We start from the raw sequence: 903,872 nt of genomic DNA, 5'->3' as shown, positions 1-903,872 counted from the left end.
TATCTGTCCTTGATATAGTTTTTGTGTTAAATATTAGCTAAAATTTAATAAAGAAGTAATTAAATTTTTAATATTTTTTGTTAAAATAAACTACGTGAAAGTATGTGAATAAGTGTTGAAAAGGTGTGAATGAAAATTTTAGGAATTGATCCTGGAACCAGAAATATGGGCTATGCAGTGCTTGAAAAAAATGTGAATAAAATTTCACTTATTGAAGCCGGACTTATTAAAATGAAACCTGAAAATTTACAATTTCAATTAACACAGATGTGTGAAGCGATAGATCAAATTTTTGAGTTTCATAAAATTGATGAGGTTGCGATAGAATCTATGTTTTATGCATATAATCCGCAATCCGTGCTTAAACTTGCGCAATTTCGCGGTGGTTTGAGTCTTAAAATTTTGCAGGTTTTTGGAAATTTTGCCGAATACACACCTCTTCAAATTAAAAAAAATGTAACAGGAAAGGCTAAAGCCGATAAAACGCAAGTCGCGTTTATGGTAAAAAAAATGCTTGGAATTTCAAAAGATATAAAACCGCTTGATGTAACGGACGCGATTGCCATTGCGATTACTCACGCGCATAATTTAAGGGGAGTAAAATGAAAATTTCAATGATACAATTTTCGTCCGTTAAATTTCAGATTGAAAAAAACTATGAAAAAGTTTTAAATTTTATGCAGGATGCAATATCAAAAAAAACGGATATTATTGTTTTACCGGAACTTTTTGATACGGGATTTTTTCCAAGTAAAAATTTGGAAAAATTCGCTGATAAAAATGCTTTTAGAGCGCGTGAAATTTTTAGCAATTTTGCGCGTGAAAATTGTGTAAATATTGTAGCTGGAAGCATTTGTGAAATGCGAAACGATAAACTTTTCAATGCAAGTTATATTTTTGATAAAAACGGAAAAATAATAGCAAATTATGACAAAATTCATCTTTTTTCGACAGGTAATGAAAAAGAGAGTGAAATTTTTACACCAGGCGAAAAAATTATAAGTTTCAGACTTAATGAAATTCCTTGCGGGATTATGATATGTTACGATTTGCGTTTTGCTGAAATCGCTAAAATTCTTGCTTTGCGCGGAATTTCAGTGCTTTTTGTAGTGGCTCAATGGCCTTTAAAAAGAATAAAACATTTTGAAATTTTGGCGAAAGCAAGAGCAATTGAAAATGAATTTTTTGTTTGCGCATTAAACGGATTTGGAAATTCTATTTTAATCAATCCCAACGGCGATGAAATTTTAAAATTTGATTTAAATGAAGGTGTAAAAACAGTCGAAATAAATTTAGATGAAATTATGCAGGCAAGAGATTTTTTACATGTTTTTGAAGATAGAAAACCTGAAATTTATAAGGAGATATTATGAAAAGTTTAGTTTTTGTAATAGATATGGTAAACGGATTTGTTGATAGCGGGGCTATGAGTGATTCTAAAATTGCAACTATTACACCAAATATCAAAGAACAGATAGAACATGCAAACGGTGTGCATTTTATCTGCGACAATCACGACAAAGATGATTTGGAAATGAAAGTTTATCCGCCTCATTGTCTTGTAAATACCGAAGAATGCAAAGTTGTAAATACTTTAAGAGAATTTGCGGATTTTAAAAATACAACATTTAAAAAATCTACAAACGGCTTTTTTAATTTGGACAAAAAACTGCTTGAAAATTACGATGAATTTGTAATTACCGGATGTTGCACCGATATTTGCGTATTACAATTTGCACTTTCACTTCGAGCATATTTAAATGAAAAAAATATGGATAAAGATGTTATTGTTCCAAAAAGTTGTGTTGAAACTTTTGATGCGCCAAATCATGAACGCACATATTATAATGAAATAGCTTTTAATTTAATGCGAAATGCAGGAATTGCAGTAATATAAAATTTTGGGCTGATTGCCCAAAATTTTGAATAAAAAAATGAAATTTTAGATATTTTTCATTAAAATATCTTTTCTTGTTTCATACTCTTCTTTGCTTATGGCACCTTTTTTGTATAAATCGTAAAGTGCTTCAACGCTTTTTATTTTTTCCGCATATTCTACATCATTGTAAGTGTTAAATTCAACATTTGCGTCTTCTACCATAATTCCTGTTAAAAATACATCAATAATCCACCAAAGTCCCCAAATAATAAGCGGAATAAAGCCGATAAATATCCAAACAGTCGCTATGCCGATCCAGTAAAGTCCAAGTTGAATAAATCCGCTTATAAATTTACCGCAATAAATACGGTGAAGTCCGCCACCTATCAATACGCTAAAAAACCATAAAGCATATGCTATATAAATATTTCGTTTCATTTTTTACCTTTTAAATTTTTGTCGAACATCATGCGAATTATTAAAGTTACAACCGCAAAATCAATCATCACATCAGCAAAATTAAAAACTGCGAATTCAAACCATTTATGCCAGAAAACGTAATCTACGACGCCGCCGTGAATAAAGCGATCAATTATATTTGAAAAGCCGGCTCCTGCTAAAATTCCGAACTCGACTGCGTGATTTAAAAAGAGTTTTTTCTCATAAAAAAGATATGTTAAAAGTCCTAATATTATGACAATTTGGATAAATTTCAAATTTTCACCCAAAAAGGCAAACATCGAAAAAGCGACACCTTTATTAAATGTGAGAATCAGTGAAATAAACTCTCCCTCAAAGTGAAAGCCGTCTAAGAAAACGGCTTTTATTGCTTGATCGGCTGCTAAAATTCCGACAAAAAACAGGCAAAATTTAAGCAACGCAATCTTGAAATTTGAACTTTTAAAAAAATCAGTCATTTAAAGCTTTACTGAAAAATTCTTCCGCTTCATCCATTTTTTTGTTAAGAAGTTTCTCATTTTTACCTTCCAAAAGTAGACGGATCAGATTTTCTGTACCTGAATACCTAAATAGTGTTCTTATTCCATCTTTTTGGATGTTTTTTTCAAATTCGTCCAAACCTTTGATTTTATCAAGCGGCTTTTTATTTTTTATTTTTAAATTTCTTAAAATTTGCGGATACGGTTTTATCATTTTTGAGATTTCGCTTGATTTTTTGTGCATTTTTATCATGCAGGCGCTAAATTGAAGTGCACTTACGATTCCGTCACCTGTTTTTGCAAAGCTGCCGAAAATCACATGCCCGCTTTGTTCGCCACCGAAATTTGATCCTATTTCTCTCATTTTTTCAAGAACGAATTTATCGCCTACATTTGTTCTGATTACAGAAATTCCGATTTTTGCTAAAAAATCATCAAGGGCTTTATTGCTCATCACGGTAGCCACTATTTTATCATTTGCAAGTTCGCCACTTTCTTTCAGATACGACGCCAAAATTCCAAGTAAAATGTCTCCATGAATTATTTCGCCGTTTTCATCCACTACCACAAGACGATCGGCATCTCCGTCAAAAGCAAAACCTACGTCCGCACGAAGTCTTCTGACTTCATTTGCTAAATTTTGCGGAAACAACGCGCCGCAATTTTCGTTTATATTTTTGCCGTTCGGCTCATTTGCAAGCACAATCGTTTCAGCACCGAGTTCTTTAAAAATAGTAGGAGCGACTTTGTAGCTTGCACCGTTTGCAGTATCAATTACTACTCTAAGATTATGAAGTGTTTCACTTCTAGGAAATGAATTTTTGATATGCACGATGTATCTGCCGATAACGTCATCTACGCGTTTTGCAGTTCCTATTTCCATCATTTGTTTTCTGGCTTCATTTATTATTTTATCACTAAAATAAATTTTTTCAATTTCAGCTTCTTCTTTTTCATCAAGTTTAAAACCTGTACGATCGAAAAATTTTATGCCGTTATCATAATAAGGATTATGACTTGCCGAAATCATAATTCCCGCATCGCAACGCATATCTTCAGTAAGAAAAGCAACCGCAGGCGTCGGCATCGGACCTATTTGGCGGACATTAAATCCAACTGAGGTTAAACCCGCAACAATGGCTGTTTCTATCATATAACCGCTTCTTCTGGTATCTTTTCCGACTAAAATCATATTTGTAAGTGAGTTTTTGCGAAAATAAACTCCTGCTGCCATAGCCAAACGAAGGGCAAGTTCGGCGGTTAAGAAATTTCCGGCTTTTCCACGAACTCCATCGGTTCCAAAAAGTTTCATATTTTTTCCTCTTTAAAATTAAAATTCGTGCAATTTTATCAAAAATTTCTAAATTTTTAATTTTTTGAGATTTTAGAACTTTGATTTTAAGATTTATTTAAAATTTGATTGAAATTTTAAATGTTGCCGTATAAATTTTTTATTTTTTAAAACGTATAAAATTCTTTTTCATTTTTGGCGCGCAAATTTTTAATAAATTTTTAAAATAAATCAAATTTTTATGAAAAAATTCTTTTTGTTGCAGATAAATTTTTATCCAAAAATAATTTTATTTTTTCATTTTTATAAAAACATTTATTTAAGAAATTTTTTGATACAATTTAATAATTTTTAATTTTTGAAGGAAAAATATGGACGATAATAAGAAAAAAATGCTTGAATCCGCCCTGAAATCAATTGATAAAGCCTTTGGAAAGGGTACACTGGTGCGACTTGGCGATAAAGAGGTTGAAAAGATCGATTCTATTTCCACAGGCTCTGTCGGACTTGATATCGCCTTAGGAATAGGTGGTGTTCCAAAAGGAAGAATTGTCGAAATTTACGGACCGGAAAGTTCCGGAAAAACAACTCTTACACTTCATATAATAGCGGAGTGTCAAAAAAAAGGCGGAGTTTGTGCATTTGTGGATGCCGAGCACGCTCTTGATGTTAAATATGCCGCAAATTTGGGCGTGGATGTCGATAATTTATATGTAAGCCAACCTGATTTTGGCGAGCAGGCGCTTGATATCGTGGAAACTTTGGCAAAAAGCGGCGCGATTGATCTTGTTGTCGTTGATAGCGTGGCGGCTCTTACACCAAAAAGTGAAATTGAAGGCGATATGGGCGATCAACACGTAGGACTTCAAGCAAGACTTATGAGCCAGGCTTTAAGAAAATTAACCGGCGTTGTTCATAAAATGGGCACTACGGTTATTTTTATAAATCAAATTCGTATGAAAATCGGTCAAATGGGATATGGCAGTCCGGAAACCACAACAGGCGGAAATGCGCTTAAATTTTACGCTTCCGTTCGTCTTGATATAAGAAGAATTGCCACATTAAAACAAAACGACGAATCCATAGGAAACCGCGCTAAGGTAAAAGTAGTCAAAAATAAGGTTGCACCGCCATTTAAAGTGGCTGAGTTTGACATTATGTTCGGTGAAGGTATCAGTAAAATGGGAGAATTGGTGGATTACGGTGTAAAGCTTGATATTGTCGATAAAAGCGGTTCGTGGTTCAGTTATAAAGACAAAAAACTTGGACAAGGCAGAGAAAACGCAAAGATTTATCTAAAAGAAAATCCGAAAGTTGCAGATGAAATTTTAGCGGCCATTAGAGAGCAAATGGGAAGTGAAAGCTTAAGTAGCAGTTCAGATGATGATGATATAAAAGAGGAAAGCGGAGAAGAATAATGATAATAACAGATATTTACGCGCAAGAAGTGCTTGATAGTAGAGGAAATCCTACGGTTAGAGCTTTTGTGGCTCTTGAAGACGGAACTTTGGCTGGGGCAACCGTGCCAAGCGGTGCAAGCACAGGAAAAAGAGAGGCACTTGAGCTAAGAGATGGCGACGAGAGATTTTGTGGTAAAGGTGTGTTAAAAGCCGTAGAAAATGTAAATACCGTAATAGCAGATGAAATCGTCGGAATGAACGTATATGAACAAAAAGATATTGATAACGCTATGAAAAAACTTGACGGTACGGAAAATTATTCAAATCTTGGTGCAAATGCCGTTTTAGGTGTTTCTATGGCGGTAGCAAGAGCGGCTGCTATGAGTCTTGGAATTCCGCTTTATAGATATTTGGGAGGCGCCAACGCGCAAATTTTACCGGTTCCTATGTTTAATATCATAAATGGCGGCGCGCACGCAAATAACAGTGTTGATTTTCAGGAATTTATGGTTATGCCTTTCGGTTTTGATTGTTTTAGCGATGCACTTCGAGCGGTAGCTGAAATTTATCAAAATTTAAAGAAAATTTTAAATGAGCTTGGATATAGCACCGCAGTTGGCGATGAGGGCGGCTTTGCGCCTAATCTAAAAGATAATGAAGAGCCGATTAAAATTATTATGCAAGCCATCAAAAAAGCCGGATATGAGCCAGGAAAACAGATTAAAATCGCGCTTGATGTCGCAGCCAGCGAGCTTTATGAAAACGGTAAATACAGACTTGAAGGAAAAACTTTTACAAGTGAAGAGTTGATAGAGCGATATGTTAAACTTTGCGAAAAATATCCGATTTTTTCTATTGAAGATGGACTTGGCGAAGATGATTGGGAAGGTTGGAAAAAGTTAACTGCAAGACTTAAAGATAAAATTCAATTAGTAGGTGATGATTTGTTTGTTACAAATGAAAAAATTCTAAGAGAAGGCATCGAAAAAGGCATTGCAAACGCGATTTTAATTAAGCCGAATCAAATAGGAAGTATTACTCAAACAATGCAAACCGTAAGGCTTGCACAAAGAAACGGATATCGCTGCATTATGAGTCATAGAAGCGGAGAGAGCGAAGATAGCTTTATTGCCGATTTTGCGGTTGCTTTAAATACCGGTGAAATTAAAACCGGCGCTACTTCAAGAAGCGAACGAAATGCAAAATATAATCGCCTGCTTGAAATAGAATGCGAAAATACGGAATTTTTGGGCAATAAAATTTGAACGAAAAAGAAATTTTAGACAGTTTTGAAACAAAAACCGATAGAGCGATTTCACAAGGATTAAAAAGTACTATAAAAATGATAACTTTTATAGTACTTACAATTTTGCTTGGCATTTATTTTGGAAATGTTATTTTTGGAAATCGCTCATTTGAAGTTTTACAGGATTTAAAAAAAGAAAAACTTTTTTTGTATAAAGATGTGGAGCGTTTAAAAAGCGAAAATGCGGCACTTCAAAAAGAATTTTTGGAAAAAAAATCACTTGATCCGGAACTGAATGAATGAGAAAGATTTTTTTTATTTTTTGTGCGATTTTAACGCAAAATTTAATTTGTGACGAATCTATAAAAAATGAGCAAAATTCCACAAAAACTGAACAAAATATAAGCGTAGCGCCTTTTGAAAATTATGAAATTTTTAAACAACAAATTTTTCAAATGCCTAATAATGCTAAAATTTTAAGTTCCATAAATATTGAATATATTGATGATTTAGGTAAAAAATACAATAAAATTATTGATATAAACAAAAGTATTGACAATAACAGCAATTTTGTTTTCGAATCCAGAAAAAAAGCCGATATTTCCAAGGTGCTTGACGTATCCGTGACAAAAGGCGTCACAAATAGTAAAAATAGTGTTTCAGGTAGCGTGGAAATAGAACTTCCGCTTGAAAATTTGAAATTTGATAATGAGTTGAGATTTATTATAAATAAAAGTGGGCTTTTGATGATTACAAAAGATAAGCTGACTGATTTTAAACGACTTAAAAAAGGTGTTTTTAAAGCCGTTTTGAAACGCGATAATTTGCCGTTTTCATTTGTGGGATACCATGTAAATAAAGGCGGATTTATAGACATAAATGTCAGCAAAGAGACAGAAGGATATAGTGTAAGATTCGGATATAACGGAAAATTAAAAATAGAGAATCAAAAAGACGGATATATAATAAATAAAAAATCCGATTAAACTGTAAATTTTATAAAATCAAAGATAATTAAAATTTAAAATTCGGTGGAAAATTAAATATATTTTTATATAGGAAATTAAAATTTTTTGCTTTTAATAAAAAGGCGAAATTTTAAAATTTCGCCTTTAGCAAGTCTGCTTAATTATTTTGATGAACAACCGCAACTGCTTCCGCCACAACCGCCATGAGCTTTAACTGCCGCTTGAATAGCTTCATAATCAGGCTCTGTTGTTACTTCTGAAACAATCTCTTTGTGTATAATCGTGCCGTCTTTATCTACTACGAAAATAGCGCGTGCCAAAAGTCCTGCAAGTTTTCCGTCTTTCATTAAAACTCCGTAAGCGTTCCCGAAATCTTTGTTTCTAAAATCACTTGCAACAGTTAGATTTTCTATTCCTTCGGTGCTGCAAAATCTACCCATTGCAAAAGGCAAATCCATAGAAATAACTGTTAAACATACATTTGTTTTGCCTGCCGCATTTTTGTTAAATTTGCGTGTTTCTGTTGCGCAAACGCCTGTATCGAGTGATGGCACTGTCGCTATAATTTGGATTTTATCACATTTACCGCCTACTTTCACACTGCTTAAATCTTTACCGCAAACTTCTACTACAGGTGCTTTATCGCCAACTTTCAATTCTTTTCCGGTCAAATTTACTGTATTTCCGCCAACTGTTACTGTTGCCATTTTTTCTCCTTAAAAAATTTTTCGCATATTTTAATATTTTTGAATAAATAAAACATAAATTTTTAATCTTGCAGAAATTTAAAATTTTAATGCTATAATTCAATAAAAACAAGGATAAAAATGATACCATTCAGTGATGATGAATTAATTGAACCCGTGCAAAAATCTCTTGATTTAATCAGACCTATGCTTCAAAAAGACGGTGGCGATTTGGAACTTTTAGGTATAAAAAATGCAGTCGTATACGTGCGCTTAAAAGGTGCTTGTCATGGATGTTCAGCAAGCGCGCAAACTTTAAAATACGGTGTGGAAAGACAACTTAAAATAGATATTCATCCTGAAATTTCAGTCGTAAATATCCCGATGGGCGAAAAATTCGAGCTTTAAAATGAAAGATTATAAAAAAACGGCAATTAAATTATTCGAAAAGCACGATTTTGCTGCATCTATGAAATATTTTTCGCTTGCTTACGAAAATGAAAAAGACGCTGAAATTTTGCTTATGATAGATCTTTGCGGGCTTGCTGAAATAGATGTTTTGGAAGCTTTGATGTTTTACGATTTTTTTGAGATAAAAAAATTAAGTATCGTTCAATATCAACAAATTTTAGATTCAATTTTTGAAAAAATAGCTTCACACGGCAGTAATTTTGAAATTCCGAAAGACGCTATAAGTTATGATGATTTTATGAAGCTTGTAGAAAAAAACGGAAATTTTAAAGATGTTTTTGAAAGTATTATGTTCAGCACTAAAATCGTTGTTTCAAGCAAAGGTGATATGTTAAATTTTTTGAAAAAATTGTTTGAAAATGATTATGTTGAAATAGGACTTGCTTATATGGAAAATTTCGCCAAAATTTATATCGGCGATAAAAATTTTGAAGCGATAGTTAAAAAATTTATAAAGAATGTATAAAAATTTAGTGAAGTTTTGATAAAATTATACGAAAATTTAAAGGAACTGATATGAGATTTCTATTTTTATTTTTATCGCTTTCTTTTATCTCTTATGCTGACGATTTTGTAGAAAAAGTGAGTTTAAAAAGTGATTTATGGGGCGCAGGACGTATAGAAAATATTAATTTGTACAATGAAAATTTCGCACCGTTTTTTGTAAATTGGCAAAGTAATCATTATTTTAGTATGCTCGCTATTATTGCTTTGCTTGCTGTAATTACCGCATTTGTTATTCATTATTTAATTATCGGACCGAAAACTTTTTCGCACGACGGCAAAAAGATTTTGGCATTTAAAAGTATAGAAAGACTTGTGCATTTGGCTGCTGCCATATCTTGGATTATTTTAGTGCCGACAGGGCTTATTTTGATGTTCGGCGATACTTTCGGCGGCGGATTTTTTGTTAGATTTTGTAAAAATTTACACGGAATTGCAACTATAATTTTTGCGATTTCGCTTTTGCCGATGTTTTGTTTTTGGTTAAAAAGAATGCTGCCTGCGATTTATGATATCAAATGGTTTATGATTGTGGGGGGTTATTTATCAAAAAATAAAAAGCCTGTTCCTGCAGGAAAATTTAATGCCGGTCAAAAAGCGTGGTTTTGGGTAGCCACAGCCGGCGGCGCTGTTATGATTTGCACCGGCGCTGCGATGTTTTTCTTGGATTTCGATTTGGGCGTGGCTACGTTTTTCGGTTTATCACAAGTCGAAATTTTAAGACTTTCAGCGATTATTCACAATATTTTAGGTGCAGTTTGCGCGACATTTTTGATGGTTCATATTTATATGGCCGTTTTCGCTATAAAAGGTTCAATTCACTCAATGATTACAGGATTTAAAGAAGAAGAGGAAGTATTTTTACTACATCATTTCTGGTATAAAGAGCTTTTACAAAAAGGCAAAATTCAAAAATCGGAATTCGAAAATAAATATTTAGCTTAAAATCAGTAATTTATGCGTCAGCTTCGAGGTTCGAAGAACAAAAAATTAAAGGAAAATTATGCAAATAGATTGTAGAAATTTGGAGTGCCCAAAACCTGTCATAAAAACAAAGGAAACACTAAAAAGTCTTAAAATAGGGCAAAATTTAGAAATTTTAGTAAATTCTAAAACAAGCCTTGAAAATATCTCACGTTTTTTAAATACAAATTCGATGAAATTTGAAGTTAGCGAACTTGACGGTGGAGAATTTTGTATAAAAACTACAAAAATGGACGAATTGGAAGATGAAAATATCGATTTCGCAGTTTGCGACAGTGGCGTAAAAAACGTTAAAAAAGTGATTTTTTTAAATGAAGAAAGTTGCGGTAGCGGTGAAGTCGGCAAAAGTCTGCTTGCAAAATTTTTAGGAACGATAAAGAATCTCACAAATCCGCCAAAAACAATTATCTGTGTAAATAATGCGGTTTTTATGACTACAAACAGGGCCCATGCATGTTATCCGGTTTTAAAAGATTTAGAATCAATCGGAATTGAAATTTTAAGCTGCGGAAGTTGCCTTGAAGCCTATAAACTGGTTGATAAACTTTCAATCGGAAAAATGTCGAATGCATATGAAATAATGGAAATTTTAACTCAAAATGAGGTTCTAAAACTTTGAAATACCGCGATTTTAACCTGACGAAATTTATTAAATCAGCAGGTTGTGCGGCGAAACTGGATCCGGCGGATCTTAACCAAAATGTCGCAAACTTGATAGATAATGATGAACGTTTGCTTTCAAGTACGCATAGCAATGAAGATGCGAGTGTTTTTTCTATTTGCGATTTTACTAATGAAATTTACAACAACTCGATTTTAAACTCAAGCGAAATTTCGCAAAAAAATTCGCCGAAAAATTTCAAATCGGATAAAAACTTATGCAATAAAATTTCGAATTTCGGCGAAATTTCACTTGTTCAAACGCTGGATTTTATTACGCCGCTTGTTGACGATCCGTTTATTTACGGTCAAATTGCGGCTGCAAATTCTATAAGCGATATTTTTGCTATGGGCGCAAAACCTATAAATGCGCTAAATATTGTAGGTTTTGATGAATGTAACTTCGGCGGCGAAATTTTATCTGAAATTTTAGCAGGCGGAAAATCCAAAATAAAAGAAGCAGGCGCCGTTTTGGTTGGCGGGCACACGATAAGATCGGCAGAGACTTTTTACGGACTTTCCGTGACAGGATTAGTTAAAGGACGTGATTTTTGGGCGAATAATACAGCCGTAGCCGGAGATGTTTTAATTCTTACAAAGCCGATCGGTACGGGCATTATCACAACTGCAATAAAATCCAAAATGATTGATTTTAAAGATTTCGAAGATGCCATTGAAAGTATGATCAGTTTAAATTTCAAAGCGTGCGAAATTTTGCGAAATTACGAAATTCACGCTTGCACTGATGTTACCGGCTTCGGGTTTTTGGGACATTTAAGCGAAATGCTGAATAAAAATATCAGTTTTGAAGTTTCATCTCAAAATTTTCATTATTTTAAAAGTGTGAAAAAATGCCTTGAAATGGGACTTATTCCCGGAGGAAGCTATAAAAATTCGGAATTTACAAGTAAATTTTGTGACAAAAAACCGCCGATTGAGCTTTGCGATGCGCAAACCAGCGGCGGACTTTTAGCGGCCGTAAGTGAAAACGAGGTCGCAAAAGTTTTAAATCATTTGCAAAACGAGGGAATTGACGCTTTTTTAGTCGGTTTTGCCGTGCCGAAAAAAGAATTTGAAATTTATATAAAATAGAATTTTCAAAGCTATATCGCTAAAATTTTATTGTATTTTAAAATTCGGTTGAAATTATTGATTTTTTTTGACTTTATGTTTTTATTTTGAAATCGATATATTTATATAAAACAGATTATCATTCACAGTTTTTTAAGTAAAATTTTGCCGATATTGACGTAATTTAACACTATCATAAAACTTAAATTGAATTTATTATTTGATGTATTTTTGCTATAATCAGCAAATGAAAAATCAAATTTTAAAATTCGGCACTTTATTTTTAATTATTTACATAAGCTTCATTGCTTTAGGATATTTATTGGCACGCGGTAATTTCGTAAATCCGCTTGCTGCTAAATTTTTTGTGAAAGATATGATAATTTTATCGCTGTTCTGTCTTGCGGCAGCGGAATTTTGGTTGGAGCGCACTAAATTTTTATTATTTTTCGGCATAATTTTTTTAATGATTTTACTGCCTTATACGCTGAAATTTTTTCAAGGCTCTTCGGGCATTGTGTCGCGCGAAGTAAGCGCGAATTTTGCCGTTTTCAGCTTTTTTGCATTTATTTTAATTGTGATTTTAAATTTTATAAGATTTAAATTTTTACGATTTTTAATTTTATTATTGATTTTATTGTCAGATATTATATTTTTGAGTTATTTTTTTATAACCGGGGCTGTTTTAAGCGACGTTGCAATTATCAGTATGCTTGATACGAATTTTAATGAAGCGACGGATTATATAAAAATTAATTTAAATTTTAAAGTGATTTTGGAAATTTCGGTTTTTGTTTTGCTGCTTGCATTTTTGACTTTAAAATTCAGAAATTTCACTTTAAATAAAAACAAAATTGTATTTAAAATTTCTTTAATCTTAGTAACAATTTTCTATTTTGTATCACAGATGAATTTAAACGAAATGAATTTTTATAAGATACTTTATAAAATGACATTATCTCACATACAATCCGTAAATTCTTATAAAAATAATTATGAAAGTCGTATAAACGGGATTTCGGTTGATAAAAATTCTACCCGAAGCGGACTTTTTGTATTGGTAATAGGAGAAAGTCAAAATAAAAATCATATGAGTGTTTATGGTTATGAAAAACTTACTACACCGCATTTAAACGAACTTGCAAAAACAAAAAATGCATTATTTTTTCAAAATGCATTTTCAAACCATACTCTTACCGCACAAGTTATTTCACAGTTTATTACATCAAAAAATCAATATAACAATATTTCTTTAAAAGATGCCGTTTCTATCATAGAATTAGCAAATTTAGGCGGTTTTGAAACAATTTATCTTAGCAATCAGGCTAAATACGGAACTTTCGGTTCGCCATTATCGGCACTGTTTTTTGATGCGAAACAAAAAATTTGGAGTATAAAAATCGGAATTATTGCCAGAATTGATAATTTTTATCGCCCTGAAGCGCCTTACGATGAGATTTTGTTACCTAAGATAGATGAATTGAAATTTGGCGAGAAAACTCTTTTAATCATTCATCTGATGGCAAATCACTGGATTTATGAAAAACGTTATCCGAAAAATTTTGAAAAATTTGCCTTAAAATACGATAATGCGGTTTTGTATAATGATTTTATCGTGGATAAAATTTTAAAAAAACTTCAAAAATTTCCAAATTTCAAGGCTTTGATTTATTGTTCCGATCACGGCGAAGATATGAAATTTATGCACGATCCTTCCAAATTCAGTGTTTCTATGATAGAAATTCCGTTTTTTATATACTTCAGCGATAATTTTATAATGCAAAACGGGGATATTTTTGCAAATTTAAAAGCAAATGAAAACTCATTTTTTACAAATGATCTGATTTTTGATATGATGAGCGGAATTTTAGGCCTCAAAAGTAAAATATATGAGCCGCGAAATGATATCTCAAACGCGCTTTACGATGATAATAAGAGCAGATTTAAAACAATGAACGCAACAAAAAATTTAATTGAAATTTTAAAATTTTGATATAATTCGCCGAAAATTAAATGAATTTTATGCAAATCAATTTGGAAAAAGTTAAAATTAAACAAGGTCGGAAAAATTTCGGTAGGCGGATTTTTAGCACTTTTTTTGTGTAAATCAAAGGGAATTTTCAAATGTCCGCTTCTAAGATGAGTGGATTTTACGCTGACTACGTTTGATTTTCAATGTTTTAATCTACTTATTTTAATAACGTCAAAGTTGCTTTTATGGCAATTTTCCTGCCATCAGCCAAATAAAACGGGCGAAACTCAGTTTTTCAGCGTCTTTGATGATATATGGTTACCGCTTTGATAAATATTTTTTTAAAGAAGTTAAGGCTGATTTCGGTATTTGCTAGTTAAATTGCGGTGATTTGAGTTTTTTTGGCAAAGCAGGGTGTTTCTATTTTATTAAATGCCGCGTTGAGTGCAGTGGGATAATTTTCGTAGCGTTTCAGTCTGTAAATTTTACCGATGTGGTTATTCCGCGTACTTTTCTATAAAACGTGAAAAAATATTGTTTTTATGTTTTGCGGAAATTTTGCAAAGGCGAAATCGGTATTTATTTACAGCTCGCACCATTTCGGGTTTTTACAAGCACTCATTAAATTTAGCCTGCAGAAGATGTATTTTTCGGTTGCAGAGGTTTTGGCAATGTAAGGGCTATCTTATTTTACATAAATTTTACTGATTTATCTGGATTTAAATCACGCATAAAATTATAATTAAGTTATCTATATTTCAAATTTTATAAAATTGATAAACATATAATCGCTATTGAAAAATGCAAATTTATTTTCATAAAAATATGCAGGCGACATTTTAGATTTACATTATTTTATTTCACAAATGCCGTTAATATTTGAATTTTTTATTATGGAAAATTTGTGCGCATTTGATTTATGCAAACCGTCAATTTAAAGCTTTTCGGTTGCTTTGCTTAAAATTTTATTATTTTAATTTTAAATAAATTTTGATTGTTTTTATAGAAAATATTTTTTTAAATTTTTTATATTTCCGCTTTAAAACAGGATTTATGATAAAAATTTCAAAATTTCAACTTCCAAAATTTCATTTGAAGCTGAAATTTTATCTTTAAAAGAACGGTTGAATGTTCGTTGGCGTTTTGCAAGTTGTGTAGTATGGATTGTGATTAGATTTGCAAGTTTCGCTATTTTAAAAAGTTCAAAATCGTCTGAATTTTTAAATTTTGAATTGAAAAAATATTCAAAATTTTGCGGGCTTATTTCCCAAAATTCCAAAATTTCAGTTTTATTCAAAATTTTTGCTGTTTTTTTTGCCCGTGAAAATTCGCGCTTTAAAATTTCAGCTTCAAATTCTCCTGTATTGTATAAAAGTTCTCCACACTCTTTAAGTCCGATGGAGCCAAGCGGCTTTGCACCGCTGTAATTTTCAAATAAAAATTTCGCTTCATCCAAAATTCCCGCTTCAATCATTTTTGCCGTTCTTGCGGCTATTTTTTGATTTAAAATTTCTTTTTTTGTTGAAATTTCAAAAATCTTTAAATTTTTAATAATCGGCGCGCTTGTATTTTTTGCCAAAAATTCGCTTGGAATCTCGTTTGTAGCGCGATATATGCTATACCATTTTTGCAAGCGATAAGTATCATTTTGACTGAATTTTGCGGCAAATTTCGGATCTTTTTTTTCGGCTATGGCAAAAATTTCGGCATTGTTTAAATCACTTTTAAAATTTGCTATTTTCGGTGCAAGACCGCTTATCATCGCTTTTAGATAAAATCCGCTTCCGCCTGTTATTATTAACGGGACGTTTGCATTTGAGGCAAAATCTTTGGCGCGCTTATATTCTTTAATAAATTCTCCGACGCTGAAATATTCATTCGGTAAAACCAAATCGATTCCAAAATGCCTTGTGCTTGCAAGTTCGGCTTTATTCGGTTTTGCACTTGCGATATCGATTTTTTTGTAGATACTGAGCGAATCAAGGCTTAAAATTACGCCGTTTTTTTCATTCGCGATTTTTATGGCAAGATCGCTTTTGCCGCTTGCTGTAGTGCCGATAAGAGCCAATTCTTTAAACAAATTTATTTCCTATGAAACTATTATTTTTGACAAAAATTTTATCATATAATAGATTTTTTGCAAAATTTATAAATTTTACTGAAATTTTATATAAATCTCGCAAAAATAATTAAACGGCGGCAAAATTTCGGCAAAAAAATCGTTTTATTTTATGATGAAAAATGCATTCGATTTTTGGAAAATCTTATCTTTTGCGCGCCTGTCATAAAAATACAGTAAAAATTTCGTGATTAACATCAAAAATTACAGGATCTGTTTGCAGTCAGGTTTTTGAAGCACAAGATAAAACGGATTATTTTTAATTACAACGTAAAACGTCAAATTATGCAAGTTTTGTTAAAGATGGTTAAAATGATAAATTTTTTCATATTTTTAAAATGGTAAAAACGATACAGCGTAAAAATTTGATTTAAAATCATAAATAAAATTTTTATAGAAATGCCTAAAAAATCGCCACTTTTTTATTATGGCGCTTATAGGAATGATAAAGTTTTTAAACGAAAAAACAAAATTTTATGAAATTTAAGCTTTGCCAAAAAGCTGATTGTCGTTTTCAAACTTATCTAAAAATTTTTCTTTAAAAAGCGGAATTTCATATATAAAAGTTGAGCCCGCGCCGAAATTTGAAATTACATTTTTTTTGATTTTGTATTTATCGCAAATATTTTTTACAATCGCCAGTCCAAGTCCGAAGCCGCCGCTGCTGAGATTTTCTCTTTCGTATCTTTTCCATATTTTTTTAGTATCTTTTATGCCGATTCCATTATCTTTTACGCAAAATTTCGCGAAATTTTCATCATTTGCAAGCGAAATTTCAATTTTTCCGTTTTCATTTGTATATTTTATAGCGTTATTTATCGTGTTGTCGATTAAGCGCGTAAGTTCGATTTCGCTGATAAAAATTTCTAAACCCGGTTTAATTCGGCTTGAAATTTTGATATTTTTTACATTTGCCATTATGTGCGAGAATTTTATTCTATCATTTAAAAATTTGCTTATATTCATTCGCTTCGCTTTAAAGTTTATATGTCTGTTTTTTATGAAGTATTCCACGTCTTCGTAGGTCAGTTTCATCTGTTTTAGAGCTGATTTGATACGGTGAGTATATTTATTGTGAATTTGAAGCATTTCTATATTTATCATCGCCACGCCAAGCGGAGTTTTCAGTTCGTGCATACAATCATTGAAAAATCTTTTGGCTATATCTTCTCTTTCCTGATAAATGATTTCCGTTTTGTTGTATATAAATTTCAACAAAAACGCACTTAAAAAAATTGCTGAAATTTCAAAAACCAAAAGCCAAAATTTAAAACCGAAAAACTGGAAAACAATGCACGCCTGCAAAATAATAATACAAAAAAGCCCGTAAAATGCCAATTTTAAATTTTTAAACATTGATTTTATATCCTAATCCGCGACTTGAAATAATTAAATTTTTAGCGGTTTTGGCGCGTATTTTTTGTATATGCACACGCACATCGATATCTTTTCCGTTTTCTCCCCAAATTTCATCTATCAGCTCTTCCGTGCTTACAAATTTATAGCTATTTGCAAGTAAAAATTCCAAAATTTCAAGTTCTTTTGCGGAAAGTGAAATTTCGTTTTCATTAAATTTTAAAATTCTTTCGTTGGGATAAAATTTGAAATTATCAGCTATAAGCACGAAATTTTCGCCGTTTGCATAATGCTTTTTTATAGGTTCCTTTACGCGAAATTTAAGTTCCGCCAAATTAAACGGCTTTTTCAAATATTCGTTACAGCCAAGCTCATAACCTGTCGCCAAATCTTCAATCGCAGTTAGTGATGTCATCATCATCGTCGGCGTTTTAAGCCCTATATTTCTTGCGTATTTCAGTACTTCAAAACCTGAAATTTCAGGCACTTTTACGTCCAAAATTAAAAGATGATATGAATTTTTTGCGATTTTGGTGCAAGCTGTTTCACCGTTGCCAGCTTCGTCAACTTCGTAACCAAGAGAACTGAGATATTCAGCTACGCTTATGCGGTAGCTGAAATCATCTTCAAGAAGTAAAATTTTCAATTTCCGCCTCCGTTTTAAAGTGGCGGAAATTTTTAAAATTTACGCCCCTATGCAAATTTGTCCGGCATAGACGATATAATATCTTAGCAAAACTACACCTACTAAAACTACAAGTGAATTTAGCACGATAAAAGTCGGTTTGTATACATGATTTTTAAGAGCTGTTGCCGCTATTATTATAGGGACAATAAGTCCGATTCCAATAACTCCGATCCATAAAATTTTGCCGAAATATTCATGGTTCAAAGCTTGAGACGCGGCTACAGCTGAAATTCCTCCTTCAAAATACATACCGATAAATAAAATAAATAAAATCGGAATTTCAAAGAATATCGCTCTTAAATCAAGCATTAAAAGGTATTTTATACTATCTTTATTTAATGAGCCTTTAAAAAACCACATACCGATTAAAATATTTGCCGCAATTCCGCTTGAAAAGCCGGACAGCAAAAACAAAATCGGTAAAATAGGTGTATTCCAAAGAGGAAGTTTTGCTACCGCCGATAGCAAAAATCCTGTGTAAATTCCCACACAAATCGCCAAGATAAAAAGTATATATTCCATTTTTTTGGCAATACCGGAAAAAGAGCGAATAAATTTTGTAACGGGTTTTAAAAAAGCCAGAATTTTTGAATTTTCTATCTCTTTTTCAAAAATTATAATTGCAAACAAAAATGCAAACGGCGTATAAATCAATAAAAACAATACACCAAGACTCATAACCGATAGAAAGTTATATTTTATTAATAATATATAAAACGTAAACGGTTTTCCAAGATCCGCAATTAAAAGAAATAAACCGATACAAATAGCTATAGGACCGATAAGTGCGCCTGCTTTTACCATAGCGTCCCAAATGGATCTTGTGTTGTTTTCGTGTCTGTTCCATTTTACAAGCAACGCTACCATTACGGAGCCTGCGCTAAGTCCGGCTAAAAATAGATATAAAACAATCGGCCAAGACCAATAAATGGCTTCAAATTGCGCCATGCTTCCCCACATATTATTCATATCGTCCCCCTTTTTTATTTTTTATAAAGACCAGGCTCGGATGAGTTCCGAATTCCGCTTTCGGATATTCAACCGCTTCTTTTGAAAGAACTTTGCTTACTTTGCTATTTTCATCGTTTATATCACCAAAAATAAGTGCATCTGTCGGACAAACACTGACACAGGCGGGTTCTAATCCTAAAGATGTACGGTTTTCAAAGCAAAATGTACATTTTCCAATCTCATTTGTAATCGGATCTACAAATCTTGCGTCATAAGGACAGGCTAAAATGCAGTATTTGCAGCTTACACAAAGATTATGATTTATCAAAGTTATTCCATTTTCGGTTTTAAAACTTGCTCCTGTCGGGCACACTTCTACACATGGACTGTTTTCGCACATTACACAGCTATGCCTTGTAAAATCGGTTTTCAGTTTCGGAAAAATACCTTTCATTTCGGCATGTACCTGCACACGATAAACACCGTCCGTTACATTATTTTCATTTCGGCATGCGACAGAACATGCTTGACATCCGATACATAAATTTTCATCGTGAATCATTACAAATTTTTTCATACTATGCCCCTTATAACTTTATAATATCAACGCCAACATTTGTTACCATTGTGCCGCAAATTTTACCGTCTGCAGGATTTAATAAAATACTGTCATTTATGCCTTTGCTATTTGCGCGACTCATTTGCGGCGTGTCATGTCCAAATCCGTGATATACAAAAAGCGTATCTTCGCGAATCCCTTCCGTTACAAAAATTTTACCTTTTGCTTCGCCGAATTCATTTTTAAGCATAACTTCATCGCCTGTTTTTAATCCTTCGCGTTTTGCGGCTTTTGTATTTATCCAAATCGGAGATTCGCTCATCATATCATTTAAAATTTTGATATTATGCGTATGACCATTTGTATGAATAGGCGTTTTTCCGCTTGTAATGCAATATTTGTGAGAGCCGAATACATCCATATCTTTTGCATTTAAGCAACCTTCTCCAGGAAATCTCTCTTCTACATCGGCTAAAAAGAGTTCAATTTTTCCGCTTGGAGTTTTAAATTTTATTTGAGAGCTCATGATTCCGTTCTCATCTACAAATTGTGCTGCTGAGGGATAAACTTCTATAAATTTTGATACAAACTCGGGTTCTGCATAATAAAGTTTCGGAACTTTGTAGCCGACATATCCTTTTTTTATCAGGTTTGCCAGCAAATCTGCGTTTCCTTTGGCTTGAATCATACGAAATTCATCAATATTTTTCCATTTATAAAGTTCGTCAATTTTCATAATTCTTGCAAGTTCGCGGAAAATTTCATATCCGCTTTTTGTATCGCCGATCGGCTCTATTGTTTTTTGACGCATATAAAATCCGGGAGCGGTTCCTGATTTGTCCATAATACTTTCATCACGTTCCAAATATGTACTTTCTGGCAAAACTACATCGGCGTATTTTGTAAAATCATTCATATAAATGTCAATTGAAACTATAAAATCAAGTTTGTTTATCGCTTTTATTTGATTTTTTACGTTTGCAACGTTTATCAGGCTATTAAATCTGGTATTGACCCAACCTTTGACAGGATACGGTTTCTCGTTTAAAATTGCCGGAACTATATCCATTAAATACCGTGTTTGCGAGGTATAAAAAAGTGTTTTCCGTCTTCACCGCTTCCGTCGATTCTTTTGCCTTTCGGTATTTTGAAATCTTTGTCCGGATTTGTGATTGTCGGAAATTTATCTTCACCGATCAGTTTGTTAAAAACTCCTGATCCTTTTTTAAAGAAAATTCCGCCTTTCTTTTCCACATTTCCCATTAAGGCATTTGCTATGCAGATTGCTCTTGTTCTTTGATATTCAGCTCGTGTTGTTGTAGTTTTATGACCCCAGTCAATTATTACGGCAGGAGCTTTCTGCCAAATTTCATTTGCTATCCGCTCAACCGTTTCGGCTTTAATTCCCGTTATTTTTTCTTGCCATTTCGGTGTTGAATTTTTGGTTGCTTCGATTACGTGCTCAATTCCTATCGTGTAATCTTCTATAAATTTTTTATCATATTTTCCGTCTCTTAACCAAACGTGAATTAATGCCATTACAAAAGCCAAATCAGTTCCCGGTTTTATAGGAAGCCATTCATCGGCTTTTGCAGCTACAACGCTAAATCTCGGCTCTAAAACTACAAGTTTCGTATCTTCTTTTTTTGCAAATTTCGCTAATTTTTTTGTATTTGATATATCAATTCCTTCAAATAAATTATGTCCGAAATTTATGATATATTTCGATTCTGTAAAATCTCGCGTCATACCGCCGCCAAAAGTGTGAGAAAGAACCGTATTGTAAGTTATAGGGCAGCAGGACCAGTGCGAAAAGATATTTTGGCTTCCGTAAGCACATGCAAAATTTGTCATTTGACTATGACTTTCACCGGCTTTTGAAGTAAAAATTACGCTTTGCACGCCATATTTTTCTTTTATTTCATTTAAATTTTCGGCTACTAATTCAAGCGCTTCATCCCAACTTGCTTCACGCCATTTTCCTTCGCCTCTTTTTCCGGTGCGAATTAACGGTTTTATCAATCTTTGTTCGTCATAAACCTGATTAAAACCGCTTCCGCCGCGCGCGCATACAGACGTTTTGTTTGAATTGAAATTCGGGTTTCCGCTTATAAATACGCCTTTTTTGTCGACTATTTTTGCCGTTATTGCACATCTACTGGAGCACATTTCACAAATACTGTAAACAAATTTTTCGCCGCCGTTTGCCATATTTGTAGCTATTTGATTTGCATTCAGATTAAGACTTGCCAGAGTGCCCACCGCAACGCTGCCTTTTAAGAAATTTCTTCTACTTTTATCCATAAAATCTCCTTTATGAAAAAAATTTATATGATTTTAAAATTTCAATGTAAAATGTGTGTTAAATTCAAAAAAATACAAGAGCAATGATATATAAAATTTTATAAGGTTTATAGATTTATATAAATTTTGAAAGTAAAATTATGCTAAAATAACAAAATTTAAAAATTTTAAGGAGGAAATATGAGAAGTGATGTAATCAAAAAAGGTTATATAAGAGCGCCGCACAGATCGCTTTTGCGTGCTACCGGTTTAAAAGACGATGATTTTAAAAAGCCGTTTATCGGTGTTTGTAACAGTTTTGCAGAAATTATTCCGGGACATTTTTTCTTAAATAAATTTGCCAAGATTATAAAAGATGAAATCAGAAAAAACGGCTGTGTGCCGTTTGAATTTAACTGTATAGGCGTGGATGACGGTATAGCGATGGGGCATGACGGAATGCTTTATTCGCTTCCAAGTCGTGAAATAATCGCAAATTCCGTTGAAACTATGATGAATGCTCATAAGCTTGACGCACTTATTTGCATACCGAATTGTGATAAAATCGTACCGGGAATGATAATGGGAGCACTTCGTGTGAATGTGCCTACGATTTTTATAAGCGGCGGACCGATGGCAGCAGGTCGCGGTAAAAACGGAGAAGCGCTTGATTTAAACTCAACTTTTGAAGCCGTGGGCGCATATGAAGTTAAAAAAATTAATAAAAAAGAGCTTCACGATATCGAGTGTGCTGCATGTCCAGGAGCCGGAAGCTGCAGCGGAATGTTTACAGCAAATTCCATGAATACTCTTTGCGAAGCGATGGGAATAGCTTTAAAAGGAAACGGCACAATTTTGGCGATGACGAAAAATCGCAAAAAACTTGCTAAAAAGGCGGCAAGAAGAATTTGTGAAATCGCCCTTGATGATAAATTTAAAATTCGAAATATAATAAATAAAAAAGCGGTTGAAAATGCTATGGTAGTGGATATGGCGATGGGCGGAAGCTCAAATACTATTTTACATATGTTGGCAATTTCAAGGGAGGCCGGTTGCGCGCTTGATATAAAAGAGTTAAACGAAATCAGCAAAAAAACGCCTCACATCGCAAAAATTGCACCAAGCAAGCCTGAAATTCATATGCAAGACGTTCATAACGCAGGCGGAATAAATGCAATAATGAATGAGGTAAAAGATTTACTTCATTTAGATAATCTTACAGTTACAGGAGAAACTTTAGGCGAACGCATAAAAGGCGCAAAAATCAAAGATGAAGACGTTATTCATAAAGTGGAAAATGCCTATTCGAAAGTTGGAGGTTTGGCTATTTTATTTGGAAATCTAGCGGAGCAGGGCTGTGTTATAAAAGCGGCCGGAATTATAGGCTCTAGAAAATTTAGCGGAAAAGCGATCTGTTTTAACTCGCAAGATGAAGCAATAGAAGGAATTTCCGGCGGAAAAGTAAAAAAAGGCGATGTTGTCGTCATTCGCTATGAAGGTCCGAAAGGAGGCCCGGGAATGCAAGAGATGCTAAGTCCTACAAGCTTAATTGTAGGTCGTGGGCTTGGAGCGGATGTGGCTTTGATTACCGATGGTCGTTTTAGCGGTGCTACAAGAGGACTTTGTATTGGACATGTAAGCCCTGAAGCTGCCGAAGGCGGTATGATAGGACTTTTAAAAGATGGCGATATAATTGACATAGACGTTGATAATTTCTCTATAAATGTACGCTTAAGCGAAGATGAAATCGCTGAGCGAAAAAAAGAATTTAAATACGGCGGTAAAAAAGTGCAAAGCAGGTGGCTTCGCCAATATCAAAAACTTGTAACAAATGCAAGCAACGGAGCAATTTTAGAAGCGTAAAAATTATAAATGTTAAATAGCTATCTAAAAAATATTGAAGATGAAAATTCATTTTTAGAATGTATATACTTATCAAAATTTGATGAATTGGAGAAAATCTTTAATTCATCAAATTTGTCAAATGTAGAAAAATTTTATATTCACCATATTTTCAAAAATCAAAATTTTAAAAAGCGAAAATTTTGAGAATTTTCAAAATTTAAAATTTCTAAAAGAAAATATTATTGAAATTTTATCGTATTTGCAAAAAATAGGTATTGATAATGTAAAATTAAATTTTAAAGAAAAAATTAAAAATCAAATTTTACTTTTAAATAAGCAAAGAAAAATTTTGTTAAAAGAACTTTTGATTGTACCTATCCAAGAAAAAGCATCCTTAACACTTTCTGGAACATTTGTTTGATTGCCATCTGACATAATTAATCCTTTTATGAAATATTTTAATTACATAATGTATGTTAAAGTCAAAATATCAAATTTAACCTTACCAAACCTATCTTTTAATTCTTTATTTGCTTCAACCGATACTATATATTTATCGTTTTTAAATATATAGTATTTTTTAAATCTAAATAGATTTAGTATGAAAAACATAGTTGTGATTATAAGCTTAAATGCAAAAATTAGTGGCAAAAGTATTATATTTTCAAATTTATCATTAAAATTTTTATAATTTGGCTTATAATTTTTTGCTTCTCCATTTAATGGAAAAAATCCATAAGAAATTTCTAATTTATCATTAAAATCAAGCTGTATAATGTAATCTATAGCCTTAGAAAAATTAGATTTACGCTTATAGTCGTTGCAAATCAAGTAGTTATCATGAATACTAATGTAAATTTTACGCTTACTATCAATAAATAATAATATATAAAAATAAATACCTCCAAGTATTCCTATTATGCCACAAACCAAAGCCCCTTTTCTTATATACTCATCAAACATATCTGGCTGCGACTCAAGACTACTGATAGTCAAATATAAAAACAGTGGAACAAAAATTGTGATATTTATAAAATTTATTTTAATTTTATGTCTATTTTCTACAAAAATCGGCTCTTTATCATAGTCTCTTGTGGTGGGTTGCTTTAAAAGATCTTGAATTCTTGCTTGCTCCTGCCTTTGTTTTTTATCTATTTTTGCATTCACTCTTTTTTCAAATAGCTTAACATAGAGCCAGTAAAAAACCAGCACGATAAAACCATAAATTCCAAAACAAAACATAATAAATATGGCGTTCATTTAAATACTCTTTTTTTATTTAAAAGAATAAAAAATTTATTATTATTCAAAATTTACCCTTTCTTCTTGTGTATCGGTTTTGTGTTTTATTATATTGAAATTTAAAATGTAATAAAATACAAATCGGTATTATAATTAGTTTAAAAAATTAAATACTATCTTACTATCATTTTATTAACTAAATATTTGTAAATTTCCACTGTTTCTTTTACCTATAAATTCTATAAAATTTCCGTCTTTTTCATTTGAATATGAGTTTAAATCTTGTATGATTTTATTTACATCATTTAAACTTAAAATTTCATCTTCAGAAATTTTGTTTATGTAGGTCATAGGATTTGAAGCATTTATGTCGATTTTATTTAAATCGTAAGTTTGAATATATCTTGCAAATTTAGGATACATTTTCATACAAAAATCTTTTGTAGTTTGATTGTTTTGTTCTAACTCTTGTATCATAAATTCTTTTTGGGTTATTTTGGGATTTTTTATAACCTTGCCGTATTTTTTATATAATGATCTGCCGCTTCCTGCAACCGATAAAAATTTGTTAATATATGCTGCATTTTGGGGAATTTTTATTTACGGCGTCTTTTTTTGTTTTATGATTTTTTAATTTTATTCCAATTTTTATATTTACCGTAAGTTTTCAAAATCTATCATTATTAAGCGATTTCTTTGGATTATTATTGTCGTTATTATGTCAATTTTTGTTACCGTGCATTTTTTGTCAAAATTGCCCATATATTTTCAAAATTTAATAATTAATTATTCCGATTACTTCATCAGTTTGAGTGATAAATTGATATATTTATTTTATACTTATTTATTCGGTAGTTTTTTGTTTTTATTGTTTTTAGGTTTAATTAAAAAATCTTTTTATGCTTTTGCAGCATTTTATTACATGTTCTTTTTTGAAATATTATTTTTATTGATTTTTTTAAAATATTTAAGTTTTTATATTCTTTTAGCGTTTATTTTGCTCGGGTTTTTTAATTACGTTTTAGCAACAGATAAAAAATTCGATTATAAATCATCAATTGTTTTATCATGTTTTTTTATTTTTTTATTATCATTGATATTTTCTTCGAAGATTGCAGGAATTTCTTATATAGCGAACTATTATGAAGATTACAAAATAGAAAATAAAGGCTTTTTAGATCAAGATTTAATGGAAGTCATAAAAATAATTGATTGCAAAAAATTAGAAATACCGTCAAAAGACGATATTTTAAAATATAAAAGAACTTGCGTTTCAAGCTACGATGAAAATAATACGCTATTTAAAAATTTGTTGTTTCGCACAAAATTTGACGATAGATATTATTTTAAAATAGATTTTAATCAAACTTTGCAAAAAGATTTTGTTGTAAATAAAGTTTTTGTAAAATAACCAAAAGCTATTTTACAAAATTCTTAGCTTTCTTTATAAATTTTATCTTCAAATATAAACTTATGCTCTTCCGGCAAAGCTTCGAAAATGGCATAAGCAAGTTTTCTTATTTCCCAAAGAGCGGATTTGCTTGTGCGAAGTGAAAGAAAATTTTGCAAGGATCGCGCATTTATCGTCCAGGTAAGTTCCGTTTTGTAACTTTCAGGCAAACAATATTTTGCGATATCAAGGCTTACGTTTGTATTTAAAATTTTGCGTAAATTTTCAAGTGCGGTAATAGAAGCTTTATCAACGTCGGAATTTCCCGTAAAAACCAGATATTTTTCGGCTCGCTTTAAGTCATCCGCGATAAATTCCTGCTCGTTTTTTAACTCTTTTAATGTATACCTTGTAGATTTTACGCTAAGACTCGCCATTCTGTGGCGTGCCAACTCTTGCAAAAGTGCGCGCGAAATTTCTTTTATATAAAAATTATAACTTAAATGTTCCAATGTGGAAGCGTGTTTGAATTTATTGCCGACTCTATCTATGAGCTCACAATCTTTTTCACCGCCATTATCGCCTTTTGCGAAACTTTGCCAGCAAGTTCTTGTAGCGTGTGCACAAACCCAAAGCGGCGTGAAATTTAGAAGTTTTATCTGCATTTTATGCCTTATTTCAAAAAAAAATTTACTATAATATAACTGAAATTTGCAAAAAAAACAATATAACGGAAAATTATGGAAGAAGTAATAAAATTAGTTAAAAAATAGGAGAAAAAGAGATGCGAAAAGCAATTTTTTTGTATCTTTGATATACGTTATTATGCTTGTAGGATCGATTTTTTTAAGTAATCTTTTGATTTCTATTGCAGTGTTTCTTTTAATTATCATGACAGGAGAAATTTTTGGTTCTTATATTATTGAATATAACGATATTTTAGACAGCATAAAATTTAATAAAAAATTTAAAGTTTACGGCAGCGACTAATTTGAGACGCGTTTTTACTAAGTTACAGCTTTATGGACAGAATTTAAACCTAAAAAAGAAAGAAATTTTGCTTTTATATTTGACGATAATAACTTTTATATTTTTATAAAAGATAAAAAATAAATCTAAAGGAAATTTGTTTAAAGATGACGCAAATAACGAAATTACAAAGCAAATTAATGGCGAAATTTCAGAATTTTTATCTATCATAAAAGTTTTGAGTTTAACCGTTAAAATTTATAAATGATTTAAACATTAATAAAAGCGTTATCGGCGCCTACGCAAATCAACGGCTTTAGATGTTTAATTTGGCAGAGAAGAATTTTAACCGCAAACAAGACAGGAAAAATAAGCTCCGCGCTGATTTAAATTAATAATTGTTATTAAAATAATTTATTCGTTTAATTAAAAATTATATAATCTCTTTAAATTATTTTAAGGAGAAGATATGTCAAGTTTAGAAAAAAAATACGATCTGTTTATTAATGGAGAGTTTGTAAAATCAAGCTCAAATGAGACAATAGATGTCTTTAATCCATCAAACGGAAAAATGCTTTCTACTATCACGGATGCCACAAAAGAGGATGTCGATAGCGCTGTAAAAGCGGCTAGAAAAGCTTTTAATAAATTTAAACATTCTACTGTAAATGAACGCTCGATCATACTGAATAAAATAGCTGATATTATATATGAAAACAAAGAATTTTTGGCAAAAGTTGAAACTATGGATAACGGAAAACCGATTAGAGAGACTTTAAATGTTGATATTCCTTATGCAGCTGAGCATTTTAGATATTTTGCCGGTGTTATTTTAGGCGAAGAGGGAAGTGCAAATGTTTTAAACGAGCAGCTTTTAAGTGTGGTTTTAAGAGAGCCGATTGGCGTTGTAGGACAGATAGTTCCTTGGAATTTTCCATTTTTAATGGCAGCTTGGAAACTGGCTCCTGTTATTGCAGCCGGTGATACAACTGTATTTAAACCGTCAAGTGAGACAAGTCTAAGCATTTTGGAGCTTATGAAACTTATCAAAGATGTGGTGCCAAAAGGTGTTGTAAATGTGATAACAGGAAGAGGAAGCAAATCGGGCGAATGGCTAAAAGAGCATCCCGGTATTGATAAGCTTGCATTTACAGGCTCAACAGCAGTCGGTAGAGATGTAGGAATTGCAGCGGCTAAAAGAATTATACCTGCGACTTTGGAGCTTGGCGGAAAAAGTGCAAATATAATATATGCTGATGCCGACATAGAAAAAGCACTTGATGGTGTTCAAATGGGAATTTTATTTAATCAAGGACAAGTTTGTTGCGCAGGAAGCAGGATATTTGTAGAAGAGGGCATTTACGATGAGTTTATAAAAAAGGCGGTCGAGAAGTTTAAAAATATAAAAGTAGGAGATCCGCTTGATAAAAATACTCAAATGGGTTCTCAAATCAATAAAAAACAAGCTGATAAAGTGCTTCATTATATAGATATCGCCTTGGAAGAGGGCGCAAAAATCGTAGTTGGCGGTAAAAGATCAGCTGCCGGAGAAGCATTTATAGAGCCTACTTTAATTGTAAATGTAACAAATGATATGAGAGTAGCACAAGAAGAGATTTTTGGGCCTGTTGGCGTTGTTATTAAGTTTAAAAACGAAGATGAACTTATAAAAATGGTAAATGACAGCGAGTATGGTTTAGGCGGCGGTGTTTTTACAAAAGATATTACAAAAGCGTTAAGAACGGCAAGAAGTATGGAAACCGGAAGAGTTTGGATAAACTGTTACAATCAAATTCCGGCAGGTGCTCCGTTTGGTGGATATAAAAACTCTGGTATCGGCAGAGAAACTCATAAAATGATACTGAATCATTATACTCAAGCTAAAAATATTATGATTGATCTGACAGGTAAAACATCGGGTCTTTACTAAAATTAAGCCCCATAAATTCGGGGCTTTTAAATTTCTTATAAAATCTTTTCTACATAATAACATTTTTGCTAAAAAATCTTTTATGGTATGAAAAGCTGTTTTAAAAACATAATTTATGTAATTTAATTACCGCATTAGACATTCAAAGTTTTTAAGAATTTTGTCAATATTTCAAATTTTATTGATAAAATTTCATAAAAAATGAAGTATATAAATATCTCATATACTTCATTTTTTTAAAGCAAAATTTGGCAATTTATTGTATTTTATTTCAAGCATTACAAAAATACCGCAAATATTACACCAAAAACAATTAACGGTATGTTAAAAAATATAAACGTAGGCACGCAAGTATCCCAGACATGATTGTGATTTCCATCAGCGTTTAATCCGGAAGTAGGTCCAAGGGTGCTGTCGCTTGCCGGGCTTCCTGCGTCTCCGACGGCCGCCGCGATTCCTATAAGTAAAATTGTAGCCGGAATGCTAAAGCCAAGCGTGCTTGCAAGCGGACAATAAATCGCTGCAATTATTGGAATTGTACCGAAGCTTGTGCCGATTCCCATTGTTACAAAAAGACCTATTACAAGCATTAAAATTGCGCCACCAAGTTTTCCGTTAGAAAAAGAAGCCGCTAAATTGACAAGTTCGTTTATTCCGCCCGTTTCACGAATGACTGCGCCGTAACCTGCCGCTACCAGCATAATAAAAGCTATAAAGCCCATCATATGTACGCCGCCGTTAAAAGTTTCATCCATTTTTTTATACTTGATTCCTCCGGTTAAAATCATAGCGATAATTCCTATTAGCGCAGCCAACGGCATTGATGAAGATAAAAGTTGCACGATAAAAGTTGCCGTAACTCCAATTAGCACACCAAATTCTTTATATGTCATTTTCGGTTTTTCATAATTTATTTTTTCATTTTCGGTTTGATTGTTTTGCTTATATTCTCTAGGTTTTCTAAAATACCAAACGGCAAGAATAAGCCCAAAAATCATAGGAATCGCTGATAGCCACATAACAGAGCCGATATCGCTAATTGCGACATTTATTCCATTGTGTTGCAATTCTTTTTGTATAAGTCCGAAAAATATCAATCCAAAACCGAGCGGCAAAGAAATATACGGCGTTTGAAGAGCAAATGTAAGAGCGCAGGCTACGGCGCGTCTGTCGATTTTCAAACGATTCATCACGCTAAGAAGCGGTGGAATTAAAATCGGTATAAAAGCAATATGAACAGGTATTAAATTTTGCGAAAAACATGAAAAAAATGCTATTGAAAATATAAAAATATATTTTTTGCCGGTTATTATAGAGGCTACAAAATTTACTAGAATTGTCGTAAGATTTGTTTTCGAAATCGCTGTTGCAATTACGCCAAGAAGTATATATGAAAGCGCGGTTTCCAAATTTCCACCCATTCCGTCTATGAAAAGAGATAAGGCTTTGTCCAATGGAATCGAACTTAAAAACGTAGCAATCATTGCAGAAATCAAAATCGAAAGCATCACATTACATCTTAAAAGGCATAGTGCCATCATCACGATTATACTCACTAAAACAGGATTTGTCAGCATTTTTTTCCTTAAAATTTAAAATTTTCGCGAAGAGTATAACGAAATTTAACTAAAATTACGAAATTTCAGTTTAAAAAATATTATGAAATAATTTCCTGTTTGTCAGTAAAGTTGAAATAATGCTTTTATTATAAAATTTCGACATAAAGCGCCAAACAAAACAAACTAACAATTTACTAACGGTTAGTATAAAAACGTTTTTATGTGATTACCATCGGTAAAGAAAAATATTTTTTTAATTAAATATTTCAATGAATGTTTAAGACTGACGAAAATTTTTAAAATATTTTATAAGCAAAATTTTTGTATAATCATAAGTTTTAATACACAGGAGAAAAATTTGGAAAATATACGAAATATTGCAGTTATTGCGCACGTAGATCACGGAAAAACGACAATTGTAGACCAACTTTTAAAGCAATCAGGAACTTTTAATGATCACGAAGTCGTAGGCGATCGCGTGATGGATAGTAACGATATAGAAAAAGAGCGTGGAATTACTATTTTATCAAAAAATACTGCCATTAATTATAATGGCGTTAAAATCAATATCATAGATACTCCGGGTCACGCCGATTTTGGCGGAGAAGTAGAACGCGTGCTAAAAATGGTTGATGGCGTTTTGCTTTTGGTTGACGCACAGGAAGGCGTAATGCCTCAAACTAAATTCGTCGTTAAAAAGGCGCTTTCTTTAGGTTTGCGTCCGATTGTCGTAATAAATAAGATTGATAAACCGGCTGCAAATCCTGACAAAGTAATAAATGAAATTTTTGATCTTTTTGTAGCGCTTGGCGCAAATGATGAACAACTTGATTTTCCGGTTATTTATGCGGCTGCAAAAAACGGTTATGCAAAATATGCTTTAGACGATACAAATAACGATATGAAACCGTTATTTGAGACTATTATAGCCCATGTGCCAAGTCCTAGCGGAAAAGATGAAAATCCTTTGCAACTTCAAGTTTTTACGCTTGATTATGACAATTATGTAGGTAAAATCGGCATTGCAAGAATTTTTAACGGCAAAATTTCAAAAAATCAGAATGTAATGCTTATAAAAGCCGACGGCACAAGACAAACCGGAAGAATCAGTAAGCTTATCGGCTTTTTGGGACTTCAAAGACGTGAAATAAACGAAGCAGGAGTTGGTGACATCGTAGCAATTGCCGGATTTGATGCGCTTGATGTAGGAGACAGTATAGTAGATCCAGCACATCCTAAACCGCTTGAAGCTTTGCATATCGAAGAACCGACTTTAAGCGTAATTTTTAGCGTAAATGATGGACCTTTGGCAGGAACGGAAGGAAAATTTGTAACTTCAAATAAAATTGACGAACGTTTGGAAAACGAAATGAAAACAAATATTGCCATGCGTTATGAAAATGTAGGAGAAGGAAAATTTAAAGTAAGCGGCAGAGGCGAACTTCAAATTACAATCTTAGCTGAAAATATGCGTAGGGAGGGCTTTGAATTTTGTCTTGGAAGACCCGAAGTTATTGTAAAAGAAATAAATGGCGTAAAATGTGAACCTTTTGAGCATTTGGTTATTGACGCGCCTGATGAGTGTACCGGAGTTGTTATTGAAAAGCTTGGTAAACGCAAAGCCGAAATGAAAACAATGGTTCCTACGGGTGATGGCCAAACACGCCTTGAGTTTGAGATTCCGGCGCGCGGATTAATAGGCTTCAGGTCTCAATTTATGACGGATACAAAAGGCGAGGGCATTATGAATCATAGCTTTTTGGAATTTCGTCCTATGATAGGAAATGTCGAGCATAGAACAAACGGTTCATTGGTAAGTATGGAAAACGGTGTTGCGCTTGCTTATTCTCTTTGGAATCTGCAAGATCGCGGAGTTCTTTTCATAGCACCACAAGCTAAGGTTTATATAGGTATGATAATTGGTGAGCATAGTAGACCGAACGATTTGGACGTAAATCCTATCAAAGGCAAAAATCTTACAAATGTCAGAGCTAGCGGAAGTGATGACGCGATAAAATTGGTTCCGCCAAGAATTTTAAATTTGGAGCGAGCGCTTGAATGGATTGAAGAAGACGAGCTTGTTGAGGTTACGCCGCAAAATATTCGTGTTAGAAAGCGCTATTTGGATCCTATTACACGCCGTAGAATGGCAAATAAAACAAAATAATCTTCTAAATTTCGGTGAAATTTAAAAATTTCAAACGATTTTAAAAATTTCGCCGAAGTTTCATCTTTTTATATTTTAATTTAAAATTTTACGTATTTGCAGTTGGTATAATTTCAAAAGTTTTAAGAAATAATTTATTATCAGTTAAACCATAAGTTTCAAAAGTGCTTTAAGATGGTAAACGCAAAATGACAAAGCATATAAAAATATTTAAATAAATTTTATAAGAAAGAAAAAATAATTTTAATAAATAAAATATAGCAAAGAGCCGTAGATAAATACATTTATAAGATTTTGCAATTGACTTAAGTTTTTCAAATTTTTTAGTAAAATATTATTTCTTTACTAAATAACTGTATTTTAAAACTGATTTATGGCTCTTTTTTGGCTCCGCTTCGTCATTTTTATATATAAAAGATAAAAAATCAAAATTGTTTAATTTAAAAAAAATATTATGAAATTTAGTTTTTCTTAACTAATTTAAAACCAAATTTTATTAGATTAAATAGTAAATTTATATCTATTTTTGAGTTTAAATTTATGCTTATCGACTAGAGTTTTATGTATACGATACACAGGAATATTTGCTTATTATCTCTTAAAATTATACTCAAAGTGGACTCGCATTTTAGATTTATAATCCAAATTCGTCTTTTACAAGTCTAATTTTTATACCATTTATTTTCATAATTGCAGCAAACAGTTATTTGCTTTTTTTGTTTTCTGAAAAATAGCGATTTACGAATTTTAATAAATAAAAATTCCGCTTTTACGTTGAAATTTAATTCAATAAAATTAAAAATTTTATCCGGTTTCACTTTTTAACCATTTTTAAATATTATCTTATACTGTTTCGGATTTTATCGTAAAATTTTGTTAAATAAATTACTTTTTGTAAATGTTGAAATTTTAAATACATATTTTTTTGGTTAATTTATTGTTTGTAAAATTAATTTAAATTTTTTTATTAGTTATTTAATTGAAATTTGCCAATTTCCGCATTTTTAACACTGGCTAATTTAATATACAAACAAAATTCTAACGTTTTGTTAGTATCTAACCGTATTTTCTACTAACTTTTTCATTTTTTATACGATAAGCATTTGAATTTTATAGTTTTCTATAATTTCAAGAGCTCTGCTTGCTAACATTTCAGGATTATCTATAACTTTTGGATTTTTACTTGCAAAATTTACGGCTTTGTTGTTTATGTCAAAATTTTTATCCATTAAGGCTCTTCTTAAATCTCCATCACTTAAAATAGCAACTAACTCACCGTTTTTATCTACTAACAAAACATTTCCAAGTTTTCCGTGTGTTATCGAATTTATCGCGATTTTCAAACTGACAATGCTTAACGGAATCGGTTATATGTATAATTAAAATTTTAATCTTATGGATTTTAAAAACATTAAATTGTCGCTAACATCTGAAGCTTTAATTTCTTTAGAGAATTCTTTACCGTCGATATTTAAAGGTAGTAATTCTATTGAAATTTCCAAATATTTTTTAACTGTTGATACTCTGAGTGTTTTAAAATTGATAGTTTAAATTTATATGTTGATAAATTATAAGTGAATTATATCTTATTTTGAAGTTGTTTCTGCACTTTCGGATTTGAATTTTCTAATACAAATTTTTGGGAATTTTTTAAAATTTCAGGTCTTAGAACAACATTGCCTAGTTTATATACACCATGAACATTACCAAAACTTGCTGCAATTGTAAATTTATCACTTATTTTACCAAGTCTTTCAAATGCTTGAGCAACATCTTTTGGCTGAGTATATAAAAGTGCATTATCAACATTTGTATTATCAACACCATCTTCTTCTCCACCAGTTACTCCAAGCTCAATTTCCAAAGCTATGTCTAATTTGCTTAGAGTTTTAAGATACTCTTCACAAGTACTTAAATTTTCATCCAAACTCTCAACGCTTAAATCAAGCATATGAGAAGTAAAAAGTGGTTTTTTAAAAAGCTTGATATTTTCTCTACTAGCTTCAATTAAAGAATCAATCCAAGGAAGAAGTTTTCTAGCAGCATGATCAGTATGTAAAATCACAGGAATGCCATAATGTTTTGTTAGCAAATGAACATGTCTTGCTCCACTTATTGCCCCCAAAACATCGGCTTCTTGGCAGGTTTTTCCTGCCACAAAACCTGCTCCACCATTTGAAAACTGGACTATTACGGGTGAATTAACTTTTTTTGCGCTTTCTAAAACTGCATTTATAGAATTTGTTCCAACTACATTATAGCAAATCCCTCACTTATAAAGCTTGATCGCTTCATCGCCGCCTAAAACACCTGCATTTACAACATCTAAAACATCCATTTAAAATCCTTATTTTTTATATTCAATTTTTGCTTTTGATTTTAAATCTTTTATTTTTTTCTCAAAATCTGCTTGAAATTTCTCTTGTTTTACAATGTTTTTGATATGGTCTTTAACTTCAGCTAGATCAAGTTGCTTTTTATCTTTTGCATCATTTTTAAGTATTATATGATAGCCAAATTTAGTTTTTACAGGAGTTTTAGTAAGCTCACCTTTTTTAAGCTTATTGGCTGCTTCACCAAACTCAGGAACCATTTGCTCTTTTACAAAGTATCCTAAATCTCCACCATTTTGTTTACCACTTGGATCAAGACTTTTTTCTTTTGCAATTTCAGCAAATTTTTTCTTTAACGCATCACCTTTTAGCTTACTTAAATCAGCTATAATTTTTTTAGCATTATCTTCTTTTTCAACTAAAATATGGCTAGCTGCAATAGATGCCGGCTCAATAAATTTATCTTTGTTTTTATTATAAAAATCTTCTATTTCTTTATCGCTTACTTTTATGTTGTTAAACTCTTTTTCTTGCCAAGTTCTTAAAGCAATATTATCTTTTGCAATTTCAAGCTGTTTTTTATAAAGCTCATCTTTTTCAATACCGTTTTTTTTAGCCTCATTGATTAACAATCTTAAATCAATTGCCTTATCAATTACTTGATTTTGAAGTTCAGCTGGAAGAGCTTCAAAATTAACTCCCGGCATTCCTGCAAGCATAGGTGTAAGATCAGCATCAGTTATGTCCTTTCCATCAACTGTTGCAAAAACTTTAGCATTTAAATTCATAGCTACTGCTAAGCTTAAAGCTGTAAATAAAACTTTTTTCATATAAAACCTTTCTTAAAAAATTAAATTATTATATCCGGTAATGGCAAAGAAATACTTAATTTTTGCAAAATTTAGGCTAAAATTCTTAAAATGAGAATCAAAAAAAGAGATAAATTTAATAAAAGAGTTATTTCTAAAGCATTTTGACAAACCAGTTACAGAACTTAAATTTAAAAATCTTTATGAGTAGTAGCTTTGCATTACATTATTAGCTAAACGTATCGACAAAAGAGTAAAATCAGATTTACTTAAATTTCTTGAAAACTTGTCAGTTTTAATAAATTAGGAATTTTTATAACCAAATCAAATATAGTTTTTCTAAAAAACCGCATCTATTATGTTTATAAATTACAGCAAACAGTTATTTGCTTTTTTGTTTTCTGAAAATAGCGATTTACGAATTTTAATAAATAAAAATTCCGCTTTTATGTTGAAATTTAATTCAATAAAGTTAAAAATTTTAGTTTTGTCATTTATTTTACTCTATTTTTTGAAATCGGCTCACTTAAAATTTAACTATTTTTCTTATCAGTTTTTAATAGGTATTTGTATTTAATCTTAACTTGCGCAATATTAAGTTCATTTTTAAAGTTATTTTACTTCTTTATATCATAAAAGGCTTCTTTAGCTTTAAATATATTATATTTTGTTTAAATTACTAAAAAGCGGTAATTTTTTCATCTATTCTTTGTTAGTTTTAATAGCTGCTTTGTATAGAGTTAAGTTGCTTAAATAATTACATGTTTAAATTATTTGCTATATTTGTTTTATTAAATTTCGATAAACAATTACAAAAAATATTTCTCATGCTTTCAAAATAAAATTTTAAGTATAATTTAATTTTCAATTCATTATTCTGTTATTTATACAGCAAAATTTTAGAAATTTCAATCTTTATTGTATAAATTGAAAAATTTTAACAATCTAATTCCAGTTATTGCTAGTATTTGATATTATTTTCTTTTAAAAAGCCCCTTAATTCTTCATATTCACTATTTGTAAAATATCTCCATTTGCTTTCTTTTAACATTCCAAGATCTATTATTCCAAAACTGACACGTTTTAAGTCCATAACTTCCAAATCAAAATATCCAAAAAATCGGCGAAGTTCGCGGTTTTGTCCCTCTTTGATTAAAACGCGAAGTTTTGTATATCCGCCGCTGCTTCCAAAAATATCAAAAGCTACGAATGGTGCAAAATTCATTGATTTTATCTCTGTTTTAGGATGAGCGCCTTTTGTGGCATCTTTTGCAAAAAATCCATCTTTCATAGCGGTTTTAATTTCATCTGTAATTTCGCCTTTTACTTTAAGATAATACTCTCTTTCTATATTGCTTTGCATTAAAGCAGTCGCAATTGCCGGCGCATCTGTCAAAAGCAAAAGTCCTTCACTTGCATAATCCAATCGCCCGATACTTACAAATTTTGAAAATCCTTTCGGTAAAGAATCGTAAATTGTTTTTCTTCCTCTGTCATCTTTTTTACTAACTAACTCGCCTTTTGGTTTGTTATAAATAATCATTGTAAAATCTTTTTTGAGCTTTATCAAATGCTTGTTTATGCGTATTTTATCACTTTCGTTAATTTCTATAAAATCACTGATAATACGTCCGTTTACACTGACTTTTCCATTTTTTATCAGCTCATCCGCTTCACGCCTTGAATAGCCGGTATTGTGGGAAATAAATTTATTCAGTCTCATTGATTATCCTGTTTTAAATACCGATTTTCATCAGATCATGTATATGAAGTGTGCCGATCGGTTTGTTGTTTCGCACTACGATAAGCATTTGAATTTTATAGTTTTCTATGATTTCAAGAGCTCTGCTTGCTAACATTTCAGGATTATCTATAACTTTTGGATTTTTGCTTGCAAAATTTACGGCTTTGTTGTTTATGTCAAAATTTTCATCCATTAAGGCTCTTCTTAAATCTCCATCACTTAAAATAGCAACTAACTCGCCGTTTTTATCTACTAACAAAACATTTCCAAGTTTTCCGTGTGTCATTGTGTTAATGGCAATTTTTAAACTAACATCGTCGCTAACAATCGGTAAATCATCGGTTCGCATAACATCGCTAACTTTTAAAAATAATCTTTTTCCAAGACTTCCGCCTGGATGAAAATTTGCAAAATCCTCTTTTTTAAAATTTCTTTCGTGCATCAAACAAACTGCTAACGCATCTCCTAACGCTAAAGTCAGTGTGGTTGATACGGTCGGAGCCGCTCCTAAAGGGCAAGCCTCGCGTACGATATCAAGGCTTATAAAAACATCCGCCATTTTAGCAAGTGAGCTGTTCGGGCTTTTTGCCATCGCTATGATTTTTACTCCAAATCTTTTTAAATGCGGCAAAATTCTAATCAGTTCCTCACTTTCACCACTATATGAAATAGCTAGCACCAAATCGTTTTTGCTTATCATTCCAAGATCGCCGTGTAGTGCTTCCGTAGGATGCACAAAAAAACTTGGTGTTCCTGTGCTTGCCATTGTTGCGGCGATTTTAGCGCCTATGTGTCCGCTTTTGCCTACACCGGTTACGACTAATTTTCCTTTACATTCAAGTATCAATTTGACGGCTTTTTCAATCTCATTGCCAATTAAATCAATATGTCTTATAAGTTCGTCAGCTTCGAGTTTTAAAACATCTTTTGCATTTTTTAAAATTTCATTCATTTTAAGTCCTTTTTATGTTTTTCTCTAACATATATTGTTTTATTTCTTCGCTGTTCAAAATTTTATCAAATTCGCCTTTGTATCTTATTTCATTTTTGATATCATACTCATTTACTGTTTTTATAAAATTTTGAAAATTTTTATTTTTTTGCGAAAGCTCATCGATGAGACTAAAGTCCAAAAGCTCTTTAAATTTTGCAGGGGCTATGATTTTGCTTTGATCTATATTTTCACTATCCAAACTCAAAACCCCTATGCCAAAACTGAGAGCCGTTTTTGTCATTAGCATTGTCAGTTCTTCATCACTTTCGTCAATATCCAAAGCAACTAAATATCCCTCATTTGCCCAACTTGAGTTGCTAACAGCCTGAAAATAATATTCTCTAAAATTACTAACATTTATTTCTTTTTTTATTTCAAAAGAATAAAATTTTACAGGGATATTTTGAAATTTTTCCAAAAATTTATATGTCTCGTCACTGTTAAATTTCTCAAAACTTACACCGACCATGTCAGGATACAACCATTTATCAAGACCTTTGCTATTTTTTTGGCTAATTTCGTGATAAATTGTCTTAGGCAAGGCATTAAAATTCGGATTTAAGTTTATAAAATATGCAAGAATTGGGTGCAAATCTCTTTCTTTAAATTTAATAGTTTGTGAATCATTATTTGAAGGTTTACTATTTTTTGAAGCCTGTATTTTTGCGCTAATATTAAAATGTTGATCTTTTAACATTATCAAAATCGGTTTTTCCTGCACTTTTTCAAAAATAGTATCGGGGTTATTTTTTAAATCCATATAAATATATGCGCCAAAAGTAGCCCATGGTGTTTTACCTTTGAAATTCAGCTCTTCTGTAAGCCCTAAATTTTCGGCTATTTTATACATTTGACTTGGATTTAACGGCCTTTGTTCTTTTTCTAAAATTTCCTTTGCAATTTCTGTAGCTTTATTCATTCTGATACCTTTTTACATCAAATATATTACAGGCACAATTGTCGGATATTTTTTCAGTTTTCTAAAAATGTGTTTTCTCACGGCTTGACGGATTTTTGTTTCCAAAGTCCAGTGATCAACTAAAATTTCATCTTTTATGTTAGCCAAAAATTGAACTATTACATCTTCTACATCTTTGGCGAATATCTGATTTTGTTTATCACTGACAAGACCGTAGCTAACAACTCTTGCTTGTGTTAGTAATTTTGCATTTTTATCAATTTGTGCGATAATTACGACCATTCCCGCATCGGCTAAATTTTGGCGATGTTTTACGATATCATCTGAAATTTGTTTATTTACTTGATTGTCTATGAAAACCTTGCCGGTTTTTACCGTTTTTACGCGTTTTAGGTATTTTTCGCAAATTTCTACCTGATCGCCGTCGTTCATAAGATATATGTTTCGTTCTTCAATTCCACAGCTCATTGCTGTTTCTTTGTGTTTTACTATGTGATTATATTCGCCATGAACCGGTAAGAAAAATTTCGGTTTTATCAGGCGCAGCATAAGTTTTTGATCTTCGATTGATGCGTGACCTGAGACATGAATTTCGCTAAAATCCTGATATGCCACGCTTGCGCCAGATTTTAACAAGTAATTTAGTACCGTTGATACGCTTGATTCGTTTCCAGGAATCGCTTTTGCTGATATTATGATCTGATCGCCGGGTTTTATTTTTACATATTTGTGTTCATCGGTTGCCATTCTGTAAAGCGCACTCATTGTTTCGCCCTGACTTCCTGTAGTAATGATTAAAATTTCATTATCCGGAAATTTTGAAACTTGATCGGCATCTATAAAAATTTTTTTATCTATTTGTATATAGCCAAGTTCCATTGCGGTAAATAGGTTTCTTTCCATGCTTCTGCCGATTACACATACTTTGCGCCCGAATTTTACAGCTCTTTCGATAGCTTGATATACACGGTGCAAATTTGAACTGAAAGTACTCATTATCACGCGACCTTTACTTTGTGAAAAAATAGAATCAAAAGTCTTGCCGACTGAAATTTCTGATTTTGTAATACCTTCTCTGTGTGAGTTTGTGCTATCGCTCATCAAAAGTAAAACGCCTTTTTCACCGTAATATGCCAAGCGGTGCAAATCTGTAGGATAACCGTCAATCGGCGTGTGATCGATTTTAAAATCGCCCGTGTGGATAATGGTACCGGCTTTTGTAGTTATGGCTAAAGCAGATGAATCGATAATCGAGTGCGTTATATGGATAAACTCAACACCAAAATCACCTGCTTGATAAATTTTACGTTTTTGAATCGGTCTAAAAAAATTTCTTTCGGCTTTTAGTTCATGTTCTTCGAATTTGTTTGAAATCATGCCTAAAGTAAGCGGTGTAGCGTAAATCGGATAGTTAAATTCCTTGAAAAAATATGGTAGTGCGCCGATATGATCTTCATGTGCGTGTGTTATAAAAATAGCTTTGATTTTCTCTTTTATCTTTCTTACATAACTAAAATCAGGTATCACAAGATCCACGCCCAGCATATTTTCATTTGGAAAGCTCATTCCGACATCTACTATGATTGCTGAATTTTCCGTCTCGAAAACAGTCATATTTGAACCGATTTCGCCTAGTCCGCCAAGCGGTGTGATTCTAATTTTAGAATCGCTTCGATTTGCATTTTTTAGTGGATAGAGTCTTTTTTCCTGTATTGCGCGATTTGCTTCAATCGCCTTTTTAGTCGCCTCTTGCCATGGTTCATCGCCAATCAGGCTTTTCGGGATATTTTTATTTTTTTTATGTCTTTTTTTTGACTGATTTTGATTGATTTGCGCTTGATTTTGCTCTTTTATACCTAAATCATTTTGCATATCGCTTTTAGAAGCTCTATTTTGCGGCTTTTTGTGCGGCTTTTTTTGAGATTTTTTATCGCTCGAAACTTCTATATTTTGTTCGTTTTGAGATTTTTTAAGATTTTCTCTATGTCTTTTATGGCGATTTTGTTTTTTTAATCTTACTTCACCATTTTCATTTATTTCGTTCATCTCTTATCCTTAAATTTTTAAAAATTTTAAAAAATAAGGTAAAGTTTAACTCATGAGCCCTTAAATTTGTAGTTAAATCAAGTTTTTCAAAGATAGATTGTAAAATTTCTTTGTCGAATTTTGTCGATAGATTTTTCATTATTGTTTTTCTTGGTGATGAAAAACAAATTTTTAGAAAATTTTTGAAATTTTCATATTGGACGCTATTTTCAAAAATATCATCTATTTTCCGCGTTTTTTTTAGTCTTATGACTGCCGAAACAACTTTTGGAGCAGGTTCAAAACTGTCTGCAGGCACGGAAAACAAAAACTCGCATTTTCCAAAAATATCAGCCAAAACGGAAATTCCGCCAAACTCGCTATCGCCGCTTTCAGCACAAAATTTTTCGGCTACTTCTTTTTGCACCATAGCTACAAAGCCATCACAAAGTTCATCATCAATCGCCTTTAAAATCATATTTGTGGCGACATAATAGGGCAAATTTGCTACCAAAAAATAGTTTTTATTACAAAGCCCGTTTTTCCAAAATTTCAACGCATCTCCAAAAACCAGTTCAAATTTTCTGTTTTCAAGCTCGCATGCAAATTTTGATTTTAGAAATTCTATCAAATCTTTATCTATTTCATAACTTTTAACTTTGAATTTTCTAAGAAGTTCATAAGTTAAATCACCTAAGCCAGCCCCGATTTCTACGATATTTTCAGCATTTTCGGGAATCGATTCGATGATTTTATTCAAAGCATTTTTATCTTTTAAAAAATTTTGTCCAAATTTCTTTTTCGCTATATACATCTTTTGATTTTAACCAAATTTTTCTTATAGATTGATTAAGTAAATTTTGGTTAAAATAGGCAAAAAAAGGAAAATGTGTGAATAATTTTGCAAAAAGAATAATTCCTTGCCTTGATGTAAATAATGGCAGAGTTGTCAAGGGTGTAAATTTTGTAAATCTGATAGACGCTGGAGATCCGGTGGAAGTCGCTAAAATTTATAATGATAGCGGCGCGGACGAACTCTGTTTTTTGGATATTACGGCAAGTTTTGAAAATCGCGACACGATAGTTGAGGTTGTGCGAAATGTCGCAAGCGAACTTTTTATACCTTTGACTGTTGGTGGCGGAATTAGAAAAATAGACGATATTTCGAGATTATTGGAAGCCGGTTGCGATAAAGTCAGTATAAACTCAGCCGCAATAAAAAATCCGAATTTTATAGATGAGGCGGCTAAAAAATTCGGTTCACAATGTATAGTTGTAGCAATTGATGCTAAAAAAACGGATCAAGGCTACCATGTTTTTATAAATGGCGGTAGAGTCGATACGAAAATTGATGTTTTTTCTTGGTCTAAAGAGGTTGAAAATAGAGGTTGTGGTGAAATTCTTCTGACTTCTATGGACAGAGATGGCACAAAAAGCGGCTTTGACAACTATTTGACAGGCAAAGTTTCAAAATCTTTAGGGATTCCTGTTATTGCAAGTGGTGGAGCAGGGTGTATGGAGCACATTCGTGATACTTTTTTAGCAGGAGCTGATGCGGCGCTTGCGGCTTCAATTTTTCACTTTGGCGAGATTAAAATAGATGATCTGAAAAGATATCTGCGCACGCAAAATATTGAGGTCAGATTATGATTATAAGCGCAGGAAAAAATGAAATTTTTAGTTTTGCTAAACCGGTTGGCGTTGGGCTAATCGAAACTGCAATAAATTTAACACAAATTTTAGAGCAAAATAAGGTTAGAAATTTAATTTTTATAGGCACTGCCGGACTTTATAAAAAGGGTGAAATTTTAAAAGTTTATGAGAGTTCGTATGCTGCTAATTATGAAATTTCAGCACTTTTAAGCTTTTCTTATACACCTTTGAATTGTGAAATTTCAGGCAATGTTTCATATGAAACATACAAAGTTAACAGTTCAAATTTTATTACTACGGATAAAAATTCGGCGTTTAAATTTTATGAACGTGGATTTTTTATGGAAAATATGGAGTTTTTCTCTATACTAAAAGTTGCAAATACTTTTAAAATTCCTGCTTATGGAATTTTCGTTTCTACAAATTTTTGTGATGAAAATGCGCATAATTACTATGAAAAAAATTATAAAGAGGCAAAAATTCTGCTTACAAAACATCTGAAATCAAAGGGTTTGATTTGAAAAATTTACTTGATTTTTCGCTTGACGAACTAGGCGAACTGCTAAAACCGAAATTTCGTGCTAAACAAATCTATGAGTGGATATATCACAAAAATGTAGATGATTTTTTGCAAATGAAAAATTTGCCGCTGCAAATGCGTGAAGATTTGGCAAATGAATTTTATATAGGCGGCTTAAACGTATCAAAATGCGAGCAAAGCGTGGACGGAAGTAAAAAGTATCTTTTTGAATTAAAAGACGGCAAAACGATAGAAAGTGTGCTTTTGCCGATGAAAGATGAAATTACGGATGAAAATGGAGAAATTTTACGTCACAAGAGATATACTATTTGCGTAAGTTCGCAAGTAGGCTGTAAAATAGGTTGCGCATTTTGTTTGACAGCAAAAGGCGGATTTGTGCGAAATTTGAGTGCAGGGGAGATAGTAGAACAAATACGTTTAATAAAAAAAATAAACAAAATCCCGTATGAAAGACGAATAAATGTTGTTTATATGGGGATGGGAGAGCCTTTAAATAATCTTGAAAATGTTGCAAAAGCGATTAAAATTTTAATTCAAAATGAAGGGCTGGCAATTTCGCCACGTCGTCAAACTATAAGTACAAGTGGACTTTCAAGTCAAATAAAAAAACTTGGCGAAATGAATCTTGGCGTGCTATTAGCTATTTCACTTCATGCAGTCAATGACGAATTGCGCGAAAAGTTAATGCCGATAAATCGTGCCTATAACATCGCTTCTATTATGCAAGCTGTTAGGGAATTTCCAATTGATTTACGCAAACGTGTAATGTTTGAATACCTTGTGATGGATGGTGTAAATGATAGTATAAATGACGCTAAAACGCTTGTAAGGTTATTAAACGGTATAAAAGCCAAAGTAAATCTTATCTATTTCAATCCGCATATTGGAAGTAAATTTCACCGTCCAAGTGAAGAAAATATGATAAAATTTCAAGATTATCTATCGGTTCACGGCATTACTTGCACGATTCGCCAAAGCAAAGGACTTGATATATCTGCAGCTTGCGGGCAATTAAGAGAAAAAAATTTAAAGGAAAAAAATGACAACGCTTGATATTGTTGAATTGGTTTTTGTTTCGGCAGTCGTAATTTGTGGTTTTGTAGGGATAATTTATGTCGTATTACATGATAAAAAATCATAAATTAAGCGAAGTGCAGGTTATAAAATTTACGGTTTTTGAAAACTTTGCAAAATAGGATTTATTTTACTTATTTGATTTGAAATGTAATAAATAGTAAATTGTTGCAAATATACAGTAGGTCAGCCAAATAAGTTTTGCAAATAAAGTTGTTTGTTTGCTGCCATAAAATTCAAACATACAAATATCATTAGCAGTCATAGCTAAAAATCAAAAAATAATCTACTGCGACAATTCATTAAAAATTACGTGTTTTAAATTATATAAAATTTGTAAATTATAATTAAAATTTTTAAAATAAAAATTTAGACATAAAATTACATAATTTATCAAAATAAAACTTGCTATATTTTAAAGTGTGTAGGCTAAACATTAAAAGCAGTTTTTATTGAAGTTATAAAATTTTGATAATACAGCGCGCTAAAAATATATATTTATAAATTAGATTGCATATTATTAAGGAATAAAAATAAACGTGAGTTGGAAAAAGTTTTACATAGAGATATGGAAATTAATAGATAATTTTGTATAAAAAATTATGGTGCAAACAATACACTTTATTGTTATTTAGCATCTTTTATATATGAAAAATTCTGGCAATCAATTTAATAAATTTTTTAATAATAAAAAAGAAGCTGAAAAATATAGAAATTTTGGTTGTGAATATGGCTATTCGAAGGCATGTTTTGTAGCTGCTTTAGAATATAGCATTAACGGTCAAAAACAGCTTAAAGATAAGTATATGAAAAAATACTGCAAGCTTACAAATTATAAAAGTAGGCTTAATTATAAAGAATATAAATAAAGGCGATGTTTTTGACATCGCCCAGTAGTTAAAATCTCATAAATTTTAACTCAATATTGCCTTTTTTATATTTAAAATTTGAATTAAAGTTACATAAACTTAAACATTTTTTATTAGTTTTTTTTCAAGTTTATTTTCGGTACAGTAACAACATCAATGACACCGATATAGTTTATCAAAAATAATCTGCTCTCATAATACACTACCTGTATTTTTAATAGCATAAAAAAATTGATAAATTTCATAATTCAAGCGTTTCTTTGTTATTCTTTGATATCTGTAATCAGTTTTGACCGCACTGCTTTTTAAGATTATAAGTTAGCATAAAACGTTAAAAAAATAAACGGTTTTTGTTTTTAAAAATTAGATTAGCGGAAAAATTCATTTAAAATTCGAAATAAAATTTTAAATTTTTGTAGCATTTAAAAATTCTTTTTCAAAATCAATTTTGCTTTTTATGTGAAAATTTTCACCTTTAAATTCAAATGAAATTTCAGCTGCGTGCAGACAAAGCCTAGTTGCACCGCTAAATTTCACTCTGTCAAAAATACTTAATTTTTTATCCATAATTGCTTCTGCGGTATATGTTTCAAGTCCATAAAGCGGATCGCCGAAAATTTTATGTTTCATATGAAACAAATGCAAACGAATTTGGTGCTGACGCCCTGTTTTAGGAATTGCTTTTATAATAGTTGCACCGCTTTCGCCTATATTTTCATAAAATTTTAAAGGATAAAATTCCGTAATAGCCGGTTTTCCATCATCTCTTATTCTCATTTTTATGCCGATTTCATCGTCCGAATAAGCCTTGCCGATCGGTTTGTTACAAATGAAATTTTCATTAACGCGTCCTGAAACAAGCGCAAAGTATATCTTTTGCACCGTCTTTTTCTCAAACATATTTTTTAATTCGTCTGCCGATTTCGGATTTTTACTTGCTATTAAAAGTCCACTGGTTTCTCTGTCAAGCCTATGCGCCACATTTGCATTTTTGCCAAAAAGCGTCCAAATTTCATCACAAAGCGAATATTCGCAATGTCTGCCGTTTGGATGAGATAAAATACCGCTTGGTTTATCAAAAACAGCAAAATCGTCATTTTCAAAAATAGGATAGATTCCGCGCGACATACATTCATAATCAATCATAAAAATTTCGCCGTTTAAAATTTCATTTTTAGTGTCTACCGAAACCGGTCCGCAAAAAATTCGTTTTTTGTCGATTAAGCGCTGTGAATCTTTCATACAAAATCCGCAATTTATTAGAATTTCAAAGGCGCGCTTGCCGTCGGCACGACATAAAAATTTTTTAATATAAGGCAAAATTAACTCACTTTTCGATAAAATAATTCCCTAAATTTATATAAAATTTCATTAAAAAAAGGTAAAAAATGGTAGAACGATACGCAAGAAAAGAGATGAGTGACAAATGGACGCAAACAGCAAAATACGCCGCTTGGCTAAAAGTTGAACTTGCTGCTGTAAAAGCGTGGAATAGGCTTGGTTTTATAAATGACGATGATTGCGAAAAAATTGTCAAAAATGCCAAATTCGATACAGCGCGAGTTGATGAGATAGAAAAGACCACAAAGCACGATGTTATAGCTTTTCTTACAAACGTAAGCGAAAATTTGGGCGATGAAAGTAGATTTTTACATTACGGAATGACTTCCAGCGATTGCATTGATACGGCGACAGCACTTCAAATGAGAGACAGTCTTGAAATTATAATAAAAGATATCACGCGCCTAATGGAAGCGATAAAAACTCGTGCTATGGAGCATAAAAAAACGCTTATGGTCGGCAGAAGCCATGGAATTCACGGAGAACCTATAACTTTCGGTTTGGTTTTGGCCGTTTGGTATGATGAAATTTCACACTCTTTAGAGCTTATAAATCACGCCAAAAATATAATTTCAACAGGTAAAATTTCAGGTGCAATGGGAAATTTTGCCCACGCTCCGCTTGAATTTGAAGAAATTACTTGCGAAATTTTAAATCTTACTCCAGCTCCTGTTTCAAATCAAATTATCCAAAGAGATCGTTACGCGCAAGTTGTAAGCGCGATAGCGATTTTGGCGGCAAGTTGTGAAAAAATTGCTGTAAATTTAAGAAGTTTTCAACGCACTGAAATTTACGAAGCTGAAGAATTTTTTAGCCCGGGACAAAAGGGAAGTTCCGCTATGCCGCATAAAAGAAATCCTGTACTTGGTGAAAATGTAACAGGACTATGTCGTATTTTGCGAAGCTTTGTTGCACCTGCACTTGAAAATGTCGCACTTTGGCATGAAAGAGATATAAGTCATAGCTCGGCTGAAAGATTTATTTTACCGGATATGTTTATAACGGCTGATTTTATGCTAAATAGACTTGCAGGACTTATTGAAAAACTGCTTGTTTATCCTGAAAATATGATGAAAAATTTGAATCTTACCGGTGGGCTTGTGTTTTCTCAAAGGATACTTTTGGAACTTCCTAAAAAAGGAATTTCTCGTGAAGACGCTTATAAAATCGTACAACGAAATGCTATGAAAGTTTGGGGCGATTTGCAAGATGGAAAAGAGGCGATAGACGAAAAATGTCATAGTTTATTTTTACAAAATTTGCTAAACGACGTGGATTTGAAAAAATATTTAAGCGAAGCTGAAATAAAAGCGTGTTTCGATTATGACTACTACACAAAAAATGTAGACAACATTTTTGCGCGAGTTTTTAAATAGCGGAATTTAAAATGACGTGCAGATTTTTAAAACATATGAAATTTTAAAGTAAAAGGATAAAAATGAATACATTTTTAATCATTGTGATTATTTTAGTTATCGTGATTGTAGCAATCATCAGTATTTATAATACTCTTGTAGCAAAGAAAAATCAAGTAAGCAATATTTCAGCAGGCGTTGATACACAGTTAAAAAAGCGATATGATCTTATTCCAAATCTTGTAGCTGCCGTAAAAGAGTATCTAATTCACGAAAAAGAAACCTTACAAAAGGTTACGGAACTTCGAAATTTGGCAATGGCTGCTAAAAATAACGGAGAAAAATTCGAGCTGAACAATCAAATTTCAAAATTGCTTGGAGGAATTTTTGTAGCGGTTGAGGCATATCCAAATCTAAAAGCTAATGAAAACGTGCTTCATTTACAAAGGACTTTGACTGAAGTCGAGGAACAATTAAGTGCGGCAAGACGCGCATACAACTCAAGCGTTATGGATTATAACAATGCTTGCGAAATGTTTCCTACAAACATTGTAGCTTCGCTCTTTAACTTTGAAAAACGTGAATTTTTCGAAGCGAGCGATAGTGAAAAAACTACGCCAAATGTGAGCGAACTTTTCAAAAAGTAGAATTTTGAAAAATTATCTGTTTTTACTTGGATCTGTTTTCGTGCTTTTTCTATCTTATAAAATGTGGAAAGAGCACGATATAACAGGTTTTATGATCGCCACCACTTCGTTTTTTATAGTTTTTGGAGTAAGTGTGTGGCGAATTTTTAAAGGTAAAAAATGAATGAGCAAAATTTGGGAAACGTTCAAAGCTCACAAAATTTTACAAATCAAAATTCACCAAATTTTAATCAATCTCAAAATTTTAAAAATTTATCAAAAAACTCTAAAATAGATGAAAACTCACCGAAATTTGCAGGAATTTCATCAATCAGCCTTGCACTTTTAGAAAAAGAGCGCCAAAGAGTAAATGCGAAAATTGCAAAATTAAAATTATTTTGTTTAATTGTTTTCGGTTCATTTATTATATGGTTGATTTTAAATAGTAAATCGGATCATGTCGGCGAGTATACAAGTTTTATTTTATTTGGCGCATTTGCTTTTTACAATTGGCGCAAAGATGCAATTACGCGTAGTATCAGGTCAAAATTTAAAGCTGAAGTCGTTTCAAAAATAATAAAAGATATAAATCCGCATTTTGTTTATATTCCGCATATGCATATCAGCGAAAACGAATTCAGCAAAGCCAGAGTTTTTAAACTGAACGGCGGAACTTTTGACGGAAACGATTTAATAAGCGGTAAAATTGACGGTGTAAAATTTAAAATGAGCGATGTAAGTTATACCGAGATTAGAAGAGAAGGACGCAATACAAAACAGGTTACTATTTTTAAAGGTATCGTTTTTATTGCGGATTTTTATAAAAATTTCACTTCTCATACGATTGTGGCAAACTCAGATTATGCAAAACCTGTCGGAAAGCGTATAAAAATAGACAACATGGATTTTAACAATCGTTTTAAAATTTATACAAACGATGAAATAAACGCTTTTTATCTGTTAAGCCCAAATTTTATGGAACGTTTTTTATGGCTTTCCAATAATGTAAGTTATTATATCGATGCGGCTTTTGTCGGCAATAAAATTTATATTTTCATTGATAACAAAGAAGATAATTTTGAAATCAATTTGGATACAAAGCTTACCGATATCAGTACTATTTACGCCACTTATAAATTCAGCCTTGAAGTGTTTTTCAATATTATAAAAGATTTAAAATTAAATCTTGAAATTTTTAAAACGGAAGCCGAAAATGGATGAAATTTTAAAACTTGAAAAACTTAGAAAATCCATAATTGCAAAATATAAAATTTATCGTATTTTAGCGGCGTTTAGTGGCGGAATTTTGTCTTTTCAGTGTATTCTTCCAATATTTTTTGACTCGCGCAAAGGCATTGCTTTTATGTATTTTTTAGCTTTTATAGGAGTCTTTTATATTTTTTACAGTGTTACTTTTAAAAATTTAAAAGAAAAAGGAAGTAAAGAATTTAGAGATAAATATAAAAATATGTATATCGCGCCGTATGTCAAAAAACTTGGTTTTAAATATGACGTTTGGGGATTTGTAAATGCCACTGACATTATAACGTCTCGCATATTTCCAAGTTTTTCATTTCAAAACGGAAATGATAAAATTTCAGGCGATATTGACGGCGTGCATTTTGAATTTTCCGATTTGATTCTGCAGGATGAAAGTACGCGAAATGGAGAAAACGATGAAATTTTCAACTGGATGCTTGGCAGAAGCGACGGATATGATTATCATGTAAAAGATACACTTTTTAAAGGTATTTTTTTTGTAGCAGATTTTTTTAAGCGAATAAACTCTCATACTTTGGTAGTTTCAAATCCAAGTAGTGCCGGAACTGAAGGATTGAATAAAATAAATATGGATAACACGGAGTTTAATAGAGAATTTTTTGTATTTAGCGATGATTTACAAAACGCGATGTATATTTTATCTCCAAGTTTAATGGAAAAAATTTTACTTTTAAAAAAGCAGATGAAATCGGACATCGCGATAAGTTTTATAGGTACTAAAATTTTTATACGAGTTGATAGAGAATATGACAGTTTCGAGCCCGATGTAGATAAAAAAGTCATTACAAATAATCTTGATAAAACGATAAAAAAAGATCTGAACGCATTTTTAGATATTGTTAAAATTTTAGGATTAAATACGAAAATATGGATAGCCTGAAAATGAGTGAAATTTTGAAGCTTGAAAAACGTCGTAAAAATTTGGTTTTGAAATTTGCTGCTTATATCACTGTTTCAGCTATTTTAATATATTGGTTTTTACGGTTTTGTGTATATTTTTACACTATCAGCAAAGAAGAGCTGGATTTTACGAGCGATAATAATATTATGTTTTACGTGGTTTGTATCGTAGCTTATATCATTGTGCACGGATATTTTAAATTTTCAGTCGACACTATAAGTTATGATTTGCGCGATTTTCGCAGCGCTTATAAAGACGCTGTTTTAAAACCGTTTATAAAGCAGCTTGGTTTCAAATATGAAAAATACGGTCACGTGCACGCGCTAAATTTAATTTATAGTGAGCTTTTTAGCAGCGGATTTGACGTACAGGAAGGAAATGATTTTATAAGAGGCACAGCTTCAAATGTGCGTTTTAGCTTAAGCGATATCGTTCTTAGCGATATGAAATATAATTTTCTTAAAGATCTGTTTTTCGGGTATAATTTTTCGTTGCGAAAAAAGCGCCTTCTTTACGGGCTGTTTTTTGAAGCGAATTTTAATCGCGCGATAAACTCGAATACACGCATTTTTTCAAAAAAGCTTATAAATTTTCAAAATTTCAAACTTAAAAAAATAAAGATGGATAATACGGATTTTAATAAAATTTTCGATGTTTTTACGGACGATAAGATAAATGCAAATTACATTTTAACGCCAAAATTTATGGAAAATTTGACAAAAATCGCAAAATTTGCAAGACATGATTTTAGAATGAGTTTTAAAAATGATCGCGTGTTTATGTTTTTCAATCAAAACCGCGATAGTTTCGAACCGAATATGTTAAAAAGCGTGAATAACAGGAAAAATATCAACGAAATCAAGCGCGAAATTCTGGCTGTCATAGGCATAATAAAAACGCTTGAACTCAATAAAAAAATTTGGATTTACGGAGGTGAAGATGAGCTTAACCGGTTATGAGATGAAGGCAAAAAAGCTGCTTGAAACAAAAGAGAAAAAACTTATGAATTTATATATTTTTTTACTTATTTTTGCTTTGATTTTGTTCTTTTTAGTCGGCGGTTTTAAAAACACTTTAGTTGTTTTGCTTATTTTTTGTACTTTAATTGTTTTACTTTTTGTCGCCAAAAATGCGGTTTGTAAAGATTTTGAAGCTAAAATGAATGAAAATTTCGACAATGAATTTTTAACTTCGGTTGCTGGAAATTTAGGACTTTTATTTCAACCTTTCGGTGGATTTTTTATTGAAGATTTTGATGATTTCAGCGAATTTAAAGGTGCGGCAAATATTTTGGAATCCAACAAACATTTTTCCGGCGAATTCGGCACAGGAAGCGTGAAATTCGGCGATGCTGTCTTAATACGAAATTATAAAAAAGAAAAAGCCTATTTCGGCGTTTATAAATTTTTCTCCGTTGCAAGTAAAATTTTGCCCGCTGTAAATAATGCTGATATCGTATTTAACGGCTTTTTGGGCGAGTTTAAAGGAAAAAATTTTAATTTTGAAATGATTATAAAAACAAAAGGAAATTTTGCCGTTACAAATCTGAAAATGTTAAAAAGTGTAAATGATGTCTTTGAAATTTATTCAAACGATGAACAAAAAGCAGTTTCTGTTTTTAATAAAATTGCATCTAAATTAAATATTTTGCTTGAAAATTTTATATGCGAAATTTCGCTATATCTTAAAAAAGATAAAATTTTAATCGCCGTTGAAAACAGTGAAATTTTAAAAGCTGAGAGTAAAAATTCACGCGAACAAAAGAGTAAAAATGCAAAATTTGAGCAAAATTTAAAAATTATGATGGAAATTTTTAATCAAATGTAGAAAAATTAGATTTTATTTCGATAAACTCATTATAAAATGAGATGGTTTAGAAAAGCCGGTTTTTGAAAATGCTGTAAAATTCTCATGAAAAATTTTAAAAACAAATAATTATATATACATTATTTCGCAATATCATTAAACAATAATTATATAATAATCTTTAAAACTTATTACAAAAGGAAATGAAATAGATATTTCTGAAATTTCACATAATACACAGGAAAGTGAAATTTTACTGAAAAACGGTATAATGTTTGAAGTTTTAAATATAAAAAATTAATAGATAAAGGCGGTAAAAAATGGATGATAATACACCTGAAATCGATATAAGCGATTATTTAGTGAGTTCGAGTTTATATCCGCCACGTTTATTTATGGAGCAGGAATACAAAAATACGGATGAATATTGTGATTTCAGAGAAAATTTAAGATGTGTCTTTTATGACGATTTTGTAGATAAATATTTAAATTTGGAAATCATAAAAGATTTTGATATTTTAAAAAAATGGGTAACTGAAAATGCAAAATGCAGAGACGGATTAACCATACTAAAAAAATGCGTCATCTTTATTTTAGTGATAGCGAATAATTTTACAAAAAAATATTTTAGCATTTTTATTTTGGTGTCTTTTTTGGTGCCTTTTTAATTTTATAATCATTTAAAATTGTTATATAGCGCATTTTAAACAGCTCAATTCAAATCCATCCTCTGCAACCAACAGTTTGAAAAAGTAATCAAAATTAATCAAAAGTAATCAAAGCAAACTTCCATAAAATCGACACTTGATATCCAAAGTAATCAAAAGTAATCAAAAGTTTAAAAAAGTTAGATAAAATGTTTTTTGGTGTCTTTTTTATTATTTTACATTCCATAAATAAGGCATTTTACAATTACACTTTAAATTTCTCTACTAAACTAAGTTAAATTTTAACAAAATTCGGTTCATTAAAATATATGCGCTTATTTATAAAATTTATAAAGTTCACTCTTTATTTTCAATTGCTACGACATTTTCCAGTAAAATTTCATCTATATCGCTTATTTCAGCTCCTGCGATAGTTCTTAATTTTGCATGCATTGCAATTGCATTATCGCGAGCCTTTTCTATGCTGAGTTCGCGGCTTTTCCAAATCTTTTTCATCGCATTTTGCTCTTTTGTAAGACTATCTTGCAAGTCTATAAATGCGTGAACGATATTTTCCATTTGCGCTCTAAATTCATTTGAAATTAAGTAGTTGTACACCAAACCCATTTTTGTTTCGACATTTTGACCGGCTTTTTTTACGTAATTTATCTCTATTAAATTTTGGCGCACAACTTCGCAAAGCCATTTAAAATCTGAAAACGAGCAAACCCATACGCCTTCTATAAAATTAATATTGCTTACGCCTTTCGGCAAGGTTTTGGTTACTAAAATTCCTGCGTCCGCTTTAGCTTCCGTCATATCTTTTTTAAATTTTTCTATCCAGTCGCCGCCAAAGCTTTGCGTTCGCTTGCTTTCATATAAAATTTTGCCGCATTTGCTGAAATCGTCAGCAATAATGATTTGTTCACAATCGGCACCATTTACACCTTTTGGCACTGGGATGATTTCATCATAGCGAAATTTTTCTTTTAAAATATCTTCAATGGCAATTTCCTGTACTTCACCTTGCGCTTGTTGAGAGCCGATTTCAGCTTTTCTGCTAAGTTCAAAGATTTGCTTTTGCATTGAGCTTATTTGTTCATCTTTTTCACGCATTTTAAGCTCATTTTCTTCACTGATTTGTTTTGAAATTTTTTCTCTTTCAACGTTAAGAATTTCGTTTATTTTTTTCTCACTTTCAAGCTGTATTTTAGTTTCAATTTCACTATTTTGGCGTTTTAAAACTTCGTTTTCGGCGGCGATTTTATTTAATTCATTTATTTTTTGTGATTTTTCATTCAGTTCGCGTTTTAAAATTTCATTTTTAGCTAAATTTTCAGCTTCAATTTTTGCTTTTAAACTTTGTTCTAAATTTTTTGCATCCTGCGCGTTTTTTGCATTTAAAATTTGAGTTTGTTTAGCAATTTCCGCAGCAACGGCATTTTTAAAATTTTCATCAAATTTTGCGGATTTTTCATCGAATTTGGCTTTTAAAGCCAAAAATTTTGCGTTAAATTCCTGCTTTAAATTTTGTTCTACAATTTCATTTATATCGATTTGTGCTCCACATTTAGGGCATTTTATTTTTTCGCTCAAATTTTGCCTTTCATTTTTTCAAATTCAGCTGAAATTTCGGCACTTTTCGGTTCGTCCGCCATTTTATCCAAAACCACATTGTATTTATTTACTAAAAATATCGCCAAACTTGAAAATACAAATCCTGGCAAAAGCTCATAAACCACGCTTGAAAGTCCGAAACCAATCCATGCAATTACACTTATTCCGCCAACCAGCATTCCAACTAAAGCTGAAAGTGCGGACATTTTTTTGGAATACAGAGAAAAAAGCAACACAGGTCCGAAACTTGCGCCAAATCCGGCCCATGCATTTCCAACGACATTTAAAACCGTATCGTTTGAAAGAAACGCTAAAATTGTGGCGACTACGGCTACTACGACAACAGCAAAGCGAGAGATTAAGGTTTGCGTTTTAGGACTTACATCTTTTTTATAAAATGCGAAAATAAAATCATTTGTAACAGAACTTGCGCTAACTAAAAGTTGTCCTGAAATCGTGCTCATAATAGCAGCTAAAACTGCTGAAATAATGATTCCGACAATAAACGGGTGAAATAAAATTTTGCCCAGATCCAAAAATACGGTTTCAGCGTCTTTTAAAGGCGCTCCTGTTTGGTTGAAATATACAAAACCTATCAAACCGCTCAAAACTGCGCCAAGCAGTCCCAGAGCCATCCATGAAATTCCTATTTTCCTTGCGCTTTCAAGTTCAGCCGAACTTCGTATTGCCATAAATCGCACGATAATGTGAGGTTGTCCGAAGTATCCGAAACCCCATGCAAGAAGTCCTACAATTCCTAAAAATGATTGATTGTAAAAAATATCAAGATGATTGTTATCAAATTTAGCAACTTCGTTAAAAAATGAGCTGTCGCTTGGAATATTTAAAGCTAAATATGAAACTATAGGTATCAAAATAAGCACCAGAAACATCAAAGTTCCTTGAAGCGCATCCGTTATACAGACTGCTTTAAAACCGCCGAAAAATGTGTAAAAAACTACAATTGCCAAGGTTAAAATAGCGCCTGCGGCAAAATCAAGGCCAAAAAAACTATTAAAGGTTTTTCCGCCTGCAATCATTCCGCTGCTTACATAAACTGTAAAAAATACCAAAATCAAAAGACCTGAGATTATGCGAAGTGTCTTTGTGCGGTCTTTGAAACGATTTTCCAAAAAATCCGGAATTGTTATACTATCGCTCGCAACTTCCGTATAAACGCGAAGTCTTTTGGCTAAAAATTTATAATTTGCCCAAGCTCCGATTGTAAGTCCGATGGCAATCCAAATACTGCAAATTCCTGTTGCATAAATAGCTCCGGGCATTCCAAGAAGCATCCAGCCGCTCATATCGGAAGCTCCTGCAGAAAGCGCGGTAACAAGCGGACTTAATTTTCGGTTGTCAAGCAAATATTCGCTCATATTTGCGTTTTTATTATAATAATATCTTCCTATAACAATCAAAATTCCAAAATATATGGCGATTGCCGCATAACTCCAAAGGCTCATTTTATTGGCATCCTGTGCATTCTATACTTCTATCCACCACATCCGGTTTTTTATCTACTACAGATGAATCCGGGCTTTGACTTCTTAAATAATATGTTGATTTTAAGCCGAGTTTCCAAGCAAGAGTGTAAATGTCGTTTAAAATTCTTGCACTTGATTTTTCAAGTGAAATAAAAATATTCAGACTTTGTCCTTGATCGATCCATTTTTGGCGTACTGCCGCCGCTTTTATCAAAAGTCTTTGATCAAGTTCGTAAGCAGGAGTATAAAGTTGCCAAGTATCAGGACTTAAATTCGGCACAACAACCGGAATCATTCCGCTAAGATTATGTTCAAACCATTTTCTTTTATATACAGGCTCAATTGTTTGAGTCGTTCCGACGAGTATGGAAATGCTTGACGTAGGCGCAATCGCCATTAAATATCCGTTTCTCATTCCATCTTTTTTTACTTTTTCTCTTAAATATTTCCAATCGCAACCGTCTTCATCAAAAAGTCCGCCACGTTTTACCAAAGCTTTTGCTTCTTCATTTGCAAGGTCTATTGGCATTATTCCTTTACTCCAATTCGATCCTTCAAAATCAGGATATTTTCCTTTTTCAATCGCAAGATTGGAACTTGCCAAAATTGCGTTGTAGCTGATATTTTCCATAATTTTATCAATAAACTCGAAGTGCTCGTAGCTTCCCCAAGGAATTCCTTTTGTAGCAAGCATTTGCGCTTCGCCCATTACGCCAAGTCCGATAGCTCTTGTTTTTAAATTCGTGTGTTTTACTTTTATGTGCGGATAAAAATTTAGATTAATTACATTATCAAGCATTCTTATTGCAATCGGCATTACTCTTTGTATATCTTCTTTTGTATTTATTTTGCTTAAATTTATACTTGCAAGATTGCAAACCGCCGTTAATCCTTCGTCGTAAGCTTTTTCTACACAAAATACATCTTTTCCGTCAAGCGCATCAAGCGATGTGATTTTTTTACCTTTTTTAATTAGTCCGTTATCCAAAGTAATATCGTCTTCTTCTTCAAAAAGTTTAATACTTCCATCGTTAAATGTTACTTTGATTTTATAGTGATTCGGCCTTGTGTTTTGGAAAATTTCCGTGCAAAGATTAGAACTGCGAATGATACCTTCATGTGCATTAGGATTTGCTTTGTTAGCATTATCTTTAAAACACAAAAACGGCATTCCGCTTTCAAAGCAGCTTGTCAGAATTTTTTTCCAAAGTTCTTTTGCCGGTATAAGAGATTTTGAAATTTTGGAATTATTTTCATACTCTATATATTTTTTTTCAAATTCTTCGCCGTAACAATCACATAAATCAGAGACTTCCGCAGGATCAAAAAGAGTCCAGTTTGCATTTTTTTCAAGGCGCTTCATAAAAAGGTCATTTATCCAAAGTGCAGGGAAAAGTTCGTGAGCTCTTCTTCTTTCTTCGCCTGAGTTTTTACGCAAATCCAAAAAATCGCCTATATCCATATGCCAAGTTTCTATATATGTGGCGATCGCGCCTTTTCTTGTTCCAAGCTGATCGACTGCGACTGCTATATCGTTTGTAATTTTTAGAAACGGTATAATTCCGCCAGCCGCATTTTTATTTCCGTCTATGCTTCCTCCGATTGCTCTTACTTTGCTCCAATCCCAACCGATTCCGCCGCCAAATTTTGAAAGCAGAGCCATCTCTTTAAAACTGTCAAAAATTCCTTCAATATTATCAGGTGTACTTCCTACATAACATGAGCTTAATTGGTGGCGCGGTGTTCTTGCGTTTGAAAGAGTCGGCGTAGCGCACATAACTTCAAATTTTGAAAGTAAATCGTAAAATTTTTTTGCCCATGTTTGACAATCAAGTTCATTTTGTGCCAAGAACATAGCAATAGCCATAAACATTTGTTGAGGCAGTTCAATCGGTCTTGCTTCATTATCTTTTAACAGATATCTATCATAAAGAGTTTTTATTCCAAGATATGTAAATTGTAAATCTCTTTGAGGTTTTATATAATCTTGTAAATCATCAAGATCATATTTTTCTTTTAAACCAAGCAAAATTTTACCTTCTTTTTCGCCGCGCTCAAAATATTCTCTAAGTGAATTGTATCCGTTAAAAGTCGTTACTTTGTGATATAAATCGTAAAGAAAAAGGCGAGCTGCGACAAATGTCCAGTTAGGTTGATCAACATCTATTTTTTCGACTGCCGTTTTTATCAAAGTCTGTTGAATTTCTTCCGTTGAAATCATATCTCTAAACTGAATTTTAGCGTCCAATTCAAGTTCGCTGAGACTAACGTTATCAAGCCCTTCAATTGATTCTCTTGTGTATTTTCTAATCTTAGAAATATCCAATTCTTCGGTTCGACCGTTTCGTTTTACTACTTTCATAAAATTCCTTTGTTAATTTCCATAATCAATCAAAATTTTATAAATTTTTTAGTTTTTTGCATTTATAAAATTGTGATTGATTAAATTGTATATCCTGAAATTTAAAAATTTATTTTATCTAATGTTTCCAAAAAGTTTTCTTTTACTTTAAAAATTTAATAAATTATTGTAAAATATATTTTTGAATTATTAATAAAGGATAAAAAATGAAAAAAATTTTAGTAATGTTGCTTGTTTTTTGCGGCTTGTCTTTTTCGCAAACTTTAAAATTTGTAACAAGTCCTGATGATCCGCCGTTTTCATATATGAAAGACGGAAAATACACAGGGGTTGATATGGAAATTTTAGACAACGTTGCAAAAAGAGCTGGTTTTGATTATGAAATTGTGCAAACTTCGTTCGAGAGAATAGGAGACGAGCTTGATTTGGGAGCTGATTTCGCAATTTCATCCATAGCAAAAACTGCCGAAAGAAGCGCTAAATTTGATTTTTCGGATAAGTACTATGAAGCTACTCAACTTTTTGTAGCTGAACAAGGAAATGATTTTATTTCAAAAGATAGTTTAATCGGCAAAAAAATAGGTGTAATAAATTCGAAAAGCGTTCAAGAAAGACTTGCGCAAAGTATACCTGATGCAGAGGTTATTGTAGCCGGCAGTTTGGTAAATTTGATAGTTGTCGCAAAAACAGGTAAAGTGGATGCTATTATAGTAGAATCTACAAATGCTCCAAGTGTGCTTTTTAATGATTACGAAAATGTATCTGAAAAAGATAAAATGGGTCTTGATATGTTAAGAGAGTTGAATTTGGGTAAAAAACTTGAAATATTTCATATAGAAAGTTCGGATGACGGCGAGTTTTGCATCATTACCAAAAAAGGCACTCACGCAGGTGAACTTGCTAAAATCAATTCGGCTTTAGAATCTATGAAAAATGATGGCACAATAGCTAAAATTTTAGCTAAATATAAAGTAAAATAAAAAAAGTGGAATTTTAATTCCACTTTGAAATTTTGAGTTTTTATTTTTAAAAATAATTGCTTTGTATTGAATTGCAAATCCAAACAAACGCTATAATCGCCAAAATCATACTCTTTCGATATTTCCGGATTTTATTAAAATAAAACATTGATATTTTATAGAGCCGTCGTTATCTTTTATATTTTAGGTTTCATAGGCTTGTAATAATATTCTTCTTCATTTTCGTCATCTTGGCAATTTATTCGGTTATAAATTTTATTGTCCGTTTTTTTGTTTTTCTGATAATACAAATTCAATATCAAATAAAAAATCTTCCGAAAATGTATTAGAATTTACACTTTCGTTTAAATTATGTTTTAAATTCGTTTTTTTTTTTTTTTTTTGAAAGTAAAATTTAATTCATCAATATCGGCATATTGTTATTGCATTTTTTCGTTAAAAAAAATTTTTATAGTTCCTACAAAGAAAAAGTCAAATCAAAAAAAATCTCTTATTTTTATCTCTACCGCTAAAAGCGGCGACTTTTTTATAACCTTTATCGCAATCGGGTACGCTGTAATAGCTGTCATAACAGAAAGCTGATTTGCCGCAAGTACGTCCGTTACTAAAATTGCACTTTTTTTTATAAAGTTCTTTTCATTTTTTATATAATTTATTGTTTTTTTGAATACTGTCCGAATATATTTATAAATAAAATTGTAAAATATTTTTTTGAAAACATAGTAAAAAAATTTATTAAGGCAAATATATGGCGGTTTTTGTCTTTAAAATCGCCATATATTTTTATTTAAGCCTTAAAATTCCAAAGCAATTAAAAATTTATTATTTTCCATTTTCAAGTTTTACTGCCAGCTCTTTTAAAGCTTTCAGATTTATTTTTCCTGAGCCGAGAAGTGGAATTTGATCTATTTTATAAATAACGCTTGGTTGCATAATTGAAGCGATTTTTGAGTCTAAAATTCGCTTTTTTATTTCACTTTCATCAATTTCGCCCATGTAAAGCATTATAATTTTTTCACCTTTTTTTGCATCGTCTACATTTGTGCAGCAAAATGATATTTCATCTTTAAATATTTCACTTAGTAGTGATTCTACGGCGCCCAAACTTATCATTTCGCCACCGATTTTTGCAAATCTTGAAATACGATCCGTAATCGTTAAAAAGCCGTCATTGTCAATAAAACCGATATCGCCGCTTTTATAATATCTTACGCCGTCAATTTCCGTGATGACTTCTTTTGTCTTTTTGTCGTTTTTATAATAGCCTTTCATTACTTGCAAACCGCCTATTATTACAAGTCCTTCAGTTCCTACAGGAAGTTCTTTTAAAGTATCAGGATCTACAATTTTTACAATTGTACCAGGAAGCGGCAAGCCTACAGTTCCGTTTTTTGAGAATTTTAATTCTTGAAAAAATTCAGGTTCCAGTATGCTTGGTGTATTTACACATACTACAGGCGTTGTTTCTGTAGTGCCGTAACCCTCATAAATCGTAATTCCGAATTTCATTTTAAAATCTTCTTTTGTGCTTTGATTTAATTTTTCAGCTCCTGCAATAGCAAAACGGATTGAACTGAACATAAGCGGATTTATGCGTTTAGAACGTGTATAAATTCTAAAAAATGTAGAAGTTCCGAACATTATGGTAGTTCTAAATTTAGCCGACATTTTTCCTATAGTAGCCGCGTCGGTAGGATCAGGAACATGAACACTTAAAATTCCTTCGCTTAAAGGTAATAATGTAGTAACCGTAAGACCGAAACAGTGGAAAATAGGTAAACTTGCCAAAATTGCGTCATTTTCATTCGCATTTACGAGCTCTATAAGCTGTTTTATATTCGCCATAATATTTTTATGTGTTAAAACTACGCCTTTTGGTGTTCCTTCACTTCCGCTGCTAAACAAAATCGTAGCTTCGTCGTCTATTTTCACATTTGCAAAATATAAAAACTCCAACATAAATTTTGGAAGCAAAAGCGCCTTTAAAAGTGCGCAAATTTTATCACGTTTTGAAATTTTATCTTTTATATCTTCCAAAAATATAAATTTATTGCCGATACTGCTTTGTAAATCAAATCCGCGATCTTTTAATTTTTCTACAAATTTTCTTGATGAGATTATTGTTTTTATTTCACCGATTTCTACACATTTTATTAAATTTTCTTCGCTTAAAGTATAATTTAAATTGACACTGACTTTTCCTAACATAAAAAGCATAAGATTTGTAATTGAACCTGCTACGGATGACGGTAAAACAACACCGATATTTTTTTGACCTTTAAAAAGGTGTTCCATTTTATTTATAAATAAAATTATGCCTGTAATTACTTTCAGGTTATTTAAATTCGCCCCTGTTGAATCTATCATTGCTGTTTTAAAAAGATTTGATTTGGCCTGTTTGAACCAATTAAACTGCATCGGTTCAAGTGTTAAAATTTGATTTGTCCAGCTGAAAAATGATAATTCAATTACTTTGTTTTTGACTTCGTTTGCGGTTGAGTTTATATCCATAGGTGCGCCGAAATCAACTCTAATATATCTTTTTCCATGCGTGCTTATTTTTTTGTAATAGCTGTTTGCGCGCGAAAAGCTTGAGCCCCAAAGCCCACGTATATAAAACGGAACTATAACTGCATTTGCATCTTTTGCTGCAAGCTCAAAACCGCTTTTAAATTCATCTAAAATTCCGTTATAACTGATATGACCTTCCGGAAAAAGCGCCACAACTTCACCGTTATTTAGAAGTTCATGTATTTTTTCTATTGCACTTTTGCTTACTCCAAGTCCGATAGGTATAACGCCGAAAATTTTAAAGAACCAACGCAAATACCAAATATCGTAAAAACTTTTATACATAGCAAATTTTATCGGGCGCGGCGCTGCAATTTGCACCATAGCCCAATCTATCCAGCTTATATGGTTTCCAAGAAGCAAAACTCCACCTTTTTGAGGAATATTTTCCACTCCTCCGACATTTACTTTAAAACCGAGCCTAAAAAGCGGCCAAACCAAAATTCTGGTAAATAAATGCGGTAAGTTTCTGATTGCTATAAATGTGCATATCAGCATACAAACAGCTAAAATAGAAAAAATTCCGTTTGTCGGAATTTTAAAATATACAAGCATTACGCCAAATACTAAAAATAAAACCATAAAAATGTTTTGGAAAAAATTGCTTCCTGCAAGAACACGACCCATTTGTTTTTCAGGCGTGAAAAATTGTATGTTCGCATTTAACGGAACGATGAAAATTCCACCGCTAAATCCAAATGCAAACGAACCTACGCACATCCAAAAGATATTGCTTGCATTTGCAAAAATCAAAACCGAAATAAACAGCCCGAATGAGCCAAAAGGCACCATTCCGATCTCTATGTGCTTTTTACAGTAATTTCCTGCAATTGCCGATCCTATTATGATTCCTATAATACTTACGGCAAGGATAAATTGAATGATTTCTACATTATCACTTCCTGTAATAAGTTTAAAATGCGCAGGAAAAGTAGCGATGATCAGTTGCGACATTCCCCAAAACACCGAAATTCCAATTATACAAAGAAAAAGATTTCTGCTTTTGAATAAAATTTTTAAATTTTCTACAAGATAATTGAATTTGAAATATTTTTTCTTATCAAAATTCAGCTTTTCATCTGTCGGCTCGAAAAACGGAATTTTAAATGTAAAAATAGTTTGAACTACGGCTAAAATAAACAAAATAATACCGATAAAATAAATCGAATGAAGCATTTCGGCGATATTTGAGCCATCTACATATTCTTCAAAAATAATGGAAAAAGCAAGACTTGCAATCAAAATCGCTACGATTGTTATACTTTGGACAAGACCGTTTGCTACACCTAAATTTTCGGCTCCTACCAGTTTTTTTATCAAACCGTATTTTGCCGGCGAATAAATCGCGGATTCAATACCAAGTAAAATCGTCGCTGCAAAAGCTGCATAAAAAAAGCCGAAATAATAAAAAATCGTAATTAAGAGAGTTAGTAAAATTTCTAAAGTAGCGCATATTCTTGTGATTGTCGTGCGGGAAAATTTATCACTTAAAAATCCTGAAAGCGAAAAAGCTAAAACAAAAGGAAGCAGGATCAATAAATTTATAACCGAGCTTAAAATAATCAGTGTATCGCCGCTGAAATTTTTAACTAAAATGTTTTGAATTGTTATTTTATGACCCAAATCGACTCCGGCATTTAAAAACATAACAATTAAAAATGGAACAAAACCTATTAAATTTATTACATTTCGCATAAAAAACCTTTTTGTAAATAAAAATAAACTATTGGATTTTATCTAAAATTTGTTTAAAATTTAATGACTTAAAAAAGCTGTTTATATGTAAAATTCAGAATTTTTTAATTTTATTTTAAATCGCCCCAACGCTTGTTTATGCTTAAACTGGTTTTTAACGGAACATTCAGTTTAACGACATTTTGCATAATTTCTTGCATTTTTTTGCCGAAACTTTCGCTCATATCATCTCTTACTTCAAAAATCAGTTCATCGTGAATTTGCAGAAGAAGTCTTGTATTTTCATTTAAAAACGGAGAAATTTCAACCATTGCTTTTTTTATGATATCAGCGGCGCTGCCTTGAAATTTGGTATTTACACTTTCTCTTTCATACATTGCAAATTGCATAGGTGTGGCGTTTGCAAAATCAAAATATCTTTTTCTTCCGAAAAGAGTTGTTGTGTAGCCATTTTTTTTCGCTTCGCTTTTTAAATTTTCCATAAAATTTTTTATGCTTGCAAATGCTTTGAAATATTTTTCTATATAGTCTTTGGCGTCGCTTCTGCTTATGCCAAGTTCGTTTGAAAGTTTGCTCGCTCCCATTCCGTAAATCAGTCCGAAATTTATTGTTTTGGCAACCGCGCGTTTTTCTTTATCGCTTGTTCCGAATATACTGATAGCGGTTCTTGAGTGAATATCTTCATCTTCTCTGAAAGCTCTTAGTAACTCTTTGTCAAGACTAAAATGCGCTAGAAGCCTAAGTTCGATTTGCGAATAATCAAGACCCACGAAACTGAATCCGTCTTTTGAGACAAAACAATTTCTCATTTGCACGGCCATTGACCCGTGAGCCGGTATATTTTGCAGATTAGGATTTTTGCTTGAAAGTCTTCCTGTGCTGGTTCCTGTTTGCAAGAAATTTGAAAAAATTCTGTTTTCATCGTTTTTTAAAGCTAGAGCTAAAAGCGGCTCTGTGTAGGTACTTTGAAGTTTATAAAGTTCGCGGTAGGCTAAAATTTTAGGAACTACAGCGTGAAGTTCTGAAATAGCGCTAAGCGCACTTTCATTCGTGCTGTAACCTGTTTTTGTTTTTTTCTTCGCCGGTAGGCCAAGATGTTCAAAAAGAACTTCGCCAAGCTGTTTAGTCGAGTTTATATTAAAATTTTCGCCGCTTAAATCATAAATTTCATTCGTTAAAATTTTAAGTTGTTCTGCGATTTCGTTTATCATTTCTTTTAATGATGAAATATCCATTTTTATGCCGTTTTCTTCCATATTAAGAAGCACTTTTATAAATGGAAATTCCAAATTTTTTGCTAAATCCAAAAGCTCGGTGCTTAAAATTCCGCAAAATTTCTTATAAAATTTCAAAGTTATCCATGCGTCTTCACTCGCGTAATTTGCAGCGTTTTTTACATCCACGCTTGAAAAATTCTCTCCTTTTTTGACTACATTTTCAAATTTTATAGTATCATAATCAAAATATCTTTTTGCAAGATTATCCATTCCTACGCTGTTATCAGGATCCATTAGCCATGCCAAAATCATCGTGTCGGCATATTTTGCTGGTGGATTTAATCCAAAATTATTTCTTACTATGCGAAAATCATATTTTAAATTTTGACCTATTATAAATTTGGTGTAAATCGCTTCAATAAGGCGCTTTGCTATATTTTTATCAAGCATATCCGGCGCTCCAAGATAGCTGTGAGCTAAAGGTACGTAAAAGCTTGATTTTTCATCCCAACAAAACGAAAATCCTACGATTTTGGCATTATGACTATCCACGCTCGTGGTTTCCGTATCAAATGCGATTTCTTTTACATTTTCCAAATCGTTTAAAATTTTATCTGCCTGCTCTTTTGTACTGACTGTTATGGCTTTGAAATTAAGTGTTTTATCTGTATCTTTGGAATTTTCAAGTGCGGATAAAATTCTGTTTAAATTGTATTCTTTTAAAATTTCAGTAATTTTTAAAAGCGGATTTTCGGTCGGAAACTCTGCTCCAAGAAGATCAGGAACTTCAAGTCCATCGTAAAGCGAAGCAAGTTTTTTACTCATAAACGCATTTTCTTTGCCTTCAATAAGAAGATCTTTTTGGCGATTTTGCGGTAAGTTATCAATATTTTCATAAATTTTTTCAAGTGAGCCGAAATTTTCAAGTAGCTTTTTTGCGCCTTTTTCGCCTATGCCTTTGATTCCCGGGATATTATCGGCGCTGTCGCCGCAAATTCCTAAAAAATCGCGAACCTGCTCAGGCCAAACGCCGTATTTTTCAAAGCAGCCGTCACGGTCGTAAAGCATTTTTTTTGCAGGACTGTAAACCCGTACGTTTTCGCCTATCAGCTGATACAAATCTTTATCGTGCGTAACTATGTTTATTTGCATATTTTTAGAGTATTTTTTAACGAAACTGGCGATTATATCATCAGCCTCATATCCTTCCTGACAAAAAGAGCAAAGCCCCATTTTTTCTATCATTTCTATGCAAACAGGAAGTTGATCCAAAAGCGCTTTTGGCGGCTCCGGGCGGTTTGCTTTGTAGTTCGGATCTATATCTGAGCGAAATGTTTTACCTTTGCTGTCAAGTGCAAATACGATATAATCGCTATTAAATTCATTTTTTAGGTTTGCTATGAAATTTGCAAATCCGCTAATCATTCCGCTTGGTTTGCCGTCTTTGTTTTTTAATGAAGAAAGTGCGTAAAAAAGTCTGAAAAAGAAGCCGAAAGTATCTATAATCGTTAAAGTTTTCATAATATTCCTTGAAATTTTTTATTGGATTTTAGCGAAAAAGGACTTAAAATTCACAAACATTAAAAGTTAAATTCTAAACAGAATATCGTATTTATCTATATTTTACGGTAAAAATAAACTTGCAGGAAATCTAATAAAAATTTTAAAATATTTTTATAAGATTTTTCTGATCTTCTTTTTTTAAATCTTTTTTATAAAAAATTTAATATAATTTTATACAAAAATTTTTGGAGGACAAAATGAGCGAAAATACAAATATATTTATAAATCGTGAACTTTCATGGTTGAAATTTAACTCTCGCGTGCTTGAACAATGTAAAAAAGATATTCCGCTTTTAGAAAAATTAAAGTTTTTGGCTATTTATTGCACAAATTTGGATGAATTTTATATGATCAGAGTTGCCGGATTAAAACAACTTTTTACAGCAGGAATTGTAGTCAGCGGAAACGATGAAATGACGCCTCTTGATCAGCTTCGTGAAATTCGCGCTTATTTGCAAAATGAAAAAAATGAACTTGAAAACGAATATTTTAAAATTAAAAACGAATTGGCGAATAAAGGACTTTTTATAAAAAATTACAATGAGCTTGACGAAGAGCTCAGCGCGAAAGCGGATGAGTTTTTTTTCACTCAAATTATGCCGATTATCATTCCGATAGCCGTGGATTCTACACGTCCTTTTCCACATCTGAATAATCTCAGTTTCGCGCTTGCGGTAAAACTTCGAGAAGAAAATAATCCTGAAAGCGTGCATTTCGGTATGATACGAATTTCGCGCGTGCTTCCAAGATTTGTAAAAGTTGCAAATGATACATATGTTCCTATTTCAAGTATCGTAGGACGCCACGCGGAAGAAATTTTTCCTGGATATAAATTAATAAGTTCGGCTGCATTTCGTGTCACAAGAAATGCTGATATTGTGATTGAAGAAGAGGAAGCTGATGATTTTATGATTATCCTTGAAGAGGGATTAAAACTTCGACGTCGCGGTGCTTTTGTGCGTTTGCAAGTTCAAAAAGATGCGGATCCTGAAATTTTGGAATTTCTAAACGCGCATCTTAAAATTTTTTACAAAGATGTATATGAATACAGCATTCCGATTACATTGGATGGACTTTGGGAAATAACTTCAAATAAAGATTTTATAAATTTGGCTTATCCGCCTTATGCTCCAAAAACACTTCCTCCGTTTGATGAAAATGTTTCAATTTTTTCTACAATGGATAAAGAAAATATTTTGATTTATCATCCTTATGAGAGCTTCGATCCGGTGGAAAAACTTATAAAAGAGGCTGCAAAAGATCCGAAAGTCATATCTATCAGAATGACTCTTTATAGAGTTGAAAAAAACTCTCCTATAGTGCAAGCTTTGATAGATGCTGCAAATGACGGTAAACAAGTAACTGCTATGGTTGAATTAAAAGCGCGTTTTGACGAAGAAAACAATTTACACTGGGCAAAAGCTTTAGAGCAGGCAGGTGCGCACGTAATTTACGGAATTACAGGTTTTAAGGTTCATGCTAAAATTACACAAATAATAAAAAAAGATGCCGGAAAATTGAAATTTTATATGCATCTAGGAACCGGAAATTATAATGGAAGCAGTGCTAAAATTTACACGGATGTAAGTTTTTTCACAACAGATGAGATGTTTGAAAAAGATACCACAAATTTTTTCCATATTCTTTCAGGTTATAATAAAAATCGCAAACTCGATAAACTTTCAATGTCGCCAATGCAAATCAAAGAGAGACTTCTTGAAATGATAATGATGGAAACAGAATACGGTGAAGAAGGCAGAATCGTAGCAAAAATGAACGCTCTTGTCGATAGCGATATGGTAAAAGCGCTTTGTAAAGCAAGTGCGGCAGGCGTGAAAATCGATCTTATAGTGCGCGGAATTTGCTGTCTCCGTCCCGGAATTAAAGGTGTAAGCGAAAATATTCGCGTCATTTCAATTGTAGGAAAATATTTGGAACACGCAAGAATTTTTTATTTTAAGCACAATAATCCCGGATTTTACATTTCAAGTGCAGATTGGATGCCTCGTAATTTAGAACGCAGGCTGGAGCTTATGACGCCTATTTATGATGAAAATTTACAAAATAAACTGAAAGAAATTTTAAAGCTTCAAATAAAAGACAATAATCTTGCATTTGAACTTAAAAACAGCGGTTCATATGAAAAAGTCGAAGTTCCTGATGGTTGCGAAAAGATAAACAACCACGAATATTTGGAAAATTATTATAATAAACTTTATAAAAATATCCAAAAACACCGAGATGATCATATCAGTATGATCGCAACGAAATTGTTAAAGGAAAGTTAAAATTAAAATTTTGACTGTTTTTTATATGAGTTTTTTAAAACATCGCATATAAATCGCGAAAAATTTGCCGAACGTTGCTGTTAGAAATTCGGATGAAATTTACGGCAGCGATTTTGGCAAAACAGATGTAAAAAGCAGAAATTTTTAAGTGAAGCGCACAAAATTCAGTTTTTAAATTTCATATTTTTCAGTTTAATAAGCGCTATGAAGGTTTATTTTTACGCTCGTTTGCTTGCGCCAATCGAAAATGCGCTGGCATATAAAAACTACACGCAGTTATTTTCAACCTGAAGCGGTTCGTTTAGTATTTGCCAAGTGGACGAAATAAGTTCGGGCTTGTTTAATTTTTGCTAAATGTTGAAGATACGGCTTATTTTTGTTCGTTTGATTATAAAGCCATTTTAACATAGACGGCGCATTTTATATAGACGTGAAAAATTATGTGGATTTTGTGATAAATATAAAAAGTTTATCCAGAATTTATAACTAAACGGCATTTTTAAGCCGTTTATTTTTACAGACACGCTTAAATATGGCTTTATTAGATAAAATTTTAAAAGCCGATTTTTTATAAGTATTTTAAAATTTAGCTTATTTTTTTTTGATAAATAATTGAATTTTAAAAAAATTTCGGTTTGTAAACGGCAAGAACTTCGGTTTTATAACGTAAAATGTTTTACCGCTTTTAAAAGTTTCAATCAAGCAGACAAAAGCTGTTTAAATTTTATTATTCACATCGCCTGAATATTTTATAGCGCCTTTAGTGCTATTTAAAATTTCGCTTACATCTTTTTGACTGAAATTTTCATCGTCGTAATCAAAAACCATAGAAACGTCTTCAACATTTTCAAGCGCCTCAATTGCTCTAAAAATCGCTATTTGATTATCTATTTTATCACTTTGTATTGTTGCTATTATTTTACTTTTTTCGTGTGTTACGATTTCAACACCTTTAAAATCATTTAAAATTTGCAGCGTTGATTTTAATTTTTCATCATCCTTAATTCTAATTATTACACTTGAAATATTCATTTTATGCTCCATATCTTTATTTTTTTATCGAAATTCGAAGTTACGATAAAATCGTTATTTAAAATGATTGAGCCGAGATTTCCGTCATTTGTCTTTATTATATTTGAAATTTCAAAATTTTGTGTGTTTATCAGCGTTATATCGCCGTTTTCGCTACTTTGGTAAGCAAGCGTCTTTCCGTTTTCGCCGATAGAAACCGCATAAACCAAAAACTCGCTTTCAAAGTTTTTGACGATGTCATTTTTAAAATCAAAAAACGAAGCGCTTTTATCGTTTGCACCGGTTGCTATTTTTAGATTTGAGCTAATCGCCAAATCGTGTATACGGTCTTTATGCAGACTTTTTTGAGACAGTATTGTTTTTGAAATGATATCAAATACATAAACTTTTCCGCCTTCGCTTGCGAGAACCAAAATTTTACGATTCGGCGAAATTTCGACACTGCTTAAAGACGAACTTGAAATTTTAATCGGATCTGACATTTTGCCGTTTTGCAAATCGAAAAAGTAAATTTCACCACTTAAATCCGCCAAAATAGCTAGATTTTTATTTATAAAAAATGCATTTTTAAAATTCTCACTTTTTAAATCAAAATCTTTTTTGCCTAAAATTTCAAGTTTTTGCGCACCGAAATCAGAGCTTAAAAGCACTAAAATTTCATCATCAAGCAAGTCGGCGCTAAAAATTCTGCTCTCAATCAAATCTCCAAAATACGTTTTTATTTTTGGAAATTTATAATTCATTTTTTGTGTGAAATTTTCATCTAAAATTTCTATTTCGCCGTTATCCAATGAGATTAAAAAATCTTTTCGGATTTGTTTTATATTTAGCACGTTTGCGTTAAATTCCATCTCTTTAATAAGCTCTGAAAAAGAAAATTCAAATAAAATAAAAATAACAATTAAAAATCTCAAACTTCGGCCTTTAAAGTGATTGCATTTTTAAAGCAAGATCCGATACATTCGGCGCAACCGACGCATTTATTGTTTATAACAGGACGAAAAACGCCAAAATAATCAATCGCTTTGAATTTGCAGATGTCAAAGCAGTTATAGCAAACTACGCCATTCCAAGCCAAGCACGAATTTACTGAAATTTCGGCTATTGCGTGGATTTTTGCAGGAAATTTTAAAGATAATGTTAAGCGCTTCGAATTCTCACACGATACGGCGCATTTTCTGCAAAAATCGCAACCTTTTTCATTCGGTATAAATTTTACTTTTTTCCCGTCAAATTTCAGTAAATCTTTATCGCATGCGTTTATGCAGACCGCTTCGCAACCATCGCAATCAAATTCTCCGGAAAAATAAGGCGGAGAGATGAAATTTTCCCGCCTTAAAATTTTGTCAAAAATCGCTCTTTTGTCGCTCTTCAATTATTTTACACCTTCATTTAATTTGTCAATTAAATTTGATGAGTGTTTTTCGTTTTTACTGCGAAATTCCGCTTTAAAATTATTTTTTACAAGAGGTTTAGCGTTTGCTTGCGGAACATGGCACGCCAAACAATCATATCTTGCAGTTTCCAATTCTCCATTGTCGTCTTTTCCGGTTCTTAAATCAACCATGTGAGTTTTAGGGACAGAGGTTGAGTTTAAGTCAACCGCAAATTCCGGCAAATGGCAAGTTGTACAGGCATTTAAATCCGCTGTAATAGGAAGCATTCCTTCTAAATCGTGCGGAATAAGAGGCGGCGAATTTTCGAAGCTTCTATCAAATCTTTTTGACATTCCGGCCGTTTCGGCGGTATAATTTATATCTTTTAATTTAACCTTATTTTCATCAAAAAAATCATTTCTAAAATTATCTGTTTTAGCGTATAATGCCCCACAAATAAGGCATCCGCAAAGCAAAACATAGCCAAATTTCATTTTTTCTCCTTTAAATTCTGTATATTAAAATTGAGTGCATTATCTTCGCAAACATCAACACATCGTCCGCAACTTATGCACTCACTTGAAATTTTAAAATCTTTTTTTGCTATTTGCTCCAAAACCTGTTTTTCTGGGCAAACGGCTTTACATTTCATACATTTTGTGCAATTTTCTGAAGTGTGAAAAATTCTAATAAGCGAAAATTTACCGACAAACGCATAAAATGCGCCAAGCGGGCAAATATTCGAGCATATAAGCCTTTCACCCAAAAAACAATCTATAGCAAAAATAACTATAAATATTCCAAAAAAATCTGCACTCAAAAATACGATAGAACGCGTTAAAGCGCCTACTTGACTTATATTGTCAAAAGCTTGAATTCCTAAAGCGGAACTCATTATTAAACTTAAAATAAGCGTTAAATATCGAAATTTAGGGCTTATTTTTATAAAATTCTCATAAAAACCGAATTTTTTCCTTATAAAATTTGCAAAATCAGTGATTAAATTTACCGGACAAACCCAACCGCAAAATGCGCGTGGCGCGATAAGCGCATAGAAAATCAAAACTATTAAAGCGCCTGAAATCGCGCTTGCACCGACACCGACACCTGTAAAAATTATTTGTAAAACAGCAAACGGATCGCTTAGTGAAATTTTGCCGAAAAGCACTGATGAGCTTAAATCTCCGACTAAAATTTCATAAATTTTAAAATTTCCAAGCAAAAACAGCGTCAAAATCGAAAGCGTAACAACCCTGCGAATAAAATTTATTTTCATTAAAATTCTCCGCTATTTAAGCTGTCAATCGCTTTTTGTCTGTTTATTTTTACGTTTGTATCAGCATTTATAAGTTTTTTATCGGCGCCTTTTTCCCAACCTTTGACATAATTATCACCGACATTTCCAAGACCGACTTCGCGCGGTAAAACAAAAATCGCCGCTTTTTCTGTTATGCAGGCATGTTCGCATTTTCCGCATCCTACGCAATAAGCCGGATCAATGACAGGAAGTAAAAATGCGTGTTTTCCGGTTCTTTCATTTCGTTTAAGTTCCAAACGTAAAGCCTTATCGATAAACGGACAGGCGCGATAACAGGCATCGCATTGAATTCCCCAGAATGCAACGCAATTTGTTTGATCTATTACGCTGATTCCTGCTTTTACTTTTGAAATATCAGCTTTTTTATTTGTGCTCACACTATCAAAATTTAAAGCATCCGTAGGACAAATTTTTACGCAAGGCAAATCTTTGCAAAGATAACAAGGAATTTTTCGTGGCGTGAAATATGGTGTACCTGCGATTTTGGCTTCGCAAGGCCATGCAAGTTTTAATGTATCATAAGGGCAAACTTTTACGCAAAGTCCGCATTTTATGCATTTTGCTAAAAAATCCTGTTCGTTTAAAACTCCAGGCGGTCTTAGAAAATTTTGTGCAAGAAGTCTTGAGCCGCTTGCAACTTTCCACATAAAACCGCCGGAAGCTGCTAAAATCGCGAGTTTAAAGCTATTTTTTAAAATTTCACGCCTTGTCAAATCTACGCCTTATAAATTTTAACCGCACATTTTTTATAATCAGTTTCGCTTGAAAGAGGGCAGGTTGCATCAAGTGTAACTTTATTTATAAAAACGTTTTCATCAAACCAAGGAACATATACAAGTCCTACAGGCGGAATATTTCTGCCTCTTGTATCGATTTTGACTTTTACCTTTCCGCGTCTTGATTCTATCCAAATCGTATCGCCTTGAGAAAGTTTCAATTTTTCCGCATCAAGAGGATTCATATAACAAAGCGCTTCCGGCACGGCTCTATAAAGTTCCGGTACGCGCATTGTCATAGTGCCCGAATGCCAGTGTTCCAAAACTCTTCCGGTGCAAAGCCAGAAAGGATATTCTTCGCTAGGAATTTCAGGCGGATCCATATATGGGCGGAAGAAAATTTTAGCTTTATTGTTTATATCAACTTTATCTTCGCCTTTTATTCCAATCAAATCGCCTTTATCAAGTTTTTTGTTTTTATTTCCGTAAAATGCGAAATCTCCGCTTGTTTCTTCTTTTTTTGCATAAGGATCATATTTTTTATTGAATCTCCAGCTTGTTTCTTTTCCGTCTACTACGGGCCATTTTAGACCGCGAACTTTATGGTAAGTATCAAAATCCGCCAAATCGTGTCCGTGTCCAAGTCCAAATTTCCTATACTCTTCCCAAAGTGCTTTTTGGATAAAAAATCCGTAACCTTTAAAAACTTCGCCGTCACTTCCTTTTACATTTCTTGTGTCACCGTTTACTTCGCTATTGTCAAATTTAATTTTTTCAGGTTTAAAGCCTTTGTAATAATCATTTGCAAACAATATATCAAAAAGTGTCGCATTTTCATCATATCCCATAGTTTTTGCTTCTTCCAAAACATTAGGAAGCGTTAATTTATCATCGATTTTTTGTTCGCCCCAAACGTCTTTCAGTTTAAAGCGTTTTGCAAATTCTAAAATTTGCCATGTATCGCTCATGGCGTCTCCTACAGGCAAAACTTGTTGTCTCCAGTGCTGAGTTCTGCGCTCGGCATTACCGTAAGCGCCCCATTTTTCATAAATCATCGCACTTGGCAAAATAAGATCGGCTACTTTTGCTGAAATTCCGGGATAGCAATCGCTTACTACGATGAAATTATCCATTTCACGCGCCGCTTTTATCCAGTGATTTGCGTTTGCAGTGTTATGCCAAGGATTATTTACCTGTACCCATGCAAATTTTACCTTTCCATCTTCCAAATCTCGCATAAGACCTACAAAATGCGATCCGTTTTTAGGGTTTATGGTTCCTGCCGGAAGTTTCCAAATTTTCTCTGTAATCTCTCTATGTTTAGGATTTGCTACAACCATATCGGCAGGCAGTCTATGGCAGAAAGTGCCGACTTCTCTAGCCGTTCCGCATGCGCTTGGTTGACCTGTAAGAGAAAATGCGCCGTTTCCGGGACTTGCCTGTTTTCCAAGTAAAAAATGCACCATATAACTTTGCTCATTTACCCAGGTTCCTCTGGTGTGTTGATTAAATCCCATAGTCCAGAAACTTACTATTTTACGATTTTTTTCAATGTATAAATTTGCTAAATTTTGGAGTTTTTCTTTAAATTGTTCGATAGATTCATTCTCATCACCTTTTGCGATTTCGGCAACATAATCAAGTGTATAAGGAGCAAGCGCTTTTTTGAACTCTTCAAAGCTGATAGCCCAATGCTTTCCTGCTTTTTTGGCATTTTTCATTTCAAGAGTGTCGCCTGCTTTCAGTCCAAGATAAGCCAGACTTACGCCTTCGGCTTGGCTTAATTTTTTTGAAACCTGATGTGAAACGGTGTCTTTTTCCGCTTCGCTGAATTTTGGATGGTTCGGATTGTTTCTCATTCCATAACCGATATCTACAGGTCCTGTCGCAAACTCGCAATTTTTTAGAAATTCCGTATCTATGGCTTCAGGATGATTATAAACGATTTCTCTTGCGATATAGTTCCAAATCGCCACATCGGTAGATGGACGGAAAATAATTTCAATATCTGCTATACTTGAAGTTCTGCTTGAAAACGTGCTAAGATTTACGACTTTTACTTTTTCAGGCGCACTTAATTTTCTATCATTTACTCTAGACCATAAAATCGGATGCATTTCAGCCATATTTGCACCCCAGGTAACGATTGTATCGGTTAATTCTATATCGTCAAAACAGCCGCTCGGTTCGTCAATTCCAAAAACTTGCATAAAACCTACAACAGCAGATGCCATGCAGTGTCTTGCATTCGGATCTATATTATTGCTTCTGAAACCTGCTTTTACAAGCTTTGCGGCTGCGTATCCTTCTTGGATTGTGTATTGACCGCTACCAAAAACCGCAATTCCTGTCGGACCTTTTTCTTTATAGGCTTTTTTGAACTCTTTTTCCATTACATCAAAAGCTTTTTTCCATGAAACAGGTGCGAATTTTCCATGTTTGTCAAATTCACCTTTTGAATTTACTCGCAAAAGAGGTTCTGTTATTCTGTCATCACCATACATAATTTTTGCGTTAAAATAGCCTTTTATACAGTTTAATCCGCGATTTACCGGAGCTTCAGGATCGCCTTTTACGGCTACTATTTTGCCGTTTTTTGTAGCTACCATGATTCCGCAACCCGTACCGCAAAATCTGCAAACGGCTTTATCCCAGCGCCAACCGTGATTTTCTTCTGCGTTTAAATTTGCAGGAAGTGCGATTCCGGCGCTCGCACAGGCTGCAGCGGCAGCTGTGCTTTTAATGAAATCTCTTCTATTCACAAAATTCTCCTCGTGTAAAATTTTATGAATTTTAACATTTGAAAGCTTGGTTTTCCTTGACGTAAATCATTACATTTTAGTTAATTTTTCAAATTTTTAGTTTCGTATAATTTTACAGCCCAACTTGCAGCTTCAATAAAGCTTGAAATTTTAGCAACACCTTTGTATGCGATATCAAAAGCGGTTCCATGATCTACGCTTGTGCGAATTATAGGTAAATTTAAACTTACATTTATACTTTTTTCAAAAAATAGTGATTTTAGCGGAGTTAAACCTTGATCGTGATAAATCGCTGCTATGCGGTTAAAATTTTTCAAATTTTGTGATGTAAAAGCGGTATCCGGAACCAGCGGACCAAAGAAAATCTCGTGTTGTAAAAAGTTGTTAGCTTTATTGATGGCTTTTTTGATTTTCTTTTCTTCGCTTCCACCGATCACACCGTTATCGCTTGCGTGCGGATTAAATGATAGAACCCCGATTTTTTCAAATTTTGTGCATTTATAAAGATTTAATAAAAATTTAGCAAATTTTTCAGTTTTTATCATGGAACTTACTTTTTTTAGTGCCGTGTGATCTGTAAAAAGCGCCGTAAAAAGTTCATCACAACCAAGCATCATAATTGCATTTTTGTGAAATTTGACGCTTAAATAATCTGTATGTCCTACAAATTTTATGCCAGCTTTTTTCCAAGCTTCTTTATTTATCGGTAACGTGCAAACTGCGTCAAATTCGCCTTTTTTGCATTGTTCTACGGCTTTTGTAAAAGATAAAAATGAGAATTTTCCGCTTTTTTTACTGACTTTTCCAGGTTTTATTTTAAAATTTTTTCCGACTTCATAAATTTTAAAATTTTCAGGTATATTTAAACCCGAAATTTCGGCAGCCTGATTTAAAAGTTCGCGATTTATAAAATAAACGGGTTCGCAAAATTTACAAATTTCATCGTGCGCTTTCAGTGCGATTTCAATGCCGACGCCGTTTATATCACCTACGCTAATCGCAAGTTTCATTTTATCAGCTCTTTCATTTCGCAAACTGCCGTTTTCATTCCTACAAAAATTGCGCGTGCAATTATGCTTTGACCGATATTTAATTCAAAAATTTCACTGTTTTTTGTAAGGCTTGCTACGTTTTGATAATTTAGTCCGTGACCTGCAGCCACTTTTAAACCAAGACCTTTTGCATATGCGGCTAAATGCTTTATATTTGCCAATTCGTCCTTTAATAAATTTTGTAAATCTTCTCTTGATTTTTCATAATTTTTGATGCTGTATTTTGTAAGTGCGATATTTGAGTTTAACATATTAAAAATGTTTGCATAAGTTCCTGTGTGAAGTTCGATGCAATCTACTGCAAGTTCGCTTGCAATGTCTATATTTTCTCTGCTTGTATCTATAAAAAGCGAGACTTTAATTCCTTCGTTTTTTAAGCGATTTATAATATTTTCAAGTCCTGCGGTGCTTAGATTTAATCCGCCTTCAGTAGTAAGCTCTTCTCTTTTTTCGGGTACCAAAGTGGCTCTATGCGGACGAAATTTGCAAACAAAATCTATGATTTCTTCATTTATGCTACATTCCAAATTTACAGGAACTCTGCTATGATTTATGATATCTTTGACATCGTTTTCATTTATATGTCTTCTATCTTCCCTTAAATGCGTAGTGATTTGATCCGCACCGCCAATAATCGCCGCATACATTCCCATTAAAATATCAGGGTCATTTACTTGACGTGCTTCTCTTAAAACTGCGATATGATCGATATTTACACCTAAAAGCATAATTTCTCCTAAAAATTTTTGATATTATTATAACAAAAAAAGGTTTTAAAATGATGTTAGGAATTGATCTTGGTTCGAATACTTTACGTTTCGCACTTTTGGATGAAAATTTTGAAATTTTAAAAAGTTCAGAGTCTATAGTAGGATCTGCACGCGGTCTTAAAGCTGGTGGAAAGCTTGCAGAAGATGCTAAAGAGAGAATTTTAAACGCATTGGAAAAAATGAGTAAAATTTTTGATTTCAGCGCGCCAAACGTGGCTGTTGCCACGGAAGCTTTTCGCATGGCAAGTAATAGCGATGAGTTTTTTAAAACCGTAAAATCGCGCTTCGGTTTAAATTTTAAAATAATTGACGGCATAAATGAAGCGAAATTTGTTCGTCTTGCCATAGAAAACCGTCTCAATAAACTTGAAATTTCGCATAAAAATGCAGTTTTTATAGATCTTGGCGGAGCAAGCACCGAAATTTCAAATACACAAAATTTTAAAAGTTTTGAGTTCGGAATTATCCGTTCTTTAAATCAAAATGATAAAATCGATGAAATAACTGCAAACGCTGTGCAGTTTTTGCAAAATTTAAATCCTGATAAAATAATTTTAACTTCAGGCGTGCCGACTACAATGTCAGCTTTGAAATTTCATCAAACTTATGAGAATTATAATCCTAAACTCATAAATGGCACGAAGTTAAATTTTAAAGATTTTGAAAATTTCAGACAAAAAATAGCCGAAATGGATGAAAAAACCGCAAAAATTGCACTTGGCGAAAATAGAAAAGATTTAATAATATGCGGTATAATCCTGCTTGAATCGCTGCTTCGTAATTTCGCAAATAGCGAGTTTATCGTTATTGATGACGGACTTAGAGAAGGAGTTTGTATAGCAAAAATGAAAAATTTAATATAAGGAGAAAAAATGTTAAGAGAGCAAATTTTAGAAGATATAAAATCTGCGATGAAATCAGGCGACACTTTTAAAAGAGACGCATTAAGAATGGTAAATGCAGCGCTTAAACAGGTTGAGGTTGATGAAAGAATAAAATTAAGCGACGAAAGAGTTATTTCTATTTTACAAAAAGAGATAAAAAGCAGAGTCGATTCTGTTGAAGCTTATAAAAAAGGCGGAAGAGATGATTTGGTTAAAAAAGAGCAAGGTGAAATAGAATTAATAAAAACATATTTGCCGGCTGAGTTAAGCGATGATGGATTAAAAGATGAGATCAAAAAAATCATTTCAGAAACCGGCGCTTGCGGTATGAAATTCATGGGTGAAGTTATGAAACTTGCAAAAGAGCGAATCGGCACAAAAGTTAGCGGAAAAAGACTTAGCGAAGCTGTAAAAAAATATCTGGCATAACGTTAAATTTTAATTTGGAATTTAAATAAAAAGGCGAATGATGCGTAAAATTTTAATTTTTTTATTTTTTATAACGGCTATTTTCGGAGAAGATATGAAGTTTAAAACGGATGAAAATTTATTGCACGGAAGTCTTGAGAATAGACTTAATTACTATATTTTTAAAAATCAAACCCCAAAAAATAGTGCTGAAATTTATATGTATGTAAAAGCAGGCTCTACAAACGAAAACGACGACGAGCAAGGGTTGGCACATTTTAGCGAGCATATGATGTTTAACGGCACGAAAGATTTTAATAAAAACGAGCTTATAACAAAACTTGAATCACTTGGTGTGAAATTTGGCGCCGAACTGAACGGCGCTACCAGTTTTGATAAGACATTTTATAAAATTCACATAAAAAATGAAGGTGAAAATATAGCCACAGCTTTGAAAGTATTGAGAAATATGGCATTTGACGGGCTTTTTCTACAAAGCGATATTGATGGCGAAAAAGGCATAATAATAGAAGAAGAACGTATGAGAAACGGCGTCGGTATGAGAATTTTTAAACAGGAAATTCCGTATCTTTTTGGAAAAAGCATATATTCAAAACGCCTTCCAATCGGCAAAATGGATATTATTAAAAGCGCAACCGATGAAAAACTTAGAAATTTCTACCACAAAAACTATAAGCCTGAAAATATAAGTCTGATTTGCGTTGGAGATTTTGATGAAAAAGTTGTCAAAAATCTTATAAAAGCCGAATTTTCGCGCGATATAAAAGGTGCCGAAAATCTTGCACCAAATCGCAAAATAGACTTTTTTAACCGCTTTGTGCTGTTTAACGTATATGACAACGAAATACAGAACGAGAGCGTAAATGTTTATTTTGAAGATAAATTTCGTGGCGGTATTGTGGATTTTGAAAGTTTTAAAGAGAATATCAAAATGCAATATATAAGGCGTTTAATCGATCTTATAAGCGAGAGACGAAATGCGAATAATGAAAGTTTTTATAAAATCGGTTTTGACAATTCAAATTTATTTAATCAAAAAGAGTTGAATATTTTTACAAAAAATGTTTTAAACGGCGATTTTAAAGGCGCTACGAGCGATATTTTCAGCATAATGAACGGCGTTAGAAAATTCGGCTTCAGCAAACAGGATTTTGACGGCGCAAAAAGTGAATTTCTGTCACAAAACGAAAGTTTTTATGCGGCTAAAAATACGCAAAACAATTCATTTTATCTTCATAAAATAGCGCAATTTCTGGACGATAAAAGTGTGATTTTAAGTAATGAAGATAGTTATAAATTCACCAAGATTGCGCTTAATGAAATAACTCTTGAAGATGTAAATGAAAAATTTCGTCAAATAACAGGTAATGGTGGAATTTTGGTTGAACTTATTTCACAAAAAAAACTGAATGAAAAAGAGAGCGATTATGCCAAATTTTTACTTGCTAAACCTTATGATACACAAAACCTGCAAAAATTACCAAGCGCGCTTATAGATGATTCGAATTTAAGCGTGCAAAAGCCTATTGGTGAAAAAAGTGAAAACGGAATAAATATTTTTGAGTTTGCAAATGGAGTAAAAGTGGCACATAAGGAAATTTCAGATAAAAAAGATGAAATTTATATCAGCGCTTTTAAAAAAGGCGGATTCAGTAATTTTGAAAATACAAAAATAGCCAGGCTTGCCGTAATGATTTCAAATGAAAGCGGGCTTGGCGGTTTTAACAATTATGAAACAAATATAATTACGGCAAATGAAAATTTCAGCCTGAATAAATCTTTAAACGATATTTGTGTTGAATATAATTCTCTTTCAAGCAAAAAAGATGTGTCGAATGCTTTAAAAGCAATATTTGCGGATATTAAAAATGCCAAAATCGACGAAAACGCAACGTCGCGTTTCAGACGGGTTTGGATTGATGAAAATAGAAAAAATATGCAAAATGCGGACTTTAAGTTTGTAAAAGAGTTAAATGATTTTATGTGGCAAAATGATCCTAAAAAAACTTATATAAGCGAAAATGATGTGAGAAATTTCACAAACAGAGATTTGCAAAAATTTTTGGATGAGAATTTTAAAAGTGCCGGATTTGATTTTGTAATAGTCGGCGATATAAGTAAAAATGAAGTAAAAAAATTGGCCGGAAAATATATAGCAAACCTTGATGGCACACAAAAACGCAGCGAAATTTCAGATGATGGAATTAGGGCGATAAGCGGCAGACAAAATTTTAAACGAAAATATCTAAAAGAAAATATTGCAAAAACTCAAATTTTCTTACGAAATGAAACAAAATTCAGTCTGAAAGAAGCTTATATTTTAAATGCGTTAAGTGAAATTTTAAATGTAAAAATGAGAGAGCTTGTACGTGAAGAAAACTCTTTGGTTTATAATATTTCAAGCGGTGTCAAGTTTAAAAAACTTCCTTATAGCGAAGCTGTAACGGTAATAAGTTTTTCGAGTGAACCGAAAAACGTAGATAAAATCGTGCAATTTCTGTACTCTATTTTTGATGAATTAAAGACACAAAAAGTTAATGAAAAATACCTTGAAAATTTTAAAAAGCAAAAAAATGTGGAATTAGCCAAAAATTTTCAAAATCCGGAATTTTTGCAAAATATGATAAAAAATTCCATCATTTTGGATGAACCGTTTTTAAATTTGGAAGAGCTTGAAAAGCTTATACAAAGCATAAACACGGATGATATAATGCGTGCTGCAAAAGTTTATTTGGACACGAAAAATTTTCTTATTTCAACTAATACATTTGAAAAAACGAAATTTTAATATTTGGATGTGCGAAATTTCAAAATTTCGCACATTTTTATAATTAGCAAGAATAGCTTGTAGCAAACTCAAATGCAGTTGGGCGCGCTTCATAAGGCCAAACTTGAGTTTCAAATTTGAAATGTTGATAAGTTTCTATAAATAAATCTGTCATCACAGGTTTTAAATAATCATTATCGCGAATAACCGCCTCCAATGAGCCGCGCAATGTGTGTGGGAATTGTTCTATTCCTTTTTTACGAATTTCATCAAGGCTTAATTCAAAAAGATTTTCATCCATAGGACCTACAGGTTCTATTTTGTGTTTAATGCCGTCAAGTCCTGCCATAAGCATCGCTGTAAATGCCAAATACGGACAAGCAGTGCCGTCAGGAAAACGCATTTCCGCTCTTACAGAGTTTTCTCCGGCGCCGAACGGAATTCTGCAACTTGCAGAACGATTTTGGCAGGAATATGTCAAAATACTTGGCGCTTCAAAGCCTGGAATTAAACGTTTGTAACTATTTGTGCTTGGGTTTGTAAAAGCCGATACGCTTCTTGCGTGAGATAAAACGCCGCCTATATACCATCTTGCGATGTCACTTAAATTTCCATATGTGCCTTTTTTGTAGAAAAGATTTTTGCCGTTTTTCCAAATTGATTGGTGTGTATGCATTCCGCTTCCGTTATCACCGTAGAGCGGCTTTGGCATAAATGTAGCCGTTTTTCCGTTTAGATGAGCTACCATTTTTACTACATATTTATATTTTTGCACGTTATCGGCTGCTTCTACAAGAGTGCTGAATTTTACTCCGATTTCTCCTTGAGCTTGTGCGGCTTCGTGGTGGCACACAAATGTTTCAAGTCCTACCTGCTCTAAAACTTGAACCATTTCAGCCCTAAGATCTACCATACTATCTACCGGTTGAACGGGAAAATATCCGCCTTTAGGTCCGGGGCGGTGACCTGTATTAAAGCCGTCTTTGTAGTCTTTGCCACTATTCCAAGCACCTTCTTCACTATCTACATGATACATGGCGCAGTTTATACTGTCTATGATTTTTACATCGTCAAATATAAAAAATTCGTTTTCAGCGCCGAAATAACAAGTATCCCCGACTCCGCTTTCTTTTAAATATTTCTCAGCTTTTTTAGCTATTGAACGCGGACATTTTTCATAAAGTTTTCCTTTATAAATATCATAAACATCGCAAATAACTATAACCGTAACATCTGAAGTAAAAGGATCCAAAAATGCCGTATCAATATCAGGTTTTAAGATCATGTCGGATTTGTTTATCGGTTGCCAAGCTTCTACAGAACTTCCGTCAAATGGAATTCCATCAACGAAATCTTTATCTAATCTTTTATAATTATAAGAAAGATGATGCCATGTACCTTTCATATCTGTGAAACGAAAATCTACAAATACAACTTCGTTTTTATCGCAAAAATCAAAAAATTCTTTTACGTTACTTACAAATTTTCCCATTCTTTCTCCTTGAAAATTTTTGTCACATTGTAATATTTAAAAGCTTAAATTCTGTTTTATAATAATTGGTAAATTTTTAAGATTTCGGTTTTTTGTAAAATTTAATATATTTTGAAAATAAAATATATTAAATTTTATTGTTTATATAAATTTTTAAAAATTTATTGATATTTTTAACTTAAATAATAAGCGTAAAAATTTTATAAAATTTTTACGATAAATCTATTTTAGATAAGTTCCATGTTCAGTCGGACTTGTTTGAATTTCCGTATTTTTTTCTCGTGAACTTTTGAAAATATATGAATTTTCACCTTTTAGATATGCGATTATATATCCTACTTCAGTTGAGCTTGTTCTAGCTGCAATTTGTTGCATAAGGCCTTTGTTCGCTCCGCCAAAATCAAAATCCGATGTATATTTTGCTACTCTTACCGCAATTGCCTCAGCATCTATATTTTTAAGTTTTGCAGAAGTTCCATAAGCACGTTTTTCGCCGTTTTCACCGTGACATCTTGCACATTTTTCTAAAAATATTTTTTTACCTTTTTCGGCTGTGTATTTGATATTTGTATTTATTCCGGTGCCTAAAAAGCGACTATCGCCTACATTTTGATTTTTTTCATATATATTTATTTTGACATTTTCATCTTTACTATGCTTTTGAATAAGCTCTTTTAATTCTTCGCCAAACTCACCTTTAGCTTCAAATACATAAGTTTTTTCATCATCTGCATAAGCACTGAATGCTAAAAAACATAACAAAAATGAAATTTTAATAATTTTCATAAATTTTTCCTTGTCTTAAATTTAAAAAGGCGCAGCCGAAGCTACGCCAATATTTTAACTCAAATAGTTAAACGATTAGAAACTGTATTTTGCTTCAAATCTGAATCTATTGTCATCATCGCCACTATCTTGATCAATGTATGAATACCATGTTTTGAATTTAAGTTTTTCATTGTATTTGTAATCAATTCTTGCAACAACTTCTGATGCATCATAATCACCATCTTCTCCGAATGAGCCATCCACATAATCAGCACCGATTCTTAAACCTGTATCAGGGATAGTAACGCCTGCTGTTACAAACCAGTAATCATTTTTACCTTCATATAGTGCATAATCAACTAGTTCTTCACCAGCTTTGATAAAGCTTCCACTATCTTCAAATGAACTTAAACTTACACTCTCATCATCGCTTGCAGAGTAATTTACATAGCCGGCTGACATATCAAAGAAATCAATATTTGCAGAAGCTTCAAAGCCGAAGAAATTAGAATCATCTACTCCTATTGTATCGGCAAAATCATTGTCAAAATTTGCAAATCCATATTGACCTTTTAAACCGACTGTAACGTCATCATTTACATCAAAATTTGCACCTAGTTCAACAGCAAACAAGCCTACTACATCGTTCAAATATGCATACCAAAGTTGGAAAGATACAGGATCATAAGAGCCGATAGCACCTACACCATATAAATCGTGATCTGTAACTCTTTTTCCTGTTAAAGCATGAATCGCATCTTGTCCTTTAAGAGCTGGATCTTCAAGTAATTCCCCTGCATCTAAGCCATTTGAACTTATATCACCATCTTGCTCAAGAGCATCCATCCATAAAGCACCTAGAGTTAAACCTTGGATATCACTGTTTAGAACAAACAAACCGTCACCATACATATCATCTGTAAAGAATGAAAATACATTTTGGCGACCTAGTTGAACTGTAGTATTACCTACTGTATATCCGATATATGCTCTATACATATCAAATTGATCATCTGCAGTATTATTATAAACACCATCACCAAAGTTTCCATTACCGCTATTGTATCCATACTCTGTAGCACCGCCGTCGTTACCATATCTTACACCTGCTACTGCAAAGAAATTATCATCAACTTTTGCTTTGAAATCAATTACAGATTTGATATTCCATTTAGCATCAGACACCTTTTTTTTCTCATTGTTTACAGATTTATCAGCCTCATCAGCTGTATATCGTAAACGCATAAATCCGCTTACATCTACATCTTTGATAGCTTCTTCTAGTGGAACAGCGCTTGCAGTTGTAGCAAGAGCACCTGCAGCAAGAGCTGCAACTAAACTAAGTTTTAATAGTTTCATTTAGAACTCCTTAAAAAAATATGCCGTAAGTTTATCATATAAAATTTAATTTTTTGCTTAAAATTTTATAAAATTTACCGAAAGATTACTATTTTATTACCGATTATTAACAATTCTTTTTAAAATTCTGTAAAACTGAATATGGTTTAATCAAAAATATCTCATAAAATTTTCATTATAATATGTATTAAAAAATTTTTACAATAAAAAATATAAATTATTTTTCTGAAATTTTTAAATATCCGATTTATTGAAAATTTAAAAAATGCTTTTATGGTGCCAAAATCTTACAATTTTCTCATCTTTTTAATCTCGTCGCGTAAAGCCGCCGCTTTTTCAAATTCCAATTTATCGGCGGCTTCCATCATCTGTTTTCGCAAATCTTTAACGATTTTCGCCCGTTCGCTTGAAGGCATTTTTTCCGCTTTCATAGCTCTATCGATTGCTTCAGTGTCGTCAAGTTTTAAGCTTTCCTCCACATTTCTGCTGACGGATTTCGGTGTTATATTGTGTGTTTTGTTGTATTCGTCTTGATATTTTCTTCTTTTTTGAGTTATTTCAATGGCTTCTTTCATGGAATTTGTGATTTTTTTGCAAAACATTACCACTTTTCCATTTACATTTCTTGCAGCCCGCCCCATTGTTTGGATAAGACTCGTGCGCGATCTTAAAAAACCCTCTTTATCGGCGTCCATTATCGCAATCAAACTGACTTCAGGCAGATCAAGACCTTCGCGAAGTAAATTTATGCCGATCAGCATATCAAAATCTCCGGTTCTAAGTCCTCGAATCAACTCGTTTCGCTCAATTGCGTCGATATCGGAATGCATATATTTTACTTTAAGGCCAAGTTCCAGATAATATTTACTAAGCTCTTCAGCCATTTTTTTTGTCAGCACGGTTACTAAAACTCTTTCATTATCGGCGATAACCTCTTTTGCCATATCATATAAAATTTCCACTTGATTATCACTGTCTTTTAAAACAATCTCAGGGTCAAGAAGTCCTGTAGGACGTAAAATTTGGTAATAAACATGGTCTTTGCTGAGTTCAAGCTCGTAATCGTTCGGTGTAGCCGAAACAAAAAGAAATTTGGCGCGTTTATTTATAAACTCATCAAACATCAAAGGGCGGTTATCAAGCGCGGAAGGAAGTCTGAAACCATACTCAACAAGTGTTTCTTTGCGGCTTCTATCACCTGCATACATACCGCGAAATTGCGGCAAACTCACATGGCTTTCATCAATGATAACCAAATAATCCATTCCTTTGATTTCATAATAATCGAAGAGTGAATATGGTGTTTCGCCTGCATTTTGACCTGTTAAATATCTTGCATAATTTTCGATTCCTTTGCACATTCCTGTAGATTCCAGCATTTCAAGATCAAAATCCACTCTTTGCTTTAATCTTTGCGCTTCAACCAATTTGCCATTATCATTAAAAAATTCAAGTCTTTCGCCAAGTTCGTTTTCTATCCCTTTTATCGCCTCTTTCAAACGATTTTCGCCTACTATAAATTGTGAAGTCGGATATAAGATAAATTTTTTTAAATTTTGAGTTTTTTTGTTTTCAATCACATCGAAATGATACATATCATCAAGTTCATCGCCGAAAAATTCAAGTCTAATCGCTTCATCGTTAAAATATGCAGGATAAATATCTATTATATCGCCGTTTACGCGAAAATCTCCGCGATCAAAATATGTGTCGTTTCTGCTGTATCCCATATCCACAAGTTTTCTAAGCAGAAATTTAAGACTGAATTTCTTATTTATCTCTAAAAACAGTACCATTCCTTGATATTCTGCAGGATTTCCTAATCCGTAATTCGCTGAAACGGAAGCTATTGTTACAACATCGTCAAAACTAAGCAAACTTGCCGTAGCAGAAAGTCTAAGACGCTCCAATTCATCATTTATAGAACTGTCTTTTTCTATAAAAAGATCCTGACGCGGAATGTAGGCTTCGGGCTGATAATAGTCATAATAACTTATAAAATATTCAATGTGATTTTTTGGAAAAAAGCCTTTAAATTCGCTGTAAAGCTGTGCTGCAAGGGATTTATTGTGTGTCATTATCAAAGCAGGCATTTGTAAATTTTTTATAATATTTGCCATTGTAAAAGTTTTGCCTGAACCGGTAACACCTAATAAAGTTTGATATTTATTTCCGTTTTTTATTGATGCGGTTATATTTTCAATCGCATTTTGTTGATCTTTGCTTGGCGAGAATTTACTGACAATTTCAAAATTTTTCAAAGTTTTCTCCAACTATTTCGTAGAATTTTATAAATTTTATGCTAAAATCATAAATTATATCAAAAAAAGGTTAGCTATGTTTGAAAATGATGTAAAAAAAGTTTCGTTGGCTCAAAAGGTTGCAGAGCTTATCAAAACATTTAAAGAATTAAAAGCTCAAAACGAAACGCTAAGAAATGATTTAGTCGCTTTAAAAGGTCAAAATGAAGCGCTTAGCATACAAATTAGTAAGCTTGAAAACGATGCTAATGAGCGCGTTTTGAATGATGATGAATTATTTAAAGAAATAGATGAAGTCTTGCAAAAATGAAAAAAATAGTTGTCAAAATTGTGAACAGTTCACTTTCGAAGTCTTATACCATAAATTTGGAAGATGATTTTGCTAAAGCATTTGAAAATGAATTGAACAATTTGATGAACGGAACAAAATTTATTGATGCAGGCAAACTTTTGGAAGCTTTTATCCAAAAAAGCTATGAAAATTTCTTGGATATTAAAAAAATTGATTCGCTAATCAGTGAAAACGGAAAGGAAAAAATATGAAAAAAGGTTTTAGTATCGGTTCGATTGTGTTTTTGTTGATCATAATTTTTGTGATTGTAAAGGTTGTAATGCCTAAAGTAAATGCTGTGAAGGACGGCACTCTTGGAATGGCAAGCGGAATGCTTTTAAAAGGGGCTTACGAAGATATCAAAAGTGATTATTTCGCGCAAGGCGAACTTCGTTCTTTAAACTCAAGCATAAAAAATATTTCGCTCAAAGATTCTTTTAGCGAAGCCGATTGGAATAGCGTTCCTCAAATAGACAAACCGATTGATTTCAGTATTGGCGGCTCAAAAGATAAAGGAAATATGATAGTGTGCGCTAGAATTATATTTAAAAAAGATGATAAAGGTATTTACCTTACTGTCGAGCCTGAAAATCATAAGCGTGAGCTTTGCGAACAATTTCAACAATCAAGCGAATTTCAACAATATTCAAGCAGTAATTTTTATTTGGAAGATTGATCATTTTTATAAGGCATAAATTTATGCCTTATACGTTACAGATATAATCCATATTTATTTAAAAAAACAGTAAAATTTTTATTTGGAATTTTAATAGCTATTTTTTAATGATAATTAAAATTTAGTTGATTTAAAATTTTATGCGATAGAAGCCTGGTCTAAAGACATGGTTTCTATCGCTTTTTAACAATCTTTTTTATTTTTTAGATTGATCTTTGCAGGATTTTGTATGTTCACTGCATTTTTTGTCATCTTTTGATGTTTTAGAAGCAGCATCTTTAGGTGTTTGTTTCTTGTTCATTTTTGTTTTTGACATTTTTAATCCTTTCGTATGAATTTTATAGAATTCTTTTCTATAATTGAGGCGGAATTATAGCACTTTTTTATAATTTTGCATCCGTTTTTTATATTTATTTTTATAGCTTATTTATAAGAATATCGATAAATGAGACAAAAAAACACAATCTAATTTGTAATAAAATATTAAATTTTTTGAATTTAAAAGAATTAAAGTTGCAAAAATAAAGTGTTTATAAAGAATTTTAATTGATTTTTACTATTACAGTGTATTTGAAAATCAATTTTATAAATAAAATTTTACTTTTGTATATTTTTCTTAAATTTCAGTAGGTTTGGCAGTTTTAAATTTTTAAATTTTGAAGCTATGTTTGAAACTGTTGAATCCACTTTATTTATTCCAGGACTTAAAATCGCTGCGTCGACTCCGATTTGAGCAAGCTTTTTCAAATTTCTTTCAAAATGCAAATAAACAGCGATTTTTGCATCAAAGAGATATTTTTCCGCTAACTCCTGCGCTGTTTTCGCCGTTTTGAAATTTACCACTATAAATTTCGCTCCTGCAGCGTTTGCAATTAAAATTTCATTTATATTATTTGTGCGGACGCTGAAAATTTTATTGAAATTTTGTGCCAGAATGATTTTCTGTCTATCGAAATTAAAAAGGAGATTATCAAATTTTGAAATTTGGCTCATACTTTTTATCTCATTAAAAGGTTCAAATTTTACAATTTTGTCGCCTATTATTATCATTTTTTATCCTTTATGCAATCTTTACAGAAATATTTGCCGTCCGAAATTATCATTTCGTCTATATTACCGAAAATATGGCAGCTTTCACATTCTACGAAATTTTGCGTTTTTTTGTCATTTTTCCCCGTGCGGAATTTAGGCAATATAAAAAAATAAATCAAAGCAATTATTAAAATCGCCATAAACAGTTTAGCAAACATCATTTCCCTTCAAAAGTGCGTATTTGCGCATATTATTTTCAAAAATTTCAGCTTTTAAATTTCCTAGCTCATCTTTTACATTTGATCCTTTATAAAACAGAAACTTTGTATGAGTATCAAAAAATCCATGAGAAATTTTAATCAAATCAGGCACTTTCATTACAGCCCTTGAAGTGATTAAATCCGCGATAAAAGGTGTTTCATTCTCAATTTTTGTGTTATGGATTATAATGTTTTTAAGTTTTAAATTTACTTTCGCATAAGTTAAAAATGCCGCTTTTTTTGTATTAGGTTCAAAAAGATGCCATTTCGTATAAGGTAGAACCATCGCTAAAAATATCGCCGGAAAACCTGCGCCTGAGCCGATATCAATAGCAACTTTCGGCATTTCAGTTATAAATTTCAGTCCTTCGAGACTATCTTCTATCACGGCGCTTAAATCATTGTAGTTTGTTATACTGTGAATTTTGTTAAATTTTTCCAGGCATTTGCCGAATTGTTCTATCTGCTCGTTAAAATTTTCAGGCTTTTTTATTATCATCCAGTAAATGCCCCATTTCGTTTTTTTTGGTTTGCAGATATTTTTCGTTAAATTTATTCGGTTTTATGATAATCGGCACGCGTGCGGCGACTTTTACATTATGAAGTCCCATAAGTTTTTTAGGATTGTTTGTAAGTAAATTTATACTTTTTATTTTATAATATTTTAAGATAAAATCCACTATTTCGTATGTTCTTTCATCAGTTTTGAAGCCAAGCTGATGATTTGCTTCAATCGTATCAAGTCCTTTGTCTTGTAAATTATAAGCGTTTATTTTATTAAAAAGTCCGATATTTCGTCCTTCTTGACGCAGATAAATTACCATACCGCCGTTTTTTTCTATAAATTTCAAACTCTCTTCAAGCTGATCTCTGCAATCGCATTTTAAACTGCCGATAGCGTCGCCTGTAAGACACTCCGAGTGGATTCTTATATTTACCGGCTCTTTGTAAGGTTCTTTTATTATTACCAAATGTTCTTTTTCATCTTCTTTAAAAGCCTGTACTTTAAACATACCGAAGCGGGACGGCAGCTTTGCAACATTTGAAATTTCAATATTCATTTAAAATTTACTCCATTTGTGATAAACTTACAAAAATGTAATTGTATCCAAAAAAAGGAAAAATAATGTTTAAACGATTCAGGCGACTTCGCATAAATGCGGTTACAAGAGAGTTGGTGCGCGAAACACATCTTAACACGAGTGAGTTTATTTATCCGCTTTTTGTAGTGAGCGGAAAAGGTGTTAAAAACGAGATAAAATCAATGCCGGGCGTTTTTCAAATGAGTATTGATGAAATTTTAAAAGAGTGCGAAAATTTGCAAAATTTAGGTATAAAATCGATTTTACTTTTCGGAATTCCAAGTGTAAAAGATAGCATTGGAAGTGACGCTCTGAGTGAAAACGGTATAATTGCGACAGCACTTCGCGCTATAAAAGATAAATTTCCAAATCTTTTTGTGATAACCGATCTTTGCTTTTGTGAATACACAGATCACGGTCACTGCGGCATTTTAGATAAAGTTCATGAAACGGTCGATAATGACGCTACACTTGAAATTTCAGCTACGCAAGCTTTAATTCACGCAAGAAACGGTTCGGATATGATAGCGCCAAGTGGAATGATGGACGGAATTATCGAAACTTTAAGAAATGCGCTTGATGGCGAAGGTTTTGAAAATTTACCGATAATGGCGTATTCTACTAAATTTGCAAGCGGATATTACGGACCGTTTCGTGATGTAGCTGAAAGTTCGCCAAGTTTCGGAAACAGAAATTCATATCAAATGGATCCTGCAAATCGCCTTGAAGCGATAAATGAGAGCTTGCAGGATGAAGCGCAAGGAGCCGATATTTTGATGGTGAAGCCGGCGCTTGCTTATTTGGATATTTTGCGCGATGTAAGAGAACGCACACTTTTGCCGCTTTGCGCTTACAATGTAAGCGGTGAATACGCGCTTTTAAAAGGTGCCGCAAAACTTGGACTGATAGATTACGATCGTGTTATGATGGAAACATTAATCGGAATAAAACGGGCCGGAGCCGATATGATAATCACATATCACGCAAAAGAAGCAAGTGAAATTTTAAGAAAATTTAATTAAAAGGGCATATTATGAGACATTTCTTAACATTAAACGATTTTAGCAAAGCTGAAATTTTAGAAATTTTAAGCTTGGCGGATAAAATCAAAAAAGAGACAAAAAATAAAAAGTATGAGCCATATCTAAAAAATCAAACATTGGCTATGATTTTTGAGAAAAGTTCAACAAGAACGCGCGTAAGTTTTGAAACAGGCATTTATCAACTTGGCGGTCAAGGGCTTTTTTTAAGCAGTAGGGATATTCAGCTTGGCAGAGGCGAGCCTATAAAAGATACGGCAAGAGTTATTTCAAGTATGGTCGATATGGCGATGCTTCGCGTATATAAACAAAGTGATTTGGTGGAATTTGCGAAATTTTCAAGTGTGCCAGTTATAAACGGACTTAGCGACGATCTTCATCCGGTGCAACTAATGGCTGATTATATGACTATCAAAGAGATTGCAAACGGTGAAACTATAGCTTACATCGGAGATGGAAATAATATGAGTAATTCATGGCTTATGCTTGCTTCCATTTTGGGGCTTGAACTTCATATCGCAACACCGAAAGGATATGAGCCGAACAAAAATTTTATAAATATAGCAAAAGAGAATGCGAAAATTTCGGGCGCTAAAATTTTACTCACTCATAATCCGAAAGAGGCGATAGAAGGCGCTAATGTAGTAGCTACCGATACTTGGATTTCAATGGGTCAAGAAGATGAAAAAGAGCGCAAAGTAAAAGATTTCGAAAGCTTTTGCGTAAATAAAAATTTGATGAGTTTGGCTTGTAAAGATGCTATTTTGCTTCATTGTTTGCCGGCATATCGCGGTTATGAAGTTAGCGATAAAGTTTTTGAGAGTCATGCAAGAGATATATTTTTGGAAGCCGAAAACAGACTTCACGCACAAAAAGGAATTATGGTTTGGTTGGATGCTCACAGGAATGATTGATGAAAGATGAAATAAAAAAGCAGATAGAGCAAAGTAGCGAAAATTTCGGACTTACCAACAAAGAAAAGACGATTTTTGAAATTTCATCAAATGATAAAAACGGTGATAAAAAACTTGTTTTAAAAAGCGGCTCATGGCAAGGCGATGAGCCGTGGTTCGGGATTGATGAAAATGGTGGACTTCATACGATGGTTTCGCTTTCTATGCTTTCAAATTTAGTTTCACTTTACAAAAATGCGGCTAGAGAAAATTTCAATTTAAAACTTGAAAAAAGTATTTTGCAACGTATACCGATTGATTTCGGTGATGTTTGGATTGTCTGTATGGATGAAATAAAAAAAGTCGCCAAAAAAAATCAGAATATGAATACTTTGAATATAAATTTCGATGCTGTTGTAGAAAAAGTAAAAAGTGAGCATCCGAATTTATTTGTAGATATTGAAAATTTGATAAAAAAGGATAACAAATAATGATAGATTTTGATGCCTATGCCAAATTCTCACGTCCTGGACCAAGATATACAAGTTATCCGACCGCTTTGGAATTCAGTCAAAAATTCAGATACGAAGAATATGTCAATGAATTAAAAGCTCAAGCACAGGAAACTCCGCTATCTTTGTATTTTCATATGCCGTTTTGTCGCTCTGCGTGCTATTTTTGCGGTTGCAATGTAATTTATACAAGCAAAAGCGAAAAAATGCATAGATATTTGGATTACATGAATAAAGAAATGCAAATTTTAAGCGGCATAATTGACACTTCCCGCGTTGTAACACAAATGCATTTCGGTGGAGGAACGCCTACATATTATGATGCTGATGAACTTGATTTTCACATCAAAAATATTAAAAAATACTTTAAAAATTTTGCAAAAGACGCTGAAATCAGTTGTGAAATAGATCCCAGATTTTTAAATGAAGAGCAACTTGATGTTTTAGTAAAACACGGTTTCAATCGCATAAGTTACGGTGTGCAGGATTTTAATGAAAAAGTTCAAAAAGTAATTCATAGAGTTCAACCTTATGAAATGACTAAGAATGCGATTGATTTGGCACGCCAAAAAGGTATCAAATCAATAAATACGGATCTTATCTACGGGCTTCCTTATCAAACTTTGGAAAGTTTTAAGGAGACATTAAGGCTTGCACTTACACTTGATGTCGATCGTTTTGCTATTTTTAATTATGCGCATGTTCCATGGATTAAAAAATCAATGAGGAAATTCGATGAAACTACCTTACCAAGTCCGAAAGTTAAACTTGAAATTTTAAAATTTACACATGATTTTTTGACTTCGAACGGATACAAAATGATTGGAATGGATCATTATTCTAAACCGACAGATGAGCTTCACGCTGCACTTGAAAACGGCACTTTGCACAGAAATTTTCAAGGATATACGACAAAAGGCGGTGCTGATTTGATAGGTATCGGACTTACAAGTATCGGTGAAGGAAAAAGATATTATGCGCAAAATTTCAAAGATATGCCGCTTTACGAAAAAGCGATAGACGAAGGGATTTTGCCGTTTTTTAAAGGAATCTTATTAAACAGTGAAGATTTGCTTCGAAAAGATGTGATAATGGGACTTATGAGTAATTTTCGCGTAGATATCAAAAAGATTGAAAGCAAATTTAACATTGATTTTTTTGAACATTTTGCAAAAAGTTTAAAAGAACTTGAAAAACTGAATGATTTTGTAGAAATTTCACCTGAAAAAATATCGGTTACACAGACAGGAACATTACTGATCCGTAATATCGCAATGTGTTTTGATGAATATATGAAAAAGAATTTAGGTGATAAAAAATTCTCAAAAACAGTGTGAAATTTAATATAAAAGCAGATTGTTTTTGAACATTCCGCTTTTATGATTTTAAAAATAATTTTGATGTGATTTTTTTGTAAATTTTAAAATTCATCGTAAAATTTTAATACTATTCGTTTTTATATAGTTAAAAATTTTTTAGACAAAATTTTAATTTAAATATGATTATGATATGTTTAAAATTTTAAATGCAAACAGCATATATTTTGAAATTAATATTTTAAAAATTAGTTTTGTAAAGATATTCGGCTTTTATGCCTTAATTCATAAAAGCCTTTCGCTGTTAATATGTATTTTATTTAAAAGTAATAATTTTTTTATACCTTTGCTATAACTTCAATTTCTATCAGCGCATCTTTTGGCAAATTTTTAACAGCTACACAACTTCTTGCAGGTTTGTGTTCTTTAAAATATTCGCCGTAAATTTCATTTACAACGCCAAAATCATCCATATCTGTGATAAAAACCGTTGTTTTTACAACTTTATCAAAACTTGTGCAAGCTTTGTTTAATATTTCTCCTAAATTTTCCATTACCTGTTTTGTTTGGGCGCTTATGTCGCCACCGATAAATTCGTTTGTTTTCGGGTCAATAGCAATTTGGCCTGATGTGAAAAGCAACCCTTTAACGCGCACTCCTTGAGAATACGGTCCAATTGCAGCCGGAGCTTTTTTTGTGCAAATAGTTTTCATTACAATCTCCTTGATTGATTTGTCGTATTATAGCAAGTTTTATATTGTTTTTGAATATAAAAATATATTTTGATTAAATGAATTTTAAAAGTATTTAAAATGTGTAAAAAAATTAAACTGAAATTTTAAAATATCGTTTTTATTTTACGTTGAAAAATAAGATTTTATAATTTTGATTATTAAAAAAATAGTTGGAATTTCAGCTGAAAATATAAAAAATTTTAATGTAAAATTGAAAAAATTTATTTGACTCCGTTTTCATTTAAAATTTTGTAGCTTTGGCAACCTTTTTCATTTCGTAAATCGCAGGCGATACCGAAAAATTCTTTAGCTACAGTCAGATTTTGTTTTACAAAATTTCCGTTTGTGTAATAAATTCCAAGTTTCAGGCAAGCTTCGCTATTTTTAAGTTTACAAACATTTTCAAGCATAGAAATGCCTTTTTGTATTTTTTTCTGATCCGTGATATTACCATCAAGAAGATTGTTTGAAATTTTGAGGCAGGCATTTATTTCACCTTTTTTGCAGCTAAACTCTAAAATTTCCATAGCTTTATTTGTATCTTTTGTAATTCCTAAATATCCATCATTGTAAATATTGCTTAAAATTTCGCAATTTGCAAGATTGCCATCTTTGCAGGTATCATTTAAAATTTTTATTCCTGTTTTAAAATTTTGTCTTACACCGCGTCCGTCAAGATACAAAAAGGCTAAATTTGCACATCCGAAATATGGATTATATTTACCTTTTTTATTTTTTATACAAGTTTTGCTAAACATATCAAAAGCCTTAAATTCATCTTTTGGAGTGCCTTTTCCTTGCTCAGACATAAGTCCTATATTAAAGCAGCTTTGATTAAATTTTAGCTCACAAGCTTTTTTGAAATATTTAAAAGCATTTTGGTAATCTTTGCTTTCATAAAATTGTACCGCTAAGTTATGGCATGCGCCGGCATCGTTCTTATTACATTTATTTTGAAGATTTGTATCACTTGCAAACAAAATTCCAAAACAAATAAATAAAAAACAAATTTTTTTCATTACAACACTTTCAAAATTTTAATTATCTATATATCGTAAAATCAAAATTTAGTGCTAAAAAGCACTAAATTTTAAAATTTAAACTCTTTTTGCATCGCTTTATAAGGTTTTATGTGCGATTCGCTTTTGATTTGCAAAAGTTCCTGAAGTTGAGGTGCGATGACATAATAAACTACATTAATCGTTATTTTATTTGTTCCGTTCGGAGCTGTTATTTTGAAATCTCGTTGTTCAAACGGTTTTAAACGCGTATCGCTTGACATCGATGTAGCGCCATAGTTGAAAGTTTCAAGCATTGTAGCATTTTTAAAAATGGCTCTGAAGTCAATATTTTGTTTATCCAAAAGTTTTGCATTATTAAAAAATGAAATTTCAAAAACCATAGAACGTCCACCAAAGCCTGTCGGAACATTGTGCGAGATGAGATTTTGTACGCTTAATTTCGCCTCATTTTCGCCTATTTTTACTAAATTAAAATCAAGTGCCTCTTTAAGAATATCGCTATTTCTTGCACCTTTAAAAAAGTGTGATTTAACCTCTCTTGGTGTCATATCGTCGCGTTTTATAGTCGGAGCTATAATTTCCGTGCGGAGCGAACCCATATGGCAATCTACACAGCGTTTTTCTGCATCTGCACTTTCTACGCCTGTATTATAAACGGAAAATTTATTCTGTGTGGCTTGTCCTTGATGGCAGCTTAGACAAAGATTATCGTTTTCTCTGAAAAAATCTCTGTATTCATTCGCATGAAATAGCGTGCTTTCTATATCGTACGGTCCTACTATAATATTTCCTAGGGTCCAGTCGAACAGTTTGTAACCGCTTTGTTTCGGATCTGTTTTAGGCTTTATACTGCTTACATGATGACAAATATAACAACTTACGCCTGTTTTTATATCGTCCGCGTTTATAGCTTCTTGAAGTTGTTGAGACTTTTGTGTGTCTATATTTAAAGCTGTTGCCAAAAACATATCGGCGTCCATTTTTTTGATTTGCATTTTTGGATTGTGGCATTGTCCGCACTCTAAAAGCTGATCGTCATATAATTTATGATTTTCATTGGCTGCCCAAGTTACAGCTTTTCTGTAAAGCTCATTTGAGTCTTCATGACTTAGAGCGTGAAGTGAAGTTTTCCAGTCTTTGTGTTGTTCTTCATGACAAGATTTACAAACGTTAGGATTCATCATATCTGCAGCAAGGCTTATCTGAAATGCACAAATACAGCATAAGAAAAAAATAAATTTTTTCATATCGCCATTTCCTTAAAAATAAAAGATTTTTTAAGTGATAATATCATAAAAAGTTAGAATTTTAGCTTAAAAATTCTAACTTTTTTATATTTATTTAAAATTTAAAAATTCTGGAAATAGCTTTATACGGTTTTGTAAATGTTTCGTCTTTTATATCTATTAAATTTTGAAGTTCAGGTGCGATTACATAATATATAACTTCGACTTTTACCGATTTTGTTCCATCAGGAATTTGTAAATCATAACTTCGGTTTTCAAAAGCTTTCAATCTCGTATCTTTTGAAAACGTAAAAGCTGAATATTGGAATGTTTCGCTTCCATCGGCTTTGTTATAGATTGTCCTAAGAGTGAAATCATTATTTGCTAAAATTTCACCTGTTTTAGACATAGCCGAAATTTCAATTACAATACTTCTTCCGCCAAAACCTGTCGGGACATTATGTGAAACCAGATTATGAAGTGTAAGTTTGGCTTTGCTGTTTGAAATTTTTTCAAATGATAAATCAATTGCTTCGTTTAGTATTCGGCTGTTTCTGGCTCCTCTAAAAAAGTGATTTTTAATCTCTCTTTTTTGCAATGTATCCACTTTAAGATTTGGCGATAAATAGTTCATTTTTGTATCGCCCATGTGGCAATCGGTACATCTTTGAGCATTTTTTGTACTTTCAATTCCTGTATTGTAAGCCGAAAATTTCATTTTAGACCCCATTCCTTGGTGACAAGACAAACAAAGCTCGTCGTTTTCTCTAAAAAAATCACGTTTTGCAGTTTTATGAAAAATATAGTTTTCATCGCCTTCATACGGACCGGTTATTAAAATTCCGCGCGCCCATTCAAATCTTTTGTATCCTACATCATGTTCGTGCTTTTGTTTGTTTATTTTATCTACGTTGTGACAAATATAACAGCTCATTCCGGTTTTTACCATATCTGAGTCTATTTCGCTTTGTATTGTTTTTTCCATATTTTGCAAAGATTTTACTTCTATGCCGTAAATTTTGCTAAGTGCGATATTCGGATCGACTTGTTTTATTTTAAGCTTCGGATTATGACATGCGCCACATTCTGTAACGGTTTCATTGCGAGGTTTATATAAAGCTTTACTTGTATAATCTATTAAAACTTTATACAGCTCATTGGATTCTTCGTGGCTTTTAGCATGAAGCGAAGTTTTCCATGCCATATATTGCTCTTTATGGCACTCTTTGCAAAGCGACGGATTCCAAACCGAATCAATTGTAGCAGCACCTTCATTCGCAAACGCGAATGAAATTCCAAGACATAAAGTTATAAAACTTTTCTTAAAAAATAACATAAAAAGCCCCTATTTAAAATAATATTTCATTTGCCATTGTATAAGAAAAAGTTGAATTTTTTATTAAAATTGGCTTTTGTATAGTTAAATTTCATATTGTTAAAATTTTAAGCACGATTTGGATAAGATATCAGAATTTAAATTTTAATAAGGAAAAATTTTGAAAAAAGTCCATTTTATAGGAATTGGCGGTATAGGAATTTCGGCAATTGCAAAGTTTTTGCATGAGAAAAAAACTTATGAGATTACCGGTTCGGATATAAAAGAAAGCGAAATAATAACCGAGCTTCGAGCTCTTGGAATGAAAATAAACACTCCTCATGATAAATCCGCAATAACAAATCAGGATATAGTAGTTTACAGCGCCGCAATTAAACCGGATAATATAGAACTTATCGCGGCAAAAAATAAAAATATCAAATGTCTTTCAAGAAAAGAAGCTCTACCTTATATTTTAAACGATAAGCGCGTTTTTGCTGTTGCAGGAGCACACGGCAAAAGCACAACTTCGGCAATGCTTTCCAGTTTGATTGAAGGAAGCGTCATAATAGGCGCTGTGAGCAAACAGTTCGGCTCAAATATGAAATATGCAAAAAGCGAAAATGTAATTTTTGAAGCTGATGAAAGTGATAGCAGTTTTCTTAATTCAAATCCTTATTTAGCGGTTGTCACAAACGCGGAACCCGAACATATGGAATATTACGGTTTCGATTTGGAAAAATTTCATTTGGCGTATCGCGGTTTTTTGGAGCGCGCTAAAATTCGCGTTATAAATGCGGAAGACGAATTTTTGAAAAATTTAAATATAGATTGTATAAAACTTTATCCAAGCCGTGATATCACCGATGTAAAAATGCTTTTAAGAGATTATCAGCCGTTTATCAGCTTTAATTTAAAAGGGCTTGGAAAATTTGAAGTTTTCGGTCTTGGAGAACATATAGCAATAGATGCAAGTCTTGCCATTTTAGCGGCAAATTGTGAAGTCGGCCTTGAAAATATCAGAAAAAATTTATTAAATTTCAAAGGTATAAAAAAACGATTTGATATTCTGGTTGCAAATAAAAATTTTGTCTTAATTGATGATTACGGACATCACCCGACGGAAATTTGCGCTACTTTAAAAAGTGCGCAGGAATATGCTAAAAAACTGGGAATTGATAAAATTACGGCTATTTTTCAACCTCATCGCTGGACACGCTTAAAAGCAAATTTAAATGCATTCAAAGAGTGCTTTAAAACAGTTGACGATTTGATTATTTTACCTGTTTTTGCAGCCGGAGAAGCGCAAAACGGAATAGATGTAAAAGACGAATTTAAAGGTAAAAATATAATTTTTACTCAAAAAGTAAAACGAAACGGCGAAGCGATTGAATTTAATGATGAATTCGGCGTAAAACACCGTGTAGATAGTGGTCTTGTTATAGGTTTCGGTGCAGGAGACATTACGTATCAATTAAGGAATGAGAGTTGAGCAGATTCGTAATTTTCATATTAGCTTTTTTATTTATTCTATCGATTTTTTTTATTGATGATGAAAAATTAAGTAAAAAACTTAAAATTTTAATCTCCGTATTTTTGGTTGTTTTAGCCTTTTTAGCGTTTTTTTATGAAGAGAATTTTAAGAACCGCACAAGTCAGAGAAATGAAATTTCTCTGGCATTTTCACAAGGAAAAATTTTAAAATGCGGTGATTTGGAAATAGACAAGCAAAATTTCGAATTCTCTTTTGCCACACAGACTTTTATTGCCAAAAAAACAGCTTCCGGATCATTCAAAAACCGAATTTTTAAAATTTCGGATTGTGAAATTAAAAAATGATGAACGAAATCTTTTCAAGGCTTGATTTAAGCGGATATTTGGAAAAATTTTACAATTATTTAGCGCGTGAAAAACCGCTTTTTTTGCAAGGAGACAGTAAAATAAATTTTGAAAAAATAGCTGAAATTTCAAAATTTGATCTTTTGCTTTGTGAAAAAATAAAAAATCTTGACGACGAGCTTTTAAGGCTTTCAAAACATACTACTTTACATATAAGTGAAATTTTTGAGTTCAGTAAAATAGTAAATTATTTTTTGTATTTAAAAAAGCAAAATTTTGAAGGGTTGCTTGCAAGCTGGCTTCTTAAAATTGAAATTCCATCTGAAATTTTGGAAATTTCAAATTTTTTTGATGAAAAAGGCGAGTTTAAGGATAGTGTCGATGAAAGATTTTATGCACTTCGTGAAGCCTATAAAATCAAAAAAAGCCAAATTGACGAGACGCTGAAAAGACTTATTTACTCAAAAAATATAATTCCTTATCTTGCAGATACACAGATTCATTACGTAAGCGACACGGAGGCGCTTTTAGTCAGAGGCGGCTTTAACCATGCTTTAAAAGGAAGGGTGGTGGCAAGAAGCGCGGGCGGTTATTTTTATGTGGCTCCTGATGCGATTTTAAAACTAAAATCCGATCAAAGCGAAATAATCGATACAAAAGAGCAGATTGTTTTTGAGCATTGCAAAAAAATAAGCCAAATTTTTACAAAAAACCTGCTGTTTTTGAAATTTATAAATAACGCGTTTGATCAAATTGATGCGCTGATAGCAAGGGCTATGTTCGCTAAAAACAACGATTACGAGTTTGTTTTGGCGGATAATTCGCACGATATTATCATAAAAGATTTCATTCATCCGGCTCTTAAAAATCCAAAAGCCGTAAGTGTGGAGTTTATCGGTAAAGTTTTACTGATTACAGGTGTAAATGCGGGCGGAAAAAGTATGCTTTTAAAATCTTTAATAACGGCTTCTTTACTTGCAAAATACCTGCTTCCTATGCATATCAACCAGACTCATTCCAAAATCGGTTCATTTAAAGAATTTGAGCTTATTATGCAAGATCCGCAAGATTCTAAAAACGATATTTCTACGTTTGCAGGACGTATGATAAGTTTTTCACATCTTTTCGGGCGCAAAAATTTAATTATCGGAGTCGATGAAATCGAACTTGGTACAGATTTTGAAGAGGCAGCCAGTCTTTATAGCGTATTGATAAAAAATCTTATGAAAAACGATATAAAAATGGTTATAACAACTCATCACAAACGCCTTGCAATGTTACTTTCAAAAGAATCAAGCGTAGAATTGATAGCGGCACTTTACGATGAAAAAAACAGCCGTCCGAAATATGAATTTTTAAAAGGTATAGTCGGTAAAAGTTATGCGTTTGAAACCGCATTACGATATGGAATTCCGCAAAATTTAGTTATTGAAGCCAAAAAAACTTACGGTGTCGATAAGGAAAATTTAAATGAAGCAATTTCAAAAGCTTTAAATTTGGAACTTAATCTTAAAACCGAGCTTGAAACAGTTCAGAAAAAAGAGCAAAAACTTGACGCTTTAATCGAAAATTTAAAAGATCAAAAAGAAAAAAACGATGAAATTTTCAAGGCTGATGTTTCAAAATTTCAGTTGGAATTTTACAACGCCATAAATATGGCGAAAAAATCAATTACGTTTGAAAACCAAAAAGATAGGCAAAGAGCCATAAATACGGCAAACGAAATGAAAAAAAATATAAAAATTCCAAAATTTGAAAACGCAGATGAAAATTTAGAAGTCGGTGAATGGGCAAAATTTGGAAATGTAAAAGGCGAAATTGTTTCCATAAAAGGACGTGAAGCTACAATTCTAAGCGAAGGAATAAAACTTCGCGTACCGTTAGGCGATTTAAAACGAAGTGTAAAACCGCAAAAAGATAAGAAAAGTGTGCAAATCAGCATTCAAAGTCCGCAAAATGCGAGCGTAGTACTTGATTTGCACGGACTTCGCGCAGATGAAGCAATCGAGCGTCTTGACAGATTTATCTCTCAATCTTTAGTGTTAGGACTTGACGAAATTATTGTAAAACATGGAATCGGCACCGGAAAACTGGCTTACGCGGTCAGTAAGTTTTTAAAATCTCATCCGAGCGTTAAGGAATTTAAAGATGCATCACCAAATGAAGGCGGTTTCGGAAGTAAAATCATAAAATTTTAAGCAGAGATTTTTGGAAAATTTTATTAATTGATATGTTTTCAGTAAAATATACGTAAATTTTATAACGCAAATTTTTTTTAAAACATATAAATCGAATTCTATTTAATGTGCTTTTTAATATTTATAAATCGCATGAATTTATAAGATATAAATTTTTACTTCGCGCGCTAAATTTTGTAAATTTTATAAAAAATCGCAATTCATTTTACGGATTTATAAAATTTTGCAATTAAAAATAAAAACGGTGAAATTTTAAATCACAAAATTTCACCGTACAAAAGTTTTAGTTAAAACTATGTCCTATACTGAATTCAAAGCTGTTTGTATCGTCTCCGTCTTTTTCGTTTAGAGGTTTTACGAAGTATAATTGAAGAGGTCCAATCGGTGTCATCCATTCTATGCCGGCACCTGTGCTGTATCTGTATTCTTCCGTGAAGCTATCATCTCCTATTGTGCCGTAATCAAAAAATCCTATAAGTCTCATTTTAAGTCTTTCAATAAGCGGAAAACTTAGTTCAGCCGAGTTATTAAAACTCATTAAACCGCCGTATCCGATTAATTCGCAGCCACGACCATAAAGGCAAATTCTTTTTTTAGGAACGCTTCTGTTGCTGTATCCTCTTATGCTTTTCATACCTCCAAGAAAAAGTTTTTCATTTATCGGCAAATCATCGTCCGTATTCCACATATATCCTGCATTTGCTTTATATCTAAAAATTAAATCCCAATCGATATAGTCTCTTAGTCCATAATACCAGTTAAAATTTCCTCTTGCTTTCATATAGTCGATATCGCCGCCAAGACCTGCAAATTCCATGCTTGCGCCTGCTATTATGCCACTTCTCGGTATAAAATAATCATCTGTATTGTTAAATGAAATTGCAGGTATTATTGAGCTTTTGGTATGATCGCCATCCATATAACCGGCCGCTTTATAAAATGCATCAAGTCCGTTTATTTTTGATTTTGTAAACGAATAAGTAAGACTTGCGTTAGTGTAGCGTCCCAGTTTGCGACCTGCTGTGAGAGAAAATCCGTAATCTTTCTCATCGTAATCATCCCAGTCATAGTCACTTGCAAAAATCATTCCGCCAAGGCTGTATTTGCTGTCAAAAACTCTAGGATTTGTAAGTGAAATTCTGCCATTTAACGCATCATCGCTTTTATCTACATTTATAGAGCCTTGCAATCCTGTTCCGAAAATGTTTTTTTCACTTACTCCTGCGCTTAATAAAAGGCCGTCGTTACTTCCATATCCTATACCGCCTGTTACGCTTCCTGTAGGGGCTTCTTTTACTACGACTTCAAGATCTATCTGATCTGCTCCGACACGCGTTTCTTTTATATCGACTTCATCAAAGTATCCTGTTCTTTTTAGGGCATTTTTAGAATCTATAAAGTCCGTTTTGCTGTATAAATTTCCTTCGGTAAGATACATTTCACGACGAATTACGCGGTCTTCCGTTTTGTCGTTACCTGAAATCGTGACATTTCGTATATATACTTTTTCCTCAGGAATTACTATATAATTTATATCAACTATACTATTTTCTTTATCCTGTTTTGTTTTCGGCAAAATTCTAACATAAGCAAAACCTTGATCGGCTACAAGATCTTCCAATGTTCCCATATCTTTTCTAAGCCATGCGGCATTCATTTTATCACCGCTTTGAAGCTTTAAATTTTTTATTACTTTTTCTTTATCAAGATTTACGTTTTCCGGGTATTGAATATCTATTTTGCCTACTTTATAGCGGTTTCCTTCACTTATATAATATGTAATATCCGCGCTGTAATCATTCATATCGGCTTTTAAAATCGGTTCTGAAACGCTGGCGTCAAGATAACCTTTTTTGTAGTATTCTTCGCGGATTTTATTTGCATCGTTCGGAAGTTCGAAGGTTTTTGTTTTTCCGTCATTAAATCCCCACATCCAGCCAAGAAGCTCTCTTTGTTTATTTTCAATAACAGGTTCAAAATCGCCGTAATCGAATTTTTCAGCTCCTATCAGATTTACTTTTTTTATTATGATGTTTTCTCCGCGATTTATATTCAAAGTAATATGAACGGAGCTTTTTTCATCATTTAAATTTTCAACTTTTTCTTCTACAACCGTATCAAAAAAGCCCTTTACTTCATAAAATTGTTTTATTCTGGCTTTTGCCCTTGAAATAGCTATTTCATCATACATTTGTCCGGCTTTTATTCCTATCAATCCTTTTATAGCGTCTTTATCGTTAGTTACGACATTTTCTATATCGATTTTAGAAATACTCGGTTTTTCTTTTACGACGAAAGTTAAAGCATTGCCGGTCTGCTTTACATAAACGTCCTCAAAATATCCTTGTGAAAAAAGTCTTACGATAGCTTCGTTTATATTTTCAGCATTTGCGTCCATACCTGGATGAATTCCTGAAATATCCATAGCTACTTGGTCTGAGAGATAGTTCAGACCTTCAAAATTTACTGAGCCGATATTTGCAGCAGCTGCAAATGAAATTAAATTTAGTGACAAAATAGCAATTTTTTTCATTTATTAACCTAAAAATAAAATAAACTTCGTATAATACCACACAAAAATTAAAATTTGGTAATCAAGGGTAAAAAAATGAAAGTTGGTATTATCGGGCTTGGCTTAATTGGCGGTTCTTTGGGGCTTTGTCTAAAAGATATGAAATTAATAGATAGAGTTTACGGTTACGATTTAAGCAAAGAAAATGAAAAAACAGCTCTTGATTTAGGTTTGGTTAATGAAATTTTATCGTTTGATGAAATTAAACAAAAATGTGATGTTATATTTCTTGCAATTCCGGTAGAAGCGATAATTTCTACGCTTAATAATTTAAAAGATATAAAAAAAGATACGACGATTATCGATCTTGGAAGTGCCAAGTTTAAAATTTTGCAAAGCTGTCCTGCCGAAATCAGATCTAATTTCATCGCCGCTCACCCGATGGCAGGAACCGAAAACTCAGGCCCGAAAGCCGCTTTCAAAGAGCTTTTAAATGGCGCTGTTGTAGTTATTTGCGATGACAAAAGCGCAGATGAGGTTCATATAAAAAGAGCGGTCGAAATTTTCAGTTTTGCAGGTATGAAAATAGTTTTTATGGATGCGGCAAGCCACGATCATCACGTTGCAATAATATCTCATTTACCGCACGCAATCAGCTATTCGCTTGTAAACAGCGTTCTGAAAGAGGAGAATAAAAGAAATATAATAAATCTTGCAGGCGGAAGTTTTACCGGAATGAGCAGAATCGCCAAATCAAGTCCTGAAATGTGGGTAGATATTTTCAAACAGAATAAAAACAACATTTTAAATTCCATAGACGCTTTCAAAATTGAGCTTGATAAATGCGTAAAAATGCTTGAAAACGACGAGTGGGATGAACTTAGCAAGTGGATGTTCGAAGCGCGTAAATTACGTGAAATTTTGTAAAATTTACTTGAAATTTACAGCATTTTAATAACATTGATTTTTAAAAATTTAAAAAAAGGAAACGGATGAGACGAGGAAAATTTAAAATTTTATTTTATTTCGTGATTTTAGTTTGTTTGGTTTTTGGTATTTATATGTTTTTAAATTCTAAACTTTTTGAACGAAATGCTCCTAAAATAGAGATTGAAGACATAATTTATTCAAATTTGAAAACACCTCTTCCTGTTTATATAAAAGATGACAGCGGCATAAAATTTGTAGAAATTTCACTTTATGACGGCAATAACAAAACAACAATTTATAATGAAAATTTTACTGTAATAGCACCGGAGCAACGATTTGAACTTACATTTCCAAAAGGTATGATGGTAAATAAAAATGCGAATTATGAGATTGAAATCAAAGCAACGGACAACAGCAAGTGGAATTTTACTATGGGAAATACAAGCATAAAACGCGCAAAAATAATAATAGACAATAAAAAACCGTTTGTCGAGGTTATAGGAAAATCATACAAAATTTCAAAAGGAGGCTCGGCTGTCGTTGTTTTTAAAGCAAATGACGAAATGCTTAAAGATGTCTATATCAAAACAAATTACGGCAAAAATTTTATACCCGTAAAATTTATAAAAGACGGCTTTTACGCTTCGTTGGTCGCATGGCCTGCAAATCAGAATGAATTTAGCGCCGATATAGTAGCGGTTGATGTTGCAGGCAACGAAAGCGTAAGCAGAATCAGATATTTTTACCAAGATAGAAATTATAAAATTTCAAATATAAAATTGAATGAAAATTTTATAAATGGTAAAGTCAGCGATCTTGCCGATACTTACGCTCAAAATTCGGATGAGCTTAAAGGCGTTGATAAATTTAAGTTTGTAAATGAAACGCTTCGCGGTAAAAATGAGGAACTTATTTATAGTTTCAGCTCAAAAGTACCGGAAACGGAGCTTTCAAATTTTAAAATTTCGCCTTTTTATCCTCTAAAAAACGCTGCTGCGGTTGCAAGTTTCGGAGATCATAGAATTTATTCATGGGAAGATAATCAAATCAGTGAATCGTGGCATTTAGGACTTGATCTTGCAAGTGTTGCAAATGCTGAAATTATAAACTCGAATGACGGAGTTGTAGTATTTTCCGGAGAAAACGGAATTTACGGATTAAATATCGGTGTTTATTACGGTTTTGGACTTTATGCGATTTATGGGCATTGTTCCGCTTCAAATTTTACAGAAGGCACTCAGATAAAAGCGGGCGAAATTTTAGGTAAAACAGGAAGCTCAGGTTTTGCATTTGGAGATCATCTGCATTTTGGAGTTTTGGTTCAAGGTGTTGAAGTTAGACCTGAGGAGTGGATGGATGAAAAATGGATGAAAGAAAATATATATGACATTTTAGAAAATTCCAAAGAAATGATACGAAATTAAGAAAAATTTGCTAAAATAAAAAAATGTATTTTTGTAAGGAAAAATTTTGAAACAAACAACAATCGCAAAAAAGGTAACTAGCGTTGGTATAGGGCTTCATAAAGGTGAGCCAATAAGACTTACGATAGAGCCTTCAAGTGAAAATACCGGTATTATATTTTATAGAAGCGATCTTGGCATTAGTTTCAAAGCGGAACCGAAAAATGTTGTAAATACTCAAATGGCGACTGTTATCGGTAATCAAAAAGGCTATATATCTACAGTAGAGCATATACTGAGTGCAATAAACGGTTATGGAATTGATAATATAAGAATAAATGTCGATGCAAATGAAATTCCTGTAATGGACGGAAGCTCAATCAGTTTTTGTATGATGCTTGATGAAGCCGGAATCAAAAATCTTGATGCAAGCAAAAAAGCTATTATAATAAAACGCGAAGTAGAAGTTAAAGAGGGCGAAAAATTCGTTCGTGTAAGCCCAAGCAAAAGTCCGAAATTTGATTATACAATTAAATTTTCAAATCCTATAATAGGCACTCAACAATTTGCATTTGAGTTCAGTAGAAAAAATTATGTTGATGAAATTGCTCGTGCACGCACGTTCGGTTTTTTAAAAGATGTTCAAATGCTTCGTTCTATGAATTTGGCTCTTGGCGGAAGTTTGGAAAATGCCGTTGTAATCGATGACAATAAAATTTTAAATCCGGATGGTTTAAGATATGAAAACGAATTTGTCCGTCATAAAATTTTAGATGCGATCGGCGATTTATCTCTTCTTGGAGCACCTATTTTAGGTGATTATACAGCTTATGCCGCAAGTCATGATTTAAATCACAAATTAACTTTGGCTATTTTGACCGACGCTAAAAATTATGAAATGGTAAGCATAGATGAGCAAATAGCTCACGAATATGCTAAAATTTTCGCATAAGGTAAAAAAATCAAACAAGTAGAAATTTTAGTGGTGGCTTTAAATTCACCTGTAATGATCGGTATTTATGAAAACGGCATTTTAATGCGTGAAATTTTAAGTGGTGCCGGCGAAAAAGCAAGTGATTTTTTAATTGATAAAATGGATGAAATTTTAGATTGTTATGAAATTAAAGAGTTGATTTATGCAAATACTCCGGGAAGCTTTATGGGTATAAAAGTTTCATACGTGATTTTAAAAACTTTAAGTACCGTATTAAATTTGCCTTTTAAAGCGATTAACGGGTTTGAATTAAATAATTTTTTACCTATCAGTGCAAATAAAAGCGTTTCTTTTGTATACGAAAACGGTAATATCGTGCTCAAAAAAGCTAAAAGCACAGCGCTGAAACTGCCGCAAAATTTATCGAAAGTAAATAAAAGTAATGATACAATACCAGATTATGTCATTTCGGCGGTTTAGGAGAAAATTTTGGTTATAAAAGTTCCGGCAACCAGTGCAAATCTTGGTCCAGGTTTTGATGCGCTTGGACTTAGTCTTAATCTGTTTAATATCATTACAATTAATGAATCGCCTATATTTTGCATATCTCTTAATGGTGAAGGCAGTCAAAATTTAAATCTTAAAAAGCACAATATGTTTATTTCGATTTTTAATGAAATTACCAGAAAATTTGATACGAAATTGCCGAATTTCCGTTTTGTTTTTGAAAACAACATTCCGTTTTCTCGTGGGCTTGGAAGCAGTTCCGCTGTAATTGTAGGAGCTATTGCTTCGGCTTATAAAATTTGTGGCATCAAAATTGATAAAAATAAAATTTTAAATGAGGCTTTGGTTTATGAAAATCATCCGGACAATATCGCACCTGCTGCATTCGGCGGATTTGTAAGTTCCGTGATTTATAAAAATTCGGTCATTACTCAAAAAAGTGAAATCGGTGAAGATATAAAAGCTGTCGTCGTGATACCGGATAAACAAATGCAAACGAGAAAATCGCGTACAATGCTGCCTAAAAATTTTACAATTAAAGAGTGTGTGACCAATCTTTCACATGCCGCGTTTTTAACAAGCTGCTTTGTGAAAAAGGATTATAAAAATTTAAAATTCGGTTGTATTGACGTAATGCATGAAGAACTTCGCATGCAAAATTTACCGGAACTTTTTGAAGTTCGAAAAATTGCATATGAAAACGGCGCTTTGATGAGTTCGCTTTCAGGTTCCGGATCAAGTTTTTTAAATATAGTTTATAAAGATGACGCAAAAAATTTAGCTAAAATTTTAAGCGCTAAATTTCCAAAATTTACGGTTAAAATTTTGGATTTTGATAACGGTGGTTTCGCTTTTGAATAAGCACCATAAGCCGATTAGAATGTGCGTGATGTGTAAAAACCGCTTTTTTCAAAAAGATTTAAAACGTTTTAGATATAAAGCCGGTTTCGGCAGAAGCTTTTATATTTGTGATGAGTGTTTGGGAAAAAATATAAATAAAATAAAAAAAATCGTTTCTAAATTTGAAAATTTTAGAAATTTGGATGATTTAACATTGAAGGAGAAACTTTTAAATGGGTGTTAGGATTAGTCAGATTGCAGATGAGCTTGGATATACTTCACAAGAAGTAGTCGCAAAAGCGCAAGAAATGGGTTATAAAAGGATAAAAACAGGCTCAAATTCCGTAAGTGACGAAGAAGCGAGCGCTATTTACGATTATATTCAAACGGGAGTTTTGCCTAAAAAGACAGAGAAAAAACAAACCGCAAAAAAGAGTGTAAAAAAAGATACTGTTAAAAAAGATACCGTTAAAAAAACGGCTGTTAAAAAAGACGATAGTAAAGCGGCAAAAAAAACAAAACCGATTGCTAAAAAATCTGCACCTAAAACCGAAAAAAAAGTAGAAAAGAAAGTGGAAAGTAAAATTTCAAAACCTGATAATGAAATTTTGGAAGCAAAACCTGAAATTTCAAAACCCGAAATAAAAGCGGAACCTAAAAAAGAAGAAATTGAACAAAAACAGGAAGCGGAGCCTAAAATAGAAGTGATGCCTGAAAAAAAATCTAAAATAAAAAGTGCGTTTGCACGTGGGGAAACTCTAGCGAGCGAAAGTCTTAAAAAACGTCGCGGACTTGTAATAGTTAAAAAGAAAAAAGATTTGCAAACTACGGAAACTCAAAAAATTGAAGCTCCAAAAACGCAAAAGATAAATTTAGGGCTTGATGCGATTTTTTCAAATGCTGATGCTAATCTAAAGAAAAAAGAGAAGAAAAAAGAGAAGAAACAAGTTCAATCTAAAAAAGTGGATACTACAAAAATAGATCTTACAAGTGACAGAGAACTTGCGGATATTCGTATAGATGATGACGAAGATATGGTAGTTTTACCGGATTTAACCCTAAAACCTATACAAGTCGAGCAAAAAACAAAAACAAAAGATCAACCGAATATCTATAAAGTCTCACAAAATAAAGTTTATGGAAATGACGGTTCTATTGCCAGAGGCGCTCGTAAAAAGCATAAAAAAGCAGTAAAAAACAGCGATAACGAAATCATAAAAAGTATAGAAATTCCAAAAGAAATTCGTCTTTATGAATTTGCGGAAAAGATAAAAAAACAACCTAGCGAAATAATATCAAAGCTTTTTGCTTTAGGGCTTATGACTACTAAAAATGACTTTTTGGACGAAGACGCGATTGAAATTTTAGGAGCCGAGTTTGATATAGATATAAAAATTGTAGATGAAAATGCAAAACTAAATTACGTAAAAGTTTATGATGAACAGAATTTAGATGATAAAAATGCAGTGGAAAGAGTTCCTGTTATTACTATTATGGGACACGTCGATCACGGAAAAACAAGCCTACTTGATTATATCAGAAATTCTCGTATCGCTAGAGGCGAAGCAGGCGGAATTACTCAACATGTAGGCGCCTATATGGTAGAAAAAAACGGCAGAAAAATCACATTTATTGATACTCCGGGACACGAAGCTTTTACATCAATGCGCGCAAGAGGAGCCGAAGTAACAGATATCGTTATTATAGTGGTTGCAGCGGATGATGGCGTTAAACCGCAAACTAAAGAGGCGATAAATCACGCGAAAGCTGCAAAAGTTCCTATTATAATAGCTATAAATAAAATGGACAAACCGACAGCAAATCCGGATATGGTAAAAAGCGGTTTGGCAGAGCTTGATATTATTCCTGTCGAATGGGGCGGAAAATATGAATTTGTAGAAATTTCAGCTAAAACAGGAAAAGGTATAGAGGATTTATTGGAAATTGTTTTACTTCAAGCCGATTTGTTGGAATTAAAAGCGAGCTTAAATGTACCTGCAAAAGCTACTATTATAGAAAGTTCCTTGCAAAAAGGACGCGGACCGGTAGCTACTATAATCGTACAAAACGGAACGTTGCGAGTAGGAGATACAGTTGTAGCAGGCGTTGCTTACGGTAAAGTGCGCGTTATAAATGATGACAAAGGAAAGAAATTAAAAGATATAAAACCTGGAGAGTGCGGTGTAATCGTAGGACTTAGTGAAGTTCCTGAAGCGGGTGAAACTTTAATTAGTGTTACTAGCGATAAAGAAGCAAGAGAGTATGCTAAGAAAATTTATGAGCATAATCGTCAAAAAGAGCTTAGCAAATCTACAAAAGTTACAATTGACGAACTCAGTGCAAAAATTGCGGAAGGCGAAATAAAATCACTGCCTGTAATTGTAAAAGCCGATGTTGTCGGTTCACTTGAAGCCGTTAAATCAAGTCTTGAAAAACTTCGAAATGATGAGGTTAGAGTTGATATCATACATAGCGGTGTCGGCGGCATCACACAAAACGACGTCGGACTTGCAAGTGCAAGTGAAAACTGCATAATATTAGGCTTTAATATTCGTCCGACCGGCGAAGTCAAAGAACTTGCAAAAGAACGCGGTGTAAATATAAAAACTTATAATGTAATTTATAATTTAATTGACGATGTAAAAGCGGTTTTAGGCGGTTTGATGAGCCCTATTATAAGTGAAATTGAAATCGGTCAAGCCGAAATTCGTCAAGTTATAAATGTTCCTAAAATAGGACAAATCGCAGGTTGTATGGTAACTGACGGCTCTATACAAAGAGGTGCTAAAATTCGCGTAATACGTGAAGGTGTTATAAAATTTGAAGGTAACGTAAGCTCACTTAAACGTTTTAAAGATGATGTAAAAGAAGTCGCAAAAGGTTTTGAATGCGGTGTTGGAATCGAAGGATATAATGATATGCAAGTTGGCGATTTTATAGAAAGCTTTAAAGAAAAAGAGGAAATAGCCAGTTTATGAATGCAGCCGAAATAAAACGATTAAGAACAGAAAGTGCACTAAAAGAGATATTGCCTGAAGCTTTTGCCAGCTTGGATGATACTATGTTAAAAGGGCTTTGCGTCACGGATGTGGATTGCAAAAAAGGAAGATATGACGCATTTGTATATCTTGATAAAATGGCGCTTGATGAACGCGAGCAGGAATATGTGCTAACTCATTTAAAAAAGGTTTCAAAAATTCTTCAAAACTATTGTGTTTGTGAGTTTGGTTGGTTTAGAGCACCAAATTTTCATTTTAAATTTGATGATAGTTTGGAACATCAAAATCGTATGGATGAACTTTTTTCCAAAGTCGAAAAGGAGTTAAAAAATGATTGATTTAAATGCACTTTGTTCCGAGTGCGGCGTAAAATTTTACGCTGATGAGCTTATAAGCGAAAATTCGCGTCAAATTTACCGTGTATATATCACAAAAAAAAATGGAGTCAATTTGGATGATTGTGAAGCTCTTTCTCGTTTGCTTTCTCCGATTTTGGATGTTGAGCCTCCAACAAGTGGAGCTTTTACGCTTGAAGTTAGTTCACCTGGACTTGAGCGCAAATTAACTACACCGTCAAATTTTGAAAATTCATTGGGTGAGTTGGTGAAAATTACGCTAAAAAATGGCGAAAAAATAAGCGGCGAAATTTTATCTTTTAAAGATGAAATTTTAAAATTAAAAACTGCAGAAAATAATGAAATTTCAGTAAATTTTAATGAAATAAAAAAAGCGAAAACCTATATTGAGTGGTAAATACAATTATTTTAAAAAATTTTATTTAATACAGATAAAATTTTATTGCTTTTAAATTGTTTTTTATGCATCGCATTTGTTTATATTATATGCAATGTTTATAAAATGGCTTAAATTTAAGATAATTTTTATTGACATTGTTTTTTTTTTAAGATATAATCACAATTTCAATTTAATTCACGTTGCTGGTGTAGCTCAGTTGGTAGAGCTACTGCCTTGTAAGCAGTGGGTCGGCGGTTCAAGTCCGTTCACCAGCTCCATTTTTTTTATTTAACAGTGTTTGACCAGATTTTAAGGGGTGAGATACTCAAGTGGCCAACGAGGGCAGACTGTAAATCTGCTGGCTTTGCCTACCGTGGTTCGAATCCACGTCTCACCACCACTGATAGTTTTGCGGGAGTAGCTCAGTTGGCTAGAGCATCAGCCTTCCAAGCTGAGGGTCGCGGGTCCGAGTCCCGTTTCCCGCTCCATTTGATTCTATACTGGGAGCTGTTTTTATACAGTTTACTTATAGTTTTCAAATAAAGTCGTTTGTGTTTTTGATAGTGGCGTTCTTCTCGTTGCCGAGCGTTTTTTTGCGCTCATATGGCTCAGAGGTAGAGCACTTCCTTGGTAAGGAAGAGGTCGCGGGTTCAAGTCCCGCTATGAGCTCCATGAATTTTAAGCTACGTTCAAGACGCAAATTTTTTTAGTGTAAGTAAAATTTTCATTTACGGAGGAAGATTATGGCAAAAGAAAAATACAATCGAACTAAGCCACATGTAAATATCGGTACTATAGGTCACGTTGACCATGGTAAAACTACTTTGACAGCTGCTATTTCTGCTGTTTTATCACGCAAAGGTCTTGCTGAGCTTAAAGACTATAGTAATATTGATAATGCTCCTGAAGAAAAAGAGCGTGGTATCACTATTGCAACTTCTCATATCGAGTATGAAACTGAAAAGCGTCACTATGCACACGTTGACTGCCCGGGCCACGCCGATTATGTAAAAAATATGATTACAGGTGCAGCTCAAATGGATGGTGCTATTCTAGTTATCGCTTCAACAGATGGTCCTATGGCACAAACTAGGGAGCACATTTTGCTTGCTCGTCAAGTTGGTGTTCCTTATATCGTTGTTTTCTTAAATAAAACAGATATGGTTGATGATCCTGAACTTATTGAGCTTGTAGAAGAAGAAGTAAAAGATCTTTTAAAAGAATACGGATTTCCTGGAGATGAAATTCCTATTATAAAAGGTTCAGCTCTTAAAGCGCTTGAAGAAGCAAAAGCTGGTGGTGACGGAGAATGGTCTGCTAAAATCATGGAGCTTATGGATGCTGTTGATAGTTATATTCCAACACCAAAAAGAGATACTGATAAAGATTTCTTGATGCCTATTGAAGATATTTTCTCAATTTCAGGCCGTGGTACAGTTGTAACAGGTAGAGTTGAAAAAGGTATAGTAAAAGTAGGTGATACGGTAGAATTAGTAGGTATTAAACCTACTCAAACAACAACTGTTACAGGTGTTGAGATGTTTAGAAAAGAGCTTGATGAAGGTGAAGCCGGTGATAATGTCGGTGTATTGCTTCGCGGAACTGCAAAAGAAGATGTTGAGCGTGGTATGGTTTTGGCTAAACCTAAATCAATTACACCTCACACAAAATTTGAAGCTGAAGTTTATATTTTGACAAAAGAAGAAGGTGGACGTCATACTCCATTTTTCAATAACTATAGACCACAATTCTATGTTAGAACAACAGACGTTACAGGATCTATTCAATTGCCTGAAGGTACAGAAATGGTTATGCCAGGTGATAATGTAAAAATTACTGTTGAGCTTATTCACCCAATCGCTTTGGAACAAGGAACAAGATTTGCGATTCGTGAAGGTGGACACACAGTCGGTTCAGGTGTTGTTTCTAAAATTTTAGGTTAATTTATAAATTGGGGGAAATTTTCCCCCAAAAAATTTTAAGGAAAAATTATGGCAAAAAATGCAAATAGAGTTAAAATTGGTTTAAAATGTTCAGAATGTGGTGATATAAATTATACTACTTATAAAAATAATAAAAATACTGCAAATAAAATTGAACTAAAAAAATATTGTCCAAGACTTAAAAAACATACGGTTCATAAAGAAATAAAATTAAAATAGAGGTCAATACCAGTTTAGGGCAATAGCTCCAACGGTAGAGCGCCGGATTCCAAATCCGATGGTTGGGGGTTCGAATCCCTCTTGCCCTGCCATAAAAGGTTTATAAATGGGAAAAGTTAAAGAATATTATATACAATCGAAAACGGAATTAGATAAAGTAGTATTTCCTACTAAAGGTCAAACCAAAAATGCATATATAACGGTTTTTATTGTAGTTGCCGTTATATCTCTATTTTTAGCACTAGTTGATCTTATGATGTCTTTTTTTGTTTCGAGTGTAGTGTAAAGGTTTGAAATGGCACTTAAATGGTACGCTATACAAACTTACGCCGGTAGCGAGATGGCTGTAAAAAGAGCTATAGAGTCTATGGCTACAGATTTAGGTTTGGAAGAACAAATAGGCGAAATTTTGGTTCCTACCGAAGATATTATTGAAATAAAAAATCAAAAAGAGACTATAAGATCAAGAAGTCTTTATCCTGGATATTGTTTCGCAAATTTGGATCTGGATACCGCTTTGTGGCATAGAATTCAAATGTTACCGAAAGTAAGTAGATTTATAGGTGAAGCAAAAAGACCTTCGCCGTTATCTGAAAAAGATATAAATTTAATTTTGGAAAAAGTAAATAAGAAAGATGCGCCGAAACCAAAAATTTATTTTGAACAAGGCGAAACGGTGAGGATTATAGATGGTCCTTTTGCAAATTTTAACGGAATTGTTGAAGAGTATGATATGCTTCATGGCAAACTTCGCTTGAATGTGTCTATTTTCGGTAGAAGTACGCCCGTTGAAATTTTATATTCACAAGTTGAAAAAATAGTTTGATAGTTAAGGAGAAGGGATTATGGCTAAAAAAGTTATAGGCGAAATAAAACTTCAAATCGCCGCGACAAAGGCGAATCCAAGTCCACCGGTTGGTCCTGCGTTGGGTCAAAAAGGTGTAAATATTATGGAATTTTGTAAAGCTTTTAACGAAAAAACAAAAGGTATGGAGGGATTTAATATTCCTGTAATTATTACAGTTTATGCCGACAGAAGTTTTACATTTATTACAAAACAACCGCCTGCAACTGATTTAATAAAGAAAACAGCAGGAGTTCAAAAAGGTTCGGATAATCCGCTTAAAAATAAGGTCGGAAAACTTACCAAAGCACAAGTTTTAGAGATTGTAGAGAAAAAAATGGCAGATTTAAATACAAAAGATAAAGAACAAGCTGCCAGAATTATAGCTGGATCTGCAAGATCTATGGGAATTACCGTAGAATAGCCCTTTACCGCCTGGGTTAAAATGGCGGAAGCACTTTAATTGCGAGGAAAAATAATGGCAAAAAATTCAAAAAGATTTAATGAACTTTTAAAAAAAGTTGATGATTCTAAAATTTATAACATAAACGAAGCTGTTGAAACTGTAAAAACTTTAGCTTCTGCAAAATTTGATGAAACTGTTGAAATTTCACTCAAATTAAATGTTGATCCGAAATATGCGGATCAAATGGTTAGAGGTTCTGTTGTTTTACCTGCCGGAACCGGTAAAAAAGTTAGAGTAGCGGTTATTGCAAAAGACGCAAAAGCCGATGAAGCAAAAAATGCCGGAGCGGATATTGTAGGAAGCGAAGAGTTAATTGAAGAAATTCAAAAAGGTAATATAAATTTTGACGTTTTAATTGCAACTCCTAATTTAATGGGTTTAGTCGGTAAAGTAGGTAGAATTTTAGGACCAAAAGGTATTATGCCGAACCCAAAAACAGATACTGTTACAATGGATATCACAAATGCTGTAAAGAATGCAAAAAGTGGTCAAGTAAATTTCCGTGTCGATAAACAAGGAAACATAAACGCAGGAATTGGAAAAGTCAGTTTTTCAAAAGAGCAAATTTGTAATAATTTGACAACTTTTATAAAAGAGATTAATAAGCATAAACCTGCAACTTCAAAGGGCAGATATATAAAATCCGGAGCTCTTTCTTTGACAATGAGCCCATCTCTTAGCCTTGATACGCAAGAGTTGCTTGATTTAAAATAAGATAAAAAATTCATAAATTTTGATTGGAGACGGTCGAGGCGAAAGCTTAATTGAGCAAAAGCTCTCTCTACCTGAAATCGCCGGTCGGAAAGGAGAAAAAATGACAAGAGATGAAAAAGCAAAAATTGTTGCTGAACTTACCGATGGTTTTAAAAATTCAGAAGCTGTTCTAGTTAGCGATTTTAAAGGACTTAGTGTCAAAGCGCTTGAAAATTTAAGAAATAATGCAAGAGAAGTTGATGTAAAAGTTCAAGTAGTCAAAAATACTTTGGCGAATATCGCACTTAAAAATGCAAGCAAAGATGGCATGGAACTGAAAGATACAAATATTTTCTTGTGGGGAAATCAAATTGATGTTTGTAAAGTAGCAGCAAAATTTGAAGAACAAAACGAATCTTTCAAAATCAAAACAGCATATATGGATGGCGAAGTTGCATCTTTATCAAAAATCGTTGCATTGTCTAAATTACCTAGCCGCGACGAACTTATTGCAATGCTACTTCAAGTTTGGAACGCACCGATTCAAAATTTTACAATCGGCTTAAATGCGCTTAAAGAAAAAAAATCAGCTTAAAAAAGGATAAAAAATGGCAATTACAAAAGAAGACGTATTAGAATATATTTCTAATCTTTCAGTTTTAGAACTTAGTGAATTAGTAAAAGAATTCGAAGAAAAATTTGGTGTAAGTGCAGCACCTGTAATGGTAGCAGGTGGTGCAGGAGCTGGCGCAGCAGCAGCTGCTGAAGAAAAAACAGAGTTTGATCTTGTTTTGACTGATACAGGCGCTGAAAAAATTAAAGTTATTAAAGCAGTTCGTGCTATCACAGGTCTTGGTCTTAAAGAAGCAAAAGATGCGGTAGAAAAAACTCCATCTGTTCTTAAAGAGGGCATGAATAAAGAAGATGCTGAAAAAGCTAAAGCAGATCTTGAAGCAGCCGGAGCAAAAGTAGAGCTTAAATAATTGAAAAAAGATTTTTCTTTTTTAAACAATATGTGTGCCGAATTTTTCGGCACTTCTTTTCTTTCAAAAAATACTACGAGGTAGCCTTATGCTAAATAGCTTATATTCCGGAAATCGTCTTAGAATAGACTTTTCGAAAGTTCCAAAAGAGATTGATGTTCCAAATTTATTACAATTACAAAAAAAGAGTTTTGACCATTTTCTAAATCTAGATGACTCTAATGAAAAAAGTGGTATAGAAAAAGTTTTTAAATCAATATTTCCTATACACGATCCACAAAATCGTCTTACATTGGAATATGCCGGCAGTGAAATAACAAAGCCGAAATATACAATAAGAGAGTGCATGGAGCGCGGCCTTACATATTCTGTAAATTTAAAAATGAAAATTCGTCTTATAATAAATGAAAAAGATGAAAAAACAGGCGAAAAAATTGGCGTAAAAGATATAAAAGAACAAGAAATTTTTATTCGTGATATACCTTTGATGACAGATAGAATTTCATTTGTAATTAACGGCGTTGAGCGTGTAGTTGTGAATCAACTTCATAGAAGTCCGGGCGTTATTTTTAAAGAAGAAGAAAGTCCAACTGTCGTAAATAAATTAATCTATACGGCTCAAATTATACCAGATCGCGGCTCTTGGCTATACTTCGAATATGATGCAAAAGATATACTTTATGTGCGAATAAATAAACGCAGAAAAATGCCTATAACAATATTATTTAGGGCACTTGGATATAAAAAAGAGGATATTATAAAGTTATTTTATCCTATAAAAACAATTTATATAAAAAATGGAAAATTTTTAATAGATTTTGATCCGAATGATTTTACCGGCAGAATCGATTATGACATAAAAAATGAAAAGGGCGAAATTTTGCATAGCGCAGGAAAACGCCTAACAAAGAAAAAAGCTGAAAAACTTATTAGCGATGGATTAAAATTGATAGAATATCCTATCGAAATTTTAGCTGAAAGATATTTAGCTACGCCTATCGTTGATAGTGAAAGCGGCGAAATTTTATTTGATACACTTACTGCGCTTGATGAAAGTAAACTTGCTAAAGTTTTAGAAATCGGAGCTCCTATTCAAATTGCAGACGATCTTGCAAATGGAGTTGATAGTTCTATTATTAATTCATTTTTACAAGATGGCGATGCTTTAAAGATTTTACAACAAACTGAAAATGTAGATGATGAAAATGATTTGGCGGCTATTAGAATTTACAAAGTTATGCGTCCTGGCGAACCTGTCGTAAAAGAGGTAGCTAGAAATTTTGTAAATGATCTGTTTTTCAATCCTGAAAGATATGATTTGACAAAAGTCGGTCGTATGAAAATGAATCATAAACTTGGTTTAAATGTGCCGGAATACTTAACCGTATTAACTAATGAAGATATAATTAAAACAGCAAAATATCTAATTCGCGTAAAAAATGGAATTGGATATATAGATGATAGAGATCACCTTGGAAATCGCCGTATTAGAGCTATCGGTGAGCTTTTGGCAAACGAAATGCACATAGGTTTTATCAAGGTTCAAAAGGCGATAAAAGATAAATTTACAACACTTACAAACAATGTAGATGAACTTATGCCTTATGATTTATTAAATCCTAAAATGGTTACAACTACATTTATGGAATTTTTCACAGGCGGACAATTAAGTCAATTTATGGATCAAACAAATCCGTTAAGTGAAATTACTCACAAACGTCGTCTTTCGGCACTTGGTGAAGGTGGACTTGTAAAAGAGCGTGCAGGTTTTGAAGTGCGTGACGTTCATCCTACTCATTATGGCAGAATTTGCCCTATTGAGACACCGGAAGGTCAAAATATCGGTTTGATAAATACTTTGTCTACTTATGCAAAAGTAAATAATTTAGGTTTTATTGAGGCTCCTTATAAAAAAGTAGTGGATGGAAGAGTCACCGATGAAGTAGTCTATCTTACAGCTACACAAGAAGAAGGACGCGTTATAGCGTCAGCTTCCGCTAAACTTGATGAAAACGGTCGTATTGTAGAAGATTTGCTTGAAGCCAGAAAAAACGGCGAAACAATTATGACAAAAAGAGAAGATATTACATTAATAGATCTTTGTAGTGGAATGGTTGCCGGTGTCGCAGCTTCTCTTATTCCATTTTTGGAACATGACGATGCCAATCGTGCGTTAATGGGTTCAAACATGCAACGACAAGCCGTTCCTCTTTTGCGTTCAACAGCTCCTATTGTCGGAACCGGAATGGAAGCGGTCGTAGCAAGAGACTCTTGGCAAGCAATTAAAGCGAAACGCAGCGGAACAGTAGAAAAAGTGGATAATAAAAATATTTTTATTTTAGGTGAAGACGATAGCGGTATGTTTATAGATCAATATACTATGGAAAAAAATCTTCGAACAAACCAAAATACAAGTTTTTCTCAACATCCGATTGTAAGAAAAGGCGAAAGCGTAAAAGCGGGACAAATTATAGCAGATGGTGCCAGCATGAACGGCGGCGAACTTGCTATCGGTAAAAATGCTCTTATTGCTTTTATGCCTTGGCATGGATACAACTATGAAGATGCTGTTGTCATGAGCGAAAAAATGATTCGCAAAGACGAATATACAAGTGTTCATATTTATGAAAAAGAGATTGAAGCAAGGGAATTAAAAGACGGCGTTGAAGAAATTACAAAAGATTTGCCTAATGTAAAAGAAGAAGAACTTGCTCATCTTGATGATAGTGGCATTGTAAAAATAGGAACTCATATAAAACCTGGTATGATTTTAGTTGGAAAAGTTTCTCCAAAAGGAGAAGTAAAACCGACACCAGAAGAAAGACTTTTGCGCGCAATTTTCGGTGAAAAAGCCGGACACGTTGTAAATAAATCGTTGTATGCCGGAAATTCTCTTGAAGGCGTTGTAATTGACGTTAAAATTTTTACAAAAAAAGGTTATGAAAAAGACCCAAGAGCAACTAAAGCATATGAAGATGAAAAAACACAACTTGAAAAAGAGCATCACGATAGACTTTTAATGCTTGATCGTGAAGAGATGTTAAAAATTGTTGCACTTTTATCTAAAAGCAAACTTCAAAGCGCTCAAACTTTAAATAAAATAGATTATAAAAAAGGCGATTTGGTTAGCAAAGAAGAACTTGAAAATTCAAACAGATTTACGTTAAACACCTTTATAAAAGGATATTCAAAAGCTGTTCAAAAAGAGTATGAAGATATAAAAAACCATTTTCAAAATGAAAAAAAGAAACTCAAAGAAGAGCATGATGAAAAAATTGATATTTTGGAAAAAGACGATATTTTACCAAATGGCGTTGTAAAACTTGTTAAAGTTTATATAGCTACAAAACGCAAATTAAAAGTTGGCGATAAAATGGCCGGACGTCACGGAAATAAAGGTATTGTTTCAATAATAGTACCTGAAGTTGATATGCCTTATCTTCCAAATGGACAAAGAGTTGATATTGTTTTAAATCCTCTCGGCGTTCCAAGTCGTATGAATATCGGTCAAATTATGGAGAGTCACTTAGGTTTGGTAGGTTGGCGTTTAGGCGAACAAATCGCTAAAATTTTAGAAGAAAAAACAAGCGATTGGATTAAGCACGTAAGAGAAAAAATGATTGAAATCGCAAGCACTGCAAAACTTATGAATGCTAAAAAAACGCTTGAAAAGTTAAGTGATGAAGAGCTTTTAAAATATGCAAGAGATTGGGCTCATGGTGTGAAATTTGCAGCTCCTATTTTTGAAGGAATAGTTCCTGAAGATTTTGAAAAGCTGTTTAAAATGGCAAACATTGATCCTGACGGAAAAACAGATCTTTACGACGGTAGAACAGGTGAGAAATTTAAAGAGCGTGTAAATGTAGGTTGTATGTATTATCTGAAACTTCACCATTTAGTTGATGAAAAAGAGCATGCAAGAAGTACCGGACCATATAGCTTGGTCACTCAACAACCTGTCGGCGGAAAAGCGCTTTTTGGCGGTCAAAGATTTGGAGAAATGGAAGTTTGGGCATTGGAGGCTTATGGTGCAGCTTATACATTGCGCGAAATGCTTACTATAAAATCAGATGACGTAGACGGCAGATTTTCTGCTTATAAAGCATTAACTCGCGGAGAAAATGTTGAAACTGCAGGAATTCCTGAAACATTTTTCGTTTTAACAAAAGAGCTTAAATCGCTCGCTTTAGATGTTGAAATTTATGAAAAGGACGAAAGCAATGAGTAAAGAGTTATTTGGATATAAACAAATAGAAGTAAATGAAGAACAAAGGCCACATAATTTTGATGTTTTTCAAATCGCACTTGCAAGTCCGGAGATGATAAGATCATGGAGTCATGGTGAAGTAAAAAAACCTGAAACTATAAATTATCGTACTTTAAAACCTGAAAGAGATGGGCTTTTTTGCGCCAAAATTTTCGGTCCTATCAGAGATTATGAGTGTATTTGCGGAAAATATAAAAAAATGCGTTATAAAGGTTATAAATGCGAAAAATGCGGCGTAGAAATTACAAGCTCAAAAGTTAGACGAACACGAATGGGTCATATTGAACTTGTTACGCCGGTTGCTCATATTTGGTATGTAAATTCTTTGCCAAGCCGCATCGGCACTCTTTTAAATGTCAAAATGAAAGATTTGGAGCGTGTTTTATACTATGAAGCTTATATTGTAGATAATCCTGGAGAAGCTTATTACGATAATGAAAATTCAAAAAAAGTTGAAAAATACGATGTTTTAAATGAAGAACAATACCAACTTTTAACCAAACTTTATACATCAACCGGTTTTAGTGCAAGAATGGGCGGAGAAGTCATTAGAGATATGCTTGCTGAACTTGATTTGGTCGATATTCTAAACAATTTAAAAGAAGAGATGAAAAGCACTACATCGGACGCAAAGAAAAAAAATATTGTAAAACGTCTTAAGGTTGTAGAATCTTTTATTATGTCAGATTTAAGACCTGAATGGATGATGATTACAGTTTTGCCTGTTTTGCCTGCCGATTTAAGACCGCTTGTAAATTTAGACGGCGGAAAATTTGCAGTCAGCGATGTAAATGATCTTTATCGACGTGTAATCAATAGGAATACTCGTTTAAAAAGACTAATAGAACTTGATGCGCCTGATATTATCATAAGAAATGAAAAAAGAATGCTTCAAGAGGCTGTCGATGCGTTGTTTGATAACGGCAGAAGAACAAATGCCGTAAAAGGTGCGAATAAAAGACCTCTAAAATCACTAAGCGAAATCATTAAAGGAAAGCAAGGTCGTTTTAGACAAAATTTACTTGGAAAACGTGTTGATTTTTCAGGACGTTCAGTTATTGTTGTAGGTCCAAGACTAAAAATGGATCAATGCGGTCTTCCAAAAATTATGGCGCTAGAGTTATTTAAACCGCATCTAATAGCTCGTTTGCAAGAAAAGGGCTATGCTACAACCGTAAAACAAGCTAAAAAAATGATAGAAAATAAGGAAAATGAAGTTTGGGAATGCCTGGAAGAGGTTGTAAAAGATTATCCTGTTATGCTTAATCGTGCGCCTACACTTCATAAAATGTCTATTCAAGCATTTCATCCTGTTTTGGTTGAAGGAAAAGCTATAAAGCTTCATCCGCTTGTTTGTGCCGCATTTAATGCCGATTTTGACGGTGATCAAATGGCGGTTCATGTTCCTTTAAGTCAAGAGGCGATTGCGGAATGTAAAATTTTAATGATGAGCTCTATGAATATTTTGCTTCCTGCAAGCGGAAAAGCTGTTACAGTTCCAAGTCAAGATATGGTTTTAGGTGTTTATTATCTATCACTTGAAAAAACAGGAGCGAAAGGCACAAATAAAATTTTTGCAAATGCCGATGAAGTTATGATGGCAGTTGAAGCAAAAGCGCTTGATATACATGCAAAAATTAAAACAACTGTTAACGGACATGCCACATTTACAACAGCCGGTCGTCTTATTATAAAATCTATTTTGCCTGATTTTATACCTGAGAGCATGTGGAATAAGATTATGAAGAAAAAAGATATTGCAAATTTGGTTAATTTCGTATATAAAAATGGCGGAACTAAACTTACGGCATCATTTTTGGATAATCTTAAAAGACTCGGTTTTGAATCCGCAACAAAAGCTGGCGTATCTATATCGGTAGCAGATATTATTGTACCTGAAAGTAAAAGTGAATATATAAATGACGGAAAACGAAAAGTTAGAGAAATTCAAAATCAATATGGTGCAGGACTTTTAACCGATAGCGAAAGATACAATAAAATCGTTGATATTTGGACGGATACGGGAAATAAAGTCGCAAGCGAAATGATGAAACTTATCAAAAATGATAAGCACGGATTTAATTCAATTTATATGATGGCTGATTCAGGTGCAAGAGGTAGTGCAAATCAAATAAAACAACTTGCAGGAATGCGTGGTCTTATGGCGAAACCTGATGGTTCGATTATCGAAACACCGATTATTTCAAATTTTAGAGAAGGCTTAAATGTGCTTGAATATTTTATTTCAACACACGGTGCCAGAAAAGGTCTTGCCGATACTGCTTTAAAAACAGCAAATGCCGGATATTTGACAAGAAAACTAATTGACGTATCTCAAAATGTAAAAATTACAATGGACGATTGCCATACACACGAAGGTATCGAAGTTACCGAAATTACGTCAAACGGAGAGTTGATCGAAAGTTTGGAAGATAGAATTTTAGGTCGCGTATTAAGTGATGATGTAATCGATCCTATTACAAATAAAGTTTTATTTGAAGCCGGAACATTGCTTAATGAAGAAAAAACGCAAATAATTTGCGATGCCGGAATTAAATCCGTAAGTATTCGCACACCTATAACTTGTAAAGCTCATAAGGGTGTTTGTTCAAAATGTTACGGTACAAATTTAAGTGAAGGTAAACTTGTAAAACCTGGTGAAGCCGTAGGAATCATTGCCGCTCAATCAATCGGAGAGCCTGGAACTCAATTAACACTACGAACTTTTCACGTTGGAGGAACTGCTTCAACGGAACAACAAGATCGCCAAGTAATCGCTAAAAAAGAGGGTTTTATAAGATACTACAATATAAAAACTATTGAAAATAACGGAAAATTTATTGTTACAAATCGTAGAAATGCGGCTGTACTTTTGGTGGAACCAAAGATAAAAGCACCTATTAGCGGTATAGTAAATATTGAAATTGCTCACGAAGATGTTATTTTAACAATAAAAAATAAAAAAGATGAAGTAAAATATACACTTCGAAGACATGATTTGGCAAAAGCGAATGAGCTTGCAGGAGTGGCTGGAAAGGTTGAAAGTAAATTTTATATAGCTTATAAAAACGGCGATAAAGTTGAAGAAAATGAAAGTCTTGTTGAAGTCATAAAAGAAGGTTGGAATGTTCCTAATCGTATCCTTTTTGCAAGTGAAATTAAAGTAAAAGATGGCGAACCTGTTACTCAAATAATACCTGCCGGCGCAAAAGGAATTTTAAAATATTTCATCCTTAAAGGTGATTATTTAGAAAGATTAAAAGATATCAAAAAAGGCCATATCGTAACTGAAAAAGGTATGTTTGTAGTAATTGCCGATGAAGACGGTAGAGAAGCTATTCGCCACTATATTCCAAGAGAATCTATTATTCAATTCAATGATAGCACGAAGGTTGATAATAAAGATATAATAGCTAAACCAAAGAAAAATGAAAGTTTGACAGTCGCTGAATGGGATCCTTACTCTACGCCTATAATTGCTGAAAGCGAAGGCGTTGTTGCATTTGAAGATATCGAAATCGGCTATACGGCTGCAGAGCAATACGATGAAACAACAGGTCAAAGCAGGGTTGTTATAAACGAATATTTGCCGCAAGGTGTAAAACCTACTATTGTTATTGCAAATGAAAAGAAAGAACTTATTCGTTATCATTTAGATCCAAAAACTGCGATTTTTGTAAGTGCCGGAGATAGTGTAAAGTTGGCCGATATTTTGGCTAAAACTCCAAAAGCTGTTGCGAAATCGCAAGATATTACAGGTGGTCTTCCAAGAGTATCCGAGTTATTTGAAGCAAGAAAACCTAAAAATGATGCAATTGTGGCAGATATAGATGGAACAATTCGCTTTGACAAGCCGCTTCGCGCTAAAGAGCGTGTAATAATTGAATCAAATGACGGTTCTTCTTCGGAGTATCTTATAGATAAAGCTCGCCAAATTCAAGTAAGAAACGGCGAATATGTACATGCAGGTGAAAAACTTACCGACGGTGTAGTTTCAAGCCATGATGTACTTAGAATTTTAGGTGAAAAAGCGCTTCATTATTATTTGATAAGTGAAATTCAACAAGTTTATAGAAGTCAAGGTGTTGCGATAAACGATAAACATATTGAAATTATAGTTTCTCAAATGCTTAGACAAGTGCGAGTTGTAGATAGCGGTGATACAAGTTTGATTCCTGGTGATTTGGTCAGCAAAAGAAAATTCAGTGAAGAAAATGAAAGAATTGTCGCAGGCGGCGGAGAGCCTGCTTTGGCTGAGCCTGTACTTCTTGGTGTTACAAGAGCTGCGATTGGAAGTGATAGTGTTATATCAGCTGCATCTTTCCAAGAAACCACAAAAGTTTTAACGGAAGCCAGCATTGCAGGAAGATGCGATTATCTTGAAGATTTAAAAGAAAATGTTATTTTAGGTAGAAAAATTCCTGTTGGAACCGGACTTTATAAAGATAAAGAGGTAAAATTAAAGAAAAACGGCAAAGAATAATCTTTGCCGTATTAAGGGAAGGCAATGGAAAGTAAAAAATTTTATGATAACGGTTTATTTTTTCTAAGATTGATTTTTGGAATTTGTTTTTTAATGCATGGAATTTCAAAAATTTCTCATGGAATAGATTTCGTAAAAGATATGGTTGTAAATTCCGGTATGCCTGAAATTTTAAGTTATGGCGTTTATATAGGTGAAGTTTTGGCGCCGATTTGTATTATTATAGGACTTTTTCCAAGAATTAGTTCATTTATAATTATAATAAATAGCGCTATGATTTTATTTTTAGCTCATGGTTCAAATCTTTTTGGATTAAATCAATACGGTGGATTTAATGCGGAATTGCCGTTTTTATATATAGGTATTTGTCTTTGCATATTATTTTGTGGAAGCGGTAAATATGCCATTAAAGACAAATTTTAAAATTTTGCTTAAATTTAGTTTTTTATAAGTCATAAGAAGATACAATTAAAATCTTTTTTTGATAAATTTAATGATGAAAGGAAAAAATAGTGCCAACTATAAATCAATTGGTTAGAAAAGAGCGCAAAAAGATTATTGAAAAATCAAAATCTCCTGCGTTAAAGAATTGTCCGCAAAGACGCGGTGTTTGCACGAGAGTTTATACTACAACTCCTAAAAAACCGAACTCTGCGCTTAGAAAAGTTGCCAAAGTAAGGCTTACAAGTGGTTTTGAAGTTATCAGCTATATCGGTGGAGAAGGTCACAATTTGCAAGAACACAGTATTGTACTTGTTCGTGGCGGTCGTGTAAAAGACTTACCGGGTGTCAAATATCACATTGTTCGTGGTGCTCTTGATACTGCAGGTGTTGCAAAAAGAACTGTTTCAAGATCAAAATACGGTGCTAAACGCCCTAAAAAATAGTTTAGCTAAAACAGACCGGCCCGTTGATTTGGCACGGTTTGAGTAAAATTTAAAAATTTGAAGGAAAATATATGAGAAGAAGAAAAGCTCTAGTTAGAGAAGTTTTGCCGGATCCAATATACGGCAATAAAGTAATCACTAAATTTATCAATTCACTTATGTATGATGGCAAGAAAAGTATTGCAACTAAAATTATGTATGGTGCAATAAATTTGATTGATCAAAAAGGAGGCGAAAAAAAAGGTATTGAAGTTTTTAATGATGCCATTGAAAACGTAAAACCTGTTTTGGAAGTTAAATCACGTCGCGTTGGCGGCGCTACTTACCAAGTTCCGATTGAAGTTCGCCCTGCACGCCAACAAGCACTTGCAATTCGTTGGATTATAGCGTTTGCCAGAAAAAGAAGTGAACGCACAATGATTGAAAAATTAGCTTATGAATTGCTCGATGCTGCAAATTCTAAAGGTTCTTCATTTAAGAAAAAAGAGGATACTTATAAGATGGCTGAAGCTAATAAAGCTTTTGCTCACTATCGTTGGTAAGGAGATAAAATGGCAAGAAAAACACCTTTACATATGGTAAGAAATATAGGAATTGCTGCCCATATCGATGCCGGTAAAACGACTACGAGTGAAAGAATTTTATTTTTTACCGGAATCAGTCATAAAATAGGCGAGACTCATGAAGGAACCGCTACAATGGACTGGATGGATCAAGAAAAGGAAAGAGGTATCACTATTACATCTGCCGCTACGACTTGTTTTTGGCGAGATCATCAAATAAACCTTATAGACACCCCGGGCCACGTGGATTTTACAATTGAAGTTGAAAGATCAATGAGAGTATTGGATGGTGCTGTAGCTGTATTTTGCTCTGTAGGCGGCGTTCAACCTCAAAGTGAAACTGTTTGGAGGCAAGCAAATAAATATCATGTTCCAAGAATTGCATTTGTAAATAAAATGGATAGAGTCGGAGCAAATTTTTATAATGTCGAAAAACAAATTAAAGATAGATTAAAAGCCAATCCGGTTCCGCTCCAAATTCCAATCGGTGCTGAAGATAATTTTAAAGGCGTAGTTGATTTGATTCAAATGAAAGCGCTTGTTTGGGAAAGCGATGAGCCTACAAATTATGTTGTTAAAGATATTCCTGCCGACTTGCAAGACAAAGCAAAAGAATATCACGATAAATTAGTTGAAGCTGTTGCAGAAACAGACGAAAAACTTATGGAAAAATTCTTTGATGGCGTTGAACTTAGTATTGACGAGATTAAAAAAGGTATAAAAACAGCAACACTAAGTCTTAACATTGTGCCTATGCTTTGCGGAACAGCATTTAAAAACAAAGGCGTTCAACCGCTTCTTGATGCAGTAGTTGATTATTTGCCGGCTCCGGATGAAGTTCCAAATATCAAAGGTCAATATGAAAATGGAAAAGAGGTAAGCGTAGAATCTACAGATGACGGAGAATTTGCAGCTCTAGGTTTTAAAATAGCTACCGATCCTTTTGTCGGACAATTGACTTTCGTGCGTGTTTATCGCGGTGTACTTGCAAGCGGAAGTTATGTTTATAATGCCGGTAAAGGTAAAAAAGAGCGCGTCGGCAGAATTCTTAGAATGCACTCAAATAAAAGAGAAGAGATAAAAGAGCTTTATGCTGGTGAAATCGGCGCTGTAGTAGGTCTAAAAGATACTCTTACAGGTGATACTCTTGCAAGTGAAAAAGATCCGGTTATTTTGGAAAGAATGGAATTTCCAGATCCCGTTATTTCAGTTGCAGTTGAACCTAAAACAAAAGCCGATCAAGAAAAAATGGGTATTGCTTTACAAAAACTTGCCCAAGAAGATCCTAGCTTCAGAGTCGCAACCGATGAAGAGAGCGGTCAAACAATTATTAGCGGTATGGGTGAACTTCACCTTGAAATTATCGTTGATAGAATGCTTAGAGAATTTAAAGTTGAAGCTGAAGTTGGAAAACCGCAAGTCGCTTACCGTGAGACTATTCGCAAAACAGTTGAGCAAGAATACAAATATGCTAAACAATCAGGTGGTCGCGGTCAATATGGACACGTATTCTTAAGACTTGAGCCAATGGAGCCGGGCGGAGAAAATTACGAGTTTGTAAATGATATAAAAGGCGGTGCTGTTCCAAAAGAATATATTCCGGCTGTTGATAAAGGTTGCCAAGAAGCAATGCAAAGCGGTGTATTGGCCGGCTATCCTGTTGTAGATATCAAGGTTACGTTATTTGACGGAAGTTACCACGAGGTAGATAGTTCAGAAATGGCATTTAAACTAGCTGCTTCAATGGGCTTCAAAGAAGGTGCTAGAAAAGCAAATGCTGTAATACTTGAGCCTATGATGAAAGTTGAGGTTGAAACTCCTGAAGAATACATGGGTGATGTTATAGGTGATTTGAATAAACGTCGCGGACAAGTAAATAATATGAGCGATCGTGGCGGAAATAAAATCATTGACGCGTTTTGTCCGCTTGCAGAGATGTTTGGATACTCTACTGATTTACGTTCTCAAACGCAAGGTCGCGCTACATACTCTATGGAATTTGATCATTATGACGAAGTTCCGAGAAATGTCAGCGAAGAAATCATCAAAAAACGCAACGGCTAAAATTTTAGCTAAATTTCAGGCTGAGATACAATCTCAGCCTTTTTTATTATCAAAAAATTAATCATACCAATAAAAAAATACTTATAATTCTTACAATCAGTATTTTTGCCACTAAAAAAGTATTTTAAAAGCAGTATAATTTTTCTTCTGAATTCCAAAATTTAATATATAAATTTAAAAATTTTTGAATTTTATTTATTTAATCTATTTTATGATTTATGAAAAATAAACTAAATAAATAGAAAATACAAAAAATTTCAAACAAAATTTAATGATTTTAACACAGTTGATAGCTCAGAAATGTATTTTGTGAGGTTTTGAAAATACAATCGTAAAAGAGTTTAATTTGTTTTTTGGTGTTTGATTTTTTTGGCAGTGATAATTCATATGATTATACAGCCGGTTTTTCGCTTCATTCACATTGCGGGATTTAAAAGATTAACTACGGTTTTAAAAGAAAATAATACATAAAGATTCTGTAACAGACATACAATTAACGATGGTGAGGTGCAATTTATAAGTGCTGAAACGAAATTATACATGAGAAATAATTTCTAAAAAGATAAATATTGGTGTTCAACTTTTATTAAATTTAGCAAATATCTTATATATTGTAATTTAAAATTCTTATTAATGGCACTAAAATTCGTCTAATAACAGGAGAATTTGCAGGTCATAAATGCATAAATGCTTTAAAGGCGCGAACGTTTGCCGTTTAATTATATGATATATATTTTCATTATGCTAAAAATGGATAAGAGATAATCCGTTATGATTTTTAAAATTTTGGGCTAAGCAGAAGTTGATGGTGAAAAGATTAATAAAAAACAGCTATAAAATTTACGTCCGAAGATAATTTTAAATAGATGCTAAATTTTATTTTTAAGTTCTTTAATATTAAAATGAGCCGATTTATTGGATTGAACAAATATATAATGTTTGTGGAGAGATTTGATGAATGCTTTCGGTAAGTTTAAAGATGATATTTTCATAAAACGTGAAATAAATATCAATAACAAAGAGTCTAAATTATAAAATTTAGGTTAATTTTATGTCGCTTTTCAGTTAAAAATTTATTATAAATTATTTAAATATTTGTAAAATTTTATTTAAAGATATTTTTGCTGCTATTTGTATCTTAGCAAAAAAGCTTAAATTTTAAAATGCAAACTAAAATAATTGAATTTTTAAAGTATCTATAAAAATGGAGTTTTGAAGATTAAATTTTTATTTTTATGGTAGAGAAAAATCTCTACCATAAATTTTTTAGTACTCTTTGTACAACTTTTGAATTTTATCTTTGTCGTTAGTTTTTGTTAGTGCTACCATTAGCAAAACTCTTGCTTTTGCAGCATTTAAGTTATCGCCTGTAACAAATCCGAGTTTAGCATCATCAACTTCAGCGCCAACGCTTGTTGAACCGCTTCCTGTTCTACTTGTTCTAACTACTACAACACCGGCTTTTGCAGCTTCTGCCAAAGCTTCTTCTACACTAGGATATGGATTTCCGTTTCCAACGCCTGCCAAAACTATACCTTTAGCGCCTTTTTCAACAGCTGTTTTAACAAAATCAGGAGTGTCTTCAGAGTGACCGAAAATAATATCAACTCTTGGAAGTGCTGAAATATTATTTATGCTGAATTCGCTGTTTTTTGTATGTTTTCTTGTAGAATTCATATAATAATTAACGATTCCGTAATTTACAGTACCGATTTTACCTGTATTTGGTGATTTAAATGTATTAACTGCTGTTGTGATTGTTTTAGTTACTTCTCTTGCTGCGTGAATTTCATCATTCATAACAACCAATACGCCTTTTCCAACGCTTGCTTTATCCATCGCTACATTTACGGCATTGTATATGTTTAGAGGACCGTCAGCACTCATTGAAGTGCTTGCTCTCATTGCTCCAACCAAAACGATAGGTTTGTCGCTTTTTACAACTAAATTTAGAAAGTAAGCTGTTTCTTCCATTGTATCTGTTCCGTGAGTTACAACGATACCTGCTACATCTTTTTGTTTTAAAAGCTCATTTGCTCTTTTTGCAAGTGTTAACCAAGTTTCGTTATTCATAGCTTGTGAACCGATATTTGCTATTTGTTCGCCTTTAATATTTGCGATTTCGTTGATTTGTGGAACAGCACTTATTAGAGCATCCACATTTACAGCGCCTGATTTGTAACTTCCTGTTAGAGCGTTATCCGCGCTTCCTGCGATTGTTCCGCCTGTAGCTAAAATATATACTGTAGGTTTTGCCATAAGAACAGATGCTCCTAAAAACATCATTAAAATTAACCCTTTAAAAAATTTCATTTTTTCTCCATTTGAATAAAAATTTATAAATATTCTAAAGTAAAAGCATTTTAGATTTTATAAAATAATTAAAAATTATAAAATTCCAAACGGGTTTTTACTCACCTCAATCTTATTTACAATCCGAATAGCAGCCGTTTTTTATTTTTACGACGCCGCTAAAACCAAATTTTCATGCCGATAAAATTGTGAAGTTTGCTGCAATTTGATTGAATAACAACCGAATTGCTTTATATATACATTTTCACCTCCATAATTATGTGTATTGTAAAATTTTTTGTCACTGGAAATTATAGCATTTTTATAAAATTTAATAAAGCTTAAAAAATAAAAGTAACATTTAAAGTTAATTTTTATTGAATTAGTATTCAAATTTACGTTATATCGCGCCATAAAGCAAATTTTAAAATTTGCTTTTATTGGCTTTTTTGATGAGAACATTATATAAATTTTCCGCCACTTCGCTAATTAAAATTCCAATTATTATTAAAACGGCACCGAAAATTTGCAAAGAATTAAGATGTTCTCCAAAAAAGTAGCCGATAATTCCGGCGCTTACAGGTTCTAATGTAAAAATTACTGCGGTTTTAGCTGCGCTTGTGTATTTTTGCGCCCAAGTTTGCACAAAAAATGCGAATACAGTCGCAAAAATCGTAGTCGTAATCACTGCAAATATAAAATAAAAATTCGTGCTGAATTGCAATCCGCCAAAAATTACGCTCGCATCGGCAAAAATTTCATCATTTACAAAAATAGCTAAAATAAGGCTCAAAATAGAAACTGTGATGAATTGAAAAATTACAAGCGCAAAAATATTTGTGCGTTTTGCAAAGTATCCTGTAAAAGCTATTTGCAATGCATAAGCTGCAGCGCAAATCACACTTAGAATTTCACCTGCGCCTATTTCAACGCTTGCTCCGCTTATAAAATAAAGTCCAATCAAAGCGATAAATGCTCCCAAAAAAGCAAAAATACTAAGTTTATCTTTAAAAAAAACTACAAGTAAAAACGGTACGATGACTACATTTATTCCTGTTATAAAAGCTACTGTTGATGAGAAAGAAAATTTCAGCGCAAAAGTTTGAAATGCAAAACCGCAAAACAAAAATAAGCCTAAAACTAATCCGCCAAATACGCTGCTTTTTTCAAATTTTAAGCCAAAACTGAAGGAAATCAAAAACATTAAAATGCTTGCCAACAAAAAACGCCAAAATAAAAAACTGTAAACGTCGATTACGCCTGTGGCATTTTGCACAGGTATAAAAGTTGCGCCCCAGCTTACAGCGACAAAAATCAGTGCTATATCGCTAATGAGTTTTTTTTTCATTTTAAAAGTTTTTTCAGTGCTTCAAATGTTGCATTTGAATTTTGTCTGAATTTTATTTCTTCGTTTGCGGCTTTTACAAAAAATTCGCTCAGAAATTCATTCGTAAATTTTGAATTAAAGTCGCTTGTAAGAGAGTTACCGGTTAGATTTTTGTAATTTCGCTTGAAATTTTCGTTTAATGAAAGATCTGCTATCAAAGGAAAAATAATCTCTCTAATTGCGTTAAAATCATATTTTTTTATAAAATCACTAAGCAAAATTTTACCGTCCATAATTTCATTAAGTTCATTTTCGCTTAGATTATTTATTTCATTTTTCAGTAAAATTTTAAGAGGATCAGCCGCGTATTTTAATTGTTCGCCAAACATGATTCTTATTTTATTCAGATAATTTTTTTTGTTTTCGTCGGTAGCGAGGTTTTCCAGAAATTTTGGTAAATCAAGCCCTAAATTGCTACTTTTAGTGTCAAATTTTTTAATTTCATCAGCACTTAAATCTATAATTTCATTTAGTGAGTTTTTGAAATTTTTAACATCTTTTAAATTCATAAAAGTAGCTAATTCAAGTCCTTTTTCGGCAATATTTTCAAAATTTGCAAACAAAAAAACAGGAAAAAACAGTATAAAAATTCGTCTTAACATTCAAAATCCCTTCGCAAAATTTTAATTTTATCAAAAACTTTTTTAATGTATAATCAAACGAAGGATTTTTATGGAAATTTTACTTTTAGCGGTGGCACTTAGCATGGATTGCGTTGCCTTGAGCATGTCAAATGGTGCCAAATGTGCGAATTATGGAATTTTCCGCATTACAAAAGTTTCTTTTGTCTACGGATTTTTTCAAGGTGCAATGCCGATAATCGGCTTTTTTCTAGGTGCTTTATTTGTAGGATTTATTGAACAAATTGATCATTTTGTAGCTTTTGCAATTTTAGGTTTTTTGGGTGTAAAGATGATATTTGACAGTCGCGAAAATAGCGATGAAATCACGGCAAACTTAGGATTGAAAGAGCTTATTTCGGGTGCCGTAGCCACAAGTATAGACGCACTTGCAGTCGGTGTGACATTTAGTTTTACAAGTCTAAATATTTGGTTTAGTTGCGCTATAATTGCTTTTGTTTGTTTTATTTTATCATTTGCCGCGACTTTTATCGGAAAAAAATTGGGTGAAATTTTTAAGGATAAGGCTCTTATTTTGGGCGGTTTGATTTTAATTTTTATAGGATTTAAAATTTTGATTACTCACCTTGGAATTTTATAATTAAAAATTTTGCTTTACTGTTTTAAATTTTATCACAGCAGAGAAGATTTGAAAAGTAATTTGAGCTTTTAATTTTAATAAAAAAATGCAATAGATTGAAATTTTAATAATTAAATAGCGCTAAAAAAATATATAAATTTTAAATACAAAAGAGTTGAAAATTTGCGAAAATACCTGTATGCTGTATTTTATGAACTGTTTAACCGATTAAAAAAAACTATAATTCATAAATCATATAAAATATTTTTGCAGTTTAAAATAAAAATTCAAATAGAAAGTTTTTATAAAAAAAGTAAGTCTATAAAATATTTTTAATTTTAAAGTGGCCGGTAGATAGGGATTCGAACCCCAGGAGGCTTGCACCTCAACGGTTTTCAAGACCGCCGCTTTCGACCGCTCAGCCATCTACCGACAAAAAGAAGTTAAAATTTTTTCTGGAGGCGACACCCAGATTCGAACTGGGGATCAAAGCTTTGCAGGCTCATGCCTTACCGCTTGGCTATGTCGCCGTGGTGCCCGGGGCCGGACTTGAACCGGCACGGAAGAAAAAAATCCGAGGGATTTTAAGTCCCTTGCGTCTACCAATTCCGCCACCTGGGCACTTTAAAATTTTAAATAAATGGAGCGGGAAACGAGAGTCGAACTCGCGACATCGACCATGGCAAGGTCGCGCTCTACCACTGAGCTATTCCCGCATAATGGAAACTGAAATTATATCGAAATAAAGCTTAAAATAAATTTTATTTTGCTTAAAAATGTAAATTTTATAGTAAGCTGTTATATGTTTTACGGAATAAATAAATTTTTTATTTTAAAAAATACAGTAATATTTAATTTTCGCATATTTTTATAAGAATAAAATTCCGCGATTATCTAATAAATTTATAAATTATGATAAATCGAAACATTGTAGCGCCATAAAAATATAAATAAAACAATAAATATGATGTTTTTTTGAATAAATTTTGTATAAAATGAGAAAATATTAAAAAAAGATGATTGATTCTTTATTGATATTTAAAAAGAGATTTTCTAATTTTAATGAGAATTTTTATGCTTAACTAATTAAAAATTTTTATACTATTTCTTAAAACTTTTTAACGCAGTCAATTAGTTTAAAATTTTTACATCGTGTAATAATATAATTAAATTGTCGCTTACGATACGCCGCGCAAATTTAATCTTTCTTGGCATCTCATAAACTAATAAATAAAAGAGCGTTTTTTTTGAATTATCGGCTTTATAATATCGACATTGTTTGATAAATATTATGTCTTTAAAAACTTGGCAGTTTAGATAATCTCACAAAAGGATTTAAAAATTTCAGGCATTTTGGACCGGATTATCAACTTTTTCTTCACTTGCAAGTATCTTTAAGATATGAAATGGAAAAGTCATTAGGAGGATAGATAAAGTTTTAATAAATTTTAATTTTTTTGATATTCATAGCTTTGTAGAGTTTTATAGACTATTTGTATTTAAAATTTAATGAAATTTTTGCTTTGATTATTAAGATTTTTTATTTTAGTTGATTATAGAAACTTTTAATTTAATTGAAATTTTAAATGATGAATTATTTTAATTTCAAAGCTTCGTTCATAAATTTTAAAATTCTTGTTTCGTTCAGTGTATTGTCATAAAATAAATTTAACGCTAAAACTGCTTGAAATACGAGCATTTGAGCGCCGTCTGAAGTTTTTAAGCCATATTTTTCCGCTAAATTTAAAAACGGTGTAACCTTTCCGTAAATTACATCAAAAGCCAATTTCGCTCTATTTAAAATTTCATCTAAAATTTCTTTTGGAGCAGGTAAATTTTCATCTTTTAAACCCGCGGAAGTTGAGTTTATAATCAAATCGTAATCTTTTGTATCAAAATTTTCGTAAGTGTAAAAATTTTCGCATTCAAAATTTTCGTTACTTTTATCTGATCGATTTAAAATATCGAATTTAACGCCATTTTCATGCAATATATATGAAATTGCGCGAGTTGTTCCTCCAGCTCCTAAAATAACTGCATTTTTGAAATTTCCGATTTTACTTACAGCGCGCCAAAATCCGAACGCGTCCGTATTGTATCCGTAAAATTTTTCATTTTTATATACAAGTGTATTAACTGAGCCTATTTTATCGGCAGCTTTACTTTTGAAATCGGATATTCTAAAAGCGTCTATTTTAAATGGAAGTGTGATATTTGCGGCATTTAGTTTAAGTTTTAAAAAATTATCACGCAAATCTTTGCCGTCATTTAGTAAAACTCTACCGTAAAATGCGTCTAAACTCAAGCCTAAAATAGCGTTATTATGCAGTCTTGGCGAAATCGAATGTGAAATCGGATTTCCGAAGACTGCAAATTTTTTCACTATTTTGCTCTATAAACAAACGCTTCCGGATTTATTTCAGAGCGAATTTGTTTAATCTTGCTTTCTATATTTGCATTATCATAAGGACCGACTAAAATTTTAGTCATTTTTTTGCCGTTTACAACGGTGTCCTGAAATTTATAAGAATAGCCTTTTTCTTTTAGTTTTTTTGTTACGATATTTTCTTTTTTGTCTGATGAAAATGCCAAAACTTGTATATAAGTATTTCCTGTTGTCGCAACAGCCGCCGCTTTCGGTTTTGCATTTTTTATGTCGCTTACTTTTATTTGTTTATTTTTTGAATTATTACTGAAAACTGATTTTTCATTTTTTTTGCTTTCAACATTTTGTTTAGTTGCGGTTTGTTGCGCCTTTACAGGTTCAGATTTTTTTATATTTGTATTTTGCGTTTTTTCTATTTTTTTAGGCTTTTGCGGTACTGTTATTTCTTTTTTAATTTGTGTCGTTTCTAATATTTTTTTAGGCTCTTCGATTTTTACCGGTTGTTCCACTTTTTTAGGTGGCTCCGGAGCTATTGCTATAGGTTTGATTTCAACTACTTTTGCATTACTATTATCAGATTTGATTTCTATTTGAGTAGGTTCTTTTGTTGTTTGTGAGCTCGGCTCTATTTGTTGTATTTCAGCCGGTTTCGTCTGTATTTTTATTTGTTGATCTACTGTCGGCGTATTAGCGGTATTTTGTGCCATTTCATTGTTTTTTGTATTCGGTGTTAAAATTTCTTGTTCGTTTGGCATTGTAATGCTGTCATTTGTGTCAATATTGCCGCGATTTATAAATTTCATAATAATAAGAACTATCAAAAAAATTATTACTAAAACAGATATTCCCATAAGAATTTTTTTGATATTTACACTTTTTTCTTGTGCTGCCTTGTCTTTATCAAGTAAAATATCGGCCATTGTAAAATCGTTTTCCATTAAAAACTCCTAAAAATTTCAATATTTTTTAAAATTTCCATAAAAATCTTAAAAAATATTTTAGGGCAAAATTATGCCCTAAAATTTAAAACATAGCTTTATCATAAATAATAAATTTACTTGCAAGTTCTTTAACTTCGGCTTTTATTTTACTTTGAAGTGAAGTATTGTTTATATCATTAAGCACATCGGCAATTTTATTTGCAATCCATTCAAATTCTTTTTCTTTCATACCGCGTGATGTAAGAGCTGCGCTTCCTACTCTAATGCCGCTTGTTACAAAGGGGCTTCTTGTTTCTCCAGGAACCGTATTTTTATTTACGGTAATTCCTGCATTTTCAAGCGCGTTGCTTGCGTCTTTTCCGCTGTAATCTTTTTTCAAAAAGCTAACTAAAATTAAGTGATTATCCGTTCCGCCGCTTACCAAATCAAAGCCGCGTTTCATTAGCGTATCACCTAAAATTTTGCAATTTGCTTTTACCTGTTTTGCATAAGTTTTCCATTCAGGACTTAAATTATGTTTAAAACCGACCGCCTTTCCTGCGATAACATGGACAAGCGGGCCGCCTTGCATTCCTGGGAAAATGCTTGAGTTGATTTTTTTGGCAAATTCTTCTTCATTTGTCATAATAATTCCGCCTCTAGGACCTCTTAAAGTTTTATGTGTTGTAGAGCTTACTACGTGGCAATATGGAAACGGATTTGTATGCTCTCCGGCAACTACAAGACCTGCTATATGAGCTACGTCTGCAAATAAAAATGCTCCGACGCTATCTGCGATTTCTCTGAATTTTGCAAAATCAATCTCTCTTGGATATGCGCTTGCGCCGCAAACGATTAGTTTCGGTTTTACGATTTTAGCAATATCAGCAACTCTGTTATAATCTATTCTTCCGTCCATTTCCACGCCGTAAAAAAAGCTGCTATAAAATTTACCACTTGCATTTACTTTTGCGCCATGAGTCAAGTGTCCGCCGTTACTTAAATCCATACCTAAAATTTTATCGCCCGGTTTTATAAAAGCTCCGTAAACACCTTGATTAGCTTGGCTTCCGCTATTTGGTTGGACATTTGCGAAATTGCAGCCGAAAAGTTTTTTGCAACGATCAATTGCTGTTTGCTCTATTTCATCTACAAATTCGCAACCACCGTAATATCTTTTACCTGGATATCCTTCAGCATATTTGTTTGTAAGTATAGAACCCATTACTTCCATAACTTCAGGATATGTGAAATTTTCACTTGCAATCATTTCCAAATAATCACATTGTCTTTGTAACTCTTTGTTTGTTAAATCAAAAATTTCTTTATCAAAATTTTCCAAATTCGACATTTTTACTCCTTGTCATCTAAATTTTTTATCGGTTTCATAGCCGGAAATAAAATTACATCACGAATTGACGCTTTGTTAAGTAAAATCATCACGAGTCTATCCACGCCAAGCCCCCAGCCAACCGTAGGCGGCATAGCATAAGACAACGCTCTTACATAATCTTCATCCATTTCGTGCGCTTCATCATCTCCTGCTTTTTTCGCTTCAATTTGCGCTTTAAATCTTTCATATTGATCAAGCGGATCATTCAGTTCGTTAAATGCGTTTGCAAGCTCTTTTCCTGCAATATAAAGTTCAAATCTCTCTGCAATTTCAGGATCTTTGTCGCTTCTTCTTGAAAGAGGCGAAATAGAAACCGGAAAATCCGTTATAAATGTAGGATTTATAAGTTTGCTTTCTACGTAATTATCAAAAAGTTCAGCTTGCAAATGTCCTAAATCAAGTTTTTCATTTGCTTCAAAACCGTCCGATTTAAGTTTTTTCAAAATTTCGTCTTTATCTTTTATAATTTCGGGCGAAATTTCGCCTATTAGTACCAAAGCGTCCAAATATTTAATTCTTTGAAATTTTTTAGAAAAATCAATTTTTAAATTGCCGTAATCTAAAATTTCACCTAAATTTAAAGTTTTCAGCAATTCGTTAAAAAGTTCTTCCGTTAAATCCATCGCTTCAAAATAGTTATGCCATGCCCAGTAAAACTCGATGCTTGTAAATTCAGGATTATGAGTTAAGTCCATTCCCTCGTTTCTAAAACATCTATTCATTTCGAAAACGGAATTCATTCCGCCTACTACAAGTCTTTTTAAATAAAGCTCAGGTGCTATTTTCAGATACCTGTCAATATCAAGCGCATTGTGATGAGTTATGAAAGGTTTTGCATTCGCGCCGCCTGCAATCTGATGCATCATCGGAGTTTCGACTTCCAAAAAACCTCGATCTTCAAAAAATCTACGAATTGTCCTGACAATCAACGAACGTTTTTCAAAATCAACTCTAACGCTTGGATCCATTATCATATCAAGGTATCTTTGGCGATATCTTAACTCTTTATCCGCAAGACCGTGAAATTTTTCAGGTAAAATTGAAATTGCTTTGCTTGCAAGGATAAGGTCGCTTACATGTATTGAAAATTCGCCGGTTCCTGTTAAAAACGCATAACCTTTTACTAAAATTATATCGCCTACTTCAATATTTTTCTTAAATTTTAAATAATTTTCTTCGCCTATACTGTCTTTTGAATAATAAATTTGAACATTTCCGCTTTCATCTTCTATATTTGCAAAAGTCGATCTTCCGGCTACTCGTTTTAATTTAATACGACCTGATATGACGATTTCTTCGTCAGCTTTTTTTGTTTCGTTTTCTGCTATGTATGCGAATTTCTCACGAAATTCTTTTATATTCATATCCTTTTTTAAAAAATGCGGATACGGATTTACACCTAAATTTCTTAATTCGTCTGCTTTTTGTATTCTTTGAATTTCAAGTTGGTTTTCAAACACTATTTATTTCCTTTTTTACTGCATTTTTCACAAATTCCATAAAGTTGCATAAGATGACTCGTTAAAGTAAAGCCATTTTTTTGTGCAATTTCAAGTTGTTTGTTTTCTATTTCCTGGTCCGTAAATTCTACAATTTTGCCGCAACTTTTACAAATAATATGATCGTGATGAGGTTTGTTTGCAAGTTCAAATTTTTTACCTTGTGCGCCAAATGATATGGAAGTAACCATTCTTGCATTTTCCAAAAGATTCAGTGTGCGGTAAATTGTCGCTATACCTATATTTAAATCCGGATATTTTTCTTTTATGTGTATACTCAAACTTTCCGGAGTAAAGTGATAGCTGCTGTTGTAAAGCGTTTTTAATAAAATTTCACGTTGTTTTGTATATTTTAAGCCGTTATCTTTGATGATTTTTTTGAATTCTTCAAGTAATTTATCAAATTCTAAATTTTCAATTTTTTTCATTTGCAATCCTTATAAAGTAGAATTTTTATCAAAATTTTCCCGGTTTAAAATTTCGCTTTTATTTGTATCGTTTTCGAAAAATGTCTCATTAAAATCATCGCTTAAAGTGTTGTTTATATCTCTTTTTATTTCTGTTATGGCATTTTTTACATTTTCGTTATTTTTTATTTGCATTATAAACTCGCCGGCTTTTACTAAATATGGATATGTAACGCTGTTTTCAAAAAACGGTTTTGTTTGAGTGTTTAAAAATGCTGCACTTTTTATAAGCACAGCTACTATTGCAAAAATTAGAAAAATTTTAGCGGCGCTGAATATAAATCCGCCAACCTTATCAATGATTCCAAGACCTGTAAATTTTATAAGTTTTGCTAAAATTTCGCCTACTATAAGGCAAACTATCCATGTCGCAAACAAAACTCCTAAAAATCCTGCCAAAATCTCCGTGCCATCTCCGCCTATAGCATTTGCACCGTGCAAGTTATATATATTAGCACTTATCCAAGCACCTGCCTCAGCTCTATAGTTTACCGCTAAAATAAATCCGCCGATAAGTCCTAAAATTCCAAAAATTTCTCTTATTATGCCGTTTACAAAGCCGCGAAGTCCAAAAAGCACGATTAAAACAATCGTAATTAAGTCAAACCAATTTATGTTTTCCAGCATTATTCACCTATAATTCCGATAAGTTCTTGCAAATTTGTAGAATAACGAAGCGCATTTTCTTTTGTGATTAAATTCGAACGAAGCGCTTTTACCATTGCCTGAGTTTGTGTTACCATACCTGTATTTTGTTGATTTAACTGCATTTGAGAATAGATTTGATGCACTTTATTTTCACGTATAAGGTTTGCAATCGCATTATTATTGATTAAAATTTCATGTATTGCAACACGACCTTTTCCAATTCTTGGAAGCAAAGATTGAGAAATAATGGAAGTCAATGAAACTGATAACATATTTCTTACTTGAAGTTGTTCACCGCCATCAAAACTATCAATAATTCTGTTTAGAGATTGAATTGCCGAGTTTGTGTGAAGTGTTCCAAAAACCAAGTGGCCTGTTTCAGCTGCAGTTATCGCAATAGAAATTGTTTCGCGGTCACGAAGCTCGCCTACTAGAATTATATCCGGGTCTTCACGTAGTGAAAATTTTAAAGCTCTTGCGTAAGATTGTGTATCTGTACCTATATTTCTATGCGAAAAAAGCGAACGTTTATTTGTATGCACGAACTCAACCGGATCTTCAACCGTGATAATGTGCTTTCGCTCAGTTTCATTTATCTCATTTAGCATTGCTGCCAAAGTTGTTGATTTACCGCTACCTGTAGGACCTGTAACTAATATCATACCTTTTTCGTGTTTTACGATTTCTTTAAAAATGGATGGCGCTTTTAATTCGTCAAGGCTTGGAATGTCTATTGGAATTATACGAAATGCAGCTGCTAAATCGCCGTTCATCGTATAATAGTAATTTCCACGAAAACGACCTATATTTGGAAGCTCTATCGCAAAGTCAAGCTCTTTATTTTCTTCCAATTCACTTTTTTGCGCATCAGTAATTAAAGCGTAGCAAATATATTCTATATCGCTACCGGTTAAAACATCCATAGCTAATGGGCGTAGCTTGCCATCTATTCTTACTTGCGGTGCCGAGCGCGAAACAAGGTGCAAGTCAGATGCTTTATTAAAAACGACTGTTTTTAAAAGAGTTTCAATATCCGCTAAATGTTTGCGATTTTCTTCTACCATGGATTTTCTCCTTAATCTATGATTTTTGGTACGACAAAATATGAGCCGTCAATATCGGGTGCATTTTTTAATATTATATTCATTATCTCATCATTATTATTATCCGGCTTATCTTCACGAAACGGTGTGCCGCCTTTCAACGTAGTAATAGCCGCATTTGTTTTATCTAAATCAAGTTCGTTTAAAACTTCTACAAAATTTACAATTTCATTAAGTTGTGCTTTAATTTCATCTCTTTTTTCGTCCGGAACTTTGAATGCTGTGAGTTTTTCTAATTTTGCCAAAAGATTTTCATCTATTATCATTTTTTTCCTTTGTTGATAAAAAGTTAGATATTATAGCATATTTAACTTTAACATTAGCCGTATTTTAAATATTTTATGATAAAATTATGCGAAAATTTTAGAAAAGGAAATATTTTGGCTTTAAAAGACGATATAGAAGGCATTAAAGAGCAAATCGGCACTGAAGAACAGTTTTTGCAAAGTATGATAAAAAGTGAACTTTTTATAAAAAAATATAAAAAACCGCTTTTAGCTTGCGTTATTTTAGCGGTTTTGGGCTTTGCTTCGTATTACGGTAATGAATTTTATAAAGAGTATAAGATAAACAAAGCAAATGTTATTTTTAGTGAGCTTGTTAAAAATCCGAATGATGAAAAAATTTTAAATGAGCTTAAAAATGAAGATTTCAATCTTTACGCTATTTATAAACTTGAAAATTTAAAAAATTCTCAAAATGTAGATATGAGTGAAATTGTAAATGATAAAAAACTTGATCCTATGCTAAAAAATATTATAAATTTGCAACTCGGAAAAAGTGGCGGCGAGCTTTTAAGTGATTATGAAACATTGCTCAAAGGTTTTAAACTTTTAAAAGAAGGAAAACTGAAAGATGCAAAAAACGAATTTGATAAAATTCCTTTTAATTCACCGCTAAATCAAATTGCTCAAAATTTAAAACATTATAATATAACGGATAAAAAATGAGAAAAAATATTTTAATTTTACTTGCGCTTTGTCTTGCTTTTGCAGGTTGTACTACAAAAAGGTTATACTTTGAGCCCGGAGACGAAAATATCACAAAGAAGATATCTTACAGCGGCTCTTTGCCCGATGATATAATTTTTGCAAATAAGCAGGTAGCTACATTGGATAATGGAAATGTGATTTCAAAAAGCGGCTTGAATAAAAATTTAAAGCTTAATAAAGGCGAAATTTTGCTTAATGAAGCTGAGAACAAATTTATAGTCAGCGATGTGGCTGGAGCTATCAAAGTTTTAGATGAAAACGGCGGCATAATTTTAGATCAGAATTTAAGCGCGCAAGCGATTGCTGCAAATATAAACGGCAATAATTTGGCGGTTTTAAGTGCTGATAATCACGCTTATATAATTAAAATAAACTCAGGCGCAGTGGTGCTTGATAGAGCATTTTCTCAAAATTTTGCGCTTGATGTAAGAGCCGCAGCGCCTGTATTTTTGGATTATCTTGTAGTTTTTGGTACACTTGACGGTAAAATCGCAATTGCCGATTTAAATATAAACAGAATTACGCAAGAATATGTAATCAGCGCTCAACCTTTTTTCAATAACGTAATTGAGCTTGGCGTACACGGTCAAAATCTTTACGGCGCGACTGCGACTAAGATTGTAAAACTTGCTCCTGCAGGAGTTCAGACATATGCGGCCGATATAAAAGATGTAATTTTCGATAAAGACAAAATTTATCTGTTTTTAAAAGACGGCGTTGTGCAAATTTTGGATTTTAATTTTCAAAAAATAAACGAGACAAAGTTGACTTTTGCGATATTTTTGGCTCCTACGATTTCAGATTCTAACATTTATATAGTGGAAAAAACCGGCTTTTTAATTCGTATGAATTTGAATTTAAATAATGTTAAAATTTTTGAACTGCCTGATGAAATAGACGATAAAATTTTTAGTGATAAAGATAATTTATATACAGGTAATAAATTTTTGAAATTTGGCGATGAACGATAAAATAAACGAACTTTTAGTTAAGCATAAAATTTTACTTAAAAATTTCAGAACAATTGAAACCGGAAATTTTACAAAAAAACGAAGTTTAAGTATTTTTTTTGGAGTTGATTTAAGTCAATTTCGGACTTTATTGTATTTAAGAGACGCTAAAAGCAGATTTGTAAGCAAAGATGCCATTTCTTTAATTGAAATTGATAAAAAAGTGCAAAGCAGTGAAAATAAAATAATAAAAAAGAAAATTTTATTTTTAAACTCGGCGCTTTGTTCAAAAGCTGCTAAAATTTTAAATGAAAACGGATTTATGATTTATGATTTTGTGTGATATAGGAAATTCCACGGCTAAATTTTACAATAACGGTATTTCAAAAGTTATGTCAATCAAAGAATTTCAAAAATTTGAGCCGAAAGATACTGTTTATTTTATAAATGTAAATCCGAATTTTAAAAGAAAATTAAAAGGCACACTGTTTTTTGATTTGGCACCGTATTTTGAGATAAATACGCTTTATTCAAAAGAGCTCGGAGTTGATAGAATTGCGGCAAGTTGCGCTATAAATGATGGAATAGTTATTGACGCCGGAAGCGCTATTACAGTCGATATGGTAAATAAAAACATACATATGGGCGGATTTATTTTGCCAGGTATTACTAAGTATGTGGAGGCTTACAAAAGTATTTCAAGCGTGCTTGATGTCGGGTTAAACTCGCAAGTTAATTTAGACAAAATTCCTTTAAATACTCGTGATGCGATAACTTATGGCGTAGTAAATTCCGTTGTTTTATTGGTGGAAAATATTGCCAAAAACCGCAAAATTTATATTACAGGCGGAGACGGCCAGTTTTTGTCACAGTTTTTTAAAAATGCCGTTTATGATAAAAATTTGGTTTTCAGATCAATGTTAAATGTTATAAAAAGTAAGGGACTCTAATGATTACAATAGCACTTCCAAAAGGGCGAATAGCCGATGATACACTTGCAATTTTCCGCAAAATTTTTGATATGAAATTTGAGTTTGAAGATCGCAAACTTATTTTAAGTGAGGGAAATTTTAAATTTTTATATGTTCGCAATCAGGATATTCCGGCTTATGTCACAAATGGTGCGGCTGATATCGGAGTAGTAGGGCTTGATGTGCTTGAAGAACATAGACCGGACGTCTTAAGGCTGCTTGATTTAGGAATTGGAAAATGTAAAATTTGTGTCGGTATAAAAAAAGAAAATGAGCTTGATTATAACGCCGCAAGGCTCAAGGTAGCCACAAAAATGCCAAATATAACAAGAAATTTTTTTGCCGGCAAGGCAACTCCTGTAAAAATAATAAAACTTTACGGTTCGATTGAGCTTGCACCTTTGATAGGTTTGGCGGACGCAATAGTTGATAACGTTGAAACCGGTGCTACTATGAGGCAAAACGGATTAAAAGTTGCCGAAGTCATTATGCAAAGTTCAGCACATTTGATTGCAAATAGAAACAGTTTTATTACAAAAAGAGATGAAATTTTAGATTTACGTGAAAAAATAAATGGCGTAATTTAAAATTTGCTGTAAATTTTTAAACTTTTTTTGCAAATTTAAAAAAGATTTGAATAAAATTTCAACTTAAAATTTTAAAAATCAAATAAAAATATCATATTTGCGAAATTTCGGATTTATAACTTACAAATAAAAAATTCAATTTTGATGAAATGCTAAAGTTGCAGCGCGTTTTTGTCGCTGTCTTACTTGATAAATACGTAATGATATTTAAATTTTGCAAAAATTCAAAATTTATTGAAACCGTAATTCCAAATAAGTTATTGGTACAATTGCAAAGCCGTTTTTGTATAAAAAATAAAGCGGATAGGAGATAAAATTTTTGGATTATAGCAAGCTTCTTGAGTTTCTATTTTATACTTTTATTTTGTGCGGTTTTTGAATTGATGTTATCTTTTTTATAAATAGTAATTTTAGAAATTTTATTTTTTTATCATCATAGTTTTCGAGCTGGATTATCAAAAAGGTAAATTTTTATTCACTATATATTATTTTATAACGTCATATTATCTTTATGCACGGTAAAACAAAATATTATGAAGTAAAAAATAGATTTTTGATTTATAAGGAATTAAAAAATTTAATTCCTTATTTTAGAAAGATTAAATATCTATTGCGGCGTCGCGGTAATAGTCTATTTGAGTCTTTTTGAGTATTCTTATGTAGTTTGTGCTTCCTTCCACACCTGTTGGAAATCCTGCAGTCATCACGTATGTGCCTGAGCTTTCGATAAGTCGCTTGTTGTAAGCTTGATTAATGATTTCGGCAAGCAAGAAATTTACACGCGTTTTTGGAACTACAAGTGCAGGAATTACGCCCCAAGCAAGTGTAAGTGAATGGGCTGTCTGCTCATCGTGAGCGATTGCTATAATATCTATTTTGGTGCGATTTCTTGCAAGTTTTATTGCCGATTTGCCACTTCCTGTTATAGAAAGTATCGCTCCTGCTTGAAGTCGCATAGCAAGCCTTGCGGTTGAACTTGTGATCATATCGGTTTCATCGTAAAAATCATAATCATCAAAGCAATTGTAGTGATAAACTTTTTCTGTTTCGATGATTGTAGAGCTCATAGCTTCCACAACTGCTACAGGATTGTGACCGATTGCACTTTCTTCACTTAGCATAACCGCGTCAGTTCCGTCAAGCACAGCATTTGCTACATCACTGATTTCAGCTCTTGTAGCGCGTTCTCTTTCGGTCATACTAAGCATCATTTGAGTGGCTGTGATAACAGGTTTTGCGTGAGCGTTTGCCAGTTTTATGATTTTCTTTTGAATGCGCGGAATTTCGTAAAACGGCATTTCTATACCAAGATCTCCTCTTGCTACCATTATTCCGTCGCTTACTTGTATAATTTCATCTATATTTTCTACAGCGTCGAATTTTTCTATTTTGGCATAAATTTTAGCTTTTGAACCTAAATTTTTTAAAATTTCGCGCACGCGCAAAATATCATTTGCGGATTGTACAAATGAAATTCCTACGAAATTAACTCCATGTTCTGCACCCCAGCGCAAATCCTGCAAATCTTTTTCTGTTATTATGTCAATATTTATACGAGTATTTGGAAAATTTACACCTTTATTTGATGTTAAAATTCCATCATTTTCAAGTACGGCTTCTACAGCTTCGTTGCTTACATTTGTAACTTTTGCACGTATAAAGCCGTCATACAGATAGATATATTCGCCTTTCTTCATTAGCGGTAAAATTTCCGGTTGATTGATACAAAGTTTGTAGGTTTTTTCATCGATTTTTTCACCGACTATTTCTTCCGGCACGAAAATAAGGCGATCTTCCGCTTTAAGTTTAAATTGTTCTTTCAGCTTTCCAACTCTTATTTTTGGGCCGCTGATATCTTGAAAAATACCGATTCTTCTATCAAGTTTTTTTTCTATTTCATGGATTTTATTTAAATTTTCTTCGTGATATTCATGAGTACCGTGACTGAAATTCATTCTAAATGCGTCTACACCTGCTTTTACCATAGCTTCAATTGTTTCAATTTTATCGCTTGCAGGTCCTAGTGTTGCCAAAATTTTTGTTTTTTTGAACATTTTTTCTCCTTCCTGTAAATTGCGGAGAATTCTATAATGAAAATCTAAATTTTAAAATAATAAAAAAGAGAAATTCCTATGAGATTTCATAGGAATTTTAAGGTTTAATCAACCAATTCGGCTGTAAATTTTTGTTCGTCAAAAGTTTTGTTTAAGAATGCGCATACTTTTTTGACGTCTCGTTCGGCATTTCCAAGGCAGCTCGTAGCTCCTGGACTTGGAGTCATATTAAAAATAATTCCTTTTTCCGTGTCAATTGAAGCTTCACCGAGCATAAGTTTTTTTTCGGTGCGATTCAACACTTGCGGACGTACGCCGCCAAAACCTTTTGCATAGTAAATATCTTCTGTTTTAAGAGACGGTACGATTTTCTTTGCATCCTCTACAAAAAGCTTTTTACCGATTTCAGGAATTTCAAACAGATAATTTCTAAATACATAGTTTCGAATATCACTGTCTTTTATTAAATCCCATAAAATTTGGACTACTTCTTTGCTGAAATTTAGAGTTTGGAAGTATTCTGGCACGCTTTTTAAACCTTTATAACGCTCCAATTTTGGAAGTGCTAAAGCAGTAGGACCGAATCTTGTGCATCCGTCTGCTAAAATATCAGGGTCTCCGTGAAGTGCTGCAAACGGAAGTTTCGGATTTTGAACCATATAAACTTTTCCATTCAGCAAATGTTGTTTTGTCAGATAAAAGCTTCCCGCCATACTTATACATCCCATATTTTTACCGTATCCCATGCGATGAGCTAACCAAAGCGAATGAGCTCCTGCATCAACTACGACAAAATTTGCACTAATTGCCATATTGTTTCTTGTACGTAGGAAAAATTTGTCACCTATATGTGTAATACCCAATACTTCAGTATTTAAAAATATATCACAGGTTTTATTTTCCTGTTTTTTTGCATTTTCAGTTAGTGAAATAGCCATAGCTCCATAATTTATAGTAGTATAAACTTCTTTTTGTACGCCCATTGATATGATATTTTCCGGTCTTTCGTTGCCATTTTCATCAAATACTATTTTCGGCTCGATTTCTTTAAGTTTTTCTTTGTCAAAAAGTTCCAAATACGGATAAAGCTCTTTGAAAATTTCAAATCTTTCTTTTATGATATCTACTTCGCGTTCCCCGACACCCATGGCCATCTTTTGATTTGCAAACATAAATTTATTTTGATAGCCATATTGAAGCCCATATTTTACTACCATATCAGCGGTTCGTTTTACTTTTTTAGCTTTTTCAAAAGTGTAGTTTGTCTCTATATCGCCGCAGTGAATCGTTTGCGAATTTGCCGTGCCTTTTGAGTTTAATGTCGCGATTCCCTCATATTTTTCTACAAGTGCTATATTTTTTATATCCGTGTATCTGGCAAGTTCATATAGTAGCGCAGCACCAGTGATTCCGCCGCCTATAACGACAACTTCATAATGCTTTTCTTCCATAATTTGTCCTCGTTTTTTATAAATTCAATAAAATGTATTTTGCTAAAATTTAGCTTAATATATCGTAAATTTGATAAAAATTTATTAAAGGAAATTAAAATTGTATAAATTTTTGTTTTGGAGGTAAAGATGAAAAAAGTTGCTGTAATTTTGGCTGACGGATACGAAGAATCGGAAGCTGTAACGCTTATAGATGTATTAAGAAGAGGTGGTATAAAATCTGTAGTTGTAGGATACGACGGTATTAATGTAATCGGAGCTCATGGTATAAAAATTGTAGCCGATACTGATTTTAGCGAGTTTAAAGTTAGTGATTTCGATATGATTTTGCTTCCTGGTGGATTTAAAAATAATGAAATTTTATCAAAAAGTGAAAAATTTCATAAAATTTTACGCGAATTTGATGATAAAAAACTTAAAATCGGGGCAATTTGCGCCGCACCTTGGGTTTTAGGAAGCGCCGGAGTTTTAAAAAACAGCTATACTTGCTATCCTGGATTTGAGAAAAAAATAAATCTTGCTGGTTTTGCTGGTGATAAATCAAATGTCGTAAGAGATGAAAATGTGATGACTTCGCGTGGCCCTGCTACTGCTATGGAATTTGCTCTTGCTATTGTAAAAGATTTGGCTGGCGAAAATGTTTATAATGAGGTAAAAGCAGGGCTTTTATTTAAATAAAACACGGGTGAAATTTCACAAATTTTGGAGATTTAAAATGATAGTTGTTATGAATAAATTTAATATAAAAAATGAATTTGTAGATGAATTTATAGAGCGCTGGAAAAATAGAAACTCTTATCTTTCAAGTGTTGATGGATTTGTGGAATTTCACCTATTAAAAGCGAGTCCTGAGACTAATTATTGCGTGGTCAGTTCATTTGTAAAGTGGCAAAATTTCAAAAGTTTTGAAAATTGGACCAAATCGAATGAGTTTAAAAAAGCTCACGCAAATGCCGGTGAGACCGCTCATATGCATTTTAAAAATGCAAATCTTGAAATTTATGAAGTTGTAATTTAAAATTTTACTTTTAAATTACAAACGGCTTTTTGAAATTTTATAAGTTTTCAATCATTTCTAATTTTGCATTTTTGATTTATTTTTTAAATTTTGGTGTATAATTTACGAAAAGTGTAAAAATTTTGTTAAAATTTAATTTAGTAAATTATCCATTTTATAAATTCATTAATGAGTAATTATGATTTTTGATTTTAGTCTATTTATGATACTCATAAAACTTTCGTTTTTTTAGTTTTGTGCGACAAAAATTATTTTAAGTCAGCGCATAAATTTTATGTTTTTTGATATTTGCTTTGTAAATGTCTTATTTCAATTTATTTTGGCAGTTTTACAAATTTCCAAAAAATACCAGGTTTGCTTAATTGTAATATTTTTTCTTATATATAATATTCGTTAAACGATTATATTACACTAAATATATTTTATATACTGTAAATTGATTAAAAAATATTTCTAAAAACCAGAAGGCAAATGCTTGATATTACCGCAGCAACCGGAATTGTAATGACCCAAGCAAGTACAATCGGTTTCATTAAAGACCAGTTTGCAGCTTTATTTACAAGTCCGATTCCTAAAACCGCACCGATTAAAATATGCGTAGAACTTACAGGAATTCCAAAAACAGTAGCAAGCATAACGATACTGGCAGCCGATAATTCAGCTGAAAAACCGCTTGCCGGGTGCATTTTTGTTAAATTTGTGCCGACTGTCTGGATAACTTCTCTTCCTATAAACCAAAGTCCTGCTACAAGTGCTATTCCAAACGTTATCATTACTATTGGCGGAATTGCAGCTTCTCCGTTTACAGCGCCTGTCGCTAATGTATCAATAATTGCCGCAAACGGTCCTACCGCATTTGAAATGTCATTACTTCCATGCGAAAAAGCAAATCCGCATGCCGTAAAAACTTGAAGCCAACTGAACATTAAAAAAGTTGATTTGCTAAGATCGCTTCTACGTAAATTTTTTGCAAAAACGAACATCGCAGCCCAAACGATAGTCGCGCACATACTTATTATCAAATAATTTTGAAAAGCGCTTAAACCGAGATTTAAATTTTTAAGTCCTTTAAAAAGAAGCATACTAACAAGCACAATTGTTCCAAATGCCGCTATTATAGGAATTCCAAGCTCAAGTGCTTTGTGAGATTGAAGTTTTTCTTTTTGCATATCAAGTTCATTTATTTTTTTATAATAATCGCTGCTTAAATGTTTGTAATTTAAATTATGTTCTTGCATTTCAAGAAGATCTTTATTTAAAATTTCACTATATGCCACTTTTTGCAGATCGTTCAGTGTTTCATAAATCTTTTTATGCTCTTTTTTTAATTCTTTCTTTTTTCTTTTTATTCTATTAATTTTTATTTGCGCTATTGCATTGTAGTTTATGATGTATTTTTTGATTACGCGGTAAATCATATATGAAGTTATTCCGCCTAAAACCGGTGAAATAATCCATGACAGTACTATTTCAAAAAGTTTATTCCAGCGTAAAATCGATAACGGAGAAATTTCACTGTGTTCTAAAATAACACCGAGAGTTAAGCTTGCCCCGACAATTCCGCCAACAATTGCATGAGTTGTTGAAACTGGCATTCCTTTTTTTGTAGCTATCAATAGCCAAAGTCCTGCCGCAAGTAGTGCCGACATCATTATATATACAAAGTCGAACGGACTTACGCTCATTTTTTGAAGATCTACAATTCCGCTTCTTATAGTAGCCGTTACTTCGCCACCCGCAATTACAGCGCCGCCAACTTCAAAAATCGCAGCTATACAAAGTGCTTGTGTGATTGTAAGAGTTCCTGCGCCGACACTTGTTCCAAATGAGTTTGAAACGTCATTGCCGCCGACATTAAATGCCATAAAAATTCCTAAAATAACGGAAATTGTAAATATTATTTTATTTGCTTCACCGATATAATCAAATCCCCAAATTATAAAATATAGTGAAATTACAAGTAAAATTCCGCCAAAAAACAGATTTAAAATAGAATTTCTAGGCATAAAAAACCTTTAAAATTATTAAGCTACTACGAGTATCGGCACAAGGGCATTTGTGATAACTTCTTGCGAAACGCTTCCAACAATCAGTTTTTTTAGAAAATTTTTGCTGAATGAGCCTGTGGCAATGAGATCAAGTTTATTTGCTCGTCGAAATTTTATAATTTCCTCTCCGGCGTCAGTTCCGTTTATATAAACATATTTTGCATTTTCTTCGCCTATTATGTCTTTTGCGATTTTCAATGCTTCTTTTGATTTTTCTTCATCTTCACTTATATTTATTATATATTTTTTTGCATTTGAAAAAAGTGGTGAGTTATGAATAAATCCTGCAATTTTCACGCTTGATAATGTGCCGTCAAATGCAAGAAGCACGGATTTTATCGGCGAAAATTCTTTATTTACCAAAAGTACAGGTACTTTTAATTCTTTTATCAGCATATTGGCATTAAAATCTATATCGTCGCTTTCATCATATCTAGCAGCTGTTATAAACATATCGGCTTCATTTTTATAAGTACTTATAATATCTATAAAATCGCCTTTTTTTAATGTTTGCTCCGCTTTTAAGCCTTCCAAGTTAGCTTTTTTGACGCATTTATCAAGATATTCCTGTATTTTTTTAAGAGTTTCTTCGTTGTTTTCCTGTTCTAAATTTTGATAATTTGAAAGTATCATATCTTTTTCGCCAAGCACAATTCCGCCTGCCGCAAGTCCGTAAAAGCTATCTCCCAGCTCTTGATTTTCCATAATTGCGACAAAACTGATTTGCGATTTTAAAATTTTGGCCACATAAATGCCGTAATCTCTCACATTATCGCAAATTTGATTGTTTTTTATGCAAACGACAACTTTCATAATTTATCCTTATTTTAAATTTTTAAAATTTTAGTTAAAAATAATAAAACTTTACTTAAATTCTTAAAAATTTAAGTTTTGGATATCGAAAATATGGTTATAAATTGATTTCTATGCCGACAGGACAATGATCGCTGCCTTTTATATCGTCCAGTATGAAAGCGTTTGTTAAATTTTCACGCAGATCTTCGCTGATGAAAAAATAATCAATTCTCCAACCTGCATTTTTAGCTCTTGCGTTGAATCTGTAACTCCACCACGAATATGCGATTTTATCGCCATTTATAGCGCGAAAAGTATCGACAAAACCATGAGATAAAAGTTTGTCAATCCAAGCTCTTTCTATAGGTAAAAAGCCGCTTCTATCGCTATTTGATTTAGGATTTTTTAAATCTATTTCACGGTGAGCCGTGTTTACATCGCCGCAAATAATGATTTTGCGACCTTGTTTTTTAAGTTTATCAAGATAAATTAAAAATTTATCATAAAATTCCATCTTGAAATTAAGTCTGTTTTCATCTTTTTGACCGTTTGGAAAATATATATTAAATAGTGAAATTTCATTAAAATCGTGCTGCAAAACGCGCCCTTCGTTTTCTTGAAAAAATAAATTTTTAAAAGTAGCGCATTTTAGATTATGAAGGCTTGCTACGCCGCTATAACCTGCTTTTTCGCCAGAGTTTACATCTAAATTTTCAAAACCGAGATTATAAATTTCAGAAGGAATTTTATCTTCTGAAACTTTAATTTCCTGCAAAGCTAAAAAATCAGGTTTTTCTTGAGTAATCCAACCCAAAGCGTCATTTTTTACGCAAGCTCTAAGCCCGTTTACATTCCACGAAATCAGCTTCAAAATCACTCTTCTCCAAGCAAATAGCGATAATATTCGTCATAGTCGTTTATTTGTCCGTTTTTAAAATCCCAAATCATCGTTGAAATGCCTTCTACATGCGAATAAAACGGTAAAGTATAACTGTTGATGCCGCCAGTTTTAAATGTTTTTAAAGTTTTAAAGCTTCCGCAGTCAGCAAAAACACCTTTTCCATTTAATGCGAAAAATATAAGTCCGGCCGCATTATCGGCGCACATTTTACGAAATTCGTCTCTTCCGGGATTCGGTTTAAATTCGCTGCTAAGATAAGCCGCGTTTACATCAGGATCTACAAAGTCAATGTTTGGAAAGGCCAATTTTATCTGGTCGTAAATTTCTTTATTCGGAGTGATAAGCAAAGAGCGTGAATAAAGAAAATTAAGCACGATTTTATCACCGCTTTGCGGTAAAATTTTAGGAAGCGGAAGTGCTTTTTGGGCAAGCATTGAAAAAACTTCAAATCTTACTTTCGCGTTTGCACCGTTTTTTTCCGTTACAACAGCGCGCGCTATTATAGAACTCTCGCCGTTTAAAAATGTATGCGAAATAATACCGCTGCTTCCAATTACAATATCCGGACTGTCTGTTATAGTGCCGTATCCGTTTTCTACGCCAATAAGCGTAGTTTCGTAAGTCTTCATATTAAAATCTGCAGAAAATGCAAAAGTAAAAAAGCAGATAAAAATCAAAAGAAATTTATTCAAAACCTTTCTCCTAAGTTAAAAATTTTCGGTTATTATATGAAAATTTGGTAAATTAACAAATTTTGCAAAATATAAGGCTGTTTTTGTTAGAATACGAAAATTCAGATATAGTGGTGGTTTTATGAGAGTTTTTTTGATTTTTTTGATGATTTTTTCTTTTTCTTTCGGCTCAAATATTGAGAAATTCAGCTGGCCGGAAGGTGTCAGTTTATTAAAATTTTTTGAAGTCTCTAAAATTCCGCTTTCACTTTATTATAATCTTGAAAATGAAGATCAGGAAGTTGTCAGCGAAATAATATCCGGTTCGGATTGTTATATGTTAAAAGACGATGACGGCGAAATTTTACAAATATTAATACCTGTAAGCAATGAACTTCAAATTCAAATTTATAAAGATAAATTTAACCAATATAAATTAACCTTTACACCGATTATTTATTCGGTTTCTCACAATACTCTCAGTATTGAAGTTAATAAATCGCCGTATGTCGATATAATCGAAGCTACAGGAAATACGACGTTGGCAAACGAATTTATGATAATGTTTAAAAATGAGGTTGATTTCAAGAAATTGCAAAAAGGCGATAAAATTGTCATTATTTATGATCAAAAAACAAGGCTTGGAAGACAATTCGGAGATATTAAAATTTCGGCAGGAATGTTAGAAAGTAATGGAAAAGCTCATTATATGTATTTTTATGATGATAAATATTATAATGAAAACGGCAAACAGGTAGAAAATTTCTTGCTTATTTTGCCTATATACGGCGCTAGAATCGCGTCAAATTTTACGCCAAAAAGATATCATCCTATTTTGCACAGATACCGTGCTCATTTGGGAATTGACTATGCAGCACCTAAAGGAACGAAAATTTATGCTGCAGGTGGTGGTAAAGTAACTTTTGTAGGTAGAAGAAACGGATATGGAAATACGGTTGAAATTTCTCACGGTAGCAATATATCAACACTTTACGCGCATTTAAACGGTTTTGCAAAAGGTATAAAAAAGGGAGTAACGGTAAAACAAAAACAACTGATTGCTTATGTTGGGAATACCGGACTTGCAACAGGACCGCATTTACATTTTGGCGTTTATAGAAATAAAGTAGCCGTAAATCCAAACAGTATAGTAAAAGTCGAAAAAGAACAAATCGTAACAAAAGAGCAGGCGAAATTTAAACAACTTGTAAAAGATACAAATGAAAACATAAGGAAAATTTTAGTTTCCAACGAAAATCCAAAGAAATTAGAAAATTTTGATAATTTTGTTATGTTAAATTAAAAGGCAAAAAATGGAAACACAAGAGCTTGAAACCGCTAAAGAGCAACTTGATTCGCATATAGACGATACGCTTAAAGATGAATTAAGCTCAGTTGATCTTGCCGAACATCTAAAAACAATAAAAAAACACGATGAAACGCAGTTTGCCAAATATCTAAAAGAACTTGATCCTGAAAGCTTAGCTAACGCGGCTCTTGAAATGCCCGATCATATGCTTGAAGATGTCATTGAAATCGTACCGAAAGATAAAATTACGCAAGGTATTTCGGAACTTGAAAGCGACGATCAGGCTGAACTTTTGGATAATATAAGCGATATAGACGAAAATAAGGCTAAGGAATTTTTTGAAGAGCTTGATGAAAAAGACCGTGCGGATATTTTAAAAATCGCAAAATATGATGAAGATGAAGCGGGCGCCTATATGCAAACGGAAATTTTTTCCGCAAAAGGTTCCGAAACACTTAAAAGCGCTATTGACAGACTTAAAATTTTAAAAGAAAAAGAAGAGATAGAAAACGTTTTTCAACTTTTTATTGTCGATGAAAAAAATCATTTAAAATCGGCTATTGCATTATCCGATTTGATAATTTATGATTTTTCGCTTACTTTGAATGAAATAATTGAAAAAAGCAATTATGATTATAAACCGCATGTTGCGATTGATACGGAAAATGTAAATGATGTCATACAGGATTTTGACGAGTTTGATTTAAACGTTATGCCGGTAATTGACGCGAACGGCGTGTTACTTGGACGAATTACAAGTGATGATATACATGATCTTATTGAAGATCGGGCTACTGAACAACTTTATAATTTGGCCGGCGTTAATGATGAAGCCGAAGAAGAAGAAACTGTTGTAAAATCAGGTAAAGCACGCGCGGCGTGGCTTTTTGTAAATCTTTGTACGGCGATTATAAGTTCTATCATTATAGGTTTTTTTGACAAAACGATAGAAAGCGTTGTTGCACTTGCGATTTTGATGCCGATAGTTGCCAGTATGGGCGGAAATACAGGTACGCAAGCGCTAACCGTTACGGTTCGCCGTCTTGCGCTTGGAGAAATTGAGTTTAAAGATAAAAAGCGTGTTTTATTTCGCGAAGTTGCAATTGCACTTGTAAATGGTATGATTTTTGCAACGCTTATGGGAATTGTTGCATATTTTTGGTTTCACATTCCGCTTCTTGGTTTTGTAATAGCTGCGTCAATGATTATAAATCTTACATTGGCAGGGTTTTTCGGCACCGTGATTCCTCTTACTTTAAAAAAATTAGGAATTGATCCTGCTGTCGGCAGTTCGGTTGTTTTGACTACATTTACCGATATTATAGGATTTTTTAGTTTTTTGGGACTTGCCACATGGGTTCTTCTTTAAAAAATTTTGAAATTTTGCATCTTAGAAATGAAAAATTTGTAAAACCTTTTACTTTGCGTTTTGAAATAGATGGACAAGCGCGTTTTTGGGATTGCGTCAAGGTTTACGATAGTGTTTCCATTCTGATTTTTAATGAAGAGAGTAAAAATTTTGTGCTGGTTCGTCAGTTCCGCCCATCAGTTTGGTATTATGAAAATACTCACGAAAATAGTGATAAAAGTGGCTACACTTATGAACTTTGCGCCGGAATAATGGATAAAAATTTATCCGCAAAACAAACTGCGATTGAAGAAATTTTTGAAGAAACGGGATATAAAGTAAACGATTTGGAATTTATCACGACTTGCTATTCAGCTCTTGGTTTCGGTGCGAATAGACAGGACTTTTTCTACGCCGTAGTAAAAAATAGTGATAAAATCGCTCAGGGCGGCGGAGTTGACGGCGAAAAAATAGAAATTATAAATTTGCCTTTAAATAAAGCTGAAAATTTTGCTTTTGACGATAACTTTATAAAGGCTCCAGGTCTTGTAATGTGCTTTTTATGGTTTTTCAAAAAGCATAAAAATTTTAAATAATTAAATTTTTTCACCTCATATTTAAAATGAAAATTTTGCTTTTTTTAGAAATTTAATACGCAAAATTTCTAAAATTTCAAATCCAAATAAAGTTACGCCCAAAAAAAAACTAAATTATGATTAAAAATTGAAGATAAGCTTTAAACTAAAAAATACGGCCGAGCTTTTAAATAATAATCAATAAAATTTTAATAAATTTTATTGCCGGTAAAAATATTTGGCCGTTAAATTTTAAATAATTTTAAATTTTTTCAACTTAAAATTTTGGATTATTCAAATAGATTTTTTTGAAATTTAATTATAAATAAAATTTTATGAAAACGATAAATTTTAAAATTTAGTGTTATTTAAAAGATTTTTATTTTGCGATTTTAAATCAGTCACTGCTTCTCCAGCGAAATTGTCCTTTTTTGAAAACAGTCATTAAATTTGCGACCGATAAAATCCAGCGATTTTCTATTACATTTTTTAAAAATGCTGCAATTTCGCCGTTGATTTTGTAGCCAAAAGCCACGCCGATACCATCTGTATGACCTATCGAACAAACGGTTCCTCTGTTTTTGAAAATAAACGGCTTTATCAATTTTTCGCCTTTTAAAATTTGAATTAAACTTTCGCCGCAATATTCACCCATTTGCGAAGCAAGCTGCGCTGTCGGAGCGTGTTTTACATCGCGTGAGTTTGCTATCGCGCAATCTCCCAAAACAAATACTTCAGGATAATTCGGTATTTGTAAAAATTCATTTACTTCTACTCGGTCTTTTGTATTTGTAATGCCTGAGTTGCCGATTACCGGATTTCCTTTAACTCCGGCTGTCCAAACGGTGATATTTCCTTCTATTTTTTGCGTGCTTTTATCAGGTTTTTCGATAATCACGCCATCACTCATACATTCAATGACATTTCCTCTAATGATTTTAACGCCGATTTTTGTGAGTTTTTCAGCTGCTAAAGCGCTTAGTTTTTCATCAAACATCGGTAAAATGTGCTCTCCACGACCTATTAGATAAATTTTAACCAAATCTCTATCAAGACCTCTTATTTTGCAAAGTTCAGGAACGCGCTTTGCAAGTTCAGCTGCGAATTCTACGCCCGTAAAACCGCTTCCGCAAACGATAAAGCTTAAATTAAGAGGATTCGGTTTGAAAATATAATCTTTAAAATTGTTTTCTATATTTGTTCTTATTTGAAGCGCCTTATTTAGGGTTGAAAGTTTATGAGAGTGATAATAAACGCCTTTTATGCCGAAATCATTTACCCTAAAACCAAGCGCAATTACCAAATAATCGTAATCATACTCAAATCTTACGCCTTTTACTTTTTTGTTTTTGATATCGATTTTTTCAATTATATCTTTTGTAAATTTTATATTTTTTAGATTTAAAAGGTTGCGATAAAACATTCGCGCTTTTCTGGCGCTGTAAGTTCCAACGGCAACTTTATGAAGCAGTGTCGTTTGGTAATGATAATCGTGGCGCGATATAAGTGTAACTTCCACGTTTTTATCGTTCAGTTTTTTTTGTAATGTAATGGCACATTTTAAACCGCCGTATCCACCGCCTAAAATCAAAATTTTTTTCATTTTATTTTTCCTAAAATCGATAAAATCGGTGAATATTATACTTGAAACAAATCAAGCAGCGATAAAAAAAATTTATTAAATTTAAAATTTCATTTTTGGTTTAAATTTTGTGTAAATATAACAAATAAGCATAACACAAAGCAAAAAAATCGTAAGCGAATAAGCAAAAGTCGTGCAACTCGCCATTGAACCGAATTTTGCCGACGGCACAAGATACCAGCCATCGCTGTAAAGATTTACAAAATAGTTTTGTAAATCACTAAGTGCTGTATCGGGTGGAACTACAGGACTGTCGTAGCCACATCCTCCTGTTGCGTCAAAAAGATTCGGCATTATGCTTGATTGCGATGTGGTATTTAAATTTATAGCCGGAGAAACAGCGCAGCCGCTGATATTTGAAAGATCTATTTCTTTGTTGTTTTGAATCATTTCTTTTATGGTATTTAATTTTGTGCTGAAAATAATTCCTGCTATGGACGCGCCGATTCCTAGAATATATCCGCAAAATTTTAGAAAAATATCAGTCGGTTTTATAGCTGCGATTATTCCGCCAAGAGCGATGATCAGCATAGAAATTCGTATGAAAATACATTGTTTGCAAGGTTGCATATATAGATATTTTTGAAAAAATCCATAAGCGATAGCGACAAAAGAGAGCATAATCACAGACATCAAAATCCATATAAATCGTCTATCCTGTAACTTTGAAATTTTATATATAAAATTCATATGATTACCTTTTATTTTTTTTAAAAATTTATCTTATTTTATAATAGTTTTTATAAATTTCTTATCAAAAAATTTAAAATTTAAATTAAATTAAAAAATTCATAAAATTTAAGCTTCATTTGAGTAAACTTTTAAGCTCAAAACCAATAAAAAGGACGGAATTTTGAAAAGAGCTGAAAAATTTTTTGCAGTTTTTGCAAAAATTTTAGGAATTTTAAGCATAACTTTTCTTTTTTTGCTTGTCTGTTTTGTGCTTTTTAATGTTTGCGCCAGATATTTTTTTCATTACGGAAATGTCGCATTACAAGAATTGGAATGGCATTTTTTCGCTTGTATGTTTTTATTTGGGATGAGTTATACTTTACAACAGGATGCGCACGTTAGAGTTGACGTGATATATGATTCTTTAAGTCCTCGTAAAAAAGCTTATATAAATATTTTCGGTGTGATTTTTTTCTTACTTCCTTTTGCGCTTTTGATTGTTTGTGTTTCGCCGGATTTTGTTATAGAAGCTTACGAGAGCGGCGAAACAAGCGCTGATCCAGGAGGTTTGGCATATCGCTGGATTATAAAATCCACAATTCCGATCTGCTTTGGGTTTTTAATAATTTCCGCAATAGGTTTTATTGTGCAAAATATAAATGCGTTAATTCAAATCAAAAAAACAGGCTTTGCAGAGTTTTTTGTAAATTCACAAAATAGCGCGAAAGGCGTATAAAATGGTAGGAATTGTAATGTTTTTAGCGGCGCTTTTTATGCTTATTATAGGATTTCCGGTCGCTTTTACATTCGGTGCTATTGCCGTATTTTTCGGTGCTATATATGCTTTTGTGCAAGCTTTTGAAGATAATAGTACAGAAATTTTTGCAGACGCCTTTTCGAATATGATAGATCTTTTTTCATTTATGCCGTATAGAATTTTTAATATTATGGAAAATAAAATTTTAATTTCCGTTCCGCTTTTTATTTTGATGGGAATGATTTTGCAAAAAACCCGTTTGGCGGAAAGACTTCTTGAATCAATGGCGTTTTTATTTGGTGGTATTCGCGGCGGAGTTGCTATCAGCACCGTTTTAGTCGGCGCACTTCTTGCGGCTACTACAGGAATTGTAGGAGCAAGTGTCATTGCAATGGGCGCTATAAGTCTTCCGGTAATGATAAAATATCATTATAATAAACCTCTTGGTTGCGGCACAATCGCAGCTTCAGGAACCTTGGGACAAATTATTCCGCCGTCAATTGTTTTGATTATTTTGGGTGATGTTTTTGGCGTGCCTGTTGGTGATCTTTTTAAAGCGGCTATCGTGCCGGGACTTACTTTGGTACTTTTTTACGTAGTTTTTATCGCTATAGTCGCATTTGTAAAAAAAGATTATGCGCCATGCGTTAAATTTGATACGACGGACAGCAAAGCGCACCAAATTTTTAATGCTTTAAAAAATGTAATTCCGGTTTTGGTTTTAATTTTGCTTGTTTTAGGCTCAATTTTTACAGGATTTGCTACGCCTACCGAAAGTTCTGCTGTAGGGTGTCTTGGTGCTGTTATTCTTGCTTTATTGTTTCGCACGTTTTCATGGAAACTTATTTATAAATCTTTACAGGAAAGTGTTAAAATTTCGTCGATGGTTTTTGCGATTTTAATCGGAGCCACCGCTTTTTCAATGATATTCAGTTATACCGGAGCAGACACGATTGTAGAAGATTTTATGATGAGTTTACCTGGACAAAAATGGGGTTTTATAGCTCTTACTATGGTATCTATTTTAATTTTAGGTTTTTTTATTGATTATGTTGAAATTTCATATATAATTTTACCTATTTTAATTCCAATATCTCAAAATTTAGGTATAGATCCAGTTTGGTTTGCTATACTGATTGCTGTAAATTTACAAACATCATTTATGACGCCGCCGTTTGGATTTTCTTTATTTTTCTTAAAAGGCGTTACCCCGCCGAGTGTGCGAACAATTGATATTTACAAAGGTGTTTTACCGTTTATAATTTTACAGATTTTGGTTTTATTATTGCTTGCGGTTTATCCGGAAATTTTCGGAATGAGTGCTTTTTTAAGCTAAAAATAAATATACAAAGATTAAAATTTTAAAAATTTTTCGAAGGGGCTAATATGGCAAAGAAATTTATTGACGTTATGGATACCACTTTTAGAGACGGTTTCCAATCCGTTTTTGGTGCAAGAGTGCTGATGAACGATTTTCTACCCGCGGTGAGCGCCGCAAAAGAAGCAGGAATTACTCACTTTGAGTTTGGTGGCGGAGCCAGATTTCAAAGTCTTTATTTTTATACAAATGAAGATGCGTTTGAGATGATGGATAAATTCCGCGAAGTAGCCGGAAAAGATGCAAATCTGCAAACTTTAAGTAGAGGCGTAAATACAGTTACGCTTGATACAGGAAGTCGCGAAATGATAGATTTGCACGCAAAACTTTTTAAAAAGCACAATACGAATACGATTAGAAATTTTGATGCATTAAATGATGTCGAAAACTTAAAATATAGCGGCGAGCGCATAAAAGCACACGGTTTAAATCACGAAATCGTAATAACTATGATGGATTTGCCGCCAAAATGCTTTGGAGCACATGATCCTGCATTTTATGAAAAGGTTTTGCGTGAAATTTTAGATAGTAAAATTCCTTTTGATAGCGTTTGTTTTAAAGACGCAAGCGGTACATCAAGCCCCGAAAAAGTTTATCAAACAATAAAAATGGCACGCAAGTTGTTGCCTGAAAACACACATATCAGACTTCATACGCACGAAACTGCAGGAGTTAGCGTAGCTTGTTATTTGGCAGCGCTTGAAGCAGGAGCTGACGGTATAGATCTCGCAGCTCATCCTGTAAGCGGCGGAACAAGTCAACCGGATATTTTGACGCTTCTTCATGCCGTAAAAGGCAAAAATTATGATCTCGGCGGACTTGACGTAGAAAAAATTTTAAAATATGAAGAAGTTTTATATGACTGTCTGAAAGATTATTTTATGCCGCCTGAAGCTACAATGGTAAGCCCTGTAATACCATTTTCGCCGATGCCTGGCGGTGCGCTTACCGCAAACACTCAAATGATGAGAGATAACAATATTTTAGATAAATTCCCGCAAGTCATCAAAGCTATGCGCGAAGTCGTAGAAAAAGGCGGTTTTGGCACGAGTGTAACACCTGTAAGTCAATTCTATTTTCAACAAGCTTTTAATAACGTAATGTTTGGAGATTGGAAAAAGATAGCTGATGGATACGGTAAAATGGTGCTTGGATATTTCGGCAGAACTCCTGTAAAACCTGACAGCGAAATAGTAAAAATGGCTGAAAAGCAACTAGGTCTTGCTCCTACAAAAGAGCATGCAATCGATATCGCTGATAAAGATGAGAAAAAATCCATCAAATATGCCGCAGAAGTGCTAAAACGTGAAAACATAGAGCCGAATGAAGAAAATATTTTTATAGCTTTAGCGTGTAAAGAAAAAGGAATCGCATTTTTAAAAGGCGAAGGCAAAGTTATGGTTCGCAAAAAAGCTGATATGCCAAAAGCAGCATCTAAAAATAATGCTAAAAAATGCGATGAGGTAAAAACTTACAGCGTTTTAGTTAATGGAAACAGCTATAATGTCCAAGTTGCGGAAGGCGAGAGCAAATTTGCAGGTGTAAAAAGCGTAGCGCAAACTCCATCACAATCAAAACCGGCAGAAGCTCCAAAAGCTGAAAATAAAACCGTTTCAAGCGGTGATTCAAACGAAGTATTGGCAACTTTGCCAAGCAATGTATTTAAAATTTTAGTAAAAGTAGGCGATAAAGTTTCAAAAGGTCAAAATGTCGTAATTTTGGAAGCTATGAAAATGGAAATAAATATAGAATCTCCAAAAGACGGAGTCATTAAAGAAATTTTAGTAAATCAGGGAGATACTGTAGATAGCAATCAAGTGCTTGCTATCGTTGAATAAAATAAAAGGCGGAAATTTTAAAATTTCCGCTTTCTTAATATAAAATTATACTTAAATTAAGCCGCAATTAAATAAAATTTTCATATAATGCAAGGTTTAAATTTTTAAAAAAGGATTACTATGGCAAACCATAAATCTGCTGAAAAAAGAGCAAGACAAACTATAAAAAGAACAGAAAGAAACCGTTTTTATCGCACCCGTCTTAAAAATATGACACGCGCGGTAAAAGAAGCTGTAGAAGCTAAAGATGTTGATGCTGCAAAAGCGGCTTTAAAAGTTGTAAATCAAAATTTCCATAGCTTTGTAAGCAAAGGCTTTTTGAAAAAAGAAACAGCAAGCCGTCATGTTAGCAGACTTGCAAAATTAGTAAACAGTCTGGTTGCATAATTGTTAGCCGATCGCCTTAAGCCGTTTTTGAAAAGATACGACGAAATTTCAGAAAGTCTTAGCGACCCTAAAATTTTGAGCGATATCTCTTTAGTAACCAAACTTTCTAAAGAACAACGCAGTATTGAACCTGTAAGAAATGCTACATTACAGTATTTGGAAGTTTTAAAAAACATTGAAGACAACAAAAGTTTGATAAATGATACCGAACTTGGCGATTTGGCAAAAGAAGAACTTAAAAATTTAGAAATTTCACAAAACAAACTTGAAGAAGAGATAAAAATTCTACTTATTCCAAAAGATCCTAACGACGAAAAAAATATTTTTCTTGAAATTCGTGCAGGAACAGGTGGCGATGAAGCTGCGCTTTTCGCCGGAGATTTACTGGACGCTTATTTGCGCTATGCCGAACTTCGCGGATATAAAACGGAAATTGTAAGTCAAAGTGAAGGAAGCGCAGGCGGTTTTAAAGAAGTTATTTTACTTGTAAAAGGTGATGGAGCTTATTCGCGTTTGAAATTTGAAGGCGGAACGCATAGAGTTCAAAGAGTGCCTGAAACCGAAAGTCAAGGTCGCGTGCATACATCTGCTATAACAGTAGCCATAATGCCTGAAATTGAAGATAGTGAAATTCAAATAAATGAAAATGATTTACGAATAGATGTAATGCGTGCTTCAGGACATGGCGGACAATGCGTAAATACAACCGATAGCGCCGTCAGAATAACTCACATACCGACAGGACTTGTAGTTACAAATCAAGACGGAAAAAGCCAACACAAAAATAAAGAAGCCGCTATGAAAGTGCTAAAAGCAAGACTTTATGATTTACAGGAAAAAGAGCGAAAAGCAAAAGAGCAAAGCGAACGAAAAGATCAAGTAGGTACAGGCGATAGAAGCGGGCGAATACGCACGTATAATTATCCGCAAAACCGTATAACGGATCATAGAATAAATCTTACACTGTATCGTCTTGACGCGATTATGGCGGGCGGGCTTTTTGATGAAATTATAGATCCGCTTATCGCGCATGCTCAAGCCGAAGCAATCAATAAAAGTGAAATTTAATAAAATTAAAACATATTTTAATTTTGCAATACTTTTTATAGAAAACCAAAAATTTACATTTTTCAGTTGTTGTATTTTAGAATAAACTTTTGCAAATTTACTATTTAAATTTTACAAGAAACAATAAAAATATTGAAATTTAAGGGCGGTAATTTATCATCAGGTTAAAAATTTATATAAAAAAATTAAAAGTTTTGCTCATAATAAATAAAATTTAAAACTTTTTTGCCATTGCAGGTAAACATTACATCTTTAATAGCATTAATTTATATAAAATTGATTTATTAAAAAATCGCTTTAGTATAAAATAATTTTAAAATTTATTAAATTTTTTGTTTTTATAAATATTTCAAAAAGCACAAAAATATTAAATAAACGCTTCTAATACCATAAATTGTATTTATAGTTATTTTTTGCTCAGTAAAACTGCACACAAAATGATTAAAGTAAAACCCAGATAATCGAAAAATACAAATTTGCTTCCAAGCCAAAAATGTCCGAAAAGTGCCGCCATAAGAGGTTCAATTGAGGCTACCAGGCTTGCTCTTTTCGGTCCTATAAAGTTAACTGCAATCATATATAATGAAAAACCGCAAATTGTACCCAAAAATACAATTGCACAAATAACTAAAAATGCGGAAAAATCAATACTTGGTAAAATTTCGCCGCCAAAAATCGCATAAAAAATCCAAAAAACTCCGCCGCTCATAATAAGTCCAAGCGCTAAAACAGCATTTGTGCCGTATTTTTGACTGATTTTAATTGGAGCTATGCTGTAAATTACAACGCAAAGTGCTGATAATAATCCGATTATAAGAGCCTCTTTTGAAATTACTAAATTTTGAAAATTTCCATGAGTTGCAAAGAAAAAAATGCCAGAAGTTGCAAAAACAAGTGCGATAAATTCTCTAAAAGTGGGAAAATTCCGCTCTTTTATACAGACAAATATCATAATCATAGCAGGCGCCGTATATTGCAAAGTCGTAGCTATGGCGGCATTTGAGTATGATATTGTAAAATAATATGTAAGTTGGCAAAGCGCAAGTCCGAAAACAGCATAAAGCCCTAAGTCAAAAAGTGCCGATCGGTCGCTAAAAATCGCGAAAACTTTAAATTTAGATTTTGTAAAAACAATGGTAAAAAGTATTAAACCGCTCGCTAAAAGTCGCACTGAAGTTAGCCAAAACGGATCGAAATGTTTATTGGTAAATAAATATTCACCGCAAACACCGGAAAATCCCCAGATAATGCCGCTTATAAATGCTAAAAATACGCCTGCCAGATAAGAATTTTTCACACAATTACTCTTTTAACGCCATTGCGATAAGTTCGATAGGATTTTTAAATTTCGTATCATCCTTTATGCCGTTTACCGCGTCCGTGATTTGCATTCTACAAGCACTGCATTCGGCACTTACGAAAGTCGCATCCGCTTCTTTTATCATTTGAGCTTTTATAAGTCCTGACTGTTTAGCAAATTTATAATTTTCGCTTTGCATTGTAACGCCGCCAAAACCGCAGCAATGATTGCTATCTTTCATCTCTTTGATAGTAAAATTTTGAGCTATCAGATGGCGTGGTTCTTTAAAGATTCCAAGCATTTTACGCGCGTGACATGGATCATGATATGTTACGCTGAAATTTTGAGTTTTTTTGGTAGCCAGAATTTCGGCTAAATTTGTCTTTTTATCGAGATATTCAGTAGCTAAAAATATGAAATTCGAGAGTTTTTCGGCTCTTTCTTTCCATTTTTTATCATTCCAAAAAAACTTCGCATAATCATGTTTTATCATCGCGCAACAAGTTGCTTCAGGCACGATTACGGCATCCAGTTTGCCAACGAAGCTCTCTAAATATTCAATATTAAATTTTGCCAAATATTCGACACTTTTAAAATCTCCGGTGAAATATTGCGGTGCGCCGCAGCATTTTTGTTTTTTGATGAGATATGCATCTATTTTAAGGGCTTTTAAAACTTTAAGCAAACTTTTGCCGATATCCGTATAAAAATAGTTTGCAAAACAGCCGATAAAAATTCCGACTTTGCCGGCACCACCGTTTTCAATCACGTCTTCATAAGAGGCTAAAAAACTTTTTTTTGCTAGGCTCGGAAGCACTCTATCCATTTTTACAAGCGGAATTTTTCTCATTTTCATTGAACTTTGCTCTTTTAAAATTTTAAATCCGCAGCTTTGAAAAACATATCCGAAACGCGCTACGATATCTAAAATTTTGCGGTTTCTTAAAAAGAAAAAGACTATTTTTTTATACCACGCAATGCCGTGAGTTTTCCTTATTTCGTTTCTGCTTTGTTCGATTGCGAAATCGACAGGGAGCGAGTTTGGACAGACTTGCACGCAGTTTGTGCATAAAAAGCACTTTTGCAAAATATCTTTCAGATTTTTATCAAGCGCCAAATCACCATTCTGATAAGCTCCTAAAAGGTCCAAAAATCCGCGCGGTGAGGTTACTTCATCGCGATTGATTTCGTGTATTGTGCATACTTGTATGCATTTTCCGCATTTAACGCATTTATCGCTGATATCTTTAAAATTAAATTTTGCTTCGTTTTTTTTTGACATATTAACTCCATCTATAACTCTTTAAAATCTATACTTTGGTTCTATTTTTTCACTTAATTTTTAAGGCTGCAGTTTAAAAATTTCTTTTCTTAAAATACTTGTGCGAAAAATTTAAAACTGCGAAATTTCATAAATTTCATACAAAAGTTCAGTAGAAATTTTAAAATTTACAATTTCAGTTATAAAAATTTTCACTTTTTCAGCCTTAAAAATTCAGTACCTTTTTTCAATTAAAAGTTTTTAAACAATAAATAACCTTGAAATTCTCATCTCATCGCACCGATTAAAATATTTTAAAGTCCCATTTTTCCGGGATTTAAAATATTATTAGGATCAAAAGCTTTTTTGACGGTGCGAAATAAATTCATCTCGGCTTCACTAAAAGCCAAGTGCATAAAAGGCGCTTTGCTTAATCCTATGCCGTGTTCTCCACTCAAAGTTCCACCTAAATCAACGGCGATTTTAAATATTTTTTCGATTGCCTTTTGCCCGTTTTCAAGTTGCGCTTTATCGTTTCCGTCTTCCACCATAACGTTTGTATGCACATTTCCATCGCCGGTATGTCCGAAACAAGGTACTTTTAACGCGTGCTCTTGCGCCACTTCGCCTATTTTTTTCAAAAGTTCCGGTAGCTTTGAGCGCGGAACGGTGATGTCTTCGTTCAGTTTTTTATTTCCGTAAATTGTGATTGCCTGACTTACATTTCTTCTTGCGAACCAGATGTCATCACTTTCCTGTTTATCTTTGGCGCGCTTAAAATTTGTGCATCCGTTTTCTTTAAAAGCCGCTTCTATTAAATCAAGTTGGCGTGATAAATCATCTTTTGAGTTTCCATCTACTTCGGTTATCAAAATCGCTCCAGCATCAACGGATAAACCTTTGTGAAATTTTTCTTCAACGGCGCGAATGCTAAGATTATCCAAAAATTCCATTGCTACAGGCACTACGCCACCCGCCATTGTTTTATAAACGGCATTCATCGCTTCATCTACGGAATCAAAAATTCCCATTGCGGTTTCACTCATTTTCGGTTTTGCTATAAGTTTTAAGGTGATTTCAGTAATAACTGCCAAAGTGCCTTCACTGGCGATTAAAATTCCTGCGGTATTGTATCCTGCGACATCTTTTATCGTGCGCTTTCCGGCTCTTATTATCTCTCCATTTGGCAAAACGGCGCGAAGCGCCATTACATAATCTTTTGTTATGCCGTATTTTGCGGCTCTCATTCCGCCCGCATTTTCGCTTACATTACCACCGATCGTGCAATAATCTTGACTTGCAGGATCAGGCGGGTAGAAAAGTCCTTTTGCTTCGGCCGCTTTTTGCAAATCTTTATTTATAACGCCAGGTTGTACGACAGCGACTAAATTTTGCATATCGATTTCTAAAATTTTATTCATATGTTTTTCAAAGGCTAGAATTATACCGCCGTTTGCCGGCAAACTTCCGCCTGTAAAGCCGCTACCTGCGCCTCTTGGCACAACTGCAATTTTATTTTCATTGCAGTATTTTAAAATTTTGCTTACATCTTCTTCATTTCGTGGAAATATGACGGCGTCCGGTTTGAAGCGATTTTTTGTCGCGTCGTAGCAGTATGCCGTTAAATGCGCGTCATCATCGTAAACATTATCCGCGCCAACCGAGTTTTTTAAAAAATTTATATGTTTAGCGTTCATTTTTTAATCTCCTTATTTAATTTATCAAATTTTTGTCTATTTTTGTCGCATGCAAAATTTTAACATTTTTATTCAATTTAACGAAATTTATCGCTATTTTAGCATTATTATATTTGATTTTCCCATATATTTTTATATTCGGCACCGATTTTTTATATTTTAAAATGTTTTTGTAACTGAATTTTATATGAAAAAAAATTTCTTTAAATTTTATCGGAATTCGTTTTTTAACAAATTCGCATAAGCTATATAAAATTTTATAAAATATCATTTTATATTTTCCGTGATAGCGATTTCAATCGCGATTTTAGCGGCTTTTTGTTCAGCTTCTTTTTTGCTTTTTCCTTTTGCGGCGGCGATTTTTTTGTCATCAAAAAAAACAGCCATTTCAAACTCTTTTTTATGATCCGGTCCTGTCGCACTTAAAAGCTTATAAGTAGGCGTCAAAGCAAAATTTGCCTGCGTGATTTCTTGAAGTTCGGTTTTAAAATCTTTATATAAAGATTTATCGATTTGTGGAAAAATTTCCTCTAAAATTTTAATGGAAAGGCTTTTACAAACTTCCAGCCCGCTTTCCAGATAAATTGCTCCAAAAATCGCTTCAAACGCATCTGAAAGAATGGAATCTTTTTTTCTGCCACCGTTGTGCTCTTCACCAAGTGATAAAAACAAATTTTCGCCGATTTTCAGTTTTCTTGCAAATTTCGCAAAGCTTTTTTCATTTACAAGAGCTGCTCTAAGCTTGCTTAAATCGCCTTCTTGCGTGTGACGAAACTTTTCGTAAAGATATTCAGCAACTATCAAATCCATAACTGCATCTCCCAAAAATTCCAGTCGCTCGTTATTTTGAGCGCCTTTGAAACTTTTATGCGTCAGAGCAAGTTTTAGATGATTTTCATTTTTAAATTTATATCCTAAAATTTTTTCTATTTCATGCATATTTCAGGCTCCTTTCAAATTTTGTGCGAAATTACGCGCCATTTCATCGCAGCGCTCATTTTGCGGATGTCCGGCATGCCCTTTTACCCAAAAAGCTGAAATTTTATGCATTGCCGATACACGTAAAAACTCGCGCCATAACTCTACATTTTGCTTGCCTTTGAAATTTTTAGCCACCCACTTTTCAAGCCAACCGTTTATACTATTTGTTACATATGAACTATCCGTAAAAATTTTAACTTCGCAAGGTTCTTTTAATGCTTTTAAACCTTCAATTGCTGCTCGAAGCTCCATTTTATTGTTTGTAGTCAACATTTCTCCGCCGCATTCGCATTTTTCATGTCCGTTAAATTCCAAAATATAAGCCCAACCTCCAATTCCCGGATTTCCAAGGCAAGAGCCGTCGCTAAAAAGTTTGACTGATTTCATCTGTTTTTTTTGTAATTTGCGGGATTATTTGCACGCTTTGCAAACTATAACACATAGGACAGCGATAAAAAAACGTAGGAAGCGAACTTTTGCAATTTTGGCAAATATAGCTGAACTTCAAGGTTGCGTCGCTGAAATTTGTCTTTTTTAAAGCTGAAAGCGCATTTATCTCAAAAATTTGACTTTCGCCGTTTTGCGAAGTTAAATTTTTCGTATAAAAAAGCTCTTTAAATTCATTATCATCGGTATTTACGGCAAAATTTAAAGGATAAATCAAATCAATGCAATTTTTTAATTCCGGGAAATTTTTAAAATTTTCCAAAGGCTCTTTGTTTTGCAGATAAAGTTCCAGCGCCATTCGTTTTGCACTATCAAAATTCAGTGCTAAAATGCGCGAAATTTTCTCATTAAAACTTAAATTTCTATCGTTTTTTATAATAAGTGCCTGAATATAGCAATTCAGTGCGTATGTCTCTTCGCCTTGCTCGGTAAGAGCGTCTATACTTTCAAGCGCTTTATCATAAAATTTCAATCTTTCATAAATTACGCTTAAAATTTTAAGAGCTTCGGGATTTCTGGGTGACAATTTTAAACTTTGCAGCAAAACATTTTCCGCTCGTTCTAAAAAGCCGGCCTTAAAATAAACTTTTCCTAGACTTGTAAGTAAAAATACACGCTCTTTTTTGTCGTTTGTTTTTGAAAGTGCGATGATATATACGCTGATAGCTTTCTCGAAATCTCCGCTTTTAACAAATGTGGAAGCTAAAATCGCCAGCACATCGGCTCCTATCTCAAGGTGCCTTAAAAGTTCGTCGTATTTATTTGAAAGTGTGTTTGCGCTATCGAATTTCTTTATAAATTTTTCTATATTGTGATTTTCATCCTTTTTGCTAAAAACTCCCCAAAAAAAGCTAAGCACAGCTACTAAAAGTATGATACTTATAAGAACTATAAGTCCAAAAATCGGATCTCTGTAACTAATTAAAAAATTTTCCAAATTTTACCTTTTTAAAAATTCAGCAAATTATAGCAAAAATCGTGTATAATTTGGCTTATGATAGCAAAAGAAAGTATAGACAAACTCATACAAATATCAGATATTGTTGAAGTTATAGGACATTATTTGGATGTCAAAAAAAGCGGTGCAAATTTTCAGGCGATTTGTCCGTTTCATAATGATACACATCCAAGTTTAATGATAAGTCCGACTAAACAAATTTACCACTGTTTTGTTTGTGAAGCGGGCGGCGGGGCGATAAATTTTATAATGGAATATGAAAAAGTCGGTTTTGTGGAAGCTGTCCAAATTTTAGCTAAAATGTATAATTTTGAGCTAAGTTACACAAGCGATGATTTTGCCGACAAAGAAAAAAAAGACGATAAAAAAATTTTGGAAATGCTGAATGCTTATTATCAAAGTTTGTTGTATTCAAATAAAAAAGCTATAGATTATCTTTATTCGCGTGGGCTTGATGATAAAACGATACAAAATTTCGGGCTTGGATGGGCGCCTGGTTCCGCAAATACCATAAGAGCGCTCGAAAATGAACAAATAGAGCCAGGTGAAGCTTTAGCGGTCGGCGCGATCAAACAAAATGAAAACGGTTTTTATGCAAGTTTTATTGATAGAATAACTTTTCCTATTTTTGATGAGAGATCGCGTATTGTCGGTTTTGGCGGTCGCACACTAAATAGTGAAAATAAAGCGAAATATGTAAATAGTCCGGATAGTTCCGTTTTTAATAAATCAAAAATTTTTTATGCTTATGATTTGGCACGCAAAGATGCAGTGAAAAAAAATGAACTTATAATTTGCGAAGGCTATATGGATGTGATAATGCTTCATAAAGCAGGAATTACAAACGCTGTAGCTGTGCTAGGAACTGCTCTTACAGAGCAGCATCTGCCGATTTTAAAGCGTATGAAATTTCATATAATTTTAAGTTTTGACGGAGATACGGCAGGAATAAGGGCTGCTGTCAGAAGTGCTGAACTTTTACTTAAAAATGAGATTAACACAAGCGTGGTAATCATTGAAAACGGCGCAGATCCTGCAGATATGGTTTTTGCAGGAAAAATAGATGAGCTTAGGGAAATTTATTCCAAAGGTGTTGAAGGGGGAGAATTTTTAATACGCCAAATTGCTTCAAATTTTGATTTATCAAAACCTATTTTGCGAAAAGAAGCTTTAAGTGAAATTCAAAAGTTAACTTTTTCGCTTGATTCCATTGTCGCTATGGGATATGAAAATTTAGTTTCGGCAGTGCTTAATTTGCCGATCGGCTCATTTTCTTTAACAAATAAAAAAAATAATTTAAGCTCTAGTCCGGAAATACCTCTTATGCCAAAAGCTCATAAAAAAGATATCGCCGAACTTGAAATTTTAAAAACAATGATAAGCGATGAAAATTTCAAACTTCTTGGTTTGGACGAATTAAAAAGCAAAAATTTTAGGGCTCACGCAGATATTTTTGAAATTTTAAAATCAGGTGTAAAATGGCAGGAGAATCCGATTTTAAGGGAACTTATGATTGACGATTCAATTAAAGAAAGTAATAATTTACGCTCTTTTTCAAAAGCGATAAGTATTTTGAAAATTAACTTTTGCAAAAATGAACTTTTGCGTTTGGCAAGAAGCGATGAAAAAGATAAATTTATTAAAATGGAGCAAATAAGACAAGAAATAAAGGAATTATCATGAAAGCGTTAGCGCTTTTTAGCGGCGGGCTTGATTCAATGCTTGCAGCAAAAATTATCTCTGATATGGGCGTTGAGGTGACCGCACTTCATATTGATATAGGTTTTGGAAGCAAGGATGATAAAAGTGAAATTCTTGCGCGCCGCGCCGGTGTTGCGGGCGCTGATTTTGCAATCATCGATGTACGCGAAGAGTATCTTAAAAATGTGCTTTTCAGTCCTAAATATGGATATGGCAAACATTTTAATCCTTGTATTGATTGTCACGGATTTATGTTTAGAACAGCGCTTAACTCTTTGGCACGTTTCGGGGCCGATTTTATTATCACGGGAGAGGTTTTAGGACAGCGTCCGATGAGTCAAAGAAGTGCCGCCATAAATCAGGTAAATCATTTAAGTGGCGATAGCGATTTGATTGTACGTCCGCTTTGTGCGAAACTTTTATCGCCAAGCAGACCTGAGATTTTAGGCTGGATTGATCGCGAAAAATTGCTTGATATAAGCGGTCGCTCTCGTGTAAGACAGATGGAACTTGCCAAAAAATTCGGTTTTAATGATTTTGAAACACCTGCCGGAGGATGTTTGCTTACGCTTGAAAATTTCAGCAATAAAATCAAAGACGCACTGAAATTTGAAAAAATCGAGTGCGTAAAAGACGCTGAAATTTTAAAATTCGGTCGCCATTTGCGCCTTTTTGGCGGTGCAAAAATGGTCGTTGGAAGAAACGAAGATGAAAACAATAAACTTGAAATGATAAATAATCCAAAATTTACAAAAATTGATTTTATAGATGACATCGTAGGCGCAAGCAGTTTTTTAATAAAAACAGCTGGCACGGAAGATAAAAATCTTGCCGCCAAAATCGCGCTTACTTATGCTAAAACGGATTTCAGTAAAATTTACAGAGTAAAAATCGCAGATGAAATTTTTAACGCTTCGCCGTTTGAAGATAAAAAAATACTATCTAAATTTTTAATTTTGTAAAATTTTATTGTTTTTATTGAAAATTTTAATTTATGACGGAAAAAGATGATTTATGTTACAGGCGATACGCACGGCGGAAGCATTGGCGATGTGGATAAATTTCTTAGAATTGATGATAGCGAACTTTGCAAAGATGATTTTATAATTGTCACAGGTGACTTCGGATTTTATTTGGGATGATAAAATAAGTACTAATGAGAAAAAATGGCTGAAATTTTTTGACAGTCAAAATTACACTACGCTGTTTATCAATGGAAATCATGAAATTTTAATCGTTTGAATGCCTATAAAACTTGCTAATTTAAGGTGGCACGGCTCAACAAGTGTATTTCATCTAATGTGCGGTGAAATATATCAAATAGACGGGCGTAAAATTTTTACAATGGGTGGAGTGTTGAGTATCGACAAAGAGTGGCGAACACCAGATAAATCTTGGTGGACAAAAGAAGCGATAAATCAAAACGATATGGAAAATGCATGGAAAAATTTAGCAAAATATGAAAATAGCGTGGATATCGTCATCACACATACCATTGTGTGAGTGAAATAGTGGGTTTTAATTCCAATAATGGTTATAGAAATAGATAAAAACAAAAGGAGAATAAAATGCCAAAAGTTAAAATTAAATTAGGAGCGTATTTATGAAAAAAACAGTCGCTAAAAAAATAAAAACAGGAAGATTATTTAAAGCCACTTTTTTTCAACTTGTTATTATAATGCCTATCGCTTCTGTCGTCATAGAAATTTTTAAAATTTTACTATCAACTTCTTGTTATATAGAAGAAATCGATAATGTCCAAAATGAGATTTATATAGCGGTTAATGGAATGCTGAAATTATATATTTTTATACACAACAGTTTAATTATTATGTTGTATACTGCTCTTAATTTTTTTATTATAAATTACTTTGTTTGTAAAAAAATAAAAGTCATCACTGCTGCAAAATTTTATATATTTTTTAAAAAATCTGCAAAATATCTATTTTTCGTGCCGATAATTGTCTTTTTAGTGCAAGCATTGATAAGCGCTGAGAGCATAAAATTAGTTATTTTTGTGGCTTTAAATTTATATATTATTAAAATTATTTTATTAAGTATGAAATAAAGAAGTTTTGATAAATATAAATAAAAATATTGCAAATTTTCATAAACTAATTGCTACAATACATTTTTTCATTTAAGGAATAAAAAATTTATTTTTAAAATTATATCTTATGCAATTTGTTATGATTTGATACTGTTTTATATAAGTTTTAAGATATTTTTGGATGAAGAGCAACATATTCTTTTGAACAAAATTTATGATATAAATCTTTTTTTAATTTCTGCGATTTTTTTGGTTTTTTTCATTAATTTGTTGCTTGAAATTTTGTAAAATTTTGTTGTTTTTATTGAAAATTTTAATTTTATCGCAAAAAATGCTTTTTTAAACTTTTCTGAGATTTTACAAAACAATTTTAAAAAGTTTAAAATTGTTTTTATCGATTTTCAAGCGTAAGAATTTAACAGGAACTTCAAGACTTTTACCTTAACGCACAAAATTTAGAATTTGAATTTTTAGAAGAAAATTTTAAATTTGAAAGTAAAGTTAATTTTGAAAAAGAAATTTTAAACGCAGTGAAAAATTAAAATTTCTAACACAAATTCAAAAAATTTTAAGCGGGGGTAAAATATCCAAAATATTTTTAAAAGGAAAATTTTATGGAAAACAATGAAAAAGAATTTTTAGTTTGCCCATTTTGCGGACAAGAAGATAAAAATACGGTGCTTCTGTGTGTAGAGGTTGTCAAGCCGAAATACATTATGGTAAAAAATGGTTTAGCATATTTTTAGCTGGTATTTTGTTTATTTGCTTGGGTTACTTGTTAAGATTCTTGGATTGAGAAGTTATTGCCTATTGCGATCGGATTAGTGTGTATAGCGATTGGTATTATGCGTGCAAAAGATAAAGAGCCGTATTTTGTAAGAATTAATAAAACCGACAGAATATAATTTCTTTTTTAAAGTTGCAAATTTAAATATTTGCAACTTTCTGAATTTTTATTCAATATAGTATAATTTATCCTAATGATATTTATCAAATCAAAACCCATTTAAAGATTATGAAAATATTTGTAGTGCGATTGTAATTCAAAAAAGTGTAAGAGTAAAGATCATCTAAAAAATAAAAATTCTAATTAATACGACAAATGTAAGATATTTATAATATGCTTTAATTAATTTTTGTGTTTTAAACATTCCTGCTTCAAAACAGCTTGAAATGTCCGATTTTTAATGTTTCAGGCAGTTTTTTATATAAAAATATGCCTTTTTGAATTCCTTTTATTAAATAATTTTATACGCATTGTTATATTTGAAATATTTATTATCTAAGTTTCGTTATAAAAAATATTGAACTATAAACGATGTGCATTAACACAACAAATAACAATTTATATTTATTTGTTTTGATTTATTAAAATAGAGGCGGCAAAAACTTGTTAAAAATTGCTGTATTTTTCATAATAAAAATATTCGTAAAAGTAAATTCTATTATTGCGAAGTTTAGCAAACTTATAACTTTGAAAAATTTTAAATAATAGAGCGATTTTATAATTTTACCGCTCTATTAGAACTATTTTCGTAGTTGACGATCTAAAATAATGACCGGTCATTTAAAATTTAGAAATTTTTATTTCAATGTTTCAATATACTCATTTACATTCAGCATATCTTCATCGCTAAATTTTGCCATTTGAATTTTCATAACCTGACCCATGCCGAATTTTCCTTTTCCGTCATTTATTTCTCCGTTTTTGAGAGCTTTCATAGTTGAAAGTCTTTCTTCTTTATCTACAGCAGTTAAAACGGGAATTTTTTTAAGATAAGACATTTCCGCTTTTTTTCCATGACACATAGTGCATTTTTTATAAAGTTCTTCACCTTTTTTAATATCAATATTTAAAGCAGGTTTATCTAAATTTGCTGTAGTATTAGTATCGATAGATGAGGTATTTGCGTCTGAAACGGTTATATTGCCATCAATGCTTATATTTGAATCCTGATTTAAACTTTTATTCGTGTCGTTATTTTCGGTAGCCGCCGAATTACTGATAATTAGCATCGAAGCAACTATTGACATAAAAAATATTTTTTTCATCTTTTTTCTCCTGTTTTTTATTAAAACCTGCATATTTTTATGCGCGGTTTCTGTTAAATTTCAGCAAAATCAAAAATTTGGAATTTAAAATTATTTGAAATTCTTTAATTTATGACTTTTCGTGCCGTTAAGTTCGTTTTAAAAATAACATAACTTATATTATAAAAAGCTAAAACCGGTTTTATATTTTTTAAATAAGATAAAATAAATATTGCAAATTTTACAAAAATTTCAAAAGAAAAATTTATGACAGTAAAAATTTACTATATTTTCAGCAACTTAAATCAGGTTATTTGTACTATATTTGATTAAAAAATGATTTTTAATTTTTCCATTAATTTGCCATTCGAAATTTCATAAAAATTTTTGGTCGGTGTTAATAGTAATTTTGCCATTTATGTAATGTTTTTGCTCGTGAGCTGTTTTCTGTTTTTGCAAATTTTTAAAATCAAACAAAATTAAGAATTTTAAATTTATAATGCAGATTTTAATCTAAAAAATAATGATGAAAGAAAGCCCAAAAAGGGCTTTCTGAACTAAATTTCATCGCTGAAATCTGATTTTGAAAATCTAACCAGTTGGCGATATCTTCTTTGAGAATCTTTTTTGTTTTGTTCTAAAAGCTCACTTGCGTGATCAGGATTAAATTTCTTAAGCGCATTGTAGCGAACTTCATTTGACAAAAATTCATCATAAAGTTCCCAATCCGGCTCTTTCGAAGTTATTTTCAAAGGATTTTGTCCGCTTTTTAAGAGTTCAGGATTAAATATATAAGTCGGCCAATATCCGCATTTTGTTGCAAGTTCGGCTTGATTTCCTGATTTAGCCAAACCGCCTTTTATACCATGCGAAATACAAGGCGCGTAACAAATAATAAGGCTAGGTCCGTCGTATGCTTCGGCTGCCAGGATGGCTTTTATCATATTTGCCTGACTTGCGTTTGAGTTGATTTGAGCTACAAAAATGTTGCCGTAAGTCATCGCAATTTGTCCTAAATCTTTCTTTTGGACGGATTTTCCACTTGCTGTAAATTGTGCTATTGAACCTGTGCGGCTTGCTTTTGAACTTTGTCCGCCTGTGTTTGAATAAACTTCTGTATCAAGAACAAGCACATTTATGTTTTCGCCGCTTGCCAAAACGTGATCAAGTCCGCCATAACCGATATCATAAGCCCAGCCGTCACCGCCTATAATCCATTGAGATTTTTTAGATAGATATTGTTTCAAACCTAAAATTTCAGCTACGCCTTTTTCTTTTTTATTCGCTTCAAGCAAAGGAATTAAGCGATCACGAATTTCGGCTGATTTAAGGCTGTCGTTGCGGTTTTCTATCCAGTCTGTATAAAGTGCGCTAAGTGCGTTTGGAACATCTTTTTTTGTTTCAAGCATTATATTTTCTATTTGGTGTCTTAATGTCTCGCTCGCCACTCTCATACCAAAACCAAATTCGGCATTATCTTCAAAAAGTGAGTTTGCCCAAGCGATACCTCTGTCGTTTTCGTCATGCGTATAAGGCATAGAAGGTGCAGAGCCGCCGTAAATCGAGCTGCAACCTGTCGCATTTGCTACAATCATATGGTCACCGAATAATCTTGAAACTGCTGTGATATAAGGTGTTTCGCCGCATCCAGGACACGCACCGTGAAATTCAAAATAAGGTTTTGCAAAACCGATACCTTTTACACTCTCTTTTCCTGTAAGATCCGATTTGTAAGTAACATTTTGAAACAAATAATCGGCATTTTCTTGTTCTTTATTGTCAATTTCTTCTTCAAGCGGAACCATTACAAGAGATTTTTCCTTGCTTGGACAATTTTGTGCGCAAAGTTCGCAACCTGTACAATCAAGCGGGCTTACTTGAATTTTATATTTATACCCTTTTACATCTTTGCCTTTTGCATCAATCAAATTAGGTTTTAAACTCTCAGGTGAATTCTGTTCGTCTTTTTCATCAAGCAAAAATGCGCGAATTACAGCATGAGGGCAAACAAAAACGCATTGATTGCATTGGATACAATTTTCTTTTATCCATTTTGGCACCATTACACCAACACCACGTTTTTCATATTTTGTAGTGCCCGCTTCAAAACTGCCGTCTTCGTGTCCTAAAAATGCTGAAACAGGAAGTTTATCGCCGCGTGCCGCATTTATAGGTTTTACAACAGATTCTATAAATTTGTCACCTTTGTATTTATCGTGTTCATTTGTAGTTTCATCTTTAAGATTTATCCACGCAGGATCTACTTTTATCTCTATAAGTCCATCTGCACCGCGGTCAATCGCATCATAATTCATTTGAACAATTTTATCGCCTTTTTTGCCGTAAGTTTTTTTAGCATACTCTTTCATATAAGCTTTTGCGTCATCAAAAGGAATTATGTTTGCAAGTTTAAAAAATGCTGATTGCATAATTGTATTTGTGCGGTTTCCAAGTCCTATTTCAGAAGCAAGTTTTGTTGCATTCAGGATATAAAATTTAGCTTTCCTCTCAGCTAAAATTCTTTTTACTTTGTTTGGAATTTTTTCAATCGTCTCTTTTGCATCCCAAATTGAATTTAATAAAAAAGTGCCGCCTTCACGTATCCCATCTACTACGTCATATACATCAAGATAAGCCGCAACCGAGCAAGCTACGAAGTGCGGATTTGATACCAGATAAGTTGAGCGGATCGGTTTTTTGCCAAATCTTAAATGGCTTCTTGTATATCCGCCTGATTTTTTACTGTCATAAGCGAAATAAGCTTGCGCATAAAGATCGGTTTTATCTCCGATGATTTTAATTGAGTTTTTATTAGCTCCTACAGTTCCGTCTGCTCCAAGTCCATAAAATAAACACTCTATCGCGTCTTGATCGCCAAGTGAAATTTTTTTGCCTACTTTTAGTGAAGTAAAAGTAACATCATCATCAATACCGACTGTAAAGCGATTTTTCGGCTCTTTTGATTTTAAATTTTCAAAAACTGCGATAAGTTGTGCAGGATCAACGTCTTTTGAACTCAAGCCGTAGCGTCCGCCTATAATCAACGGTTCTTTTTTATTTCCGTAAAATGCTGATTTTATATCCAAATAAAGCGGTTCGCCAATACTTCCAGGCTCTTTCGTGCGGTCTAAAACAGCGATTCTTTCAACGCTTTTTGGTAATACGTCAAAGAAATATTTTAGACTGAACGGTCGATAAAGATGAACTTTTATAACGCCGACTTTTTCGCCTTTGCTTGTCAAATAATCCACAACTTCTTCCAGCGCCTCATTTACAGAACCCATTGCAACTATGATATTTGTAGCGTCTTTTGCGCCGTAATAATTAAACGGTTTATAATCTCTGCCTGTGATTTTTGAAATTTCAGCCATATAATCGGCTACAATATCAGGAACTGCTTCATAATATTTATTTGAAAGCTCCCTTGTTTGGAAATATATATCATCGTTTTGTGCAGTTCCACGTGTTTTTGGATGTTCTGAGTTCAGTGCATTATCGCGAAAAGCTTGAACGGCTTTTCTATCTAAAAGTTTATCGAAATCTGCGTAATCCATAACCTCTATTTTTTGAATTTCGTGGCTTGTGCGAAAACCGTCGAAGAAGTGTAGAAATGGTACGCGACCTTTGATTGCGGCTAAGTGAGCAATACCGCCGATATCCATAACTTCCTGTACACTTGCACTCGAAAGCATTGCAAAACCGGTTTGTCTACAGGCATAAACATCTTGGTGATCTCCAAAGATTGAAAGTGCTTGTGCAGCAAGCGATCTGGCTGCAACGTGGATAACTCCCGGAAGCATCTGTCCTGCAATTTTATACATATTCGGAATTTTTAAAAGCAAACCTTGTGCGGCTGTATAGGTCGTAGTAAGCGCACCTGCTTGAAGCGAACCATGCACAGTTCCGGCAGCGCCGCCTTCACTTTGCATTTCAACAACTTTAACGGGCATTCCAAAAAGATTTTTTTTGCCACGGCTTGCCCAGACATCAGTATAATCAGCCATCGGCGAACTAGGTGTAATAGGATAAATTCCTGCCACCTCCGTAAAAGCGTAAGAAACATAAGCAGCAGCTTCGTTTCCGTCCATAGTCTTCATGATTTTGCTCATAACAACTCCTAAAAGAAAATTATGAGAATTTTACAAAAATTAACTTAAAATGAGATTTATATATTGCTTTAATTTTATTTTTTTAAGTTAGAAATAAAATTCGCCGCTTCAAAAGGTGTAGAAAAAATGTATTTTGTGAATTTTTGCAGATCTTCAAGCTTGCCATATCCGCAAGTGAGAGCGATTGGCGTAACATTTGCGTTTATTGCGGATTTTAAATCTAAAATTGTATCGCCTATCATAAAGGCTTGCTCTTTTGATTTTTTTAACATTTTAAGAGCGTTTAGTATCGGTTCGGCATTTGGTTTTGGATTTTTGGCATCTTCTCTACCTATAATTGTTTTAAAAAATGTTCCAATTCCTAAATGGTTAAGTAAAATTTTGGAAAATTTGGAAGTTTTTGTTGTAACAACGCCAAGATCTGCAAATTGATGACATTTTTTTAAAGCCTCTTTTGCTTCTGAAATAAGCGAAGTTTTATCCAAATAAACTTGATGATATTTCATTTTATAAAATTTGATGTGATTTTCAATCTTTTCTTTTTGATTTTCAACTCCAAGATGAATAAACATATAATCAAGCGGATATCCGATAAGCTCCGTGATTTTTTCATCTTGCGGACAAATTTCTCCATACATTTCAAATGAAAATTTAAAACTTTCTAAAATCGCAGCTGTAGAATCAATTAAAGTACCGTCTAAATCAAATAAAATCGTAGTATCGTTCATAAAAATTTACCAAAATAAAAAAGGCGGAGCCAAAGCCCCGCCAAAGAATAATTTTTAAATCAAAAATTATTTTCTGAATTTTGCATCAACGCGTCTATTTTGAGCGCGACCTTCTGCTGTATCGTTTGTAGCTACCGGATTTTTTTCTCCAAGACCTACAGTTGTAATTTTTTCAGCAGGAACGCCAAGTTTTACCAAAGCTTTTGAAACGGCATTTGCTCTTCTTTCTGAAAGTTTTTGATTGTAAGCTTCTTTTCCTATACTGTCTGTGTTGCCTTCTAGACGAACAGAATATTCAGCGTGTTCTTTCATAATACTGCTTACTTTTTCAAGTTCAGAGTAATATTTTGGTGAAATTTCAGCACTGTCAAATGCAAAATTTACACCAAGATCCAATCTTATAACTTTTTCGCAACCGAATTCATCTACAACTACACCTGCCGGAGTTCCAGGGCATTTATCAACGTTATCGCAAACGCCGTCATTATCAGAATCTACGCAAGAAGCTGGTTCTGCAGCAACTGGAGCCGGATTTCTAGCACCGAAATCAGCAGCAAATCCTAAAGAATAGAACATTATGTGATCGCCGTCATCAAATCTTATAGCGTCTCTAACTTCAACTTTTGTAGCAAAATTATCTGTCCAATAGTATTTTATTCCGGCACCATATTGGCCAAATCCGCTATCAAGGTCTCTATTTGCCACTTTTTTTGTATAATCCATGTATCCTAAACCAATCAAGCCATATAATTTTAAATCATCTGTAAAATTTAAAATGTCTTTTACGGCATTGATATGATAAACGTTTGCATTAGGTTTTTTGCCTACGGCACCGTTTGCTAAACCGATATGTTCTCCTCTGTCATATCCAAGCTCAATTTGGTCTATAAAAGCATCTTGCAAATTTTTTGCAACTCTTAAACCAAAAGTAAAGCTGTTGTCAAGATCCATGCTTCCTTCGTGAACTGTTCCGCCAACTACAGGTGTAAATTCCCAGTGATAATCGGCATCGCTTGCCAAAAGCGCTGTTGATGCACATAAACTAAGTGCAATTAAAAGTTTTTTCATTTTAATCCTTTCAAAATTTCAATAACAATTTATGATTATATCATAAAATTTTTAAAATTCTCACAAAAATTAAAATATTTTTGTGAGAATAAAAACTATCTCTTAGAAAATTGCGGACTTCTTCTTGCTTTTCTGCGTCCGAATTTCTTTCTTTCTACTACACGCGAATCTCGAGTTAAAAGACCTTTCGGTTTTAAAGCGGCTCTGAAATCAGCGTCCATTTTTGATAAAGCACGTGAAATTCCATGTCTTAAAGCTTCGGCTTGTGCGCTGTATCCGCCGCCAAGCGTGATTGCTTTTATATCCATAGAATTTTCTTGTTTTGTAGCTAAAAGCGGTTGAACAACTTTAAGTTTAATAGCTTCGTGTCCGCCAAGCCAAGTGTTTAAATCCATCTCATTTACGACGATTTTACCGCTGCCCGGTTTCATCCAAATCTTTGCTACGGCTGTTTTTCTTTTTCCTGTTGCATAAATCGTTGCCATAATTATTTTCCTTCTTTTTTAATTTGTGCTGTGTGCGGATGTTCGCTGCCTTCATATACAAATAGTTTTTTAATCATCTCTTTGCCAAGTTTTGTTTTTGGAAGCATGCCACGAACTGCAAGTTTGTAAAGCTTAACAGGATTACTTTTTAACATATCCTCGAATTTTGTGCTTTTTACACTTCCAAAATAGCCTGAATATCTGTGATAAAGTTTGTCTTCGCCTTTGTTTAAACCTGTATAAACAGCTTTTGAAGCATTTATAATGATGACATTATCGCCACAATCGATATTTGGAGTGTATCCTGGTTTGTGTTTGCCGCGCAAAAGAGTTGCGACTTGTGTAAGCATTCTACCGAAAATTTTGCCGTTTGCATCTATAACGACCCAATCGCGTTTAATTTCGCTCGGCTTTGTAATTTTTGTCATTTTTTTCGCCTTTCGTTTTTGAATTAAAAAGTGTGATTGTATAGAAAACTACCTTAAAAGACACTGAAATTAAGATTATTTTAAATGTAAATTTATCCGTTTTTTTATGTTTTAAAAAATGCCTGTTTTAAATTTTCTTAAAAATCAAAATTGATTTTTAAGAAAATTATTAGTAAAATAGCAAATTTTTAAATGACCTTTTCGTCTAGTGGCTCAGGACATCGCATTCTCAATGCGAAAACGCGCAGTTCAAATCTCGCAAGGGTCGCCAATATACACTTTATTATTATTATTTTAGTATTTAATTATATTATGTCAAATATGAATTTTAATCAGCACTATATTTAATTAAGTTATTAAATCAAATAATCGTCTTATTAACCATATATAAAATTTTTAATCTTTTTAGATTATAAGCTATCTAATAATTATTTTGATAACATTATATAAACTGATATTTCGCAAAAAATTTAAATTTTGTATGTTATTTTAAAATTTTATTTACAGCTTCTTTAAAAATTTTTCCTCGCTCGGCATAACTTGAAAATTGATCCAAACTTGCGCAAGCAGGGCTTAAAAGTGCAACTTCATCTTTTAATAAATTTTTTGAAATTTCATCTACCGCTTTTGTTAAAATTTCGCAACGTGTGCATTTAAGATTAAATTCTTCGCATAAAGTTACGATTTTATCAGTATTTGAGCCGATTGCATAAATTTCAGGATTAAATTTTGCAATTTCTTCAAAGAGCGGATGTAAATCTACACCTTTGTCATCTCCGCCTGAGATTAAGTGAATTTTTTTCTCTTTGTATCTGCGAACAGCCCAAATAGCGGCATCTATATTTGTAGCTTTGGTATCATTTACCCAAATTCTTCCTCGCGCATCATAAAATTCTTCCAATTTGTTTCCTTCAATTACGAAGTTATTTAAAATATCAACGTCCGCTTTATCAAACATAATTTTTTCTATCAAAAGCGCCATTAAAGCATCCATTAAAAAAGGTACTTTAAAATTTACGTTTTTTATAGAAATTCCGGTTAATTTCGCTAAATCTTCTTCGTTTTTGTAAGTTAAAATTTTCGCCACGCTTTTTGTGCTTGCATATTTTTCAGGTAAAATTGCAACATCTCCTTCGTGCATTTTTGCAAGCGGTTTTAATTTTGTTTTTTCATATTCGGTCATGCTTCCATGCCAGCTTAAATGATCAGGGGTTATCGGCAAAAGCGCGTAAATTCCCGGAACTGCATAATTTGTGTAATGAAGTGTAAAAGAGCTTGTCTCCAAAACCCAAATTTTAGCGTTTAAATCAAGATTTGCCAAAGGAATTCCGACATTTCCGCCCATATCACTACCGTATTTTTTCAATAAAAATTGCGTCATTTTTGTGGTTGTTGTTTTACCGTTTGTGCCGCTTATCCAAATTTTAAAAGCATTGGTTTTCGGCGAAAAATAATCGTATTCACTGATTAAATTTTTTGCCGCCATGGTAAGCGGATGTTTGCGTGGAAAGCTTGGACTTGGAATTTCAAGTTCGCTTTTTTGCGCATCAAATTTATTAATCGGCAAAAGCGAATTTCCGAATTCGTCTTTTTTACATTCTTTAAATTTATCATCAAAAATTTCCCAGCCGCCGCTAGTTGCGATAGCTTTCGTAGTTAATCCGTATCCAAAAAGTGATTTTGACATTTTTTACCTCAATTTTAAAGTTGTCAGTGCGATTATATTTGCGATTAGCGCGATAATCCAAAATCGCACGATAATTTTATTTTCATTCCAGCCTTTCAGTTCAAAATGGTGATGAATCGGTGCCATAAGAAAAATACGTTTTTTGCGAATTTTAAAGCTTCCTACTTGCAAGATTACTGAAAGTGTTTCTATTACAAAAACAAAACCTATTATAATAAGTAAAATTTCATTTTTGCTGACTACGCCTGTGTATCCTATAAATGCGCCTACGCTTAAACTCCCGCTATCGCCCATAAAAACTTGAGCCGGATAGCAGTTATACCATAAAAATCCAAGAATTGCGCCGATTAGTGCAAAAATTACAACGCAAAGTTCACCGACTCCTACTACTTTCGGTAGAAACAGATAAGCTGAAAATACTGAGTGTCCGCAAAGATATACAAAAATTCCAAGCGAAACAAGCGCAAAAATAGATGGAATACTTGCAAGTCCGTCAAGTCCGTCTGTTAAATTTACGGAATTCGAACTTGCCGTGATTACAAGCATCCAAAAGAAAATCGCAAAAAATTGCAAGTTAAAAAGCGCGTATTTATAAAACGGTATAAAAAATTCTCCACTGAGATTAGCAAATAAAAATAATATTATTGAAAGCGCAAAAGATAAGCCGATTTGATACATAAATTTCTTTCTCGGGCTCATTCCTGCGTGATTACTGTGACCTGCAATTTTGCCGTAGTCATCTTTAAAACCGATAAAACTAAATCCGAAAAGGCATAAAATTCCGCCTATTACAAAAGTGTTTGTTAAGTTTGAGCAAAGAAGCGAAGATAACAAAGTAGCTGTAATAAAAACAATTCCGCCCATTGTAGGGGTTTTGTTTTTAGCTTTGTGCGATTGCGGTGCAAGTTCATAAATCGGTTGGTTGGCGTGTTTGTTTTTTGCCCAGGCTATAAAACGTGGCATAAAAAAAGCGGTTAAAAAAAACGCTGCAAAAAACGCGATGCCGGCGCGCACAGTGATGTAATTTAAAATATTGATATTTAAAATTTTATATAAAAAATAAAGCAAAATTCTGACCTTAAAACAAATAAAAGCGAAATTATATTAAAATTTTGCTTATATTATCATTTTATGAAAAGAGAAATTATGAAACAAAAATGTATTTTAGTGATAACGGATGGAATCGGATTTAATAAAAATAACAAATTTAACGCGTTTGCAAATGCCAAAAAACCGAATTTTGATTATATGTTTGATAATTTTGCCAATTCACTTTTAAAAACGAGCGGACTGGCTGTCGGACTTCCTGACGGACAAATGGGAAATAGCGAAGTAGGGCATATGACAATCGGCGCAGGGCGGATTTTGTATCAAAATTTAGTTAAAGTGGATAAAGCTATTTCTGATGGAACTTTGAAAAAAAATCGCGCTTTAATCGCACTTTTGGAAAAATGCAAAACAATTCACATCATAGGACTTTACAGCGATGGCGGAGTGCATTCGCACCTTAATCATTTTGGAGCGATTTATAAAATTTGTGAAAATTACGGAGCGCAAACTTTTGCACATATTATTACGGATGGACGCGATGTTTCTCCAAAAAGCGCCGTAAATTTTGTGCATGAAGCGGAAAAAAAATTTAAAATCGCTACTATTAGTGGAAGATTTTATGCCATGGACCGCGATAAACGTTTCGAGCGCGTGCAAAAAGCTTACGAGACGATAAAAAACGGCGCCAATAACGTAAAAATTTCACCTAGCGAATATATCAAAAAATCTTACGAACAGGAAATCACCGATGAGTTTATCATTCCTGCCTGCTTTGGAAATTTTGGTGGAATTAAAGCTGAAGACGGAATTGTTTTTATAAATTTCAGAAATGACCGTGCGCGTGAAATTTGTGCGGCTTTGGGCGCGGAAAATTTTAATGAATTTGACAGAAAAGAGTGTGTAAAAAATCTCATAACTCTTACAAATTACGATGATAATTTTAAATTTCCTGTAATGTTTGAAAATGACGATATAAAAGATACGTTAAGCGAAGTTATCGCGCGAAACAATCTTAGCCAGCTTCATACAGCCGAAACGGAAAAATATGCTCACGTGACGTTTTTTTTAGGTGGAGGAAAAGAAACGCCAAATATCGGCGAAACGCGAATTTTAATTCCAAGCCCGAAAGTAAAAACTTATGATGAAAAACCGGAAATGTCTGCTTTTGAAGTTTGTGAAGCTGTAAAAAAAGGAATTGTATCGAGGGAAGATTTTATTGTAGTAAATTTCGCAAACGGCGATATGGTGGGACATACCGGAAATTATGAGGCTGCGATAAAAGCTGTGGAAGCCGTGGATCGTTGTATAGGTGAAATTTTAAAAGTAGCAGATGAACACGATTATGCTTATATGCAAATTTCAGATCATGGAAACTGCGAAGCTATGAAAAATGAAAACGGTGAAATTTTGACAAATCACACGACGTTCGATGTGTTCTGTTTTTTGAAAGCTCACGGTGTGAAAAAAATCGAGAATGGCGGATTAAGCAATGTAGCACCTACAATTTTAAAAATTTTGGGTCTTGAAATTCCGAAAGTAATGGATAAAGCACTTTTTTAATTTGCGATTTTATTTATGTCTAAATCGTCAGTTTCAGTGCAATAACTAAAATTTATAAAATTTTAAAATATTAAATTTGGTATTTAAAAATTATATAAAAATTCGCGTTTATTTTTTTGTAAATTCTGTAGATTATAAAATCTGTAAAATTTTAATTTCAAATTATCTTAGCAAAGCGTGAAAATTTGATTAAATTTGTTATTTTTTCGGTATGCAAAAGTCGTATTTTGAAATAACCGGATATATAATTGTTTCAATAAATTTTTATAAATTTTTACGATTTTTTTTATTCAATAAGCTGTCTTTACAAAAATAAACTCAATTATATCAATATTGTCATTATTTTATTTCTACATAAGCTATCCGGGCAACACTTGTATCAATCCGACTATTTTAAAATTTAAAGCGTTTAGAATAAATAAAATTTTAAAAATTTAATTTTAAAATCTATGCTTTTTACGGCGTTATTCCGCAATTTCAGCTCTTATATCGCCAAAAAGTAGAACATCGCGCAAAATTGCTTTTTTTGCAATTCCCTGTTCGTTTAAAAGTAAATGAAGCTCGCCGCGCTCGCTTGAAAATATTTTTTGATTTATAAAAGCTATGAAAATTTCGCCGCTTCCAAGCTCTTTTGAAAGTTCGGTTAAAATTTTATTTTGCGGTTTGATTACGTCGATTTGTCCGTCTTTTTCATTTGCTCCTGCAGCTGTAAGTTTAAATTTCGGCTTATTTGGTGCTAAATTTTTAAAGTTGAAAAATAGACTTAAAAGATCGTTTTTAGTGTAATATTTTAAAATTTCGCTATTTTTTGAAAGCATTAAATCGTCATCGTATTTGCGTTTTTGGTATAAAATTTCGCGCGCCGTATGATTGAACTCATAAACTTTTATTTCGTGTCTTATTTTACCTTTTTTCTTGCGAAAAACATCATGTGTATAAATGTTCGGTACAAATACACCGTTTTCTATAAAACCGCGACTTTTGAAAATTTCGCGCCTGTTTCCGCTTAAAGTTTTAGCAATTTCATCGGTCATTGCTTCCATACTGATTTCATAACTTTGTCCATCTTGTTTTAAAACAGCTTTTGCATGTCCGAAAGAGCCGAAAATTCCATAGCTGATATTATAATTTGCCGTTAAAATTTCAGCCGTTGTCATATTTACAAAGATTAGTAAAGTTATTAAACATTTCATCTTGTCGGATCTCCGAAAAATTCTTTATAATGGCGAAAAAATTTATTAAAATACGGATTTGAAGGGCGCCTTCTCATTCCGTAATTGTAACATTCAATGGTGTTTGTGAGATTTTTATTTTTTGCGTTGAAGCATTTTCTTAAAACTTTTGCACATTTTGTGAGATTATATGTAGGTGAAAAAATTTGCGGAATTTCATCGGGAGTAAAATTTACGGAGTTTAATTGTCCAAGTCCGACATCGATATTAAAGCCGTCTTTTATGAGAAGCGATGCGATTTGCATAGCCAAAATTTCATTTGCCGGATGAATTGCAACAGCCCATTTTGTATTATTCAGCGAATATTTTGAAATTTTAACATCTATATTTGGCGAACTTAAATTACTGAAATATTTTGCATTTTCCATATTTGTAAGAAACGAAATTGTAAAAGGATCGAAATCGCTTTCAATTTTTACAATTGTATATAAAACTTCCGGTTGCACGCCTTGTGATACGGCTACGCCATAAATCGCCATATCAATATCGTGCCTTGTGTATCCGAACAGATGCGCCGACAATAAAATTAAAAAAAACAGCTTTCTCATAAAAATCTCAAGCGTTAGTATAACTAATTTTTAAAATTTTTAAAAATTTGAATTAATTTAAGTTGTTTTTTATTATCAAAAATGTATAATTCCAGTTCCTGCAAAAATTTGGTCGCTTAGCTCAGTTGGTAGAGCGCCACCCTTACAAGGTGGATGTCAAAAGTTCGAGTCTTTTAGCGACCACCACTTTTGCAAATGGTATGCGACGGTAGTTCAGCTGGTTAGAATGCCGCCCTGTCACGGCGGAGGTCACGAGTTCGAGCCTCGTTCGTCGCGCCACTTTATGTATTTCGCATTTTTATATTGCGAATTTTTAGTGCTTTGCACTTACATACTATTTTTACGTGTCTTGCTAGCTCAGTAGGTAGAGCATCTCCCTTTTAAGGAGGGGGTCGTTGGTTCGAATCCAACGCAGGACACATTTTATTCTTTAAACTATATTTTATTGATAAAATAAAAATCATTTCTTGGACAGATGGGTGAGTGGCCGAAACCACACCCCTGCTAAGGGTGCAGCTCTCAATCAGGGCTCGAGGGTTCAAATCCCTCTCTGTCCGCCAGATGTTTGAAAATCTATATAAATCTTTATTGAAGTTTGTTAAGATAATCTCTGTAAAATCGGCTTTTAGTGTTAAAGTTATGTAGTTTATTTTTTATTATTCTTTTTTTAAAAACAGCAAACAATAAAATTATTTATTATAAAATAAACTGCAATCAATATGTTAACAATAAAAAATTACAAAAAATGGTATTGAAAAGTATTATAAGAAAAATTAATAAAAATATTGAAAATAGCCGCTTTATCAAAACTATAAAAAGCCAAGTCAGGCAAATATAACTCAGCAGTTCAAAAGGTTCTAACTAATTTTTTATTAAATCGGCACTTTGTTATACACATAAATTTAGTTTTGATGATACCATTAATAAAAATATTTTAGTATTTTATAGTTTTATACCGCATTTTAAAACAATAAATTTTTACGTCGTGTAATTGTTCTATTTATTTAAAATCCACATAAATCTTTGTAAATTAAAATCACACGAAATCCGTCTTTGATGTTAAAATTTTTTAAATAACATATAAAATTCATTTATTTTAGATTAAAAGATATTTAAGCGCTAATTTTATTTTTTAAAAATTTAATATTTTATAAATATTTAAGCAATTAAAATGTATAATTACAGTTCTTTTTTTGATGGTTAGATAGCTCAGTCGGTAGAGCAGTAGACTGAAAATCTGCGTGTCGGCAGTTCAATTCTGCCTCTGACCACCATTTTATGCTAATTTTTTATTAGCAATTTTATATTTTGGCCCCTTCGTCTAACGGTTAGGACATCGCCCTTTCACGGCGGTAACATGAGTTCAAATCTCGTAGGGGTCATTTTATAATCTGCATAATTTTTCTCTTTTTATTTGAATAATTTAATTACAATCCGTAAAAGTTTAATTATCTACAAACATATAAATTATACGGCAAAATCTAAAGCAATATTTGTCAGTAAAATATGCAAAAATTAAAAAATATCAAATTTTACATAAAAAATTAATTATTGTTTTGATAACTTTTATGCTGCAAATATTTTTTTAAATAAAATAAAAAATATTTAATTATAACCATTGTAAATTTGTATGAATTTTCATCTCTAAAACCTTTATATACAGTGATTTACTCTAATAATTACATCAACATTTTACACAAATAGATTTTAAGATAAAAGTCAATAAATAAAAATAAAATAATAGAACAAATTATAAGATTTTAACTTAAATAAATGCGATTTATCCAACCTTTAAGATAATTTTTCAAATTCTTCATTATTCTTACTAAATTTTCGTAAAATTTTAATTCTTTATATTTAAATTTTATAATAAATTCATTTGGATTATAACTATTTAAAGCATTTAACGTAATATTTCCAAATATTCCGTCAATTTTTAAATTTAAAAATTGCTGTAAAATTTTAATTGATTTTTTTAATCCTACATTTACAGCAAAAATAAATAAAATATTCGCAACTTCCTGATTTTTAATTTCACTACCTTTAATTTTATCCCAAAATTCTTTTTTATAAAAATCTTTTACTAATTTTGTTAAATCATTATTATTATATAAAATTTCACTTGATTTTTTAAAATTATAATTATTTGATTTTAAAATTTTATCTACAACTTGCCAACCTTGCCAATTCGGATTAGCTAAACGATAAATTCCATAATATGTTATATCTTTTTCAATTTTATTTTTATGTAAAACATTTAATGCGTTTGAAAACTCTAAAAAACAAAGTCTGATAAAAGCAATTTCAAAATCACTCATTTTTTAAACCACCTATCCAAAATTACATCTAATTGACCTGAAATTTTAAAAATCAAATCAAAATTTTTTTTTGAATATTTTTCAAATTCTTCAAGTCTTTTTATTCGCTGATCTATAGAATTAAGCCTTAATGTAATATAATAATTAAAAGATGTAAAAATTAAAGCAAGAGCCGTAGCCCCTGCTTCAAAATATGAAATAAATTCCACTGTTAAGCACCAATTTTAATCTGATTCATAGAAATAATATATACTTCATCGAATTTAACCTGATTAAACGTCTTATTCAAAACAGCAGCACGAATTTCATCTTCATTAAGATTACTTTTTGCATAAAATGAAAAAGTAGCTTTTCTACCGTCATTAGATTTGCCTGTAAGCGTAACCTTATTAACCAAAGTTTCAACAGGATTGCCTGATTTTGCAACATTTTCAAAAATTTCAAACGTTCCGTCTAAAAAATTTTCACAAAAACCTTTAGCAGTAGCTGAATCAGCTGAAACTAAAAAACCGAAAGTTCTATCACCGATAACATTTCTAACCAAACATTTTGCCATTTCTTACTCCTTACGCGTCAAATTTCATAGTGCAATAACCCGCTTTAACGGTGCTATCGTAACCTGCATCAAATGTTCCGACTATTCCTGCAATTATCTCATTATAATGAGCTGAAACTTTAACATGAGGAATATTCAAATAACAACTAATTCTACCTGTAGGTGTTTTTGCACCAACAATAAAAGATTTACGATTTAAGGGATTTGGAATAGTAGGCATAGCAGTGCCACCATTACCCTTAGATTCATAACTCTCAACTTCTCCTGCAAGAACAGCCTGTAAAGCAGTCATATCCGCAGAACTTCCAGAAGCCGCAATAGTTAAAGGCATTAAGCCATTAATTTTTTGTTTTAACATTTCTCTATCCTTTAGATGTGTATTTGTTAATTAACAATAAAATGAATAATAATAAAAAAACAAAAATTAAAAAAATTAAAAAAAGAAAAAAGACGCGTAGCACCCGCAGAGCGGTTGCAAACGCGTGGTAGAAAAAAAGAAAAAATTGTAAAAAAAGGAAACGGAAAATTGAAACATCTCGCGTAATTCAGCGATAGGAATGGCATTGCCGTGGCTTATTTCGCACACCACATTTTTTCGCGAAAAAAGTAAGGAATAAAAAAAACTTTAATCAATCGCGAAAAAATGGTGCGAAATCCTTACGCACAAAGAAACAAATAATTTAAAGATTTAGAACGCATTTAAACAAACGGCGAAAAAAGTTTATAGCAATGGAAAAGTAAAGATTTAGTAAGAATTAAAGTTATAGGTTAAAAAAACTCTTTTAAAAATATAGTAATTTTAAAGAAATACATTTTTTCTTTGTTATTTGCTTATTTTTTCTATTTCCAAAATCCTATCTTTTATATCTTCGTAAATTTTAGATTTTATATAATTTTTTAATAAAAAATCAATATATGGCGGATAAGGTGTCCTGGAACCCCAAGCATTTACAGTTGGATATGGAATGCCTGAAATTTCCGAAAGTTCTTTTTTATTTATACCAGCTTTTTTTAAAAGCGCCTGAAATTCCTGTTTATTCATATAATATCCTTTTTTTTAATATAATTATATCATATTTTTCTTAAAAAAATAGCATAAAAATAAAAAAAATTAAATAAAAATAGCATAATAATACTTTATTTAAGATATAATTAAGTATTGTTATGCTATAATTAACTCATAAAAAATAGCAAAAAGCTATAAAAAACAAAGGAGAAAAAAATGAAAATTTTTAAAGGAACAGTTGAAGATTTCAATAATTTTATAGAAGATATAGAATGTGAAATTCCAAATCCAGAAAATGATTTATACACAACGGATTATGAAACAAAAGCATGGCACAGTGGATATTTCTTTGAAATATTAAGCGAAAGCAGTGAGCCTTTTAGTAGAGGAATAGAAATATGGGTAAGTGAAGACGCAAGAAATTTATATGATGACACCAAAATAAAATACGGAATATATTATTATAATGAAAAATATGAAAAATTTTTAAAAAAATGGCTTTAAATAAAAAAGACTAGTTAAATAAATTAACTAGCCTTAACAAATTTTGTATTCGTGAAGTGCTATAAACTTCACATTTATAATTATAGCAAAAATTTAAGCAAAAAAAAAAGAGAGCCATAAAAGCTCTCTTAATTACAACCATCGGAGGCGAACCCCCGAATTTTGTTATAGCAAAAAATGCTTAAGCACTTGAAATTTTTTTTTCACAAATAAATTTCAATACAATCGGTAAAAAGCTGTTAGCTTTTTACACTTTGTTATAGCAATCTTTTGTCGCAATTATATCATCAAAAACTTAAAATTATATTAAATAAAAAATAAAAAGCTATATTAAATTATTTCATAAATAATCTGCATTTTATAGATTCAATATTTAAACCGCCAACTTCAAGATGTGATTTTATAAGAGAATAAATTTTATCTTCATTAAGAGTTGTTTTTACGTTATGAAGTAAAATCTGCTTTGTAACATCATTATTATTACTTGCAAATGCTTTAAACTGCTTAAAATAATTAAAATCATCTACAGGCGGAAGCCCTAAATCATCTTCGAAATGAACTTCATAAATACACGTTGTTTTAGCTGTAGAAACAGCACTCAAAAAAGCTTGTAAATCTGCTAATGATTTAGCCTCCAATGTAGAAGTTATAGTCCTATTTCCTTGTTTTTGTGTAATCTTATATAACGGCATCGCTACAACAACCTTTATTAAAATATAAATTAGTAGAAGAATCACGTGCAAAATGATTTAAATAAAAACCATCAGAAAAACGAGAAAAAACAGAAAAAGGAACATCACCAATACTTCTAAATTTATAATTAAAAAATTCAATAAAAAAATTTAAAACATCTAAATTAGAACTATCAAATTTAGGAAAAAAATCATTATTAAAATACTGAATAAAATCATTAAAATTTAAAAAATTCTTATCAACAAAAGTCCAAACATCAAAAAAATGAGAAAACGAAAATTTAAAAGATTTATTAGAAAAATTATTAGAAAAATAAGAAATAAAAGGTTGTAAAAAAACTTCATTATAAGTTTTTACAATAAAATCATATTTATCTTTTAAATCATTAACAGAAATAACAGATTTTTCTAATAAAGATAAATTACCTAAAGAATTTCTTTCAAAAAAAAGAAAAGTAATCTTATAATTATCAAAAGACGAATAATAACCAATATATGGAACAACTATAAAAAAATTATAATAAGAAGTAGGAGCAAAAGGAAAAACAAATTTATAAAAACCAGATTCAATAACAAAAAAATCACCATAATGAGAATCAGGTTTAAAATCAATAAAATTAGCAAAATAATCTTTAGTATCATAACCAAAAGATAAACAAGGAAGATCAAAAAAAAGATGAACTTTTCCACAACAATGAATAAATAAAGGTAACATTATTCACCACCAATAGGAGAATTTCCGTTTATAGATTTACAAAGAGATTCAAGACACTTCAAAACATCTTTTAAATCTTTTTTCATCTCTTCACGATCTAATCTTTCCATTTCTCTTTCAGCTTTTTCGGCAGCTTCTTTAGTAGCGTCATCATCACCAGCGCCACCACCATTTAACAATTTATCATTTAAAACCTGCAAAATAGAACTTAATTTAACAGAAATAGAGCCTGTATTTTCTTTTATAGCATTTAAAACGGATAATTCAGTATTAAAAGCTTCTTGACAATTAAGAGCCATTTTTAAATACCTCTCTTAACTTTATTATGCATATAACCAAGTCCGTTAAGCATTGTTAAAAATTCTTCAGTCAAACCGACAATATTACCTTTATCATCAGTCACATACATAAAATTTGCAACTTTATTTAAATTTTCTATAGTTAAATCTCTATTACCTGTAATTCTTTTCAACATTTCCAAGTCAGCAGGAGTAAATTTTTTAGTAAAAAGTTTAAAAAGAAGCGTTTCATTGATACTTTGCGCTTTTGCTCTTGCAATATTAAGTTTATGGTCTTCGCTTTGAATAATTTGTCCTTGTTTAAGAACAGAGGGAAGAACTAACCCAAAATTTGAATTTGAATTCGAATTTTTAGAAGCATAAAAAGCACCTGTTTGAACCGCTAAACGCCCCGCATTTATATAATCGCTTTTATAATCATTAAAAAAATTTAAAACATTTTTTAATTTTCTACCTTTAAAACGACCGAATTTAGAAGCAATAGAAGCACCCAAAAAAGTAATAACAGAACCAAGAACAGAAAAAACAATATTAATAATTTTTTGAATCCATTCTTCCTGCTTTTGAATATATAAAAATAAAGCTGAACTAACCATAATAGTAAGACTTGACTGAATAGCCTGTTTTACCATATCATTATCCATATCGATAGCATTATTAAGCCTACTTAAAACTTCATTATAAGCTACATTATAAGTCAAATCTTCAAAAAATTCATTTACACCATTTGTGCCAATTCGTCCTAATTCACTCATTTTTGAATTTCCTGTGTAGATGGAATAAATTCTTTATCAACAGATGAACCCAAATCAAATGTAAAAATAGATAATAAAGCAAAACACATAAAAACAAAAACTAATAAAGCAAAAATTTTAAAAATTTTTTCAAAATTCATAATTAAACCCCAAATTCTTTATAAACAAAATGAAATAATTTACTCATTTTTTATAACTCACATTCAAATCAAAATATTCTTTAGTAACATCTGTAGCATTAGGTAAATTTAAAAAACTATAAATAAACCAAAACATAAGTAAAACAAATAAAATACATCCAATAAATTCAAAATTTAAAAATTTTTTCATAATAAAACCCTACAAATTAAAAAATTCTTTAGTAACATCTGTAGCCATACCAAGTTTATTTATTTCAAGCAACTTTCTTAAATCCAAACCATTATCAAAATCCAAATCTTCAACATCTAAAGAATTTTCATCAGCATAAGTTTTGGCTAGTGCAACATCTTTCATAACTTTAACATCACGCGGCGAAGCTTTTACCATACTTACACCGCCAATATCTCTTACTTCCTGCGCCGTTTTATCAAACGTAAGCTTTTCAATCTCAAGATCAGATTTTTCACTCTCTTTAGCATTTCTATCAAGCATAGATTTATTTAATTCATCACTAAATTTAACACTCACAGGATTTGAAATATCCAAACGTGCAGTCAAATCATTTTCAACCTTTACAGGACGATTTGCAAGAGAATTAACACTATCTACAAATTTATCAACAGCAGAAACAAAATGCGAAAAATCAACATTCACATCAACGCTACTATTACCGCTTGAACCACCGCTATTATTTACAGAAACATTAAAAGCGGAATTAGGAACATTTAAAACAACAGGCTCCATAAGCCGTAAAGGTCTATCAGTCGCCAAACCGTGAATAAAAGAATTTAAAAAATTTTCAAACATAACACTGAAAACTTTTAAAAATTGTGATAAATCACTAGAATTTGTATTGGTAGGAGCAGTAGAACGAGATTTTGAAATACAACTCAATAAACTAAATAAAATAGCATTTTGAGAAGTTAAAACATCAACCAAAGAAGAAGCAGGTTTAGGATCAGGAAAATCAATTCCACCACTTTTTTGACCCGTAGAACCTGTAGAAATTGAAGTATTACCACCCCAACCCTTTGAATTTCCAATAATTGAACCTATAGAATCACCAAATATCCCACCAAGCCAAGAACCGGGGAAAAAAGGAAAATCATGCTCAAGTCCTACATCTTCAGCCTTAATATCAATAACATCACCACCACCAACAGCCTTTTTATTTGCTAAAGGAGTATTTTTAGGAACAGATACAGCAGAACCCGTAGTTTTAGGTTTAGTAATAATTTTACCTACACCGCCCCAACCCATTTTTTATTCTCCAGAACTTTTTTTATTTTCAGAACCAGTATCAGCTATATTATCTTTTTTTTCAGTCCATTCAAACACAAACATAGACGGCAAAATTATAACATTTTCATCATCATTTTGCAATCTATAACAGATCATATATTTATTAAGTTCATTAAGCATTAAAAAAGATGATAAAACTTTCAATTTAGCTTTAAAAATATCACTTGTAACAAAATCACCATCTTTGAAACTACCATAAGCACCATTTAAAGACGGAAAACTCTCAAATACATTACTAACATCAAAAGTAGGCTTAATATTTGAAATTTTAAGATCTAAATTATCTATTTTTTGATTTATTGAATTTTGCAAACTTGAAAAATCCATATTTTGAAATTTTTCATCAAAATGATTTCGCAAATCATTAAAATCAGAACTATAATCAGGTATAAAAGGAAAATTGAAAAAATTATTATCCCTACCGTTAATAAGAAAATAAAATAAATTCATAAAACATTTTTGAATATATTCAATCACTTCTTTATTAGAATATTCTTTATCTTCAACAGGATTAACTTTAAATAATTCATTCGAATTAAAACCCGAAGTATTTAAAAAATTATTACAAAAATTATAAAAATTATCCATAGATGACATAATAAAAACCTTTTTTAAGAAATAAGCTTATAAAACTTATCTAAAGAACTATCAATAGACTTCAAATTAACAATAACATCATCAAAAGCCTTATAATCAACTTTTTCATTATTCTTAATCTGCTCTCGCAACTTTTCTAAAAATATAATAGAAGCCGAAAGTCCAAAAACAACATCTTTTGCAACCTTGTCATCAGTTTTTACCAAATTATCCAAAACTTCGCTTGCAAGCACAACAGGAACTGAAACTTTAGAACCGAAAACACTAGCCAAAGGTCTAAAAATATTTAAAACATTTGAAACCTTATTTAAAGATTTTTCTATCTTTTCATCCATAAATTTATCCTTTTTAAAAATTTCAAAAAAATTATATGAAAATTTTAAAAATTACAAAAATCACTTTTTTAACTTATAAAAATTCAAAGCTTTTTTAACAATGTTTTTATCCTTATTATCGGATAAATCATCAAGTAAAATAAAAAAATCCTTTAAATTATTTTCAAAAACATTTTGTAATTTCAAATTCTCAAACTCTGAAATTTCGTAATTTTTTTCATTATCCGCAAAACGCGAAGCAAGTTTTAAAAGTCCATAATCATGTAAAGTCATATCATCATTTTTTAAATCATTTAAAACTTCTTTTAAAACATCAAAAAAAGCGCCACGATAACCTAAATTACAATAAACCGAACTTACAAAAGATTTTAAGGCGATTTTACATTTTTCAATATTAACATCAAAAGGAATATCTCTTTTTTGTAAATTTTTCAAATCATCATTATGCCAAATTTCCAAAAATCGCCAAAAATTAAAACGTGTTTCATCTTTTAAACAACGCTCATAAATTTTTCGAATACTATCAGGCTTAACACTTTGCAACTGTATTTTTTTTAATTCAGTTTCATTTAAATCATACCAACGACAAATATTAAGACCCTGAGACCAAAAAGATGATAAATTATTAAAAACAAATTTTATCTCATCTTCACAATTAAAAGGAATCATTTTTTTTAATACTTCCCTAGTAAATTCACACTCATGCCTAAATACAAATTTATCTTTTTCAATATCAAAACCATTTATTTCCCACTTTTTAAAAATAATACGTGAATTATCTTTTTTCAATACCTCTTTTATCTTATCATATATTCTAAACATCATAGGAGCTTTACCGAAACTAATTCCCTCAAAACGATTAAAACGAATAAAATTAGAAACATCAATCTCACTTAAATTCGGAAAATCGATTTTTTTCTCATCTTCAATTAAGTAATCATCATAATTTAAAGAAAAATTTTTAACTTTTGAAAGAGATCTAAAATTAAAAATATCATTTGAAAAATAACGAATGCCTGTAATATCAGTAGCCAAATCAAGACGCAAAACATAAATTTTATAATTAAGCGAAGTATAAAAAATTCTATTAAGCAAAATTCTAACAAATGAAAAACATTTCAAATAACCAAATTTTAATAAAAATTCACTTCTAAACTGAATCTTTATGTGATATTGTTTCTTTGTTTCAAATTTTGCATTTGAAACACTTACAAATATATCATTATTTTTAAATAAATAAGAATAGCCTTGAACGCCTTTACTTGAAATTAAAAAATTACCAAGTTTTAAATCTAAATCATCTTTTACAAATTTTTCACCATAAGTATTAATAGATTTAGCTTTATTTTTTAAATCGGATAATTTAAATTTTAAATATTTAAATCTAGCATTATAAACTTTAGATTCAATGCATTTTATACCAAGAACTAAAGTATCTATACCTTGATTTACAATTTTAATTTTTTCTTTATCGTAAAGCATTTTTTTTATTTAAAAATAATGAATAAAAATAAAATTTAAATAACCGCCGAAATTTATCAGTGTCACGGTTAAGGGTATTGATAAATAGGGCGGCAACAAAGTAAAAAAAGCCCTTATTATTGGGCTTTAACATCATTTTTCAAATCAGCTTGAATTTGAAGTTGCGTGACAAGATAATCTCTTTCATCTACAAATTTTTCAAACTTTACAACAGGGGTTGAATTATAAGCATCTTTAAATAAAACATAATCTATATAACCACTAGCTATATAAACAACATCGGGCTTTAAAATAGTAAAATTTTCCTGCGAAATTCTGCAAGAATGACGAGAACCGTTAGATAAACAAACAAAAGTAAGCATATAGGAATTATCCCACTTTTGAACTACACCAAATTCATCAACAACAGTATTACCGTCTTTATCGAGTTTAACTTTTCCTTCAATTTCTTTCAATTCAACAACTTTAATTTTTTGTTTAAAAACATCATTATTGCCGTGAATCAAATCATATATTTTCATATAAGAACTAAAATCAACATTATTCATTTTTTATCCTTTTTTAATAAATCTTCATATAAATAATAAGAATTAACATAGTAATTCAACAAACTAGCCGAAATATCCAAATCGCTTAAAATATCTTTTTTAACTTTTTTATAAATACCTCCTTTAATTTTTATTTTTTTTAATAAATAAACATAAATTTCAATTTCTTTTTTAGTTAATACTTTTTTCATTTTTAAAATATATTTTTAAATACCTAATAATCGCACACATTACAGCAACTAATGCAACTTTTTTACACTTTCCATTATTTATCAAATTTTCATATTTAGTCTTTAAAATAGGATTAAAACGAGAACAACTTAAAGCATTTAAAAATAAAACTCTTCTAATGTTAGATGAACCGATTTTATTTATTTTATGAGATTTCCTAACACTTGAACCGCTTTCATAAACTCTAGGGGATAAACCTAAAAAACTGATAAGTTGCTTTGAAGTTTTATCTCTATTAAAATGCAAAATAGGAAATAAAACTAAAGCCAAATCAATACCGATACCTTTACTTTCAGCTAAAATTTCATCACTATTTGGAACTAAACTTTTTAAAATACGATAATTTATATCACGTAATTTTTTCTTAATATTTTCGATAGTTTTTTGTAATATTGAAATATTTAAATTTATAGCTTCATCACAAACAAATTTTTGAGAAGCTTTAAAATTTTTAATTTGAGTTGAAATTTTAGTTAAAAGTAAAAGAGTAGATGAATAACTTTTTAAAAGATTATACTCTTTACTGAATTTGTCAGGGAATAAATCTATTGAAAAATTTTTCGCATAAATAGCAAGTCCCAAAGCGTCCTTAATATCGTTTTTAATATGACTTAAATGTCTTAAATAAAAACTTGTTTTTGCAGGATTTAAAACATTGTATTTAATTTTTAAAGATGTTAAAGCCTTTTGAAGTAAAATATGATAATTATTTGTATATTCAAAACAAACAACTAATTCATCACTTTTAAAACTTTCAAAATATGCTTTTATGATATTTTCTTTATTTGGAAGTGTTTCAAATTTAGGCTTTGAATCGGATTTTTCACCTAAAAAGCAAATGTCTAATTTATCTTTTGAAACATCAATACCTACAAAATAAAACTTACTCATTTTTAACTCCTAAAAAAATAATTTTTTCGGTTAAAAGTCTTTTCTTGTATTCAGGGTAAATTTTAAAATTTCCCTAAGATTTTTAATCAAACTTTTTTAACCTTTCAGCCCTAAATCTATTTCTCTGTTTTTAAAAACAATGTATGTAATCAGGGTCAAAAAGTATTGTATAAAAAACAATTTTAAGATTTGTTTTTTATGGAGGTAATCATACAAGTATGTAAAGTGAAATAAATTTTAAGGAGAAAACCATGAAAAAAGGTTTTACAATGATCGAGTTGATCTTCGTTATCGTTATTTTAGGTATCTTGGCAGCTATCGCCATTCCAAGACTAGCAGCAACTAGAGATGATGCTGAAGTAAGTAAAGCAGCTACAAATATGGCTACTTTGATTCAAGATTTAGGAGGATATTATACTTCTCAAGGTCAATTTGCAAGCACATTGGAAGGTATGACAAATGTTGCCATTAAAGACTTTAAAGGTGATATTTCGAAAGCTGGCGCAGAAGGAATAGGTTATTTACCAGTTGCAGGTGAAAATTGTTTTAAAGTAACAATCACCACAAAAAAAGCACAACCGGAGGATGGTAAATCAAATATTGATTATCTAAAATTTGAGAAAGAGTCGGGTGTAAAAAAGAATGCATGCAAAGTATCTCAAAATGATGCACAAATAGTAAAAATGCTTACAGCTAAATTTGACGCACCTGTATATAAATGCGCAACAAGCGGCACTCCTGCAGTAACAACTTGCGAAATAGACAGTAGTAAAGCTCCAGAAACAATCAGTGGTTATCCATTGACAGGTTTGAGTGTAGTTAAATAATCTTTAATTATATTTCAGTGTAGCCCCCGTTTTTCAGGGGGCTTTTTTATTTTCAGTATGAATTATTTTGTATCAAAAGTAAATAACGACGATTTTGATGATAAAAAATATTGGCACTACATAAAAAGAAAAAATACAAAAAACGATAAAACAGCAAAAGGCGATATAGTGTTTTGCTATGATATAAAAAATAAAAATTTTGCATATGCCGTAGAATTTATAGGAGAAAGCAAAAAATCAGATAGAGATGATTTTTGCTTTATGAGAAAAATAAAAAAATTAAAGCTTACTTTTAATAAAAAATCAAAAAACAATCTTTACACTTTATTTAACAAAATCGTTAAAACTAAAAGCGGTAAAGAAAAAATATTTTTTGACATTTTTAAATATTGGCAAGATATTACGATTTTAAGCGAAACAAAAAAATATAAACAGGAAAAATCTGAATTATCTGAAATTTTATTGTCATCAATAGAATAAAAATATTAAATTTTATAAATATCTGTATGTTTAAAAAATCATCATTCGCTTTTAAGGTTATTTTTAGTATGGAATTTTATTTTGTAAATTTAAGACATTTAAGCGTAAAAATTTTTAAATAGTTTCTATGATATCCAAATCATCAATTTTGATAGTTGTGTTTATTTTCTTATTTTTTTCTATAAAATTTTGCAGTTTTTCGTCAGCTTCGGTAAATTTCATTTTTCTTATAAACTTGATAAGGTGTAAAAATCCTATATCGCTTGCAATTTGTGGAATTTCACCATTTTGAACATTTATAGCTTTATCGGAAATAATTTGGCAGATATAAATTTCGTTATCATATTTTTGTGTTAGTGGAATTACTACAATGTCATTTTTCTTTATCTCATAAACAAAATTTATTATATTATTTTCAGTTACACAGTTATAATTCCAATCCGGACATTCTTTATCAAGCGCTTCTTTTATGCTTTGTAGTTTATCGTTTGGATTATAAATAAAACTTCTAGCCATATCGCTATAGCCTGTAGCTAACAGATTTAATTTTAAAATATTAAAACAATTTGTTTCATTGTTTTGACCTGGATTAATTTTATGTAGCCAAAATTTCATTTTTATTTTCCTCCTAAAATATCTTGTTAAATTTAAAAAGGCTCACTCAAGTGAGTGAGCCTAAAGTTTATCAAGTAAAATTAATCTGAATAAACTACATTGCTTCCGCCAACAGGATATGAACCTTTTGGTAGTTTAAGAGCTTTGCCAGCATCATCTTTACCGTATACAGGCTCAGCCTCAAGCATTTTTTTAACTGAAGGCATAGCTGCCAATTGATCACATAGTGGATCTGCACCTGATGCTTTAGATACAAATACAAACGCAGGAGTTCCCTTTTTAGTTACTTTATTAGTAGTAGCATCAACAGTATCGGCTACTGAAGCAACTGCTGCGATATTTATACAATTCTTGTTTTTCAATTGCAAACTAGCTGAAGCTTTAGGTGTATAATCTGTTATTGTTACTGTTACACCCTCTGTCTTTAAAGATACATTTGTCATATCAGGTATTGCATCCCCGAAATCTGTTTTTGATGTATAGTAAGCAGTCAAATCACTTACTGCAGTACTTAAATTTGTAGCTGCCTTTGAAAGCTCTGCATCATCTCTGGTAGCTGCTAGTCTTGGAATGGCGATAGCTGCCAAGATACCTAAAATAACGATAACGAAGATCAACTCGATCATTGTAAAACCTTTTTTCATGGTTTTCTCCTTAAGATTTATTTCACTTTACATACTATTTATGTAAAATTTATAAAATTCTATAAGTTAAAAGCCGTAAAAAAGCAATTTTCTGGCTATAAAATTTACGTAAAATGCGTTCATTCGGATACATAAAAATTCACAAATTCAAAAATTAAGCGCTTTGTTTAATTTCTGTAAATTTTTTGCCGAAACTATACTGTGCGCATAAACTTTTTCAAGCATATTTAAATTGCTGTGTCCTAAAATTTCAGCTACAAAAGTCGGATTGACATCATTTTCTATAAGCAGACTGGCAAAAGTATGGCGGAAAGTATGAAAAGTGTATTTTTTAAGCCCAAGATGTTTCAAAAGCGCGTCGAATTCGTATCTCAAAGCAAAATAGTCTTTAGTAAAAAGCGGCTTTTTGTCGAAATCGTATTTTTCGGTTAAACAGTAAAAATCTCCGTCAAAATGGGAAACATAAAAATCATCGTTATTTTTAAAATCAAAAATTTTGTTATCGAAATTTATTTTGTTATCGCCTGAAACACTTGCATTATCGTGTTTTGAACGGAATTTTTCATCACAATATTTTTTAAAAATGGAAGATTTGTCAAATTTCAGAAACAAAGCTAAATTTTTAGCCAACGGAATTATGCGGTTTTTACCGTTTTTTGGAGTAGTAAGTCCAAATCTCGTCTGATTTTTGTTTATGATTATTTTATGGTTTTTAAAATCGAAGTCATCGGCGCAAAGTCCCAAAATTTCGCCACTCCTGGTCCCGTAAAAAATGCGATTTCCAAAATTTTTTAGCTCGCCGCCCGCGTTGTCAAAAATTTTTACAACATCATCAAGTGTCAAAATTTCTTTTTTTTCTCGCACGATTTTAGGAAAAATTACAAAATTTACAGGATTTTTTGTGATTATATCATTTTTAAGCGCTTCGTTAAAAGCTTGTTTGATATAACAAAATATCGTTTTTATCGAGCTTGCAGCAAGATTTTTTTGCATTTGAGTTACAATCTCCTGAAGTTCATAAATTTTATAATCGGCGATTTTTTTATCATTTATAAAATCAAAAAATCTGTTTATTGCATTTTCGGCTGTTTTTATTGTGGAAATTTTTCTATTTTGACTGATTTTATCAAATACAATAGTGCAAAAATCTCCCAAAGTATGCGGATTTCTGATAATTTTATGCGTTTTTATGTCAAATTTTTTAATGTTTTTGGCGCCGCTATACAAAATCTTTTTTGTCTTGATTTTTCTTTCGCAACGAATTTTTTCAAAAATCGGCAGCAAAACGTCATTCACAAATTTTAAATTTTTCTCACAAACATCCATTTTAAGCGATTTTTCTATCGTTTTCGAATTTGATGTAAATCGCATATAAATTTTATTCGCCTTACAGACTATTTTCATTTTTTATCCTTTTTTTAAAATAAGTCGGAATTCTACTGAAAATTTATGAAATTAAAACAAATTTTAAGAAATTTTTTAGTAAAATCTACATTTTATTTTTGCCAAGGTAGCTCAGCTGGTTAGAGCGCTGGTCTCATAAGCCGGAGGTCGGGAGTTCAAGTCTCCCCTTTGGTACCATTTCGAAACAGAACTTGCAGCAAATAAGATAATTTTTATCAAATATCGAAATTGCCATATAAAATTTCAGACAACTCACTTGAATTTTTAAAATTTACTTAATATCAACTTAAAACAAAACCAAAAAAGCATAAAATTTTTTCATCGAAAAATACAATTCTATGAAATCAAAGTTCGCAAAAGCTTATAAAATGGCATTTATAAAAAATATTTCTGAATTTGTAGAAATTTTATGCGATAAAACATCACAATTTCCTAAAAATTTGATATAATTACATCAACATTTTACATAAATAGTATGTAAAGTGAAATAAATTTTAAGGAGAAAACCATGAGAAAAGGTTTTACAATGATCGAGTTGATCTTCGTTATCGTTATTTTAGGTATTTTGGCAGCTATCGCCATTCCAAGACTAGCTGCAACTAGAGATGATGCTGAAGTTAGTAAAGCAGCTACAAATCTTACTACACTTATGAGTGATGTAGGTGCATATTATACTTCGCAAGCTAAATTTGCAGGAAGTTTTGCAAAAATGTCAAATGTTCAATTGAAAAATGTAACAAACGGTACAGTTGACAGTAAAGGCAAACTAACTGGAAATGTTGTCGGTAATATAGCGGCAGCCGGCAAAGAGTGCATTAAAGTTTCATTGACAGATTATAATGCAGCTACAAATAAACCTGCATTTTTAAAAGTAGAAGCCGGTGCTGATTCATCAGCAGCTATTTGTGAAAAAGTCCTAAAAACTCCTAGCATAGTTAAAGTTATAAAAGGTAAATTCGGATATTCAGCATTAAAAACAGCTGCTACATCTTCAAAAGATGCTGTATATGAAGATGCAGAGTCAGGTGTAGGCGAAGTTGCTATCAGCGGTGTAGGCGTTGTATTTTAGTCTTTGATTGAAGTTAAATGCTTTTTTAGGCTCACTCACTTGAGTGAGCCTTTTTAAATTTTATAAAATTTAAACATTAAACAATCAATAAAATATTTGCCGAAATATCTGAATAATAGAAAAATTTTAAGACAATAATTTTTATTTTCAGTCTGATATATACAGTTTGTTTTAAAATTTTAGAAATGTTAAATTTTTTATTGTTTATGGTAAAATGCCAAAAATTTAAACAAATGCAATAAAAATAAACAGCGGATAATTTTTGAAAAATTTAAATATTGCAGGAATTTGTATTGACAAATAAATATATTTTAGAATTTTTTATTGTATATTCGTATTTAAAAAGGTTATCTTTCGATGTCTGATTTGCTTTCCATATCGTTATTCGTTTTTTCTTTACTGTATTTGAAATTCGTCGGTAAAAGACGATATTTGCTAGTTGCGATATTTTTTATATTTATATATCTGCTCTTTTTTGCAACTGATTTTATTTTTAATAAATATACGGGGAAATCGCTTGATATATGGACTTTGAATATCATCATAGTAAGCATAACGGGCGCACCGCTTCTAACATTTACGAATAATATAATTTTAATCTGTTTGCTTATATTTGCAATAATTTTAATATGTGCAATAATCTGTAAGCGGATAAAACTTCAAAAATCACGCAAATTTCTGTTTTTTGTGTTTATTTTTGTTTGCGCTTTTGTTACGAATCCTACATCTATAGCGCTTTTTAAAATTTATAAATATTATTTTTATGTGCCTGTCGGAAAATATAAAGAAATTATTTATCAGTTCGTAAAAATTCCCGAACCTAAAGTCGCAAGCAATAGCAAAAATATCGTCTATATTTATTTGGAAGGGCTTAGCAGAAATTTTACGGTTAATGAAAAATTTCCAAATCTTATGCCAAACATCAGAAATTTAAATCACAAGATAGAATGGACAAATATAGATCCATACAGCACGGCTATAACTATAGAAGGACTTTTCGGTTCACAATGCGCATTTCCTCTTAATTTTTTCAGTAAATTTGAAACAGAAAGAGAGGCGATGAAAACTCAAAAAATAATTTGTGCTACCGAAATACTTAAAAATCAAGGCTATTATACATATTTTATGAAAGGTTTTGATTTAAATTTTCAAAATACAGCCAGCTTTTTACAATCACGCAAATATGATGAGATGATCGGAAAAGATGAACTTTTGAAGCGCGGAGCGAAAAATACGAGCGAATGGGGAGTTTACGATGATGAAATGTTTGATTTCGCGTGGCAGGATTTTATAAGACTTAATGAAAGCGGCAAAAAATTTGCGCAAGTTGTTTTGACAAACTCCACTCATACACCTGACGGTTTTTTACCGCCAAAATGTGCCGATATAAGCTATGAAATCGATTCGGCTATGTTAAAATCCGTAAAATGCACGGATAAACTTTTAGGCGAGTTTATTTCCAAAATACGAGCGTCAAAGTATTCTAAAAATACAATTATCGTAGTGCAAAACGATCATCTTATGCCATATCTGTTTGTAAGCGATATTGACAAATTTAAAGATAAACTTGAAAATCCTCAGTCAAAAATGCTTTTTATGATACTTGATGATGATATTGCACAAAATCAATATATAAGTATCGCCGGAAGTAGTTTTGATACATGGACTACGCTTTTAGGATATATGGGAATTTTAGACGAAATGAATTTCGGACGAAATCTTTTTAGAATGCCTACTGTTTTGCAGGATACTCCTTCCGAACTTTTAAGGTATACGATGAGAATTTTGGATAAAATTTCATATGACGAGATAGAAAAATATAAAAATTGAATTTCTTATTTTTAAATTTATATGCAAACATTTTTAAGTAAAACTGTTTTTATGTGATTGAATATCTTATACATCAAATATGTGAAAAGATTATAAATAACAGGTTGTTCTGTTCAGCATGCATTTTATATAAAAATTGTTATCATAAATTTCGGTTTATATTACTATCGAATTTCTTTAATATTATTTTATATTTTGCCGTAAAAAGCGTAATCGGATAATTTCTATCTTCAAATTTCACATTTCATAACCTTGCTTATATAAATTTTGCCATATTATCAAACATCATCTTATAGCAAAGAATTCATAACTTTAATATCTCATCTATAAATAATGTTTTAAACTATTGTGTGAACTTGATTTTGATTAAGAGCGGTGAAAAAAATGACCTTAAAATTTAACTATTTTTTTATAAATAATAAAATTTTGTTCAAGTTTTTTAGATAGTGACAAAACAGATGAAATTTTTTTGCAGCGTATATCCTTTTTAAAAATAAAAGATTATAGTAAGTTAAAATAAAATTTAATTTTGAAGAATATTTTTTGATTAAGCAGTTTTATAATATACAGGCAGATATGTTAAATTTATGAAAATATATAGAATTTATATGAAATAACGGATATACGATTAAATATAATTATTTGAAATATATAAAAAGAGATAAATAAAATGAAATTTTTATCGTGTAATAATAAAAAAGCGCGGTGAAAAATCACCGCGCAAATTTTATAGCATCATAGGAGCTAATACAAATCCGAATGTAACGGAAAACGCAATAGCCAAAACGCCAGGAATAAAGAATGGGTGGTTGAATACGTATTTTCCGATTCTTGTAGTTCCTGTATCATCCATTTGAACCGCACCAAGCAAAGTAGGATAGGTAGGAAGCACGAAAAGTGCTGAAACAGCAGCGAATGAAGCAACCAGAATATAAGCATCACCGTTATTTGTAGCACTTAGCCCAAGAGCAACTATAACTGTCGGAATCAAAGCTTTTGCAGTTGCAGCTTGTGAATATAGAAGCATACTTGCAAAGAAAAGTGCAACAGATAGGAGCGCCGGATATTGTTTAACCAGATTTCCTGCAAAATCTTTAATCTCTTGCGTGTGATTTGATACGAACGTATCACCAAGCCACGCAACGCCAAGAACACATATACAAGCAGTCATACCGCTTTTAAATGTACTTTGAACAGGGATTTTATCAACATCAATTTTACAAATCATAACTATCAATGCGCCGATAATTAGCATAAAGCTCATAATAGCGCCATCTCTTGCTAGAGTAAGAGATTTTTTAGGTTTGCTTTTATCCTCTACATATTTTACGCCTGTGTCTTTATCTGTAGATATTTTTATGTTAGGATTTGCCGCTATTATTTCATCAAATTTAGCTGCATCTTTGCTTTGATATACTTTTTCATATCCTGTAACATAGCTTGGTTTTACAAGCGCCACATTTTTACTTATAGCTGTTGCATAAAATACTACCGCTATAATTCCGATGAAGAATATCAAAACTGAAGTTTTAGCACCTTTTGGAAGTTCTTTATATTTTCCTTCTTTTTGCGGCTCAGCAACCAAACCTTTTGCAAGTCTGTCTTTATAAACAGGATCGCTGTCAAGTTTTAGATTCCAAAACAAATTCATAATCAAAGCTGTAATCATACAACCTAAAAATGTTGTAGGTATCCAAATAGCAAGCAAAATAGGATAAGAAATTCCAAGTCCGCCAAGAGCCATATCGCCTGCCATAAAGATAACGGCCGCAGAAACAGGGCTCGCTGTGATTGCTATTTGAGATGAAACAACAGCAATTGAAAGCGGAACAGACGGTTTTATATTTTGACCTTTTGCAACTTCTGCAATAACCGGAATCATAGAAAATGCAGTGTGACCTGTACCTGCAAAAATTGTTAAAAGATAAGTAACGGTAGGAGCTAGAAAGTTTACATATTTAGGATTTTTCCTTAAAAGTTTTTCCGCCAATTGAACCAAATAATCAAGTCCGCCCGCAACTTGCATAGCAGCAATAGCAGAGATAACTGAAGCAATAATCAAAATAACATCCCACGGAATGCTACCCGCTTTTAAGCCAAGCATTGTCAAAATTACAACGCCAAGACCACCGGCATAGCCTATAGCCATACCACCAAGTTTAACACCTAAGAAAATAGCTCCAAGAAGAACTATAATTTCTAAAATAAGCATAAAATCCATACTGACCTTCCTTGTATTAAGGCACAAAATTATTTGTGCCTTTTATTTTTTTAATTTATTTTCCTGTATGAGACATATGAGGATTTAACATACTCTTAGGATCCAAGAGTTTATCAACTTCCTCTTTTGTCAATAATCCGCGTTCAATAGCGATTTCACCTACAGATTTACCTGTATTTAGCGCTTCTTTTGCGATACTTGCAGAATTTTCATAACCTATAACAGGGTTAAATGCGGTTACGATTCCAACTGAGTTAAGAACTGCTTTTAAGCAAGCTTCCGGTTTTGCTTTGATATCTTTTATAGCTTTGTTTGCAAGTGTAATGTAGGCATTTTCCAAAATGACTAAAGAGTTGAAAAGTGCATATGCAATTCCTGGTTCAAACGCGTTAAGTTCAAACTCGCCTCTTTCAGAGCAAAGCATAATTGTTACATCGTTACCGATTACTTCGTAGCAAGCTTCGCCAACAACTTCAGCAATAACAGGATTTACTTTTCCAGGCATTATTGAGCTTCCAGGTTGCATTTTTGGAAGATCGATTTCACCTAAACCGCATCTTGGACCTGAGTTCATAAGTCTTAAATCGTTTGCTATTTTTGATAGTCTAACGGCGGCGGTTTTTAGCGCTCCACTTACTTGAACAAAATCTGCTGTATCTTGTGTGGCAGCTATAAAATCAGGTGCTGCTTTAAATTCTGTTCCTGTAATCTCACTTAGTTTTTTCTCAACGACGAATTTATAATCAGGATGGCAGTTGATACCTGTTCCGATTGCTGTTGCACCCATATTTAAGTATGTCATTAACTCTCTTGCGTTTTTAACTGCTGCAATATCTGATTTTATATAACTTGCAAAAGCATTAAATGAATTTCCAAGTGTTGTAGGAACAGCATCTTCAAGCTCTGTTCTACCCATTTTAATCATATCTTTATATTCTTTCGCTTTTGCTTCAAGCTCTTTTTTCAAAACTTCCATAGCTTTCAAAAGATCTGTCATTTTTGCATAAGTCGCTACTTTAATTGAGCTAGGATATGTATCGTTCGTGCTTTGACCTAAATTCGTATTATCATTTGGATGAAGATATTTGTATTCGCCTTTTTTGTGTCCCATCATTTCAAGCGCAACATTTGTTATAACTTCATTTGCATTCATATTTGTGCTGGTTCCGGCGCCGCCTTGAACCATATCAACTACAAATTGATCAAGAAATTCTCCAGCTATTACTCTGTCTGCTGCTTTTGCTATCGCATCAGCTTTTTTAGCTTCCAAAACACCTACTTCTTTATTTGCCAAAGCAGCCGCTTTTTTAATTTGAGCAAAAGCTTTTACGAAAAAAGGATAATCTTTAATTCTTCTTCCTGTCATATGGAAGTTTTCAAGTGCTCTAAAAGTTTGAACTCCATAATATACATCATCTGAAATCTCTAATTCACCGATAAAATCGTGTTCTTTTCTTGTTGCCATATATGGCCTCCTTAAAAAAATTTTTGTTTATGAAATTTAAGCATAATTCTGTTTAAGATAAAATTAAAATTTTATTAAGGTTTATTGAAAAAAGCACATTAAAATTTAATAATGTTAACTATTTATCAAATTTTATATAAAATTGTTAAGTGTGAAGTTGTCATATATTTTGATTTATATATTAAAAATATTTTAAAATATAAGTTTAATTTTAAAATTTCAAGAATTTTAAAAAAGCCGCGATTTTTTTCGCGGCTAAAAATAATGAATTTTAGTGTTTTGCTAGATAATTTGTATCGTAATTATTGTTTAAGAAATCAACATTATTCATCATTTGTAAATGAAAATCGCGTGTTGTTTTGATTCCGCCTACTATAAGTTCATCAAGCGCTACTTTCATTTTGGAAATCGCTCTATCACGGTTATTATCATAAACTACCAGTTTTCCGATCATACTATCGTAAAATGGCGGAACATTGTATCCTTGATAGATGTGGCTTTCCATTCTTACGTTTCTTCCAGCAGGTGCCACATATTTTGTGATTTTGCCAGGGCTTGGAACGAAGCTTTTCGGGTCTTCGGCTGTGATTCTGCACTCTATTGCATGGCCTGAAATTTTGATTTTATTTTGTGGTAAAAGTTCTTTTCCTTCCGCAATTTTAATCATCCATTCAATCAAGTCAAGCCCGCTTACCATTTCGCTTACACAGTGCTCAACTTGAAGTCGCGTATTCATTTCGATAAAATAAAATTTTTTATCTTTTCTATCATATAAAAACTCAAATGTGCCGGCACTGCTATAACCGATCGCTTTTGTCGCTTTTACAGCAACTTCGTGCAGCTCTTCGCGCGTTTTTTCATCAAGTATTACAGCAGGACTTTCTTCGATTAATTTTTGGTGGCGGCGTTGAAGCGAACAGTCACGTTCGCCGATATGAACTACGTTTCCATGTTCGTCGCCTAAAATTTGCACTTCTATATGGCGCGGACTTGTAAAATATTTTTCTATATACATAGTTCCGTCACCAAAAGCTGCTAACGCTTCACTTTCAGCCGACCAAAAATTTTTTTCCAAATCTTCAGGTTTATTTACTACGCGCATTCCGCGTCCGCCACCGCCTGCTGCCGCTTTCAAAATAACCGGATAACCTATTTCTTCGGCCAGTTTTTTGGCTTCATTTACATCTTTTAAAGCGCCATCCGATCCCGGAACTACCGGAACCCCGGCTCTTTTCATAAAAGCTTTTGCTTTGCTTTTATCACTCATTAGCGCCATTGCTGAAGTGCTTGGACCTATAAATTTTAAGCCTTCTTTTTCGCAAATTTCAGCGAAATTCTGATTTTCACTTAAAAAGCCGTATCCTGGGAAAACGGCATCCGCACCGCTGATTTGAGCAGCACTCATTATAGCCGGTATGTTCAGATAGCTATCGCTGCTTCGCGGCGGTCCTATGCAAATACTTGCATCAGCATATTTTACATAAAGCGCATCCTTGTCAGCCGTAGAATGCACAACGATTGCTTCTTTTCCCATTTCTTGAATGGTTCTAAGTGCACGAAGCGCTATTTCGCCGCGATTTGCAATTAAAATTCTTTTTAATTCCATTATAATTTCTCCACTTCAAATAGTGGCATACCAAATTCAACGGGAGATCCGTCACTTACTAGATTTTTCAAAATTCTGCAATCAAACTCGGCTTCAATCTCATTCATGATTTTCATTGCTTCAATGATTGCTATTGTTGTACCTTTAGTGACATTTTGTCCAGGTTTTACAAAAGGCGCCGCTCCTGGACTTGATGCTTGGTAAAATGTGCCAACCATAGGCGAGTTTATCGTATCTTTAAGATTCGGTTGTTCATTATTTACTACGACGTTTATCGGTTGGACTTGAGTTTGCGCGGAAGCTCGCGCTTTTTCATCTTCTTTTTGGGCTTTTCTATGTTTTTCAAGCTCGATTTCAAAATCGTTATCTTTGATTTTTATTTTTGAAATTCCTGATTTATCGAAAAATTCCATAAGCTCTTTTATTTCATCTTGTTTCATTTTTTACTCCAAACTGTTTTTAAATTTCTAATTTTAACAAAAATTTTAAAATCTTTACTTAAATGAAAATTTATTTAAATTTTATTTTAAAATTTTTATTTTTTACCAAAATAGTGCAGTTAAATTCTGAAATTTCGGTGTTCAACCGCATTTATTTTTAAAATTTTACGGGTATATATCTTAAAATTTTAAATTTTATAAAATGGACTTTTTACCGTTTTTTGCACTATTTTATCGTTTTTTATTTGTTATTTTTGATTTTTGTTTAAAATTTTGCTCTATACATTGATACAAACAAAAATTCAGTTTTATAAAGTTATAATTTTGTAAAAAAAATGAAAAAAGGTAAAATTTTATGGGTCTAAAAAGCGATAAATGGATTAGAGAGCAAAGTATAAAAAACGGGATGATAACGCCTTTTTGTGAAGAAAATATGGGCGTCGGAGTTGTAAGTTACGGACTTTCCAGCTATGGATATGATATAAGAGTGGCTGATGAGTTTAAAATTTTTACAAATGTCGGCGGAACTGTAGTCGATCCGAAGAATTTTGATGAGAAAAATATAGTTGATTTTAAAGGCGATGTTTGTATTGTGCCACCAAATTCTTTCGCTTTAGCCAGGACTATCGAATATTTTAAAATGCCGCGCGATGTTTTAGCAATCTGTCTTGGCAAAAGCACTTATGCAAGATGCGGCATTATTGTAAATGTTACGCCTTTTGAGCCCGGATTTGAAGGACATATAACAATTGAAATTTCAAACACTACGCCGCTTCCTGCTAAAATTTATGCAAATGAGGGCATTGCTCAGGTTCTGTTTTTACAAGGTGATGAGATTTGCGAGGTAAGTTATGCGGACAAAAAAGGTAAATATCAAAGACAAAAAGGAATTACATTACCGCGAATTTTAGAAGGGGATAAAAAATGAAAAATTTAGTAGTAGTAGAATCACCGGCAAAGGCAAAAACAATAGGAAAATTTTTAGGTGATAATTATAATGTAATAGCTTCGAAAGGTCATATAAGGGATTTACCTAAAAAAACTTTCGGTATAAAAATAAACGAAAAACATTTTGAGCCGGTTTATGAAATAAGCGAAGATCACGCAAAAATAGTTAGTGAAATAAAAAAATTAGCCAAAAAAGCGGATCAAATATATCTTGCAACCGATGAAGACAGGGAAGGTGAAGCTATCGCATATCATATCGCAACGGCAATCGGCAAAGAACCTGCAAACCTGCCTAGAATTGTTTTTCACGAAATTACAAAAACGGCGATTGAAAACGCTATTAAAAATCCGCGCGCACTTGATACGGCAAGCGTAAATGCGCAACAAGCGCGCCGTCTTTTGGACCGCATTGTAGGCTATAAACTAAGTCCGCTTTTAAGCCAAAAAATTCAAAAAGGGCTTAGTGCAGGAAGAGTTCAAAGTTCCGCTTTAAAGATTGTAGTCGATAGAGAGCGTGAAATAAATGCTTTTAAGCCTGAAAAATTTTATACTGTAAATATGATTTTCAAAAAAGATTTGGAAGCCGAGTTTGTAAAATTTAAAAATAAAAAAATAGAAAAAATGAGTATAAAAACTGCTAAAGAAGCTGATGAAATCGTGCAAATTTTATGCGATGAAAAATTTGAAGTTTCAAAGATCGAAAGTAAAGACAGAAAAACAAATCCGTATCCTCCTTTTATGACTTCTACATTACAACAGAATGCAAGCACTGCACTTGGTTTCAGTCCAAAAAAAACAATGAATCTTGCGCAAAGTCTTTATGAAGGCGTCAATGCGCCAAATGGTGGAGCTATCACATATATGAGAACGGATTCTTTAAATATCGCAAAAGAGGCGATTGTATCCGTAAGAGATATGATAAAAAATGAGTTTGGAAGTGAATATTTGCCAAAAAGCGCGAATTTTTATGCTACAAAATCAAAAGGCGCTCAAGAAGCCCACGAAGCAATCCGTCCGACAGATTTAAAATTTACGCCCGCTATTGCGGCAAAATCTTTACCAAAAGACGAACTTCGTCTTTATACGCTTATTTACAACCGCTTTGTGGCATCTCAAATGAATCCTTGCGTAAGTGAAATTCAAAATGTTTTTGCAAAAAGCGGCAGCTCTTTATTTAAAATTTTAGGCAGAAAAGTAAAATTTGACGGATTTTATAAAATTTACGGAGAGAATGATAAAGATAAAATTTTACCTGATTTTAAAATCGGTGATGAGCTGAAAGTTCAAAATTTAAAATCCGTAGAAAACCAAACGGAGCCGCCGGCAAGATATTCGGAGGCAAGTCTTATTAAAAAGCTTGAGAGTTTAGGAATCGGTCGTCCTTCTACTTACGCGCCTACACTTTCACTTCTTATTTCAAGAAAATATGTAAATACTGAAAAAAAACAGCTCGTTCCGACAGAGATTGCTTTTAAAATCGTAGAGATGCTGGAGCAGAATTTTAATAACATTGTAGATAGCGAATTTACTTCGAAAATGGAAACGAAACTTGATGAAATTGCAGAAAAATCGGCCGATTGGCAAGAAATTTTAGCTGATTTTTATTATCCGTTTATGGAAAAAATCGCAATCGGTAAAAAAAATATAAAGAGTCAAAAAGTAGCCGAACCAATCGGCGAAAAATGCCCTGAATGCGGAGGTGAACTTTTAAAACGAAACGGCAGATTCGGCGAGTTTATAGCTTGCAGTAATTTTCCGAAATGCAGATATTCAAGAAATCTTTCAGGCGAACAAAAAATTAAAAAAGAACCAGCAAAAATCGGTGTAAAATGTCCTGAATGCGGAGGCGAAATCGTAGAAAGAGTTTCAAAGCGCGGAAAATTTTACGGATGTTCTAATTATCCGAAATGTAATTTCATCTCAAATTATAAGCCGACAAATGAAAAATGTCCGGAGTGTGGCGAAATGCTTTTCAAAAAAAGCTTGAAAAAAGGCGATTTTTTATATTGCGCAAAGTGTAAATTTCAAAAGGCGATAGATGATTAAAATCGGCGTTATTTCCGATTCCCATCATAAAAGCGATGTGGCCGGCAGTGCTATAAACTATCTTTTGAATAAAAAGGCGGATTTGATAATTCATGCAGGAGATATTGTGGAAATATCTACGTTGAAAGCCCTTAAAAACAGCAAAATTCCTTATGTAGCGGTATTTGGAAATAACGACAATGCACTAAAAGACTATGCTAAAAGTTTTAAAATTTTTAAAGAGCCGAAAATTTTCAATTTTAAAGGGCTGAAAATTCGGCTTATGCATTATCCTTATTATATAAAAAACGATGCCGATATCGTTATTTACGGTCATACGCACTATTTTGCGGCGTTGAAAAGTGATAGTTCGCTTATATTAAATCCCGGCGAAATTTGCGGTCGTAAAAAGCCGCTTTATGAGTTTGCAATTATTGAAATTTATCACGATATAGGTGCTTTGGGCGATAATTCGGTTTTGAAATTTAATGTGATAAAAGTGCAAAGTAAAATTTTAAAATCTCCAATATGGCAAGAATTTTCGGTTGAAATATGAGTGAAATTTCAATTTTAATGGTTTTGGCCGCAATTATTTTTCTGTCGCCTTATATTGCTAATCTTATAAAATTTCCAATCTCTCCTACAGAGATTATTTTGGGAATTATTTTTGGTGCATTCGGGCTTTTGCCGCAAAATGATCTATTTGAAATTACCGCAAATGTGGGATTTTATTTTTTGATGTTTTTAGCTGGAACCCATGTAAATATCAAAATTTTCATTACAACGGATAGAGAAATTTTAAAAAAATCCATAACATTTTTGGCGATTTTGTATATTTTGTCTTTTGTTTCGGTTTATACGTTTGATTTAAATAAAATTATAGCTATTATTATTCCTACAATGAGCGTAGGGTTGCTTTCTACGCTTTATAAAGAATATGGCAAGGATGAAAAATGGCTGAATACCGCAATGATTGTAGGAGTTATAGGTGAAGTCGTAAGTATCGCTATCATAACGGTTGCAAGTGCATATTTAAAAAGCGGCTTTTCTACCGAACTTTTTACTCATATTTTTGCACTTGCACTGTTTTTAATCGTTTCCACTTTGCTTTTTAAAGGTCTTGATGTGCTTTTTTGGTGGTATCCAAATCTAAAAGCGGTAATAATGCCGACATACGATAAAAATGAAAAAGACATTCGTTTTACAATGGCGATTTTTTGCTTTGTAATTGCAGTGATGATTATGCTTGATCTTGAAATAGTGATAGGGGCTTTTATCGCAGGGACTTTTATACCTACATTTTTCGGATATAAAAAAGATTTGCCGCGTAAATTGGCAAATTTCGGATATGGTTTTATAGTGCCTATATTCTTTGCTTATATCGGTTCTACACTTGATGTGATGGCTATTTGGAAGCCTGGAGTGCTTCCAAATGTGATTATTTTAATCGTTTCCATGCTTTTATTCAGAATTTTAGCCGGTCTTGTTTATTTAAAAGAGCTTGGAAAACGCGGAACTGTTTTATTCGCGTTATCTTTATATATGCCGCTTACTTTGATTATCGCAACCGTTACGGTAGCGTTAAATACAAACAATATTACAAAAGAATTTTACGATTCGTGTATAATTGCCAGCTTGCTTGAAGCTATAATAGCGATGATTTTGATAAAGGTCGTGTTTAACTTAAAAATTTATAAAAATAAAAATATAGTTTAATTTTTATTGCAAAATTTTTTAAATCTTTAGTTAAAATATCGGAAAATTTCCATAAAGGAGCAAAAATGTCAAATACAGTTACTTTAACTGACAACAGAACGGGTAAAAGTTATGAATTTCCGATAATCGACGGCACTCTTGGACCTTCGGCTATAGATATCACGACTTTGTATAGGCAAGTAGGTATGTTTACATACGACAACGGATATACTTCTACGGCTTCCTGTAAATCGGATATCACTTTTATAGACGGAGAAGAAGGAATTTTAAAGCACCGCGGATACAGTATAGAATATCTTGCGGAAAATAAAATTTTCCTTGATGTTGTCTATCTTTTACTGTATAAAAAACTTCCTACAACGCAAGAGCTTATGACTTTTAGAAAAGAGCTTAAAACAAGAAGTTTTATAAATGAAAAAATGTTGAAACTTTTCGACGCTTTTCCTGATCGTGCTCACCCGATGGCAGTTTTGCAAGCCTGTATAGCTACTCTTAGTACTTATTACTCTCGTGAAATGGATTTTAACGATCCGAATGAATCTATGGAACTTGCCATTAGAATAATCGCTAAAATGCCGACTCTTGCTGCTTTTTATTACCGCCATACTATGGGCTATCCGCTTATTTATCCTGATTTGGATCGCGGATTTACGGAAAATTTTCTTTATATGATGAGATCTTTTCCACACTCTTATGTTGATTTGCGTCCGATTGAAGTAAAAGCTCTTGATAGTGTTTTAATGCTTCACGCAGATCACGAGCAAAACGCTTCAACTACGACAGTTAGAACAGTCGGTTCAACTCATTCTCACCCATATGCTTGTATAAGTGCCGGAATCGGTGCTCTTTGGGGTCATGCTCATGGTGGAGCAAATGAAAGTGTCGTAAGACAACTTGAAATGATAGGTTCGGTTGATAATGTCGACAAATATATTAAAAAAGCTAAAGATAAAGATGATCCGTTTCGTTTAATGGGCTTCGGACATAGGGTTTATAAAAATTACGATCCAAGAGCTAAAGTGCTTAAAAAAATGCGCTCAAAACTAATAGACGAGCTTGATATCGATACGAATTTGATAAGAATTGCAAATAGAATTGAAGAAATTGTTTTACAAGACGATTATTTTGTAAGCAGACATCTATATCCTAATGTGGATTTTAATTCAGGACTTATTTTGAAAGCTTTAAATATTCCAACAGATATGTTTGCCGTTATTTTTACAATCGGAAGAACTCCGGGATGGATTTCTCAATGGATGGAAATGCGCGAACACGCTCCAATGAAAATCGTGCGACCTCGTCAAATTTATGTCGGTCCGAAAAGCGGCGAAGAGGATGATAGAAAAACTCAAATCGAATTGAAAGTTAAATGATGAGTGAGCTGCTTAATCTTGCTGTGCGTGCCGCAAAAGCCGCCGGCAAGGAAATTTTAAAAAATTATAACGATTACAAGCTTTATATAAAACCTGATAAATCTCCGCTTACGACTGCCGATTTGGCTGCAAATGATGTGATTTTTAAAATTTTAGAAAAAAGCAAAATTCCTATTTGCTCGGAAGAGAAAATTTTACCTTTCGATGAGCGTAAAAATTGCGAAAATTTTTGGCTCATCGATCCTTTGGACGGAACTCAGGAATTTATTGCTAAAAACGGCGAATTTTGTGTTTGTATCGCTCTTATCGGCAAAGACGGACGCCCGAAGCTTTCGGTTATAATGATTCCGTTTACAGATGAAGTTTTTTATGCGGAACGAGGCGGTAAAATTTATAAAAATGGCAAAATTCTGAAATCTCTTGAATATACTTCGCCGCTTTTTTTGCTCGGGAGACATGGAAATTCCAAAAAAAGAATAAAATTTGCTAAAAATTTCGGTTATGAATATAAGCGAATCGGTTCAGCCATAAAATTTTGTCGTTTGGCTGAAAATGCCGCTGCAAGCTATTTAAGGCTTGGTCCTTCAAGTCTTTGGGATATCGCGGCTGGAGATTTGCTGGTTGAAGCAAGCGGCGGAATTACTATTGATTTAAAAACAAAAAAACCGCCCGTTTATAACGGTGAAAATTTATTAAATAATCCATTTTTGGTGCTTGATCGCAACAGCGTTGATTTTTTGGATGAATATATAAATTTTATAATGACGAATTCTTACCTAAAATAGTTTTTTAAATTCTATTTTACTAAGCAGAATTTTTCTTAAAAAAGCATTATCGTTTTTATATTTTTTAAAATTAAATTGTCAAATTATCAAAAATTCACAGATTTTAATTTTAAAAATACATTAAAAAAAAGTTAAAATTTTTAAACTTATAAATTTTTCAATATCTAATGCGAAAGTATTTAAAAAAAGTAAATATCGCTTTAGATTTTGACGAAGCTATTCTTGTACCGTTAATATAGATTTTACTGCGTATTTAAGTTGCCAAGATTTTATTTTGAAACGGTTAAAATTCACAACTTATTTTGATAGCATTGATTAAATAAAAGAAAGTAAACTTATCAAATTCAAACCGGTTATGGTAAAAGCGGATCTTAACGGAAATTTTGAATTTAGGCCGCTTAAAAAAGGCTTTGGTATTTAAAATCTAAAGTAAAAACAAACTAAAGCAACAATTGTTTTTGAGGTTAAATAAATTTTTAAGATTTAGCCAAAATTTTTGGCTAGGTTTTTAGTAGTTTTCAAATACATTCAAAACTAGGATTTCTGAATAAAATCAAGTCAAAGATTTAGCGCTATAAGCATAAAGTATAAATTTATTTAAAATTGATTATAATGCAACTATATTTAAATTTCAGTAGAATTAGTCTTGTCTAAATTAAAGAAGTTTTAAAATTATTTAAATACTTAAAGGTTAGCGTAAAAAAGATATTAAAGTTAAAATGGTTCAAAAACTATAAATAATGAAGTAATTAATTTTTTAATAAAAGCAGAAAAGGAAAAATAAAAATGATATTTTTATTATATTTAGCATTAGCATTATTTTTTTTAACAATCGGTCTTAATGTTTTAATGGCAGCCTTGCAATTAGCAATGTATATAATAATATATTCACTTTTTGCTATTTTTTTTATAGTTACAGCATTGCCAATAGTTATATATGGAATATTGCTTTATTTTAAAGAGTTAGGAAAATTTACAATAAAACTTATTACATTAAAATTTCTAAAAAATAAAAAAAATGAAATATCTAATATTTCTGAATAATTGACAATTTGTATTGTATAATAAATAAATCAGTATAAAAAAGGATAAAAAATGAATAATACAATGATTTATGATATAATAGGCTACGCAATAATATTATTAATGATAATTGCTTTTTTAATAATATTAAGCTTTACAATTTCTATAATTTTTAACGAATTAAGATATTTTTTTAAAAAGAAAAAAGATAAAAATTACAAAAGAACATTTATAGAAAACTACACAACAAAAAATCAAAGTAAATTTATTAAATTTTATTTAAGTACAAGAATGTCTGGAGGATATGATGAGGATATATCTTATTGGATTATATTTGGAACTATAATGGTATTAAATATAACATTTTTATGGATTCTTTACTATCTAATAAGAACTGGAATACATAATATGTTTTATTTTTAATTGATTTTATCTATAACTTTTAAAAATTTATGATAATTTTTTATAGCTTCTTTTAATTTATTATTTTCAAGTAAGAGATAAAGGCGTAATTTCGTTCGCTTTTGGAACTCTTTCATTTTTAGAATAGCAATATAAGGTATTAACATTAATGTCAAGCATTTCAGATAACTCATCTACACTTAAGTCTAATTCTTCTAATACTATCTTGTATAAAGGTTTTTCATTGCTCATTTTCTAGCTTTAAAATAAAGATAAAGGATTTGATTTATTTTTATTTGATGTTCTTTATATAAAGCTTTTAGCTCATAGTTTAATGATAGTTGGTAAAACTTTTTATAAAAAATTATTAAAATTTAAAATTTTAATAATTTAAAGATGTTTTATAATAAATCTAATTGCCGTTTCATCTTGCTCTACGCTTAAAATTTCAAAACCACGATTTTTAGCATCGTATGGAATCGAATTTATACTTTGCGGGTAGTTGTAAATTAGCTCTAAAACTTTTAACTTTTTTGGATTTAAGGCAACTGGTGACGGAGGGTACGCCGCAGCTTGTAAATCAAGCGTATAAGTTGCCTCGCCACCATAAAAATTACTCATTTAAAAACTTCTAAAAAACTCCATAACTTCAAATAAAGCTAAAATTTTAAAGTTTTTTAGCATAAGAAAAAGTTCTAAAAGAATTTAGTATCGCTAAAATCGTAACTCCAACATCTGCAAATATCGCCATCCAGATATTTGCTAAACCGAAAATCGCTAAAATCATAACTAAAACTTTCACGCCGATTGCAAAGATGATGTTTTGCGAGGCGATACTTATGGTTTTTTTAGCTATTAGCATCGCGGTTTTGATTTTTGAGATATCATTATCCATTATGACTATATCGCTTGCTTCCATGGCTGCATCTGTTCCAAGCATGGAAAATCCAACGTCTGCTCTTGCTAAAACAGGAGCGTCATTTATCCCATCGCCGATATATGCAACTGTGCTATTTTTAGACTTTTTGGCGATGATTTTTTCTAAATTTGTTAGCTTATCAGTTGGTAAAAGCTCAGCAAAAACTTCATCAATACCAAGTTTTTCTTGTATATTTTTAGCAACTTTTGATCTATCGCCTGTTAGCATAGCTGTTTTTATGCCGCTATCTTTAAGCCATTTTATAAGCTTATCCGAGCCATCTCTTAGTTCATCTTCAAATGTTAAATACCCTGCAAATTTACCATCAACTGCCACAAATGATGCAGTTTGGGTAATCTCAGGCAAGTCAAACTCACTTAAAAGCTTTTTATTTCCTATTTTTACATTTTTTCCAAAAATTGTCGCTTTGATGCCAAAACCTGGGATTTCTTCAAGATTTGTTACGGCTTTTTCATCGATTTTTTCATTATAAGCTTTTATGATAGAAAGTCCGATAGGATGGGTGCTGTGAGCTTGTGCGTAAGCTGATAACTTTAAAAGCTCATCTTTATCTATAAAACTCTCATTTACCACATCTTTAAGGACAAAATTTCCTTTTGTTAAAGTTCCAGTTTTATCAAATACAAAGTTTTTAACCTTAGCTAAAACTTGCAAATAATTACTTCCTTTAACCAAAATTCCCTTTTTACTAGCTCCGCCAATTCCTCCAAAAAAGCTAAGTGGAACTGAAACCACCAAAGCACAAGGGCAAGATACTACTAAAAAGATTAGTGCTTTATAAATCCACTCTTTAAAATCCCCCACAAACATCGGCACGACAAATGCGATGATTAGAGCTAAACCAACTACAATAGGGGTGTAAATTTTAGCAAATTTGGTAATGAATTTTTCCTGCGATGATTTTTTAGAAGTCGCATCTTCAACAAGCTCTAAAATTTTGCTAACCGTTGAAGTCTCAAACTCGCTTGTTACTTTTACTTCTAAAAGTCCGTTTATATTTACGCTTCCACTTAATATTTTAGTTCCTTTTTCAACCTCAAGAGGAAGTGATTCGCCTGTTAGAGCTGATGTATCAAGGGTTGAGTTTCCTTTTATGATGATGCCATCAAGTGGGACTTTTTCACCTGGTTTTATGACGATTATATCACCAAGTTTTACATCACTAGGATCAACTTTTTTTGAGCCATCACTTGTTTTTAAATTTGCATAATCAGGTGCGATACTCATGGCTTCTTTTATTGATTTTCTTGAGCGATTTATAGAGTAATCTTCAAACGCTACGCCTATTTTATAAAATAAAATTACCGCTACAGCCTCGATTTGTTCTCCGATGAAAAATGCCCCAATCGAAGCAATTCCCATCAAGAAATTTTCATCTAAAAAGCCACCGTTTATTAAGCTTTTATAAGCTTTTATTAAAATTTCAACTCCAACTACCAAATATGCAAAGATTAAAAATACAGTTTTTAGCTCAGCATTTGAAACCAAAAAAGAGGCTATTACAAATATTACTGAGATTAAAATTTTTTGTATATCTTTTTTTAAAGCTTTATTCATTTTATACCTCTAGTATAGTATCTGGTTCAAGCTTTTTGATGACTTGTTTTATTTTTTCAATGATTTCATCTCTTCTATTTTCATCAAAATCAATTTTCATAGTAGTGGTCAAGAAATTTACACTTACACTATTTACACCATCAATTTTGGCAACATTTGCTTCTATTTGTGCTGCGCAATTTGCACAATCCAAATTTTTTAAATTAAATTTTTTCATAATTTTTCCTTTTTTAAAATTTATTTTTACTCACTGATGTGAGTTAAGCCTTGTTTTAAAATATAGCTAATATGCTCATCTAAAAGTGAGTAATAAACAACTTTTCCATCGCGTCTGTTTTTTACAAATTTGTTTTGTTTCAATACTCGAAGCTGATGAGAAATGCTTGATTGACTCATATTTAAAAGTGTAGCTATATCGCAAACACACATTTGATTTAGGCTTAAAGCCCACAAAATCCTAACTCTTGTACTGTCTCCAAAAATTTTAAAAAAATCAGCCAATTCATTAAGCGAAGTATCATCTGGCATTTTTGTTTTTGTATTTTCAACCACTTCTTTGTGTATAACTACACTTTCGCAAATTTCTTGGCTATCTTCTAAAATTTTTTCTTTTTTGCCCATCGCAATCTCCCATTAATTAATTTCACATATGAACATATGTTCATATGTGAAATTATATAAAAGATTTGCTTAAATTTTTATAAATTTTTTATTGAAAATTTAACAGATTTTACAAATTAAAAAGAGCTATTTTTTAATGATAAAATAGTTATATCGCTAAATTTCATTGATTTTACCAAATGCAGTATAAAGACAAAATTATCAGATGTCTGATTATAATTTTTAAATTTTGTGTGCAGTTTTTAGAATTTTTTATTGTTTTGTATTGTGAAATTTTACTGTTTTTATTCGCAAAATTTCACCACTTTTTATTCTTTTAAAAGCCAAAACAAAAAATTGTTCTGTTTTGGCAAAAGTATTTAAATTTTTAAAATATCTATTTGATTTCTTTTATATTTTTCCAGCCTAAAATTTGCAAAATTAAGCCGTAAATAACTAAAATAGTTCCTACCATAAAAAATATAGCTGCAATGATTTCCTGTTGTGTTATAGAGTAAGAAATTCCTGCTATTATAAATGCCAAGATGCCATAAATAGCATACCAAAATGATTTTTTGAAGCGATCCTGAAATGTGAGATAATCCAAATCTCTTAAAATACCGTACCAAACAAAAATCATATAAATACCGAATATAACAACTGCAATGGAGATAAAATTGATTACAGTTTCTGATTGTGTCAGGAGTAAAATTATAAAAACTACAGCAAAAACAGCTATTGTACCGAAAATATAAATATATGCATTTTTCATTAGATTTGTCTGTTCGCTGGCCATATTGTTTATTCTGGACAATGCTTTATAAAAACAAACAGTGCCGACTATAATAAATATAATTCCAATCAATTTTATATTTGAAAGCAAATAAAAGCAAACCAGATGCGCATATCCAAGTGTTCTGATTTGTGCTATTTCGTTTTTGTTCGCGTTGTTTCGCTGCTGATCTATGCTGTCACTTTTTGCTTTTTGGCTGTTTTTATTCAGCCAACTTAAATCTTCACTCATTTTTTATCCTTTAAATAATTTTTAAATTACTGAAATTTTATAAAGTGAATTTAAAATTTCAGTTTACAAAAATTCAAAATTTTATATTGAAATTTCACCTTTATTCAAAACTTTGTAAAATATATAAATATTTTTTTAATCACTCATTTTATTACCTCAGTTAAATTTTAAGCCGCCAAAATTTTATCAATTTCCATTTTGAAATTTTCGCTTACCAGAAATTCCGTGTCATAAGTTAAAATTTCGTTTTTAGTTTGAACTTTTAATATCAGTTTTTTGAAATTTTGCGGATTTGTTTTAAAATCACTGTGAGCAAGCGTGTAAATTTCATTGATTTTTTCTTTGTTCAAATCACAAAGATTTAGTAAAATTTCAAAATTTTCTATATTTTTTACAGGTTTATTATAAGATGAATTGGAATTATTATTGCCTTTGTAATTTGATCGTTTGTAGGTTTTGGTTTTAAAATCGCCGCTTTTTGCTTCTTGCAACGCCATCATTTTGATTAAAGAAATTTGTGCAAAATTTCCGTTTTTACTAAATCTTACGTGAAAAGCTCTTGGAATTTCAAGTTCTTCTTCACTTAAAGTTAAAAGAAGCGCTAAATTTTGATCAAAAGCCGTCATTTCAAATATTCCGCCAAAATCAAGAACGCTTATTATTCCCATTTGCTTACCTGATTTTGTGATTTTTTTGGTTATGGATTCTATTTTTCCTACACATAAAATTTCGCCGTCATCGGTATTTTCAAAATCCGTAGTGCTTGTGTAGTTTATCGATGAAATTTCATCTTTAAAATCATCAAGAGGATGTCCGGAAAGATAAATTCCGATACTTTGCTGTTCAAGTTTTAAAAGCTCTTTGCGCTTGAATTCCTCTTTTGTATCTTCAAAATTTACTTTAATATCAAAAAAACTTTCGTCTCCGAAATTTAACGATGAGGTAGCTTCATCTCTTAAAATCGCAGCTTTTTTCATTGCATCTACGATATTTTCACTATTTTGTAGAAGCGCTTTTCTGGTTTTTCCAAGACAGTCCATCGCTCCTGCACAAGTTAGCGCTTCTATAACTTTTTTATTTACTTTAAAATTATCAACTCTGCTTGCAAAATCGTCAATTGTTTCAAACGGCTTTTCATCTCTTAGTTCAATAATATTTTCTATTCCTGCCAAACCTACGCCTTTAATAGCGCCAAGACCGTAAATAATGGCTGTTTTGCTTGGTGCATTTTCGTCGTCCGTAACGCTGAACTCGCGGATACTTTTATTTATTGATGGTGGTAAAATGGTAATTCCAAGGCGTTTGGCTTCGTCAATGTATGTCAAAACCTTATCAGCGTTGCTTTCTTCAGAAGTCAGCAAAGCAGCCATAAACTCAGCCGGATAATATGTTTTTAAATACGCCGTTTGAAATGTTATCATTGAATAAGCCGCCGCGTGAGATTTATTAAATCCATAACTTGCAAATTTCATAATCAAATCAAAAAGCTCATTTGCTTTGTTTGTATCAAAGCCAAGTTTTTTGGCGCCATCTAAATATTGTTCTCTCATATGAGCTAATTTTTTTTCATCTTTTTTACTCATAGCTCTTCGCACAAGATCCGCTTCGCCAAGCGAAAAACCGCCGATTTTTTGTACGATTTGCATAACTTGCTCTTGATATACGATAATTCCGTATGTAGGCTCCAAAATTTCTTTTATTTCAGGCATTATGTATTCGACTTTCGCTTCGCCGTGTTTTCTTGCTATAAAATCCGGAATAAGTTCCATAGGACCGGGACGAAATATCGAAATCATCGCGATTATATCTTCAAAGCAATCCGGTTTTAATCCGGTTGCCAGTTTTTGCATTCCAGGACTTTCTATTTGGAATATTCCAAACGTGTTTCCGCTTTGAATCGTTTCGTATGTTTTTTTATCGTTAAAGTCTATATTTTCCCAAACTATATCTTTGTTATATCTTCTTTTTATAAGTTTTATCGCATTTGCGATGACATCCAAGTTTTTTAATCCCAAGAAGTCGAATTTTATCAAATCCACATCTTCAAGATAGAGTTTTGTGTATTGAGTGATGTAGTGTCCATCATCGCTTTTTGTCTGACGGAAAAGCGGTACTTTGTTCCAAAGCGGATCGTTTGAAATTACTACACCTGCCGCGTGCATTCCGGTATTTCTGTTAAGTCCTTCAAGTCCAAGCGAATAATCCCAAACTTTTTTAGCCAATGGATCCTGTTCTACCAAATCTTTTATTTTAGGTTCCAGTTGAAATGCTCCGGGTTTATATTTTTCACTTCCTGGTTCTCCTTCGCCGTTAAGAGTTATACCGAGTTGTTCCGGTACAAGTTTAGCCATTGCATCCGCTTTATAAAGCGGCATTTCGCAAACTCTTGCAACGTCTCTTATAACGCCTCTTGCAAGAAGTTTACCGAAAGTCGCCACTTGCGCTACGTTTTCTTTACCGTATTTATTAGATACATATTCAAAAACTTCTTCACGTCTTGCTTGCGCAAAATCTACATCGATATCGGGCATACTTATACGATCTGGATTTAAAAATCGCTCAAAAAGCAGATTATAAGGAATCGGATCAAGATCTGTGATACGTAAAGAATAAGCACAAAGCGAACCTGCAGCCGATCCACGTCCAGGACCTACAGGAATATCGTGGTCTTTTGCCCAGTTGATGAAGTCCTGCACGATTAACATATATCCGCCAAAGCCCATTTTTTCGATAATTTGTATCTCTTTTTCAAGACGTGCTTTATAAATTTCATGTTTTTCGGGCGCTATAAATTCCAAACGTTTTGTAAGTCCGTCACGGCACAATGTCTCAAAAAGCAAATCATCGTTTTTTTTACTGTATTCTTCATTCGCCTCAGGCAAAGTTAAATTTATAAGGTTCGCTTTTTCTCTTGTAAATTTAAAATTCGGGGCCGTAGGATGATAATTAGGATCGTCAAATGCAAAACTAAGATTGCATTTATTTGCTATTTCTTGCGTATTTTCTATAACTTCAGGAATATCCGCAAAAATTTCTTTCATCTCTTCGTCGGTTTTTACATAAAGTTGGCGCACGGTGTGGTGCATTCTTTTAGGATCACTTAAAACAGATCCGGTCGAAAGACAAACGAAAATGTCTTGCAAATCGTGCCCTGCCTGATTCGTGTAGTGAGCGTCATTTGAAGCGATAAGTTTTATACCGGTTTCTCTTGAGAGACGGATTAAGTCGTCGTCTATGCGAAGTTGGCTGGTATATCCGTGGCGCATTATTTCAAGATAAAAATCGTCGCCAAAAATTTCTTTATATTCAAGTGCCGCTTTTTTAGCGCCTTCATATCCTTTCGCTCCTCTTTTTATATTTCGTTCGCTTAAATTTAGATGAAATCCGATTTCGCCGGCTATGCAGGCTGCATTGCAAATAATCCCTTCATGGTGCGCACGCAGCAAATTTTTATTTATTCTCGGATAATAATAAAATCCGTCCAAAAAGGCTTTTGAACTAAGATATATCAGATTTTTGTAACCGATTTCATTTTTTGCAAGAAGTATCAGGTGAAAGCGTTGCTTATCACTTTTATCGTCTAATTTGTCGTGATTGTGGATATAAGCTTCCATTCCGATAATCGGTTTTATACCGTTTTTTTTCATTGTTTTATAAAATTCTATCGCGCCGAACATATTTCCGTGATCTGTAATCGCCACGGCTTTTGTGCCGCGCTCTTTTAAAATTTTAGCAAGATTGTCTATTTTATTTACACCGTCAAGAAGTGAGTATTCGGTATGTAAGTGCAAGTGTGTAAATTCGCTCATTTCAGTCCTTTTTTATTACTTAAATTTTGCAAAAATTATATAAAATTTTGAGTAAAAATTGAGTTAAATTTTAAAAATAAACAATAATTTATACTCGGTTAAAATTATAATGATTTCTTAAGTATCGTTGTCATACAATTTCGTATGCGTTTATTTATTATTTTTATTTTATCTGTAATTACCATTTTTGCAAATACACTGGATGATATTTCTCAAACTCAAGCCAAGCAGGAAGAAGATAGATTAAAGTTTATAGAAAGCCAAAAAGAGAGTTCAAATATTATTTTAACTCCCAAACAAAATCAAATTTCAGCCATTATCCCAAATGAAAATCCTTGCTTTGAAATTGATGAAGTGTTACTGATCGGCAATGAAAGCGATAAATTTAAAAAATATCTTAGAAAAGCTCTGAAAGAAGTAGGCTTTAAATACAGAACCTGTATAGGGCAAGAGAGTATAAATATTATTTATAACGCTTTTTATAATGAAATTTTAAAAGCCGGATTTATTACGACTTACGTAAATTTACCTTCTCAAAATTTAAAAAGTAAAACTCTAAAATTTGAAATAATACCAGGAAAAATAGACACTATTAATATAAATGATAAAAATTCCACTAAAAATAAAATTTCATTATTCGGTGCATTCGGCGGAGATAAAAAAGATAAAAATTTAAATTTAAGAGATATCGAACAAGCTCTTGAAACCATTCAAAACGCTTCTTTAGGTAAAGTTTCCGTAGAAATTTTACCGTCTAAAAAAGAAAATTATAGCAATATAAATATTTCAAAAGATGAAAAAAGTCCGTTAAGCTTTTCTTTATCATTTGATAATTTAGGAAGTAAAGAAACAGGAAAATATCAGGGCGGACTTAATATTAATGCTTTAAATTTACTTGGTTTTAATGAAATTTTTTACTCATCTTTTTCAAAAAATATATTTAAAACCGATGAACAAAATATCAACGATGAAAGCCGAAGAGGAGGAAGCGATAATATTTATTACGGACTTTCGGTTCCGTTTGACAGATTTTTACTTGATTTTAACGAATACGGATATAATTACGATCAAGCAATCCTTGGAGCTTTTGGAGTTTATAAATATAGCGGAAAAAGTAAAAGAAGAAATTTAACTTTAAATTATTTATATTATAGAGATCAAATTTCAAAAAATAGTTTATTTTTTAGACTTTGGGAAAAAGAGAATAAAAACTATATAGAAGATTATGAATTAGACAATCAAAGAAAAAAAACTGCAGGTTATGAAGCAGGACTAAACTCACAATTTTTTATAGAAAACGGCTTTTTATCTTTAGGATTATCATACAAAAAAGCAACTGGTGCAAGAGGGTCTTTACAGGCTCCTGAAGAAGAATACAATGAAGGAACAAATAGATTTGAAACTATAAGTTCCGATATTCGTTTTAGAAAAAGTGGAACAAATATACCGCTTACTTATGATCTCAATATTCATTCAATGTGGAATAAAACTCCTCTAACCTTGCAGGAAAGATTAAATATCGGCGGATACTACAGCGTAAGAGGATTTGACGGTAAAATGAGCCTGGTAGGAGATAGAGGGTATTATATAAGAAATACTTTGGAATACGGCATATTTAATAATCATTTTATTTATGCAGCTTTTGACTTTGGCAAGGTAGGCGGAAAAAGTTCAAATTATATGACTGATAATACTTTAATCGGCTCAGGTATCGGTTTAAAAGGAAATTTTAACAAATACGGCTCACTCTCTTATGATGCTTTGCTTGGATTTCCTATAAAAAAACCTGAATTTTATGAAAGCAATGATGCCGTTTTAAATTTTTCTATAAATTATAATTTTTAATGGAGATGGACATGAAATTTAAATCTAAATTTTCAAAAAAACTAATCGGTGTAAAACCGTCTTTGCCTATAAGTATGGCAATTTCTTTTTCTTTAATCTTTACACCGACTTTCAGTTTTGCAGAAATTCTACCCGATAAAAACTCACCAATTGCAAGTCGTCCTACCATTTTAAAAACTCCAAATAATGCTATACAAGTTGATATCGTTAAACCAAACAATAAAGGAGTATCAATAAACGAATACTCTAAATTTAATACAACAGATGATGGAACGATACTTAATAATTCAAGAAATGGAGCAGATACTATAACAGGAGGCTATATACATGCAAATCCAAGACTAAGCGAAGGCTCAGCCAAACTTATTGTAAATAAGATAAACTCAGATAAAAAAAGTAGCTTAAAAGGAAATATAGAAATAGCAGGTGATAAAGCTGATCTTATGATAGCAAATCCTAGTGGTATAGATATAGATGGAGTTCATTTTATAAACTCCAAATCAACTACTTTAACTACAGGAGAGCTTAAATTTAAAGATGGAGCTTTAAATAAAATAGATGTAAATAAAGGTGAAATTTCTATAAATAATAACGGCTTAAAAGATGAAAGCGATTATTTAAACATAATCTCTTATTCTACAAAGATAAATGCAAACATTCATGCAAATGAGATAAATATAATAACCGGTAAAAATTCCATTTCCGAAGATAAAAAAATAACAAAGCTAAACGGTAGCGATAAAGATACAAAAACAAACAACAAATCAAACGATGAAGATATTAAATTTTTAATCGATTCGTCAAATCTTGGCGGAATGTATGCAAATAAGATAAAACTAATAGGAACTAAAGAGGGTCTTGGAGTAAATAATCAAGGTAAGATAATTGCAAATAGCTCCGTAAAAATAGACACAAACGGAAATTTAATAAATAACGGCGAGATAATATCAAATAACAATATAAACATAAAAGCCGAAAACATAAAAAATATAGGAAACGATAAAAGCAAAGCTTTATTAAAATCACAATCTCTAAACATAAACTCAAACAGCATAAACAATAAAAACTCAATCATTCAAACGGATTCAAAGCTGAATATCAGGTCAAACAATTTAATAAATAAAAACTCCGTCATCGGAAAAGAAAGCTTAAATAATCAAGAAGATAAAAAAGATAACAATAAAAATACAAACTCTGACACTAAAGAAAACACAACAAATAAAAACAAAGATAAAAATAACAACCGAAGTCAAATAATCATTAAAGATACAATCTTTAACGAAAACTCTAAAATACTTTCAAACGAATTGAATTTAAATATATCCGAAGATATCTTTAATGAAAATTCAAATCTGAATATTTTAAGTATAAACGATAAATTAAACTCTATAAATAATAAAAACTCAAATTTCATAATAGATAAAGATGTAAATCTTGATTTAAATGATTTTACTCAAAAATCTTCAAAATTTCATTCAAACGGAAATTTATTCATAAACTCGAATAAGGATATAAATAATAAAAGCAGTTCAAATATTTCATCTTTAAAAAATATAAGTTTAACTTCAAATGAAAATATCTTCAATGAAAATTCTCAAATCATTTCAAACAATAATATAAGCTTAAATGCAAACAAAGATATAAATAATATAAACTCCAGAATTTCATCGAATAAAAATATAAGTCTGAATGTAAAAGAAGATATAAATAATATAAACTCTATTTTAAGCTCAAATAAAATAAATACTTATTCAAACAATATGTTTTTAACGACTTCGAAATTTATAGCGGATAGCAGTATCGGCATAAGAGTTTTAAACGATCTTAATTCGGATAAATCCGACATTGTTTCAAACAATGTCATAAATATAAACTCAAACAATAATTTAAATTTAAATCTAAGTTCGTTATTATCAGGCGGCAATGCTTTTATAAAAGCAAGTTGTCTTTATACAAACAAAGAAATAGTTTCAAATAATAATTTAAATATAGCCTCTAAAGAGATAAAAAATCAAGGCGATATAAAAGCAAAAAATATTGCTATCAATTCTTCTTTAATTAACAATGACAAAGATTCAAACATTATATCTTACGATAGTCTTGATATAAAAGCGGATATGCTAAATAACAGAAATCTGATATATGCCTCAAACAGTGCTTTTATAAAAGCAGACGATATTATAAATAAAGATACTTCGGATAAAGGAATTTTCTCAAAAGATTTAAAAATAACTTCCGTTAATTTAAATAACTCAAACGGAAATATTATTTCAAATAAATTGTTAGATATAAAGATTAAAGATTCTTTAAATAATACTTTAGGCTATATAGGTGCTTATTTAGATCTTAATTTAAACTCATCACTTCTTAATAATAAAGATGGATTTATCATCTCAAATAAAAATCTATTTATAAATACCGATAAATACAGTAATCACGGAAATCTTCAAGCAGGAAATAATTTATCTTTAATCACAAAAGATACTATAGATTATAATGGTGGCTTTTATGCAAATAAAGATATCTTTATAAAAACAACAGATGATTTTATAAATAATACAAAGCTTATATCAAACAATAACCTTATAATAAATGCAAACAATATAACAAATAAAGGCACTATTCACTCATTAAACGATATGAGTTTAAACTCATATTTAAATTTAAATAACTTTGGCGAAATAGCATCAAATAAAAATCTTTTTATAAACTCTAATTATTTAATGAACAATAAAGCAAATATCTATTCAAACAAAGCTTTGATAATTAATTCAAACGATATTTTAAATATAGATAAATCAACTCTTTATAGTAAAGATGATATGATTTTAAATACAAATACTCTTATAAATAAAGATAGCTCAAATATAATATCGGATAAAAACCTAAATATCTTTTATGTAAAAGATAAAATTTCAGATGACAATATTTTAATTTTAAATGATGATAACTATAAAAATTATAAAAGCTCTAAAATAGATAATCTCTCATCTTTGATGTATTCAGAAAGTGATATGAACATAAATGCTAAAGAGCTTAATAACAGATCACTTGATGAACTTAAAGTGGTAAAAGAAAAAATCAAAAAAACAATATATTTAGGATGTGATGGTTGGGGCGGATTTGAATGCAGCAATGCGGTTTTAAATTTAAGTGTCGATAAAAATACAGTATTAAAAATAAAAAATGAAATTTTAGATAAATATAATAATCAGATAGATGATAAAACATTAAATAACGAACTTATTAAAAAATTAACACCTTTAGATGAAACTTTATATGTATTAACCGAATTTAATAATGAAAATTTACCAGGAGAATCGGAAAAATTTATAAAAAATATCTATATAGATACAAAAAATAATCAAATAACAGTTTCAAGAGGTAAACCGCATAAAAAAGAAGAGGGAAGGGAAATAAGATACACTTTCACTAAAGAGCATATAGATAAAGACAGCTTGGCCAAATTCAGACCTTCAAACATAATTTCAAAAGGCAATATAAATTTCTTAACAAATAATTTATTAAATGATAAAAGCATAGTATTTGCAAACAAGGATATAAATTTAAAAGATACGAATTTAATTAATCAAGGACTTGATCTTAATTATGAGATGAATGCTAAAGGCGAATACAGATGGAAACATAAAAGCCACAGCGGTAAAGGCGGTTATACTTCAACCAAACAAAAAAACTATTCGCTTACAGGATATTCATCTATATTTGCAGCAAACGGTAAAATAACCGGAACTTTAACAAATCTTGATAACAAAAAACCAAATAGCACAGATATAATAATAAATAAAACACCTGATTTTATGAAAGACGATAAGGATATATCATATAAATCACTGCTTGGATACAATCAAACATTAATCTCACATCAAAACATCGACTCAAACAATATCGAAAATAAAGATTTTAAAAACCCATACGAATCAAAAGATTTAAATAAACAGGATTTAACCCGAACCGTATCATTAAGTAAAGATAATGTTTTTATTATTAACGCTAAAAATCCGATCTTTAAAGATAATAAAATAAATCCTACTGATAAAAGACATTACTACTTAAATACTAGCTACATATTTGATGAAAACATTCCGAACAGTGATTATATGCATAATAAACTGACTTCTATTTATAACTTTAGAAACAGCGCTTTAAAAAGCATATTATTTAAAGACGGTAAGCCGATAGATGCTTCATCTTTAATATATGCAGGAGATGGAATTTCTCTAGATATAGATGGAAATTTAAATAACTACTCAGGCATTATAAGCAATAACTACATAAAGATAAATGCAAACAACATTACAAATAAATTTGCAGATATAAAGGCAAATAATGAGTTAATTCTAAATGCAAATAATGATATCTTAAATCTCTCTTCATATATCAAGGCAGGAAGCGTATATCTAAATGCAAATAATATTGTAAATCAAACCTTATCAAATACAAACACCCTAACTCACTCTTATGGGAAAGAAAGCTTTACAAATATAGCAGATATTTCAACTATTACTTCAACCAAAGGTGATACAGTATTAAATGCAAAAGATAGTATCTATCTAATAGGCTCAAACATAAACTCAAATAAAAATATAGCCCTGTTTGCAAATAACAACATCTTAAGTGAAACTGTAAAAGATAAAGGCTCATATGATTTTTCTATGAGCGGGGGATATTATAAAAGAGAGTATGAGTATAACATAGGATCAAACTTAAATGCAAAAGAAAATATTTTATTAAAGGCAAATAAAGATATAACTTTAATAAGTTCAAATTTAAACTCAAATAAAGATATAGAAATAAATGCAGGAGATAATATAAATATTCTTTCATCAACAAACAGTGATTACAATGAAATAAAATCAACTTCAAAAGGATTTATGTCTAAAAAAACGGAACTTATAAAATCATTACAACAAGAGGTAAAAAGCTCGAATATAGATGGGGAAAATATTTATATCAATGCAAACAATGGCATAAATTTACAAAGCGTAAATTTAATTGCAAATCAAAGTTCAAATAAAAAAGATTTAAACGATAATATAAATAATTCAAAAAACGGTAATAAAGGCACTATATCTATCGTTTCAAATAACGGCAATATAAATATAGCTTCAGCTTCTTATACTAATTACTACGACAAACAAACTGATAAATCAAGCTTTGGAGGTCTTAGTAAAAGTTCATCTAAAATAAACGATACAACTATCTCTCAAAGCTCATCAAATCTATTCAGTGCAAATAGTATAAATTTAAAAGCAAACAATATAAATGTAATAGCTTCAAATTTAAAATCAACAAACATTGATATTCAAGCAAAATTATTAAATTTAATCTCATCCAAAGAAACAAATTCTCATACCGAATTTAAAACCAGATCAGGAATCATTACGGCTACAATTGAAGATAAAGGAAGTATAAAAGAAATAGAAATTCCTTCAATCATTCAAGTAGATAATAAGTTTATATTAAACGGTAAAGATATAACAAATAAACTTGACACTAAAACATATACTGAAATTTCAAATTCTTTAAACTCATTTGAGCTTAAAGAAAATGTATTAAAAGAATTAAGTTCAAACAAAACTTTAAATATAAAAGAGATAAATCAAATAAAAGCTACTCTAAACTCAAAAGAGTGGAATGATAAAACAACAACTCTAAGCGGAATAGGAACACTTATAGCTACAGCAGTAACTACTTATCTTACAGCAGGAGCTGGAAGTGCATTTGCAGCAAGTCTTGGAACTACAGGAGCAAGTGCAGCTACAACAGCAGCCGTAACAAATGCCGTTATAGCAAATACTTCTATCCAAGCTAGTAATATGATATTATCAAACGGTAAAGTTAAATTTGATATCGACTCTTTAACCAAATCAGCCTTAAGTGCAGGAATTGGTAGTATGGCAAGCTCATATATAAATAGTTCTACTTACTTAACAAATTCAAATTTAATAAACTCAAATTATTTAGATATATCATATGCCGATATAGCAAATACTTTATCAAGCTCAGCCATACAAAGTGGAATTTATGGAACAAATTTTAAAGATAGCCTACTATCAAATATAAGTTCTAGCACAGGAAACTATCTATTTAAAAAAGCAGGAGATATAGGACTTATAACAAACAGTAAAGATGGAAGTTTAACTAAAACTGCACTTCATTCATTAGTAGGTGGAAGCATAAATGCTATTCAAGGAGAAAGCTTTTTAGATGGAGCTATTATTTCAGGTATAAATGAATTATTAACTCCATTAAGTAGTAATCTTAATAAAGATGAACAAATTCTAACTTCACAACTGACAGGAATTCTAACAGGAGCTTTAATAAACTCTGAAGCTGGAGCAAAGCAAGGATATAATCTTACAACAAGTGCCGAAATGTATAATAGGCAATTGCATAAAGGAGATATGAAAAAAATAAAAGAATTATCAAAACTTTATGCTAAAAAGAAAAACATATCTTTAGATGAGGCTACAAATGTAATAGCTAAAGGATATTATGCTTTAGTAGATAATGATGCAAATGAGTTTTATATTAAAAATTTAGATGAAGATAAAGCTGTTGAAGTATTGAATTCTCAAGATTTTATAAAAAACAATTTAGACTATTCTAAAACTGCATTTATAGACAATAATGAATTAACAGGAGTTGGCTTTGCTACAAAAGAACAATACTATAACAGATACTCAAATTTAAAAGGCTATGCAGAAAATAAAGACTTTTATAATAAATATCTTGGAATTGATGGCATAACAAACAATACCAAGATATCTGGTTTAAATCTGGCGCAAGGAGTATATAAACCATATAAGGACTTAACCCATCAAGTAATAACCAATCCATTAAATACTGCAAAAGATATGTTAATTGCAATGCTAAATCCTATAAACTCCGGATATGAATACGGAAACAATCTAAGACAAACTTATGAAAAAGCAAATTTAGATAAGTTTTTAAATGATACCACAAATACAAACAGACATTACGGAGAACTTACAGGAAGTTTAGCTCCAGTAGTGATACCAAGTGTCGGAGTTGGTATAAGTAAAGGTATAAAAAGTGGAAGTAAGGTTTATAAAAATATAGCAAATGAAACGGATAGCATTAAAATTCAATTCGGAGGAAATAAAAATGCGCAATATCATGCTGAAAGGCATATAAAACAAGATACAACATTAGATATAAATATGGTTAAAAAAGAAATTAAAAATGATTTTATTTCTAAAATTGATAAAAATCAAAAAAGCTATAAAATTAAACTTGGCAAATATAATTTGGAATATAGAGTTTATAAATTGCAAGATGGAACATATAATATTGGAAGGATAACAGTTGAAAAATAATATTAAAAAAATTAATGCATCTGAAAAATTATTAGTGGAAATTTTATTAGAAAATTTAAAGGCACCATATTTAAATATTAAATATAAATTTAGTGATTTTATACAAAAATGGCCTGATAAAAGTGGAAGTTTTGATTTTTATTATTCACCAAAAAAAGATAGGCTTGATAATGTTGTAGGAAATATAGCTGAAATTCATTTTTATGATGAAGATGAAATACTGTGCGAAGCAACTTTAAGTGCCTATAAGGATGAATCATTATTATCGGATGTTGATATTTTAAAATTATCGGAAAAACCGCTGATAAGATTTCCAAAAAACAGAGCTGATTTTTTTAGTTAAAAATTATTGAAATAATGTAATAAAAATATGTAGTTTGTGATTTATAATAATTTTTTTGGAGTTAATGAAAGATTTTATTGACTATAAAATAGATGTCAATACTTATCAAACATATTTTTTAAGTTTCGGTAGATGATTTTAAATTTAAAGACGAAAGGTAAAAATGAAAGTAAAATGTATAAAACATAGTGATGATATTTTGGTTTTCAAAAGCCATTACATAGTTTATGGCATACGCATATATATTTCGCATGATAACTTGCAAAAAATTCAATATTTCACACAATGGGATCATGATAACAGTTATCCGTTATATGACAGTTGCGAATACTTTCGAATTATAAATTTTGATATTCCATATAAGAACTGGATATATTCAAAAAATAAAAATGAGATTATTATCTCATATAAAGAGATGGCAGAAGATAAAAATAATTTTTTTGAAAGTTTAGTAAATGGTGAAAAATGGGCAGAAGACATTCACTTAAAAAGAAAAGCCGATATTGACTTGGAGTTAAAACAGATTAATTATGAAAAACTAATGGGTAAGTATATGACTAAACTAAATTTATATAAAAAAGAATGTGATAAATTTAATTTTGATATATCCGATATCATAAGCTTAAACATAAAAAGCAAAACTATTAAGCAAAAAATAGACTATCTTTGGGATAATAAAGAGTCTTGGATATATATAAAAGCGGATAGTTTTTTCTTTGAAGCAAATGCAAGCAGTGATAATTTATTATATGTTCTTAAATTTGCCTATAAATGGCTATATAATAAATAATGAATTACATATTTGGCATAATAATTATCTGTGGAGGTATTGCAATATTTGTAGATCCAAATCCTGCAATAACACCTTTTGGTATACCAAAAGGTGACACCATACCATATGGGTTAAATATTCCAGTTGGTATTGTTGTTATAATTTTAGGGTTGGTTTATATATATATTGAAATGAAAAAAATGAAATTTATTAATTTTCAATTGAATAAATTCGTTTATATTCTTTGCGGAATAGTTTTTATAATCAGTGGCTTTGAAATTTATATAACAAAGAAATTTACTTTTCACTACTATGAACCGCTATATTTGGGTAATTATTCTATTTTAGCTGGTTTAGTATTTATTGTAGCAGGTTTATTGTTGATAATTTACACGCCAAAACATTCAGATTTTATGCGTTGCAAAAAATGCCATAAAGTTTATAATTATGTTGATGTAAAAGATAAAAATAAAATTTGCCCAAATGCGGTGGAGAGTTACAAGATTACAAAGAATTTGAAAAAGAAGAACAAGAAAAGAAAAACAAAGAATTTAAAAGAATTGATAAAATAGAAAGAGAATTGATTGAAAAATACAAAAAGAGTAAAAAATGAAATTTATCTTAAATTTATTACTATTTATAAGTCTATTTTTTAACAATATATTATTAGCATCAAGCTCAGCCATACAAAGTGGAATTTATGGAACAAATTTTAAAGATAGCCTACTATCAAATATAAGTTCTAGCACAGGAAACTATCTATTTAAAAAAGCAGGAGATATAGGACTTATAACAAACAGTAAAGATGGAAGTTTAACTAAAACTGCACTTCATTCATTAGTAGGTGGAAGCATAAATGCTATTCAAGGAGAAAGCTTTTTAGATGGAGCTATTATTTCAGGTATAAATGAATTATTAACTCCATTAAGTAGTAATCTTAATAAAGATGAACAAATTCTAACTTCACAACTGACAGGAATTCTAACAGGAGCTTTAATAAACTCTGAAGCTGGAGCAAAGCAAGGATATAATCTTACAACAAATGCTGAAATGTATAATAGGCAATTGCATAAAGATGAGATAGAGTTTATAAAAGAAAAAGCTCAAGAATTTGCAATAGAAAATGGTATATCAAAAGATGAAGCGATATCAAGATTATCATCACAAGCACTTAGGCAAACCGATAACTTATGGTCTTTAATGCTTGGAAATGAAGATATAAAAGCAAAAGAGTTTTTATCAAACACAAATTTAACTTTTAAAAACGGAAATAAATTATTTACAGCAGATAGATTGGATTATAAAAACAATAGATTATATTTTGATACAGCTATGAATAATATTGATTTTTACAACGCATATATTCATCCAAATATAAGTTCACTTCCATTTGAGACAGCAAAAAACAATACTTTAAATTTGGTATATAATGCAGATAAAATACCAAGCTATCTATATGGTTGGGCTAAAAAACAAACTCCATCTACTTTACTACACTTAGGAAAAGAGCTAGTAAAAAATATCTTTATAGATGGAACAAGTGGAACACAAAACTTAATAAGAAATATGTCAAATAATGATTTAGCCAAACTAGAAAAAGTATATGGTTATGAAGGTGTAAGTGATGACATAGCTTTGATATCTGGACTTGATACAATTAATCTTGTAGGCTTAACTGGTTTTACAAAAGATATTGCTAAAAATAGCACTAACAAAATATCACATAAAATAAATAAATCAATAGATGGAAGCATAAATGGTATAGCTGATAACTTCTCTAAAATTCCGCCAAGGGATGTGGTGGATGTGGGGAAAGTGATTAAAAATAAAACAAATAAAATAGATAACAAAATAAACCACATATTTAACAAAAAAAGAGCATAAATTAGATAAATTTCTTGAAAATTTTCAAAATAATCCAAAGCAAGCTTATGATGTTACAATCGACGCATTAAAGGAAGAAATATCCGCTGGTAAGTTACCTAATAATTTTACAAATGGATATAAAATTAATGTAGATGGGTTTGAGATTGAAGTAAGAGGAGTTATAAAAAATGGAAAACCAGAAATCGGAACAATGTTTATACCTTGATGATTTTAAAAATATTTCTATTTTGGAAGCTAAAATTGTTGAGTTGATAAGTTATAATTTAAATGATTTAATAATTTATGAGCAATTTAAAAAATTAAAAGTTTTTAAAAGAGAAGCTTCTCCTTGTGGATATTTTTGTTATTTTTCATACAATGAAGATATGCCCAAAACAACTAAAAATGGTTTTATTGGAAATGTAAATTTAATTCTTAATAACGAAAACATAGGTGGTGCTATGATTTTTATAGAAAATGGTATTTTAAAAGTAATAGAATGCTACTTTTGGGATGAAAATGATTTTTTTGAAAAACTTTGTAATGCCGGGTAGACTAATACGGTAAAATATAAGGATTAAAATTTAAGTTAAAAATATATGAAAAATTATGAGACTAATTACATAAAAAAGATATTTTTTGTATATTATCTGATAAAATAATAGAATATACGCGAAATGTTTCACCAATCAAATAGGAGATCAAACGATAGACCAGATTATTAATAATGGAAATATAGATATTAACAATATAGATTTAAACTACGATAGCATTATATTTAGCACTGTAGCAGGAGCAACGACAATGCCAAGTATTATCGACTCATACAACACAGCTAAATACTCTTGGAAAGCAAAACAAAATTTAAAAAATCAATTAAAAGATGCTAAGACCATAAATAGACAAAATAAATTGAAAGATAGGATGGATAAGCACGACAGTATTTTTTGGAATAATATATATTTTAAGATAGTAAATGAAAGAGTAAAAAAAGGAATATATTATAGCATAGATAGTTTTGGCAATGGTGACTGATATGAATTACGGTATTGAAACAGGAATTATGACTAACATATATAAACTAGAAATAAACTATCCAATAGTTAGTTGGATAATGTTTTATTTATGTGCTTTGATTTTACTTTTTATCGACTTTTCTATGCTGGATAGAAAAAAAAGAGACATACTATTTTTAATTTTTATGATTTGTTGGCTCATATGGTTAACAGTTTATAAAAGTAACGGTTGGCTTATTTATCCTTGTATAGTCGCTTATATATTAATATTTGGAATAATTATCTATAAATACTATATTTTTAAAAAAGATAAAATTGAAAATTCTCGTATAAACCAAAAAACTAAAATTTCAAACCTTAGCCCAACCAAACCTAAAAAACAACAAAAACCAAATAAGCAAAAAGATGTTCAAAAATTAAATTTTAAAAAATATAAACTTATTAATAAAAATAGAGTAAAAGATAAAAATAACAATGAATATAAGAAATAGGTGCAGGATTATTATCCAATCAAGGAACTAAAATGTTATCACAAACAATACTTAAACAAAATGCTAAAACATCAATAAAAGCCGGTTTAGCCGGTGTAAGACATGTTGCCGTATTTTATTTATGGCAATACTCCTTATGATGACATAGGAAAATCAAAATGAAAAAACTAATAAAAATTTTTAAAATTTTATTTTTTACATTAGCTTTTATAGGTGCTATTTTGTTTATACGAGTAGTTGGGCTTTTGAGTAGGGGTTAGAAATTAGTATGAAAAAAATTTTTTATACAGCATTTGTAATTTTATGTGTATTATTGATAATCTTTGCTATACATTTCACATATAATTATATTGCTGATCGACATTTTAGAGAAATTTATCTTTTTACAAGGCGGATTTAATGACTAAGTTTTTGTGGCTTTTATTAGATATATTTTGCTTTGCTTTTCAAGTTTTGATTTATTTATTTTTAATGATTTTGTTTTTAATTTTTTTAGGGTTTATGTATGGTGCGTATATATATTCACCTAAATATGATGATAATCAAGCCATATCAACAACAAAACCAATAAATTATATTATACCTAATAATGTTTATTGGTTTGGAAATGATATAATCAGATCCAAGAGTTTGGATATATGGAACAGCTGGGTTTGAAATTGCAAATGATATATTTAACAAAAGCATGCCACCAGAAACAAACTTTGGGAAAATATACTATATCTATGACAATTTAGACAATTTTAATTTTATAATCAAAGGAAAATAATTTATGCAATATTTTATCCATGTAAAATATTCTATGCAAATTACTATTTTTATCCTCTTTATAGAACTTTTATTGTCTGTTTTTACTGGTAAATATTATTTTCGTGGATGGGTAAATGTAGATTTTAAAAGTATTTTACTTTTATTTTTTATTTTTGCTATTTTAGTAGTTTATTATTTTGTAAAAATAAAAGACATCCCTGAATTTTTCCGTTGCAAAAAATGCCATAAAGTTTATAATTATGTTGATGTAAAAGATAAAGATAAAATTTGCCCAAAATGCGGTGGAGAGTTACAAGATTACAAAGAATTTGAAAAAGAAGAACAAGAAAAGAAAAACAAAGAATTTAAAAGAATTGATAAAATAGAAAGAGAATTGATTGAAAAATACAAAAAGAGTAAAAAATGAAATTTATCTTAAATTTATTACTATTTATAAGTCTATTTTTTAACAATATATTATTAGCATCAAGCTCAACTATACAAAGTGGAATTTAAAATGAATATTTTTAAAAAATACAGTAAATTAATTGATGACTCTATAAAAAATTCTCAATATAAACAAGAAAAAGATAATATAGAATTTAAACCTGTAATTTTATCAATATTGCCTTTTCTATTTATAAATTATTTTATCTTTTATTTTTTATTTGATTATCAAAAGCATATTTTTATATTGTTACTATCTATTGTTTCAGGAAGAATATACTTTAATTATAAATTAGAAAAGAATAAATTTTTTTGGTCAAATAAGTTTATAAGATGGATGAGCTATTCTGTTATATTCTTTTTGTTTTTTATTATATTATCGGGTATTATAGATGAAATCTTTAAATAGGAATAATAAAAAATATTATAAAACTATAATATATTCAACAGACCGAATTTCAGTGAAGATGAACTAAATATGGCTGTAAGCTTTTTGATTAATAAATCTCAAGGATTAAAATTTTTAGATACTTATAAAGAAGAATTTACTCCTACAAATTATTTCAGTGCTACAAAAGAACAATTTTATGATAATAGCTATAATCCAAATGAAGCTCAAGGCTTAAGTGATATGAGCTTATGGTTTTTTCCGATGGGTAAAATTGGCGGAAGTGTAGTTAAAGAAACCGGAGGAATGATTTATGAAGGCAGTAAAGTAATCTTACAAAAAGGCAGTAATAAAGTAAGTTCTCTAGCCATACCTACTACAACAGTCGGATTATCTGATTATGCAAATGCACCTACAAGCAGTAATGATAAATTATATAGCGGACCAACCGATGCTTCATTAATAATAGGAGGATTATTAGCCAATCAAGGAACTAAAATGTTATCACAAACAATACTTAAACAAAATGCTAAAACATCAATAAAGTATGGGCTTGAAGCAGGTGTATTTGATGGAGCACTGCAAATAGGAAGTCAAATCACAGACCAAATGATTGATGTTGGTGGCTCTGTAGATTTTAGAAAAATTTCTTTGGATTGGGATAATATTAGTAGGAGTATTATATCTGGAGCTGTTATTGCACCAAATTTTTTTGATTCCTCTAAAACAATTATTCACTCTTGGAAAGCAAAACAAAATTTAAAAAATCAATTAAAAGATGCTAAAACTATAAATAGACAAAATAAAATACAAGGTAGAATAGATAAAAATAATAATAAACTTAAGAATCACATCTATTTTCAAACAACCAATAAAATGCTTAATAAAGCAATAGATTATGAAGTAGAAAATCTTCAAGGCGATAATAAGTGAAATACTCATACGATTATGTTTTATGGAAATATCTAGGAAGACTTGCAACAAACTATCCAGTAATATATTGGATAGTTTTTTGTATTATTATGTCACTATTTTTATATATTTTTGATTTTAATTATATAAAGAATAATAAAAAAAGAGACATACTATTTTTAATTTTTATGATTTGTTGGCTCATATGGTTAACGGTTTATAAAAGTAGTGGTTGGCTTATTTATCCTTGCATAATCGCTTATATATTAATATTTGGAATAATTATCTATAAATACTATATTTTTAAAAAAGATAAAATTGAAAATTCTTGTATAAACCAAAAAACTAAAATTTCAAACCTTAGCCCAACCAAACCTAAAAAACAACAAAAACCAAATAAGCAAAAAGATGTTCAAAAATCAAATTTTAAAAAATATAAACTTATTAATAACAATAGAGTAAAAGATAAAAATAACAATGAAGATAAGAAATAGATGCAGGATTATTAGCCAATCAAGGAACTAAAATGTTATCACAAACAATACTTAAACAAAATGCTAAAACATCAATAAAAGCCGGTTTAGCCGGTGCAGGACTTGATGCTAGCAGTCAAATAGGAACTCAATTAACAAATCAAATTATTGATAATAACGGATATGTAAATTTCAATGATATAAATTTAGACTATGACAGTATTGCATTTAGTGGTGTGGCTGGAGCTGTGACTATTCCTACAGTATTTCAATCATATGATAGTATTAAATATTCAATAAAAGCCAAAAAAGAACTTCAAAAGCAATTAAAAACTAAAGTTTCACCAAAGAAAATCGAAAAAATAAATAATAAAATTATAGAACATAAATGGAATATTCGTAAAAACATAATATTTCAAATAGGAAATTATGAATCAAAAGAAGTGATAAAAAATTCAACAATAAGCAATAAAAATGAATGAATTTTTAGCTGGCGCTAAAATAGCATTTCAACAAAAAATTCTTGGCTCAATATTAGACAACATAATTTTTAGTGATTTGCCTATAATAAATTGGCTGATATTGGAAATACTTGGATTGCCAATAATGTATAAAATTATTAAAAGTATTAAGTATAATTTTTATATTTACAAAACATATAGAATACCTTCTTCAATAAAATTGTTTCTATTTGATGGTATTGTTATTATTGTAATTTTTTTAGTTTTAATATATCTAACCATATATAAGTCTTATGGTTGGCTTATTTATCCTTGTATAATTACAATAAGTTCAATGTTTATTGTTATTTATTTTTCATTTAAATCAAATTCTAATAATAAATATATTAAAATTAAAAAAATAAAACCTAAAAAACAACAAAAACCAAATAAGCAAAAAGATGTTCAAAAATCAAATTTTAAAAAATATAAACTTATTAATAAAAATAGAGTAAAAGATAAAAATAACAATGAAGATAAGAAATAGGTGCAGGATTATTAGCCAATCAAGGAACTAAAATGTTATCACAAACAATACTTAAACAAAATGCTAAAACATCAATAAAAGCCGGTTTAGCCGGTGCAGGACTTGATGCTAGCAGTCAAATAGGAACTCAATTAACAAATCAAATTATTGATAATAACGGATATGTAAATTTTAATGATATAAATTTAGATTATGATAGTATTGCATTTAGTGGTGTGGCTGGAGCAACTACAGTGCCGAGCATGATACAATCTGGTAAAGATGTTTTTTATTCCATAAAAGCTATTAATAAAAAATGGAAAGATTTTTTAAATTCAAATACTATAAACAGGAAAAATAAGAATTTTGATAAAATAATTTATCATGGTGAAAATATAATGAGGCATTCTGTTTTCCAAGGAGCAAATATTGAACTTGGCAACTCCATTAAAAATGCAACAATAGATTCTCAATATGAATGAATTTAATAATGCTTTTTGGAGAGAATTTCAGTATAAAATTGTCAATGTAGTAATAAAATTTGCCAATGAATATCCTATAGTTTCTTGGATAATTTTATACATTGTGGGTTTGTTTTTTTTATTTTTAAATATAAAATTAATTAAATATTCTTTGATTGCATATAAAAAAACAAATCAAGTAAAAATTATAAAATTAGTCTTTGCAGCTTGTTTCCAAGTGGTTATATTTTTTTATTTTCTCATAAAGTTTAGTATATATAAATCTTACGGCTTATTGATATATCCTTGCATATTCACATGGTTATCTACATTTTATCTCATTTATATATCATACAAGGAATACAAAAAGATTATAGAAAAAACTACACATACAAATAAAAATGATATTTTTTTTAAAAAACCCAAAAAACAACAAAAACCAAATAAGCAAAAAGATGTTCAAAAATTAAATTTTAAAAAATATAAACTTATTAATAAAAATAGAGTAAAAGATAAAAATAACAATGAAGATAAGAAATAGGTGCAGGATTATTAGCCAATCAAGGAACTAAAATGTTATCACAAACAATACTTAAACAAAATGCTAAAACATCAATAAAAGCCGGTTTAGCCGGTGCAGGACTTGATGCTAGCAGTCAAGTAGGAACTCAAATTTATACTCAAGCTATTAATAATAACGGATATGTAAATTTTAAGGATAAATTTAATGTCATCAAATGATAAAAAACAAATTTTGAAAAATCTTATAAAATTTAACAAATCTTTAAAAAACATAAAAAATGAAATTTCAAATTTAAATTTTGATAGCAAATTTGAATTATATATAATAACAAAGAATGATATAAAGCAAATTTTAAACAGAGCTTTAAAAGAAAATATTACTTTTAAAGAGCTTGAAGAATGGGCGAATTTAATAGAATGCAGAGATGATTTAGGCTTTGAAGAAGAAATTTTACAAGAAATTATATTCGATTTTGCAAATCCTGAAATTAATGGTTTGATTACAAAGGATAAAATAAAAACTGCATTAAAAGAATTGGATATGATAACATAACCAAGCAACCAATATATGGACAAATAAAAAATAAAAAACTTACAGGAAATTATAAAATGTTTGTAAATAATAAATCTATATCAACAACAAAACCAATAAATTATACTATACCTAGTAATGCTTATTGGTTTGGAAATACTATATCAGATTCTAGAGTTTGGATATATGGAACAGCTGGGTTTGAAATTGCAAATGATATATTTAATGATAGCACAACGCCAGGGACACAAAAAGGAACATTGGGAGCTATTATTAAAAATATGTATCAAAATATTAAAAAACGAGATGAAGAATAAATTGAGTGGTTTTTCTTATGTTTTTTTAGGAATTATTTTTATTGTAGAAGCCGTTTGGTCTTTTTGCGGTGGAAAAATTTATATAAAATATACTGGTTGGATAGAACCATCCATACAAATGTCTATAACCTCTATGGCTATAGGAATTATTTTTATATGTATAGGAATTTTTTATAACTCAAAACATTCAGATTTTATGCGTTGCAAAAAATGCCATAAAGTTTATAATTATGTTGATGTAAAAGATAAAGATAAAATTTGCCCAAAATGCAGTGGAGAGTTACAAGATTACAAAGAATTTGAAAAAGAAGAACAAGAAAAGAAAAACAAAGAATTTAAAAGAATTGATAAAATAGAAAGAGAATTGATTGAAGAATATAAAAAGAGTAAAAAATGAAATTTATCTTAAATTTATTGCGGAGAATGATTTAAATATGATTACTAAGATATATGTAAAAATACTAAATGAGGATTTAATCGTTTATAGACCCGTATTAGCAAATTCTATTAGAGAAAATACTTTTAAAATCATTGATAAGCATAATTTTTTAGATGATTTTGATGAAGAGCTTGAATTCGTTTTTGGAGATATTGTAAAGTGTAAAAAAATAGATAACTGTTATTACGCGTTTAAAAAAATTAAAAATAAAAAACAAAAATAAAAATTTCAGGAAGTTACAAAAATCAAGATGGAGTTTTTGAATATATAATTGAACCAGATAATACTATAAATCATAGATTTTTTAGGGTAATAGGAGAATAAGATGAATGAAAGAAATAATTTTATTTTAATAGAGGAGTTGTTTTTTAAAAATTTAAACGAAATAGCCTATAATTATGAAAATGTTATAAAAAAAATTAAAGTTTTAGAATTAAAAGGGTTTGTAATTTTAGGTGGAGATGTAATAAAGTACGATGGAGATACAGTCAAATATACATATGATAATTGGTATTTTAATCCAGATGAATATTCATATGACATATTAAAATATTCAGCACAAAAAGCTATTGACTATATAGAAAAATATAATGAAATAGATAAAGATTGCTTTTATTCTTTATGTGTAGAAAAGCTATGAAAAATTATTTAATTATTTTAAACACAATATAGATATAATATTGAGGAAATAAAAAATATGTTTGATAGATTTTTTTATTCTATTCTTGGATTTTATTGTTTGTCCCAAGGAGTTTTTGCAATAATTACAAAAAAATTATTATTAAAGGTTTTAAAGCCTATTATGATAATATACTTCTATGTATTGTTGTATCTATTGTGTTTTTTATTTTTGGAATATTTTGCTTATATTTAGCTTTTCGGCCCAAGAATCTTATTAAAAAAAATCCTGAGTTTGTAAAATGTCCTAAATGTAAAAAATCGTATCACTATAAAGACACAAATAATGGAATTTGCCCTAGATGTGATATTAAAGCTATAGAAACGGAAGAATATTACAAGAAATTTCCAGAAGAACTAAAGGATAGTGGCATATAAAAATATCTAAACTATCTAAAGTAAGAAAAATGTATAATAAAAAACAAGGATAAAAATTTGAATTTAAAATTTATAAGGTATAAACTACCAAATATATTTAAAATTATAATTGTACTATTTTTATCCATTAATCAGCTTTTAGCAAATTTATATTTACCTTATACCACCTACTACGACAAACAAACTGATAAATCAAGCTTTGGAGGTCTTAGTAAAAGTTCATCTAAAATAAACGATACAACTATCTCTCAAAGCTCATCAAATCTATTCAGTGCAAACAGTATAGATTTAAAAGCAAATAATATAAATGTAATGGCTTCAAATCTGAAATAAAAAAGAGAATTTAGACCGAATTAAATTTTGTTGTTAAGGATATTTTATAAAAAATATCATACCTAGTAAAAAATAAAAAAAGGGCGTAAATTTTACGCCCTTAAAAATTAAGCTTTTGGATCAGGATGTTTGAAAATTGTCAAATCCGGAGCTTCACCGCTGTATTTTTCTATATTTGCAAGTGCTGTGTGAGCGATATTTCCGTTTGCAAGTTTTGAAGTTGGAATGTCAATTGTAAGGACATTTGCCGAACCGTTTTTGCAAAGTGTATTTTCTTCGCTAGAATTTAAAGGATCATACCACGCACCCTCGCTAAGCTTTAAAACACCTTTTTTAATATTTTTTGTAACAAAAGCTCCTGCTAAAATTTGACCTCTGGCATTAAAAACTCTAACTAAATCACCATTTTTTATGCCTTTTGCTTTTGCATCATCTTCATTTATCCATACAGGTTCGCGATTTGCTATTGCTAAATGTTCGCGAAGTGAAGTATTGTTTAATTGAGAATGAAGTCTATCTGTAGGATGTGAAGATACCAGATGAAATTCAGCCGGTTTATTTTTCATTCCAAGCCATTCAATTGGTTCGAACCACATAGGATGGGCTTTACAATCATCATAATGCATTTTTTCTATTGTTTCCGAATAAATTTCAATTAAACCTGATGGTGTTCCAAGCGGATTTAGTATAGGATCTTCCCTGAAATCTCCATGGCGAATATATGATTCGCTTTCCATTGTACTTAAAAATTTAACAGGTTTATTTTCTTGCCAAAATTCCTTAAACGGTTTCATATCTACGCCGTTTAATTCAATTAAATTCATACTTAAAACTTGTTTGTAAGCACCCTCATAAAAGCTTTCAATCCACTCTAATTCGCTTTTTCCTTCATCAAATTTATCTTTTACACCAAATTTTTCAGCTAAATCTCTAAAAATTTCAAAATCATTTCTGCTTTCGCCGATAGGTTTTACAGCTTGTTTCATAGGTACTATGGCTATATTTGAATAATCTCCGACCATAGAAATATCATCTCTTTCATAACTTGTTGTTGCAGGCATTACTATATCCGCTAATCTTGCTGTCGGTGTCCAATAAATTTCATTTACTACGATTGTTCGAGGAAGTTGCCAAGCTTTTAAAAATTTATTTGTATCTTGATGGTGAACAATAGGATTTCCGCCAACCCAATAAATAAAATCTATTTTTTTCGGATATGCAATTTTTTGACCGTTATGATCAATTGTTTTGCCAGGATTTAGTAGCGCATCGCTTATTCTGGCAAGTGGAAATGAATATTTTGAAGCTACTTCAAGCCACTCGGCGCCGCCGCTGTTTGTGCTTCCTGTAGTTATTCCGCCTACTACACCGCCTTTTGCAGTAGGAACACCGCCGCCTGAATAGTGATAACTAAGCCCAAAACCACCACCAGGTAATCCTATTTGTCCTGTCATTGCACAAAGTGTTGCTAAAGCCCAATGCGGTTGTTCGCCATGATGAGCTCTTTGCATTCCCCAACCGCTCATTATCATTGTGCGGTTATCAAAAATTGTATGAGCAAGTTCTTTTATTGTTTTCGCGCTTACGCCGCTAATTTTTTCCGCCCATTCAGGAGTTTTAGGTGTTTCGTCATTTTTGCCAAGAAGGTATGGCAAAAATTTATCGAATCCTACGCAATAATTTTCCAAAAATTCTTTATCGTATTTTTTTGAATTATAAAGTTCATACATCATACCAAGCATCATTGCGACATCGGTATTTGGATTTGGCGCTATCCACTCAGCATCTAAAAATTGACAAGTTTCATTTTTGACCGGATCTATAAAAATAATTTTTTTGCCTGATTTTTTGAGATCTTCAAAATATTTTAAACCTAAATCATCATTAACCGTCCATGAAATTCTTAAAGTTACAATAGGATTCGCTCCCCAAATTACAACTACTTTTGAATTTTCCAAAACTACCGGCCAAGATGTTTGTTGTTCGTAAACTTCAAGTGTGCCCATAACATGTGGCATTATAAATTGTGACGCTCCGGTAGAATAATCACCTAAAACGCCGACAAAACCGCCTGTCATATTCATGAATCTATGAAGTAAAATTCTTGAATTTTGTACGTTTCCGCTGCTTTTCCAACCGTAACTTCCGGCGAATACGCCCTCTGCACCGTATTTTTTACGTGTTTTTTTAAGCTCTTTTGCAATTAAATTAATAGCATCTTCATAACTTACTCTTACCCATTCATCGCGTCCTCTTAATTCAGGCTTCGGATCATCCGGATTTTGTAAATAGCTTTTTCTTACATATGGATATTTTATGCGATCTTTTGCATATACCAAATCGCCTGTTAATTCTAAAAACGGATTTTTAATTTTTGAAATTTTCTCATACGGCTCAGATTTTACGATTTTGCCATTTTTTATTGTGAGTTTCAGCATTCCCCAGTGCGCACCTGTTATAACTTCACCGTCGGTTATAAGTTTAAAACCTTTTTTTGCATTTTCACTACTGAAAAGCTTGGTTTGCATAAAAAGTGGTAAAGCCATTATGGCGCCTAAATTTTTAAGCGCATTTCTTCTTGATAAATTAGTCATCTTTTGCTCCTTATCATTGTTTTGTTGTTGTTTTTTGTAAAAATTGTTCAACTAAAAAACGATCTTCTTTTTCTATCGTAGTTCTGTCAATCATAGCTTTTAACATAGCCGGCCACTGATTCGCGCTAAATTCATTTATATTATGCAAAGCATGGCACATAGCGCAATTATCAGCATATAGTTTATTTGCTTTTTTCATAAGCTCATCGTAATTTTTTTCAAAATTTGTGTTTTGAGTCCAAAGTATAGTAGAAACCTCGTTTGTTTGTTTGTTAATTGTTTCATATTTTATATCGGAATTCGCTTTAAAAGCAGCATTTAAAATTCTGTTATTCGGATTAAAATACAAAATTTGTTTTTTGTTATTTTGGATAAAACCTGAAATTTTGATTTGTGCAAAATCGCCGTCATTTTTTAAAATTTCAACTTTTGCGGTTGGCAAAAGCCTACCTATCGCATTTTTATCACCTTTGTTCAGATAAAGCTGTTTAACTTCGTTCGGATATGAAATTTCTCCACCGAATACGAAACTGCAAAAAATTACAAAAAATAATGGAAATTTTTTAGCAATCATAATAAATACTCCTAAAATATTTAAGAAAATTATATTTTTCTTGTGTTAATTGAGCGTTAATTATGAAATTCTCGTATTTATTTACATTTTTTTATACATTTTGAATTGTATGTGAGTTAAGGTTTAATTATAAAATTTTACATAAAAATCAAAATTTTATTAAAGTTTTTGTCATAACGCGCCGGTTTTTACGCGCTTGGTATATTTGAAATTCAATTTGAGTTAGCGAAGTTAATTTAGCTCCGGCTTATTAAAATCTCTAATTTTTGGACAACTTACATATTTTCCTTATCAATTTGAGATAGCTTAAAATTGTAAGATAAAATTTAATTATAAATTCATTTCTACGCGAGGCAATAAGTAATTAAAAGTTAAAATTTTTTAATTTATTTTAACAATGATAATGTTTGAAATTTTATAAAATAGAAATTTTGTGTATTTGAAATTAAATAAAAGGTGCTAATAAAGCACCTTTGTAATTTATTTAAACCAGCCGGATTCTTTTTTGACTGCCGCATCACCTGATTTTGAAAGAAAATCTCCCGTTCCTTTTGCTACATCTCTAGTAGCTTCCGCTTCGGTTCTTCTTGCGTCCGCTTGCGATTGAACCACATCTGTATGTGCATTTATATTTTTAAGATCGGCATCGGCGAAATCATCGGCTTTTTGTGCTCTTGCTTTTCTCATAGCTTTTCTTTCTTCAAGTTCAGCTCTCATGTCTTCAATTTCAATTTGTCTTTTTAGATCTTCATATTCCTGATCTCTTTTTTTGTCAGCCATATAGTCTTGATACATTCTTTCTTCTTTAGCTTCTTTTTTCGCTTCTTTTTTCGCTTCTTTTTTCGCTATTGCATCAAGTTGTGCTTTTCTTTTTGCAGCTGCAGCAGCTTTTGCTTTGTTTGCGCTAATTCGCTCTTCACGTTCGCCTTGAAGTTCAGCTTGTCTTAAAGCATCCAAATCTGCGTAAGTATTTGTAATAAAAAATACTAATATTGCTGACAATGCTATTTTTTTCATATTTTATCCTTTATTTTTTAGTGTCCGGACAAATTGCGTTTGGTTGAATTCTTGTCTCTTTGTTTTTAGTTGTAATCATAAGAGCGGTTCCCTCTTTGAATTGACACATTCTGCCGGCTTGAGTTGAAGTTTTTATTTTTGTTCCTTGTTTATAAGCAAGTGTTACTCCTTCCACTATTACTTTGTCATCTACCAAACTACCTGCTCCTGCACCGATTGCAGCACCTGCCACACCGCCTGCAGTTGCACCGGCGGTTTCATGTCTGTCGCCACCCATTTTATGTCCTAAAACAGCTCCACCGACTGCACCTAGAATTCCACCGAACATTTGGGCTGTTTCTTTTGCTTGTTTGTTATCTACAGCTACTTTAGCTGGAGAAATATTGATAATTTGAACAGTTTTTGCATCTTGTTGCATATTTAATGAATCTACATCATATACATCTGCACCAAGTGTATCCGCTTGATTTGTACAACCGCTAAAAGAAATAATAGCGGCTACGCTAAATAAAACTAAAACTTTTTTCATTTTTTTTCCTTTAAAAAAAATATTTTAAAATTTGAAATTTATAAAAAAAAGAAACAAAAAGTAAATCAATAATATTGATAAAATTTTTAAAGTCACTGCAAATGAAAGTATATAGGTATTAAATCATTTTTTAATTAAATTATGCTATTTAATATATTTTTAACAAATAGTTTTAGAATTGATTACAATATTAAAAATATGAATTATATTTTTACTTTAATATAAAATTATTAAAATAAAGAAATATTTCTCTCAATTTTTCTCAAACTTTTATCTACTTTTAAGCAAGTTTTTTATACAATTCAATTTCGCTTTTTTGAAAAGCAAACTAAAAAGCTTTTTAGAAAAAGTAAGTTTTTTAAATTATCATTGTCAATATAATCAAAGTCAATCTTTGAAATCTAAACAAGTGATCGATTGAGCCGGTTTATCAGGTTTTAGGCTTTCTTAGGAAAGTAAAAGCTGAAATGAACTAAAAATATATTTAATATTCAAAAAGTTTTTAGATTAAAAACTTCATATATAAATTATAATAAATAAAAAACTCTTTTAATAAAAAACAGCTTGATTTAATTAAGCAAATATTTTATAAAGAGAGATAAAAAATGTTTTATATGGAGAGTTTGATCCTGGCTCAGAGTGAACGCTGGCGGCGTGCCTAATACATGCAAGTCGAACGAACGAATAAGAGCTTGCTCTTATAAGTTAGTGGCGCACGGGTGAGTAATATATAGCTAATCTGCCTCTTAGTAGAGGATAACAGTCGGAAACGATTGCTAATACTCTATACTTCTGCTTTACATAAGTAAAGTAGAGAAAGTTTTTCGCTAAGAGATGAGGCTATACTGTATCAGCTAGTTGGTAAGGTAACGGCTTACCAAGGCTATGACGCATAACTGGTCTGAGAGGATGATCAGTCACATTGGAACTGAGACACGGTCCAAACTCCTACGGGAGGCAGCAGTAGGGAATATTGCGCAATGGGGGAAACCCTGACGCAGCAACGCCGCGTGGAGGATGACACTTTTCGGAGCGTAAACTCCTTTTATCGGGAAAGAATAATGACGGTACCCGATGAATAAGCACCGGCTAACTCCGTGCCAGCAGCCGCGGTAATACGGAGGGTGCAAGCGTTACTCGGAATCACTGGGCGTAAAGGGTGCGTAGGTGGATTATCAAGTCTCTTGTGAAATCTAATAGCTTAACTATTAAATTGCTTGGGAAACTGATAGTCTAGAGTAGGGGAGAGGCAGATGGAACTCTTGGTGTAGGAGTAAAATCCGTAGATATCAAGAAGAATACCTATTGCGAAAGCGATCTGCTAGAACCTAACTGACACTGATGCACGAAAGCGTGGGGAGCAAACAGGATTAGATACCCTGGTAGTCCACGCCCTAAACGATGTATACCGGTTGTTGCTTTGCTAGTCAAGGCAGTAATCCAGCTAACGCATTAAGTATACCGCCTGGGGAGTACGGTCGCAAGATTAAAACTCAAAGGAATAGACGGGGACCCGCACAAGCGGTGGAGCATGTGGTTTAATTCGAAGATACGCGAAGAACCTTACCCGGACTTGATATCTAACAAATCATCCAGAGATGGAAGAGTGTCTGCTTGCAGAAATGTTAAGACAGGTGCTGCACGGCTGTCGTCAGCTCGTGTCGTGAGATGTTGGGTTAAGTCCCGCAACGAGCGCAACCCACGTATTTAGTTGCTAACAGTTAGGCTGAGTTCTCTAAATAGACTGCCTTCGTAAGGAGGAGGAAGGTGTGGACGACGTCAAGTCATCATGGCCCTTATGTCCGGGGCGACACACGTGCTACAATGACATATACAATGAGATGCAATATCGCAAGATGGAGCAAATCTATAAAATATGTCCCAGTTCGGATTGGAGTCTGCAACTCGACTCCATGAAGCCGGAATCGCTAGTAATCGTAGATCAGCCATGCTACGGTGAATACGTTCCCGGGTCTTGTACTCACCGCCCGTCACACCATGGGAGTTGATTTCACTCGAAGCGGGGATGCAAAATTTGCTACCCTCCACAGTGGAATCAGCGACTGGGGTGAAGTCGTAACAAGGTAACCGTAGGAGAACCTGCGGTTGGATCACCTCCTTTCTAGAGTACAAATGAATATTCTCTCACAAGATATTCATCATAAATCTCAATCATCCTTGTTTAGTTTTCAGAGATTGAATAATTTAAAAAGAGCAAATTAAAATTAAAAATAAAAACATATATAATCCCGATTGTTTTTATCAACAACGAAACAGACAGATAAATAAAAAAACACAAATCAATAAACAAACAGACAAAAACCGAAAATATAATAAAAACAATGAAACTTATAAGAATAATAATCTTCTTAAAATAACCGATAATTAAAATACAATAAAATAATCAGATATTATGTAAACATCGGGGAATTAGCTCAGCTGGGAGAGCGCCTGCTTTGCACGCAGGAGGTCAGCGGTTCGATCCCGCTATTCTCCACCATTTATTATTTTATTCTGATTTTCTAAAAATTAAGCTTTATGCTTTAATAAAAATAGAAAATCTATAACAAAAAGATATATAAAGAGGGCCTGTAGCTCAGCCGGTTAGAGTGCACCCCTGATAAGGGTGAGGTCATAAGTTCAAGTCTTATCAGGCCCACCAGTTGATTATATTGAAAAGATAAAATTTAATCTATCTCTTATCTATTTGATTCATCGTATATACTTTTTACATTATTTTCGTATTATTAATTATTAAAATTTAAATGAATTTATTGATGTTAAATTTTTGATTTGTTGAAATATAAATACATCAAAATTTATATATTAAAGCATATAAGTTTAGATATAAAATTTATCGGTCGTTAAATTTTTATAATTTTAATAAAAATCTACTTTTTGTCATAATCTCATTTTTACGCAAAAAATAATGAAATTTTATATTCAATAGAATATTAATTTTGTTATAGTTTAATTAATTTGATTGTTAAATTTTTGAATTGCTTTTTGAGTTTTTTACTTCTTCGTATGCGAAGTTTATGCAGTTGTTTTCTCATTATCCGTTACCCGGTTTTTTTAAATTTCGTTATATTGATATAAAAAAATTTGAATTAAATAGTTGAAATTTTGAGCTGTTTATAAATAAAATTTATTATTCTGTTTCTCATTTTCATCAGCTATAAAGTAAAATTTTGTTAAAATATTATCATGAAAAATCCTTTTTTATCATTAAAATACCGCAATTTCAGAATTTACTGGGTTGGTATGAACGTATCTCTTATCGGCTCTTGGATGCAAACGATAGCGCTTCCTTGGCTAACTTTGACTATTACAGGAGATTCTTTTAAAGTAAGTCTGGTTGCTGTTTCGCAGTTCATTCCGCCGCTTTTTCTTACTCTATTTTATGGCGCGCTGCTTGATAAATTTAATAAAAAGCTTTTGTTAAGTATAGCCCAAATAGGTATGGCAAGCGTTGCAGCGCTTTTTACGATTATGGTTTTTAGCGGGCAAGAAAATTTCAATTTGATACTGATATTGTCACTTATTCATGGAATCTTTATGAGTTTTGATGCGCCAAGTCGCCAGTCGATGATTTATGATTTGATTGATAACAAATGCGATTTACCAAATGCCATTGCACTTAATTCCATGTCTTTTAATGTAGCCAGAATTTTAGGACCTTCTATTGCCGGTTTTATTATGGCGGTTTTTGGTGTCGGTTGGTGCTTTTTGATAAACGCCATAAGTTTTTTTGCCGTTTTAATCTCGCTGAAATTTATAAAATTTCGCCCTGACGTGATAATAAATCATACCGGAAAACTTGAAATTTGGCGCTCTATAAAAGAGGGCTTTTTGTATGTTTTAAATAAGAAAATTTTGCTCGAAGGTCTTTGTATTTTGCTTATAGTGGCTACTTTTATACCAAATTACAATGTTACAATTTCGGCTTTTGTAAAATTTGTGCTTGAAGGAGACGAAACTACATTCGGTTATCTTATATCGTCTGTCGGTGTCGGCGCGTTTTTTGGTGCGCTTTTTGTTGCTGTTTTCGGAAAACTTGGCTCTTATTGGATTTACGTTGTTTCATTTTTTACAGCAATTATTTTATCTTTTATGAGCCTTTTTGAAAATTTTTACATTATCTGTTTTTTAGTGATTTTAACTGGTTTTGGTTTTGTAATTGTAACGGCCAGCACCAATTCGATGATTCAGCTAAATACTAAAAATGAATTTAGAGGGCGCGTGATGAGTATTTATACTTTTGTGTTTCAAGGTTCTACGCCTTTTGGCGCTATGTTTGCAGGATATTTTATAGAGCGATACGGCGCGAAATTCGGGTTTTTTATCAGCGGTGCAGCTGTATTTTTGCTGCTTTTAATGATAATATTCTGTTTTAAAAATAAGATGAGAAGAAAATGAAAGTTGCAGTTATTATTTATGATGGGTTTGATTTACGAAATTTTGCCGAAATTTACGCATTTTTGCACGAAAATTTCGAGCCTGAAATTTGTGCTTTTAAAGAAAATGTAAAAGATTGCTTCGGCGTGAGAATAAAAGCCGAAATTTTTTCACAAAGTCTGATTGATTATGATTTTATAGTTGTTTGCGACGGTAAAAGTGAAAATTTAGCTGTTGATGATATTTTTTTATCATGGCTTAGAAGTGCGAATTCCGCTGGTAAAAAAATTTGCTTCGGGCGCGCAAAAATTCTTTGTGAAAATGCAAAATTCAGCGATTTTACACATTTTGAAAATTTCGATTTGTCGTTGTTTCAAAAAATTTAAATTGTGCTTTTTCGGCTTAAATTTAATAAATTTTTTAAAGCTGAAAAATTTAAATTTCGCAAATTTCGGCTTTTATTAAAATTTTAAAATTTTAGTCAAAAGCTGTTATAATTACAAAATTTTAAAGGAAAAATGATGAAAAATTTGCAGGAAAATCTTAAACTTTTTTATTTGGGGCTTGAAAACGGTGAGCCGTTTTTGTATAAAAACAAAGACTTAACAACGCATGCTTTAATAATAGGAATGACAGGAAGCGGCAAAACAGGGCTTGGAGTTACGCTTTTGGAAGAGGCTTGTATAGATAATATCCCGTCTATCGTTATCGATCCGAAAGGCGATCTTACAAATCTTGCTTTAAGTTTTCAAAATTTAAGCGCGGATGAGTTTTTGCCTTTTATGGATGAAAATGAAGCCGTAAATAAAGGCATTTCGGTGCAAGAGCTTGCAAACGAGACGGCTCAAATTTGGAAAAAAGGATTACAGAACAGTTATCAGGATATCAGTCGCGTAAAACTTTTTAAAGATTCGGCAGATGTAAGAATTTATACGCCAAAAAGTTCGGCAGGGCTTGGTGTAAGTTTGCTTTCAAACTTTAAAGCGCCGCAAAATTTGGACGATGAAGCTATGAATAATTATGTTTTAAATTTGGCAAGCAGCGTTTTAAGTCTTGCCAAAATCGGAACAGATGATGTAAATTCACCTGAAATGCTGCTTTTAGAACAAATTTTTCTTGAAAATTTCGCAAACGGCAAAGATTTAAGTATAAGCGAACTTATAACCCAAATCGCAACACCGCCTTTTGAAAAAATAGGCGTTTTCGATGTGCAAACTTTTTTTCCAAACGATAAACGAATGGCATTTGCAATGAAAATAAATGCGCTTGTTGCAAATCCGTCTTTTAAGCAATGGCTTAACGGCGAGCCTTTAAATATCGGCAAAATGTTGTTTGATGAAAATGGCAAGGCTCGTTGCAACATTTTTACGATTTCGCATTTAAATGATGATGAGAGAATGTTTTTTGTAACAATTTTGCTAAATGAAATGATAAGCTGGATGCGAACAACCGAAGGCACAAGTTCGCTAAGAGCGGTATTTTATATGGATGAAATTTTCGGATTTTTTCCGCCAAGCTCTAATCCACCAAGTAAAAAACCTATGCTTACACTTCTTAAGCAGGCACGCGCTTTCGGTTTAGGTTGCGTTTTAAGCACCCAAAATCCTGTGGATATCGATTATAAAGGACTTTCAAATATCGGCACATGGTTTATCGGCAGACTTCAAACGGCGCAGGATAAAGATAGAGTCATATCAGGACTTAGCGGCGTGAATGGCGCGGATTTTACCAAAAGTGAAATTTTAGAGCTTCTTTCAAATATAGAAAAACGCTCATTTTTGGTAAAAAATATTAATGAAAGCGGGCTAAAAGTGATTTCAAGCCGTTTTGCGCTTAGTTACTTAAAAGGACCTTTGAATGCCGATCAAATCAGTGCGCTGATGAAAAATAAAATTCAAATAAACGTGCCGAAATTTCATAAAAATACGGGCGCAAAACCTATAATTTCAAATGAAATTCCTCAACTTTTTAGCGGTTCGGGCGAGCTTAGCGCAAATTTATATGCCACAGCAAAAATTCGCTATACGGATAAAAATTTGGATTATACAAAAGATATTCATTTATGTTTTGATTTGGATGGCGCTTCAAATGTTGATTGGAGCGAAGCAAGCGACAGAGAAATTGAAAATTTAAGTCAAAGCGATCCTGAAGATGCAAAATTTGAGGAAATTCCAAGTTTTATAAGCAGTCTTAAAAATTTCAAAAATTTGCAAAACGATTTCAAGGAATTTTTATATAGAAACGCAAAATTATCGCTATTCAGTGCACTTGATTTAAACTCAAATCCAAAAGAAAGCAAAGAGGAATTTTATGTCAGATTGAGCGACAGAGCAAATGAAATTTTAGAAAGCAAAACGGATGAAATAACCAAAAAATTTAATAAAGAAAAATCTCGAATTGAAGCTAGAATTCGCACCGCACAGCAAAGGCTCGAAAAAGAAAAGGCAGGAGTTTTAAAAAGCGGAATTGACGCCGCCATAAGCATAGGAACGGCTATTTTCGGCTCGCTTTTAGGTTCTCGCTCAAGCTCTATAGGCAAAATCGCAACAAGTGCAAGATCCGCAAATAGAGTGCTGAATGAGCGTAAAGACGTAAAAAATGCAAGCGAAAATTTGGAAGTTTTGCTAAATCAAATGGATGAAATGACCGCAAAATTTAATGATGAAATAAATGAACTAAAAGATAGCCTTGACTTGCAAAAAATCACACTTGACATAAAAGAAATTCTTCCCAAAAAAAGCGATATTTACGATGAAAAAATTTATCTTTTATGGAAAAGTTAGATTAAATTTGCTAAATTTCGCGCTTTGAAAGGTAGAAATGAACGAAAATATTATATGTGTTATTTTGGCTTATCTAATTGGCGGTGTGCCGTTCGGCTTAATTTTAGGTAAATTTTTTGGCGGTGTTGATATTAGGGCTTTTGGAAGTCACAGCATAGGCGCTACAAATGTGCTTCGTGTAATAAAAGAAAAAGATCCGAAAAAAGGCAAAATTTTAGCGATTGCGACTGCACTTTGCGATATTTTTAAAGGCGTGATTCCTATTTTAATAGCGCGAGCGTTTGACGTTTCTTTAAATACACAGTGGAGTATGGCGGTTTTTGCAGTTTTGGGACATTGCTTTTCGCCGTATCTTGTTTTTAAAGGCGGGAAAGGCGTAGCAACAGCCGCCGGTGTGCTTGCCTGCTTTGTGCCGGCAGAAGTTGCGATTGCCGTTGTCGGCTGGTTTGTTTGCGGAAAAGTACTTAAAATTTCAAGTCTTGCAAGCCTTGCGGCTATTCTTTGTTTTGCGGTAGCTCTATATTTCATTCATCCTCAAATGCAAGGCATAAATACCTACGCACCGATTGTTGTGATAATTTTTACAATTATCTATAAACATATTCCAAACATTGTTCGCTTAATCAAAGGCGATGAGAAAAAGGTCATTTAGTGCGGATTTTGGTTGAAAATTTAAAATTTAAAACCGTTATCGGTATTTTAGATTTTGAACGTGAAAAAGAGCAGGAAATTTGTGTGAATGCAAAATTTGAGGCTGACGAGTTTATAGATTATGCTGAAATTTGCAAGGATATTTGCGGAATTTTTAAAAAGCGGAAATTTCGCCTTGTAGAAGATGCTTTAAATTTTTTTGATGATTATTACCGTGTAAAATTTAAAAATTTGAAATATTTTTACATGAAAATTTTAAAAACCGAAATTTTGCCGAATGCCAAAGTCGGCGCTGAAATCGAAAAAAAATATTAAAATTTTTATAATAAATCGATAATTAAAAATATCCGATTTATCCTAAATCCACAAATTTTCTATCTCTATTTTTAAAAACTGCAACTTTATTAAAGCCGAATTTTAAAGCTGTTTTTAATATTTCGTCGTAATTTTGTGCTACTTGTTCAGGACTGTGCGCGTCGGAGCTGAGCGTGATTTTAATTTCAAGTTCCGCGATTTGCTCTAAAAGCACATCGCTTGGATAAATCTCTTTTACAGGTTTTCTAAGACCTGCCGAGTTTAATTCCACTGTCAAATCGGCTTTTTTAATCGCATTTAACGCACTTTTAGCCAAAATTCTGATATCTTTTTTAGGCAAAAATTTAAAAACTTTTATCAAATCCAAATGCCCTAAAATATCAAATTTTCCGCTTTTTGCAAGATTTTCGATAGCCGAAAAATACTCACTGTAAATTTCATCTATATTTTTATCTTTCCAACCGCCGATAAATTCAGGATTATCAAATCCCCATGCATTTAAAAAATGCACCGAGCCGATTAGATAATCCACTTTCCGCGAAATTACGCGTTCATCAATAAATCCGGGCAAAAAATCAACTTCGTAAGCTTTTAAAATTTCGATTTTGCCTTGAAATTTTTCTTTTAATTCGTCAATTAAATTTTCATAAAAATCCATCTGTGAAAAACTCATACGATAAGCTTTGTCAAAATTCATCGGCGCATGGTCGCTAAATCCGAAAATATCAATTCCTTTTGAAATCGCCGCTTTTAAATACTCTTCAGGCTTTCCGTCGGCGTGATTGCAAAGATATGTGTGGTTGTGCATATCAACTTTCATAGCTTATCCTTTTTTGTAATTTAAGCAAATTATAGTAAAATCACGCTTAAAAAAGGAAAATTTTGAAACCTGAACTTTTAGCCCCTGCAGGCAATCTCAAAAAACTGAAAATTGCACTGAAATTTGGCGCAGACGCAGTTTATGCGAGTGTCGGTTCGTTTTCGCTAAGAAAAAGAAGCGCAAAAGAATTTACTAAAGAAAGCTTTATTGAAGGCGTATCCTATACTCACGCGCACGGCAAAAAATTTTATGCCACATTGAATGCTTTTCCGTTTAATGCTCAAATAAAAGGCATTGAAAATCATATAGAATTTTTAAATGAAATAGGTGTAGACGGCGTAATAGTGGCAAGCGTCGGCGTTATAAATTTGGTAAAAAAGCTTGCGCCTAAGATGTTAATTCATATTTCGACACAGGCCAATGTTACAAATTATTTGGACGCAAAATTTTATTATGAAATGGGTGCTTCAAGAATCGTTCTCGCGCGCGAAATTACATTAAAAGACGCGCTTGAAATTAAAAAAATGCTGCCGGGTCTGGAGCTTGAAATTTTCGTGCATGGCTCGATGTGTTTTGCTTACAGCGGCAGATGTCTGATTTCAGCGGTGCAAAGCGGGCGTTTCAGCAATCGTGGAAGTTGTGCGAACGATTGTCGTTTCAAATATGAGCTTTATGCTAAAGATCCGCAAAACGCAACTCTTTTTCGCCTTGAAGAGCGCGAAAATGACGGCACATACATAATGAATTCCAAAGATTTGAATCTTATATCTTACATTAATGAAATTGTCGCCACAGGTGCGATAGACAGTCTAAAAATTGAAGGTCGCACAAAAAGCGAATATTATGCTGCCTGCACGACAAATGCTTATAGAATGGCAATCAACGATGCTTTTGCCGGAAATTTCAAGGCTGAAATTTACGAAGCTGAAATTGCAACTTTGAAAAATCGTGGTTTTAGTGAAGGATATCTATTTCATCATCCTTATGAAAGAGCAGATACGCAAAATTTAGACACTTCTTTGGTACAAGGAAGCAAACAGGTTGAGGCTTTTAGCGAGGACGGCGAGCTTTTTGCCGTTAAAGGTAAAATCATGCCTGGAGTTGAGTATGAAATTTTTTCACCTTTCGGCACTGAAATTTCAACTGCTAAAAACGAAATAGGTGAAATTTATGAAAAAAATGGTAAATTTTATATGAAATTTGATAAAATCTTTACACAAACAAATAAACAAATGAGTGAAATTCACAGTGGAAACCTGAATTTAATTAAAAGTGTCGCCAAAACATGCGAATTTTGCTTTTTAAGAAAGGATGAAAAATGAAATTTGTTTCTATTATTATGGGCTCAAAGAGCGATTATGAAGTTGTTAGCGAGTGCGCCAAAATTTTAAAAGATTTCGGTGTGGCATATGAAATGATTATAAGTTCGGCACATCGCAGTCCGAAACGTACAGCCGAATATGTCGCAAATGCCGAAAAAAAAGGCGCACAAGTTTTTGTATGTGCAGCCGGAATGGCGGCTCATCTGGCAGGAGCTGTTGCTGCGAACACTACAAAGCCTGTAATCGGAATCCCGATGGGTGGCGGAGCGTTAAATGGGCTTGACGCACTTTATTCGACAGTTCAAATGCCAGGAGGTATGCCTGTGGCTACTATGAGTATCGCAAAAGCCGGAGCCAAAAATGCGGCTTATTTTGCATTGCAAATTTTGGCTTTAAGTGATGAAAAACTTGCTGAAAAACTAATCGAATACCGCAAAGATGCGACAAAAAAAATAGAGAACGATTCAAAAGAGATTGAAGTTCTGCTTTAATTTTTGAATTATTTAAAAGGCGCGAAATTTTAAAAATTTTTGCACCTTTTAAAATTTCGACAATTTACTATTTTTTCAAAAATATCAATATTCATACGACACTTTTGAAAATGATGTCGCAAAAAGGCAAAATTTTAAAAAGAAATATAAAATTTTATTATCAATAACATTTTTATCAATTATTACATTAATTTCCATTTTTTATGAGATTTTGTTTTAAAGAGTTTAAATATTTAAGCGATGATGAAATTTTAAAAAATTTCTTATATAATGCTTTTTTTTGAATAAAATTGAATATGATGATTACGGAAGGCTTCCTTCAAAATTTTACTTTATAAGAAAATCCTACAAATTATGAAATTTTAAAAACACTTAAATAAATAGTTCATAATTGCAGTTGATACAAAGCAGGAAAAGTTTATATATTTTATTAATAAGGAGCAAATTATTAGTGAGAGGTATTTATCTTTAGACGGTTATTATGCGCTGGATGGGATAAGTTATTATCTTTGTGGATAGAAAAGCAAACCAAACTAAACGATATAATTAATGAAAAGTATTCAATATTGGCTGTTTTTATAAAATATAATAAAAAGTGTTGAAAGCGAAAATTTATAAAAATTTTTATAATTTCTATATTTGTGTTATATAGTTTTTGCATTATATTACTATTTGCAATGGTATATATGCTGAAATTTTATTACAAAAAATTTACAAAAATGTAAATAACAATAAAAAACCAACCGACAATGAAAATTCATAAAAATAATTTTGCTTTAAAATAATACATAAATCAAAATTTTTAAATTTTTAAATTATCCGCTATCAAAAACATCAAAATTCCAATTATCAACATAAATGCAAGTCCTAAAAATTCTATATAAATTGTCAGTTTTTTAAATTTCAAATTCGTTATTTTATTTACACCGGCTCCAAAAATAGCGGCCAAAAATATTACAAAACTCATTCCTAATCCCATAAATAGTGCACTTATAAAAGCTGTCAAATAACTTCCGACATTAAAAGCAAGTAAAAAAGCTAAAATTGTTCCAGGGCATGGAATTATGGCTGAGGCTAAAGCTATAAACCACTCTTCTTTGTTTTTAGAGTTGAATTTTATGTTTTTAAATTTTAAATCATTGTGATTTATATTGTTTGAAATTTTAAATTTTGAATTGCTAAAAATTAAACTTTCAGGTTCTTTTATAGTGGAACAAATTGCACATTTGCACTCTTTTGTATGAGTATTTGCCCGTTCTTTTATTTTTTTAAAAAACATGAAGATTGCAATTAAAATTATCATAACGGCTGAAATTTGAGTTGTTATTTTAATGGCGTTTGGCGAGATGCTTCCTGAGATTAAATCTACGAAAAACAGAGTTGTCACAACGACGAAAAAGGCTCCGGCAACGTGAAAAAAACCTATTTTCAAAGAAAATAAAAAACTTTTCATATAATTTCCGCCATTTGCTAAAAAGTAGCTTGTAGTTAAAATTTTGGCATGTCCAGGACCTGCCGCGTGAAAAAATCCATACAAAAAAGATATGGATATCACGCTTATCAAAATCTTTATATCTAAATTCTCAGCACTTTTTATAAAAATGGCTTTTAATTTTTCAAGTGAGTTTATAGCGCTTTGATTGATGAAATTTGGCTTTTTTGTATTTTCGCTACCGTTTTGTTTTACAGGCTCATCCAAACTTTTTTGCGTTTTGTGTTCTATTTGATCGGTTATGAAAAGCGCAAAATTAGCATTTAAATTTGAATTAAACTCAATATAAAAATTATCATCTATTTTTTTATGGCCAGAATTTAAAAAGGTAAAATTAAAAAATCCGTTTTTATCACCAGCCGTTGTTTTTAAAACTCGATTGTTTTGAATTTTAATGCCCACTTTTTGCCGAAATTTAAAAACAATTTTTCCATTTTCCATAACCATCTTTACATCACTGAAATTTCCTTTAATTGTATTTGCAGTTCCGTTTTTATCATACCATTCGAAATTCATTAGAAAATTTTTATTTGATATGTAGTTCAGCATAGCGAAATTTACATCGTCAAGTTCATTTTTATCAAGTTTTGAATTGGAATTAAAATCATAACTTTCCAATGTCAAATCGGTGAAATTTTTTGAAAATATCCAAGAAACTTCAATATCTTCGAGAGTATCCTGTGAAACATTAAAATTTAAAAGAATATGTGCAGTAGGCGTCATCAAAGCACATAAAGCGCAGGCTAATATTTCCGTTTTTAAAAATATCAGCAAAATTATCAATATTCTCATTTTAAGTCCTGTTTTATTGTGTTTATATGAAAGATAAGGTTTTATTTTAAAATTTAAACTTTTAAAAAGTCTTTTTTGTTTATGTTTTTAAATCAAACGTTGCGGTGATAAAAATATTTTTCAAAATAGACTTTTTAACGATTCCAAAAACCTTTATCAAAAAAAATCGAAACGAAGTATATCTAAAGCAACTTAGTTGCAACTTAATTTTAAGCAACCAAGTCGCATTTTATAAAATACAAAAAAGGTAAGAATGCGGCATTATCTCTAAAATAATGCAATAACAAGAATCTTAGCTATTACTTATAATTAAAGACAAAAATTATGGCGTAAAAGATTTATTTAAAAATTTGGAAAATTTTTAAATAAAAAAATAAATTTTCAGATAAAGCCTGTTTTATTGAAATATGAAAATTTGCTTATGAAATGTTGTAAGATAAATTTTAAAAAGCTATGCAAGAGATTTTAAAAATTCAGACAAAATTTTGCTTTTTGTATGTAAATATTTTGCGTAGCTTCTACTTTAACAAATATTATAAAAATGATTTAGCGGTCCTGCTCCATGTCCTAAATCCAACGAATTTTCAATAGTTCCTTGAATATATTTTTTTGCATTTTCCACAGCTTCGTTCATTTTGCGTCCAAGCGCAAGATTTGAAGCGATTGCCGAGCTTAGTGTGCAGCCGGTGCCGTGCGTGTTTTTGGTGTTTATAAATTTCGTTTTATACTCAAAAAATTTACCTTCAAAATATAAAAAATCGCTTGTACCATTTTTATGTCCGCCTTTTATAAGTACTGATTTTGCGCCTTTTTTGGCGATTATAAGAGCTGCATTTTTCATATCGTTTTCATTTGAAATTTCAGTGTTCGTTAAAATTTCAGCCTCCGGGATATTTGGCGTGATAATATCTATTACGCCAAGCATTTTTGAGAGCAAATTTTCTCTTTCACTCATCAGATTAAAGCCGTTTTTTGCTTGCATTACAGGATCTAGCACAACGTTTTTTGCGCTGAATTTCGCTAATTTTTCGGCTACGATTTGCATTATTTCCGCATTTGGAAGCATTCCTATTTTTACGGCTTTTGGCACGATATCTTCAAAAACAGCCTCAATTTGATCTCCAACGGCCTGCGCGCTCATATCGTAAGCATTTATGACGCGAAACGTGTTTTCCGCCACTACGCTTGTTATCACGCTCATACCGTAAAGTCCGTGCGCGCAAAATGTTTTTATATCGGCCTCAATGCCGGCTCCACCGCTGGCATCGCTTCCTGCAATCGTTAAAACCGGAATCATTTTATATCTACACAGATATATTTTTTTTGCATATATTCTGCAATGCCGTATTTACTGCCTTCTCGTCCAAGTCCGCTCATTTTTACGCCGCCAAATGGTGCCACTTCATTGCTGATTAATCCTGTATTTACACCGACCATTCCGTATTCAAGCGCTTCACTTACTTTTGTGATTGTGTTTAAATTTTCAGTGAAAATGTAGCTTGCAAGACCGTATTTTGTGTCGTTTGCCTGATTTATAACATCGTCTATATTTTCAAATTTAAAAATAGGGCAAAGAGGACCGAAAATTTCTTCTTTGGCAAATTTCATTTTACTTGTGGCGCCGTTTAGAATAGTCGGCTCAAAAAATGTTCCGCCAAGTGTGCTTCTTTTTCCACCAAGCAGGCATTTAGCGCCTTTATTTAACGCATCTTTTATAAGTTCTTCCACTTTTTCTACTGCGCTTTCATTTATCAACGGTCCGAAGTCAGTGTCTTCTTTTATACCCTCGCCGATTTTCATCTCTTTTACTTTTTTTACGAGTTTTTCGCAAAGTGCATCGTATATACCGCTTTGCACATATACGCGGTTTGCGCAAACGCAAGTTTGACCTGAGTTTCTAAATTTGCTGGCAATTACGCCATCAACCGCTTTTTGTAAATTGGCGTCATCAAATACAATCACAGGCGCATTTCCGCCAAGCTCAAGCGAGATTTTTTTGATTGTTTTTGCTGATTTTTCATAAATTTTGCTTCCAACTTCGGTTGAACCGGTAAAAGTGATTTTTCGCACAGTATCGCTTTTGCAAAATGCGTCTGAAATTTCGCTTGCGTCGCCATTTACTATTATAAAAACATCGTTTGGAATTCCTGCTTTTTGTGCCAAAATTTGTAAAGCATAAGCGCTAAGCGGTGTAGCGCTTGCTGATTTTACTATCATCGCACATCCGCAAGCAAGTGCAGGAGCTGCTTTTCTTGTTATCATTGAGCTTGGAAAATTCCAAGGAGTAATGGCGGCGCAAACGCCGATCGGTTGGTTGATTACAAAGAGTTTTTGTGTTTGTTTCAAAGGCGTTAGAATGTCGCCGTCTATTCTTCGGCACTCTTCTGCGAACCATCTTACAAAACTTGCCGCATAATCAATTTCGCCGCGCGCTTCTTTTATAGCCTTGCCTTGCTCAAGTGTCATAATTTCGGCAAGCATTTCGCGGTTTTGCACTATTTTTTCGTGCCATTTTAGCATTATATCGCTTCGTTGGAGCGCGTTTAAGTTTGCCCACTCCTTTTGCGCTTTTTGCATCCCGGTTAAAATTTGTGAAATTTCATTTGCATTTGTCTTTTTTATAAAAGCTAAAATTTCACCATTTGCTGGATTTTTGACTGCGAAATGATTTTTGCATTCTTTAAATTTTATGTCCGCGTGCTTTAAGAAATCTCTGAAATTTTCCATTTTTTTCTCCTTATTCAGTTTTTAAAATTTGTAAAATAATTTTTGAAATTTGTGCGTTAAATTCGTCTGTTATAGAGCTTGTTCCGTTTAAATTCCGCCCTGTTTGATAATTTAAATTTGTTGTGTAATCTTTTGTATTTCCATTATTTTTTATGCGTATAAGAAGTGAAACCTGCGCGTCGTAAATGTAGCTGTTTGTGCGGTAGTCGTAGTCGTCATCGTTAAAATACACAGGAAATCCCATACCGACTCCAATTCCGCTGTATCTGTATCCGCCAAAGCCGAAGCCGACCGAGCCGTAAAACGGATTCGGGTCTTTTACGATTTTACGGCGAAAATAGTTTAAATTTCCTTTAATTACAAAATTTGCCGCTTTTTCATCGCTTAATTTGTAACCTGCTTTCTGTAAGTTAAAACTTAAAGCTTTTGTTAAATTGGAATCAAAATTGCTTGTATTTGTAAAATTTACAAAAGCGGTTTTATCGGTTGGAAATTCGCTTATAAAAACAGGTTGAGACAACTCCACAACGCCAAGATTTTGAGAATTTTTGCCAGCGCATGCATCTAAAAACAAAATAATAAAAAGAGCAAAAAATAAAGTGTTTAAGTTTTTCATAAATTCCCCCTTTTTTTGCAAAATTTATGAAATTTTACTATGAAATTGTTAATTTTTGGCGAAATTCCATTGTGAAATTTCGCCGAAGTTTTTATTTTGCCAGTTGTTTATCTTGCCCAAAATATGGAGATTTCGGACCGTAAAGCAGGCAATCGTTGCAATTTTGTCCTAACAATGAAAACATAGCAGGACCACTTAAATCATAAGCTGCATCTCCTACATCGTTTGCAACCTGAGCTATTGCAGCTATTATTACATTGGCTAAAAGTCCGCCCAGTCCGCCGCTACTGCTGTCATTTGAGTTTTGAACGGCAAGAAAATATTTTTGCCATAAAGTTGCGCCTGTTTTTGCATCTTTCAGTGTAGCATTTACACCGACTTCAGTTGAGCTGTTTATCAATTTATAGTTTGCGCCGTATCTATCTATATGAAGATATAAAATGGCATCCGCGCCGAAAATATCGCGTAGTTTATCAAGTGAAATTTTAGCTATATCATCAGCTTCATAAACGCCGTTTGCTTTAAAAGTATCATTTACAAGTGCAGGTGAAAATACATAATATCCGGCTTCCGATAACGGCGCTACAGAATTTGCCAAAACAGCGGCCGCTCCTTTTACTTCAGTTGTTTCATTTGTAGGCATTAAAACTAAAATAGATTTCGGTTTTGCGCTTTGAAGCGCGCTGTAATCATAAACTTTAGGTTGTGCACAACCTGCAAAAAACAGTGCCAAAAAAGCAGGGATTAAAATTTTAAAATTTTTCATTTTCTGTTCCTTTTTTGGTTTTTATGATTTTTTAAAAACGTAACAAAATTTGCGCTTTCAGGGTAATTTTCAACCTCTTTTGTAAAATAAAAATCAGATTTTTGTAAATTGCCGATATTATTATACAAAAGTCCAAGATGAGCGTAAATTCCTGGAGCTACAGACATATTTTTTTCATAAGCTTTTTGTACTACATTTTCAAGATCCGCGATTTGTTCGTTTATATCGCCGGTTTCATTGAAATATTCATATAAAACTCTATTAAAATCACCATGATAATACATAGCTTGACGCGAATTTCCTGCGCAGCCGGCCATAAAAATCACGGCAAAAATTACTAAAAACAGTTTTTTCAATTTTATTTCCTTATTTCAAAAGTCCGCTATTTTCTACGCCGACAGCCAGATTATCCACAGCTTCTCTTATGGCAAGAGAAAGCACTTTGCCGTTTAATGTCGAATCGTATCCTGCAGTTCCTCCAAAGCCGATAACTTCACGGTTTGATAATTCGTATTCCCCGGCACCGCTTGCAGTAAATACAACTTCACTGGTTGTGACATTTACTAAATTTAGAGTTACTTTTGAATAAGCTGTTTGAGTTTTTCCGCGTCCTAAAATTCCAAAAAGTTGATGATCGCCTGTAGTTTTACGTCCAAACTCAACGATATCACCTGTTACTACATAATTTGCACCTTTTAAATTTTGCGCTTTTTTAGAAATAGTCGCTTCTTCACGAAGAGCACGCATATTTGTGCGGTCCATTACGGAAAAACGTCCGCTTTGTTGCAAGTTTGAAATTAAAATGGTTTGCGCTTGATTTCCAAGGCGATCTTCGCCGTCTGAAAAAATGCCGTTGTTATAGCTTGATTGATTACTGAATCTTCCAACAGAAACTGACATTTTAACGCCGCTATATGGAATTTGTGCCGATTTTACGGCTTCAGTTTGCACAGCACGTGATTTTTCACTGGCGCAGCCGCCTAAAAGTGCAGTTATGAGCACCAATAAAAAGATTTTAAATTTCATAACATCTCCTTAAAATTGAAATTTTAAGATTTTAGCTAAAACTATATAAATTTCAGATAATAATAAATTTTTTAAAAATAAATACTTTTAAATGGCAAAAACGCAAAATGAAAATTTTTTTGAAAACTGTCAAAATTTAATAAATTAAAAAACCAGGCTAAATAAATTACGATAAAAATTCCATTATTATAAATGATTATTCAAGACTTTTGTTTTTATACATACTTTTTATTTATGAAAAACTTAATTGCATAGATTTTGTTTATAGCGATTTTTATTGATATTTTCTAATTAAGAAAATTTGTATCCGAATAAAGATTTTAAGTTTATATTACAAACTATGAAATTAATACTGTTTGCGTTGATTTTTTATATATTCAGATTAAAAAAATTTATAAAACAACTTTATATATGACTTAAATAATGAAAAAATACATATTACAAATTTTAAAAATATTTGCCATTTTAAATATGTTTTAGTCAAGTTTAAAAATTGTCAAGCATAAAAGGTGAAATAAAAAACATCCGCATTTTTAAAATGCCAGAAGAAATAAATGTGCCTTTTAAGCGATTTGATAAAAATGGAATAAAAATTTTGTAGAGACGACTTGCAGACTGTAAAATCTTTAAGTTTAAAAAACATAAAAATGGATAATTTTTTAATAGTTTAAATTATTAAAAAAGTAGGCTTTGCCAGAATCTGATTAAGTAAAATTTAATATAAAAATTAAAATTTTTAGTTTTTATATAATTTATTTATATCGAGTTTAAAGTCCGAATCTGATAAGCGCCGAACCCCAAGTAAAGCCGCCGCCGAATGCATCAAGCAAAATTAGAGAGCCGTTTTTCAGGCGTCCGTTTTCATAAGCCTCATTTAGCGCTATAGGAATTGAGGCTGAGCTTGTATTGCCGTATTTGCCGACTGTAACGACACATTGATTATCTGTAAAATTTAGTCTGTTTTTTACTGCTTCTATGATTCGAAAGTTAGCTTGATGCGGAACAAAAAGATCGATTTCTTCAGGTTTTACATTGTTTTTTTTCAAAATTTTAACTACATCATTTGAAAGCGTTTGCACGGCAATTTTAAAAACTTCATTGCCTTTCATATGTAAAAAACCTAAATTTTCATCAGCTATATCTTTTATGTTTGAATTTTTTGTCGGCGTCATTAAAAGTTCGGCTTTATTTCCGTCGCTTGCCGTATGAATGTCGATTATGCCGTAAGGTTTTGAAATTCCATTGTTTTTATTATCCATACAGCTTAAAACAGCCGCACCTGCGCCATCTCCAAATAACACACACGTTGCACGGTCTTTCCAATCTACAATAGAACTTAATTTTTCAGTTCCTATTATCAAGACATTTTTTTTGGCGCCACTTTTAATTAACGCAGAACCGATTTCAAGCAAATAAATAAAACCGGAGCAAGCTGCACTTATATCAAATGCTGTTATACCTTTATTTAATCCAAGTTTTTCTGCGGTTATACAGGCTGTTGACGGCATACAAAAAAAATCCGGTGTAATAGTTGCGCAAATTATCGCGTCAATTTCTTCTTTTGAAATTCCGGAACGAGAAATTGCTAAATCAGCGGCTTTTGCTGCCATATCGCCGGCGGTTTCATTTTTTGCTATATGACGAGTGTGAATTCCTGTTCGTTTGACAATCCATTCATCACTTGTTTCTACCATTTTTTCAAGATCGAAATTAGATAATTCATATGGCGGTACATAAGCACCTATTGAAAGCATAGCCGCATTTTTCATCTGCGCTACTCGTTTTTGAATTTTTCAAGTTCGTTTGAAATTACTGAATTGATATTTGAATTTGAAAATTTTAAGGCTTGGAAAATCGCATTTTTTATGGCTTTTGGCGTGCTTTTGCCGTGACTTATGATAACGCAATTTTTAACTCCCAAAAGTGGTGCGCCGCCGTATTCATCATAGTCTGTGTTTTTTCGCACTATTTTGAATACTTTTTTCATAAGCACCGCCCCGGCGATTGCTAAAGGTGATTTTTTAACTTCTTTTTTTATAAGTTTGTTCATTGCATGAGCAACGCCTTCGCTTGATTTTAGGGCTATATTTCCTACAAATCCGTCACAAACTATAACATCCATGCTTCCATCAAAAATTTGACTTCCTTCAGCATTTCCGACGAAATTCTTCATTTTTTTTAAAAGCTTAAATGCTTCTTTTGTAACTTCATTTCCTTTGCCGTCTTCTTCGCCGTTTGATAAAATTCCAATTTTAGGTTCTTTTATGCCCATAATTTCTTTGGCATAAGCTTCACCCATAACACCGAATTGAAAAATATGCTCGGCTTTACAATCTACATTCGCACCGACATCAAGTAAAAGTGTGCGTGTACCAGTTGAAGTTGGCATAAGTGTTGCAATAGGCGGGCGAGCGACATTTTTAAGTCTGCCGACGCGTAAAGTCGCTAAGCTCATTGTAGCGCCGCTGTGTCCTGCTGAAACTACAGCTTGACATTCGCCGCTTCTTACAAGTTCAACAGCTTTATATATGCTGCTTTCCTTGTGTCTTAGAACATTTGTAGCGCCTTCTTTCATTTCGAAAATTTCATTCGATTGTATGAATTTTACGCGATTGATAAACTCTTTTGGTACAAATTTTTCCATTTGTGCCTGATCGCCTACTAAAAACGCTGTAAATTCGCGCTCTTTAAGAGCATCTATTGTGCCTTCTATTATCGGCTCACAGCCGAAATCTCCACCCATTGCATCTATTGCAACACAAATCATACTAGTATTCGCCTGTTTTAGTGTTGATTCTATGTGGTAATTTCCAACTTCCGTCTTTATCTTTAACAGGAATTGGCAAGCTTACTTTATAGTGTGTGCGTCTTTTTGCTGCACGAGTTTTACTAACTCTTCGTTTTGGAACTGCCATTTTTCTTCTCCTTTATAAATTTTTACATTTATCGCAATAGAAATATCCGCTTTTGTAAGCTTCTATCTCACTTTGTAAAACTTCATCCAAATTGATGACACCATTTAAAAATTCTATCACATCGCTAATTTCATGGTTATCATCTTTAAAAATTCCGTTACTTAAAATTAAATTAACTGTTTCGTTTATTTTAAGATTAAAATTTTCGCCGCAACGATCGCAAATATATGCCAAAATACCATCTAATCTGCCTTTTAATTCGCAAATATTTTGACTTTTTTTTATGATTTCACCTGTAAATTTCACGCCATTTTCTGATATATTAAATTTATACGGTTGGTGTGAAATTTTACTGAAATTTATTAACAAATTTCTCTTCCTGCAAAGAAAAATGCGATTTCATTTTTAGCGTTTTCTTCACTATCACTGCCATGAACCGCATTTGCATCTATACTTTCTGCAAAATCGGCTCTTATTGTTCCTGGCGCCGCTTTTTTAGGATCTGTTGCGCCCATCAGTTCACGATTTTTAGCAACTGCATTTTCACCTTCCAAAACCATAACCACAACAGGACCGCTTGTCATATAATCTACTAAATCATTAAAGAAAGATCTTTCTTTATGAATGGCATAAAATTGACTTGCATCACATTTTGAAAGTTTGATTTTTTTAGCTGCAGCTATTCTTAAACCTGCACTTTCAAATCTATCTATAATTTTACCTATAACACCTTTTTCTACGGCATCAGGTTTTATTATTGATAATGTTTGTTGCATAAAAAGCTCCTTAAAATTTTTAAAAAGATGAGATTATATCAAAAAAAGTATAAATTTTTATTTAAGCCCGAATCGGGCTTAAATTTTAAGCAACTACAGGTGTGTCGCCTTTGCGCAAATCAGCGCCTATTTCTTTTCTGCTTGGTTGTCCTGCTGTTACATCGCTCCATACAATACAGCCGTCTGTCGGACAAGCATTCGCGCATGCAGGCTCATCATTGTGACCTACGCACTCTACGCATTTATCTGCAAATACATAATATATATCTTCGCCTGTCGGATTTTCGCTGTCATCTACGATAGCACTTACCGGGCATTCATCTATACAAGAACCACATGCAATACAAATATCAGTTATTTTAACTGCCATTTTCTCTCCTTAAAAAATATTTCGTAAATATACCAAAAATTTTTTAATATTTTATAAAATGATAAAACAGTGGAAAAAATTTTGATGTGTTAAAATGATAAAAATTATCTTATCAAAATTTTTAGATTCAAAATCTTATTTAAGTTTAAAAAAGTAAAAATTAGTTATAATTTCAAAAATTCAAAATTATTTAAGGAAACGAAATGGTAAATGATATTGAAAAGCTCGATTTACAGGGCATTAAACAAGTTTTTCATAATCTTAGTTATGATGAATTATTAAAGCATGAAATTGCAAAAAAAGAGGGTAAAATGACGAAAATGGGCGCATTTTCCGTCGATACCGGAATTTTTACCGGCAGAAGCCCTAAAGATAAGTATTTCGTCAAACAAGATCCAAGTAAAAAATTCATTTCGTGGGGTAAAATTAATCAACCTATCACAGACGAACTTTTCAATAAACTTTTAAAAACAGCAAAAAAACAACTTTCAAATAAAGATATTTACATTCAAGATGCATATTGCGGCAGCAGTCTGGATAGTCGAAAAAGCGTGAGATTTGTAACTGAAGTTGCTTGGCAAGCGCATTTTGTAAAAAATATGTTTATTCGTCCGAATAAAAATGAGCTGGAAAATTTCAAACCTGATTTCGTTGTTTATAATGCTTGCAAATGTGCAAATAAAGATTATAAAAAAGACGGTTTAAACAGTGAAGTTTTTGTAATTTTCAATATAGAAAAAAATGTTGCCGTAATCGGTGGAACGTGGTATGGCGGCGAAATGAAAAAAGGTATTTTTTCAATGATGAATTACTGGCTTCCGCTATCAGGCAAAATGAGTATGCATTGCTCTGCAAATGTCGGTAAAAGCGGCGATGTGGCACTATTTTTCGGATTAAGCGGAACAGGAAAAACAACACTTTCTACAGATTCTAATCGAAAATTAATCGGTGATGACGAGCATGGTTGGGATGATAACGGTATATTTAATTTTGAGGGCGGCTGCTATGCTAAATGTATAAAATTAAGCAAAGAAAACGAGCCTGAAATTTACGGCGCTATTAAAAAAGATGCACTTTTAGAAAATGTGGTTATAAACGACGGTGTTGTGGATTTTAATGACAGCTCAAAAACTGAAAATACGCGCGTAAGCTATCCTATTGAGCATATTTTAAATCATGAACCAAGCTTAAAAGCAGGTCATCCTAAAAATATAATTTTTCTAACGGCTGATGCGTTTGGAGTTTTGCCGCCTGTTGCAAAACTTACAAAAGATCAAGCAATGTATTATTTTTTAAGCGGATATACTGCAAAAGTAGCAGGTACTGAAAGAGGAATTACAGAACCGGTTGCCACTTTTTCAGCTTGTTTCGGGGAACCTTTTATGCCGCTTCATCCAACCGTTTATGCAGATCTTCTGGGTAAAAAAATCGATAAATACGATGTTAACGTTTATCTTGTAAATACAGGCTGGAGCGGAGGAGCCTACGGTATCGGCAAAAGAATGAGTATAAAAGCTACTAGAACTTGTATAAATGCAATTCTTGATGGTTCAATAAAAAAATGCGAATTTGAAAATTTTGAAAAATTCAATCTTTCAATTCCAAAAAAATTGACAGGTGTAGAGACAAAACTTCTAAATCCTATAAACACTTGGAATAATAAAGAAGATTTCTTAAAAATGCGCGATAAATTGGCTAAAATGTTTATCGAAAATTTCAAACGATATGAAGATGTAAAAGAAGGCGTAGAATTTGCAAAAGCAGGTCCAAAAGCTTAAATTTTGGGCAATTGTCATCGGAATTTTGTTTGCAATTTACGGTTGCAATGAAATTCCAAATGACGCCAAAGAAGCAAGCGAGAGCAAAAGCGGTCTTTCGTTTTATCAAAATCCTCTTGATTATTTAAATGATATACGCACTGATGTCGGTTTAAATACGCTTACTGCTGATTATACTCTTGAAATCGCTGCACAAAATCACGCAAAATACGTTGTAGCAAATAATGAAATTTCTCACGACGAAACAGCAGGAAAAATAAATTTTACCGGTATAACTCCACAAGATAGAGCTTTTGCAGCAGGATTTAATTCAAGCGTAATTGAAAATTTTTCGTATAATGCAGAAGATATGAAAATGGCGATTGATAGTCTTATGAGCGCGATTTATCATCGTTTCGGATTTTTAGATTTTCATATAGACAGCGTTGGAATCGGTTTTGCGGATGATAATAAAATTTCAAGTTATGTATTCGAAATGGGAAATTCAAATGTAGAAAATTTTTGTAAAAAAGGTGTAAACGAAAACGGTTTTGGCGAGTTTGTATTCGGATTTTGCAAAGATAAAAAACTTGCAATGCAAAAGAAAAATTTTTTACAGGCGCAAGATTTAAATTTTATCGATTACGTCGTCTATCCAAATAACGAGCCGGCTCTTGCGATTTTTAACGGTGAAATTCCTGATCCTATGCCTAAATGTAAAATTTTATCAACTCCTGTGAGTATAGAATTTAATAAAAATGCGGGTAATATTGAAATGCAGGATTTTAAAATTTTTAATCAAAACGGCGATGAACTTAAAAATACTGAAATAATTGATAAAAACAACGATATAAATGGACGATTCAACCAATTTCAATTTGCCGTTTTCAGCAAAGAAATTTTTGATTTTGACAGCACTTATAAAGCGCAGTTTGATTATACGCAAAACGGCGAAGCGAAAAGAATAGAGTGGGAATTTAAAACACAAACTCCTAAAAATCATTATTTTGTCGTAAACGGCGGCGAAAATTTGGCGCTTTTGCCTAATATGACTTATGATATTTTCGTGCGCCCAAGTGATTGCAATGATGTATTTAAAAAATTTAAAATAAGTTATTCAAATATGCAAAAACCTGAAATTTCAGGGCTTTTCGGTAATATTTTGCGTGTAAATTTAAACGGCGCTAAAGGCGCTAAAGCTGAAATTTCGCTTGATAACGGCAAAACTTTAAAACTTTTTTTGAAAGAAAAGTCGCCTAATTATAGTGATAATCGTATAAAATTAGGTATTTTTGCAGGAATTTTAGGTATTATTTTAGTTTTTATGATTATAAAAAGGAGAAAAAATGCAAAAACTATGGGAAGGTCGTTTTAGCGAAGCCAGCTCCGCACTTTTGGAAGAATTTAACGCATCGATAAATTTTGATAAAAAACTTTATAAAGATGACATTGAAGGTTCTATTGCGCATTCTTCCATGCTTGCAAATTGCGGAATTTTAAGTAAAGATGAAGTGGATAAAATCAAAAACGGATTGAATCAAATTTTAAACGAAATTGAATCAGGAAATTTCGAGTTTAAAATTTCCGATGAAGATATTCATATGGCAATTGAAAAGCGTTTGGCCGAAATTATCGGCAAAAATACAGCAGGTAGACTTCATACCGCAAGAAGCAGAAACGATCAGGTGGCGACCGATTTTCGTCATTTTTGTATGAGGGAAAATTTGGCTATAGCTGAGCTTTTGCGTACTTTTGTAAAAGCGCTTGTAGAAATTGCGGAAAAAAATATACAAACCCTAATGCCGGGATTTACTCATCTTCAACACGCCCAACCTATAAGTTTGGCAGAGCATTTACTGGCTTACGCATTTATGTTTAAAAGAGATTTTGAAAGATTTATTTCAAGTTATGAAAGAAATAATTTTTCGCCGTTAGGATCGGCTGCGCTTGCAGGCACGCCTCATATGATAGACCGTTTTGAAACGGCCGAAACTCTTGGATTTAAAGCGCCTATGTCAAATTCAATGGACGGTGTCAGCGATAGAGATTTCGCGCTTGAAATTTTATTTAATATAAGTGTAGTTTTTACGCATACATCAAGACTTTGTGAAGAACTTATTTTATGGAATTCTCAAGAGTTCGGGTTTATAACTATAAGTGACGCTTTTTCCACAGGAAGTTCTATAATGCCGCAAAAGAAAAATCCGGATGTTGCCGAACTTATTCGTGGTAAAACAGGGCGGATTTATGGAAATTTAATCTCTCTTTTGACGACGATGAAAGGACTGGCTTTAGCTTATAATAAAGATATGCAGGAAGATAAGGAATGTGTTTTTGATAGTGTAAAAGAGGTGCATACTTCTGTTGTGATTTTGCGTGAAATGTTAAAAACAGCGAAATTTAACGAGAAAAATATGTTAAAAGCTTGCAAAAAAGGTCATCTTACGGCAACTGATCTGGCTGATTACTTGGTACGTGAAAAAAACATTCCGTTTAGAAAAGCGCATTTTATCGTTGGAAAATGTGTCGCAACGGCTGAAAGTTTGGGACTTGATTTGAGTGAAATGAGCTTGGAAAATTTACAGAAAATAGATGGCGAAATTGATGAAAATGCGCTTAAATGTCTTGATTTGTTTAATTCCAAAAATTCAAGAAAAAGTTATGGCGGCACCGCAGACGAAAGCGTTCGTGTACAAATTGAAATTTTAAAAAAGTGGCTTAAAAAATGATTTATTTGGTTTCAAATACGCCTTTTTTGCATGAAAAAGTAATAAATTTAAAAGTTTGCGATATAAAATTTAAAATTTTTAACATCGAAAAAAATTACGACGCGATAATTTTTACTTCAAAAAATGCCGTTAAAGCGCTTGAATATAACCAAATAATGCCAAGTCTTAAAACAGACATTTATACAATAGGTATTCCGACATTTAAAGCCGCCAAAAATTTCGGTTTTGAAAATATCTATATCGGACGAGCAGGAACGGGCAACGCCTTTGCTTGTGAAATTTCTCATTTATTGGTTAGAAAAAAAAGAGTACTTTATTTAAAAGCTAAAAAAACAGTTTCAAAACTTAATCTTATTTTGGAGCGGGACGGCGTCAGACTTGATTGTATTGAGGCTTATGAAAACAAATTCGTTAAGGTCGATGTTTCATTAAAACCGCCTTCATCTGCCGTTTTGATTTTTACATCACCATTTAATGTAGAATGTTTTGTTAAAAATTTCGGTTGGGATGAATCGTGGCGTGCGGTCGCTATAGGTAAAACTACGGCGCAAAGTTTGGAAAAATATTGTGAAGTTGCGATTTGCGGTAAGGTTTCTATAAAAGACTGTGTGCAAACCGCTTTAAAAATGTAAAATTAAATATTTTAATTTGCTGAAAAGGATTAAAAATGCAAAATATAGAAAAATCATATGATGAAGTTCCTTATAATTCTAAAGTTTTTAAATGTTCAATGCCTGAAAATTCAGCACTGGCGGCTATTATTTTCGGACTTAAAACGCCAAAAATTGAAAACGCAAGAGTTCTTGAGCTTGCCTGCTCAATGGGCGGTAATATAATTCCGTTTGCGCTAAATCATCCAAATGCCAGCGTAGTCGGAGTCGATCTTAGTTCAAAACAAATCGCGAAAGCCAAAGAAATAATCAAAAAGCTTGAACTAAAAAATATAAAATTTGAAGTTAAAAATATCAAAGATATTGATAAAAGTTTCGGCGAGTTTGATTATATTATAGCTCACGGCGTTTATAGTTGGGTAAGTGACGATATAAAAGATGCGATTTTACGAATTTTCAGTGAATGTTTAAGCGAAAACGGTGTTGCGTATCTTTCATATAATTGCTATCCCGGCTGGAAAGGTAAGGAAATACTTCGCGATATTACGCTTTTTAGAAATGAAGGTAAAGAAATTTCAGCTGATGAGAGTATATTAAATTTCAAAGATACATTAAAGTATCTTAAAAACAATGCAACAGGTATGGTAAAAAATGTCGTGGATAACAATTTTGATAATATAATAAATAAGCCTAGAGATTATTTGATACACGAATATATGGAAGGTTTCAATCAACCGAATTATCTTTATGAAGTCGTGCGCGATGCGAAAAATAAAGGACTTGAATATCTTTGCGAGGCAAATTTTAAAAATGATATATTTTTGCCTATAAATGATTCTTTAAAAGATGCACTTGAAAAAGAGTGCGGCAAAAACCGCGTAAAAATTCAACAATTCATCGATTTTATAACAAATAGAACTTTCAGACGCACACTTTTTGTAAAAGATAATTTTGCAAAAAATATGAGCAGTGAAGCGAATTTGAAATTTGAAACGATTGACGAGCTGTTTTTAAGCGGTAAATTCAGCTACGACTTTGCGAAACAAAGCTATAAAAATCTTGAAAACAATATGTTTATGCCGCGCGGAATGGGCGAGCTTTTAGAGAGTTTAAACGAAATTTACCCATCAAATTTAAAAATCGGCGATTTTATGAGTGATTTTAAAAAAGTTCATGATAAAGAAGAAATTTCCGCGATGTATAAAAATATCGGCTATAGCATTTTTGCTAATTTAATCGAGGCAAATCTTTGCAAGATGAAATTTCTAGCGCCAAATTTGGAAAAACCTAAGATTAAGGATTCTCATATAAAACTTTTGGAATTTTTAAAAGAAGATGAAAACACAATTGGCTTTTTTATTCCGAAATATGATAATATAGGGCTGAATAAAGAAATTGATTATGAAATTTTACCGAAGTTTAACGGTAAAAATTCTAAAAACGATTTGGTAAAAGAACTTATCAATTTTGAGAAAAACGGAAAATTTCACTTTGTGATTGAAGAAAAAATTGTAAAAAATGAGAAAAAAATAGAGCAAATGGCTGAAAAGTATATAAATGACAAAATAAATATGCTTAGTGTTTACGGACTTTTAGTATAGAAAATTTTACTTTATTTTTAAAAAATTAATAAAAATTTTTAACTTTAAAGCATTTAATTTAACAATTTTATTAATTTTTATGTAACTTTTTTGCTTTAAGTAAAAATTTAAAATGTATTTTACAATACATATAATTAAGCATACGTGAAGTTTATTTAATATAAAATAATAAATTTTCAATTCAATCTAGAAATTTTTTTGAGTTTTTTGATGTTTTGTTTTTATGATATAAAAAATGTAAAATAAAAATTTATAAGAGTACAAAATTTTGAGTGATTTAAAAAGATTTGTAAAATCAAGTGGAATATATTTTCTAGGAAGTATTTTAAGTAAGCTTATAGCATTTTTTATGCTTCCAATTTATACAAGATACTTAAATCCGGCTGAGTTTGGAGAGTATGACTTAAGCTTAGCCTATATGCAGTTTTTTATCTCATTTTTCTTTTTGGATATTTATATTGGCATTATGAAATTTTTGCTTGATCCAAATTTGAAAGAAATTGAAAATTATAAAGAAAAAGTTCTTTTTTCAGGCTTTTTTATCTTTTTTATATCTACTTTAGTTTATTTTTTATTTTTTTATCTTTTTATGCAAATTTATGATATTAAATTTAAATCCATACTCTTATGCCTTGGCCTATTTTCAAATTTGCAAGGTGTTTACGGCTATATTTGTAGAGCTTATGGTAAAAATTCAGTATTTGTTATAAGCGGCGTTGTTAATAGTATTTTATATTCTATAACTTCATTTGTATTGCTGTATAAATTTGATTTTGGATATGAAGCTCTGTTTTTAGGTGCATTGTTTGGAAATTTGGTAGCTATTTTTATGATGGAATGTAGAGTAAAAGTTATAAAAAAGATTAAATTCGCTCTTTTTGACTTTACATTTTTTAAAAGGCTTTTGTATTACTCACTTCCACTTTGTTTAAACTCGCTTTCATATTGGTTTGCGGCTGTTTATGGTAGATCTGTTATAGCAAATAAGTTAAGTTATGCCGATAATGGATACTATACTATTGCTTTAAAATTTGCGATGATTATTTCTCTTGTTGCTATGTGTTTTAAACTAGGCTGGCAAGAAGTGAGCTTTTCAAAAGATCTTAAAAAACAGAATAACTCTATTTTTTACTCAAGAGCTTGCAATGAATATCTTAAATTTATGCTTTTATCGGTAGCTGTTTTATTACCGGTAATTAAGATAATTTTTCCATTTTTTATAAACAGTGCTTTTAATGAAGCTTTGATTTATATCCCGCTTACTCTTTTAGGAGCTATAGTTTTTGGTTTTAGTGAGTTTTTGATGAGTATCATAAACACCATAAATAAAAACAAATATCTTTTTATCGCAACAGCTTGCGGTGCTACTTTAAACATAATTTTACTATATCTGTTTATCTACAAGTTTAAAGTTTTTGCAGTGGCTTTTTCATATATTATATGTTACTCATTGGTGTGTTTTATAATGGTACTTGTGATAAACAAAACTTTTAAACTGAACATAAAAATGCTAAATATCATGCTTTATCTGTTTATTTTGCTAATTCAAAGCTTAATTATGATAAAATGCAATGGTTATGCAAACATAATATCTTTTATTGTTGTTTGTTTGCTGTTTCTGTTTTTTTACAAAAATGAAATCAATATAATAATTTTAAAATTAAAACAAAGGCTTTCTAGATGAGTAACCCACTAGTTTCTATAATCGTTCCAGTTTATAATGTAGAAAATTTTATAGAAAAGTGTGCTACAACGCTTTTTGAACAAGACTATGATAACATAGAGTATATTTTTGTAAATGACTGCACACCGGATGGTTCAATAAGCGTTTTAAAAGAAATTATAGAAAAATATCCAAATAGAAAAAGCGGTATACAAATAATAAATAAAGAGAAAAATGAGGGCTTGCCACAAGCTAGAAAAACTGGCTTAAAAAATTCAAATGGTGAATATATAATGCACGTTGATAGCGATGATTGGGTTGAATTAGATATGGTTAGTTCTTTAATAGGAGAAGCTATTAAAACAGATGCTGATATGGTTATTTGCGATTATTATATAAATTATAGTAAAAAAGAAATTTATAAAAAAACTTTTCCCATAAGCAATCTAAGTAGTGATGATATAATAATCAAAACATTGACACTGGAAATTTTATCATCAATGTGTTGCAAGCTTGTTAGAAAAGAAATTTATTCTAAAGTAATTTTTCCAGTTTTTTCCAATAGAGAGGATATGTTTGTAAATTTACAGTTTTACAGTATTATAAAAAAATATTCATATCTAAATCGTGCTTTTTATCATTACAATAAGGCAAATGACAGCTCAATAACGCAAAATTATGAAAATAATAAAAATATAAATGATCTTAGAGATTTTTATATTGTAACTAAGAATTTTTTACAAGATAATAGTTTGTCCGAATCAATAAGGTATTTAAATATTGGTCTTTGCTACAGTATAGTTTCTATATCTAACGGCAATTCAAAAAAGCTTTTTGATGCTATCTGTCCTAGTGCAAACAATATAAAGTATATTTGGAAAAATAATTCACTAAGTTTTATAAAAAAAATAGTATTTTCTCTACCATTTTTGCACTTAGAGTGGTTATATGTAATAATTAAAAAGTTTTATAAAACGACAAAAGGGAGAATGTATGACTAAAATTTTAATTATTTTTGGTACCCGTCCAGAAGCCATAAAAATGGCACCATTGGTAAAAGAGTTTAAAAAACATAATAAATTTGATACAAAAATTTGTGTCACAGCCCAGCATAGAGAGATGTTGGATCAAGTTTTGGAAATTTTTGATTTAAAGCCGGATTATGATTTAAATATAATGAAGCAAAATCAAGACTTATATGATATAACCTCCAATATTTTGCTTCAAATAAAAAAAGTTTTTGATGATTTTAAACCAGACTTTGTCTTTGTTCATGGAGATACTACAACGACATTTGCCTCTAGTTTGGCTGCATTTTATAAGCAGATTAAGATTTGCCATGTTGAAGCAGGGCTTAGGACATACGATATCTACAATCCTTTTCCAGAAGAAGCAAATAGAGTTCTAACAAGCAAACTTACCAAATTTCATTTTGCCCCTACAAACAAAGCGATGCAAAATTTGTTAAAAGAAAATGTTGATAAAAATAGCATTTTAGTAACAGGCAATACAGTCATAGATGCGCTTTTTTGGGTGCTTAACAAAATAAAAAGTGATTTAAACTTAGAAAAAGAGATTTATGAGAAAATAAAGCATTTCTTAGATGATAAAATCGATATTAAAAAAGATAAATTTGTCTTAGTAACTGCACATAGAAGAGAGAATTTTGGAAGCGGTATAGAAAACATATGCCACGCCATCAAAACTTTGGCACAAAACAATCAAAATATTAAATTTATCTATCCTGTGCATCTAAACCCCAATATTCAAGAACCGGTCTTTAAAATACTTAGCAAAATTTCAAATATCTATCTCATAAAACCTTTGGACTATTTGGAATTTTCATATTTGATGAGCCTGTCTTATTTGGTGCTAACTGACAGCGGTGGAGTGCAAGAGGAGGCGCCAAGTTTAGGAAAGCCTGTTTTGGTTTTGCGAAGTACAACTGAAAGACCAGAAGCAGTAGAAGCAGGAACTGTAAGGCTAGTGGGAACATGCATAAAAGAAATTGTAAAAACTACGCAATTGTTGATTGATGATAAAAATGAGTATGGGAAAATGAGTAAAGCCTCTAACCCTTATGGCGATGGTAAGGCTTGTGAGAAAATAGTGAAATTTATTGAAAGGTAAAAAATGAAAAAAATTTGTGTTATTGGTTTAGGTTATATAGGTTTGCCAACAGCTTCTCTTTTGGCTTGCAAAGGATACAATGTTCATGGCGTTGATGTTGTTGAAAAAGTTATTAATACTATTAATAAGGGTGAGATACATATTGTGGAGCCAGAATTGGCCGATTATGTAAAAAAAGCTGTTAAAAACAAAAATTTAAAGGCTAGCTTAAAGCCTGAATATGCAGATGTCTTTATAATAGCTGTACCAACTCCTTTTAAAGATAATTTTAAGCCAAATATAGATTATGTTATTTCAGCAACAAATTCGATACTTCCATATATAAAAGAAGGTAATATTATAGTTTTAGAGTCTACCTCTCCAGTTGGCACAACGCACAAAATTGAATCCATAATAAAAGATTATGGTATTGATACATCGAAAATTTATATAGCACATTGCCCAGAGAGAGTTTTACCTGGAAAAATTATGCGTGAACTTATATCTAATGATAGAATAGTAGGGGGGGTTTCTCAAATGGCTACAAAAAAAGTAGCCGAGTTCTATAGGGAATTTGTAAAAGGAGAAGTTCTTGAAACATGTGCAAAAACAGCTGAAATGACAAAGCTAACAGAAAATAGCTTTAGAGATGTTAATATAGCTTTTGCTAATGAACTTAGTATATTATGTGATCAGTTTGGTATAAGTGCTTGGGAGCTTATTGAGCTGGCAAATAGACATCCTAGAGTAAATATATTAAAACCAGGATGTGGTGTGGGAGGTCACTGTATTGCTGTAGACCCATGGTTTATAGTATCTGAGGCAAATGGCAATGCTAAGTTGATAAAGAAAGCTAGAGAGATAAATAATTATAAGGCACAATGGTCTATGGAAAAAATAAAAAATTGTGCTTTAGAGTTTGAATTAAAAAATAAAAAGAAACCAAAGATAGCATGTATGGGTCTTGCTTTCAAGCCAGATGTTGATGATCTAAGAGAATCACCTGCGTTATATATTGCAAAAAATCTAAAAAAAGAAGGATTTGAAATATTGGCTGTTGAGCCAAATATTAGAAATCATCCAGAATTTAAAATTATAAATTTTAAGGATGCTTTGGTGGATGCAGACATAATTGTATTTCTAGTAGGACATAAGGAATTTTTAAATTTAAATCTTAAAAATAAAATAGTGTTGGATTTTTGTGGAATATGTAATGCTTTCAATAACGTTAGAGTTTAATTTTTTATTTTTTTATTTATATTGTATTTTTTTAAAAAATAATTAAGGTATAAATTTAAAATGTATTTGATTGTGCCAATATTGTTAATTAAAAACATTTTAATAAAATACAAAAATATATAAAAAAGGAAAATATTTGTTAAGAAAAAATTGTAATTTTATTAATTTATTGATATGTTTTATGTGTATATCTATTTTAATTGATTGCATTAATGGGTATTTAATATTTAATGATGTTGGTTATTCGATATCACGATTATATAGATGTATTTTATTAATATTAATATATTCTTATTTATTTATAAAATTAAAAATTCTTATAATACTTAACACAGTATTTGCTATAATATTTTACATGATTTATTTCACTGCAATAAATATAAAATTAGAATACATGGATTGGCTAATTAAATTTATTATTATAGTTGTTTCATATGAGCTCGGAAAGATTTTAATAAAAAATGGCAAAAAAAAATCTATACTAAAAATAATAAAGATATCTTTTTTTATTCTATTAATAAATTTTATGCTTGGTTTCTTTGGTTTTGGTTTTAGCATGTATGGAACTAGCATAGGAACCAGTGGATTTATTTTTGCAGGAAATGAGATTGGAGTGCTTGTAGTCATACTAGGAACTATTCTTTTGATGCATCATATAACAAATAATAATTTTAAAATGTTTTTTATTATATTATTTTGTATGTTTTTTATGTCTGCAATGTTAACTTCAAAAGTTTCTATTTTAGCTACAATTATTATTGGATATTTTTTTGTATCAATAAGATTTTTTGATAGTATCAAAAACAATAAAATAGATAAAAAAATATTCTCATATACATTACTAATGTGTACTGTTATTTCAATATTACTTCCTTGTGTGTTATATTATGTATTATTTGAACAAAATTTGCTTTCTAGATTATTATACTTTTATAATAGAATTGATCTTGTGACACTGTTTTTTAGTCATAGAAACATTTGGGCATATGATTCTGCTATGATTTATATTAATAATTATAGTTTTATAGAAAAAATTTTTGGTTCAGGTTTTGGCGCTAATTCTTCTAATATTAAAGAAATAGTGGAAATAGATGTTGTAGATTTTTTAATGTACTATGGCTTTTTTGGTGTTATTATAGTATTTATTTTCTTGATGTTAGTTTTTTTGAAAACAAATAAATATAATCCATTAAGATATTATTTGTTTGTTTCATACTTTTTAATAATTTTAATAAGCTTGACAGCAGGGCATGTATTTAATTCAGGTGTGTCAGGATTATATTTAGGACTTTTATTTTCATTTTCAAATATAAGAAAGGGTAAAACATGTTTAAAATAAAATTATTACTAGTGCATATTTGCTTTGCAAGTTATTTGCTGTCTGGGGATATTTACAATTTACCAAAACCATATCCTTTAGTTAATAGTAATATTGAAAAATTTAAGAATTATTCTTTAGACAATAAAGGAATTCCGCTTACAGAATGGGGTGGTGATAAAATATATTATCCTATTGCCATATCCCAAATAGCTCTGTACTACTATGCGCATTTCTATGAAACAGGAGATTTAAATAGTAAAAAATATTTTTTAAATTTAGCAAAATGGCTTTTGGACAACTTTAAAGATAATGGGGATTGGGGTGGTGTATATTGTTATAATGAGCTATATGGTAGTGGTTATAATTTACCAAACCCTTGGTTAAGTGCAATGTCGCAAGGTTTTATATTATCAGTTTTTTATGAGGCATATATACTTACAGATAAAATTGATTACTTGCATATGGCAGAAAAGGTTTTAAATTCTTTTGACATATATTCTGAAAATGGTGGTTTTAAAAGTGATTGGGGAACTGGAATATGGTACGATGAATACCCTACTTCACCAAAAAAACATGTTTTAAATGGTTTTATTTTTTCATTAGCTGGACTATATGATTATTATACATATACAAACTCAGATAAAGCAAAAAAACTATTTCTACAAGGTATTGATTCTTTAAAAGAGCATCTAGCTTCTTTTGATGCAGGATTTAATTCATATTATAGTTGGTCAGAAAATCCTTATATTCATGGAATAGCATCTATGGTCGGAAATAAATATCACGATTTACATATAGATCAATTGCTTTGGATATATTATGTTACTAATGATATGTTTTTTAAAAACTATGCACATAAATTTTTAAAACAAGATTTTCAGGACATTAATAAACTCTATGGGTTAAATAATAGGTTTCAAAACATATATGCTGACTATTCTATAGATGAAGTAAACTTTGGACCTAATAATTTAAAAGATAGTAATTGGACATATGGTAAATATTGGAGTACAAATAAATTTCCAACAACTTTAATAGTTGAGTTTAGTAGAAAAATTAATGATATAAGCGAACTCGTTTTAGTAACAACAGGAGACAATATAGAGGAGAATGATTTTAACTTAAGCATTTATTATGATAACAACACAACAGAAAATGCAAAAATTTTTTTATCTGATAGGCAGGAGCATAGAACTAGGCATTTTAAAGCTAATGTGCATAGGTTTCTTATATATATAGATAATAATAATAGTAAAATTAGTAAAATTTCAATAACATTTAATAAGCATGATGGAGATATTTTGGCTCTACGAGAGATAAATTTTTATTATGATATGTCTGAAGAAATGGAATTTTTGCTAAAAAAATATATTATAAAATGATATATTGTTTTAAAAAAGGAGATTAATTGAAAATAAAAGTTATAACAGGAAGGTATCCTAGTTTAAATAATCCATATAATCATATGTTTGTTCATACTAGAAATATGGAATATTTAAATTATGGGCACAGTGTGGAAGTTTTTGTTCCTTCAAAAAATAAATATACCTATAATATTGATGGAATAAAAGTAAACTATATGACATCAAAAGAAATTATAAAAAGTTTAGATGATAAATGTTGTGTGATAATTCATTTGCTAATTCATTCACTGATTGATGAGATAGATGGTGGTGTTATATATCAACATATTATTAAAAACGATATAAAAACATTGTTTTTTATACATGGCATAGAGGTTCAAAAAATTCTAAAGAGTAGAACAGATGATATTAAGTTTTCTCAACCAAAAAGTATTATAAGGTTTTTATATAGAGATTTCTATCTCATACATAAAATGAAAAATACCATTCAAGATATTTTAAAAAATACTAAAAATATAAAATTTGTTTCGGTGTCAAAGTGGATGCAAAAAGAAGCGGAAAATACTCTTGGGGTAAAATTTGAAAATAAAATTTTCATTATACCAAATGGCATAGATACTAATTTATTTTACTATCAAGAAAATTTATATAATAATAAATATAAAATTTTAACCATTAGACCGTTAATTTTAAAAGGTAAATATGCAGTAGATCTATCTATTGATACTATGAAATATATTACAAATTATAATGTTAGTTTAAATATATATGGAAAAGGAAATGAATATAATAACATCGTAAAATACATAAGGGATTTAAATTTGAGCAATAAAATAAATTTACATAATAGCTTTATAGAACATAAAGATATCCCAAAAATACATAAACAACATGGGATATATTATGCTGTTACAAAAATGGATGCTCAAGGTGTATCAATGTGTGAGGCCATGTCATCTGGGTTGCCAACTATATCTTTTGATGTTTGTGCTATATCTGAATTTATTACTAATAATATTAATGGTTTGTTGATATCTCCATATGATTTAAAAGATGCGGCAAATAAGTTAGATGAACTTATTTCAAATAAAAATTTATTTTTAAGGCTGTCTGAAAACGCAAGAAAATCAATAGAAAAAATAGATATTAAAATTACTACAAAAAAAGAATTGGAGTTATTAAATGTATAAAAATATCACATTGAATGGCTATAGTGTGAAGCATTTCCCTTCCAAGGAGTCTTTTTTGAATTTTATAGACAATAAAAAAAAGATTTTGGTAGCTATAAATGCTGAAAAAATAATGAAAAATGACAATAGGCTTAAAAATATTGTAAATAATAATATTGGTTATCCAGATGGTATAGGTGCCGTATGGGCTCTAAGGCAAAAAGGAATAAAGAATGCTATAAAAATACCGGGTTGTGAATTTTGGTTGGATATTATTGAAAGATACTATAAAAATAAAAAATTTTATTTGATAGGCTCTACTGATGAGGTTATAAAAAAAGTTGTTGACAAATTGCAAAATAAATTTAGCGGTATTGACATTGTTGGATATAGAAACGGATACATAAATGAAACAGATAAGAGACAATTAAAAAATGACTTAATGTCATCGAAAGCCGATATTGTTTTTGTTGCTCAGGGTTCACCAAAGCAGGAATATTTTATGGAAGAGTTATCGCAAGAATACCCAGCCCTATATATGGGTTTGGGTGGCAGTTTTGATATATATTCTGGTTTGAAAAAAAGAGCACCAAATTTTTTTTTAAAGAATAATTTGGAGTGGTTTTATAGACTAATGAGAGAACCAACTAGGATAAAAAGAAATATAGTTTTTATTAAATTTTTATATTTATTATTGTCAAAAAAGCTATAATTACATCATGTGTTTAATTATGTAAATGTTTATATATTATAACTAACAGATAAGTACTGGTTGAAATCTATTTTTTCATAGTTTTAATATTAGTTTCAGCGGGATATTGGATTGAGTATAAGCAGAATATATTTGTTTAGCTATAAGAAAAATATAAAGAAAATGTGGAGTTTATTGTTTTGGGCTCTTTTGATGAGAATAATCCTTTTAGCTTGAGCAAAAAAGTTTTGGACGACTATATACAAAGCGGTATCATTACATATCCAGGTTTTGTCAGCAATCCAAATGAGTGGATAGAAAATAGTTCAGTTTTTGTTCTTCCGTCTTATTATAGAGAGGGAGTTCCAAGAAGCACTCAAGAAGCTATGGCTATCGGTAGAGCCATAATAACAACCAATAGTGTTGGCTGCAAAGAAACAGTCGTTGATGGTGTGAATGGTTATCTAGTTCCTATTTGTGATGTTAAGAGTTTAGTAAGTAAAATGGAGCTATTTATAAACAATCCAAATTTAATAGCTAAAATGGGTAAAGAGAGCAGGAAAATAGCTGAACAAAAGTATAATATAAAAGATGTAAATAAAACACTTATAAGCTTTATTTTTAAAGAGTGAGTTTGATTTTTTATACCCCTTTTCTTCCTAAAACTATCCAAATAGTTTTAAAAACTACTTTTATTATTCTAAGTTAAAGTGCAAAGCGTCAATGTTTTATGTAGTATAGAGCATATTGTATTGGTTTTTGCTTAGCGTCATAAGTGATATGATATAATGTATTTAAGTCAATAAAATTATGGCGAACGGTATAAAAAGGTATTTATTCAAATTTATCTAATTGATATTTTCACTCAGGCTATCAGTTCTAAGATTTTTTTGCGCTTAATTTGAGTTTATGGCTTACCGATAAACAATGAATTTGAAAAATATACTAAAATGTATTTTTCAAAAATACATTAAATCAAATTACATAACTAATATTTTATTTAAGAAGAAGCCGATAACTCTACTGTCATAAAATTCAAATTGTGTTCGGTATATTATAAGGATTTTATATTTTGTTAAACTTTTATAATAACATAAGAAAATTAGCTCACAAATAAAATAAAAAATGAGCCAAAATAATGAATTATTAAATAAAATAAAAAATTTATAAACTGTATAAAATCAGTTTTTAAATGATTTTATTACTGCAAATGATTTATTTATATTGTAATTGAAATTAGCTATTAATGGTGGCCCCGAATGGGCTTGAAAGTAAGCTAGTAATAATATCGTATTTAAGGGAGTTTGAAGTGCTTTAAGGTTTCTAAAAAATCGCATTTTCTTATTATTTTTATTATTATTTCTTTTTTCGTCTATCTTTTTTTATGATTTGAAAAAATGCTTTTATGAGTTGATGAAGTATAAAACGGGGTTTTTATTTTTTGCTGTGAATTATATCGAAAATAATCTAAAATGATAACTATTTTTTACACGAATATTTTAAAGCTCTTTTTTACTTTTCTTTTCAGGCTTGATTTTTTTTATTTGTAAATAAGCACATTGAAACTGTTAAATTTTAGCAAGTTTCATATTTGCCGCTTCACTTAAAAATTTACTTCTATTTTTAGTTACTTTATCGATAGCATTTAATAAGCTTCGCGGTAAGCAAATATTTACTCGAACGCTTTTATCGTTTGGCTCAGGTATAAAATCGCCGTCTTTTAATGCACTCTCTACGAAACACGAAAACGCTTCTTTTAAATCGTTTATAGCTTCCATTTCATTTTTGCCCCAACCTGCCATAAGCGTGTTTTTTGTTAAAACAGCGTCTGTATATTCCGCGTAATAATCACCGTCTTTTAGCTTTTTTACGCTTATAGTGTATGGTAAATTAAGATAATAATTTAAATCTTTTTTCATTGCTTATCCCCTTTAATTCTGTTTAAAATCTTTGTTACATAAATCTCTTTAATCGGTTTATGGTAAGGTATTATTATTGTTTCATTGCCTTTTGCGAATTTATGATGAGAGCCGCGAACGCTTTTAAGCTCGTAGCCAAAATACTCTAAAATCTTTTTGATGTCGTTATAATTGACATTTGTAGGCTGATTTTGTATTTTTTCGATTAATTTTAAAATCGAACTCATATTTTTTTTTATCCTTATTTAATTTTTATCTTGTGTGTAATAATACACAATATAAGCTGAAAAGAATTTTAATTTTTTTCATTGCTTTTAAACATCGATTATAGGGGTGTTTTCTCATCATAAAGTTATAAAATAGTGGTAAAAATAGGGTAAATTTAGGGGTTAAATAGTGTTTTAAGTGCGTTAATAGCGTTGTTAGGTATGGAGTGGTAAAACGTGGTAAAACGTGGTAAAGTTAAAAGGTGTTAAATTTTAAGCTAACGGAATATATAATTTATAAAGAGAATATATAATTTTATAAAGAGAATATATTGTTACTAATTAATAAAAATTATTATTTAATAATTTTTATCTATAAGAAAAATTATATAAAAAACTTTATCTACTCCCCCCCCACCGCCACATACGATAGGCAAATATGTAAAATAGTCCTACAGAATTTTTTTATAAATTTTCGATTTTCGTGTTTATATGCAAAATAAAAATAAAAAAAGCTGAATAAAAATGCTGAATTGTATAAAATCACACACAAACTTTTTAAAATTTCAAAATAAAAATAAAAAATAATAAACAAAAAAAAGAAAAAAAGAAAAGAACCAAAAGAAAAAAAGAAAATTTAGGTTAATTTATAAAATAAAAAGTTTCTACTCTTTTTATTTTTTTTCTCTTTTTTATTCTCTTTAACTCTTTTACTCTTTTCTTTTATGTTACTTTTCTTTTCTCTTTTTCTCTTTTCTCTTTTTTTCTCTTTTTTTTCTTTTTCTCTCTTTTTGAGAAATGCATTTCTCATTTTTGAGAAAAAGTATTAAGTAAAAAGTGCTTTAAAAATGCCTAAAATAGGATATTTTAAATTTTAACTGTGCCATTTTATATATTGATTTCGTTAAAGTGGTATGCGTGAAATATCGATTTTATCGTAGTTTTTACGATTTCTCAAAAATTGGACTATCGATAGTCCGAAATTGGCTGATGATTTTTTTTTGTAAAAAAAGATTTTTATTTTTTATTTGTTTAAAAATTGATTTATTAATCAAAATAAGGCTCAAAAATCGATTTTATTTTGTTAAGGCATATAAAGTTATGTCTTTTTGAGTTTTTGCTTTTATGAGCCTTTAAAATGCGTTTATTTAACTTTTGACTTTTTTATCCGTAAAAGATGTGTTTTTAGCTTTTATTTGACTTCTTTTAAACGTGGATATTTTTTTAAAAGCAAAAAAAGTAAAGTTGATTAAGAAATTTTTAAAAATCGCGCGAATAATAATTTAAGGTTAAATGAATATTTAATTAAAAAAAGTCTTAATATGTTATTAGTTAGTTGTATTAAAATGATACACATTAAGAGGGTCGAATTCTTAAAGTTGAAAAATACCGTTTTTTTAACGTTGATTTAACGACGCTACACGGCTATTTAGATGAGAATTTCAAATTTAGAAATTTTTTAATTTTCAATAAACAAAATGAACTGATTTGGATAAATAACGACTACACATTTTTGCAAAGCTTAAAGTTAAATATTTGGTTAATGATTTTTTTAAGCTTCGCGGTTTTTAAAGTTTATTTTGATTAATTTTTTTAATAAACTCTTTCTATTGTTTCTTTTTAAGCTTTTTATAATTTATAAACAAAATTTATAAATTTTACTCGCTACCGTGTTTTAACAGTAAATCGTGATAAGCTGCTTTAAGGGCGAAAAACTCCGCTTTCATCGCGTTATGTTTGTCTTTTAAAGCGTTAAAATTAGTGGCTAGATTTTTAAGCGCAAAGAATAAATCATAAGCACAATCAAGCGCATTATACGCGTCATCATCGTTTTTATATTCGCCTAAAAACTCAATGAATTTTTCCATTACATCGTCCCGTATTTCATTTTTACACAAAGCCTTTTCCATTTTTCGCTCCTTTATACATTTATACTTAAAAAAGTATTTATAATTAGAATATTATCATTATTTAATTATTATGTCAAGTGTTTAAATAATGTTTTAAGTATTTTTTGGCATAATATCATCATTAAATAAAGGTAATATTATGGATAGAAAAGAATTTAATAAGCTTTTAGAAAAAGCCGATTTAACTAAAAAAAAGTTTGCTGAAATTGTCGGTATGAAATATAATTCCGTTAATAATTGGGGTAGTTCTCAAGCTATTCCGCGTTGGGTTATTTCTTGGCTTGAAAACTATATTAAATCATCAAAATTTGATAAAGTTAAAAAGATTTTTAATGATGAGGTCGATATTGAAAATTTAAAATCAAATGACGCTTAATTTTTCAATGCGCTTATAACGTGTTCTAATAAGCCGTAAATTGCCATTATTTTACCGCCTAATGTTTTGATGTTGCTATTGCATAATCGCTTTAAATTAAGCATTATTTCGGTTTCTATGCGATAAAGCGGATATTTTAAATTATCTTTCAACTGTTTATCGTAAATATAAAATCGTTGCACTAAATTGTATAACTCTAAATCAAAATAAACTGTCGGGCTTGTTTCGCCGTATTCTCTGAAATTAAAATTCTTTTTTAATTTATCGGTGTTTAAAGGCTCTTTAAAGTCGAAACATAAATCAATGCTTGTGATTGTATTAACAACTCTTAAAAGCTTATTTATAAGCTCGTAATCGGGCTTTTCTCTGTCGTATTGTTTAAGCGCGTAAATTTCAAGGCGTGATTTATGTCTGTTGCCGTTTGTAGTATTCGCGTAATAAATCGGCAAAATCTTTTCGTTATCCGTAAGCGTGTAGATATTTGTCAAGTCAAGTTTTTTATCGTAGTGATAGCGCTTATAAATTTTAATAAAATCATCGTTCTTTTTATTAAGTTTCCGCCATTTATAACCGTAATTTTCAGCAATGGTTTTCAGTGCGTTTATTTTATTCGTGTTGAGGTTCGGGGCAATGCCGTTTTTATAGAAGTCGGATCGAATAGTATCAATTGCGAGATTTAATTTGGTATTTTTATTTAAACTGTTGATTACATCGTCAAAATTGTGTATAATACTCATATCTTTTATTTTTTTATTTTTATTAAGGCGGTTTTTATCCTAACCGCCTTTTTTTAAAATTCTACATAAAAGCGACTTAAAAACTTTCAAAATGCTTGTCAAATACCTGCTTTAAAATATCAGTATCGTAGGTATTTACCTTGCCGAACCTTTTATCGATAGTAGAGCCCGTGCAAATTCCTTGTTCTCTGCTTAATTTAGCCGCTTTTTTGCCGATGATAGCGGCGTTATAAGAGTTCGCTTTTATGCCATTCAGGCTCGCATAAGCGATTACCGTCAATTCTTTATCATTAGCCAAAATACGATTAATATTATTTCTTGCTTTTAACTGCTCTTTATGAAGTTCATCGGTTTTTGCTTCAAGCGCTTTCATCTTTTGTTGATTTTCTTTTAAAAGTTCCGCTTGTTTAATCAAAATATCTATTTCGCTCATCGGCTCTTTCAGTATGGCTTCCATTTTATTAAAGGCATTAATATACGCTATTTTAAATTTGTAAGCTTTTTCGCCTGTAAAACTCATCACCAAAAGCGAAAAGCCATCTCTGGTTAAATTATAAAATTTTGTCTCTTTATCAAAAAGTCCATTTCTGCGGACTTCGCACGACGGCTCAAAATTGAGCTGTCGGAAATCATCATTCGGCAAATTCTCAATTATTCTAATAATATTTTTATGCTCTTTTTCAAAAACTTCAGCTATTTGAAGTGAGTTTGTAAAAACTTTATCTTTAACTACTTCAAATTCAACTTCTACATTGTTGATAATTATATTATTCATTTTCTATCCTTTTTTATTTTTTTATATTTATCAACGCAAAATCGCGTTCGTTGAAATTATCTTTTGCGTCTTTATAATTAACCGAATTTATTTCGGCGCCGTCAAATTCCGTTTTTATAATGTCAATTAAATTTTTCATTTTCTACCTTTTTTTTATCTCTAGCTCTTTTTTCCATAAAGTCTATTATTTTGTCTGATACGTAAAAAATAACGGCAAGAGTTATAAATACCGTTATTATACTTGCTGTTACCAATACAAAAACGCATAAAAATACAATTATTTCAACTAGCATTATTAAGTCCTTTAGTATTGTTTTCGGGTCTTATATCAAGCTTCGTTTCCAACTCGTAAATGCTACTTCTTTGTGTCTGCACTATGTGAAATAAATCGTAAGCGCAATCAATCAGTCTTTGGTCCGCTGTCTCTAATGACTTGACATTATAAACGTGTAAATGCCTTTTAAACTCTTTCAGCAAGGCTTCATTACCAGCGCCGAAACAATCGGCGCTCACTTTAAAATTAAGCCTTGGCATTTTGCGCTTCCGCTTTCTTACCGCTAAAAAACGCTTCTATTTCGTTAGCGTCATATACGATTACGCCTTTTGTTACTCTTATAGGCGTTATTAAGCCTTGTTTGCCGTAATTTAAAATTGCACTCCTACCGATTGGATAAAGCCTTGTAATATCGGCAATTCTTAAATACCTTTTTGGGGCATAACCTTGATTTACTGTTGAATAAATGTTCTCCATTTTCAGCTCCTTTTTTTGTTTTGTTCTTAAAAATAAGCGTTCAAATATTAAAATCGCTTTCAACGGCTTTAAACTTTTTTTCAAGTGATTTAATATTTAAAAAACTATGTGGCTATTTTTGTATAAAAAAGAATTTTTTTAAAGGGTTAAAAAAAATTATGGGTAAATTTTATTTGAATGTCAATATGTAGATGTAAATCAAAATGCCTAAAAATCGATGTTTGTTTTGGTTTTTAAATATATTTTATAAAGAAATATAATTTTAAAAAAAATGAAAAAAAATAAAAAAATAAATGAATGAGTGGTTAAAATTGTAAAATAGTGGCAAAAAAGTTCTGTAAATTTTTATTTGCCACCAAAAAAAATATTTTTTACATTGAAATTTTTATTTTTCATCTCTGATTTTTATAATAAATTCGCTCCACCATTTCGCAACGGCGATTTTCTCTTTTTTATAATCGGCTCTATTATAAATCATCTCTACACTGTTTCCGATTTTATGGTCTAAAAAGCTTTCTATAGCGTCTCTCGGGTTTTTAATCGGTATTTCATCGATGTGATTTTGCGCGATTGTGCGAAACGTGCTTCTGAAACTGTGCGCCGTCTGCTTCAACTTTTCGGTAAAGCCTAAAAGTTTAAGTCTGTTATTTAATCCCTGCGCCGTTATGTGCTTACACTTTATAACTCTACTCATAAATACATAATCGCTGATGTCTTTATAAATTTCGGCGTGAGTTTCTAAAATTTTAATAACCTCATCACTTAACGGCAAAATAAAATCATCGCCGCTTTTTACTTTCATATTTGGGCGCGGAATTTTAAGCTCTTTTTGCATAAAGTCGATTTCGCGCCATTGCATTGAAATTAAATTCGCGCTTCTTAAAGGCAAATGAAGTAAAATTTTAAGCGCCGTATTTATCGGTGAGTTATCAAGCGAATAGATAACCTTTACCAGCTTTTTAAAATCGGCTTCATCGGTAATCGCTTTGTAGTTTTCGGTTTTGTGCTGTTCCATTAGAGAGTTTAAAGAGATATTTTTTATAAAATTATTTTCTATGTAGCCTTTTGTTTCGGCATAACTGAAAATTTCGTTTAAATAGCCTTGAAATCTTTTCGCTCTCGCGGGGGCGGTTTGCGCTCTTTGTTCCAGTATATCTACCAGTTCCCGCTTTGTAATATCATTAATCGGCGTGTATTCGTCTATTTTGTTTATAAAATTATTTTTAACTTCCGCTACTTTGCGCTCTTTAACTTTTTGAAGTAGAGAATTGTTAAATTTTTGCTTCCATTCATCAAATACACGCTTGATTGTTATTATTTCCGCTTTTTTAAAGGGGTCTTTATTTTCCGCTATGGCTTTTTTATATTTCGCCGTGATTTCTCTTGCTTTTGCTAATGAAACTGTAGGGTAATCGTTAGGTTTGCATAACGCCTTTTCGGTGTATTTGTCCGTTCCTGCCTGTTTAAATCTGAAATACCAGCGCTTACTAGCCTTTGTAATTTTAAGCATTAAATTATCGCCGTCATATAGCGGACTGTCTTCGGGTTTGGCATTTTTGATTTTGGTGTCTGTAAGTCTTACAATTTGCCTTGACATAATTTTATCCTTTATCTTTTTATCTTTTTTTCAAGCAATCACTTTTAAAGTGCCTTTTTAAAAGCATTTACTCGATGTTTAGTAAGAAAAAAATAAAGTTAAACTCATTTTCTTACTATTTTTTCTTACTAACTTGCACTCAAATATTCTATTTAAGAGCTTTAATTGACTAAAATATTTCTTACTATTAAGCACTGAAAAATAGTGCTTACGGCTTAAATTCAGCCTTTTTCAGCTATTAAAACACGTTTCAAGCAATGTCTTTTAAAGTGCCTTTTTAAAAGCATTTACTCTATGTTTAGTAAGAAAAAATCAGCTAAAAAAAATTTTCTTACTATTCTTATTACTATTCCTTATGGCTTGATGTGAATAATTATAAACTGATTTGAATTAAAATTTTCTTAAAATCTCGATTTATAGGGGGTTTTTTGAAGTGATTTGAACGTTTAAGAATAGTGTATGGTGGCCCCGAATGGACTTGAACCATCGACTTCCACCATGTCAAGGTGACACTCTACCACTGAGTTACGGGACCTGAATATAAAAAAATAAAGTTTAAAAAAAATTTTAATTTATGAAATTTCAAACTAAAATTTTAAAAATACAATTTTTCATTTTATCAAAAAAAATCTAAATTTTTGCTTTTAACCTTTTGTTCAATAAATTTTTAAGATTAATAATTAAAAAATTTCTTACTGTAATTTCAACGCTTGATTTTATACTTGTATTTTTTTTGCAAGTTTGCAAGTTGTAATTTGAAGCCTAATTGAAATTAGTCTAAAATTTTGACAATAAATTACAAATTTAATTATGCAGTTAAATTTAGCATAAAAAGAAAATAAAGACTTTAAATATCGGACACAATAAAATATATGATAGATAAAAATGATTTATTTTATTCAGTTTAAATTTTACGGCTGTAAATTTTAGTGATATTTTTCATAATAACATTTTTTCAATTTTAAACGAGAATTACCTACATATGCCTTTTTGTAAAAGTAAATTGTTTAAAATTTAAAAATTTTAAAAATGTGGAGTTAAGCGGGATCGAACCGCCGACCTCTTGAATGCCATTCAAGCGCTCTCCCAGCTGAGCTATAACCCCATAAAACAAAAGTAATTCTACAATAATTAACTTATATTTTTTTTAAAAATTTTGCAATTTAAAAAAAATTGTAAAAAAAATAGAATTTTAAGTTTAGTTTTGTTAGTATCTTAAAAATTTTTTTAAGGATAATTTATGAGAGTTTTAATTTTTTCAATTATTACTGTTTTTGGAATTTGCGGTTGTTCAAACACTTGGCATGGTGTCAAAGAAGATACAAACAGCGGAGTTGAATGGACAAAAGATAAAGTAAATGACGGTGCCACATGGGTCAAAGATAAGACAGAATAATTTAAAGTATTTTAAAAATTTGATTTTGAATTTTAGCTTTACGGCTAAAATTCAGTTATTTTAATTTATTAAAATTTTTTATTGAAGTGATGTGATAAAAATTTATTGAAATATATGTAATATGACATTGTTTCTACATTTTTTGCGGTATTTAACAATGAGCGTTCGGTTTTTTATCATTTATCACAGATATTCATTTAAACTTCAATATAAAATTTTATATTAAATTTTAATAAAATACGATACAATCGTATTTCTAAAATATTTTAAATCTTTAATAAAACTGTTCTTTTAAATACTTATTTAATATAATTTATTCGGAGTGTAGCGCAGGCTGGTAGCGCATCTGGTTTGGGACCAGAGGGTCGAAGGTTCGAATCCTTTCACTCCGACCATTTTTGAGAGTTCGGCTTATCAGATTGCGACCATAATGCCGTTGGTTTGATTTCCGTAATTTAATTAGAGATTGCAGCTTAATTTTATAAAGTAACACCATTCTAATGTAGATAGGAACTTCAGAGCCGCTTTTTAAATTTTATCGTATAAACTTATCAGTAAGTTACTTGCGTTTATTGCCAAAAATCCGCTTCACACAATTCTATAAACAATATTAATGATTTAACTGCCTTTTTAAATTTAACTTCATTAGAATTTCAGAAAATTTCAATAAAAAGAAATAAATACGAAAAATTTATTATAGCACTGTTTGCTTCGACGATAAGTTTATTTACACTTGATGTAAATAAAGCATGTGTTAAAGATTTGAAAAAAGCAGGTAAAATAAAAGATGAAATTAATAAAAAAGATACAGATAAAAAAATCAAAAAAAAAAAAAAACAACAATAAATAATAAAAAATAATCAAAGATGTAATTTAAGCAAATAACAGACAAGAAGTCCAATTTTGTAAAAACGGGCGGTCTTAAAATTATTAACGCGAGAGCGTAAAAGAGAGTTGAAAAGGCATAAAATTCTTTTAATTTTTTAAATTGTTTATTATTAAAATTGTCAATAAACCAAAAATGTCGTTGTAAATTTTTTAATATAAAAATCAGGTTTAAAAATTTAATTTAAATTTTTGGATTATTGTCAAAATTTTACTAAAATTCGCAAAAAGGCAAAAAAATGAATGAAATTTTGATTTTAAGCGGTGCGGGGCTATCTGCTGATAGCGGGTTGAGTACTTTCAGAGGAAATGGCGGACTTTGGGAAAATTATAATGTAATGGAAATTTGCTCCGTTGAAGGTTTTGCAAAAGATCGCCAAAAAGTTTTAAACTTTTATGACAATCGTAGAATTGAACTTAAAAATGTCGCGCCGAACTCAGCTCATAAAATGATTGCCGAAATTAAGGCGAAATATCCTGATAAAATCGCTATTTTGACGCAAAATATCGATGATTTGCTTGAAAGAGCAGGTTGTCATGATGTCGTTCATTTGCATGGTGAGCTCACAAAATTGCGATGTGAAAGTTGCGAGCATGAATTTTATATAGGCTACGAATCTCAAAAAGATAAAAAATGTCCAAAATGCGGCAGTTCGCGCGTTCGCCATAATGTAGTAATGTTTGGCGAGATGGCGCCTTTTTATGCCACACTTTATGCAAGATTAAGAGATATGAAACTTTTTATCTGTATAGGAAGCAGCGGAGAGGTTTTGGACGTTGCAAATTATGCATATATGGCTGAATTCAGCATTTTAAACAACCTTGAAAAAAGTTTCGTTGATAGAAATTTTACGAAAGTCTATAACGAAACGGCTGTAAATGCGGCGCTAAAAATTAAGCTGGATATAGAAAATTTTATAAAATTCGGCAAAATTTAAAGGATCGAAATGAAAAAAGGCAAATATTATATAGGAGATTTGAGTTATATTTTAAATTTTAATGATTTCAGCGATGTTCTAAAAGTTGAATTTGGTGAGATTTATGAGCTTAAAAACGGCGTAAAATTTGAAAAATTTCATCTTGCAGTTGGAGATTATAAAGACAATCAGGGGTTTATATACAGCGTTGATAGTGAAATTTTCGGTATTATCGAAATTAGCATTATAAATATTGAGTTTTTGAGCGAAAAAATTTTAACCGTAAAAAATGATGTGCTTTATGATAAAACGACAAATTATGCTCGCGCCAAAATAGTTACTTTCAATAGTGATTTCAGTGTTTTTAGAAATGAAAATTCGCTGAATTTTGCAGACATTGAAATTTTTGCATAATAAATAAAAATTTATTTATGAAAAAACAGGCGTCGGGTTTAAATTTCAGATTGAAATTTATAAAATAATGAGTTGTTAAATTTTATAGTTTTAAAAAATAATTAACAACGTAAAATTTCACAGCTCATAATAATTATTTTAAAGCTGTTTTTATAAAGTAAATAAAATTTTGTATCGCGCTATAATGTAGTGATTTGCAGTTTATAAAGCAATAAATAAAAGCAAAAATTACGAAAAGCTTTTAAAAATCGCTAAAATGATGAAAATTTTAAAAATCAAATTTAGATTAGCTCAAATTTTAAAATTTTAGTGTAAAATTCATCAAATTTTAGGAGTAAAAATGAGAAATTTTGTGATTTTGGCGATTTTTTGCACAGCCTTTTTATTTTGCGGTTGCGATGAAAAAAAAGATGAAAGTCTTGCAAAACCGCCTGTTGAAACCGAAATTCCAAAAGATGTACCTGTTTCGCAAACCGAAAATATCAAAATTGATCCGCAAAATCCGCCCGTTCCTGTCGGAGAATAAAATTCCGAATTTCAGAATTTGCAAATTCTGAAATTTATTATATAAGATAAATCATACATAATGTAGCCAACAAAGTTACAATAAAACCGATAATTGCTAAAATCCCGGCTTACAGTAATTGCAATTAAGTCTGTTTTGTGTCTTTTTTGGCTTGAAATATCGCCATAATCGTAATTAATAAAGCTGGCGAAAAAATGATTCCTGAAAAGAAAATTGCCTAAATCAGCAAAAACTATCGCTAAAATTTCAACAATATTGCTTTTTGTTTGACACAAACTGCTTTTTATTTTTTATAAAAACTCCTTTTAAAAAAATAATTTGGTAATATTAAAAAAGCAAATCAGTAATGGCGATTTAAATTTTCATTGCAAAGATGTCACAATTTAAGGTTTAATTATGCAAAAAATGTATAGAATTACAAAATTTAAATTTTGAGATTGTATAAAATTTTAAAAAACGTATCGTTGTTTTGTCTTTTGCGCTAAATTTCAAAATTTAAATGAAGTAAAATGAAATGTTTTTCCAAAAAAGCTGAAACCGCGTTAATTTAATATAAATAAATATTTTAAAAACGCATATATTATTTGTGAAAAACAATTTTTGCATATAAATAAAAACTATAAGGAGAAAAAATGAAAAAGTTTTTAGTTTTTGTTACGGTTTTTATGTTCGCAAGTTTTGCGTTTGCCGAACGCACTTACACATTAAAACTAGCTTCTACGTGGGAAAATACTACGCCTGTTCTTGGAAAAACGGCGAATGATTTTAAGAAATATGCCGAAACTATGAGCAACGGCAGACTTAAAATCCGCATTGACACGCCAAGCAAGCACAAAGCCGGTTTCGGAATTTTGGATTTTGTTAAAAGCGGTCAATACGAACTCGGTTATACTTCGCTTTATTATTATAAAGGAAAAGATCCTAAGACGATGTTTTGGACAGCAGTACCTTTTGGAATGACGACTGCAGAACAACACGCCTGGTATTATTATGGCGGCGGAAAAGAGTTGAATGAGAAACTTTTTGATAAATACGGCATTAAAACGTTTATTATGGGAACAACCGGAATGCAAATGGGCGGTTGGTTTAAAAAAGAGATTAACTCTTTAGCCGATTTGCAAGGGCTTAAATTCAGAATTCCTGGATTTGGCGGTGAAGTGATGAGCAAACTTGGCGTTACGATAAACACAATTCCTACAGGTGAGCTTTATATGGCGCTTGAAATGGGTACAATTGACGCCGTAGAGTGGGTAAGCCCGGTTTATGATATGCCTCTTGGTTTTCATAAAGTTGCGAAGTATTATTATACCGGCTGGCAAGAGCCTACAGGTGATACACAACTTTTGATAAATAAAAATGTTTATGACAAACTTCCTGAAGATTTGCGTCTGATTTTAGAGGCTGCTGCCAGATTAGCCGGAGAAAATATGCAAAATAGCGGTTTTTATCAAAATTCCGTAATTTGGCAAAAGATGAAAAAAGAGTTTCCGGATGTTACAATCAAAAATTTTCCGCCCGATGTAATGGAAGCGCTAAAAAAAGCAACTGATGAAATTTTGGACGAAGAAGCTGCAAAAGATCCTTTATTTAAAGAAATCTTAGATAGTCAAAGAAATTTTCTTAAAATCGGTAGAGAGTGGAATAAGATAAGCGAAACCGCTTATATCAACAATCAAAACGAAAATATGCCTAAATTTCCGCAAATTTCGGAAACGAACTCAACCGTAAAAGAGCAAAATTTAAGTAAATAAGGTGCGCAAAATTTTAAATTTGCGCTTGATGTGGCAAATCGAATTTTAATTATTTTTTTGCTACAATTGCAAGATAAAATTTTAAAAAAGGAAAACAATATGGCAACTATAAATGAAGCTAAGTATATTTGGTTTAACGGAAAATTAGTAGCTTGGAAAGATGCGACAGTTCATGTTCTATCTCATTCTTTACATTATGGAAATGCTGTTTTTGAAGGCGTAAGGGCTTATCAGACAGACAAAGGTCCTGCAATTTTCAGATTGAAAGAGCACACAAAACGTTTAATGAATTCGGCTCACGCTTGCTTAATCAATATACCTTATACACAAGAAGAGCTTGAAAAAGCTCAAATTGAGGTTGTAAGAGAAAATAATTTTACACAAACTGTTTATATTCGTCCTCTAGCATTTTTCGGATACGGCACAATGGGTGTTTCTAGCAAAGGCGCAAATGTCGATGTGGCAATCGCTGCGTGGCAATGGGGCGCATATATGGGTGAAGACGCTCTTAGAAAAGGCATAAAGGTAAAAATAAGCTCCTGGATGAAGCCTGCACCTTTTTCAATGATGGCAAAGGCAAAAGCAAGTGCAAATTATTTTAATTCTCAAATGGCAAATTTTGAAGCCGTAAATGCAGGATATGATGAAGCTTTATTGATGGATCAAAACGGCTTTATAGCTGAAGGCAGCGGCGAATGCTTTTTTATCGTGCGAAACGGCTCAATAATTACTCCGCCAAACGATACAAGTCTGGAAAGTATAACTCAACAAACAGTTATTGAAATAGCTGAAGATTTAGGTTTTGAAGTAAAACGTCAAAGAATTACAAGAGATGAAGTTTACAGCGCTGATGAAGCATTTTTCACAGGAACCGCCGCTGAAGTTACACCGATAAGCAATATCGACGGACGCGTTATCGGAAAAGGTGAAATGGGACCTGTAGCCGAAAAATTGCAAAAAACGTATTTTGACGTCGTAATGGGCAAAAATGCGAAATTTGAACACTATCTAACATATGTAAAATAAGGGAAAATATGCCAGCAGATTTAAACGACTATTTTAACAAAAAACAAAACATGAACGGAAACGGTGGCGGAACAAATTTTAAAATGCCTAATTTGCCTAATTTCAGTAAATTTTCAGGTCTGATTTATATTTTAATTGTAATAGTTGCGGTTTTGGTTCTAGCAAGACCGTTTGTTACGATTCAATCCGGTCAAGTAGGAATCAAATCGAATTTAGGAAGTTATGATCCTACGCCTCTTCAACCGGGACTTCATTTTTTTGTGCCGTTTGTACAGGATATTTTTATAGTTGACACGAGAGTCAGAATTATAAATTATACAAACAATGAAGATATGGGTGGCGGAAATTTAAAAGGTGAAACAGGTATTATTCGAAAAAATTCAATTTCCGTATTTGATGCAAGAGCGCTTCCTGTAAGCATTGATTTGACTGTTCAATATAAATTAAATGAAACTACAGCTTCAAATACCATTGCAAAATGGGGATTTTATTGGGAAGATAAGATTGTAGATCCGGTTGTGCGCGATGTAGTGCGAAATGTCACAGGTAAATATACGGCAGAAGAACTTCCAACTAAGCGTAATGAAATAGCTTTAGCCATAAATGACGGAATTCAAGCTACAATTGAAGCTTTGCCGAATTCGCCTGTAAATTTACTTGCAGTGCAACTTCGTGAGATTATTCTACCTACAAAAGTAAAAGAGCAAATCGAGCGCGTTCAAATCGCAAAGCAAGAAGCGGAAAGAACAAAATACGAAGTTGAAAAGGCAAATCAGGAAGCTCTTAAAAAAGCAGCCCTTGCGCAAGGAACCGCCAAAGCTGTAAAAATAGAGGCTCAAGGTAGAGCGGACGCCGTTAAAATAGAAGCCGATGCGGCAGCTTATGCGAATACCGAGATTGCAAAAAGTCTTGATAAAAATCTTTTGACACTAAAACAAATAGAAATTCAAGGTAAATTTAATGAAGCTTTAAAAGAAAATTCGGATGCTAAAATTTTCTTAACACCAGGTGGCGCAGTGCCGAATATTTGGGTTGATACAAAAGATAAAGCCAAACAGAGCGCGATAAATTCTACCGCAACTGAATGAAGTGAAATGGATAAAATTTAAGGGCAAAAATGAGCGAAAATAAAATAAAAATTGATTGGCAAAAAGTCGGTCTTTTGCCGGTTGTCATTCAGGATAACACCACCGGTGAAGTTTTAATGATGGCTTATATGAATGAAGAAGCACTGAATTTGACATTTTCGACAGGTTTTGCCCACTATTTTTCGCGTTCAAAAAATCGCATTTGGAAAAAAGGTGAAAGCAGCGGCAATACACAAAAAGTTTGCTCTGCTTTTTTGGATTGCGATAATGATACTTTGCTTTTAAAAGTTGAACAAAAAGGTGCAGCGTGCCATACAGGGCATAAAAGTTGTTTTTTTAATGAAATTTCTTTGAATGACGGCGAAATTCCGCATGAAAAAAATGAAAAAATTTCAAAGCCGAAATACGAAATTTTAGACGAACTTTATCACATTTGCCTGGATAGAAAATTTAATGCGGATCCAAAAAATTCGTATGTCGCAAAGCTATATGAAAAAGGCGAAAACACTCATCTTAAAAAAATTTGTGAAGAGGCAAGTGAATTCGCTTTTGCGTGCAAAGATCTAAGCAGAGCTAAAAATTATCGCGATTTGAAACGTGAAATTTTTGGTGAACACCACGAAAATGAGCCTGAATATGATGTGATTTATGAAGGAGCCGATTTGCTTTTTCATATGGTTGTAGCGCTGGCTTATCATGGAATTCATCCTGAAAATTTATTAAATGAATTGTCTCGCCGCAACGGAATAAGTGGAATTACGGAAAAAAATTCAAGAAAAAGTTAAAAAATACAAGCATTGTTAAAATTTTTTTGTAATTCTTTTTAAAATTTATTTTATCTTTAAAGATAAATTTTATCAATATTTTATATGCAAAATCAAAAGTATTTTTATATTGTTTACTTTTGCCGCCTAAAAATTTGTCCGCTATATTTAAAATTTAATTAACTTTTGCTATTCTACTGGCGATTGAACTTATAATTTTCCTCCTTTTATTAAAATTTGTTATTGAAAATCTTGTTTATTAAATTCAAAAAGTGTGGTTATTTTCTTTTGCACTTTGTCTAAATTCTTGTCTATTTTTATTTAAAATATCTTTTTAATTCTTTGTATCCGCTAACCATAAATTTATAAAATTGTGTTTTTTACCTTTTGTAAATAAAATATCATAACAAAATCTATTTTTGAATCAAAATCAAATAAAATTTGATTTTGCCATAAATTTTTCAAATTTAAATCTACATTACAAATAAATTTAAATTTAAAAATTCATAAAATTTACATTTTGTAATAATTTAATTTCTAGTAGAATTTTGCCGATTATATCTTAAAATTTTTATTGAAATTCCAATTTTACTTAAATAAGCAAGATTGCGACTTTATGTAATTTTTAAAAAATTGCTAAAAATTTATGAATTTGGTTTGAAATTTGAATTTAACAGTGAATAATAGCATAAATTAATATTATTTAATCTACATTTAAAAAATAAAGCCGTATAATCAAAAAAATAAAATTTAATTTTAAAGGTTAGACCGATGCGAACTGCTCTGCAGGCGCTTGCACTTATTACTCAAATAAATAGAATTCCGTTTGATTCTAAAGAAATAATAAATAAATTTGCATTGAATACAAACGAACCAAGCATTGACGAGCTTACAAGAATTGCAAAATATTTGGAATTTAAAGCAAAAATCAAAAATATATCTGAAATTTCAAAATATAAACCTCCTTTTATAGCACAATCCAAACAAAACACATATTTTGTAATTTTCCAAATTTTAGAAGACGGATCATTTTTGATTTATGATGGCGGGAGCAGCTTAAAAAAGATAAACAAAGATGAGATGAATGAAATTTCAAATTCCAAAATAATAGTTTTGGCTCATAAAGCTTTAAATTCTCAAGTCAAATTCGGCTTTGCATGGTTTTATAAAAAGATGCTGAAATTTAAATTTATAATTTTTGAAGTTTTACTAGCCTCTTTTATAATGCAGCTTTTTGGGCTTGTTACGCCGCTTTTTACACAAGTAGTTCTTGATAAGGTTTTAACTCATCATAGCATTAGCACTTTAAATGTTATCGCGGTAGCATTTTTCGCAGTTATTATTTTTGAAATGCTACTCTCTCTTACCAGAAATTATATATTTGCTCACACTACGACAAAAATTGATGCGCAGCTTGGAAGCGAACTGTTTTTGCACCTTTTATTGCTTCCGATGACATATTTTGAAAACAGAAAAGTAGGAAACATAGCGGCAAGAGTAAGAGAGTTAGATAGCATAAGAGATTTTATTGCAAACAAATCGGTTACCGTGCTGCTTGATCTTCTTTTTAGCTTTGTTTTTGTCATTATGATGCTACTTTACAGCGTAAAACTTACACTTATAGCAATAGCTTTTGTAAGTGTAATTGCTTTGATTTATTTTTTTATTACACCGATGCTAAGAGCAAGACTTAATGACAAATTTGAGATGGGAGCAAGGTCAAATTCTTATTTGATAGAGTCAATCACTGGAATGCAAACCGTAAAATCTCTTGCAATTGAGGGTGGAATGCAAAGAAACTGGGAAGATTATTTAGCAAAATATGTAAAATCAAGTTTTAATCTTTCGAATTTAAGCAATATCGCAAGTGGATTTGCAAACGCTCTTTCAAAGCTTATGACTTTATCTATTTTATATTTTGGTGTAGGGCTTGTAATAGAAGGAAAATTAAGCGTAGGCCAACTTATCGCTTTTCAAATGTTTGCAGGGCAATTTGCGTCTCCTGTAATGAGACTTGTAGGTCTTTGGAATGAATTTCAACAAGCGATTATAAGTGTGGATAAATTAGGCGATATATTAAATACGCCGACTGAACAAACAACAAATAAACCGATAAGTTTAAATAAAGTAAGAGGTGAAATAAAATTTGAAAATGTAAGCTTTAGATACAACCCTGGTTCTAATTTGGTTCTTAAAAATTTAAGTTTTAAGATAGATGCAAATAAAAGTGTAGGCATAGTAGGAAAAAGCGGAAGCGGCAAAAGCACGATTACAAAACTAATCGAAAGGCTTTATTTACAAAATGACGGTGCTATTTATATTGATGATATTGATATAAGACATCTCAATCCATATATTTTAAGGCAAAATATAGGCGTAGTTTTACAAGAAAATTATCTTTTTAGCGGCACAATAAGAGAAAATATATCTTATGCAAAAGCCGACGCTTCTATGGACGAGATCATAAAAGTAGCCAAAATATCTGGAGCGCACGATTTTATAAAAGAGCTTTCATCAGGATATGATACGATAGTAGGAGAAAGAGGAAGCTCTCTTTCAGGCGGGCAAAAGCAAAGAATCGCGATAGCAAGAGCGATTATTTCCAACCCTAAAATTTTAATATTTGACGAAGCGACATCTGCGCTTGATTATGAAAGCGAAAAAGCAATAACTGAAAATTTAAATAAAATAAAAGAAAATAGAACATTCATCATCATCGCTCATAGACTTTCTACGATAAGAAATTGTGACGAAATAATAGTAATAGATAAAGGTGAAATTAAAGAACGCGGAAGCCACGATGAATTGGTAGCCAAAAATGGATATTATAAAAAATTGCTTGATGCACAAGCAGGGCTCAATCATGTTTAAACTTTTTAAAAAAATTGACGATTCATACGAATTTAAACCAAGTATAATTGAAATAGAGGATAGACCGCAAAATCCGCTGGGAAAAACGATTCTATGGATAGTTGTAACAATTTTCGTTTTTTTGGTTTTATGGCTTGTGTTTGCCAAAATAGATATAGTAGTAAGCGGCAACGGAAAAGTAATACCAAGCGGAAATATTAAAATTTTAAAACCGCTTGAAAACGGAATAATATCAAAAATTTTAGTTTATGAAGGACAAAAAGTATCTAAAAATGAACCGCTCATAATCATTGATCCAAGCGTATCTAAAGTAAATTTAATCACGCAGGAAGAAAAACTAAAAGCACTTAATTTCAGTATAAAAAGACTTGAACTTTTAAGCTTCAGTGAAAAATTGCAAAAAGATGCAAATTTAAGCAGCGACGAAATGAATCTTTATATCAATCAAAAACAAAATTTTGATGAAAGCATAGATGAACTGAATTTTAAAATTTCAGGCATACTAAACTCAATAAACGGCACACAAGCTGAAATTTCAAAATTAAGCGAACTGAAAATTTTAGCGGATAAAAGGGTTAAAAATTTAAAAAACGTTCGAGATATAATAGCAAGCAAAGATTATGAGGATGCGCTTTCAAAACAGATTGATTTAAACTCGCAAATAAAAAGCACAAATGAAAATTTACTTGCACTAAAATCAAAACTGAGTGAAACTAAAAAAACGCTTGAGAATTTTAAAACGAGTCAAAAAGCTAAATTTTTGGATGAACTTTTAACAAAACAAAAAGAAGCCGCCGAAATCAAAGCTTCTATAAATGCACTAAATTTCCAAACGAAACAACAAATCGTAGCATCTCCTGTAGACGGTTATGTAGGAAAACTTTTGATTCATACGGTTGGAAGTTCCGTTAGCAGTGGTGAGGAGCTAATCAGTATAATTCCCGCAAACGAGCCTCTAATCATAAGTGCTAAAATTTTAAATAAAGATATAGGATTTTTACAAAATGGACAAAAAGTAGCCATTAAAGTTGATACTTTCAACTTTCAGAAATACGGCAAAATAGACGGAGAGCTTATACATATAGGAAACGACGCTATAAAAGACGAAAAACTTGGGGAAATTTTTGAAATAAAGGTAAAACCGAAAAAATTAAGTCTGATGGTAGAAGGCAAAGAAAAACAAATAGAGCCCGGAATGAGCGTAATAGCTGAAGTGAAAGTCGGAAAAAGACGAGTCATAGAGCTTTTCATATATCCTATCGTAAAATATCTCGATGAAGGACTTAGTGTAAGATAAGCTCTGAAACAAAAGGAAAATTTTATGGATTTTGAGGAACTTTTATATACTTAAGGATAAAAAAATAAAAAAATGAGAAAATATATTGCAAATAATATTTACTTAAATAATTATAAATTATATAAATTTTTAAACAAAAACAATAGTATAACAATCTATGAAACAAAAACAACTATTAATTTTCGCAATATTAAAGTATTAACAGTATTAAAAAAATTTGTTTTTAGAAATTTTAGAATATAAGAAAGTAAAATAAAAAAATGAAAACTAATTTAGACATTGATATAAACGGTTATATAGTAAAAGCTAGTAATGGTAAAACTATCGGTGTTTGCTCCAATGAAAATAAAATTTACGCTAAGCGGTTAAATAAAGATATTTCAGAAATTTTGATCAATTTTTTATTATCTATAGAAGATAAAAGATTTTATAATCATATAGGAATTGATTTTATTGCCATAATAAGGGCTTTTTATAGAAATTTACAAGCCGGCAAGATAGTAGAAGGCGGAAGTACTATAACGCAACAATTATCAAGAGCTTATTTAAATGATAATTCAAAAACCATAAAAAGAAAAGTTAAAGAGATATTTAAGGCATTAAAAATAGAAACAATCTTTTCAAAAAAATATATTATAGATAAATATATTGAATCCGTTTATATGGGATCAAATTTATATGGATTTGAGTCTGCTTCAATTAAATACTTCTCAAAACGGTTAAATGAACTGACAAAAAAGGAATTTATATCTTTAATTGTGTTATTAAGAGGACCAAATCTATATGTTGATAATAAACAACTTTTTTTAAATAGATACAGAAGCATTCTATTTAGATTAAATAAATCAAATCTTATTTCAAGAAATCAAACTAATAAATATTTGCGTCATTCACCAAAAATACAGCAAAATCAAATAAACGTTGTTCCGTCAACAATTATTCCTGATATTGCGAAAACAATAGATTATAATAAATTTATAATCAATAGCACAATAGACTATAAAATACAGAATAAAATAAACTGGTTTGTAAATTCTACTAATGATTTAGATTCTGTAATATGTATAAATAAAGGTAAGATTGCAGGTTTTGCTAGCAAACATGGAAATCATTATATATTTAATAACTTCGGAAATGTAGGCTCAACACTTAAACCTTTTATATATTTGTATTTAAGAAGTAATGGCATAGATCAAAATGAACAAATATCAACAATACCTATCTATAAATATGGAGATTGGACAGCAAAAGAGGCATTTGAATACAGATGTAACACAATGTCATTAGCAAGAGCGTTAGAAGTATCTAACAATACAGTTTTTTTAAATGCCAGTTATAAAGTTGGTTTTAACAATGTTTCTAAGTATATTTCTACTTTATTCAATAAAGAATATTGTGGAGATTTCCCATCTTTAGTCTTGGGATCAACTCCGTATGGTATTTCTTTATATGAATTATCAATGGCTTATTATAACTTATTTTCAAGTAGCGAACTTCAGTATTTAGACGAGTTAAAGTCAATATTAAGAAAAGTATCGATAAATACTTTAGGGTTATCTTCATTTTTTTGCAAAACAGGAACTACGAACAATAGTATAAATAGATATATTATTTTAGGTAATTCTGAAAAAGTATTTGCATTTTTAAGAGATGAAAAATTAAAGTGGGATAATATGATAAATAATGGAAAAATATCAAAAAGTTTCACCAAAAAAATCAAGGATATTTTAAATGAATTTATCAAATGAGATTTTAACTTTTATAGATGGCAAGATGAATGATATTGAGTTTATTGTATTTTTAATAATAAGTATATTTTCATTAGTAATTAAAAAATTTATAACAGACTCAATAGCCCAATCTGAAAAAATTTTTATAAATACTCAAAAAGAAAATTTAAAAAAACTAAATAAAATTTATTTTGCTTTAGTTCAGTTATCTTTAAAGCCCAATTCGAAATTCAGATCAAAAAAACTATACAAGCTGCTATTAAACAACTTTTATACGATGAACACTAAAGAAGATACTAAATTGTTAGAAAGTATATATGATAATTGTGAAAAAAATAAAGATTTAAATGAAAAAATGATTTTGGAGTATACGAGAAAAATTCAAATTAAAATAAAAGAAATTAACAACATTATAGATAAAAATAATTCAACATATTCAGAATTTCAATCTAATCCTATAGTGTTTTATATTAAAAAAATATTATTAGTAATTTATATAGTTTTTTCTATGCTAGTTTTTTTATATGTTTTGCAATGTTTATTTACAAATTTTAAGATTTGTTGGAAAATAATATTGACAGTATTTTCTATACCAATAGTTTTTTATATATTAAATTTTTGTAAAAATTGTAAATTTTATAAAAAAATCAAAAATTCAATTGAAAAATTTATTTTTAAATAAAATTAAACTATAGAATATTATTCTTTGATTAAATAGCAAGATTGCTATTTTTGTTAAACATATATAAATTTTTCTATTTAATATCGCGTTTTATTAACTATAAAGAAGTTTAGTTTATTAGCAACACAAAATGATTAAAATAATTATAATAGTGCTTGTTATTATTTTATGTTGTCATATTTTAAAATTGTTATAATTTTATTGTTTAAAATATTTTTGAAAATTAATTTAAGTATTAATTTTGAGTATTATTTAATAAGTAAGATTATAAAATATAAAATTAAGCTTGGTGGTAGAAGTTAAATAAAAACAAAGCTTTCGCTATAAGAAAGGATAAACAATGTGTCAGATAAAGATAATGATTGTTCAAATAAAAATGATGGTGAAGATTTTTTAATGATTTAATAAATGACTTTAAGAAAATTTTAAAAGTCTTACAAACCCATCGCTTGTAGTTTAAATTTATTGCATAGTTGGCATAATGCTATTTATACTTTATTATGGAAAGATTGGGTATTTTCCAACTTTAGCGGTGCTGATATATTTTATCTGATTATAATACTAGGTGTAGCCGGATTTGTATATTTTATTTGTTTGCTTGTTTTTCTCCTATTATGTACTTTTTTAATTCGTATAAATTTATTGTTTGAACTATGAGAATTATAAATATTTGAGCATATTTTTTTGCTGCATAACAGAGTTGGAGAAGCTTGCATTAATATCAAAGGTTTAGCAGCCTAATTGTAATGAATATTAGTACTATTTTAAAAAATATCAAATATTTTTTTGCATATTAAGAATTGATATATTTTTTAAATTTTACTTTTGAAATTTTTTAAAAATTAAACTTAAATGGTTTTGTAAAATATAGCTTAATTATTAAGCTATTTTAAAAAATTATTGATTTTATTATAATTGTTATAAATTTCACACAAATTTTAATACTTAACTAAACAAAAAATCATATAATCAAAAACCAACAAATTTAAAAGGCTTTTAATGCTAAAATCTTTAAAATTTATCATTGTTATTGTATTTTTGTTTATGGATAGATCACTTGCTATCACATTTGATGAAATTCTAAAGCATGCCTTAAAAAATTCTCCAGATATAAAAATATCATCTCTTGATATAAATTTAGCTTCAAATGATTTGGATTACGCATATTCTTATTTTTATCCTACCTTATCATTGGCTTTAAACTCTGAATATTCTAAAAGATTTGATGACGGATATAATTTGGTTTATGTCGGCGAGAGCTCACTTGCCGGTTCTACTACTTTTCAAAACTCGGCTTCACTTATTTTAAGATATGATATTTTAAAATTTGGAGCCGATTATTATAGAAAAGAGAGCGCAAAACAAAAAATTGAAACAATGAGTTTTAAAAAATGTGATGATGAATTAAATTTGGCGCTTGAAATTTTGGAAAATTATAAAAAAGTTTTGATTTTAAAAAACAGTTTAAATATAAATAGTCAAAAGATTGATATTTATGAAACTCTTTTGGATTATACAAAAAGATTAAATAAAATAGGTGAAAAATCAAAACTTGATGTCGCTGATATAAATATAAACTTATCTCAAATAAAAGATGAAATTTTAAGCGCAAAAACACAAACAGCTTACGCTTTAAATATGATTTCAATGCTTTCAAATTTAGATATAAACGATGCTTTTGATTTCAATGATTTTAATATTCAAAAAAATTATGAATTTTTGGATTTTAAAGATACTTTTATGGCGATGCAAATAGTTTCTAAGATAAAAGAAGATGAACTAAATATCAAATCTCTTGAAAGCTCTTTTTATCCTACGATATCTTTTTATGCAAAATATGATTTTTATGGAGACGACAAAGACAGATATTGGAAAAGTGTGCAAGATAGCAAAAAATACGGCTATAGAGTTGGAATTTCTTTTACTTGGGACATTTTTGACGGCGGCAGAAAAAATGCACAGCTTAATAGAGCAAGACTGGAGAACGAACAAAATAAATTAAAATTAAAAGCCGCGAATCTTAAATACGACAAAGAGATTATGGATATGCGAAATTTCAAAAATAACGAAGAAGAAACTTTGAAAAACTTGGAGCTTTTGAGTAAAGAAAGTAAAAGATTAAAAGATATGAGTTTATCATTAAATAAAAACGGACAAAGCGATAAAATTACAGTGCTAAATCAAACAATAAATGCACTAAATAAAGAACAAAGCCTAAAAGAAAATATCATAAATGCAGGATACAATCTAACCAAAGCTGATTTAATCGCAAAACAAAAAAGATGGTGCGAGTAAGAAATTATTTGAAGAAAGTTGTTTGATAAAAGTAGTTGACTTTTATCAAACAACATATTTAAATCGTATCTAATAAAATTTTTAGAGATAGCAATCATACATTATAGATTTGCATTATATCCATATTTTTATTTGTTTCGTTTTTGAAATTTAAATTTAGCGCATTATCGTTTGAATATGAGTTTAGTTCTTCAATGATTTTATTCGCAGTGTCTGCTGATACTCCAAAAGGTTCATTGCTGTTTGGATACTCTTTTCCAAAGCTTTGATAAATTTGCTCTGAAGTAATTGTGTAACCGTTTTTAAGTTCAAACTTTTCAATTATATTGCTTGGATTTGTAAAGAAATTTTTAACTGTTATAGTATCGTTTTCATGATTGTAAACATTTAAAGTTAAATCCGTTCCGTTTGTTGAAAAATTTAAACCATTTCCATCTTGCGTAAATTTTATAGTATCGTTTCCACCACTATCTATTACTGTTTTTTGACCTCCGCTAAATACATATCTGTTATCTTCATTGCCACCAACTAAATTATTTTCGTTTGGTTGAGGATCTGTAGTATTTGAAGAGTCATTTTTTGGATACTCTTTTCCAAAGCTTTGATAAATATCTTTTGCACTGAATTTATAACCGTTTTTAAGTTGTATTGTTTCTACAATTGAATTTTCATTTGCAAAAAAGTCTTTTATGGTTACAATATTATTGTTATTTTTATCTTGTATATTACCAAGGCTTAATGACAAATCAGTTCCGTTTGATGAAAAATTAAGATGATATCCATTAATCATAAATTTCAAAGTATCAATTCCACCACTATCAACTATAAGATCTTTTCCTCCATGATAATAATAAGTGTTGTTTTTGTCGCTTCCTTGTAAAATTTCATCGTTTTTAGTATCAATAATATTTGCATTTTTATCTTCTGTAAGAGTTGGCTTATCAAAGGCATTTACGATATTGTCTATATCGTTTTTAGTATAAGCAGGCTTTTGATCTCCTGGTTGGATCATATCAAGAGCATACTCATCATTTAAAAAGTAGTTTTTAACTCTTACTCCTTGATTTGCATCGTTGTCTATATTTATGATAAGGTCGTTTTCTTCTTTTGAAAAGCTTAATCTATCTCTTGTAATATCAAAAAATATCAAAGAATCACTTCCACCGCCTTCATTTTCTATAGTGTCAAACCCATCTCCATAAGAATAATAATATCTATCATCGCCGCTTCCGCCGTTTAGATAATCATTTCCATCTTCACCTCTAAGTTGATCGTTTCCGGCTCCTCCATATAGCTTATCGTTTCCTGTGTTTTTTTCTATTCCATTTCCACCACTTAAATAATCATCACCATCTTCACCGTAAATTTCATCATCTCCGTCAAATCCATATATAGTGTCATTTCCACTATCTGCTTTAATTATGTCATCATTTCCCATATATCCTGAAAGTTCGTCATTTGCGTCACTACCATAATAAACAGCATTGTGATCTATATACTTTTCATCCCAAATTGTTCCATCATCAAATTCAATTGAGTTTATTTTATAATATCTGTTTGATAAAAAGAAATGATTTTTAACTGTGATTTCGTCACCATTTGTTTTATTTTTGATAATCAAATCGTCGCCATTTCTTGATAGCAAGATATCGTCTTTATTCACTCCTTTTGTAAATTTTACGGTATCAAATGAATCTTGTCTTATCAAATATGGTTCGCTAAGTTCACGCTCTGTGATGATATCTTTGCCATCACCAAGATTAAAGATATATGTATCATCTCCATCTCCACCTTGAAGTTTATCATTTCCACTTCCACCGATTATAGTGTCATTAAATATACCGCCTATGATTTTGTCATCGCCTGCCGATGTGCTTATAAAATTGTCCGCGTCATCATAGCCTTTTATAGTGTCATCTTCATCAAAGCCAATCATTGAGGCTTTTTTTATGTCATTAAATGTCAGCGTTTCGCCGTTTGCAAATGTAAAATTTTCTATCGTGTTTTGGTTTGAAATGATATTACCATAAACAACGTTTTTTAAAGTTATCAAATCCGTTTGATCGTCTTTAAATTTAATTGTTATATCGTTTTCGCCGTTTCGTTTTACTATCAGATTTTCTTTTAAGAGGTTATTTTTAAATTCTATAGTATCGTTTCCGCCATTTTCATAAATTTCATCTTTCCCGTCGCCTTTACTGAATATATATTTTTCATTACTATAGCTTCCGTGCAATTCGTCATCGCCTTTTCCACCGATTATAGTATTAAATTCTTCGCTGGAATATACGTCGCTTGCTGTCACTATATCGTTTCCGTTTCCTGCGTCTATAAATCCTGTAGCATTTATATTATCATTCCCGTCTTCTGCATATATTGTTCCGCTTGCGTTGATTGTATCGTTTCCGCTTCCTGCGTAAATTGTTCCGTTTGCATTGATTGTATCATCGCCGATTCCTGCGTAAATTGTTCCGTTTGCATTGATTGTATCATCGCCGATTCCTGCATAAATCGTATTATTTCCGTTTAGATCTTTGATAGTATCGTTTCCGGCTCCTGCGTTTATCGTGTCATCGAGTTCTCCACCGTATATAGTTTCATCCGCGTCATTTCCAACGATATTGTTATTTTCATCGTCATAACCTCTCAAAGTTTCCGTGCTATTTGAACTGTTTATTAGTGAAAGTTTTTTAATATCATTGAAATTTAAAGTTGAGCCGTCTTGAAATTTGATTGTTTCGATTAAATTTTCATGTTTTGATGAATTGTTGCTAAATACATTTTTTAAAGTTATAGTGTCTTTGATATCATCTAAATTTATATCTTTATTTGAAATGTTTGGATTATCTTTTACATAAATTTTAAGATTATTTTCACCATCTCTTATAACTATAAGGCTATCTTTTGAAATTCCTTTTCCAAACTCTATAGTGTCGTTTCCGCTTTCTTCATAAATTTCATCTTTTCCGTCACCGAGATTAAAGATATAAATATCGTCTCCTTTTCCGCCTATAAGTTTATCGTTTCCTGTGCCACCTATTAAAGTATCGTTTCCGTCTTCGCCATATAAAGTATCGTCACCGTCGTTGCCTTTTATAGTATCGTTGGAATTTAAGCCGTATATAGTATCGTCACTCTCTTTGCCGATATAAGATAACTTATGAAATTCTTCATAACCAATCTTTTCGCCGTTAGCAAATAAAAAATTACTTACGATCGCTTTTTCGTTTTCTTTATTTATATTTCCATCATAATAGAAATTTTTTATAGTTATACTGTCGTTTTCATTAATCTTTACGACTAAATCATCCAGATTTTCACCTCTTGTAACTTTTATGTCGTCTTTTGAAATGCCGTCCTCAAATTTTATCGTGCTGTCGCTGCTTCGTCCGCTAATCTTATCATTACCGTCGCCTTTACTAAAAATATATGTGTTGTTTGCCTGATCGCCGTAAAACACATCATCGCCGCTGCCGCCGATCAATGTATTTTTGCCGGAATATGCGGTTATAGTATCGTTTCCGGCTCCTGCGTTTATCGTGTCATCGAGTTCTCCACCGTATATAGTTTCATCCGCGTCATTTCCAACGATATTGTTATTTTCATCGTCATAACCTCTCAAAGTTTCCGTGCTATTTGAACTGTTTATTAGTGAAAGTTTTTTAATATCATTGAAATTTAAAGTTGAGCCGTCTTGAAATTTGATTGTTTCGATTAAATTTTCATGTTTTGATGAATTGTTGCTAAATACATTTTTTAAAGTTATAGTGTCTTTGATATCATCTAAATTTATATCTTTATTTGAAATGTTTGGATTATCTTTTACATAAATTTTAAGATTATTTTCACCATCTCTTATAACTATAAGGCTATCTTTTGAAATTCCATCTCCAAACTCTATAATGTCATTTCCGCTACTTTCATAAATTTCATCTTTACCATCACCGAGATTAAATATATATGTATCATCTCCGTCTCCACCTTGTAAAGTGTCATTTCCTGTGCCACCTATTAAAGTATCATTTCCGTCTTCGCCATATAAAGTATCGTCACCGTCGTTGCCAAAAATTTTATCGTTTTTGTTTCCTGCAAATACGATGTCACTACCTTCTCCTGCGTCAAATGTAAAGTCTTCGTCATATCCTCTTATAACATCATCATATTTAGAACCTTGCAATACCAAATATTTCAAATCTTCGGATTTTAAAATTTCGCCGTTATCAAATTCAATTAAATCAATTTTTCTGTTTTCATCTATTGATTGATAACTATAAAAGAAATCCGTAATTTTAATTGAGTTTTTCTTGTCTTTTGAATAGATGAAAAGATCATTTGTAACATCACTATTTTTAACGCCTCTTGCAAATATCAAATCATATTTTGAAATGCCGTCTGTAAATTTTATTTTATCCGTGCCGTTTCTATCAAAGTTATTTATAGTATCGTTTCCCCACTCTTTGCCAAAGACATATGTATCATCTCCACTATCTCCTTGAAGAAAATCATCCCCACTTGCACCAATTAAGATATCATCTCCCTCGCCACCATAAATAGTATCATCGCCACTATAGCCTTTTAGAGTATCATCTCCTTCATTGCCGTAAATAGTGCCGTTTGCGATTATTTTATCATTACCATCATTGCCGTAAACTTCGCTTTTATTTTCTACGGATACTATCTCATCATCTCCATCAAGTGCGTATATAACTCCACCGTTTTTAAATGTAGCTTTATCGCTTTCATCGGTTTGAAATAATAAATTTTCAGATTTTGAAAATTTATTTATAATGTCGTTTTGAGAAAGTGTTTTATCACTAAATGCAAAATTTTCAATTCTATTATGTTTAGAGGTCCAGTTTTTGATAGTTACTACGGTATTTAAGTCTTCAAATTTTTTATTTTCTTCTGCTATGCCGATTAAAAGATTGCTGCCTGACATTTTATAAACGACTTCATTTGATGAAATTTCATCAAATTTAATTGTATCGTTTCCACCATCTACTTTATAAGAGTGAAGAGTAAAATTATCATATATAGATAGTTTTCCTGCATCTTTTTTTATTATATAAACATCATCTCCATCTTCAAGATTTGTATTATAATATATACCAACTTCGGAAGTATCGGAATCTGAGTTTATAGTTTTTATTTTGTTTGTTATATATCTATCATCTATATATGAGTTATCATCAAATTTAATAGTAAGATTATCCATATATTTCCATTTTTTTATGGTTATACTATCGTTTTTATTATCTTTATAGTTAATAATTAAGTCCGTTGTAGTAGCGTCATATGTAAAGATAAGATCTTCTTTTGTTCTGCCGTTTATAACTATGGTTTCTTTGCCGATATTATCTTCAATGATATCTTTACCGTGATTTAACTCAAATTTATATGTGTCATTTCCTTTGCCACCTTTTAAGGTGTCATCTCCAGCTCCACCTATTAAAACGTCATTTCCACCATTTGTGATAATAGTATCATTTCCATCTAGCGCATCTAATACATAATCATCATCGAAATATCCAATAAGTGTATCATTTTCATTGCTAGATGAATTTGCTACTGCCAAGTTTATAAATTCTCTATTTGTGATACTGCTTCCATCATCAAACACTATTTTGTCTATTTTGCTATTTATAGAAGCACCATTAAACATATCTTTTATGATTACAGAATTCTTATTTTGAAGTATCACTAAATCATTATTTAGTTTTTTAAATAAAAGATCATCTTTTGAAATGCCATCTGTAAATTTAATGACATTTTTATCATTATTTTCTTCTATGATAGTATCATTTCCAAAGTCTTTACCAAAGATATAGATGTCATTTCCAGCTTTTCCTATTAGGGTATCATCTCCTTTACCACCTATTAAAATATCATCTTTGATATTTGTTATTATCGTATCATTTCCATCAAGAGCGTTTATAGTGTAAGAGTGATCGTTATAACCTATAAGTTCATCCGATTCATCACTAGGCCTAATCATATAATCAAGTATTTCATTTGTAGTAATAAAATCAAAGCTTTCTTTACCGTTAATAATTTTTCTATTAAATATAATTTTTGATATGGAATTATTTAAAGTTCCATTTTCATTTACTATATTTTTTATAGTAATTGTGTTTTTAAGCTCTTTATCTGATATCACTAGGTCATTACCGTTTTTATCAAAGACTAAATCATTCACATTGATACCGTCAATAAATTCTATACTGTTTAAGCCTTGATTATCTACAATGGTATCTTTTCCCCAGTTTTTAGAAAAGACATATGTATCATTTCCATCTTCACCATATAACTCATCATTTCCAGTCCCACCGTTTAATATGTCATTACCAATTCCGCCAAATAACCTATCATCACCGCTATCTCCATTTATAATATCATCACCTTTTTTGCCGTGTATTTCGTCATTTCCATTTCCGGCGTTTAATATATCATTTTCATTAGTTAAATATAAATTATCTGCTTCATCACTTCCTTTTAAAGGTGATAAATTTAATATATCGTCTTTGCTTAACTTTGTTCCGTCTGCAAAAGTAATACTTTGTATAATTCCATCACCTAAGTCATTAATCAAACAAAAAGCGTTTTGCACAGTTATGCTGTCTTTTTCGCCATTTTCATTTGTGACATAGATTATTAAATTTGCAAGCTCTCTTTTAAATGAGAGATCTTCTTTTGTAATACCTTTTGTAAATACTATTTCATTATTTCCTTGAGTATCGTATATGATATCATTTCCAAAATTTTTATCAAACTCATATAAATCATCACCACCAGCTCCATAGAGTTTATCATCTCCACCTTTACCATTTATCACATCTGTTTGATTTGAGCCATATATCGTTTGGTTATTATCATTTCCAACTCTTCTATTATTTAGTAAAGTAGCTATGAAGAATTTAAACTCTTTTAGACTGTTAGGAAGTGTGTTTTTTACATAGTCATTTAGATGATTTGTTGCTACTGGTTTATAAGTAAGTGAAGTTTTTAAAGTTTGTATAAAATTTAAAGCTTTATCTATTTGATTGTTTGTTAGTAAAGTCTTTTAAATACTCATTAATATTACTAAAATCATATCTATACTCTTTACCGTCAAATTTCATATAATCTATATCTAAGTTTACTTCTTGGTATGTAGTTTGTAATTCAATATTTGCATAAACATAGTTTTTAAAATTATTAAATATCTCTTCTATAACTGGTTTTACATACCAATTTGCATTTTTATCTCTTCCTTTCCACATAAAAGGCTTTCCAGATAGTTTTTCATAAACTATCATATCTTTTTCTTTTACCTCTCCTCTCATTGAACTTTCATCTATACTTGATACTCCTGCCCATTCATAGATAATATCACTAATGTTTTCTTTTTTAGCTTTTTCATCCATTAAAAGATATAAATTAAGCATAGTAGCTAATTTAGGGTTATTAACCATAGTTTCTTGTAATGAACTTAAATTTCCAAAAGCCTTTACTTGTGGTAAGGATTTAATATAAAAAAGAGTATTTAGTTTATCATTATAAGTTTTTAATGTTTCATCACTATTTAAAATGTTTTGTAATGACCCATCATCATTTAAATCATTAGTATTTAGATTATTGTTTTCTTTGTATTCTTTGATTAATTCATCTTGTCTTTTATTTAAATTTATTAAAGTATCTTTTATCATCTCATCTATTGAGGTTTGTTTAGTTTTATCTAAATTTACTTTAAACCATACATCATTAGCTATTGTAGTTGTGCCATCTTCAAAAGTAACGGTTGAACTTTGTTTTATAGTATTTCCTTTTTCATCTGTATTTGTGTTTTTATAGTTTAGATCAATACTTACTATACCACTATCTTTTAGTTTTATAAGTTCACCTTTATCAGTTATGGCGTTTTGATTAGAATCTTTCCATAAAAGTAATTTATCATAAATTTCATCTTTACTGTCTATTACATTATCACCGTTTAAATCATAAGCTTTTAAAGCTTCGTAACCGTTTATTGAAGTATCTTTATTAGCTTCTTGTTCTCCGAATTTTGTATTTGAAATAGTATGATTTCCAAACAGTTCATTTCCATTATCTATAAGACCATTACTGTTTTTATCTAATGCTAAAAAAGCATCTCCTTTATCTATCCATGAAGAGGCTTCTTTAAAGTTATTGTTATCATGGTCAAAGTAGATTGTATTATTTAATTTAGTTGAAGTAATTCCATTTTTATTTAAATCTATTATGATAGGATCTACATCTTCCGGATCATCATCTCTGTCATCATCTATTATTGTGCCGTTGCCTGATTTTACTTCTTTTATTATAAGACCTTTTGAGGCAGATGCGGTTCCTGTCACTTCAAAATTTATATCTTCATTTTTTGTTGTATTGCCTTCCCATTTGTAAATATAACTTCCGCTTGTATCATAATCAGCTTTATTTATACCACTATCAATACCAGGATTGCCAAATAAAAATGATTTATCATTTATATTTACTATTACATATTCTTCATCTTTTAATTTTCTATTTAATGATATTTTAAATCTCATTGATTTTTTACCATTATCACCTTCAGATGATGAGTTATCGCTTATAGTTACAACTATCTCTTCTTCTTTTAAAAGTTCTATGCCCAAATAATCATATCCTTTGGTTTTATATAAATCTTTATTGAAATTATTAATAGTTATAGCCTCTTTACCTTGTTTTACAATTAAAGTATTACCATTTAAATGATATTGTATATCTCCATTTATATAACAACCTTTTTCTTTATCATATGTTCCACCGGTTAGTTTAGTATATTTAAAATACACCTCGCCTTCACCGTCTTTATCATCGGTAATAATATCTTTATCTTCTACATAATAAATATCTTTACCTCTTCCGCCAAAGATAGTATCAACCCCAGCTCCACCTATTATAATATCATTGTCATTATTTTTATTATCACTGTGCTTGTTATCTTTTGTATCACCATAAACTATATTTTTACTATTTTTAGATGTTTTACTTAAATTTATAACATCACTTCCACTACCTGCTTCTATATAGTTGTTTCCTTTTGAAGCTATTATAGTGTCATCTCCTGCTAGGGTGTAGATTTTATTTTCAGCATTAGAAGAGACACCATTGCTATTTATGGTTATAATATCTCTCTCATTGCTTCCAAAGTAGTATTGCTCTTTTATATCGCCACTACTTACTATACCGGTGTTATCAAACATAGGTTTGATTTTTATACCACTTATATTATCTTGGTAGTATTTATTATCTAAAGTACGTGATGAAGTAAGGGCTGCTTTAAACATCTTAGCTTTATCTTCTATATAGCCTTTTGTAAAATCATCTTTGTATCTTTCTAGTTCAGAGTAAGCGTTTGAATTTATATTTGAAACTATAAAAGGATTTAAATTCACTAGGGCATATAAAGCAGGTGTGCTTAAATTTGAGCCTGAAAAGATTGAAGTTGTGTCAGTGTCTTTGGCTATAACTTCTAAGTGCAAAGAGTTATTTGCAATTTTATCATTTGCACCATTTTTATTTAATATACCAAGTTTTTTGAATTCATCTCGGACTTTTTTATAACCACTACCGTGAATAATAGCTGTTGAAAGATACATATTTGTTATATCTTCATATCTGCAAGAGTTGTCGAATTTTTGGACTATGTCGTTGTATTCGGCAATGGCGGTGTTGAGAGTTCCCATATAATGCCCTTCTCCAAAACCAACATTTTCGCCCAAAATAGGTATAAAATGCCCCAAATGATTACTACTTAATTCTGTGGCTAAATTTGAAAGAATATCCCCATTTAACAAACCCTCATCTTGGTAAGATATGTTATAAATATGTTCGTAAGCCCATTGTGCGTTTGCTTTGGTAAGTCCTACTGCACTCATAACTTTTTCTGCCAAAGAAGTTAATAAGCCATATAAGAAATTGCTTGTTATTCCGTCAAATGGACTTTCTGGTAAAGAAAGTAATCTATCTGTTCCGTAAGGATTAAAAGCATAGCCTTTTATGCCGTAAGTCGCTCCGACTTGTTGAGTAAGAATTCCACCAAGGCTATGACCAGTTAGGGTTAAATTATCTATGGTTACGCCATAATCTTTTATAGCTTTTTCTAAAAATTCTTTTGCATCGTTATATTGTTCGTTTATATTTGCCAAACCAATACCTGCATTATTAAGCCAGTCTAATGTGCTATCTCGTTCTGTTCCACGAAACGCCATTACAAATTTTCCACTTTCATCTTGCAATAATAATGCTTGGAAATCATTTGCAGTATCTGCAAAATTAACAACTTTATAAGTTTTATTGTTAGCAGTAATTCCTGCACCTATTTGAAAGTTTCCAACATTGTAAGCTTCTTTTGAAAGCAAGCCCATTGTTGTGATTGTGTTTTCTAATGTATTCATTAGATTTCTCCTTTATTAAAAATTTTTGTATTTTTATCTGAGATAGATACGATAGTTAAATAAACTTGAAAAATCAAAACCCCATTTATCCATATCAAAGACTTTTTCTATCTCTTGTATTTTGCCACATACTTTATTCGTAAATTGGTAATCATCGGCAAAATGTGGCATTAATATTTCTGGGAAAATAAAAGTCGCTTCTCTATTTCTAATATACATTTTCCAAAAAGCTATCTCTTTTTCTGTTTTATTTTCTACAATAGATACATTTACGATATGATAAAAAGCATTTTCAAATAAACTATCAGAGATTTTTTCACTTTTATTTATTATTATAGAATAGTTGTAATTTTTGATAATATCTCTATCTTTTTCCACTACATTGCGTTTTGTTATTTTAAATTTGGTTTCTTCAATAGCCTTTTCATTTTTCCTATAAAAATCGAATTGAGCTGATTCATCGGTATGCAAATTTTGATATTGCGAAATTAAATTTATATATTGTTTATAATCTGATGAATTCGTGTCAAATTCTTTTTGTATGATTTCGCCGTAACAATTAACAGCCATTTTCTCAACATGAATTCCGTCCAACATAGCTTCATCAAATTCCCCGCATAATCGGAGATTATAAATTATTTCATCTTTATCGCTACTATTGATTTCGACATATACACTTTTTGGATATTCTACAATTTTATCAATCTTAGATTTAGGCTCTATTTGGCAATATTTATTTGCGATAATCCTAGTCGGAACGACATCATAAAACGGCACTAAAACACATAAGGCAACAGATATAGCCAATGCTTTATTGCTTTTTGAAATCATATACACGATGACACATATTATACTACTTACAAATGCATAAGCGGCAAAGACAAAAGATATAATTATTCCCATAATTTTCCTTTCAGGTCGTATCGTTTATACACGATACGAAATTATCTAAATTCACAAATTTAAACTCAAATTTGATAGTTTGAATTTAAATTTACGAATTCAAGCAACCAGTAAATTTAAATTTGCAAATTTCTCATCATTTATATCTATTATTCCGTCATTGTTGCTATCAAATTCGCTTAATGCTTCAAAGCCATTTTTTGCGTTTGGATTAGTGTAGGCATAGGCGTTATTTGAGATGCTCTTGTTTCCAAATAGCTCGCTACCATTATCGATTGCGCCGTTGTTGTTTTTATCAATGGTGATAAAGGCGTCATTGTTATCTATCCAGCTTGTAGCCTCTTTAAAGCCGTTATTATCAAGGTCAAAATTTATCTTATAGTCTAAATTTGTGCCTTTTATGCCATCATTATTAAGGTCTATTGCAAGTGGATCGTAAGTTTCTGGCTTATCATCGTTTGGATCTTTGTCGTCGTCTTTGATAGTGACATATCCCGGTTTTATATCTCTTATAGTTAAATTATCTGATTTAGCAAAGATATTTACGCCACCTACGCAGTATTTTCTATCTTCTTCTTTTGTTTTATTTCCATACCAGCTAAAATCGAGTGTTTTATTATCACTTAATAAGCTTTTAAAAAGACTGGTATCATAATCTTGTGGTAATGTTCCAAATAAAACTAACTCTGTGGATTGTTTTTCATAATTGTATTTTTGTATGATGATAAATTCGTCTTCTTTTAATTCTCTACTTAGTTTTATACCTATACTAGTGTTATATGGTGCTTTTCCGTCTTTATTTGGTTCGCTTTCGTCTCCTTCTGTTACTGTTGCATTTGATATGATTATATCTATCTCATCTGCTTCTATTAGATCTATACCAAGAGATTTATCTTTTTTGGAGTAGTTGTTGATGGTTATGCTTTCATTTTTGGCTGTGTCTGTTACTATAAGAGTGTTTCCGTTTAGATGATATTCGTAAATTCCACCAACATAACAACCTTTATCTTTATCGTATGTTCCGCCTGTAAGTGGAGAATTTGAATTGAAATATACAGAGCCTTGACCTTTATCATCATCTTCTATGGTATCGCCGTCTCCTGCTTTGTAGGTATTATAGCCTGAGCCACCATACATAGTATCTTTACCGGCTGAGCCTATGATTGTATCATTGCCACTATCTTTGTCATCTTTGCTATCTTTTAAATCTGCATAGATTGTATTTGTTGAGTTTGTATCTTTTATACCGCTTAAATCTATATAATCACTTCCGCTTCCTGCTTCTATATAGTTTGAGCCACTAGTTAGAGTTATGGTGTCATCTCCTGCTAGGGTGTAAATTCTATTGGCTTTTCCTACCGAAGCAGTTACTATATCATTTTTGTTTGTGCCAAATGTGTAAGCTGTGTCAGTGAGATTGTATTCATCTGTGCTATCAGGGTCTGTAACAGAAGTATAATATGAAATTTTCTTGCCTGTTTCATAGTCATCATAGTATGAAGCAACCTTTGGTGTATCCATAAGAGCCTTAAACATTTTTGCTTTATCGCTTACATAGTTCTCACTATATTCATCTCTATATTTCTCTATTTCAGAGTAAGCATTTGAATTTATATTTGAAACTATAAAAGGATTTAAATTCACTAGGGCATATAAAGCAGGTGTGCTTAAATTTGAGCCTGAGAAGATGGAAGTTGCGTCAGTGTCTTTGGTTATAACTTCTAAGTGCAAAGAGTTATTTGCAATTTTATCATTTGCACCATAAACGCCTAATTTTGTAAATTCTTCCTTGACTTTTTCATAGCCATTTCCGTGAATAATAGCTGTTGAAAGATACATATTTGTTATATCTTCATATCTGCAAGAGTTGTCGAATTTTTTGACTATGTTGTTGTATTGGGAAATAGCTTTGTTGAGAGTTTCCATATAATGCCCTTCTCCAAAACCAACATTTTTGCCCAAAATAGGTATAAAATGCCCTAAATGATTACTACTTAATTCTGTAAGTAAATTTGACAGAATATCTCCATTTAACGCACCCTCATCTTGATAAGATATGTTATAAATATGCTCATAAGCCCATTGTGCGTTTGCTTTGGTAAGTCCTACTGCACTCATAACTTTTTCTAACAAAATGTTACTTGCTATTCCAGTTGATAGACTTGATGGTAAAGAAAGTAATCTATCTGTTCCGTAAGGATTAAAAGCATAGCCTTTTATGCCGTAAGTCGCTCCGACTTGTTGAGTAAGAATTCCACCAAGGCTATATGACCAGTTAGGGTTAAATTATCTATGGTTACACCGTGTTCCGTCATAGCTTTTTCCAAAAATTCTTTTGCATCATTATATTGTTTGTTTATATTTGCCAAACCAATACCTGCATTATTCAGCCAGTCTAGTATATTAGTAGTTCCACGAAAAGCCATAACAAATTTTCCACTTTCATCTTGCAATAATAATGCCTGAAAATCACTCGCAGTGCTAACATAGTCGACAATTTTATATTCCTTACTTAATGTCCTTTTTGCACCATTTTTTTTATTTACAAATTCATTGATTTTTGAACCAATATTATCTTGCAAATTTAAATAAGCCATTTCAGCTAACAGCCCGAATTCCGTAATGTTTTGTTCTAATGTATTCATTAGATTTCTCCTTATTAAAAAATTTTATTTTCTATCATATAAATTGGTTATACTATAAAACATTGTATGGCGTAACGCATAATTTTCATATAGTGGGGTCAAAGCATCGTCACCATAAACCAAATCTGGTAACAACCAATAACCACCACGCCTATAAATATATTGGTTATAACCAACCAATTTAGAAGTTTTATTATCTATAATTTCTATCTTTACAATCTTTATAAATTTAGAAGCAAATTTGCCAAGTTTTATTTCTCCCTTTTTTATCGTATAATCGAAATTTGATATATCATTGCTTATTTTAAATTTTATGAGAGATTTGCCGATATTTTCAAACTCATTTTGTGCCATCCAGCTTGAATTTCGCTCCTTATTTAAAATCTCCAATGCTTCCTTGTGCATATCACTACCGATATTTTCTTTATTTGCTACTATTAAGTCAAATTTGTATCTTGCGTCTTTGTCTCTTTTGTTTGCTTCATCATATTTCTTTGCTTTTGTTTGTAAAAGTTCAAATTTATCAGAATTCGTATCGAAATAATAGATATAAATTTGCCCGTCATCGCCCTTTAAGGCAAGCCTATTAATCTTTATATTATCTATAATCCACCAATCAAGTAAAAATTCCTCAGAATAATTTTTCATTTCTTTTTGAGTATAAGGCAATATATTATTTTCTACATATAAACTAAACGGCTTTTCAAATTTCTCACTTAAAAAAGGCTTTGGCAAATTGTCTTTATAATATGCCCCCAAAATATTTGTAATAATAATGTCATAAGTCGGTATCAAACCAAGCACGATAAACGAAAATATCATAAAGGTTGTTTGGGTTTTAGCAAACTTTTCTGGAATTTTACCGTGTATAAATCTAGCCAAAGCAAACCATATCGCCATAGCTATCAGCACAGGCGAAATTAAAATAATATAAAATAAAACCATAAATTTTTCCTTTCAGGTCGTATCGGTTATCCACGATACGAATTTATCTAAATTCACAAATTTAAACTCAAATTTGATAGTTTGAATTTAAATTTACGAATTCAACAAAATTCCTAGCTTCTTTATATTGGCTCGTATTTTCTCCATACCAACTAAAAGGGTCAATGCTTAAATCATCTGTTCCCCTAAATGCTATTATATACTCGCCATTTTCATTTTTTAAACAATAAGCTTGAAGCCCATTTTCTGTATTTATATAATCAAGCACTTTATATTTATTATTTAAAGTTCTATTTATACCATTTTTATTTACAAATTTATTGATTGTCCCTAAACCAATATTGTCTTGCAAATTTAAATAAGCCATTTCAGCTAACAGCCCAAATTCCGTAATGTTTTGTTCTAATGTATTCATTAGATTTCTCCTTATTAAAAAAATTTTATTTTAAATAATTATTGATAAATATCAATAGACAAACCTTTGCTCCATTTATCCATATCAAAGACTTTTTCTATCTCTTGTATTTTGCCACATACTTTTCTTGTAAATTGGTAATCATCGGCAAAATGTGGCATTAATATTTCAGGGAAAATAAAAGTCGCTTCTCTATTTCTAATATACATTTTCCAAAATGCTATCTCTTTTTCTGTTTTATTTTCTACAATAGATACATTTACGATATGATAAAAATAATTTTCAAATGCACTATCAGAGATTTTTTCACTTTTATTTATTATTATAGAATAGTTGTAATTTTTGATAATATCTCTATCTTTTTCCACTTCATTGCGTTTTGTTATTTTAAATTTGGCTTCTTCGATAGCCTTTTCATTTTCTCTATAAAAGTCAAATTGAGCTGATTCATCGGTATGCAAATTTTGATATTGTGAAATTAAATTTATATATTGCGTGTAATGGGTCGAATTTTTATCAAAATATACTTCTTCTACTTTTCCATTGTCGCATTTATATTTATCCGTTATTTTGCTATTACACTCGATTGCTATTTTTTCAATATGAATTCCGTCCAATAAAGCCTCTATTAAATGTAAGCTAGTATCTATATCATCAACTTCGGCGTTGTCAATTTTGACATATACACTTTTTGGATATTCTACAATTTTATCAATTTTTGATTTAGGCTCTATTTGGCAATATTTATTTGCGATAATCCTAGTCGGAACAACATCGTAAAACGGCACTAAAACACACAAGGCAACAGATATAGCCACTGCTTTATTGCTTTTTGAAACTGCACCCACAATAACGCATATTATAACGCTTACTACTTCATAAGCGGCAAATATAAAAGATACAACTATTTCCATAATTTTCCTTTCAGGTCGTATCGTTTATACACGATACGAATTTATCTAAATTCACAAATTTAAACTCAAATTTGATAGTTTGAATTTAAATTTACGAATTCAAGCAACCAGTAAATTTAAATTTGCAAATTTCTCATCATTTATATCTATTATTCCGTCATTGTTGCTATCAAATTCGCTTAATGCTTCAAAGCCATTTTTTGAATTTGGATTGGTATAAATTCGAGCCGTGTTGGATTTTGTTTTATTGCCAAATAGCTCTGAACCATTATCGATTATTCCGTTGTTATTTCTATCTATTGCTAGAAGTGCATCATTTTCGCTTATCCAAGAAGTAGCTTCTTTAAATCCGTTGCTATCAAGGTCAAAATTTATCTTATAGTCTAAATTTGTGCCTTTTATGCCATCATTATTAAGGTCTATTGCACTAGGTAGAAAAAATAAAGAGATTATACCAATAAAAATTAAGATAAATAAATATAAATTCTCTATAAAAATTTGAATAAAAATCAAAGAAAAGCAAAACAAAACTATAAAAAAAGGTATATTTTGCTTAAAGTTTCCTAAATTATCGTTGTAAAATCCATAGAACATTTGTACCGTTTTTTTAATTTTAAGTTTGCTTGATATTTTTATCTCTTTTTGAAATGATTCTTTATAACATACTATTTTATCATTTTTAAATTCTATTATTTTGCCTTTATTTGGGTCGGTTGCAAGTCTACTAGCAAGAATAATGGCAGCAAAAAAATTAAATATTTTTCTATCCGTAGGAATATCAACAATAAATAAACTAATAAAAACTAATACTAAAAAACAAAACCCACGAAAACTAGAAACATCTGGATTATGATTTTTTATAAAAAGCGGTTCTTTATCATAATCTCTTTTATTTGAATTTGTCTTGCTATTTGAAATCTGAGCACTATTTTGGTCTTTTAAAACTGATGAGTTATTTAAATTATCTAAATTTTTATTAGAATCATTACCTAAATTTATATTATTTCTAGGTCTATTATTTCTTAAATATTCTCTAAGTTTTTCTCTTTTATCATCACTCAAATTTTGGTCCTTTATCGTTTTAATAAAGCGGTGTATTTTACTATTTTAGAACTTAAAATATTTATTTAAATCTTATATTAATATAAATTAACCATAGTAGCTAATTTAGGGTTATTAACCATAGCTTCTTGTAATGAGCTTAAATTTCCAAAAGCTTTTATTTATGGTAAATATTTAATATAAAAAGAGTGTTTAGTTTATCATTATAAGAGTTTAAAGATGATTTTAAATTTTGATTTTATATATTTTTATACCTTATCGAGCTTCTCTTTAGTAACACTTATTCTACTAATAATTTATTCTTTATTAAGTTGCGGTAATAAATATATAATTTTATTTTCTATATCAATACCTAATTTTTCTAAAAAATACATTCTTATTTCATATCTATCTTTTTTTGAAATTAAAGGAATTATCTTTTTATAATTTTTGGTTTTTATGTATAAGACACCAAAAGATAAAATATAATTTAAGCCTCCGTTCATAAAAACCATCAAAATAAAAGGAAAATATATATAAATAGGTATCTTTGCCACCATATAAAAAATTTCATAATTTTTAAACAAAAAAGACATAACAAGAATTAAAACCAATAATATGCATAATTTATGCCATAAATTTGTATTTATAAGATTATTTCTACTTAGAAAATTATCATATTTTATTGTATAAACATCTAAACCTTTGGAATTATAGTTATTATTATATGTGATATATGAATTATTTATTATTATTAAATCTTTTTTTACAATAAGTTTTACAGCAAAAGCAAAAATAATCATTGATATAATTCTTGGTAAAAAACCCTCACTTGTATATACATAATATAAAGTTGTAGAAGAATAATTTGGTTGAAGAATTCCCAAATCATACATTTTTTTATCTAAAAAAAACATAGCTATTGCAACTAAAATAGCATAGAAATAAATTCCAGTAGCGCCAAGACTTTTTATAATAATTGGCTCTTTATCGTAATCTCTTTTATTCGAATTTATTTTATTATCTGAAATTTGAGAATTGTCCAAATCTGAGTTATTATTTAAATTCAAATTATCTGAGTTTAAATCTTTTTCCAAATTTTTATTAGAATTTTCTTTATCATCATAGCTATTACCTAAATTTACACTATTTTTAGGTCGATTATTTCTTAAATACTCTCTAAGTTTTTCTCTTTTATCATCACTCAAATTTTAGCCTTTTGTTGTTATCTTGATGAAACTTCTTAAAAATAGTGTCTTTAAGCAACATTTTGATAAAGTCTTTTGACTCCATTTAAAACTCCTTATAGCTAATCTGTATAAATTTAACTTTCTTTTTTACTTCAATATTTTGAAATTTAAAATATTTTATAATCTCATAATATTCTTTTTTGCTGTTTATTGTGATATTCATAAAACTTCCATCATTAAAAAGTATTAAAAAATTTTTATTTAATATAAAAAATGCTTTTTGAAAAACCACTCTATATGGCAATATAAAAATCAAATATGATATAGTTGTATAAGTTACTATAAATAGATAAAATGATAACTCTAAAATATCTGTTTTAAAAAAGAGTTGAAACAGTGTTTTACTTTGATATACATTTTTACCAAAAGTATGATTTCCGCCTATAAATAGACGGCAAACGCTATTTATATTATTTATATTTTGGGTTTTGTTTTGCTCATAAGCTATATAAGATAAAGTATCTTTTGTAAAGATAAATTTTTGTTTGTTATCTTTAAAATATTTAAAAGTATTTCTTATCAATAAATATGCAGATATGGATATAGCGACAACTCCAATAATCACTTGCGCCTTTCCTTGATAAATTCCATCTCTACTCCAAGCATCTATACCACATATCATCACTATAATAAACCAAAGGGATAAATATATAAAAAGCTGATAGAAATTTCCATAGTCTTTTATGATAATCGATTCTTCATCGTAGTCTCGTTTATTTGTGAAATTTGATGAGTTGCTGTTCTTGTTAGAATTTGAATTTTTGTCTGAATTATTAGAATTTTGGTTTATGTTATTTTGTAAATTTAATTGATTGTTTAAATTATCTTTTGAATTCTCTTTGGAATTTTGTTTTTGTCTGCGAAACTCATCTAACTCTTCTTTTATTTTTTTATATTTTTCATCATCATCCTGCATTTTTCACCTTTAAAATTTCTAAAAATAAATTTTAAAATTATAATGTTAAATTTATAAATTTGTATTTTATCGAATTAATTTCGGTGTAATTTCAATCGCGCCCAAAATTTTTAAAGCCATTTCAAAATTTCCAAAAAATATTGCACTAGTATAAATATTGCAAAAAATATTAGCGTTAATTTAACTAGTTTTTTGAAAAGTTCATCGCTTACTCTATCTTTGAATTTATTTGTGATAAAAAGCGCCGCGAAACAGACGGCGACGGAAATTGCGCCGAATAAAATCTCTTTACTACCAAACTCACCAAAAGCTGCGAATGTAGATATTTGTGAGATCTTGTTTGTTAAAAAGCACAGATTCATAACCGCAATCGCCATACCTTTTGAAAGATTGAGTTCAAGTATCAAAATAGCCAAAACTATAACCATTGCGTTGATTAATCCGCCGATTATGCCGCTAATCAGTCCAAAAACAAAAAGCGAAAACTGAAAATGTCTTTGTACAAAATCTCCAAAATTTATGTAAAATTTATCTTTATTTAGATAGATCAGCACCGAAACAGATAATAGAAGTTTATAAATGCCGCTTGGAAATGCTATTAAAATGTGACTTCCTATGTAGCTGCCAAATGCGGAAAAAATAAATAAAACGGCATATTTTTTAAAAATTTCGATGATTTCTTTAAATTTTACAAAAGTATAAATACTAGCGACATTCATAAAAAATGTCGGTATTAAAGTTAGTATTATCGCTGTTTTAGGCGGTAAAATCGTAAAAAGAACGGAAGTGGATATGAGTGGAAATCCAAAACCGGCAAGCGTATGGAAAATCGCTGAAATGAAAAAAACCGCAAGAATGATAAAATTTAACAATTTTTTCCTTTATAAATAAAAATTTTGAAATTTTATCATTATTGTTAAAAATTATCGGCAAAGTTAAAAGTTGCCGATAATAAATTTATTCGCCTAGCGGGTTTGGACCGTATTCGTTGCTGCCCGGAGTAGATTTCAGCACTGCAAAAAATAAAATAATCAAAGTACCGATTATAGGTATTAAAAGCAGCAATATCCACCAGCCGCTTTTATCTATATCGTGTAATCTTCTAACGCCTACACTAAGGCTTGGCAAAAAAAGCGCCAATGCTACCAATGCAGTTAAAATATCGGAACCTATTATACCGATAACAATGTTGATTAAAAATACCAATAGCGCGAAATACCAGTATTCGGACCTGCAAGCCCTGCCGCTAAAACCTATGTATTGTGAAAAACATGAAGTGATTGCTTCACCAAAACCCATAATATCTCCTTTTATAAAAAGTAATTTCGTATTTTAAAATAGTATCTATAAAAATAACTTTAATTTGTTTTTATAGCGTTTGATTTTTTGAAAGTGAAATTTAAATATATAAAAAATCACGAAATTTCAGAATTTTGACATTTCCAAAATTACGGCGGATATAGCAAATCCACCGTCGTGAGTTATACTTACATCCGCATTTTTGATATTAAATTTTTTAATTATGCATGGCGCAATTTCTAAAAAAGGTGCGCCGCGATCATTTTTTAAAATTTCAACATCCAAAAAACCGAAATCAGCTGAAATTCCAACGCCAAGAGCTTTTGCAAATGCCTCTTTTGCAGCGTAAATTCCGGCTAAACGTTCTAATTTAAGATTGTAATTTAAATTTAAAACTGAATTTTGTTCGTTTCCGCTTAAAATTTTATCTAAAAATTTATCACCGAATTTCGTGTAAATTTTTGAAATTCGGCTTATACTGACGATGTCGATTCCTATCAACTACAAACTTTCTTTGATTTGTATATCGATGATTTTATCGCCTGCTTTTATAGCATCCAAAACATTTAATCCTTCATCATTTATTACTTGTCCGAAAACCGTATGAACGCCGTTTAGATGAGGTTGTGCGCTGTGACAAACGAAAAATTGCGATCCGCCGGTGTCACGTCCTGCGTGAGCCATAGAAAGTGTACCTCTTACGTGTTTATGTTTTTGATTGTCGCATTCGCATTTTATGCGCCAGCCTGGACCTCCTATACCGGTTCCGTAGGGACATCCGCCTTGAATTACGAAATTAGGTATTACGCGGTGAAACGTTAAACCTTTATAAAAACCGCTTCTTGCTAAAGTGGCGAAATTTAGGACATTTTGCGGTGCTTCATAAGGAAAAAGTTCGCATATCATATCGCCTTTTTCTGTTTTTATGATGGCGAATTTTATCTTTGCCATTTCGTCTTTGTTTATCTCGTAAATTTTAAGTTTTTCCATAATTTTTTCCTATTTTATATTTGTGTAAACCGCTTGCACATCATCGTCATCTTCAAGTTTTTCGATGAGTTCTTCTATCTCTTTCAAATCCTCATCTGCGAATTCAACGAAATTATTTGCCACAAATTGCAAATTTCCGCTTTTGATTGTAAGACCAAGTTTTTCTATACCTTCGTTCAGCGTTCCGAAACTCTCATAATCGCCATAAATTGTAAGAGTTTTTTCGATTTCGCCTTTATCGTTTTCAAACTCATTTTCTTCCATTTCGGTTAGCCCATAATCAATAAGATCAAGTTCTACGGCTTCAAGATCGCGTTTCGGGTATTCCACTTCAAAAACGCTTTTTCTTGAAAACATAAATGTCAGACTCCCATTCGGTAAAAATTCGCCGTTTCCTTTGTTTAAGATGGATTTTATATTTGCAACCGTTCTTGTCGAATTATCGCTTGCGCATTCGATGATTAAAAGTGCGCCGTGCGGTGCTTTGCCGTCATAATGAATAATTTTTATATCAGCTGCATCTTTTCCGCTTGCACGTTTTATGGCGGCGTCAATGTTATCTTTCGGCATATTTTGCGCTTTTGCAGTTGCTATTGCGGTGCGAAGTTTCGGATTCATATCGGGGTCAGGTCCGCCTTCTTTGGCTGCCATTGTTATAGATTTTCCAAGTTTTGGAAAAAGTTTGCTCATTTTACCCCAACGAGCTTCTTTTGAAGCTCTTCTGTATTCAAACGCTCTTCCCATAAAGTTTCCTTAAATTTTTAAAATTAAAATTTTCATTATAGCAGAAAGCAGTTGAAAATTATTTAAAATTTTGTATTATAATTTATAAAAAACTCAAGAGGTTAAAATGAAATTTAAAGTAGAAAATATGCATTGTCAAAAATGCGCAAATACAATCAAAAATGCGTTAAGTGATGAGTTCGGTGAGATAAAAACCGATTTGGAAAATAAAATCGTAAGCGTTAAAATCAAAGAAGACGACGTTCAAAAATTTCAAAATGAAATGAGCGATTTAGGTTTTGAAGCAATCAAAACAGATGAGTAAAAAAATCACGCTGAATATCGCAGGAATGAGCTGTGTAAATTGCTCCAACGCGGTAGAAAAAATCTCAAAAAAAATTCCCGGCATAAAAGAGGCGAAGGTAAGTTATACAAATGCAAGCGGTGAGTTTGTCGTAGAAAATGATGAAGCGATTAATATTTTAAAAGCGAAAATCAAAAAAATCGGTTATGAAGTTGTGGCTGATTATGATGAACTGATAGAGCGCAAAAAAGCCTATATTAAAGAGCTTTTCATTAAATTTTGCATGGCTTTTGCAATATCTCTGATTATTATGTGGGCTGAAATGAGCGCTTTGAATTTCGCGCTGAAAGCTGTTATCGGAGCCGGTTTCGGTGCGATTTGTTTATTTTATTGCGGCGGATATTTTTTTAAACACGGAATTTTAAGTTTGAGAGCTAAAAATTTCGATATGAACGTGCTTGTTATGTCCGGTTCATCCGTTGCGTATATTTACTCGCTTTTTGTGGCGCTTTTCGCGCGCTTTTTACCGCAAAATTTCGCCTATTTTTATTTTAGCGGCGCAAGTATGATAATCTGTTTTATTCTGCTTGGAAAATTTTTGGAAGAAAACTCTAAATTCAGGGCGAACGACTATATAAAAAAATTGATTGATTTAAGTCCTAAAAAAGCACTTATAGTAGGCGAAGATGGCGTAATAAATGAGATAAATGCCGATAACCTTAAAACAGGCGATAAAATTTTAATAAAAACGGGTGCTAAAATTCCTGCAGACGCGGTTATAATAGAAGGTGAAGCTGAAATTGACACTTCTATGATAACAGGCGAGAGTTTGCCTAAATTTTGTACCGTAAAAGATGAAATAAATGCGGGGTGTATCAATACAGACGGCGTGATTTACGCAAAAGTTACAAAAAATAAAAACAGCAGTCTGCTTGCTCAAATTTTGGATCTTTTAAGCGAAGCCGGAGCAAAGAAAATGCCTATTTCAAGGCTTGCAGATAAGATTGCAAATATTTTTGTTCCAAGCGTTATTTTTATTTCCGTTTTGACTTTTGTTGTTTGGGCGTTTGTAGGAAATGCCTTTAACGGCGTAATGTGCGCGATTTGCGTTTTGATAATATCTTGTCCTTGTGCTTTAGGCCTTGCCACACCGGTTGCGATAGTTTGCGCCATTTCAAATGCCGCCAAAAACGGTATTTTGGTGCGAAATCCTGAAATTTTGGAAATTTTAAAAGATGCCAGAACAATTGTTTTTGATAAAACAGGAACGCTTAGTAAAGGCGAAATAGCTGTATCATCAAGCGATTTAAAAGACGATGATCTACGTATTTTGGCAATGGCTGAAATTTTGAGCGAGCATAAAATTTCAAAGGCGATTGTGAAATTTGCGGAGGATAAATTCGGCGAAATTTCAAAATTTGACGGAACATTTGAAAATAAAACAGGAAAAGGAATTATCGCTTCAAATACCGATATAAGTTTGATAGCGGGCAATTTTAATTTTTTAAGAGAAAACGGCGTAAATTTTGAAATTCCGAAAAATGCGATTAGTGCTTTAAATAACGGCTTTGGCGTTATATTTGTAGCGATAAACGGCGAATATGAAGGTTTTGTAAGTTTAGCGGATGAAGTTAGAGACGAAGCGAAAAGCGTTGTTGAAGAGCTTAAAAATTTAGGAATTAAAACCGTAATGCTGACCGGAGATGACGCAAAAACGGCAAATTTCGTGGGTAAAAAACTTGGCATTGATGAGATAAAAGCCGGTGTCTTGCCAAATGAAAAATACGATTTCGTGCAAAATTTAAAAAGCTGCGGCAAAGTGATTTTTATAGGGGACGGAATAAATGATGCGCCTGCTTTAAAAGCGGCTGATATCGGTATCGCGATGAACTCAGGAAACGAAATTGCAAAAGGTGCTGGAGATCTTATTTTCGTAAAAAATAATCTTAAAAATGTGCTTTATCTGCTACGACTTTCCGTAAAAACGATGAATACAATCAAACAAAATCTATTTTGGGCATTTTTTTACAATCTTATCTGCATTCCTACAGCAGCCGGCGCCTTCGCATGGGCAGGAATTTTGCTAAAACCGATATACGGGGCGATTGCAATGTGTTTCAGCTCGGTTTGCGTAGTGTTAAACTCGCTTCGTTTAAAATTTATGAAAAATTAATTTTCGGCGCATTTTACGAAGTTTTATTTACAGTTTAGATAAAAATTTATCTGGTTAAAGTGCGATAATCTGCAAAATAAAATTTAAAAAAAGCGGTTTAAAAAAATGAAGTTCTGAATTTTAAGTATTGCGCAAAAATAAAATGGAAATTTCAAAAACAATTAAAAACAATGCAGCATAAATCGTTAAAGATTGGCGATGATACTGAAATTTGATGTATTTGTAAGTTTAAAATACAACTGATGACTTTTAAAATCAAATTTCAATTAGCCGTATAAAAAATAAGCGCGGTCAAATTTCGTTTGAATTTTGTAAATAAGGTAAAAATGAGTTAAAAAAGCTTTTTTAATGTGTAAAAATCGCAGCCGCTTTGGCAAATAAATTTTTAAGCACATTTTTTAAACAAATTTTGATAGGTTGAAATTTAAATGCGCTGATGAATTGAAAATTTAATAAAATTCGGTAGCTGAAATTTTAAAAAATTTCGCTGAAAAACCGCGCCGCAGTTTTTAAAATAATAGATTAAATGCTTCAAAAACAAAATGCGTTAAAATTTAAGTTTAGCTTTTTCAAGTTTTAAAAGTCTATTTTTGCGCCAAAGTCCGCCGCTATATCCGCCGATTCCGTTACTTGCCACCACTCTGTGGCAAGGAATTATTATCGGAATTTTATTTTTTGCGTTCGCATTTCCTACCGCTCTGTAAGCTTTCGGTCTATTTATTTTTGTTGCCAGTTGTTTATATGTCAAAACCTCGCCATAAGGTATTTTTAGAAGCGCTTCATATACACTTTTTTCAAAATCGCTTCCTTCTATTTTAAATTTCACGCTGAACTTTGAAATTTCGCCGCGAAAATAAGCCGAAATTTCATCCGCGCAGTGCGTTAAAATTTCGCTGTGTTTATTGTTTGAAATCTCCATTTGTTCGCAATTATCACAAAAACTGATTTCTATGATTTCATCGCCGTTTGCGACGATTTTTAAATTTCCGATCGGTGAAGCTATAAGTATTTTTTCCATAATTTAAAGTTTCCTTATAAAATCATACAAATTTTTATGTTTAAACCAATATTCTAAAATTTTGAGATAAAATTATATAAAATTTTTTATTAAAAAGGATACAAAATGGCTTTTTTGACAGAGTATGACAAACATGTAGAAGAGCGCGCAAAATTGGGCATTCCACCGCTTGCGCTTAATGAAGTGCAAACAAAAAAGATTTGTGATTTGTTAAAAAAAGGCGGCAAAGACAGCAAAACTTTAGCGGATTTGCTTGAAAACCGTGTAAATCCTGGAGTTGACGACGCCGCTAAGATTAAAGCCGAGTTTTTAAATGAGATAATAAACCATGATTTAACGGTTGATGAAATAGACAAAGCAAGGGCTATTAAAATGCTTGGCGGTATGCTTGGCGGATACAATGTTATTGTGCTAATCGCCGCTCTTTCAAGTAAGGATGATAAAGTAGCCGAAATGGCGGCTGACGCGCTTAGCAATACGATTTTCGTGCATGATTATTTTAATGATGTTGCGACTCTTTGTAAAACAAATAAATTCGCTAAAGATGTTATGAAAAATTGGGCCGAAGCCAAATGGTTTTTGTCTCGCCCTGAAATCGACGAAAAAATAGAAGCCGTAGTATTTAAAGTGCCAGGAGAAACAAATACGGACGATCTAAGTCCTGCAAGTGAAGCTTTTAGCAGATCGGACATTCCACTTCACGCAAATGCTATGCTTAGCAAACGACTTCCCGGAAGCCTTGAAAAAATCGCGGAACTTAAGAAAAATGGTAAAAAAGTCGTATATGTAGGCGATGTCGTAGGAACCGGAAGCAGCCGAAAAAGCGGTGTAAATTCAGTACAATGGCATATCGGAGATGAAATCAAAGGAGTTCCGAATAAAAAAACCGGTGGTGTAATAATCGGCTCAACCATCGCGCCTATTTTTTTCAATACCGCTGAAGATAGTGGAGCATTGCCGATTATCGCAAATGTAGATAATCTTAATACAGGCGATGAAATTGAAATTTATCCTTTAAAAGGCGAGATTAAAAAAGCCGGCAAGGTTGTAAGCAAATTCAGATTAATTCCAAATACAATCGAAGATGAAATCAGAACAGGCGGTAGAATTCCGCTTATCATCGCAAGATCTCTTTGCGTTAAAGCAAGAGAATTTTTAAAATTGCCGACTGAAAATATTTTTACAAAACCGGAGCAACCGAAATCAAATGAAAATGAAGGCTACACGTTAGCGCAAAAAATGGTAGGAAAGGCCTGTGGATTAAAAGGTGTAAGAGCCGGAATGTATGTAGAACCTATGACACTGACTGTCGGCAGTCAGGATACAACAGGTCCGATGACAAGAGATGAGATAAAAGAGCTTGCAAGTCTTGGATTCGGTGCAGATTTCGTACTTCAAAGCTTTTGCCATACGGCTGCATATCCGAAACCAAGTGACGCGCTTATGCATAAGACTTTGCCGAAGTTTATGAGTAGTCGTGGCGGCGTCGCTTTACATCCGGGAGATGGCGTAATTCACTCATGGCTAAACCGTATGGTTTTACCGGATAGTGTCGGCACAGGCGGCGATTCGCACACAAGATTTCCAATCGGCATAAGTTTTCCTGCAGGTTCGGGACTTGTAGCATTTGCAGCGGTAACAGGAACGATGCCTTTAAATATGCCTGAGTCCGTTCTGGTCAAATTTAAAGGTAAAATGCAACCAGGAATCACGCTTAGGGATTTAGTCAATGCGATACCTTATGTAGCGATAAAAAAAGGACTTTTAACCGTAGAAAAGAAAAATAAAAAGAATATTTTTGCAGGAAAAGTTATAGAAATTGAAGGACTTGAGAATTTAAAAGTAGAGCAGGCATTCGAGTTAAGCGACGCAAGTGCCGAAAGAAGTGCGGCCGCGTGCTGCGTAGCTCTTGATAAAGAGCCTGTTATAGAATATATAAAATCGAATATCGCTTTGATCGATGCGATGATAAAAGCGGGATATGAAAGTAAAGAAACGTTAAAACGAAGACGTGACAAAATGAAAGAGTGGCTAGAAAATCCTGTGCTTTTAAAAGCTGATAAAAATGCAAAATATGCCCAAATTTTAGAAATCGATATGAGTGAGATAAAAGAGCCGATTTTAGCGTGTCCTAACGATCCTGATGATGTGGCGACGATAAGTGAAATTTTAGCTGATCCTAAACGCGCTCACAATATCGATGAGGTTTTTGTAGGAAGCTGTATGACAAATATCGGTCATTACAGAGCTGTCGGTGAAATTTTAAGAGGCGAAGGACAGGTGCCAGGTCGTCTTTGGATTGTGCCACCTACAAAAATGGATCAAGTCGAGCTTAAAAGCGAGGGATATTTCAGTCTATTCGGTGCGGCTGGAGCCAGAATAGAAGTAGCAGGATGCAGTCTTTGCATGGGAAATCAGGCAAGAGTGCGCGATAATGCGGTGGTTTTTTCGACTTCAACCAGAAATTTCGATAACCGTATGGGAATGGGCGCGAAAGTTTATTTGGGAAGCGCTGAGCTTGCCGCAGTTTGCGCTATGCTCGGACGAATTCCTACTAAAGAGGAGTATCTGAAAATTGTACCTAAAAAATTAGCAGGAAAAGAGAGTGAAATTTACAAATATTTAAATTTTAATGAAGTTAAGAATTTTACGCTATAATCAAAAAATTTTAAACTTCTGCGAGCTTAACGGCTCGCTTTTTAAGGAATTTTTATGAGAAAAACTCTGTTTTTATTTCTATTTTGTACGTGCTTCGCTTTTGCAGACATCGTAACAACCGAAGGTGCAAGCTATATATTTAAAGGTGATGGCGGCGAAATTTATTTTGATGTTTATAAAGACGGCGCTAAGGTTAGCGGACATATGTTTTCAGGCGCTAAAACATACGAATTTGACGGCGAAAATGTAAAATTTGACGGTGAAAAACTTAAAATAGATGAAAATAGCGATTTGACGCTGAAATTAAATGACAAAGAGTTAAAAGTTTCGCTTAATTCACCCGATGAACACCGTAATTTAAATATGAAAATGTATAAGCGCTACTCTATTTTATCTTTTAATGCGGAAAATCAACCCGATTTTGATAAAAAAGGAAATTACAGTTTAGATATTTCAAAAAATGTTACACCTGATAACGCGCTTGAATATTTTAAAACAAAAAAAGATATGGAAAAAGAATATCGCGCGCTGAAATTCGAGCGTGAAAATTCGGTAGATAAAGATGAAATCGACAGTGTTTATAGCGTCAGCTCCGATGAGAGAGTTTTTTATGAAAATAATAAATTGCTTGTTTTACTTGAGTCAAGTTATATTTATACAGGCGGCGCACATGGAATGGGAGTCGAAAGTTATTATGTCCTGATCGGCAAAAAGCAAATTTCAATAGACGATTTACTTAAAAACAGCGGCGACGAAAAATTAAGATCAATGATCTGGGATAAAATAAAAGATGTAGCTTTTGAAGAAGTAAAAAACGAGTTTAAAATCAGCGACAATTTTTATATTTCTCCAAATGGTGTAACGTTCGTTTATGCACCTTATGAAGTTGCAGCATATGCTTACGGCTCAGTAAAAGCGCATTTTACATTTGATGAAATTTCGCCGTTTTTGAAAGACGGCATTAAAAAAGCGCTGAAAATTTAAAACAATAAATTCTTAAAAATTTTAAATTTCGTTGTGCCGAAGTTGTAATTTACGGCTAACGGCACAACGATTTAAATTTAAATTATTTTAATTTCAGGTATTTGATTGACATTTAAAATTTTATATTGCATTTATAAAAAACAGTTTTTTCAATCTTATTAAAAAGTTCGGTTTTTATTAAATATAATTTAAGATAACTAAATTTTTAATTTTAGATATAAATTTAAAGGTTTTAAAATGGAATTTGTAGATTTGGTTTATAAACAAAAAGAAGAGATTGAAAAATGTAATAAATTTATAGAATTTATAAACAGTAAATTTAAGTATCCGATTCTTGGTAGTAGCAATAATTTAAATAATCTTTTAATACTGATATTTGAAAAAAAGAGATTGTATAAAAGTTTAAACTTTTCTTGTGATATTTCCAAAAAATTAGAAGATATCAATGAACAGATTTTTAAACAGATTATTATCCTTAGAACTGAAATTTTAAATGACTTACATAGCAATAATAACAATGAAGAAGAAAAATTAAAATTTTTAAAATCAAAATATAATGTTGACAAAAATATTGTTGAAGTAGAAAAATTAAAGAAAACAATAAAAAACGATATTTTCAACAATGAAAATTTTAAAAAATATATTTATAAAAAATCTTCCGACATTAAGAAAGAAACGTTTTTATTGCTTTGTAATCTTATAAGAAATAATAAATGGTTTTCTACGTTTATGTTTTTTGCTTTTGGAATAATTATATTTTTAGCATTTTGCTTTTTTTATAATGATAAAATTGTTCCTGCCATTTCACAAAGCGAATTAATGTATGTAATGACTATGAGCTCTACTATTTTTATATTATTGCCGATTTTATTTATATTAGCCGTTTTTGCATTTGCATACTTGTTTAATTATGACAAACAAAATGAAAATTTTAAAAATAACCGTTTTATGTCAGAATCGTTATTTATTAATGTGACATCCTTTATAATATCTATTTTTATTACTTTAGCTATAATCATTTTTTTTAGCGATAGGATTGATGTTCGGTTTAACAATAATTATCATATGGCAGGCATTGCAATAATATTATTATTCTTATGTATTATTTTTAGATTTTCGGTTTTTTGTGTTTTAAAAATAATAAAAAATGAAATGTCAGCTATTTTTTTATATCTTGCAATAATTGTTATGTGCGGTGTATCATTTTATTTATCAATAAAATTAGGTGAAATAAATAAAACTATATCTATATCTATGCTTTTTATGTCTCTTATAATATTTTTTATGTTTTTTATCGATACGGAAATATCAAAAAAAGAAAACATCATACTTTTTATTTTCACTTTTATTATGTTAATTATCTGTTCAACCGCTACATTTTTAAATTACGGCTATAAAATGATGGGCTTTGGCGACATAAATTACAAATATATAACCATTGATAAAATAGCAAAAGAAAGTTTGCCTAGATGGATAATAAATAAAAAAGAGATTAAAGAATATTTTTGTTTAAGTGATTTTGGCGGTAAAATAACTTGCGAAAAAGAAAATGTAGAAATTTTGTCTTATAAAGACGGAAATATTACTTTCCAATATAACGGCAATATAGAAAACAAAGAAAATATAAGCACGCAATGTCTTAAATTTTTAAATAAAAACAATGAAATTATAAAAATTGCGAACAGAAAAATAAAATTTGATGATAAAACCCTGATTTTTCTTGATAATAATGACAGTATAAAAGATGTTATCGCTAAAACCGACCCTGAAATTTATTTAACTTATATTGAAGATTTTGGCGATACAATAAAGCTTTATAATATAAAAGCCGTTTCCACTTTAGGAAAATATTGGCGATTAAAAACAAAACGAAATAAAGATAAATTTTATATAGAAAGTAAATTTATAAAAGGAATGTTATAATTTTATCGCGATTTTTGAGTATATCGATAAAGCTTATAATTTAATGCAAAAAATTTAATTTTAAGTTCTATTCTATCTCATTCCATAAAATTTTAAGGATTATGTGCGAAAATTTTATTTTTTAACTTATCACGGTTAATTTTTTAATTATTGAAATTTAGCCAAAAAATACACAATGAGAAATCGTGTTTAGAGATTTCAAAAGTAGCATTGCTTTTGTAGTTGTAAAAGTTTGATTTTTTATGATTAGAGCCGCTTAAATACAGTTTAGACTTTATGCCATAAACGTCGTATTTATATCATTGTAAAAAAATTTAATATTTTAAATTTTGCTTGAAATTTTTATTTTACGGCACATTTATTTATTTTATTTCAAAAATATTTAACATCTAAATTTTTGAAATTTATCTGTTGTTTTGATTAAATATTTTAATTTACTTCGCCGAAGTTATTGATTAAAAAATTAAAAAATAAATTTTTATGATATAGATTTTTTATATTTTTAGTCTAAATTTAAGAAAATTGGGATATAGTCACGTTTTTTAAGAAAAATAGATTAAATATTTCAAAATTTAAGTTATTTTTCATACTTATTTCAATATAATTCAATTTCGCAATTTAATTTCGGAGTGTAGCGCAGGCTGGTAGCGCATCTGGTTTGGGACCAGAGGGTCGAAGGTTCGAATCCTTTCACTCCGACCATTTGGTGAGTTTAGCTCAGTCGGTAGAGCATCAGATTGTGGTCCTGAGGGTCGTGGGTTCGATCCCCACAATTCACCCCACAATTTAGCGCTCGTAGCTCAATTGGATAGAGCAACAGACTTCGGATCTGTAGGTTGAAGGTTCGATTCCTTTCGGGCGTACCACTTTTATATTTGCGCTCATAGCTCAGCTGGATAGAGCAACGCCCTTCTAAGGCGTAGGCCAGAGGTTCGAATCCTCTTGGGCGTACCACTTTTTGTTCCGGATTAGCTCAGCGGTAGAGTAGGCGGCTGTTAACCGCTTGGTCGCTGGTTCGAATCCAGCATCCGGAGCCACTTACATTTTTTAATCCATAACTACAAAAATGTAAAAAGGTAAAGAAAATGCAACTCTAACATTCACTCAAGTTAAAAAGCTAAAATGCCCTAATGATAAAAAATTTAAAGCTTTTAGTATAGATAGTAATTGCAGTTTATATCTAGTCTGTTTTAACACTGGAACTAAGTTATACAAAAAGAGGATAAAAACAGGGTATGCAACTTTAGGAAACTTCAATGAGCTAAGTTTAGCTGAGGCTAGAGAGTTAGCAACAAACTATGAAAAACAAAGCAGTCTATCAAGACAAATGAAAATAAATGATTTGTTTAATGAGCTTTTAGATCTAAGATATCCAAATACAAAAGAAAATCAAAACAAAAGGCGCAAATATAAAAATAGGGTAAGTAAGTGGATACTAGATAAGATAAGGAAATAAGCTTATAAGTGAAGTAAATAAAGATGAGTTATTAAACGCATTAAATGGTGCAAATTTGGAAATTTCCCAAAGAGCATTGGCAATTTATAGAGATATGCTAAAAATTGCCAAAAATAAAGGTGCGATTAATGATATTAGTTTTATTTATGAAATATTAGAAGATGCAACCTTACTTTTTCCAAAGCCACAAACCGGTCATAGAAAAATTATAACAAGTAAAATAAAACACTTTTTGTTAAAAAACAAAAGAGATAAGAATTATATAAAACAAGATAGAAAAAGCATAAATTTAATAAAAACTCTCTCATTTTTTCAACTATTTTTACTAAATTTAGAATGCATCTTGCAATACAAAATTAAGCTACAAATGGTTATAATTTGTATTTATGGTGTAAGTGGTTGTATTATACTTGATTTTTGAATGTATGTAAAGTATAAATTTAATATTTTGAAAGAAATTTTATAAAAATGAATGATTTTGAAAGCTACGAGATAAAAGTAAATGAAGATAACCAATACTTCCATATAGTTGGAAAAGTTATAAAAAGTATAGTGTAAGATGATAGATACAACCAAAAAAAACTTTATTATCTGGAATGATGGTAATAACAACACAAATATCCAAGTTTTGTTAGATGAAGCCAATGAAACTTTATGGCTAAGCCAAAAGCAAATAGCTGAAATTTTTGGCGTGAGTGTACCGACTATAAACGAGCATATAAAAAATATCCTAAATGACAATGAACTTGATAACTCAACTATTAGGAATTTCCTAATAGTTCAAAATGAGGGCAAAAGGGAAGTTAGAAGAGAGATAGCTCACTGCAATCTTGATATGATAATAGCAGTGGGATATAGAGTAAATAGCTATAAAGCCACCAAATTTAGACAATGGGCTACTAAGACATTAAAAGAGTTTTTAATAAAAGGCTTTGTGCTTGATGATGAGAGACTAAAACAAAATAACAATATTTTCAATAAAAATTATTTTGATGAATTAATAGAGCGTATAAGAGAAATAAGAGCAAGCGAAAAGCTCTTTTATGAAAAAATAAGAGCTTTATTTGCTTTAAGCGTAGATTATGATAAAACCTCACAAATCACAAAAGATTTTTACGCAACCGTGCAAAATAAACTGGAATTTGCCGTCATAGGTAAGACTGCTGCTGAGATAATAAATGAAAGAGTAGATAGCAAAAAGCCAAATTTGGGGCTTACAAACTGGAGTGATAAAAACGGCGAGTATCCGTTAAAAAGTGACATCAAAACAGCTAAAAACTATCTAAGCCAAGATGAGCTAAAGGGGCTAAATTTACTTACGAATATGCTGCTTGATTATGCTGAAAGCTTGGCAAACAGAGGTATAGTGCTAAGTATGAGTGACTGAGAATTCAAACTTGATGAATTTTTGAAATTTAACAGCTACGAAGTTTTAAAAGGTCGTGGCAATGTCTCTAGTAAAAAAGCAGATAACGAATATGAGAAGTTTAAATAGTTAAAGCAAAAAAATTATATGGATGAGGTTAAAAAGCTTAAAAAATAAAAAGTTATAAAAAGTATAGTATAATGGGGTAGAGATGAAAAAAATATTAATGGCTTTGTTTTTAGTTGGTTTTAGTAGTTCTGTGCTAATGGCTGAGGTTGACTGTAGTAAGAAAAAATACTGCAAGCAGATGAAAAGCTGTAAAGAGGCAAAAGAGTATTTTAAAAAATGTGGCTTTAAAAATCTAGATAGGGACGGAGATGGAATCCCTTGTGAGAATGTGTGTAAAAAATAAAACTATAAGAGTTGTGGGATAAAAGTGATAAAATGCTTACAAAACATAAAAAACTAAGAATTAAAAGAAGAAGTAAATACAAGTATTTATCAGCAAGATACAATAATCAATCAATAAAGAGCTCTAGATTTAAAAAATTAGCTAAATATGAAAAAAGAAAACGCTACATATATAATTCTAAAAATCACTATAAACCAAAATCAAAGCCAAGCCAAGGAATAATTTTTGATGCAAAAATAGACTTTAAAGATAATATAAATGGCATTATTTCTATTAATAAACAAGTTAATGACTTTATTAAGGTTTTTACACCAAAAGGTATAAGAATAGATCACAGTAAACTTGAAAAGGTTTCTATAGGAGCCTTGGTTTATATAGTTGCTCAAATAAGTAGAATCAATAAACTATCAAATAAAGGGCTTAAATACAAAAAAAGCTTGGTATAAATAATAAAAAAGAGGATCTAGCTTATTTATTTTATAAAATAGGGTATTGGAATTATTTTGGCATAACTAGGAAGCCAAAGATACAAAACAAAGTAGAGGATAGGCTGTTTTTAAAAGTAAGGTCTTCAAATGATGATAAGATAGAGTTTTTAAATGAAATTAAAAAATTTGTTTCAAACCAAACTGGGATATTTAAAAATAATTATAGACTTGAATATTTTTTTGATGATGTTTTAAAAGAGGCTATGGGAAATACTTTAGAACATGCCTATATAGATAGCTTTAATAAGTCTGGGATAAAAAATTTAGGAAAAGAAAAACTAAAGTGGTGGGTATGTGGATATTATAGTAAAAATGAGAAAAATTTAGTTTTAATTTTTTATGATTATGGTGTTGGCATAAGAGAAAGTGCAAAATATAATGCTGGCAAAAAGGTTGATAATATCTTTAAAGAACGTATATTAAATTTTATAGATAAAAAAACAGATGCTGAACTCATAAATATGGCAATTAATAAGGATTTATCAAAATACAAAAAATATTTTAAAAGAGATAGAGGTAAAGGACTTAAGAGTTTTCAAAATTTTGCTAAAGAGTGTGGGTATGATAGTGAACTTATGGTAATATCTGGAAACGGTAGATATATTTTTACTTATGATAGTAAAAATTTAAAAGAAAATATTAATACAAACATTATAAAATATGATATAGATGGTATGTTCATAAAATGGAAATTACAACTATAAAGGAGAAAAAATGGAGATATATGACTTCGCAAAGGAATTTAGCAAAAATCCAGGTCTTAGAAAAGAGAGCATGACACCTGGTATTTCAGGTGAAAAATTTAGAGATGAGGTGCTTGAAAAATACTTTAAAGCTAATAAGCCTATATACATAGATGTAAATGGTGTAGAAAGTAGCTTGGGCTCATCTTTTTTAAGTGAAGCATTTGGTAATATTGCTGTTAAATATGGTAAAGACAAATTTTTAGAAATAGTTCATTTTGTAGATGGTGAAAAAAATCAAATCACAAAAGAAATGATGATAAATAGAGTTGAAGAAGCTATAAAAAAGATGAGTGAATGATAGAGTTGATATTATCCATAATTGCGATTATAATCTCACTATTTACTGTTTATTTGTCTTGGCTTAGGATAATAAACACACCAACAAAAGAAGATTTATTTAGAGATGAGATAAGAAAAGATATAAGAGATTTAAAGGGGTTGATATTTGATATTAATCCAAGTGACTATATGCTAAACAACAATGATGAGTCTAACATAAAAAAGAGTGCTTTTATAGAAATAATTCATGATAAATTACATTATAACACTGATGAAAATCGAAAAAAAACTTTTTTAACAGAAAAAGAAATAAACGACATAATAAATTTAGCAGAAATTATTGAAGATAAGTTTGGTGAGATGACATCTAGTATTATTATTGAAAAACACAATAAAAGTAAAATTTTAAAATATAAAGAGGAAATATCTAAGGAAATCAAAAATTTTTTAAAAAACTTCTAGCTTTAAATGTTTAATAAGTTTCCGACATAAACGCCAGATACAAAACTTAATAGCCGCTTAAAGTAGTAGATATCAAGTGCCATAATAAAACTATTGCAAACGCCTATGGCTTTTATATTTGCAAACCATAGCAAAACAAAGCTTAATGCAATTTGAATTTTTAATCTCTTAATTGTGTGCAATTTAGCTCTTTGTATTTTTGCTTTTTAGGTTCTTTTATCTTTAGCTTTTTATAACTGCTTTTTAAAAAGTAAATTAAATTTAAAATAGAAATCTTTAAACTTTATGATATAATCAAAATGTCTTTTTAGTTTATCCTTAAATTTAGTTATCTAAATTTATGAAACCCTTTTTTTATTTTTCAAAGAGTTAAAATTGAATTTTATAGGTGAATATTGCAGTGCAAAAGATTTGTGTTTTGCACTAAATCTAGACAACAGATTCTTAAGACTTGGAAACAAAGAACGTTATAATCTCGAGCTTGTAAAAGTTTCAGGCGTGATTTTTGTAAAGCTACCTGATTGGGTAAGGGAACTTTTAGAAGATGGGTATCAAGGCTTTGTTATAAGAGATAAAGATGACTTAAAAGAGCTTAGCATAAACAAAATTTATCAAATTGAAGCAGATGAAATGGATGGGTTAATAGATGAATAAGGTTTTAAATTTTAAAAAAATGGATGAAAAAAATGAATAAAATAATCTCAAGAAAAGAGATTTTAAATAATGCTGATGAGTATATTAAAACTCAAAAGAATATCTAAAAAATACACCTTATTTTATATATGAAAAAACGGCTTTTGTTTTAATAACAGAGATTAGTTCTAAAATAGCGATTATTCCTTATTTTTGGTTGCCATCTGAAAATTTACGCTCAAAAAGTAAAAAAGACTATGTAAGCTACGAGCAGTGGATAAAAGATGGCTTTATCCGTTTAACTCCTGGAAATGTAATTGATTATGCGTATATACAAAGAGACATTTTAGAAATTTGTAGAAAATTAAGCGTTGAAGCTGTTGCATTTGATAGGTGGAATGCAGCAAGTATAGTTACAAATTTAGGTGATGAGGGCTTAAATATGCTAAGTTTTGGTCAAGGCTTTGGCTCTATGTCAGCCCCTAGCAAAGAACTTTATACTAAGATTATGAAAGGAGAGTTAGAGCATTTTAATAACCCTGTGATGAGGTGGATGGCTACAAATGCAGTTATTAAAACAGACCCTGCAGGAAACATTAAGCTGGATAAAGAAAAAAGCAGAGATAAGATAGATGGGTTAATCGCTTTAATTATGGCTTATGGCATTAGAAAAAACATACAAACACCAATAAACCCGTATGAAAGTAGGGGAATAAGGGTTTTATAAAATAGTTAAAATGTTTAATAAATGATTTATAAAATATAGTATAATTAAACTATCAAATTTAAAAAAGAGTAACATAATGGATAAAAAAGAGTTTATACCAAAAGAATTACCACTTGATATAGAATTAAATGCTGAAAATTACCAACTTTTAATTAGTGCTTCAAGAGAGCTTGGAAAATTAAATGGCTTTATAAATACAATACCAAATCAAAATATTTTGATAAACTCTCTTGTCCTACAAGAGGCAAAAGACTCTAGTGCTGTAGAAAATATCATCACTACGCATGATGAACTTTTTTTAGCTCAAATGGACGAAAACTCAATCACACAAAGTGCAAAAGAGGTTATTGGATATGAAGCTGCTTTAAAAAAGGGCTTTGATCTTATGAAAAAAGATAATCTTATATTAAATAAACATATATTGGCAATCCAAAAGCGTATGCAAAATAATAATGCAGGATTTAGAACACAAAGTGGAACTGTTTTAAAAAATCCAGCAACTGGAGAGGTTAAACATATTCCACCTCAAAATTTATATGACATACAAAGGCTAATGTCTAATTTGGAAAAATATATAAATGAAGATTTAGATGATTTTGACCCACTTATAAGACTTGCTATTATTCACTATCAGTTTGAAACAATTCATCCATTTTTTGATGCAAATGGAAGAACTGGGCGTATTATTAATGTTTTATATCTTACATATAAGGGGCTTTTGGATTTGCCGATTTTATATTTAAGTGCATATATCATACAAAATAAAACGCAATATTATAGACTTTTAGAAAATGTCAGTAAAAATAATAGCTGGAATGAGTGGATAAGCTATATTTTAACAGCAGTCCAAAAAACATCTATTGCAACTATAAAAATCATATCTCAAATAAACGAAGCAATGCAAACTTTTTCAGTCAAACTCCAAGCCACTAACAGTAAAATTTACAGTAAAGACTTTGTGGAGCTTGTATTTTCCTACCCATATACAAAAATAGAATTTATCTCTCAAAAGCTTGGCATTACTCGTCAAACAGCATCAAAATATCTTAAAATTTGTGAAGAAATTGGCTTATTGGAATGCTTAAAATTGGGAAATACAAATTTTTATATAAATATTAGTCTTTTTAATATATTAAAAAAAGGTATAGAGTGTTAAAAATTATAGATTTTTTTAACATAGTATAGTTTGTTTGTTAAAATTTATAGATTTTTTTAACATAGTATAGTTTGTTTGTTAAAATTTACAACTATTAAATGTTTTAGGCTATATAATGATATGTAAAATCCAGGTAGGATTTCTCCTACCCTTAGCGAAACTTAATCATTTTTTAAAAATGTCTTATTTCGGAACAGTGTAAGTATTATACAAAATTATTTTTTAAAATTTCGCTTATTAATAGTGATTTTTCAAATTTTATTTAGAAATTTTCTAAATTTTACTTGAACTTTTGAAAATATTTTATTATTCTAAGACAAAATAGATATCTTTGTTTTATAATTTTATTTCTTTTATAATAGCTATAATTTCTAATGAGCCTATTTTGAAATAGCTTATGTAAATCATCAAAACAATGAAATTGCATTGTTTTGCTTTTGCATATTTTTATTGTATATAAAAAGTGCAACTATAAAATCATTTATTGTTCTGTTTTTCATTTGATTTTTTATATAATTTCTAGTTTTGTTTTTAAATATTTTTAATCTGTATATTTCATTGATAACGTCATTTTGAGGATTGTTTATATTATCTTTTAAATTTGCTAACATAGAATTATTATGAGTTGTTGAATTTCTTATAAATTTTATATTATGAAGACCGTTTTATTTTATCAAATTCCTTATTTGGGTATCTTTCATAGAAAAAACAAACAAATGCTATAAGACTTCCAAATTGGATAATTTCTATAAAATTCCATATTGCCAAATCTTTTCCATATTTTTTTAGTTCAATAACGACTACTTGAAATATAAAATATTATTAAATTACTTTTTGCTGTATAGCTTTTGACAAAGATTTTATGTATGTATATTCTCAAATAAATAATAAAAAATATCTTGATAAAATTTTTATGTTAAAAGATCAATAGATTGATGAAAATCTAATTATAAAATACTCTAAATTACTAAAAATTATACATTTTAATCATAAATTTCAAAATTTATCAATTTTTTAAAAAAATTGCTCCGATTTATATAATTAAAAAGTAGGAACTGACATTTTGCAAACCCTAAAAGAAAAATCTAAAAATATAAAAACTACTCTTAAAGTTAGGTGTTTTTCATATATTTTATCTCCGTTTTTTTTGTTATAAAAGGATATTTTTATGGTATAATTATTAGATTATAATTTATTAATGAAAGGATAAGCTATGAATAAAGCTTATAGACATGTCTATAAAGATGGTATAGGCTGGGTGGCTATCGCTGAAAATGCTTCATGTGTGAGCTCGAGTAAGGGAAGTGGCACAGTATCCAGTAAAACTAAAGTTGAGGTTTTAAAAAACTTTTTTGATTTAAGAAATTCAGTTGTTTTAAATAATGGCTTTTTACTAAAAGGACTATTTGCAGCAACTCTATTTTGTGGAGTGTTTGTAGGTGATTTGAAAGCATATAATGCTGAACCGGAAGAAATAGCAAAAATTCAAAATAACGGCACGGTTGTTTATACGGACGATCAGAATTTTAGAGTGGTGGAGTCTATAGAAAATGGCGAAAAAATTTTTAAAAGAGTCGATGAAAATGGCAACATTGTCGGAGAAGGTGGTAAAAAACTTTTAGAATTTGAAGGCAAATACTATGACTATGAAAAAATTCTATCGATGAAACAAAGTGACGGCTCATATTTAATCAATGATAAATACTATGTTATTCCAGATGGAACTTTAAGCGGGAAAGGAATGGCCGAACGACCTGTTTTTGTAGAAAGAGACTATGTATATACTGCTGGTGGCAAGGCAAGCGGCAAAAAAATGGCCAGGCTAGATACTGGTGACGGTAAATGGTATGTCTATAATTTGGCTGATAACGAAAAGCTATATTATGCAAGATTTGAAACTGATAATAAATACAAGGAAAATAATTGTAAAACAAACAAAAACACTTCTTTTAAGGACGGGTATTGTTACGGTTTTTGGCAAATTGGTGAGCTAGAAACTGAAAAAGTGGCCGGAATGGATGTTCCTGTTATAGATGCCGATGGATATTATGTAAAAAGAATAAAATCTGCAACAGAGCTTACAACTGCCAATGAGATTAGAGTTTATGGCAAAACCTTATCAACCTTAAATTTACCTACTGGTGGCGCAACAACCCCAGAGCGTCTTAGTTTAGTCGGAAAAGACGGTAAAACTGTAAAACCTATAAAATACGATGCAAATGACCAACAAGTAAAAGACGGTAAAAAGACCATCAGAGATAACAAAGACGGAACTATTCGCCTTGGCAATGTCGCTAGAGCAATACAAGACGATGAAGCTGTAAATTTAGGACAACTAAACGAAAAATTACAAAATGTAAAAGTCCCTTATGTAAGTATAAAATCAACTCAAACAGGCGCCGGCTCAAACTATAACTCTGACGGCGCCACAGGTGATGACTCTATCGCTATCGGACCAAATGCAGGAGCCAGCGCTGAAAACTCAGTAGCCATCGGACCAAATGCCAAGGCTAGCGAGTATGGCTCAGTAGCTATTGGAGCTGATGCGCAAGCAATCAATAAAAATTCAGTATCATTAGGAGCTGGAGCTAAAACTACAGATGAAGATTCAGTCGCTATCGGTCTTAATGCACAAGCACAAGGAGATAGTTCGTATGCTTTGGGAGCTTGGTCAATAGCAGCAGAAGAAGGAGCAACTACGATTGGAACTTATTCACGTGCAAATAAAAAAGATTCTTTTGCGCTAGGTGTCGGAGCTAAAGCAAATATAGAAAGCTCTGTAGCTTTGGGTTCAGACTCTGTAGCCGATACTGAGAAAGGAGTTGCAGGTTTTGACTTTGTAACCGACAAGCAAAGCACAGAGACAAGCCCTACTTGGAAAAGCACAGCAGGAGCAGTATCTGTAGGAGATAAAGCCAGTAATACTACTCGCCAAATCACAAATGTCGCAGCAGGATATGCTGACACCGACACAGTCAATGTCGCTCAACTAAAAGCTGGTTTAAATAACAAAGCCGATTTAAATGCAGGAAATTTAAGCAATAAAACAGGCAATACAGCTAATGAAACATATGCTGATGTATGGAAAACAGCTCTTGGCATAAGTGACGCTAATATTCAAAAGCTAGCTCAAAAATCTGTTGTAGTAGCAAATGGAGAAAACACAACAGTTGCTAAAGATACTTCAGCAACAGGAGACATAACTTATAAAGTTAATGTTAAATTAGATGAATATGCTAAATCAACTGACATAGATACAAAACTTGGTGATTATGTAAAATCAGTAACAGGTGATGACTTTATCAAAGTAGACGCAACCAAAAAACAAAGCCCAGCTTTATCTCTTGATACAGATAAGCTTGCAAACGATAGCACATTTGTAACAAACATTGCAGGAAATAAGGTATTTAAAAATACATATGTAACAAATGAAAATTTGGAAAAAGGCTATACAAAACTTGATGGAACAAATCTATTTAAAGATAATACTTTAAATGAATTAAATCCAAATTTCAAAAAAGACAATTGGAGAAAAGCTCTTGATATAAGTGACGCTAATATTCAAAAGCTAGCTCAAAAATCTGTTGTAGTAGCAAATGGAGAAAACACAACAGTTGCTAAAGATACTTCAGCAACAGGAGACATAACTTATAAAGTTAATGTTAAATTAGATGAATATGCTAAATCAACTGACATAGATACAAAACTTGGTGATTATGTAAAATCAGTAACAGGTGATGACTTTATCAAAGTAGACGCAACCAAAAAACAAAGCCCAGCTTTATCTCTTGATACAGATAAGCTTGCAAACGATAGCACATTTGTAACAAACATTGCAGGAAATAAGGTATTTAAAAATACATATGTAACAAATGAAAATTTGGAAAAAGGCTATACAAAACTTGATGGAACAAATCTATTTAAAGATAATACTTTAAATGAATTAAATCCAAATTTCAAAAAAGACAATTGGAGAAAAGCTCTTGATATAAGTGACGCTAATATTCAAAAGCTAGCTCAAAAATCTGTTGTAGTAGCAAATGGAGAAAACACAACAGTTGCTAAAGATACTTCAGCAACAGGAGACATAACTTATAAAGTTAATGTTAAATTAGATGAATATGCTAAATCAACTGACATAGATACAAAACTTGGTGATTATGTAAAATCAGTAACAGGTGATGACTTTATCAAAGTAGACGCAACCAAAAAACAAAGCCCAGCTTTATCTCTTGATACAGATAAGCTTGCAAACGATAGCACATTTGTAACAAACATTGCAGGAAATAAGGTATTTAAAAATACATATGTAACAAATGAAAATTTGGAAAAAGGCTATACAAAACTTGATGGAACAAATCTATTTAAAGATAATACTTTAAATGAATTAAATCCAAATTTCAAAAAAGACAATTGGAGAAAAGCTCTTGATATAAGTGACGCTAATATTCAAAAGCTAGCTCAAAAATCTGTTGTAGTAGCAAATGGAGAAAACACAACAGTTGCTAAAGATACTTCAGCAACAGGAGACATAACTTATAAAGTTAATGTTAAATTAGATGAATATGCTAAATCAACTGACATAGATACAAAACTTGGTGATTATGTAAAATCAGTAACAGGTGATGACTTTATCAAAGTAGACGCAACCAAAAAACAAAGCCCAGCTTTATCTCTTGATACAGATAAGCTTGCAAACGATAGCACATTTGTAACAAACATTGCAGGAAATAAGGTATTTAAAAATACATATGTAACAAATGAAAATTTGGAAAAAGGCTATACAAAACTTGATGGAACAAATCTATTTAAAGATAATACTTTAAATGAATTAAATCCAAATTTCAAAAAAGACAATTGGAGAAAAGCTCTTGATATAAGTGACGCTAATATTCAAAAGCTAGCTCAAAAATCTGTTGTAGTAGCAAATGGAGAAAACACAACAGTTGCTAAAGATACTTCAGCAACAGGAGACATAACTTATAAAGTTAATGTTAAATTAGATGAATATGCTAAATCAACTGACATAGATACAAAACTTGGTGATTATGTAAAATCAGTAACAGGTGATGACTTTATCAAAGTAGACGCAACCAAAAAACAAAGCCCAGCTTTATCTCTTGATACAGATAAGCTTGCAAACGATAGCACATTTGTAACAAACATTGCAGGAAATAAGGTATTTAAAAATACATATGTAACAAATGAAAATTTGGAAAAAGGCTATACAAAACTTGATGGAACAAATCTATTTAAAGATAATACTTTAAATGAATTAAATCCAAATTTCAAAAAAGACAATTGGAGAAAAGCTCTTGATATAAGTGACGCTAATATTCAAAAGCTAGCTCAAAAATCTGTTGTAGTAGCAAATGGAGAAAACACAACAGTTGCTAAAGATACTTCAGCAACTAGGAGACATAACTTATAAAGTTAATGTTAAATTAGATGAATATGCTAAATCAACTGACATAGATACAAAACTTGGTGATTATGTAAAATCAGTAACAGGTGATGACTTTATCAAAGTAGACGCAACCAAAAAACAAAGCCCAGCTTTATCTCTTGATACAGATAAGCTTGCAAACGATAGCACATTTGTAACAAACATTGCAGGAAATAAGGTATTTAAAAATACATATGTAACAAATGAAAATTTGGAAAAAGGCTATACAAAACTTGATGGAACAAATCTATTTAAAGATAATACTTTAAATGAATTAAATCCAAATTTCAAAAAAGACAATTGGAGAAAAGCTCTTGATATAAGTGACGCTAATATTCAAAAGCTAGCTCAAAAATCTGTTGTAGTAGCAAATGGAGAAAACACAACAGTTGCTAAAGATACTTCAGCAACAGGAGACATAACTTATAAAGTTAATGTTAAATTAGATGAATATGCTAAATCAACTGACATAGATACAAAACTTGGTGATTATGTAAAATCAGTAACAGGTGATGACTTTATCAAAGTAGACGCAACCAAAAAACAAAGCCCAGCTTTATCTCTTGATACAGATAAGCTTGCAAACGATAGCACATTTGTAACAAACATTGCAGGAAATAAGGTATTTAAAAATACATATGTAACAAATGAAAATTTGGAAAAAGGCTATACAAAACTTGATGGAACAAATCTATTTAAAGATAATACTTTAAATGAATTAAATCCAAATTTCAAAAAAGACAATTGGAGAAAAGCTCTTGATATAAGTGACGCTAATATTCAAAAGCTAGCTCAAAAATCTGTTGTAGTAGCAAATGGAGAAAACACAACAGTTGCTAAAGATACTTCAGCAACAGGAGACATAACTTATAAAGTTAATGTTAAATTAGATGAATATGCTAAATCAACTGACATAGATACAAAACTTGGTGATTATGTAAAATCAGTAACAGGTGATGACTTTATCAAAGTAGACGCAACCAAAAAACAAAGCCCAGCTTTATCTCTTGATACAGATAAGCTTGCAAACGATAGCACATTTGTAACAAACATTGCAGGAAATAAGGTATTTAAAAATACATATGTAACAAATGAAAATTTGGAAAAAGGCTATACAAAACTTGATGGAACAAATCTATTTAAAGATAATACTTTAAATGAATTAAATCCAAATTTCAAAAAAGACAATTGGAGAAAAGCTCTTGATATAAGTGACGCTAATATTCAAAAGCTAGCTCAAAAATCTGTTGTAGTAGCAAATGGAGAAAACACAACAGTTGCTAAAGATACTTCAGCAACAGGAGACATAACTTATAAAGTTAATGTTAAATTAGATGAATATGCTAAATCAACTGACATAGATACAAAACTTGGTGATTATGTAAAATCAGTAACAGGTGATGACTTTATCAAAGTAGACGCAACCAAAAAACAAAGCCCAGCTTTATCTCTTGATACAGATAAGCTTGCAAACGATAGCACATTTGTAACAAACATTGCAGGAAATAAGGTATTTAAAAATACATATGTAACAAATGAAAATTTGGAAAAAGGCTATACAAAACTTGATGGAACAAATCTATTTAAAGATAATACTTTAAATGAATTAAATCCAAATTTCAAAAAAGACAATTGGAGAAAAGCTCTTGATATAAGTGACGCTAATATTCAAAAGCTAGCTCAAAAATCTGTTGTAGTAGCAAATGGAGAAAACACAACAGTTGCTAAAGATACTTCAGCAACAGGAGACATAACTTATAAAGTTAATGTTAAATTAGATGAATATGCTAAATCAACTGACATAGATACAAAACTTGGTGATTATGTAAAATCAGTAACAGGTGATGACTTTATCAAAGTAGACGCAACCAAAAAACAAAGCCCAGCTTTATCTCTTGATACAGATAAGCTTGCAAACGATAGCACATTTGTAACAAACATTGCAGGAAATAAGGTATTTAAAAATACATATGTAACAAATGAAAATTTGGAAAAAGGCTATACAAAACTTGATGGAACAAATCTATTTAAAGATAATACTTTAAATGAATTAAATCCAAATTTCAAAAAAGACAATTGGAGAAAAGCTCTTGATATAAGTGACGCTAATATTCAAAAGCTAGCTCAAAAATCTGTTGTAGTAGCAAATGGAGAAAACACAACAGTTGCTAAAGATACTTCAGCAACAGGAGACATAACTTATAAAGTTAATGTTAAATTAGATGAATATGCTAAATCAACTGACATAGATACAAAACTTGGTGATTATGTAAAATCAGTAACAGGTGATGACTTTATCAAAGTAGACGCAACCAAAAAACAAAGCCCAGCTTTATCTCTTGATACAGATAAGCTTGCAAACGATAGCACATTTGTAACAAACATTGCAGGAAATAAGGTATTTAAAAATACATATGTAACAAATGAAAATTTGGAAAAAGGCTATACAAAACTTGATGGAACAAATCTATTTAAAGATAATACTTTAAATGAATTAAATCCAAATTTCAAAAAAGACAATTGGAGAAAAGCTCTTGATATAAGTGACGCTAATATTCAAAAGCTAGCTCAAAAATCTGTTGTAGTAGCAAATGGAGAAAACACAACAGTTGCTAAAGATACTTCAGCAACAGGAGACATAACTTATAAAGTTAATGTTAAATTAGATGAATATGCTAAATCAACTGACATAGATACAAAACTTGGTGATTATGTAAAATCAGTAACAGGTGATGACTTTATCAAAGTAGACGCAACCAAAAAACAAAGCCCAGCTTTATCTCTTGATACAGATAAGCTTGCAAACGATAGCACATTTGTAACAAACATTGCAGGAAATAAGGTATTTAAAAATACATATGTAACAAATGAAAATTTGGAAAAAGGCTATACAAAACTTGATGGAACAAATCTATTTAAAGATAATACTTTAAATGAATTAAATCCAAATTTCAAAAAAGACAATTGGAGAAAAGCTCTTGATATAAGTGACGCTAATATTCAAAAGCTAGCTCAAAAATCTGTTGTAGTAGCAAATGGAGAAAACACAACAGTTGCTAAAGATACTTCAGCAACAGGAGACATAACTTATAAAGTTAATGTTAAATTAGATGAATATGCTAAATCAACTGACATAGATACAAAACTTGGTGATTATGTAAAATCAGTAACAGGTGATGACTTTATCAAAGTAGACGCAACCAAAAAACAAAGCCCAGCTTTATCTCTTGATACAGATAAGCTTGCAAACGATAGCACATTTGTAACAAACATTGCAGGAAATAAGGTATTTAAAAATACATATGTAACAAATGATAAATTATCAGACTCAGGCTTTAAATTTACAGGTGATGATACTGCCAAAGAAATTGATAAAAAATTAGGTGGAACCATTTCTATCAAAGGTGGTGCGGATTCTACAAAACTTTCTGATAAAAATATCGGTGTAGTGGCAGTAAATGATAGTTTGCAAGTAAAACTTGCTAAGAATTTGCTTGGATTAGAAAGCGCCGAATTCAAAAAAGGTGCAGACACAACTACTGTTAGTGCTGAAAAAGGTATATCTACAACCAAAACATTAAAAGTTACAGATGGTAGTGGAAATACGGTAGCAGAAATTGACAAAACCCAAATCACAGATGCAAGCGGCAATAAAGTAACCAATATCAATAGCGCTATAAATAATCTTTATGCTACTACTAAAGGTTTGACAAGTGATAATGCATTGGCTGTAAAATATGATTCATCTACTAAAGAAAAAATTATGCTTGGTGGAAGTGGTGCTACAAAACAAGTTGCCATTAAAAATCTTGCTAGTGCGGGAGATATTAATGACGTTAACAACAAATTCAATGCTGTAAATGCTGGTGATTTAAAAACTGCTTTAAGTGGAGTAAATAACTCTATAGACAACATAAATAACAGAAACTTTATAAGTTTAAGTGTATCTGCAAATGGTGGCACAAAAGATGATATAAAAGCAAAGGAAAATATTGATTTTACCGCTACAGACGGTATAACAGTAGCTTACAACGCAAGTGTGAACAAATTTACATTCAGTGCTGATTTTGATTCAATTGCAAATAATAATGTTTTATCAAACAAATATGCAATGCTTGACGGAAGCAATTTGATAGCCACTAAAGGCTTCAAACAAGATGCTTGGCGAGGAGCTTTAGGTCTAACAGATGCTAACATAGCAAATATATTTGAGGAAGGAAAAGATATCTCTATAACAAAAAATAGCAATAATAATAAATACACTATCGCTTATACAGGCACAGGCGGCGGTACAGGCACAGGTGGAATGTCTGAAGCTGAAGTTAAAGAAATTATCAATAATTATATCGGTGGCAATATTATAAATCCTGCTAAATTTAATGAGAAACTTATAACTCACGATGTAAGCGAACGAAAAACAACAGAGAACAAAAGCATAATTGCCGCAATAAATAGAATAAATAAATATGGAATCGGTTTTGTGCATGTAAATGGTGGTGATATTACTCCAGATCCAACAACCGGTAAATCAGCAAATGATTCGTCTGCAGAAGGTACAAATGCAATTGCCATCGGTCCAAAATCACAAGCAAACAGAGATAATTCAATCGCTATCGGACTAAAATCACAAGCAAACGGTGAAAATTCGATTGCTATCGGCGTAGGTAATGTTGTAACCGGTAAAAATTCAGGTGCATTCGGCGATCCGACATATATAAATGGGGATAATTCATACGCAATCGGAAATAATAATAAAATTGATTCTGAAAATACATTTGTATTAGGAAATGAAGTTAGAGTCGGTGCAGATATGCAAGGCGCTGTAGTATTGGGAAGTGGTTCAACGGCGGTGGACAAAGCTATAGAAGTATCAAGAGCTGAAGTAAATGGTATAACTTATGATGGATTTAAAGGACAAGCAGCCGGCGGAATGATACTTTCTGTAGGTGCTAAGGGCGCCGAGCGACAAATCAAAAATGTTGCGGCAGGTAAAATTTTAAAGGACAGCACAGATGCCGTAAACGGAAGCCAACTATACGCTACAAATAAAATTATAGGAAATGTAGCAAATAGTGTAAAAAATGTAATCGGCGGCAATGCTAAGGTAAATAACAACGGTGAAATTTCAGCTTCAGATATAGGCGGAACCGGTCAAAACAATATAAATAACGCTATAGCTTATATAAACAAGAGAAATAAAAGCGGAAATTCATATATTGATATTGACGCACCTGAAGGAAGTGTATTGCCAAGTGTAAGCAAAGGTTCAAATTCAATAGCAATCGGTGCAGGATCAAGTGATGACAAACGTAAAAATGTAGTATCTGTCGGTAATGCAACAAAAGGTCTAAATAGAACCATCACAAATGTAGCACCAGGTAAATACGGCACTGATGCTGTAAATATGAATCAACTTTACGGCGTTGCCGGTGGATTGTCAAAACAAATCAATGACGTAAAAAAGAAATCGAGTGCAGGTATCGCAGGAGCTGTGGCTCTTGGTATGCTACCGCAATCAAATATTCCTGGAGATGCGCTTGTATCAATCGGTACAGGATATCATGACAGTGAAAGTGCAGTCGCACTTGGTATCAGCAAAACAAGTGACAACGCAAGATGGATTTTTAAAGGTGGCGTAAGCTATGACAGTCAAGATGAAGTAACAGCCGGTGCATCGGTAGGTTTTCACTTCTAATTAATTTTATAAGGCGTAGGAATTTCAGTTCTTAGGAATTTGAAATTCCGCGCTTTTATTTTTTAATTTTTTTCAAACTTCATAAAATAAATATCAAAAATTTCAACTTATATTTGCGCAATTTAAAATTTTATATTTTTCGTATCCGATAAAGTCAAAATGCGATTTTTGTTAACGGTGCTGAAGATTAAAATTTTATATTTATATTCGACAAATAGCAAAAAATATTTATTAAACTAAAAATAAACATAAATTTAATAGTTTAAGCAAAATCATAGTTTGTTATCATTATAATTACATTTGTGTGTTTAAAAAAGCAACATTTAGAAATCTTAGGAGGATTCAATGCAACCAGGAAAAGTGTTGGAATACGATTACACAATCGCAAAATGTTTCTTGTTCACAACTCTTGCATTTGGTATCATCGGAATGCTGATTGGCGTTTTAATAGCCTTTCAAATGGCGTTTCCGGATCTTAATTACCTTTTGGGAGAGTACGGAACATTCAGTCGCCTTAGACCGTTACACACAAATGGCGTAGTCTACGGCTTTATGCTTTCAGGTATATTTGCTACATGGTATTATGTAGGTCAAAGAGTTTTGAAAGTATCTATGGGTGAGTCAAAATTCCTAAAAACTATAGGATGGCTTCACTTTATTCTTTATGTAATTGTTATACTTTTAGCTGTTTTTTCACTATTTGCAGGTGTTACAACTTCAAAAGAATACGCGGAACTCGAATGGCCGATAGATTTATTGGTCGTTGTTGTTTGGGTTTTATTCGGTATGAGTATTTTCGGTCTCATCGGAATAAGACGTGAAAAAACTCTATATATTTCAGTTTGGTATTATATCGCTACATTCTTAGGCGTTGCGATGTTGTATCTATTTAATAATATGGAAGTTCCTACATATTTTGTAGCAGGTGTCGGCAATTGGTGGCACTCTGTATCAATGTATTCAGGTACAAATGACGCTTTAGTTCAATGGTGGTGGGGACACAATGCCGTCGCATTCGTTTTCACAGTTGCAATTATTGCTCAAATTTATTATTTCTTACCAAAAGAAAGCGGACAACCTATTTTCTCTTACAAGCTTTCGCTTTTTTCATTCTGGGGTTTGATGTTTGTTTATTTATGGGCAGGCGGACACCACTTGATTTATTCTACCGTTCCTGACTGGATGCAAACTATGGGTTCAGTATTCTCAATTGTGTTAATTTTACCAAGCTGGGGTTCAGGTATCAATATTTTGTTGACAATGAAAGGTGAATGGAATCAATTAAGAGAAAGTCCACTTATTAAATTTATGATTTTAGCTTCTACATTCTATATGTTCTCAACACTTGAAGGACCGATTCTTTCAGTAAAATCTGTAAATGCTTTGGCTCACTTTACTGATTGGATTCCTGGACACGTTCACGATGGAACACTTGGCTGGGTCGGATTTATGACAATGGCAGCTATGTATCATATGGTTCCAAGAATGTTCAAAAGAGAGTTATACTCTAAAAAACTTATGGATGCACAATTCTGGATTCAAACAACAGGTATAGTTTTGTTTTTCTCATCAATGTGGATCGCAGGTATCACACAAGGTATGATGTGGAGAGCAACAGACGAATTCGGTAACCTTGCTTACAGCTTTATTGATACTGTATCTGCTTTGCATCCTTATTATATTATAAGAGCTGTCGGTGGATTACTATACTTCATAGGTTTAGTAATGTTTGTTTATAATATTTTGAAGTCAGTCAGTTCAGGTAGACGCTTGGAAACTGAGCCTGTTAGCGCTTCACCTATGGCAGCGTAAGGAGGAAAGTTATGTTTAGTTGGTTAGAAAAAAATCCATTCTTTTTTGCAGTCGCTGTTTTTATTATTATTGCTTATGCAGGTATTGTTGAAATTTTGCCTGATTTTGCAAATAGTGCAAGACCGATAGAAGGCAAACAACCTTATACAACCTTACAACTTGCAGGAAGACAAGTTTATATAGCTGATAGCTGTAATGCTTGCCACTCACAACTTATAAGACCGTTTAAATCAGAAACCGATAGATACGGTGCTTATTCAAAAAGCGGCGAGTTTGTTTATGATAGACCATTTTTGTGGGGTTCAAAAAGAACAGGTCCTGATTTAATGCGTATAGGTAAAACAGGAACTACTGATTGGCATGAAAATCATATGAAAGATCCACTTTCTGTAGTGCCTGGATCTGTAATGCCTGCGTATAAGCATATGTTTGTAAAAAATGCAGACATAGATACCGCTTATGCTGAAGCTGTTACAGTACAAAAAGTTTTTGGTGTTCCTTATAACAAAGAGGGCATGACAAAACTCGGTGCTACACTTGATGAAGAAAAAGCTGCGGTGATGGCAGAGGCGAAAGTAATTGTTGATCAAATGAAAGATCAAGATGTAAAAGATGCGTTTAAGAATGGCGAAATAAGACAAATTGTAGCCTTAATCGCATATCTAAATAGCCTAAAATAAGAAAGGCTTGAACGATGAGTATGGAATTTATCCGCGAGCTTCAAGCTTATGGATTTATATTTTTTATTATATTTCTTTGCGTAGTGCTTTATGGTTATTATTACCATTTATATAAAAGCGAAAAAACAGGTCGCAGAAATTATGAAAAGTATGGAAATTTAGCACTTGATGATAATATCGGTGATGAAATTTTGGAACCAAAATCATCGCAAGAGGATGCAAAAAAGGAGCTATAAATTATGGAAAAATCTTTTTTTAATTTAAGTGATAATGTAAATACACTTTCACTTTTGGGAGCTTTATTGATTTTGCTTATTAGCTTTTTTGTTATAAAAGGCTATTTTAACAAAATGAAAGAAAAATCAAATAAAGAATTGTCAGGTGATACATGGGATGGCATTGGTGAACTTCATAATGATTTACCGGTAGGTTGGGCTATCACATTTATCTTATTGATTGTTTGGGCTATCTGGTATTTTATGATGGGATATCCTTTGAATTCATATTCTCAAGTAGGTGAATACAATGAAGAAGTTGCAGCTCATACAGCAAAATTTGAAGAGAAATTTGTAAATGCCGATCAAGAAACTCTTGTTCAAATGGGCGAAGGAATTTTCTTTGTTAAATGCTCACAATGTCATGGTGTTTCAGGTGACGGAATAAACGGCAAAGCAAGAGATTTAAGCAAATGGGGAAATGAAGAAGGTATTTATAATACTATTATAAAAGGATCAGCAGGTCTTGGATATGGTGGTGGAGTTATGCTTCCAATGGGAAATGGTCTTATACAAAATGAAGATGAAGCTAAAGCTGTTTCAGCTTATATAGCTAAAGAAATTTCGGCTGTTAAAACTACAAAAAATCCTGAACTTGTAGATCAAGGTAGAGAACTTTATGCAAATACTTGTGCCAGTTGCCACGGTGTAGACGGCAATGCGGAGGCTAGCGGAATGGGAGATATTTATCCGAGCATTTCAAATTACGGATCAAGCAAATTCGTAGTAGATGTGCTAAATCGCGGTAAAAAAGGTACTATCGGAGCAGAAGATGGTGTAAAAGATGGTATCGGCGAAATGCCTAATTTCCATAATATGTTAAATGATACTCAAAAGAAAGCAGTCGGCGAGTTTATCATTTCTAATTTTGCAAAATAAAGGAGCATAAAATGGAAAATACAAGTAGACATATATTCGGATTGAACGGAATTACCGGAATGCTAATCGCAACTGTTTTGTTACTGACTATTTTAGCAGGACTTACATATCTTGGAATTTTGGCGCAACAATCAGTTGCAGAACAACCATATAGCTATACAAATGCTGAGCAGGTTAAACAATCAAGCAGTATAGAAGTGGCAAAAGAGACAATGAAAATTAAGGAGTAAAAAATGGCATCTTTAATGGAAAAAATCATTGTAGTTGGCTTGGTGGTTTTGGCTGTAATTACTGCGTGGTCAGTTTTGACTCCAAATCATCTTTTCATCGGCTGATGATGAAAGTATTTAAGTTTAAGGGCGGTTTTTTAATCGCCCTTTTTTTAATTTTGGCTCAAAGTTTAAGTGCTGATAATTTTGTAATAAATAATGACAAAATTTTAAGCAGTCAAGTAAGCTCTGAACTGGAAACAATCGGTGCTGAATTAAAATCAAAAACAGGCGTTGGTTTATATGTTGCCGTCTTTGAAAGTTTATACAAAAACGCTGAAAATATGGCGCCGAATAATCTGAAAGAACAAGATATAAATCAAGCGTTAAATAAAAAAGCGGGCGAATTAACTTCAAAATTTTCTCAACCTTATATTTTGCTGATTCTAGTCCAAAAAGAGCATAAGATAAAAATTTTTAATTCAAAAGGTGCGGACACATTATTTGATAAAGAGCAAGTGCTTAGCCCTATGCCCAATAGCGGCACAATCATTCCTATTTTGGTATCTAAAAAAGGAAAGGATATATATAATGCCGCTGTATTGAACGGGTATGCCGATATCGCCGATCAGGTTGCAAGTAGCCAAAATGTGAAACTCGCAAGCTCTATCGGCAACGCAAATAAAAATGTTTTAAACGGTATCAGGTTTATTTTTTACGGCACAATAATTTTAGTCGTCGGCGCGTTTGTTTTCAGAAAATTTAAAGGTAAAAAATGAACGAAAAAAATAAAAAAACTTTTTGGCCTTACGGCATTATATTAGCGATTTTCGCGATAATTGTCGCGTGCATTGTAACGGTTATAATTTCGCTTGATTATCCGGTTTATAAAGATAATTTTTATTTTGATCAATATCAGGATGTGGATAATAACTACAACGAAATTCAAATTTCACAAGCAAAATTTGATAAAAAATACGCAGTGGAGTTTATACCTGGAAATGCCAAAGTAGGACAAAATTTTAATGCAAAATTTAAAATTACACCAAAAGATGGATTAAATTTAAAAGATTTAAAAGCTCAAATTCTATTTACCAGACCGGACAGTTCGAAATTCGATAAAAAGTTTGAAGCCAAGTTAAAAGACAATATTTTTGAAGCGAATTTTATTCCAGGCAAACCTGGCAGATGGCAAATTTTAGTTAAAATCACAGATACAAAAGATACCGGTTTTTTCAAATTTGAAATAAAAGCGGATAAATAATGCAGCTTTTCGTATTTTCCACAAGGCGAAAAATCAGAGCGTTTTTAGATAAAACCTGCGAAAACGAACTTCTTCAAAAAACAGCTTCATTAGGCGAGTTTTTCGGTAAATGTGTCAAAGTGAACAAACTTTGCAAATGCCAAAAAATAGAGCAAATTTTATTTATGCGTGAAGCTTGCAGAGTTGTAAAACAGGCAAATGAAACGTTGAAATTTCCTTTGGAATTTTACGAGTTTATGAAAAACAGCGATTATCTTTTCTCTTTTTTCAAAGAACTTGCCGCGGAGAAAAAAAGTATAGATGATCTTGATATTAATGATACATACGCCAGTTATAGCGAACATTTAAAAATTTTATCTCTTGTGCTTGAAAATTATAAAAGTCTATTGAATCAAAACGGCTTTTTTGATGAAATAACGCTTCCTTATATTTATGAAATAAATCAAAAGTTTATTAAAAATTACTCTAAAATTTTCATTGAAATTGATGGAATTTTATCAAATTTTGAATTTGAAATTTTAACTGAAATAAGCAAAATTTGCGATGTTACGGTAAAATTTCAGGTAAGCGGATTAAATACGAAGCTGGTTCAAAAATTTAGAGAGTTTTCAGGTGCAGATTTTGACAATGAAAAAATTTATGAGCTTAATTTAAGTAAAAAAAAGATAGAAAATGTAAAATCCGCCCCTCAAAATTTAAAGGTTTCGCTTCGCGCATTTTCTTTAAGAAGTTTGCAATGCGCCTTTGTATTTGAAAAAATTTCAAGCTTTATTCAAGCAGGAATTAATCCTAAAAATATCGCCGTGATACTTCCTGATGAAGATTTCGCCGAGATTTTAATAGCGCACGATAAGGCGCTTGCAAATAGAATGCTGAATTTTGCAATGGGTGAAAAATTCAGCAGCAGCGCTTTTTTTCAGATTTTGGAAAAATTTACGAATCTTGCTAAAAACGGTATTTTTATTGATTTGAAAGATCAGGATAATACTCAATGGAGTGAAAATACGGTATTTTTTCAAAAAAATCTGATAGATGCCGATTTATATGAAAATTTTATGAAAAATTTCGGTATGTGCGCAAATTTTGAAGTATTCAAAGAGATTATTCTGCAAATCGCCGAAAATACAAAAAATGCGGATAAAATTTTGGCCGAACCTCTGTTTGAAATTTCTATTTTAATGCAAAAAAACAAATCGGCAAATCTGACTTTCGGTAATCTTTGCGAAATTTTACTTTCTTTACTCAGTGAAATTAAAATTGATGATGTAAGTGGCGGCGAAGTAAGTGTACTTGGCATTTTGGAAAGCAGGGGAATGAAATTTGACGGTGTTATTATAATCGATTTTAACGACGATTTAATTCCAAAAAGAGTAAGCGCCGAGATGTTTTTAAGCAGTAAAGTTCGTGCGAAAGCAGGGCTGATCGGGCACGAAGATAGAGAAAATTTGCAAAGATTTTATTATGAGAGTTTGATTAAAAATGCGAAAAAAGTTGCGATAAGCTATCAGGAAAATGAAGATAAAATTGTTTTCAGATTCGCGAAAAAATTTGACATTATTGATGATACGGATTATAGTGATGAAGCATATCTGCACGTTTTTGCGAATAGAAAAAATAAGATTTTTTCTTTTTTACAAAATGATGATCCGGTTTGCAAATCAAAACTTTTTGACGACGCACTTTCTTTCAGCAAACTTGATGTTTTTTTGTCTTGCAAACGCAAATATTATTATGCTTATTTGGCGAATATAAAAGAGCCCAAAAAGCTTGAAACGCAGTTGGATTTTGCTTCAAAAGGCTCTTTAATTCACGAAGTTCTACAAAAAATTTATAATGATTTCGGAACTTTTAATGAGCAGAAATTCGCAGAAGTTTATACACAAATTTCAAAAAAATACATAATCAGTGATTTTGAAAGAGAGTTGAGTTTTTACCGTATAAAAAAAGTAAATGATGAAATTTTTACTGATTTTTTAAAACAGGGTTTTAATTTTGAAGCTGCTGAAAAACAAATGGAAACGGAGTTTTGCGGAGTAAAAATAAAAGGCAAAATCGACAGAATCGATAAAAATAAAAACGGAGAAACGCTTTTGAACGATTATAAAAGCGGTAACGTAAACGATAAATCATATCAGCTTGCTTTTTATAAAGCTCTTCTTGGGCTTGACGACAGCACGCAAAGTTATTTTATATCCATAAAAAATTGCGCAAAAATACCTTCTAAATTAGGAATAAATGTTGCGTATGAAAGCAAAGATAAAATTTATCCAAGTTTAAAGGATTTAATTTTTTCTCTTAAATTGAGCGCACAAAATGAGATGAAATTTTCGCGCAGCGATTATTTTGAAAAAGAAGCTAAAGAGTGTGATTTCTGTCCTTATAAAATCATCTGCAAAGGAGAAATCGCGTGAGCTTTTTAAATGAAAATAATCGTTATGAAGCTTTGCAGGCAAGTGCAGGAAGCGGAAAAACTCACGCTTTGACGAAAAGATTTGTTGAGCTTATGCTTGACGGGGCTTTGCCGAATCAAATACTTGCGATAACCTTTACAAAAAAAGCTGCAAGCGAGATGAAATCGCGTATTGTAGAGGCTTTTTTGGACCTTGAAAATTCAAAAATTTTGCATGATGTGATGAATGATTTCGGCGAAAGCAAAGAGCAAATTTTAAATCGTCGTGATAAATTAAAAGAAAAATTTTTAAATCAAAATCTTAAAATTTATACGTTTGACGCTTTTTTCAGTTCTATTTTAAGGGCATTTGCTCTAAATTTAGGGCTTAGTTCAAATTTTAGCGTTGATGATAGTATTACAAGTATTCAAAACGAAAAATTTTTAAGTGAAATTTCAAAAAATGAACAAACTTTAAAAAATTTTGTAAGATATATTTTTGAGCGTGAGAGAAGTGATACTCAAGTTTATGATGATTTGGATAAATTTTGGAAAAACAATATTTCGCTTAAAAAAATTACTGACGCAAAGATACCAAGCAGCTTGGATTTTGAAAAGGAACGTGATAAATTTATAGATTATTTCGTATCTCTCGGGCTTAAAGAACGCGGCAAAAAAGCGCTTATAAAATCGCCGAGAGAGTTTTTAAAAATCACTCCTTTTGAAAGAGGATTTGATTACGGGGATTATAAAAAATCTTATAATAAAGATGAAACTAATAGAATAGATGCTATGTTTGAGTGCGTTAAAAAGGCGCTTAAAAAGTATTTCGACGATTTGGAAGCATACAGCAAAAGCGGTCTTGCAGGTTTTTTGGAAACTTATAGAAAAGCCAAACATGATGTAAATAAAAAACTTGATTCTGTTAGTTTTGCCGATATTTCATCTTTGGCGTTTTATATTCTTTGCGGAGAAGGTAAAATTGATTCTGATGCCCTTTATTTTCGCCTTGATGAGCGGATCACCCATCTTTTGATTGACGAATTTCAAGATACAAATATAACGCAATACCAAATTTTACTTCCTTTGATTGATGAGATCGTCTCAGGGCTTGGCACGTCTTTGGGAAGTTTTTTTTATGTCGGCGATATAAAACAGAGCATTTACAGATTTCGCGGCGGCAAAAAAGAAATTTTTACCGATTTAAAAAATAGATACGAACAAATCGTATATGCGGACGAATTAAAAAATAATTATCGTTCGCTTCCTATTCTTGTGGATTTTGTAAAGGAAAAATTTATTACAAAATATGAAAATAAATTTGAAGCCATTGCCGTACAAAAAAGCGGCGGATTCGTAAGAGTTGTAAGTACAGAAAAAGACGAAATTATAAAAAATATCGTAAATCAGGTCATTTGGCTAAAAGCACACGGCGAAATAGAGGAAAATATCGCTATTTTGTGCTGGCAAAATAAAGAAGCCGATACTATAAAAAATGCGCTGAATGACGCTAAAATCGATGCCAATACACAAAGTTCCGTTCAAATTTCAAATTACGCTTTGGTTAGAGCAATTTTGGAATTTATAAAATTTTGCATTTTTGACGAGAAAATTTATGCTGAAAATGTAAAAACGATTTTGGGTTTTTGTGCCGATAAGATTGATATAAATATGAAACAAAGCGTGCCCGATACGCTAAAAAAAATCTGTAAAATTTTAAAAATAAATGAAGCGGACGAAAATATTTTGTATTTTTTTGAAATCGCCAACGGCTATAAAAATCCGGTAGAGCTTATATTTGCCGATATAAAAACTGAAATTTTTTCCAAAAATACAAACGGCGTAAAGATTATGACCGTGCATAAGTCAAAAGGTCTTGAATTTCCGAACGTAATATTTTGTGATAAACTCGGTAAAGATAGAGCAGATTGCAGCGACTTTTTGTGTGAGTTTAATTTCGATTTATTTAATGGAAATAATTTTAATGAGTGTTGGGAAGTAAGCCAAAAAATAAAATGCAAAGAAAATATCGATAAAAATTACGGAAAATTGCTTGAAAAAGTGCAGGAGCTTGACAGTAAGGAGATTATAAACGAACTTTATGTAGGAATGACAAGGGCCGAAAATTCGTTGGTTATCATAAAAAATAAAATAGACAATAATAGCAACGACATTTCTTATTTCGATAAAATTTTAGATATCAAAGATGGCGAAATCGGCAAGTTCGAACCTGCAAAGCGGAAAATTTCAAAACAAAAAACTTACAGAAGCGAAAAAATAATCCTGCAAACGGTATCGCCGCAAAATGAAAAAAAAGATGATGAATCAAACGCTACATACGCAAATTTGGATAAAATTTATTTTGGTGAGGCTGTGCATTATGCTTTGGAAATGAGCGAAAATTTCAGCGTAAATGAAATAGACGAGCTTATAAATCTTACTAAAAACTGTTACGGACAATTTTTAAACAATCAAAATTTTACGGATTTAAAAAATCGACTGAAATTTTTGTTTGAAAATAAACAGTTTAAAGAAATTTTAAAAGACGGTGAGAGTTTAAAGGAACAGCCTTTAAAATTTAACGGTAAATTAAAGCAAATGGATCTTTTAGTGCGAAAAGACGGTGAGTTTTGTATTGTGGATTATAAGACTTCGTGTGAATTTGAAGAAAAAAATATCAATCAGGTAAACGGCTATAAAAATGCGATGAAAACGCTTTTCGGCGAATATAAAATTTCAGCTTTTATAGTTTTTTTACTAAAAGATTGCGCTCAAATTTTAGAAGTTTGATTTAAAAGAGTGTGAAATAAATTTTTAAAATAAATTTGTTAATATAATGTTTTCAGCTAAAATTTTTTAAAGTTCAAAAATTGATTTTATAAGTTTTTGAAGTTTGTAATTAAATATTTTAATAATCAAAAGGGCGGTAAATTCTAAATTCCAGCCCGTTTCTTTAAATAATTTTTTCAAAATTCTTATCATTAAGTGTAATTTTATATCTTTACCTTTTAAATACTTGGAATAAATTTATAAAAAGCCTAAAATGATTAAAAATTTAATGTATAAATTTTTGCATTTTTGGATAAAAGTAAGAAAATTTTTATTGTGTAAAATTTTAAAAATATTTTTTGTGCGTATAAAATTTAATGAATTATCCGAAATTTTTTATTTTCTGATCTTAAACAAATATGTAAAAATGTAAAAAATTACGCTGATTATAATTAAAATTATGCTTAAAATAGCCGCCTTTTTTATATCTCCGTCAAAAGTCGCATTATAAATTGCAGGCGATATCGTATCGGTTTTACCGATTATATTTCTGCCAAGCAGCAAACTTGACCGCTAAATAAAATGAAGCTTACGATTTTGCATTGTGCCATAATTCAAGTCTAATTTTTGGATACATGGGAAGCGTAAAATTCAAATCAGGCGAAAAATCTTTAAAAAAGCGGTTGTGACGTAATTTAATGCGATAAATTTTGCGCAAACGATTTAAAAGAAATTTATGAATATAGAAATAAATTTTTTAAAAATTCTATAATTTTAGCAAGCGGCGGAAATTTACAAAATTTGAGCGAATTAGCAAATATTGCAACGGCGTCATAACTTCGGCAGCTTATAATGCAAAGCCGGCAAATGTAAAAGTAAAAATTTTTTAAGATGCTGTTTAAAATAAAATCGGTTTTAATGTTTTGGCATTTTTTGTCGGTTTGTTCGTAAAATTTCAGTTATTAAAATTCTTGCGGTTTTTAGATAATCGTGCCGGTAATCTTTACAAAAACTTTATAAAATAAAAAATTACGTTAAAAATTACAAATACTTAAATTTAAGATTTTAAAAATTGATTTTTAAAATAGAAATAAAATTCGCCTCGAAATTTAATATCTTTAATAGAGCCTGATTTTTAAAAATTTCGGTGAAATTTAGTTCCAACCTTCAAAATTTTACATCGATAAACAATAATTTTTTGGCTCTTTGCAGGATAATTTTTAAAATTTGGACTCCAAAATTTTAAAAGATAAAATTTGTTTTAGTTGAATTAAAAAAAAATTGTTTGCAGCTGAAATCAAAAATCACTGTTTTTTCAATAAATTAAATTTTGCTTATCCGAAATTTACAGGATCTATGTCGATTTCCGTATTCGGCAGATGTTTTATAGCATTAGCCGCGTTTATAAGCGGAGTGTGAGAATTCGCTCTGATTAAAATTTCAAAGCGGAATTTTCCTGCCAAAAACTTTGTTCCGGCTTTACCATGCCCGATTATGCTTATATTCTGGCAAGTTTTTAAAATTTCTACCGCTTCGTTTAAAATTTCAAGTCCTGTTTTTTCATTTTTATTTGAAATCAAAATCCGTAAGAGCCTTTTAAACGGCGGATAAAGGTTTTTTCGATACTCTTTTTCGTCGTTTAGAAATTCATCATAATCATCAATATAACTTTCAAAAAAATCGCGCTCACCGGTTTGCAATATAATTTCTCCTTCTCCGTTTCTGCCGGCTCGTCCGGCTACTTGCATAGCAAGAGCCAACGTTTTTTCGCGCGCGCGAAAATCTGGATAATTCAGCTGATCGTCAAGTCCTAAAATCACGGCAAGAGCCACATTATGATAATCGTGTCCTTTGCTGAGCATTTGAGTGCCCACCAGAATGTCGATTTTTTTGTCGTTAAATTCACTTAAAATTTTTTCAAGCTTTTTTTGTGTTGTGATTTCGTCTCTATCGAATTTTGTAATTTCGGCGTTTGGAAAATTTTCCTGCAATACTTTTAAAATTTCACTAGTTCCGATTTTTTTGGCTTCAAAAGTTTCGCTTTTGCATTTTTGACATCTTGCTTTGTAAAATATGGAATATCCGCAGTAATGGCATTTTAAAGCATTTTGATCGGCGTGATAACTTAATCCCAAATCGCAAAACGGACATTTCATAAGCGCTCCGCAACTTTTGCAAATCAGATATCTGAAATTTGCGCGCACAGGCACGAAAACAATTACTTGCTTATCCGCTTCCAAAGCTTTTTTTATATGAGAAATTACGGTTTTAGAGACTTCCCCGATATTTTCATCATAAATAAAACTTTTTTTGCTTTCAAAAAATGTGCCTTTAAGTCTGTAAAACGGTTGTTTGCCTATTGTAGTCAGGCTTGGTGTGGCTGAGCCTAAAACGACTTTGACGCCCATTTTTTTTGAAGCGAAAAGAGCCAAATCTCTTGCGTTATATCTTGGTTTTTGACCGGATTTATAGCTATCGTCATGCTCTTCATCGACTATTATAATTCCTAAATCGCTAAACGGCAAAAATAGCGCAGAGCGTGCTCCTGCTATTATTTTTATATCGCCTGATTGAAGTTTTTCCAGAATTTCACATTTTTTTGCTTTTGTGATTTTAGAGTGCCAAACGCCTAAAGATTCCCCGAAATAATTTTTAAGGCGCTTTGTCATTTGCGGGGTCAGCGCGATTTCAGGCATTAAAAAAAGTGCCTGATTATGAGTTTTTAACGCATTTATGATGAGATTTATATAAATTTCACTCTTACCGCTTCCAGTGTCTCCAAAAATTAGACTTGAATTATGGCGCAATGCAAAATCGTAAGCTTCGTTTTGTTTGGCGGTCAAGTTTGCTGATTTGGTAAATTTAAAAGTTTTAAAGCTTTGTGAAATCAGCGGCTCGAAGATTCCGAAAGCTACGCCGATTTCACAAGTATAATAGTAACTTATAAATTTTGCCAGTTCGCACTGAAATTCGGTAAAACGAGTTTCACAAACTTCTAAAATTTCTTTTGTCTTAAATTTCGGCTCATCACAAATGCTTAGTATTACACCTGACTTTTCACTGTTTTTAAGACTTATTTTGACTATTTTAAAATTTGAAATTTGAAGTATGGAAGAATAAATCAGCGGTTTTTGGTTTGAGCCCAAAACCGCTATTTTGTAAAAATACATTAAAAATCAGTAGCCGAGCATATCACAAGCCGTGCCTGTGCATGTTATATTTCCGTTAGTCGTGTCATATGTAAAATTTGCGCATTTACCCGCCGCTACGCAGCCTTTAAAACTATTTGCGTTTTGTGCGTCTTGTGTCCAGCCATTTTTATCGTTTCCTGCTTTTATGCCGCCTTGAACGACATTTGAGAAATTAGCTCCCAATTCAGGCCATCCTATATTTCCTCTCATCATATTTTGAGATCTTTTTAGCGAAATTCCGCTTCTTATAGAAGCCAAATCGCCACGCATTTTAGCAATAGTGGCATCATCTCTTGTGGCAGCCAGGCGAGGAACGGCAATACCTGCTAAAATTCCTAAAACAACAATAACAAATATAAGTTCAATCATTGTAAAAGCTTTTTTCATAATAAATCCTTTGATTTAAAATTCTTTTAATTATATTATATTTTGTGTAAAAAATCTATAAATTTGAAATTTTCGCCAAATTTTGACCGAATTTTATACTTTCGCCACGGTTACACGAAAATTTCAAGCTCTCATTTTCAGCGATTATTACGATAGTGGAACCCAACTCAAAATTTCCCAGATGTTCACCCTTTTTTATTTTTAAATTTTCGTAGTTATATTTTGAAATTTGACGATTTTTGGCGTTTGTTTTGATTCTGTCGTCAAAATCGAATTTCATTTTTCCGACATTCAAAGCTCCCACAAAAACAAGCCATAAAAATGCGTCATTAGCCATTTTACACTTTAAAATCACGCGCTCATTTTTCTCATACACTCGTGGAATTTTAAGTAAAACTTTTGCCGCTACGCTATAAAGATCAGCAGGAATATAAAGCGCTGAAAGCACTGAAATATCACAAGGTGCGTGATAATGATGATAATCTTTCGGTGAAAGATAGATATTCGCATACTCGAAATTTTGCTTTTTTTGCGGTGCGAGTTCGCCTAAAAGCTCTTTTATGTCGTATTCACGCCCTTTTATGCTGAAAGCTTTAAAACTTTCGCTTTTGCCGCATTCAAAAATCATTCCATCGCTTGGACTTATAAAATCATTCCGTAAATCGGAAAAATCACGCTGTTTTATTAATGAACGTGTAAAAAGCTCATTTAAACTTTTATAGTTTTCTACGTTTTTAAACTCACTCATATCGATATTAAAAGCTTTTATATATTGTTTATTTATAAAATTTTGTAACTTGCTCGGAAAATGAAAATTTGCCAGCATTCCAAAAATTTTTGATACAAAATTTCTCAAATTTTTCTCCTTAAATTTAAAATTGCAATTTCGCTTGGAGCCAGAAATCTGATCGGCGGTCCCCAAAAACCCGCTCCGCTGCTTACATAAATTTGTCTGTTTTTTTCTTTATAAAGTCCATAAAGATAGCCATTTGCAATCTTAGCTAAAATGGAAAACGGAAAAATCTGCCCTGCGTGAGTATGTCCGCAAATAAACAGATCGACTAAATCGTCTTCTGCGTAATCTCTCACAAATTTCGGCTGATGAGCTAAAACTATTCTCGGTAGTCCAGGTAGAGTCTCTTTTAAAGCCTTTTTGAAATTTACTTCGTATCCGAATTGTGGTGCCGCGATGTCATTCAGACCGATTAAGTTTATATTTTTAAAAACTTCATTTTCATTTTGTAAAACGCGAAAATTGCGCGATTCAAGCGCATTTATAAGTTCTAAAGCACCACGGTAATATTCGTGATTTCCTGTTACAAAAAATTTCGGCTGTTCAATTCTGTCGAAATCATCCAACAAATCGCCTATATCGCCCGCTTTGATGTCAAACATATCGCCTACGATTAAAAGCGCGTCAAATTTTTCAGATAAAATTTTATTTACCAAATTGTGCACGAATTTTTTATCTATAAAATTTCCGATATGAAGGTCGCTAATGACGCAAAAACTTACCTGTTCTTTTAAATTTCTGATAAAAATTTCAGTTGTTTTTACTTTCGGGGTTTTAATTGCGTTAAAAAAACTTTTAAAAAGTGTGCTGAAAAACAGAATTATAAGCCCGAAATTTATGCAATTTTTTAAAATTTCCCTTCTTTGCGGATCAAATTCGACTCTTTCCAGGCTTAAATTCAGGATATAGAAAATCAGACAAAAAAAGAAAAGTAAAAAATTCGCCCCCATCATAAAAACGGAAAATTTTCTTGCCAAAATTTCAATAAAATTCGATGAAAAATTTAAGTTTAAAGTTATAAAAAAAATCGATGAACAAAAGAAACAAAAAATGCAGATAAATGCCGAAATTTTGATGTTAAAATACTGTTTTAAAATTTCAAAAATTATTAAATTAAGTAAGAAAAAAATTGCAATTGAAGCGACTATAAATTTCAATTTAATTTCCTAAAATTTTTTCCAATTCCGCGGCGTCTCGGATTTCTAATTTTCCATTTTTATCCGTAATTAAAATTTTCTCTTTTTTAAAATTTGCCAAAATTCTTGAAAGCGTTTCTTGCGAAATGTTCAGATCATTTGCAGTTTGCGTTTTTTTCTGTTTTAAAAATTTATCAAAATTATTCAGCAAAAATTGCGCCGTTTTTTGCTCCGCCGAAAGTATCAGACTGTCGCTTACAAAGCCTTCGATAGCGCAAACTTTTTTGGAAACCGAGCGCAAAAGTTCCAAACAAATTTCCTGTTTGCAAAAAAAGTTCGCTTTAAATTTTTCGTAATCTATTTTTAAAATTTCGCCGCTTTTCGTAAAAACGGCGCTTGCAGGAAATTCCATTTCTTCGAAAATCGCCACTTCAGCGACAAAACACGGCGCCTTTAAGATATGCAGAACTATCTCTTTTGCGCGCGCTGCGGTTTTGTAAATTTTTACTTCGCCGCTTAGTAAAAATAGTAGATATTTGCTTTTTTCTCCGGCAAAAAACAAAATTTCATCTTCATTATAATGCTTTACAAAACTGATATTTTGTAAAATTTCGCGCTCATTTGCGTCAAGTTTGCTGTAAAACGGCAATTTTTCAAACTTCATTTTTTAAGTAAATCTCTAATTTCGCTTAAAAGTTTAACTTCGTCGTTAGGCTCAGCAGGCGCCTTCGGCTCTTGTTTTTCAGGTTTTTTCAGTTGATTGATTGCTTTAATGGCTAAAAAAATACAAAATGCGATTATCAAAAAATCAATCGTAACTTGTATAAAATTGCCGTAGTTTATCGTTACGGCAGCATTTTCTCCGACAGCTTCTTTTATTGTTATTTTTAGATCCGTAAAATTTACGCCACCTGTTAAAACGCCGACAACAGGCATAATTACATCGCCTACGAGAGAACTTACAATTTTACCGAAAGCACTTCCTATTACAACGCCCACAGCCATATCTATGACATTGCCTTTTACGGCAAATTCTTTAAATTCTTTTATGAAGCTCATAAAATGCACCTTTTAATAAAATAATACCATTTTACACATTTAAGCTTTAAATTTTGCTTTTTATCATATAATAGCCGCAAAAAAGTTAAGGAAATTTTATGTACAGATTTGCACCAAGCCCTACAGGAGATATGCATATAGGCAATTTGCGCGCTGCGATTTTTAATTATATATGCTCACTGCAAGATAAAAGCGGATTTATTTTGCGTATCGAGGATACCGATACAGCGCGAAATATCAGCGGAAAAGGCGAAGAGATAAAAGAGATTTTAAAACAATTCGGTATAAAATGGGATAAACTTTATATTCAAAGCGAAAATTTGAAATTTCACCGCGAGCTTGCAAGCAAACTTTTAAATGATAAAAAGGCATTTTGTTGTTTTTGCAGTGAAGAAGAGCTTGCCGCAAAAAAAGCCGCTGCAAAAAAAGCCGGCGTGGCTTATCGCTACGATGGAACTTGTGAAAAGCTTAGTGATTTGGAGGTTTTAAATTGTGAAAAACCTTTTGTAATTCGTATGAAAAAACCGAATCGCATTTTGAAATTTAATGATTTAATCAAAGGCGAAATCGGTTTTGAGCCTGAAAATATTGATAGTTTCGTCATTATGAGAGTTGATAAAACGCCTACTTATAATTTCGCCTGCGCAGTTGATGATATGTTGGAAGGCGTAACCTGTGTCATTCGTGGTGAAGACCATGTATCAAATACGCCAAAACAAAATTGGATAAGAGAGTGTCTTGGTTATACGGAGGAAATTTCTTATGCGCATTTGCCGATAATTTTAAATGAAGATGGCAAAAAAATGAGCAAAAGAGAGAACAGCTCATCTGTTAAATGGCTTTTGCAAAGCGGATATTTACCGGAAGCCATCGCAAATTATCTGATTTTGCTTGGAAATAAAACGCCGTGTGAAGTTTTTACGTTGGATGAAGCGGTGGAGTGGTTTGATATAAGTAAAATTTCTAAAAATCCTGCGAAATTTGATATAAGCAAACTCGCATTTTTAAATAGAGAGCACATCAAAAGAGCTGATTCTGCACGTTTAGTTGAGGTTTTCGGACTGGATGAGAGTTTTTCAGAGCTGATTAAATTTTATACGCAAGAAGCAAGTCTGGTCGGTGAAATAAAAGAAAAAATAAAATCAATTTTTTCTAAAAAAGAAATTCCTGCCGAATTCGCTGAAAACGTTAAAATTTTAAAAGATGAAATTTTGAAAATTAAAGAACTTCCTGAAAATTTTGAAAATTTCAAAGAAATTTTAACGAAAGCCACAAATTTAAAAGGCAAAAATTTCTTTATGCCGCTTCGCATTTTGCTTACAGGTGCAAACCATGGACCGGAATTAAAAGAGCTTTATCCGCTTTTGCGTTCACAAATCAAAAGGATAGTTAATTTATGATTTTAAAGACTTTTTTGATAGCGATAGCTGAAATTTCGCATATCGCGATTTACGCTTATACGATTGTGATTTTTATAGCTTGTATTCTTAGTTTTGTCAGGCCCGATCCATACAATAAATTCGTGCAGATTATTTACCGCTTGAGTGAGCCTGTATTTGCATTTTTTCGTCGTAAAATTCCAACGACTTTCGGCGGACTTGATCTTTCGCCGTTAATTGTATTTTTTATCTTGGCTTTTATTGATAAATTTTTTGTAAGGCTTTTACTTGAATTTGCTTATTCGATGTAGTGTTATTTGCGCTATTTTGTACGGTTTTGCGGTAGGCGAAATTTTGCCATATGAAAAGCTTAAAAACGAGCCGAAATCTTTGGCGAAAGATTATTATATTTACAGACTTGCCGATGAAACAAAGTATAATAAAAGCGAACTTGCCGTGCTTAGAAATGATGTATATCGTTATAAAGGCAAACTTGCGAAAAAACTTGACGCTATTTTGGGAGCTGAAAAAATTAATAAAAAATGTGCCGGTTTCGGTATAAAAAATATTTTAAAAGCCGACGATGCTTGTAAAAAAGTCATAATAAATCCGAATTTTATCAGCAGACTTTCATCAAAAAATCGCGCCGTTTTGCTCAATGAACTTGTAAAATTTCCAAATTTAATCAATCTTATAAACGGCATGAACGCCAAAAATCCTGCAATTTATTTTGCAGATACTTTAGACGTGGAAAATTATTTCATATATTTTAATTCTTTAAGCCAAAAAGAGCGTGAGATAAAATTTAACTTTGAATTGACGCCCGATTTTGCAAATGCTTTGTCTCAAACATACGCTTTTAAAGGAATGTTAGAAGATATTGTTATAAAAGATAAAATGCAAATTTTAGCGCATTCTTTATTGTATATAAATCCTGCTAATTTGGGTGATGAAATAGCATTTTTACTTGGAATAAACGCCGTTAAATTTAAGTCGGACGATAAAGCTTTCGGATTTTTTAAAGCCGCCGCCTATAATTCAAAAAAAATCGGAATTTCTCAAAATGCAAAATTTTGGATGTATCTTATAAATGGTGATAAAACGGCTTTAAAAGAGCTTGCAAATAGCGATTATTACGATATTTATTCAATAATCGCAAAAGAAAAACTTGGAAACAGAACATTAAGCGTAATTATTCCGAAACCTTCTTTAAACGCGCCAAAAAATTATGATATCAGTGATCCGTTCGCCTGGGTAAAAACTAAAAATAAAGCTGACGTTGCAAATGAAGCTGAGCTTAAAAAAATGGCGATGTTCTTTGATACGAAAGCTACAATCGGCGAATACAGCTATATAATGAATAAACTTAATAAAAAAGATAATTTTTATGCGATGCCTTTTATGGAATTTATAGGCACGGACGATTTGCGCAGGCAGGCTCTTATTTTAGCACTTGCAAGGCAGGAAAGTAGATTCGTTCCATCAGCAATTTCAACATCTTATGCACTTGGAATGATGCAGTTTATGCCATTTGTGGCGAATGACATAGCCAAAAAGCAAGGCTTAGCGGAATTCGATCAGGACAATATGTTTAAACCTGAAGTCGCTTATAAGTTTGCAAATATACATTTGGATTATTTGGAAAATTATTTAATCAGCCCTGTTTTTATAGCTTACGCTTACAATGGCGGTGTCGGCTTTACAAACAGAATGCTGAAAAATGGGCTTTTTGATAAAAAAGGCAAATATGAACCGTATCTTGCAATGGAACTTGTGCCTTATGCCGAAAGCAGGGATTATGCTAAAAAGGTATTGGCAAACTTTGTAATCTACGCTCAAATTTTAGGTCTTAAAGTCTCGGCGGAAGATGAAATTTTAAAACTGAGCAGTTCTGAAAAAAGTGACAAAGTTCGCTGAAATTTTACTATTTGCGGTCTTTTAAAAATATTTTTTGATAAATTTTTTAAAGCAAAATTTTAAAAATCGGCGTTTTCTTATTAAAAAATAATATTCGGTTTATTTTTACTATCTAAAATTTTTAATTTTATTAAAAATATAACAGTCGGAAAATTTGCTGATTACGGTTTTTAAATAGCAAAATTAACAGAATTTTATGATGCGGCTTTGATAAAAATATCTGCAAAATTTATAAAACGACTTTTATCAAATTTGAGCGTTATTTAAAGCAAAATTTAAATGCTTTTTAGGTTTTTTAATATTTTTAGATTTCAAAATGACATTTTGAAAGTGCATACAAAGCGCGATTTTTCCGATTAAAAATAAATTTGAATAAAAATTTTAATGTCGCATAAAAAACGTAAAATATGGGAAATCTAAAAATTCATTTAAAATTTTGCATTTTTCGGCAAGTTTTGTGTTATTTTAAAGTAGCTTTTATAATTTGCGTCTCTTAAAACGTCAAAATTTAAATAATAAAAAACTCTTTTTTAGCGATTTGATAAACAGCTTGAAATTTAAAATTTGCGGTTTTATTCTTTAAAAATTTTGCGAAATTACAGTAAAAGTGCAAATTGATATAAAAAATAATTTTCTGATAAAATTTAGTGGAATTTTAAAATTCCACTAAATTGATTTTAAGCCAAAAATTTTTCCAAATCGGCTTTTGCGTCGCCGCTGATTAAAGAAAGATTGAATTTTTCTTTTAAAAATTCCAAAATTTCATCATTGAAAAACTCAGGAAGAGTAGGTCCTACGTGGATGTTTTTTATACCCAAATAAAAAAGTGCAAGAAGAATTATCACAGCTTTTTGCTCCATCCACATTAACACGATTTCTATCGGCAAATCATTTACCGCAATTCCTGTCGCTTTGCTTAGCGCCATTGCGATTTCCGTTGCACCGTTGCTGTCGTTGCATTGACCAAGGTCCAAATATCTTGGAATATTTGTGCCTTCTATAAAGCCGAAATCTACGTCATTAAATCTGAATTTTCCGCAACTTGACGTTAAAATCACGCAATCTTTTGGCAAAGAAACGGCTAATTGTCTATAATAATCTCTACCTTTTCCGGGTGCATCACATCCTGCGATGACAAAAAATTTTCTTATTTTTCCGTCTTTTACAGCGCTTAAAATTTCATCAGCCATTGATAAAATAGTTTTATAATGGTGTCCTGTCGTTATGATTTCATCACTGTCAAATCCGCTGATATCCGGCAAACTCAAAGCTTTTTGTATTAAAGGCGAGAAATCATCATTTTCGATACGCTTTATACCGTCCGTTCCTGCGATTTGGTATCCGAAAAGTCTGTCTTTATAAGTGCAGGATTTTTTTAAAGGAACTATGCAATTTGTAGTCATCAAAATCGCTCCACCGAAATCGTTAAAAAGTTTAGTTTGATCAAACCATGCTTTGCCGATATTTCCTTTAAGATGAGAAAATTTCCTTAACTTCGGATAACCGTGAGCCGGCAACATTTCAGAGTGAGTGTAGATATTTATGCCTAGATTTTCCGTTTGTTCCAAAAGTTTTTTGAGTGCCGAAAGATTGTGACCGCTGACCAAAATTGCCTTGCCACTTGCTTTATTTTGCGTAATTTTTACCGGACTTGGCACACCAAAAACTGCAGTATGAGCTTCACTTAAAATTTTCATAACTTTAACTCCGCCTTCGCCGACTTTTAAAAGTCTTTCTATATGCTCATCAAAGTTGAAATTTGAGTTTGTAAGCGTAAAATAAAGCGTATCTGCAATGATTTTATCAACTTCTTTCGTATCAGCGCTAAGTTCTTGCGCGTGGTGACGATACGCGCTCATTCCTTTTAATCCGAAAATCATCGCATCTTGCAAATTAGCCAAAGTTGAATTTTTACCACAGGTTCCCATTTTTTGACCTTTTGCGCCGCAACCGCCAGGTGCGCTCATTTGACATTGATGACAAAACATTTGAAGTTCGTTCATTTTTTATCTCCTTAAACATAAAATTTCAAAAATTTTAACAAAAAAGTGATATTTGAATATTGATTTATGTCAATTTTTTTGAAAATTAAATTTCAGCATTTGCCGTAAAAATTTTAAAATTTTCCATAAATATAATAAAAAAGTTACATTTTTTAATTTATAATCTATTTTTTATCTTTATTTTATAGAGTTTATATTAAAATCTTTTTTTAGCTTTTTATTTTGGAGTATTTATGAAAAAGACAGCATTTATAACAGGAGCCACTTCGGGCTTTGGCGAAGCCATAGCCAGAGCTTTTGCTAAGGAAAATTTTAATCTGATTATTTTAGGTCGCAGAAAAGATAGACTTGAAAGATTGGCAAGCGAACTGAATGACAGTGAAATTCATATAATAAATGTCGATGTCAGGGACAAAGAGAAGATCTTTAAAGAGATTGAAAATTTGCCGCAAAATTTTAAAAATATCGAAATTTTAGTAAATAATGCAGGACTTGCACTTGGATGTGAGCCTGTTGAAAAGGCCAGTTTAAGTGATTTTGAGACGATGATTGATACAAATATAAAAGGCCTTGTTTATATTACAAAAGCTGTTTTACCGATAATGAGTGCTAAAAAAAGCGGATATATTTTTAATATCGGCTCGGTTGCAGGAACGTGGCCATATCCTGGCGGCAATGTATATGGCGCTACAAAGGCATTTGTAAAGCAATTTAGCTTAAATTTAAGAAATGATATAAAAGGTAGCAATATTCGCGTCACAAATATAGAACCGGGGCTTTGCAAAACCGAATTCAGTTTAGTTCGCTTCAAAGGTGATGTCCAAAAAGCTGACGCCATGTATGAAAATACAAAATACATAACCGCGGAAAATATCGCGCAAATCATAATAAACTGTGCAAAATTACCTGAAAATGTAAATATTAACTCGCTTGAAGTTATGGCAACAACGCAAAGCTGGGCGGGATTTTTCTTTGAAAGAGATTAGATGAGAGTTTTGTTTTTTTTATTAGTGCCGTTTTTTTTGTATGCCGATAGCAAGTCAAATGCTGAATATTTCGGTTTTTTAACGCTTATTCCACCGCTTGTCGCTATTATTTTGGCTTTTATTACAAAAGATGTGATTTTTTCACTTTTAATAGGTGTTTTAAGCGGAACATATATGATCAGCGTTGTAAATACAAGCGCATTTGATGCTGTTATCGGCGCATTTACCGGGCTTTGTTCGCGCGCTGTAAACTCAATGGCGGATCCTTGGAATGCGGGAATTTTACTTCAAGTGCTTTGTATCGGCGGTTTGATAGCTTTAATAACTAAAATCGGCGGCACAAAAGCACTTGCCATTTGGCTTAGTAAAAAAGCTAAAAGCCACGTTTCTTCACAGGTCAGCACTTGGTTTATGGGACTTATAATATTTTTTGACGATTACGCAAACTCGCTTATTGTTGGCCCGATAATGAGACCTGTGATTGATAAATTTAAAGTAAGTCGCGCAAAACTTGCTTTCATTATAGACGCTACGGCCGCGCCGGTTACAGGAATTGCTGTGATTTCTACATGGATTGGACTTGAAATTTCGCTTATTAAAGATGCTTATTATTCGATAGGAATTACAGATATAAATCCGTTTGAAATTTTCGTTTCGACGATTCCTTACAGATTTTATAATATTTTTATGATATTTTTCGTCGTTTTAACGGCTTTGATGAGTAGAGAATTCGGACCTATGTATAAGGCTGAAAAAGCTGCCAGAGAAGGCAAAGCAAGCACTAAAAATTATAATATTTCAAATTTGGATTCTCAAGCTCTTACACCAAAAGAGGGCATAAAATTAAAAAGTGCAAATGCTATTGTCCCTATTTTTGTGCTTATTATTTCTGCCGTTATCGGCTTTTATTTCAATGGTCTATCAGCTCTTGAAGGGGATGAACTTAAAGCCGTCAAAAGCGCACCTTTAAGTTTTATGGCGTTCCAAGCGACTTTCGGAGCTGCCGATGCTTCGGTGGTACTTTTCGAATCGGCACTTTTTGCTAGCATTGTTACCGTTATAATCGGTGTTTGGCAAAAGATATTTGGTATAAAAGAGAGTATTGAAATTTGGGTTGCCGGTTGGAAAACTATGATAATCACCGTTGTGATTTTGCTTCTTGCCTGGTCTTTAAGTTCCGTTATCAAAGATTTGGGTACATCTTACTATCTTGTGGATTTGCTTTCAAAAACAACACCTAAGGTTATTTTGCCGATTTTTATTTTTATACTGGGATCTTTTATCTCTTTTTCTACCGGAACCAGCTTCGGAACGATGGGAATTTTAATGCCTTTGGCTGTTCCTTTGGCAAACGCGGTAGGGCAAAATTACGGCTTGAGCGGCGCAGAGCTTGAGGCATATATGTATGTTTGTATTAGTGGTGTTTTAACTGGCGCTATTTTTGGAGATCACTGCTCGCCGATTTCAGATACTACGATACTTTCGTCAATGGGTGCAGGTTGTGATCATATGGAACACGTCGGCACTCAGTTTGCTTATGCTTTATCAATTTGCGTTATTACGATAGTTTTCGGTTATTTGCCTGTCGGTCTTGGACTTAGCGTGTGGTTGGCGTTACCTCTTGGCGTGTTGGCTGCCGCGCTTTTACTTCGCACTGTTGGTAAAAAAGTTTGAGTTGCTCATATTATGGCAAATGCGCAGGTTGCAATTTAAATCTGCCTTATAATGATGAAATTTCGTTTAAAACTGATTTTTTAAAGAGCGAATTTAAAGAATTCTATCAAGGTGAAATTGAAATTTTTAAAAGTGATGAGTGGAATTTCAGAAATCACGCGGAATTTGGTATTTGGCACGAAAAAGGCGATGTTTTCTATACAATGCGCGGAAATAGTAATGAGCGCGTAAAAATAGAAACCTGTCCCAAAATGGATAAAAAAATCGTGGAAATGATGCCGAAATTATTACAAAATTTGCGTGAGAATAAAAATTTAAAAGAGCGTCTTTTTGGAATCGAGTTTATAGCTACGAAATTCGATTTTATGGCGATTTTGCTTTATCATAAAGATATTTTTAATATCAAAGATGATTTGGCTAAATTAGCTGAAATTTTGGATATTAAAATTTCAGCCAGAAGTCGCGGAAAATTTTTAAATTTCGGTGGCGAAATTTTAAGAGAAAAGGTGCAAAATTTCATCTATAGATTTAACGCCGATGCATTTTTTCAATCAAATACAAAAGTAAATGAAAAGATGATTTTGTTTGTTTTAAATGCCGTAAAAAACGGTAAAGATCTTCTTGAAATGTATTGTGGACACGGAAATTTCACTTTGCCGTTAGCTTCTGAATTCGGTAAAATTTTAGCAAATGAAATCAGCAAAAACTCTATAAAAAATGCGCGCGAAAATTCTAAAAACAAAGATAATATAAATTTTGTAAGAATGTCGGCAAAAGAGCTGATAGACGCTTTTAACGGCGTTAGAGAGTTTAACAGGTTAAAAGATATCGATATTACAGATTTTGATTTTTCGCATGTTCTGGTTGATCCGCCGCGCGCAGGAATAGAACCGGAAGTTTTAGATTTTATACAAAATTTTAAAAATATAATTTATATTTCATGCAATCCTGCAAGCTTAAAACAAAATTTACAAATTCTATGTGAAACGCACAAAATTACGAAATTTGCACTTTTTGATCAATTTGTGCATACCGAACATATAGAATGCGGAGTGGTTTTACAAAAATGAATGAGATTGAAAAAATGTTTAAAAGTATGCGAAATATCGCTATTGTAGGTCTTAGCCCAGATGAAAACAAACCAAGTCATAAGGTTGCAAAATTTTTGCAGGAACAAGGTTTTAAAATTTATCCGATTTATCCTGAAGAAGATAAAATTTTAGGGCGGAAAGTTTATAGAAGTTTAAATGAAATCGCTGATTCTATTGATACTGTCGTGATGTTTCGTAAAAGCGAATTTGCTGAAATTTTATTAAAAGATGTAATTTTAAAAAAAGCTAAAAATTTTTGGCTTCAACTTGGAATAAAAAATGAAAATGCTAAGAAAATTTCCGAACAAAATGGAATAAATTTTGTGCAGGATCATTGTATTATGATTGAATTTCAAAATTTTAAAAAGGAAAAAAAGATGGTGGATTTAAATAAAATCATTCAGGCCAAACGTACAATAAGCGGTTTTATAGCCGAAACATCGTGTGATTTGGCGCCAAAATTAAGTGAAATTTACGGAGCAAAGATTTATCTTAAAAAAGAAAATCTTCAAACCACAGGCGCATATAAGATTCGCGGCGCTTTTAATAAAATCGCTCATCTTAGCGAAGATGATAAAAAAAGAGGCGTAGTCGCTGCAAGTGCTGGAAATCACGCGCAAGGTGTGGCTATAAGTGCGAAACATTTCGGTGTAAAAGCTACGATTGTAATGCCGGAAGCCACCCCGCTTCTAAAAGTTGCAGGCACGAAATCTTTAGGCGCTGAAGTTATTTTAAAAGGTGATAATTTTGATGAAGCTTATGCTTATGCGCTTAAATATACAAAAGAGCATGATAAAATTTTCGTTCACCCTTTTGATGATGAGTTCGTTCAAGCAGGACAGGGCACGATAGCGCTTGAAATGCTTGAATCGGTACCGGATTTAGATTATGTTGTTTTGCCTGTTGGAGGCGGCGGGCTTATTAGCGGCGTTGCAAGTTATATAAAGCAAGTAAATCCGGAATGTAAAGTTATAGCTGTAGGTGCAAAAGGGGCGCCTGCTATGCATGACAGTTTTTTGGCAAAGAAAGTCATAAATTCAAAATCGGTTCGCACAATTGCCGATGGTATTGCAGTCCGTGATGCCAGTGAAATTACTTTGAAAATCATACTTGAAACGGTTGACGAGTTCGTGCAAGTTGATGATAATGAAATAGCAAATGCTATTTTGTATCTTTTGGAACAACAAAAAATCATCGTTGAAGGCGCAGGAGCTGCTGGTGTGGCCGCTTTGATGAATAGAAAATTTAAATTTGAAAAAGGTAAAAAAATCGGTATTATAATAAGCGGCGGAAATATAGACGTCCAAATGCTGAATATAATCATCGAAAAAGGTCTTAGAAAATCGAAACGCAAGATGACCGTAAATGTAACGCTTGTCGATAAACCGGGCGCGCTTTTAGGTTTAACAGAAGCTATTCAAAAAGCAAACGCAAATATCGTTAAGATAGACTATGATCGCTTTTCGACAAATATCGAATACGGCGACGCTGTAATAACTATAACTCTTGAGACAAAAGGTGAAAAACACCAAGAAGAAGTTAGAAAATCTCTTCTTGATGAAGGGTATAAATTTAACGAAATTATGTAAAAGGAGCGAAAATGGAAATTTTAAATTTTGTCGTAATTTTATTGCTTTTAGTTGCTATGTTTGTGTTATATAGGCAAAATTTAAAGCTTCGTTTGCATGAAAATCAAAAAGCGGACATTAAAAATGATATAACTCAAATGCGAAATATAGGCGAACTTAGCGTATTTCGCATTTATTCAAAAGAGATTGTCACAAAAAAAGATGATGCGATTGGAGGTTTTTGGAGTACGCTTTTTGGCTGGTCTATGAGTAAAAAGCAAATCGCCATTATTTTTGAGTTTGAAATCGAGTTTATTTATGATCTTATGAGTAGCGATTTTTCTATAAATTCGCTTTCAGATATGAAATACAGCATAAAAATGCCGCCTTGCAGTTATAAATACTCTATAAAAGATATGAAAATTTATGACGAAAAAAATGCAAAATTTTTGCCGTTTTTATTGCCGGATTCGTTGAATGGAATTTTCGGTGCAAGTTTCAGCGAAAATGATAAAAATAAGTTGATTGATGAAGCAAAAGATGAAATTAAAGGGCTTTCCGTAAAACTGATAAATGATTTAAGCACAAAAATCCATAAATCCGCAACCGATACGCTTGAAGCCATTGCAAAAAGTTTCGGCGCAAAAAGTGTAAAATTTGAGTTTAACGATAAAAATATTGCCAAAATAGACATAAAAGGTAGCCAAATTTTGCTTGATAACTCTTTGCAAAAGCAAATTGACGGGTAAAAATTTGTCAATAAAATTTTAATTATAGAATTTATATTTTTGTATTTAAAACAACTTAAAATGTTACAATGATTAAAATAAATGCTTTGTTAAAAATTTATATTCTAATAAAGACAGACAATATTTTGTTTTAATATTCTTTTAATTTTAAGTTCAAATGCCTTGATTTGATTTTCATATTTAAAGCCGTTTTTGCTTCTTATTTTATATGTTTTCTGCTGTATTTTGATATTTATTTATTCATTTATTTAATAAAGTAAGTATTTTGAATTTATTATTATATTTGACCTGTTGATTTGGCAAATTTCAAAATTTCGCCGAGCCTAAATTACATATTTTCCATCATTGTTAAATACAGTTTTTTTATAATGTCGGATACTCTTTGACCAAATAAAAATTTAATATTTTTATCGCTTTTTCGCCGTTTTCGTAAAATTTAGAATCAATTATTGAAAAGCATTTTTGACTATCAACGGTTTATTTTTCAAATGATTGTCTGTATTTTTTAGTAAAATATCTATAATTTCAGTATATTTTTTTATGTTTAATAATTTAAACTTACGCAAGCTTGCGTTTTGGCGTGGAAATATTTAAGATTTGGCGCTTAGTCGTCTGTGAAATTTTTTAAAAATTAAATGTTGTGATTTTAAATATTTTATCGGAAAATATTATCGGTTTATCATCAAAATATTTAGAGATACTGCATATAAAGGCGTTTGTTGAATTATTATAATGGAATATTTTATTTTTTTAGCAATAACAATTTTTTAAATCTGAGTTTTGAAACCAAATCTGTTTGCTTCAGCATAAAGTGAATTTCCATAAAGAATTATGGCACAATCGCTTATCGATATATTCTTTAAAATACCATGCTTTAATGCATTTATAAATTTTTTATAGTAAGTTTGAAAGTTTGTTATCGAAAATTGAATTTGTGATCTAACGAGGGCGTAGAAAAAATCTACGCCTGAAATTTATAATATTATTGTATCGTCGCGCTCAGGGCTTGTAGATATAAATCCTGCACGCATATTGGTTAATTCTTCGATTCTTTTTATGTATTTTTGCGCGTTTTCAGGTAAATCTGAGAATTTTTTCACTCCTTTTATACTGTCCCATCCATCCATTTCTTCATATACAGGCTCAACACTTTCCAAATTGCAAGGGAAATAGTCGATTATTTCGCCGTTTAGTTTGTATGCTGTGCAAATTTTAACTTTTTCAAAACCGTCTAAAACATCCAATTTCATAAGTGCGAATTTATCAATTCCGCTAAGTCTTGCAGAATATTTTACGCAAACAGCGTCAAACCAGCCGCATCTTCGTTTTCTTCCTGTTGTAGTACCGAACTCTTTTCCTATTTGACACATTTTTTCGCCCCATTCGTCGTTTGCTTCACTAGGGAATGCGCCGTTTCCTACTCTTGTAGTATATGCTTTTACGATGCCGATTACCTCGCCGATATCTTTCGGGGCAAGTCCAAGACCTGTACAAGCGCCAGATGCTACAGTATTTGAGCTTGTTACATATGGATATGTGCCGTGATCTATATCAAGAAGTGAGCCTTGCGCGCCTTCTACTAAAACTTTTTTATTTTCATCCAAAGCTTTCCAAAGCATTTCAGTTGTGTTTGCGATATATGGAGCAAGAAATTCTTTAAATCTTTTTAATTCGTTAAAAACCGCGATTTTTTCAGGTATTTTGATATTTAATGCGTCATAAAATTTTGCATTTTCATCAAATTCTTTCATTAAATTTTCGCAAAGTTTTTCAGGATTCAAAAGTTCGCCTACGCGGTGACCGGTTCTATTTACTTTATCAGCATAAGCAGGTCCTATACCTTTTCCTGTCGTGCCGATTGCTTTATCGCCTTTGGCGCGCTCTTTTGCTTGATCTATCAAAGAGTGGTGCTCCAAGTTAAGATGAGCCTTTTCGCTTATGAAAAATCTGCCTTTCAAATTTTTAAATTGCGCCATTTCGGCGATTAAAACATCCGGATTTACGACAACGCCGTTTCCTATTATATTTATAATATTTTCGTGTAAAATTCCGCTAGGAACAAGATGCATCGCGTATCTTACGCCATCAACCCAAATTGTATGTCCTGCATTGTGTCCACCGCCGCTTCTGCATACATAATCGTAATTTGCACAAAGCATATCTACGATTTTGCCTTTGCCTTCATCGCCCCATTGTGAGCCTATTATCAAGTCTGCTTTACTCATTTTTCATCCTTTTGTAATTTTTCTATCAAAGAATCGACCATAACGGCAAATCCGCTTGATGCGATTTCATCAATTTTGTAATTTCCGCCGCTGCAAAGCACCGAGTTCGCGTCTATAAATCTAAAAAACATTTCATCATAGTAGCGCATTTTGGAATAATATAAAAGAGAGACGCTGATATTTTCATATTTTAGATTTAAATTTAGAATTTCATCCAGACTGCTTTGAATTTCATCGGGCGCTATTTTTTTCAATTCGCGCACATCTTTTAGTGTTTTTGCACGCGCCAAGGCATCTAACCACGGTAAATTTTTAGCCAGCAAAATTTCGATTTCACCTTTTTCAAAAACAGAAATTTCCAAATCTAAAATTTTGCAAATTTGTTTCGGAATTTTGATATTGCTTATTTGTAAGACGGGTTTTAAACCGAATTTTTCGAAAATTTCAGTTGCTACAGAAATCGCAAGCATAAGATTTTTTTCATTTATCATCTCTGCGCCTATTTGATAAAATTCAGCGCTTGGGTATTTAAAAATCGGTTGCACATAAAACCAGCGTTTTAAATTTTGATTTTTTATACGGCGCCTTGCTATTCGCACGACATCTACCGTGCTGTCGGCGCGAAGTGAAATTTCATTATTTGCAGGATCTGAAAATTTTAACAACTGCTCGCTATTTACGCTTAAATTTTGATGATATGAAAAATATGGAGTCAAAATTTCATTAAAACCGTTTTTTAGTAAAATTTCACTTGCCGTATTTTCTATTTTGCGTTTTATTTGTGCACTTTTTCCAAAATACAGCCTTGAACCGTCCGGAATTTCGTGTTCATAATTTGCAATCATATTTCTCTCTTTTTGATTTTTTATGAAAAAACAATCATATCAAATTTTTACTTAAATTTTAAAAATTTCATTTTTCTACGATTATATTTGCAAATATTAAGTCAAGTAGTGTAAAATTTAGAATTTTAAGAAAGGGATTAAAAAATGAATGATTTTAAAAGAGTAAATGAACTTGTAGCGGAAAGTAAAAAAAATCTGAATGCACTTTATGACATTAAAGATAGCGAAATTTTAAACTCCTGCTATAAAATTTGCGGATTTAAAGGCGGTGCCGGTGAAAGAATTGCGATTTTAAGGCGCATAGTCGATCTGAAAACGGATCCGCTTATAAATGAATGTAAAAAACTCGGGTTTAGCGAAGAGCAAATTTTAAACGTGCGTGATAAAATGTATAATTTCGTGCGAAAAATGCATGAAAAAATGCACGAGGAATTGATAGAAAAAATCGCGAGCGAAAATATTTTAGATGAATTCTATATGCAAATTTTGCGCTCTACTCACAGAATCGGACAAATTTTAAGTAAAGCACAATTTAGTTGGCAAAAGAAAATAATTGATGAAAACGGCAAAAAATTCGGCCGCGATTTTGATTCGATAGCTGAAGCAAAAGATTTTATAAACAAACATAAACTTTATCAAAAAACAGCGCATGGCGAGATTTGTGATAGAAGTTACGGCGTTGTGAGTGAAATAAACGGTAAAATTTTATTTTTGCCTTATGCTTTGGCTTTTGAAACTGAATTTAAAGAATTGGACGCCGCTTTTGACGATTGTATAAAATCTTTGCGCGAACTTGCCTTAAATCGCGAGCAGGAAGCATACATCGCATATTTTGAAAAACTACGCGCCGCATTCGGTGAAAAAGAAAATGAAAATGTAATTTCCGCTTGGCGAGATGCCGAAATAGCGTGGATGGACGTAAAAACTCCACTTCAAATCGGTCATCCGCTTGAATATTATGAAGATATTTATACACACGCGGTTGCCTTGGAATGGGATATTCGTTTGGCAAGACAAAGTGAGTTTAATGTCGGCGAATTTAAGAAAAACACAAAAGAAACATTTAATGAATTTTACAAAAAAATCGGTGCGGATAATGAAATAATGCACGCTTTTGTCGATACTAATATCGATAAAACGCAGCTTTACATAAGCACGCCGATGATTTATTATGCTGCCGATTTTAACGGACTTTTTTCAGCTCAGGTTGTGCCTAATGATGAGTTTGTAAGCTCAAATTGCGGTAAGAAAATTTTCGCATTTGTGGATTTTGTATATGAAAGTGCCAAATCAAAGCCTTTTATGCGTTTTACAAGTGAAATTTTTGATCTTGAATATTTAAATTTCGGACGAGAAATTTTGTTCAATCATCCTGAAATTTGGCGAAAAGTTTATGAAATTTCTACAATCGGCCACGAGTTCGGCCACATTTTTTTTATAGATGAAGACACCGAAGCGCTTATGAATAAAAGTGGAGTTTTTAAATTTATTGAAGAGTATAAAGCTACAACCGGCGGACTTATGAACTTTTTTATGCACGAAAATAAAAAATATGCTTTGCCTGTTTTGGATGAACTTATAAGAAGAAGTGTAGGGCTTATCGCTTGGCAAAAAGTCGATGATGTGAGAGCTTATTATTGTGAAGGTCTGATTCATCTGAGTCTGCTTTTTAAAAGCGGCGTTTTGAATTTTGAAAATAATCGTTTAAATGTTGATTTAAGCGAAAATGCATATGAAAATTTCAGGTGCGAATGTATTAAAAACTATGAAAATTTAGTAAAAATTTATGTCGATAAATGTGATGCGAACGAGTTTTTAAGCAAATTTTGCGTTTTGGAAAACGGAGTTTATCTGCCGCTTGATGTTTCGGTGCGTGAATTTGTAAAATTTTACTATTCGCGTTTTGAACTTATCGGAAATGAAATAGATGAGAGCGGTGAACGCGAAAAGTGGAATAAAAAGTAATTTTATTTTTGAAATTTAAAGACAAAATTTTAAAATTTTGTCTTTAAAAAATTATGAAATTCCAAGTAATTTTACAAAATTTAAAAATCAAAATTTTTGCATTGTTGTTTTGAAAAAATTATCAAATTTTTACAGTTGCAAAATAAAAATAATAAAAACTTTTTTACATACTTTAAAGCTTTATTTGATATAATTTTTAGGTATTTTAAAAATAAAAAAGGACCGAAAATGCGAGTAAAAATGCCTCATGTAAAGTATATCGCACACAAAATCGCACTTGATATTTTAAATTCAGGTTTTGTTAAACTGACAGGCGGTTTGGAAAGTATCGCAAAAGTCGCAAATGACATACTTGTGGAAGATTTGCAAAAAGAGCGCGCACTTGATGAGCGTGCAAATGAAATAATGGAAAAAAATATAGATGATATTGATGCAATGGCTGTAGATAAGAGAAATATGTTTTTACTGATTAAAAAACGACTTGCCGATGACGCAAGATTTTATTTGAATTATGAAGATCGTTACTCAAATATTTCGCATGAAATTTTGGAGAGTATTTGGAAAAACGGACTTGTTGATTATAATGTAAGCGAAAATAAAGTAAAAAATATAATTTATCTCTCAATAGAGAATTACTTGAAAAATTTCGGCAAAATTGAAGATGACGTGATGGATAAAATGGACACTTTAAAGCGAAAATTAATTCCGGGCACCGAAGAATATGATATGGTTTTTGAAAAATTATATGAAGAAGAGCTTAAAAAAAGAGGAATGTTTTAATGAAAGCTTACATTTATATTGAAAATGGCGTGTTTTTGGAAGCTAAAGCTTTCGGAAAAGGCGGAAGCAGTGTAGGCGAAATGGTTTTTAATACATCATTGACAGGATACGAAGAGATTATTACCGATCCAAGCTATGCAGGACAATTTATAGTTTTTACAATGCCTGAAATCGGTATCGTAGGCACAAATGTAAATGATTTGGAAAGTTCGAAAATTCACGCAAGCGGTATTTTCGTAAGAAATTTTAATAAAATTCCTTCAAATTTCAGATCTACAATGGATTTGGAAAATTTTTTTATAAAAAATGAAAAATTCGGAATTTATGATGTAGATACCAGATATTTGACGAAAATGTTGAGAGATAGCGGCACTTTAAGAGCAATCGCTTCAACTGAAATTTCGGATAAGGAAACATTAAAAAGAATGCTTGAAAGCTCGGCAAAAATAGATGAGATAAATTTTGTAAGCATTGTAAGCACAAAAAAATCTTACAAACACGATAAAGCGGCTTGGAACGGCAAAGAGTATCCTTCTATGAAAAAATCCGGCAAAAAAGTCGCTGTGATGGATTACGGTGTAAAAAGAAATATTCTAAACGAGCTTTGCAATGTCGGAATTGAAGTTGAAATTTTTCCGCATGATACAAAAGCTGATTTGTTGATACAAAAATTTAAAAACGGTGAAATAAACGGCATTTTCCTTTCAAATGGACCGGGAGAGCCTAGAATGTTGAAAAATGAAATCGCCGAGATTAAAAAAATGATAGAAGCCGAAATTCCTATTTTCGGTATATGTTTAGGACACCAACTTCTTTCAAATGCTTTCGGTTACGAAACGTATAAACTGAAATTCGGCCAACACGGAGCAAATCATCCGGTGCAAAATTTACGCACAAAAACGATAGAAATTACAACTCAAAATCACAATTACAACGTTCCTGAAAATATCGCAGAGATTGCTGAAATAACACATAGAAACTTATTTGACGGAACGATAGAAGGTGTAAAATATAAAAATTATCCTATTTTTTCAGTTCAACATCACCCTGAAGCCAGTGGCGGACCGAACGAGAGCAAGTATATTTTTAAAGAATTTCTTGAAATTTTATGAGTTTTTATATTTACAGCATTATTCCGATGGCGTTGATGTTAAGTTTAACTCATTGCCTTGGAATGTGCGGCGGATTTGTGCTTGCATATAACGCCAAACTTTCAAAAAAAAATCCTAAAATTGCATTTTTTTATTCATTCAGTTATCAAATTTCAAGAGTTTTTGCCTATATTTGTCTTGGTGCATCAGGCGGATATTTCGGTTCATTTTTTAAAATTTCGGTTCGTGCGGAGGCATTTTTACATTTCTTTTTAGGGCTTTTTTTGGCATTTTTAGGCGTAGCGCTTTTGATGCGAGGTAAAATTTTAGCTTTTATTGAAAACGACAAAATTTATCAAAAATTTTTGGCAAAACCGTTAAAATACGCTTTTAACAAAGACAGTTACGCTTCATTTTTACTTCTTGGATTTTTAAACGGTTTGCTTCCATGCGGAGTTGTTTATACATTTTTAGCTATGGCGATTATGTCGTCTTCTTTAATAAAAGGCGCAATTATTATGGCTATTTTTGGAATCTTTACAATGCCATTACTTTTAAGTTTTTCTTTCGTGCTAAATTTATTAAATTTAAAGTATAAAAACGCTATATTTACGCTGTCAGCAGTTTGTATAATTGTATTTGGCATTTATAATTCATATTTAGGATTTATTTTAAGCAGATGATTGATAAACTCAAACAATATCAAAACGCTATAGATGAGAGTAATATCGTTTCAAAAACCGATATTAACGGTGTTATAACATTTGCAAATGATGAGTTTTGTAAAATTAGCGGATATTCAAGAGAAGAATTGATCGGTTCTTCTCACAATATTGTCCGTCATCCCGATGTTTCAAAAAGTGTATTTAAAAAACTTTGGGATACGATTTTAGCTAAAAAAGTATATAAAGGAATTATTAAAAACCGCGCAAAAGACGGCTCCGCGTTTTATTTAAAAGCCACCATTATACCTATTTTGTATCCAAACGGCGATATAGAAGAGTTTGTGGCGATTCGCCAAGATGTAAGTGAAATAGTAAAATTGAATGAAAAACTTTTAAAAGCACAAAATGAACTGGAAAGTATCAATCAAAATTTACAAAAAGTCGTCGATGAAAAGACGTCGGAATTAAAAAATTTAAATGAAAATTTGAAGATAAAAGTAAGAGAAGAAATCGCTAAAAATGAAGAAAAAAACAGACTGATGCTTCGCCAATCAAGATTCGCTTCAATGGGTGAACTTGTCGCAAACATCGCTCATCAATGGCGCCAACCTTTAAATGAGTTGTCGATAAATCTTTTCAATTTAAAAAGAAATATTTCGGATGAAGAAAAGTTTTTAAAAATATACAACGATTCAAAATTTCTTATACAGACTATGTCAAAAACTATTGATGATTTTAAACATTTTTTTAGCGCGGACGAACCGAGTGAAGAATTTTTTATATATGACGCGATGAGTGATACTTTACGTATGATAAATGCAACTTTTGAGAAAAAAAATATTAAAATTAAATTGAATTTTCCAAAATCAGATATTAAAATATTAGGTCACAGAGGCGAACTTTCACACGTGTTTTTAAATATTTTAACAAATGCTAAAGACGCGTTTGAAGGTATTAATTCGTCAAAAAAAATAATTACTGTAAATGCTTCAAAAGATAGGCGTCATGCGTATATTGAAATTGAAAATAATGGTTCTTTTATAGAAGACAATGTGATGGATAAAATTTTTGAGCCGTATTTTACCACTAAACATAAGTTATCAGGCACCGGAATAGGTCTTTATATGTCAAAACTGATAGTAAAAAATATGGGCGGGCAAATACACGCCAAAAATACTGAAAATGGAGTAAAATTTATGATAAATCTACCTTTAAGGAATAACAAATGAGTGTTTTAGAAAATTTAAGTGTTTTAATTGTCGAAGATGAAATTAAAATTTTAAATTCAATGGCCGATTCGTTTGACGGAATTTTTAAAAGTGTATATACCGCTAAAAACGGCGAAGAAGGACTTAAAAAATTTATAAAGTATAATCCGAACATTGTTGTAACGGATATTTTGATGTCAATCAAAGACGGTCTTGAAATGACAAAAGAGATTAAGAAAATTTCGCCAAGCACACCTGTAATCGCGCTTTCAGCATTTAATGACAAAGAAAAACTAATAAAAGCAATCGATGTCGGAATTGACAAATATCTGTTAAAACCGATTGATATGGATGAGTTGATTTTTGCAATCGAAACTTTGGCAAAAGCCAAAATAGAATCAAGTAGCGATATAAAGCTTGGAAACGGTTACTTTTTCAGCCCTACAAAAAAAGTTCTTATAAAAGACGACAAAGAAATATCTCTAACCAAAAAAGAACTTGCTTTCGTTTCATTGCTTGTAAACAGATTGGGCACTTTGGTTATACAATCCGATATCAAAAAAAATGTCTGGGTCGGAGAAAAAGTTACTGATGCTGCAATCCGTACATTCATTAAGCGTATTCGCGACAAAGTAGGACCTAATTTTATAAAAAACGTTCCGGGACTTGGATATAAAATAGACGCTAAATTTTAAAAAATAAATAACTTAAATAAAATTTTCTCTTTAAATTTTAAAGAGAAAATAGTAGTTTAATTTTAAATTTTTAATCTATGTGGCGCAAAATTATTTGATTTTTAAAATTTGCAAGTTTTTAAAATTTAGATTTATACAGCTTTAAATATATGATTTTATTGATTTAAATTTTAAATTTTTGTAATTTTAGAGAATTTCAAAAACAACAAAAAGAATTTTTTATTAAATGGTGTTGTTTTTTAAAAGCGCCTAACGCAGTTTTGATTTTGTTTTTGTTACGGCGCAGTTTTTTGTTTTATCGATTATAAAATTTTGATAAATGCGCCTGTTTTTAGATTTTTTATTTTATTGACAACGGCTTTAATTTTCGTGCAGTATTTTTTTAAAATTCTAAATACAAAATTTTTAGCCGTTATCCTATTTATTCGCTATTAAAGTTATTGTTAAATAAAATTTAGTTTTTCAAATGCGCCTGTTTTCGGCTTATTTTATGCAATTTGAAATTTAAAAGTTTTATATAACATTTTAATTTTTTGTTTGCCTGTTTATAAAATTAAATACGATCTGTTATCATAATAAAATTATATTCGCGCATTTTTTCAAAACAAATTAACGGTGTAATTTGTTTATTTTTCAACTGCATAAAAACAAATATGAATTTTTAAAGTATATAATCTGAAAAATCCGATTGTTTGCGGATTATTTCAAAATTTTGAAATGAATTTTTAAAATTTTTAATGGTTTATCGGCAATTTTGCCGATAATTTTACCTGCTGTTTTGAAAATTTCTTTTACCGTTTTTATTATTTCTTTTTATAGAGTTTGTAATAGGAATTAAATCTGTAATTTTGTTACCAAGCCATTTTCCTGCTTTTTAATCCAATTCTTCGCGTGAAATTTTAATTGTTTTTCTTGTTTTCTTTCCTGTATTTTCGTTTTGATTGCTTTGCCGATTTTCTTTTCTTCGTTTTTATGGCAAAAATTATGTGCTTTTTTATCGGCACGCTTTTTAAAATTCATAAAAAAAGTTCGGATAAATTATATTGTTATTATTTGCCGCGAATAATATGCAACTTCAGGTTCTACGCCGCTTTCATCTTTTACTTTTTATTTTATGGTCAATGCGAATTTATAGAAGTTTTTAAACTTATCATTTGGCATATTTTTTCATTATTTCATTTTTAATCTTCCTGATTTAGAATTTAACTTTAGTTATGAGTTTATAAATTGCACATAAATTTCTATCCGCTTTGCAAACTGCTAACATTGTATCAATTAATTTGTCTTAGCTGTTTAATAAAATTTATCATATTTTTTGTGTATATTGTCTTTTTCGGCGTTGTCGATAATTTATGGAAAAATCGAACATTGTTAAATTGTCGGATTTGTATTTGTAGATTTTTCTGTTATAAGGCTATTTGGCTGAGACTTTCTTTTGTAATATTTTCACCAAAAATGGTATTTACAGTTACGCTTTTACCGATTCGGCTTCAACCTATCAAGAGATAAAGCTTTTTTAAGGCTAAAACAAGCCTTTATCGCTTTTTTTTAAAAAATACAATATGATATTATTTTATAAATATATGCTTAAAAAAGTTAAAAATTACAGAAAATTTTAGGGATATAAATATTTTTTTAAAAGGCGAAATTTTAAAAATTTCGCCAAAATTTCAATCTTTTATAAAGTAGTTTCCATCAAAGCTTACAAGCGAGTATTTTCGTTCATCGCCTAGTCCTTTTATAAGTTCGTCAATGCTTAGAAAAGTAAGGCTGTCGGCGCCTATATATTTGCAAACTTCGTCTACGTTTTTGTTTGCACTGATTAGCTCTTCGTAGCTTGGAGTATCTATGCCGTATTTGCAAGGATATTTTATTTCAGGACATGCGATGCACATATGAATTTCACTTGCCCCTTCGTAACGAAGGAGTTCAACTATTTTTTTGCTGGTAGTTCCGCGCACTATGCTGTCATCGACTACAATTACTTTTTTGCCTTTTAGCAAAGCGCTCATCGGATTTAGTTTCAATTTTACCTTTAGATTTCTCATTTCCTGCGTAGGTTCTATAAATGTGCGACCTACATAGTGATTTCGCACGATTGCCATTTCAAAAGGAATTTTAGCTTTGTTTGCAAAGCCAAGTGCGGCAGACACGCCGCTATCAGGCACCGGAATTACGATGTCACCTTTTATATCGGCGCATTTTTCGGCTAATATTTCGCCAAGTCTTTTTCGCACGTTATATACGTTTTTTCCCTCTATTATGCTATCTGGGCGCGCGAAATAGATGTATTCAAACGCGCAAATTCTAGGATCGGTTTTATCAAAAAGCTGAATGCTTTCTATCTCATCAGATCCTTCTTGAAATACAACCATTTCTCCAGGACGCACATCGCGGATAAATTTTGCTCCCACCAAATCAAAAGCGCATGTTTCACTTGCTACCATATATCCGCCGTCTTTCAGTCTTGCTATACTAAGAGGTCTTACGCCGAATCTATCTCTTATGGCAAACATTTTGCTACGGCTTAAAATTAAAAGACAATAAGCTCCGACGCATTTTTTGACAGCTTCTATGATGCGCGGTCTAAGCTTCATATTTTTGTTTCTTGCAATAATATGCAAAATGTTTTCGGTATCCATATTTGATTGAAAAATAGCGCCTTCTTCTATAAGTTTTGTTCGAACTTCATTTTTATTTACAAGATTTCCGTTATGTACGATTGAAATTTCGCCAAGAGCGTAGTTTGCATATACCGGTTGCGCGTCTTTTATGCTGCCGTTTCCTGCCGTCGAGTAGCGGTTGTGACCGATTGCGATATTTCCTTTTAAAATTTCAAAACTTTCTTTATTAAAAACTTCGCTTACGTGACCTCTGCCTTTTACGGTTTTTATGTGATGGTTGAAACTCGCACTTATTCCGCTTGCTTCCTGTCCTCTGTGTTGCATCGCAAAAAGCCCGTAATACGCAGTTTTAGCCGCGTCATTTGAATTTATAACTCCAACTATCGCACACATTTTTTTATCCCCAAACAATCATTTATATCATAAAGCCCGTTTTCTTGATTTATTACCCAAAGCGCCGCTTTTATCGCTCCATTTGCAAAAGTAGCTCTGGATGTGGCGGTATGATTTAATTCTATAAACTCGCCGTCATTATAAAATCCGACGCTGTGTCTGCCTACGATGTCGCCACCTCTTAGTGACATTACCGCTATTTCATCTTTTTTTCGTTCGCCTATCATTCCGTCCCTACCGCTTATTCTTACTTTTTCCAAATCAAGCCCGCGCGCATTTGCTACAGTTTTAGCTAAAGTCATTGCTGTGCCGCTTGGCGCGTCTTTTTTGTGCCTGTGGTGCATTTCCACTATTTCACAGTCAAAATCTCTTAAAATTTTAGAAGCTTGTGCCGTCAAAGAGTTTAAAACAGCAACTCCAAGACTCATATTTGTGGCGTAAATAACAGGCATTTTTTTACCACACTCTTTTAAAAGCGCCTCGCCTTCGCTTCCAAGTGCCGTAGTTCCCATACAAATCGGTTTCGGATGAGATTTTGCATAATTTAAAAGTGCGATTGCGCCGTCTTTAATCGTAAAATCAATTACCGCGTCGCAATTTTCGAAAAGCTTTTGCAAATCATTCGTAACAATGCAGTTCGGCGAATATTTCAAAGGCTCGATAGAATAAATTGCCGAAATTTCAATATTTGTGAAATTTTGAGCGCATTCATATATCATTGTGCCCATTTTACCGCTTCCGCCATGAATTCCAAGTTTTGTCATTCCAATCCTTTTTTTTAATATCAAAATTTTTATTTTTCAATTCCAAGTCCAATTGATACGTAAGTATTTTGTTCGGCATCTGTTTTTTGAATATCTTTTATGATGATTTGAGCGCTATTTACGCCAATTTCAATTAATTTATCTTTTACATTTTCCGCCCTTTTTTCAGCAAGCTCATCAAGCCTTGAGGGTGTAAATTTCTGCGCATTTATAATCAAATTTTTTAAATTTTTATCTTCTCTTATAGAGTATCGATGTTTTAAAATTTGAATTGCTTCTTTATAGCTGACATTTTGTTGATTTATGATTAAATCTATGTTTTTATGAAAACTCTCCTCTTTAAAAGCAAAAGTGTCGCCTTTTTCATTGTAAGTCGGAGTTAATGTAAGTTTTATTTCAGGCTTTGAATCCAAAATGTGTTTTATATTTTCAAATTTTTCGTTTTCGCTATCCAGAATTTCACTGCTTGCAAACTCGAAATCAATTCCTTCAAGTTTTGAAGTATCGATTCCAAGAACATTTCCTATAAATCTGAAAGGGCTTAATACGATATCTGAAAAAAGTTTGCCAACGGCGCTCCAAACAATTCCGCCGTAGCTAAAATCAGGATTATTCAAATCCCCGTTTACAGGCAAATCAACATTTATCTGTCCGTTTTGATCGGTTAAGATTGAAACAGCCAAGGATACGGGCAAATTCACATTATCTTTGCTTTCCACTTTTTTGCCAAGTGTGAAATGATCCAGATTTATGTTGTTTTTAGCGACAAGTTTTTTATCTTTTATTTTATAATCAAGTTTGAGATTTAATTTTCCGTCTTTTATCTCATATCCTATAAATTTCGCGCTGTAAGGCGTAGCGTCTTTTAGTGCCACATTTTTGAAAATTACTTCCATGTGAGATCTTTGATCGTAATTGAAAGGAAGTGTTATGATTTTTATTTTTCCGGTTCCGTTTTTTCCTACAAGACCGTTAAAATCGAGCTTTGTAAGACCTTTTGAAGCTACTTTATTCACCGCCGTTCTTACTTTCGAAATTTTAATATCAAACGGAATCATTAAACTGTGATCGATAAAATCGATTTCGCCCCCGAGAAGTTTTATATTTTTAAGTGTAAAATCAAAATTATTTTCGCTTCGTGCAGCGCTTTTTTTATTTGATTTTATTATATTGATTGCGTTGAAATTTCTGTTTTTATCTATGAAAAGTTTGGCATACGGATATGAAATGTTTATGTCGCTTAAAACTGCCGATTCAGGTGTGATTTTCGCATTTTTTACACTTAAGTTCCTGATGCCGAAAAATTTGCCGTTTTTGTCGTTTAATATAAAATTTTTAGCCGAAAAATTTCCGCTAAAATCGAAATTGTCCGTAAATTTTAAATTGCCGTCAGTATTTATTTCGCCGCTTTTTATATCAGCATTTATAAATTCATTTAAATACGGATTAAAGTATGTTAAATTTTTGAGTTTTGCTGAAATTTTACCGGAAAATCTCAAAGGCGAAATTTTAAGGTTGCCATTCGATTTCAGCGCGATTTGAGATGAGTTGATATTTGTTGTTACGTTAAAATCTTTGTCTAAGCTGAAATTTTTTATATTTAAGTTTATTCCTGTTATTCTGTGCGTCATTTTTGTAATGAAGCTTTCGCTGATTTGGGCGCTTGCGTTGTTTAAGCTGAAATTTTCAAGCTCAAATTTAAAATTTGATTTTTTCTTCTTTGCAGCATTTTTAGAAGTTTTTAAAAGTGCCAAAGAATTTAGTGCTGTTGCGCCGTTTTTAGTAATTTCGCTGTTAAAATTAAGTTCATTCAAATCGGCGTTTTTTATTTTTAAACTTTTTTCGTCAAATTTTATATTTTTTACATATAGACTTTTAAAATTTATAAACTTGTTTAAATCGAAATTACTCGCGTTAAAATCCTGCAAAGCAACCATTGTGGTGTTATTTTCTTTACTTATATTTATATCTTTTAAATCTATTTTCGATAAAGCGAAAAAATCTTTTTTCTTAAAGTCAAGTTTTGTAGTTTGTGCCAGAATTTGAGGAATTTTAACATTAAAATTTTGATTTTCCATATTAAATTTCACATTGTCGCTATTTAAATTTTTGAAATTCAAATTGTAATTAAAAGCTGATAAATTCGCATCTTGCAAATAAAATTTTTCCAGTTTCGCATCGGTTTTTATGTCTTTGTCGTATAAAAGATGAATATTGAAATTTTTTAGTGCAAGTTCTTTAAAATTCGCATGTTCCGAGCTATTTTTATCAAGAGATAAAGAAAAATCGCTTATACTTAAATTTGAATCCTTTAAATAAAATTTAATTTCGTTGTCAAATTTTAAAAAGTAAAGTAAATTTGAGTTAATAATGCCGTTTTTAAGGTTTGTATTATCAGGTACAAAAGATAGCCAAAATGGATTTATATTAAGATTTTTTATATCTATTTTTCCGTAAATTTTAAACGGATTCAAATCGACTTTACTTTCTATATTCACATTTTCCATAATGCTGGAATCACCGCCAAAACGGTGGTTTCCGCCAATATTTTGTTTCAAGTCGAAATCTGTCAATTCGTAATTTATATTGTCAATTGCCGCTACAAACGGCTCTTTTAACGAGTTATCGGCATATTTTATCGTGCCGTTTTTTATTTTAAGGTATTTTAAGATTAAATTAACTCCTGAATTTTTCTCTTCATTGTTATTTTCGGTTTTATTATTTTCAAGTAAAGATGCAAAATTGAAATTACCGTTTTTATCTTTTGCTATGCTGATTTGCGGCGATTCAAGAGTTAAAATTTCAAAATTAAGATTTTTTTTGAAAAAATCTGTAAATTTTATGTCAGCGTCTATTTTTTTGGCTTTGAAAAGCGGTATTTGCGTTCTTAAATCCAAATTTGTAATGTTTAATTCGTAAGTAAAAGGGTTAAACTTTGCATTTTGTATATTCAGGCTAACTTTGTTCGGCATTTTAGATGGTAAAATTTTTGTGATGATGTATGGAATTCCAAAAAATCCAAAAATTGTGTAAATTAAAAAAAACACCGCAAAAATCAATACGCAAAGTCTTTTTTTATCAGCAAAAAATTTTAAGATTTTTTTCATTCTTTCTCGTTTGTTTATATAAATTTCATAAAATTATAACAAATTTTTGTTTGAAAAAGGTTAAAATTTTTGGTTGTTCAAATTTGTTGCGCTGTTGATAGCAGTTATTTTTTTAGAGAGTTGAAAAAGCTTACAAATGAGTCTATTATAGGTTATTTTTACGATCCGAACATTCATCCTTACAGCGAATTTCTACTTCGTTTTATGGAGGTTAAAAGAGATTGTAAAAAGCTCGGAATCAAGGTTTATGCGGGTGAATATGATTTTAATGACTGGCTAAACGGTGCAAAAGGTCTTGAAAATGAGCCTGAAAAAGGCAAACGCTGTCAATATTGTTTTGATTTCAGAATGTCCGAAACGGCGGAATTCGCTAAAAAAATCGGTGAGAAGAAAATCAGCACAACTTTGCTTATGAGTCCTAAAAAATCGCATTTACAACTGGTCGACAGTCTAAAAAAAATTTGTGACGAGCAGAATTTGGAATTTATAGCCCCCGATTTTCGTAAAAATGGCGGTACAAACGCGCAGTTTGCTCTTGCAAGAGATCTTAAAGTCTATCATCAAAATTACTGCGGTTGTATTTATGCGCTGCGTGCTCAAAGAAAAGAATCTGAAATTTTTGAACTGATGAGCCCTGTAAATCGCCAAATTTTACCTAATTCGATAGAAGATAAAATCAGGCTTTACCGCAAAATTTCAAAGCTTGAGAAAAAGGGCATAAAATTTGAAATTTTAAGAGATAAATTTATAAATTATCGCCTTTTGAGTTTTGTAATAAAATTTGACGGTATTGCGCAAAATAGCGTGGTTTTATTTAATTCGCATTTTAAACTGAACTTTGTGAAATTTATGATACCTGACAAGTGTCATAAATTTTTTAGCGATAAAGAGCAGATTAAAATTTTAAATTTTAAAGAATTTTGTAAAATTTCAAATGTAAAATTTAAAAATTTTGATGAGTTTGCAGCTTGCCCGCTATCAGTAAAAAAAGAGCTTAAAATAAGAAAAAAAATAGTTGGAGCCGGTAGTTTTTCGCCTATCATTATAGTAGATAAAATTCCGCGCGCAAAGTGCGAAATATCGGCAAACTCAAAAATTTACATTGACATTAGGGAAATTTTAGTAAGAATTAGATAAAATTCAAAAATTTATCAAAAGTAAAGGAAAAAAATGATTGATATAAATGAAATTTTAGAAATTTTACCACACCGTTTTCCATTTTTATTAATAGATCGTGTAATTGATTTGCAACCCGGAATAAGCATAAAAGCATACAAGAATGTTACATTTAATGAACAAATTTTTCAAGGGCACTTTCCAGGTCATCCGATTTATCCGGGAGTTATGATAATTGAAGGAATGGCGCAAGCAGGTGGCGTGCTTGCTTTTAAAAGCACAACTGATGAAGATTTGTCAAATAAAGTCGTATATTTCATGACAATCGATAAAGCGAAATTTCGCCAACCGATAAGACCCGGAGATCGCTTGGAATACAGACTTAATGTATTAAAACATCGCGGCAGAATTTGGGTTTTGAAAGGCGAGGCGCTGGTAGATGATAAAGTAGCAGCCGAAGCTGAACTTCAGGCTATGATAATGGATAAATAATGAAAATTCATTCAACTGCAATTGTAGAAGACGGCGCGGTTTTAGGTGAAAATGTAGTAGTTGAGGCTTACGCATTTGTAGGTCGAGATGCAAAAATAGGCGCAAATTGTGTGATAAAACAAGGTGCCAGGATTATCGGTGATACTGTAATAGGTGAAAATTCCAAAGTTTTTTCTTACGCGATTGTCGGAGAAATTCCACAAGATATGAGTTTTACAGATGATGAAAAAACAGGTTTAATAATCGGTAAAAATGCAACGATTCATGAGTTTTGCACGATTTCAAGCGGATCTCATAAGGGCGACGGTTTTACGCGCATAGGAGACAATCTTTTTATGATGGCGTATTGCCACGTAGCGCACGATTGTATTTTGGGAAATAATATAATTTTAGCAAACAACGCGACTCTTGCAGGACACGTGCAAATGGGTGATTTTGCTGTTATTGGCGGACTTACTCCGGTTCATCAATTCGTGCAAATCGGCGAAAGCTGCATGATAGCAGGAGCAAGCGCATTGAATCAGGATATCGTACCGTTTTGCCTGGCTGAGGGAAACAGAGCTTATATAAGGGGACTTAATTTAATAGGAATTAGGCGTCGCTTTGATAGAGATGAGGTTGAAATAATAAATAAAGCATATAAATTTTTATTTAATCGAGGCGGCAGTTTAAAAGAACAAGCCGAAATTTTACTTAACGATACGAAAAATGAAAATGTAAAAAAAATGTGTAATTTTATATTAAATACCAAACGCGGAATACCGCTAAATAAAGGAAATTGATGAGTAGAATTTGTAGTTTTTGTGGACATTCCGATTCGGATGGTCGCAAAATTATTCCAAATGAAAAAGGTGATGCGTTTATTTGTGAGGAGTGTGTTAAAATAGCCGGCAGTGTGCTTGACGGCGAAGAAAATAAAAATTTAACCGAAAATGAAAAAGTTGATTATAAAAGCATAACTCCACAAGAGTTAATGGAAGTGTTAAATCGTTATGTGATAGGACAGGAGCGTGCTAAAAAAGCTTTTAGTGTAGGAGTTTATAATCATTATAAAAGAATTTTTAAACAAAACGAGATTGATGATGATACCGAGCTTTCAAAATCAAATATATTGTTAATTGGACCTACAGGAAGTGGCAAGACTTTAATGGCTCAAACTTTGGCTAAATTTTTGGAAGTTCCGATTGCGATTTGCGATGCTACAAGCCTTACTGAGGCAGGATATGTAGGCGAAGATGTGGAAAATATACTTACAAGACTTTTACAGGCTGCCGGCGGCGATGTAAAAAAAGCCGAAAAAGGTATAGTTTTTGTAGATGAAATAGATAAAATCGCGAGAATGAGCGAAAATAGATCCATTACTCGTGATGTTTCAGGCGAAGGTGTACAACAGGCACTTCTTAAAATTATTGAGGGAAGCGTTGTAAATATTCCGCCAAAAGGTGGCAGAAAACATCCAAATCAGGATTTTATACAAATTGATACTACAAATATTTTATTTGTTTGCGGCGGGGCGTTTGACGGATTAAATGAAATTATAAATCGTAGAATGGGTGAAAATATTCTTGGTTTCGGACAGGAAAAACGCTCTAAAAAAGAGAGTCAAAATTTACTTCATCTTGTCGAGCCTGATGATTTAGTGCATTTTGGAATAATTCCGGAGCTTATAGGAAGACTTCACGTAGTGGCTACTTTAAATGAGATTGATGAAGATGCGATGATTAGAATTTTAACAGAGCCTAAAAATGCTATTTTAAAACAGTATCAAAAACTTTTTGCAATTGACGGGGCAAATTTGAAATTTGAAGATGACGCTATAGCCCAAGTTGCTAAAAAGGCGATTGAGCGAAAAACAGGAGCCAGGGGACTTAGAAGTATAATGGAAGATATAATGGTAGATATAATGTTTGATTTACCTGAACTTGCAGGATACGATGTGATAATCACAAAAGACGTTGTTAATAAAACAGCCAAACCGATTTTGGTTAAACAAAATAAAGGAAAAAAATGTTGTTAGATTCTATTTTGGGACTTTTTTCAAGTGATATGGGAATAGATTTAGGTACTGCAAATACGCTTGTACTTGTAAAAGATAAAGGGGTTATAATAAATGAACCGAGCGTGGTAGCGGTGCAAACAGAGCAATTCGGTAAGCAAAAAATTTTAGCAGTCGGCAGAGAAGCTAAAGAGATGGTAGGAAAAACGCCTTCCGATATAAAAGCTATCCGTCCGATGAAAGACGGTGTTATAGCAGATTTTGATATGACAGAAAAAATGATAAGGTATTTTATAGAAAAAACACATAAAAGAAAATTTTTCTTAAGTCCTAGAATTATCATATCCGTGCCTTACGGCCTTACACAAGTGGAACGTAAAGCCGTAAAAGAAAGTGCAATGTTAGCCGGAGCCAGAGAAGTTTATCTTATAGAAGAGCCAATGGCAGCTGCGATAGGAGCCGGACTTCCTGTAAAAGAGGCAAAAGGCAGTCTGATAGTAGATATCGGCGGCGGAACGACTGAAATCGGTGTGATATCTCTTGGTGGACTTGTTATAAGTAAATCGGTTCGCACAGCAGGCGATAAGATAGACAGCAGCATTGTAAATTACGTTAAAGAAAAATACAATTTGCTAATAGGCGAGCGAACCGGTGAAGAGATAAAAATAGCAATCGGCACTGCGGTTCAACTTCCAAAAGAACTTGTTACTGTTGTAAAAGGACGCGATCAAGTAAGCGGACTTTTAAGCCGAATAGAATTAACCAGCGAAGATGTGCGAGAAGCAATGCGCGAGCCGCTTAAAGAAATTTCCGACGCTTTAAAAGTTGTGCTTGAAAGGATGCCGCCTGATCTTGCAGCGGATATTGTAGAAAACGGCATTGTGCTAACAGGCGGTGGCGCTTTGATTCGCGGTTTTGATAAATATTTAAGCGAACTTGTTAAGCTTCCTGTGTTTGTTGCCGATGAACCGCTTTTAGCGGTTGCAAAAGGCACAGGCAAAGCTTTGGAAGAGATTTCTTATATAAGACAACTTACAAATGATTAGAAAACGACTTTTAATAATTGCAATATTATTAGTCATTTCTATTGTTTTCGGTTCAATTTTTAGGGGAAAGGTTGTGGAAATAACCGGCAGGATTATAAGTTCATATTATAAAAGTGTAAATTTTGTTCAAGATAAGTTTAATATGCATTTTAATCAAATAGAAGAGATTAAAAGACTTGGAGAACAAAATAAAGAACTTCAAAAATCAGCCGTTTTACTTTCCACTTTTGCAAATGAGTTAAATCAAATTTTAATTGATAAAAATTCATCCATCTACGAACCGAAAGTTAAACTCATAAAAACATTAACTTATGCAAATATCAGCGATTACAATAAATTTTGGGTAAAATTTGATGATTTTAATCAAAGCAAAATTTACGGTTTGATTTCTCAGGGCAAGACTGCAGGAATTTTAACTGCAAAAGACGGTAAGCCGCTTGCAATTTTACAAAATGATAAGAGTGCATCTTTTTCAGTTTTGATAGGTGAAAGCAGAATTCCTGGAATTGCCATTGGAAATGAAAATGGTTTAATTATAAAATTTATTCCTCAATGGCTAAATCCAAAAGTTGGTGATGAAGTCGTTACAAGCGGGCTTGACGGGATTTTTTTTGCAGGGGTTGAAGTAGGAAAAGTGTATGAAATAATTGATGAAAATTTATATAAAAGTGCCGTAATAAAACCGTATTTCGATCAAAATATACCGGCATTTTTATATGTAATTACAAAGGAAAGATAATGCCAAAAAGAACAGATATAAAAAATATTTTACTTATAGGTTCGGGTCCGATTATTATCGGTCAAGCGTGTGAGTTCGATTACAGCGGCACTCAAGCTGCAAAAACACTTAAAAAATTAGGTTATAGAGTTGTATTAATCAATTCAAATCCGGCTACTATTATGACAGATCCTGATTTTGCGGACGCTACTTATATAGAGCCGATTACAAAAGAGAGCATTTTAAAAATTATAAAAAAAGAAAAAATTGATGCGATTTTACCTACTATGGGTGGACAAGTTGCGTTAAATGTCGCTATGGAAGTATTTGAAAGCGGTGAATTTGGCGATGTAAAATTTCTTGGCGCAAAACCGGAAGCAATAAAAAAAGGCGAAGATAGAGTCGCTTTCAAAGAGGCGATGCTAAAAATCGGTATGGATTTGCCGAAGTCGGAATATGCTTACAATATGGATGAAGCTATGAATGCGGCAAATGATATCGGTTTTCCTGTTATGATTAGAGCAAGTTATACTTTAGGCGGCGCAGGAAGCGGTGTGGCTTACAATATCGATGAGTTTAAAGAACTTGCTCAAAATGGCATTGAAATCAGCCCGATACATGAAATTTTAATTGAAGAGAGTCTGCTTGGTTGGAAAGAGTTTGAAATGGAGGTTATAAGGGATCATAAAGATAACTGTATAATTGTCTGTTCTATAGAAAACCTCGATCCGATGGGTGTTCACACTGGAGATAGTATCACGGTAGCGCCTGCTCTTACATTAACGGATAAAGAGTATCAAAAAATGCGCGACGCCTCTTTTGCAATTTTGCGAGAAATCGGCGTTGATACAGGCGGAAGTAATGTTCAATTTGCAATCAATCCAAAAAACGGCAGAATGACTGTAATCGAAATGAATCCGCGCGTTTCAAGAAGTTCTGCGCTTGCCAGCAAAGCAACCGGTTACCCGATTGCAAAAGTGGCAACTATGCTTGCAGTCGGCTTCAGTCTTGATGAGATTAAAAATGACATCACGGGTACAGCCGCAAGTTTTGAACCGGTAATTGATTATATCGTTACAAAAATTCCGCGTTTTACATTTGAAAAATTTCCGGGATCAAATCCGTATCTTGGCACTTCAATGAAGAGCGTCGGCGAAGTTATGGCGATAGGTCGCAGTTTTAAGGAGAGTATTCAAAAAGCGCTTTGCAGTTTGGAAAAAAATTTATGCGGTTTTAATTGCTTGAATTTAAGCGAAAACGATCTTGTTTTTGGTCTTAGAAATCCGCAAGAAAAGAGAATTTTATATGTCGCGCAAGCATTTCGCGACGGTTTCAGTATAGATGAAATTTATGAATACACAAAAATCGATCCGTGGTTTTTACAACAAATAAAAGAGATAGTAGAGTTTGAATCTAAAATCGATATGGATATTATAAATAATGCCGAGCTTTTACGAAAAGCTAAAACTATCGGTTTTTCAGATAAAATGATAGCAAAGCTTGTAGATGAAAAAGATAATCTTGAGCTTACTCAAAATGATATATATTTTGCAAGACTTCGTCAAAACATCACGCTTGAATATAACGAAGTTGATACGTGCGGTGGCGAATTTAAAGCGCTCACTCCATATCTTTATTCAAGCACGAATATTACGCCTGGTTTGCCGGCGTCTGCTACAAAAAACGAAAAAAAGGTGCTTATAGTAGGCGGCGGACCAAATAGAGTAGGGCAAGGAATAGAGTTTGATTATTGCTGCGTGCATGCAAGTTATGCTCTAAAAGATATGGGAATTACAACGATAATGTATAACTGTAATCCTGAAACAGTCAGCACGGATTATGATACCAGCGATATTTTGTATTTCGAACCGATTGATTTCGAACATTTAAGAAGTGTAATAGAGCGTGAAAAACCTGACGGTGTAATCGTGCATTTTGGCGGTCAAACTCCACTTAAATTCGCAAAACGCTTAAATGTGATGGGCGCTAAAATCATAGGCACAAGTGCGCGCACAATCGATATCGCAGAGGATCGCAAGAAATTCAGCGAATTTATAAAGCATATAGGTGTAAAACAGCCTAAAAACGATACCGCTATAAGCGAAGCTGAAGCTATTGAAAAAGCGGCGAAAATAGGTTATCCGGTGCTTGTGCGCCCTAGTTATGTTCTTGGCGGCAGAGCTATGAGACGTGTATATAATGAAAATGAACTTAAAGAGTATATGAATGAGGCTGTAAAAGTCAGTTACCACTCTCCTGTTCTGCTTGATAAATTTTTAATTGATGCTACCGAACTTGACGTTGATGCGATAAGTGACGGCAAAGACGTATATATAGGTGCTATTATGGAGCATATCGAAGAGGCCGGCATTCACTCGGGAGATAGTGCAAGCATATTGCCGCCTATGAGTTTGAGCGATGAGATGATTGATAATGTAAATTCCGTTACAAAAGAGATTGCTCTTAGTTTAGGTGTAATCGGGCTTATGAATATACAATTTGCTATTTTTGAAAATGAACTTTATATGATCGAAGTAAATCCGCGCGCAAGCAGAACTGTTCCGTATGTAAGTAAAGCGACCGGAATTCCGATGGCGAAAGTGGCGACTCGCGTTATGTGGCAGGGAAATTTAAAAGAAGCGCTTAAATTTTATGATGAATTCGGCGTTTTGTTTGAAGAAAAAGGCATTTTAAAACCGCGAGTTTCAAACCATATTTGCGTAAAAGAGAGCATTTTTCCGTTTAATAAACTTCAAGGGGCGGATCTTATTTTAGGACCTGAGATGAAAAGCACGGGAGAAGTTATGGGAATAAGCGAAAATTTCGCAAAAAGCTTTGCAAAAAGTCAAATAGCTGCAAACAATGTGCTTCCAACGAGCGGAAACGTTTTTGTCTCTCTTGCGGTTCATGATAAACTTCGTGCAGCCGAGCTTGCAACCGAGCTAATTAAAATCGGCTTTAAAGTTGTGGCAACAAGCGGTACTTGCAAAACATTAAGAGATGCTGGCATTGAATGCGAGTTTGTATATAAAATCAGTGAAGGTCGTCCAAATATCGAAGATAAGTTGAAAAACGGCGAAATTTCGTTAGTTATAAATACAAGTGACAATAAATCAAATACAAACGATGCCGCTAAAATTCGCCAAAGCGTTTTACGTTTTAAATTGCCGTATTTTACGACAGTACGCGCGGCACTTGCTGCTATTCACTCTGTAAAAGCTATGAAAGACGGCTCAGCTTACGAAGTAAAATCTTTGCAAGAGTATCTTAAAGAAAAATAATCAGGCAAAATTCAAGGGTTTATTTTGATTATTTTAGTTCAAACGGATACTACAGCAGGCTTTGCAAGCAAGGATTTAAAAGAGATAAACGAAGCTAAAAATCGTCCTGTCAATACGCCTTGTTTGATTACGCTTTCAAAATTCAGTGTATTAAAAGATTTTGTGCGGGTTCCTGCGAAATTTAAAAATTTTGCTCGCCGCACAAAAAAAACTACAATAATTTATCCGAATAAAAAATCGTTTCGCGTCGTGCAAAACGGTGAATATGCAAAATTTTTAGATGAGATTAAATGGTGCTATTCAAGCAGTGCGAATGACCATAAAAAGGGATTTGATTTGGAATTTGCCAAAAATAGGGCTGATGTAATAGCAGACGATAAATTTTTTGAAGCTAAACCGTCAAGAATCGTCAAAATTTCAAAAACAAATATGAAAATAATTAGAAAATAAATTAAATTTACTTTTATTGCTTTGAAATTTCAACATAAAACTTAAAAATCTTTATGAAATAATTAAAAGATTAAATTTTATAAGTTTTTTACCGTTTTAGAATTTAAATTTCCAAGTTGAAATAAATATTTTGAGCATAATAAAAGTATTTTATAGTATTATAATCAGTGTTATAGATTTTCAAGCAAAAATTTTCTTTATGCTTGAAATTTAGAAATTTATATAAATTTGTAATTTATTTTAAGAATTCCAATAAAATTTTAAAATAAAACTTCCATTTAAAAGAATTTAAAAATGAAAAAAACCGTTAAAATAATTTCAAATTTAAATTAACAAATAAAATAATCAAATAAATTTTAATTTAGATATTTATGTTCATTTATGATAATTTATAAAAATAAATTGATAAAACGGTTTTTGGTATTCTTTTCAGTTCGGTTTTTAAAGTCATTTTTTATTGTTGTATTTTATATAGCGGCTTTGTTAATTATATAAATTATTTTAAAAATTCTGTTTTTTGGATTACCGGTCATGATTATTTATGACCGGTAATCAGATTAAAATATATTAGTAGAGATTAAATTTTCTTTAAAACTCATACACGAATTTAAGATTTGCGCTTAGTTCATCTACTTTACCGCCCATTGCTCCAAGACCGAAGCTGATGTTAGATAAAGGATTTATGGCATAAATGGCTCCTACTTCTCCACCTGCACTGAATCCGTCATTTTTACTGCTTATGTTTTTATTGATATTAGGCGCGTAAAGTTCGCTTTCATTATCAAACTCATATTCAAGTTTAGCGGTAGCATAAACATTTGTGTTTTCATTTGTTTGATAGTAAGCAGTGCCGTTATATTTAATTCTTTGAGAAGTAATGTCTTTTAATTTCAGTGTTTCACCGTTTATGTTTATATCATATCCATTGACATTCGCATAAGCATAACCGATTCTATTTTCTAAATTAAAGCTGTCGAAATAAGCATTATGACCTAAAAATACTCCGAGAGAATAAAATGTCGAATCTTTATCTACATTTAGATTATCATATCCTTTTAATGTGTAATCATTATTTAATCTTCCTATCTTTGCATAAGAATCTATAAATAAATTGTAAGGTAAATCAAATCTTGCAAGCGCTCCTAAAGCATAAGCATTTATATCTCCGTCACTTTTATATGAATTTGCTTTTCCGTCATAATCGCCGTAAGCATACTCTAAAAATACTCCGCCTAAGATATTATCACTTCTGCTTGCAACTCCTGCTGTAACATTTACTCCGTCTATATCAATATCGTTTTTATCAATATTGCTCTTATAGCCTTCTATATAAGCGAAACTTATAAGATTGTCGGTATTTGTGCTGACATTATTATCTATTATGGCATTTATATTTGAGATATTTTTAATAATGTCGTTATCAGATTTATTTACAACTGCCGTTGAAGCAAGATTTGGGATTAAAGCGTGATTAATCTTTGCATTTATATTCGGCACAATAGGTTTGCCTGGATTACTTGGTTCAACTGTTCCTGGATTGCTTGGTTCAACTGTTCCTTCTGCTGATAATAATAATAAATTGCTGCCGTCATTTTGTAATTTCAAATCATAAGTCGCACTTGCTCCTAATTCTGAAATGTATTTGTTTTTTGTAAGCTCTTGCGTACCGTTTATGATAAGTTTTCCTTCTGCATTATCCGTAGCTTTTAGTTCACTATCAATGTGAGCTTTTTTAATGATATAAATTTTATTATTCGGAAGAAAGTTTTTAATCACTACTTTGCCATCTTCTTCATTCGGTATAACTTTTACATTGTTTAAGACAGTATCTTCATCGTTTGTTAATTGAAGCACAATATCATTTGTCGTTATATCTTTCGGTAAATAGAAATTTGCATTTTCAAAATTTGCAATATTTCCGGCTATGAGATCTTTGCCTTTTACGTTTAAGGTATTGCCTGAAATTTTTCCTTTATCGGAATTTCCACCGTAAATTTTGCCTTTAACTAAAAAATATTTACCAAGTTTTGTTTTATTTCTGCCGCCTGTGTGAGAGATATTTACTGTATTATTAATAGCATTACCATTTTCACTTGCTCCGCCTACAATACTATTTATATTTGATGATGCAACTGTTACTGTATTTAAAAAAGCATTGCCATTGTTTGAATATCCGCCATAAATATTATTTACTATGTTTGATGAATTTATTGTTACACTGTTTTTTGTAGTGTCACCATTGTCTACTTCTCCACCATAGACTTCACCGTTTATTGAGGACGATTTTATAAAAACTTTATTGTAATACTGACCTCCACCAAATACATCACCGGCTACTGCCGTTCCTTGCTCTATATAGACTTCATTTGAATTGCTGTTGCCTATTGATGAATTTCCACCTGCGACATCTCTATCTACTGATGAAGCTTTTATAATAACTTTGTTTAGATTTGCGCTACCTAATTTTGAGTATCCGCCAAGAACTCCACCTGTTATATTGGAATTTAAAATTGTTACTATATTTTTGTTGGCTGATTTGTTTGCCCTCATAGTATATCCGCCATAAACATCAAGATATCTTTTATATGTTTTAGGAGTTTGTGTAACATTTATTTTGTTTTTAAAAACATTTCCATTTTCGGAAAAAGCGCCTATTAAAGATACGACGGTATCTTGTAAATAAACAACACTGTTTATATTTGCATTTAAAGTATAGTCTGTTATATCATTGTTTTTACTTGCACCCGCCATATACGCTACCCCGTTTGCTTCGGTTATCTTATCAAGCTCAAATGATTTTTTACTTGAAGGAGTTCCTACTTTAATAGTATCGCCGTCTAAAGAGCTACCGCTTAAATTTAAAGTATAATCCGTGGTGAAATCAGCTTCTATTGCATTTAATGAGCTGCAAAGAAGCGCTAAAACTATTGAAGAACCAATTACAAAACGACTTTGAAATTTAGTTTCTCTCTTGTTTGCGAAAGAAATAAATTGTTCCATAAAATTTCCTTTGAAATGAATTTTATTTTAATTTTATAATTATATAGCAATACTATTAAATCAAACTAAGTTTTTATGAGATAAAATAAAATTTATGAAAAAAGTTAAAATATTTTAATAAAAAACATACTGAATTCTTAATAAATTGAAAAATATTTGTTTTGCTATATTATAATTTTTGCCAAACGGAATTTTTTTGGCAAATTTTGATTATTAATTTCAAACGAATGGTTTTAATATAAAAAAGGTGTGAAAATGAGCGATTTAATCAGGAATTTAAAAAATAACGGGTTTGAAGTGGTTTGCGCCGCAAATGCTGATGAAGCTTTAAAAATAGTAAAAAGCTTAATAAAAAGCGGTGATAAAATCGGACTTGGCGGATCCGAAAGTGTGCGAGAAATCGGGCTTTTGGATTATGTCGTGAGCTTAAAAGACGTGAATGTCTGCAATCAATATGAAAAAGGAATTTCTATGGATGAAAATGTAAATTGCCGTAGAAATGGACTTTTGGCGGATATTTATTTTTGCAGCACAAATGCTGTTACGCTTGATGGTTTTTTGGTAAATGTGGACGGCAGCGGAAATCGCGTGGCAGCGTTAAATTACGGACCGAAAAAAGTCGTAATAATAGCAGGTAAAAATAAAATCGTTAAAAACTTGGACGAAGCGATTAAACGATTAAACGAAGTTGCGATACCGAAAAATATCGAGCGTCTAAATAAAAAAGCTGAAAGTTTCGGAAAAACAGGAAAATATACAACCAAAACTATAGCAAGAAAATACAGTATCATTGAAAGTGACGCAGACAATAGAATTTTGATTATTTTAGTTGATGAAAATTTAGGATATTAGATTTTTAGATGATTTTATGATTAAAATTATAAAAAATTAATCAAATAATTTTATTGCGGTAATTTAAAAATTTTTAACATTAAAGCTATTTTAACAGATAAAATTTTAAAATGTGAAAATTAAAAATATTTTAGAATTAGATGAATTATTTTTTTTGAAATTATAAAATTTTAATTGTATTAAAATAAATTTTTATGAAAGCCGAAATTTATATCCGGCTTTCATTTTTGAATTACTAAAATCCGTTATCTTTTTTCTTAGCTTCTTCAATGACGGTATTTTTAGGATAAGCAAAAATTGTTTTTCGTTCGATATTGATATTTTCTTTATCATCAACCGCAAAAGCTTTTATAACAATCGGTATGATAGTATCTTTTCGCTCATCGTTTACCAGTTGCTTTGTAGCCACTAATCTCACGATAATCTTTCTTTTTGTTCCGGCTTTAAATTTTACTTCTTTAGCCGGTCTTACGATTTTTATATCCGGATTATCGATTTCGAAATAGTATTTATGATCTTTTCTATCCGTATTTTCAAACATAAAAGTATAATCATTTGCAATTATAGGGTTTCCGTTATCAAAATTTATATTGTAAAGCTCTGTTGTGCGGTTTATATTTAAAAGCATATGCTCTTTTTTCGTACTTATAAATAGTAAAAGTCCAAGCACGACGGATAAAACAACTATATAGCCTATCGTTCTAAATCTAAAAAAGTTGATTTTGTTTCCGCTTGTTATCGCATTTTCACTGGTCCAATTGATTAAAGATTTTTTGCCGAGTTTTCCCATTACTTTCGAGCAGGCATCGCTACATTCCAAGCAGTTTATACATTCAAGTTGCATACCTTTTCTGATATCAATGTGTGTAGGACATATGCGAACACAGGCTTCGCAACCTATACATTCGCCGTTTTCAGGTTTATTTGCAATCATTACTTTTGTAGCCGGATCGTAAATTTTGCCACCGCGTTTTTCGTCATAAATAACTTGGACGGTATCATTATCGAACATTACGCTTTGAATTCTTGCATAAGGGCAAACATATATACAAAATTTTTCACCCAAATATACAGTATCAAATATAAAAAATGCAGCAAATCCAATTACAATACCAAATAAAAGTTTGTGTTCAGCCGGGTTTTGCAAATATACGAAAAAATCCTCAGGCGGTACAAAAAACCAAAGTAAATTTGAAGTGCCTATCAGGACTAAAATTGCAAAAAATATAATCGCAAATAGATTTTTTATACCGTGTTGCGGCTTTTTTTGTTTATTTGCGGTACTTTGGCGAATTCTGAAAATTTTGGTTTGTATAAGATCTCTATAAACCACGCGGAAAATAGTTTGTGGACACGCCCAACCGCACCAAATTCTTCCACCTAGAGTTGTAACAAAGAATATAAGTAAAAAGAAAAAAATTAAAACAAACGGCATCAAATAAAGCTCTTGCGTAGAAAAAGAAGTAAAAAATAAATTTAATTCTTTTTTGTCAAAACTGAGCAAAAATAGATGGTTTCCGTTGATTCTAATCCACGGAATAATAAATATAAAAACACTCATAAAAGTGAAAAAAGCATATCTTTTTTTGGTGTAGTTACTCATAAATACCCCTAGTGTGAAATTTAAATGATAATTTCAATTATACTATTTATAAATTGAAAAGTTAGTTAAAGTATAAGACACTAAAATTTTTTAATTTTAATAAAATTGTATTTATCGGGCTAATATTGTATAATTCCATAAAACATTATTCTTAAAGGAGATATGATGAAAAAACTATTTTTGGCATTTGCACTTTTGTGTGTTAGTTTGTTTGCCGAAACCGTGAAAGTAGGTATGGATAAAGAGTATCCGCCGTTTAGTTATTTGAATAATGGTGTAATGGCGGGATTTGAAGTCGATTTACTAAAAGAAATTGCATCGCAAACAGGTATTACAATTGAATTTGTACCGATGATTTTTGATGATATTTTTAATGAAGTTGAAAGCGGTCATATTGACGTAGGCTGCGGTGCTATAGATATTACTCCGGAAAGACAGGAAAGGTTTGATTTTTCTATACCTTATAATCGCACTGCCGATATTTATGTCACAGAAGCGACAAATAAAAATTTAGTCGGTCCAAGTGATTTAAAAGGTAAAAAAATAGGCGTGCTAACTGCCGGCAGTAAGCAAGAGAAAGTTGCCAGAAGCATACCTGATGCAAAAGTTATTATAAATGCAAGTTTGGCAAATTTGTTGATTTCAGTTAAAACAGGCAGGATAGATGCTTGTATAATCGAATCGATAAATGCTCCTGCTGTTCTTGGAAACGGATATGATTTTGCCTCTTCAAGCGATAAAATGGCTATGGATACACTTAAAAGTTTTGGAATGGACTCTAAACTTGAAATTTTTTATATAGATACGGCTTCTGCTATGCAACAAGGTATGATTGTTAAAAAAGGAACAAGGTCTGATTTATTAAACAAAATAAACAGCGCAATAGATAATCTTAAACAAAGCGGTAAAATAGATTCAATGCTAGCAAAATACGGTTTGAAATAAAAAATTATTTTTAAGAATAAGGCGCTGAATTTAAAACTGCGCCTTATAATACTATTTAAATTCTATTAAAATTTGTTATTTAAAAAAAACGGTTAAAAATTTTAAAAATTATTGTTTTAATTTTTTTAGTCGTTGATTACAGCTAAAAGTTCTTTGTTATCTTTTGTCTTTAACATCTTTGAATATAAAAATTTCAAAGCTTCTATATCGTCCATAGTTGAAATTACCGATCTTATAGCCCAAATTTTTTGCAAATCAAGAGGATTTTGCAAAAGTTCTTCTTTTCTGGTTCCGGATTTTAATATATTTACAGCCGGATAAATGCGACGATCCGAAATACTTCTATCAAGTACTATTTCGCTATTTCCGGTGCCTTTAAATTCTTCAAAAATCACATCATCCATGCGAGAGCCGGTATCTATCAGCGCTGTAGCTACTATCGTTAGACTTCCACCGTTTTCTATATTTCTGGCGGCTCCGAAAAATCTTTTCGGTTTGTGAAGAGCATTCGCATCAACTCCACCGCTTAAAACTTTTCCGCTGCTTGGAGTTACAGCATTGTAGGCGCGTGCAAGCCGTGTAATGCTATCTAGTAAAATTATTACATCTTTACCCATTTCAACTGAACGTTTTGCCTTTTCTATTACCAATTCCGCAACTCTTACATGATTAAATGCCGGTTGATCAAAAGTAGAGCTGAAAACTTCGCCTTTTACGGAGCGTTCCATATCTGTTACTTCTTCCGGACGCTCATCTACTAAAAGTACTAAAAGTTGCACTTCAGGATGATTTTGTGCAATACCGTGAGCAAGTTCTTTCATTATTTCAGTTTTTCCGCTTCTTGGAGGAGCCACGATTAGACCTCTTTGACCTTTGCCGATAGGAGTAAAAAGATCCAAAACTCTACCTGTTAATTTTGTTGATTCGTACTCAAGTTTTAATTTTTGGATTGGGAAAATAGGTGTTAAATTATCAAATAATGGTCGTTCACGTGATTCTGCTATTGATTTGTAATTTATAGCTTCAATTTTTAAAAGCGCGTAATATTTTTCTTGATCCTTTGGTTCACGTACTTGTCCTGTTACTATATCTCCTACGCGAAGTGCAAATTTTCTTATTTGAGATAGACTTACATAAGCATCATTTATACTATCGCTGAAATTCGAATCTATTCCTCTTAAAAAACCGTAACCTTCCTGTGATATTTCCAAAATTCCTGTAAAAAGTATAAAACCGCCTTGTTTAGTTTGCGCTCTTAAAATTTCAAATACTAATTCTTGGCGGCGAAATTCACGCGGATTTTCGATGCCGACACTTGTTGCGATTGTAATTAAATCATCTAAATCAAGGATACGAAGTTCTTCAATTTTATAACCATCTACCGGTATATGCGTTCTTGTATGTTGTTTTTTTGTTTCCATTTTACCTCTTAAAATTTAAAAAAAGAAAGTTAGTCTTGAAGTTTAAAAATTTGATTTTATTAAAATTTTGCTTTTTTAAAGCTTAAAATTCCTCTAAAATGAGATATTTTCACTTTGTGGAACTGAAATTTGATTATTCTTATGCAAACTTTTTCTTATGATTTTTTCGCTTTTAAAACTTTGTTTTTGTAAAGGCGAAATTTTGCGCGAGATTAAAATCATATTTAAAATTTGCCCGTTTCTAATTGTAATATATACTCTATCGCCACTGTTAAAATAATATCTGTTTGAATGTGCTTGATAAATTTTACCGCTTGAAATATCATTAAAAATATAGTTGTAACTAATTTTTGAATTTCTTTTATAATTTATAATTTCCGCTTTTATGTTATTTGCCGAATCTATTGAGCTTATATCGTTTGAAAAATCAAAAAAGCAGCCGCTGAAAAATGTTAAAACAAAAATAAAAATTGTTAATTTTCTCATTGTTTGTATATTCCTAAAAAATATTCGTCTATATTTTCTTTTATTTTTGGCAAATTATTTCTAACGATACTTTCTAAAAGCGCTGAATTTATATCACCGAAATCACCGTTTAATAAGCTTTTTATTGCTTTAAAAGATCGTAGTGTCTGTTTTGAAAAAATCACCGAAATATCATCGCCGCTATAAATTATTTTTTCAAAATTTTCTTTGCAAATTTGAATGTGCATCAATATAGCAGGCTCGCTAAATGCTTTGTCTTCGACAGCTGCAATTATATTTCCGCTAAAATCGCAAAGTTTGTAAATATTTTCTATTCGTTCCGAGATGTTTTTTAATCTTTGCAAATTTTCATCAGATGTCATGGTAACCTCCAAAATTTTAGGTGAATTTTTGGCACTTTTGCTAAAAATTCACTGTAAAAAAAGAATTGTATTATATCACAATTTTTTGATTACTTTTTAAAAAAACTATAATTTTAATGGAAATAATGAAATTTTATAAAAATTTAATGAATTTTCGGCGAAAAATTCGCCGAAAATTATGAAAGTGGATAAACGGAAACTTGTTTGCGAGTCTTATCAAATCGCTCAAATTTTACTACGCCGTCAATTAGTGCGAAAATTGTATGATCTGTTCCTATTCCTACATTGTTTCCTGCGTGAGTTGCAGTTCCTCTTTGGCGAATGATTATATTTCCGGCTCTAACGAATTCGCCTCCAAATTTTTTAACACCAAGTCTTCTTCCGATACTATCACGGTTATTTTGGGTTGAACCTTGACCTTTTTTATGTGCCATTTTTTCTCTCCTTACGCAACAATGCTTGTAACTTTAACGCGTGTATATTGTCTTCTAAAACCGCGTTTTTGTTTTGAATCTTTGCGTCTGCGTTTTTTAAAGATAACGACTTTTTTATCTTTACCTTCATTTACGACTTCCAAGACAACTTTTGCACCCTCTACGAATGGTGCACCTACCTTCAAACTGCCGTCATTTATCGCTAAAACATCGGTAATTTCGACAATTGATTTTTTCTCAGCTGCAAAATGATCCAAATTTAGCAAATCCCCTTCGCTAACTTTGTATTGTTTGCCGCTATGTTTGATAATTGCATACATCAGCAATCCTTTAAAATTTTGGTAGATCATTTAGCACTTTTTTCAAAGATTTACGGAGCTAAAATGATTAAAACTTGCAATTCTATCAAAAAATGTATAAATTTTAGATAAATTTTAAAATTTCGGTGGCATTTAACCACCGAAATTTATTAAAATAGCATTTGAGCAAATGCGTAAATAATTAGAAATAAGAATATTAAACCTGTAAATAAAAGCAGGAATCCTATGAGTTTTGCCAGCCAACTCCATGATTCAAAATTGTCTTTTACTATGAGTTTTTCCAATTTACCGCTTTCTTTCAGTCTCTTATACCAGCGCATTTTGTCATTTTTTATCTCTTCTTCTTTTAAATTTCCTGAGAATATAGCCATATCCATCGGGAAACGATCCGCTCTAAAGTGAGTATTGAAAAAATGCACCGCAAATATAAATCCTGTAGCAAGTAATGCTTCGTCAGAGTGTGCCATGGCACAAACATTTATCATCCAAGCCGTCGCTTGTATATTTAGGCTCATCAGCTAAAGCGTTTATGCTTAAAGCTAAAGCCCCGATACAGGCTATAGTCTTTAAAATTTCGCGTTTCACCAAATCCTCCTTGCAGTTTTGGATTTTACAAAAATTTTATATAAAACGATTTTATTACGTTTTCTTTTTAATTTAAACTTAATTTACTTATCAAAAATTAAAGTTTTAATTAATAATATTCTTAAATTTCAGTTTAAAATGTTTGTTTTTAGAAATTTAAAACTTTATAGATAAAAATTTTAAAAAAGATTTAACTTTATATTGTAGAATTTTTAAAAATTAAAATTTTAAAGGAATTTTTGATGAAACGTTTGCTCGTAACACTTTTAGTGGTACTTTTTATGCATGGCTGCGGCAATAAAATTGATGAAAAAGATCCGATTTCCGTAATCCAGAATTTTATACTTTTATGCGAAAGTGGCAATATTGATGAAGCTGAAAAGCTTTTGGCTCCCAACAATAATGTGGATTATTTTCGTAAATATAAAAATTTAAACGGCGGAAAAGATATGATGTACATTGATTATGATTATAAAGGAAATGATGACGTAATAGAGCTTAGTTATGAATTTTTGGAAAATCTCAGCAGCAAAGATCAAGCCGTCGTAAAACTCACTTCAAATTATTTGGAACAAAATCAAAAATTCGACAAAGTTATTGTATTAAAAAATATAGACAACAAATGGCGTATTTATGAATTTCTGTTTATGCCGGTTAAAGTTAGAGGTAATATATGAATCAATTTTTTAAAAATTTTTTCAGCATAGGTTTTGCCTGTGTCATGTTTATAGTTTTTGCTTTTGCATGTGCGCTTGCTACGATTATTGAAACAGTTTTCAACACGGATACCGCATGGGCTTATGTATATGGTACAAGTTGGTTTGGACTTATAATGGTAATTTTAGGCATAAACTTAGCTTATAATCTATATCGCTACAATATGGCAAGAGCAAAAAAACTGCCGTCTTTTTTATTTCATTTCGGCTTTATTTTTATTTTACTGGGCGCCGTTATTACCAGATATTTTGGATTTGAAGGTTCTATGCATATAAGAGAAAACGAGCAAAGTAATGTCGTTTCAAGCCGTGAAGTTTATATGCAGCTGATTAGCACAAATGAAAAAGGCGATAAAATTTCTACGGATTTAAATCAATACGTATCTACAAAAGGTAAAAATAAATTTGATATGAAGCTTGAAATTGATGGCAAAACCGCAACTTTAAGTTATAAAAAATTTATATTAAACGGAATTGAAAGTTATGTAAATAAAGAGGGTGGAACTCCACGCGCGGAAATTTTATTCAGTGATGGTAAAAATCGTCGTACGATAGCATTTAAAAATAACGATTCAGTTGAAATCGGCGATGTAAGTTTTACTTTTAATGAAGCACCTAAACAATCCAAGTTTATAAGTATAATTTTAAAAGACGGAAAATTTTATCTTAAAACAAATCAACAAATTTATGCTGTAAAAATGAGTGATTCTAGTAAAACGTTACTTCCTTTAAATATCGATGTGGAAATGGGCGAACTTAGCTTTTATAATTATGAAGGTTTGAATTTTTCAGCAGTTTCGCTTTTGAGTTCCGCTGTGAAAGGTATAAAAGAGGTAAATCAAAAAAATGGCGGAAATAATGTAATAATCGCAAATCTAAACTATAATGGAGAAGATAAGGAAGTGTATATGCTTTTTGGTGAAAATCCGCGAAATTTCAGTGTAGGCGGAAAGAATTTCGAGCTTGCATGGGCACCGAAACTTTTTCATTTGCCGTTTTATTTAAAACTTAAAGATTTTAAACTTGACAGATATCCCGGATCAAATTCTCCAAGCGGTTACAGTAGTGAAATTTCGGTTATTTCAGAAAATGAAAATTTTGATTATGAAATTTTTATGAATCACGTGCTTGATTACGCAGGATACAGATTTTTTCAAAATTCATACGATATGGATGAGATGGGAACCATACTTTCAGTAAATAGAGATCCTGGAAAAATGCCTACATATCTTGGATATATTTTGCTTTGTCTTGGTATGTTTTTAAATTTTTTCAATCCTAATTCACGCTTTACCAAATTGTCTCGCCTTATAAATAATGCCAAAATTTCATCTTTTGCATTGATTTTTTGCGCTTTATTCGCCACAAATGCAATAAGTTCAGAACTTCCAAAAATCGATGAAAATCACGCTAAAAATTTAGGTTCTCTTATCGTACAGGGATTTGACGGTAGAATGGAGCCGTTCGATACGGCGGCAAGAGACTTGCTGAATAAAATTCACAGAAGTGACAGTTTTGTTGACGGAATGTCACCAAACGCTACGATGCTATCGATGATGATACATCCTGAATACTGGGAACAAGCTGAAGTCATCAAAGTAGATAATGATGAACTTAAAAAAATTCTTGGTATGGATAAATCGCGTAAATATGCAAAAATCGGTGATTTTTATAATGAAAATAGAGAATACAAGCTTCAAAAATTAAGCGAAGAAATCAACCGAAGGCCACCTGGAAATCGTTCTCAACTTGATAAAGAGATATTGAAAGTCGATGAAAGATTAAATATTTTTTATAATATTTTAATGACTGAAATGTTTCGTTTCATACCGAAACAAAAGGGTGAAAACAATGAATGGTTTTCTCCTGTAAAAGCTATGATATATTTTGATAAAAATGAAAGCGAGCACGTAAGTAAAGTGTTAAGTGGATATTTTACTAGTGTCTTAATGGCTGAGAAAGACGGTGATTGGAAAAAAGCTGATTTGGCGCTTGAAAAATTAAAAGAGTATCAGCAAAAAGTCGGCGCAGATGTTATGCCGTCAAAAAATGTCGTCAATTTCGAACTGTTTTTCAACAAAGCCAAAATTTTTGAGCGTTTGATGCCTGTTTATTTAATTACCGGACTTATTTTGCTCGCGCTTGTTTTTACGCGTCTGATGAAACCGGGACTTCAAATTTCAAAAGCTTTTGAAGCTGTTTATACCGTAAATATTTTGGCTTTTATTATCCATACGATAGGGCTTGCGATTAGATGGTATATTTCAGGACATGCGCCTTGGAGTAACGCCTACGAATCTCTTGTATATATAGCGTGGGCACTAAGCCTGAGCGGAATTATTTTTTCAAAAACTTCAGCTCTATCTCTTGCTTTAACTTCTATTTTAGCAGGAATTACGCTGTTTGTAGCGCACCTTAGTATGATGGATCCGCAAGTCGGCACAATTATGCCGGTTCTTAAATCTTATTGGCTTACAATCCATGTATCGGTAATCACTGCAAGTTACGGATTTTTGGGACTTTGTTGGCTGCTTGGAATTTTTACGTTGCTGCTTTTTATAATTCAAAGCAAGAAACCGAACGATCAAATTATAAATGCCATAAACGAAGCTACGCATATAAATGAAATGTCTATGATTTTCGGGCTTAGTTTATTAACTGTAGGAAATTTTCTTGGCGGCGTTTGGGCGAATGAAAGCTGGGGACGATATTGGGGTTGGGATCCGAAAGAGACTTGGGCATTAATTACAATTTTGGTTTATGCAGCGGTTTTACATTTTAGATTTATTCCTAGACTCAATTCTCAAATCGCTTTTGCTATCGCTTCCGCTTTTGCTTATTCAAGCGTGATCATGACATATTTCGGGGTGAATTTTTATCTAACCGGAATGCATAGTTATGCAAGCGGTGAAAAAGTTCCGGTGCCTACTTCTATATGGGTGATCGGTCTTACGATTATCGTTTTAAGTATTCTTGCATTTCGCAAACGTCGTTTTTCCGGCAGATTATAAAATTTTAAGGCGCTCAAAATTGCGCCTTAAAATTTATTTCTTTCAGTCTGATTTATTTGGTATTTTGTGTAAAAATTTCTAAGATAAATAAAAAATTTTATATTTTTTAATTTGGAATAAAAATGCGTTTAATTAAAAGATTTTTTACAATTTTTATGTTAACTTACACTTTGGTTTTAATTTTATTATGGATATGTCAGGAACGGTTGATTTTCTTTCCAAAATCGCTGGAGCAAAATTTTGCTTGGAATTTTAATGATAAATTTGATGAATTTTTTATTTATGTCGGTGACGAAATTTTTAATCAAAAAAGTGTTTCATTAAATTTAATCGCGTTTCGTGCTGAGAATCCGAAAGGAGCTGTGCTGTTTTTGCATGGAAATGCCGGAAATTTAGGCGATTTCGCGCATTTTCGCAATATATTTTTGAAACACGGATTTGATTTTTATGTTTATGATTATAGAGGTTTTGGGAAAAGCGGCGGACGAATTTATAATTCTTATGAACTTTTTAACGACGCCGGGAAAATTTTTGAGTTTATGAAAAATGATTTTGTAAAGCGAAATTTAGATTCAACTAGTCAAACGGATATGACTTCAAAATATCAAAAAAACAATTTTATTATCATAGGGTATTCTATAGGCAGCGGTATAGCAGCAAATATAGGCACACAAATGAAAGTTCATACTATACTTATAGCGCCTTATTTTTCGCTACGTGAATTAGCGGTTCAAAAGCTTCCTTTTGTGCCGTCTTTTTTAGTGCGATATGATATAAAAACCAATGAATATTTGCAAAAAAATTGTTGCGCAAAATCATTTAAAATAGACATAATATATGCTGAATTTGATACGCTGATTCCACCTGTAAATGCTTTAAGACTTGCAAAAATTGCACCGAATGCGCGAGTTTTCGAAGTGATGGCCGGACATAATGATATTTTGTATAATCCTAAAATGAATGAAATTTTTGATGAAATTTTGACTCAAAAATGATAAATTATCAAAAATAAAAATTTAAAAATTATAAAGACAATAAATATAATATGACGAAAAGTATAAAAAATAAAAGTGGCATTAGATAAGCATCATAAACAAAAACAAAGAAATAGAAATTTTAAAGAGAATTTAAATTCTCAAACTTTAAGCGGCAATAAAACTATAAATAATCAAAATGCAGATTTACAAAATAACTCAAAATTTAATAATCAATCAAATTTACAAAATAATGCAAAATAAAAATTTTAACAATTCATTAAATTCCACAAATAAACGAGTTTATAATTAGAATTATAGAATACTTAGCAACAAAAATTTCAAATGATAGAGAACATTTTACATTTGATTTTCAAAATTATGATGTTTATTTTTATTTCAGTCATTATTATAATGATTTCGCCATAGATTTTACTTCATTTAAACAGTAAAACTAATTAAAGATGAAGATTACAAAAAAATAAAGCAATATTTTTTGGATAGAACAGGCAAAAATTTCAGATAAAGCTGAAAAAGTTTTCGGTGCTTATGAAATTTTAGATTTAAACAGCTTTAAAAATTTTTAATTTTGCTTTTTTGTCGCTTTTTTGAAATAAAAATAAATTGCTAAAATTAAAATTATTAAAAACAAAGGAAGCAGCCATTTTGGATTATTTTCATAAAATTTTATTATCAAATTTCCGGCATAAAAACTTGCAAGTCCTACAGAAATAGCCCAAATAGCCGAACTTATAAAATTTAAAATTGAAAATTTCATAAATGAAAATTTAGTAAGTGCAATCGCCATTGGAACCAGCGTTTTAAATCCGTAAATATATTTTTTAAATAAAATTATTATGCTTCCGTATTTTTTAAATAAAACTTGAGAAAGTGCTAAATTTCGGCGCTGTTTTCTTAAATACGGCAAAATTTCCTTTTTGTTAAATCTTGTCAGATAAAAAAGTGCGCTGTCTCCTAGAAAATTTGCACCGAATGCAATTAAAATCGATAACCAGATATTCATAGAGCCGCCGCCGCTTAAAATTCCTGCGGCAATAAGTGCAATCATTCCGCCGCCCAAAGAATAAAAAAATAGTATCAAATAGCCGTAAGTGGCTAAATTTGTAAGCATCTCCTGCACTATTTAGCCTTTTCTACAGCTTCTATAAGATTTGTGTAACCGTATGAACTTTGTGAGTAAATTTCAGAACCGTCTATTTCTAAAACTACGCCACCAAGACTTGCTCCTACAAATACACCGCTTTTATTTGTAAAAACGTAGATATCATCGCTAAATGCGTTTAAAGTGCCTAAATTTGCGGTTGCATTAAGAGCTGTGGCAGTTACATCGCCTCCTAATGTTATTTTTGAATTTTGTATATCGTTTAAAAGTTTATCACTCATTATAAAAACGACTAAATAGCTGTCTTCATATCCTATTTGGAATCCAAGACTTGCATTCGATATGTCCGCTTTCATTACTTGCGAACCGACTACCGCGACGCCTTCGCCAAACATTCCGCCTATTATGAAGCCTACTTTTTTGGCACTTGGAAAAATTAAAATCGCTTTTGCATTTTGCACGATATTTGAAACGCTTTTTCCTTGCATAACTATGTTAAACGTATTTGCACTATCAAGTAAAAGCTCTTCTTTTGCAAAAATGCTTGAAGTCAGTAAAAAAATAAAAATTATGATTTTTTTCATTTTAATCCTTATTTTGCATAATCTACAGCGCGTGTTTCTCGAATAATATTTACTTTTATTTCGCCTGGATATTGCACTTTAGCCTGAATTTCTTCCGCTATCTCTTTTGCTAACAAAACGGCTTCATCGTCATTTACAAGCTTTGCATTTGCTATTACTCTTATTTCGCGTCCCGCGTTTATCGCATAAGCTTGTTTTACACCTTCTTTGCTTGTGGCTATATTTTCTATTTCGCTGACTCTTTTCAAAAATGCTTCCAAAACTTCGCGTCTTGCCCCGGGTCTTGCAGCACTTAACACATCTGCGGTGCAGACTGCCGCACTTTCCACACTTGTAGGCTCTTCGTGTCCGTGATGAGCGTAAATTGCATTTATCACTACAGGATTTTCTTTATATCTTTTGCAAATTTCAGCTCCAAGATCCACGTGACTTCCTTCAAATTCGTGCGTCAAAGCTTTTCCTATATCGTGAAGAATTCCTGCTCTTCTTGCCAAATTTTCATCTCCGCCCGTTTCGGCTGCAATTATTCCTGCAAGATGCGCTACTTCAAGACTGTGAATTAAAGCATTTTGCCCGTAGCTTGCTCTAAATTTCAGTTTTCCTATAAGTTTTACAATTTCAGGATGAATTTTTGTAAGTCCCAAATCCATGACGATATTTTCGCCTTCTTCCTGTATACCTGCTTCAAATTCTTCACTTACTTTTTTATAGACATCTTCGATTCTTGCGGGTTGAATTCTTCCGTCTTCCACCAAAAGCTCGACGGTTCTTACAGCAATCGCTCTTCTATAAAGATTATGCGAGCTTAAAATAATCGCATTTGGCGTATCATCTATGATAACATCAACGCCTGAAATCATTTCAAGAGTTTTTATGTTTCTTCCGTCTTTGCCTATAATTCTACCTTTCAAATCGTCATTTTTTATGTTTACTACATTGATAAGCCGTTCTGCTGCATATTCACCCGCATATCTTGTTGTTGCTTGCGCTAAAATATAATTAGCATTTCTTTTTGCTTCTTTTTTCGCCTCTTCTTCATATTTCCTTACTATATGAGCGATTTCGGCGCGCGATTTTTCTTCTACTTTTTGTAAAATTTCACTTTTCGCTTCATCTTCTGTTAAACCGGCTACACGTTCCAAAAGCTTTAGGCTTTCTTCCACTTTCGTTTCATAAGTTTTTTTAAGTGATGTTCCTTCATCGTAAATTGTTTGAGCGGATTTTTTTTCTTTTTCAAGCTCTTCACGGCTGTCTTTTAAAATTTCCTGCTCGGTTAAAACGGTTTGTTCTTTTTTGCTTATTTCATCAAATTTTGCGTTGTAATCTTTTTGAAGTTTAAGAGCTTTATCTTCATAAGCTTTTTTAGCTTCAAACTCAGCTTCTTGCACTGAAATTTTCGAATTTCTTAAAATTCCCTCTGCTTCAAATTCTATCGCTTTTGCTTTTGCTTTTGCTTGTTCCAAAAAAATTTCATAATTTGCGTTGTTTATTTTTCTAGCTATTAAATATCCTACTAAAATGCCTACCACAGCGGCTATTAAGCCGATTAAGAACTCTATCATATTTTCCCTTTTTTAAATAAATTTTTTTTGGAGTTATATAAAAATCTCCCACTAAATCGTGTTTTTGAGAAATTTCAGCTTTTGTAAAATTATCACTCAAACTTACAAAAACTACAATCGGTTTCGTTTTTAAATGTGAAAAAAATATATCGTAGTATCCTTTTCCATGACCGATTCTTGCGAAATTCCCATCAACTCCAATACAAGGAATTATCGCCATATCAAGCCCGTTTTGTGTATTTTGATTTGGCGGTTGTTTCACGCCAAAACGTGCAATTTCAAAAGGGCGTCTTAATTTTACCATTTTAAAGCTAACATCTAACATAAAAGGCACTAAAAACTCTCTTTTGATTCTGTTTTTTGAAAAATTTTTTGCTAAAAGATATAAATTAGGTTCATAAAATAGCGGCATAAAAATTAAAATTTTTTTTGCTTTAAAAATTTCAATTAAATTTGAAACAATTTTTAAAATTTTATAATGAGCGCATTTTGCGTGTATTTTTGCACCTGTTTTAAGTCTGTTTTTTGCTGTAATTCTGAAATCTTTTTTATCCATTTTTAACTACTTTTTTTGTATAATTCCAAAAAATTTTAAGGAATTTTATGAAAAAATCAGTTTGGATTATAACATTTTTATTATTTACTTTCGGTATTTTTTATTTTTTTAAAAGCGAACCGAAAACCGCTTCAAAAACGCCTTTAATAGAGCAAAATGCAACATTGAGTACGGATTATACCAAACCTTTCAGATTAAATTTAACGGATAAAAATTTTATAAAAATGCAAAAAACAAAAAGCGGTTTCAGTATAGAAAATAATGCTACAATGACTATTTTTGCATTCTTTGCAAGTTGGTGCGAAGCGTGCAGAGTCCAAAATGAAATTTTAAACTCAATAGCTGCAAAATATACTTCAAATGTGCAAGTAATCGGTGTTTTAATAAATGATGATATAGATAAAAATGCTACTTACGCATTTGCCGATAATTTAAAATTTCCTGTGGCTTTCGGCGAGAGCAATGACTATTTTGCAGGTGCGCTTGGCGGCGTTGCAGGAATTCCTTTTATGGTTATGTTCGATAATAAAGGTAAAATAATAGAAAATTTTAGCGGACTGGTTCCGGAAGAAATTCTTTCTACTGAAATTGAAAGGAATTTTTAATGTTTAATTTTTTTAAAAAAGGGTTGGAAAAAACCATAAACTCTATGAAATTCGCAAACGCAGGTAAAAATAAAATTTCAAAAGAAATTTTGGAAGATATGCTGCTTGAAGCCGATGTCGATTATGATATCGTAGAAGAGATACTTTATTATTTGCCACCGCAAGATGATGTAAAAAAAGATGATTTAAAGCGGGTTATGAATACTTATTTTAAATATGAAAGTCCAGAAATTCCGCAAAGCAAACCTTTTGTAGAGCTTATTTTGGGAGTAAACGGTGCCGGAAAAACAACTTCCATAGCAAAACTTGCAAATCTTTATAAAAAATCCGGAAAAAGCGTAATTTTAGGCGCTTGCGATACTTTCAGAGCAGGAGCGATTGAACAGTTGAAGCTTTGGGCTGAAAAAATTGAAGTTCCGATAGTAGCCACTGCACAAGGACACGATCCTGCAGCAGTTGCTTTCGATACTATAAGTTCTGCCGTAGCAAAAAAAATAGATAATGTTTTAATTGATACAGCGGGTCGTCTTCAAAATCAAAAAAATCTTGCAAAAGAGCTTGAGAAAATCGTGCGAATAAGCGCAAAAGCTTTATCAAGTGCGCCGCATCGTAAGATAATCATACTTGATGCAACGCAAGGAAACAATAGTGTAATTCAAGCAAAAGCTTTTAATGAAATTGCCAAAATAGACGGAATAATAATTACAAAACTTGACGGAACGCCAAAAGGCGGAGCGCTTTTTGGAATTGCACGCGAACTTGAGATTCCGATACTTTATATTGGTGTCGGCGAAAAAATGGAAGATCTTATAGAATTTAATGCACAAAATTTTGTAGAAACTTTGGTGGATGGAATTTACGAGTAAAAATATTTTGCAACGCGGCAATTTTACAAAATCAAATAAATTTAAATTTTATATTTGGCAATAAAATCGCTTTTTACAAAAAATATAAAATTTTATATTGATTATTCGGATTTTAAGTTTGGCATTGTTTAGTGCAAAATTTATGTTAAACAAAATATTTTATAAAGTAAAACAGAAATTTCGCGTTATTTTCATTAAATTTTTGGCGCCAAAAAAATATAAATTTCAAAAATAAAAATGCCTATTAGATTATATCTATGTCAAAACCGCTGATTCCTGCGTATTCTTTCGGTGCACTCGCGCTTAGAATTTTTATTTTTTTAGCGTTCAAAGCTGCTAAAATTTGCGCGCCTATGCCGTAATCTTTGAAATTTTCACTATCTTTTGTTTTTGAGTTTAACATCAGCAAAATTCCGCCGTTTTTATCAAGGAATTTTATATCTTCCATGAAATTTGTGAAATTCGGTGAGCTTAAAAAATTTAAATCCGTTGAAATTTTGTGAAATTTAACATTTGTTATATTTGAAATTTTGCCGAAAATATAAGCTCTGTGGATATTCGCTTCGTGGTCTTTTATATCAAAAAACTCCGCCTTAAAACCGCAAATTTCACCAATTTGTTTTTCGCCGAATTTTATCAAAGTTTCTTTTTTTAAGCGGTATTCTACGATTTGAGCGACTGATATCATATTTATACTATGTACTTTGCAAAATTTTTCCAAATCATCTCTTCTTGCCATATTTCCATCGCTTTTTACAATTTCGCAAATTGCCGCCATCGGTAAAATTCCTGCTAAACGGCACAAATCGGTTGAGCCTTCAGTGTGGCCGGTTCTACTGAGCACACCGCCTTTTTTTGCAATAAGCGGAAAAATGTGTCCCGGACGCACGAAATCGGCGGGTTTTGAAGTTTGTTTCGCCATCAATTCTATTGTCATATTTCGCTCGAATGCGCTGACACCTGTAATTGCTTCTTTTGCGTCGATTGTTACCGTAAAAGCTGTTTCATGGTTAGATGTGTTTTTATCCACCATTAACTCAAGTCCGAGTCTTTTGGCATTTGCTTCGTCAAGCGCCACGCAAAGCACGCCTTTTGCGTGTGTGATAGCAAAATTTACCTTTTGTAGGTTTGTAAAATTTGCCGCAAACACTAAATCCCCTTCATTTTCTCTATCCACATCATCGACCATTACAATCATTTTTCCGTTTTTTATATCTTCCAGTGCTTGTTCTACACTTACCATTTTTTTTCCTTTATTTTATTTTTTTAAACTTGAAATTTCATCAAATCCGGCTTTGATTTTCTCATAGAGCGGATAGAACGAAACGCCGTTAACTCTTACATTTGCTATTGTTGTGATAAAATTTGTATCACCTTCCCATCGCGGAACCAAATGATAATGTACATGTTCTGCAATTCCGGCTCCTGCCGCCTTTCCAAGATTCATACCGATATTAACGCCTTTTGCGCCTGCCTTAGTTTTTAAAATTTCAACGCCTTTTCTAACGAAAAAGCTTATTTCCTGCCATGCTTCTTCACTTAGAAGTTCGATTTTATCGGTATGCTCATAAGGTATAACCATAAAAGCGCCAGGACTGTAAGGATAAAGATTCATAATTCCAAAACAGAAATCGGCTCTAAATAATACGCCTTGTTTTTCATCCATTTTGGGATGTGCTACGATACTGCAAAAAGGGCAATCTTTCGGTTTTTCAGTAAAATAATCGCTTCTCCATGGCGCACAAATATAATCCATCTCAAACTCCTTTCATTTCGCGTACGGCAGCACAGATATCGTTTTGACGCATAAAGTGTTCTCCTATCAAAAACGCATCAACGCCGACTTTATTCAAGTTTACCAGTTGTTCGCGCGAGTTCAGTCCGCTTTCAGCTACTATTATTTTGCCGTTTGGAATAAGTGGCACCAGTTCTTCCGCCAAATTCATATGCAAACTGAAATCGTTTAAATCACGGTGATTTATGCCGATTATATTTGCCCCGGATAAAGTAGCATTAAGCAGATCTTTTTTGTCATGTACTTCAACAAGTGCTTCAAGCCCGATATGATGAGTAAATTCAAGCAGTTTTTTCAGCTCTTTCAGACTTAAAGCTTTTGCGATAAGCAGCACAAAATCGGCGCCGTAAACCAATGCCTCTAAAATTTGATATTCATCAATAATAAAATCTTTTCTTAGAATAGGCATTTTTGTGTAACGGCGAATTTGTGATATAAACTCCAAATCGCCTTTAAAAAAATGAGGCTCTGTAAGCACTGAAAATGCGTCAGCTCCGGCTTTTTCATACTCTCTTGCAATTTCAACAGGTTTAAAATATTCTCTTATGACACCTTTGCTCGGACTTGCTTTTTTGATTTCGCAAATTAGCTTAAAAGGTTCATTCGGTGTGCTTTTTAGTGCTTTTATAACATCTCTTGGCATATATGGATTTGCCGATAGGCTTCTTCCTAAAAGTTCAAAAGAAAGCATTTTTTTGCGCCTTTTTAAATCTTCACGCGTTTTTTTTAAAATTTCATCTAAAATCACTTTTTCGCCTTTTTTATACATTCGCTTATTGCTTTTAGATGTTCTTTTGCTTCATCGCTTTTCATGAATTCTTCATTGTCTGATATTTTTTTCATAATTTTTGCGGCTTTATTGCATTTGCCGAGTTTATATTCGCCCCACGCAAGAGAATCCAAAAAATAAACGGAATCTGGCTCATTTTCCAAAGCTTTTTTTACAAGTTTTATTCCGCGTTTTATGTCTATATCGTGGTCTATTAAGACATATCCGTAGTAATTTTGATAGATTGGCATATTAAGTTTTTCTATTATCGGATCAAATTTAGCCATTACATTTTTTAAAATTTCAGTTGTGATTTTTCCGCGATTTTTTTCATATTCATAAATCGCATCCATGCCTAAAAATTCGTTATCGCCGCTTTTTTCAAACTCTTTAACAGCTAATCTTTGCGCCTCGTCAAATTTATTCATTCCGGCATAAATTTGAATCAAAAGTTTTGCGTCGTAATCATATTTTTTTAAAAGTTCAATTGCTTTATCATTATTTTTGATATACAAATATGCTGAAATTGCGTTGTCGAGATAATAATTTTCTTTTTTTTGTACGTAAGCTGCTTCCGAAATTTCTGCAAAATTTTGAAAATCGCGCCTCATTTTATAAATTTCAGCCAAAATATCACAAACTTTTTTGCCGCATCCTATAAGTTTTCTGTGTGTTTGCAAATATCTGATCGCTTTTTCGGCATCTTTCTTTTTGAGCAGCAGAACCTGCGAAATTTTTAAAACGTTTTCTTCGCTTTGGTTTAGCTCGTAAGAGCGTTCGTAGCTATCCAAAGCCTTATCATATTCGTTTGAAAAATAATATGTATCGCCTAAAAGCGAGTAATTTTTCGCATTTTTTTCTATATCTATAAGTTCTTTAGCTAGAACTGAAGCCGCATTGAAGTTTTGGACTCTTATATAATTCATAATTTTTAACTTTAAAAATTCACTGTCGCCGTTTAAAACCTCATCACCTAATTTAAGAAGTTCGTTTAAACTTGAATTTTTTGATATTGTGGCAAGCTTTATCGCCTCTTTCAGGTAAATTCCGGCGCCTGTTCTGTCATAAAGATTTTTATAAATTTTAATTGCTTCATCAGGTTTTGAGTTTGATAAATTAAGTGCTTTAAGCACATTAAAATTTATATCTTCATCGTTTATATCGGCTCCGAAAATTGTAATATTTAAAAATAAAAAACATGCCAAAATTTTTTTCATAATTCGTAATCTACACTTTCTAAATTTGCTTTTTTAAAAATAGCGCTTGTGTTTTTGCTGTAATTTTCGCCGTCATACATAAAATCAGGGCTTAAAATTTTAAGTCCTGATTTTGAGTTTTTTTTCGCATGAATCAGTGCAAGAGCTGATTCTTTTCCTACTTTTGAATGTATGAATTTCAAACTCAGAACGCTGAATTTGCTTGCTTTTAAAGTTTCAAAAATTTCACTTAAAACTTTGGCTTCATAGCAAAAAATAAGCTCGCCGTTTTGCTTTAAATTTAAGCTTGAGCTTTTTATAAAATCTTTTAAGCTTAAATTTAAATCAAATTTACTTATCAATTTATGCTCATTTGTTGTTTTTGTATTTTTAGCGTTGTAAAATGGTGGATTTGAGACGATGAAATCGAATTTTTGGCTTGTAAGAAATTCGTTGAAATCATTTATTAAAATTTCGCAATCAAGTTCGTTTTCAGTTACATTTTTTCTTAAAATTTGAAAATTTTCACTTTGAATTTCAAGCAGACTGATTTTAAAATTTTTAAAATCTCTAGCAAGTAAAAGTCCCAAAATTCCACATCCTGCACCTACATCCAAAATTTTGCCGCCTTTATATCTTTTAGCTAAAATTTCAGCTGCAAAATCCCATAAAAAAAGGGTATCGCTTGTATAACGATACCCAGATTTGAATTGAAAAATTCTCATTTTTTCAAAATATCTTTTATAATCATATGCGCATGATTTATGGCAACTACAATTGATCCACCGTTTCGCGTGATGAGATCTCCACCTACGTAAAGTCCATTTATATTTGTGGCGCAGTTTTCATTTACAATCGGAATGCCTTTTTCGTCCAATTTTATATTGCATGTTTTAAGAAAATTAATCGGACTTGTGCCGCCGATTGCGTAAATTACGCGGTCATAAACGAGCTCCATTCCGCATTTAAATTTAACAAGAACTTTGCCGTTTTCATTTTCAAGCTCTTTTATATCCGTATCAAGGCGTAAAATAATATTTCCGTAACGAGTTTCGTGCATTATGGCTTTTTCATTTATTTCATTTAAACGGGTAAATTTCGGCTTTCTATAACAAAGCGTAACTATGTTCGTTTTGCAAAGTGATAGCGCATATTCTGCAGCGGCATTTCCACCGCCTACAATTAGAACTTTTTCGTTTATTCCGCATTTATCAAGATTAAAATTTACTCTTTGAACGATAGATGGCGGAATTTTGTAATCAGGTTTATTCGGTTTATTCATTCTACCGATGGCAATTATTACATTGTTGGCCCTAAAACCTGAATTTACAGTAGTAATGCAAAACGGACCGTCATTCAGTTTTTCAACTTTTTCGACCTCCATTTTAAAAAAACTGTCAAATTCTTCCGAATCTAAAAGTTCGTCAAAATAGTTCAGCACACTTTCTTTCGTGCCGGTTTCAAATCCTACATTGCCTATAGTGTGGCTGTTTAAACCTTTATATTCTTTATCAACGCGTTTTTTATCTTTGTAAAATTGACGGATAGTTTGCGAATGGTTATCACCTTTTTCTAAAAGCAGCACTGTTTTGATGCCTTGTTTTTTCGCTTCCACTACGGATGCGATACCGCAAGGCCCGCCGCCGACGACAGCCAGGTCGTAGACATTTATCATTTTTCTACCTTTTAAGAAATTTTTATTATAATAACATTATTTGGCAAATAAAAATTTTAAACAAGGTGGAAAATATGGTTGAATTATTAAAAAAAGTGCGAAATTCCGTGAATATTTTGTCAAGTTTAACTCCGGTTGTAAAAGAAAAAGTTATTTTGGATATGGCAAAATTTTTGGATAGTTTCAGAGCTGAAATTCTGCTTGCAAACGATAACGATATAAAGGCGGCAAAACTTGCAAATTTACCTTTTGCGATGATTGAAAGACTCAAACTGGATAATAAAAAAATTGATGCTATGATAAGTTCACTTGAAATGACAGCCGCTCTTAAAGATCCCGTCGGGCGCGTAATCGATGGCTGGATAAATGCTGACGGTTTAAAGATAGAAAAAATAGCCATTCCGATAGGTGTAATTTGTGTAATTTACGAATCCCGTCCGAATGTTACAACAGAAGTGGCTTCGCTTTGTTTTAAAAGCGGAAACGCTGTGATTTTAAAAGGCGGAAAAGAGGCTTTTAACTCAAACAAAGCCATTGTAAAAGTTATAAAAACCGCGCTTAAAAATAACGGTGTCGATGAAAATGCAGTTACTTTCATAGAAAGCACGGAGCGCTCTGTAACCGAAGAACTGATAAAATACGATAATTTTATAGATGTTATAATTCCACGCGGCGGCGAATCTTTGGTGCGCTTTGTAAGTGAGAATTCGCGAATTCCTGTTATAAAGCACGATAAAGGACTTTGTCATATTTTTGTAGATGAAAGTGCCGATTTTGATGAAGCTTTAGCAATTTGCAAAAATGCAAAAACACAAAATCCGAGCGCTTGCAATGCGGTCGAGACAGTTTTAGTGCATAAAAATACAGCGGCAAAATTTTTGCCTGCTTTACGCAAAAATTTACAAAGTGTGAAAATTTACGGCTCCAAAAAGGCGCAGGATTTTATAAAACTTGACGGAGAAGCTGATTTTGAGCGTGAATATTTGGATTTCGCTTTAAACATTGATGTTGTAAGTGGCGTAGATGAAGCGATTTCTCATATTTTGAAATTCAGTTCTCATCATAGTGAAGCGATACTTAGTCAAAATGAGAGAAATATAGAAAAATTTTTAAATAGCCTTGATAGCGCTTGCCTTTATGTCAATGCTTCGACGCGTTTCAGTGACGGATTTCAGTTCGGTTTCGGCGCTGAAATTGGTATAAGCACAAATAAACTGCATGCAAGAGGACCGGTCGGACTGAATGAACTTACGACTTATAAATATATAGTGCGCGGAAATGGGCAAATAAGAAAATAATTTTTTGGAATTTTGATGAGTATAAAGTAAAATGAATTATTTTTTAAACATAAATTTAACTTGCGCCTTCGCGTTTTAGAACTATTAAAATTGTTTTAAAGATTATAATTAAATCTGTATAAACAGTCCAATTTTTAACATACCAAATATCATTTTGCGTGCGAATTTTAAAATCTGTATTTCCGCGCCCTAAAATTTGTGCAAGACCTGTAAGACCAGGCTTAACACTAAGAAGTATATTAAGATCGTTTTTGCATATACCTGCTTTTTCACGTTCTCCTGTAATAAATGGTCTCGGACCAACAATACTCATATCCGTTTTAAGCACATTTATGATTTGCGGAAGTTCGTCAAGTGAGCTCTTTCGTAAAAAATTACCGATTTTTGTAATTCTGGGATCGTGCTCGTATTTGTGATATTTTTCATAAAATTCTATTTCATGAGGATTATCTTTTAAATATTTATCCATTATTTCATCGCCGTTTTCTCTCATAGAACGAAATTTGTAACAATAAAATTCTTTATAATTTTGTCCCATTCGTTTTTGGCGAAAAAATATACTTCCGTGCGGTTCTTCAAGTTTTATACAAATTGCAATAATACAAAATATTAAAAATAAAAACGGAAGAGCCAAAATGCATAAAAAATAATCAAATGCAACTTTAAAAAAGCGATTAATCGGTTTTAAAAGCGAATTTTCAAGCATTATCAGATTTGTTTGAGAATTGAAAATATTAAATATAAAAGCGTTTGAAATGTCATAATCACGAATTATCGGTGTAAAGATTACTTCTTTATGGTTTAAAATATTTTCTTGAATCAGATTTTCTAATTTATCTGAATTCAGTCCGTTTGCAGCTATAAAAATCGTATCATAATCTTTGCGCGAAAATTTATATCCTAAATAATGATTTTTAAAAATTTCAGCACGAAAATTTTTATCAGTATTTATTGCGATTGCATTTTTTGCCCAAAAACCCGTTTTATAAAGAGAAATTTTAATTATAAGTTTAAAAACAGGTGCAATAAAAACTAAAATCATAAATGAAAGTGTTAAAATTATGCGTGAAAAATTTAAATTTTTAGCTAAAGCCAGGATTGCAAAAATAATTATGAAACTAAGCAAGGATGATTTAATAATTATAAAATTTTCGTGCCAAAAATCAAAATGTTTAGTGTAAATTCCTTGATAGAAAAATATAAGTAGAGTTATAAAATAAATATGAGTAAAATTTATATATTGTGAAATTTGATGGATATCCGATATTCCAAAAATCGGATTTAGTGTATTTTTTATAGTGACTGCCAGCAAAAGCGAACAAAAAATTGCAAAAATATCGGCTAAAAGCAATATTGTAAAACATATTAATTTTTTCAAAAAAAGACTTCCTTGCTCTGTAAAAAAAACTTAAATTATATTTTTGTATTGTAACACAATTTGCTTAAAATTTATGAATATTCGTAATATAAAATGAATGAAAATTGGTGTAATTTAATTAAAATATGATTTTAATTATTTTTTAAATTTATAGTTTTGCGGTTTCGCGGTTAAAATTTATAATAGCTGAAATTTTATAAATGAAAAGAAAATTCGCGGTATTTTATTTTTTACATAGGTTATTAAAAATTTCGCCTTTTTTGATACTTTCAGTAAAAACGGCTTTTGGTATCGTCCCTTATGATGTATATTATATGCTAATTATTTTTAAACACCAAAATTTATACTAAAAAGATATTCGCTTATAGTATAAATTTCGCCAGCAAAAATTTGTGATATATAGGGATTTATGCCTAAGCTTAGGCAAATTTTTAAGAGTTGTAAAATTTAAAATTATAAGCCGTCAGCATAGCTAAAGTAAATTTTATAAACTCTTTTTTACCTTTAAAAGTAAAAATTTTATCCATAACATAAGAAAATATTATTCCGACAGTGTATCCGATCAAATTTGAAATTTCAGGGCTTACCCTAAAAAAATAAGTGAAAAAATTATTCCAAAAACCGACTATTTTATAAATTTTTTATCTGTTATCATTTAAATTCGACAATAAAACAATTATTATCATATTTAGTGATTTTACGTATATGTGTATTTAGTACTTTGATTATTTTGTTTCGTCTTTATAACATTTTGTTAAAATATATTTTCTTTGAAAACTGAAATTTTGAAAATTTGCACTGCCTGACCGGTACCAATATGGGCGCAGTCTTTGAAATACAAGCGAATTTATGATTGGAAAATTTTTGATACTATTTTTTACTACAGGCGAATCATCGATACCTTTTGCTATGATACCTTTTGCTATAAAAATATTAAATTTAAGTTCTTTTATTATCGCAGAAGTTTTATTCTCACTGCCATCATCTATAAAAAGTCAAATCTTTATCTGTTTCGTAATGATTTTTTTAGTTGTTTCATAGAATTTACCTTATGTCAGTTCTTCATTGTAGCAAGGAACTACAATCGAGAGAGAGAAGATTGCACATTAAAATTTTCTGAATTTTTAAACATTACTATGTCTTTTAAAAAAATATAAGTTTGACATTATAAATTGTTTTTTAATTAAAAAACCTAAAATATCAGTTTTTCTATCACTTTTGCGGCAAGTATATTTCCGAATGTAGCTGTAACCGCCATAAAACTGCCGAGAGCTTTTATATTCTGAGGTAATTCAAGTGAGAAAACGACTTCAAAATCTCCCTTAAAGTCAGCTTTTTTAAGTTCTTCACGAAATTTTCTTGCGAACGGATCGTTTTTGGTCTTCCAGACGGAAGACGTTCGTATTTGCAAAGGATCAAGCCTTTTTGCCGCTCCCATTGAACTTATAAAATTTAAGTTATTTTGCGCGCATATTTTTGCCAGTAAAATTTTTGCTTTTATATCATCAACCGCGTCAATTACAAAATCAAACTCGTTGAAATTAAAATTTCGCGCAAAATTTTCATCAATTTTTTCGCAAATTCCTTTTACACCTGAGAAATTTTGCTCAAATGCCGCCGTTTTATAAACACCTAAATTTTCGCTTAAAATTTGGCGATTCTGATTTGTGATTTCAAATTTATCATTGTCTATTACGATTAGATGTGTAACGCCGCTTCTATAAAGCGCACTGATAGCTGCGCCTCCGACGCCACCGCATCCGCAAACTAAAATTTTGGCATTTTGCAAAATTTCGAATTTTTCATCAAAAAGAGCTCTGGAGCGCGTAAATCTGTCTATTTTTATGAAGTCTTTATTTAAATTTTCAGCCATTTTTCAAGTCCGTTTATCTGTTCGTAAGCCGTCATATCCGGTTTTATAGGCGTCAGCGTCGCAAAACCTTCACTCAAAAGTCCGATATCTGTATTTTGATTTTCTGAAATATCAAATTTTATGTCCATTTTTCCGAGCCAATAATACTTTTTTCCGCGCGGATTTATGCCGTTTTGCGCGTTTGTATCATAAAATTTTCGTCCCGCAGGCGCTATTTTAAGACCTTTAAAATCTTTTTTACAAACAGATGGAATATTTAAATTTAAAAATTGTTTATTTAAAAGTGGAAAACCGTTCTCAAAAATTTTGCAAACAACTTTATAAGCGATATCACAAGCCAAATCAAAACCTGAATTTTTTAAACTTTTACCTGTAAAAAATTGACTTACTGCAAGCGAAGGAATTCCTTGCAAGGCTCCTTGCATAGCTGCACCGCAAGTTCCTGAGCAAGTTATGTCTTCTGCTATATTGGCACCATGGTTTATTCCGCTTACAATCAAATCAGGTTTTGTTTTGAAAAGTGCATGAAGTCCCAAATAAACACAATCTGCAGGAGTAGCGTCATCTAATTTATAAAAATTTTCATCTATTTTTATAAAGCGAAGCGGTCTTGTTAGAGTCAAAGATTGCGATGATCCTGATTTTTCCGTGCTTGGAGCGGCTATCACGACATTTGCGATTTTTCCTAATTTTTTGGCAAGCTCTAAAAGTCCTTTCGCTTCGAATCCGTCGTCATTTGTAAGAAGTATATTTTTCATTTTAAACCCGCTTGTTCGCATATTTGTTCGTTTATCTCAACGATAAATGTTACATCTGTCGGATAATTATAAAAATATCTATGAATTTCCGCGTAACCTTTTTTTATCGAGCTTCGTTTTGTTTGTTGAGCGCAAATTTGTTTAATCATATTGTTTTTCATATTTTCCATAGCTTTTTGTCTGTCTTCAGGTTTTCCAGCCGCCCAAAACGATGTCAAAGAGTAGTCGAAGACGGCAAAATTTTTATCCGCGAAAACATTTTCAAAAATTATAAAATCATTTATTCTAAATCTATTTCTTATTCCGCCGAATTTCTTTGCAAATTCGCTAACTTCGTATTTTGCGATATCTTCCGCATTCATATTTTTTGTTGTATTTTTGTAGTTATTTATAAATTCAGGACTTTCATAAATTTGAGTTTCCTCCACCATTTCATTTTGTGCGCAACCTATAAAAAATAAACTAAAAATTGCGCTAAAAGCCGTAAAAAGCAGTAGTTTTTTCATAATTTTCCTTTATTAAAATTTTTGAGACATTTTAACATTATTTGCTATAATTAACCAAAATTTTAAGGATTTAAATGAAAAGAATTTTGGTTTCGTGCTTGGAAAATTCCGCGAATTTACATTTTGAACAAATTTATAACTCTCTTGGAATAAAAAATTACGAATTCGTTGGAATTTTTGATAAAAAATTCGGCTCTCCGCTTTATGACAGCAAAGAATTTTCCGCTATGGGTTTTGTAGAAATTTTGCCGTTAATTTTTAAAGCGAAAAAAGCGATGAATGAAATGCTTAAATTAGCGCGTAATTGTGATAAAATTTTGCTGATTGACAGTCCTGCTTTCAATTTGCCTTTTGCAAAAAAACTGAAAGAAAATAAGATTAACGCGGAAATTACATATTATATTTTGCCGCAGGTTTGGGCTTGGAAGCAAGGTCGCGTCGCAAAAGTCGAAGCGTATTGCGATAATCTGGCTTCCATTTTGCCGTTTGATTCACAATTTTATTCGCGTGCCGCTTATGTCGGTCATCCTTTGCTTGATGAAATAAAATTTCAAAAAAAAGATTATGCAAAAAATGGAATTTTGGCGTTTTTACCTGGATCCAGAAAAGCTGAAATTTTGCGTTTGATGCCTGTTTTCAGAGAACTTGCCAAAAATTTTAAAAATGAGCGCAAAATTTTGGTTGTACCACAAAATTTAATGTCAAATTTATCCGAAATTTACGGCGACACAAGCGGTTTTAAAATTTCAAACGATACGCCGCAAACTTTGTTTAAATCTGATTTTGCTTTTATCTGTTCCGGTACGGCTACACTTGAAGCGGCTCTTATAGGCACTCCTTTTGTGCTTGCCTATAAGGCGAAATCAATCGATATTTTTATCGCAAAAATGTTTGTAAAAATCGCTCACGCTGGATTAGCTAACATTATGTTCGATTTTATGGGAAAAGAGCCTTTAAATGTGGAACTTTTACAAAATGATGCAAATGCAAAAAATCTTATGCTTGCATATCAAAATGCCGATTTCAGTCGTTTTGAAAAAGGTGCAAAAATTTTGCGCGAGTATTTGAAATACGGCTCTGCAAAAAACGTAGCTAAGATTTTAAGTTAAAATGTGTTAAAATCGCAAATTTCAAATAATATTGCAACGTTTTAATTTTTATACTGCAAAATTTAAATAAACGCTGCAAAATAATATCAAAAGGATATAAATTGCAAAGTGAACCTATGACACTTTACGGTTATGAAAAAATAACCGCGGAATTAAAAGATTTAAAAATGGTACAAAGACCAAATATCGTGCGAGATATAGATATAGCAAGAAGCCATGGAGATTTGAAAGAAAATTCTGAATATCACGCAGCGCGCGAAAAACAAGCTTTTATAGAAAATAGAATCGCCGAAATCAGCGATATAGTAAGCAGAGCCAAGGTAATCGATCCGTCAACATATGAACACGATAAAGTAAAATTCGGCTCTACAGTTACAATAATGGACGTGGAAACCGAACTCGAAAAAACTTATGTCATTGTAGGAATAAGTGAAAGCGATATCTCAAAAGGTTATATAAACATAAATACACCGCTTGCAAGGCAACTTTTAGGAAAAGTCGAAGGTGATGACGTTATTCTTAATTTGCCAAACGGCGTAAGCGAAATAGAAATCGTATCGGTAGAATACAAACCGATAAATTTTAATTAAAGGAATATTTGTGAAAAAAATCGGAATCATAGGCGTTAGCGGTTATACGGGGCTTGAACTTATAAAAATAATTTTAAATCATTCCGGTTTCAAACTTTCTTATCTGGCAGCGACGAGCGAAGGCGAAATCAGCGAAATTTTTCCACAACTTGCCGGAGTTTTAAATATGAAAGTTGAAATTGCAGATGCAAAAGAAGCCGCAAAACGATGTGATCTTGTTTTTTTGGCATTGCCGCACGAAAAAGCTATGGAATTTGCGCGTGAAATTTTAGAGTTTAATTCTACAAAAGTTGTGGATTTATCGGCTGATTACAGACTTTCTTTGAAACTTTATGAGAAAAATTATACAAAACATCTTGATCCAAAAAATTTATCTCACGCAGTTTACGGACTTGTGGAAATTAACCGCGAAAAGATAAAAAAAGCGCGCCTTGTAGCAAACCCAGGATGTTATCCGACATGCTCCATTTTAGCAATTGCGCCATTTGTTAATTTTATAGATAAAAATATCGGCGTTTTTATTGATGCAAAAAGCGGTGTAAGCGGTGCCGGAAAAGGACTTAAAACTACAAGTCACTTTGTAAGTGCAAATGAAAATTTAAACGCTTATTCGCCTATAACTCATCGCCATGCCGATGAAATAAAAGAGCAAATCGGTATTTTGGCAGGCTCTGAAATTGATACAATTTTTGTACCGAATCTTGTTTCTATAACGCGTGGAATGAGTGTCAGCGTGTTTGCCGTTTTAAAAGAGAAAATAGACGCCGATAAAATTTTAAAAGAATTTTATAAAGATGAAGAATTTATTCGTTTCAGGGACGAACCTGTGCAAATAAAAAATGTCGTCGGCACGCATTTTTGTGATATTTTCGTGCGCACTGCATGTAACAAAATTTTTATAAACTCGGCAATTGACAATTTGCTTAAAGGTGCAAGCTCGCAAGCTGTGGCAAATGCAAATTTAATGCTTGATGAGCCCGAAAATTCGGCTCTTCCAAAGATAGCTTATGGGATTTAAAATTTTAAACGGAGCGATTTTTTTAGGAGATGCTCACGCAAATAAAAATCGTCAAGAATTTTATGATTTTTTGCAAGATTTATCTTCTTGCGAAATTTTGCCGCCGCAGATTTTTTTTCTCGGCGATATGTTTGATTTTCTTGCAAATACCCGCTTTGCACAAAAATTTTATAAAAAAGAAATCGCTTTAATAAATGAAATTTCAAAAAAAACCGAAATTTTTTATTTTGAAGGAAATCATGATTTTAATCTGAAAAATATTTTTCCAAATGTTAAAATTTTTAGCAATAAAATGCAGCCGGTCGGCTTTGAAACACCAAATAATAAAATCGTACAAATTGCACACGGAGATATTTTTTTGCCGCCGCTTACGCAAAAGTTTTTGCTTTTTTTAAGAAATAAAATTTTTCTTTATTTTATGAATTTGCTTGATTTTTTGCTGTTTTTTAAAATTTCAAAGGCTATTTTAAAAAAGCAATCCGAAAAAAAATTGTATAAAAAAATTATAGATTTTGAAAAATACATAAAACCTAAAATTCACAAATATAATGCGGATATTGTCATTGAAGGGCATTATCATCAAGATGAAATTTTAAATTTTGAAGATAAAATTTATATCAATTTAAATTCATTCGCAATAGAAAAAAAAATTTATGAAGCAGGAACGGAAAATAATAAATTTAAGCTTTTCGGTAAAAATTTAGTATAATTTAAAAAAGGAAAAAAATGATAAAGCTTTGTATATTTGACTTCGATTCTACACTGATGGACGGCGAAACTATTACAAATTTCGCCCGTGCTGTCGGAAAAGATAAAGAAGTCGCCGAAATTACAGCCCGTGCGATGGCGGGAGAACTTGATTTTTTTGAGAGTTTAAGTAAAAGAGTTGCGTTTTTAAAAGGCGTAAAAAGTGAAACAATAACGAAAATAGCGCAAAATTTGCCGTATGTAAATGGCGCAAAGGAAATTATTTCCTATCTTAAAACAAAAGGCATAAAAGTTGTTGTGTTTTCTGGCGGATTTCACGTAGCTACAGATTACGCACAAAAAATTTTAAAATTTGATGCCAGTTTTGCGAATATTTTACATGAAAAGGACGGAGTTTTGACGGGTTTAGTTGGCGGAGAGATGATGTTTGGTTACTCAAAAGGCAAAATTTTAAAAGAACTGAAAAATCTTTTAAAGCTTGAAAGTAGCGAAGTTTTGTGCGTAGGAGACGGCGCAAATGATGTTTCGATGTTTAAAGAAGCGGGACTTAAGATAGCCTTTTGCGCGAATGAAATTTTAAAGCGCGAAGCCGATTTTTGCGTTGAAACTAAAAATTTAATGGAGATAGCGAAATATGTATGATAAAAGTGTAAATTTCAGCCTTTGGTGCGACTTTTTGGAAAGAGATTTTTTAAGCGGTGAGTTTTTGACTTTGATAGAAAATGGTACAATAAACGGCGTAACTTCAAATCCGAGCATTTTTAAAAACGCTATTTTAAGTTCCGACGCATACGATGAAAGCAAAAAAAGTTCAAAAGCGAAAACACCAAAAGAGCTTTACGAAAATTTGGCTACGGCGGATATCAGACTTGCCGCTCAAGGGCTTTTGAAAAATTATGTGAATAATGACGACGGATTTGTAAGTATTGAAGTAGATCCTAATTTTGCAAATAAATCAGGAGATACTTATAAAGAGGGTAAACGACTATATAGCGGAATCGGAATGCCAAACGTGATGATAAAAGTTCCTGCTACAAAACCTGGTTTTGAAGCTATGAAAAACTTAATGTCAAAGGGCGTAAATATAAATGCTACTCTTATTTTTTCGCCGGAACAAACAAAAAATTGTTTAAAAGCTTTTAAGGAAGGCGCATCTCTTTTTGAGAAAAATTTTCCAAAAGCTAATTTTCCAAAAGCTGTAATTAGCATATTTGTAAGCCGTTTTGATAGAGCGCTTGATTCAAAAATGGCTGAAGTCGGACTTCCTACGGCAAAAGTTGGAATTTACAACGCTATGAAATGTTACAATCTGATAAAAGATGCGAGACTTTATTTTGTAAAACCGCTTTTTGCAAGCACAGGCGTAAAAGGCGATAATTTACCGAAAGATTATTATGTAAGCGAACTTCTGTTTAAAAACAGTATAAATACGGCTCCGCTTGAAACTATAAAAGAGTTTATAAAAACGGAGCATGAAGTTAAAAAACCGCTTTCAACTGAAAAAATAGATGAATTTTTCGGTAAAATGAAAGAACATGAAATTGACATTGAAAAAATTTATAAAAAGTTGCTTGATGACGGACTTGTGCAATTTATAAATGCGTTTGACGAAATTTTAGCAGCTTTAAAAAAGGATTAGAAATGCAAGGATTGGATGGAAATTACGAAGTTGATGTAAAAAGTCTTGATTTTAGGCAAAAAGCAAGATTAAATCAATATTTGGATTATCTTGTAAAACATGGCGGCAGCGATTTGCACATCAAATCAAATTCCGTTATTAGAGGTAGGATAAACGGTGAGCTTGTAAAATTCAGCACACAAATATTTACTGCAGCTGATGGTATTCAACTTGCAAAAGAGCTCTTGCTTACGAGATTTAAAGAACTTGTAGAAAATAAAAGTATAGACTTTACTTACTCTTTAAATAGCGATTATAGATTTCGTGTAAATATTTTCTTTCAAATAGATGGAATTTCGGCTGTTTTCAGGACAATTCCCGTTAAAATTCCAACAATTGAAGAGCTTAAACTTCCTAAAACTCTAGGTAAAATTTGTGACGAAACAACACGTGGAATTATTTTGCTTACAGGACCTACAGGAAGCGGAAAAACAACAACGATTGCAAGTATGATAAATAGGATAAATCATCAACGAACAAGCCATATAGTTACTATTGAAGACCCGGTAGAGTTTGTGTTTAAAGATGATAAATGTATTATAAACCAAAGAGCATTGGGAGAAGATTGTAATACGTTCGCCGATTCACTTCGCGCGGCACTTCGTGAAGACCCGGATATTATTTTCGTAGGTGAGATGCGTGATCTTGTTACTATTGAAACTGCATTGAATGCGGCTGAAACAGGTCACTTGGTATTTAGTACGCTTCATACTGTTGATGCCAAAGAAACAATCGGTCGTATAATAGGAATGTTCGAGCCAAGTGAGCAGGAACGTATAAAAATGACGCTGGCAGCTGTTTTGGAAGCCGTAATATCTCAACGTCTTGCAAAAACTGTAGATGGAAAAAGGGTGGCGGTAGTTGAAATTTTGCGCAAAAACACTCGTATTAAAGATATGATTTTAGAGGGCAGAGACGGCGAAATTACAGATGCCATTGCAGATGGCAAAAACACATACGGAATGCAGACTTTTGATCAACACTTGCTTGAACTTTACAAAGCCGGCACAATTACAAAAGAAGAAGCGCTTGAAAAATCATCAAAACGAAATGACCTTGATTTGATGATTAAAAATGCCGATTTGGAGAAAAAGCAGCAAGCTCATTTAGCAGCCGGCAAAGATATAAATGCAGGTTTGGAAAGCGAAGTTGTTAAACTAAAAGAGATATAAATTTACCTGGAATTTATAAATATTGTGCTAAAATCGCACCTCATTTTTTTTATGAAAGGACTACGATGTTAGAAGGTATCGTTAGAGAGAGTATCGGTAGAAAGAGCTCAAAAGCTCTTAGAAGAGATGGTTATCTAATCGCAAATATTTACGCGAAAGGATTTAAAAATATAAATGCGGCATTTAAAGTCAATGATTTTATCAAAGTCGTAAAAGCAAAAACAACACTTCCTTTTGAGGTAAAAATTGCTGATAAAACCTACAAAGTAGTAGTTCAAGATTATCAAAAACATCCTGTTACAAATGCTTTGAAACATGTTGATTTACGCATTGTTTTAGATAATGAAATTTCGCATTATCTTGTTCCTGTTAAAATTGTAGGAGTTGCGAAAGGTTTACGTAATAAAGGCATTTTGGTTCAATCAAAACGAAGATTGACAGTAAAATGCGCAGGTAAAGATCTTCCAAATGAATTTGTTCTTGATGTAAGCGATCTTGATGTAAATGACAGCTTATTGGTGCGAGATATCAAACTGCCTGATAATGTAAGTATTGTTGAAAACAATTCTGTTGCAGTTGTCGGAGTTTCGACAGCTCAATAAGGGCTAAAATGATACTTATTGTAGGGCTTGGAAATCCCGGAAATGAGTATAAAAATACTAAGCATAATATAGGATTTATGCTGATTGATGAGCTTTTAAGCAGTGATTTTTCATCGCTTAAAAGCTCAAAATTTCAAGGTGAGCTTTTTAAAAAAGGCGAAATTCTACTTCTAAAACCTCAAACTTTTATGAATTTAAGCGGAAATTCCGTAAAAGCCGTTAATGATTTTTATAAACCTGAGCGAATTATTGTAATACACGATGATTTGGATCTTAATTTCGGCGCTCTTAGATTTAAAAGAGGCGGTAGCAGCGGCGGACACAATGGCATAAAATCAATTGACAATTTAATCGGCAATGACTACGAAAGAGTTCGAATAGGAATCGGTCGCGGTCAAGGAAATGCCGCAAATATTGTACTTTCTAAGTTTAACAATGACGAAGATAAGAAATTGGTTGAAATTTTAAGCACAGCTAAAAAAGCGGTTGAATTTTTAATAAAAAACGATATAAACTTAACATCTCAAAAATTTTCGCGCAAAGGTCTTAAAAGTGAAATTTTATCTAAAAATTCAGATGATGAAAATTTAAATTCACAAAATTCGGCATTAAAAAATTTAATCAAAAATGTCAAAATTTCACAAATTTCATGTTCAAGCGAAAAAAAATGAAAATTTTTCAAAAATATATCGGTTGGACATATTTTAAATATTTTGTTATTCTGTTCGTGGCTTTGGAATTTTTTTATGTAGGAATTGATGTTCTTACAAATCTTAAAGATTTTCCGCAAAGTGCTAATCTGGGACTTCTTTACATAGCTATTACGGCAGTTGCGGCTATTACTTATACACTTCCTTTAAGTCTTGTTTTTGCTCTTATTATTGCGAAATTCAATATGATAAGAAACAATGAGTTTATAAGTTTTTTCGCACTTGGCGTGCCAAAAAATTCGCTTATCATTCCGCCTTTTTTAATTGCTTTATTTATTACGTTCGGATATATTTCTCTTAATAATACGATTTTTGTAAAAGCTGTAAAATTTCAAAAAAATATTACAAATTTTGCAAGTTTAAATGAAAATGCCGATGATTTACTATTGAAATATGATGGAAATTTCATATATATGAGTAAATTAAATCCTAAAGAAAAAACAGCAAAAGATGTGATTTTTCTAGAGACGAACGGCACAAATTTAATCAGCAAAGCAATTAGCAAAAAAGGCGTATATAACGATAAAAAATGGCTTTTCAGTGATGTAAATACTACATTTTTGCCGCAAAATTTGCGTCTTGGTGAGCAAGGTTTAACATATAAATTTGAAAAAAATGCGCAAAAACTCAATAATTTCGATCCGAACACAATAAAAAACGTTTATGACAGCTCTCAAACCTATACAATTTATGAAGCGATTAAATCGATAAAAACATTCAAAAATCAGGGCATAAATGTGCAAACTCTTAAAGCAAATCTTTTTGTAATGATTTTTTTTCCGCTCTTTGCGCCGTTTATGGTTTTGATACTTTATTATTATTTGCCTGTAATCAGCAGGTTTTTTAATCTTGCACTTTTAAGTTTTGCATTTTTTATTATCACGCTTTGTGTCTGGGGAATACTTTTTGTGCTTGTCCGTTTTTCGTTAAACGGTGTAATTATTCCTGAAATCGGCATTATATTACCGATTTTTGTGATGTTTTGTTATGCGTGTTATTTATTTTTAAAACATAGATAAATTTATTAAAGCAAACGATATAAAAATTTTTATATAAATAACTTTTTTATATAAAATTTAATATTATCAAGTAAAATTCTGCAAAATGAAATTTAAACTAACAATTAGCTTTTTTTGGTAAAATTTAAAGAATTTTTTGTTTAAAAAAGGTCTTTTATGGATTATAAAATTCTAGCCACAAAATACGGCACACCGCTTTATATTTACGATTTTGATTATATAAAATCGCGCTATTTGGCGTTAAAAAATGCGTTTAGCGCAAGAAAGTCGCTTGTTTGCTTCGCTGTAAAGGCAAACTCAAATCTTAGTGTTTTAAAATTTTTAGCGAATCTTGGTAGCGGTTTTGATTGCGTAAGTATCGGTGAAGTGCGCCGTGCGCTTTTGGCTGGAGCAAACGCTTATAAAATTATATTTTCAGGTGTCGGAAAAAAAGACGAAGAACTCAAAGAAGCTTTACAAAATAATATTTTGATGATAAATTTGGAAAGTCCGGCTGAAATGCTTCGCCTTGAAAATATTGCAAAAGAGCTTAAAAAACAGGCAAGAATCAGTATTCGTGTGAATCCTAATGTAGATGCGAAAACTCATCCTTACATATCAACAGGTTTGAATGAAAATAAATTCGGTGTAGAAATTTCAGAAGCTAAAAAGATGTATCTATACGCTAAAAAAAGCGAGTGGTTGCAGCCTTATGGCATACATTTTCATATCGGTTCACAGCTTACAGAACTTGCTCCTATAATTGAGGCGGCAAATATTGTGAGTAATATTATGAGCGAATTAAAAGCGCTTGAAATCGATATTAAATTTTTTGATGTAGGCGGAGGAATCGGAGTAATCTATGAAAATGAAAATGAGATTTCGCTTTATGATTACGCACAAGGAATTTTGGGCGCTCTAAAAGGGCAAGACGTTACTGTAATATGTGAACCTGGGCGTTTTTTAACCGCAAATGCCGGTGTTTTTCTAACTAAAGTTTTATATCAAAAGCTTAATTCAAAAAAACGTTTTGTGATTGTTGACGGTGCGATGAATGATCTGATTCGTCCAAGTTTATATAACGCTCATCATGGAATTTCAGTCGTTTCAAAACAAAACGGCGAAATTTCGAATGAAAATTCTGTTCAAAATTTAAATGAAATTTCAAAAGCCGATGTAGTCGGACCGATTTGTGAAAGCAGCGATTTTTTAGCTAAAAACGTAGATTTGCCGGAGCTTAAAAACGGCGATTTACTTTTGGTAAAAAGCGCGGGAGCTTATGGATTTAGTATGTCAAGCAATTATAATTCACGACTTCGTTGCGCTGAAGTAGCGCTTGAAAACGGCACAGACAGGTTAATTAGAAGGCGTGAGAGCTTTGAGTATTTGATAGCTTTGGAAAGGGAGTTTATATGAGTTTTTTTATAGATGTTCAAGGCACACTTTTAAGTGATGCCGATAAAAGCCCTGTAAATGGAGCATGCAAACTAATTGAGTTTTTAAATAAAAAAAATTTACCATATATTGTGATTACAAACAATACAAAACACACAAGTGCCGAATTTTTGGCAAGTTTGAGACAAAAAGGGCTTGCTGTCAAAGACGGTGCTTATTTGGATCCGTTTTGTGTTTTGGATGATATTATAAAGCCTTGCGAAGTTGCGATGTTTGGTGCCGATGAGTTTATAAACACGATGCAAAAACTTGGATATACTCAAAATTTAAAAAATGCGAAAGCTGTTATGGTTGCCAGTTTTGATGATTTCAAGTTCAGCGATTTTGCTTCAATGATTGAGCTTATAAATGACGGCGCAAAATTTATTCCTATGCACGAAACAAGCGTTTATAAAAAACACGGTAGACTTTTTCCTGGAGTAGGAGCTATTGCTTCAATGATAAAAAATGCAACGGGAACCGAATATAAAGCAGTCGGTAAACCAAGCGTAAAATTTTTTCAAACAGCTTTGAATTTGATAAAAAAGCAAGATAATTCATTAAATTTTAAAGATATAAAAATAATTAGTGACGATGCAAGAGGCGATTTGTCGGGTGCTAAAAATCTTGGTATGCAAACGGCTTTAGTTTTAAGCGGAAAAGTTTCAAGCGTGCAAAATTCCGGTGTAAAGCCTGAAATTTTGGATGAAATTTACAAATATGTCGGAGAATTTTTGGAGGTTTTAAGTGCAAAATATAAATGATTTAAGAAATTTGATAGATGAAATTGACGATGAACTTGTAAAAACTCTTGATCGTCGTTTAGAAATCGTAAAAAAAATCGGTGAGCTTAAACTTTCAAAAGGCGGTGCGATCTATCGTCCCGAAAGAGAAAGCTCGATTATCAGTCGCCTTGATTCGTTAAAACCTAAAAATTTAAATAAAAAAGCGATTGAAGCGATTTTTTTTGAAATTTTCTCAATTTCCAGAAATTTGGAAAAACCTCAAAATGTTGCATTTTTAGGACCTTACGGAACGTATTCTCATCAAGCTGCAAAAGCACGTTTCGGCGCCATCAGCTCATATTTACCGCTAGCAAATATAGAAGCCGTTTTTAAAGAAATAACAAACGGTGAAGCTAAATTCGGCGTCGTTCCTATAGAAAATAACACTGAAGGCGCCGTAGGAGTTACGCTTGATTGCTTACGAAAATATGAAAAAGTAAAAATAGTAGCAGAAATTTATCTTGATATACATCACTCTTTTGTTAGCTGTTGTGATTATATAACGCAGATTAAAAAGATTTTTTCACATCCGCAGGGATATTCTCAATGTCTTAAATTTTTAGATGATCATGCTTTAAGCGAGGTTGAATTTGTAGCGACAAAATCAACTGCGCTTGCCGCTCAAATGGCAAGCGGTACTCCTAATTCGGCCGCGATTTGCTCTAAAATAGCCGCCGATCTTTACAAAGTGCCTATAATGTTTGACAGAATCGAAGATAATGCTGCAAATCGCACGAGATTTTTTATATTGAGTGATTTTAAAAATGCAAAAAGCGACAATGATAAAACCAGTATTTTGGCAAAAACGGATCATCGTCCGGGCGCTTTGGTTGAGCTTTTGCAAATGTTTAGAAATGAAAATATAAACTTAACTAAATTAATCAATCGTCCCGCTAAAATGAAAGAGTTCAGAACCGTTTTTTACATTGATTTTGACGGGCATATTGACGATGAAAATGTAAAAAGAGTTTTAGAACTTGCAAGTAGTGTCGGCCACGAAATTTCATGGCTTGGAAGTTATATAAAAGGAGAAGAGATATGAAATTTAATGATTACGTAGAAAATTTACAAAATTATGAAGCCGGTAAGCCCGTCGAACTTGTAGTGCGCGAATATGGCGTCAAAGAAGACGATGTAATAAAACTGGCAAGCAATGAAAATCCGCTCGGAACTGGTAAAAAAGCTGTAAAAGCAATTTATAAAATGGCAAAACATGCAAATCTTTACCCTGATGATTCCATGTTTGAGTTAAAAGGTGCACTTGCAGACAAATACGGTGTCAGCGAAAAAAATGTAATAATAGGTGCCGGAAGTGATCAGATAATAGAGTTTTTAATCCATGCAAAATGTAATGAAAACAATGGAATTTTAACGGCCGGCACAACATTTTCAATGTATGGAATTTATGCAAAACATGCAAAAGCAAAACATTTCAGCACTGCTTCAAAATTTCACGATTTAAAAGAGATAAAAGAGCTTTACGAATCACATAAGGATGAAATTTCGGTAATTTTCCTGTGCGTACCGAACAATCCGCTTGGAGAATGTCTTGATGCCAAAGATGTGATTAAATTTATAAAAAGTATAGATGATGACACTCTTGTTGTGATCGATGCGGCTTATAACGAGTTTGCAAGTTTTAAAGATAAACACAAACATATCGAACCTGCGGAAATTGTGAAATTAAAAAATGCGATTTATCTTGGCACTTTTTCAAAAGTTTACGGACTTGGCGGACTTCGCGTTGGGTATGGTGTGGCTGATGAAAAAATAATTTCAGCTTTATATAAACTTCGTCCTCCGTTTAATGTTGCAAATTTAAGTTTAGCTGCAGCAGTAGCTGCTTTACAGGATAAAAAATTTATTGAAAAAACAATAAAAAATAATTTCAAAGAGATGAAAAAATATGAAAAATTTGCAAACGCAACCGGAATAAAATTTATCAAAAGCTATACGAATTTCATAACTTTTATACTTGATGAAAGTAAGAAGTCAAGCGAAATTTCACAAAAATTACTTGAAAAAGGTCTTATTGTAAGAGATCTGAAAGGATACGGCTTAAATGCGATTAGAATTACAGTCGGTCTTCCAAAACAAAATAAACGAATTTTTGATGAGCTAAGAAAGCTTTTAGGATAAAATTTTGGATATAAAAAACAAAAATTTAACTGAATTAAATGAGCTATGTAAGCAAATAAGAGAGCGAATTTTAGAAGTTGTAAGTCAAAACGGCGGACATCTCAGTTCAAATATGGGAGCAGTTGAATTAATAGTCGCTATGCATTACGTTTTCGATCCTGATAGTGATCCGTTTATTTTCGATGTCAGCCATCAAAGTTATGCTCACAAGCTTTTAACAGGACGTTGGGATGAGTTTTCTTCGCTTCGCCAACTTGGCGGAATAAGCGGTTATACAAAACCTAAAGAGAGTAAATTCGATTATTTTGTAGCAGGGCACAGTTCTACTTCCATTTCGCTTGCCGTAGGTGCTGCCAAAGCCATAAAACTAAAAGGCGAAAACCGCATTCCTGTAGCTCTTATAGGTGATGGTGCTATGAGTGCCGGAATGGCTTATGAAGCGATGAATGAGCTTGGAGAGAGAAAATATCCTTGCATAATTATTTTAAATGATAATGAGATGTCGATTAGCAGACCGATAGGCGCTATCAGCAAATATTTATCTCAAATGATGGCTGGTGAGTTTTACCAAAAATTTAAGGGCAGGGTAAATCAGCTTCTTTCATATATTCCTGACGGTGCCGCTTACATGGCAAAGCGTTTTGAAGAAGGATTCAGGCTTATAACTCCTGGGATGCTTTTTGAAGAGCTCGGGCTTGAATATATAGGCCCTGTTAACGGACACGATTTGGCTGATTTGATTTCCGCTTTTAAAGTTGCAAAATCTATGAAAAAGCCCGTTATTGTGCATACTCAAACCATAAAAGGCAAAGGTTATGAAAAAGCCGAGGGATTTGATGAACATTGGCATGGTGTAGGACCTTTCGATTTACAAAGCGGCGAGCCTAAAAAGCATGCCAAACGTTCAGCTACGCAAATTTATAGTGAAGCACTTTTAAATTTGGCCGCAAAACATAAAAATGTAGTCGGCGTAACGGCTGCAATGCCGACAGGAACCGGTATGGATAAATTAATCGAAGCATTTCCGGAACGTTTTTGGGATGTGGCGATAGCGGAGCAACATGCGGTAACTTCAATGGCAGCGATGGCAAAAGAGGGTTTTAAGCCGTATATTACGATTTATTCCACATTTATGCAGCGCGCTTACGATCAGGTGATTCATGATTTGGCGATTATGAATCTAAGCGCTGTAATTGCTATGGATAGAGCCGGGATTGTAGGTGAAGACGGCGAAACGCATGAAGGCTGTTTTGATATAAGTTTTTTAAATGCTATTCCAAACGTCAGTATGTGCGCGCCAAGAGATGAACAAAGCTTTAAGGATATGATCGAGTATTCTTACGTTCACGAGGGGCTTTTAGCGATTCGTTATCCTAGAGGAAGTTTTATTTTGCATGAACAATTTAAAGACGCACCGAAAATTTCTAGAGGAAAATCAGTTTTACTGCGAGAGAATAAAAACGCAAAAACTGCTCTTATAGGATATGGAAATGGTGTCGGCAGGGCTTATGAAGTAAGCATTAAACTTGATTTTGAGACCGATTTGATTGACCTTGTTTTTGCAAAGCCGCTGGATAAAGAATTTTTAATTAATCTGGCTAAGAAAGATAAAATTTGGTATATTTTCAGCGATAGCGTAAAAAAAGGCGGTATAGGCGACATTTTAAGCGCATTTTTACAAGAAAATAAAATTTATGATGTTGAAATTAATACTTTTGAATATGACGATAAATTTTTACCGCACGGCAAAACGCCCGATGTAGAGTATTTTTTAGGCTTGGATATCGATAGTTTAGCAAAAAAGATACTAAATGATAAAAAATATTAGTGAGTATAATAAAAATTTAAATCTAGTTATGTTATTATAAAAACTGAATTTTTTTAAAAGGCAAAAAATGGATTATGTTTCTATGATTAAAGATTGCGGTTTAAAAGCCACTCCACAACGAATTTGTATCTTAAAAATTTTGGCGAATCATAAGCATCCTACGATGGATGAGCTTTATGAACAAATTAGAAAAAATTATTCTACCGTTTCACTTGCTACAGTTTATAAAAATATAAGTGTACTTATCGATAAAGGAATTGTAGTTGAGGTAAATGCTCCAAATCAAAAGGTAAAATTTGATATTTTCGAACATCATCATATGCATATCGTATGCGAAAAATGCGGCGCAGTACGCGATGTAGATTTTGACGGCAAACTTTTGGATAAATTTCAGGAAGCCTTTGATCGTAAAATCGGCAATATCACAAAGCGGTTTAATGTCGTAGCGACTACTGAAGATTGCGAGCTCTGTAGATAGTTTAAGTGCAAATTTGCTAAAATTTGCTGATTTTTTGGAGAAATTTTATGCAATTTGTGAGTTTTAATATTGATATTTTAGAAGTTTTGTTACGTTTTGGCGAGTTTAAAAAACGCGAAATTTCTAAAATTTTTACATCTTTTGATTCTAAAAATTTTGTCCAAAAAACAGATAACGAATTTTTCTTATATATAGATGAAAGTCGCACTGTCTGCGATGAACAAACATTTAAAAGTTTTGGGAAAAAATCTCCTTTTAAAATAAAAAAAACAAGATACGAATTCAAAAGCGGAGATGTTTTGGAATTTTACGGCGCCGAATTTAAAAATTTAGCTACGTTGAATAAAAATATAAATGAGCTTAATCTTATTTTTTACGGAATTGATACAGACGGTTTTAATGCAAAATTCGCGCTTGAAATTTATAAGAAATTACCAAATTTGGAGATTTGCTGTCCGGCCGCTTTAAATACTTACGACGCTTTTTTAATTATTTTAAACCGCTTTTTTATTAAATTTGATTTTAAAAATTTAAATATTTTTCTTGAAAATTTTAGAAAATTTTGCGCTCTTTTTGAGCTTTGTGATGATTTAATAGAAAAAAATCTTTATGAAAGTTTAAGCAAAGATTTAAAAATTACGTTGAAAAAATTAAATGAGATAAGTGAGATTGACGTTTTTGCAAATTTTACGCAAAACGAATTTTTGCAAGATAAACTTGGACTTTTGAGCCAAAAAGATAAAATTTTGGAACTTATAAATAATTTTAATCGCACGAATTTCGAGTTTATTTTAAATGATGAAGAACATTTTTTCGCGCAAAAAAGTTATGAAAAAAATCTTAAAAATTTCGTTTTACGCATACTTTTAAATGAAATTTCTAAGATTTTACCGAATTTTGAAAGTTTAAATGAAAATAGTCAAAATACTTATTTTATCGAGCTTTGCGACGAATTTTATAAAATTTTTGTAATCAGTGAAGTCTTTGCTTTTACTTTGAATCTTAAAAAATTTACCGAAATTTCAGCCAAACTTGGCAAAAATTTTATAAAATTTAAAAATTTCTCAAAATGGCGCGAAATGGTTAAAATTTACCAAAACAGCGGCGAAAATTTAGATAAAGAGTATGAAAAGATGACGGAGAAAATTTTAAAAAGCAAATATAAAATTTTAGATAAAAAAGATAAATTCTGTAAAATTTCACACAATTTACTTGAAATTTTACATGATTTTAATAAAGGAAAATAGTGGAAAAACAAGAGCAAATTGTTGAAATGTTTAATGAAATTGCCCCTACTTATGATAAAGCAAATCGCTTTATAAGCTTTGGAATAGATACTTCGTGGCGCAAAAAAGCTGTCAAAATTATGCTTGAAAAGTTTCGCTTGAAAAGCATAAAAATTGCAGATGTAGCTTGCGGAACAGGCGATATGATCGGTGTTTGGCAAGAATTTGCACCGAAATTCGATGTGAAAATTGAAAAGCTTCTTGGAATTGATCCAAGTGTCGGAATGCTTGATGTGGCTAAAAAAAGATTTCCGGATTTGGAATTTATTGTTGCAAAAGCTGATAATACAACTTTAAATAACGATTTTGTCGATATTTTAAGTATAAGTTACGGAATTAGAAATGTTGTCAAGCGCGCAAAAGCTTTAAAAGAATTTAATAGAGTTATAAAAAATGGCGGATATGTAGTTATTTTGGAATTTACAAAACGCCAAAATAGCGGATTTGTAGATAACGTGCGCGATTTTTATATTTCTAAAATTTTGCCTAAAATCGGCGCTTTTATTTCAAAAAACAGAGCAGCTTACGAATATCTGCCAAATTCAATCGGCAATTTTTTGGATAAAAAAAGTTTTGTGGAAGAACTGCGATGTGCAGGATTTGAGCCTGAAATCGTGCAAGGATTCAGTTTTGATGTAAGCACGCTTTTTGTTGCAAAAAAGGTAAAAGAGATTTGAAAAATTTTATTAAAAACAGCGCAAAAAATAGCGACGAATTTTTTAAAAATTATTTCGGAAACGGCGCAAAATGACTGTAAGCGAATTGAATGAACAGGCAAAGAGCCTTTTGGAAAGTCATTTTCCAAGCATTGAAGTAGTAGGAGAAATTTCAAGATTTACAAGGCAGCCTACTAGCGGGCATTGGTATTTTACATTAAAAGACGAAAAAGCAAGCATTAGTTGCGCGATGTTTAAAAGTACAGCTTTAAGAGTTAAGTTTATTCCAAAAGACGGCTTAAAAGTGATTATAACAGGAAAAGTTTCAATTTATTCGCCGACAGGAAATTACCAAATTATAGCCGCTTCAATGAAATTGGCCGGTGAAGGCGAACTTGAAGCAAAATTTAGCGCCTTAAAGCAAAAACTTTCAGATGAGGGACTTTTTGCCGAAGAGTATAAAAAGCCGTTGCCGAAATTTCCTCAAAAAATCGCATTTCTTACAAGTCTAAGTTCAGCAGCTTATCAGGATATGCTTCGCGTTGCAAGAGATAGATTTGCCCTTGTAAAAATTGATGCGTATTCTGTTTTTGTGCAAGGTGAAAACACGGCTTCAAGTGTGATTTCAGCGTTAAAAACGGCGGATAAAAAAGATTATGATTGTATCATAATCGCAAGAGGCGGTGGCAGTAAAGAAGATTTATGGGGATTTAACGATGAAAATCTGGCAAGAGCTATTTTTGCAGCACATACACCTGTGATTTCAGCCATCGGACATGAAATTGATTTCAGCATAAGCGATTTTGTAGCCGATCACAGAAGTTTGACGCCAACGGCTGCGATGATGGATTTATTGCCGGATGTAAATACTTTGTTGCAGGATTTAAGCGGAGCTGATAATTTTCTTATAAATTTCATAAATTCCTGCTTTAAAAAATGTGAAAATGCTCTGAATGTGGCAAATTTATCATTAAAAACAAAATCAGTGGATTCTAAAATTTTAAAATTTGAAAACGATTTGCGCGAAGGCGAATCAAAGTTGGAAAATTTCATTAAATTCCGCTTATCAAATTTTGAAAACAGATTGAACTTGAATACTCAGATTTTAAAAAGCAAAGCAAAATTTTTTGAAATAACAAAAAATTTGGTAAGCATAAGTAAAGATGGAAAAATTGTAAAATTAAAAGATTTAAAAAGTGGCGATAATTTTGAAATCAGCTCACAAGAAATAAGCAAACAGGCAAAAATTTTATAAGGAGAAAGTATGAACAGAGTTTTAAATTTCAGTGCAGGACCAAGCGGAATTCCGCTTGAAGTGCTTAAAAAAGCGCAAGATGAGTTTTTGAGTTTTCAAGGTAAAGGTTATTCAATAATCGAAATTTCACATAGAAGTAAGGTTTTTGAAGAGGTTTTACACTCTGCAATGCAAAAAGTGCGCGATTTATATGGTTTCGGCGATGAATATGCAGTGCTTTTTTTGCAAGGCGGAGCTACGCTTCAATTTTCGCAAGTTCCTATGAATCTTTATAATGGTGGTGTTGCCGAATATGTAAATACCGGGAACTGGACAAATAAAGCGATAAAAGAAGCAAAAATAAGAGGCATAAATTACAAAGTTATCGCAAGTAGCGAAGAGACGAAATTTGACAGAATTCCGGAGTTTCATTTTAGTGATGATGCTGATTACGGCTATATCTGTTCAAATAATACAATTTATGGAACAGAATATAAAGAAATGCCGAAATGCAAATGTCCGCTTGTTGTAGATAGTTCAAGCGATCTTTTTTCGCGTCCTATTGATATTTCAAATATCGGTATGTTTTACGGCGGAATTCAAAAAAATGGCGGTCCTGCCGGTATTACTTTGGTCGTAATAAGAAAAGATTTAGCGGAGCGCGTAAGAAGCGACGTTCCTACTATTTTGCGCTACAAAACTCAAATTGAAGCTGATTCTATGAGTAATACACCGAATACTTTCGGAATTTATATGTTGAATTTAATGCTTGAATGGATTATAAAACAAGGCGGGTTATCTGAAATTTTAAAACGAAATACAAAAAAAGCGGCGCTTTTATACTCCGCAATTGATGAAATGAGCGATTTTTACAAAGGGCACGCACAAAAATCAAGCAGAAGTCTTATGAATGTAAGCTTTAATATCACAAAAAACGGAAGCGAGCTTGAACCACTTTTTGTAAAAGAAGCTGAAAAAAACGGAATGATCGGACTTAAAGGACATAGAATGTTAGGTGGAATAAGAGCTTCGATTTACAATGCGGTAACACTTGAAAATGTAAAAACTTTGGTCGAATTTATGAAAGAATTTGCCGAAAAAAACGGTTAATAAAGATTTTTATGAAATTTCGTATTCGGCTTTTTATACGCGCTAGAATGTGTAAATCGCCGAATACTTTTAAAATTAAAGGTTTTATTTATGATTTATAGCGATGATTTAATTTTTATTGAACGTGAAATCAGTGAAATTCCATGGATTAAAATTTTTACTCATAATGCAAAAAAAGAGCTTAGCGATTGTGATGAATGCACACAAAAAAGGCTTTTTAATGCGATTTTAATTTGCGAACGCGCAATGAGAGAATTTTATAATCCCGATAAAATAAATATTGCAAGCTTTGCAAATTACGTTCCGAGGGTGCATTTTCATGTGCAGGCACGTTTTAAAAACGACAGCTTTTTTCCGGAAAGTATGTGGGGCAAAAAGCAAAGAGACGCCGTTTTACAACTTCCGAATTTTGATGATTTTACTGAAATTTTAGTAAAACGTCTAAAAGAAAAGCTGTAAAATTTAAATAATTTATTTTTTAAATCCTGATTTGCACGCTATTGTAGGCATTTTTAAATTTAAAAGTAAGCAAATTTTGTAAAATTCCAAAAAGAGACATAAATGTAATAAAGCTACTTCCGCCGTAACTGAAAAAAGGAAGCGGTATCCCAACAACCGGGGCAAAACCTATAACCATAGAGATATTTACACCGACATAAACAAAAATCAAAATCGCAATTCCGTTTGCTGTAACTTTTTGGAAAAAATCATTTTCATCTTTATGATTTATGCTTAAAAGATGAAAAATTAAAAACATATACATACAAATAACAAATACACCGCCAAGAAAACCGAATCTTTCAACCGTATAAGCAAATATAAAATCGCTTGTTGCAATGGGTAAAAATTTAAAATGCGCCTGTGTGGCTTCGCTTGCATCTTTTCCTGCAAGTCCTCCATTGCCGATTGCTATAATGGATTGTTTTACCTGATAGGCCTTGTCTTCGCTTAGAAATTCGGTAATTCTCTTTTTTTGGTAATCGTGTAAATTAGAATATAAAATCGGCGATAAAATTAGCGTTGCGCCTATTAAGCTTATCCAAATTTTTTTGTTTGTTCCTATAATAAATAAAATTCCAAATCCGCTGAAAAGCAAAACAAGAGCGGAGCCAAGATCGGGCTCGCCAAGGATTAAAACAGAAGGCAGCAATATAAAAAAAGAAAGTTTTATGAAATTTTTAGTGTTATATCCTTCTTTTGGAGGCGGCGTTTTTTTTATGATGTAAGCTAACATTAAGATTAACGCAGGTTTCATAAACTCGCTTGGCTGAACTGAAAAATTTGCAAACGGGATTTCAATCCAGCGTTTTGCACCAAGTTTGCTTGTGCCGAAAATATCAACGCTGAATAAAAGCGCCACATTTATCCAGTAAAAAATCGGTATCAGCCAAAAAAACTTACGAAGCGGAAAAAGAAAAAAAATCAAAAACGCCAAAAATCCGGAAAAAAAATAAATATATTGCTTAAAAGCTAATGTTTCGCTCATTTCGGCAATCAGAATATGTGATAAAATTACAAGCGGAATGATTAAAAAAGGTTGTATAAAATCAAAATGTGATAAAATATTTCGGTTAAACAATCAAAAACCCTCATTTTTTTTTGATAATTATAGTAGGAAAAGGTAAAATTTTGGAAAATTTCGCGGTTAAAAATTTGAGTTCATCTATTAGACTTGATATTTTTTTGACAAAAATACTTAAAATTTCACGCAATAAAATTTTAAATTTGATAGAAGAAAATCATATTTTTGTAAATAATTCGGTGCAAAATAAAGCTTCATTCAAGCTAAAAAATGATGATATCGTCGGTATAAATTTTCCTTTAAAAAAGGAAAATGAAAATTTAAAACAAAATGCAAATTTTGACATTGAAATTTTATACGAAGATGACGATCTGCTTGTTTTAAATAAACCGAGCGGAGTTGTAGTTCATCCTGCCAAAAGCGTCAAAGAACCGACTTTGGCGGAATGGCTGAAACAAAAAAAATATATGCTTTCAAGTATAAACGGCGATGAGCGGGCAGGTATAGTTCACCGTCTTGACAAACAGACAAGCGGTGCGATTTTAGTGGCTAAAACCGATTTTGCTCATGTTAAACTTGCCGCTCAACTTAAAGATAAAAGTATGGGGCGGATTTATCTTGCTTTTTTAGATTTGGCATTAAAAGAAAATGTCTGTGTTGACAGATTTATAGCAAGAAATCCGTCAAATCGCTTAAAAAAAGCGGTTGTGCCTCCAAATGAAAACGGTGCAAGAAGTGCCAAAAGCGCATTTTTAAATATTGCAAATGATACAATTTTGCAAAATTTCAAGCCTTTAAATTTCAGCCAAAATCAAACTAATTTTAATCTTATAGCAGCCAAACTTTTTACCGGCAGAACGCACCAGATAAGGGTTCATTTATCAAGTATCAATCGCCATATTATAGGCGATTTTTTATATGGGTTTAAGAGCGATTTTGATAAAATTAAAAGAATTTTTTTGCACGCTTATTTGCTTTATTTTACGCATCCGCGCACAAACAGACAAATTTTAATCAGTGCGAAAATACCGAGCGAATTTAAAAATTTAATAGAAAAATCTGACTTTAAGGATGAAATTTATGAAAAAATTTTACCGAGTAACCTTATTAGCGCTTTTGACGATTGCGATCAGTGGATGTGTCTCAAATAGTGTTCCTGGAGTTCTTGATGAAAATTTACCTACCGTAGAAAACATCAAAACCATCAGCGCTACTACATCTGTTGGATTGGAATGGCCAAGCTATGCTTCAAATGAAGCCGTTACAGGATTTTATTTATATCGTTCTACAATGGATGAAAATGAAATGAAACTTGTGGCGAATATAAAAGATAAATATGCTACTCACTATGTTGATGATAAATTAGCGCCCGAAAGCACTTATAAATATATGATAAAAACATACGGAAAAAACGGAATTTCACAAAGCGGACCTGTTGCAGTCGCGACAACTGCCAAACTTTTAGATTCTGTACCTTATGCACAAGCTATTTACGGACTGCCTGAACGAATTAAACTTATTTGGAGACCGCACCCTGATTTGCGCGTTTCTTCTTATGTGATAGAAAGAAGCACTCCCGGTAAAGGAAATTGGAGCAAAAGAGCCGAAGTAAAAGGAAGACTTAGCGCCGAATATATCGATGAAGTAGGAAGTAATGAGAGTTATGAATATAGAATTTTTGTAAAAACAAGTGATGGTATGCTTTCAAGACCGAGCCAAATTTTAAGTGCCACTACAAAAGCTTTACCCGCCGGTATAGACGGACTTAGTGCCAGTCAAAACGAACCTAAAAAAATTATATTAAATTGGAACGGTACTATAAACGACGATTTCAGTACATATCGTATTTACAGCTCTCGCTTTGAAATTGCAGGCTTTACTTTGTTGAATGAAACTACAAACACAACTTATGAAGATCTGATTAATGAAAACAGTGCAAAGAGATATTATAAAATAACTGTTGTCGATAAAACCGGACTTGAAAGCAGCAATAACGACAAAGCGGTTCTTGGCAAAACACTTGCTGCGCCTGAAGCGCCTATAATAAACTCGGTTAGTTTTGACGGAAGCGCCGTAAATATTTCATGGTCATCAAACGATACCAGAATAATCAGTTATTATGTACAAAGAAGTGAGTTTTTGGGTTTTGCAGGAAGTAAAAAATTTGAAAACGTAAGCGACACAAATTTTATGGATTCAAACGTGGAAAGAGGCAAAACATATTATTATCAAGTAATTGGAATTGATGAGTTTGGAATTGAATCAAATCCAAGCGGCAAAAAGAGCATAGAAATAAAATAATGCCTAATTTTATAGCACTGAAAGTGCGCGATATGGCGTTGCCGTTTAAAAAAGGCGATATTGAATTTATTGAAATTTTAAACGGTAGAAATGTAAAAATGCTTCTTACGCGTAGTTTTGAGAGTATTTTTTTTATAATTATAAAAAAAAGCGGTGATAAATTTATAATAAAAGGGGATAAAACTACGCGCCCTGCAAAAGTAGCACATTTACAAAAAGCGCTTGAAGTTTTCAGGGATAATTTTTGCAATGATATTATCACTCAAGCTTTCGCTTTTAATCCAAACTCACTTATAGACGCGCATTCACCGATTGTCGGCGAAAATGAAATTTTAGAAAAAATTTCATTTGCAAATAAATCAGGGATTGAAATTTTAATCGAAATAGGTTTTGGAAGTGGCAGACATTTACTTTTGGAAGCCGAAAATAATAAAAATGCGCTTGCAATCGGAATCGAAGTTTATAAGCCTGCCACTGAACAAGTTGCAAAACTTGCCGTAAAGCGAAATTTAAAAAATCTTTTTGTACTTAATTCGGATGCCAGAATTTTATTTGGTTTGATTAACTCAAATTCCATCAATAAAATTTTTCTTCATTTTCCGGTTCCTTGGGACGATGCACCGCATCGCAGAGTTGTAAGCGGTGATTTTGCGAATGAATGTGAGCGAATACTTAAAAAAGGCGGAATTTTTGAACTTCGCACGGACAGTAAAGATTATGCTGATTTTTCAAAAGAAATTTTTGAAAAATTAAACGGCGAAATAAAAACTTATAAAAACCGTGAATTGGCCGTAATCAGCAAATATGAGGATCGTTGGAAAAAGCAAAATAAAGATATTTACGAAGTAATTTTTCAAAATCATAAAATTTCCGCTCAGAATGATGAAATTTCAGACTTTTGTTTTGAAAATTTTAATCCGCTTAAAATTTCACAAAATTTTAAAAATGAAACGATAAAAGGTGATGATTTTTTTGCTCACTTTATGGAAATTTTCACAAGTGAAAATGTGGTATATCTTAAAATTTCGCTTGGCGCTTTTGATAAACCTGAAATTTGTTTTGTTAAAATTTCTAATGAAAAAACGGGTTATTTTTTAAAATTTCCACTTAAAACGAAGCAAAATTTTAAAGCTCACAAACAAATAAATGAAAGGCTGAAAATATGGCTGAAATAGTTCCAGAGATGGAAATCATCGTCGCAAATAATCTTACTTTGGGTTATGAGCGAGATCAAAACGTAATTAAAAATGCGAGTTTCAGTATAAAATCGCACGATTTTGTTGTGATAACCGGCGAAAGCGGAAGCGGCAAAAGCACACTTCTTAAATCATTTTATGGCGGTATAGATATAAGAGAAGGCGATTTAAATGTGTGTTTATGCGATTTAAACGGCATCAGTTCACGCCAACTGCGTATTTTAAGACAACGAATCGGAATAATTTTTCAAAATTATAAATTGATAAACGAATGGACAGTTGAGCGAAATATAATGCTTCCACTTATTATTATGGGACTTGATCCTAAAATTTGTCGTGAGCAGGCGCTTAAACTTCTCAAACATGTCGAGCTTTTGGGAAAAGCCGATAAATATCCGCTTGAATTAAGCGGTGGAGAGCAACAAAGAGTTGCTATGGCAAGAGCATTGGCGCACAATCCTCAGCTTATAATTTGCGACGAACCGACAGGAAATTTGGACGAGAGATCAAGCAGTATTATTTGGAAACTTTTAGCTTCTGCGAATGAAGCTTGGAAAGCGTGCGTTGTCATTGTAACGCATAAAAAACCAAGTGATTTAAGGATGAAATTCAGACATTTTATTATTGAAAACAGCACGGTTAGGGAAAATATATGAAATCTTTTAAAACGCATTTCGGGGTTATTATTTCGCTTATTGCACTGCTTTTTTCTATGCAGTTTGGAATTTTTATTGCAAATTTAACAAAAATTTACGGACAATCAATTCAGAATGAATACAATATAGTTCTTGTCAGCAAAAAAGAGATTGATTTTTCTAAAATCAGTGATGAAAATCAGCAAATAGCAAGTATCGAGCCGATAAAAACAGATAATGTAATAGCAAAATTAAAAGATAAACTTTCGGATCAGAGTATGCAGGCCCTAAGCGCAAATTTGCCTAAATTTTACAATATCAAGCTGAAATTTTTTCCTAATTCGGACGAGTTGAAACAGATAGAAGAAAATCTCAAAAAAATCGGCGAAGTAAGTAAAATAGAGGTTTTTCAAAAAACTCACGATGAAATTTTTAAAATTTTACTTCTTTTAAAATGGCTTGTTTGCGGCTTTGCCTTTTTAATTGTGCTTTTAGGACTTATGCTTATTTACAAACAGATGCGTATTTGGATTTTTGAACATCGCCAAAGAATAGAAATAATGGAACTTTTCGGCGCACCGTTTTTCTTAAAAAGTGAAAAACTTTACAGAATGGCTATAATGGATTCCATAATCTCCGCTTTTGTTGTTATCGCTTTTTATTATTTTTTGCCGCAAAGCGAAATTTTTATGAGCGCGACTACTTTAATCGTGCCTTTTGATAAGGTTATAAATTTGCCGAATGATGCGTTAATGCTGTTAGGATCGGCTTTACTTATTTCTTTGATTGCCGTAACTCTTGTAATGATAAAAGTTGAAAGTGAAAGTAAATGAGAATTCTGCTTGCTATTTTGCTGATTTTTAACTTCGCATACTGCGCGAAAGAAAAAAGCACAAAAGAAAAAATAATGCAAACAAATAAGAATTTGCAAGTTTATGCAAATCAAAAAGATGAGTTAAACGAAAAAATAAAAAAAACCGCATCTGAAATTTTACAGGAAGAAAAAAGCTTAAAAAAGTATCAAAATGATATTGATGAGTTAAGTTCGGTCGTATCAAATTTAAAGGAAAAATACAAAGATTCTCAAACCGAACTAAATAAGTTAAATTCTCAAAATGCAGCTATTATAGGGCTTCAAAAAGATATAGAAGATAAGATAGTATCTCTTATATCAAAAGAACTGGCATTTGATTTGATAAACACGCAAAGTGAAAAATCGCTTGATAGTATTATTACGAATGAAGTTGTGGATGTAATCGGCAAAAATGCTTCAAAGGAGCTTGCAGCGCTTGCAAAAAATTATGAAACAAATCAAAATTTCATAAACGAACAGGATAAAAAAATCACATCAATAAAATCAAATATGCAAGATTATAATAAAAAAAAGGATGAATTAAATCAAAAACAGGTCGAACAAAATAAAAAAATAGATAATCTTAAAAAAAGTAAAGATGATTATATAACACAACTTGAAAAGCTTAATAATGAACAGGAAGCTATGCAAAAGACATTAGAAGAGTTAAAAATCATAGATGATAAAGAGGAAAAAGAAAAAGCCGAAAAACTTGAAAAAGAGCGTATCGCAAAGCTTGAAAAAGAAAAAGAAAGAAAAAAAGCTCTTGCTATTAAAAAAGGTCAAAATATAGAAACAGCGCAGGAGCCCGAAATAAAAGATGCACGCGTGGAAAAAATAAATCAAAAAGTAAAACAATACGGCTCAAGTTATCAATCAAGCAGAGTTAAAAAATATACCGGTGCAAAGACAATTTCTCCACTTCAAAATCCCGTTGTAAAGAGAAAATTCGGAAATTACAGCGATCCTGTTTATAATATTAAAATTTTTAACGAATCAGTTACTCTTGGCTCAAAATCAGGTGACAATAGGGTCAAAAGCGTTCTTCCTGGAAAAATTGTTTTTGCAAAAGAAACTTCCGTGTTGGACCGTGTTATAATTATCGCTCACAAAGATGGAATTCATACGATTTACGCTCATCTTAGCCAAATCGCTCCAACTATAAAAGTCGGCTCATCAGTTTCGAAAGGTTATACGATAGGTAAAATTTCAAATGATTTGACATTTGAAGTTACTCAAAAAAATTATCATATAAATCCGCTTGAGCTCATTAGTTTGAAGTAAATTTTAAACACTTTTTAGATAAAATATTAAAATTTGTAAATGGAGAAAAAATGGATAAGAAAAAGCGAATTCTAGTAAAATTTTCAGGCGAAGCTTTGGCTGGAGATAGCGGTTTTGGAATAGATAGCACGATTTTAAAATTTATCGCAAATGAAATTAAAAGTCTTGTAGATATGGGTGTTGAGGTTGGAATAGTAATCGGCGGAGGAAATATAATTCGCGGTGTAAGCGCAGCGGCAGGCGGTATAATAAAACGCACAAGCGGTGATCATATGGGAATGCTTGCAACTGTTATAAACGCAATTGCTATGCGAGAAGCTTTGGAATTTTACGATGTCGATGTGCGCGTTCAAAGCGCTATAAAAATGGAAGCGATATGTGAAACTTTTATAATCGGACGAGCTAAAAGACATCTTGAAAAGGGCAGGGTCGTCATTTTTGCTGCAGGCACCGGAAATCCTTTTTTTACAACAGACACTGCGGCTACTTTGCGTGCTATTGAAATAGAATCCGATATGATAATAAAAGCTACAAAAGTAAATGGAGTATATGATAAAGATCCGAATAAGTTCGAAGAAGCGGTACTTCTAAATTCTTTAACTTATGATGAGGCGTTAAAAGATAATATAAAAGTTATGGATGATACGGCGATAGCTTTAGCAAAAGACAATCATTTGCCGATTGTGGTTTGTAATATGTTTAAAAGCGGAAATTTATGCAAAATAGCAGATGATGATTTGAGTTTTTGCTCAATTGTAAAATAAGAAAGGAAAAAAATGCCAAGAATAGAAGAGATTATCACAAAAGCACTTGAAAGAGTTAATGGAAATCGCTATCAACTATCGCTTATGGTTGCAAAAAGAGCTGAGCAATTATCAATGGGCGAAGAAAATTTACTTGATATCGATACAAGAAAAATGAAATTTTCAGATATCGCATTACGCGAAATCGCTGAGGGAAAAATATTATTAGATGGATTTAAAGAACCGTCAGATAAATGATGATTATCTAGAACACCTTATTGACGATATTGTCGAAACAAATGATATAGAAGGTGCTAAAAAGCTTTTTTATCAAATAGAACAACCTACGCCGCTTTTAGTAAATGCAATTCAACTTTGTATCCGTCAACACGACGGTCAATTTCGAAAAAGCGGCGAGCCTTATGCCATTCACCCGATTTTAGTTTCGTGTATTGTAGCTTTTTTGGGTGGAGACGATGATATGATAATAGCCGCACTTTTGCATGATGTCGTTGAAGATACGGACTATACGCTGGATAAAATAATAGATGAATTCGGCGAAGGTGTAGCAAAATTGGTCGAAGGCTTAACAAAAATCGTAACAATTCGAGACGATAAACTTGCCCATTCAAACGAAGCAACTTCAAAATTAAAAGCCACAGCGCTTACATTTCGTAAAATGCTTTTGGTTTCGATAGAAGATGTCAGAGTTCTTGTTGTAAAACTTTGCGACAGACTTCATAATATGCTTACTCTTGGAGCGCTTCGTCCTGATAAACAAGTTAGAATTGCACAAGAAACGCTTTTGGTTTATGCACCGATTGCTCACAGACTTGGAATTTCAGCGATTAAAAATTTTCTTGAAGATTTGAGTTTCAAGTATGTAATGCCGCACGAATATGAAAAAATCGATAAATATTTGACTGAAAATAAGCAACAGCTTTGGATTAATTTAAATGCATTCAGTACAAAAATAAGCGAGCTTCTGCTTACAAACGGCTTTACTTACGATAGTTTTAAAATTCAAAAAAGATTAAAGCATTATTATTCAATTTATCTGAAAATGCAACGAAAAGGCATTTCAATTGAAGAAGTTTTGGATTTGCTTGCGGTGCGAATTATTGTAAAAGAACCGGAAGATTGCTATTTGGTACTTGGAATTATTCATATGAAATTCAATCCTTTAATTTCACGTTTTAAGGATTATGTCGCTTTACCGAAACAAAACGGTTATCAAACGATACATACTACCGTTTTTAACGAAAATATGATAATAGAAGCTCAAATTCGCACTTTTGATATGCACCAAACTGCTGAATATGGTGTCGCAGCGCACTGGAAATATAAATATAACGGCTCAATAAATCCGAAACTGGATTGGCTAAGCGATATAGGTATAAAAGAAGATGAGGATGTGGAAAATCTTTATGAATATGCAAAAGATAGTCTATATGTGGAAGATATAGCGGTTTATTCGCCAAAAGGCGGAATTTTCACACTTCCAAGAGGAGCAACCGCGCTAGATTATGCTTATGAAATTCATTCGGAAGTCGGACTTCGCGCTACGCAAGCTTACGTAAATCGTATAAGAGTGCCGCTTTTAACGGAACTTAAAAATGGTGATATTGTTCATATAATAACGGGAAATGAACCGCATTATCGTTGCAGTTGGTTAAATTCCGTAAAAACAGGTAAAGCAAAAGCGACAATCAAAAGTTTTTGTAAACAAAAACTTCACGATATAAATCAGGAAGTAGCGCTTAATATGCTTTGTGCAATTTTCAGCGCACGCAAAAAAACGATAAAAAATTGGCTGGAAAATGAAAATTTAATCAAAAAATTTTCACGAATCGCATATGATTCTGTTTATTTAAAAGATGTTGTAAATGCGCTTAAAAAATATCCAAAAAAAGAAAAACTTTTCTTTTTTACGGATAAATATGAAATTAAAAAGCAAAAATTTGATAATATTGTCGTATATTCAAATTTTAATGTAAGCAGCGTTGAGTTTGATTATTGTTGTAATCCAAAGCGTGGTGACGATATAATGGGGTTTAGAAACGGTCATGATGTAAGCGTACATCATAAATTTTGTGAACGTGCACTTAATCTTATGCGAAACGGCAATGAGAATATTTTCGTAAAATGGACCAGAATTGCGCCGCATAGATACAAAATAATTTTAAGCATAGAAAATAAACGCGGTTCTCTTGCTTCATTTTTAGCATATTTAGCTAAACTTGATGTGGATTTGGTATCGATTAAACTTAGTGAAAACAGTGAAAAATCGGTAGATTATTTTGAAATGACAATTGAATTAAACGAAAATTTAAATTCAAATGATATAAAAGAAAAATTAAAAAATAAGTATAAGATTATCGAATTTACTTCGTTAAATGACGCTTATAAAAATTAAAGGAGAGAAAATGGCAGAATATGATTTAAATTCTATTTTAAAAGAATTAAATCGTGGAATTTCCGAAATAATCGGTATTGAAAGAGTTGAAGAACTCATTAAAAATTATTATGAAAAAGGCAATAGGTTTTATGTAAAAATCGGCATGGATCCTACGGCCTCTGATTTGCACTTAGGACATAGTGTTGTGCTTAAAAAACTTGCATTTTTGCAACAACACGGAGCTATTGTACAGTTTCTGATCGGAGATTTTACAGCTCAAATAGGTGATCCTACAGGCAAAAGCGAAACCAGAAAAAAACTTGATAGAAATACGGTTTTAAAAAATGCAAAAACTTATCAGGATCAAGTTTTTAAAATTTTGGATAAAGATAGAACGAATATACTTTTTAATTCGGAATGGCTAAATCGTCTCGGCGCTACAGGTATGATTGAACTTGCAAGCACTTTTAGCGTCGCAAGAATGCTTGAAAGAGATGATTTTACAAATCGCTTTAAAAACGAACAGCCGATTAGTATAAGTGAGTTTTTGTATCCGCTTTTACAAGGTTATGACAGCGTTTGTATGAAAAGCGATATTGAAATCGGCGGTACTGATCAAAAATTTAATCTACTAATGGGCAGACAATTACAAAGAACCTATAATGTCGGTAAAGAACAGGCAGTAATGATGATGCCGCTTTTAGTAGGGCTTGACGGCGTAAATAAAATGAGTAAATCGCTTGGAAATTATATCGGCATAACTGAAAATGCAAATGATATGTATGCTAAAATTTTAAGCATAAATGATGAACTGATGTGGTCATGGTATGAGCTTTTAAGCAGTTATTCGCTTGATGATATAAATTTGTTTAAAAAGCTTGTACAAGACGGCGAACTTCATCCGAAAGTCGCAAAAGAAAGTCTTGCTATGGATATAGTTACGAAATTTTATGATGAAAATTCAGCTTTGAAAGCAAAAGAAGAATTCGATAAAGTTCATGTAAATAATGAAGCTCCAAGCGAGATAAAAGAATTTACAATAAGTTCTCCTGCTTGGATTGTAAAAGCATTGATGTCTTGCAAATTAGCCGTATCAAGCTCTGATGCAAGAAGACTTATAAGATCTAATGCCGTAAGTGTTGATAAAAATAAAATTGCCGATGAGCAACTTCAACTTAGTTCAGGCAATTATTTTTTACAAGTCGGAAAGAAAAAATTCGCTAAACTAATAGTAAAATAAAGGCAATAAATGAAAAGCTTAAAAATAGGCAAATATGAGATAAAATATCCTATATTTCAAGGCGGAATGGGACTTGGTATAAGCTGGGACAAGTTAGCCGGCAATGTCAGTTTAAACGGTTGCCTTGGAATTGTCAGCTCTGTCGGTACAGGATATTACGAAAACAGAAAATATATCACAAAAGAGATAAATGCAAAACCTTTCGGCAGTGAAAATTTTTACTCGAAAGCAGGTCTTGAAGCTATCATAAAAAATGCGCGTAAAATTTGCGGGGATTTGCCTATCGGAGTAAATATTATGTATGCTGCAAGCGATTACGCAAGAGTGGTTCGTGATGCTTGTGAAGCCGGAATAAATATAATCGTAAGCGGAGCCGGACTTCCTACGAATTTGCCTGAATTTACAGCTGAATTTAAAGATATTGCGCTTGTACCGATTGTCTCATCGGCAAAGGCGTTAAAAATTATTTGCAAACGTTGGTCTACACGTTATAATTGCTTACCTGACGCAGTTGTGCTGGAAGGTCCGCTAAGCGGGGGTCATCAAGGCTTTACTTATGAGCAGTGCAGCGATCCTGCATATCAACTTGAAAATCTTATTCCGCAAGTAAAAGAAGAGATAAAAGCTTGGGGCGATTTTCCGTTGATTGCAGCAGGCGGGATTTGGGATCACGATGATATTTTAAAAATGATGAGTCTTGGAGCAGACGGCGTTCAAATGGCAACCAGATTTATCGGTACATATGAATGCGACGCGGCTCAAGGATTTAAAGAAATTTTACTTGATTGCACTAAAGAAGATATCAAGCTCATTAAATCACCTGTCGGATATCCGGCGCGCGGTATCAGGACAAATCTCATAAAGCTTGTGGAAAATAACGCAGGACCAAAAATTCATTGTATAAGTAATTGCGTAACTCCTTGTCATAGAGGTGAAGGATCTCGCAGAGTAGGGTATTGTATAGCTGATCGTTTGGCTGATGCCTACAACGGTATAAAAGAAACAGGATTGTTTTTTACCGGTGTAAACGGATATCGCTTGAAAAAACTTATTCCTGTTAAAGAGTTGATAAAAAAACTGGTTTATGGCGAAAATAGTTAGAATTTTAGCGATTTTATTTCTTGCAGTCGGCTTATTCGGATACGATAAATTTTTAGATACTTTTGATGATAAATTTAATAAATCAAGCATTAGCGTTAAACGCCAAATGCATAATGAACTGAAAAATGTCTATCTTAAAATTTCAACAAGTAAAGATAAGGGCGGTAGAATAGAAGCACTAAAAAAGCTTGTTTCAAGTTCAAAAGCTTTAGGATACAATTCAAAAAGCTATGAAAACGAATTGCAAAGACTTGGTATAAATATTCCGCAAAATTCCGTGAAAATTATTTCACAAAATAAAAACCGTGATGATGAATTAAAGAAAATAGCGGATGCCAAACCGACTAGTCCTGACATTTTAAATAAAAACAAAAAACAAAAATTAGTTCAAAAAAATACAAATAAAAAAGATCGGCAAAATATAAAAATAGGTAAAACTGAAACAAAAATCTCTTCAAATCAAAAAAAATCTGATATTAGAACATACACAAAAAAATCAAATAAAAAAATTTCGCCGCAAGACAATAAAATTGACGATGAAACTTTAGCTATTGCGGCACCTGTTGTAAATACGTCAAATCTTAAACATTCAAAAGGTAAAATTATAGTAATAGACGCGGGGCATGGCGGAAAGGATCCTGGAGCAACCGGAAACGGTTTAAAAGAAAAAAACATAGTATTTTCCATAGCTTGCCAAACGGCTGAAATTTTAAAAAAACGCGGATATAAAGTTTATTTGACAAGGGATAAAGATGTGTTTTGGAATCTGCAAAGCAGGACAAAATTCGCCAATAGAAAGCACGCTGATATGTTTATTTCCATTCATGCAAACGCCGCACCGAATAAAAAAGCCGCCGCTTCAATGCAAGGAGTCGAGACATTTTTCCTTAGCCCTGCTAGAAGTGAGCGCAGCAAACGGGTAGCTACACTTGAAAACAGCGGAGATTTGGAAGATATGAACAGCTTTTCAAAAGAAACTTTCTTAAATTTCTTAAATCGCGAAAAAATAATAGCTTCGAATAAACTTGCAATAGACATTCAAAGTTATATGTTGCACTCTTTGAGGCGTTCTTTTTCTAGTAAGGATGGCGGTGTCAGAGAAGCGCCGTTTTGGGTATTGGTTGGAGCTCAAATGCCTGCTGTTTTAGTGGAAGTCGGCTACATAACTCATCCAAAAGAGGGCAAAAACCTTGGCAACAAAACATATCAAAAATTGGTTGCCGTAGGTATTAGCGACGGTGTAAGCGCATATTTTATGAAAAATTGATGAAATTTATAAACGGTATTTTATTTAACGAAAATTTTAAAGATTTTTACTCAAATTTCAAAAATCCTTTCGGCGAGAGCGAATTTGTGTTCGGCTCAGCTGTAAATGAAATTTTAAAAACTCAAAATCGTGTAATTGTAGCAGAACTTGGCTTCGGTCTTGGTCGAAATTTTTTAAATATAGCCGCTAAATTTAAAAATAGCGATAAAATTTTGCACTTTGTTTCTATAGAAAAATTTCCTTTACAAAAGGAAATTTTGGCTAAATTTTATGAGAATTTCAAGTTTGAAGGTGCAAAAAAACTTTTAAAACTTTATCCTACACTTGAAAGCGGTTTTCACCGTATAAAATTCAGTAAAAATATCACGCTTGATCTGCTTTTCGGAGATGCCGAATGTGTATTGAAAGAGTGTGAGTTTAAAGCTGATATTTGGCTTATGGATGGATTTTCGCCAAGTAAAAATCCTGATATGTGGAGCGATGAAATTACTTCCCAAATAGCCAGACTTTGCAGGATTAAAGCAAAAATTGCAACATACAGCGCTTCAAAAAAAGTGCAAAAAAGTTTGGAAAATGCAGGTTTTTGTGTAGTTAAAACGCCGGGATTTAATGGTAAGCGCGAAATGATAAGAGCTTATTTCAATGGAAATTCAGGCGAGATCAAAGATTATTTTTTCGAAAGGCCAAGTTTTAAAAGCGGCAAAAATGTGCTGATAATAGGAGCAGGAATCGCAGGAATCGTTACTGCAATTAAATTTCAAAATCTTGGATATAAAACTGTAATTGCAGAAAAAGCGTGCAGTGTCGCTGCTAATGCAAGCGGAAATTTTTGTGGAGTTTTGGAACCCCTTATTACTAAAAAAGGCGTGAAACTAGGCGAAATGCATAAATATGCTTTCAAAATGGCGGTCAAATTTTACAAAAAGAATGTACCGAAAAATCTTGCAAAATTTTGTGGTGCAAAAGAGTTTGCTTATAATGATGACATTTTAAAGCGTTTTGAAACTCATGATAAAAGTGAAATTTTCGATTTTAATCGAAAAGATCTGCCTTACGCTTCTATTTTTATAAAAAATGCCGCGCTTTTAAGACCGCGAAAAATTTGCGAATTTTTTAGTAAAAAACTTAATATAAAATTTGGTTATGAGTTTAGTGATTTTGTTGAATCAAATGGCGGTTATATTGTAAATTTTGTCGGTAAAAAGCCTTTAAAATGCGATATTTTGATATTTGCGATGGGGAGCGAAAGTGAAGAACTTTTTGGCGGCGGGAAAAATGTGCGTGCAAATTTCGATGATGCGATGCAAATAAGCTCCGTTCGCGGTCAAATTACACTTTTGCGCCCATTTTTAAAGACGCCCATTCCTCTTGGCGCACGCGGATATATTTGTCCTAAGATCGGCAAACGCCAGTTAATCGGGGCTACTTATGACAGAAAAGATTATGAAAATCAAGCCAGAACTTTCGATGATGAAAGAAATTTGCAAAACGTGGCTGAGCTTTTAAATAAAAATTTTGTTAAAAATACAGATACCAGAAATTTAAATGATAAAAAATTTAAATTTGAAATTTTGGATAAAAATGTTGATTTCAATGTTTCAAAACAGAATTTAAATTTTAAAATGCACACGCAAAATAAAGAGCTTGCTTTTAAAAATCAAATTTTAAATGTTAAAATTTTGGGTTCTCGTGTCGGATTTCGAGGATATAGCGGTGATAGATTTCCGTTAATCGGTGCTTTGCCGGACTGCGAATATTTCAAAGAAAAATATAAAATTTTACCGTGGCAAAAAAATCGTGCTAAAAATTTGCCACCAAAATATTTAAAAAATATCTATATAAATACATCTCATGGCGCTAGAGGTCTTTGCACGGCGATTTTGGGAGCTGAAATTTTAGCCGATTTGGTCACAAATCGTCCGTTTTGTTTACCAAAAAGTCTTATCAATGAGCTGGCACCAAGCCGTTTTTTGATAAGAAAACTTAAAAAAGGACTGAAATAATTTTATTGCAAAATTTTTTAGTTTAAATTTTCAAGTATGATTATTTTTATACGCTGTATTTTATAAAATTTTATTCCAGGCTTATTTTTGATGGAATTTTGAAGTTTTATATAAAATATTTTTTTAAAAAGCTTTATTTATTTTTACATCAAATTAGCGCTATAATACCTGTTTTGTTTTATAAGTAAAATTTATTTTTTAAAGTTTTTTATAATACAGTTTAAATATGCTTCAGCACCAAATATGTTTTTGGCTTAAATCAATATAAATATTTAAATGGTTTTTTATAAAAACTTATAGTGTCGCTGTAATCACTTATAAAAGCGTTTTAAATTTTGTAAAATTAAAATTTTTTTATTTTTCGTGACAGTAAAATTTTGAAATTTGATAAAATGCCATATCAAAAGCAAAAATAGAATTGAAACCTTTAAAATTCAAAAAGTTTTAATTATAAATTTTTAATTTTTTGGCAAAACGTTTGAATCTTTTAGCACCACAAGATAATTTTTATCTAATAAATTTAATACTACAGCACGATTTTTTTCATCGATTTTCTTTTGAAAAACTACTTTTATATCATCTGTACCTATAAGTTCGTCATCTTCGTCATCTTCAAAATTTTTACTTAAATTTTTAAAATCATCATTGACATCTATTTTTGAAATTTCAGGTTTTTGATAATCGATTTCTTCATTTTTCATTTTTAATTCATCGGTTTTTTCTTGATTTTCATTTGATTTGTCATTTGACTCTAAATTTTTCTCAAAACTTTCAGGTGTAAAATTTTCAAATTTTGTATTTGCTTGGCTAAAATTTTGCACTTTTTCATCAACTGTTTTGTTAATTTGTTCGTTTATTTCTTCTTTTAAATTATCTTCCAAACCGCCATTTTGTTCATTTTCAAAAATGCTCCAAGCTGCATCAACACTTTTTTTATTTTTTTTCATAAGTTTGATAAAAATCAAAGCGATTATCAAAACCGCAATTACGCTTAAAATTACAAATATGAAATTTGGGCCGCTTTTTTCATCAGGATTTATGTTGTTTTCGTCGTTTTGAACTGCCAGTTGTTTGAAATTCGGGTTTTTTATACGTAAAATAAGTGATAATTTATCATTTTGACTAAGTGCCTCAATGTTTAAATCTTTACCTTTATTAAATACGATTTGTGTTTCGCCGCCACTTGGTATAATGCCGAATTCGCTTATAATTTTAGAGTTTAGTTGGTTTGTGAATTTTTCATCGCTTTTTACATTTTTAAGAGTGATGATTTGGCTTTCACTATCTATTTTCTTGTAAATATCCGGAGTATAAGCCGAATCAAACGAAAGTACGATATCTACGCTATTTTCATTGTCAAAAAACTCGTAATTCATAAGGCTTACGCCAAAACAGAAATTGGTTAAAAATATTATTAAGATTAAAATTTTTTTCATTTTTATTTAAAAAGCTCGTTTATTTTTTGTAAAAACTCTTTACCTTCAAATTCTTCGGAAAGTTTTACGATAGAAGTTCCAAGTATTACACCGTCCGCGTATTTGCGCATATTTCTTATATCTTCGTTTGTGCGTATACCAAAGCCGACAGCTACCGGTAAATCGCTCATTTTTTTAAGATCAGAAAGCATATTTTTTAGTCTTTCCATTGGAGTTAGTTTTGTTCCTGTTACGCCTATTGCCGATATTGCGTATATAAATCCGCCAGCTCTGCTTAAAACTTTTTTTGCTCTATGTTCGCTTGTTATACTTATTAGCGGTATTAAAGCGATTTTTTCTTTTTCACAAAGTTTAAAAATTTCTTCATTTTCCTCAAAAGGAAGATCCGGAATTATCAAACCTGAAATTCCAGCTTCAGCGCATTTTTTGATAAATTTTTTCATTCCGTAGGCAAAAATCAAATTGAAATAAACTAAAAAAATAAGCGGTTTTTTAGTTTCAACTTCACTTAAAATTTTAAATACAGTGTCCGTATTTACGCCGTTTTGCACCGCCTGAAAGCTTGCGTTAAACACCACAGGTCCATCAGCTAAAGGATCTGAATATGGAATACCTATTTCAACAATATCAAGTGCGCACTCATCAAGTGAATTTAAAAAATTTTTCGTATGCTCTACATTTGGATATCCGGCAACGATATAACCGATATTTGCTCCATTTTCAAACGCTTTTTTTATCTTATCCATAAATTGTTCCTTTTTTATAGTTTATGATTGAATCTATGTCTTTATCACCTCTGCCACTCACATTTACGACTATAGTTTTATGACCTTTAAGTTTCGGGCAAAGTTTATCCAAATATGCCAAAGCGTGTGCCGATTCGATTGCCGGGATGATTCCTTCGGTTTTGCAAAGTAATTTAAGCGCATTTATAGCTTCATCATCGCTTACAGCTTCATAGTGTGCGCGTCCAGTGTCAAATAGATTTGAATGCTCAGGTCCTACGCCAGGATAATCAAGTCCTGCCGAAATACTGTGTACAGGCAAAATTCTGCCATATTTATCTTGTAAAACAATTGTTTTCATTCCGTGAATAATGCCAGCTTTACCATTTGTAAGAGTTGCCGCATTATAAGGAGTATCGGCTCCAAGACCTCCTGCTTCAACGCCGCAAAGATTAACGTTTTTATCTTTTAAAAATGCGCTGAAAATTCCCATAGCATTACTTCCGCCGCCTACGCAAGCTACTATATAATCGGCTTTTATTCCCATTTTTTTAAGTTGAGCTTTTGTCTCTTTTCCTATTACACTTTGGAAGTGTTTTACAATCTCAGGATAAGGATAAGGACCGACGACTGAACCTATTACATAAAAAACATTTTCTATTTCATTTACCCAAGCTTGAATTGCTGCTGTTGTGGCCTCTTTTAGTGTTCTAAGCCCTGATCTTATTTCTACAACTTTTGCGCCTAAAAGTTCCATTCTAAATCTGTTAAGTCTTTGACGGGCTGCATCCACTTCGCCCATATAAATATTGCATTCAAGTCCCAGTAAAGCAGCGGCTGTAGCTGTAGCCACGCCGTGCTGTCCGGCTCCTGTTTCAGCGATAACCTTTGTTTTGCCCATTTTTTTAGCTAACAAAGCTTGTCCTAGAGCGTTATTTATTTTGTGTGCGCCGGTATGGTTTAAATCTTCGCGTTTTAAGTAAATTTCATGTCCGTAATATTTGCTAAGTTTTTTGGCATAATAAAGTGGCGATGGGCGTCCGACATATTCATGCAATAACCAGTTCAACTCATCTTTAAATTCTTTTGTTTTTGTTATATGTTTGTAGGCATATTCAAGTTCTTCTAACGCAAACATTGCTGTTTCAGGGACAAATTGTCCGCCAAACTTCCCATAATACGCTTTCTTATTCATACTTTGCCTTTGAAATTTTTGTAGCCATTATATACAAAATTCTTTTAAATTTAGCTTTTAAAAAGGTTTAGGATTTCCAGAATTTTACCTTTTTCTTTTATCCCTACATCATTTTCCACGGACGAGTTTATGTCAAGCGCAAATGGTGCATAACTTGCCGCTTTTTTCGCATTTTTAACGTTTATTCCGCCTGCAATTATAAAATTTATTTTCGGGTGATTTTTTTTAAAATTCTCCAAAAGTGAAAAATTCCAGCTAATTCCGTTTCCGCCGATTTTTTTGCCTTTATAGTCGAATAAGATTTTGTCGAATTTGTAATTATGTATATTTGGAATTTCATTTTTTATACTTACAACTTGCCAAAGCTCTATATTTCTATTTTTTAACTCATTTTCAAAATTTATATTATCGTAAATTTGAACCGCGTCAAGTTTTGCAAAATCGCAAATTTCTAAAATTTTAAATTTTGTAATTCCTGCAAAAACTCCGACTGCTTTTTTACCGTTTTGATGAGCTATTTTTACTATTTTTTGTGCCATTTGCGGACTTACTTGCCTTTTAGATTCAGCAAAGATTACTCCTAAAAAATCTATTTTTAATTTGGCGACTTCGTCTGCTTCGTTTTCGTTTTTTATTCCGCAAATTTTAAATTTCACATTTTTTCCTAAATTTTTCATAATTATATAATAAAATTTAAAAAATTTTGTATTATGATAATAATTTTCAACTTAATTTTATAAATTTTAATTATAATAACAAATATCAAAATTAAAGGATAAAAATGTCAGTTTTAGTAATCGGGGCAGATGAAATAACGCCTATAAAAGCAGTTTTGAAAGATCTTGGAGCAAGTAAAATCGAGCATTGGGATGCAAGAAATGAAAATCGTGTGAATCGTAAGCCGATTCCGATGGACACGCAGTGCGTGGTAATGCTAACAAGTTTTTTAAATCACAATACAATGAAAAAAATAAAAAGTGAAACCAAAAAGCGAAATATTCCGCTGGTTTGTGCTAAAAGAAGTGTAAGTTGTGTATTTTGTGAATATTGTAAAGTGTTCGGCATAAATAAAAACGGTGAATGTCCGTGCAAATAAACTTCGGTTTTTGCGGTTCAAAAGATTTCGTTCCTGATCCGTTTTGCAGTCTTTGTAAGTCTAAAAAATTAATAATTTTTCTTACGCTTTACAATGCAAATGTTGATGACGCGCTCAAAATTCCGATGAAATTTGCAAGAAATGCTGAAAATTTCAGTGAAATTTTCAGCAATTTTATTATTGAAAATTTAAGATTTAAGCCGTTAAATTTTAAAAAATGCGTAAAATTCGATGTATTGTCAAATGTAATAATATTATCCTTTCTAAAAGGAAAAAATATTAAATTTAACACAAAAATTCCATTGCTTAAAATCGCAAGACTTATTCAAATTCTGTATCAAAATGGAAAATTTTCTCTAATTTTCGATGCAAATATTTTTTTCAAAAATTTTGTATTTGATAAAATCGCTTACAAAAATTCAAATCGTGAAATTTATTTAAAAGACGAAATTATGGTTATCGACAAAAAACTTGCTGTAATAGTAAATTTCAAATCGCTTGATTTTGAAAAACAAAATTTCAGTTCGGATATCAAAAAAGCTCTTTCAAATAGCGAAATTTTGAAGCTTGAAAGTGTTTATCTGATTTATCCGAAGGCGCAAAATTTCAGGCGTCATATATTGATAAAAAGTGAAAATATTCCGCAGAATTTAACACTTAAACTTGTTCCGTATCGTATAAATAATAAAATTTGTTTAAAAGGATAAAAAAATGATAGGTATAATTTTTGGCAGCTCTATGGGAAATACCGAAGAAGCGGCTAATTTAACGGCTAAAATTTTAGTTGAAAAAGGCATAACTTGCGAAGTAAAAAATATAACTGATATTTCGCCTGCTGATTTTTCAAAATATGACACATTGATACTTGGAAGCTCGACTTGGGGAGATGGTGATTTACAGGATGATTGGGAAAGTTTTGATTTTGACGCTATTGAAATAAGCGGCAAAAAAGTTGCGCTTTTCGGTTTTGGAGACAGCGCCGGTTATTCTGATACTTTTTGCAATGCAATAGGCAAACTTTATAATATTTTTGTCAAAAAAGGTGCGCAAATTTTTGGCTTTGTAGATACAGATGGATATGATTTTGATGAAAGTGAAGCTGTAAAAGACGGTAAATTTGTCGGGCTCGCACTTGATAACGACAATCAGAGCGAACTTACCGAAGAGCGCATTAAATCGTGGATTGAAGCGAATTTTTAATTTAAGATAAAAAATCCGTTTTTTAACAAAATTTTGTGTTCATTTAAAAGTTCGCGTAAATTTTGCAAACTGAACTCATCAAACATTTGTGAAATATCGGTTTCGCTTTGCGGACGACGTTTTATAGTGGCTAAAATTTCATCTTTATCTATATGAAGTTTTATGCCGCTATATGCAGGTTTTGCGATTATTTCGACATTTTTTATATTTTCTTTTTTTAAAATTTCAGCCAGCTCGTTAAGACGCTCTAAACTTACGGCTTTACAATCAAAAGCGGGCGGTCTGTCGATTGTGCCGATATCAACGCGGTTTGCTTTTATATCACGCAATGCTTTTGCCAGATTTTTAAATTCATCTTCGCTGTCATTTATGTCCGATACGACCAAAATTTCAATTACCAGCATTCCGGTAAATTTTTGGCGAAATTTTATGATATTTTCTATAATTTTTGAAATTTGAACTTTTTTCGGATTGTCGATTTTTTTAAAAATTTCCTCACAGGCTGCATCAAGCGAAAATTTGACAATGTCGAATTTTAGTAAATCATCAAAATTTTCCGCGATTTTGGAAGCATTTGAAAGAATTAAAAGCTTCGGCGAAATATTTAATTTTTTTATAGAATTTATAAGTTCGCTAAAATACGGATATAAAGTAGGTTCGCCATTTGCCGTAATAGTTAAAACTTCAACGCCGTTAAATTCTTTTAAGCCTTTTTTTATTTCATTTAAAATTTCATCAACAGGCGCAATTTCGCTCATTTCAGATATTGCCCGTTTTTTTGAAAGTTCGCAGTAAAGGCAGTTAAAATTGCATTGTTTTGTATTCGGGCTTAAATCTACGCCAAGACTTTGACCGAAACGGCGTGAGCTGACCGGACCGAAAATGTATTTAAAGCTCACAGTGAAGATCTTTCTTGCACAAGACGTATAAAATATTTCGCATTTTCCACAGGAATATCAGGTAAAATTCCATGCCCTAAATTGAAAATATGCGGTTTTCCTTTCATCGTGTTTAAAATTTGCTCTACACTTTCTTTTATCGCATTTTTATTATATAAACGACAAGGTTCCATATTGCCCTGCAAAGTATATTTTGCACTTAAAATCTTACTTGCGGACTCAAGCGGCGTGCTCCAATCTACACCGAAAACGTCGAAATTTCCGTAAATTTTATCCAAATAACCGCTTATTCCTTTTGGAAAAACGATTATAGGAATTTGCGGATATTTCGCTTTTATAAAATCGCAAATTTCAATGATGTATTTCCACGAAAACTCGAAAAAAGCTTCACATTCCAAAGCACTTGCCCACGAATCAAAAATTTGCACAGTATTTACGCCGCTTTTGATTTGATTTTCAAGGTAAAGTTTCAGTGTTTCGGTTATTAAAGTTAAGATTTTGTGTAAAAATTCGGGATTTGTATAAAGAAGTTTTTTACAGACGCTGTATGTTTTGCTTCCTTTTCCTTCTATCATATAAGTGGCAATCGTCCAAGGAGCGCCACAAAAGCCGATTAATGCCTTATCTTTCGGAAGTTTTTCTCTTGTAAGCGAAATCGTATCATAAACATATTGCAGATTTTTTACGGCTTTTTGCAAGCTCAGCTTCGCTAAATCGTTTTCATTTTTAACAGGCGATTCAAATATCGGTCCTTCACCTTTTATGAAGTGCAAATCCATTCCCATTTCAAGCGGAATGACTAAAATATCGCTAAATAAAATCGCAGCATCCACACCTAAAATTTCAACCGGCTGAATTGTAACTTCACTTGCTTTTTTATAATTTTTACAAAGTTCCAAAAAACCACCGACTTCATTTCGCACTTTCATATATTCAGGCAGATATCTTCCTGCTTGGCGCATCATCCAAACAGGCGTATAAGGCGTTTTTTTCTTTAAACAAGCATCTATAAAAATCATTTTCAACCTTTAAAATTTTTGTAAGATGTTATCTAAAATTTGTAAATTATTGATTTAAAATTAAATTTATAAGCTCTTTTTCGCTGATTTTGCCACTTTTTTTCGCCTCTTTCACAGTTAAATTTTTAAAATTTTCAAGTTTGACAAGATTTGTGTCATTTGTATTTAAAATTTGTGAAATTTCAGCTATTTTTAAATTTGAAATTTTAGAATATAACTCGTTTAATTGCGGTTTGCTGATTTTATCGTTGTTTTGATTAGACATAAAAGTAAGTCCTAAAAACGCAGCCGTACTTACGACACAAATCGCTAAATTTAATAAAATTTTATTGCCCCTGAAATATCTTTTCAAGCCGCCGAAATTTGCCGCCATATGTAAAACGGCAAATAAAACAAACGCCAAACCGATATAAGTGTGAATTAGTTCAAGCGGTTTGTTTTTTATGTGTAAAAATAGTAAAATTCCGCTTATCGCAATGACCGCAAAAGTTCCTATAACAGGCGTTGTAGCAAATGATTGTCTGATTTTCATTTTTATATCCTTTTTGATAGAATTCGGTGCAGATTTTAAGAAAAAATTGTGAATATTTTGTTAAAATTTTGTTTCTAAAGATTTAAAGGAAAATTTTGGATTATTTGCTATTTTTAGGAACTTTTTTTCTAATTTCGGTAAGTCCTGGAATTAATATGATTTTAGCTCTTAGCTTCGGGCTTAGCGTCGGTTGGAAAAAGAGTATTTTTTTGATTTTGGGTCAAAATGTTGCAATTGCCATTTTATCACTTATTTGCGGACTTGGACTTGGTTTTTTGATGATAAAATTTCCAAATGTTTTTTATGTTTTTAAAATTTGCGGCGGAATTTATATTTTATTTTTAAGCTTTAAAATTTACAGAGACAGCGGTAAAATAAATTTACAAAAAGTGCGCTCAAACATTACAAAAAAGGAGCTTTTTTCGCAAGGATTTTTGATAAGTTTCACAAATCCGAAAGCGTGGATTTTTATAGGTTCACTTTTACCGAAATTTTTAGGAAGTTCTCATACTTTAAGCGTTTCTCTTGGAATTTTAATCGCTATTATCGTAGTTGTTGAGTTTTGCTGCTTAAATTTATATGCTCTTGGAGGCGCTTTTATGAAAAAATTTGTAAGCGGCAGGGCAAATTTGATAAATAAAATTTCAGCTTTTACGATTGGATTTTTAGGTTTAATTATTATTTTTGAGTAAAATTTAAAGATTTTTAGGTAAAATTAAAAAATTTTTAATAAAGAAGGTTAAAAAATGGCAAAAGTTTGGAAATTTAAAGATAACGTAGATACAGACATAATTATCGCAGCCCGCTATTTAAACACTTCCGATGAGAACGAACTTGCAAAACACATAATGGAGGACGCGGATCCCAAGTTTTTCAGTAAAATTTCACGCGGCGACATAATAGTAGCAGGAGAAAATTTCGGTTGTGGAAGCAGCAGAGAACACGCTCCAATGGCGCTAAAAGCTGCCGGAATAAGTTGCGTTATAGCAAAATCTTTTGCAAGAATTTTTTACAGAAACAGTTTTAATATGGGACTTTTAATTTTAGAAAGCCATCAAACTGATGAAATAAACGAAGGCGATGAGCTTGAAATCAATGTAAATAACGGTGAAATTAAAAATTTAACGCAAAATAAAATTTATAAATTTACGCAGATTCCTGCATTTATGCAAGAGCTTTTAAAAGATGGCGGGCTTATAAATTACGCTAAAAAAAATATGAAATAAGGAAAATTGATGAAGAAATACGATATTTGTGTCATAAAAGGCGACGGAATAGGACCTGAGATTATAGATGAAGCTGTAAAAGTACTTGATGCGATTTCGCATAAATGCGGTTTTGAATTAAATTTCGATTATTTTTTAATGGGTGGCGCTGCGATTGACGTTTTTGGCGAGCCTTTACCTAAAAATACGTTGGACGCTGCTTTAAAAAGCGATGCCGTGCTTTTCGGGGCTATAGGCGGAGAAAAATGGGATAAACTTCCTAGACATTTGCGTCCTGAAAGCGGACTTTTGCGAATCAGAAAAGAGCTTGGCGCTTTTGCAAATTTACGCCCTGCGATAATTTTCGACGAGTTAATCAATGCTTCCACATTAAAATCTGAAGTTGTAAGCGGCGCAAATATAATGGTCGTGAGAGAATTAACGGGTGGAATTTACTTTGGACAACCACGCGAAAAGCACGAAAACGACGCGTTTAACACAATGGTTTACAGTTCAATGGAAATAGAGCGCGTGGCGAAAGTAGCATTTGAAACTGCGATGAAACGCCATAAAAAAGTTACTTTGGTGGATAAGGCGAATGTTCTTGAGACAAGTCAGCTTTGGCGTGAAGTAGTAGAAAATGTAGCCAAAGATTATAAGGAAGTTGTGCTTGATTTTATGTATGTGGATAATGCAGCTATGCAGCTTGTGCGTGCGCCAAAGCAATTTGACGTGATTTTAACGGAAAATCTTTTTGGAGATATTTTAAGCGATGAAGCAAGTATGGTTTGTGGAAGTATCGGGCTTTTGCCAAGTGCAAGTATCGGCGGTAAAACAGGAATATATGAACCGATTCACGGAAGTGCGCCTGATATCGCAGGACAAGGCATAGCAAATCCTATCGCTACTATTTTAAGCGCCTCTATGATGTTAAGATATGCTTTAAATGAAACAGCCGGAGCAGATATGATTGAAAAAGCCGTAAAATCTGTATTAAAAGACGGTTATCGCACAAAAGACATTGCAAATTTCGACGCAAAAGAGCTTTGCACTACAAGCGAAATGGGTTCGATAATTGCGGATTACGCGAGCAAATAATGTTGGCAAATTTAGCAAATATTTTGGTTTTGGAATCAAACGGCTTTTATGAAAAAGCGATTGAGATGTGCCTAGTTTTGCTAAAAAACGGCGAAAATAGTGAAATTTCGCAAATTCTGGATCGTATAAAAGAAAAAAAATTGCAAAAATTAAGCAGCGCAAATAAAGAAATGTTGGCGCTTTTTTTGAGTGAAAATAAAGATGACACGGAAAAATTTAAAAGGTGGCTTGTTGATATATGAAAATAGAAGACATCGCTAAAATCGTAATTGAAGAGCTTGGGAACGCGCAAAAATCTAAAAATTCGGAAACCGAAAATACTGATGAAAAAAACTCAATAAATGAAAATATCGGTGAAAAAAAATTCAATGAGAAAAAATTGCAGGATGAAAACTTACTGCAAGAAAATTCAGGTGTTGAAGAGCCGTATTTACCTGGAGAAAATTTTGAAAATGAAAATTTATCAAATGATAATTTCGTTAATGAAAATTCTATGTATTTAAATACGGCCGGTTTTTCGGATAAAAAAATAAATGATGAAATTCTATCTGATGACAGTTTAAACGCTCAAAATTCAAAATCACCGAAACCGCTTCAAAAACCTGTACAAACTGAAAAGCTAAACGATGAAAATTTAGCGGATAAATCCTTGCAAATCAAAATTTCCAATGAAAATTTTCTAAAAAAATCTCAAATAAAAGATGAAATAGAGTTTTTAACAGCCATAAAAGAGCGTATTTTGGTGCTTTTTGACGGACTTGAAATGTTTGATAAAGCGGACATTGAAGCAAGAGTTAAACTAAATTTAAAATTTATGGAATTTTTGATTGCAAGTATCGAAAATAGAATTAAAAACCTTTCAAATTAGCGGATTTAAGACACTTTTTAACGTTTTAAAAAATTATACGAAAAGGGCTTACTTTGTCGGCGGATCCGTAAGAGATTTTTTTCTTTTTGGCGGCATGTCAAAGCCTAAAGATATCGATATTGAAGTTTATGATATAAATCCTGAAATTTTTGAAAAAATTATGCTTGGTATCGGCGCAAAAGGCGTTGGAAAAAGTTTTTTTGTGTATAAATTTGAAAATTTTGATATCGCTTTGGCACGCAGTGAAAATAAAATCGGCGTCGGTCACAAGGCTTTTGAAGTTGAAGTTTGCAACGATGAACGAATGGCTGTCAAAAGGCGGGATTTTAGCATAAATGCCGTTATGATAAATATTTTTACTGGTGAGATTTGCGATTTTTACGGCGGCGTGGCCGATATCAGGGCACGAGTTTTGCGTATGGTTTGCGAAAAAACTTTTGTTGAAGACAGTCTTCGCGTGCTTCGAGGAGCGCAGTTTTGCGCTAGATTTAATCTGAAAATAGAACAAAATACGCTTAAAATTATGCAAAAGATAAAGCTTGATGATTTAAGTAAGGATCGCATTAGAGATGAGCTTGTGAAACTTTTTAGAGCAAAATTTTTAGCTCACGGCTTTAAAATTTTGCAAATTTTAGGAATTGATGAAAAAATTTTCGGCGTTAAAATTTCCGATAAACAAAATAAAAAGATTACAGGAATTTTAAAAAATAGCGCAAAAATCGTGCAAAACGAGATGTTTTTTTTGTATGTCATATTAAATTTTTTGCATCTTGATAAACTTAAAATTCTGCGTTCTTTAAATCTTAATTCGGTTTATAAGCGCATTTTAAATGAACCTTTTTATGAGCGCGTAAGCAGTTTTGCGCTTTGTGAAATTTCAAGTAAAATACCGTTAAAATCGTGGCTTGGAATGTATAGCGCGCACCGCGTGAAAATGGCGAAGTCGTTGCGTATTTATGATAATCGTCTGCATTTTAAAGTTTCAGGCGCTAAATTTGTAAAAATCGGCTTAAATGGCATAAAAATTGCAACCGCAATAAAAAATGAGCGCAGTAAAAAGATACGAAAACATATAAATAAAATCAAAAATTTAAAAAATTCTCTATGATTTTTGTCGTATTTTGTGAAATAATTATAACATGCAGTTATTCGTGAAATAACTATACTTACAGCGAAAAATAGTTTTATTCTGTAAATTTTTTAAGATTTTTATTTGAAGGCTTATCTAGCGATAAACAGTAATTTGACAGTTTATTACGCAAGCGCACTTTTTTTTGGAATTTTAATTTTGAAATTTTTCCGTGAAGTTTTTAAAACGCAAAATTTTTAATGCTTTTTTCTAATAAATTAAAAAATTAGTCAAATATTAAGTAAATTTCTAAAACAAACAGTATTTTCCGGATATTTTTTTATCGGTAAGCTTTCGACATCTTCGGCTAAAATCAGCTACACTTCAATTAAATGCGTATATTTTCTATAAATAGCACTTTTTGTTGTGTAAATTTTTTAATTTTGTATATAATTAGGCGCGTAAAAAGGATAAAAATGATTTTAGTTGTAATTGGAGTTTGCGTCGGATTTATTTCGGGGTTTTTTGGAATAGGCGGTGGAACCGTTGTAGTTCCTACGATGCTTGCGTTTGGTTATGATATAAAAATTGCCATCGGAATTTCGATTTTGCAAATGCTTTTCAGTGCGATTTTCGGCTCTTATATAAATTACAAAAACGGCAAACTTGTCATAAATAACGGTATTTTTGTTGGATTTGGCGGTTTATTTGGAGCCGGTTTGAGCGGTTTTATCGTGGCAGCTGTGCCGTCAAAATGCCTTGAAATTGGACTTTTAATCACATTGGCAATAGCGATTGTAAAATTTTTTATGACAAATGTTTCAAAAGAGTCCAAAAATCCAAGCAACATTTTACTTTTTATAATAGGCGCCGCAATCGGAGCAATCGCGATTAGCATGGGAATTGGCGGAGCGCTGTTTTTAACGCCGATTTTGGTCGGATTTTTGGGAGTTGATATTAAAAAAGCCGTAAGTATGGGTCTGTTTTTTGTGATTTTCAGTTCATTCAGCGGATTTATAAGCCTTGCATGGCATGGTTACGTTGATTATAAAGACGGCATTTTGCTTGGACTTGGTTCTCTTGCGGGCGTGTATTTCGGCACGAAAACGTCTCATAGAATTTCAAAACAATCACAAAAATATTGGCTTCTTGCGCTTTATGTTTCGATGTTTTGTTTGACATTGAAAAAAGTTATTTTCGGGTGAAACGCTATTTAGTAGTTTTTAAAATAAAAAATTTATAAAATTCAAAAATAATTTTAGTTTGAACATATAAATAATTTCTTTAAAAATACATTGTAAAACATTCAGACAAATACTTTTAATTATGCATTCTATAAAAATAATTTTTAAAAAAACAGGTTTTCAGTATAGATTTACAGCTTTGATTTGTTGGTGTACATTGAAGTTTTACTAAATTATGTATATTAAAACGTAAATTTTATCTTTTCGAAGTCTTGCTTAATCCAAATTTTTGTATAAGTTTCTATAATAAAGCGTTTTGGATTTTGTTTGCCGAATTTTTGCGCACTGTTTTAAATATATCGAAATAAAATCCATTTTTAAAGCGTAAATTCATTTTGTAAAAATGCATAAATTTTTGGCTACTTTTATTAAAATCCTTCTAAAACTACGCTATAAAGGTAATTTACTTCGCCGTCATTTAAATTGATGGATTTTTTTGTTTCATAAAATTCCAAAAGTTTATCAAAATTTATTGTATTTTTATTTATACAGTTTCCATGCGCCGGTAAAAATGCGCGTGCAAGAGCGATTTCTTCAGAAATTTCGTTGTCGCAGATAAAACAGATTTTATCTTTGTGAAGTCTGCCTTCAAAATCCAAAATTTGTGCATAAGTTTCTATAATAAGGCGTTTAGGATTTTGTTTGCCGAATTTTTGCGCGCAGTTTTCAAGCATATCAAAATAAAATCCATCAACACTTCCGGTTCCTTTTAAATGTGCATAAAACAGTCTCATCAGCTGTTGCCAAAAAAGCATTTTATCGCGGTTTGTAAGCCACGAAAAACCAAGATGCATTACTCCTCTAAGTTTTGGTAGAAATTTTATATCGCTTTGAAGTTCGAAATCTATTTTAAAACCTTGTGTGATATTTGAGTGTCTGGCACCGTAAAATCTATATGTTTCAAGCATTTCACTGTTTGTAAGAATGCTGACGATACAATCTTCATCTCTAACTTTCGTAACTTTTAATATAAATCCTTGCATAGCGTGATTGTATCAAAACAGGGTTTTAAAAAAGATAAAATTTAATTTTATAGAGTTTAAATTTTTAGAATTGTAAAATTTTGTATAAAATTGGAAAATATTAAAAAAGGATAATTGATTTAAAAATTTTATAGGCATTTAAAAAGAGATTTTTTCATTTTAATGAGAATTTCTGCGTTTAATGTAATTTTGATATTTTTGACAAAATTTTTACATGATTTTTAAAATTTTTTTTATTATGGTGTAATTTAAAATCGGATTGCCGCAGGTAAAGTTTTATTGTTATTATATCAGGCGTTTTTGATATAGTTTGTCTTATCCGCTTGATTATCATATTTAATTTTTATTCTTTGTTCTTTTTTTAAAGCTGAATTGAAAAATATCGTTTTTATCAAAGAATTATATAAAAAAATATTTTGAGAAAATTAAATTTTTAAAGTTTTAATCTATAATGTAAAAAAGATTTATAATATTTTTAAAAGCTGGAAGATTTACGAAAAACAAAAATTTAAGGGCCAAAAAATTGCCCTTAAATTTTAAATAAATAAAGAATTTACGCTTTCATCGTGATATACACGGCGAATAACTTCACCGAACAAAGGAGCTACGCTTAAAATTTTAATTTTATCTGTATTTGCGCCGTCTTTTAAAGGAATTGTATCGGTTACAATCAGTTTATCAAGCGCAGGATTTGCTATATTTTCATAAGCTATACCGCTTAAAACGGCATGTGTGCAAAATGCCATAACGCTTGTGGCGCCGCGCTCTTTAAAGGCTGTGGCCGCTTTTACGATAGTTCCTGCCGTATCTATCATATCGTCTATTAAAATCACATCCTTATCTTTTACATCGCCTATTACATTCATAACTTCGCTTTTATTTGCTTCTTCGCGGCGCTTATCAACTATTACCATATCCAAATTAAGTTTTTTTGCAAAACTTCTTGCGCGTGCCACGCCGCCGACATCAGGGCTTGCTATAATCGGATTTTTTAAATTTTGCGCTTTTAAAAAATCAACGAAAACAATCGAGCCGTATAGATTATCCACAGGAACGTCAAAAAATCCTTGTATTTGTCCTGCATGCAAATCCATAGTAACCACGCGATTTACGCCTGCTGTTTGCATCATATTTGCAACTAATTTGGCGGTAATAGGAACCCTTGGAGCCGCTTTTCTATCTTGTCTTGCATAGCCGAAGTACGGTACAACGGCGGTTATTGAGTTTGCCGAACTTCTTCTTAACGCGTCTGAAACAATTAAAAGTTCCATTAGATTTACATTTGCAGGAGCACAGGTAGGTTGGATGACAAAAACATCTTTTCCGCGCACACTTTCACGGATTTGGACATTTATTTCGCCATCACTGAAACGCTTAATAGTGGCTTCACTTAACGGAAGCGACAAATATTTTGAAATTTTCTTTGAAAATTCAAGATTCGCAGTGCCTGAAAAAATTTTATATCCTCGCATTTTTACCCTTTTTTAATAAAAATTTTTAAAATTCTACCCTAAAATTTCTTTAAACTTTATAAGCGCCGAATAAGCGGTCAAGTTCGTTTATCAAAATTTCTTCGTTCGTCATTTTATTGGTTTTTTTCATTTGTTGTAATTTTTCAATCGCCTCATTTGTTTCGTTTCTATCTTCATTTAGGCTCATATTTTTTTTTATTTGCTCTTTTAAGACTTCGCTGTCTTTTTTTATTACTTTGAGTGTTGCTTTTTCGCCGAAAGTTTGTTTTAAAATTTCTTTCAGCGCTTTAAATCCTATATTTAAGGCATTTCTTGTTTTTATATTGGTAGCATTTGAAATTATTGTCATCACGCCGTTTTCAAAACTGTCAAATTCTATATAATTGTCAAAAATTTCACCTAAATCATAATCTCTATCATAAATATTTTTTACAAACAGTTTGTATGGCGGCATATTTGTTAAAGTTTGTTCGGTTTTTGTACTGCTTTGCAGATTTTTAGAATTTCGCCCGTCTAAATTTTGATTTTCGGTAAAATTTTGTGCATTTTGCGGTTGCACTTTTGTTGTATTTTGATTTATATTTTTACTTGCTTCGATAAGTTCATCAATTTGGCGTAAATTTACAGCTTCCATCATCTTAAAAAACGCCATAGCAAAAGTGTATCCGTTGTCATTGCTAATTGAAAGCATACCTTTTGCAATCGCAAGTATTCTAAAAAATCGCTCATACATAAGCAGACTAAAAGATGTGTCGCGTTTTAAAAATTTCGATTTAAGATTTGATATAAGTTCATCGATAATTGTTTCAGGCGCATAATTTTCAATCTCTTTTATGATATCAATCAGCGCGTTTCTATCTTGGTTAATTATAATTTTTAAAATTTCATCGATTTTTGTCGGATCTAAAAGTCCAAGCATTTCTGCAATTTTGCTTTGAGTTATATTTTCGCCGCTAAAAATTATAGCCTGGTCCAAAAGTGTAAGAGTATCCCTAAGTGAGCCGGAACCGCTACGAGCTAGAATTTCAATTGCAGATTGTTCGTAAGCTATATTTTCATTTTGTAAAATATATTCCAAATGCGCCATTATGAGATTTGTGGCAATCGGTTTAAAACGAAAGTGTTGTGTTCTTGAAAGCACCGTTACAGGAAGTTTTAGCGGATTGGTTGTGGCTAATATAAATTTCACATATTCAGGCGGTTCCTCAAGCGTTTTTAAAAGTGCATTTGAAGCTTCAGTCGTTAGCATATGAACTTCATCAATAATAAAAATTTTATATCTTGCAACGCTTGGAGCGTATTTCGTCTGCTCAATCAGTTCTCTTATATCATCGATTTTTCTATGACTTGCCGCGTCCATTTCTATAATGTCAATATGACGCCCTTCATTTGCCATTATACAGTTATCACATTCTTCACATGCATGACTTGTAGGACCTTTTTCACAAATTAAATCTTTTGCAAAAATACGCGCTGATGAGGTTTTGCCGCTTCCTCTAAGCCCGCTGAAAAGATAAGCGTGGCTTAGACGTTTGCTGTCAAGTGCATGAGAAAGACTTTTAGCGATAGTATCTTGACCGATCAGTTCGTCAAAATTTTTTGGGCGATATTTTAGAGCTAGAGCCTGCATTACATTTTCGCTTTTGCTTCTAGTCCCATTAGTGAGAAAGCCGTTCGTATACAAAGAGCAACTACTGCAAAAACCTTCAGTCTTGCATTTTCGTTATCACTTCCTATAACGCGGTTTTCATTATAATATTTATGAAAATCGCCTGCAAGGCTTTTTAAGAAATCCGGTATTTTTTGCAAAGAGCGTGATTTCAGCGCTTCGTTTAAAATTTCATTCAATCTTAATGCTTCAAATACTAAATTTAAAGCATCTTCATCCAAATTTTCAAAATTTTCATCTATTATTTGTTCTACGTTTTTTCCTGCTTTACCAAATACCTGATTCACTCTGGCATGAGCGTAATTTATATAAAAAATCGGGTTTGTGCTGTCCTCTTTTTTTAGTTCGTCTATGTCGAATTCAAGCGGAGAGTTACCGCTTTTGCTTATAAATATAAATCTAAGCGCGTCTTTTCCGATTTCTTCAAGTATATCGCTCATCAAAACGACATTTCCTGCGCGTTTGCTCATTTTAAAAGTTTCGCCGTTTTTTAAAAGACTTACCATTTGCATTAAAACAACTTCCAAACGATTTTCATCATATCCTAAGAAATTTATCGCCGCTTTTAATCTTGCGACATATCCGTGGTGATCCGCACCCCAAATATTTATATAATGATCAAAATTTCGTTCAAATTTATTATTATGATAAATTATATCGCCTGCCAAATATGTAGGGCGACCGTCTTCACGAACAACTACGCGATCTTTTTCATCGCCGTTTTGTATGGAGGCAATCCAAATTTTGCCTTCTTTTTCATACATTTTACCGCTTTTTTCAAGCTTTTTTATAGTGCCTTCAAGCTCGTTATATAGACTTTTTTCGCTAATCCAGTTTGAAATTTCAATTCCTGCATCGGCCAAATCTTTTTTTATAATTTTTAATACTTCATCTTTTGCAAAATCGCTTAATTTTTTTTCGTCTTTTAAAATTTCATCGCCGAATTTTTCTTTTGCAATTTTTAAAATTTCATCTATGTATTCGCCGCGGTAGTATTTATCAGGATATATTACTTCTTCACCGGCAAGTTCTTTTGCACGTAGAATCATTGAAATTCCAAGCAAATCGATTTGATTTCCGGCATCATTAATATAGTATTCGGTTTGCATTTTATAACCCAAATAATTGCTTACTCTTTGTAAAGTATCACCGTATACGGCGCCTCTGACATGTCCTATGTGGAGAGGACCTGTTGGATTTGCGCTTATATATTCTAAAAGTGTTGTCGGCGAGGTTTTTTCTTTTTCACTTGCAAAATTTTCACCGTTTTTTAAAGCTTCACCTGAAATTTCAGCTAAAAATTCGGCTTTAAGTTTAAAATTTAAATATCCGTTTAATGCCGATACGTTAAAAATTTTACTATTTCGAAATTTATCGGCCAATTCTTCCGCGATTATTTTTGGTGATTTTTTAAATTCTTTAGCAAGGCAAAAAGCTACAGGGCAGGCATAATGCGCTAAATTTTTATTTTTCGGCTGTTCTAAAATTATATCGTAAGGCAAAATTTTTTTTATTTCATCAATTATCTGATTTTTCAAATTTTAAGCCTTATTCTCGTCTTTTTTTTCGACTTTTTCTGTTTTATTTTCTGTTGCTTCGTCGCTGCTTTCCATCTCTTTTTTAAATGTTTTTATACCTTTTCCGATTCCTTGAGCTAGCTCAGGGATTTTTTTTGCCCCGAAAAGCAAAACGATAATAACCAGGATAACAATTATTTGCCAAGGACCAACTGCCATTTTTTCTCCTTTAATATCAATATATTCTATTGTTTTTCGTCTTTTTTTTCTATTTTTTCTTTATTTTCTTCGCCGGTTTTATCATCGTTTTCTACCTCTTTTTTGAAAATCTTTATACTTTTTCCGATTCCTTGAGCGAGCTCAGGGATTTTTTTTGCTCCGAAAAGCAAAACGATAATAACCAGGATAGCAACTACTTGCCAAGGACCAACTGCCATTTTTTCTCCTTAATCAATCCAATTTTCGGCGATTTGCGCTACATTTAGATTTTTTGTTTTAAATTTCATAGAACGAAAAATCGCTTTAAAAGCGCGGTAAGAATTAGCCAAATCATCATTTATTAAAAAATAATCGTAGTCTTTTATATGTTGCATTTCTATTGCGGCATTGTAAAGTCTTCTTTCGATGTCTTTTTCGTCATTGCTTCCGCGTTTTTTTAGGCGTTTTTCAAGCTCATTTTTAGTTTTTGTTGTAATAAAAACGGATGTAATTTCTTCATCAAATTTTTTGCGAACGATGTCAAATCCTTGAACGTCAATATCGAAAATAACGCTTTTACCGGCTTCCAAGGCAGCTAAAACAGGTTTAATAGATGTGCCGTAATAATTTTTATGTACTACAGCATATTCTAAAAATTCGCCTTCTTTTATACCTTTTTCAAAATCGCTAACGCTTATATAATGGTAATTTACATCATCTTTTTCTCCGGCTCTAATCTTTCTGGTAGTAGATGAAATCGAAAAATAAATATTGTTTTCTTCTTTCATTAAGCGCTCTATTAGCGTGCTTTTGCCGCTTCCACTAGGTCCTGAAACGATTAAAATTTGACCGCCCACATATTTTCCTTAAAATTTTACTTTTAATTTAAAAGATGAGATTTTAGCGTTTATTTTTTTAAGTTCTGCTAAAATGGCGTTTTTAAGGTTTTTGCGTATTGTATTTTCGTCTAAATTTGACGGAAAATTTTCAAATTTTATAATATTTTCAACATCTTCGGCTTCAAGTTTTGTTTCATCGTCGTTTGATATTTCAGTTTCTTGCGCGTTTTTTTGCAGATTATCTATTTTTAAAACATTTACAAGTTTTGTGTCGCTTCTATCTGTTTTTAAAACATCTTTACTTTCCGCTTCTTTACTTAAAATTTCGTCTTTTTTATTTGGAATTTCATCTTTTTTTTTGCCAAGCGCAAGATCAAGGCCAGCCTCAAAATCATCAATTTTTATTTTTTCAAGACTTTCTATCTCTTTTGCAATCTCACTAATCGGTCTGTCGTCATTAGAATTTATATCAAAATTCATATCGTTTTTCGACGCCTTAATATCCGCATTATCGATTTTTTCTTTTACTTCTACTTCCGTCTGTATTAGTTCGATTTCTTTTGCGATATCGCTAATCGGGCGATCATCGTCAGATTTATAAATGCTGTTGATTTTATAATCTATATCAAATTCGCTAGGCTCAAAAAATCCGCGCTTTACAAGATTGTTTAAATCGCTTGCAACTTCGCTAATCGGTCTATTATCATTTGATTTATAAAAATCATTTATGAAATTTTCTAAAATTATATTTTCAGTAGACATTTCATCTCCTTTTACTATATTTTTATTTTGTGGTGCCGTAGCTTTAATGTCGGCCTTTGGTGTTAAAATTTCGATTTTTTGTTCCGTATTTTCCATATTTTTTGTATCCATTTCATCTATTTCTTTTATAAGACTGCTTACTTCTTGTATATCTTTGTTTAATTTCTCATGCATTTTTTCCGTTATTATCGGTTCCACACTTTCATTTTGAGGTTGAATTATATCAGGTTCGTCTAAATTTTTTGCTTGAATTTCTGATGTTTGAATTTCTGAATTTTGTAAATTATCGTCTTTTTTTGAGCCGAAAGATACGATAAAATTTATAAGATCGGTCGGTAAAAACGGTTTTGTCAGTTTATATTTTGCACCTGAAAGCTCTTGACCTTTTGCAAGTAAAAATAGAGTTTTATCAAAATCAAACTCTTTTTCTTCATCGGCGTCATAGTCGCAAATAAGCAAATCATATTCGCCATCTTCGTTGATTAAATCTGCATTTGAGCGTTCTACGCAGATATTTACGATATTTATAATTGAACTGTTTTTACTGTCAAGTAAAATTTTCATAAAAACTCCTAAAAACTGATTTACTTATTTTAAGATATTTTTTATTATTAGTTGCTTATGTTTGTTTAAAATTTTTATTTTTATTGTAAAAAGCTTAAATTTATAGAAAATTATGTAGAATTAAAGGTTGAATTTTAGAGGAAAATATGAAAAAATACATTTTAAAGATTGATTGTGATGACTCAAAAGGTTTAATTTACCGAATTTCAGATGTAATTTTTAAATTTGATTTAAATATCGCTACAAATCACGAATTTGTAGATCACGGAGTCGGAAGATTTTTTTACAGAGCCGAAATCGATGCAAATGAAAAAATAAACGAAACTGCATTAAAAGGCACTTTAAGCGCGATGCTCGGAGAAAAAGCAAATATAAACCTAAAAGAGCAAAAAAAGAAAAAAATCGTAATTTTGGCGACAAAAGAGACGCATTGTATAGGCGATTTGCTCATAAAAAACAGTAGCGGCGAGCTAAATGCCGAAATTTTGGCTGTTTTGGCAAATCATAATGATTTAAAAAGTTTAGTATCGAAATTCGATATTCCGTTTTTTTGTATTTCAAGTGATGAAATAACAAGAGAAAAGCATGAAGAAATGGTAATCGACGCGCTTAAAAAATTTGATTTCGATTATATGATTTTGGCTAAATATATGAGAATTTTATCACCTGTTTTCGTATCTAATTTTAAAGAAAAAATCATAAATATTCATCACTCGTTTTTACCGGCTTTCATCGGTGCAAATCCTTACAAACAAGCTTATGAGCGTGGTGTAAAAATAGTCGGCGCAACGGCACATTTTGTAAATGATAATCTTGATGAAGGACCGATTATAACGCAAGATGTAATTCGTGTAAATCATGAAATGAGCTGGCAGGAGATGCGAAGAGCAGGGCGCAATGTAGAGCGAAATGTCTTAGCTGCGGCACTTGATCTTGTTTTTGATGATAGAATTTTTGTTTATAATAATAAAACGGTGGTGTTTTGATGTTTAACATCGTTCTTGTTCATCCGCAAATCCCGCAAAATACAGGTGCTATAGGCAGACTTTGTATAAATGCGAATCTCAAACTTCATATCGTAAAACCTACGATTTTTTCACTTGATGAAAAGTCGGTTCGCAGGGCCGGGCTTGATTATTGGAAAAAGTTAAATCCTACGATTTGGGATAGTCTGGATGATTTTATGGCGGCAAACGGCGATAAAATTTCGCGCTTTTGGTTTAGTACCACAAAAAGTAAGAGATTGTATTTCACGGCTGATTTTAAAAAAGATGATTTTATATTTTTCGGAGGCGAAAGCACGGGGCTTCCGATGAATTTTATGCAAAAAAATTGGCAAAATGCAATTACGATTCCTATGGGAAATGAAGGGCGAAGTTTAAATCTTGCGATGAGTGTCGGGATTGTGGCTTACGAAGCGATTCGCCAAAATATCGGTGCTTTTGAAAACGCTCGCGGATATCAAATATGAGAAAAATTTTAGCGATTTTACTTTTTTTTACTTTTGCATTTGCAAGTGAGCTTAAAATAGCTACTTACAACGTCGAAAATTTATTTGACGCAAAGGTGCAAGGAAGTGAATATAATGATTTTAAAAACGGCAATTGGAATGCCGAAAAATACAGTTTTAAACTTGAAAAAACGGTGGATGTTTTGAAGCGTTTAGATGCCGATATAGTTGCATTACAAGAGATTGAAAATTTTGAAGTTTTAAAAGATCTGGCACAAAAAAGCGGCTATAAATTTTATAAATTTTCAAAAAGTGATAAAAACTCACCATTCGGCGTTGCCGTTTTGTCGCGCATAAAGATAAAAGATACTATTTTTTATCCGCCGCCTTTAAATATAAAATCAAGGGATATTCTGCGTTGTGATTTTACTTTTGAAGGTGAAAATTTTTCGATTTTTGTTAATCATTTTTTAGCAAAAAAAAATGCATATAGCAAGCGAATAGCAAACGCTACTCAATTAAGCAGCGTTTTAAGAAATGTTAAAAATGTCGTTGTTTTAGGCGATTTCAATACAAATTACGGTTCTGATTCGCTTTTAAACGATATTATAAATCGTTATAATTTAGTGGATTTGTGGAAATTTTTACCTTCAATTGAGCGAATTTCACATCAAAGCGGGCGAGCAATAGATCATATTTTGCTCTCACAGGATTTTTTTAAAAACGTGACTTTAAATTATAAAGATGAATCTTTTGGCGTTTTTGATGAAAATTTTAAAAACAGTGATCATTTGCCTATTTTTTTCACGATAAGTTCTAAGCCGAATATAACGCCGATAATTGACGAAAAAATCGCAACAGTTGATGAAATTTATGGCATTAATGCTATTAAAAATCCTATTATTTTGAAAGATGCAGTTGTTGTCTATAAAGATAAAAATGGTTTTGTAATAACGCAAAACAGGCGTGGAATTTATGTTTTCGACAGACATAATTTTTTAAATTTGGGTGATAGAGTTGATTTAAAAATACAAGATGTCGGCTTTTATAAAGGAAATTTTGAAATAACGGATTATCAAGTTTTGCAAAAAATCGGCAAAGAGAAAAATTTATCGGAAAATATGTTGGAATTTAGTGAAATTTCGCTAGCAAGAAGCGGTGATGTGATAAACAAAATCGTGGCTGATATCAAAGATGGAAAAATTCAGACAAAATACGGTAAATTTCCGTTTTTTTCGCCAAATAAAAAGATTGAAAACGGTAATAATTTAACATTCAAAAACGTATTGGTGAAAACTTATAAAGGTAAAAAAGAGTTAATTTTAAATTAAAATAAGGATAAAAATGGAACTTTTAATTGAAATAGGAACAGAGGAACTTCCTGCAATACCTTTTTTAAAGGAATTTAAAAATATCGCACCGAAATGGCGTGAAATTTTGTGTAAAAACTCATTGGAAACTGAATTCGAGTTTGAATTTACTCCACGCAGACTTGTACTTATACATAAAAATTTCAGCGAATTTCAGCCTGACAGCGAGATTATAAAAACCGGCGCGCCAAAAAATATCGCTTTAAAAGATGGCGTTTTTACAAAGGCTGCGCTTAGTTTTGCAAAAAAATGCGGTATAAGTGAAAATGAGTTGAAATTTGAAAATGTTGACGGTAAGGAAGTTTTATACTATAAAAAGCTTCAAAAAGGAAAAGCAAGCGCTGAAATTTTGGGCTCTATGATAGAAGAATTTCTGCTTTCTTTAAATTTCGGCAGATCTATGCGCTGGGGTAATGGCGAGTTTTCTTTCATTCGTCCGATTAGAAGTGTGGCTTGTTTACTTGACGGTAAAAACGTAGATTTTAAAATTTTCGGCGTGCAAAGCAGAGCGGCATTTTTTCCACACAGAAATTTCGGATATGAACTTATAAGATTTAGAGACTCTGATGAGTATTTTAAACTTTTGGCAAAAAACGGAATAATTTTAAAATCAGATGATAGAAAAACTGAAATTTTAAGCGAATTTGGAAAAATAGAACGTGAAAACGGTGTAAAAATTCAAATTGATAATGAGCTTTTAAATGAAGTTATAGCTATCACAGAGCATCCAACAGCTTTACTTGGCAACTTTGATGAAAGTTTTTTGGCAGTTCCGAAAGAGGTGATAATCACTTCAATGAAAGAAAATCAACGCTATTTTCCTGTTTTTGAAAACGGAAAATTATCAAACCATTTTGTAGTTGTAAGTAATGCCGTTAGCGATGATAACGGGCTGATTATAAAAGGAAATGAAAAAGTTTTAAGAGCCCGTCTTAGCGACGCGATGTTTTTTTGGCAAAATGATTTGAAAGCCGAATTTTCAGAAAATAAACTAAAAAATGTTTCATATATGGATGGTCTTGGTTCTGTTTATGAAAAAGAGTTAAGAGAGCTTGAAACAGCGAAAATTTTTGCTGAATTTTATAAAGACGAACTTAAAAATGAGTTTAAAAAAGATTGTTTTGAAAATGAAATAAATCGCGCGATTATGTTAAGCAAAGCTGATCTTACAAGCTCGATGGTCGGGGAATTTCCTGAGCTTCAAGGTGTAATGGGAAGTTATTATGCACTTTATAAAAACGAACATCCGCTTGTAGCAAGAGCAATTTATGAGCAGTATTTGCCAAATGGTGAAAATAGTGAGCTTCCAAATGGAATTTTTTCAAGCATTATAGCAATTAGCGTAAAATTTGAAACTCTTATCGGGCTTTTCAGCATCGGCAAAATTCCGAATGGAAATAAGGATCCTTATGCGTTAAGGCGTGCCGCTCTTGGAATTTTAAAGATTGTTTTAAATCAAAATTTAAATTTTAATATCGCTTCTGTTATAAAAAAATTGGCTAAAAATTATGCAAAATTTGATGAAAATTCTTTGATAAATTTCTTAAAAGATAGACTTTACAGCCTTTATGACGCTAATGTTTCCGTTATAAAAGCTTGCATTAACAGTGGCGAAAACGATATTAAAAAACTGAACTCGGCTATAATCTCACTTGATGAAATTTCAAAAGAGGCTGATTTCAGTGAAAAATTTGCTACGTTTAAACGTTTGGCAAACATTATAAAAGACGAAAAGATAGGTGTCGTAAATGAAGCGCTTTTTGAAAATGAGACGGAGATTTTATTAAACAGCGTTTTTAAATCACTTGATTTAAATGATGAAGATTGTAAAAATTATCTGAATTCGCTTTTTGCACTGAAAGATAAGATTGACGAGTTTTTTGATAAAGTTATGATAAACGCGGAAGATAAAAAAATAAAAGCTAATAGGATTGCGCTAATCGGTCAAATTTACAACGCATTTTTAAAAGTTGCCGATATAAAAGAGATCGGTTTTTAATTCAGTTTTGTGAAATTTAAGAATTTTTTATTGCATTTAAATTTCAGTTTTTGTTTTTAAATTTTATTTTATGAATTTAAAATTTTTATGGATTAAGGCATATAAAATTTTAAGTAAAATACATTGAATTACAAAATAAATGCGCACGATTTGCTTATAAATCGTGCGCAACCAAAGTTTATCCGAATACGCTATAAATATCTTCCAATAAGAAATATTTTTTCTCAGCGTGACCTTTATAGAACGGTTGGATTGTTTCATTGAATGATTTTTTGAAAAATCCTTCCTTACTTAGTTTTATAAGTTCGTCGTTTATAAAATCAAGTAATGTTTTATTACCTTTTTGAACTCCTATCGCAAGAAAATCTGTAGTTCCAAGGTTTTTTATGCTGACTTCTACACTTCTATCAAGTACAGGATATGCCAGTACTACAATATTATCAGCCGCGTAAGCTTTTGCTTTGCCATCTCGTACCATTTTGTAACATTCTACTGCAGAGTTGCAATATTCAATTTTAAAATCGTTTTTTTGTAAATATTCTTCTGTAGTAGTGCCTTTTTCGCATATTATAGGCGTGTCTCTAAGTTCCAAAGGCGATGTGATGTTGTCATTTTTTCTTGTTAAAATTCCTGTATTTACGGCAAAATACGGCATTGTAAAATCAACGCTTTTGGCTCTTTCATCAGTTACTGTGTAGTTTGCTATAACAGCGTCTATTTTATTTTGTTGAAGTGCAGGAATTCTATCTTTTGCGGTTATTATCACAAATTCCACAGTTCCGCCGTTTTCTCCAAATAAGTCTTTTGCAATTGAATTTGCCAAATCTATTTCAAATCCTTCAAACTTACCGTCTACGAATTTTTCAAATGGCGGTTGCGACTCATAAACTCCGACTCTAAAAACACCTTTTTGCTTGATTTGATCCAAGCTATCGCCAAACAAGGCACAAAAACAAATACCCAAAACCAGAATAATCTTTTTCATTTTTACTCCTTTGCAGTAAAATAATTTGCGGTATTATATCAAATTGTAACTTAACTTAAAATTTTTAAAATTTATTAAATGTTATTTATAAGATTTTTATACAAAATTTATTGATATTACATTTTGATATCGGACTTAAAATTTAAAATTTTAACTAATGCAAAAGAATAATTCGCTATAATTAAAAGTTTAATTTTTAAAGGAAACTTATGGAAAATTTATTTGAAAATCAAGATATAGTTGAGGTTGATGTTGAAGATTCGATAAAGACAAGCTATCTTGACTACTCAATGAGTGTAATTATAGGCAGGGCTTTGCCTGACGCAAGAGACGGTTTGAAACCGGTTCATAGAAGAATTTTATATGCGATGAATGATTTAGGAGTTAGCAGCAAAAGTCCGTATAAAAAATCAGCCCGCATTGTAGGTGATGTCATCGGTAAATATCATCCGCACGGAGATACAGCCGTTTATGATGCTTTAGTTAGAATGGCTCAAGATTTTTCTATGAGAATTCCTGCAGTTGACGGTCAAGGAAACTTTGGATCGATTGATGGAGACAGCGCTGCTGCGATGCGTTATACAGAAGCTAGAATGACACCACTTGCAGAGGAACTTTTAAAAGATTTGGATAAAGATACAGTTGATTTTGTCCCAAACTATGATGAGAGTTTAAATGAGCCTGATGTTCTTCCTGCACGCGTGCCAAATCTTTTATTAAACGGAAGCAGCGGAATTGCCGTCGGAATGGCGACAAATATTCCGCCACACAGTCTTAATGAACTTGTAGATGGACTTTTGCTTTTGCTTGATGACAAAAACGCGTCATTAGAGCAAATAATGACAAAGATAAAAGGTCCTGATTTTCCAACAGGTGGCGTGATTTTCGGTAAAAAAGGTATAATCGACGCTTACCGCACAGGCAGAGGTCGCGTTAAAATTCGCGCAAAAACACATATTGAACAAAAATCAAATAAAGATATTATTATAATAGATGAGCTTCCGTATCAAACAAACAAAGCGCGCCTTGTAGAACAAATAGCAACTCTTGTAAAAGATAAGTCAATAGATGGTATCAGCGAAGTGCGCGATGAGAGTGATAGAGAAGGTATAAGAGTGGTAATCGAGCTGAAACGCGATGCGATGAGCGAAATAGTTTTAAATAATCTGTTCAAACAAACCACTATGGAAGCTACTTTTGGCGTGATAATGCTTGCAATCGACAATAAAGAGCCGAAAATTTTCACTTTGATTGAACTTTTGAAACTTTTTTTAAATCACAGAAAAACAGTCATTATTCGACGCACAATTTTTGATTTGCAAAAAGCAAGAGCTAGAGCGCATATTTTAGAAGGTTTAAAAATAGCGCTTGATAATATCGATGAAGTAATTGAGCTAATAAAAACATCTGCCGATACAAACGTTGCAAGAGAAGGACTTGTAAATCAGTTCAGTTTAAGTGAAATTCAAGCAAATGCTATTTTGGATATGAAATTAAACCGCTTGACAGGACTTGAGCGCGAAAAAATCGACAATGAATTAAAAGAAATTTTAGCTGAAATAGAAAGACTTGACGCAATTTTAAAAAGTGAAACATTGATCGAACAAATTATAAAAGATGAACTTATTGAAATCAAAAATAAATTTAATTGTCCAAGAATAACGGAAATTGTAGATGATTATGATGATATAGAAATTGAAGATCTGATTCCAAACGAAAATATGATTGTAACTATCACACATCGTGGCTACATAAAACGCGTTCCAAGTAAAACATATGAAAAACAAAAACGGGGCGGCAAAGGAAAAGTAGCTATTACAACATACGATGATGATTTTATAGAGCAATTTTTCACATCGGATGCTCACGATACTTTGATGTTTGTGACAAATCATGGACAACTTTACTGGCTTAAAGTTTATAAAATTCCTGAGGGAAGCCGTACCGCAAAAGGAAAAGCTGTTGTAAATTTAATAGATTTACAAGCTGATGAAAAGATTATGGCGATTATTCCTACGACAGATTTTAATAACAATAAATCGCTATGCTTTTTCACAAAAAACGGCATTGTAAAACGCACAAATCTAAGCGAATATCAAAATATCAGATCAACCGGAATAAAAGCTATTAAACTGGATGATGATGACGAAGTTGTAACAGCTTTGATTGCAGAGCGCGATATAAACGAAAATTTGAGTAATGAAAAAGATTTAAAATCAAACGATGAAATTTTTGGCGATGAAGATGAATTGGATTCAAACGACGAAATTTTGGAAAATGAAAATTCTGAAAATGAAAATTCGCAAGAAGACGGTACAAAAATAATCGTGGTAACTCAAAAAGGAATGTGTATTAAATTTATGCTTTCAAACGTTAGAGAGATTGGTCGTGTAAGTCGTGGTGTAACTGCGATAAAATTCAAAGAAAAAGATGATAAAGTAGTTGGAGCTGCCGTTTTACAAAGCGATGAACAGGAAATTTTAAGTGTAAGTTCAAACGGTATAGGAAAAAGAACCGCTGCCGGTGAATATCGTCTTACAAAACGTGGCGGTAAGGGCGTAATATGTATGAAGCTTACGAAAAAAACAGGTGAGTTGATCGGCGTCGTAATCGTAGATGAAAATGAAGATCTTATGGCACTTACAACTAGCGGAAAAATGATAAGAGTGGATATGCAAAGTATTCGCAAAGCAGGACGGAATACAAGCGGCGTAATAGTCGTAAATGTAGATGGCGATGAGGTTGTAAGTATAGCCTGCTGTCCAAAAATTGAAGAAGATGAATCAGAAAATGATGAAAATTTAAATTTGGGAGAAAAAAACGATGAGGAGATTTAATATAGCTGTTGTCGGTGCTACTGGTGCTGTAGGAGAAGAAATCTTTCGAGTTTTAGGTGAAATGAAATTTCCTGTGAACAATGTTTTACCGCTTGCGAGCATAAGAAGTGCCGGAAGCGAGATAGAGTTTAACGGTGAAACTTATAAAGTAAAAGAGCTTACAAATACAGTTTTTGATGAAAACGAAGTCGACATTGCATTTTTTAGTGCAGGCGGTTCGGTTTCGGCTCACTTTGCGCCTTTAGCTGCTGCAAGCGGCGCTTTGGTGATAGATAATACAAGCCATTTTAGAATGCAGGCAAATGTTCCGCTTGTAGTGCCGGAGTGCAATCCTGAAGATATAAAATTTTGGAAAGAAACCGGAATAATTGCAAATCCTAATTGTTCGACTATCCAAATGGTGCAAATTTTAAAACCTTTAAATGATGCTTTTGATATTGAGCGCGTGGACGTAAGCACATATCAAGCTACAAGCGGTGCAGGAAAAGAAGGAATGGATGAGCTTGTAAACGAGCTTCAAGCATTCTTTGCTTTTAAATTGGATGAATATGAACCGAAAGTTTTTCAACATACAATCGCTATGAACGTAATCCCGCATATCGATGTGTTTCAAGATAATCTCTATACAAAAGAAGAGATGAAAATGGTGAATGAAACACAAAAAATCTTGCACAAAAAAATGGCAGTCAGCGCCACTTGTGTAAGGGTTCCTGTATTAAGAAGTCATAGCGAAGCAATTACGATAAAATTTCGCAAAGATTTTGAATTGGATAAAGTACGTGAAATTTTAAGCAATGCGCCAAGTCTTGTGCTTTGTGATGATCCGAGCAAAAATTTATATCCTATGCCGATTTTTTCAAGCAACACAAATGAAACTTATGTCGGCAGAATAAGACGGGATCTTTTTGATGAGAAAATACTGCATTTATGGTGCAGTGCAGATCAAATCCGCGTAGGAGCCGCTACAAATGCCGTGCGAATAGCACTTAAATGGATAGATAAATTTGCCGAATAAAATTTTGCCGGAATTTGCTAATTGCCAATTTCCGGCTATTTTATAATCACTGTTTTTTTAAATACTTTTATTTTTTTACTGTATAAATTTCGATTTTTTGTAATTTATATTGTAATGAAACGCAATATAAAATTTTATAAGTTTTCATAAATTCAGTTTTTAAAAAGCGGCTTATTTTAAAACGTCGTATTCTGTAATATTTCGCTAACTGAAAATTTTTGAAATTTTATAATATCTCCTTTTTAAAACATATATGCCGGAAACTATTTTAAAGCGCTCATAAAAAAGTTTATATATAATTTATAAATTTATAAACAATCAAATTTAATATAAAAAGAATACAAATAGATATAAAAATATAAGCTCGCCCGAAACAGCTTATATTTTGTTTTCCGAAAAATCATTATATTTTTTATAAAATCATTTTATATTGGATTAGCTTTTGAATTTATTATTTTTCCGATTTCTCTTAACATAAAATAACAAAAATAAAACAGACTAAAAACAAAACACGAAATTTGGCTTATTTTAAATGACAAATATACACTTTTACAGGTTGTTTCAGATATTTGAAAAATAAAAATTATAAGTATGTCTATAAAAAAAATAAAAAACGGCATCATAAACAGATATCCAAAAATATTTATACAAAAATCAATAAATTTATCAAAAAAACCATATTTTATAAAACCGTAAAATAGAAAAAATAAAAAAATCCAATAAACGAATATTTGAAGAAGTAAGATTTCAAGCCATTTAATCGGATCGACATCGAATTCGCTTTCGCTTGGAAAAATAGAGTTTATCAAAGGTTCTACCAAAAAATATCGCATACATATAAAAAATATAGCGACCGAAAAAGAAGCTGCCGTAATTTTTAAAAATAAATTTAAACGCTTTTTTATAACTGAATTTTTATTCATCAAAATTTTACCTTATATTTTTATAATTATATTAAAGAAAATGTTTAATAATATCAATAAATTTAAAATATACATTTAAATTAAGATAAAATTTTAATGGTAAATAACGCAAAATCGTATAAAGTAATAATCTATAAAAAAATTTTTCAGTTTATTTTTAATCATTGCATCATTTTATTTTAAAAAAATATATTTATATCGCTTCTCCAGTTTTTTCATTTCTTTACCATTAAAATTTTATCTTTTTTATATTTCAAAGCATAATTTTTTTAAATTTATAGTTATTTTTTCAAGTTCTAAAAGTTCGTTTTTTAACTTACAAAATTTTAAATATATTTGCCAAAAATATTATCATAAAAGTATATTGCGGTTTTTATTGTCAATATGCATACACTATTTTAAATATCTGTATATGTCATTTTTATCTTTCATATTTACCGGAGCTGTATTTTTATCAAGCATTGATTTTATTTTTTTATAATTGTCATCAAAAACTTCATTTAAGATTATAATTTGTATAGTTTATCACAGTGATATTTTTTTAATTTAAAGTAAAAATTATGATAGATTTTAAATTAATTTAAGAGGCGGCATCGCGCCTCTTAAAATTTAGACGTGTTTCCACTTGCTTTCATCAAGTTCACCTTCAGTTTTAGCAACCCAAATAGATGCAATAACATCGCCAACGACATTCATAGATGTTCTACCCATATCTAAAATAGCGTCTATTCCTAGAATCATACCGTAAGCAATCGCAACGTTTCCATTGACTTCTATACCTAGCGCTTCAAGTACCAAAAGCAGCATTAAAGCTCCAGCTCCAGGAACGCCTGCTGTTCCGACAGCTGCTAAAATCGAGGTAATGATAATGGTTAGATAATGACCGGCGCTGAGATCAATTCCACATGCGTTTGCTATAAAAAGAGAACAAATTCCAAGATAAATCGTAGTTCCGTTCATATTTACAGTTGCACCTACAGGTAATACAAAACTATAAACACCTTTTGGAACACCCATTTTGTGTTCTGCTGTATCCATTGAGATAGGCAAAGTCGCATTTGAACTTCTTGTAACAAAAGCTGTAAGCATCGGATCTTTTACCTTTTTTAGGAAATCTAAAGGACTTAGTTTGATAAGTAGGCAAATTCCGCAATAAACCAAAAATACTTGCAATGCAAGTCCGATGTAGAGTGAAATTGTAACATTTGCAAGTGAGCTAAATGCTCCTGCGCCGCTTTTGTTAAATACTGTAAACATCAATGCAAACACACCTATTGGAGCGTATTCCATAATCCATCTTACTACTTTAAACATTATTTCACTTACACCTTCAAAAAAACCGAAAACAATTTTTGCCGAATTTTTTATTCTTTCATTGCTGCTCTCTTTGCAAAATGCCAGTCCGATACCAAAAAATATACAAAAACAAATCATCGGTAAAACTTCTGTATTTGCCATAGAAGAGATTGGATTTGTAGGAACCATATTTAAAAATATTTGACTTAAACTTGGTGCTTGAGCTGCTTTTGAAACGGCAGCCGAACTATCACTTAGAACAAGTCCGCTTCCCGGTTTAAATACAAATGCGCAAGCAAGACCTATAATAATGGCAAGAAGTGTCGTCATAAAGTAAAAAAATACAGCTTTTCTGCCGACTCTTCCAAGTTTTGATGGTTCAACAGAACTTGTTCCCATTATCAGCGAAGCTACGATAATCGGCACTATTATCATCTTTAAAAGCCTGATAAACAAATCTCCAAAAGGTGATATAACATTCAGCAGAGTCGTATCTCCAAATAAAGTGATTCCTTTTGGAACGAGAATTCCTGCAATGGAACCGATTACTAAGGCTCCAAGTATTCTGTATGCTAAATTAGCACGAAAATACCAGCTAAAAATTTTTTTCATTAGTTACTCCTTTTTTAAATGAAAAATATTTTTTATTCTATCAAGTTTTGTTTTAAACGGTATATAAATTTTTTACTTTTTTACTGAATAAATATTAAAATAAATAACGTTTTTAAGTTATAGCGCATAAAATTTGTAAAATTTACTGTTTTTTGAATTTTTTAAAAATGTATCTTCTTCTGCCTTAAATAATTTGTCGATTTGATTTTTTGTGTAGCAGTCGTTTTTTATAACTTTAAATTTAAGTATATAAGAATGTGATTTTAAAATTTGCAAAAATTGAAAATTTTCAAGTAAAGTGCATTTTATAAAATGAAATTAAAAATTTGATTATGGTGGGCTCACTAGGATTCGAACCTAGGACCATCCGGTTATGAGCCGGATGCTCTGACCAACTGAGCTATGAGCCCTTTTTTAAAATAAAATGTGATTGTATAGAATTTTTGCTTTGAAAATTATAAATTTTACTAAAAAATATAAAAAATGTTTGCAAAATAAATTAAAATTTTTGAAAATAAAATAATGTGAATGTAAATATATGTTTTATTTAATGTTTAAATTGCGGTATCAGCGGATTAAATTTAAGAATTTCTAAAAAATTGTTTATAAAAACGAATAACAATGTATGCTCTAAAATTTTAAATGCAAAAACAAAAATCATAATTTTTTAATAATTTTTTTGGTAGAATTAAAAGATTTTTTTATATAGAAAGGAAAGCAATGTCTATTGAGAATAAACAAAGACGAGATTTTATCGGCATGGCATTCGGGGCGGTTGCCGCTGTCGGTGGAATTTTTGCGCTTGTTGGTCTGAAAAAAGGCTGGAATCCGCTTCCTAGCGTAAAAGCGGCCGGATTTACGACTGTCGATCTTACGCCTGTTAAGGAAAATGAGCTTTATCAAGTCGAATGGCGAAAAAAGCCCGTATTTATCCTTAAAAAAACTGCCGATATGCCAAAAAACGACAAACGAGAAATCGTAGTAGATGGTGCCAGATATACAATTTGTATAGGTCTTTGCACACATTTGGGCTGTATACCAAGCTATAAACCGGCACAAAAAGAATTTGTTTGTGCATGCCACGGAGGCAGATTTGACGCAAATGCTATAAATGTATTTGGTCCGCCGCCAAGACCGCTTGATATTCCGCCTTTTAAAATTGACGGAACTAAGCTTGTTTTGGGTGAAGAAGGTCCGGAATATCTAAAAATGGTAAAAAAGGCATAAGGGGAGAAAATGGCACACATAAAAAAAGCAACTGGACTTTTGGATTGGTTTGATCAACGATTGGCTACAAATAAATTTATGAAAGTGATGATGAGCGAGTATTGGATTCCTAAAAATATTAACTTTTTATGGGCTATGGGCGTTACATTGCTTGTTTTATTTTTATTTTTGTTTATTAGCGGGCTTATGCTTGTAATGTATTATAAACCTGATGCAAACCTTGCATTTGATAGCGTAAATTTTACAATTATGCAAGAAGTTGAATACGGATGGCTTTGGAGACATATACATGCAGTTTCAGCATCAGTTACATTTTTGATTATATATATACATATGTTTGTAGGAATTTATTTTAGATCGTATAAAAAAGGTAGAGAGATGATTTGGATTGGCGGAATGCTGCTTTTCATCGTTTTTTCTGCCGAAGCGTTTAGCGGCTATATGCTTCCTTGGGGACAAATGAGTTACTGGGCTGCTATGGTTATTACAAATCTATTTGGCGGAATTCCTGTTATTGGTGATGCTCTTGTAGAATGGATAAGAGGCGATTATGCAGTAAGCGATCCGACACTTACAAGATTTTTTATGCTTCATGTTTGTTTGCTTCCTATTGTTACTATTGCTATTATCGCATTTCATTTCTATTCTTTGAGATTTCCGCACGTAAACAATTTAGAAGGCGAAGAGATAGATTTCGATTTGGAAGCTGAGAAATTCCTTGAAGGAAAAACAAAAGAGAGTAAAGTTATTCCATTTTGGCCTGGATTTTTATCTAAAGATATATTTTATGTAAGTCTTTTTATGATTTTCTTTTTTTATTTGGTAGGTTTTCAATTTAATTTTGCTATGGATCCTATAAATTTTGATCCTGCCGATAATCTAAAAACTCCTACACATATTTATCCTGAATGGTATTTCTTGTGGCAATATGAAATTTTGCGCGGATTTTTCTTTGATATAGGTAGCTTAAAAGCGGCTGATATCGGATTTATAGCGTTTGGATTTGCAGGCATTAGTTTATTTTTGCTTCCTTGGCTTGATAGAAGCGATAAAGTGGCTCCGGCTCATAAAAATTATGCATTTTTGATTTGGTTTTGGGTTCTTTTGATTGATATGGTATTTTTGACAATTTTTGGAAAATTACCTGCTGATGGAGCAACTTTTGGTATCAGTAATTCGCTTATAGGTTTTATATTGTCTATGATTTATATTTTAGAGATTGTTTTAGTGTTGCCGCTTATCACAATTGCTGAAAGAAAAAGGGGTTAATTATGAGAGATCTTAAAATTTTAATCATATTAATTATTGTTATAGGTTTTACTTATTATGGAATTGAACCTTATGCACATAGCATAATGAATCCGACTGTCGCAGATGCTAATTATGATGTTGAATTGGAAGATAAGCAACTTGCAAATACAAATGTGGAAAATGCTAAGATTGAGTTTGAAAATTCTAAAAAAGAAGTGGAAAAATCTGCTAATTTACTTCAAAAAATAGAAAAAAAAGGAAAAGAAAACGAAATTAAAGAAGCTAAAAAAGCATTAGATGCCGCAAAAGCAAATCTTAAAAGCGCAGAAAATACACTTGAATCTGCAAAAAACACACAAGATAAATACACATTATTTTGGGATGATATAAATAAAATTGATTTAAGTAAAGGCGACGCAGCACAAGGCGCTGATTTATTTATGGGCGCCTGCTATTCTTGTCATGGTTTAAAATCAGCAGGATTGGATCCGGTTTCCGATGCAAATACGTCAAGTGAAGCGTATGGTGTCAATCCGCCTGACTTAAGCAGTGCCGGATATTTGTATTCTGATAAATTTTTAGCAGCTATAATTAAAAATCCGGCTATGGCGACAAAAGTGGATCATAAATTCGGCGAAGAACGAATGCATCCGATGATACCATTTACAGCTATGGAAGATGAGTCGAAAGAGATATCAAGCATAGTTGCATATCTGAAATCAGTTGCACCTAAAAATATGGAAAATAGTGCTGTTTTTGAAGATGCTTGCCAAAGATGCCATGATTTAAGATACGATAAACGTAAAATGACAAGTTTGCCGAATTTTGTAAAAGATTATATGGGTTCATTTCCGCCTGATCTTTCTACAATGATAAAATCTAGGGGAGCGGATTATTTGCATAAATTTATAAACGATCCGCAAAAAATGCTTCCAGGAACTGCTATGCCGCGAACAGGTTTAAATGAAAAAGCAGAGACACAAGTGATTGATTATCTTTATGAAGTAGGCGATGGAAATAAAGCGAACAGAGAAAAAACCGCTTTGTATATAATGCTTTATTTTGTAATTTTGTCTGTTTTTGCATGGTTATTCAAACGTCAAGTTTGGAGTAAATTGCATTAAATTTAAGCTTTTTAGGTAATTTAAAATTACCTAAAAATTTTTATATTTTTTTGTGGACATTTATTTACAAAAAATTAATATAATTTTGTTTGAAAAATTTTTTTAAGGAGAGTAAAAATGAAAAAATTACTAGTAGTAGCTGCTTTGGCGGCAGCATGTAGTGGAAGTCTCTTTGCAGCTGACGGTGCTGAACTTTATAAAAAATGTGTTCAATGCCACGGTAAAAATGCAGAGATGCAATATTTTAAAAAAGTTCCTGCTTTAAATACAGTCGCTAAAGAGGAAAGACTTGAAACTATGAAAGCATTAAAAGCAGGCGAACTTAATGGCGGAAAAGGTAAATTCGGTCTTGGCGCCGTTATGAAAGTTCAAATGTCAAAACTTAGCGAAGAAGATTTAGCAGCAGTAAATGATTATATCGAAACTTTGAAATAGTTTTTTAGAGGCTTCGGCCTCTAAATTTTTTTATTTTCTACCTTTATTATATTTTTTAAAATTCAACTGTTTTAGCAATTTAAAATAATTTTTTATTTTAGTAAATAAATTTCAATAAATCTTTTTTATACAATTCTAATTTATCCAATTTTTATTTATAATATCTTTTTTAACATTATTTATTTGGTTTATAATTAACTATTTTACTTTAAAGTTTTTCTGTAATATAATTTTGACTTTTTATATATTTTTTGCCGTCGATGTTAAAATAAAACTTTTATTCAGATATTGTTACAATTTTTAATATTTTTATTCATTTGTTTTTTTAAAAAAATGTAAGATATTTTTTATTGCTTATACAAATAAATCTTTTATATTTTTAATTTATATGTTTTTAAAATCTTGCTGTAAAAACAGACAATTTTAATTAATGAATTTCTAAATCATGAGAGCTTTTATAACAAAAAACAAATTATAAATTTAATAGTATTTATTTAAATATATTTTTTTATCAAATCAAATTTAAAAATTAAATATTTAAAATTTTAGGGATAAAATTAGTAAATTCTAAAAATATCCCAAAATTTCAAAGCAACTATTTTTTTGTAATTTTATAAAGCCAATCTCCAAGACTTTGAAAAATTTGCACGATTATCAGCAATACTACAACGGCGATATATAAAATTTCATTATCAAAGCCGTTATATCCGCGATTTATCGCCAGTGTGCCAAGTCCACCGCCTCCTACTACGCCAGCCATTGCCGAAAAGCCGATAATTACGATAAGTGTCATTGTGATGTTTGAAATGATTGACGGCAGTGCCTCAACCAAAACAACTTTAAAAATTATTTGCCAGTCGCTAGCCCCAAAACTTTCCGCCGCTTCGATTATGCCGAAATCAACCTCTTTAAATGAACTTTCAATAAGTCGTGCTATAAATGGTGCAGCGCCGATTGTAAGCGGTACAATTGTAGCTGACGTGCCTATATTTGTGCCTACTATCAACTTAGTAAGCGGCGCGATTGCGATAATTAAAATGATAAACGGAAAACTTCGCAAAGTATTTGTCAAAACATCGAAAAATCTGTAAATTTTAGCGTTAGGTCTTAATCCGTTTTTTGCGCTCATAAATAGAATAATCGCAAAAATAAGCCCCAAAATAAAGGCTAAAAATGTTGAAATCAGTGTCATATAAAGTGTTTCCCAAATAGCAGCAGGAAAGCCATCCATAAATTTGGTGCAAATTCTACTTAAAAACTCAACCATTATTATTCCTTTGTTTGTAAATTTTTATCGTCGGTGGAATTTTCATTAAAATCGCCCCCGTTTTCATCTTTTACCACTTCCCATAAAACGCCCGTTTTTGCAAGATACTCCGTAACATTTTTTGTGTCCTCGTTTTTTATATTTATAACTAAATTTCCAAGCACATCCTCGTTTAATTTTTCCAATTTTCCCCACACGATGTTAAAATTTATGTCAAGTTTTCTCGCCATATTTGTAATTGTGCATTCCATAGAGTGCTGTTTTGGAAAATACAGTCTGATATTTGTGCCGAAAGAAGGCAAAATTTCATCGTATCCAAGAAATTTTTTCATATTTTCATTAGGTTTCAAAAAAAGTTCCTGGATATTTCCTGCATTTACGATTTTACCGTTATCAAGCAAAACAGCGCGATTAGCGATGCTTTTTACGACATCCATTTCGTGAGTTACCAGCACAATTGTGATTTTAAGCTCTTCATTTATCTTTTTTAGTAGCGCTAAAATCGACTTTGTAGTATTTGGATCAAGTGCACTTGTCGCCTCGTCGCTAAGTAAAATTTTAGGATTTAATGCTAAGGCTCTTGCTATTGCGACACGTTGTTTTTGACCACCGCTCAGTTCTCTTGGGTAAAAATTTTGTCTGTTTTCAAGACCGACAAGTTTTAAAAGCTCTTTGACGCGTTTATTTATTTCGCTGCTGTCAAATTTCCAAACCTTAAGCGGTAAAGCCACGTTTTCAAAAACTGTTTTTCTGCTCATTAAAGCAAAATTTTGAAAAATCATACCGATATTTTTGCGAAATTCTCTAAGTTTATCTTTTTTTATATTGCTTATTTCGATATCATTTATTTTAACGGAGCCTTTCTGATAATTTTCAAGTCCGTTTAAGCATCGAAGCAGGGTGCTTTTACCTGCGCCACTATGTCCTACAAGGGCAAAAATTTCACCGTCATTTATGTTAAAATTAATATCTTTTAAGACCTCATTTTTACCGTAACTTTTACTTAAATTTTTAACTTCTACCATGTTATTTCCTACTTGAGTTTTATAAATTTAAAAGTCAAGTTTTGATATTTCCTTTCATTTTTTTAAATATAAAATAGACCGCCAACACAAGAAAAATAAAACCTATTAATAATCTATAAAAGATAGCTAGTAGCCATATTTGCCAAGCGTTGCAAATGCATCACAACCTTGTTGATCGCCCAAGTCGCAAGCCTTGCCATAATACTCCTTTGCCGTGCTATAGCTCTGTCTTACACCTTGGCCATTTTCGTATAAAACTCCAAGATTACCGCAACCTTTATATTCTCCATTATCACAAGCTAATTTAAAGTATTTAAAAGCCTCTTTGTAGTTTTGCTCCACACCTTGACCATTCACATATAAAAATCCAAGATTGGTGCAACCTATATGCACTCCATTATCACAAGCTAACTTAAAGTATTTAAAAGCCTCTTTGTAGTTTTGCTCCACACCTTGACCATTCACATATAAAAGTCCAAGATTGGTGCAACCTCCATACTCCCCATTATCACAAGCTAGCTTATAGTATTTAAAAGCTTCTGTATAGTTTTGTTTCACACCTTGACCATTCACATATAAAAGTCCAAGATTGCTGCAGCTTCCATAATCTCCATTATCACAAGCTAATTTATAGTATTTAGAAGCTTCTGCGTAATTTTGCTCTACACCTTGACCATTGGCATACAAAATTCCAAGACCGCTACAACCTCTATACTCTCCACTATCACAAGCAATTTTAGAGTATTTAAAAGCTTTTTGATAGTCTCCTGCCTCATAGGCTTTGGCAGCAATTTCAAGCTCATCGCCGAGCAAAACAGCACAGACAAAAGATAGCAAAACTATAATCTTTTTCATCCTATACTCCCTTTTAAATTTGGTTATTTTAGCATTTTTATTTTTTAAATATAAAATAGACCGCCAATACAAGAAAAATAAAACCTATTAAAATAACCTATAAAAGATAGCTAATAGCCTTTTTGATTTAGATCTGCAAATGCATCACAACCTTTTTGATCGCCCAAGTCGCAAGCCTTACCAAAATACTCCTTTGTCATGCTATAGTTTTGTCTTACACCTTGACCATTGGCATATAAAACTCCAAGATTGTAACAACTTCTATGTTCTCCATTATCACAAGCTAACTTATAGTATTTAAAAGCTTCTTTGTAATTTTGTCTTATACCTTGACCGTAAGCATATAAAAATCCAAGACTGTTGCAACCTAAATATACTCCATTATCACAAGCTAATTTATAGTATTTAGAAGCTTCTGTGTAATTTTGCTCTACACCTTCGCCAAGTCTATATAAATTTCCAAGACCGTAACAACCTTCATACTCTCCATTATCGCAAGCAATTTTAGAGTATTTAAAAGCTTTTTGATAATCTCCTGCTTTATAAGCTTTATCAGCAATTTCAAGTTCATTGCCAAACAAAACAGTGCAGACAAAAGATAGCAAAACCATAATCTTTTTCATCTTATACCTTTTCTTAAATTTGGTTATTTTAGCATTTTTATTTTTTAAATATAAAATAGACCGCCAATACAAGAAAAATAAAACCTATTATGTGATTTAACCTTAAGGTTTCATTTTTAAAAACTAGCAGCGTAAATGCTGTAAATACAACTAGCGTGATAACTTCTTGCAAGACTTTTAACTGCCATATGTTAAATGCACCGCCATTTTCCACAAAGCCATATCTATTTGCAGGAATTTGAAAACAATATTCAAAAAATGCAATTCCCCAACTAAGTAAAATTATCCAAATAAGACTAAGTGAGCTAAAAGTTGGTAATTTGCTAAGTTTTAAATGCCCATACCACGCAATTGTCATAAATATGTTTGATAAAATTAGCAAAATTATTGTGTAGTATGGTTTCATTTTAGTTCTTTAAAAATTTTAAAGTCATCAATTTTATTAAAAATTTTATTTCTGTTTTGATCAAGCTCATTTTTTCTAGCTAAACTAATATCAATAAATTCTTTTTCTTTTTCAATTCCTATAAAATTTCGACCTAGTAAATTTGCAGCAATTCCAGTTGTAGAGCTTCCACTAAATGGATCACAGATAGTTGAATTTTCATAACTTGCCATTAAAATAAGCCTTACTAAAAGCCTTAAAGGTTTTTGAGTTGGGTGTTTACCACAACTTTTTTCCCAAGGTGCAATGGCAGGAAATGCCCAAACATCTTTCATCTGCTTATTGTCATTTATCTTTTTCATAAGCTCATAGTTAAAAATGTGTTTGTGTTTTTCACTTTTTCTAGCCCAAATAATCTGTTCTGTTGAGTGAGTGAGATAACGACAACTGAAATTTGGCGGTGGATTTGTCTTTTGCCAAGTAATAATATTTAGGATTTTGAAGTCTAGTTTTTGTAAAGCTCTGCCAATAGAAAAGATATTGTGATAGGTTCCACTAATCATTACACTTCCATTATCATTTAAAGCGTTTTTTGCCATTTCTAGCCACTCTAAATTAAACTTATCAATCTCATCAATGCCATAACTTTTGTCCCAATTGCCCTTATTTACGCTTACAATCCTTCCACTTTGGATGCTAAGTCCGTCATTTGAAAGAAAATAGGGTGGATCGGCAAAAATAAGGTCAAATTTACTTTTAAATTTAGGCAAAATTTCAAAAGTATCACCATTATAAAGTGTAAATTTTTTATCATCACTTATAAATTTAGCCATTTTTTACCTTGTCAATAAATTCTTTTAAGTTGGATAAGTTGTAAATTTCAACACTTTTATAGGCTTCTTCAAGTTTATTTTTAGCGCTTAACCAGCCTTGTCCATCTGTTATCCAAATAAATTTATATTTATTGTTTAAAGAAATTTTTGCATTTATTTCGGTGTAGCCTCTTGCAACTTCGTTTAATTTTGAACCGCCTGAGTTATAGAAATTTGTCTCAATTAAATATGTAAAATTTTTAGATTTTATAACAAAATCAAATCTTTTTAGATCCTTTCCCAAATCCAAATCAGCAAAATTAGTGCTTTTTACCTCTTTTTTATACTGAATTTTTTCTTTATCTAGTTTTTTGGCAATTAAATTCTCAAAATTTGTTCCGCCTCGATTTTTCCTAGCATTTGTATCCAAGCCTACCTCTATACCAAAAACATAATCATTTAAATTTTTAATTTCTGAGTTTTTGAAAATTTCTTCAAGCCCTGTTTGTTTGAAAAAATCATAAATTTGTTTTGGATTTTCAAAATAGTTTTTTAAATCTATTAAATTTCCACATTCATCAAGTAGTTTTGTATTTTTATCTCGCACAGCAATCAACAAATTTAGCACAGAAAAACACTCTTTGTTTTTGCTAAATAAAAACTCAATTTCTGATTTTAAATCCTGCTTATTTAACAAATAATTTAATTGGTTTAAATGAATAGAGATCTTTTTTATGTTTGTAGAGCATTTTTTAAAATTTACAAAATAATCAAGTGTAGCATTTGTTTTTTGTAGAGTTTTTAAAAAATCATTAAATGAAATTTTGTTTTTCATCTTCAAATTTCCAAACTTCTTATCTCATTTTCAACTTTACTGAGCTGATCTTTTGCGTTTTTTAGTCCTTCGCGGTTGGTTTGCACAACCTCAGCCGGGGCATTAGCGATAAATTTTTCATTTTTAAGCATTCCCTCAAGTTTTAAAATCTCTTTTTCAAGCTTTGTTTTTTGTGCGTTAAGCCTTTTTAAAATCTCACTTAAATCAACACCGCTTAAAGGCACAAAAACGCTTAAATTTTGGCTTACATCAGCCACTGCGTCGGCTACTTTCTCGTTCACAAATTTAACATCATCGCATTTTGCAAGAAGTTTTATAAACTCAAGTTCATTTTCTAAATTTATATTTTCATTTAGCTTGATATAAGCAAGTGGAATTTTTGAATTTCCTAAATCAATAGTCGCTTTTGCACGGCGAATGCTAACAACAGCTTCAATTATCAAAGAGAAAATTTTCTCCGTTTTTTCGTTTATCTCTCCTGCTTGTGGATATTTGTCAATCATTATTGAAGTTGTATTTTCCAAATCAGTGCCACTTAAATTTTGATATAAATACTCACTTAAAAACGGCATAAACGGATTTAAAAGTTTCATAGCTTCTTTAAAAATCGCGCCAAGTTCTGTTATAGCTGATTTTTCGGCTTTACTAAGTTCAATTCCCCAATCACAAAATTCATCCCAAAGGAATTTATAAATTTCTGTCGCAGCATCGTTAAATCTATAATTTTCCAAATTTTCGCGCACACATTTGACGCATTCATTAAAACGACTTAATAGATATTTTCCAAGTTCGGTTTTGATTTCACATTGACTTAAATCATCGAATTTTGAAGCGTTTAAAAGTAAAAATTTATGTGCATTGTAAAGTTTATTTGTAAAATTTCGCACTAAAATAAGTTTTTCTTCACTTAGTCTAATATCGCGTCCTTGAATACATAAAAGTGCCAAAGTAAAGCGTAAAATATCAGCACTGTATTCGTTTATTTTATCAATCGGATCTATCACATTTCCGCTGCTTTTACTCATTTTTTTGCCGTCGCTTGTCTTAACCAAAGCGTGTAAATATACATCGTGGAAAGGCAGTTTTTTAGTGGCTTCTTCGCATTGAAAAAACATTCTTGCAACCCAGAAAAATAAAATATCAAATCCTGTAATAAGCATTGTATTTGGATAAAATTCTTTTAAATCGTTTTCAAACCATTTTTCATTTTTAAGTTCATCGCCGTTTCCCCAACCAAGCGTAGAAATCGGCCAAAGTCCGCTACTAAACCAAGTATCAAGGACGTCTGGATCTTGATGAAGTTTTTTACTGCCGCATTTTGGACAAATCTCTGGCATTTCTTCTTCACTTGCCCATTCAAATCCGCACTCATCGCAATAAAAAACAGGAATTTGATGGCCCCACCAAAGCTGACGCGAAATACACCAATCTTTAAGTTCTCGCATCCAGGCGTTAAAACTATTTATCCAATGAGTTGGGAAAAACTCTGCGCCGCCATTATTGACGGCTTTTATAGCTTCATTTGCAATCTCTTTTTTGACAAACCATTGTTTTGAAATGTATGGTTCTACGACATTTTTGCAGCGATAGCAATATCCGACTTGATTTGTATAATCTTCGATTTTGTCGATATTTCCAAGTCTTTCAAGCTCCGCAACGATAGCATCTCTTGCTTCAAGTCTTTCTAAACCTTCAAATTTTCCGCACTCTTTATTTAAAATTCCTTTTTCGTCAAAAACGGTAATAAACTCCAAATTGTGTCGATTTCCAACTTCATAGTCGTTTTGATCGTGAGCCGGGGTTACTTTTACCACGCCGGTTCCAAAACTCATATCAACATATTCATCGGCAATTATTTCGATTTCTCGCCCGATTATAGGCAAAACGACTTTTTTACCGATTAAATTACTATATCTTTCATCATTTGGATTTACCATTACAGCACTATCGCCAAAGAAAGTTTCAGGTCTTGTTGTTGCTAATGTTATGAAATTTTTAGAATCATTAGCTAAAAAGTATTTTATATAATAAAGTTTTCCTTTATGTTCTTTGTGTTCAACTTCCACGTCACTAAGTGCGCCGTCGTGTGTGCACCAATTAACCATATAATTTCCACGAACTATAAGACCTTTGTCGTAAAGATGCACAAAAGCCTTTTTAACCGCTTTTTTTAAGCCTTCATCCATCGTAAAGCGCGTTCTTGACCAAGCAGGAGTAATACCGAGCAGACGCATTTGCTTTAAAATAGTACCGCCGCTTTGTTCTTTCCATTCCCAAATTTTTTCTAAAAATTTTTCGCGTCCAAGCTCTTCTTTTTTTATCCCTTGGGCTAAAAGTCTCTTTTCTACGACATTTTGAGTAGCGATTCCTGCGTGATCCATTCCGGGTTGATACAGACATTTAAATCCGTCCATTCTTTTGTAGCGAGTCATAATATCTTGCAGTGTAAAAGTAAGCGCGTGTCCGATGTGAAGCACTCCTGTAACATTAGGAGGCGGCATCATAATGCAAAAATTTTTGCCTTTTTTTTGAATATTTTTGTTGCCGTCTATCTCAAAATATCCACGTTTTTCACAAATTTTATAATATTTTTCTTCAACTTCTTTCGGATTATAAAAATCAGCCATTTTTTACCTCTAAATTTAAAATTTTAACCTATGATTCTACTTAAATTTTGGTAAAAAACAGCTGATTTAAAAACTATTTAATTGTAAAATTTTCGAATTCCAAATCGTAATCACTCATATTTTCGTCATTCACACTGAATATGCTTGCCGCAGGAAGCGAACAATGTCCGTTTAAAATCACTTTTAAAGGGCTATAAAATGTAGCGTGTCCGTAAAATCCGTCATTTGCGCTGATAATTCGATCTGCTTTAAACTCTTTGTTGCTGAATTTTATGCTATCTTGTGTTTTTTTGCTTCTTGTTTGCGGATAGATATTTTCATTTACGATTTCAAAACACGAGCTTACGCCTTCATCTACGATGATATTGCCTGCGTCGAAATTATTTGGTGAGCTTATATCTATTTTTGAAAAAATTATATCGCCTATTTTTAATTTGTTTAAATCGATCTTTTTGCCGTTTTGATCCACAAATTCTCTGAAAATATCAATATTTACACACTCATTTTTTTCGAAATCACAAAAATCGTGTTTTAAAGGTTTTTTTGCATATCCTGCACTGAAAAGCGTGTAAAAAACTTCATTTTGCGGCAAAATTTCTATATTTCTATCTTTTAAAGTAAAAATTTTTCTAAAAGGAACATTTTTTTCCAAAATTTCGTTGTTTATTTTAAGTCCCGCTTTTTTTATGTCGTCATCTTTGTAATCTTTCAGTGCTCTTATTAAAAGTGCCGTTTCAAATGTATTGCGCGGTGTTTCAAGATTTGATAAAATTTCTTTTATATTGTTTTTAGTGAAAATTTCCGTTTTTTCATTCAAATATAAAGCCGAAATTTTATCGCGATTTGACATTGCTTCGGAAATTTTAATCTCATTTCTTAAAATTTCAAATTCGGTTTTCAAATTATTTGTTTTTAAAATTTCTGCAAGCATTAACTTTGAAGCAAAATTTTTAATATTTTTTCTTTTGTCTAAAATTTCGTTTATCTCGCTATTTTCAAGTTTGTCGAAGCGGTTTAATACAAAATAAGCATAAATTTTATTATCCAAATTTTCTTTACGATCTCTTAAATTTTTGAAAATTAATTTTTTTTGAAAATTGCCGATAAGCGAATATTTTTTATTAAGTTCAAGCAAAATGTTTGATGCATAAATCGAATAAAATTCGTTCGGTTCGGAGTAAAATCCCCAATAAGCGAAGCTTCCGTCGTCTTTTAATCTGTAAAGCAAAATCGAAACATAATCTCTTAACTGCTTTAAAATTTCATTTTCTTTGTTTTTTTCATATAAAAAGTCGAATGCGACTAATTTTGAGCTTACCTGTTCGGTGCAAAAATATGGATATTGCGATAATTTTTGCGCTAAAATTTCAGAATCCGGCGCATTTGATAGCGATACGGACAAATCGCCGTAACTTTCATCAAGTCTAAATTTTAAAGCCTTTTGCGTGTATTTCGCTTCATAAAAATAACTTTTCGGATATTGCGAAATTATATCGAAGTTCAAGTTTCGGCTGAATTTTTCTTTACCGTCAAAAAGCGTGAAATTTATGTTTACAATTCCTAAATCAAGTGCTTTTAATGGAATTTTAAAATTTAAATTTTCAAGCGCTTTCACGGAAATGTTAAAATCGTTTTTTTCTGTTTTTAAATTTTTACTCAGTTTTAAATTCAGTATTAAATTTTTGTTCTCATTTGTCGTGTTTATTATGTTTATCGGAAAGTTTATCTCGTCGTTTTTGACCAAATAATCAAGTGCCGCAACTTTTAAAACTATATTATCCTTTATTTGAATATATGAATTTGTAGAATTTATTCCTTCGTCGTTTGTTGAAATCGCGGTAATTCTTACTTTTGAATTAAAATTTTGAGGAAATTTCACGTTAAATTTTGCAATTCCTGTTTTATCACTGATGGCTGAAAATGTTTTTATAAAACTTCGCTCTTTGCGGTCTTTTACAGGACTTGTATCCTGTTTTGCCGCATCCATCATTTTGCTAAGCATAATTCCATCGCCGCCGAATTTAAGCGTTTTCAAATTTTGTTTATCATATCTGCTGATGTCGTCAAAAGCGTCAAAATACGCGAAATAAAACCATTTAGGCATATTGAAATAATTAAAAATTTCAAGCTCTTTTTTATTTAAAATTTCCAAAATTCCTTCATCAACTACAAAAAGCGTAACTTTGCTGTTTGGCGAAGTTTTTGCCGAAACTTCAATCTCTTCGCCGTTTTTCGCCGTTTTTATATGTTCAAGTGTCAACGGAATTTTTTTGCTTGAAATTTCCAGTTTAACGGGAATATTCGCGTAAGTTCGAATCGGTTCGGTGCTATTTTTGCCACTTTGAAAAATTACAGCGTTTATAAAGCCGCCTTTAAAGTTTTCAGGCACTTTTAGACTAAATTCCGATGAATTGTTTTTGATTTTTAAAATTTTAAAATCTGAAATTTTATCATCAACAAGCGCGATGTTTAAAATTCCATCGGTGATTTTTGAATTTATTACACCTTTTATGGTTTCACCCGGCAAAAAACTGTCTTTTTCAAGCTTTATATTTGCACTTAAAAGATCATTTTTATTCAGTCTTGCATAGTAATAAAATCCGCCTACATCGACATTTACACTAGCGCTTGAGCCGCTTAAATAATCATTTGCCACGATGATATAGTTTCCGCCGTTTTCAAATTTGTAGTCAAAGCTTTTATCCGTTTTAAAGCTGTCCTGTAAAACAAACTCATTTTGCTCTTCAAATTTTCCGCCATCAAAAATATAATCATAATTTATTTTATAAATTTCTATATCAAGTTGCCTATTTACAGGCTTTTTGTCTTTTGCGTTAAGGCTTAAAATTTCGAAATTTACGCTTTCGTGCTCGCTTATGAATGTTTTATCCGCTTTGATCGCGGTTAGATATTTGTATGGAAAAAATGTGAAATCTTTGTATTTTCTTGAGTTTTTGTTGCCGCCAAATACATTAAAATCGGCTCTAATTTGTGCTACGTTGCTTATTTTTGTATCAAAATTTGTAGGGATTAAAACGCTGTTTTCGGCATCGTTTCCAAGTAGAAAATCCTCATAGCCTGTTTTAAAAGCCGTTTTTTTATAAATCGTTTCATTTAAAAAAGAGAAATTTTCATAATTTTTATCTTTAAATTCCTTTTCAAAAACAGAGTAGTTCAAAGTTGCGTTTAAATTTGCCGCAGGCGCGCCAAAAAGGTAGTTTGCAATAAGTTTTAATTCGATGTTCTCGCCTTTAAAATATTCATCTTTTTTTGAGAGAATTTCACCTTTGATATCATTTGGCACGAAGCTTTCTACGCTAAAACTTTTATTTTGCAGCACTCTATTTTCAAAAATGACTTCAAGTTTGTAAAATCCGCCTTTTTCTCCCATTTTTTCATCTATAAAAACGGTTCCGAAATCGTCCGTTTTAGCGTTTTTATTTATAATTTCATTGCCGCTAGGATCAAAAATTTTGATATTTACAGGCACGTTTTTTACGGCGTTCAGTTCATTGTCTTTTAAGAAAAAAATCGCGTTTACGTTTTCGTTCGGTTTTATCAGTTCACTTGCAAAATACAAAAACGATTTAGTTTTAATATCGCTTTGATTATAAACATTATTTATTGAATTTTTTATAATTAAAAAGCCGGTTTCGCCGCCTTTTTTAACGACTATTGATTTTATTTTTTTACCTTTTACGTTATCTTCGTCAATTTTGAAAATACCGTTTTGATCACTTTTTCCTTCAAAAAGCAGCTCATTTTTGTCACTGTAAATTTCTAAATCGGCATTTTTTAAAATTTCTCCGTTACTGATTCTTGAAGTAAGCACCGAAAAGCTATTTTCAGTTTGTAAAAAAGCGGCTGTAATATCGCTTATATAAGCTATTTTTGTTACACTTTTCAGTTTGTCTTTTTCATCTTTGTAAAAAATCTCAAACTTATAAACGCCATCGGGAAATTTTTCAAGACTAAGATCGATTTTATGTTCGCTAATCTCATTTTGTGCGCTTTTTAATGAAAATTTTTCACTAAAAACTTCGCTTACAAAATTTCCTGCATAATCGTTAAAATTTAAAAAATATCTGAAATTTTGATCTTTTATTTTACTTACTAAAATTTTAATTTCATTTATATTTGCTGATTTGAAGCTAAGAGTTGCGTTTTTTGAAAAGATATTCTTATCATCACTAAAATCGATAAAAATAGCGCGATTCGGTGTTTTTAGCGAAGCTGTGAAATCTTTTCTTAAAATATGATATTTGTCGCCGAAACCTTTTAAAAGCGTGATTTTATATGTTTTATTCGGCTCAAGCTCATTACTTAGAATGTCGATTTTGCAGTTATATTTATCATTGTCATAAAAACAACCGTTATTTTTAATATTTATATGTGAAATTCCGTCAATTTTTACAAATCTTGCCGAAGCTTCAATATAATCATCGAACAAAACGCTAAAGCCGATTTTTCCATGATTAAAAGCTTTCGGAATAATTTTATTCGGCTCAGTGTTTATTGCGCTTTTATTATCGATAAATTCGCTGTTATTTACATTAAAATTAAAATTTTCGTCAAGCGAAATTCCATAAATCGACTTTAAATTTTTTGAAATTTCAAGCTCCAAATTTTGCAGTTTTTTATCGTGTTTTATAAAAAAAGTTCTATTGTCGTCGCTTAAAATTTCAAAATTTTCATTATTTTTACTCAGTTTTTCTTTCGTGAAAAGTTTTAGATTTTTTTTAATCTCTTCCGGCGATATGAAATCGTTAAAATTCAGTAAAATCATCTCGTTATTTAGATTTTTTGCGTTTGTTATTTTAAAATCTTCAGTTTTAAAACTTTGATTTTCGCATTTGTAAGTTTGTCCTTTGATGAAGCCGTTTGCAGGATAAAAATTAATTTCGTTATCTTTTATAAATTCGTACGTTCCATTGATTTTAGGCTCACATTTTAGAATTTGAGATTTTGAAATTTCGCCTGTTTTGTTATGTTTTAGGCTAAGTTCAATTTTTAAAATTTCTTCATTAAGATTCAGACTTTTAACGTCCAAATCTGCAAAAGCATACGAAAAAAGCAGCAAAAACAGAGTTAATTTTTTCATTATTTACTCCTTTTGATTTTTTACAATTATATAACATAAAGTTAAATTACAGGCTATCAGTGCTAAATTCGGCAACGCTTAAATTAGAATAAATATCAAGGCATTTTATAGTATGTGCACCTTTTTTAAATGAATAAAAAATATCTTTTCCGTTTGGAAAACTTATATATTTTTCATCGTCGATCGAGATGAAAACTTCATCCCCGAAAACGGCTGTGCATGATATTTTCAACCTTAATAATTTTTTATCTGTTTTATAATTTTTACCGTCAATTTCATTTAAAACAGGGCGAATACTGCTGAATTCATTAAAGCATGGCGTATTTTTTATATCGTTTTGGTTTAAATAACCGTTTTTAAACATAAAAAATAGCTCTTCAGGCCTGTAGAAATCGCAATCTCTATGAAATTTCGTTATAACGAAATCGTTTTGAAAATCATTGCAAGATTCATTTATATAAGCATCGCAGCACACTTTTTCTTCAAAAATTCCGTTCGGTTTTTCAATTTGTTTTTGAGGCGAAATTTTATCTAGATATTCAAACATATTTAATACGACTTCGGCTGCGCTTATGCCACCGCTCAAATCATCGGTTTTAGAGCCGTCAAAGTTTCCAAGCCACACGCCAAGAGTAAAATCTTTGCTGACCCCGATTGTGTAAAGATCTTTTGAATCCGCACTTGTGCCGGTTTTAAACATAATGTGCGGTTTATTTTTTGTATTTTTCCAAACGCTGTTTAGATAGTTTCGTGGAGTTTGCTCCAGCATAAGATACGTCAAATATGCACTTTGCGGCGTTAAAATAGAGATATTTTTATCTATTTTTTCGCCTGCAATTTCAAGCGGTAGAAGTTTGCCGCCGTTTGCAAATATCGTGTAAAGATGAGTCAAATCAAGAAGCGAAAGCGAAATTCCGCCAAGCGCGATTCCGTTGCCGTAAAATTCTTCGTCATATTCCGTTAAATCAGCTCTTTTAAGTATAAAATACAAAGAATCTTCTCCTAAAATGGAATTTAACTTCAAAGCAGGAATATTCAAAGAATATGTAAGTGCGTCTTTGGCTCTTACAATGCCTACGAAATCGTCAAAATAATTTTTCGGCGTATAGTTTTTATAATAAAGTTGTGTATCTACTAATTTGCTTTTTGGCGTTATAAGTCCTTTTTCCAAGGCTTTTGCATAGATAAACGGTTTTAGTGTGGAACCTACGTTTTTTATGGATTTTACGCCGTCATTTTGTCCGTTTTTCGCCTTTAAATCGTGGCTTGCCACGTAAGCAACTACTTGCATTTTTTTATTATCGATTAAAACTGCAGCTGCGTTTTTGACATTTTTTGAACTAAGTTTTTCAATTTCAAATTTAAGCAGTTGTTCTAATTTTTTTTGAAATTTTAAGTTTAAATTTGTGTGTGAAATACCGTTTTTAAAGGCAATTTGTGCGAAATTGGGCGCAAAATTCGGTGCGCTTAAACGTTTGTTTTTGAAATTCTCTTTTTTTGCCCTTAAAAATTCGCTTTTTGTTAGAATTTCCGCTTCGTAAAGTTTGGTTATGAGAGAATTTTTAAGTTTTGAAATGTTTGAAATTTTATCAAGCCTGTTTTTGTTAGGATTTTTTGGAATTACACAAAGCAGGGCGATTTGCGCATTTGTAAGATCGTCTAAATTTTTCCCGAAATAAAATAGTGACGCTGTTTTTATGCCTTGCAAATTACCGCCGTAAGGTGCAAGATTGAGATACATTTGCAAAATTTCATCTTTACTGTAATGAAATTCCAGCTGAAAAGCGTTGAAAATTTCGATTATTTTATTCTTGTAGCTGCGCTCTTTTGGATTCAGCATTCTTGCAACCTGCATTGAAATACTTGATGCGCCGATACGGTTTTTGTGTGTTAGATTGTGAAAAGCAGCTCTTAAAACAGAGAAAAAATTAACGCCGAAATGGTAGTTATAATATCTGTCTTCAAAAAAAATTACGCTTTGCTTCACGCGTTTGGGAATTTCTTTATTGTTTGCTTTTATAAACCAAATTCCGTTTTTATTGAGCGACATATTCAGTATTTCGCCGTTTTTGGCATATATAATTTTGCTTTCATCCGTTAATTTGCTGCCTAAATTTAGAGGAAAAGCAAAATCAAAAATCAAAAACAGTGTAAAAATCGCAACCGTAAATGCAATAAGTTTCATTAAAATTTTCATTGTAAAATTTTATTTTAAAGTTGCTTAATATTTTTTAAAAAAGTTTATTAAAATTCCGGTTAGTTTTTATTATAAAAACAAATATTTTTTGCCATTTGAATTTTTAAAAGCAGTATTTTAAATTTAATATAAAGTTTTTAAAATGGTATAAATTTCATTAAAAATGAATTTTATAAATCGTGTTTTTGCCAAAATTTTAAAATTTCGGCTTAAAAATTATTTAAATTTATCCTTATCAAGACTATTTAGTCTTTGGAGTCCGATATTTATGTATTCTGTAAGTTTTTCACTTATTGTAAGCAAATCTTTATGATAGCTTTTTGCTTTTTCTATTTCTATAGGGCTTGGATCTTTAAATTTTATCTTCTTAAAAAAACCTTGCGGTTCAGTAAAATATACGTAATAAATTCGCGCGCATTCTTCAAGGCCGTTATTAGCGTAAGTCATAATATTGTCGTATGCAATTCCACCCATAAGTTCTCGAAAATTATGTTTCGGATTTCTAAAAAATTCAACAAAATCGGTATATTGATTTAAAATTTGATCTAAATTTTCACCGCGATTATTATAAATACCGTTTTTAATTCTAAAAAGTAACATTTCTTGCGCGCTTAAAAGCTTTTCTATGGAAGAGATTGTAGTTTCCTTATCCACCTGTCTAACTCCATTTAAAAAATTTCCGATTATTATACCATTATTTGCTTAAAATTTCGCTATAATTATAAAATTTAATTTTTATAAGGAGATACAAAAAATGACACGACCAATCCCAAAAAATGAAGAAATTCCGTTAAATCCGAAGGAAATTATTGTTTCAAAAACGGATCCGCAAGGAGTTATAACATATGCAAACGACGTATTTATAAGAGTTTGCGGATATAGTGAACAAGAGTTGGTAGGAAGCCCGCACAATATAGTTAGACATCCTGATATGCCAAGAATCGCTTTTAAATTGATGTGGGATACGATAAAACAAGGTAAAAATTTCCGTGCTGTAGTAAAAAATCTAGCAAAAGACGGTAGATTTTACTGGGTTGTTACAGATTTTGAACCTCTTTATGATGCTAAAAGCGGAAAAATTATTCAACATACGGCTTATCGTATGCCGGCTCCAAGAAAGGCAATAGCTCAAATGACGCCGATTTATAAAAAATTATGTGAGATTGAAAAAGTTTCAGGTATGGAGGGAAGTTTAGCGTATTTAAACGGCTTTTTTGCTGCAAATAATACAAATTATAGCGATTTTATCGATCGTCTTGTTAAAGATTCAAGCGGTCCTATGTTAAAAATTTTCAGTTTTTTGAAAAAAATGTTTAAAAAATAAATTTTGCGGATTTATTTCCGCAAAATTTTATCTTTGCTATCACAAACTTCATATAAAAAGCACTCTTCGCATTTCGGTTTTATCGCTTTGCATATATATCGTCCAAAAAGCACCATCGCCTGGTGTAAATAATTTAAATCGGTTTTAAAAATTTTTGTCAAATCGGCTTCCGTCAGTTCCGGTGTTTTGGCTGTGCTCAATCCAAGTCTGTGTGAAACGCGAAAAACGTGTGTATCGACAGCCATAAAATTTGCACCGCACCATTCTATAAGCACGACGTGCGCAGTTTTTTGTCCAACTCCGGCTAGCGACATCAAATCTTTTTCATTTAATGGAATTTCTCCATTAAAATTTTCAACTACAGCTTTAGCCATTTTAATTAAATTTTTAGCTTTGTTATTAAAAAAACTGCATGAGCCGATTAATATTTTTAAACTTGCAAGATTTGCATTTGATAAAGCAAAAATATCCGGAAATTCCGCAAATAAAGAAGGCGTGATTAAATTTACCCGTTTATCCGTGCATTGTGCTGAAAGCATTACGCAAACAATTAATTCGTAAGGACTTTTAAATTTCAACTCCGTAGTCGGTTTTTCAAAGTGTTCTAAAAATAGCTTTTTAATTTCTGAAATTTCTTTTTTTGTTCTCATAAGTGTATTTTAGCTAAATATTTACAACTTTTGGCTATAATCACAGCTTAATTTTTAAAATTAAGGAAAGAAAATGAATAAAATTTTATTCTCAACTTTGTCTTTGGTGGCTGCAGTCAGTCTAAATGCCACAGTTTTTGCAACTGTAAACGGTATGGATATAACAGAACGTGAAATAGCTCCGATAGTAGCAGGACTTGGTCCGAATGTAGATATATCAAAACTTCCGGATAATATCAAAAAAGAGATTTTGGAAAGATCAATAATGCAACAACTTTTATTGAAAGAGGCGAAAGATAGCGGTGTCGCAAAAGGTGAAAGATTCAATAGAGAACTTGAATTAGCAAAAGAGATGTTAACTATAAGACTTTGGCAAGAGGAAAAAGCTAAAAATATAAAAGTGGCTGAAAATGATATAAAAGCTTTTTATGATAAAAATAAAGCTAAATTTATGCAACCTGCTCAAATAAAAGCTGGTCATATTTTGGTAAAAACGGAAGCCGAAGCGAAAACTATAATAAATGATCTTAAAAATTTTAAAGGTGATGATTTGGTTAAAAATTTTGCCATCACAGCCGCTCAAAAATCGCTCGAACCTGCTGCAAGACAAACAGGCGGTGCACTTGGTTGGTTTAGTGAACATCAAATGGTAAAACCTTTTTATGATGCTGCAAAAGCTCTTAAAAAAGGTGAAATTTCATTAAAACCTGTAAAAACGCAATTCGGATACCATGTAATTTTGAAAGAAGATGCAAAAGATGCTCATCAAGCTACTTTTAGTGAAGCAAAACCTACAATTGAAAATATTTTAAAACAAGAAAAATTAAAAGAAACCATTACAAAAGAAGCTAAAGATTTGCGTGCAAAAGCAAAAGTGGAATATAAATAAGGAGTTATAAAATGGGCGTTTTAGATATTGTAAAACCGGGCGTTTTATTTGGTGATGATGTAAATAAAGTCTATAAATATGCGCAAGCAGAAGGCTTTGCTATTCCTGCCGTAAATGTAGTAGGAAGCAATTCTATAAACGCCGTTTTGGAAAGTGCAAAAAAAGCGAATTCACCTGTAATTATCCAATTTTCAAATGGCGGGGCCGGTTTTTATGCCGGTAAAGTTTGCGAAAATGCAGCAATTATGGGCGCTGTAGCCGGTGCAAGGCAAGTTCATACATTGGCAAAATATTATGGCGTAGCTGTAATTTTGCACACAGATCACGCAGCACGTAAACTTTTGCCTTGGATTGACGGTTTAATACAAGCAAACCGCGATAATAAAGCAAAATTTTCTACTCCACTTTTCAGCTCGCATATGCTTGATCTCAGCGAAGAGAGTTTGGAAGATAATATTTCAATCAGCGAAAAATATTTAAAAATTCTAAGTGAACTTGGAATCGCTCTTGAAATCGAGCTTGGAGTTACTGGTGGCGAAGAAGACGGCGTGGATAATACGAATGTGGATAATAAAAAACTTTACACACAACCATCAGACGTTGCTTTAGCTTATGAAAGACTTTCAAAAATAAGCTCAAATTTCAGTATTGCAGCCAGTTTCGGAAATGTTCATGGCGTTTATAAACCGGGAAACGTAATTTTAAGACCTGAAATTCTTAAAAATTCTCAAGAATACGTCGCCAAAAAATTTAATTTAAAAGATAAAAAACCTGTAAAATTTGTATTTCACGGTGGAAGCGGAAGTGATGAAAAAGATATAAAAGATGCTGTAAGTTACGGCGTTGTTAAAATGAATATCGACACCGATACACAATGGGCGTTTTGGGATGGCGTACGCGATTATGAAGCACAAAATCGTCCGTATTTGCAAGGTCAAATCGGAAATCCGGATGGAGCCGATAAACCTAATAAAAAATACTACGATCCTAGAAAATGGCTTCGCAAAGGTGAAGAAAGTATGGTAAAAAGATTACTTGAAGCTTTCGAGAATCTTAATGCTATAAATAAAAATTAGGCAAAAACAATGGAAAATGACAGTATAGAACTAAATTTACCTGAAAATTCAAATCAGCCGCTGATTTTTGTTTATTTAAAAATAATTTCAGTTCCTGTTTTGGTTTTTGCTATTTTTTTGCTTGGCTTTTTTGGTGTAATTTCATTAAAAGTTGAACTTCATTCCATATTGATGCTTACAGTGCTTTTAATTATCGCTTTGATTTTAGCCCGCCAAAATGCTGAATATGGCTGCAGAGCTTTTGAAAATAAAATCGATAATTTTAAAATAAAACTTAAAAGCTTTATAATGTCACATCTTTTAATTATTGCAAATAAGAAAAAATCAAGCGTAAGTTTTGAAAATTTTGCTGATTTTTATTCAAATAATTTGCGAAATGAAAATTATTCGTCTGTGGCTACGATGATTTTTCCTATGTTTGGAATTTTAGGAACTTTTATCAGCATTGCTATTTCTATGCCGGAGTTTTCATCTCAAAATATCAATATGCTTGAAAAAGAAATTTCTCAACTTTTAAGTGGCGTAGGAACAGCATTTTACATATCTATTTACGGAATTTTTCTTGCCATTTGGTGGCTTTATTTTGAAAAAAAAGGAATAAGCAAATTTCAAAAACTTATCATTCGCTATAAAAATGCAACCAAAAATTTCTTTTGGGAAGAGCATGAGATTACAGAATGCTATTTAAGTGAAATTTTAAATGCGAATCTTCAAACGAACAAAAGCATAATTTCCAATTTAAATAGCGATTTTAGCGATAAATTAAATAATACTTTAAATCAAAAGATTAAAAATTTAGATGAAATTTTAGATAGTGAAAGAGAAATTTTAAAAGAAAGCAATGAAAAATTAAAATCAATAAACGAAATGCTTAAAAAAATCGATATATCAAGCACAGCGAAAAGTTACAATGAAATTTCAAATATTTTGCAAAACATAATATATAATTTAAATAGAAACGAAAATTCAAAAGATGAAAAAATAGAAAAATTTTCAAATTCTATAGAAAAATTTATAGATGAGTTGTCAAAATTCAGTGCTGATTTTAAAAATTCCATAAATGAAAATACAAAAAAAATAGAAAAAATTTTTGATCAGGATGAGCTTGAAAGCGCCAATGACGAAATAATCAATCGTTTGCAACAAACTTTATCCAATTTAGACAAAGCAGATGAAAAATAATAACGAAGAAAAATCAACTTTTTGGATTGCTTATGCGGATTTAATGGCCGGGCTTTTGTTTGTTTTTGTTTTGCTTGTAGGCGGGATTATTGTAAAATATTTTTTAACTCAAACAGATCTTCAAAAAACGCAACAAAACTTCGCAAATGTTCTCTCAAGTCTTCAGGACAGTAAGAAAAAAAGCGCTGAACTTGAAGCGCTGAATAAGATTTTTGCCGACAAACTTGATAAATTAAATGTAGAAAATGAAGGTCTTAGAAAGCAAAATTCTATTTATTTTATACAAATTGAAGATCTTGAAGAGATGGCAAAAAAGCTGAAAGATGAAAATTTTGATTTAAATAAAACAATAAATAAAAATGTTGAAATAATTAGTGAAAACGATACTAAAATCGCATTTTTGCTTGATAAACTTACACAAAAAGAAAGTGATTTCAATAAAATTCTACACGACTTAAACGTTACAAAAAATCGCATAAGAAATTTAACCGGAATGAAAGTAAAAGTTATAACCGATATTCGAGAAAAACTTGGAAATAGCGTCAAAATCGACAATAACGGAGCTCTTACTTTATCATCGTCAGTTCTTTTTGATAAAGGTTCATGGGCTATAAAAGATGATATAAAAAATGAATTAAAAAGAAGCCTGCAAGGATATTTTAATGCACTTTTAAATAATGATGAAATAAGACAAAATCTAGATCAAATTATTATAGAAGGTCACACGGACAGCGACGGAGATTATATTTACAATCTTGCTTTATCGCAAAATAGAGCTTTTGCCGTGATGGATTTCATAAATTCATGGAATAAAGATGATAGACTGAAAAAATATATAATTGCAAGCGGAAAAAGTTTTATGTCGCCTGTTTTGCGCGATGGTGTAGAAGATAAAGACGCAAGCCGCCGTATTGAAATAAAATTTACGCTATCGAACAAAGAAGCTATAAACGAGATTCAAAAATTTTTGGAATATGATACAAACGCCACAAAAAGCGAGTAAAATTTTTGCAAGATTTTAAAAAAGACGGCGAAAAATTTCAGCAAATTTCACTTTTCGGACGCGGAATTTGGGTTTTGCGCGATGATTTATTGGGAGTTTTTAACGGAAATAAAGCGCGCAAACTCGCATATTTTCTAAATACCGATCTTAGTAAATACGACAAAATAGTATCTTTCGGATCTTCTCAAAGCAATGCAATGCAGTCAATGAGCGTTTTTGCAAAGATTAAAAGGCTTGAATTTCATTATGTAAGCGAACATTTGAGTTCATTTTTGCGCGAAAATCCTTGCGGAAATTTTAAAAATGCACTTGAAAACGGTATGAAATTTTACGAACATGAAAATCGCAGAGATTTTGCGCTTTCGCTTATGGATAAAAAAACACTTTTTATAGAAGAGGGCGTGGCGCAAAGTGAAGCTGAGTTCGGTTTTATAAAACAGGCAGAGGAAATTGAAAATTTCGCCGATAAAAAAAATATAAAATTCGATATTTTTTTGCCGAGCGGCACGGGTGCAAGTGCCGCATTTTTAGCTAAAAATGCCAAATTTAACGTTTTCAGCACGCCTTGCGTGGCGGACGAGAAATTTCTAAATGAGCAAATTTTAAAACTCGCCCCAAATGCAAAAGTTGAAATTTTAAGCGCCGGAACGAAATTCCATTTTGCAAAACCAAATCCTATTTTATTCAAAATTTGGAAGGAAGTTTGCGCTCAAAGCAAAATAGAATTTGATCTTATATATGATCCTGTCGGTTTTTTAGCGCTTTTTAAAAGTTTATCGCGCTTTAAAAATGAAATTTTATATATTCATCAAGGTGGAATTTTAGGCAATGAAACGCAATTAAAGCGTTATAAGCGGAAATTTAAGTTATAATAAACAAAAATTTTAGGAGAGATAATGAAAATTTTAAAATCAACTGATGCAAATTTTAAAGCTGAATTCGCAAAAATAGTGCATAGAAGCGATATGGATGTGGAAAAAGTAATGCCTATAGTTTCAAATATAATCGCTGAAATCAGAAAAGAGGGTAATGAAGCAGTCGCAAGGCATATCGCGAAATTTGACAAATGGGAAGTAAATAATAATTTGGCAATTTCACAGGAAGAGATGAAAAATGCTTATGAAATTTTAAGCCAAAACTTAAAAAATGCTCTTAAAATAGCATATGAACGCATTTTTAACTATCACGAAAAGCAACTTGAAAAAAGTTGGATGACATTTGAAAAAAACGGCTCAATGCTTGGTCAAAAAATCACACCTGTAGATCGCGCAGGACTTTATATACCTGGCGGAAAAGCCGCTTATCCAAGCTCACTTCTGATGAACACTATTCCGGCGATTGTTGCAGGGGTTGGCGAAATTTGCGTCTGTACTCCGGCGGTCGGAGGAGTTGTAAATGAACTTTTGCTCGCCGCAATGCATGTTTTAGGAATTAAAGAAGCTTATAAAATCGGTGGCGCAAGTGCGATTGCTGCGATGGCATACGGTACTCAAAGTGTAAAAAAGGTTGATGTTATTACAGGTCCCGGAAATATTTTTGTGGCGACTGCGAAAAGACTTGTTTTTGGAGATGTAAATGTCGATATGATAGCTGGACCAAGCGAAATTGGCGTTATAGCTGATGAAAGTGCCGATATACACAATACAGCCGTTGATTTACTTTCTCAAGCCGAACATGATGAAATCGCAAGCGCGCTTATGGTTTGTGTGAGTGAAGAGTTTGCAAAAGCTGTAAAGAACGAAATTTATGAAATTTTACCGACTTTAAAACGCGAAAATATAGCACGAAAAAGCATTGAGAATAAAGCAGCTTTCGTTGTTGCAAAAGATTTAAACGAAGCGGTTGATTTGATGAACGAACTGGCTGTAGAGCACCTTGAAATCGCAACAGACAATGCTTATGAGCTTTTGCCTAAAATAAAACACGCAGGAGCGATATTTTTAGGACATTTTACGCCTGAAGCTATGGGAGATTATTTGGCAGGTCCTAATCACACGCTTCCAACAGGCGGAAGTGCGAGATTTTTCTCACCTCTTGGAGTTTATAATTTTATAAAACGAAGTTCGATTATATCTTTAAATAAAACCGCGATTGACGAACTTGGTGAAGCTTGTATGGCATTAGCTGACGCAGAAGGTCTTGGAGCTCACAAACTTTCCGTTAAAATTCGCTATAAAAAATAAATTTCAAGGCATCTTGCCTTGAAATTTAATGACATTTGATTTTTTAAAATTTTGGTCTATTTTTTGAAAAATATATGAATTATTAAATATGTTTTAAATTATGAAAATACAAATCAAAGCTTTAAATTTCAAAATATCTTGCTGAAAATTTTATAGCAAAACGTTTAGAAGTAAAATCAAACTTTTAAAACTTTTCATTTATTATAAAATCAATTTTTCAGTATAAATCGCTTTCATAAGATTTTTATCTAAGCTGATAAATTTTCTTTAAAATAGCTTTTTTAGAAATAATTTTTAATAATTTCAGAATATTTTTCTTTTTAGTGCCTGATGATTTTGTAAAAACTTTTGGAGTTTTATTTATCTGAAAAATATCAATTCAAACATTTAATTAGAGTTTAACTGTTTTTGAAAGTTCGTTTAATTTTGTATCTGAAATCATTTTAATTTTAAAATTTTTAGCAACTTTTGATTTAAAAAATAATTAAAATTATGAAAAATTACCGATATAAATAAAATTTCAATTCTCTTCGGCATTTGCCAAAACAAGTCCGAAAAGCACGCTAAATCCGGCATTTTCTAGAGTTTTTTTAGCTTCAAGCAAACTTGAGCCTGTCGTTACAATGTCATCAACTAAAATAATCGGAAATTTCGGTTTTTTAAAAATTTCAAAATTTCGAGGATTTTTCAAACGAAAAGCAAGCGATTTTCCTGCATAACTTACGTGATTTTTTGCGCGCAAAGTCCTATAAATCGGAGTTATAAAATTTGATTTCAAGGCATGGGCTAAAATTGCCGTGTGAGAATATCCGCTTCTTATATTATCATCAAGCGGCAAGGCGTTTGCAAGAGTTTGATTTTTATGCAAACAGCCGAATTTCGGAGCAAATTTTTCATTTTTTAATTCAAAATTTTCTTTTGACGTATTGTCATTTATATTTTGAGTGTTTATATTTTGCGTACCATCTTGCGAGCATAAAATTTCTTTTTCAAATTTTTCGGTAAAACGCCTGAATGTAAGATTTGCTAAAGTTTTATATACAAAATATCCATATTCATGGTGTTTGCTAAGAATAAGTTTTTGAATTTCGCTGTAATAATAAAAATAATAGACTGCAAAGTCGCCGAAATTTCGACGACCAATTGAAATTTGACTTAAAATTTTCGTGCAGTCTTTGCAGATAATTTTTGTGCTGAATTTCTCACAATACACACATTTCATAATGTGTTTGCGATTTGTTCGGCTGTCTTTTGTACGACATCGCGAAGCATATTTTCAAAAAACGGCGTGAAAGCACCGCCTGTTCGAATTGCTGCAAATTCGCTTTGACTTTGCGCTACGCGTTTTGTGTATGTGGTGTCACCTTTTTTAATGGTGATAAAAATTTCACATTCACCTTTCATATTATCTTTGTCATATCCTTGAATATCGGCATTCGCTTTTGCGATATCAATGTCGGCTTTCGCGTCGGCGTCTATTTCATTTTCCACTACGGCAACTCCACGCACTTTTAATTCGGCTTTCAAAGCGTCGGTGAACCATTTATCCAAATCACCTTGAAGTGTGACATACTCATTCACATCGCCGTTGCTATCTTTTACGCTTGCTACGATGCTTTGATTTTGACGCTTATCATTAATAGAAGCGACAAAAACGGTTTTATTTGCGTTAAATTTTTCGGTAGACATACTTGTATATGGATTTAATACAAGAACGCTGCTTACTTGCGAACACGCATTTAGCGTGAAAGTTACGGCAGCAGCTAATAAAAAAACAGTAAATTTTTTCATATTTTCCCTTTCATATAATAAAATTTTTCGAATAATATCCAAAAAAAGTTAATTTATAGCCAAAATTTTATTTGTAAAAGTTCCTAAAATTTGGCTCTTTGTGCTTGTTTCAAGACGTTTTAGCATTTTTTCATAAAACGGCTCTTCTTGCCAAACCGGATTAAGAACACCTGAAATTTTTTCAGTTTCGTTTTTTGCTCTTTTATAAGTTGAAATTTCATCAACCAAACCTAATTTCAGAGCATCATCAGCTAAAAAAACGCGTGCATTTGCCCAGGTTTCGTTATTGTCTATATTTAAATGTCTTGCATTCGCTACTTCATTGACAAAAAAACTGTAACTTTTATCCACAAGATTTTGCAGGCTTTCGCGTTCATTTTCATTCCACGCACGCATAAAAGTGCCGGCTTCCTTATATTCTCCTGCTTTTACGGTTTGCTCAGATATGCCGATTTTATTTGCAAGATTTTCTATATTTGCGCCTTGCATTATAACGCCGATAGAGCCTATAAATGAGCCTTCATTTGCTAAAATTTTACGCGCCCAAACTCCGCTTAAATAGCTTCCGCTGGCCATTGTTCCGCTTGCATATACGATTACAGGTTTTTTCTCGTTTAGCTCTTTTATCGCTTTAGATATTTCCACGCTTGGACTTAGCGCGCCACCAGGGCTATCGATATTAAAAAGTACCGCTTTTATATTTTCATTGTCGCTGCTAGCATAAATTTTTTCCAAAACGTCATTTGCATCCATTATAGCGTCATTTAAGCGTATTTCAGCAAGATTTGCCTGTTCTATTTCATCGCTTTGACCGGTAAAAAATATCAAATAAACCAAAAGCAAAAAAATCATAGCTTTAAAATATTTATTGATAAATCCTAAAATTTCACCTAAAGTTCCAAAAATTTCTTTTAAAACTCGCATAATTTTCCTTTTATAAATAGTTTTTTTACATTTTTATTTTGAAGTATTATTTGAAGCGCGATTTGATTTTCATCGCTTACTTCAAAGCCGTTAAATATGCTAAAATCAGCGATTTTGCCGATTGAAATTTCGCCCAAATCAAGTCCTAAAAATTTAGCCGTTTCAGAAGTTGAATTTTGCAGAAGTTCGCGCGCGAAATCGCATAAATTTTCATTATCGTGTATAAAAAGATTTGCTCTAAGCTCATCTAAAAAATTTAGACTTATATTTGAACTAAGCCCGTCAGTCGCGATATTATAGTTGATATTTGAGGCGCGGATCTTGTTTAAATCAAGCGTTTTTGCGCTCAAAAAACGATTTGAAACAGCACAATGTGTGATAGCGTGAAATTTTACGTCAAAAACGCTGAAATCATCTACAAAAACGCAATGTGTAAAAAGCGTTCGAAGCTCTTTAAAATGTTCTATAAAGCTTTTTGGTGTATAAAAAGGCTTTGGATTTTCACTGAATTTTAAAAGGTATTTTTTAAAATCATTGTTTCCGCCATCAAGCCATTCGCGCTCGTATCCGCTTTCCAAAAAATGAGTGCTCATTAAAAGATTATTTTTGCGCGCAAAATCGCAGGCCTTTTTTGTTAAAATTTCAGCCGTAGAATATGGCGAATGAACGGAAATTGCCGGAATAAACATATCATTTGTAAAATTTTTGGAATATTCGAATCTTGTTAAAAATTTTTCCCAACTTTGATTTATAAAATTTGGATTTGAGCCTAAAATTTCATTGAAAAATATTGTGCGAATCCCTGAATTGGCACAAATTTCAGTATCGATGCCAAAACTTGAAATTTCACCGATTGTGCCGACGCCGCTTTTTTTTAAAATTTCAATTTGTTTTTTTATGGCAGCATTTTTTGCTTCTTTTGACAGTTCGTCGCGAGAGTTTATAACGCTTTTTAGCCATTTTAAAAAATCGCCGTATTCAAGAGTCGTGCGATTGGCGCTGAATTCCAAATGTACATGCGGATTTATGAAAGCAGGCATAAGAAAATCGTTTCTGTAATCAAGTATTTCGGCTTCATTGCCATATTTTTTGACGGCGTTTTTAAAATCGCAAATTTCAATTATTTTATCGTCAAAAACAACGGCTTTATCATGTAAAATAGTAAAATTTTCATCGCATGTTAAAATGTATTTTGCAAGCAAGATTTTCATTTTTTCTCCTAAAAAAGTCATTGTAGCAAAAATTTAGTTAGTCTTTGATATAATCAGGCGAAATTTTTTAAATAAAGGACAAAGTATGAAAATAATGGTAATTCAAGGACCTAATTTGAATATGCTTGGTATGCGCGAGCCAAATATTTACGGTAGAATGAAACTTGAAGATATTCATAAACAAATGCAAAGCGTAGCCGATCAGGCAGGCACTGAAATAGAGTTTTTTCAAAGCAATTTCGAGGGCGAAATCGTAGATAAAATCCAAGAATGTGTAGGAACTGCCGATGGAATTATTATAAATCCTGCTGCTTATACACACACTTCAATCGCAATCCACGATGCGATTTTAGCTGTTTCACTTCCTACGATAGAAGTTCATATTTCAAATCCGGCTAGAAGAGAAGATTATCGTAAAACCAGTCTGATAGCGCCTGTAACTGCAGGTCAAATAATCGGTTTCGGACCTATCGGATATCATCTTGCGATGATGGGAATGCTTCAAATTTTTGAGCAAATTAAAGCAATTAAAACGGCAAATAAGGGTGAATAATTTTATTTTATGCAATGAAAATGCCGTGTTTTACGAGTGCGGATACAGTTGCGACAATGAAATTTTTTTAAATCTGGATTCGCGCGCGTTTTTTTTGACAGATGCCAGATATTATTTTGAAGCTCTTGAAACTTTACACGGAGCTGAAATCATATGTGTAAACGGTTCTTTGATAGATTCTGCAAGAAAAATTTTGCGAAGCGAAAGAGTAAGAGAGCTTATTTTCGATCCGTTTGATTTCAGTTATATGGATTTTTGCGAGCTTAGTAAAAATTTGCATGTAAATTTTAAACCGCGCCCAAATTTCAGCAAAAAAAAGCGAATGGTAAAAAGTGAAAAAGAGCTTGAAATTTTAAGATCTGCTGCGCGTTTCGGAGCTTTGAAATTTGATGAGTTTGCTAAATTTTTAAAAGAGTGTGGCGCCGGAAAAAGTGAAAAAGAACTGTTTTTTGAAGCAGAAATTTTGCTAAAAAATAAAGGTGAGTTCGGATTATCTTTTGAACCTATAACAGCTTTAAATAAAAATGCCGCAAAGGCTCATGCTTTGCCTTCTGATGACACGTTAAAAAACGCGGATTTGATATTAGTCGATGCCGGGATAAAATTTAAAAGATATTGTTCGGATCGCACTCGTACAGCAATTTTTGATGAAAATATAAATTTTAAAAAATCTCAAAATTTTAAAAATCAAAAGCAACAAGAAATTTTTGAAATCGTAAAAGAAGCTCAAAATCTTGCTATAAAAGCTGTAAAACCTGGCATTAAAGCCTGCCAAATTGATAAAATAGCAAGAGATTTTATAACTGAAAACGGCTTTAAAGAGGAGTTTTTTCACAGCACGGGTCATGGCGTAGGGCTTGATATACACGAATTGCCGAATATCAGCCCTAAAGACGATACGATTTTACAAAAAGGTATGGTTTTTAGCATTGAACCCGGCATTTATTTACAAAATGAGTTTGGCGTTAGAATAGAAGATGTGGTCGCTGTAAGCGATGATGGTTGCGAAATTTTAAGCGAAAATGTATGAATGTAACTTTAAAAAATAATGGATTTTGGGATTTTAAAGACGCTATTTGTTTTGTAAAATCAGCAAATTTCGGAATTTTTTTTGGTGCAGATAATAATTATAAAAATACTTTTGTGCTTGGAATCGGTGGAAATATGGGCGATACGCGCGCGCGTTTCGAGCGATTTTTGCGCGTTTTAAGGCATGATAGACGTTTTTTTGTAAGTCAAAGTTCCATTATTCTAAAAAATAAACCTTTTGGATTTTTAAAACAAAATGATTTTTTAAATGCTGTTTTGATAGTACAAACATCGCTATTTCCGCAAGCAGTATTAAAACTTTTAAATCATTTTGAAAAAATTTTCGGACGAAAAAGAAGTTTTAAAAATGCGCCGCGAACTCTTGATTTGGATATTTTATATTTTGATAAAAAAGTCAGAAAAAGTGCGCGTCTGATTTTACCGCATAGCGGTGTAAATGACCGTGTAAGTGTTATTTTGCCGTTTGGAAGTTTAAGGAGTTGAATTTGAAAATTTTATCTTTTGTAAGTATAAAAGGTGGGGTTGGAAAAAGTTTGATATCAGCCAATTTTGGAATGATTTTAGCAAAATCTGGACATAAAACCGCATTAGTCTGCGCCGAAAAATTTTCAAGTTTGGACGTTATTTTTAAAATTCAGGTAAATAAAAATTTAGGCGATTTTTTGAATGGTAAATGTGAATTTAACGACATTTTATATGAAGTTAGAGATAATCTTTTTTTAATTGTAGCGGATAATTGCGAAAACTTTGAAAAGCTTCGCGAAAATCTTTTAAAAATTGGATTTGAATATATTTTAATAGATGCGAATAGTGGTTTTTATGAACAAATTGTCAAAATCAGCGATGACTTGCTTTTGATTTCATCTTGCGAACCGGCAGGCGTTAGCGATACTTACGCTTTTATAAAACTTGCAAGCCGTATAAGAAGCGACTTTTTAATTCTTACAAATATGACAAATGACGAAGAAGAGGCGGTTTTGATATATGAAAATCTTGTTAAAATAGCTCACGCAAATATTTCAAAAGATTTGAAATTCGGACTTTTGGGATTTGTCGGTTTTTGTGAAAAAATAAGAGAGTGCGTTAAAAATCGCACAATTTTTTGTGAAGAAATGCCAAATAGCGATGTTTGCTATCAGCTTTGTAAAGCTGTCGGCAGATATTTGAAAAAAAATGGACAAAACGGTATCGATTTATCGAAATTTAGTAGTTTTAGCGCATTTTTTAGGCGAATTTTCAGTTAAAGAAATAGAATGAATAAAGAAAAATTTTTACACGATATTGAAATGGTGGATTCCATTGATTTTGGAAATGATAAATTTGTTACTTTTTTTGGTTCGGCTCGTTTCGATGATGAAAATTTTTTTGTAAAAGAAGCCGAAAAATTGGCTTATAAACTTGCAAAAGCAGGTTTTGCAATCATCACAGGTGGCGGAGAAAGCGTGATGAAAGCCGCAAATAAAGGCGCAAATTTGGCAGGTAGGCGAAATTTAGGCTTTAATATCGTGCTTCCTCACGAACAGCACAGTAACGAATTTATAGACGAAAGTTTTGTTTTTTCGACATTCGCGCTTCGCAAATATGCTCTTATGGTGAGCGATTTTTTTGTAATTTTTCCTGGCGGTTTCGGGACTATGGATGAATTTTTTGAAATTTTGACATTAAATCAAGTGAAATTTAAAAACAATAAAATTTATCTTTATAATTCCAAATTTTGGCTGCCTTTGATCGAATTTTTTCGCGTTTCGCTTTTGAAAAATAAAACTATTAAAGAAAATGATTTAAAACTTTTTAAAATAAGCGACGATATAGAAGATATTTTTGCAGATATAAAGGCAAGTTTATGAAAATTTTAGTTGCTCTTAGCGGTGGTGTCGATAGTGCCGTTTCGGCTAAAATTTTAAAAGATGCGGGTTATGAAATAGAAGGATGCTATATGAAGCTTCACGGAAGAGATGATTATCACGCTAAAAATATTGAAAAAGTGCAGGATGTAGGCAATTTTTTGGAGATAAAAACGCATATTTTGGATCTTTGCGATGATTTTAAGCGTGAAGTTTTTGAGCCGTTTCTACAAACTTATAAAGTCGGCAAAACCCCAAATCCGTGCGCTTTATGTAACAGAACAATAAAATTCGGTAAATTTTTGGATTTTGCCAGGAGTAAAGGTTGTGACAAAATCGCAACGGGGCATTACGCAAAAATCGAAAATAATCTTATAAAATCTGCAGTTGATCTTAGTAAAGATCAAAGCTATTTTTTAGCAAATATCGAGCCGCGTGTAATTCCAAATATAGTTTTTCCGCTTGGAAATATGCTCAAAAAAGATGTCAAAAAGTTCGCCGCTTCATTTCCTGAGCTTGAGAAAATTTCAAAAAGCAGTGAAAGTAATGAAATTTGTTTTGTGGAAAATACATATATCGATGTTTTGAGAGAATTTTATAAAACTGAAACTCCTGGCATTGTTAGAAATTTACAAGGAGAAATCGTCGGCAAACATAACGGCTATATGAACTTTACTGTAGGTAAACGCCGCGGATTTGATGTTTTTGGCGCGCACGAACCGCATTATGTCGTAAAAATAGATGCTAAAAAAAATGAAATAGTAGTCGGAAGCAAAGCAGATCTTGACAAAAACGAGTTTGAAACGCAAAATTTTAACGCTTTTTTAAATATAGATGAAATTTTAAAAATGGATGAAATTTATGTAAAAATTCGTTATCGAAGTGCTAAAATAGCGTGTAAAATTGAAATTTCACTTAACGATAATTTAAACAATGAAAGTTTAACCGATAAAAATTTAAATTTTGAAAATTCAGATTTTTTAAATAATCAGGACCTAAAAGCCAAAATTATTTTAAAAACACCTGCAAATGGAGTTGCAAGCGGACAGCTTGCCGTATTTTATGATAAATCCGACTGCGTAATTGCAAGTGGTTTTATAGCTTAAATTTAAATAATAAAAGTGTTTTTTTGGCAATAAATGCAAGATGATGAAAAGTATAAAAAAATAAAAGAAGCGTTAGATAGACTTCACAAACAAAAACAAAATTCTAAAGAGAATTTAAATTCTCAAACTTTATGCAACAATAATACTATAAACAATCAAAATCCAAATTTCAAAGATAAAAATTTAAAAAATATCAACTTATCCAATTCAAAAGATAACTTAAAAATCAATCATATCTGCAAAACAACGCAAAACAAAATTTTAAAAATTCAGACAAAAATTCAAATTCTAATAAAAATAATAACTCATCAAATTCCATAAACCAACGAGATTATGATGAAGATCCGATTATTATAAAAGACAATAACTTAAATTTATTTTTATTTTGTGGTTTGCTGGCTATGATAATAGTTTTATTAACATGGAATCTTTTCTAGCATAGGCAGTCATTTGCACACACATTTTTTATTGCTTCCATTGCAGCTTCAGTTTATTTTGTTGATTTTAGAAAAAATGCAAATAGTAGATATATTTTATTTAAAAATTCACATATTGAATATATAGTTGACAACACAATAGAAACAGAAATTAAACTAGATGAAATAGTAAGTATTAATAAAACATTTAGTATAAAATATAAACGATATGGTGGAATTTTTTATTTAATAAAAGCGCTATCGTATTTATAGTATTTTGCTTTGTTGCCATATTATTAAATGCTATTTTATTTGGTAAGATAAAAGAGTTTTTCTTTGTAATTATAGCATTAATCATATCTATTTTTATACCAAGAATTATATTGTGGTTACACAATGGCGGAAATATTTTTGATTACAATATTTTTGATGCAATAGTTGTAAAAGATAAAAACAATTTTATAAATATTTTACCGACAGATTTACAAAGCAAACGAGATATAAAAAATTATTTTTTGATAAAAACAGGTAAAAATATAGATAATATACAAAATATTTTATTTATATTATAAGATTATAAGGAGATAAAATGAGTAGAGAAAGTGTTACGCTGGTAAAGGTGAACTTATAAAACTAAAAGATAGTGGTATAGTAAGTATTGATCTAAACTATAAAAACATAAATACAGATGAAAAAGGTAATATTATAAAACAAAGTTCAACCGTTACTTTTGAAGATGGTTCAACTACAATAGCTAATGATGTATGGTTTAAATAACAAACAAATTCCTTAAACTATAATAATGAAATTAAATTAGTAAATTTGATTATTATGATTTAAGACAAACGGATTATAATTTTAAAGTTTATTTTTGATAAAAGAGTAAAAAGCCAAAATTTCAAAGGCAATAAATGCAGGATGATGAAAAGTATAAAAAAATAAAAGAAGCGCTGGATAGACTTCACAAACAAAAACAAAATTCCAAAGAGAACTCAAATTCTCAAACTTTAGACAATAATAAAACTATAAATAATCAAAACTTAAATTTAAAAAATATCAATTTATTCAATTCAAAAGATAACTTAAATAATCAATCATATCTGCAAAACAACGCAAAACAAAATTTTAAGAATTCAGACAATGATTTAAATTTCAATAAAAATAAGAGCTCATCAAATTCCATAAACCAACGAGATTATGATAAAGATCCACTTGTCATAAAAGATTACAATTCGGAAGTTAGCGGCGTTTGGTTATTATTTGTTGTAGTATTTTTAATTGCCGTATTTGCATCCGGGCAAATTTCGCTGCATGCATCCGGTGTTGCCGTTGTGACTATTTTAATTTATATTGGAAAAACCGATGAAAATTCGCCTAAAAACGGAGTTTTTAAATTTACAAACGAATACATTTATTATTCATCCGATATAAAATGTAAAGAAATTAAATTAAACGAAATTTCAAAAATTTCAAATACATTGCAAGCGCTTTATGAAGTTCGTAATGAAACAAAAAAGGCGATCTCAAACAAAAAATAGGAAATATCGGAGGAATTTTTTATTTAATAATTTTGGTCTTAGGGTTTATTTTTGTAGATGAATATAGAAAGCCACTTATTATTGTATTTTCCATTTTTATATTGGGATTTATTGCCCCACAATATCTGTATCATTTATACAAAGACAGCACACTTAAAAAAAAGGTTTTTGATACGCTGGTAATTTCATCAAAATTTGGTTTTAATATATGCATATTCTTTGCTAGACAAAGCGATTATGATGAAATTAGAAAATATTTTTTATACAAAAAAGGAATTGATATAAAAAACGTTTAAATTTAAAGGAGAATATTATGGATGAAAATTCAAAAATACAAAAAGCTAAGAAAATTTTAGATATTGCAGAAGCAGATTATAAAAAGAAACTTTCTAAAGAAGAGTTGGATTTTTTAAAATCTTCAAAACATATGTATGATTTAGCTTCTACTGCAATTAGTGACCATTATGACGAATTGTCACATCTGCCAAAAGGTGCTGGTGCTATATTTATAATTAATGGTACAAGTAGCATTTTAGTGGATACAACAAAAGGGGAAAGCGCTTTAAAGCAAGCTTTTGGATTGTTAGGTGACGCCGCTGTAACTGTTTTTTCTTTTACGCCTTACGGAAGAGTTATAATGTGGGGAAATCTTGCTTTATCGATATTTGACTTAGACGCATCGTCAATGTTTAAAAAAATTTATGATAGCGCTTTGGGTGATTATAAAGGTGCAGTGTTACTTGATAATGGTTTTTTACAAGTAACTATGGATGACGGAACAATCTATGCAAGACCTTTTTTGCCAAATGCTCACGGCAGTCTTTTTGGCGACACCAAAGACGATGTCCTCTTTGGTGGCAACGGTAATGATATGCTGATAGGTCACGGTGGCAAAGACATACTAATCGGTGGAAACGGTAAGGATGATTATTTCGTAGATAATGGAGATATCATAAAAGACAGTGATGGAAATGGTAGAGTATTTTTAGAAAATCATCAATTAACAGGAGGAACTCAAATAGAAAAGGGTTCACAAATTTATAAAGGCAAAGACGGCACAAAGTATGAACTCAAAGGCTCAGACCTTATAATCAACGATAGCATAACAATAGAAAATTTCAATCCTTATGCGGATGAATATTTAGGCATAACTTTATACGAAGCAGGTGAAATAGCAGTAAGCGTATCAAGCGCTAGTGCAAAAGAAAAAGAGCAAAGTATAAGCTTTACAATCTCACTTAGTAGGAATTTGAAAGAAAATGAATTCATCAAAGTCACCATACCTAAAATAGGTAATAATGAAGCAAAAACTTATATGTTTATACATAGTAGTAGCACGGATTGGAAAGTAGCAGACGGCATAGAGTATATCTTTGGTAGCAGCACAAGCTATACATATTCGTGGAGCGATTTAGAATTTGCAAATTTAAATTTACTTGTTGCTTGAATTTTTGAATTTGCAAAAGTAAGTTTAAATTTGTGAATTTAATAAATTCAGTATCAAACAATGCCCAGTGAGATAGAATTTGCAAGGAAAATTTATAAAAAGGATTAAATTTGAATAACGATATTTTTAATAAAAAGAACAATTTAAGAGATTATGATAAAGAGCCGATAATCATAAAAAACTATGAACAAGCTTTTCAAATTTTATCAATAATTATACCTATGATTTTTGCTGCTTATTTAACAGGCTTGATTGTAGCTATTTTTGATAAAAATACTACGGCTGATGATATTTATGTGTTGAGTGCTATATTTTTTACCATTGCTATATTTTGTATTTTGATAGAGTATGCTGGGTTTAAAAAATCAAAATCATTTATTAAATTTACAAATGATTGCATTGGATTTTATAAAAATAATCAATTAGTTAAAAACGTTGATTTAGATAATTTATCCAAAAATATAGCAAAGCCATTACTTGCCTATTTTACAAAAAATACAAAATTTTCAAAATTGCATATTGTATCGTTTGTATTATTAACGCTTTTGTCAATACCAATATTGCATATTTGGTTATTATTTGTATTTGCTAGTGTATTTTGCAATTGTTTTTATAAATTTCTTTTTTGTATATTAACTACAAAAACAGGCGATAGGCGTTTTAGTATGTTTCCAGCAATAATAATCAATGAGCCAGAATTTGCATTAAATAGCGGTTTTGCTATACCGGATTATTTTTTACTTGTAATATTCAGTAAAAGAAAATATAGCGAAATTAAAGAATATTTTTTAAATTTACACAACATAAACATTGATAATGTTGAAAAAATCTATTTTTAAAGGAGAAATGCTATGAGTAATTCAAGCAAAAGAGTATCAAAGGCAGAAGTTGAGTTAAATAAAGCTTATGAGAGATTGTTGAAAAATGCAAATCTTACGAAAGAACTAATTTTAGAAGCTGTAAAAAATGGCATAAAATTAGAAGGAATTCTAACAAGTGCAAAAACTCAAACATTAACATCAGAACAAAGAAAATTATATGGCAATGCGTTAAAAGGAAGCAGTATTGGTGCAAACGCAATAACAAATTTGCTAAACGGCGAAGATACTATTTCGGTAATGACAGGCTCAACTATAAATATTGGATTAGATTTTGGATTGGAAGCTGGTGCTAAAAAAATAAGTGCAAAATTTGCACCACTTGTCGGCTGGTTTTCAGTTGGTGTAGATATAGGCAATTTTATAAATCAATTAACAGGTGGCGAACAATTAGATATAGGTAGATTGATAAATAATAAGCTTGACGAATTGCGTGGAGTAACAAATGATTTACCAGAAATCTTACCAAATGGCATTATGAGATTAACAATGCATGATGGCACAGTCTATGAAAGACCATTAGTTGATATTGCAGGAAATTACCTACTCACTGGCGACACCAAAGACGATGTCTTATTCGGAAGCAATGGTAATGATATATTAAATGGTCACGCTGGCTCAGATATACTCATCGGTGGCAGTGGCAAAGACGATTATTTTGTAGATAACGGCGATACTATCATCGATAGCGACGGCAAAGGCAGAGTATTTTTATCTTCTACAAACATTCAACTCACAGGTGGCACCCAAATCGAAAAAGGCTCTAAAATTTACAAAGGCAAAGACGGCACTACATACGAACTCAAAGGCTCAGATCTTATAATCAACGATAGCATAACAATAGAAAATTTCAGTAAAATAAGCAATGATTTAGATATAGTCTTAGTCGATATAGATGATATAGTAGTAACCATGGGAAACAATCAATCAACCGAGGGTGGCAATGGTAAACACTCAATGGAATTTAAAATAACTCTAAATAGAGCACTAAAAAAAGATGAGTTTTTAGAACTAATCATAAACGGACAAAGGATTAAATTTAAAGAAGGAGATATAGAGCAAACCTATACTCATACTTGGGACGGAAATACAATCAAAGAAGAAGATAGAAAATTTGAAGTAAGTGGCATAGTAATGCAAACTTCTGAAAATTTAAATGTCCAAGTAGTCGTATCAGGTCAAGGTCGCATCAAAGACGACGACAAAGATCCAAACGATGATAAGCCAGAAACTTACGATCCACTTGCAATAGACCTTAATAATGATGGCATAAAAGGCACAAATTTAGACTATAAGATAAATTTTGACCTTGATAATAACGGCTTTAAAGAGGCTACAAGCTGGATAGATAACAATGACGCCTTTATCACCATTGATAAAAACAACAACGGCGCAATCGATAATGGTAGCGAGCTATTTGGAAACAAGAGCATCTCAAATAACGCCTATGCCTACACTAATCCAAATTCAAAAAATGGCTTTGAAGCATTAAGCGAATTTGATAGCAACAATGACGGAATAATAGATATAAATGATGAAAAATTTGCAAATTTAAATTTACTGGTTGCTTGAATTCGTAAATTTAAATTCAAACTATCAAATTTGAGTTTAAATTTGTGAATTTAGATAAATTCGTATCGTGGATAACCGATACGACCTGAAAGGAAAAATTTATGGTTTTATTTTATATTATTTTAATTTCGCCTGTGCTGATAGCTATGGCGATATGGTTTGCTTTGGCTATATTTATACACGGCAAAATTCCAGAAAAGTTTGCTAAAACTCAAACAACCTTTAAAATATTTTCGATTATCGTGCTTGGTTTGATACCGACTTATGACATTATTATTACAAATATTTTGGGGGCATATTATTGCAAAACTATGCCAAAGAGTTTTGTAAAAGAAAAGATTGAGTATCCAGCGAGTATTTATTATGATATTGAGCCGTTAAATAACACTGAATTTTATGCAAATAGCGATTACTATTTAGACGGCATTAAAGTCAAATCTCTCGGTTTAAATGGAAAAGACGGGCAAATTTATATCTATTATTTTGATACAAATTCGAGTGAATTTGAAAATTTAAAAACTATAAAAAACGATTTAAATGCTTTAAAAGCATTAGAAAAAGAAAAACACGATATTTATGTTGCCACCAGATTTAAGGGCGATGTGGATTATTTAGGAGACCCTAGTGTCGATAAAGCCTATGATGATTGGAAAAATATAGAAAAGCAACACGATAATTTATATGACAAATATGATAAATTAAAAAAAGAGTTAATGAAGCTAGAAATAACTACAAAAGATAAAATTCCAAAATTTGATTACACAGCGAAAAAAGAAGAAATTAACCTTAACAAATTAGCTTCTAAATTTTTTAAAGCGATTAAATATACTATAACGAATAATAAAACAAACGAGATAATTTTTTATACCGAAAATTATTATAAGGGCTTATATAATTTAGTTCCAAACATAGCCGATAGCTCCAAATACGATATGGAAGATACTTTTTGTGGTTGCAAAAATATGGAAGTTGGTGTTAAATTTTTAGATATTAAATGCTTAGTTAAAACAAACATTAATAAAGGAGAAATCTAATGAATACATTAGAAAACACAATCACAACAATGGGCTTGCTTTCAAAAGAAGCTTACAATGTTGAAAATTTTCAAATAGGTGCAGAAATTACTGCTAACAATCAAACTTACAAAGTTATTGATTATGCAAATACTACAAACGATTTCCAAGCATTATTGTTAAAAAATGAAAGTGGAAAATTTGTCGTTGCCTTTCGTGGAACTACTAGCACATTAGACTGGCTTAATAATGCAGGTATTGGTTTGGCAAATATAAACGAACAATATAACGATGCAAAAGAATTTTTAGATAAAGCTTTTATTAAAATAGCAGAAGATAAAAAATGTTCCATCGAAGAAGTAAAAAACTATCTTGTTCTAACGGGTCATAGCCTTGGTGGAATTCTTACCCAACAAGTGGGAGCAACCTACGGCATAAAAGGCTATGCTTTTAATCCTTACGGAACAGATAGATTGCTTTCTTTACCATCAAGTCTATCAACTGGAATAGCAAGTAACATTTTGTTAGAAAAAGTTATGAGTGCAGTAGGACTTACCAAAGCAAACGCACAATGGGCTTATGAGCATATTTATAACATATCTTACCAAGATGAGGGTTTGTTAAATGGGGATATTCTTTCAAATTTAGCCACAGAATTAAGTAGTAATCATTTGGGGCATTTTATACCTATTTTGGGCGAAAATGTTGGTTTTGGAGAAGGGCATTATATGGGAACTCTCAACACCGCCATTGCCGAATACAACGAAATAGTCAAAAAATTCGACAACTCTTGCAGATATGAAGATATAACAAATATGTATCTTTCAACTGCTATTATTCACGGCAAAGGTTATAAAAAAGTCCGAGATGAATTTAAAAAACTTGGTATATTAAATGGAAATGGTGCAAATGATAAAATTGCAAATAACTCTTTGCACTTAGAAGTTATAGCCAAAGACACTGACGCAACTTCAATCTTCTCAGGCTCAAATTTAAGCACACCAGCTTTATATGCTTTGGTAAATTTAAACCCTTTCATAGTATCTGGCGTAAATTCAAACGCCTATGCAGAGTTAGAAAAATATAAAGCCGAATATAGTGAGAACTATGTAAGCGATAAGGCAAAAATGTTTAAGGCTCTTATGGATACACCAAAGGTCGGTTCATACTATGATGACTATGAAACAGGCAAGAAAATTTCATATTATACTTCTGTTACAGACCCTGATAGCACAGATGAATACAATCTCACTGATACAGCTTATATATTTGGCACAAACAAAAATGATATAGTAACTGCTTCGGTCGGAAAAGCCAATAGAATTTATACCCTAGCAGGAGATGACACTATAAAACTAACTGGTGGTTCAAACTATAAATTTATAAATTTAAATTTACTTGTTGCTTGAATTTTTTAATTCAAAAGTAAGTTTAAATTTGTGAATTTAAGAAAGGAGAAAGATAAATTTTTTAATATAAAAATCTAAGAATAGTTTTAATGTAAGTTATGCAATAGTTGAATTTGTATGTAAAATTACTATACAAATTTTTTAAATTTAACAAATTTGAAAGGAGAACATTTGGATATTTTTTTGGTGCATTTGGTTGCGTCGATACTGTCGGCACTTTGTGTGAAGTATCTTGCAAATCTTAAAATAAATATATTTTTAAGAATTTTAGCCATAGCTCTATTTATGACTTTTGTGTTTTATGGTTTATGGTGGTGTTTTATTTTGACAATAATTTTATTGCCATTTTTTAAGGAAAAACCACTTGTTATCGGTAGTTCGGACATAAAAAAATATGAAGACGGCGAAACCATAAAAGCAATAAGAAAAGCCGTAACAATAAAAAATAAAAGTGCTTTTTTTGCAATTTTGTGTTGTTTGGTTTTAATAAGTGTTGTATTTTTTGATAGTTTTAGGATTTATAAATTTAAGTATAAATGCGCTACTGGCAAAAATTACAAGGTGGAGATTTTAGACAATAACTATACACTAGATAAAATTAGTTTTGCTAAAACAGATGAGATAAGGCGTTGTGCGAATTCTAGTTTGAGTGATTTGCAAACTGAATGTGGCACAAGAATGGGTTTTAAAAATACAGTAGTTGTAAAATACTACGATAAGGTGATTGCAAATATATACAATTATTTTTTACCGTATAATTATTTTAATGCTAAAATGTATTCTGTTTCATACCCTAATCACTATGATGTTTGTGGTTACAAAAATAAAGATGAAATAATAAAAATTTTAAAAGAAAATTTAGAAAAGGAAAAAGATGAGTAACAAATTTGCGACTTATAAAATTTATGCACAGTTGGCAAGAAACGCCTATAAAAATAGATGAAAGGATAAAAATGGAAGTTTTAATCATAAATCTTATAGTAGCTTTTGCTTGTGCGTTGTGTATAAAATATATCGCAAATTCGCAAATAAACAAATTTGCAAAAGTATTTTTTATCATCTTATTTTTGCTTTTTATTTTCTTTGGATTTTTTGTGTTTGTCTTTTTTCTGACATTTATTTTCTTATTTATCATAAGTAGATATGAATTTGGAATTCAAAGAAAAGCCATAAGAGCAGGAAATCAAGTAGAAGCGACAAAGAAAATTTGCCTACTTAAAAAAACGCAATTTATAACTACTTTAATAGTTTTATTTTTTACTTATGGATTTGTATTTGACGGGTTTAAAATGCTTAAATTTAGATACGAGTGCGATATTAAAAAAGATTTTAAGATAGAGATTGTAAGTGATGATTATGAGATAAAAGAGAGTGATTATATGATAATAAAAAAAGATTTTCCATACACTTACACTTCATACCCAGATAGCAATATAAGTTTTTCATCTAATACTGACTTAAAAAGTTGTTATTGGGCGGATTTATCAGATTTAGCGAAAAAATGTGGCAAAAGTGGTTATAGACATACTGCTGATATTTTTTATAAAAATAATTTGATAGCGAAAAAATATGAATATTTTGTGCCGTATAACTATTTTATGGCAAAAATGCAATCCGTCGAAACAAGTATCCATTATGAAAAATGCGGATATGGATATAACGAAATAATCGATATTTTAAAACAAAACTTAATAAACAAAAATTCTAATGGAAAGGATAAGAGATGAGTAATCAATTCGGGGCTTACAAAATTTACGCACAGTTGGCACAAGATGCTTATTTGGACGATAAACAACAAAAAGGTCAATTAGGTGATTGGAAATTTGAAGGTGCGATACACAATTCTTTCACAGGTTTCGACATAGCAGTATATTCAAATGGTAATGAAAAAGTTATAGCTTTTCGTGGAACAGATTTGACTTGGAAAAGACCTATAAACACTATCGAAGATTTAATAAACGATATACAACTTGCAATTTGGGGTGATGAAAATTTTCAATCACGGTTTGATTTAAAAAATTTATACAATGAACTTGCAGAACAAGGCTATATTTCAAGCACTGATAAAATAGTAGTTACAGGACACTCGCTAGGCGGATATTTAGCTCAGCTTTTTACAATCGCTAATGAAGATAAAATCTCTCATACATACACTTATAATGCCCCAGGACTTGGTGGAGCAAGATTAAATTTCTTGCGTTTATTTGGTATTGAAAGTCCGATAAAATATAATTCTAAAATTACAGACATAGTAGCCAAAGATTTTGCAAATTTAATTCACGAGGTAGGTATGAATATTGGCGAATATATCGAAGTCTCAGGCGATTCTCACGGTATAAAAGACCTAACCCAAATTCTTTATTTCTACGATATGGCTATATCAAACGGAGCAAGTGAAAACGTCGTAACAAACTATTTAAGTGGATTTTATAACACACCAAATTCATTATTTAGTGGAAGTGTAGCTAAAACAGCTCAAAGCACAATCTCACAAATAGAACAAATAGTAGGCAAAGCAAATGGAGCAAACGATATAATAGAAATTTGTAACGCCTATGAAAATAATAATGTCAAATTCAACCTTGATTTAATATCTCCAACTTCAAGCGTAACTTCCTTTTTCTCAGGCTCAAATTTAAGCACACCTGCTTTATATGCTCTTGTGAATTTAAATCCTTTCATAGTATCTGGCGTAAATTCGAACGCTTATTCTGAACTAGAAAAATATAAAGATGAATATAGTGGGAACTATGTAAGTGATAAAGCTAAAATGCTTGAAGCATTACTAGGTAAATCAAATTCTAGTGCATATTATAGTGATTTGCAAACAGGTAAGATTTATCATAGCGAAACTATTGTTGATGATGCCACCACCGATGAATATATCGTAGCAAATAAGGGTTTTTTCTTTGGCACAAATTCTAATGATATTATCACAGGCAAACTTGGTGAAAACTTTATAGATACACGCAAAGAAAACTTTATTTACACCCTAGCAGGAGATGACACCATAACTCTAACTAGTGGCTCAAACTATATAGAAGCAGGAAGCGGAAGTGATTATATAGATTTAAGCGGTATAAAAGATACAAACTCAACAAATACAATCTATGCAGATTTAAAAGATAGCAAAGATGACAAAGATAGTGGCAATGATACAATCATAGGCTCAGCCGGTAAAGATACTATGTATGGTGGCTCAGGCTATAATACCTACAAAGCAGGAGACGGCGATACCATAGAAGATGATGATAAAGGTCAAGGCTCTGTATATTTCAATTCAAATTCTCCACTTACAGGCGGAACATACGATAAAGATAAAGGTTGTTATGTTGGTGGAATTTACGAATATCATCTAAACGGAAACACTCTTATAGTAACAGACACAGCCAAAAATGAAAGCATAACCATCAACAACTACTCCAAAAAAGATAAATCTCTTGGTATAGATCTAATAGAAGCAGATGAGATAGATATAATCATATCAAATGCAACAGTAACAGAAGGAGACGAAAGCGAACCAAATAAAGACGGAAAAGCACCATATAACACTAGTATAGGTATAAAACTAAGTAGAGAATTAAAAGAAGACGAATTTATCATCATACAAAAATACAATTATGAAAAACAATCCACAGAGTTAGTTTTATTTGGAACATTACCACAAGATTATGATACCAGTCTTTTTAAAAGCTTATTAAGTGATAATAAAACACTCGATTTTAGCTGGTATGGAAATAAAACAAAAGAAGAAGATAGAAAATACTGCGTAGGTGGCGTAAATATCTTTGCTAAATCAGATAATTTAACTATAAGAGATATAAAACCGGGATATGTCACTATCAAAGACGACGACAAAGATCCAAACGATGATAAGCCAGAAACTTACGATCCACTTGCAATAGACCTTAATAATGATGGCATAAAAGGCACAAATTTAGACTATAAGATAAATTTTGACCTTGATAATAACGGCTTTAAAGAGGCTACAAGCTGGATAGATAACAATGACGCCTTTATCACCATTGATAAAAACAACAACGGCGCAATCGATAATGGTAGCGAGCTATTTGGAAACAAGAGCATCTCAAATAACGCCTATGCCTACACTAATCCAAACGCAAAAAATGGCTTTGAAGCATTAAGCGAATTTGATAGCAATAACGATGGCATAATCGATGAAAAAGACAAAGAATTTACAAATTTACTTCTTTGGCAAGATAAAAACTCCAATGGTATAAGCGAAACAGACGAATTAATAAAACTAAGTGATAAAGTAAAATCAATAAATTTAAATTACACCAAAAACGGACAAACAGAAATCTCATCTGCTACGCTAAATGATAACACAGAAGTAAAAGTGCAAGATATGTATTTTAATGTAGATTTAAAAAAGACAGAAGAAATCATAGATGAAAACCAAATTCCATTTGAGATAAAATCTTTGCCAAATGTAAAGGCGTTTGGGAATTTAAAAGAATTTGCAAATTTAAATTTACTTGTTGCTTGAATTTTTAAATTCAAAAGTAAGTTTAAATTTGTGAATTTAAAAACATTTCGTATCGTAGATAAACGATACGACCTGAATTTGAATTTACAATGAAATTTTATTTTAAAGGATTAAATTTGGAAAATTTTGAAAACTGGAATAAAAAGAAATTTGATAAAAATTTAAACACAAATTTAAATAATACCAAAAGAAACTACGATTTAGAACCGATAATAATAAAAGACAAATTACACGAAATGTTAATAATTCAAATTTGCATATCAACACTTGCTTTGATTGTTGTTTTGGTATTAGATATACCGACTGATAGAAAGATGTTTTTGATTTACACTAGCATTTTGGTAGATTTAAAAACGCTTAAAGATTTGAGTTTTACAACTAAAATTTATATAAAAAATGATTTTATAGAAAAAAAGAAAGATAATATTTTAGTAGCAAAAATAGATACTAACAGTATCGATAAAATTTTTAAAACTCTTGATAGTGCTTTACCTAAAAATAATTTCGATATAAATGGTAGTCAAATGGTAATAGTTTTTACAATTTTATATTTTTTACTATTGGTTGCAACTGATGGAATTTTCTTTATGTTTTTAGTAATGCTATATATTGCAGTTATTTGTGTGGCTGGATTTTTATTGCCACAATTTTATATACATTGGAAGTATGGAGCAAAAAAAGCCAACTGGTTTTACGATATGCTTTTTTTAAAAGATAAAGACGGCAATTTTTTAAATTTTTTAATTACCGACGATAAAGAATATAATCAGTTAAAAGAGTATTTTTGGCAAAAATTTAAAATAAATTTAGATAGTGTAAAACAAAAATTTTCAGCAATTTATGAGATTAAAAAACAAGATTTAAAACATTTTTAATAAGGAGACAAAAATGAGTAGAGAAATTACAGCTACTACAATTTTAAACAGAGCCGAGGTGCTTCTTTTAAAAGACTTAAAATTAAGAGAAGCAATTATGAACAATATCAATAAAGCTTGGAATATTAGCACAGATTCTTTGGATTTACCAAAAAGATACGCACAATATAGTGAAGCTTTAAATAATAGCAAACTTGGTTCAGGTGCGGTTGGCTTTATAACTGCTGGTGGTAATATTTTAATTAGCAATGTAAGTGGTGAAGATACTGTTGAAACCGTGCTTGGGTTAGGCGTAGATATTGCACTTACAGTTTTGGAAATGACACCGCAGGGTAAGATTATAAAATTTGTAAATATTGGTCTTACGGCTCTTGGAATTGACCCTGCCACAAAATTAAAAGAGTTATATAGGAAATATCGCTATGATGATAATGGCGAATATGAAATGAATAAGATAGCTAAAATTATCGGAGCAAAATCAGTTGCCATTGAAAGTAATAGTATATTAAAAATTACTATGCCTGACGGCACTGTATATGCTAGACCATTATCAGCTTCATTTTTCCCAAGTGGTGTAACTCCAAGTGGTCTTATCACAGGTGGAAATGGTTGGACAGACGATGTCCTTTTCGGTGGTAACGGAAACGATACCCTAATGGGAAAAGATGGTAGCGACTTACTAATCGGTGGCAAAGGCGATGACACATACCTAGCTACCAAAGGCGACACCATGGTGGAAATGGTTGGACAGACGATGTCCTTTTCGGTGGTAACGGAAACGATACCCTAATGGGAAAAGATGGTAGCGACTTACTAATCGGTGGCAAAGGCGATGACACATACCTAGCTACCAAAGGCGACACCATAAAAGACAGCGACGGCAAAGGCTCAGTTCATTTCAACAGACACAAACTAACAGGCGGAACTTATGATAAAGACAGAGACCTTTATATTTCAGATGATTATATCGAATACAAACTCCACGATGACGGAAGATTAGTAGTAAGTGATATGGGAGAAAATATAGTCATAGAAAATTTTAATAAAGACAATAATGATTTAGGCATAATACTAATAGACCCAAAAGATGTAGTAGTTACCATACACGACAATCAAGCAAATGAGGGTGGCAACGGCAAACATACGCTAGGGTTTAAAGTAAGTTTAAATAGAAAATTAGAAGCAGGAGAATACTTAACACTATACATAAACGGACAATTGGTTAAATTTACAGAAAATGAACAAGAAAAAGATAATGCTTATATCTATGAGTGGGACGGAAACGAAAGCAAAGACGGAGATAGAAAATTTGAAGTAAGTGGCTCTGTTTTACAAAGTGGAACTTCTAAAAATCTAAATGTAAAATATATTCACCCTGCAAAAGGTCTCATCAAAGACGACGACCGTGACGATGACCCTGACCCAGAGCGTGAATATTCTCCGATTGTGATTGACTTGGGTAATGATGGCATAAACTCACACGCACTAAATTATACTATAAATTTTGATTTAGATAATAATGGTTTTAAAGAAGCCACAGGTTGGGTAAGCGGCGATGATGCACTTCTAGCAATAGATAAAAATAACAACGGCATAATAGATAATGGAAGCGAACTCTTTGGAAATAAAAGTATCTCAGATAGTGCTTTCTCATACACAAATTCATCTTTAAACAACGGCTTTGAAACACTAAAAAGCTATGACAGCAACAATGACGGCATAATAGATAGCCAAGACGCTGAATTTGACAAGCTACTTCTTTGGCAAGATAAAAACGGCAATGCCATCACAGATAACGGAGAGCTTATAAAGCTAAGTGATAAAGTAAGCTCAATAGATCTAAACTACACAAACACAGATATAAACAATAACTCAAACACCATAAAACAAACTTCAACTGCTACGCTAAATAATGGCACAAAGGTAAAAGCAGATGATATATGGTTTAAGGTAAATTACAAAGACACAGAAGAAATCATAGATGAAAATGAAATTCCATTTGAGATAAAATCACTTCCACAAATCACAGCGTTTGGGAATTTAAAAGAATTTGCAAATTTAAATTCAAACAAATAGAATTTGAGTTTAAATTTGTAAATTTAAATAAATTCGTATCGTGTATAAACGATACGACCTGAATTTGAATTTGCTAAAATTTATCATTGCGAAAAAACGAAGTTTTTGAAGCAATCCAGCAACGCCGATAGGCGTTTATTATTTGCAAATTTGCTTTTTAATAAACGGCTTTGCCGTTTGACTGGATTGCTTCGAGTTTTTCAAACTCTCGCAATGACGGAAAATTAAACATAAAGGATTGAAATATGGAAAATTTTGAGAATTGGAATAAAAAAAAATTTGATAAAAATTTAAATAACGCTAAAAGAAACTACGATTTAGAGCCAATAATAATAAAAAATCACAATGTAAAAATAAACTATATTTCAATATTTTTTCATTTAGCTTTTATAATTTTTATTCTCATTTTACCAAATACCAAATTTAGATTACTGCTATTATATTTGGTTGCAATGTTGCCTATTTTGAAAACAATGTATGATGAATATGCAATGTATAAAAATAGCTATTTTAAATTCTCAAATGATAAAATAGAATTTATAAATAATGGCGAAATTGTAGAAAATTTGCAATTAAATTCAATAATAACAATAATGAAAATACCACAAATGTTTATTTTTAGCAAAAAGAAATTAAAAAATATAAGTTTTGGTATGAAAATTTTAAGCTATATTTCTTGTTTTATATGCGTTGCAATATGGATTATAGGGATAGCCATAACGCAAAATTTATCCATATTTTTAATACTTACTTTGATATTTTTTGGTTTATTTTTATTTTTCGTAATGCCACAAAGTATTTACCAAATTTACAACTCAAAATTTAGATTTTTTAAATTTGTAAATTCGTTGGAATTTAAGATTTTTGATGAAAATTTGCGTTTTATAGTAATTGCAAATGAAATCGAATATAACGATATTAAAGAATACTTTTTAAGTAGATTAAATTTAGATATTGAAAATATAAAAATTGATAAAAACTATTTTATTTAAAGGAGACACAAATGAGTAGAGAATTAGTTGCGAAAGCCGAACTCGACAGAGTTGAAAAAATGCTTGAAGAAGCTGGTATTATCAGAAATGGTGAAGTAAATTTAGCCAAATTGGCTATAAATGATGCTAGTAAAACAATTGATATATTGGCTGATGAACATTTAGAAAAAATGAAACACGGGAAAGGTGGCTTATTCCTAGTTACACAGGCTGGAAATATAGCAGTAGATTTAGCAAATGGGGAAGCTGGCGTAAAAACAGCTCTAAATTTAGCAATTGATACTGTGTTATTTGTAGCACAAATTACGCCTATGGGTAGAGCTTTTCAAGTGGCAGTAAAAGCCATAGATGGATTAAATACTATTGCCTCCCACTTCGGCTACGATATAGGAAGCCTAGCAGGAGAAATTTACGATTGGGCTACAAAAGGAGATAAATATAAAGACTATATTACACAAGATGGATTTCTCCGTGTAGTTATGGACGACGGCACGGTATATATGAGACCGCTTAAAGGAAGATATGGTTTAGCAACTGGTAATTATATGAACGATGTATTATTTGGTGGCGATTGGAACGACACACTTCAAGGTGGTAATGGTAGCGACCTACTCATCGGTGGCGACGGATTTGATACATACAATGCAGGAACACTTGACATTATCCGTGATAGCGACGGCAAAGGCAGAGTATTTCTAGGAAGCTCTCATTAACTAAAAGGTGGCACTCAAATAGAATTTCAAAAACAAGATGAAAAACTAAAATATGAAAAGCAGATAAAAGATATATCTGTCTTTTTAGAAAACGAAAAAGATATGAGAGAAAATTTAAGCGAACTCTACGCAGATACGACAAAAGCAAAAAACTACATAGCTAGACTTAATGAAAGCGGTGAAAAAAGTAAAATAGAGCTTTTAAATTCGCTTATAAAAACAATACAAAAAAAGCAAGACTTAACAGAGCATATTTTAGAAGCTAAATTTATGCTAATTAAGGCAAATCTAATGGCAGGACAGGATAAGGTTTGTAAATGAAAGGGTTGGATATGGAAAATTTTGAAAACTGGAATAAAAAGAAATTTGATAAAAATTTAAACACAAATTCAAATACAAATAAAAGAGACTATGATAAAGAGCCAATAGTTTTAAAAAGTTATAGTAGGCTTTTTAGCTCAATGGCAAATACTTCTGCTTATGGTATTGCGATGTATTTACTTGCTTGTTTCGTATTATTTATTAGGGACAAGAGTGTAGATGGATTTCTACATTTTGCTATTATTATTACATTAATACTGACAATTGCAAATTTATCAAAATATCATATAGCTTGTGTAAAAGAAAAAACTTTTATTGTATTTAAAAATTCAAAAATAGAATATCTAACAGACGGCAAACTTAAATTTTTTGTTGGGTTAGAAAAGGTATTGATACAAGGTAAAAGTTTAACTGGTAGTTTTGCAAATTTTTCGCTTATTTGGCTAATTTTTGTCGCTTTTGTATTTTGTATCTGTGTATATATTGTGCCATTATCATCTATAATTTTTATAACATTTCCATTATTTTTTTTAGTTGGTCATATTATATATAGAATTATTTGGTGGTTAGCTATAAATAAGTCTTTAAAAAATTTTATACTTTTTAATTGTATTAATGCTTTGATTTGTGAATTTTATGATGATAAATCAGGTATGAATTTTTTTATGTTTGAAGATAAATACGGACTAATTTATATTTTTAACGAAAAAGATTATACAGATTTAAAAGAATATTTTTTAGTAACAAAGAATATAAATATTGATAATTTACCAAAAAGGTATTCACCTTTTTGATACAAAATAGAAAATAAAATTTAATAATATTTTTTTAAAGGAGAGAACTATGAGTTCAACAGGTAGTAGAGAAGCGAGAGCTAGGATTGAGTTAGATAAGGCTTGGGAAAAACTTATGAGTAACCAAGAAGTTGTCAAAGAAATTTTTGATTCTTTGATTAAAAATGGTATTGTTACGCCAGCAGAACTGATGAGCAATGGTGCATATTATTTGAAATATGAAGGCAATGTAAAAGAACTTCTTGGCAACTATAAACTTGCAAAAGCAAACGGCGAAGTTGATAATGTAGATGAATTTTTTGCAAATAAAGCTAAGCTTAAAAAAATAAATGAAATTCGTTTTCCTGCTTTCGGTGGTGCTGTAAATTTTATGGGCGATGCCCTCAGTGGTCAAAACGGAAATAGAATTGTTTCTGGTATAGCTTTCGATATTGGAACTTATGCTGTTACGAGATTTATACCAGGAGTTGGTCAAGCTATGCTTGTGCTTGATTTAACAAATCTTTTAGGTATTACAGATATTGATTTAAGAGATAAATTTCAAGATTGGTATGATAGATTGGGTGGAACTACCAACGATTTACCAGACCTAGAAATGCTTAAAAAAGGTATCTTACAAATCACAATGCACGACGGCACAGTCTATGCCCGACCATTTATGCCAAACGCACAAGGTAGTTTGTTTGGTAACGGCAAAGACGATGTCCTCTTTGGTGGCAACGGTAACGATATGCTGATAGGTCACGGAGGAGCGGATATACTTATCGGTGGAAACGGTAAAGATGATTATTTCGTAGATAATGGAGATATAATAAAAGACAGTGATGGAAATGGTAGAGTATTTTTAGAAAATCATCAACTAAAAGGTGGTACTCAAATCGAAAAAGGCTCAAATATCTACAAAGGCAAAGACGGAGTAAAATACGAACTCAAAGACAACGGCGATTTACTCATCAACGATAGCATTACCATAGAAAATTTCTCAAACGATAACTTAGAAATTCATCTAAGTGAATTCGGTGAAATAAATATCAGTATCTCTGATGCCTCAGCCGTAGAAAAAGATCAATCAATGAAATTTATAGTTTCACTAAATAAAGAACCGGAAGTAGGAGAATTCGTAAAAGTTTCTGTTGGTAAAAAAACATATAAATTTATGAATTTTTCAGAGACGAATTATACGATAGATGAAGGAGTTGAAAATGTCTTCGGCGCTCAAGCCGAGTATGAGTATGTTTGGAATGACGATACCGTTAAAGAAGAAGATGAAAAATTTAAAGTAACTGCAAATATAGTAGGTAAAAGCGACGGTTTAAAAGCAAGTGTAATTAAAAACGGTAACGGCACAATAATAGATGATGACAGAGATGATGATCCCGAAGATGTAGATCCAATCATAATAGATTTAAATAAAAACGGAATTACTTCAACTAAATTAAATAATACAATCTACTTTGACCATGATAACAATAACTTTAAAGAAGCCTCTTCATGGATAGATAAAGGAGATGCTTTTTTAGCGTTAGATAAAAATAATAACGGACTTATAGATAATGGAAATGAACTATTTGGAAATCATACTATATCAAATACAAGATTTAAATACACAAACAATAAAGCAACTAATGGTTACGAGGCTTTAAAAGCTTATGATTTAAACGGTGATAATGTAATAGATAGTAAAGATGAAATTTATGATAAATTACTTTTATGGAAAGATTCTAATCAAAACGCCATAACTGATAAAGGTGAACTTATAAAACTAAAAGATAGTGGTATAGTAAGTATTGATCTAAACTATAAAAACATAAATACAGATGAAAAAGGTAATATTATAAAACAAAGTTCAACCGTTACTTTTGAAGATGGTTCAACTACAATAGCTAATGATGTATGGTTTAAATAACAAACAAATTCCTTAAACTATAATAATGAAATTAAATTAGTAAATTTGATTATTATGATTTAAGACAAACGGATTATAATTTTAAAGTTTATTTTTGATAAAAGAGTAAAAAGCCAAAATTTCAAAGGCAATAAATGCAGGATGATGAAAAGTATAAAAAAATAAAAGAAGCGCTGGATAGACTTCACAAACAAAAACAAAATTCCAAAGAGAATTCAAAAGATAATTTAAACAATCAATCAAATTTACAAAACAACATAAACCAAAATTCCAATAATTCAGACAAAAATTCAAATTCTAATAAAAACAGTAATTCATCAAAATTCACAAACAAACGCGATTATGATAAAAATCCGATTATTATTGATGATTACAGTAATTTTTTTACAGGAACACAAAGGCTTTTTGCTCTTATGTTCGGTATTGCTTTTTGTTCTACATTTATTGGGTTTCCTGAAGCAATAATAATTTTTCCTATTATTGTTTTTCCTAGCATAGTATTGGAGTATTATTTTAGTATTAAAAAATCTAATTATACAATTTGTTTAAAAAACAATAAAATTCTTTTTCTTATTGATAGCAATATTGAAAGGATTATCGATACAAACGAAATTTCAAAATATATTTACATGCCTTTTTGGAAAACAAATGAAAAATCTGTAAATATCTATTTTTTTATATTTATTTTAGGAATATTTTGCATATTTTATAACTATATTGAGTTTAATATTTTTATTTTACTTGTATGTGGGGCTGTATGTTTGTTTATATCAGTAGATTTCGGAAATATTTTACATAAAATGCTTGTTTATTTTTGTATAAACAAAACTTTAAGCGGTTTTAGAATTTTTCCCATTTTAATAATAGAAAAGCTAATAGTTGAAAAAACAGTAGAAAAAGAAATAATACCGACATATAGATACGAAGCCGATTTTAAATGTTATTACATTTATTTTTATAATGAATTAGTATATAAAGAAATAAGAGAATATTTTTTGCAAAATTTAAATATAGATATAAGTAAAATAAAAAAGACAATTTCGATAATTTAAGGAGTAAATTATAAATAGAGAAAGCGTTGAAAAAACAGCTTGAAATTTAATTATAAAAACAACAAATTTTTTTAAAACATTTAAGCTAAGATAAAATTTGAATAATATTTAAGATTTAAAATATTAAAATAAAATAGTTTTTATAAAACAACAAAGGCTAAAATTTGAATGATGATAAAAGAGAAAAACTTAGAGAATATCTTAGAAATAATAGACCTAAAAATAGAATAAATTTAGGAAATACCTCTAATAATAAAGAAAATTCTAATAAAAATTTAGAAAATGATTTAAATTTAAATAATTCTCAAATTTCACACAATAAAAATTCAAACAAAAGAGATTATGATAAAGAACCGATAGTTATTAAAGATTATAGTTACTTTTTTGGTGTTTCGTTAAGATTTATTTCATTTTTTATAGGCATAACAATTGTAGTTAGCATTATGTGTATAACAATGAATTCAATAAAAGAAAAAATAGAAATTTGGTTTTTATTTGCTCCTTTGATAGTGCCTTTTGTATTTATTTGTTTTGATTATTACGCTCATGTTGCAAGGGATAGTTATACACTTTATTTTGCCAATAACTCTATTAATTATATGCTGGATAGTAAATTAAAACGCAAAATTAATATAAATGAAATACCAAATTACTTATTAAAACCTTTTTGGAAAAACAAGCTTGATATCCAAGCTGTTATAATTGTTTTAATAATTGTGATTTTTATATTTGCTTATTTACTTATTAGTTTAAGTAAGTCTATACCAAATGAAATTTATTATTTTACTGCCTTGTTTTTTATATCTCAATTGTTTGGAAATATAATATTTAAAGTACTTTTATATTTATGGATAAATAAAACTTTGTATGGATTTAGAGTTTTTCCTACTTTAATTATAGCTGAACCCATAAATCCTAAACTAGGAACTCCTAGTGAGTTTTCTAATAAGCAAAAATATTATTTTATATATTTTTATAATGAACAAATTTATGACGAAGTTAGAGAGTATTTTTTGCAAAATTTAGGCGTTGATATTGATAAAACTAGAAAATTAATTACATTTTAAGAAATTGTTATTTCAAATGGAATTTCAAAATTTTAAAAAATGGCTAAAATGTGTTTGTAATTATTTGGCGATTTGAGCGATAAAATATTTAATAATTTTGTAAAAACAGCCGATGAAAATGAAAGATTTTATTTTTAAGGTTAATTTTTCGGGTTGTAGTAAAAAGTGTGAAAATATGAAATTTTTATGAGAATTACGGATATGTAAAATACGAATATATCAAACTTATTTTTAAAGGACGAAATAAAAAGCGTTATCAACAAAACAGCAAAAATAAAAAATATTTTTAAAATTTAAAAAGTCGCAGACGGATAAAATTTCATAAACCAAAGTATTTTTTTTGGATATCCAAAAAAAGAATTTTTAAAAATTTAAATTTTATGTAAGTTTGAATTCATTTTGTAAATCCGCTTTTTATCTAAAATCACGCTAAATTGCAGCTTTTGTATATATTTTTCATACCAAAGCAAGATTATAAAAGCGAACTTAAAATTTTTAGAATTTTAAAATTTGCTTTTTTATTTTTAAAAAACATATTTTAACTTAAAAATTTTTACATCCATTCCAAGATTTCACTCATACTTGTTGCGTGGAAAATTTTCAAGCCCATTGAATCTTTCGGCTTACTTGGCACAATCGCCGTTTTAAATTTTTGCATAGCTGCTTCTTTAAGGCGTAAATCAAGATTGAAAATATCGCGTATTTCGCCGTTTAAGCTGACTTCTCCTATAAAAACACTTTCTTTACTTATCGGACGATTTTTGAAACTGCTTACAATCGCCGCTACAACCGCCAAATCGCACGCAGTTTCCGTTATTTTCACGCCGCCGATGACATTTACAAATACATCATATCCGTTTAAGCCGATTTCAAGTTTACGGTTTAAAAGCGCTAAAAGCATATCGAGGCGGTTTCTGTCATATCCGGTGCATGAACGCTTCGGATATGCGCTTTCGCTGACAAGAGCCTGAATTTCAACGACCAGTGCGCGTGATCCTTCCATTGTAATGGTTATTGCCGAACCTGCCGCCGCCGCACCTCGCGTGAAAAATTTATTTGCGACATTTTTTGCACTGATCAGTCCTGCATTTGTCATTTCAAAAATTCCTACTTCACTGGTTGATCCGAAGCGATTTTTAAAACCTCTTAAAATTCTCAGCTCTTTACTGCCATCTCCTTCAAAATATAGCACTACATCAACCATATGTTCAAGCACTCTAGGTCCTGCAATCGCGCCTTCTTTTGTGATGTGCCCGATTATGAAAATTGATATATTTTTTTCTTTTGCAAGTCTCATAAGTTCAAACGTTATCTCTCTTACTTGCGAGATTGATCCGGGAGCCGAACCAGCTTTTTCGCTGAAAAGCGTTTGAATGCTGTCGATTATCAAAATTTTATAATCTTTTGCTGCAACTTCGTTTAAAATCATTTCAACGTTGATTTCAGTTAATAAAAATAACTCTTTCTGAACGGCGTTCAAGCGTTCGGCTCTCATTTTGATCTGACTTGCACTTTCCTCACCGCTTACATAAAGAACTTTATAGTTTTGAGAGGCTAAATTTGCAGCTGTTTTCAGTAAAAGCGTAGATTTTCCGATTCCGGGACTTCCGCCGATTAGCACTAAAGAGCCTTCCACAAGTCCGCCTCCAAGAACTAAATTAAGTTCACTATCTTTTGTATCGATACGTGAAATTTTTTCTATTTGTACGTCATTAATTGACTTCGCTTCTACGCCGGCATGTGAAATTTCGGCTATTTCGTTTAAAACTTTTATTTGTTCGGCTTTTAACTCTTTAAAACTATTGAAAGCTCCGCACTCAGGACATTTTCCAAGCCATCTGCTTTGTTGATTTCCACAAAATTCACATTCGTAAATCACAGGTTTTGTTTTTGGCATTTTTTACCTTTTTATTTCTTACTTTTGTGTGATTATATTCAAATTTTAATTAAAAACTCAAAAAGCGAAATATATTGTTTATTGTCTCAATTAATAAAATTGATAAAAGTGCGTAAGTTTTGTTTTGTGAAATAAATTTTACTGAATTTTAAATTGTAAAGACGGTTTTCCGTAAAATTTCAGCTGTTTTTTACGGAAAACGGATTTAAATTTTGAGTATTTAAAATTTTTAAACTTCAATATTTTTCTTGCGTATCAGGAAGATAGCATAAGTTATTATAAAACATACTGCTTCAGGAACTATCCAGCCTAAATTTTGTTCATAAAACGGCAATCTTGAGATTATATAGGTAATGTATTTAATTTGAATATCGCATGTAGTATCTAAAGAATTAATAATTCCTAAAAATGCAGCCAAATAAATGCAGCTTCTATATATTAATGACGATGATTGAATAATTCCGTTTATAAGCGACAAAATTATATACATAATTGTTATAGGATAAATTATATAAAGCACAGGAATGCTGTATTTGATGATGGAATCAAGTCCGATTGTAGCTACACAAAAGCTTAAAAACGACCAGATTATGCACCAGGCACTGTATTTTATTTTCGGTGTAAATTTTGAGAAAAAATCACTTGCCGAGCTAATCAAACCTACGGTTGTAGTAAGACAAGCAAGTAAAAATATCGCTCCTAAAACGATTCTTCCAAAATTGCCGAAAAGATAATCAGTGATATTTGAAAGCAAAGCGGCGCCATTCGTAGCTTCCATAAATTTAGTAGAACTGCTTGCCCCAAGAAATCCGAGCATCATATAAACGCAAGCTAAAATAGCTCCGGCTAAAATTCCACTTTTTATTGTCAAAGAAAAAATGGCTTTTTCATTTTTTACACCTAAACTTCGCATAGAATTTATTATAACCGTTGCAAAAATCAATGAAGCAAGCGCATCCATTGTTTGATAACCTTCCAAAAAGCCTTTTGAAACAGGGTGTGTTGCGTATTCACCGGTTGGAGCGTTGAAATCACCGATCGGATTTATTACGCCGGCTAAAAATAAAAGTACCAACAAAATAAGCATAATAGGTGTTAAATATTTACCAAGAGTATCTATCATAGTACTTTTATTTACACAAATTATGTAATTTATCCCAAAATAGATAAAAGAGTAAAAGCATAACCACAAAAATTTATTGTTCGGATCAATGAATGGAGCCAAGCTAACTTCAAAAGGCATATTTGCAGCACGCGGAATCGCAAAAGCAGGACCGATTGTGATGTAAATAAGAATTGTAAAAGTCATTCCGAAAATAACGCCCGCTCTATTTACGAGCTCATCCATAGATTTACTTAAAGAAATAGCAGCTATTCCTAAAATCGGTAAAATCACGCCTGTAAGACAAAAAAACATTGTCGCTTCATATACATTGGTTCCTGCTTCTTTTCCTAGCATTGGCGGGAATATAAAGTTTCCTGCACCGAAAAACATAGAAAAAAGCATAAGTGAAACGGCAAAAAATTGCATTTTGCTGATATGTTTTTGCATAAATTTTCCTTTAAAAAATTATTATTTTGAATTTTAACAATTTTTATATAAAATTTAGTTAAAATTTCAAAATTTTAAGATATACTCACCTAAAAAATGAAAAAAGGTAAATTTATGAAAATACAAAATTTAGACGAACTAAAAAATTTTACAGATGAAATTCGTTCAAAAAATGGATATAAAGATCCTTTTATTTGGGCAATCGGCAGACAAAGTGTCGGTTCATTCGGTAAAAAAACTATTAAAATGGATTATGCCGAAATAAATTTGAAATCAAATTATGCAAGTGCCGCTATTTTAATAAATGCCGCAATTAAAAATGGAACAAAAATAGATTTTAGCGATAGCGAATTGATTGTTCCGCTAAATAAAGATATTATCGGATATGCGTTAAAAAAAATGAATTTTTTAATCGGCGAAGCAAATGGCGAAAAACATAAAAATTTGCAAATTTTAATGCAAATAGATAAAACATTAAAAGAAAATGAAAAATTTACAAAATACATTTCGCATAAATTTTGTGTTGTTTTTATTTTTGATGATGTTGCACCGAAAAGCGTAGAGAGCGTTTATTTAAAGCTTTATGCGCTTTCAAAAAATTTAACCGCACCTCGAAGTTTAAACTTAAACGGCGCTTTTGGTGTACTTCCTAATTTGGCATGGGATATTTACGGCGAACCTGTTGAACTTGAAATGCTCAGAAAAGATGAAATTTCAAATAAATTCGGTTGTTCTAAAAATTGCGCTAAAATCGCATATGTCGATAAATTTCCACGTTTTTTGGCTCATATAATTCCTGAAAATAATATTAGAATCTTAGATGACAGCAAGGTCAGACTTGGAGCAGCTATTGCTCCAGGGACTACAATAATGCCCGGAGCAGCTTATGTAAATTTTAACGCAGGAACTTTAGGAAGTGCAATGGTCGAGGGCAGAATTTCAAGTTCCGTAATCGTAGGAGAAGGAAGTGATATAGGCGGTGGAGCAAGTATTTTGGGCGTTTTGAGCGGCACAAACGGAAATCCTATCAGCATCGGTAATCATTGTCTTTTAGGAGCTAATTCAGTTACAGGAATTCCTCTTGGGGACGATTGTATCGTGGATGCCGGAATTGCTGTATTAGAAGGTACAAAAATTTTAATGGATGAAAAAAATCGCGCTGAACTTGCCAAATTAAATCCGAATTTTGATTTTTCAAAAGAAATTTATAAAGGTTTGGAACTAGCTAATTTAAACGGACTTCATTTCCGCCAAAACAGCCAAAATGGGCAAATGACGGTCAGTCTAAGCAAAAGAGCTATAAAATTGAATAAAGATTTACACTGATGAACGAAAAATATGCTATTTTTATAGACGCCGAAAATGTCTCTTACAAATATATAAATAAAGTTTTTGAACTTATAAATGTTTATCCTGAGCCTGCTATAAGGCGAATATACGGTGATTTTTCAAGTCAAAATCTTTTAGGCTATAAAGATGAAATTTTATCTCATGCCTTAAAACCGGTGCAGCAATTTCACTCTCCAAATGGCAAAAATGCCGCTGATATCGCGTTGGTAATCGATATAATGGAAATTTTAAACAACACGGACATTAAAAATTTTATCATTGTTTCAAGCGACGGCGATTTTGCAAGTTTGGCTATCAAAATACGCGAAAAAGGCGGTTTTGTAATTGGAATCGGAGAAAATAAAACTCAGATTAATTTTATAAAAGCGTGTGATGAATTTTTTTATTTAAACGAACCTGAACCTGAAAAAAAAGAGAAATTTTTTGGTAAATTATTCAAAAATATCTTTAAAACAAAAGAAAAAAACAGGTCAAAAAATATAGAAGAAATAAAAATTTTACCGAATTTCGATAACAGTGAAATTTTAAAAATTATCGAAATTTTAAAGCTTACAAATGCCGATAAATGTGATGAAAACGGATTTAGCGATATTGGACCTTTCGGACAAAATCTTATTAAGGAATTTCCTGAATTTTCTGCAAAATCTCATGGTTTTAATAAACTTTCAAAATTTATGCAATTTTTAAGCGACAACAAAATCATTGAGCTTAAAAAAGAAAAATCGTTTAAATTTAAGGTTATCGTTGATGGTTGAAATAAAAGTAAACGGTGAAATTTTACATTTTAACATTTCTTTAAGTGTTTCGGAGCTTTTGGAGTTTAAAAATTTTAAAACTGAACGCATAGCTGTTGAACTTGACGGCAAAATTTTAAAAAAATCATTCTGGAATAGCACAAAAATTACAAACGGACAAATTTATGAAATCGTAGAACTGGTAGGGGGCGGATGAAAATTTTTTTAAATTCTAAAATTTACGAGACTGATTCGCATACTTTAAAAGCCCTTAAAGCCGAATTGAAAGATGATTCTGAAATTGTTATTTTAAACGGTTTTGCTTGCAGTGATGATGAGCGATTTAAAGAAAATGATGAAATTTTTCTGATAAAAAAAGGAAAAAAATTAACTGAAGAAACACTTGAAAATCTCAGAAAATCGCGTAATTCGCCTTTCATAAATGAACGACTTCAAAATGCAAAAGTTGCAATTTGCGGACTTGGTGGACTTGGCTCAAATGTAGCTATTGCTTTGGCTCGTCTTGGAATCGGAGAACTTTTTTTGATTGATTTCGATATTGTGGAACCAAGTAACTTAAACCGTCAAAATTACAGTATCAAACATCTATATATGCCAAAAACTCAGGCTTTGAAAGATCAGATACACGAGATAAATCCGTTTGCGAAAGTTCGAATCTTAAACGAAAAAATTACCAGCGAAAATATAGTTGAAATTTTAAAAAATGAGAGTATAATCTGCGAATGTTTTGATAATGCCGTAGCTAAGGCTATGTTAATCAATACCGTAGCTGAAAATTTCAGTGATAAATTTCTTGTTTGCGCTTCCGGAATGGCAGGTTTTGGCAGTTCAAATGAAATTAAAACTATGAAATTCGGATCACGCGTTTATATTTGTGGTGATCTAAAAAGCGCGGCTGCAAAAGGCATGGGGCTGATGAGTCCAAGAGTTATGATTTGTGCAGGACATCAGGTAAATATGGTTTTACGTATAATTTTGAATGAATTTGGAGTATAAAATGCAGGATTTTTTGGAACTTGGCGGTAAGAAATTTAATAATCGTTTGATAATGGGAAGCGGAAAATTTGATTTGGAAATGATAAAAGCTTGCGTAAATACGGCAGGTTGTGAGATTGTAACTTTGGCACTTCGCAGAGTAAATGAAAGCAAAGAACGCAATATACTTGATTTTATTCCGCAAAATGTTACGCTTTTACCGAATACAAGTGGCGCCAGAAATGCTGATGAAGCCTTAAGAATAGCACGTCTTGGAAGAGAGTTAGGGTGTGGAAATTTTGTAAAAGTTGAGGTTATAAGAGACAGCAAATATTTATTGCCGGATAATGCGGAAACGCTAAAAGCCACTGAAATGCTTGCAAAAGAAGATTTTGTAGTGCTTCCTTATATGCACGCTGATTTAAATTTCGCGCGCGATTTAAAAAATGCCGGAGCGGCTGCCATTATGCCGCTTGGCTCACCGATAGGTTCAAATCAGGGGCTTTTAATGAAAGGTATGATAGAAATTTTAGTTTCTGAAATTGATTTACCGATAATCGTAGATGCAGGAATCGGTAGACCTTCTCAAGCTTGCGAAGCTATGGAAATCGGGTGCGCCGGAGTTATGATAAATACGGCGATTGCTACATCAAAAAATTTATCTCTTATGGCCAGCTCTTTTTCGGAAGCCGTAAAAGCCGGTAGAAATGCTTATTTAGCTGGATTTGGCGGCATCAGCAAAGTTGCAAATGCAAGTTCGCCTTTAACAGGTTTTTTAAGGGATTAAAAAATGACCGATCATATGAAATATTTACCAGGAATGCAAGATATAGGCGATGATATAATGTCTAAGGTGCTTAATTTACGCGAAAATTACGATGAAAACAGTTATACGAAAACTGATGTTTTTAACGCTCTAAATAAAAAAATTCGCACGATTGAAGATTTCGGCGCGCTTTTAAGCCCTGCAGCAGGTAATTTTTTGGAAGAAATCGCAAGAGTAAGTCAAGCAGAAACCAGAGCGCATTTTGGAAATAATATCTCACTTTTTACGCCTCTTTACATTGCAAATTATTGTGATAATCACTGCATATATTGCGGTTTTAATGTTAAAAACAAAATCGAAAGAGCTAAACTTAGCGAAGAAGAAATCAGAAATGAGATGAAAGAGATTAAAAAAAGCGGCTTGGAAGATATTTTAATTTTAACAGGAGAAAGTCAAAGCACTACAAGTCTTGAATATATCGGCAATGCGTGTAAAATAGCAAAAGAGTATTTTAAAATCGTTTGCATAGAAATTTATCCTTTAAATGTGGATGAATATGCTTATTTGCATAGTTGCGGCGTTGATTTCGTAATAGTTTTTCAAGAAACTTATAATCCTGACAAATACGCAAAACTTCATCTTGCAGGGCATAAAAGAATTTTTCCTTATAGATTAAACGCACAGGAAAGAGCTGTAATGGGCGGAATGAGAGGTGTCGGATTTGCTGCGCTTCTAGGGCTTGATGATTTTAGAAAAGACGCTTTTGCTACAGGTATTCATGCTTATTTAATTCAACAAAAATATCCTTATGCAGAGGTTGCGTTTTCCGTTCCTCGTCTTCGCCCGATTATAAATAATGCCAGAATAAATCCGCGCGATGTCCATGAAAAGGAGCTTTTACAAGTTATTATGGCTTATCGTTTATTTATTCCTTCAGCAAATATTACAATTTCAACGCGAGAATTGGCGAAATTTCGCGATAACGCAATAAAAATCGGTGCAAATAAAATTTCAGCAGGCGTAAGTGTCGGAATCGGCGGTCATACGCACAAAAAGGGTGATGAACAGTTTGAAATCAGCGATAACCGTTCTGTATCCGAAGTTTGTGAAGCAATTAGAAATGATGGACTTTCGCCTTTAATGAGCGAATATATTTATGTGTAAAATTTTTGCCGTTACAAATAGTGAAATTTGCGGCGGTTTTGAAAATTTGAAAATCAAAGTTTTACGTCTTTGTGAAGCTGAAATTTCAGGAATAATTTATAGAGACAAAGCTTTAAATAGCGCGGATTATGAAAAAAATTTCATTGAAATTTTAAAAATTTGCAAAAATTTCGGCGTAAAACTTTTTTTACATAATTTTTATGAAGTTGCTTTAAAATTAAATTATCCTTATATTTGGCTTCCTTTGCCGACTTTAAAAATGTGCAGTGCAAAAAATTTTAAAGAGATTACGGTTTCAGCGCATAACGTCTATGAAGCAAAAGAGGCACTTGGATTTGGAGCTACGGCACTTTGTTTGAGTCATATATTTAAAACTTCATGTAAAGCTGAGCTCACTCCGAAAGGAGTAAATCTGATAAAAAATGTGCGTGAATTTTTTGATGGCGAAATTTATGCACTTGGCGGAATTTCACCGAATAATTTCAATGAAATTTTACTTGCCGGCACAAATAATCTTTGTTTAATGAGCTCACTTATGCAAATTCAAAACGAAAAGGAATTATTAAATAAATTTTAAAAAATTTAAAATTTAAAAATTTGTTTAATTTTTCTTTAAAATTTGAAATTTTATTTGCAAAAAAAATATAGTATTGTATTTTAAAACGCCAAATATCACTTACAGATAAGATTTAAAATTATTTTAAATTACATTGAAAATATACGTTTATTTTAATCTCATAAATTGAAATTTTTACTTTTTAAAAAATACAAATAAAGTGTTTTATCTTAAAATTTTAGTTTTTAAAGTTGTTATAATTTTTACAGCTATTTGCTTAAATTTGTTTTTATAGAAATTCAATAAATTTTCATTGATTATAAAAGCGAAATTTAAATATTTTTCCTAAGCTTTAGGCATTTTTGAATGAAAATATTTTACACTTAACATTTGAATAAGATTATAAAATTAAAGTTTTTATTTAAAAAATACGCAGTTTTACAGACATAAATTAATTTTTAAATTTTATATTTTGCACGTGATGAAATTTTATAAATAAATTTTGGATTTTGTCGCAGTCTTATAAACATTTTAAATTTCGCTTTGCTAAAATTTAGCGGTTTTTTATAGCCGTATTATTAAAATTTTTAAAACTTTTTATTTTTAAAGCGGGCTTTTAAAAAATAAAAAACAGAATGGGCTATTTTAAATTTCAGGTACTGAAAACAAATATAAAACATTTCATAAAATTTTGAAATTTGCGGTTAAAATTTTACTCTTAAAAATATTTAAATTAAAGTGTTTAAAAATGCAAAATTGCAAGTTTAAACACTTTTTAAAATTTACGCTAAGTATCCAAAAACTCCGGCTAAAATGTATCCTATCACGCATGAAGTGAAAACGCCGATAAGTCCGGGAATTATAAAGCTATGATTTATTACATATTTTCCTATATGAGTTGTGCCGCTTCTGTCAAATTGAATTGCCGCCAAATCGCTTGGATAAGTCGGCAATATATAATATCCGTAGCAAGCAGGTGCAAACGCCACGATGACGCCAGGATGAACGCCTATGGCAAGAGCAAGAGGTACAAAAGCCGTCAAGGCTGCAGCTTGAGAATTTACAAATTTTGAAATCAGCAATAGCATAATAGCATAAGTCCAAGGATAGTCATTTACTACGCTTCCAAGAGCTTCTTTTAACATCGGAGTATGCACGCCGAACATAGTTTCAGCCATCCAACTTATTCCAAAAACGGCCACAAGCGCGATCATTCCTGAACGGAAAATCTCGGTTTTACCGATATTTTCAGCTTTTGCATGTGTAAAAATTATGATAAGTGCGCCGGCTAAAAGCATGAAAAGTTGTATTACATTTGTCATACTTAACGCTTTTGATTTTGTAGTCTGATTTATTACTTTGATTTTTGCACTTTCGTAAATTTTATCGCCAACTATGACATTGTCGCCATTTTGAGTGATGACAACGGTTTTTTCCGCACCGTTTTCTTTATTTGTGATTTTTATTTCATCATAAACAGCGCTTATTTTTGATTTTGATTTGGCGTTTATATTTTCTTTGTAACTTGCTATTTTAGCTTCAAGAGTGCTGTTTTTAGCGTCAAATTTAGCTAAAATTTCATCATTTTTTACGATTTGCACGATTTTTGCGTCGATTTTTTCTTCGAAACTTGGACGAAGATTGTTACAATATCCAAGAATTGCCACAATGCCGATAATTCCAATGAAAATCCACATTGAGAGCCATTTTTTACCATCAAGTTTTACGCCTAAAAGCGAAGCATTTTCATCTCCGCCATAAACATACTCTTTAAACTCAGGATTTTTTATTTTTTCTTGAAATTCTTTGTCTTTATCCAGATCTTTACCGCGAAACCAGCTAAAAATTCCTATCGCCAAAACTCCACAAAATGTCGATGGAATAGTGATTTTAAGCAGATCTAAATATCCGTCAAAATTCGCTAAATGCGAATTTGCGTTTAGCAAAAATGCAGTCAAAGTTACTACCGCTACAGATACAGGACTTGCTATAATTCCCATTTGAGCCGATACTGAAGAAGCAGCCATTGGGCGTTCAGGGCGAATTCCGTTTTTTATTGCGATATCGTAAACAATCGGCAAAACAGTATAAACAACGTGTCCGGTTCCGCATAAAATAGTCAAAGTACAAGTTACAAAAGGTGCTAAAATACTTACGTATTTCGGATTTTTACGTAAGATTTTTTCGGCTACCTGAAGCATACAATCAAGTCCGCCGCTTGTTTGGAGTGTAGCACTTGCTACAACTACGGCTAAAATTGTAAGCATAACGTCAATTGCCGGTTTTCCGGGCTTTATACCAAAACCGAAAACCATAACCAAAAGTCCGATACCTCCAAGCATACCAAGAGCGATACCACCCTTTTTCGCGCCGTAAAACAGACATATGAGAACTATAACAAGTTCTATTGCAAACTGCGTTCCTTCGCTTAAATTCATTAAGAATTCCATGAATTCTCCTTCATAAAATTTGATTTTGCATTTTATTTAATTTAAATTAAAATTCTGTTTAATATAGTGATAAAAATTTATATGTTAATTTTTTATTTTTGAATTTTACGGCTTAAAATTTTAACTCTTTTTAAAATGGATAAAATTTTCATTTTTTGCTAAAATAACTGTTTTTTGAAGGATAAATATGAAATTTCAAATAGATAAAACTGACGGCAACGCAAGAGCCTGCACGATTACGACGGCTCACAGCGTTATAAAAACGCCGATTTTTATGCCGGTCGGCACGGTTGGCGCCGTGAAAAGCTTAGACGCGCTTGATTTAAAAGAAATTTTGGATGCAAAGATAATTTTGGCAAATACTTATCATATGTTTTTGCGCCCTGGTTCAAAGATAGTAAAAGAATTTGGCGGACTTCACGGATTTACGAAATTTGATCGCTCGTTTTTGACAGACAGCGGCGGTTTTCAAGCTTTTTCACTTCGAACAAATACAAAAAACGATGATGACGGAATTCATTTCAAAAGCCATATAGACGGTTCTTTACACTATTTCACTCCAACTTCGGTTTTGGATACGCAGTATGATTTTGGAAGCGATATTATGATGATTTTGGATGATTTGGTGGCTTTGCCTGCCGATCCTAAACGTGTAAAATTAAGTATAGAGCGCACTATAAAATGGGCAAAAAAAGCCATAAATTATCATTTACAAAAACGAGAAAGCGGCGTAGGGCTAAATCAAAATATTTTTGGAATTATTCAAGGCGGCACCGATGAAAATGCCAGAAAATTTTGTGCGCAAAGTCTTTGTGAATTGCCGTTTGACGGACTTGCGATCGGCGGACTTAGCGTAGGGGAAACAAACCGGGAGATGTATGATACGGTAGAAGCTGTGATGCCATATATCGATAGTGCGCGCCCGCGTTATTTAATGGGCGTCGGGACACCTGAAGATATAGTGGAAAATGTTGAGAGAGGCGTTGATATGTTTGATTGCGTAATGCCTACAAGAAATGCAAGAAATGGCACGCTATTTACAAGTTTTGGAAAGATAAATATAAAATCAGCACGTTTTATTCATGACGATACGCCGATTGATCCGTGTTGCGATTGCTATACTTGTAAAAATTACAGTCGTGGATATTTAAATCATCTTTATAGAGCGCGTGAAATAACTTTTTACAGACTTGCAAGTCTTCACAATCTTCACTATTATTTGCATTTGGTTTCGGATATAAGAACTGCGATTTTGGAAGGAAAATTTTTAGAATTTAAAAAAGATTTTTATTCTAAAAGGAGTTAAAATTAAAAATTTTGTATATTCTGTTTTTAAATAGATTTAATTTTTTTTAGTTTCGGCAAAAATTTTTACGAAAAATTTATATAAAAATAATTGAAAATTTATTTTTAAAAATCAAATTTTACGCTATTTGCGAAATTTTAAATTTTATAATATTTTTTAGCGTATTCAATATAAAAGATTTTTGTAAAATTTTATCGCAAATGCGCGAAAGCTCATTAAATTCAAGCTCTGTATAAATGTAAATTTTGAGATTTATTTTAGAAATTTCCGGTTTTTCATTGTATCCTATTACGCCCAAAAATGACAATGAATTTTCTAAAATCACAGAACTTACGCATTCCAAATCATCAAATTTTATACCTGAATTCGTTAAGCCTTTTTTTAACGTGAAAATTACGGCGCTGACTATTCCGCCTACAAAAAGTTCAATTGAAGTATTTTCTTTAAAATCGCTGTCAAAACTTACTTCGTCACCTAAAATAAACGAGCTGTTTTTGCTGAAAAATTTTACTTTTTCATCTTTGTAAATTGCACGAAAATTTAAAATTTCACTCATTTCTTAACTCATTTTTAGCTTCATTCAGCGCGGCAAGTTTTTGCGAAATTATTTTAAAGTCATTTACAGGTCGATTTGCAAATGTCGCAAAACCGCAGTCAGGATTTAGCCAAATTTGCTCTTTGCTCAAAAATTTCATCGCTTTTTTGGCGGCGTTTTTTATAAAATCCTTACTTTCTATAATATCACTTCTTGGATTTATGACGCCAAGCCCAAGAATACAATCCTGCGATATTTTTTTATTTTTCAGCAAAGTTTGAATTTCGCCTGCTCTTGGTGTTGAAAATTCCAAAAATAAAATATCAGGTAAAACTTCTTCAAAAAGTGGAATTAAAGGCGAATAAGAGCCGCTTAACAAAATTTTTTCATCTTTGCTCCAATTTCCTCTGCATACATGAAGTCCGACTTTTATCCCGCAACTTTTTGCAAAGTCGCTGATGCTTTTTATAAGATGCGCTGCAAATGCGAGTTCGGGTGCGACGTCATTTTTTTCACTAAGTGCGGCGCACATAAAAGAGCGCGTTTTTCCCTTACTGAAAACTACTTCGCTTAGCACCGGCTCATCGAATTGCACAACGCTAATGCCCATTTTTGCTAAAAGTTTCACTTCGTCTTTTAAAATTTCAATTACATCTTCACCAAGTTCTTTTTTATCTTTATAAAATTTTGTGCTTAAAGCGCCAAGCCACATTGAGCGCGTTAATAAATAAGCACCTGGCAAAGTAGCTTTTAGCGGATATTTTGTGTGATTTTGTAAAAATTTCATCTCTTCTGCTACGAGCGAGCTTTTTTTGGAAATTTTATCAACACAAATTGCATTTTTTATGCTAAGAGATGGCACGTCAAGGATTTGTAAAATTTTCTCAAATGCCTGATGATTTGGCATATATTCGATGAGATCGGCCATATTCATCTGTTTTACGCCATTTAGTTTATCAGCTACAAAGCTTACATAATTATCTCTTTGCAATTCGCCACTTGTTATAATTTCTATTTCGTATTTTTCTTGAAGTTCAATGATTTTAAGCGTATCGGCATGCAAAATTTCATCAAATTCGTCTTTTGAAATTTCACCGCGCCAAAGAGCTCTTTTCGCGCTCATAAGCTTTTTGCTTCGTGGCATTGAACCTATGAGCGACGTAGTAAAGTTTTTAAACACTTTTTAACCTAAAAATTTAAGATATTCGTTTGCTTTTGTGATTTGTAAAAATCCGCTTGTTCTGGCACTGACCCATTTTTTAAGACCTTCCATATCCATCATTTCTTTGTGTTTCTGATTTTCATAATCCATTTTGCATAAAATTTCATTAAATTTTGCAAATTCTTTTTTATCAAGTCCTATGCGAGAGCTGAAAATACAGTGATCAAAATGCGGTGTTTTGTAGATTACGCGCACATTTTCAAGCGTTCCGTCGTTTGTATAGCGCTCATAATTCATATCAAGCATCCATGAAGCCGAAACTTCGTCTTTTAACAAAGCTTTTGCACTCTCAAGTTCGCCGCCTATATGATCTCCGTTTAGACCTACACCAACGTCAAATCTTACTTCTTTGTAGTGAGTGCCGTATTCAAGTCCGTTTTGGTGCAGATTATAAATCGGGATAAGTCTTGCTTGCGGTGAGTCGATTGCGCCGAAGCCGATTTTTTCACCTTTTAAATCATTTATTGTTTTAAATTTTTCATCTTTTACTATAAGATAAGTGCTTCTGTTTATATCTGTATCTCTCATTGAGCCGTTTAAGCTTTTTCCGTTGCTTCTTAAAAATGTGTCCAGCCACGCAAGCGGCGAATTCCACGCTACATCAACTTCGCCTGCCATCAAAGCATCCACTTGCATTTTATAATCTTTAAAAAATACGGGTTTTAACTCAAAATCGTTTTGTTTAAAAAAATCGGAAATAATTCCCCAAATAATTGTCACTTTGGGATCGTAAATTACAGCTGCTAATTTCATTTTTTCTCCTTTTTACGGAATTTGTTGACCGCTGATTGATTTTCCAAGCCAAATTTTAAGCACATCGACGCTTGGCGCCATAATTTGACCTGCAAAACTGTCTCTTAAAAGCTGCTCTAAAATTCCGTTTTTATTGTAAGCTTTTCCGCCACCGATTCTCATCGCAATTCTTGAGGTTTCAATTGCATTTTCACTTGCATTTATGCGTGCTGCCAAAATTTTGGCAAGTGCATCGCTTTCGCCGTTTTTAGCGGCATTTGCAGCGTCTTTGCTAAGAGCGGCACAAGCTGCCGTTTTGGTGTAAATATCAGATAGATGAATTTGTACTGTTTCTATATTTGCTAAGTTAGAGCCGTTTGGATATTTTCTTGCGGTTGCCCAGTTCGTTGAGTTTTCAAGAACATTTTGGCAAAGTCCGGTATATACACAGGCAAGTCCTAATACAAAATATGGCGCCACTGTTTCAAAAACCTGTTTTGCACCGCTTCCTGCTTCGCCGATTCTGTATTTTTCATCAAGCGTAACATTTTCTATTTTCATAGGACACGATACATTGCCGCGCATTCCAAGCCCGTTCCATAAATTTTTTTCAAATTTTATGCCGCTTTCAAGAGGAAAAATCCAGTTATCAATTCCTTCATCACTGCTTGGAGTCAAAACAGCATAAAAACTTGCGTGTCCTGCTGAAGTTACCATGCTCTTCGTGCCGTTAAACGTAACTTTTTTACCGTCAAATTTTACTTTTAGCTCCGGCATATAAAAGTGTGTGCCTGAGCCGAATTCACTATATGCTAAAGCTAAAAATTTGCCTTTGATTACGCTTTTTGTAATTTCTTTTTTAAGTTCGTTCGAACCGTAGTTTAAAACGCACATCAAAGCGACATTGTGCATCATATAGCAAAGTCCTGCTGTTGCACTTGCACTTGCAAAAGCTCTGACTGCGTCAGCATGATCTGCTATGTCGCCACCAAGACCACCTAATTCTTTTGGGATTAGAAGTTTCAGATATCCCGTTTCGTGCATTTTTTCAAAAGATTTACTTGGAAATTCCGCCTTTTCGTCTATTTGTTTTGCATAAGGCGCGATATTTGCTAGCGCAAACTCACGCGCTTTTTCATAAAAATTTTTCATAAAAAACCTTTAATTTTGTTATCTAAACCTTAGATCTTGAGATATTGTATCAAAAATTTGCTAATTTATGGCAAAGTAAAAACATTTTATTGAAATTTTAATAAGTATTCAAAATTAGATTTTATAAATTTTAGAAATTTAGCGGTTTAAGTTTAAAAGAGATTTTAAAATTTCAATATTTAAAAGATATCAAAACAAATTGGAATTTTAATAATGATAAATTTTGGAAAAATTTTATAACAAAGAGCTGTTTAATAAAATTTAATATTGAAAAAAATGATTTTTTAAAATTAGTTTGTAAATATCAATAAACAAATGGTTTTATATTTAATTTAAAACAGCAAATTCATAAAAGAAAAAATTCGGCTTGAAGTATATTTTGGCGAAATTTATTTATAGTGTAATTTGAATTTTTGAAATTTAACGCAGCCTTTTAACTTTCCAAATCAAAAGGCTGACATTTATAAAATTTTTATAGTATCAATTTTTTTACCTGTCTTTGAAAAATTTTTGAATTTTAGCATTTAGTTTTAGCCAATCTTTCAATTCTAAAATAGGATAGCCGCTATATGCTTTACCGCCCGGTAAATTTTTGCTTACTCCTCCTCTTGCCGCGATTTGTGCAAAATCTCCAACGCTTACATGTCCGCCGCTTCCGCTTTGTCCACCCATTACGACATTTCGTCCAAGAGTAGTCGATCCGGCAAGTCCAGTTTGAGATACGATTAAGCAGTTTTCTCCCAAAATACAGTTATGTCCGATTTGCACTAAATTATCTATTTTTGTACATTTTTTGATAGTTGTGGTTTCAAATACGGCTCGATCTATTGTTGTGCAAGCTCCTATTTCCACGTCATCTTCAAGGACGACATTTCCGTTATGGTAAATTTTTATGTGTCTGCCGTCTTTTGTGTGAGCATATCCGAAGCCGTCACTTCCTATAACGCAATTTGCGAGCAAATGACAGCGATTTCCTATTTTTGTGTCATTATAAATTACAACATTCGGATGAATGATACATTTTTCGCCGATTTGCACATCGTCGCCTATAAATGCTCCTGCCATTATAATTGTATCTTCACCTATTTTTACATTGCTTCCTATATAAACATTTGGCATTATTGTCGCACTTTGCGCTATTTGAGACGGTTTTTTTTCTCTAATCAGCGGTTTTTTGTAATATCCGCTTAAAATCGCAAAAGCCAAATGCGGATTTTCACAAACAAGCGCTGTTGCGCCATTTTGCACCATATCAGCATTTTTTACCAAAATAGCACTCGCTTTACTTTCATTTATAAATTTTGCATTTTTATCGCTGTCACAATAACTAAGTTCACCCGGTTTTGCATTAGTAAGCGAGTTTAAAGCCGAAATTTCAATATCGGCACCGTTAAAATTTATACCTAAAATTTTACAAATTTCATTTAATTTCATTATACATCCAATGCTACGCTTCCGCCTCGAACTATATCGATCGGATTAAATTTTTTGATTGTTTTAAGAAAATTATCTATTTTAGTGATATCGTCGCAAGCAACAACTACGATATTTTCTTCATTGCTATTTATGATTTTGCCGTTATATGAGCTTAAAATCACATTTAAACCAGATAAATTGTCGGCAAAAGGAATTTTAACTAAAACAAGTTCTTTTTCCACAAAATTTGCATCTTCTATAACTTTATAGATTGGGATAAGTTTGTGAAGTTGTTTTGTAATCTGTTCTATTATAGCGGCATCGCCCTTTGTAACGATCGTAAAACGTGAAAGGTTTGTATTCGGGATAGGAGCCACTGTAAGACTGTCGATATTGTATCCTCTGCCTGCAAAAAGACCTGAAATTCTGGATAGAACGCCGTGTTCATTGACTATGATAACGGAAATTGTTCTTCTTATATTTTGCATTTTTTCTCCTTATTCCAAAATCATATTATATAAAACGCCGCCTGCCGGAACCATAGGCATAACATTTTCAAATCTGTCTATATGAGCGTCTATGAAGCTTACTTTATCACTTGAAAGTGCTGTTTTAAGTGCAGATGAAAATTCTTCCTTATTTGTAGCACGAAAACCCAAACCACCGAAACTTTCTATAAGTTTTACAAAATCAGGTTGAAGCTCTATATTCGTAGATGAAAACCTCTCTCCGTAAAATAGTGATTGCCATTGACGGACCATTCCCAAAAAGCCGTTATTTAGAATAATATGAATGACTTTTATATTACTTTGAATCATCGTCATAAGTTCTTGTATATTCATCAGCACAGATCCGTCGCCAACGAAATTTACTACTTCTTTTGTAGGATGAGCAAGCTTCGCTCCCATTGAAGCAGGTAAAGAGTATCCCATTGTGCCTAAACCGCCGCTTGTTAAAAACGTGCGAGGGTATTTAAACGGAAAATATTGAGCTACCCACATTTGATGTTGTCCGACATCTGTTGTAACGATGGCGTCATTTGGCAAGTTTCTTGCTGTTTCTTCTATTATCCATTGAGGTTTTAAAACTTCATCACTGTCTTTATATGTAAGAGGATGAATTCTTGAATAATTTGCGATTATTTCGTGCCAAGTGTTGAAATTTTTAGGATTGATTTCATCTTTTGCACGCTCTATCATATCTTCTACGACTGATTTTACATCGCCGACGATAGGAAAATCGGCGTTTATGATTTTTGAAATTGAACTTGGATCTATATCAACATGAATTATTTTTGCATTTTTTGCAAACTTACTTACTTTTCCTGTAACTCTATCATCAAATCTTGCGCCAAGTGCTATAATAAGATCGGCTTCGCTCATTGCCATATTCGCTGCATAACTTCCATGCATTCCGACCATATTCAGACAATTCGGATCATTACTGTCAAGCGCACCAAGCGCCATTAAGGTTTCAACTGCAGGAATTTGCGTGATTTCTATAAGTTTTCTTACGGCTTCGCTTGCGTTTGAGCTTATTACGCCGCCTCCAAGATAAAATAACGGTTTTTTTGAAGCTTCTATCAACTCGATCGCTTTTTTTATCTGTTTTGAATTGCCTTTATAATTTGGTTTGTAGGTTTGCATTTTTATTTCATCGGGATATTCGAACTCGCCTATTGCAGAGCTTACATCTTTTGGTATATCTATATGAACCGGTCCCGGTCTTCCTGTTTTTGCTATATAAAACGCCTCTTTTAAAATTCTTGGAAGTTCATCAATTGATTTTACCAAGTAATTGTGTTTTACGCAAGGTCTTGAAATTCCGACAGCGTCAATTTCTTGAAAAGCGTCCGAACCGATTAGTGAATTTGAAACTTGCGCTGAAATTAATATAACAGGAATAGAATCCGCATAAGCTGTCGCTAAACCGGTTACCGCATTTGTAAATCCCGGACCGCTTGTTACAAAAGCAACTCCTACTTTTCCGCTTGCTCTTGCGTATCCGTCGGCTGCATGAACTGCGGCTTGTTCGTGGCGAACCAGAATATGCCTGAAATATTTTTGTTTGTAAATTTCATCATATATATTAAGTGCCGCTCCGCCAGGATAACCGAAAACGATTTCAACACCTTCGTTTTTCAAGGCTTCCATGATCATTTGCGAACCATTTAATTTGCTCATTTAGATCTCCTTTTCAAAAATTTTATAATTTTACCCTTAATTATATTAAAGTATCATAATAGTGACATAATAATTTCATTTTCTTATTTCCATTTTAATGTAACCGCCGGCTTCAATTTCTTTGTTTGACGGCAAGGTTTGAGTGTCAAAATTTGTGTTTTTGCGGTGGTTAACGCCATCTTTGTAAAAATCATTATTTATTTCACCGCCATTTTTATGATAATTAAATTCTTTAGTTTCTTTATTGAAATTTTGATTTTGTCGCGTTTTTTCTATTTGGCTTTTATAAAGCGGCTGATTTATCGGGCGATTTGCGCTGTCGCTTGATTCATTAAAATTTGGATTTTTTTTGTGATGATAAGACGAGCTTCCGCGCTCTATAATTTGTATGTCGCCGTAATTTTCAATTTTTTCGTAAGTAGGATATTGATTTATATACCTGGTTTTTGTTATTACTTTTGTTTACGTTTTTTTTGGTATTTCCTGAACGGCTTTTGGCGAAAAATCAAAATTTTTCTCTAAAATTTCAGTGTCGTATTTTTCAAATCCTGTTATCACGCGTAAATCCGTAACGTCAGTGATTTCGCGATTTTTTCTAAAGTTTATAAGCATATCGGCTTGTCCTGCGCTTATCTTGCCTAGCGTCATAAGTTCGTAACGAGAAGCGTCGTTGATATTTATTTTTCCAAAAAGCGTCGTACAAATGAGCGTTAAAATTAAAATTTTTCTCACCGGAATTTTCCTTAAATTTAATTTTTAAGTGATTATAAAATTAAATTTAAAATTTATAATTAACTAAAATTTCAGTCTTAAAAATTAAAATAAATTTTGTTAGAATAACGTTTCAATTTTTTATTAATAAAAAGGAGCAGAATATGAACGGAATTTTCGTTTTAGCACAAAATGAAGTTGCGAAAAATTTGGCGTTTCTACCTAAAGTTTTAACTTCAAATTTCGTCAAAATTACAAAATTGCAAATAAAAGAAGGCGAGCAAAACAGTGCTGTTTTGAAAAAATATATAAAAGATTTTAACGAATTATCCGCCAAAAACGATTTTGTCGTTGTAATCGGCGCTGATTTTATTGATAAAATAGGTTTTAACGCAAAAATAGCAAATGTCCTTAATTTACCGATTATTTCCGTTTGTGATAGTGAAAATTCAGCAAAAACGGTAGGTGAAATTTTAAAAGAAAACAAATCAAACGATTTTGCCAAGGTTTATAATGAAATTTGCGATTTCGGTAATTTTAAATTTAAAATTCAACAAATTGAGCAAAATCCTGAAATTTTTATAAATGAACTGAATTCAAACAGTGTAAATATCGTAACACCACTAAAATTTGAAACAAAGCTTTATGAAATGGCGGCAAAAAATGTAAAGCGCGTAGTTTTACCTGAAAGCGACGATGATAGAATTTTAAAAGCTGCCGATATCGTGCTTAAATCAAATGCCGTAGAAATCACACTTCTTGGCAAAAAAGACGAAATTTCAAAAAGAGCGAAAGAACTTGATTTGAATCTTTCAAACGCTCAAATAATTGACCCTGAAAATAATGAATTCTTAAATGAATTCGCAAATACGCTTTATGAACTTAGAAAAGCCAAAGGAATGGATTTAAAAAAAGCTCAAAAGTTGGTGCGCGATAGAACTTACTTTGGAACAATGCTTGTTTATTGCGGAAAATGCGACGCTATGGTAAGTGGGGCCAGCACTACAACAGCAGAAACGATTCGTCCGGCACTTCAAACAATAAAAATGAAACCGGGCGTTTCTACCGTAAGCGGCGCTTTTTTAATCTGTTTGGATACAAATGTTTTACTTTTTGCAGATTGCGCGATTACTCCAAATCCTACTGTAGATCAACTTGCGGCAATTACGATTTCAAGTGCAAATACTGCAAAAGCTTTTGGAATTGATCCGAAAGTTGCTATGCTCAGTTATTCAACAGGCACAAGTGGAAGTGGCGAAGATGTCGATTTTGTCGTAAATGCGACTGCAAAAGTGCGAGAACTCGCTCCAAATTTAAATGTGGAGGGTCCACTTCAATTTGATGCTGCAATCGATAAAACGGTCGCTAAAAAGAAAATGCCGGACTCAAAAGTTGCAGGAAAAGCAAATGTATTTATTTTCCCGAATTTAAACTGTGGAAATATTTGTTATAAAGCCGTGCAAAGGACATCTGGCGCATTGGCGATAGGACCTATTTTGCAAGGTTTGAAAAAACCTGTAAATGATTTAAGCAGAGGCTGTTTAGTGAAAGATGTCATAAATACGATTTTAATAAGCGCAATTCAGGCAGGAGATAACTAATGAAAATTTTGGTAATAAACTCGGGCAGCAGCTCAATTAAGTTTAAATTTTATGATCTTAAAATTCAAAAATGTCTTGCAAGCGGCATGATAGAGCAAATCGGTGATGAGGTTTCGCATTCTAAAATCGAAACCTGCGACGGTAAAACAATTGAAGAAAATATGGAAATAAGAACCCACGATGAGGGAATTGTAATTTTAAATCGCTATTTAAAGGAAACCGGCGTTTTAACGGATTTAAAAGAGATTGACGGCGTAGGGCATAGAATCGTTCAAGGTGCAGATTATTTTGAAGGACCGGCTCTTGTAGATGATGATGTAATTACTAAAATAGAAGAATTGATTCCTCTTGCCCCTCTTCACAATCCAGCTCATCTTAGCGGCATCCGTTCGTCTTTAAGACACGCGCCTTGTCTTCCGAATGTCGTAGTTTTTGATAATACGTTTTATCACAATATTCCGGATTATGCCTATATGTATGCTTTGCCATACAAATTTTATGAAAAATACCGCGTTAGAAAATTTGGAGCGCATGGTATATCTCATGAATTTGTAACAAAAAAAGGCGCCGATTTTTTAGGAATCGATTATAAAAATTTTTGTGTTATTTCTTTACATATCGGTAGCGGTTCGAGTATTTCAGCGACAAAAGATGGCATTTGTATAGATACATCGATGGGCTTGACACCGCTTGAAGGACTTATGATGAGCACGCGCTGCGGTTCGGTAGATCCTGCTATTATTCCATATATGAAACGTGTTGCCGGATATTTGTCTGAAGATATAGATACGATAATGAATAAAAAAAGCGGACTGTTAGGAATTACCGGCACGAGCGATTTTAGAAAAGTGCTTGAAAGGATGCATAAAGGAGATGAACGCGCTAAACTTGCATTTGATATGTTGACTTATCAAATCGTAAAAATAATCGGCTCATATTATGCTATTTTGCCGCGTGTCGATGCTATTATTTGGACAGCCGGAATAGGTGAAAACTCAGCTGAATTGCGAGAATCCGTCAGTAAACGACTTGCTCATTTTGGAGTCGGAGTTGATGAAACTGTAAACGTTAATTGTATAAAAAAACCTACCGATATAAGCTCGCAAAATGCAACGATAAAAACTCTTGTCATACCGACTGACGAAGAGTATTCAATCGCAAAAGCTACTGAAAGAATTCTTTTAAGTTTAAAGAAATAGTTTTAGAGCGTGGAAACGCTCTAAATTTTAATTTTCGATAGACGTTTTAATATTGATTTTATAATTTAAATTTTTATATATTTTTTTATGATTTATAATTGAAATATCATTTTTATTTAATATTCAAAGATGTATAATTTTTGAATTATTTATTAAAAGGCTAAATTTTGAAAACCAAATTTTTAAAGATTATCAAAAAAATAGCTTATATAATTTTAGAAATTTCACTATTTTTTATTATTATTGCTGTATATTATTACTTAACAAATGAAAAATCAAGAGAAGTTTTTCATAAAACTTTTTTTGTAGATTCTGATACAAAAATAGACCCAAACTCAGAACTTGCAAAGTATGTTACACAAGAAGAAATTGATGATTTTGCTTTTAGATATTGGGATATAGATATAGATGAAGTAAAAAACAATCCCTTAATGGAAAATTTTCGTCAAATTTTAAAAAGTAAAAACACAAAAAATATCTTAAATTTTATGAAAGATAATAACCTAAGTGCAAACATAGAACTTCATCGTGGTGTTACTCCTTTAATGTATTCAAGCTTTTATAATGACCTAAGCACCACAAAAGAGCTTATAAATTTAGGTGCTGATGTCCATAAAAAAGATAAATATGGTTTAAGTCCATTAGCTTATGCAATAGAAAATAATTCTACTAAGACAGTTAAAATTTTACTTGATAATGGGGTTGGCATTAACGAGGTTGATTTTGTTCAGTTTTATTTATATACAAGAAGTTATCGTTCAATTGATTATTTAATTATAGATAATGACAAGATAGAGTTAAAATTTAGCAATTTATATGGAACAAAGAATATACGTTCAAAAGATGCGATTAACCCATTTGCATATGCTGTAAATTTAAATTTATTAGAGATGACCAAAATAATTTTAGAAAGTGGATATAAACCAGAAATTAAAAAATATAATTATTATGAAACATATTATATCTCCGACAAAGAAGATATTATGTTTTATAAATATTTGATTGGATATCCCAACTTCGAACCAATGCTAGATTTGCTACTTGAACATAATGTCTCAGGACAACCCTCAAAAGAACTTATGAAAGAAAAATGTTTAAATGATTGCTCAAGTAGATATAGAGACTATATAGAAGATAAATTTAATCTAGTAAGAAATGAAATTTTAAAAGATTATAACGACGAAACAAAACTTATAAAACTTGATTTTTATTATAAAGACTACAAAGAAACTATTAAACTTATAAATGATAATAAAATAGAAACCATAATTCCAAGTGATGAAATACTAGAAGAGTTTGACTATTTAACTAACGAAATAAAATGGTATGCAAAGTATTGTGCAGAAAACTATATGGAAGAACTTAAAGATTTTACAGGTGCTGGGGATTTGTTTTATTGGACATGGAAAGAAGGTAATAAATACTCAGGCAATTCAAATGTAATAAAAGGATATGAAAACAGCAAAGCCACTTTTAAAGACACAAGAGAATTTGCTACTTTTTATAATGAGAGAAATAAAAGACTAGAAATAATTGGATTATTATATTCATATAAAAACTGTGATGATAAAAACAGTCCAAATTATAAAGGCAAAGAAGAGTGTAAATACTATGAGAAACGAGTTTATATAAAAAATAAATAAAGTAAAACTAACTAAATATAAAAGGATAAAACAACGGGCGAAGCAACATTTAACAAAGGAAAATGGCGAGATATAAAAAAGGCTGAGTTTAGAAAAAGTCTAAAAAATAGTATGCTAGGTAAACATGATAAAATAGTAGATAAAATTTGCGATTGGTACTCTTCTATACTTGATGAAGTTTTAAGTGCTAAAGATATAAATACAATAGAAAAAGCAGAAAAAGAATTAAAAAATATAAAATATGCAAAAGCTTTTTTTATTTTTAGTGGGGCTACTCTTTTTATTTTTGATTCGGTTAATAATATTGTTGAATATAAAAACCTACCAGTTGATACAACTGGTTCAAGCATAGATGATGGAAATAATAAGTTATATCCTGATAATGTGTTTGAATTCAGGCAAGTTAAGGATAAATACCATTCAAATTTAAGAAACAAAGTTATATAATTTATTCATTACATTTAAAGGTTAAATTTGAAAAACAAATTTTTAAATTCATTGATAATTATAACTTTAATTTTAGTTGCTTTTATAGTTTATAATAAATTCAAACTCTCTCAAAATTCTCATTTTACAGTTACAGCTGATACAGTTATAAAACCAGGTTCTGGAATTTCAAAGTATGTTACACAAGAAGAAGTTGATAGTTTTAGTTTTAGGTATTGGGATATAGATTATAACTCAAAGCCAAATGTAGTTGAAGAGCCACTTAAAGATATAGAGCTTAAAAAACTTCTTAAGTCAAAAAATACAAATAAAATCTTATCTTTTATGAAAGATAATAATATTAGTATTGATTATAGACTGTATGGTGGAGTTACACCTTTAATGTATGCTAGTTTTTGGGGAGATGAAAACACAACAAAAGAGTTAATTAATCTTGGTGCAGACATCAGAGCTAAAGATGAGCAAGGTTTAAACCCTTTTGCTTATGCTTTATCTATGAATAGCATAGGAGTAGTTAAAATTTTACTTAATAATGGGATTAAATTTGAAGAAGCAAAAGTTATACAATATTATTTAACTAACTTGCCAAATTACTACAACATAGAAAAACTAATTGTAGATGGAGATAATGTTAATATTATTTATAAAGATATAGAATTTAATCACAACCATTCAAAACCAGCAGTTTATGTTTTTGATTATTTAGTTTATAGCAACTCCTATGAGCTTGCAAAAATGGCATTTAGAGATGGTTATAAACCATATACCTATAATTATATAAATGAATACGACCAAGTAGAAGTTGGAAATTCCATAAGTGATATTTTTACAAAAGAAGATATTGATGATCATATGATTCTTGCAAAACAATCAAAAAGAGATATGTTTGACTATAATTTATCTATGGATGAATTAAAATATAACCATAGTTTATATAAACCGCTAGAAGATATCCCCAACCACGAACCTATGCTAAATTTACTACTAGACCACAATGTATCAGGACAACCATCAGAAGAACTACTTAAAAAAGAGTATGAGAGGTGTTATGAAAACAGAGTTAATTTTATCAAAGATGATTACGATTTGTATTATGGAAATTTTATGGCTATTGAAAGACTAAAACAATATAGAAAAGAAGAGTCAAAAGCAATACCTATTTCAGAAAAAGAATACAATAGATTTAGACCAAAAACACTAAAAGCCTACAATGAATTTTGTCTTGATGAAAATAGCACATTTAAATCAACAAAAGAATTTATAAACTATAAAAACTGGATGAATAAAACAAAAGAAGTTAATGGATTTATATACTACAATAGAGATAATCCAAACAAGGTGATCTATCTTGATAAAGATAAATCTAAAAACTAAAAATTTAAAAGGATAAAACAATGAGTGAAGAATTTCATAGAGGCGATTGGAGACAATCAAAAATAGATGGCTTTAAAAAGATGATAAAAAAGATACCTTTTTTAAAAGAAGATGGTTATTTAGCTAAAAAGCTAGAAGATACATATGCAAATTTGCTAGATGATGTGTTAAATTCTTCACCAGATTTGGATTCTAAAAATAGTGCAGATTTAAAACTAGTTGGAAAAAGCGTTATACTTTTTGTCGGACCAACTTTATACATTTTTAACACATATAGCAATACTATGGAGTATATAGAATTAGATATAGATACTAGTGGTTCAAGTATAGATGATGGGAATAAAAACTTATACCCAGATATAAGCAAAGATGCTTTAGAAGTTCTTTTAAGGTCTATGGGTGGTGATGTTATAGAGACACTAACTTTTGGCAAAGTTATAAAAGCTGTTGGAAAAGTTACTGGTATAGATGAGTTTTTTATAGATGCAGTTACGACTATTTTTGATATTGACTTTGGTAGATTTAGCATAGGTAATGCCGTATTAGAAAACCATCTAATAACTATAGACTATAAAGATATAAATTTACATACCACTCAAGAGAGAAAGTATGTATTATACAAAGCAAATCCTATCTTTGATAAAGCCCTAAATAGCGTTTGGAGTAAAATGGATTCTGATATGCAAACTCTAGATAGAGTTATCTTTACAAGATATGGAACACCTGTGGAGCTTATTTATCATAAATATTATAAAAAAGATACAAACATTCCTAACACCTTTGAATTTAGAGCTGGTTCAAGTGATGATAAAATAATATCAGTTTTAAGAAGAATAAGCTATGTTAATGAGAGCAAAGGAAATGTAGTTCATTTGGCAAAAGAAACTAACGGTGAAGCTAGAAAACTTATAACTAACTACTATGCAAATGATGGGACTAATAGTGATAAAGTAAAAGATGATTTGTATAATAGTGAAATTAAACAAGCCGCTAAATACTGTCTTAAAGAACTAAAGGGCTATGCTTTACAAGGAGATAATTTAAATATTAAAGAGTATGAAGATTTAAAAATCTACTCAAACAAACATAAAGATAGTGGATTAGAGTTTTTTAAAGCTGTTATAAAGATAAAATAGCTGAAATTTCACATACAGAAAAAGACAAAAGATATAATACTTATACTGATACAAAAACGAATACTTTCTTATGGAATACAAATGGAACTTTTACACCAGCTAAAAAGATAGTATTTGTAGATGGTAAATATTCTAGCAGTGCTTCTGGCAAATATGATATATTTGGCTATTCGAATCCAGATACTATAAATTTAACAAAAAATGCTGACAATGTCTATGCTGAACTTGGTCTTGGCTCAGATACCATAACCACAGGCAGTGGCAATGACACTATCTATACAAATGCAGATATTGATGATGAGTTTGATAAAGAAATAAATTCTATTGTAAATACAGTAAATTCAGGTGAAGGTGATGATACTATATATGGCTCTAAAGGAAAAGATAAAATAACTTCAGGCGAAGGAACAAATCATATTTATGCAGGCGGCGGAAGCGATGAGATAAATGTAACAAACAGCGGTAAAAACTATATCTATACCGGAATAAGCGCCGAGGGCAGAGAAGATAAAGATAATGAAAGCGATATAAACACCGTAAATCTAACTTACGGAACAAATGAAGTATATGGTTCTAAAGGAATAGATCTTATAACTTCCGAAAATGCAGGTAAAAATTATATAATCACAAAAGATGGCGATGACGGTATAAATATATACGGCGGAGAATTTAATGAAATCTTTACCGGTAAAGGAAGCGATACTATCACAATAAACAGTGCAAAAGGACCGAATTATATCGATACAAGCACAGATTCAAAAAACTCAGAAGATCAAGACACTAAAGATGATATAAACACAGTTGTAATAACCACAGGACAAAACTATATATACGGCGGAAAAGGAGTTGAGAATTTACATATACTTGAAGGAATTAATAATGCAGATTTAGGTAATGGTAAAAACATAGTAGATATAAAAAATGGAACAAATACTGTAGTTATTTCAAGAATTTAATACAACTAAAATACCATTCAAATTTAAGAAACAAAGTTATATAATTTATTCATTACATTTAAAGGTTAAATTTGAAAAACAAATTTTTAAATTCATTGATAATTATAACTTTAATTTTAGTTGCTTTTATAGTTTATAATAAATTCAAACTCTCTCAAAATTCTCATTTTACAGTTACAGCTGATACAGTTATAAAACCAGGTTCTGAAATTTCAAAGCATGTTACACAAGAAGAAGTTGATAGTTTTGCACTAAGATATTGGGATATAGATATAGATGAAGTAAAAAACAATCCCTTAATGGAAAATTTTCGTCAAATTTTAAAAAGTAAAAACACAAAAAATATCTTAAATTTTATGAAAGATAATAACATAAGTATAGATACACCACTTCACTATGGTGTAACACCACTTATGTATGCTAGTTTTTATGATGATGAAAAAACTATGAAAGAACTTTTAAACTTAGGTGCTAACCCAAATTTAAAAGATAGCTATGGCATAAGCCCATTAGTTTATGCCATAGAAAATAACTCTATAAAACATTTAAACTTTTACTTGATAATGGTGCTATATTTGATGAAGATATGATAGTGCAAAACTATTTAACAATACCTTGCTATGCCAGTCCTGAGAATTACTGTGGCATAAACAAGATAATTGTCTATGGCATTAATGAGTGATAAATCAAAGGCAAAAAGCTTTATGAAAAGAGCAGGGGTTCCTGTAATTCCTGGAAGTGATGGCGTTTTAAAAGACGTTGAAGAGGCTAGAAAATTAGCAAATGAAATGGGTTATCCAGTTATCTTAAAAGCAGCAGCTGGTGGTGGCGGAAGAGGAATGAGACTTGTTACAAAAGGTGAAGATTTAGAAAAAAATTTTTGGGCAGCTGAAAGTGAAGCGTTAAGTGCTTTTGGAAATGGCTCAATGTATATTGAAAAATATATTACAAATCCTCGCCATGTTGAAGTTCAAATTTTAGGTGATGAGCATGGAAATGTAATTCATGTCGGCGAAAGAGATTGTTCTATGCAACGCCGCCATCAAAAATTAATCGAAGAAACTCCTGCTACAATTTTAGATGAAAAAACAAGAGAAAAACTTCATGAAACTGCCATTGCTGCAACAAAAGCGATAGGTTATTATGGTGCTGGAACTTTTGAGTTTTTATACGATCAAGATTCAAAAGAGTTTTATTTTATAGAGATGAATACAAGACTTCAGGTTGAACACTGCGTAAGTGAAATGGTAAGTGGTCTTGATATGGTTAAGTGGATGATAAGAATAGCTCAAGGTGAAAAACTTCCTAGTCAAGATGAAATAGAATTTAGAGGGCATTCAATAGAGTGCAGAATAGCAGCTGAAGATCCAAAAAGTTTTGCGCCAAATCCTGGAAAAATAACTAAATTTATAGCTCCAAATGGTAGAAATGTTAGGTTTGATAGTCATATTTATGAAGGATATAGTGTTCCCCCATTTTATGATAGTATGATAGGAAAACTTATAGTTCATGCCGATACTAGGCAAAAAGCAATCGCTAAGATGAGAGTTGCTTTGGATGAGCTTATTATTCAAGGCATCAAAACAACTAGAAATTTCCATTTGAATATGATGGAAAGTGCTGACTTTGCAAATAATAAATTCGATACAAATTATCTAACAAAATATTATTAAGATTAAGCCGATATTAATATCGGCTTAATCTAGCTTAAAATCTATAGTTAAGACCTAGTCCAATAATTTGATTGTTGTAGTCATCGCCAAATTTTCCATTATATTTAAATTCTAACTTTAAAGAATCTGTAGGCATATAATCAAAACCACCTCCAACTACGCCGAGCAAATCATTTTTTGCATCAGATTTGATTTGAGCTTTTTTACTAGGATTTGATATGAGTGAGAAGTCTATTTTTGTTTCATCATCCATAGTTTCTACGATTAGTCCAGCTTTTCCAAATAAAGAAAACTTATCATTTATAAGGTATTTTGACTCAAGTCCAGCTTGAAGTTCTAAACTATCAAAGTCTTGTTTGTCTACGCTTAAAGCTAAGAATTCGTCACCATTTTCTGTGTATGCATCATTTTTTACATGTATATAGTCAGCTCTGAAGTATGGTGTTAAAGAAAAAGAATTGCTTAAACTTACATCTTTATAGATTCCAAACCCAGCTTGATAGAATTTGCTATCGTATTTTGATTTTATGGTTTTATCTATAATAGAGACTGTTTTATCGCCTTCATTTTCTGAAAAACCAACACCTGCTAAAAGATTAATTCTTAAATCATTTATTGCATAAATATCACTATAAATTAAAGCTTGATATGTATCACTTTTTATATTTTGATTTATATCACCATCAATATCGCTTTTTGTATAAGAAACAGCAAAACCTAATCGAGCATTATCTGCTATTTCACCATCAAAACCTATAATGGTTCCATAGTGATCCGCATCATATCCTAAAATTCCATCATTAGTTGAGCTTTTGTGACTAAAACTTCCTATTGTTTTAGCCCAGAAATTTTTATCACTTTTATATGTACTGCTAGATAAAATTGCATCTCTTGAAATTTTTCCTGCATCAGAAATTACTTGTATGCCAGCACCTGATATAAGCGGTTGAATAGTTTTTAAGTCATTTGCAGTAATATTATCTTTAAGCATAATATCACCAAGTGTATTATCTATCAATCCAGCATCAATAATATCACCAAGCCCCCAAAGTCTATGCATTCCTGCATTTAAAAGCATGTCTTTTGCTCTTGGAACCACGCCTATTAAAATATCTTTCTCTTTAGTAAAGCTCAAATCATAAAAAGTAAGATCTTCTAAAATAGTAGGATTAAACCAACCAATTAATTTTTGATATTCTAAAAATTTATTTTGTTTTATAATATCGCCATTTTTTAAATTTTTTACTGCTTCATCTTTTACACTAAGAGTTGCACCATCTATTTTTAATGTATTGGCGATTAATTTTCCAGTTTGGATATTTTCTATACCATCGCCTTTTGCTCCTATTTCCAGTGTTGATGATTTGTCAAGAGTTACGTCTTTATCGCCTTTAACTATTGCACCATTTGAAATAGCCAATTTTTCATTTTTAAAAACTACACCATCAGTGAAGTTTAACACTCCTTCTTTTACTTTTGTATTTCTCCAGTTTTTAAAAGGAATTTTTATAGTGCCTTTACCAATTTTTGTGAAATTTTCACCACTTATAGAGTGGTTTATTGTTTTTTCACCATCTGTTTTAAAAATAGCATTTTTAATTTTAAAATTTAAATCATTGTCCTTAAAGCCACTAAACAATTTTCCACCATCAAGAAGTTCAACTGTGGAATTTGTTACATTTATATTGTGAGACCCACTTGTATCTTTTGCTATTTTTGATACTTTTAAAACGGCATCATTGTTTAAGTTTAAAGTTGCATCATTAGGTCCAAAAGTTAGAGTATTTTTAACAGTTAAAGTTGTTTTGTTATCTATAGCGGCTGTTGTTTTTTTATCTTTGCCTAATGTCATATTAATGTGGCTAGTTTGTGAGTTATCTATATTTGTATCGCCTGATACTATAAAAGAACTATCTCCTGTTGTATTAAACACCGAGTTTTTTATAAGAAGGCTGCTGTCACCTTTAAACTCAAAATGTTTAGTTGTGTATTTTACATTATCAAATGTGCTATTTCCTGCAAGACTTAATTTTTCAGTTTTCATAGCTGAATTTTTAACATCTACTTTGCTATTTATAGTTGCGTCTTTTAAGTCAATATTTGCATCATTAATGTTGAGGTTTCCATTTTTAGCTTTAAAAATATTAGCTTTTAAATTTGTATTTTTATCTATTGTTATCTCTCCATTAAATTCTGCATTTTCTATTTTCATGGCTGAATTTTTAACATCTACTTTGCTATTTATAGTTGCGTCTTTTAAGTCAATATTTGCATCATTAATGTTAAGGTTTCCATTTTTAGCTTTAAAAATATTAGCTTTTAAATTTGTATTTTTATCTATTGTTATCTCTCCATTAAATTCTGCATTTTCTATATTAAGATTGCCACCGTTCATAGTTGCTTTTTTATCTATTTTTAAATTTAAAGCTTCGATGTTTGAACCAGTCAAATTTAAGTTTTTAGTTTCAAGTGTGCCTTTACTATCTATTTTGGAATTTTGACCGAGATTTAAATTATCGGCTATAAAAGTTGAATCTTTGCCTATATTTGCTATACCATCTAGCTTTGCGTTTATTACTCTCATATTAACTTTGTCATCTCTGCCTGCGGAGTCTCTTTTTTCCATACTCATTTTTGAGGTTTTATCTACATATAAATTTGTAGCTGTGATATCGCTTTTTTCTTGAAGTTTTAAAGTGGAGTTTTCTAAGATATTAAGCCCATCAACTTCACTTTTAGAATTATTTATAAGAAGATATGAATCTTTTGTTATATCAAAAGATTCATTATCTTTATTTTCACCTTCACCTTTTGATTTTACATTTACATCTGCTATTACAAGTTTTGCACCTTCTGTTTTTACCTTAACTATTTGACCTTTTTCGTTTTTGCCATTTTGACTATTATTATGTGCATCATCTATATAATCAGGTTCACTACTATCAACATATACTTTTGAATCCTTTTTTATGACATGGTCAAGCTTGCTTAATATTAGCCTACCATCAAGAGCTTTTTTTGTTAGGATAAGTTCATTGTCTTTTTGAATTAGGGAGTAAGCACTATTTAGGCTATTATCCTCTAATTTCGCCTTGCTTTTGTCAAAAGATAAACCATCTTTGGTTTTTGCTATTGTGGTTTCAACGCCACTTGCATCTTTTTGTAAATTCACAAAAAGATTTCCATTTTTTAAGTCCATTTTATTAGCTTTTAAAATACCACCATTTTGACCTTGATATTTCATTGATAAAGTTTTATCCTTTGCTAATGTAAAATCACCATCTAAAGTCAAACTACCATCTTCTACATTTAAATTTCCTTTAAAATTATCCTTGTAGTCTTTAAATGTAAGATTACTTTTACCTTTTTTAATGATATCGGTTGCATTTTCTACATTTGCATAAATGTCTATAGAATGATCTGCCCCCTTACGCCTATATGTGTATTTATCTTTTTCTATATCGAGAGTAACTTTATTTTTTAAATCTATATGTCCGCCTAAGGAACTAGCTTTTAAGCTGGAATTATCAAGAATGGCTTTTCCTTTGTCATCTCTTATTACAAAGTGATTTTTTAAATTTATAACAGAATCTATAGCATTAAATTTTCCGTCATGTACGAAGATTCCGCTAATATCATTTATTTTTGCATTAACTAAATTTATAGCTCCGTCATTTTCTGCACCTAGGCTACTGATGTTGTTTATATTTGAATTTATAAAACTAATATCCCCACCATCGGCACTCCAAAAATAATTCCCTTTTTTGTGTTTTTCTATGGTGCTGTTTAAAAACTCAGCTTTACCTCCTTTTTGGGCGGTTACTTGCTTTATCTTAGCAGTTGAATCTTTAACTATAAACTCTCCACCATCTTTTATAAAAATAGTATCTGAATTAATAGTAGAATCATCAAATATTGCCTTTCCATTTATATGGCTAGACTGATTTGTAAAATTTATATTTGATTTATTCTTTGCTTTAAATTCACCACCTTTTTCTACATTAATTCCTTCTTGTCCTGTATATTTTGTATTATCTAGGGTAGCTTTTCCGCCTTCTTTTACATAGAAATATTGAGATGTTGATATTTTTGAATCTTTTATATCAAATTCTCCATTTTTTATTATTATGCTGCCTTTGTTGTATAAAGGTAGGTTTTTTGCTATAAATTTACCGCTATCTACATTTATACCACCTCCATATTCTATAAATACTGCTTCATCTTTTGCTTTGTCCTCATTTAAGAGTTTTTCATCAGCAGGTTTTTCACTAGTTAAGTTTACAATACCATTGTTTGTTATTATAAAATTTTTAGCTTGTATTTTAGGGTCTGTTACATTTAGTTTTCCGCCATCTATAGTTATGGTATTATTTACTCCTGTATTTGTACCTTTTATTCGGACATTGTTTATATTAACCTCTCCGTCTTTGCCTACATTAAATTTTTGTGTTTGTAAAAGCCCTCCATTTTCAGCATTTAGCTTTCCGTTTTTTACTAAAATTTCAGGCGAATAGACATAAGTATCAGCAAAATTTGCTTTTCCACCTTCATCTATCAAAAAAGACATAGCTGGTCTAACACTAGTTTTGCTAGCATTTAATATAGAATTTTTACCTATTACATTTATTTTTTCAGCTGTTGTATTATCTTTACTACGGGATTTATTGCCAATATTGAGATTTAAAGTTCCATTTAATATATCTATATTAAAAACACCTGCTTTTTGATTTTTATAATAATCAGTCCATGAAGGACTAGCTGGATTATGTTTAGCTTCTAAAAATGAAACATTTACTACGGCGTTTTTATCTGAAGCCATAAAATCAAGAAATTTATCACCTTTATCATCTTTTTTGATAATACCTTTTCCGCCTATAAGAAAATGTTGTCCCTTTAAACCATATAAATTTACTTCTGTATTTTCATTAGCACCTATTGTTGTAGAATATAAATAAACCGGAGATTTTTGTGTTTCTTTATTGCCTTTTATGGTTAATGTTTTACTTTTATCTTCAAGTTTTCCATCTATAGTGCTTGTGACTTTATCATTTTTAATTAGTCCTTGCACTCTATTAGATTTATCATTAAAAATTTTAACTTTGTCATAATCGCCAATTTTATAGACTACAGTTGGATTTGATTTTTTAATGATTCATTTGTAATAGGTGAAGCATTTAAACTAGAACAAATAAATACTGCACAAACTAAAGAGAAAATTTTATTCTCTTGCCAAGAAAAACGAATATTGTTTCGCATTTTCATTTCTGCCCCTTTTAAATTGAAAATAATAATGATAAATTGTATCATTTCTTTATTAAAACAAAATTAATTTTTCTTTGATGTGTTTCGTTAGTAAGATATTGTGAAAAATAAAAGCCAAGAACAACTCGGCTTTTTAGAATTTATATTATTTGAAATTTTAATATTTAGTAAGTTTTTAGTTTATTTTTTAGGAGGTAAAACTTCTATGATGGCATTTGCTCTTAGTTTTTCAAAGTAATCATCAACTGTTTTTCTTCTTTCATTTTTAGCAAACATTTCAAAAACTTGATCTTTCGCAGTTTCAAAATCTACTTTTTTAACTCCATTTTTAGAATCAATTCTTAAAATTAAATCCAAGAAAAGCTAATATTAAAACCTTAAAAATATATGATTTAAAAATAGATAAATATAGAGAATTTTGTCCTTATCAAGATAGTAATTTTAAGTCTATAAAAGATTATATAAGCTATAAAAATTGGCAAAATAAAATAAATAAGATAGATATGGTTGATTATAGATATCCAGAAAAAATCTATCTAAAAAATAAAAATATGACACTTAAAGAATTTCAAGATATTGAATATGAAAAGTATATTAATGAAAATAGAGGTAAAAATGGAAAATCACTTAAATAAAATTACTGATTTTAAAACTTTAGTTGAACCAAATAGTTTTAACATAAATTTAAACGACAATTATTTAAATTTGAAATTTTAAAAAGAATTTAATTAAAAGGACAAACAATGGCAAAGTTTGAAAAAAGGTAATTGGAAAATGAAAAAGATATCGAAGTTAATAAAAACATTAAAAAACAGTCCAATCGGTAAAAACGAATATATATGCGATGAAATAGAAAATTGGTATTTATAGACTATAAATATAACTAAAATATCATTTTGATTTGATATTCAAAGGCGATAAAATTTGAGTTATTTTAAAATAGCTTATTAAATTTTATAATAAAAACAGCAATATAAAGATAAAGAAAATTGTAAATATATTAAAAGATAAAACGGTTGATTTCAATAAATCCAACTAAAGTTTATATTTAAGTTTAAAAGTTTTTTGTTTGCATATTTTGATTTTTTATGCTGATACCTTTGTCGCTTGTTTTGTATAAAAACATAAACAAAATTTTTTAAAAATGTTTCTTTAAATTTAACAGCGCACATTTAGTGAAATATAAAATTCCAATACAAAATTTGAAATAAAATGCAAGATTTCTGTTGTTAAGATTTTTAAAAACGCTGTATTTTAGAATAAGATAATTAAGATAAAATTTTCATTTAATTTATTTTGTGAAATTTTAAAAATTCCACAAAATTTTATTTAAACCAATTTTTGATTTTGTCAAAAATGCCGTCCGCAGTTTTATCAAAGCTTTCGTGAAGTTTTTCCAAAAGCTCTATTTGCTCGTCAGTTAATTTTTTAGGAGTTTGCACGTTTATTTGAACGATTAAATTTCCGGCTATTTTAGTGCGGATATTTTCGAATCCCTCTTTTTCTATCACGAATTGATCTTTGTCTTTACTGCCTACTTTTAATTGTAACTCTTTTTCGCCGTGCATTGTAGGTACTTTTATGGTTTTTCCTAAAATCGCCTGTGTGAAAAAAACCGGAACTTCTATGTAAATATCGTCGGCGCTTCTAACGAAAAATTTATCATCTTTTACTTGGACAGCGACATAAAGATCGCCTATTTCACCGCTTTTTGAAATATTTCCTTTTTTTGCGATTCTGATTCTGATTCCTGTATTTACGCCTTTCGGAATGTCAAATTTTACATTTACTTGCTCTTCGATAAATCCTTTTCCGGCGCAATCATGGCATTTTTCTTTTACTATTTGACCGCTACCTTTGCAAAAAGGGCATGTTTGTGCGAAGCTTAAAAATCCGCTTCTTTTTACTATTTTACCGCTACCGCCGCAATACGGGCAGGTGTTTAGTTTCTTATCTTTTGAACCTGTGCCGTCGCATGTTTTGCACGGTTTTTTAATTTTATATTTTATATCTTTGCTTACACCGAAAAATGCATCTTTAAAACTTATACTGACTAAAATTTCGCTATCCAAATCGTAAGCGTCATCGTATCTTTGCGAACGAGATTTATTGAAACCGCCGCCGCCAAAAAACGTATCAAAAATATCACCGAAATCAAATCCTCCAAAATCATTTCCAAAAGCGCCGTTTAATCCTTCTTTACCGTATCTGTCGTAAGTTTGACGCCTTTCATCGTTTCCTAAAACCTGATAAGCTTCGTTTATTTCTTTAAATTTTTCTTCAGCTTCTTTATCGCCTGCATTTCGGTCGGGATGGTATTTGAGTGCAAGTTTTCTAAAAGCTTTTTTTATTTCGTCGCTGTCGGCGTCTTTTGGAACGCCTAAAATTTCATAGTAATCGCTCAATTTTTACTCCGTTAACATTTTAATAAACTTGTAATTTTACCCAATTTTATTAAAATGTTAATAAATTTTAGATATAGTTAAGGCTTAAAAATTAAAAAGGATAAAAAATGATAAACGTTTTGATGATTGAAGATGATTCTGAGTTTGCTCAACTTTTAGCCGAATATTTGGAAAAATTTAATATTAAAGTAACAAATTATGAAGATCCGTATCTTGGAATAAGCGCTGGAATTAAAAATTTTGATCTTATGATTTTGGATTTGACGCTTCCTGGAATGGATGGTCTTGAAGTTTGTAAAGAAATACGCGAAAAATATGATATTCCTATCATAATAAGCTCTGCTAGAAGTGATGTAAGCGATAAAGTAGTAGGACTTCAAATAGGAGCTGATGATTATTTACCCAAGCCATACGATCCAAAAGAGATGCATGCGCGCATAATGAGCCTGATTCGCCGTTATAAACGCACCGCTCAAAAGGAGGAAAATGTGGTGGTCGATAGCGCTTTTCGCATTGACGAGAAACGCCACGAGATATTTTTTCATGACGCGCCGCTTACTTTAACTCCTGCCGAATATGAAATTTTAGAATATTTAATAAAACAACACAGTTTTTCTGTTTCACGCGAACAGTTGGTTTATCATTGCAAGAGTTTAAAAGATAAAGATTCTAAAAGTCTTGATGTGATAATCGGAAGACTTAGAGCAAAAATAGGCGATAATTCAAAAAATCCGACTCACATTTTTTCAGTTCGAGGAATCGGATATAAACTAATCGGATGAAACACTCTATAATCAGCAAAATAACAATTATTTTTGTTATCGCATTCGCCCTTGTATGCGCGCTTTTTATAACATTTGGAAATATGCAGACCAATAAGGCTTACACAAATATCCGTGCAAATGAAATTAATGCGATAAATTATCTTTTAGGGCTTTATGAAAAAGCTACGCCGCCGAGCGATTTGGAAAAGTATTTTAGAAATTTCGGTTTTCATTTGGTACGGGATAAAAATATAGTCACAAATGTAATAACATCAGGTGAAAAGGAATTTACTCAAAATACGCCTATCGGAATTTTTGAATCGATTAAATATGGCGGTTCGATATATTTGACAATTAAAAACGAAACTTTTTTAATTGTTTTCGAAGGTCTTGGCACGCAAAATTTAAACGATCCGTTGTGGATAGGATTTATACTTACCGTCATTGTGCTTTTTTATCTTTATCTTTCGATGATAAAAAGTTTTTCACCGCTAAAAAAACTTACAAAAAATATCAAAAAATTCGGCGCCGGAAATTTGGATGTGGTGATTATCGATAAAAAACGCGAAGACGAAATAGGTGAACTTGCCGATGAGTTTAATTTGGCGGTTTCTAAAATAAGAGAACTTGTATACTCACGCCAACTATTTTTAAGAACAATTATGCACGAGCTTAAAACTCCGATTGGAAAAGGTCGAATAATCAGTGAAATGATTGATAGTGAAGTGCAAAAAAATCGCCTAATCAGCGTTTTTGAAAGACTTGAAATTTTGATAAATGAATTTGCAAAAATTGAGCAGCTTTTATCTAAAAATTATGCTTTAAAATATCAAGAGTGCCATTTCAGCCTTATTTTAGAGCAGGTTCGAGATATTTTGCTGCTTGATAATTTTGATGAAAAAATTTCAGTTTGTATGAATGAAGACGCTATAATAAATGTTGATTTTCAGCTTTTTACATTGGCTCTTAAAAATCTTATTGACAATGCTTTAAAATACAGCGACGATAAAAAAGTGCGTATAATTTGTGATAATGATAAAATCAGTGTGCAAAATACAGGAAAACCGTTACTTATGAGTTTTGAACATTATAAGCAGGCTTTTGTGCGAAACAATGCCGAAAAAGTAAGCGGAATGGGACTTGGACTTTATATAATAGATAAAATTTGCGCTATGCATAATTTTCACTTCGAGCATAGTTATTGCGCCAATATGCATACTTTTAGTGTGATTTTCGATAAACCTGCGATTTCACAAAAAAATAAAAAAAGCAAAAATGAAAAATAATACAAAATTTGACGAACTTGTGGCTACTTTTGAAAAACTTCCGGGAGTCGGTAAAAAGTCGGCTCTGCGTTATGCTTATCATATAAGTATAAATGATCCTTTTTTAGGACTTAATTTAGCAAATTCTATAGAAAATGCCGTGCGAAATTTAAGACGTTGTGAAGTTTGCGGGGCAATTTGCGAAGATGAAATTTGCGAAGTTTGTTGCGATACTTCAAGAGATCGTGAAAAAATCTGCATTGTAGAAAGTCCGAAAGATATTTTAATTTTTGAAGAAAATGCGATTTTTGACGGGCTTTATTTTGTGCTTGACAGTTCAGGCGACGAAATTATTACCAAACTTCAAAGAATGATTGAATTAAATGGCGTAAAAGAGCTTATTTTCGCGATGACGCCCGGAGTAAATTCCGATATGCTTATGCTTTATGTGGAAGATAAAATTTCAATTCCAAATCTGAAATTCAGTAAAATCGCTCAAGGAATTCCAACAGGTGTAAGCGTGGATAGTATAGATTTTATTTCGCTCAGCAAAGCCTTAAAAGATCGCGTGGGAATTTAGTTTTATTTATAAATTGTAATAAAACGCATATTCTGATTTTTAAAACTGAAAATTATCTAAAATTTTATAAAAAATCGATTTTATGTCATATTATGAAATTTATTTTAATTGTAAAATAAAAATATCCAAAATTTTATCCATTTGAAATTTAACTTCTAAATATAAAGTTTTAAAAGCGACCGATTATATTTTTCAATAAATTTTTTTCATTGCTCTTCAAAATTTGCTGTAATAAAGTGCCTTTGAAACTTATTTTTTTATAATTTTATATAAATTTTTTATTTTTTAAGCATATATATATTATTAAAATTACAAATATATTTTATTTTTAAGGAGTCATCAAATGATGAGCAAATATGCGGAAGATATATTTCGTGAACCTGCCGTGTTACGAAAAAAGCTGGATATGTATCTTAAAACACCGCAAAAAACGATGCTTTATGCAAGAGCGGCTGAAAAATTCTTTTATAGCAGCGGCAAACGCTATATAAAATTTCAAATTACTTGGAGCTGGAGTTGGTGGGGATTTTTTGGAGGTTTTTTCTTTATAGAAAAAATTATATAGAAGCACTCGTGATTTTTATATGTTCAATATTTTTAAGTTGGATACCGTTATTGATTTGGGTAGTTTGCGGAGTATAAAATACTCTGTTTGTATGAATTTTTTAAAATGTCTCGAAATGCAAGATGATGAAATGTTATTAATTCAAGGCGGTACAAACGATTGGGTTATTTATATAGCAATTATATTTATTGTTGCTGTTTTTTCAATTTGTATGTTTGCAGCCTTATAAAAAATTTATTATGATTTTATCTTATTATCCGCTTCTTTTGAAAGTGGATAATAACGATATAAAATAGATATTCTATATAAAATTTTAAAAACATATAAGCCGAAATTCTAAATAAGTATTTTTATGAGCTTTATTTTTTTATACAATTTAAAAAAACTATGCAAAATAAAATTGAATTTTTATGACAATAAAAATAATCGCGAGATAAATCTTTTAAAAAATTATAATTAAATTTTAAGCTTAAATAAAAAAAGGCGCTGCAAATACAGCGCCTTTAAAATTTATAAAATTGCAAAAAACTACTTTTTAAGAGCTTCTTTGGCATATTTTATTCCCAAATCAAATGCTTTTTCGTTTAACGGGCGTGTTTTTTCAGGAACTGTAGATAGCATTTGATCTTTTACTATACCGGCTTCCATACATTTTGTAAATTCCACCGCGATGGCAAGCGCCACTACGCTTTGTGTAATTACGTTTCCTACTTCTTCTTTTGCGATTGTGATGATTGGAATTTCGTAAATTTTGAAATTTTTGCGGTCTTCATCAGTCGGTTTTACAAGATTTGGCTCAATTACGATTGTTCCGCCTTTTTTAACGCCTGATTTAAAAGCGTTGAAACTGACTTGTGCTGTGGCAATCATAAACTCAATTTCACCTTCATTTGCGTAAGGATATAAAATTTCTTTATCATCCAAAACTATATCGACCTTAGTCGGACCGCCTCTGACTTGTGATGTATAAGTAGAAGCTTTTACGCCGTATCCGCCTTTCGCTATTTTTGCAGCAGCTAAAATTTCACCTGCTAAAATAACGCCTTGACCGCCAACGCCTACAAATCTTAGTTGGTTCATTTTATCTCCTCAAAATTTATTTTTGTCTTATTTTGAGCTGCTTCTTTTACTTTCGCGTAAGCTTTTGTATATTCCAAATGCTCGTTATCTTCATGCAAAACGCCGCATGGAAATAGTCCTTTGCGCTCTTCTTCGCTCATTTTGTCGTATTTAATTTTTGTTGTAATACGAGAATTTACCCATTCAAGCATTTTTGTTGCTTCTCCCATTTTATTTTTTCTACCTAAATTTACGTGGCAATTTGAAAAAACATCAAAAAAACTGTATCCGTCGTGTGAAAAGCCTTTTACAAAAAGTTTTTCAAGTCTATCAGGGTTTATCACGCTTTCGCGTCCTACGAATGTAGCTCCTGCTGCAGTTGCCAATTTTGCCGCATCAAAGCTTGGATCTACGTTTCCGTATTGCGCTGTAACAGTCCAAAGACCACGTGGTGTAGTAGGGCTTGTTTGAGAGTTTGTAAGTCCGTAGATAAAATTGTTTATTAAAATGTGATTTATATCAATATTTCTTCTGCAACCGTGAATTGTGTGATTTCCGCCAATTGCAAGACCGTCGCCATCGCCTGTAACTACGATAACATGTTTATCAGGATTTGCCAATTTTATGCCTGTTGCATAAGCTATAGCGCGTCCGTGAGTCGTATGAACTGTATTGCAATTAACATAAGAGCTGAATCTGCCGCTACAGCCGATTCCGCTTACTACGCAAACATCATCCATATTCCAACCCATTTTATCGATTGCTCTAATTACCGCTTTTAAAATCACACCGTCACCACAGCCCCAACACCAAAGTGTAGGCATTTTATTTACACGCAAATATTTATCATAATTGAAAGCCATAATTAAAACTCCTTAACTTTTTCTATAATTTCGGTCGGGCTTATCGGTCTGCCGTTTGCTTTAAGAAGTGTTTTGAAATCATCTCTTAAAGTTACTCTTTGAATTTCGCCTAGATATTGACCTAAATTTAGCTCTGTAACCAAAATTTTCTTAAATTTTCCACCTATCTTTTTTAGCTCTTTTTCAGGGCTCGGCCACAAAGTAATAGGGCGGAAAAGTCCTACTTTTATACCTTCTTCGCGCAATTTTTCAATAGCTGTTTTAACGGATCTGCTTACGCTTCCATATGCAATAATGCAAATTTCGGCATCGTCCAGTTTATACTCTTCGTATTTTACAATCTCATCTTTGTGAGCGTTGATTTTATTAAAAAGCCTTTTTATGCTGTAATCAACTATTTTACCGTCTTCTGTCGGAAAGCCTGTAGGGCCGTGATGAAGTCCTGTTATATGATAGTGATAGCCTGTGAAAAATTTGTTTAAAACGGCAGGTTTATCGGCGTCTGCCTGATAAGGTAGATAATCTTTAGGATCACCGTTAAACTCAGCTCTTTTTTCTGTTTTTAAATCTTTTAGTTCAGGCAATACGGCTTTTGCTTGCATATGACCTAATGTTTCATCTAAAAGCAAGAAAACGGGAGTCATAAATTTCATAGCAAGATTAAAAGCTCTAACAGTTTCACTATAAACTTCCTCTAATGAACCTGGGCATAAAGATATGCTTTGATAATCGCCATGAGTCGGGTTTCTTGATTGTAAAATATCACCTTGTGCAACTCTGGTTGGAAGTCCTGTACTTGGACCGCCGCGCATTACATTTACGATTACAAGCGGAATTTCGGCGATAAAACCAAGACCGATTTGCTCTGATTTTAGTGAAATTCCAGGGCCTGAACTTGCTGTCATAGCTTTTGCGCCGCTCATAGAAGCTCCAAGTGCAACTGAAATTCCTGAAATCTCATCTTCCATTTGTATAAAAGTGCCATTATATTGAGGCAACAATCTACTCATTTCGTGTGCAACTTCGCTTGATGGCGTGATAGGATATCCACCAAAAAAATTGCAACCGCACTCAACGGCAGCTCTTGCTACCAACATATTTCCCGTTGCAATAACTTCTCTCATATTTTTATCCTTTCAATGCCATAAAATTATTTGCTTTGATTTTTTCGGCTCTTTCTTGCGATTCTTTTGAAAGTTTCGCAAATTTAAAGCCTTTTTCCGCTACATAAATTGCAAAATCCGGACAATGTATTTCACAATCCCTACAGCCTATACAAGTAGTAGGATCCAACACTTCTATCATCATACCTTGAATGGCGTTCGGATCTTCTTTCATTGCCAAAGTACCGCTTGGACAATAACTTACACAGATATTGCAAGCTTTACAACGAGATTCATCCACCCAAACGGCAGTGTCTTTCGGTTGATTTATCATACCTTCTCCTTATCCTAAAATTTCTTTAAGTTTTGTTCCTATGTGAGCCGGAGTATCTACTACGTGAACGCCGACCTCGCTTAATGCTTTTTTCTTTCCTGCGGCAGTGCTGCTTTCTCCACTTATAATCGCCCCTGCATGTCCCATTCTTTTACCTTTTGGTGCACTGACTCCTGCGATAAATGCAACAATCGGTTTTGTGATTTTCTCTTTTATCACTTTGCAGGCATCAATTTCAAGGCTTCCTCCGATTTCACCTATTATTACGATAGCTTTAGTATCCGGATCGGCTTCTAAAAGAGGCAAAATTTCGCTGTATGTAAGACCTATAATACTATCTCCGCCAATTCCTACGGCTGTTGAAATTCCATATCCTTCATTTAAAATTTGGTTTGCGCCTTCATAAGTAAGTGTGCCGGATTTTGAAATTAAGCCGATATTTACACTTTTTCTTTTGAAAATCGAGTTTGGCATAATGCCTAATTTGCACTCATCAGAACTTATGATTCCTGGGCAATTCGGACCTATTAATTTCATGCCGCATTTGTTTGCGTAGTTTTTTGCTTCAATCATATCTTTTACAGGCGCATGTTCTGTTATAACAACAGCAAGTTTTATGCCGGCATCGGCTGCTTCTATTACGCTTTCTGCGACAAATTTTGCAGGAACAAAGATTAAGCTTGTATCGGCTCTTGTTGATGCAACCGCCTCTTTTGCTGTATTAAAAACAGGTTTTCCAAGATGCTCTTTGCCACCTTTTCCAGGAACTACGCCGCCAACGATATTTGTGCCGTATGCCATACATAAACCTGAGTGAAAAGTCGCCTCTTTACCTGTAAATCCGTGAACGATAACTCTTGTGTTTTTATGAACTAAAATACTCATTATTTTTCTCCATTTACTAGTTTAACTGCAAGTTTTGCGCCTTCTTCAAGGTCGTGCGCGCTGTATATGTTTTCTATATTCGCTTCTTTTAAAAGTTCAATAGCCTCTTTTGCATTTGTTCCATCAAGTCTAACTACAACAGGAATTTCTACTTTTGTAAGCTTCGTAGCTTCCAAAATTCCTTTTGCGATTCTATCACAGCGAACAATTCCGCCGAAAATATTTACAAAAATAGATTTTACATTTTTGTCGCGCAAAATGATTTCAAATGCTTTTGCAACTGTTTCCGCACTTGCGCCGCCGCCTACATCAAGAAAGTTTGCCGATTTTCCGCCGCAATATGTAATCGTATCCATTGTACCCATTGCGAGTCCTGCACCATTTACCATACAGCCGATATCTCCGTCAAGTTTTACATAGCTGAGACCGTATTGTTTAGCTTCAACTTCGCTTGATTCTTCTTCGTCTAAATCTCTCATAGCTGCGATATTTTCGTGTCTGAAAAGTGCCGCATCGTCAAATCCCATTTTTGCATCAAGCGCAAAAAATTCATCTTCGGCAGTTAAAACCATAGGATTTATCTCTACTAAATTTGCGTCTGTTGCAATGTATAGTTTATAAAGTCCGTTTAAGAATTTATAAAATTTATTATTTAAATCTTTGTCAAAACCTAAGAAATCGCCGACTTCATAAGCATGAAAAGCTTTTAAGCCGATTTGCGGATCTATATTGAGAGTTTTAATTAAATTTTTATCAACCTCTTCAATTCCCATTCCGCCGCTTGCAGAAGCGATAAGGCCGATTTGCTCTTTTGCACGGTTAAATGTAAGGCTTACATAAAATTCTTTTTTTATGTTGCAACCTTGCTCGATATAAATTTTTCTTACAAGTTTGCCTTTTGGACCTGTTTGCTTTGTAACAAGCGTCATACCTAAAATTTGATTAGCGTATTTTTTAACTTCATCCAAATTTTTAGCGATTTTTACACCGCCTCCAAGACCTCTACCGCCTGCGTGAATTTGCGCTTTTACAGCCCAAACATTGCCACCGAGTTTTTTAGCGACTTCAACCGCTTCGTCTGCGCTAAGTGCCAAAGCACCGTTTGAAACATTTATACCAAATTCACGGCAAAGTTCTTTTGCTTGATATTCATGTATATTCATACTTTCCCCTTATTAAGATTTAAAATTTGTCCTTTTATATTTTCCAAGCCTGATTTTGTTTTTTCGCCGTAATCAAACGGCAAAATTTCAGCCACACCGTTTTTATTAAGTCTTACAAATCTGCCGATAGGAATTTCGTTTTCATCCAAAACGCTGCAAATTAAAATTTCATTTTTGTCATTTATAATCGCATCTATCATTTTTACACTGCAAGCTGCAGGCGCAAAAAACGATGAAGTTTTTTGCAAAGCGGTAATTTTTGAGCCTGAGTTTATTGTATTTTCCTTTATCAAACTTAAATTTTGCGGTTTGAATTTTTTGCCGAATTTGTAAATTTCATCTTCTAAAATTTGCATTTCGTCATTATGAGCTCCGACTACGCTTGCTTTTATATCAGTCACATTTACATTTTCACTTTTTGCAATTTCATATCTAAGCCTTGCACTATCAAGTTCGCCTGCCATTGCAATAATTTTTTCCTTTTTGAATCCGCTTGCCTTATAAGCTACAAATGCTAATGTATCCACTGGATTTGTAATTAAAATGATAATTGCTTCAGGTGCATATTTAGCCACATTTTTAGCACAAGAAGAGATTATTTTCGCATTATCGTTTAACAAATCGGCTCTACTTTGCCCGGCTTGTCTGGTTTTACCTGCTGTGATTACCACAATATCGCTATTTTTTAGAAGCGTTTCATCACTTGAACCTGAAATTTCAGTTTTTTTGTTATAAACACTTGCCAAATGCGATAAATCAAGCGCTCTTGCTTTTGCCAAATCACCGAAAATATCAATTAATGCTATTTGACTAATTTCAAAATCTTTGCAAAGTAGCTGAGAAACGATATTTGAGCCGATATTTCCAGCCCCTATGATTGAAATTTTCATCCGTTTATTATCTCATTAAATGTTTTGCTCGGTCTCATAATCAAATTTGCTTTTTCTTCATCAAATTTGTAATAACCTCCAAGATCGGCGCCATTTCCTTGAGCGCTCAAAAACTCATCCATAATCTTTTGTTCGTTTTCGTGAAGTGATTTTGCCGTTTTTTCAAAATCATTTTTAAATTTTGTTTTAGTAAGCTCGTCCGCCCAATACATCGCAAAATAAAAATGGCTTGTGCGGTTATCAGCTTCACCTACGGTTTTTCTAGGTGCTTTATCGTCTTTTAGCCATTTTGCGACGGCTTTATCCAATGTATCAGCTAAAATTTTAATATTCTCACAATTTTTAAACTCACTTAAATATTCCAAACTTACACCAAGTGCTAAAAATTCGCCAAGACTATCCCAGCGTAAATGATTTTCTTTAAAAATCTGAGCTGCGATTTTCGGTGCCGAGCCGCCGGCTCCTGTCTCAAAAAGTCCGCCACCGTTTAACAAAGGAACGATTGAAAGCATTTTAGCGCTTGTTCCAAGCTCTAAAATAGGAAAAAGATCCGTTAAATAATCTCTTAAAACATTTCCGGTAACGCTTATACAATCTTTTCCGCTACGAATGATTTTGACGGACTCTTTTGTCGCCTCAAAAGGCGTCATAAACTTTATGTCAAGTCCGTTTAAATCATAATTTTTAAGCTCATTTTGAGCTATTTTTTTAATATTTGCATCGTGAGCGCGAGCGGGATCCAGCCAAAAAATAGTTTTACTTTTTGTTGTTTTTGCGCGAGATACGGCAAGTTTTACCCAGTTTTTGATAGCGTCAGGTTTTGCTTGTGTCATACGAAAAATATCGCCTTTTCCAACTTTAAATTTAAAAATTTCAGCGCAGTTTTCATCTTTAACTGAAATTTCACCATCTTCATCCATTATAAAAGTTTTATCGTGACTTCCGTATTCTTCGGCTTTTTTCGCCATAAGTCCTACATTTGACACAGAGCCGATTGCAGCGGGATTTAATTCGCCGTTTTCTTTAAGTTCCTTTATTATGCTATCGTAAATCACAGCATAAGATGCATCAGGAATTACCGCAAGAGTTTCTTTTAAATTTCCATTTTTATCCCACATTTTTCCGCTGTTTCTTATCATCGCAGGCATTGAAGCATCTATTATCACATCGCTTGGAACATGTAGATTTGTTATGCCGTTGTCACTGTCAACCATAGATAAATCAGGTCTTTTTTCTAAAATTTCGCTGTATTTTTTCTCTATTTTTTCTTGTACAGAGACGGGTAGGTCTTTTATTCTTGCAAAAAGATCTTTTAAACCGAAATTCTCATTTACGCCTACGCTTTTCAATTCATTTCCGAATTCATCAAAAATTTCTTTAAAAAAGTTTTTTACAAAATACCCGAACATCACAGGATCGCTTATTTTCATCATTGTAGCTTTTAAATGAACGGAATATAAAAGATTATTTTTCTTTGCATAATCAATCGTTTTAAGAATAAACTCATCAAGTTTTTTTGCGCTCATAAATGTCGCATCAACGACTTCGCCTTTTAGGATTTTAAGATTGTCCTTTAAAATTTTTACACCGCTTTTGCCTTTAAATTCTACTTTTAAAGTTAAATTTTTATCCGCAATCATACTTTTTTCGTTACTGTAAAAATCTCCGCCGTTCATATGCATAACTTCTGTTTTTACATTTTTATCCCATTTACCGTTTTTGTGCGGATTTGCTTTTGCATACTCTTTTACCGCTTTTGCGCTTCTGCGGTCTGAATTTCCTTCTCTTAGCACAGGATTTACGGCACTTCCTAAAATTTTTTGGTAGCGCGTGAAAATTTCTTTTTCATTCGCGTTTTTAGGTTCGGCAGGAAATTGGGGCACATCAAAACCTTTTTCTCTCAACTCTTTTATACAGGCTATAAGTTGCGGAATTGAGGCTGAAATATTTGGAAGTTTTATTATATTTGCCGATTTTTCGGCAGTCATTTTTCCTAAAATAGATAAGTAGTCTTTAACTTTTTGATTTTCTTTCAGATTTTCAGGGAAATTCGCTAAAATTCTGCCTGCTAGTGAAATATCCATCGTTTCGATATTTATATTTGCCGATTTTAAAAATCTTTTAATAATAGGTAAAAGCGAAAAAGTCGCCATCGCAGGTGCTTCGTCAGTATAGGTATAGATGATGTCGCTCATCGGATCTCCTTAAAAATTAAATTGTCATAATTATAATCTTTTAGTCTATTAAAAAAAATATGATTTTAAAACTAATCTAACTTCTTAAGATTACTTTTATCAACGTTGTTTGCTTACATTTTTCAGATGTTCGCCATAATTTTTTGAGAAATCATGAAGTCCTGTTTTTTTGTTTCGCATAAAATACAAAAATTCCGTTTTTTCGGGTTTTATTGCAGCTGTTATTGCATTTTTGGATACTACGCAAACGGCATTTTTTGGAAGCCCATCTATTATATAAGTATTAAATCTGCTTTTGTCGTTTAAAATTCGCTCAGGCGTAATTTTGGTATGTGAAAATTCGCCGTAATTCAGCGTTCCGTCCATTTGAAGTTTCATATTTTTCGCCAGACGGTTGTCGATTACTGAGCTTATAAGCGGCATTTCAGCGTTGTTTGCGGCTTCTTTTTGAATTACAGAGGCTTTTATTAAAATTTCGTGCCATTTCGTTTGATTAAAATCACCAAGAAGCTCTCTACTCAGATTTTCGTGAAATTTTTTAGAAACACTCACTAAAGAGTTTATTATCTCTTTTTCGTCTGCATTAAGTGCTACTTTGTATGTTTCAGGAACTAAAAATCCTTCATAAAAAGGCGCAGTAGCGTTAAATTCCTCATTCAATACAATTTCGCTTAAATTCTCTTTTTGCGCCAGTTCGCGAAAAAATATCAAAGTGGTTTCCCCTGGAATCAAAGTTATGCTTTTCATCGCAGGTTTTGCCGTAACAAGCTCATAGAAAAAGTCTATTTTGGTTATATTCTGATCTGTTATCTGTAAAAGTCCGTATTTCAGTTTTCCCATTTTTGATAAAAAAAACGGATCGAAAATATTAAAATCAGGGTATTTTTTCGAAAGCGTTATAATCGCATTTTTTGCCGAACCTTGCGGAATTTCAATGATTTTTTCATTTTGAATTTTTGTGTTTAAATCAAATAAAATCGTTATCATAAAAATCAGACACAACTCAACGGCAAATAGTAAAAAAGAGATAAATTTCATATAATTTTCCGGAATTTTTGATTATTATAATGAAAGTTTTTAAAATTTTGGTTAAAATAAGCCGCAAGGAAGTAAATGTGAATAAAATTTTAAACTTTATATTTAAATTTCTCATTTTTATCGTGGTTTTATTGACAGTTTTTGTGATAACTCTTAAAATCGGCATAAAAGTGGATAATTTTAAAATTTCAAATTTTAATGTCAGCGGTTTTTATATCGGTTTAAATCGAAATTTGGTTTTAAAAATCGAAGATCTTGAAATTCCGATTTCCGTGAAGCATAAAAATGAAAATGTGGAAACCGAACTTTTAAATATAACTAAAAAAATTACTTTAATAAATAAATTTTTTGATGAAATCGACATAAAGAACGTATCTTTAAAAAACCAAAATTTCGCCTTGAAATTCAATCACTCCGTTTTGGATTTTAAATCTCCGCAAATTTCTTTAAAATCATATCTTATACCGGTTGAAAACGGTTTAAAAACTAATGTTGAAAGCTTTGTTTTAAATGATTTTAATCTAAGTTTAACAGGAAACGCGAGTTTAAATTTTAAAGATAAAATTTACAGTTTTGACGGAAATTTTATAAGCAGCGAATTGAATGGAAAACTTCGTTTAACAAGTGATTTAAAAATTCTGAACGTTGAAATTTCGGACGCAAAAGCTAAAAGTATAAAAAATTTTATGGATGAAATCGCTTTAAAAACGGATATGAGCCGAACTACGAAAAATTGGATATACGGAAATATAATTGCCGATAATTATGAAATAAAAAAATTCGTTGCTAAAATAAATTTAAAAAGCGGTGAAATTTTTAAGGATGATTTTCTAGCGGATGGAATTTTGCAAAATGTAAGCGTAAAATTTGATAAAAAATTGCCTGCCGTGATGATAGGCGAGGCAAATGTGAGCTTAAGAAATCAAAGTTTGAAATTCAATATGGAAAATGCAACTTATTTGGATAAAAATCTCACAAACAGCGAAGTTGAGATTTATAAAATTTTTGATGACGATAGCGGAATAAAGATAAATTTGCATACAAGCGCACCGTTTGATGTAAAATTTAATAAAATTCTGGAAGCTTACGATATCCGAAATCCTGCCGTTCAAAGTAGCGGAAAAGCTGAAATAGACGTGCTTTTGGATATTGATTTTACTACTGAAAATGTAAAAGCGTTTGCAAACGCTATTTTTAAAGACAGTAAAATTTCAATAGGCAATGCCGAGTTTAACAGCAAAAGCGGTGAATTTGCACTGAAAGAGAATAAAATTTTTCTTAAAAATTTTAATCTTAATAATGAATTTTTTAATGCGGACATAAACGGTAATATTGATTTTGATACGGATAGCGGGAATTTTGACGCGAATTTTGCAAGCATAAACTTGCCGAATGAAATTTTATCTTTAAAAAATTTTAACGATAAAATTTCGCTTGATTTTAAAGGCAAAAATGTGATTTTAAAATTTAAAAATCTTGGCGCGGATTTTTCGTTCGGAGCGCAAAATTCAATAAATTTAATCAATATTTCGCATTTGATAAAATTTTCTTCACTTTTAAAAGATATCGGTGTAAAAAATTCAAATGTGAAAATTACTACAAAAGATTTTTCGGATTTTGCTATAAATGCCGAAAATACGTATTTTGACAGCATTTTCAGTCAAAACGGTTTATCATATGATACGGCGAATTTTAAAATTTTAATAAAAAACGGCGCATTGGAAGTTAAAAGCGACGATGAAAAAATAAGTTTTACAAAAAATGCCAAAAACTCAATTTTAAGCATAAAAGATTTGGATGTGCATATAAAAGCGAGTGATGATAAAAAGCAGAATTTAAATTTAAATTTTATAGGAGTTAATTCAAAAATTTTTATTGACGATTTGAATAAAACACTGAATTTTAAAAGTTACAGTGGCAAAATTACGCCGCAGTCAAGCGAACTGAACGGAAAATTTGCAAAAGGAACTTTTATGTTTAAAAGAGATAAAGATTTGCAAATATATGCACAAAATTTGGAAAGTAAAGATATAAACGATTTTTTGGGACGGGAAAGTGTTGAAAGAGGGGAATTCAGCTTAAAATTAAAAGGTATGAGTGATAAATTTTACAGAGGCGAAATAGACGCCAAAAATACTTATATAAAAGATTACGTTTATTATCAAAGGCTGCTCTCGCTTATAAATTCCATTCCATCACTTTTAAGCTTAAAAATACCTGATTTTAACTCGAAAGGATTTACAGTCAGCGATGGAAAAGTTTATTTTGAGCGATTGGGAAAGATTGTAAAAATATCAGCCGTAAATTTGCTAGGAAGTAGCGCGGATATCGGCGGAAGCGGCATAATAGATCTTGATAAAGACGATATAAAAGTTGATCTGGAGTTAAAATATTTAAAGGACGCGAGCGATTTTATAAGTAAAATTCCTTTGATAAATCAGATTTTTTTGGGCGAAGATCGCAAAATCAGCACGATTATCGAAATCAGAGGCAGTATAAATGAGCCGAAATTTGAAACCAAAATCGCGCAGGATATAATTTCTACGCCGTTAAATTTGATAAAAAATACTCTAATGCTTCCATTTGTGATTTTCGAATAAGGATAAAAAATGAAATACAAATTGGATTTTAAGGATAATTTCTCAGAATCATTTCTTTTTTGGATAAGAAAATTTGTAAAATTCAAGTTCAGCTCGCTTTCAAACAAAGAGGTTAAAAATCCGCAAACTTTTGCACAAATAAATCTTTTGCTTGAAAATGATATGAACCCCGATGAGCTTAAAAAAATCACAAAAAATGCGCGAAATATCGGACTGACCGGAATAAACACATATATTCAGCCGCTTTTAAAATTTTATAATGCCGTCGTAAAATATAATTTAAAAAGCATTTCTCAAATTGACGAAGAGCTTGTCAGTGAAATTTTAGCTGTAATTACCGGCGGGCTCAGTGATGCAACCAAAAAAAACTACCGCGTTGTGATGATAAATTTTTTCGGTTTTTTGGATTCTCAAAATGAGGAAAACGGCAAATCGCATAATTTCGGCGTTACACTTAAAAACTGGGGCGGAATTAGCGGACAAAAAGGTGTAAAATTGCCTGAATTTTTAAGCGAAGATGAACTTAAAATTTTCCTGGAAGCGGTTGAAAAAGCGGATTTCGGAAAAAATACAAATCGTAATATGCTTGCCGTAAAAATTATAATTTATACAGGAATCAGGGTCGGCGAGGCTATAAATTTGAAATTTAAAGATATAAGTGAAGAAAATGGAATTTATATTTTAAGAATTCGCGGCAAAGGCAACAAATATCGTGTCGTGATGATAAAAAAACACCTCATCGAAAAACACATCGAAGCGCTTAGCATAAATTATCTTAATGAAGACGGATATTTACTTGTAAATGCCAAAGGAAAACCGCTAACTCAGGCATATATAAGTAGGATAGTAGAAAAAATTTTAATAAGCGCAGGAATCAGAAAAGAAAAAAACGGAGCTCATATGCTTCGCCATACATTTGCGACGATGCTTTACAAAAAGCAAAAAGATCTCGTTTTGGTTCAGGAAGCCTTAGGACACGCAAGCCTTGATACAAGTCGCATTTACACGCATTTTGACAGTCAAAAACTGCGCCTGGCGGCAAAAGTAGCGGAAGATTTCGCCGAATGATTCAAAAATTGAAAGTATTTTAGTAATTATTTTACATATTTTTTTAAGCAAAAAATATGTAATATCTATTTGCAAATTTAAAAATATTTTAAAGGATATAAAATGAAAAGAATTTTAATTTTTCTTACGGCTCTATTTTTTGTAGGTTGTGCAAGTTCGCAGCCTAAAATTCCTATTGCTGATGCGTATAAATTTGACAAAATTGAATACAATCATATTCAAGCACACAATCCGACTAAATTTACATACCAATCAAAAGAGAGTGTGGAAGCAAAGTATAATGAAGGTTTAAAGTCTTTACTTAAAAAAGAAAATTTGTTGAATCAAAGCTCTAAAGATGAACTTAAAATCAGCGTATGGCACAGAAGAATGTTCGGTGGAGAGGCTACGCCGTTTCCAAGCGATAGAATAGGTGGAATATTTGTATCATATGAGATTAAAATCATAAGAGACGGTCAAATTTTAAGAGATTATGCATTGAATGAATCTATGTATGATCCTGGATTTTTCGGTAATTTAAAAACAATTGTCGGACAAAACAAAGATGATAGTTATGAAAACAGTGCTATAGACGCATTTGTGAGAGATATTATAAAAACATTAGAAGAACTTAAATAAAATATATTTAAAAATATCACATATTTTTATTAAACATCGTTTTAGTAAGATTTTCGTTAAAAATTAACGAAAATCCGCTATATAAAATTTTTAGCTTAGATACGGCTTTTTGTCTTGCAATCAGGCACTTTTTACATATTCCGTAAAATATCAACATAGTGCTTATCAAATTTCCTTTATGTATGTTACAGTAAAATTTACTTACAAAATTTTATATATCCGCTTCCTTTATTAAAATTCAGATACATTACAATTAATATGAAAATCATTTATGGCGGCAAATTTTTATTTATCTTAGCTCTTTGAATTTTTTATATTTAGCACTTAATTTAAAATTTTGTAAAGAGATTGAATTGTTGAAAACTTTTTAGAAATTTGAAATTTAAATGAAATTTCAGTTGATTTTTGTTTTTAATTTGTAATCAAATGCTTGTAAAATCCGATGTAATTCAGTGAATTTTAGGAGAATTTTATGGGAAAAGTAACAAAACTTGACCTGTTTTTCGGAGGGCTTTTAGTCGGTTTTAGCATATATTTTGTGATTTGGGGATTTGGCTTTATTCAAGGTGGAAACAAAACAATATTTATTTTATCGGCACTTTTCGGTATTTTCATGGCGTTTAATATCGGCGGAAACGATGTTGCGAATTCGTTTGGAACCAGTGTCGGCGCCAAAACTCTTTCTCTTCGTCAAGCACTTTGTGTTGCTGCAATTTTTGAAGTTAGCGGCGCAGTTTTAGCAGGAGCTGATGTTACCGAAACGATAAAAAGCGGAATTATTGATTTAAACGGAATTAATTTGAGTCCGTTTGATTTTATTTTTATAATGATGAGTTCACTTATTTCAGCTGGACTTTGGATACTTTTCGCCACTAAAAAAGGACTCCCTGTTTCCACTACTCACGCAATTATCGGTGGAATTGTAGGGGCCGGTATGACGCTTGGCGTGATTTTAAATAATCCTGAAATTACACCTGCTTCACTTGTAAAATGGAGCAAGATCTGGGAAATTGTGCTTTCTTGGATTACTTCGCCATTGCTTGGAGGAATCGTTTCTTTTTTAGTATACGGCGCGATTAAAAAATATATACTTGATTATAACGAAAAAGCTCAAAAGAAAATAAATGAACTGAAAGTCGAGAAAAAAGCATATAAAAAAGCCTATAAACTTAAATTTGAAAAATTAAGCGAAAATGAAAAAATCAATATCAATCAAACAATGCTTCAAGATTTTGATTTGATTAGTCAAAATGATAATTATGATGCAAATGAGATTGAAAGCGAATATTACAAGAAAATGAATGAAATTTCAAAAAAACAGGATGAACTTAAAACGCACAAGGCTCTTGAAAATTGGGTTCCGGCAGTTGCTGCGCTTGGTTCTATTGTAATTGCTTCAATGTTGCTTTTTAAAGGTCTTAAAAATTTACATCTCGGTCTTAGCACGCTCCAAACAGGACTAAGTGTAGCGATGTGTGGTGCTGTCATTTGGATGGCGACATATATCTTGGCAAAAACGCTTAGAAGCAAAGATTTATCCAAATCTACATTTTTAATGTTCAGTTGGCTTCAAGTTTTTACGGCATCAGGTTTTGCATTTTCTCATGGTTCAAACGATATTGCAAATGCAGTCGGTCCGTTCGCTGCGATTATAGATGTGCTTGCCACTGGTGAAATCAATGCTAAAGCCGCTGTTGAAATACCTATAATGGTAACTTTTGGTGTTGCTTTAATAGTAGGGCTTTGGTTTGTCGGAAAAGAAGTAATTGCCACAGTCGGAACAAATTTAACCAAAATTCACCCGGCAAGCGGTTTTTCTGCCGAACTTTCAGCTGCAAGTGTGGTAATGTTGGCTTCTGTGCTTGGAATTCCTGTCAGCTCAACTCACATTTTAATCGGTGCGATTTTAGGTATCGGGGTAGTAAATAAAAATGCTAATTGGGGACTTATGAAACCTATTTTGCTTGCATGGATTATAACTATTCCTGCAGCTGCCGTTTTAAGCTCTGTCGGATTTATGATTTTCAGAAATCTGTTTTAAAAATAAAATATGTAAAATTTGTCGGTTTTGCATAAAATTTCTGCGTAAATTTTGATTGAAGATATTTAGACTTTAATTTATTTAATCTTTAAAGCTGCTTTTGCTGTGGATTTTGACAAGACACTTGATGGCTGTTTGGTTAAAAGTGATGAAAAGAGTGCTTAAATTTTACTTCTTATTTGAAACAACAATGCGATAAAGGAAATCAGGCAAAATGTTTTTATTTGCTGATATGCTTCAAAGATGTCTTTGAATCTAAAAGGATATCGTTAAAAGCGTTTAAAATATTTGACGTAGAATTTGATAACAATGCAAGCGAAGAGTTGCTATGAGGTATTAGCTTATTATTTAGATGGGAAACGTTGAAATTTAGAGTTTAGTCTATAAATTCGTTTTACCGTAAAAAATTAAATCAGTGAAATTAAAATTTGTGTTTTAAAAAAAAACAGCTTCTTAAAAATATATTTTTTTTATCTACGCGAAATAAAATTTTATTATAAATTTCCGTGATAAAAGAATTTGCAAAGTCTATTATAAAAATGAAATCGCCGTATAATGAGTTCTTAATTTTGCAAAGTAATGCGGATTTTAGATACATTGTCATAAAAAAATTCGTCAAAAAATATTCAAATTGCAGTGACACAATTTCTAAATAAAACGTTCTAAACAGAATTTTTTACAAAGATGTTTAAAATGGCGGGTAAAATCATCGCGCTAAATTATAATATTAAAAATTTTTCCGTCGCGTAAAATTATCAAAATAGTTAAAATTTTTAAATTTAGCCTTAAAATAGTAGTTTACGCCTAAAATTTTATGCTTAAATATTATGGCTTTTGTGATTTTTAAAATAAAATTCGCTGCGCGATATTAAAAGATTTATTAAGATAGAAAATACGATTAAGTTGCATAAAATCTAAAAATCAGACTTTAATAAAAAAATGTAATTGTGTAAGATCAAATAAAAAAGTTTGCGCTGAATTTAGCGCAAACTGTTAAATAAAATTTTTAGCTTTTAAGCGATTTATGACTTCTTGTGCCGTAAAATCAAGCACTTCTTCGGCATCGCCACCAAATCCGCCCATTCCCATTGTAGCGTTTATGTCAAATTCGCCTACAATGTTTTGATTTTTGTTGTAAAGCTTTATATTTGTGCTACTTGTTGCAGCGCCCGCTCCAAAACCGATTAAATAGCGAACCGCTCTGTTTCCTTCATCAAATTTTAATAAATTACAATTGATTGATAAATCGTTTGTAGCTGGAATTTTTTCTTTTTTTAAGAGTTCGTTTATTTTGGTTTCCAATTTCTTATTTATCTCGTTGTCATCACATTTTGCTGTGGCACCGAGATATTTTTGATTTTGTTGCGGCAAATTTTCATTGTATATTTTGGTACCGCAACCGCTAATGGCGAATATCAGTAAAAAAATAATATATTTTTTCATCATGACTGTTTTTAGAATTTATAGTTATATCCTGCATATATTTCATATACGGTATTATCTATATCGTCAATATATTCAAAGTCTTTGTAAGTAGACCACTTTGTTTTAAAACCGAACTTAACTTCATTGTGCTCGTCAATTTCAGCCAAACCGCCGACTCTTGCACCGATAAGAAAGCCGACACTGGTTTCGTCTACTTTTACGTAATAATCGTCATAAGTAGCTTCGCCGTTAAAATCCAAAATTCCAAGACCGCCGTAAGCGCCAAGAAGGAATTTGAAATTTTCATTTATTGCAGGTGTCCAGTCTGTGCCTAGTGTGATTGCGTGTTTTGTCCATTCGACTTTGTCTTCGTCTTCATTTACTTTAGCTTTAAAATCATAATCATAACCGCCTTTTATGCCAAGTGTAGGTATGCTGTGATCTTTTACATCGCCGTAATCGCTTGAAAATTTAGAAGTAAAGCCATAGCTTGCTTCAACGCCCATAAAAGCGCTTTCTGCCAAAGCAACACTGCAAAGCACTGAGCTTGCAATCAAAATACCAGATAAAATTTTCATTTTATACTCCTTAAAAATAAATTAGAATCGCATTATATATATATATATAAATTAAAGCTTAAAATTTTTGGATTTTATTTTTTTTATTACAAGAAAATTAGGAATTTATTAAAAATGGATTTAAATTTAGTTTTTCTACCGATTTGAAATTTGATTTTTTGTGAAAAATACTATTTTTTAAGCGTGAAATTTTAGATGATTTTATCTAAAATTTCAGCTTTTGTAAGTTTCAGTCGATAAATCTTTTTGTGAGTTTGTCGTATGCGTCTATTCTGCGATCTCGTAAAAATGGCCACCATGCGCGGACATTTTCGCATCTTCGCATATCAAGTTCAACTACTTTTGCAATTTCATCCGTGCTGTTTGCTCTAAAAATTTGCTCGCCTTGCGCGCCGAAAACAAAGCTGTTTCCCCAAAAACGAATTCCGTTTGAAATTTTGCTAGCGTTTTTTTTGTCATTTGATTTTTTGCAAATTTTGTCTAAATTTTCGCATGAAATTTCGTCATTTTCATTTAAAATTTCATCCGAAATTTCGCCGTTGAAGTTATCTTCTTTTATGATATCGCTAATCTTCTCAGCTTCAAATCCTACACGATTTACGGCAATTACAGGAAGCGCGTTAGCTACAGCATGTCCTCTTTGAACTGCAACCCAAGCTTCAAGTTGGCGTGATTTTTCAGCTTCATCATCGCCGTCAAACCAACCGATTGCAGTTGGATAAATAAGAATTTCAGCGCCTTTCAAAGCCATCAGGCGCGCAGCTTCTGGATACCATTGATCCCAACAAACCAAAACTCCAAGTCTTCCGACACTGGTATTTATCGGCTCAAATCCTAAGTCTCCAGGTGTAAAATAGAATTTTTCATAAAAGTTAGGATCATCAGGAATATGCATTTTGCGGTATTTTCCAGCTATTTCTCCGTTATTTTCAAAAACAATCGCCGTATTATGAAAAAGTCCCGGTGCGCGTTTTTCAAAAAGTGAAGTTACAAGCACTATGCCAAATTTTTTAGCCGTTTCTCCCCAAAATTTCAGACTTTCATTAAAATTTTCAGCCAAAGCGAAATTTTCAACGCGCTCGCTTTGACAAAAATAAGCCCATTCGTGAAGTTCTTGCAAAATGACAAGTTTAGCACCGTCTTTTGCTACTTTTTCTATCATTTCCACGCTTTTTTGGCGACATTTTAAGACACTGCCCGCAAATTTTTGAGAAACAAGAGCGATTTTTAGATTTTTCATTTTTAACCCTTTAAAATTTTTGAAAAATTATAACGTATTATTTTGAATCGTTCGCCTGAAAATGTTCAAAGACACAACATTAAACCGAAGCAAACATTATTATTTTGAATCATCAGTCGGATCGAAATGCAAATCTATTTGCCAAGTGTAAAAATTATATTTTTCTTTCAAAAAATTTTCGATTTCATCGCCAATGTCGTGAGCTTTTTTTAGAGAAATGTCAGAATTAAATACCAAATGCGCGCTGAAAAAACATGTATCGCCGCTCTTTCTGGTTCTAAAATTATGAAAATCTGAAATTTCGGGCGTTTTTGCAATTTTATTTTTTATATCATTTACTATTTCATTTTCAAGTGCGCCGTCAAGCAAAACGTAAATGCCGTCTTTTATGAGTTTTACAGCTGAAAAAATAATATAAACGCTAATCAAAATTCCTACAATACAGTCAATTATGACAAGATTTGTAATTTTGATCAAAATAAGTGTGATAATTATGCCGATATTTGTGAAAAGATCAGTTTTATAGTGCAAAATATCGGCTTTAATAACAAGAGAATTTGCGAGTTTAAACTGCTTTGTTAAAAACAAAACCAAGAAAAAAGTAACAATCGTAGAAAAAAGCATAACCCAAAAAGCTATGCCAAAATCGATAGAATGGTCATTTGCAGCTATTTTTTTAATTGATGAGAAAAAAATAAAACAGCCAATCCCCGCGATAAAAAGACCGTCGCAACTTGCCATCAAAGCTTCCAGTTTGCCGAAACCATAATTAAACTGCTTTGTTGCTTCGCTGTCGGATTTTTTAATCGCAAGGAAATTAAAAAAAGAGATCATACAATCCATAATAGAATCAATCGCTGAGCTTATAACCGCCACAGAACCGCTGATAAGCCCTGCTGCAAGTTTGACGCCGCCAAGACAAAAAGCCGTAATTCCTGCAATTTTAGGTGCATTTAATTTACTTTGCATAGTAAAAAAGACCTTCTTTATTATCAAAATATTTTGTATTTTGATAATATAGCTAAAATTTTTTAAATTTCAGTTTAAAATCATAATTAAAAAAATAAAAGCTTAATTTTATAAAATTTATAATACAATTGAAACATTTAAATTTTAGGATAAGAAATGAACGAAAAATTTACCAAAATCGGCTTTATTTTAGCTGTCGCAGGAAGTGCCGTCGGTTTAGGAAATGCGTGGAAATTTCCTACTTTGGTAGGACAAAATGGCGGAAGCGCTTTTATCTTACTTTATCTGCTTTTAACTTTTTGTGTAAGTTTTGTTATATTTTTGGCTGAAATTGTTATAGGCAGACTTTCTGAAAGTGATGCGGTAAATGCTTTTTATAAGCTTGCGCCAAAACATAAAAAAGCGTGGAGCACGGCCGGATTTTTTATGATCAGTGCACTTTTGATTTATTCGTTTTATAGTGTTGTAATGGGCTGGATATTAAAATATACTGCCGTTTCTTTATTTTCGCTTCCTACAAATATAGATAAAAGCGGAGAAATTTTTACTTCGCTTCTTGAAAATGATATTTTGGTAAGTTTGATTTGCTTTACGATCGCTTCTTTGATTTGTTTTTATATTGTTTCAAAAGGCGTAAAAAACGGCATTGAGCGATTAAATGTATGGATGATGCCGGCTTTGTTTATTTTATTGATTATTATGGTTATTTATTCTATGTTCTATGACGGATTTTTGCAAAGTGCTAAATTTTTGCTTATACCTGATTTTAGTGTGCTCAACAAAGATAGTGTGCTTTCCGCTTTGGGACTTGCGTTTTTTACACTTTCTCTTGGCGTTACAACGATCATTACATACGCCGCAAGCTTACCTGAGCGCACAAATATCTTAACATCAAGTCTTAGTATCGTTTTTATAAATGTATTGATCGGTATTATGATGGGTTTAATAGTTTTTACATTTATATTCGAATTTGGAGCTGATCCTGGCGAACAAGGACCTGGACTTATTTTTGTCTCTTTGACAGTGCTTTTTTCAAAACTTGGATTTGTAGGAAATGTTTTAGCCTTTGCGTTTTTTCTATCTTTACTTTTTGCGGCTATCACTTCAGCTATTTCTATGATTGAACCAAGCGTTTATTACCTTGTAAATTCGCAACGTTTTTCACGTAAAAGAGCTGCCGAGTTACTTTTTGGTGTTACTTATGTTTTGGGAATTTTTTGTATTTTAGGATATTACAAAGAAACTAGCGGAATTTTTACTTTCGGAGGAAAATCTTTTTTTGATATTTTGGATTATTTAACTTCAAATGTTTTAATGCCGATTTCAGGAATTGTCACATCAATCTTTGTGGGTTTTGTAATCAGCTCAAAACCTGTAAAAATTTTACTTTTGCCTTATATGGGCGAGACTCTTTTTAAAATTTGGTATTTTTTGCTTAGATTTATCGCACCTTTAGCGGTTTTAGTTATTTTTATTACGCAAAATATTTAAAATTTTGCGTAATAAATTACGTAAAAATCGGTAAGAATAAAAACAGTTTTAGAGTCATTGCGTTTGCAATATCAACGAAAAATCGTGCACTATACGAACTACAGATAAATATTGTGTGTAAATGTCGGAAGAGATTTATTACAACTCGTAATATTTTCTGTAATTTAATAAACTATATTTTTTCCTTTAGATTTATTTTTAAAATTGTATTGAATTTTTATAAAAAATAATAATGTATAAAAATTTACTTAAAATTTAAAGAATTTTATAAAGTTGAGTGTATTTGACTAAATATTTCTAAAAAATTTTATAAAATACTTGACATAAATACACTCAATATTGTATAATACATCAGCAATTAAATAGAAAGAGTGCTAATAAATGAAAATAAGCAAAAGAGATTTGATACTTGATTCGATTATTTCCGCCTATTTGGATGATAACGTTCCAATCGGCTCGAATGAGTTGTGCTCAAGAATGCAAATTTCAATTCCGGCTTCAACAATTCGCGTATATTTTAAAAAACTTAGTGAAGAGGGCGCGATTAGACAACTTCACGTCAGTGGCGGACGAATTCCTACTGTTTCTATTATGCAAAAATATTGGCGATCAAGACTGAAATTTGACAAAAAATTAAAAATAGAAGATTTAAATAATTTATCAATGATAGTTCAAGATTTTGAAATTTACTGCATGGTTTTTACATCAAACAGCGAAATTTTAAAAGAAGTCTTAAATTATAATGATAGATTTATCATTCTGGTTTTTGGTGATGATGAAATTATTCTTAAATTTAATGATAAAATTTTCAATGTTTTAATCAATCTGGTTGGAATTACACTTGAAGAGCTTGAAAAGATTACAATGCAAATCGGTTTTATGGAGCTTCGCACAAAGATTGCGGAGCTAAAAAGATCAAAAATTCAATTTTTGGCAAACGAGGTTGTAGCTTATAAAATTTTTAAAGACGAACGTTTTAGAATTCTTTTGGATCCTACTTTTGCAGTGAAATTTAATAAAAATATTATATTTTCACCTGAATTTGACAGCGGATTTATGGGTGTAAAACGCGATATAAATTTTATAGGAAAAGACGCTGTAATGATTTGTGCTGGAAGCATTTATGAAGATTATGAAAAATTTTTTAACACTATAATGGAGGTCGCATGAGCGAAGAAAAAAATAAAAATCAACAAGATTTAAATATGTGCGGTGATATCGGTTGCAAAAAAAGCGATGATTTAAAAAATTGTGAAAAAGAGCAGGGCGAATTTCGCGACGACGGCTTAGAAAACAATCAGGATAATGAACTTGAAAAATTAAAAGTCGCTTTTGAAGCTTTAAAAGATAGATTATACAGAGAAAACGCCGATTTTGAAAACTCGAAAAAGCGTATGCAAAAAGATTTGAAAATGGCTGTGGATTATGCCAACGAGGATTTTGCGAAAGATATGCTTCCTGTAATTGATGCACTTGATGCGGCGCTAAATATCGATGTAAAAGACAACGAATTTGCAGTGCAAATAAAAGACGGTGTTAAACAATGTGTGACAATTTTGCTTAAAAATTTTGAAAAACACGGAATAACGCCTATCGATGTGAGCGGTAAATTTGATCATAATATACATAACGCGGTTTCGCAAATCGAGGCTGAAGGTAAAGAAAGTGGCGATATAGTGCAGGTTTATCAAAAAGGTTATATGTATAAAGGCAGAGTTTTAAGAGCTGCAATGGTCGTAGTCGCTAAATAGTTTAATAAATGTATTAAAATACGTTTAAATTTAGCTTGTAAAGAAAATAATAAATTTAATAAAAGGATAAAATATGTCAAAAGTAATTGGAATTGATTTAGGAACGACAAACTCTTGCGTTAGCGTTTACGAGCGCGGCGAGAGCAAGATAATTCCTAACAAAGAGGGAAAAAATACAACTCCTTCTGTAGTCGCTTTTACGGATAAAGGCGAAATTTTAGTTGGTGACAGTGCTAAACGTCAAGCTGTTACGAACCCTGAAAAGACAATATATTCTATAAAAAGAATTATGGGTCTTATGATGAATGAGAAAAATGCGCAAGAAGCTAAAAAAAGGCTTCCTTATAAGATTGTGGATAGAAATGGCGCTTGCGCTGTCGAGATTGCCGGCAAAGTTTATACTCCACAAGAAATTTCGGCAAAAGTTTTGATGAAATTAAAAGAAGATGCCGAAAGTTATCTTGGTGAAAAGGTTGTTGATGCCGTGATTACAGTGCCTGCGTATTTTAACGATAGTCAAAGAAAAGCCACAAAAGAAGCAGGAACAATTGCAGGACTTAATGTGTTAAGAATTATCAATGAGCCGACAGCTGCAGCTCTTGCTTACGGTCTTGATAAAAAAGAATCCGAGAGAATAGTTGTTTATGATTTGGGTGGCGGAACGTTTGATGTAACGGTGCTTGAAACTGGTGATAGTGTTGTAGAAGTTTTAGCAACAGGCGGAAATGCATTTTTGGGCGGCGATGATTTTGATAATAAACTTATTGATTACTTACTTAGCGAGTTTAAAAATGAGAGCGGAATTGATATAAAAGGCGACGTAATGGCTATGCAACGTCTAAAAGAAGCTGCCGAAAATGCCAAAAAAGAGCTTTCAAGCGCTATGGAAACAACTGTAAATTTGCCGTTTATAACAGCTGATCAAACAGGTCCGAAACACCTTATGAAGACAATTTCAAGAGCAAAATTTGAAGGCATGATAGATAATTTGGTAGGTGAGACAATTTCTACTTTAAATAGCGTTGTAAGCGATGCCGGACTCAAAATGAGCGATATAAAAGAGGTCGTTATGGTAGGCGGATCTACTCGTGTTCCTTTGGTTTGTGAAGAGGTTAAAAAGGCTTTTGGAAAAGATTTGAACAAATCAGTAAATCCTGATGAGGTCGTGGCTGTAGGCGCTGCTGTACAAGGTGCCGTTATAAAAGGTGATGTCAAAGATGTACTTTTGCTTGATGTAACTCCTTTAAGCCTTGGAATTGAAACTCTTGGCGGCATAATGACAAAATTGATAGATAAAGGAACCACAATTCCTACCAAAAAATCTCAAGTTTTTTCAACCGCGGAAGATAACCAAAGCGCAGTTACAATCAACGTTTTACAAGGTGAAAGAGAATTTGCAAGAGATAATAAAAGCCTTGGAAATTTCAATCTTGACGGAATTATGCCGGCTCCTAGAGGCGTGCCTCAAATTGAAGTTGAATTTGATATCGATGCAAACGGAATTTTAACTGTTTCTGCAAAAGACAAAGCCACAGGCAAAGCAACAGATATTAAAATCACAGGTTCAAGCGGATTAAGTGATGAAGAAATTGATAAAATGGTAAAAGATGCAGAGCTTCACAAAGAAGATGACAAAAAACGAAAAGAGAGTGTTGACGCAAGAAACGGCGCTGATGCGATTGCTCACCAAACAGAAAAAACATTAAATGAAATGGGTGAGAAAATTCCTGCCGATCTTCGCGCAAAAATAGAAGCTGCGCTAAATGATTTAAAAGCTGTATTGAAAGATGAAAATGCCACAAAAGAACAAATTGACGCAAAAGTTTCAGCTCTAAGCAAAACAGCCGAAGAGATGTATAAAGCAGCTTCTGCAGGTAAAAATGCAGGCGGTACTGCCGGAGGCAATGGTAATGCAGGTTCAAACGGCAATTCCGGTGCAAAAAAAGACGACGACGTTATAGACGCCGAAGTCGAGTAATTCAAAACATATAAAGGCGTGAAGCTTTTCACGCCTTTCTTCTTAAATTTAACAAATAATTTCACGGAACATATAAAAATCAAGATTAATATCTAACGGTGATAAATTAAAGTATTAAAACATTATATTTTTTTGCTACTTATAATATATGACAAATTTTATAACACTAAGCTATATGAAATATTCTAAAATAAGAGAAATAAATTTTAAAATTGGATTTTGTATTTTATTTGTGTTGTCATTAAGTTTATATCAAATATATTTTATCTCAAAGACTTTTTTAACTTAAACTGCGCCGCAAGTTTTTATACTAATATATATGCATTATTTTATTATGCGCACTACTTGTTGAATTTTATATTTTTTTATAAAAAATAAATATCCTAAAATTTTACAGATATTATTACACGATATAATATATTTTGGTTGAGAATTAAATACTGTTTTACTTTTCAACTTTATTACTTAACATTACAGCTATAAATTCTGTTTTAGGGTTTATTTTAAGTGCGATTTGAATAGTCATAGTTAGTGGAACCGCTAAAAAAAGTCCGCCTATCCCTAAGACATATCCCCATAAAAGTAAGCTGAAAAGCACAGTTATAGTTGAAATTCCAAGTTCTTCGCCGACCAGTCTCGGTTCTAAAATCACACCTAAAATAGTATTTGTAGCAGTATAGAGGATGATAACCCAGATCGCATCTGAAATATTTCCGCTTAAAAGAGCTATAAAAACAGCCGGAACGGCAGCTACAAACGAGCCGATTGTTGGTATATAGTTCATTATAAAAGCTACTATTCCCCATAAAACCGCATAAGGTATGTTTAAATAATATAGCCCTGAACCTATAATAATACCGGTTGCTGTTGAAACGATTGTTTTTATAAAAAGATATCTTTTAAGGTTATAGACAAATGAATGCACAAAAACTATCGCGTTTGAGTATTTTACGCTTAGATATTTTACCTTTTCCTGCATTATTCTTGTTTCAAAAAGCATAAAAGCAACTAATAAAAGTATAAAAAGCCACATCGACATAATTGAGCCTGTTTTTCTGACAAGCGAGCTTGTTGTCGTAATAATTTTATTAGATTCCAAGTTAAACATATTCGGATCAAAAACTATCATATCTCTAAATTCTGTGTTATTTAGATTTTCCATCCATTCATTTAGTATGATTTGGAATTTTCTATTAAATTCAGGAAGTTGTCCTAAAAAGTCAAACATCGTACCAACCGCCACACTTCCGATAAATGCTAAAAATCCAAGCATACAGAACGTCACAAGTATAAAAGAGATGATTCTAGGAATTTTAACTTTTTCTAAAATATCTAAAATCGGTGATGTTACAATAGCTATAAAAGTTGCAAGTAAAAATGGTACTACAACTGAATTTGCAGCTTTTAATCCTGCGAAAATTATAACTATAGACGCCAGTGTTATTAAAAATGTCTGTAATTTCAAGAGATTTCCTTAAATTTTAAAATGCTTGAATTTTTATGAAAAAGATAAGAACTTCTAAAAATTATACATCCTAAAAGCAAATTTTAAATAATATTTTCAATCAGGCGGCATATATTTTTCATGTTTTTTCTTTAGTGCATTTTTTTTCTTTTCTTCCATTTTTACAGCATCTCTTAGAGCTTCTTCACTGTCGTATTTTGTGCCGTCCAAAAATTTTGTATAATCGTCAAATTGATGAGTTTTAATTCCCCATAAAAGTCCAAAAAGAGCAATGCCTCCCAAAAAAATACTGACTCCGAGCATAATTCCTATTATTCCACTCATTTTTACCTCCTGAAATTTTTAAGTCTAAGCGAATTCAACACTACGATTAATGAGCTGAAACTCATGGAAATCGCCGCATATAGCGGTATAATAAAACCTAAACAGGCAAGCGGAATTGTTATCGCATTATAGCAAAGCGAGAAAATAAGATTTTCTTTTACTTTTTTAAATGATTTTTTTGCAATTTTTATAGCGCACACAAGGCTTGTAAGATCGTCTGTTAAAAGCACAACATCGCTTTTTTCCATACTTATATCAGCGCCTGAACCTAGGCAAATTCCGACATTTGCAAGGCTTAGAGCAGGTGCGTCATTGACGCCATCGCCAACCATAATTACAAATTTATTCCGCTTGCTTAAATTTTGTACAAATTTTGCTTTTTTATCCGGTAAAACACCGCTTTCATAATTTTTTATTCCTATTTCATTTGCGATTTTCTTTACAGCGTTTTCGTTGTCGCCGCTTAACATAAAAATTTCAAAACCAAGTTTTTCAAGTTCCGATACGCTTGATTTCGCATCATTTTTTATACTGTCGCTAAGTTCGAAAATAGCCGCAAGTTTGCCGTTTATTGCAAAAAAATATTCGCTCGTATCTAAATGCTCTACATTTTTTATTCCAAGTTCTCTCATAAATTTAGCGCTTCCGCCGCTTATTTTTATATTTCCGAAATTTGCGCTTATTCCTTTTGCCGGGAAATTTCTGATATTTGAAATTTTTAAATTTTCGCCTTTAAAATTTAAAAATTCGTTAACAGCTTTGCTGATCGGGTGATTTGAAGCTTTAAGTAATGAATCTAGTAAAGAAATGTCAAAATCGATTAAAAATTTGCTTTTATTTACTTTCAACTTGCCGTTTGTCAAAGTTCCGGTTTTATCGAAAACTATCGTGTCGCATTTTGCTATATTTTCAATAGTTTTCGCCTCTTTAAATAAAATTTTTTCTTTCAATCCTGCGCCAAGACCTACAAGCGTGGCAACAGGCGTAGCAAGTCCAAGTGCGCAAGGGCAGGCTATTATGATTACACTGACGGCTGTAATAAGAGCTTTGTCAAACGAACCGAAATAAAGCCATATAAAAAAAGTAAGCGCCGCCAGAGTTAAAATAACAATAGAAAAAATTCCTGAAATTTCATTTGCCATACGCTCAATTTGAGGTTTTTTAAGAGGTGCGTTTTCCAATAAATCTATAATTTTGCTTAAAAGCGAGTTTTTAAAATTTGCGCTTGCTCTGTAAACGACAGATCCTTGCATACAAATTGCGCCGCTTTTTATTTCATCACCTGCTTGCACACTGACAGGCACACTTTCTCCGTTTATGCTTGCATAATCAAAACTTGCATTTCCACTTATTACGCATCCGTCTATCAGCACTTTCGCGCCTTCATTCAGTAAAATTTCATCGCCTATACTGATTTCGTCCGCTTTTTTATTTATAAACCCGCCTTTTTCATTTTTTACTAAAACGGCACCTATTATGGTATTTGAAAAGTTATCAAGTTTGTCGGTAGCTCTTTTCTTGCTTAAAATTTCAAGATATTTTCCTATAAAAACAAAAGTAATAATCATAGCAACCGAGTCGAAATACACTTCGCCGTTTCTTGCAAGCATCGCATATACAGAGTAAATATATACTATTCCTGAACCTGTCGCGATAAGCAAATCCATATTCGGCGTGCGGTTTTTTATGGCAAAAAATGCTCCTTTAAAAAATACGCTTCCTGTATAAAAAAGCACTGGCGTCGCCAAAATGAACTCTCCAAAATGCAAAATATCCTTTGTAGCTGCGTCCATTCCGCTAAAATATCCGCCGTAAAGTGCAACTGCAATCCACATTATATTCATTACGGAAAAAATTCCTACAATCAGTTTTGCGTAAAATTCACGGCGTTTCGAGTTTATGCGTGTTTCACTGCGATTTGGATCGTAAGGATACGGCTCATAACCGATTGATTTTATTTTTGAGAAAATTTCAGCCAGATTTGTTTCGTTTTCATCCCAAACGATTTTGGCTTTGTTTGTTGTGGCATTTATATTTGCCTCTATCACGCCTTTTGAGTTAAATAGCACTTTTTCGTTTAGCCAAACGCAGGCTGAGCAATGAATTCCTTCTATGATTATGAAAATTTCATTAAAACCGTCTGCGTTTTGGCGCACGAAATTTTCATAAATCGCTTCCGTTTCATTTTTTGAAATTTCGCGTGTTTTTGCCGGATTTAATGTATTTTTGCCAAGTCTTGTATAAAATTCTTCAAGTCCATTTTCCTGCAAAAGATAAAAAACCTGTTTGCAGCCGTTGCAACAAAATTTATGTCCGTCTTCGCAATGTATCATCGCGCTTTCATCAAAACCGAGTTTGCAATGATCGCATTTTAATTTAGCCATTTTCGCCTTTTCGTATATTTTTTAAAATTTCGATTATACTTACTTTTTACTTTAAAATTTTAATCTTTGATAATTTCGTTTTCATCTTTTATTATTACGCGATTTTTATCAGTGATTGACGGATGTAAATATCCGTTATTTACCAAAATTTCAACAGTTTTTCTAAAAGTAGGAAGTGCATTCTGAGCGGCATAATAGCTTCCTTTTTTCGGCTCTCTAACCAAAACGCCTATTGTAAAGCTTGAACTTTTATCGTTTGCAAAACCGAAAAACGAGCTGTTGTAAAGATTTGAATATCCACCGCCGCTTGCAATTCTTGCAGTTCCTGTTTTACCGCCTATTTGAAGACCTTCTACCTGACCTTTTCTACCGGTTCCGCGCTCAACTGTTTGAATCAAAATTTCTTTTAATACATTTGCCGTTTCACTGCTTATAACATTTCTGCTTTCAGCTTCATTTACTTGATAAAATTCGCCGTTTTTACGTAGATACGAAACAATTCTTGGAGAAATAATAACGCCGTCATTATTAAAAATCATATAAGCGTTTAAAAGTTGTAAAAATGTAAGTTGAAGTCCGTATCCGTAGCTCGTGGTAGCTTTATATACTTTATTTTCAAGCGAGAAAACATCCGGCATATAGCCTTTTTGTTCGTAAGGAAGATCGATTCCCGTTTTTTGCATAAAACCGAATTTTTCCAAACCTGAATGTAAAATTTCTCCGCTTAAACGGGAACTTATCATTATCATACCGATATTTGAACTATGTACGATTATATCCGTTGCACTCATTTCATTTGCAGGGTGCGTATCTTTTATAGTGCGGGAGCCTAATTTATATGAGCCGTTGTAAGTCGGAATCATCTCATCTGGGCGCACCATGCCGGTTTCATAAGCTATTGAAAAAATTATCGGTTTTATAACAGATCCCATTTCATAAGCATATTCGCTTGCGGTTGAGTTTAAATTTGAAAATGTTTTTTTTGTAATATTTCCGGGATTATAACGCAAATTCGTAGCAAGGGCTAAAATTTTACCGCTTTTCGAATCCATAACCGCTATTAAAATTTCTTTTGCGTCATAATCGTCTGCCGCATTGTCCGCTAAAAATTCGAGCTCTTTCTGAACCTTAAGGTCGATATTTAAAATTGCGTCATATCCGTCTATTTTGCTTGATTTGCGACTTGATTTTTCTAAAATTATATTGTCGCCTATATCACGCAAACCTGAAATTTTTTCATCATTAATCGGATTAAGATAATATTCATAGTATTTTTCGATGCCTTTTATGCCTTTAACGCGTGTAATTCCATCCAATTCTGTTTTATTTATGTAGCCAATTAGCGGAGTTAGACTGTCTGCTGTATTATAAACCCGCTTTTCGCCGCTTTGTGAGACGCTCATTCTAATAGGCGGATTTGATTTTCCGCTTGGTGTCAAAAAAGAGACAAAAACTTTTTTCAAATTCAGTTTTCTTGCGAGTTCTTTTAGATGAACTGCCATTTTAGCGTCTATTTTATAGCTTAATACAATTGTTCCTTTTGAGGAAGTTATCGCGTCTTTTACGCGTTTTTCGTTATCTCCTGTATAAATACAGTAAAGTTTTACAAAAAGTTCCAATTTATTCGGGTCTATACTTCTGCTATCCACACTTACTTTGTAAAGTTTTTGTGAGTTTGCGCTTATATAGTTGTCGCTTGTTACGATTTCGCCGCGAATTGCGGTGTTTATTTCAGATGATTTTAAATTCGGCAGACGGCGATTTGCACTTGACCAATAATAAACCACATATAAAAAAATTAATAAAAGTAGAGGAATTATTAGATAATTCAGTTTAAATAAATTGATGTTTTTTAGAAATTTAAAAAATTTTCTCATTTCAGTTAAACTCAAATGTTAATTTTTCATTTTCCGTTGAAATTTTTACAGTTCCGCCGTTTTTTAATTTTCCAAATAGAATTTCACCGCTTATAATGTCGCTAATCTCACCATCAATTATGCGTTTTAAATTTCTTGCGCCTGATTCCGTATTTGCACCTTTTTTGATTAAAAATTCTTTTGCGTTTTCGTCCAAATCAAACTTGACATTTTTTAATTTATTTTCCAAATTTTTTATATATTTATCTACGATTTGTTTTAAAATTTCATTATTTAAAGGATTGAAATTTATTATTTTATCTATTCTTGCTCTAAGCTCAGGGCTAAAAAAATCATGTACGGCAGTGTTTATTTTTTCAGCCGTATCTCTTTTAAATCCAAGAGTAGCCGCCTCTTTTGTGCCAAGATTTGAGCTCATTATTATGATTGTATTTTTAAAATCGGCCTTTTCACCGAGATTATCACTTAATGAAGCGTTATCGAAAATTCCTAAAAATATATTTATGATTGTGGGGTTCGCTTTTTCTATTTCATCAAAAAGTAAAACGCTGTAAGGATGCTTTTTGACGGCATTTGTTAAGATTCCGCCTTGTTCAAATCCTACATATCCGGGAGCCGAGCCTATAAATTTCGAGACGCTGTTTTCTTCCATATATTCGCTCATATCAAAGCGTAAAAAACTTACATTCAGCGAGTTTGCAAGCACTTTTGCAAGTTCTGTTTTGCCAACTCCGCTATTTCCTGTAAATAAAAATACGCCAATCGGGCGATTTTCATCTTTTATGCCTGCATATGAGCGCAAAAGTGCCTTATAAAGCGTATCTACAGCGCTATCCTGACCGAAAATTTCAGATTTTAAATTTGTTTTCAGATTTTTTAAAATTTCCGAATTATCACTATTTATATTTTCAGCATTTGCCATTACGCTTAAAATTTTTCTTACATCATCCTGACTTACTTCGCCGTGGCGCCCTTTTAAGCTGAAACTTGCACCTATTTCATCAATTAAATCAAATGCGCTATCGGGCAAAAATTTATCACTTAAATATTTTTTGGAAAGTCTTACGCATTCATTTAAAATTTCATCACTGAATTTCACGCCGTGAAAATTTTCATAACGCGGCGCACCGCCTTTTAAAATTTTAAAGCTGTCTTCCAATGTGGGCTCACAAATGTCAATTTTGTTGAATCTTCTAAGTAGAGCTTTGTCCTTGCCGAAATCTCTAAATTCCGCATAAGTAGTAGCTCCGATGCAGGAAATTTCACCGTTTGCAAGAGCCGGTTTTAGGGCGTCGGCTAAATCGGCATCGCTTCCGCCTGTGCTTCCTGCGCCCAAAATCGTGTGAATTTCATCGAAAAATATTATCACGTTTTTTTTATTTTTTAATTCATCTATAAGGTCATTTACTCTTTGCTCAAAATCGCCTCTGTATGTAGTTCCTGCAAGCATTGAAGTTAAGTTTATTTCATAAATTTCTTTATTTTTCAATTTTTCCGGTCCGTCGTTGAATGCGATTTTTTGTGCGATTCCTTCTACGACGGCTGTTTTCCCAACGCCTGCTTCACCTACTAGTAAAGGATTATTTTTTTTGCGTCTGCAAAGTGTTTGAAGTGTTTTTTCAACTTCCTTTTCTCTTCCTATAAGTTTATCAAGTTTTCCAAGCCTTGCTTCTTCGCAAAGATTTCGTCCCCAAATTTCAAGAGGAGATCTTTGATCTTCGTTTTCATCCTGATTTTCGAAAGAGTCCAGAAATTCCGCCATAGGAATGCTTTTTTGTCTTTTCAACCATTCGAAAAATGTCAGTGAAAGACTTTCATAACTGTCATTTGGTGTGATAAAATCAAAAAGTTCTCTATAATTTTCATCCATTTTTCTAGCTAAAAACATAAATCTGAAAATATCTTCATATTCATTTTTGTTTGTGCCGATTTCATTTATTTGATTTATCAGATATTTCAGTTCGGTTGTCATTTTCAATTTTTTATTTTTTGATTTCGGAAAATTTTCGATGATTTGACGGATAGTTTCGCCTACGTCATTTTGCATTCCGTAGTAATAAAAAAATTCTTTAAAAACGTCGTATCTGAAAAAAGAAAAAAGAATATGATATGTCGTAAGATAATTATTTCTATATTTGCGCGCCACACGCACGCCGTTTTTAAAATAGTATCCAAACATAAAATTTGCCATTATTCTTCCTCTATTTCACAAACTAACGGAAAATTCGCTTTTTTAGCCAGCATTTTTACTTCATCTTTTTTGGTTTCAGCGATTTCTTTTATGTAACTTCCGCAAATTCCTGAACCGTTTTTATGTATATGTAGCATAATATTTATTGCTTCATCTCGCGTTTTTTCAAAAATTTCCATCAAAATCATTACGACAAAATCCATAGTCGTAACATCATCATTCAGTAAAATTACGCGGTAAATTTTCGGTATGAAAATTTTTGTTTTTGTTTGTGATTCATTTTGAAATGCCATTATTTAAGCCTTTGTAAATCATTTTCTATTACGCCCTCAGGCACCGCGCCAAGATAATATTTTTTAAATCGCATTCCTTCGTTAAAATCCGTTAAGTTAACATATTTGCCGTTTTGAAGTAAAACTTTAAACGGTATTGAAAGTGCGTGATTGTATTTTATATCGTTTAAAATTTGAGCAATCAGTCTGTCATTTTCTTTTTCGTTTGCTATGAAATAATAAGCGCCGTATTTTTTCATAAAATTTTCGATTATTTCATGATTTTCAATCTCTTCAAAAGTTATAAGTCCTATAAAAGCCATATTTTCCTTGTTTTTATTTATTAGATCGGTAAGATGAGCGGCTTCCGCTTTGCAAGGCTCACAATAAGTTGCAAAAATGTCAAACATAAGAAGTTTGTCGCTATTTGCTAATTTAAAGCCTTCATTCGTGCGTTTTATTGTTATTTCATCGCCGCTTACGCTTTTTAGAGAAATTTGCTCGCCAACTTCATATGGAGCGAAATTCTGTTCACTTGAAATTGTATCGTTACGCTCGTCGCAACCGCCAAGAAAAATCATTGCTGAAATTAAAATTCCTAAAATTTTTTTCACTCAGTATCCTTTTGCATATCTTTTCATCGCGCTTTGTGCTTCACGTTCGGCTTCTTTTCGTTTTAAAGCCTCTCTTTTATCGTGCAGATTTTTGCCTTTCGCAAGCGCGATTCGCGCTTTTACTTTGTTTTTGTCGTTTAGATAAAGCGATAGCGCCACAATCGCCATACCTTCTTTTGAAACGGCGCCAAAAAGTCTGTTTATCTCTTTTTTATGCATTAAAAGTTTTCTTGCGCCGTTTTCGCTTGGACGAAAAAATGCATTTGTATTTTCCAAAAAACTGATGTGAGCGTTTAATAAAAAAAGTTCTCCTTTGATGATTCTGCAAAAGCTGTCTTTCAGGTTTGCACGCCCCATTCTTAATGCTTTTACTTCGCTACCTTTAAGCACAATTCCGGCTTCAAAATTTTCTATTATCGTAAAATTATGCCACGCTTTTTTATTTTTTGTCAGTTCTTTCATTATTTTACCTTAAAACAGCTGCTTCCGCTGCCGCTCAAAAATTCATCGTTATTGATTTTTAAATTTGGATAAATTTTTTGTGCCGGCACAAGCAGGTCATTTAACATATAATTTTTAAAATTTGCCAAAATTTCGCTACTTTTTAAACGTGAAAGTCTAGCTGAAAATTTTAAATTTATAGTATCAAAAAAGTGCGCGCGAAACTCTTTATAAACTTTTGCCGTATCGCAGCAAACAGGTTTTTGTAAAATTTCAAAATTTGGAATTTCATCATCAAACGGCATTATAATTTCTCCTATACCGCTTACATTCGCACATATTTCATCGCTTAAAAAAAAACTCACGTCAGCGCCTATTTTAGCGCCTATTTTCATTAAATTCCGTTTTGAAATTTTAAGATTCAGCTCTTCATTAGCCATTTTTAAAAAAGTGGCGGCATTTGAACTTCCACCTCCAAGTCCGCCTCCAAGCGGAATATTTTTTTTTAAAGTTACGCAGTTATTTTTAAAAAATTCATTTAATTCGTGGGAAAAACCTGCCTTACAAAGTTCGTTATAGGCTTTATTTATAATGTTTTCGCCATTTATTTCGGTTTCGGTTTTTATACAAAAACCTTCAAAATTTCCGCTTTTAAAACTTATTTCGTCAAAAAGATTTTTTATAAGCACAAATCTTGAGTTTAATTCGTGATAATTTCCTCTTGTTCCTGTGATTTTTAAAAAAATATTGATTTTGGCAAAACTTTTCATATCTCAATCCTATTCAGCAGATATTTTACTTCGCCGTTTGAAATTTCAATTATAGAGTAAAAATTTGCGGTTTTTACGATATATTTTCCGTCATTTGAGTTTTTAAAATTTTGTGCGTTTAAAATTTTGCCAAGCTCGATATCGCTCTCATCGCCAATATAAAAGTTTTCTTTTAACGTCAGGAATTCCAAAGGATTTAGGGCTTTTTCGTCTTCATAACAAAAACTTCCTTCTTTTACCCTTTTTAAAGCGGAAAGTGTAGCATTCACACCAAGCTTTTCGGCAAAAATTTGCGCATAACTTCTTGCGTAAGCGCCTTTTGAAACCCAAATTTTAATATTTAAAAACGGGTGAGAATAATTTAAAATTTCACTTTTAAAAATTTGCATATTTTGAGTCGGAACATCAAAATCTTCACCTTTTCTGGCTAGTTTATAAGCTCTCATACCGTTTATTTTTTTGGCTGAAAATTTTGGCGGATTGTATTTTACTTCGCCTAAAATTTCAGCTCTCACATCTTCTAATAAATTTTTGTCAAAAGGCTTTAGAATATCTATTTTATCAATATTTTGATTATCCAAACTTTCGCTTTTCGCTCCAAGCCAAATAGTAGCTTCATAAATTTTAGGTTCCAAATCAAAAAAACGAAAAAAATGCGTGTAGTTTCCAAAAGCTATAAGCAAATTTCCACTTGCAAACGGATCAAGAGTGCCTGAAAAACCAGCTTTTTTTACGCCGTATTTACGTTTTAAAGTGTTTAGAAAATGATTTGAACTTATGCCTGTCGGCTTATTTGCGACAAAAAGTCTGTTCATATGACTCTTTCTACGAAGCTTGAAAGTATGTCGCGTTTGATTCCGCCGAAATTTATAGTAAGTTTTTGTTCGTTTCGCACCTTTGCAGTTGCGATTATTCTGCCGATTCCAAAGAGTTTGTGTTTTACTAAATCGCCTTTTTTAAACTCGCCTTTTTCTTCCAAAACAAGCGAACCGCCGCAAAGTCCGGCTTCACTTAAAAATCTGCTTTTTTCCAGTTTTTCTCTTTTTCCTCTAAAAAATCTGCTTTCAACATAACTTAAAGCCAAGGATCTTTTGGCGCGAGTAATAGCCACATATGCAAGTCTACGCTCTTCTTCGATATCGCAGCTGTCTCCTAAAAGCGGAAAAAATCCCTCTTCAAGTCCGATTACAAAAAGATGATCAAACTCAAGCCCTTTACTTGCGTGGATACTCATCACGGAAATCGCTTCGTTTGTGATTGCGTCAGCTTCGCTAAGCAGCGTAATTTCGTTTAAAAATTCATTTAAATCAAACTCAGGATCGTTTTTTGCATTGTCTTTTAATGTAGCGTAAAATTCATCTATATTCGCGACTTTATCTGCGCCATCCGGAAGTGCCGCATAATACTCTTTGATTTTAAAAGTTTTTTCCAAATTTTCAAGTTTTTCCGTTGTATTCATATTTGAAAGTTTTAAAATTCCATTATAAAGCTCTTCAAGTGCTTCGCAAACTTTTTTTGTAGCAATATTGGTTGAAATTTTGCCGATTGAATCAAATAGACTTAAGCGATTTTTATATGCGAAGCTTTCAAGATTTGCAAGTGAAACCTTGCCTATGCCGCGTTTCGGGCGATTTATGATTCTTCTAAGAGAAAAATCGTCATCTTGAGTGATAAGCAGTCTCAAATATGCGATAATGTCTTTTATTTCGGCTCTTTCGTAAAATTTCATTCCGCCGACCATTTTATATGGTATGTTTGCTCTGTTAAGCCCTTCTTCGATGCTTCTGCTTAGCGCGTTTATGCGGTATAAAACAGCGATGTTTTCAGCCTTTATTCCGCTTTGTAATAATGTTTTAATTTTATCGGCTATTTTATTAGCTTCATAAATTTCATCGTTTGATTCCATTATGGTGATACTTTCACCAGGTTTTACGGTGCTTTTCAAATTTTTTCCAAGACGATTTCTATTGTGTCCTATAAGTTCGTTTGCGGCTTTTAAAATTTCAGGTGTAGAGCGGTAATTTTCTTCAAGTTTTATAAGTTTTACATTTTTAAACTCATCTTTAAAATTTAAAATATTTTCTATTCTTGCACCTCTCCAACCGTAAATACTTTGATCGTCGTCTCCTACTACGACTAAATTTTCGTGCAATTTGCAAAGTTTTTTCAAAAGTTTAAACTGAATTTCATTTGTATCCTGATATTCGTCAACCGTGATGAAATTAAATCTTGATGAGGTTTCGTTTGCTATTTCGTCGAAATTATCTAAAATTTCATAGCTTAAAACCAGCAGATCATCAAAATCCACAAGATTGTTTTCAACTTCATAATCACAGTATTTTTTATAAATAAGTGAAATTTTTTGATAAAAATCTCTTGCGCGGTTTGCGACTTCATCGCCAATAATTGAGATATTTTGCAAAATTTTATCGGGTTTTAAAAGCGCGTTTTTATATTTTGAAATTTCACTTGCTATAAGTGCTGTCGGAATATCGCTATCAAAGCTTTTCAATATCTTTTTTTTATCGTCCGTGTCGATAATTATAAAATTATTTTTTCTATTGAGTTTATTTATGTAAAATTTTAAAAACAAAAGTCCGAATTTGTGAAATGTGCAAAGAAGCGGCGAAAGCGGAAGTTTTAAATCTCCTATAAGTGAATATGCTCTTAATCTCATTTCGCTTGCCGCTTTATTTGTAAAAGTTAAAGTTAAAGTTGAAGCCGGATCTACGCCATTTGATAGCAGATATGCAAGCCTCGAAGTTATCGTTTTTGTTTTGCCGCTTCCGGCTCCTGCTAAAATAAGCATCGGACCGTCAATATGAGTAGCGGCAAGTTTCTGATTTTCGTTTAAATCTTTTAAAATGTCCATTTATGTTGTTCTTTTGTGTGATAAATTTTCTTTTATATTATCAAAAATTTATTGAAATTCAGGTTAATGATTTTTTAAACATTTCCATCACCTGTTTGTTATTCAGCCTTTTTGTTTTAGCCGGATTTATTAAAATCACATCTTCATCAACTAAAATTTGAACTACTGAAAAAAGCGGAATTTTAACTTCACTTTCAAAATTTTCTTCTCCGAAAGCCGCGTCAAATGTCAAATTATCGCCTACAATTTGTGCGGTTTCAAATGTATAATTTGCAAGTTCGAATAAAATAAAATTTTCGAAATTTTCAGTGAATTCTTTCGGCAAAGGCGGATCAAACTCGACAAATTTAAATCTTGCTAAAATTTTAAATCCCTGATTTTCATCAAGTAAAAAATTTATACAATTTTTAATATTTTCGCACATTATTTCCGAAAATTTTGCATTTTCCAAAATTTCATTCATTTTTTTTCTCCTTAAGCTTTTAAATTTTTTGTTTTATTTTCGCGTTCCTGATAGTGCGCAAATGCAATCTTTACGATTTGGATAAAATTTTTGACAATGCTGTGAACCAGAAAAGTATCGTTCATCAAAGATGTCGCCATTGAGCTTGAAATTTTACTTTCGTAAAGCAAAGTATCTATATCGCGCCATTCGATGATGTTGTAATTTTGCATTATGAGTTTTAATTCCGTTAAGAGTTTTTGCATTGTTTCAAAATTTTCAGATTCAGGAATTTGTTTGATTATTCTGATTGATTTTAGCAAATTCAGGCGCAGAAAGTTATATTCTTTTTTTATAAACTCATTTTGAGAAAGCATATATCTGCAAAAATTAGGTTGTGCGTTTCTCATATCTTTTAAAATTTCGGCAAAAATAAGAGCTGAACGACGAATATCCATAAAAAATTTGTTTTCTTCACCTTTATCAATGGCGCTTGCTTTGATTGAAAAGTCTATTATCTGGCTGTAAAGATTTTTAAATCTTTCATTGTAAAGCTCATCAAAGTCTATTTGCATAGGTTTATCTCTTTTTGCTATAACTTCTTCATCGCTAAGTTCGCCTGTTATATCTTTTGACGAGATACTTATGCTTTTTGTTATTATAGATATGACATTGTTAAAAAGATGAATATGCTCCTTAATCAAAACTTCTTTTGCCGATTTACTGAATTTAAGCGCTTCATCGTTCAGATAAATTGCGGTATAAATTTTTTGCGTTTTTTTAACTTTTTTATTTAATTTCGTAAATGATCTGTCGAGAAAAATTTTCATAAAACGTCTTGTAGGATAAAAAAGCAAAACACCGAAAATATTGAAGTAACTTTGAAAAATCGCTAATTTTAATATATTGTCGTCTTGAGAGATTCCAAACAGATCGGCACTTATATCAACTGCTTTTAAGAAAACGTTAAAAAGCAGTATAGTTAAAATTGCTGTGGTAAGATTAAAAATTATATGAGTTATCGTTAATTTTTTTGCTTCGTTATTTACTTTAAGAGAGCCGATTATAGCTGTAATAGTGCTTCCAAGATTTGCTCCTATTGTGATTGATACGGCGTTTTCATATGTTATTTGAGAACTTGCAAGAGCTGTCAGAGCTAGAGTGATACTTGCGTGCGAGCTTTGCAAGAGCGCCGTTATAAAAACTCCTATCAAAGCATAAACTATTATGCCAAGAACGCCTGAAAGTGCGTATTTACTTAGCTCAATCGTGCTTTTAAAATTTAAAAATCCGTCTTTCATATAAGCGATTGCCAAGAAAAAAAGTGCAACTCCTGCTATAAATAATCCTGCACCTTTTGTTTTTTCATCTTTAAATAGCGCTAAAACCGCGCCGAATATGAAAATCGGCATACTGAAATGCGCAATATCCATTTTTAAACCGATTAAACCTACAATCCAGGCACTTGTGGCTGAAGCTAAGTTTGTGCCGTAAATTATACAAATTCCTGCCATCAAACTGATTAGACCGGCGCTTAAAAATGAGATGGCAAGCACGCTTACAAGCCCGCTTGATTGCATAACAGTAGTACTTATAAAGCCGAATAAAAAGCTTTTATAATCTTTTTTAGTAGCTTTTTTTAAGAAATTTTCTAAAATTCCGCCTGCCATCAGCGAAAAACTTTGTTCCAAAACGCTCATAGCATAGATAAATAATGCAAGTCCGAAGCAAAGTTTTGTTAAACTTTCGCTAGTGCTTATGAAGGCTGTAATAATAAAAAGTGCGATTAAAAATAAATTTTTACTTTTAATCATTTAAAAACTCGCCTACAAGTTTTGAAATTTCATTTATTCCGATATTCCAAAAATTTTCATCTTCTATATCAAGATCAAAAATTTTAATCATATCTTTTGGCGATTCGCTTCCACCAAGACTTAGAAATTTTATATATTTTTGTGTAAAATTCTCGCATTTTTTACTTTTATAAAGTCCGAAAATCGCCAAAACAAAAAGTTGCGCGTAAGCGTAAGAATAGCAATAAAAAGGGCTATGAATAAAATGCGGAATATAACTCCACCAAAGTTTATAATCATTTCTTAGTTTCAGGCTTTTACCGAACATTTTTTTGGAATGTTTCATCCAAATTTCATCTATTTTTTCCGCACTTACTTCGCCTTTTTGAGCGTGAAATTCACGCTCAAATGTAGTAAAGTTTATCTGACGATATAAAGTAGCGAAAATATCTTCTATTTTATTTGCCAATATCGCCTGTTTTTTCGCTTTGTTTGCGCGGTTTTTGAAATAATCAAACACAAGCATTTCGCAAAATATTGAAGCGCTTTCGGCTGTCGTAAGCGGCGTAAAAGAGCCGAAATATCCGACGCCATAAGCCAGATATTGATGAATTGCGTGACCTAATTCGTGAGCCAAAGTAAAAACATCACGTCTTTTTCCTGTAAAATTTAAAAATACAAACGGATGAATTTCACTTACCGCCGAGTGTGAAAATGCGCCGCTTTGGCGATTTGAAGTTATTTTTTCATCAATCCAGTTTTCATCAAAAGCCTTTTTTGCAATTTTTTCAAATTCTTTTGAAAATTCGCCAAAAGCCGCAAGCACGATATTTTTTGTATCTTCAAAACTAAATTTTTCATCGTCTCCTAAAGGCGCATAGCGATCATAATCGTATAATTTATCAAATCCCAAAATTTCTCTTTTTTTATCGTAAAATTTTTCCACAAGATTGAAATTTCGCTCTGTGGTTTTTATTAACGAATCCACCGATTGTTTTGAAATTTGATTGTTTTCGTGCATTATCATTTCGCCACTTTCGTATTTTCTAAGCTCGCAAGTGATTTGTAGATTTGTTTTTATCATATTGTAAATATAACTTAAAATTTGTTGATTTTTTTGTAAAACCTTACTTAGAGATTTTGCCGCTTTTTTTCGATTTTTGCGTTTTTTATCGCTAAGAAGTGCCAGAATTTGCTCTTCATTTAAAATTTTGCCTTTAAACTTAAATTTCAAAGAGCTTAGCGTTTCGCTAAAAAGGCGAGAAAAAGCGTTTTCTCTGACAGGCGCTGTTTTAAGTAGAATTTTTTCTTCCAGGAATGTAAGTCGGTGCGATTTTTGTTTAATTAAAAGTTCCAAATAATATCTGAAATTTCCTGCGTTTTCTAAAATTTCATTTTGTTTTTGTGTGTCAAGCTCATTAAATTCAAGTTCAAAAAATAGTAAATTTTCACTTATTTTATTTGCAAGAATTTCAGCTTTTGCCAAATCCGCGCCGGTTGTCGTATCGACTGCAAATTTCAGTTCCGCATAAGTTAAAATTTTGGAAATTTTTTCGCTTAAGTTTTCGTAAATTTTAAGTGCATTTAAAAATTCATCGTTTGAAATTTCATTCATACGACCTTTGAAATTTTGCGAAAATTCCAGACTCTCTTTTTTTAAAGTTTCGCAGAATTCGTTGTAATTATCAAAAAATTTATCTAATTTCCAAGCCATAAATTGTCCTTTTAAATAAAATAAAAGGACAATTTTAGCAAAAGTTTATAAATTTAATTTTTAGGATTTGTTTTATGAGATGCTACAGCTGTAAAAACGACATCTGTTGAGCTATTTATCGCAGTTTCAACCGAATCTTGAATTACACCGATTATAAAACCTATTGCAACAACTTGCATAGCAACATCATTTTGAATATTAAACAGTGAGCAGGCAAGCGGAATAAGTAAAAGTGAACCTCCGGCTACGCCGCTGGCTCCGCAAGCACCGATTGCCGAAATTACACAAAGAAGCAAAGCCGTTCCGAAATCAGGACGAATACCAAGAGTATTTGCTGCTGCTAATGCCATTATTGAAATTACAACAGCCGCTCCGGCCATATTTATTGTAGCTCCTAGCGGAATCGATATTGAATAAAGTTCTTCGTCAAGTTTAAGTTTGCGGCACAAATTTAGATTTACCGGAATGTTTGCAGCTGAGCTTCTTGTAAAAAATGCAGTCAAACCGCTTTCTTTTAAGCATGTAAAAACTAATGGATATGGATTTTTACGAAGCGTTACAAAAACTATAAGCGGATTTATAACTAAAGCCACAAATGCCATCGCTACAACTAAAACAATTACAATTCGCAAATATCCTGCAAGTGTACTAAGACCTGTATTATAAACGCTTGTGCAGACAAGACCGAAAATTCCAAAAGGAGCAAGTTGGATTATAAATTGAACGATTTTTGTTGTAGCTTCGCTAAGATCTACAAAAACTTTTTTTGTTCCATTTGTACAAAATCTAAGAGCTATACCGAAACCTACAGCCCAAGCTAAAATTCCCATAAAATTTCCGCTTGAAATTGCGTGCAAAGGATTATCCACGATTTTGAAAAACAGATCTTTTAAAACGACCAGAATATTTACCGGCGCCGTTTTATCGGCTGCAACTACATCGTTTATACTCAAAGTGGTAGGAAATAAAAATGAAAATGCAACCCCGACGCAAGCGGCCAAAAATGTGCCTACTATATAAAGTGTTATGATATATTTTATACCTGTTGCATTGCCGAGTTTTTTTGTCATTATCGAGCTTAAAATAAGTATAAAAACAAGCACAGGAGCAACTGCTTTAAGCGCACCAACAAAAAGATTTCCTAAAATTTCTGCAAAACCTGCAAAACCGTTTAGAAATCCACCGCCGAATTTTTGCGTTAAAATACCTAAAATGGCACCTAAAAACATGCCAACTAAAATTTTCAGGATAAGATTTTTATCCTTATAATTTGCAATTAATTTTTGCATATATGTCATTTTTTCTCCTTTTGAAAATCTTTTAATTCTATCTAAAAAAACTTTTATAGAAAATAAAAATAGCAAAACTCATTAAAAATTAAATTTAAAATGCTAGAATTATTATTTTAAATTTTAAATTAAAAGGCGAAAATATGTATTTATTCACATCTGAAGTAGTAAGTCCAGGGCATCCTGATAAATGTGCCGATATTATAGCAGATAGCGTAGTTGATGCGACTTTGGCACTTGATAGAAATGCAAGGATTGCAAGCGAAGTTTTTTTTGCAGGTAACCATATAATAATAGGCGGCGAAATAAAATCTAAAAAAACACTGAATTTTGAACAATATGAGTGCCTGGTAAAAAATACTTTGGAAAAAATCGGCTATTTTGACAATCCTAATTTTACTCGCGAGCAATGTTTACATCCTCAAGATATAGAAGTTCACGTGCTTTTAAATCAACAAAGCGGTGATATAAATCAAGGTGTGGATCAGAATGACGGAGAAATAGGTGCCGGAGATCAAGGTATAATGTTCGGTTTTGCAAGCAATGAAACATCAAATTTTATGCCTGCTGCAATTACTTATGCAAGAGTTTTGTGTGATAAAGTTTATAAATATGCAAAAGCTCATCCTGACGAACTTGGAGTTGATATAAAAACTCAAGTTACAGTTGATTACGGCAGTAAAAGTAATTTTGAAAATTGTAAACCGCAAAAAATTCATACGATTGTAGTTTCGGCTCCTTGTGTTGAGACTATGAGTATAGAGAATGTTCGCGAGCTGATTGGTGAAATTATAGATAATGCAGGTCTTCCAAAAAAACTTTACGATAAAGAAAAAACCATTATTTATATAAATCCGACAGGAAGATATGTAAATCACTCAAGCTTGCATGATAGCGGTGTAACCGGACGCAAACTTATAGTTGACAGTTTTGGCGGATATAGTCCGATAGGCGGCGGTGCACAATCAAGCAAGGATTATACGAAAGTTGATCGTTCCGGTCTTTATGCGGCGAGATACATAGCTAAAAATATTGTAGCGGCAGGTCTTGCTAAAAAATGTATTGTCCAATTAAGTTATGCAATAGGTGTTGCAAAACCTATTTCAGTCAGTGTAGATACGATGGGAACACAAGTTGTTGATATAGATGATGATATGCTTTCAAATTTTGTTATGAAAAATTTTGCGCTTACACCAAAATGGATAATTTCAAAATTCGGGCTTGATAAACCAAGCGCTGAGACGTTTTTATATTCTAAAGTAGCAGCGAACGGACAAGTCGGTATAAAAGACTATCCGTGGGAAAAACTTGATAGCGTGGAGCTTTTCAAAAATTTAGTAAAAAAAGCGTAGTTTCTACGCTTTTTGCTTAAAAAACAAACTGTAAATTCTTTTATAAAATTCCATAAATTTTGAACTTTTTTTAGTATAAATAGCCGAAAAAACTGCTTCAAGTCCGATCTTTTCTTGCAAACTTAAATTTTGCATTTTCATTCCCCCATTAGTTTTTTGATTTTATTCAGCACAAAGCAGATATCATCATTCTCAAGTTCGCAAAGCATTCTAAACACGGCAAGAGCGGCTTGCGGTTTCGTAGTGCCAAGCCTCCAGTCTTGATATGTGCGCATCGAAACTCCAAGTTTTTTTGCCATTGCTGCTTGCGATATTTTTTTGCCCATTTGTTTTGACTCAACGGCATTGTGCAAAATATTAAAAATATCGTTTGTTTCAACCATGTATAAATTATACATTTGTTTTCGTTAAAGATACATAAAATTGTTTAAAGTATACAATTTTTTGTATTATGTATAATTAAAAATGTTTAAAACATAACAAAAATTTCGCTAATTATACGTAATTTTGTATAAAACAAACATTAAATTATACAAAATTTTCATACAATGATAAAGACAAATTTTGTTAAAAATGCGGTATTTTTTAGTTTTTACTTTAAACGTTTTAAAATTTAAAATTTTATATAATCCAAACAAAAAATTTAAGGTAAATTTTGGAAAATGAAAAATTTTTAAGCGAACAAATTTTGACTTATCTTGGAAATAAACGCGCACTTTTGGATTTTATCGGTGAGGGCGTTGAATTCGTAAAAAAAGAGCTGAAAAAAGAAAAACTGTTTTGTGCGGATCTTTTTTCAGGATCAGGCATCGTAGCCAGATTTTTAAAGGCGAATAGTGAATTTTTAATTGCCAACGATTTGGAAACTTATTCAAAAATTACAAATGAATGTTATTTAAGTAATATTTCGGCTGATTTTATGAGCGAAATTTCAAAAATTCGCACTGAAATTTTAAATGAAGTTTATGAAAATTTAACTCCAGGTTTTATAACCGAACTTTATGCGCCGAAAAACGACAAAAATATAATGCCCGAAGAGCGCGTTTTTTATACTCATAAAAATGCTGTTTTTATCGACAGCGCGCGCCGCGAAATTTCTAAAATTTCACCTGAAATGCAAAAATTTTTCATTGCGCCTTTACTTTATGAAGCAAGTACTCACGCCAATACAAGCGGTGTTTTTAAAGGTTTTTATAAAAATAAAAAAGGTATCGGACAGTTCGGCGGCGAAGGCAGAAATGCTTTAAAGAGAATTTTAGGAGATATTTCGTTACCGCTTCCTGTTTTTTCAAATTTTTCCGTGCCTTTTTCAATAGAGCAGAAAGATGCGAACAAACTTGCAGGCGAGCTTGAAAATTGCGATATTTGTTATCTTGATCCGCCTTATAATCAGCATCCTTACGGATCGAACTATTTTATGCTGAATTTAATCGCAAAATATGAGCGTCCGAACGAAATTTCACAAGTTTCAGGTATTGCACAAGGTTGGAATAAATCTGTTTATAATAAAAAAACGCGTGCGGCTGAGGCGTTTTTCGATCTTATTTCAAAGCTGAAAGCAAAATTTGTGCTGATTTCGTTTAACAATGAGGGCTTTATCGATAAAAGCGAGTTCATTAAAAATCTTGAAAAATTTGGAAAACTTAATATTTTAGAAAAAAAATACAATACATTTCGCGGAAGCAGGAATTTAAATAACAGAAAAATTTATGTAACTGAAATTTTATACATTTTAAAGAAAAACTAAAAATTTAATATAAATTTTAATCCAAATAAAATTTATATGATTTGATTTATAATATATTTTTTTTAATGAATGTTATTAAAAATTATAAATATCAAGGAGATTAAAATGGCGACAGAAATTTCGGTGGATAAAAAAACTATAGAGGAATTTTTAAAAGATGCTCAAAAAGAGCCTTTTTTAATTCCTGAATATCAAAGGCAGTATTTCTGGGAAAAAGAGCATGTAGTTACTCTTTTTGAAGATTTAACGGATTTTACAGAAAGAAAAATGGATTTAAAAAATAATGAAAGCTATTTTTTAGGCACTATAGTGTATTTTGAAAATAACGGGCAACGTGAGATTATAGATGGACAACAACGTATAACATCTCTTTTGCTATTTTTGAGAGCTGTTTATTCAAAACTTAATGAAAATATACAAAAAAATGTTAGAGAAAAAAATTTCATTAAACTTATAGAGCCTCTTATTTGGAAACAAGATGAACTTACAGGAAGAGTAGATAAAGCTCAAATTTATAACTCTATAAAAAATGAAATCGATAAAGCCGATTTTATAGATAAATGGAAGGATTTGGAACAAAAAGCAAATAAAAACGGCGAAAAAATGACCGGTTTATTCTATAATTATATGTTTTATTTAAGAGCTAAAAATGATGATAAAGATACGACTACGCCACAACTTCGCAGGTATTTATCCAAAGATAAATATAAATTCATAGAAGATAAATCATTATTGTCAAATCTGAATGAAATTTTAAAGATTACATCATTTTCTAAAAATTTAAGAGATATTAATGATGAGACCTGGAAAGAAAATATAAAAATTAAACAGATATTTAATTTACTTAATCTGATCGGTAATGAATGGTGGAAATATCCTTGTATAATATATTATTTAACACATAAAAATAAAAAATCATTTGAACTTGATTATCTAAAATTTTTGCGTCGTTTATACGTTGAAATTTTTATGCGTTATAGCATTGAACATGCTATAAATTCGTTAAAATTTCCAATTTTAAAACTAAACATACAAATACTCAAAAGTATGAAACCTAAATTTGAATTTAAAGAAATTTCAAAGGATGAAGAGAAAATTTTGAAATATAGAATAAAAAATCCGCACAATAATTTAAGATATTCTTTGGTAGTTTTTATAGCATATTTAAAACAAAACGAATTATTGCCGTTTGACTTTGAGCTTGAGCATATTTTTCCTAGAAAATGGGATAATAATTATCGGGCAAATACATTGGGCTTTATGGATGAAAAAGTAAAAGAGTGCATTTGGAATATAGGAAATTTAACACCTTTAGAAAAAAATTGAATATCAGAGCCGGTAACGGATACTTTAGTCAAAAAATAAAAGAATATCAAAAATCTAAAGTAAAAATAACAAACGAAATAGCCGATAATTTTACGGATTTTACTCCTGAGGATATTCTTACAAGAAGTAATGAACTTGTAAACTCGGTAATATCTAAATTTGATGAGTGGAAAGAAGAATATGAAAAATAAAAAGCAAAAAAATGGCGCTTTTGTGCGCTCCAACTCATTTTTACAAACTGAATCGTCATTCCGTAATTTGTAATTGCGACGCCTGCGTCTTTGACGTTTTTGATACGAGAAATCATTGCTTTGCGGTTTAGCATACACGCTCCGCAATGAATAACAAGTTTAAAAATTTTTAAATTATCAGGAAAATCGTTACCGACGCAGTATGAAATTTTAGGTTTGAAGCCAAGAAATTTTTCAAGCATTTTTGGAATTTTAACTCTTGCAATATCGCTGTCTTTTGCATTGTGTGAGCAAACTTCAGAAATTAAAATTTCATCGTTTTTTCTTAAAGATGAGATTATATTCGCGCCATTTAAAAGTTCTGTAAAATCGCCTTTAAATTCGGCAAAAATCATTGAAAAAGTTGTGATTTTTTGTGTTTTAGGTAAAATTTGCAGGCATTCTTCAAGACATTGTGAATCGCAAATTACTAAATCCGGCGGCGTTTTTAAACTATCTAAAGTATGTGGAATTTTATTCGTTTGAGCTGTAATTGCTATCGCGTTTTTGTCTAAAATCGCTCTTATACTTTGAACTTGCGGAGTTATTAAACGACCTTTCGGGGCTTCATCATCAATAGGAGTTACAAAGCACATCAAAATCAATATAAATCTATCCATTGCTAAAAACAACAGCCACTGCAATATGTAAATCCATAAGCAACTTAAAATTTTCATTATCTGCAAGTTTAAAATATATAATAATGCCGCTTATCACTAAAAATATCCAACTTACTAAATTTACATTGTGAAATATCTTTTCCGATACAGGAAATTTTAAAACTTTATCCATGATGATATCTACATAATTTGTATGCAAAAGCTCTTCTATAACTTCACACATAGTATAGACTTTCATGCAGCTTGAATTTTGATTAGAAGCGGTCAAATTCTGTTTTTTGAAGTCTTTTTTCATCTTTATATAATCCTTCTTGACGCATAGCAATATAACTTTTACGTTTTTCGATAATATCCGTAAGTGCATAGCCGGTAATTGCCACACTTGAAATTCCAACACCTGCGACTTTTAAAAATCAGACGACTAAGCATTTTTTTAATAGATTTTTCTATATAATAAGCCATATTTTTTCTACTAAGCTTTAAGTGGTAAAGGTAAAAGCGGATGTAACCACGAAGTTATTATAGATCTTGTCGGTTGTCTGCCGCTATTGACATATCAGCCCGGACAGTTCGTAATTTTCAATGAATCGTAGCGCCGCCTGTATATACATTTTTGTTTCAAGAAGTTCTAACGGATTTATAACCCTTACCTCTGAAAATTTCTGCTTTTTCAAATGCTATATAAAGCTTATTTATTGTAAGATCGCCCGTATTTCCTCCAAATCCTCTGCTATAGAAACTCTAACGGCAGGTGATGGATGAACTACTGCAAAACTTTTTGGATCATCAAGATGAAATTTCATCAACGAAGCTCATCTGTTCTATTGCTCCAAACTGACAATTTATTAAGCATTGGCCGCAATTTACGCATTTATTTATACTGATTTTATGTGCAATTCCAAGCGAACCTTCTATCGCTTCCGTAGGACAAAATTCACGACAGGTATCGCAAACCCACGCAGTTTTTTTAATTAATTTTAATAATACCTCGAAGTTCACCCTTTCTGTGCGTTTCTTCAAACTCATTTTCATCGCCCCAAGCATTTGCAGGAGGAGAAAAAGTCTTAATTTCGGTTGTTGTTCCAAGCATTTTTATACCTTTATTTAAATATTAAAATTTTGATTTAATTATTTAATTTGTGAAAATTTTTAAGAATAAAATTATTTATATTTTTTATATATTAAGAATGTTTTTAAGCATTATAAAATTTTATAGTAATTGGTAAAATTTAAAATTTCATCGCTGTATTACGTATTTTAAGAAAATTTTAGCTACAATACAAAATTTTTATAGGAAAAATTGATGTTTGGTATAAGTTTTACGGAATTTTTTATTATTGCTGTTGTTGCTGTAATTGCTCTTGGGCCTGAAAAACTTCCAAAAGCGATGGTTGAAATCGCTAAATTTTTCAAATTTTTTACAAAAGCGATGAATGATGCGAAACAAAGTTTTGAGCAGGAAATTAAAATCGCCGAATTAAAAGATGAAGCTGCAAAATATAAAGAAAGTCTTACCAAAACCGGCGAGAATATACGCAAAAAGCTGACTTTCGAAGAACTTGACGAAATTAAAAAAAATATAAGTTCGAGCGCTCAAAAATTAAATGAGAGTTTTAACGATATAAAAAGCGAAATTTCAGAAAATAAAATTTCAAAAAAAGATGAAGATTTATCTGAAAATTTAAAAAATGATGAAATAAAAACACAAAATTCCAGCCCGAAAGAAGCAAAAGAGAGCAAAGATGTTTGAAGAATTAAAACCGCATATTGTTGAACTTAGAAAACGTCTTGTGATTTGTGTAGTTGCGCTTTTAGTTGTTTTTATCGCTACTTTCAGCTTTTGGAAAGAAATTCTGGATTTTGTGCTGATGCCTTTGAAAGAAGTTTTGCCTGAACAAAGCAATGTCGTATTTACGCAACTTGCAGAGGCGTTTTTTACCGCGATTAAAGTTTCATTTTTTGCCAGTTTGCTTATTTCGGCACCGATTATTTTTTGGCAATTTTGGCTTTTTGTGGCGCCGGGACTTTATGATAATGAAAAAAAATACGTTTTGCCGTTTGTTTTTTTTGCTTCAATAATGTTTTTTTTAGGTGCTGCATTTTGCTATTTTTTTGTAATTCCGGTTGCATTTAAATTTTTGATTACATTTGGCGGTGAAGTCGCCACTGCAATGCCTAAAATAGATGAATATGTAGGTTTTTTTACAAAGCTTATAATCGCTTTCGGAATAAGTTTCGAACTTCCTGTTATCACATTTTTTTTAGCAAAAATAGGGCTTATTACAAATAAAAGTTTGAGTGAATTTTTTCGCTACGCCATTGTAGTTATTTTCATTTTTGCGGCGATAATGACACCGCCGGATGTTCTTAGCCAGTTTATGCTTGCAGTGCCGCTTATCGCATTGTACGCGTTGTCGATTTTTATCGCCAAATGCGTAAATCCATATAAAGAAGTTAATGTTGATTGATTTAGATTTGGTTGAAAGTTATGATTATGAGTTGCCGCGAGAGCTTATTGCAAACGCTCCTGTAATGCCGAAAGAAGCCGCTCGTTTGCTTGTTTATAATCGTGCAAACGGCGAAATTTCGCATTTGCATTTTGGTGATTTGGCTGAAATTTTACCGGATTGTGCGATTATTTTTAATGACACAAAGGTTATAAAAGCCAGAATTTTCGGACATAAAGATAGCGGCGGCAAAATAGAACTTTTATTAAATTCTCCATTAGGCGAAGGTAAATTCAGTGTCTATGTGCGCGGAAGCGTAAAAATAGGCGCTATTCTGGAATTTGATAAAAATTTAAAAGCTGAAATTTTAGAGCTTTTTGATGACGGGCTGAGGGTTGCCCGTTTTTCTCAAAATTCTCATATTTTAGAAACGCACGAACTATTCAAAATTTTGGATGAAATAGGACACGTTCCGCTTCCTCCGTATATAAAAAGAGCGGATACAAAAGATGATGAAAGTTGGTATCAAACTATTTTTGCAAAAAATGAAGGCGCTGTTGCGGCTCCGACTGCAAGCTTGCATTTTAGTGATGAAATGCTTGCTGATTTGAAAGCAAAACACGATATTTATTATCTTACTCTTCATGTCGGGGCAGGGACTTTTAAACCTGTAGAAGTTGCAAATATCAAAGATCATAAAATGCATGGCGAATATTATTCGATACCTGAGCGCACGGCAAAGCTTTTGGATAGCGAGCGTGAAATTTTAGGTGTCGGTACAACATGTACAAGAACAATTGAATTTTATGCACGCACGCATAAGATTGGCGGTATTTGCGAACTTTTCCTACATCCGAACAATCCGCCGATTCGCCAAAATCATCTGCTTACAAATTTCCACTTACCGAAATCTACATTGATTATGTTAGTTGCGAGTTTTATCGGGCTTGAAAAAACACTTGAGCTTTATAAAATTGCAGTTGAGAAAAAATATCGTTTCTATTCATACGGAGACGGAATGCTGATATTGTAGATTTACGTATTGTTTTGCGTAAAATTTCAAGATAAATTTCACTAATTACTGCGCCGAATTTTTGTGTAAAAATATTAAGTTTTGTCGCTTTTTATATGATTTTCGGTGCATTGTTTAAAATTTACTCAGTTAAAATTTTACATTTTAATTTTTTTGGATGTAATCATAAAAATTTCAGACCAAAAATAAAACCGCGATGGCAAGAATTCCAAATAAAATTCCGGCTGCATTTATCTTGGAAATTTTTTCTTTAAAAGCTAAAATTCCGACAAAAACGCTAAAAATTATTACGCCGATGTTCATTGCAATAAATACAAGAGATGGATTTTGACTGAAACTTTGATGAGCTTTTATATAGAAAATTATGTTGCAAAAATTGAAAATTCCAAGCATTATTCCGTAGCTTGAACTTTTAATATCAAATTTTATATTTTTTGAAAACAAATAAGCAAACATAATTAAACCGGCCATTAAAAAAGAAATTAAAAGTGTTGATGAAAATTCACCGCCGAGTTTGGAAATTTCTTTAAATAAAATATCGCAAAATCCATAAACCAACCAAACTGAAAATAGATAAAATCCGCCTTTAAAACCCGTTTTTGTATCGCTGCTTTTATAAACCAGACAAAAAAGCGAAATGAAAGCTAAAATGACGCCCAAAACCTTAAAAGCGTTGAGTTTTTCGGAAAAAATCGTAAAAGCGGCGATGATCGCTAAAAATAACGATAGCCTTTGAGCCGCGTCAGCTCTTACGATTCCTGCGTATTTTACCGCTTTTGCCATTATTATAAATCCGCTTGGAAGCAGTATTCCAAGAATTAAGAAAAGAGTGCTGAAAGATAGATTAATGCTATTAAAATCAGGTTTAAAAAACAGTGCGCAAAGTAAGCTTGCGCTTATATAATTAAACGCTACGGCTTTTCTTGCGTCTATATTTTTGAAATTCATAATTTTTAAAATTGCACTCACAAAAACGCTGGAAATTATGGCTAAAAATAGATATTTCACAATATACCTTCTTAAAAGTTTTAGAAATTATAATCAAAAAAAATTAGATTTTGCTAATTTTTGTATTTATGATTTTTTATCGGTGAAATGCGTTTTTTTGATTATCTAAATTATACGGGCAGTTTTTAATACGTTGCTGATAATTTTTTGTTTTTACAGGTTGCTTTAAAATTCAGCAGTTTCAACCCGATTTATAATAAAATATCTTTAATTTATAATTTCAATGATAACAGACGGTTTTTTCCAAAAAGCGAAAATATATCGACTACTTTTTAATTGTAAAAATGTCTAAAAATTTTGTCAAATCGACATTGTTTTTTAAAACGTCAAAAATTTCCCTTTTAAATGATGACGGATTATTTTCGTTGTCTTTAAATTCAAAAATATCATCTATCCAACAACCGTCAATGATTTTCAATCCATAATATTCATCATCAACATTGTTTTTGTTTATATCATATGAACATATAACTTTAAGTATTAATTTTGTGTCATTAAATTTAACCGAAATATAGTCATTATCAAGTTGCGTAATTTTTATATCATCTACACTTTCCAAAATTTCACCTATAGGATACATCGGATCATATCCGTCGGCGGTAGTTACAGACATTAAACCGAATACAAAGTTAAACTCAGGTGAATAAAAAATTTCATATGTATTTTTATTATTGATTTTGCAGTCGTAAACATATTTTATAAATTCAACTTTCATATTCTCAGGTTTTGCATTTCTATAATCATATTTTTCAGCATTTAAAAAGTTGGCGCTTAACATCAAAATAAATAAAAAAACCTGAATTTTTTTCACAATTTTTTCCTTTTAATTAAATCGGAAGTATTATATCAAAATCTACTTTTTTATAAAATTTCTAAAATTTTATTTGATATCGTTTATGTTTTTTTACAATACTTTAAATTATAAAATTTAAAAACTTTATGCAAATAATAAAATTATAAGAAATCAATTAAGACATAAATCAAATTGAAGTTTTAATAAATTTCAAATTTCGCATTTTTTATTTCCAAAAAGTCGATCATCGCATTTAATATCGCAAAACTTTGCGCGCTCAAAAGCTCTTTTATACCAAAATTCCGCTCTATTAAAAAGCCGTTATTCAAAAGTCTTTTTCTTGTTATGCCTTTTAAAAGAGGATTTTTCGTCGTAATCCAGATATCGTTTTGTAAAATTGCGATATTTGCAATTGTCGTGTCTGTTAAAATTCCGTTTTTTTCTATTAAAACATCATCGTTAGCGCCTCTTTGAGCGAAAATTTCATCCAAGGCGCTTCTATCTAAAAATTTGCGTTCGTAATTCACATCGCTTTTTAAAATTTTAAAGTTTCTGAATTTTCGCGCTTTATAAGAAAACAGCGAGCAATCTATCAAATCGCCGTTTTTCATAGCGTCCTGAACTTTTTTAAAAGCTTTATGATAAATTTTAAATTTAAGCGGGAATTTTTTAAGCTTGTATGAAATTTTGCCTTTAAATTTCGCATCAAATTTAAATTTTAAGCCCAGTTTTTTAGCTTCCAAAATTTCGCAAACTATATCTTTTTTGGGCTCGTCATAACTCAAAAGCGCAATAAATGGAGTGTTTGTTTGACAAAAACGGTTTATTTCAGCGGTTTTGTTCTGTTATTTTTTATTTTATGTTTTTAAATGATTTAGAATTTTAAAATATAATTTAATAAATTTTTTTTAAAAAAAAGGAAAACAATGAAAAAAATTATTTTTGTTTCAGCAGCGCTTGCAATAAGTTTAAATGCCGCTACAAATGAGGAAATTTTGGGACTTTACTCAGGTGCGCCTAAAGATATAAAAATTGAAATCACAGATAGAAAAGCTGTAGACGGTCTGGACGGTTTCGAAGCTGTTGTGCTTAAAATGTCGCAAGGTGATATGTCTCAAGAAGATATTGCATTTACAAAAGATAATCTTTTTATTCCTGATTTGGTAAATGTAAAAACAGGAATGAGTTATAAGGATCAAATTAGACAAACTCGTGTGTACAGTTTGCTTGCAGACGTTTATCCGAAAGAGGAAGCTAAAAATATCATAAAACTTGGAAATGATGCTAAAAAACCTACTTTAGTTGTTTTTACAGACGCAGAATGCCCATATTGCCGCAAAGAGATGGAAAAAGCCGAAGACAGACTTAAAACTCACAATCTTGAAATCGTGATGACATCGGTTCATGGCGAGAGCGGTAATGTAAAAAGCGCTTTAATTTATAAAGAAACGGCTAAAGCTAAAAGTGATGATGAAAAATTAAAAGTACTTCATAAATATTATAATATGACCGAAAAAGGCGATAAAAGTAAAGTAAGCGATGCTGAGTTTAAAGCGGCTGAAGATCTTGCTAAAAAATACCAAAGCAATGGAATAAACGGTGTTCCGTTTATCGTAGAAAAAGATAAAATTTCTAAATAATTTTTAAGAGCTGAAAATTTCAGCTCTTAACTGTTTTTAAAACTTCCAATTTTTATAATAATACAGTAATTTTTATTTGTTGTTCAATCTAAAATTTTTAAATAATTTAAAATGAAAAGTCGAAATTTTATAAATTTCAATGCACCTGAAATTTATAATTTTTATTCCATATATGGTAAAAAGTCGCCATATCCAAGCTCATTCATTTTTTCGAGAGGGATAAATTTTAAACTTGCGCCGTTTATACAATATCTAAGTCCGCCTTTTTCTTTAATTCCGTCGTCAAAAACATGTCCTAGATGAGAGTTCGCAAGTTTTGAGCGAACTTCCGTGCGTATCATAGAATGAGAAGTGTCGTTAAAATAATTCATAACATCCGTGGTAATCGGCTTTGAAAAGCTTGGCCAGCCACATCCGGCGTCAAATTTATCCTTTGAGCTGAAAAGCGGCTCTCCACTTACGATATCTACATAAATTCCCGGTTTGAAATTTTTATCAAGTTCGCTGCTGAAAGGTTTTTCTGTAGCCGCATTTTGTGTAACCTGATATGAAATTTCATCTAAATTTTTAATTTCGGCATTACCTGGTTTTCTAAAATTTTGTTCATAAAGCGGTTTGTTAGCTTTGGTTAAATCAATATGGCAGTATCCATCAGGATTTTTTTGCAGATATTTTTGATGATACTCTTCCGCAACTATAAAATTTCGCAAAGGTACAATCTCTATGGCAAATTTTTCTTTAAACTTTTTTTGTTTGTTTTCGAAAAATTTTTTTACTTTTTTGCCTGTTTTTTTATCATTAAAATAAACGCCGGTGCGGTATTGTGTGCCTTTGTCATTTCCTTGACGATTTAATGAAAAAGGATCTATTATGCTAAAAAATCGCTCTAAAATTTCAGCCAAATCTATTTTGTTCGTATCGAAAATTATATGCAATGTTTCGGCGTGTCCGGTTTTTGAAACTTCATAATAACTTGTTTTATCGGTGTTTCCGTTTGCATATCCGACTTCAGTTTTATTTATGCCTTCTACTTTGTCAAAATATCCTTGCATTCCCCAAAAACAGCCGCCAGCCAAATAAATTTCATTTAAATTTTGCATATTTTCTCCGTTTGCCGTTACAAAAAATAAAAAGAAAATTAAAAGCTTTAAAATTTTCATTACGCGTTTACTAATTTACCCAATACGTATTGCTCCAAATCACGCTTTGGAATGTCATTTTTTAAAGCTTCGTCGTAGATTTTTTCGACAGTTTCGCTGTATTTTTCATAAGCAAAATAAGGAAAATGATTTGCCCATGCTTTTTTAATCAGCTCTCTTGTAAGTTCGCGCCTTGCCCAAGCTTTAAATATGTCAAAACAGATAAACACGGCGCTTGTAAAAATTACAGCCGCGATTATTGAAAAGTGAAAATTTATCTTTTCAAAAATGTGGTGAGATATCGCTATAAGCGGTATTAAAATAACTATGCAGATAATTGCGAAAATAATATAACTTCGACCGTATAAAAATTTAAAATTAAGTTTGCTTGGATCAACCAGCATTCCTTCGTTAAAAGTTGCATTTGCTTCCAGTAAATCTCTTAAAAGTACAGGTTTTTTTGATACAACAAACATATTTTTTATCATTTTTTCTTTTAATTTAGAGCACATTTTTTTGTTTCCTTTTTCAGCGTATTATACAAAAATATCATTTAATAAATTTTAATTTAACCGTTTTTGCGCTAAAATCACGCAAATTTTAAGGAGAAGAAATGTTGAATGGAATTGTATATATAAACGGTAAATTTTGTGATGCAAATGAAGCTAAAATAAGCCCATTTGATCGCGGTTTTATATTTGGAGACGGAATTTATGAAGTAGTGCCTGTAGTAAATGGCAGACTTGTAGACAGGCTTGATTTTTGGGAGCGTTTTGAGAGAAGTTTAAAATCAATAGAGCTTAAGCTTCCTTTGAGTCGCGAAAAATATGAAGCTATGTTTTATGAACTTATAAAACGCAACAACATTAAAGAAGGAGCCGTTTATACTGAGATTTCCAGAGGCGCAGCGATGAGAGATTTTGATTTTCCGGTCGGACTTACTCCTACTTGTTTCGCTTTTGCTTATGAGAAAAATATTTTTGATAATCCATATGCAAAAACGGGTATTGAAATCGTAAGTTTGCCTGATATTCGCTGGAAAAGACGAGACATCAAATCGGTTTCACTTCTTGCTCAATGTATTACAAAACACGAAGCTCATAAGCGTGGCGCTTTTGAATGTTTTATGACAGAAAACGGTTATGTAACCGAGTGCAGCAGTTCAAGTGCATTTATCATAAAAAATGGTGTTTTGATAACTAAACCGCTTTCGAATGAAATTTTACCTGGAATCAGAAGAAAAGTGATTTTAGGCTTTGCAAACGAAGCTGGACTTAAAATCAATGAAAGAAATTTTACTATGGATGAAGTTTATGAAGCTGACGAAGCTTTTATAAGTGCGGCTACGCTTATGCTTCTTCCTGTTGTAAAGGCGGACGGAAAGAAAATCGGCGGCGGAAAAATCGGAAAATTTGTGCCGAAACTTCGCGAAATGTATGCAAATCATCTTAAAAAAGAAGCCGGAATTTTATAAAATTTAACTTTTTAATTTGGACTTGAACGGCGGCGGAAAAAGCCCGCCGTTTGATGAACTATAAAAATTTAAATCTTTTTCTTGTAATAAATCAAAATAAATTATGCATGTTTATAAAATTTAGGCTTTATTGTTGCCAAAATTTTTAAAATATTGCAAACAGTAATTTAAAGACGATAAAATTTATAAATAAAAATAAAATTTACAGAACTGATTAAAATATAAAAATCGCTTCGCCTATAAATTTTATATTATTATGAAAAATTTTAAAATTGATACAGATACATTTTAAATTTTGCTCATACAAAATTTATTTTTACTTTTTATAAAATTTTGCGCTCATCGATCTATAAATTTTATTTTCCGTTTCCAAAACAGTATAATATTGCGATATCAATGAAATTTTAGCATCAATTGCTGCCGTATCAGCTTCTAAATAATCTTTCAGCTCGGCTCTTCCGGCGTCATATTTTGCGTTGTAAATTTCAGCAATTTTTGCCGCATTTTCGTAATTTTTCTTTAAATTCTGCAAGTTATTAAGTGAAATTTCATAAATTTCATATAAATTTCTTACTTCATTTACGGCTTCGCTTAATGCCTTTTCGTATTTTTTTACATTTATTTTAAAATCGATTTGTGAAATTCTAAGACGTGATTTCAGTCTGGAATAGTACAAAAATGGTAAGTTTATACTTACATTTCCACTAAAAAAGTTTAGTTTAAAAGCATCTTTAAATTTTTCGTCGTTGCTGCTAAGACTTGCCCCTAAACTTACATTCGGGAAAAATTCCAGTTGCGAAACTCTGTAATCGTAAAAGCTTACATTTATTCTTGAAATCGCAGCCCTTAAATCAGGACGATTCGAAAGCGCGATATAAGGCGCACTCATATCTACGCCAAGAAATTTTATATTTTCTATTTGCGAAACGGGCGTTAAAAATTCGCTGTCGTTTCCAAGTAAATTTCGTAAAAAAAGTTCATTATTTTTTAGTTGAGATATTAAAGAAAGTTTTTTGTTTTGCAGGTTTAAAAGCGCGTTTTCTGTTTGTTTCAGCTCCAACGGCTCACTTTTTCCGTATGCGACTTTTATATTGATAATCTCATTTAGTTTTTCATAGCTTTTTATATTGCGTTCCGTGAAATTTAGCGCCTCATTTAAATAAATTTCTTTGAAATATCCGCTTACGGCTGAGTTTATAAGTGTAAGTTTCAGGCTTTGCAAATCAAATTCGTCGGCAGTTGCAAGCCAGTCGCTTGCATACTTTCTGCTTAAAATTTTACCTAATAAATCAACTTCGTAGTTTATTTCTACTTTTGCCTGGTATTTTTTTCTGAAATTATCATTTGTTGATATGTCACGGTTTGTCGTAAAATCCGCACCTGCGCTTAAAGTCGGAAATAAGTCGGCTGAAATCAGTCCGGCGTTTTCATAAGCGCGCGCTAAATTTAAGGAAGCGATTTTAAAATCGATATTATTTTTTAAAACTTCCTCTACAAGCTCATTTAATTGATTTTGATTATAAAGTTTATACCATTTTTTTTCAAGTCTGAAAGTTTCGTTTTCATCTTTAAAATTTTTGTTTGGTTCATAATTCAGTGCATTTTTTGTAGAACAGGCACTTAAAAAAACAATCAAAAAAATTATTATAAAATTTCTCATTTTTTTACTCCTGTGAAAGTGCATCTATCGGATTTAATCTGCTTGCGTTTCTAGCCGGCAAGTATCCAAAAACAATACCTATAGCACAAGATGCGATTAACGCGGTAATTGCTGGCATTAGCGAAAATTTCATTACAAAATCGCTGCTTACTGAATTGAAAGCGGCACCGAAACCGAGTGCGATTATAATTCCAAGCACTCCGCCGATCGAGCAAAGCAGAATCGCTTCTATCAAAAACTGCTCTAAAATATTTGATTCTTTTGCGCCTATCGCCATTCTTACGCCGATTTCTTTAGTGCGTTCCGTTACACTTACAAGCATTATATTCATTACGCCGATTCCACCTACTATCAGTGAAATAACGGCTATTGATGAAATAAGAAGTCTCATCGTTCCCATTGTACTTTCTATTGTCTCTTTTATGGTGTCGGAGTTTCTGGTGTGAAAATCTTTTATTATGTGACGTTTTGTAAGGATTGCCGTGATACTGTCTTCAGCCGTTTTTGTACTGACATTATCAGAGATTTTTACAGTAATTGAGCTGATATCACGGTTTCCGCTGATTTTATTCATTACGGTCGTATAAGGTGCGTAAATTTTTAATCTGTCTTGAGAACTGAATTTTTCATTTTCCGCCATGCCTATTATTAGAAGCGGTCTGTTCTTAAAAAGTAAAATTTTGCCTATCGGATCCGTGTTTGTAAAAAATGTATCAACGGTATTTTGATCTATAATTACAACTGAAGCCGAATTTTTTATGTCGTCATCGGTAAAATTTCGCCCACTTTGAAGTTCTACGCTTCTTATAGCGAGAGAATTCGCGCCTCCGCCGCTAAGAATGCCGTTTGAGCTGAGATTTGCGTAAGCTATAAGTCCGTTTGCACTTGTATTTGGTGTGGAATAGTCAATATAAGGCTGATTTGCAAGCACATTTGAATCTTCTATTGTTAAAGTTTTTATTTTATTAAGTCTTGCGTCGGCTGCGCTTTTTCCAGGCATTATATTTATTGTGTTGGTTCCTATCGCTCTTATTGACGAGATTATTTTTTCTTGCGAGCCTTTGCCTAGCGCCACGACGCAAATTACAGATGAAATTCCTATTATTATTCCAAGCATGGTTAAAACAGATCTGAGTTTGTGTGAAAATATTGCACTTACGGACATTTTAAAGCTTTCTATAAATCTATCTTTATAAGATGAAAAAATATTTTTTTGGACGATTTCTTCGCTTTTTAATTCAAAAATTTCATCGTTCTTTTTTGTGTCGCTTAAAATTTCGCCGTCTTTTATTTCTATGATGCGACTTGCATAACTTGCTACGTGTTTATCGTGAGTTACCATTATTATTGTATGACCTTTTTTGTAAAGATCCGTAAAAATTTGCATTACCGTTTCGCCGCTTTTACTGTCAAGTGCGCCTGTCGGTTCATCGGCTAAAATAATTTCGCCGCCGTTTATTAAAGCTCTTGCAATTGAAACTCGTTGTTGTTGTCCGCCTGATAGTTTGTTAGGTAAATTTTGCATTTTATCTTTAAGATCAAGCTCATTTAAAATTTCTTTTGCCCTTTTTGTGCGAAATTCAGTGCTTGCACCTGCATAAACAGCCGGCAGTGCGACATTTTCAAGTGCATTCATTGAAGATATAAGATTGTATCTTTGAAATACAAAGCCGAATTTCTTGCTTCTTAAATTTGCAAGATCGTCACTTGTAAAATGTGCTACATCGCGGTTTTCGATTTTATATTCACCGCTGCTTGGCGTATCAAGACAACCTATTATATTCATCAATGTCGATTTTCCGGATCCGCTTTGACCGATTATAGCTACAAATTCGCCTTTATCTATATGTAAATTTATATTTTTTAAAACGTTAATTTGAGAATCGCCTAATGGAAAATTTTTATTTATATTTATTAAATCTATCATCTTACTCTTTCAAATGGCGGTCTTGCTATGCTTTTAGAATTTTCACTTTTATTTGGATTTGATATTATAATTTCATCGTTTTTATTTATACCACTTAAGATTTGGGTATTTAAATTGTCGCTTATGCCGATTTTTATCTTAGCTTTTGTTGGAGTTTTATCTTTTAAAATCCATACGAAGCGCTCATTGTTTGTATCTTTTTGAATGGCTGATGAAGTGATAAAATTTACGTTTTTAGCTTCATTTACTATTATTGTATTTTGTGTTGTCATACCGATTTTTAGGAAACCGTCATTATCATCTACAAGTACTTTGGCATAAAAATAAACAGCTTCATTTGAAGAGCTTGAACCGTTTAAGTTTGTTTTATCGTAACTCCCGTCACTAAGTGTGGTAAGAGCTGGATCTATGCTTGAAATTTCAGCTTTTTTTATATCATCAAGCGCCGAAAGTATTGTGTATTCGACATTTTGTCCGACTTTTACGAGCGAGATATCGCCTTCAGAGATTTGCAGACGAATTTCCATTTTTGATAAATCGGCGATTTTTACGATTGTAGGTGTAGTTTGATTCGCATTTACTGTTCGTCCTTCTTCTACAGGAACCGAGACTATAGTGCCATCAAGCGGAGCTGATATTTTTGTATATCCTAGATTTGTTTCGGCGGTATCTAAAGCCAGTTTTGTTTGCTCTATTTGAGCTTGTATCTGTTTTACATTTGCAGCTGAAAGCGCAGCTTCATTCTTAGCGTTTTCAAGTTTTTCTTTTGAAGTGGCATCTTTTTTATAAAGTTTTTGCTCTCTTAAAAACTGTATTTTAGCGTTTTGCGCTTTAATTTCAGCCGCCTTTAAATTAGCCTCATAAATTACAAGTTGTGCTTTTTCTTTTGATATTTCATTTTCCTGTTTTTCTGAATCTATTTGCGCAATCATATCGCCTTTTTTTACGTTGTCTCCGACTTTGACGTATAGTTTTTTGATTTGACCGCTTACCTGCGCGCCTACATCTACGAGATCTTGAGCATATACTTCGCCGTTTGCAATTACTACGCTTTTTATGTCACCTGATTGCAGTTTTGTAGTTATGAAATTTGGTGCTTCTTCGTCTTTTTTAAATAAGAAAAACCATATCAAAATCAGCGCTAGCGCGCAAAATATACCGAATTTTATAAATTTTTTCATATTTGACCTTTTTTACTCTTAAAACCGATATTTTATGTAAAAATTTTAAATTTTTGTTAATTACTTTTTTTTGTTAAAATTATCTTAAAGGATTTGATTATGAAAAAATTTTTAATTTTATTTTCTATTTTGATTTTTATAGGTTGCGCTATTTCAAGTAATAAAAACTCAAGAAACACACAAATAAATAATCTTCCTAATTTAACAAAAATAAGAGATATTAATCAAAATTTAGCAAAATTTAAAATAGATGAAGGAAGTTTGGTTTTTGAATATTTGGCTACAGATAAAATTGAAATTTTACCTAATTTGGAAGCACTCGGTAAATTGGAAGCGGTAAAAAATTTAGATAACAATCAAAGTTTAAGCTTCAAAAATGAGATAGAAAATTTGAAAGATAATTCTAAAATCGAGTTTATAAATGTCGACGATAAATCTTTGAGCGTGGCAAATTTTATTTCAAATAGCGGAAATATATGTAAAGATTTTAAGAAAAACGAAAAAATTTCATCTATTTCAGCGATAAATTTAGCAACCGATAAAAAGGGCGAATTTTATACGGTTTATACAAAATCATATATTACAAAGGACGCAGGAATTGAAATTTTCGAACTGAATTTCAGTTATGATATAAATAATAAAGAAAAAATGAATGAAATTTCAAAATGCGCAAATTTTGAAAAAATAGGAGATATCATAAATCCGCAAATTTCGGCTCAAAACACATTTATCAGCAGACTTTGCAATTAAAATATATATGTGAAATTCAGAAGATAAAAATGATTATTTTGCATATCAGTGATATTCATTACGACAAAGCTCTTTTGTCGGAAATAAAAAATAGAAACTATGACGTGCTTTGTATAAGCGGTGATTTACTTGCAGAACCTGGTTGTACTCCGATTAATGTTCAAATAAATGAAATAATTTCAATTTTAAAAAAGGTAAAAAAACCGCTGTTTATAGCAAGCGGAAATCACGATTTGGACGGCAAATGGCTTAGAAAAATAAAAAAGGCGCATCTTGGCGGAGAAAATGAAAAAATAAAAAATATAAAAATCGGCGTAGTAAATTTCGGCTGCGACGATTTTTCAAAATTTAAAAAATGTGATGTACTTGTAACTCACGTTCCACCGTTCGGTTCAAAAACTGCGATTTGTTCTCAAAGTGGAAATGATCTTGGCGATAAAATTCTTGCAAAAGCGATAAAAAAAGGTCAAATTTCGCCACGTTATATACTTTGCGGGCATATTCATAATCCTATGACAAATTACGAAATATTTGAAAAAATAAATATTTTAAATGCTTCCTGTAAGGCTTATGATATAGATATTCAGGATTTTTTATGAAATTTTATATAAACAAATGTAATCACGGCGACGCAAAATAGCGTAATAATCGTAATTATATGAAGTTGCTCTTTGATAACAGTTTCATTTTCACCGATAAAATATCCAAGACACATCAGCACTAAAATCCAAATAGCTGAACCAAGCGCAGTGTAGAAAATAAATTTATTTATATTCATTTTTGCTAAACCGGCCGGCAAGCTTATATATTGACGGATTCCTGGAATCAAACGGGAATTAAAAATTGAAATTTCGCCATATTTATCAAAAAATGCTTGAAATTTTATAAATTTTTCATTCGTAACGCCTATAAAATTTCCATATTTTTTGATAAACTCGCGTCCGAAAAAACAGCATAAATAGTAATTAAAAATCGCTCCTGCTACACTTCCAAGCACGCCTGATAATATAAAATTCATTTCGCCTTTATAAACCAAATAACCGGCAGGAATCATTGCTACTTCACTAGGAAATGGAACAAAACTGCTTTCTAAAAACATCATTAAAAAAATACCGATATAGCCCCATTCCGAGACTGACGAAATAATAAAATCAATAAAATCTGAAATCATTTTCTTAACATTTTTTTAAATAAAAGGCCACAAAATTTGCAGCCTTTTTTATATTATTTTGTAGCATTTGTGTCTGTAAATTGCACATTTGCAGCTTTATAAAGCGCTTCGGCTTTTTCATCAATTTGTTTTTGAAATTTTTGACCTTTGATGTTATTTATAATAGCATTTTTAACGCTTTCAAACGGCAATGTAGAAGCTTTTTTCTCGTCTGTTTTTAAAATTATGTGATAACCGAATTGTGTCTTAACAGGTTGTTTTGTAAGTTCGCCTTTTTTAAGTCCGAATACGGCTTTTTCAAAAGGTTCTACCATTTGACCTTTTTGGAAAAATCCAAGCGCGCCGCCGTTTTGTTTTGTTCCATTATCTATAGATTTTTCGGATGCAATTTTAGCGAATTCTTTGCTTAATTTTTCGCCTTTTAATTTACTTAGTTTCGAGATAATATTTTTAGCTTCTTTTTCTTCTTTTACTAAAATATGCGAAGCGCTGATTTGCTCAGGAATTACAAAGCTTGCATTATTTTCTTCATAAAATTTTTTAGCTTCATCGTCGCTTACATTCACTTTTTTAAATTCATTATCTTGCCAAAGACCGAAAGCTATTCCATCAGCTGCAATATCAAGTCGTTTTTTGTATTCAAGTTCATTTTCTACGCCACTGTTTTTCGCTTCTTTTACAAGCAATTTGTATTTTATTAAATTTTCTAATAGAGCTTTTTTTTGCTCATCATTTATATCTATACCGTTCATATGGTTTTGTTCTAGAAACGGAGTTATGTCTTCATCTGTAATTTTTATATCGCCGGCTGTTGCTAAAACATCGGCATTTAGGCTTATTGCAGCCACCAAAGATAATGTAGAGATTAAAAATTTTCTCATATTTTTTTCCTTTTTCAAAATTTTAAGTTTAGATTATATCAAAAAAATATAAAATTTAGGTGTTTTTTGTAAATTTTCAATTTAAAAAGCTTTGAAGCAGTTTTTTATTATAATCAAAAATTTACAAAATTTTAAGGGTATAAATGAAAGAAATTTTAATAATAGCCGATGGAAATTTGGCTAAAAATTTTTTAAAACGAGTTTTTAAATTAAAAAATATAATTCATAAATACAGCGTAATTGCTGAAAATGAAGAGAGTTTGCCATCCGAAATAGTAGAAAGCGATATGTTTGAAATTCATTATTTTGATGCTACAAGTCGCGAAAAACTTCGGATAGTGCTCGATAATAAAAAATTCGATCAATGTATAATAATAGATGACAATGAATTTGATACGCGCGTAATTTATGAAAATTTAAAAGCTTTGGCACCGAAACTTGAACTTTATCTGGTTGATAGACATGGAACTTTTTCAAATTCGGAAAACAAAAAAGACAATCACTTGAAAATTATAAATACGCTTTCAATCACATCGTCAAGATTGATAGGATTTTTACCTGATAGTCCTGTATTTGCCGATAATATCGGGCTTGGAAAAGGCGAAATAATGGAAGTGAAAATTCCGGTTGCAAGCAGTTTCTCATATAAAAAAGTCGGTCTTTTAACCAGCGCAAAGTATTCCATACCGATAATTTATCGTCATAGCAATTATATAGTTACAAATTACAATACAACAATTTTACCGAATGATACAATATTGGTCGTCGGCGAAGCAAGCGCTCTTAGAGGCGTTTATAGCGCGATAAAAGAAGAAAACGGACAATTTCCGTCGCCTTTTGGTGTAAATATAGCTTCATTTATTGATATGAATGAGCTTAATGACGAGCAAATTTCGCGTATTATTGACGTTTGTGAAAAACTGAACACTACGCTGAAGAGCCATAAATTTTTCATAAAGGTTATAAATCCTACGATAGGCGAAAGTTTAAATCGTCTAAAAAGTCTTAATAACGATGTTTGCGAGATTATTTTTGATTATAATAATAAAAAATTTACAAATTTTAAAGAGTTGATAGAAAATCATAAAATCGGTTTAATCGTAGCTACAAATGACTTTTTTGAAAATTTTAAAAGTAAAATGTATGAGTTTAATTTGCCTGTTTTAAGTATCGGCGAATACGATATCAGCGAAATTTCAAGAGCTATGATTGTAACAAACGGAGAAAATGTCACCGAAGAGGCAAGTGTTGTTTTTGATGTTGCAAGTCAGCTTAATTTGGATGTTTATCTGTATTTTTTCAATCAAAATTTAAGAAAAGGCGACGAAAGTTTTATAAACAATTATAAAAATCTTGCAAATCTTTTTAAAAATGATTTGCATATTATAAATAAATTGGATAAAAATCCGATTTTGGCGCTTGAAAATGAAGAACGCTTTTTTCAATTTATTCCTTTCAGTGAAAAAATTTTGCATAGAAGTCTGGCTTCAAATTTTGCTAAAGATCTTGATTTAATGTATTATAAGTTAAGAAATAATTATCAGCTTTTTATTCCTGTGGATTTTCATTATGAAAACTCTTGAAAAAAAGGCTTAAAATTTGATAAAATTATAAGAAAAAAGAGTGGAAAAAATGCAAGTAAATGTTGATTTGAAAGAAAATTCATACAAAGTTTTTATTGACGAATTTAAAGAGCTTACAATAAAAGGAAATGTGGCGATTATCACAAATCCGAAAGTAGGCGGACTTTGGCTTGAGTTTTTGCTTAAAAATCTAAAATGCGATAAAAAGTTTATCATTTCGGTTCCTGACGGCGAAGAGTATAAAAATTTAAATACGATAGAGCAAATTTTAGAGCAGCTTTTTTCATCAAAATGTGACAGAAAAACAACGTTAATCGCACTTGGCGGAGGCGTTATCAGTGATATGACCGGTTTTGCGGCAAGCATTTTTGAAAGAGGAATTGATTTTATAAATTTTCCGACAACTCTTTTAGCTCAAGTTGATGCGAGTGTAGGTGGGAAAACAGGCGTAAATAATAAATTCGGTAAAAATTTAATCGGCTCTTTTCATCAGCCGAAAGCTGTTTTTTGCGAAAGCGAATTTTTAAATACTCTGCCACCTAGAGAATTTTCAGCAGGAGTTGCGGAAGCCATAAAAATGGCTGTGATGTTTGATAAAAAATTTTTTGAGTTTTTTGAAAATTCCACTTTGAAAAGTTCCGATGAAATTGCCAAAATGGTGCAAACTTGTGTAAAAATCAAAGCGGATGTTGTGGTAAAAGATGAAAAAGAAACCGGAATTAGGGCTGTGTTAAACTACGGACATACTTTCGCCCATGTAATTGAAAGAATTACAGATTATAAAGAATTTTTGCATGGCGAGGCCGTATCGATCGGCATAAATATGGCAAACAATTTAGCTTTGCGTCTCGGATTTTTAAGTAAAAATGAAGTTTTTAAAATTTCAGAAACTCTTAAAAAATTTAATCTTCCTACAACATTTAAAATTCCGAATGCGGACGAATTTTACGAACTGTTTTTTATGGATAAAAAAACGCAAAATTCAAAAATAAAATTTATTTTAGCCAATTCCATAGGAGAATTTAAAATTTGCACTGATATTCCAAAAGATGTCGTTATAGCTACATTGAAAGACTTTGAATGAGAAAAATTTTATTTTTTATATGTTTTGCAATTTTTGCATTCGGCGAAGGAAATTTCAGCGTAGATGAAGTGGATAAAAATGCAAGCGAAATAATTGCTGGAAATTTAAATAGAATAATTGAATTGAATGCCAAAATAAAAGCAATCGATGAAAATTTAAAAGGAAATATCTGGATTATAAAATATGCTAATTTCCAAAATTATCAAGAGCTGACGCAAAATGAAATTGAACTTGAAAAAAAGTTAAAAATCGCAAAAACGGATGAAGAAAAAGATAATATTAAAAAACAGATTAAAACGATAAGCGATCAGCTTGCACTTTTGAGCGGATATGAAAATATGCCGTTTTCAAGTATAATTACGATGCCTGAAGTAAATGAAATTTCAAGGATTCATAACCCTTTTGCGATCATCACTAATTTTTCAAATATAAAAAGTCTTGAAAGCAGTAAAAGCGATCAAAAAGATCAACTTGCGCGTCTTATGGGCGTGATAGAAAAATTAAAAGACAAAGAACTTGCGCTAAATGAGATTGCAAAAATTGATCCGAGCGAAGAAAATCAAAAGAATCTTTACAATATACACTATGAAATAAGAGAATTTAATTCGGCTTATCAAATAGGAACTACTACATATAGCGTTTTTGAGAAAAAAATAGATGAGCAAATTCAAATTTTAAAAAGAGATATAAAAACGCAGGTAAAACGTGCTTTAAATATTGCTATTTTGATATTTGCTACAATTCTAATCGCCTTTTTATTAAAATTTATCGCTAAAAAATATATCAAAAATGATGATAATTTTTACCTTGCAAACAAATTTATAAATGTAATTAATTTTACGCTGATTGTGCTTATTTTAATATTTTCGTATATAGAAAATATGACGTATCTTGTAACGATTTTGGGTTTTGCAAGCGCCGGTTTGGCGATTGCTATGAAAGATATGTTTATGAGTATGCTTGGTTGGTCCGTTATAATCTTCGGCGGCACTTTTAGAGTCGGGGATCGCGTAAGAGTTGAAAAAGACGGAGTTATTTATGTTGGCGATATTATAGATATTTCCGTGCTTCGTATGACGATTTATGAAGATATCACATATCTTTCATGGAAAGAGCATCACAGAGCCGGCAGAATTATATTTATACCGAATAATTATATTTTTACAGAGCTCATTGCAAATTATACGCACAATAGTATGAAAACAGTTTGGGACGGCATTGATATTACGATAACTTTTGACAGCAATCATAAAAAAGCGATGTACATAATAAAAAATATTGCGCGCAAATATTCGAAAGGCTACACCGATATAGCTAAAAAACAAATGGGAAAACTTAGAAGTCAATATAGCATAAAAAATCCGAATGTAGAGCCTAGAATTTTTAGTTTTTTTGAGCCTTACGGAATTCAAATTTCAGTTTGGTATATGACAAATTCTTACGCTACTTTAGGACTTAGAAGTAATATCTCAAGTGAAATTTTAGAAAGTTTCAGATGTGAACCTGATATCAAAATCGCATATCCAAAGCAAACTTTGTTTTTTAATGAAAAGATACAAGGACCTGTTGATATTGAAAAAATGACTAAAGAGCAACTATTTTGAAAATTTACATAAAAACTTTCGGGTGTCGCACAAATATATATGACAGCGAGCTTATAATGGCTCAAATAGCGCGTTTCGGCGGTGAAATTTGCAAAGATGAAAACTTGGCCGATTTTGTCATAATAAACTCATGCACTGTTACAAATGGCGCTGATAGCGATGTGAGAAATTTTATATATAGAATGAATAGAGCCGGTAAGAAAGTCATAATTACAGGTTGTGCCGCTTTAAATAAAGGCAAAGAATTTTTCGAACGTGGTGAGATATTCGGTGTTTTTGGAATGTCAAATAAAAACCGTATAGCAGAATTTTTAAATAAAGGCGAGCGTTTTTGTGAGCTTGGAAATTTAAATTTTAAAGAAAACGCGCTTTTAAATGATTTTAAAAGTCATACAAAAGCTTTTATAAAAATTCAGGAAGGTTGCGATTTTAATTGCAGTTATTGCATAATTCCAAGCGTACGCGGTAAATCACGCAGCGTAGATGAAAATTTAATCATTGAAGAAGTTAAAAAAATAATCGCCGGCAATCATACTGAAATAGTTTTGACAGGCACAAATATCGGCAGTTATGGCAAAGATAACGGTTCAAGTTTAGGCGAGCTTTTGCAAAAACTGGGCAAAATTTCCGGTTTAAAAAGAATTCGGCTTGGAAGTATTGAACCGTCTCAAATTGATGAAAAATTTCGTGAAATTTTAGATGAACCGTGGCTTGAAAAACATCTTCACATCGCACTTCAACACACTTCCCAAAAAATGCTTACAATAATGCGCCGAAGAAATAAAGCTTTAAAAGATTTAAAACTTTTTAATGAGCTTGCGGAACGCGGATTTGCTCTTGGAACGGATTTTATAGTTGCACATCCCGGTGAAACTGATGAAATTTGGAGCGAGGCTTTAACAAATTTTAAAAAATTTCCGCTAACGCATTTACACGCTTTTATTTTTTCACCAAGGGATGGCACACATTCGGCAGGTTTAAAAATCGAAACAAACGGAATTGAAGCTAAAAAACGACTTAAAACTTTGCAAAGTATCATTAGAGAAAATAATTTGAAATTTAGGAAAAGCCATTATAATAATCTTTTTGTGCTGGTTGAGCGCAAAAATGGGGAATTTTACGAAGGTTACGATCAGTTTTATAATAAAATTTTTATAAAAAGTTCGCATGAATTAAACAGGAAATTTTTGGAGATTGAAAAATATGAAATTGGAAACGAAGCAAATTTTGCAGAATTTTAAACCGAATAAGCTGAATATTATTCTTATTTTGTCGTTTTTGCTGATTATTTTGCTGATGATTGTTTATTTTAAGGACGATACGATTTTTATTAAACAGAGCGATTATAAAAATTTAATTTCGCAAGAAGGCATATCAAATGCAGATATAACGCTAAAAGATGATGTTTTATATATTCATTTTAACGGTAGAAATTATGCTATTTTAAAAGATTTGGCGGATATCGATGAACTTGGAAAAATCGCTCTTATAAAAAAAGAACAAAGCGGCGAAGAGATTTCCGTTTTTTCTATTTTATTTATAGTTTTTATATCTATTATTTTGATTTATATGCTTGAGATAATGATTTTACGCAAACGAAACAGGATAATTTCTCAAATCGCCGTCCAAAAAAGCAATGCGGAAAATTTCGGTCTTGATATAACTCCTGTAATTTCAAATGTAAAATTTAAAGATGTAGCAGGAATAAGTGAAGTAAAAGATGAACTCATTGAAATTGTCGATTTTTTGAAAAACCCTGAAAAATATAAAAATTTCGGAGTTAAACTTCCAAAAGGCGTTTTAATGATCGGACCTCCCGGAGTCGGAAAAACTCTCATTGCAAAAGCTGTCGCCGGGGAAGCCGGCGTACCGTTTTTTTATCAAAGCGGAGCAAGTTTTGCCGAAATTTTTGTAGGAGTCGGTGCAAAAAGAGTAAGAGAACTTTTTGCGAAAGCAAAAGCGGTAGCACCTTCGATAATTTTTATCGACGAAATAGATGCTGTCGGTAAAACTCGTGCAAAAGGGCGAAATGATGAGCTTGAAAGCACTTTAAATCAATTGTTGACAGAAATGGACGGATTTAAAGAAAATAACGGAGTGATTGTAATCGCAGCTACAAATAAAGCCGAAATGATTGATACTGCGCTACTTAGAGCAGGAAGATTTGATCGTAGAATTCTTATAGCTTTACCGAATTTTGCCGATAGAGTTGAAATTTTAAAAGTTTATTTAAAAGATAAGAATTTTATCGGTGACGTGGCTAAAATAGCCGGAATTTGCGTAGGATTCAGCGGAGCTTCAATAGCAACTCTTGTAAATGAGGCAGCAATCAATGCAATGAGGCGAAATAGCGAAAAAATCGAGCTTAGCGATTTTGAAGCCGTTAAATCGAAAGTGCTTTTAGGTTCTAAAAAAACGATAGCTTTGAGTGATTACGAAAAGGAGATTCAAAGCTATTATCAGGCAAGCAAGGCTTTAACGGCATTCTGGTTTAATGTTGATTTTGAAAAAATCGGGCTTTTGGATGAAAAATTTTTAAATTTTGACACGCAAATTGATTCTAAAACTAAAATTATAAATGAAATAAAAGTTTTACTTTCAGGCGTTGCGGGACTTAAAATTTATAAAAACGACGCATTCAGCAATGGAAGTAAAGATATAAAAAAAGCTGCATTTTTGGCTGAAAAAATGATTTTCGATTACGCTATGGGAGATAATTTAATTCCAAATGAACGCGAAATAACCGATATTTTGGAAAATTCTTATAATGAAGTAAGTGAGCTTTTGAAAAATAAAGGAGACGAACTTGCAAAAATTGCAAAACGCATTTTTGTTTATGAATTTGTTGAGTTTAAATTTGTAGGCGATACGCTTTTGGGGGCGAAATGAGCGTTAAAATAGGAATTTTGACAATCAGCGACAGAGCAAGTGCAGGCATTTATACTGATAAAGGCGGCCCTGAAATTAAAAGAATTTTAGACGACTGGCTTACTTGTGAGCATGAATTTTTTTATGAAATTATTCCGGATGATTTTGAACTGGTTAAATCTAAAATTTGCAGTTTTGCAGATAATTTTAATTGCGATTTGATTTTTACTACCGGAGGAACCGGACCTGCCGTGCGCGATATTACGCCTGAGGCTACAGAGGATGTTTGCGATAAAATTTTACCTGGATTTGGCGAACTTATGCGTTTTGAGAGTTTAAAATTTGTTCCTACCGCGATTTTATCAAGACAGACAGCAGGTATAAGAGGAAAAACCTTAATTGTAAATTTACCTGGGCAGCCAAAAGCTATATTGGAATGTTTAACTCCTATTTTTCCGGCTATTCCATATTGTGTTGATTTGATTGGCGGCAATTTTATAACTGCCGATGAAACTAAAATTAAAATTTTCCGCCCTAAAAAATAGATTATTTATCAAATATTTTCAAAAAAAATTTATAATCTGATTTATCAGTTTTAAGGAGAAAAAATGAAAAAATTTTTAAATTTTGTGGCTTGTATTGCCTTTGTATTAGGCTTTTCAAGCAGTTTTGCAAATGCAACAGAAAAAATTACTGTAGGTGCAACTCCCGTTCCGCATGCCGAAATTTTGGAGTTTGTGAAACCCGAGCTTAAAAAAATGGGTTATGAACTTGAAATCAAGGTTTTTAATGATTATGTTATTCCGAATGTTGCAACCGATGAAGGGCAATTGGATGCGAATTTTTTCCAACATATACCGTATCTGAATGATTTTAATGCACAAAAAGGCACAAAACTTGTAAAAGCCGCCGCCGTTCATTTGGAGCCGATGGGTGTTTATTCAAAAAAAATAAAAAATCTTGATGAATTAAAAGATGGCGATAAAGTAGGTATTCCAAATGATCCGACAAATGAAAGCCGCGCACTTGACGTGCTTGTAAATGTAGGTCTTATAAAAGTAAATGATAATGCTCTTCGCACACCTAAAGATATCATAGAAAATTCTAAAAATTTAAAATTTATAGAAATAGAAGCGGCTCAAGTTCCGCGCACTCTTGGTGATACCGCGATTTCCGTTATAAATACAAACTTTGCTATGAATGCCGGTCTTAATCCGGTAAAAGACGCTCTTGCGATTGAAAGTAAAGACAGTCCTTACGCAAATATACTTGTCGTAAAAGATGGTAATGAAAACACTCCGAAAATTAAGGCGCTTGTGAAAGCCTTAAACAGCGAAAGTGTTAAAAATTTTATAAACGAAAAATATAAAGGTGCAATTATTCCGGCATTTTAATTTATGAGTGAGTTTTTCTCACTCATTTTTAAAATAAATTTGTTTTTTTATTCTTAAAGTTTTTAATGTTTTAATTAAAAATATACTTTCTAAACATATTACTGCAAATAAATCACGTAAAATATATTTTGTTTATTTTTGTATAAAATTTTGCAAATAAATCTCGTACCTGTGTATAAATTTTTTATAACTCTGTCTTTAATCTTAAATATTTAATTTATTAACGTTAAATCCAAAGCGGCTAGATTTTTTTAAAGTATCTTTTTATATAAATTATTTTAATAACTTGAATTTTAACATTTTAAATGTGTAGAATTGCGCCTATTTTTATAAACTGTTTCAAAATTTCAATTTTATTTTAGTATTTTTAAAAAATTTAAAAAATTTTCATTCATTAAAAATTTTAAAATTAAGACTATAAAATTACAAAAAGATAAGTATTTTATTATTAAAAATCGTAATTTAAATTTTATTTATTAGAATTTCAAACTGTTTTTGAATTTTTGATTTTTGCAAGGTAATTAAAGTAAAATTTTATTCATTCATTTTAAAATGATCACCCAGATAGTATTTTTTAACATTTTCATCATTCGCTACATCTTTTGAACTTCCGCTTGCTAAAAGTGAACCATCTTTTATGACATAAGCTCTATCACAAATTGCCAAAGTTTCCCTTACATTGTGATCAGTGATTAAAACACCGATTCCAAGATCTTTCAGACTTTTTACGATGTTTTGAATGTCCGCTACAGCGATAGGATCTACTCCTGCAAATGGTTCGTCCAAAAGTAGAAATTTCGGCGTTATCATAAGACTTCTCGCAATCTCACAGCGTCTCCGCTCTCCGCCGCTTAAGCTAACGCCTTTACGATCTCTTATCGGCTCTATATTTAGCAAATTAAGCATTTCATTTACTTTTTTGTTCGCCTCGTTTTCATCTTTATAAGTTATTTCGGCTGCAAGCATAAGATTTTCTTCCACACTTAAATCTTTGAATATGCTGCTTTCTTGCGGCAAATATCCAATTCCTAATCGCGCGCGCTTGTTTAGTGAAATTTTACTTATTTCATTATTGTCTAAAAAAATTTCGCCGCCACTAGCCGGAATCAATCCGCAAATCATATAAAAAGTTGTAGTTTTGCCGGCGCCGTTCGGTCCTAAAAGTCCTACAATTTCGCCATTTTCAACAAAAAGTGAAATGCCTTTTATAATTTCGGTTTTTTTAATGGTTTTTTTCAAATTTTTTACTTCAAGCTTATGCATTTTTTACCTCATATTTTCGTTTTTCACCTTTTACCGATATCTGCACGATGCAAAATTCAAGTCCGAAATTTTGCAAATATTTCATTAAATTTTCATCTCCCCATTCTATCAAATGAAGTCCGGGCACGAAAAAATTTTCAAAAAGTCCGTTTTTTAAAATTCCGTTTATACCGGCATTATAAATGTCATAATGATAAATTTCGCCGTAATTTTGCATAATTGAAAAAGTAGGAGAGCTGACATTTTTCCAATTTTTGCCATGTTTTTTTACAATTTCTCTTACAAGTGTTGTTTTTCCGCTTGCCAGGTTTCCTTGCAAAATGATTATTCCGCTTTTTGGCAAAATTTCGACAACGCGCGAAATTTCATTTTCGTCAAGTATAAACTCAAAGTTTTTTGACATATTTTTCCTGTTCGTTTTTTGGAATACTTTTTGTAGTAGGAAAGTCTAAAACTTCGTAATTAACCGTTTCCTTTAAAAATTTAATGGAAATTTTATCTCCGATTTTCAGCTCTTTTGCAGGTTTTGAAACGGCGCCATTTATGCTTACTACACCGCTTTTACACATATCCTCGCTGATTGCTCTTCTTTTTACGATATTTACAACATTTAAAAATTTATCAATTCTCATATGTGGATTTTAACGAATTTTGGCTTAAAATTTAACGAAAATTAAAAAAATCGGATAAATTTAAAATCAAAAAAGGCAAAAAAAATATGACATATGATGATTTTTTTTAAAAAAACTAAATAAACGAGTTTTCGGCGATGATTTGAATTATGAAATTTTAAAGACCGTGCTTGAAATTTCGCATAATACTAATAATTAAGTTGAAAATTCATTATTTTTTTACGGCAAGGAAATTTTTGAAATTTTATTTTGTAGAACAGATATTTGGAACGAACTTTTTTCGCATTTGAGAAGAAACAAAATTAAACGATTAAAAAATTTGAATGTGCCCGATTTTAATACAAGTCCTGAAATGTTAAAAACACTTCGTAAAATCAGCGAATAGGAACCGAAATTAATTAAAAATTTATTTTCAGATAAACCCGAATTTATTGAAATAAGAAATGAACTTTTTCCGACAGGTAAAAATTTAAAGGCTTTAAAATGATTAAAAATACAATTTTACAAGGAGATTGTTTAAAAATTTTAAAAACTTTACCTGATAAAAGTATCGATTTAATTTTTGCAGATCCGCCTTATTGGATGAGAGTTGACGGAATTTTAAAACGACCTGAAGGAGAAAATTTCAGCGGTTGTGATGACAAGCGGGATAATAATTTTTTAAATAACGACGATTATTCACAATTTACAGAAAAATGGCTTAACGAGTGTAAAATAGTTTTAAAAAATAACGAAATCAGAAAAAAATAAGTATTGCCGCAATAAAAGAAAATTTTAGAAATTTTATAATTAATAAATAAATTTGGTATTTACTAAATTTTAAATAAATTTTAGATAAAATTAAAGTTTAAAATTTTACAAAAAAGGGTTTCTTATGAAAAAAAATGTAAAAAAAGTCGTTTTGGCGTATTCGGGCGGGCTTGATACAAGCGTTATTTTAAAGTGGCTTGAGGATAATTACAAATGTGAAGTTGTAACTTTTACAGCCGATATCGGTCAAAATGAAGATTTAAAACCTATCAAAGAAAAAGCTTTGAAGCTCGGGATTAAAAAAGAAAATATTTTTATAAAAGATTTACGCGAAGAATTTGTTAGAGATTACGTTTTTCCTATGTTTAGGGCAAATGCCGTTTATGAGGGTGAATATCTGCTTGGAACTTCAATTGCGCGCCCTTTAATTTCAAAATATCTGGTTGAGATAGCAAAAAAGACAAATGCGGACGCGATAGCACACGGTGCTACCGGCAAAGGAAACGATCAGGTAAGATTTGAACTTGGCGCATATGCACTTAATCCAAATATAAAAGTTATAGCTCCTTGGCGAGAATGGGATTTAAATAGTCGTGAAAAACTTTTAGCTTATGCTGAGAAAAACGGTATTGATATAGCAAAGAAAAAAGGCAAATCTCCATATTCAATGGATGCGAATTTACTCCATATATCTTACGAAGGTTTGGTTTTGGAAGATCCAAATCACGCACCTGAGGCTGATATGTGGCGATGGACGACAGATCCGAAACTTGCGCCGAATGAGAGCGAGATTATAGAAATTGAGTATAAAAACGGCAATCCGATTGCATTAAACGGTAAAAATTTAAAACCGCACGAAATGTTAAATGAACTTAATAATCTTGGCGCAAAACATGGAATAGGTCGTCTTGATATTGTAGAAAATCGTTTTGTAGGTATGAAAAGCAGGGGTTGTTATGAAACTCCAGGTGGAACGATTATGCTAAAAGCGCACAGAGCTATTGAAAGTATAACTATCGATAAAGGTGCGGCGCATTTAAAAGATGAACTTATGCCGAAATATGCCGAGTTGATCTATAACGGCTTTTGGTTTAGCCCTGAGCGCTCTATGCTTCAAGCTTTGATTGATAAAAGCCAAGAATATGTAAACGGTAAGGTTAAACTTGAACTTTATAAAGGAAATGTGATTGTAATCGGTAGAGAAAGCAAAAGCGATACGTTATTTAACGTAAATTTCAGCACATTTGAAGAGGACAGCGTTTATAATCAAAAAGATGCCGAAGGATTTATAAAACTAAATGCTTTGCGTTTTATAATTGCAGGCAAAAACGGACGAAAAATTTAAAATTTTACAAAGGAAAGATATGAAAATTTTACTTATAAAAGATGTTAAATCACTTGGAAAAGCAGGTGAGGTAAAAGAGGTAAAAGACGGATACGCAAATAATTTTCTAATCGCAAAAGGTTTTGCAAAAGCTGCGACTACAGAAGTTTTACGCAGATATGAAAGTCAAAAGCAAAAAGAGGCTGAAGATGAGCGATATGAGATAGAAAGTCTAAAAACACTTTCAAATACTCTAAAAGGCGTAAGAGTTAAAATTGCAAAACAGGTTGGAAGCAATAATGCGCTTTTTGGTTCCGTTACAAAAGATGATGTAGCAAACGCCTTAAAAGAACAAAAGAATATTGAAATAGATAAAAAATTGATTGAACTTCCTCAAACAAAGACTATTGGAATTTATGATGTAAATTTAAAACTTAAATTTGGTGTTACGGCTAAATTTGAGATTGAAGTAGTAGGCGAATAATGTTTAAAGCAACTACGATTTTAGCCTATAAGGGTAAAAACGGCTCAATTATCGGTGGTGATGGTCAAGTTACATTCGGCAACACCGTTTTAAAAGGCACGGCTACTAAAATTAGAAAAATCGGCAAAGATGGTAAGGTTTTGGCTGGTTTTGCAGGGAGTACGACTGACGCTTTTAATCTTTTCGATATGTTTGAAAAATGTTTGGAATCCGCTAAAAATGATCTTTTAAAAGCTGCTGTAGATTTCAGCAAAGAGTGGAGGAAAGATAAATATTTAAGAAAACTTGAAGCTATGATGCTTGTCCTGGATAGAGAACACATATTTTTATTAAGCGGCGTAGGTGATGTCGTGGAACCTGATGACGGCAAAATAGCAGCCATTGGAAGTGGCGGAAATTACGCACTTTCGGCGGCAAGAGCTTTGGATAAATTTGGAAATTTAAACGAAGAGGAGTTGGTTAAAGAGAGTTTAAAAATAGCAAGTGAAATTTGTATTTATACAAACAATCACATAAAAACATACGCAATTTGGGATAATAAATGAAAACACCGAAAAAAATTGTTGAAATTTTAGATGATTATATAATAGGTCAAAAAAACGCTAAAAAGACAATAGCCATAGCTTTGAGAAATCGTTGGCGTCGCCTGAAACTTGACGAAGAGATGCGAAATGAAGTAATGCCTAAAAATATTTTAATGATAGGTTCTACCGGTGTCGGTAAAACTGAAATCGCGCGCAGACTCTCAAAGATGTTCGGACTTCCTTTTGTAAAAGTTGAAGCCAGCAAATACACGGAAGTCGGCTTTGTCGGACGCGATGTGGAAAGTATGGTTAGGGATTTGGCAGCAGCTTCTGTAAATTTGGTAAAAAACGAAGAACTTGAGAAAAACCGCGAAAAAATTGATGAATATATAGAAAAAAGAATTTTGCAAAAAGTGCTTCCGCCGCTTCCAAGAGGAGCAAGCGATGAAAAAGTGGAAGCCTACAATAAAAGCTATGAAAAAATGCGCGAAAAATTTCGCAACGGCTTAATTGATGATCTTATAATTGAGATTGAAATTGATGAAAGCAGTTTGGAATCAAATCCGAATTTACCGCCTGAAATGGCAAATATGCAGGAAAGTTTTATCAAAGTAATAGGAATTTCAACTAAAAAAACAAAAAAAGAACTAAAAATAAAAGATGCAAAAGTCGCTCTTAAAAATGAAGCAAGCGATAAAGTTTTAAACAAAGATCGCATTAAAGCCGAAGCTATAAGAAGAGCTGAAAATGAAGGCATTATTTTTATTGATGAAATTGATAAAATTGCTGTTTCAAGCGGAAATTCAGGTAGAAACGATCCAAGCAAAGAAGGTGTTCAACGCGATTTACTTCCAATAGTTGAAGGTTCGAGTGTAAATACAAAATATGGAAATATTAACACGGATCATATTTTATTTATCGCAGCGGGAGCATTTCATATAAGCAAACCAAGCGATTTAATACCGGAACTTCAAGGCAGATTTCCTCTTCGCGTAGAACTTGACAGTTTGGATGAAAATGCACTTTATGAAATTTTAACAAAACCTAAAAATTCTCTTATAAAACAATATATGGCGCTTCTAGCTACGGAAGGTCTGAAATTAAAATTTAGTGAAGACGGCATAAAATCCATTGCAAAATTTGCAGCTCTTGCAAATGAAAAAATGGAAGACATAGGCGCCAGACGTTTGCAAACCATAATGGAAAAAGTGCTTGAAGATTTGAGCTTTTCAGCTGATGAACATGCTGGAACGGACGTGAAAATAGATGAAAAAACGGTCGCTCAAAAATTGGAAAATATAGTGCTGGATGAAGATTTGGCAAAGTATATTTTATGAAAAGCGGTTTTGTAAGTTTAATAGGCAGAACCAATGCCGGTAAAAGCAGTCTTTTAAATTTTCTTGTAGGAGAGAGACTTGCTATGGTCTCTCACAAAATAAATGCTACGCGCCGTAAAATAAACGGTATTGCCATGTTTGGCGAAGATCAAATTATTTTTATAGATACTCCAGGACTTCATAAAAGCGAAAAAATCATGAATAAACTCATGATTGATGTGGCTATTAAAAGTATCGGCGATGCTGATTTGGTGTTGTTTTTAGCAAGCATTCATGATGATACAAGAGATTATGAAGAATTTTTAAAAATCGCAAAAAGACCGCCACATATTCTAATTTTAACTAAAACGGATGAAACAGACGATGGAAAAATTGCTAAAAAACTCGGTGAATATGCAAAATTTTGCAAAGAATTTTGCGCCATTATTCCTGTAAATATTAAAAAAAAAGTTTATCGTGCTGAAATTTTAAGAGAGATTGCTAAATTATTGCCGGAGCATGAGTATTTCTTTGATCCGCAAATCATCAGTAACACAAATTTACGCGATATATACAGAGATTTTATTTTAGAATCCGTTTATGAGAGCGTCAGCAGCGAAATCCCTTATAATAGTGATGTTTTGATTGAAAAAATTACTGAAAAAGAACAAATAACAAAAATATCGGCAAAAATTATTACGGATACCAACTCTCACAAACAAATTTTAATCGGTAAAGGCGGTGAGACGATAAAGCGTATCGGAATAAAATCCAGAAAACGAATTTCAGATTTTTCTAAGGTTAAAATTCATTTAAATTTGCAAATTTTTGTAAAAAAAGGGTGGAAAAACGACGAAAATCTGGTAAAAAGCGTTTTTGTCTATTGACTTTTTATTTAATTTTAATTAAACTACAAATAAATTTTCTTTTAAGAGAAGTGAGATGGCAAAAAGTAACAAAAATGCTAACACAATTGTCGCTATAAATAAAGCGACACAGAATGTTTTTGGGCTAAGCGGAAACGAGATTTTTCCGTTTGACTTCGACAGAGGTGGCAAAGGTAAAGGTACTACATATATCTCATATATTCCTTTTAAAAACATTATAACAACTACGGTTGAGATTAGTCGCACAGTGGAAGAGGCTGATTTACTTGATGCGATTGTTATCAAAGTTTATGAGGAATTGGGACTTGATGCAGCGCTTGACTATAAAATCACCTATCTTGAAGTAGTTGGAAGTACAAGTGAAAACAGAGTTTTTAATGTTTTCGTTGTTGATTCTCAAATTTTAACGAGCGATTTCGATGCAATAGCTGCACGTACAGGATATATAGATTATGTCGCTATGGCTCCGTTTTTATATGAAAGTTTGTATGCACGCGGCTTGTTATCGAAAGAAACGGTAGATTGTTTTATTTATTTGCAAAGAGATGACGCATTTTTGGTTGTTTATCAAAATGGTGAATATTTACAATCAAGACAAATAAGATACAATCTCAAGTATATACACGATAAATTTAGTGAATTAATCGGAAATAGACTTGAAGAAGAAACTTTTGATCATATGTTGTCTACTTATGGTTTAAATCTTGATACTCCGGCAGAAAGGGATTATATAATCCAAATTTTTGATGAGATATTTTATTATTTTAATGACATAATTACATCTTTGAATAAAATTTATAACATCAAGATTCAAAATATATATTTTGGAACTGATGTTGGCGAAATTCCTGGTGTTGAAGTTTTTGTAGAAAATACTTTAAACCTTACATATCAACCTTTTAATTTCAGTGTAGCTATAAATGCAAAAGATGTTGAACATTTAACTCAATTTGATATTTTGATGTTTTTGACAGCGCAACATTACATGCTTACTCAAAACGACGAGCATAATTACTCGCCTTTTAGACGTCCGCCACCACTTTCACAAAGAAATAGCGGTAAACTTTTTGGCGCCTTGGGGCTTGGTTTGCTTTTGGGTCTTGCTTATCCTGCTTATCAATATGGCTATGGATATTATATGAGTATAGTCACGGATCAAAAAACGACTGAATGGAGAAAAAAAGACGCTGAACTTAAAAAAATAAACGATACTATTAAAGATTTAAAAGAACAAATTAAACAAACTCGTAAATTTTTTGATGTAGAAAATAAAGTCTTAACTGAAAGACAAGATTTGCTGACCGGAATTTTTGATAAAAAAGTAAAATATCCTATGAAAGCAAATGCAATTTATGATATGTCAAATTTGGTAAATCAAAATCAAGGCAATATTGTTAGAATTCAGGATATTGACAGAAATTTAACTATATCGGTTAGAACTTCAAGCGATAAGCAAATGACAAAACTTTTAAAAGATATCAGTAATGTAAAACCATACGCAGTTTATACGCGCTCTATAGCTTTGAATGATAAAAATTCGACTGTAAAATTTTATGATAGTAATATCAGTGTGGAGATAAGCGATGAAAAATAATAAAAGTATTTTCGATCAAATTGATGAATTTTTTGCGACAAAAAAAGAAAGCGACGTAAAAAATTACATTGTAATTGCTTTAGTTCTTATGGTTGTAATTGTTTATTTTGCAATCTCACCATATTCTGATGAATATTTTGAAGCAAAAGAAGGCGCGTTAAAAGATATAACAGCAAAACTTGCTAAAACGGATAGTGATCTTGCTTCTTTAAGCGGTCCTACAGGTCAAGATAGAAATTATATGATAAATGAAAATAAAGGAATTTTAAGGACAGATACATCAAAATTAAAAAATGTTAGAGATTCTAATAGATATTTTGATGCAAAATTACGAGAAGTTACAAATCTTACATATTCACAAGAAAACTGGGCTGCTTTTTTAGATAGTTTAACAGCTTTGGCTGAAAATAATAATATAAAGCTAAAAAGTTTGGAAAGTGAAAAACAAGAGATTACTTTACAAAAAATAGAGCCTGTATTAAATATCACTTTAAATTTAGAGGGTGATTTTAATGATCTTTTAAGATATGTTAATAAAGTTGAAGAATCAAAAATGATTGTGGATATCAATCAAATAGATTTCAATAATACACATGATGATAGAATCGGTGGTAAAATGAACATAGCAATATGGGGGATGAAATACCAATGAGAAGTTTAAATTTTATTCTTATTTTGGCTTGTGTGACAAGCTTTGCATTTGCTGAAAATACACGGCTTGATAAGGCTAGATTTGATGCGATGTTTAATACGCTTGATAATCCTCGTACAGGGCTTAGTGATGAGAAAATTTCAAGTCTTAAAAATCCTTTCGGGTTTAAAAAAAGAGATGATACAAGCGCAAATAGTATCGGTGCTGTTGGTTTGGGATATAAACTCATAGGCACTATGGGCGATAAAGCTAAAATCAATGACAGATGGTATAGTTTGGGTGACAATATAGGTTCTTATAAAATAACCAAAATAAATGAAGATAGTGTTATCATTGCAAATGAGTATAACGATGTCGAAATCAAAATTAATCAAGGAAACAACAATGTCATTATTACATATAAGTAAAAAAATTGGCATAGCTACATTATTGGCTGTTAGCGTTGCTACAAGCTTAAATGCTGCTAGTTCTAGTTGCGACAAAAGAGCTTTTAATATAAAAGTAAATGATGTCGTCACGCTAAATGAAATGCTTACACAACTTTCCGATGTGTGTAAATTTTCAGTTGTGGCAAAAGATGCTGTTGCTGCAGAGGAATTAAAAAAAGAACTTCAAGGTGTAGGTATAAAAGACCTTTCATTGAGAGAAATTTTTGATTTATTAATTAGCGAGAATAATCTTAGTTATGATTTTTCGAACAATGTTTTGAAAATTTCCGCTTTGCAAACTAAAACCTTTAAAGTTGATTATATTACGTCTGTTAGAGAAGCCACAGCGGTAACTAAAGCTTCTGTTGATTCAGATCCTATAGAAATGGGCAATGAAGGTAATAGCGAATCTAAACAGGACAATCTTATTTCAGCAAAAGAGAAATTTGATTTTTGGGAAAAAATTAGCGATGAAGTTACCTCTATCTTAAATAACGGTACAGAAAAATATGTCGCTATCGCGCCTATCATAAATCAAAATGCAGGTTTGGTAACTGTAACCGGTATGAAATCTCAAATCGCAAGAGTTGATGCATATATAAATAAAATGAAAAAACGTCTTGAAAGACAAGTAAGTCTTGATGTTTCTATTGTAGCAGTCGAACTTAGCAATAGTTACACAACCGGAATTGATTGGAGTAAATTTCAATTAGGCTTTAATACATATCTTAATGGAGATCCGTCAACTCCTACTTCATATAGTTTTGGAAATAGAAATAAAGTTGGTCAAGTTACATCTTTGCCTCAAATTGAAGACATTAAGGATAAAGATGGAAAGATTCTTTTTAGTAGACCAACATCGCTTGGAACATGGGATTATAAAGAAAAAAGTATGGGTAGTGTAAAAGCCAGCGATAGCAATGGTGTGTGGGCAATTGGAGCAAATCTTAACTTTAATATAGACGGAATGATAAATTTTCTTGAAACAAAAGGCAAAACTAAAATTATTTCAAGTCCAAAAGTTACAACTATGAATAATCAACCGGCTATTATTTCAGTTGGTGATGTTATAAATTATCGTATTCAAGAAAATACTACAAGTGGCGGTCAAACAGATGCTGGAACTACTTCTGTAACATATACCAATTATTCTACATTTATAGGAATTTTATTAAATATATTGCCTGAAATTTCGGATGATAATAGAATTATGCTAAGAGTAAATCCATCTTTGAGCGATTTTAAATATCAAGCCGATAGAGAAGCTACAGCTCAACTTGATAGAGTTATGGCGCCTGATACAATTCAAAAGAAAATTTCAAGTGTTGTATGGGTAGATGATGGTGATACTGTTATACTTGGCGGTTTGATCGGTCAAAATAAAGGAAAAGATAATAAAAATGTTCCATTCTTAAGCGATATACCTTTGATAGGTAATCTTTTCAAAAGTACTGCCGATAGACTTACTACAACTGAATTGGTGTTTGTTATTACTCCTCGTATCATAGATAACACTGATACAAAAGTCAGTGATTCTTTGAAAGAGCTTGGTTTTTCTAAATCTTTATATACAAATGAGTAATAGTTATACAAAAATCAAAGAAATATTTATCGAGGATAACAATGTTAACGACTTTGTAAACCTCGATAAATCCACTCTTGCATACCATAGAATTTTAAGTGCATTACAAAAGCCGCTTAAACTTATTTTATTTTACGGTAAACCAGGATGCGGTAAAACTTTTTTATTAAATAAAATAAAAGTTGATTTGGAAAAAAAAGCAAAAGTTGCTTTTATTCCTCAGCCGTTTTTTGATGAAAAAGAGTTTTTTTTGGATCTTTACCATCAGCTTTTTGGTGACAAATCAAGAAAAAATATTGATAATTATGAGAGTTTTATGCGGGTTTATAGAGAAAAGCTTGGTATAAAAAAAGATGATATCTCAGCTATCAATCAAGTTGTTATTTTATTGGATGAAGCGCAACTTTATCCAAAAAATTTGATAGAAAAAATTCGCTTGATGGCTGATACAAGACTTTTTAAATTTCTTTTTACAGTACATAAAACAGATGAAGAAGATGTTTTAGCTAAGGATTATTTTAAAACGCGTATTTGGGAAAGTATTGAACTACCTAATTCAAATCTCGGTGAAATCAAACTTTATATCGAGAAAAAGCTTGTATTTCATGGGTTTAGTGAGTATTTTTTGATGTTTAAAGATGAAAATTTCGATTTAATTTTGTCTTTAACAAATGGAAATTTAAGAAATATAAATAAGCTTATGTATAAAATGTATGAACTTTTGGAATATTATGAAGAAAATAAGCCAACAGAGATAAGTTTATCATATCTCAACAATAAACTTATTGAAATGGGCGCAATTAGTGCAGGAATAATAAATGCTTGAATTTTATGAAGTTGCGGAATTAGAAAAAAAATGGGAAGAATATAATAAAAATCGCAAGAAACCTAGCATTTTAAGTGAAAAATTTTCTAATTTAAATATAAAATTTGATAAAACTATTGTTGGACTTTTAGCATTGATTTGCGTGGCAATCGGTGCTATATTGTGGCTTCTCAATGATAATGATGACGAAATTTCAATGTCAAAAATAAATCAAAATATAAAAAATACGACAGAAATGCCAAAAATTTCTCAAATTACAACCAATAATAAAAATTTGCAAAATTTATCCGATGCCGCAAATTTAAATCAAGAGCAAAACGTATTAAATGATGCTCCAAAATATAATATGAGTACACCAAATTATGAAAACAAAGCTCAAAACGAAGATCGTCCCAGCTTGAGCTTAAAAGATATCGGTATAACTTCAAGTGAAGATAGCGGCGGATTTACGATAAAAAATAATTATGAAGATAGCGAAAATAATCAAAATTTTAATCATCAACAAAATTTCGGCGGATATCAAAACGGTTACAACAACAATAATGGTTATAATCAAAATTACGGTAATTCTTATGCACAAAATTTTCCGCCATCACCTGCAAATCAAAATGTAAATCCTTTTGCGACAACTTCTATTCCAAAAAATGAAGTTATCGGCTTTGGCAATGCACCGTTTCCACCGAATTCAGATTCAAGGCAAATAAGTGTTAATTCTCAAAAGTCGTCTATTGGTAAGATAGAAATTAAAACTTCTAAAATAAATATGGATACTAAAAATTTAGAGGAAAAATTTTATGCTACAAATAATATCGATTATGCATTAATGCTTGCAGAGCGGGCTTATGACGGTAAAAATTATAATAATGCAATAAAATGGGCGCTTATTTCAAATGATATAGATAAAGAAAATGTTAGAAGCTGGATAATTTTTGCAAAAGCAAGTTATAAAAAAGGCGCTAAAGCGGATGCATTGAAAGCATTACAGACATTTAATGCAAAAGCTAATAATGGAGAAATTTCTCATCTTATATCAAAAATTCAAAGCGGTTCGCTATGAAAAAGTTAATTTTTTGTTTGAGTTTTATTATACAGTTTTGTTTTGGTGTTGAAATTCAAGATGTTTGGGATTGGGAACAACTTGGTCAATACAACCGTATTTGTCAAGAAAATGTTCGCAATCTTTTTATAACCGAACAAAATGAAGCCGTTGCCGATATTTATGCAAAAGCTTGTTTAAAAGTGGATAAGGTAAATGAACTTATAATTCCTATCGTTATGCTTTATAAAACTAAAGATGCAAGAGAAAATGCTTCTATTTATTCAACTATTCTTTTTCAAAAGAAAATGCTTTATCTTGCACTTATTGATAATATCGATATAAGTTATATACGCACGCCGAAAATAAATTATGTGCTTTCTGAAATTTTTGATAAATTTGTTGAGAAAAAATATAAAAAAACTGAAACCGGTTATGTTTTTGAATTGAATAACGGTGAAAAAGCCGAGCTATCGGTAAAAACCGAAAATCAAATTTCAAAAATGGTAGTTGCTTTATATAAAGATGGTAAAGTGAATTCTATAAAGATGTATTGGTGAAAAAATGGCAAAAGATAGTATAGAAATAACGATTTTAAAAATTCTGATAGATCATGGAATTTTAAATGAATCTTTGATTCCTGAAATCAAAGAAAAAATGGATATAGGCTTAACTCTCGGCGAAGTGTTAATTGGCGACAACTATGTAAATCAAGAAGGTTTTATCGCTCTTTTGGCTGAGCTTTATCGCAAAAAGATGACTAATCTTGATGAAATTTACGAAAAATTCAGTATTGATACAAAGACGTTTTTACCAGTTTTGGCCAAACTGGCAAAACTGGAATATATGAATTTGGACGATATTGACATTGATTATAAACTTTCAGATAGAGCACCTACTGCGCAACTAAAAAGATATGGTGTAATGCCTGTAAAAGAGGATGATTTAAATACATATGTTGCTTTTGCAGATCCTTTTAATCTTGATGCGCAAGATCGTGTTCAAAGAATATTTAATAAAAAACTTGTCAAAATAGTAGTCGCAGATCCTAAACAAATTACAAAATATATTTCAAAAATCGAACTTAGTGAAAGCATAAAAGGGCTTGTAGCTGAAATTAGAAATGAACTTAATTCAATCGGTCAGGCAGGCGGTAAAAGCGAAGAAAGTTCCGGAATTTTAAAACTGATAGAAATGATTGTAAAACAGTCAATCATAATGCGAGGTAGTGATATTCATATTGAGCCTACGGAAAATAACTGCGTTGTCAGAACAAGAATTGATGGTATGCTTGCTGAAACATTTATATTTGACAAAGATATTTATCCGCCGTTGGTTTCACGTCTAAAACTTTTATCAAATATGGATATAGCTGAGCGTAGAAAACCGCAAGACGGTCGTTTTACTATGATGATAGGCGATAAAAAATATGATTTTCGTATATCTACATTGCCGATTATAAATGGTGAATCAACAGTTATGCGTATTTTGGATCAATCAAAAGTTCTTATAAGCCTTGAAAAGCTTGGAATGCATCCAAAAAGTTTTGAAAAATTTAATAATGCAATGCATGCTCCATATGGCGTTATATTAGTTACTGGACCGACTGGTAGCGGTAAATCAACTACACTTTATGCGGCATTAAATGACGTAAAAAATATAGACACTAAGATTATTACGGTAGAAGATCCGGTCGAGTATCAAGTGACCCTTATTCAACAAGTGCATGTAAATGAAAAAGCAGGATTAACTTTTGCTGCAGCGCTTCGTTCTATTTTGCGACAAGATCCGGATATCATAATGATAGGTGAGATTCGCGATCAGGAAACGCTTGAAATAGCGGTCCAAGCTGCTTTGACAGGTCACTTGGTTTTTAGTACGCTTCACACTAATGACGCAATTAGCGCAATTCCTAGAATGGTTGATATGGGAATTCAGCCGTATTTAATCAGCGGTGCTTTAATAGCCGTAGAAGCTCAAAGACTTGTGCGTAAGCTTTGTCCGCATTGCAAAGAGCCTGCAAATTTACCAAAGGCAATGTTGGAAGAATTAAAACCGTATTTGCCTGAAAAATATCAATTTTACAAAGCTGTAGGTTGCGATCAATGTGCGCATACAGGATATTCCGGACGTGAAATGATAAGTGAAATTTTACCTATTAGCGATAAAATGCAAAGTTTGATAGCAAATGGTGCCTCTAAAGAAGAGATGAAAGCTCTTGCGTTAGAAGAAGGTTTTATTGATATGTTCCATGATGGTGTTATAAGGGCTGCTCGTGGAGCTACAAGTATTGAAGAAATTTATAGGGTGGCAAAAAAATGAAAAATTTTGAAGTAGAATATATAGCCAATGGAAAAAGACAAAAGATGTTTCTTAAGGCAAATAATAAAGTGGCTGCAAGAAATTTGGTAAAACAAAAAAATGGTGGAGTGATAACTAAAATCGGCGAAACTCAAGTAAGTAATATTGATCTTGGAGATTTAAAAGGTCAAGTTACCAGGCTTATGGGAATTGGCGGCAAGGTAAAAACGCAAAATTTGGTTGCTTCCATTCGTCAACTTGCCGTTATGACAAATGCCGGTATTTCAATACACGATTCAATAAAAGAGGTTGCCAACTCTACAGAAGATAAAGCATTAAAAGAAATTTTTGCTTCTATAAACGACGACTTGAATTCAGGTCTAAGCATGACCGAAGCAAGTGAAAAATTCCGTTCAAAATTGGGCGATGTCGTTATTGCGATGATCAGTCTTGGTGAAAGTACCGGTAATATGGCTGAGTCTTTATCAAAACTTGCTCAAATGCTTAATGAAGTTTGGGAAAATCAACGAAAATTTAAAAAGGCTATGCGCTATCCTATGGTTATTATGACTGCATTGGCGATTGCATTTACAGTTTTGATGATGTATGTCGTGCCTAAATTTCGTGAAATTTTTGAAGAACTTGGTGCTGATTTGCCGCTTCCTACCAGAATTTTATTAAATATAGAATATGCGTTAAATCACTATGGACTTCTTATTTTGGGCATAATCGTAGGAACTATTATAGGTATTAAATTGGCCTATAAAAATAACGATCAATTTAAGCGCGGGTGGGATAAATATATTCTTAAAGTTTATTTGTTCGGTAAAATTGTATTTTATTCTACCATGTCAAGATTTATGCTTATTTTTACAGAGCTCGTTAAAGCAGGTATTCCTATCGCAGATGCTCTTGATACTGCTGTTTTGATGGTTGATAACGAAGAGTTGAAAACAAAACTTTCTACCGTTAAAATAGCTGTTCAACAAGGTGTAAGTTTAACTGAGGCTATGAGAAATACCGGGCTTTATGAAAGTATGCTTATACAAATGGTAAGTGCAGGCGAAAAAAGTGGTAGTCTGGATAAAATGCTTGGAAATGTTACAAATTATTACAAAGAAAAATTTGATGATATAATTGATAATATCTCAAGTTATGTTGAGCCGATTTTGCTTTTGTTTATGGCTGCTATGGTTTTGCTTATGGCACTTGGTATATTTATGCCTATGTGGGATCTTGGCAAAGCTGTCAAAAACTAAAAAAAGTGCTCCAATTTTTTTTGGAGCACAATATTAAATTTTAATTCTTATTTTGCTACAATTCGCCTTTAAAAAAGAAAAAAGGATAATAAAATTTTACGAGAATTCTATTTTATAATTACCTCAGCTATTTTTATTTTTTTCGGTTTTGCCACTATTTCGGCAGATTCTATGTTGGTTGGAAATTTAGGACACATCTTGGGAAATGCGAATCTTAAAGCGTTTGGATATTTTGCATATTTATATCCGTTTCTAAGTTTAGTGCCTATTTTTATTATATATCGTTATTTTAAAAATTTTAATTTTAGATTTTTTGAGTTTTGTATTGGGCTTTTACTGATTTTTGTTTCTATTTTATGCATCCAAGCTACCATTTTTGATGCTGATGGCGGCATAATCGGATTTTTTATCATAGATGAGCTTTCGCGTTTGATAGGTAGAGTCGGAGTTTGGATTTTTGATTTGATGATTTTCGTGCTATCTTTGGTTTTGATTTTTGAAGATAGACTTATAAACATCATTAAAATCGCTTTTGTCGGAGAAAAAAGTGATATAGAATTTCAAAGTTCAGAAATTGAAAATTTTCAAGAATTTCAAAATTCAGATGAAAATTCAACTCAAAATACAAATCAAAATTTAATTCAAAATCTAAGCGAAGTTTCTTCAAATGATATCGGAATTTCAAACGATGAACAAAATGAAACGGTAAAACCTAAAAAACTGAATAAAGTTGAAATTGTAAAAGAATTGAGTGAAAATAAGCAAATTTTAAATGAAATCGAAACAGGCAGAATGCAACAACCAAATGAAAATTTTGCGCTTCCACCGCTTAAATTTTTAAATGATCCGCCTAAAAAGCACATAAATATAGATGAAAGTGAAATAGATCAAAAAATTTATGATTTGCTGGAAAAACTTCGTAAATTTAATATAAACGGCGATGTCGTGCGAACTTATTCAGGACCTGTAGTTACCACTTTTGAGTTTCGCCCCGCATCAAACATCAAAATTAGCAAAATTTTAGGTTTGCAAGATGATTTGGCGATGGCGCTAAAAGCTAAAACTATACGTATTCTAGCGCCAATTCCAGGAAAAGATGTCGTAGGAATTGAAATTCCAAATCAGGATATTGAAACTATTTATTTAAAAGAAATTTTAGAGAGCGAAATTTTTAAAAATGCGTCAAGTCCGCTAACTATCGCGCTTGGTAAAGATATAGTAGGACAACCTTTTATCACTGATCTTAAAAAGCTTCCGCATTTACTGATTGCAGGAACTACCGGAAGCGGTAAAAGTGTCGGAATAAACGCCATGCTTTTAAGTCTTCTTTACCGTAATTCACCAAGTACTTTACGTCTTATTATGATTGATCCGAAAATGCTTGAGTTTAGTATTTACAATGATATACCGCATCTTCTTACGCCTGTAATTACCGAAGCGAAACAGGCAATTACAGCTCTTTCCAATCTTGTAGGGGAAATGGAGCGTCGATATAAACTTATGGCTGCCAATAAAACTAAAAATATAGAAACTTACAATGAAAAAGCAACTGCGCTTGGCGAAGAAACTCTACCTTTTATAGTGGTTATTATAGATGAGTTGGCAGATCTTATGATGACAAGCGGAAAAGATGTGGAATTTTATATTGCTAGATTGGCGCAAATGGCAAGAGCAAGCGGAATTCACCTTATAGTCGCCACACAACGCCCAAGTGTAAATGTCGTAACCGGACTTATCAAAGCGAATTTGCCAAGTAGAATCAGCTTTCGTGTCGGCTCTAAAATTGATAGTAAAGTTATTCTTGATCAAATGGGAGCCGAAAGTCTTTTAGGGCGTGGCGATATGCTTTTTACTTTACCGTCAAGTCCTGGAGTAATTCGTTTGCATGCTCCTTTTACAACTGAAAATGAGATAAATAAAATTTGTGATTTTATTAAATCTCAACAAAAAGTTGTTTATGATACCGGATTTTTAGAAAATGAAGATGAAAAAGAAGGCGCCGTTAAAGCTGGAAGTGATTCAAATATGCCTGTAGATGAGCTTTATGAAGATGCAAAAGATATAATTTTAAGCGAGAGAAAAACTTCCATAAGTTATTTGCAACGTCGTCTTAAAATAGGCTACAATCGCGCTGCGACAATTATCGAACAACTTGAACAAAATGGAATTTTAAGTTCATTAAATGCAAAAGGTCAAAGAGAAATTTTATGAAAATTTTAAAATTTGACCGATTTTTTTCACAATGTTTTGAAATTTAAAAGGAAAAATTGCTATGAGAGTTGATATTTCGCTATTTTATGCGACTACGATTTTGATTTGCATAGGTATTGTTTTCTCTCTTTCTCTTAGCGCTTATACGGTACTTCTTTTTAATACGGATCATTTACATTTTTTTATTCGTCAGTTAATAGTTGGAATTTTATGCATATTTATGATGTGGGCTGTTTCTTTTATAAAAAGCGATAAATTTTTTGTTTATTTTGGAAACGGGCTTTTTTTAATTTTTTTAATCATTATTTTGTTTATGAATGTGCTTCCTGAAAATTTGGTAATGGAAGTAAACGGAGCTGCAAGATGGATAAAATTCCCTCTTTTTTCCATTGCACCGGTTGAGTTTTTTAAAGTAGGTTTTATATGCTTTTTGGCTTGGAGTTTTGATAAAAAAATCAGCGGTTCAAAAGACAAACCTTTGGTTTCTCAAATTTTACTTCTTTTGCCGTATTTAATTCCATTTATCGGCATTATTATAATTGTCGGCGTAGTGCAAAATGATCTTGGACAAGTTATGGTGCTTTGCCTTGTTATGATTATGATGCTGCTTTTTGCAGGAACCAGTATGAAACTGCTTGGTATGGGATTTGTTGGAGTTTTTACGCTTGGAGTGATTTTTATTATTACAAGCGAGCACAGAATTGAACGTTTTATGTCATGGTGGGGCGGAGTACAGGATATTGTGTTAAAATTCGTTTCTCCGCAAATGGCTACAAGGCTGCATGTGGAAGGTGCATCAGCACCTTATCAAGTGAGCCATTCATTAAATGCTATAAATAATGGTGGTTTCTTCGGGCAAGGAATAGGCGAGGGTAGTTTTAAACTTGGTTTTTTAAGTGAAGTTCATACGGATTTTGTGCTTGCAGGAATCACGGAAGAGATTGGTTTTATCGGAATTACTTGCATTGTTTTACTGTTTTTATTTATTTTATATCATATTTTTCACATTGCTTCACTTTTTAGAGAAAAAAACAATACTTATTATCTTTTTAGCGTCGGAATAGGTTTTATGTTACTTTTTTCATTTATCATAAACGCTTACGGTATTACTTCGATTTTACCGGTTAAGGGAATTGCGGTGCCATTTTTAAGCTATGGTGGAAGCCATGTAATGGCGGCATCTTTAGCAATTGCATTAGTGCTTATGATTTCTAAAAAAGCATAAATAACAAAAAGGAAATAAAATGACAATTGCAATTACAGGCGGCGGAACAGGCGGACACTTAACAATTGCTAAAATTTTAGCTTATGAGTTGAAAAAACGAGGTTTAAAAACTATTTTTATAGGCTCTACCAATGGACAGGATATGCTATGGTTTGAGAATTCTGTTTTATTTGATGAAAAGTATTTTTTAAAAAGCAGCGGCGTCGTAAATAAAAAAGGAATCAGTAGAATTTTATCGCTTTTTAAAATTTTAGCTCTTTCATTCGGATGTCGTAAAATTTTTGCCAAACACGACGTAAAAGCCGTAATAAGTGTAGGCGGATACAGCTCTGCTCCTGCCGCTTTTTGGGCTGTAGCAAATAAAATTCCGCTTTTTATACACGAACAAAATGCCGAGATCGGTAAAATAAATGCGCTTTTGAAACGTTTTGCAAAACGTTTTTACAGTTCATATTTTGAGCCGAAATTCGATTATCCTATTGATGAGATTTTTTTAAAAACAGCAAGAATAAGGCGCGAAGTCAAAACAGTTATGTTTCTTGGAGGTTCGCAAGGAGCGAATTTTATAAATGAATTAGCGGTGAAATTGGCGCCTCATTTAGCTGAGTTCGGTTACAAAATCATACATCAATGCGGTGAAGCGAATGAAGCGAAAATGCGTGAAATTTATAAAAAAGAGAGTATAAATGTAGAGCTGATCGGTTTTAGTAAAATGCTTCATAAATTTGTAGAAAGTGCCGATTTGTGTATTAGCAGAAGTGGTGCAAGCACGCTTTGGGAGCTTGCCGCAAATGCTGTTCCTGCTGTTTTTATTCCATTTCCTTACGCGGCAGGAGATCATCAATATTACAATGCAAAATTTTTGGAGCAATTTTGTAAAATTGTGCGTCAAAGTGATGCAGATGAAGAAAGAATTTTTTCTATTATTCAAAATTTTGATGTAAAAGCCGCAAGTATCGGACTAAAAAAACTTATCAAACCTGACGGAGCTAAAAAAATAGTTGATGATATAATTGAAAATCTTAAAAATGAAGATAAAAAATAGAAAATTTATTTTTTTGTCGGTTGTCGTGTTTTTACGGTTTGTTCAAATGTCGGTTTAGAACAAACATCATTTCAAAATGCTTGAATTTTGGATATAAGGACGTCTTAAAATGACAAACTTGTCAATATGCTAAATGTGCCAAAATAAGTTTTTAACAAATAATACAGACGAAATATTATTACAAATTTCAGATCAAATGGTTAAAAATATGTCGGAATTGATTGAATAAACCTTTTGAAGTTTATTGTAAAACATACAAACGTGGTGCAATTGCATTAAAAATTTTAAGTCAAAATGATTTATTGACGTTATAAATTTATATGACCTGATTTGAAAGTATCATAAAAAAGCGACTTTAAAGGTAAAGGTATCGAGAAATAGTTTTTCAATACGTAGCATATTTTACTCTCTTTGTTTTTAAACTTTATGTAGTTTATATGGTTTTTAAAATTTGATTATGGTTAAAAAAATATTTTGCATTTTTTAATTGATTAAAAATTTACTTTTAATATTTAGATTTTAAACCAATAGATACATTTTTAAAAATTTAAAGTATTTATAAAACTGTTTATTTGAATGGCTAAATTTTATTGCAATATATTTGGTTAAGATTTAATATTTTAAATTTTTAAAAACGCGTAGTAACTTTTCAGCATCATAAGCTTAAAATTTAACAAAATTTTTTTAAATTATTTTTAGTCTGATAATTAAAATATAAAATTTTACCTAGCAATATAATTTAAATTAAAAATATTTTTGCGCTAAGTAAATTTTATTAAAAAATACTTTGAGGGCTAAATTTTTGTATCAATAAAAGGCAAAATTTAGCCCTTATAAATTTTATACATTAAATCTAAAATGCATAACGTCGCCGTCTTTTACAATATAGTCTTTGCCTTCAAGGCGAAGTTTACCGGCTTCTTTTGCACCATTTTCACCACCGCATGCGATAAAATCGTCGTAGCTGATGACTTCAGCTTTTATAAAGCCGCGCTCAAAGTCATTGTGTATTACAGACGCCGCTTTTGGAGCTTTCCAGCCATTTTCGATTGTCCAAGCGCGAACTTCTATTTCACCTGCCGTAAAATAGCTTATTAGTCCAAGTTTAAAAAACGCCGTTTTGATTATATGAGTCAGTCCGCTTTCATCAGCGCCTAGACTTTCAAGCATTTCGGAAGCTTCGTTTTCACTCATACCTATTAATTCTTCTTCAATTTTAGCGCAAATTTTTATTACTTCATGCTCGCTTTTTGCGGCAAAATTTTTAAGCTCTTTTACATAAGCATTGTCTTCACCGATTGCGTCTTCATCAACATTTGCAGCATAAATAACCTCTTTTGCCGAAAGCAGGCGAAGCTCTTGATTAAGATCCTTGAAAATTTCACTCTCAAAATCCTCAAAACTGCTTGCGCTCTCGCCGTTATTTAAGTGCACCAAAAGTTTTTCCGCTATTTTAAGGCGTTCTTTCGCACCTTTTTGGTTTGATTTTGCATCTTTATTAAGTCTCTCAATTTTTCGTGTCAGCTGCTCTATATCGGCTAAAATAAGCTCAGTATTTATTATTTCTATATCTCTAATCGGATCAACTTTTCCTTCTACATGAGTGATATTTTCATCGTCAAAGCAGCGAACAATATGTAAAATAATTTCGCTTTCACGGATATTTGACAAAAATTTATTTCCTAGTCCTTCGCCTTTGCTCGCACCTTTTACAAGACCTGCAATATCTACAAACTCGATCGTAGAGTGCACGATTTTGCCCGGATTTACAATTTTGGCAAGTTCGTTCAAGCGGTTATCAGGTACAGCTACGATAGCTTTATTCGGTTCAATTGTGCAAAACGGATAGTTTTGAGCTACTGCGTTTTGCGCTTTTGTAAGAGCATTAAAAGTAGTTGATTTACCGACATTCGGAAGCCCTACAATTCCAACAGAAAGTGGCATTATTTCTCACCTTTTGTGATTTTAAAAAGATAATAAAGGCAAGCTCTAACTCCGGCGCCGCTTGCACCGAAGCTGTTATATCCCCAATCTTTTTCCAAATAAGCAGGTCCTGCAATATCCAGGTGCATCCATTTATCTTTATATTCTTTTCGTATGAATTTATCTAAAAAAAGTCCTGCTGTTATACTTCCGCCGTATCTGCTGCTTGCGGAGTTGCTGATGTCGGCGATGTTGCTTTTAATTAAATCTCTTAAATAATCGTTAAATTCTAAAATTGTATAAAATTCTCCACTTTCTTCAGCATATTTTTTAAATTCTTTTTTTAATTCTTCGTTATTCCCTAAAATTCCGCTTGTATATTCTCCAAGCCCAACCATGCAAGCTCCGGTTAAAGTTGCCAAATCTATCAAAATATCAGGCTCTAAATCTTGCGCGAAATCAAGGCAATCGGCTAAGACAAGTCTGCCTTCGGCGTCTGTGTTTCTAACTTCGATTGTAACGCCGCTTCTGCTTATCAATATGTCATCAGGTTTGTAGGAATTTCCGCCTATCATATTTTCGGTAGCTCCTAAAATAGCGTGAATTTCAAATGGAAGTTCAAGTTCCGCCGCTCCTTTTACGATAGCCATTGCAGCAGCTGCACCGCTTTTATCACTTTTCATAGTAAGCATATAATCACTTGGTTTAAGACTTAGTCCGCCGCTATCATAAGTTAGACCTTTTCCGACAAAAATAATACGTTTTTTCGGCTCAACTTCAGGCTTATAGATAAGATGAATTAAGCGTGGCGGATGAGATGACGATCTGTTTACCGCTAAAAATGCGTTCATATTTTGCGAAACTAGAAAATTTTCATCGTAAACTTTGCAAGTCAAACCGGCATAGTCAGAAGCCAAAACTTCAGCGTCTTCAGCCATTTTTTCAGGTGTGTAAATTTCAGGAATTTCATTTATTATGTTTTTAGCAAAATTCGCCGAATTTGCCATTATTTCACCTATTCTAAGTCCGTTTTCGGCATGATTTATATCAAATTCCGTATCGCTGTATTCATCTGTTGATATAAAAATTTCTTTTAATGAGCTTTCTTCTTTTTTATCACTTTTATATTTGTCGAATTTATAAGCGCCCAGAAATATTCCTTCTGCAAATGCAATAAAACTTTTTGTTTTACAACCGCAAATGTAGCTTGCGATTTTGAAATTTGAAATTTTTAGATCTTTCAATGCTTTGTAAGCGTTTGCCAAAGCAATTCTTATTTCATCAAATTTTAGTGCTTTTATGCCTACATATAAGCGTTTTTCTTTACTTAAAAGACAAGTGCCATCTCCTTTAAAATTTAAAAATTCAAGAGTTTCCTTATCTTTTATGAATTTGTGATTTAAATTTTTATCTACCACCAAAATTACCTCAAAATCCGCTAAAATTTCTTGAATAGGTTTATTTGATATTTCGATTCGCATGCCTTTCCTTTCTCATATCCATGATATTTTTTTCAATTTTTTTAAATCCGTAAATTAAAAGTGTTATGAAAGCACCTATAATTATCATAGCGTAATACCAGTGTTTTTCAGCCCAGCTTATTCCTGCCCAAATGGCATCTCCGAAATACCAAGCAAGAATCATTGTAATAGCGGCCCAACACCAAGCGCTTAAAATATTTATAATAGCAAATTTTTTGGCATTGTATCTTGTAATACCGATACTCATAGGAATAATCGTGCGAAAACCATATATATATCGCTGTAAAAATATAATCGGCCAGCCGTATTTTTGAAGCATTAAGTGCGCGACTGCAAATTTTCTTCTTTGCGAATGAAGCTTTTTTGTTATATATTTTTTATTGTATCTGCCGATATAAAAATAAATTTGATCTCCGGCAAATGCTCCAAGACCTGCTATAAATATGCCTAGAAATAAACTGATATGTCCCTCATGTGCAAAAATTCCACCTAAAATCAGCGCTATTTCACCTTCCAGAATACACCAGATAAATATTATAAAATACGCCCAATTTTGATAGTGATAAAGTAAATCTTTTAAATAATCTTCCATTTAAACCTCTAAAACACTGTAAATTTTAGTCATTTCGGCAACTTTTTCTGCGCCGCCGAAATCTTTCAAGTTTATCAAAAAACATGCTTCAACGCATTTTGCATTTGTTTGATTTATAAGCTCCACTGCAGCTTTTGCAGTTCCACCTGTAGCTATTAGATCATCTATCAAAAGCACTTTTGCATTTTTGACGCCGGAAAATGCGTCAATATGAATTTCAATTTCGTCAAAGCCGTATTCCAGACTGTATTTTTGTGAAATCGTAATATAAGGCAGTTTTTTCGGTTTTCTAATCGGCACAAACGGTATATTTATCTTTGCCGCAAGTGCTGCGCCAAAGATAAAACCGCGACTTTCAATGCCGGCTATAAAATCTATATTTTTATCTTTATAAACTTTTGCTAAGTGTGACATCAAAAAATTAAATGCATCTTTGTTATTTAAAAGCGTCGTGATATCTTTAAAAATAATTCCGGGTTTCGGGAAATCTTTAACGTCTCTTATCGTGCTAAGCAGATAATTTTTCTCTTTTTGTGTCAAATTTTCCATTTTTGATTATCCGTTTCAAAATTTTTGTTATTTTTTAGAATTTTTACTATAGTTAGTAGTTTTTTATTTTTTTTATTTGAAATTTTAAGTGCGTTTAATGCACTGCTTATGCCATCTTTTGCTTCGTCTAAATTTTGCTTTAACATTAAAATTTCATCGTTTTTTTTGATAATTTTGTCATTTAATTTTATATTTTTTATTAAACTTACTATGAAAAGAACTGAAAATAATCCCGTAATGCACCACAAGAAATTCATTTTATTTCTCCCAGTTTAGCTATTCTTCTTGCGTGACGGCCGCCTAAAAACTCAGTATTAAAAAATATTTTTATAATGCTTTCTATTTCAGCGCTACCTAAAATTCTGCCGCCAAAAGCTAAAATATTTGCGTCATTGTGTTCTCTTGCAAGTTTTGCAGTAAGTGCATCGTGACAAAGTGCGCAGCGAATTTTTGGATTTCTGTTTGCAGCTATGCTGATTCCAATTCCGGTTCCGCAAATCAAAATTCCATAATTTTTTTCATCCTTTGCGATTTCTTTACTCAAAGCATAAGCAAAATCAGGATAATCAACGCTTTTTTGCGAATCGTTCGTGCCTAAATCTATAACTTCAAAATTCATTTGATTTAATGTTTTTTTGGCGATTTGCTTTGCATCAAATCCCGCGTGATCGCTTGCTATAAAAATTTTTTCTATTTGCATTTTGTTTCCTTAAAAATTTCACTGAGTATTGCCAAAAATCAGCGTTTATGATACCAAAATCTATCTTAATAAATTTGTAAATTCTTACTTTTTTAACAAATTTTAAAATTTACCGCTTAAAAATCGCTTTTATATCCTAAATCTTTAAGTTTTTTCAAGCCGTATCTGTCGTTTAAATAACTTAACACTTTCGCAAGCAAATCGTAGTTTTGAATATCTTCGCCGAATTTTAAAAAATTTTCCAATTCTTTGAATTTTTCGTTTCTGAAATTTATATATTTCTGCGTTTTTATGAAGTTTTTTAAATTTTTTGAAAGCGGAGCTTTTGTATATAAACTTAAATTTTCATCCCTGAAAATCTGCGTATACATAAAAACAAAACTTTTATTAAAATTTTTATCGATTTTTGCACCGTTTTCAAGTATAAAATATGCGCTTTTTATCTTTTTTTCGTGATAAGCCATCATTAAAAGACTGCTTCCGCCATTTCCGAAATCGTAAAAAATATCATTTGCATCAAGTCCTTTTTTAAAAAGTTCTTTTAAAATTTCTTTTGTTTTTTCATCGCTTACCAGCTTGTCATTTAAAATCGAAATCGGATAAATTTCCAATGTAAAAACATCGTCATTTGCACAAAGTAGTAAATCTTCTATTTGAGGATTATTGCCAAACAGTTGGTTTATTTTAAATGGAGTTTTTCCATGTTCATCTCTTTGGATACTTAAATTTTTATTATAAGTTAAAATTTCTTTTACTTTTTTAACATCTTTGCTTTTGATAGCGTCGTTTAAATTTTTAATAGTGAAATTTTGATTATTAAATTTTTCCGTTTTTTGAAAATTAAAATTATCGCAATTTATACCCGATTGATTCAAATATTTTGTCTTTAAATCCGTTCCGAAGACGAAATTTATGACAATTATAAATAAAATAAAATTTTTCATAACGTATTTTACAAAATTTTAACTCTTTATCAAAATATGCAAATACTCATAAGTTTTATCGGCTTTGTGAATTCTATTATTATCAGCCTTAAATCTCGAATACTCTTTCTTACAAACACTATATTTACCATATTTACTCATAATTTCTTTTATATCTTTTAAACTCATAAGTCCTTCGTTGTTGTAACTCAAAAAAATATATTTAAAATTTGCTGCTTTTATTAAGCTTTCAAACTCGTCTAAAACACTATTTTTAGAACAATATTTTGATCTATTATACTCTCTAAGACCGGTTTTTCCTTTTGGAATAAAATCATCATATAAAGCAATTGTATTTAAAAGATGATAGTTCGCTCCATATTGTCTTGTGTTATAAGGTGGATCAAGATATAAGATATCGCCTTTTATTTTTTTTATAAGCAAATTTGCATCTTCATTATAAATTTCATTTTTTTGATTTGTAATTTCAAATTTTGCAGGTTTTAAAACTAACTCTTTTTGTGCTGATTTTTTAAATTTTCTCCACAAATTTTATAAACTGCACTTTTTATCCAAGGTGTCAAAGTAAGCTTTGAAATGATATGGTTCAATCATTGTCTTATAAAGTTTTTTCATTATAAATTCACTTGATTCTTTGCTGATTTTTTTAACACAGGTTTTTCTATATTTAGCAGGATTAAATTGGTATGTTTTTAAAATATGGTAAATTTTATTTATCTAAAACTTCTTTTACTCTTGAAATAGTATCATTTAAAGAAAGAGTTAGTCTTATAATACTATCTTCATTTGCTTTTAAAGAATGTTTTATTTTAGCATTAACGGCTATCATGTCCAGCTCGCTTAAAATAAATTTTTCATCTTCAACATAAAATTCGATATTTCCTCTTAAAACCTGCACTTTAATAGGATACGGTGCGAAATGTTCTTTCATAGTGCTGTTCTTTTGCATACTAATACAAATTTCTTTTGAAAGACTGTCTTCGTATAAAAGATCAGCCTTTACATTGTCAAAATGAGTTTTGTTAAATTTACAGATTTTCATAATAATATCCTTTTAAAAAATTTTGGGATATTATAGCTTTTATGATTGTAATTTTATTGATTTAAATCAATAAAATAGTAAAAACTCTTTTTTAAATTTATTTTTAAGCTTTTTAATTTTTTGCAGCAACTACTCTTCTATATCTTATTAAAATAACTTCATTATTTTAATTATACTATATCTTAAAATTTTAAATTTGTAAATTTAACTCCCTTTGTTTCGTATATCACCTAATAAGTTGATTTGGAATTTGAGGTATGAAATTCCGTGATATATATTTTTATGCTTTTCACCTCTGCCGCGGCTTTCATAAACTTGCAAACTATCAACATTTATGCCTAAATTTTTCCAATTATTCATATCCAAATCGTTAAATTTCATAAACAATAAATTTTCACCTGAAGTTTTTTCACGCCATTTTTTTTAAAAATTCGTTTTTATTATTTTAATTTTTGCAGGTATAAATTTTTAATCCTGCTCGTAAATAAATCTTTCATCGTTTTGAAGTGTATCTACAAAACGCCCGATTCGTTCCCATCTTATTTCCTTTTTTGAATTCCAGCTAAAATAAACAAACCAAGGCTTTCCAACTATAAGTTTATATGGCACAGACCCCCAAAAACGACTGTCATTTGAGTGATTTCTATTATCTCCGACCATAAAAAATTCATCATTTGCAATTTTTGCGTAATAGGCGTTAAATCCTATTTTGTTTGTCAGATCCTGCGAAATTTCTGAAACAATTAAAGGTTGCATATAAAATTTATTTATTTTTAAATAATGAAGTGTAGCGCTAACCATATCGACTTTTTCGTCATAATGAATGCCTTTATATTTATACGGCTCGCACACGAATTTTTTACCGTTTAAAATCACGATATCTTTTTTATCATAGTTTTTATCGATAAAATCGTCTCCTTCATGCGGGCGCAAATACATATTTTTAAAATCAAAAATCACTTCATCTCCGCCAACTGCGAAAAGGCGTTTTACAAAATGAATTTTTGTATTTTCAGGATTACGAAAAATGACGATTTCGCCACGTTTTGGACGATTTCCTTCAATAAGGTGACCGTTATTATTAAAATCCGGTAAAACAGGTATTTCAAGCCATGGAATATGAGGCGTAGGAATTCCGTAAACAAATTTTTTAGCAAATAAAAAATCACCTACTAAAAGAGTATTTTTCATAGAACCGGACGGAATTACAAAAGCTTGCGCTATAAAAAAAATAACGATAAAAACTATTATGAAAGTTCCCGTCCAGCTACTGCAGAATTTATATAATTTAGCTAAAATTTTCATCTATTTTAATCTTTTTAAACGGTTTTTTGCGGATTTGATTGTATTTTTAAGAAGCATAGCAATTGTCATAGGGCCTACGCCTCCAGGAACCGGAGTAATAAAGCTACATTTATTCGCCACATTTTCAAAATCGGCATCTCCTACGAGTTTATTATTTTCAAGACGGTTTATGCCTACATCAATCACAACTGCACCGTTTTTTACCATATCGGCCTTTAAAAAGTTCGGTTTGCCGATGGCAACTACTATAATATCGGCATCTTTTGTGATTTTGGCCAAATTTTGCGTTTTGCTGTGTGTTACGGTAACGGTTGCATTTGCGTTTAATAAAAGATTTGCCATAGGTTTTCCTACGATATTGCTTCTTCCTATTACAACAGCATTTTTGCCGCTAATTTCAATGTCGTATTCTTTAAAAAGCCGCATAATACCGCAAGGCGTACAAGGCACAAATCCGTCAAGTCCGCTTACAAGGCGACCTACATTTACAGCATGAAATCCGTCAACATCTTTTTCGCAGCTTATTTTTTCTAAAATTTTGTTTTCGTCTATATGTTTTGGAAGCGGAAGCTGCACTAAAATTCCATCAACTTCATCGTTTTCATTTAAGCTTTGAATTAAATCTATAAGTGCGCTTTCGCTGGTATTTGCTTCAAGTGTGTATTTTAAAGAGCGAATTCCGCAAGCTTTACAAGCTTTTTCTTTGGAATTTACGTAAGTTTGGCTGGCTTTATCATCTCCTACCAAAATCACAGCCAAGCATGGAACTACGCCTTTTTCAGTAAGTTGCGCGGCTTCGTTTTTAACCTCTTCTTTTACCTTTGCACTTATTGCTTTGCCGTCAATTAGTTGCATATTTATCCTTTAAAATATAAAATAAACTTAGTATAATATCAAAATTTAGTTGATAATAAATTAAATTTTAAACTCAAAAATTGTATCATTTCTTAAAATTTAAGAGTGGAATTTATGCGAATTTTAGGAATTTTATCGTTTTTTTGTGCTGTTTTGTTCGCTGAAAGCTTTATAAGTGATTATGAATACGGGCAAATGCTTTTTAAAAATCCGCGCGGAATCGGCTGCAATAAATGTCACGGCGAAAACGGCGAAGGAAGTTTGATAGCCACGTATAAAGATTTTAATAAAACTTCTCAGACATATTATGAAAGAAAACTTATAGCGCCGGCAATTGATAAAATTTCATTGCAGGAATTCGCAGACGGCATAACTAACTCAAAAAGTGTAATGCCAAGTTATTTTTTGACGCAAGATGAGATAATAATTCTCTACAAATATATAAAAAAAATCGGTATAAAGGATGAAAAATGAGTAATCATAAAGAATTTTCGGAAGCTTTAAAAGTAATACCAGGAGGTGTCGATTCGCCTGTTCGCGCGTTTAAAAACGTTGGAAGTGAACCTTTTATGGTACAAAAAGGAAAGGGCGCTTACATTTACGACATCGAGGGCAATAAATATTTGGATTTTGTGCAAAGTTGGGGACCTTTGATATTTGGACACGCCGATAAAGATATACAGGATGCTGTTATAAAAACAGCTAAAAGCGGACTTAGTTTCGGCGCTTCAAGTCCGCTTGAAACAAAACTTGCAAAACTTATTTTAAGCAAATTTGACTGGCTTGATAAAATTCGCTTTGTATCAAGCGGCACTGAAGCTACAATGAGCGCAATTCGTCTTGCGCGCGGCTTTAGCGGCAAAGATAAAATCATAAAATTTGAAGGTTGTTATCACGGACACAGTGACAGTTTACTTGTAAAAGCAGGAAGCGGAGCTACTACTTTTGGAAGTTCAAGTAGCGCAGGCGTTCCTGAAGATACAGCTAAAAATACATATTTGGCGATTTATAACGATATAGACAGCGTAAAAAATATCGTAGAAAAAGAAGATATCGGAACAATTATCATAGAGCCTATTGCAGGAAATATGGGGCTTGTTCCGGCGGATAAAGAGTTTTTAATTAAACTTCGTAAAATTTGCGATGAGAAAAAAATTGTGCTTATTTTAGATGAGGTTATGAGCGGTTTTAGAGCAGGTGAACTCGGAAGTTACGGCATTTACGGCATAAAAGGCGATATCGTAACTTTTGGAAAAGTAATAGGCGGAGGAATGAACGTGGCGGCTTTTGCAGGCAAAAAAGAGATTATGGATATGATAAGTCCGTTAGGTCCAGTGTATCAAGCAGGAACTCTTAGCGGAAATCCGGTTTCAATGGCGGCAGGAATCGCATCTCTTACCAAAATTTTTGCTAGCAGAAATCTTTATACTAAACTTGAAAATTTGGCGAATATGTTTATGATAGGTTTAAAAAACATCGCTAAAAATCATGGAATAGCGATTCAGGTAGCGGTTAGAGGAAGTATGTTCGGATATTTTTTCACGGACAAAGCGGTAAAAAACTATAATGACGCATTAAGCGCCGATACAAAAATGTTTGCGAAATTTCATTCAGGAATGATAAAAGAGGGAATTTTTCTTGCGCCATCTCAATTTGAAACAGGATTTATCTGCGATGCGATGAGTGAAAAAGAGATAAATTTCGCGCTTAAAAAAGCAAATAAGGTTTTTGATGAAATTTCAAAAGATTCGGCAAAAAAGGCAAATAAAACTAAAATTTGCTCTAAAAAAACTGTTAAAAAATCAGTAAAAAATAAAAAATGAAACCGACTGAAAATTTAAATAAAATCGTTCGCGGAGCGGACGCTTTAAGCCTTGGAATTTCAATCGTAGTTGCTATTTTAATCGGCGTAGGACTTGGAATTTGGCTTAAAAAACTCACAGGCTCTACGACGATTTTCATTATTTGTGTGATTTTTGGTATTTTGGCAGCTATTTTAAATGTGTATAAATCATTTAAAATGCTTCAAAACTCGCTAAAAGAGCTTGAAGATGATCCGAAATATAAAAATTATAAATTTGACGATGAGGATGATGAGTGAAAAAAATCATTAAATTCTATTTTTTAGCGGATTTTTTACTCATCGCGTTTAGTATCTTTATCGGAAAAATTTTTCTATTAAATACGCAAGTCGGCTTTTTAGGTGCGCTGTTTATTATCTTAATCTCATTTAAAAGTTTAAAAGATAAAATTTCAACCGAAGCTTTGAAAGTAAGAATCGGTGAAAGTGAAATTTCAGCAGATGAAGCTGATAAAAAGCCGAAAATTTTCTCAAAAGCAGCATTTTATTTTTTTGCGCCTCTTAAAATTTTAGCTTATGCTGGCTTTTTTGCAGCGCTTTATTATTTAAATAAATTTTCACTTTTTTCGCCGTCAGGTTTGATTTGCGGTATCAGCATCATTCCTTTGGTAACGTTGATTTTTAAAATTAAGGAGTAGAAATGGAATTTTTTGTTACGTTTGTTACGTTTTTTTGTTTTTTGATTTTTATAATAGCGTCTTTAAGTATAAAAATCGTATCTCAATCCGATGTCGTAGTAATCGAGCGTCTTGGCAAATTTCACAAAATTTTAGATAGCGGGTTTCATATAATTATTCCGTTTTTTGATAAAGCTCGCGCCAAAATGAGCGTCAGAGAACAGCTTGTAGATATTATGAAACAGCAAGTTATCACAAAAGATAACGTAAATATCGCAGTTGACGGCATTGTTTTTCTAAAAGTAGTAGATGGAAAAATGGCGCTTTATAATGTCGAAAATTATAAAAAAGCAATTTCAAATCTTGCTATGACGACGCTTCGTTCGGCAATAGGCGAAATGAGCTTAGATAGCACGCTTAGCAGCCGCGATCAACTGAACTCAAAACTTCAAATCGCTCTTGGCGATGCGGCGGACAACTGGGGCATAAAAATTATGCGTGTTGAAATTTCAGAAATTTCGGTTCCAATCGGGATTGAAGAAGCTATGAATCTGCAAATGAAAGCTGAACGTGAAAAACGCGCAATTGAACTGAAAGCCGAAGCTGAAAAGGCGGCTCTAATTCGCAATGCGGAAGCTTTGAAACAAGAAAAAGTTTTGCAAGCTGAAGCAATTGAAAGAATGGCGGACGCGAAAAAATACGAGCAAATCGCACTTGCTGAGGGCCAAAAAAATGCTATGCAAAATATTAACGAAGCGATGAGTATTTCAAAATTTGCAGCCGAATATTTACTTGCTCAAGGTAGAGTTGCGGCTTTTAATGAACTTTCAAAAAGCACTTCTAAAGATAAAATTTTAGTTCCTTATGAAACAACCGAACTTATCGGCTCACTTAGTGTTTTGAAAGAATTTATCTCATCTAAAAGCGAAAAAAAGGAATAAAATGAGCGCCGTGATTTTGCTTATCATCGGCGTTTTACTGATGATTTTGGAAGTTTTGTTTTTGGATTTCACGCTTTTCTTTTTTGGACTTGGATTTACGGCTGTTGCTATCATCAGCTTTTTTGTGAAAATTTCGTGGCAAGTGCAAATTTTGTGTGCTTTTGTATTGGCTTTAGTTTTACTTTTTACGCTTAAAAAGCCCATTAAAATGTATTTTCGTAAGAGCGGAGAAGAATTTAATCAAGAATTTTTAAACGAAACCGGCATAGGCGAAATCAACAATAAAATGATTTATTACAAAGGCACATTTTGGAAAAGCGATGAAATTTCAGATATGAAAGATGGCGATAAAGTTGAGGTCTTAGGCGTTAAAAACGGGAAAATCATAATAAAGAAAAATTGATTTTTTAAATTTGATTTAAAATTTGCCATACCTAATTTTAAAATTTTAAAAGTATGGCAAGATGTTTTAATATCATTTTTTTTACTTAATATTTTATTGACACCATAAATCACAGCTTTTATAAAAATCTTTTACCTTTTAATAATCTTATTTTACACTTTTTACCAACTATAATATATAAGTTGCAAAGTTACGCGAGCAGTTCAGATTTTAGATTGCAACTTTTTAAAGCTATCTTTATTTTAGTAATTTTTTACACCATATTCATTAAAATAAATATCTCCAGACAACAATCAAGATGAGCTATTACTAAAACGCAAATATTTTTAAATTTTTACTTTGTTGTCAGCAAAATAACTTTTAAAATCAAAGCATAAAAACTAAATATTAATTCTCTAATAAAATCAATCTACATAATTTTTTAATTTTGATAAAATCCGCTATTATTGTTTTTATTTAGCAGTCGCATTTTTATAAGGAAAATTATGCTAATATGCAAACAGATTTTTGTAAAAAAGGTATAGAATTGAGACTTGGTGTAAATGAAACAGTTGATTTGATAGAAAATGCGCCGTTTTGTGAGCTTGGCGCTATGGCATTTGCCAAAAAAAGAGAACTCCACTCTGATAAAATCACTACTTTTATAGTAGATAGAAATATAAATTATACAAATATATGCTTTGTGGATTGCAAATTTTGCGCTTTTTGCAGACACGTAAATGATGATGAAGCTTATATTTTGAGTTTTGAAGAAATTAGTAAAAAAATCGATGAACTTTTGGAAATTGGCGGCACACAAATTCTTTTTCAAGGTGGCGTGCATCCGAAACTAAAAATTGATTATTATGAAAATTTGGTTGATTTTATACATAAAAAATATCCGCAAATAACTATTCACGGTTTTTCTGCCATTGAGATTGATTATATCGCAAAAGTTAGTCATATTTCGGCTATTGAAGTTTTAAAAAGGCTTCAAAACAAAGGACTTTACAGTATTCCAGGAGCCGGAGCGGAGATTTTGAGCGATAGAGTTCGAGATATTATCGCACCTAAAAAATGTTCAAGCGGACGTTGGCTTGAAATACATGCTCTAGCACATTCAATAGGTATGAAAACTACAGCTACGCAGATGTTCGGCACTGTCGAAACTACGCGTGAAATTGTGGAGCATTGGGAAAAAATCAGAGATTTACAGGATAAAACGGGCGGGTTTCGCGCATTTATTTTATGGAGCTTCCAAAGCGAGCATACAAAACTTATAAAAGAGCACCCGGAAATTTCAAAACAAAGTTCAAATCGTTATTTAAGACTGGTTGCGGCTGCGAGACTTTTTTTAGATAATTTTAAAAATATTCAAAGTTCTTGGGTCACACAAGGCTCATATATAGGGCAGTTGGCTTTAAAATTCGGTGCAAACGATCTTGGCTCCACCATGATGGAAGAAAACGTCGTAAAAGCGGCCGGAGCAAATTTCAGAATGAGTCAAAACGAAATGGTAACTCTTATAAAAGAAATAGACGAAATTCCTGCCAAACGCAATACAAATTATGATATATTGGAAATCTACAAATGAAAAAACTTGAAATTTCAGTAAAAAATGTGCATGTGCCGCTTCTTTATGAATATGATAACAGCTTACCTGTCGGGCTTTTTCGCATTGTTTTTAAAGTCTCAGGAAAAGTGGCTGAAAAAATAAAAGGAGTAGCAAGAGTTGTTTCAAATATGCTTGAAGACGGCACTTTAAGTTTGCCTGGAGCAAAATTTGCAAAGTTTCTTGAAATAAAAGCTGTGGAATTAAGCGTATCAGCCGGCCTTGAGACGTTTGTAATAGAGTTTAACTCTTTAAAAGAGCATTTCGGCTTTGCACTTGATAAGTTTGATGAGCTTTTGTGTGAGCCTAATTTCAGTGAAGAGTGTCTAAAAAAGGTAAAATTTCAAACGATAAGCGAGATAAAAAGTCTTAAAACTGAATTTGATTATGTAGCGCAAAATGCGTTAAATGAGCTGCTTTATACAAACGGCGCTCTTTCGTATCCTTTGATAGGAGATGAAAAAAGCGTGGAAAAAATTTCGCTTGAAAATGTACGCGAATTTTTTGAAATTTTGGATTTAAAAAATGCGTTTGTCGTTGTTTGCGGCGATATTGATTTGCAAAAATTTACTTCTGAAATTTCAAAAATTTTAGAAAATTTACCAGTTGGAAAAAAGCGTGAATTACCTATTTTTAGACCATCAAATAAAAAACAAAATAAAATTTTAAAAGAAAAAAGCGAGCAGGCGTTTATTTATTTCGGCGCGCCTTATGATGTAAATAAAGATGAACGATATAAGGCAAACGTTGCGATGAATGTTCTTGGGAGCAGCGGTTTCGGAACGCGCCTTATGGAAAGTATCCGTGTGAAAAACGGACTTGCATATTCGGCTTATGCCAGGGCAAACTTAAATCTAAGTCACAATCAAATTTCAGGATATCTGCAAACCAAAAATGAAAATTATAGTCGCGCAATAAAACTTGTAAAAAAGGAATTTGCAAATTTTGTAGAAAACGGAATAAGCCAAAAAGAGCTTGAAAATACTAAAAAATTCCTGCTTGGAAGTGCGCCGCTTCAAAAAGAGACGATGTTTAAAAGGCTTAAAATTTTGCAAAATGAATATTATTCAGGTATGGAATTCGGTGAATTTGAGCGAAATTTACAAAAAATCGCCGATTTGAAATTAAGCGAAATCAACGATTTTATAAGCGCGCACAGTGAAATTTCAGATCTCAGTTTTGCAAGCGTTTGCGGGGAAAATTTTGTATAATTTTGACGAAAAAGATTGCAAAAAATTAGCAAAAATGGGCGTTTCAAGTTTGCTTGATCTGGCTCTTATTTTGCCAAAAAGTTTTGATGATTTAAGTGTAAAAAATGAGCCGAACGAGGGCGATAATACAGTAGAAATAGAAACTAAAACTTTACAAAGCAGGAATTTTATACTTAATATTACAGCTTTTTGTTACACTTGGAACTGTGATATCAAAATCACGATTTTCAATGCCAGAGCGTGGCATTTCGGAGCTTTTAAAAAAGGTAAAAAGTTTTTTATACACGGAAAAAGTAACTTTAATTTCGGTTTTTGGCAATTCATAAATCCAAAAATTGTAACAAAAATCGGTGAAATTTCGCCTCATTATAAACTTGATTTAAAAGACGCCAGTGTACAGGAAATTTTGAAAAAATATATAAATTACGATGCTTTGATACAAGAAGGCTTAAATGAAGTTGAAGCGAATTTTATAATTCAAATCCACAAAAACAGCCAAAATAGCGTAAAAATCATCAAAAATTTGGATTTAAACGAAAAAGATCGAAAAATTTTAAGCTTTATTGAAATTTTCAGCTATTTAAAAAAACTGAGAGCTAAAAAACTTGATTTTCCTTGCAAAAATTTTGCGCTTACAGATATTTCAGCGTGGATTTCAAAACTTCCTTTTAAGCCGACAAACGATCAGCAAAAAGCGATTGATGATATAAAAAATGATTTAAGTTCGCCGATTGCTTCAAAACGCGTGATAATGGGTGATGTAGGAAGCGGAAAGACACTGGTGATTTTGGCGGCCGCTTTGATGAATTATCCTCAAATCAGCTATTTAATGGCGCCGACCAGTATTTTAGCCGAGCAAATTTTTAACGAAGCAAAAAGGCTTTTGCCGGATTTTATGAATACGATTTTGGTAAAAAGCGGTGAAAAAACGCTTAATTTAAACGGTGCGAATCTTGTTATAGGCACACACGCACTTCTTTATCACAATTTAGCAAAAAGCAATCTTGTAATGGTTGACGAACAACACAGATTCGGCTCAAATCAACGCGATAAAATCGCAGAGCTTACAAAAGACGGCAAATACAGAGCAAATTTTTTACAGTTTTCGGCTACACCGATTCCTAGAACTCTAAGTATGATTCAAAGCGAATATGTGAGTTTCAGTTTTCTAAAACAAATGCCGTTTAAAAAAGATATTCGCACGACAATTATCCAAAATAATGGTTTTAGCGAACTTTTAAGACATATAAAATCTGAAATTTCAAACGGCAGGCAAGTTATCATCGTCTATCCGCTCGTAGAAGAGAGTCAAACTTCAATTTATCAAAGTTTGGACGAAGGTACGTCGTTTTGGCAAAAAAGATTTAAAAATGTGATGATAACGCACGGAAAAGATAAAGATAAAGACAAAAAACTTGAAATTTTCAGAGATAGCGGAAGTTTACTTTTGACTACTACTGTAGTGGAAGTAGGAATTTCACTTCCACGCCTTAGTATTATTGTAATTGTAGGAGCTGAAAAAATGGGACTTGCTTCACTTCATCAGCTTCGCGGTCGTGTAGGACGAAATGGCGGCATCGGATATTGTTATCTTTATACTAAATTAGAAAGTATTCCTGAACGTCTGAAAGAATTTGCAGCAACGCTTGATGGATTTAAAGTAGCGGAAATCGATTTAAAAAATCGTCAGGCCGGAGATTTACTTGACGGCACAATTCAACACGGCGAAACATTTAACTATTTCGATTACGATGAAGATATCGCACTGAAAGCAAAAGAACGTCTTAAAAAATTTAAAATTTCACAAAATGATGAGATGAAATTTTAAATTCTACACTGTAATTTACAAATTTCATATAAAATAAATTTATTATAAAATTTCAAAATATCCTGACATAATAAAATTTCAACTTTTTATACTTGATGATAAAATTTTATAAGATTAAAAATTTTTCACAAAATAAACAACATTGTTATTAAAACATAAATTTTAAATAAAATACGATAAGCTGTTTTTTATTTATCGACAACGTTTTTAAGCTTAGATTGAATTTCATAAATATTTTTTATAAAAACCGATTTCAAAATTTTAAAGAACAAATTTATAAAATTTAAAAATATTTTAAAAAATATTCTATGACTCTACGCTCATTTTCGAGATTTGTCGGTGCGCCGTGTCCCGGATATATTTCAAAATTCTGTTTAATTTTTAAAATGTTTTGCAGTGAAATTTTCATATCTTTATGATTTGAAAAAGGAAAATCGCTTCTACCGACGGAACCGCGAAATATAACATCGCCGCTAAAAATTTTTGTATCGACCGGCGAAAACATCTCATCCAATGTTTCGGCGTTTCTGTTTATTTTTCCGTTGCTTACAAAAATCATCGAACATCCTGGCGTATGACCTGCGAAATGCGCAAATTTCACATTAAAATTTCCAAAAGTCAGAATTTCATCACCGCTCAATAAAAAATCAGGTGAAAATACATCATTCAGCTTTTCAAACGGATCTTTCGTGCAAAAAAATTCATCTTTTTCGTGGATATAAATTTTTATTCCTGAATTTTGCAGAATTTTATCATCGTAAGTATGATCAAAATGCCCGTGTGTATTTAATATAGCTAAAATTTTATCCGTATTTTCAAACACCCAAGGCGCAGCATTTTCTCCTGGATCTATTACAAGATCGCCCGATGTTCCTTTTATAATGTAGCAATTTGTGCCGTATTCTCCGAAAGCTTTTGATAAAATTTCCATAATTTTTCCTTAAAATTTTATATTTTAATTCGAATTTTATCCAAAAAAAGCTAAAATTCTAAAACAAAAAATATGGAATCAAAATGAACTTTATAAAAACCGAAAAAAAACTTATAAAATTTCTTAAAAAATCACTCTCTAAAACATACACTGAAAATTTTATTGTCGGCATTAGCGGCGGGCTTGATAGCGCCGTAGTTTCGGCACTTTGCGCTAAAGCAAAACCAAAAAATACTTTTGGACTTATTTTGCCTGCAAAAAGTTCCGATAAGAAAAATTTAAACGACGCTATATCACATTGCGAAAAATGGGGAATAAAATATGAAATTATAAGTATAGAGCCGTTTTTGCAGGCATTTCGTGATAGTAGGAATGATGAAATTTCTCGCATCAGGCTTGGAAATTTTGCCGCTAGAGTTCGTATGAGTCTGCTTTATGATTTTAGCGCTAAAATTTCAGGTGTAGTCGTAGGAACAAGTAATTTAAGTGAGCGAATGCTAGGATACGGCACAATTTACGGCGATTTGGCATGTGCATTTAATCCTATCGGCGAACTTTTTAAAACAGAAATTTTTGAGTTCGCAAAATTTTTAAATATAGATGAAAAAATTATATCAAAAGCTCCTAGTGCCGATCTTTGGGAAGGTCAAAGCGATGAAGGCGATTTAGGATATGATTATGCATCGCTTGATGAAATTTTACGCGCAATTTTGCGCAAAAAATCTCTTGCGAAATTTGATCAGGAAACCATAAATTTCATACAAAATAGAATAAAAAACAATAAATTTAAATTAAAAATGCCTAAAATTCTGCATTTAAAAGGATAGAAAATGCAAAATATTCCATTTTTTCGTGCTCATATAGACGAAAACGAAACATCACTGATAAATCAAGCATTGGCAAACAACAATACACGAATGGTCAGCGTTTTTGAAGAAGATATAAAACATTTTTTCGGTGTCAAACATGCTGTTTCTACCGATAACGGCGCAAATTCGCTTCATCTTGCTCTTTGTGCTATGGGAATAAAAAGAGGCGACAAAATTATTTGCTCGGTAAATGCTTTTCCAAGCGTGCCTGAATCGATTCGCAGATTTGATGCGGAAGCGATTTTGGTTGATATAAACGAAGATGATTTTAATATAAACGTGGCTGAGTTTGAGCGAACGTTAAAAGAGCACAACCATAAAAAATTAAAAGGAGCTTTTATAACTCACGTAGGCGGACAAAGCGCCGAAATGGATGAAATTTATGCACTTGCTAAGAAATATAATATAAAAATCATCGACGATGCCAGTAGAGCTATGGGAACTACATACAACGGCGTAAAAATCGGTTCTATAAAAGATTCTTTTATTTCCTGTTTTCAAATAAATCCGCAAGCGCAAGACACTATTTCTACGGCGGGATTTTTTACTACAAATGACGATGAAGTGGCGAAAAATGCTAGACTTTTACGCAATCACGRCATTGTTTCGGAAGGTTTTGATAAAGATGGAAATATAAATTATATCTACGATGTAACGGCAATCGGTCAAAAATGCGATTTAAACTCGATAAATGCGGCATATGCAAAAGCTCAGCTTTATAAAACGCCAAGTTTTATAGCGCGCCGTCAGGAAATAGCGAAAATTTATGACGAAGAGCTTTCCGAATGCGCGCATGTGCAAATTCCGATTAAAAAACGAAATCACACGTATTCTCATTACATAGTCAAAATCGATAAAAACAGAGATAATTTTGCACGCCAGTTAAAAGCCGCAGGAATCAACGTTTCGTTGCATTATATTCCGATTTATCTGCTTAGTTATTACAAAAACAAATACGGTTATAAAGTCAGTGATTTTCCACATGCCCTACGTTGCTACCAAAAAATACTTTCGCTTCCGATTTATGCGGCTCTTGGCGATGATGAAGTTTATTACATTTGCAATAAAATTAAAGAAATAGCAGCCACTCGTGCTTAAAAACGATTTTTTTCTTTGGGGCGAGAAATATTTTTACGCCCCTGATTTATTTCAAATTTCTCTTGCAATTTTGCTTTTGCCGTTCAGTTTTATATATTTTTGCGTTGTTTGTTTAAATAAATTTTTTGCAAAACCCGAAAATTTCGGTATTCCGATTATAAGTGTTGGAAATTTAACGCTTGGCGGAAACGGTAAAACACCGCTTACAATGGCGATTTTTAATGAGTTTTCACCAAAGTTTAAAACGTTTATAATTTTGCGCGGTTATGCCAGAAAAAGTAAGGGATTAGTTTTAGTTGCTAAAGATGGCGAAATTTTATGTGATATCGATAAAAGCGGCGATGAAGCAATGCTTTTTGCGACAAAGCTTAAAAATTCAAATGTCATTGTAAGTGAAAATCGCAAAATTGCTATAAATTATGCGAAAAATTTAGGCGCAAAGCTTATTTTACTGGATGACGGATTTTCAAAATTCGATATTTTAAAATTTGATATTTTGTTACGTCCGAATATCGCGCCGAAGCTGAATTTCATACTTCCAAGCGGCGCATGGAGATATCCTGAATTTTTTTATCGCTATGCCGATTTCATTCCAAATCAAAATGATATAAAATATAACTCAAAAATCATAAATGAAACGCCGAAAATGGTGTTGATTACAGCGATTGCGAAGCCGAATCGTTTGAGCGAATTTTTTAATAAAACAGCGGCGCAGGTGTTTTTTAGGGATCATTACGAATTTAACGAAAAAGAACTTGAGAAAATCGTGCAAAAATACGGCGCTACAAGCATTTTAACTACTGAAAAAGATTTCGTAAAAATGCAAAATTTCAAGTTTAAATTTTCGGTAATCATACAGGAGACAAAAATAAGCGAAAATTTTAAAACAGAGCTTCAACAATACATTAGCCAAAATTTGATAAAATAAAAACTTTTATAAAAAGGAAATTTTATGATAAAAAAATCAAAAACGGCTGAAGTAATAATCTCAGCACTACCTTATATACGCAAGTTCAGAGATAAGATTTTTGTTATAAAATACGGCGGCGCAGCGCAGACTGATGATAATTTGAAACTTAATTTCGCTCGCGATATTGTACTTTTGCATATGGTCGGCATAAAAATCATAATTATTCACGGCGGCGGCAAAAAAATAAATCAGACATTGGATCTTTTGGGCGTTAAAAGCGAGTTTGCAGATGGCCTTAGAATAACAGATAAAAAAAGTATTGAAATCGTGGAAATGGTGCTAAGTGGCGCCGTAAATAAACAAATCACGGCACTTTTAAATCAAAACGGCGCAAAAGCGATCGGCATTTGCGGAAAAGACGCGAATCTGCTTGAAGCTGAAGTTTTAAGCGGCGGAAAATACGGCTTTGTAGGCGAAATAAAAAACGTAAATGTAAATTTTTTAAAAGATTTACTTACAAATGATTATATACCTGTAATAGCGCCTATCGCTGCAAACGAAAAAAACGAAACTTTCAATATAAACGCCGATCTTTGCGCAAGCAAAATCGCAAGCGCTTTAAAAGCGGATAAAATCGTATTTTTGAGTGATATTGACGGCGTTTTGGATAAAAACGGCGAACTGATAAGCAAATTAAATCCGAATTTAATCGAAAATCTCAAAAAAGACGGCACGATAAGCGGTGGAATGATTCCGAAAATTGATGCTTGCGTAGAATGTATAGAAAATGGAGTTAAAAATGCTCATATAATAAACGGTAAAATTCCTCATTCTATACTTTTGGAGCTTTTTACTGATAACGGAATCGGCAGTATGGTGAAAGAAGTTTTTTAAAAAATGTTTAATAAAAAAGTTGTTTTTGATTATCCAAAACCAGTAAAATTGATAAAACAAATGATTAATTTATACACTAATTCAAATGATAACGATATAATTTTAGACTTCTTCGCAGGAAGCGGTACTACAGTGCACGCTGTTATGGAATTAAATGCCGAAGACGGCGGAAACAGAAAATTTATTTTAATGCAGATCAATGAAAAAATCGATGAACAAAAATCAAAAACGGCTTATGATTTTTGTAAGAACGAATTGAAAAGTAAAATTCCTGTTATCAGCGATATAACTGTAAAACGCGTGAAAAGAGCGGCTGCAAAAATAAAAACAGAAAAAAACACGGATTTCGGTTTTAAAATTTTCAGTATAGAAAACAGAGTAAAACTTCAAAAGCGAAAAGAAGAGCTGAACCTTACCGTGAGAAATATTTCACCGTTTGATGCAGCTTTAAATTTGATGCTTTCAAGCGGAAAAACGTTGGATTGCGATTTGATGGAAATATTTAAAGATAAACTTTATCGATATGAAAAGAGTTTTTATCTGGTGGATTGTGATGACGATGTTTTAAAATTTTTAAGGCAGCATAAAGAGTGCGAAATTTTTATAGACGGTTACGAAAATTTATCTTTGCAAAATTTTTTAAATTTAAATGAAATTTTTAAAGATAAAATAACGGTGATTTATTAAGGAGATATTATGAAGCTTTTTTCTACAAGAGATACAAAAGACAGTGTTGAATTTTCAGAAGCGCTTTTAAATCCGAGTGCGGCTTTCGGCGGACTTTACGCGCCTGAAATTTTGCCTGTATGCGATAAGAAATTTTGGCAGGAGAGCGAAAATTTAAGTTACAGAGATTTTGCTTTAAAGGTTATAGAAAAATTCGGTTTTGATATTTCAGGCGAAATTTTTGCGGAAGCACTTAAAAGATATAAAAATTTTGATGATCAAAAATGCCCTGTAAAATTTACAAAATTCAGCGAAAACTGTGAAATTCTGGAGCTTTATCATGGACCTACAAGAGCTTTTAAGGATATGGCACTTCAGCCTTTCGGTGAAATTTTAAGCAAAATCGCCGTTTCGCGCAAAGAAAATTATCTGATAATGTGTGCTACAAGCGGCGATACAGGACCTGCTACATTACAAACTTTTGCAAATGCAAAAAACACGCGCGTAATTTGTCTATATCCTAAAAACGGCACAAGCGAAGTGCAAAGACTTCAAATGGTAAATGCGGATGCCAAAAATCTGAAAACTATAGGTATAAAAGGAAATTTCGATGATGCGCAAAGAGCATTGAAAAATCTTTTAGCCGATAATGAATTTAAAGATGAGCTTGCTGCAAACGGTTTAAAATTGAGCGCCGCAAACTCTGTAAATTTCGGACGAATTTTATTTCAAATCATATATTATCTGTTTGCAAATCTGCATTTTAAAGGGCGAAATTTCAATGTAATCGTGCCAAGCGGAAATTTCGGAAATGCGCTTGGAGCGTATTATGCTAAAAAAATGGGTGCGAATATCGCAGATATCCGTATTGCTTCAAATGCAAACAATGTCTTGACAGAGCTTTTTACAAAAGGCATTTATGATTTAAGAAAGCGTTCGCTTATCAAGACGATGAGCCCGGCTATGGATATTTTAATAAGTTCGAATGTTGAGCGGCTTTTGTTTGATAAATTCGGCGATATCAGAACGCGCGAACTTATGAGAGATTTAAAGGAAAACAGATTTTATAAGCTTACGGATGATGAACTGAAAGAGCTTAAAAATGATTTTAAAGCGGGCTTTTCAAATGATGAAGAGTGCTCTGAAATAATTAAAAAAGTAAGTGAAAAAGGAATTTTAATCGATCCTCACACCGCAAATTGTTTTAAACTGATAAATGAAAACGGGAAAAATTTAATCGTATCGACCGCCGAATGGTTGAAATTTACACCATCGATGGTAAAAGCGATAAATGGTGGTATGAAAAGCGATGAAAAAAGCGAAATGAATGCTCTTGCGGAAAAATTTAATGTTAAAATTCCAAAAAGTATTTCATCGCTTTTCGAAAGAAGTGAAATTCACAAAGATATCGCAGAACAAAATGAAATAAAAAATAAAATTATAGAATGGATAAAAAAATGATAGTAATTCCTGCCAGACTAGCTTCAACGCGTTTTAAAGATAAAATTTTATGTGATATAAAAGGTATGCCGATGTTTATAGCGACAGCAAAAAACGCTTCAAAAGTGGACGATGTGCTGATTGCAGTAGATGACGAAAAAGTGCTTAAAATAGCCCGAAAATATGAATTTAAAGCGATTATGACGGATAAAAATCATCAAAGCGGCACCGATAGAATAAATGAAGCGGTGCAAAATTTCGGTATTAAAGATGACGAAATAATAATCAATGTTCAAGCCGATGAGCCTTTTTTCGAGTCTGAAAATTTGCGTAAATTTAAAGATTTTGCCGCTAGAAAAATTACTTCAAACGAAGCTTTTATGGCAAGTTGTTACAAAAAAGTAAGTGATGAAGATGCCGAAAATCCGAATCTTGTGAAAGTCGTGCTTGATAAATTTGAAAATGCGATATATTTCAGTCGCGCGCCGATACCATATCCAAGAGCGGAATTTCACGATTATTTCGGACATATCGGCATTTATGCCTACAGCGTTAAAAATTTGCGTGAATTTTGCGCTTTTGCGCCTTCTATTTTGGAAAATACGGAAAAACTGGAACAGCTTCGCGCACTATCAAACGCTAAAAAAATCGCAATGTGCGAAATAAAAACCGCAAGTATCGGCATTGATACAAAGCAAGATTATGAAGCAGCGTTAAAGAAATTCATATGACAAAAGATAAATTTATACAGGAAAATTCACATTATATAGAGTTGCTGCAAAAATTTTGCAATGATAAATTCGGCAAAGGTTCAAAATTAAGCGGAAGTTTGCAGCTGAATTACAAAGGCGAATTTTTAGGCGAACTTCCGTATGAGCTTTGTAAAGAGTGCGAAGAACTGCTTTTTGAGATAAATGAAAAATTTTTAACATGCCCGATTGCTAAAAAACCGAAATGCAGCGAGTGTTTGCAAAACTGCTTCAAACCTGAAATTTGGAAAAAAATCGAACTTATTTTGCCGAAACAGGAGCAAGATAGCCTCAGTAAAATTAAAGAGTTTTTAAATAAGGAAATCATATGAGCGAAGCCGAATATCTAAAAGCGGTGGAAATGCTCAATATATGGGCAAAAGCTTATTATACGCAAGATAATCCTTTAGCTACGGACATCGAATATGACGTGCTTTATAAAAAAGTCGAAACTTTTGAAAATGAGTTTCCTGATTTAAAAGTTTCCTATTCGCCTACTAATCGCGTGGGAGATGCCGTAAGCGAAGGTTTTGAAAAGATAAATCACAAAGCGAAAATGTGGTCTATGGAGGATATTTTTGATGATAACGAGCTTTTGGCTTGGCTTGAACGCGGCGAAAAAGCAGGTTTGGAATTTTTCGTTGAGCCGAAATTTGACGGAGCAAGTTTAAATTTAACTTATGAAAACGGCGTTTTAATTTCGGCAGGAACGCGCGGAAATGGTGAAACAGGCGAAAATGTAACGCAAAATGTGAAAGTTATTAACTCTATTCCTTTGCAAATCGATTATAAAGAAAAAATTGAAATCAGAGGCGAAGTCGTAATCGCTAAAAGTGACTTTGACGCACTTAATGATGAGCGTGCAAACAGCGGTGAAAATCTTTTTGCAAATCCTAGAAATGCGGCAGCCGGAAGTCTTCGCCAACTTGACAGCGCCGTGGTAAAATCGCGCCATTTAAAATTTTTTCCTTGGGATGTCGGAGAAAATTCTCTAAATTTTAAAAAACACAGTGAAATTATGGAGTTTGTGCGAAATTTAGGCTTTTTAAAAGATGATTTTGTAAGAGTTTGCGCTTCTTTAACGGATTTAAGAAAAGCCTATGTGGATTTACACGAAATGCGAGAACGTAAAGATATTTTAATGGATGGAATGGTAATTCGTATAAATGAACTTACAAAATGTGAAAATATGGGTTATACAATTAAATTTCCACGCTTTATGGTCGCGTATAAATTTCCGCCTGTCGAAAAAGCGACTAAACTTATCGATATAAATTTACAAGTCGGCCGCACAGGTGTAATCACGCCCGTAGGAGTTTTGGAGCCTGTAAATATAGATGGCGCAACAGTGCGAAACGCCACACTTCACAATTTCGATGAAATCGCGCGTCTTGGGCTTATGAAAGGCGATATCGTAAGTATAATACGAAGCGGCGATGTAATTCCTAAAATCACAGGCGTTTTCGGTGCGCGCAGAAATGGAAGTGAAACGCCGATAAAAAGACCGGAGTTTTGTCCTGTTTGCGGAAGCAGACTTTTGGTGGAAGATATTTTTATAAGATGTCAAAATCTCACTTGCAAAGCGCGTATTGTAAATTCGCTGATATATTTTTGCTCTAAAAAATGTATGAATATAGACGGTCTTGGCGAAGCTATCATAAATACACTTTTTGAAAAAGGTAAAATTATAAATATATCGGACATTTACACATTGAAAGCTGATGATTTGGAAGGACTTGAAGGATTTAAAGACAAAAAAATTTCAAATCTTTTAGCATCTATTGAAAATAGTAGGATTTCACCACTTTATAGGTTTATTACAGCACTTGGAATCGAACATATAGGCGAAGTGGCCGCCAGAAAAATCGCTGAAATTTTTGGCGAAAATTGGCTGAATGCAAGTTTTGATGAAATTTTAAAAATCGACGGATTCGGTGAAGCGATGGCGAAAAGTTTTGTCGGTTTTTGTGAGATAAATCGCGAAAAAATTGAAAATTTACTTTCTTTTTTGCATTTAAGCGCCCAAAAAACTGAAATTTCACAAAATGTTTTCACAAAAAAAACTGTTGTAATTACAGGAACTCTCAGCATTTCGCGCGACGAGATGAAAGAAAAACTCATCAAAATGGGTGCAAATGTAACAAACTCCGTTTCTAAAAAAACGGATTTCGTGCTTTTTGGAAAAGATGCCGGAAGTAAGCTTGAAAAAGCAAAAATGCTTGGCGTAAAAGCGATAAGCGAAGATGAGTTTAAGGAAATGCTTTGAGATTTGATAAATTCGTTGCAAGTAAATTAAACATAAGCAGAAATCAGGCGAGTGCGTTGATAGAGGCGGAAAAAATTTTATTAAACGGTGAAATATGCGCTAAAAATTCATTTGAAATTTCCGGCGGAGATATCGATGTGATTGATGAAATTTATGTAGGACGCGGCGCTTTAAAACTTAAAAGTTTTTTAAAATCCATAAAAAAAGCCACGTTCGGCGCTAAAATTTTTGATGAAATAAATAATGCCACATGCCTTGATATAGGAAGCTCTACCGGAGGATTTGTGCAAATTTTACTTCAAAATGGTGCAAAAAGCGTAGTAGCGCTTGATGTCGGCACTTCTCAATTGGCTGAAATTTTAAAAAATGATGAGCGTGTAGAAGTGTATGAAAATACTGATATTCGTTCTTTTGAAAGCAAAATCAAATTTGATTTTGTAACATGCGATGTAAGTTTTATTTCACTTAATTTAATTATAGAGCGCATTTTAAAATTATCAAAAAAATACGTAATAATTCTTTTTAAACCGCAATTTGAAGTCGGAAAAGAGGCAAAAAGAGATAAAAAAGGCGTCGTTAAAGATGAAAAAAAAATTGCACTGGCAAAAGCGCTTTTTGAGCAAAATATTTATAGCTCTGGTGCTGAAATTCTGCTCTGCGAGCTTTGTCAAATTGCCGGTAAAAACGGCAATAATGAATATTTTTATTTAATACAAAAGGAAAAAGATGTTTAAGAAAATCATATGTTTTTTATTTTTTGCTGTTTTTATCAGTTCGTGCGCACAAAAAAACACGGACACTTTTAAAGCCGAAGTTGTTGCAAATTTCGAACTTTCAAAATTTCTTGGTCTTTGGTATGAAATTGCAAATTATGACGGTAAAAATGATGAAAACAATGTAATTTTGGAATTTTATGCCGATAAAATCGGTGAAGTAAGCGTTATGAAATCATCAAATATCGGTGAAAAACCACAAAAATTGCAAGTTTCAAATTTGAATTTTCCGTTAGGATCCACAGTCGGCAGTTTTGAAATAAATAAATTTATGCTTAAAAAAACTTATAATATTGTTAAAATTGAGCCTAATTACGATTACGCCTTAATTTTTTCAGATGACGGAAAAGAGCTGTTTATGCTTTCTCGCACAAAAACAATGCCGGAAATTATTCGTTATCTTTATTCTCAAAGTGCCAAAAATAACGGTTTTGATCTTAAAAAACTAAATTGGGTGAAGCAGAAATGAGCCGAAATTTGCAAAATTTTATGCAAAATATTACGCAAATTGCAATTGGAAATTTTGACGGAATTCATAAAGCTCATCAGGTTTTGATTAAAAAACTGAGCGAAAATGGCGCTGTAGTGGTAATTTTAAATGAAAATAAAAATTTGACGCCTTATAAATTCAGAGAAAATTTCAGTAATTTGCCGTTTATTTATTTTGAGTTGAATACTTTGCGAAATTTAAGCGGCGGTGAGTTTTTAGATTTTTTAAGCGAAAAATTTCCGCATTTAAATAAAATTGTAGTCGGATACGATTTTCGTTTCGGTAAAGATCGCGCTTTCGATACAAACTTTTTGCGAAAAAATTTTTCCGGGGAAGTTTATGTAATGCCTGAGTTTAAAATCGAAGGTATCGGTGTACACAGCTCTTTGATAAAGGATTTTTTAGACAAAGGCGAACTTGAAAATGCAAAAAAATTTCTTGGAAGAGATTATGAAATTTCAGGAGAAATTGTCAAAGGGCAGGGGCTTGGAAAAGTCTCTTTGGTAGCGACTTTAAATATTCTGGCGGATAATTTCTATTTGCCTAAAAACGGTGTTTATTCATCTTTTTGCAGTCTTGATAACAGCGCATGGCAAAAAAGTGTGAGTTTTATCGGCGTGCGTGAAAGCACCGATGGAAATTTTGCAATCGAAACGCATATTTTAGAAAATTTCAGTGATAAAAATTATAAAAATTGCAGGATTAAATTTATAAAATTCTTGCGCGAAAACCGAAAATTTAGTGATTTAAATGCATTAAAATCACAAATTTCAGAAGATATACAAAATGCTGAAATCAGTTTAAAGGGCAAAAATGAAAGATGAAATTTTTAAAAATGAGATAAAAAAACAATTCGAATTCGATGAAAATGTGGCAAGCGTTTTCGATGACATGATTTCTAGATCAGTGCCTTATTACCGCGAAAGTTGCGAGCTTTCAGGCGAAATTTTGGCGCGAAGTTTAAAAGAGAAAGCAAAAATTATCGATCTTGGTTGTTCGACGGCTGAATTTTTGATTGCGCTTCATCACAAACGCCCTGATTTTGAACTTTTCGGCGTAGATAATTCTGAAAGTATGCTGAAAATAGCAAAGCGAAAATCTATGGCGCACGGCGCTAAAATAGATTTTAAAAATGAAGATATTTTAAATTGCGATTTAAAAGGCTTTGATTGCGCTATTTTAAACTATACTTTGCAGTTCATTCGCCCTATAAAAAGATCCGATTTTGTAGCGAAAATTTATTCGAATCTTGCAAATAACGGCATTTTAATTATGGCTGAAAAATTAATTTATGATGATAAAACTCTGGCTGCTCAAATGATTGAAATTTATGAAAATTATAAGCAAAAGCAAGGATATTCGGCTTTTGAAATAGCACAAAAAAGAAAAGCTTTGGAAAATATTTTAATTCCTTTCAGCGAAACGGAAAATCGCCAAATGCTTAAAAATGCAGGCTTTAAGATAGTTGAAGTTATATTTAAATGGGCAAATTTCGCCGTATTTTTGGCAAAAAAATAACTTTTATGACAAAAAATTATGAAAAAGATAAACAGGTTTTTCAGCTTTAAATGACCAATGATTTGAAATCAGTTTTCGCTTTAAAATGATTATAATAAAAATCCGATTATTTTAAAGCTAAAATAGATCATTGACTGAAAAAGAAAGTTTAAATTTTAAACTACATAAAATTTATTTAATTTAAAAATTTCTTTGCAAATTCAAACAATACTATTTAGAATTTTAATTTAAAGCGGCTACGTAATTTCGTCCGAGTAAATTTAATAAGCTTTAAAAGTGGTATTATAAAAATTTTATTACACAAAAAATATGATAAATCAGTTGCGATAAAAAGACCTTAAATTTTTGAATTTCAAATCATAAAAATTTTAAGTTGAAATGATTCGGTTGGCGGCGATTAAACTTTTAAAGTATTATAGAATGCGTTAAAATAATGCTCAAAACGCCAATTGAATTAATGTAATGAAAATATCAATATTTTTTTAAATAAGTTATGATTTTTATTTGAAATATAAAATTGAATAAAATCATTCAAAACTTGACTTTTTTTGAATTAGCAGAATTTTATGAAAATTATATAAAATTCTTAATTTTTAAGCTGTTTTTATACAAAATGAATATTAAATTTAACAGTAAAACAAAAATCATCAAAAAATAAATTTTATTTATTAAAAAAATATTTATTAATAAACAATAAAATTAAATCGCTTTAAAAAAATATAAGGAGAAAAAATGTTAGTAACAAAAAAAGCGCCGAATTTCACAGCGACTGCTGTTTTAGGGGACAATAAAATAGTAGATGATTTTAATCTTTATAAAAATTTAGGCCCGAAAGGGGCGGTTGTATTTTTCTATCCGAAAGATTTTACATTCGTATGTCCTAGCGAAATTATCGCATTCGATCACAGATATCAGGATTTTAAGGATCGTGGTATTGAAGTTATCGGTATTAGCACGGATAATGAATTTTCGCATCTTGCGTGGAAAAATACACCTATAAATAAGGGCGGTATCGGTCAAATAAAATATCCGTTAGTAGCCGATATTACAAAAGATATCGCAAGAAGTTTTGATGTGCTTTATGCAAATGCGGTTGCGCTTAGAGGTTCGTTTTTACTTGACAAAGACGGAACTGTTCGCCACATGGTGTTAAATGATGATGCACTTGGCAGAAATATCGATGAAATGCTTAGAATGGTCGATACTATGCTTTTCACAAACGAAAATGGCGTTGTTTGTCCGGCAGGCTGGAACAAAGGCAAAGAAGCTATGAAAGCAAATCCACAAGGCGTTGCAGATTATCTTGGCAAAAATGCCGATAAATTATAATTTTTTTTAAGCGGAAATTTTGCTATTTCGGCGAATTTCCGCCTTTTTTAACTCCATATTATTAATCCAAAATAGTCGATTTTAAAAAATTCTATTAAAAATTTAAAAGATTTTTTAAATTTTCACAAAATCTTTTTTATAAATTTCATATTTAAATTTTAAGTGTAATGTTAAAATAATAAGCGCGAAAAATACAATTTGAATAGCGCTAAATTCCTGCTTTATATAAGTTTTTTACGCATTTAAAAATAGCTTGAAGAGTTATGGTGTTTATAATAAAAAAACTTCGTAGTGATTTTTTTACAATCTAAAATTCAAGCTGTAAATAAAATAATTACACAAATTTTAAAGCTAATTTTTTATCAGCGATTATTTTTTAAAAAATAATCTCAATATAAAGCAAATGTAAGTCGTATATGAAAATAATTTATAATTTTAAGAACAAGGTCTTAATATTAAACTAAATTATTAAATTAAACTTAAAAAATTATTTATAATTTCAAAATAAATAAGAAGAGTATTGTAGACGGCTTACTTGGCGATTTTTCATTAACTCATTTAAAAACAAATAGACGAAAAAACTGAAATTTCTAAGTTTTTTAATGACTTGAAATAAACAGATAAAAATCAGCGTAGCAAATTAACTTAACAGTTTAAATCAAAATTTTTATCCGATTACGCAAAACTATTTAAAATATTATTTATAGATATAAGTGATAATGCAAGTAAAAAGCGAAATTTTAATCATTTAAACTATAAAATTGTTAAAAAGCAAAATCAAAACTCACTTATGTATCGCTGTGGTAACGGTAAAATATAATTATTTAAAACTAAAAATAAGCGCTTTTATTAAGCATATTCGATTATTTAGAAAATTTTGCAAAGATTTATAAATTTCAATTTTAAACTAAAAGAATGTTTTTACAATTCCTACGCGGGTTGTTATGTTTCGGCGCGGCTGTAAGCCGAGTTCTGTTTTTGTGGCCATTTATCTACATCGCTTTTTGCAAAGCGATTTCAGCGAAGTATCAAAATCATAAGACAAAACCATAACTTCTTGCTGCAGATTGGGTTTGCAAAGCCATTTAAGTTTCCAAAAATGCTGGTGAGCTCTTACCTCACCGTTTCACCATCGCCGATTTTCTTTATTTTATACACATTTAAATTTGTGCTTTTAAAAGTGAAATTTTTAAATTTCAGACGTTAATTTAAGCGTATTTCAAATAACATTTTGCACAAAATAAAGAAAATCGGCAGTCTGTTTTCTGTTGCACTTTCCCTAAGGTTGCCCTCGGCGTCCGTTAGACGCAATCCTGTCTTATAGCAGCTCGGACTTTCCTCTTTTTCAAGCGACCACTTGCCGCACCGAAGTTTTGATTTTAACTAAAAATCGCTTAAATTTCGTTAATTTCTTTGTGTAAAATTTCTTCTAAAATCACGGTTGCGTATGAGCCTTTCGGAAGGTAAAATTCCAGGTTTAGTTGCGCGTTTTGTTCGTCATAAATACAGTTTGCGTTTTCTATAAAACTCCATAAATAGCGAAATGTGCCGTTGAGTTGCGGTAAATATGCGTAACATTTTTCATAAATTTCATTTTCAAAACGCGCAGAAAGCATTTGGCTTTTCAGTTTGATATTTCCGAGCAAAAGTCCGCTAGGTGAAATCTCGCGTCTTAAAAATCTTTGAACTTCATCATTTAAATTTTCGCAGACAAAAAATTTACCGTGTGGAAAATGTCCTAAAATGTCGCCGTTTAAAATTTTAAAAAACTGCTTTTGATTAATGATAGAAGAAACTTCATCGTCTTGTAAATCATAAATTTTAGCCAGCTGTGCGCCAGAAAACTCGCCTGCCATTTTTGAAATTTCAACTCTTTTTTCCAAATATTTATTAAAAAGTTTGCTTTGAAATGCGGAAATTAAAAAATTTCGCATTTTAGGATTTTTAAACTTTTTCTCTCCTTTTAAAATTTTCTCGCCCTGTTCGAAATTATCGCTGAATTTTCCAAATCTTTGATAACCGAAATAGTTTGCAAAACCTTGATTTGCGATAGTTTGCAAAGCCGCCTGTATTTTTTGTGCATCAATTTGCGAAACTTTTTTTAAACGAATAAAAAAGTTATTTCCTTTTAAATGTCCTATTTTTAACTTATTTTTATGTTTTGTTATGCTTAAAATTTTAATTTTTTCGTGCGAAAAATTTTCAATGTCCGCTACAAATTTTGCCGGAAAACTTATAAATTGCGAAGTAAGACCATCTTTGTCTTTAAGACCCGCGTAGCCGAAATCTCTAATTTTAACTCCTAAATGTTCACTTAAAATATGAAGCGCATCGAAAGTGGTAAGATCTTTTTTTTGCAAGCAAATCACGCAATGCTCGCCATCTCCGCTAAAATCATAAAGCGGCACTTCGCGCACGATAAAATCGCGTGAATTTTTCGTAAAATATGCATCAATCGGGCTGTGTGAAAGTGTATATAAAAAATTTGCCAATTTTTATCCTTTTTTCGCGAGATTTTACAAAAATTTAACTTGAAAACTCTTTATAAGCTATATTTTTGTAAAATAACTAAAAATTTTTAAGGAAAAATTATGCTTGATATTAGACTTTTTAGATTTGATTCAAATATTGATTTTACGAGCTATTATAAACCTTATTTTTATGAAAATTTTGATTTTAACACACTTCGCGCTTTATTAAATGATATAAAATCAGATGATCCGTATTTTGAGTTTGACGGTGTGAAATTTTGTAAAATCAATGATGTCGTTGTCAGCTTGGATGAAAAGTTTGACGTGATTTTGCAAAATTTTGGCGAATGCCTTAAAATAGAGCCTTTAAGCACATATTATGCTTATAAGGATTTGAAATTTTCTACAGAAGAATTTGATAAAAAATTTGAAATTTTCAGTGCCTTTAATTATGAAAAAAGCTATTATGATACGTTGATTTCACTATCTTATGCAAGCGATATGCAAAAATATGTGGATGATTTTTTCGGGCTTAGCGGTTTTGTTTTTGTAAAATATCTGCTTGAAAAATTTCCAAGCAAAAAAGATGAAATTTTAAACATCGTAAAAGCGCAAATGCCTTATTTTACACATCCGAATTTTTTAAATGAACCTTTTGAAACGGAAAAAACGTATGATTTTTTGTGCAGATTTTTAGCGTTTAGACCTTATAAATATAAAAAAATTTCTCAAATTCCTGCCGATTTTACGCCAAAGCATAATTTTAAAGATTTTAATGTTGCCGTTTATGGCGATGATTTAAGCAATTTTTTAAAAATTTTTGCGTTGAAAAATGTGAAATTTGATGCGCAAAACTCACCAAGTGGAGCTCAAATATTTAATGTAAATAAAGAAATCGCTATAAAATTGGCTTCAAAAGTATTGTTTGACGCATTTGACAGCGGCGCTGATTTTCTGCTCGTAAATGATGAACGGGATTTTGAAATTTTTGACGGCTGTTCAAAAGAGATAAAACGCTTTTCAAATCGTGATTTACCGAATTTTTACGTGTTGAAATTTGATGAATTTCTAGCTCTTGCTAGCGGCGAAAAACCGGCAAGTTTGGAAAACCATAAACTTAAAGTTACACTTATTTAAAATTTATATTTGAAAAATTTCAAAAATTTGAGGTAAAAATGTTTTATACGATTTTGTGCGTTGGAACGGGCGGATTTGTAGGCGCTATTTTGAGATTTTTGTTTTATTTTGGATTTGCTCAATTTTTTTCTCAAAAGTATATTTTTATTGCGACAATATGTGTAAATATTATCGGCTCTTTCATAATCGGTTTTGTTTTAAACATCGCCACGACTTACGCGATAAATTATAATTTTAAAAATTTTTTAGTTACAGGACTTTTGGGTGCTTTGACGACGTTTTCTACATTTACTTATGAGAATGCTGTTTTTTTAAATCACGGCGAAATTTCAAAATTTTTTCTAAATATCACTATGAGTATAATTTTATGTCTGATTTTTTGTTTTTTGGGAATTTATACGGCAAAAATTATTCACTAAATTGATATACTTTCTATCAACTTTCTTTATAAAATTTTATAAAAAACTTGAAAATTTTGTCAATTTATAATATAATCTGCTAAAAATTTTTTAAAAAAGGACATAAAAAATGGCAAAACGAAAGTTTAAAACCGAAGTTAATCAACTTTTAAATTTGATGATTAATTCGCTTTATTCAAATAAAGAGATTTTTTTACGCGAACTTATCTCAAATGCAAGCGACGCTCTTGACAAACTTAATTATCTTGCGCTCACGAAAGATGAGTATAAAAAATTAACTTACACACCTAAGATTGAAATAACTCTTGACAAAGAAGCAAAAACTTTAACGATAAGCGATACCGGAATAGGAATGGATGAAAACGAACTTGAAAACAATCTCGGAACCATCGCAAGAAGCGGAACAAAAGGCTTTATAGAACAACTTAGTGGAGATGCTAAAAAAGACAGCAATCTAATCGGACAATTCGGTGTAGGATTTTATTCCGCGTTTATGGTTGCTGATAAAATCGAAGTTTTGACTAAAAAACCTCTTAGCGACGAAGCTTTTTCTTGGAAAAGCGACGCGAACGACTACACAATCGAAAAGGCGGAAAAGGCGGATTTTGGAACGCAAATCACACTATATCTTAAAGACGATGAATTTTTAGACAGTTACCGCCTTGAAAATATCATCAAAAAATATTCAAATCACATTCCTTATCCTATTTTTTTACAAAAAGAAAAATATGTAGCTAGCCAAAAAGAGGGCGAAGAAGGGCATTATGAGAGTGAAATTTCACAAGTTAATAAAGCAAACGCTCTTTGGAGACTTCCAAAAAGCAATCTGAAAGAGCAGGATTATTTTGATTTTTATAAGCAAATCAGCCACGACAGCAGCGATCCGCTACTTTACATTCACACTAAAGCGGAAGGCGTTCACGAATATACAACGCTGTTTTTTGTTCCAAGCGTTCAACCTTTCGATCTTTTTCGCGTGGATTATCAAAGCGGTGTAAAACTTTATGTAAAACGCGTTTTTATAACCGATGACGCCAAAGAGCTCTTACCGCCTTATTTGAGATTTGTACGCGGAATAATCGATATAGAAGACTTACCGCTAAATGTGAGTCGTGAAATTTTGCAGGAAAACCGCATAATGCAAACAGTAAAAGCTGCAAGCGTAAAGAAAATTTTGGGCGAGTTGGAAAAAATAAAAAATAGTGATAAAGAAAAATATGCGAAATTTTATAAACTTTTCGGCAAAGTTTTAAAAGAAGGGCTTTGGGGATTTTCTACCGAAAAAGATGAAATTTTAAAACTTTGTCTTTTCAAATCAAGCAAAACAGGCGAATTGATTGATTTAGCGGAATATAAAAAATCAATGGCGGCAGAGCAAAAAGAGATTTATTATATCAGCGGCGGGAAAGCTGAAACTCTTAAAAATTCGCCTCTTTTAGAGGAATTTAATGCTAAAAATATAGAAGTTTTAATTTGCGACGATGAAATCGATACGATTATAATGCCGATGATCGGTGAATTCGATAAAACACCTATAAAAAGCGTAATGGATGCCGATTTTAGCGATGATAAAGGTGAAATTTCAGCGCAGGATCTTGAAATAGCGGAAAAAATAAAAGAAAACTTAAAAGATAAGGTAAAAGATGTAAAAATTTCAAAAAGACTTAAAAACGCTTTAGGTGTTCTTGTATTTGATAAAAATGATCCGAATTACGCTATGCAAGCGATTTATAAACAAATGGGACAGGAAAATTTACCTGAAGTTTTACCGATACTTGAGATAAATAAAGATCACGAAATCATCAAAAAATTAATTGCAAATCAAAGCGAAATTGCTAAAATTTCAAACATTATTTTTGATCTTGCGAAACTTAGCGAAGGTCAAAATATTGATGATGCAAGTGAATTTGCAAAAAACGTAAGCGAAATAATCGCAAAAGCGATTTAAAATTTATAATTTTCGGGCAAAAAGTTCGCCCGAAAATTTTATATTTGAAATAAACTTCTTAAAAATATTTCCAAATAGTTTAAAAATCATTATCTAAAAAGTCAGCTTATAAATTTATAAGCTGACTTTTTTATAGTTTTAAATTTTAATGCGGCTTTAAATAATATATTTTTTTTTATTGTGAAAATTTAAAAATAGTTTTTAAAATTTGCAACAATTTTTAGCTTATTTTGCAAAACTGATATATAAAATTCATAATGATAAAAAATTTCTTATAACTTGACTGTAAAATTAGGCGATATCGTAAAGCAAAAAGCCGATTATGCGCTAAATCCGTCAAATACCAAAATGCTTTTAGGAAGTGGCGTTTTTATGGCTTTTTATAGAAATTGCGGCGGCACCGTTTTACAAGAGTAAATGTAAAAAGGCAAAAAGACAAAAAAGAGTTTTGAATTAAAAAACGGCGCGGCGCTTGCTTACAGCGATGTCATAAAAACAAAATCAAACTGCTTAAATATCGGCGAAATTTTGCGCGATTGCGTTATAAACTATATCGATAAATCAAAGCCTAAAAATACTGCTCTTGGATTATATTAAAATCATAATTAAAAATGTAGAGCGGTTTTTGATAAACGACGAGCGTTCGCGCGTAAGTTTTGCTATTTCTATGATAGGTTACGCGGATATCGCTGATATTTTTAAAATTTACAGAGCATATTTTACAAAACTTCAAAATTTCGACAAAAATTTGCGATGTGATTGTGTTTGCTTATAGTAAAGACGATTTTAAAAAGATATTAGATAAAAATTAGAGTGAAATTTATAAATTTTCCACTCTAAAACGGCTGTTTTATTTAAGCCACTCTTTTATCATACCGATTAGATCAGGCGTAATCTCTTTTTTAATGGCTTCGTATTTTTCTTGATTTTCTTTAAGATTTTGTTTTGAAATATTATACTTTTTTCAAGCAGTTTTTATAAAAAACGTCGACTTTATCAAGAAAAAGGCGAATTAGCAGCATAGCTGAAATTATATATAATTGAAGGCGTTTTTATAAAAAAAGTTTTTAACGTTTTTAAAATTGTTAAGAGTTATTGCAAAATTAAAAAACAGTTCTACCCAAAAAAAGTAAAATTATAATTGAGAAAAAAATTTAAAAATTTTTAGTAAAAATAAAGCGCAATTTTGAGAATAAGATTTTTGAAAAATTATTTGTATATTTATAAAAAAGAGCCGTATCGTGCAAGCTGATAATTAGGATTATATTTTAAAACAGCAAATTCGAAAGTTGTATTTATAATCGTAAAATTTTATAGCCTGACCTTTTTTATGCCAAGCTACAAAAAATTATTTTAGTCTGCAAAATAAATTTTGTATTTATACGGACGATACAGTTAAAATTCTTATTTTGTTTTTATTGATTGAGTATTGTTAAATTTGCTCTTTAATACCACAACGCCTTTATGATTAATAAAAACCAACCTCCCGTTTAATTCAACCGGAGCCAAACCTTTTTCTGAAAAATTGTAAGCTCTATCAAATTCAGGCTCAATTACAAAATTGCCTTCTTTATCTGCAAAACCCCATTTATTGTTATTTTGAGCAACAGTTAATCCGTTTTCAGCAAAATAATTTGAATTATTAAAATTCGATTCAGAAGTCACATTGCCTTTTTTGTCGATAAAAACCAATTTGTTATTCAACTCAACCAACGCCGAACCTGTTTCTGAAAAATTGTAAGCTCTATCGAATTTGGCTTCAATTATAAAATCACCTTTTTCATTTGTAAAACCCCATTTATTGTCGATTTGAGCACAAGTAAGATTATCAGCCGATAAGCTGCCGGCTAAAAATATTAAACCTAAAACAGTTTTTTTCATAATACCCCGCTTTTTAATTATGATTTTTGATTGTAACAAAATTTTCGGCATTTAATATTTTCAAGCCGTTCTTAAAGAAAGACGATACTATCAAATTATTAAGTTTCATTATATTGCAATAAAAGTGCATTTTTAATTTGACGGTAAAACAATTTTCTTAAAAAGTAATGAAACATATCAAAATTAAATTTAAGAATTATATCGCTTTATTTATTAAACAATACTTATTTTATATCTGATTTATTTTTCAAATAATTAAAAAATATAACATTTATTTTTTTAATTTATACTTTTTTGTTTCAATTATAAAATTAATTTAAAAAATATTTTTTAAAATTTTTATGAAATTTTGTAAAAATTTAAAAATTAAAAGCGATAATTTTTGCAAAATTACTAAACTTTCAAAATTAAAATTTCCAGCTTAAAAATTTGGTCATTTTTTAAGACGAATTTTTTAATTCCTTAAAATTTAAGTAAAATCAAAAATTTTTATTTTATTTACATTTGATAAAATTTTTTATCAAATGGTTATATTTTTCATCGCATTTACCATATCAAAAAATTGTTTGTGTTCATAAACATCGTGTGTGCGGATTATTGTCGCGCCATCTAAAAAGGCTTGATAGTGTAAATACAAACTTCCTGCAGTGCGATCTTCAACTTTGCTAGGACTATAAAAATTTATCATTTGTTTATGACTGGCGCCAACAAAAAGCGGCAAAGAAAAATGCAAAAAGTGACTTAAATGCTTTATTAAAAGCATATTTTGAGGCATTGATTTACCAAAACCTATTCCGGGATCTAAAAAAATCTTTATACCGTTTTTTGTAAAAATATTTGAAAAATTAGCAGGAATTTCATCTGCGGCTTCCAAAAATTCGCCATTTTCATAAGCTCTTATCCCGCCGAAATTTTGTGCAATTTCATTCAGTTTAGTGCTGAAAAATTCATCTATTTCGGCCAACAAATCATCATATTTCGGTGCTTTTTGCATATTTTTAGGATCGCCTTGCATATGCATTAGACAATACTCGGCGTCATATTTTTTAGCAAGGCTGCAAAGTGAAATTTTGCCGCTTATGTCATTTATCATTTTAAAGCCTTTATTTAAGGCATATTCCAAGCAGTATTCATCAAAACTGTCAAGGCTGAATTTTATTTTTTCATGCAGATTGTTTGCGTAAATTTCATCAATTACACTTTTTATGCGCGAAAATTCTTCATCTCTGCCGCAGTATTCGCTTCCGGGTCTGCTTGAAACGCCGCCTAGATCTATATAATCCGCTCCATCTGTGATAAATTTTTCGATTCGTTTTATTGCTTCATTTTGACTGACGCGACTTGCCGGATTAAAGCTATCGTTATTTACATTTACAACGCCCATTATTAAAGCTTTTTGTGGCTTTTTAAATTCGGTTTTTAAAAATTTTCCAAGCTCTTTTAATCCGAAATCCTGCATACTTTCTTTTTTTGCCAGAATTTCAATTTGCGCTTCGGTTGCCATCAAAACTGCGTTTGACGATTTCTCGCCGAAAATTACATTTTCATTGCAAACAAGCTCCGCGCCTATGCTAAGTGCATCCTGTTTTAAGATATTTGCGGCAGGCGCTTTAATGTCTTCAATGTAAAAAAAGTATATATGAGATTTTTTTTGCATTATTGTTTTTCCACAAGCGCGTGGACCTATATGTTTGCAAAGTTCGCTAAAATCTGTATTTTCATTAATTTTAAAAATTTTCATATTTTCTCCTGCATCATCAGCAAAAGCGGCGTCAGAACGGCGTGTGTTTTGCAATTTGTATTTGCCAAATATACTAGTTTGTCGATGTATTCAAGCTCGTTTTCACTGAAATTTATACCATAAGCAAGTGCTTCTTTTGTAATTTGACAAATACAATCTCTAAGCTTGAATTTATCAAATTCTCCGACTTTTTCCAATGAAATTTTTTCATCTATAAACTCAAGCGCTTCTTTTAAAGTCAGTTTTTTAAAATTTATTCCTGTTGGTTCCTGTATTTTTGACGATAAAAAATTTTTAACCAAAAGTCGCGATCTGATTGTCGGCAAAAGCGAATTTAGCGAGTTTGTGATGATTATAAAAATTATATTTCTTGGCGGTTCTTCCAAAATTTTAAGCAAAGTGTTTTGAGCTTCGATGCCGAATTTTTGCGCTTTTATTATTATGTATTTTTCGCTGATTTCTGCTATATAAGCTTCGGCTATAACGTTTTTGGCATCTTCCACTTTAAAGTCGTCGCATTCAAAAAAACGTAAGTTGTTTGCTCCAAGAGAGTTTATAAGTGAAATTTTATAATTTTCAAAATCGTTTGTAAGAACGATATGGCTTAATTTCAAAGTGCTACTTCTTCAAAAAGCACGGCATTTATCGCGCTGTCAAAAATTTTAGTCAGCTCAATTAGCTGATTATCCAGATTTTCGCCTTTTGAGCTTAGATAAAAGCTGTTTTCTATCGTATCATCAATAATCCATAAAAAATTGTTTTCAAAATTTTTAGTAAGCGCATATGAACCTGTTCCTGTTTTTCCTATATAAAAGCAAACTATATTATCGTCAAATACGATATTTAACATATCGCAAATGAGTGCTATTTGCTCTTTTGGAGTTGTATTTGTAAATTTCGGATAAAGTGCGTTTAACTTAAAAAAAGGAAAAATAGGACGAGTTTGGCTACAATTTATTTTATATATAAAATAGTCACAAAACCATGCTCTATCATCATCGCTTAAAATGATAAAAACTTTTCCATTTAGCAAATGATGCAAATTTATAGCAAGCAAAGGCATAAAACTCTCTCTTTTGATTTCAAACCAGTCTAAATTTTTATTTTTTTGAGTAAATTCTATGCCCCATTTAAAAATATCGCGCATTATTTATCCAAATTATAAGCTTTGTGAAGAGCTCTTACAGCAAGTTCGCCGTATTTTTCATTTATTATCATTGAAATTTTGATTTCGCTTGTTGAGATCATTTGTATATTTATTCCCTCATCAGCCAATGTTTGAAAAGCAAGGCTCGCTACGCCGCTATGACTCTTCATTCCGACTCCTACGATTGAAACTTTTACAATTTCGTTATCGGATTCTATTACTTCGCCGCTATTCGGATTTACTTTTTGAATTATTTCATAAGCTTTATGAAGCTCATTTTCAGGTACTGTAAAGCCTAAGTTTGTAGTGCCGTCTCTACCGACATTTTGGATAATCATATCTACATTTATCTCTTCTTTTGCAAGAGCCGAAAAAATTTCAGCTGCAACGCCAGGTCTGTCTACGACTTTTCTTACTGTTATTCTTGCTTGGTTTCTATCAAGTGCTATTCCGCTTATTATCGCATCTTCCATCTTTTCTTCTCCTGTTATAAGTGTTCCTTCATGGTCATTAAAACTGCTTCTTGTAATTAAGTTTACATTTAATTTTTTTGCAAGTTCCACAGAGCGATTTTGTAAAACTTTTGCCCCAAGACTGGCAAGTTCAAGCATTTCATCATAACTTACCTGATCAAGTTTTTTAGCCTTCGGTTCAATTCGTGGATCTGTAGTGTAAACGCCGTCAACATCTGTATAAATTTCGCAGACATCGGCATTTATGGCTCCTGCAATCGCAACAGCGCTCAAATCGCTTCCGCCACGCCCCAAAGTCGTAACGTCTCCGTTTTCATCTACGCCTTGAAACCCCGCCACCACGACAATTTTATCGTCTTGCAAAGCTTTATTTATATTTTCAGGATTTATGGCTGAAATTCTGGCTTTTGTATGAAAATGATCAGTAATCATACCTGCTTGTCGTCCGCTAAAAGCAATCGCAGGATAACCTTTTGCCGAAAGAGCGATTGCCAAAAGTGAACTTGTCACTCTTTCTCCGGCGCTTAAAAGAAGATCCATTTCTCTTCCTAACGGTTCGTTAGTAAAAAAATTGGCATATTCAATCAGGCGATTTGTTACGCCACTCATCGCAGAAACTATAACTACGACTTTGTTTCCTTCTTTTTTTGTTTTTATGACTCGTTCAGCCACCGCATCTATTCGCTCTAATGTTCCAACGCTGGTTCCGCCGTATTTTTGCACGATTAACATTAAATGTATCCTTCCTCTTTGAAGTATTTTAAAACTTTGCTGTAAATTCCTTTTTTAAAATGGTTAACCAAATTCAATACATCTTTTATATCAACAAATTTGAAAAGATCAAACTCCGGATGTTTTGTATGTAAATTTATGCCGTTCAAGCTTTTTAAACGAAGTAAAAAATATTTTTGTCTTTGTCCGTCAAACGGCTTCATTTTCTCTCTTACGGCTTCAGGAAAGTCGTAGCTGTACAAATCCGGGCAAGAAGTTATAATATCGACATTATTTGTGCCGATTTCCTCTTTTAATTCTCGCAAAATAGCGATTTGCGGTGTTTCACCTTCATCAATCCCGCCTTGTGGAAACTGCCAAGCACCTTTTATATCGCTTCTTTGTGCTATAAAAACTTCACATTTAAAAGGATAACTCGGTGAAAGTATGATTCCTGCGACATTTGGTCTATAATTTTTTTCCATATTTTCACTTTTCAAAAAAAATTTCAAAAAATTTTATCGAAAAATTTATTATAATTACATAAATGTAAGTTTTTAAAAGGAAATTTTTGCATATCTATATACATATACCTTTTTGTGAAAGCAAATGCAAATACTGCGCTTTTGGTTCATTCAGCGATAAATTCGATTTGGTGAATGATTATTTTAAAGCCCTTGTTCTTGAAATTTCACATTTTAATTTTGATGAAAAAATCAGTACTTTATTTATCGGTGGCGGCACTCCAAGTGTGGTCGAAGCTAAATTTTACGCACCTGTTTTTGAAATTTTGCGCCCTCATTTTAAAAATTTAACTGAAATTTCTATAGAAGCCAATCCGAACTCGGCAAATTTAAAATGGTTGAAAGAAATGCGAAATTTAGGGGTAAATCGAATAAGTTTCGGTGCTCAAAGTTTTAATGATGAAAAGCTTAAATTTTTAGGCCGTATTCATAGCGCCAAACAAATAGAAAATGCCGTGCAAAATGCTAAAATTGCAGGATTTGATAATATAAATATAGATCTAATTTATGACACGAAATTTGATACTAAGGATAATTTGAAATTTGAGCTGAAAAATATTTCAAATCTTAAAATTTCGCATATCAGCGCCTATTCTTTGATTTTGGAAAAAGGTACTGAATTTTACGGCAAAAAAAGTTATAAAAAAGATAGTTCGGTTTTAGCCGGTTTTTTATTTAAAAATCTTGCCGAAATCGGTTTTAAACAATATGAAATTTCAAATTTCGGGCGTATTTGTGAACATAATTTTTCTTATTGGAAAGGTGAAGATTATGCAGGGTTCGGTGCTTATGCCGTCGGAACGATAAATAAAACAAGAAAAACTTCACCGGATCTGTTTTCTTATTTAAAAAATCCTTTAAAAAAATCCATTGAAATTTTAAATGATAAAGACATAAAAACGGAAAGAATTTTGCTTGGTATGAGATCAAGCGTCGGCTTTTCACGCAAAATTCTAAATGAAAAAGAGCTGAAAAAAGCTGAAATTTTACTTCAAAGCGGCAAAATTTTGTTTAAAAACGGTAGGTTTTACAATACAAATTTCTTGCTTGCCGATGAAATAGCACTTTTTATTCTGTGTTAATAAATTTGAATACTAAGCTAAAATTTTATACAATCGGGGCAAAAAATTCGAAAGCAAAATTTATGAGATATAAAACCAAAAAAATTTTTGCAGGAAATGTCGCTATCGGCGGCGATGCACCTATTTCCGTGCAATCTATGACTTTTTCAAAAACAAAAGATATAAAAGCAACTCTTGAACAAATAAATCGCTTATATTTTGCAGGTTGCGATATCGTGCGTTGCGCCGTTTTAGATAATAAAGATGCGGAGGCTTTAGAGGAAATTAAAAAAGAAAGTCCGCTTCCGATTGTAGCCGATATTCATTTTAATTATCGCCATGCGCTAAAAACGGCGAAATTTGTCGATGCCATTCGTTTAAATCCTGGAAATATCGGTGGAAGTGAGCGAATAAAAGCCGTTGTCGGAGCTTGCAAAGAACGGAATTTACCGATTAGAATCGGAGTAAACAGTGGCTCTTTGGAAGAAAAATTTGAAAAAAAATACGGCAGAACACCAAAAGGAATGGTGGAATCGGCTTTGTACAATATCGATTTATTGGAAAAAGAAAATTTTACCGATATCGTTGTTTCGCTAAAATCAAGTGATACGATAAAAACAATCAAAGCTTACAAAGCGCTTCGCAAAAAATGCGAATATCCTTTTCATCTTGGTGTTACGGAAGCTGGAACCGAATTTCATGCGACAATAAAAAGTGCCATTGCGCTTGGAAATTTGCTGATTGCAGGAATCGGTGATACGATAAGAGTAAGTATTACGGGCGAACTTGAAAAAGAGATAAAAGTGGCGCGCGCGATTTTGCAGGACAGCGGCATTCAACAAAGCGGTGTAAATATAATTTCGTGTCCTACTTGCGGACGTTTGCAATGTGATTTGGTAACTGCCGTCAAAAAAATAGAAACTTCGTTAAAAGATATTAAAGCGCCTTTAAATGTATCAGTTATGGGTTGCGTTGTAAATGCGATAGGCGAAGCGAAAGGAGCGGATGTGGCGATTGCATTCGGCAAAGGAAACGGCTTAATAATAAAAAAAGGTAAAATCGTAGCAAAATTAAGTGAAAACGAGCTTGTAGAAAGATTTTTGGAAGAAGTAAAAAATGAGGCGGAAAAATATGAATAACGAACAAATTCCATCAAATCTTTATGATTTGGATATAGAAAGATCGATTTTAAGCTCGATTTTTTTTAATGAAGATGCGTTTAGCGAAGTTTTTGGGATAATTGACGATAAGGATTTTTATTTAAAAGCTCACGCCGATATATTCAAAGCGATGATGAGCTGTTATTCGCACGATGAGCCCATTGATATCGGCTTTGTAAAAAAACGTCTTGAAAATAATTATAATGAGGAAATTTTAAGCGAAATTTTATCGCTTTCGGCTCTTGTCGATGTTGAGAAATATGCACGCGAGTTGAAAGATAAATCAATTCGCAGAAATCTTTTAAAAATCGCTGTGAATGTACCTAAAATGGTAAATGAAGCTACTCCAAGTAAAGATTTGATAGATTCTGTAGCGCAAAAAATTTATGAATTAACAGATGGTGTAGGAAGCAACCGCATAAAACAAATGCCTGAAGTCATTAAAACACTTGTGGAAAAAATCGCTCATCAAAAAGATTTGGAAAATAAAGATATAGTCGGACTGGATACAGGTTTTAGATATTTGAATCATTACACAAAAGGTTTTAAAGATGGCGAGTTTATTATTATTGCCGCTCGTCCGGCTATGGGAAAAACAACATTTGCAATTTCTTTGATTTCAAAAATCATACAAAAAGGCGATGCTGTTGTGCTTTTTTCGCTTGAAATGTCGTCTGATGACGTGGCTGCTAAAATTTTAAGCGCAAATACAAGCATTCCATTGTCAAATCTGATGACAGCAAGTATGAGCGATGAAGAATATGACAGACTTAGCGCCGCCTGCCAGGAACTTAGCGAGCAAAAGCTTTTTATTTACGACAGCGGATATGTTAATATTCATCAGGTAAGAACGCAGTTAAGAAAGCTTAAAGCCGATCACAATGAAATAAAACTTTGTGTAATTGATTATTTGGGACTTATGACAAGCAGCGGAAATTTTAGTGAAAGACATTTGCAAATCGCCGAAATTTCAAGAAATTTAAAACTTCTTGCTATGGAACTTAAAATTCCGATTATCGCACTTGCACAATTAAACAGAAATTTAGACAGCAGATCGAATAAACGCCCGATGTTAAGTGATTTACGTGAATCAGGAGCTATCGAGCAGGACGCCGATATTATTATGTTTGTATATAGAGATGAAGTTTATGCCGAGCAGGCTCAAAAAGAGCGTGAAGCAAGAGCGGCAGAACTTGGAAAAGAGATCGCCATAACTCCTGCACGTCCTTTAAAAAATGAAAATGAAGAAGAGGCCGAAATAATCATCGCTAAAAACCGTCGCGGCGAAATAGGAACGGTAAAACTTATATTTCAAAAACATTTTGCGCGTTTTGTGGATGCAAGTTTCAATACCGGTGGAGAAATGGAAAATTTTAATAGCGATACGGCTGATTTCGCGCAACCTGAAGTAAGCGAGTTTAAAGAGTAAAATTTTGTTTAATTTCTAAATTTTTTCGGCAAAATTTTTTTATAAATAAAACGGCAAAATTTCAGATTGAAATTTTATAACTACGTTATTTTCAACTGGTATTTTTTTATTAAAATCAAATTTCAGTTTTTGATTATTCGCGTTTCAGATAATTAAAATTTTATGATAAAATCTTGCAAAATTTTAAAGGAAAAGTATGATTAAATGTTTTGTGACATTTTTTGGAATTGGTTTAATTCGTCCTGCCAGCGGAACTTGGGGAAGTTTAGCAGGAGTAATTATCGGTTATTTTATACTGAAATTTTTAGGAGCAAGCGCTCTTTTTGGAATTTCATTTTTAATATTTTTAATTTCCATAAATATAATAAATAATTACGAAAAAACCGTGCAAAGCCACGATAACAGCGAGATTGTGATTGATGAAGCTGTAGGCGTCTGGATAGCAATGTCGATTAGTTGCGCTTTTGTTTTTGGCGAAAACGATGATATTTTGGAAGGACAATTTTATATTTTAAGTATAATTTTATCTTTTATATATTTTCGTGCATTTGACATTTTGAAACCATCAATTATAGGTAAAATTGATAGAGAAGTAAAAGGCGGACTTGGGGTTATGCTTGATGATGTTTTAGCAGGATTTTTTGCCGGAATCGGTGTTTTGATGACTTTAGGAATTATTTTTAAGCTCGGTTATACGAAAATTTTGTTTTAAAAAATAAGAATATCATTTAAAACCTTAAATTTTCAATTCGCAGTTTTTAATTATAAAATTTAATTTTCCATTTTTTTTGTTTTATATTAAAAATATAATCATTTTAAAAAGCTTTATCGAATTTATTTTTAATATAAAAAACAGCCATTTTTAAAATTTTTGTTAATTTCTGCATTTTAACTGTTTTGAAATTTCAGTATTTGAAATTTCAGGATGGCATATTTTTATAAATTAAAATAATAGCTTAGAATATGAATTTTAAATGTTTTGAGTTTTTAATGGATTTAAACTGTATTTTATGAGATTTATTTAAATTTTTGTAAAGCAAAAAGCGCAATATAAAAGCGCTTTTTGCCGTATAAATTATGCTATTGTTTGATTTAGCATCCAAATTTCTTTTTCGTATTTAGCGATATTATCTTCAGCCAAAGCTTGTGTTGTGCTGTCGTCAGCTTCTTCAGCCGCTTTACGCAATTTTTTAAGCTCTTTTAATAAATATTCGTAATCAGCTTTTATAAGACCGTAAATTTCAATGCACGAAAAATCATCTTTTTTGCACTCTGGTGCTTTACTTAATTCGATAATTTTTTTAGGGCAGACAATAGCTTTGCCGCCTATCATTATTGCGCGCTCCGCAACAGCATCAAATAATTCAAAAAACTCATCATAAGCTTTTTCCGTATAAACGTGAACTGTGTGAAACATATTTCCTTTTACATTCCAATGATAATTATGAAATTTTAGGGTCAATGCCCACGCATCAGCTTGAATTTTGTTTAATTGCTCAACTACTTTTGACATATTTATTCCTTTCTTTTTTTGAAATTTATAAAATTATAATGTATATTATTAAACAAATAATAAATTTTATTATTTATATATTTTTCTTAATTATTAAATATTATAAAAATATGTCATAAAATGGTAAATTTTGTAAATATTTAAAATTTAAATTTTGATTTATACAGCGCGAAATTTAAAGATTTAAATTAAAATTCCTGAAATTTTAAAAGAAATTAGAAATTTAAAGAATTTTATCGTTTAAATAATGTTTTAAAGCGCTTGATATCAGTTTGATTTTACTGTATATATTTTGTTTGACAGTCGGTTCAATTTTGTTAAGCACATCGGTTTTTTATATATTAATGTTTTTAAAGTTGTTAAAATCTGAAATTTCACAAAATTTTAAACCTAATTTTGCTAAAATCGGCGTCTTTTAAATTTTAAAAGAATAAATATTATTATTTATAAAAATGTTGATTAAAAAAATTATGATTCCAGCCGAAAATACTTCAAATTTTTAATATAAAAAGCACATTGAAAGGTAAAATATTTGAAAAAATTAAATAACGAACAATATGCCGCTGCGACCGCGCCAATGGGACACAATCTAATAATAGCAAGCGCAGGAACCGGTAAAACTTCGACGATAGTGGCGCGTATTTCGCATCTTTTAAGTTTAGGTGTAAATCCAAAAAAAATTTTACTTTTAACTTTTACAAATAAAGCTGCAAATGAAATGATATCGCGTTTATCGATGAAATTTGACGAAAAAATAACTTCGCAAATAACCGCAGGAACTTTTCATTCCGTTTCTTATTCTTTGCTTAAAAAGTTGAATAAAGGCGTAGTATTGAAGCAGCCGAGCGAACTTAAAATTTTACTGAAATCAATTGCGGCAAGGCGAAGATTTGATCATATCAGCGATGTAAAACCGTATGGCGGAGTGTATCTTTATGATATTTATTCGCTATTTCAAAATAAAGAGTTAAAAGAAAATTTCAGCGATTGGTTTAGCAAAAACTATGAAGAGCAGGCGGCTTTTTCCGATATTTATGCCGATATTCTTGAAGAATTTGAAGCTCAAAAGGCTAAATTCGGTTATGCTGATTTTAACGATTTACTGATTAGAATGCGAAAAGAGCTTATAAAAGGTGCACCGGTTGCATTCGATGAAATTTTGGTTGATGAGTATCAGGATACAAACACGCTTCAAGGTTCATTAATTGATTCTTTTAATACAAAAAGTCTATTTTGCGTTGGCGATTTCGATCAAAGCATTTATGCGTTTAACGGTGCAAATATCAACATAATAGGCTCTTTCGGCATGCGTTATAAAGACGCTAAAGTGTATAATCTGAATATAAATTATCGCTCATCATCTCAAATTTTGGCGCTTGCAAATCGTGTCATTTCAAACAACGAAAGACTTTATCCAAAAAAGCTTATAGTTGGCAGAGAAGGCAATTTTAAAAACCCTAAATTATATATTTACGATGAAATTATGTCGCAATATAAAAGCGTGGCGCAGATGATACATAAACTTTTACAAAACGACACAAAAGGCGAAAATATCGCCGTGATTTTTCGCAATAATTCAAGCGCAGACGGTATTGAAATCGCGTTAAGAGAGCTTGAAATACAAAGCAAAAGAAAAGGCTCTATTAGTTTTTTTGACAGCAAGGAAGTTAAAGCGGCTACAAATTTGCTTGCGATTTTAGTAAATCAAAAAGATATAATGTCTTTTATAAATCTTTGCGAATATGGTGCTACAATCGGCGCTGCAATGAGTAGGGAGCTGTTTGAAATTTTTACAAATATAGGGCATAACTCTATTGTAAACGGATTTTTATGCCCTGATATGAATGTGCAAATTTTACCAAAAAAACGTAAAAACGTTCAACTTGGACTTTTCGACGATGAATTTTTCGGTTCGGCGTCAAGATTTGGGGATTTAGGTTTTTATAATGAGTTTGCGAAAAATCCTGTGTTTAAATTTGAAAGACTGACCGAACTTGGAGCGAAATTTTTATATAAAATTTATAAATTTCTTAAAAGTGTGCGAAATTTCGATGATACCGATGAAATTTTAAAAAACATTCAAAATAGCGAAATTTTTGCTCATATAGCGGATTTTTTAGCTACAAAAAGAGCTACACAAAGAAACGGCAAATTGGATGAAATTCGTAAAAAAGATGAAATAACAAAAATTTACAATAAACTTGAAATTTTAAATGAAATTGCGCTTAAATATCCAAATGCCGAGCGTTTTTATAATTTTTTAACAATCGGAAGCAAAGAGATTGATGAAGGCGAGGGCGTTAATTTACTTAGCGTACATGCAAGTAAAGGGCTTGAGTTTGACGCTGTTTTTGTGGTTGATTTAGCGCAAAACCGTTTTCCAAACACAAAATTAATGTTAACAGGCGGAAATATTGAAGAAGAGCGCAGGCTTTTTTATGTAGCCGTTACAAGGGCCAGAAATGAACTTACGCTAAGCTTCGCAAAATTTGATAAAATCAGAAAAATAACTTATGAAGCGAGTGTTTTTTTAAAAGAAGCGGGACTCGTAAAATAATCGTAAAATTTTAGTTAATGAAAAATTGGCTAAAATTGGTAAAAAATCTAAAAAGGAAAAGTTATGAAATTTTTAAAATATCTCTTTTTTACAGTGATAATTTTGTGTGTAATTGTCATTTGCGGACTTACATTTTTGTTTTCATCGTCAGGAAACAATATGATTAAATCTTATGCTCAAAATTTAATTAAAGAAAAAACCGGTTTAGTCGTAAATTTCAAAAAATTCGAGCTTAATTTCGGTGATTTTAATATTACAGCCGATATAAATAATGAAATTTCGGCTAATGTATTCGGAAAATACGGGCTTTTTGCGAGAAGTTTTAATGTGAATTACGCCTTAAACGTAAATGATTTGTCGACATTTAATTTAAAATTAAAAGACGCTATGGACTTTAGAGGAAAAGCCGGAGGAACAATAGATAAATTTGCTGTAAACGGCTCAGGCAAAGCGTTTGATTCAAATATAAACTTTTTAGCAAAAATAGATGAGTTTAAACCTGAAGATGTTGATTTAAATGCAAAAAATATAAATTTAAGCAAGGTTTTAGAATTTTTAAATATGCCAAAATACCTGAAACAAGGTAGTTTGAATGTGGTTGCAAAAATTAAAAATGAAAACGGAAATGCAAATATAAACTCACAAAACGCCGTTTTAAACGAAGCTGTTTTTAAAGAGCGTAACATTACGATTCCAAACAATTTGGCTATTAGTTTAAATTCCGATATAAACATAAAAGATTTGATTGCTACGGCAAAAACTTATATAAACTCTGAAATTTTAAACATAAATGCACAAAAAACCGTTTATGATATAAATAAAAAGACACTTCAAAGCGATTTCAGCGTTGATATACAAGATCTTTCAAAACTTGAAGCGATTATTCATCAAAAACTGAAAGGAAGCTTAGCCGCTAACGGCGAGTTTGAATTTGAGGATGAAAAAATAGAGTTTTTAAATGCGGATATTAAAGGTTTTGGCGGCAATATTTCGGCAAATTTAAAAGATTCAAAACTAAATGCGAAATTAAATAATTTGGAACTTTCAAATTTAATAGCGCTTGCGAATATGCCTGCATTTGCAAACGGAAAAATTAACGGTGATGTAAAAATAGATGATATTTATAACACTTCAAAGATTACAGGAGGCGCGACAATCGCTGTAAATGACGGCAAAATAAGTCAAAAAGAGTTTGCAAAACTTACGAATATAAATGTCGCCGATAATACCGCATTTGCTTTAAACAGCGACGCGAAAATCAATAGCGGTGATATAAAATTGAATGCAAACTTGAAATCGGATTTGTTAAATGTCAATAAACTTATCGCAAATTACAATCTTAATACAAAAAACGCAAAGGCAAATTTATCGGCAAACATAGCCGATATGTCAAAACTGAATGTCGGCTTAAAAGGAAGTGCAAAAATAAATGCGGATGCTGATATAAAAGATAATAATTTAGCAGGACTAAAAGCTGATATCAGCGCGCTTGACGGTACGATAGATGTTTTAACAGACGGCAAAACTCTTGAAGCAAATGTAAAAAACATAGAACTTTTGGCGCTTTTTGCGATGATTGGAGAACCGGCCTATTCAAGTGGCAAAATAAATGCAAAAGTTAATTTAAAATCATTTGAACCAAAAAATTTAAATGGCGATGTAACGCTAAAAATTTCAAATGCAAATCTTGTAAAATCCACAATGGATAAATTAACTAAAAAAAGTTTTCCGAAAAATGTGCAATTTAGCGCTGATGCAGATATGAAACTAAAAAAATCGGTTGCAAATTTTGCCGGTTTGCTTAAATCGGATTTAGCCGATTTAAGCAAATTAAACGGCACTTTTGATATGAATAGCGGCGTTTTAAATAGCAATTTCAGCGCTGATATTCCTGATTTCAGCAGACTTGATTTTTTAGTCGGCAGAAAATTAAACGGTTCTGTAAAGCTTAATGGAAACGCCGCAAAAGACAAGGATTTCAAAGTAAATATAACATCAGATTTTTTGGGTGGCAAACTTAATGCGAATTTGTTAAATCAAGATTTTAAGGCTTCTCTTAAAGATTTCGATGTCAAGGAGCTGATGCACTTTTTGGATTACAGCGATTTTTATAGAGGCAAAGGTATGGCTGATTTTAAATATAATATCGCAAAAGAGAATGGAAATTTTGATGTGTTGGTAAAAGAGGGTTATTTAACCGAAAATAAACTCACAACCGCCATTAAACTTGCTACCGGCGTTGATCTAAGTGATGAAGTTTATAAAGACGCGACTTTTAAAGGAACAATTAATAAAAATAAAGTTAATTTTAACGCAAATATGAAAGCGAAAAGAAGCGAAATAAATGTCAAAGACGGCAAAGTTGATACGCTTACAAAAGCTATTGATATTCCGGTTTATGCAAATGTTGAAAAAACCGATCTTGATATAAGTGTAACCGGCACAACAGAAAATCCTAAAGTAAAAGTTTCATCAAAATATTTGGAGAAAAAACTGGATAAAGTCATAGACAAAGGGTTAAATAAGATTTTAGGCGGCGGCAAAGCAAAAGAGCGGGATGAAAGTGGCGAAAGTGGCAAAAATCTTACAAAAGAGCTTATAAAAGGACTTTTTTAAGTAGTTTTATCTTAACAGCTTAAAATATATAAATTGATTTTTAACTAAGGCGGCTTAAAGCGGAGGTGAAATTTTAAAATAGCCTATAAGTTTCAGGTCGCCTTTATAATTTTGGCAAAATTTTACCAAACTACGAAATTTTACCGATAATGGCACAAAATTTAATTTTTTGGCGGAGTATTTTTATCGTTAAAAGGAATATTCATAAATAAAAATCAGATGAATTTATGATATATTTGACGAAAATAATTCTAATGTTTTATCCAAAATGTGTAAAAAGAAAATTCCAAATCGATTTTTTCAGGTGAAAGATCGACACCTTGCAGTAAACTAAGAAAAGTTTATCATATTGGAAAATATTTTAACGAATTTTATGTTATTTGCTAAAAAATAGATTATAAATAAAGATTTTGTCTTTTTTGAAGACAAAAATTGCAGTTTAAAAAAAGATTTTTAAAACAGTCGTATTTTCTACGCTTTTAAAATGTTAAATGAGAGATTGCATTAATTTTCAGTGTTACAATTTTTTTATTTTTAAAGTAAAATTTATTAAATTTTAAATTTACCTATATTTTTGCAAAGGCAAGAAAAGTAAGCGCGTGAAATTTTTTATTGTTAAAATTGGTCGCTTTTAGTGTAAAATCTCAATTTAAATTCTTTATATTTTATGATACAAATTTTTAAGTTTTTTACTTTTCATTTTTTGCTAAATCAAGTAAAAATTCAGCAAATTCATCTCTATCGTTCGGACATTTACAAACTTTGTAAAATGTAAAATTTCGCTCGCGCGCTATTTTTGCGTATTGCACTGCAAGTTCAAAAACGGTTTCGCTGTTGTCAATGCAAAATGCGAGTGGAAAAATAAGAGCTTTTTTATTTTTTAAATTTTTTAAAACGTCGCCCGTATTCGGACCGAGCCATTTTACCGGACCCAGTCGAGACTGATAAGCTAAAATTATCTCTTTAAAATTTACACCTTTTTGTTTTAACATTTCGCTTAAAATTTCTACGTGTTCGCGAATTTGTTTTTCATAAGGATCGCCTTTTTCTATGATTTTTATAGGAAGAGAATGAGCGGAAAATATTAATGAAATTTCAGATATTTCTTCGGCGCTGAAATTCGAAATTTCATCTTTTATTAAATTTAATAAAATTTCATTATATTTTTCATTTTTGTAAAAAACTTCGCAAATTTTAAAATCCTTTGACATTGCTTTTTTACAGGATTGTATGCTTGATTTTACCGTAGTTTGCGAATAATGCGGATAAAGTGGAATTAGGATTATATCATCAAAATTCTCATATTTTTTTAAAACTTCATTCGCAAAAGGTTTTGTGTAATTCATCGCAAAATCGACGCAAACATAATTTGGCGCCAGAGCTTTCATTTTATTTACAAGCGAGATTGTAAGTGCATTTATCGGCGATGTGCCGCCTATTTGCAGATAATTTTCTTCGGCTTTTTTTTTTCTGAAAAATGTGATTATAAAAGCTAAAATTTTACGACAAAATGATGATTTTATGCTTAAAATAAATGGATCGTTAAACATATTTTTTAAGAAAATTTCAACTTCTTCTAATTTTCCTGGACCTCCCATATTTAAAAGCAAAACAGCTTTTTTCAGCATAAAATTTCTCTTATTTTTATTGAATTTTCTATATCCGCCAATCCGGAAAGTTCACAGCTGTCGCAAAAATTAAAAAATGCTTCGTGAGTTTTTCTAATGCTGAAATTATCGTTATCAACTCTTAAATTTATTAGGCCGTTTTCAGTGTGTTTGTGAAGCGTAAAAGTTATCAAATCGGCGATATAAAAGCCGCTATCGGCGCTAACTTCAATCTTATGTCTTCTGATCGGATAAAGTTTCGAGCACATAAAATTTATTAAAATTTCGTTTTTTAATTTTATTGCCGCGTTTAAAATTCCGGGAGTATTGTTTTCACCGAATAAAGTTTTGTTTAAATTAAAATTTGTAATTTCACTATTACAGATAAACTTACATAAATCGATATCTTTGATAAGATAATCCAAAATTTCGCCTTCATTTGAAGCGTTTATAAAGTTTAAACTGTAAATTTCCTTTTCTTTTTTAAGCTCACGTATTAATGAAATAATAGCCGGATTAAAGCGGTTATTGTAAGCAACCGCAAGATTTATTTTATTTGTTTTTATGGCGTAGTTTATCTCTCTTGTCTGACTTAAAGTATTTGCTAATGGTGCTTGCACTAAAATATTTTTTGTGTAATTTATACATTTTAAGATGTTTTCTTTATGATTTTTTGGATTAGTGGCGATTATCATGGCGTCTATCGAAACTTCGTTAAAAAGATCCTGTAAGCTTGCAAAATTTTCAAACCTGCCGTAATCTTTTTGATTTTCATCTACGATGCCTACCAATTCGAAATAATCGCTTCTACGAAGTTCACTGAGATGAAGAGCTCCTTTTAACGTATCAGCACCGATTAGCGCAACTTTTTTTTTCATAACTATCCTAAAATTTTAAATATCACGAAATTATATCAAAGCAAATCTAAATTTTGGAAATTTTAAACGAAATTTGGCTAAAATGAGCCGAAATTTTTAGATTTTATAAGGAAAAAAATGGATATTAGAAAAGAATTTTTAGACTTTTTTGCTTCAAAAGGACACGAAATAATAGCTTCCGCACCACTTGTGCCGGATGATGCTTCACTTCTTTTTACAAATGCCGGAATGGTACCTTTTAAAAATATTTTCACCGGCGCCGTGCCAAGACCGACTCCGCCGATTCGAACAAGTTGTCAAACGTGTATAAGAGCGGGTGGTAAGCACAATGATTTGGATAATGTCGGCTATACGGCGCGACACCATACATTTTTTGAAATGCTTGGAAATTTCAGTTTCGGAGAATATTTTAAAGAAAATGCAATAGCTTATGCTTGGGAATTTATAACTGAAATTTTAAAACTTGACAAAGATAAACTTTACGTAACCGTTCATGAAAAAGATGATGAGGCTTTTGAAATTTGGGCGAAACACATCGCAAAAGAGAGAATTTACCGTTTTGGCGATCATGATAATTTTTGGGCGATGGGCGATACAGGACCTTGTGGGCCTTGCAGTGAAATTTTTTATGACCAGGGTGAAGAGTATTTTCACGGAAAAGAAGATTATATGGGCGGAGACGGCGATCGTTTCCTTGAAATTTGGAATTTGGTTTTTATGCAATTTGAACGCGATAAAGCCGGAAATCTTTCACCTTTGCCAAAACCTTCAATTGACACAGGAATGGGATTAGAACGTGTTACAGCGATAAAAGAGGGTGTTTTCAGCAATTATGACAGTTCTATTTTTATGCCTCTTATTCACGCCGTTGAAAAACTTTGCGGAAAACCTTATAAATATGAAAGTGGAGCAAGCTATAGGGTTATCGCAGATCATATAAGATCGATTACATTTTTGATTGCTCAAGGTGTTAATTTCGACAAAGAGGGCAGGGGTTACGTTCTTAGAAGAATTTTAAGAAGAGCTTTAAGACATGGATATCTACTTGGTTTAAAAGAGCCTTTTATGTATAAGTTGGTGGATAACGTATGCGAGCTTATGGGGCATCACTATTCTTATTTGCTTGAAAAAAAAGAAACCATAAAAGAGATTATAAAACTGGAAGAAGAGAGATTTTTATCTACCATATCAGCGGGACTTGAACTTTTTAAGGCCCAACTTGCAAATACGAAAGATGTTTTTTCAGGTGAAATCGCATTTAAGCTTTATGATACTTACGGCTTTCCGCTTGATTTGACCGCCGATATGCTTAGAGAAATCGGCAAAAAAGTAGATGAAAAGAAATTCGACGAACTTATGAACGAGCAAAAAGCAAGAGCAAAAGCAAGTTGGAAGGGAAGTGGCGATAAAATCAAAGAAAAAGGCGATTTTAAAGCGCTTTTGGAAAAATTCGGTGAAAATAAATTCATCGGTTATGAAACGATGAAATCACAAAGTAAAATTTTAGCTATTTTAAATAATGATTTTAGAAATGTGGATGAATTAAAAGCTGGAAATATCGGTTGGATAATGCTTGATGAAACTCCATTTTACGCTCAATCAGGCGGTCAAATTTATGATACAGGTTTGATAAACGGTTCAAATAAAGTAACCGATACCCAAAAGTTTTTCGGACTGAATTTAAGTGAAGTTGAAACAAGCACAAACTTAAAAGTAGGCGATATCGTAAAATGTGAAGTTGATGAGGCTAGAATAGAAACCGCACGCCATCACAGCGCTACGCATTTACTTCATTTGGCTTTGCGCGAAATTTTAGGCTCAGGAGTCGGACAAGCAGGAAGTAGCGTGGATAGCGAGCGACTTAGATTTGATTTTACATATCCGAAATCTTTAACTAGCGAGCAACTTTTAAAAATAGAAAATAACGTAAATAGCCAAATTTCAAAAGGCGGGGCTTCAAAAACAGAAATAATGGATATAAATGAAGCTATAAAAAGCGGCGCAATTGCGATGTTTAGTGAAAAATACGGTGATAAAGTGCGTGTCTTAACTCTTGGTGAAAGTAAAGAATTTTGCGGCGGAACGCATGTTAGAAATTTATGGGAAATCGGTAGCTTTTATATTGTAAAAGAAAGTGGAGTAAGTGCCGGAGTTCGTAGAATTGAAGCTGTCTGTTCAAAAGCCGCCATAAATTATGCAAAAAACTTTCGCAGCGAATTTTCGGAAGTTCAAAATGCATTAAAATCAAATGAAGCGCTTAGTGCAATCAAAAAATTAAAAGATGAAATAAAATCTTTGAAAAATGAAATATCAAAAGCAAGTGCTGCAAAAGTTATTGATTTGGATGAAAAAAACGGCATTAAATTCGTAGTTAGCGAGTTTGACGGAGATATAAAAACAAAAATCGATGAGTTAAAAAATGAAAACGATAAAATTGTCGCCGTATTTTTTAAAGTGGAGGATGGTAGAGTTCAAATCGCGGCAGGAGTTAAAAATGCTCCATTAAAAGCAGGCGAAATCGTAAAACAAATCGCTAAAATTTTAGGCGGCGGCGGCGGCGGACGAGATGATTTTGCCACAGCCGGTGGAAAAGATATGACAAAAATTGATGAAGCCGTAAATTTTGCTCGCGATCTTATAAAGGCAAAAATTTGAATGAAATAAATTCTTCATTCGCAAGAGCGGAACAAGTTTTACCGCTCTTGCATATTTTTTTAGCTATTTTGCTTATCAGCGCTCAGTTTTGCGCTATTTTTTGCATTAGATTTTATGAAAAATTCAGTATTTCCATTGATAAAATTTTAAATTTTATAGCTTTTTATGAAAAAATATTTTTTGTTTTATTCGGTTGTTTAGCTTTAAGCGGTATATTTATGAGCCGAAATTCTTTTATAGATCCTATGATAAATACGATTTTTGTTACAAAATGGGTTTGCGCCATTTTTATTTTTATAAATTTTATTTATATGCATTATGAAATTTTGCTTTTAAAAAAAGCATTGCAAAATGGTGACAATAACCAAAATAGCGATTTTTTAGCTATTATCACAAAATACTTTACGCCGCTTAATATCGTTGTTTGCTTTATTTGTGTTTATCTTGGTTTTGTAATTAAGGATATAGCGTGATTTATTTGGCTTCCAGTTCTACTACAAGAGCTAAAATTTTAAAAGAAAACGGCATTGAATTTACACAAATTCCTGTAAATTTCGATGAAAGTAAAATCGCTAAAACTTGCTATATGAGTTATTCTTATAAAGTTGCACAGGCTAAAAAAGAGCAGTTTTTTAAAATATACGGTTCTAAATACGACAATGTTCTTTTTGCAGACAGCAGCGTAATCTGCTCAGGTAAAATTTTAGGTAAAGCAAAAAACGATGAAGAAGCGCGTGAAATGCTTAATTTGCAAAGTGGAAATAAAGCCGGCGTGATTTCGGCACTTATTTTTGTAAGCAGAGAAAAGATAATTGAAAATATCAGCATATCTATGTTTCATTTTGCAAAATTTCCTTTTGAAGAGATAGAAAAATATATTGCAGGCGGCGAATATAAAGGTAAAGCCGGAGCTATGATGATAGAAGGATTTAATAAAAAATTTATTATTGACCAAAGCGGCGAAACTTATACGGCTATGGGTTTAAATGTGAAAATTTTAAAGAGGTATTTATGGTAAGAGTTTTATTCAGTTTTTTGACTATCTGCTTTTTTGCGTTTTGCGGTATTTTTTTGTATTTTTATTCAAGTATAAAACTTGAAAGTGATAATATAATAAATTATAATCCGCCGCTAACGACCAAAATTTATGATAGAAACGGCGATTTAATTGCAAATGTTTTTGATAAGGAAAACAGAATTTATGTAAAATACGATGAAATCCCAGGACGCGTTATAGAAGCTCTTGTAGCGATAGAAGATACAAGTTTTTTTGAACACGAAGGAATAAATGTAGAAGCTATATTTAGAGCTATTTTAAAAGACGTAAAAGCGATGAAATTTGTAGAAGGGGCTTCTACGATTACACAACAACTAATTAAAACTTTGGTGCTGACCAGTGAAAAAAAGATTGAGAGAAAGATAAAAGAGGCTATTTTGGCTCTTAAGATAGAAAATACGCTCAGTAAAGAAGAAATTTTGGAGCGCTATTTTAATGAAGTTTATTTCGGACATCAGTATTACGGTATAAGAACAGCGTCTCTTGGATATTTTAAGAAAGATCTTGCCGATTTGACTTTAAAGGAAATTGCGATGCTTGTCGGTATGCCAAAAGCCCCAAGCAGTTATGATCCTACAAAACATATGGATTTATCACTTTCACGCGCAAATAGTGTAATATCAAGAATGTATGAACTTGGCTGGATAAATAAAACTGAATATCAAATAGCTATGCAGGAAAAACCTGTTGTATATGATGAAACTCTTACACAAAACAGAGAGCCGTATGTTACGGATGAAGTTATGAAAGAAGCACTTGCTTTATATCCTGATATAAAAACTGGCGGATACAGCATTTATACAAGTGTTGATCTTGCAGCTCAAGAACTTGCTAATGAAGCTTTAAATTTCGGTTACAATGAAATTCTGAAACGTAATAAAGATGCAAATGCAAGCATAGTAAATGGCGCTATTGTCGTTACAAATCCTACAAATGGAGATATTTTAGCTTTGGTTGGCGGAGTTGATTACGCTAAAAGCAATTTTAACCGTGCAACTCAAAGTAAGCGTCAAACAGGATCAAGTTTTAAACCTTTTATATATCAAATCGCTCTTGATATGGGATATTCTACAATGAGCGAAGTGGCCGATGTGCCAAGAAGTTTTGATGATGGAAGCAACAAAGCCTGGACACCTAAAAATTTTGACAATTCATTTCAAGGTTATATTACGCTTAAACAAGCCTTACAGAAATCGCGCAATCTTGCAAGTATAAATTTGCTCGATAGTATAGGCGTTCATAGAGCTGTAAAAAAATTGAATGATTTCGGTTTTAATGATATTCCTGAAATTTTATCGATTGCGGTCGGAAGTTATGGAATTTCACCACTTGAATATTCAAGCTCTTATTCGGTTTGGCCTGGAATGGGACTTACAAGCAAATCAAAATTTATAAAAGCGATAAGCGATAAAAACGGTAAAATGACATATTTTGAGCCTGAAAAAAGGCGAGTTTTAAAGCCGGAACAAGCTTATTTGATGATAACTTTAATGCAAAATATTGTAAATGCCGGAACCGGCGCAAGAGCAAGAGTTGCCGGAATTGAAGTTGCCGGCAAAACAGGGACTTCAAACGATAGTATAGATGCGTGGTTTTGCGGATATACGCCTGAGATTTTGATTATAGTCTGGTATGGAAATGATAATTATAAACCGATGAGACATGTAGAGGGCGGAAGCAGAACAGCTGCACCTGTTTTTGCAAGATTTTTAACTAATTATTTAAAAATTCATCCTGAAACAAAACGCAAATTTGATATGCCATCCGGCGTATTTACTGAAAAATATTATAATTCTGTGGAATACTATACAAAAAAATCTCCTTTACCTGAAGAAAGTGTAGATATAAACGCAACAAGTGTATTGTTTTAAAAATTTGCGGTTTTAAAATTCAAGCTGATGAAATTTATTTTCTTTGCTTGAATTTTATTTTTAAGCTAAAAACGGCTTAAATTTTATAAGAATTAAAATTTTCATTTGTGTTAAAATTATGAATATAAAAATTTTGCGTTTTTAAATGGTTAAAAATTTTATGATTTTATAAATATTTGTGCTTATAAAAAAATCAATTCATTTAAATTTTAAGTCCGATAAAATTTTTAAAATTCGAAATAAATTTAAGTAAAAAATCTGACTGTATTTTTACAAAGCGCTTTTTTGTTTTTAAATGTTCTTCCAATAAAGAATATATAAACAATCAGTTTTTAAAAAAGCTATTTCAGTTTGTAAATTTTAAAATCAATCTTTCAAATTATTTGCAGTATTTAAAATCAAAATTGCCGTTGCAAATTTTAGAAGCTTTTTTTTCGAAACGGCAAAATTTAGTTATGCTATATTGCTATACATATTTATATTTGGAAAATTTTGGCTTAGACGGCGTATTTCAGCTTGCGCGTCATAGACCTTGCCTTCCGTGATTTCAAAATATCTAGGCTTCGGTTTGTCTTGATATTCAACTGTTTTTAAAATTGTCTTAAAAGTATTTATTCTACCTACTTTTTTGTCGTTTGTATCGATAATCGTCCAAGGATTTGCTTTTGTGTCGGTTTGCAAAAACATATTGTATTGAGCGATTGTGTATTTATCCCAAAGTTCTTGCGATTTTTTATCTACATCTGAAATTTTGTATGATTTTAACGGATCTTCTTCGCGCTCTTTAAAACGTTTCGCTTGCGTATTTTTATTTATAGAAAGGAAAAATTTAAAAATTTTTATACCGCTTTGGCTTAAAAGTTGTTCAAATATAGGCACAGCTTTTAAAAAATCACTGTGTTGTTCAGGAGTGCAAAAACCCATCACAGGCTCGACCATAGCGCGGTTATACCAGCTTCTGTCAAATATTACGATTTCACCGCCGCTTGGTAAATGAGCGACATATCTTTGAAAATACCATTGCGTAAGTTCCACGTCGCTTGGTTTTGAAAGTGCTACAACGCGACATCCGCGAGGATTTAAATGTTCTGTCAGGCGTTTGATTGTGCCACCTTTTCCAGCTGCGTCGCGACCTTCCATGATAATCAAAACTTTCAACTGATGTTCTTTTACATAATATTGAAATTTTAAAAGTTCAGTTTGTAAAAATACAAGCTCTTTTTCATAATCTTTTTTTTCCATAACTTTTCCTTTACAAAATGTCTTTATTATTATATTTTATTCTTTCTTAAAATTTCGAAAAAATTTATAAATTTCAGTTAAAATCATTGGATTTTAAAATTTTGGAGAGTATTTTGTTTAAAATTTTACTTAGTTTATTATCTTTTTTTACTTTTTGTTTTGCCGCACCAATTCAGCCATTTAAAGCTTTTGTTGTTGATTCGACTATTCAAAATGAAAAAATTTACTTCGATTTTAAGATAGCTGAAGATATTTATGTTTATAAAAACAGTTTTAAAATTCACTTTGTTAAAAATAGTTTGTTATTGAATGAAAATGCAAAATTTCCTGATAGTAAAATTTATAAAAACAATGAAATTTTTGCAGGCGAATTTTTTATTACACTGCCTGAAAATATTGCAAAAAGTGATAAATTTTCTATTGCACTTGATTTTATCGGTTGTTCTGCAAGCGGTTTTTGTTATCCGCCGCAAACCAGAAGTTTCAGTTATGAAAAAAAAGATGGAAATTATAAAATAGTGTCTTTAAATCAAAAAGATTTAAAAAACGCCTCTTTTAACGAACAAACGGCTATAGCTGACGATATAAAAAATAAAAATTTCATTCTTACACTTTTGAGTTTTTTCGGTTATGGAATTTTGCTTTCGTTTACGCCTTGTATTTTTCCTATGGTGCCGATACTTTCGTCTGTAATAGTTGCCAAAACTTCAAAAAATGCTGGCAAGGGCGCATTTTTAGTCAGTCTTATTTATGTTTTAGGAATTTCTCTTGCTTATGCAGTTACCGGATTTTTAGCAAGTTTTTTTGGAGCAAGTTTGCAAAGTATTTTGCAAATGCCGGCCGTCATTTTAGGACTTTGCGCCGTTTTTGTATTTTTAGCTTTTTCAATGTTCGGATTTTATGAGATTCGTCTTCCTTCGCGTTTGCAAACATTTTTTACTCAAAAAGGCGATAAATCAAGCGGATATTTCGGCATTTTTGTGATGGGAATTTTCTCCGCTTTAATAGTTGGTCCTTGCGTTGCGGCACCATTAGCCGGTGCTTTACTTTATATTACACAAAGCGGAGATATATTTTTAGGAACGTCTGCTTTATTTTTTCTTGGTTTCGGTTCAGGAATACCGCTGCTTTTGCTTGGAATAAGTGCGAAATTTTTACCTCATCCGGGAGCTTGGATGAATCTTATAACACGAATTTTCGGTTTTTTGCTTCTTATAATGGCAATTTGGCTTGGAACGCGTGTTTGGGGCGAAAATTTTTCACTTTTACTTTATGGAATTTTAGGTGTAAGTTTTGCCGTATTTTTTGGAATTTTTGATTTCAGAGTTCATAAAATCAGGCGTGTTATTTCGCTTTTAGCGTTAATTTATTCCGTTTTTCTGCTTGTAGGATTTTTTAGTGGTGCAGTTTCGGCTTTAAAACCTTTTGAAAATTTCACGACTGCAAAAATTTCAGGTAGGAACGAATTGCAATTTACTGAAATTTCAACATTAGATGATCTTGAAAATTTTGTACAAAATACAAAAAAGCCTGTTATGGTTGATTTTTGGGCAAGTTGGTGTGAGAATTGCAAGCTCTTGGAAAAAGATACTTTTAAAGATCGTAAAGTGTATGAAATTTTACAAAATTTTGATCTTGTGAAAATAGATGTAAGCAGAAATGGCGATGAAGATCTAAAACTTATGCAAAAATTTAATGTTTTCGGTCCGCCGGCTTTGATTTTTTATAAAAACGGTAAAGAACTTAAAGATTTGCAGATAACGGGCTTCATAGATGTTAAAAATTTTATGGAAATTTTAGATGAAATTTAAAATTTTCTAAATTTTGATTATGCAAATTTAAAATTTCATATAAAACTGTAATTTAAACGCAAAATTTTAAAAATTCTGTACTTAAAAAAAGTAAAATTTCGACAAGTTTATTCGATTTAAAACAGTACTTTAAATAAATTAAATTTTGAAATTTAGCGCTATTGCAGATAAAATAATTTTTTGCTGATTGTATTAAAGAAATACAACATTTATTTTTTATAAAGTTTTATTAAAATATAAAATCAAATTAATTTTTATTTACAACTTGAGAGAAATTTTCAAATATAAAAATGTTGTTTTGATTTTCATAACGATATCCTAAAGCCAAATCGTGAGCTTTTAAAATATTATCAACAATATAAAGTCCAAGCCCGAAACTTTGTTTTGCATTTGTGCCTTTTGAAAACGGCTCCGTGAAAAACGACAAATCTTTTTCAAGCTGTTCGCCAGTCGTGATAAATTCGCATTTTTTGTTATTAACTATTATTTTAACTTTTTTATTTGAAGAATATTTATGCCCATTGTCAATCATATTTTTAACGGCGATGGAAAACAGTTTAAAATCTACATTTACATTAATGTTCTCATCGTTTGATATTTCTACTGCATTTTTTTCAAGCATCGCTATATCTAGCGCTTCCTGCACGATATCGTCCATTGTGCAAGTTGTTATATTATTTAATGTAAGACCTGATGTCGCACGCTCAACCGCAGCGAATTCGTTTATCAAATTTTCAAGCCTTTCAAAAACTGAAATAAGACGATTTCTATTTTTGCCCTCTTCAATCATCTCAACGGTTATTCTGCCTTTTGTTATTGGAGTTTTTAATTCGTGCATGATATTTCGCAAAAAAAGTTGTCTTGATTCGTTAAGTTTTCTAATTTGCATAACGGCATCGTAAAATGCCGTTGCAACATCGCTTATTTCGTCATTTCCTTTGGCTACGTTTTTTATATCGAGACTGCCGTTCGCAAATTTATCAATCTCTCTTTTTAATTTTCGAAGCGGTTTGATTTTGCGAATTATGATTATATAAGTTATCAAAATTATTAAGATTATGAATGCATAAATAGCTTTAAAAATAGCGTATCTATACGGTTCGTAATCTTTGTCAAAAAGCAGCAGAACATTGTCATTGTGAGTAATTTTTATATAATTGTGATTTTTATAAAATATAATTGCCGATGAACCGATTTCGGCTTCTATTTTGTCTAAAACAGTTCCGTTTTGAATTATTTTATTTTTTTCATCTTTGTTTTTAATTTCGCGCATTTTGAAATTTTCAGTTTGTCTTTGAAATTCGTCTTCTCCGATCAGTGAGTTCATTTTATAAAGATTCGCGCGAGAAATTATTGAATATTTTGTATTCAGTTCTCTTGTATAATTTTGTTTGTCATAATCCATAAGCCAAAAAAAAGCAGTTGAAATGCTTATTAAAGCCAGCGCGAAAACAGCAGTTATCGCATATAAAACGGATGTCTTCATTGAATAAGTTTATATCCGACACCGCGGATTGCATGTATATAAACAGGCTCTTTCGGATTTTCACCAAGTTTTGTGCGTATGCGCCCGATTATTACATCTATGCTCTTATTTGTCGAATCTTCATTTATTGCGTTGCAGTTATAAATTAACTCTTCTCTTGAAATCGCCCCGCCTTCTTTTTTTATCAGATATGCAAGTATGTCGTATTCTGCGGCTGTTAAATTTAAAGTATTTCCTTTGAAAGTTATTATATGTTCAAAATCATTTACCGCTAAATCTTTTTCTTCGTTTTGCTTTGAAGAAACTTCAAAATTTACATTTTGACGGCGAATATGACTTTTTATTCTAACCAGCAGTTCCTGCGGATTGTAAGGTTTCGGCAAATAATCATCGGCGCCAAACTCAAATGCATTTACTTTGTCGGTTAAATCGTGTCTTGCACTTGAAATTATGATAGGAATATTGTTTTTTTTGCGTATTTCTTTACATACTTCAAGTCCATCCATTCCCGGTAATGTAAGATCAAGTATGAGAAGATCGAAATGTTCTAAATTTAATTTGGAAATGCCTATATACGGATCTTCTGCAACGCTTATTTTCATATCGAATTTGCTTAGATATTCACTTAAAATTTCAGCCAGTTCAGTATCGTCTTCAATCATTAAAATTTTTATCATATTTATCCTTTTTGAAATTCTGTGATTATAGCAAATTTAGTGTTAAGAGTGAAATTTAAGCAATTTCACTCTTTTTAGGAGGATTATTTTATTACTATTCCAAGCGGAATTTCATTTCTTAAAACCCAAACGATTTTTTTGCCTTTATTTGATTTAATCGCCTCATCTATATCGGCTATGGTTTTTATCTCTTTTTGAGCGATCTGCATTATTATATCTCCGCGTTCAAAACCGTAATCTTCGGCTTTTGAGCCTTTTTCTACATTTGTAATGATTACGCCTTTTATATCACTTTGAATATTATATTGACGTTTGAGTTCATTTGTAAGATTTGAAAGTTTTAGGCCTTCTATTGAACTTTTTGATTCTGTGTTTTCTGCAAGTGTGCTGCTATCCATATTATCAAGTTTGATTTTTGCTGTTTTCGTATCTTTTGCACGTTCATATTGTACTTCGATTGTTTCGCCTGGAGACATTGAGCCGATTATGTTTTTAAGTTCATTCGCATTTTTTATGCTTTTGTCGTTTATTTTAACGATTAAATCGCCGCGTTTAAGTCCAGCTTTATCGGCAGGAGAATTTTTTTCCACGCTTGCTATAAGTGCGCCTTCTTCATTTTTGTAAATTTCTTTTTGGTCTTCATTTAGATTTGATATCATTACGCCGATATATCCGCGTTCGATCTTGCCGTCTTTTATCAGTTTGCTTGCGATATTTTTTACCATATTTGAAGGAATTGCAAATCCGACACCGTTATTTCCACCGCTGCTGCTTAAAATAGCGGAATTTATTCCTATTAAAGCACCACGGCTATCTACCAATGCTCCTCCTGAGTTTCCGGGATTTATAGAAGCATCGGTTTGTATAAAATTTTCATATTGATTTAAACCGATATTGTTTTTATTTAGAGCCGAAATTATACCTTGTGTAATTGTTTCGCCAACGCCGAACGGATTTCCTATGGCAAAAACCATATCGCCTTCAAGAAGTTCTCCGCTATCACCGAATTTTATTGCGGTAAGATCCTTTTTGTCTATTTTTATTATTGCAATATCTGTTTTAGGATCGTTGCCGATAAGTTTTGCCTTAAATTCTTTATCGCTTTCACTCAAAGTTACTATAATTTCATCGGCGTTTTCTACGACATGATTGTTTGTAACTATATATCCGTCATTTGAAATAATTACGCCTGATCCCAAAGATTTAGCTTTTCTATCTGTTTTTGGAATTCCGAAGTTAAATTTAAAAAAATCGTTAAAAAACGGATCGTTAAAAAACGGATCAATTTGATTTTGAGACGCTTTTATGGTTTGTGAAGTCGCAATATTTACGACCGATTTTTTTGCATTTGTAATTGATGAATTAAATGAAATAATCTTATTTTCACTATTTACTAGAGGATTTATCCTCTCGACGTTTTTGTCGGCTTCGTTAAAATCGATATTGCCTGCAAACATGACAGAAGCCAAAAAAATAGAAAAAATTACTGTTTTTTTCATACTAATTATCCTTTAAATTAAAATTTTATCGTAATTATAGATGACAGGTTTTAATGAAATTTCAATAAAATTTTAAGAATTTTAAACGAAACTCAGTTATAAACTTGATTGACAAAGACTAAACTTATATGATATAATCTACGCAAAATTTTTGCAAAAATGAAAGAAGGAAATATGAGTCCAAATAAAAGCCCTTATGATACTTTGGGCGTCAGTAAAACGGCAAGCAGCGATGAAATAAAAAAAGCGTATCGCAGACTTGCCAGAAAATATCATCCGGATATAAATAAAGAACCGGGTGCCGAAGAAAAATTTAAAGAAATAAACGCGGCTTACGAAATTTTAAGTGATGAAAAAAAACGCAAACAATATGATGCTTATGGCGAAAATATGTTCGGCGGACAAGATTTCGGCGATTTTACAAGAAGTGCCGAAAATATGGATGATTTAAATGAAATTTTAAAAAATGTTTTTGGAGGCGGTTTTAAAAGAGAAAATTTCGGCGGCGGCTTTGGAGGTTTTGATTTTGGCGGATTCGGCGGTTTTGAAAATGAAAATTTAGATATAGTATCAAATCTTAGAATTCCATTCGAAACTGCTGTAAATGGTGGAGAAATAAGTATTTCAGTTAATTCTGATAATATTAAAATTCGTATTCCATCAGGCGTTGAAAGTGGAGAAAAACTTCGAATTCGTGGCAAAGGAAAAAGTGCGCATGGAAGAAATGGCGATTTGATTTTAAATTTGGAAGTTGAACCAAGCGATCAATATGAAAGAAAAGGTGACGATCTTTACAAAAAAGTTGATATTTCATTAAAAACAGCGCTTTTTGGTGGCAAAATCAGTGTAGATACATTCAAAAAAAATGTCAATATAAAAATCGCACCTAATACAAAAAATAATCAAAAAATTCGTCTAAAAGGCTATGGAGTGCAAAATAGAAAAAGTAAAATTTACGGAGATTTGTATTTAACTACAAATGTTTTACTTCCGGATATAAATAATTTTGATGAGCAGACAATCAAAATTCTTAAAGAAAAATTATAAAGGATAAAAAATGCAAAATTATGATGAACCGATGTATTTGATAAGCGTGGTTGCTAAAATTTTAAATATTCATCCTCAAACATTGCGTCAATATGAAAGAGAAGGACTTGTCGAACCGGAAAGAACGGAAGGTAAAATGCGTTTGTATTCGGCAAGAGACATTGATCGCATAAAGATGATACTTCGTCTTACAAAAGATTTAGGTGTCAATTTGGCCGGTGTGGATGTAATTTTTCAATTAAAAGAACGCATAGAAGAAAGCGAGAAAATAATAGATGAATTACGCGGCGAGCTTGAAAAATTTCAAAGTTCAAAAAACAGAAAAACATCATTAGTAAAACGTAAAAACAGTTTTGATTTGATATTTTATGACGATAAAAAGGACTAAAAAATGGAGCTTTTTTTAGAGCTTTTTTTAATAGTTTCAGCACTAGCTATTGTGCTTAACGTCATATTTAAAATGTTTGAAATCCCGACTATTATAGGTTATATAGTAACAGGAATTTGTCTAAATCATATATATAATCTTTCCAATAAAGCTGAAATTTCGCACGTCGCGGAGTTCGGTATAGTTTTTTTAATGTTTACGATAGGGCTTGAATTCAGTCTGAAATATCTTATGCAAATGAAAAAAGATGTTTTTTTAAACGGTATTTTACAAATGAGCGTAAGTACGATTTTTTTTGCTTTTGCGGCTTATGAAATTTTCGGTATTAATATAAAAGCAGCCATTATAATAGGTTCAGCTCTTTCTCTTTCGTCTACCGCAATTGTACTTAAAATTTTAAATGATAGAAATCAAATCAGTCAAATTTACGGTCGTAAAGCACTTGGAATTTTACTTTTCCAGGATATTGCAGTGATTCCGATTTTGCTTATGATTGATATTTTCGGCAGCACTGACAGCACTCCTGTAATTTATTTGATATTAAAAACTTGTATTAGTGCAGTTATTGTGATCGGATTACTGTTTTTAATCGGTAAATACCTGTTTAATGCTATTTTAAATAAAATTTTGCAGACAGATTCAAAAGAAATTTTTCTTATTTCCATACTTTTTACGGTTGTAGGCTCTAGTTTTATCGCCCATATATTTGGTTTTTCTTATACGCTTGGAGCGTTTATCGCAGGTATTATTATCGCCGAAACGGAATATAAAGATCAGATAGAAGCCGTTTTGATTCCGTTCAGAGATATATTATTAGGACTTTTTTTTATCACTGTCGGTATGCAAATCAATTTTGATACCATTAAAGAGAATTATGGTTTAATTCTTGCTTTAGTTTTTGTTATAATGACGATTAAAACACTTATAGTTTATTTTATTCTGTATTTTAGTGTAAAAAGACGTGTTGCTTTTAAAGCAGCTATTTCAATATCTCAGATTGGTGAGTTTGCACTTGCGATTTTTTCCATAATGTTGGCTCACAGCGCTATTTCTCAAACAAATGCGCAAATTTTAATTTCAACAGTTGTAATTACGATGATTATTACACCTTTTATTTTGAAAAATATAAATGTTTTTGCAAATCGTTTTGAAGGCGATGGAACTTCTTTGACAAAAAATAAAATAAAACTTGCTGAAATAAAACACCATTTTATAGTTTGCGGATACGGAAGGCTTGGTCAGGAAGTCGTATTAAAACTGAAAAATCAAGGACTTTTGCATATTGTAATTGAGAGCGATTTAACTCTTGTCGAACTTGGTAAAAGTCGCGGAGAAAATATCTATTTTGGCGATATGACACGAAAAAGCACTTTGATTGAAGCAAATATCGCAAATGCGGACGGAATAATTTTAACGGTTTCAAACGAACAGAAGTTGATGATGATAGCTAAAAATATCGCTTCTCTTAATATGCCTTCAGATGTAGTCGTCAGATATACAGGAGCAGACGAAAAAAAACTGTTTAGTGATTTTGGAGAAAAATTTCGTTTTATTAAAGAAGAAAGAGCTATTGCGAACGTGCTTGTACAGGAAGCGATTCAATGTAAAATAGAAAAACATTCAGCAGAAATTTAATGTGGAAATTTAAGCTTAAATTTTTTAATGTTTTTTTATTTAAAAATTTTAAAATACTGAATTTTGAATAAAAAAAACGAATTTTTATTTTAAATGTATTTTTCAAATTGTCAGATTTGATTTAAATTTTAATATCATACTTAAAATTTGAATTATCAACGTTAAAATTTTAAGTAAATCGGTATTTTCTACGATTTTGGTAAAATTCTAATACCAAATTTTATTTAGATAAAGTCCGTTTGGAGGAGCAGGAATGCGAGTTATGGCTTTATTTATATTAAGCGGAAAATTATTATCGTTTATGATTTTCTCAATATTAAAATCTTTATTTTTTAAAATTTCATTAAATTTTAAGTTTTTATTATTTTTATAAAAGTTTGAAATTTCATCAATTTTTTTATTACTAAATGATTTTTCCAAAATTTTTACACATTTTAAGGCATTTGCTACCATCAGTCGAACCTGAGCCCGTAAAAAACCGTTGGCTTTAAAGTTTATGATTGTAAAATTTTTGTATCTGTAAGCAAAAGCTTTATAAATTTCTCTTACGGAACCGCTGGCACTTCCTGATTTCATAAATTCGCTGAAATCGTGCTTACCTACAAAAATGCCAAGAGATAAATTGAGTAAAAATGGCGAAATTTCTGGATAAAAATAAAAATAATTACTAAAAAACGGACTGAATTCATCATGATTTAATATATATCTGTAACTGCGCGCTTTAGCGTCAAATCTAACTTGAAAATTTTCATCCGCGCGCTCTATTTTTCGCACGTAAATCGACGGCTTAGCGTGTCGATTTATAAAATGCCTAAGATTTTGCAAATCCCAAAAAGCGGCACAATGCGTTGTACTGACTTGAGAAAGTGCATGCACTCCTTTATCAGTTCTTGATGCCGATATTACTTTTTCATTTATACCGCATCGAAAAAGTGCTGAATTTAGTCTGTCTTCTACCGCTTTGCCGTTTGGTTGCGTTTGAGAGCCGCAAAATTTAGAGCCGTCAAAACTGTAAATTAAACGAATTTTAATATCGTCTTGCAATTTTTTGCCTGTAAAAAATGTAAGAAAGGATTAAAAATATAAAAAAAGTAAGTGGAATGGCTAATAACGGCTGCTTTGCAAAAATCATAATCATTGCAAAATAGCAAAAAAGTACGCCGAAAATTCCAATATAAATGAAACCTTTTTCGTAACGATACGTTACTATACCGAAGCTTACGGCAAAATATATTGAAGCAAGAGGAAAAAGTGAAACTAAAACATATATACTAAGCTGTTTCGAAGCGTTTTTTTCGTTTTTCCAATATCCTAAAATTCCGCCGTTTTCTTTGATTTTATCTTTTTGAACTGTGCGAATTATAAGTTCGTCAAAATAGCTTATATGCCATTTTTTTTCATCGTTTGTATAAGCTTTACCGTTTTTAAGTTTTAACGAGAAATTTGAATTTTCATTTGCAATTTCGCCACTGCTTGCCAAAATTATACGCTCATCGCTTGTTTTATTTTTTGGGTGATAAAGTATGAGATTTTCGTAGATACTTCCGGTGTTCGTCTCTTTTTGATCATCAATAAAAACCAGCCAATCCGAAAATTTTTGTCCGAATTCACTTGATTTTATATTTAAATTTGCACTGATTTTTTTATAACTTACGAAATTATCCTTTAAATTTTCGGCTAAAGGCATCATAAACAGTGAGATCAAAAGCATTGAAACGGAAACAATAAAAGCTAAAAATAAAAAAAATCGCGCTATTTTTTCACTTGAATAACCAAGAGTAAAAAGCACTATCGTTTCATTTTCTTTTGAAAGTCTGAATAGTGACATCGCAAGAGCTACAAAAAATGAAATCGGTATTGTAAAAATAAGAATGCGCGGAAGCATAAAAAGATAAAGTTTTGTTAATTCATATAAATTTATCTCTACAAATGAAGTAATACGCGCTATTTGAAGAAAAAATATAATTGACATTATTAAAAAAAGCGTACTGAAAAGCGACGCGAAAGTGCTTAAAAAATTACTGAATAAGTATTTTTCGGCTCTATACATTTGCCCCGCCGATATAATTTAAAATCCAAATTGTTTCTGTTTTTGCACAAAAAACTATAAGCATTCCAAGCGCAAGAAACGGCACAAATGGAAGTTCGTAACCTTTTTTATTTACAATCGCATATGCAGGAAGTGTTAAAATCGCTGCTACAAAAATAGAAGCAAAACCAAGGCGAAGTCCTAAAATAGCTCCGATTACGCCTGCTATAAAAATGTCAGCCGGTCCCATTGCTTCTTTTTTTAAACAAAAACTGACAATAAAACGAAGTGCAAAAAATGCAAAAGCTAAAACTGAAGCCGCAATTACTCCATCAAATTTAAAATCAATAATTGAGTAACATAATGCCAAAACAAGACTTGGATAAAGAAGAGAATCAGGAACTGCTTTGTATTTAAAATCAATCGCTGAAAGAGCCAGTAAAATTATAAAACAAAGTCCTAAAATAAGCGCTTTTAATATGTTCGGTTCAAAATAATAAGCTATAAACATAAGCATTCCGCCAAGAAATTCAACGATTGGATATTGAATGGAAATTTTATCTTTGCAGAATGCGCATCTGCCGCCTAGAAAAATCCATGAAAATAATGGTATGTTGTGATACCATTTTAATTTATGACCGCATTTGGTGCAGTGACTTGCAGGAAAGTTTATACTCTCTTTTTTCGGTAAGCGATAAATTAAAACATTGCTGAAAGATCCGACGCAAATACCTAAAATTACAAAAAATACGCCATATAAAATTCCTAAATTCATCATTTTTTCTCTTTTTATAAATTTTTACAGACCGCCGAAACGGCGATTTTTAATTTTAAAATTTTCGACTATTTCGGCAAGTTCATCCTCGCTAAAATCAGGCCAAAACGTATTTGTAAAAGCAAGTTCAGCATAGCTTGCCTGCCAAAGCATAAAATTTGAAAGTCTAATTTCTCCACCTGTTCTAATTAACAAATCAACATCTCCTGAGTCGGCACTATCAAGATTTGCACTTAAATTTTGTTCGTTAAGTTCATCGCCTTTTTGAATTACTTTTTTTGCCGCTCTTATAATTTCATCTCGTGAGCCGTAATTTAAAGCAAGATTGAAATTTAACTTTTTATAAGTTGCGGTTAAATTTTGTAAAGCTGAAATTTCAGATTGCAAATCTTGTGAGAATACTGAAATATCACCGATTGCTTTAAATTTTATCTCATTTTTGATAAAAATTTCTCGTTTTTTGATTATAAATTTTTTTAACAGGTTTAATAAAAAATTAACTTCGCTTTCCGGTCGTTTCCAGTTTTCCGTGCTAAATGCGTAAAGCGTGAGATTTGCAATGCCATTTTTTATACAAAACTCACTTACAGTTTCTACTACTTTTGCGCCTGCTTCATGCCCTTTTATTCGTGCCAATGACTTTGTTTTAGCCCAGCGACCGTTGCCGTCCATAATAATTGCTAAATGATGCAATTCATTCATCAAAATAAACTTTTTGCAAGTTCTGCGATTTGCATTGCAAGTTCGCTTTTTGGAGCTTGTTTCAGTTTTATTTCGCTGTTTTTAGTTATAAAAGTAATCTTTGTGTCATCGCTTCCGAATTTGACAACGCTATCCAAAATATTTAAGCAAACAGCATCTAAATGCTTTATAATAAGCGTTTTTTTAGCACTCATTAAAGCTGTTTCCTGATCGCTTTCCATTTTAAAACCGATTTTTTTAAGTTTTTTACTCTCAATTGATGAAAGTATATCATTGTTTATACCTAGTCGAAGAGTCCAGAGATCACCAAGCTCTTCTTTTTTTAATTTACCTTTATATCGTGAGCGCGGTGTATAATCGCTAACCGCAGCAGCCATTACTAAAAGTGAATTTTCCTTAAATCTTATACTGTCAAGCGCACTTTTTAATCCGATTGAACTGTCAAATTTTATAAGTTTGTAAGGAACACTGAAATCTACGCTTGAAATCAGCGTAACATCTGCTCCAAGCATATAAAATGCATCGGCTAACGCTCTACCCATTTTTCCGCTTGAAAGATTAGTTATAGCGCGAACATCATCGATTTTTTCTATTGTAGGACCGCCTGTTATTACGACCATTTTGTTTTCATAAAAATTATCCGCAGTAACAGCACGTTTTACAGCATAAATTATTGTATTTATATCGGCGAGACCGCCTTTTGCCACATCACCGCAAGCTAGTTTTTTAACCACAGGTTCAATAAATTCCGCTTTTCTTTTTTCTTTTAAAATGTGAATACAATTTTTTGTAATAGGATTGGTCAGCATTTTTTCATTTGCAGCCGGAGCTATAAGTATTTTTGCATCGCTTGCTATAAGAGTTTGCAAGAAAATATTATCGCAAACGCCCCAAGCCAGTTTATTTATGGTATTTACGCTTGCAGGAGCCACTAAAATCAAATCCATTTTTGCATATTCTATATGGTTTAATCCTTCTTGCCAATCTTCTGTTTTGCTGCAAAGCACAGGATGTTCGCAAAGTGCGTCAAATGCATGATAATCTACGAATTTTAACACACCTTCGCTAAGTGCAACATATACATCAAAATTTTCTTTTTTAAGCTCACTTAAAATTTCAAAAGCTTTATAAAAGCTTATGCTTCCGCAAACTGCGAGTAAAATTTTTTTTCTTGTCATTTTATTTCCTTAAAAAATTTAGCAAAAAAACCGGGTTTATTTTCCTGCTTTATGCGAGAAATTGCAAGAGAACCTTCTTCCACATTTTTTGTGATTGTGCTTCCTGCCGCGATTAAAACATTGTCTTGTATTTCTACCGGAGCTACCAATTGTGTATCTGATCCGATAAATACGTTTTTGCCGATTTTTGTTCTGTATTTTCTTTTTCCGTCATAATTACAAGTAATAGTTCCGCAACCGACATTTGTGCCTTCCTGTATTTCACAATCTCCAAGATAGCTTAAATGTCCGGCTTTAATTTTATTTACTTTGGCTTTTTTGAGTTCTACAAAATTTCCTATATGAGTGTCTGAAATTTCACAATCAGGTCTTATGTGCGCCATCGGACCGATATCGCTATTTATGATATGAGAATTTTCTATCACCGATGAGCTTTTTATTATGCTGTTTTCTATAACGCAAGATCCGATTATACTTACATTTTCATGCAATTCGCATTCACCTATGAATTTGGCTCTTGAATCTATATAAATACTTTCAGGCAGGCGCATTAAAACACCGTTTTTCATTAAATTTTCTTTTATCTCATTTTGTATTATCGTTTCAGCTTTACTTAATGCGAATTTATCGTTTATTCCCATAAAATTTTCTTCCGCCACTTCAATAGCTTGACATTTTAGCTTTTTTTGAAGTGCAATTTCAATGGCATCCGTTAAATAATACTCTTTTTGAGAATTTTCATTTTTTATTAATGGTAAAATTTGCTTTAAAATGTCTGTTTTAAAACAATAAGCGCCGGCATTTACGCAGTTTTCTTTTAATTCCTGCTCGTTTGCATCTTTTTGTTCGACTATTTTTAAAATTTTGCCGTTTTTATTTATAACGCGACCGTATCCAAATGGATTTTCGGCATAAAAGACGCTTAAATTTATATCGGTTTCGCCTTTGCAAAGTTTTTTAAGTTCTGCGGTTTTTACAAGAGGCATATCTCCGCATATAATTAAAGTTTTTTGTGAGTTTAGATTTATATTTTTTAATGCTCCGGCGGTTCCTGGAAAATTTTCGTGATCCTGTTTGTAAATTTTTACATTCGGAAATTTCGAAAGCACGATATTTTTTATATTTTCAAAGTCATAATGCAAAACTACATTTACGTTATCTGTTATTTCGTAAGCTTTTTTTAATATATGAAAAAGCATCGGTTCGCCGCAAAGTTCAAATAAAACCTTTGCTTTTTTTGATTTCATACGAGTTCCAAAACCCGCAGCTAATATGATTACGCTGATTTCACTCATCGTTAATCCTTTAAATTTTAAAAATTCCTTTAATTTTACCAAAATAAGACTTAAAATTTATAAAATTTACTCTTTTAAAATTGAATTTTACGGCTTTTATCAAGAATTTATTGATTTTTTTATTATCAGTTTTTTGTGTTTTTTAAAATCTCATAATGACACAACAAAATGCAATTTAAATTATCATACTTTGCATTATTTTAGTAGTCTTGGTATATTTGATTTATATAATGACAGTGAATTTTAAAATACAGCCTTTAAAAAAATAAAGAAATTTCAGTTTATGTATTTTGTGTCAAAATCCATAAATTTAGCAAAAACTATTAATTTTTTAAAAAAAATTTAAAATTACCAAATCGGTAAAAACAGTAAAAATTTAATAATTATATAATATGCTATATATAAAGAACGATGTAGAAAAATTCAGGTAAAAGCTTATGAGATATTTTATAATGTGTTTTTCAAATTTTGCAACATCAAAAAAGATAGTTTTGGAAACTTTTTGCAATTATAAAAATTTATTAGATGAGATGAAAATTTTTTTTGGAAAGTTGTTTTTAATGTATCAGGTTCAACATTTTAATTTTGATAATGCATAAAAGATAAAATTTACATAAAATAAATAACAACTGAAAAAAATTAATTCCGTAGTGATTAAAATCGCTACGGAATTTTAAAAATTTATTAAAAAAGTTAAATTCTATGCTACGATATTTGGAAACTCAAATACTACGCGTCCGTTTTTTATTGTGCAAATTGCAGCGCCTGTAAGTTCTTTATTAAAAAGCGGCGAATTTATTGATTTTGATTTGTTTAAATTTTTATCATAGATATATTTTAAATCAGGATCGATTATTGCGATATCTGCTATATTTCCAGCTTTTATTTCGCCTTTGTTTTTGATGTTTAAAATTTCAGCAGGTCTAGCCGAACATAAAGAAACCATTTTTTCAAGACTGATTATGCCTTCTTTTACAAGGTTTAAAGTTAACGGCACAAGCGTTTGAAGTCCCAAAATTCCAAAAGGCGCTTTATCAAATTCCACAAATTTATCATCCCAACTGTGCGGCGCGTGATCTGTCGCGATGACATCTATCATACCATTTTTAAGAGCGGTACGAATTGCCGCAAGATCTTTGTTTGTGCGAAGTGGCGGCGACATTTTGTAATTTGTATCGTAAGTGATAAGTCTATTTTCATCGAAACTGAAATGATGCGGTGTTACTTCGCAGGTTACATTTATTCCGTCTTTTTTAGCTTGCTCTATCAGTTTTAATGACCAAAGCGAACTGACATGCGCTATATGAATATGTCCGCCCGTTTTTTTGGCAAGCAGAAGATCACGCGCAACCATAATTTCTTCTTTTTCGCTTGCCATACCTTTAAGTCCTAAAATTGCACTGACTTTTCCCTCATTCATCACTCCGCCATGGCAAAGCGAACAATCTTCGCAGTGGTTTATCACGAATGTGCCGAAATAAGCCGAATATTCAAGCGCTTGACGCATTACCGAGCTGTCAGTTACAGGAAGTCCGTCATCGCTGAAAGCTACACATCCGCCCTCTATCATATCGCCCATTTCTACGATTTTTTTGCCTTCGAAATCTTTTGTAATCGCCCCGATTGGAAGTAAATCGATTAATCCTTTAGCTTTGGCTTTTTTTATCATGGCTTCCGTTATCGTGCGGTTATCGTTTACAGGATTTGTGTTTGCCATACACATACAAGTCGTAACACCGCCTGCTACTGCGCACTCACTACCTGTATTTATATCATCTTTATATTCAAATCCGGGATCTCTAAAATGCACATGCATATCTATTAGTCCGGGCATTACAAGTTTTTCTTTTGCGTCAATGATTTTATCGGCTTTTTCATCACTGTTTGTTAATTTTAAAATTTTATCATTTTCTATTAAAACATTGATTTTTTGCCTGCCTGTCGCATTTATTACTGTACCGTTTTTTATTAAAATTTTCATTTTCAGCTCCTATTTTTTATCAAAGTATCCAAAACAGCCATTCTTACAGCAACGCCGTTTTCAACTTGATTTAAAATTTTTGTAAATTTCGGATCGTCTGCCACATCGGAGTTTATCTCCACACCGCGATTTATTGGTCCCGGATGCATTATAATTACGTCTTTTTTAGCTAATTCCATACGTTTTGCTGTAAGTCCGAAAAATTTACTGTATTCGCGTACAGAAGGAAATTCAGGTTCGCCATCCTGTCTTTCAAGTTGAATGCGAAGCATAATGATTACATCACTATTTTCAACGGCTTCGTCGATATTGCTACAAAGCGGAACACCAAATGCTTCACAATCTCTTGTCATCATCGGCGGTCCGAAAAGTTTTACATTTATACCAAGCGTTTTCATCGCCCAAACATTTGATCTTGCAACTCTTGAGCGAAAAATATCACCGATTATCGCTACATTCAGGTTTTCAAGTCTTCCTTTGTTTTCGTAAATCGTAAGCAAATCAAGCAAACATTGAGTCGGGTGCTCGTTTAAGCCGTCTCCGGCATTTACTACGCTCGCGCTTGCATTATCAGCGATGAATTTTGCAGTGCCGCTACTTGCGTGTCGCACAACGAAAATATCGGTTTTCATCGCCTCCATATTTTTTATCGTATCGATTAGAGATTCGCCTTTTTTTGTGCTGCTTACGCTGCTTGAAAAATTTATCGCATCCGCGCCAAGTCTTTTTGCAGCGATTTCAAAGCTGGTTCTTGTTCTTGTAGAATTTTCAAAAAATGCGTTTATTACGGTTTTTCCGCGAAGTGAATCAGCTTTTTTAACAGGACTTTTATTAAGCTCCTTAAATTTCAAAGCAAGACGCAATATATCGAAAATATCGTCTTTGCTTAGATCTTTCATACTGATTAAATCTTTTTTTGTATAAGGCATCGATTTTCCTTTGAAGTTTAAATTGCGCCATTTTATAAAATTTTTGCTAATGAAACGCTAAAATTTACATTTTACATTAAATTTTGTTTGCTATAATCTGCAAATTTTCAGGAGTTTTTTTATGAGATTTTTTTTGATTTTTATTTTGGCGGTAAGTTTCAGTTTCGCTTTTGATTTCAGCATTTTTCCTAAGGCGAAAAATGGCGAAATTATGCAAATTTTAGAGCTTGCACCGCTTGAAAACGAAGATGAAAAATTGGTTAAAATAGAGTTCGGTAAAAATTTAGAGCTCGATTGTAACAGCTATTTTTTTACCGACGGAAATTTAACGAATCAAAATTTAAAAGGTTTCGGATACGAATATTATAAATTTAAAGCCAAAGGCTTATTAGCCGGAACTTTGATGTATTGCGGTGATGGTGTTAAAAAAGAAAAATTTGTAAAATTCGAACCGGAAATTTACAAAAAATACAGTTCAAAACTTCCATTTGTTTTTTATACACCAAAAGATGTAAAAGTAAAATATAGCATCTTTTCGCTAGAAAAATCGGAAATTTTGGATAAAAAAGCCAAATAGTGAAATTTTTAACTCAAAGCGCGACAAATCAGCGTAAATTCGGTGTAGTTTTAAGCTACGCAAATATTTTTTTAAGCACAATATCGGCTCTTATCTATACGCCGTTTTTTTTACGAATGATGGGACAGGCGGAATATGGACTTTACTCACTTGCTTCAAGTGTAATCGGCTATTTGGCGATACTTGATTTCGGTTTTGGAAACGCCGTTATCGTATATACTTCAAAATACATCGCAAACGGTGATAAAAAAGCTGAAAAAACGCTTCACGGCACAATTTTCAGTGTATATCTGATAATTAGCATTTTTGCGATTATTTCAGGAATTATCATTACATATTTTGCAGGCGATATTTTTGGTGCAAAACTCAGTGATTATGAAATTTCGAAACTTCAGATTATGTTTTTATTATTAACGCTAAATCTTGCGCTTACTTTTATTTTCAGTATCTATTCTACGATTTTAAACGCATACGAAAATTTTATTTTTATGAAACTTATGAATATTTTTCGAACGATTATGCTTCCTGTTTTAGCTATACCGGTGCTTTTTTTAGGATACCGCGCTGTTTGTATTATAGTGATACTTACAGTGATAAATATAGTTTGTATTTTGGCTGATTTTTTCTATTGCCGCAAAACGGTAAGGCCAGAAATAAGCGTGTTAAACTTTGATTTTAGTGTGCTTAAAAACATTTTCGGATATTCTTTTTTCATTTTTTTGGGAATTGTTGTCGATCAGGTTAATTGGAGTGTTGCAAATTTTATACTCGGCATATTTTGCGGTGCAAAGGAAGTCGCGATTTATGCTGTTGCGATTGTGATAAACGGCACATTTATCACGCTTTCCGTGACAATCAGCTCGGTGATGCTTCCAAAAGTCGCAAAAATGGTAAGTCTTGGCAGTAAAGATAGCGAAATGACCGACGAATTTATCAAAATCGCCCGCCTGCAATTTTATATAATTTTTCTTATAGCTTCGCTTTTTGTAATTTTCGGGCGCGAGTTTATTATACTTTGGGCAGGAAAAAATTATGAGCAAAGTTATTTTGTAGCGCTCATTTTAGTGCTTCCAATAACAATTCCTTTGATTCAGAATTTAGGAATTTCAATTTTGCAGGCAAAAAATCGTGTTAAATTTCGCTCAATCGGAGCCTTTTTAATGACTTTTGCAAATATCGCAATTTCAATTCCGCTTGCCGAAAAATACGGCGCAATCGGTGCAGCTATCGGGACAGGCGTGACAATTTTTGCTTTTAATGCGGTTATTATGAATTTTTATTATCATTTAAGAATAAAACTGGATATTTTAAAATTTTGGCGAAATATTTTTAAAATGATGTTCTTTATGCTTTTCGGAGTTGCTTTTATTTTAATTTTTGATTATTTTACAAATTACGGCGGCTTGAAATTTCTGCTTGTTTTAGGAACGCTTTATATCATTATCTATACGCTGATTTGCGTTAAATTTATTATGAATGATTATGAAATTTCAATTTTAAGATCTGTTTTTGCAAAAATTAGGATAAAAATATGAAAAATGTAATTAACATGGTTGTTCAAAAAGATCGCTGTATAGGTTGTTCTGTGTGCGCAGGAATTTGTCCTACGGACGCTTTAGAGATGAAATTTAATGAAAGTGGAAATTTACAGCCCGTTTTGGTTGGAAAATGCCTTGAAAAATGCGATATTTGTATAAAAAATTGCCCCTTCAATGAAATTATTTCTACCGAACAGGGACTTGGAAATTTTGTAAAAACTTACGAGTTCAGTTTAAAAAACGATGAAAAGCGTTTAAAAAGTGCAAGTGGCGGAGCCGGAAATTATATATTAACCGAGATTTTAAAAAGAAAATTGGCAGACAAAATAATAAGTGTGCGTCAAGGAGAAAAATATCTTTTTGAATTTGGCGTTTTTGATGATTTAAAATCGCTTGAAATGGCTCGAAGTTCGGCTTATTATCCGGTTGATTTCAGTAAAATGGTGCGTTATATTTTATCACACGATGAAACTTACGCTATCACGGCGCTTCCTTGTTTAGCGCGCTCTTTAAGACTTCTTCAAAAAAATAATTTTAAGTTTAGAAAAAGAGTTAAGTTTATAATTTCTTTGGTTTGCGGCGGCACAAAGTCTGCAAATTTTGCCCAAAAATGCGCTGATATAGCTTTTGTGCGCAAAAATATTGAACTTAAAAAAGTAAATTTCAGAGAAAAAATAAGTGGCAAAAATGCGCTTAATTTTGCTTTTAAATTTACATCAAAAAACAGTGAAACTGCACTGTTTGACAGATTTAAAAATATTGATTTTTGGAATTTAAGAGCTTTTACGCCGCTTGCCTGCAATAACTGCAACGATACATTTGCCACGCACGCGGATATTACTTTAATGGATGCGTGGCTTGATAAGAATATAGACGATTTTAGGGGCACCAGTCTTATTATTTTAAGAAATGAAACTTTGTTTGAAATTTTTGAAAACTGCAAAGAAAATTTGGCTGAAATTTCGCCTGAGAATGTCTTAAAAGCACAGCTTGGCGTTGTTAAAAATAAAGAGCTGTTTTTTAGTAAAAAAGGAAATTTTATAGAGCGTAAAATTTTAAAAATAAAACTTGAAATTCAAAAATACAGCGCCGAAAATTACGATTGCGAAGATTTTATCCGAATACGCCTGAAAAAGCTGAATTTTTGGGTAAAATTGGACGCGAAAATCAAAACCGCAAAGTATCTGATTAAAAAAATTTTAGGAATAAAACAATGAAAATAGCGATATTCACGCTACCTTTGATAAATAATTACGGTGGAATTTTACAAGCTTTTGCACTTTTTAAAACTTTGCAAAGTTTAGGGCACGACGTGATTTTGTTAAATTTCAAGCCTAAAAATTTGAGTAAATTTTCTATTTTATATTTTAAATTTTTGATTGCAAAAACGTTTATAGCCCGCCATAAAGGCGCAAAATTTGAAAATATAAAACAAGATGAAGGTGCAAAAAAATTCATACTTGAAAATTTCACTTTAAGTCCTGAAATTCGCACGAAAGAAGAGCTTTACAGATATGTCAAAACGACTGATTTTGACGCGATTGCAGTTGGTAGCGATCAGGTTTTAAGACCTGAGTTTTTAGGTGAGTTTAAGGATGATTTTTCGCTTCATTTTGTGAATGAAAAAGTTATAAAAATTTTATATGCGGGATCTTTCGGCGGTGCCGAATTTCAAGGCGAAAACGCTAAATTTCATGCTTTAAATTTCGCTAAGTTTAAAGCTGTTTCCGTGCGTGAAAAAAATGCTGTTGAAATTTTTGAGAGAAATTTTGAAAGAAAACCGCTTTGGGTGCTAGATCCTACGCTTTTGGCAAATTCTAAAATTTATGATTTTTCTAATAAAAACGCACAAAAAAACTACATTTTTGCCTATATTTTGGATCCTGATGAAAGTAAAAAAGCGTTTTTGCAAATAGCGGCAAAAGAAAAAAATGTAAAAATCATAGAATTAAATGATTTAAGCTTAGTTCGCCCAAGTCCACAAGAATGGATTAGTTTAATCAAAAATGCGGCTTTTGTGGTAACTGACAGTTTTCATGGCTGTGTATTCAGCGTGATTTTTCACAAAAATTTTTATACTTTTACAAATGAAAAGCGCGGAAATGATAGAATTGTTTCGCTTTTGGAAATGTTAAATTTAACTTCTCGCTTTATAGATGAAGATATAGAAATGAGTGATATTTCGTGGGAAAAAGTTGATAAAATTTTAAAAATCAAGCAAGAAATTTCGCTTAATTTTTTGAAAGAAAGTTTGAAATGAAAAATTTAGTAAGTATTATTGTGCCGGTTTTCAATACGGAAAAATATCTTAAGCGCTGCGTGGAAAGTTTGTTAAATCAGGATTATAAAAATATTGAAATTTTACTTATTGATGATGGAAGCAGTGATAAAAGCGGTGAGATTTGCGAAGAATATTCCAAAAATTTCAGCTTCATTAAAACTTTTCATAAAACAAACGGTGGCGCAAGCAGCGCACGGAACATCGGGCTTTCACAAATTAAAGGCGAGTTTTTTTGTTTTGTTGATAGTGACGATTTTGTAGATAGCGATTATGTCGGCGCGATGATAAAAACGGCACGTGAAAAATCTTGCGATATAGTTTGTACGCCACGTATAAAAAGCTCTAAAACAGGAGTTTTTGAGCGTGATTTTGTGATTATGGATTTTATATATGATTTAGCTTGTCATTACAATTTTTATTCATGTTTGAAGCTTTTTAAAACTTCTTTGCTTGGTAAAATCAAATTTGACACGCGAATAAAAGTAGGCGAAGATTTCGATTTTACTTCGCAAATGCTTTTAAAAGCGCGTAAAATAGGACTTTTAAGCAAGCCTACTTATCACTATTTTTATAGTGATACTTCAATTATGCGTTCGAATTTCAGTGAAAAATTTGACTCGCAACGCATAAGTTATGAAAATTTTATAAAACGCTGCAAAAAAGATTATCCGCAATTTTTAAATGATGCTTATTATTACGCTGTGCTTGTGCTTTTCGGGCTTTATTACAGATCAAGAGGAGTCCGCGGTTTTGAAAAATTAAATGAAAATTATGTAAAAGAAATTTCAAAATTTGCACCTTTTATTTATAAGAATCCGCTTGTAAAGTTGAAATTTAAAGCCGTTGTTTTTGCATTTTCGAACTTTTTTTGGCTTATAAAAAGGCTTAAAAAATGAAAATCTGTTTTGTTATTTCAGGACTTTCGCAGGGCGGGGCTGAACGCGTTTTAAGCGTTTTGGCAAATTATTTAAGCGTCCGGCATGAAATTACTATTTTAAAATTTGATGAAAATAAGCCTTTTTATGAAATTTTACCGGATATAGAAATTATCAGCACGCATTCAGGCGTCGGTAATAAGGGCTTTTTTGGCAATTTAACAAAAAGGTTTGATAAATTTTTATCTATTAGAAAATTTCTTAAAACGTATAAATTTGACGTTGTAATCAGCTTTTTGGATGCGATAAATGTGCTTACACTTTTGGCAAATTCAGGTTTAAAAAACAAAATAATAATTAGCGAACACACAAATCATACATTTTTAAAAAGCCTTGTTTGGCGAGCTTTAAAACGCATTACATATCCAAGCGCAGCCGGACTTTCAATGCTTAGTAAATTCGACTATGATTTTTATACATTTGTAAAAAAACGTGCTATTTTGCAAAATCCGATGTTTGAGACATCTTACAAAGATAATTTTAAAAAAGAGAATTTGATTTTAGCTGCAGGACGGCTAATAAATTTTAAGGGTTTTGACATTTTTTTAAAAGCTGTTTCTAAAATTTCGCCTGAAATTTTGAAAAGTTGGAAAATCATTATCGCAGGCGACGGCGAAGAAAGAAAAAATTTGGAAAATTTAGCGCGGGAACTTAACGTAAATGTGTGTTTTGCGGGTTTTGTAAAAAACATTGACGAGCTTTATGCAAAAGCAAAAATCGTAGTAGTAACAAGTCGCGCTGAGGGATTTTGTAATATTTTAATGGAGAGCATTTTTTTTAATTGCGCCAGAATTTCCACAAATTGCGTCGCAGGTCCAAGCGATCTTATAAATGACGGCGTTGACGGATTTTTATGTGCTGTGGATGATGAAAATGAAATCGCAAAAAAGCTTGAAATTTTAATAAAAGATGAAAATTTAAGAGACAAATTTGTCTTGGCTGCAAATAGAAGACGCGAAAATTTCAGCGTGCGGAATATCGGCGAAAAATGGATAAAATTTATTAAGGAGTGTATAAGTGAAACCGCTAATTAGCGTGATTGTGCCGGTTTTTAATGTAGCGGAGTTTTTAGATGACTGCATTAAAAGTCTGCTAAATCAAAGTTATGAGAATTTTGAAATTTTACTGATTGATGATGGAAGCGGTGATAAAAGTCTTGAAATTTGTCAAAATTTTGCAAAAAAAGAGCCTAAAATTCGCGTGTTTTCCAAACAAAACGGCGGGCAGGGAAGTGCCAGAAATTTAGGTCTTGATAATGCAAAAGGTGAATTTATATGTTTTGTAGACAGTGATGATATTTTAGCAAGCGGGTTTTTAGATAAAACTTTTGAAATTTTAAAGCAAAATAACGTAAAAATGGCGATGTGCGCTTATGCGCCGTTTGTTGATGCGAGTGAAATTTCAAATATCGAAAGTGTAAAAAGCGAAGTTAAAATTTTAAACGATAAAGAGATTTTTAAAGAAATTTTTCTTGCAAATCCTGCTTTTGGAACGGCTGTTTGGCGAAATCTTTATCATAAAAGCATATTTGAAAAATTACGTTTTCCGCAAAATCAAATATATGAAGATGTCGCAATTGCATTTGAAATTTTTAATAATGCTGAAAAAGCGGCTTTTTGCAATGAAACTTTATATTTTTACCGTCTTAGAGCCGGTTCTACTACAAATTCATTCAGCAAACGTCATTTACAGGCTGAAATTTCAGTTAAAAATTTTTGTGAAAAAGTGGTAAAAAAATATCCGGATTTAAAAAAAATGGCAAATTTCGCTATTTGCGACAGTATGACAAGCATCAGTATAATGATTTTAAAAGACGGTGCGAAAGAATTTTATCCTAAGATTACGGAATTTTTACCGTTTTTAAGAGAGAATTTTATGAACATTTTAAAACAAAAAAACTATTCTAAAATTAAAAAAATAGAGATGATTTTATTAAGCATTAGTCCGAAAATGCTGAATTTGGCGCTGAAATTTTATAAAAGGATGAGAAATTGAAAATTCTTTTTGTTATAGCGGCACTTAAAAATGGCGGAGCTGAGCGAGTTTTACAGGTTTTGGTAAATCATTTTTGCGCTAAATTCGAAGTTTGCGTCGCTGTTTTGCAAGATGATGAAAAACTTTATAAATTTGACGAGCGTGTAAAATTTTTGTATTTAAATGTCTATAAAAGCAATCTTAAATTTGCAAAATATCGCATTTTAAGACAAACTTTCAAAGAGCAAAATCCTGATTTAATTATAAGTTTTATTGATTGGACAAATGTCGCTTGCGTAATTGCAAATTTCGGACTTAATTATAAGCTTATCTGCACCGAGCACAACAGTCACGAGTTTTTAAAAAGTGGAATTTTTACTTTTGTGCGAAATTTCTGTTATAAAAGAGCCGATTTTCTGAGCGTTTTAACACACAGTGATCTGAAATATTATAAAAAATTCGTAAAAAACGCGGAAGTAGTTTATAATCCTTTTTTCGGTGAAATTTCAAACGAAAATTTTAAAAAAGAAAACTCCGTTATCAGCGTCGGAAGACTTGAAAAAGTAAAAGGTTATGAAATCTATTTTGAAGCGCTTTCATTGATGGATAAAACGTTGCTTAAACAATATAAAATTTATGTTGCAGGTGATGGAAGTGAGCGCGAAAATTTGCAAAATTCAGCCAAAAATTTAGGTTTAAATGTCATTTTTCTTGGTCATCAAAAAAACATAGCCGAATTTTATAAAAAATCTAAAATTTTTGTCATAAGTTCTTTTAGCGAAGGACTTTCAAATGTTTTAATCGAAAGCGCGTTTTATAAATGCGCCAGAATATCAAGTGCTACAGTTGGCGCAAAAGAGCTTATAAAAGATAGAAAAAACGGGCTTTTATTTAAAATCGGTGACGCAAAAGAGCTTGCAAAAAAACTTGAAATTTTAATGAAAGATGAAAATTTACAAAAAAAACTGATAGAAAATGCAGATGAAAGTTTGGTAAATTTTATGCCGGGTAAAATTTTAAAGCAATGGGAAAAAATCATAGAAACGGTAGTAAATAAATGAAAAAATTAGCAGTTTTTATATATTCTATGGCGGGCGGCGGAGCTGAAAAAGTTGTCAGCAATCAGCTTGATGCGCTTTGTAGAAAATATGAAGTACATTTGGTTTTAATGAACGACAGAATTTATTATGATTTGCCAAAAGGCGTGACAGTGCATTTTATAGAGCATTCGGCACCTTTTGAAAATGGTATTAAAAAGCTTTTAAAATTACCTTTTTTAGCTATTCGTTATAAAAAACTCTGTAAAAAATTAGGCATTGACATTCATTTTGTATGTATGGAACGGCCGTGTTTTATAAGTGTTCTTGCCAGGATGTTTGGAATGAGCGGCACTTTGATTTTAAATGAAGGTGCGACGCCTTCGGTTATTTATTCAAAAAAATGTTTAAAATCAAGCATCAGTAAGTTTCTTATAAAATGGCTTTATCCGAAGTCGGATTTTATTTTTCCAAACTCACTTGGAAATTTAGCCGATTTAAGAGATAATTTTAACATCGCACCGCAAAAAATGCAGGTTTTATATAATGCTATTAATTTAGACGAAATCAGTGTAAAATCAACCGAAAAAATTTCACAGGAAAAGCCGTTTTTCCTAAGTATAGGCAGACTTGATAATGGAAAAAATCATGAACTTTTAATAAGAGCTTATGCAAATTTAAAAAACAATGATAAAGATTTGCTTATTTTAGGTGAGGGCGTTTTAAGGGAACATCTGCAAAATGTAATTAACGAGCTCGGATTACAAGAACGCGTAAAATTGCTCGGTTTTGAAAAAAATCCTTATAAATATCTGAGCAAATGTTATGCATTTGTTTTTGTCAGTCTTTTTGAGGGTTTTTCAAATGCTTTGATTGAAGCTTTGGCGTGCGGAAAAATGATAATAAGCAGCGATCACAAAAGCGGCGCAAGAGAGCTTTTGGGAGATGATGAATGGGGAGTTCTGGTTCCTGTCGGAGATCAAAAAGCTACACAAAATGCAATGCAAAAAGCGCTTAATGATGAAAATTATGTAAAATTTTATGAAAAAAAGGCTAAAATAAGAGCTTTGTTTTTTGACAAGAATAAAATTTGCGAAACTTTGATAGAAAAAATTGGAGAAATTGATGCAGGATCTTAAAAATTCAAAATTTAAAATTGATTTTCAAAGATTTAAATTTATAAAATTTATAACTCATTTCGAGCTTTTGAGCAAGCTTAGCTGGATGATCATAATAGCCTTTTTGTTTAGTTTTTCAGTTAGACTTTATTGGGTGGTTTGGGCGAACGATTATCCGGAGCTTTTTTGGAATGATGATATTATGATAAATACAAATGACGGTTATGCCTTTGCTGAGGGTGCAAGAGACCGCTTGGCAGGTTTTCATCAACCAAACGATCTTAGTTATATAAATTTTCCGCTTTCCATAATAACGGCTTGGCTGGTTAAAATTTTGCCGTTCAGTTTTGAACGTATTATTTTATATATGAGCGCATTTTTCAGTTCTTTGATTGTAATTCCGATACTTCTTATTTCATCCGAGTTTCGCTGCATTAGAGCGGGTTTTATCGGTTCTTTAATAGCTTGCGTGACAAACAGTTACTATAACCGCACAATGGTCGGATATTATGATACCGATATGTTAAACATCGTTTTAGCGATGTTTATTTTGTGGGTACTTATTAGAAGCACTATAAAAAATGATAAGTTTTGTTTTATCTATATCGGTTTTTTTGTTACTTTTTACAATTGGTGGTATCCATCAAGCTTTTCGCTAAATTCGGCTATGCTTGGCGCTTTTTTGATTTATACGATTGTTTTTCAAAGAAAGCGTGTTTTTAATTTTCAAGTAATGATTTTAATGCTTGCGGCGCTAATTTCGATTCCGCTTTATCTTAAAATTTTACTTTTGATTGCTATTACTTTTGCGTTTTGGAAAAAATCAGATTTTTTTGCAGATACAAAGCATTTAACAATAACGGGTGGAGCAGTTTTGCTTCTTTTTATATTAAACGGCGGACTTTCGCCTATTTTGTTTCAACTTAAATTTTATATTTTTCGCGGTTTTGCTGATCACGCCGATATTTTAAGCAATGCCGATAAAATTGTTTATAAATTTTATAATGTTAATCAAACTATACAGGAATCAGGTTTTGTAAGTCCTGAAATTTTTATGCAAAGAATAAGCTCAAATGTAATTGTTTTTATGCTTTCATTGGCCGGTTTTGTGCTTTTGTGTTTTAAGCACAAAGAATTTTTGCTTTCTTTGCCTGTTTTGCTTCTTGGCTTTATGGCGATAAAAGCGGGACTTAGATTTACAATTTATTCTGTTGGCGTTATGGGGCTTGGTTTCGGATATTTAGCATATTATTTAATCAAAATTTTGCAGCTTCCAAAGTATATGCAACGAATTTTGCTTTTAATTATTACGATTCTCGCGCTTTATCCGTCGATAATTCATATTAAAATGTATCTTTCCGCAAGCGTTTTTTATAGAAGCGAAGTTGAAATTTTAGATAAATATAAAAATATCGCGGATCGTGAAGATTACACGCTTTCATGGTGGGATTACGGCTATCCGATTCGTTATTACAGTGATACAAAAACATTAATTGACGGTGGAAAACACCTTGGAAACGATAATTTTCCTGTCAGTTTCGCTCTTTTTAAAGATCAGACAAGCGCTGCAAATATGGCGCGCATAGATGTAGAGTTTACGGAGAGAAATTTTTATGAAAAATTTGACGATAAATACAAACAAATTTTACTGGAATATAACTATAAACCCGAACAAATGAATGAATTTTTGCTCTCTTTACGCTCAAAAAATTTGCCGCTTCCAAGAAAAACGCGCGATGTTTATTTTTATTTGCCCGATCGTATGCTAAATATTTTTTCGACCGTTACAAAGTTTTCAAATCTTGACATAATGGACGGAAAAGAATTTCCTGATAGAACTTATATAGTAAGCGATAATTATAAAGTCAGCAATTCAGGTGTTGAAATAGGCAACGGAATTCGCATAAATCCTGATTTTATGAGTTTAAATTTTGAAGGTCAAAAACTTCCGATAAATACGCTATATGTAACTAATTATGACGAAAAAGGAAAACTGAAAGTGGCGACTAATACAATAGACAGCTCATCGCCGCTATTTATAATCGTTATGAAAGATTACGGCAGGATTTTAATACTTGATGAAACAATGCTGAAATCGACATATATTCAACTTTATGTACTTGAAAATTATGACAGAGATCTTTATGAACCTGTGATTTTATCACCGGTGGCTAAAATTTACAGATTAAAAAAGTAAAAAAATGACTGAATTTTTAAGAAATTTTGATATGAAATTTTTAAACTTGCAAATGGAAATAAAATGGCACGAATAGGTTTTCTTTCACACGCCGATATGAGCCTCTATTTTTTTCGCGCTCCTATTATGAGAGAGCTTAAAAAACGCGGACACGAAGTGTTTGCAATTGCACCAAAAGGTGATTATAGCGAAATTTTAGCGCGCGAGTTCAATAGCATTACTTATGAACTTGATAAAGCAAGCGTAAATCCTTTAAAAGTGCTTAAAAATTCACACAACTTAGCCCGAAATTTAGCCGACTTACACCTTGATATGCTTCAAACTTCAGCACATAAATCAAACGTTTTCGGCACATTCGCCGCTAAAAAAGCAGGTATTCCTGTAGTAATAAATTTAGTTGAAGGACTTGGAAGTTTTTATATAGATACTGATTTAAAATCTAAAATAATAAAATTTGTTCTTGAAAAACTTTATAAAAAAGCGTTCAAATTAAGCAACGGTTGCATTTTTGTAAATGACAGCAACCCTGGTTATATGTTTTCACGCGGTTTAATTTCGAAAGAAAAAATTTTCCGTATCAAAAGTGTCGGCGTGGATTTAATAAAATTTGATGAGAGTAAATATCAAAAGCTTGATTTCGGCGGTAAAAAAGTTGTTTTAATGATGGGAAGAGCGCTTTGGCATAAAGGAATTAGAGAATTTTACAAAGCTGCTGAAATTTTAAAAGAGCGCAAAGATTGCGTTTTCGTTTTTGTTGGCGATATTTTTGAAGGAAACAGATCGAGTGCCGATGAAAATTTTCTAAAAAATAAAACGGTAAAGTGGCTTGGTTGGCGAAATGATGTCTGCGAACTTTATAAAAGTGCCGATATTTTTGTACTTCCAAGCTATAAAGAGGGATTTCCACGCACGGTTTTAGAGGCAATGGCGATGAAAATTCCTTGCATTGTAAGTGATTGTGAGGGCTCTGTAGAAGCTGTAAAAGACGGAGAAACAGGGCTGATTTGTAAAATGAAAAATGCAAAAGATTTGGCGGATAAAATTACACGCCTTTTAGACGATGAAAATTTGGCGAAAAATTTGGCGAAAAATGCGTATGAACGCGTTGTAAAAGAATTCGACGAACGAATAATTGCTAAAAAATATATTGAAGTTTATGGAAAATTTATAGATGTATAGGTTTTTTTTAAAAAGAATTTTAGATTTTTTAATGGCTTTGATTTTGATAATTTTAACATCGCCTTTAATGTTGATTACATATTTTTTAATTAAAAAACATATAAGCAAAAACGCGATTTTTACACAACTTCGCCCTGGTTTAAATGAAAAAATTTTTAAAATTTATAAGTTTAAAACAATGAACGATGAATGTGATGAAAATGGAAAACTTTTGCCTGATGAACTTCGCTTGAATGATTACGGTAAGAAAATCAGAGCTCTAAGTCTTGATGAATTGCTGCAACTTTTCAATGTTTTAAAAGGTGATATGAGTTTTATAGGGCCTCGTCCTTTATTGCCGGAATACCTGCCGCTTTATAATGACGAACAAAAACTTCGCCACAGTGTGCGTCCGGGCATTACAGGCTTGGCGCAAGTTAACGGCAGAAACGCTATTTCATGGCGGAAAAAGTTTGAGTTCGACACATTTTACGCAAAAAATTTAAGTTTTTTACTGGATATTAAAATCGCATTTTTAACAGTTAAAAAAGTCATTAAAAAAGAGGGCGTAAATAAAGATGGAATGGCAACTACGGAGAAATTTAATGGCAAAAACTGAAATTTACATTTACGGTGCAAGCGGTCATGGTAAAGTCATAGCGGATATCGCACGCGATAACGGTTATGAAAGAATTGTTTTTTTAGATGATAACGGCAATATGAAATTCAGTCCTTGCTTACCGAAAGCGGATATAATTATAGCAATCGGTGATAATTTTACGCGTGAGAAAATTCAAAAAAAAGTTGTGAGCGCCGGATTTAACGTGGTAAATTTAATTCACAGCTCAGCCGTTGTTTCAAAAAGCGCGAAGTTCGGCAAAGGAATTGTCGTAATGCCGCGTGCCGTAATAAATGCGGACGCCGTAATAAAAGACGGAGCGATTATAAATACAGGTGCAGTTGTTGAACATGATTGCGTTATAGGTAAGTTTTCTCATCTTAGCCCGAACGCAGCGATTGCAGGCGGCGTGATTGTTGGCGATAGAGTGCATTTAGGAATTTTAAGTGCCGTTATTCAACAAATTACAATAGGTAAAAATTCAAAAATCGGAGCGGGCGCTGCAGTCATAAAAGATATACCGGCAGATAGTGTAGCAGTTGGTGTTCCTGCTAAAGTTATTCATAACATTTAGCAGGAATTTGTCAAAAAGTGTTAAAATATCACAAAATTTTATAAAATATAAGGAGCCGAAATGGCAAGAGTGTTTTTAAGTCCGCCGAATATGGGCGGTAATGAGCTGAAATATATAAAAAAAGTTTTTGAAAGTAATTATATAGCGCCGCTTGGCGAATATGTCAATAAGTTTGAAAATGCCGTTAAACAGTATTGCGACGTCAAAGATGCGCTTGCGTTAAATGCGGGAACAGCCGCACTCCACCTTGCACTTCGTGTTTTTGATATAAAAAACGGCGATGCGGTTATGGCTTCAAGTTTCACATTTATGGCTTCCGTTAATCCTATTTTATATGAAAGATGTGAGCCGATTTTGATTGATTGCGATGAAAGTTGGAATTTAAGTCCGAAACTTTTAAAAAAAGCTATTAAGCAAGCGCCTAAAAAACCGAAAGCTTTAATTGTTACGCATCTTTACGGACAAGCCGCAAAAATGGACGAAATACTTGAAATTTGCAAAAATGAAAATATTGTAGTCATTGAAGACGCTGCTGAAGCTTTGGGCGGTTTTTATAAAGGAAAATCGCTCGGTTCGATAGGAAATTTAGGTGCTTTGAGTTTTAACGGAAATAAAATAATCACAACAAGCGGTGGCGGAATGCTTATAGGAAATGATGAAAAACTTGTCGAAAAAGCAAGATTTTACAGCACTCAGGCAAGAGAACCTTTACTTCATTACGAACATAAAGACTATGGATATAATTATCGTCTTAGTAATGTTTTAGGAGCTATCGGCGTTGGTCAAATGGAGGTTTTGCATAAGAGAGTGGAACGAAAACGCGAAATTTTCGAGCTTTATAAAAATCTTTTTAAAGATATTGATGTTAAATTTATGCCTGAAATTGAAAATTCAAAAGGAAACAGATGGCTTACAACATTGGTTTTCAAAGAAAAAAATGCGCATTTAAAAATAATTGATGCGCTAAATAAAGCCGATATAGAAAGTCGGCCGCTTTGGAAACCTATGCACTTGCAACCGATTTTCAAAAATGCTATTTCAGTTGTGGACGGCACAAGCGAAAATTTATTTGAACGCGGAATTTGTCTTCCAAGCGGAAGTGATATGAGCGACGAAACAGTTGAAAGAGTCGCTAATATCATAAAGGAAAATTTATGATTTTCAAGCCAACAAAATTTAAAAGATTTACATTTTTTTTATTTGTTGATATTTTAATCAGTATTCTTTCAGTATATATCGCTTTTTTGCTTCGTTTTAGCGGCGATATACCGAATGAATTTTATAAAGGTGCTTTACTTAGCACATTTGTAATTACGGCGTTTCGTATATTTTATATTTGGCTTTTTAGAATTTATATGGTTCCATGGCGATTTTTCGGACTTTATGAAGCTAAAAAGCTCTTTTATATACATTTACTGACAGCAATCAGTTTTACAATTATTTTTACTTTTTTCAGCTATATATTTAATCCTTTTCCACGCAGTGTTATCGTTATAGACGCTGCAATTTGTTATTTGCTTATCAGCGGAATTCGCATTTCAAAAAGAATGTTTTTAGACAGCAAAAAAGATCTTACAAACAACGAACCTTGTTTGGTTGTCGGCGCTACGAGCAAAACTTTTCAAGTTTTAAAAGGAATGAGAAGAAAATATATAAATTACTATCCTGTCGGCGTAGTTGACGGTAGAGCTGAATTGGTAGGCACATATTGTGAAAATTTTGTAGTAAAAAGCAAAGATAAAATTCCAAAAATCATAAAAGAAACAGGCGTAAAAACGGCTATTATAGCTTTGGCGCTTGATCCGATCGATTTAAAAGATTTGTATGATGAGTTAATCAATTACGGTTTAAAAGATATAAAAATTTTTTCACTTATTGAAAATGAAAAAGATAAAATTAGAGATATTTCAATTGAAGATTTACTTGCAAGAAAACCAAAAGATCTGGATAATAAAGCAATTGAAAAATTCATAAAAGACAAAGTTGTAATGGTAACCGGAGCCGGCGGCACAATAGGAAGTGAAATTTGCAAACAATGTCTGAAATTTGGTGCAAAACGCCTTATAATGGTGGATCATAGCGAATATAATCTTTATAAAATCGATCAGGAAACGAATCAGGATAAGCGAAATGTTTTAAAAATGATGAATATTATTCATTATGACGAATTTCGCGCTGTTTTTGAAGAATTTCATCCTGAAGTTATAGTTCATGCAGCTGCTTACAAACATGTACCGATGTGCGAATACAATCCGTTTCAGGCAATAGAAAATAATATTTTAGGTATGAAATATTTGACCGATTTGGCAATTGAGTTTAAAGTTAAAAAACTCGTTTTAATCTCAACAGATAAAGCTGTAAGACCAACCAGCATAATGGGTACAACAAAACGCATTTGTGAGCTTTACGGACTAAACTCATCTACAAATGATACTCAAATTGTAGCAGTTAGATTTGGAAATGTGCTTGGAAGTAGTGGCAGCGTGATTCCAAAATTTAAAAAACAGATTGAAAATAACGAACCTTTAAGCGTAACTCATCCGGATATTGTAAGATATTTTATGCTTGTCAGTGAAGCTTGCCAGCTTGTGCTTCAAGCAGCTTCCATCGCGAAAGGTGGCGAACTTTTTGTGCTTGATATGGGTGAACCGGTTAAAATTGTCGATTTGGCAAATCGTATGCTTCAACTTGCTGGAAAACCTAATTTGGGTATAAAATTCGTAGGACTTCGTCCGGGAGAAAAACTTTTTGAAGAGCTTATTGTTGATGAAAACGACAAAATGACGGAGTATAAATCAATTTTTGTAACGCATTCAAATAAATATGATATAAACAAATTAAACGAACAAATAAAAGAGCTTTTGAAACTGAAAACAACAGATGAAATTGTAAATTATTTAACTCAAATTGTTCCTGAATTTCATCACAATAAAGGCGGTCAATGTTAATCAAAGAAATACAGGAATTTCAACAAATTCGCTACAAAGCAAGAGCTTATATGTGTTATCTCTTTAATAGAAATATTCCGAATAATTTACCTGGAGTCAGTGCTGAGCTGATACATTCAGGATTTGAGAAAATGGTTCATGAAAATATGAATTTTGAAGCGCTTTACATACTTGATTCAAACGGGTTTCAAGTTGAAAACAATATTTCATTGATTGATAAAAATCGCGTCGGAAAAGGTGAAAACCGCACCAATCGCTCTTATTATTACAGGGCGGTGCGCGAAAAACGTTGCGTGCTGACAGATCCGTATCCGTCAAAACTGACAAATGAACTTTGTGTTACTGCCGGTTATCCTATATATGACGATAAAGGAGAACTGAAATTCGTAGCTTGTGTTGATATCGGGCTTTATGCGCTTTTAAATATGATCAGTCCAAGCTCTGTTGACAGCACTTTTGGAAGCATAAGCAAAGTGATTTATGCCATTTTTTCGCTTGCGCTTTTGTTTGTTACTGCTTGCCTGTTTTATATCGGTATAAGCAAGATTTTAGTTTCAAATTTTGAGCAGATTGATATAAGTCGTATTTTTGAGCTTACGATTATTCTTACTCTTGCTCTTGCTATTTTTGATTTGATTAAAGCGATTTTTGAAGAAGAGGTTTTAGGAAACGGGTCTGGTAAAGACAGCAGCGGAACTTCAAAAACGATGATTCGTTTTATAGCTTCAATAATCATAGCTTTGGCTATTGAAGCACTTATGCTTGTTTTTAAATTTTCGATTACAAAGCCTGAAAATATCGTATATGCCGTTTATTTAATTTGCGCTGTCGGAATTTTGATTATATCACTCAGTATTTATCTTTGGACATTGAAAAACGGAAAAAAATGGTAGGAATTATAGATTACGGCGCAGGAAATTTAAAAAGTGTGGCAAATGCTTTAAATTTTGTAAATGCAAAATTTAAAATTTTAGATAAGGCAGATGAAATTTTAAATTGTGATAAAATAATTTTACCTGGTGTCGGTGCTTTTGGCGATGCTATGATAAAACTTCGCGCAAAAAATTTAGATGAAGCCATTATAAATTTTATAAAAAGTGGCAAATATTTTCTTGGAATTTGTCTAGGAATGCAACTTTTATTTGAGAAAAGTACCGAATTCGGCGAGTTTGGTGGACTTGGAATTTTAAAAGGTGAGATTATAAAATTTGATAAAACAAAATTTAAAACGGATCTTAAAATTCCGCATGTAGGCTGGAATACAGCTCATTTTAAAAAGCAGACGCCGATAAATTGCGGATTAAAAGAATTTGAATATTTTTACTTTGTGCATTCTTATCATATCATCAGCGATGAAAGTATCGTTTTAGCGACTACAAATTACGGTTATGAGTTTATTAGCGCGATAAATTATGAAAATATCTTCGCTTTTCAGCCTCACCCTGAAAAAAGTGCCGAAAGCGGTATAAAAATTATTAAAAATTTTGTGGAGTTATAATGGAAATTTTACCGGCTATAGATTTAAAAAACGGATTTGCAGTAAGACTTAAAAAAGGCGAAATGAACTCAGCTAAAATTTACAGTGATAAACCATGGGAATTAGCTGAAAAATTTGCCGATTTGGGTGCTAAATGGCTTCATATCGTTGATCTTGACGGTGCTTTTGCAGGAGAAGCTAAAAATGCAAAAACTATAGAAAAAATTGTAAAATCTACAAACCTTAAAATAGAAGTTGGTGGCGGAATAAGAGATGAGGAACGCATAAAATTTTATAAAAATTCAGGTGTTTCGCGTTTTATTTTGGGATCTGCAGCTTTAAAAAATCCTGAATTTGTAAAACAGATGGCAAAAAAATATAAAATTGCCGTCGGAATCGACGCAAAAAACGGTTTTGTAGCTACTGAAGGCTGGGCGGAAGTTTCTAATATAAAAGCTTGCGAACTTGCAAAAATTTACGCTGATGCCGGAGTGGAAGCGATAATCTGCACCGATATAAGTAAAGACGGAATGCTTAGCGGCGTAAATGTAAAATTCAGTGAAGAAATAGCAAAATCAAGCGGCATAAAGACAATTGCAAGCGGCGGCGTAAAAGATTTAAGCGATATAAAAGCCTTAAAACAAAGCGGTAAAATTTATGGTGTAATCGTCGGAAAAGCTTATTATGAAGGTTCTATTGATCTAAAAGAAGCTTTTTTGATTGCAAAATAAAAAATTTAAAAACTGATTATTTGAAATTTAGAAAAATTCTTATGAAATTTTATCTAATTGATAAAATTTTAAACCGCAAAAAAACATTAAATTTTAAAATTCTAAAAACAAAAAAATCGTCAAAATTTCCATAAAATCAAATTTTAAACATAATCGTAGTAAAATAGCAAAATTTTAAATTTTAAAAAGGTAAAAAATGTTTGAAACTATTATCGGTTTGGAAGTTCATTGTCAGTTAAATACTAAAACTAAAATTTTCTGCTCTTGTCCTACGAGTTTCGGTGACAAAGCAAATGTTCACGTTTGTCCTACGTGCTTGGCTTTGCCGGGAGCATTACCGGTTTTAAACAAAGAAGCCGTAAAAAAGGCGATAATGTTTGGAACTGCCGTGAATGCGACAATAAACAAAAAATCTGTTTTTGACAGAAAAAATTATTTTTATCCGGATTTGCCGAAAGCTTATCAAATTTCACAATTTACGATTCCGATTGTTGAACACGGAGAACTTTTTATAAATATAAACGGCGAAAATAAAAGAATCGGTATCACAAGAGCTCACCTTGAAGAAGATGCAGGAAAAAACACACACGAAGAAGGAAGAAGTTTGGTGGATTTAAACCGTGCAGGAACGCCGCTTCTTGAAATTGTAAGCGAGCCTGATATGAGAAGCGGCGATGAAGCTGTTGCGTATCTGAAAAAACTTCACTCTATTTTGAGATTTATAAATATAAGCGATGCAAATATGCAAGAAGGCTCATTTCGCTGCGATGTCAACGTAAGTATTCGTCCAAAAGGTGATGAAAAATTATATACAAGAGTGGAAATCAAAAATCTAAACTCATTTAAATTTGTGCAAAAAGCTATAGAATATGAAGTAGCGCGTCAAATCGATGCTTGGGAAGACGGAAAATATAGCGAACTCGTAGTGCAGGAAACCAGACTTTTTGATACTTCAAATTTTACAACAAGATCTATGAGAAGTAAAGAAGATAGCGCAGAATATCGTTATTTTCCAGATCCTGATTTATTGACCGTTGAAATTTCCGATGAAATGTTGGAAGAAGCAAGAAAAATTCCTGAACTTCCTAATGAGAAAAAAGAGCGGTATATAAATGAGCTCGGTCTTAAAAAAGACGACGCGGAAGTTATTATTTCAAGTTATGAACATGCTAAATTTTTTGAGGATTTGATAAATGCAGGTCATGAACCGAAGCTTTGCGTAACATGGCTGAACGTAGAACTTAACGGAAGACTTAAAAACGGTCTTACAATCGAAGACAGTCCTATAGATAGCGCTAAAATGTCTGATCTTTTAAGCAGAATAGAAGATGGCACGATAAGCCAAAAAGCTGCAAAAGAAGTACTTGATTTTATTATGGAAAACATTGAAATTTCAGTTGATGATGTAATCAAAAAACTCGGATTAAAACAAGTCAGCGATGATGCTACAATTTTAGCTGTAATTGATGCAGTGATTAGTAAAAATGAGCAAAAAGTAGCTGAATATAGAAATGGCAAAGATAAATTATTCGGTTTTTTTGTAGGGCAAGTTATGAAAGAGGGCAAGGGCGCTTTTAATCCTGCTAAAGTAAATGAACTTTTGAAACAAAAATTATGAAAATCGCAATAATTGGCGCAGGAAAATGGGGCAGTGCGCTATTTCACGCTCTTGGCTCAAAAAATGAATGTGTGATAACTTCTTTTCATAAACGTGAAATGAATGGTTTTGTAAGTATTGAAGAGGCATTTGAATGTGAAGTCTTGGTTTTTGTGCTTGCAGCTCAACATACAAGAGAATTTTTAAAAGCAAATTTTAAAAATAAAAATCAAAAAATTTTGGTTGCCTCAAAAGGAATTGAAGCTAAAACGGGCAAATTTTTAAATGAAATTTTCGCCGAATTTACAGATGATAAAAATCTCGCATTTCTTTCAGGTCCTTCTTTTGCGGCGGAAGTTATGCAAAATTTACCTTGCGCTCTTGTAGCAAGCTCAACAAATCATGATTTGGCTAAATTTTACGCTTCACTTTTTCCTAAATTTATTAAAACATATCCTGATGATGATGTAATAGGCGCTGAAATTTGCGGAGCTTACAAAAATGTAATTGCCATTGCAAGCGGAATTTGCGACGGATTAAAACTTGGAAATAATGCAAGAGCAAGCCTTATTTCTCGCGGACTTATAGAAATGGCAAGATTTGGAAAATTTTTTGGCGCGAAAGATCAAACGTTTTTAGGTCTTAGCGGTGCAGGAGATCTTTTTTTAAGCGCTTCCAGTGTGCTTTCAAGAAATTATCGCGTCGGTTTGGGACTTGCAAACGGAAAAAAATTGAATGAAATTTTACGCGAGCTTGGCGAAGTCGCCGAGGGAGTTTATACGGCGGAAGCTATCGTTCGTATCAGCGAAAATAAAGAAATTTACACGCCTATAGCTAGTGAAGTTTTTAAAATTTTAGGCGGAAAATGCGTACAGGAAAGTTTGCAGGATCTTCTTAAAAAAAGATGAAATTTTTATAGTTTCAAAATTTTAAATGTGAAAAAAATAGTGTTAAAATGTTTGTTTAATTTAAAATATCTTAATATTTTAACGTTTAAAAATATAAGTAACTTAAAAATAAGCTAAAAAAATTACAATAATCAGTTGTGAAAATTTATATTTTAAAATAAATCACATGCCTTTTGTGTCAAATAAATAGAATTTTTTAGCGATAAATAAACTATAAAAGCGATTAAAACACTCACAAAACCACAAATATAAAACTTACTGTTTTTAATAAAATTTTAATATCTTTTTAAAACTTTCAGTCGTTTGGCAAATAAGACAATGCTATTGCGTAGCAGTGAAATACAGGCGAAAAGAAAGAAAAAATCGATTTTATTATGAGTTTGCAGATTATAACTGCGATAAAATGCAATATTTAATTTTATTAAAAACATTCATATTCTATACAAATTTAATAATTTTTTTAAATACATTATACGAAATTTAAAATTTTTGATATATATAATGATAAAACCGCATTATAAATTTTTATTTTTTAATGTAATTTTAAGTCCTTTAATCCATTTTCAAATTGATTTTACAGCACGGAAATTTATGCAACGATATAAAGGTTTTAAAAATTTCAAGTTTGCAAATTAAAATTTATTGCTGAACTTTTTAATATGCAATTATTGAAGCATTTTGATTAAGAAGTGGTTTTATTTTGTATCTTTTTCAAGAATTATTTCGGTACTTTCAAGTTTTTTATATTAACTATTTAAAAAAAATATGCTTTTTATCGTATGTTTCGTTTATTGAAATGTAAAGCCGCATTTTATCTATTTTTCTGCTATATCTATTTAAGATATAAAAAATTTCATTACCACGCTTCTACAGATATTTTCAAGTATAATTTTTAATTTAATTATGTATTACACTTACAGGCGTCTTTATATTTGGATATTTCATTGATTTAAAAAAAATAATGAGCCGTTTTTATATTTAATTTACATTAATGTATTTTTTAAATACTTTTCCGCCGTATTGAAATTTTAAATACTCATAATTTATTTTGTTGCAAAAAACAGCAAATTTTATTCAATTATTTGATTTTTTATATATATAAATTTATTTGTTTCATAAAATTTTGCTATTTCAGGATCGATTTTAACGATTTTTTGTATGTAAGTTTCTAAAGGCATTGCGCGCGAATAAAGTACGGAAAGCCATTTTGCAGAAATAGCTCTTGAAAGTGCGACATAAAGTTGTCCGTTTTCAAAAATATGATCGATATCGCAAATCAAATTTCTTATACTCATTCCTTGTGATTTGTGAATAGTTATAGCATAAGCTAACTTTAAAGGAAATTGATAAAATGTAGCAAACGGCTCATCTATAATCTCTCCATCTTTTAATTTAAAATCATTATAATCATAGCTTGCGCGCTCCAAATATACAATGTCACCGTTATTTTTTTCTATAATGAGCTCATTTATGTCTCCGTCATTTTCCGTTATTTCTTTTATAAAACCTTGCTCACCGTTGTAATATTCGTCTTTTTTATTTGCCGTAAAAATTACTTTCGCTCCTATCTTAAAGTGAAATTCAGGCAAAATATTAAGCGTTTTTATCCATTTTTCTATTTTTTCATCATTCAGAGCATTTTCTTTGTGATTTATAAGTTTGCCAAAACTTGTAAATAGTGGCGTTTTAAGCATATTAAGCCTTTTTTCATTTAGCGTATTTGCTTCATAATTTCTGCCGTAAATTACGGTTGATTTCAGCGGTATGTTTTTACTTGAGATTATTTTTGAGCGTATAAAATCGGTGCAATTTTCGTCAATATATCCAACTCGAAGATTTGATAAAATTTTATATAAAAATTCATCTGTTGTGCGTTTCGAACCTACCATTTCTATACAGACAAATTCCATATCATTCCAGCTTTGCGTCCCAAACGCATAACGCGAGCTTCCAAAGAGTGTAGAATCAGGTAATTCACTTTTTTTAACGATTGGCGGAAGCTGGTAAAAATCACCTGCAACGATGATTTTTCCACTGTATTTGCATTCATTCAGACGGTAAGCTATCATATCAAAAACTTCGCCACTGATCATAGAAATTTCATCAATTACAATAAGCTCACAATCTTTCAAAAATTTTTTAAGTTCATTTATTGCGCTTTTTTGAGATCTGTCATGACGTTTTAATTCCATATAATTTTTGCAGATTCCAAATTTAAAAAAGCTATGAAGTGTTATTCCGCCGATTGAAACGGCGCTGATTCCGGTACTTCCAAGAACTATATATTTACGTTTTGTATCGGTATAAGCTTTTATCACCTCTTTTATGACATAACTTTTGCCGACTCCGCCGCTTCCTGTTATAAAAATATTCGAGTTTTCAAGTGTTTTTAAAAGAAAATTAACCAAATTTTATCCTAAAATTTTATAAAATAGCGCAAAAAAGGCAGATAATGAAAAAAATCATATTAATTTTTATATGCGTATTTTTTGCGGCATGTTCAAGTAAAACTCCTACAAATCAATATTTTAAAAATCTTGATTTAAGGCAAAACGTACAAATTTTACCACAAATAACTGAAACTTTGCCAATAGATGAAAAGGCGGCTTTGCAAAAATATTTTAGTCCTTGGCATTATAAAACGCCAAAAAAATTGCCGAAAGATATATTTTGGGCAAATAAAAGCTATATAAAATATGATAAATTTTTTGATAAATCAGGCAAAAAACATAATGAAAATTTTATAAATTTTTTAAATAATGAGACAAAAGAAGAAAATTTTGGTGAAATTTCAAAGAAAGCAATAACTGTTAAAAATTCTTTGCTTAGAAATTTACCTACAAATGAACCGTTTTTCTTAGATTTTAAAAAACCCGGTGAAGGCGCCCCGTTTGATTATCTTGCCAATTCCGCTCTTGGAGCAGGTTATCCTCTTTTTGTTTCACATTATAACGCGAGCGGATTGTGGGCTTTTGTGCAAAATGACGCTGTTTGGGGTTGGATAGAATCCAAAAATATAAAATTTTTAAGCGACAATGAAGCAGCGCATTATCAAAATCAAAAATTTTTAGCAATTTTAAAAGACAACACGGACGTTTTAGATGAAAAAAATAAAATTTTATTTAAGGCTAAAATAGGGACGATTTTGCCGTATAAAAGCGAAGATAAGCAGTTTTTAAAAGGAAAATTTATTAGCGGAACAGGTGTTTTAAATTTTAAAATTTCAAAAGAAAATGCGGGAATTTTTCCTTTGCAATTTAATGATTCTAATCTTAAAGCCTCAATTTCCAGTTTGCTTGGTGAAAAATACGGTTGGGGCGGCTTTGAAAGTTTGAGAGATTGCTCTTTGATGACTAAAAATCTGCTTTTTGCTTACGGTATCTGGCTTCCAAGAAATTCAAAATTGCAAGGAAATATCGGTGAAATTTATAGTTTTTACGGTATGGATAATTTACAAAAAACTGCGCAAATAAAAGCATTCGGTAAGCCTTTCAGGACGCTTTTATATATGAACGGGCACATTATGCTTTATGCAGGAATTGTAGATGAAAATATAGCTATTTTACATGATATTTGGGGGCTTAAAACAATTGATGACGGACGCGAAATAATCGGTCAAATAGCACTTACCACGCCTTTTTTAGGTAAAGATTCAAATCTTATTCCAAATAGGAATTTACTAATTTCTCGCATAAAATCAATGAATATCGTCAGGTAAAATTTTAAATATTTTAATTTTATTTTTATCAATTGTATTTTTCGCAATAAATTTCATAAAGACTTCATATTTAACTAAAATTATTTCTATAAAACCTTAAATAACTTTATTGAAAAAAAATATAATGATATAGAGTTATAATTCGTCAAATAATTCTTAGGAAAGGCAGTTAAAGATGTATAAAAAATTAGTTTTAGTGGAATTTTTATATAAATTACTAATTATATACCAAATATACCAATAAAACTTTTAGTATTTACAGAAAGTCCTTTTAGCATATATAAATCAGCAAATTTACCAAAGACAAAAGAGATGTCATTAGTTTAATATTTTTTTACTATTTTATGTATTTTAAAAATATTTTTAGCATAAATCAAAAAAAATAGTACAAATAAAATAAATTTTATAAAAAACATTTGTTTTTTTATAAAAAATATTAGTTATAAGTTCAATTTGAATGCTCACTTTTCAATTATCAAATATAAAAATTATTCATTTTATAATTTTAAAAATGTAATTTTGTACTAAATCATTATTCAATTAAGCGCAATTTTTAAATAATCATAAATATTTTATAATTTTAAATTAATCCTACTCATTTCGCAAAGTATCAAGAACATCAACTTGCGTTGCTTTTTTTGCCGGATAAAATGACGATATAAGCACAATCACAATCGCGCCACCTAAAATCATCGCTAAATCACTAAAAGATAGTTCCATAGGCAGTTTTGAGCTTCCATATACATCAGCAGGAAGTTTTACGATGTCAAAATTTCCAAGCAGCCAAACTCCAAAAAGTCCTAAAATAAGCCCGAAAATTATTCCACTACCGCCTATTACCGCGCCAAGTCTAAAAAAAGTTTGCTTTACCTCTTTTTTACTTGCACCAAGACTGAGTAAAAGTGCGATTTCCTGACGGCGATTCATCACAGTCATCAAAAGCGAACTTACGATATTCAAGCTGGCAACTAAAATTATAAGCATTAAAACGATAAAAAGTGCACGTTTTTCAAGCGCAAGAGCCGAGAAAAAATTACCGTTTTGTTCCCACCAACCAATAGCTCTAGCAGTTTGCGGCAAAATTTCGTTGATTTTTTTTATATCATTAAACGGATCGTCGGAATAAATATGAACACCGTCGAAATCGCCGCTTTCATAACCTAAAATTTTTGCCAAATCGTCCGCATTTGCATACATATAAACTTTATCATATGCAATAAGTCCTGAAGTAAAATCTGCCCGCACATCAAAGCGTTTCATTTTCGGTATGAGAGAAAATCCGCTCGGATCGTTTTTTGTAAAAATAAGAGTGACTTTATCATTTTTTGCAGTGTTTAATTCGCCTGTCAGCCCGCTACCAAGTAAAATTCCAAAGTCTGTCAGATTTGCGTCTTTTATTCCGTCTTTTACGACCGAGTTGATTTGCTTTTCATCTTCGATATTTACACCGAAAATAAGTCCGCCTTCCAGTTTTTCGCCGCTTTTTACGATGACTTGCGAAGTTATGTATGGGCTGAATTTCATTTGTGGAAACATAGTTTTTAAATTATCCACTTCGTCTGCGGTAATTGCACCGCGAAACGGACTGAAAATCGTTATTGGATAATTCATTGTAAAAAGTTTACGCTCAAATTCTTTATCAAAGCCGTTCATAATCGCCATAGCGACTATCAATACCATAAGTCCGACACTTACGCCTATAAATGCCAAAATAGCCGAAAGAGTTATAAACGGCTGAGTTTTATCAAAACGCAGATATTTAAAAAGCAGATATTTAACCAAAATTTTACCTTTATTATTCCTGTTTTTTTAAAGCAGAAAAATTAACTACTGAAAATTTTTAAATGTCGCCACAATTTAATATAAAATTTCATATTTACAAAAAAAATAAGGCGAAATTTTACATAAAAATTTTTAAATTTTAACGTAATAAAGTCTTAAATAATGCAAATTTTACGAATAAGACTTTATTTTAAATTAAAATTTTCAATCATTATTTGCAAAAAGACCTTTTTTTGGACCGCTTTTACCATGGCAATCTTTGTATTTTTTGCCACTTCCGCAAGGGCAAGGTTCATTTCTGCCTATCTTTTTGGGGGCACGATAAGGAACATTTTTTGTTTCTTCCAAATCTTCTCCGCCTTTATCCGCACCGCTCATTTTTAATTTTTTTTGCTCCTCTTCTTGTAATTTTGCTTGAAGTTCGGCAATTGCACGTCTTTCAGCTTCAATTTCTTCCTGTGTTTTGAATCTTATTGAGTGCAATGTGCGAATGCTGTCGCTTTTTAGGCGCATTACGAGCTCTACAAAAAGATTATAACTTTCCTTTTTATATTCTGTTAGCGGATCTCTGTGATTGTATCCTCGAAGACCGATGCCGGTTTTTAGGATATCCATTTGGTATAAATGTTCGCGCCAGTCCCGATCCACTATTTGAAGATAAAGCATTTTTTCGATTGATTTTCGTTGCTCATTATCGACAGGAGCCATTTTTTCTTCATAAAAATCTCTAAGTTCTTTTATAATTTCTTCTTTTAATTCTTTGTAATCTTCAGCTTTTGATAACTTATTTTCATCTAAAATTTCAGTAGTTTCTGATTTTATAATAGAAGTTATTTTTTGTATGTCAAAATTTTCTTTGCTATCCCCATCAAAAATTTCAAGACGATCAAGTACATTTGCAATATAATCTTCACGATTTGAAATGATTTTATCATGCAGATCAAAATCAGCTTCAAGAAGTTCGTTACGGTATCTATAAATTACTTTTCTTTGTTCGTTTGCGACATCATCATATTCAAGGATATATTTTCTTGATTCAAAATGCAGACTTTCCACCTTTTTTTGTGCATTTTCGACGGCTTTTGTTACAAGCCTTGATTCTATACTCTCGCCTTCTTTAAGACCAAGCCTTTCCATTATGTGCTTAATTTTATCACTTCCGAAAATTCTAAGTAAATTATCTTCCAAACTAAGATAAAAACGGCTTTCTCCAGGATCTCCCTGACGGCCCGAACGACCGCGAAGCTGATTGTCTATTCGTCTGCTTTCGTGGCGCTCCGTTCCAAGTATATAAAGTCCTCCAAGTGCGCGAACTTCGTCATTTATTTTTATATCAACACCACGTCCTGCCATATTTGTAGCAATGGTCACAGCTCCTTTATCTCCGGCATTTGCTATTATTTGCGCCTCTTTTTCGTGATTTTTGGCATTTAAAACAGAGTGGTTAATCTTCTCTTTTGTCAAAAGTTCATGTAATTTTTCACTTTTTTCTATTGAAGCGGTTCCTACAAGTACAGGTTGTCCTTTTGCATGTAAATACTTGATTTGAGCTATTACGGCATCAAATTTTTCTTTTTCGGTTTTATAAATAAGATCGTTTTGATCGATTCTTTTGACAGGTAAATTTGTAGGAATAGAAATAACTTCCAATTTATAAATTTGAGAAAATTCTGTTGCTTCGGTTTGAGCTGTTCCTGTCATTCCTGAAAGTTTGTCATAAAGGCGGAAGTAGTTTTGAAATGTAATATCAGCCAAAGTTTGACTCTCTTCTTGAATTTTTACTCCTTCTTTCGCTTCAAGCGCTTGATGAAGTCCTTCACTAAAACGTCTTCCTTCGCTAAGACGACCGGTAAATTCATCCACGATTACCACTTGTCCGTCTTTTACTACGTAATGCACATCTTTTTCGAAAAGATAATTTGCTTTTAGGGCCTGATCAAGATAGTGACTTAAAACGGCATTGTCAAGACTGTAAAGATTATCTACGCCAAAAAGTTTTTCAGCTTTGCTTATACCGGCTTCTGTTATCATTACAGCGCGATTTTTCTCATCAAGTGTAAAATCACCTGTTGCTTTTGAATTTTTATCAAGCGGATCTGCCGGCTCTCCGCATTTCATTTGTTTTGCAACTTCGTTTGCTTTTATATATCCATCAAGCGTACGATTTGTAGGACCGCTGATGATTAATGGAGTTCTTGCTTCATCTATTAAAATACTGTCCACTTCATCGACAATTACGAAATTGTGTCCTCTTTGAACCTTGTCTTCTTTTCTAAATTTCATATTATCGCGCAGATAATCAAAGCCGAATTCATTGTTTGTGCCGTAAGTTATATCACAATTATAAGCTTCTTTTCTTGCTTTATCATCATAATTTCCGCCTAAAATTACGCCGACTGAAAATCCCAAAAAATTATACAAAACGCCCATATCGGCGGCATCACGCTTAGCAAGATAATCATTTACTGTTACGACATGAACTCCTTTTTTGTTCATTGCATTTAAAACAACGGGTAAAGTTGCAACTAAAGTTTTTCCTTCGCCTGTTTTCATTTCGGCTATGTTTCCGTCATGAAGCACCATTCCGCCTATTAGTTGAACGTCAAAATGGCGCATTTTTAAAACTCTTTTACTAGCCTCTCTGACAATCGCGAAAACATCATAAAGTGCATCATCAAGTGTAAGTTTTTGTGCTAAAACCTGTTCTTTAAGTTTTGAAAATTTATCTTTTAATTCATCGTCGCTAAGTTTTTCATAAGTAGGTTCCAAAGCATTTATTTTTGCTACTCGCTTTGCGTATGCTTTTACAATTCTGTCATTTTTCGTGCCGAAAATTTTTCCTAAAGCCTTTTGTATCATTGTTTTACCTTAAAATTTAGAATTTAAACCTACTATTTTAACATAATTAAAATTTTGATTTTATTAAAAAAAGTGAGAGTTGGCGGAAAAACTCCGCCATAATTATTTATCTTTTAGATTTAACTCGTTTACGAGTTTAGAATATGCCCCATAATTGGTGCTTTTTAGATATTTCATAAGTCTTTTTCTTTGACCTACTAATTTTAGAAGTCCAAGACGTGATGAAAAATCTTTCGGATTGTTTTGCATATGCTCAGTTATGGAATCTATACGCGCACTTAAAAGTGCAATTTGTACTTCCGATGAGCCTGTATCTTTTTCTTTTCTAGCGAATTTCGCAACTATTTGTGCTTTTTGAGCCGTATCTAAAGCCATTTTTGACCTCCTGAGCGGTATTTAAGATAAAAATGTTATTATACAAATTTTTTATCAAATTAAACTGAAATTTTATAAATATTTTAAAAATTTTGCTAAATTTTTATGAAATTACAAGTTTTAAGCACTAAAATAGTAAAATATTTTTTTTAAAAGGATAAAAATGCTTTTTACAAAGGCGAGTGAATACGCACTTCTTTCAATGATTTTTATTGCGCGAAATAAAGAACCTGTCGGCGTAGATGCTATATCAAACGAGCTGAAAATTCCAAAAAGTTTTTTAGCTAAAATTTTGCAGGATTTGGCGCGCGACGGAATTTTACAATCATTCAAAGGCGCAAAAGGCGGATTTTTGTTAGCAAAAAAGCCACTTGAAATTTCGCTGAATGAAATTGTCCAAAGCGCTGAAAAAAAGCAAAATTCCATTTTTGAATGCTCAAATAATCGCGCTTCTTGCCCATCAAACAAAGGTGAAATTTGTGAAATTTGGCATATTTTCAGCGGCATTCAAAATAAAGTCGATGCAATTCTAGATAATTTTACACTGGAAAATTTTATAAAAGAGAGTAATAAATGAAATTTTTTCACCTTTCACATACTGATTTAGATGGCTATGCAGCGCAATTTGTTAGCAATTTTTATATTAAAAACGTGCATAATTTCAATTCAAATTATGGTCATGAAATAGACGAAAAATTTGAGCTGATTTTAAATAAACTTAACGATGAAAAATCACTTATTTTGATAAGTGATTTAAATTTAACGCTTTCTCAATGTGAAAAATTTTCACAAAAAATTGCTGAAAAAAATGCAAAGATTATCTTACTTGATCATCATATAAGCGGGATTGAATGCGTTAAAAATTATTCCTGGTATTTTATGGACAGTTCGCGCTGCGCGACAAAAATAGTTTATGATCTTTTTTCAAAAATTTTCGGTGAAAACGATAAACTTCATAAACTGGTGAACGTTGTAAATGCAGCCGATATTTGGCTTAAAGATGATGCTGATTTTGAGCTTGGAAAAGTTTGTCTCGGACTTATCAGCGGCGCAAAAGAGCTTAACAAAGTTATGTTTGCAAATGAAAATTTTGAGTATTTACAATTTCTGATTTCTAAAATTTGCGGTTTTATAAATATTCAAAACGCGCATATAGCGCTTGATAGTGCAGTTCATTCGCTTAAAAAGGAATTTTTCAAAAGCTCATTTGATGATACTCTTGGCAATCTTATATCTCATTATGTAGTTGAGCGTTTAAGCGCACGCAAAGATGAACTTAGTGTAATTTATAAAGATAAAAAAGGGATTTTAACTTATAATATCGGTTCTACTTCAATTATTGGAAATGATTTTTTGGTAAATAATCCTGATATAGATTTTTTTGTAGATATTACGTCTAAAAAAACGCTCAGTTTCCGCGCAAACGGAAATGCCGATGTTTCCTTAATAGCTAAAAATTTAGTCGGTGGTGGCGGACATATAAATGCAAGCGGCGGTTTATTCGGCGCGTTTAAAGATTGCAACGATTATACAAATATAAAAGCTCAATTTCAAAATTTAATCGATCAAAAAACAAAGGAAGAATAATGAAAGATGAAATTTCAATGGACGAATTATCTTACGAAGTAAGTATTTTACTTGAAGCGGCGCTATTTTATGCCGGTGTCAAAAAAGAAAAATTAGCAAAAGCTACTGAAATTTATATTGAAAACATTGATGAAATTTTATCAAATTCGAACGTGCAGGGCGTTGATGAAGTTATTGCGGTAATTGATTTTATGAAAAAAAATTATACTGAAATTTTTAAGTAAATAACTTAAATAAAATATTTCTCTTTAAAATTTAAATGGAAAATAGTAGTTTAATTTTAAATTTTAATCTATACGGCGCGAAAATTATCGAATTTTAAAAGAATTTGTAATTTTAAGAATTTAAAAAAACAACAAAAATAATTTTTATTAAATGATGTTGTTTTTTAAAAGTGTTGAATGCAGTTTTTGATTTTGTTTTATTGATTGTTAAATTTTGATGAATGTGTCTATTTTTCAATTTTTTCAATATTTTGAAAATAATTTTAAATAGTTAAAAAAGAAATTTCGCCTTTTATATTTTGTATCTTTTAAAACATCATCAATATAAACTTCTTAAATTACATAGATTTTATTGTCATACGTGAGTAGTATATTTCACAATATCATTATTTTTAATATATCTTTCGGTAAATTTTAAAAAATTAAAAAACTATTTATAAATAAATTAAGAATGGATTTTTTAAATTTGTTCTTAACACCGTTTTATAATCTCTCAGTAAAAATAAAAGATTTTAAAATTTAAATTAATACGTGAAATTTAAAAATTCCACGTCATATTAAAAAATATAAAATTTAATTTAGTTAAAAATTATTAAAATTTAAATTGGCGTGAAAAAATTAAAAATAATATTATATAACGGAAATTTTAAAATTTTCTCCAATCAAAATATCCCAAATTGGCGCTTGCAATTGCCGCTACACCTTCTACTCGACCTACAAAGCCTAATTTTTCAGTAGTTGAAGCTTTTACATTTACGCGTGAAGTTTGCAAAATTTCACTTAAAATTTCACACATTTTTTCTTTATATGGCGAAATTTTAGGTTTTTGAGCGATTATCGTAATGTCGGCGTTTATGATTTTAAATCCAAGCAAATGCACAAAATTTACAACCTTTTGAAGTAAAATTTTGCTATCGATTCCTTTGAAACTATCGTCAGTATCCGGAAAAAGCTCACCTATATCGCCAAGTCCGCAAGCTCCTAAAATCGCGTCCATCAAAGCGTGAATCGCCGCGTCGGCATCGCTGTGCCCTACAAGCGAATATTCACAAGGAATTTTAACGCCACCAAGCGTTATAAACTCGCCTTTTGCAAATGCGTGCACGTCAAATCCGTTTCCTGTAAAAATTGTACCGCTCGCAGGTGTAAAATCAAAATGAGCCAAATCACTCGTAAATGTAATTTTACGGGCTTTTTCATCACCTTCTACAAATCCCAATTTCCCGCCTGCAAAAGCTACGGCGGCGCTATCATCAGTAAAAATTTCATTGCTTTCAAGTGCTTTTTTTAATAAATTCGCGCGAGAAATTTGCGGAGTTTGGATAAGTTTTAAATCGTTTCTGTCGATTTGATTTCTTCCAAGATACGTGGTATCAACAACGCCTAAAAATGGGCTGACGCAATCGAATTTTTCGCATTCATTTATTAAACGCCCGATAAGATCTTTTGAAATTTCGGCTCGCGCCGTATCACTAACAAATACAAATTCGCTTTTCACCTTTTTAAGGGCATTTGCAAGCGAATTTTGGCGAAGTTTGCCGCCTTTTGCGTATTTGAAATTTCGCTCTATTTTTTTCATATATGAAATTTCTTTTTCGTTTGCGACAATTATAATATCGCTAAAATCGCATTTTTGACTTAAATCTTTTGCTACATATTGCCAAAGCGGTATTTCGCCGATTCGAATCCATTGTTTTTTAAAAGGCGCTTTAAAGCGTGTTGAATCTCCTGCTGCAAGCAAAACCAGCGTAATGTCTTTCAAAATTTATCCTTTATATAAAACTCGGTGCGTCATTTGAAAATAAAATCAAATCGTCGGCTTTTGTTTCGGCACCTAAAATTTCAATCATTTTCGATTTGTCTTTTATAAAAATCAATTTTTTTGGATCTATTTTAGCGCCTAAAATTTCGGCATTTAAATCTCCTGTTATCATAACTAAATCAAAAATTTCATTTATTTTGATACCCAGAATTTCATTCATCTCTTTTGTGCCTTCTACAATTCCAGGTGTTATGATAACTTTTCTGCTTTTGTAATTTTTCACAAGATCATAACTTGCGCACATCCCTTTCAGATTTCCATTAAAACTGTCATCAATTATAAATTTTTCATTTGTCATTATTTTTTGAAGTCTATGTTCTACCGAATGAAGATTTTTCGCATTTTTAGCTATTTTTTCCGCATTAATTCCTAAAAATTTTGCGATTAAAATACAAGCTGCTAAATTTTGAGCATTAAAATCACCTAAAATTTCAGCGAAAATTTTTTCGCCGCTTTTCATTTCAAGTTTTATTCCGTCTAAATTTGCAGTGAAATTTGCGATTTGTTTATCATAAATTGTGTTTGTTTCGTTTTCTTTAAGCAAAGTAGTTGAGTGTAAAAATGCGTGTTTTAGACGATTTGAGCTAAGAGATTCAAGTTTTGTCGCCCGTATATTTTCTATACTTTTAAAATACTCGATATGTTGCGCGCCAATTTCTCCGACAAGCACGATTTGCGGATTTAAAAACTGAGTGATTTCTTTTATATCACCATTTTTTCTAGCACCTGCTTCAGCTATATAAATTTTCGTGTCATAAGATAAATTTTCATTTATATCGCGAATAATACCGTTTAATGTATTAACCGATCGGGGCGTTTTTTGTACTTTAAAATCATCTTTTAAAAGTTCAAAAAGAAAATTTTTTATACTTGTTTTTCCAAAACTTGCCGTGATTTGAATAATCAGTAAATCAGGCATATTCGCAAGCTTTTTTTGCGCCATTTTATAAAATTTATTCGCTTCTTTTTTTTCGTAAGCATAACTGAACAAAAAAGTCAAAATAAAAGGCGAAAATAACGGTAAATTATCCGCTTTAAGCAAATTAAAGGAAACTGCAATTAAAATGGAAAAAAAAGCTAAAAACGCAAAAAATCTTTTTACACGAGCAGTAAAGACTAGTTTTTTGTCAAGTTTTTTATGCCATAAAATAAGAAGAATATAAAAAACAACTAAAAAAACAAACAAAAATTTATCGCCGTTTTTTGTAAATAATGAAGCAAAATAGATAATTACGGGAAAAAATAGAAAATAAATATGCCAAAGCGGCTTGGTAAAGTGAAAAATAATCCTTTCAAATTTATAAGAAAACCATTGCAAAACCGTGATCAGATAAAATCCGACGGCAAAAATGCAAAGAAAATAATTTATAAAATTCAAAATATTCAACATAAAATTTCCTTTTCTATATTTTGAGTGATAAAATCAGGGTGAAGTAAAAAGAAAAAGTGATCGCCTTTTAATTTGAAAAATTTCGAATTTTTTATAAGTTTCGCTATTTTTTCGCCGCTTTTTAAACTTACTGCGCGATCTTCTTCTCCCCAAAAAATCAAGCATTTTTGCGGATTTGCATTTGCAAAAATTTTAGAAAAATCCTCATTTACGACATTTTTAAATGTTTCATACATTACAGGGCTCATTCCTGCGACATCTTTTGAAATAAACAATTTATAAAATTTTCCAAGACCGAGATTTTTTAAGAGTTTAAAAAATGCGATTTTAGCACGAACTTTAAAAGGTTTCGGTTCCAAAATTCCGGCCGAGCTAAGAAGTATTAGATTTTTAGGATTTAAAACTGCTGCAACTTTTCCGCCGAAACTATGACCTAAAACAGCGTCAAATTCACCAAATTTTTGCATAAATTCGTGCACGATTTTTGCGTAAATTTTAGTAGTTAATGGTTTTGATATTGAGCTTTTGCCAAAACCAGGCAAATCTATGTAAATTTGACGGAAACGCTTAAAATGTTTTGCAAACGCTTTAATCATCAGCTCTTTATTTGCTCCCCAGCCATGAATTATTAAAATTTGCGAAATTTTACTGTTTTGTTTTATTTTTTCATTATTTTGTTCAGTTTCATCGCAATTTTGCGCCAAGTTTTTTTCATCATCTGATTTTTTGTTTTCAAAATTTAATAAATCTGCTGATTTATTGATAGTTTTAAAAGAATCTTTTTTTTTGCTCAAATAACTTTTTTCGTTTTCTGCAGATAAAATATTTTGTTTATATGGATGATTTTCATCAAATTCTGTTTTATTTTTAAATATATTATCGGCTGTACTTTCGCTTGCATGGCAAGTTTTGTCGCATTTTATATTATCTTTTTTTATTGCAATATCTGTTTGATTTGCTGAATTGATCGCGTTTGTGTCGGTTTGGCAAGGCTCAAAAATTTCATAGCTGATTTTGTATTCTGTATCGTCAAAAACGATATTTTTAATTGCCATTTTTTTGCCTTTTAACTAATATATTTAGAAGTTCCACCGCTTTTTCCAAGCGCTCAAATTCGCTCATACTGATAAGCACAGCTTCAAATTTATTATTCTTTAAAATCATTGCTTTTTTTATTTCACCGGATTTTACTTTTTTTAAAATTTCACTGAAATTTCTTGCCATATCTGTTGCGGTAAAAATTTCATCTTGTTTAAAATTCGCCATTTTTACTCCTTTGTACATAAAATTTTACGCAAAATTTAGCGAATTTTATATTAAAATTTAATTAGATTAATAAAATTTTAGGGCAAAGTTGCCCTAAAATTAAGCTTTATAGTTTTTTACAAAATTTTCTATACGAGAAAAGCCTTTTTTTATAGATTCCAAATCAGTAGCAAAACTTGCCCTGAAATATCCGTCCATTCCAAAGCCAATTCCTGGAACAGTTGCAACTTTTTCATTTTCTAACAATTTTTTACAAAATTTCAAGCTGTCTTTTTCTACTTCACCGCAATCAACAAATAGATAAAAAGCGCCTTCCGGTTTTATTACAGATAGTCCTGAAACAGAGTTTATTGCATTCACAAACCAATCTCTTCTTTCTTTGTATGCCGCAAGCATTTTTTTAACATCTTCGTTGCATTTTCCTAAAAGTGCAGGAATTGCGCCTGCTTGCACGATTGAGCTTATATTTGAAACGCTTTGACTTTGCAATTTTTTAATGGCTGCGATTAGATTTTTTTGTGGGCTTGCAAGATATCCGAAACGCCAACCTGTCACAGCTGCACTTTTGCTAAGTCCGTTTATCGTAATTGTTCTTTCAAACATATCGTCATTTAGCGCTGCAACGGATACAAAATCGCCTACGTAATTTATTTTTTCATAAATTTCATCGCTTATGACAGTGATATTTGTATCTTTTAAAACATCGGCAAATTCCAAAAGCTCTTTTTTACTGTAAACTGATCCGCTAGGATTACTTGGCGAACCTATTACAAAGGCTTTCGTGCGAGGAGTGATGGCTTTTTTAAGATCACCTGCCGTAATTTTCAGTTTATTGTTTTTATCACCTTGCACAAAAACAGGCACGCCGCCGCAATATTTTACGATTTCCGGATAAGTTACCCAATAAGGAACCGGAATTATAACCTCATCGCCTTTATTTATAAGCGCTGAAAATACACTAAATAGCGAGTGTTTTGCACCTACACTTGTAATAATGTCGCTTGTGCTGTAATTTAAATTATTTTCGTTTTTCAACTTATAGGCTACCGCTTTTAAACATTCCGGTGTGCCGGCACTTGCAGTATATTTTGAAGCTCCTTTTTCCATAGCTTCGATTACAGCTTTTTTTACGGCTTTTGGTGTGTCAAAATCAGGTTCTCCTGCACTCAGACTGATTACATCTTCGCCATCGGCTTTCATTGAGCGTGCCAGCGAACTGATAGCGATTGTCATAGATTCACTTAAAATTTGAACTCTGTTCGATAACTCCAATTTCATTTTTTCCCTTTCAAAAAATTTAAAAAATTATATCTAAATTTTAATTATTTTAAAGAATTTATATACGATTCATAGACTTCTTTTAATTTTGCATCTTTTTGTGCAGCGTCTTTATCGTCTTTTAAAAGTGCGCATTCAAGCACAGACATACGTTCAATCAGATACAAAAACAGCTCTTTACTGATATCAGGAATTTTATTGTGCGCCAAAGGATCAAGCGAGCAGGTTCCTAAAATTTTAGCAGGAATTCCAACAGCAGTGCAGTTTGCCGGAACATCTTTTACGACAACCGAGTTGGCTCCGACTTTTGAATTTTCACCTATTGTGATATTTCCTAAAATTTTAGCTCCGGCTCCAACTACGACACCATCTTCAATATTTGGATGACGTTTTCCTTTTTCTATACTAACACCGCCAAGAGTAACTCCTTGATATATCAGGACATTGTTTCCGACCACTGCAGTTTCGCCGATTACAATGCCTGTCGCATGATCAAAAAATACATTTCTTCCTATAGTGGCTCCCGGGTGAATATCGACAGCCGTTAAAATGCGTGAAATGCCTGAGATTATACGTCCAAGCCATTTAAGATCGTGTGTAAAGAAAAAATGCGCAAAGCGGTGATTTATCAAAGCCCAAACACCAGGATAGTTAAAAACAACATCTAAAAATCCGCTATATGCCGGATCCTGCTTTTTCGGTTGGCTTAAATCTTCTTTTATAATTTTCCAAAACATTTATTTATCCTATAGTTTTTAGGTAGCCGTTATCATTTAAAAATAGATATAACTCACCTAAAATTTGTTTTTTTTCTTTTTCGTTTATGAGTGATGATTTTTCAATTCGCTCGTTTAAAGTATCGCGAATGAGCGATACATCGTAATCCATATCCTCTAAAATATCGCTGACGGATTGTGACTCCAAAAGATCACAAATTTCATATCCACCGTCATCTTTCAAACGAATTGTAGCCTCAGTCGGGTGTGCAAAAAGATTATGACTCATTCCAAGCACTTCCTGATAAGCGCCGACTAAAAAAAATCCAATGAAATAATTTTCTTTTTCCGGATCTATATCGTGTAAAAACAACGGATTTTTAATACTATCAAAACTTATTTCGCCGTCGCTGTCACAAGTAATATCCCAGATTGATGCCGACAAAGTAGGGCGCTCGTCGAGTTTTTCAAGCGGCATTATAGGAAAATGTTGTTTTATACCCCAAAAATCAGGCAAGGATTGAAAGATTGAAAAATTTACCAGATATCTCTCTTGAACTTCGTCTTGAATTTTTAGTAAATCCGCATAATTTTGCTTGTTTCCAAGCATTGAAATAGATTTTTTCATAATCAAATGAACTAAAATTTCGCCATTTGAGCGATCTATCAAATCCACATATCCAAGATCAAACAAAGTTAGCACACTATCAAGATGAGAAATAGCGTCGTGAAGATATTCAAGTGCATTTGCAGGCTTCATATCCTTATATAAATCAAAAAGTTCCGCAATAACAGGCGGATTTTGATCTTTTAAAGCCAGTTTTTTTTCAGTATATTCTTGACTGAAAAGCTCAAGCACAGGAGCTATCAACACAGCATGGCTTGCCGAAACAAATCTTCCTGATTCTACAAAAATGTCCGGCTCATCGACTTTTTTGTGATTTGCGATTGTTTTTAGCAAAAACACTACGTCATTTGCATATTCGCGAAGCGTATAGTTGCGATTCGCATTTTCTTTAGTCTGCGAATATTCTATAGCCAGACCGCCGCCCAAATTTATAGATTTTAAATTGCAAGCACCCATTTTGCGAAGTTCGGCATAGATATTTCCGGCTTCTGTTAAGGCTTTTTTAAGTGGATGAATTTCACTTATTTGAGAACCGATATGAAAATGTATCATCGTAAATCTGTCTATCAAATTAGCCTCTTTCAGCATACTGATTGCCTCAATCAGCTCCGTTGAAGTAAGTCCGAATTTTGAGTTGATGCCGCCACTTTTCGCCCAAATACCGGTGCCTGAGTTGTGAAGTCTTATTCTAAGTCCTATAAAAGGTTTTGGTGCGAAACGCTCTTTTGCTGTTTCGATTATTGCTTTAAGTTCACTTAATCCTTCAATTGTAATTGTGATATTATGTCCCATTTCAGCAGCAATAAAACCTATATTTATAAGTTCTTTATCTTTAAAACCGTTAACCGTTATCGGCGCATCAAAATTATTATAAGTCATAGCAAGCAAAAGTTCGGCTTTACTTCCGGCTTCAAGACCGTATTTGTAATGCTTACCGAGCTTAACTAAATTTTTTACAAAACCTGGATATTGATTTACTTTTAACGGATAAACGGCATGAAATTCGCCTTTATATTCAAATTCCTTGCGCGCTCTTGCAAAATTTGAATAAATTTCCACTATTTGCTTTTTTATAAGGTGTGGAAAACGTAAAAGTATCGGACCTCTTATGCCATCATCTCGAATCTCGTTTACCATATCTATTAAAGCAGGCTTAAAGTCCGTATTTAAACAAACTCTTCCTTCGCTATCTATCGTAAAATTTGAGTTTCCCCAAATCGGCAAACCGTAATCGTTCATCTGATTTCCTTTAAAATTTCAGCTATTTTTATGTTTTTATTTGTTTTTGCAATGAGATTTTTCATAAAAAGTTCATCGTTTTTAGCCTCATTTTCGCCCATGCAAAGGAAAATTTCGGCATTTTTATTGTCAGCATTTTTAAGATGTTTTTGTAAATTTTTAGCTTCATATGAAATTTCAACTTTAAAATTTCGCCTTAAATCTATGCCTATTTTAAAAATTTTATCGATATATTTTTTATCCAGCGCACAGATATAAATTCCAACTCGCTTTTGTTTAGACTCTTTACTTGATAAAATTTCCATAAATCTTTCAATTCCAAGCGCGAAACCAACGCCAAAAGTAGGGCGTCCGCCTAAAAATGCAACTAGATTATCATATCTTCCGCCGCCTCCTACTGCGCTTTGTGAGCCGATTTCACCGCTTACAAACTCGAATGCGGTTTTTGTATAATAATCAAGTCCTCTTACTAATTTCGGATCAACTTCAAATGTTACACCGTTTGCGGTTAAAATTTCTTGTAATTTTGAAAATTCACCCGCACAAATTTCATTTAAATTTTCCGTTATCAAAGGGGCGTTTTGTAAAATTTTTTGACAATGTTCGACCTTGCAATCAAGCACGCGGATAGGATTTGTAGAAATTCTTCTTTTACAATCGCTGCAAAGCTCATTTTCGTTTTCTTTGAGAAATTTCAAAAGTTTTTCTCTGTATTTCGGCATACAATCGCCATCGCCAAGTGAATTTATTTTTAATGTAGCTTCTATATCCAGTTTTTTTAAAATTTCAGACAACATCAAAATCACTGAAGCATCTTCATATACACTTCCTTCTGAAAAACATTCGATTCCAAATTGGTGAAATTCTCTTAAACGTCCTTTTTGCGGGCGTTCGTATCGAAACATCGAGCCATGATAAAAGTATTTTTTAACTCCACCGGCTCTATCCATTTTATGTTCTATAAAAGCCCTGACAACTCCTGCTGTGCCTTCAGGGCGCAAACATACATCATTTCCGCTTTTATCCGTAAACTGATACATCTCTTTTCCTACGATATCGCTGCTTTCGCCGACACTTCTTTTAAAAAGCGCTGTTTCTTCCAATTTAGGAATTTCAATATATTCGTATCCGTATTTTTTTGCCGTATCTTCACACACATCTATGATTTTTTTATAAAGTTTCGCTTCATCATCCATCATATCGTTCATTCCACGAAGTGCTTGTATCATTTTACAAACTCCTTAATTTTTTTATGAATTTCATTTATATCGCCATTTGCGTCAATTTCCAGCGCGTCTATTTTCAAAATTTTAAAAATTTCACTCATATTTTTTTGAACTTTCATCAGATACTCAAGCCCGCGCTCTTCAATTTTATCAAAATTTCCGCGATTTTCAAGGCGAAAGCGCAAATTATCTTTTGAAATTTTTAAAAATATGAATTTTGCATTCGGTATTTTGCCGCCAAGAGCGATTTTATTTAAATTTATTAAATCGTTTATATCTAAATTTTGCTCATTTGCAAGCGCATAAGCTATTCCTGAGACAAAACTTCTATCACAGATAATATCTTTTTTATCACTAAATTTTAAAACTTTTTCGAAATGTTCGGCTCTATCGGCTAAAAATAGAAAAAGTTCAGCCGTTTTCGAAATTTTAAAATCGCTTTCAAGTAAAATTTCGCGCAATTTTTCGCCCAAAAGCGTGCCACCAGGTTCTTTTGTAATTAAATAATTTTTATTATAAACAGATTTTAAAAGTTCTATTTGCGTACTTTTTCCAACGCCGTCAATTCCTTCAAAAAAAATCAGCATTTTTTATCTTCTAAAAATGGTAAAATTTCTTTCGGCACAAGGTGCGAAATATCGCCGCCGTGTTCGAAAATAGACCTTACAATCGAACTGCTGATAAATGAATATTTAATCGTAGGCATCAGATAAATGGTTTCAAACTTATCCCAAAGCGATCTGTTTGCGTATCCTAATTGAAGTTCGTATTCAAAATCGCTGACAGCTCTAAGACCTCGAATCACAAAGCATGTATCTTGAGATTTGGCAAAATCCACCAAAAGATTTTCAAAAGCTATAACTTCAATATTTTCCAGACTTTTTGTAGCCTCTTTTACCATTTCGACTCTTTTATCAAGTTCGAAAAACGGCTTTTTATTGTCGCTTTTCGCTACAGCTACAATGACATTGTCAAAAATCCTAAGCGCGCGCTTTATGACATCAAGATGTCCGTTTGTAATAGGATCAAAAGTGCCAGGATATATGCAGTTTGTTCTCATTTTCCCCACCTTTTATAAAGATTATTTTCTATGCCGAGTAGATCAAGCCATTTACCGATAAAAAATTTTTCCAAATCATCTAAGTTTTCAGGTGAGAAATAATCTGCAGCTACAGGCGGTGCGATTATTACGCCAAGCGCGCTAAGTTCACTCATTTGGCGCAGTGAAATCGTAGAAAACGGCATTTCTCTCGGAGCTAAAATCAAAGGTTTTTTTTCTTTTAAAGATATGGCTGCCGCGCGTGTGATAAGAGTGTCAGAAATTCCGTTTGCGATTTTTGCAAGAGTGTTTGAAGAGCAGGGCGCAATTATGGTTTTTTCTATTCCGAATGAGCCGCTTGCAACACTTTGTGCTAAATCATCATCATTTAAAATTTTCGCTTTTTTAAAATTTAATTCCGTTATATTATTTTCTTTGTTTAGCACAAGTTTTGCATTTTTACTGAAAATTGCGTAAATTTCATGATTTTGTTCAAGGTATTTTATTAAAGAAACAGCGATTTTACAGAAGCTGGCCCCGGTTGCACAAACTAAAATTTTCATGCTAAAAACCTGTAAGAAGTGGAGCGGGAAACGAGAGTCGAACTCGCGACATCGACCATGGCAAGGTCGCGCTCTACCACTGAGCTATTCCCGCAAAAAAAGAGTTGTGATTTTAGCAGGTTTTTTTTCATTTGTCAAATAACCTTATAACTTCACATTCATCATTATTTTTAATATTTTCGCATTCGCAAATTAAAATTGCATTTGATTTCAGTAATGGTGAAATCATATATGAGCTGATGTTTTCAAAAGGTGTAAAAATTCCGTTTTCAAACATTCCAAGTAATAAACTTGCACGATTTTTTTTATTTTTAAAATTTCCTTGAAATTTTGCTTTTTGTCTGAAAAATTTAAATGTTTCTCCGTTTAAAAATTTTATAATCGGAATTACAAATAAAAAACTTAAAATAAAGCTAGCAAGCGGATTACCCGGTAAAACAAAAACTATTTTTTGGTCTTTTTTAAAACATTTCAAAGGTTTTCCGCCCGGTTTAAAATTTACGCCTTCCAAAATACTCTCAAATCCCAAATCTTTTATACACAAAGCCACAAAATCAGCTTCTCCAACGCTTGCTCCGCCGCTTGTAATTATTATATCGTGCGCTTCAAGCGCATTCTGCAAAGCATTTTTTGTAGCGCTTTTGTCATCTTTTATAATTCCAAGATAGCTGTTTTTTATACCAAAATAATTAAAAATAGCTGAAATTCCATATGAATTTGCATTATAAATTTCAAAATCGCCCGCTTCTTCATTAGGCTCTATAAGTTCGTTTCCGCTTGAAAAAATTCCTGTTTTATGCTCGCAAAATACAGGAATTTCATAAATTCCTTGTGAAGCTAAAAATAAAATTTCTTTTGGCGAAATTTTTGTTCCGCGAACCAGCATTCGCTCATTTTTAAAAAATTCTTCACCAATTTCGCGATTTCCATCATTTTTTTTAGTATTGCAAGGAACAGAAATTTTACCGTTTTTAATAACGGCATCTTCTAAACGAATAACACAATTTGCTCCTTTTGGCATAGGAGCTCCGGTCATTATCTTTATAGCTTTCGCTTCTTCTATTTCTCTTATTTTTTTATCTCCTGCAAAAATCGTATAATTTAAAATTTCAAGAACTTGCCCTTTATAATCGTCGCAAAATGCATATCCATCAAGCGCGGAATTGCTAAAAACAGGTGAATTTCTTTTAGCTGAAATTTCGCCTGCCAAAATTCTTCCTAAAGCTTCATTAAGATTTACGGTTTCGATTTTTCGTCTAAAATTCTGATTTAAAATGGAAATTATAAATTCAACACTCTCTTTTAAATTTTTCATTCACTTGCCCTTTGTATGTCAGCGCCTAAATTTCGAAGTTTCAGCTCCAAATTTTCATATCCTCTATCCAAATGATAAATTCTATGAACTCTGCTTGTGCCTTTTGCCACAAGGGCCGCTAAAACCAAGGCTGAACTGGCTCTCAAATCAGTCGCCATAACATCGGCCGCATTTAAATGTGTGCCGTTAATCGTCGCTATATGTCCGTTTAATTTTATATCGGCACCCATTCTTGAAAGTTCACTGACGTGCATGAATCTGTTTTCAAAAAGTCTTTCATCAATGACGCTTACACCGTCAGCTACACACGCTAAAGCCATAAATTGCGCTTGCATATCAGTAGGAAAACCAGGATATTCGCTTGTGATAATTTCGGTAGGTTTAATTGTTTTTGGTGGAATAATCGTAATTTCATCGTCATTTATTTCAAAATTAAATCCCATATCATTAAATTTTGCTAAAACCGATACCAAATGATTAGGATTTGCGTTTGTAATTGTGATTTTACTTTTTGTAATGGCTCCTGCACAAAGATATGTTCCAGCTTCAATTCTATCCGGAATTACGCTGAAATCAGAAAATTTCAGTAATTTTCCACCACTTCCGTAAATAGTTAAATCATCGGTTCCGATGCCTTCTATTTTAACACCGCTTTTATTTATCATTTCGCAAAGCTGCACGACTTCAGGCTCTTTTGCAGCATTTATGATTTTTGTTTTACCTTCGGCTAGAGCTGCCGCCATTACGATATTTTCTGTTCCGGTTACGGTTATTTTATCAAATGAAATTGTAGCGCCTTTTAATTTTCCTTTACAAACTACATATCCATCTTTTATATCGATTTCAGCGCCCATTTTTTCAAGTGCGCTTAAATGAAGATCAATCGGTCTTGCGCCAATCGCACAACCTCCTGGAAGCGAAACTTCACAATGCCCGAAACGAGCCAGTAAAGGTCCTAAAACTAAAATTGAGGCGCGCATTTTTCTTACTATGTCGTATGTTGCTTTGGTTGAGTTTATATCGTTTGTGTTTATTTTTAGACTGTTTTCATTTAAAAATTCGGCGCTTGCTCCTAAATTTCGTAAAAGCTGAGCTAGTGTTTTTATATCGGCGACATTCGGAACATTTGAAATTTTTATATCATTACCTGCCAAAATTGACATTGCAATAAGCGGCAATGCTGCATTTTTCGCACCTGAAATTTTAACTTTACCGTTTAATTTCGCACCGCCGTTTATTTGCAAAAAATCCATTTTATCTCCTAATTTTAAAAATAGAAATTATATAGAAATTAAGCTTAAAAGTTAAATTTTGGAATTCTTACAAAAATTTGCTAAAATTTTACATTTTTTATTTCAAGGAAAAAAATGAGAAAAATTTTTGCTATTGTATTTTTACAGATTTTAATTTTTACAGGCTGCTCATTTAAAAATGACAAAATTATTGTTACAAATCAATGTAAAATCGGAAATTTTTATGAGCTTGATCCTAAATTTTCACATAAAAATCAAAGTGTCAAACTGACGAATAATCAAATTTTAAACTTTTTACTTCAATCTATAGATAAATATGAAAATACACGCAAAGGCGGCGATTGTACCGGTTTTATAACTGTTTTAAACAACGAAAATAACGGCATATTTTTTGATGATAAAGAGTTGAACAACCATTTTTCAAATCGCAGAAAATCTCAAGCTTTATATAATTATTATAAAGCTAAAAACCGTATCTCGATGAATAATCCAAAAATAGGCGATCTTGTTTTTTGGCAAAATACAATTCGCGGAATAAAAAATAAAAAAACAGGAGCGATTACGCATGTCGGCGTAATTAGAGAAATTTACAGCGACGGGCGCATTCGTTTCGTACATTTTGCAAGTGGACGAAATAGAAGTGATTTTATGGATTTAAAAAATCCAAAAGTGCATAAAATCGGTAAAAAAACAGTAAATTCTTATGTAGCAAGATGCAAAAGAAAAAATTTCTGCCTTGCATCAAATTTATTTGCCGGTTTTGGCAAAGTTACGGAATAGGGTAAAATTTTGAAAGCAACTGTAACTTTAATCATTATAAATGCGATTTGTTTTTTGGCGGCATATTTTTTGCAAAATAGCGCCGAATATTTTGGGCTTAATATTTTCTTTTTCAACGGAGCTTATTGGCAAATTTTAACTTCAATGTTTATGCATGCCGGAATTTTCCATATTGCGATGAATATGGCTGTTTTATGGCAATTCGGAACTATTTTGGAAAAATTTTTAGGTTCGCTTCGTTTCTCTTTAATTTATTTGATTTTAGGAATTTTGACAAATATCTTGTGTCTGGCCTTTGTTTATTTTGATTTTACAAGAGGCGAAATAATAAATGTAGTAGGCGCAAGTGGCGCTATTTGTGTTCTTTTCGGTATTGTTGCATTTTATGATCCACGCAATGCAAAAGGACTTTTTTTGATGATTTTAATTATATCGTTCGCTCCTTTGCTTCTTGGCGTAAATATTGCCTGGTATGCGCATTTGTTAGGATTTTTCTTAGGTTATTTCTATTCGTTTTTAAGGAATAAATTTGGAATTTTTTAAAAATTTGGAAGAAATTTTATTTTGTGAAAATCCTTATGAAAAAATAGATAAATTCACAAAATTTTACGCAAAATTCTGTGAAAATTTAACTGAATTTGAAAAGAAATTTAAAGTTAGAAAATTGGAAATTCCAAGTTATTCGAAAATTGCCGAAATTTGTGAAGTCAAAGATATAAAAAAACAAAACAAAGGCGGAAAAAAAGCAAAATTTTTACATTCAATCGCCCATATAGAATATTCCGCAATAGATCTTGCGCTTGATGCGGCTTACAGATTTCAAAATTTGCCGCTTGAGTTTTACGCCGATTGGCTGGAAGTTGCAAATGATGAAATCAGGCATTTTTCGCTAATAAACTCAAAACTTGAAAAAGAGGGCGTAAAATATGGCGATTTGGCAGTGCATGACAGTTTATTCCATGCGATGAAAATAACGCAAAATTCACTAATGGAAAGAATGGCACTCGTGCCTAGATTTTTAGAAGCAAACGGACTTGATGCAAACTGTTTTTTGATAAATAAATTAAAGCCGGATAATGAACTCTACGAATTAAAATCACTTTTGCAAATTATTTTGAACGAAGAAATTTCGCACGTAAAAAAAGGCGACAAATGGTTTTCATACGAATGTGAAAGATTGGGGCAGGGTGATAAAAAAGATGAAATTTATTTGGAAATTGTGCTGAAATTTTATCCGAAAGCTTTTAAAAAAAATAGGATTTTAGATGAAAAAGATCGTTTAAAAGCCGGTTTTACTAAAGCGGAAATAGAAAATTTCAAAAATATGCAGAAATTAAGTTGATTTCAAAATTTATAAAAATTTCATTCACGGGCAATTAAAATGTCAATTTATTTTACTTTAAAAATAGAAGAAAATTTTAAAGAAATCTCGCTATAATTACATTTCAAAAGGTGGTTAATTATGAAACAGATATACTTTATAAGACACGCCAAAAGTGAGAAAGATGGGAAAACCGATTTTGATCGGGATCTTAGTCAAAAGGGCAAAAACGATGCAAAAGAAGCCGGAAAATTTCTAAAAAAATCCAAAATTAAACCTGATATGATTTTTGCAAGTTCAGCAATCAGAGCGGCAAAAACAGCGAAAATTATAGCCGGTGAACTTAATACCAAAAAACTTGAATTTAAAGAAGAACTTTATGACATCACGCTGGATAATTTTGTAAATTTTATAAAAAAAATCGATGATAAATATAAATGCGTAATGATAATAGCTCACAATCCGACAATAACCGAAGCAGCTGAATATCTAAGCGACAGTTTTATAACAAATTTGCCGACATGCGGAATTTTTGGCGTAGAGTTTGATATAAACAGTTTCAGCGACATTTCAGAAGACAGCGGCGAAGCTATAATGTTTGATTATCCAAAAATGCACTAAATTTTAATACTTTCTAAAAACTCACCAGACTGATTTTTTATTTTAAAAATATAAAAATTCACAAATTTTTACAATCAATCTTTATTATAATTTATCAATTAAAATTTGGTTTATATCAATAAATTTAAAAAAGCCTTTATCTTAAATTAAATTTTTGCAATAAATATATTTTTCGCAGTTTTATTCTTGTTAAATTATAATAAACGCTTTTATAATTAAATTTAATTTTCTATGTATTTTTTTTGATAAGAGAACAGGATAAAATTAAATATTTATTTTTAATCGAAAAACTAAATTTTTATGGTAATTTATAAAAAAATACGATAAGAAACTTTTTGCAAAAATATTCTAAAAAGCGTATGCTGCATAAATTTTATTTTTTAAAATTTATGCAGCAAATTATCCTTACAAATGTAAGGATGAAAATTTAAAAATAAATTACGAAAAAGTAGATTATCCGAGCGCTTTTTTATTTTAACGCCACAATTAAAATTTCTATTTTAAATCTTGATTTATTTCTTTAAGCTCTTTTTTATATTCATTTACGAAATTTACTATAATGTTTGCAAAAAATTCTGGCTTGATAGCGCCGTTTGAAATATTTTCGGCTAAATTTTCATCTTGTCCATTATCATTTTTGCCAAGCCATTTCCATACAAGCCACCACTTTGTAGTTTCAAAACCGCTTTTATCTTTTCCACTAAACTCAATGTTTTTGCAATCAATATCATCGTCATCATCTCTTGCTATGCCGTAGTATAAATATATCGGTCTGTTCAAATCAAATTCGAAAGAAAAATAGAGCTTCCAATTATTTTTTTTAATCTTTAAATTTCTTTCATATTTTTTTGTAACCGGTGTAAATTCTATATCAAATTCATTGCCGAGCTTATTATTGATAACTTTATAAACTTCTTGTAAAAAATCATTTACAATCTCTTTTTCAGCCTCCAAAAACTTTTCATAAATAGTTTTTGCTGTTTCATAATTTTCTTTTATAACTTTTACAACATTCGCTTCTGCCATTTCATACTCTCCATATAATTTTTTTATCACATTTTTATACTCACTAATTGCAAAATTTAGATTTGTTAAATTTACAATCTCTTTTTTACACTCTTTTATCCATTGCGTGATTTCTAATTTATAGCTTATTGCTATTATTTTTACTTTTTTATCATCTTTAACTAAAAAATTATCTTTAATTTCAAAATTGCCTAAGCTATATTTGTCTGGAAATTTAGCATCAAGACTTAGATATAAAACCAAAATATCGTTATATTCGCATTTTTTGTCTTTTTTTATATCTTCTATATATCTTTCAATCTGATTTTTTTGTTCGACGGCACAAATTTTGTTTTCTAAAATTATATGTTTATTACCGTCTGTGATAAAAATATCTAATCTACCATTTTTCAAGCTATATTCTTTAAACACTTCTGCGTTTTCATAGTTAAAATCATCAATCTGACAGATTTCTAAGAATTTTTTTAAAAATAGACTTTTTTGGTAATGCGTTCCGTTTGGATTTAAAAACGAATAAATAAAACCCGAATGAAGCGTAGTTTCATCATAAGTTTTTAAAATTTCATAAACATTGTAGTCATTAATTCCACGAAGTTTTTTAACTTCAAGCTCATCAAGTGCTGTTTTAAAATCAGCAAACAATTTATCAAAATCAGATTCTGGCAAAATAATTCCTCCTTTAAAAAAATATTTTAAATTATATAAAAAATATGTAATTTTTTTGTTAAAATAGGGTGGATAATTTTTTATAATCATAGGTACCATAAAAATAAAAATATAAAATTATATTTTTATTTTTAATTAAAATTTTCATTTAAATCTAAAATTTAATATTTTTGTATATTTTAATTAGAATAAATTATTTTATTTTTGAAAACTATAATTTTCAAACTTTTTTGTATTTTTAAAATGCTTCCTGAAAGCTTAAAAAAAATGACGAAATTTTATATAATAAATTTTTTAATATTTATATGATGATTTCTAAAAATCAATATAATTAAAATTGTATAAAAAATAAAAATTTATGCTATGAAAATAAATTTTAATGCATTATGATTTGCATTAAATACATATCTTCGCCGTCGATTACTTTTAAATTCCTGGAACCGCATTTTTGACATTTAAAATTATTATCTTTTAATTCCGAATTTTGGTTACAATCGTTGCAAAAAACAATGACAGGCTGTATATTTATAGTAAGTTTGGCATTTTTACAGATATCACTTGTAACGTGATAAAACTCAAATGCGCTTTGTAAATAATGCGCTTCTACACCTGAAAGCTTCCCTATTTTTATGATTATTTCATCGACCTGCTCCGCTTTGTTTTTCTTAGCATTTTCTTCGCAAAGCTCAATAAGATCTATGATAATTGAAAGTTCGTGCATTTTTTATTCTTTAAAATTTTCGCTGTTTTTATCACGCATTAGATATAAAAAATACTCTTTTTTATATCGCATAATATTTACAAAATATCCTTTTCATGATAAATTTGCCGTAATTTTAGAAATAAAATTTAAAAAACCGATATAAATGATAAAAGGAATAAATCCTGTAAAAGCTGATAATAATATAAAGCCATATAGAATATCGGTTATTTCTGACAAACTTTCTATAACATAACTTTGGGAATGCATACTTCCTTCATTCCAACCTCTACCGTTTAATAAAAGCAAAAAATGTATAAAAAGAAGTGTAAAAAGTATAATTGTGCGCTTAAATTTTTTTATTTTTGAAAATTTTAAAATAAAAAACATAATAAAACAGACAATTAAGTCAAAAAATAATATATAAGGCGCAGCTTTGGCTTCAAACGAATATGTAAATAAAATAAAAAATAAACAGATAAATAAAAACAGGCACACATAATCAAATTTTGTAATCTCATAAATATATGTTTTCCGCATTTTTTAAATAAGACCTTTTTTATTTAAAATTTCACGAAATTTCCAAAGTTTTTGAGCGTTTTTCAATTCGGTTTTTGAAATTTCGGCTATCATTATGCCCTCATTTTTTTTAAGTGAATTTGAAATTTCACCAAATGGAGATATAAGCATACTTTCGCCGTAAAATTCATAATTTTTATCATCAAATTCAGCTTTTCCGATACGGTTTGCGCGAATTATAAAAAGCAAATTTGTCCAAGCTCGAATTTTTAAAAGTTCATTCCAACGCTCATTTGAATCAAAAGTCGAAGCTGTCGGCATTAAAATGCAATCTACATTTTTTTTCATAAAATACTGCCAAGTCGCGTCAAAATGTGCTTCAAAACCGCATATTACGCCAAATTTTACTCCGTCAAGCCAAAATGTCGGTAATTCTATGTTTTTTATTTTTTTTAAATTTTCTTCGTTTTCTTTCTTACAATGATTTGCAAAAAATTTTTCTTCATCCCAATGAGAATAATTTATTAGAAAGTTTTGCTCCCAAAATTTTACACTTTTAGGACCGAATTTTGCAATCATTTTATAAATTTTTTTTGATTTTACCTGCACAATCGGAGCGATAATATTTAAATTATATTTTTTAGATAAATCCGTAAATAGCGATATTTTGTGTTTACTTTGCTCTTTTATCATAGATGGCGGCATTTTTATCAGTTCTGTAAAAAAACTGTTGCATACATATTCGCCTAAAAGCGCTATTTTGGCGCCATTATCAGCTGCAATTTTAAGATAATAATCAATTCTGCTTCCGCTCATTGAAAGTGTAGGCATTTGCAAAACGGCTATTTTCATTGCGCGCTTTCGTTTTGTATTTCTGTAACTTCAAGTTTTGCTTTTTCAAGCAAATCTCTTGCCTCTTTGATAAGTTTGACACCATTTTTATAAAATTCCACGCTTTGTTTAAGAGTGAGATTTTCGTCATCAAGTTTTTTTAATAAAACATCTATTTTGTTTAGTTTTGTTTCAAAATTTTCAGTTAAATCTTGCATTGTAAAGCCTTTGTAATAATAAAATCAAATTTTTCAGTCTCGACTAAAAAAGCGTCATGCCCATAATCACTATCTATTAGGCTAAAATCAACCTGTTTTGATCTGCCGATATTTTGCATTGCTGTTTGCATTTCCTTCATTAAAACCGGCGGAAACAAAACATCGCCCGAAAACGCGATTAAAGTAAGCTTTGCTTTTATAAATGAGAGTGCTTCTTCGAGACTGTCGTAATGGCGCGTACAGTCAAATATATTCATCATTTTTGTTATATAAAGATAGCAAAGAGGATCAAATCTTTTGCTGAAATTCGTGCCGTTATATTCTAAATATCTATCTACTTGAAATCTGCCTTTTAATTCATAAAGACCATCCGTTTCTACGTAGTTTCTGCCGAATTTTTTGTCCATAGAGTGCGGACTTAAAAAACTGATATGACCTGCCATTCTTCCTATTTTAAGACCCGGCAAACCGTTTTTGTAAATATTTTGTTTATCGTAGTTTCCGTTTTGGAATTTAGGATCATTTAAAATCGCCTCAATTGCGATTTTATTGAATGCAATAGCCCAAGGCTGTGTAGCATATGTGCTTGCTAAAATTATTGCTCTATCACAAAAATCAGGATGTTCTATAGCAAAACAAAGAGTTTGCATACCACCAAGACTTCCGCCGATCACTGTATGAGCTTTTTTTATTCCAAGGCGGGAAAAAAGTTTCATTTGAGCACGAACTACATCGCTTATTACTATGACAGGAAATTTTAAACGATATTCAAGTCCGTGTTCATCTTTGTCAAGCGGGCAAGTAGAGCCGAATTGACTTGCTAAGATATTTACGCAAATTACAAAATATTCGCGCGTATCTATAGCTTTTCCATCACCGATAAGCGCATCCCACCAGCCGGCTTTTACATCACCTTCAAAGCGACCGGCTGCATGTTGCGAACCTGTAAGCGCGTGACAAACGACAATGACATTTGATTTATCAGCATTTAGCTCGCCGTAAGTTTCATATGCAAGTTTAAAATTTGATAAAATTCTACCGCTTTCAAGATGAAGCGGTTCATCAAAATACTCTACTTTGCGTTCAATTCTCACTAATTTTCTCTATCTACACGGTAGTTTGGTGCCTCTTGTGTGATAATGACATCATGAACGTGACTTTCTTTTAAGCCGGCACTTGTAATTTCTACAAATTCTGCTTTATCCTGAAAAGTTTTTATATCTTTGCTCCCGCAATATCCCATAGAGCTTCTTACGCCGCCAACTAATTGATAAATTACATCTTTTAACGTTCCTGCATATGGAACTCTACCTTCTATTCCTTCAGGGACAAGTTTTTCTTTAGCTGTGCCTTCTTGGAAATATCTGTCAGAACTTCCTTTTTGCATAGCGCCAAGCGAGCCCATTCCGCGATAAGTTTTATATTGTCTGCCTTGAAATGTTACGAGTTCTCCGGGACTTTCTTCGCAACCTGCAAGCAAACTTCCAAGCATTACAGAGCTTGCTCCTGCTGCTAAAGCTTTTGCGATATCGCCTGAATATTTTATACCGCCATCCGCAATTACCGGAATGTCATATTTTTTAGCTTCGTTAGCGCAGTCGCTGATAGCTGTAATTTGCGGCACGCCAACACCGGCAACAATTCTAGTAGTGCAAATACTTCCAGGTCCTATTCCTACTTTTACGGCATCCGCCCCTGCTTCTGCAATATCTTTTATACTGGCCGGATTTGCGACATTTCCAACCACTATATCTATATCAAAATTTCGTTTTAACTCTTTTAATGTATCTATTATACCTTTTGAATGTCCATGCGCTGAATCCATTACAAGCGCATCCACACCGGCTTTTATCAAAGCTTCGGCTCTATCTAAATGTCCTACACTGATTGCAGCTGCAACGCGTAGTCTGCCATATTTATCTTTATTTGAGTTTGGATATTCAATTCTTTTTTTAAGATCTTTTATTGTTATTAAACCCTCCAAATGTCCATTAGAATCAACTATAGGTAATTTTTCAACTTTATTATTCATAAAAATTTCTTTGGCATCATCAAGTGTGCAGCCTTTTGGGGCAGTTATAAGCGGAGTTTTTGTCATTTTTTCTCCGACAAGAGCATTCATATCTGTTTCAAAGCGTAAATCTCTGTTTGTCAAAATTCCAATTAAAATTCCGTTATCATCGACTACCGGAACACCGCTTATATGAAATTCAGCCATCATATCAAGAGCTGATTTTATGCTTGCATTCGGTTTTATTGAAATCGGATCCAAAATAACGCCGCTTTCACTTTTTTTAACTCTTTTTACCATTTTGGCTTGTGAAGCGATATCCATATTTTTATGAATTACGCCGATTCCACCAAGTCTTGCCATCATAATAGCTGTTCTTGTTTCTGTTACAGTATCCATAGCTGCACTTACTATAGGAGTATTTAGAGTAATATTTCGTGTAAATTTTGTAAAAAGTGAAACGTTTTTCGGCAAAATTTCACTGTATTGAGGCACAAGTAGAACGTCCTCAAAAGTCAAGGCTTTTTTTAAAATTTTCATAGTTGTTATCCTTTTATAATTTTTTCTAAATTTAAAGCTCCGTCTAAAACGGTTTGCTCGTCGTATGCTCTACCGATAAGTTGAGCCGAAATATTTAAATTTTCACTGTTTTTTGCTATAGGAACACTGATAGCAGGAAGTCCGGCTAAATTTACACCGATTGTATAAACATCGCTCAGATATGCATCAAGCGGATTTGCAAGCTCACCGAATTTATAAGCCACACTTGGAGCGATAGGCATAAATATAAGATCCGCTTCATCTAAAATTTTTTCATACTCTTTTTTGATATATGCACGAGCTTTTTGTGCTTTTATATAATAAGCGTCATAATATCCGCTTGAAAGTACGAAAGTTCCAAGAAGCATTCTACGTTGAACCTCTTCACCAAATCCTGCGCTTCTTGTATTTGCATAAAGTTCATTTAGATTACTTGCTTTTGCGCGATTGCCATATCTTACGCCGTCATATCTGCTTAGATTTGTACTTGCTTCAGCTGTAGCAATGATATAATAAGCCGCTATATTGTATTTTGAGTTAAGTAAGTTTTTATATATTATTTTATGCCCTGCACTTTTTAATTTTTCAATTGTTTTTAAAAGAGCACTTTTGACTTCATCTTTTGTTTCATTTACAAAATTTTCAATTACGGCAATTGTAAGTTTTCTATCACTGTTTAGTTTGTCAGCCGTACTTATAAACTCTTTTGAATAGCTTGTGCTATCCATTTTGTCATAACCTGCAATAACGTCAAATAAAATTGCGGCATCGGTTACATTTTGAGTTATCGGTCCTATTTGATCAAGACTGCTTGAATACGCTGCTAAGCCGTATCTGCTAACTCTGCCGTAAGTAGGTTTAAAACCTACGCAACCGCAAAATGCGGCAGGTTGACGAATACTTCCGCCGGTATCGCTTCCAAGAGCTGCAACTGCAATCCCTGCCGCAACGGCTGCCGCGCTTCCGCCGCTACTTCCTCCAGGAACCCTTGAATAATCTGTCGGATTTAACGTTTTGCCGTAAAATGAGCTTTCTGTTGTGCTTCCCATGGCAAATTCGTCCATATTTGTTCTGCCGAACGGAGCAAAACCGGCAGAACGGAGTTTTGTAATTACGGTTGCATCATAAGGTGCCACGTAGCCTTGTAATATATTTGAAGCACTTGTTACGCTCCAGTTTTTTACCTGAATATTGTCTTTTATGGCAATTGGAATTCCGCTACCGCTTTCGTTTAAGTCTTCACCGGTTAATTGCTCTATATAAGCTCCCAAATCTTTAGTTTTTAAAATTTTATCTTTCAGCTCTTTTCTTAAAGCCAAAATTTCATCTTTGCTTAGTTTTAAAGCCTCTTTCAGTGTTATCATTTTTTTCCTTTTTTCACAAAATAAATGCCGATGAAAATTAGCACCAGCACAGTTAAAATAGTGCCGAAAATTATATAAAAACTTACCGGCTTACTTAACATTCAGCACCTTTTGACATCTAGGACAAAGTTCGTCTTCATTTTTAGCATCAAACTTCCAACACCTCGGGCATTTGTGGTGATCTGAAAGCACCAATCTGAAAGTTTCATCTTCAACTTTAAATTCCGCTAAAAAATCGCGGCTTTCAATACTTCGCATATGACTGACCATATACCAATCACAAATTTCATCCAAATCGTGTGATAAAATTTCATTTGAACTTGTTTCCAAAACAAGTTCAAGGGTTGATTTTATCTTTTTCTCTTTTTTAAGAGTATCTATAATTTCGAAAAATTTCGCCCTGCTTTCAATAAAAAGTTCACCTGTTTCATTCTTTTTGAAATCTTCAAATTCAAGCGGTTCATAAACTAAATCAAATGCATCTTTTTTGCCGTTTTTTACAATTTCAGGAGCAAATTCCATAACTTCATCAACCGTATATGTAAGAGTAGGAGCAATCAACGGCAAAAGCGTTCTTGTTATTAAAACCATTGTACTTTGCGCACTTCTTCGACGTGAGCTGTCAAGCTCATCACAATAAAGTCTGTCTTTGCATACATCAAGATAAATTCCGCTTAAATCGGCACTTAAAAAATTTAACAAAACGCTGAAACCTTTTGAAAAATCATAATTCCTAAAAGCTCTGTTTGTCTCTTCAAATGCGATATTTGCTTTGCTTAAAATCCATTTATCAAGCATTGTAAAATTATTTGTTTCAATCTCTTTCAAATCGCTTACATTTGCAAGTAAAAATCTTATTGTATTTCTGATTTTGCGGTATTGTTCACTGACTTGTTTTAAAATGTTATCGCTTATTTTAAGATCGCTGCTGTAATCGCTAAGCCCAACCCATAAGCGCATAATTTCAACGCCATATTTTTTTGCTACTTCTTGAGGAGCTATGACATTACCGACTGATTTACTCATCTTTTGACCTTTTTCATCAACCGTAAAACCGTGTGTTAAAATACTTTTGTAAGGAGCGGTTTCATTTATTGCCGAACTTACTAAAAGTGAACTTTGAAACCAGCCGCGGTGTTGATCGCTTCCTTCCAAATACATATCGGCTCTAAATTCGCCGGCATCATAATCGCCGCTTTTTAATACTGCTCTCCAAGTAGATCCGCTGTCAAACCAAACATCCAATATATCAACTACTTTTTCTAAATTTTTAGCTTCATATTTACAGTTTTTAGGCAAAAGCTCGCCAATATCAAGTTCCCACCACGCATCAGCGCCTTTTTCTTTAAAAATTTCATATATATTATTTAAAATTTCATCATCAAAAATAGGCTCTTTTGTAGCTTTATCTCTAAAAAATGCAATCGGCACACCCCAATCTCTTTGGCGCGAAATACACCAATCAGGACGATTTTCTATCATTGAAGTTATTCTGTTTCTTCCGACTTCAGGGTAAAATTTAACCTCTTTTAATGCATTTAATGCGACTTCCCTTAAAGTTTTACCGTCTTTAAAAGGTTTATCCATTGCTATAAACCATTGTTTTGTAGCTCTGTAAATTACAGGTTTGTGTGTTCGCCAGCAATAAGGATAAGAGTGTGTAAATTTTCCTACACTTACGACTGCATCGCCTAAAAGTTCGACAATTTTTTCATTTGCTTTAAAAATATGCATTCCTACAAACTCATCAACAACATTATCCCTAAAAAGCTTTTTTGTTTTTATTGTTTCGTCATATTTTCCTGCATCGTCAACAGGCATTATTGTTTCAATGCCGTATTTTAAGCTTACATAATAATCGTCTTCACCATGTCCTGGCGCTGTATGAACTAAACCTGTTCCGCCGTCCATTAAAACATGCTCGCCAAGTATAAATTTTGACGGTCTGTCATTTAAAGGATTTTTTGCATACAAATTTTCAAGTTCGCCGCTTGCAAATTCTTTTACAATTTTTCCTTTACTTATTCCTTTTTGCACCAAATTTTCAAGTAAATGTTTTGCAAAAATAAAATTTTCACTTGTTAAAACATAAATTTCATCAGGATTTAAACAAATTGCCTGATTTGCAGGAATTGTCCATGGCGTAGTCGTCCAAATCACTGCTTTTGCACCTTTTGCACCTATTTTTTTATTTGCTTCATCGCTAAGATCGAATGCTATATAAATAGAATAATCTTCTTTATCTTTATATTCGACTTCAGCTTCAGCCAAGGCACTTCCTGCCGCCCAGCTCCAAAATACCGGCTTGCTTCTTTCGATTAAAAGACCTTTTTTTGCAATTTCGCAAAGCCCTTTGTAAATTTCCGCTTCAAATTTAAATTTCATAGTAATATAAGGATCATCCCAATCACCGATAATCCCCATATCTTTAAATTCATCTCTTTGTATATTTATAAACTCGCGTGCATGAGCCCTGCACATCTCGCGAATTTTTGTTTTACTTGTTTCATTTTTTTTGCCGCCAAGTTTTATTTCGATTTGTTGCTCTATCGGCAAACCGTGACAATCCCAACCCGGCACATATCGAACATTTTCACCTGCAAAATAGTGTGTTTTTACAATTATATCTTTTAAAATTTTATTTAATGCATGACCGATGTGAAGATGTCCGTTTGCGTATGGAGGACCGTCGTGTAAGTTAAAGCTGACGCCCGCACTTTGGCGTTTTGCTTTCATTTTTTCGTAAACTTTTCGTTCATTATACCACGCTTTGAAGCGTTTCGGCTCATTTTGCGGAAGATTTCCGCGCATCGCAAAATCAGTCGTAGGAAGAAAAAGAGTGTCTTTATAGTCCATTTTTTGCCTTTTTTAATAAATTTGGTGATTATATCGAAACTCAAATTAACTAATAATAAAATTTTTGATATAATTTTGCAAAAAAAGGTAAAAAATGAAACATTTAGTATTGATTTTCGCGGAAGAAATAAGACTTAATTCGCCGTTTTTAAATTATATTTTAAGAGTTTGCAATGAAAAATTCGAGTGTGATTATGAACTTAAATTTTTGGATAAACTGGATAAAAATACAGCCTCTTTTTTAGAAAAATGTATAGCGCAATTTGATTATATTACGATTTTTGCAAGTAGCGATAATTTTTATATTACAAGTAAAATTTTAGCCAGTCTGAACGACGATATAATTGAGCTTAAAAACGGCGAAATACTTGCTCCTTCAATGTCTCGCAAGTTTGAAAACGGTTCGTTTTTAATTGATATAAACGGAAAATTTATAAATGTGATTTTAGCCGATCCTCTTCAAAAATTACCGAATATTTTTCAAAATTTTGAGCTTAACAGCAAAACTTTTTATATTTTTGATAGCGATATAATAACGCTAAAAAGCAGAATTGATCCGCTTTGCGAAACTTATGAAATTAAAATTTCAATCACCCGGATAGCGCCTTTTTTAATTTTAATTCGCGCAAGCCAAAATCGTTTCGGTCAAATTGAAGCTTTTATGGACAGTTTAAAAGAATTTTTAAATCTTAAAATTATAAATGAAAAACTTGAAAATTTTATCGTTTCTAAATTAGCGTTTTATGGCAAAAAAATCACTTTTGCGGAAAGTTGTACTGCAGGACTGGTTGCAGCAAAAATCGGTTCCGTAAGCGGCGCAAGCGAAGTTTTTGCAGGCTCGCTTGTAACATACAGCAACGAAATAAAAAATATTTGGCTCGGTGTGGAAAATGAAATTTTAAATGAACACGGTGCAGTCAGTAAAGAGTGCGTAAACGAAATGTTAAGCGGTGCTATTGAAAGCAGCGGCGCCGATTTTGCGCTTGCGGTAAGCGGAATCGCAGGACCTACAGGAGGCAGCGAAAATAAACCTGTCGGCACAATTTATATCGGTGCAAAAGAAAAAAACGGCGAAGAGATAATAGAGAGATTTTTGCTTAAAGGCGATCGAAACTATATACGCGAACAATCCGTTACAATCGCACTTTGCTTGCTTATTAAATTAAAAGCAAAAATGTTTTTTGATTGATTTTTATTAAAAAAGTTTAATTCTCATAAAAATTCCGTTTAAACTCTGCCAAAAAAGTTTGAAAATCTTATTGCAGATTAGAATTTTATAGGTTTTAATTCAATTTTTTAATGCAAAACAGGTAAAATATCTTATTTTCAACTATTTATACATGAAAATTATTTCGCCAAAAATATATTTTAGTGTTTTTATACTGATTTAAATCGACTTTTGCAAATTTGATGTTTTAAAATTTATTAATATAAAATTTTACAAAAGTTTTATACACATATGAAATAAAAATTTCAAATTTCTATTGCATTTGCGCTGTATTTTGCTTTTTTTAAATGAAATTTATTAATTTTAAAATTTTAGAAAGTTCATCGGTTACTTTTAAATTTTGCACTAAGTTAAGATTTTAACTTAAAATTTTTAGCACTCAAAAAAATAATTAAATTTCAAATTTACAATTTTAAACATTATCATAAAATCAATTTTCACAAAAATAGCCGACTCATAAAACATTAAATAAAAATATTTTTAATTGCATAATTTTAGATATGCTTCAATTTAACGGATTTTATGATGATTTACTATTTTTAAATTTTTCTACAAATTCACTAATTTATGCTATAATAATATTGAAGTTAAAGGGGGAACTTATTTTATCCCCCACTCTCTAATAGTGACTCAAACCTTCTTCTAAATTTTCTAGAATATCATTTAAAAAATTTTCTATTTCATTTGGCATTATTCCTATATTTTTTTTACATCTTTTTGTAGAAATTCTTGGTCGTTCATTGTTTAATTTATACAAATTCTCAAAATGAAATGCGCGATTGCGTATTTTTACAAGTAAGTCGTATGCAATTAAATTTTGCACCGAATTCAACGTTCATTTTTATTTTTAAAACCAAAATTTTAAAGAATCACTAAAATTCTGTTTTTAAATCATTATAAATCAGCATAAAAATTTATTTCCATACATAAGCTATTTTTAAATTTTAAAATCACAAACAGATATGCGTTTTTTAATTACAAAATTTTTAAATACACTGTATTTGAGCGGATTTATGCTTTTTTTGATGAAATTTTACTGTCTTTAAAATTTGCGCTGAATTAACTTTATAAATCAATATAAAATTAACTTTCGCTAAATAGGCTGTTTTTACGACCATAAACAGAAACGTTTTTTAATTACAGAATTTCAAATTTACGAAATAGTGTTATATCATTATTTATAATTTTTCGATCTATCAGTTTTTTTATGACTTCTTTATCACAGACCGTTTCGTCCGGCCATTCGCGAGTAAATCCGTCGATTTTTCCTTTTGCGGTCGCATCCACACAAACTTGCTCGCCGTCAAGATAGATATCGCGAAGTGCATCTATATTGTTTGTAATGCGCCAAATACTCATATATGCGTTATTTATATCATTTTTTTTATCTAAAAATATTAAAATTTTAAAATTTTTCTTAAATTTTAAAATTTTCGTAAAAATCTCACTAACCTGCCTATCTTTACTTATGTTTATTAAAACTATCGGATTTTTCGTGTCCGTAAAATACTGCTTCAAATCATTTATACATTCGCATTCACTATGAAATTTATCAAGCAATTTCATATCGCTTAAAATTTCAGGCGTTTCGCCGCTAAAATCATTTGTAACGTCAATACCTAATTTACCGCCAAATAAAGCATTTGGCGAAGCATGGTCAAGTTCGTCGCAAATTCCTTCACTAAAAAACAGAGATTTTACACCGAAACGGTTTAACACGTATCTTGTAAAATTTTCATAATCAGTTAATTTCGGTGCATTTTCATCAGCAAAAACGGCATGTTTTACAAAACTCATTTGCCCTACTCCCCAAAATGCATGCATTATCTGTTTTGCGGCTCCTGGATAATTTACTTTTATTTTTGCAAGTATAAGATTATGAAAAACACCGTTTTCAGGCATTTTATAATCAATCAAATCCGGTGCGCTTGTTTTAAAAAGCGGTAAGAAAATGCGCTCTGTGGCATATCCCATAAATTTATCTTCTAATGGCGGTTTACCGACGACTGTAGCTAAAAAAATCGGATCTTTTTTGTAAGTAATCGCTCCTACTTTCATAACAGGAAACGGCAAAACAGGCGTATAAAAACCGGTATGATCTCCAAAAGGTCCTTCATTTATAGGATCCGCCGCTGTATCCACATAACCTTCTATCACAAAATCGCTGTCATAAGGAATAAAAATATCATTCGTAAGAGAGCGAACAAGACGCGCCGGATTTTTTCTAATAAATCCGTAAAGTAAAAGTTCAAAAACTCCTTTTGGAAGCGGGGCTTGCGCGCACCAAGTATAAAGCGGATCGCCGCCGATTGCTACCGAAACAGGCATTTTAAGCCCTAATTTTTTGTATTCGTTGTAAAAATTAGCTCCGTCTTTGTGAATTTGCCAATGCATTCCAAGCTCATTTTTGGAATGTACCTGCAAGCGATACATTCCTAAATTTTGCGTTTCGCCGTTTAAGGATTTTGTGTAAATTTGACCCATTGTAATAAAAGCACCGGCATCCTTACTCCATGTTTTCAGTATCGGAAGCTCGCCAAGATCGACATCTTTTCCTTTTTTTACGACTTCTTCGCAAGGCGGTTTGCCTTGAAATCTTGTAGTAAAAACCTTGCGAAGAGAAATTAAATAACTTAAGAATTCAAGTTTTTCTTTGAAATTTTGCGCTTTTTTCGGTTTTAATAAATTTTCTATTTCGCATGCAATTTCATCAGGATTCCGTCCAAAAATGAGTTTTAACGCTTCAAAACTTCCAAAAATATTTGTCAAAACGGGCGGATATTTTTTGCCGTTTTTATCTGTCGGGTGCGTAAAAAGAAGTGCTTTTGAATCAGATTTTTTAACTTCTATATAACTCGTATGCGCTATTTCAAGATCTATATCGCAAGGTTCATCTATAACGCGCAAAAGCCCGGCTTTGTGAAATTTTTCTATCCATTCTCTCATTTTTGCCCCTTAGAATTTTATTTTTTACTGAATTTTACTGTTAAATTTAAAAATTTTACTGTTTTTATATTTTTAATGTTTATACAGACTTGAATTTCTTTGTTTTTGCTGCAAAATCACAGTAATTTTTATAAATTTTAGATATTTATTTGTGACTGTTTTGTTTAAAAAAAATATTTTTTCGGCTGCATTAAAAATTTTTGCCGAGAATATCGTATAAAAAGCTGAATTGTTTTTTAACTTTCGAAATATCAGCTTGTAAAATTTAATAATTAAAATATGTTTTTTTGTAAAATTTCGCGATTTTATAAAAATATTTTCTATTTTTTTATATTTAAAATTTTGAAAATATCTTAAATTTTTTATAAATTTTAATTTTTTATCATTGAAATTTTGCAAAATTTTGACTTTTTTAAGGCTATAAAGCATTAAAATTTTTTTTCTAATCAAATTTTGCAAAACGTCATCCATTTACGCCATTTCCTCTGCGCGTTTTAAAAGCTCTATTGCGCCGCGCGAGATAAATTCATCGGCCAATTTAGTTCCAAAATTTTTAAAATCGGCTTTTGAAATTTCGCGCTTGTCTTTTATAAACTCGCTTCCATCAGGAAGTCCGACAATAGCTCTTACTTTGATTATATCGCCTGAAATTTCAGCATTTACACCAATCGGAACTTGGCAGCCGCCGTTTAATTTAGCTACAAAATCGCGCTCTATCGTTGTTGCGATAACGGAATTTTCATTATTTATAAATTTTAAAATTTCTATAACTTCGCTTTTATCCACACACTCTATTCCGAGTGCGCCTTGACCCATCGCAGGAATCATCTCATCGAGCGAAAACGGCACGAAATATTTTATATTTTCCATAAGATTAAGCCTTTTAAGTCCGGCACTTGCAAGAATTATCGCGTCAAACTCATTCTCTTTTAATTTTCTAAGTCTGGTATTTATATTTCCGCGAAGCGAAATGATTTTCAAATCGGGACGTTTTATAAGAAGCTGCATTTTTCTTCTAAGTGAAGTTGTGCCTACTTTTGCGCCTTTTGGAAGTTCATTAAAACTTGCAAATTTTTCACTTACAAAGCTATCTCTTACATCTTCTCTTTCACTGATTGCCGTTAAAATAAGACCTTTTGGAAAAACTACAGGAACATCTTTTAAGCTGTGAACTGCCAAATCGCTTTCACCTCTTAACATACTTTCTTCTAATTCTTTTGTAAAAAGCCCCTTGCCGCCGATTTTTGCAAGCGGTGTATCAAGTATGACATCGCCTTTTGTTTTCATACTTTGAAGTTCAACTTCAACTTCAGTGTTATTTTCGATTAAATTTTGTATGTATTTACTTTGCCAAAGCGCCAAAGCTGAGCCTCTTGTTGCTATTCTGAGTTTATTCATTTTTTATCCTCTTCTATAATTTCCACATCAATTATTTCATTTTTATCATAATTATTTGTATTATTTTGCGTAAAATTTTGTGAATTTGAAATTCTATTTGGCGCACATAAAATTAAAATTCCAAAAATATCACCTAAAATTCCTGGTAGTATCAAAAAAATTCCTGCAAGCAAAAGCCCGAATTTCGTAAAAATAGCATCAAAATAGAAAAAATTTCCATCTATTTGTCTGAAATTTCCAAATTTAATAAGTGTGAAAATTCCAATAATAACCGAAACTAAAACTTCAACTTTAAAAGCAAAACCACCAAAAATACTTACAAATATCCACGTTACTAAAATTTCAATTAAAATATATGGGATAATTAAAAATTTCAGCACAATATTCCTTTTAAAGTTTCAAAAATTTCACCGCTTGAAACGATTTTTTTATTAAGTCCTTTTCTTTCTATAAGTTCAACATTGCCATCTTTCAAGCCTTTTCCAACAAGAACGGCAAACGGAAATCCGATGAGTTCAAAATCATTCATTTTTACGCCGAAACGCTCTTTTCTATCATCCAAAAGTGTAGAAATTCCTGCATTTTTACATTTTTCATAAAGCTGTATTGCAAAATTCGAAGCGTCTTCATCTTTTGAGTTTGAAATAATAATTTCAAGTTTAAAAGGCGCTGTTTGTGTATTCCAAATGCAACCTTTCTCATCATGACCGGCTTCAATCATAACAGCAAGCAACCTTGAAACTCCTATACCATAGCAACCCATGAAAAACGGAACCGCCTTTCCGTTTTCATCTAAAAATATCGCATTCATCGCTTTGCTATATTTTTGTCCGAGCTGAAAAATATGTCCTACTTCGATTCCTTTTTTTATATCAAGCTTTGCGCCGCATTTTGGGCAGCAATCCCCTGCTCTTACTTGTGACAGATCGACAAATCTTTCATCTTTAAAATTTGTAACTGCAAATCCTACGATATGATAATCCTTTTCATTCGCGCCTACGATTAGATTGCGTTCGTTTTTAAGCTCTTTGTCTATGTAAAAATTAATATCATCAGGAAGTCCTGCCGGACCGCAAAAACCTGCTATTAGACCTGCTTTTTTTATCTCATCTTCGCTTGCATCTTCAAATTCCAAAGCTCCGCACGCATTCAGTGCTTTTGTCTCTTGAAGCTCATCATCTCCTCTTACGAAAAACAGCACGATTTCACTTTTATCAACAAAAACAGCTTTTTTTATTACGGCTTTTACGGTGAAAAATTTATCTACTTTGAAAAAATTAGCAACATCGTCAATTGTTTTCATATTCGGTGTATGAAATTTTTGCATTTTTTCTGTTTCAGGGGCTGCGCAAGGCGCTTCGCGTTTTACGCGTACCGCAGCTTCGATATTCGCCGCGTATTTGCAGCTTTCACATACCAAAATATCATCTTCTCCGTTTTGAGCCAAAACCATGAATTCTTTACTTCCACTTCCGCCGATTGCGCCGCTATCGGCCTCTACGGCTCTAAAATTCAGACCTAAACGAGAAAAAATATTTGTATAAGTTTTTTCCATTACATCGAATTCACGCTTTAAATCCTCCATATTTGCATGGAATGAATATCCGTCTTTCATTATAAACTCGCGTCCTCTTAAAAGTCCGAATCTAGGGCGTGCTTCGTCGCGAAATTTTGTATTTATCTGATAAATGTGAATTGGCAGCTGTTTATAAGATGTGATTTTATTTGCAATCATTTTTACGCTGCTTTCTTCATTTGTAGGGCTTAAAACAAAGCCGTTTTCTTTTCTGTCTTTTATCCTTAAAAGCTCTTTTCCATAGACATTGTATCGTCCGCTTTCTTGCCAAAATTCGCTTGGTGTGACAAAGCTGAAATTTACCTGCAAAGCTCCAGTTTTATCCATTTCATCTTTTATTACGGCTTTTATTTTTTCTATTACCATTTCGCCAAGCGGCAAAAAATTATAAAGTCCTGAACCAAGTTGTTCTATAAATCCTGCTCTTATTAAAAAAACATGACTTGGTAAAATAGCGTCTTTTGGCGCCTCTTTCAATGTCGGTGCAAAAAATTTGCTAAATTTCATTTTTATTCTCCAAACTATTTTCACAAAATTTGTCAAAATCTTCTTCAATACCAAAAATTTCAGCGATTGCATTTATATCATTTTGGGCATTTTCATCCAAATTTTTAAGATTTACAGTAGGCGTATGTAAAAACGCTTTAAAAACCTGATGAATTAATTTGCGCGCTTCATCTATATCGCTATGTCGCAAATATCCACGTTTTATCGCTTTTTTCAATTCCGTTTCGGCGACTTTTTTAGCCGAATTTCGCAAAGCCTTGATAATCGGCGTAGAAGAAAGCGTTTTTAAATCTTTATAAAATTTAGTCGTTTCCCGCCCTACAATTGAATATGCTATTTGAGCTTGTTCCTCACGTAAAAGCAGATTTTTACGCACAATCTCTTCCAAATCATCAACCGCATAAACTTCGCTTAAATCGTCGCATGTTATATCTATATCGCGAGGAACAGCAATATCGAAAAAATATCTTTTAAAGTTTTGAGGTTTTGCAAGTAAATCGGTTATAATAGGCTTATTTGCGCCAGTTGCTGAAAAAATCAGCGCGTATTTGTTTATAAACTCGCCCAAATTTGAAAATTCAGCTATGCTTGCATTCTCGCCAAGACTTTCTGCAAGTTTTTTTGCATGATCTATATTTCTATTAATTATTATAACTTTCGCTTTGTGTGTTATTAAATGTTTGCATGCAAGCTCAGCCATTTCTCCTGCGCCTACAACTACCGCCGTTGTACCGCCCAAATCGCCGATTTTTTCGCGCGCCATACATACTGCTACACTTGCTACCGAAATAGGATTTTTGGAAATATCTGTTTTGCTTCTTATGACGGCTGCGCATTTTAAAGCCGAATTTATGGCAAGATCCAGCATTACGCCTGATTTACGCTCATTTTTAGCAAAATTATAAGCGTCTTTTAACTGCCCTACAATTTGCGTTTCGCCTACAACCAAACTATCCAAAGAACTTGCTACTGAAAAAAGATGATGAATTGCTCCGTCATCTTCATAAATATCGGCGCGTTCTTTTAATTCATCAAAATCCACGCCGCTTAATTTTGAAATTGCTTTTATCACATAATCGCTCGTATAATTAAAATCATCTATATAAGCAAGCACTTCAACTCTGTTACAGGTGCTAAGAACAAGACACTCTTTAATTGCTTTGTTTGAACAGATTAACTTTAAAATTTCACGTTTTTTAACGTCATTTGCAAAACTAAGTTTTTCTCTAACTATTATGTCTGTGTTTTTGTGAGTAAAACTGACACTCATATAATTCATTAAAATTCCCTATTTATCATATTTTCAGCGATTTTTATAAGTTCTTTGTTATTAAATTCTTCAACAGCCTCAACCGCTTTTTTACCGAAATTTTTAGCTTCATCTATACAAAATTCAATTATTTTAAATTCTTGAAATTTATCTTTTATCCATGCGCTCTGTTCGTCGTTTAGCTCTTTTTTAAAATAACTTTGCAGTATTTCGCGTTCATTTAATGGAAGTTTTTCGTAAAGATAAATATAAGGAAGCGTTGTTTTACCATCTTTAAAATCATTAAGTGCCGGTTTTCCAAGCTTTTTGCTATCTTGAGTTATGTCTAAAATATCATCAATTATTTGAAAAGCAAGTCCTAAATTTTTGCCGTATTCTGCAAACTTTTCACAATCCGAATTTGCCAAAAAAGCGCCGATTTTTGCAACCGATTCTATTAAACCGGCAGTTTTATAATAAATCATCGTAAGATAATTTTCGCGGTTTTTATTAAAATTTTCGCTCATTTTTACATCCATAAGCTCGCCGATACTTAACTTAAAAACGGCGTTTGAAATAGTTTTGGATATAAAATCGTTAAACGAACAGAGCTCAAAAAAAGCTTTACTGTAAAAAATATCGCCGAGCATTACAGCATTTTTACTGCCAAAAACGGCATTTATACTTGGATTTCCACGTCTTATGTCGCTTTCGTCGATAACGTCGTCGTGAAGCAAACTTGCAGCATGAATCAGCTCCACAATCGCGCAAAGTTTAAGTGAAATTTCACTTTCGCCTGCGATTTTCAATAAAAGTTTAGAGCGAAGTTTTTTACCTGATTTTATTTGAGAAAACATCTGCATAGCTGGTTCATATCCACACTCTGCGATAAAATTATGCATTAGATTATCGATTTTATCCATTTTTACTCATTATTGCTTAAAATATTTCCGGTAAGCTCGATATATTTATCGTTCAGCGCATTTTCCATAATATCCGGATTTTCTACGATAAAATTAAAAATTTCAGTTTCGTCAATTCCTGCCTTTTCACATAAATTTTCAAGTGCGACAGCGCGCATAAGCAGGTTTTCTATCTCATTTTCAACTAATGTTTTACTTGCATGAAAGATTATATCAAAAAATTTATCTTTGGGATTTCCCTCAAAAATTTCCACTTTTCGCCCTTTTTTAAAAAATTTTATAATTATAACCAAAAAATATTTAAATTTTATTAGTTAAGTAAAACCGAACTTTTCAAAAATTTAAATTCTATGAAACATATATTTTGCAAAAAAGTTTAATTTTTATAAAATTTTATTGTTAAATACTTTTTTAAGGCTGAAATATTTAAATTTAAAAAATATCTGAAATTTTACATTTTTTGTATTATTTTCCACGCATCGCCAGGAGTTTTTGCATTTTGTGAAATTTCACTTTTTTGTCCGAAACCCCAAGTTGCTTGAATATAAGGCATTTTAGCTTTTATAGCGGCTATTTCATCTTTTTTGCTGTCGCCTAAAAAAATCGCTTCGTTAAGTTTGGCACCTGAAATTTCCAAAACCTTAAAAAGCATCGCAGGATCGGGCTTTGGCGGCATATTTTTATCAACGCCTACTATTAAATCAAAAAATTCCGAAACACCGTTAATTTCCAAAATTTCACGCAAACTGATTTCAGGCGCATTACTTGCAACTGCTATAAAATATCCTTCGTCGCGGCATTTTTGTAAAATTTCAAAAAGTCCGTCGTAAAGCTTCGCGTGAAGTTTATAGTTTTTTATAAATTCACGCTCAAATTCATACTTTTGCTCTTTTGTAACATTTCTCACGCCGTAAAATTCAAAAATCATATCTTTTTTCGGATCATTTATAGTTTTTATTATGAAATCTTCTTTTAGATTTTCTTTTAAACCAATATTCCGTCTTAAAGCATTTATCGTACAATATATCGCTTTTGCGCTATTTATAAGCGTTCCATCCATATCAAAAATAATAACTTTCATTCAAATTCCTTTAGAAAATCAACTTTATGTTTATCTTTACGGTATTTTTTATTTTTAAGTTTTTGCAAAGCGTTTGCTTCTTTTAAAAGTTCGTCTTTGCTTTTAGATTCGCTGTTAATGACATTTCTAACGAAATTTTCAAGCGCTTTTGTATAAGGCTGATCCAAAAATACGGCTTCGCATTTTTTTAAAATTTCATAATTTTTTGCAACGCGCGCACGAAAAATTTCATCATCGAAATCCGCCTTTTTAAGTAAATTTATTACTGAGCCTGAAAATCTTTCTAACGCCCTTATATATTTGATTCTATCTTGTCTATTTTCCAAAATTCAACCTTTTTTACGAAAAATTATAGCTAAAATTTACTTATAAAATTTACATTATATAAAATGAGATGAAATTTGACAATTTTTATTTATAAATTTTTCTTTAATAAATATATTTAAACTAAATACTATATTAAAAATTAAACATAAAATCATTATATATAATCATTTTAAAAATATATACAAATTATTGACATTTTTAAAATTTAGTGCTAATATTTTGCGAAAATTTTTCAAAAAAAGGAAAAAAATGAAACAGGAAACTCTTGCAACTCATTATGGTTACAATCAAAAAAGCGGTTTTGGAGCAATGGCAGTTCCTATTTATCAAACTACAGCTTATGATTTCGGAACCGGTGAAATCGCCGCGGATCGTTTTGCATTGCGCAATATCGGACAAATTTATACACGTCTTACAAATCCGACAACAGATGTTTTTGAAGCCAGAATTTCAGCTCTTGAAGACGGAGCAGCTGCAATTGCGACTTCAAGCGGACAAGCAGCAAGTTTTGCAGCAATTGCAAATTTGGTAAAAGCGGGCGAAAATGTAATTTTATCAAACAAAGTATATGGCGGTACAAGCACGCTTTTCGTGCATTCTTTGAAACGTTTCGGTATAGAAACCAGAATTTTTGATCCGGAAAAAGCTGACGATCTTGAATCTCAAATAGATGATAAAACTCGCGCGATATTTTTTGAAACTCTTTCAAATCCGCAAATTTCAGTGGCAAATACGCCAAAAATTGCAAAAATTGCAAATAAATACGGCATTGTCTCGATTGCAGATAATACTTGCGCGACACCGATTTTATATACACCTTTTAAGGACGGTGTGGACGTTGTAATTCACAGTGCAAGTAAATATATAAGCGGTCAAGGATTAAGCATCGCCGGTGTTGTTGTTTCAAGTAAAACTCTAAACAAAAAACTTGTTAAAAATCCGCGCTACGAACATTTTAATGAACCTGATTTAAGTTATCACGGCCTTGTTTATGCTGCTTTGGCAGATAAATTCGACATTTTTACACTTAGACTTAGACTTGGAGTTTTAAGAGATTTCGGTATGACACTTTCTCCGTTTAACGCATTTCAGCTTATTCAAGGGCTTGAAACCCTAAGCATAAGAGTTCAAAAACATTCATCAAATGCATTGAAAATTGCAGAATTTTTGCAAAATCATCCGAAAGTAAAAAGCGTAAATTATCCGGGACTTAGAAGTTCGCCAAATTACGATTTTGTAAGCAAAAATTTCAAAAACGGACTTGCAAACGGACTTTTAAGCTTTGAAGTGGAAAATTATGAATTTGCAAAAAAAGTCTTAAACAGCACAAAAATTTTCGCCGTTGTTGTAAATATCGGTGACAGCAAATCAATCATAACTCATCCTGCAAGCACAACGCACTCTCAACTTTCAAAACAGGAGCTTAAAGACAGCGGAATAAGCGAAGGTTTGATTAGGCTTAGTGTAGGACTTGAAGATGCTGAAGATCTTATAAATGACCTTTCCGAGGCGCTTAAATGACATTTCTTACAAAGCGCGGCGTTTATGCGGCAATAATAATGCTTGAAATCTCAAAAGGCGATAAAACCGCGCCTGTAAGCATAAAAAGCATAGCAGATACGCTAGGAAAAAGTAAAAACTATTTGGAACAGGCTATAAACGCTTTACGAAAAGCAGGTTTAATTAAAGCTTTACGCGGACCGAACGGTGGATATTTTCTGCTTAAAAAACCGAATGAAATCACATTCGGCGATATTTTTAACGCTACCGAAGGCGAACTTGTAATGACAAATTTGGATATCAAAAACGAAAATTTAAAGCGATTTTTTGACGATTTAAATAATAAAATCAAAAAAACTCTTGAAATTCCGCTTAGTGATTATGAAAAATTTGTCCAAACAAAAGAAAAATTTTTAAATTTTGTAATATAAAGGAAAAATATGAAAATAGCAAAAGACGTAACCGAACTTATAGGAAATACGCCGCTTGTGCGCATAAACACATTTGGCGACAACGCTACAATCGTAGCCAAAGCTGAATTTACAAATCCAAGCTCATCCGTAAAAGATCGTATAGCGTGGGGAATAATAAAAGATGCGATGAATAAAGGAAAAATAAACGAAAAAACGCTTATAGTTGAGCCGACAAGCGGTAATACAGGTGTCGGACTTGCTATGATTTGCGCTAAATTCGGACTTAATCTAACTCTTACAATGCCAAGCTCAATGAGCGTGGAAAGAAGAAATTTAATATCCGCTTATGGCGCTAAAATTGTGCTTACGAAGCCGGAATTCGGTATGCAAGGAGCCGTAGATAAAGCAAATGAACTTGCAGGTCAAAACGCCAATTCTTTTATTCCAAGTCAATTCAGTAATCCTGCAAATCCTGCAACGCATTTCGCAACAACAGGACCTGAAATTTGGGAACAAACAGAAGGCAAAGTTGATATTTTTGTCGCTTCGTTCGGCACTGGTGGCACTTTTAGCGGAATCGCCAAGTTTTTAAAAAGCAAAAATCCGAATATAAAAGCTATAGCAGTTGAACCCGCAAGTTCACCGCTTCTTAGCAAAGGAAATGCAGGCGCGCATAAGATTCAAGGTATAGGCGCGAATTTCATTCCTGAAAATTTGGATAAAAGTCTGATTGATGAGGTAATTGCCGTAAGCAATGAAGACGCTTTTGATGCGTCAAGAAATTTAGCTCGATATGAAGGACTTCTGGTTGGAATTTCAAGCGGAGCAAATGTGTATGCAAGCTCTGTCGTAGCCGCTCGCAAAAAAAACAGAGGCAAGATGATAGTTACTATTTTATGCGATACCGGAGAGAGATATCTTTCAACGGAACTTTTTAAATAAAATTTATTTGCAAGGCGCGATTTTTAAAGCGCTTTGCTTTTTTAATAACCGCAAGTCAGTTTTAAAAAATTTAATATTTAAACTTAAAAACAGTTTCAAATGCTCGCTTTTTGATTTTTATGATTTGTCAACGAATTTTTAAATAATTTAAAGATTAGTTCCGCAAATAAGCTATTATAATACGCGATTTATTTAAATTCTACAAGCCGATTTTAATTTTGTATCTTGATTTTAGCATTTTGCAGACAACTTCACAAATCACTTTTCAGTTTTGTAAAAATGCATGTAAATATAAATTTGTTTACATATAAAATATTTTTCAATGTATTTTTAAATTTTTATTTTATTTAAGAATTTTTTTGAATTTTAAATCCAGTGGCACTGAAATTTTATATTTAGCGCGATTTAAATTTTAATAATTTAAAATTTATAGAAAATATCGGCTATTTTTTTACTTAAATCTAAATAAAAATTTAAAATGTTAATAAAATTTTGATACAAAAATGACATTTTTAAGTTTTTGCACTCTTTTTTACTGAATTAAAATTTCACGCCGCTGTTTTTATAAAAATTTCGCCACAACCTTACGCAAACATTACACATAAACTTTTAATAAATTTTAGATAAAATAATCGCAAAATCCATATAAGGGAAAAATATGAAAAAATTGTTTTTGATACTGTTGTTTTTGATAAACTCACTTAACGCAAAGCCTTATATTCCGTATGAACACGAAAAAATGCTGACAGAAAACAGTATTAAAATCGATGAAATTTTTAAATCGGTTGATAATCTTTGGAAACACGCTAATTCTTATCCGCCGTTTTTTGATACAAACTCGGATAAAAACCGCGCAAAAAGCGATTCGCAAACACTGTTGAATGTATTTGACTTTTTGCGTGAAAAATTTTATAAAACGTTTGATGAAAATCTGAAAAAGCAGTTTGATTTTTCGCAAGCAAAACTTTTTGTGATAGCTTATAACCTTGATGTTGGAAATTTTGCGCCACAAGCAGACGAAATATTTGAAAAGTTGATTATAAATGATAAAAACAGCGCATTATTACATAGAATTTACGGCGAGTTTCTTGGAAATTCGGCTCGCAACGAAAAAGCTGAATTTCATCTTAAAAAAGCCGTTGAACTTGGCGATAAAAGTGCGCATTTCGGACTTGGCGTAACATATTTGATAGATAATAATAAAACAGCCGCAAAAGATGAATTTGAAACTTTTCTAAAATTTTATCCGAATAACGAAGAAGCGAAAAATATCATAGACGCCATAAATAAAGGAAATGTGGAATTTAAAAAAGAGTAATTTTTTGATTTATAATATTTCGCATTTTTATACTGATCCGAATTATTTAAAATTTTACATAAATATAAGAGCAAAAATCGGTAGCACCGTTTAATAAATTTGTTAAAGATATAAAAGATTTTAATAAAATTTAAAAGATAGTTCTCACCGATATTACATGAAATTGTAACTATTTTTTATGCGTAGCTAAATTTCAAGCTTATTACGGCATTTGTCACAAACTTTGTTTATTAAAATTTTAATGCACGTTTGAAACGCACGTACAACGAACATTTATATTCAGGCAAAATTATATTTATAGAAATTTATCAAAAATAAGATTTTATTTTTATTTATTTTAAAATTTTTATAAGTTCATGGTAATATTTAAAATGCATAAATTTACATAATTTAAAATGAAATATAGTTATTTTTTTAATCAGCTCAAAAATGGTATAAATTTCAAAAAATTTTGATTTGCTATTTTTGCACATTAAATCAAATTTCGCAAATTTTAAGCCTTTTTCGGTAGAATTCAGTTTTTTTAAAGGTAAAAAATGGACGATAAAAAATTTAACAAATACGATTTACGCTGGATGATGTCGCTTTTTGGAACTGCTGTTGGAGCGGGAATTTTATTTTTGCCGATAAAAGCCGGTGCTTTTGGAATTTATCCCGTGCTTGTAATGACACTTTTAGCGTTTCCAATGGCATTTTTAAGCCACCGAAATTTGGCTCGTTTTTGCAATGCTTCAAAAAAGCCGCAAAGCGATATCAGCGAAGTCAGTGAAGAATTTTTCGGCGCGAAAGCCGGCATTATCATCACATTTTTATATTTTTTCGTATTTTTTCAAGCCTGCATAATGTATGGCGTCGGAATCACAAATACACTGATAAGTTTTATGCAAAATCAACTTGAAATCGCGCAAATAAGCAGATTTGCGGTTTGTTTTATCATAATTTCGGCGATGATTTTCGTAATGATTTTTAAAGAAGATCTTGTGATAAAAGTCTGTGAATGGCTTACATATCCGCTTTGTGCGTTGCTTTTGATTTTTTCTTTATATCTCGTACCGCACTGGCAAATTTCGGCTTTTTTCAACTTTCCGACTCCAAAAGATTTTTTTCTAAGCATACTCTTTTCACTTCCGGTTCTTGCGTTTTCTTTTGAGCATACGCCCGCGGTTTCGACTTTTGCGCAAAGTATGCAAAGACGCTACGGAAATACGTTGAAAGATTTCAAATGCAATCAAATTTTATTTAAAAATGCGACTATTTTACTGTTTTTTATTATGTTTTTTGTAATTTCCTGTGTGCTAAGCCTGAATCCTGATGAATTTAGTGAAGCGGCGAAGCAAAATATACCGATAGTAAGCTATTTTGCAAATAAATTCGATGATGTGATAATCAGCTATTTTGCGCCTTTAATTGCGATTCTGGCAATCGCGACTAGTTTTTTCGGACACTATTTCGGGGCACGTGAAGGACTGAACGGAATTGTAAATAAAACTTATTTGAAATTCCAAGCGCCTTTACCAAAAGAAAAACCTTTAAACATAGCCATTGCAGCGTTTTTTTACATCACGATGCTTATTTTTTCTTACTTAAATCCAAGCATTTTAGGAATTATTGATATGTTCGTAGGACCGATTATAGCTGCTATTTTGTTTTTGCTTCCGGTTTATGGCATTTACAAAGTGCCAGCGCTGAAAAAATATCGTAAAATTTCAGCCGATATTTTTATTGCCGTTTTTGGAATATTTACAATCGCAACGGTAGTTTTTGAAATATTGTTTTAACTAAAAAATATGTTTTATAAATTTTGACGATTAAGATTTTTAAATTTTTAATAACTGAGAAACTTAATTTAAACTTACACTTAAAAAGATTTTTATAAATTTTTACAAACTGAAAAATTTAAAATTTTCTAGTTTTAATGTGAAAATTTCATGTAAAAACCGAACGATTTAAAATTTTATTAACATAATGCGTATTTTTTAAAATTTTACAGTATTAAAAATCAGGCATAAAATTTAATCAAAAGCTTTTTAGATAAATTTTCTTACTGAGAAAATATAGATTATAAAATTTACCGTTTTGCATTTAAAAAATAAAAATTAACAAATTCTAGGCAAAAGCTCGCCTTTTGGAAATTCTAAAAACCGCTCGGTTCCATAAGCATTTTGTAAAATTACCCGTCCTTTTTCATTTTGTGTTACTTCGCCGATAATTGCGGCATTTTCGTTAAATTTTCGTAAAATTTCAAGCGCTTTAATTTCGTCGCCGTCTTCTATAAATGCCACGAATGTGCCCTCATTTGCCAAATCATATGGCTCAAAACCCAAAAGCTCACATATTCCAAGCACTTCAGGCGCCACTTTTATATCATTTTCACGGATTGAAATTTCACAATTCAAATGTTGTGCAAATTCATTTAAAACTGCTGATAAACCGCCACGCGTCGCATCTCTTAAAGCAAGGATTTTGACATCATTTTTTAAAAGCTCTGTTACAGCGGCATTTAAAGGTTTACAATCGCTTTTTAAATCCGTGCTTACCGAAATTTCATCGCGCGCTGCCATTATTACGGCGCCATGTCTTCCTATATCGCCGCTTATCAATACTTTTGCGCCTTTTTTTACACAATCCATTTGCACTCCGGCTTTTAAAATTTGCCCTATTCCGCTTGTATTTATAAAGATTTGATCACCTGAACCGCGCGGAACGACTTTTGTGTCGCCGCAAACTATTTTCACGCCGGCTTCTTTTGCGGTTTTTGCCATTGAATTTAAAATTCGCTCAAAAGTGTCAATCTCCAATCCTTCTTCTATTATAAACGCACAACTTAAAAAAAGCGGTTTGGCTCCAACCATCGCCAAGTCATTTACTGTACCGCAAACTGCGATTTTACCTATATCTCCACCATTAAAAAAAAGCGGTGTAACCACAAAAGAATCAGTCGTAAAAGCTAAATTTCCACATAAAATTTGAGTATTTTTTTTATTATGGCAATTTTGCACATTGAAGTTCATATTGTCCGTTTTATTTTGTCCGTTTAAATTTGAAACGTCAAAATTTTGAGATTTTTCATTAAAATAATCCGTTTTATCACCAAAATTTGCGCTTATAATATCAAAATTTTTATCTAAATCAAGCGGAAAATTTAATATCGCCGAATCGTTTGCTCTGCGTAAAATTTCATTGTCAAATGCTTTAAAAATAGTATCATTTATAAGACTGTTCATCTCTTCACCGCCACCGCCATGACTTAAAAGAATTTGCTTTTTCAATTTATATCTCCTTTAAAATCATTTATTTTAACTAAAAAATCCTTTGTTTTACTATATAAACTATTTAAAAAATAATATTTCCACAAATTTTATTCATTCTAAAATTTCTTTACGGAAATACAGTTGCAAAATTAATAAAAAATTAAATAAAATAAGTAATAAAAGCAATTTAAATTATAAAAATTATTATTATTATTATTATAAATTTATTTGCATTAGATTTATATAATTTGCAAAATATTTACCGAAGGTTATAGTAATGGATTTTCTAAAAAGCAATGCAGATTATATTATAATTATCATTTTAGCGCTTATGAGCTTTATCTCGCTGTGGTTCAGTATAGAAAGAGCTCTTTTTTATAGACGTGTAAATGTTAAACAATATGAAAACATAGAAACTTACGAAAAAGATCTGACCAAAAATCTGACCACACTTTATATTATCTATTCAAATGCCCCTTATGTAGGACTTTTAGGCACAGTTACCGGAATTATGATTACATTTTACGATATGGGGCTTAGCGGAAATATGGACGCCAAAAGTATAATGCTTGGACTTTCGTTGGCGTTAAAAGCTACAGCACTTGGACTTTGTGTGGCAATTCCGACGCTTATGATTTATAATGCTTTCTTAAGAAAAGTTGAAGTTTTGCTTGTAGAATTTAAAGAGTCAAAAAAATGAGACCCAAAAGAGACGGGCTAAATATTGTCCCTTTTATAGATGTTATGCTTGTGCTTTTGGCGATTGTTTTAAGCGTTTCAACATTTATCGCTCAAGGCGGAATAAAAGTTGAACTGGCAAATTCTAAAAATGCCGTCACGCTTCCAAATATCGATAAAGTATTAGTAATTTCAGTAGATGATAGCAATAATATCTATATAAATAATAAAATTTCATCAATCAATGAAGTTGAAAATTCCATCAAAAACATAAACAAAGATACTTTTGTAGAAATTAAAAACGATAAAAACAGTAAATTTGAAACTTTTATATCTATAATAGATGTTTTAAAAACACACAAACACGAAAATTTTACAATCGCATTGGAAAAAAATGAGTAAAGAAAGTTTGCTTGGATTTATTATCTCGCTTTCACTTCACTTCGGAGTTGTCTATGCGGCAGTATATAAAATAAATGATAACATAAATATCAGCGATGAAATATACACTTTACCGATTTCTGCTTTCAGTAAAGCGCCGAATATAGCGCAATCCGCAAATGAAGCTTTATCTGAAAATAATGAAATTTCCGAAGAGGAAATTTCAACAAAAAAAATAGAAAAATCAGAATACATAGCTAAAAAAGAATTGACCGAAACTAAAACAACGACTGCGATAAAGCGACAAGAAAAAGACACCGTTAAAAAACCTGAAACAGTAAAAAATATAAAATCAAAACCGAAAAAAACACAAAAAAAAGAAAATTTTACAGGTAATAAAAAAGCTGACGACAAACAAAATAACAATTCAAACAACAATATAAACTCAAACTTTATTTCAAATGATATATCAGTTTCAAATACACCTGATAATGCTTTATTTAAAGAGATTAAAAAGGCGATACAAACAAATTTGATATATCCTGAAATCGCAAAACAAAACGGTTATAACGGTAAAGTCAAACTTGATTTTGATATAGACAGCACGCGAATACCGAAAAATATAAAAATTATCAAAAGCTCGTCATATTCTATACTTGATAAAAATGCAATATATACAGTAAAAAAGGCGGCAAAAGATTTTCCTGAAATAGATAAAAAATATAATATAACAATCAATATAAATTTTAATCTATTCTGATAAAAAATTTTATGAAAGGAAAAAATATGAGAATTTTATCTCTTATTTTTATGCTGACGACATTTTTGTTGGCAGGCGGCGTTTTAACGCATGAGTTAGTTGTTCCGAATATGGGATGTGGCGGTTGTGCCAAAAAAATTAAAAGAGTAGTTGAAGGAAACTATACTTTAATTTCAATGGATTTTAACACAACTACAAAAGATGTAAATTTAACAATGCCAAGTGAAATTGACATAAACAGTGTTATAAAAACAATAAATGATGCAGGCTATAAGGCGAGATTAAAGGAAAAACAGTGAGAAAGATTGCATTTATTTTTACTCCTTTGGCTTTAATAGCCGAAAGTATAGATATAGGCGAAGTGGAAGTCAGCGATAGCAAAAGCTTAAATACACAAACAAGCTCTTATGTATCATCAAGAACCATCACGCAGGAAAAATTAAAAGCCCAAACCAAAAAAGACGGTACGATTAGCGATGCGCTTCGTTCAAATCCGAATGTAATTTTAAATAAAACAGCCGATTCCTCAACGGAATCGGGCGAAATTTCACCAAAAGATGTAAGTATAAACGGAGCCAGTTTTTACCAAAATAATTTTATGGTGGATGGATTAAATTTCAACGACGATATAAATCCGGCAGGTTACAGAACTTTATTTAAAAATACTTGGAGAGGCCCTACTCTTGGCTCACAAGCCATAAATTTAAGCAGCGATTTGTTAAAAAGCATTGAAGTCATCGACAGTTCGGTATCCGCAAAATACGGCGGATTTCAAGGCGGAGTCGTAAATGCTAAAACAAGAGATCCTAAAAAAGGATTTCACGGAGTTGTAAGCGGCGGATACACAAGTGGAGATTTAAGTAAAAATTTTATCGATCCTTTAGTAAGAGATAATTACAAAAACTCGACAGGCTGGTATGATAAAAGCGATTTTTCAAAAAGAAAATATAGATTTGGAATGGAAGGCTACGTAAGCGATGATTTCGGATTGCTTTTTGATTACACAAAACATAAATCAATAATCAAAACGCATACAAAAGATAGTATTATGGATCCGAAAATCGCTGAATTTCCAAACGAAACAAGAGATGCGCAAAACTATTTTATCAAAGGAATTTACAGAGCCGGCGACAGAGTAAATATAAAACCGAGCTATTTATATTAAAAACAAAACAGCAGAAGTTTTATAGAACACGATTTAAATTCAGCAATGGATAATAAATTCGGCGGTTTTGCACTGAATTTGGATGTCGAAGCTGATTTGGATTCTGTATTTTTAGAGCAAAAAGTTAGCTACTCCGAATTTGAGAGTTCAAGATATTTTGATTTTAAGAATGGACTTTATGATTATGCCAAGTCAAATTTAAAAAATTGGGGAAACAGCTATAATGCGCGCGACGGTCTTTTTCACTCATATTATGGAGGACTTGGCGATATAAAACAACTCCAAAAAACTTTTACTTACAATATTGATGCCACGCTCAGCGAATTTGAAATTTTAAATACAAAACACAATATAATAAACGGATTTGAGTATGAAAATAAGCGTGGAAGCTACAGAACCTTAACGCCTTTTGCCGAATATTTTACCCCGAAAGATTTGCCTGACGGTTATATTTGCGATAAAGACGATTTAACTTGCATAAATGATAATAGCTTTGGCGGTAAAGGTCAATATTTAAGCAAATTATATTATTACGGAAATGTCTATAACAAAGCGACAATGAATAAGTTCGCTCTGTATTTGGAAGATGAAATTTTATATGATAAATTTAAATTTCGTCCCGGCGTAAGAATGGAGCGAAACAGCATAAATAACGATGTAAATATCGCGCCGAGATTTGTAAGCGAATATGAATTTATAGGTGAAAATTTCTTAGGCTTCGGACTAAATCGTTATTACGGAAGAGAACTTTTCGCTCAAAAAATTTACAACGATATGTATGCTCATCAAGAAGATTTTATAAGAAATCATCCGAATGAAAAATTTACAAAAACTGCAAATGACATAAACGGATTTTTAGGCAACAAATTTAAAACGCCTTACGACGATGAATTAAGTTTATTTTATAGAGGCGATATAAAAAATGCAAGACTGGATTTAAAATACATAAAACGTAAAAGCAGAGATGAGGTCAAAGTGACTTCACGCAAAAAAGCGGGACTCGGATCGGTAGCAGGACTTGATGACAACTACTATATTTATACGAATGACGGCAAAACGGATAGTGATATTTATACTTTTACAGTTCAAAACATAGATCCTATAGAATTTATAAATACAAAAAACTATTTTGAACTTGGCTATACGCATATGAAAAGAGACAGAAACTTTAACAAATATACCGATTCAGATCTGTATTTGGATAGAAAAATTCTTTACAATGGCAAAGAAAGAACAATCGGCGAACTTCCTACGGTCGATTTTTATACGCCTGATGTTTTAAGGCTGGCACATACAATGCAAGTACCATATTTTGGTATAACGCTATCTAATTTCATAAATTACGAAAGCGGAAACGAAGCATTGGTAAGAGGATTTGATAAAGCAAAAAAAATGCAGACATATACTAAAGTAAATCTTCCAAGCCGCACAACTTGGGATGCAAGAATCGCTTATGAGAAAAATTTACATAAAGACGTGGAATTTTTTGCAAATTTCGATATAAACAATATCCTGAATAAAAAACAAAAAATAGACGCTGACAGCATTGATGATAAAATTTACTATACATATGCGACAGGCAGAAATTTATATTTGGAAGTTGGACTTAAATGGTAAAATTTTAGCCCTTCGGGGCTAAATCTGAACTAAAATTACCAAATTTAGCTTTTTTAAAATTTGATATTTTTTAAAACGTGAAATAGCTGGTTGCCTAATTTAAATTTTTTGATGTTTTTAAACTCGCTCGCATTTTTAAATTTTACTGCTTTTAAATTCATCAAATCTTGTCTTGTGATATTGATAAGAATTTTAAATTTTATCTGTAATAGATAAACTCTATATTATTTTTATTAAAAAATATTTATAATCGTATCATTATAAGATTTTGCCATATCAAACGAAACTTAAATAACAATACTCTTTAAATATTATATGCTTTGTTATGTTATTTTGTTAAATTTTTATATTTAGGATGAAAATATGGATAAAATCAATTTTATATTTGGTTGAAAAATGTGGTATAAAAAATAAAAATATTATTTCTAAACTTTTAAATTTGCCATATAATACTGTAAATGGTTGAAATGGTGAAGACAAACCGTTTCCTTTGCGGCTTGATAGTTGATTTTTTAATTTTTATGAAAATAGAAAAAATTCTATTGAGCTTAAAAATTTAAAAAATATTTTTTAAAAAAAATTTAGAAAAATTTTAAAATGTCTAAAATTTGACTATAAAAATTTATGAAAGTTTAAGCTATTTTGCAAATTTTAAATTTTGCTTTTACTATTTTTATCTATAAAAAAATCTATAAAACTTATAACATTTTTTATTTGATCTACAAAAATTTTTATATCAGTTTCGTTTATTTTGTTAAACAATGATGGATTATAATCAAAATGATAGCCGTTTAAAAACAGATAAAATTTACCATTTATAAAGGCAAAACTTGCATTTCCGTCACCTATTTCGTTTTGAAATTTTATGATTTTTTCCATAGATAAAAAATCAAGCAGATATCTTGCCTCTATCTCATCATCGCTAAAAATTCTAAACTCTTCATTAAACTCTCTGTTATCCAAAATCTCTTTTTTACCGTCTATTTTTGTGTTGTAAGACCTATCTACAATTATAGTTTTTGAACTAAATTTTTTACCGATATCAAAACCCAAAACTACACCTTGAAATTTAGAAAGCTCATATTTGACCTGTTTTGCAAGTTCTATTATTTTTCCGATTTTACTGCTTGAATAATGTTTTTCTTCATAAGTTTCTACGATACAAAACTCAAACTCACTTCCTTTATACAGACCTTTTATCAAATCATGCGTTATAAAAATATTATAAGCATAAATTTCAGTTTCATTTATAAAGTCACTTCCAAGACCTTTTTGCGGCGTATAAACATACTCTTTAAAAAATTCTGAAATGATTTTTTCTTTTATGATATAGCTGAAATTTAACCTTTTTTCTTTGAAGTGATAATAATAAAGTTGTGAAAAGATAAATATGAGCGCAAAACAGGGTATTGCTATTAGCGCTCCTATTTTATCCACAAAATTACCATATCCATACTCATCATAAGGTAGTTTATAAAGGATTACTAAAGATGGAAAATAGTCACAAAGATAGTCATAAATGAGCAAAATTACTATTATAAAAAGCGGAATTAAAAAACAATATAATCTATAATTGAAAATAGCGCCTTTTAGCATCTTTTTTCGTTCAATTTCAAATTCTTCCATTACGCTTTTTTATATTCTTTTATATTTATAGTATGCCGCGCAAGCTCCCTCACTGGAAACCATACATGATCCGATAGGATTTTGCGGTGTGCAGGCTTTGCCAAAAACTTTGCAATCATATGGTTTTGCCAAACCTCTTAAAATTTTACCACAAATACACGCCTTATTTTCTTTAATGTTTCCAACCGAACAGTCAAAAACTTTTTTTGCATTAATCGCGTCATATTCATCTTTTAAGTCCATTCCGCTGTTTGCAATTTCTCCGAGTCCGCGCCACGAAAAATTACACGGATGCAAATATTTTGCGACAAGCGCTTTAGCTTTTTCATTGCCAAGCGGTTTTACAGCTCTTGCATATTCATTATAAACTTCAAATGTTCCCGAATTTTGCTGACGCACAAGATTTAGCACGCTATCCATTATGTCAAGTGGCTCAAATCCGCTTACGGCAATAGGTTTATGAAATTCAGCCGCAATTTTTTCGTAGGGACGCGAACCTGTTATTACACTTACATGACTCGGTCCCAAAAATGCATCTATTTTTGTTTCTTTATCACTTAAAATCATACGAATAGGAGCTGGAATTGTTACATGATTTATGTGAAAAAATAGATTTTTTAATCCGTTTTGAATGGTTTGTTCTATTAAAACAGCACTCATAGGCGTTGTAGTTTCAAAACCGATAGCAAAAAAAATAACATTTTTATCAGGATTTTGTTTAGCAATTTTAAGGGCATCAAGCGGCGTATAAAGTGAGCGGATATCATGCCCTTTTGCACGAAGTTTTTGAAGACTGGTAATAGAACCTGGTACCCTCATCATATCTGCAAGTGAGCAAAATATAGTATCAGACATACTTGCAAGCTTTATCGCTTCATCAATGCGAGATTGCGGCATTACACACACAGGACATCCAGGACCGTGGATAAAATTTATATTTTCACCGACAAGTTCAGGAATGCCGAATTTCATAATAGAATGAGTATGTCCTCCGCAAATTTCCATTATATTAAATGGTTTTTTGCTTTCTTTTTTAATAACCTCATTGAGACTTAAAATTAAATTTTTATCCCTAAAATCATTTATTAAATCCATCTTTTTGATCCATATCACTCATAAATCCATCATTTTCGCTTATTTTACCGCTATGCATTTGAGAAACTATCTCTTTATATGTTGCTAAACTTTGAAGTGCATACTGTGTATCGATTTTTTCCATTGCAAAACCGACATGAATCAGCACATAATCACCAATTTTTAAAGGTTCGCTTATAAGATCCAAACTGACACCACGTCTAACACCCAAAGTTTCAACGGTCGCAAAGTTGTTTTCATCTATTTCTATGATTTTTGACGGTATAGAAAGACACATTAGCGAAATTCCTTTTTGTATTCCAAATATTTAAGCCACTTTTCCACGCCTTCTCCAGATACGCTATCAAGCGCTATAACATCGGCTTTCGGATTAAGTTTATGCACATCATCTATGACATTTTGGATATTAAAATCAAAATATTTTCCAAGAGAAATTTTAGTAATCACAACCAAATCGGCCGCTCGAAACATAACAGGATATTTTGCGACTTTATCAGATCCTTCAGGCGTGCTTAAAAGAACGACATTCAGGTGACTTCCAACATCGTAACTGGCAGGACAGACGAGATTTCCCACATTTTCCACAAAAACAAGATCAAGATTTTCAAGCGGCAGATGATGAAGTCCTTCGTGCACCATAAATGCATCTAAATGGCAGCTTTGACCGGTTGTAATTTGATGAGCTTCGGCGCCTGCTTTTACGATACGATCGGCGTCTTTATTTGTTTCTAAATCGCCTTCAACAACTCCGATTTTAAACTTTCCACTTTTAATGGTTGTTTCAAGAAGCGTTGTTTTACCGCTTCCTGGACTACTCATAAGATTTAGACACAAAATTTTATTTTCATCAAGCCAAGCGCGATTATTTTTTGCCTGTTCATCATTTTTTGACAAAATTTTAGTAATTACATTTACGGTTTTTTCATCTTTTAAGGCAGGATTAAATCCATGAGTATGTGGATTTTCGCCACCATTATGGCTATGAACAACACCATCATGGCTATGATGAAAATGTTCGTGATTTTGTAAATCTTCGCCGTGTTCGTGTGAATGAGTATGAGTCGTACCGTCAGCATGTGTGTGAGTGTGCTCGTGTGCAGTAAGCGAGCAACCGCAATCTTTACACATTTTTTCTCCTTTAAAAATTATTTTTTATATTCTATCACTTTAATACTAAAGAAACTTTTTAAATTTTTTGCTTTTTGCCGTTTTTTATAATTAATTAAAGTTTGCGGATTATTTTACATAAAATTTTTAGTATTTTTATACAAAAATTCACAAACTTAAGCCTCGATTAGTTTTTTAAGTTTCACAAACAAAACTATTTTTCACGTATATAAAAATTGAAAAATAAAAAAATCTAAAATTTTTCACATAAAATTTTAGATTTTTCACGATGTTTTTAAGCCTTTGTAATCCCTATTCTAGCGAGATTTGAGAATTTTACACCTTTTAATGAGCCGATCTTTTGACTAAACTTTTCAATATTTTTGCCGCTGCCTTGTAAACTGATCATTTCCAAACAATTTTCTTTATCTATATGAATGTGAGTAGAACACGCGATTTTAACATCGGCATGATGCTCAAGTTCAAGCATTTGCGAAACCAGATTGTTTTGATGGTGCGAATACACTATACTCAAAACCGCAATTGCGTCGCTTTGACTGTCATCTTTCCACTTGTCGGCAATAATTTTCTCACGCACCAAATCGCGGATAAACTCACTGCGCGAAGGATACTCCGTATTTTTTACGCGTTTATTTATTTCATCGAAAAGTTCATTTGGAAGTGTAACGCTAAACCTTGCCAATTCTTTCATTTTGTCCCCTTTTTAATAAACTTTAATAGAATAGTAGCTAATTTTTAATATAGTTACAATAAAAAATTATTGCCGAAATAGCATAAATTTCAGTAATTTTTGTTTATTTTTTTTGAAATTTTACATTTTTAAAATTATATTTGTATTTTTATTAAAAATTTTTATTATTCCACTTTATATAAAAATTTACTGTTTAAGTATTTTTGATAAAAAATTTCGGCAACAAAATTAAAAAACTGTTTTGCACGCTTCAAAAAAATTATTTTTATTAAACATAAAATCAAAAAAAGTGTGATTTAAATCATTGATAAAATAATGCAAAACAGCTAAAAAAGAACCCGCGAATGAAACGGCGCCGCTAAACGAGCCGAAACCTTTTCGCCTTGACCCTTATGAAGTGGAAGCGCTAAAACCGAAACGAAACGAAAGCATTTATGAAATCGATGATGAGATTACAAATGCGCTTAAAAAAGGTATAGACCAAAATAGAGCACCGCAAATCAAAGAGCAGCCCGAAATGCCGAAAATAGAATTAAGCGATGAAACCGTTCGGAATTTAAAGCCTAAACCTGAAAGCGATTTTTCTGATTATCTGGCTAATTTAAACAGAGCGAATAAAAATGAATTTGTAGGCGGAAACAGCGCGAGAAATAACTTCGTAATGAAAAGCGACGGCAAAATAACATATCCTTATAATGCTTTTTTGGATATCGAAAACAAGCTTGCAGATAAACTGAAATTGCCGAAAGAACAGATAAGAGCAAGTTTAACGTATCTATACAATAACCACCCCGAAATGTTCGACAGTAAAGGAGATGTTTATAGAACGCTCAAATCTTTAAGAGATATTCACGATTACGCAGGAGATAGTTTTAAAGATAACCGACTTGCTTATATGGCTTCAAAATTGAATGATAAAAAGATGAATGATGTTGCTATCAGTAGAGATAGCGGCGGAGCTATACATTTAAATAGAAATAAAAGAATTTCCGGAGATTATAGAGAGCTATTTAATAAGTCGGCGGCTAGGACGCCCACACTCCATAGCATAGATAACAAAGTATCCGGGGCGCAAATGAATACCAGCAAAGAGCATTTTTCGCCGACTTATGCAGGTATTATACCACAAAATACCAAAGATTTATCTAAAAATCCGCTTTTAAGTTTCATAAAACCTGAAAACAGACCTGATATTTCTCAAAATCCGTTTTTAAATATTACAAATAAATCGTTGCAAAAAGAACAAAGAGGAATTTATAATGTGGCTTATAATGATAAAAAATCTACAATCATACATAAAGATTTTGACGCAATAGACAATGCCATAAAACTTGAGCGTGGAAAAGCCGATTATATCAGCAAAAACGGAACAAAAAAGTCAGGCTTTGGAATTTTACATATGCAAAAACATTTTGACCCTACAAAAAACGGATATGTAAAACCACAAGAAGTAATGAAAATGGGCGAAATTGTGCGAAATGTGGAACCGATAATAAAAGACAATAAAAGAGTTTATGAATATTTTGATAATGAAGGGACAAGATTTAGAGTTATTGTAGGCGATAAAAAAAACGGAGAAAGAATAATAAGCTTCTTTTCAGACAGAAAAGGGGGCTTGGCTAATGATAAGCCAACTTATATTTACTCCCCCTTGAATGATAATATTATATCACAAAAACCTGTAAATAACAATATGAAAAAAGCATTCATTACAGTAACATGGATACATTGCGAATTTAAGCCATCCATACGAAAACCACCCCGAAATGTTTGACAGTAAAGGAGATGTTTATAGAACGCTCAAATCTTTAAGAGATATCCACGATTATGCAGGAGATAGTTTTAAAAATCCTGATGTAGCTTATATGGCTTCAAAATTGAATGATAAAAAGATGAATGATGTCGCTATTAGTAGAGATAGCGGCGGAACTATACATTTAAATAGAAACAGAGATATAAGAGGAATTGATAGACAAATGTTTAAATCGGCGGTTGGGGCGGGCAATTCCCAACATAGACAACTAGTGTCCGTCCCGCAAATGAATACCAGCAAAGAGCATTTTTCGCCGACTTATGCAGGTATTATACCACAAAATGCCAAAGATTTATCTAAAAATCCGCTTTTAAGTTTCATAAAACCTGAAAACAGACCTGATATTTCTCAAAATCCGTTTTTAAATATTGGCGAAAAAAGAAATATAAGCGACAATAATATCGCGAATGAAGCAAAAAATATTTTGCAACAGCAAAAATTAAATAAATACGAGCAAGGAATAAAAGCGCTTAATGAAATAGATATTACAAAATTAACGCCTAAACAAACTCAAATTGTAGATGTTTTTAAAGGGAAAAGAGCTGCTTCGACACTACAAGCAAAAGACTTAAGCGATTTAGTAACTCTAGAACAAGGAAGCCGAAATTTCGGAGCCAAAAAAATAATGGTAAAACACGCAGGAATTCAAAAAACAGGCGGATTGAGCGGCGAAGAGTTGGCTAATATAGAACAGGTATTAAAAAACGGAAATATTTTAAAAAACAGTTTCGAACTTTTTGACGATAAATTGCGTTATGCTTATGAAACCGAACAAAACGGCATTAAATTACATTTAGTTGTAGATGAATTTAATAATGGCAAAAAAGTTTTTGATTATTACGGTAATAGAAATTTTATAGAAGCGGATAAAGGCCACAGCCTTAAATCCGCTCATAATGAAATTATACCACAATCAAATAAAAATGGCAATATGAAAAAGCGTTCGTTACTTTTTTGCTAATCCTCTTTGACCGCTTTGCGTAGTCATGTATGTATCAAAACACACATCATCAACTATCTCTTTTTTGAAATTTTTTACAAAAAAACAATGGCGAATATTATTTTGATTCGTTTTTTTTTTTTTTAATAAATAGCATATTTATCAGCATCGAAATTTAAAAATTTATTAAAATGAACGCAAATTTTTTACTTAAAAAATCACGTCTTAAAAAAAATGTAAAACATTTTGAGACTTTGTGAAATAAACGCTGATTTTCTTTGCCATAATGATTTATCAAAAACAATAATTACCAAAAATCATCAAACTGTTTTTTAACAAAACAACGATTTTAAACTCATTAAAAAATTAACAAAGGCATAAATAAATCATTTTAAAAGCAAATATTTATTTAACTTTTTTAAAAAAAATAATATGTGATTTTTTCAATTGGCATTTTTTTGGAAAATTTTTCCATTTAAAACAATGTATTTTCGCATTTTAAAGCAATTTTACTACAAAATTTATGTTTTTAAGTGTGATATTTTAACGCGTTGAAATGATTAAATTTTGAGCGAATAAAATTATCTATTTTACAAATAAATAACTTATTCTTTGTCGTTTTGAGACAAAAATGCATTTAATTGACCGTAAGCTATGCCGCTGTCGTTTGTAGGATTCTCTAAATTTGCATAAAATTTTCGCCCTATTTTTGCAAAATTTTTAGATATTCGGTTCATCAACGTCTTGTTTTGAAAAACGCCACCGCTTAAAACTACGTCATTTTCATATTTTAAAGCAATTTTTGAAATAAGTTCCGCAATTCCGTTTATAAATTTTGTAGCGGCTACACACGGTTCGTCACTAAAAATCTGTTCAAATACTTTGCCAAATTTTATTTCGCCGTTTTTAAGCTCAAATTCATAAAATTTTACATAATTTTGTATGTATAATTTTTCTAAATTCATACCGGATTCGCCATCATATGTGATTTTATCCAAATGGCAGATTACGCACGCAAAAGCGTCAAAAATTCTTCCAAGCGAACTTGTTTTTATGGATTTTTTTTCTAAAATTTTTAGATTTCTAACCTCGTTTTTATCGAATTTTGTTAAAAATTTTGCCGCTTTTTTCTCAATACCGAATTTAAAAATAAGTGAAATTGCGATTTTGTAGATATTTTTAATCGCGTTATCGCCGCCAATTAGTGAAAATTCTTCAAATTTTGTCACACGCGTAAAACAAAACTCATCAAAAATCATCACTTCACCGCCCCAAATATGCCCATCCAAGCCGTATCCTGTGCCGTCAAAACTAAATCCAAGAAACTTTTTGCCACTTTTAAGCAGTGAATTTTCGGCTAGCGCGCAAACTAAATGTGAAAAATGATGCTGAAATTTAATCACTTTAAAACCCTGCTTTTCAAAATATTTCGTATGCAAAAAATTAGGATGCAAATCGCCTATAATACAATCGAATTTTAACTTATAAGTGTCAGTAAAAATTTGCAAAAGTTTCAAAAAACGATCGAAAGTAGCGATATTTTTAAGATCGCCGATGTAAGGCGAAATGAAAATCAGTCCGTCTTTGTAAATGGCGAATTGATTTTTCAGTTCAGAACCGAGCGCCAAAAAAGTGCCTTTACACTTAAAATCACTTATGAAAATTTTTGGATTTAACCCGCGTGAAGTGCGTAAAAACTGAACTTTTTGATTAAAAATAGAATTTTCAGTCATACATTTTCGAAGATTTTTACTTCGAGTAAAACAGTTCGGTATATTTGCAATCTCAAAAAGATTTTCCACTTTAGCCTGATTTTCATTTAAAATTCCGTTTTTTTGAGAGAAAGCATTTTTTTCTTGAATTTCGAATTTTTTATACATTTCCTTTTTATTTAAAAAAGAAATTTTACTTTTTCTAAAAAAAGCGCTTTTGCGAAAAATATCATTTTTGTTTGAAAACTTGAAATTTTCATCAAAACTTTCATCGTTTTGAAAATTATTATTTTGATTTGAAATTTCATAATTTGTAAAATTATTTGCTCTGACGGAAATTTCATTTTGATTTGAAGAGCGCCCTATTTTTTGAGAAATTTTATTGTGAGATTTTTTAAAACTGTTTTCAACATTTTTTTCAGTTATTGAATTTTGAAATTTGTTTTGTTCCGAAAAAACTGATTTATTTATATGTAAAATTTCATCTTGATTTGAAATTTTATAGTTGATGTTTTTAAAAACTTTTGCGTTTTCTTGCAAAAGTCCAGTTTCATCTGAAAATTTTGTAAAATTTAAGTTTTTTTCTATGATTTCATTTTCTTTTAGAATATCTGTTTTTTCGATTATTTCATTTTGATTGCAAAATTTCACTTTATTTGAATTTTGACATAAAAATTCGGCTTTTTCGCTATTTTCAACTTGATTGAAAAATTTACTAAAAAAAGCAGGAATTATATTTTTTATATTTTTTTTAAAATTCAAATTCTGATCAAAAATTTGAGCTTTTTTCAAATTCTCTATTTTTTGGAAAATTTCATTTTTTTTAAAAAAAATATTTTGCTTAAAAGTTTCAGAATTGTGTGAATTTTTAAATTGATTTTTGCCGTTTATTTCGCTTTGGGTTAAATTTTGATTTTCAAAAACATTCGGCACAAAACCGTTTTTATCAATTTCATCAAAATCATCTGTAAAATACAAACTTTGTGCGATACTATCATCACTTGGTGTTAAAATTTCACGGTTATTGTCAAGATAAAAATCAACCACATTAAAAAGTTTTTTAAGTAAAACGTCTTCATTAAAAATAATCGGTTCACCGCTAATATTGGCGCTTGTTGCAATTAAAGGGTTAGAAAAATATTCAAAAAGCAAAAGATGAAGTCCGGTATTTGGCAAAAAAATACCGATTTTATCAAGATTCGGAGCGATATTTTGAGCTAATTTTATATAATCTTCGCCTATTTGCCAACTATCTTGGCTATTTATTTTAAAATTTTCATTTTGCTGTAAATTACTCGAAGCTTTAAAATTTTTATTTTTTTTTAAATTTTCACTGTTTTCATTAAAATTTGGCAAAATTTCACTATTTTCAGTAAAATTATTTGTATCATTTTGCATAAAATTTTGCGAATTTTTCATTTTTAAAATCAAAATCGGTTTTATATTTGAATTTAAAATTTTACTTTCAAAAGGCGAAATAAAAGCAATTTTTTTTGCCATATTTTCATCTTTGCACATTACAGCAAACGGCTTATTCGGACGATGTTTTCGCTCACGCAGTGTTTTGACTGCTTCAAAATTGCACGCATCAGCCATTATATGAAATCCACCCATTCCTTTAACGGCTACAATTTTTCCGGCATACAAAAGTTCGGTTGCCTTTTTTACACCATCTTCTCCTGAAGCAAGAATTTTTCCTTGCATATTTTTTAAAAAAAGCTCGGGTCCGCATTTTCGGCACGAAATCGGCTCTGCGTGATAACGGCGATTTAAAGGATTTTTATATTCATCTTCACACTTTTCACACATTTTAAATACATTCATTGTCGTATTTTTACGATCGTAAGGAAGCGCTTTAATGATAGAAAGTCTCGGTCCGCAATTCGTGCAATTTATAAACGGATAGTGAAAACGCTCATTTTTTGTATCATAAAATTCCATTTTACAATCATCACAAATCGCAAAATCCGGTAAAATCGGCGTAAAAATCTGAGAATTTTCGGATTTTACTATTTTAAAATCTGTGAAATTCTGCGGTAAAGTTTCAGTTATTTTAATTTTTTCAATTTTTGCCAGCGGCGGAAGCTCTGCAAAAAGAGCCTTTTTAAATTTCTCAATCTTAAGCTTGTCCGCCGAGGCAAATATTTTTACGCCCTCGCCGTCATTAAAAACAACTCCTTTTAAACCGAAACGAGTTGCGATTCTGTAAATAAAAGGTCGAAAACCTACGCCTTGAACGCGTCCGGCAATCTCAAATTTCAAGTCCATATTGATAACTGAATTTTGCGTTATAATTTTTAGCGGTAAGTTCTAAAACGTTATTTGCAAGCTTTTTATTTTCAAATAACGTGCCTTCAAAAATCGCCAAATCAAAACCGAAATCGCTTTGAATATCGTCCATAAAATCGCTGATAAAATATGCCAAACTATCTATAAAACCGAAAGATAAAAGTTTTTCATCAACGCCTGCTAAACGATAACTCATCGCGTTTTTAATAAGCAAAACCATATCAAACTCGCCATTTTCAA

Annotated in this window: 823 protein-coding genes, 29 tRNA genes, 1 rRNA gene, 1 other RNA gene and 12 pseudogenes (1 of these 866 only partly in view); 480 read left to right on the top strand and 386 right to left on the bottom strand. The window is 31.8% G+C overall.

What is annotated here, in order from left to right; translation table 11 throughout:
• Window positions 1-129 precede the first annotated feature (129 nt).
• The 3 genes from ruvC to CHAB381_RS08345 are packed head-to-tail and all read left to right on the top strand — an operon-like array spanning window position 130 to window position 1,897.
• Entirely contained in the window at window positions 130-606 is a 477-nt protein-coding gene (gene ruvC, locus CHAB381_RS08355; protein WP_012109611.1) for a crossover junction endodeoxyribonuclease RuvC, read from the top strand.
• Complete coding sequence (locus CHAB381_RS08350) at window positions 603-1,373, top strand: nitrilase-related carbon-nitrogen hydrolase (protein WP_012109610.1); 771 nt, start codon at window positions 603-605, stop codon at window positions 1,371-1,373. The genes ruvC and CHAB381_RS08350 overlap by 4 nt, the downstream gene beginning before the upstream one ends.
• Window positions 1,370-1,897 (top strand): cysteine hydrolase family protein, encoded by a 528-nt coding sequence (locus CHAB381_RS08345; RefSeq protein ID WP_012109609.1) that lies wholly within the window; start codon window positions 1,370-1,372, stop codon window positions 1,895-1,897. Before CHAB381_RS08350 ends, CHAB381_RS08345 begins: the two co-directional genes overlap by 4 nt.
• Window positions 1,898-1,942: 45 nt before the next feature.
• Here the strand turns inward: CHAB381_RS08345 and CHAB381_RS08340 are convergent, their stop codons facing one another.
• From CHAB381_RS08340 to glmM, 3 genes are read right to left on the bottom strand one after another with little or no spacing between them, the layout of a single operon-like run.
• Window positions 1,943-2,317, bottom strand: a complete 375-nt coding sequence (locus CHAB381_RS08340) for an NINE protein (protein ID WP_012109608.1) — start codon at window positions 2,315-2,317, stop codon at window positions 1,943-1,945.
• The gene (gene lspA, locus CHAB381_RS08335; protein WP_012109607.1) at window positions 2,314-2,796 is read right to left on the bottom strand and encodes a signal peptidase II; all 483 of its coding nucleotides are present in this window, start codon (window positions 2,794-2,796) and stop codon (window positions 2,314-2,316) included. The genes CHAB381_RS08340 and lspA overlap by 4 nt, the downstream gene beginning before the upstream one ends.
• Complete coding sequence (gene glmM, locus CHAB381_RS08330; RefSeq protein WP_012109606.1) at window positions 2,789-4,129, bottom strand: phosphoglucosamine mutase; 1,341 nt, start codon at window positions 4,127-4,129, stop codon at window positions 2,789-2,791. Before glmM ends, lspA begins: the two co-directional genes overlap by 8 nt.
• Before the next feature lie 350 nt (window positions 4,130-4,479).
• On the opposite strand from glmM, the gene recA reads away from it, so the two are divergent.
• The 4 genes from recA to CHAB381_RS08310 are packed head-to-tail and all read left to right on the top strand — an operon-like array spanning window position 4,480 to window position 7,740.
• Window positions 4,480-5,526 carry a recombinase RecA gene (recA, locus tag CHAB381_RS08325; protein ID WP_012109604.1) on the top strand — a complete coding sequence of 349 codons (1,047 nt, stop codon included), beginning with the start codon at window positions 4,480-4,482 and terminating at the stop codon, window positions 5,524-5,526.
• Window positions 5,526-6,773 (top strand): phosphopyruvate hydratase, encoded by a 1,248-nt coding sequence (eno, locus tag CHAB381_RS08320; RefSeq protein ID WP_012109603.1) that lies wholly within the window; start codon window positions 5,526-5,528, stop codon window positions 6,771-6,773. The genes recA and eno overlap by 1 nt, the downstream gene beginning before the upstream one ends.
• Window positions 6,770-7,057 carry a hypothetical protein gene (locus CHAB381_RS08315; RefSeq protein WP_012109602.1) on the top strand — a complete coding sequence of 96 codons (288 nt, stop codon included), beginning with the start codon at window positions 6,770-6,772 and terminating at the stop codon, window positions 7,055-7,057. The genes eno and CHAB381_RS08315 overlap by 4 nt, the downstream gene beginning before the upstream one ends.
• Window positions 7,054-7,740, top strand: a complete 687-nt coding sequence (locus CHAB381_RS08310) for an AMIN domain-containing protein (RefSeq protein ID WP_012109601.1) — start codon at window positions 7,054-7,056, stop codon at window positions 7,738-7,740. The genes CHAB381_RS08315 and CHAB381_RS08310 overlap by 4 nt, the downstream gene beginning before the upstream one ends.
• A gap of 143 nt (window positions 7,741-7,883) precedes the next feature.
• Here the strand turns inward: CHAB381_RS08310 and tpx are convergent, their stop codons facing one another.
• Window positions 7,884-8,429, bottom strand: a complete 546-nt coding sequence (gene tpx, locus CHAB381_RS08305; RefSeq protein ID WP_012109600.1) for a thiol peroxidase — start codon at window positions 8,427-8,429, stop codon at window positions 7,884-7,886.
• Between the two features lie 120 nt (window positions 8,430-8,549).
• Between tpx and CHAB381_RS08300 the strand changes: the two genes are divergently transcribed.
• The 6 genes from CHAB381_RS08300 (at window position 8,550) to CHAB381_RS08275 (ending at window position 14,091) form a co-directional block, all read left to right on the top strand.
• On the top strand, window positions 8,550-8,816 hold the full coding sequence (locus tag CHAB381_RS08300) for a NifU family protein (protein ID WP_012109599.1): 267 nt from the start codon (window positions 8,550-8,552) through the stop codon (window positions 8,814-8,816).
• Window position 8,817: 1 nt separating this feature from the next.
• Entirely contained in the window at window positions 8,818-9,345 is a 528-nt protein-coding gene (locus CHAB381_RS08295) for a hypothetical protein (protein ID WP_012109598.1), read from the top strand.
• A gap of 50 nt (window positions 9,346-9,395) precedes the next feature.
• A complete protein-coding gene (locus tag CHAB381_RS08290; RefSeq protein ID WP_012109597.1) occupies window positions 9,396-10,328 on the top strand; it encodes a formate dehydrogenase subunit gamma in 933 nt (310 codons plus the stop codon).
• A gap of 58 nt (window positions 10,329-10,386) precedes the next feature.
• Window positions 10,387-10,986, top strand: a complete 600-nt coding sequence (yedF, locus tag CHAB381_RS08285; RefSeq protein ID WP_012109596.1) for a sulfurtransferase-like selenium metabolism protein YedF — start codon at window positions 10,387-10,389, stop codon at window positions 10,984-10,986.
• Window positions 10,983-12,119 carry a selenide, water dikinase SelD gene (gene selD, locus CHAB381_RS08280; protein ID WP_012109595.1) on the top strand — a complete coding sequence of 379 codons (1,137 nt, stop codon included), beginning with the start codon at window positions 10,983-10,985 and terminating at the stop codon, window positions 12,117-12,119. Before yedF ends, selD begins: the two co-directional genes overlap by 4 nt.
• Before the next feature lie 301 nt (window positions 12,120-12,420).
• Window positions 12,421-14,091 (top strand): phosphoethanolamine transferase, encoded by a 1,671-nt coding sequence (locus tag CHAB381_RS08275; RefSeq protein WP_041570546.1) that lies wholly within the window; start codon window positions 12,421-12,423, stop codon window positions 14,089-14,091.
• A 1,030-nt stretch (window positions 14,092-15,121) separates the two neighbouring features.
• Here the strand turns inward: CHAB381_RS08275 and miaA are convergent.
• The 7 genes from miaA to CHAB381_RS09055 all read right to left on the bottom strand — a co-directional run bounded on the left by miaA (window position 15,122) and on the right by CHAB381_RS09055 (window position 22,047).
• Window positions 15,122-16,150, bottom strand: coding sequence for a tRNA (adenosine(37)-N6)-dimethylallyltransferase MiaA (gene miaA, locus CHAB381_RS08270; RefSeq protein WP_012109592.1), 1,029 nt, complete (start codon window positions 16,148-16,150; stop codon window positions 15,122-15,124).
• Window positions 16,151-16,672: 522 nt separating this feature from the next.
• The gene (locus CHAB381_RS08265) at window positions 16,673-17,545 is read right to left on the bottom strand and encodes a sensor histidine kinase (protein WP_012109591.1); all 873 of its coding nucleotides are present in this window, start codon (window positions 17,543-17,545) and stop codon (window positions 16,673-16,675) included.
• Window positions 17,538-18,191 (bottom strand): response regulator transcription factor, encoded by a 654-nt coding sequence (locus CHAB381_RS08260; protein ID WP_012109590.1) that lies wholly within the window; start codon window positions 18,189-18,191, stop codon window positions 17,538-17,540. The genes CHAB381_RS08265 and CHAB381_RS08260 overlap by 8 nt, the downstream gene beginning before the upstream one ends.
• A 39-nt stretch (window positions 18,192-18,230) precedes the next feature.
• Window positions 18,231-19,202 (bottom strand): NrfD/PsrC family molybdoenzyme membrane anchor subunit, encoded by a 972-nt coding sequence (nrfD, locus tag CHAB381_RS08255; RefSeq protein ID WP_012109589.1) that lies wholly within the window; start codon window positions 19,200-19,202, stop codon window positions 18,231-18,233.
• Complete coding sequence (locus tag CHAB381_RS08250; RefSeq protein ID WP_012109588.1) at window positions 19,195-19,761, bottom strand: 4Fe-4S dicluster domain-containing protein; 567 nt, start codon at window positions 19,759-19,761, stop codon at window positions 19,195-19,197. The genes nrfD and CHAB381_RS08250 overlap by 8 nt, the downstream gene beginning before the upstream one ends.
• 10 nt (window positions 19,762-19,771) lie before the next feature.
• A complete protein-coding gene (locus CHAB381_RS09060) occupies window positions 19,772-20,812 on the bottom strand; it encodes a molybdopterin dinucleotide binding domain-containing protein (protein WP_223429406.1) in 1,041 nt (346 codons plus the stop codon).
• Window positions 20,812-22,047: a molybdopterin-dependent oxidoreductase gene (locus tag CHAB381_RS09055; RefSeq protein WP_223429407.1), complete on the bottom strand. Its 1,236-nt coding sequence runs from the start codon at window positions 22,045-22,047 to the stop codon at window positions 20,812-20,814. The genes CHAB381_RS09060 and CHAB381_RS09055 overlap by 1 nt, the downstream gene beginning before the upstream one ends.
• Before the next feature lie 180 nt (window positions 22,048-22,227).
• Here CHAB381_RS09055 and ilvD point away from each other — a divergent pair, with 180 nt between their 5' ends.
• On the top strand, window positions 22,228-23,889 hold the full coding sequence (ilvD, locus tag CHAB381_RS08240; RefSeq protein ID WP_012109587.1) for a dihydroxy-acid dehydratase: 1,662 nt from the start codon (window positions 22,228-22,230) through the stop codon (window positions 23,887-23,889).
• A 444-nt stretch (window positions 23,890-24,333) separates the two neighbouring features.
• Here the strand turns inward: ilvD and CHAB381_RS08235 are convergent, their stop codons facing one another.
• Window positions 24,334-25,131, bottom strand: coding sequence for a hypothetical protein (locus CHAB381_RS08235; RefSeq protein WP_012109584.1), 798 nt, complete (start codon window positions 25,129-25,131; stop codon window positions 24,334-24,336).
• A 174-nt stretch (window positions 25,132-25,305) separates the two neighbouring features.
• Window positions 25,306-25,590 (bottom strand): hypothetical protein, encoded by a 285-nt coding sequence (locus CHAB381_RS08230; protein WP_012109583.1) that lies wholly within the window; start codon window positions 25,588-25,590, stop codon window positions 25,306-25,308.
• Window positions 25,591-26,206: 616 nt separating this feature from the next.
• Here CHAB381_RS08230 and CHAB381_RS08805 point away from each other — a divergent pair.
• On the top strand, window positions 26,207-26,524 hold the full coding sequence (locus CHAB381_RS08805) for a hypothetical protein (RefSeq protein WP_143297194.1): 318 nt from the start codon (window positions 26,207-26,209) through the stop codon (window positions 26,522-26,524).
• Window positions 26,525-26,547: 23 nt separating this feature from the next.
• On the opposite strand, the gene thyX is transcribed toward CHAB381_RS08805, so the two are convergent.
• A complete protein-coding gene (gene thyX / locus CHAB381_RS08220) occupies window positions 26,548-27,168 on the bottom strand; it encodes an FAD-dependent thymidylate synthase (protein ID WP_012109580.1) in 621 nt (206 codons plus the stop codon).
• A gap of 773 nt (window positions 27,169-27,941) precedes the next feature.
• On the opposite strand from thyX, the gene CHAB381_RS08210 reads away from it, so the two are divergent.
• Window positions 27,942-29,402, top strand: a complete 1,461-nt coding sequence (locus CHAB381_RS08210; RefSeq protein WP_012109577.1) for an aldehyde dehydrogenase family protein — start codon at window positions 27,942-27,944, stop codon at window positions 29,400-29,402.
• 278 nt (window positions 29,403-29,680) lie between these two features.
• Here the strand turns inward: CHAB381_RS08210 and CHAB381_RS08205 are convergent, their stop codons facing one another.
• Complete coding sequence (locus CHAB381_RS08205) at window positions 29,681-30,979, bottom strand: Na+/H+ antiporter family protein (protein ID WP_012109576.1); 1,299 nt, start codon at window positions 30,977-30,979, stop codon at window positions 29,681-29,683.
• Between the two features lie 340 nt (window positions 30,980-31,319).
• Between CHAB381_RS08205 and typA the strand changes: the two genes are divergently transcribed.
• The gene (gene typA, locus CHAB381_RS08200; protein WP_012109575.1) at window positions 31,320-33,128 is read left to right on the top strand and encodes a translational GTPase TypA; all 1,809 of its coding nucleotides are present in this window, start codon (window positions 31,320-31,322) and stop codon (window positions 33,126-33,128) included.
• A gap of 1,088 nt (window positions 33,129-34,216) precedes the next feature.
• Here typA and CHAB381_RS08195 read toward each other — a convergent pair.
• The 3 genes and pseudogenes from CHAB381_RS08195 to CHAB381_RS08185 all read right to left on the bottom strand — a co-directional run bounded on the left by CHAB381_RS08195 (window position 34,217) and on the right by CHAB381_RS08185 (window position 36,291).
• A complete protein-coding gene (locus CHAB381_RS08195) occupies window positions 34,217-34,471 on the bottom strand; it encodes a CBS domain-containing protein (protein WP_012109573.1) in 255 nt (84 codons plus the stop codon).
• 287 nt (window positions 34,472-34,758) lie between these two features.
• A pseudogene (gene fbaA, locus CHAB381_RS08190) lies at window positions 34,759-35,466 on the bottom strand (class II fructose-bisphosphate aldolase); the annotation flags it as partial.
• A gap of 9 nt (window positions 35,467-35,475) precedes the next feature.
• Complete coding sequence (locus tag CHAB381_RS08185; protein WP_012109571.1) at window positions 35,476-36,291, bottom strand: peptidylprolyl isomerase; 816 nt, start codon at window positions 36,289-36,291, stop codon at window positions 35,476-35,478.
• A gap of 109 nt (window positions 36,292-36,400) precedes the next feature.
• Here CHAB381_RS08185 and CHAB381_RS08800 point away from each other — a divergent pair.
• Window positions 36,401-36,478, top strand: a pseudogene (locus CHAB381_RS08800) (endonuclease III); the annotation flags it as partial.
• 753 nt (window positions 36,479-37,231) lie between these two features.
• Here the strand turns inward: CHAB381_RS08800 and CHAB381_RS08180 are convergent.
• From CHAB381_RS08180 to rsmA, 5 genes are read right to left on the bottom strand one after another with little or no spacing between them, the layout of a single operon-like run.
• Entirely contained in the window at window positions 37,232-37,993 is a 762-nt protein-coding gene (locus tag CHAB381_RS08180) for a pseudouridine synthase (RefSeq protein ID WP_012109569.1), read from the bottom strand.
• A gap of 13 nt (window positions 37,994-38,006) precedes the next feature.
• Window positions 38,007-38,966 (bottom strand): KpsF/GutQ family sugar-phosphate isomerase, encoded by a 960-nt coding sequence (locus CHAB381_RS08175; protein ID WP_012109568.1) that lies wholly within the window; start codon window positions 38,964-38,966, stop codon window positions 38,007-38,009.
• Between the two features lies 1 nt (window position 38,967).
• Window positions 38,968-39,927, bottom strand: a complete 960-nt coding sequence (locus tag CHAB381_RS08170) for an HTH domain-containing protein (protein WP_012109567.1) — start codon at window positions 39,925-39,927, stop codon at window positions 38,968-38,970.
• 12 nt (window positions 39,928-39,939) lie between these two features.
• Entirely contained in the window at window positions 39,940-41,973 is a 2,034-nt protein-coding gene (locus tag CHAB381_RS08165; protein ID WP_012109566.1) for a ribonuclease J, read from the bottom strand.
• Complete coding sequence (rsmA, locus tag CHAB381_RS08160) at window positions 41,957-42,766, bottom strand: 16S rRNA (adenine(1518)-N(6)/adenine(1519)-N(6))-dimethyltransferase RsmA (RefSeq protein ID WP_012109565.1); 810 nt, start codon at window positions 42,764-42,766, stop codon at window positions 41,957-41,959. The genes CHAB381_RS08165 and rsmA overlap by 17 nt, the downstream gene beginning before the upstream one ends.
• A 77-nt stretch (window positions 42,767-42,843) precedes the next feature.
• Between rsmA and hisF the strand changes: the two genes are divergently transcribed.
• Genes hisF through rlmN form a run of 3 tightly spaced genes read left to right on the top strand, consistent with a single transcriptional unit; the run spans window position 42,844 to window position 45,199 of the window.
• Window positions 42,844-43,602: an imidazole glycerol phosphate synthase subunit HisF gene (gene hisF / locus CHAB381_RS08155; protein ID WP_012109564.1), complete on the top strand. Its 759-nt coding sequence runs from the start codon at window positions 42,844-42,846 to the stop codon at window positions 43,600-43,602.
• Window positions 43,599-44,126 (top strand): purine-nucleoside phosphorylase, encoded by a 528-nt coding sequence (locus tag CHAB381_RS08150; RefSeq protein WP_012109563.1) that lies wholly within the window; start codon window positions 43,599-43,601, stop codon window positions 44,124-44,126. The genes hisF and CHAB381_RS08150 overlap by 4 nt, the downstream gene beginning before the upstream one ends.
• A complete protein-coding gene (gene rlmN / locus CHAB381_RS08145) occupies window positions 44,123-45,199 on the top strand; it encodes a 23S rRNA (adenine(2503)-C(2))-methyltransferase RlmN (protein ID WP_012109562.1) in 1,077 nt (358 codons plus the stop codon). Before CHAB381_RS08150 ends, rlmN begins: the two co-directional genes overlap by 4 nt.
• A 1,295-nt stretch (window positions 45,200-46,494) precedes the next feature.
• Here the strand turns inward: rlmN and CHAB381_RS08135 are convergent.
• Window positions 46,495-47,409 (bottom strand): RluA family pseudouridine synthase, encoded by a 915-nt coding sequence (locus CHAB381_RS08135; RefSeq protein WP_012109560.1) that lies wholly within the window; start codon window positions 47,407-47,409, stop codon window positions 46,495-46,497.
• A gap of 68 nt (window positions 47,410-47,477) precedes the next feature.
• On the opposite strand from CHAB381_RS08135, the gene purB reads away from it, so the two are divergent.
• From purB to CHAB381_RS08100, 8 genes are all read left to right on the top strand, one after another.
• The gene (purB, locus tag CHAB381_RS08130) at window positions 47,478-48,806 is read left to right on the top strand and encodes an adenylosuccinate lyase (RefSeq protein ID WP_012109559.1); all 1,329 of its coding nucleotides are present in this window, start codon (window positions 47,478-47,480) and stop codon (window positions 48,804-48,806) included.
• A 62-nt stretch (window positions 48,807-48,868) separates the two neighbouring features.
• A complete protein-coding gene (locus tag CHAB381_RS08125) occupies window positions 48,869-49,432 on the top strand; it encodes a LemA family protein (protein WP_012109558.1) in 564 nt (187 codons plus the stop codon).
• Between the two features lie 4 nt (window positions 49,433-49,436).
• A complete protein-coding gene (locus CHAB381_RS08795) occupies window positions 49,437-49,595 on the top strand; it encodes a hypothetical protein (protein WP_012109557.1) in 159 nt (52 codons plus the stop codon).
• Complete coding sequence (locus CHAB381_RS08120) at window positions 49,592-50,632, top strand: DUF3137 domain-containing protein (protein ID WP_012109556.1); 1,041 nt, start codon at window positions 49,592-49,594, stop codon at window positions 50,630-50,632. Before CHAB381_RS08795 ends, CHAB381_RS08120 begins: the two co-directional genes overlap by 4 nt.
• A complete protein-coding gene (locus tag CHAB381_RS08115; protein ID WP_012109555.1) occupies window positions 50,625-51,572 on the top strand; it encodes a DUF3137 domain-containing protein in 948 nt (315 codons plus the stop codon). The genes CHAB381_RS08120 and CHAB381_RS08115 overlap by 8 nt, the downstream gene beginning before the upstream one ends.
• Before the next feature lie 2 nt (window positions 51,573-51,574).
• Window positions 51,575-52,552 (top strand): DUF3137 domain-containing protein, encoded by a 978-nt coding sequence (locus CHAB381_RS08550; RefSeq protein WP_049752846.1) that lies wholly within the window; start codon window positions 51,575-51,577, stop codon window positions 52,550-52,552.
• Complete coding sequence (locus CHAB381_RS08105) at window positions 52,533-53,420, top strand: hypothetical protein (protein WP_012109553.1); 888 nt, start codon at window positions 52,533-52,535, stop codon at window positions 53,418-53,420. The genes CHAB381_RS08550 and CHAB381_RS08105 overlap by 20 nt, the downstream gene beginning before the upstream one ends.
• 299 nt (window positions 53,421-53,719) lie before the next feature.
• Window positions 53,720-54,067, top strand: coding sequence for a hypothetical protein (locus tag CHAB381_RS08100; protein ID WP_012109552.1), 348 nt, complete (start codon window positions 53,720-53,722; stop codon window positions 54,065-54,067).
• Window positions 54,068-54,403: 336 nt separating this feature from the next.
• Here the strand turns inward: CHAB381_RS08100 and CHAB381_RS08095 are convergent, their stop codons facing one another.
• The 3 genes from CHAB381_RS08095 to CHAB381_RS08085 are packed head-to-tail and all read right to left on the bottom strand — an operon-like array spanning window position 54,404 to window position 59,512.
• On the bottom strand, window positions 54,404-55,642 hold the full coding sequence (locus CHAB381_RS08095; protein WP_012109551.1) for a DUF2130 domain-containing protein: 1,239 nt from the start codon (window positions 55,640-55,642) through the stop codon (window positions 54,404-54,406).
• A complete protein-coding gene (gene putP / locus CHAB381_RS08090) occupies window positions 55,639-57,129 on the bottom strand; it encodes a sodium/proline symporter PutP (protein ID WP_012109550.1) in 1,491 nt (496 codons plus the stop codon). Before putP ends, CHAB381_RS08095 begins: the two co-directional genes overlap by 4 nt.
• A gap of 1 nt (window position 57,130) precedes the next feature.
• Window positions 57,131-59,512 (bottom strand): ribonucleoside-diphosphate reductase subunit alpha, encoded by a 2,382-nt coding sequence (locus tag CHAB381_RS08085; RefSeq protein ID WP_012109549.1) that lies wholly within the window; start codon window positions 59,510-59,512, stop codon window positions 57,131-57,133.
• A 206-nt stretch (window positions 59,513-59,718) separates the two neighbouring features.
• Between CHAB381_RS08085 and CHAB381_RS08080 the strand changes: the two genes are divergently transcribed.
• Window positions 59,719-60,492: an ABC transporter substrate-binding protein gene (locus CHAB381_RS08080; protein WP_012109548.1), complete on the top strand. Its 774-nt coding sequence runs from the start codon at window positions 59,719-59,721 to the stop codon at window positions 60,490-60,492.
• Between the two features lie 822 nt (window positions 60,493-61,314).
• Here CHAB381_RS08080 and CHAB381_RS08075 read toward each other — a convergent pair.
• Entirely contained in the window at window positions 61,315-64,758 is a 3,444-nt protein-coding gene (locus tag CHAB381_RS08075) for an acyl-[ACP]--phospholipid O-acyltransferase (RefSeq protein WP_012109545.1), read from the bottom strand.
• Between the two features lie 110 nt (window positions 64,759-64,868).
• Window positions 64,869-67,496, bottom strand: a complete 2,628-nt coding sequence (gene polA / locus CHAB381_RS08070; protein ID WP_012109544.1) for a DNA polymerase I — start codon at window positions 67,494-67,496, stop codon at window positions 64,869-64,871.
• A gap of 239 nt (window positions 67,497-67,735) precedes the next feature.
• Here polA and CHAB381_RS08065 point away from each other — a divergent pair, with 239 nt between their 5' ends.
• Window positions 67,736-69,826 carry an RNA degradosome polyphosphate kinase gene (locus CHAB381_RS08065; protein ID WP_012109543.1) on the top strand — a complete coding sequence of 697 codons (2,091 nt, stop codon included), beginning with the start codon at window positions 67,736-67,738 and terminating at the stop codon, window positions 69,824-69,826.
• 717 nt (window positions 69,827-70,543) lie between these two features.
• On the opposite strand, the gene CHAB381_RS08060 is transcribed toward CHAB381_RS08065, so the two are convergent.
• The 9 genes from CHAB381_RS08060 to CHAB381_RS08020 form a co-directional block, all read right to left on the bottom strand.
• Window positions 70,544-70,858: a chaperone NapD gene (locus CHAB381_RS08060; protein WP_012109541.1), complete on the bottom strand. Its 315-nt coding sequence runs from the start codon at window positions 70,856-70,858 to the stop codon at window positions 70,544-70,546.
• Complete coding sequence (locus tag CHAB381_RS08055; RefSeq protein WP_012109540.1) at window positions 70,855-71,772, bottom strand: WD40 repeat domain-containing protein; 918 nt, start codon at window positions 71,770-71,772, stop codon at window positions 70,855-70,857. The genes CHAB381_RS08060 and CHAB381_RS08055 overlap by 4 nt, the downstream gene beginning before the upstream one ends.
• On the bottom strand, window positions 71,769-72,233 hold the full coding sequence (locus CHAB381_RS08050; RefSeq protein WP_012109539.1) for a 4Fe-4S dicluster domain-containing protein: 465 nt from the start codon (window positions 72,231-72,233) through the stop codon (window positions 71,769-71,771). Before CHAB381_RS08050 ends, CHAB381_RS08055 begins: the two co-directional genes overlap by 4 nt.
• On the bottom strand, window positions 72,234-72,728 hold the full coding sequence (locus CHAB381_RS08045) for a nitrate reductase cytochrome c-type subunit (protein ID WP_012109538.1): 495 nt from the start codon (window positions 72,726-72,728) through the stop codon (window positions 72,234-72,236). It abuts the gene before it with no gap.
• Window positions 72,725-73,510, bottom strand: a complete 786-nt coding sequence (gene napH, locus CHAB381_RS08040; protein WP_012109537.1) for a quinol dehydrogenase ferredoxin subunit NapH — start codon at window positions 73,508-73,510, stop codon at window positions 72,725-72,727. The genes CHAB381_RS08045 and napH overlap by 4 nt, the downstream gene beginning before the upstream one ends.
• Complete coding sequence (gene napG / locus CHAB381_RS08035) at window positions 73,510-74,265, bottom strand: ferredoxin-type protein NapG (RefSeq protein ID WP_012109536.1); 756 nt, start codon at window positions 74,263-74,265, stop codon at window positions 73,510-73,512. The genes napH and napG overlap by 1 nt, the downstream gene beginning before the upstream one ends.
• A gap of 2 nt (window positions 74,266-74,267) precedes the next feature.
• Window positions 74,268-77,030, bottom strand: a complete 2,763-nt coding sequence (gene napA / locus CHAB381_RS08030) for a nitrate reductase catalytic subunit NapA (RefSeq protein ID WP_012109535.1) — start codon at window positions 77,028-77,030, stop codon at window positions 74,268-74,270.
• A gap of 80 nt (window positions 77,031-77,110) precedes the next feature.
• Entirely contained in the window at window positions 77,111-78,040 is a 930-nt protein-coding gene (gene pdxA, locus CHAB381_RS08025) for a 4-hydroxythreonine-4-phosphate dehydrogenase (RefSeq protein WP_012109534.1), read from the bottom strand.
• A complete protein-coding gene (locus tag CHAB381_RS08020) occupies window positions 78,037-78,810 on the bottom strand; it encodes a pyridoxine 5'-phosphate synthase (protein WP_012109533.1) in 774 nt (257 codons plus the stop codon). The genes pdxA and CHAB381_RS08020 overlap by 4 nt, the downstream gene beginning before the upstream one ends.
• A 50-nt stretch (window positions 78,811-78,860) precedes the next feature.
• Here CHAB381_RS08020 and CHAB381_RS08015 point away from each other — a divergent pair, with 50 nt between their 5' ends.
• The 3 genes from CHAB381_RS08015 to CHAB381_RS08005 are packed head-to-tail and all read left to right on the top strand — an operon-like array spanning window position 78,861 to window position 82,953.
• Complete coding sequence (locus tag CHAB381_RS08015) at window positions 78,861-79,715, top strand: Ppx/GppA phosphatase family protein (RefSeq protein ID WP_012109532.1); 855 nt, start codon at window positions 78,861-78,863, stop codon at window positions 79,713-79,715.
• 9 nt (window positions 79,716-79,724) lie between these two features.
• Window positions 79,725-80,165, top strand: coding sequence for a GatB/YqeY domain-containing protein (locus CHAB381_RS08010; RefSeq protein WP_012109531.1), 441 nt, complete (start codon window positions 79,725-79,727; stop codon window positions 80,163-80,165).
• A gap of 40 nt (window positions 80,166-80,205) precedes the next feature.
• Window positions 80,206-82,953, top strand: coding sequence for a M16 family metallopeptidase (locus CHAB381_RS08005; RefSeq protein WP_012109530.1), 2,748 nt, complete (start codon window positions 80,206-80,208; stop codon window positions 82,951-82,953).
• A 43-nt stretch (window positions 82,954-82,996) separates the two neighbouring features.
• Here CHAB381_RS08005 and glnA read toward each other — a convergent pair whose 3' ends face one another.
• The 4 genes from glnA to uvrB all read right to left on the bottom strand — a co-directional run bounded on the left by glnA (window position 82,997) and on the right by uvrB (window position 88,812).
• The gene (gene glnA / locus CHAB381_RS08000; protein ID WP_012109529.1) at window positions 82,997-84,424 is read right to left on the bottom strand and encodes a type I glutamate--ammonia ligase; all 1,428 of its coding nucleotides are present in this window, start codon (window positions 84,422-84,424) and stop codon (window positions 82,997-82,999) included.
• A 222-nt stretch (window positions 84,425-84,646) separates the two neighbouring features.
• Entirely contained in the window at window positions 84,647-85,210 is a 564-nt protein-coding gene (locus tag CHAB381_RS07995) for a c-type cytochrome (protein ID WP_012109528.1), read from the bottom strand.
• A gap of 75 nt (window positions 85,211-85,285) precedes the next feature.
• Window positions 85,286-86,551, bottom strand: coding sequence for a major outer membrane protein (locus tag CHAB381_RS07990; RefSeq protein WP_012109527.1), 1,266 nt, complete (start codon window positions 86,549-86,551; stop codon window positions 85,286-85,288).
• A 287-nt stretch (window positions 86,552-86,838) separates the two neighbouring features.
• Window positions 86,839-88,812 carry an excinuclease ABC subunit UvrB gene (uvrB, locus tag CHAB381_RS07985; RefSeq protein ID WP_012109526.1) on the bottom strand — a complete coding sequence of 658 codons (1,974 nt, stop codon included), beginning with the start codon at window positions 88,810-88,812 and terminating at the stop codon, window positions 86,839-86,841.
• A gap of 76 nt (window positions 88,813-88,888) precedes the next feature.
• On the opposite strand from uvrB, the gene CHAB381_RS07980 reads away from it, so the two are divergent.
• Genes CHAB381_RS07980 through CHAB381_RS07970 form a run of 3 tightly spaced genes read left to right on the top strand, consistent with a single transcriptional unit; the run spans window position 88,889 to window position 89,819 of the window.
• Window positions 88,889-89,122 (top strand): hypothetical protein, encoded by a 234-nt coding sequence (locus CHAB381_RS07980; protein ID WP_012109525.1) that lies wholly within the window; start codon window positions 88,889-88,891, stop codon window positions 89,120-89,122.
• Complete coding sequence (locus tag CHAB381_RS07975) at window positions 89,119-89,355, top strand: hypothetical protein (RefSeq protein WP_041570544.1); 237 nt, start codon at window positions 89,119-89,121, stop codon at window positions 89,353-89,355. The genes CHAB381_RS07980 and CHAB381_RS07975 overlap by 4 nt, the downstream gene beginning before the upstream one ends.
• On the top strand, window positions 89,352-89,819 hold the full coding sequence (locus CHAB381_RS07970; RefSeq protein WP_012109523.1) for a hypothetical protein: 468 nt from the start codon (window positions 89,352-89,354) through the stop codon (window positions 89,817-89,819). The genes CHAB381_RS07975 and CHAB381_RS07970 overlap by 4 nt, the downstream gene beginning before the upstream one ends.
• A 597-nt stretch (window positions 89,820-90,416) precedes the next feature.
• Here the strand turns inward: CHAB381_RS07970 and CHAB381_RS07965 are convergent.
• From CHAB381_RS07965 to ribA, 4 genes are read right to left on the bottom strand one after another with little or no spacing between them, the layout of a single operon-like run.
• Window positions 90,417-90,869 (bottom strand): hypothetical protein, encoded by a 453-nt coding sequence (locus tag CHAB381_RS07965; protein WP_012109520.1) that lies wholly within the window; start codon window positions 90,867-90,869, stop codon window positions 90,417-90,419.
• The gene (locus CHAB381_RS07960; RefSeq protein ID WP_012109519.1) at window positions 90,866-91,069 is read right to left on the bottom strand and encodes a PP0621 family protein; all 204 of its coding nucleotides are present in this window, start codon (window positions 91,067-91,069) and stop codon (window positions 90,866-90,868) included. Before CHAB381_RS07960 ends, CHAB381_RS07965 begins: the two co-directional genes overlap by 4 nt.
• Window positions 91,059-91,610 carry a 16S rRNA (guanine(527)-N(7))-methyltransferase RsmG gene (rsmG, locus tag CHAB381_RS07955; protein ID WP_012109518.1) on the bottom strand — a complete coding sequence of 184 codons (552 nt, stop codon included), beginning with the start codon at window positions 91,608-91,610 and terminating at the stop codon, window positions 91,059-91,061. The genes CHAB381_RS07960 and rsmG overlap by 11 nt, the downstream gene beginning before the upstream one ends.
• Window positions 91,591-92,172 (bottom strand): GTP cyclohydrolase II, encoded by a 582-nt coding sequence (gene ribA, locus CHAB381_RS07950; RefSeq protein WP_012109517.1) that lies wholly within the window; start codon window positions 92,170-92,172, stop codon window positions 91,591-91,593. The genes rsmG and ribA overlap by 20 nt, the downstream gene beginning before the upstream one ends.
• Window positions 92,173-92,237: 65 nt before the next feature.
• Here ribA and hemB point away from each other — a divergent pair, with 65 nt between their 5' ends.
• The 4 genes from hemB to hemN are packed head-to-tail and all read left to right on the top strand — an operon-like array spanning window position 92,238 to window position 95,975.
• Window positions 92,238-93,215 (top strand): porphobilinogen synthase, encoded by a 978-nt coding sequence (gene hemB, locus CHAB381_RS07945; protein ID WP_012109516.1) that lies wholly within the window; start codon window positions 92,238-92,240, stop codon window positions 93,213-93,215.
• A gap of 11 nt (window positions 93,216-93,226) precedes the next feature.
• Entirely contained in the window at window positions 93,227-94,147 is a 921-nt protein-coding gene (gene argF, locus CHAB381_RS07940) for an ornithine carbamoyltransferase (RefSeq protein WP_012109515.1), read from the top strand.
• Window positions 94,147-94,617 (top strand): DUF2603 domain-containing protein, encoded by a 471-nt coding sequence (locus tag CHAB381_RS07935; RefSeq protein WP_012109514.1) that lies wholly within the window; start codon window positions 94,147-94,149, stop codon window positions 94,615-94,617. Before argF ends, CHAB381_RS07935 begins: the two co-directional genes overlap by 1 nt.
• Window positions 94,617-95,975: an oxygen-independent coproporphyrinogen III oxidase gene (gene hemN, locus CHAB381_RS07930; protein ID WP_012109513.1), complete on the top strand. Its 1,359-nt coding sequence runs from the start codon at window positions 94,617-94,619 to the stop codon at window positions 95,973-95,975. The genes CHAB381_RS07935 and hemN overlap by 1 nt, the downstream gene beginning before the upstream one ends.
• 317 nt (window positions 95,976-96,292) lie before the next feature.
• Here the strand turns inward: hemN and CHAB381_RS07925 are convergent, their stop codons facing one another.
• The 4 genes from CHAB381_RS07925 to CHAB381_RS07910 form a co-directional block, all read right to left on the bottom strand.
• On the bottom strand, window positions 96,293-96,667 hold the full coding sequence (locus tag CHAB381_RS07925) for a RidA family protein (RefSeq protein ID WP_012109512.1): 375 nt from the start codon (window positions 96,665-96,667) through the stop codon (window positions 96,293-96,295).
• 242 nt (window positions 96,668-96,909) lie between these two features.
• Window positions 96,910-97,707, bottom strand: coding sequence for a tetratricopeptide repeat protein (locus tag CHAB381_RS08545; protein WP_012109511.1), 798 nt, complete (start codon window positions 97,705-97,707; stop codon window positions 96,910-96,912).
• Between the two features lie 71 nt (window positions 97,708-97,778).
• On the bottom strand, window positions 97,779-98,957 hold the full coding sequence (locus CHAB381_RS07915; RefSeq protein ID WP_012109510.1) for a multiheme c-type cytochrome: 1,179 nt from the start codon (window positions 98,955-98,957) through the stop codon (window positions 97,779-97,781).
• A 94-nt stretch (window positions 98,958-99,051) separates the two neighbouring features.
• Window positions 99,052-100,272, bottom strand: coding sequence for a multiheme c-type cytochrome (locus CHAB381_RS07910; protein ID WP_012109509.1), 1,221 nt, complete (start codon window positions 100,270-100,272; stop codon window positions 99,052-99,054).
• Between the two features lie 160 nt (window positions 100,273-100,432).
• Here CHAB381_RS07910 and murC point away from each other — a divergent pair, with 160 nt between their 5' ends.
• The 3 genes from murC to CHAB381_RS07895 are packed head-to-tail and all read left to right on the top strand — an operon-like array spanning window position 100,433 to window position 104,288.
• Window positions 100,433-101,743, top strand: coding sequence for a UDP-N-acetylmuramate--L-alanine ligase (gene murC, locus CHAB381_RS07905; protein ID WP_012109508.1), 1,311 nt, complete (start codon window positions 100,433-100,435; stop codon window positions 101,741-101,743).
• On the top strand, window positions 101,740-102,090 hold the full coding sequence (locus CHAB381_RS07900; RefSeq protein WP_012109507.1) for a hypothetical protein: 351 nt from the start codon (window positions 101,740-101,742) through the stop codon (window positions 102,088-102,090). Before murC ends, CHAB381_RS07900 begins: the two co-directional genes overlap by 4 nt.
• Complete coding sequence (locus CHAB381_RS07895) at window positions 102,087-104,288, top strand: endonuclease MutS2 (protein WP_012109506.1); 2,202 nt, start codon at window positions 102,087-102,089, stop codon at window positions 104,286-104,288. Before CHAB381_RS07900 ends, CHAB381_RS07895 begins: the two co-directional genes overlap by 4 nt.
• 283 nt (window positions 104,289-104,571) lie before the next feature.
• Here CHAB381_RS07895 and bamA read toward each other — a convergent pair whose 3' ends face one another.
• Window positions 104,572-106,821: an outer membrane protein assembly factor BamA gene (gene bamA, locus CHAB381_RS07890; RefSeq protein ID WP_012109504.1), complete on the bottom strand. Its 2,250-nt coding sequence runs from the start codon at window positions 106,819-106,821 to the stop codon at window positions 104,572-104,574.
• 75 nt (window positions 106,822-106,896) lie between these two features.
• Here bamA and CHAB381_RS07885 point away from each other — a divergent pair, with 75 nt between their 5' ends.
• From CHAB381_RS07885 to fusA, 28 genes are all read left to right on the top strand, one after another.
• Window positions 106,897-107,727 carry a prephenate dehydrogenase gene (locus CHAB381_RS07885; protein ID WP_012109503.1) on the top strand — a complete coding sequence of 277 codons (831 nt, stop codon included), beginning with the start codon at window positions 106,897-106,899 and terminating at the stop codon, window positions 107,725-107,727.
• A 65-nt stretch (window positions 107,728-107,792) separates the two neighbouring features.
• The gene (pgp6, locus tag CHAB381_RS07880) at window positions 107,793-109,154 is read left to right on the top strand and encodes a peptidoglycan metallopeptidase Pgp6 (RefSeq protein WP_012109502.1); all 1,362 of its coding nucleotides are present in this window, start codon (window positions 107,793-107,795) and stop codon (window positions 109,152-109,154) included.
• 46 nt (window positions 109,155-109,200) lie between these two features.
• Window positions 109,201-110,085, top strand: a complete 885-nt coding sequence (gene lpxC / locus CHAB381_RS07875) for a UDP-3-O-acyl-N-acetylglucosamine deacetylase (protein ID WP_012109501.1) — start codon at window positions 109,201-109,203, stop codon at window positions 110,083-110,085.
• Window positions 110,086-110,115: 30 nt separating this feature from the next.
• Complete coding sequence (locus tag CHAB381_RS07870) at window positions 110,116-110,547, top strand: glycoprotease (RefSeq protein WP_012109500.1); 432 nt, start codon at window positions 110,116-110,118, stop codon at window positions 110,545-110,547.
• Window positions 110,548-110,556: 9 nt separating this feature from the next.
• On the top strand, window positions 110,557-111,435 hold the full coding sequence (gene thrB, locus CHAB381_RS07865; protein ID WP_012109499.1) for a homoserine kinase: 879 nt from the start codon (window positions 110,557-110,559) through the stop codon (window positions 111,433-111,435).
• Complete coding sequence (locus CHAB381_RS07860; RefSeq protein ID WP_041570542.1) at window positions 111,428-111,658, top strand: YlxR family protein; 231 nt, start codon at window positions 111,428-111,430, stop codon at window positions 111,656-111,658. The genes thrB and CHAB381_RS07860 overlap by 8 nt, the downstream gene beginning before the upstream one ends.
• The gene (gene infB, locus CHAB381_RS07855; protein WP_012109497.1) at window positions 111,648-114,392 is read left to right on the top strand and encodes a translation initiation factor IF-2; all 2,745 of its coding nucleotides are present in this window, start codon (window positions 111,648-111,650) and stop codon (window positions 114,390-114,392) included. The genes CHAB381_RS07860 and infB overlap by 11 nt, the downstream gene beginning before the upstream one ends.
• On the top strand, window positions 114,389-114,751 hold the full coding sequence (rbfA, locus tag CHAB381_RS07850; protein WP_012109496.1) for a 30S ribosome-binding factor RbfA: 363 nt from the start codon (window positions 114,389-114,391) through the stop codon (window positions 114,749-114,751). The genes infB and rbfA overlap by 4 nt, the downstream gene beginning before the upstream one ends.
• Window positions 114,747-115,166: a ribosome maturation factor RimP gene (gene rimP / locus CHAB381_RS07845; protein ID WP_223429438.1), complete on the top strand. Its 420-nt coding sequence runs from the start codon at window positions 114,747-114,749 to the stop codon at window positions 115,164-115,166. The genes rbfA and rimP overlap by 5 nt, the downstream gene beginning before the upstream one ends.
• Window positions 115,167-115,350: 184 nt before the next feature.
• A tRNA-Thr gene (locus tag CHAB381_RS07840) sits at window positions 115,351-115,426 on the top strand.
• A 37-nt stretch (window positions 115,427-115,463) separates the two neighbouring features.
• Window positions 115,464-115,548, top strand: a tRNA-Tyr gene (locus CHAB381_RS07835).
• An 11-nt stretch (window positions 115,549-115,559) separates the two neighbouring features.
• Window positions 115,560-115,636: transfer RNA gene (locus CHAB381_RS07830), tRNA-Gly, on the top strand.
• Between the two features lie 109 nt (window positions 115,637-115,745).
• A tRNA-Thr gene (locus CHAB381_RS07825) sits at window positions 115,746-115,820 on the top strand.
• Window positions 115,821-115,891: 71 nt separating this feature from the next.
• On the top strand, window positions 115,892-117,091 hold the full coding sequence (gene tuf / locus CHAB381_RS07820; RefSeq protein ID WP_012109494.1) for an elongation factor Tu: 1,200 nt from the start codon (window positions 115,892-115,894) through the stop codon (window positions 117,089-117,091).
• A gap of 48 nt (window positions 117,092-117,139) precedes the next feature.
• Window positions 117,140-117,310: a 50S ribosomal protein L33 gene (gene rpmG, locus CHAB381_RS07815; protein ID WP_012109493.1), complete on the top strand. Its 171-nt coding sequence runs from the start codon at window positions 117,140-117,142 to the stop codon at window positions 117,308-117,310.
• Window positions 117,311-117,326: 16 nt separating this feature from the next.
• Window positions 117,327-117,402, top strand: a tRNA-Trp gene (locus CHAB381_RS07810).
• A gap of 14 nt (window positions 117,403-117,416) precedes the next feature.
• Window positions 117,417-117,596 carry a preprotein translocase subunit SecE gene (secE, locus tag CHAB381_RS07805; protein ID WP_012109492.1) on the top strand — a complete coding sequence of 60 codons (180 nt, stop codon included), beginning with the start codon at window positions 117,417-117,419 and terminating at the stop codon, window positions 117,594-117,596.
• Window positions 117,597-117,605: 9 nt separating this feature from the next.
• Window positions 117,606-118,136, top strand: a complete 531-nt coding sequence (gene nusG / locus CHAB381_RS07800) for a transcription termination/antitermination protein NusG (protein WP_012109491.1) — start codon at window positions 117,606-117,608, stop codon at window positions 118,134-118,136.
• A 19-nt stretch (window positions 118,137-118,155) separates the two neighbouring features.
• Entirely contained in the window at window positions 118,156-118,578 is a 423-nt protein-coding gene (gene rplK, locus CHAB381_RS07795; RefSeq protein WP_012109490.1) for a 50S ribosomal protein L11, read from the top strand.
• A 54-nt stretch (window positions 118,579-118,632) separates the two neighbouring features.
• Window positions 118,633-119,334: a 50S ribosomal protein L1 gene (gene rplA / locus CHAB381_RS07790; protein ID WP_012109489.1), complete on the top strand. Its 702-nt coding sequence runs from the start codon at window positions 118,633-118,635 to the stop codon at window positions 119,332-119,334.
• A 100-nt stretch (window positions 119,335-119,434) separates the two neighbouring features.
• A complete protein-coding gene (gene rplJ, locus CHAB381_RS07785; protein ID WP_012109488.1) occupies window positions 119,435-119,908 on the top strand; it encodes a 50S ribosomal protein L10 in 474 nt (157 codons plus the stop codon).
• Between the two features lie 13 nt (window positions 119,909-119,921).
• Window positions 119,922-120,296 (top strand): 50S ribosomal protein L7/L12, encoded by a 375-nt coding sequence (gene rplL, locus CHAB381_RS07780; RefSeq protein ID WP_012109487.1) that lies wholly within the window; start codon window positions 119,922-119,924, stop codon window positions 120,294-120,296.
• Between the two features lie 88 nt (window positions 120,297-120,384).
• Window positions 120,385-124,524 carry a DNA-directed RNA polymerase subunit beta gene (gene rpoB, locus CHAB381_RS07775; RefSeq protein WP_041570541.1) on the top strand — a complete coding sequence of 1,380 codons (4,140 nt, stop codon included), beginning with the start codon at window positions 120,385-120,387 and terminating at the stop codon, window positions 124,522-124,524.
• Complete coding sequence (rpoC, locus tag CHAB381_RS07770) at window positions 124,517-129,046, top strand: DNA-directed RNA polymerase subunit beta' (protein ID WP_041570540.1); 4,530 nt, start codon at window positions 124,517-124,519, stop codon at window positions 129,044-129,046. The genes rpoB and rpoC overlap by 8 nt, the downstream gene beginning before the upstream one ends.
• Window positions 129,047-129,070: 24 nt before the next feature.
• Window positions 129,071-129,469: a DoxX family protein gene (locus CHAB381_RS07765; RefSeq protein WP_012109486.1), complete on the top strand. Its 399-nt coding sequence runs from the start codon at window positions 129,071-129,073 to the stop codon at window positions 129,467-129,469.
• Between the two features lie 89 nt (window positions 129,470-129,558).
• Window positions 129,559-129,933 (top strand): 30S ribosomal protein S12, encoded by a 375-nt coding sequence (rpsL, locus tag CHAB381_RS07760; protein WP_012109485.1) that lies wholly within the window; start codon window positions 129,559-129,561, stop codon window positions 129,931-129,933.
• 71 nt (window positions 129,934-130,004) lie between these two features.
• A complete protein-coding gene (rpsG, locus tag CHAB381_RS07755) occupies window positions 130,005-130,475 on the top strand; it encodes a 30S ribosomal protein S7 (RefSeq protein WP_012109484.1) in 471 nt (156 codons plus the stop codon).
• A gap of 9 nt (window positions 130,476-130,484) precedes the next feature.
• Window positions 130,485-132,560, top strand: coding sequence for an elongation factor G (fusA, locus tag CHAB381_RS07750; RefSeq protein WP_012109483.1), 2,076 nt, complete (start codon window positions 130,485-130,487; stop codon window positions 132,558-132,560).
• A 1,266-nt stretch (window positions 132,561-133,826) separates the two neighbouring features.
• On the opposite strand, the gene CHAB381_RS07745 is transcribed toward fusA, so the two are convergent.
• The 3 genes from CHAB381_RS07745 to CHAB381_RS07730 all read right to left on the bottom strand — a co-directional run bounded on the left by CHAB381_RS07745 (window position 133,827) and on the right by CHAB381_RS07730 (window position 136,841).
• On the bottom strand, window positions 133,827-134,873 hold the full coding sequence (locus CHAB381_RS07745; RefSeq protein WP_012109482.1) for a type II asparaginase: 1,047 nt from the start codon (window positions 134,871-134,873) through the stop codon (window positions 133,827-133,829).
• A 403-nt stretch (window positions 134,874-135,276) separates the two neighbouring features.
• A complete protein-coding gene (locus tag CHAB381_RS07735; protein WP_012109481.1) occupies window positions 135,277-136,200 on the bottom strand; it encodes a DMT family transporter in 924 nt (307 codons plus the stop codon).
• Window positions 136,197-136,841: a hypothetical protein gene (locus CHAB381_RS07730; protein ID WP_012109480.1), complete on the bottom strand. Its 645-nt coding sequence runs from the start codon at window positions 136,839-136,841 to the stop codon at window positions 136,197-136,199. The genes CHAB381_RS07735 and CHAB381_RS07730 overlap by 4 nt, the downstream gene beginning before the upstream one ends.
• Window positions 136,842-136,911: 70 nt before the next feature.
• Between CHAB381_RS07730 and CHAB381_RS07725 the strand changes: the two genes are divergently transcribed.
• Complete coding sequence (locus CHAB381_RS07725) at window positions 136,912-137,460, top strand: manganese efflux pump MntP (RefSeq protein WP_012109479.1); 549 nt, start codon at window positions 136,912-136,914, stop codon at window positions 137,458-137,460.
• A 323-nt stretch (window positions 137,461-137,783) separates the two neighbouring features.
• Here CHAB381_RS07725 and CHAB381_RS07720 read toward each other — a convergent pair.
• From CHAB381_RS07720 to gatC, 12 genes are all read right to left on the bottom strand, one after another.
• Window positions 137,784-137,871 (bottom strand) — tRNA-Ser (locus CHAB381_RS07720).
• Between the two features lie 24 nt (window positions 137,872-137,895).
• Window positions 137,896-137,969, bottom strand: a tRNA-Cys gene (locus CHAB381_RS07715).
• Window position 137,970: 1 nt separating this feature from the next.
• Window positions 137,971-138,060, bottom strand: a tRNA-Leu gene (locus tag CHAB381_RS07710).
• Window positions 138,061-138,080: 20 nt separating this feature from the next.
• Window positions 138,081-138,155, bottom strand: a tRNA-Gly gene (locus CHAB381_RS07705).
• A gap of 878 nt (window positions 138,156-139,033) precedes the next feature.
• Window positions 139,034-139,822 carry a shikimate dehydrogenase gene (locus CHAB381_RS07700; protein WP_012109478.1) on the bottom strand — a complete coding sequence of 263 codons (789 nt, stop codon included), beginning with the start codon at window positions 139,820-139,822 and terminating at the stop codon, window positions 139,034-139,036.
• Window positions 139,822-140,763, bottom strand: coding sequence for an SPOR domain-containing protein (locus CHAB381_RS07695; protein WP_012109477.1), 942 nt, complete (start codon window positions 140,761-140,763; stop codon window positions 139,822-139,824). Before CHAB381_RS07695 ends, CHAB381_RS07700 begins: the two co-directional genes overlap by 1 nt.
• An 85-nt stretch (window positions 140,764-140,848) precedes the next feature.
• Complete coding sequence (locus tag CHAB381_RS07690) at window positions 140,849-142,096, bottom strand: serine hydroxymethyltransferase (protein ID WP_012109476.1); 1,248 nt, start codon at window positions 142,094-142,096, stop codon at window positions 140,849-140,851.
• Between the two features lie 2 nt (window positions 142,097-142,098).
• Window positions 142,099-143,598, bottom strand: a complete 1,500-nt coding sequence (gene lysS / locus CHAB381_RS07685; RefSeq protein WP_012109475.1) for a lysine--tRNA ligase — start codon at window positions 143,596-143,598, stop codon at window positions 142,099-142,101.
• Window positions 143,598-144,065: a Fur family transcriptional regulator gene (locus CHAB381_RS07680; protein ID WP_012109474.1), complete on the bottom strand. Its 468-nt coding sequence runs from the start codon at window positions 144,063-144,065 to the stop codon at window positions 143,598-143,600. Before CHAB381_RS07680 ends, lysS begins: the two co-directional genes overlap by 1 nt.
• Window positions 144,066-144,074: 9 nt before the next feature.
• Window positions 144,075-144,731, bottom strand: a complete 657-nt coding sequence (locus tag CHAB381_RS07675) for a CvpA family protein (protein ID WP_012109473.1) — start codon at window positions 144,729-144,731, stop codon at window positions 144,075-144,077.
• Entirely contained in the window at window positions 144,731-145,816 is a 1,086-nt protein-coding gene (locus CHAB381_RS07670) for a type IV pilus twitching motility protein PilT (protein WP_012109472.1), read from the bottom strand. Before CHAB381_RS07670 ends, CHAB381_RS07675 begins: the two co-directional genes overlap by 1 nt.
• Before the next feature lie 11 nt (window positions 145,817-145,827).
• A complete protein-coding gene (gene gatC, locus CHAB381_RS07665) occupies window positions 145,828-146,121 on the bottom strand; it encodes an Asp-tRNA(Asn)/Glu-tRNA(Gln) amidotransferase subunit GatC (protein ID WP_012109471.1) in 294 nt (97 codons plus the stop codon).
• A 114-nt stretch (window positions 146,122-146,235) separates the two neighbouring features.
• On the opposite strand from gatC, the gene CHAB381_RS07660 reads away from it, so the two are divergent.
• The 5 genes from CHAB381_RS07660 to hisG are packed head-to-tail and all read left to right on the top strand — an operon-like array spanning window position 146,236 to window position 149,355.
• Window positions 146,236-146,805, top strand: a complete 570-nt coding sequence (locus CHAB381_RS07660; protein WP_041570537.1) for a YfgM family protein — start codon at window positions 146,236-146,238, stop codon at window positions 146,803-146,805.
• Entirely contained in the window at window positions 146,802-147,818 is a 1,017-nt protein-coding gene (locus CHAB381_RS07655) for a hypothetical protein (RefSeq protein WP_012109468.1), read from the top strand. Before CHAB381_RS07660 ends, CHAB381_RS07655 begins: the two co-directional genes overlap by 4 nt.
• Complete coding sequence (locus CHAB381_RS07650) at window positions 147,808-148,140, top strand: hypothetical protein (protein WP_012109467.1); 333 nt, start codon at window positions 147,808-147,810, stop codon at window positions 148,138-148,140. The genes CHAB381_RS07655 and CHAB381_RS07650 overlap by 11 nt, the downstream gene beginning before the upstream one ends.
• Window positions 148,127-148,747: a type III pantothenate kinase gene (locus tag CHAB381_RS07645; protein ID WP_012109466.1), complete on the top strand. Its 621-nt coding sequence runs from the start codon at window positions 148,127-148,129 to the stop codon at window positions 148,745-148,747. The genes CHAB381_RS07650 and CHAB381_RS07645 overlap by 14 nt, the downstream gene beginning before the upstream one ends.
• Window positions 148,747-149,355: an ATP phosphoribosyltransferase gene (gene hisG, locus CHAB381_RS07640; protein ID WP_012109465.1), complete on the top strand. Its 609-nt coding sequence runs from the start codon at window positions 148,747-148,749 to the stop codon at window positions 149,353-149,355. Before CHAB381_RS07645 ends, hisG begins: the two co-directional genes overlap by 1 nt.
• Window positions 149,356-149,954: 599 nt before the next feature.
• On the opposite strand, the gene pyk is transcribed toward hisG, so the two are convergent.
• The gene (gene pyk, locus CHAB381_RS07635) at window positions 149,955-151,409 is read right to left on the bottom strand and encodes a pyruvate kinase (RefSeq protein WP_012109463.1); all 1,455 of its coding nucleotides are present in this window, start codon (window positions 151,407-151,409) and stop codon (window positions 149,955-149,957) included.
• A 104-nt stretch (window positions 151,410-151,513) separates the two neighbouring features.
• The gene (locus CHAB381_RS07630; RefSeq protein WP_012109462.1) at window positions 151,514-152,860 is read right to left on the bottom strand and encodes an FAD-dependent oxidoreductase; all 1,347 of its coding nucleotides are present in this window, start codon (window positions 152,858-152,860) and stop codon (window positions 151,514-151,516) included.
• A gap of 129 nt (window positions 152,861-152,989) precedes the next feature.
• Between CHAB381_RS07630 and CHAB381_RS07625 the strand changes: the two genes are divergently transcribed.
• Both CHAB381_RS07625 and CHAB381_RS07620 read left to right on the top strand, forming a co-directional pair.
• On the top strand, window positions 152,990-153,538 hold the full coding sequence (locus CHAB381_RS07625) for a DJ-1 family glyoxalase III (protein WP_012109461.1): 549 nt from the start codon (window positions 152,990-152,992) through the stop codon (window positions 153,536-153,538).
• A 37-nt stretch (window positions 153,539-153,575) separates the two neighbouring features.
• Complete coding sequence (locus tag CHAB381_RS07620) at window positions 153,576-153,878, top strand: antibiotic biosynthesis monooxygenase family protein (RefSeq protein WP_012109460.1); 303 nt, start codon at window positions 153,576-153,578, stop codon at window positions 153,876-153,878.
• Between the two features lie 440 nt (window positions 153,879-154,318).
• Here CHAB381_RS07620 and CHAB381_RS07615 read toward each other — a convergent pair whose 3' ends face one another.
• From CHAB381_RS07615 to CHAB381_RS07600, 4 genes are all read right to left on the bottom strand, one after another.
• Window positions 154,319-155,884: an inorganic phosphate transporter gene (locus CHAB381_RS07615; RefSeq protein ID WP_012109459.1), complete on the bottom strand. Its 1,566-nt coding sequence runs from the start codon at window positions 155,882-155,884 to the stop codon at window positions 154,319-154,321.
• A gap of 18 nt (window positions 155,885-155,902) precedes the next feature.
• Complete coding sequence (locus CHAB381_RS07610) at window positions 155,903-156,739, bottom strand: universal stress protein (RefSeq protein WP_012109458.1); 837 nt, start codon at window positions 156,737-156,739, stop codon at window positions 155,903-155,905.
• 97 nt (window positions 156,740-156,836) lie between these two features.
• Complete coding sequence (locus CHAB381_RS07605) at window positions 156,837-157,592, bottom strand: exodeoxyribonuclease III (protein WP_012109457.1); 756 nt, start codon at window positions 157,590-157,592, stop codon at window positions 156,837-156,839.
• Between the two features lie 2 nt (window positions 157,593-157,594).
• On the bottom strand, window positions 157,595-158,314 hold the full coding sequence (locus CHAB381_RS07600) for a plasminogen-binding N-terminal domain-containing protein (protein ID WP_012109456.1): 720 nt from the start codon (window positions 158,312-158,314) through the stop codon (window positions 157,595-157,597).
• Between the two features lie 121 nt (window positions 158,315-158,435).
• Between CHAB381_RS07600 and CHAB381_RS07595 the strand changes: the two genes are divergently transcribed.
• The 3 genes from CHAB381_RS07595 to CHAB381_RS07585 are packed head-to-tail and all read left to right on the top strand — an operon-like array spanning window position 158,436 to window position 161,546.
• Window positions 158,436-159,596, top strand: coding sequence for a peptidoglycan DD-metalloendopeptidase family protein (locus CHAB381_RS07595; protein ID WP_012109455.1), 1,161 nt, complete (start codon window positions 158,436-158,438; stop codon window positions 159,594-159,596).
• A gap of 10 nt (window positions 159,597-159,606) precedes the next feature.
• Entirely contained in the window at window positions 159,607-160,971 is a 1,365-nt protein-coding gene (gene mgtE / locus CHAB381_RS07590; RefSeq protein ID WP_012109454.1) for a magnesium transporter, read from the top strand.
• Window positions 160,956-161,546, top strand: a complete 591-nt coding sequence (locus tag CHAB381_RS07585; RefSeq protein ID WP_012109453.1) for an NUDIX domain-containing protein — start codon at window positions 160,956-160,958, stop codon at window positions 161,544-161,546. Before mgtE ends, CHAB381_RS07585 begins: the two co-directional genes overlap by 16 nt.
• Before the next feature lie 376 nt (window positions 161,547-161,922).
• Here the strand turns inward: CHAB381_RS07585 and CHAB381_RS07580 are convergent, their stop codons facing one another.
• Entirely contained in the window at window positions 161,923-163,128 is a 1,206-nt protein-coding gene (locus CHAB381_RS07580; protein WP_012109452.1) for an NAD(P)/FAD-dependent oxidoreductase, read from the bottom strand.
• Window positions 163,129-163,209: 81 nt separating this feature from the next.
• A complete protein-coding gene (gene dsbI / locus CHAB381_RS07575; protein ID WP_012109451.1) occupies window positions 163,210-163,857 on the bottom strand; it encodes a protein-disulfide oxidoreductase DsbI in 648 nt (215 codons plus the stop codon).
• A 163-nt stretch (window positions 163,858-164,020) separates the two neighbouring features.
• Here dsbI and CHAB381_RS07570 point away from each other — a divergent pair, with 163 nt between their 5' ends.
• The 5 genes from CHAB381_RS07570 to prfA all read left to right on the top strand — a co-directional run bounded on the left by CHAB381_RS07570 (window position 164,021) and on the right by prfA (window position 169,267).
• Window positions 164,021-164,575 carry a TRAP transporter small permease subunit gene (locus CHAB381_RS07570; protein ID WP_012109450.1) on the top strand — a complete coding sequence of 185 codons (555 nt, stop codon included), beginning with the start codon at window positions 164,021-164,023 and terminating at the stop codon, window positions 164,573-164,575.
• 1 nt (window position 164,576) lies between these two features.
• A complete protein-coding gene (locus tag CHAB381_RS07565) occupies window positions 164,577-165,932 on the top strand; it encodes a TRAP transporter large permease (protein ID WP_012109449.1) in 1,356 nt (451 codons plus the stop codon).
• 50 nt (window positions 165,933-165,982) lie between these two features.
• Window positions 165,983-167,812, top strand: a complete 1,830-nt coding sequence (locus tag CHAB381_RS07560; RefSeq protein ID WP_012109448.1) for a biotin/lipoyl-containing protein — start codon at window positions 165,983-165,985, stop codon at window positions 167,810-167,812.
• Window positions 167,813-167,932: 120 nt separating this feature from the next.
• Window positions 167,933-168,199, top strand: a complete 267-nt coding sequence (rpsT, locus tag CHAB381_RS07555) for a 30S ribosomal protein S20 (RefSeq protein ID WP_012109447.1) — start codon at window positions 167,933-167,935, stop codon at window positions 168,197-168,199.
• Window positions 168,200-169,267, top strand: coding sequence for a peptide chain release factor 1 (gene prfA, locus CHAB381_RS07550; RefSeq protein WP_012109446.1), 1,068 nt, complete (start codon window positions 168,200-168,202; stop codon window positions 169,265-169,267).
• A 406-nt stretch (window positions 169,268-169,673) separates the two neighbouring features.
• On the opposite strand, the gene CHAB381_RS07545 is transcribed toward prfA, so the two are convergent.
• The 6 genes from CHAB381_RS07545 to CHAB381_RS07515 form a co-directional block, all read right to left on the bottom strand.
• Window positions 169,674-170,564: a DMT family transporter gene (locus tag CHAB381_RS07545; protein ID WP_012109445.1), complete on the bottom strand. Its 891-nt coding sequence runs from the start codon at window positions 170,562-170,564 to the stop codon at window positions 169,674-169,676.
• A 4-nt stretch (window positions 170,565-170,568) separates the two neighbouring features.
• Window positions 170,569-171,849 carry a (Fe-S)-binding protein gene (locus tag CHAB381_RS07540; protein WP_012109444.1) on the bottom strand — a complete coding sequence of 427 codons (1,281 nt, stop codon included), beginning with the start codon at window positions 171,847-171,849 and terminating at the stop codon, window positions 170,569-170,571.
• Window positions 171,850-172,142: 293 nt separating this feature from the next.
• Window positions 172,143-173,525, bottom strand: coding sequence for an FAD-linked oxidase C-terminal domain-containing protein (locus CHAB381_RS07535; protein ID WP_012109443.1), 1,383 nt, complete (start codon window positions 173,523-173,525; stop codon window positions 172,143-172,145).
• A gap of 267 nt (window positions 173,526-173,792) precedes the next feature.
• On the bottom strand, window positions 173,793-174,464 hold the full coding sequence (rnc, locus tag CHAB381_RS07525) for a ribonuclease III (RefSeq protein ID WP_012109441.1): 672 nt from the start codon (window positions 174,462-174,464) through the stop codon (window positions 173,793-173,795).
• 3 nt (window positions 174,465-174,467) lie between these two features.
• Complete coding sequence (gene rnhA / locus CHAB381_RS07520) at window positions 174,468-174,893, bottom strand: ribonuclease HI (RefSeq protein ID WP_012109440.1); 426 nt, start codon at window positions 174,891-174,893, stop codon at window positions 174,468-174,470.
• Window positions 174,871-175,890: a tetratricopeptide repeat protein gene (locus tag CHAB381_RS07515; protein WP_012109439.1), complete on the bottom strand. Its 1,020-nt coding sequence runs from the start codon at window positions 175,888-175,890 to the stop codon at window positions 174,871-174,873. Before CHAB381_RS07515 ends, rnhA begins: the two co-directional genes overlap by 23 nt.
• Window positions 175,891-175,947: 57 nt before the next feature.
• Between CHAB381_RS07515 and dnaG the strand changes: the two genes are divergently transcribed.
• The 6 genes from dnaG to CHAB381_RS09145 all read left to right on the top strand — a co-directional run bounded on the left by dnaG (window position 175,948) and on the right by CHAB381_RS09145 (window position 180,408).
• On the top strand, window positions 175,948-177,594 hold the full coding sequence (gene dnaG, locus CHAB381_RS07510; protein ID WP_012109438.1) for a DNA primase: 1,647 nt from the start codon (window positions 175,948-175,950) through the stop codon (window positions 177,592-177,594).
• Window positions 177,591-178,574, top strand: coding sequence for an argininosuccinate synthase domain-containing protein (locus tag CHAB381_RS07505; RefSeq protein ID WP_012109437.1), 984 nt, complete (start codon window positions 177,591-177,593; stop codon window positions 178,572-178,574). The genes dnaG and CHAB381_RS07505 overlap by 4 nt, the downstream gene beginning before the upstream one ends.
• 45 nt (window positions 178,575-178,619) lie before the next feature.
• On the top strand, window positions 178,620-178,754 hold the full coding sequence (locus CHAB381_RS09150) for a hypothetical protein (RefSeq protein WP_012109436.1): 135 nt from the start codon (window positions 178,620-178,622) through the stop codon (window positions 178,752-178,754).
• A 100-nt stretch (window positions 178,755-178,854) separates the two neighbouring features.
• Window positions 178,855-179,115: a hypothetical protein gene (locus tag CHAB381_RS07500; RefSeq protein ID WP_012109434.1), complete on the top strand. Its 261-nt coding sequence runs from the start codon at window positions 178,855-178,857 to the stop codon at window positions 179,113-179,115.
• Between the two features lie 100 nt (window positions 179,116-179,215).
• Window positions 179,216-179,680 carry a hypothetical protein gene (locus CHAB381_RS07495; protein WP_012109433.1) on the top strand — a complete coding sequence of 155 codons (465 nt, stop codon included), beginning with the start codon at window positions 179,216-179,218 and terminating at the stop codon, window positions 179,678-179,680.
• 596 nt (window positions 179,681-180,276) lie between these two features.
• Window positions 180,277-180,408, top strand: coding sequence for a hypothetical protein (locus CHAB381_RS09145; RefSeq protein ID WP_012109431.1), 132 nt, complete (start codon window positions 180,277-180,279; stop codon window positions 180,406-180,408).
• A gap of 838 nt (window positions 180,409-181,246) precedes the next feature.
• On the opposite strand, the gene CHAB381_RS07490 is transcribed toward CHAB381_RS09145, so the two are convergent.
• From CHAB381_RS07490 to rplM, 6 genes are all read right to left on the bottom strand, one after another.
• Entirely contained in the window at window positions 181,247-181,714 is a 468-nt protein-coding gene (locus tag CHAB381_RS07490) for a c-type cytochrome (RefSeq protein ID WP_012109430.1), read from the bottom strand.
• Window positions 181,715-182,250: 536 nt separating this feature from the next.
• Window positions 182,251-185,802, bottom strand: coding sequence for a pyruvate:ferredoxin (flavodoxin) oxidoreductase (gene nifJ, locus CHAB381_RS07485; RefSeq protein WP_012109429.1), 3,552 nt, complete (start codon window positions 185,800-185,802; stop codon window positions 182,251-182,253).
• Between the two features lie 74 nt (window positions 185,803-185,876).
• Window positions 185,877-186,530: an HAD family hydrolase gene (locus CHAB381_RS07480; RefSeq protein WP_012109428.1), complete on the bottom strand. Its 654-nt coding sequence runs from the start codon at window positions 186,528-186,530 to the stop codon at window positions 185,877-185,879.
• 66 nt (window positions 186,531-186,596) lie between these two features.
• On the bottom strand, window positions 186,597-187,598 hold the full coding sequence (locus CHAB381_RS07475; RefSeq protein WP_012109427.1) for an OmpA family protein: 1,002 nt from the start codon (window positions 187,596-187,598) through the stop codon (window positions 186,597-186,599).
• A gap of 95 nt (window positions 187,599-187,693) precedes the next feature.
• Window positions 187,694-188,083, bottom strand: coding sequence for a 30S ribosomal protein S9 (gene rpsI / locus CHAB381_RS07470; protein WP_012109426.1), 390 nt, complete (start codon window positions 188,081-188,083; stop codon window positions 187,694-187,696).
• A gap of 2 nt (window positions 188,084-188,085) precedes the next feature.
• Window positions 188,086-188,511 carry a 50S ribosomal protein L13 gene (rplM, locus tag CHAB381_RS07465; protein WP_012109425.1) on the bottom strand — a complete coding sequence of 142 codons (426 nt, stop codon included), beginning with the start codon at window positions 188,509-188,511 and terminating at the stop codon, window positions 188,086-188,088.
• A 194-nt stretch (window positions 188,512-188,705) separates the two neighbouring features.
• Here rplM and CHAB381_RS07460 point away from each other — a divergent pair.
• A tRNA-Glu gene (locus CHAB381_RS07460) sits at window positions 188,706-188,782 on the top strand.
• A 213-nt stretch (window positions 188,783-188,995) separates the two neighbouring features.
• Here the strand turns inward: CHAB381_RS07460 and murD are convergent.
• Window positions 188,996-190,198 (bottom strand): UDP-N-acetylmuramoyl-L-alanine--D-glutamate ligase, encoded by a 1,203-nt coding sequence (gene murD, locus CHAB381_RS07455; RefSeq protein WP_012109424.1) that lies wholly within the window; start codon window positions 190,196-190,198, stop codon window positions 188,996-188,998.
• Window positions 190,199-190,201: 3 nt separating this feature from the next.
• Entirely contained in the window at window positions 190,202-191,266 is a 1,065-nt protein-coding gene (mraY, locus tag CHAB381_RS07450) for a phospho-N-acetylmuramoyl-pentapeptide-transferase (RefSeq protein ID WP_012109423.1), read from the bottom strand.
• A 78-nt stretch (window positions 191,267-191,344) separates the two neighbouring features.
• Here mraY and gpmI point away from each other — a divergent pair, with 78 nt between their 5' ends.
• Entirely contained in the window at window positions 191,345-192,808 is a 1,464-nt protein-coding gene (gpmI, locus tag CHAB381_RS07445) for a 2,3-bisphosphoglycerate-independent phosphoglycerate mutase (RefSeq protein ID WP_012109422.1), read from the top strand.
• Window positions 192,809-193,272: 464 nt separating this feature from the next.
• Here the strand turns inward: gpmI and CHAB381_RS07440 are convergent, their stop codons facing one another.
• The gene (locus CHAB381_RS07440; protein ID WP_012109421.1) at window positions 193,273-194,001 is read right to left on the bottom strand and encodes a hypothetical protein; all 729 of its coding nucleotides are present in this window, start codon (window positions 193,999-194,001) and stop codon (window positions 193,273-193,275) included.
• Window positions 193,998-194,588: a transglycosylase SLT domain-containing protein gene (locus CHAB381_RS07435; protein WP_041570536.1), complete on the bottom strand. Its 591-nt coding sequence runs from the start codon at window positions 194,586-194,588 to the stop codon at window positions 193,998-194,000. The genes CHAB381_RS07440 and CHAB381_RS07435 overlap by 4 nt, the downstream gene beginning before the upstream one ends.
• 110 nt (window positions 194,589-194,698) lie before the next feature.
• On the opposite strand from CHAB381_RS07435, the gene CHAB381_RS07430 reads away from it, so the two are divergent.
• The 6 genes from CHAB381_RS07430 (at window position 194,699) to CHAB381_RS07400 (ending at window position 195,970) form a co-directional block, all read left to right on the top strand.
• Window positions 194,699-194,774, top strand: a tRNA-Val gene (locus CHAB381_RS07430).
• A 16-nt stretch (window positions 194,775-194,790) separates the two neighbouring features.
• Window positions 194,791-194,867: transfer RNA gene (locus CHAB381_RS07425), tRNA-Asp, on the top strand.
• A gap of 67 nt (window positions 194,868-194,934) precedes the next feature.
• Window positions 194,935-195,007, top strand: a tRNA-Lys gene (locus CHAB381_RS07420).
• A 50-nt stretch (window positions 195,008-195,057) separates the two neighbouring features.
• Window positions 195,058-195,148, top strand: a tRNA-Ser gene (locus CHAB381_RS07415).
• A gap of 638 nt (window positions 195,149-195,786) precedes the next feature.
• Window positions 195,787-195,862: transfer RNA gene (locus CHAB381_RS07405), tRNA-Phe, on the top strand.
• Between the two features lie 36 nt (window positions 195,863-195,898).
• Window positions 195,899-195,970: transfer RNA gene (locus CHAB381_RS07400), tRNA-Glu, on the top strand.
• 378 nt (window positions 195,971-196,348) lie between these two features.
• On the opposite strand, the gene CHAB381_RS07395 is transcribed toward CHAB381_RS07400, so the two are convergent.
• The 5 genes from CHAB381_RS07395 to CHAB381_RS07375 form a co-directional block, all read right to left on the bottom strand.
• Entirely contained in the window at window positions 196,349-196,906 is a 558-nt protein-coding gene (locus tag CHAB381_RS07395; RefSeq protein ID WP_012109419.1) for a putative peptidoglycan-binding domain-containing protein, read from the bottom strand.
• Entirely contained in the window at window positions 196,903-197,115 is a 213-nt protein-coding gene (locus CHAB381_RS07390) for a hypothetical protein (RefSeq protein WP_012109418.1), read from the bottom strand. Before CHAB381_RS07390 ends, CHAB381_RS07395 begins: the two co-directional genes overlap by 4 nt.
• A gap of 2 nt (window positions 197,116-197,117) precedes the next feature.
• The gene (locus CHAB381_RS07385) at window positions 197,118-197,462 is read right to left on the bottom strand and encodes a hypothetical protein (RefSeq protein WP_012109417.1); all 345 of its coding nucleotides are present in this window, start codon (window positions 197,460-197,462) and stop codon (window positions 197,118-197,120) included.
• Between the two features lie 10 nt (window positions 197,463-197,472).
• Window positions 197,473-197,820 carry a hypothetical protein gene (locus CHAB381_RS07380; protein ID WP_012109416.1) on the bottom strand — a complete coding sequence of 116 codons (348 nt, stop codon included), beginning with the start codon at window positions 197,818-197,820 and terminating at the stop codon, window positions 197,473-197,475.
• Window positions 197,821-198,285: 465 nt separating this feature from the next.
• Window positions 198,286-198,504, bottom strand: coding sequence for a helix-turn-helix domain-containing protein (locus tag CHAB381_RS07375; RefSeq protein ID WP_012109415.1), 219 nt, complete (start codon window positions 198,502-198,504; stop codon window positions 198,286-198,288).
• A gap of 180 nt (window positions 198,505-198,684) precedes the next feature.
• Between CHAB381_RS07375 and CHAB381_RS07370 the strand changes: the two genes are divergently transcribed.
• On the top strand, window positions 198,685-198,972 hold the full coding sequence (locus CHAB381_RS07370; RefSeq protein WP_012109414.1) for a hypothetical protein: 288 nt from the start codon (window positions 198,685-198,687) through the stop codon (window positions 198,970-198,972).
• Window positions 198,973-199,307: 335 nt separating this feature from the next.
• On the opposite strand, the gene CHAB381_RS07365 is transcribed toward CHAB381_RS07370, so the two are convergent.
• The 13 genes from CHAB381_RS07365 to CHAB381_RS07315 all read right to left on the bottom strand — a co-directional run bounded on the left by CHAB381_RS07365 (window position 199,308) and on the right by CHAB381_RS07315 (window position 206,960).
• A complete protein-coding gene (locus tag CHAB381_RS07365) occupies window positions 199,308-199,664 on the bottom strand; it encodes a hypothetical protein (protein WP_041570534.1) in 357 nt (118 codons plus the stop codon).
• Window positions 199,651-200,379, bottom strand: coding sequence for a hypothetical protein (locus CHAB381_RS07360; RefSeq protein WP_012109412.1), 729 nt, complete (start codon window positions 200,377-200,379; stop codon window positions 199,651-199,653). The genes CHAB381_RS07365 and CHAB381_RS07360 overlap by 14 nt, the downstream gene beginning before the upstream one ends.
• A complete protein-coding gene (locus tag CHAB381_RS07355) occupies window positions 200,379-200,678 on the bottom strand; it encodes a hypothetical protein (protein ID WP_012109411.1) in 300 nt (99 codons plus the stop codon). The genes CHAB381_RS07360 and CHAB381_RS07355 overlap by 1 nt, the downstream gene beginning before the upstream one ends.
• A 2-nt stretch (window positions 200,679-200,680) precedes the next feature.
• On the bottom strand, window positions 200,681-201,433 hold the full coding sequence (locus CHAB381_RS07350; RefSeq protein ID WP_012109410.1) for a hypothetical protein: 753 nt from the start codon (window positions 201,431-201,433) through the stop codon (window positions 200,681-200,683).
• Window positions 201,430-201,573 (bottom strand): hypothetical protein, encoded by a 144-nt coding sequence (locus tag CHAB381_RS08790; protein ID WP_012109409.1) that lies wholly within the window; start codon window positions 201,571-201,573, stop codon window positions 201,430-201,432. Before CHAB381_RS08790 ends, CHAB381_RS07350 begins: the two co-directional genes overlap by 4 nt.
• 43 nt (window positions 201,574-201,616) lie before the next feature.
• Window positions 201,617-201,763, bottom strand: a complete 147-nt coding sequence (locus tag CHAB381_RS08785; protein WP_012109408.1) for a hypothetical protein — start codon at window positions 201,761-201,763, stop codon at window positions 201,617-201,619.
• A 9-nt stretch (window positions 201,764-201,772) separates the two neighbouring features.
• Window positions 201,773-202,834, bottom strand: coding sequence for a hypothetical protein (locus tag CHAB381_RS07345; protein WP_012109407.1), 1,062 nt, complete (start codon window positions 202,832-202,834; stop codon window positions 201,773-201,775).
• Window positions 202,835-202,837: 3 nt separating this feature from the next.
• The gene (locus tag CHAB381_RS07340) at window positions 202,838-203,473 is read right to left on the bottom strand and encodes a hypothetical protein (protein ID WP_012109406.1); all 636 of its coding nucleotides are present in this window, start codon (window positions 203,471-203,473) and stop codon (window positions 202,838-202,840) included.
• Between the two features lie 14 nt (window positions 203,474-203,487).
• Window positions 203,488-203,808: a hypothetical protein gene (locus CHAB381_RS07335; protein WP_012109405.1), complete on the bottom strand. Its 321-nt coding sequence runs from the start codon at window positions 203,806-203,808 to the stop codon at window positions 203,488-203,490.
• A gap of 60 nt (window positions 203,809-203,868) precedes the next feature.
• Window positions 203,869-205,290, bottom strand: a complete 1,422-nt coding sequence (locus CHAB381_RS07330; RefSeq protein WP_012109404.1) for a hypothetical protein — start codon at window positions 205,288-205,290, stop codon at window positions 203,869-203,871.
• 116 nt (window positions 205,291-205,406) lie between these two features.
• Complete coding sequence (locus tag CHAB381_RS07325) at window positions 205,407-205,838, bottom strand: hypothetical protein (protein ID WP_012109403.1); 432 nt, start codon at window positions 205,836-205,838, stop codon at window positions 205,407-205,409.
• Window positions 205,835-206,029 carry a hypothetical protein gene (locus CHAB381_RS07320; RefSeq protein ID WP_012109402.1) on the bottom strand — a complete coding sequence of 65 codons (195 nt, stop codon included), beginning with the start codon at window positions 206,027-206,029 and terminating at the stop codon, window positions 205,835-205,837. Before CHAB381_RS07320 ends, CHAB381_RS07325 begins: the two co-directional genes overlap by 4 nt.
• On the bottom strand, window positions 206,010-206,960 hold the full coding sequence (locus CHAB381_RS07315) for an IS110 family transposase (RefSeq protein ID WP_012109401.1): 951 nt from the start codon (window positions 206,958-206,960) through the stop codon (window positions 206,010-206,012). The genes CHAB381_RS07320 and CHAB381_RS07315 overlap by 20 nt, the downstream gene beginning before the upstream one ends.
• A gap of 251 nt (window positions 206,961-207,211) precedes the next feature.
• Between CHAB381_RS07315 and CHAB381_RS09045 the strand changes: the two genes are divergently transcribed.
• Together CHAB381_RS09045 and CHAB381_RS07305 are read left to right on the top strand one after the other, a co-directional pair.
• On the top strand, window positions 207,212-207,787 hold the full coding sequence (locus CHAB381_RS09045; RefSeq protein ID WP_012109400.1) for a type II secretion system protein: 576 nt from the start codon (window positions 207,212-207,214) through the stop codon (window positions 207,785-207,787).
• Window positions 207,788-207,844: 57 nt separating this feature from the next.
• Complete coding sequence (locus tag CHAB381_RS07305; protein ID WP_012109399.1) at window positions 207,845-208,267, top strand: hypothetical protein; 423 nt, start codon at window positions 207,845-207,847, stop codon at window positions 208,265-208,267.
• Window positions 208,268-208,381: 114 nt separating this feature from the next.
• On the opposite strand, the gene CHAB381_RS07300 is transcribed toward CHAB381_RS07305, so the two are convergent.
• From CHAB381_RS07300 to CHAB381_RS07290, 3 genes are all read right to left on the bottom strand, one after another.
• The gene (locus CHAB381_RS07300; protein WP_012109398.1) at window positions 208,382-208,882 is read right to left on the bottom strand and encodes a hypothetical protein; all 501 of its coding nucleotides are present in this window, start codon (window positions 208,880-208,882) and stop codon (window positions 208,382-208,384) included.
• Window positions 208,883-208,962: 80 nt separating this feature from the next.
• Window positions 208,963-209,526 (bottom strand): type II secretion system protein, encoded by a 564-nt coding sequence (locus CHAB381_RS09255; RefSeq protein ID WP_012109397.1) that lies wholly within the window; start codon window positions 209,524-209,526, stop codon window positions 208,963-208,965.
• Window positions 209,527-209,673: 147 nt separating this feature from the next.
• A complete protein-coding gene (locus CHAB381_RS07290) occupies window positions 209,674-210,930 on the bottom strand; it encodes a tyrosine-type recombinase/integrase (protein WP_012109396.1) in 1,257 nt (418 codons plus the stop codon).
• Window positions 210,931-211,030: 100 nt separating this feature from the next.
• Between CHAB381_RS07290 and CHAB381_RS07285 the strand changes: the two genes are divergently transcribed.
• From CHAB381_RS07285 to CHAB381_RS07275, 3 genes are all read left to right on the top strand, one after another.
• A tRNA-Met gene (locus CHAB381_RS07285) sits at window positions 211,031-211,107 on the top strand.
• 331 nt (window positions 211,108-211,438) lie between these two features.
• On the top strand, window positions 211,439-211,999 hold the full coding sequence (locus CHAB381_RS07280; RefSeq protein WP_012109395.1) for a type II secretion system protein: 561 nt from the start codon (window positions 211,439-211,441) through the stop codon (window positions 211,997-211,999).
• Window positions 212,000-212,356: 357 nt separating this feature from the next.
• Window positions 212,357-213,829, top strand: a complete 1,473-nt coding sequence (locus CHAB381_RS07275; RefSeq protein WP_041570533.1) for a sulfatase-like hydrolase/transferase — start codon at window positions 212,357-212,359, stop codon at window positions 213,827-213,829.
• A 727-nt stretch (window positions 213,830-214,556) separates the two neighbouring features.
• On the opposite strand, the gene CHAB381_RS07270 is transcribed toward CHAB381_RS07275, so the two are convergent.
• The 4 genes from CHAB381_RS07270 to accB all read right to left on the bottom strand — a co-directional run bounded on the left by CHAB381_RS07270 (window position 214,557) and on the right by accB (window position 219,561).
• Entirely contained in the window at window positions 214,557-216,050 is a 1,494-nt protein-coding gene (locus CHAB381_RS07270) for an anaerobic C4-dicarboxylate transporter (RefSeq protein WP_012109392.1), read from the bottom strand.
• Window positions 216,051-216,105: 55 nt separating this feature from the next.
• Window positions 216,106-217,515, bottom strand: a complete 1,410-nt coding sequence (locus CHAB381_RS07265) for an aspartate ammonia-lyase (protein WP_012109391.1) — start codon at window positions 217,513-217,515, stop codon at window positions 216,106-216,108.
• Window positions 217,516-217,786: 271 nt separating this feature from the next.
• Window positions 217,787-219,121: an acetyl-CoA carboxylase biotin carboxylase subunit gene (locus CHAB381_RS07260; protein ID WP_012109390.1), complete on the bottom strand. Its 1,335-nt coding sequence runs from the start codon at window positions 219,119-219,121 to the stop codon at window positions 217,787-217,789.
• Window positions 219,121-219,561 carry an acetyl-CoA carboxylase biotin carboxyl carrier protein gene (gene accB, locus CHAB381_RS07255; protein WP_012109389.1) on the bottom strand — a complete coding sequence of 147 codons (441 nt, stop codon included), beginning with the start codon at window positions 219,559-219,561 and terminating at the stop codon, window positions 219,121-219,123. The genes CHAB381_RS07260 and accB overlap by 1 nt, the downstream gene beginning before the upstream one ends.
• A gap of 355 nt (window positions 219,562-219,916) precedes the next feature.
• On the opposite strand from accB, the gene dcd reads away from it, so the two are divergent.
• The 8 genes from dcd (at window position 219,917) to CHAB381_RS07215 (ending at window position 227,854) form a co-directional block, all read left to right on the top strand.
• Window positions 219,917-220,489 carry a dCTP deaminase gene (dcd, locus tag CHAB381_RS07250; protein WP_012109388.1) on the top strand — a complete coding sequence of 191 codons (573 nt, stop codon included), beginning with the start codon at window positions 219,917-219,919 and terminating at the stop codon, window positions 220,487-220,489.
• Window positions 220,486-222,555, top strand: a complete 2,070-nt coding sequence (topA, locus tag CHAB381_RS07245) for a type I DNA topoisomerase (protein ID WP_012109387.1) — start codon at window positions 220,486-220,488, stop codon at window positions 222,553-222,555. Before dcd ends, topA begins: the two co-directional genes overlap by 4 nt.
• Entirely contained in the window at window positions 222,548-223,090 is a 543-nt protein-coding gene (locus CHAB381_RS07240; protein WP_012109386.1) for a metallophosphoesterase, read from the top strand. The genes topA and CHAB381_RS07240 overlap by 8 nt, the downstream gene beginning before the upstream one ends.
• On the top strand, window positions 223,087-224,250 hold the full coding sequence (locus tag CHAB381_RS07235; protein ID WP_012109385.1) for a cation:proton antiporter: 1,164 nt from the start codon (window positions 223,087-223,089) through the stop codon (window positions 224,248-224,250). Before CHAB381_RS07240 ends, CHAB381_RS07235 begins: the two co-directional genes overlap by 4 nt.
• 65 nt (window positions 224,251-224,315) lie before the next feature.
• Window positions 224,316-225,623, top strand: coding sequence for a citrate synthase (locus CHAB381_RS07230; RefSeq protein WP_012109384.1), 1,308 nt, complete (start codon window positions 224,316-224,318; stop codon window positions 225,621-225,623).
• Window positions 225,623-226,408, top strand: a complete 786-nt coding sequence (locus tag CHAB381_RS07225) for a 3'(2'),5'-bisphosphate nucleotidase CysQ family protein (protein WP_049752844.1) — start codon at window positions 225,623-225,625, stop codon at window positions 226,406-226,408. The genes CHAB381_RS07230 and CHAB381_RS07225 overlap by 1 nt, the downstream gene beginning before the upstream one ends.
• A 786-nt stretch (window positions 226,409-227,194) precedes the next feature.
• Window positions 227,195-227,452: a hypothetical protein gene (locus tag CHAB381_RS07220; RefSeq protein ID WP_012109382.1), complete on the top strand. Its 258-nt coding sequence runs from the start codon at window positions 227,195-227,197 to the stop codon at window positions 227,450-227,452.
• Window positions 227,453-227,503: 51 nt separating this feature from the next.
• On the top strand, window positions 227,504-227,854 hold the full coding sequence (locus CHAB381_RS07215; protein ID WP_012109381.1) for a hypothetical protein: 351 nt from the start codon (window positions 227,504-227,506) through the stop codon (window positions 227,852-227,854).
• 66 nt (window positions 227,855-227,920) lie between these two features.
• Here CHAB381_RS07215 and CHAB381_RS08775 read toward each other — a convergent pair whose 3' ends face one another.
• From CHAB381_RS08775 to dnaE, 7 genes are all read right to left on the bottom strand, one after another.
• The gene (locus CHAB381_RS08775; RefSeq protein WP_143297193.1) at window positions 227,921-228,085 is read right to left on the bottom strand and encodes a helix-turn-helix domain-containing protein; all 165 of its coding nucleotides are present in this window, start codon (window positions 228,083-228,085) and stop codon (window positions 227,921-227,923) included.
• Between the two features lie 138 nt (window positions 228,086-228,223).
• Window positions 228,224-228,454, bottom strand: a complete 231-nt coding sequence (locus CHAB381_RS07210) for a sulfurtransferase TusA family protein (protein ID WP_012109379.1) — start codon at window positions 228,452-228,454, stop codon at window positions 228,224-228,226.
• A gap of 46 nt (window positions 228,455-228,500) precedes the next feature.
• Window positions 228,501-230,330: a heavy metal translocating P-type ATPase gene (locus CHAB381_RS07205; protein ID WP_041570532.1), complete on the bottom strand. Its 1,830-nt coding sequence runs from the start codon at window positions 230,328-230,330 to the stop codon at window positions 228,501-228,503.
• Between the two features lies 1 nt (window position 230,331).
• Window positions 230,332-230,547, bottom strand: coding sequence for a heavy-metal-associated domain-containing protein (locus tag CHAB381_RS07200; protein ID WP_083755264.1), 216 nt, complete (start codon window positions 230,545-230,547; stop codon window positions 230,332-230,334).
• Between the two features lie 26 nt (window positions 230,548-230,573).
• Window positions 230,574-230,951: an ArsR/SmtB family transcription factor gene (locus tag CHAB381_RS07195; protein WP_012109378.1), complete on the bottom strand. Its 378-nt coding sequence runs from the start codon at window positions 230,949-230,951 to the stop codon at window positions 230,574-230,576.
• 376 nt (window positions 230,952-231,327) lie between these two features.
• Entirely contained in the window at window positions 231,328-231,954 is a 627-nt protein-coding gene (locus CHAB381_RS07190; protein ID WP_012109376.1) for a hypothetical protein, read from the bottom strand.
• A gap of 167 nt (window positions 231,955-232,121) precedes the next feature.
• A complete protein-coding gene (gene dnaE / locus CHAB381_RS07185) occupies window positions 232,122-235,763 on the bottom strand; it encodes a DNA polymerase III subunit alpha (RefSeq protein WP_012109375.1) in 3,642 nt (1,213 codons plus the stop codon).
• 144 nt (window positions 235,764-235,907) lie between these two features.
• Between dnaE and CHAB381_RS07180 the strand changes: the two genes are divergently transcribed.
• From CHAB381_RS07180 to CHAB381_RS07060, 24 genes are all read left to right on the top strand, one after another.
• Entirely contained in the window at window positions 235,908-237,608 is a 1,701-nt protein-coding gene (locus CHAB381_RS07180) for a ShlB/FhaC/HecB family hemolysin secretion/activation protein (RefSeq protein ID WP_012109374.1), read from the top strand.
• A gap of 11 nt (window positions 237,609-237,619) precedes the next feature.
• The gene (locus CHAB381_RS07175; RefSeq protein ID WP_012109373.1) at window positions 237,620-244,969 is read left to right on the top strand and encodes a two-partner secretion domain-containing protein; all 7,350 of its coding nucleotides are present in this window, start codon (window positions 237,620-237,622) and stop codon (window positions 244,967-244,969) included.
• Window positions 244,959-245,312 carry a DUF6984 family protein gene (locus CHAB381_RS07170; protein WP_041570530.1) on the top strand — a complete coding sequence of 118 codons (354 nt, stop codon included), beginning with the start codon at window positions 244,959-244,961 and terminating at the stop codon, window positions 245,310-245,312. The genes CHAB381_RS07175 and CHAB381_RS07170 overlap by 11 nt, the downstream gene beginning before the upstream one ends.
• Before the next feature lie 163 nt (window positions 245,313-245,475).
• Window positions 245,476-246,102, top strand: a complete 627-nt coding sequence (locus CHAB381_RS07165) for a hypothetical protein (RefSeq protein WP_012109372.1) — start codon at window positions 245,476-245,478, stop codon at window positions 246,100-246,102.
• On the top strand, window positions 246,102-246,656 hold the full coding sequence (locus CHAB381_RS09040) for a hypothetical protein (protein ID WP_012109371.1): 555 nt from the start codon (window positions 246,102-246,104) through the stop codon (window positions 246,654-246,656). Before CHAB381_RS07165 ends, CHAB381_RS09040 begins: the two co-directional genes overlap by 1 nt.
• A gap of 37 nt (window positions 246,657-246,693) precedes the next feature.
• Window positions 246,694-247,968 carry a DUF637 domain-containing protein gene (locus tag CHAB381_RS07155; protein ID WP_012109370.1) on the top strand — a complete coding sequence of 425 codons (1,275 nt, stop codon included), beginning with the start codon at window positions 246,694-246,696 and terminating at the stop codon, window positions 247,966-247,968.
• A 170-nt stretch (window positions 247,969-248,138) separates the two neighbouring features.
• Window positions 248,139-248,504 carry a hypothetical protein gene (locus CHAB381_RS07150; protein WP_012109369.1) on the top strand — a complete coding sequence of 122 codons (366 nt, stop codon included), beginning with the start codon at window positions 248,139-248,141 and terminating at the stop codon, window positions 248,502-248,504.
• 250 nt (window positions 248,505-248,754) lie between these two features.
• On the top strand, window positions 248,755-248,985 hold the full coding sequence (locus tag CHAB381_RS07145) for a hypothetical protein (RefSeq protein WP_012109368.1): 231 nt from the start codon (window positions 248,755-248,757) through the stop codon (window positions 248,983-248,985).
• Between the two features lies 1 nt (window position 248,986).
• Window positions 248,987-249,457 carry a hypothetical protein gene (locus tag CHAB381_RS07140; RefSeq protein ID WP_012109367.1) on the top strand — a complete coding sequence of 157 codons (471 nt, stop codon included), beginning with the start codon at window positions 248,987-248,989 and terminating at the stop codon, window positions 249,455-249,457.
• A gap of 772 nt (window positions 249,458-250,229) precedes the next feature.
• Window positions 250,230-250,634 (top strand): adenylate kinase, encoded by a 405-nt coding sequence (locus CHAB381_RS09035; protein WP_012109366.1) that lies wholly within the window; start codon window positions 250,230-250,232, stop codon window positions 250,632-250,634.
• A 90-nt stretch (window positions 250,635-250,724) separates the two neighbouring features.
• Window positions 250,725-251,063 (top strand): hypothetical protein, encoded by a 339-nt coding sequence (locus CHAB381_RS07125; RefSeq protein ID WP_041570529.1) that lies wholly within the window; start codon window positions 250,725-250,727, stop codon window positions 251,061-251,063.
• Window positions 251,064-251,132: 69 nt separating this feature from the next.
• Window positions 251,133-251,975 carry a hypothetical protein gene (locus CHAB381_RS07120; protein ID WP_012109365.1) on the top strand — a complete coding sequence of 281 codons (843 nt, stop codon included), beginning with the start codon at window positions 251,133-251,135 and terminating at the stop codon, window positions 251,973-251,975.
• Window positions 251,972-252,448, top strand: a complete 477-nt coding sequence (locus tag CHAB381_RS07115) for a hypothetical protein (protein ID WP_041570528.1) — start codon at window positions 251,972-251,974, stop codon at window positions 252,446-252,448. Before CHAB381_RS07120 ends, CHAB381_RS07115 begins: the two co-directional genes overlap by 4 nt.
• A gap of 32 nt (window positions 252,449-252,480) precedes the next feature.
• Window positions 252,481-252,909 (top strand): hypothetical protein, encoded by a 429-nt coding sequence (locus CHAB381_RS07110; RefSeq protein ID WP_012109363.1) that lies wholly within the window; start codon window positions 252,481-252,483, stop codon window positions 252,907-252,909.
• Window positions 252,902-253,414, top strand: coding sequence for a hypothetical protein (locus tag CHAB381_RS07105; RefSeq protein WP_012109362.1), 513 nt, complete (start codon window positions 252,902-252,904; stop codon window positions 253,412-253,414). The genes CHAB381_RS07110 and CHAB381_RS07105 overlap by 8 nt, the downstream gene beginning before the upstream one ends.
• A gap of 32 nt (window positions 253,415-253,446) precedes the next feature.
• The gene (locus CHAB381_RS07100; RefSeq protein WP_012109361.1) at window positions 253,447-253,875 is read left to right on the top strand and encodes a hypothetical protein; all 429 of its coding nucleotides are present in this window, start codon (window positions 253,447-253,449) and stop codon (window positions 253,873-253,875) included.
• Window positions 253,868-254,395 (top strand): hypothetical protein, encoded by a 528-nt coding sequence (locus tag CHAB381_RS07095; RefSeq protein ID WP_012109360.1) that lies wholly within the window; start codon window positions 253,868-253,870, stop codon window positions 254,393-254,395. The genes CHAB381_RS07100 and CHAB381_RS07095 overlap by 8 nt, the downstream gene beginning before the upstream one ends.
• A 32-nt stretch (window positions 254,396-254,427) precedes the next feature.
• On the top strand, window positions 254,428-254,595 hold the full coding sequence (locus CHAB381_RS08925; protein ID WP_012109359.1) for a hypothetical protein: 168 nt from the start codon (window positions 254,428-254,430) through the stop codon (window positions 254,593-254,595).
• Window positions 254,582-254,929 carry a hypothetical protein gene (locus CHAB381_RS07090; RefSeq protein WP_012109358.1) on the top strand — a complete coding sequence of 116 codons (348 nt, stop codon included), beginning with the start codon at window positions 254,582-254,584 and terminating at the stop codon, window positions 254,927-254,929. The genes CHAB381_RS08925 and CHAB381_RS07090 overlap by 14 nt, the downstream gene beginning before the upstream one ends.
• 56 nt (window positions 254,930-254,985) lie before the next feature.
• Complete coding sequence (locus CHAB381_RS07085; protein WP_012109357.1) at window positions 254,986-255,225, top strand: hypothetical protein; 240 nt, start codon at window positions 254,986-254,988, stop codon at window positions 255,223-255,225.
• On the top strand, window positions 255,215-255,622 hold the full coding sequence (locus CHAB381_RS07080) for an adenylate kinase (protein WP_041570527.1): 408 nt from the start codon (window positions 255,215-255,217) through the stop codon (window positions 255,620-255,622). Before CHAB381_RS07085 ends, CHAB381_RS07080 begins: the two co-directional genes overlap by 11 nt.
• Window positions 255,594-255,887 carry a hypothetical protein gene (locus tag CHAB381_RS07075; protein ID WP_012109354.1) on the top strand — a complete coding sequence of 98 codons (294 nt, stop codon included), beginning with the start codon at window positions 255,594-255,596 and terminating at the stop codon, window positions 255,885-255,887. The genes CHAB381_RS07080 and CHAB381_RS07075 overlap by 29 nt, the downstream gene beginning before the upstream one ends.
• Window positions 255,888-255,989: 102 nt before the next feature.
• On the top strand, window positions 255,990-256,304 hold the full coding sequence (gene imm40 / locus CHAB381_RS07070) for an Imm40 family immunity protein (protein ID WP_012109353.1): 315 nt from the start codon (window positions 255,990-255,992) through the stop codon (window positions 256,302-256,304).
• 473 nt (window positions 256,305-256,777) lie between these two features.
• Window positions 256,778-257,053, top strand: a complete 276-nt coding sequence (locus tag CHAB381_RS07060) for a hypothetical protein (RefSeq protein ID WP_012109352.1) — start codon at window positions 256,778-256,780, stop codon at window positions 257,051-257,053.
• Window positions 257,054-257,160: 107 nt separating this feature from the next.
• Here the strand turns inward: CHAB381_RS07060 and CHAB381_RS07055 are convergent, their stop codons facing one another.
• The 4 genes from CHAB381_RS07055 to CHAB381_RS07040 all read right to left on the bottom strand — a co-directional run bounded on the left by CHAB381_RS07055 (window position 257,161) and on the right by CHAB381_RS07040 (window position 261,767).
• A complete protein-coding gene (locus tag CHAB381_RS07055; RefSeq protein ID WP_012109351.1) occupies window positions 257,161-259,647 on the bottom strand; it encodes a molybdopterin guanine dinucleotide-containing S/N-oxide reductase in 2,487 nt (828 codons plus the stop codon).
• Window positions 259,648-259,660: 13 nt separating this feature from the next.
• Window positions 259,661-260,221: a hypothetical protein gene (locus CHAB381_RS07050; protein WP_012109350.1), complete on the bottom strand. Its 561-nt coding sequence runs from the start codon at window positions 260,219-260,221 to the stop codon at window positions 259,661-259,663.
• A gap of 480 nt (window positions 260,222-260,701) precedes the next feature.
• On the bottom strand, window positions 260,702-261,238 hold the full coding sequence (locus CHAB381_RS07045) for a DUF5384 family protein (RefSeq protein WP_012109349.1): 537 nt from the start codon (window positions 261,236-261,238) through the stop codon (window positions 260,702-260,704).
• 10 nt (window positions 261,239-261,248) lie between these two features.
• Window positions 261,249-261,767 carry a glycine zipper 2TM domain-containing protein gene (locus CHAB381_RS07040; protein ID WP_012109348.1) on the bottom strand — a complete coding sequence of 173 codons (519 nt, stop codon included), beginning with the start codon at window positions 261,765-261,767 and terminating at the stop codon, window positions 261,249-261,251.
• A 611-nt stretch (window positions 261,768-262,378) separates the two neighbouring features.
• On the opposite strand from CHAB381_RS07040, the gene CHAB381_RS07035 reads away from it, so the two are divergent.
• The 8 genes from CHAB381_RS07035 to CHAB381_RS07000 all read left to right on the top strand — a co-directional run bounded on the left by CHAB381_RS07035 (window position 262,379) and on the right by CHAB381_RS07000 (window position 269,914).
• Window positions 262,379-263,889, top strand: a 16S ribosomal RNA gene (locus tag CHAB381_RS07035).
• Window positions 263,890-264,191: 302 nt separating this feature from the next.
• Window positions 264,192-264,267, top strand: a tRNA-Ala gene (locus tag CHAB381_RS07030).
• An 85-nt stretch (window positions 264,268-264,352) separates the two neighbouring features.
• A tRNA-Ile gene (locus CHAB381_RS07025) sits at window positions 264,353-264,429 on the top strand.
• A 602-nt stretch (window positions 264,430-265,031) separates the two neighbouring features.
• On the top strand, window positions 265,032-266,186 hold the full coding sequence (locus CHAB381_RS07020; RefSeq protein WP_049752843.1) for an MFS transporter: 1,155 nt from the start codon (window positions 265,032-265,034) through the stop codon (window positions 266,184-266,186).
• On the top strand, window positions 266,183-266,551 hold the full coding sequence (locus CHAB381_RS07015) for a helix-turn-helix domain-containing protein (RefSeq protein ID WP_012109346.1): 369 nt from the start codon (window positions 266,183-266,185) through the stop codon (window positions 266,549-266,551). The genes CHAB381_RS07020 and CHAB381_RS07015 overlap by 4 nt, the downstream gene beginning before the upstream one ends.
• A 135-nt stretch (window positions 266,552-266,686) precedes the next feature.
• Window positions 266,687-268,948 (top strand): ATP-binding protein, encoded by a 2,262-nt coding sequence (locus tag CHAB381_RS07010; protein ID WP_012109344.1) that lies wholly within the window; start codon window positions 266,687-266,689, stop codon window positions 268,946-268,948.
• Window positions 268,949-268,985: 37 nt separating this feature from the next.
• Window positions 268,986-269,600: a glycerol-3-phosphate 1-O-acyltransferase PlsY gene (plsY, locus tag CHAB381_RS07005; protein WP_012109343.1), complete on the top strand. Its 615-nt coding sequence runs from the start codon at window positions 268,986-268,988 to the stop codon at window positions 269,598-269,600.
• Window positions 269,600-269,914: a dihydroneopterin aldolase gene (locus tag CHAB381_RS07000; RefSeq protein WP_012109342.1), complete on the top strand. Its 315-nt coding sequence runs from the start codon at window positions 269,600-269,602 to the stop codon at window positions 269,912-269,914. The genes plsY and CHAB381_RS07000 overlap by 1 nt, the downstream gene beginning before the upstream one ends.
• 37 nt (window positions 269,915-269,951) lie before the next feature.
• On the opposite strand, the gene CHAB381_RS06995 is transcribed toward CHAB381_RS07000, so the two are convergent.
• Complete coding sequence (locus CHAB381_RS06995) at window positions 269,952-270,734, bottom strand: histidinol-phosphatase (RefSeq protein WP_012109341.1); 783 nt, start codon at window positions 270,732-270,734, stop codon at window positions 269,952-269,954.
• A 59-nt stretch (window positions 270,735-270,793) separates the two neighbouring features.
• Here CHAB381_RS06995 and CHAB381_RS06990 point away from each other — a divergent pair, with 59 nt between their 5' ends.
• On the top strand, window positions 270,794-272,056 hold the full coding sequence (locus CHAB381_RS06990) for a peptidase U32 family protein (protein ID WP_041570525.1): 1,263 nt from the start codon (window positions 270,794-270,796) through the stop codon (window positions 272,054-272,056).
• Window positions 272,053-272,547, top strand: a complete 495-nt coding sequence (gene purE, locus CHAB381_RS06985; RefSeq protein WP_012109339.1) for a 5-(carboxyamino)imidazole ribonucleotide mutase — start codon at window positions 272,053-272,055, stop codon at window positions 272,545-272,547. The genes CHAB381_RS06990 and purE overlap by 4 nt, the downstream gene beginning before the upstream one ends.
• 802 nt (window positions 272,548-273,349) lie before the next feature.
• Here the strand turns inward: purE and CHAB381_RS06980 are convergent.
• The 13 genes from CHAB381_RS06980 to CHAB381_RS06920 form a co-directional block, all read right to left on the bottom strand.
• Window positions 273,350-274,831 carry a nickel/cobalt transporter gene (locus CHAB381_RS06980; protein WP_041570524.1) on the bottom strand — a complete coding sequence of 494 codons (1,482 nt, stop codon included), beginning with the start codon at window positions 274,829-274,831 and terminating at the stop codon, window positions 273,350-273,352.
• A 523-nt stretch (window positions 274,832-275,354) separates the two neighbouring features.
• Window positions 275,355-276,128: a bifunctional hydroxymethylpyrimidine kinase/phosphomethylpyrimidine kinase gene (gene thiD, locus CHAB381_RS06975; protein ID WP_012109337.1), complete on the bottom strand. Its 774-nt coding sequence runs from the start codon at window positions 276,126-276,128 to the stop codon at window positions 275,355-275,357.
• Window positions 276,125-277,558, bottom strand: a complete 1,434-nt coding sequence (locus CHAB381_RS06970) for an NAD-dependent succinate-semialdehyde dehydrogenase (protein ID WP_012109336.1) — start codon at window positions 277,556-277,558, stop codon at window positions 276,125-276,127. The genes thiD and CHAB381_RS06970 overlap by 4 nt, the downstream gene beginning before the upstream one ends.
• A gap of 10 nt (window positions 277,559-277,568) precedes the next feature.
• Window positions 277,569-278,174, bottom strand: coding sequence for a complement resistance protein TraT (traT, locus tag CHAB381_RS06965; protein WP_012109335.1), 606 nt, complete (start codon window positions 278,172-278,174; stop codon window positions 277,569-277,571).
• Between the two features lie 91 nt (window positions 278,175-278,265).
• Window positions 278,266-278,940, bottom strand: coding sequence for a DUF799 domain-containing protein (locus tag CHAB381_RS06960; protein WP_012109334.1), 675 nt, complete (start codon window positions 278,938-278,940; stop codon window positions 278,266-278,268).
• Window positions 278,937-279,296, bottom strand: a complete 360-nt coding sequence (locus CHAB381_RS06955; RefSeq protein ID WP_012109333.1) for a DUF4810 domain-containing protein — start codon at window positions 279,294-279,296, stop codon at window positions 278,937-278,939. The genes CHAB381_RS06960 and CHAB381_RS06955 overlap by 4 nt, the downstream gene beginning before the upstream one ends.
• Before the next feature lie 10 nt (window positions 279,297-279,306).
• Window positions 279,307-279,966, bottom strand: a complete 660-nt coding sequence (locus CHAB381_RS06950) for a CsgG/HfaB family protein (protein WP_012109332.1) — start codon at window positions 279,964-279,966, stop codon at window positions 279,307-279,309.
• 767 nt (window positions 279,967-280,733) lie between these two features.
• Window positions 280,734-281,735 carry a beta-ketoacyl-ACP synthase III gene (locus CHAB381_RS06945; RefSeq protein WP_012109331.1) on the bottom strand — a complete coding sequence of 334 codons (1,002 nt, stop codon included), beginning with the start codon at window positions 281,733-281,735 and terminating at the stop codon, window positions 280,734-280,736.
• 5 nt (window positions 281,736-281,740) lie between these two features.
• Complete coding sequence (plsX, locus tag CHAB381_RS06940; RefSeq protein ID WP_012109330.1) at window positions 281,741-282,733, bottom strand: phosphate acyltransferase PlsX; 993 nt, start codon at window positions 282,731-282,733, stop codon at window positions 281,741-281,743.
• A 1-nt stretch (window position 282,734) separates the two neighbouring features.
• Window positions 282,735-282,881, bottom strand: a complete 147-nt coding sequence (rpmF, locus tag CHAB381_RS06935; protein ID WP_012109329.1) for a 50S ribosomal protein L32 — start codon at window positions 282,879-282,881, stop codon at window positions 282,735-282,737.
• Between the two features lie 12 nt (window positions 282,882-282,893).
• Entirely contained in the window at window positions 282,894-283,250 is a 357-nt protein-coding gene (locus tag CHAB381_RS06930) for a YceD family protein (RefSeq protein WP_012109328.1), read from the bottom strand.
• On the bottom strand, window positions 283,244-283,657 hold the full coding sequence (ndk, locus tag CHAB381_RS06925) for a nucleoside-diphosphate kinase (protein ID WP_012109327.1): 414 nt from the start codon (window positions 283,655-283,657) through the stop codon (window positions 283,244-283,246). The genes CHAB381_RS06930 and ndk overlap by 7 nt, the downstream gene beginning before the upstream one ends.
• Before the next feature lie 85 nt (window positions 283,658-283,742).
• A complete protein-coding gene (locus tag CHAB381_RS06920) occupies window positions 283,743-284,027 on the bottom strand; it encodes a DUF362 domain-containing protein (RefSeq protein WP_012109326.1) in 285 nt (94 codons plus the stop codon).
• 203 nt (window positions 284,028-284,230) lie between these two features.
• On the opposite strand from CHAB381_RS06920, the gene pckA reads away from it, so the two are divergent.
• From pckA to CHAB381_RS06850, 14 genes are all read left to right on the top strand, one after another.
• Complete coding sequence (pckA, locus tag CHAB381_RS06915) at window positions 284,231-285,805, top strand: phosphoenolpyruvate carboxykinase (ATP) (protein WP_012109325.1); 1,575 nt, start codon at window positions 284,231-284,233, stop codon at window positions 285,803-285,805.
• The gene (locus tag CHAB381_RS06910; protein WP_012109324.1) at window positions 285,780-287,159 is read left to right on the top strand and encodes a CAP domain-containing protein; all 1,380 of its coding nucleotides are present in this window, start codon (window positions 285,780-285,782) and stop codon (window positions 287,157-287,159) included. The genes pckA and CHAB381_RS06910 overlap by 26 nt, the downstream gene beginning before the upstream one ends.
• Window positions 287,131-288,513 carry an argininosuccinate lyase gene (argH, locus tag CHAB381_RS06905; RefSeq protein WP_012109323.1) on the top strand — a complete coding sequence of 461 codons (1,383 nt, stop codon included), beginning with the start codon at window positions 287,131-287,133 and terminating at the stop codon, window positions 288,511-288,513. The genes CHAB381_RS06910 and argH overlap by 29 nt, the downstream gene beginning before the upstream one ends.
• Entirely contained in the window at window positions 288,510-289,145 is a 636-nt protein-coding gene (locus tag CHAB381_RS06900; RefSeq protein ID WP_012109322.1) for a uroporphyrinogen-III synthase, read from the top strand. The genes argH and CHAB381_RS06900 overlap by 4 nt, the downstream gene beginning before the upstream one ends.
• Window positions 289,146-289,180: 35 nt before the next feature.
• The gene (locus tag CHAB381_RS06895) at window positions 289,181-290,725 is read left to right on the top strand and encodes a class I SAM-dependent methyltransferase (protein WP_012109321.1); all 1,545 of its coding nucleotides are present in this window, start codon (window positions 289,181-289,183) and stop codon (window positions 290,723-290,725) included.
• Between the two features lie 268 nt (window positions 290,726-290,993).
• Complete coding sequence (locus CHAB381_RS06890) at window positions 290,994-292,409, top strand: oligosaccharide flippase family protein (RefSeq protein WP_012109320.1); 1,416 nt, start codon at window positions 290,994-290,996, stop codon at window positions 292,407-292,409.
• Window positions 292,406-293,389: a glycosyltransferase family 2 protein gene (locus tag CHAB381_RS06885; protein WP_012109319.1), complete on the top strand. Its 984-nt coding sequence runs from the start codon at window positions 292,406-292,408 to the stop codon at window positions 293,387-293,389. Before CHAB381_RS06890 ends, CHAB381_RS06885 begins: the two co-directional genes overlap by 4 nt.
• Complete coding sequence (gene wecB / locus CHAB381_RS06880) at window positions 293,382-294,518, top strand: non-hydrolyzing UDP-N-acetylglucosamine 2-epimerase (RefSeq protein ID WP_012109318.1); 1,137 nt, start codon at window positions 293,382-293,384, stop codon at window positions 294,516-294,518. Before CHAB381_RS06885 ends, wecB begins: the two co-directional genes overlap by 8 nt.
• Before the next feature lie 3 nt (window positions 294,519-294,521).
• Entirely contained in the window at window positions 294,522-295,736 is a 1,215-nt protein-coding gene (gene wecC, locus CHAB381_RS06875; protein WP_012109317.1) for a UDP-N-acetyl-D-mannosamine dehydrogenase, read from the top strand.
• Window positions 295,737-296,130: 394 nt separating this feature from the next.
• Entirely contained in the window at window positions 296,131-297,075 is a 945-nt protein-coding gene (locus tag CHAB381_RS06870; protein WP_172462804.1) for an O-antigen ligase family protein, read from the top strand.
• Window positions 297,063-298,439, top strand: coding sequence for a D-glucuronyl C5-epimerase family protein (locus CHAB381_RS08540; RefSeq protein WP_012109316.1), 1,377 nt, complete (start codon window positions 297,063-297,065; stop codon window positions 298,437-298,439). Before CHAB381_RS06870 ends, CHAB381_RS08540 begins: the two co-directional genes overlap by 13 nt.
• A 26-nt stretch (window positions 298,440-298,465) precedes the next feature.
• Entirely contained in the window at window positions 298,466-299,611 is a 1,146-nt protein-coding gene (locus tag CHAB381_RS06860) for a glycosyltransferase (protein WP_012109315.1), read from the top strand.
• Between the two features lie 55 nt (window positions 299,612-299,666).
• Entirely contained in the window at window positions 299,667-300,302 is a 636-nt protein-coding gene (locus CHAB381_RS06855; RefSeq protein WP_012109314.1) for a WecB/TagA/CpsF family glycosyltransferase, read from the top strand.
• 164 nt (window positions 300,303-300,466) lie between these two features.
• Window positions 300,467-300,913 carry a glycosyltransferase gene (locus tag CHAB381_RS06850; RefSeq protein ID WP_012109313.1) on the top strand — a complete coding sequence of 149 codons (447 nt, stop codon included), beginning with the start codon at window positions 300,467-300,469 and terminating at the stop codon, window positions 300,911-300,913.
• Between the two features lie 936 nt (window positions 300,914-301,849).
• Here the strand turns inward: CHAB381_RS06850 and CHAB381_RS06845 are convergent.
• From CHAB381_RS06845 to CHAB381_RS06835, 3 genes are all read right to left on the bottom strand, one after another.
• A complete protein-coding gene (locus tag CHAB381_RS06845) occupies window positions 301,850-302,200 on the bottom strand; it encodes a type II toxin-antitoxin system HicB family antitoxin (protein ID WP_012109312.1) in 351 nt (116 codons plus the stop codon).
• The gene (locus CHAB381_RS06840; protein WP_012109311.1) at window positions 302,197-302,427 is read right to left on the bottom strand and encodes a type II toxin-antitoxin system HicA family toxin; all 231 of its coding nucleotides are present in this window, start codon (window positions 302,425-302,427) and stop codon (window positions 302,197-302,199) included. The genes CHAB381_RS06845 and CHAB381_RS06840 overlap by 4 nt, the downstream gene beginning before the upstream one ends.
• Window positions 302,428-304,064: 1,637 nt before the next feature.
• Complete coding sequence (locus tag CHAB381_RS06835; RefSeq protein WP_012109307.1) at window positions 304,065-304,316, bottom strand: hypothetical protein; 252 nt, start codon at window positions 304,314-304,316, stop codon at window positions 304,065-304,067.
• 139 nt (window positions 304,317-304,455) lie between these two features.
• Between CHAB381_RS06835 and CHAB381_RS06830 the strand changes: the two genes are divergently transcribed.
• Window positions 304,456-304,692 carry a hypothetical protein gene (locus CHAB381_RS06830; protein ID WP_012109306.1) on the top strand — a complete coding sequence of 79 codons (237 nt, stop codon included), beginning with the start codon at window positions 304,456-304,458 and terminating at the stop codon, window positions 304,690-304,692.
• Here the strand turns inward: CHAB381_RS06830 and CHAB381_RS06825 are convergent.
• From CHAB381_RS06825 to CHAB381_RS06795, 9 genes are all read right to left on the bottom strand, one after another.
• Window positions 304,689-305,429 carry a hypothetical protein gene (locus CHAB381_RS06825; RefSeq protein WP_012109305.1) on the bottom strand — a complete coding sequence of 247 codons (741 nt, stop codon included), beginning with the start codon at window positions 305,427-305,429 and terminating at the stop codon, window positions 304,689-304,691. The genes CHAB381_RS06830 and CHAB381_RS06825 overlap by 4 nt on opposite strands.
• A gap of 76 nt (window positions 305,430-305,505) precedes the next feature.
• Window positions 305,506-306,204 carry a Rha family transcriptional regulator gene (locus CHAB381_RS08535; RefSeq protein WP_012109304.1) on the bottom strand — a complete coding sequence of 233 codons (699 nt, stop codon included), beginning with the start codon at window positions 306,202-306,204 and terminating at the stop codon, window positions 305,506-305,508.
• Between the two features lie 13 nt (window positions 306,205-306,217).
• On the bottom strand, window positions 306,218-306,343 hold the full coding sequence (locus CHAB381_RS09140; protein WP_012109303.1) for a hypothetical protein: 126 nt from the start codon (window positions 306,341-306,343) through the stop codon (window positions 306,218-306,220).
• Window positions 306,327-306,497, bottom strand: coding sequence for a hypothetical protein (locus CHAB381_RS08765; RefSeq protein ID WP_012109302.1), 171 nt, complete (start codon window positions 306,495-306,497; stop codon window positions 306,327-306,329). Before CHAB381_RS08765 ends, CHAB381_RS09140 begins: the two co-directional genes overlap by 17 nt.
• Window positions 306,487-306,738 carry a hypothetical protein gene (locus CHAB381_RS06815; protein WP_041570520.1) on the bottom strand — a complete coding sequence of 84 codons (252 nt, stop codon included), beginning with the start codon at window positions 306,736-306,738 and terminating at the stop codon, window positions 306,487-306,489. The genes CHAB381_RS08765 and CHAB381_RS06815 overlap by 11 nt, the downstream gene beginning before the upstream one ends.
• Window positions 306,725-306,955: a helix-turn-helix transcriptional regulator gene (locus CHAB381_RS06810; RefSeq protein WP_012109301.1), complete on the bottom strand. Its 231-nt coding sequence runs from the start codon at window positions 306,953-306,955 to the stop codon at window positions 306,725-306,727. The genes CHAB381_RS06815 and CHAB381_RS06810 overlap by 14 nt, the downstream gene beginning before the upstream one ends.
• Before the next feature lie 385 nt (window positions 306,956-307,340).
• Window positions 307,341-308,552, bottom strand: a complete 1,212-nt coding sequence (locus CHAB381_RS06805) for a tyrosine-type recombinase/integrase (protein ID WP_012109299.1) — start codon at window positions 308,550-308,552, stop codon at window positions 307,341-307,343.
• Between the two features lie 460 nt (window positions 308,553-309,012).
• Window positions 309,013-309,087 (bottom strand) — tRNA-Val (locus CHAB381_RS06800).
• Window positions 309,088-309,584: 497 nt separating this feature from the next.
• Window positions 309,585-309,657 (bottom strand) — tRNA-Ala (locus CHAB381_RS06795).
• A gap of 135 nt (window positions 309,658-309,792) precedes the next feature.
• Here CHAB381_RS06795 and CHAB381_RS08920 point away from each other — a divergent pair.
• The 14 genes from CHAB381_RS08920 (at window position 309,793) to CHAB381_RS06725 (ending at window position 326,194) form a co-directional block, all read left to right on the top strand.
• On the top strand, window positions 309,793-309,948 hold the full coding sequence (locus CHAB381_RS08920) for a hypothetical protein (protein ID WP_012109297.1): 156 nt from the start codon (window positions 309,793-309,795) through the stop codon (window positions 309,946-309,948).
• Between the two features lie 318 nt (window positions 309,949-310,266).
• Window positions 310,267-310,343: transfer RNA gene (locus CHAB381_RS06790), tRNA-Pro, on the top strand.
• 729 nt (window positions 310,344-311,072) lie between these two features.
• Entirely contained in the window at window positions 311,073-311,771 is a 699-nt protein-coding gene (locus CHAB381_RS06785) for an SIR2 family NAD-dependent protein deacylase (RefSeq protein ID WP_012109296.1), read from the top strand.
• A gap of 9 nt (window positions 311,772-311,780) precedes the next feature.
• The gene (locus CHAB381_RS06780; protein ID WP_012109295.1) at window positions 311,781-312,164 is read left to right on the top strand and encodes a hypothetical protein; all 384 of its coding nucleotides are present in this window, start codon (window positions 311,781-311,783) and stop codon (window positions 312,162-312,164) included.
• A gap of 340 nt (window positions 312,165-312,504) precedes the next feature.
• Window positions 312,505-312,690 carry a hypothetical protein gene (locus CHAB381_RS06775; RefSeq protein WP_012109294.1) on the top strand — a complete coding sequence of 62 codons (186 nt, stop codon included), beginning with the start codon at window positions 312,505-312,507 and terminating at the stop codon, window positions 312,688-312,690.
• A 632-nt stretch (window positions 312,691-313,322) separates the two neighbouring features.
• Window positions 313,323-314,441: a TRAP transporter substrate-binding protein gene (locus CHAB381_RS06765; RefSeq protein ID WP_012109293.1), complete on the top strand. Its 1,119-nt coding sequence runs from the start codon at window positions 313,323-313,325 to the stop codon at window positions 314,439-314,441.
• A 99-nt stretch (window positions 314,442-314,540) separates the two neighbouring features.
• Entirely contained in the window at window positions 314,541-315,467 is a 927-nt protein-coding gene (locus CHAB381_RS06760) for a branched-chain amino acid transaminase (RefSeq protein ID WP_012109292.1), read from the top strand.
• Between the two features lie 8 nt (window positions 315,468-315,475).
• On the top strand, window positions 315,476-316,555 hold the full coding sequence (locus tag CHAB381_RS06755; RefSeq protein WP_012109291.1) for an SPFH domain-containing protein: 1,080 nt from the start codon (window positions 315,476-315,478) through the stop codon (window positions 316,553-316,555).
• A 29-nt stretch (window positions 316,556-316,584) separates the two neighbouring features.
• Entirely contained in the window at window positions 316,585-317,340 is a 756-nt protein-coding gene (hisIE, locus tag CHAB381_RS06750) for a bifunctional phosphoribosyl-AMP cyclohydrolase/phosphoribosyl-ATP diphosphatase HisIE (RefSeq protein WP_012109289.1), read from the top strand.
• Between the two features lie 750 nt (window positions 317,341-318,090).
• Window positions 318,091-320,190 (top strand): peptidase domain-containing ABC transporter, encoded by a 2,100-nt coding sequence (locus CHAB381_RS06745; RefSeq protein WP_012109288.1) that lies wholly within the window; start codon window positions 318,091-318,093, stop codon window positions 320,188-320,190.
• On the top strand, window positions 320,183-321,487 hold the full coding sequence (locus CHAB381_RS06740; RefSeq protein WP_012109287.1) for an HlyD family type I secretion periplasmic adaptor subunit: 1,305 nt from the start codon (window positions 320,183-320,185) through the stop codon (window positions 321,485-321,487). The genes CHAB381_RS06745 and CHAB381_RS06740 overlap by 8 nt, the downstream gene beginning before the upstream one ends.
• Before the next feature lie 260 nt (window positions 321,488-321,747).
• The gene (locus tag CHAB381_RS06735) at window positions 321,748-323,235 is read left to right on the top strand and encodes a transglycosylase domain-containing protein (RefSeq protein WP_012109286.1); all 1,488 of its coding nucleotides are present in this window, start codon (window positions 321,748-321,750) and stop codon (window positions 323,233-323,235) included.
• Window positions 323,219-323,899 carry a hypothetical protein gene (locus CHAB381_RS06730; RefSeq protein ID WP_041570518.1) on the top strand — a complete coding sequence of 227 codons (681 nt, stop codon included), beginning with the start codon at window positions 323,219-323,221 and terminating at the stop codon, window positions 323,897-323,899. The genes CHAB381_RS06735 and CHAB381_RS06730 overlap by 17 nt, the downstream gene beginning before the upstream one ends.
• Before the next feature lie 999 nt (window positions 323,900-324,898).
• On the top strand, window positions 324,899-326,194 hold the full coding sequence (locus tag CHAB381_RS06725; RefSeq protein ID WP_012109285.1) for a TolC family protein: 1,296 nt from the start codon (window positions 324,899-324,901) through the stop codon (window positions 326,192-326,194).
• 94 nt (window positions 326,195-326,288) lie between these two features.
• Here the strand turns inward: CHAB381_RS06725 and CHAB381_RS06720 are convergent, their stop codons facing one another.
• The 16 genes from CHAB381_RS06720 to CHAB381_RS06645 form a co-directional block, all read right to left on the bottom strand.
• On the bottom strand, window positions 326,289-333,026 hold the full coding sequence (locus tag CHAB381_RS06720; protein ID WP_012109284.1) for a calcium-binding protein: 6,738 nt from the start codon (window positions 333,024-333,026) through the stop codon (window positions 326,289-326,291).
• Window positions 333,027-333,222: 196 nt separating this feature from the next.
• The gene (locus CHAB381_RS06715; RefSeq protein WP_041570517.1) at window positions 333,223-336,615 is read right to left on the bottom strand and encodes an alpha/beta hydrolase family protein; all 3,393 of its coding nucleotides are present in this window, start codon (window positions 336,613-336,615) and stop codon (window positions 333,223-333,225) included.
• 33 nt (window positions 336,616-336,648) lie between these two features.
• On the bottom strand, window positions 336,649-337,518 hold the full coding sequence (locus CHAB381_RS06710; protein ID WP_012109283.1) for a hypothetical protein: 870 nt from the start codon (window positions 337,516-337,518) through the stop codon (window positions 336,649-336,651).
• A gap of 99 nt (window positions 337,519-337,617) precedes the next feature.
• The gene (locus CHAB381_RS06705) at window positions 337,618-339,651 is read right to left on the bottom strand and encodes a type I secretion target GGXGXDXXX repeat-containing protein (protein ID WP_012109282.1); all 2,034 of its coding nucleotides are present in this window, start codon (window positions 339,649-339,651) and stop codon (window positions 337,618-337,620) included.
• 83 nt (window positions 339,652-339,734) lie between these two features.
• The gene (locus tag CHAB381_RS06700; protein WP_041570516.1) at window positions 339,735-340,163 is read right to left on the bottom strand and encodes a DUF2974 domain-containing protein; all 429 of its coding nucleotides are present in this window, start codon (window positions 340,161-340,163) and stop codon (window positions 339,735-339,737) included.
• Between the two features lie 24 nt (window positions 340,164-340,187).
• A complete protein-coding gene (locus CHAB381_RS06695) occupies window positions 340,188-341,108 on the bottom strand; it encodes a hypothetical protein (protein WP_012109281.1) in 921 nt (306 codons plus the stop codon).
• A gap of 67 nt (window positions 341,109-341,175) precedes the next feature.
• On the bottom strand, window positions 341,176-341,523 hold the full coding sequence (locus CHAB381_RS06690) for a hypothetical protein (RefSeq protein WP_012109280.1): 348 nt from the start codon (window positions 341,521-341,523) through the stop codon (window positions 341,176-341,178).
• Window positions 341,524-341,561: 38 nt separating this feature from the next.
• Window positions 341,562-342,437 carry a hypothetical protein gene (locus CHAB381_RS06685; RefSeq protein WP_012109279.1) on the bottom strand — a complete coding sequence of 292 codons (876 nt, stop codon included), beginning with the start codon at window positions 342,435-342,437 and terminating at the stop codon, window positions 341,562-341,564.
• Window positions 342,438-342,536: 99 nt separating this feature from the next.
• Entirely contained in the window at window positions 342,537-343,499 is a 963-nt protein-coding gene (locus CHAB381_RS06680; RefSeq protein WP_012109278.1) for a hypothetical protein, read from the bottom strand.
• Between the two features lie 296 nt (window positions 343,500-343,795).
• A complete protein-coding gene (locus tag CHAB381_RS09030; protein ID WP_012109277.1) occupies window positions 343,796-344,686 on the bottom strand; it encodes a hypothetical protein in 891 nt (296 codons plus the stop codon).
• An 85-nt stretch (window positions 344,687-344,771) separates the two neighbouring features.
• Window positions 344,772-345,644 carry a hypothetical protein gene (locus CHAB381_RS06670; RefSeq protein WP_012109276.1) on the bottom strand — a complete coding sequence of 291 codons (873 nt, stop codon included), beginning with the start codon at window positions 345,642-345,644 and terminating at the stop codon, window positions 344,772-344,774.
• Window positions 345,645-345,754: 110 nt separating this feature from the next.
• Window positions 345,755-346,516: a sulfite exporter TauE/SafE family protein gene (locus CHAB381_RS06665; protein WP_012109275.1), complete on the bottom strand. Its 762-nt coding sequence runs from the start codon at window positions 346,514-346,516 to the stop codon at window positions 345,755-345,757.
• Window positions 346,517-346,601: 85 nt separating this feature from the next.
• A complete protein-coding gene (locus tag CHAB381_RS06660; protein WP_012109274.1) occupies window positions 346,602-346,943 on the bottom strand; it encodes a DUF805 domain-containing protein in 342 nt (113 codons plus the stop codon).
• 126 nt (window positions 346,944-347,069) lie between these two features.
• Complete coding sequence (gene acpS / locus CHAB381_RS06655; protein WP_012109273.1) at window positions 347,070-347,444, bottom strand: holo-ACP synthase; 375 nt, start codon at window positions 347,442-347,444, stop codon at window positions 347,070-347,072.
• Window positions 347,445-347,933 carry a peptidylprolyl isomerase gene (locus CHAB381_RS06650; RefSeq protein ID WP_012109272.1) on the bottom strand — a complete coding sequence of 163 codons (489 nt, stop codon included), beginning with the start codon at window positions 347,931-347,933 and terminating at the stop codon, window positions 347,445-347,447.
• Window positions 347,934-347,942: 9 nt separating this feature from the next.
• Window positions 347,943-348,677, bottom strand: coding sequence for a YebC/PmpR family DNA-binding transcriptional regulator (locus CHAB381_RS06645; protein ID WP_012109271.1), 735 nt, complete (start codon window positions 348,675-348,677; stop codon window positions 347,943-347,945).
• Window positions 348,678-348,783: 106 nt separating this feature from the next.
• On the opposite strand from CHAB381_RS06645, the gene CHAB381_RS06640 reads away from it, so the two are divergent.
• Both CHAB381_RS06640 and CHAB381_RS06635 read left to right on the top strand, forming a co-directional pair.
• Window positions 348,784-348,981 carry a heavy-metal-associated domain-containing protein gene (locus CHAB381_RS06640; protein WP_012109270.1) on the top strand — a complete coding sequence of 66 codons (198 nt, stop codon included), beginning with the start codon at window positions 348,784-348,786 and terminating at the stop codon, window positions 348,979-348,981.
• Window positions 348,974-351,133, top strand: coding sequence for a heavy metal translocating P-type ATPase (locus tag CHAB381_RS06635; RefSeq protein WP_041570515.1), 2,160 nt, complete (start codon window positions 348,974-348,976; stop codon window positions 351,131-351,133). Before CHAB381_RS06640 ends, CHAB381_RS06635 begins: the two co-directional genes overlap by 8 nt.
• Window positions 351,134-351,680: 547 nt before the next feature.
• On the opposite strand, the gene CHAB381_RS06630 is transcribed toward CHAB381_RS06635, so the two are convergent.
• The gene (locus CHAB381_RS06630) at window positions 351,681-352,151 is read right to left on the bottom strand and encodes a methylated-DNA--[protein]-cysteine S-methyltransferase (protein ID WP_012109268.1); all 471 of its coding nucleotides are present in this window, start codon (window positions 352,149-352,151) and stop codon (window positions 351,681-351,683) included.
• Window positions 352,152-352,256: 105 nt separating this feature from the next.
• Between CHAB381_RS06630 and CHAB381_RS06625 the strand changes: the two genes are divergently transcribed.
• The 30 genes and pseudogenes from CHAB381_RS06625 to CHAB381_RS06480 all read left to right on the top strand — a co-directional run bounded on the left by CHAB381_RS06625 (window position 352,257) and on the right by CHAB381_RS06480 (window position 386,880).
• Entirely contained in the window at window positions 352,257-354,809 is a 2,553-nt protein-coding gene (locus CHAB381_RS06625) for a bifunctional aconitate hydratase 2/2-methylisocitrate dehydratase (RefSeq protein ID WP_012109267.1), read from the top strand.
• 54 nt (window positions 354,810-354,863) lie between these two features.
• Window positions 354,864-355,793 carry a DUF3298 and DUF4163 domain-containing protein gene (locus CHAB381_RS08915; protein WP_012109266.1) on the top strand — a complete coding sequence of 310 codons (930 nt, stop codon included), beginning with the start codon at window positions 354,864-354,866 and terminating at the stop codon, window positions 355,791-355,793.
• A 237-nt stretch (window positions 355,794-356,030) separates the two neighbouring features.
• Window positions 356,031-357,716, top strand: a complete 1,686-nt coding sequence (locus CHAB381_RS06615) for an ABC transporter permease (protein WP_012109265.1) — start codon at window positions 356,031-356,033, stop codon at window positions 357,714-357,716.
• Window positions 357,717-358,341: 625 nt separating this feature from the next.
• Window positions 358,342-358,418: transfer RNA gene (locus CHAB381_RS06610), tRNA-Pro, on the top strand.
• Window positions 358,419-358,422: 4 nt separating this feature from the next.
• Window positions 358,423-358,498: transfer RNA gene (locus CHAB381_RS06605), tRNA-His, on the top strand.
• 7 nt (window positions 358,499-358,505) lie between these two features.
• Window positions 358,506-358,582 (top strand) — tRNA-Arg (locus CHAB381_RS06600).
• An 11-nt stretch (window positions 358,583-358,593) separates the two neighbouring features.
• A tRNA-Arg gene (locus tag CHAB381_RS06595) sits at window positions 358,594-358,670 on the top strand.
• 8 nt (window positions 358,671-358,678) lie between these two features.
• A tRNA-Asn gene (locus CHAB381_RS06590) sits at window positions 358,679-358,753 on the top strand.
• A gap of 116 nt (window positions 358,754-358,869) precedes the next feature.
• Window positions 358,870-359,172, top strand: a pseudogene (locus tag CHAB381_RS09250) (hypothetical protein); the annotation flags it as partial.
• A gap of 55 nt (window positions 359,173-359,227) precedes the next feature.
• A complete protein-coding gene (locus CHAB381_RS06585; protein ID WP_012109263.1) occupies window positions 359,228-359,593 on the top strand; it encodes a hypothetical protein in 366 nt (121 codons plus the stop codon).
• Window positions 359,594-359,731: 138 nt separating this feature from the next.
• Window positions 359,732-360,559, top strand: coding sequence for a RhuM family protein (gene rhuM / locus CHAB381_RS06580; RefSeq protein WP_223429413.1), 828 nt, complete (start codon window positions 359,732-359,734; stop codon window positions 360,557-360,559).
• A 190-nt stretch (window positions 360,560-360,749) separates the two neighbouring features.
• Window positions 360,750-360,950 (top strand): excalibur calcium-binding domain-containing protein, encoded by a 201-nt coding sequence (locus tag CHAB381_RS06575; RefSeq protein ID WP_012109262.1) that lies wholly within the window; start codon window positions 360,750-360,752, stop codon window positions 360,948-360,950.
• A 32-nt stretch (window positions 360,951-360,982) separates the two neighbouring features.
• Complete coding sequence (locus tag CHAB381_RS06570; RefSeq protein ID WP_041570514.1) at window positions 360,983-361,396, top strand: hypothetical protein; 414 nt, start codon at window positions 360,983-360,985, stop codon at window positions 361,394-361,396.
• Between the two features lie 245 nt (window positions 361,397-361,641).
• On the top strand, window positions 361,642-362,142 hold the full coding sequence (locus CHAB381_RS06565; protein WP_012109260.1) for a hypothetical protein: 501 nt from the start codon (window positions 361,642-361,644) through the stop codon (window positions 362,140-362,142).
• A 10-nt stretch (window positions 362,143-362,152) separates the two neighbouring features.
• Window positions 362,153-362,482 (top strand): STAS-like domain-containing protein, encoded by a 330-nt coding sequence (locus tag CHAB381_RS06560; protein ID WP_012109259.1) that lies wholly within the window; start codon window positions 362,153-362,155, stop codon window positions 362,480-362,482.
• On the top strand, window positions 362,479-362,925 hold the full coding sequence (locus CHAB381_RS06555) for a hypothetical protein (RefSeq protein ID WP_012109258.1): 447 nt from the start codon (window positions 362,479-362,481) through the stop codon (window positions 362,923-362,925). Before CHAB381_RS06560 ends, CHAB381_RS06555 begins: the two co-directional genes overlap by 4 nt.
• 375 nt (window positions 362,926-363,300) lie before the next feature.
• Entirely contained in the window at window positions 363,301-363,579 is a 279-nt protein-coding gene (locus CHAB381_RS06550; protein WP_012109257.1) for a hypothetical protein, read from the top strand.
• 196 nt (window positions 363,580-363,775) lie between these two features.
• Window positions 363,776-364,285, top strand: a complete 510-nt coding sequence (locus CHAB381_RS06545; RefSeq protein ID WP_012109256.1) for a terminase TerL endonuclease subunit — start codon at window positions 363,776-363,778, stop codon at window positions 364,283-364,285.
• Between the two features lie 76 nt (window positions 364,286-364,361).
• Complete coding sequence (locus CHAB381_RS06540) at window positions 364,362-365,441, top strand: Fic family protein (RefSeq protein ID WP_012109255.1); 1,080 nt, start codon at window positions 364,362-364,364, stop codon at window positions 365,439-365,441.
• Window positions 365,442-366,654: 1,213 nt separating this feature from the next.
• Complete coding sequence (locus CHAB381_RS08530; protein ID WP_012109253.1) at window positions 366,655-370,872, top strand: putative large adhesin; 4,218 nt, start codon at window positions 366,655-366,657, stop codon at window positions 370,870-370,872.
• Entirely contained in the window at window positions 370,832-376,582 is a 5,751-nt protein-coding gene (locus CHAB381_RS06525) for a YadA family autotransporter adhesin (RefSeq protein WP_012109252.1), read from the top strand. Before CHAB381_RS08530 ends, CHAB381_RS06525 begins: the two co-directional genes overlap by 41 nt.
• Window positions 376,583-376,927: 345 nt before the next feature.
• Window positions 376,928-378,394, top strand: coding sequence for a cytochrome-c oxidase, cbb3-type subunit I (gene ccoN, locus CHAB381_RS06520; RefSeq protein WP_012109251.1), 1,467 nt, complete (start codon window positions 376,928-376,930; stop codon window positions 378,392-378,394).
• An 11-nt stretch (window positions 378,395-378,405) separates the two neighbouring features.
• Entirely contained in the window at window positions 378,406-379,074 is a 669-nt protein-coding gene (ccoO, locus tag CHAB381_RS06515) for a cytochrome-c oxidase, cbb3-type subunit II (RefSeq protein ID WP_012109250.1), read from the top strand.
• Between the two features lie 14 nt (window positions 379,075-379,088).
• A complete protein-coding gene (locus tag CHAB381_RS06510; RefSeq protein ID WP_012109249.1) occupies window positions 379,089-379,310 on the top strand; it encodes a cytochrome c oxidase, cbb3-type, CcoQ subunit in 222 nt (73 codons plus the stop codon).
• Window positions 379,311-379,313: 3 nt separating this feature from the next.
• Window positions 379,314-380,228, top strand: coding sequence for a c-type cytochrome (locus CHAB381_RS06505; protein WP_012109248.1), 915 nt, complete (start codon window positions 379,314-379,316; stop codon window positions 380,226-380,228).
• A gap of 11 nt (window positions 380,229-380,239) precedes the next feature.
• Window positions 380,240-380,458, top strand: a complete 219-nt coding sequence (locus CHAB381_RS06500) for a DUF4006 family protein (protein WP_012109247.1) — start codon at window positions 380,240-380,242, stop codon at window positions 380,456-380,458.
• A gap of 107 nt (window positions 380,459-380,565) precedes the next feature.
• Window positions 380,566-381,216 carry a TPM domain-containing protein gene (locus CHAB381_RS06495; protein ID WP_012109246.1) on the top strand — a complete coding sequence of 217 codons (651 nt, stop codon included), beginning with the start codon at window positions 380,566-380,568 and terminating at the stop codon, window positions 381,214-381,216.
• Window positions 381,213-381,701 (top strand): FixH family protein, encoded by a 489-nt coding sequence (locus CHAB381_RS06490; RefSeq protein ID WP_012109245.1) that lies wholly within the window; start codon window positions 381,213-381,215, stop codon window positions 381,699-381,701. The genes CHAB381_RS06495 and CHAB381_RS06490 overlap by 4 nt, the downstream gene beginning before the upstream one ends.
• Entirely contained in the window at window positions 381,701-384,112 is a 2,412-nt protein-coding gene (locus CHAB381_RS06485) for a PD-(D/E)XK nuclease family protein (RefSeq protein ID WP_012109244.1), read from the top strand. The genes CHAB381_RS06490 and CHAB381_RS06485 overlap by 1 nt, the downstream gene beginning before the upstream one ends.
• Window positions 384,109-386,880, top strand: coding sequence for a RecB-like helicase (locus tag CHAB381_RS06480; RefSeq protein ID WP_012109243.1), 2,772 nt, complete (start codon window positions 384,109-384,111; stop codon window positions 386,878-386,880). The genes CHAB381_RS06485 and CHAB381_RS06480 overlap by 4 nt, the downstream gene beginning before the upstream one ends.
• 1,313 nt (window positions 386,881-388,193) lie before the next feature.
• On the opposite strand, the gene CHAB381_RS06475 is transcribed toward CHAB381_RS06480, so the two are convergent.
• From CHAB381_RS06475 to mscL, 6 genes are read right to left on the bottom strand one after another with little or no spacing between them, the layout of a single operon-like run.
• Window positions 388,194-390,029 carry a primosomal protein N' gene (locus CHAB381_RS06475; protein ID WP_012109238.1) on the bottom strand — a complete coding sequence of 612 codons (1,836 nt, stop codon included), beginning with the start codon at window positions 390,027-390,029 and terminating at the stop codon, window positions 388,194-388,196.
• A gap of 6 nt (window positions 390,030-390,035) precedes the next feature.
• On the bottom strand, window positions 390,036-390,437 hold the full coding sequence (locus CHAB381_RS06470) for a prepilin-type N-terminal cleavage/methylation domain-containing protein (protein ID WP_012109237.1): 402 nt from the start codon (window positions 390,435-390,437) through the stop codon (window positions 390,036-390,038).
• Window positions 390,438-390,492: 55 nt separating this feature from the next.
• Window positions 390,493-391,263, bottom strand: a complete 771-nt coding sequence (locus CHAB381_RS06465) for a phosphatidylserine decarboxylase (protein WP_049752860.1) — start codon at window positions 391,261-391,263, stop codon at window positions 390,493-390,495.
• Between the two features lie 26 nt (window positions 391,264-391,289).
• Window positions 391,290-392,387, bottom strand: coding sequence for a metallophosphoesterase (locus CHAB381_RS06460; protein WP_012109235.1), 1,098 nt, complete (start codon window positions 392,385-392,387; stop codon window positions 391,290-391,292).
• A gap of 1 nt (window position 392,388) precedes the next feature.
• Window positions 392,389-393,030: a Crp/Fnr family transcriptional regulator gene (locus tag CHAB381_RS06455; RefSeq protein ID WP_012109234.1), complete on the bottom strand. Its 642-nt coding sequence runs from the start codon at window positions 393,028-393,030 to the stop codon at window positions 392,389-392,391.
• Complete coding sequence (gene mscL / locus CHAB381_RS06450; RefSeq protein ID WP_012109233.1) at window positions 393,027-393,425, bottom strand: large-conductance mechanosensitive channel protein MscL; 399 nt, start codon at window positions 393,423-393,425, stop codon at window positions 393,027-393,029. Before mscL ends, CHAB381_RS06455 begins: the two co-directional genes overlap by 4 nt.
• 98 nt (window positions 393,426-393,523) lie before the next feature.
• Between mscL and gltX the strand changes: the two genes are divergently transcribed.
• From gltX to CHAB381_RS06435, 3 genes are read left to right on the top strand one after another with little or no spacing between them, the layout of a single operon-like run.
• Window positions 393,524-394,825 carry a glutamate--tRNA ligase gene (gltX, locus tag CHAB381_RS06445; RefSeq protein ID WP_012109232.1) on the top strand — a complete coding sequence of 434 codons (1,302 nt, stop codon included), beginning with the start codon at window positions 393,524-393,526 and terminating at the stop codon, window positions 394,823-394,825.
• Window positions 394,822-395,115, top strand: a complete 294-nt coding sequence (locus CHAB381_RS06440; protein ID WP_012109231.1) for a YggT family protein — start codon at window positions 394,822-394,824, stop codon at window positions 395,113-395,115. The genes gltX and CHAB381_RS06440 overlap by 4 nt, the downstream gene beginning before the upstream one ends.
• Window positions 395,093-396,721 (top strand): lytic transglycosylase domain-containing protein, encoded by a 1,629-nt coding sequence (locus CHAB381_RS06435; protein WP_012109230.1) that lies wholly within the window; start codon window positions 395,093-395,095, stop codon window positions 396,719-396,721. The genes CHAB381_RS06440 and CHAB381_RS06435 overlap by 23 nt, the downstream gene beginning before the upstream one ends.
• 677 nt (window positions 396,722-397,398) lie before the next feature.
• On the opposite strand, the gene hcp is transcribed toward CHAB381_RS06435, so the two are convergent.
• On the bottom strand, window positions 397,399-398,724 hold the full coding sequence (gene hcp, locus CHAB381_RS06430; RefSeq protein ID WP_012109229.1) for a hydroxylamine reductase: 1,326 nt from the start codon (window positions 398,722-398,724) through the stop codon (window positions 397,399-397,401).
• Window positions 398,725-398,957: 233 nt separating this feature from the next.
• On the opposite strand from hcp, the gene CHAB381_RS06425 reads away from it, so the two are divergent.
• The 6 genes and pseudogenes from CHAB381_RS06425 to CHAB381_RS06405 all read left to right on the top strand — a co-directional run bounded on the left by CHAB381_RS06425 (window position 398,958) and on the right by CHAB381_RS06405 (window position 404,792).
• On the top strand, window positions 398,958-399,710 hold the full coding sequence (locus CHAB381_RS06425) for an SDR family oxidoreductase (RefSeq protein WP_012109228.1): 753 nt from the start codon (window positions 398,958-398,960) through the stop codon (window positions 399,708-399,710).
• Entirely contained in the window at window positions 399,711-401,384 is a 1,674-nt protein-coding gene (locus CHAB381_RS06420) for a Na+/H+ antiporter NhaC family protein (RefSeq protein ID WP_012109227.1), read from the top strand.
• Entirely contained in the window at window positions 401,381-402,454 is a 1,074-nt protein-coding gene (trmA, locus tag CHAB381_RS06415; RefSeq protein WP_012109226.1) for a tRNA (uridine(54)-C5)-methyltransferase TrmA, read from the top strand. The genes CHAB381_RS06420 and trmA overlap by 4 nt, the downstream gene beginning before the upstream one ends.
• Window positions 402,430-402,768, top strand: a pseudogene (locus CHAB381_RS08910) (CoA-binding protein); the annotation flags it as partial. The gene trmA and the pseudogene CHAB381_RS08910, both read left to right, overlap by 25 nt.
• A gap of 84 nt (window positions 402,769-402,852) precedes the next feature.
• Window positions 402,853-404,064 carry a threonine ammonia-lyase gene (gene ilvA / locus CHAB381_RS06410; RefSeq protein WP_041570659.1) on the top strand — a complete coding sequence of 404 codons (1,212 nt, stop codon included), beginning with the start codon at window positions 402,853-402,855 and terminating at the stop codon, window positions 404,062-404,064.
• An 11-nt stretch (window positions 404,065-404,075) separates the two neighbouring features.
• On the top strand, window positions 404,076-404,792 hold the full coding sequence (locus CHAB381_RS06405) for a DUF4230 domain-containing protein (protein WP_012109224.1): 717 nt from the start codon (window positions 404,076-404,078) through the stop codon (window positions 404,790-404,792).
• 974 nt (window positions 404,793-405,766) lie between these two features.
• Here CHAB381_RS06405 and CHAB381_RS06400 read toward each other — a convergent pair.
• Window positions 405,767-407,017, bottom strand: coding sequence for an adenylosuccinate synthase (locus CHAB381_RS06400; protein WP_012109222.1), 1,251 nt, complete (start codon window positions 407,015-407,017; stop codon window positions 405,767-405,769).
• Window positions 407,014-407,862, bottom strand: a complete 849-nt coding sequence (locus CHAB381_RS06395; protein WP_012109221.1) for an ATP phosphoribosyltransferase regulatory subunit — start codon at window positions 407,860-407,862, stop codon at window positions 407,014-407,016. The genes CHAB381_RS06400 and CHAB381_RS06395 overlap by 4 nt, the downstream gene beginning before the upstream one ends.
• Before the next feature lie 144 nt (window positions 407,863-408,006).
• On the opposite strand from CHAB381_RS06395, the gene ciaB reads away from it, so the two are divergent.
• The 6 genes from ciaB to CHAB381_RS06365 all read left to right on the top strand — a co-directional run bounded on the left by ciaB (window position 408,007) and on the right by CHAB381_RS06365 (window position 414,266).
• Window positions 408,007-409,827: an invasion protein CiaB gene (gene ciaB, locus CHAB381_RS06390; RefSeq protein WP_012109220.1), complete on the top strand. Its 1,821-nt coding sequence runs from the start codon at window positions 408,007-408,009 to the stop codon at window positions 409,825-409,827.
• Between the two features lie 228 nt (window positions 409,828-410,055).
• Window positions 410,056-410,607, top strand: a complete 552-nt coding sequence (locus CHAB381_RS06385; protein ID WP_012109218.1) for a DUF507 family protein — start codon at window positions 410,056-410,058, stop codon at window positions 410,605-410,607.
• Window positions 410,607-411,719 (top strand): glutamine-hydrolyzing carbamoyl-phosphate synthase small subunit, encoded by a 1,113-nt coding sequence (gene carA, locus CHAB381_RS06380; RefSeq protein WP_012109217.1) that lies wholly within the window; start codon window positions 410,607-410,609, stop codon window positions 411,717-411,719. The genes CHAB381_RS06385 and carA overlap by 1 nt, the downstream gene beginning before the upstream one ends.
• Window positions 411,716-412,381: a sulfite exporter TauE/SafE family protein gene (locus tag CHAB381_RS06375; RefSeq protein ID WP_012109216.1), complete on the top strand. Its 666-nt coding sequence runs from the start codon at window positions 411,716-411,718 to the stop codon at window positions 412,379-412,381. The genes carA and CHAB381_RS06375 overlap by 4 nt, the downstream gene beginning before the upstream one ends.
• Complete coding sequence (locus tag CHAB381_RS06370; protein WP_012109215.1) at window positions 412,378-413,592, top strand: PAS domain-containing sensor histidine kinase; 1,215 nt, start codon at window positions 412,378-412,380, stop codon at window positions 413,590-413,592. The genes CHAB381_RS06375 and CHAB381_RS06370 overlap by 4 nt, the downstream gene beginning before the upstream one ends.
• Entirely contained in the window at window positions 413,589-414,266 is a 678-nt protein-coding gene (locus CHAB381_RS06365; RefSeq protein ID WP_012109214.1) for a response regulator transcription factor, read from the top strand. The genes CHAB381_RS06370 and CHAB381_RS06365 overlap by 4 nt, the downstream gene beginning before the upstream one ends.
• Before the next feature lie 834 nt (window positions 414,267-415,100).
• On the opposite strand, the gene CHAB381_RS08905 is transcribed toward CHAB381_RS06365, so the two are convergent.
• The 4 genes from CHAB381_RS08905 to CHAB381_RS06345 all read right to left on the bottom strand — a co-directional run bounded on the left by CHAB381_RS08905 (window position 415,101) and on the right by CHAB381_RS06345 (window position 421,154).
• Window positions 415,101-415,286 (bottom strand): hypothetical protein, encoded by a 186-nt coding sequence (locus CHAB381_RS08905; protein ID WP_012109212.1) that lies wholly within the window; start codon window positions 415,284-415,286, stop codon window positions 415,101-415,103.
• 650 nt (window positions 415,287-415,936) lie between these two features.
• The gene (gene purF / locus CHAB381_RS06355) at window positions 415,937-417,283 is read right to left on the bottom strand and encodes an amidophosphoribosyltransferase (RefSeq protein ID WP_041570512.1); all 1,347 of its coding nucleotides are present in this window, start codon (window positions 417,281-417,283) and stop codon (window positions 415,937-415,939) included.
• Window positions 417,271-418,047 (bottom strand): 4-hydroxy-tetrahydrodipicolinate reductase, encoded by a 777-nt coding sequence (gene dapB, locus CHAB381_RS06350; RefSeq protein WP_012109210.1) that lies wholly within the window; start codon window positions 418,045-418,047, stop codon window positions 417,271-417,273. The genes purF and dapB overlap by 13 nt, the downstream gene beginning before the upstream one ends.
• A gap of 29 nt (window positions 418,048-418,076) precedes the next feature.
• On the bottom strand, window positions 418,077-421,154 hold the full coding sequence (locus CHAB381_RS06345; protein ID WP_012109209.1) for a DUF748 domain-containing protein: 3,078 nt from the start codon (window positions 421,152-421,154) through the stop codon (window positions 418,077-418,079).
• Between the two features lie 69 nt (window positions 421,155-421,223).
• On the opposite strand from CHAB381_RS06345, the gene CHAB381_RS06340 reads away from it, so the two are divergent.
• The 8 genes from CHAB381_RS06340 to CHAB381_RS06305 are packed head-to-tail and all read left to right on the top strand — an operon-like array spanning window position 421,224 to window position 430,253.
• Window positions 421,224-422,291, top strand: a complete 1,068-nt coding sequence (locus tag CHAB381_RS06340) for an epoxyqueuosine reductase QueH (RefSeq protein ID WP_012109208.1) — start codon at window positions 421,224-421,226, stop codon at window positions 422,289-422,291.
• Between the two features lie 33 nt (window positions 422,292-422,324).
• The gene (fabZ, locus tag CHAB381_RS06335) at window positions 422,325-422,762 is read left to right on the top strand and encodes a 3-hydroxyacyl-ACP dehydratase FabZ (RefSeq protein WP_012109207.1); all 438 of its coding nucleotides are present in this window, start codon (window positions 422,325-422,327) and stop codon (window positions 422,760-422,762) included.
• A complete protein-coding gene (gene lpxA, locus CHAB381_RS06330; protein ID WP_172462817.1) occupies window positions 422,759-423,544 on the top strand; it encodes an acyl-ACP--UDP-N-acetylglucosamine O-acyltransferase in 786 nt (261 codons plus the stop codon). The genes fabZ and lpxA overlap by 4 nt, the downstream gene beginning before the upstream one ends.
• The gene (clpX, locus tag CHAB381_RS06325; RefSeq protein WP_012109205.1) at window positions 423,544-424,779 is read left to right on the top strand and encodes an ATP-dependent Clp protease ATP-binding subunit ClpX; all 1,236 of its coding nucleotides are present in this window, start codon (window positions 423,544-423,546) and stop codon (window positions 424,777-424,779) included. The genes lpxA and clpX overlap by 1 nt, the downstream gene beginning before the upstream one ends.
• A complete protein-coding gene (locus CHAB381_RS06320) occupies window positions 424,770-425,804 on the top strand; it encodes a rod shape-determining protein (protein ID WP_041570511.1) in 1,035 nt (344 codons plus the stop codon). Before clpX ends, CHAB381_RS06320 begins: the two co-directional genes overlap by 10 nt.
• Entirely contained in the window at window positions 425,797-426,543 is a 747-nt protein-coding gene (gene mreC / locus CHAB381_RS06315; RefSeq protein ID WP_012109203.1) for a rod shape-determining protein MreC, read from the top strand. The genes CHAB381_RS06320 and mreC overlap by 8 nt, the downstream gene beginning before the upstream one ends.
• Window positions 426,543-429,803 (top strand): carbamoyl-phosphate synthase large subunit, encoded by a 3,261-nt coding sequence (gene carB / locus CHAB381_RS06310; protein ID WP_012109202.1) that lies wholly within the window; start codon window positions 426,543-426,545, stop codon window positions 429,801-429,803. The genes mreC and carB overlap by 1 nt, the downstream gene beginning before the upstream one ends.
• A 24-nt stretch (window positions 429,804-429,827) precedes the next feature.
• Window positions 429,828-430,253, top strand: coding sequence for a hypothetical protein (locus tag CHAB381_RS06305; protein ID WP_012109201.1), 426 nt, complete (start codon window positions 429,828-429,830; stop codon window positions 430,251-430,253).
• Window positions 430,254-430,841: 588 nt separating this feature from the next.
• Here the strand turns inward: CHAB381_RS06305 and CHAB381_RS06300 are convergent.
• Complete coding sequence (locus tag CHAB381_RS06300; RefSeq protein ID WP_012109200.1) at window positions 430,842-433,253, bottom strand: autotransporter outer membrane beta-barrel domain-containing protein; 2,412 nt, start codon at window positions 433,251-433,253, stop codon at window positions 430,842-430,844.
• Window positions 433,254-433,508: 255 nt separating this feature from the next.
• On the opposite strand from CHAB381_RS06300, the gene CHAB381_RS06295 reads away from it, so the two are divergent.
• Window positions 433,509-434,105 (top strand): lactate utilization protein, encoded by a 597-nt coding sequence (locus CHAB381_RS06295; protein WP_041570510.1) that lies wholly within the window; start codon window positions 433,509-433,511, stop codon window positions 434,103-434,105.
• A 235-nt stretch (window positions 434,106-434,340) separates the two neighbouring features.
• Here the strand turns inward: CHAB381_RS06295 and ccoG are convergent, their stop codons facing one another.
• The gene (gene ccoG / locus CHAB381_RS06290; RefSeq protein ID WP_012109198.1) at window positions 434,341-435,708 is read right to left on the bottom strand and encodes a cytochrome c oxidase accessory protein CcoG; all 1,368 of its coding nucleotides are present in this window, start codon (window positions 435,706-435,708) and stop codon (window positions 434,341-434,343) included.
• A gap of 165 nt (window positions 435,709-435,873) precedes the next feature.
• Here ccoG and CHAB381_RS06285 point away from each other — a divergent pair, with 165 nt between their 5' ends.
• Window positions 435,874-436,653, top strand: coding sequence for an ABC transporter substrate-binding protein (locus CHAB381_RS06285; RefSeq protein WP_012109197.1), 780 nt, complete (start codon window positions 435,874-435,876; stop codon window positions 436,651-436,653).
• 125 nt (window positions 436,654-436,778) lie between these two features.
• Here the strand turns inward: CHAB381_RS06285 and rho are convergent, their stop codons facing one another.
• From rho to CHAB381_RS09135, 7 genes are all read right to left on the bottom strand, one after another.
• Window positions 436,779-438,074, bottom strand: a complete 1,296-nt coding sequence (gene rho / locus CHAB381_RS06280; protein ID WP_012109196.1) for a transcription termination factor Rho — start codon at window positions 438,072-438,074, stop codon at window positions 436,779-436,781.
• A gap of 93 nt (window positions 438,075-438,167) precedes the next feature.
• Entirely contained in the window at window positions 438,168-438,560 is a 393-nt protein-coding gene (locus CHAB381_RS06275) for a hypothetical protein (protein WP_012109195.1), read from the bottom strand.
• Window positions 438,557-438,922, bottom strand: a complete 366-nt coding sequence (locus CHAB381_RS06270) for a hypothetical protein (protein WP_012109194.1) — start codon at window positions 438,920-438,922, stop codon at window positions 438,557-438,559. Before CHAB381_RS06270 ends, CHAB381_RS06275 begins: the two co-directional genes overlap by 4 nt.
• Before the next feature lie 176 nt (window positions 438,923-439,098).
• The gene (gene rpmA, locus CHAB381_RS06265) at window positions 439,099-439,356 is read right to left on the bottom strand and encodes a 50S ribosomal protein L27 (RefSeq protein WP_012109193.1); all 258 of its coding nucleotides are present in this window, start codon (window positions 439,354-439,356) and stop codon (window positions 439,099-439,101) included.
• Between the two features lie 11 nt (window positions 439,357-439,367).
• Window positions 439,368-439,676, bottom strand: coding sequence for a 50S ribosomal protein L21 (gene rplU, locus CHAB381_RS06260; protein ID WP_012109192.1), 309 nt, complete (start codon window positions 439,674-439,676; stop codon window positions 439,368-439,370).
• Window positions 439,677-439,825: 149 nt separating this feature from the next.
• Window positions 439,826-440,161, bottom strand: a complete 336-nt coding sequence (locus tag CHAB381_RS06255) for a hypothetical protein (protein ID WP_143297192.1) — start codon at window positions 440,159-440,161, stop codon at window positions 439,826-439,828.
• The gene (locus tag CHAB381_RS09135; RefSeq protein ID WP_012109189.1) at window positions 440,130-440,261 is read right to left on the bottom strand and encodes a hypothetical protein; all 132 of its coding nucleotides are present in this window, start codon (window positions 440,259-440,261) and stop codon (window positions 440,130-440,132) included. The genes CHAB381_RS06255 and CHAB381_RS09135 overlap by 32 nt, the downstream gene beginning before the upstream one ends.
• Window positions 440,262-440,503: 242 nt before the next feature.
• Here CHAB381_RS09135 and CHAB381_RS06250 point away from each other — a divergent pair, with 242 nt between their 5' ends.
• The 4 genes from CHAB381_RS06250 to CHAB381_RS08750 all read left to right on the top strand — a co-directional run bounded on the left by CHAB381_RS06250 (window position 440,504) and on the right by CHAB381_RS08750 (window position 445,226).
• Complete coding sequence (locus CHAB381_RS06250; protein WP_012109188.1) at window positions 440,504-440,938, top strand: DUF4878 domain-containing protein; 435 nt, start codon at window positions 440,504-440,506, stop codon at window positions 440,936-440,938.
• Window positions 440,935-443,988, top strand: a complete 3,054-nt coding sequence (ccsA, locus tag CHAB381_RS06245) for a cytochrome c biogenesis protein (protein ID WP_012109187.1) — start codon at window positions 440,935-440,937, stop codon at window positions 443,986-443,988. Before CHAB381_RS06250 ends, ccsA begins: the two co-directional genes overlap by 4 nt.
• 122 nt (window positions 443,989-444,110) lie before the next feature.
• Window positions 444,111-444,983 (top strand): alpha/beta hydrolase, encoded by an 873-nt coding sequence (locus CHAB381_RS08525; RefSeq protein WP_083755258.1) that lies wholly within the window; start codon window positions 444,111-444,113, stop codon window positions 444,981-444,983.
• Window positions 444,984-445,058: 75 nt separating this feature from the next.
• Window positions 445,059-445,226, top strand: a complete 168-nt coding sequence (locus CHAB381_RS08750; RefSeq protein ID WP_156769788.1) for a hypothetical protein — start codon at window positions 445,059-445,061, stop codon at window positions 445,224-445,226.
• A gap of 319 nt (window positions 445,227-445,545) precedes the next feature.
• On the opposite strand, the gene CHAB381_RS06235 is transcribed toward CHAB381_RS08750, so the two are convergent.
• From CHAB381_RS06235 to CHAB381_RS06220, 4 genes are read right to left on the bottom strand one after another with little or no spacing between them, the layout of a single operon-like run.
• Entirely contained in the window at window positions 445,546-446,103 is a 558-nt protein-coding gene (locus CHAB381_RS06235; RefSeq protein WP_012109184.1) for a DedA family protein, read from the bottom strand.
• Window positions 446,103-446,669 carry a lipid-binding SYLF domain-containing protein gene (locus tag CHAB381_RS06230; RefSeq protein ID WP_012109182.1) on the bottom strand — a complete coding sequence of 189 codons (567 nt, stop codon included), beginning with the start codon at window positions 446,667-446,669 and terminating at the stop codon, window positions 446,103-446,105. The genes CHAB381_RS06235 and CHAB381_RS06230 overlap by 1 nt, the downstream gene beginning before the upstream one ends.
• An 8-nt stretch (window positions 446,670-446,677) precedes the next feature.
• Window positions 446,678-448,231, bottom strand: coding sequence for a ribonuclease Y (rny, locus tag CHAB381_RS06225; protein WP_041570508.1), 1,554 nt, complete (start codon window positions 448,229-448,231; stop codon window positions 446,678-446,680).
• Window positions 448,164-448,787, bottom strand: a complete 624-nt coding sequence (locus CHAB381_RS06220; RefSeq protein ID WP_012109180.1) for a 5-formyltetrahydrofolate cyclo-ligase — start codon at window positions 448,785-448,787, stop codon at window positions 448,164-448,166. Before CHAB381_RS06220 ends, rny begins: the two co-directional genes overlap by 68 nt.
• Window positions 448,788-448,834: 47 nt before the next feature.
• Between CHAB381_RS06220 and CHAB381_RS06215 the strand changes: the two genes are divergently transcribed.
• Both CHAB381_RS06215 and ftsY read left to right on the top strand, forming a co-directional pair.
• Window positions 448,835-449,392: a TlpA family protein disulfide reductase gene (locus CHAB381_RS06215; RefSeq protein ID WP_012109179.1), complete on the top strand. Its 558-nt coding sequence runs from the start codon at window positions 448,835-448,837 to the stop codon at window positions 449,390-449,392.
• Window positions 449,392-450,258: a signal recognition particle-docking protein FtsY gene (gene ftsY, locus CHAB381_RS06210; protein ID WP_012109178.1), complete on the top strand. Its 867-nt coding sequence runs from the start codon at window positions 449,392-449,394 to the stop codon at window positions 450,256-450,258. The genes CHAB381_RS06215 and ftsY overlap by 1 nt, the downstream gene beginning before the upstream one ends.
• A 244-nt stretch (window positions 450,259-450,502) precedes the next feature.
• Here the strand turns inward: ftsY and CHAB381_RS06205 are convergent, their stop codons facing one another.
• Genes CHAB381_RS06205 through CHAB381_RS06180 form a run of 6 tightly spaced genes read right to left on the bottom strand, consistent with a single transcriptional unit; the run spans window position 450,503 to window position 455,693 of the window.
• Window positions 450,503-451,501, bottom strand: coding sequence for a bifunctional 3,4-dihydroxy-2-butanone 4-phosphate synthase/GTP cyclohydrolase II (locus CHAB381_RS06205; protein WP_012109176.1), 999 nt, complete (start codon window positions 451,499-451,501; stop codon window positions 450,503-450,505).
• Window positions 451,502-451,516: 15 nt separating this feature from the next.
• On the bottom strand, window positions 451,517-452,014 hold the full coding sequence (locus CHAB381_RS06200) for an HIT family protein (protein ID WP_012109175.1): 498 nt from the start codon (window positions 452,012-452,014) through the stop codon (window positions 451,517-451,519).
• Window position 452,015: 1 nt separating this feature from the next.
• A complete protein-coding gene (gene trpC, locus CHAB381_RS06195) occupies window positions 452,016-452,801 on the bottom strand; it encodes an indole-3-glycerol phosphate synthase TrpC (RefSeq protein ID WP_012109174.1) in 786 nt (261 codons plus the stop codon).
• A complete protein-coding gene (locus CHAB381_RS06190) occupies window positions 452,798-454,039 on the bottom strand; it encodes a tetratricopeptide repeat protein (RefSeq protein WP_012109173.1) in 1,242 nt (413 codons plus the stop codon). The genes trpC and CHAB381_RS06190 overlap by 4 nt, the downstream gene beginning before the upstream one ends.
• Window positions 454,036-454,743 (bottom strand): tRNA1(Val) (adenine(37)-N6)-methyltransferase, encoded by a 708-nt coding sequence (locus CHAB381_RS06185; protein WP_012109172.1) that lies wholly within the window; start codon window positions 454,741-454,743, stop codon window positions 454,036-454,038. The genes CHAB381_RS06190 and CHAB381_RS06185 overlap by 4 nt, the downstream gene beginning before the upstream one ends.
• Entirely contained in the window at window positions 454,740-455,693 is a 954-nt protein-coding gene (locus CHAB381_RS06180) for an NAD(P)-binding domain-containing protein (RefSeq protein ID WP_012109171.1), read from the bottom strand. The genes CHAB381_RS06185 and CHAB381_RS06180 overlap by 4 nt, the downstream gene beginning before the upstream one ends.
• A gap of 74 nt (window positions 455,694-455,767) precedes the next feature.
• Between CHAB381_RS06180 and CHAB381_RS06175 the strand changes: the two genes are divergently transcribed.
• The gene (locus CHAB381_RS06175; RefSeq protein ID WP_012109170.1) at window positions 455,768-456,991 is read left to right on the top strand and encodes a glutamate-5-semialdehyde dehydrogenase; all 1,224 of its coding nucleotides are present in this window, start codon (window positions 455,768-455,770) and stop codon (window positions 456,989-456,991) included.
• A 55-nt stretch (window positions 456,992-457,046) separates the two neighbouring features.
• On the opposite strand, the gene CHAB381_RS06170 is transcribed toward CHAB381_RS06175, so the two are convergent.
• The 5 genes from CHAB381_RS06170 to CHAB381_RS06145 all read right to left on the bottom strand — a co-directional run bounded on the left by CHAB381_RS06170 (window position 457,047) and on the right by CHAB381_RS06145 (window position 461,506).
• Window positions 457,047-458,369, bottom strand: a complete 1,323-nt coding sequence (locus CHAB381_RS06170; RefSeq protein WP_012109169.1) for a sugar transferase — start codon at window positions 458,367-458,369, stop codon at window positions 457,047-457,049.
• 431 nt (window positions 458,370-458,800) lie between these two features.
• Window positions 458,801-458,935: a GtrA domain-containing protein gene (locus tag CHAB381_RS09245; protein ID WP_370445524.1), complete on the bottom strand. Its 135-nt coding sequence runs from the start codon at window positions 458,933-458,935 to the stop codon at window positions 458,801-458,803.
• Window positions 458,936-459,561: 626 nt separating this feature from the next.
• Window positions 459,562-460,242 carry a tRNA threonylcarbamoyladenosine dehydratase gene (locus CHAB381_RS06155; protein WP_012109166.1) on the bottom strand — a complete coding sequence of 227 codons (681 nt, stop codon included), beginning with the start codon at window positions 460,240-460,242 and terminating at the stop codon, window positions 459,562-459,564.
• On the bottom strand, window positions 460,227-461,000 hold the full coding sequence (gene surE / locus CHAB381_RS06150) for a 5'/3'-nucleotidase SurE (RefSeq protein WP_012109165.1): 774 nt from the start codon (window positions 460,998-461,000) through the stop codon (window positions 460,227-460,229). The genes CHAB381_RS06155 and surE overlap by 16 nt, the downstream gene beginning before the upstream one ends.
• A complete protein-coding gene (locus CHAB381_RS06145; RefSeq protein WP_012109164.1) occupies window positions 460,997-461,506 on the bottom strand; it encodes a hypothetical protein in 510 nt (169 codons plus the stop codon). The genes surE and CHAB381_RS06145 overlap by 4 nt, the downstream gene beginning before the upstream one ends.
• A 74-nt stretch (window positions 461,507-461,580) precedes the next feature.
• Here CHAB381_RS06145 and lpxB point away from each other — a divergent pair, with 74 nt between their 5' ends.
• From lpxB to CHAB381_RS06040, 21 genes and pseudogenes are all read left to right on the top strand, one after another.
• On the top strand, window positions 461,581-462,615 hold the full coding sequence (lpxB, locus tag CHAB381_RS06140) for a lipid-A-disaccharide synthase (RefSeq protein WP_012109163.1): 1,035 nt from the start codon (window positions 461,581-461,583) through the stop codon (window positions 462,613-462,615).
• A 116-nt stretch (window positions 462,616-462,731) separates the two neighbouring features.
• The gene (greA, locus tag CHAB381_RS06135) at window positions 462,732-463,205 is read left to right on the top strand and encodes a transcription elongation factor GreA (RefSeq protein ID WP_041570656.1); all 474 of its coding nucleotides are present in this window, start codon (window positions 462,732-462,734) and stop codon (window positions 463,203-463,205) included.
• 10 nt (window positions 463,206-463,215) lie between these two features.
• Window positions 463,216-464,223, top strand: coding sequence for an N-acetyl-gamma-glutamyl-phosphate reductase (gene argC, locus CHAB381_RS06130; protein ID WP_012109161.1), 1,008 nt, complete (start codon window positions 463,216-463,218; stop codon window positions 464,221-464,223).
• Window positions 464,213-464,932, top strand: coding sequence for a UDP-2,3-diacylglucosamine diphosphatase (locus CHAB381_RS06125; protein WP_012109160.1), 720 nt, complete (start codon window positions 464,213-464,215; stop codon window positions 464,930-464,932). Before argC ends, CHAB381_RS06125 begins: the two co-directional genes overlap by 11 nt.
• Window positions 464,933-464,949: 17 nt before the next feature.
• A complete protein-coding gene (gene serB, locus CHAB381_RS06120) occupies window positions 464,950-465,573 on the top strand; it encodes a phosphoserine phosphatase SerB (RefSeq protein WP_012109159.1) in 624 nt (207 codons plus the stop codon).
• Entirely contained in the window at window positions 465,566-466,570 is a 1,005-nt protein-coding gene (locus CHAB381_RS06115) for a transaldolase (RefSeq protein ID WP_012109158.1), read from the top strand. The genes serB and CHAB381_RS06115 overlap by 8 nt, the downstream gene beginning before the upstream one ends.
• Before the next feature lie 2 nt (window positions 466,571-466,572).
• Entirely contained in the window at window positions 466,573-467,781 is a 1,209-nt protein-coding gene (locus tag CHAB381_RS06110) for a type IV pilus twitching motility protein PilT (RefSeq protein WP_012109157.1), read from the top strand.
• Between the two features lie 65 nt (window positions 467,782-467,846).
• Window positions 467,847-468,383, top strand: coding sequence for a 50S ribosomal protein L25/general stress protein Ctc (locus tag CHAB381_RS06105; protein WP_012109156.1), 537 nt, complete (start codon window positions 467,847-467,849; stop codon window positions 468,381-468,383).
• Window positions 468,384-468,391: 8 nt separating this feature from the next.
• Window positions 468,392-468,925 (top strand): annotated as a pseudogene (gene pth, locus CHAB381_RS06100) (aminoacyl-tRNA hydrolase); the annotation flags it as partial.
• 125 nt (window positions 468,926-469,050) lie between these two features.
• The gene (locus CHAB381_RS06095; protein WP_012109154.1) at window positions 469,051-470,112 is read left to right on the top strand and encodes an LptF/LptG family permease; all 1,062 of its coding nucleotides are present in this window, start codon (window positions 469,051-469,053) and stop codon (window positions 470,110-470,112) included.
• Window positions 470,113-470,268: 156 nt separating this feature from the next.
• Entirely contained in the window at window positions 470,269-471,507 is a 1,239-nt protein-coding gene (gene lysA, locus CHAB381_RS06090) for a diaminopimelate decarboxylase (RefSeq protein ID WP_012109153.1), read from the top strand.
• A complete protein-coding gene (locus CHAB381_RS06085; protein WP_012109152.1) occupies window positions 471,504-472,289 on the top strand; it encodes an HAD-IIA family hydrolase in 786 nt (261 codons plus the stop codon). Before lysA ends, CHAB381_RS06085 begins: the two co-directional genes overlap by 4 nt.
• Window positions 472,273-473,352, top strand: a complete 1,080-nt coding sequence (gene pheA, locus CHAB381_RS06080) for a prephenate dehydratase (protein ID WP_012109151.1) — start codon at window positions 472,273-472,275, stop codon at window positions 473,350-473,352. Before CHAB381_RS06085 ends, pheA begins: the two co-directional genes overlap by 17 nt.
• A complete protein-coding gene (hisC, locus tag CHAB381_RS06075; protein ID WP_012109150.1) occupies window positions 473,349-474,449 on the top strand; it encodes a histidinol-phosphate transaminase in 1,101 nt (366 codons plus the stop codon). Before pheA ends, hisC begins: the two co-directional genes overlap by 4 nt.
• Before the next feature lie 4 nt (window positions 474,450-474,453).
• Window positions 474,454-476,277 carry a 1-deoxy-D-xylulose-5-phosphate synthase gene (dxs, locus tag CHAB381_RS06070; RefSeq protein ID WP_012109149.1) on the top strand — a complete coding sequence of 608 codons (1,824 nt, stop codon included), beginning with the start codon at window positions 474,454-474,456 and terminating at the stop codon, window positions 476,275-476,277.
• A gap of 67 nt (window positions 476,278-476,344) precedes the next feature.
• Entirely contained in the window at window positions 476,345-476,755 is a 411-nt protein-coding gene (locus CHAB381_RS06065; protein ID WP_012109148.1) for a Fur family transcriptional regulator, read from the top strand.
• A 47-nt stretch (window positions 476,756-476,802) separates the two neighbouring features.
• Window positions 476,803-478,002: a hypothetical protein gene (locus CHAB381_RS06060; protein WP_012109147.1), complete on the top strand. Its 1,200-nt coding sequence runs from the start codon at window positions 476,803-476,805 to the stop codon at window positions 478,000-478,002.
• Window positions 478,002-478,718, top strand: a complete 717-nt coding sequence (gene ubiE / locus CHAB381_RS06055) for a bifunctional demethylmenaquinone methyltransferase/2-methoxy-6-polyprenyl-1,4-benzoquinol methylase UbiE (RefSeq protein WP_012109146.1) — start codon at window positions 478,002-478,004, stop codon at window positions 478,716-478,718. The genes CHAB381_RS06060 and ubiE overlap by 1 nt, the downstream gene beginning before the upstream one ends.
• A 70-nt stretch (window positions 478,719-478,788) precedes the next feature.
• Complete coding sequence (gene xseA / locus CHAB381_RS06050; RefSeq protein WP_012109145.1) at window positions 478,789-479,952, top strand: exodeoxyribonuclease VII large subunit; 1,164 nt, start codon at window positions 478,789-478,791, stop codon at window positions 479,950-479,952.
• A 9-nt stretch (window positions 479,953-479,961) separates the two neighbouring features.
• On the top strand, window positions 479,962-481,041 hold the full coding sequence (serC, locus tag CHAB381_RS06045) for a phosphoserine transaminase (protein WP_012109144.1): 1,080 nt from the start codon (window positions 479,962-479,964) through the stop codon (window positions 481,039-481,041).
• Window positions 481,042-481,131: 90 nt separating this feature from the next.
• A complete protein-coding gene (locus CHAB381_RS06040; RefSeq protein WP_012109143.1) occupies window positions 481,132-481,500 on the top strand; it encodes an HIT family protein in 369 nt (122 codons plus the stop codon).
• A 19-nt stretch (window positions 481,501-481,519) separates the two neighbouring features.
• On the opposite strand, the gene CHAB381_RS06035 is transcribed toward CHAB381_RS06040, so the two are convergent.
• Window positions 481,520-482,620, bottom strand: coding sequence for an FtsW/RodA/SpoVE family cell cycle protein (locus CHAB381_RS06035; RefSeq protein WP_012109142.1), 1,101 nt, complete (start codon window positions 482,618-482,620; stop codon window positions 481,520-481,522).
• 50 nt (window positions 482,621-482,670) lie between these two features.
• Here CHAB381_RS06035 and CHAB381_RS06030 point away from each other — a divergent pair, with 50 nt between their 5' ends.
• The 13 genes and pseudogenes from CHAB381_RS06030 to mnmC all read left to right on the top strand — a co-directional run bounded on the left by CHAB381_RS06030 (window position 482,671) and on the right by mnmC (window position 497,584).
• Window positions 482,671-483,714 (top strand): RluA family pseudouridine synthase, encoded by a 1,044-nt coding sequence (locus CHAB381_RS06030; protein WP_232215073.1) that lies wholly within the window; start codon window positions 482,671-482,673, stop codon window positions 483,712-483,714.
• Complete coding sequence (locus CHAB381_RS06025; protein WP_041570507.1) at window positions 483,644-484,864, top strand: fibronectin type III domain-containing protein; 1,221 nt, start codon at window positions 483,644-483,646, stop codon at window positions 484,862-484,864. The genes CHAB381_RS06030 and CHAB381_RS06025 overlap by 71 nt, the downstream gene beginning before the upstream one ends.
• Window positions 484,864-486,039, top strand: coding sequence for a tRNA (guanosine(46)-N7)-methyltransferase TrmB (gene trmB, locus CHAB381_RS06020; RefSeq protein ID WP_012109139.1), 1,176 nt, complete (start codon window positions 484,864-484,866; stop codon window positions 486,037-486,039). Before CHAB381_RS06025 ends, trmB begins: the two co-directional genes overlap by 1 nt.
• A complete protein-coding gene (locus CHAB381_RS06015) occupies window positions 486,027-486,716 on the top strand; it encodes a cell division ATP-binding protein FtsE (protein WP_012109138.1) in 690 nt (229 codons plus the stop codon). Before trmB ends, CHAB381_RS06015 begins: the two co-directional genes overlap by 13 nt.
• The gene (locus CHAB381_RS06010; protein ID WP_012109137.1) at window positions 486,713-487,528 is read left to right on the top strand and encodes an FtsX-like permease family protein; all 816 of its coding nucleotides are present in this window, start codon (window positions 486,713-486,715) and stop codon (window positions 487,526-487,528) included. The genes CHAB381_RS06015 and CHAB381_RS06010 overlap by 4 nt, the downstream gene beginning before the upstream one ends.
• On the top strand, window positions 487,525-488,832 hold the full coding sequence (locus CHAB381_RS06005) for a murein hydrolase activator EnvC family protein (RefSeq protein WP_012109136.1): 1,308 nt from the start codon (window positions 487,525-487,527) through the stop codon (window positions 488,830-488,832). The genes CHAB381_RS06010 and CHAB381_RS06005 overlap by 4 nt, the downstream gene beginning before the upstream one ends.
• Window positions 488,833-488,882: 50 nt before the next feature.
• The gene (gene pyrH / locus CHAB381_RS06000; RefSeq protein WP_012109135.1) at window positions 488,883-489,596 is read left to right on the top strand and encodes a UMP kinase; all 714 of its coding nucleotides are present in this window, start codon (window positions 488,883-488,885) and stop codon (window positions 489,594-489,596) included.
• Window positions 489,597-489,608: 12 nt separating this feature from the next.
• The gene (locus CHAB381_RS05995) at window positions 489,609-489,833 is read left to right on the top strand and encodes a DNA-directed RNA polymerase subunit omega (protein WP_012109134.1); all 225 of its coding nucleotides are present in this window, start codon (window positions 489,609-489,611) and stop codon (window positions 489,831-489,833) included.
• A complete protein-coding gene (locus CHAB381_RS05990; protein ID WP_012109133.1) occupies window positions 489,805-491,991 on the top strand; it encodes a RelA/SpoT family protein in 2,187 nt (728 codons plus the stop codon). The genes CHAB381_RS05995 and CHAB381_RS05990 overlap by 29 nt, the downstream gene beginning before the upstream one ends.
• A gap of 10 nt (window positions 491,992-492,001) precedes the next feature.
• Window positions 492,002-493,213, top strand: coding sequence for a tyrosine--tRNA ligase (gene tyrS / locus CHAB381_RS05985; protein ID WP_012109132.1), 1,212 nt, complete (start codon window positions 492,002-492,004; stop codon window positions 493,211-493,213).
• A 9-nt stretch (window positions 493,214-493,222) separates the two neighbouring features.
• Window positions 493,223-494,314, top strand: coding sequence for a nitronate monooxygenase (locus CHAB381_RS05980; RefSeq protein ID WP_012109131.1), 1,092 nt, complete (start codon window positions 493,223-493,225; stop codon window positions 494,312-494,314).
• A 571-nt stretch (window positions 494,315-494,885) separates the two neighbouring features.
• Window positions 494,886-495,581, top strand: a pseudogene (locus tag CHAB381_RS09260) (N-acetylmuramoyl-L-alanine amidase family protein); the annotation flags it as partial.
• On the top strand, window positions 495,581-497,584 hold the full coding sequence (mnmC, locus tag CHAB381_RS05970; protein ID WP_012109129.1) for a bifunctional tRNA (5-methylaminomethyl-2-thiouridine)(34)-methyltransferase MnmD/FAD-dependent 5-carboxymethylaminomethyl-2-thiouridine(34) oxidoreductase MnmC: 2,004 nt from the start codon (window positions 495,581-495,583) through the stop codon (window positions 497,582-497,584). The pseudogene CHAB381_RS09260 and the gene mnmC, both read left to right, overlap by 1 nt.
• 458 nt (window positions 497,585-498,042) lie before the next feature.
• Here mnmC and CHAB381_RS05965 read toward each other — a convergent pair whose 3' ends face one another.
• Genes CHAB381_RS05965 through CHAB381_RS05950 form a run of 4 tightly spaced genes read right to left on the bottom strand, consistent with a single transcriptional unit; the run spans window position 498,043 to window position 501,596 of the window.
• Entirely contained in the window at window positions 498,043-499,020 is a 978-nt protein-coding gene (locus CHAB381_RS05965; protein ID WP_012109128.1) for a hypothetical protein, read from the bottom strand.
• Window positions 499,021-499,022: 2 nt separating this feature from the next.
• Window positions 499,023-499,766 carry a tryptophan synthase subunit alpha gene (gene trpA / locus CHAB381_RS05960; protein ID WP_012109127.1) on the bottom strand — a complete coding sequence of 248 codons (744 nt, stop codon included), beginning with the start codon at window positions 499,764-499,766 and terminating at the stop codon, window positions 499,023-499,025.
• A complete protein-coding gene (gene trpB, locus CHAB381_RS05955) occupies window positions 499,759-500,940 on the bottom strand; it encodes a tryptophan synthase subunit beta (protein ID WP_012109126.1) in 1,182 nt (393 codons plus the stop codon). Before trpB ends, trpA begins: the two co-directional genes overlap by 8 nt.
• Window positions 500,941-500,990: 50 nt before the next feature.
• On the bottom strand, window positions 500,991-501,596 hold the full coding sequence (locus CHAB381_RS05950) for a phosphoribosylanthranilate isomerase (protein WP_049752842.1): 606 nt from the start codon (window positions 501,594-501,596) through the stop codon (window positions 500,991-500,993).
• A 125-nt stretch (window positions 501,597-501,721) separates the two neighbouring features.
• On the opposite strand from CHAB381_RS05950, the gene CHAB381_RS05945 reads away from it, so the two are divergent.
• From CHAB381_RS05945 to fldA, 3 genes are read left to right on the top strand one after another with little or no spacing between them, the layout of a single operon-like run.
• Window positions 501,722-502,036: a DUF2325 domain-containing protein gene (locus CHAB381_RS05945; RefSeq protein WP_012109124.1), complete on the top strand. Its 315-nt coding sequence runs from the start codon at window positions 501,722-501,724 to the stop codon at window positions 502,034-502,036.
• Entirely contained in the window at window positions 502,027-502,743 is a 717-nt protein-coding gene (locus tag CHAB381_RS05940) for a hypothetical protein (protein ID WP_012109123.1), read from the top strand. The genes CHAB381_RS05945 and CHAB381_RS05940 overlap by 10 nt, the downstream gene beginning before the upstream one ends.
• A gap of 4 nt (window positions 502,744-502,747) precedes the next feature.
• On the top strand, window positions 502,748-503,236 hold the full coding sequence (gene fldA, locus CHAB381_RS05935) for a flavodoxin FldA (protein ID WP_012109122.1): 489 nt from the start codon (window positions 502,748-502,750) through the stop codon (window positions 503,234-503,236).
• Here fldA and CHAB381_RS05930 read toward each other — a convergent pair.
• From CHAB381_RS05930 to CHAB381_RS08520, 3 genes are read right to left on the bottom strand one after another with little or no spacing between them, the layout of a single operon-like run.
• A complete protein-coding gene (locus CHAB381_RS05930; protein WP_012109121.1) occupies window positions 503,233-504,135 on the bottom strand; it encodes a radical SAM protein in 903 nt (300 codons plus the stop codon). The genes fldA and CHAB381_RS05930 overlap by 4 nt on opposite strands.
• Window positions 504,132-505,154, bottom strand: coding sequence for a uroporphyrinogen decarboxylase (gene hemE, locus CHAB381_RS05925; RefSeq protein WP_012109120.1), 1,023 nt, complete (start codon window positions 505,152-505,154; stop codon window positions 504,132-504,134). The genes CHAB381_RS05930 and hemE overlap by 4 nt, the downstream gene beginning before the upstream one ends.
• Window positions 505,155-505,200: 46 nt before the next feature.
• The gene (locus CHAB381_RS08520; RefSeq protein WP_012109119.1) at window positions 505,201-505,686 is read right to left on the bottom strand and encodes a DUF4405 domain-containing protein; all 486 of its coding nucleotides are present in this window, start codon (window positions 505,684-505,686) and stop codon (window positions 505,201-505,203) included.
• 95 nt (window positions 505,687-505,781) lie between these two features.
• Here CHAB381_RS08520 and CHAB381_RS05915 point away from each other — a divergent pair, with 95 nt between their 5' ends.
• From CHAB381_RS05915 to CHAB381_RS05885, 7 genes are all read left to right on the top strand, one after another.
• A complete protein-coding gene (locus CHAB381_RS05915) occupies window positions 505,782-506,378 on the top strand; it encodes a LysE family translocator (RefSeq protein ID WP_012109118.1) in 597 nt (198 codons plus the stop codon).
• A 54-nt stretch (window positions 506,379-506,432) separates the two neighbouring features.
• Entirely contained in the window at window positions 506,433-506,912 is a 480-nt protein-coding gene (locus CHAB381_RS05910; protein WP_012109117.1) for a 3-isopropylmalate dehydratase small subunit, read from the top strand.
• Between the two features lie 9 nt (window positions 506,913-506,921).
• Window positions 506,922-507,989, top strand: coding sequence for a 3-isopropylmalate dehydrogenase (leuB, locus tag CHAB381_RS05905; RefSeq protein WP_012109116.1), 1,068 nt, complete (start codon window positions 506,922-506,924; stop codon window positions 507,987-507,989).
• Window positions 507,990-507,991: 2 nt separating this feature from the next.
• Complete coding sequence (locus CHAB381_RS05900; protein ID WP_143297191.1) at window positions 507,992-508,231, top strand: hypothetical protein; 240 nt, start codon at window positions 507,992-507,994, stop codon at window positions 508,229-508,231.
• Window positions 508,228-508,857, top strand: coding sequence for a CiaD-like domain-containing protein (locus CHAB381_RS08515; RefSeq protein ID WP_012109114.1), 630 nt, complete (start codon window positions 508,228-508,230; stop codon window positions 508,855-508,857). The genes CHAB381_RS05900 and CHAB381_RS08515 overlap by 4 nt, the downstream gene beginning before the upstream one ends.
• Before the next feature lie 94 nt (window positions 508,858-508,951).
• The gene (locus tag CHAB381_RS05890; protein WP_232215072.1) at window positions 508,952-509,965 is read left to right on the top strand and encodes a tRNA nucleotidyltransferase/poly(A) polymerase family protein; all 1,014 of its coding nucleotides are present in this window, start codon (window positions 508,952-508,954) and stop codon (window positions 509,963-509,965) included.
• A gap of 437 nt (window positions 509,966-510,402) precedes the next feature.
• Window positions 510,403-511,131: a sulfite exporter TauE/SafE family protein gene (locus tag CHAB381_RS05885; RefSeq protein ID WP_012109111.1), complete on the top strand. Its 729-nt coding sequence runs from the start codon at window positions 510,403-510,405 to the stop codon at window positions 511,129-511,131.
• Window positions 511,132-511,538: 407 nt separating this feature from the next.
• On the opposite strand, the gene recO is transcribed toward CHAB381_RS05885, so the two are convergent.
• From recO to CHAB381_RS08510, 8 genes are all read right to left on the bottom strand, one after another.
• The gene (recO, locus tag CHAB381_RS05880; protein ID WP_012109110.1) at window positions 511,539-512,153 is read right to left on the bottom strand and encodes a recombination protein RecO; all 615 of its coding nucleotides are present in this window, start codon (window positions 512,151-512,153) and stop codon (window positions 511,539-511,541) included.
• A gap of 536 nt (window positions 512,154-512,689) precedes the next feature.
• Window positions 512,690-513,625 carry a ribose-phosphate pyrophosphokinase gene (locus tag CHAB381_RS05875; protein ID WP_012109108.1) on the bottom strand — a complete coding sequence of 312 codons (936 nt, stop codon included), beginning with the start codon at window positions 513,623-513,625 and terminating at the stop codon, window positions 512,690-512,692.
• A gap of 49 nt (window positions 513,626-513,674) precedes the next feature.
• Complete coding sequence (locus CHAB381_RS05870; protein WP_012109107.1) at window positions 513,675-515,255, bottom strand: DNA polymerase III subunit gamma/tau; 1,581 nt, start codon at window positions 515,253-515,255, stop codon at window positions 513,675-513,677.
• The gene (gene argS, locus CHAB381_RS05865; protein WP_012109106.1) at window positions 515,255-516,832 is read right to left on the bottom strand and encodes an arginine--tRNA ligase; all 1,578 of its coding nucleotides are present in this window, start codon (window positions 516,830-516,832) and stop codon (window positions 515,255-515,257) included. The genes CHAB381_RS05870 and argS overlap by 1 nt, the downstream gene beginning before the upstream one ends.
• Window positions 516,833-516,835: 3 nt before the next feature.
• Window positions 516,836-517,030, bottom strand: coding sequence for a twin-arginine translocase TatA/TatE family subunit (gene tatA, locus CHAB381_RS05860; protein ID WP_012109105.1), 195 nt, complete (start codon window positions 517,028-517,030; stop codon window positions 516,836-516,838).
• Between the two features lie 26 nt (window positions 517,031-517,056).
• Window positions 517,057-517,248 carry a twin-arginine translocase TatA/TatE family subunit gene (tatA, locus tag CHAB381_RS05855; RefSeq protein WP_012109104.1) on the bottom strand — a complete coding sequence of 64 codons (192 nt, stop codon included), beginning with the start codon at window positions 517,246-517,248 and terminating at the stop codon, window positions 517,057-517,059.
• Between the two features lie 9 nt (window positions 517,249-517,257).
• On the bottom strand, window positions 517,258-517,866 hold the full coding sequence (gene gmk, locus CHAB381_RS05850; protein ID WP_012109103.1) for a guanylate kinase: 609 nt from the start codon (window positions 517,864-517,866) through the stop codon (window positions 517,258-517,260).
• A 9-nt stretch (window positions 517,867-517,875) separates the two neighbouring features.
• Window positions 517,876-519,174 (bottom strand): hypothetical protein, encoded by a 1,299-nt coding sequence (locus CHAB381_RS08510; RefSeq protein WP_012109102.1) that lies wholly within the window; start codon window positions 519,172-519,174, stop codon window positions 517,876-517,878.
• A gap of 146 nt (window positions 519,175-519,320) precedes the next feature.
• Here CHAB381_RS08510 and purU point away from each other — a divergent pair, with 146 nt between their 5' ends.
• The 4 genes from purU to glyS are packed head-to-tail and all read left to right on the top strand — an operon-like array spanning window position 519,321 to window position 523,993.
• Window positions 519,321-520,160, top strand: a complete 840-nt coding sequence (purU, locus tag CHAB381_RS05835; protein ID WP_012109101.1) for a formyltetrahydrofolate deformylase — start codon at window positions 519,321-519,323, stop codon at window positions 520,158-520,160.
• A complete protein-coding gene (locus CHAB381_RS05830; RefSeq protein WP_012109100.1) occupies window positions 520,160-520,645 on the top strand; it encodes a tRNA (cytidine(34)-2'-O)-methyltransferase in 486 nt (161 codons plus the stop codon). Before purU ends, CHAB381_RS05830 begins: the two co-directional genes overlap by 1 nt.
• Window positions 520,642-521,955 carry an endonuclease/exonuclease/phosphatase family protein gene (locus CHAB381_RS05825; RefSeq protein ID WP_012109099.1) on the top strand — a complete coding sequence of 438 codons (1,314 nt, stop codon included), beginning with the start codon at window positions 520,642-520,644 and terminating at the stop codon, window positions 521,953-521,955. Before CHAB381_RS05830 ends, CHAB381_RS05825 begins: the two co-directional genes overlap by 4 nt.
• A 13-nt stretch (window positions 521,956-521,968) precedes the next feature.
• Window positions 521,969-523,993, top strand: coding sequence for a glycine--tRNA ligase subunit beta (glyS, locus tag CHAB381_RS05820; RefSeq protein WP_012109098.1), 2,025 nt, complete (start codon window positions 521,969-521,971; stop codon window positions 523,991-523,993).
• A gap of 178 nt (window positions 523,994-524,171) precedes the next feature.
• Here the strand turns inward: glyS and CHAB381_RS05815 are convergent, their stop codons facing one another.
• A complete protein-coding gene (locus tag CHAB381_RS05815) occupies window positions 524,172-524,978 on the bottom strand; it encodes a cysteine ABC transporter substrate-binding protein (protein WP_012109097.1) in 807 nt (268 codons plus the stop codon).
• A gap of 209 nt (window positions 524,979-525,187) precedes the next feature.
• Between CHAB381_RS05815 and gyrA the strand changes: the two genes are divergently transcribed.
• Together gyrA and CHAB381_RS05805 are read left to right on the top strand one after the other, a co-directional pair.
• On the top strand, window positions 525,188-527,815 hold the full coding sequence (gyrA, locus tag CHAB381_RS05810; protein WP_012109096.1) for a DNA gyrase subunit A: 2,628 nt from the start codon (window positions 525,188-525,190) through the stop codon (window positions 527,813-527,815).
• Entirely contained in the window at window positions 527,802-528,830 is a 1,029-nt protein-coding gene (locus CHAB381_RS05805) for an aspartate-semialdehyde dehydrogenase (RefSeq protein WP_012109095.1), read from the top strand. Before gyrA ends, CHAB381_RS05805 begins: the two co-directional genes overlap by 14 nt.
• Window positions 528,831-529,255: 425 nt before the next feature.
• On the opposite strand, the gene CHAB381_RS05800 is transcribed toward CHAB381_RS05805, so the two are convergent.
• From CHAB381_RS05800 to CHAB381_RS05790, 3 genes are all read right to left on the bottom strand, one after another.
• Complete coding sequence (locus tag CHAB381_RS05800; protein WP_012109094.1) at window positions 529,256-529,753, bottom strand: hypothetical protein; 498 nt, start codon at window positions 529,751-529,753, stop codon at window positions 529,256-529,258.
• A gap of 609 nt (window positions 529,754-530,362) precedes the next feature.
• Window positions 530,363-531,661 (bottom strand): dicarboxylate/amino acid:cation symporter, encoded by a 1,299-nt coding sequence (locus tag CHAB381_RS05795; RefSeq protein ID WP_012109093.1) that lies wholly within the window; start codon window positions 531,659-531,661, stop codon window positions 530,363-530,365.
• A gap of 333 nt (window positions 531,662-531,994) precedes the next feature.
• Window positions 531,995-532,071: transfer RNA gene (locus CHAB381_RS05790), tRNA-Ile, on the bottom strand.
• Between the two features lie 310 nt (window positions 532,072-532,381).
• On the opposite strand from CHAB381_RS05790, the gene CHAB381_RS05785 reads away from it, so the two are divergent.
• From CHAB381_RS05785 to CHAB381_RS05770, 4 genes are all read left to right on the top strand, one after another.
• The gene (locus CHAB381_RS05785; protein ID WP_012109091.1) at window positions 532,382-532,888 is read left to right on the top strand and encodes a Rieske 2Fe-2S domain-containing protein; all 507 of its coding nucleotides are present in this window, start codon (window positions 532,382-532,384) and stop codon (window positions 532,886-532,888) included.
• A 9-nt stretch (window positions 532,889-532,897) separates the two neighbouring features.
• Window positions 532,898-534,157 (top strand): cytochrome b, encoded by a 1,260-nt coding sequence (locus tag CHAB381_RS05780; protein WP_012109090.1) that lies wholly within the window; start codon window positions 532,898-532,900, stop codon window positions 534,155-534,157.
• Window positions 534,158-534,159: 2 nt separating this feature from the next.
• On the top strand, window positions 534,160-535,263 hold the full coding sequence (locus CHAB381_RS05775) for a c-type cytochrome (RefSeq protein WP_012109089.1): 1,104 nt from the start codon (window positions 534,160-534,162) through the stop codon (window positions 535,261-535,263).
• 117 nt (window positions 535,264-535,380) lie between these two features.
• On the top strand, window positions 535,381-535,698 hold the full coding sequence (locus tag CHAB381_RS05770) for a c-type cytochrome (protein ID WP_012109088.1): 318 nt from the start codon (window positions 535,381-535,383) through the stop codon (window positions 535,696-535,698).
• A gap of 595 nt (window positions 535,699-536,293) precedes the next feature.
• On the opposite strand, the gene CHAB381_RS05765 is transcribed toward CHAB381_RS05770, so the two are convergent.
• From CHAB381_RS05765 to CHAB381_RS05715, 11 genes are all read right to left on the bottom strand, one after another.
• Window positions 536,294-536,965 carry a methionine ABC transporter permease gene (locus CHAB381_RS05765; RefSeq protein WP_012109087.1) on the bottom strand — a complete coding sequence of 224 codons (672 nt, stop codon included), beginning with the start codon at window positions 536,963-536,965 and terminating at the stop codon, window positions 536,294-536,296.
• A gap of 2 nt (window positions 536,966-536,967) precedes the next feature.
• Complete coding sequence (locus CHAB381_RS05760; protein WP_012109086.1) at window positions 536,968-537,990, bottom strand: methionine ABC transporter ATP-binding protein; 1,023 nt, start codon at window positions 537,988-537,990, stop codon at window positions 536,968-536,970.
• Window positions 537,991-538,116: 126 nt separating this feature from the next.
• Entirely contained in the window at window positions 538,117-538,845 is a 729-nt protein-coding gene (locus tag CHAB381_RS05755; protein ID WP_041570504.1) for a tetratricopeptide repeat protein, read from the bottom strand.
• Between the two features lie 110 nt (window positions 538,846-538,955).
• The gene (locus tag CHAB381_RS05750) at window positions 538,956-539,468 is read right to left on the bottom strand and encodes a tetratricopeptide repeat protein (protein ID WP_041570503.1); all 513 of its coding nucleotides are present in this window, start codon (window positions 539,466-539,468) and stop codon (window positions 538,956-538,958) included.
• Between the two features lie 37 nt (window positions 539,469-539,505).
• The gene (locus CHAB381_RS05745; RefSeq protein ID WP_012109085.1) at window positions 539,506-539,874 is read right to left on the bottom strand and encodes a DMT family protein; all 369 of its coding nucleotides are present in this window, start codon (window positions 539,872-539,874) and stop codon (window positions 539,506-539,508) included.
• Window positions 539,871-540,686, bottom strand: a complete 816-nt coding sequence (locus tag CHAB381_RS05740) for a DNA-methyltransferase (protein ID WP_012109084.1) — start codon at window positions 540,684-540,686, stop codon at window positions 539,871-539,873. The genes CHAB381_RS05745 and CHAB381_RS05740 overlap by 4 nt, the downstream gene beginning before the upstream one ends.
• Window positions 540,679-541,500 (bottom strand): type II restriction endonuclease, encoded by an 822-nt coding sequence (locus CHAB381_RS05735; protein ID WP_012109083.1) that lies wholly within the window; start codon window positions 541,498-541,500, stop codon window positions 540,679-540,681. The genes CHAB381_RS05740 and CHAB381_RS05735 overlap by 8 nt, the downstream gene beginning before the upstream one ends.
• A 2-nt stretch (window positions 541,501-541,502) precedes the next feature.
• Entirely contained in the window at window positions 541,503-544,127 is a 2,625-nt protein-coding gene (locus CHAB381_RS05730) for a valine--tRNA ligase (RefSeq protein WP_012109082.1), read from the bottom strand.
• A 73-nt stretch (window positions 544,128-544,200) separates the two neighbouring features.
• Window positions 544,201-549,228: an alpha-2-macroglobulin family protein gene (locus tag CHAB381_RS05725; protein WP_012109081.1), complete on the bottom strand. Its 5,028-nt coding sequence runs from the start codon at window positions 549,226-549,228 to the stop codon at window positions 544,201-544,203.
• A 46-nt stretch (window positions 549,229-549,274) separates the two neighbouring features.
• Window positions 549,275-551,413: a penicillin-binding protein 1C gene (pbpC, locus tag CHAB381_RS05720; protein WP_232215071.1), complete on the bottom strand. Its 2,139-nt coding sequence runs from the start codon at window positions 551,411-551,413 to the stop codon at window positions 549,275-549,277.
• Between the two features lie 228 nt (window positions 551,414-551,641).
• Window positions 551,642-552,079, bottom strand: coding sequence for a hypothetical protein (locus CHAB381_RS05715; RefSeq protein WP_012109079.1), 438 nt, complete (start codon window positions 552,077-552,079; stop codon window positions 551,642-551,644).
• 100 nt (window positions 552,080-552,179) lie between these two features.
• Here CHAB381_RS05715 and CHAB381_RS05710 point away from each other — a divergent pair, with 100 nt between their 5' ends.
• Window positions 552,180-552,749: a PAS domain-containing protein gene (locus tag CHAB381_RS05710; RefSeq protein WP_012109078.1), complete on the top strand. Its 570-nt coding sequence runs from the start codon at window positions 552,180-552,182 to the stop codon at window positions 552,747-552,749.
• An 11-nt stretch (window positions 552,750-552,760) separates the two neighbouring features.
• Here the strand turns inward: CHAB381_RS05710 and nth are convergent, their stop codons facing one another.
• The gene (nth, locus tag CHAB381_RS05705; protein ID WP_012109077.1) at window positions 552,761-553,399 is read right to left on the bottom strand and encodes an endonuclease III; all 639 of its coding nucleotides are present in this window, start codon (window positions 553,397-553,399) and stop codon (window positions 552,761-552,763) included.
• A gap of 73 nt (window positions 553,400-553,472) precedes the next feature.
• On the opposite strand from nth, the gene CHAB381_RS05700 reads away from it, so the two are divergent.
• The 6 genes from CHAB381_RS05700 to hisD are packed head-to-tail and all read left to right on the top strand — an operon-like array spanning window position 553,473 to window position 559,732.
• Window positions 553,473-554,288: a peptidylprolyl isomerase gene (locus CHAB381_RS05700; RefSeq protein ID WP_012109076.1), complete on the top strand. Its 816-nt coding sequence runs from the start codon at window positions 553,473-553,475 to the stop codon at window positions 554,286-554,288.
• Between the two features lie 11 nt (window positions 554,289-554,299).
• Window positions 554,300-555,364, top strand: a complete 1,065-nt coding sequence (fbaA, locus tag CHAB381_RS05695; protein WP_012109075.1) for a class II fructose-bisphosphate aldolase — start codon at window positions 554,300-554,302, stop codon at window positions 555,362-555,364.
• Window positions 555,365-555,373: 9 nt separating this feature from the next.
• On the top strand, window positions 555,374-556,546 hold the full coding sequence (locus tag CHAB381_RS05690; protein ID WP_012109074.1) for a MotA/TolQ/ExbB proton channel family protein: 1,173 nt from the start codon (window positions 555,374-555,376) through the stop codon (window positions 556,544-556,546).
• Window positions 556,536-557,549 carry an OmpA family protein gene (locus CHAB381_RS05685; protein ID WP_012109073.1) on the top strand — a complete coding sequence of 338 codons (1,014 nt, stop codon included), beginning with the start codon at window positions 556,536-556,538 and terminating at the stop codon, window positions 557,547-557,549. The genes CHAB381_RS05690 and CHAB381_RS05685 overlap by 11 nt, the downstream gene beginning before the upstream one ends.
• A gap of 5 nt (window positions 557,550-557,554) precedes the next feature.
• Complete coding sequence (locus tag CHAB381_RS05680) at window positions 557,555-558,421, top strand: 1-aminocyclopropane-1-carboxylate deaminase (protein ID WP_012109072.1); 867 nt, start codon at window positions 557,555-557,557, stop codon at window positions 558,419-558,421.
• Between the two features lie 24 nt (window positions 558,422-558,445).
• The gene (gene hisD, locus CHAB381_RS05675) at window positions 558,446-559,732 is read left to right on the top strand and encodes a histidinol dehydrogenase (RefSeq protein ID WP_012109071.1); all 1,287 of its coding nucleotides are present in this window, start codon (window positions 558,446-558,448) and stop codon (window positions 559,730-559,732) included.
• A 520-nt stretch (window positions 559,733-560,252) separates the two neighbouring features.
• Here the strand turns inward: hisD and CHAB381_RS05670 are convergent.
• From CHAB381_RS05670 to mqnF, 4 genes are read right to left on the bottom strand one after another with little or no spacing between them, the layout of a single operon-like run.
• Entirely contained in the window at window positions 560,253-560,954 is a 702-nt protein-coding gene (locus CHAB381_RS05670) for a ComF family protein (protein ID WP_012109070.1), read from the bottom strand.
• A complete protein-coding gene (locus CHAB381_RS05665; protein ID WP_012109069.1) occupies window positions 560,951-561,523 on the bottom strand; it encodes a YajG family lipoprotein in 573 nt (190 codons plus the stop codon). Before CHAB381_RS05665 ends, CHAB381_RS05670 begins: the two co-directional genes overlap by 4 nt.
• Before the next feature lie 48 nt (window positions 561,524-561,571).
• On the bottom strand, window positions 561,572-562,447 hold the full coding sequence (gene sppA / locus CHAB381_RS05660) for a signal peptide peptidase SppA (protein WP_012109068.1): 876 nt from the start codon (window positions 562,445-562,447) through the stop codon (window positions 561,572-561,574).
• A complete protein-coding gene (gene mqnF / locus CHAB381_RS05655) occupies window positions 562,435-563,658 on the bottom strand; it encodes an aminofutalosine deaminase family hydrolase (RefSeq protein WP_012109067.1) in 1,224 nt (407 codons plus the stop codon). The genes sppA and mqnF overlap by 13 nt, the downstream gene beginning before the upstream one ends.
• Before the next feature lie 85 nt (window positions 563,659-563,743).
• Here mqnF and aroQ point away from each other — a divergent pair, with 85 nt between their 5' ends.
• From aroQ to CHAB381_RS05510, 27 genes are all read left to right on the top strand, one after another.
• On the top strand, window positions 563,744-564,211 hold the full coding sequence (gene aroQ, locus CHAB381_RS05650; protein WP_012109066.1) for a type II 3-dehydroquinate dehydratase: 468 nt from the start codon (window positions 563,744-563,746) through the stop codon (window positions 564,209-564,211).
• Window positions 564,204-565,241: a M24 family metallopeptidase gene (locus CHAB381_RS05645; RefSeq protein WP_012109064.1), complete on the top strand. Its 1,038-nt coding sequence runs from the start codon at window positions 564,204-564,206 to the stop codon at window positions 565,239-565,241. The genes aroQ and CHAB381_RS05645 overlap by 8 nt, the downstream gene beginning before the upstream one ends.
• Window positions 565,238-565,744: a 2-amino-4-hydroxy-6-hydroxymethyldihydropteridine diphosphokinase gene (gene folK, locus CHAB381_RS05640; RefSeq protein WP_012109063.1), complete on the top strand. Its 507-nt coding sequence runs from the start codon at window positions 565,238-565,240 to the stop codon at window positions 565,742-565,744. Before CHAB381_RS05645 ends, folK begins: the two co-directional genes overlap by 4 nt.
• 2 nt (window positions 565,745-565,746) lie before the next feature.
• Window positions 565,747-566,505, top strand: coding sequence for an AAA family ATPase (locus CHAB381_RS05635; protein WP_012109062.1), 759 nt, complete (start codon window positions 565,747-565,749; stop codon window positions 566,503-566,505).
• 9 nt (window positions 566,506-566,514) lie between these two features.
• Window positions 566,515-567,108 carry an LOG family protein gene (locus tag CHAB381_RS05630; protein ID WP_012109061.1) on the top strand — a complete coding sequence of 198 codons (594 nt, stop codon included), beginning with the start codon at window positions 566,515-566,517 and terminating at the stop codon, window positions 567,106-567,108.
• The gene (gene mnmA, locus CHAB381_RS05625; RefSeq protein ID WP_012109060.1) at window positions 567,105-568,211 is read left to right on the top strand and encodes a tRNA 2-thiouridine(34) synthase MnmA; all 1,107 of its coding nucleotides are present in this window, start codon (window positions 567,105-567,107) and stop codon (window positions 568,209-568,211) included. The genes CHAB381_RS05630 and mnmA overlap by 4 nt, the downstream gene beginning before the upstream one ends.
• A gap of 33 nt (window positions 568,212-568,244) precedes the next feature.
• Window positions 568,245-568,532: a hypothetical protein gene (locus CHAB381_RS05620; protein WP_012109059.1), complete on the top strand. Its 288-nt coding sequence runs from the start codon at window positions 568,245-568,247 to the stop codon at window positions 568,530-568,532.
• A 478-nt stretch (window positions 568,533-569,010) separates the two neighbouring features.
• Window positions 569,011-569,199, top strand: a complete 189-nt coding sequence (locus tag CHAB381_RS05615; RefSeq protein WP_012109058.1) for a hypothetical protein — start codon at window positions 569,011-569,013, stop codon at window positions 569,197-569,199.
• Between the two features lie 339 nt (window positions 569,200-569,538).
• Window positions 569,539-570,165: a hypothetical protein gene (locus CHAB381_RS08650; RefSeq protein ID WP_012109057.1), complete on the top strand. Its 627-nt coding sequence runs from the start codon at window positions 569,539-569,541 to the stop codon at window positions 570,163-570,165.
• A gap of 313 nt (window positions 570,166-570,478) precedes the next feature.
• Window positions 570,479-571,612 (top strand): calcium-binding protein, encoded by a 1,134-nt coding sequence (locus tag CHAB381_RS05600; protein ID WP_012109055.1) that lies wholly within the window; start codon window positions 570,479-570,481, stop codon window positions 571,610-571,612.
• A gap of 110 nt (window positions 571,613-571,722) precedes the next feature.
• Window positions 571,723-572,451, top strand: a complete 729-nt coding sequence (locus CHAB381_RS05595; RefSeq protein WP_012109054.1) for a hypothetical protein — start codon at window positions 571,723-571,725, stop codon at window positions 572,449-572,451.
• A gap of 12 nt (window positions 572,452-572,463) precedes the next feature.
• Window positions 572,464-574,062, top strand: a complete 1,599-nt coding sequence (locus CHAB381_RS08900) for a calcium-binding protein (protein WP_012109053.1) — start codon at window positions 572,464-572,466, stop codon at window positions 574,060-574,062.
• Window positions 574,063-574,163: 101 nt separating this feature from the next.
• A complete protein-coding gene (locus CHAB381_RS08500; protein ID WP_012109052.1) occupies window positions 574,164-575,096 on the top strand; it encodes a hypothetical protein in 933 nt (310 codons plus the stop codon).
• Window positions 575,096-576,484, top strand: a complete 1,389-nt coding sequence (locus tag CHAB381_RS05580) for a DUF6792 domain-containing protein (RefSeq protein WP_012109051.1) — start codon at window positions 575,096-575,098, stop codon at window positions 576,482-576,484. Before CHAB381_RS08500 ends, CHAB381_RS05580 begins: the two co-directional genes overlap by 1 nt.
• 171 nt (window positions 576,485-576,655) lie before the next feature.
• Window positions 576,656-577,366 carry a hypothetical protein gene (locus CHAB381_RS05575; protein WP_012109050.1) on the top strand — a complete coding sequence of 237 codons (711 nt, stop codon included), beginning with the start codon at window positions 576,656-576,658 and terminating at the stop codon, window positions 577,364-577,366.
• A 71-nt stretch (window positions 577,367-577,437) separates the two neighbouring features.
• On the top strand, window positions 577,438-578,211 hold the full coding sequence (locus tag CHAB381_RS05570) for a hypothetical protein (protein WP_143297190.1): 774 nt from the start codon (window positions 577,438-577,440) through the stop codon (window positions 578,209-578,211).
• A complete protein-coding gene (locus CHAB381_RS08495) occupies window positions 578,208-580,994 on the top strand; it encodes an alpha/beta hydrolase family protein (protein WP_012109048.1) in 2,787 nt (928 codons plus the stop codon). Before CHAB381_RS05570 ends, CHAB381_RS08495 begins: the two co-directional genes overlap by 4 nt.
• A gap of 116 nt (window positions 580,995-581,110) precedes the next feature.
• On the top strand, window positions 581,111-581,869 hold the full coding sequence (locus CHAB381_RS05560; RefSeq protein ID WP_012109047.1) for a hypothetical protein: 759 nt from the start codon (window positions 581,111-581,113) through the stop codon (window positions 581,867-581,869).
• 13 nt (window positions 581,870-581,882) lie between these two features.
• Window positions 581,883-582,659 carry a calcium-binding protein gene (locus CHAB381_RS05555; protein WP_041570501.1) on the top strand — a complete coding sequence of 259 codons (777 nt, stop codon included), beginning with the start codon at window positions 581,883-581,885 and terminating at the stop codon, window positions 582,657-582,659.
• Entirely contained in the window at window positions 582,575-583,945 is a 1,371-nt protein-coding gene (locus CHAB381_RS08490) for a calcium-binding protein (protein ID WP_172462815.1), read from the top strand. The genes CHAB381_RS05555 and CHAB381_RS08490 overlap by 85 nt, the downstream gene beginning before the upstream one ends.
• A 245-nt stretch (window positions 583,946-584,190) precedes the next feature.
• Window positions 584,191-584,937, top strand: a complete 747-nt coding sequence (locus CHAB381_RS05545) for a hypothetical protein (protein WP_012109045.1) — start codon at window positions 584,191-584,193, stop codon at window positions 584,935-584,937.
• 11 nt (window positions 584,938-584,948) lie between these two features.
• Complete coding sequence (locus tag CHAB381_RS05540) at window positions 584,949-585,650, top strand: hypothetical protein (RefSeq protein WP_012109044.1); 702 nt, start codon at window positions 584,949-584,951, stop codon at window positions 585,648-585,650.
• 102 nt (window positions 585,651-585,752) lie between these two features.
• Window positions 585,753-585,971, top strand: coding sequence for a hypothetical protein (locus CHAB381_RS05535; protein WP_012109043.1), 219 nt, complete (start codon window positions 585,753-585,755; stop codon window positions 585,969-585,971).
• Window positions 585,972-585,982: 11 nt separating this feature from the next.
• Window positions 585,983-586,765, top strand: a complete 783-nt coding sequence (locus CHAB381_RS05530) for a hypothetical protein (RefSeq protein WP_012109042.1) — start codon at window positions 585,983-585,985, stop codon at window positions 586,763-586,765.
• 49 nt (window positions 586,766-586,814) lie between these two features.
• On the top strand, window positions 586,815-588,671 hold the full coding sequence (locus CHAB381_RS08485) for a calcium-binding protein (protein ID WP_012109041.1): 1,857 nt from the start codon (window positions 586,815-586,817) through the stop codon (window positions 588,669-588,671).
• 134 nt (window positions 588,672-588,805) lie between these two features.
• Entirely contained in the window at window positions 588,806-589,723 is a 918-nt protein-coding gene (locus CHAB381_RS05515; RefSeq protein ID WP_012109040.1) for a hypothetical protein, read from the top strand.
• A gap of 164 nt (window positions 589,724-589,887) precedes the next feature.
• Window positions 589,888-590,790: a hypothetical protein gene (locus CHAB381_RS05510; protein WP_012109039.1), complete on the top strand. Its 903-nt coding sequence runs from the start codon at window positions 589,888-589,890 to the stop codon at window positions 590,788-590,790.
• A 553-nt stretch (window positions 590,791-591,343) separates the two neighbouring features.
• On the opposite strand, the gene radA is transcribed toward CHAB381_RS05510, so the two are convergent.
• Together radA and brnQ are read right to left on the bottom strand one after the other, a co-directional pair.
• Complete coding sequence (gene radA, locus CHAB381_RS05505) at window positions 591,344-592,687, bottom strand: DNA repair protein RadA (RefSeq protein WP_012109038.1); 1,344 nt, start codon at window positions 592,685-592,687, stop codon at window positions 591,344-591,346.
• A 229-nt stretch (window positions 592,688-592,916) separates the two neighbouring features.
• Entirely contained in the window at window positions 592,917-594,239 is a 1,323-nt protein-coding gene (brnQ, locus tag CHAB381_RS05500; RefSeq protein ID WP_012109037.1) for a branched-chain amino acid transport system II carrier protein, read from the bottom strand.
• 114 nt (window positions 594,240-594,353) lie between these two features.
• Here brnQ and CHAB381_RS05495 point away from each other — a divergent pair, with 114 nt between their 5' ends.
• The 7 genes from CHAB381_RS05495 to CHAB381_RS05465 are packed head-to-tail and all read left to right on the top strand — an operon-like array spanning window position 594,354 to window position 599,826.
• Window positions 594,354-595,565, top strand: a complete 1,212-nt coding sequence (locus tag CHAB381_RS05495; RefSeq protein ID WP_012109036.1) for a tetrahydrodipicolinate N-succinyltransferase N-terminal domain-containing protein — start codon at window positions 594,354-594,356, stop codon at window positions 595,563-595,565.
• Window positions 595,565-596,344, top strand: coding sequence for an NYN domain-containing protein (locus CHAB381_RS05490; RefSeq protein WP_012109035.1), 780 nt, complete (start codon window positions 595,565-595,567; stop codon window positions 596,342-596,344). Before CHAB381_RS05495 ends, CHAB381_RS05490 begins: the two co-directional genes overlap by 1 nt.
• Window positions 596,337-596,540 (top strand): sulfur carrier protein ThiS, encoded by a 204-nt coding sequence (gene thiS / locus CHAB381_RS05485; RefSeq protein WP_012109034.1) that lies wholly within the window; start codon window positions 596,337-596,339, stop codon window positions 596,538-596,540. Before CHAB381_RS05490 ends, thiS begins: the two co-directional genes overlap by 8 nt.
• Complete coding sequence (gene thiF / locus CHAB381_RS05480) at window positions 596,537-597,340, top strand: sulfur carrier protein ThiS adenylyltransferase ThiF (RefSeq protein ID WP_012109033.1); 804 nt, start codon at window positions 596,537-596,539, stop codon at window positions 597,338-597,340. Before thiS ends, thiF begins: the two co-directional genes overlap by 4 nt.
• Before the next feature lies 1 nt (window position 597,341).
• Window positions 597,342-598,106, top strand: coding sequence for a thiazole synthase (locus CHAB381_RS05475; protein ID WP_012109032.1), 765 nt, complete (start codon window positions 597,342-597,344; stop codon window positions 598,104-598,106).
• Window positions 598,107-598,109: 3 nt separating this feature from the next.
• Complete coding sequence (gene thiH, locus CHAB381_RS05470; RefSeq protein ID WP_012109031.1) at window positions 598,110-599,249, top strand: 2-iminoacetate synthase ThiH; 1,140 nt, start codon at window positions 598,110-598,112, stop codon at window positions 599,247-599,249.
• Complete coding sequence (locus CHAB381_RS05465; RefSeq protein WP_012109030.1) at window positions 599,242-599,826, top strand: thiamine phosphate synthase; 585 nt, start codon at window positions 599,242-599,244, stop codon at window positions 599,824-599,826. Before thiH ends, CHAB381_RS05465 begins: the two co-directional genes overlap by 8 nt.
• Window positions 599,827-600,587: 761 nt before the next feature.
• Here CHAB381_RS05465 and CHAB381_RS05460 read toward each other — a convergent pair.
• Complete coding sequence (locus tag CHAB381_RS05460) at window positions 600,588-602,255, bottom strand: anaerobic C4-dicarboxylate transporter (protein ID WP_012109028.1); 1,668 nt, start codon at window positions 602,253-602,255, stop codon at window positions 600,588-600,590.
• A gap of 187 nt (window positions 602,256-602,442) precedes the next feature.
• Between CHAB381_RS05460 and tgt the strand changes: the two genes are divergently transcribed.
• Window positions 602,443-603,561, top strand: coding sequence for a tRNA guanosine(34) transglycosylase Tgt (gene tgt, locus CHAB381_RS05455; protein WP_012109027.1), 1,119 nt, complete (start codon window positions 602,443-602,445; stop codon window positions 603,559-603,561).
• 118 nt (window positions 603,562-603,679) lie between these two features.
• On the opposite strand, the gene CHAB381_RS08480 is transcribed toward tgt, so the two are convergent.
• The 8 genes from CHAB381_RS08480 to CHAB381_RS05415 form a co-directional block, all read right to left on the bottom strand.
• Complete coding sequence (locus CHAB381_RS08480) at window positions 603,680-604,117, bottom strand: OsmC family protein (protein ID WP_012109026.1); 438 nt, start codon at window positions 604,115-604,117, stop codon at window positions 603,680-603,682.
• The gene (locus tag CHAB381_RS05445; RefSeq protein WP_012109025.1) at window positions 604,110-605,276 is read right to left on the bottom strand and encodes a cobalamin-independent methionine synthase II family protein; all 1,167 of its coding nucleotides are present in this window, start codon (window positions 605,274-605,276) and stop codon (window positions 604,110-604,112) included. Before CHAB381_RS05445 ends, CHAB381_RS08480 begins: the two co-directional genes overlap by 8 nt.
• A gap of 3 nt (window positions 605,277-605,279) precedes the next feature.
• Entirely contained in the window at window positions 605,280-606,071 is a 792-nt protein-coding gene (locus CHAB381_RS05440; protein WP_012109024.1) for a phosphate/phosphite/phosphonate ABC transporter substrate-binding protein, read from the bottom strand.
• 12 nt (window positions 606,072-606,083) lie between these two features.
• Window positions 606,084-607,202 carry an acyl-CoA dehydrogenase family protein gene (locus CHAB381_RS05435; RefSeq protein ID WP_012109023.1) on the bottom strand — a complete coding sequence of 373 codons (1,119 nt, stop codon included), beginning with the start codon at window positions 607,200-607,202 and terminating at the stop codon, window positions 606,084-606,086.
• A gap of 489 nt (window positions 607,203-607,691) precedes the next feature.
• Window positions 607,692-608,636, bottom strand: a complete 945-nt coding sequence (gene lpxD, locus CHAB381_RS05430) for a UDP-3-O-(3-hydroxymyristoyl)glucosamine N-acyltransferase (RefSeq protein WP_012109022.1) — start codon at window positions 608,634-608,636, stop codon at window positions 607,692-607,694.
• Window positions 608,636-609,106, bottom strand: coding sequence for an acetolactate synthase small subunit (ilvN, locus tag CHAB381_RS05425; RefSeq protein WP_012109021.1), 471 nt, complete (start codon window positions 609,104-609,106; stop codon window positions 608,636-608,638). Before ilvN ends, lpxD begins: the two co-directional genes overlap by 1 nt.
• Before the next feature lie 9 nt (window positions 609,107-609,115).
• Window positions 609,116-610,801 carry an acetolactate synthase large subunit gene (locus CHAB381_RS05420; protein ID WP_012109020.1) on the bottom strand — a complete coding sequence of 562 codons (1,686 nt, stop codon included), beginning with the start codon at window positions 610,799-610,801 and terminating at the stop codon, window positions 609,116-609,118.
• Window positions 610,802-611,263: 462 nt separating this feature from the next.
• Window positions 611,264-611,533 carry a helix-hairpin-helix domain-containing protein gene (locus CHAB381_RS05415; RefSeq protein ID WP_012109019.1) on the bottom strand — a complete coding sequence of 90 codons (270 nt, stop codon included), beginning with the start codon at window positions 611,531-611,533 and terminating at the stop codon, window positions 611,264-611,266.
• A 143-nt stretch (window positions 611,534-611,676) separates the two neighbouring features.
• Between CHAB381_RS05415 and pta the strand changes: the two genes are divergently transcribed.
• From pta to CHAB381_RS05375, 9 genes and pseudogenes are all read left to right on the top strand, one after another.
• The gene (gene pta / locus CHAB381_RS05410; RefSeq protein WP_012109018.1) at window positions 611,677-613,113 is read left to right on the top strand and encodes a phosphate acetyltransferase; all 1,437 of its coding nucleotides are present in this window, start codon (window positions 611,677-611,679) and stop codon (window positions 613,111-613,113) included.
• Window positions 613,113-614,312, top strand: coding sequence for an acetate kinase (locus tag CHAB381_RS05405; protein ID WP_012109017.1), 1,200 nt, complete (start codon window positions 613,113-613,115; stop codon window positions 614,310-614,312). Before pta ends, CHAB381_RS05405 begins: the two co-directional genes overlap by 1 nt.
• Before the next feature lie 167 nt (window positions 614,313-614,479).
• Window positions 614,480-615,955, top strand: a complete 1,476-nt coding sequence (locus CHAB381_RS05400; protein WP_012109016.1) for an ankyrin repeat domain-containing protein — start codon at window positions 614,480-614,482, stop codon at window positions 615,953-615,955.
• A 111-nt stretch (window positions 615,956-616,066) separates the two neighbouring features.
• Complete coding sequence (locus CHAB381_RS05395; protein ID WP_012109015.1) at window positions 616,067-616,402, top strand: hypothetical protein; 336 nt, start codon at window positions 616,067-616,069, stop codon at window positions 616,400-616,402.
• Window positions 616,403-616,429: 27 nt separating this feature from the next.
• Window positions 616,430-617,776, top strand: a complete 1,347-nt coding sequence (locus CHAB381_RS05390; protein WP_012109014.1) for an ankyrin repeat domain-containing protein — start codon at window positions 616,430-616,432, stop codon at window positions 617,774-617,776.
• 20 nt (window positions 617,777-617,796) lie between these two features.
• On the top strand, window positions 617,797-618,912 hold the full coding sequence (locus CHAB381_RS05385) for a hypothetical protein (RefSeq protein ID WP_012109013.1): 1,116 nt from the start codon (window positions 617,797-617,799) through the stop codon (window positions 618,910-618,912).
• Window positions 618,909-619,868, top strand: a complete 960-nt coding sequence (locus CHAB381_RS09235; protein WP_370445531.1) for a hypothetical protein — start codon at window positions 618,909-618,911, stop codon at window positions 619,866-619,868. The genes CHAB381_RS05385 and CHAB381_RS09235 overlap by 4 nt, the downstream gene beginning before the upstream one ends.
• A gap of 71 nt (window positions 619,869-619,939) precedes the next feature.
• A complete protein-coding gene (locus CHAB381_RS05380) occupies window positions 619,940-620,458 on the top strand; it encodes an ankyrin repeat domain-containing protein (RefSeq protein WP_049752841.1) in 519 nt (172 codons plus the stop codon).
• Between the two features lie 72 nt (window positions 620,459-620,530).
• Window positions 620,531-621,541 (top strand): annotated as a pseudogene (locus CHAB381_RS05375) (ATP-binding protein); the annotation flags it as partial.
• Window positions 621,542-621,575: 34 nt separating this feature from the next.
• Here the strand turns inward: CHAB381_RS05375 and CHAB381_RS05370 are convergent.
• Together CHAB381_RS05370 and CHAB381_RS08740 are read right to left on the bottom strand one after the other, a co-directional pair.
• Window positions 621,576-626,609, bottom strand: a complete 5,034-nt coding sequence (locus CHAB381_RS05370) for an autotransporter family protein (RefSeq protein WP_012109010.1) — start codon at window positions 626,607-626,609, stop codon at window positions 621,576-621,578.
• A 374-nt stretch (window positions 626,610-626,983) separates the two neighbouring features.
• Window positions 626,984-627,160: a hypothetical protein gene (locus CHAB381_RS08740; protein ID WP_012109008.1), complete on the bottom strand. Its 177-nt coding sequence runs from the start codon at window positions 627,158-627,160 to the stop codon at window positions 626,984-626,986.
• Between the two features lie 146 nt (window positions 627,161-627,306).
• On the opposite strand from CHAB381_RS08740, the gene CHAB381_RS09130 reads away from it, so the two are divergent.
• Entirely contained in the window at window positions 627,307-627,438 is a 132-nt protein-coding gene (locus tag CHAB381_RS09130) for a hypothetical protein (RefSeq protein ID WP_012109007.1), read from the top strand.
• A gap of 690 nt (window positions 627,439-628,128) precedes the next feature.
• Here the strand turns inward: CHAB381_RS09130 and dnaJ are convergent.
• Window positions 628,129-629,208, bottom strand: coding sequence for a molecular chaperone DnaJ (dnaJ, locus tag CHAB381_RS05365; protein WP_012109003.1), 1,080 nt, complete (start codon window positions 629,206-629,208; stop codon window positions 628,129-628,131).
• Between the two features lie 107 nt (window positions 629,209-629,315).
• Here dnaJ and CHAB381_RS05360 point away from each other — a divergent pair, with 107 nt between their 5' ends.
• The 4 genes from CHAB381_RS05360 to CHAB381_RS05345 all read left to right on the top strand — a co-directional run bounded on the left by CHAB381_RS05360 (window position 629,316) and on the right by CHAB381_RS05345 (window position 632,382).
• Window positions 629,316-629,990 (top strand): response regulator transcription factor, encoded by a 675-nt coding sequence (locus CHAB381_RS05360; protein ID WP_012109002.1) that lies wholly within the window; start codon window positions 629,316-629,318, stop codon window positions 629,988-629,990.
• Entirely contained in the window at window positions 629,987-631,258 is a 1,272-nt protein-coding gene (locus CHAB381_RS05355) for an ArsS family sensor histidine kinase (protein ID WP_012109001.1), read from the top strand. The genes CHAB381_RS05360 and CHAB381_RS05355 overlap by 4 nt, the downstream gene beginning before the upstream one ends.
• Window positions 631,248-631,817 (top strand): recombination mediator RecR, encoded by a 570-nt coding sequence (gene recR / locus CHAB381_RS05350; RefSeq protein ID WP_012109000.1) that lies wholly within the window; start codon window positions 631,248-631,250, stop codon window positions 631,815-631,817. The genes CHAB381_RS05355 and recR overlap by 11 nt, the downstream gene beginning before the upstream one ends.
• Before the next feature lie 343 nt (window positions 631,818-632,160).
• A complete protein-coding gene (locus CHAB381_RS05345) occupies window positions 632,161-632,382 on the top strand; it encodes a hypothetical protein (protein WP_012108999.1) in 222 nt (73 codons plus the stop codon).
• Between the two features lie 528 nt (window positions 632,383-632,910).
• Here the strand turns inward: CHAB381_RS05345 and CHAB381_RS05340 are convergent.
• The 9 genes from CHAB381_RS05340 to mltG form a co-directional block, all read right to left on the bottom strand.
• Complete coding sequence (locus CHAB381_RS05340; protein ID WP_012108997.1) at window positions 632,911-633,462, bottom strand: 2-oxoacid:acceptor oxidoreductase family protein; 552 nt, start codon at window positions 633,460-633,462, stop codon at window positions 632,911-632,913.
• Window positions 633,459-634,304 (bottom strand): 2-oxoglutarate ferredoxin oxidoreductase subunit beta, encoded by an 846-nt coding sequence (locus tag CHAB381_RS05335; RefSeq protein ID WP_012108996.1) that lies wholly within the window; start codon window positions 634,302-634,304, stop codon window positions 633,459-633,461. Before CHAB381_RS05335 ends, CHAB381_RS05340 begins: the two co-directional genes overlap by 4 nt.
• A 2-nt stretch (window positions 634,305-634,306) precedes the next feature.
• Window positions 634,307-635,428 (bottom strand): 2-oxoglutarate synthase subunit alpha, encoded by a 1,122-nt coding sequence (locus tag CHAB381_RS05330; RefSeq protein ID WP_012108995.1) that lies wholly within the window; start codon window positions 635,426-635,428, stop codon window positions 634,307-634,309.
• Between the two features lie 4 nt (window positions 635,429-635,432).
• Window positions 635,433-635,741: a 4Fe-4S dicluster domain-containing protein gene (locus CHAB381_RS05325; RefSeq protein WP_012108994.1), complete on the bottom strand. Its 309-nt coding sequence runs from the start codon at window positions 635,739-635,741 to the stop codon at window positions 635,433-635,435.
• A 9-nt stretch (window positions 635,742-635,750) separates the two neighbouring features.
• A complete protein-coding gene (gene sucD, locus CHAB381_RS05320) occupies window positions 635,751-636,626 on the bottom strand; it encodes a succinate--CoA ligase subunit alpha (protein WP_012108993.1) in 876 nt (291 codons plus the stop codon).
• Window positions 636,626-637,789 carry an ADP-forming succinate--CoA ligase subunit beta gene (gene sucC / locus CHAB381_RS05315; protein WP_012108992.1) on the bottom strand — a complete coding sequence of 388 codons (1,164 nt, stop codon included), beginning with the start codon at window positions 637,787-637,789 and terminating at the stop codon, window positions 636,626-636,628. The genes sucD and sucC overlap by 1 nt, the downstream gene beginning before the upstream one ends.
• Window positions 637,786-638,679: a lactate/malate family dehydrogenase gene (locus CHAB381_RS05310; RefSeq protein WP_012108991.1), complete on the bottom strand. Its 894-nt coding sequence runs from the start codon at window positions 638,677-638,679 to the stop codon at window positions 637,786-637,788. The genes sucC and CHAB381_RS05310 overlap by 4 nt, the downstream gene beginning before the upstream one ends.
• Window positions 638,676-640,874: an NADP-dependent isocitrate dehydrogenase gene (locus tag CHAB381_RS05305; protein WP_012108990.1), complete on the bottom strand. Its 2,199-nt coding sequence runs from the start codon at window positions 640,872-640,874 to the stop codon at window positions 638,676-638,678. The genes CHAB381_RS05310 and CHAB381_RS05305 overlap by 4 nt, the downstream gene beginning before the upstream one ends.
• Window positions 640,875-640,973: 99 nt before the next feature.
• Window positions 640,974-641,912 (bottom strand): endolytic transglycosylase MltG, encoded by a 939-nt coding sequence (gene mltG, locus CHAB381_RS05300; RefSeq protein WP_012108989.1) that lies wholly within the window; start codon window positions 641,910-641,912, stop codon window positions 640,974-640,976.
• A 77-nt stretch (window positions 641,913-641,989) separates the two neighbouring features.
• On the opposite strand from mltG, the gene CHAB381_RS05295 reads away from it, so the two are divergent.
• The 4 genes from CHAB381_RS05295 (at window position 641,990) to CHAB381_RS05280 (ending at window position 648,239) form a co-directional block, all read left to right on the top strand.
• Window positions 641,990-644,512, top strand: coding sequence for a YhdP family protein (locus tag CHAB381_RS05295; protein WP_041570497.1), 2,523 nt, complete (start codon window positions 641,990-641,992; stop codon window positions 644,510-644,512).
• A 9-nt stretch (window positions 644,513-644,521) separates the two neighbouring features.
• Window positions 644,522-645,580, top strand: coding sequence for a tyrosine-type recombinase/integrase (locus CHAB381_RS05290; RefSeq protein WP_012108987.1), 1,059 nt, complete (start codon window positions 644,522-644,524; stop codon window positions 645,578-645,580).
• Between the two features lie 102 nt (window positions 645,581-645,682).
• Window positions 645,683-646,198, top strand: coding sequence for a hypothetical protein (locus CHAB381_RS05285; RefSeq protein WP_012108986.1), 516 nt, complete (start codon window positions 645,683-645,685; stop codon window positions 646,196-646,198).
• Between the two features lie 472 nt (window positions 646,199-646,670).
• Window positions 646,671-648,239, top strand: a complete 1,569-nt coding sequence (locus CHAB381_RS05280) for an inorganic phosphate transporter (protein ID WP_012108984.1) — start codon at window positions 646,671-646,673, stop codon at window positions 648,237-648,239.
• Between the two features lie 993 nt (window positions 648,240-649,232).
• Here the strand turns inward: CHAB381_RS05280 and CHAB381_RS05270 are convergent.
• From CHAB381_RS05270 to CHAB381_RS05255, 4 genes are all read right to left on the bottom strand, one after another.
• On the bottom strand, window positions 649,233-649,682 hold the full coding sequence (locus CHAB381_RS05270) for a DUF4410 domain-containing protein (protein ID WP_012108981.1): 450 nt from the start codon (window positions 649,680-649,682) through the stop codon (window positions 649,233-649,235).
• Window positions 649,683-649,693: 11 nt separating this feature from the next.
• Window positions 649,694-650,242, bottom strand: coding sequence for a porin family protein (locus CHAB381_RS05265; RefSeq protein WP_012108980.1), 549 nt, complete (start codon window positions 650,240-650,242; stop codon window positions 649,694-649,696).
• Between the two features lie 229 nt (window positions 650,243-650,471).
• Window positions 650,472-651,482: a carbon-nitrogen hydrolase gene (locus CHAB381_RS05260; RefSeq protein ID WP_012108979.1), complete on the bottom strand. Its 1,011-nt coding sequence runs from the start codon at window positions 651,480-651,482 to the stop codon at window positions 650,472-650,474.
• A gap of 99 nt (window positions 651,483-651,581) precedes the next feature.
• A complete protein-coding gene (locus CHAB381_RS05255; protein WP_012108978.1) occupies window positions 651,582-652,451 on the bottom strand; it encodes a cation diffusion facilitator family transporter in 870 nt (289 codons plus the stop codon).
• A gap of 156 nt (window positions 652,452-652,607) precedes the next feature.
• Here CHAB381_RS05255 and CHAB381_RS05250 point away from each other — a divergent pair, with 156 nt between their 5' ends.
• The 4 genes from CHAB381_RS05250 (at window position 652,608) to dnaK (ending at window position 657,671) form a co-directional block, all read left to right on the top strand.
• Window positions 652,608-653,942, top strand: coding sequence for a sodium-dependent transporter (locus CHAB381_RS05250; RefSeq protein WP_012108977.1), 1,335 nt, complete (start codon window positions 652,608-652,610; stop codon window positions 653,940-653,942).
• A 381-nt stretch (window positions 653,943-654,323) separates the two neighbouring features.
• Entirely contained in the window at window positions 654,324-655,112 is a 789-nt protein-coding gene (locus tag CHAB381_RS05245; protein WP_012108976.1) for an HrcA family transcriptional regulator, read from the top strand.
• Window positions 655,109-655,693 carry a nucleotide exchange factor GrpE gene (locus CHAB381_RS05240; protein ID WP_012108975.1) on the top strand — a complete coding sequence of 195 codons (585 nt, stop codon included), beginning with the start codon at window positions 655,109-655,111 and terminating at the stop codon, window positions 655,691-655,693. The genes CHAB381_RS05245 and CHAB381_RS05240 overlap by 4 nt, the downstream gene beginning before the upstream one ends.
• A gap of 73 nt (window positions 655,694-655,766) precedes the next feature.
• Window positions 655,767-657,671: a molecular chaperone DnaK gene (dnaK, locus tag CHAB381_RS05235; protein ID WP_012108974.1), complete on the top strand. Its 1,905-nt coding sequence runs from the start codon at window positions 655,767-655,769 to the stop codon at window positions 657,669-657,671.
• Between the two features lie 445 nt (window positions 657,672-658,116).
• Here the strand turns inward: dnaK and CHAB381_RS05230 are convergent, their stop codons facing one another.
• From CHAB381_RS05230 to sstT, 15 genes are all read right to left on the bottom strand, one after another.
• A complete protein-coding gene (locus CHAB381_RS05230; RefSeq protein WP_012108973.1) occupies window positions 658,117-659,136 on the bottom strand; it encodes an AI-2E family transporter in 1,020 nt (339 codons plus the stop codon).
• A gap of 96 nt (window positions 659,137-659,232) precedes the next feature.
• Window positions 659,233-659,460: a cbb3-type cytochrome oxidase assembly protein CcoS gene (gene ccoS / locus CHAB381_RS05225; RefSeq protein WP_012108972.1), complete on the bottom strand. Its 228-nt coding sequence runs from the start codon at window positions 659,458-659,460 to the stop codon at window positions 659,233-659,235.
• Window positions 659,461-659,462: 2 nt separating this feature from the next.
• Complete coding sequence (locus CHAB381_RS05220) at window positions 659,463-661,844, bottom strand: heavy metal translocating P-type ATPase (RefSeq protein WP_012108971.1); 2,382 nt, start codon at window positions 661,842-661,844, stop codon at window positions 659,463-659,465.
• Between the two features lie 59 nt (window positions 661,845-661,903).
• Window positions 661,904-663,631: a peptidoglycan D,D-transpeptidase FtsI family protein gene (locus CHAB381_RS05215; RefSeq protein ID WP_223429418.1), complete on the bottom strand. Its 1,728-nt coding sequence runs from the start codon at window positions 663,629-663,631 to the stop codon at window positions 661,904-661,906.
• A 91-nt stretch (window positions 663,632-663,722) separates the two neighbouring features.
• Window positions 663,723-665,912, bottom strand: a complete 2,190-nt coding sequence (locus CHAB381_RS05210; protein ID WP_012108969.1) for an AAA family ATPase — start codon at window positions 665,910-665,912, stop codon at window positions 663,723-663,725.
• Complete coding sequence (locus tag CHAB381_RS05205) at window positions 665,912-666,205, bottom strand: ATP-dependent Clp protease adaptor ClpS (RefSeq protein WP_012108968.1); 294 nt, start codon at window positions 666,203-666,205, stop codon at window positions 665,912-665,914. Before CHAB381_RS05205 ends, CHAB381_RS05210 begins: the two co-directional genes overlap by 1 nt.
• Window positions 666,205-666,798 (bottom strand): TlpA family protein disulfide reductase, encoded by a 594-nt coding sequence (locus tag CHAB381_RS05200; RefSeq protein WP_012108967.1) that lies wholly within the window; start codon window positions 666,796-666,798, stop codon window positions 666,205-666,207. Before CHAB381_RS05200 ends, CHAB381_RS05205 begins: the two co-directional genes overlap by 1 nt.
• Window positions 666,799-667,260, bottom strand: a complete 462-nt coding sequence (gene smpB / locus CHAB381_RS05195; RefSeq protein ID WP_012108966.1) for an SsrA-binding protein SmpB — start codon at window positions 667,258-667,260, stop codon at window positions 666,799-666,801.
• Complete coding sequence (locus tag CHAB381_RS05190) at window positions 667,260-668,009, bottom strand: 4-(cytidine 5'-diphospho)-2-C-methyl-D-erythritol kinase (protein WP_012108965.1); 750 nt, start codon at window positions 668,007-668,009, stop codon at window positions 667,260-667,262. Before CHAB381_RS05190 ends, smpB begins: the two co-directional genes overlap by 1 nt.
• Window positions 668,006-668,824: a pseudouridine synthase family protein gene (truB, locus tag CHAB381_RS05185; protein ID WP_012108964.1), complete on the bottom strand. Its 819-nt coding sequence runs from the start codon at window positions 668,822-668,824 to the stop codon at window positions 668,006-668,008. Before truB ends, CHAB381_RS05190 begins: the two co-directional genes overlap by 4 nt.
• Window positions 668,821-670,881, bottom strand: a complete 2,061-nt coding sequence (locus CHAB381_RS05180) for an ATP-dependent helicase (RefSeq protein WP_012108963.1) — start codon at window positions 670,879-670,881, stop codon at window positions 668,821-668,823. The genes truB and CHAB381_RS05180 overlap by 4 nt, the downstream gene beginning before the upstream one ends.
• A 58-nt stretch (window positions 670,882-670,939) precedes the next feature.
• Window positions 670,940-671,344, bottom strand: coding sequence for a hypothetical protein (locus tag CHAB381_RS05175; protein ID WP_012108962.1), 405 nt, complete (start codon window positions 671,342-671,344; stop codon window positions 670,940-670,942).
• A gap of 11 nt (window positions 671,345-671,355) precedes the next feature.
• Window positions 671,356-673,137, bottom strand: a complete 1,782-nt coding sequence (locus CHAB381_RS05170) for a Na/Pi cotransporter family protein (protein WP_012108961.1) — start codon at window positions 673,135-673,137, stop codon at window positions 671,356-671,358.
• Window positions 673,130-674,830 carry a M3 family oligoendopeptidase gene (locus CHAB381_RS05165; RefSeq protein ID WP_012108960.1) on the bottom strand — a complete coding sequence of 567 codons (1,701 nt, stop codon included), beginning with the start codon at window positions 674,828-674,830 and terminating at the stop codon, window positions 673,130-673,132. Before CHAB381_RS05165 ends, CHAB381_RS05170 begins: the two co-directional genes overlap by 8 nt.
• A 53-nt stretch (window positions 674,831-674,883) precedes the next feature.
• Window positions 674,884-676,128 carry a serine/threonine transporter SstT gene (gene sstT / locus CHAB381_RS05160; RefSeq protein ID WP_012108959.1) on the bottom strand — a complete coding sequence of 415 codons (1,245 nt, stop codon included), beginning with the start codon at window positions 676,126-676,128 and terminating at the stop codon, window positions 674,884-674,886.
• A 134-nt stretch (window positions 676,129-676,262) separates the two neighbouring features.
• Here sstT and metK point away from each other — a divergent pair, with 134 nt between their 5' ends.
• Entirely contained in the window at window positions 676,263-677,471 is a 1,209-nt protein-coding gene (gene metK / locus CHAB381_RS05155) for a methionine adenosyltransferase (RefSeq protein WP_012108957.1), read from the top strand.
• 3 nt (window positions 677,472-677,474) lie between these two features.
• On the opposite strand, the gene CHAB381_RS09125 is transcribed toward metK, so the two are convergent.
• Window positions 677,475-677,606, bottom strand: coding sequence for a hypothetical protein (locus CHAB381_RS09125; protein ID WP_256594198.1), 132 nt, complete (start codon window positions 677,604-677,606; stop codon window positions 677,475-677,477).
• 2 nt (window positions 677,607-677,608) lie between these two features.
• Entirely contained in the window at window positions 677,609-677,869 is a 261-nt protein-coding gene (locus tag CHAB381_RS05150) for a helix-turn-helix domain-containing protein (RefSeq protein WP_041570495.1), read from the bottom strand.
• Between the two features lie 254 nt (window positions 677,870-678,123).
• On the opposite strand from CHAB381_RS05150, the gene CHAB381_RS05145 reads away from it, so the two are divergent.
• Window positions 678,124-679,218 (top strand): DNA adenine methylase, encoded by a 1,095-nt coding sequence (locus CHAB381_RS05145; protein ID WP_172462813.1) that lies wholly within the window; start codon window positions 678,124-678,126, stop codon window positions 679,216-679,218.
• Window positions 679,219-679,287: 69 nt separating this feature from the next.
• Window positions 679,288-680,624, top strand: a pseudogene (locus tag CHAB381_RS05140) (DUF262 domain-containing HNH endonuclease family protein); the annotation flags it as partial.
• On the opposite strand, the gene CHAB381_RS08890 reads toward CHAB381_RS05140, so the two are convergent.
• From CHAB381_RS08890 to CHAB381_RS09120, 4 genes are all read right to left on the bottom strand, one after another.
• Window positions 680,591-681,370 (bottom strand): hypothetical protein, encoded by a 780-nt coding sequence (locus tag CHAB381_RS08890; RefSeq protein ID WP_370445530.1) that lies wholly within the window; start codon window positions 681,368-681,370, stop codon window positions 680,591-680,593. The pseudogene CHAB381_RS05140 and the gene CHAB381_RS08890 sit on opposite strands and share 34 nt — an antisense overlap.
• Before the next feature lie 16 nt (window positions 681,371-681,386).
• Window positions 681,387-681,689, bottom strand: a complete 303-nt coding sequence (locus CHAB381_RS08885) for a cytochrome b/b6 domain-containing protein (protein WP_012108952.1) — start codon at window positions 681,687-681,689, stop codon at window positions 681,387-681,389.
• A gap of 491 nt (window positions 681,690-682,180) precedes the next feature.
• Window positions 682,181-682,393 carry a 4Fe-4S binding protein gene (locus CHAB381_RS09020; protein ID WP_223429419.1) on the bottom strand — a complete coding sequence of 71 codons (213 nt, stop codon included), beginning with the start codon at window positions 682,391-682,393 and terminating at the stop codon, window positions 682,181-682,183.
• Window positions 682,362-682,484: a hypothetical protein gene (locus CHAB381_RS09120; RefSeq protein ID WP_012108950.1), complete on the bottom strand. Its 123-nt coding sequence runs from the start codon at window positions 682,482-682,484 to the stop codon at window positions 682,362-682,364. The genes CHAB381_RS09020 and CHAB381_RS09120 overlap by 32 nt, the downstream gene beginning before the upstream one ends.
• 213 nt (window positions 682,485-682,697) lie before the next feature.
• Here CHAB381_RS09120 and tatB point away from each other — a divergent pair, with 213 nt between their 5' ends.
• Genes tatB through queA form a run of 3 tightly spaced genes read left to right on the top strand, consistent with a single transcriptional unit; the run spans window position 682,698 to window position 684,874 of the window.
• Window positions 682,698-683,144, top strand: a complete 447-nt coding sequence (gene tatB / locus CHAB381_RS05120) for a Sec-independent protein translocase protein TatB (protein ID WP_012108949.1) — start codon at window positions 682,698-682,700, stop codon at window positions 683,142-683,144.
• The gene (gene tatC, locus CHAB381_RS05115) at window positions 683,137-683,862 is read left to right on the top strand and encodes a twin-arginine translocase subunit TatC (protein WP_012108948.1); all 726 of its coding nucleotides are present in this window, start codon (window positions 683,137-683,139) and stop codon (window positions 683,860-683,862) included. Before tatB ends, tatC begins: the two co-directional genes overlap by 8 nt.
• Entirely contained in the window at window positions 683,855-684,874 is a 1,020-nt protein-coding gene (gene queA, locus CHAB381_RS05110; protein ID WP_172462812.1) for a tRNA preQ1(34) S-adenosylmethionine ribosyltransferase-isomerase QueA, read from the top strand. The genes tatC and queA overlap by 8 nt, the downstream gene beginning before the upstream one ends.
• A 174-nt stretch (window positions 684,875-685,048) precedes the next feature.
• Here the strand turns inward: queA and CHAB381_RS05105 are convergent, their stop codons facing one another.
• From CHAB381_RS05105 to CHAB381_RS05095, 3 genes are all read right to left on the bottom strand, one after another.
• Complete coding sequence (locus CHAB381_RS05105) at window positions 685,049-685,882, bottom strand: DMT family transporter (RefSeq protein WP_012108946.1); 834 nt, start codon at window positions 685,880-685,882, stop codon at window positions 685,049-685,051.
• A 265-nt stretch (window positions 685,883-686,147) separates the two neighbouring features.
• The gene (locus tag CHAB381_RS05100; RefSeq protein ID WP_012108944.1) at window positions 686,148-686,693 is read right to left on the bottom strand and encodes a hypothetical protein; all 546 of its coding nucleotides are present in this window, start codon (window positions 686,691-686,693) and stop codon (window positions 686,148-686,150) included.
• Between the two features lie 182 nt (window positions 686,694-686,875).
• Window positions 686,876-687,460 (bottom strand): aminotransferase class IV, encoded by a 585-nt coding sequence (locus CHAB381_RS05095; protein WP_012108943.1) that lies wholly within the window; start codon window positions 687,458-687,460, stop codon window positions 686,876-686,878.
• A gap of 141 nt (window positions 687,461-687,601) precedes the next feature.
• On the opposite strand from CHAB381_RS05095, the gene CHAB381_RS05090 reads away from it, so the two are divergent.
• Window positions 687,602-688,315 carry a thioredoxin domain-containing protein gene (locus CHAB381_RS05090; RefSeq protein WP_012108942.1) on the top strand — a complete coding sequence of 238 codons (714 nt, stop codon included), beginning with the start codon at window positions 687,602-687,604 and terminating at the stop codon, window positions 688,313-688,315.
• Window positions 688,316-688,476: 161 nt separating this feature from the next.
• Here the strand turns inward: CHAB381_RS05090 and msrB are convergent, their stop codons facing one another.
• Together msrB and CHAB381_RS05080 are read right to left on the bottom strand one after the other, a co-directional pair.
• A complete protein-coding gene (msrB, locus tag CHAB381_RS05085; RefSeq protein WP_012108941.1) occupies window positions 688,477-689,475 on the bottom strand; it encodes a peptide-methionine (R)-S-oxide reductase MsrB in 999 nt (332 codons plus the stop codon).
• On the bottom strand, window positions 689,475-689,966 hold the full coding sequence (locus tag CHAB381_RS05080; RefSeq protein WP_012108940.1) for a hypothetical protein: 492 nt from the start codon (window positions 689,964-689,966) through the stop codon (window positions 689,475-689,477). Before CHAB381_RS05080 ends, msrB begins: the two co-directional genes overlap by 1 nt.
• 101 nt (window positions 689,967-690,067) lie before the next feature.
• Here CHAB381_RS05080 and CHAB381_RS05075 point away from each other — a divergent pair, with 101 nt between their 5' ends.
• Window positions 690,068-690,928 (top strand): D-amino-acid transaminase, encoded by an 861-nt coding sequence (locus tag CHAB381_RS05075; protein ID WP_012108939.1) that lies wholly within the window; start codon window positions 690,068-690,070, stop codon window positions 690,926-690,928.
• Window positions 690,929-691,244: 316 nt separating this feature from the next.
• Here CHAB381_RS05075 and CHAB381_RS05070 read toward each other — a convergent pair whose 3' ends face one another.
• Genes CHAB381_RS05070 through CHAB381_RS05060 form a run of 3 tightly spaced genes read right to left on the bottom strand, consistent with a single transcriptional unit; the run spans window position 691,245 to window position 695,696 of the window.
• Entirely contained in the window at window positions 691,245-692,588 is a 1,344-nt protein-coding gene (locus CHAB381_RS05070) for a TolC family protein (protein WP_012108938.1), read from the bottom strand.
• Between the two features lie 4 nt (window positions 692,589-692,592).
• On the bottom strand, window positions 692,593-694,515 hold the full coding sequence (locus CHAB381_RS05065; protein ID WP_012108937.1) for a MacB family efflux pump subunit: 1,923 nt from the start codon (window positions 694,513-694,515) through the stop codon (window positions 692,593-692,595).
• A complete protein-coding gene (locus tag CHAB381_RS05060) occupies window positions 694,512-695,696 on the bottom strand; it encodes an efflux RND transporter periplasmic adaptor subunit (protein WP_012108936.1) in 1,185 nt (394 codons plus the stop codon). The genes CHAB381_RS05065 and CHAB381_RS05060 overlap by 4 nt, the downstream gene beginning before the upstream one ends.
• Window positions 695,697-695,795: 99 nt before the next feature.
• Here CHAB381_RS05060 and CHAB381_RS05055 point away from each other — a divergent pair, with 99 nt between their 5' ends.
• Both CHAB381_RS05055 and CHAB381_RS05050 read left to right on the top strand, forming a co-directional pair.
• Window positions 695,796-696,446: a hypothetical protein gene (locus CHAB381_RS05055; RefSeq protein WP_012108935.1), complete on the top strand. Its 651-nt coding sequence runs from the start codon at window positions 695,796-695,798 to the stop codon at window positions 696,444-696,446.
• A gap of 29 nt (window positions 696,447-696,475) precedes the next feature.
• Window positions 696,476-697,045: a metallophosphoesterase family protein gene (locus CHAB381_RS05050; RefSeq protein ID WP_012108934.1), complete on the top strand. Its 570-nt coding sequence runs from the start codon at window positions 696,476-696,478 to the stop codon at window positions 697,043-697,045.
• Here the strand turns inward: CHAB381_RS05050 and CHAB381_RS05045 are convergent.
• Together CHAB381_RS05045 and CHAB381_RS05040 are read right to left on the bottom strand one after the other, a co-directional pair.
• Window positions 697,030-697,617 (bottom strand): DedA family protein, encoded by a 588-nt coding sequence (locus tag CHAB381_RS05045; protein WP_012108933.1) that lies wholly within the window; start codon window positions 697,615-697,617, stop codon window positions 697,030-697,032. The genes CHAB381_RS05050 and CHAB381_RS05045 overlap by 16 nt on opposite strands.
• A 53-nt stretch (window positions 697,618-697,670) precedes the next feature.
• Window positions 697,671-698,498: a peptidylprolyl isomerase gene (locus CHAB381_RS05040; protein ID WP_012108932.1), complete on the bottom strand. Its 828-nt coding sequence runs from the start codon at window positions 698,496-698,498 to the stop codon at window positions 697,671-697,673.
• A gap of 143 nt (window positions 698,499-698,641) precedes the next feature.
• On the opposite strand from CHAB381_RS05040, the gene CHAB381_RS05035 reads away from it, so the two are divergent.
• From CHAB381_RS05035 to CHAB381_RS05005, 7 genes are all read left to right on the top strand, one after another.
• Complete coding sequence (locus tag CHAB381_RS05035; RefSeq protein ID WP_012108931.1) at window positions 698,642-700,081, top strand: potassium transporter TrkA; 1,440 nt, start codon at window positions 698,642-698,644, stop codon at window positions 700,079-700,081.
• A 49-nt stretch (window positions 700,082-700,130) separates the two neighbouring features.
• Window positions 700,131-701,165 (top strand): 3-dehydroquinate synthase, encoded by a 1,035-nt coding sequence (gene aroB, locus CHAB381_RS05030; RefSeq protein WP_012108930.1) that lies wholly within the window; start codon window positions 700,131-700,133, stop codon window positions 701,163-701,165.
• A complete protein-coding gene (locus tag CHAB381_RS05025; RefSeq protein WP_012108929.1) occupies window positions 701,162-702,769 on the top strand; it encodes a mechanosensitive ion channel family protein in 1,608 nt (535 codons plus the stop codon). Before aroB ends, CHAB381_RS05025 begins: the two co-directional genes overlap by 4 nt.
• A gap of 56 nt (window positions 702,770-702,825) precedes the next feature.
• Window positions 702,826-704,010, top strand: coding sequence for a tRNA (N(6)-L-threonylcarbamoyladenosine(37)-C(2))-methylthiotransferase MtaB (gene mtaB, locus CHAB381_RS05020; protein WP_232215082.1), 1,185 nt, complete (start codon window positions 702,826-702,828; stop codon window positions 704,008-704,010).
• Window positions 703,973-705,658, top strand: a complete 1,686-nt coding sequence (locus CHAB381_RS05015) for an AAA family ATPase (RefSeq protein ID WP_012108927.1) — start codon at window positions 703,973-703,975, stop codon at window positions 705,656-705,658. Before mtaB ends, CHAB381_RS05015 begins: the two co-directional genes overlap by 38 nt.
• Window positions 705,655-706,182, top strand: coding sequence for a molybdopterin adenylyltransferase (gene mog / locus CHAB381_RS05010; RefSeq protein WP_012108926.1), 528 nt, complete (start codon window positions 705,655-705,657; stop codon window positions 706,180-706,182). Before CHAB381_RS05015 ends, mog begins: the two co-directional genes overlap by 4 nt.
• A 63-nt stretch (window positions 706,183-706,245) precedes the next feature.
• Window positions 706,246-707,031 (top strand): MetQ/NlpA family ABC transporter substrate-binding protein, encoded by a 786-nt coding sequence (locus tag CHAB381_RS05005; protein ID WP_012108925.1) that lies wholly within the window; start codon window positions 706,246-706,248, stop codon window positions 707,029-707,031.
• Window positions 707,032-707,565: 534 nt separating this feature from the next.
• Here CHAB381_RS05005 and lptB read toward each other — a convergent pair.
• From lptB to CHAB381_RS04990, 3 genes are read right to left on the bottom strand one after another with little or no spacing between them, the layout of a single operon-like run.
• Window positions 707,566-708,294, bottom strand: coding sequence for an LPS export ABC transporter ATP-binding protein (gene lptB, locus CHAB381_RS05000; protein ID WP_012108924.1), 729 nt, complete (start codon window positions 708,292-708,294; stop codon window positions 707,566-707,568).
• Window positions 708,287-708,697 carry a tRNA (adenosine(37)-N6)-threonylcarbamoyltransferase complex ATPase subunit type 1 TsaE gene (tsaE, locus tag CHAB381_RS04995; protein ID WP_012108923.1) on the bottom strand — a complete coding sequence of 137 codons (411 nt, stop codon included), beginning with the start codon at window positions 708,695-708,697 and terminating at the stop codon, window positions 708,287-708,289. The genes lptB and tsaE overlap by 8 nt, the downstream gene beginning before the upstream one ends.
• Complete coding sequence (locus tag CHAB381_RS04990) at window positions 708,681-708,926, bottom strand: RNA-binding S4 domain-containing protein (protein WP_012108922.1); 246 nt, start codon at window positions 708,924-708,926, stop codon at window positions 708,681-708,683. The genes tsaE and CHAB381_RS04990 overlap by 17 nt, the downstream gene beginning before the upstream one ends.
• Before the next feature lie 483 nt (window positions 708,927-709,409).
• Between CHAB381_RS04990 and CHAB381_RS04985 the strand changes: the two genes are divergently transcribed.
• The 18 genes from CHAB381_RS04985 (at window position 709,410) to CHAB381_RS04900 (ending at window position 728,370) form a co-directional block, all read left to right on the top strand.
• Window positions 709,410-709,676: a DNA methyltransferase gene (locus CHAB381_RS04985; protein ID WP_012108921.1), complete on the top strand. Its 267-nt coding sequence runs from the start codon at window positions 709,410-709,412 to the stop codon at window positions 709,674-709,676.
• A gap of 124 nt (window positions 709,677-709,800) precedes the next feature.
• On the top strand, window positions 709,801-711,021 hold the full coding sequence (locus tag CHAB381_RS04980; RefSeq protein ID WP_012108920.1) for an argininosuccinate synthase: 1,221 nt from the start codon (window positions 709,801-709,803) through the stop codon (window positions 711,019-711,021).
• 19 nt (window positions 711,022-711,040) lie between these two features.
• Window positions 711,041-711,484: a 50S ribosomal protein L9 gene (gene rplI / locus CHAB381_RS04975; RefSeq protein ID WP_012108919.1), complete on the top strand. Its 444-nt coding sequence runs from the start codon at window positions 711,041-711,043 to the stop codon at window positions 711,482-711,484.
• Complete coding sequence (gene hslV, locus CHAB381_RS04970; protein ID WP_012108918.1) at window positions 711,484-712,029, top strand: ATP-dependent protease subunit HslV; 546 nt, start codon at window positions 711,484-711,486, stop codon at window positions 712,027-712,029. The genes rplI and hslV overlap by 1 nt, the downstream gene beginning before the upstream one ends.
• On the top strand, window positions 712,026-713,345 hold the full coding sequence (gene hslU / locus CHAB381_RS04965) for an HslU--HslV peptidase ATPase subunit (protein ID WP_012108917.1): 1,320 nt from the start codon (window positions 712,026-712,028) through the stop codon (window positions 713,343-713,345). Before hslV ends, hslU begins: the two co-directional genes overlap by 4 nt.
• Window positions 713,342-714,211, top strand: a complete 870-nt coding sequence (gene era, locus CHAB381_RS04960; RefSeq protein WP_012108916.1) for a GTPase Era — start codon at window positions 713,342-713,344, stop codon at window positions 714,209-714,211. The genes hslU and era overlap by 4 nt, the downstream gene beginning before the upstream one ends.
• 55 nt (window positions 714,212-714,266) lie before the next feature.
• Window positions 714,267-715,805, top strand: coding sequence for a hypothetical protein (locus CHAB381_RS04955; RefSeq protein WP_012108915.1), 1,539 nt, complete (start codon window positions 714,267-714,269; stop codon window positions 715,803-715,805).
• Window positions 715,795-716,457: a type 4a pilus biogenesis protein PilO gene (pilO, locus tag CHAB381_RS04950; RefSeq protein ID WP_012108914.1), complete on the top strand. Its 663-nt coding sequence runs from the start codon at window positions 715,795-715,797 to the stop codon at window positions 716,455-716,457. The genes CHAB381_RS04955 and pilO overlap by 11 nt, the downstream gene beginning before the upstream one ends.
• The gene (locus CHAB381_RS04945; RefSeq protein ID WP_012108913.1) at window positions 716,454-716,864 is read left to right on the top strand and encodes a hypothetical protein; all 411 of its coding nucleotides are present in this window, start codon (window positions 716,454-716,456) and stop codon (window positions 716,862-716,864) included. The genes pilO and CHAB381_RS04945 overlap by 4 nt, the downstream gene beginning before the upstream one ends.
• Window positions 716,842-718,467 (top strand): pilus (MSHA type) biogenesis protein MshL, encoded by a 1,626-nt coding sequence (gene mshL, locus CHAB381_RS04940; protein WP_012108912.1) that lies wholly within the window; start codon window positions 716,842-716,844, stop codon window positions 718,465-718,467. The genes CHAB381_RS04945 and mshL overlap by 23 nt, the downstream gene beginning before the upstream one ends.
• A complete protein-coding gene (locus CHAB381_RS04935; protein ID WP_012108911.1) occupies window positions 718,460-719,293 on the top strand; it encodes an ATP-binding protein in 834 nt (277 codons plus the stop codon). Before mshL ends, CHAB381_RS04935 begins: the two co-directional genes overlap by 8 nt.
• Window positions 719,286-720,350: a tetratricopeptide repeat protein gene (locus CHAB381_RS08470; protein ID WP_012108910.1), complete on the top strand. Its 1,065-nt coding sequence runs from the start codon at window positions 719,286-719,288 to the stop codon at window positions 720,348-720,350. The genes CHAB381_RS04935 and CHAB381_RS08470 overlap by 8 nt, the downstream gene beginning before the upstream one ends.
• A complete protein-coding gene (locus CHAB381_RS04925) occupies window positions 720,347-720,889 on the top strand; it encodes a hypothetical protein (RefSeq protein ID WP_012108908.1) in 543 nt (180 codons plus the stop codon). The genes CHAB381_RS08470 and CHAB381_RS04925 overlap by 4 nt, the downstream gene beginning before the upstream one ends.
• 4 nt (window positions 720,890-720,893) lie before the next feature.
• Window positions 720,894-722,651, top strand: a complete 1,758-nt coding sequence (locus tag CHAB381_RS04920) for a GspE/PulE family protein (RefSeq protein ID WP_012108907.1) — start codon at window positions 720,894-720,896, stop codon at window positions 722,649-722,651.
• Complete coding sequence (locus CHAB381_RS04915) at window positions 722,648-723,889, top strand: type II secretion system F family protein (protein ID WP_012108906.1); 1,242 nt, start codon at window positions 722,648-722,650, stop codon at window positions 723,887-723,889. The genes CHAB381_RS04920 and CHAB381_RS04915 overlap by 4 nt, the downstream gene beginning before the upstream one ends.
• Before the next feature lie 171 nt (window positions 723,890-724,060).
• Entirely contained in the window at window positions 724,061-726,100 is a 2,040-nt protein-coding gene (locus CHAB381_RS04910) for an FtsK/SpoIIIE family DNA translocase (protein ID WP_012108905.1), read from the top strand.
• A 61-nt stretch (window positions 726,101-726,161) separates the two neighbouring features.
• The gene (locus tag CHAB381_RS04905; RefSeq protein ID WP_012108904.1) at window positions 726,162-727,325 is read left to right on the top strand and encodes an FtsW/RodA/SpoVE family cell cycle protein; all 1,164 of its coding nucleotides are present in this window, start codon (window positions 726,162-726,164) and stop codon (window positions 727,323-727,325) included.
• A 19-nt stretch (window positions 727,326-727,344) separates the two neighbouring features.
• A complete protein-coding gene (locus CHAB381_RS04900; RefSeq protein ID WP_012108903.1) occupies window positions 727,345-728,370 on the top strand; it encodes a UDP-N-acetylglucosamine--N-acetylmuramyl-(pentapeptide) pyrophosphoryl-undecaprenol N-acetylglucosamine transferase in 1,026 nt (341 codons plus the stop codon).
• A gap of 840 nt (window positions 728,371-729,210) precedes the next feature.
• Here CHAB381_RS04900 and ychF read toward each other — a convergent pair.
• The 12 genes and pseudogenes from ychF to folD all read right to left on the bottom strand — a co-directional run bounded on the left by ychF (window position 729,211) and on the right by folD (window position 737,761).
• Complete coding sequence (gene ychF, locus CHAB381_RS04895) at window positions 729,211-730,314, bottom strand: redox-regulated ATPase YchF (RefSeq protein WP_012108902.1); 1,104 nt, start codon at window positions 730,312-730,314, stop codon at window positions 729,211-729,213.
• Entirely contained in the window at window positions 730,314-731,774 is a 1,461-nt protein-coding gene (locus CHAB381_RS04890; protein WP_012108901.1) for a leucyl aminopeptidase, read from the bottom strand. The genes ychF and CHAB381_RS04890 overlap by 1 nt, the downstream gene beginning before the upstream one ends.
• The gene (locus CHAB381_RS04885) at window positions 731,752-732,366 is read right to left on the bottom strand and encodes a DedA family protein (RefSeq protein WP_012108900.1); all 615 of its coding nucleotides are present in this window, start codon (window positions 732,364-732,366) and stop codon (window positions 731,752-731,754) included. The genes CHAB381_RS04890 and CHAB381_RS04885 overlap by 23 nt, the downstream gene beginning before the upstream one ends.
• On the bottom strand, window positions 732,367-732,915 hold the full coding sequence (locus tag CHAB381_RS04880) for an adenine phosphoribosyltransferase (protein WP_012108899.1): 549 nt from the start codon (window positions 732,913-732,915) through the stop codon (window positions 732,367-732,369).
• Window positions 732,903-733,172, bottom strand: coding sequence for a hypothetical protein (locus CHAB381_RS04875; RefSeq protein WP_012108898.1), 270 nt, complete (start codon window positions 733,170-733,172; stop codon window positions 732,903-732,905). Before CHAB381_RS04875 ends, CHAB381_RS04880 begins: the two co-directional genes overlap by 13 nt.
• Window positions 733,169-733,615 (bottom strand): ribose 5-phosphate isomerase B, encoded by a 447-nt coding sequence (gene rpiB, locus CHAB381_RS04870; protein ID WP_012108897.1) that lies wholly within the window; start codon window positions 733,613-733,615, stop codon window positions 733,169-733,171. The genes CHAB381_RS04875 and rpiB overlap by 4 nt, the downstream gene beginning before the upstream one ends.
• 116 nt (window positions 733,616-733,731) lie before the next feature.
• Window positions 733,732-734,559 (bottom strand): hypothetical protein, encoded by an 828-nt coding sequence (locus CHAB381_RS04865; protein ID WP_012108896.1) that lies wholly within the window; start codon window positions 734,557-734,559, stop codon window positions 733,732-733,734.
• 18 nt (window positions 734,560-734,577) lie between these two features.
• Window positions 734,578-735,081: pseudogene (locus CHAB381_RS04860) on the bottom strand (DNA adenine methylase); the annotation flags it as partial.
• 9 nt (window positions 735,082-735,090) lie between these two features.
• On the bottom strand, window positions 735,091-735,258 hold the full coding sequence (locus CHAB381_RS09230; protein WP_223429445.1) for a hypothetical protein: 168 nt from the start codon (window positions 735,256-735,258) through the stop codon (window positions 735,091-735,093).
• A 10-nt stretch (window positions 735,259-735,268) separates the two neighbouring features.
• Entirely contained in the window at window positions 735,269-735,601 is a 333-nt protein-coding gene (locus CHAB381_RS04855) for a cupin domain-containing protein (protein ID WP_012108895.1), read from the bottom strand.
• Between the two features lie 468 nt (window positions 735,602-736,069).
• Window positions 736,070-736,906, bottom strand: a complete 837-nt coding sequence (gene lepB, locus CHAB381_RS04850) for a signal peptidase I (RefSeq protein WP_012108893.1) — start codon at window positions 736,904-736,906, stop codon at window positions 736,070-736,072.
• Complete coding sequence (gene folD / locus CHAB381_RS04845; RefSeq protein ID WP_012108892.1) at window positions 736,907-737,761, bottom strand: bifunctional methylenetetrahydrofolate dehydrogenase/methenyltetrahydrofolate cyclohydrolase FolD; 855 nt, start codon at window positions 737,759-737,761, stop codon at window positions 736,907-736,909. It abuts the gene before it with no gap.
• A gap of 114 nt (window positions 737,762-737,875) precedes the next feature.
• Here folD and CHAB381_RS04840 point away from each other — a divergent pair, with 114 nt between their 5' ends.
• From CHAB381_RS04840 to recG, 9 genes are all read left to right on the top strand, one after another.
• Window positions 737,876-738,235 (top strand): c-type cytochrome, encoded by a 360-nt coding sequence (locus CHAB381_RS04840; RefSeq protein ID WP_012108891.1) that lies wholly within the window; start codon window positions 737,876-737,878, stop codon window positions 738,233-738,235.
• Window positions 738,232-739,584, top strand: a complete 1,353-nt coding sequence (gene hemL, locus CHAB381_RS04835; protein WP_012108890.1) for a glutamate-1-semialdehyde 2,1-aminomutase — start codon at window positions 738,232-738,234, stop codon at window positions 739,582-739,584. Before CHAB381_RS04840 ends, hemL begins: the two co-directional genes overlap by 4 nt.
• Window positions 739,581-739,862, top strand: coding sequence for an AtpZ/AtpI family protein (locus CHAB381_RS04830; protein ID WP_012108889.1), 282 nt, complete (start codon window positions 739,581-739,583; stop codon window positions 739,860-739,862). Before hemL ends, CHAB381_RS04830 begins: the two co-directional genes overlap by 4 nt.
• Entirely contained in the window at window positions 739,859-740,260 is a 402-nt protein-coding gene (locus tag CHAB381_RS04825) for a hypothetical protein (protein WP_012108888.1), read from the top strand. Before CHAB381_RS04830 ends, CHAB381_RS04825 begins: the two co-directional genes overlap by 4 nt.
• Before the next feature lie 2 nt (window positions 740,261-740,262).
• Window positions 740,263-741,180, top strand: a complete 918-nt coding sequence (locus tag CHAB381_RS04820) for an SPFH domain-containing protein (protein WP_012108887.1) — start codon at window positions 740,263-740,265, stop codon at window positions 741,178-741,180.
• Between the two features lies 1 nt (window position 741,181).
• Complete coding sequence (locus CHAB381_RS04815) at window positions 741,182-741,583, top strand: NfeD family protein (RefSeq protein WP_012108886.1); 402 nt, start codon at window positions 741,182-741,184, stop codon at window positions 741,581-741,583.
• Between the two features lie 493 nt (window positions 741,584-742,076).
• Complete coding sequence (locus tag CHAB381_RS04810) at window positions 742,077-743,156, top strand: dehypoxanthine futalosine cyclase (protein WP_012108885.1); 1,080 nt, start codon at window positions 742,077-742,079, stop codon at window positions 743,154-743,156.
• Window positions 743,153-744,385 (top strand): M16 family metallopeptidase, encoded by a 1,233-nt coding sequence (locus tag CHAB381_RS04805; RefSeq protein ID WP_012108884.1) that lies wholly within the window; start codon window positions 743,153-743,155, stop codon window positions 744,383-744,385. Before CHAB381_RS04810 ends, CHAB381_RS04805 begins: the two co-directional genes overlap by 4 nt.
• A gap of 34 nt (window positions 744,386-744,419) precedes the next feature.
• Window positions 744,420-746,213 carry an ATP-dependent DNA helicase RecG gene (gene recG, locus CHAB381_RS04800; protein WP_049752855.1) on the top strand — a complete coding sequence of 598 codons (1,794 nt, stop codon included), beginning with the start codon at window positions 744,420-744,422 and terminating at the stop codon, window positions 746,211-746,213.
• A 283-nt stretch (window positions 746,214-746,496) separates the two neighbouring features.
• Here the strand turns inward: recG and CHAB381_RS04795 are convergent, their stop codons facing one another.
• Window positions 746,497-747,144, bottom strand: coding sequence for an MBL fold metallo-hydrolase (locus CHAB381_RS04795; RefSeq protein ID WP_012108882.1), 648 nt, complete (start codon window positions 747,142-747,144; stop codon window positions 746,497-746,499).
• A gap of 83 nt (window positions 747,145-747,227) precedes the next feature.
• On the opposite strand from CHAB381_RS04795, the gene CHAB381_RS04790 reads away from it, so the two are divergent.
• The 14 genes from CHAB381_RS04790 to CHAB381_RS04725 all read left to right on the top strand — a co-directional run bounded on the left by CHAB381_RS04790 (window position 747,228) and on the right by CHAB381_RS04725 (window position 760,146).
• Window positions 747,228-747,971, top strand: a complete 744-nt coding sequence (locus CHAB381_RS04790) for an NAD+ synthase (protein ID WP_012108881.1) — start codon at window positions 747,228-747,230, stop codon at window positions 747,969-747,971.
• A 3-nt stretch (window positions 747,972-747,974) separates the two neighbouring features.
• On the top strand, window positions 747,975-749,111 hold the full coding sequence (locus CHAB381_RS04785; RefSeq protein WP_041570493.1) for a DegT/DnrJ/EryC1/StrS family aminotransferase: 1,137 nt from the start codon (window positions 747,975-747,977) through the stop codon (window positions 749,109-749,111).
• Window positions 749,104-750,039, top strand: a complete 936-nt coding sequence (locus tag CHAB381_RS04780) for a tetraacyldisaccharide 4'-kinase (protein ID WP_012108880.1) — start codon at window positions 749,104-749,106, stop codon at window positions 750,037-750,039. The genes CHAB381_RS04785 and CHAB381_RS04780 overlap by 8 nt, the downstream gene beginning before the upstream one ends.
• Window positions 750,040-750,063: 24 nt before the next feature.
• The gene (gene argB, locus CHAB381_RS04775; RefSeq protein WP_012108879.1) at window positions 750,064-750,915 is read left to right on the top strand and encodes an acetylglutamate kinase; all 852 of its coding nucleotides are present in this window, start codon (window positions 750,064-750,066) and stop codon (window positions 750,913-750,915) included.
• A 3-nt stretch (window positions 750,916-750,918) separates the two neighbouring features.
• Window positions 750,919-751,602, top strand: coding sequence for a DNA methyltransferase (locus tag CHAB381_RS04770; RefSeq protein ID WP_012108878.1), 684 nt, complete (start codon window positions 750,919-750,921; stop codon window positions 751,600-751,602).
• A 9-nt stretch (window positions 751,603-751,611) separates the two neighbouring features.
• A complete protein-coding gene (gene thrC / locus CHAB381_RS04765; RefSeq protein WP_012108877.1) occupies window positions 751,612-753,042 on the top strand; it encodes a threonine synthase in 1,431 nt (476 codons plus the stop codon).
• Window positions 753,039-753,752, top strand: a complete 714-nt coding sequence (gene kdsB, locus CHAB381_RS04760) for a 3-deoxy-manno-octulosonate cytidylyltransferase (protein WP_012108876.1) — start codon at window positions 753,039-753,041, stop codon at window positions 753,750-753,752. The genes thrC and kdsB overlap by 4 nt, the downstream gene beginning before the upstream one ends.
• Window positions 753,749-754,102, top strand: coding sequence for a nitrous oxide-stimulated promoter family protein (locus CHAB381_RS04755; protein WP_012108875.1), 354 nt, complete (start codon window positions 753,749-753,751; stop codon window positions 754,100-754,102). The genes kdsB and CHAB381_RS04755 overlap by 4 nt, the downstream gene beginning before the upstream one ends.
• Complete coding sequence (gene ligA, locus CHAB381_RS04750) at window positions 754,099-756,036, top strand: NAD-dependent DNA ligase LigA (protein ID WP_012108874.1); 1,938 nt, start codon at window positions 754,099-754,101, stop codon at window positions 756,034-756,036. The genes CHAB381_RS04755 and ligA overlap by 4 nt, the downstream gene beginning before the upstream one ends.
• Window positions 756,033-756,770 carry a 23S rRNA (cytidine-2'-O)-methyltransferase TlyA gene (gene tlyA, locus CHAB381_RS04745; RefSeq protein ID WP_012108873.1) on the top strand — a complete coding sequence of 246 codons (738 nt, stop codon included), beginning with the start codon at window positions 756,033-756,035 and terminating at the stop codon, window positions 756,768-756,770. Before ligA ends, tlyA begins: the two co-directional genes overlap by 4 nt.
• Entirely contained in the window at window positions 756,763-757,278 is a 516-nt protein-coding gene (locus CHAB381_RS04740) for a lipocalin family protein (RefSeq protein WP_012108872.1), read from the top strand. The genes tlyA and CHAB381_RS04740 overlap by 8 nt, the downstream gene beginning before the upstream one ends.
• A complete protein-coding gene (locus CHAB381_RS04735; RefSeq protein ID WP_143297189.1) occupies window positions 757,260-758,123 on the top strand; it encodes a bifunctional riboflavin kinase/FAD synthetase in 864 nt (287 codons plus the stop codon). The genes CHAB381_RS04740 and CHAB381_RS04735 overlap by 19 nt, the downstream gene beginning before the upstream one ends.
• On the top strand, window positions 758,113-758,817 hold the full coding sequence (cmoA, locus tag CHAB381_RS04730) for a carboxy-S-adenosyl-L-methionine synthase CmoA (RefSeq protein WP_012108870.1): 705 nt from the start codon (window positions 758,113-758,115) through the stop codon (window positions 758,815-758,817). Before CHAB381_RS04735 ends, cmoA begins: the two co-directional genes overlap by 11 nt.
• Window positions 758,818-759,549: 732 nt before the next feature.
• Complete coding sequence (locus CHAB381_RS04725; RefSeq protein ID WP_012108867.1) at window positions 759,550-760,146, top strand: peroxiredoxin; 597 nt, start codon at window positions 759,550-759,552, stop codon at window positions 760,144-760,146.
• A 945-nt stretch (window positions 760,147-761,091) separates the two neighbouring features.
• Here the strand turns inward: CHAB381_RS04725 and rnpB are convergent.
• Together rnpB and truD are read right to left on the bottom strand one after the other, a co-directional pair.
• An RNA gene (gene rnpB / locus CHAB381_RS08570) (RNase P RNA component class A) lies at window positions 761,092-761,515 on the bottom strand.
• 25 nt (window positions 761,516-761,540) lie between these two features.
• A complete protein-coding gene (truD, locus tag CHAB381_RS04720) occupies window positions 761,541-762,638 on the bottom strand; it encodes a tRNA pseudouridine(13) synthase TruD (protein ID WP_012108866.1) in 1,098 nt (365 codons plus the stop codon).
• A 99-nt stretch (window positions 762,639-762,737) separates the two neighbouring features.
• Between truD and CHAB381_RS04715 the strand changes: the two genes are divergently transcribed.
• The 5 genes from CHAB381_RS04715 to CHAB381_RS04700 all read left to right on the top strand — a co-directional run bounded on the left by CHAB381_RS04715 (window position 762,738) and on the right by CHAB381_RS04700 (window position 766,896).
• On the top strand, window positions 762,738-763,754 hold the full coding sequence (locus CHAB381_RS04715; protein ID WP_012108865.1) for an HdrB C-terminal domain-containing protein: 1,017 nt from the start codon (window positions 762,738-762,740) through the stop codon (window positions 763,752-763,754).
• Between the two features lie 38 nt (window positions 763,755-763,792).
• Window positions 763,793-764,173 (top strand): fluoride efflux transporter FluC, encoded by a 381-nt coding sequence (locus tag CHAB381_RS04710; RefSeq protein ID WP_012108864.1) that lies wholly within the window; start codon window positions 763,793-763,795, stop codon window positions 764,171-764,173.
• Window positions 764,174-764,282: 109 nt separating this feature from the next.
• Window positions 764,283-766,121, top strand: a complete 1,839-nt coding sequence (htpG, locus tag CHAB381_RS04705; RefSeq protein ID WP_012108863.1) for a molecular chaperone HtpG — start codon at window positions 764,283-764,285, stop codon at window positions 766,119-766,121.
• A gap of 279 nt (window positions 766,122-766,400) precedes the next feature.
• A complete protein-coding gene (locus tag CHAB381_RS08725; protein ID WP_012108862.1) occupies window positions 766,401-766,538 on the top strand; it encodes a macro domain-containing protein in 138 nt (45 codons plus the stop codon).
• Window positions 766,539-766,746: 208 nt separating this feature from the next.
• Complete coding sequence (locus CHAB381_RS04700; protein WP_172462800.1) at window positions 766,747-766,896, top strand: hypothetical protein; 150 nt, start codon at window positions 766,747-766,749, stop codon at window positions 766,894-766,896.
• Window positions 766,897-767,525: 629 nt separating this feature from the next.
• Here CHAB381_RS04700 and CHAB381_RS04695 read toward each other — a convergent pair.
• From CHAB381_RS04695 to CHAB381_RS04670, 6 genes are all read right to left on the bottom strand, one after another.
• Window positions 767,526-768,002, bottom strand: a complete 477-nt coding sequence (locus CHAB381_RS04695) for a WG repeat-containing protein (RefSeq protein ID WP_012108860.1) — start codon at window positions 768,000-768,002, stop codon at window positions 767,526-767,528.
• Window positions 768,003-768,522: 520 nt separating this feature from the next.
• Entirely contained in the window at window positions 768,523-769,743 is a 1,221-nt protein-coding gene (locus CHAB381_RS04690; RefSeq protein ID WP_012108859.1) for a dihydropteroate synthase, read from the bottom strand.
• Window positions 769,740-770,357 (bottom strand): DNA polymerase III subunit delta', encoded by a 618-nt coding sequence (locus tag CHAB381_RS04685; RefSeq protein WP_012108858.1) that lies wholly within the window; start codon window positions 770,355-770,357, stop codon window positions 769,740-769,742. The genes CHAB381_RS04690 and CHAB381_RS04685 overlap by 4 nt, the downstream gene beginning before the upstream one ends.
• On the bottom strand, window positions 770,354-770,890 hold the full coding sequence (locus tag CHAB381_RS04680; RefSeq protein ID WP_012108857.1) for a HobA family DNA replication regulator: 537 nt from the start codon (window positions 770,888-770,890) through the stop codon (window positions 770,354-770,356). Before CHAB381_RS04680 ends, CHAB381_RS04685 begins: the two co-directional genes overlap by 4 nt.
• Window positions 770,890-772,095: an aspartate kinase gene (locus tag CHAB381_RS04675; RefSeq protein WP_012108856.1), complete on the bottom strand. Its 1,206-nt coding sequence runs from the start codon at window positions 772,093-772,095 to the stop codon at window positions 770,890-770,892. The genes CHAB381_RS04680 and CHAB381_RS04675 overlap by 1 nt, the downstream gene beginning before the upstream one ends.
• Entirely contained in the window at window positions 772,095-772,559 is a 465-nt protein-coding gene (locus CHAB381_RS04670) for an RNA pyrophosphohydrolase (protein WP_012108855.1), read from the bottom strand. The genes CHAB381_RS04675 and CHAB381_RS04670 overlap by 1 nt, the downstream gene beginning before the upstream one ends.
• 86 nt (window positions 772,560-772,645) lie before the next feature.
• Between CHAB381_RS04670 and hemW the strand changes: the two genes are divergently transcribed.
• The 4 genes from hemW to CHAB381_RS04650 all read left to right on the top strand — a co-directional run bounded on the left by hemW (window position 772,646) and on the right by CHAB381_RS04650 (window position 776,960).
• Window positions 772,646-773,680: a radical SAM family heme chaperone HemW gene (gene hemW, locus CHAB381_RS04665; RefSeq protein ID WP_012108854.1), complete on the top strand. Its 1,035-nt coding sequence runs from the start codon at window positions 772,646-772,648 to the stop codon at window positions 773,678-773,680.
• A gap of 62 nt (window positions 773,681-773,742) precedes the next feature.
• Window positions 773,743-774,798: a flavodoxin-dependent (E)-4-hydroxy-3-methylbut-2-enyl-diphosphate synthase gene (ispG, locus tag CHAB381_RS04660; RefSeq protein WP_012108853.1), complete on the top strand. Its 1,056-nt coding sequence runs from the start codon at window positions 773,743-773,745 to the stop codon at window positions 774,796-774,798.
• Between the two features lie 7 nt (window positions 774,799-774,805).
• Window positions 774,806-776,248, top strand: a complete 1,443-nt coding sequence (locus CHAB381_RS04655) for a replicative DNA helicase (RefSeq protein ID WP_370445529.1) — start codon at window positions 774,806-774,808, stop codon at window positions 776,246-776,248.
• Between the two features lie 196 nt (window positions 776,249-776,444).
• On the top strand, window positions 776,445-776,960 hold the full coding sequence (locus CHAB381_RS04650; RefSeq protein WP_012108851.1) for a phosphatidylglycerophosphatase A family protein: 516 nt from the start codon (window positions 776,445-776,447) through the stop codon (window positions 776,958-776,960).
• 363 nt (window positions 776,961-777,323) lie between these two features.
• Here CHAB381_RS04650 and CHAB381_RS04645 read toward each other — a convergent pair whose 3' ends face one another.
• Complete coding sequence (locus CHAB381_RS04645; protein WP_012108849.1) at window positions 777,324-777,761, bottom strand: Dps family protein; 438 nt, start codon at window positions 777,759-777,761, stop codon at window positions 777,324-777,326.
• Between the two features lie 577 nt (window positions 777,762-778,338).
• Here CHAB381_RS04645 and CHAB381_RS04640 point away from each other — a divergent pair.
• Window positions 778,339-780,318: an ATP-dependent helicase gene (locus tag CHAB381_RS04640; RefSeq protein ID WP_049752854.1), complete on the top strand. Its 1,980-nt coding sequence runs from the start codon at window positions 778,339-778,341 to the stop codon at window positions 780,316-780,318.
• A gap of 63 nt (window positions 780,319-780,381) precedes the next feature.
• Window positions 780,382-782,934 (top strand): translocation/assembly module TamB domain-containing protein, encoded by a 2,553-nt coding sequence (locus CHAB381_RS04635; RefSeq protein WP_012108845.1) that lies wholly within the window; start codon window positions 780,382-780,384, stop codon window positions 782,932-782,934.
• A gap of 689 nt (window positions 782,935-783,623) precedes the next feature.
• Here the strand turns inward: CHAB381_RS04635 and hemH are convergent.
• Together hemH and CHAB381_RS04625 are read right to left on the bottom strand one after the other, a co-directional pair.
• A complete protein-coding gene (hemH, locus tag CHAB381_RS04630; RefSeq protein WP_041570625.1) occupies window positions 783,624-784,559 on the bottom strand; it encodes a ferrochelatase in 936 nt (311 codons plus the stop codon).
• Entirely contained in the window at window positions 784,556-785,419 is an 864-nt protein-coding gene (locus tag CHAB381_RS04625) for a Gfo/Idh/MocA family protein (protein WP_012108843.1), read from the bottom strand. The genes hemH and CHAB381_RS04625 overlap by 4 nt, the downstream gene beginning before the upstream one ends.
• Before the next feature lie 117 nt (window positions 785,420-785,536).
• Here CHAB381_RS04625 and alaS point away from each other — a divergent pair, with 117 nt between their 5' ends.
• The 4 genes from alaS to CHAB381_RS04605 are packed head-to-tail and all read left to right on the top strand — an operon-like array spanning window position 785,537 to window position 791,002.
• Window positions 785,537-788,074 carry an alanine--tRNA ligase gene (gene alaS, locus CHAB381_RS04620; RefSeq protein ID WP_012108842.1) on the top strand — a complete coding sequence of 846 codons (2,538 nt, stop codon included), beginning with the start codon at window positions 785,537-785,539 and terminating at the stop codon, window positions 788,072-788,074.
• Window positions 788,071-788,547: a hypothetical protein gene (locus CHAB381_RS04615; protein WP_012108841.1), complete on the top strand. Its 477-nt coding sequence runs from the start codon at window positions 788,071-788,073 to the stop codon at window positions 788,545-788,547. The genes alaS and CHAB381_RS04615 overlap by 4 nt, the downstream gene beginning before the upstream one ends.
• Window positions 788,544-789,092 carry a septum formation inhibitor Maf gene (maf, locus tag CHAB381_RS04610; RefSeq protein WP_012108840.1) on the top strand — a complete coding sequence of 183 codons (549 nt, stop codon included), beginning with the start codon at window positions 788,544-788,546 and terminating at the stop codon, window positions 789,090-789,092. Before CHAB381_RS04615 ends, maf begins: the two co-directional genes overlap by 4 nt.
• On the top strand, window positions 789,086-791,002 hold the full coding sequence (locus CHAB381_RS04605) for a transglycosylase domain-containing protein (RefSeq protein WP_012108839.1): 1,917 nt from the start codon (window positions 789,086-789,088) through the stop codon (window positions 791,000-791,002). The genes maf and CHAB381_RS04605 overlap by 7 nt, the downstream gene beginning before the upstream one ends.
• A gap of 453 nt (window positions 791,003-791,455) precedes the next feature.
• Here CHAB381_RS04605 and ppk2 read toward each other — a convergent pair whose 3' ends face one another.
• The gene (ppk2, locus tag CHAB381_RS04600; protein WP_012108837.1) at window positions 791,456-792,244 is read right to left on the bottom strand and encodes a polyphosphate kinase 2; all 789 of its coding nucleotides are present in this window, start codon (window positions 792,242-792,244) and stop codon (window positions 791,456-791,458) included.
• 113 nt (window positions 792,245-792,357) lie between these two features.
• Between ppk2 and dsbD the strand changes: the two genes are divergently transcribed.
• Complete coding sequence (dsbD, locus tag CHAB381_RS04595; protein ID WP_049752835.1) at window positions 792,358-794,055, top strand: protein-disulfide reductase DsbD; 1,698 nt, start codon at window positions 792,358-792,360, stop codon at window positions 794,053-794,055.
• A gap of 247 nt (window positions 794,056-794,302) precedes the next feature.
• Here dsbD and CHAB381_RS04590 read toward each other — a convergent pair whose 3' ends face one another.
• The 3 genes from CHAB381_RS04590 to CHAB381_RS04580 all read right to left on the bottom strand — a co-directional run bounded on the left by CHAB381_RS04590 (window position 794,303) and on the right by CHAB381_RS04580 (window position 797,717).
• Entirely contained in the window at window positions 794,303-795,541 is a 1,239-nt protein-coding gene (locus CHAB381_RS04590; protein ID WP_012108835.1) for an ArsS family sensor histidine kinase, read from the bottom strand.
• Window positions 795,538-796,218, bottom strand: coding sequence for a response regulator transcription factor (locus CHAB381_RS04585; RefSeq protein ID WP_012108832.1), 681 nt, complete (start codon window positions 796,216-796,218; stop codon window positions 795,538-795,540). Before CHAB381_RS04585 ends, CHAB381_RS04590 begins: the two co-directional genes overlap by 4 nt.
• 83 nt (window positions 796,219-796,301) lie before the next feature.
• Window positions 796,302-797,717: a Do family serine endopeptidase gene (locus tag CHAB381_RS04580; RefSeq protein WP_012108831.1), complete on the bottom strand. Its 1,416-nt coding sequence runs from the start codon at window positions 797,715-797,717 to the stop codon at window positions 796,302-796,304.
• A gap of 174 nt (window positions 797,718-797,891) precedes the next feature.
• Here CHAB381_RS04580 and CHAB381_RS04575 point away from each other — a divergent pair, with 174 nt between their 5' ends.
• The 3 genes from CHAB381_RS04575 to CHAB381_RS04565 are packed head-to-tail and all read left to right on the top strand — an operon-like array spanning window position 797,892 to window position 800,787.
• Window positions 797,892-798,764, top strand: a complete 873-nt coding sequence (locus tag CHAB381_RS04575; RefSeq protein WP_041570492.1) for a DnaJ family protein — start codon at window positions 797,892-797,894, stop codon at window positions 798,762-798,764.
• Window positions 798,765-798,774: 10 nt separating this feature from the next.
• Window positions 798,775-799,152, top strand: coding sequence for a heat shock protein transcriptional repressor HspR (locus CHAB381_RS04570; RefSeq protein WP_012108829.1), 378 nt, complete (start codon window positions 798,775-798,777; stop codon window positions 799,150-799,152).
• A 3-nt stretch (window positions 799,153-799,155) separates the two neighbouring features.
• The gene (locus CHAB381_RS04565; RefSeq protein ID WP_012108828.1) at window positions 799,156-800,787 is read left to right on the top strand and encodes a cation:proton antiporter; all 1,632 of its coding nucleotides are present in this window, start codon (window positions 799,156-799,158) and stop codon (window positions 800,785-800,787) included.
• A 207-nt stretch (window positions 800,788-800,994) separates the two neighbouring features.
• Here CHAB381_RS04565 and truA read toward each other — a convergent pair whose 3' ends face one another.
• From truA to CHAB381_RS04520, 8 genes are all read right to left on the bottom strand, one after another.
• Window positions 800,995-801,831, bottom strand: coding sequence for a tRNA pseudouridine(38-40) synthase TruA (gene truA, locus CHAB381_RS04560; RefSeq protein ID WP_012108827.1), 837 nt, complete (start codon window positions 801,829-801,831; stop codon window positions 800,995-800,997).
• Entirely contained in the window at window positions 801,815-802,837 is a 1,023-nt protein-coding gene (locus CHAB381_RS04555) for an LptF/LptG family permease (protein ID WP_012108826.1), read from the bottom strand. The genes truA and CHAB381_RS04555 overlap by 17 nt, the downstream gene beginning before the upstream one ends.
• Window positions 802,830-803,591, bottom strand: a complete 762-nt coding sequence (locus CHAB381_RS04550) for a prepilin peptidase (RefSeq protein WP_012108825.1) — start codon at window positions 803,589-803,591, stop codon at window positions 802,830-802,832. The genes CHAB381_RS04555 and CHAB381_RS04550 overlap by 8 nt, the downstream gene beginning before the upstream one ends.
• Before the next feature lie 24 nt (window positions 803,592-803,615).
• The gene (gene uppS, locus CHAB381_RS04545; protein WP_041570490.1) at window positions 803,616-804,293 is read right to left on the bottom strand and encodes a polyprenyl diphosphate synthase; all 678 of its coding nucleotides are present in this window, start codon (window positions 804,291-804,293) and stop codon (window positions 803,616-803,618) included.
• The gene (gene coaBC, locus CHAB381_RS04540) at window positions 804,293-805,471 is read right to left on the bottom strand and encodes a bifunctional phosphopantothenoylcysteine decarboxylase/phosphopantothenate--cysteine ligase CoaBC (RefSeq protein ID WP_012108823.1); all 1,179 of its coding nucleotides are present in this window, start codon (window positions 805,469-805,471) and stop codon (window positions 804,293-804,295) included. Before coaBC ends, uppS begins: the two co-directional genes overlap by 1 nt.
• Complete coding sequence (gene glmU / locus CHAB381_RS04535) at window positions 805,468-806,766, bottom strand: bifunctional UDP-N-acetylglucosamine diphosphorylase/glucosamine-1-phosphate N-acetyltransferase GlmU (RefSeq protein ID WP_012108822.1); 1,299 nt, start codon at window positions 806,764-806,766, stop codon at window positions 805,468-805,470. The genes coaBC and glmU overlap by 4 nt, the downstream gene beginning before the upstream one ends.
• A gap of 700 nt (window positions 806,767-807,466) precedes the next feature.
• Window positions 807,467-808,747 (bottom strand): dihydroorotase, encoded by a 1,281-nt coding sequence (locus CHAB381_RS04525; RefSeq protein ID WP_012108819.1) that lies wholly within the window; start codon window positions 808,745-808,747, stop codon window positions 807,467-807,469.
• Window positions 808,748-808,749: 2 nt separating this feature from the next.
• Entirely contained in the window at window positions 808,750-809,676 is a 927-nt protein-coding gene (locus tag CHAB381_RS04520; RefSeq protein ID WP_012108818.1) for an aspartate carbamoyltransferase catalytic subunit, read from the bottom strand.
• A 121-nt stretch (window positions 809,677-809,797) separates the two neighbouring features.
• On the opposite strand from CHAB381_RS04520, the gene CHAB381_RS04515 reads away from it, so the two are divergent.
• From CHAB381_RS04515 to CHAB381_RS04420, 20 genes are all read left to right on the top strand, one after another.
• Window positions 809,798-810,253: an ecotin family protein gene (locus CHAB381_RS04515; protein ID WP_012108817.1), complete on the top strand. Its 456-nt coding sequence runs from the start codon at window positions 809,798-809,800 to the stop codon at window positions 810,251-810,253.
• Window positions 810,253-811,788, top strand: coding sequence for an oligosaccharide flippase family protein (locus tag CHAB381_RS04510; protein WP_012108816.1), 1,536 nt, complete (start codon window positions 810,253-810,255; stop codon window positions 811,786-811,788). Before CHAB381_RS04515 ends, CHAB381_RS04510 begins: the two co-directional genes overlap by 1 nt.
• Window positions 811,785-813,008: a Coenzyme F420 hydrogenase/dehydrogenase, beta subunit C-terminal domain gene (locus CHAB381_RS04505; RefSeq protein ID WP_012108815.1), complete on the top strand. Its 1,224-nt coding sequence runs from the start codon at window positions 811,785-811,787 to the stop codon at window positions 813,006-813,008. Before CHAB381_RS04510 ends, CHAB381_RS04505 begins: the two co-directional genes overlap by 4 nt.
• On the top strand, window positions 813,005-814,051 hold the full coding sequence (locus CHAB381_RS04500) for a polysaccharide pyruvyl transferase family protein (RefSeq protein ID WP_012108814.1): 1,047 nt from the start codon (window positions 813,005-813,007) through the stop codon (window positions 814,049-814,051). The genes CHAB381_RS04505 and CHAB381_RS04500 overlap by 4 nt, the downstream gene beginning before the upstream one ends.
• Complete coding sequence (locus CHAB381_RS04495; RefSeq protein WP_012108813.1) at window positions 814,048-814,968, top strand: glycosyltransferase family 2 protein; 921 nt, start codon at window positions 814,048-814,050, stop codon at window positions 814,966-814,968. The genes CHAB381_RS04500 and CHAB381_RS04495 overlap by 4 nt, the downstream gene beginning before the upstream one ends.
• A complete protein-coding gene (locus CHAB381_RS04490; RefSeq protein ID WP_012108812.1) occupies window positions 814,965-816,041 on the top strand; it encodes a glycosyltransferase in 1,077 nt (358 codons plus the stop codon). The genes CHAB381_RS04495 and CHAB381_RS04490 overlap by 4 nt, the downstream gene beginning before the upstream one ends.
• Entirely contained in the window at window positions 816,025-817,002 is a 978-nt protein-coding gene (locus CHAB381_RS04485) for a glycosyltransferase family 2 protein (protein ID WP_012108811.1), read from the top strand. Before CHAB381_RS04490 ends, CHAB381_RS04485 begins: the two co-directional genes overlap by 17 nt.
• Window positions 816,999-818,042 carry a glycosyltransferase gene (locus tag CHAB381_RS04480; protein ID WP_012108810.1) on the top strand — a complete coding sequence of 348 codons (1,044 nt, stop codon included), beginning with the start codon at window positions 816,999-817,001 and terminating at the stop codon, window positions 818,040-818,042. The genes CHAB381_RS04485 and CHAB381_RS04480 overlap by 4 nt, the downstream gene beginning before the upstream one ends.
• Entirely contained in the window at window positions 818,039-819,157 is a 1,119-nt protein-coding gene (pglJ, locus tag CHAB381_RS04475; protein ID WP_012108809.1) for an N-acetylgalactosamine-N,N'-diacetylbacillosaminyl-diphospho-undecaprenol 4-alpha-N-acetylgalactosaminyltransferase, read from the top strand. The genes CHAB381_RS04480 and pglJ overlap by 4 nt, the downstream gene beginning before the upstream one ends.
• Complete coding sequence (locus tag CHAB381_RS04470; RefSeq protein WP_012108808.1) at window positions 819,144-821,333, top strand: STT3 domain-containing protein; 2,190 nt, start codon at window positions 819,144-819,146, stop codon at window positions 821,331-821,333. Before pglJ ends, CHAB381_RS04470 begins: the two co-directional genes overlap by 14 nt.
• Window positions 821,334-821,396: 63 nt before the next feature.
• Window positions 821,397-822,512, top strand: a complete 1,116-nt coding sequence (locus CHAB381_RS04465; protein WP_012108807.1) for a glycosyltransferase family 4 protein — start codon at window positions 821,397-821,399, stop codon at window positions 822,510-822,512.
• Entirely contained in the window at window positions 822,505-823,110 is a 606-nt protein-coding gene (gene pglC, locus CHAB381_RS04460) for an undecaprenyl phosphate N,N'-diacetylbacillosamine 1-phosphate transferase (RefSeq protein ID WP_012108806.1), read from the top strand. The genes CHAB381_RS04465 and pglC overlap by 8 nt, the downstream gene beginning before the upstream one ends.
• Window positions 823,097-823,684 carry a UDP-N-acetylbacillosamine N-acetyltransferase gene (gene pglD / locus CHAB381_RS04455; RefSeq protein ID WP_012108805.1) on the top strand — a complete coding sequence of 196 codons (588 nt, stop codon included), beginning with the start codon at window positions 823,097-823,099 and terminating at the stop codon, window positions 823,682-823,684. The genes pglC and pglD overlap by 14 nt, the downstream gene beginning before the upstream one ends.
• A gap of 60 nt (window positions 823,685-823,744) precedes the next feature.
• Complete coding sequence (pglE, locus tag CHAB381_RS04450; protein WP_012108804.1) at window positions 823,745-824,842, top strand: UDP-N-acetylbacillosamine transaminase; 1,098 nt, start codon at window positions 823,745-823,747, stop codon at window positions 824,840-824,842.
• Window positions 824,839-826,632: a UDP-N-acetylglucosamine 4,6-dehydratase (configuration-retaining) gene (gene pglF / locus CHAB381_RS04445; protein WP_012108803.1), complete on the top strand. Its 1,794-nt coding sequence runs from the start codon at window positions 824,839-824,841 to the stop codon at window positions 826,630-826,632. The genes pglE and pglF overlap by 4 nt, the downstream gene beginning before the upstream one ends.
• Window positions 826,626-827,525, top strand: coding sequence for a PDC sensor domain-containing protein (locus CHAB381_RS04440; RefSeq protein WP_012108802.1), 900 nt, complete (start codon window positions 826,626-826,628; stop codon window positions 827,523-827,525). Before pglF ends, CHAB381_RS04440 begins: the two co-directional genes overlap by 7 nt.
• Window positions 827,519-828,130 carry an imidazole glycerol phosphate synthase subunit HisH gene (hisH, locus tag CHAB381_RS04435; RefSeq protein ID WP_012108801.1) on the top strand — a complete coding sequence of 204 codons (612 nt, stop codon included), beginning with the start codon at window positions 827,519-827,521 and terminating at the stop codon, window positions 828,128-828,130. The genes CHAB381_RS04440 and hisH overlap by 7 nt, the downstream gene beginning before the upstream one ends.
• On the top strand, window positions 828,130-828,840 hold the full coding sequence (gene hisA / locus CHAB381_RS04430) for a 1-(5-phosphoribosyl)-5-[(5-phosphoribosylamino)methylideneamino]imidazole-4-carboxamide isomerase (protein WP_012108800.1): 711 nt from the start codon (window positions 828,130-828,132) through the stop codon (window positions 828,838-828,840). Before hisH ends, hisA begins: the two co-directional genes overlap by 1 nt.
• 196 nt (window positions 828,841-829,036) lie before the next feature.
• Window positions 829,037-830,458, top strand: a complete 1,422-nt coding sequence (gene gatB / locus CHAB381_RS04425; protein WP_012108798.1) for an Asp-tRNA(Asn)/Glu-tRNA(Gln) amidotransferase subunit GatB — start codon at window positions 829,037-829,039, stop codon at window positions 830,456-830,458.
• Window positions 830,452-831,345, top strand: a complete 894-nt coding sequence (locus tag CHAB381_RS04420; RefSeq protein WP_223429428.1) for an NAD(P)H-dependent glycerol-3-phosphate dehydrogenase — start codon at window positions 830,452-830,454, stop codon at window positions 831,343-831,345. Before gatB ends, CHAB381_RS04420 begins: the two co-directional genes overlap by 7 nt.
• A 1,070-nt stretch (window positions 831,346-832,415) precedes the next feature.
• Here the strand turns inward: CHAB381_RS04420 and CHAB381_RS04415 are convergent.
• Window positions 832,416-833,753, bottom strand: a complete 1,338-nt coding sequence (locus CHAB381_RS04415) for a DEAD/DEAH box helicase (RefSeq protein WP_012108795.1) — start codon at window positions 833,751-833,753, stop codon at window positions 832,416-832,418.
• Window positions 833,754-833,797: 44 nt separating this feature from the next.
• On the opposite strand from CHAB381_RS04415, the gene CHAB381_RS04410 reads away from it, so the two are divergent.
• Window positions 833,798-835,063: an SH3 domain-containing protein gene (locus CHAB381_RS04410; protein WP_012108794.1), complete on the top strand. Its 1,266-nt coding sequence runs from the start codon at window positions 833,798-833,800 to the stop codon at window positions 835,061-835,063.
• 591 nt (window positions 835,064-835,654) lie between these two features.
• Here the strand turns inward: CHAB381_RS04410 and CHAB381_RS04405 are convergent.
• The 3 genes from CHAB381_RS04405 to rpsO all read right to left on the bottom strand — a co-directional run bounded on the left by CHAB381_RS04405 (window position 835,655) and on the right by rpsO (window position 840,079).
• Window positions 835,655-836,845 carry an ABC transporter permease gene (locus CHAB381_RS04405; protein WP_012108793.1) on the bottom strand — a complete coding sequence of 397 codons (1,191 nt, stop codon included), beginning with the start codon at window positions 836,843-836,845 and terminating at the stop codon, window positions 835,655-835,657.
• A 204-nt stretch (window positions 836,846-837,049) separates the two neighbouring features.
• Complete coding sequence (gene secA, locus CHAB381_RS04400) at window positions 837,050-839,704, bottom strand: preprotein translocase subunit SecA (protein WP_012108791.1); 2,655 nt, start codon at window positions 839,702-839,704, stop codon at window positions 837,050-837,052.
• A 102-nt stretch (window positions 839,705-839,806) separates the two neighbouring features.
• Complete coding sequence (gene rpsO, locus CHAB381_RS04395) at window positions 839,807-840,079, bottom strand: 30S ribosomal protein S15 (RefSeq protein ID WP_012108790.1); 273 nt, start codon at window positions 840,077-840,079, stop codon at window positions 839,807-839,809.
• A gap of 163 nt (window positions 840,080-840,242) precedes the next feature.
• On the opposite strand from rpsO, the gene CHAB381_RS04390 reads away from it, so the two are divergent.
• The 3 genes from CHAB381_RS04390 to CHAB381_RS04380 are packed head-to-tail and all read left to right on the top strand — an operon-like array spanning window position 840,243 to window position 841,890.
• On the top strand, window positions 840,243-840,656 hold the full coding sequence (locus CHAB381_RS04390) for an RrF2 family transcriptional regulator (protein ID WP_012108789.1): 414 nt from the start codon (window positions 840,243-840,245) through the stop codon (window positions 840,654-840,656).
• Window positions 840,653-841,666 (top strand): DHH family phosphoesterase, encoded by a 1,014-nt coding sequence (locus tag CHAB381_RS04385; protein ID WP_012108788.1) that lies wholly within the window; start codon window positions 840,653-840,655, stop codon window positions 841,664-841,666. The genes CHAB381_RS04390 and CHAB381_RS04385 overlap by 4 nt, the downstream gene beginning before the upstream one ends.
• Window positions 841,666-841,890, top strand: coding sequence for a hypothetical protein (locus CHAB381_RS04380; protein WP_012108787.1), 225 nt, complete (start codon window positions 841,666-841,668; stop codon window positions 841,888-841,890). The genes CHAB381_RS04385 and CHAB381_RS04380 overlap by 1 nt, the downstream gene beginning before the upstream one ends.
• A gap of 646 nt (window positions 841,891-842,536) precedes the next feature.
• Here CHAB381_RS04380 and CHAB381_RS04375 read toward each other — a convergent pair.
• The 14 genes from CHAB381_RS04375 to murA all read right to left on the bottom strand — a co-directional run bounded on the left by CHAB381_RS04375 (window position 842,537) and on the right by murA (window position 855,625).
• Window positions 842,537-843,652 carry a bifunctional 2-C-methyl-D-erythritol 4-phosphate cytidylyltransferase/2-C-methyl-D-erythritol 2,4-cyclodiphosphate synthase gene (locus CHAB381_RS04375; protein ID WP_012108785.1) on the bottom strand — a complete coding sequence of 372 codons (1,116 nt, stop codon included), beginning with the start codon at window positions 843,650-843,652 and terminating at the stop codon, window positions 842,537-842,539.
• A gap of 10 nt (window positions 843,653-843,662) precedes the next feature.
• Window positions 843,663-845,102, bottom strand: coding sequence for a Mur ligase family protein (locus tag CHAB381_RS04370; protein ID WP_012108784.1), 1,440 nt, complete (start codon window positions 845,100-845,102; stop codon window positions 843,663-843,665).
• Window positions 845,096-845,806, bottom strand: coding sequence for an alpha/beta fold hydrolase (locus CHAB381_RS09165; protein ID WP_041570620.1), 711 nt, complete (start codon window positions 845,804-845,806; stop codon window positions 845,096-845,098). Before CHAB381_RS09165 ends, CHAB381_RS04370 begins: the two co-directional genes overlap by 7 nt.
• Before the next feature lie 340 nt (window positions 845,807-846,146).
• The gene (locus CHAB381_RS04360) at window positions 846,147-846,368 is read right to left on the bottom strand and encodes a type II toxin-antitoxin system prevent-host-death family antitoxin (protein ID WP_012108782.1); all 222 of its coding nucleotides are present in this window, start codon (window positions 846,366-846,368) and stop codon (window positions 846,147-846,149) included.
• 99 nt (window positions 846,369-846,467) lie between these two features.
• Window positions 846,468-847,646 (bottom strand): pyridoxal phosphate-dependent aminotransferase, encoded by a 1,179-nt coding sequence (locus CHAB381_RS04355; protein WP_012108781.1) that lies wholly within the window; start codon window positions 847,644-847,646, stop codon window positions 846,468-846,470.
• Window positions 847,647-847,690: 44 nt separating this feature from the next.
• Window positions 847,691-848,383 carry a serine O-acetyltransferase gene (cysE, locus tag CHAB381_RS04350; protein ID WP_012108780.1) on the bottom strand — a complete coding sequence of 231 codons (693 nt, stop codon included), beginning with the start codon at window positions 848,381-848,383 and terminating at the stop codon, window positions 847,691-847,693.
• A gap of 4 nt (window positions 848,384-848,387) precedes the next feature.
• On the bottom strand, window positions 848,388-850,229 hold the full coding sequence (gene speA / locus CHAB381_RS04345) for a biosynthetic arginine decarboxylase (protein ID WP_012108779.1): 1,842 nt from the start codon (window positions 850,227-850,229) through the stop codon (window positions 848,388-848,390).
• Complete coding sequence (gene hisS / locus CHAB381_RS04340) at window positions 850,226-851,458, bottom strand: histidine--tRNA ligase (RefSeq protein WP_012108778.1); 1,233 nt, start codon at window positions 851,456-851,458, stop codon at window positions 850,226-850,228. Before hisS ends, speA begins: the two co-directional genes overlap by 4 nt.
• Window positions 851,455-852,042 (bottom strand): dTMP kinase, encoded by a 588-nt coding sequence (gene tmk, locus CHAB381_RS04335; protein ID WP_012108777.1) that lies wholly within the window; start codon window positions 852,040-852,042, stop codon window positions 851,455-851,457. The genes hisS and tmk overlap by 4 nt, the downstream gene beginning before the upstream one ends.
• On the bottom strand, window positions 852,036-852,515 hold the full coding sequence (coaD, locus tag CHAB381_RS04330; RefSeq protein ID WP_012108776.1) for a pantetheine-phosphate adenylyltransferase: 480 nt from the start codon (window positions 852,513-852,515) through the stop codon (window positions 852,036-852,038). Before coaD ends, tmk begins: the two co-directional genes overlap by 7 nt.
• Window positions 852,512-853,057, bottom strand: a complete 546-nt coding sequence (locus CHAB381_RS04325; RefSeq protein ID WP_012108775.1) for a UbiX family flavin prenyltransferase — start codon at window positions 853,055-853,057, stop codon at window positions 852,512-852,514. The genes coaD and CHAB381_RS04325 overlap by 4 nt, the downstream gene beginning before the upstream one ends.
• Window positions 853,058-853,076: 19 nt before the next feature.
• Window positions 853,077-853,151 (bottom strand) — tRNA-Gly (locus tag CHAB381_RS04320).
• A 33-nt stretch (window positions 853,152-853,184) separates the two neighbouring features.
• Window positions 853,185-854,372: a molybdopterin molybdotransferase MoeA gene (locus CHAB381_RS04315; RefSeq protein WP_012108774.1), complete on the bottom strand. Its 1,188-nt coding sequence runs from the start codon at window positions 854,370-854,372 to the stop codon at window positions 853,185-853,187.
• Complete coding sequence (murA, locus tag CHAB381_RS04310) at window positions 854,369-855,625, bottom strand: UDP-N-acetylglucosamine 1-carboxyvinyltransferase (protein WP_012108773.1); 1,257 nt, start codon at window positions 855,623-855,625, stop codon at window positions 854,369-854,371. Before murA ends, CHAB381_RS04315 begins: the two co-directional genes overlap by 4 nt.
• Before the next feature lie 114 nt (window positions 855,626-855,739).
• On the opposite strand from murA, the gene CHAB381_RS04305 reads away from it, so the two are divergent.
• The 4 genes from CHAB381_RS04305 (at window position 855,740) to sixA (ending at window position 858,347) form a co-directional block, all read left to right on the top strand.
• Entirely contained in the window at window positions 855,740-856,405 is a 666-nt protein-coding gene (locus CHAB381_RS04305) for a CHAP domain-containing protein (protein WP_012108772.1), read from the top strand.
• 9 nt (window positions 856,406-856,414) lie between these two features.
• The gene (locus tag CHAB381_RS04300; protein WP_012108771.1) at window positions 856,415-856,948 is read left to right on the top strand and encodes a rhomboid family intramembrane serine protease; all 534 of its coding nucleotides are present in this window, start codon (window positions 856,415-856,417) and stop codon (window positions 856,946-856,948) included.
• Window positions 856,935-857,747 (top strand): ferritin-like domain-containing protein, encoded by an 813-nt coding sequence (locus tag CHAB381_RS04295; protein ID WP_012108770.1) that lies wholly within the window; start codon window positions 856,935-856,937, stop codon window positions 857,745-857,747. Before CHAB381_RS04300 ends, CHAB381_RS04295 begins: the two co-directional genes overlap by 14 nt.
• 120 nt (window positions 857,748-857,867) lie before the next feature.
• A complete protein-coding gene (gene sixA, locus CHAB381_RS04290) occupies window positions 857,868-858,347 on the top strand; it encodes a phosphohistidine phosphatase SixA (RefSeq protein WP_012108769.1) in 480 nt (159 codons plus the stop codon).
• 495 nt (window positions 858,348-858,842) lie between these two features.
• Here the strand turns inward: sixA and CHAB381_RS04285 are convergent, their stop codons facing one another.
• The 9 genes from CHAB381_RS04285 to ileS form a co-directional block, all read right to left on the bottom strand.
• Complete coding sequence (locus CHAB381_RS04285) at window positions 858,843-860,039, bottom strand: PDDEXK-like family protein (RefSeq protein ID WP_041570618.1); 1,197 nt, start codon at window positions 860,037-860,039, stop codon at window positions 858,843-858,845.
• Between the two features lie 376 nt (window positions 860,040-860,415).
• Entirely contained in the window at window positions 860,416-860,760 is a 345-nt protein-coding gene (locus CHAB381_RS04280; RefSeq protein ID WP_012108767.1) for a hydrogenase maturation nickel metallochaperone HypA/HybF, read from the bottom strand.
• 93 nt (window positions 860,761-860,853) lie between these two features.
• Window positions 860,854-861,279: a hypothetical protein gene (locus tag CHAB381_RS04275; protein ID WP_012108766.1), complete on the bottom strand. Its 426-nt coding sequence runs from the start codon at window positions 861,277-861,279 to the stop codon at window positions 860,854-860,856.
• Between the two features lie 3 nt (window positions 861,280-861,282).
• A complete protein-coding gene (locus CHAB381_RS04270; RefSeq protein WP_012108765.1) occupies window positions 861,283-862,110 on the bottom strand; it encodes a carbon-nitrogen hydrolase family protein in 828 nt (275 codons plus the stop codon).
• Window positions 862,107-862,307 carry an exodeoxyribonuclease VII small subunit gene (gene xseB, locus CHAB381_RS04265; protein ID WP_012108763.1) on the bottom strand — a complete coding sequence of 67 codons (201 nt, stop codon included), beginning with the start codon at window positions 862,305-862,307 and terminating at the stop codon, window positions 862,107-862,109. Before xseB ends, CHAB381_RS04270 begins: the two co-directional genes overlap by 4 nt.
• On the bottom strand, window positions 862,295-863,401 hold the full coding sequence (gene metX, locus CHAB381_RS04260) for a homoserine O-acetyltransferase MetX (protein ID WP_012108762.1): 1,107 nt from the start codon (window positions 863,399-863,401) through the stop codon (window positions 862,295-862,297). The genes xseB and metX overlap by 13 nt, the downstream gene beginning before the upstream one ends.
• Complete coding sequence (guaB, locus tag CHAB381_RS04255) at window positions 863,401-864,858, bottom strand: IMP dehydrogenase (RefSeq protein ID WP_012108761.1); 1,458 nt, start codon at window positions 864,856-864,858, stop codon at window positions 863,401-863,403. Before guaB ends, metX begins: the two co-directional genes overlap by 1 nt.
• 5 nt (window positions 864,859-864,863) lie before the next feature.
• On the bottom strand, window positions 864,864-866,222 hold the full coding sequence (gene gatA, locus CHAB381_RS04250) for an Asp-tRNA(Asn)/Glu-tRNA(Gln) amidotransferase subunit GatA (protein WP_012108760.1): 1,359 nt from the start codon (window positions 866,220-866,222) through the stop codon (window positions 864,864-864,866).
• A gap of 90 nt (window positions 866,223-866,312) precedes the next feature.
• Window positions 866,313-869,078: an isoleucine--tRNA ligase gene (gene ileS / locus CHAB381_RS04245; protein ID WP_012108759.1), complete on the bottom strand. Its 2,766-nt coding sequence runs from the start codon at window positions 869,076-869,078 to the stop codon at window positions 866,313-866,315.
• Between the two features lie 94 nt (window positions 869,079-869,172).
• Here ileS and CHAB381_RS04240 point away from each other — a divergent pair, with 94 nt between their 5' ends.
• Window positions 869,173-870,267 carry a CinA family protein gene (locus CHAB381_RS04240; protein ID WP_012108758.1) on the top strand — a complete coding sequence of 365 codons (1,095 nt, stop codon included), beginning with the start codon at window positions 869,173-869,175 and terminating at the stop codon, window positions 870,265-870,267.
• A 658-nt stretch (window positions 870,268-870,925) separates the two neighbouring features.
• Here the strand turns inward: CHAB381_RS04240 and CHAB381_RS04235 are convergent.
• The 10 genes from CHAB381_RS04235 to CHAB381_RS04185 form a co-directional block, all read right to left on the bottom strand.
• Complete coding sequence (locus CHAB381_RS04235) at window positions 870,926-871,129, bottom strand: hypothetical protein (protein WP_049752834.1); 204 nt, start codon at window positions 871,127-871,129, stop codon at window positions 870,926-870,928.
• A gap of 314 nt (window positions 871,130-871,443) precedes the next feature.
• A complete protein-coding gene (locus CHAB381_RS04230) occupies window positions 871,444-873,252 on the bottom strand; it encodes a menaquinone biosynthesis decarboxylase (protein ID WP_012108754.1) in 1,809 nt (602 codons plus the stop codon).
• Window positions 873,253-873,723: 471 nt separating this feature from the next.
• Complete coding sequence (hemC, locus tag CHAB381_RS04220; protein WP_012108752.1) at window positions 873,724-874,650, bottom strand: hydroxymethylbilane synthase; 927 nt, start codon at window positions 874,648-874,650, stop codon at window positions 873,724-873,726.
• Window positions 874,647-875,030 carry an FxsA family protein gene (locus CHAB381_RS04215; RefSeq protein ID WP_012108751.1) on the bottom strand — a complete coding sequence of 128 codons (384 nt, stop codon included), beginning with the start codon at window positions 875,028-875,030 and terminating at the stop codon, window positions 874,647-874,649. Before CHAB381_RS04215 ends, hemC begins: the two co-directional genes overlap by 4 nt.
• The gene (locus CHAB381_RS04210) at window positions 875,024-876,733 is read right to left on the bottom strand and encodes a proline--tRNA ligase (protein WP_012108750.1); all 1,710 of its coding nucleotides are present in this window, start codon (window positions 876,731-876,733) and stop codon (window positions 875,024-875,026) included. Before CHAB381_RS04210 ends, CHAB381_RS04215 begins: the two co-directional genes overlap by 7 nt.
• A complete protein-coding gene (hemA, locus tag CHAB381_RS04205; RefSeq protein ID WP_012108749.1) occupies window positions 876,723-878,012 on the bottom strand; it encodes a glutamyl-tRNA reductase in 1,290 nt (429 codons plus the stop codon). Before hemA ends, CHAB381_RS04210 begins: the two co-directional genes overlap by 11 nt.
• Entirely contained in the window at window positions 878,012-878,905 is an 894-nt protein-coding gene (locus CHAB381_RS04200) for a polyprenyl synthetase family protein (RefSeq protein ID WP_012108748.1), read from the bottom strand. The genes hemA and CHAB381_RS04200 overlap by 1 nt, the downstream gene beginning before the upstream one ends.
• A 2-nt stretch (window positions 878,906-878,907) precedes the next feature.
• Window positions 878,908-879,159, bottom strand: coding sequence for a DUF2018 family protein (locus CHAB381_RS04195; protein WP_041570489.1), 252 nt, complete (start codon window positions 879,157-879,159; stop codon window positions 878,908-878,910).
• A 197-nt stretch (window positions 879,160-879,356) separates the two neighbouring features.
• Window positions 879,357-879,986, bottom strand: coding sequence for an HAD family hydrolase (locus CHAB381_RS04190; RefSeq protein WP_012108746.1), 630 nt, complete (start codon window positions 879,984-879,986; stop codon window positions 879,357-879,359).
• Window positions 879,983-880,312: a hypothetical protein gene (locus tag CHAB381_RS04185; protein WP_012108745.1), complete on the bottom strand. Its 330-nt coding sequence runs from the start codon at window positions 880,310-880,312 to the stop codon at window positions 879,983-879,985. The genes CHAB381_RS04190 and CHAB381_RS04185 overlap by 4 nt, the downstream gene beginning before the upstream one ends.
• Before the next feature lie 250 nt (window positions 880,313-880,562).
• Between CHAB381_RS04185 and CHAB381_RS04180 the strand changes: the two genes are divergently transcribed.
• The 5 genes from CHAB381_RS04180 to CHAB381_RS04160 all read left to right on the top strand — a co-directional run bounded on the left by CHAB381_RS04180 (window position 880,563) and on the right by CHAB381_RS04160 (window position 886,264).
• Window positions 880,563-881,834 carry an O-acetylhomoserine aminocarboxypropyltransferase/cysteine synthase family protein gene (locus CHAB381_RS04180; protein WP_012108744.1) on the top strand — a complete coding sequence of 424 codons (1,272 nt, stop codon included), beginning with the start codon at window positions 880,563-880,565 and terminating at the stop codon, window positions 881,832-881,834.
• On the top strand, window positions 881,831-882,244 hold the full coding sequence (locus CHAB381_RS04175; protein ID WP_012108743.1) for an RrF2 family transcriptional regulator: 414 nt from the start codon (window positions 881,831-881,833) through the stop codon (window positions 882,242-882,244). Before CHAB381_RS04180 ends, CHAB381_RS04175 begins: the two co-directional genes overlap by 4 nt.
• A gap of 9 nt (window positions 882,245-882,253) precedes the next feature.
• The gene (gene cysK, locus CHAB381_RS04170) at window positions 882,254-883,168 is read left to right on the top strand and encodes a cysteine synthase A (RefSeq protein WP_012108742.1); all 915 of its coding nucleotides are present in this window, start codon (window positions 882,254-882,256) and stop codon (window positions 883,166-883,168) included.
• 658 nt (window positions 883,169-883,826) lie between these two features.
• Window positions 883,827-884,486 carry a tetratricopeptide repeat protein gene (locus CHAB381_RS04165; protein WP_012108739.1) on the top strand — a complete coding sequence of 220 codons (660 nt, stop codon included), beginning with the start codon at window positions 883,827-883,829 and terminating at the stop codon, window positions 884,484-884,486.
• Between the two features lie 536 nt (window positions 884,487-885,022).
• The gene (locus CHAB381_RS04160; protein WP_012108735.1) at window positions 885,023-886,264 is read left to right on the top strand and encodes an aromatic amino acid transport family protein; all 1,242 of its coding nucleotides are present in this window, start codon (window positions 885,023-885,025) and stop codon (window positions 886,262-886,264) included.
• A 318-nt stretch (window positions 886,265-886,582) separates the two neighbouring features.
• Here the strand turns inward: CHAB381_RS04160 and hypE are convergent, their stop codons facing one another.
• A complete protein-coding gene (gene hypE, locus CHAB381_RS04155; protein ID WP_049752852.1) occupies window positions 886,583-887,710 on the bottom strand; it encodes a hydrogenase expression/formation protein HypE in 1,128 nt (375 codons plus the stop codon).
• Window positions 887,711-888,014: 304 nt separating this feature from the next.
• On the opposite strand from hypE, the gene exbB reads away from it, so the two are divergent.
• The 6 genes from exbB to CHAB381_RS08460 are packed head-to-tail and all read left to right on the top strand — an operon-like array spanning window position 888,015 to window position 892,338.
• The gene (gene exbB / locus CHAB381_RS04150; RefSeq protein ID WP_012108733.1) at window positions 888,015-888,437 is read left to right on the top strand and encodes a TonB-system energizer ExbB; all 423 of its coding nucleotides are present in this window, start codon (window positions 888,015-888,017) and stop codon (window positions 888,435-888,437) included.
• The gene (gene exbD / locus CHAB381_RS04145) at window positions 888,434-888,817 is read left to right on the top strand and encodes a TonB system transport protein ExbD (protein WP_012108732.1); all 384 of its coding nucleotides are present in this window, start codon (window positions 888,434-888,436) and stop codon (window positions 888,815-888,817) included. The genes exbB and exbD overlap by 4 nt, the downstream gene beginning before the upstream one ends.
• The gene (locus tag CHAB381_RS04140; RefSeq protein ID WP_012108731.1) at window positions 888,810-889,556 is read left to right on the top strand and encodes an energy transducer TonB; all 747 of its coding nucleotides are present in this window, start codon (window positions 888,810-888,812) and stop codon (window positions 889,554-889,556) included. Before exbD ends, CHAB381_RS04140 begins: the two co-directional genes overlap by 8 nt.
• A 26-nt stretch (window positions 889,557-889,582) precedes the next feature.
• Entirely contained in the window at window positions 889,583-889,855 is a 273-nt protein-coding gene (locus CHAB381_RS04135) for a heavy-metal-associated domain-containing protein (RefSeq protein WP_012108730.1), read from the top strand.
• Window positions 889,852-890,721: a TonB-dependent receptor plug domain-containing protein gene (locus CHAB381_RS08465; RefSeq protein WP_049752833.1), complete on the top strand. Its 870-nt coding sequence runs from the start codon at window positions 889,852-889,854 to the stop codon at window positions 890,719-890,721. The genes CHAB381_RS04135 and CHAB381_RS08465 overlap by 4 nt, the downstream gene beginning before the upstream one ends.
• A gap of 45 nt (window positions 890,722-890,766) precedes the next feature.
• Window positions 890,767-892,338, top strand: coding sequence for a TonB-dependent receptor (locus CHAB381_RS08460; protein WP_049752832.1), 1,572 nt, complete (start codon window positions 890,767-890,769; stop codon window positions 892,336-892,338).
• Between the two features lie 651 nt (window positions 892,339-892,989).
• Here CHAB381_RS08460 and CHAB381_RS04125 read toward each other — a convergent pair.
• The 5 genes from CHAB381_RS04125 to nikR all read right to left on the bottom strand — a co-directional run bounded on the left by CHAB381_RS04125 (window position 892,990) and on the right by nikR (window position 896,878).
• On the bottom strand, window positions 892,990-893,964 hold the full coding sequence (locus CHAB381_RS04125; RefSeq protein WP_012108729.1) for a DUF3137 domain-containing protein: 975 nt from the start codon (window positions 893,962-893,964) through the stop codon (window positions 892,990-892,992).
• 9 nt (window positions 893,965-893,973) lie between these two features.
• Entirely contained in the window at window positions 893,974-895,059 is a 1,086-nt protein-coding gene (gene hypD / locus CHAB381_RS04120; RefSeq protein ID WP_012108728.1) for a hydrogenase formation protein HypD, read from the bottom strand.
• Complete coding sequence (locus tag CHAB381_RS04115; protein ID WP_012108727.1) at window positions 895,043-895,336, bottom strand: HypC/HybG/HupF family hydrogenase formation chaperone; 294 nt, start codon at window positions 895,334-895,336, stop codon at window positions 895,043-895,045. The genes hypD and CHAB381_RS04115 overlap by 17 nt, the downstream gene beginning before the upstream one ends.
• The gene (hypB, locus tag CHAB381_RS04110; RefSeq protein ID WP_012108726.1) at window positions 895,336-896,187 is read right to left on the bottom strand and encodes a hydrogenase nickel incorporation protein HypB; all 852 of its coding nucleotides are present in this window, start codon (window positions 896,185-896,187) and stop codon (window positions 895,336-895,338) included. Before hypB ends, CHAB381_RS04115 begins: the two co-directional genes overlap by 1 nt.
• 274 nt (window positions 896,188-896,461) lie before the next feature.
• On the bottom strand, window positions 896,462-896,878 hold the full coding sequence (gene nikR, locus CHAB381_RS04105; RefSeq protein WP_012108725.1) for a nickel-responsive transcriptional regulator NikR: 417 nt from the start codon (window positions 896,876-896,878) through the stop codon (window positions 896,462-896,464).
• 397 nt (window positions 896,879-897,275) lie between these two features.
• Between nikR and CHAB381_RS04100 the strand changes: the two genes are divergently transcribed.
• Window positions 897,276-898,652 (top strand): hypothetical protein, encoded by a 1,377-nt coding sequence (locus tag CHAB381_RS04100; RefSeq protein ID WP_012108723.1) that lies wholly within the window; start codon window positions 897,276-897,278, stop codon window positions 898,650-898,652.
• Window positions 898,645-899,652 carry a hypothetical protein gene (locus CHAB381_RS08455; RefSeq protein WP_012108722.1) on the top strand — a complete coding sequence of 336 codons (1,008 nt, stop codon included), beginning with the start codon at window positions 898,645-898,647 and terminating at the stop codon, window positions 899,650-899,652. Before CHAB381_RS04100 ends, CHAB381_RS08455 begins: the two co-directional genes overlap by 8 nt.
• 584 nt (window positions 899,653-900,236) lie before the next feature.
• Here the strand turns inward: CHAB381_RS08455 and CHAB381_RS09015 are convergent.
• From CHAB381_RS09015 to CHAB381_RS04080, 4 genes and pseudogenes are all read right to left on the bottom strand, one after another.
• Window positions 900,237-901,211 (bottom strand): annotated as a pseudogene (locus tag CHAB381_RS09015) (Kae1-like domain-containing protein); the annotation flags it as partial.
• 1,113 nt (window positions 901,212-902,324) lie between these two features.
• A pseudogene (locus CHAB381_RS09010) lies at window positions 902,325-902,552 on the bottom strand (Sua5/YciO/YrdC/YwlC family protein); the annotation flags it as partial.
• Between the two features lie 249 nt (window positions 902,553-902,801).
• Window positions 902,802-903,611, bottom strand: a pseudogene (locus CHAB381_RS09005) (acylphosphatase); the annotation flags it as partial.
• Window positions 903,595-903,872, bottom strand: the end of a protein-coding gene (locus tag CHAB381_RS04080) for a hypothetical protein (RefSeq protein ID WP_012108720.1). Its footprint extends 1,255 nt past the window's final position; 278 of the gene's 1,533 nt are visible here — the last part of the coding sequence; its start codon lies off the right edge, out of view; the stop codon is at window positions 903,595-903,597. The gene CHAB381_RS04080 and the pseudogene CHAB381_RS09005, both read right to left, overlap by 17 nt.

Source organism: Campylobacter hominis ATCC BAA-381 (assembly GCF_000017585.1).
Taxonomy (GTDB): Bacteria; Campylobacterota; Campylobacteria; order Campylobacterales; family Campylobacteraceae; genus Campylobacter_B; species Campylobacter_B hominis.
Note: the sequence above shows the minus strand (reverse complement) of the source record. Positions and strands in the feature narration are given on the sequence as shown.

Coding starts and splice junctions, on each gene's coding strand:
- ruvC (WP_012109611.1), top strand. CDS start 130: ATGAAAATTTTAGGAATTGATCCTGGAACCAGAAATATGGGCTATGCA.
- CHAB381_RS08350 (WP_012109610.1), top strand. CDS start 603: ATGAAAATTTCAATGATACAATTTTCGTCCGTTAAATTTCAGATTGAA.
- CHAB381_RS08345 (WP_012109609.1), top strand. CDS start 1,370: ATGAAAAGTTTAGTTTTTGTAATAGATATGGTAAACGGATTTGTTGAT.
- CHAB381_RS08340 (WP_012109608.1), bottom strand. CDS start 2,317: ATGAAACGAAATATTTATATAGCATATGCTTTATGGTTTTTTAGCGTA.
- lspA (WP_012109607.1), bottom strand. CDS start 2,796: ATGACTGATTTTTTTAAAAGTTCAAATTTCAAGATTGCGTTGCTTAAA.
- glmM (WP_012109606.1), bottom strand. CDS start 4,129: ATGAAACTTTTTGGAACCGATGGAGTTCGTGGAAAAGCCGGAAATTTC.
- recA (WP_012109604.1), top strand. CDS start 4,480: ATGGACGATAATAAGAAAAAAATGCTTGAATCCGCCCTGAAATCAATT.
- eno (WP_012109603.1), top strand. CDS start 5,526: ATGATAATAACAGATATTTACGCGCAAGAAGTGCTTGATAGTAGAGGA.
- CHAB381_RS08310 (WP_012109601.1), top strand. CDS start 7,054: ATGAGAAAGATTTTTTTTATTTTTTGTGCGATTTTAACGCAAAATTTA.
- tpx (WP_012109600.1), bottom strand. CDS start 8,429: ATGGCAACAGTAACAGTTGGCGGAAATACAGTAAATTTGACCGGAAAA.
- CHAB381_RS08300 (WP_012109599.1), top strand. CDS start 8,550: ATGATACCATTCAGTGATGATGAATTAATTGAACCCGTGCAAAAATCT.
- CHAB381_RS08295 (WP_012109598.1), top strand. CDS start 8,818: ATGAAAGATTATAAAAAAACGGCAATTAAATTATTCGAAAAGCACGAT.
- CHAB381_RS08290 (WP_012109597.1), top strand. CDS start 9,396: ATGAGATTTCTATTTTTATTTTTATCGCTTTCTTTTATCTCTTATGCT.
- yedF (WP_012109596.1), top strand. CDS start 10,387: ATGCAAATAGATTGTAGAAATTTGGAGTGCCCAAAACCTGTCATAAAA.
- CHAB381_RS08265 (WP_012109591.1), bottom strand. CDS start 17,545: ATGTTTAAAAATTTAAAATTGGCATTTTACGGGCTTTTTTGTATTATT.
- nrfD (WP_012109589.1), bottom strand. CDS start 19,202: ATGAATAATATGTGGGGAAGCATGGCGCAATTTGAAGCCATTTATTGG.
- CHAB381_RS08250 (WP_012109588.1), bottom strand. CDS start 19,761: ATGAAAAAATTTGTAATGATTCACGATGAAAATTTATGTATCGGATGT.
- CHAB381_RS09060 (WP_223429406.1), bottom strand. CDS start 20,812: ATGGATATAGTTCCGGCAATTTTAAACGAGAAACCGTATCCTGTCAAA.
- CHAB381_RS09055 (WP_223429407.1), bottom strand. CDS start 22,047: ATGGATAAAAGTAGAAGAAATTTCTTAAAAGGCAGCGTTGCGGTGGGC.
- ilvD (WP_012109587.1), top strand. CDS start 22,228: ATGAGAAGTGATGTAATCAAAAAAGGTTATATAAGAGCGCCGCACAGA.
- CHAB381_RS08235 (WP_012109584.1), bottom strand. CDS start 25,131: ATGAACGCCATATTTATTATGTTTTGTTTTGGAATTTATGGTTTTATC.
- CHAB381_RS08230 (WP_012109583.1), bottom strand. CDS start 25,590: ATGATACAAGAGTTAGAACAAAACAATCAAACTACAAAAGATTTTTGT.
- thyX (WP_012109580.1), bottom strand. CDS start 27,168: ATGCAGATAAAACTTCTAAATTTCACGCCGCTTTGGGTTTGTGCACAC.
- CHAB381_RS08210 (WP_012109577.1), top strand. CDS start 27,942: ATGTCAAGTTTAGAAAAAAAATACGATCTGTTTATTAATGGAGAGTTT.
- CHAB381_RS08205 (WP_012109576.1), bottom strand. CDS start 30,979: ATGCTGACAAATCCTGTTTTAGTGAGTATAATCGTGATGATGGCACTA.
- CHAB381_RS08185 (WP_012109571.1), bottom strand. CDS start 36,291: ATGAAAAAAGTTTTATTTACAGCTTTAAGCTTAGCAGTAGCTATGAAT.
- CHAB381_RS08180 (WP_012109569.1), bottom strand. CDS start 37,993: ATGAGACTGAATAAATTTATTTCCCACAATACCGGCTATTCAAGGCGT.
- CHAB381_RS08175 (WP_012109568.1), bottom strand. CDS start 38,966: ATGAATGAAATTTTAAAAAATGCAAAAGATGTTTTAAAACTCGAAGCT.
- CHAB381_RS08170 (WP_012109567.1), bottom strand. CDS start 39,927: ATGAATAAAGCTACAGAAATTGCAAAGGAAATTTTAGAAAAAGAACAA.
- CHAB381_RS08165 (WP_012109566.1), bottom strand. CDS start 41,973: ATGAACGAAATAAATGAAAATGGTGAAGTAAGATTAAAAAAACAAAAT.
- rsmA (WP_012109565.1), bottom strand. CDS start 42,766: ATGTATATAGCGAAAAAGAAATTTGGACAAAATTTTTTAAAAGATAAA.
- CHAB381_RS08150 (WP_012109563.1), top strand. CDS start 43,599: ATGATTATAAGCGCAGGAAAAAATGAAATTTTTAGTTTTGCTAAACCG.
- purB (WP_012109559.1), top strand. CDS start 47,478: ATGGTAGAACGATACGCAAGAAAAGAGATGAGTGACAAATGGACGCAA.
- CHAB381_RS08125 (WP_012109558.1), top strand. CDS start 48,869: ATGAATACATTTTTAATCATTGTGATTATTTTAGTTATCGTGATTGTA.
- CHAB381_RS08120 (WP_012109556.1), top strand. CDS start 49,592: ATGAATGAGCAAAATTTGGGAAACGTTCAAAGCTCACAAAATTTTACA.
- CHAB381_RS08115 (WP_012109555.1), top strand. CDS start 50,625: ATGGATGAAATTTTAAAACTTGAAAAACTTAGAAAATCCATAATTGCA.
- CHAB381_RS08550 (WP_049752846.1), top strand. CDS start 51,575: ATGAGTGAAATTTTGAAGCTTGAAAAACGTCGTAAAAATTTGGTTTTG.
- CHAB381_RS08105 (WP_012109553.1), top strand. CDS start 52,533: ATGAGCTTAACCGGTTATGAGATGAAGGCAAAAAAGCTGCTTGAAACA.
- CHAB381_RS08100 (WP_012109552.1), top strand. CDS start 53,720: ATGGATGATAATACACCTGAAATCGATATAAGCGATTATTTAGTGAGT.
- putP (WP_012109550.1), bottom strand. CDS start 57,129: ATGAGCCTTTGGAGTTATGCGGCAATCGCCATATATTTTGGAATTTTG.
- CHAB381_RS08085 (WP_012109549.1), bottom strand. CDS start 59,512: ATGAAAGTAGTAAAACGAAACGGTCGAACCGAAGAATTGGATATTTCT.
- CHAB381_RS08080 (WP_012109548.1), top strand. CDS start 59,719: ATGAAAAAAATTTTAGTAATGTTGCTTGTTTTTTGCGGCTTGTCTTTT.
- CHAB381_RS08075 (WP_012109545.1), bottom strand. CDS start 64,758: ATGCGAAATGTAATAAATTTAATAGGTTTTGTTCCATTTTTAATTGTT.
- polA (WP_012109544.1), bottom strand. CDS start 67,496: ATGAAAACTTTAACGATTATAGATACTTTCGGCTTCTTTTTCAGACTT.
- CHAB381_RS08065 (WP_012109543.1), top strand. CDS start 67,736: ATGAGCGAAAATACAAATATATTTATAAATCGTGAACTTTCATGGTTG.
- CHAB381_RS08060 (WP_012109541.1), bottom strand. CDS start 70,858: ATGAATATTTCAAGTGTAATAATTAGAATTAAGGATGATGAAAAATTA.
- CHAB381_RS08045 (WP_012109538.1), bottom strand. CDS start 72,728: ATGAAATTTGGCTATGTTTTGCTTTGCGGATGCCTTATTTGTGGGGCA.
- napH (WP_012109537.1), bottom strand. CDS start 73,510: ATGAAAATAAATTTTATTCGCAGGGTTGTTACGCTTTCGATTTTGACG.
- pdxA (WP_012109534.1), bottom strand. CDS start 78,040: ATGAAACTTGCGATTAGCGTAGGTGATATAAACGGCGTCGGCATTGAA.
- CHAB381_RS08020 (WP_012109533.1), bottom strand. CDS start 78,810: ATGCTTTTAGGTGTAAATATCGATCATATCGCAGTTTTAAGAGAAGCA.
- CHAB381_RS08015 (WP_012109532.1), top strand. CDS start 78,861: ATGATGTTAGGAATTGATCTTGGTTCGAATACTTTACGTTTCGCACTT.
- CHAB381_RS08010 (WP_012109531.1), top strand. CDS start 79,725: ATGTTAAGAGAGCAAATTTTAGAAGATATAAAATCTGCGATGAAATCA.
- CHAB381_RS08005 (WP_012109530.1), top strand. CDS start 80,206: ATGCGTAAAATTTTAATTTTTTTATTTTTTATAACGGCTATTTTCGGA.
- glnA (WP_012109529.1), bottom strand. CDS start 84,424: ATGGGAAAATTTGTAAGTAACGTAAAAGAATTTTTTGATTTTTGCGAT.
- CHAB381_RS07995 (WP_012109528.1), bottom strand. CDS start 85,210: ATGAAAATTATTAAAATTTCATTTTTGTTATGTTTTTTAGCATTCAGT.
- CHAB381_RS07990 (WP_012109527.1), bottom strand. CDS start 86,551: ATGAAACTATTAAAACTTAGTTTAGTTGCAGCTCTTGCTGCAGGTGCT.
- CHAB381_RS07980 (WP_012109525.1), top strand. CDS start 88,889: ATGTTTGAAAATGATGTAAAAAAAGTTTCGTTGGCTCAAAAGGTTGCA.
- CHAB381_RS07975 (WP_041570544.1), top strand. CDS start 89,119: ATGAAAAAAATAGTTGTCAAAATTGTGAACAGTTCACTTTCGAAGTCT.
- CHAB381_RS07970 (WP_012109523.1), top strand. CDS start 89,352: ATGAAAAAAGGTTTTAGTATCGGTTCGATTGTGTTTTTGTTGATCATA.
- CHAB381_RS07965 (WP_012109520.1), bottom strand. CDS start 90,869: ATGATAATAATAGGCGACAAAATTGTAAAATTTGAACCTTTTAATGAG.
- CHAB381_RS07960 (WP_012109519.1), bottom strand. CDS start 91,069: ATGTTTGCTAAACTGTTTATGGCGATTTTAATAATTGCTTTGATTTAT.
- rsmG (WP_012109518.1), bottom strand. CDS start 91,610: ATGATAATAAAAAAGCCTGAAAATTTTAACGAGCAGATAGAACAATTC.
- ribA (WP_012109517.1), bottom strand. CDS start 92,172: ATGAATATTGAAATTTCAAATGTTGCAAAGCTGCCGTCCCGCTTCGGT.
- hemB (WP_012109516.1), top strand. CDS start 92,238: ATGTTTAAACGATTCAGGCGACTTCGCATAAATGCGGTTACAAGAGAG.
- argF (WP_012109515.1), top strand. CDS start 93,227: ATGAGACATTTCTTAACATTAAACGATTTTAGCAAAGCTGAAATTTTA.
- CHAB381_RS07935 (WP_012109514.1), top strand. CDS start 94,147: ATGAAAGATGAAATAAAAAAGCAGATAGAGCAAAGTAGCGAAAATTTC.
- hemN (WP_012109513.1), top strand. CDS start 94,617: ATGATAGATTTTGATGCCTATGCCAAATTCTCACGTCCTGGACCAAGA.
- CHAB381_RS07925 (WP_012109512.1), bottom strand. CDS start 96,667: ATGAAAACTATTTGCACAAAAAAAGCTCCGGCTGCAATTGGACCGTAT.
- CHAB381_RS08545 (WP_012109511.1), bottom strand. CDS start 97,707: ATGAAAAAAATTTGTTTTTTATTTATTTGTTTTGGAATTTTGTTTGCA.
- CHAB381_RS07915 (WP_012109510.1), bottom strand. CDS start 98,957: ATGAAAAAATTTATTTTTTTCTTATGCTGTATTTGTGCATTTCAGATA.
- CHAB381_RS07910 (WP_012109509.1), bottom strand. CDS start 100,272: ATGTTATTTTTTAAGAAAAGTTTTATAACTTTATGTCTTGGAATTTCA.
- CHAB381_RS07895 (WP_012109506.1), top strand. CDS start 102,087: ATGATGAACGAAATCTTTTCAAGGCTTGATTTAAGCGGATATTTGGAA.
- bamA (WP_012109504.1), bottom strand. CDS start 106,821: ATGAAAAAAATTGCTATTTTGTCACTAAATTTAATTTCATTTGCAGCT.
- CHAB381_RS07885 (WP_012109503.1), top strand. CDS start 106,897: ATGAAAGTTGGTATTATCGGGCTTGGCTTAATTGGCGGTTCTTTGGGG.
- pgp6 (WP_012109502.1), top strand. CDS start 107,793: ATGAGACGAGGAAAATTTAAAATTTTATTTTATTTCGTGATTTTAGTT.
- infB (WP_012109497.1), top strand. CDS start 111,648: ATGGGTGTTAGGATTAGTCAGATTGCAGATGAGCTTGGATATACTTCA.
- rbfA (WP_012109496.1), top strand. CDS start 114,389: ATGAATGCAGCCGAAATAAAACGATTAAGAACAGAAAGTGCACTAAAA.
- tuf (WP_012109494.1), top strand. CDS start 115,892: ATGGCAAAAGAAAAATACAATCGAACTAAGCCACATGTAAATATCGGT.
- rpmG (WP_012109493.1), top strand. CDS start 117,140: ATGGCAAAAAATGCAAATAGAGTTAAAATTGGTTTAAAATGTTCAGAA.
- secE (WP_012109492.1), top strand. CDS start 117,417: ATGGGAAAAGTTAAAGAATATTATATACAATCGAAAACGGAATTAGAT.
- nusG (WP_012109491.1), top strand. CDS start 117,606: ATGGCACTTAAATGGTACGCTATACAAACTTACGCCGGTAGCGAGATG.
- rplK (WP_012109490.1), top strand. CDS start 118,156: ATGGCTAAAAAAGTTATAGGCGAAATAAAACTTCAAATCGCCGCGACA.
- rplA (WP_012109489.1), top strand. CDS start 118,633: ATGGCAAAAAATTCAAAAAGATTTAATGAACTTTTAAAAAAAGTTGAT.
- rplJ (WP_012109488.1), top strand. CDS start 119,435: ATGACAAGAGATGAAAAAGCAAAAATTGTTGCTGAACTTACCGATGGT.
- rplL (WP_012109487.1), top strand. CDS start 119,922: ATGGCAATTACAAAAGAAGACGTATTAGAATATATTTCTAATCTTTCA.
- rpoB (WP_041570541.1), top strand. CDS start 120,385: ATGCTAAATAGCTTATATTCCGGAAATCGTCTTAGAATAGACTTTTCG.
- rpoC (WP_041570540.1), top strand. CDS start 124,517: ATGAGTAAAGAGTTATTTGGATATAAACAAATAGAAGTAAATGAAGAA.
- CHAB381_RS07765 (WP_012109486.1), top strand. CDS start 129,071: ATGGAAAGTAAAAAATTTTATGATAACGGTTTATTTTTTCTAAGATTG.
- rpsG (WP_012109484.1), top strand. CDS start 130,005: ATGAGAAGAAGAAAAGCTCTAGTTAGAGAAGTTTTGCCGGATCCAATA.
- fusA (WP_012109483.1), top strand. CDS start 130,485: ATGGCAAGAAAAACACCTTTACATATGGTAAGAAATATAGGAATTGCT.
- CHAB381_RS07745 (WP_012109482.1), bottom strand. CDS start 134,873: ATGAAATTTTTTAAAGGGTTAATTTTAATGATGTTTTTAGGAGCATCT.
- CHAB381_RS07735 (WP_012109481.1), bottom strand. CDS start 136,200: ATGAAAAAAAAACTCATTAGCGATATAGCACTGATTTTTGTCGCTGTA.
- CHAB381_RS07730 (WP_012109480.1), bottom strand. CDS start 136,841: ATGTTAAGACGAATTTTTATACTGTTTTTTCCTGTTTTTTTGTTTGCA.
- CHAB381_RS07725 (WP_012109479.1), top strand. CDS start 136,912: ATGGAAATTTTACTTTTAGCGGTGGCACTTAGCATGGATTGCGTTGCC.
- CHAB381_RS07695 (WP_012109477.1), bottom strand. CDS start 140,763: ATGGAAAACGATTTTACAATGGCCGATATTTTACTTGATAAAGACAAG.
- CHAB381_RS07690 (WP_012109476.1), bottom strand. CDS start 142,096: ATGTCGAATTTGGAAAATTTTGATAAAGAAATTTTTGATTTAACAAAC.
- CHAB381_RS07680 (WP_012109474.1), bottom strand. CDS start 144,065: ATGAAAAAAATTGAAAATTTAGAATTTGATAAATTACTTGAAGAATTC.
- CHAB381_RS07675 (WP_012109473.1), bottom strand. CDS start 144,731: ATGCTGGAAAACATAAATTGGTTTGACTTAATTACGATTGTTTTAATC.
- CHAB381_RS07670 (WP_012109472.1), bottom strand. CDS start 145,816: ATGGTAGAAGAAAATCGCAAACATTTAGCGGATATTGAAACTCTTTTA.
- gatC (WP_012109471.1), bottom strand. CDS start 146,121: ATGATAATAGATGAAAATCTTTTGGCAAAATTAGAAAAACTCACAGCA.
- CHAB381_RS07655 (WP_012109468.1), top strand. CDS start 146,802: ATGAGAAAAAATATTTTAATTTTACTTGCGCTTTGTCTTGCTTTTGCA.
- CHAB381_RS07650 (WP_012109467.1), top strand. CDS start 147,808: ATGAACGATAAAATAAACGAACTTTTAGTTAAGCATAAAATTTTACTT.
- CHAB381_RS07645 (WP_012109466.1), top strand. CDS start 148,127: ATGATTTTGTGTGATATAGGAAATTCCACGGCTAAATTTTACAATAAC.
- hisG (WP_012109465.1), top strand. CDS start 148,747: ATGATTACAATAGCACTTCCAAAAGGGCGAATAGCCGATGATACACTT.
- pyk (WP_012109463.1), bottom strand. CDS start 151,409: ATGTTCAAAAAAACAAAAATTTTGGCAACACTAGGACCTGCAAGCGAT.
- CHAB381_RS07630 (WP_012109462.1), bottom strand. CDS start 152,860: ATGGAAGAAAAGCATTATGAAGTTGTCGTTATAGGCGGCGGAATCACT.
- CHAB381_RS07625 (WP_012109461.1), top strand. CDS start 152,990: ATGAAAAAAGTTGCTGTAATTTTGGCTGACGGATACGAAGAATCGGAA.
- CHAB381_RS07620 (WP_012109460.1), top strand. CDS start 153,576: ATGATAGTTGTTATGAATAAATTTAATATAAAAAATGAATTTGTAGAT.
- CHAB381_RS07615 (WP_012109459.1), bottom strand. CDS start 155,884: ATGCCTAGAAATTCTATTTTAAATCTGTTTTTTGGCGGAATTTTACTT.
- CHAB381_RS07610 (WP_012109458.1), bottom strand. CDS start 156,739: ATGAAAGTTGTCGTTTGCATAAAAAACAATCAAATTTGCGATAATGTG.
- CHAB381_RS07595 (WP_012109455.1), top strand. CDS start 158,436: ATGAGAGTTTTTTTGATTTTTTTGATGATTTTTTCTTTTTCTTTCGGC.
- mgtE (WP_012109454.1), top strand. CDS start 159,607: ATGGAAACACAAGAGCTTGAAACCGCTAAAGAGCAACTTGATTCGCAT.
- CHAB381_RS07585 (WP_012109453.1), top strand. CDS start 160,956: ATGGGTTCTTCTTTAAAAAATTTTGAAATTTTGCATCTTAGAAATGAA.
- CHAB381_RS07580 (WP_012109452.1), bottom strand. CDS start 163,128: ATGAAAAAAATTTTGATTTTAGGCGGTGGATACGGCGGTTTAAAATGT.
- dsbI (WP_012109451.1), bottom strand. CDS start 163,857: ATGAATTTTATATATAAAATTTCAAAGTTACAGGATAGACGATTTATA.
- CHAB381_RS07565 (WP_012109449.1), top strand. CDS start 164,577: ATGGTAGGAATTGTAATGTTTTTAGCGGCGCTTTTTATGCTTATTATA.
- CHAB381_RS07560 (WP_012109448.1), top strand. CDS start 165,983: ATGGCAAAGAAATTTATTGACGTTATGGATACCACTTTTAGAGACGGT.
- rpsT (WP_012109447.1), top strand. CDS start 167,933: ATGGCAAACCATAAATCTGCTGAAAAAAGAGCAAGACAAACTATAAAA.
- CHAB381_RS07540 (WP_012109444.1), bottom strand. CDS start 171,849: ATGTCAAAAAAAAACGAAGCAAAATTTAATTTTAAAGATATCAGCGAT.
- CHAB381_RS07535 (WP_012109443.1), bottom strand. CDS start 173,525: ATGAACGCTAAACATATAAATTTTTTAAAAAACTCGGTTGGCGCGGAT.
- rnc (WP_012109441.1), bottom strand. CDS start 174,464: ATGCATGAAATAGAAAAAATTTTAGGATATAAATTTAAAAATGAAAAT.
- rnhA (WP_012109440.1), bottom strand. CDS start 174,893: ATGAAATCAGTCAAACTTTTTAGCGACGGCTCTTGCCTTGGAAATCCG.
- dnaG (WP_012109438.1), top strand. CDS start 175,948: ATGATAGCAAAAGAAAGTATAGACAAACTCATACAAATATCAGATATT.
- CHAB381_RS07505 (WP_012109437.1), top strand. CDS start 177,591: ATGAAAGCGTTAGCGCTTTTTAGCGGCGGGCTTGATTCAATGCTTGCA.
- CHAB381_RS09150 (WP_012109436.1), top strand. CDS start 178,620: ATGATTTATGTTACAGGCGATACGCACGGCGGAAGCATTGGCGATGTG.
- CHAB381_RS07500 (WP_012109434.1), top strand. CDS start 178,855: ATGCCTATAAAACTTGCTAATTTAAGGTGGCACGGCTCAACAAGTGTA.
- CHAB381_RS07495 (WP_012109433.1), top strand. CDS start 179,216: ATGAAAAAAACAGTCGCTAAAAAAATAAAAACAGGAAGATTATTTAAA.
- CHAB381_RS09145 (WP_012109431.1), top strand. CDS start 180,277: ATGGAAAACAATGAAAAAGAATTTTTAGTTTGCCCATTTTGCGGACAA.
- CHAB381_RS07490 (WP_012109430.1), bottom strand. CDS start 181,714: ATGAAAAAAATATTTTTTATGTCAATAGTTGCTTCGATGCTAATTATC.
- nifJ (WP_012109429.1), bottom strand. CDS start 185,802: ATGAGCAAAATCATGAAGACTATGGACGGAAACGAAGCTGCTGCTTAT.
- CHAB381_RS07480 (WP_012109428.1), bottom strand. CDS start 186,530: ATGAACGATACTACGATTTTATTTGATTTAGACGGTACTTTAATTGAT.
- CHAB381_RS07475 (WP_012109427.1), bottom strand. CDS start 187,598: ATGAAAAAACTTTTAATTGCACTTAGTTTATGTGCATCAACAGCGCTT.
- rpsI (WP_012109426.1), bottom strand. CDS start 188,083: ATGGCAACGATTTATGCAACAGGAAAAAGAAAAACAGCCGTAGCAAAG.
- rplM (WP_012109425.1), bottom strand. CDS start 188,511: ATGACAAAAATTACAAAGCCGAGCGAAATTAAACGCGATTGGGTCGTT.
- murD (WP_012109424.1), bottom strand. CDS start 190,198: ATGTCAAAATCACTTTTTGGATACGGATTAACTACGAAAGCTATCGCA.
- gpmI (WP_012109422.1), top strand. CDS start 191,345: ATGAAACAAAAATGTATTTTAGTGATAACGGATGGAATCGGATTTAAT.
- CHAB381_RS07440 (WP_012109421.1), bottom strand. CDS start 194,001: ATGAAATGTTTAATAACTTTACTAATCTTTGTAAATATGACAACGGCT.
- CHAB381_RS07435 (WP_041570536.1), bottom strand. CDS start 194,588: ATGAGAAAGCTGTTTTTTTTAATTTTATTGTCGGCGCATCTGTTCGGA.
- CHAB381_RS07395 (WP_012109419.1), bottom strand. CDS start 196,906: ATGAGTGATTTTGAAATTGCTTTTATCAGACTTTGTTTTTTAGAGTTT.
- CHAB381_RS07385 (WP_012109417.1), bottom strand. CDS start 197,462: ATGGCAAAATGTTTGGTTAGAAATGTTATCGGTGATAGAACTTTCGGT.
- CHAB381_RS07380 (WP_012109416.1), bottom strand. CDS start 197,820: ATGTTAAAACAAAAAATTAATGGCTTAATGCCTTTAACTATTGCGGCT.
- CHAB381_RS07375 (WP_012109415.1), bottom strand. CDS start 198,504: ATGAATAAACAGGAATTTCAGGCGCTTTTAAAAAAAGCTGGTATAAAT.
- CHAB381_RS07370 (WP_012109414.1), top strand. CDS start 198,685: ATGAAAATTTTTAAAGGAACAGTTGAAGATTTCAATAATTTTATAGAA.
- CHAB381_RS07365 (WP_041570534.1), bottom strand. CDS start 199,664: ATGCCGTTATATAAGATTACACAAAAACAAGGAAATAGGACTATAACT.
- CHAB381_RS07360 (WP_012109412.1), bottom strand. CDS start 200,379: ATGTTACCTTTATTTATTCATTGTTGTGGAAAAGTTCATCTTTTTTTT.
- CHAB381_RS07355 (WP_012109411.1), bottom strand. CDS start 200,678: ATGGCTCTTAATTGTCAAGAAGCTTTTAATACTGAATTATCCGTTTTA.
- CHAB381_RS07350 (WP_012109410.1), bottom strand. CDS start 201,433: ATGAGTGAATTAGGACGAATTGGCACAAATGGTGTAAATGAATTTTTT.
- CHAB381_RS08790 (WP_012109409.1), bottom strand. CDS start 201,573: ATGAATTTTGAAAAAATTTTTAAAATTTTTGCTTTATTAGTTTTTGTT.
- CHAB381_RS08785 (WP_012109408.1), bottom strand. CDS start 201,763: ATGAAAAAATTTTTAAATTTTGAATTTATTGGATGTATTTTATTTGTT.
- CHAB381_RS07345 (WP_012109407.1), bottom strand. CDS start 202,834: ATGGGTTGGGGCGGTGTAGGTAAAATTATTACTAAACCTAAAACTACG.
- CHAB381_RS07340 (WP_012109406.1), bottom strand. CDS start 203,473: ATGTCATCTATGGATAATTTTTATAATTTTTGTAATAATTTTTTAAAT.
- CHAB381_RS07335 (WP_012109405.1), bottom strand. CDS start 203,808: ATGGATGAAAAGATAGAAAAATCTTTAAATAAGGTTTCAAATGTTTTA.
- CHAB381_RS07330 (WP_012109404.1), bottom strand. CDS start 205,290: ATGCTTTACGATAAAGAAAAAATTAAAATTGTAAATCAAGGTATAGAT.
- CHAB381_RS07325 (WP_012109403.1), bottom strand. CDS start 205,838: ATGAATAATGTTGATTTTAGTTCTTATATGAAAATATATGATTTGATT.
- CHAB381_RS07320 (WP_012109402.1), bottom strand. CDS start 206,029: ATGAAAAAAGTATTAACTAAAAAAGAAATTGAAATTTATGTTTATTTA.
- CHAB381_RS07315 (WP_012109401.1), bottom strand. CDS start 206,960: ATGAGTAAGTTTTATTTTGTAGGTATTGATGTTTCAAAAGATAAATTA.
- CHAB381_RS09045 (WP_012109400.1), top strand. CDS start 207,212: ATGAAAAAAGGTTTTACAATGATCGAGTTGATCTTCGTTATCGTTATT.
- CHAB381_RS07305 (WP_012109399.1), top strand. CDS start 207,845: ATGAATTATTTTGTATCAAAAGTAAATAACGACGATTTTGATGATAAA.
- CHAB381_RS07300 (WP_012109398.1), bottom strand. CDS start 208,882: ATGAAATTTTGGCTACATAAAATTAATCCAGGTCAAAACAATGAAACA.
- CHAB381_RS09255 (WP_012109397.1), bottom strand. CDS start 209,526: ATGAAAAAAGGTTTTACAATGATCGAGTTGATCTTCGTTATCGTTATT.
- CHAB381_RS07290 (WP_012109396.1), bottom strand. CDS start 210,930: ATGAAAATAGTCTGTAAGGCGAATAAAATTTATATGCGATTTACATCA.
- CHAB381_RS07280 (WP_012109395.1), top strand. CDS start 211,439: ATGAGAAAAGGTTTTACAATGATCGAGTTGATCTTCGTTATCGTTATT.
- CHAB381_RS07275 (WP_041570533.1), top strand. CDS start 212,357: ATGTCTGATTTGCTTTCCATATCGTTATTCGTTTTTTCTTTACTGTAT.
- CHAB381_RS07270 (WP_012109392.1), bottom strand. CDS start 216,050: ATGGATTTTATGCTTATTTTAGAAATTATAGTTCTTCTTGGAGCTATT.
- CHAB381_RS07265 (WP_012109391.1), bottom strand. CDS start 217,515: ATGGCAACAAGAAAAGAACACGATTTTATCGGTGAATTAGAGATTTCA.
- CHAB381_RS07260 (WP_012109390.1), bottom strand. CDS start 219,121: ATGGAATTAAAAAGAATTTTAATTGCAAATCGCGGCGAAATAGCGCTT.
- accB (WP_012109389.1), bottom strand. CDS start 219,561: ATGAAACAAGATGAAATAAAAGAGCTTATGGAATTTTTCGATAAATCA.
- dcd (WP_012109388.1), top strand. CDS start 219,917: ATGGGTCTAAAAAGCGATAAATGGATTAGAGAGCAAAGTATAAAAAAC.
- topA (WP_012109387.1), top strand. CDS start 220,486: ATGAAAAATTTAGTAGTAGTAGAATCACCGGCAAAGGCAAAAACAATA.
- CHAB381_RS07240 (WP_012109386.1), top strand. CDS start 222,548: ATGATTAAAATCGGCGTTATTTCCGATTCCCATCATAAAAGCGATGTG.
- CHAB381_RS07235 (WP_012109385.1), top strand. CDS start 223,087: ATGAGTGAAATTTCAATTTTAATGGTTTTGGCCGCAATTATTTTTCTG.
- CHAB381_RS07230 (WP_012109384.1), top strand. CDS start 224,316: ATGTCAAATACAGTTACTTTAACTGACAACAGAACGGGTAAAAGTTAT.
- CHAB381_RS07225 (WP_049752844.1), top strand. CDS start 225,623: ATGAGTGAGCTGCTTAATCTTGCTGTGCGTGCCGCAAAAGCCGCCGGC.
- CHAB381_RS07220 (WP_012109382.1), top strand. CDS start 227,195: ATGATATTTTTATTATATTTAGCATTAGCATTATTTTTTTTAACAATC.
- CHAB381_RS07215 (WP_012109381.1), top strand. CDS start 227,504: ATGAATAATACAATGATTTATGATATAATAGGCTACGCAATAATATTA.
- CHAB381_RS08775 (WP_143297193.1), bottom strand. CDS start 228,085: ATGAGCAATGAAAAACCTTTATACAAGATAGTATTAGAAGAATTAGAC.
- CHAB381_RS07210 (WP_012109379.1), bottom strand. CDS start 228,454: ATGAGTAATTTTTATGGTGGCGAGGCAACTTATACGCTTGATTTACAA.
- CHAB381_RS07205 (WP_041570532.1), bottom strand. CDS start 230,330: ATGAATAAAGCTTTAAAAAAAGATATACAAAAAATTTTAATCTCAGTA.
- CHAB381_RS07200 (WP_083755264.1), bottom strand. CDS start 230,547: ATGAAAAAATTTAATTTAAAAAATTTGGATTGTGCAAATTGCGCAGCA.
- CHAB381_RS07195 (WP_012109378.1), bottom strand. CDS start 230,951: ATGGGCAAAAAAGAAAAAATTTTAGAAGATAGCCAAGAAATTTGCGAA.
- CHAB381_RS07190 (WP_012109376.1), bottom strand. CDS start 231,954: ATGAGTGAAGATTTAAGTTGGCTGAATAAAAACAGCCAAAAAGCAAAA.
- dnaE (WP_012109375.1), bottom strand. CDS start 235,763: ATGAGCGAATTTACACACTTGCACTTACATACCGAATACTCACTTCTT.
- CHAB381_RS07180 (WP_012109374.1), top strand. CDS start 235,908: ATGCGTTTATTTATTATTTTTATTTTATCTGTAATTACCATTTTTGCA.
- CHAB381_RS07175 (WP_012109373.1), top strand. CDS start 237,620: ATGAAATTTAAATCTAAATTTTCAAAAAAACTAATCGGTGTAAAACCG.
- CHAB381_RS07165 (WP_012109372.1), top strand. CDS start 245,476: ATGAAAGTAAAATGTATAAAACATAGTGATGATATTTTGGTTTTCAAA.
- CHAB381_RS09040 (WP_012109371.1), top strand. CDS start 246,102: ATGAATTACATATTTGGCATAATAATTATCTGTGGAGGTATTGCAATA.
- CHAB381_RS07155 (WP_012109370.1), top strand. CDS start 246,694: ATGAAATTTATCTTAAATTTATTACTATTTATAAGTCTATTTTTTAAC.
- CHAB381_RS07150 (WP_012109369.1), top strand. CDS start 248,139: ATGGAAAACCAGAAATCGGAACAATGTTTATACCTTGATGATTTTAAA.
- CHAB381_RS07145 (WP_012109368.1), top strand. CDS start 248,755: ATGCCAAGTATTATCGACTCATACAACACAGCTAAATACTCTTGGAAA.
- CHAB381_RS07140 (WP_012109367.1), top strand. CDS start 248,987: ATGAATTACGGTATTGAAACAGGAATTATGACTAACATATATAAACTA.
- CHAB381_RS09035 (WP_012109366.1), top strand. CDS start 250,230: ATGCAATATTTTATCCATGTAAAATATTCTATGCAAATTACTATTTTT.
- CHAB381_RS07125 (WP_041570529.1), top strand. CDS start 250,725: ATGAATATTTTTAAAAAATACAGTAAATTAATTGATGACTCTATAAAA.
- CHAB381_RS07120 (WP_012109365.1), top strand. CDS start 251,133: ATGGCTGTAAGCTTTTTGATTAATAAATCTCAAGGATTAAAATTTTTA.
- CHAB381_RS07110 (WP_012109363.1), top strand. CDS start 252,481: ATGTTATCACAAACAATACTTAAACAAAATGCTAAAACATCAATAAAA.
- CHAB381_RS07105 (WP_012109362.1), top strand. CDS start 252,902: ATGAATGAATTTTTAGCTGGCGCTAAAATAGCATTTCAACAAAAAATT.
- CHAB381_RS07100 (WP_012109361.1), top strand. CDS start 253,447: ATGTTATCACAAACAATACTTAAACAAAATGCTAAAACATCAATAAAA.
- CHAB381_RS07095 (WP_012109360.1), top strand. CDS start 253,868: ATGAATGAATTTAATAATGCTTTTTGGAGAGAATTTCAGTATAAAATT.
- CHAB381_RS08925 (WP_012109359.1), top strand. CDS start 254,428: ATGTTATCACAAACAATACTTAAACAAAATGCTAAAACATCAATAAAA.
- CHAB381_RS07090 (WP_012109358.1), top strand. CDS start 254,582: ATGTCATCAAATGATAAAAAACAAATTTTGAAAAATCTTATAAAATTT.
- CHAB381_RS07085 (WP_012109357.1), top strand. CDS start 254,986: ATGTTTGTAAATAATAAATCTATATCAACAACAAAACCAATAAATTAT.
- CHAB381_RS07080 (WP_041570527.1), top strand. CDS start 255,215: ATGAAGAATAAATTGAGTGGTTTTTCTTATGTTTTTTTAGGAATTATT.
- imm40 (WP_012109353.1), top strand. CDS start 255,990: ATGAATGAAAGAAATAATTTTATTTTAATAGAGGAGTTGTTTTTTAAA.
- CHAB381_RS07055 (WP_012109351.1), bottom strand. CDS start 259,647: ATGACTAATTTATCAAGAAGAAATGCGCTTAAAAATTTAGGCGCCATA.
- CHAB381_RS07050 (WP_012109350.1), bottom strand. CDS start 260,221: ATGATTGCTAAAAAATTTCCATTATTTTTTGTAATTTTTTGCAGTTTC.
- CHAB381_RS07045 (WP_012109349.1), bottom strand. CDS start 261,238: ATGAAAAAAATAGCATTGTCAGCAATATTAGTATTTTTTATTACAAAT.
- CHAB381_RS07040 (WP_012109348.1), bottom strand. CDS start 261,767: ATGAAAAAAGTTTTAGTTTTATTTAGCGTAGCCGCTATTATTTCTTTT.
- CHAB381_RS07020 (WP_049752843.1), top strand. CDS start 265,032: ATGAACGTATCTCTTATCGGCTCTTGGATGCAAACGATAGCGCTTCCT.
- CHAB381_RS07015 (WP_012109346.1), top strand. CDS start 266,183: ATGAAAGTTGCAGTTATTATTTATGATGGGTTTGATTTACGAAATTTT.
- CHAB381_RS07010 (WP_012109344.1), top strand. CDS start 266,687: ATGAAAAATTTGCAGGAAAATCTTAAACTTTTTTATTTGGGGCTTGAA.
- plsY (WP_012109343.1), top strand. CDS start 268,986: ATGAACGAAAATATTATATGTGTTATTTTGGCTTATCTAATTGGCGGT.
- CHAB381_RS06995 (WP_012109341.1), bottom strand. CDS start 270,734: ATGAAAGTTGATATGCACAACCACACATATCTTTGCAATCACGCCGAC.
- purE (WP_012109339.1), top strand. CDS start 272,053: ATGAAATTTGTTTCTATTATTATGGGCTCAAAGAGCGATTATGAAGTT.
- CHAB381_RS06980 (WP_041570524.1), bottom strand. CDS start 274,831: ATGAGAATATTGATAATTTTGCTGATATTTTTAAAAACGGAAATATTA.
- thiD (WP_012109337.1), bottom strand. CDS start 276,128: ATGATTCCGGTTTTAACGATTGCAGGAAGCGATGCCAGCGGTGGAGCC.
- CHAB381_RS06970 (WP_012109336.1), bottom strand. CDS start 277,558: ATGGAAAATTTCAGAGATTTCTTAAAGCACGCGGACATAAAATTTAAA.
- traT (WP_012109335.1), bottom strand. CDS start 278,174: ATGAAAAACTTAAACACTTTATTTTTTGCTCTTTTTATTATTTTGTTT.
- CHAB381_RS06960 (WP_012109334.1), bottom strand. CDS start 278,940: ATGAAAAATTTTAAAATTTTAATCCCTGCTTTTTTGGCACTGTTTTTT.
- CHAB381_RS06950 (WP_012109332.1), bottom strand. CDS start 279,966: ATGAAATTTAAAATCTTTTTATTGGTGCTCATAACTGCACTTTTAGGC.
- CHAB381_RS06945 (WP_012109331.1), bottom strand. CDS start 281,735: ATGAAAAATGCGGCTATGCTTTCAATAGGTGCTTATGTACCGCCATAT.
- plsX (WP_012109330.1), bottom strand. CDS start 282,733: ATGATTTGTGTTGCAATAGATGCAATGGGTGGAGATTTCGGCTGTGAG.
- rpmF (WP_012109329.1), bottom strand. CDS start 282,881: ATGGCAGTTCCAAAACGAAGAGTTAGTAAAACTCGTGCAGCAAAAAGA.
- ndk (WP_012109327.1), bottom strand. CDS start 283,657: ATGCAACAAACATTATCAATAATAAAACCTGATGCCGTAGAAAAAGGT.
- CHAB381_RS06920 (WP_012109326.1), bottom strand. CDS start 284,027: ATGGCAGTTAAAATAACTGATATTTGTATTGCATGTGGTTCTTGTATA.
- pckA (WP_012109325.1), top strand. CDS start 284,231: ATGGTAAATGATATTGAAAAGCTCGATTTACAGGGCATTAAACAAGTT.
- argH (WP_012109323.1), top strand. CDS start 287,131: ATGCAAAAACTATGGGAAGGTCGTTTTAGCGAAGCCAGCTCCGCACTT.
- CHAB381_RS06900 (WP_012109322.1), top strand. CDS start 288,510: ATGATTTATTTGGTTTCAAATACGCCTTTTTTGCATGAAAAAGTAATA.
- CHAB381_RS06895 (WP_012109321.1), top strand. CDS start 289,181: ATGCAAAATATAGAAAAATCATATGATGAAGTTCCTTATAATTCTAAA.
- CHAB381_RS06885 (WP_012109319.1), top strand. CDS start 292,406: ATGAGTAACCCACTAGTTTCTATAATCGTTCCAGTTTATAATGTAGAA.
- wecB (WP_012109318.1), top strand. CDS start 293,382: ATGACTAAAATTTTAATTATTTTTGGTACCCGTCCAGAAGCCATAAAA.
- wecC (WP_012109317.1), top strand. CDS start 294,522: ATGAAAAAAATTTGTGTTATTGGTTTAGGTTATATAGGTTTGCCAACA.
- CHAB381_RS06870 (WP_172462804.1), top strand. CDS start 296,131: ATGGATTGGCTAATTAAATTTATTATTATAGTTGTTTCATATGAGCTC.
- CHAB381_RS08540 (WP_012109316.1), top strand. CDS start 297,063: ATGTTTAAAATAAAATTATTACTAGTGCATATTTGCTTTGCAAGTTAT.
- CHAB381_RS06845 (WP_012109312.1), bottom strand. CDS start 302,200: ATGAAAAAAGATTTAAATTATTATCTTAATTTACCATACACTATAAGC.
- CHAB381_RS06840 (WP_012109311.1), bottom strand. CDS start 302,427: ATGAGTTCGATTTTAAAATTAATCGAAAAAATACAAAATCAGCCTACA.
- CHAB381_RS06835 (WP_012109307.1), bottom strand. CDS start 304,316: ATGGAAAAGGCTTTGTGTAAAAATGAAATACGGGACGATGTAATGGAA.
- CHAB381_RS06830 (WP_012109306.1), top strand. CDS start 304,456: ATGGATAGAAAAGAATTTAATAAGCTTTTAGAAAAAGCCGATTTAACT.
- CHAB381_RS06825 (WP_012109305.1), bottom strand. CDS start 305,429: ATGAGTATTATACACAATTTTGACGATGTAATCAACAGTTTAAATAAA.
- CHAB381_RS08535 (WP_012109304.1), bottom strand. CDS start 306,204: ATGAATAATATAATTATCAACAATGTAGAAGTTGAATTTGAAGTAGTT.
- CHAB381_RS09140 (WP_012109303.1), bottom strand. CDS start 306,343: ATGAAAAATTTAATTGACATTATAAAAACGGAATTTGACGGCGCCGAA.
- CHAB381_RS08765 (WP_012109302.1), bottom strand. CDS start 306,497: ATGCTAGTTGAAATAATTGTATTTTTATGCGTTTTTGTATTGGTAACA.
- CHAB381_RS06815 (WP_041570520.1), bottom strand. CDS start 306,738: ATGCCAAGGCTTAATTTTAAAGTGAGCGCCGATTGTTTCGGCGCTGGT.
- CHAB381_RS06810 (WP_012109301.1), bottom strand. CDS start 306,955: ATGGAGAACATTTATTCAACAGTAAATCAAGGTTATGCCCCAAAAAGG.
- CHAB381_RS06805 (WP_012109299.1), bottom strand. CDS start 308,552: ATGTCAAGGCAAATTGTAAGACTTACAGACACCAAAATCAAAAATGCC.
- CHAB381_RS08920 (WP_012109297.1), top strand. CDS start 309,793: ATGAGAGTTTTAATTTTTTCAATTATTACTGTTTTTGGAATTTGCGGT.
- CHAB381_RS06785 (WP_012109296.1), top strand. CDS start 311,073: ATGAATGAAATTTTGATTTTAAGCGGTGCGGGGCTATCTGCTGATAGC.
- CHAB381_RS06780 (WP_012109295.1), top strand. CDS start 311,781: ATGAAAAAAGGCAAATATTATATAGGAGATTTGAGTTATATTTTAAAT.
- CHAB381_RS06775 (WP_012109294.1), top strand. CDS start 312,505: ATGAGAAATTTTGTGATTTTGGCGATTTTTTGCACAGCCTTTTTATTT.
- CHAB381_RS06765 (WP_012109293.1), top strand. CDS start 313,323: ATGAAAAAGTTTTTAGTTTTTGTTACGGTTTTTATGTTCGCAAGTTTT.
- CHAB381_RS06760 (WP_012109292.1), top strand. CDS start 314,541: ATGGCAACTATAAATGAAGCTAAGTATATTTGGTTTAACGGAAAATTA.
- CHAB381_RS06755 (WP_012109291.1), top strand. CDS start 315,476: ATGCCAGCAGATTTAAACGACTATTTTAACAAAAAACAAAACATGAAC.
- hisIE (WP_012109289.1), top strand. CDS start 316,585: ATGAGCGAAAATAAAATAAAAATTGATTGGCAAAAAGTCGGTCTTTTG.
- CHAB381_RS06745 (WP_012109288.1), top strand. CDS start 318,091: ATGCGAACTGCTCTGCAGGCGCTTGCACTTATTACTCAAATAAATAGA.
- CHAB381_RS06740 (WP_012109287.1), top strand. CDS start 320,183: ATGTTTAAACTTTTTAAAAAAATTGACGATTCATACGAATTTAAACCA.
- CHAB381_RS06735 (WP_012109286.1), top strand. CDS start 321,748: ATGAAAACTAATTTAGACATTGATATAAACGGTTATATAGTAAAAGCT.
- CHAB381_RS06730 (WP_041570518.1), top strand. CDS start 323,219: ATGAATTTATCAAATGAGATTTTAACTTTTATAGATGGCAAGATGAAT.
- CHAB381_RS06725 (WP_012109285.1), top strand. CDS start 324,899: ATGCTAAAATCTTTAAAATTTATCATTGTTATTGTATTTTTGTTTATG.
- CHAB381_RS06715 (WP_041570517.1), bottom strand. CDS start 336,615: ATGAATACATTAGAAAACACAATCACAACAATGGGCTTGCTTTCAAAA.
- CHAB381_RS06710 (WP_012109283.1), bottom strand. CDS start 337,518: ATGGGAATAATTATATCTTTTGTCTTTGCCGCTTATGCATTTGTAAGT.
- CHAB381_RS06700 (WP_041570516.1), bottom strand. CDS start 340,163: ATGAATACATTAGAACAAAACATTACGGAATTCGGGCTGTTAGCTGAA.
- CHAB381_RS06695 (WP_012109281.1), bottom strand. CDS start 341,108: ATGGTTTTATTTTATATTATTTTAATTTCGCCTGTGCTGATAGCTATG.
- CHAB381_RS06690 (WP_012109280.1), bottom strand. CDS start 341,523: ATGAATACATTAGAACAAAACATTACGGAATTTGGGCTGTTAGCTGAA.
- CHAB381_RS06685 (WP_012109279.1), bottom strand. CDS start 342,437: ATGGAAATAGTTGTATCTTTTATATTTGCCGCTTATGAAGTAGTAAGC.
- CHAB381_RS06670 (WP_012109276.1), bottom strand. CDS start 345,644: ATGCAGGATGATGATGAAAAATATAAAAAAATAAAAGAAGAGTTAGAT.
- CHAB381_RS06660 (WP_012109274.1), bottom strand. CDS start 346,943: ATGGGTTTTGGTGAAGCAATCACTTCATGTTTTTCACAATACATAGGT.
- CHAB381_RS06650 (WP_012109272.1), bottom strand. CDS start 347,933: ATGGAAAAACTTAAAATTTACGAGATAAACAAAGACGAAATGGCAAAG.
- CHAB381_RS06645 (WP_012109271.1), bottom strand. CDS start 348,677: ATGGGAAGAGCGTTTGAATACAGAAGAGCTTCAAAAGAAGCTCGTTGG.
- CHAB381_RS06640 (WP_012109270.1), top strand. CDS start 348,784: ATGAAATTTAAAGTAGAAAATATGCATTGTCAAAAATGCGCAAATACA.
- CHAB381_RS06635 (WP_041570515.1), top strand. CDS start 348,974: ATGAGTAAAAAAATCACGCTGAATATCGCAGGAATGAGCTGTGTAAAT.
- CHAB381_RS06630 (WP_012109268.1), bottom strand. CDS start 352,151: ATGGAAAAAATACTTATAGCTTCACCGATCGGAAATTTAAAAATCGTC.
- CHAB381_RS06625 (WP_012109267.1), top strand. CDS start 352,257: ATGGCTTTTTTGACAGAGTATGACAAACATGTAGAAGAGCGCGCAAAA.
- CHAB381_RS08915 (WP_012109266.1), top strand. CDS start 354,864: ATGAGAAAAACTCTGTTTTTATTTCTATTTTGTACGTGCTTCGCTTTT.
- CHAB381_RS06615 (WP_012109265.1), top strand. CDS start 356,031: ATGGAATTTGTAGATTTGGTTTATAAACAAAAAGAAGAGATTGAAAAA.
- rhuM (WP_223429413.1), top strand. CDS start 359,732: ATGATAGATACAACCAAAAAAAACTTTATTATCTGGAATGATGGTAAT.
- CHAB381_RS06575 (WP_012109262.1), top strand. CDS start 360,750: ATGAAAAAAATATTAATGGCTTTGTTTTTAGTTGGTTTTAGTAGTTCT.
- CHAB381_RS06570 (WP_041570514.1), top strand. CDS start 360,983: ATGCTTACAAAACATAAAAAACTAAGAATTAAAAGAAGAAGTAAATAC.
- CHAB381_RS06565 (WP_012109260.1), top strand. CDS start 361,642: ATGGGAAATACTTTAGAACATGCCTATATAGATAGCTTTAATAAGTCT.
- CHAB381_RS06560 (WP_012109259.1), top strand. CDS start 362,153: ATGGAGATATATGACTTCGCAAAGGAATTTAGCAAAAATCCAGGTCTT.
- CHAB381_RS06555 (WP_012109258.1), top strand. CDS start 362,479: ATGATAGAGTTGATATTATCCATAATTGCGATTATAATCTCACTATTT.
- CHAB381_RS06540 (WP_012109255.1), top strand. CDS start 364,362: ATGGATAAAAAAGAGTTTATACCAAAAGAATTACCACTTGATATAGAA.
- CHAB381_RS08530 (WP_012109253.1), top strand. CDS start 366,655: ATGAATAAAGCTTATAGACATGTCTATAAAGATGGTATAGGCTGGGTG.
- ccoN (WP_012109251.1), top strand. CDS start 376,928: ATGCAACCAGGAAAAGTGTTGGAATACGATTACACAATCGCAAAATGT.
- ccoO (WP_012109250.1), top strand. CDS start 378,406: ATGTTTAGTTGGTTAGAAAAAAATCCATTCTTTTTTGCAGTCGCTGTT.
- CHAB381_RS06510 (WP_012109249.1), top strand. CDS start 379,089: ATGAGTATGGAATTTATCCGCGAGCTTCAAGCTTATGGATTTATATTT.
- CHAB381_RS06505 (WP_012109248.1), top strand. CDS start 379,314: ATGGAAAAATCTTTTTTTAATTTAAGTGATAATGTAAATACACTTTCA.
- CHAB381_RS06500 (WP_012109247.1), top strand. CDS start 380,240: ATGGAAAATACAAGTAGACATATATTCGGATTGAACGGAATTACCGGA.
- CHAB381_RS06495 (WP_012109246.1), top strand. CDS start 380,566: ATGAAAGTATTTAAGTTTAAGGGCGGTTTTTTAATCGCCCTTTTTTTA.
- CHAB381_RS06490 (WP_012109245.1), top strand. CDS start 381,213: ATGAACGAAAAAAATAAAAAAACTTTTTGGCCTTACGGCATTATATTA.
- CHAB381_RS06485 (WP_012109244.1), top strand. CDS start 381,701: ATGCAGCTTTTCGTATTTTCCACAAGGCGAAAAATCAGAGCGTTTTTA.
- CHAB381_RS06475 (WP_012109238.1), bottom strand. CDS start 390,029: ATGTATTTTTACAAAATAGCGGTTTTGGGCTCAAACCAAAAACCGCTG.
- CHAB381_RS06470 (WP_012109237.1), bottom strand. CDS start 390,437: ATGAAAAAAGCTTTTACAATGATTGAACTTATATTTGTTATTGTTGTT.
- CHAB381_RS06465 (WP_049752860.1), bottom strand. CDS start 391,263: ATGCTGGCAAATTTTCATTTTCCGAGCAAGTTACAAAATTTTATAAAT.
- CHAB381_RS06455 (WP_012109234.1), bottom strand. CDS start 393,030: ATGAAGTTTGAAAAATTGCCGTTTTACAGCAAACTTGACGCAAATGAG.
- mscL (WP_012109233.1), bottom strand. CDS start 393,425: ATGAGCTTCATAAAAGAATTTAAAGAATTTGCCGTAAAAGGCAATGTC.
- gltX (WP_012109232.1), top strand. CDS start 393,524: ATGTACAGATTTGCACCAAGCCCTACAGGAGATATGCATATAGGCAAT.
- CHAB381_RS06440 (WP_012109231.1), top strand. CDS start 394,822: ATGATTTTAAAGACTTTTTTGATAGCGATAGCTGAAATTTCGCATATC.
- hcp (WP_012109229.1), bottom strand. CDS start 398,724: ATGAACGAACTTCAAATGTTTTGTCATCAATGTCAAATGAGCGCACCT.
- CHAB381_RS06425 (WP_012109228.1), top strand. CDS start 398,958: ATGAAAAAGACAGCATTTATAACAGGAGCCACTTCGGGCTTTGGCGAA.
- CHAB381_RS06420 (WP_012109227.1), top strand. CDS start 399,711: ATGAGAGTTTTGTTTTTTTTATTAGTGCCGTTTTTTTTGTATGCCGAT.
- ilvA (WP_041570659.1), top strand. CDS start 402,853: ATGGTGGATTTAAATAAAATCATTCAGGCCAAACGTACAATAAGCGGT.
- CHAB381_RS06405 (WP_012109224.1), top strand. CDS start 404,076: ATGGAAATTTTAAATTTTGTCGTAATTTTATTGCTTTTAGTTGCTATG.
- CHAB381_RS06400 (WP_012109222.1), bottom strand. CDS start 407,017: ATGAGTAAAGCAGACTTGATAATAGGCTCACAATGGGGCGATGAAGGC.
- CHAB381_RS06395 (WP_012109221.1), bottom strand. CDS start 407,862: ATGATTGCAAATTATGAACACGAAATTCCGGACGGTTCAAGGCTGTAT.
- ciaB (WP_012109220.1), top strand. CDS start 408,007: ATGAATGATTTTAAAAGAGTAAATGAACTTGTAGCGGAAAGTAAAAAA.
- CHAB381_RS06385 (WP_012109218.1), top strand. CDS start 410,056: ATGCGAGTAAAAATGCCTCATGTAAAGTATATCGCACACAAAATCGCA.
- carA (WP_012109217.1), top strand. CDS start 410,607: ATGAAAGCTTACATTTATATTGAAAATGGCGTGTTTTTGGAAGCTAAA.
- CHAB381_RS06375 (WP_012109216.1), top strand. CDS start 411,716: ATGAGTTTTTATATTTACAGCATTATTCCGATGGCGTTGATGTTAAGT.
- CHAB381_RS06370 (WP_012109215.1), top strand. CDS start 412,378: ATGATTGATAAACTCAAACAATATCAAAACGCTATAGATGAGAGTAAT.
- CHAB381_RS06365 (WP_012109214.1), top strand. CDS start 413,589: ATGAGTGTTTTAGAAAATTTAAGTGTTTTAATTGTCGAAGATGAAATT.
- CHAB381_RS08905 (WP_012109212.1), bottom strand. CDS start 415,286: ATGAATTTTAAAAAGCGTGCCGATAAAAAAGCACATAATTTTTGCCAT.
- purF (WP_041570512.1), bottom strand. CDS start 417,283: ATGTGTGCGATAGTTGGAGTTATAAATTCAAATGACGCGGCTAAAACT.
- dapB (WP_012109210.1), bottom strand. CDS start 418,047: ATGACAAAACTTGGAATTCATGGCGGAAGCGGTAAAATGGGCACAATG.
- CHAB381_RS06345 (WP_012109209.1), bottom strand. CDS start 421,154: ATGAAAAAAATCTTAAAATTTTTTGCTGATAAAAAAAGACTTTGCGTA.
- fabZ (WP_012109207.1), top strand. CDS start 422,325: ATGATTGATATAAATGAAATTTTAGAAATTTTACCACACCGTTTTCCA.
- clpX (WP_012109205.1), top strand. CDS start 423,544: ATGAGTAGAATTTGTAGTTTTTGTGGACATTCCGATTCGGATGGTCGC.
- CHAB381_RS06320 (WP_041570511.1), top strand. CDS start 424,770: ATGTTGTTAGATTCTATTTTGGGACTTTTTTCAAGTGATATGGGAATA.
- mreC (WP_012109203.1), top strand. CDS start 425,797: ATGATTAGAAAACGACTTTTAATAATTGCAATATTATTAGTCATTTCT.
- carB (WP_012109202.1), top strand. CDS start 426,543: ATGCCAAAAAGAACAGATATAAAAAATATTTTACTTATAGGTTCGGGT.
- CHAB381_RS06300 (WP_012109200.1), bottom strand. CDS start 433,253: ATGGAACAATTTATTTCTTTCGCAAACAAGAGAGAAACTAAATTTCAA.
- CHAB381_RS06295 (WP_041570510.1), top strand. CDS start 433,509: ATGAGCGATTTAATCAGGAATTTAAAAAATAACGGGTTTGAAGTGGTT.
- ccoG (WP_012109198.1), bottom strand. CDS start 435,708: ATGAGTAACTACACCAAAAAAAGATATGCTTTTTTCACTTTTATGAGT.
- CHAB381_RS06285 (WP_012109197.1), top strand. CDS start 435,874: ATGAAAAAACTATTTTTGGCATTTGCACTTTTGTGTGTTAGTTTGTTT.
- rho (WP_012109196.1), bottom strand. CDS start 438,074: ATGGAAACAAAAAAACAACATACAAGAACGCATATACCGGTAGATGGT.
- CHAB381_RS06275 (WP_012109195.1), bottom strand. CDS start 438,560: ATGAGAAAATTAACAATTTTTATTTTTGTTTTAACATTTTTCAGCGGC.
- CHAB381_RS06270 (WP_012109194.1), bottom strand. CDS start 438,922: ATGACATCTGATGAAAATTTGCAAAGATTAAAAAACATCTCGGAACGA.
- rpmA (WP_012109193.1), bottom strand. CDS start 439,356: ATGGCACATAAAAAAGGTCAAGGTTCAACCCAAAATAACCGTGATAGT.
- rplU (WP_012109192.1), bottom strand. CDS start 439,676: ATGTATGCAATTATCAAACATAGCGGCAAACAATACAAAGTTAGCGAA.
- CHAB381_RS06255 (WP_143297192.1), bottom strand. CDS start 440,161: ATGATAAATGTTTGTGCCATGGCACACTCTGACGAAGCATTACTTGCT.
- CHAB381_RS06250 (WP_012109188.1), top strand. CDS start 440,504: ATGAAACGTTTGCTCGTAACACTTTTAGTGGTACTTTTTATGCATGGC.
- ccsA (WP_012109187.1), top strand. CDS start 440,935: ATGAATCAATTTTTTAAAAATTTTTTCAGCATAGGTTTTGCCTGTGTC.
- CHAB381_RS08525 (WP_083755258.1), top strand. CDS start 444,111: ATGCGTTTAATTAAAAGATTTTTTACAATTTTTATGTTAACTTACACT.
- CHAB381_RS06230 (WP_012109182.1), bottom strand. CDS start 446,669: ATGAAAAAAATCATAATTTTTATTTTTTTACTGACTTCAAGCATTTTT.
- rny (WP_041570508.1), bottom strand. CDS start 448,231: ATGATAGAGTTCTTAATCGGCTTAATAGCCGCTGTGGTAGGCATTTTA.
- CHAB381_RS06220 (WP_012109180.1), bottom strand. CDS start 448,787: ATGGATAAAAAAGATTTCAGAATTACAGCAAAAAACAGACTTAAAACA.
- CHAB381_RS06215 (WP_012109179.1), top strand. CDS start 448,835: ATGAAAAAATCAGTTTGGATTATAACATTTTTATTATTTACTTTCGGT.
- ftsY (WP_012109178.1), top strand. CDS start 449,392: ATGTTTAATTTTTTTAAAAAAGGGTTGGAAAAAACCATAAACTCTATG.
- CHAB381_RS06205 (WP_012109176.1), bottom strand. CDS start 451,501: ATGGTAAGTGTAGAACAAGCACTGGAAGATATAAAAAACGGAAAAATG.
- CHAB381_RS06200 (WP_012109175.1), bottom strand. CDS start 452,014: ATGGATTATATTTGTGCGCCATGGAGAAGCGATTATTTTACTGAAAAA.
- CHAB381_RS06190 (WP_012109173.1), bottom strand. CDS start 454,039: ATGAAAAAAATTTTGGCATGTTTTTTATTTTTAAATATTACAATTTTC.
- CHAB381_RS06185 (WP_012109172.1), bottom strand. CDS start 454,743: ATGAGAATTTTTCAATTCAAATCTGGGTATCGTTATACAAGCGATACC.
- CHAB381_RS06180 (WP_012109171.1), bottom strand. CDS start 455,693: ATGATAAATGTCTACGACCTGGCTGTCGTCGGCGGCGGGCCTTGCGGT.
- CHAB381_RS06175 (WP_012109170.1), top strand. CDS start 455,768: ATGGTTGAATTATTAAAAAAAGTGCGAAATTCCGTGAATATTTTGTCA.
- CHAB381_RS06155 (WP_012109166.1), bottom strand. CDS start 460,242: ATGGCTGAAAATTTAAATAAAGACTTCATAAAAATAGACAGATTTACG.
- surE (WP_012109165.1), bottom strand. CDS start 461,000: ATGAAAAATATACTTCTTACAAATGACGACGGATTCGAAGCGAAAGGA.
- CHAB381_RS06145 (WP_012109164.1), bottom strand. CDS start 461,506: ATGAAAAAACTACTGCTTTTTACGGCTTTTAGCGCAATTTTTAGTTTA.
- lpxB (WP_012109163.1), top strand. CDS start 461,581: ATGAAAAGAATTTTGGTTTCGTGCTTGGAAAATTCCGCGAATTTACAT.
- greA (WP_041570656.1), top strand. CDS start 462,732: ATGACACTTTACGGTTATGAAAAAATAACCGCGGAATTAAAAGATTTA.
- CHAB381_RS06125 (WP_012109160.1), top strand. CDS start 464,213: ATGGGATTTAAAATTTTAAACGGAGCGATTTTTTTAGGAGATGCTCAC.
- serB (WP_012109159.1), top strand. CDS start 464,950: ATGATAAAGCTTTGTATATTTGACTTCGATTCTACACTGATGGACGGC.
- CHAB381_RS06115 (WP_012109158.1), top strand. CDS start 465,566: ATGTATGATAAAAGTGTAAATTTCAGCCTTTGGTGCGACTTTTTGGAA.
- CHAB381_RS06110 (WP_012109157.1), top strand. CDS start 466,573: ATGCAAGGATTGGATGGAAATTACGAAGTTGATGTAAAAAGTCTTGAT.
- CHAB381_RS06105 (WP_012109156.1), top strand. CDS start 467,847: ATGTTAGAAGGTATCGTTAGAGAGAGTATCGGTAGAAAGAGCTCAAAA.
- CHAB381_RS06095 (WP_012109154.1), top strand. CDS start 469,051: ATGAAAATTTTTCAAAAATATATCGGTTGGACATATTTTAAATATTTT.
- lysA (WP_012109153.1), top strand. CDS start 470,269: ATGGATTATAAAATTCTAGCCACAAAATACGGCACACCGCTTTATATT.
- CHAB381_RS06085 (WP_012109152.1), top strand. CDS start 471,504: ATGAGTTTTTTTATAGATGTTCAAGGCACACTTTTAAGTGATGCCGAT.
- hisC (WP_012109150.1), top strand. CDS start 473,349: ATGAAATTTAATGATTACGTAGAAAATTTACAAAATTATGAAGCCGGT.
- CHAB381_RS06065 (WP_012109148.1), top strand. CDS start 476,345: ATGGATTATGTTTCTATGATTAAAGATTGCGGTTTAAAAGCCACTCCA.
- CHAB381_RS06060 (WP_012109147.1), top strand. CDS start 476,803: ATGCAATTTGTGAGTTTTAATATTGATATTTTAGAAGTTTTGTTACGT.
- xseA (WP_012109145.1), top strand. CDS start 478,789: ATGACTGTAAGCGAATTGAATGAACAGGCAAAGAGCCTTTTGGAAAGT.
- serC (WP_012109144.1), top strand. CDS start 479,962: ATGAACAGAGTTTTAAATTTCAGTGCAGGACCAAGCGGAATTCCGCTT.
- CHAB381_RS06040 (WP_012109143.1), top strand. CDS start 481,132: ATGATTTATAGCGATGATTTAATTTTTATTGAACGTGAAATCAGTGAA.
- CHAB381_RS06025 (WP_041570507.1), top strand. CDS start 483,644: ATGAAAAAATTTTACCGAGTAACCTTATTAGCGCTTTTGACGATTGCG.
- trmB (WP_012109139.1), top strand. CDS start 484,864: ATGCCTAATTTTATAGCACTGAAAGTGCGCGATATGGCGTTGCCGTTT.
- CHAB381_RS06015 (WP_012109138.1), top strand. CDS start 486,027: ATGGCTGAAATAGTTCCAGAGATGGAAATCATCGTCGCAAATAATCTT.
- CHAB381_RS06010 (WP_012109137.1), top strand. CDS start 486,713: ATGAAATCTTTTAAAACGCATTTCGGGGTTATTATTTCGCTTATTGCA.
- CHAB381_RS06005 (WP_012109136.1), top strand. CDS start 487,525: ATGAGAATTCTGCTTGCTATTTTGCTGATTTTTAACTTCGCATACTGC.
- pyrH (WP_012109135.1), top strand. CDS start 488,883: ATGGATAAGAAAAAGCGAATTCTAGTAAAATTTTCAGGCGAAGCTTTG.
- CHAB381_RS05995 (WP_012109134.1), top strand. CDS start 489,609: ATGCCAAGAATAGAAGAGATTATCACAAAAGCACTTGAAAGAGTTAAT.
- CHAB381_RS05990 (WP_012109133.1), top strand. CDS start 489,805: ATGGATTTAAAGAACCGTCAGATAAATGATGATTATCTAGAACACCTT.
- tyrS (WP_012109132.1), top strand. CDS start 492,002: ATGGCAGAATATGATTTAAATTCTATTTTAAAAGAATTAAATCGTGGA.
- CHAB381_RS05980 (WP_012109131.1), top strand. CDS start 493,223: ATGAAAAGCTTAAAAATAGGCAAATATGAGATAAAATATCCTATATTT.
- mnmC (WP_012109129.1), top strand. CDS start 495,581: ATGAAATTTATAAACGGTATTTTATTTAACGAAAATTTTAAAGATTTT.
- CHAB381_RS05965 (WP_012109128.1), bottom strand. CDS start 499,020: ATGAAAAAAATTTTAATCTTAATAATATTTTTAACCAATTTCTGTTTT.
- trpA (WP_012109127.1), bottom strand. CDS start 499,766: ATGGATAAGATAAAAAAAGCGTTTGAAAATGGAGCAAATATCGGTTAT.
- trpB (WP_012109126.1), bottom strand. CDS start 500,940: ATGAATAAGAAAGCGTATTATGGGAAGTTTGGCGGACAATTTGTCCCT.
- CHAB381_RS05945 (WP_012109124.1), top strand. CDS start 501,722: ATGTCAGTTTTAGTAATCGGGGCAGATGAAATAACGCCTATAAAAGCA.
- fldA (WP_012109122.1), top strand. CDS start 502,748: ATGATAGGTATAATTTTTGGCAGCTCTATGGGAAATACCGAAGAAGCG.
- hemE (WP_012109120.1), bottom strand. CDS start 505,154: ATGATTTTTATAGATGCTTGTTTAAAGAAAAAAACGCCTTATACGCCT.
- CHAB381_RS08520 (WP_012109119.1), bottom strand. CDS start 505,686: ATGAAAATCAGACAATCATTTGCTACAACGCCTGTTATAGGAACTTTT.
- CHAB381_RS05910 (WP_012109117.1), top strand. CDS start 506,433: ATGGCAAAAGTTTGGAAATTTAAAGATAACGTAGATACAGACATAATT.
- leuB (WP_012109116.1), top strand. CDS start 506,922: ATGAAGAAATACGATATTTGTGTCATAAAAGGCGACGGAATAGGACCT.
- CHAB381_RS08515 (WP_012109114.1), top strand. CDS start 508,228: ATGAAAATAGAAGACATCGCTAAAATCGTAATTGAAGAGCTTGGGAAC.
- CHAB381_RS05890 (WP_232215072.1), top strand. CDS start 508,952: ATGTCAAAGCCTAAAGATATCGATATTGAAGTTTATGATATAAATCCT.
- CHAB381_RS05885 (WP_012109111.1), top strand. CDS start 510,403: ATGATTTTAGTTGTAATTGGAGTTTGCGTCGGATTTATTTCGGGGTTT.
- recO (WP_012109110.1), bottom strand. CDS start 512,153: ATGCAAGGATTTATATTAAAAGTTACGAAAGTTAGAGATGAAGATTGT.
- CHAB381_RS05875 (WP_012109108.1), bottom strand. CDS start 513,625: ATGCGAGGATATAAAATTTTTTCAGGCACTGCGAATCTTGAATTTTCA.
- CHAB381_RS05870 (WP_012109107.1), bottom strand. CDS start 515,255: ATGCAGGCTCTAGCTCTAAAATATCGCCCAAAAAATTTTGACGAACTG.
- tatA (WP_012109105.1), bottom strand. CDS start 517,030: ATGGCAGTTGGTCCTTGGCAAATAATTGTTATCCTGGTTATTATCGTT.
- tatA (WP_012109104.1), bottom strand. CDS start 517,248: ATGGCAGTTGGTCCTTGGCAAGTAGTTGCTATCCTGGTTATTATCGTT.
- CHAB381_RS08510 (WP_012109102.1), bottom strand. CDS start 519,174: ATGAAAATTTTACTTGACAGTAAAAACAGTTCAATTATAAATATCGTA.
- purU (WP_012109101.1), top strand. CDS start 519,321: ATGAAAAAATACATTTTAAAGATTGATTGTGATGACTCAAAAGGTTTA.
- CHAB381_RS05830 (WP_012109100.1), top strand. CDS start 520,160: ATGTTTAACATCGTTCTTGTTCATCCGCAAATCCCGCAAAATACAGGT.
- CHAB381_RS05825 (WP_012109099.1), top strand. CDS start 520,642: ATGAGAAAAATTTTAGCGATTTTACTTTTTTTTACTTTTGCATTTGCA.
- glyS (WP_012109098.1), top strand. CDS start 521,969: ATGGAACTTTTAATTGAAATAGGAACAGAGGAACTTCCTGCAATACCT.
- CHAB381_RS05815 (WP_012109097.1), bottom strand. CDS start 524,978: ATGAAAAAGATTATTCTGGTTTTGGGTATTTGTTTTTGTGCCTTGTTT.
- gyrA (WP_012109096.1), top strand. CDS start 525,188: ATGGAAAATTTATTTGAAAATCAAGATATAGTTGAGGTTGATGTTGAA.
- CHAB381_RS05805 (WP_012109095.1), top strand. CDS start 527,802: ATGAGGAGATTTAATATAGCTGTTGTCGGTGCTACTGGTGCTGTAGGA.
- CHAB381_RS05800 (WP_012109094.1), bottom strand. CDS start 529,753: ATGAATAAAAATTCAGTTATAAAAAAGCGTTTAAATTTATTTTTAAAA.
- CHAB381_RS05795 (WP_012109093.1), bottom strand. CDS start 531,661: ATGAAAAAAATTTTTAGCTGGTATTTTCGTGCTAATTTAGCATACAGA.
- CHAB381_RS05785 (WP_012109091.1), top strand. CDS start 532,382: ATGTCTATTGAGAATAAACAAAGACGAGATTTTATCGGCATGGCATTC.
- CHAB381_RS05780 (WP_012109090.1), top strand. CDS start 532,898: ATGGCACACATAAAAAAAGCAACTGGACTTTTGGATTGGTTTGATCAA.
- CHAB381_RS05775 (WP_012109089.1), top strand. CDS start 534,160: ATGAGAGATCTTAAAATTTTAATCATATTAATTATTGTTATAGGTTTT.
- CHAB381_RS05770 (WP_012109088.1), top strand. CDS start 535,381: ATGAAAAAATTACTAGTAGTAGCTGCTTTGGCGGCAGCATGTAGTGGA.
- CHAB381_RS05765 (WP_012109087.1), bottom strand. CDS start 536,965: ATGGTTGAGTTTTTAAGTAGAATTTGCACCAAATTTATGGATGGCTTT.
- CHAB381_RS05760 (WP_012109086.1), bottom strand. CDS start 537,990: ATGGTAGAAGTTAAAAATTTAAGTAAAAGTTACGGTAAAAATGAGGTC.
- CHAB381_RS05755 (WP_041570504.1), bottom strand. CDS start 538,845: ATGAAAAAGATTATAGTTTTGCTATCTTTTGTCTGTGCTGTTTTGCTC.
- CHAB381_RS05750 (WP_041570503.1), bottom strand. CDS start 539,468: ATGAAAAAGATTATGGTTTTGCTATCTTTTGTCTGCACTGTTTTGTTT.
- CHAB381_RS05745 (WP_012109085.1), bottom strand. CDS start 539,874: ATGAAACCATACTACACAATAATTTTGCTAATTTTATCAAACATATTT.
- CHAB381_RS05740 (WP_012109084.1), bottom strand. CDS start 540,686: ATGGCTAAATTTATAAGTGATGATAAAAAATTTACACTTTATAATGGT.
- CHAB381_RS05735 (WP_012109083.1), bottom strand. CDS start 541,500: ATGAAAAACAAAATTTCATTTAATGATTTTTTAAAAACTCTACAAAAA.
- CHAB381_RS05730 (WP_012109082.1), bottom strand. CDS start 544,127: ATGGCTGATTTTTATAATCCGAAAGAAGTTGAAGAAAAATATTATAAA.
- CHAB381_RS05725 (WP_012109081.1), bottom strand. CDS start 549,228: ATGAAAAAATTAACTCTGTTTTTGCTGCTTTTTTCGTATGCTTTTGCA.
- pbpC (WP_232215071.1), bottom strand. CDS start 551,413: ATGAAACTTATTGCATTTACGGTTGCGATTTTTACACTGTTTTTGATT.
- CHAB381_RS05710 (WP_012109078.1), top strand. CDS start 552,180: ATGACACGACCAATCCCAAAAAATGAAGAAATTCCGTTAAATCCGAAG.
- nth (WP_012109077.1), bottom strand. CDS start 553,399: ATGAGAACAAAAAAAGAAATTTCAGAAATTAAAAAGCTATTTTTAGAA.
- CHAB381_RS05700 (WP_012109076.1), top strand. CDS start 553,473: ATGAATAAAATTTTATTCTCAACTTTGTCTTTGGTGGCTGCAGTCAGT.
- fbaA (WP_012109075.1), top strand. CDS start 554,300: ATGGGCGTTTTAGATATTGTAAAACCGGGCGTTTTATTTGGTGATGAT.
- CHAB381_RS05690 (WP_012109074.1), top strand. CDS start 555,374: ATGGAAAATGACAGTATAGAACTAAATTTACCTGAAAATTCAAATCAG.
- CHAB381_RS05685 (WP_012109073.1), top strand. CDS start 556,536: ATGAAAAATAATAACGAAGAAAAATCAACTTTTTGGATTGCTTATGCG.
- hisD (WP_012109071.1), top strand. CDS start 558,446: ATGAAAATTTTAAAATCAACTGATGCAAATTTTAAAGCTGAATTCGCA.
- CHAB381_RS05670 (WP_012109070.1), bottom strand. CDS start 560,954: ATGAAATGTGTGTATTGTGAGAAATTCAGCACAAAAATTATCTGCAAA.
- CHAB381_RS05665 (WP_012109069.1), bottom strand. CDS start 561,523: ATGAAAAAATTTACTGTTTTTTTATTAGCTGCTGCCGTAACTTTCACG.
- sppA (WP_012109068.1), bottom strand. CDS start 562,447: ATGCGAGTTTTAAAAGAAATTTTTGGAACTTTAGGTGAAATTTTAGGA.
- mqnF (WP_012109067.1), bottom strand. CDS start 563,658: ATGAAAATCTTGCTTGCAAAATACATTTTAACATGCGATGAAAATTTT.
- aroQ (WP_012109066.1), top strand. CDS start 563,744: ATGAAAATAATGGTAATTCAAGGACCTAATTTGAATATGCTTGGTATG.
- folK (WP_012109063.1), top strand. CDS start 565,238: ATGAATGTAACTTTAAAAAATAATGGATTTTGGGATTTTAAAGACGCT.
- CHAB381_RS05630 (WP_012109061.1), top strand. CDS start 566,515: ATGAATAAAGAAAAATTTTTACACGATATTGAAATGGTGGATTCCATT.
- mnmA (WP_012109060.1), top strand. CDS start 567,105: ATGAAAATTTTAGTTGCTCTTAGCGGTGGTGTCGATAGTGCCGTTTCG.
- CHAB381_RS05620 (WP_012109059.1), top strand. CDS start 568,245: ATGCAAGATGATGAAAAGTATAAAAAAATAAAAGAAGCGTTAGATAGA.
- CHAB381_RS08650 (WP_012109057.1), top strand. CDS start 569,539: ATGCAGGATGATGAAAAGTATAAAAAAATAAAAGAAGCGCTGGATAGA.
- CHAB381_RS05600 (WP_012109055.1), top strand. CDS start 570,479: ATGGATGAAAATTCAAAAATACAAAAAGCTAAGAAAATTTTAGATATT.
- CHAB381_RS08900 (WP_012109053.1), top strand. CDS start 572,464: ATGAGTAATTCAAGCAAAAGAGTATCAAAGGCAGAAGTTGAGTTAAAT.
- CHAB381_RS08500 (WP_012109052.1), top strand. CDS start 574,164: ATGGTTTTATTTTATATTATTTTAATTTCGCCTGTGCTGATAGCTATG.
- CHAB381_RS05580 (WP_012109051.1), top strand. CDS start 575,096: ATGAATACATTAGAAAACACAATCACAACAATGGGCTTGCTTTCAAAA.
- CHAB381_RS05570 (WP_143297190.1), top strand. CDS start 577,438: ATGGAAGTTTTAATCATAAATCTTATAGTAGCTTTTGCTTGTGCGTTG.
- CHAB381_RS08495 (WP_012109048.1), top strand. CDS start 578,208: ATGAGTAATCAATTCGGGGCTTACAAAATTTACGCACAGTTGGCACAA.
- CHAB381_RS05555 (WP_041570501.1), top strand. CDS start 581,883: ATGAGTAGAGAAATTACAGCTACTACAATTTTAAACAGAGCCGAGGTG.
- CHAB381_RS05545 (WP_012109045.1), top strand. CDS start 584,191: ATGGAAAATTTTGAGAATTGGAATAAAAAAAAATTTGATAAAAATTTA.
- CHAB381_RS05540 (WP_012109044.1), top strand. CDS start 584,949: ATGAGTAGAGAATTAGTTGCGAAAGCCGAACTCGACAGAGTTGAAAAA.
- CHAB381_RS05535 (WP_012109043.1), top strand. CDS start 585,753: ATGAGAGAAAATTTAAGCGAACTCTACGCAGATACGACAAAAGCAAAA.
- CHAB381_RS05530 (WP_012109042.1), top strand. CDS start 585,983: ATGGAAAATTTTGAAAACTGGAATAAAAAGAAATTTGATAAAAATTTA.
- CHAB381_RS08485 (WP_012109041.1), top strand. CDS start 586,815: ATGAGTTCAACAGGTAGTAGAGAAGCGAGAGCTAGGATTGAGTTAGAT.
- CHAB381_RS05515 (WP_012109040.1), top strand. CDS start 588,806: ATGCAGGATGATGAAAAGTATAAAAAAATAAAAGAAGCGCTGGATAGA.
- radA (WP_012109038.1), bottom strand. CDS start 592,687: ATGCCAAAAACAAAACCTGTGATTTACGAATGTGAATTTTGTGGAAAT.
- brnQ (WP_012109037.1), bottom strand. CDS start 594,239: ATGCAAAAACATATCAGCAAAATGCAATTTTTTGCCGTTTCACTTATG.
- CHAB381_RS05495 (WP_012109036.1), top strand. CDS start 594,354: ATGAAAATACAAAATTTAGACGAACTAAAAAATTTTACAGATGAAATT.
- CHAB381_RS05490 (WP_012109035.1), top strand. CDS start 595,565: ATGAACGAAAAATATGCTATTTTTATAGACGCCGAAAATGTCTCTTAC.
- thiS (WP_012109034.1), top strand. CDS start 596,337: ATGGTTGAAATAAAAGTAAACGGTGAAATTTTACATTTTAACATTTCT.
- thiF (WP_012109033.1), top strand. CDS start 596,537: ATGAAAATTTTTTTAAATTCTAAAATTTACGAGACTGATTCGCATACT.
- CHAB381_RS05475 (WP_012109032.1), top strand. CDS start 597,342: ATGCAGGATTTTTTGGAACTTGGCGGTAAGAAATTTAATAATCGTTTG.
- thiH (WP_012109031.1), top strand. CDS start 598,110: ATGACCGATCATATGAAATATTTACCAGGAATGCAAGATATAGGCGAT.
- CHAB381_RS05465 (WP_012109030.1), top strand. CDS start 599,242: ATGTGTAAAATTTTTGCCGTTACAAATAGTGAAATTTGCGGCGGTTTT.
- CHAB381_RS05460 (WP_012109028.1), bottom strand. CDS start 602,255: ATGGAATTCTTAATGAATTTAAGCGAAGGAACGCAGTTTGCAATAGAA.
- tgt (WP_012109027.1), top strand. CDS start 602,443: ATGAAATTTCAAATAGATAAAACTGACGGCAACGCAAGAGCCTGCACG.
- CHAB381_RS08480 (WP_012109026.1), bottom strand. CDS start 604,117: ATGAGTGAAATTTTAAATTTTCGTGCAATTTACAAAGATGAAAAAGTA.
- CHAB381_RS05440 (WP_012109024.1), bottom strand. CDS start 606,071: ATGAAATTAGCAGCTGTAATTTACGATCCCAAAGTGACAATTATTTGG.
- CHAB381_RS05435 (WP_012109023.1), bottom strand. CDS start 607,202: ATGAAAAATTTTTATGAAAAAGCGCGTGAGTTTGCGCTAGCAAATATC.
- lpxD (WP_012109022.1), bottom strand. CDS start 608,636: ATGAAATTAAATGAAATTTGTAAAATTTTAGGTATAAATTTTAACGGT.
- ilvN (WP_012109021.1), bottom strand. CDS start 609,106: ATGCAAAATATAAGAAGAACAATTTCCGTTATCATAGTCAATGAACAC.
- CHAB381_RS05420 (WP_012109020.1), bottom strand. CDS start 610,801: ATGAGCAAATTAAATGGTTCGCAAATGATCATGGAAGCCTTGAAAAAC.
- pta (WP_012109018.1), top strand. CDS start 611,677: ATGAACGGAATTTTCGTTTTAGCACAAAATGAAGTTGCGAAAAATTTG.
- CHAB381_RS05405 (WP_012109017.1), top strand. CDS start 613,113: ATGAAAATTTTGGTAATAAACTCGGGCAGCAGCTCAATTAAGTTTAAA.
- CHAB381_RS05395 (WP_012109015.1), top strand. CDS start 616,067: ATGCTAGGTAAACATGATAAAATAGTAGATAAAATTTGCGATTGGTAC.
- CHAB381_RS05385 (WP_012109013.1), top strand. CDS start 617,797: ATGAGTGAAGAATTTCATAGAGGCGATTGGAGACAATCAAAAATAGAT.
- CHAB381_RS09130 (WP_012109007.1), top strand. CDS start 627,307: ATGGTTGATTATAGATATCCAGAAAAAATCTATCTAAAAAATAAAAAT.
- CHAB381_RS05360 (WP_012109002.1), top strand. CDS start 629,316: ATGATAAACGTTTTGATGATTGAAGATGATTCTGAGTTTGCTCAACTT.
- CHAB381_RS05355 (WP_012109001.1), top strand. CDS start 629,987: ATGAAACACTCTATAATCAGCAAAATAACAATTATTTTTGTTATCGCA.
- recR (WP_012109000.1), top strand. CDS start 631,248: ATGAAAAATAATACAAAATTTGACGAACTTGTGGCTACTTTTGAAAAA.
- CHAB381_RS05345 (WP_012108999.1), top strand. CDS start 632,161: ATGATGAGCAAATATGCGGAAGATATATTTCGTGAACCTGCCGTGTTA.
- CHAB381_RS05340 (WP_012108997.1), bottom strand. CDS start 633,462: ATGAACCAACTAAGATTTGTAGGCGTTGGCGGTCAAGGCGTTATTTTA.
- CHAB381_RS05335 (WP_012108996.1), bottom strand. CDS start 634,304: ATGGCTTTCAATTATGATAAATATTTGCGTGTAAATAAAATGCCTACA.
- CHAB381_RS05330 (WP_012108995.1), bottom strand. CDS start 635,428: ATGAGAGAAGTTATTGCAACGGGAAATATGTTGGTAGCAAGAGCTGCC.
- CHAB381_RS05325 (WP_012108994.1), bottom strand. CDS start 635,741: ATGATAAATCAACCGAAAGACACTGCCGTTTGGGTGGATGAATCTCGT.
- sucD (WP_012108993.1), bottom strand. CDS start 636,626: ATGAGTATTTTAGTTCATAAAAACACAAGAGTTATCGTTCACGGATTT.
- sucC (WP_012108992.1), bottom strand. CDS start 637,789: ATGAATATACATGAATATCAAGCAAAAGAACTTTGCCGTGAATTTGGT.
- CHAB381_RS05310 (WP_012108991.1), bottom strand. CDS start 638,679: ATGAAAATTTCAATCATAGGGGCTGGAAATATCGGCTCAAATATCGTT.
- CHAB381_RS05305 (WP_012108990.1), bottom strand. CDS start 640,874: ATGAGCGACATCATCTATACCTATACTGACGAAGCACCTGCGATGGCG.
- mltG (WP_012108989.1), bottom strand. CDS start 641,912: ATGAAATTTATCTCTTTTTTACTATTTGCCGTTGAGTTGTGTCTGATT.
- CHAB381_RS05290 (WP_012108987.1), top strand. CDS start 644,522: ATGAAATACAAATTGGATTTTAAGGATAATTTCTCAGAATCATTTCTT.
- CHAB381_RS05285 (WP_012108986.1), top strand. CDS start 645,683: ATGAAAAGAATTTTAATTTTTCTTACGGCTCTATTTTTTGTAGGTTGT.
- CHAB381_RS05280 (WP_012108984.1), top strand. CDS start 646,671: ATGGGAAAAGTAACAAAACTTGACCTGTTTTTCGGAGGGCTTTTAGTC.
- CHAB381_RS05270 (WP_012108981.1), bottom strand. CDS start 649,682: ATGAAAAAATATATTATTTTTTTACTGATATTCGCCATTAGCGGTTGC.
- CHAB381_RS05265 (WP_012108980.1), bottom strand. CDS start 650,242: ATGAAAATTTTATCTGGTATTTTGATTGCAAGCTCAGTGCTTTGCAGT.
- CHAB381_RS05260 (WP_012108979.1), bottom strand. CDS start 651,482: ATGAAAAATCTAAAAATCGCTCTTGTTTCTCAAAAATTTGCGGGCAGT.
- CHAB381_RS05255 (WP_012108978.1), bottom strand. CDS start 652,451: ATGCAAAGTAAATTAAATGCACCTAAAATTGCAGGAATTACGGCTTTT.
- CHAB381_RS05250 (WP_012108977.1), top strand. CDS start 652,608: ATGAACGAAAAATTTACCAAAATCGGCTTTATTTTAGCTGTCGCAGGA.
- CHAB381_RS05245 (WP_012108976.1), top strand. CDS start 654,324: ATGAAAATAAGCAAAAGAGATTTGATACTTGATTCGATTATTTCCGCC.
- CHAB381_RS05240 (WP_012108975.1), top strand. CDS start 655,109: ATGAGCGAAGAAAAAAATAAAAATCAACAAGATTTAAATATGTGCGGT.
- dnaK (WP_012108974.1), top strand. CDS start 655,767: ATGTCAAAAGTAATTGGAATTGATTTAGGAACGACAAACTCTTGCGTT.
- ccoS (WP_012108972.1), bottom strand. CDS start 659,460: ATGAGTGGAATAATAGGAATTATGCTCGGAGTCAGTATTTTTTTGGGA.
- CHAB381_RS05220 (WP_012108971.1), bottom strand. CDS start 661,844: ATGGCTAAATTAAAATGCGATCATTGCAAACTCGGTTTTGATGAAAGC.
- CHAB381_RS05210 (WP_012108969.1), bottom strand. CDS start 665,912: ATGGCAAATTTTATGTTTGGATACTATTTTAAAAACGGCGTGCGTGTG.
- CHAB381_RS05205 (WP_012108968.1), bottom strand. CDS start 666,205: ATGGCATTTCAAAATGAATCACAAACAAAAACAAAAATTTTCATACCG.
- smpB (WP_012108966.1), bottom strand. CDS start 667,260: ATGAAAGAACTGACAAAAAATAAAAAAGCGTGGCATAATTTTACGATA.
- CHAB381_RS05190 (WP_012108965.1), bottom strand. CDS start 668,009: ATGAAAAGTTTTGCCAAAATCAATATTTTTTTAAAAATCACAGGAACA.
- truB (WP_012108964.1), bottom strand. CDS start 668,824: ATGAACAGACTTTTTGTCGCAAATAAGCCGACAGGCATAAGTTCAAAT.
- CHAB381_RS05180 (WP_012108963.1), bottom strand. CDS start 670,881: ATGGACATTTTAAAAGATTTAAACGAAAATCAGAAACTTGCCGCTACT.
- CHAB381_RS05175 (WP_012108962.1), bottom strand. CDS start 671,344: ATGAATGAAATTTTGGAAAATGCAAAATTTTCGGAAATAATGTGCGAA.
- CHAB381_RS05170 (WP_012108961.1), bottom strand. CDS start 673,137: ATGATTAAAAGTAAAAATTTATTTTTAATCGCACTTTTTATTATTACA.
- CHAB381_RS05165 (WP_012108960.1), bottom strand. CDS start 674,830: ATGGCTTGGAAATTAGATAAATTTTTTGATAATTACAACGAATTCTGC.
- sstT (WP_012108959.1), bottom strand. CDS start 676,128: ATGACATATATGCAAAAATTAATTGCAAATTATAAGGATAAAAATCTT.
- metK (WP_012108957.1), top strand. CDS start 676,263: ATGTATTTATTCACATCTGAAGTAGTAAGTCCAGGGCATCCTGATAAA.
- CHAB381_RS09125 (WP_256594198.1), bottom strand. CDS start 677,606: ATGCAAAATTTAAGTTTGCAAGAAAAGATCGGACTTGAAGCAGTTTTT.
- CHAB381_RS05150 (WP_041570495.1), bottom strand. CDS start 677,869: ATGTATAATTTATACATGGTTGAAACAAACGATATTTTTAATATTTTG.
- CHAB381_RS08890 (WP_370445530.1), bottom strand. CDS start 681,370: ATGTGCTTTGTAACTCCTATTGATGATGAAGCCCCGAAAGGTCGTTTA.
- CHAB381_RS08885 (WP_012108952.1), bottom strand. CDS start 681,689: ATGAAAAAAGACTTCAAAAAACAGAATTTGACCGCTTCTAATCAAAAT.
- CHAB381_RS09120 (WP_012108950.1), bottom strand. CDS start 682,484: ATGCTTGGAACAACAACCGAAATTAAGACTTTTTCTCCTCCTGCAAAT.
- tatB (WP_012108949.1), top strand. CDS start 682,698: ATGTTTGGTATAAGTTTTACGGAATTTTTTATTATTGCTGTTGTTGCT.
- tatC (WP_012108948.1), top strand. CDS start 683,137: ATGTTTGAAGAATTAAAACCGCATATTGTTGAACTTAGAAAACGTCTT.
- CHAB381_RS05090 (WP_012108942.1), top strand. CDS start 687,602: ATGAAAAAAATTATTTTTGTTTCAGCAGCGCTTGCAATAAGTTTAAAT.
- msrB (WP_012108941.1), bottom strand. CDS start 689,475: ATGAAAATTTTAAAGCTTTTAATTTTCTTTTTATTTTTTGTAACGGCA.
- CHAB381_RS05080 (WP_012108940.1), bottom strand. CDS start 689,966: ATGTGCTCTAAATTAAAAGAAAAAATGATAAAAAATATGTTTGTTGTA.
- CHAB381_RS05075 (WP_012108939.1), top strand. CDS start 690,068: ATGTTGAATGGAATTGTATATATAAACGGTAAATTTTGTGATGCAAAT.
- CHAB381_RS05070 (WP_012108938.1), bottom strand. CDS start 692,588: ATGAGAAATTTTATAATAATTTTTTTGATTGTTTTTTTAAGTGCCTGT.
- CHAB381_RS05065 (WP_012108937.1), bottom strand. CDS start 694,515: ATGATAGATTTAATAAATATAAATAAAAATTTTCCATTAGGCGATTCT.
- CHAB381_RS05060 (WP_012108936.1), bottom strand. CDS start 695,696: ATGAAAAAATTTATAAAATTCGGTATATTTTGCGCGCTAGCGCTGATT.
- CHAB381_RS05055 (WP_012108935.1), top strand. CDS start 695,796: ATGAAAAAATTTTTAATTTTATTTTCTATTTTGATTTTTATAGGTTGC.
- CHAB381_RS05050 (WP_012108934.1), top strand. CDS start 696,476: ATGATTATTTTGCATATCAGTGATATTCATTACGACAAAGCTCTTTTG.
- CHAB381_RS05045 (WP_012108933.1), bottom strand. CDS start 697,617: ATGATTTCAGATTTTATTGATTTTATTATTTCGTCAGTCTCGGAATGG.
- CHAB381_RS05040 (WP_012108932.1), bottom strand. CDS start 698,498: ATGAGAAAATTTTTAATCTCTACATTATCTTTGGTGGCTGCAATAAGC.
- CHAB381_RS05035 (WP_012108931.1), top strand. CDS start 698,642: ATGAAAGAAATTTTAATAATAGCCGATGGAAATTTGGCTAAAAATTTT.
- aroB (WP_012108930.1), top strand. CDS start 700,131: ATGCAAGTAAATGTTGATTTGAAAGAAAATTCATACAAAGTTTTTATT.
- CHAB381_RS05025 (WP_012108929.1), top strand. CDS start 701,162: ATGAGAAAAATTTTATTTTTTATATGTTTTGCAATTTTTGCATTCGGC.
- mtaB (WP_232215082.1), top strand. CDS start 702,826: ATGGCTCAAATAGCGCGTTTCGGCGGTGAAATTTGCAAAGATGAAAAC.
- CHAB381_RS05015 (WP_012108927.1), top strand. CDS start 703,973: ATGAAATTGGAAACGAAGCAAATTTTGCAGAATTTTAAACCGAATAAG.
- mog (WP_012108926.1), top strand. CDS start 705,655: ATGAGCGTTAAAATAGGAATTTTGACAATCAGCGACAGAGCAAGTGCA.
- CHAB381_RS05005 (WP_012108925.1), top strand. CDS start 706,246: ATGAAAAAATTTTTAAATTTTGTGGCTTGTATTGCCTTTGTATTAGGC.
- lptB (WP_012108924.1), bottom strand. CDS start 708,294: ATGCATAAGCTTGAAGTAAAAAATTTGAAAAAAACCATTAAAAAAACC.
- tsaE (WP_012108923.1), bottom strand. CDS start 708,697: ATGTCAAAAAACTTTGAGTTTATACTTGACGAAAATGAAATTTCGCGC.
- CHAB381_RS04990 (WP_012108922.1), bottom strand. CDS start 708,926: ATGAGAATTGATAAATTTTTAAATGTTGTAAATATCGTAAAAAGAAGA.
- CHAB381_RS04985 (WP_012108921.1), top strand. CDS start 709,410: ATGATTAAAAATACAATTTTACAAGGAGATTGTTTAAAAATTTTAAAA.
- CHAB381_RS04980 (WP_012108920.1), top strand. CDS start 709,801: ATGAAAAAAAATGTAAAAAAAGTCGTTTTGGCGTATTCGGGCGGGCTT.
- rplI (WP_012108919.1), top strand. CDS start 711,041: ATGAAAATTTTACTTATAAAAGATGTTAAATCACTTGGAAAAGCAGGT.
- hslV (WP_012108918.1), top strand. CDS start 711,484: ATGTTTAAAGCAACTACGATTTTAGCCTATAAGGGTAAAAACGGCTCA.
- hslU (WP_012108917.1), top strand. CDS start 712,026: ATGAAAACACCGAAAAAAATTGTTGAAATTTTAGATGATTATATAATA.
- era (WP_012108916.1), top strand. CDS start 713,342: ATGAAAAGCGGTTTTGTAAGTTTAATAGGCAGAACCAATGCCGGTAAA.
- CHAB381_RS04955 (WP_012108915.1), top strand. CDS start 714,267: ATGGCAAAAAGTAACAAAAATGCTAACACAATTGTCGCTATAAATAAA.
- pilO (WP_012108914.1), top strand. CDS start 715,795: ATGAAAAATAATAAAAGTATTTTCGATCAAATTGATGAATTTTTTGCG.
- CHAB381_RS04945 (WP_012108913.1), top strand. CDS start 716,454: ATGAGAAGTTTAAATTTTATTCTTATTTTGGCTTGTGTGACAAGCTTT.
- mshL (WP_012108912.1), top strand. CDS start 716,842: ATGTCATTATTACATATAAGTAAAAAAATTGGCATAGCTACATTATTG.
- CHAB381_RS04935 (WP_012108911.1), top strand. CDS start 718,460: ATGAGTAATAGTTATACAAAAATCAAAGAAATATTTATCGAGGATAAC.
- CHAB381_RS08470 (WP_012108910.1), top strand. CDS start 719,286: ATGCTTGAATTTTATGAAGTTGCGGAATTAGAAAAAAAATGGGAAGAA.
- CHAB381_RS04925 (WP_012108908.1), top strand. CDS start 720,347: ATGAAAAAGTTAATTTTTTGTTTGAGTTTTATTATACAGTTTTGTTTT.
- CHAB381_RS04920 (WP_012108907.1), top strand. CDS start 720,894: ATGGCAAAAGATAGTATAGAAATAACGATTTTAAAAATTCTGATAGAT.
- CHAB381_RS04915 (WP_012108906.1), top strand. CDS start 722,648: ATGAAAAATTTTGAAGTAGAATATATAGCCAATGGAAAAAGACAAAAG.
- CHAB381_RS04910 (WP_012108905.1), top strand. CDS start 724,061: ATGTTGGTTGGAAATTTAGGACACATCTTGGGAAATGCGAATCTTAAA.
- CHAB381_RS04905 (WP_012108904.1), top strand. CDS start 726,162: ATGAGAGTTGATATTTCGCTATTTTATGCGACTACGATTTTGATTTGC.
- CHAB381_RS04900 (WP_012108903.1), top strand. CDS start 727,345: ATGACAATTGCAATTACAGGCGGCGGAACAGGCGGACACTTAACAATT.
- ychF (WP_012108902.1), bottom strand. CDS start 730,314: ATGCCACTTTCTGTTGGAATTGTAGGGCTTCCGAATGTCGGTAAATCA.
- CHAB381_RS04890 (WP_012108901.1), bottom strand. CDS start 731,774: ATGCGAATCGAAATATCAAATAAACCTATTCAAGAAATTTTAGCGGAT.
- CHAB381_RS04885 (WP_012108900.1), bottom strand. CDS start 732,366: ATGGAAGATTATTTAAAAGATTTACTTTATCACTATCAAAATTGGGCG.
- CHAB381_RS04880 (WP_012108899.1), bottom strand. CDS start 732,915: ATGGAAAATTTGACACAAAAAGAGAAAAATTATCTGCTTAGCACGATA.
- CHAB381_RS04875 (WP_012108898.1), bottom strand. CDS start 733,172: ATGAATTTCTTGTGGTGCATTACGGGATTATTTTCAGTTCTTTTCATA.
- rpiB (WP_012108897.1), bottom strand. CDS start 733,615: ATGCAAATAGAAAAAATTTTTATAGCAAGCGATCACGCGGGATTTGAT.
- CHAB381_RS04865 (WP_012108896.1), bottom strand. CDS start 734,559: ATGAAAAATTTTATTTTATTTATAATTGTCATAAATTTCGTCTTCGGA.
- CHAB381_RS04855 (WP_012108895.1), bottom strand. CDS start 735,601: ATGAAAATCTGTAAATTTAACAAAACTCATTTTGACAATGTAAAGGCT.
- lepB (WP_012108893.1), bottom strand. CDS start 736,906: ATGAAAATTTTAGCTAAATTATATAAATTCTGCAGTAGCTGGACGGGA.
- folD (WP_012108892.1), bottom strand. CDS start 737,761: ATGCAACTAATTGACGGCAAAGCAATAAGTGCAAAGGTAAAAGAAGAG.
- CHAB381_RS04840 (WP_012108891.1), top strand. CDS start 737,876: ATGCGAATTTTAGGAATTTTATCGTTTTTTTGTGCTGTTTTGTTCGCT.
- hemL (WP_012108890.1), top strand. CDS start 738,232: ATGAGTAATCATAAAGAATTTTCGGAAGCTTTAAAAGTAATACCAGGA.
- CHAB381_RS04830 (WP_012108889.1), top strand. CDS start 739,581: ATGAAACCGACTGAAAATTTAAATAAAATCGTTCGCGGAGCGGACGCT.
- CHAB381_RS04820 (WP_012108887.1), top strand. CDS start 740,263: ATGGAATTTTTTGTTACGTTTGTTACGTTTTTTTGTTTTTTGATTTTT.
- CHAB381_RS04815 (WP_012108886.1), top strand. CDS start 741,182: ATGAGCGCCGTGATTTTGCTTATCATCGGCGTTTTACTGATGATTTTG.
- CHAB381_RS04810 (WP_012108885.1), top strand. CDS start 742,077: ATGCAAACAGATTTTTGTAAAAAAGGTATAGAATTGAGACTTGGTGTA.
- CHAB381_RS04805 (WP_012108884.1), top strand. CDS start 743,153: ATGAAAAAACTTGAAATTTCAGTAAAAAATGTGCATGTGCCGCTTCTT.
- recG (WP_049752855.1), top strand. CDS start 744,420: ATGGGCGTTTCAAGTTTGCTTGATCTGGCTCTTATTTTGCCAAAAAGT.
- CHAB381_RS04795 (WP_012108882.1), bottom strand. CDS start 747,144: ATGGAAATTTTATCAAAAGCTTTCGGAGAATACGGCACAAATTGCTAC.
- CHAB381_RS04790 (WP_012108881.1), top strand. CDS start 747,228: ATGAACTTTATAAAAACCGAAAAAAAACTTATAAAATTTCTTAAAAAA.
- argB (WP_012108879.1), top strand. CDS start 750,064: ATGATAAAAAAATCAAAAACGGCTGAAGTAATAATCTCAGCACTACCT.
- CHAB381_RS04770 (WP_012108878.1), top strand. CDS start 750,919: ATGTTTAATAAAAAAGTTGTTTTTGATTATCCAAAACCAGTAAAATTG.
- thrC (WP_012108877.1), top strand. CDS start 751,612: ATGAAGCTTTTTTCTACAAGAGATACAAAAGACAGTGTTGAATTTTCA.
- kdsB (WP_012108876.1), top strand. CDS start 753,039: ATGATAGTAATTCCTGCCAGACTAGCTTCAACGCGTTTTAAAGATAAA.
- CHAB381_RS04755 (WP_012108875.1), top strand. CDS start 753,749: ATGACAAAAGATAAATTTATACAGGAAAATTCACATTATATAGAGTTG.
- ligA (WP_012108874.1), top strand. CDS start 754,099: ATGAGCGAAGCCGAATATCTAAAAGCGGTGGAAATGCTCAATATATGG.
- CHAB381_RS04740 (WP_012108872.1), top strand. CDS start 756,763: ATGTTTAAGAAAATCATATGTTTTTTATTTTTTGCTGTTTTTATCAGT.
- cmoA (WP_012108870.1), top strand. CDS start 758,113: ATGAAAGATGAAATTTTTAAAAATGAGATAAAAAAACAATTCGAATTC.
- CHAB381_RS04725 (WP_012108867.1), top strand. CDS start 759,550: ATGTTAGTAACAAAAAAAGCGCCGAATTTCACAGCGACTGCTGTTTTA.
- CHAB381_RS04715 (WP_012108865.1), top strand. CDS start 762,738: ATGCTTGATATTAGACTTTTTAGATTTGATTCAAATATTGATTTTACG.
- CHAB381_RS04710 (WP_012108864.1), top strand. CDS start 763,793: ATGTTTTATACGATTTTGTGCGTTGGAACGGGCGGATTTGTAGGCGCT.
- htpG (WP_012108863.1), top strand. CDS start 764,283: ATGGCAAAACGAAAGTTTAAAACCGAAGTTAATCAACTTTTAAATTTG.
- CHAB381_RS04695 (WP_012108860.1), bottom strand. CDS start 768,002: ATGAAAAAAACTGTTTTAGGTTTAATATTTTTAGCCGGCAGCTTATCG.
- CHAB381_RS04690 (WP_012108859.1), bottom strand. CDS start 769,743: ATGAAAATTTTTAAAATTAATGAAAATACAGATTTTAGCGAACTTTGC.
- CHAB381_RS04680 (WP_012108857.1), bottom strand. CDS start 770,890: ATGCGCGATATTTTTAAATGGGGCATAGAATTTACTCAAAAAAATAAA.
- CHAB381_RS04675 (WP_012108856.1), bottom strand. CDS start 772,095: ATGTTAATCGTGCAAAAATACGGCGGAACCAGCGTTGGAACATTAGAG.
- CHAB381_RS04670 (WP_012108855.1), bottom strand. CDS start 772,559: ATGGAAAAAAATTATAGACCAAATGTCGCAGGAATCATACTTTCACCG.
- ispG (WP_012108853.1), top strand. CDS start 773,743: ATGAGATATAAAACCAAAAAAATTTTTGCAGGAAATGTCGCTATCGGC.
- CHAB381_RS04650 (WP_012108851.1), top strand. CDS start 776,445: ATGATTAAATGTTTTGTGACATTTTTTGGAATTGGTTTAATTCGTCCT.
- CHAB381_RS04645 (WP_012108849.1), bottom strand. CDS start 777,761: ATGTCAAAAGTAGTTGAGCAATTAAACAAAATTCAAGCTGATGCGTGG.
- CHAB381_RS04640 (WP_049752854.1), top strand. CDS start 778,339: ATGGGACACAATCTAATAATAGCAAGCGCAGGAACCGGTAAAACTTCG.
- CHAB381_RS04635 (WP_012108845.1), top strand. CDS start 780,382: ATGAAATTTTTAAAATATCTCTTTTTTACAGTGATAATTTTGTGTGTA.
- CHAB381_RS04625 (WP_012108843.1), bottom strand. CDS start 785,419: ATGAAAAAAAAAGTTGCGCTAATCGGTGCTGATACGTTAAAAGGAGCT.
- alaS (WP_012108842.1), top strand. CDS start 785,537: ATGGATATTAGAAAAGAATTTTTAGACTTTTTTGCTTCAAAAGGACAC.
- CHAB381_RS04605 (WP_012108839.1), top strand. CDS start 789,086: ATGGTAAGAGTTTTATTCAGTTTTTTGACTATCTGCTTTTTTGCGTTT.
- ppk2 (WP_012108837.1), bottom strand. CDS start 792,244: ATGGAAAAAAAAGATTATGAAAAAGAGCTTGTATTTTTACAAACTGAA.
- CHAB381_RS04590 (WP_012108835.1), bottom strand. CDS start 795,541: ATGAAGACATCCGTTTTATATGCGATAACTGCTGTTTTCGCGCTGGCT.
- CHAB381_RS04585 (WP_012108832.1), bottom strand. CDS start 796,218: ATGATAAAAATTTTAATGATTGAAGACGATACTGAACTGGCTGAAATT.
- CHAB381_RS04580 (WP_012108831.1), bottom strand. CDS start 797,717: ATGAAAAAAACAGTAATTTTTTCTATTTTTTTGGCTTCTGTCATGTTT.
- CHAB381_RS04575 (WP_041570492.1), top strand. CDS start 797,892: ATGAGTCCAAATAAAAGCCCTTATGATACTTTGGGCGTCAGTAAAACG.
- CHAB381_RS04570 (WP_012108829.1), top strand. CDS start 798,775: ATGCAAAATTATGATGAACCGATGTATTTGATAAGCGTGGTTGCTAAA.
- CHAB381_RS04565 (WP_012108828.1), top strand. CDS start 799,156: ATGGAGCTTTTTTTAGAGCTTTTTTTAATAGTTTCAGCACTAGCTATT.
- CHAB381_RS04555 (WP_012108826.1), bottom strand. CDS start 802,837: ATGTATAGAGCCGAAAAATACTTATTCAGTAATTTTTTAAGCACTTTC.
- CHAB381_RS04550 (WP_012108825.1), bottom strand. CDS start 803,591: ATGAATTTAGGAATTTTATATGGCGTATTTTTTGTAATTTTAGGTATT.
- uppS (WP_041570490.1), bottom strand. CDS start 804,293: ATGAATGAATTGCATCATTTAGCAATTATTATGGACGGCAACGGTCGC.
- coaBC (WP_012108823.1), bottom strand. CDS start 805,471: ATGACAAGAAAAAAAATTTTACTCGCAGTTTGCGGAAGCATAAGCTTT.
- glmU (WP_012108822.1), bottom strand. CDS start 806,766: ATGAGTGAAATCAGCGTAATCATATTAGCTGCGGGTTTTGGAACTCGT.
- CHAB381_RS04525 (WP_012108819.1), bottom strand. CDS start 808,747: ATGAAAATTTTAATAAAAAACGGTACAGTAATAAATGCGACAGGCAGG.
- CHAB381_RS04520 (WP_012108818.1), bottom strand. CDS start 809,676: ATGCCTTATACAAAAAAAGATTTAATCAGTATGAAAGATCTAAGCAAA.
- CHAB381_RS04515 (WP_012108817.1), top strand. CDS start 809,798: ATGAGATTTTTTTTGATTTTTATTTTGGCGGTAAGTTTCAGTTTCGCT.
- CHAB381_RS04505 (WP_012108815.1), top strand. CDS start 811,785: ATGAAAAATGTAATTAACATGGTTGTTCAAAAAGATCGCTGTATAGGT.
- CHAB381_RS04500 (WP_012108814.1), top strand. CDS start 813,005: ATGAAAATAGCGATATTCACGCTACCTTTGATAAATAATTACGGTGGA.
- CHAB381_RS04495 (WP_012108813.1), top strand. CDS start 814,048: ATGAAAAATTTAGTAAGTATTATTGTGCCGGTTTTCAATACGGAAAAA.
- CHAB381_RS04490 (WP_012108812.1), top strand. CDS start 814,965: ATGAAAATCTGTTTTGTTATTTCAGGACTTTCGCAGGGCGGGGCTGAA.
- pglJ (WP_012108809.1), top strand. CDS start 818,039: ATGAAAAAATTAGCAGTTTTTATATATTCTATGGCGGGCGGCGGAGCT.
- CHAB381_RS04470 (WP_012108808.1), top strand. CDS start 819,144: ATGCAGGATCTTAAAAATTCAAAATTTAAAATTGATTTTCAAAGATTT.
- CHAB381_RS04465 (WP_012108807.1), top strand. CDS start 821,397: ATGGCACGAATAGGTTTTCTTTCACACGCCGATATGAGCCTCTATTTT.
- pglC (WP_012108806.1), top strand. CDS start 822,505: ATGTATAGGTTTTTTTTAAAAAGAATTTTAGATTTTTTAATGGCTTTG.
- pglD (WP_012108805.1), top strand. CDS start 823,097: ATGGCAAAAACTGAAATTTACATTTACGGTGCAAGCGGTCATGGTAAA.
- pglE (WP_012108804.1), top strand. CDS start 823,745: ATGGCAAGAGTGTTTTTAAGTCCGCCGAATATGGGCGGTAATGAGCTG.
- pglF (WP_012108803.1), top strand. CDS start 824,839: ATGATTTTCAAGCCAACAAAATTTAAAAGATTTACATTTTTTTTATTT.
- CHAB381_RS04440 (WP_012108802.1), top strand. CDS start 826,626: ATGTTAATCAAAGAAATACAGGAATTTCAACAAATTCGCTACAAAGCA.
- hisH (WP_012108801.1), top strand. CDS start 827,519: ATGGTAGGAATTATAGATTACGGCGCAGGAAATTTAAAAAGTGTGGCA.
- hisA (WP_012108800.1), top strand. CDS start 828,130: ATGGAAATTTTACCGGCTATAGATTTAAAAAACGGATTTGCAGTAAGA.
- gatB (WP_012108798.1), top strand. CDS start 829,037: ATGTTTGAAACTATTATCGGTTTGGAAGTTCATTGTCAGTTAAATACT.
- CHAB381_RS04410 (WP_012108794.1), top strand. CDS start 833,798: ATGAAAAAAATCATATTAATTTTTATATGCGTATTTTTTGCGGCATGT.
- secA (WP_012108791.1), bottom strand. CDS start 839,704: ATGATACAAAAGGCTTTAGGAAAAATTTTCGGCACGAAAAATGACAGA.
- rpsO (WP_012108790.1), bottom strand. CDS start 840,079: ATGGCTTTAGATACGGCTCAAAAAGCACAAATAGTTGCGAAATTCGCT.
- CHAB381_RS04390 (WP_012108789.1), top strand. CDS start 840,243: ATGCTTTTTACAAAGGCGAGTGAATACGCACTTCTTTCAATGATTTTT.
- CHAB381_RS04385 (WP_012108788.1), top strand. CDS start 840,653: ATGAAATTTTTTCACCTTTCACATACTGATTTAGATGGCTATGCAGCG.
- CHAB381_RS04380 (WP_012108787.1), top strand. CDS start 841,666: ATGAAAGATGAAATTTCAATGGACGAATTATCTTACGAAGTAAGTATT.
- CHAB381_RS04370 (WP_012108784.1), bottom strand. CDS start 845,102: ATGTTGAATATTTTGAATTTTATAAATTATTTTCTTTGCATTTTTGCC.
- CHAB381_RS04360 (WP_012108782.1), bottom strand. CDS start 846,368: ATGGCGAATTTTAAACAAGATGAAATTTTTACCGCAACAGATATGGCA.
- CHAB381_RS04355 (WP_012108781.1), bottom strand. CDS start 847,646: ATGAAATTGGAGTTATCGAACAGAGTTCAAATTTTAAGTGAATCTATG.
- cysE (WP_012108780.1), bottom strand. CDS start 848,383: ATGTTTTGGAAAATTATAAAAGAAGATTTAAGCCAACCGAAAAAGCAG.
- speA (WP_012108779.1), bottom strand. CDS start 850,229: ATGAACGATTACGGTTTGCCGATTTGGGGAAACTCAAATTTTACGATA.
- hisS (WP_012108778.1), bottom strand. CDS start 851,458: ATGATACAAGCACTTCGTGGAATGAACGATATGATGGATGATGAAGCG.
- tmk (WP_012108777.1), bottom strand. CDS start 852,042: ATGCTGATTTTTTTTGAAGGAATTGACGGCGTTGGAAAAAGTACGCAA.
- coaD (WP_012108776.1), bottom strand. CDS start 852,515: ATGAGAACAAACTGCATATATCCTGGCACTTTTGATCCTATTACAAAC.
- CHAB381_RS04325 (WP_012108775.1), bottom strand. CDS start 853,057: ATGAAAATTTTAGTTTGTGCAACCGGGGCCAGCTTCTGTAAAATCGCT.
- CHAB381_RS04315 (WP_012108774.1), bottom strand. CDS start 854,372: ATGAAAAATTTAAAAGAGAGTGTTGAATTTATAATTTCCATTTTAAAT.
- murA (WP_012108773.1), bottom strand. CDS start 855,625: ATGGATTTTTTGCAAATAAACGGCGGTGCGAAATTAAACGGTAAAGTT.
- CHAB381_RS04305 (WP_012108772.1), top strand. CDS start 855,740: ATGAGAAAAATTTTTGCTATTGTATTTTTACAGATTTTAATTTTTACA.
- sixA (WP_012108769.1), top strand. CDS start 857,868: ATGAAACAGATATACTTTATAAGACACGCCAAAAGTGAGAAAGATGGG.
- CHAB381_RS04280 (WP_012108767.1), bottom strand. CDS start 860,760: ATGCACGAACTTTCAATTATCATAGATCTTATTGAGCTTTGCGAAGAA.
- CHAB381_RS04275 (WP_012108766.1), bottom strand. CDS start 861,279: ATGCGGAAAACATATATTTATGAGATTACAAAATTTGATTATGTGTGC.
- CHAB381_RS04270 (WP_012108765.1), bottom strand. CDS start 862,110: ATGAAAATAGCCGTTTTGCAAATGCCTACACTTTCAATGAGCGGAAGC.
- xseB (WP_012108763.1), bottom strand. CDS start 862,307: ATGCAAGATTTAACTGAAAATTTTGAAACAAAACTAAACAAAATAGAT.
- guaB (WP_012108761.1), bottom strand. CDS start 864,858: ATGAAAATTTTAAAAAAAGCCTTGACTTTTGAGGACGTTCTACTTGTG.
- gatA (WP_012108760.1), bottom strand. CDS start 866,222: ATGATAACACTGAAAGAGGCTTTAAAACTAAGCAAAGATGAAATTTTG.
- ileS (WP_012108759.1), bottom strand. CDS start 869,078: ATGGACTATAAAGACACTCTTTTTCTTCCTACGACTGATTTTGCGATG.
- CHAB381_RS04240 (WP_012108758.1), top strand. CDS start 869,173: ATGAAACATTTAGTATTGATTTTCGCGGAAGAAATAAGACTTAATTCG.
- CHAB381_RS04230 (WP_012108754.1), bottom strand. CDS start 873,252: ATGAGAGAATGGATAGAAAAATTTCACAAAGCCGGGCTTTTGCGCGTT.
- hemC (WP_012108752.1), bottom strand. CDS start 874,650: ATGAATAAACTCAGAATAGCAACAAGAGGCTCAGCTTTGGCGCTTTGG.
- CHAB381_RS04210 (WP_012108750.1), bottom strand. CDS start 876,733: ATGAAATTTAGCAAATTTTTTGCACCGACATTGAAAGAGGCGCCAAAA.
- hemA (WP_012108749.1), bottom strand. CDS start 878,012: ATGAATTATATGAGTGTCAGTTTTACTCACAAAAACACAGACATAATA.
- CHAB381_RS04200 (WP_012108748.1), bottom strand. CDS start 878,905: ATGGATAAAATCGATAATCTAATGCATAATTTTATCGCAGAGTGTGGA.
- CHAB381_RS04190 (WP_012108746.1), bottom strand. CDS start 879,986: ATGAAAGTTATTATTTTTGATATGGATGGAACGCTTATAAATAGCGCA.
- CHAB381_RS04180 (WP_012108744.1), top strand. CDS start 880,563: ATGAAACAGGAAACTCTTGCAACTCATTATGGTTACAATCAAAAAAGC.
- CHAB381_RS04175 (WP_012108743.1), top strand. CDS start 881,831: ATGACATTTCTTACAAAGCGCGGCGTTTATGCGGCAATAATAATGCTT.
- cysK (WP_012108742.1), top strand. CDS start 882,254: ATGAAAATAGCAAAAGACGTAACCGAACTTATAGGAAATACGCCGCTT.
- CHAB381_RS04165 (WP_012108739.1), top strand. CDS start 883,827: ATGAAAAAATTGTTTTTGATACTGTTGTTTTTGATAAACTCACTTAAC.
- CHAB381_RS04160 (WP_012108735.1), top strand. CDS start 885,023: ATGGACGATAAAAAATTTAACAAATACGATTTACGCTGGATGATGTCG.
- hypE (WP_049752852.1), bottom strand. CDS start 887,710: ATGAACAGTCTTATAAATGATACTATTTTTAAAGCATTTGACAATGAA.
- exbB (WP_012108733.1), top strand. CDS start 888,015: ATGGATTTTCTAAAAAGCAATGCAGATTATATTATAATTATCATTTTA.
- exbD (WP_012108732.1), top strand. CDS start 888,434: ATGAGACCCAAAAGAGACGGGCTAAATATTGTCCCTTTTATAGATGTT.
- CHAB381_RS04140 (WP_012108731.1), top strand. CDS start 888,810: ATGAGTAAAGAAAGTTTGCTTGGATTTATTATCTCGCTTTCACTTCAC.
- CHAB381_RS04135 (WP_012108730.1), top strand. CDS start 889,583: ATGAGAATTTTATCTCTTATTTTTATGCTGACGACATTTTTGTTGGCA.
- CHAB381_RS08460 (WP_049752832.1), top strand. CDS start 890,767: ATGGATAATAAATTCGGCGGTTTTGCACTGAATTTGGATGTCGAAGCT.
- CHAB381_RS04125 (WP_012108729.1), bottom strand. CDS start 893,964: ATGGAAGAATTTGAAATTGAACGAAAAAAGATGCTAAAAGGCGCTATT.
- hypD (WP_012108728.1), bottom strand. CDS start 895,059: ATGGATTTAATAAATGATTTTAGGGATAAAAATTTAATTTTAAGTCTC.
- CHAB381_RS04115 (WP_012108727.1), bottom strand. CDS start 895,336: ATGTGTCTTTCTATACCGTCAAAAATCATAGAAATAGATGAAAACAAC.
- hypB (WP_012108726.1), bottom strand. CDS start 896,187: ATGTGTAAAGATTGCGGTTGCTCGCTTACTGCACACGAGCACACTCAC.
- nikR (WP_012108725.1), bottom strand. CDS start 896,878: ATGAAAGAATTGGCAAGGTTTAGCGTTACACTTCCAAATGAACTTTTC.
- CHAB381_RS08455 (WP_012108722.1), top strand. CDS start 898,645: ATGTTTGACAGTAAAGGAGATGTTTATAGAACGCTCAAATCTTTAAGA.